Below are 922,746 nucleotides of genomic sequence, written 5' to 3' on the forward strand. Positions count from 1 at the left end.
AGTCTCTGCGGTGGTGTTCTGTCCTCGCCGTAAACTTGGGACCCCAAAACCTTCGCGAGGCACACGCATGAAGGGCATAGAGGTGCCATGCGCCGAAGGAACTGAGTTCCAAACTGTATTGAACGGGGACGTGCGACAGCGCAGGTAACGGACCGAATAGCTCTTTTAACCGGTATTTCGGCCGAATGGGAGCATCTTCACTGTTCCAGTAATCAATGCAATCTTCTCGCTTCAACTCGGCACGTCATTAGCTTAACGAGAAAACGGAAACCTCAACGAAGTACCCTTCTGATCATGACCTGTAGACGTTGGACTATCAGGCTCGACCGTATACGTCCTCAAACCGCACAATGTCATCTTCGCCTAGATATTCGCCGCTTTGGACCTCAATCATAACCAAGCCGATATTGCCGGGGTTCTCGAGCCGGTGTTTGTGGCCGCACGGGATATAGGTGGATTGATTGGTGGTCAGGAGTAGCTCCTGCTCGCCGTTGACAATCTTTGCGGTGCCGCTGACCACGACCCAGTGCTCGGAGCGGTGATGGTGCATCTGCAGGCTCAAGCGCCCGCCCGGGTTAACCTCGATGCGCTTGATCTTGAAGCGCTCGCTTTCCTCCAGAACCGTGTAGGTGCCCCAGGGCCGGTGCACGGTACCGTGAAGCAAGTGCGCTTCGTGTCCCGCAGCCTTGAGCCCCTCGAACAGTTTCTTGACGTCCTGGACGCGATCGCGGGATGCAACGAGCAGCGCATCGTGGGAATCGACAATCACCAGGTCGCTGACGCCCACCGTCCCTATGACTCGTTTGTCCGAGCTTATGTAGGTGTCGACCGTGTCCACTACATGGACATCGCCGCGGATCCTGTTGCCGCTCTCGTCGGGAGGGATCAGTTCGGCCATTGCGTTCCAGGAACCGATGTCGTTCCACCCCATCTCGCAAGGGACAACGGCGAGATTGTGCGCCTTTTCCATCACCGCCCGGTCGAGCGAGATGCGCGGAGCCACGGCGAGATGCTTTGCAGAGAGCTCGATGCTGGCGAAGCGCTCGCCGTCAATGATTGCGGCGTTCTCGTAGCTGCCGAGAACGGCATCGACCAGCTCCTTGCAATGCAGGGCCATCTCATCGAGCATGACTCGCGCTTTGAAGCAGAAGATGCCGGCGTTCCAGAAGAAACGTTTGGAGGCGACATAGGATTTGGCGGTTTCCACGTCCGGCTTCTCGACGAAACGGACGACTTTTTCGCCATCGGCCTCGATGTAGCCGAATGCCGTGTCCGGCCTTTCTGGATTTATGCCCAGGGTTGCAATGCGCCCCTGCCGCGCATGCTCGATCGCCCGACTGATGGCGCTTCCAAAGGCCGCCAGGTCACCGATCATCTGGTCCGCGGGAAAAATGCACAGGATTGCATCCGGCCCCTGTGTCGCCTTGGCGTGGATGGTCGCCGCGGCGACAGCGGCGGCCGTGTCCCTGCCCTCCGGCTCGAGCAGGAAGGTGCGCGGCAGCACGACGGAATCCAGCTCGTCAAAATGGTCTTTCGTGAGGAAGAGATGGTCCTTGGAGGTCACGGTGACGAGCTCGGCCGCCCCCACTATGGAAGCCGCGCGCAACACGCTGTGCTGAATGAGCGAATGCCCGTCCGCCATCTTGAGGAAAGGCTTGGGGTGCGACTGCCTGGAGGCGGGCCACAGCCGCGAGCCGGCTCCGCCGCTGATGATGACAGGAACCACTTTCATCAAATGCCCTCTACCGTCTGCGACGCGAATGCCTGTGCTCTTTTCAGCACCGAGGCGACGATCGTCGTGGCTCTGCTCTCGCTCGAAGCTTCCGAATAGCAGCGCAGTTCCGGTGCATTGCCGGAGGGCCGCAGGTGTATGATCTCGCCTGTGCGCATACGCACCCTGAAGCCGTCGGTTTTGTCGACTTCGGCTACAGTCCCGAACGGGGCGAGAAATTGCTGCAGCGCGTCGAGGTTTGCGAGGCGATCCATCAATCTGCTTGAACTCTCGGCGGAGAAATCCTGCAGCCGGTCGCTCGCGCATACCGGAAGCTTCCAGAGCTCGCGCAGTTGCGACAGCTTCTTCTTTGTCGATGCCATGGTACCGAGAACAGCCAGGATGGGGAGAAGGGAGTCCCGCGTCGGCAGGGCGGTCAAAGTCTTCCCGTTCGCCGTGTAATCCGACCCCAGGAGAACGCCACCATTGGCCTCGAAGCCGACAACGATGCTGCCGGCACGATGTGACGCCTCCATGGCTTCGATAACAAATGGTGACCCGACCTTTGTCCTCAGGACATCGAAGCCGAAAGCTTTCGAAATGCCGGAATTGGAGGTCACAGGCGTCACGACGGTATCCGCCTTCAGGAAGAGAGCCGTGGCGAGCCCAACCAGATCGCCGCGAAACAGATCGCCATTTTCATCGGCAATCAGTGGCCGATCAGCGTCCGCATCAGTCGACACGATGGCATCGAGATTGAATTCGCGGACCCATTCTTTCAATTTTGCAATCGTGGCTGCATCCACGGCTTCGGTATCGACAGGCACGAAAGTTTCGGTTTTCCCGACGGCGACCACGCCGGCGCCGAGCGATTGAAGAACTTCCACCAAAAGTATTGCTGCTACCGAACTGTGCCGGTAGACTCCAAGTCTCAGGCCGGAAAGGGAGCCCGGCTCCAGCATGTCATTGGCGCGCTCTCGATAACAGGCCATTGCTTCTTCATGGCGGATAGGCCACGTCGTTCCCAGAGGAGCGGGTGGCAAGTAATATGCATTTGATCTTTCGGCGACAAAGCGCGTAATCGCGGCCTCATCCGCCTTGCTGATCTCACCATTCGGGCCGTAGAATTTGATGCCGTTGCGACCGGCTGGAATGTGCGACCCAGTGACCATAAGAGCCGCCGCGCCGTGTCTGCGTGCATACAGTGCCAGGGCAGGCGTCGGTATGGCGCCGCAATCGATCGGCTGGAAACGATTTGCGGCCAACGCCGCCATGCAATTGTTGACTATCGCTTCACTGCTGCCACGCAGGTCGCGGCCTAGGAAGACCGAACTATTCGGCTGAACCTGGCTCGAACTCAAACGCCAGGCGAAAGCTTCAGTATAAAGCCCGCTGGCCCTGCCGAGCAATTCCGAATCCAAACCTCGAACGCCGCTTGACCCGAACTTCATGACTTCGCTTTGCTGTGGACAGGTAAGGTGGGATAATATTGCGGTGGGGTAGTAGCTTCTATTGAAAGCGCATCGTTCTCAGCCACCTGCTATTCAGACGTGAGGTCTCTTCAGCATGGTAACGGCCGACCAAATTTGCAGAACGACCCAAACAGGAGCTCAGAACGGAAGTTAGGGCCTCCACTGGCAGTCAGGGGCATCCATAGCTCTCCTTCTATCGGAATCTCTTGGCGCGCTCATCTAATGGTCAAGGCAGGGAGTGATCGGTCTGTGCCCGCCGGTACTTCGCTATGCAGCATCATGACGTATCGGTAAACTTGGTTGTTTGGATGGCATGCATCCATGGCATGGATTGGGAAGCCTTCTTGATCAGCGCCGTAGAACCCTGCGATTTAGCTAATGGATTAAGGTCGGCTCGATGTGGAGCTTCCGCCCGAGCTTGCGGCAAACCTTGGCAAGGTCTTGGACCTGTAGCAGGGGCCGTTATGGTCAACGCCCGACGGTAATCCCGAGACCGGCACAGAGGGCGAGAGCAGCCTTGAGGAAAGGCGGAGGCGCTTTCCTTCTTCTCGTCGGCAAGATTTGCGAGAAGGCGACACGTCAAAGGGTCATCGATGCAGACATGGACGAACTCCCATCCGATGCCGCGGCTGTTGGATTGTTCCTTTCGATCGCCGGTGGCCGAGATACGAGCGGCTTGCGTAGGCGGGGCGGGGCGCCCATGAAGGCAACTTTTATATCGATGCTTGCAATTTCTACTAAGAACCAAACCAGCCGCAATTTAAGTGGCTGAGTATGAGGCCTTTAGCGGGTTTAATCGTACCCCAGGGGACGACTGTCGGCGCCGACAAATATTATACAGCCCTGTGTCAGGAAAGATCGACAACGATGCGCCAAAACGCCAGCAGGTGTTGCTGCCGGCGCTGAGGACGGTCTCAGAACCAGCATTCATAACGGGGGGTTTTTGTATTCAAAATTTATTCAAAAAAATGGGCTGGATTGGTAAGCCCGCCTCAGGCTACGCCAGATGGCTACATCTGGAATATGCCACCCCCAGCGGTGGTATAGGTGGCCAAAACAGAAGAGAAAGGCAGCGACGTCAATTGAGGCGCTCATCTCGTCCGCGACGCCTTCGTCGATGCTTCGATGTGGCCTATCTTGTGACGAATGATACCGATCTAGTCGAACCCATCAGGATTGTAACCCAAGAGGTCTGCGTCGTCGGTGTAGTGTTTGAGCGATGACACAACGGGGCGACGATACAAACTTGCTTGCCGAAGCCGGCCGCGCGGCGTCGTTCCCGTGCCGTCCCCCTCTCTAGAAGCGAGGTGGCGGCATCGCAGTTTCCGGATGTGGTGCTTAGGGGGAAGAAGCCGATCAATAAACCGGCTACTTGGGTCTAGGGTGCCGCATTCATCCCGCTGGTTTGGGGTGGGTCGCGGGAGCGATTCACTTTTCGTTCACGATATTAGCGCAAGCTAACGTAAGGTCATGCTGGTACAGCGTACATGCCTGAAAGCCCTAGCGCCGATCACCCTCTGCGCTGGGGCTTTTCTGTGTCTCCAGACGGTGTGAGTTCTGGAGGTGCTTGCGGGACTGTTCAAGGGCAAGCCGCGATTGCTCGACCTTCAATCTTGCATCTTCCACTTCGGCGCGGGTGCGGCCAATCAAGCGGCGCGCGCTATCGACAAGCCGCCGTTGTGTTCCCCATGGATGCATCTCTTGGATCACCGGGCAACCCCTTCAAGTTCTGCGGATAGCTGGTCGGGATCAATCAAGCCTCGCCGGTAAAGCGCCAGGACTTTAAGCGCTATGCGCTCGCGCTCATGATCGCCTGCGACCGCGTGCTTCGCACAACGGTCGTTCAGGGCTTTCGTGAGAATTGCGAGTTGGGCGGAATCCGCCACACCGTATGCCGACATGCTCGTCTCCCCAGACGGACGACAGGAAGACGATACACCCAGAAAAAGTCAGAACCGAGTCAATTCCGTGCGACCTCAGTCGCGCATTACAGCTGACATGAACATATTACCCGCTATCTCATTGTTGTTTCCGGGCGGGCGGTTTGAGTGCCTTCGCGCCAGTCGAAATGCCAAAGCTAAAACATTCGCTGCGCCTTGCCTTAGATTCCCATGCCCTGTCGAGGGGGCCGACGTCTCGCATCGCGATACGGAAGGTGAGCGCCTGGTCTCCGCCGGGGCACGGCGAGGACAGGTCGCTACCGGCCGCCCTGATGCGCGAGCGCGTCCCCCGCAGCGTCTTCTTGCCAGGATGTGAGCCGCACAGCGCGTGCAAGAGGCGGCCTTCGCCGTCAGAAAGGGCCCGCTCAAGGCATCCCGCGCTATGACGTTCCTGGCTATTGTCAGCAGGTCGCCGAAGTTGCAGCGGATCCACGCGTGCCCAGGGTGATCATCGACGCCGACAGAGCCGCGCCCAGCCGCCCACGGTGCCGACAACAACGCCCGCAGGCGCAACAACCCGGTCTGTCCCTGTCAATCCGCGTCTCTCGAGGACAGTCACGCATCGCCCACAGCAGCCCAAATCGAAATCCCCATAGCTCACCGCCTTGGCTCGCGGGTTCCTTCCTCGGGACTTTCGCACGCCTGCCGGCGCCACAAACTCATCACGGAACCGGACCAGCTAGTTGCGGCGTGAACTGCCTAAAAGCGGACCTTTCACTGCGAAATCGGGGTGGTGCTGAAAGCGAGACGCTTGGCCGGTAGGCGGCCAGCTGTCACAGCAAAGGGCCTCTAACCACGACAACTGACAATTTGCGTCCCGCTGTATTGAGGGTTAGTTGTTAGTTGTGGAAAAATGCGCATTCTCAGGCTAGACGTCTCTCTTGTTCTGTGACAGGTCTTTCCGCGCAAAAAGGCGGCGGAAAGAGATGGCATACAGGAATAAGACTTATATCTGCTTCGACGGCGATACGGACATGCGTTACTATCGCCTCATGACGGCATGGGCGGATAACGAGAAATTCTCGTTCGATTTCCACAATGCGCACGACCTAAATACGGCGCGAGACACAAGCCAAGAAGAAAGCATCAAGCGCCAACTTCGCTAACGTTTTGCCAACTCGAAGCTAATGGTCGTCCTTATCGGCGAGAAGACAAAACTGCTTACGAAATTCGTTAAGTGGGAGATGGACGTCGCGCTCAAGCTTGGCTTACCAATCATTGGCGTGAATCTAAATGGCGCTAGGCGTCGCGACGAACGCTGCCCGCCAGCAATTCGCGAGAGCTTAGCGATCTACGTCCCGTTTGGGGTTAAGATCGTAGAGTATGCCATGGCCAATTGGCCAGACAGCCACGCCATGTACCGGAAAGAGGGACAAACCGGTCCGCACTACTACACCGATCAGCCCTACAAAAACCTCGGGCTGTAAGTCGTGAAGTATTTTGTTAGCTCGATCCGTACTTGGTCATATTGGCGGTATGCACTCCTATCGGTTGATGGTCTAGCAAGAATTCTCGCAGTTCTCGGAGGGATATACCTTCTTCTAGACATGCTCGACTTCTTTAGTATGTACACTCGGAACAACTACAGTGCCTATAGCTTCTTGGTCGTCGTCGGTTTTGCCGTGGTGGCAGCTCTCCTTTCAAGGCGACCAATATCTCGGATTTCCTATCGCATTCCAAGAAAGGATTTTAGCTACGAGGTTCTTATTGGAGACCTCTTGGAATCACCCGCTACCAACATCGTCATCAACACTAACACGACCTTTGACACTGACATAGCCAGCGGCTGATCAATCCAGACAGCTTGCAGGGAAAGTTCACGAACAAATATTTCTTGGGGAACACGGTTGAGTTGGACAAGCAACTGACTACGTCCCTCAAAGGTGTGGCATTCGAGGAGCATCCGGCTGGTAAAGGGAAAAAACGGAGATACCCTGTCGGGACGGTCGCAAAGATCAGCTCGCACGGGAAGACCTTCTACCTTTCGGCGATGGCCGAACTAAATGACGAAGGCACCCGCCAAGTCGAGGCCCAAAATGCTCGATGCAGCGCTAGAAGCTCTTTGGGAATTCTTGGCTACGAAGGGCGAGCTGGGCGATATAGCGATCGGTTTGATCGGCACCGGTCGCGGGCGCGTTGGACTGCCGAGAAAGAAGGTAGTCGAGAAGATCGCGCAATCCTTCGCCGACGCTTCGTACGACAAGGTGTTTTCAAACAAGCTCTCGATCGTTGTCTTCCCTGGTGATGCGGAGCGTTTCGGGGTGAATCTCTTTGAGGTTCGAGACTACCTTGCTCAAAGCCTGCAGGTCTGACGCTTGACGTTCGTCCCCTTTCCACACTGTTCGGTACTCACGCCCGGTATGCGACAGCAAATGCGCCGTGTACGGACGGCTCTCCGTTGGCAAGAGCTTACGAAGGCCGGGCGCGTAAGGCACGTCGGCAAGGCTGCGGACAGGCAGTTCCTTTGGGAGATCGCCGCCTGAACAATACGCCCGCCCACGGCCAATTTGCGGGGAAAGCTCAACGAAATCGACAGTCAATGATTCTCCAGCTGTCAGACATTGATGGTTGCTCAGGCGTTGGTTAACTTCGCGTCCGACGGGGAGTGGCGATGTGAGCCAGTACTACATCACCGTAAAACATCTGTTCCGGCAGGCGCTGGACGTGCGAACGGCGAACCTGACATATCCTGGTTGCACGGCCCTCAAATACCTGTGATTTGCTTACTTTACACGAAGAAACACAACGCATTTCCCCCGCCGGCTACAGGGGAGCCTGATTACCAACGGACGGTATTCCAAATGCCCGATGACAGCACAAAGGCGGCCGCGCTTGCGGCCAAAGGCTGCCGGACAGCAGTGCCCGCATTCCAGCCGCTCATTCGTGCAGAGCCGTCATGCGGCGAATTGCCAGTCAGGGAAGGTACGCGGGCAAGCCACTCCCCTTTGTGTCCACGGTCCCGGTCTGCGACCGCATCGTGAACATGGGCAGCTGACGCCGTGTGAAATCTCCGAGGGCTTGAAACGTACAGCCCGTTCCCGCCCTAGAACCCGGCCGACTCTGGATTGCATTTGCCTACCCGGGTGGCTGCGTCTGCACTCTTTGTCGGATCTTCGACGAAGTCGGACATGAGACACAGCGCTCTCAGAGCGATCGCATTGTTTCGCAATGATTTTGTCATTTGGCACGACCTATGCGGGGGCTATCGCGCATGACCGCTCCGTCAATCCCGATTGATGCGAGCAGGATTCAATCAAGGCGCAGTGCGTCGCTTCTGAAGATCAAGGAGAGAAGAGTATGGCGAGAGCGCGAATTAGCGTGGCGTGGGCAGTAACAGCGGCTGTCGTCCTCATCGTTGCAGGACAGGCCGGCGCGGCAGATATTCATCAAGCCGCGAGCGTTGCGAAGGTAGGAGCCCCGGTCGCGGAAGCGCCAAGCCCCTGGCAGCTCCGCATGCGCGCGTTGGGGGTGATCACCGAGGATTCGGGCTACGTCAACGCGGTGCCCGGCTCCGGTCTTTCCTATTCGAACAGCGTGACGCCGGAACTCGATATATCGTATTTCTTCAACGACAACATCGCCGCCGAACTCATACTCGGCACCACCTATGCCAACATCGATGGCCAAGGTTCGATCGGCGGGCTGGGCAAGATCGGCAAGGTTTGGCTGCTGCCGCCAACGCTCACATTGCAGTATCATTTTACCGATTTCGGCGCCTTCAAGCCCTATGTCGGCGCCGGCTTGAACTATACGATCTTCTATCACCAGCAAGCCGGCAGCGCCGATGATCTCAAGGTCAAGAACACATTCGGCGCCGCGCTGCAGGTCGGATTCGACTACATGGTGGACCAGCACTGGGGCGTCAACTTCGACGTGAAGAAGCTTTTCCTTAAGCCCGACTTCGACGTCACTGTCGCCGGCGCTAAGCTCACAGGCAAGGCTAAGCTCGATCCCTGGCTGGTAGGCGCAGGTCTCACCTACCGCTTCTAACGACGAAGCACCCTGAAAAGGCATTCCCAAGTCCGCGCCCGGATCATCCGTGCCGAGAAGTGCACCGCGATGGGTCTAAAGGGAGTTGTTGGCATGCGCGTAGAAAACGATCATTGCGACGTGATCGGTGTGCCGGCCGCTCCCACGCAACTTGATGATCTGTCTTCTGCGATTCTGCAGCAGAGGGGAGTGGCGCGGGTGGCGCTGCCTGGCGATGTGGTGGCCTGGGCGGCAGGCCGTCACCAGACGCTCAGGCGGATGCTTTCCGACCAGCGTTTCAACAAGGACTGGCGACAGTGGCGGGCGCTGCAGGATGGCGAGATTCCCGAGGATCATCCGCTGATCGGGATGTGCAAAGTGGACAACATGGCCACAGCGCACGGCGCCGATCACCGGCGCTTGCGCGGCCTGCTGTCCAGCAGCTTCGCGCCCAGTCGTATCGCCTTGCTGGCGCCACGGATCGAACAACGCGTCGATCAACTCCTGGCCGAGATGGCGCAGCGCGGCGGCAGTGCCGATCTGATGTGCGAGTTCGCTGTTCCGCTGCCCACCAACGTGATCGCCGAACTGTTCGGTTTGCCGGACGAACAGCGTGAAGAGATCGTCGCCCTCACCTACAGCCTGGCCAGCACCTCCGCTACAGCCGCAGAGGTAAGACAGACGCGGCAGCGCATCCCGGAGTTCTTCCGTCGTCTGATCGCGCTCAAGCGTCGCCGGCTCGGCGACGATCTGGCTTCGGCGCTGATCGTCGCACGCGACAATGGCGAGCTCGTTTCCGACACCGAGCTCATCGACATGCTGTTCATGGTGCTCTCTGCAGGCTTCGTGACTGTCGCCGGCGTCATCGGCAATGGCATGCTGGCATTGCTGACGCATCCGCAGCAACTGCACCTGGTACGCAGCGGCCAAGTTCCGTGGTCACAGGCGATCGAGGAGATTCTGCGGTGGGGCAGCTCAGCGGCCAATCTGCCATTTCGCTATGCCACCCAGGACGTGGAGATCGACGGATGCATAGTGCGCCGCGGCGACGCCGTGCTGATGGCGTTACATGCGGCGAACCGGGACGAAAAGGCCTTCGGTCCCGGCGCCGACCGGTTCGACGTCACCCGGCTGCACAACCCGCACCTGTCGTTCGGCGAGGGACCCCATTCGTGCCTGGGCGCTGCGCTGGCGCGCCTGGAATTGGGCTGCGCCTTCCCCGCGCTATTCGGGCGGCTGGAGGATCTGGCGCTGAGCATCGCCGCGGAGGACGTGGTCTACATGCCGTCTTACGTCATTCGCTGCCCGCAGAGCCTGCCGGTCACCTTCCGCCCTTCCATGCCCCAGAGAGTGCGGCATTCGCCCCGGATTCACTGATTCTGAGTGGAAGGCTCGGCCAGTTGTTCTGCGTTTGCATGGGAAGCAGGCGCTCGGCGCAGTACCGGAGGTCATCCCGAAGCTCGGGTGGTAAACGTTGTCGCTTACGCCCTGGTCCAGACTTCGCTCCAGCTGGCTTTTCCCAGTATCGGACGCGGCGACCCCCAATTCTCTACCAGCCGTATGATCGAGGTCCTATAAGGAACCCGCAGGTGCGGAGTACAAACCGAGGCCTGCCGACATACAACTCCGCTGCTCTTGAGAGGAATCCGGTATTGCCCCTGCGCCTGCCAATAATCCGTCGCTTGAAATCCCCTGACCTGTTTGGCGCCATCGATCGCCTGCCAGCACCCGGCACGCCGGCTAGCGAGCGGACATTCGAGGTCCTCAATCCATCGAGCGGGGAAGTCTTGGCGGTGCTTCCCGACATGGGTGTGAAGGAGACACGCGCTGCGATCGACAAGGCCTACACGGCGCAGCCTAGATGGGCTGCACTGCCCGCCCGAGAACGCAGCGACGTTTTGTGGCGGTGGCATGAACTGATCATGGACCACGCCGATGATCTTGCCGCGATACTCACTGCAGAGATGGGCAAGCCGTTTGCCGAAGCCAAGTCGGAGGTGTCGCATGCGGCCGCGTATCTGCAATGGTACGCCGAAGAAGCCAATCGCATCTATGGCGAGACGATCCCCCCACCATCGATTGACCGTCGCATGATGGTGATCAAGCAGCCGATCGGTGTCGTGGGCACAATTACGCCATGGAATTTCCCAGCGTCGATGGTGGCGCGCAAGATCTCGCCGGCCCTGGCGGCGGGCTGCGCGATTGTGCTTAAACCCGCTGAACAGACGCCGCTCGTGGCAGGCGCAATGTTCGCCCTCGCGCATCAAGCCGGCTTTCCCGACGGCGTCATCAACCTGGTATATGCGTCCGAAGGTGACGCCGTAGGACGCGAACTCTGCTCAAATCCCAAGGTGCGAAAGATCAGCTTTACGGGCTCGACCGAGGTTGGCCGGCTGCTCATGCGCCAGTGCTCGGACCAGATCAAGAAGGTCAGCCTCGAGCTCGGCGGCAATGCCCCTTTCATTGTCTTTGATGACGCCGATATCGACGCTGCGGTTGACGGCGCGATCCAGGCGAAATTCCGCAACGCCGGTCAGACTTGCGTTTCGGCGAACCGCCTTTACGTCCAATCGAGCGTTCACGATGAGTTCGTCGAGAAGTTCGTGGACAAAGTCCGGCACTTGTCGGTTGGCGACGGCTTCGTTGCCGGAGTGGACATTGGACCGCTGATCGACATCCATGCTCTGCGCAAGATCGAGTCGCACATTGCAGATGCCGTTGCCAAGGGTGGGATTATTCGATGCGGGGCCGAACGCATCGGCAAGGATGGCACCTTCTTCAAGCCCACAGTGCTCACCGAAATTTCCAGCATCATGGCTGTTGCGCAAGAGGAGACTTTCGGGCCGCTGGCGCCGATCATTCGCTTCGAAGATGCGGATCAGGTTGTGCGTGAGGCCAACGACACGATCTACGGCCTCGCCGCCTATTTCTATGCCTCGAACCTCAAGCGTGTCTGGCGCGTTGCCGAGGCATTGGAATACGGCATGGTTGGCATCAACACGGGGCGTATGTCTTCGGAAGCGGCGCCTTTTGGCGGCATGAAGCAGTCCGGCATCGGGCGGGAGGGTTCCCGCCACGGGCTCGAAGACTACCTCGAAATGAAATACCTCTGCATGGGCGGCATCTGATCTCTATCTGGATGGACACCTCGGGCGGCGCACGATCAAACCAAAGAGATGATTCGAGCGCGGACCGCTTCGGGTCGTTTCAGTGCCCCCGCCTGCGCGCCTTAAGCTTGGATAGGTGAGCAACCTACCGTCCGCAGGTGCACCTTGCCTCCTCGCTGTAGAGGGGTTTCAACGTAGCTGGGCGTCTAGATGCATACCGCGGCACGTCTCGCCAGGCCGGTGTCTGCTGCAACTAAGAAGGCGATTGTGCATCAGGTGCGCTGAGACAGCGAAGGTAGTCAACCCGACGATGCAAGACGTCCGCACGGCGAATTGGCGCACCGAAACGTTTACGCCGCAACCTCCTTATTGCCGCACGGCCCACTGAGCCCCCTTCGCGCATCGCTCTGAATCGGTACAGTCGCCGGCATTCCCGCCTGGAGAAGATTCAGTGACACAAGACGTGCCCAGGCCGCGCATGCACGAAAGACATTGAGGGTTGAGATCCAATGATTATAGCGCATCTGCTCGACATGGACGGGGTCCTGGTCCGGGGCGGCCAACCGATTTCTGGCTCGGTCGGCTATGTTGCCGGGCTAGTCGCCAAGGGTGAGCCCTTTCAGATCTTCACCAATAACTCGCGGTTCACGCCAGAAGATCATGCCGAGCGTCTAAGAGCGGTTGGCTTCGCCGTGCAGCCAGAGCACATCTACACATCGGCGCTCGCCACCGCGCGGTTCATGGCGCTGCAAAAGCACCGATCAACTGCCTATGTTATCGGCGACCACGGTCTGGTCGAGGCCCTGCGGCAGGCAGGCTGCCGAATAACAGAGTTTGCCCCCGAATTCGTGGTCCTCGGAGACACCACGTCGTACCACTACGAGCAGATCGCAACTGGCGCTGAGCTTGTGGCGAAGGGCGCGCGCTTTCTCGCCACCAACCCGGATGCCACTGGCCCGACCGAGCGGGGCTCCCATCCGGCGTGCGGGGCTGTCGCGGCACTAATCGAGAAGGCCACCGGCCGTCAGCCCTATTTCGTCGGGAAGCCGAACCCGTTCATGATGCGCGACGCGCTCGACCGGCTGGGAGTTCGAGCTGTCGATACCATCATGGTCGGGGACCGCATGGATACCGACGTGCTCGCGGGGCTGGAATCGGGCCTGAGAACAGCCCTTGTGCTTACTGGTGTGACCAAGCTGGCAGACATAGAGCGGTTTCCATTCAGACCGGACTACGTGGTCGAGTGCCTTGCCGATCTGGGCCAAATCATAGCGAACCAATAAGCCGAACGCACCCCTACACGAAGACCGAACGCTCCTCTACGTTCCGCATGCCGGCCGTCAACCTGGGCAATGATCGGGAGGAACAGCCGGCCCGCATCCAGAAAAGAAGTGATAAGCGTGACAACTTAGTCGAAGTGCACCCATGTAGGGCAAGCAAGTTCATTGTGAGCTTCACTGCTTTGGTTCTGCACGTTCCAGCGATCGCACCGGAATTGATCCGGTGATTGGGTGCGCCCGTTGTCGGATCGTCGACGATGTCCGCAATGTCACACAATGCTTTCAGAGCGATTGCATCGTTCCTAACGATTTTCCCAGTTGGCACGACGATGCGTTCTCTGTGCAAGAGCACTGCGACGCGGCCGACCCGAGAAGGCACCACCTGATGATCACGCCGTTCCAACAATAGGGGCGCCGCCTCCAACGAGCGCCGATCAAACGGAAGCCATCGCGCTTTCATTCGTCTGGTTGTCCGGACATGACGAATTCGATTTCGGGCCAAAAGTGAGTGCACCCGATGACCCCCATGTTTGTGGAAGGCGAACGGGCACTTGCGTCGACGGCCGGCCAGTCGGCAAACACCCTGAAGCACTTCGGTGGAGCGCAGTTCGAGCGCGACGGGGCGGCGCTGAATGCCTTTCGACCGACCCGACCCTCGTAAGCGGCTTTGGGCGAAAGAGACCGATCAGCGCAAGGTGTTACTCGCATAATCACATAAACATCTCGTTATATGGTATTGACAAGGATCGAAGCGGCTGTGATTGTACGCATGTCATGGTTCTTCGCGCGGCACTGCCGTAGCGGAGCTAAGAGGGAAGCCGGTGCGATGCCGGCGCTGCCCCCGCAACTGTTAGCGGCGAGCCAAGCCCATTGATGTCACTGAGGCGAACGGCCTCGGGAAGACGGGCGGAGGCTTTGACCCGCGAGCCAGGAGACCTGCCACGACGAACAACGTCCACGGGCGGGGTGTCTGGTGGTCGCGGTAGCTCGGCTTCGTGCCGCCTATTCGCGGGTTCCTTGTCCCCCGCCCCAACCATCGGGGTATGGCATGACTGTCTCTCAACGAATTCCTGTAGCAACGCTCGGCGTGCCGCGTATCGGTCGACGGCGGGAACTGAAATTCGCGCTTGAAAACTACTGGTCCGGAAAATCTCGCGCTGCCGATCTGCTCGCGACGGCGAAGACGCTGCGTGCCGCTAGCTGGAGGGAGCAGCACGATCGCGGCGTGTCGAAAATCCCGTCCAACGATTTCTCGCTTTATGACCACGTGCTCGACACAGTCGCCATGGTCGGCGCCGTTCCGGCACGATACGCCTGGACTGACGGCGAGGTCCCACTCGATATCTATTTCGCCATGGCGCGCGGCAATCAAGGTCAGGCCGCGGATTGTGGACCTGCCGGTGACGAGCCTGCGGCCAATGGGCAGGGCCTTGCCGCGATGGAAATGACCAAATGGTTCGACACCAACTACCACTACATTGTGCCGGAACTCAGGGACGATCAGAGCTTTGCCCTCTCGTCGGCGAAACCGGTCGATCATTTCCTCGAGGCCAAGGCGCTCGGCATCCACACTCGCCCGGTCCTGCTTGGACCGGTTACCTTTCTCAAGTTGGCGAAGTCACCTGAGGAAGGTTTCAACCCTATCGCGCTCCTGCCACGGCTGCTGCCCGTCTACGAGGAACTCCTGCAGAGGCTAAAGCTCGCGGGAGCCGATTGGGTGCAGATCGATGAGCCGGCGCTCGTGCTCGATCTGATTCCCAACGAACGGGATGCGCTCCAATTCGCCTACTCCCGGCTGTCGAAAGCAGCACCCGAGTTGAAGATCATGGTCGCTACCTATTTCGGATCGCTGGGAGACAATCTCGAGACCGCAATTTCTCTGCCCGTGGCGGGACTGCACGTGGATCTCGTGCGCGCTCCAGAGCAGTTGGAGGCCGTCGGCCGGCTCGCGCAGAAGGAACTTGTGCTCTCGCTCGGGCTGATCGACGGCCGCAACGTCTGGCGCGCGAACCTGCCTGCGATATTTGACCGTATCAAGCCGATCGTCGCCGGTTGGCCGCTGGAGCGGGTGGAGATTGCCCCGTCCTGCTCGATGCTGCATGTGCCGATCGACCTGGACTTGGAGACGGCACTCGATGCGGATGTGAGGTCGTGGCTCGCCTTCGCAGCGCAAAAGACCGACGAGCTGGTCGTGCTCGCCCGTGCCCTGGCCGAAGGCCGGGACGCAGTGGCCGCCGAACTGGAGGCGTCGGCTGAGGCTGCCGCCGTTCGCGCGACATCCGCCAAGGTGCATGATCCGCTCGTCGAAGGCCGGGTCGCCAGGATCAAGGTCGGCATGACGCGCCGGAAGAGCGCATTTGCCGGCCGCTCCAAGCTTCAGGCCGACGTGTTTGGCTTGCCCCCCTTCCCCACCACGACGATCGGCTCCTTCCCGCAAACAGCCGAGATTCGCAAGGCGCGGGCAGCTCATGCCAAAGGCCAGCTGAGTTACGTCGACTATGAAGCGTTCCTGAAGAAAGAGATAAAAGCCGCCGTTCGCTGGCAAGAAGAGATCGGACTCGACGTGCTGGTCCACGGCGAATTCGAGCGCAACGACATGGTGCAATATTTCGCCGAGCAGCTCTGCGGCTTCGCCTTCACGCAACACGGGTGGGTGCAAAGCTATGGCTCGCGCTTTGTGCGACCCCCGATCATCATTGGAGATGTGTCGCGACAAAATCCGATGACACTACATTGGTGGCGATATGCCCAGTCGCTAACGCTGAAGCCGGTGAAAGGCATGCTTACCGGTCCCGTGACGATCCTCAATTGGTCCTTCGTCCGAGACGACCTTCCGCGCTCAGCCGTCTGCCGTCAGGTCGCGCTCGCCATTCGCGATGAAGTGAGCGACCTTGAAAAGGCCGGCGCTAAGATGATCCAGATCGACGAAGCCGCACTGCGCGAGGGCTTGCCGCTGCGCCAGGCCGACTGGGAGGCCTATCTCGACTGGGCCGTCGAATGCTTCCGGCTGGCTTCAACGGCCGTCGAGGATGCGACCCAGATCCACACCCATATGTGCTACTCCGAGTTCGGCGACATCGTGGACGCTATCGCCGCAATGGATGCGGATGTGATCTCCATTGAAGCCTCGCGCTCGCAGATGGAACTGCTCGATACGCTTCGAACCTTCAAGTATCCGAACGATATCGGACCTGGCGTCTATGACATTCACTCGCCGCGGGTCCCGGAAGTGGGCGAGATTTCCAACCTCATCATGCTTGCGCGCGATCGATTGTTGGATGACCAACTGTGGGTGAATCCCGACTGCGGCCTCAAAACGCGCAGATGGGAGGAGGTCCGCTCTGCCCTGGTGAACATGGTGGCTGCGGCACGCGCAATTCGGGAAAAAGCGCAAACGGCGTAGGACTCGGTGACACTTGCCGGCGGTGAGCGGCGACGCTGCACCCCGGGCGAAGTAGGTTGAGGAGGCTATCCGGCTCACCCAAAGAAATCGACCTGCCGCCGACCGAAGCGCCTCCGTAAGCTTGGTCTGGTCGGGCCTTGTTATGGCGCGGCCACGCCAGCTGTTCCGAAGGCGGGCGTTGGCGGGCGATCGAAGCAGGCCGGCCCTCAAATGAGCCGGCCAGAGATCAGACGGCTGACCCCCAGCGGTTTCGGACTACTCCGGATTTAAGCTAGTCCAATATCACTATCATCTTTCCGATGCGATCGCCGAAACCTCCGTTCCGACATCGGCGACCATCGGGAGAGGCATCGGCGATCACGCGGGGCCGGTCCAAGGGTGTTCCGGGAAACCGGATGCAGGGCTAATCTGGGGGGAGGTTCAAACGGCACTTCTGTTGACTATCGTGACAGTATCGACGCTCCGCCATCTGCAGTCGGCCAACTCTCGCTCAATGGCCCGTCTGCCTCTGTCTCCAATTACGATCGCCGCGCAGGCGAAGCCGAACGACCGCAGCTTGGCTGGCGGACCCCTTGTGTTTTGATGTTGGAAGATCCCACGCGCGACCAGGAAAGCCATTGCGGAAGTAACGGGGTTGGCTTGCTCCTGGCGGATGCCGGCAGGGATGTTCGGACCGTGGCCAACAGCGATGCGCAGAGGGCCGAAATTCATGAGCGGCGTCATAAATCTCAATCGTTGCGCAGAATGCGTGCTTCGAGCGCGGCTGCGACGAAAGCTCGTCGAGCGGCTGGCGCATGGGTCTTACCGCGTAACACCTGCAGACAGACGTCCATCGCTATTCTGCGTTTATCGGTCTCATTATGCAGATCCCGCAGCAAGATAGCGGCCGCGTCGTTGACGTCCACCACGATGCGCTCTGAGCTGCGGCGGCTGACCTGAACAACGACTGGCCTCTCAAATCTGATCAACCCGGTCATCCCCCCTCCTCCACAGCCACTATGCGGCAAACTGCCCCGGTCGTATTTCTTTACTCAGTCGAACGCGACCGATGCACCTGCACCACTGAGGCTGGCCATTCACGACCAAGCGATCGCCATGAGCTGCGTCTGGCCATAGTCAGGTTGCGTGCGATCTGCACTTTTGTAGTCGGCGGTGAGGAACTGCTTCTCATTCGCGCGGTCTAGCCGTGAAACTCGGACAATAGTGCACTGTTTGACGCGCCTTGCCAGACGTCGTCGAGGTCTACACCTGCACTTTTCCACTGCCCGATCTGCAGGCAGCAATCCACTTCATCGCCGAGGTTGGATCTTCCAATATGTCGACCCGTTTCGCAAAGCCGAAAAAGGCATTGCGAGCCGTACTTACCGGCTTGCGCCCATCGTATGCATCGTAGCATGCCCTCAGGGCGATCTCGTGGATCATGTCTCTGCGATCTTCAGGCCATTCATTGAGAAAATCGATGGCATCCGCAAGGCCGGCAATCTCTTGGATGATGTGCGTTGCGCGCTTCACGAAAAGGGGGTTGCTGAAAGCCTTAGCGTTCATTCGTTTCTCCGAACTATCCGAATAAATTTGGGTGAAGAGGCGCCGCATCGACGCGGCACAACCATGGCACAGCGGTGTTGTCAGGACGATGACGGTTGAAGAGTTATCCTGCGACTGCGGCCGGGTGTGTAGCGATCCGCGAACAGATCGTGCAATGGCTTGGTTGCCATCAAAGGCGGCCGTCACTATTAAGCTATGAATTGATTCCCCACGCCTAGTCTAAGTCCGCAGGAGCGTTTTCATGACCGAAGAAACTGAGACAGCTGATAACCTTATCGAACTCACCGCCCATGTCATCTCAGCCTATGTTTCGAACAATCCTGTTCCCGTCAGTGAACTGCCTGGGCTTATCGGCCTGATCCACATCGCATTGAAAGCCACTGCCGGTGGTGCAGCACCAGAAAAGTCGGAACCTCTCAACCCTGCCGTACCGATCAGAAAATCGGTTACACCCGATTACATTGTCAGCCTTGAGGACGGTAAGAAGTTCAAGTCGCTTAAGCGTCACCTGGCTACCCACCATGGCCTTACGCCCGACGAATATCGCGCGAAATGGGGGCTGCCGGCGGACTATCCCATGGTGGCGCCAAACTACGCTGCGGCCCGCTCGGCATTGGCCAAGACCATGGGTCTGGGCCGCAAGCCGAAGGAACCGGAAACGTCGGCACCTGCCAAGCGTGCCCGCAAGAATGGCGCAGCCTGACTGCACTTTTAACGATCGACCAAGCCGATGCGGCATGATTTCGCACCTGCGAGAGATGATTTGTGCATTGCAATATCGGCGGCTATCGGTATGATCATGTTGTCGGCCATCTACTCCTCCCAGATGTGGTGCCGACGCTGAATGGGGCGCACCTCCTCCCGTGTCTCATTCGAAATCGAGCCCGCTGCCACCTCCTCCCGGCAGCGGGCTTTTTCTTTGTCTAAGACGCGATTTCGGTCTTCGACCAACGCATGGGTCTAGCGAGCGGATGCTCCGACCCTCCGGGCCTTTCTTGCCCTGCCCGCATTGGACAAACACCTTCTGACCCTCCATCAGCGTGCTCAGTCCTGAGCGGGTCAGCCCGGTGGCATGAACGAAGATATCCTTCTCACGGTTTTCAGGAGCAAGGAAGCCGAAGCCCTTTTTGCGGATTGTACCACTTTACCGTGCCCTCGCTCTCCAATTGGGCACTCGTCCGGCGGCGGGCTCTCCAGCGCTACGCGTACGTAGCTGAGTTTCGCGGTCTGATTACCGACCTCCAGCACTTGAGAGACGGTGACCTCTTGGACCTTCTCCCAGTGTGGCCTTGAGACGCGTTTCTTCGGAAACACCGGGCTTCCCGGCCGCCTGCAGCACGCGGATGTGTCTCTATGCCCTCGGGCAATTTGACAAAGCCAAAACCCTCGCCGGTGCTGAACAAGATCACGTCGGCGTCGACAGCTGGTGTGGTTACGGTGGCGAACGCAGAAATAGCTTGGCTCGGAAGACCGTTCCGCAAAAGAAACCGTGTCATCGTCATAGCGATGCCGGCTTGGCTCACGACGGTGCTTATGTTTGCTCATGATCGTCCGAGTGGCTTGAACAGCGCACTGCGCTCCCGGCAAGATAATCTCAATCGGGCGATACGTTCATTTCAATTCACGAGTCGGCCGCTTACCCGCTGTATCGCACGGCCGACCTGTTGACACACGAGGTCGACCATCGCGGGTGAGCAAGATATGCAACGGGTCGAGCTACTGATCCGAACGCTTCCCCATATCGCACGGCAGAAGGTTCGCACTGGAGGGCGATACTCACCCTTTTCCATCGTGGCATGCCCCCGCGGCTGCTTCTCACGGGGATGCGCATCCGACATTTCGATTAAAGCGCACCGCTCCGCACGGTCCGCAGGAGGGGAGACGGGCAGCCCGTCGTTGAACCGCCCGGCTAGATCGACCCGGCTTGCTCGGCTTCCTGACGCAAACTCTGGCGCGGGCGAGGACCGATCTGCTGGATCACCAGCCCGGCGGCCAGCGAGCCGAGGTCGCCGCAATCCTTGAGGCTGCGCCCGGTCGTGTAGCCGTAAAGGAAGCCGGCGGCATAGTAATCGCCGGCGCCGGTCGTATCGACCAGTTCCTTGATCTTCGTCGCCTCGATGATGACGGTCTCGTCGCCGCGCACGATGACCGAGCCTTTCTCGGAACGGGTGACGGCAGCTATTTTGCAATCCTTGCGGATGGCGTCGAGCGCCTCCTCGAAGGAAGCGGTCTGGTAGAGCGACTTGATCTCGTGGCTGTTGGCAAAGACGATGTCCACGGTGCCTGAGCGCATCAGCTCGAGGAACTCGTCGCGGTAGCGGTCGACGCAGAAGGAATCCGACAGCGTCATCGACACCTCGCGGCCGGCCGCATGCGCCAGTCTTGCAGTCTGGCGGATGGCCTCCTTGGCGCGCGGCGGATCCCATAGATACCCCTCGAAATAGGTCACCCTGGCGCCGGCGGCCTTGTCTGCCTCGACATCCTCCGGGCCAAGCTCGACGCAGGCGCCGAGATAGGTGTTCATCGAACGCTCGCCGTCGGGCGTCACGAAGATCATCGAGCGCGCCGTGGGCGGCTGGCCTGTAAGCGGCCTGGTGTCGAAGGCCACGCCCTGGGCCTGGATGTCGTGCGTATAGATCTCGCCCAGCGCGTCATTCGACACCTTGCCGAAGAAGGCGGCCCGTCCGCCGAGGCTGGCGACGCCGGCGGCGGTGTTGCCGGCGCTGCCGCCGGAAGCCTCGATCGCCGGCCCCATGCGGCTGTAGAGCAGTTCGGCGCGCCTGGCGTCGATAAGGTTCATCGCGCCCTTGATGATGCCGTTGGTCTCGAGAAAAGCCTCGTCGCATTGCGCGATGATGTCGACAATGGCATTGCCGATGCAAAGCACGTCATATTCCGGCATCAAAATCTCCGCCCAGAACCCACCCGGCTATCTGGCATGCCGGCCGGGCCCGGGTATAGCGAGTTGAAATGGATTGCCGCATTCGCTTGAAACGGCCCTCACGCAGCCGCCGGTCCTGCTTCACGCAGCAATTCGTCGGCTCTGTCCGTCTTTTCCCAGGTGAACTCGGGCTCTTCACGGCCGAAGTGCCCGTATGTCGCGGTCTTGCGGTATATCGGGCGTAAGAGATCAAGCATCTTGATGATGCCTTTCGGTCGGAGATCGAAAAGCTCAAGAATAAGGCGCTCGATCTTTTTTTCCTCAATCCTTGCGGTTCCGAATGTGTTGACCATGACAGATACCGGACTGGCCACGCCGATCGCGTAAGCAAGCTGAACCTCGCAGACCTCTGCAAGGCCGCTGGCAACGATATTCTTTGCGACGTACCGCGCCGCATAGGCGGCCGAGCGGTCAACCTTGGATGGGTCCTTGCCCGAAAAGGCGCCGCCGCCGTGACGCCCCGTTCCACCGTAGGAATCGACGATGATCTTGCGTCCCGTGAGGCCGCAGTCGCCGGCAGGCCCGCCGATCACGAACCGCCCTGTTGGGTTGACCAGAAATCTGATCCCCGTCGTATCCAAGTAGGGCGGCAAGAGCGGCTTAATGATCTCCTCAATGACACCTTCGCGGACTGTTTCTTGGGAGACTGCCTCGTCATGCTGCGTCGACAGGACTATGGTATCCAGCGCCACCGGGCGGAGACCCTCGTAGCGTACGGACACTTGAGATTTCACATCCGGACGCAGCCAGCCAAGCTGTCCCGTTTTTCGGACCTCTGCCTGTCTTTTCGTCAAACGGTGAGCGAGTTGGATCGGCAATGGCATCAATGTTTCCGTCTCGTTGCATGCGAATCCAAACATGAGGCCCTGATCCCCTGCCCCCTGCTCGAGATCCTGCCCTCGTCCTTCGTCAACTCCCTGGCTAATGTCGGGCGACTGCTCGGTGAGAGCCAGAACGACGGCGCAACGTCGACCGTCAAAGCCTATGGCATCGTCGTCATAGCCAATATCGAGTATCGTATCGCGGGCAACCTGGCTGTAATCGATCTGGGCATGGGTGGTGATCTCGCCAGCCAAAACGACCATCCCTGTCTTCACCAACGTTTCACAGGCGACGCGCGCCTTCGGGTCGGTCCGGAGAATGGCATCGAGGATGGCATCTGAGATGTTCTTGTCGGGGTGTCCCGCGCCGACGGATTCGGAAGAGAACACGAACTGCCTGGTCATGTATGCCTCGCTTCAAGTGTTGGGGTTAGCTGAGGAGTTTATGGACTGGGGTGGCTTATCGGTCGGTGATGCCGGGGACCTCGAACGCAGTGCAGAAGTTTGCAACCTTTCTTCGTACGCTCGCATGAACCTCCTGGTCATCGGGCTGGCGGCAGACCGAGTCGATGAAATCGGCGATTTGCGCCATCTCCGTCTCGCGCATGCCCATGGACGTCACCGCTGGTGTCCCTAAGCGAATGCCGCTTGTGAGCGCCGGATGCCGCCGGTCGCCCGGCACCATATTGCAGTTCGTAATGATGCCTGCCCTTGCCAGGCGATCGGAATACGCTTTGCCTGACAGCGGCCGGTTCCGAAGATCAACGATCAGCATGTGATTGTCAGTGCCCCCGGTGACGAGTTCATAACCTCGCTCCAGAAGCGCCTGGGCCAGAGCCATGGCGTTGTTGACGATCTGCTGACCGTAGATAGCGATCTTCCTTCTTCGACAGAATAAAGCCTCGACGGGGCCCACGGATTGACTTACGAGACGTGCTGGTGACGACGTCGCAATGGGCCACGGGATTCGGATGCGCTCCGGCGACAATAAGGCCGCTGATGTGCGCAATGTCGGCCACAAGATAGGCGTTCGCCTCCGCAGCGATTTCGGCCATTGCCGCGTAGTCAAAAATACGTGGATAAGCAGTTCCGCCGACCCAAATTAGCTTCGGGCGTTCCCGCTTGGCTGTCTCGCGCAATTGGTCATAGTCAATTTGCTGCGTCTTTTCGTGCAGCCTGTACGGGACTCGCTGATAATCGGTGCCGTAGAAGTTGACCGCCCAACCGTGCGTCAGATGGCCGCCTTCGGGTAAAGGCAAGCCCATGACTTTGTCACCGGGGCTCAAAAGCGCGCGATAGATAGCCTGATTGGCCGGGGAGCCGGAATATGGCTGGACGTTCGCGTGTTCACAGCCGAATAGCGCCTTCAAGCGCTCGATAGCGACGTTTTCAAGCTCATCGACGATCTCGTTTCCGGCGTAGTAGCGCGCACCGGGGTATCCCTCGGCATACTTGTTGGTGAAAATCGACCCGGTCGCTTCCAGCACCGCTGAGGAGGCAAAGTTCTCGGAGGCGATAAGTTTGAGGGTTGTCCGCTCCTGGCGCTCCTGTCTTAGAAGCAGTTCGTGAACGCGGCAATCGACCGCGGCCAGGCTAGCCCGTCTGTTGGTATCGGGCCGCGCGATGGCGCCGTCGGCGGAGTTGTCCATGATAGTTGCGCTCCAGTTGGTTCTACTATTCCACGATCAAGCAGCAGTCCCGTTGGACAACACGTCTTGAACCGCCTCGAGCCGCTCCAGGTCCAGCTTATGACAGCCATCGTCGTGGGGGAGGAGAACGACCAAGAATTGAACCAACGCTCCGTCCTTGCCCCCTGCATTGAGATGATATGAGGACCAAGGACGTTGTCCGTTGCCGCAAAGAAATTCGGCTCTGGCCAGCAGCCGGACATGTCGTGCAACGCGCTCCGACGAAGATCGAGAATTTCCGCTAGCTCGAAGACAGTCAGGTCGGCATGCGCGCAAAGGCCCAGGATCCGAAGGCGATCAAGGTGTGCTGCTGTCATTAGGCGATCGACAAGCATCAACATTGGTAAGCACAACGCCTAACAATCGAACCCTGGTCCTGCTGGTTTTGTCATTTCGCGCCCTTCGCAACTGCTGTTCGGCGGCGGACAATAAAAGGACACCAGATTTCTGCCGCCACTCAAAGTTGTGGTGACACTACCACTGACATGGATTTGCGGCCGCAAAGATTCCATGAATTTCTTTGAAGGATCTGTTGCAACGTCTAAACAAGAACGCAACGAGATTGGCGAGGCGCTTGTAAGTCGGCAAGCTGGCGAAACGCTTGGCCAAAAGGTAGGCGATCGGCGCCACCTTTCACCAGGCGACGTTTTAAGCTGCATGGTGCACCTAATCCGCCATCCTTGATTTCGTGTAACAGAAGATCGCAAGCCGTCATGCCGACGTCAGCGCCAACGAGCTTGCGAACAGAGCTCCACCGCGTCAGATCGAGCGACGCTGTTCCCTAGGCGACCGTTGGCCCACCTCCTGGCTTCACGGTACCTATAATGCCTCAGTCGGCCTCGCGAGGTGACGGCCGCGCTGCAGGCCACGGTCCGAGCACGCGAGTGGTGTTCGGCACCCACCAGGTGACGCAGACTGCGCCTGCTTCGAGAAGGCGCAATCGAAGCGGCTATCAACCCGATGTTCGCACCGCACTGTGTGGTGACGATGGCGGCTTTTGGAGCGCAGCACGACTGAAATGTTCCCATCCGGTTCACATTCATATGATCGAAAACGCAGGCTGGCTCAGGCGACGACATTGGCGATCTGTCCGATGCCGCTTTTTGTACGCAAGGTTTCACTCAGTCGGACATCCGACAAATTGTTGGATGTGAGACAAGGGGCCAAATCAGCAACCCCGTTGTTTTTAATCCAATTTCCTATCTGGCACGTTCTGTGCAGCGTGGCTTGCGAACGCATAAGCAAGAAGATTGTCCATGATCACGCTCACTGAAAACGCCGTCGCCGCCGTCAAGGCCGCGCTTTCCCGCGCAGACGAACCGGCAGAAGGCTTTCGCATAATGGTCGAGGCGGGCGGCTGCGCCGGCCTCAAATACCAGATGGGCCTGGAAAGCGTCTCTCGCGAGGGGGATGCCATCATGGAGGCGAACGGGGTCAAGGTGTTCATCGACTCAAGCTCCCAGCCGCATCTCGCCGGCATGACCGTTGACTTCGTGACGAACCTGGAGTCCTCGGGCTTTGTCTTCGACAATCCCAATGCGCGGGACAAATGCGCCTGCGGCAAGTCCTTCGGCTAGGCGTCAGAACGACAAGGATCGGCGCCGTGCGGGATGATACCGACAACGTCTACCTCATCAGTGACAAGGTCTATTTTATCAACCCCAACAATGTCGGCGCTTTGGACATCCCCAAAGCGGCCGGCAATGTCGGCGCAGTCGCCTATGGCGATGGGCTCAAATTGACGATGGCTTTCGACCGTAAGACGCAAACGATCTTCGCCGCAACGTTCCAGACCTTCGGCCGCGGCTCGGACATAACCGCTTCCTCGCCGCTTGCCGAGTTCATCGTCGGCAAGACCATCGATGAAGTCCTTCAGATCACCGATGAGCACATCGCGGATTTTCTCGGCGCCATGCCGCACACTACATACTCAGCGCTCGACCGCCTCATTCTGGAGCGCGGCTTGCGGCTGATGAGCGAGTTCTTCCGTGCTGTGAGGCAGGCTTTCGAGGAGACGCCAGGATTCTCACGCCTGGTCCTCGTCAAGGGGTCATCACCATGAGCGACGTGATAGCGGCATTTCTTGTGGTGATAGGCTTCGAGGAACCAGAGATCCTTCCCCACCGCTTCCACCCGCCGAAACCTGATCCCGCGTGGAGTTCGGACGTGTTGGTTTTCCGCATCGGGCCCCGACGGTGGAACGAGCTGCAAAGCATGCGGCGGTACATTTCCCACCTTTTGCCGCGTCTCGTAAGCCGGCAGAAATGTTCCCTTGCTCGCTCCAAGGCCGCTTAAGCAATGTCATATGCGGTCAAGGAAATTTTCTACACTCTTCAAGCTGAAGGACGAAATGCCGGGCGGGCTGCCGACAGACAAGGGCTTTGTCATCGATTTCTTCGATGTTGAGGCTGTGTTCGGACCGCTTCTGCAACGTCTCGACCATCAGTATCTGAATGAGATTGTGGGTCTCGAAAATCCGAGCGCGGAAAACATTGTAGTCTGGATCTGGAACCAAACCAAGCCGCTTATTGGCCAGATGTGCTCGGTAACGGTCTATGAGACGCCGCTGTGCTGGGTTGAATACGAGGGTTGACCTGATGCAACGAGATTCGGGAACCGCACTCGTCCTATTCTCCGGCGGGCAGGATTCGACAACCTGGGCGCTGGAGAACTTCGAGCGCGTCGAGACAATCGGCTTCGCCTATGGGCAGCAGCACCGGATCGAGCTCGATGTGCGGCCATACCTGCTCGGGCGCATTCGAAAAGACTTTCCGGCCTGGGGTGGACGACTAGGCGAGGACCACATGATTGACATGACCGTGCTCGGCCAAATCAGTGATACCGCGCTCACGCGCGACGCCGAGTTCGCAGTGAACGCGAACGGTCTAGCAAATACCTTCGTGCCTGGCCGCAACCTTCTGTTCCTCAGCTTTGCGGCCGCGATAGCTTACCGGATCGGCGCCAAAACACCTCGTGATCGGCGTGTCCGAGATATCATTTCGGCTACCCGGATTGTCGAGATGACGCAGTTAAAGCGATGCAACTTCCCCTGAACCTTGGAATGGAGACGCGTTTCGTCATTCACACACCCCTCATGCGGCTGGACAAGGCGCAGACCTGGGCGCTGGCGGATTGGCTGGGTGGCGAGCCGCTGGTGAAGCTCATCTGCGAAGAAAGTCACGCCTGTTATAGCGGAGACCGCGAGCATCGACATGGCTGGGGTTTCGGTTGCGGGACCTGCTTCGAGTGTAATCTTCGCGCAGCAGGATGGGAGCATTCCGATCCCGCAAAGAGGCACCCTTGGCCTCCGGTGAATTGACGTGAGCGCCCGGATCCAGGCCGACGGTGGCAATCTGTTCCGTAGATCGTTTCCTTCTCTTGTGGTGTTCAGCACGACCAGGTACGCGCCTACGATGCCGTTTCGAAGGGGCTGTTCCATACCATCGACCTTGATGATCTTCGCCGTTCCCGTGGTGCGTTGGCAGCAAACATGGCGAGCAGGCTGCCGTTGTTATGCTTGATCCCGGTCGGACTGAGCGTGGAGCGTACTGCCGAGAAAAAGGAGGTTGTGGTTTCGGCGAGAGGCGGTTGATGCCGCAGTCTGCCCTTATGTAGAGATCGTCCATGCACGTCCATAACAAGCATGGCCGCACCCATCGGCATCATTGAAGCGACGAATGACGACCTCATCGGCAATCGATGCCGGCGCCTGCGTAAGCCGACGCGGCGCAGGCGCCTGCGGCGAAGCGATGTGCGGGTATCCCTCCCTGGCCTACCTCGGCCCAATCAAAGGATTCCTGATACCCGTCAATCGCGCCCTGCAAATGCGGCCAGTAGAGCACCTTGGCGGTGCTACACCGGTAATAAACCAGTTTTGCTTTGAGAAGGTGCCTCTCTTGCTTGCCCGCAGCGAATATCTCCGGCAAAAATTGGCTGCAGCGCGTCGCGCTCAGCGCTGGCTGGGCGGAGCTGGTCCGGGTTGCGAAGCCCAGCGAGCGCGGATCGTCTTGGACGATGTGGTGATCAGCCGCGGTTCTTGAAGCGCCAGGATTCATGTCCGATTTCGATAATCTGTGAGCTGCGGGTTCCGCAGGACCGGCAAGGGCGCTTCTCCACCGAGCTGTTTGAGCGCTAACCAGCGTTCCGAACGCGCCTTGGTGGCCACCCTTGCGGAAATGACGTGCAGGGCGTATTGACCCGCAAGGTCAAGGCGATCACCGAGGACTTGTGCGGCCATGTCTTCTCGGCCTCGTCGATCTCGGCCATCGACAAGCGGCTGTACGAGAGCCTGAAGGCCTTTGCCAAGCGGCCGCTGCAAGAGCCCCTTGCCTATCTCATCCTCGACCCTCGCTGCGAGAAGGTGCGTGAAGCCGGCATCGTCACGAGCCAGGCGGTGCTGATTGCGCGTCGGCATCGACTGGGACGGGCGGCGCCAGCTCCTGGCTGTGGAGATGGCCAATCGCGAGAGCCGTTTGGCCTGGAAGGACTTCCTCGTCGGCATGAAGGCGGGCGGCCTGAGGGGCGTCGAGCTGGTCGTCTCCGACGACCATGCCGGCCTGGTCGCGGCGATCGGCGAGGTGATCCAGGAAGCGGCCTGGCAGCGCTGCTACGTGCACTTCCTCAGGAAGGGACTGTCAGGAATGCGCTCGACCATCTGCCGCGCAAGCACGCCGATGACTGCCTGCAGGAGTTGCGCTGGCTCTATGACCGGCGCGATCTCGCCGATCCCGCCGCGTGGCTGGCCAAATGGTCGGCGCGCTATCCGCGGCTGATGGCCTGGGGTGGAAGAGAGCATCGACAGCACGCTGACTTGCTTCCGACTGCCGCGTCAGCACCACAAGCATCTCAAGTCAACCAACAAGCTGGAGCGCCTCAACGAGTAAATCCGCCGGCGCACCTATGTCGTACGCATCTTCCCCAACGCCGAAAGCTGCCTGCCCCTCGTCAGGGCGCTGGCTGTCGAGACCAACGAGAACTGGATGGAGGCCAACCGCTACATCAACATGGACGACCTGCGCGAGCACAAGAAGCTCGCTCTACGCCAAGCCGCATGACCAGCAGCATGGCCGCCCCTTTTTGCAGAACTTGACGCACACAACCCAAACAGAGCGCCCCCGAAGGCCCGTTGGCTGCCATGTCGACCAGGCCAATCGGTGGTGACGGTTCTAGCTCCGAACGATTCGCCGGTGACGCAGGGCGGACTCTCACTTTTTAAAGGAGGAAATCTCTGTACCCTCCGTTCATGAGCCAGCGGCCGCGAGAGACGGCGCGGCGAATGCGGTCGCGCAGATGGTTGCGAGGATCCCTCCAGTCGGCATGGACGCGCAGTTCACCAACCAGCGCTTCGGCGAGCTCGCGATGTGACGCTCCAGCAAGTGAACCGTCGAGCGCACGAAGAACGAAGGTCAAACGGGGACCGCGTCTTTCCGTCGGAAACAAGCGGGCGGGCAGGTGTTGACCCAGACTTAGAGCATTGAGGCACTCGAGCGCCCTCAGGCGGGGCTTCGAAAGCCTTGCTGGCCAGATCGCCTCGGTACGGAGGCAAACAGAGTGCAAGATGTCCGCGCCAGAGACGGCGAGCTGGAGCGTATGCTCCACATGGCGAAGAAGAACATGCTGGCTTTTGTCGGGCGACAGCACCACCGTCGCAGCACATGGCAATGCCGAGAGATCGAACGGCAATGTCGCCCACGATGCTGACAGCTGTTCTGCGATGACCGGCAGCACATGGACGCACCAGATTGGAGACCAGAATACGAGCGAATTTCGCCCATAAGCCTCGGCGAAACAGGACACCCCAGCGCGACAGGTCGCCGGCCGACGCGACCACCTCGAGAAAGGGGTGGTAGGACAAAGTTTTAGTCTGCTGGCTTGCAGCGGTCACTTCACGCCGAAATGCTGGATTGCGGCGCAAGAACTCCCAAGCCCATTCGCGCGGCGTCAGACCTGAGGTGTAATCGTATGATCTTTCATCGCACCAATCAGCCGGGCCTGTCACGAGAACTGTACGCACGACTGTGCTCCCGTGCCCGCCCCCAGGGAGGTCGAAACATCATGCCGCTTGGCAAAGCGCCGTCGGCGAAGGCACCATACCTCGATGGAGGCATTTCGTCGAAGCGTGTACCATCGGCACTTACGAGGGCAGAAGACGCCCGCAAACAGCGAGCAGACGGTCGAACCCGCGCAGCGACAGCCAGGGCAGCCGGAGCACGCCAAGGGAGTCGGTTTGATAGCGGTGATCGGCTCCTGCGTGGCGTTCCATACGTTCCTTGAAGGCGCAGTGGCGTGGCGGTGGATTGCACGCTCATTGTGGGCAACTTGTCGTAGCGCCGGCGCTATTAACTCAGTCATGGCAGGTCTCCTAAGGGGAAATTTCCGCCATTGGAGGCCAAGTTTCACGCCATGGCAGCCTGTATAGTTGTACAGGTTAAGCCGACTGTTCAGTCGAACGCAAAAACGACTTTCGAGGCGAGCAATCGCTCCTTTGGGTGGTGCCCACGGCAGCTGTTTGCGAGCGGCATGGAGATGGAGCGCGGCCAGGCTCCGCCTGTCGCGGCGGCAGGCGATTGCTCCAGGCAGAACTTGCCACGCCGCACTGTCCGTGGTTTGCGGGCAGCCAATGCGCGGCGTCAGCAAAACATCGCCGACCATTGGTCGTCTCGCATAGAAAGTCCGCCGAGCCGGAGCTCCCCTGTCTCCAGACCATATCGTACCTTGACCGGCGGCTCGCCAGCAGCTGAATGCCCTACCGGCCACTGCCATGTGTTTGCCCGATGCAGCTTGCTCGCGTGATCGACAGACTTCAGGAATACGATCGAGGGACGAGCAGCGAAGGTTGCTGGCAGGGCCTTGATAACACCAGGCAATAAGCAGTGCCCCATTCCTTGTCCTCGGATCTCCGCTTCTTTCCAGCTCGCGGCTAAAACCGCAGGCGCAGCCAGCTCGAGATGCCTGGGACCGGCGGCGATTGTGCGTAGCCTCTCGGCGGCCGCTTTGAACAGGATCGTGTAGAACCATCGCCTTGTTCTGGAAAGCGATCGCGGCGACCTCGGCCGGCCGCGTGAACACCACATGGAAGTAGGCAACCGGCAGCAACTCGTCCGTGTCGTCATGTCTCGTGCGCTGCGGCGCAAAGATGTGCTGGCATTCTTCGAGCGTCTACCGTCGTGCATATCGGCATCGAAGCATGCGGCTCGGATCATCATTGGGCTCGCGAACTGGCAAGTTTTGGCCGTGACGTGCGGCCGTTGCCGCCAGCGTATGTGAAGGCCTATGTGCGTCGCCAGAAGAACGACGTTTGCGTTGGAAGAAGAGGACCGCGTGAGCGCCGACAACGAGCAGCTTGCGCAGATATCGGTTTCCCATCTTGGATACTCGCCCCGGCCGCTCCTTTCCGCCTGATGAACTTTGCCGGGGCGTTAGCCCAAGGAAGGCCGCGAACTCACGCGAGCCCGAGAAGGGCGGAGATATCCTGGATACTTGCGACAAGCGCAGAGGCGGTCGCGGGACTGATGCCGGGAACGCTCATCAGACGGCGCGGGTCTCATCGGCTCTGGCGAGAGCCAGAATGGCCTGATCGCTTTGTCCGATCTCATTGATCGAGTTCGTTCAGCCGACGCACGACAGGCAACAGCGCCGAGCGTACGATCGCCGGGATCATGTCGTTGCTTTCCATGATGAGAACCGCCAGAGCACGAACATTGTTCGGTCCCTGCGCGGCGATGATCCCGATCTCGACCAGATGGCTGCGCAGGGCATTGAGCATTTGTGTACGCTGTGCCACCAAAAGTTCGCGCACCTTTTGGCGCATGAGCGCAGCCTGGCTCTCGACCGATCGCACCGGTACAAAGCGCATGGAGGGCCGCGTCACCGCCTCGCAGATGGCCGCTGCATCAGCATGCGCCCGGCGATGGCTTTTGGCTCGCACGTCAGTTCGGCTACGTTCCTGGCAGCGGCGCCAGATCGTCACGTGTTCTGAGCTTAGACCGGCGATCATCGGTCAGCCGGTCGACCATTTCCATGATGGCTTTGGCTAGGGCATCGGCCTCATGGGTCGAACTCAGCCGTCAGAGTAATTGCGTTTTTCCCTAGAGTGGCCAGCCGGCGCGCATTGTCTCGCGCGATAGCAAGAGCTGACATCAGAGCGCTGTTCTCAGGCCCGGCTTTGAGCTCGAGCAGCGTGATCTTCACCGTCGGCTTGCATCGGGCTTCAGCTTAAGCGGATCGGCGCCGCAGCCGTAGACCATCATGAGATCGGCCGAACGACAGTAGCGGACGTTGGCGGAAGTAGCGAGCAACTGACTCTTGGCTCAGAACGCGGGGGTCCGGCCGATCGAGAGGTCGGTTGTTCATTCTGATGATCGCGCATGGGTGGAGGCTGAACTGAAGGACGTCGGTGATCAAGCTCTGATGCGCGGATTGGTTTCCGCATTCCCGATTGTGCGTCCGGGGCTGTTCTTATCTTACCGCGGGCGTCGGTCGGTCGATCTGCCGGCCACAAAGCGTCTGACGGGCATTCCCCTGCCGTGGTCCCGCCCCGCCCATGAGCAAAGGATGTGTGTCGCCTGCAGTGACTAGATCAGGTTGCGTGCTCCTCCCTGGCAAAAGCCCATATGAAGCCGACCAGTTCGCGGGCTATAGCCGTGCAGACCACTGTCGTCTTCTTGCCTCGTGCGCTCAACATTCGATAGCGGGCCGTCAGTCGGGCCTGCGCCTTCCATGCGATCTCTCTCACCCCTGGCGGCGCCTGCTTCCGTCGATACCGCTTCTTCGCGCCGACCTTCGGCGCATGCGTATAGGTCCATGCGCTCTCAACAAGCATATGACGAACGCGGCCATTCCCTGCCTTGGTAATGCCGCCCCGTCTGACTGTCTCTCCGGTCGACCGCTCACCAGGAACAAGGCCAAGGTAATGCTCTATCCGGGATGCCGCGGCGGGCCTAGAGGGGAGTGCCGCCAGCCTGCGCCGCCGGGAAACGCCCAACATAGAAGAGCTGCGCGGCTCTGACGAGGCAGGGAGCCGAATGGCTGAGACCCCTGAGCTTTGCCTTAGAAAAGCGGCTCATTCGCCGGCAGCCGTTGCGCGGCGAAGGCACCGACGCTAGCTATGACCGTAGGCTCAACAGAATCTCGCAAGGATCCGCCTCAAGCACCACAGTTACGTCGAGAAACTCAATGATATCGAGACGCCGCTCTCCACCCTCATACTTGGCCACGAAGGATTGCGGCCGGCCAAGCTTCTCGGCCACCTGAGCCTGTGTCATGCCTTTGGCCTTGCGCAGCGATATCAACCGGGCCAGAAACCGCTGGTGGCGGGCAGATCGAAGTGTTTTGGGCATGTAGGCGAACCGGTGAGGTAAAGACCGGCTCAGCCACTAATCCCGGTTCCGGATTATCCCATTTTGGGATATGCTGTCTTGAATCCAGCTATCAACATCCGAGGTTCGGCGGCAGAGATGAATCGATCAACGGGAACAGATGGGACCGAAAGCTCGGCACTGCTCGATCAGGTCCCATGGTCAGACAGCATCACGAGCTACGACAGGCAGCATTCCACTATTTACCTGCGCATCCTCGACGCCTGCGCCGACGATGCCAGCGTAGAGGAAATGGCGGAACTCATTCTCGGCATCGACCCCGTCCTTGAACCGGTGCGCGCGCGCAAGGCTGTTCGCAGCCATATCGACCGGGCGAACTGGATGGTAACGACCGGCTACAAGGAACTATTCGGCGGCTGACGCACGGCTGGAACTGTCACGTTTTCCGGCAAGTAACTCACGACAGTCACCGTTCCTGAGCGCACGGCCGGAGAGATGCGCCGGATGCGGTGGCGGAGGTGATCGCCAGTATCCGTCCAGTCGGCTTGCACTCGACTTCCCCAGCATTTCAGCGATCTCGCGATGTGAAGGTCCGGCAGGCGATCGGTGGATGCCCCGAAGAACGACGTTTAATCAGGGCCAGGCAGCACAAAGGGCATTGATGCACTCAAGCGCCACAGGCGACGTTTCAACGCCGCCGCGCACATGAAGCTAACTCGTCAGTGAAACCGAAACCCGAACGGGCCAGGCGCCCAATTGCCTGCCGGGTGGTCGTCACCCCAAGCTTCCGGCGAGCGTTGCCCAGATGAAAGGCGGCGGTGCGCTGTGTGATCCCCAGGATGCAGCCGATCTCCCAATCGGACTTGCCTTGTGCTGCCCACTGTAGGCACTCATATTCCCGCGGCGTTAGCAAGACACCCTCGATCATTCGATCGGCGGACAGTTTGCGGCGAACGAACATATGAAAACAGGTCGCTATATACGGGAGACCTTCTTCGTGGCGTGCTGCGGCGCGGAAAAATACGGCGTCGGGCTTGTCAGCGGCAAACGTTATCGCTGCAAAATTTCCTCGGCGGTCAATAATCGGGATCGTCATGCCGCAGCAGATGCCAAACTGCGCCGCTTCTTCGAAAACCTGAGCCGCTGCAGGCTCCTCGCCGCTCAGATCGGATCCCCAACGAAACGGGCATCCGCCACGGCGTGCACGCACAATGACCGGGTCGACGATCTGATACCGGTTCTCAAGATAGCGTTCTGTCCAGGGCGCCGGATAATTCGAGATCAGCGTGGGTTTGTCATCAGACCGGGGTGGCAAGGAAAGGTAAGCAAAAGCGAGCAGATCGAGTCCTGATGCGACATCGTTCAGGGCGTCGCGGAGATCCGTCTCGTCGACACTTTCTGAAAGCCGTTCCAAAAATCTCTCGAAGACAGTCTGCATGTTTGCCGTTCAGCAGCTTTCTCGACCTTCCGGCATCGGCTCACGCTAACATCACGCGGCAGCGGTAGGATATTGACAAGTGTGCAAGAACACTGCCGCGCACGACCTGCGTAGCCGGCGCTCCAGTGCCTCAGACATGGAAAATTGCAGGGTTGTCATAGTTAATGTATGTGATGGACGTCATCTAGACTAGGTTCGACATAATCCATATTGCTGCTCCCAGCGTATTAACTCGAAGAAGCGAGTTCACGATCCGGCGTCTCAAAAAAGGCGCCCTGCCGGTCGGGAGGTAAATCGGCAGGGCGCGCCGCCATAGCGTCGCGGTCGTTGGGGAACCGGACGTCAGCGGCAAGAAGTGACATCTTTCGGGTTCTGATCAAATGCATTCCCAACACCCCCTCAGATGCCTATGAGCTCATATGCGCCGGCGATCTGGCGTATGGACACGACATAGGTGGGTGTCCCGTGGTCGCCTTCACGCGACGTCGAACTCTACGCCCTGGGCGAGAGGCAGTGAGCGGCCGTAGTTGATGGTGTTAGTGGCCCGACGCATATATGCTTTCCAGGCGTCCGAGCCGGATTCTCGACCTCCGCCTGTTTCCTTTTCGCCACCGAAGGCCCCGCCGATCTCGGCGCCGGACGGGCCGATGTTCACATTGGCAATGCCGCAGTCGGAGCCGCGGGAGGAAAGGAAGGTCTCCGCCTCGCGCAGGTCGCTCGTGAAGATCGACGACGACAGACCTTGCGGCACGGCGTTGTGCAGCCGTAGCGCCTCATCGAAATCGCTGTAGCCTATAACGTAGAGGATTGGAGCGAAGGTCTCTCTTTTGACCGGACCGGTCTGGCTGTTCATCTCAACGAGCGCGGGGCGGACGTAGTAAGCCCCCTCGCCGAAGCCGGCATCGACCCGCTCGCCGCCAAATATCGTCCCGCCAGCTGCCTTTGCGAGGGCAAGCGCCGCCTGCAGCGCGTCGAAGGCCGCCTTGTCAATCAACGGGCCGACGAGCTTGCCGGATTCGAGCGGATTGCCAACTGACACGGATGCATAGGCCTTTTTCAGCCGCGACACAAAGCTGTCGTAGACGCTTTCATGCACAAACATGCGCCGCAACGTAGTGCAACGCTGACCGGCAGTGCCCATTGCGGCGAAGGCAACGCCGCGCAAGCTGAGGTCAAGATCTGCGGTCGCGGTGACGATTGCCGCATTATTTCCACCAAGTTCCAAGATCGCACGGCCGAAACGGGATGCGACCCTAGGGCCAATCGCGCGGCCCATTGCCGTCGAACCCGTGGCAGAGATCAACGGCACTTTAGGATGGTCAACCAGCACCTCCCCGATATCGCGGGCGCCGATCAGGACGCTGCACAGCCCTTCCGGGACGTTTCCGCCCTCCTCTTGGAAGCGCTTGGCTGCGCGGTTGAACAGGGCCTGAGCCGCCAGCGCGGTCAGCGGCGTCTTCTCCGAGGGCTTCCAGACGATGGAATTGCCGCAGACAAGCGCAAGCGCCGCGTTCCACGACCAGACGGCGACGGGGAAGTTGAAAGCTGAGATGATGCCGGTCACGCCGAGCGGATGCCAGGTCTCCATCATCCGGTGCTCGGCACGTTCGGTAGCCATTGTGAGGCCGTGCAACTGACGCGACAGGCCCACGGCGAAGTCGCAGATGTCAATCATCTCCTGGACCTCGCCTAGACCCTCTGAAGGAATCTTGCCTACTTCGATGGAAACGAGGCGCCCGATGTCGTCCTTGGCCGCCCTGAGCTCCTCGCCAAATAGCCGGATCAGTTCGCCGCGCTTCGGTGCAGGCACCAGCCGCCACTCGAGGAAGGCCGAATGGGCGTTTTCAATAGCTTCATCGGCGGTTGCGGCATTTACGATCTTCAGGAGGGCGAGCGTTTCGCCCGAAATTGGGGATTTCACAACGAGCTCACCAGCCGCAAGGGCAGCAGCATCGACGCCGCAGCGACCGAGGATCGCCTCGACCTCGCGGCGGAGTGACGAATTTGTGATCTGAGCTGCGCGCGAAGTCATCGTGTTTCCTAACGTTAGGGACGGGCGTCGAAGTCGCGGCGACGGGTGGACCATCAGTGATCCGATCTCGCAACATCGCGGAATAAGCAGAAGCGCAGCGTCTGCGTCCACTCCGGGCTAGTTGCTGCGGGAGGGGCCGAAGCAGCGTCCTCCGCATTCGGCTATTTCGGTGACCTGCATGCGATCAAAGCATCATCTGGCCGGCCTTGATATCGACATTTGTTCAACAATCCATTCCAAATGGGAATGAGGAGCAAAATTGAAGCACCTTGACGGAAACAGAAGACAAAGCGCATTTCGTCATAAGCTTAGGTCGAGTGCGATTTGTCTGACGCCGAGGTTAAGCCGAAGGTGGCGATGCAGAAATGGAACGCGATCCTTACAGCGCGCGATGGTCTGTCGCTTACCCTCTAAATGAGCTTCGACGCGAGCTCGCGCAAAGAATTTCCTCATAGAAGGTAGAACTAATCCAGCCCGCTACAATGCGTTTGCGAAGCAACCTTGAGCCCGTAGGAAAGACGACTGTTGGGCTACTTTCGGAACTCTTTCTGCTGAAGATGCCGGTGCCGTAATCGAACGACCGATGAGCCATCTCGCCTGTGCAGGTTGGGGCTGCAACACACTGCGTTACATGGAAGAACTCCAGGCAGCGGTGCTCGGGGATGTTGCTTCGGGATCTTTCTATCCTAAAAACTCCCATTGAAAATGAAATAACTGAAATGTATTAGAGCAGCGGGAACTGTACTGCCGCTCATTGAAGGTGTTGGACCTGTGCAATCAATAGGTCACCGCAATCGTCCGTCCTATGCGCTTTTGCGCAGCTTTGAGTGCGCTGCGCGGCACGACAGCTTTACCCAAGCGGCGGAGGAGCTTCATCTTACGCAAAGCGCTGTCAGCCGACAAGTTAAGGAACTTGAGGAGATGATCGGTGTGACACTGTTTCGGCGCGTAGGCCGGCGCGTCTCATTAACCGAGGCTGGCAAACAGTTTGCGGCGGATCTGGCGGTCGATCTTGAGAACCTTAAGCAATCGGTCGTGCGGGCGATTGCCGCCGGCGAGCGAAATTCGACGTTACGTGTCGGTATCCTGCCGACATTTGCCAGTCGTTGGCTCATTCCCAGATTGGCGGGGTTTGTGAAAGATCATCCCAACATCGAAATCAGGCTAGAGACCCGAACCGTACCGTTCGACCTCACACGAGAGCGCTTCGACGTTGCGATACATTTCGGAAGAGCCAACTGGCCAGACGCGCGAATGAATAAGTTGTTCAATGAGGAAATGCTGCCAGTTGCATCGCCAACCTTCCGCGATGTGTACCTGATAACCGAGCCCGTTCGCCTCGCGGCTGCTCCGCTTCTGCACCTCATTACTCGCGAAAGCGCGTGGATTGACTGGTTCGCCCTTAAAGGAATCAGCGACAAGCGGCTGCTGGGCGGTCGACATTTCGATCAGTTTTCCATGATCATCTCGGCTGCCGCATCCTCGCTCGGTGCCGCGCTCCTACCCAAATACCTGATTGAAACGGAGCTCGAGCGTGGAATTTTGATCCCGCTAAGCGACACGCCTCTGAAGACGCACAACAGCTATTTTGTAGTCAGCGCAGCAGGCGACGTTAACGCCCAGGTAAACGCATTTACGCGCTGGCTGATCTCGACTGCACGGCGGACCATGACAATGGCTCGAACGTAGCTCCTCGCCATTGCACCGGCACGTTGCGCCAATCTCGAATTGCCCCTCCCGCCTGCTCAATCGCCATACCGGCTGGTCGCGGAATGCTTGCAAGTGTTCGGATCCGCTTGCGGCTCCCGCCTTCGCACCGAAAATCGTAACGTCGGCCGCAAAACTGGTTGTAAACAGCTAGCAACGGAAGTACCGACGTGAGCACGTCCCTCGTGAAGCCGTGAACCGGCGCTGCCAGCCCCGAACTCGAGCGTCGTAAAGCCTCGGGGTAGGTCTGGTTTCGTGGGGCACTTCACACACCCTCAAGCGCGATGGCAATGCCCTGGCCGACCCGATGCACATCGTTGCTAGCGCCAGCCGCGCGCCGCGCCCGGCGATTTCGAGCGTAAGAGAAGATGAGCTTTTTCGCCATCCCCAGCCCCACCATCTGGTCGTAGACCAGATCCGGCGTCATGCGGATCAGGGTCAATTCCCGTCGTCCCTGCCGGATCGCCTCGTGCGTCGCTGCATGCGGTATGAGATGTGTGAAACCCTCAAACGCCACGTTGTCACCGTCGAAAGGTTCTCCGCAAGGGCTTCGGCGAGAGAGCAGAACTTCAGCAAGACCGCGGCTCCGGGTTTGACTGTTTCGCGTCGCGCAAAATCCGGCTGCGAAAAGCTCGAGTTACAGGTAAGGCTTGATTTTACGCAGGGCGACGAGCACCACAGCCGCCATGTCATCGATGTCCTGGTCCGACATGGCAGTGGACAGGAAACCTGTGCCCGTTTCGACCATGAGGAGGCCGCCATCGAAAAGATGCCCAACGAATGCAGAAAGAAGCGCAGCTTTCTCCGGCGACAGGTAAGCCTGCCTGTAGTTCTCAGGCGCATCCGCGCATAGATGGATCCGAAACATCGATCCTCGGCCGGTGACACAAGCAGGCACGTCCGCTATCCTGATCGCCTCGCCGATTGAGCTTCGCGCGCGCTCGCCCAGTGCGTTGAGCTTCTCAACAGCTTCCCGGTGGTACAACTTCATTGCCGTGAGGCCGGCTATCATTGTGATTGGGTTTGCCGAGAAAGTGCCAGATAGCGGAAAAGGCGCCGGCCCATTTAGTGGGTTCAAGACTTCCATCACATCCGCGCATCCTGCAATGCCCCCAACGGGAAAGCCACCCCCGATCATCTTGCCTAAGGCGGTGATATCCGGCTGGACATCGTACCATTGCTGCGCCCCGCCGAATTTGGACCGGAACGTGATCACCTCGTCGAAGACGAGAAGCGCTCCGTTCTGTTCGGTCCAGCGTCTCAACGCTCGAACGAAGTCTTCGGCGGCCTGTATTACACCTATGCGATGGGGAAGCACATCGACGAGCACGCACGCCAATTGATCGCGGTGCTCGTCGAGGATCTTGAGGCCGCGCTGCACGTCGTTAAACGGGATCACAACGACATCGTCGAGTACTCGCTGAGGCGTTCCGCGAGATACCGCAACGCTGGACGGGCGGTCCGCCTGTCCCCAACTGTCCGGCTTGGCCGTCTGGCTTGCCTCGGCATAGTCGTAGAGGCCGTGATAGGCGCCTTCGACTTTTGCGATCTTCGGCCGCCGGGTGAATGCCCGCGCAGCTTTGAGGCTCGCCATGACCGCCTCCGTTCCCGAATTGACGAAGCGGATTCTCTCAAAGGCAGGATTACGGCTGCAAATGTACTCGGCATAATCGATCTCGGCTTCGGTCCCGACAGTAAAAGCGGTTCCTTTCCGCAGCTGCTCGCTGACAGCAGCAATGATCGGCGGGTGCGCGTGGCCGTGAATTAGCGACGCCACATTATTCGCAAAGTCGATGCGACGGACACCCTCTACATCGTAGACGTAGCACCCTCGCCCTCGCTCGACGTAGATCGGATGCGGTTTGCGCAGAATGGTGTTTCGGCTGCATCCGCCCGGCAAAACGGACTTGGCGCGCTCAAATAGGGCAGCACTCTTGGATATTCCCGAGTATATGGCGTCCATGCGGATCTCCCGATAGCGTCTAGCGCTCTAGATGGCTTAACTTGCCCTCTACTCCATCCCATGTGGCTGCATCGGGAAGCGATTCCCCGGAATCGGTTATGTTGGGCCACAACCGCGAAAGCTCTTCGTTGAGCTCCAGGAAGTGCCTCATATCTGCAGGCAAATCCGTGTCCCGGTAGATGGCCTTTGCCGGACAAACCGGTGTACAGGCATCGCAATCAATGCATTCGTCGGGGTGAATAACGAGGAAGTTAGGTCCCTCGTGAAAGCAATCGACCGGACACACATCGACGCAGTCGGTAAATTTGCACTTGATGCAGTTCTCGGTGACGACATAGGTCACGCCGGCCCCCATACCCGTTTGGAAATAGCAGATCGTATCCGCCGCTACTCCGCAGCTTGCAGGAATGCGGGCCTGATCCCGTACATGGAATAAAGGCCAGCCTCATCGAAGATAACGCGATCATCATAGCCGCCGAACCATATTGCATCCGGGTTTCTGCCGACGATTGTCACCTTGCACCGATCGCGTGCATCAGCGGCCGAACGCAGCAGCTTGAAGATAACAACGCCTTTTTCACCGCCAGGGACGCCCGGCACCGGCTCGTTGGTGACGGCCGCCACTTCGGTCTTGCCCTTGTAGTGGGTAATCGAAAGCCGCGCATGGGCCTCGACCCCCGACAAGCCCTTCTGCGATTCGTTCAGGATCTGCCACGCTCGTTCGATTGGCACATTGAACGCCTTATGCCCGACTATGTCGCGACCGCAGAAGAAGTAGTGATTGTTGATTCCGTTTCGGAGCATCTCGCGCTGCATGATCCGCAGCGCCTCGGCGTCGTCATTGATATCGCGAATAATCGGCGACTGATTGTGGATGGTGATCCATTCGCGCCGGGCAAGTTCCTTGACTGCAACCCGGGTTTCGGCGATCCATTCCAAGCCACCGCCAGGATTGTCGAGGTAGCCGCCATCCGGTGTCCTGCGGAGGAACTCGTCAGGATGATTGAAGTGCACCATCATTCGCAGGCTGACCTCCGGATAAGCTTGATGAAAGGCATCAAGCATCGCAAAGAAAGTCTGATCGAACCGCTGCGGATGGAAAGCCAACTCCTTGGTCCCGATGCGGATATTCTCGACGCCGGCTTCCGCGAGCCCGCCAAGCCAGGCAGCGATGTTTTTGTTCCCCAGAACCATGGGATCGCCGCCTGACATAAGAATCTCGCGAAGCTTTTCACGGCCGCTTTCTGGATGGAGGCCGCCATTCGCGGTTACCGCCCTGTTGTGCTCGCGAATGTATTCGACGATCTCGCCGAGCTGCGCCAAGCCCTTAGGAGCAACGGTCCCATCCTCGCGAGCGATCTCTTTGCGGCCGATCAGCTCCTCGCGATAGCAGAAGCGACAGTGAGCGGAGCAGGTGGACGCCACATACAGAAGACCAAGCTCATACTTGTGGATCAGCCCTTCGCGCGGGCTGTAGGTCATTTGCTTGCCCGGATCTTCGGCACCATCGAGATCGTAGGTTTCTTTCGGACTAGCTTTTACGAGAGTCTGCATGGGCCGGCTGTATTGCGCCTGCTCATAATAGTGCCGCGTGATCTTGATCGGCATCCGCACCTCCAGATCTCTCGGGGTGTCTTTCAACTCGAGAATCTGGTCGAGTTCTTCTTTGGAATAGAACCCCCGCATGTCCTGGGACACGTCACCGCTGGCGAATTTGGCTATGCCGGTGATGATCTGCCGGTCGTATTTGCCGTTGACCACTTTTCCCAAAAATTCCTGCTCACGCTGCGAGGGCATGTATTTATGAACGGTAATCACGCCGCGCCTCCAAGGGTATTCAAGTCCGAGAAGACACAGCATGACGCCTGTCTCGCACCAACTTGTTGATTCACTTCCTCAGTGTTGGATGCCGCAGCCGGACTTACAAACGTATATTAATCACGAGTCAGTAACTTCTTCTCATGAGGACGGTCCTTGGTTCCTTTGGGACCGCAGCTGCGTTGGGGTCGGCGCCCGGCCAACGCGCATGGCGATGCCGTCGATTTCAAACTCGAGCACACTGGCGTCTCGGGTGGCTTTCCATCTTCGCTGTTTCGATGGAAGCCTAGTTGAAGATCCGGCGCTAGCACCGCCGCCGGGCACGAAAGCAAGTGAATTTTGTCCAACCGCAGTTGCCTGTTGCGCGCTTCGCGGCGCAAGGCGAAGACCTGCTGCGGCCTGAGATGATCGGCCGGCGACCTCGGAAGCCTTTGATTCAGCTCCAGCACAAGCCGAACTCCGATTCCAATGTAGAACCGGCACCTCACAGATCGAAACCACTCCCGAGAGTTGGTCCAGAAACACCGCTCTTAGGATCCGGGGCGGAATGGGCAGCAGCAGGCGAACGGATTTTGCGACATTGAGACAGAAGCAGACCTGACGCTCGAGGTGGCAGCAGAACATCTCGAAGCGCCCCGGTCGTCCTGCTGCTTTGGAATATGGAAGTCTTATTATTGCATCATTGCATCTCAACCTTCTCCAGTGAACGTCAGCTCGGTCGGCCAAGCGGTCGTGCCTCATTCCGGAAAAAATTCAGTCAGTTGAAACTGTTGCCCTGAGCTTGCTAGGCGGTTGACCATAAGCTTCACGGAACAGCCGCGAGAAATGCGAGAGGTTTTCAAACCCGACCTCCACGGCGATCTCAACTAACGGAACCCTGGTCTGCATCACGAGGCGCCTCGCCCTTTCCAGACGCACCTTTTTGTACGCAAGTGCCGGCGATATCTTTGTTTTCTTCATGAAAAGGCGCTCGAGTTGCCTCCGAGATAGTCCGACTGAAGCTGCCAGCTTGGAAATGGGGATTGTATTCTCAATGTGGCTCTCCATGATAATGAGAACCGCTTTGAGCCGCGGGTCGTCGCATTCGATTGAAAGGGGTCTGCGCGGCTGGATGTTTAAAGCCGAGCGCGCCTTCTCAATCTGCAGCACTTCGAGTGCGTTTCTCTCGGCCTCTGCACTGATATGACGTCTGACGATTGACGCCGCCATATCTGCCGCGCTGCTGCCCCCGGCGCATGATCCCCTGCTACGATCGAGATTGAATATACGGTCCGCCCGGACCTGGTGGCCCGGAAAGCGCTCGCGGAAGGTGTTATAGTGGAGCCAGCTCACACAGGTATGATGCTGCTTCATCAACCCAGCCTCGGCCAGGATGAACGTCCCTGTACAGACGCCGATTAATGGAACGTTCTTGGCTGCGACTCTCTTGAGATAGCTGACTGTCTCGTTGTCAACTGGAGATTCACTTTTTAGGAGACCGCCCACGACTACGACATAATTGAACTCAACAGGGTCCACGAAATCCGATGTCGGCGCGACCTGCACCCCGCAACTGGAGGGGATCAAGCGCGGGGTGCTCCCCAGAACCTGCCAATCGGCGAAAACCCTACCGGATTTGTCGGCCACGTCACTTGCCAACCTGAGAATGTCCACGAACAGCGCGAACGCAGAAAGAGTAAAAGAGCGGCCAAGGATGAAGCCAATTTTCAATTGGCCGCCCCCTGGAACTTCATTCGCTGACTTCATGACTGTTTTTTACGTAGTCTATCGGACCTGGAACTTCACGCCTTGAGCGAGCGTGTCGCGCATTTGATATGCACTGTACGTGAGCTGCGCGGCAGCGAGGCCCGCGAGGCCGAACGTACGGGTCAGTCCAAACCTAGTGAAGCTCTTTGGCACCGGTCTGCCCTCGGCTAGTGCTGCGGCGATTGTTTCACCCGCGACCGTGGTCGGCGCTATCCCATGCCCTCCGAATGCGACCGCATGCCATAGGCCATCAGCGGTGCGACCAATCTGCGGCATCTTGTGGCGCGCGTAGCTCATCATCCCCCCCCACGCGTGATCGATTTGAACGTCTTTGAGCTGCGGGTACACGCGTTGAAGGTCACGCCGGAGTAGGCGCGCGATGGCGCCTGGATCACGGTTGAACACCGAGATTCGCCCTCCCCAAAGAATTCGTGTGTCCTGTAACGGTCGATAGTAATCGAACGCGAAGCGCGTATCATAGACTGCATGCGAAGCATCAATCGCCGCGGCAAGGCGGGCACCGAGCGGCTCAGTTGCAATCACGTAGGTCGCGATCGGCAGTATGGCTCGCTCGATTTGGGGTGATACGCCCCGCGTGTAGGCACCGCCTGCGAACACGACATCTTTCGCCCGCACCGCGCCTTCCGGCGTACGCACGACGAAGCTCATGCCGTCGCGCTCAATCGCGCAGGCCGGGGATTGCTCAAAGACACGCGCGCCCCCTTGCATAGCCGCTTGGGCGACGCCGAGCACGTACTTGAGTGGATGGAAATGAAACGCGTTGGCCTCAAATAGACCACCGTGATAGCGCCTAGTCCTCAACCGTGAGCGAAGCGCTTCCGTCGCGACCGGCTCCCATATGATGTCAAATTCTCGCTTCATCAGCGAGCGCAGTCCGTCCAGCCGAGACTGATCGTCGAACCAGTTTGCCAACATCACGCCGCGGTCGACGATGTCGCAGTCGATGGCGTAGCGAGCAATCCGCGCGCGGATCAAGTCGACCGCGTCGATTGTAAGCCGGTACAGGCGACGTGCCTCGTCGCGCCCGAGCGTGAGCAGCAGCTCGGCGTTGTCGAGGCTGTAACCGCCGAAGACGAATCCGCCGTTGCGGCCCGATGCGCCAAAGCCGACCCGCTCGCCCTCGAGAACCACGACGTCGCGCACACCGCGTTCCACGAGTCCGAGCGCAGTGCATAGGCCGGCGAGCCCGGCACCGACGATGCAGACCTGCGTGTCCAGTGTGCACGTCAGTTGTGGGTAGACCTGACGGGAAACAGTTGCCTCGTAGAAATTTTGCATTGGAATCAAAAATTTGGAGAAATCAGAAACCAGGAACCAGGAACCGGATGGGTCCCGAAGTAGGGGAGTCTGAACGTGTCATTTGCGTTAACCCGACGACTGGTGGCTGCGCTCTCGTGAGTGTGCATCGGTTTGGCAAGTCCCCGCCAACGAGCGACATCTTCGTCTTTCCGGGTACTCTGATGGCTGGATGACGTGCAATGGGACGCTAAGTGACTTCCTGTCTTCAGTGTAGAGATAAACTCCGCCCACCTTACCTCATGCATCGCACACCCTATTCTGCTTCCGCGCATTGATGATCGGTTTCCGGTGCAATGAGGCCCCTGATATAAGGGGGTTGGAGGGGTGATTGCTTGGCTTGTTGGCCAGCTGGATGGCGTCACTAGAATTGTTCATAGCTATTGTGTACTCGTCGAAATGGCCGACGCGGCGCATCGATCGCTCTCGCTCAAAGCATTCGCTGAATCCACAACCTGGAGGTCAGTCATATTGCCGTACGGGCACATTGGAGCTTCCAATGATCGTGGATTGCGGCAGACTAACTGCCCGCCCCGCGCCCGTTCAGCCCGCGTCACCCTACTCGGACCGGGATACGCGCCTCGAGACTATTGAAAAACCACACGAGGAATCCCGTTAGGACCATGTACGCCAATGCCAGCAGGAGTAATGGCTCGTATATGACGAATGTGTCCTGACGAACCCGGAGAGCGACGGAATAGAGGTCGATAACCGTGATCGTAGCGACGAGCGGTGTCGCTTTAAGTTGGCCCACTGTTTCACCAGCCAACGTCGGCAACGCCTTATGGATTGCTAGCGGCAACCACACCCGGTGAAATAGTTTCCAACGGCTCATACCGAATGCGCGTGCGGCCTCGAGCTGGCCGCGCGGCACGCCAGCCAAAGCACCGCGCATAATCTCGCCCACATATCCTGCGAAGGACAGTGTCAAAGCGAGTACAGCGTAGGGCCACGCCTGTCGAACGACGGACCAGAGATCGGATTCGCGAATCCATGGATATTGCGGGAAGAGCGAGCCAAGCCCATAATAGAGCAACCAGATTTGCAGAAGCAATGGCGTGCCCCGAATGACGGTGCAGAAGGCTTTCGCTGGAAGACTGAGCCAAATCGGCCCCGTCACTTGTGCGAGTCCAAGCGGCACAGCTAAAACAAATCCAAAGATACTGGTCACGATCAGAATCCAGATCGTTCGCCATAAACCGACAATCGCAAGCGTGTTGTAATCGGCAAGCCAGTCCCATCGCATGAAGACAGCTGCTAAGGTGATCAAGGCGATGGCTATCGCGATCAATGCAATGCGATGTGGCGCCAACCAGGCAACCGGGCGCCAACTCGCGGAGGCAGTGGGGGAATAGGTCATCAGCGGCTCTCCGCTATCGGCGGCTGGCCGCGCCTCGCCCAATGCTCGACGCCTCCAATCAGAACGTTGGAGATCAAGGTGAGGAATAAGTAAAGCATGCCAGCGGCCATGAAGAACGTGAAGTAGGCTTTTGTAGCGCCCGCAGCCTGTCGTGTTTCGAGGGTCAGTTCGTTAAAGCCGACAACGGCCAGAAGAGCTGTGCTCTTGAATGCGACCACCCAGAGATTCGCAAGACCTGGGATTGCGAAGGGCAGCATCGCAGGCAGTGTGATGCGTCGCATCAGCAACGTAGGCGTCATACCAAAGGCTCGTCCCGCCTCGATTTGGCCTTGCGGTACCGCGAGGATCGCGCCGCGCAGCACCTCCGTTGCGTATGCACCTTGTACGAAGCCGAGCGCAACGATGCCTGCTACGGGCCCGCTGACATCGATCCGTCCGGAGCCGACAATGTCCAGGAGGCGATTGATCAGGTCCGGAACCGCGAAATAGATGAGCAGAATTAGCACGAGTTCTGGCACCGCTCGGATGAGGGTGGTGTAGACTTGAAGCAAATCGCGGAGCACATGTCCACCATAGAGCTTGCCGTATGCACCGCCAGTGCCAATAAGGAGTCCCAAGGAAAAGGCTCCGACGCCGATCTCGACTGAATTAATGAATCCGCGCAGCAGATTTCCGCCCCATCCAGGCGGCGCAGGTGCAAGCAACTCGAAAATGCCGGTCTGAGCCAGCGGCAAAAATAGATAGTCGATCATAAGCGCTTCCCTTAACAGCATTGAGAATTACCCTCACCAAAACCTGGCGTTCACTGGTGTGCGAGGAAGGACGCTGTCCTCTCTCCCGTCTGGGAGGAAAGGTGACTGGGCGTGAATTTGTCAGGAAAATTTCACCAAGGAAAAAGTGTCTTCAGCCCCCATAGATGTCGAAATCGAAATACTTCTTCGTAATCTCGTCGTACTTACCGTTTGCACGAATTCCCTTGATCGCAGCGTTGATCTTTTCCTTGAGCGCGGTGTCTCCTTTGCGCAGACCCGCCCCGACGCCCGGCGCCATAATATCAGGATCATTCGCAACCTTGCCTTTAATCTCGCAGCAAGCCTTGCCCTGTTCAGTTTTCATGAATTGATCAATGGTAAGCGGGCTGGCGAGAATGGCGTCGATCCTGCCGGCGACTAGGTCCTGATTGATCTCATCCTGTGTCTGGTACGTTTTCATTTCGGCCAACCTGTCTTTGAAATGCTTGCTTGCGTAGACTTCGGCATTGGTAGAGACTTGAATTCCGAGAATCTTGCCCTTGAGGCCTTCAGGGGTAGGATCCATCGCAACGCCCTTTGGGGCGGCAATCGTGTATCCGCTGTCACTAAAGTACTTGTCGGAGAAGTCGATCGTCTTTTTGCGCTTCTGTGTGATTGACATCCCGGCCATGATGACATCGATTTTCTTGGACGTCAGAGAAGGAATGATCCCGTCCCAAGCAACGGGGGTGACGGCGCAGTCGAATTTTGCCTCGGCGCAGATCGCGTTAATGATTTCAATCTCCCAGCCGACCCATTTTCCTGAGGCGTCCAGGGACGCGAACGGTGGGGAAGGCTCTGCAGCGATTCCAACCTTCACCTGCTCCGCTTGCGCCATCAAAGTCGATGCGCAAAGGATTGCTGCTGCTGTCAAAATTTTAGAAAGTACATTCATGATTGTTCCCCTTTACAGGTATTCGCTGGTTTTCCATTCGCTACCTTACTCTGCGGATGAACTGTTGAAGCCTCTCCGATTTCGGCGATCCGAATATTGCTTCCGGTGGCCCTTCTTCCTCGACGCGGCCCTCGTGGAGAAAGACCACGTGGGTAGCGACTTCCCGGGCAAATTTCATTTCGTGCGTGACCAGGATCATGGTGCGACCTTCACGAGCCAAACCGCCAATGACGCCGAGCACCTCGCCGATGAGTTCAGGATCGAGTGATGAAGTTGGTTCGTCGAAGAGCATGACACGTGGCTGGACCGCAAGCGCCCGAGCGATTGCGCCACGCTGCTGCTGGCCGCCTGATAGAAATGCTGGGTAAACAGTCCGTTTTTCCAGAAGCCCCACTCTTGCAAGCAGCTTCTCGGCATCAACAATCGCTGCTTTCCGGCTGACGCCGAGCACATGAACCGGCACCTCGATCACGTTTTCGAGTAGGGTCATGTGACTCCAGAGATTGAAGCTCTGAAAGACCATGCCGAGCCTGGAACGTATGCGTTCGATCTGCTTTCGGTCCGCCGGGACACTGTTCCCAGCGCCATGCCGCTTCAGGCGAATTTCCTCACCATTCACCCTGATAACACCGCTAGTCGGGTCTTCCAGGCAGTTGATACAGCGAAGTAGCGTTGATTTGCCGGAGCCGCTGCCACCGATGACCGCGACCACATCGCCGTCGCGCGCAGATAGAGAGACCCCCTTCAATACATGGAGCGCACCAAACTTCTTGTGCAGGTTCTCGACGTGGATCGCTTCGGCGGCGTCGTTGGCCACTGTATGGCGAGGGCTAGGAACAGCCCTTATAATGGCCGTCATTGCTGCCCGCTCTCCTGACCGAACATTGCTACTACTAGGAGTGACGGTGCTGTTTTGATTGCATTCATTCCGAATTCCTCTTTCTTGCCTTGGATTTCAGACATAGACACGGGGGATGTGATCTCGGAGTTGGGCATAGAGACCGATGAGGTCTGTCCCCCATTGAGCGGCGACCTCTTCCTGCGTGATTGTCTGGAGCCCTTGCTGCCCTAGCAGGAGCACTTGGTCGCCGAACCTCGCATCAGGGACGTCCGTAAGATCGATGCGCAGGTGTTCGAGATGGGCGGGAGGAAGCAAGCGCGCGCGCTGCCCCCTCACCAACGCTTCCGCCTGGACTGGGACGTGACGCGGTAGGCCATCCCCCCACCCCATACCCAAGACACCGATCGTCATTCTCGGCCGAAAACCGGGTATGTCTGGTATCCGCCCGAGAGAAGCATCGATCCGCTTGACGGAGACGAGGCATGTCGAAATGGCCTTAAGAGCCGGCCGTAGGGTGACGGGCCGCATGGGTCGATCCGTCTCAGGAAGACCGAAAAACAAGGCCCCGGGATCCACCGCATCGAGATCCATCGCGGGATACCGAAGCACGGCTGCGGTGCTCGACATCATGGTGATAGCAGGACGAGTGCCGGACGCCTCGGCCTCCCGTAGAATCCGCTGCAGGCGGGAGAATTGCTCGCTTGCAGTCGATGTGGGCAACTCACTGAGATGGGCGTAGAGTCCCTGTACTTCGACGTCGTTACAGGCGTGCGCGGCCGCGAGAAGTCGACCCATCTCCTGCGGCGTGGCCCCGGCTCTGAAGAACCCGAGGTCCGCCTTAACAAAGATGCGGGTGGTGCTCATGGCCTCACGCCAGCGCTCCAGTTCATCGACGTTGGAGACGGTCACGGTGAGCCCGAGCGCTTCAATTGTTTTCGCTGATATCGGCAGAGGACCGGGATAGAGCAGAACCGGGAGATCAATACCAATTTCGCGAATGGACATGGCATCCGGCAGCGTGGCGACAGCAAAACCGTCAGCCCCCTCTGCCGCCAGGGCGCGGGCGACGGGCCCCGCTCCACAGCCATATCCATTGCGCTTCAAGCAAGCGAAAATTTTCACCGTCCCGGGCAGATGCGCGCGCAGTTGACGATAATTGTGCCTGATCGCACCGAGATCGATTTCATACCAGCTCTCCCGGGATGCCGCGCTTTGCCGAGCGGGAGCAAATCCTCGCCATGAAGAACAATCCGTTTGAGCTTGCTCACTAGTTTGCATGTCAAACGATGAAAGGAATCCCAAAACCGGTCAATTTATTACGTTTTTGTGACACCCTATTAATTTTACTGATATAGCCCGCACTGAATCAGGAAGCTGAAAAGCGGGAAAATTGCCCGCAAATGTGCTCTGATTTTTGTGATGTTGGCACCCGATCTTGAGCTCCCCCGACGACGTTGACTCAAGGGCGATAGTTACTGCCACAGCCGAAAAGGCCGCCCTTCTGGAGGAGCGCAACGTCCGTCTGTCGTGTTTTGTCTTCATGTAGCGCCATGATGCCGCAGCATTTCACCAACCGACCGTGGTCGCCTGACGGTCAGCATCCGCACCACTTCCATTCCATTCCGTCGACCAGTGCCAGGAGCTGAGCACGATTGAGCTAACCGGTGGAGGCCGATCCGCGGCTAGCAGAACTTCGCCTTGTCCAGCTGTCGCACAAGCGATCTTCACCCAGTCGGCTCTTTGGTGCGCAAGACGTAAAGCGCGCCTTGAAACAGGTCCGAGCCAGCATCGCGCACCAAGGCCAGAAGGATGTGGGACCTTTTCTTAAATCAACGGATGACCTGGCGGCAAACCGGGATCATGCTTGACGCACCGCGCGAATAATCCTGGTCAAATTATCCTGGCCGACATCGGCGCCCGCTGAGCAGGTCATGCGCGGCGCGCCCTACTAGATCCGCGCCAGCGATCTCGAAGACGAAGGGACCAAGGCCGATTTGGCGCGCAATACTCCGCGTCGCATCCACGACGACAACCAGGAATCGCTGTTTTCCGCCATTTGAAAAGGAGGTGCATTTTGAATCAGTCTTCGTCTGTGGCCGGATGGGCGCGCTCGACGGTATTGGAGTCGATTTCGATGCGTCCGTCGGTCAGGAAGCGTTCAAGCGCGGCACGCCGGCGAGTGCACAGCGGATCGCCTCGGCGGGCTTCAATTTTCCTGACGCTTCGGCAGCTCCTTTTCCCACAGCGCAGAGAAGCGGGAAGGACGGCGGTTGATTTCTCCTGACGCGCAGCTATCCGAGCTACCTGGCACGGCCTCCTCGGCGGCCCACAGGGGGGCCATCTGCGCCACCGTCTGCGAGCCTGCCGCATGCAGTTCGTAGAACGTGCGCCGCACGTGCGACAGCACACCGCCAGCATCACACCATCATTGCCCCGATTGGATCGGGCCAGCCGGTTATAGGCGGCGTATCCGTCGACCGGCAGGATGCCGCGATAGCCGTCCAGATGGCGGGCGACACATTCGCCGGCACGACTGTCTTGGAGCGGTAGCGGCGATGGGCGGTCCGCTGTCCCCCGAACGGCCGATCATCGCGGAAACAGGTCCAGAGGTAGGCCGTCTTGGCCTTGCCCGATCCCGGCCAGCGCTGGCAGCGTGGTCTCATCGGCGAAGACCCGCTCACTCTGCTTGATGCGGGTCAGTGCATAATCGGCGAGCGGCTCGAGCTCGAAGCCCGCGCCATCTGTGACCGATTTCGACCTGATCGCGGGCATTGATCGCTTTCTGGCGATGGAGCGGCAGGCCATCGGCGTATTTCGACACCGCGATCTGGGCCATCAGCGCTTAGATCGGGTTGGCGCTTTCGACGATGCGGGCGGGTGCGGCTGCCTCGATGATGCCGTCCAGACCTTGTAGGCATATCTGGGCGACGCGTGACGATCACCCGGAACTTCGCCGGGGTGACATCAAGCCGTTCGGTTCGTGCACGTCCTCCCCGATCAGAATCCCTTCCAATCCCGGGCAACCGGCTGGCGTTTCGGGTTCAATCACCACCTTGACCCGTTCGAGATGGGCCGCAAAGCCTTTGCGCGCGCGCGGCGCGCGCCTCACTTTCGAGCTTCCCGTAGCCTTTTCCATCTGCGCTTCCACGCTGATTTCGATTTCGTCGAAGACGAGAGCATACTGCTCCTCGCTAAGCGCGCCGGTCCGCAGCCTTTCGGAGCGGCTGCTGAAGCGCGACCCCTCCAGCATCTTCACGGTTGCCGTCAGTCTGCGATCCGCTCCTCGGCGCTCTTGTTGACCAGCTCGAGATGGACCTTGCGCTCCTCCAGAAGGGCGGCCTTTTCGGCCATGGCAATAAACATCGCCTTGAGCGCGTCAACGTCATCCGGGAGCCCAAGATCGGTGCCGGCATGGCCAAATTCAGAGCATATTCGCGGGCAATTTTCCCGCGTTCAGCTTCCTGATTCATTCTGCCGCAGGGTTTTACCCAACCGATTGCGGCCGCCAGACCGTCACCGTCCGAATTCGCTTCCACTCCATTCCGTCGACCAGAGCCATGAGCTGGGCATGATTGAGCTGGACCCGTGGCCGATCCGGCCAGCAGAACTTCGCCTCGTCCAGCCGCTTGGCGTAACGACACACGCCGCTGCCGTCCCACCACACGAATCTTGATCCTGTCTGCTCTTTCGCGCGGAAGACGTAAAGCCCGCCACTGATCCGCGCCGGCATCGCGCACCAGCGCCAACAGTCAGCCGCGGCTTCGCTTCCGCCGACCAGCGCCGGCGCGGACGCTGCGGGCTTGCCTCCAGCCGCTTCGGGGCCGCCTCAAGAACATGGAAACTTCTACTATCAGGCATAAGCGCAGACATAGGAATTGACACCCTGCAAGCTCCTGGGCTCCTTGCTTCAGTGTCAGTATGTCTCGCTCATCGCCGCAAGCCACGCCAGATGGGGTCAGCTTGACGCTTACTTTGGGCGACCTCGACAGCCAGGCCGAGCCGCATTCCATGCCATCGCTTCTTCCGACAGCGCCGCCGCGGGTTGCCTCCGGCCGGTTAGCAACCCCTCAAGAACATGGAGACTTCTGTCGTCAGACATAAGCCCAAAGCACGACGCGAATTGCCCGCCGCGCAGAGATTCCTCGCTCCTGGCGTTTATTGAAACTCTTATCAGTTTACTTCTGAGTTGGGTGCTATGACGAGGCTATGGAAACAAACCCTATCCCACACGCCTCAACTTTGGCATCCGGGATGAGACAATTGCACCAATGTACGGCCACGATCAGCTCTTACCATTACGCCACCTGCGGCGGCAGGTGCCAGCAGCAGATTGTTGCTATTCGGCAAGGGTCGGAAATGGTGTGATCGACCAATCGATTAAGTCGACCGCTCGCTGCAGCGTTGCCTCCGTCTGAGCATGGCTAGGTGAAGCGACGATGACATGTCCGATCGTGTCTCGGTAATCGCCTTTCCTGACGATTGGCGTTTTGGGTTGAACATAGAACTTGACCTCGGCGACACCTGACACAGCGGCTGCTCGGCTGTCGCCGCCAATCCAAGCTAGGGTGCCGTCGCGATCAGCAACAAGGAACCGCGCGGCTGCAGTCTGCAGGTCCCCCTTGCGCAGATCCCATTCGTCGCCGATCGCTAACTTGATATGTTCGGTGATTAGATCGACACCGTAAGCCAGCCGAACCAGTTGGGGATCGGGCGTGCCGGCCATTCGCGGGTTAACTTCGATCACTACTGGGCCACCCCTCGTCCACCGGAATTCAATGTTCGTTGGGCCCCAGCCAAGGTCGAGAGCTCGCAAACAGCTCAACGAAATATCGGCAATACGGTCATACTCCTCACCAGTTAGCATGGCCGGATAGGTGTACTGACGATAGACAAAATGCGGCGGAGGGCCGAAGTCACCGGCGCCAATCCCAATTACCTCATTTCCCATTATGTCAGCAGCATAGTAGGGGCCTTGTGCGAATTCCTCGACCAGTATCCTCCGCGAGGATAGCCATATGTGCTTCTCGCTCAACAGATAGGCCGTATGCTCGGCCACCTCGTCGAAGTTGCGGCACAATCGGACTCCGATACTGCCGCCGTTTACAGTTGGCTTGAGAATCACCGGCAGACCGATCTCTGCGGCAGCCCTTTCAACGTCCCTAGCATTCGCTGCCACGCGAAAGGCAGGCATCGGAACGCCTGCCTTCGCAAGAAGCTGACGTTGAGTGAATTTGTCTCGGCATCTTTCAATAGATGCGGGGTTCGGTCCAAGTAGATCGAAACGCCGGCAGAGCTCACCAACCGTCGAATAGTCCATCACTCTGCCCGTAATTCCAGCAATATGATAGGTCGCAAGTATCCGGGTACATTCGCGGATTAGCGCATTGACATCGCTTGTGTCGACGCGGATTGCCTCGATCCCTTCCGCCGCAAGATAGTCGTCGCAAGTTGGACCAGCCGAAAAGATAATTGGGTGAAGACCAAGACGCTGGGCCGCTTGGACGTATAGCAGACCACAACCCCATGGACCGCCTTCCACCAAGATGAATGCTTTCCTTCCCATTGCTTTTAATCCTCTGTTGCGAGCTGCGCGGCGGTCAGAGTGTAGATGGACCAGCTTTTTTGCCGTGCCTTCCCTCAGCCGTGCCATGAAGCTAGCATTCTCAGCGCTCTGCGGTTGCAAAGATTTCGTAAAAATTAGTGAAAGGATCTGTTGCAAGATTTGGTAGCCGGCTGTGTGATAGGAGCGTCTCGACGGGTTCTGGAGTTGCAAGGTCCAATGTCGCGAGTTGGCGGGATGCCGAGTTCCGCACGAAAAGGAGCATTGCATCTGCGGTGGCGAAGACGGTGGTTCGGATGTGACGAACGCGGGGACAATTACGATTGAGGGAACAACGAGTTCAGGAACGTGTGCGGTGGGACTGCGTGTGGCCGTCATAGGGATTGCCGGGCAGTGCTTTTGCATGCAGGGCGAACTGGCCACCCTTGGAGCGCTTCAGCGTAGTGGCCACCGACACCTTCACCCCGAACTCGTAGGGCATATGCGCCTTGACCTTGCCGATGCATTCTACCGCGTGTGCGTGCAGGCTGTGGATCTTGCGGCCGCGCTGGCGCTGGCGTTGCAACGGTGGCCGCCTGGTAGCGCGGCCATTTGAAGAGCGCATCCAGCCCCGCATCGCCGGCGATCTGGCGACCGATGTCGCGAATGGTCCGGCCGAGATAGGTCTTGAGCCTGCGCAGCGCCTTGTTCGCCCGCTTGAACTGCTTGGCGTGGGCATAGCGCTGATGGCTGATCAGCGCCAGCTTGCCGACCCGCATAGCTCTGGCGCAAATGGAGCCCCTTCCTCTTGGCCAGCCGCACCGGCCGTTCGCGCGCCCGGTGGATGAGCTTGGCGTTGGTCGGGAACATGACTTTCTTCGGCTGCACGGTCGTGTCGACGATGACCTCGCGCGTATCGGCCGGCTTCATCGCCCCGGTCTTGACCGCAAGGCTGAGGCTCTCCTGCAACCGCGCCACGATCCGCTCCTCGCCCATACGGCTGCGCCAACGCGTCATCGAGGAGCGGTCAAACGGCAGCGTATGGCAAAAGAACGTCTCGCCGGTGAGATACTGGAAGTAAGGGTTCTCCACCCAGCGCTCGCACAGCAACCTCATCCGACAGGTGGAAGGTGTGCTTGAGGATCGCCAGCCCCATCAGCCGGGTCGGCAGCGGCGGCATGCCGGGGCCGTCCGAATAGACGGCGCCGAAACGCTCCTCCAGCACCGGTGAGTCGATCGCCTGCGCCAGCCGCACCAGCTCGTGCTTCATGTTGATGATCTGATCGAGCCTGGAGCGGAACAGATCCTGCTCTCCCGTCTCGCGCTTATCGCGTGGCTTGGACATTCGCCGTCCCCTCGATTCGCCGCCGCCGAACCGAGTGAATCACGCTCCGCAGCACAAGGGAATCGCAAACCGAATTGCAGGAAACAGAGCTCATAAATCGCGAATCCCTGCAATTCCAAAGCCGCCATCCGCCTCAATCAACATGCCAGATCAATGGCTTGCGGATAGTTCACGGTCGACTTACCATGCATGCTTCAGGCGCGCCTGAAGCCCTGACAACCATTGGCAATGGCCAAACCGCCGCTGTGCACAATCCCAAATACTACTTCGCAGCGCCATTCCTTACGACGTCGGCTACTGAGTCAATATCGTGAGGCAGCGCTGGCGGGCCGCCGTGAACTTGCAAGCCTTGGATAAGCTCGATGAACCTCCCGCTCATTAGCCGATGTTGAAAGCCCGAAGGACGCGGATCCTATAGCCAATGCAGCACAAGACGGGTTTCACTGGGCGAGCCAGCACGCTGACGTGTGCTGCGGTCCCACTTCGATCGCCGGCGGCTCCTCCTCCTTGCAGCGGCCGAAGGTGCGTGGGCAACGCGGATGGAAACGGCAGCCCTTCGGAAGACGGGCGGCGCTTGGAACATCGCCCTGCAGGGCCGGCAGCTGGGGGCGATCTGAGTTGCCGCCAATCTGCGGGGTCGCGTTGCGAAGCGCGACGGTGTACGGGTGGCGGGGGTTGAATGTGATTTCGTCGGCGCTGCCGATCTCGACCACCCGCCCAAGGTAGAGGACGGCAATCCGGTCGGCGATCAACCAAGCAAGAGGCAAATCGTGGGTGATGAACAGCAGCGCCATATTGTGCTTGTCGCGCAAGTCAACCAGGACCTGAAGAATCTGTGCGCGTATCGAGACATCGAGCATCGACACAGGTTCGTCAGCGACGATGAGCTCGGGCTTCACAGCAAGCGCTCCGGCGATCACAACCCGCTGGCGCTGCCCGCCGGAGAGTTCATGTGGAAAGCGGACGAAGAAATCACTGGGAGGATTGAGCCCGGCGGACGCTAGAGCTTCGCTCACCCGCTCTGCGAGTTGGGTGGCGTTAACGACCAGCCGCAGTGAACGTAACGGCTCTGCCACAATATCGAACACAGTGTGTCGCGGGTTCAACGCCTGATATGCATCCTGAAAGATCATCTGCACGCGATGCCGATAAGGACGAAGGGCTGAGGCGCCTTGAACCGACGTCATGTCGCGGCCTTTGAACAACAACCTGCCGCCTGTTGGTTGAGCAAGCTTGGTAATGACGCGGCCCACCGTCGTCTTGCCACTTCCCGATTCTCCGACTAGGGCGACGATCTCCCCCCGTCCGATGTCGAGGTCGATCCCGTCGACCGCTCGCACGGCGCCGGCAGGTCGACCCAGGAAACAGTCGAATAGCCCGCTCTGGATAGGAAAATGGACCTGGAGGCTCTCGAGACGCAGGATGTCGGCGGTTTCAGGCATGAGCTGCAACCTTCTCTTCTTGCGGCAAGGACCGGTGAAGGTGACAGGCCACACGTCCCTGTCCGCACTCATCGAAACTAGGGATGACCGTCGCGCAAACCCCCATAGCCGACGGGCAACGCGGATGGAAAGCGCAGCCTGACGGCCGATTCATCAAGTTGGGGGGATCACCGGGTATTGGCCGAATGATCTTTTTGCCATTCGCCGGGTTCGGAATCGAGTCGATCAACAGCCTGGTGTAGGGATGCTTCGGCTTGGCGAAGATCTCGGCGACAGCGCCGTCCTCGACGATCCGGCCCGCATACATGATCATCACGCGATCACAAGTCTCGGCCACCACAGAAAGATCGTGGGTGATCAAAATGAGGGCAAGGTTAAGCCGGGATCGCAAGTCACCCAGCAATTTGAGGATCTGAGCCTGTGTAATAACATCCAGGGCTGTCGTAGGCTCGTCGCCGATAATGATTGAGGGGCGACACGCGAGGGCCATGGCGATCATCACTCTTTGTCGCATTCCGCCCGACAATTCGTGCGGATAGGCGGAACCGCGATCGGCCGGAATGCCGACGAGTTCGAGCAGCTCTCTTGCCCGCGCGATTGCTTCGCCACGCGACATGCCAAGCTTCAGCATGCATGGCTCGGCAATCTGCTTGATGATGCGGTGAACGGGATTAAGCGCATTCATCGCGCCCTGGAAGACCACAGACGTTTCACTCCAGCGATGTGGCCGCATCGCCGCGTCGTTGTCGATCGGCAGTCGGCTACCGCGATAGCGCACCTCGCCCTTGCCGACCCGTGCGTTGGGAGACAGCAGGCCGGCGATCGCCATTGCGGTCGTGGTCTTGCCACTGCCTGATTCACCGACCAGCGCCACGGCCTCGCCGGCGCGGAGCGCGAAGGTCACATTGTCGATCGCTCGCAATGAAACGCCCTTGAGCCCATAGTCGACAGCGAGACCGTCGATTTCCAGAAGCGATACCCTGTCCCGGGAGGGGCTTGTCATGGAATCACCCTGCGGCGTGGATTGAATGTGTCGTCGAGGGCATTGCCAATCAGGACGAAGCTAAGCGAAACCGTGAGCGCGCATAGCCCGGGCGCGCCGAGGTACCACCAGGCTCCAGCACTGGCCGCACCGGCGCGCTGTGCGAGCGAAAGCAGGGTGCCCCATGAAGGCTGCAACGGATCGCCAAGCCCTAGGAACGAAAGCGATGTCTCAACGTAAATTGCGCCGGCGACGACCAGAGCACCATTGGCTGCGATTTGCGGCACGAGATTTGGGAGGATGTGCCGCAGCATGATGCTGAGGTTGCTGCTGCCCGCAACGCGCGCGCGATCAACGAATGTTCGCTCCTTAAGCGACAGTGTCTGGCTGCGAACGATACGTGCGACGAACGCCCAGCTTGTCATGCCGATAACGACAATGATTACGAAAATAGAAGGACGGAAACCGAGGATTTCACCGCGCCCCATTACTTCGAGAAGCACGGGTGTGATGACCAGCGCCAGCACGAAGGAGGGAACTACAAAAAAGAAATCGGTCAAGCGCATCAGCCAGACGTCGACCCAGCCGCCAAAGTAACCCGCGGTCATTCCGACCGTAGTCCCGACGATGAGGCTAATCACGGTCGCCAGCAGCGCGATCGTAAGCGAGATCCGGGCACCATGGACGACCAGATTGAGTACGTCCCGCCCGACTTCGTCTGTCCCCAGCAGATGCTGGCTTGATGGCGATGCGAGGAAGTCACCAGCTGCGGTGGCTACGGTCTCAAGCGGGCCAACGAGGATATTGGGCACAGAAGCCAGCACAAGGAAGAACAACAAACAAGAAAGGCCAAGCCTAGCCCCACCATAGCCAAGAAATTGGCGCAGAAAATCTTTGATGACCAGGGCCCGGCTACGCGGAGAATATTTGACAATATTTTCGCTCATTGCCGGACTCGCGGATCAAGAAGGCCGTAAGCAAGATCAGCTACGAGGTTCGCAACAACGATCGATGCACCAAGCAACAGGAATATGCCTTGAAGGACTGGGTAATCCCGCGCATTGAGCGCCTCCACAGTCAGCCCGCCGATCCCTGGCCAGGCGAACACGGCTTCGACTGTGATGGCGCCGGCAACCACATAGCCAAGATTGAGGGTAATCAGCGTTACGACTGGCAGCATAGCATTACGAAATGCATGACGTATCAGCATCTGACCATTGGAGAGTCCCTTGGCCCGGGCAGTGACCATGTAATCCTCTGTGACGACGTCGCTCATTGCAGCACGAGCGACAACGACGTATTGGCCGATGAGTCCAAGGGTCACCGCCGTGACCGGAAGGGCGAGATGCCGCATGTAATCGAGCAGCCCATCAAGGGAACCGCTGACAGCGCCAGGCGAATGTGCACCATAGCCCGGGAACCAACCCAACGCCGTGCTGAAGATCACAACCAGGATCATGCCGAGCCAGAAAGATGGCGTAGAATAGAGCGCCAAGGAAGCTCCCGTAGCGATATGGTCAACGGCTCCTCCTCTGCGCCAGCCCGCATATATGCCAAGCACAACTCCGCATAAAATGGCGAGCAATTGGGCTAGACCAACCAGGGCGACGGTGGCCGGCAAGCGCTCCAAAATCAGGTCAGAGACTTGCCTACCCCTGAACTTGAAACTGTAGCCCAAATCGCCGTGGAGAGTCGCCGTCAAGTAGTCGACCATCTGGTCCGGAAACAGCGGCCGATTGAGCCCCCAATTCTGGCGCTGCGCCTCCATCTGCTCAGCGGTGACGCTGGTGCGGGCCCCGCCGAGCAAGAGCGATGCAGGGTCGCCAGGAATGACTCTGAATAGGATGAAATTCAGGGTCGCCACCATCAAGAGCGTCACAATCGCCCTGAGGAAAATCCGTCCGAGGCGCCGGCTCATCGGGTCTCGCTTTCCATCAGCGCCATCTTAGAGTGGCTTCACCCGATCGAGTGGAAAGTAGCTCCACATGGACAAGGCGTCCTGGGTCCCCCAACCTTCGAAGCAGTCCTTCCTATAGGCGTCGAGGACGAAGGGGTAACAAAGAATAATATAGGGCGCTTCGGTGTAAATCAGGCGCGCCGCCTGATCGACCAGCTCCCGGCTCTTTTTTAGGTCGACGGTATGTTCGACTTCAGACAACAGCTTGTCGAATTTGTCATTTTTCCAATACGATCTGTTGTCCTGGCCGATTGCCTTGCTGCTACCTAAGACGAGGAGGTCTTGGGGTGAAGGTGTCAACCAGTTCGAGGCGACCAGCACATCCCAACCGCCGCCACCCTTCGCCGGCGCCGCCGTCTTGGCATTAAGCGCACCAGAGTCGAACTGGGTGACCGATACGGGAATGCCAATTTGTCCGAGCCAGCCAACGACGAGTTGTACGGCCGAAGGCGGTATCGCGACCGAGTTCGCACCTGATCCGGTAATCAGCGACAGCTGGAAGCTGTTTCCATCCTTGTCCTCCCGGACGCCGTCGCCGTTGATGTCCCGATAGCCCGCAGCATCGAGCCGGCGATTAGCCTCGGCGAGATCAAAGTGACGCCTGATGTCGCCCAAGTCCGAGTAGTAATCGGTCGCCACCGGCATGGCCAGTCCAACGCCGGGATCGGCATGCCTGCGGAAGGCTCGATCCACCATGGTCTTCTGATCGATCGCGTAGCCGATCGCATCGCGAAACGCCCGATCCTGCAGGGCCTTTGTACTACCGGCCCCGTCTCCGGATGCGGTGTTGAAAGCCAGGTAAATGCGCTGCTCGATGCGCTGCTGACCGACCACGATGGCGGGATCCTCCGAGAGGTCGGCCCATTGGGCTGCCGTCAGATACACACCATAATCGATATCTCCGCTCTTCAGACTCTGCGCGATCGGATCAGCCGTATCGAAGAAATGGAAGACCATGCCGGCCGCCGCCGGCGGCCCCGCGCGGAAGTACTTGTTCGGCACGAGCCGGGCAAACTGCCCCTGCTGAAACTCAGAGACGATCATGGGCCCCGTGCCCACCAGCGGCGGGGAATTGCGAAACTTGCCGCGCGCATCCGCATGGCTGATGTCTTTCCAGATGTGCTCTGGGACTATCATATTAAAGTTGGCAACTGGCCAACGAGTGGGAGCCTTGGTCACGATTTGCAAAGTCTCGTCATCGAGAGCCGTGATGGACTCGACTTGCTCTACGCCGGTAGTGTTGTTCCAGCCGATGCTCAGCTCGTCGGGCGTGCCCAGGGAGTCACGCAGATAGTTGTAGGTGAATGCGGCGTCTCTTGCGGTGGCAGGCTGGCCGTCTGACCACTTCATGCCAGGCCAGATCTTGAACGTCCAGGTGAGGTTGTCGTCGGCAACGGACCACTCTTTGGCAAATCCCTTCCGATCGGGATGGCGCTGGGCGTCCACACCGACCAGAAAGTCATAGGTGAAGGCCGTCGGCCAGAACGAACTCCAGGTGGCAAAGGGGTTCATCGTGTCGGGCGAAACGGTTGCGCCCATGCGCACGGTGTGATTGCCGCATGTAGATGCGGCAAATGCCGTTGAGCGCATAATCCAGGGCGCAGCTGATACAGCCAGCATTGCCTTCATGACGGCTCGGCGGTGCGATTTATTCATACTATCCTCCCTCGGGAACTTAATTCCGCTTCTGTTATTCTACGGCAAGTTATGTGGCGCCTGGTGCGCTGGATCGAAGGATCACGGAATGGGCAGCCCCCCAGGCACGAATTCAGTTCCTTTTCGAAAGGGTTGAGCTCGCAAGGAGCTGTATTCAGGCGCGGGCGCTTGGGCCACCGCGCCCATAACAACGGGAAGGAGAATTTTCGACGGGTATCTCTCCGAATGATAAATCCTGTTGATGGACGGAGCGCCGGCGGGAATGCTGCCGAAATTGGGATGCGGGATGGGATTTGGAGCACCGAGGGTTAGTTCGAGGCTGTGCCCTTGCCGGACAACGTGAGCGATCGGTGCCAGCAATGACATCCGTAATTCGTAGATTTCACCTGGGACGAGTTTCTCGAACTTGCGAAATAGATGAACTACTTCGTCCGCAGAGCTCCGCGCGTCGTCTATTGCGCGGAGCGAAGCGCGCAGCAGGCCCGATTGAAGGAAAAGTACGTTGCCATCAGCATCGATGTCTTTCAACGTCAATTCCAGGTCGGCATCATCCCCATTGTCGATGCTGAGATAGAGCGTTATTTCTGGGTTTCCAAGCAGCGTCATATCTGAGACGGCTGCGGCCGTCCGGTAGTTCAAAACACCTTCCTTATATGGCTGAATCGCGAATTGCTGATTGCTTCCGTAGAGTTCTGTTCCCGCTGGGTAGAGGTAGGCGCGAGAGCCCTCGTTCGAGCTGGCAACAGGCTTCTCAGGCGAGATCCAAGCGTCGGTGGTGAGATAATAGGGACGGCGCTCAACCTTCGGTTCTGGCCAGGTCTTGTGCCTCGTAACCCAACCCGCAACCGACTTCTTAGGATCTCCATTGGGCTGGCGGACCTCCCAATATACGGTCACCGGCGAGTCGTCCTCTATTCCATTCTCGACACCTTTCACCCAACGGTCTAGGAATTTCATTCGCTCCTCGTCTACTAGGCTATAGCCGTTCGGCCCAGGTCCGCCAATCATGTGATCACCGTTCATCAGGACAAGCTTCTTGTGCTCAACGTTCGGCATCAATTCGGTAAATACCCGAGCACTTTCCCTAACTGCACAGCCGTAGGTGTCTTGCCACGAAGCAATAATCATGGTGGGCACAGCGACCTTGCCGGCGATCTCATCACGGGCCAGAAAGATCGAATCCCACCATTCATCCTTTAGTGGGTGCTTTCGAACCTCGTCAAAGAACTGTCGCTTGACGACCTGCCTGTCGCTCCCACGAATTGCAGCACATTCAGTATCGCCCGCGCTGATACGGCCCTCCGCCCCGCTAACCTGGGTGATGAATTCACTGTTGAGCGACCATCCAGCAGTTATGTCGAGTTGGAGCATTCCGCCCAGGTATATCCAGTCCTCGTACCCGTCTTCGACGCCAGTCGGCACGATCGCCTTCAAATGAGGAGGCCGTTCTGCTGCGACCCAGAACTGAACCGTACCGCCAGATGAATTGCCAATCATCCCAACATTGCCGTCGCTCCAAGGCTGTCTAGCAATCCATTCGACCACTTCGGCGCCATAAACCCCTTCCTTGCGGTCCATCCAATTGTCGATGATACCTTCAGAACAACCGGTCGCAGGAAAGTTGGCGCCAACGAAAGCGTAGCCAGCTTCAAGAAAAGGCTTTGCCACGTCGAAGGCGGCGAAACTCGCCGCGTATGGGGAGTACCAGAAAACGCTCGGGCAGTGATTAGAGAGCCAAGCTTTTTTGTAATAGCAAATATAAGCGATGCGCGTTCCGTCGGCCATGGGCACGTAGCCGATATCGCGCACCACTTCAGTTCCATTAAGATCGGCGTTGATTATCATCTGCTGATCTATCTCCCACCGTCTCCATCGCTTATAGCTACGCAATAACAGACCACACTTACTCTTTACGACACAACGTCACCGAGGTTGTTATTGGGAGCCTCAACGAGTGGAGCTACCGTAGAATAAACAGAACTGTTTCCGTATCTGACACCGCAGGACCCAACCTCATTGACATGCAGGCTAGCACATAATTGTTTCGTTTCAATATCAATATCGTATCATGACAATATTCTGCATGGTTGCAATGACTACTGAGGCACCTGCAGGAATGGCAGATCGCATAGAGCGGCTCATCAGGCAGGATCAGGGGCTGGGCCCGCCGTCAACTGCGGGTGCATCTTTCATAGTCGGGTGTCTTCGGTTGGCGAATGCGGGCTAGCGGCGATCCAGCCAGCGCGGCACCACAACGAGAAAAAATGGAAAGCGCGATGAGACAGTGGGCACTAGCGTTCCCATCGCGTTAGAGAAGCTTGTGCCCTGCAATGCGGAGGGAACTAAGTCATGTCATCAGGAAACAATCTCATGACAAGATTACTGATCGCTCAATTTCGGGCAATCTGTTGTATGTGCATGCTGTTATCACAAAACTTCTGGACACCCTTGGTCTGGCCTGAGGGCAGCCTTTTGGGCGACATGTATTAAATGGCCAACAGAAGATGCTCAGGATCGCCAAACAGCAGCTTAACGACGCCAAGCCCGGCGCGTAGTTCCCCCTCGGCGGTCGAGCCCAGCGAGATGCGCACTGCCGGCCGCCAAGGCTCCTGCGAAATGCGAAACGACGCGCCGGGCGCGATCGCCACGCCATGCAGGCGGGCCTGCGAGACGAAACTTTCCTCGGCGCGGTCGCCGGGCAGCTGCAGCCACAGATGCAATCCGTCACGATGGACACGATAGTCGACCCCGGCAAGCACCTGGGCGGCAATCTCCTGCCGCCACCGCAGCGCCGAACGTTGCCATCGCACGAGTTCCATCGCCGTGCCGTCGGTCACCCATTTTGTGGCGATCTCCGCCACCATCGGCGTCGCCATCCAGTTCGAGACGAGATGCCGGTTGGCAGCGGCCGCAACATAGCGGTCGGGCGCCGCGAGATAGCCGATGCGCAGGCCGGGCACGGTAATCTTGGTGAAGGAGGTGACGTAGAGCGTGCGCTCCGGCGCGAAAGCCGCGACCGGCGGCGGCCGGTCCTCGACCAGGGGTCCCAGCACATCGTTCTCGATGATGGCGATGTCATGCTTACGCGCGACAGCGGCGATCTCTTCGCGCCGACGTGCGTCCATCAGCGTCGCCGTCGGGTTGATCACCGAAGGTTGTACGAACACCGCGCGAATGTCGGTAAGCTGGCAGGCCTCGTCGAGCGCTTCCGGTATCAGGCCGTTGCCGTCGATCGGCAGGCCTTCGAGGTTGAAGCCGAGATAACGCGCCAGTGGCACCAGCGTGTGGTGGCCAATTGCTTCGGTGGCGACGGTTGAGCCGGGCGGCGCGACGCTCATCAGTGCCACCGTCATCCCGGCCGTGGCCCCGTTGGTCAGGCTGATATTCTGCGCCGAGACATCCAGCCCGCACAGTTTCAGCCAGTCCACCGCCACCGCACGGTGGCGCGGAAACACCATGTTGGGCCGGAACGACAGCGCCGAACTGGACGGGAGGTTTTCGGCGAGCCAACCCAAGGCCTGCTTCAGCCGCTCCAGATGCATCGGCTCGCAGACCGGCTTCAGGATGGAGAGGTCGATGACTTCGCCGAGGCGCTCCGGCAAATAGGGCGGCTCCGGTTCGCGGCGCTGCGTCTGCACGAAACTGCCGCGGCCGATCTCGCCGGAGACCAGGCCCCGGCGAATCAGTTCCTCATAGGCGCGGCTGACGGTCTGCACCGAAAGTTTCAAATCATCGGCGAGGCGGCGATGCGTCGGCAGTTGCTCGCCATTGGCCAGCCGTCCGTCATGGATGGCGCGCGCGAACTGGTCGGCGAGCGATTGATAGGCCGGCCGCCGGATGAGCGCAGGATCTGGACGCCACAATGTCATGAGTTATTAGAGATCGAAATCAGTGCAATTGACAATCGAAATAATGCACGCCATGTTGGATCGTCGACCGTTGCGCGGTGCATCACACTGGGCGCCGACAAGGCCTATGACGTGCGAGAGCGCATCACGCTCGCCTGTGCCCGTGGCCTGGGTAATGCTACCATCGATCGCAAGCTCATGACGGTTCTCCATCAGCGCATTCCCCATTTCACAGAGCCTCGCCGGCTGCCCGTCGCCCTTCTTGTAGAGCCGCGCCTGCGGGTCGCTCGTGCTCTGATGTGTGTCATTGGAGCGCTTCTCCTTATGAAAGCCGCGCTCGGCGTTGCGACCCGCTCCATCCGGGTCGTCTCCGTCCTTACGACGGAAGCTCTTGATCGAAGCCCAGGCCTCGATCAGCGTCCCGTCCACCGAGAAGTGATCCGACGACAAAAGCCGCTTCACCCGTGGCTGAGCAAGCACCGCGCGCAGAAACTTTGCTGCAATCTCACCTTCCAGCAGCCGATCCCGGTTCTTGGTAAAGCTCGAATGATCCCAGGCCTGCTCATCAACGCCGAGCCCCACGAACCATCGGAACAGAAGGTCAAATTCCATCCGCTCCATCAATTGACGCTCCGAGCGAATGCCATAGAAGGCCTGCAACAGCATCGCGCGCAGCAACCGTTCCGGCGCGATCGACGGGCGGCCGAGTCCGGGCGGATAAAGCACCGCAAAATCGCCGTCCATCTCCACAAGAGCCGCGTTCACGATCTCCCGTATCACCCGTAGCGGTTGGTCTCGTCGAACACGCGCCTCAAGGTCGACATACGAAAACAGCGAGCCTGTCCGTTCGTCTGAGCCGCGCATCCACAAATCCCCAAATCACCCGGGAAGCAGTGAATCACGATCCAAACAACCGCGCGGGCACTTCTTCAACAGCCTGCTAGAGGATACGCGCCTGTGTCATCATGCACCTCCCCGCCGGCCAAGGGAGGGACAAAGACACAGGCCAATACCATTTCGGTCTCGGCACACAGCAGATGAGGGTCATTCTTGTCGAGAGCGTAAATTATACCAGCTCGCACGAGATGGACCTGATGTGTCTGTGAATTCTCGATGGAACCCCTTCCAGAGATGCAGTAAACCGCCTCAAGGTGGTTCCGATAGTGCATATTCAACCGGGCGCCCGGATGCATCGTCGTGATATGGAAGGAAAAGCCCATCCCATCGTTCTGGAGGAGCAACCGCACGCTTTCCCAGCTCGCCGTCTGGACCCGCCTGGCTGTCAGTTTCTCCTCATTCAAATCCCTGACGATCATGATTCACCTCTTATGCCTTGTGTTGCGCTACCGTCTTCACTGGTCTGCCCATCACGCGATCGATAACGTCCTCGAGGATGTCGATGCCTTGGTTAAGCTGATCCTCCTCAATGACGAGAGGTGGCAGACACTTTACGACCTCGTCTTTGGGACCAGCGGCCTCGAGAACAAGACCATTCTGAAAGGCGGCGTTGATGACCTGACCGGCAACTTCGCCAGACTTTAAATCGATGCCTCGCATCATACCACGACCTTTGGCTGACACTCGATCTGGGGCGTATTTTTGTGCGATATGATCAAGGCGACTCTTCAGCAGATTGCCCTTTTTCCTGACCGACGCTGCCAAGTTGTCCGTTCGCCAGAAATGCTCTAGGGCTGCCCGCGCGGTGACGAAAGCATGGCAGTTGCCGCGGAACGTCCCGGTGTGCTCTCCCGGCTGCCACAGATCTAGTACTCGATCGATCAGGACGACAGCCATAGGCAAACCATACCCCGATATCGATTTGGCCATCGTAATGACGTCTGGACGGAGCCCCGATTCTTCGAAGCTGAAGAATGCATCGGTCCGGCCAACACCCGCCTGAATGTCATCGACGATCAGCAGAGCTCCGTGTCTGCGCGCACTGGCCGCGACTTTTTGGAGCCACTCGGCGCCCGCGACATTTAGGCCGCCTTCGCCCTGAACTGTCTCGACAATCACCGCAGCCGGCGCGTCCACACCGCCTGAGGGATCCGAGAGCAGGTGATCAAGGTAGTCGGCGGTGTCTACAGTGGACCCAAGATACCCGTCATAGGGTAGCCGCGTGACGCCGCCAAGCAACTGGCCGGCGGCGGCGCGGTGGTATCTGTTGCCGGTGCAGGAGAGAGCGCCAAGGCTCAGGCCATGAAAGCCATTGGTAAAAGCTATGATGTTGGACCGACCAGTAATCTTGCGGGCTAACTTGAGGGCAGCCTCCACCGCGTTAGCGCCGGTTGGGCCGGGAAACTGAACGACGTAGTCGAGCTGTCGCGGTCTGAGAATCGTCTCATCCAATTCCCGCAAGAAAGACTCCTTGGCTTCACTATAGAGATCGAGACTATGCGTGACGCCGTCGCCCGCAATGTAATCTGCGAGCGCGCTCTTCAGCTCAGGAGGATTGTGACCATAGTTTAGACTTGAGCACCCCATCAGAAAATCCAGATAGACCGTTCCATCGCGCGCAAACAACTGAGCCCCCCGCGCTCTCACGAAAACTGCAGGAGCGCGACGGGAGTAGCTCCGCACTTGAGACTCAAGATGGTGGAAAATCGCGAATTCGCCCCCGCGATCAAATGCACTACGGTCACTCATCGTTGCCTCCTTATTTGCGTCTTGGCTTGGCAGGTCGGCGGGCATGGCCGTAATAGGGAGGATGGAGCGTACGATCGGGCCGATGGCAATTGTATACTCGCTCTCGCGCTGTCCCTTAAAATCGACGTCGCAGTCGAAGCGCGCGGCCGTCCGGATTGGCGCGCGCAGATCCCGAGCCACACTTGCAAAGAACAACTTGGAAGGCCTGTTGCTGAGCGTCACGGTGGCCTCAACGTGGGTCACGCTCTCGCACGATAGCCTGTTCAGAGCTGAGATGATCAGCCCTTTCCCCACGCCTATGCTGCGTACCTTAGGATGCACGGCAATCTGCCAAATGAAGAGTGTCGATGGCTCTCGTGGCGGTCGATAGGCCGCCAGCCACCCAACCACCTCACCAGCTCGCTCTGCGAGCACGCAGGTGTCCGCAAAATCAGTGCAGAGCAGGAGCTCGCAGTAAAGCGAGTTCCGGTCCAGCTGCGGGCAGAGCGCGATGAGATCCCAGACATCGACTGCATGATTGTCCGTTGGCTGTCGGAATGTCACTCCCGCCAACCGGCCGCCGGATCGTAAAGAGATCTTCTGGGGATCACTGACCATCGGAACTCCTCCGGGCGAATGCCATTTTTCAGTGTTACGTCAGTTGGCACAGAGATGCTGCTAGAGCCAGCTGCGTTACACGCCACGTTAGTGAAGAGTCGCTTCTCATTGCAGCAGTCCGTTTTTTCTGAAATCTGCAGCGACTGTGGGATAGCACTCGCGAACACGCTTGTGGGTAAAATTTTTGTAAAATCGTCTTTGCACATGCTCACCGCTGGAACTTTGAGAAGCACTCCTGCGGGATATCTCAGCTTTGTTGGGCTTGGATGGGCAGTTACTCGGGATCTCTTGCAAACAATGTTCGAAGTGCTGCAAAGCTCTGAATAGAGGCCGAGCGACCGCTTTGCGTATTGCCTGGCCTGCTTGAGCTGCTAAACGGCCACCAAAGCGATCCGGCCCGAAGTTGCATCAGCCCACCGCAAGGTGGTCGGGCCAATTGCATGCTCCACACTGCCAGCGTTCGTTCGTATCTGGTCAAGCACGGTAGGTCCATGACTGTCGAATAAGGCCAATGCCGCATTGGCCTTTCCCCCTTGGAGGACGCGCTTTTCGTGATGGCTACTCGTGAATTCGACCAAGTTTATGAAAAAATTCGGTGCCCAATAACCACTGTTGGTTTGTCGACAGCGCGGAGCGTTGGTGTTTGGGGTCCCTCTCCTCCTTCACTCTCATCTAAGTCATTGCGTTGACAACGTGAATCCCTTTCAAAGCTCTTTCCGCGGCAGTTGGCACGATTCTTGTTGCTTTCTCATCACATGGTGGCGGAGCCGCCAACTGAACCGGGATCGCTGGACGAGTTGAGGAAAAGTAAATTTGTCAGGTCTGCTACATATGGCAAAATTTAGATGTCCTGATGTGGCGACCACGGGGCACCGAGCGTCTGACTTACGAGCCTCCGCTGGCGAGTGACGAATGCAGTGTCTCCAAAGGACCGCCACAGGCTTGTTCGACCCCTTGTTCTCAGGGACGCATTTTTCGGATGGCAGCCGTGAGGCATTTTCCTAGAGTGCAGTGTATTTCTCGACCACACTAGATAGATTTGCTGGCTCCGCAGTTATCTCTATCGCGTAATATTTGCTTTTCTGTAGGTTAACTATATTCGCCTTACCCCCCGAATACAATATGGTAGGGCGCTCCAAGGGCACAAAGTGGCATACTGGCGACCTGACCCGGCGCACCTGCGACGCCCGGCTTATCTCTCACTTGCCGAGCAGATTGCTACTGCGATTCGCGACGGTAGACTGACTGCCGGCACAAGGCTTTGGCCGCATCGGAAGCTTGCACATTCCCTAAACCTTTCTGTTCAGACGATCAGCCGCGCCTATAATGAACTGATCCAGCGCGGGTTGATTTCGGCCCAGATAGGCCGCGGCAGCTTCGTGCAGATGCTCCCGAAGGTGTCCGCCTCCCCTTACCTACCCGAGCGTTTTCCCAATCTAATAGATCTTTCAATTTTGGAGCCAATTTGCGAGCAGATCCATTTCGAAAAGATGCGTCAGGCCTTGAGATGGCTTTCCGTCAACCTCGCATCGGACTCGGCTATGTCGCTCCGCCCGATTACAGTTCTCCCGCATCATCGCTTGGTCGGCGCCGAATGGCTTGCCTGTTGCGGGCTAAATGTCTCACCCTTGAACATCAGCCTAACGAATGGCGCGACGCCAGGTTTGATGGTTGCTCTGATGAGCGCTGCCCCACCTGGATCAAGCATTGCCACCGAGGTGCTCAGTCTTCACACGCTCGTGCCACTGTCGAGCTATCTTGGACTGCGTCTGCAGGGACTTGTGACTGATGAGGAGGGAATGATTCCAGAGGCGCTGGACGAAGCTTGTCGGAAGGGGCCGGTCCGCGCCGTGTTCCTCGAGCCATCGGTGATTAACCCCCTGGCGGCGTTGATGAGCGAGACTAGGCGCAGACAATTGGCCGACGTCGCGGCGCGCCATGACGTTGCTATTATCGAGAGCGATGTTCTCGGCCCCCTGGTCGAGGATCGCGCGCCACCTATTGCAGCGTTTGCACCTGACCGTACCATCTATATTACAAGTTTCACAAAAATTACGTTGCCTGGTCTTCGTTTAGGTTACCTCGTGACACCCGACCGCTATGTCGCTGCCGCTGCCAACCGCCATCTAGTTGCCAATTGGACGGCAACGCCAGCAATTGCCGACATCGCGACCCTTTGGGTCCGCGACGGAACTGCTTTGGAACTCGTTAAATGGCAACGCGAAGCCTTGAATAACCGTCATTCACTTGCTGCTAAGATGTTGTCCGGACTCTCCTATAACGCCCATCCGCAAAGCCTCCATCTTTGGCTGCCGCTGTCTCGCGGACATACCGAGTATTCCTTTGTCTCCCAGGTTCGGCTTGGAGGTGTTATGGTTGCGCCTGGCTCCTCATTTCGAACGACCGACCGAGACGGAACGCCCGCCGTGCGCATCTCACTCGGGTCAACAACGGAGGGTGAACTGCGCGCCGGTCTTGAAATCGTCGCATCTTCCCTACGGGGGACTCCAGAACCTTTGGTGCCAGTTTTTTGATTTCCTCCTCGGCGAGAAAACGCACGCATGACCAAGTTGTTCGAGGAGGAAGTGCTGCCGGTAGTACCTACATTCCGCGATACGCACGCGGTACGCGATACGCACCCGGTAAGAGACCAAGCTCGCCTAAACTCTTGAAAAGGGATCGAGCAAATCCAGCTCTGATCTCGTGGACTTCGGCTAGGCACCTTGTTGGGCAGAATGTTCGAGTTCGCGTCCGTGACCTACACCTTAAGGGCGGTTTCCGTCATCAGCGCCGCGCCTTCAGCGATCTTCTTCACCCGCTCGAATAGGTGTTCCGCCTCCAGCAAATGCGGCGAGCGCACAAGATAGAGTGATTCCGCATAGGCCGGCACGACGTTCGGCGCATCGCCGCCCGCGCTCTAGCGTAATACACGCGCGCATCGGAAGGCATGTGCTCACGGATGTAATTCACGCCCACGTTCATCAGCTCCACCGCGTCGAGCGCGCTACGGCCCACGTGAGGGAAACCGCCGCATGCGACGCGCCGCGGCCCGTGAAGCAGAAGCGAGCTTGGATGCAGGCAAGCGACGAAGCGGTTTGCACCTCGTCGACAACGTTGGGGTGCCAGCAGAAGGCGGCATCGAGATCATCGAAGAAACCAGCCCGCGCCATGAAAGTCTTGCCTGAGCCGCTCTCCTCCGCCGGTGCAGCCGTAATAGCGCACCGTGCCCGCGATGCCTTCCCTGCAAGTGCATCCTTCAACGCAACGGCCATGCCCGGACGCGCCCTTCCTAGTAGGCCTGTGCCCGGTCACGCCCGAAACTTGCGCGAGTCCCGGCAGCGCATCCAACTCCCCCAGAAAAACCGAGGATAGACCCGCCGCTTCCATGTTCCGCCAAGAAAGGCCGTGGGCATGCCGCCGACTTTTTTCCCGATGCGAAAGCCCTCTTGCTCCAGTAAGGCGATCTGCTCAGCGACCGAGCGATGCTCCTCGAAGGCGAGTTCCGGCATGGTCCAGATGCGATCACTTAGTGCACAATAATCGGCGCTCTTGGTGTCCACACGCCGGGCGATTTCATGAAGGCACAGGCGGTCGTTGTGCACTTCCTATTTTTTCTCATTGTCGGATTTGCGCACTTAGGATCGCGCGCTTTCAAAACACGTCCGGCGCCAATCATCGGGGTGCTGCGCCTGTTCGAGGCGCGTGGATGGGGCTACGTCCTCGCGGTGACCTCGACGCTGCGTCGATTTCCGTAGGGCAAAATAACCCGAGCATCCTCCACTACGATTCTTGTTCCATACTTCTGCGAGCGTCGAGACAGATCTTCCAGCATGGAATAAGCTAGCTCTTTTGAAGCGGGTACGGGCACAATACGCTCATGATAATTTTTGCTGCTAAGCCATTGCTCTCCCCCAATCACGATTGGAGTGAGGTCGATTGACTGCAAATGGTTTTTGCCATCGAAGCTGCATGTCGCGACGATGCTTTTCCAGATGTCCGGCGAACTCCATTCGTCCTCCCCTTCAGGTAGATGAAAAAGGAAATTTCCCAATCCATAGAAGATCGGAGCTCCCCGGTAAACTTCAATCGGTTGCAACACCGGTGCGCCGTGGCTGGCGAACGCGTTCGCTCCGGCATCAACACAAGATCGCGCAAAAGACTGAACCCACCCCGGAACCTCGCGCCAATCCGGTTCCCAATGATGATGGTGAAGGTAGGAGATGACGAAGGCACCTGCGGAGGAGGCCTTCCGGATCGCTGCAAGCTGAGCTTGTAGGCTTTCCTCATCGAGGATGATCCTGCGGCAGTTCTCGGGCGATCGGCGAAAAATGGTTCCGTAAAAGTCAATCTCATCGGACGATGTCGGTTCGCGAGGATCGTTCGGCTGCGCGTAGTTTCCGCGCTCCATAGCGTTGCTTAGGAACATTTCTTGAATGGCACGCAGGTTCGCGAATTTTTTATCATCCACCTCGAATACCCGCGAGACGTCGAGTTTGTTCACCCCTGGTCGAGCAGGACGGGTGTCAGTCGCATTGTCAGCATACATTATAGCTGGCCCGGGGCCGGCATCCATCGAGACGAGAGCGACCTTCCTCTTTCCGAATTGCTTTATACCAGCCTTACTCGCGTCGGTGGCATCCACGCCAATTCCAGCATGCAGAAACTCACGCTGGTCCACTTCCTCAAGCGTGGACAGCACTCCTGCAGGCCCAAGATCGAACGCATGATTATTAGAAAGAGCAAGTGCGCTAAAGCCAATATCCTTCAAACTATCTAAGACGACCGATGGAGAGCACTGGAAATAAGCGCCCTTCATTGGCCAACCACCATGCCGGCCGAGAATGGTGGTCTCTAAATTCGTGAACGAGACGTCTGCGTTCTGGATCAGTTCTTTAATTGCGGCAAATTCCCCACCCGATACGTGCCGGAGGTCATGGTAAATGAGAGACTGTCCAGTTAACGCAATAGTAAACGACGAGCGCATGATTTGAGTCGGACCTCTGTATATCAAAGTTAGCGGCGGCTTCCCTTAGAGCAAGAGAGACTGCAGTGAACCTGATAGGTACTTTTGGATCTAAGGAGATATTGCCGCCGAACGATTGTCAAACAACTTTGACGCGAAAGGTCACTTGTGCTTTGCCTTGGACGTTTGGTTGAACGCGCCGATTAAATCTGTGTCATCCTTTTAGGGTGTTCTCTTATTATGAACTCTCAGCGCCTGCCGGGTGGCCGATAATCTACTACATCAGATCTGATGCTTTTCCCTGACGTGCTCGATCATCTAGTTTGCATGCCGAAAGATGAGAGGAGCCGCAAAAATCGTCAATTTATTAAATTTTTGTGACGCCCTATTAATTTTCCTGATATAGTCACAAATGGATCCTTGGGCTATCGGCAGCTGCAAATTCGGGCAAACGCAATGGAAGAGCTTTCAGGCCGAAACAGCAAGCCCGCGTTCAGGTCCGCTCAGATTTTCCGGGAGATCATTAGGACCGGCTCCACAAGGCGGGCTGGCAGAGAACTCGGCATCACCCAGTCGGCCGTAAGCCAGTATCTCAAACTGTTCGAAGACGCTGTTGGCGAAAAGCTGTTCACGCGAGATCGCCGTGGCCTAATCCCCACCACACAAGCGATCGAAATTTATAATCGGCTCGACAGATACTTCGAGACACTAGGGCGCATCGAGAAGGAAATTACCAACTCTTTGCGCAAAAAGGAAAACCGTCTGACCATTGCCGCACCGCATATACTCTCGTTCGGACTCGTCCCGAAAATCGTTCTCGCGGTCGACAATCTGGATCCGTCACTGGAGTTTCACTTCAAGGCACAACGATACGATCAAATAGCACAAAGTGTGGTGACGGGGGAGGCCGACATCGGAATCTCTCGGCTGCCGTTAGACGAGCGCTTCTTTGAATGGCACATAGTGGCCGAAAGCAAAAGCGTCTGCGTATTGCATCCTGACCATCGTCTTGCTGATAAAGACATCATAACTGTAGACGACATTGCACATGAGCCGCTTATCCTTCTGGAGGCGGAATACGCATCGAACAAGATGGGAAACTTGACGTTCGGTAGGGGAGAATTTCCAGCAAAACCTAAGATCTATTCGGACACAATAGGCTTGGATGCGTCCTTTATCGCCTATGGAATCGGTATCACGGTCGATAATGAATTTATTTCGAAGCATTACCAAATGTTCGATTTGAGGATCATTCCTTTTGAGCCGGCAGCCACATACCATTATGTGGTATTTTGGCGCCGCGGCAGTGAAAAGTTTTCGCGCCACTCGGCAATTGTGGAGGCATTTATAGAGGTAATAAGGCGGGACCAATCATCGAGAGAACGACGCCCCGGTTACAAGACAGAGATGCTCGAGGCGGGCGCACGCTAGGTTGGTCTTCGTTCATAAACGCTTCTTTTCTAACGCATTACAGGCATTTAGCTTGTCCAGAAGGCATCGTCTGGTATGGGCGGGCGGGAGCGCGCTGGTGGTCGGCAAAATGTCGTCCCCAGGTCTCAGGCCGGATCGCGCTGATCGTCTTTTGCAGCACCGACTTCTGCGGGCTCGCATGGACGACGGCAGCCGCGCAAAGCCCGAAACGATGCGGAGTCCTCCATATGGAAGGGCAGCTCCTGATAACTCAGTTGGCGGTGCTGCGTGAGGAGCGCACTGCTTCGGCCGGCGGCCCTTGCTCGGGAACTCGACATCGTCGCCGAGCATCGCGACTAAACATGATCGTGTCGGACAACCTCCTAAGCGCGGAACGAAATGGAGCCTGCAGTCAAGGTCTCTCTGATCATCAGCATGCCCTTGCTGCGTGACGTTGGTCAAGTCGACGAACCAGGCGGCTTCCACCGGCAAGGAAAAGGTCTCGTCCACAGCAAACACTGGGTCCGCATGAAGACGGCCCTCACCGTCCTCAACACGAGCTTCTGATCCAGGCGGAAGACCCGAGCATTATCTACAGGGTCCTCGAAGCGATTGCCTCACGGCCCTAGCGGTGACAGAGGTTCTTCCACCTAGCACCCGCCTTCAAGAAGGGCCGGTAGTCGGAACCACCTTTGACGACAGCGTGCGCGACGCAGGCCATCTTGGCGATAGTGGGGGTCATTGCGTTGCGGCGTAGATCGGGATTGTCGCGATCCCTCGCAATGTAGCGTCGAACTTATGACGGAAGCCATTCTCGCGCTCGCGGATAGCGACTGGTCCGGCGATCCACAGGGTGCGGCGCAGCCGAGCATTGCCGAATTTGGAAAGGGGTCTGGCCGCAATATTGGCCTCACTGTTGTGTCGAGAGGTCCAGCCCGCAGAACTTTAGAAACTGGCGATGATGAGCGAAACGGCGAAGATCGCCGGCTCGGCAATGATTGTCAGCGCATTGATCGGCCCGATGCCGGGGATCTGGCGAAGGAGCTGATAATCCTGGCTGTGCCGCAACAGCTCATCGGCCTGCGCTTGGATCTAATTGCGTTGCCGGATCAGGCTGCGTGCCTCGTCAATGACCATCCATGCGAATGGCAGGCCATCAAGCGGCAGCGGCAGTCCAATCGGTGAGCGAGCCGTCTCGTAAATATCCACCAGATGTCTTGCTGACCTTGCGGCCGACGACATCCCCCGCTGCTGTCACAAATTCCTCCTTCGTCAGCGCCGTGATGCCTGCCGGCATCGGAAAGGCATGAAGGAAGGCGAAGAACCAATCGCTGCGGCTCCCCTGGAAGCGATCGATCCCGGGAAAATACAGCGGCAGGGAGTGCGTCAGGATACGGTGCTGGATCTCGGTCTTGGCCCTGGCGATCGCTTCGTAGTTCTTCGACAGTTCCTGCACGCCGTTGACGCCGGCGCGCAGCGGATCATGGTAGACCTGCGTCGCTTGGATCCTGAGCAGGTGCAGCATCACCTAAGCATCTTTGCAACGTTCTTGGCCTATCGGCCGGTGAATAGTTCCCCGGTCGCCTCCAAGACGCAGACCACAGGGCGGCCGTCCGCCTGCAGCACCGATCAGATGGTCGTGCTCAGCACGGGTGTTGAGGACCAAAAGGCGACGCCGGCGCTTGTGGCCCGGTGCTTCGATCAGAACTTCATTGCGCACCTTGGCAATGTCAATCGCTACCAGGACCGCGGCGGCGGGTGTAGAATCTGAAGTGGTCATGGTCGGTCTGTCCGGATTGGGTTGTGAACAATCACAGTTCTAGAGAAACTTTGACCGGCCATGGCCGCCTCGACAGCAGTGCGCGCCCGGTCCGTGAGAGCTAGCAGGTCCGGTCGGAGGCGAGCTGGAACTTGTGCATCTGATCAGATTTCGGGCGGGCGGCCGGCGCAGTGGATCACGCGATAGATGTGATCGGCGGAGCCTTTGTCGAGCTTCGTGATGGCGCTGATGCCAAGGCCCTTGTGGTTGCCTCGATGCGGGCGCAGGCGCGGCGTTCGGCTGGATTAACTTCATTCCCCGACTCTTACGCCAAATCAAAGTGCCCTTCGCGACGCAATTCTTGTCCGTTGCCTGACAAATGTCCCGTAGCGAACAGACAGAATCGAGAGCGAAAGCCAACTTTGTTGAACCAAAACGTTTTTTGCGTTGGCATAGCCTTTGCGTGCTCAAGTCGTGACGTTCACGAAGGAACAAAGCCATTCGATATTCACACAGATAATTGGGATTGTGACCCTCACAGCCACTGCATCATATTGTATAGAAAATGTATACTTTCGCATGTGACAATTCATCCTGGCAATCGGATAATCTAGGAGTTTCATATGACTGACAAATTCATCTACAACGAGGATTGGGCTTCCATCTATGAAAAATTTAGCATCCTACGAGGTAAAAGGGATGAGGCAGCGGAGACTGTCGCCTTTCTTGAGCCATGTGCGAGTGGAGGGAGTGCCCTCGAACTTGGTGTCGGGGACGGACGCGTTGCGGCGCCGTTAAGCGAGCGCGGCGTCAGGGTCGAAGGTATCGACAATTCGGACAGCATGTTGGAACTTCTCGCCAGGCGCACCGATCTGGTCAAAGCTTGGAAGGGGGATATTGCTAATTTCAGATCAGAGCGACGCTACAACCTGGTGTATTGCGTTTGGAACACGTTCCCGCTGCTCGTCACGCGCGAAACGCAAATAGCTTGCCTGCGATCTGCCGTGGAAGCGCTAGATGATGGGGGGATTATAGTGATAGACGTGGGCGTGCCGCCCTTGGATGGGCTCGTCAGCGGCCAGAAAACCAGTACTCTATTCGTGGATCATGAGAATACGATCCTCAATTCTGCCATCCACGACCCACTAACTCAGACGTTCGTTTCAACCCTCCTCTGGTTTTCCGGTACAGAGGTCAGACGTTTACCACATCGCGTTCGTTACGTTTATCATCAGGAGCTCGATACCATGGCCGAGTGCGTAGGACTGGAATTAGCGGAGCGCTGGGGAGATTGGACGAGAGGTGCATTTACCAAAGAATCCAAACGTCATATCTCGGTTTACCGGCGTAACCGGCCTCTAGTCTGAGGCTTAGCGATGGCAGATCTTTGATCGGTGATCTCGAAAAGCGAAAGAAGCCTCGATTTCGGGTATTTTGAATTTGCTTGGATATTCGCTATTCCCAGGGGTTCTTGGTCAAAATGGCGGGCAAAGCGCTTCATACCACCTTGATCGGAAGAGGCGCTTGGCATAGTTCGGCGGTCGTCATAAACATGCTTATGCCGGGCGCGGCATAAGCATGTCTTGATCAGCGTCGCCATCAAGCGGCCCGATCGGCACCGCTCGGAGCGTTCGAACAGCCAAGCCTTCCTGCCGGAGGCCATCTCGGGGTCATTCTGCCCATGTCGAGCAGGAGGTCGAAGTCCAGTATCGGTGGCACCCGTATTTCGGACGTCGGCTTCGCTGCGAGAACAGCGAAGAGCGCCCCGACGGCCGGATCATTCATCTCGTCGTCACCCAACGAGCTCAGCCGTGACGAGTGGCTCGGCCTGATGCTCGACCGCGAGGTCGCTATACGGGCCGACAAGCGCGTCCGGAACCGGCTCGCCTCGGCCAGGCTGCGCTTTCGCGAAGCCTGCATCGAGGACATCGACTTTGCCCCGCCACGCGGGCCCGTGGTCAAATGGCATGACCTGATCGCAGACCCTACCGACGCCGACGCCATTCTCGACAGGATCGTTCACAACGCCCACCGCATCGTGCTCAAGCGCGATTACATGCGAAAGCAAAGGCAGCGCCCCTCTTGACCGGCACCGAGAACGGCGAAATCAATCATCCATGAACGCAACAAGGCACCCAAGGACCGACGCCGGCAGACTGTCCGACATTAGCGAAACCACTGTCCGAGAATTAGCGGAACCCCTGTCCGGCTTTTGCGAAATGCGCACCCTAGGTGAAGCATCTGTTCGGGCGACAGCGGCTACACAGGCTGAAACTCATGGACAAATCGCCCATCCCGCCTCGCCATTCTCGTAGCCATGGTGGAGAGCTTGTCCGACGAAATGCCCCTCCCTGATTTTCAAAAAGGACTCTAAGTGCCAACGAGCCAAATAGGGCGATCCTGTAATGCTGTGCCCTCTGCAAGCCGCTCGCAAAGCGTTTGCCACAGCGGATCGCCGGTAAACGCCGGTAAGCTGCCCCACGCCTTATTCAAAGGCATCGCGGCGTAGAAGTCGATCAACTGCTCAAAACGGGAGCCAGGCTGGGCAATCAGACTGAAGGGATCGATAGGCCCAGGCAAGATCGTCCGATGCCCCCACATACCCGGCTCTTCGTCGGACGCTATCGAGGCGGGTAAGCTGCGATTTGCAGGTGACGGAAACTCGGCGAGGGTAGACAGCAAGGCTTGGCGCATAATGGGATAGTAGACGATCTGGCGACTGCCGCCGAGCGCCCGCAGTCCAGGAAGTATCGACGTCACCAAGAATGACAGGAACAGACTTGGTATGATCTCACCCTTATTCAAGGATGGCACGAGCGCGTCAGGCACACATCTTTGTGAGAAGGTCCTGTCTTCGGTCAAAAAGAGGCCTTCGTCCAATCGCAGGGGAAAGATGCGTCCTCCTGACAAATGCCAAAAGAAGTCGGTTGTCGTCTTCGCCCAACCGCTCCATTGGTCCCTATTAAACGACTTCAAATGAGTAAGCAGCCTCTTCGCAAAAGAGCCCGGTCCAAACAGCGTTGACGAAAGCCACGATGACGGATCGCGAAGATGCTGGGCAACAAGGTCCGCCACGTCCAGATCGTCGATTTGCAGCAACTGTAGGTCTGATGCGAAGAAGCGGTGCCAGAGGCTCTGATTGGCTGTTTTGATAGCATCGGCGGCCGAGGGAAACTCACCATCCGGGAGGTTCTTTTGCAACTCCTCGATTAGTAGGCTCGCACCTGTCATCTTTTCGGAACTCGTCAGAGCGAAGCGCTGTGGCGAATGGCGGCCGCAAATACTGAATGGATCCATTTTGCTGCGCGATAATCCGAACACATTGAGGGTTCTATCACCCAATCTCAGCCAACCGGGCCCCTTCTTCGCGCTTTCAGTGAATTTTACGGTCGAAGCCGAATAGGACACATACCAGCTGTCTTTATGGGAGCGAAGTCCCATGCCGCTAAAGACATGCGTATAGAATGCATCAGGTTCAACAATCAGATGACAATGTGGACCGGTCTGAATGACCGGTCGGCTGCGAAGCTGTTTACCGAGTTCGGCAATCTGCTGATGCCCATAACCCAGACGTAAGGCGCGATCTGCAAGTAGCAGTTCCATCTGTTCCAGCGCGTGCATGCGGACAGGATGAGCAGCGGATGGTTTCGCGTTATAAACGGCATGCGCATACGCACACGTTGGAAGAGTCGAGTACCGCGAAATATACGGCATAAGCCAAATCAACGCTTCGGCGACGGGCTTTGGAGACAACGACTTCATCGCATTCATCCCGTGATTTGAACCGACGTCTACTGTGTCAACATCGATCAAAACTCGGCCTTGTAGAGTTCACTCAATGACGACTTGGGCACAGGGCGAACGTGAAACTTTGGACGTTCGCGAACGTCAGCACCCCAAGGCCGAAGCCCCGATGACAGGTAAAATACCACTCGGCCCGCGTACTCAAAATAACAAGTGGTAAGGAACAGGCACGCAATGACCGACCCAAGACGACCAGGCGGCCCCAAATTGCCCTAAAAGCAGCACCTGAGATACAAATGCGCGCCAATGTTGGACGCGCAAGCGTACCGGCAGTAAATCGATCACACGGCAGGAGCTTCGGTCCTGGCGCAGCTTCACTCATCTGGTGAACGCCCCAAGCGTCGGAATGGTGGTAGTTCCACGGCTAATCCCGGTAGCTGACCGGGAGCTTCTATGTAGACATATTCGTTTGGAATGCAGGGCGGGGCCATCGACGAAATCAGGCGCCGCAGATTGTCCGCATTGTTGCTGGCAGCAAGGGTGTAGAAATTGCCGCAATTCCATGTCACGCATCCGTATTTGAAATACTCGGCCAATGCTGCTGACATATCGTTTAGCGTCGTCTCGTTGAGATTCATCCGTTTGAGAATGACCTTATTTTTATTTTTGATTTCCTCAGGTTTGAAGAAACGCGCCTTATATCCGTGGTCTTTTTGAAGCTCACGGCGCAGATATTCGTCGCCTTCAATTTGCCTGAATTTTTCCAAAAAGAGGAATATCCCGTCTTCTTTCAGTTGTCGTTTCACAAACCCAACCTGCTCCCGTCGATTGGGCGAATACATTTGGAAAGTAGTGTCTTCTAAGATGATGTCGAATCCGTCGGAAAAGTGCTTTAAACTTGGGGTCGACGCTACTCTGCTCCTCGTGAGGTGGTGGAATGGGCCGAGGAAGAAAGTTGCATGGGCGGGTTGTCCGTGGAGAAAGAAGCTCTCTTCGTTTTCCTTATTGGGGCTGCACGAAAGGGTTTGAATCTTGCCGTTGCCCAAGCGCCCTAGCGTACGGGCAAGTGTTCCTTCGGCGTCCCCCAGCACATAGAAGCGAGCGGGGTTTTCATCATGCCCAATGGCAAATCCATACCGTAAGAGGGCATCACCAACGCGAACCGCCTCCTCGAGGCGATAAGGGATACTGCCAAAATAATGAGGGTCGAAACGGCCCCAGAGCTGGCGATGTACGCCAGTGAAGCTTTCCAGTGACACATCCCCCTGGAAAAGGCGCGCATCAACGCTCGGCATTTTGATGGGAACTCCTGATTGTGCCGCAGCGGTTGCCGAAAAAAAATCGGCCATTTCATTCAATCGCGGTGCCTTATCGCACTCGGCAAAAAAGTCTCGCATCTGCGGTTCCATTTCGCGCTCCCTAGGCGAGTTGCTCGACGCACCACTACACCAGTGCGTGACAGTGGGTCACATTGTGGGCCGGCGGGTCCAAGTTCCGAAAAATTTCGGAGTGGTCTTTATCTTCCTCGGCTACTGGGCCAAGGCTTCCTCAGGTATGGTGCGTGGAATCCTGAGACGAGTATCGGATGATCAGGAGGCAACGTTGAGAAGCCTCCGGCTGCACGTCGGCAATTTGCCGCTGAACAAAGACAGACTGAGACCCCGATGCACTCGAACTCCGAGGAGGCGTAGTCCCACGTTACTTCCAGACCAGAAATGATTTCCTGATTAGCAATAAAATCGTAGGCTCCAAATCGGTTCGGCACGATCGCTAAGTTGGGATTACAAGAATGATTCACAACGACGGCGGGCTCCTCAAACAGAGCATGGACATCCCAGTCCAGTTGGATCGAGTTTGTCGTCCGAATTCTTTCCATCCGGTCCAGCAGCCCGATGATAACAACCTCTCCAGGTGAGAAATCGCGAGCAGAGAATACGCCGCGGCCTTTATCGTCACCTGTAGAGAGGACACTTACGTTGCGGGCATTCAGTAGTCTTACGCACCCGATATCGTCTGTCAAGATAGACGCTCTTTTCGTTACGTGTGGCGCCGGCATTGCAAATTCCCTATATATTATGGAGGCCCAGAGAGAGCCTTAACTGTGTTGCGTGCGATATAAGTTGCTTCTTCATTGCCGCCTGCAAAAATCATGGTCTGGTATGCTTTGGCAACTTTGTCTCAATGCCCAAGGACCGCGTCTCTATTAGACGCACATTTCTTCAGCTTCCGCTCAATCCCACATAGAGCCAAGCCTATTTTGGGACGTGCTGGAGTTGCCGACCCTTTCCGAAAACGACGTGACGCCGCCTCTGACATTCCTTTCCTCCGTTTCCATCCATCTAGGTTACTGCGACATGAACGCCCCTCCGGCGCTCTCGCCGCCTTTCACCGAAGACTTCAAAATTTGTGCCAATCTGAAAGATTGAGTCGAAGAAGAATTTTTGAGCTACTTTTCAGCTATTTAACCTAGCGCAACAGGAGATCGACTAAACAAGACTGCTTGGCGGACCCGACAAACCCGACAGAAGATGTCGGAAGGTTTCGTATTTGTTCGTAACGTCGGGCATGACGCGCCTTGGTCGACCTGACTGGTCTCATGCGTGCTCTTATGAGAGCACTTAGGGGTGGTGACTCAGATCACGTTGCTCACGGGGCGCGAACATCGGGTGCCCGCACTGGCGCCAGCAGGGAGGCGAAGTACCACCCTACTATTCGTGTGGAGTTGGCAAGGGAGCCGGGGAGTATTTCGCTGGAGCGACGCCCCCAACCCGCACGGGTGATCGCGCTGGCCCCCGCGCTTCGAGATTAATGTAGCTGAACCGCTCGCCAGCTGGATTGCCCCCCGCGAACTCGCGTGATTGGCAATTGGCATCAGTCGCGAGCTTCAATTACGGTGGCTACTCCTATCTCGACGAGCCCCGCCGTGTGTTGGGCAATACGACGGACCTGCGCCCTGGTCTTTTGCGGGACTGGCAGAGGCATCGATACCGAACCGTGTGCTGTCGACCATCGTCGGCGAATCCGATGATCATGCCGCAATGCGTTGAACCGGTACAGTGCAAAGCTGCTTCTCCTGAGCACGCACTGCGCGGCAAAACCCCACATAGCCAAGGCCACCGTATTTGTGGACAGAGGCGCCGCCGGCTGGTACCGCATAAGACATCCTAAAGCGCTTTTTTCCCAGTTGCGGCGGATGCCGATGTTAAAGCCCTCGTCAACCAGGCGCACCTCTGCTCCCATGATGGGCTCAAGAGAATATTGCCGACCCGGTCGCAGACGGCACTCATGGGAACCCAGCTCTCCTGAAACAGGAGACATTTCATGCCGATCTTGGCGGCAACGGCGGCGACCATCCGCGTGTGGTCGGGCTGCAAGCCGCCGATGGTGACGAGCGTATCGGCACCCGACGCGATCGCGTCGGGGATTATGTTTTCGAGCTTGCGCAGCTTGTTGCCGCCCAACGCCATACCGGAGGTGCAGTCCTCTCGTTTGGCGAAGATTTCTACCTTGCCGCCCAGAGGCTTGCCGAGCCGGTCGAGCTTCCCAATGGGGTTGGGTCAAAAGTGAGCGGATAGGGTTCGAATTTTCCGGCATGTTTTGTTCGATAGCACGTGAGATTGAGCTAACCTAGCAATGCACGATGCACGAGCTGTTCCAAACGCTTGTTTGACTGTGATGTCGGCTGCATTCGGATCTTCCAAAAGGGGACCACTGTCATGTTTTCCGGCCCTTCGTTCGAAAGCGCGACGAAGCAACGTGCGTGCCCTGCCCAGCGATCGACCACTAATGTCTATGGGACCGAAACTACATTCCCTGCGTTAGAACGATGAGAATGCCGCCTCCTTCGACCATACTAGGCGCCATGACCTCACTAATCGAACTTGAACAAAGTAAATCTGGGCTCTGATCTTGTCACAGCGCCTCAAGGGAGGAGCAGCAATATGCCGAGCGTTTGATTGCGCTGGGCCCGTCTTGAGTTTCATTCTTTCGCTCGTCATCGTCGGGCGACTGGTACCGAACTTCCTGGGATCTATCGAAAACAGAGCTTTGCTCCGCTTTGACAGCGCAGCTGGATCGCGAAATCAGAAAGAGCACACTTGCGAAATAACCCAGCTGAAGAAGTAGCGAACAGCCCAGCGTCGTGACGACTGCTAGACGGAACGAATAATGCGAGGCGAAGTAAACCGTCACAGCGTTGCCGCACAGGACCAGCCCGAGGAGCCGACAAAAATGTGATGAAGCGCAATGCCGTTCTCCTGGTTTTGTCTCGTCAAATCATGCACCTCATGCTGCGATCTGGTCGGCCGCGACATGGGTCTGGCAGTTCTTTGGGCAGACGCGGCCGCAGGCACCGCAGCCAATGCAGCGGCCGGCATGGTCGACAACCATGACCATGCGATTGAGCTCACCATCGAAATCGTCGTTTCGCAGGCGCCGAGGATTTCACCCGCGTCATCGACACCGTAAAGATGCATGACCTCGCGCGAGCAGACTTTGAAACAGCGGCCGCAGCCAATACAGACCATGCCATCTATAGCTATCAGGTATTGCGGCACCCATAAGGAGCCGTTGCGGCTGAAGAATGTGCTCCTCATCGCAAAGTCTTCATTTTGGCGAGCTCTCCCCTGGCACCATCCAGCTCGGCGTAAACGGCGTGCGTCTTCTCGGCGACTTCCTCTATCTCAATCCATTTGACCGGGAGACCCTCGGCAAGGTCGCGCAAATTCGTCTTGGCTATTGCCGCGCGCAGTTGAAGCTTTCGGACTTTTTTCGTCCTCTCATCCAGATTTGACATGATCCTTCCTCGAAAATCGGTTTCTTCACGCCCGCGCCACGTCCCGATAGGCAATAGCTGCGGTCGCATCGCCGACCAGTTTCGCCCCGGTATCTGCGAGTTTCCGGAGAGTCTCGAAGCCGAACCGATAGACGCCTCGACAGACCGACGAACTGCCCGACCGTGAAAGTACGCGCCCGGAGCACCGGTCGGTTTCATTTCGTCTGAGCGCTCCTCGATCCCAAGCTCCACTACGGTCTAAAACATGCCGAGCCGCCCAGCGCGTCCGGATCCGGATCGCCAATGATCGGATATTCCGCTGCAGTTCCTTGGTGATGATGAAATTGGCCAGCAACCCGGTGTCCGATTTCCCTTGGCGTGAGCCATTGAAGGCGAGCACGGATCAACCGCGGGAGGCGTACGGCGGGTACGGGCGTCGCCCCGTCCGTGTGACGGCAGGGCCATGCGCCGCGTGCGACGTTTGGTTTGCTCGATTTCAGTGCTCGATTTCTGCTTTCGGGTACGCCAACTCCGGGCCTGGTTGCGCAGCCGACGTCCGACCTGGCCGGGCCGATCCCACGTCGATGCCTTCCCTTCGGGCTGACCACTCCTGGGTCGTGACGTCTTCCGATAGGCCCAAGTCGGCTCGAGCATCTCTTCCGCGCCGATCCGGTGAGAGGTACTCAGGTTCGAGCCTAAACGATCCATCCCTGTGCTGCCTGGGCATACTTGCCGCGGGCGCCCCGCGGAAACTGGCGGATTGACCAGGGTTCTTTTTCACTTGTCGTCTCTTCGCTCATCAGGCGACTGTGCTTTGATTTTCAGCGGCCGTGTTTTGCGGAACCACGCAAAGATCCCCGGAGCATGCGTTCTCACCCGTGTAGTTGGCCAGGGCTTGGAGCAATGCGGTAAGGCAGTATTGTTTGATATGGTCCGGCATCATCCCTGGATTCCCCAGAGATTTCAGCGCCACCTCGATCAACTCGATTGCGCGACCCTTGTTGCCGCTCTCGTAATAATACTGAGCGACCGGGACGTACCACCGGAATTTAAGAGGCCCCTCGCCGTGTGGGGGATTCAGTGTCAGTATCTGTTCCGCGAGCTCGTGGCCCATCGCGAAGCGTTCAGCACGGGGGATATGTGAGTTGTCAATCGCGGGATCGAAGAGTTGGTTCAGGGCCATGACCATCCAAGAGACGGCATCGAATTTTTTGTCGATGGCGTCCTCGACCAACTGGCGCATGACGGGCAAGCCGGTCTGCATGTCGCGCAGCTTGTGAAGCAGTAGATTCGCGTGCGTTTCCCGGAACCCGCTATAATCGGGCACTAAGGCGAGGCCTTCTTCGATGGCCGAGACCGCCGCCGTCCAATCCTCGGCCTGCATCGCCGGGTGAAGCTTGGCGTAAATCGGTCGGGTCAGTGCTAGCTCGCGTGCCTTGGATTGGTTAGTAGCGATCCGCCTTGCATCGGCGCGTTGAGCTTCATCGCTGTTGCGCCAACTGCCGTTGAGAACCTTTGGCAAAACGTCATCGAGTTCCGCCGGATGTCCTATGAAAGCGATGAGGCCGTCGCGGTCGACTAAGAACGAGGCGGGAATCCCCAGAGATGAACTGGGTTCCATCCATAGTCTATTCATTTCGCCTGTGTAATCGAACGCGATACGATAATTCAGATTCGGGAATCTCTCTGTCAGCCAAGCATCCAAGCTAGTCCGCGTCTCCTCGGCGGTCGGGCCCTTTTCCCCAGCTGCGACTCCGATGACCTCAAATCCGCTGTCTTGATACTTCTCCTGCAACTGCGTCAGATGGGGCATCACCGCCACACAGGGTGCGCACCAAGTCGCCCAAAATTCCAGGAGGTACACCTTGCCGGGGTGAAAGTTGGCGAGGGGCTCGCCACGCAGCCAGTCGTCCACTTTGATCGGAGGAGCCGGGGACTCCTTATGCAACACCATATTGTTCTCCAAAGCTCTATTCTCACACCTTTCGGGCGTTTCTGACGAGCCGGTTCTCCTCTGAGAAATGGAAGAAACCGGTTCGGTGACCAGCACTCGTCTTGTGCGTTCGCATGCGGCTAGTCCTCACCCATTGTTGCCGCATCTCAACCAGCAATGGTCGTGCCAGCCCGCTTAGTGAGCGTAAGTGTGTGGTTAGCTCGGAAAACCTTTGGGCGTAGAACGCGGTCGATTGTTTTGAACCCGACATGGTTCCTGCCGCTGTCTGGTTTTCGACACGCATCACTGATGCTTCACGCTTGAGAACCGAAGACAGCTTGGCTGTCTCGCCTGGGGCAATGTTCGGCGTCGGCCCGTCTAACAGCATCATTTCGGGGCCGGTCGAAAGTGCGCGGGCGATCTCCACGACCGGCTCCCGCCTGCAGCCACTGCGTCCTGGCCTGCTGATGGCTGAGCCTTCCTTCTTGGGCCGGGTCGGTGGGGCGGTGAGGCCCAGCGCGTCGACTGCGAGCCGCCGCCGTTACCGCATATGATGTTTGGCCAGACGGCCGATCCCGCATTCACGAGCCGATATTTCGTGAAAGAGCTTTGGAAGCATTGCAGGTTCCTGCGTAGACCACCCGCTGCTGCGGGCATTCGCGACCCCTTCGCTGAATAGGAGGGTCCAGGTGGGCCAGTCTGGTCTCGATTGTCTGGTGGCAGCCCGTAGAGATGTCGGATATGCCGCGCCGATCAAGATTCGGATGGCGCAAAGGCCTTCGGATTGTCGGATTTCGCGTAGAACCCCAGTACGGGCCCGATATCAAAGATCGTCCCTGGCGGAAGGCGCCGGACGGACGCAGGCCATTTTTCGGTTGAGACGCCGATGCCTCTCGCAAGCATGCTGGCAAATCGGGGCATCAGCGGTGCGAGTGTCTGCGCCAGGATCGCAGCGGCTGTAGCCTGAAGCGCGAGCGAGGTCCGGGTGCGGGCGGGATAGAGACGTCGCGCCGCTTCGTAGTCTTGCGCCTGACGGTAGATCAGGCAATCGCGCACGAAATCGCAGGCCTGCGCGGCCGCGCGCCGGACCGAGAAGCCATCATCCGAATAGGCGCGTTCCATCGCCGCGCGATGGATCTCTATCCGAGCAAAGAAAGCGCGATCGGCGGGACCCCAGTCGCCTGCGTCGGGCACGCAGCCGCCAAAATCCTGCTTGATTTGCCGGTGAAGCGCATCAAGCCATTTCAGCCAAGTTCCTTTGAACACCTCGTTCTCGGTGCGGCGTAACGCGTTTAGCGTAAAGTTCGTCCGCTCACCTTCCGGGCGTGTCAGGCCCAAATGAAGACGCACGGCGTCGACTGTCTTTAAGCCCAAAACCTCCTTGCCCCAGACCGCATGGGCGCGGCTGGTCGAGAACTTCTGGCCGTCGAGCAGATAGAACTCGTTCACGTGATACCGGATACGCGGCGTCCAGTGGGAGAACACCTCAGCGTAAAGCGCGGGGTAAAGTAGCGCGTGGTAGAAGGAATTGTCGAAGCCGAAGAAATGGACAATCTGCCAGTCATTGCTGGGCATCGCCGCATTCCAGTCGCGCCCCAGCAAGCCAGCTAGCGCCTGGATGTTGTAAAGGAATCCGAAAGCCATCTCCGGCCAAACCCAGATCCGCTGCCCCGGAAGCCCTTCGGCCGGCAGGCCCCAGTCCGAGGGGTGGGTGATGGGCACGGAAAAGTCGCCGCGTTGGCGTACACGCGCGAAGAGGTCCAAAATCCGAGCGGGAGCGCCCGACGCCCTTAAATGCCGGTCGATGTCGTCGTAGCATCGATCCAGCGCAAGTTCGGGACGGCGCACGGAGCCGACCACCGGCGCCTCGGCCGAGTGCCGCGCCCGGACTGCACCTAGGTCGTGGCATAAGTTCGGCGCGCCGCATTTCTCGCAGATGTTGCCACTAGTGGAGCTGCCGCAATCGGGGCAGAGGCCGCTTACATCCGGTTCGTAAAGGTAATCGCCTGTCACTGCATCAAATAGCGCACGGCTCTGGCGCAGATCTACCGCCGGGCTGCTCAGAAGAGTGCGGAAACATGTGGCTTGAAACTCGGCGTAAGCGTCATCCCCCAACGTGGACAGGAAGCTGTGGACCTCACAGTCGAGAAGCGCGAGCGTGGCTATGATCTCGTCGGCGTAGTGGCGCGCCACCTTTGCGGGCGTCGATTGATCATCGGCACGCGTGGCGACATAGCTCTGGTGATCGTCGCTCCCAGTCAGGTGGTAGGCTTCGGCCCCATTCATGCGCAGGAAACGCGTGTAGACGTCGGCGCCAAAATACGGGCCTGAAAGATGCCCCAGATGCAGATCGCCATTGGGCGTCGGCGGCGTGGAGAAGACGAAGATCGGCGTGCGGGGAGCCGCGACCTGTGCAGCAGCTTCGAGGGCGGCCTTGCCGTCGCGCCAGTAGACATCGACGAAATCTAGGTCTTCGTCCCCATCATTGCACAGCACATGCGCTTCAAAGGGGTGGAACAGAACGACGTCGCCGGCTTTGACTGGGATTTGCCGAAGGTCGGTCCGGACCTTGCCCACCCCGGACAGGACTACGAAGGCCTCGATTTCGTCGTGCCGATGAGGCTCGGATGTGACCCCCGGTGCCACCTTGCCGAATGAAAACCCGGTGCCCGCGCTTCCCGTTCCAAGCGTGGCCATGTCGATACCGAACGCACGCGACAGCTCCGTTCGAGAAAACCTGTATTTGCGCATGACGAAGCTCAGCCGTTGAAACAGTGGTATCTTCGGCTGCGAACGCGACAGCCTCTGCTGCAAGTTGCGAAGAGAGGCGGCAGCCCGGTACCGGTTGGCGGCCCCCGCGAGAACAATCCGGCTCCAGCCCACAGGCGGGCGAAGACTGCGCGCCAGTAGGAATTTGCCGTCAGCGAAGATCGCCCGGTGACTACCTCCATACGACGTGCCGAAGCGTCGTAACGCGACTGCGGCGATGCTCCAGTAGCCCACAAATCAGAACGCCATGCTGCCCGCATTTTTAGCGTCGACCAGTTTCATATGCATGCCTCGCTCAGTCGCGATAGAAAATGCCGTTTGGCGGCTTGAGATTGTCTAGATCAGCCACTTTGCCCTCGGGCGGATTAAGAGCGCGCTTAAGCACGTTGTATTCAGCGCGGGTCGGTCCACCGGTCGAAGCACGCTGGAACACCAAGTAGAGCGTTCGCCGCGATCGATTGCTTTTATTCGGCTGCGAGTAATGCGGTGCGTAATCGTCGAAGATGAAGATGTCCCCAGCCTTCCATTCTATGGGTTCCCAGGAGAGTTTCTCGGCGACCTCAGGATCAATCACCCCGTCGGCATCCATGGAAAATACTCCCCTGTTGTGGTTCCCGGGGCTAAAGAAAAGGCCGCCATTGTCCGGGTCGGAGTCGTCAATGCCTATGGCGACGACCGCATGGACCATCCGGTCGGGGAGCCTGTGTGGAATGTGATAAATGTCCTGATGCGGGCGATAGCCGCCGCTGTCGGGGTAGTGGAAAATCAGCAACTCCTTGAGCCGGCGCGAGCCTTCGTCAAGCAGCTCCTCGACCGCAGCGTTAATGCGCTGATCGGCGAGGAGCAGATCACGCAATGGATCATGGAAGTCGAGAAAATTCTCGGCCTTAGATGTGATCTTTCGATTATCCGTCGTCTTCTCGAACCACAGCATCCATTTGTCATCGCTGACGTCCCAGCCTGAAATATTATCAACAAAGCTGGAGATACGCTCCACAGCCGCGGGATCGAAGAAGCTTTCGATCCTGACATATCCGTCTTTCTCCCACTTTTCTCTTTGTGCATCAGTCAACATGCGAAAAGCCTCCTGTTGGAAAGACTGGTTGGTCGAAAATTTCGGTTAGCGCAATCGGGCGCTGGTCAGGTTGTGGGTCACGGAATCAGTACTCCACGGCATATGGGCGACGCTAAGGGGGTCGCGCTCGCCGGCCTTCGCCGCAGTGAAGGCGTTCCTTGGATGCCACCGCCAACTTCCTCAGTCGCCCGGTCATATCCCGCTGCCCATTTCTTCTGCGACGGTGTCGGACCAGCACTCGACTGAGGTAGGGCGAATGAAGCCGGGATGCTCAGGGTTGGCACGCGGCGCGCGCCCCAGAAGGCTGTCGAGGATGCGACGCGCTCGCCAGGCCAGCAGGCTTAGATTCGGGTCAGCCAGCCCACGCTGTCCTAGGCTCGCATTCTGTACGAAGATGCGGCTGTCACGCGGTCCGTCCCAGCACACTGAAAAATCTTCGCGAATAGCCAATTCGTTGTCGATCTTTTCAAGCCGGTTCGCGATCGGTTCCAAGAAGCCTGGCACCGCGTTCTCGTAACCGGTGGCCAGGATGACGATGTCGGCCGTGACTTCTTCAACCTCCTCCATGCCATGCTGCAGGGTGAGTCTGTGGCCCTTGCCGGCGTTGATGCAGTGCGAGACAGTGCAGCCCGGCCGCAGTGTGATTTCGCATCGGTTTGGCTCTAGAAATGCGTGGCGATATAGCGCCTGGTAGATCGCGCGCAACGTGCTTTCCGAAACGCCGTCCGAAGCAAGCACGAAGCGCCGCAAGAACAGCTTGCGCTGCGACTCGCTCATTGCCGCGAAACGATCCGAAAAGCAGGGCATGAACAACTCGTTTGTGAACGGGCTGTTGTCGATAGGAAGGTAGTTTTCCCGCTGTGATACCCAGGTTATCGAGACAGGCCGCCGTCCTTTTGGCAGGCCAACAAGGTGCAACAGCACCTCGGCTCCGGACTGTCCGCCGCCGACCACGCAGACATGGCTATTGTGCACCTCAGGATGAATGTGCAGCAATTGAGATGAGTGAAAAAGGTTGCGGCCAGCCCAGCCTTGAAACTGAGGCGGAATATGCGCCTGCTTGCCAATACCAACCACCAGGTTTCTGGCGCCGAGAACCGCCTTGTCGGTGCGCACCCGAAACTCACCGTCAAAGCGGATTTCGCGCACCGTCTCGCCGCCGCGGACAAGCGGGTTCCTGTGGAAGGCCCAGTTCAGGTATTGCTCGAACTCAGCTCTGAGCACCGCTTCGAACTGTGCATTCAGGAAGTGGTACAGACGCCCGTTCTCATGCAGGTAGTTCACGAAAGTGTAGGCTGATCGCGGGTTCACCAGCGTGACCAAATCCTTGAAGTGGCTGACCTGGAGCTCCGAGCAATCGAATGCGCTGCCTGGGTGCCAGCGGAAGTCGACTTGCCGATCCAGGAACAGTGCCCGTTGCCCAATTTGCTCGTGCATCTGGCACGCCAGGCTCAAATTCGACGGCCCAGCTCCCACTCCAATGCAAGAGAGCTCCACTTGTCTTGCTCCTTTAGGTGCTTCCCAATTGAGTGATACTCGCGAGGAAAATCGGCTCGGGCCATCGGCTTCAGAGTCTCCACGCGGACCATCTCGACTTCGGTGCCGCTGGATTTGCTGAATTTTGTCCCCGCTTTCGTTTCGTCGTGTATGAGGGCCCATGGATCCGGGCCAAGTGATGCGATCGACCCTCCTGTCCACGACTCGTGGGCGTGGACACAATCGACATATCTCCGCCCGCTTCGATGATCGCGTCTCGGTCAGCGAAATGCTCTCGAGTCTTGTTCCTTGTTTCAATCGGCAAAGTCGCCCGCCTCCACAATGCTACGCCGACCTTCGACCGACTTGGGGATCGGCGAGGGCCTGGTCTCGAATGCGGCGACATTGAGCCTGGCATAGGAGGGCATCCGCTGATGTTTTTCGGAAGATCCCCCGCATCAAACGTGCCAGAAGGAAACTTTCATGGAAGCAACGGTTAGGGGGTTTGTGATTCTGTCGGGTATCCGACAATGAGGGGGAAACCTTGCGCCGATGGCCAATTTGCCGCGTCGCCGTCCTTACGTCGCCACGTTCGAGATTCAGCACCGGCCGCTCGGCGCTTTTACGCAAGCATGGTGCGTTCCCATTTCGCAGCATAATGCTGCAGGGCAGAGGGGGTGCTGTCCCGCCAGTGTTAGATCACATTCAATTCCCTGAACGCCCGCCCTCCGCGACGCGCTCATATCCGAACGCCGTGCAATCGATCGTGCGATAGCCGCCATGCACGATGAGCTCCGCCAGCGCCTTGCCGACCGCCGGCGCCTGCTGCAGGCCGTGGCCGGAAAAGCCATTGGCGAAGAGGAAGTTGTCGACCTCCGGATGCGGCCCGACCACCGCGTTCTGGTCGAGCGTGTTGTAGTCGTAATGGCCGGCCCACGCGCGCGTCGGCTTAATGGCTTCGAAGGCGGGAATGCGGGTCGCCAGCGCCGGCCAGATCATCTCTTCGAACAGCGGCCAGTCGGGCTCGAAATCGTTAGGGTCGGCGGGGCCGTCGCCCTTTTCAGGTTCGGCGCCGCCGGTAATGTAGACTGAGCCTTCCGGTCTGACGTAGATGCCGGTCGGATCGACCAGCATCGGCATGTCTTCATATTTCTCGCGCGCCTCGAAGAGAAAGACATTGCGCTTGCGCGGTTCCACTGGCAGCGCCAGTCCGGCCATTGCTGAAACTTTGCCGGCATTCGGCCCAGCGGCGTTGACGACTATACCCGCGTCGAGCCGCTCGCCATTGTCGAGGCTTACTCCGGTAACACTGTCGCCTTGCCGTTCGAGGCCGGTCACATCGGCCGTGATGAAATCGATCTTCTTCTCCCGCAGGGCCCTGCGAAACAGCATCAGCATAGCATGCGCGTCGAACCAGCCCTCGCCGCTGCGGCCATAGGCGCCGGCAGTGATGCCCTCGGCCGACAGCCATGGAAAGCGGCGGACGAGCGCCTCCGCATCCGCAAGGACGATGTCGGCGCCCGCGGCCATCTGGGTTTGGTGGTTGGCCTTGAGAATCGGCAATCCGTCGTCGCCGGCAAGGATCAAATAGCCGCCTTCGCGAAAGCCGATATCGGCGTCGGCGCCAAAAGTTTCCCTCAGCCGCCGGAACAGTTTCAGCGTGAACTGCGACAGGCGGATGTTTTCGAGAATCGAAAACTGCTGGCGGATCGAAGCGCAGGACAAGTCGTTGCCGCATGGGCAAATTGCGGGTCGCGCTCGACCAGCGCGATCGAGCCGGAAAACCCTTCCTCGCGCAGATAGTAAGCGATCGAGGAGCCGACGATGGCTCCGCCGATGATGACGATGTCATGTCGTAGAGCATTTTTTCGCTTCTCCAGTTCTAGAGCATGATCCGGAAAGCCGGTTTTCGGAAAAGTTCGTGCTCCATTCAAACAACCGGCAGGATGATCTCGAAGTGGGTAGCGCGCTCAGCCAGGCGGATCATGTCATCATGCGCTCTCAGGAGGGCCAGCACGATGCCGAGGCAGGCATGCCGGTGCCGCCGAAATCGCGTCGTGTAGGGAAGATGGCTCGGAAAATGCCGGTCCGGTTGCTGGCGAAATGCCCCGCCCCCCTCGCTCTCTCAATGGCCTGCCGTCCCCATCGCCGCTGTGATTGAAACCAGCGTGGCGCCATGCCTCGCGGAATTGTCGATGAGATTGGCGAGCACGATCGCCGCGTTCTTGGCCGACAGGCTGGTCTCTCCGGCTGGCCTCGGAAGTGCCGGCCGTCCTGGACCGGCAGCGGTGCCAGCCCGGCACCAATCGACGTGCTTTCGCCACTGGCGCGAGATTTTCGGCGCGCCAGGTCGAGCAGGCGGCGCACAGCACATTAAGCCGCCCCGCGTCGGTGACGATATTGTTCGAAAACGGCCGCCAGCTGGCCTCATCCATTGCGCTGCCTGGGTGCCAGCGTATCGACCTGCCAATCCAGGAACAGTCCCCTTGCGCAATCTCTTCGAGTATCTTCCACAGCAAGGCTCAATTGGGTGTGCCAGCGCCGAGACCAACGCAAAAGAACGCCACTTATCTTGCTCCTCTAGGGAGTGTTTTCAACTCAGCGGGATGGTCGCAGCGATCCGCATTGGGCATTGCGAATGTCACAGGCACAGCGAAGCCCCGAACAGCATCGGCACGGCTTCGGAAACCGTCATCGAGCCAAAAACAGCGGCAATGTCGGCTTATCAAAGATCCATCTGGTCACACCGCCAAAGAGCCGCTCACGCAGCCCACGGCTGCCATAGGCGCCCATGACTATCATGTCGGCAGAAATGTCGGTTGCGTGCTGTGCAAGCACCGTGGCCGCCGATTTGCCGGCGCTTGGCAGTAGGTCAACCGACACCCGAGCACCGTGCCGAGTGAGATAGCCAGCGATGTCGGCTCCGGGCTCCGCCCCGTTCCCGTTGTAGTTGGCCTTCGGATCGACCAGGGCGACACGAACTTCCTCAGCAACGCATAGCAGCCCCAGCGCTTCGCGAACCGCACGGGACGCCTCGACTCGCGAATCCCAACCGACCAGGACGCGCCGTGGCCACAGCGTCGCCTTGGCCCCGTTCGGCACAACGAGCATCGGCTTTCCCGTGTCGAACAAACAGCCGTTGACCACAGGAGGTCCGAGATTCTCGTCGTTGAGGAGCCCCGGTCCGGTGATCGTGAGGTCGGCGCAGATCGCCCGCTGTCGTACCACTTCACCGAGGCTCGCCGGGTCGTAATAGTCGGTGTCAACGTCGTAGGCGAGCGACATAGATTCCAGCAGTTTCTTGATATCTCTGGAGCGATTTTCCAGCCTGACCGCGTCCTGTGCAAATCGATCGATTTGCCGCAACCGTTTGTTCAATATGGCAATTGCCCGTCCACGTCCTACCGGCCACTCGAGGACACCCTCTCCGATCCGATGCCACATAAGGAGCGTCGGAGCGGGTATAACGAGTACGGAAAGGTGAGCGCCGATTTCCGCACACAAGCCGGCAGCAGTTCTGACGTCCTGATCGGAATGGTCAGCGCCGGTCAGACAGAGTACGGTTCTGTAGGCCATTTTCCTTCTTCTTCCTGAGTATTCGTTGAGGGCGTTTCAGGCCGCAAGACCGGCTCACAGCGTGAGGAAAAGGGAGTGGCACCACACCGGACACTTGATTCAGCCGTCCAGCTTCTCGAGCGAGTAGCCGGACGACCTCACGGTACGGATGACGATATCGGTCGAGGCCGTCTCCAGCGCCCTTCTGAGCCGACTGATGTGGACATCGACTGTGCGTTCACCGACATGGATATTGGCCGGCCAGGCCGCGCCGATCATCTCGTCCCGGCTGAAGACCTTGCCGGGAGTCTCGAGCAAATGCCGCAGCAAGTTGAACTCGATCGGTCCGAGATGAATGTCATGGCCATTGCCGCAAACCCGGCGGGCATCGAGATTCATCGTAACGTTGCCAAAAGAGAGCCAGCTGCCGTTTTCAACCTCGTTTGAACCCGGCTTCGCCAACCCCAGCTTCGACCGCAAACAGTCGAGCAACTTGGCCGGGGCCATTGGTCGCACAAAGCTCTCGTCAATGCCGGCTTTCAACAGATCGAGGTGCTGGTTCTCGGCACCGGGCGCGATCAAGGCAATAACGGGCAGGCCGACGGTCCGGGGCTCCCGTTTGAGCCGGGCGCAGATTGCGGACCCGGTAAGGCTCGTTGGACCGCAGTCCAGCACGACCGCCTGGACCTCCCGTTCGTCGGCCTTTGCAAGTGCCTCCTTGGCGCCGCCGGCCGGCTCACTGACGAAGCCGTCCACCTCCAGTATGTGGCTGAGGAACAGGTAGAACTCTGCATCTAGCGAACAGATCAGGACGCGTGGCTTCATCAGCGCTACCCCGAGAACCAAATTGGCCTCGAACGCCTCGGCTTCGGCTGGCCGTCGCGGCTCCTCAAGGCCTGACATGATCCTCTTGCTCGAAAATCTGCTTCATGCCCGTGCCACCTCGGGATAGGCGTCGATGGCTGCGATCGCATCGTCGACCAGTTTCGTACCGGCCGCGGCGAGTTTGCAGAACGTCTCGAAGCCGAACCGATGGACGTCGCGCAGCGTCTTGGACAGAACGACCAGCCGCCCGGCGGTGAAAAGCACGCGCCCGAAGCCCTCATGGCTCATTTCGATCATCGGCGATGCCATCAGGCTGGAGCGCTCCTCGATCGCAAGGGCGACGGCAGTGTAAAACTTGTCGAGTCTCCACAGCACGTCCGGATCGGGATCGCCAATGATTGGAATCGCACGGCGCTGTTCCTTGCTGACTATGAAGTCGGCCAGCAGCTCGGCGTCCACTTTACCGTCCCAGGATCCGTGGGAATCCTGAGCACGGATCAGTCGCACGAGGCATTTGACGAACGGGCTGGCAAGGGCCGCCTCGTCGTCGTTGACAGCAGGGCTGATCGCGACTTCAAACATTTTGCTCTTTCCTCGTTTCAGTCCTCGTCCTCGAAGGAGGGTTTCTTTTCGGCGACACCAGCGTCGGCCAGCACCTTGCGCAGCCAGGGCGGAGGACATGTCCTCAGCATCATCTGCGTGCGCAACAGCACTTCTTGGATCGTTTGTGGCTGCGGCACCTTGATCGGATGGATTTTGGCAGAAACAACCTTGGCTGCCGAAGGCCCGCCGATGGCCAGACAAAACAGCAGATGGCAGCCCTTCAGCGCCTCCACCTTCGGCGTGATGCGGTCATCGCCCTCGGTCCGACGCTTCCCGCTCTCATCGGAAACGTCATCGAAGGCCACGGCTTCCACGAGATGCCACTCCTCGCGCGTCACGTCGTAGACAGCAAAGCGCCTGGCCGACCCGAAATGGGCATTGAGATCCTTCATGTCATGCGTGGCGATTGCTACGCGCAATGCACCTGCTCGTCGTTCAGGCATCGGTACGCGAATCTCGTCAGTGACGAGTGAGAGGCGACGGACGGAGCTCATCTGGCATTTCTCGTTTCCGGAATGGATCAAGCGCCTCAGGCGTCGGCGCGTGCTGATTGGCCTGGAAGATGTTGGCAACCTCGAAGATCAGGTCGCGGGTCCCCTCATAGAGGATTGTGAGCTTGTGCTGGCTGCCGAGCCGGTCGAAGATCGGGAAGCCGACGCGCATGAGCGGAATGCCAAGGCGTTGCGAAGCCTGGCGACCGTGGGAGTGAGTAACGAGAAGATCCGCGCCCTCGGCAAGAGCTTCCAAATCGCCGAGATCGCCGATCTGAACCCACTCCGCCGGTACCTTTTCCAGAATCTTCGACATATCGGTCGTCGTGACCGCCGCAGCGATTTTGGAGCCCATGCCAGCGAAGAAGGTTGCGAGCTGATAGAGTTGGTCTGGTTCGGCAGCGATCGCAATTTTCTTGCCTCCGAAATGAAAATGTCCGTCGAGCAAAGCATCCTGCAATTGCGCCCGGCGACGGCGCACCCGGGTCGGCACCGCCGCGCCCGAAACCGCCGACAGCACCGAGACGAACCGGTCGACAGCCTTCAATCCGGTCAGCGACTGCAACACCACGTAAGGCACGCCGGTCAACCCGTGCAGCATTTTCGCCGGGTGGCGCATGTGCTCGCCGATGACGATGCATTGCGCGGCTGTGCCAAGCTCGCGGATTTCTTCAACGCTGGTGCCGCCATAGGTAGTCGTTACCCAGCGGTCAGGGACCGTACCGTCGAGCGAGCCGGAGACGTCCGGCAGGATGATCGGCTTGAGGCCAAAACTTTCAACCATGTCACGCAAATGCTCGACGTCAGCGACAGTGAGGTTGCATCCGGGCAGGATTGCGATCTTCTTCGGTTGCCTGGTCCGTGCGCCCGACCGTGTAATCCCTTCGATCATCGCCGCGACAGCCTTGGCCCAGCCTTCTTCGATCGCGCCGTCAAAATCAGGCGTGTTGGCCAGCACGACCTCCGTCCCCGCGAGCTCTTCCACGTGCTTCAGCTTGACGTTGGCGATATCACTCGCGCAATCTTCGCCACGGGTCTCGACCAGCGCGGTCGTGCAAACTCCTATCAGCTTTGGCTTAGTGCGAATTTTGAGGTTGAGGATCGCCTCGTCCAGATGGTCCGCTCCGCCGAGTATGGTTGCCACCTCGTCCATCGCCGTTGTCTGCAAGGGGATCGCTTCCTTGAAATGCCGCACGAAGAGCACGAGCGCGAAGCTGGTGCAGCCTTGGCTGCCGTGGAACAGGGGCATCGCACCGTCGACTCCAAGAAAAGCGAAGGCGGCACCCAGCGGCTGTGACGACTTCAGCGGGTTGACCGCCGCTGATTTGGTATTGCGAAGGATGCGGGCCATCGGATCTTCCTCAACGCTCGCCTGAGCGCTGAGCCGTCGCGCCGGCGAATTCATCGAGAGCGTTCACAGTCCCAGTTCCGTTCTTCGTGCTCGCCAGATCGTCCTTCACGGCAGGCTGGCAATCCCACGGCGCCGGCTCCCGCACCTGGCCCCAGATCGGGTTGTGAATGGCGAGGTCGATCTGCCGTACAAGTTCCACCATGCCGTCATAGCCGGCATAAGGATGTTGTCGCTCCTGGTTGATATCGAGCCAGGGTGTCTTGGCCTTCAGGGCGATGAATTGCGTGCGCCCGCCCGACAACATGATGTCGGCCTTGCCTTCTGAGAGCATGGCGTAAAGATCGCGCGCCGCCATCTGCTCGAATACGTGGTTTTCGTCCTTGAGGATGCGTTTGATCCGTTCCTTGTCTTCGACGGTGGATTTCTTGACCGAGGTGCCGACGATCTCCATGCCGATCTCCATCAGGGCGTGGACGACTGACCAGGACTTCACACCTCCTGTGTTGAGCAGCACGCGCTTGCCTTGCAGCCGCCGGCGGTAGGCCTTGAGCTTCTTCCACGCAATCGCCTCCTGCTCAGCAATCAGCGTGTCTGTGCGATCGATAATCTCCGCATCGGCGCCCCTCCTCACCAGCAGCTCAGCAAGGTTGCGAAGTGCTTCCGACGTATCGGTTATGCCGTAGAAGGAGCCCTCGAAGAACGGGATGTCCCAGCGCTCCTCCATCTTGCGGGCCAGATTGATGAGTGCGCTCGAGCACACCATCATAGCCGCCCGGGCGCGGTGAGCGGATGCAACGTCGATGTAACGCGCATCGCCCGGAATGCAGGCGCGCACTCGGATGCCGAGCCGATCAAGCAGCGGCTTCACCAGCCAAAATTCGCCGGAGAGGTTGAATTCGCCGAGGATGTTTATGTCGTAGGGCCCGTCGTCGTCTGGTTCCACCGTGCCGATGACATGATCGAGCAGCGCTTCGGCGGCGAGTTTGTTGCCGAGGTTCTTGGAGCCGGCCAAGCCAGGCGCATTGATCGGCACCACGGCCAAGCCGAATTTTTCGGCCGCGCGTTTGCACACGGCATCAATGTCTTCGCCGATCAGCGCCGTCACGCAAGTCGAATAGACGAAGACTGCCGGCGGCGCATATGTTTCCTTGATCTGGCGGATCGCTTTGAACAGCTTCCGCTCGCCCTGCCCCATCACGACGTCGAGTTCGGTAAGGTCGGTCGTGAAGCTTGTCCGCCACAGGGTTGGCCCAGACGAAGCTGCGCCTCTGTTGTCCCAGGAATTGCCCTCACAGGCGAGGGGTGCATGGACCAGGTGCGCAACGTCGGTGATCGGCTGCAGGACGATCTTGGCGCCGTCAAAGGCGCAGCCGCCGGCGGCCGCCCCGGGGGTCAGCGGCTTCGAGCAGCCCTCCTTGCGCGCCTTGGCATCCTTGCCGCGGTTTTTATCGCAGGCGGGCTCGTCGAAAACATCCTGGATCTTGGCACTGAGCGAGGTCATTGCGTCAGTCTCCGAAGTCCAATTGGGCGATGGGCGGCCACGGCAAAAGCCGGCACCGGCTCTTAGCGGGTGAGGTCATAGGAATAATCCGTCACGCCAGTCTCGCTCGACTCGCGATCGAGCTTGTCGAATATCTTGTCGAGGATCGTCGTCAGCACGCGTAAACCGCCCTGGTAGCCCATCAGCGCAAAGCGATGGTGATGGTGTCGGTCGAAGATTGGAAACGTCAGCCGGATCAACGGCGTGCCGGTATCGCGCTCCAGATACTTGCCATAGGAATTGCCTATCAGCAGGTCGACCGGCTCTGTAAAGAGCAGCGAGCGCATTGCCCAGAGATCTTTGCCCGCCCAGACCTGGGCATCCTGGCCGAAGGACGAGGAGGCGAGCAGCTCCTTGATCTCGGCTTGCCAGGCACTGGTGCCGTTGGTCGCGAGGCAGTGGGTCGGCTCGCCACCAGTTTCCATGACAAAGCGGGCCATGGCGTAGACGAAGTCCGGATCGCCGTAGATTGCGTATTTCTTGCCGTGCAGCCATGATTGGCTGTCCGCCATGGCGTCAACCAGTCGGCCGCGCTCCATCCGGATTGTCTCGGGGATCTCCTTGCCGGAAATGGCTGAGACCTTCATCAGGAACTCGTCGGTCGCCTGGACACCTAGCGGATAGTGGAAGGATGCCGTCGCTTGCCCGACCTCATTGCAATATTCCAGCGTCTTGCGGGTGTTGTAGTGCTGCAGCGACAGTGTCGCCTCCGCATTGAGTGCCCCTTTCACGTCTTCGATCTTTGTGCCTCCGTCATACATGCGGTATTCGCCGTCCGACGGCGTGTCGAACTGGTCTGAGGCGTCCTGAATGAAGGTATAGGTGACAGCCATCAGGTCGAGGAGGCGCTTGAGTTCCCGGTTGTTGCCGACGCAGAATCCGTCGAATCCTGGAATGATGTTGATGGCCCCAGCGGCTTGCGCGCGCTCGCTGCCCTTCCAGAAATGCTCCAGCACGCCCTTCACCATGCCGTCATAGCCATCGACATGGCTGCCGACGAAGGCAGGCGTATGAGCGAAAGGCACGTCGAAGTCGCTCGGGACCGAGCCTTCGTTCTTGGCGTTCTCGATGAAGCTACGCAGGTCGTCGCCGATGACTTCGGCCATGCAGGTGGTCGAGACGGCGATCATCTTGGGGTCGTAGAGCTTGTAGGTATTGGCGAGCCCGTCGACCATGTTCTTCAGGCCGCCAAACACTGCCGCGTCCTCGGTCATCGAGGAGGAAACCGCTGACGAAGGCTCCTTGAAATGTCGCGACAGATGCGAGCGGTAGTAGGCAACGCAGCCCTGGCTACCGTGGACGAAAGACATGGTCCGCTCGAAGCCCGCGGCCGCGAACACCGCGCCGAGCGGCTGGCAGGCCTTGGCGGGGTTTATGACAAGCGCCTCGCGAGCGAGGTTCTTTTCGCGGTATTCCCAAGTCTTGGTGAATTCGCGTTGGTCGGTGACGATCTGATCAGGGTGCGGACACTCGAAATTCAGTTTCTTCTCGGCAAGCATTTGTCTGTATTCAGGCTCGCGGAACAGGGGAGCATGGTCGAGAACTTTTTCGGCCGATTGCGGCATGGTGGTCACCTTTTCCATCTGGCCGCGCCAAGCGGCAGCACAGGGACATCAAGACGTTAAAGGGCCTCCCGCGGATCGAGTGCCCCGAGCATTTATCGGCCTCCCTGCCTGGCGGGAGGCCAGTCCTCATTCGGCGGCGACTGCCCTCAGCGGCTCGTCCTTCATCTTCTTCCACGGCGCGCGGTAGAGACCCCAGACAGGGTTGTTGATGGCCAGATCCATGTCGCGGGCGAAAATGGCGAAGCCGTCATAGCCGTGATACGGGCCGGAATAGTCCCAGGAGTGCATCTGGCGGAACGGGATGCCCATCTTCTGCACCGGGTACTTCTCCTTGATACCGGAGCCAACGAGATCAGGGCGGATGCCTTCGATGAACTTCTCCAGTTCAAAACTCGTGACGTCGTCATAGACGAGCGTGCCATTCTTCACGTAATGGCCGGTGCGCTGATAGTCGTCGTTGTGGGCGAACTCGTAGCCGGTGCCAACGATCACCATACCGAGGTCCTCGTAGGCAGTGATGACGTGACGGGGGCGCAGGCCGCCGACATAGAGCATCACCGTGCAGCCTTCGAGGCGCGGTCGGTACTTGGCGATGACGGCATCGACCAAGGGCCGGTACTTGGCGATGACCTTTTCGGTGTTCTCCTCGATTTCCGGGCCGAAATGCTTGGCGATGTTGCGCAGGGAGGCCTCGATCTGGGAGGGGCCGAAGAAATTGTATTCCATCCAGGCGATGCCGTACTTTTCCTCCATGTGCCGGCAAATGTAGTTCATCGACCGGTAGCAGTGGATCAGGTTGAGCTTGGCCTTGGGCGCGCGTTCTATCTCGGCGAGCGTGGCGTCGCCCGACCAGTTGCCGACCACACGAAGCCCAATCTCCTCGAGCAGGATTCGCGAAGCCCAGGCATCGCCGCCAATGTTGTAGTCGCCGACGACGTTGACGTCGTATGGGCCGGACTCGAACTCGACATCCTCCTTGTCGAACACCCAATCGCGGATCGCATCATTTGCAATGTGGTGGCCGAGCGATTGTGAAACGCCGCGGAAACCTTCGCAGCGCACCGGTACAATCGTCTTTTCGTGCTCCTTGGCTTTCTTGCGCGACACTGCCTCGATATCGTCCCCGATCAGGCCGATCGGGCATTCGGACTGCACCGAGATGCCTCCACTGAGCGGAAACAGGTCCTCGATCTCGTCGATGATCTTTTCCAGCTTCTTGTCGCCGCCGAAAACGATGTCCTTCTCCTGGAAGTCGGAGGTGAACTGCATTGTCACGAACGTGTCGATGCCCGTCGTGCCGACGTAATAGTTGCGGCGTTGCGACCAGGAATATTGCCCACAGCCGACCGGCCCGTGCGAGATGTGGACCATATCCTTGACCGGACCCCACACCACGCCCTTGGAGCCGGCATAGGCGCAGCCGCGGATTGTCATCACGCCCGGAATGGATTTGATGTTCGATTTGACGTCGCATTCGGAAGGGCCCTTGTCCTCCCCTCCGGCCTCGTCCTTGCTCGTTGCGACACTGAGGTGCTTCTTGCGGCGCTTGGCCGCCTTGTCTGGATATTGGGACAGCACGTCCTCGATAAGCTTCGCATGCAAAGCGCCGTCATTCTCATAGTCGAGGCCCATGGGACCTGCCCCTTTCAAGGTTCGGGTAACGCCTCGCCAACGAGGCCTTGTTTCGTAGAAAGGGGCGCCAGGTCACGGTCGGCGCCCCCTGTCGGTAGCGGCGGTTACTGAGCGACGGCCAATTTCGCTTCCTTGGCTTGAAGCTCGGCAAGCATTTGCTCGTCTGTCTTCATGATGCCGAAGTCGAGCAGCATGTCCTCGAGCTCCTCCATAGTGATTGGGGTCGGGATGGTGCCCTGGCCCGAATTGACATGGATCTTCTCGGCCAATGCGCGGTACTCCCCTGCCTGTTTCCTCAGTTCGGCGTGCTGGACGATGTTGTCGCGCGGCACGAAGTGGATGAGCTTGGAATTGAGCCTTGCGGCCAGCGCCTCGGAGAGGTCGAGCTCGCGGTCGGTCTGGCGCTCGTTGCAGATCAGCCCGCCAAGCCGCACGCCGCCCGAATGGGCGTATTTCAGGATACCCTTGGCGATGTTGTTGGCGGCATAGAGCGCCATCATCTCGCCGGACATGACGATGTAGATTTCCTGGGCCTTGTTTTCGCGAATCGGCATCGCGAAGCCGCCGCACACCACGTCGCCCAGCACGTCGTAGGAGACGTAGTCGACATTGTCATAGGCGCCGTTCTCCTCGAGGAAGTTGATCGAGGTGATGACGCCGCGGCCGGCGCAGCCGACACCCGGCTCGGGGCCGCCGGACTCCACGCACTTGATGTCTTTGTAGCCGATCTTGAGCACGTCCTGGAGTTCAAGGTCTTCCACAGAACCTTCCTGGGCGGCGAGATGCAGAACCGTATCCTGCGCCTTTGCGTTCAGGATCAGGCGGGTGGAATCGGCTTTCGGGTCGCAGCCGACGATGAGGATTCTCTGTCCGAGGTCGACCAGGGCAGCGAGCGTATTTTGAGAGGTGGTGGATTTGCCGATGCCTCCCTTTCCGTAGAATGCGATCTGACGCAGACCTGACATGTTGCTTTCCTTCCTTCTTTCCATCCATAGCGGCTACCCGCGACTTGAAGTCCGGTCGGCAGATCCCGGCGCCTCGCACCGATCGTCTCAAAACTCGTGCCAATTTGGCCAGTTGGATCGAAGAAGAAATTTTATGTTTGCTTTTCAGCTATTTAACATTTGGGAAAAATATTAAACTGGCTAAATAAACTTGTGTGGCGAACCCGACATAGGCGACAGGAGATGTCGGATTGCGTTACTTGCGACCGCTATTGATCGTTAGGGGAAGACGGCAACCACCCCATCGCCGAGCGACCAGGCGGGCCTTTTCTTAGGCGACGCACCAGTTGTAAAGTCCAGCGCTGTTGTGTCGGCCAAGCCCCAACCGAACTTTTGGTAAGATTTTTGGCCAATAGGCCGGCATGTCTTAATCTGTCATACCGGCTGACGGCGTGAAATACCTCTCCTTCAGACAATTTGCCGACGTCAAAGACACAGAGAATGTTTTGGGTCGGATCCACGCATTCATCCGGTATCCGCCACATAAAGTCGGGTCTCATGGGGGCTAAAGAGGGTTCCTTGGCGGAACGTGGAAGGTCGAGCAGACCACTTCGGCCGTCCATTTCAGTTGCTCGATCAGCTGCGAATCGGTGGCGTTCATCGCGATCGGCTCGAATTTCAAATCGTCGCCAAGCACGGCAATTTTGCCGGCGTTCTCGCCGCTGTAGTTGGTATCGAACGCGGCCTTGAGACGATCGGCGGTTTCCTGGCTGATCGACCCGGGTGCGGTCAGAACGCCGCCGGGCCGGCTCCTGTTGCCAAAAAACTGCGTCGAGCTGTCGAGGATGTTCAAACCTTGCGTTGCCGCCACGCCGGCGGCGTAGATCGGCGACAGCCCGACCAGCGGATGAAACAGGCAGTTGAAGCGGTCGTGGATGATCTCGCTGGCGGGGACCATGATGTCCTCTTTGATCCCGCTGACATTGTCGGTGCGCAGCTGGTAGAACACTGAGCCGTCATCGGCGACCAGCGACGTCACGCGATCCGGCGCCAGCACGATCTGCGAGCGAACCACCCTGCTGCCGTCGCGGATTTTCAGGACGTAGACGTTGCCGCGCATCAGCTTGGAGAGAAAGTAATTCTCCCAGTACTGGATGCGGTTCTGGAAGCCGTTCGGCTTTTTCAGCACAGGCGAAAACGCGGGGCTCTTGGTCTCCGTCCAGATGCCGTTGGCGTCTTGCTCGACCAGCTTGACGCGGAGCTTGGAATATCCGAGGCGATCAGCGTCATGCAGGCGAAGACGGCGTGATTGGCCAGCACGCTGTTGAACTCCACGACGGTGTTGGTCTGCCAAGCACCCGTGAAACTTTCCAGTATCCTGTACCACCCCCGCGATTCTCAGACACCGGAACGGGCGGCGCGGCCTTGGTGCGCGAAATGTTGAAGCCGAGTATGTTCATCAGGTGTTTGCCCTAGATGCCGCGCGGTACTTCGCTGACCGCCATGCCCGCGTGAGCGAAATATGCAGGGTCAGTGTCGGGCGAAGCCGCGCTATCGTGATACAGTTGTATGGTCGGGCTAAGAGCATCGGCCGGGACCGGTATCCCAACCAGCATCAAGGAATGCCAACCATCCCGCGCATCAACAGCCGCTCTTGAGGTCAGGTAAGGTCACCTCCCAGCACGCTGCTGTAGGAAAAGAAATGCGACCCCGGTCGATGCGACGGCGGCCGGCAGGTCCTGCCGAACCCACAAGGTGACGGAGTTGCCCCGCGCCTTGTTTCGCTCTGTGCCGGCCATAGCCTGCCGCAAACGGGGCTGGGAGCCAACGCCGGTGATCCTGACTGAGTATGGGTCACCAGCGTCGACGATGGTGAGTTCCTTGGCTGCCGATATGGTGCCCACCGATGCCCAATTATCGGGGAGCGCGCCCGAAAATGCGGCAAAATCTGCGTTTAGACACGATGCTTTCGGCGACAGTGGCAGTCCATGGCACATCGACTGCTACAGTTGTGGGAAGCCTGGCGTTCCAAGCGGCCTGAATAAGCGCGACTTCGAAGTTTTGCCCAGTGCTGTTGAGGTGCGTGGCGTCTGCGTAGTAATCTGCCGGCTTCCCTATCGCGACCATCTCCGCGTAGAGCTCGATCAATTCGAGGCCGTTCCCATCTGTCTTTTATCCAGTGCCAAGCGTCGTTAACGACCTCCATGGAGTTGTCGTCGCGATTCGGCTGCTGGCAAATGGCAATGTGGGGGATCGTCGGAAACGCGCGGCGAACATCTTCGAGCGGCGAGACGATTTCGCTAGGGACAAGGATCGCTGCCGGCCGTCCTATTGTTGATCCCAACGTTCCAGATCACCAGGTCGGGGTCGGTATCTACGATGGCAAGCTGAAATTTACCCCAAAAAGAAACATGGCGCGCGCGCCAGAAACGGAGGCATTCCAAACATGGATCGTATGAGCGCCGGATCCGGTCGACAGTGTGACGGGTGAGGCATAGGCTACAGCAACATCGTCCCACAGATGATAGACAATCGAATGTGTCGGCGCGATCGCACCAGAAAAGAAGAGATAAACCCACTCAGACGTTTCGTTACTGGTGCTATCCCCAATAACCAAAATATTGACGTCGCGGTTGTCGGCCGCAACGAGATTGGCGATGGCGCTGAACGAGGACTGCGCCCCTCCCTCGCTCCCCACCAATGCGTCAAGCGCTCCCGCAGCTGCGCCACTGAAGACGTGAGGTGCGAAAGGACGCTGCCGCCGAAATGCTGTTCAGCTCGGCCAGCATCTGCGCGACGGATTTTCGCTTATAGGCGGTTGCGTCACCCAGGCACGTCGCCAGATATTGAGGCAACGATGTCGTCAGCGGATTGTAGTCGAAGCCACGATCTTCAAGGCCGGCGATGATGTCGGCCAGCAGTGAAGCCTCGGACTGTGTCAGATAGCTCATTCGATCATCTTCCACAGGGTTCCATCGACCAGTTCCCGTTCCGAAAACTGGCAGCAGGCCAGCGAATTGAGCCAGGGCTGGCGGTCGGGATAGTAAGGTTCTTCGATTCGGCTGAGGCCGCAGCGGCCGACCAGCGCAGCGGCGCTGTCCTGGTGCACGAACACCGGGCAGCCCATGATGACCGCCTCGACCGCGGCGTTCGAGCCTTGCGTGACCAGGCAGTGCGCGCCCTTGAGATCCTCATGCAGTTTGCGGCCGAAGCGCTGCATTTCCTTGTTGCGGATCAGCAGCGGCCGGTCGGTCAGCTTGTTCAGCCTCGCCACCGTCTGCCGCGTCCAGCCTTCGATGCCGTGAAAGTGCTCATAGGTCTCGGACGGCTCGGCTACGACAATGTGGCGGCCGGTCCTTGCCCATGGCCAGACTTCGGTTTTCAGCGCCTTCCAGCGGTCGCCGGGAACATCCCGGATGGACTGCATCTGGAACGAGCCGACATGCCAGCGATAGTAGCCGCCATTGTCGCCGGTCGGCAGATCGGTGGCGAAGACGCGTCGGGCATAGCCGCGATCCCAGTATCCATCGGCGCCCCGTCCTGCGCCATTTGTCGATGAACCGCTTGAGCTCGGGCGTGCATCCGACGATCGGAATGATCGCGTCAGGCAAGCGATCGAGCGCCGCGAATTCCGCCCTGACGATTTGCCCGCCGGCGGCTTTGATCCTGTCGCCTATGCGATTGAACAGATCGAGCTTGAACTTTTTCAGGTGGCCCGGAATGAACAGGCAGACCTTCCCCGGATCGATCATTCTTTGCTGGAGACGATCAGAAATGGACCCCTGACGCCCGCGCTAAAGTTTTCTGCCGCCTGAAGCGCCAAAATAACTCTCTCTTTGGGGTTTACTTTCGGCGTGGCGAACATCGCGCCAAGGGCTATTTGTGCGCCGCAACCGCAAGCCGCGATTCCATCCATATTTTCTCCTACCTGATAGTCGCTACTAATTACAAAAAGACGTCCCTCGTAAGCTACCAGAAAATCCCCACCCTTTTCTGCTTCGTTTACACGCACAGCATATCCGCCGTTTTTTAGGCAGGCTCTGACTTCATTTACAAAGTCAGTTACCATGAATGCATATACATCCTGATCTGTCCGGCGAACTGGCGGAGTGAAAGAGTGGGCGAGTAGTTGTCCCATCCGAAATGATGTTGTAAAGCCGATTACAAACGGGCCATTTCGGAACACCTTGGAGTCAGACCTTACTATAAGGTCAAGCCGCGAAACTCCGGCACTGTCGCCGCCAATCAATACTTCCTTGCCGGAAACCAAGCCTACAATGCAGGTCAATTCCAATACTCCGTCACCCAAGATTCATCGACTGCCGGCGGCTTCGGAACGCCGTGAAAATAGACAATTCGTGCGCTGCCCAAGCCCTTGCCGCGAACATGCGCCTTGTAGGAGACGACATCGCCGGGCCACAGCACATCGATGTGCTCGCGATAATCGCGTAGCGTTCCGGGACCGCTCCCGCGATGCGGCTCTCCAGTTGGGACGTTGGAAAGCATTGGGGTGGCAAGCATCGCATTTTCATTTTGATGACGAGCTGCGGCGCTTCCTGAGCGCGTAAACCGGGTCATTGGGATGCGCTGCTCCGATAGGTTGCCGCAAGCCGAACCGCTCTTCCTCGGGGACCGCTGGTGGGGTCTGCTCTTCGAACCAATCGTAAACCACGGTCCGTTCGGCAATGCGCCACGCCCCTTCCCTCTTCTGAAGCTGATCGCAGTAACGGCCGCAGAGGAGCACCTGGCGTGCTTCTCCGTCGTTGTCTGGTCCGCGTTGCAGCGCGGTGAAATAGCTCTCGACCACGGCCTCCGCCGGATCGATGAATTCAATCAATACGTTCGTGATCTGGTGGATTAAGCGCGGTCCGGTCTTGAAGACACCAAGCGCAAACTCAATGAAGCCCTCGGCTGAGCCACAATAGGCGCCGTGATTGTCATGCGCATCGGGCCAATACGCACTGCGCAGCGCAGCCTCATCCGCGCGGTCTATACCGCGGCAGTACCGATAAAGGCAGTCGCGGATCGCCTCGCGGTCGAGTAATTCGGTGATTTTTTCCTGGCCCATCGCTCTGTCGCAAATTCTGAGATTGGAAGGCGTTTCGCGCCTCTAGGTGCGTGCAAGGACGAACCCATCGGCAATTGAAGAAGCCAGAACGGAGGCGAACTTCACGTGTCGTGTGCGTGTCATGGAGGTCTCGATGCGGGAGAGGAGGTAGGCAGGGAAGCGGCCGGACGCCTTGCTTTGCGGTGTGGGGCTACGTCTCGTCGATTCCACCTAATCTTCCCCAGCTCTTGGTTGAATGGCGGCTGGTTCGAACCGCGCGGCCGATGTGCGATCGACTTCCAGCGCACGTTCGGGGCAGGATCGCGCGCCTTGTGACGCACGCAGTTGCTCCCCCTCCGCAACCTCAATGTCACCCGGCAGGATGTAGCCCTCGTCATCAAGCTTGAAGATCTCGGGCGCTTGCGCCGAGCATCGCGCGTGACCCTGGCATTTGGCATTGTGGGCGATAATGCGCATAGCGCTGCCTCCATTGTCTTGGCATGGCTCGGGACAGCATGGTCATGACCAGTCCAGGATCAGATTTTCGATCCCGAACACATGGCCGCCAGAGGTGATGGGCGCTGTACCCTCCTTGATCTGGAAGGTCGGTATGCGCGCCAGCCACTCCTCCAGGCCAATGACAATCTCGCGCCGGGCAAGGTGTGAGCCAAGGCAACGGTGGGGACCATAGCCAAAGGCGGCGTGGCGGTTGTGCTCTCGCGCCAGATCGACCGTGTTGGGGGAGTCGAATTCCTCCGGGTCGCGATTTGCAATCATCGTGGCGCAGGACACATAGTCCCCCTTTCGGATCGGCGCGCCTTCGAAGTCGATATTTTTCGTAGCCACGCGGATCAACTGAATGGGCGGATAGGCCCGCAGCAATTCTTCGGTTGCGAGCAGGATGCGGTCCGGTTCGCTGCGCAGCAGTTCCTGATCCTTGAGGTTGCGCGCTAGATAAGCCAGGTCAAAGCCTATAGCTGCTGCGACGGTGTCAAGTCCCGCGACGAAGACAAGCACGCCGATGCCACGGATCTCCTCGTCGGTTAGCCGGCGGCCCTCGACCTGTGCCTGCACGATGAAGGTCATGAGATCGTCGACCGGATCCTTGCGGCGATTGGTTGCAAGTTCGTCGATGAAAGCCACAATCTTGCGGGCAGCCACAGGTCGTTCCACATCGTTGCCGTGGAGCAGATCTTTCGCCCAGCCGACAAATGTATCGAGTCCCTGATCCGGCAACCCCAGAAAGCGAAGGAAGATGCTGACAGTGAACGGAAAGGCAAAATCCTTCATGACGTCGCAGCTCGTGCCCGATGCGGTGATCCCGTCGATCAGGGCTATCGCTCGCTCACGGATAGCCGGTTCCAGTGCCGTCACCCGCTTGGGCGAAAGCAGCGGACTGAGTAGCGAGCGAAAGACGCCATGGGCCGGTGGATCGAGCTCAAGCGGGATCGTCGGCCAGGTTTCGCCCAGTATAGAGGAGAAGATGCTGCGATGGCTGGAAAAAGTTTCAGCGTCCTGCAACACCTTACGCTGGTCTGCGGCGCGGGTGATGACCCAGGTGCCCCGGCCATCTTGCGTGTTGTAGGGGGAATAGAAGATTGGAGGCCCGTCATGGGCGCAAGCGACGGCTGCGTGTGGATCCCCGTTGGGCGTTGGTGGCATGCCTGGCGATGTGAACAGGCTGAAGTCTCTCACCATTTCGGGCGGGACATGATCCGGAACCGGGTTGATCGCCATTGGATTTCTCCTGCCGTCTAACCATTAACCAGGCCGCGCGGCATGGCATCTTGGCCATCCGGAAGCTTGTTGCCGTCTTGGCCAGACCGCTGCCTGCCCGCCAAAGAGCCTACGAGCGAAATCGTCGGAGAAGCAGCGTTTTCCAGCTTCGAATGGGGAGTCGGAAATGAAGCTCTTTCCCACAACGGGTTCAGGCCGGTCATCTCTTCCAGGACATCGGTAGCGCGGCACGCGAGAGGCGGTACCCGTCGACATCGCTTCGCCGATTTCCGCGAGCGCAGGCGATGAGGGCATGAGCAAACATGCTGGTCGAATCTCATCTGCTCCTCGATCGATGGCCTTTGGCCGGTGCCAGGCGAACTGCGGGTGTCCACGCCAGTCACGCCGGTCGGGCTTTCACAGGCGATGCCTTTGGACAGATCGGCTCGACGCGTACCCGACATGTTGTCTTCCTTGGTTGCATTGATCACGGTGTCACCCACAACATGAACGCTAGGCGGTACCTGCCGCCTCACGAGAGAGCTTCAAAAATCGTGCCAGCGGCGCGGAAGAGCCCTGCAGGAGATTTTCTATATACCGTTCAACAGTTTGAGTGACTTCGCAGCCGCAAGCGTGGCGGAGCACAGCCGTGTCGCGGACCTGACAGACCTGACAGCAAGGTCGCGGCAGCTTCAAAATGCTCCGCGAGTGCAAGGCGGTTTTCCCGTCACCTCGGGACAGTGCCCGCCTCACGCAAGCGCAGTTCAGGAAGATGCAAATGGCCAGCTTGCTAAAGGACGTGCTGGCTTTTTTGTACCCATTGCCGATTTCGAAGCTGTCTGCGAGCCTCGATAGGGCGAAGCGCGTAGGCCCGTCAGCCGGCTCAATCCTGAGAACGGAGGCCAATAGGGACCCTCGTCAAGTTAACCCGATCGACTCCTGTCCCTCGTTCCGAGTATGAGCCCCAGATTTTCGCTCCGAATACGAGCCACATATTCTCTGCGCCGGCGACCGGGCGACCCTCTGGTCCGACTTCCGACATTGTTGTCCAGCTTCGGACAAAAGAGGCTCGGGCCTTGATACGGCTAAAGAGGATCCCCTCTGCCCAGAGCTCACGATCAGGTGATTATGGGCGCGCTCTGTCTCGGCGAAGGCATGGTTTCTGGCCGCTCAAGGCAAAGAGTGTCGCTGCAAAAATCACTGTGAACCCCTGCCTAGAATCGAATGGCATAGCGCTTGCGTCATACGTGGCAGAACCCATCACAAGGTGGACAGGAGCAAGACCATTGCTGACATCGCGACGCCCCATACAAGTGCGTAGTGAAACAGTTCTCGTTGCCACAATTCGAGACCTCGTTTTCTTCAAACGCGCGTGCTCGCGAGCGGTGTTGCCACGGCTGATCCAAGGCCGGCACGCGAGCGCGGGGCGCTCGGCGGAATTTTCGGCCGAGATCGATGCCGTGTCAGTTTCAACCGAAAAAGCAGCGCATCAGTTTTTACTCCAGGAGCAACATTGATGACCGTCAAAAAAAAGGTTCCTTTCGTCACCTTTCTAACGCGTGTTCGCGATGATTCAGTCCAAGGGCCAAATCCATACCGTTGGGAAGAAAAGACATCCGACGACTACTTTGTCGGCAAGCGCGTCATACTGTTCTCGCTGCCAGGCGCCTTCACCCCGACCTGCTCGACCTATCAACTGCCCAACTTCGAAGAGCTCTACGACGAGTTCGAGAAGGAGGGAGTTGACGCGATCTACTGCATGTCCGTCAACGATGCCTTCGTCATGAATGCCTGGGGCAAGGCCCTGGGGCTGGAGAAAGTCCAGCTCATCCCAGACGGCTCGGGCGAGTTCACCCGCAAGATGGGCATGCTGGTTGCCAAGGACAATCTCGGCTTCGGCATGCGCTCCTGGCGCTACGCTGCCGTCATCAACAATGGCGTGGTGGAGCGGTGGTTCGAGGAGGACGGTTTCTGCGACAACTGCGAGACCGACCCCTATGGCACATCGTCGCCACAGAACGTCCTTGAAACGCTGAAAGCAGCAAATCCGTGACGGCCGCATGATCCAGAAGAGCCAACGTCTCGAAAGATCCCACTGCACAAGGCCAAGAGTCGCTCGGTAGGAGTTTCACGCTAACCATGCAGTCCTCAGCAAGCCTGCTTCAGCGTCAGAAGCAATCGTTCGTTTTGACACCGCAAATGATGGAGTCAATTCGCCTGCTGCAACTGGCGCATCCCGAACTGCATCAGTTCGTCGAGCAGGAAATCGAGAAGAACCCCTTTCTGGAACATGCATCAAACGATGGCCGGGCGCCGAAGGATACTCCGTCGATCTCGGCCGAAAACCCCCACATCGGACCGACGACGGGCGGAATATCGGATCGGGCCTCGGAGTGGAAATCAATCCGCGGCAAAAACAATGTCGCAACGGGGGGAAACAATGCTCTCGAAGATACCTGCACGTCCACCGAAACACTGCACGACCATGTCGCTCGTCAGATCGCTCTCAGCGCATTCGCGCCGCTGGAGCGGCGAATAGCTGGCGAGCTTGCCGGTTATCTGGAAGACAACGGGTACGTTCAGGTGAACCTTTCGGAACTAGCCAGCAGCCTGAATGTCCGGGAGGCTGACGTGGAACGGGTTCTCGGAACCTTGCAGCAGTTCGATCCACCGGGGATTTTTGCGCGAACTCTCAGCGAATGCCTTGAGATACAATTGCGGCAGCTAGACAGGTTCGACCCGGCGATGGCAGCGCTGGTCGCCAATCTTGAAGCGCTAGCGCGACGCGATTTTCAGGCATTGAAGCGCCACTGCGGTGTCGACGAAGACGACCTTCTCGATATGTTGCACGAAATCCGCGCGCTCGATCCCAAGCCTGGAAACCGATTCCAATCCGGAGGGCCTGAAGCGATCATACCCGACGTCTTGGTCCTGCCCTCGCCCGCAGGCGGATGGCAAATCGAACTCAATCCAGACACGCTGCCCAAAGTGCTGATGAACCAAACCTATTTTGCCGAGGTCTCGCGCCTAAGCACGCACAATTCGAAAGATCAGGCATTTCTCAACGAATGCCTCCAAAACGCGAACTGGCTAATCCGCAGCCTTGATCAGCGCGCCAAGACAATCCTCAAGGTCGCGGCTGAAATCATCCGCCAGCAGGACGCTTTTTTGGAACACGGCGTCGACCACCTGCGGCCTCTCAGTCTCAGGACTGTCGCGGATGCGGTCAACGTGCACCAGTCGACGGTAAGCCGGGTGACGTCGAACAAATACATGCTGACCCCGCGTGGCGTGTTCGAGCTGAAGTATTTTTTCACCGTCGCGATCGCCTCCTTCGAAGGCGGCGACGCGCACTCCGCCGAAGCTGTCCGCCATCGTATCAAGGCGATGGTTACCTTGGAATCGCCCGACGAAGTGCTTTCCGACGACGACATCGCCACCCGGCTCAAGGAAACGGGGATTGACATTGCTCGCCGTACGGTTGCGAAATATCGTGAGGCGCTAAACATCCCGTCCTCCTCGCGACGTCGCCGGGAAAAGCGCGTGTGGCTTCGATGCCAATCAAGCCCGGGCGGCGGCGCCCACGAAAGTGGCTCTTAATCCAATGCGAACCCGTCCTTGACCCGTGCCAAGTGGCTTTGGCCTTCCTCCGGGCCAAAACAGCTTTCGAAATCTCGACACTCCTGACAACTGGGCGCGGTGCATAGCGAAAAGCCTTCAGCCTCGCAGAGCTTACGATAGAAGTACTTCTTCCATTTCATGTTGTTGGTGTTGCCGGCCGCCAGCGCCGGGAAATGCCTGGCGATCAAGCGGCTGAGCTCGGCGCGATTCAAAAGGCCAAGGTCCTGCCACAGATGGTCATTGCGCAAACTACGCCTGGCGATGATCTTGGCGAAGAGGGTGCTCGCCGGATCGCCTGGCCTGGCATGCCCAATGAGCAGGCAGCGCAGAAGCCCTTCCTCCATATCCGGCTCGGGATCAGTGAGCTTTTCCAGCGCGAAGGCGTTGACGGGCATAGCGGGGAAACAGCGTGTAACGAGATCTCGCAGATCGGCGCGCGAAAGGCCGGTTGCTTCGGTCGCGGTCGCCTTGCCGGCCTCAACCTCCTCCAGCGCGAGGTAGATAACACATGCAAGCACATGCTGGTCGAACGCCGTCGCCTGGTCGGTCGGCGGCCATTGGCTGGTGCTTAAACAGCCATAGTGATGTGCGAACGTGGCGCCGTTCTCCTGGTCTTGTCCCCAGCTCATGCAGCTAGCGTGTCGGCCGCAAGGTGGGTCTGGCAGTTCTTCGGGCAGACGCGGCCGCAGGCACCGCAGCCGATGCAGCGGCCGGCATGGTCGACGATCATGACCATGCGGTTGAGTTCGCCGTCGAAGTCGTCGTCCTCGCCCGCGCAGATGCCCAGGATTTCGCCTGCGTCATCGACGCCATGAAGGTGCATGACCTCGCGCGAGCAGACCTTGAAGCAGCGGCCGCAGCCGATGCAGGTCGCGCGATCGATCGCCGTCAGATAGTGCGGCGTCCATGGAGAGCCGTCGCGGGTGACAAAAGCGCCCGTCATTGTGAATTCTCCAACGCCGCGAGCTCTTCCTCTGCCGCATTTAATTCGGCAAAAATCCCGGAGGCTTTCCTGGCGACCGCCTTGATCTCGGTCCAGTTGAGCGGCAGGTCCTCGGCAAGGCCGTGCAATTCCATCTTGGCGGCTCCCGCGCGCGACTGCAGCTTGCGGACCTTCTTCTGCAACATTTCACGGTCTAACATGATCTCCTCCTCGCAAGCCGGTTTTCTTACGCCCGCACCATGTCGGGACGCGCTTCGAAGGCCGCGACCGCATCGCCGGTTTCGTACTGACCTCGGCGAGTTTTCGAAACATCTCGAGCCGAACCGTTGATGCCGATGGTGCATGGGAGACGCTACAGCCAGCTTATGCAATCCCGCGCGGCGGGACGCAGGTCCGTATGTTGCAGCTTCGAGTTCGGCATAAGAGCGGTGGGTCGCAGCGACAATCAAGATCTTGTGCCCGACGTCGACCCGGGGGGTTAGCGCATGCTGGGCGGGAGTCGATTTTGGCGACACCTTTATGCCGGAGAACGCGTATCTGCCGCGGACCCGGCGCGTTGCTTTCCTTCGCTCCAATGATCGCATCAAGCAGGATCTAAATGATCGCGCGGCTGCCGCCTCAGGAGGAAGCCTCAAGCGCCGTGCCGGGAACGCAGGACGAAGCTCATAAAGAATTGCCTGCCTCCCGTTCATCGGCTTACTCGAGAGCGCGGCATGAAGACTGGTCGGCACCAGGCGTGTCGTGGATTCGAAAGATCCGGCGACAGGTTGCGGCCGCTTTTTCAGCAACGGCCCGACAGGATTGCTGGAGAGGCAAGCTGAATTCACGCCGCGTTCAACCGCGTTGCACAGTGGTCTCATCCCACCCCTTTGTCAGCTCCAAGGCCTGCCGTTCGAACAGGCGGCGGTAGATGCCGTCGTGACGGATCAGCATGGCATGGTCGCCCTGCTCGGTGATGCAACCGCGGTCGAAGACAAGCAGCCGGTCGAGTTCCCGCACCGTCGAGAGCCGGTGCGCAATGACGAGCGTGGTGCGCCCGACCATGAGCCGCTCCATCGCCTTCTGGATCAGCACCTCCGATTCCGAGTCGAGGCTCGATGTCGCCTCGTCCAGAATCAGGATCGGGGCATCGGCGAGGAAGGCGCGCGCTATCGCCACACGCTGGCGCTCGCCGCCTGAAAGCTTCACGCCGCGTTCGCCGACCAGCGTAGCGTAGCCGTTCGGCAGGCGCGCAATGAAGTCATGCGCGCTGGCGAGCCGCGCCGCCTGCTCAATGTCGGACCGAGAAGCACCCGGCCGCCCATAGGCTATGTTCTCGGCCAGCGAGCGGTGGAACAGAAGGGGCTCCTGCTGTACGATCGCGATCTGCGAGCGCAGCGAGGCCTGCGTCACCCGCGAGATGTCCTGCCCATCGATCAAGATTCGTCCAGCATCCAGGTCGTAAAGCCGCTGGATGAGCTTGACGAAGGTGGTCTTGCCGGAGCCAGAGGGGCCGACCAGACCGACCCGTGCGCCGGCCTCAATCGAAATCGACAAGTCGCTGTAGAATGGCGACCAATGATTGCCGTAGTGGAAATGGACGCTCTCAAAATCGATGTGACCCTTCGTGATCCGGATCGGCTTGGCGCCCGGAACATCCGCCACGTCGGGCGGCTGGCTGTAGGTTTGGACCAATTCCTCCATCTCATTTACAGAGTGCTGGATGTTGCGCACGTGTTTGGAAACATCACGCAAGTAGCCATACAGGACCGTGAAAGACGCGAGCACCAAGGCGATGTCACCTGGAGTAGCCTGGCCGCGTGACCACACAAATAAGGCATAGCCGATCAAAGCCGCTCTCATCGCAAGAAGCATGATTCCCTGGAATGCACCACTGACCGTCCCGCGCACCCAGGTCCGGCGGGTGCGGTGCCGCCACTTGGAGATGACTTTCTCGAGCCGATAATCTTCCCGCACCTCGGCGCCGAAGCCTTTGACCACCGCGTTACAGCTTATCGCGTCCGCGAGGGAGCCGCCAAACCTCGTATCCCAGTTGTTGGCAAGGCTTGCCGCTGGCGCCACATAGCCGAGCGACAGGATAATAATCAGCGCCACATAGCCAACCGAGCCGCAGGCGATGATCAGCCCCATCATCGGCCAGTACCAGCCGAGCAGAACGCTCGAGCCCACGAGCATGATGAGCGAGGGTAACAACGCGAGAAGGATCGTGTCATTGAAGAGGCAGAGCGCCCACATGCCGCGCGTGATCTTGCGCACCGTCGAGCCGGCGAAGGTTTTCGCATGCCAATCGGTCGAAAAGCGCTGGACGCGATGGAACGCGTCGCTGGCGATGTCGGACATCATGTTCAGAATGAAGTCATTGATGGCAATGAATGCGACGTTGCGCATGACGACGGCGCCGAGTGTGAGCGCAATCAACATTGAAAAGGCCGCAAGAGCCGCATCCCACACGACGGCGTCGGCTGCCGCTCCTTGGGCGACCGCGTCTACGAGCCGTCCGGAATAGAGCGGCGTCAGGACGTCGAGGAGCGTTGCGACAAGCACCGCGATCATAATGATCGCGAGCCGGACCGGCTGCCTGCTCCAGTGGCGTATGGTGAAGGCGAAAACGTCGCGAAAGGCGGCGCCGCGCAGATCGATGTGAAAACGACGCCTGGCTTTATACGAGCGCACCAGGACGCTCGGTCTCAAGAAACCTGGAATGGAAGGTTTGTGTGAGGACGAAAACTTCGCTCGGAACGAGGGTAGCTGATCTGGACCTGACATGCTGCTTTCTTTCCTTCGTTCCATCGATCGCGACGTCATCCGCGAGATGAATATCGGGCACGCGCTGCCTTACGAGGAGAGAACCGCAATAGCCGTGCCAAAGGCTCGGAAAGAAGCTCAGAAGAATTTTCTGCATATTCTTCAATGACAAACGAGATCTCAGCAGGGAGCGGGGCGGAACAGCGCCGTGTCGCGCACCCGACAAACCCGACAGGACGCATTGGTCGCGCGGGCATCCGTGGCGAACGGCCGACAGAATTGCTCCTCACGCGAAGCGGAATTCACGCCCGATTCAATGGCGTTGCGCGTTGAACAATTCCCGCGGATGTCGGACATGCGACATAGCAGTGTTGGACCACCATGCTGTTTTGAAATGATTTCCTTCTTTGGCACAGTCCATGCGTAGCTGTTCGCGAACGCGTCCCGGCCTGAAGGAGAAACAGTCCATGATCCAGCACACCGAAAACGCCGTGGCCAAAAGACCGCGCTTTCTCGGGCCGGCGCAAGGCTGGCGCATCAAGTCGGGGCGGGCGGCCGCGCCGGCTCCAAGAAGCGAGCGGGCCGAGTGTGGCGGCGGCAACTCCTTCGGCTAGCCATCATCATGACAGACCGCGCGTGCGCTTTGCGTGATTGCGCTCAGGAGAAGGATCACATCCATGAGGCCTGTTTATCTGGACAACAACGCAACGACACGGGTCGATCCTGAAGTCGTTCAAGCAATGCTGCCGTTTTTTACGGACCAATTCGGCAACCCTTCGTCGAGCCACGATTTTGGTGCTTCCGCCGGGGCGGCGGTGAGAAAGACGCGCCTGCAGGTGCAAACGCTGATCGGCGCGGAGTTCGACGACGAGATCACGTTCACCTCGGGCGGGACGGAAAGCGACAACGCGTCGATACTTTCGGCGCTCGAGGTGATGCCTGAGCGTATTGAGATCGTGACTTCCGCCGTCGAGCATTCGGCCGTGCTGACGCTTTGCGCCCACCTTGAGAAGACGCGCGGCATCAAGGTGCATAGGATCCCGGTGGATCGCCACGGCCGGCTCGACCTCGACAGCTATAAGGCCGCCGTCACCTCGCGCGTGGCGATCGTCTCGATCATGTCGGCGAACAACGAGACCGGAACGATCTTCCCGGTGGTCGAGCTTGCTGAGTTGGCCAAGGAAGTCGGCGCCCTTTTCCATACCGACGCGGTGCAAGCGGTCGGCAAGCTTGCGATCGACTTGAAATCGGCGGCAATCGATATGCTGTCTCTCTCCGGTCACAAATTACACGGACCGAAAGGGGTCGGCGCACTTTATGTAAAGCGCGGCGTGCGCTTCTCTCCGCTGATCAAGGGGGGGCGCCAGGAGGGCAACCGCCGCGCGGGCACGGAGAATACGCCAGGCATCGTCGGCCTCGGCGTGGCAGCCGATCTTGCCTTGAAATTCATGGACGACGCGAACACACGGGTAAAGGCGTTGCGCGACCGCCTGGAGAAAGAACTTCTCCAGCGCATCCCACACACCTTCGTCGCCGGCGATTTACTGAAGCGGTTACCGAACACCGCAAACATCGCCTTTGAACATATCGAAGGTGAGGGCATACTGCATTTCCTCAATCGCGAGGGCATCGCCTGCTCCTCCGGCTCTGCTTGCGCGTCCGGCTCGCTGGAGCCGAGCCACGTCTTGGTGGCGATGAATATCCCCAATAGCGCGGCACACGGCGCAATCCGTTTCTCCTTTTCGCGCAACAATGGCGAGGAGGACGTCGACCGGGTGCTCGAGGTCATGCCCGGGATCGTTAAGAAGCTGCGAGACCTTTCCCCGTCTTCGCCAGCCAGGTCAGAGGACTTCAATCGGTTCCAGGTCTGGGCGACGACGCAACCCCGGCCGCCGTTTCCGGTCAAGGAAAATGCAATGCGCAGTTGTTTCGCTGAAAGCTGTGCCATCGATGTCACCGACATCCTCGCCCGGCTGAAGAGCCTGTCGGCTGCGGAGGAGTTCTTCGCAGTCCTTGGCATCTCTTATGATCCGAAGGTGCTCAATGTCTCGCGGCTCCATATCATGAAGCGCATGGGCCAATACCTCGCTGAAGAGGATTTCGCCGGTCTTCCTGACGGGGTGATCGCCGCGCGGGCGCGTGCGACGTTGGAACGCGCCTATGAGGATTTCGCGACATCCTCGCCACTCACGCACCGGGTCTTCAAGGTTCTCGAAGAGCACGATCCGGACAAACCGGCCACTCGGGACCACACCTTTGTCCCGTTCGATTCGATCTTGAGGCGGTTCGGGACAGAATGAGCGCGACACGGTTGCGACGCGACAATGTCGAAAAGCCGACAAATCCGGTCATCACGACGGCACCTTTCGGAAGAAAACAACCCATCTCAAAGGGGACAGAGCAACGCAAAACGGTTGGCACGAATGATGCTGCGAAGGAGATGAACGCCAGGGCCGCTTGCGGGTTGGAGCCGAGAAGGACGCAATGCACATTGTAATCTGTATCAAGCAGGTGCCGGACTCCGCGCAGATCCGTGTCCACCCGGTGACGAACACGATCATGCGCCAGGGCGTGCCGACCATCATCAACCCTTACGACCTGTTCGCCCTCGAAGAGGCACTTAGATTGCGCGGCGCCCATGGCGGCGAGATCACCGTGCTTACGATGGGTCCGCCGATGGCAGAAGATTCGCTGCGCAAGGCGCTCACCTACGGCGCCGACCGCGCGGTACTCTTGACGGACCGCTGTTTTGCCGGCTCCGACACGCTGGCGACCTCCTTCGCGCTTTCTCGGGCAATCGTGAGAATTGGCGAGACCTTCGGCGCGCCGGACATCGTATTCGCCGGCAAGCAGACGATTGACGGCGATACCGCCCAAGTCGGGCCCGGCATCGCCAAGCGCCTCGGCCTCGTGCAGTTCACCTATGTGGCGAAGATCGCCTCTATCGATCTTGATGCACGCGAGATCACTGTCAAGCGCCGTTCGGAAGGCGGTACACAGATGCTGAGAAGCAGGCTGCCTTGCCTCATCACAATGCTGGAAGGCACCAACGAAATCCGCAGGGGCTCGCTCGACGATGCCATGCGCGCCGCGCGCAGCCACATCGAGAAGTGGAGCGCGGCCGAAGCTGGCATTGAGGACCTCAACAAATGCGGCCTGCGCGGCTCGCCGACGGTCGTCAAGCGCGTTTTCGCCCCTACCACGCGGGCGGAAAAGGCGACGCAGATCGACATGACCGACAAGACGCAGCATGACCTCGCCGACGAACTGATCGCCGCAATCTTCACCCGCCAGCCAGCGCTGGAACACGAACTCGCCTTCGACGGCGGCCAGTGGCGGCAAGGAGAGAGATGTTGAACGCGAACCGCGAAGCCCCTCCTTCCGCCGGCCGTGCCGGCATCAAGAAGGAATTGCCTGAGCACTTTAGGGACTATCGGCATGTCTGGGTTTTCATCGAACTGGAACGCGGCGAGGTCCATCCCGTCTCCTTCGAACTGATTGGCGAAGGCCGCAAGCTCGCCGACAAGCTTGGCATCCAGCTTGCGGGAATCGTGCTCGGACCGCCGGGTGAGGCCACCCAGCATGCCGTTGCCGAGGCCTTCGCTTACGGCGCCGACCTTGTCTACCTCGTCGAGGCGCCGCTGCTTGCCGACTATCGCAACGAGCCTTTCACCAAGGCGATGTCGGATCTGGTCAATACCCACAAACCGGAGATCCTGCTTCTCGGTGCGACCACGCTCGGGAGGGATCTCGCTGGCTCAGTAGCGACGACCTTGCTGACAGGGCTCACTGCCGACTGTACCGAACTCGATGTGGATGTTGACGGTTCGCTCGCCGCGACCCGTCCGACTTTCGGCGGTTCCTTGCTATGCACGATCTATACGCTCAACTACCGGCCGCAGATGGCTACCGTACGACCGCGGGTTATGGCCATGCCACCGCGGACGGATAAGCCAGTCGGGCGTGTCATCCGGCACAAGCTGTCGATGACCGAGGAAGAGATCATCACCAAAGTCCTTGGCTTCAACCTCGATCGCCAATCGGCAAAGGCAAATCTCGCTTACGCCGACGTCGTGATTGCAGGAGGCCTCGGCCTCGGCTCAGCGGAGAATTTGCAGCTTGTGAAGAATCTAGCGCGGGCAATCGGCGCCGAATATGGCTGTTCGCGCCCGCTGGTCCAGAAGGGCTGGATGCCGGCCGATCGGCAGGTTGGCCAAACCGGCAAGACCATTCGGCCAAAGCTTTACATAGCGGCCGGGATTTCCGGCGCCATTCAGCATCGGGTTGGCGTGGAGGGGGCTGATCTGATCGTAGCCATCAACACCGACCCGAACGCCCCGATCTTCGACTTTGCCCACCTCGGCATCGTAACCGATGCGATCCGTTTCCTGCCGGCATTGACGGAAGCCTTCACCCGGCGGCTGTCGCCGCACAGCCACGACAAGCTTGCGAGCTAAGGGAGACGGCCATGATCGAGGAAGAATTCGACGCCATCGTCGTCGGGGCCGGTATGTCCGGAAACGCGGCCGCCTACACTATGGCAAGCCAGGGCCTGACGGTGCTGCAGTTGGAGCGCGGCGAGTATCCGGGCTCCAAGAATGTCCAGGGCGCCATCATGTACGCCGACATGTTGGAGCAAATCATCCCGGATTTCCGGAATGATGCGCCTCTCGAGCGGCATTTGGTCGAGCAGCGATTCTGGGTGATGGACGACACCTCCCACACCGGGATGCAGTATCGGTCGGATGATTTCAACGAGGCGAGGCCCAATCGCTACACGATCATCCGCGCCCAATTCGACAAGTGGTTTTCGCGCAAGGTGCGCGCGGCCGGCGCGACGGTTCTGTGCGAGACGACGGTGACCGAACTCGTCCGCAATGGCCAAGGTAAGGTGATCGGCGTGCGCACCGACCGGGCTGGCGGGCCGATCTACGCGGACGTCGTCGTGCTCGCGGAAGGTGTCAACGGACTGCTCGGTACACGGGCCGGCCTGCGCAAGATGCCGAAGCCAGAAAGCGTGGCGCTCGCTGTCAAGGAAATGCACTTCCTACCCGATGAGGTCATTGAGCAGCGCTTCGGCCTCCAGGGCGACGAAGGCTGCGTGATCGAAGCGGCGGGCACGATCTCCCGCAGCATGGCCGGACTTGCCTTCCTCTACACCAACAAGGAGTCGATCTCTCTGGGCATCGGCTGCCTCGTCTCCGATTTCGCCAAGACAATGGAGAGCCCATACGTTCTCCTCGATGTATTTAAAAACCATCCTTCGATCCGGCCGCTGATCGCGGGCTCGGAAGTCAAGGAGTATTCCGCGCATCTCATTCCCGAAGGTGGCTACAAGGCAATTCCGCAGCTCTTCGGTGACGGTTGGGTCGCGGTCGGCGATGCCGCCCAACTGAACAACGCTATTCACCGCGAGGGTTCGAACCTTGCCATGACTTCCGGTCGCATCGCCGGCGAGGCGATCATTGAGATCAAGGGCCGCAACCAGCCGATGATCAGGAAGAACCTCGCCCTCTACAAGACCATGCTGGACAAGTCCTTCGTAGTCAAAGACCTGCGGAAATATAAGGACATGCCGGCCCTGATACACACCAACTCCCGAAATTTCTTCATGACTTACCCGCAGTTGATGTCGAAGGCCGCGCAGAACTTCATGCGGGTCGACGGCACCCCTAAAATCGAGAAGGAAAAGGCGACCACTGCTGCCTTCATCAAGGCGCGTTCGCGCTGGGGGCTGATCAACGATGTGGTCCGCCTGGCACTCGCATGGCGCTGAAGGAGAAACAGGATGACCATCGCCGTGACGAAGCTACGCGTCGAGGAGAAGCTTTACCAGAATCGCTATCTGGTCGATCCGGGCCGCCCGCATATCAAAGTGCAACCCCACGAGAGGCCGAGCGCGAACCTGCTCGCGCTGACACACATCTGCCCCGCTAAGTGCTATGAGCTGAACGACAAGGGCCAGGTGGAAACCACTCCCGACGGCTGCATGGAATGCGGCACCTGTCGCGTGCTGTGCGAGGCCAGCGGTGAGATCGTGTGGAATTACCCGCGCGGCGGCTTCGGGGTCCTCTTCAAGTTCGGATGACTGGCACAAAGAGCGAGAATGAGAGGTTCGCAATTGCGGTCAACATCCGTCAACATCGTTCGCAATTAGCGAAAAGCTGAAAATACTATGTTTCTTTACTCAAAATACAAGAAAGGGCTCGGGAGGAGCACCTTGGACAACCCTTGAGGTGTTTGCATGGCTCACATGCTTCGAGATCAGGTCGGTGAAATTGCATCTCGGAACACCCCGCCTGAACCTGCGGTCGAAGCCGTGCGCAATGCGGACAGCTTGCTCAGGGGAATCTACGAGATATCCAAGCTTCTGACTGCCCCGGCCCGGCTGGAGATTACGCTTGCCAATGTCGCGAATGTCCTCTCCTCGTTTGTGCAAATGCGTCGTGGTGCAATCGTCGTCCTGGACGCTGAAGGTCAGCCGCAGATTAGCGCAACTAGCGGCGGCACTGTGCCTCAATCAGGCGCCGGCAGCGTCGTACCCCAGGCCGTAATAGACAAGATCGCCGCTACCGGAGTGCCGATCGTCATACAAGACACACGCACGTCTGAGCTATTTCAGGCTGATCCTCAATCGAGCAGCGATACGACCGCAACTGCCTTTATCGGTGTCCCGCTAAAGGCAGAGGAAAAGATCTTCGGGGCACTGTCGATTGACCGCGTCAGGAACGGTACCACCAGGTTCTGCTACGAGGAGGACTTACGCTTCCTGGCCATGGTCGCCAATCTGGTCGGCCGGACCATCCGCCTCCATCGCACTTTAAGCACAGCTCGTCAGCCACTTATCGAGCAACCGAGACCAGAGGAGTCGCTCGACGAGGATAGGACCCGTTCGGCCCCGCGTCCGCATGTCAAGATCGACGGAATCATTGGAGAAAGTCCCGCACTCAAGCAGGTGCTCGAGATCGTCTCGGTCGTGGCCAGGACCAATTCCACCGTGCTTCTGCGAGGCGAAAGCGGTACCGGCAAGGAGTTCTTTGCGCAGGCCATCCATAAGCTTTCACATCGAAGTGAGAAATCCTTCGTCAAATTGAACTGCGCCGCACTGCCCGAAAGTGTTTTGGAATCGGAGCTCTTCGGGCACGAGAAGGGCGCCTTCACCGGGGCTATCCTGCAGCGCGCCGGCCGGTTCGAATTGGCGAATGGCGGAACCCTGCTGCTTGATGAAATCGGCGAGATTTCGCCTGCCTTTCAAGCCAAGCTGTTGCGCGTCTTGCAGGAAGGAGAACTGGAGCGAGTGGGCGGCACTAGGACCCTAAAGGTTGATGTGCGGCTCATATGCGCCACCAATAAGGACCTCGAGGCGGCTGTCCGGAATGGAGAGTTCAGGGCCGACCTTTATTACCGCATCAATGTGGTGCCAATAGTCCTGCCTCCCCTCAGAGAACGGCCGGGCGATATTCCACGCCTTGCGAAAGCTCTCCTCGACCGATTCAACAAGGAGAACCATCGCGATCTTGCCTTCACGCCGTCGGCGCTTGACCTGATCTCGCAATGCTATTTCCCTGGCAACGTGCGTGAGTTGGAGAATTGTGTGCGACGGACGGCTACACTTGCGCGTTCAACGACAATAACTCCGTCGGATTTCGCCTGCCAGAACAGCCAGTGCCTTTCTTCGCTTCTGTGGAAAGGAGTCGCCCGTTCACATGGCGGCTATGCCGTCGACGAGTCCGCACGTGGCAATATGATGCCGGTTGCATCGCCGATGCCTGCCCCGCGAGTCGGCGCCTCACAGGATGAGGCATCGCCCGGCAAGACCTGCGACCCCAACCATCCCGCCTGCCCTGCAATGAACCCGCGTCTGACGGAACGCGACCGGCTGATCGATGCGATGGAGAAGGCCGGCTGGGTTCAGGCCAGGGCGGCTCGTGTCCTCGGTCTCACGCCGCGCCAGGTCGGCTATGCTTTGCGCCGGCATCGTATCGGCGTGAAGAAGTTCTAAACGTCATTGATGACATCACATTTGGGGTACGGTTGCTCCCCGCAACGGACGTAACTGAGACAACACGGTACGTTTCGCGACCACGTTTTGTTGTTGTCGGGGACCTGACAAACCCGTGTCGCAGGAAACTGACACAATTGGGCACAAAAGGCCGACGTAAGAGCCAACATAATGGATAAAGACCGCTTTTCGAGTTGGCATATCTCTTGCGCTCTGAAGTGCGATGTTCACACCACGCACGGAGCCGGTCGATGTCCGCACCGATGATTTCGCCACAGGACCTTTCCGGCACGACATTTTTCGATCAGTCGCCGGCGAGAGCGAAATCCACTGGTTGCGCATCTTCATCCTGCGGCTCCTCCGCAAAACCGCACGAGATGGACACAGCTGTCTGGGAGAAGATCAAGGATCATCCCTGCTTTTCAGAGGAAGCGCACCACTATTTCGCGCGAATGCATGTGGCGGTCGCCCCGGCGTGCAATATCCAGTGCAACTACTGCAATCGCAAATATGACTGCGCCAACGAGAGCCGGCCCGGGGTCGTCTCGGAAAGACTGACGCCCGACCAGGCGCTGCGCAAGGTGATCGAGGTCGCCAACGAAGTGCCGCAGCTTTCCGTACTTGGCATCGCCGGACCGGGCGATGCCTGTTACGACTGGAAGAACACAAGGGCGACATTTGAACGGGTCGCCAAGGAAATCCCCGATATCAAGCTGTGCATCTCCACCAACGGGCTCGCGCTGCCAGACCACGTCGCCGAGCTTGCCGAAATGAATGTCGATCACGTGACGATCACCATCAACATGGTCGACCCGCAGATCGGTACCAAGATCTACCCGTGGATCTTCTATGATCACCGCCGTTATACCGGCGTCGAGGCAGCCACGATCCTGCACGAACGACAGATGTCGGGGCTGGAGATGCTGACGGCGCGCGGCATCCTGACCAAGATCAATTCGGTAATGATCCCCGGGGTGAACGACGAGCACCTGATCGAGGTGAATAAATGGGTCAAGGAGCGCGGCGCGTTCCTGCACAATGTCATGCCGCTGATTTCCGACCCGGCACACGGTACGCATTACGGCCTGAGCGGGCAGCGCTGGCCCAAGGCAATGGAGCTGAAGGCCCTTCAGGATCGTCTCGAGGGCGGCGCCAAGCTGATGCGCCACTGCCGGCAGTGCCGGGCCGATGCTGTCGGCCTGCTCGGCGAGGATCGCGGCCAGGAATTCACGCTCGACCGGCTTCCCGACAAGGTCACCTACAACGCCAGCAAGCGCGAGACCTATCGGGCGGTGGTCGCGCGCGAGCGGGGCGATCGCATGGCGGCCAAGAGCGAGGCGCTCGGGATGGTGAAGACCGCGAGCTCCGGCAAGTCGCTTCTTGTCGCGGTAGCGACCAAGGGTGGCGGCCGCATCAACGTGCATTTCGGCCATGCGAAGGAATTCCAGGTTTATGAGGCCTCGCCGAAAGGGATCAGCTTCGTCGGTCATCGCAAGGTCGAGCAGTATTGCCTCGGCGGCTGGGCCGAGGACAAGAGTCTCGACGGCCTCATCTCTACGCTCGAAGGCGTAGACATCTTGCTGTGCGCGAGAATTGGAAATTGCCCAGAGGATCGACTCAAGGAAGGCGGCATCCGAGCAACGGATGCTTACGGGTATGACTACATCGAGACCGCCATCGGCGCGCTTTACGCCGCCGAATTTGGGGGCGAGCCACTGGCGGCGACGGCCTGAGCCGTCTCATTCCAACCGAACCGGAGTTGAAAATGGCCTTTAAGATCATCGCTTCCCAATGTACCCAGTGCGGCGCTTGCGAGTTTGAATGCCCTTCCGGAGCGATCAAGTTCAAGGGCGAGGCCTACGTGATCGATCCGAAAAAGTGCACCGAATGCGAGGGGGCCTTCGAAACGCAGCAATGCGCCTCGGTATGTCCGGTGTCGAAGACTTGCGTCCCCGCCTGAACCTCCATTTCGGCCACCGACACGGTCGAGGCGCCTGCGCCGGACCATTGATCCGCTGTTGAAAAGCTGCAGCCGCGAGAAAGGAACGGCCATGAGCCTCGGACGCGATCAGGACGTCGAAATCCGTTCACCCCCGCGATTCATGCCGGGTGAGCGTGTCCGCGCCATTCGCCACGTAAAAAATGACGGCACCTATCCTGGCAAGGAGATCGGCGAAAACCTGGTGCGCAAGGGCGATCAAGGCTATGTGCGCGACATCGGCACCTTTCTCCAGCAGTTCTACATCTATGCGGTGGAATGGGTCGATCGCGGCACCGTCGTCGGCATGCGTGCACGTGAACTCATGAGCCTTGATACGGCTGGGATTGCTTGCACTGCCGAAATCGGCGCTGGGTTTGACGAAGGAACGGCCGGATGAAGGTAATGATCCGCAGGACCGGTGCTGGCTTGTCGGCATATATTCCCAAAAAGGATATCGAAGAGCCGATCATCAAGGTCGACAACGAACACTTATGGGGTGGAGCTGTGACGCTGAAGAACGGCTGGCGGTTAGTCCTGCCCGACCTTCCGCGGGATACGCCTTTGCCGATTACCGTGGAGGCAAGGAAGATTTCCGACGAGGACTGACCGTCGGGTTGACACAAGAGAGCGGCAAAGGGATACGAGCATGAACACAATGACCTCAGGCCACCTCGTGGTCGTTCGGGACAGTTTTGCCGAAAGGCAGCTTGACCTTTTGAAGAAAGCGCTCGCGGCCGACGAGGTCATCCCCTATCTCGGCCCAGGTCTGCTTGAGATCCGCTCCGCGGGACCGCCCGTACCGCATACCCCCGAAGCCGTTGCCGCAGCGCTCAACAAGCGCACGCCGGCCCCTTCGAAGATTCGCACCAACATGTGGTCGGTAGCGCAGTATATCGAACAGCGCCGGCACCGCCGGACCCTTCAAGTTTGGATGGCCGAAATATTCGCGGCCCCAGTGGTGCCGACCATCTTGCATGCCTGGCTTGCAACGCTGCCGCTCTCCGTGATCGTCGACAGCTGGTACGACGGTGCCATGCGCGCGGCTCTAATACAGGCCCGCCGAACGGACGTCGTCGAAATACAGGGCGTGACACGGGCGCACGAGATCGGTGACATTTGGACGAAAGCCTACGATTTGTCCGGGATATTACTCGAATCCGCACCAGCGGCGAAGACGGTTCTCTACGCCCCTCACGGCGGTGCCAGGCCGGCCGCAAACTTCCTCGTGGCAGATTCCGACTACGTTGAAGTGCTGAGCGAAATCGACATCCAAACGCCGATCCCTGACCTGGTGAAGGAACGGCGAGCCAGCCGTGGTCTTTTCTTCCTCGGCTGCCGCTTCAACGATCAGATGCTACGCACCTATGCCCGACAGATTATGAAGCGCTCTCATGGCCCACATTTTGCGGCAATCGATACAGCAACGCTGACCAGGAACGAGCGGCGCTTCCTTGCAGAAAGGGCAATCACGGTCATTGACATGCCTACGGGTCAAGCGGCGGCCCGTCTGGTCGGACTGGGCAAGACATTGCATGAAAGCAAAAGTGCAATCGCTTGATCCATTCCCAGACGGAGAGCACGGCCGTCAGCTACACCACCTAGGGGACACGATCCCACCTGCGGCTGCGAGCAGCATACATCCACGTCCGCCATTACCGCATGTACCGCCTTGCCATAAGGCATGCCCCGAGCATGGCGGGCCCCGGTTGGCGTTCGTAGCGATGCCAGGTTCCTAAGCTGCGGCAGCAGTTCTAACTGGCGGCTTGAGTCGACGGCGCTCACGCACAGCCTCCAGGTGCGGCCGGTAATGCGGCCCATTTGGGCAAGGTTCCGACTGATCCTCTGCATCGCCGGTCGCGGATAGGTCCGGTTTGCACCGTTAGCGCAGGCCAATATTGTGGCCGCCTAGGCGTGTATGCGTCCCTCTCTTCTGTTTGGCCTGACTGAACAAGCTTGCACCCGGTCGGCCGCGCAGTCCAACCAGGATGCGTGCATCAACGTCAAGCCGCATGAACGCGCAGAAAATCCTCATACATCGCTCGCAACCCGACACCAAGGGAGGTTTTGGCTTTCCAGCCAAGATTGCGCATGCGCGTTACGTCCAGTAACTTGCGCGGAGTACCGTCTGGCTTCGCCGTGTCGAAAACCAAGTTGCCCTCCCCCGTGGAGGATCACATTATCAATAAAGTCCAGGTGTTCGTCGGAGAGATGGGGATAGAAGGGATCACGGGTGCCACTCGCGACAGGTTCACCTTGGAGCGGGTCGGCCCCGTGCTGCTCAAAGCTCACTTGCCGGGCCTTGCCCGCATCCGGCAAGAGGTTATAGCGGCCCGAGAAAGAGAGCATCGCGTCAGGCACGCGTTGGGCCCCATGGAAGAAGCCTTTGGGGACGGCGAATGAAACGTTTATGGAGTGCGCAGCCGGGAGCTCAGGCCATGCGGAGCGCGCGGCCTCCGCATGCAGCCTTCCGATGTGTTCGGACCCTGTCCCTTGAACGGGTACCCCTTCCAATGGCCATCCACCCAACTGCTGCATGGGGAGATGCATCGGCACGCGGCCGCCTGAAACGCCGACTTCGCTGAGCGGCTGCTGAGTGACGGCGGCTTGCGGCGTATTGAGGGCCCTCTGCATCTCCGCTGGCCGCAACTGTGCCGCGGAATGTTCATTGTTGATGACCCACCCGGTTGGCAGGTGGTCGCCCTGGCCCGGATCCGGTGAGGGCCGGATCTGCTGTCGGCTGGCAGTTAATTCTGGCGGGGCGGCGGCCTCAACCCCGGCGTGCCCAGAGGCGGTCGCTGCGAAAGCGTCCGCCACGATGCTGTTGAGGTCACCCGGTCCAGCGGGCATCCTTGGGCCACTGAAAAAAGACGAGGCGGCTTGACCATCCTGCGCTTGCTGAAGCACTTCGCGGAACCCCTGTTCCAGCCGCAGAAGCTCCTCTGGATTGGTTGGCGATTCGTCAGCTTGATCGAACAGCCTCCGGGCCTCGGCAAGGTGCTGCTCAACGCCCATTTGCCGCGCCTGGACCGCTTGCCCCCCCTCTTCCACGCCGGCGTCCTGCACGGAAGCTGTCACACGGGATGGATTGCGATTTAGCGGGTCCATACTAGCCTCACATCAAACTGTATCGTCAAAGTCGCTGCGTCAATTCAGGCAGCGGGTCATCGAGTTGAGATTCTGCCGAGAGCCCCTCGTCTGCTATCGTCAAGGGTGCCGGCTCCGGGAGGACGCCCGCCTGGCTTTCGAAGATGCGTTTCAGAATGCGATCCGAAAAATATCGCACCTTCCTCAATTTCAATGGTGGCAGACCTTTGATGAGCACAATCTCGTAGTCGTCATCGAGCAGCCGAACCTGTTCCGGACGCAACAGCGGTGCACCTTGATTTGACTTCTGAATGTTCCAGTCGAACGTTCGCGCTTGGCTGTAGGAAATCGATTTGGCTTCAAACGTGTATTCACCGATGGCCTTCGAAATGTAGTTCGGAGTCTCGTCATCGGCAGTCGCCATGAACACTTGCAGGCCCGTATTGCTGAGAAAATTCTGCTTGCCAGCCTCACCATAGGCCCCCGTCAGTGCCGAGAGGCTTTGGATGATGAGCATAAAGCGACCCTTGTAGCCGGCGATGGTCGTAATTGCGGTCTCGATCGCCTCCAGCTTACCCAAGTGTTTGAATTCATCGAGCAGAAACAGGACTTCGTATTTTTCATCCTGGCGAGGCATCGACCGCTGTAGAATTGAAACGACTTGCTGAAAGAACAGGCGGACCAAAGGCGCGACCACCTCAAGATCGTTCGGACTAACGCAAAGATAGATGCACGTTCTGCGACGGCGAAGATCATAGACCGAAAAATCTGAGCGACTTGTCGCTGCCTTTACAGCGGGATCCGCCCACAAATTGAGCCCGCCATCGCCAAGGACGGACGTGTAGGAAGTTAGGATTTTTGTATCGTTCCCAGCCATGTCGTCGAAGATGCGTTGCGCTTCTTTGTTCCGGGTTTCCATGGCGAGTCGCGCGAAGAGCTTAAACTTCTCCCCCGGCTGGGCGAAGAGGTCATAGACGGCGCCGATTGTTGGCGTGCCCCGCTCGATGCAGGCAAGGATCCCCGCCACAAAGAGATCTCGCGCGCCGTTGACGAAACCTTCGGCGCCCTCCCCCTTCGCCGTAATTAGGTTTGCCGCCAAGCGGCGGGCCTCGGTGAATTGCTGCTGCGGAGGCAGCGCAATAAGGTCCAATAACGGATTAAAGCAATTCGTGCGCCGCTCAGAATCCAGCGGCGCAAATTTGAACACCTCGGCGCCGGCAGCCTGGCGCGCCCTCGAGGTAAGCTCAAAGAGCTCCCCTTTGACGTCGAGAGCTATAACCGAGCCCTTGAATGTAAGTAGCGTTGGAATGACTATGCCGACGCCCTTACCAGCACGGGTCGGTGCGACGATAAGGCTGTGAGGCTGCTCGCCATTGGTTAGGTAGTAGCCAGGCCAGAAAGGGCCACTCGTCTTGCCAAATACCGGGCCTGTTACGCCACGGTATCGTCGTAGAAAACCCGGGCGTCTCATCTCATCCACTCGCGCCCAGCGCGCCGTCCCGTGATGTTCGAGGTTGCGCCGTGTTACGATCTGCTGAATCAGCAACACCACCGCGGACGTTGAAAGCACGATAGCTACGCCCCGATAGAAGACGGGGGTCGCGAAACCCAGATAGAAGGGCGTCTCAAACCAAAAGGCCCGGACGTCAAACGTCATCAAAGCCGCGCCGCTACGCCAGTGGCGGAACGTCGCGTACAAACTTGCCGCGCAGAAGCCCAAGGCGAGCGAGCACGCGATGCTAAGAGCTATGTTGGGGGTCGTTTTTGTTGAAGCCATCGTTCGGTAGCTAATGCTGCGCTTGCTTTCAGACACTGAACCGACGTCCCGATGTCGCCGCTCGACAGATCAATGCCGGAGCGGGGGGATGCTTGCATCGCACCACCCAGCAGACGTTGTTTTTGAAAGTTACCCTAAAGCAGGTGCGTCAACGGCCAGCGAAGTGGAAAGGGCAAGGCCGTGCACGGATCGGGCAGTAAGCGTCACTTACCACGGCCAAGACCTCAACGGCCGGAGCGATCTCTGCTTCTGGAAGCAGCCATTAGATCCTCTCGGGCGTGATTGTAGGCTTGGCTTATGGACTGCCCGACTTGGCCACCTCGCCGCAGCTGTTCATGGGAGGTTTGCGGTCCTACTGTATCACGGACTGAAGCCGCAATACCTGCTATGCGGTCGTCCAAATTCACACTCCGTTCCTCTGCTGCATGCCGCGGCGGAGGCATGTTCTGCAACAGGCCATGCAGGTCGGGAAGTGAGTTAGCTTGCGCTTGCTGATTTGCGTCCAGCTGGTGATACGCGGTCACAATGGCATTTTGGGCGGTCACCTTGACCATGTGGTGCTGATGAGGATCAGCAGCCAATTCAATGGCCTGCTCAAAAATGCGCGATTTATTTTGGTCATTAAACTTACTGAAGTTTTGCGCCACAAACATAACCCCTAGAGCTTGCTCCATTGGGTCCATGTTGCCAATGCGATTAACAAGAGCAGTCTGCTTCTGGGGCCCTAGAAAATGGCCTACATTACTAGCCGCTTGGACTTGGAACAATGCTACATCATCCGAGTTGAACCCCAGCCCGGCCGTCAATCTGTCGACCAGATCGTTGGCTGCTCGTCCGAGCTGGTTGTTGCGCCTATCAAATCTGCCGAGGTCAGATTCTTGCCCGGGTGCCACGTCCTGAACGGCACGTCGCATTTGCCTCTCGGCGGATTTGAAGCTCCCAAGATCGCGTGCTGTATCGCGCGGGTTAGCGGTTACTAACCGTTCGGCAACATTGGTCAGTGGCCCCCCTGGAAGGCCATCGTGGTTGCGCTGTTCCTCGGCCCTCCTCCCGTCGCGGGATGAACTTCCGGCTGCACGTTTTGGTCTGCTATCGCGATCCATTGATCGGCCTCCAAAGGCGTTTCTCTACCCCATGAGGTTACCACCCAAGCTTGATCTGCTAAACCAATATGGTGTTACACTTGTAGTCTCGCAGAGGCTTCTCCCCGCTCTCTGCGTCACGCCGAGAGCCGGTCTAAGCCAAAGAAATATGATGAAGTTGGCCTCAAAGGCATGCATGTTTCGCAGCCTGACGGCACGAATGGCACGGCAGATGCGGCCTCTTTCGCCTGCTCCTACCGCCGTTGGAAAACCCCGGCATGATGTCGTCCGCAGCAGCTTCTCCTATATGCTCGAGCGTTTCGATGACGACCATCGCCTTTTCCAGCCAATCACCCGGGCTGTCCTCCTCCCCTTGCAAGCAAATCAGTCGCGACCCGCTCGGCTATTTGCACAGCCCCGCGCGCAACGCCGCCCCTCCTCGACGCCGCCTGTCGTGCAGCGGCAGTCGGGGCCAGCGCTGGCGACCGGGGCCGGTCCGTCCGTCCTGCCCGCGGGCTAGACCGAGCGAGCCGATCGCAGCTCTAGACGCAATCGCGACATCTTCAATTTCAATGCCTTGGGCCGCCGGGTTCTCTCAACGAGAAGTGCCAGCTCCGGAGCAACATGATTTGTCGCGGCGCTGCTTGCAACCGGATGAGAACAGGCCGCTGCGCCTGTGGATACCTCATAACGAGGCATTGTTGGCCCGTGTTATGGAGGTTGATCGGTTGCGATTGTCGCAGCGCCCCAGCAGTGCGACGATCTCGCGATCGGTTTAGATATGTGGCGTGGCCGCCGCGCCTCGCCGAATATGGTAGTTGCTGGAAATAGGTTGCCGGATCTAGGCGGTTCTCATTTTCGGCAAAGGGTCGCCGCCCTTACAGGCAAACTCGTCCCGTTTCTGGAGGGTATGAAGGACAATCTCTGCGGCAAACCAACGCAAGCTCAGTCGATTCGGTCACTATAGGGAGGCAAGTCTTGCCGCCCTGGCTGATCGCGATTTCAGCGCTTACCTCGCCACCCGATGCACCAAGCACTCTGCCGAAGGCAGATCGCGCTATCCGGCGCGCGCCAACGGAAACGCATATCCCTTTGCCGGGGGCGCCGGTTACCCTGCATCGCCCCTCGACGGCAGGACTCACAAAGAGAGGGTCAGTTCCTCGCGCCGTCAGGGTCAGTTTCCCGCTTCGACCGTCACCCATCCACCGGCCATGCTGGTTCTAACAGGCCTGTTGGCGGGAGCGGGATGGCGCGCAAAAGCTGTAGCTGAAGCATTCGAAGCCGTTCTGCGCTCCGCATTTGCGGGCAGCCTCCTTGCCGGCTTGAGCCGCTGATCGGAACGACGGGGCCGTATCCCGAGCGGGCACCAGCGTGAGCGGCTCGCCCAATGCGAGCTTGGGTCGCTTTGATTCCCCCTCTGGCCTGATCCGGCCCGAGATGCGTCTCCCCTGCCGGCCGAGACCGCCCCAAATCCCTGGCTGTGTAGGTCTTTGGCGGGCTGCGAAATCGGGAACCAGTATCGATCAATAGAGCGGATCAGCTTGCTTTTGAAGCACGCCATTTGCAGTTCGGGCATAGCACCTGCTTCCTCGAAGCAAGAGCTGCAGGGTGGATCGATCCGGCACCGACCCTTGCGCAGGGGGGCTGGGTTTGAGCCGGTGCCGGACCGAACCGTCTCAGGCAACGCCGGCTACCTCGTGGAAAATTAGGTTCACTGCGCGGCTAAACGGTGGCGATGTGTGTCAGGGAATCACCGTTTCCAACACGCGCCTGTCAAATGTGACCAGACGTTGAAGAAGGAGACTGAGGCGGAGATCCTCTGGCAGGAGGACATCGAGCCGGACGTGCTGGTGCACGGCGACTTCGAACGAAACGACATGGTGCAGCATTTCGGCGAGCAGCTGGTGTCCGGTCTGCCTTCACCCAACGCGGCTGGGTGCAAAGTTATTGCCCCAGCCACCTGCGCTCTCCCATCTTCGCCCGACGCATCGCGGCCCGATCCGATGACGTCGCGCTGGTGGCAATTGGCCCAGTCAATGACGGAAATCAAATGCTCACGCGCCCGACGCGTTCGCTATTTTCTCAAGATCTGCGATTGAGGTCGAGGTGTTGTCGCCGTTTCAGCGGGTAAGACGGGATAAGATATCTCGGGTAGCTTTCCGGTCAGTGAACTAAGGAAGGCAACGATCCGGTCGACTTCGTATCCCGTTAAGTCTTCGCCGAGCTGGGTGGTCCCCATGGTGGCGACGGCCTGTCTCAGGTCCCAAACCTTGCCCGAATGAAAGTACGGCGCCGTGATTGCTACGTTCCGCAGCGGTGCCACGCGGAAAACATAGGAATCGTCAGCTGCATTGGTGACGGCAAATCTGCCCTTGTCGTACTCGGGCAGAACATCCGCGCTGGGCTTCTCAACGAGGCCGAATGGGTAATACCCTTCGCCTCCAACGTTAATACCGGAATGGCAAGACGAGCAGCCCTTTTCGATGAAAAGCGCCAGGCCCTGTTTCTGTTCGGAACTGATGGCGGCATCATTGCCATTGAGAAAGGCGTCGAAGGGGGCCGGCGTGATCAGTGTCGCCTCATAGGCTTCGATTGCTTTAGCAACGTTATCGAAGGAAATGCGATCCACTTCATCCGGGAAAGCAGAATTGAACCACTCGACGTACTGCGGCATCGACTTAACCGTGTCGATGACTTGATCCGGTGTGTTGGCCATTTCGGCACCGGCCTGTATGGGTCCTTTGGCCTGAGCCTTCAGGTCCGCGGCGCGACCATCCCAAAACTGCCCTTTGTTGAAGACAGCATTAAATACCGTCGGCGCATTGCGCGATCCCATCTGCCAACCGTGGCCTATCGACGTTTCGCGATTGTCGTCGCCTCCGGTCGCCAAGTTATGGCACGAGTTGCACGAGAAGACGCCTGACGAGGAGAGGCGCGGATCGAAGAACAGTGCCTTGCCGAGGGCAATCTTCTCCGGTGTGATCGGGTTGTCGGCGACCGCCGGCCTGGATGGCAAAGGCTTGAATGTGGCCAGTGCCATTTGTCTGAGATCTACTGGGATCAGTTGCGCAGCAACTGCAGTGGCCACCAGAAAGGCAAGGGCCGTCGCAGTGAATAGCATTTTCATAAATGGTTTCCTTGCGGTGAGCAGGCAACCATTCTCCACATGCGGTTCGCTGACGCCTTGCGCTAGATCAGCGGATCGAGCGAATCTGGCCTGCCGACCGGGCTCTTCGGCATCGAGCCGCAGCCTGAACGGCGACCATGAAATTCCGGCCCGCTCTCGCTACTGCAAGGCGATCCCAGCGATCTTTGGGCTGACGCCAGTGCTCGATGAGTCGGGCGAAAACCACCGCATTGGCCGGAACTCCCGCTGCGGCGACGGCATGACGCGAACGCTGCTTTACGAAGCCGCGCAGGCACTGCTAACGCGCATGACGAAATGATCCTGGCTGAGGGCGTGGGCGATGAATGTGCAGGCGGCGCGGCCGACAGAAGGCCATGCTCGCATTGGCTCGCCGGCTGGCGGTGATCATGCATCGCATGTCACGCGACGGCACAGAGTTTCTTTGGAAGCGACAAGACATCATGCCGAAAGCTGCCTGGTCGTGCGCCCGACCATTGCAGCCTGCCGGCGCGTGCAGTGGGCCTGTCAAGGGCAAGTCGCGGCGCACTCTGACCTTCGGCCACCCTTGACCGGCCACTTGCGCGTGACGGCCGAGCCGAAACCAGGTAGCGACGGTCGAACACGGGAGATGAAACATGGTCGCAGAGCGAGCGTGACAAGGATGACCCCGTAGGGTTCCACCAGCCGGTGGAAAGAGCGTCGCGGGAAGATCAATGAGGTGAGTTCGCGAGGGTTGCAGTACGATCGCATCACACGATCAGGACACTTCCGAGATTGTTTCCGCTGATTCCTTCTGATTCCCGTCAAGGCGACGGTCGCGCGCCGATCCCGCAGAGAAGCAAGACCAGCGAAAGACCTCAGATGCCCGCGAAGCGGAAAAGCTCAAGAAGCGCTGACTTCAACACGCCGAAAAGCAATCCTCGCTTTTGATCGCACGAAGGGCGGGCCATCGTTCTCCGCCTGGGAACATGACGTCTAATAGCTAGTAAAGACGTGGGTACGATCCCAGAATCCTAATGCCATCGATCGCCGCCAACGCAGCCAGCGCCGGGTTCGTCGAAACATGTCCAGCGACATCGATGACATACTGATGGGTGTCCAGTCGCTCGCATGTCGGACGCTCATAGATGTTGAGAACGAATAAATTTTCCTTTGAGAACATCTTCAGTACATAACTGAGGTTTTGCTCTGCTTGATGGTCCAAGTACCGTCGGGGCCAATGTACCCGGCCCTCTTGATCCCCGAGGTGTCAATCGCTGGAGGCCGCTTGAATTGCTCGTTCATTCTCCGGCCACACTCGATCGAGAGAGCGTCAGACCCACATCCCAGGAACAAGCACAATGGCGAGGTTCACAGCACAACATGAGAAACCGGGAACCTGCCCCCGCACAACATCTTGTTTCAGTAGGAACTAGCAGCTTCCCACAATCTGCTGCCCCCGCTACGGGATCCATGTTCTTGCCGCTCTTTGCGAGCGGTCGGTGGCACGTCTGCCCGGCTCTTGACGGGCAGACGCAGAAAGTTCAGCCAGCTTTGCTGAGACTGCCAGCGGAGGACTTGCCGGTACGACGGTCCTGTTCGATCTCGTAGTTGATCTTCTGGCCTTCATTAAGGGTCGAAAGGCCCGCTCGCTCGACAGCCGAAATGTGGACGAAAACATCCTGACCGCCATTGTCGGGCTGGATAAATCCAAATCCCTTGGTGCTGTTGAACCACTTTACCGTTCCGGTCGCCATAATCGTATTCCTTTGTAACCATGTCGATGTGAGCAGGCCATAAGCCATTCCGCTTCATATCCGAGATTTCAGGAGCAGCAAAAGCGAAAATGCAAAAGCCCCGCTCAATCGCAAAGCGGCTCGCGACCTCGGGCGTTGGACCAAACGATGAGCGCTCGGACAGCGTCGGCGACCGAATACGCATCGCTCCGGTCTGCGATTCAACGTTATTACAACCCCAGTTTCCTCTTGAGTTCCGCGTTCTCCTTGCGCAAGCGTTCCGCGAGCAGGCTCTTCAGTCGCTTGTTTTCTTCCTCAAGCGCCACGAGGTCCTTCAGATTGTCACCATCCGATGCAGGCTGCGCAGCCTTCTTCCATTGATAGTAGGTCTGTTCCGAGATGCCGGCCTGCTTTACGGCAGCTTTGTGAGTGGCGCCGCCACTGATAGACTTCTCTATCTGGGCGAGCATCTGGGGACGCTCCTTTGCAGAGTAAATCTTCCGAGTCCGCACGGCCACTGCTGGTGCTTCCTCCGCCTGAGGCGCCGTATTGGCAGCATTCTTCCCAGCAGGCTGCCTAGACTCAGCCTTCGCCTTCCGCAACCGTGCGGCTACCTTCTTTCCAGGCGTCTCCCCTTTGGCTGCCGGTTCCGTTGCAGTTATTACTGATTCAGCGTCCAAGGGATTTGCCATGAGATGCTCCGCTCGCGGTTTCGGCATGGGTTCAGCATCAAGCGCTACGGCACTAGAGTCAACAAGGCGACGATTTGGGAACTCCATCTCCTCTAGTTCCCTTGTTGTCTCGGCCATTGCTGCGGAGAGATCGACATCGCTCCAGATGGAACGACCCCGTTTTTGAGAACTGCGCTTCTGTCTTATCTCCACGGTGAACGGTCGGGTCTGCCGCCTCATAATTTCTTCCTTGTTGGACACGCATTAAGCGGAAGTCGCGGCAGACGACGAACGAACGTCTGGCCCTTCTGCTGTCGCCCGAGCTATATGCATCCGACGGCACGAGCAAGCCTGCTGGCTATTCACACCCTGAACAGACCGTTTTTATGAAGCTTGTGAGCAGGTAGGCTGCCGCTGTGAACTTTCGCCCCATCGCTCGATTGATTGTGAGCAAGCGCCGAAGGTTGACCCCAAGCTGATCACCACGTGACTTTACTGGCAAATTCATAACTTCGGAAGGTCGCTTCGGCGCCGACAGTGGAGACCCTCTCTTTCATATTCTGATGGTGGATCACCGTGTTACGGTCAACTTGTCAGGGATCAATCTTCCGCGCTCAGTCGCAAAGAGTGTCGCCCTATTGTCGGCTTGGCTGTGACCGAATGCGTGCTCCGTCGGATTCAGGAGCACATGGACAGAATCCATGATGGACGCGTCTTAAGGAGTGCTGCCGCATCAAGGTCGGTCAACTCGAGCCATAATTGCCGATTGAATTGCCGCTGCCGTATATAGGGAAGCATCTAACGACAGATTCCCAAATGCAAGTTGACAAAGGAGGTAGTTTGCACCTGCCTTTTCCAGCTGGTCAAGAAGAGCTTGTCCCGCAGAAGCTGCCGTTCCTACTACGCACAATTCCTTCTCGATTGCCGCATCGAAAGTCAGCGGCAGGTTTGGTGGAGTCGGCATGGCGTTGAGATCGTAAAGGAATTTAAAGCTCTTAAGCCACCGTTCGTAAGCAGGTGCGGCGAGTGAACGTGCATCCGTTTCAGAACGCCCAATCACGACCATTCGGAGCAATCCAAGAAATGGCGCTTGGTCGCCCGCGTCGCTGGTGTGCTCTCGACCGGCGCGGAAGGCATCAGTAATTCTGCGAACGGAAGAGGAATGTCCCACGCACGCGATGTTCACGCCATTCGCAGCGGCCCAGGCTGCTGGTTCGGGTCGGTTCGTGGCGATCCAAGTCGGCGGATGCGGACGCTGATGAGCTCTTAGCGTCAGCGGAACGCTGTTCAACTCGAAATGGCGGCCTTGATAAGATAGCGTGCCGCCTTTCAGCGCATTCATAAGAATTTCGCTGGCTTCCGCATAGTGGTCTGGCGCCGCGTCCGAGCCAATCCCAAAATAACCTAATTCGATCGGGAGCGAGCCGCGCCCTATCCCAAGTTCGAGCCTGCCACCGCTCAATTGATCCAGCATACAGATCTCTTCGAACGCACGTAGCGGATGATAGAGGGCGAGCAGCATTACCAATGGACCCACACGAAGGCGTCGGGTTCGTTGGGCTACGCTCGACAAGAACAGATTCGGTGATGGACCTCTCCCATGTGGGGTACAATGGTGCTCTGCGAGATGATATGCATAGAACCCAAGCTGATCGCACGCCTCCGCTAACTTCAGGCGATCTTCGTATTGTCGGGCTATATCAAGGCCGTCCTCGTCCAGATGATCGAAGATGCCGACAGCTAGGTCTGAAGGAAAGATCTTATTCATCAAATTTTCTCCAGATTTTAAACGACAAGCCCCACTGCCTGCATGTCACAAGCAATTCAAACGTCTTTCCGCCACGTATCGCGTTGATTATTTGACTGACGACGCCGAGACTAGCCCCGTGCTAGATGAGGTGTTGATGCTGGCATCTTAAGTGCCCTACTAATATGCCCAGCAGCACTGAGAAAAGCATCCATGTGCTCTTTTGTACCGATGCTGACGCGGATGTGATTTTCCAAGCCTTTATCGGGAAAGTAAGCAACAAGTATTTTTTCCTTTGCAAAGGCTGATTGCCACCATGAGCCGTCCGGTGCGGGCACGCGGGCTAGCAAGAAGTTTGTGTGGGAAGGCGTTACGGAAAATCCAAGTTGCGATAGCGCGAGCGTCACTCGCTGTCGTTGATGCTTGATTTGTTTGTGATTGTCTGCATAGGCGGCGCGATGCGCAAGGACGCTGATACCAATCGCATGCCCGATCACATTCATGTTGAAGACGTTCTGGATGTTGCGTAGCCTGCCAATAATTTCGGGGTGACCGAAACCAAAACCGACGCGAATGCCCGCGGCAGCATAGCTTTTAGAAAATGTTCTAAGGACCAGAAGGTTCGAATAACGATTGATGAGGCGCAGACCATTCTCGGGTGCAAAGTCGACGTAGGCCTCATCCAGCACGATCAAGCGGTCCGATTTCGCCAGCAGGCGCTCGATATGGGCCACCGGAATGAACGTTCCGGTCGGATTGTTCGGATTGGCCAACAGAATGAACTTGGCGTCCTTTGCAGGACCGAAGAGCAATTGCTCCATCGGCAAGGAATGATCTTCGCTAAACTCGATTTCGAGAAATTGAGCACCCTGCAACATGGCAAGTTTGCGGTTGAACGAAAACCCTGGCGACATCATCGCCACGCTATCTCCCGAAGCAAGAAAAGCTCTGTAGACAAGTCCAAGCAGTTCAGACGATCCGTTACCAGCGATCACCTGATCCACGGAGACGCTGTAGGCGTTTGCGGCGGCTTCCCTCAAGCTGATGTTATCGTCTTCTGGATATAGATATTGGCGTTCGAGAGCCGAAATCGCACTTTGCATTATGATATTTGGAAGCGGGAATGGATTCTCATTCGTATTTAGTTTTACCCAACTTGCATCCGGCGCTGCTCTATTGGATGGCAGAGGATCTAACTGTCTCGTCACTTGAGAAAGGGACGAGAGCACACTCTGCAGTTTTGCATCGGACATGTTTTTCTCCGTGTCGGTCGCAGAGGGAATCCGGGATGAACCGATGGTCGAGAGCAGTTGGCCGACTGACGGTACGTTTACACCGCCTCTGTCAGCATATTGACACCGTGAGCTCGGGCGGGCTGTCGTCCCGGTCGAATTGACGCCGACGCTCAGGTCCGCATCTACTCGTCATGGTGCCTCGGTGGTCCTTTCAAGGACGCTTGATGCAGTATTTCCTCAGCGTGTACCCAATGTGGCGCGGCGTCGGTCCAAGCAGGCGCCGCCTTTGCCTGCACTGCCCCACATCTTTCCATGGCCGCGATGACACGCTCGCGATCTCACCTACTCGCACCTTTAACGAGGCTTCGCTGGCGGGCGCCAGCGGTTTCTGATCGCTGACGACGGGCGGGACCCCCGTAGCGGCGGCCCAAGGAGCAGCCTCATTCGGCGGTGTGGCCGGCCTGCTGGCATCGTCGGCCCCCGTTGCACCAACCATGTTGCCCGATCCGCTCTTCCACGACGCCGCGGAAAAACACTGTCCGTGGTGCAGGCGAAGTAGTTTCTGCCCATCGACGGCCCCGCGCTAGTACGCATGTCCGCTGCATGCAATTGCGGGTTTCGAGGTCGGTCACCTGATCACGGGCAAGCGCGAAAAACGTCCGGGCTATAAGTCGGGGCGCCAGAACGTGGTCGGGTGCACAGCGGGGCGATGGCAGGCGCATGGCTTTCCTTTCATGGATCGCGACCGTCGACTGGCTTCTGCACGCCGCAACCGCACGTTGATTCAACAGACCGGAATGGGGCAGGAGAGTCAATCGAGCTTTCTTTCATTTGCGAAAGGAAACTCGGCGCTCATGATAGAATTCCATCAGCGTGCCGCATGAAATCGCGGTCGAAAGCAATAAGGCAGTCCTCGGCGTGGCCTACCAGGGTCTAACTGATTGCTGGCGAGACCGTTCGGTGCAGGATGGCCTCGGGCGGAGGTCAGTGGACGCATGATAGCACCTTTGCCGCGTCATGGTTGTTCCAAGTTCATGTTGATCGGGTCAATTCGCCCCGATGTGTCTCCCCGAACCTAAGGTCTCGAAAAGGACGACGACATCGAATTCATTGTCGAGAATGGCATCCGGTTCGGCTCACTCAAGCATAAAGGCGAAGGCGATAACCTGACAAACCTCTCGGCCGATCTCCGAAAATCGGTCTGAACATGGTTTTCCGCAAGAATGCGGGCACCCTATATGATGGCCGATTCCTGCTCTTCACGACCGCCGAAATCAGCGAAGGCAGTTTCCTCGGCTTGTTCACCGAAGGCGCGTGCGGCGGCCAGGGAGCGGAGAGTTTTGCTTAATCCATTGCTCTGTGTGCCGTCAGGCGTACGAAAGCCACCCGAAACCCTTCAGCATATCAGCCACTCAGTTACGCTGTGCCGATGCCCGAAAGCAGCCTCTCATGCAGGAACCCGCGGGCAGCGGGCGGTGAGCTATGGGGATTTGTGTTTCGAGGTGTGCCAGCGACTGTCGCGAACGTCCGCGCTCGGTGCTGTCAGCGCGTCGAGGAAGCAGCTTTCCGACCGGGTCGGGAAGCCTGTCGATAACGACGCTGGGGTTCGGGTGCCGGGCGACCGGCGCCACAGCGAAGCGCACATGTGTTTCCGTTGACCGGCGCCGACGCAGCGCGGTCGTGTGGCCAAACGGGCCATGCCGGTTGGGGCGGTCTCCCGGTTCGTCGTCCGTGCGCCCGGCGGTCCGCGCGGCTGCCTGCAGCGTTCGAACACCTCGATGAGGATCATGCGTCCGCCACAACACGGGTACGGCAGGCGGAAGTCGTCCGGTTCCGCCGGAGGATCGTTCGTGACGGGAGGCGCGGCCGCCAACAGTTGGCGAGCGAGCGCGAGGCAGTCCTTGCGAGAGCCGCCTGCGAGCAAGCCGTAGTGGCGGATGCGATGGAAGCCGCGCGGCAGGACATGGAGCAGGAAGCGGCGGATGAACTTGTCGGTCGCGAGCGTCATGACCTGCTGCCGGTCGGCGTCAGGGCGGCGATAATCCTTGTAGCGGAAGGTGACGCCAGCCTCTTCGAAGCAGATCAGGCGGCGGTTCGTGATGGCGACCCGGTGCGTATAGCGCGACAGATAGGCTAGCACCGCCTCAGGACCGGCGAAGGGCGGCTTGGCGTAGACCACCCAGCGCTTCTTCCTGACCGGGGACAGGTGGCGTAGGAACGCCCGTCGCTTGGCGAGGTGCGCCATCGATCCGAAGAAGGCGAGCCGGCCAGCGTCGTGCAGCGTGAGCAGCCGGGTGAGGAACAGGCGGCGAAAGAGCTTGCCGAGCACCTTCACCGGCAGCAGGAAGGCCGCTCGCGAGGAGACCCTCCCGTCGAGCGCGATGTCACCGCCCGGCACGATCATGTGGACATGGGGATGGTGCGTCATTGCCGAGCCCCATGTGTGGAGCACGGCGGTGATGCCGATGCGCGCGCCGAGGTGCTTCGGATCAGCGGCGATGATCAGCATCGTCTCCGACGCCGCCTTGAACAGCAGGTCGTAGACCGCCGCCTTGTTGTGGAAGGCGATGTCGGCGACCTCGGCCGGCAGCGTGAACACGACATGGAAGTAGCCCACCGGCAGCAGGTCGGCCTTCCGCTCGGCAAGCCATGTCCGCGCCGCCGCGCCTTGGCACTCGGGACAATGCCGGTTGCGGCAGGAGTTGTAGGCGATGCGCCACTGGCCGCAGTCCTCGCAGGCCTCGACGGTCCGGACGTGTCGAGATCGGCGCGGCCGCAGGCAATAACGTGCGTTCCGTCGTTCCTGGTCTGCATCGGTCCTCATTCGCTGCAGCGGATTTCTTGTGTCAGATGGCGCCCCATCACCGTGCGAACGCGATGCGTTTCAATTTCCGTCGCGCCGCTCATCTATAGGCGCCTAGAGGATCGCGGGCTTGCCATGCGCGCGTTGCGCGGTGTCGGCCGAAGCTCCCGCCGGATGGCAGACGTAGAACGTTCCGTCGCTTCACAACGCGCGCATGATCAACGCCAGTTTGCGCCCCTCTGCAGCACGGGACATGCGATGAGAGGAGCGTTTGGCGATCGGCTGGCCCCAGCCCTTGACCTTGTTCTTGCCCTTGATGCGCGCCATCGACCAGACGTCGCCTGCGGAGCGCGTGCCCCGTACGGCCGCGTCGCCAGCGTTTGCGATGCGTTCTGGACATCAGTCGGGGAGCCGGACCGCGGCGCCGCGACGACCCGCCGACGTGGGCCGCGACATCACGCGAGCGGCGGAAGCGCGATTGACCCTCGATCGCCGCAGTGAGCGGCAGCGCTGTCAGCGGGAATGGCAATGAGGCGCCGGCACGTCTCGTTAAGCGCGACGATCTTCGCGACGAGATCGAGTCGCCGGCAATACTCCCGCCACAGCACGGCGCGTCCGACAGAATAGCGTCCATCAGTTCGGCCGACAGTGGGTCGTATGCCAAAGCCGCGCGGACTGCCTACGCGAAAGCCGCGCGTCCGACCTTGCTCAACCGGATGTCGAACGACGGGCAGATCCGACTGAACTTCACCCGTTGCAGCGTCTTGACTGGTGCAAGCTGAGCATCGCTCTAAGGTCTATGGCGACCCGGCTAACGGCCCTTCCGCTGCGCAAATAATGGGACAATCGCAAGCGCAGCATTCGAACCAGCATCGGCCATAATGGCCAATATGCGCCGCATCTCGGGCCTGTCGAAGCCCGCGTGATCGGCCAACGGCTTCGCGAGCGCGGCGGCGCGGTCGCCAAGATCTTCATACTGCCAGAATTTCGGATCGCGCCCATGCGCCTCGACAAGGCGGCCAAGCCACCGCGTGTAGATCGAAGCCCGTTCGTCCAACGACATGCGCTCGACCACACGCAATGACAACCATGCCGCTCGGCGGAGATGGAGCGTCGCTTGCTGCCAAGTGTCGATCCATTCCAGAAGATCTGCAAGATGAAGCCAACCGGGCGGAATCGGAGTCGACCAAGGGCCCACGAACCCTGCAGCCTCCACGCAATCGTCGAGTGAATCATAATTGGTTTGCCGAGATGGGATGGCCGTCGCCATGACCCATTCCGCCGCGGGCTTCCAAGCGGACCAGAAGCGTGCGTCGGGCCTGCGCTCGCTAACCATTAGTTCGTGGGCGGTCGCCTCCATATAGTTGCCGACAAGTTCCCGACCGTGATCTCTTTCTTCAAACCGGGTCAGACTGCTCCAGATCGCCCCATCGCCGTGGAAGGCCGCAAAGCGCCCGACCTCGCGCGCCATCTTGTGGGCCCATTCGAAGGGATAGCGGCGGTCGTGCTGCCGCGACTCCTCGCCTTCCGAATAGGCCCTAGTCCATTCGACGAGACCCTTCAAATAGGTCGCGAAAGCGTCGCGCCCCGTTGCCTCGCTCGTAAGCCGACGCCAGTCGAGGCGGGTTAGAATTTCCGCCACGCGTCCCCAGTCGAGCACGACAGGCGAGATCAGCCGAATGCGGCGCGGCGGATGATACCATTTGCGACCGCGTATCCACTGAGACCGATAGGGTGCTGGCGGAAGGTCTGGAACTCGGCTCATCGGACATGGCTTTGCAGCGCGTTTGATAATCTTCAATCGCCTCGTCGCCATGCGTCTCGCAGCCTTTTCCTGGCTGCCCTCAAACCAGAAATGGCCGATGTCGATTACGCACACATCCAGCGCAGCAAAGGTCACCCGGCGAGCAAAGTCCGGGTTTGCGTCCCAGAGAAGTCCATCGAGCACTGCCTTTTGAAGGCCATGCAGCCGATCGACGGCAAGTTCGAGGACACGCCGCTCGATGGCGTTGTTGCGCTGGCGGCAGGCATAGGCGGCGAGCCCCCATGCTCCTATATCCTGAGGGTCGAAGCTGAGTAGCGCCTCATCAACAGTAAACTGTTCTTCCGCTGGCGAGCGCCGATTCTGACAACCAGCCTCAAGCCGTTCGCGAGCCCATTCGAGCCTTGCATCGAGAAACGCCATGTCGGCCCTTGCAACGACAATTGCTGCTGCTCCGACAATGGCGAAGGCAGTCATCTTTCGGGCCAGCCCGAATCCGCCATCATCGGCATCCTCGGGCGGTTCAGCCATTACTTGATCAGCTAGTTCGATAGCCTCTCCGAGGGTCAAGCTTTCGTCGACACCACCTTTCTCGCGCGAGTGGACCGCCCACATCGCCAACCGATTTACCTGTCCCATTCTGCGGCGGTTTTCTTCTGCAGCCTCGATAAACTTGAGTTGCTCGGCCGGAGGATTGATATGGGCTTCAATACGCTGCTCGGTCTCATTGTAGCTGATCTCGACCTGATTCCGGTCGCTATCCGAGAGGATGCGGGCAAACCGCTCTTTGTTCGCCGCCACCCAGGATGAATCGGCAAGCTGTCGTTCGTCTTCGGCGAGATTCTCTAAACTCCATGCGCCGCGCAACGCGTCGAACTCGGCTTGGGCGTCCCCGCCCGCCTTGAGGCGGAAAGGCAGCATCAACGTGTGCGACATTGGCGACTGCGCCTTATGTCGCTCGAAGATCGCCTCGACCTGATCGAAGTGGTGGTTACGCTCTGAGAAACTGTAGCTTATGCGATGCGTCGGTTGTTGGTCGTCGATATGCTTGCGAATGTCGTAGTTCCAGAACCGCGGCGTGCCGAGAAAAGGCCCAGCATGATCAATCGCACCAGGCGTGTTTACATGCGCCTTGAGGAGAGAAATACACAGACCCGCCGTCGCCACCAGACCGTTGGGCTGGAGAGCAAGCCTAATAAGGTCGCCGACATCCCGTCCGTTGGATGCTTGCCGATGCATCCATTCATCGAGCGCGAGATGCATCGAACCCAGGATGTTTGATCCGAGTACGGCTCGGGACCAGCGGTAAACGGTCTCGTCACCCCAAAGAGCGATTGTGTGCCCATCGATCTTGAGCGTCAGCGCAAGCGGTTTTTCCCCTTCGCGGCAGCGGGCGTACCAGCGCCAAAAGACCGAGGCCCGCCGTTCGATTCGATGGAAAAGATTCAGCGCCAACACCTCGTCTGCGTCGAACAACTCAAGGAAACCCGCGCGTGAAGGGCCAGGCGGGTAGCAACTCTGACCGTCAGGGAGCCCAGCGCTATGAGCGTCGGAAAAAGGAAATAGCTCACGCCCGAGGATCGACTGATCGTTACGCGAGCGGCGTCGCGGCGGCAAATAATGGCAGGCGCAAAGCTTGGTCCAAGTTTCTGGAAACTTGCCTGGTAGGAAACCAGGGGATTTCAGAAGCTTGCCCCTTGGGCTGTCAAGGCGGCGATCGTTAGCCAGACGCACGAGGTAGGCTTCGACACCGCGTGCGTCCGACTCAGCGCAGAATATTAGAGCCTCCCGAAGTTTCTCTTCGATTAGCTTCCAAGCGTCGCGGTCCGGCAAATCGATCCCGAAGGGATCACGTCTATCGCTCCAACGGAGCAAGTGACGGCATTCCTCGATCTCGTCCAGCCAAGTGCGTACGATCTGTCCTATGGCCTGGCTATGGGCGTTCGGGATGTTGAGCGTCGCTCGGCAGAAAACGCGCGCGGTCTCGGCAAGCTGAGGGACAAGACTCTTCGGCCAATTGGACCATTTCGGCAGCGACCAACGTAGAAAGGGAACCCAGCTTCGCCACACCGGCTGCTTGCCATAGCCTGCGATCGCATAGCGTTGGCTTTCGCTAAGATGGGCAAGGCGAGGCGAATGTAGGAGCGTTTCGTCTAGCCGTGTCTCGGATACGAGGAGCGTGTCAAGAAGACGGCGGATCAGTCGGAAGTCATCGGCTTCGAGGGCGGAACCGAGATCGTCAAGGATTGCGCTAGAGGCTTCGGTATAGAGCGGTGCCACGAGCCAGGCCCGAGCCCAAGCAGGATCTATCGAGGTGTCGGCCTCGAGTTCCGCATACACTTCGCGCCAACGGACATAGTGGCCTTGCTCAAGACACAATTGGCCGAGGAGCCTCACCGCTCGAAGCCACCACAACGGCTCACCGCTGTCGCGCAAACGTTCGCTAAGCCGGTCGCAGTCGGGCAGCAGACCGCGGGCGATGAGCCAATCCTCGTGTACGTCAAAAGCAAGCGTGATTGCGTCGGCACGAGGGTCTGAGACCAGCGTGCCTTCGCTTATGAGGCAGAGCGCTCCTTCCGGATCGAAAACGGAGCTCCCAGGCGCCCGCGCCGGATTTTCGACAAGCCACCGCCCCATCTCGGACAGAGCCCTGGTCCGGCAAGCGGTGAGGCGGGCATCATTCTGCTCTGCATTGGCCCATTTTCCGGCCAGATCCATTTCGGTGATACGCCCCTCAGGCGGCACGTCGAGTTTTAAAAGCTCGCGAAGAAGAAAGAGCCGTCGGTTCTGCTGGGCAAGATCATCCCGTCTGAGTAACGATGCAAAGGCCGGGAACGCGTCCGCCACTGCTTCACAATCCTCCTTGCCTATCGCATCGATCGGAAGGCTCGCCGACTTGCTGATCCCCGCGTCATCGAGCGCGGCGAGCACAAGGTCCCTGTCCTGATACGCGCGAGCGGAAGTAATCATCCGCCAGCTGCCGGCATCCAGATAACGTGCCGCGAGCGCCAGGAGGTCGGTCACGACCCCGCGCCGCTCCGAGAGCAGGAGTCGGTCTGCCCCGTCGACTAGGACCAGCAGATTGCCGCCGCGTCCGAGGCGCTCGAACAGCTTTGTAGGTGTCTCGCCAATCCCGAGGTGTACCAGATATTCGGCAAGCGAGCCGGCCCGAACCCTATTGTCCTTCAGAACAAAAAGCGGACCCAAATGCTCAAGCGCCAGGCGCTTCAGGATAGCCGACTTGCCACCTCCGCCCTCACCGGTGAGGCGGACTATATTATGCTCAGTAAGGTAGACCGACGCGCGCGCCACGAGATCCGACCGGGGCAGTTGAAGACTTTCACTGCCGCGGCGCAAGCGGTCCTCGATTGACCCCAAGGCGGACTGGGCGGCCTCCGCGACGCGTTCGAAATCGGCGGCGCCTGCGGCAAGCTCGGGGTAAAATTGCCGGATGACCGAGGGATGCTTTGCCATCAAGGCCTTGAGAGCACCCCAGCCAAGAATATCTACCTCGAACTTGCCGGCGGCAACCCGCGCCGCAGAGACAGTGCGGGCGTGCTCCTGGAGCTCCGCATCAACTTCGGCCGTCGTCGCAAAATACCATTTCCCGAGGGTTGGTGTGAACCTCTCTGCCCTGGCAAGTTCCTTATTGAACTCAGTCTTGGTTGCCTTTGCCCCCAAGCCCCGGTCCTTGCCCTTGCATTGAACACCGAAATAGGTACCCGGCTTCCATTCGGGCGAACCGTACACATCGACGCCATGCTGCGGCTGGCTGAGCCGGCCGTTCTTCTGCGCGGTTGGATCCCTCCATACTTCCGCGAACAACGCACGGGACAGGTCCTCGAAGGTTTGCCACTTGCTTGGCGCATTGATCTGTGCGTCGAGAATATCCACGAGCTCTGCCCTGAAATAGCGAGAGATAATCGGCAATTATGCGAGCGAAGCAAGGTCTGCGCTAGCGAAGGTCGAGTGAAGACGGACGCAAGTCGTTCGCCAAGCCTTTCAGGAATGGATCGGCAAACGAAACTAGGTCACTTCACCCTTAGCCAACGGGCCGCAAGAATCTTCGTCCACGTCCCAGCGAGCGTGTTGGCAGATAGCCAGCTCGAACGATGGGATCCACCCGTTGGTCTCTATCTAGATCTCGCCGGTTTAGCATGAACGCTCCGGTGTTATTGTTGAATCGAGGGAATCGCTTAATCTTATGTCAGTGGCGAACTGTCAATGTTGACCCCAGATGGATTGCGGTAACGGAATTTATTTCCAGGACCACTGGACAATGTCGCGTGCAAGAATAGTGTCTCCATATAAGGGAGTGACGCTGTTCGCGTCATGGGGGAGGTATGAATACGCGTGGCGCTGGCTCCAACCGCCGATCAGATTACCGTGCAACATGTGCTTGCGAAGTTCGAGGCCGAATTTGCCCCAGTAGCGCGAGCGGTCGAGGATGGCGAGTTCGCGCTTTGGGTTGGCTCAGGGATTTCGAGGCAGGCGCCTAATCTCGGTAACCTCATCGAGCGAGCGTTCGACTATCTTCGCCAGAGAGCAGTCGATCCGGAAACGGCGGCCACCTATATGCCGGCACTTGAGGAGGCACTTGTACTTGCCGAAATCGAGCCGGCAAGTGTTCAAGCCCAATTCGGGCAAGCTCTTGCAGCCTGGCCACAGCATGGTGATATTATCAATCGGCTATGGACCAATTATTCGCGTGTCCTCGACATTCGCATCGCCGGACAGGACGCGGACTTCGTCCTGTGGGAAGCGATAGACGTCCGGCGTGCATTCGAGCATCCAGCGCCTCCTGCTGCGGAGCATTTGTGCATTGCCGTGCTGATCCTTGAAGGCGCCGTCCAGGCAGTTGCGTCAGCCAATTGGGACGGCTTCATCGAAGCGGCGATCGAGCGCGTCAGCAACGGCGTTCCAGGCGTCCTCCAGGTCGTTGTCGATCCCGACCAACTTCGTGGGCCTGCAGGCCGAGCGCGGCTACTGAAGTTCCACGGATGTATCGTGCATGCGACCCGCGAACCGTTGACCTTCAGACGATATCTTACTGGGAGCCGCACCCAGATTATGGACTGGCCAGAAACTGCCGCATTCGCGGCGATGCGCAACGAGGTTGTTGGCCTTGCGACGACCCACAAAACGTTGGTACTCGGACTTTCGATTCAGGACAACAATCTACAGACGATCTTTGCGCGAGCGAAGGAAGTTCATGCTTGGCCTTGGCCATGCGCGCCGCATGCCCCAGCGCATATCTTCTGCGAGAATACGATCCAGCAGGGCCAGCGGGATGTGCTGCGTCTTTCATACGGCGACGGATACAATCACGATCCTGCGGCCGTCCATGAGGCCACGCTGCTACGCGCCTGGGGCGAGAAGGTTTTAATCGCCTTGGTCCTGAAGCTAATAGGAGACAAGCTCACACGATTGATGGAGCTTAGCCTCAATGCGATGGGAAAAGGTCCGATTGCGGTTGTACTCGGTCCTCTGATCAAATCGCTCCGGGACGACATCGCTGGCCTCGCTGTACCCGTGCCTGGGAGCAAGGACCGGACCGCGTTTACGAATCTGGCCATCTCCCTGTGGTCGCGGATGCTCTCGCTGTTCCGTAGCGGGACGCTTCCGGTAAATCCTGAAGCTTATGAGGCCTTGACCAGTTCAACGCTGAACTTGATTGCCGCCGACCAGAATGCCCAGGCCATGGGGTTGGGGCGGCTTGGGGTCGCGCTTGCGCTCCTACAATACGGACGCGCAGCGGGACATTGGCAACTCAGTCAGCCCACATCCAGCGACCTGATCTCGGGGGCAATGACCGCCAAGGCATCCCGCCCCGGAGCGGTCAATCGCCCGCTGTTTCTCGTCAAGTCGGCGACGGACGCCATTGCTCTGCAAAGCGATGGCGCTTTTGCAAACGACAATGCGATCATCGTCCACGCCGATGATACCTGGCATCGCATGACAGGCGGTAGCGCAAGTGCGCGTCGTGTGCGCGCAGCTCCTGGACGGACCGGGCGAGTCGGCGAGATACATGTTAGCCTTGGCGACCTACTTTCGCGTTGTGGTGATGCGGTGATGCTGCAACAAGAATTTGTTTCGGAGATGATTCTGTGACTGGCTCGCCCCTTGTGCAGGCAGTTCAAGGCCGGCTTCGCAGCGCCGGCTACAGCGATCTGTCGACCCCCTTTAAAGTTGCCGGGGTCGAGTTTGCATTCACTGGGGCGATGCGCGGGCGCGATGGTCGAGCCCTCGATCTTGTCCTGCTCGTAGACACCACAACTGGGGATTTCGGCGACCGTGATGGTGGACGCGTTCGCCAGCGGATCGAGGCATTGAGTCGAGCGCTCGACGTCACCGGATCACGCTATGTCGTCACCGCCATCCTCGCGGGTGCCGTGCTGGCCAGTGGGGTCGAGGCGCTGTCAGAAACTTGCCGTGTCCTACAGGTTGAAGGCATTGCTTTGAATGCCGAGGGCAAGCCTGCTGATCCCGTTGCTGAGCGTCAGCTTGATGATCGAATCCGTATATTGCTGCCGTTGACGCTTCCCTTGTCGATGCCGGACAACCAAGTTGGCGGCGGCGCGGCCATGGATCAACTCGTTCAAGCGCTGCCCGCCGGTACGAGCAAAGTGGTTGTCGACGCCGTGATAAACGCCTCAACAGCTGGAGAGCAGGCCGTCGCCGATGCAGTGGCGCTCGTAATCGGCGGTGCGTTCGAATCTCACCCGGTGGAGGATCAAGAATGAGTGACCTCATCCTCAAGAGCCTCGACGTCACAAATTTCCGCAGCATCCGCGGCCATATCCATGCGCCACTCGACGCCAAAGTCGTGCTTCTCCACGGAGAGAACGGCGCGGGGAAGACGAGTTTGCTATCAGCAATTGAGCTCGCACTAACCGGAGGCGTGCAGTCGCTTGCCCGCGCGGATCCAGGGTACGAGAAGCAACTGCTTTTCCGGTCCGCGAGCGAGGGCAGCATCGTGCTTCGGGCTCTCGAAGAAAAATCTGAGCGGATATTCAAGGCGAACCTGAGCGCGAATGGTGTCGAATCAGTCGACGTGTTGGATGAGAAAGTAGCAGCCTTCTTCAGGGAGCGAGCGTTTTTGCCCCAGTCGCTGCTCGGTCAACTGCTCCAGATCTATCAAGATGCCGGGAACGATGCGTCGTCACCGTTGGCGCAGTTTGTTGGCAAGCTTCTGGGGCTCGACAGGTTGGATGCGCTAGAGGCTGGATTGAAGCCGCTAGTTGACGTTCGCAATGTCCGCAAAATCGTCGACGGCTGGCAGGCAACTGAGAACGAGAAGACGCGGATTGATCGTCTCCTTGCTGATGAGCGGCAGAGACGCGACTCTTTGAATGAGCAAATACAGAGCGCGCTCCACGAGCTCACCAACCTCTGCTCCTCGCTCGAGTTTTCCGTTAAAGTCGGCGAGGACACACTTGACGAAGTCGCCGAGGCGCTTGCAAAAACCAGTGACTTGGAGGCCTTTGCGCGCCTGACTGATCAGCAGCGAAGGCTTGCGTCGATCAACCGTGAGATCGATGAAGCGCAAAGCGCGACCGGTTTTGAGGATTTACCTTCTCCTACCAATGCAGAAGACGCCAGCAAGGAGTTCGCGCGCTGGGATGCAGAATACGGTCCCCGCGTTACCGGCCTTCGCGGTACTGTTGAAAGCATGCTTCCCAACATCTCAATGCCCAGCGATCTGTCACAGTTCGCCGACGAGGCGGTGAAGCGTCTCCGTACCGAGCAAAATCAGTTGACGGAGCACGTGTCGCAGGCCCGGGCCGAGATTGCGCGGTATGCCACGGCTCAGGATGAGCGCGACGTCGCGCTTCGTCAGCGCGACACGATTGACGAGGAGCTGGCCCGTTTGTCTAGCAGCGCGGGCAGTCTCGGTTCTGTGCTGGCAGAGCTGACATCGTTTCTCGTCGATGACATCTGTCCGGTTTGCGACCGGAATTTCAGCGAGGTCAGCAAGGGCTCGCTCGCAGAACATGTCCATAGCAAAGTGCGGGCTCTATCAGCATCGGCGGAGCGGCTGCTGACTTTGGGCCGCACCCGCGGCGAGGTTCAGGTCACGATCGAACGTCTTGAACGGGAGATTGAATCGATCGCTGCACGCCGGCTGGAGGACAATGTCCTTGCCGAGTTAGATCGGCGACGAGCCTCGATCCAGGCGCTAATCGTAGACATTGAGGACATGATCGAAACGCTACAGGCAGGGGCACGATTGCGCGCTGCTGACATCGCCGCAAGGCGCGCGGTCAGCGAATCCCAGTCACGCCACGTCTCCCTGGCCGCCGCGCGCGAAACATTGAGCGCATTTGCACTCTCCATCGGAACAACTGCTCTTGACGAAGGTGAGTCCTTCCAGGCTGGAGCGTCTAGGCTGGAAGAGCTGCTAAGCACCCACGTCGCCCGGTTGGAACGCCGCCTCTCGATGAGGCGCAGCGGAGCGGCTCACCTAGATAACATCCGCTCTGCGATGACTCGCCGCCAAGAAATCGACACCCAGATCTCCAGCGACTCCGCATCTTGGAAGAGTGCCGATCAGGCTCTTGAGCAAGCGCAGGGATTGCGCGATCAAGGCCCAGCGATCCGCAGCGCTGTCGACAAGATCCGGTCAGCCATCATTCGCCGGGAGTTCAATGACCGGCTCAATCGCTTGTGGCGGGATCTGTTCGTTCGGCTGGCGCCTAGCGAGCCGTTCGTGCCAGCTTTTCGCATTCCGCAATCGTCCACCCAGAGACTTCAACCGAAGCTCATCACCGAGCACCGTGATGGTGGCGAGGCCGGCGGAACGCCAGGCGCCATGTTGAGCGCTGGCAATCTGAACACGGCTGCGCTGACTTTGTTCATTGCACTGCATCTTTCCGTGCCGAAGGAACTGCCTTGGTTGGTTCTTGATGATCCGGTGCAGTCTATGGACGACGTCCATATTGCCCATTTCGCCGCGCTGTTGAGAACCTTGTCCAAGGAACACGGCCGCCAAGTTGTGATAGCTGTTCACGATCGCCAGTTGTTCGACTATCTAAAGCTGGAGCTCAGTCCAGCATTTCCCGATGACAGCCTTCTAACGCTTGAGCTATCGCGTGGACCGCGCAGAGACAGCGTATGCCTGTCGACGCGACTTTCGTTCAAAGAGGAGACAGCGCTCTTTGTAGCTGCGTAATAGCGCAGCGAACCGAAAGGCGTAGCAACCGATAGCCTGCTCGCAACGTAAACTCTGCACCATGAGCATCCTGCAAAAATCTCTCGATGAGGTTGTAGTTTCCGACCTGGAGCAGATCTGTGCTCATCAGGTTCGCGAGACCTACGACCTTGAGTTCAAGAAAGATCTGCCATTCTTGCGCGTGAAAGGGCAGACAGAAGAGGCTGACCGCTGGGTTACGCGGGGCGACCGGGTGGGGGACTACGCCCGAGACAAGATACTTGCGGAGCTCATCGCCTTTGCCAACGCCGAACGCGGCACATTGATTCTCGGTATTGACGAGACCGATGATGAACCCAGGCGAGCACGAGCAATATCTCCCGTGCCCCGGTGTGAGGATCTTGCAAAACGGCTCGCTGACTCGTGTGAAGACGTCATTGAGCCCCGCCTGCCACTGGTTGCCGCGCGAGCATTGCCTTTGGATGGCGATGCTGGCGTCGTGATTCTGCGCGTTGGGCGTTCGTCCATCGGGCCACACAGGCTTGCTTCTGATGGCCAGTTCTATACGCGAAGAGGTGAACGGAGCGTAAGAATGACAGTACGCGAAGTCAGAGACCTAGTCCTCGAAATAAATAGGCGCGGCAATGCCATCGAAGAACTCTTTAGTGCACGACGAGCTGTCACTCGCAATGATCTTCAGTTCGCTTGGCGGACGGCGACGAGTAAAGGCATTTCGCGCTGCTTCGACATTAGGCCAGTCATTAATCCGGCCAAGATCAAACTTCTCCCATCGAATCTAAACCGCTCAGACACGCCGTGAGCGTTTGAGACCAGTACGACACCCACGCAATCTGCCCTGCATTAAATCAACGTCCAAGCCAGCTGGCCATCGGTAATGGCCGAGCCCGAAGTTCCACCAGATCAGCAATGAAGGCGTTTGCAGTAGGGATGAGGTCAGCGCTCGTCTGGTGGCGGACGCCAGTTGCGTTGCCGCCAAGCTGTAGCGAGGCACCAAGCGCCAAGGCCCAGCCAGACCAACGCCTGCAGGAACGGGTCCGGATGGAAGTCGAGCGGATCGGCGGCAAACAGCACGAATGCCATTGCGAAGCACGAGAGGCCGATACCCATGATCATGGGTATCAGCCCGACTGAACGCTCTTCAGTGTCTCTTTGTATTTCACCCGTGCGATGTAGACATCATGCATGAAGTCTTCGAAAGCGTGTTGCGGTATTTGCACAGTCCAAACCTCCCGTTTAAAAGATCGCCCAAATTAGCAAGGTTGAACATAACCATGGCCGATTATCGCACTATCTCCCAGGAATACGCAAAGGAAGGTATCAAGGCCGCGCTGTTGGTCAACGGGGCAGCAGCTGCGTCCTTGTTGACGCAGGCGGCCAAGCTCATCGAGCAAGGGCTAGCGGACCAGGCGGGCCGAGCGATGATCGCCTGGGCGGCCGGTGTTTTCTTCGCATCGGCAACATGGTTGGTTGCATTCATGTCCACGCGCTACGTCGACAAAAGCGAACGGGAGAACAGCCATTCGCATCTAATCGTCTCGAACAAGCTGATGTATGCCGGCTTTGTCACGGTCACACTATCGTTGTTGTGCTTCATTATTGGATGCGGGCTGCTAGCAGCCGGCTTTCTCCACGTGGGCGCCGTAAAAGCCATCCCATGACTGAAGGTCGCGGCCATTCTCCTTGCGGAGCGAAGACCGGCCGCAAAGGGGTGCAAGGTGCCAACCGGCAGTCTTGTTTCGGTGAACTTCCCGTGAAACATTCCGGGCGCAAGGAGCTTAAATAATGGTCGCCACGCCGGTCGAGAGCATTTGGACCTCAAAGGACATCGTCACCGCGATCGTCGCGACCGGCCTGGTGACGGCGGCCGCCTCCTGGTGTGTGGATCTGTTCAAGACTTGGTGGAGCAAAAGGAACGCCGCACGCTATGGCGCGATGCGCTGCGCCACAGAACTGGAGCGGTACGCGGTCGACTGCTGGCATGTCTTCATTATGGGGCATGGCGAGTTTCAGATGCACCAAGATATCACCAACGGTTCCCTGCCGCCGGCTCCAGACTTCCCGAATGACGTGGATTGGAAGGCCTTGGCGCCCCAACTCGCCAACGATGTGCTGTCCTTCTCCAACATCACCAAGATCTCCGAATCTCTCGCCAACTATGCGCATGTGTGGGAGCGAAACCCGTTCGATTACCATGCGACTGCGAAAGAGCGTGGGCTAGAAGCGCTGAAACTCGCCGGCCGGCTACGCAGCGCGTACGACCTTCGATCGCCGAGCGGCCTTGATCGGGCATGGAAGGAGCTTCAAGAATGACAATGGAGCAAAGATGATGGCAGCAACGCTCAACATCCTTGGCCTGGCCTTTTCCCTCATCGGCGTTGTTGTCCTTTTCCGCTACGGGATGCCCTACAAAGTCCGAACTGGAGGCGTCACCCATCTCATCACTCACGAGATCGATGAGGCTGAAGTAGAGTTAGAAGGGCGCTACCAAAAGTACGGACGAGGTGGGTTGATCCTCATCGTCCTGGGCACGGCGTTTCAAGTCGCCGCCAACATCGTTTGATGCTTCCGAGCGCGCCATGCTTCCGATCTGGATCCAATATCTTCAGGCTCTGCTCACGCCGACGATCGCTTTGACCGTTGGCTTCATCGCTTATCGGCAGTGGCGAACCGCTCACAGTAAACTGGTGCTCGAACTCTTTGAGCGTCGGCTGGCAGTTTATGAGCTAGCACGGAAGGCCGTTTCGTTCGTCAACACACACGGGCGCACCAGCCGCGAGGCCGAGATTGATTTGCTCACCGCCATGAACTCTGCGGAGTTTCTGTTCGGCAAGGACGTGCGCGACTACCTCGACAAAATGTGGGAGCGGTTCATCAAATTCGGCGCTGCCTCAGCGATGATGCAGGAGACCGAGGGTGAGGAGCGCAAGGCGCATATCGATGACCATTTGCGGCTAGTGCAGGAAATCACCCAGTTCTATTATGAAGGCTCCGATGTTTTCGCACCATACATGCGCATGGAACATCGGCTGCGGCCGCCTCTTAAGAAACTACGACGGCGTCCACATCCACCAGCGAGCCACGCGTAGATATTCCCAGAAAGAGGAATTGAAGTCGCATTTTCTGATGTTGCGCAGAACTAAGTGGCTCACCTTTGCCATCAACGGCAATGATGGATTTCTTACCCCTATCGGCTCGGCTGTGGTAAGCGGTCCTTGTTCCGCTTGTCCGCGACATAGCTCTGCCCACTCTCCATTTTCATTATGTCGAAGAGGCCAGTCGCCGCGAAGAGTGCAGGGAAGTTCTTCACTCCATAGTTTCGTGGGTCGATTGGCGCCTGCCGTTTCGCTGCGCTTCCTGCCGATGACATAGCTGCCCATCCATCGTCTTGGGCCGTGGCTTCCACAGCGCCGCGCAGGATCGTCACGAGGGTCGTATCTTGCGATAGAGGCCTGCCGGTTCGCTTGTCGGCGGGCTTTTCAGCCGGTGTTTTAGATCTGGCCGCTGACCTCGCTTTGGTCTTTGGTCCCTCGTCGGGGGCTACAGGAGTCGTCGGTTGCTCAGCATCGTCCAGGCTATCGAGATAGAGGAAAGTCGTGCAGGCATTCACAAACGGTGTGGGCGTTTTGCGTTCCCCAAATCCGTAGACATCGTGTCCATTGGCTTTCAACTGCATCTAGTGGCGTGAAATCGGCATCGCTGGAAGCCCAACAGAAGGCGTCAAGCTTCTCCGTGTAGAGAAGTTCCATTGCATCGATCACAAGCGCAATATCGGTGGCGTTTTTGCCGGCTGAATAGCTGAACTGTTGAATGGGCCGAATTGCAAAATTGTGCAGCTTGTCTTTCCAGTTCCTGAGATGGGCGTTTGCCCAATCGCCATAGGCGCGGCGGATATTAGCTGTGCCATATTTTGAAAGTTCTGCCAGTATCGCTGCAATCTTGCCGTGGGACACATTGTCCGCATCGATGAGCAAGGCGATTCGCCGATCAGATGTGGTTCGCGACCTGTCCTCATTTTCCATTCGATTGTTCGCCCTCCCTGCGCATCTTCATTGATAGCATCTATGTGCGATGTGCGCACGACGGTTCAAGCAGCACCCTCGGGTGCGCCGTGAGGGGCAGTTGGCCTATCGACACCATGGGGTCATGCCACCTAATTTCGATCGATCTTCGGCGACATTGCGGGCTATGCAGAGCGTCGCCGATAGCAGAAGAGTGCTTCATCGAGGGACTCGCGATGTAGCGGTCTATCGACTCGAACCCGAATTGGCTGACGTCTCGTACGCGCAGCTTCATGCGTGCTATAGGCCCGCTCGATATTCCCAAGGACGACGCGATGTACAACCTTCTGGTATCCGGCTGGGAAGAGGAATGGCAAGGGGCGCCCTGCACCTTCGACCTATCGCGTTGCGTCAGCCAGCACGAATACACCGATCAGAAGATTGCCGAGAGGTTCGGTAAACTCGACGGGACCGCGCTGACCGAACTGACGCGGCTGCCCACCATCTTCGCCTACGAAGATGCCTGTCAGCTCGATCCAAAGTTCGGGCTAATCCGCGAGGTGACTGTGCGGCGCGGCCAAGTGCGGATCGAATACGAGTTCATCCCGGTCCAGCCCTTCCTGACGGCGGCCGACTTCGACGTCCTCGCCTTCGAGCTCGATATCGGAAAATGGGAGATGAATCGCACGCATTGGGCGATCAAGGATGTCAACCTGCCGAAAGAGCTGCACGCTGCGCGGGGCATCGTCCTGCCCTCGTGGACGCGGCAGGCTAGCCGCGCCGTCGACATCACCCAGCATCATTTCGATGTTGGCCTCTCGTTTCCAGGCGAAGCCCGCGGGCTGGTTGAGCAGGTGGCCCGCGAGCTTGAGGCGCGTCTCGGCCCGAACGCCTATTTCTACGACAACAACTACGTCTCCCAGCTTGCCCGGCCGTCGCTCGACACCCTGTTGCAGGACATCTATCGCAACCGCTCCAAGCTCATCGTCGTGTTCATCGGCGCCGACTATCAGCGCAAGGATTGGTGCGGCGTTGAGTTCCGCGCGATCCGCGAAATCATCATGGCTCGGGACGAACAGCGCATCATGTACGTGCGCGTCGACGACGGTTCCGTCGATGGCGTGCTCCGCACCGACGGCTACGTCGACGCGCGACGTTTCAAACCCGCCGACATCGCCCAGTTCATCACCGAGCGCCTCGCACTCATTCCCTAATCGTCGATGAGCCAGCCCGGCGTCACGGCAACCGCCCGGCGGTCGACCATGACGTAGCGACGCTTCGGCGCGCCGGGATCGGTGAGGCGTGGCGTCACCGAGACAATGGCGACCTTCCAGTCGGGCATGCCCGGCTGGGGCGCGGCCATGACACCGGACAAGACCGTCAGTCCATGGCGCTCCAGTTCGGACACCGCGCTTAGAATGTCGTTGTAGAGCTGGCGCCGCCCACGCCCCGACGACAATGGCTCCTCGCCGAGGTCGGAGAGGATGAACGAGGCGAGGTCGAGCCATTCGCCAAGACTAGCGATGTCGTCGTGATAGGTGTCGGACACGCCGGGACGGTGGATGAGGTAGGCGTCGCACTTAGCGGCATCGCGGATGGCCTTGTGCGTCTTCATCGGCGACACTTCCACCGGTTCGAGATGGCCATACCTCTCGACGAGGCGTTCCGCCGCCTTGTCCGGGCCGATAGGGAGGCGCGGCGTGGTGAACGCGCCCGGCTCGTGGCCGAGCGCCTGGGCGATGCGGTCGAGCGCTTCTACGCTGACCTTCTCCGCGCGTTCGACGCGCTCGACCGTCGACAGCGAGACACGCGCGAAGTCGGCAAGCGTGGCGGCCTTCCACTGCTTGAGATGGCGGCCCCAGCGTACCACCATGGCGACGAGCTCGATAGCCGGCGGCGTGGGCACATCCACCGGCTTGTTGGGCAGTTCCTTGATCTTAGCGAGAAGTTCCGAGGCATTCATGAACGAAGTCTCCTTTCGTGCCCACGAACATGCCTCAACTCCGCCGAGCAAAAGAGGTCGAAACGCCCTTCACCACGCATCAGCTTCCGACCCATCCCCGCCGACCGCGCACACCTGTTCGGTTCAATCCCGCCGTTCAGTGACGCGCTTGTCAGCGCGTTGCCTCAGTTTGGCCGAGCCTGCGCGCGCCGTCAGCGAGTCGATGATTCTGTCGAGGCGGCGGAGCAAATCGTCGTAGGTGACGATGTCCATCATATTCGCATACTTCCGCTTGATGACCTCTAGGTCGAACGATTGGTTCTCGGTGAGCGCGCCTGTGCCATCCGTTCGGCGATCGCGGCCGAGCAGAAGCAGCGCCTTGGGATTGGTCACCCGAATCTGGAGGTCGGCGGGGAGCGCTGACCCGTATCGCTTCGACAATTCGCGCTCCCCCTCAACGCCCCATTTGGATAGGTGGAACAGGTACTTCTCGGCCTGCATGATGGTGCCTGACAGCTCCTTCGCTGGAACGCTGTTGCCGCGATAGAGGCCTCTGCTCAGGAGAATGTCGTCAAAAGGCTTCTTGATCTCGATGACGTCGATATTGCCGTTGGTGTCGACCACGCACAAGTCGACGTATCGGTTCTTTCGCTTGCCCGGGGTCGAATAGAAGTCGGTGATCCGGATATTCTCCAACACCGCCACATACTTCGGGAACAGCAGCAGGATGACGCCGACAACCATCTTCTGCCACTCCTTCTCGGAGTAGCTAGCCGCCCTGGTGAGCCAGGAGAATAGCGTCGCGCGCAGATAGACGAACTTGTCGATCTCGGCGCGAAGCAGCTCATCCCGTCGCAAGGCGCGGCCGCGCGTACCGGCGTTCCGGCGATTCAGGTAGCTTTCGTAGTGATCGCGCGCGCTGGTCGTGCCGTCGAAGAATTCGCCGAGGATGGTTTCCACGCGCGCCGCGGCATAGCGGTCGACCTCGGTGCTGTTCGGGAACCTCTCGAGCAGTTCGCCGAAGGCCTCGACAGCGATGCTGTCGGCCCGGTCGCCGCCAACGACGATTTCGCTGCCGGGCCTCAGCTTTGCAATGCGCCGAAAGATGCTGATGTTGCGCTCGGCGACAAACACTTTCCGGTCCAGCGCGATCCCCTTCGCGACGATCAGCACATCCCTGTCGATCCCAAGGATCCGCCCGGGAATGCGGTGATATCTGTGTTTCGTAGTCGCGAATCGAAACCGATAGAGCGGGCGCTCGTCTTCGTCCGCCTCATCGTCATGCGTCACGCCGTGCGCCATCCCCGCCACGAGGTCGGATGTGCGCAAGAAGAACACTCGGCCCAGCATCACCTTGCCCGCTGCCTCGAGTTCCCGTGTCACCCAGACTCGCCCGATTCTTCCTCTGCAGGTCAGTCTATCGCGCCGTCATTTCCGTCTGGAACGAAGACACCACAATGCTACCTACCAGCGGTACCGACATTCAGATACAGGGATGGCATGACCGACGTCACCCACTGGCTTCGCGCCAAAGCGCACGGCTTCAATCACCTCTCGAACGAGGAGGTGGACGCCATCTCCGACTTTTCGCTGCTCTGGGCTTTGTTCGAGTCGCGCCTTCTCAACAGCGAAGGAAGTGCCCGAGCCATCTGCGATCTGGTCGATGGCTGGCAAAAGGACAGCACGCTCGACGCGACATCACTGGACCCGGAGCTCGCCTACTTCCGACAGCGCTACTTCGACAGTGGCGCCTTCACCGATCACTTCGGCCATTTGCATGTGCGCAGGAACGATCAGGAGCCGCTGGTCCTGGCTGTGGTCGACGGCAGCGACAACGACCCACGCAACCGCGTCGCCGCGGTGCTGATCATCATCTTCCGTTACCGCAACAACCTCTTCCATGGCGTGAAGTGGCAGTACCAACTCGCCGGCCAGGTCGGTAACTTCGCCACAGCGAACGCTGCCCTGATGAAGACGCTCGACAGGCACGGTGCGCTGCTTGAGGGCTGAGATCGCCAGCATCGCCTGAGAGGTGCGAACTTCGATGAGACTGTGCTCGAACTCCCTCGAGGCAGAGAACTTGCAGGAGCATGCCCGCGCGCGTTATCGCGAGGCGCCGACTAGCTGCCGGCCACAGCCGCGCACCGACCGTAGATATCAGCGATTGCGCGCCCTTCCAAACGCAAAAACCGCCCCGGTTAGACCGGGACGGTAATCTTGATTTATGACAAAATTGGTTGCGGGGACGGGATTTTGAACCTGTCGGGCCTGCTTGCGAAGTCCGGTCAACGGATGAACTCGGTTCTAGAGATGTATTGGCGGTAACGCTCTACTCGTCCTCAGAATGGAACTTCGATCACGTTTGCACCATTGCGGATCGAGACACCCATTGTTGTGCACGCGCAATTCGAGCGGAGGTCGCAATGAAGAGAGGATGAAAACTTACGAGAACCCGCAGTCGGCGTCTGATTTGTGGAACGGTGTGGTGACGGCTTTGAGGCCGGGAGCAGACGGGTGGCTATTGAGCCGCCGCATATCGACGAGCAGCCATCCCCGGCGACAAACAACCGACACCTCATCAACATATCGAGACTGCCGCGATCGAGCCGAGAGCGTCACTCATGTGTCCGAGCTTGCACGGTACCGTGTTGCCAGGCAGCGCATCTCAAGACCCGGCCGCACTCATCGCCTCGGCACCAACAGGAGCGGCCCGAGCCTGTGCTTTGTCGATGATAATCCGGTTTTCGTGTGGGCTCACCACCCGGTTTGGTCGCTTATCGGTTCGCCTCGTAACGCGTCATCGTCATTGAGGATGCGTCTATCATGCTCATGAATTTGGCCGCAGCCGGTGCCTTGGCGAAGCTGTCCATCGAAGCCTGCGCGGCATCGACCGACTTCCAATGCACGACGACGAGCCACTTGCGCCCGCTGACGGCCGTCTCAAGCGAAACGAAGCCGGGTTGCTGACATGCTGATCCTCGATGGCCTTGTCGACTGGGGCGAAGGCCTCGACCGAGACGCCGTCTTTCAAATTCATCGTCACGATTTCTACGACACCCTTGTCTTGGGCCATCACTGCACCTGTCATGGAGGAAAAGAGGATGAGACTGGCTAAAAGGATAGATTTCATGGCATCCGTCCTCAGAACTTGCCGTTGCCATGCGCCATCTCGGTCGGGATAGCGGCAATCGTATCCCAATGTTCGACGATCTTGCCGCCCTCGACGCGGAAGAGGTCAAAGAAGGCTGTCGGTGTGTCACCCGGCTTGCCTTCCGACGCGGTGAAGACAAAATTGCCCTCCGCCACGATCAGGTGCCGCTTGGTGTAGGCCAAAGCCTGCCCGGCTTCCGCTATCGCCTTGAGTGCGGCACCGAGACCGTCAAGCCCATTGCCCCACCATCGAATTGTGCTGGGTGTAGGTCGTGGTCGAGATATAGTCGGTGATCTTCTGTGGCGCGGCGCCAAGCAGGACGTCATTGACGAAGGCTTCAACCAGCGCACGGTTCTCGGCGGTCCTTTCGATATCCTGGATTTCGGTCGCGCCGTCCGTCATCGAATTGCCATTGGCTGTCTTCGATGCAGGGACCGCGGCCTGCAAATTGTCCCACTGCTCGGCGACTTTGTTGTCCTCGACCGGAACACGTCGAACGCCACCATGGTCTGGCCGCCAAAGGCCTGCGCATTGTCATAGGTCGAATGCACGGCCACCAGGTCCCCTTCCGACAGGACACGATGGGTCTTCACGGTCAGTCCGGCGTCCTTGAGCACAGGCAGGAAGCTGAGAATTGGAGCCGCCCCTGTCGGCACACCGGGATTGTGCTGGATGTAATCTTCCTTCAACAGCTGGCTTGCCGCCGCCGGATCAAACTTGGTGAAGAGCGCGGTTCAGCGCTCAGTACGGTTTCCTTCGGGGTCATTATCAATCCTTTCAGTTGGGCTGGGTTGGGTTCAAAAGGGTGAGGGTTTGGGCTGCGGAGATGGTGAATATCGTGCCCCACGGGTCCTCGATCACACCTACAGGCAGGGTATGCGGCTGCACGAGGAGTTCGATCTCGGCGAGTCCTGCCGAGCCTGGACTGCGCTGTTTGGCGCCACGGGAGTGCCAGACATTGCCGGCAAGGTGGTGGTGGTAGCCGCCCGAACCGTACCAACCCGCCGATGGCAAGCGGGCCGTTCGCGTCAAGCCGAGCGTCCCGGTCATGAAGGCATCCGCCGTCTCGACATCACCCACCCGCAGATGCACGTGGCCGATCACTGTTCCGTCCGGCGCACCCGCCCAATCCCCCGAAACTTTGGCGAGGTCGGAGAGATCCAGCGGCAACGTGGCCATCTCGATCTCGTCACCATGGCGGATCCAGTCGGACCGAGGCCGATCGACGTACACTTCGATCCCGTTCCCTTCCGGGTCATTGAGATAAAGCGCCTCACTGACAAGAGGGTCCGACGCGCCATCAAGCTGCACACCGGCTTGCCGAATGTGCCGTGTCCAAAGACTAAGATCGCGGCGCGAACGCAGTAGGAAGGCCGTGTGAAACAGCCCCGCTTCGGTGGGGCGGCGTTGTGCCGCCATGTCTTTGCGCAGTTCGACCAATGGCAGGCCGTTCACGCCCAGAAGCGCGGATTCGCCGTCACGACCAATCGGGGCTGGGCCGATGACGTCTTCATAAACGCCGCAACGACATCCAGTCGTTCACGGTCAGAGCAATCCGACCAATCGTGGCCTGTTCATGCACCTCAGCAATCCTCGCATGATCGCTCTTGTGACCCTCGGCCTTGGGATCGAGTGCGTCCGGGCAAACGGTCGTCAGCGCCGCCCTACCCGCCTTGACCGCGAGGTAGATCAGATAAAGGCCGCCAAAGATTTCAGCAAAATGAGAGCGTGGGCAAATTGAACAGCAGAGCCGAGATACCGGTATCTGCCATTAACCCAGAAGATCGAGCCGGTCGCGACGCCGGCAGACATGGCGAGGCCGGCCTGACGGCCCTGCCGCATTGCGACGCCCATGATCCTCATGGCGCTTGGGCCGGGACTGCCCGCAGCGACGATATGGGCGGCCCAGACCAGAAGGTGTTGCATGCTCAACTCGCCGGACCGACGAGCGCCTGCATCAGATCATCGATGATGTCCTGGACATCCTCAAGCCCGACCGACATGCGCAGTAGGCCACCTGGCGCCATCGACTCGGGTCCTTCGACCGACGCTCTGTGCTCGATCAGGGAGTGCGTGCCGCCGAGGCTGGTGGCGCGCACTACCAGTTTCAGGCGAGCGGCCGCACACATCGCGGCCGGCTCGCCGCCCTTCACGATAAAGGACAACATGCCGCCGAATGCGCTCATCTGCCGGGCGGCAAGCGCATGGCCGGGATCACCGGCAAGTCCCGGGTAAAGTACCTGCTCGACCTGGGGTGACTTCGACAGGGCTTCAGCAACCTGAAGCGCGGCGTCGCAGTGCGCGCGCATCCTCACCGGCAGCGTCTGCAGCCCGCGCAGTGCCAGCCAGCAGTCGAACGGCGCGGCAACGCTGCCCTTGTGCTTCTGGATCATCTGCAGGGGCCGCTCAAGGGGAGATGAAGCGGGCACCACAACGATGCCGGCCATCATGTCCGAGTGGCCGCCGATGTATTTGGTCGCGGAATGGACGACCGCGTCGGCGCCCAGATCGAGCGGGCGCTGCAGTGCCGGAGTTGCTGACGGTAGCCCGCACGACTGCTAAAGTCAATATAATGACCGAGATGTCATTCATACCGGATCGCGAGCAGGAGCTGGGGCAGGCGATTGCCACCAAGCTGCGCAACCTGCGCCGCGATCAGGACCTGACGCTTGATGGGGTTGCCAAGCTGACCGGCCTTTCAAAGGGAACGGTGGTGGCGCTCGAAAAGGGGAAGGCCAACCCCAGCATAGGCATCCTTTGCAGGCTGGCGGCCGCGTTCTCCCTGTCCGTAGGCGACTTGATCAACGATGCGCCGAGAGGAGAAGCCGACAAGCGTATTGAGCGTACTGTCACGAAAACACTTTGGACGAGCCCCGCTGGCAGTAGCGCTCAGTTGCAGGCCTCTACGTCGGGTCGCACCATGTTTGAACTCTGGTCGTGGGTCTTGGCACCCGGCGACGAATTCCATGCCGACGCCCACAGCCCCGACACGCGGGAGCTGGTGACAGTGACCGCCGGCGCTCTCACCATCGTCGTGGGGAGAGAGTCGACCGTCTTGGCGGAAGGCGAAAGCGCCCACCTCATCACCGACCAGCCGCATTCCTACATCGGCACGGCCGATGTCTGGACACGCTTCACGATGGCTGTCCTGGAGCGCGGCGGGCAGCGACTCGCTCGCAAGCGCGACTGGATTGTTGGATTGGGTGATGACTAGGCCTTCGCGAGGAGCCGTAGCTTGTGACCAACCCACGCTGTCGCGCGCCGCAGCGCACCCGCCTTCCCACTTTAATTAGCTTCGGCGCCAACGCGCACACTGCACCAACCCTGCGAAAGATCCCTTGATTGTCCGCCTAAGGCTTATTGTCCTCGGCTTGAGCGTTCTCTGCTTCTCGTGGAAGACGCTAAATGCGCTCGTGCGTTATTGCCGGCCAGCAAAGGCTGCGGGTCGGCGGTGAGGGTCTCGAGGGGCGGCGGCCGTTGCCCTACACCCAATGGTGCCATCGGCGCCTGGATAGTTTCCCCGGCGCCGACCCCGCGATCGTGGCCGTGGTGATGATTATCGTGCATACGCTGAGCTGTTGGGGACATGGTGATGGTAGTGCCGGAGGCACCGGAGACATGTGATATCTCGGCAGCGGGCAGAGCGGCTTCTCTTTCGCTGCACAGGGAAGCGTAGAGTTCCTTCACGCAAATGCGAGCGTCCTTCTTGTCTTTTTGAAAGGGCGGGACGATGTCGGCCTTTTGGTAGAACGGACTGCGCTCTTCGTACAGCTGGTCAACCTTCTGCTCGATCTCGGCGCCCTGCAGCAGCGGACGGCTGGTGTCTTTCTTGAGGCGCCTGCGGAGCTCCTTCAGCTCGGTGTCGAGCCAGATCGACCTCCCCTTATTTAGGATCAGGGCTTGATTAGTGTCGTTGCCAAAGCAGCCGCCGCCGGTTGCGATGACGATAGGCCCTCTCTCCAGCTGCTTGGCCAGCTCTTTGGTCTCCAGGTCCCTGAAGTGCGCCTCGCCGCGGCCAGGGTCGGCGAACATCTCCATCAGATTGCCGTGCTCGGCGACTATACGCTTATCGATGTCGACAAACTCCACCCCCAACTCCTTGGCAAGCTGGGCGCCGATGCTCGACTTGCCGCTCGCCGGCATCCCGACGAGCACGACCGGCCGCGTACCGAGAGCCGCGAGGATCTCGCCCGCTTGCGGGGAGCGAGCGACCGCAATCTGTTGTCTTGCGATTGTGGGCGACCTGGAGGTCCCTGCAGCCCTCGACCTGCTTTCTCCTGACGAGCCCCAGTGTAATATCTCCCAGGCGCCAGGGGGAATAGGGACCAACTCGCATTCGCTCTGCGCGCGCTGCGCGAGCTCTGCCCGGTAACTGGCCGGCGTATGGAACTCGACCTCGAAGCGATAGTTCTGCGCAGTTCTGAATGCCGTGTGAACGCCGCGTAACCTCGGCGTGTCCATCCTGATGAACCAGTTGGTGGTCTCGACCTCGCTGCAGTCCCGCTCCTCGAAGGCTAGTGCCGCCTTCTTGAATGCGCGCGTAAAAGCCTCGTCCGGGATCTCGAAGACATGGCGCACGGCATTGGTGACCAGCTGGGCCTCTGGCGCCGCGCTCACGCTCTGGCCGGTCAACTCGTCGGCTGTCCAGACCTGCCCGCGCGACCGTTGGTCAAGATGCGGCACCTTCACCTCGATGCCGTCGTGCCGCAAAAGCTCGGCAACAGCATGCACAGTTTCGGTAATCGCGCTTTCTTGCGCTTCGGCGGGGGCGGCTTCGAGCCTGGCGCGCTCCGGGGCCTGTTCGCTGCTCAGCGTTATCCTGCTGGCAGGGTCGTCGGCCGAGATTGCTAGGGCGCTCGGCAGGATGCGCTTTTCGACGGCGAGTCTGATCGAGGCCTCCATGACCGAGGCCGCCAGCGTGGGGTTGTCCTTCAGATCCGCCAGGCTGCCATCGACGTCGAACCGGCCCTGGTGGAGCTTTGCCGCCTGCGCCTTGACATAGGGGGCCGGCTTGAAGCCCGGCCTGCGCTCCAAGAGCCGCTGCAATTCGGTAGTTTTTTGCATGAACACCCGCGCACCGGTATCGGACTTGTAGGCGTCCGTGCCGACCTTGATGCCGACGCTCAACAGGTTGATGGCGCTTTTATGCAGATCGTCGGGGTTGTAGCCGTCGGGCCGCGGATCGATGCGCGGCTGGTAGTGGTTGAGCAGGAAGTCGACGCGCTTCCTGGCGTCAGCGGTTGCCGGAAAGGATTCGCTGAGTTTCGGGAAGAGCGCGGCCGCGTCGGCGCTGACGGCAGGCTTCGCGCCGGCTGAGGCCACGGATCGCGCTAACTGCTGCTTGACGTCCGACTCATGAGCCGGCTCGCTGAGCTGCCGGTTCCAGTCCTGGAGCTCGGCCACTAGCAAGGCGGCCAGTTCGCAGGCCACCGGATGCTTGGCGGCCTTGCTGTCTTCCCCAGCCCTGGTGATAAGATCATGGAGGGTATGGCCATCCGGCCGATCTTCCTGCAACAGTGCGCGGATGTCGGCCTTGAGCCCAGGATGAATGCCCTCGTAGGTGCCGAAGATGGCACGCTCGGCAAACCAGCGTTGCGCCTCCTGCGGCTGCGCCAGCACGTTGCGCTGCAGGCAGCTGTAGGTCTCCAGCACCAGCCCGGTGGCCGACAGGATCTGCTTGGACCGGCTGAACTGGTAGTCGCCTTTCTCAATGGCCGGCGTGTGCGACTTCGGGGGCTTCATCGAGGCGATGCCGAGCGCCTGCAGCTGCGCGTCGAACTGGCGCACATGCTCGTAAAGGCGAGGCCGGTTGCCGATGATGACGACGGCGTCGCCGTCAAAATCGCCGTCGAGCATTTTTTGTTCGACGCTCGGAACCGCAACCAAAGAGCCGGGCGCGAACACCTCCGTCGCCTGCAGGATGCCGACGCACTCCAGCGCGGTGTCGGCCTTGACCCGGTTCTTTTCCTCCAGCCAGCGCGAATGGCACTTTACGTCCTCCGCAGACATCACCACCCCGCGGTCAGCGAAGTCCGCCGGCCACATTTCGTCGGGCACAACGATCAAGATGCCTTTGGCAAAGAAGGTCGGATCGTCGGCGGCTAGCCCAGCCCCCGACCTGTGCGCGACGTTGAAGCTGTATTGGAAGGCCACGCACCGATCCAGGAACGCGGCGGTCCGATCGCCATCGCGCGCCGACCTGACCCGGTCGGGGGCGAACGGGCGCAGGTTGGGCTTGTCATAGGGGGAGCGTCCGACAAGCACGCCGGCGTCACGGGTCAAGGTCTTGCTCTTGCCCGTCGGCACATGCAGGCATTCGTCGCTCGACGGTACGGCGATAGCGCCCGAACCCTCGATGTGCCCGCCCGTGACGGTCCGGAACACCTCCTCGAGGGTGAGGCTTGGATGGGTTTCGAGCCAAGCCAGAGCCTTCTCGCGGGTCTCCTGTGCCACCTCGACGCTGCGCGGATAATGTTGCAGCGCCGAAGGCGGTAGCGCCGATTGGCTATTACCGGCATAGGCAGGCATCCGCTCGGGAGCGTCGTGGCGAGCCCGGGCAATGGCCGGCATGCGCTCGGCCAGTGAGGCCCTGATGAAGCCGCAGCCGTCATGCGGCCGCAAGGCGATCTCGCCGTCTCGCCCCTCGACCCGGAAGGGATGCCCTGCGCCTGCGGGGCGGTCGGGGAGAAGGGACAGCTTGAAGCACCCTTCCAGCGCATAATCATGCGGGCCAATGTCGGGGATGCCCGGCGGCGCGGCAAATCCGCGGCGCTGGGTATAGTAATAGGCTTCCTTGAACGGCGCCCAGGCCCGCGACAACTGCTCAAAGGCCGTACCCGGAGCCGTCTCGGCATAAGGGATCGCCAAAAGCTTGCCGCTTGGGGCCTCTTCGGGCGCAAAGGGCAGGTGAGAGGCAAGCTGGTTCAGGCTCTTTTGCGGCGGCTTCAGTTTGCTGCCGCCGAACAGGTCCATGCGGTAGGGCACGCCCTCCACGGGGAACGTGCGTGTCAGCATGGCGCCGGTCGGAGTTCCCTTTAGTTGCACCGCCACCACCGGCACCGCGCCCGAGGTCAAGCGGTGGAAAATGGAATACCGCAATTCGGCTTCGCTGGCCAGCGGCCGGCCTTGCATGTCGACCACCGGCAGCCGCATCAGTCCGGCATCGCCTTGCGGCGGTCTCGGCTCGTGGTCCATGGTATGAAGGACCCGATGGACATCGAAGCTGGCGGCCGCATGCTGGGCCTGGACCATCGATGCGTTCTGCGCCATGAAGGTGTCGAGCGCTTCGAGCGGCTCTTTCGCCTCGATCTCGGCGATCACGTTCCAGCTCATGTAGGAAAGGTCGGCGTAGATGAGGGCCCGGGAGCTGTCCAGGATCTGCCTGGTCTTGCCCTGCAGCTCTTCCTGCCTGGCCTGCAAGGCGAGTTCGTCGCCGTCGACATAGGGCCGCCGGTAGAGCGTCTCCAGCACCGCCCGGGTCTTGAGCACCTGATAGATCGAAAGCGCCGGGCAGCGGCTTGCATTGGGACCGCTGGTGCGCTCGGCCTGGCCTGCGTTGAGATGGGCATCGATCTTGTGTTCCACCACCGGCTGGATGGCGTTGAGCAGGTTCAGCGCCGGTCTGCGGTGCCAGCGCAACACCGGCTTCGGGCTGCGAGCTAGGGGCAGCAGGGAGGCGCAAAGATTGCCCATCGTCTCGAGGTTGTTGTCGAGCTCAAACCCGGGATTGGCACGTAACACCTCGAGCCTGTCCAGCCCCGGCTGTGCCAGTGCACCGAAATCGTCCGACAACTGCGCCTTGCCCAACGCCTTGAATATACTCGCTATGGCATGGACATCGGCCTGCTGCAGCCGATCCTCGGCATATTGGAGGTAGTGCGCCAGTTGATGCAGTCGGTCCTTCAGCAAGGCGGGTTCGGCGACCTCGCCGGCGGTCTCTCCCTCCTCGATGCCCCGCGACAGACCGTTGGCGATCCTGACAAGGGCAGGCGTGCTGAAAGCGCTGAAGCGACGGCCCTTGGAACCGAGCTCGCCGGCGATGGCAACGATCGCCTTGCGTGCTTTTTCTTGTTCCGGCCACTTGCCGAAACCGTTCACCAGATTGGCCAATTCTTGATCCGAGAATCCGTCGAGATTGCCGTCGCGGCCAACCACCACGCCGGCGATGGCAAGCGTCGCTTCACGCGTCTTCTGCTGGTCCGGCCATCTGCTGAAGCCGTTCACCAAATCAGCCAACTCTGAACACGAAAATCTGTCGAGATTCCCGTCGCGAGCAACCACCGCGCCGGCGATGGCAAGCGTCGCTTCGCGCGTCTTCTGCTGGTCCGGCCATCTGCTGAAGCCGTTCACAAAATCGGCCAACTCTGAATCCGAAAATCCGTCGAGATTGCCGTCGCGGGCAACCACCGCGCCGGCGATGGCAAGCGTTGCTTCGCGCGTCTTCCGCTGGTCCGACATTGCGTCGGAGATGCGGTGCGGGCCTCCTTCGTTATCAGATCGCCCTGCTGGTCCGGCCAACTCTCCGGTGATGCCCATATTCCCTCTCCGATCCAGCAAAACGCATCGCCTAAGCCTGTCAACAACAGGGCATCATTGGTTTGAGTGCGGTCACGCGAGCCTGCAGCGGCGTGCTTGAAAAGCCGCAGCATTCACGCAACGGCAACTGCCTCGACAACGCCGCAATGAAAAGCTTCTTCGCCTTCGATCGCTCCGACATCAGGCTGAAGCTCAACGGGCTGAATCCTGTACAAAACGCCCATAAATCGCTATGAACTCGCCCGACTTACGTGGCGAATCTGCGGTTTTTCGTTGCGGTACAGATCGAGCGATATCGGTCAGGCAGCGTTCGAAATCCAGTTCAAAAGAGCTGCCTTCGGTTTGGCGCCGACCGAGAAATCGGCCACCTCGCCGCCCTTGAAGATCGCCAGCGTCGGAATGGAGCGCACGCCCAATTGAGTGGCGAGTTCCGGGTTTTCATCGATGTTGAGCTTGGCGACCTTGATCTTGCCTTCCATCTCGACGGAGATTTCGTCGAGGCTCGGAGCAATCATCTTGCAGGGATCGCACCATTCGGCCCAGAAATCGACGACGACGGGTGCTGCGGATTCCAGAACTTCCGACTCGAAGTTATTGATATCGACTTTCACGGTAACCATGGCTGTTCCTTTGACCGAAGATGTTGAACCACATGTGACGGTGCGGTGATATTTCCCGCTATCACCGACAGCACTGGGAGCCGGCGAGAAAGTATCTGCTTCATTAGCGGCACAATACCCGCCGTTGCTTGTGCCATCGATCTCTTCTCCCTTCTGCCCCACTACAATGGCGTAGCAGATGCGGCGACTTGCTGAGTAATCGGGTTTGGCTCCGGCAGTCGCCCGGTCTGGCCATGGAGGATTCGCCTTAGTATGTGGTCTGAAAAGTATTCCGCTTTGTTCAATATCGAACGCCGATTGGAGCGTGTCCTTTAATGAAGATCCAAAATTCTGAAGCGTCAACTCGAAACGGGTTACACTCGTAATGTGGTAGATCGGACATGCTGGATCTGGCTCCTGATCATGGGATCTCCGAAGCCACGATCTACAATTGGAAGGCCAAATTCGGCGGCGTGGAAATTTCCGAGGCGAAGCGGCTGGGGCCCTGGAAGAGAGGCCGAAGAAGCTTCTGGCCCAGCAAGTGCTCGACGCGGCCGCGCTTCGCGAACTGGTTTCAAGAATGTATGACCCGCCCCGCCCGTGCAAGGGTCGTCTTGATCAGGACGGTGCAGTCTACACAAATGTATCCAGCCTCTTGCAAGTGGGCCGCTGTTGCGGCCAGGCCATGATGAGATCCGCGCGTGCCGTTCCTAGATAAATGGTCCGGGCTTAGTGGCTACCGATGCAAACGCCGTTGGCCCTACCCTGGACTGGTACACCTTGCCGCCAGACGATGCTGCTCGAGCCGCCGGCCGGCCGGTCGCGCGCATTTGTGGCCAACGTCTATCCTAAGGTCGATCCGGTCGGGTTTGCGACCGGGTTCATGGTTTCACCTAACGTTCTTCTGACCAAACTGGCACGTATTTCAGGATCCCGGCTGGGTAAGAGGAACCGGCGCCAACATTCTTCAAAGTCGCGCTTGGTTATAAAGCCGGGCATCGGCAGCCACCATGCCGCCGGATGTCCAAGCAGGCACAGGAATCAGAAGAAGTATGGATTTGAGCCCGAATCAAGTGATTTGGATTACGACCAGGACGATTTCTGGCTCTGCTTGGATGAGGATTTCCTCGGCGTGTTTCGGCGAAAATACGGGTGACGAGTTGAGCAGGCGGCTTGGCACCCCATTGATCCTCAGCAGGACGGACACTGCGGCTCATCAGACCGGGGCAGTTACGCGGTCGGTGAACTCGGAACCGAAGGTCTGTCGGTCTGCATATAGACGCGCCCGCTTACAACCTGACTCTCGAAACATACATGCAGCGGATGGTGGGGCACTTCTCAGCAGAAACCAAGAGCATCCTGGCCGGAGAGAGGCTTTTCGTAGAAGATCACGGCATATCCGTGCAACCTCCCTTTCCCGCGGCGAATATAGCCGGCCGTCTCATAAAGCCTTTGAGCCCCTACTTGGATCGTTGTCGTCTCGAGCACTATGCATTTGAATCCGAGAGCAACGGCTCGCGATTCCAACTCGCTAACAATCCTTCTTCCAAGCCCACGTCGTTGAAAGGCGGGATCGACCCGTATACGCTTGAGTTCTGCGATTTCATCGTCGACAGGTTGCAATCCGCCCATAGCAGCGAGCTGGGGACCAATATGCGCAACTACGAAGTCTCCGCCAGATTCGATATATGCTTCTCCGATGTTGCGTAAATCATCCTCCCACATCCCTTCCGGACCATACACACCAACAGCCTCAGATGCACTCCTATGCAGGTGCCATACATTATCGACATCCTCACGTTCAAACCTACGAAAGATCACGTCGTCTTGAAACATCGACCATCACCTATTGGACGCCTGCGAGGCTGGCATCGCGCTCACAAGACGTTTGTGCCTGTTAGCTTTGATCCGCCGCCGTTAGCAGCCGCTGTGAAAGCACAGCGTCCATGCTTTCCCACTCCTCAACTCCGGCGATGGGGCGACCGGGTTCAACCGTATATTTCAAAGCCGTCTTTCGGTGCATCCGGGTGAACCGGTCCAGCGCATAGACACAGGACGCGTACAGCTCTCGGATTTGAGTGCATTTCCCCTCTATCACGGGCGAGACGGTTGCTATTTTAGGAAAGGCCGCTTTCCCCTTAAGCCAGTCTGGCTGGGCCCCCGTGCTCCTCTTATCTGAAGACAACCAGCCAAAGACCGCACCAATACATCCTCGCGGGTAGTATTCCGACAGGCGATAAACATCCCTATAGAATTTCGGTTTTTGGCGGAAAATTTCTTCACCGATTAGTAGCACAGAAACCGCGACAACGCGCGCCGAGAATCGGCCACTTGGAGCCAGCCTATTCTTATAAGGGTTTTTTCCGTAGAACTCACGAAATTCGCCAAATAGATCGGGCGACATATGATTATGAAAGCGGGTCAGAATGTAATTCGCCGACTCCAGGCGCTCTAGGCACAGTGTAAGACACCGGCGCGCATCCGCCCCGACCTCGTCACGCAACTCAAGCAGGGTGTCCACTGCGAACTGCAAATCTCTCTCAATGAGTTGATGACCCAGGCAAAAATCTCGCTCCTCGACCCCAGCTGAGTCGAGGCAGTATACGCGCGGATCGCTCTCCACCGGATTGGTAAGGATCATATCTTCATAGGAAAGAACATTTATGCTAGGCTCCCGCTCGCAACTTAAGGCTGCAATGCGCTTCAGCGGCTCTCCCACCGTTAACTCCGCATCGTGATGGTTAAGTCCCGCAAATGCAGACATCTGATAAGCAATATTGAGGAGATATTGGATGTCTGTCTTGGCTACCCCAAACTCCGACTGTTTCAGATTCAGCAAGTGCGCCTCATAGTTCCCTGCCGCTAGCATGGCGTTGATGCTATGCCCAAGCGCCTTGACAGCTTCAGCCCGCTGTTCACTATTTTTGATCTCCGCGATACGGTGCGGGAGTTGGTCGGCGACAAAATCGCTAATAATCCCAAGCGGGCGTATTCGCAGGCGGCGATCGATGCGGTCCGCTAGGTGAGAAAATATCCCCCGCACCGCCCGCTGATCTGGCGAGGCCGCGGAATAACTTGGCACGTTCATTTCTTCAGGGCTCCTTTGATTTTTCCTGGGAAGTCAAGGCGCGACGGAGTTGCACTCGCGCTACATCGCTGTCAGCTTGAAAGTTTCATTTGAACTCTGGCGTAAGGACCGCGAGACCGCCGTGGTCGTGCGGGTCCTTTACGGTGTCCTTGCAACCGGCATGCCAACACAGGTTTTTCGCGGACCTTGCTTGAAAGACGGGTAAACATGGCAGGAAATGGCCCCACCGACGGGGATACTCGCGGCCTCAGCGTCGGTTTTCGAACAAGCGCGTTTTTGACCGCACTGGCTGAACTGTAAAACAGTCGTTGAATAAGTGGGAATGGACCGGCTCGGTGGAAACCGTCGCCGCGGGCAGCATGCCGGCCGCCTGGCCGGCGAAGTCCGCGCCCAGGCGGATGGCCTTGGCCACGTCGCCGCCGTCTCGGATACCGCCCGACGCGATCAACTTCACCGTTGGCAGCGCCGACGTGGTGCCGCCGGCGCCCGCGGCATCGATCAACGCCACGCCCGCCTCGACGCGGGCAGAGGCCACCGAGGCGGACAGGCCCGACCCCACTTCCTTGGCTACGATCGGCACATGGGTGAAGAAGAAGCGTAGCGCCGACACGATGCTGTTCATCGTCGGCACGGGAACATCGTCGTCCTGCTGCTCGATCTGGAACCGGCGCATGTCGTCGGTGGTCGCTGTAACCGGCGACCAGCCGAGGAAGGTCGCCAGGCGTCCGATGTCGCCGAGATGAGTTGCGCTGCGTCTCCTGGCTGAACCGGCGCAGCATCGTGTCGTGGATCAGCCGCTGACGAAGTGGACTGACAGGTAGCCTCAAGAACAGGATAGGGCATGGTCAGGCTCCTTGTTGAAGAAGCCGGTGATGCTCTGCCGCTGCCGAACCACCATCAATGAGAGCGCGACGTCGCTCGTGATCTCTACCTCACCCCAGCCCATCCCGCGTAGCGGGTTCGTTCTGCGGCCCCGAACGCGACGTCTGAGTAGTGGCTCACCAAACCGAAATGCCGCCCGCCGACTGGCCGCACGGATTTCGACCCTGCCGAAATGTCCCCAGTCACTCGGCGATACGGAATCCACCGATGAGCTGGCAGACCATGTCCGCGGCGCCGACCTTCTGGTGATCGAGGCCACCTTCCTGGAACGAGATGCGGCCATGGCGCGCGACTATGGTCATCTCACGACTGCGCAGGCTTTACCCGATGCGTACGCTGCATCGGATTAGCTATCGCCTCGCGGATCGATCGGAGCGGACCAATGCCGGTAACAGTCCTGCGCGACTGGATCTTCGACAGACGTCTTCGCGCGCCGTAGCCGTCGTCTATCCCCCTTTGTAGGGCACGGCCTTCCAAAACAATCAGAGAACCTGCGTACTACGAACCCGCACTGAGTAGATCGCAGAGCAGTGAAGCCTAACTCGCCAAGTTTTCGGCCAGTGACTACCGAGCGCCTTGAGCGCGCTCTCGATCGCATTGCCGAAATAATTGTTGCCCGCGGCGATCGAGGCGAGGCATGGCTTCCACTTTTTGATCACTTGGAGCGGGCTCTGCTGGATCATAGAGCAAAGGAAGAGCGCCTGGCCGCGATACGTGAGCGCGTCACACGATCGAAGGATCGAACGGCAGCGCAATCTTCATGAGCTCTTCCTGCCACATCTTCATCTCGCCGCCTTCGCCGTATTTGGGTCGGTCGATGGCGTGACCCATCAGCATACGCCGCAGTTCCTCGTCGAGCCGGGCATTTTTCATTCGATCCTCGAATGAGTGGCGGAGCGAATAGAATGTGTGCTTGTCGCTCGGAAAGAGCTTGTGCTTCTTAAAATGCTTATTGACGGTAGCAGACAGCTGCGTCTCTCGGTCCTTGTATTGTGGGAAGCCGTTGGGATGCTTCTTGAACACCTCCAGCGCCACGCCAACCAGTGGCACTTTCCGCACTGACGACGCTGTTTTGATCTCGCGTGGGTCCTCTGGATCCTCGCGCGGCTCGACCGAGATGTGCGGAACTTCGTGATCGAGATGAATCACGCCTTCATGAAGATTTGCCAGTTCGCTCGGCCGACAGCCTATCTCGACGAACGCCAACGCAATCCCTCGAGCTTCGGCATTGAGCTTCGCCAATGCGCCAGGCGCGAGAATCTTGTCTCTGATCCAGTCGGTAGGAAACGGCGGCCGGCTTCGCTTCGATTTGTCACTGAAGGAGAGATCGGCGAACGGGTTCTTCTGCTCCGGAAAACCCAAGTGGCGGAAATAGTCGCTGTAGAGCGTCCGAAGATTTCCCATATTGCGGTTGCCGGTCGACGCCGAGCGATCGCCTGGCCCCTCCTCCGGCGCGATGCGGTCGAGCCAGTACTTGTGGACCTTGAGAGCGTCATCACGCGTGATCTTGCTCATAGGTTTGTCTTCGACCAAATCAATGAACACATCGACGCTCATCTGCCGCTTGGCTTTCCAGCGCTTGCGCTGGTCAGGGCTCTTGGTGCGCAACTCGTCACGGACGATGTCGGAGAAATAAACCTTCAGTGCGTCAGATATCTTGTCGTCAGGTCGCTCGACCATGCCAGCGACGGCGTCCAACGCAGGCGACTTAGCTGGCTCGCCAATGGTGCTCTCTACGCGCTGCAAGATGGTTTCCAGCGGTTCTGCGGTAAGAATCTCGGCAAGCGGCCGATAGACAAAACCGAGAGACTCAGCGCGCTTAATCGCCAGCTTGTAGCGCATACCTGCCGCTTGCGGATTGGCGCCAATCATTAGCGACGCCCAGAGTGCGTTGTCGGCCGCCTCATACATGTCGCGGACGGTTCTCGCCCTTATTCTGTCCGAAGTGTTGAGCGACTTGCGAACGAATCTGCCGCGGTGGTCCAGATCGCGAACTTCTTGGGGCACGCGCCGGCGATAGTGGAAATGCCCGCCTCTGAGTTGCAGGTAGCGATCAGGATGGTGCTCTTCGCGCCTTCGTCCCAACGTCTCGGCCTTCCGTTTGTATCACAATAGGTAGCACAATTTGTGACACAAAATCGCAAACAGACGCAAGGCATTCAATTGAATTGACCAATTTATTTCGAAAAAACAGTGGCTTACGCGAGAAGGCAATGGTACCGTTGGCTGGGCTCGAACCAGCGACCCCCAGATCCACAATCTGGTGCTCTAACCAACTGAGCTACAACGGCACGTCCGCCTGAGCGCAATCCGAGGAGAAATTGTTCTCCGCGTCGGCATCTCGGCGATGCGTCCCTTACGGGCTATCGGAGTCTAATTCAAGGCCTTTGATAAGGCAAAAACAGGTTCAGCGAACCGGCATTGGGAAAACGGACAAAAGAAAAGGCCGGCGGGAGGAGGTGCCGGCCTTTTCCTGTTACGAGCCAGCGGGAGGAGGTGCTGGCTGGTCACCCCGGAGAGCAAAGGGAGGAGGTTTCGCGCTCCGGGTATTCGCTTGATCAATTCATCGCATATCTATTTGTCTGACGAAATGCGACGTTTTGATGCATCGTTGAGCCCGAATATCAGGCAGCCTTGATGTCCTTGAACGCCTTTTCAAAAGCGGTCTTCACCGGCTTCGAGACGTCCTCGACGGCCTTGGAGGCAACGGCCTGAAAATCCTTGGCCTGCTCGACGGCCATCTCGGCGCGCTTGCGCAGGAAAGCGGTCTGCAGCTCGACGACCTCGGAGAGCGTCTTGGCACCGACCAGGGCTTCGAGATGCGAGAAGCCGGCTTCGGTATTGGCGCGCAGCACGGCGATGGTCTTGAGCGACAGGTCGCTGGAAACGGTCTTGGCGGTCTCGTAGGTCGACTCCAGAACCTTCTGGGTCTCCTCGGCGCCGCTCTTCAGCTTGGTATAGGCCTCTTTCGACTGCTCAACGCCCTTCTCGGCGAAAGCGCGGAACTGGTCGGTGGCCTTGGAAGCGTCGAAGCTCGGGAATTCAATGTTCTCGATGGTGTCAGCGGTCTTCGTGGTGGTCTTGGACATTTTCCAACCTCTCAGGGGGCAGCGGCTTTGACAGAAAAGCCGTCTCGTTCATGTATGATGGCAATATAAAGGCATTTTTTGTGCATTGCAACATCTTTGTTGCAGCGCACCATAAAAATCGCCCGACCGTTAACCACGAGCCCAGAGATTTCGGCCTATGCACGGCATGGCTTGTGGACCTTCGCTCCGTACGCTTTTATTAACAAAGCGTTAACCGAAATGCCCGCTTCGGAGGGTTCGCCAGCGCATGCCGTCTGAAAACTACTCCTTCCTCGATGTCGCCGTGCTCGATGCGGTGCGCCAGCGTTTCGCCACCGGCGACGCGCTTGCCATATTGTCGGCCGACCTCGAGCAGGTGATCTGGGCCAACGGGCCAGGCGCCGCCGTGTTCGGCTATCCGGATATCGAGGCCATCATCGGGGCCTCGGCGCGGCTGCCGCTGATCGCCAGGCGGCAGATCATGGCGACCAGCGGCTTTCCGGACATCGGCAGCGACCGCGCCGTCACCGTGAGGCTGGCGACCGGCATGGTCAGCCGGGCCGTCGGCTTGCTGGCCAGCGCGGTGACTATGCCGGACGGCGAAAAGGCGGTCATGCTGGCGGTGCCGGCGGCGCAGACCGGCTCGCGCAGCCCAGCCGAAATCGCCGGCCGCGCCATCGGCGGCTTCACCGAGGCCGGACATTTCATCGCCTTCATCGATGCGCAGGGCCATGTCGAGGCGGCTTCGGAGGGATTTGCGGCGCTCGGCATCAAGCCGGAGACCCTGGCGGCCCTGGTCGCGGATGTGGCAAGCGCGGGAGACCGCATCGTCAAGCGGCTTGTCCCGGGCGCAAGCACCTCCTACCCGGCCGGCCTGGCGCGGTTGACCGACGCGCGCCATCTTCTGGTGGTGATCGACGAGGACCAACTCGACGGCGATCAGGCGGCAGCATCGGAAAGCGCGCCCACCCAGCCCTCGGCCGCGGCAACGGGCGAAAAGGCGGACACGGTCCCGGCGCTGGCCGCCGACAGCGCCCGGCCAACGGAAAAGACCATGGCCAAGGTCGACCATGCACCGGACACCGCCATGGCAGGCAGGCAGGCAGCCGATGCAGGCCCCGCGCAGCACGACCATTGGTATTTCAACGCCGGCGGCGACGATGTGAAAGAGCCGGAGGCGCCGGCACAGGCCGAACCGAGTGGCGCCGCGGCCGGAACGCGGCAGGACACCACCGAAACGGCGACGACAGAGCCGACCGCGGCTCGCGACATAGACCGTTCGGCGCCGCCGCTGCGTTTCGTCTGGCGCACCGATGCCGAAGGCAAGTTCAGCGCGCTGTCGCCGGAATTCGCCGACCTCGTCGGCAAGCCGGCCGCCGATGTGATCGGCCGCCGCTTCAGGGACGTCGCCGCGACTTTCGGCCTCGACGCGTCAGGCGAGATCGCCACGCTGCTCGAGCGGCGCGACACCTGGTCCGGGCGCTCGGTGCTTTGGCCGGTGGCAGGCATGGACCTGAAGATCCCGGTCGATCTTGCGGCGCTGCCGGTCTATGGCCGCAGCCGCGCCTTCGAAGGTTTTCGCGGCTTCGGTGTCGCGCGCAGCGCCGACGCCGTTGTCGACCCGGAAGCGCTCGGCATGGCGCTTGTGCCCAATGGCGCCGCGCCGGCCAAACCCGAACCTTCAGACGGGCAACCGGCGGCCGAGCCTACGAAGCCCGCCGATCCGTTCCTGGGTGAAGTGCCGGCGCTAACCATCGTGCCCAAGCCGGAGCGGCGCTATGCCGACAAGGTGATCCGGCTGGCCGAGCACCGGCAGCCGGCCAACGACAAGCAGCCGGGAAATGACGCAGCTGCCAGTGACAAGCCGGCCAGTGACAAGCCGGCCAGCGACAAGCCGGCCAGCGACAAGCCGGGAAGTGAGAGGCCGGGAAATGAGAGGCCGGGAAGCGAGAGGACCCTGTCGATCCTCGAGCGCAGCGCCTTTCGCGAGATCGGCGAGCGGCTGCGCAAGGACAGCTCCGGCCCGGCCGAGCCGCAAACCAGCGACAGTGCCGGGGCAGAAAGGCGACCTGATGCGGCTTCAGCGGCCGACAAGCCTGGTCTCGCGGCCGAACAACCGAAGACCGATGAGAGGAAGGCCGACGAACCTGATCTGACCGCGCCTCGCGCGACCTTGCATGGGCCTGCCGTGCAGGAGGATGACGAAACCTTTGAAACGGCGGAGGCTGAGACCGAAGCGGAAGATCAGAAGGACCTGGCTCGGCTCGACGGCACCGACGGCGCCTCCGAGGCGGCCATTGGCGAAGACGAAACGCCACCCGCCTCCGGTTCGCTGCTCAACTATGCCGGGCCCGAGAAAGCCGACGAAGCAGGTCCCGACACCCGCCAAACCGCAGCGACCGAAAAGGGAGCCGAACCGAAGGCTGAACGGCCGGCGCCTGCCCCTGACGCAGGCGCCGACGACGACAGCATGACCGCCGACGATTTTCGCGACGCGCAAGACAGCGAGGACTGGGCCGGTTCCGACGCGGACGGCGCCCTGCCCCCGGCTGAACAGCCTGGCGAAGCGAAAGCGGCGCCGCCGGAACGGCCGCGCCTGGAGGTGCCGCCGCTCAAGCTTGAAGGCTTCGTGCCGTCGGCTTTCTCCATGGGAGAGGAAGGCAGGGCTCCCGATACGTCCATTCTCGCCAGGCTGCCTGTGCCGTTGCTCATCCATTCCGGCGACGTGCTGCATTACGCCAATGAGGCGTTCCTCGAGCTCACTGGCTACGACGCGCTGGAAGACCTCACCAATGCCGGCGGGCTCGGCGCCTTGTTCGCCGACCACTACTCCGACGACGGCGAGGCCGACGAAAGCGACCGTTCCTTGAAGCTCCAGACCCGCCAGGGCCTGGAATTCCCGATCGATGCGCTCCTGCGTTCCGTGCCGTGGCGCGGCGGCAAGGCGCTGATGCTAGTGGTGCGCCGTTCCGGCGAGGACGAAGCGCCGGCGGCGCATCTCAGCGCGGCCAATGACGAGCCGAGCCAGCAGCCGGATGTTTCGGAGCTGAAGTCGCGCATCGCCGAAATGCGCACCATCATCGACACCGCCACCGACGGCGTGGTGCTGATCGGCCGCGACGGCAATATCCGCTCGATCAGCCGCCCGGCGGAGGCGCTGTTCGGCTTCGACAGCGATGAAGTCGCCGGCAAGCCCTTCGCCTCGCTGTTCGCCATCGAGAGCCAGCGCGCGGCGCGCGACTATCTCGCCGGCCTTTCCGAACCTGGTGTGGCGAGCGTCCTCAACGACGGGCGCGAGGTTATCGGCCGCGAGGCGCAGGGGCGTTTCATCCCGCTGTTCATGACCATCGGCAGTCTGCCCAACGACAGCGGCTTCTGCGCGGTCGTGCGCGACATCACGCAGTGGAAGCGGGCCGAGGAGGACCTCACCCAGGCGCGCGCGGTGGCCGAGCGCGCCTCCTCGCAGAAGACGGATTTCCTCGCCCGCATCAGCCACGAGATCCGCACGCCGCTCAACGCCATCATCGGCTTTTCCGAACTGATGGTGGACGAGAAATTCGGTCCCGTAGCCAACGACCGCTACCGCGACTACCTGCGCGACATCAACCGCTCCGGCAATCACGTGCTCGATCTCGTCAACGACCTGCTCGACATCTCAAAGATCGAGGCAGGCCAGCACGAGATGGCCTACGAGGCGGTCTCCCTCAACGACACGCTGGCCGAAACGGTTGCGATGATGCAGCCGCAGGCCAACCGCGAGCGCGTCATCATCCGTTCGAGCTTCGCCTCGCGGCTGCCCGAAGTGGTGGCGGATCTGAGAAGCGTGCGCCAGATCGCGCTCAACATACTGTCCAATGCCATCCGCTACACGCAAGCCGGCGGACAGGTGATCGTATCCACCGCCTACGAAGCCTCCGGCGACGTCGTCATGCGCGTGCGCGACACCGGCATCGGCATGACCCCGGCCGAGATCGAGCAGGCGCTGAAACCGTTCAAGCAGATCAATGCGCTGAAACGCGGCCGCGGCGACGGCACCGGCCTCGGGCTGCCGCTGACGAAGGCGATGGTGGAGGCCAATCGCGCCCGCTTCGCCATCACCTCGACGCCCGGCGAAGGCACGCTGGTAGAGGTCGCCTTCCCCTCGACGCGCGTGCTGGCCGAATAACCCGCTTCGAAAAGAAAAAAGGCGCCCAATGGACGCCTTGAAAGATGGGATTGCTGTCACAACGGGGGCTTGAGCGAATCTGAACCTCAGGGGACGAGGAACGGGATTTCTCCCTCAAGTTACACGCGACTATCGGCGTCGTCCCTTAACAAGTCCTTACCGCGGCCTGAAAAAATTTACGAATGTGTACCACTCGTGAAATCTAGGTAAATTCGCCCGACAGAGTTTTTTAACCATACCGCCGCGGCTCAATCCGCAAGCTGTGGCAGGTTCCTGAACAGCTCCAGCGCTTCGGGATTGGCCAGCGCCTCCTTGTTCTTGATGGCGCGGCCGTGGACCACGTCGCGCACGGCAAGCTCGGTGATCTTGCCGGATTTGGTCCTTGGAATGTCGCTGACGGCAACGATCTTGGCCGGCACGTGGCGCGGGCTGGCGCCGGTGCGGATCCTTGCGCGGATGCGCTTTTCCAGGTCCTCGTCGAGACTCACCCCGGCGGCCAGCCGCACGAACAAGACGACGCGCACGTCATTGTCGAAATCCTGACCGATGCAGAGCGCTTCCAGGATTTCCGGCATCTGCTCGACCTGGTTGTAGATCTCGGCCGTGCCGATCCTCACCCCGCCCGGATTGAGCGTGGCGTCGGAGCGGCCATGGATGATCATGCCGCCATGCACCGTCCACTCGGCGAAGTCGCCATGGCACCAGACATTGTCGAAGCGCTCGAAATAGGCCGCGTGGTACTTCTTGCCTTCCGGGTCGTTCCAGAAGCCGATCGGCATCGACGGGAAGGCTTTCGCGCAGACGAGTTCCCCCTTCTCCTGCCGCACCGGCTTGCCGTCGTCGTCCCAGACGTCGACCGCAAGGCCGAGGCCGGGCCCTTGGATCTCGCCGCTCCAGACCGGCTCCGTCGGCACGCCGAGCACGAAGCAGGAGACGATGTCGGTGCCGCCGGAAATCGAGGCCAGGTGCACGTCCTTCTTGATGCCGTCATAGACGAAGCGGAAATCCTCCGGCGACAAGGGCGAGCCGGTGGAAGAGATGGTGCGCACGCTGGCGAGATCATGGCTCTTGATCGGCTTCAGCCCCGCCTTGCGCACGGAATCGATGAATTTCGCCGAGGTGCCGAAATAGGTCATCTTCTCGGCATCGGCGAAATCGAACAGCGCGTTGCCGTCGGGATAGAAGGGCGAGCCGTCGTAAAGCAGCAGCGTCGCCCCCGAGGCGAGGCCCGAAACCAGCCAGTTCCACATCATCCAGCCGCAGGTGGTGAAATAGAAGAAGCGGTCGCCGTCGAGCAGGCCGGCGTGCAGCCGCTGCTCCTTGACGTGCTGGATCAGCGTGCCGCCGGCCGAGTGCACGATGCATTTCGGGATCCCGGTCGTGCCGGAGGAGAACAGGATGTAGAGCGGGTGCGAAAATGGCAGCCGTTCGAAGGCGAGCGGCCTGGCGGCGAAGGGCGAGAGCGCCACTTCCAGCGCCGCTGCCTTGTCGATGGTGGCGGCGACGTCGGCAGACGTGCCGAGATAGTCGACGATCAGCACCTTGCGCACTGTCGCGAGCTTCCCGGCAACCGCCCGGACCTTGTCGGCGACCTCGATCGCCTTGCCGTTATACCAGTAGCCGTCCGGCGCAATGAAGACGACCGGCTCGATCTGGCCGAAACGGTCGAGCACGCCCTGCTCGCCGAAATCGGGCGAGCAGGAAGACCAGACCGCGCCGATCGAGGCGGCTGCCAGCATGGCGGCGACCGTCTCGGGCATGTTGGGCATCATGGCGGCGACGCGGTCGCCCTCTTTGACCCCCAGCGACAGGAAGAGCTGCTGCAGACGCGAGGTGAGCGCATTGAGCTCGTTCCACGACAGCCGGCGCTCGATCTTGTCCTCGCCGCGAAAGACGATTGCCAGACCGCCGCCGGTCTTCTTCAGCAGGTTCTCGGCGAAATTGAGCTTGGCGTCGGGGAAAAAGGCCGCGCCCGGCATCTTCTCGCCATCGGCCAGCGCCCGCTCGCCCTTGTCGCCGACAAGTCCGCAAAAATCCCAGACCAGGTCCCAGAACGCCTCGCGATCGTCGATCGACCAGCGGTGGAGCTCGGCATAGCTGGAGAACGCCTCGCCTGATTTCGCAGCCGCAGCCTTCATGAAAGCGGTCATCGGCGCGGAGGCGATCCGGTCCTGCGTCGGCGTCCACAAGGGGGTGTCGGCCATGATCTTCCTCCCAAAAGCGCGTCGCGATTGCGGCAGTTAAGCCCGACATCGCCCGACGTCATTGTCCCAAAACCGCCATGCGGTTTCGGCGTCGGACAGGCTTATCGCTTATGCATACCGCAGCGCAGCAGAGCAAGATTTTGTTGGAATGGCCGGCCAGGACGCGGCGCAAACGCCATCGCGGGGCCATAAAGACTTGAAAAGCGTCGGCGCTTGGTTACACCCGTCGGGCGATTTTGTCGGCAACGGAAACATACGGGGCGAGATGCCATCATCTTTGATCCGGCGCGGGGTATGGGTCATCGGCGTTGCGGTGCTGGTCATCGCGCTCGCCGTCGCCGCCTTGCCGCTGATTGCCTCGACACGCATCGTGCGCGACCGTATCGCCTGGGAGTTGAGCGCCTGGAGCGGCTTCCGTGTGACGATCGACGGCTCGCCGCGCATCGAGGTGTGGCCGAAATTCCGGGCGATCCTCAGCGACGTGACGCTGTCGCAATGGACCGAGACCGACGCCCCGCCGGTGGTCGAAGCCGAGCGTGTCGAAGTCGACCTCTCCGCCATGGCCGCCCTGCAGGGCGACGTCCAGTTCTCGACGGCAAGGCTGGTGCGGCCGACCATCAGGGTCGAGCGCACAGCGCGCGGCCTCTACCTGCCTGCGCTGCCGACGGGCGGCCGCATCACGCGCTCGATCGACACGGCGCGCGGCGTGGTCACCGCGAACCCGCAGAAACCCGATCTCGGCAGATTGCCTTCCGATCCGTTCGGCACGGTCGAGTTCCGCGACGGCCGCGTCGTGACCTCGGTGGGCGGCAAGGAGACCGAAATCCTGAGCAGCCTCAGCGGCCAGGTGAACTGGGCGGCCATGAACAGCGACGCCACGCTCACGGCGACCGGCATCTGGCGCGGCGAGAGCGTCCAGATCGATTTTTCCTCGACGAGGCCGCTGGTGCTGTTTGCCGGAGGCGCGGCGCCCGTCACGCTCGCCTTCAAGGCGGCGCCGGCCACGCTCTCTTTCGACGGCATCGCCTCGATGTCGGAGAACGCCTATCTCGATGGTCAGGCGAAATTCGCCGCTCCTTCTCTGAGACGCCTGCTCGAATGGTCGCAGGCCGGCATCGCGCCCGGCGCCGCGATCGGATCCGTCTCGGTCGCGAGCAAGGTGACGGCGTCGGCGGGGCGGGCAAAATTAGAGAACACGACGGTGGCGCTGGACAACAATCCCGGCATGGGCGCGCTGGACCTTTCGTTCAGCGAGGCCCTGCCCGTCATTGCCGGCACGCTTGCCTTCGACACGCTCGATCTTCGATCGTTCTTTTCCGCTTTCACGCCGATCGCTCCCACCGGCGAAGCAGGCCCCGGCGAGATCGACACCAGCTTCGCCGACAAGATCAACCTCGACCTCAGGCTGTCGGCGGCGCACGCCACCGCCGGCCCGATACAGCTCGCCGACGTCGCCGCGACCGCGCAGGTCAAGAACGGGCTTGCCGTTTTCGACATCTCCGACGCCTCGGCCTTTAACGGCAACATCCAGAGCAGCCTGCGTTTCGACCGCAAGCCGGACGGCACCCAGGTCGAGATGCGGCTCCTGGCGTCGGACGTCGACACCGGCGCGTTCGCAACCGCGGCGGGGATGACGCGGCTGGTGCCGGCCGGCACGGGAACCGTCTCGATCATCCTCAAGGGGCCGGGCAAGGCCTGGGGTTCCATCTTCGAGAACGCCGACGGGTCCTTCTCGGCGACGTTCGGGCCGGGCTCGCTGAACGGGCTCAACCTGCCGGCCTTCCTCAAGCGCAACGAACAGGGCGGGTTCTTCGCCCTCGACGACGTCGCCGACGGTTCGCTGCCGATCGACGGCGCCGAGATCAAGGCGAGCATCTCGAAAGGCGTGGCGCGCTTGGACAAGGCCGAGGTCAATGCACAGAAGTACAAGATCTGGCTTTCCGGCATTGCCTCCTATACCGGGCGCGGACTGGCGCTCTCGGGCGGTATCGTCCCGACCGGTCAGCCTGCGCAGCAACAGCCGGCGCAGCAACCAGCCGCCAGCGGCCAGCCAGCCGTGCAAGCGCCGCCGCCGCCAAAGCAATCGCTGTTCTTTGTCGGCGGCAACTGGAGCACGCCGTTCATCTCGCCGATCAGCCGGGGTGTTTCCGGCCAATAAGGCAATTGCCCCTACCCGCGCTGGGCTGCCTGCTCGTCGCGCTGGCGCTGGACCTCGCGGCGCTTGTTGGCGATCGAGGCGATGATGACGCCGACGGCGACGACAGCGATCAGGATGGTGCAGGCGGCGTTGATCTCCGGCGTCACCCCGAGGCGCACCTGGCTGTAGATCTTCATCGGCAGCGTCGTGGCGCCCGGGCCGGAGGTGAAGGAGGCGATGACCAGATCGTCGAGCGAGAGCGTGAAGGCCAGCATCCAGCCCGAAATGATCGCCGGCAGGATGACCGGCAAGGTGATCTGGAAGAAGGTCTTCACCGGCGACGCGCCGAGGTCCATGGCCGCTTCCTCCAGCGAGCGGTCGAAGGAGACCAGACGCGACTGCACGACGACGGCCACGAAACACATGGTGAAGGTGGTGTGGGCAAGCGTCACCGTGAAGAAGCCACGGTCGAGCCCGACGGCGACGAACAGCAGCAGCAACGACAGGCCTGTGATGACTTCCGGCATGACCAAAGGCGCAAAGACCATGCCCGAGAACAGCACCCGCCCCCTGAAGCGCGTGTAGCGCGTCAACGTAATCGCCGCCAGTGTGCCGAGCACCGTCGCAGCGGTGGCCGAAATGACGCCGACACGCGCCGTCACCCAGGTGGCGTCCATCAGGCCCTGGTTGTGGAACAGCGATACGTACCATTTGGTCGAGAAGCCGCCCCAGACTGTGACGAGCTTCGATTCGTTGAAGGAAAAGATGATGAGCAGCACGATCGGCAGATAGAGGAAGGCAAAGCCGAGCACGATCGAGCTGATGTTGAAGCGGCTCCAGGTGGCGTTCATTTGCCTTGCTCCTGGGCTTTCGCTTGTGCCTGCTGGAAGAACATGATCGGAATTATAAGCACCAGAAGCAGGATGACGGCCACCGCCGACGAGACCGGCCAATCGCGGTTATTGAAGAACTCGTTCCACAGCGTTCTGCCGATCATCAGCGTCTGCGAGCCGCCAAGCAGGTCCGGGATGACGAACTCACCGACCGCCGGGATGAAGACCAGGAGGCAGCCGGCGATCACGCCCGGCAGCGACAGCGGGAATGTGATCTTCCAGAAGGCGCCGGTCGGTGGGCAGCCGAGGTCCTGCGCCGCCTCGATCAGCGAATAGTCCATCTTCTCCAGCGACGAATAGAGCGGCAGCACCATGAAGGGCAGGTAGGAATAGACGATGCCGATGAAGATCGCGTTGTAGGTGTTGAGGATCTGCAGCTTGTCGCTGATGATGTGCAGCGACAAAAGTAGCTCGTTGAGCAGCCCCTCCGGCTTGAGGATGCCGATCCAGGCATAGACGCGGATCAGGAACGAGGTCCAGAACGGCAGGATCACCAGCATGAGCAAGATCGGGCGGACCGTTGCAGGCGCCCGCGCCATGCCATAGGCGATCGGATAGCCGACGATCAGCGTCAGCACCGTCGAGATGCCCGCGATGATCACGCTCGTCACATAGGCGTTGAAGTAAAGCGCGTCCTGGGTCAGCAAGGTGTAATTGTCGAAATTGAGCTCACGGAACCCGGCGAACAATCCTGAAACGCCGTCGCTGAAATCGAGCACGGGCGTGTAGGGCGGCATGGCGATCGCCGTCTGCGACAGCGAGATCTTGAAGACGATGATGAACGGAACGAGGAAGAAGAACAGCAGCCAGAGATAGGGGACGATGATGACGAGGCGGTCGACGAAACCCTTCGCCAGTCGGGTCGGCAGGGCGGCGGTTTCGGCTGACGGAGAAGCGGCGGCGGCGATGTTGGTCATGGCCCGCTCCTATCTTGTCAGCACGACGCCGGCGTCGGGCCGGAAGGAGACCCAGGCGCGGTCGTTCCAGGTCAGCGGGTCCTCGGTGACGCGCGAGGCGTTCAAGGCGCTTGCCCGCACCATCTGACCGTCGTCGAGCCTGACGTGATAGACAGTCATGTCGCCGAGATAGGCGACATCGTAGACCTCGCCCTCCAGCGCATTGACGGCGTCGGCCGGCCTCTTCGACGAGACCCTGATCTTTTCCGGCCGGATCGCGAAGACGATGTCGGCGCCATTGGCGGTTTCGGCGGCATTCTCGACGACGATCTGCGCACCGGTCGCGCCGGTGATGCGCGTGGTGTTCGCCGCCCGCTCGGCGACCTTGCCCTCGAACATGTTCACATTGCCGACGAAATGCGCCACGAAGCGCGAGGTCGGGGCCTCGTAGATTTCCGCCGGCGTCGCCACCTGCATCACCTCGCCCTTGTCCATGATGGCGATGCGGTCTGCCATGGTCATGGCTTCTTCCTGGTCGTGGGTGACGACGACGAAGGTCAGCCCGAGTTCCTGCTGCAGGTCCATCAGCTCGAACTGCGTCTCCTCGCGCAGCTTCTTGTCGAGCGCGCCGAGCGGCTCGTCGAGCAGCAGCACCTTCGGCCGCTTGGCGACCGAGCGGGCAAGCGCGACGCGCTGGCGCTGGCCGCCGGAAAGCTGATGCGGCTTGCGCTTGGCGAACTGCTCGAGCTTGACCAGCCGCAGCATCTCGGCGACGCGTTTTTCGATATCGGGGGCAGGCATGCCTTCCTGCTTGAGGCCGAAGGCGATGTTCTTCTCCACCGTCATATGCGGGAACAGCGCGTAGGACTGGAACATCATATTGACCGGCCGCTTGTAGGGCGGGATGCCGCGCAGGTCCTGACCGTCGAGCAGAATGCGCCCCGCGGTCGGCTCCTCGAAGCCGGCGAGCATCCTGAGCAAGGTCGACTTGCCGCAGCCCGAGGCGCCAAGCAGCGCAAAGAACTCGCGCTCGAAGATGGTCAGCGACAGATTGTTGACCGCGGTGAAGTCGCCGAACCTCTTGGTCACCTTGTCGAATTGGATATACGGCTTGGCGCTCGGATCATTCCATGGCGCGAAATCCCTGCGGATGCTGCCAAGCGATTTCATGTCCCCACTCCGTTCTATTCTTGGTGCGGTTCGTCGTTTCAAGGAAACGCAGAACCGTTCTGTCTCTTTAGTTTTGACGCAATTCCGGACGGAAAACCGCTGCGCACTTTCCTGGAATTGCTCCAAAGAAAGCGACCCCGGCAGTTGGCTGCCGGGGTCGCGTCCTGATGCCTATTGGCCGGTGACGATCTTGGTCCAGGTGCGCGTGATGACGCGCTGTGTCTTGGGATCGTATGGCTGCACGGTATACAGCTTCTTCATCGTCTCCTCATCGGGAAAGACGGACGTATCTTCCAGGATCGCCTTGTCGACGAATTGCTGCGAGGCCTTGTTGCCGTTGGCGTAGAGCACATAGTTCGTCGACTTGGCGATGACTTCCGGCGTCATCATGTAGTTGATGAATTCATGTGCCTCGGCGACATGTGGCGCGTCGGCCGGGATTGCCATCTCGTCGAACCACACCTGGGCGCCTTCCTTTGGCACCGAATAGCCAATCTCGACGCCCTGCTTGGCCTCCTCGGCGCGGCTGCGCGCCTGGAACACGTCGCCCGAAAAGCCGACCGCCAGGCAGATGTCGCCGTTTGCTAAAGCATTGATGTACTCGGACGAATGGAACTTGCGGATATAGGGCCGGATCTTCAGAAGCGCTTCCTCGGCCTTGGCAATGTCGTCGGGCGAGGTGCTGTTCGGGTCAAGGTTGAGATACTTCAGTGCCGCAGGGATCATGTCGGAAGGCGAATCCAGCACATAGACGCCGCAATCCTTCAACTTGGCGAGGCTCTCCGGATTGAAGAACACGTCCCAGCTGTCGATCTTGTCTGTGCCAAGGGCCGCCTGCACCTTCTTGACATTGTAGCCGATACCGACCGTGCCCCACATGTAGTTGACCGAGTATTCATTGCCCGGATCGAACTTGGCGATGCGCTCCGAGATGACGTCCCACATGTTGGAAAGGTTGGGCAGCTTCGACTTGTCGAGCTTCTGAAACACGCCGGCCTGGATCTGGCGCGCCAGGAAGTTGGCGCTGGGCACGACGACGTCGTAGCCGCTGCCGCCGGCCAGCAGCTTCGTCTCCAGGATCTCGTTGGAATCGAAGGTATCATAGACGACCTTGATGCCGGTCTTCTTGGTGAAATCGTCGATGATCGAGCTGTCGATATAGTCCGACCAGTTGAAGACATTGACGACGCGGTCATCGGCATGGCCGCCGACGGTGAAGATAGTCAAGAATGCCGAAGTCGCCGAAAGCAAAAGCGCTTTGCGGATCATGATGTTCTCCTTTGGTGAGTGTTCCCGTGCCGGCCCGTCGCGGCATGAGCGCGAGACGGCCTTTGTTTCGGATTATTGAGCTTTCCGGGGAGCGATAAGGGTGCCCCGCCGGTACCGCGCCGGATTGTTGAGTGGTAGCGGTTGCAGCTCTCGCACCCCCTCGGGGAGGGCATCAGAGCGGCGTCAGCGGCGTTCGCCGCGGCGTAAGCAGAGATATAACGATGCGGTCCGGCCTCGATGAGGCCGGCGGAGTCACTTGGCAAGATACGCCTGTCTTGTTGTTGCCGTAATCGCAGCCTGCCCGCCCGGCAGCGGAGTTGTCAATGGGGAAGCCTCCCGAGCGTCAATTGGGAGACGGCAGCCCGGTGATGCCCGGCCGCTCGGGCCGAGTCTGCCGCTTGAACTCGAATGCGATATGAACAAGCAGCGCCGTGACCACGACCGCGCCGCCGACGATGGTGCGCGCCGACGGCACCTCGGAATGGACGAGCCACACCCAGATCGGACCGAGGATCGGCTCGAACGTGCCGAGCAGCGCCGCGACGGCCGCCGGCACCAGCCGGGCGCCCATGGCGAAAAAAGCAAGGCCGACGCCGAGATTGATGACGCCGAAGGCAAAGAGAAAGCCCATATCGCGCCCGGAGACGGCGAATTCGGTGGCCTGGGAGGCGGCAAAAGCGCCGGCCAGAAGCGCGCCGAGGCACGTGGCCGGCACCATGCGCACATGGGCGAAGCGCCGGGTGATGACGGTCGCTGTCGAGAACATCACCGCGATCAGCAAGGCCAGCCCGTCGCCGATCGGCGAGACGGCGCCGCCAAGCGATTCCGAGACCATGATGGCAACGCCGGTGATGACGGTAGCAATGGCGACCCAGGTCCCGGGGCTCACACGTTCGCGAAACAACACCCAGGCAAGCAAGGCCGCCAGAAGCGGCACGCCGGCCTGCATCAACAGGATGTTCGCGACCGTCGTGTAGGCGAGCGCGACGATGAAGCTCGTGGAGGCGGTGGCGAAGCAGAGGGCGACGCCGAGCCCCGGCAGGCCCATGTCGCGAAACAGTTTCCAGGTGCCGCGCCAGCCGTCGCGCCAGGCCATGAAGGCGATGAGGAAGGCCACCGCCCACAGCGAGCGCCAGAACACCACGGTCCAGTTGTCGCCGATATGGATGAAGCGGGCGATGGTGCCGCCAAAACTCCACATCAGCGCCGACAGAAAGACCAGCAGCATGCCGATGCGCTCCTGATGTGCAGATGGCGAAGCGATGGTTGGCGATACGGTCTGGGTCATGGCTGCCACTGTCTGCGTTTCCGGGGCGGTACGATACGCGATGGCCGACAGAAATGTGCAGCATTCGGCTAACGCATCAGCCGCGGCCTGGCGTGATCCAGCTTTGCATACCGTTTGGCGCACTGACCTGAGCAGAGACGGGATAAGATGGTCGTGCGGGGTCGGCACCGATGAGTTAAAGTGCGATGCTTGATGGCCAATGCTTTACAGGCGACGGCTTCGCGAGCGACGTATGGGCGACCTATGGATGAGCCATTCTACAAGACGGCTGCGATTGGCTACGACGAGTTGTTCGCTCGCGCAACGAATTCATTCATTCCATCCCTGCTAAGATCAGCGCGCATTGCGCCTAGCCACCGTGTGCTCGACGTCGCGACGGGTACCGGAGCAGCCGCCCAGGCTGCGGCGATGATAGTAGGCGCATCGGGCTCTGTGACTGGCGGCGATATCTCGCCGTCCATGCTCGAATCTGCCAAACGCAATTTGAAGAACCAGCCAATCAGCCTCGTAAGCTTTGACGCTCATGCGCTTCCCTATGAGGATTGTCAGTTCGATGCAGTGATCTGTCAGCTCGGGCTCATGTTCTTCTCGGACCCGCTTGCGGCGCTTTCGGAATTTCGCCGGGTTCTGCGTCCCAAATGCTGGACTGCGGTCAGTGTGACGACGACGCCGGAGCGCTCATTGTTCGCCAGAGTAGGTGCGGTGATAGCTCGTTACATCCCCGAAAAAGCTGAAAAGCTAAATCGCTTCTTTTCCATCCCTGACGCGACACGCTTGCATTCCTTGCTCGGCGGCGCCGGGTTTCAAAATATTGATGTCCAGCTCGAAACTCGACCCATCAAATTTTCCTCCTTCGACGACTATTTCAGCGGCGTCGCCAAGGGCGCAGGCTTGAGCGGTCAGGAGTATGTCCAGCTTCCTCCAGATATGAAACTCGTAGTGCGCGACGAAGTCTGGCGCGGTCTAGCTTCGCCAAATGCTGGAGAGCCGCTGACGGTTGAGATGGACGTTTTGATAGGCAGTGGCAGACGATAGGACAATAGAGCCGCAGCGCGGTTCCATGGCAAAACTCTTTGCCTATCCCTGGAAGTCGAAGGCGCTGAGGCCCGTCACCATCTCGTCGAGACCGAGCGGTCGCGTCACCGGCGGCTCGGCGCGCGCCAGGCAGCCGACGCGCTCGCAGAGCCTGCAGGCCGGGCCGACCGGGGTTGCGGATGCCATGCCTTGCGCGGCCTTGTCGGCGGACGGTCCGGGCAGCGCCGCGCCGTAGACGATCTCGTCGCGAAAGCCGATGTCGCAGCCGAGCAGAAGCGCCGTGCGCCGCGGCCGCTCGGAGAAGGCGCCTTGCGGCCCTTCGAGCGTGCGGGCGATGCAGAGGAACTCGGCACCGTCCGGCATCTCCACCGCCTCGACCAGGATCCGGCCCGGCTGGGAAAAGGCCGCATGGACGGGAAGCTTCGGGCAGGCGCCGCCGAAACGACTTTGCGGATAGCCCAGGCTGCCCGCCTTGCGGAAGCGGTTGCCAGCGTTGTCGACCTCCAGCATGAAGAACGGCACGCCCGCCGCGCCGGGCCGCTGCAGCATGGTCAGGCGGTTCGCCGCCTGCTCGAAGGACACGCCGAAACGGGAACGCAGGACGTCGATGTCGTAGCGGGTGCGGATCGCCGCCGCATGAAAGGCCTGATAGGGCATCATCAGCGCGTGCGCGGCATAGCGGCCGAGCTCGAAGCGGGCGAGCCGACGCGCCTCGTCGGTTGCGAGCTTCAACGCCTGTATCTCAGCGGCCACGGCGACGGTCATGCGCATCAGGCTGGCCTCCATGGCGACCTCGCGCAACTGATCGAAGGGGGAGAGCCGCTCGGACAGGAACAGGCGTTGCGAATGACGGTCATAGCGCCTGCGCCAGTTCGGCATGGTGGCAACCGGCAGCACCTTGACCACTATGCCGTGCTCTCGCCTCAGCCAGGCCTTCAGCGCGCCGAACAGGTCGTCTCCGGGATCGAGCAGCGAAATGAAGGCTTCGGCTTCCTCCTCCAGAGCCGCGAAGTGGTTCGGCCGACGCTCGACGGTCTCGTGCACTTCATCGACAGGCAGGCGCGTGCCGGACAATGCGGTTGCCCTGCCCTCCTGCGCCAGAAGCTCATTGAGATCCGATAGCCGCTCGGCCTGCTCGCGATAGGCGCGAAACAGCTTCACCATCGCGGCGGAAGCGTTCGGCGCGATCTCGGCGAGATCGATCAGCTCCTGGTCGCCCGGCAGTTCGGCCGAGAGCAGCGGATCGCCGAACACTTCCTTCAGCGCCGCGATCGAGCCTTTGGTCTCGCCCTGCAATTCGTGCGGGTCGATCTTGTAGACGGACGCCAGCTTGAGGATGAGCTGCACCGTCAGCGGCCGCTGGTTGCGCTCGATGAGGTTGAGATAGGACGGGGAGATGCCCAGCCCTTCGGCCATCGCCGTCTGGGTCAGGTCCTTGGCGTTGCGAAGCCGGCGGATGCGCGGCCCGGCGAAGATTTTCTGGTCGGCCAATCGACAATCCTTGACAAGATTTTACAGGAAATGGCGCGATGTGCGGCGAGCAGTCCTTTACAATCGTGACAAATTTACAGCGCCAGCCTGTCAAACGCAATACAGGTTTTCCCTTATTTTTCCCGGAAAACTCTGGTTTCTCTGGCGATTTTTGCGCCGCAATGTAAACGATGTCACACATCAGCGGCGCCGAAAATAGTCTCTACGAACGCGCCGTTCGAACAAGCAGAATCGATCTGGAGCAACCGATGACTGATTTTTACAACCTCGTCCCGTCCGCGCCGGAAGGCCGTTTCGACGGCATCGAACGGCCCTACTCGCCCGAGGACGTGAAGCGGCTGCGCGGCTCGGTTCAGATCCGCCAAACGCTTGCCGAGATGGGCGCGAACAGGCTGTGGAAGCTCATCCAGGAAGAAGATTTCGTCAACGCGCTCGGCGCCATGTCCGGCAACCAGGCCATGCAGCAGGTCAGGGCGGGCCTGAAGGCGATCTATCTGTCGGGCTGGCAGGTCGCGGCCGACGCCAACACCGCGTCGGCTATGTATCCGGACCAGTCGCTCTATCCGGCCAATGCGGCGCCTGAACTCGTCAAGCGCATCAACCGCACGCTGCAGCGCGCCGACCAGATCGAGACGTCCGAAGGCAAGGGACTTTCGGTCGAGACCTGGTTCGCGCCGATCGTCGCCGACGCCGAAGCCGGCTTCGGCGGACCGCTCAACGCGTTCGAGATCATGAAGGCCTTCATCGAGGCCGGCGCGGCAGGCGTCCACTACGAGGACCAGCTGGCGTCGGAGAAGAAGTGCGGCCATCTCGGCGGCAAGGTTCTGATCCCGACCGCGGCGCATATCCGCAATCTCAACGCGGCCCGCCTCGCGGCGGACGTGATGGGCACGCCGACGCTGGTGGTGGCGCGGACCGACGCGGAGGCGGCAAAGCTGCTGACCTCCGACATCGACGAGCGCGACCGGCCTTTCGTCGATTATGACGCAGGTCGCACAGTCGAGGGCTTCTACCATGTCAGAAACGGCATCGAGCCCTGCATCGCGCGCGCCGTCGCCTACGCGCCGCATGCGGACCTGATCTGGTGCGAGACCTCGAAGCCGGATCTTGAGCAGGCGAAGAAGTTCGCCGAAGGCGTGCGCAGGCATCATCCCGGCAAGCTGCTCGCCTACAATTGCTCGCCGTCGTTCAACTGGAAGAAGAACCTGGACGACGCGACCATCGCGAAGTTCCAGAAGGAACTCGGCGCCATGGGCTACAAGTTCCAGTTCATCACGCTGGCCGGCTTCCACCAGCTGAACTTCGGCATGTTCGAGCTGGCCCGTGGCTACAAGGACCGCCAGATGGCGGCCTATTCGGAACTGCAGGAGGCCGAGTTCGCGGCGGAGGCGCATGGCTATACCGCGACCAAGCACCAGCGCGAGGTCGGCACCGGCTATTTCGATGCCGTGTCGATGGCGATCACCGGCGGTCAGTCTTCGACCACCGCCATGCATGAGTCGACCGAGCACGCGCAGTTCAGGCCGGCGGCCGAGTGACGACAACATCAGAGGAAACGCCCGAAGGGCATTTACGTCAGGGAGAAGACCAATGGCATCGATAAGCCGCGTCAAGGAACGGGCCGAAGAACAGTCGAGCGCGATGAGCGTCGACCAGCAGGCGACGATCCGCATGCTTGCCAACGATCTGCACAGGCTGAACCAGTCTGTGATGAAGGCAGTCGAGGCGGGCGTCTCCGTGGAACTGGTGCGTTCGGCCAGGCACCACGGCGGAGACGGCAACTGGGGTGATCTTTTGATCCCAGTGATCGTCACCCAGCAGAACCACAGTTGACGTTACGTCAACAAGTCTTCGGCGAGTGTCTCCCGTGCGCTATACGCTCGGGAGACTTTCGAGTTTTTCGAATTCCGCTTGCGAAAACAGGGAGAACTTGCGCCGAATTTTAGGAATTCTTGCTATATTCTCATTTTCCACTATTTCTGCTTGACACCGCTGGCGATCTCGCGCCAATTGCGTTCAGGTTTCAACCCTGCATTGAACCAGAGCGCCCGCCCGACATGTCCCCCGCCGATCGTGACGACTCTCGAAAACCATTCAAACCTGCGGACCGCGGCGCGGCAGCCCGGCTGTCGGCGGATTTCTCCAAGGTGCTTGTGGTCGGCAGATCGTCGATCAACCGGGTCGTGGTGTCGAAAATCGTCGAGAAATCCGGGCTGAAGCCGATTTCCGAGTCGCCTGAGACGGCCGGGAAGGCTTTGGCCGGCCAGGCCCCCGGCGCGGTCATCCTGGACGGCGGACCCGACGACAAGGATTGCGACGGGCTGTTGTCCAGCATCGACGCGCTGCGGCGCGCTGCCGGCAAGGCGCAGCCCTCGGTGATCCTGCTCTCAACCAGGAATGGCACTCCGGACAGCCTCGGCCTGTCGAGCGTGGTGGACGCCGTGGTGGCCAAGCCGATCACGCCCGAAAGGCTGCAACCGGTGATCGATCGCCTGGTCGGCCGCCGCTAGAGCGAACGGATTCACCCGGCTTTGGCGATGGCCTCGACCAGCGCCGGCAACTCGCCGAGATCTGATATCTCCCGGAAACGCGGTGCCGCGACTGGCGCCTCGGCGTGCTCCACGGCCCAGGTCAATTCGTGCGGCACATGGATGCCCCAGCCGCCGGCCTCGATGACCGGCACCACGTCCGACTTGAGCGAGTTGCCGACCATCATGCTCCGCTCAGGACCATCGCCATGGCGGCTGAAGATGCGGGCATAGGTGGCGGTGTTCTTGTCGCTGACGATCTCGACGGCATCGAAGAGCTCGCCCAATCCCGACTGCGCCAGCTTGCGCTCCTGGTCGAGAAGGTCACCCTTGGTGATCAGCACCAGGCGATAGGAACCGGCCAGCCTTTCGACCGTCTCACGCGCATGCGGCAGCGGCTGGATCGGGTGGCTGAGCATGTCGCGTCCGACCGCGAGGATTTCAGCGATGGTCGAGGCCGGCACGCGGCCCTGGGTAACCTCGATCGCCGTCTCTATCATCGATAGCGTGAAGCTCTTTATGCCGAAGCCATAGAGGCCGAGATTGCGCTTTGCGGCCTCGAGCAGGTTCGCGGAAACCTGGCTTGCCTCGCTGTGCTCGGCAAGCATCGAGACGAAACGCTGCTCGGTCATGCGGAAGAACTGCTCGTTCTGCCACAGCGTGTCGTCGGCATCGAAACCGATCGTGGTCAAACGTGGAGCGGACATAGGGACACTCATTCTTTCGCGGATTGGGCTCATCTAAACCTCGTCGCCCCGCGCCGCCAGCAGGAAGACGCATGCGGCAACGGGACAGCACGCCGAATTCGCGTCTCCCATGGCTGCTCGGGCGCCTCCCCTTCCCTTCTCCCACGGCGCCCGGCTATACTTCGAAATCCGCAACACAATCTGGTGAATGATGCCGCCTGAAAAAAAGGAAGTCCGTCCGTCGAGCCGGGGGGGACGCGCCCGCACGCCTGCCTTCTTGAAGAATGAACGCGGCGTGAAGAACTGGAAGGAAGCCAGCGCCTGGCTGGAGTGGCGCGGCATCGAGGACATCGAATGCATCACGCCGGACCAGGCCGGCGTCGCCCGCGGCAAGATGATGCCGTCGAAGAAATTCACCTCCAACACATCGCTGGCGCTGCCTTCGGCGGTGTTCATGACGACGATCTCCGGCGGCTATCCGGAAGACGGCAACGGCTTCCACTATCCGGAGGACGACGGCGACCTGAAGCTTTTGCCCGATCTCTCGACGCTGACCGTCGTGCCCTGGGAGGAAGACCCGACGGCGGCCGTGATCTGCGACCTCGTCCACCAGGACGGCCGCTCCGTCGAATTCACGCCGCGCAATGTGCTGAAGCGCGTGCTGGCCGCCTATGACGATCGCGGCTTCAGGCCCGTGGTGGCGCCCGAGATCGAATTCTACCTGGTGCGCAAGAACCCCGACCCGGACTATCCGCTGACCCCGCCCGTCGGACGTTCCGGGCGGCCGATCGGCGGCGGCGCCGGCTATTCGATCGCCGGCGTCAACGAGTTCGACGAGCTGATCGACGACATCTACCATTTCTCGGAGCGGCAAGGCCTGGAGATCGACACGCTGATCCACGAGGAAGGCGCCGGCCAGCTCGAGATCAACCTGCGTCACGGCAATCCGATCGAGCTCGCCGACCAGGTCTTCATGTTCAAGCGCACGATCCGCGAGGCGGCGCTGAAGCACGAGATCTACGCCACTTTCATGGCCAAGCCGATCCAGGGGCAACCGGGCTCGGCCATGCATATCCACCAGTCCGTAATCGACAAGAAGACCGGCCGGAACATCTTCTCGGCCGAGGACGGCTCCGAGACGGACGCCTTCTTCCACTTCATCGGCGGCATGCAGAAGCACGTGCCGAACGCGCTGGTGATGTTCGCGCCCTACGTCAATTCCTACCGCCGGCTGACGCAGGCGGCCTCGGCGCCTGTCAACACCAAATGGGGCTACGACAACCGCACGACGGCGTTCCGCGTGCCGCGATCCGACCCCGCTGCGCGGCGCGTCGAAAACCGCATCCCGTCCTCGGACGCCAATCCCTACCTGGCGCTCGCCGCCTCGCTCGCCTGCGGCCTGATCGGCATCACGAAGAAGGAAAAGGCCTCGGCGCCGGTGCTGACCACCGCCAATGAGGACGAGATCGACCTGCCGCGCAGCCTGCTCGAGGCCGTCGATCTGTTCGAGGCGGACAGGGAGCTCGGCGCCATCCTCGGCAAATCCTTCGCCGCAACCTATGCGGCCATCAAGCGCGCCGAGTTCGAGACCTTCATGGAAGTGATCAGCCCGTGGGAGCGGGAGTATCTGTTGTTGAACGTGTAAGCGACGACTATGTCGCGTGAATGGTGAATGGTGAGTGGTTTCATATTAGACGGGTGACTGCAGGGCAGAGTGCTTTCTCACAGCCATTCACTATTCACCATTCACCGGCGTTCCCATGCCCTACCAGTCTCCCATTTCCCCCGGCCGTTCCTGGTACGAGGATACGGCCGGGCACCGCACTGAATACTCGCCCCTCGACGGCGACCGGAGCTGCGATGTCGTCATCATCGGCGGCGGCTTCACCGGATTGTCGGCGGCGGCGCACCTGGCCAAGGCCGGCACGGACGTCGTGCTGATCGAAGCGCATCGTTTCGGCGACGGCGCATCGGGGCGCAATGGCGGCCAGCTCGGCACCGGCCAGCGCGCCTGGGCGGAGGAGCTGGAGGCCGAATACGGCTTCTCGCGCGCCAAGGCGCTGTTCGATCTTGCCGAGGAAGCCAAGGCGCATCTGCTGGACTTCGCCGCCGCCAACGAAATCGAGATCGACTACATGCCGGGCCAATTGTCGGTGGCGCACAAGAAGCGTTACGTCGACGACTACAAGCGCCATGCCGAGATCATGGCCGGCCGCTTCGGCTACCCGCATGTCAGCTTCATGGATGCGGCGGAAACTGCGGAACGGCTGGGCTCGGCGCGCTATTTCGGCGGCACGCGCGACACCGGCACCGGGCATATCCACCCGCTGAAGCTGGTGATCGGCACGGCAAAAGTGGCGGCCGCGGCCGGCGCGCATCTGTTCGAGCGGACGCCTTCGACCGGCATCGCCTCAAGCGGCGGCAAGGTGAAGGTGACGACCCCGAAAGGCACCATTTCGGCCGAGAAATGCCTCATCGCGGTCAATGCCTATGGCGGCAAGCTGGAGCCGGTGAGCGCGGCGCATATCATGCCGATCGGCTCCTTCATCGGCGCGACCGTGCCGCTCGGCGCCGAGTCCAAGGTGTTGCCGGGGGCAGAGTCGGTGGACGATTCACGCTTCGTCGTGCGCTATTTCCGCAAGTCGAAGGACGGGCGGCTGCTGTTCGGCGGCCGCGAGGTCTATGCCGTCAACGATCCGAAGGACATTCATATCCACATCCGCCGGCAGATCGCCGAGCTCTATCCGGCGCTGAAGGATGTCGAGATCACCCATGGCTGGGGCGGCTATGTCGGCATCACCGTGCCGAGGAAGCCTTTCGTGCGCGAGGTGATGCCGAAGGTGATCTCGATCGGCGGCTATTCCGGCCACGGCGTCATGCTGTCCAACTTCTTTGGCAGGCTCTATGCCGAGGCGGTCGCCGGCAACCGCGACCGGCTGAAGCTGATCGAGGATCTGAAGGTTCCCGCTTTCCCGGGCGGCCGTCGTTTTCGCGCGCCGCTGCTGTTTCTGGCGCTCAACTGGTTCGCGTTGCGCGACAGGATTTGACGTCGAGCATTCCAGCGGAAGTTGCTTGATTCGATGCGGGGCGCTCCGTCCACGGCATGTTGCAGAATCCTTAACAAATGCAGGAAATTTCACAAAAAGGCGCACTCATGCCACAATCGCCGGGAAGAGATGCTAGTTCTGGGCGATAAACGGGGATTTGCGCGGGCCTGCCCGCTGTAGTTTCGGGACCGACGCCAGCCGCGAACTGTTTGCGGCAAAATCGAAAGAACGTCGGCCCGGTTGTTGGAGGTGGTCTAAGTGAACGAGCCCTTCAGTTTCGGCGCGCCGGAACGACGGCGCTTTGCAGTGCAGTTCGGCTATGACATGCGGCCCTCGTTCTGGCAGAGCCTGCAGTCGAACGCGCATCTTGTGATCGCGGCCGTCGGCACCGCGGCGCTGCTCGGCGTGGCGGCGGTTGCGCTTTGGCTGGCCCTGCCGGCCAATGAACGGCAGGCGATCGCGAGCGCGGAGCAGACCGTACCCGCGATCCCGGTCAAGACGAAGAAAATCGCCCCGGCCGCGGCGAGCGCTGTCAGTGTCGCCGCCGCGCCGCAAGCCGCGCGCAAGGCCGATGCGGTTTCGCCCGTGACTGCAGCCCGTGAAGCCACCATTCCGGCGCTGGCATCCAACAACCCCCGCTGGAGCGCCGCGAGTGGTGAGCCTGCGCCTGCCGCGGCAGAGGCTCCGCCAGCCTCGTCCGCTCAAGCCCGCGAGAAGCCGGCAACGCAGGACGACAAGCCAACCGCTGCCGCCTTCGCCGAATCCGCATCGGGGAACGATGCTTCGGCCGCGTTGTCGAAGGTGGCGGCGCCTGCGCCAGGGGCAAGCCAGCCGGCGGATACGAAGAAGCCGGATGACAAGATGGACAGCGCCCAGACCGCGGCCATTCCAGAGGCAAAGCCTCAGGTTCCGGAGGCTCAGCCGACGGCAACGGGGGACGCGGCCCAGGACAAGCCGAAACCTCAGCAGGCCAGCGCCGGCGCCAATGGGCGCATCCTGAGGGCTGTCACCATGCGGAGCGGCCCGAAGAAAGGCGCATCCGCAATCGTCACGGTGCCCGCCAAGTCATCGGTGCAGGTGATGGGCTGCAACAAATGGTGCGAGATCGTCTATAACGGCAAGCACGGCTGGGTCTACAAGAGCTACGTCAAGACCGGCGCTTGATGCGGACGTCGCTGGCGGCCTGCCGCCGCCGCGACGTCAATTCAGATGCAGCGCCCGCCGTCGACCTCCAGCGCCACGCCGGTGATGAAGGCGGCTTCGTCCGAAGCCAGCCAGAGCGCCGCATTGGCAATATCGAGCGGCGTCGAGAGCCGGCCGAGCGGGATCGAGGCGCGGAATTTTTCGCGGATCTCCGGCGTGTCGGCGCCCATGAATTTCTCCAGCATGCCGGTCTCGCCGGCGACCGGGCAGAGGCAATTGACGCGGATGTTCTTCGGCGCGAGCTCGACCGCCATCGACTTGGTGGCGGTGATCGCCCAGCCCTTGGAGGCATTGTACCAGGTGAGGCCCGGCCGCGGCCTGATGCCGGCCGTCGAGGCCGTGGTGAGGATGACGCCGCCGCCCTGCCGGTCCATGATCGGCACCACGGCAAGGGCGGCATGATAGATCGCCTTCATGTTGACGGCGGTGATCAGGTCGAAGGTTTCCTCGTCGACGCCCAGCATGTCGCCGTTGCGATGGGTATAACCGGCGTTGTTGACCATGATGTCGATGCGGCCGAAGGCGTTCTTGGCGGCGTAGACCATCTCGTCGAATTCGGAGCGTTGCGAGACGTCGGTCTGGGTCCAGATCGCACGATCGCCGATTGCTTGCGCCACGCGCTCGGCGCCCTTGGCGTTGAGGTCGGCGACCACGACGCGCGCGCCCTCCTCAGCGAAGCGCTTCGCCATGCCCTCGCCGAAGCCCGACGCCGCGCCGGTGATGATGGCCACCTTGTTTTCCAGACGCATGGTTTTCCCAGTCATTCTAGATGATCCCGTTTCGCGGAGGGCGGCTGCCGCCATTCTCCCTTAGCTTTCGTCACATTCAGGTTCTATGTTGCAGTCGCGAACGCTGCCGGAAGCCATCGCTTGCCGACAAGCCTCCAGGCAGCGCCAGTGTCAAGGGCAGCATATGGACCCAATCGATCCCAAGCGATTGGTCCTGCATGCGACACCAAGGCACTGGACGATTTAAATCGATTAGAATATATCAGCCCCGCTACCGGCGTGCGGCATCAAACCGGACTGACCATGACCAGCCAGATCATCCCTGTCGACCCTTTCGACTTCATCATCTTCGGCGGCACCGGCGACCTGTCGGAGCGCAAGCTTCTGCCCTCGCTCTATCATCGCCAGCGCGGCCAGCAATTCTCCGAGCCGACGCGCATCATCGGCACGTCGCGCGCAAAAATGACCGACGCCGAGTTTCAGGCCTTCGCCAAGAAGGCGATATCCGAGCACGTGAAGCCGGCCGACGTCGACGCCAAGGAGCTCGAGACCTTCCTGGCGCGCCTTTCCTACGTCCCGGCTGACGCGACAACCGGCGCCGGCTTCGACAAGCTCAAGAAGGCGATCGGCGACAGCGACCGCATCCGCGCGTTCTATCTGGCGGTGGCGCCGGCCCTGTTCGGCGACATTTCGCACCAGCTCAAAGAGCACAAGCTGATCACGCCGAACTCGCGCATCGTGCTGGAGAAGCCGATCGGGCGGGACCTCACCTCGGCGCGGGCGCTCAACGATGCGGTGGGCGATGATTTCCACGAAAGCCAGATCTTCCGCATCGATCACTATCTCGGCAAGGAAACGGTGCAGAACCTGATGGCGCTGCGCTTTGCCAATGCGCTCTACGAGCCGTTGTGGAATTCCGCCCATATCGACCATGTGCAGATCACGGTGGCCGAGACCGTGGGTCTCGAGGACCGCGTCACCTATTACGACAAGGCCGGCGCGCTGCGCGACATGGTGCAGAACCACATCCTGCAGCTGCTTTGCCTGGTCGCCATGGAAACGCCGTCGTCGATGGACGCGGACGCCGTGCGCGACGAGAAGCTCAAGGTGCTGAGGGCGCTGAAACGCATCAACGGCAACGAGGCGCCCAAGCACACCGTGCGTGGCCAGTATCGCGCTGGCGCCTCAGCCGGCGGAGCCGTCAAAGGCTATGTCGAGGAGCTCGGCAAGGACAGCAACACCGAGACCTTCGTCGCCGTGAAGGCCGAGATCGGCAACTGGCGCTGGGCCGGCGTTCCCTTCTATCTCAGGACCGGCAAGCGGCTTGCGACCCGCGTTTCGGAAATCGTCATCGAGTTCAAGCCGATCCCCTACTCCATCTTCGGCGACAGCGCTGGGCCGATCTTCCCCAACCAGCTGGTCATCCGCCTGCAGCCGGACGAGGGCGTCAAGCAGTATATCATGATCAAGGATCCGGGGCCTGGCGGCATGCGGCTGCGCCAGATCTCGCTCGACATGAGCTTCGCGCAATCGTTCCAGGGCCGGGCGCCGGACGCCTATGAGCGGCTGATCATGGATGTGGTGCGCGGCAACCAGACGCTGTTCATGCGCCGCGACGAGGTCGAGGCGGCATGGAAATGGATCGATCCGATCCAGAACGCCTGGGAAAGCGCCAGGCAGGAAGCGCAGGGCTATACGGCCGGCACCTGGGGCCCCTCGGCCTCCATCGCGCTCATCGAACGTGACGGACGGACATGGCACGAGAGCAATTGAACGGCGCCGCCTACGCCTGGAACGGCTTTGCCGACCGCCAGCAGCTGGCGGCGGCGCTTGCCGGCCACGTCGCCTCCCGGTTGACCAAGGCGATCGCCGAGCGCGGCACGGCACTGCTCGCCGTATCCGGCGGCACGACCCCGGCAAAATTCTTCGCCGCGCTGTCCGCCATACCGATCGCCTGGGACAAGGTCACGGTGACGCTGGTCGACGAGCGTTTCGTGCCGCCCAGCTCGCCGCGCTCGAATGCCGGGCTTGTGGCGGCCAACCTGCTCCAGAACCAGGCGGCGGCAGCGCGCTTCGTGCCGCTCTATCACGAGGCGGCGAGCATCGAGGACGCAGCCGCCTCGGACAGCGAGGCCCTGCGGTCGCTGACCTGGCCGCTGGACGTCGTGGTGCTCGGCATGGGCGGCGACGGCCACACGGCCTCGTTCTTTCCCGATGCCGGCAACCTCGCTGAATTGCTCGACCCGTCCTCGCAGCGGATCGTGCTGCCGGTGCACGCGCCGAGCGGCGGCGAGCCGCGGTTGACGCTGTCGATGGCGCGGATCGTTGCCGCCGGCTTCATCGCGCTCCACATCGAGGGCGAGGACAAGCGCAGCGCCTTCGACGGCGCGATGGGAGCAGGCGCAAAAAAGCCGATCCGCGAAGTGCTGGAGGCAGCACCGATACCGGTAGAGGTGTTCTGGGCACCCTGATTTCACGAAGAAGATGCCCCGGAGGCTGTGGGAGGACGTTTTCCGGGGCTCGAAAGGACCGACCATGACAGCCAGACGCGACATCGAAGCCATCACCGAACGCATCCGCCAGCGCTCGAAAGCCGGCCGCGAGGCCTATCTCGGCCGCATCGCGGAGGCATCAGGCCGCGCCGCCAACCGCGCGGTGCTCTCCTGCGGCAACCTGGCTCACGGCTTTGCCGTCTGCAGCCCGTCGGAGAAGGTCGCGCTCGGCGGCGACCGCGTGGCCAACCTCGGCATCATCACCTCCTACAACGACATGCTGTCGGCGCATCAGCCCTTCGAGACCTATCCGGCGCTGATCAAGGAGGCGGCGCGCGAGGCCGGCGGCATCGCCCAGGTCGCCGGCGGCGTGCCGGCGATGTGCGACGGCGTCACCCAGGGCCAGCCAGGCATGGAACTGTCGCTGTTCTCGCGCGACGTGATCGCCATGGCGGCGGCGATCGGCCTCTCGCACAACATGTTCGATGCCGCCGTCTTTCTCGGCGTCTGCGACAAGATCGTGCCGGGGCTGGTGATCGCGGCGCTCACCTTCGGCCACCTGCCGGCCGTCTTCATCCCTGCCGGACCGATGACGTCGGGCCTGCCTAACGACGAGAAGGCCAAGGTCCGCCAACTCTATGCCGAGGGCAAGGCGGGCCGCGCCGAATTGCTTGAGGCCGAGTCCAAATCCTACCACGGGCCGGGTACCTGCACCTTCTACGGCACGGCCAACTCCAACCAGATGCTGATGGAGATCATGGGCCTGCACACGCCGGGCGCCTCCTTCGTCAATCCGGGCACGCCGCTGCGCGACGCGCTGACGAGGGAAGCGGCCAAGCGGGCGCTGGCCATCACCGCGCTCGGCAACGCCTATACGCCGGTCGGGCGCATGATCGACGAGCGCTCGATCGTCAACGGCGTGGTCGGCCTGCACGCCACCGGCGGCTCGACCAACCACACCATCCATCTGATCGCGATGGCCGCGGCGGCCGGCATTTCGCTTACCTGGCAGGACATTTCCGACCTTTCGGAAGCGGTGCCGCTGCTGGCGCGCGTCTATCCGAACGGCCTTGCCGACGTGAACCATTTCCACGCCGCCGGCGGGCTCGGCTTCCTGATCCGCGAGCTGCTCGACGAAGGCATCCTGCACGAGGACGTGCAGACGGTGTGGGGCGAAGGCCTGCGGCCCTATGCGGTCGAGGCCAGGCTCGGCGCCGACGGCAGCGTCGTGCGCGAGGCAGCGCCGCAGGAGAGCGGCGACGAGAAAGTGCTGGCGCCGTTCGCGAACGCGTTCCAGCCGACGGGCGGCCTGAAGGTGCTTGGCGGCAATCTCGGCCATGCCGTCATCAAGACCTCGGCCGTCAAGCCCGAACGGCGCGTCATCGAGGCGCCGGCCAAGGTGTTCGACAGCCAGCAGGGGCTGAACGACGCCTTCAAGGCCGGCACGCTCACCGGCGATTTCGTCGCGGTCATCCGCTTCCAGGGCCCGAAGGCCAACGGCATGCCCGAACTGCACAAGCTGACCACCGTGCTCGGCATCCTGCAGGACCGCGGCCAGCGCGTCGCGCTGGTGACGGACGGGCGCATGTCGGGCGCTTCCGGCAAGGTGCCGGCGGCGATCCATGTGACGCCGGAAGCGGTCGAGGACGGACCGATCGCCAGGATCCACGACGGCGACATCATCCGCCTCGACGCCGACGCCGGCACGCTGGAGGTGCTGGTGCCGGGAACGGAATTCGCGCTGCGACGCGCGGCCGATGCCGATCTCATCGGCAACGAGTTCGGCTTCGGCCGCGAGCTGTTCGCCGGCTTCCGGCAACTGGTCGGCCGCGCCGACCACGGCGCCGCCGCCTTCGCAAACGCGTGAGCCAGAAATCCCATCCATGAAAAAGGGCGGCCCAGCCGCCCTTTTTTGCATTCCTGCAAGCTGACCTACTGAACGGTGATCTCGGTCCGCTCGCCGGCCTTCACAGTCACCGGCATTTCCTTGTCCTGGCCCTGGTCGGGGGCGTGACGCACGACGACATAGTCGCCGGCGGGGATCGTCTGCTGCCAGCTGTCGCCATAGGTCAGACCGAGCGACTTGCGCTTGCCTTCGATGTCCTTCTTCGACGAGAACACCTCGATCGAATAGGCGCCGGGCGCCGACATCGCCAGAACGCCGGCATCGAGCGTGACCTTGATGTCCTGGTTGTCACCGGCCTTGATGCTGAAGGGCTGCTCGACGACGGCGATATCGAATGTGGTGAGCGCGACATAGTCATCCGGCGGAAGCCAGAACTTGCTGTCCGGACCATAGGAGTGCTCGACGCTCTCGCGCGAGCCGTCGATCTTCTTCCTGGCCTTGACGATCTCGAAACCGATGCCGGAATTGTCGGCCTTGTCGCCGCCGGCGGAGTAGTAGGCGTTAAGCACGGCATGGCCGACGCCGACGACGACGTCTTTCTCGACGGTCTGACCTGCGGCGAGCTGGATGGTCTCGGTCACCGTGCCGGCGCCGATCTGCACCGTCACCTTCTGCTCGCCTGCCGGCACGGTCGCCTTGGCGTCGCCATAGTGAGTGGTGCTGCCGCCGGAATAGGCGAAGTCGACACGCGCCTCGCCGCTGATCTCCGAGCCTTGGCTGGCATGCGGGTGGATGACCAAGGTGCCGGCGTTCAGCGTGAACAGCGGGCTGTAGGTCTGGCCGGCCTCGATCTTGATCTTCTGCTCGCTCCTTGCCTCGTCGGCGCGACCGACGACGATATAGTCGCCTGGCTCCAGATTGGTCTTCAGCTCGCCGTATTCGGTCATGACCTGATCGCCGCGCGTGCCGTCGGCAGCGGCCTTGTAGATCTCCCAGGCATTGCTGTCGGTGATCGGGTCGCCGCCTTCGGCCATGACTACGCTCGGCGTGAAATTGAATTCAGGCTTGGCGGGTTCGGGCGCAGGCGCCGGCGCGGGGGCCGGAGCGGGTTCAGGCGCGGGCGCCGGCGCAGCGACGGTCTCGACCAGCGCTTGCTGCAGCGCCTTCTCGTCGGAGGCCTGGATGTATTTGCCGCCGGTGTTTTCGGCAAGGCAGGCGATCTGCTTGCCTTCATCGGCGGTCAGGCCGAAGCCGACGACGTCGGCGGTGAAGTCGACGCCGGTTTCCTTCAGCTCCTTGCCGAGCGCGCACGGATCGCCGCCGCAGGTCTCCAGCCCGTCGGTGATGAGGACGACGGTGGCCTTGTCCTCGGTGTATTTGAGCGCTTCCGCCGCCTGCTTGACGGCCGCCGTCAGCGGCGTCTTGCCCAGGAACTTCATGCTGTCCGCGGCGGCCGAAATCGCGCTCGCCGAACCAGCCTGCGGCGGCACGATCAGCTCGATGTCCTCGCAGCTGCCTTTCTGGCGATGGCCATAGGCCATGAAGCCGATCTCGTCATCGGCCGGCACCGATTGCAGCACGGTGCGCAGCGATTCGCGCGCGATCTCGAGCTTCGGCCTGCCGTCGATCTGGGCCCACATGGAGCCGGATGCATCGAGAATGATGATGACCTTGTTGGCGGCAAAGCCAAACGTGGTCGTCGACAAAAGGAGGATCGCCGCAGCGACGCTCCGTGCCAGTCCCGCCATGAAAATCTCCTGAGTGAGCCCCCTGTCCGCGTCGAGAAAGCTATTTGAGGCGGCCTTTGGAGACAAGCCCGATGGCAGCAAAGCCGTTCAGTATGTGGTGCGGCGCTCTTCCGACGGCGGACGGCCGAACTGCAGCCGGTAGCTCTGCGCGAAATAGGAGTGCGACGTGAAGCCGGTGGCGATCGCCACGTCGAGGATCGGCATGTTGGTCTGGCGCAGCAGTTCGCGCGCCCGCTCGAGTCTGAGCCGCATGTAATAGCGGCCGGGCGTGACGCTGAGGTGGCGCAGGAACAGGCGTTCGACCTGGCGCACCGACAGGCCCGCCGACTTGGCGAGTTGCACAGCCGACAAAGGCTCGTCGAGATGGTCGGCCATCAGTTCGACGATGCGCCTGAGCTTCTCCGACTTGCCGGTGAGATCCCGCTCGGGGCCGACGCGCTGGCGGTCGCCGGCCGAGCGGATGCGCTCGTGCTGGAACTGGTTGGCGACGCCGTTGGCGAGGTTGGAACCGAAATCGCCGCGCACGATCTCGAGCATCAGGTCGATCGAGGTGGTGCCGCCGGCGCAGGTGTAGCGCTTGCGGTCGATCTCGAAGACGTTGCCGGTGCAATTGATATCGGGAAAGCGCTCCATGAAGCCGGCGCGGTTCTCCCAGTGGATGGTGCAGCGATAGCCGTCGAGCTGGCCGGCCTCGGCGAGCAGGTAGGAGCCGACCGACAGCGCGCCGAGCGCGTTGCCGCGCCGGCCCCAGCTGCGCAGCGCCGCCAGCACCTTGCTCTTGCCGGGAAATTCGGTGGTCAGCCCGACCGAAACGAACAGGATGTCGACCGGCGGCATGTCGGCGACGGAATAGTCGATCTTCAGCGGCAAGCCATTGGAGGCCATGACCGCGTCGCCATCCGCCGAAATCGTCGTCCAGCCGTAGAAGTCGCGGCCGAGCAGGCGGTTGGCCGAGCGGAAGCAGTCGATCGCCGCGGCCAGCGAGAACATCGAGAACTTGTCGACCAGCAGGAAACCGAACTGCCGACCACCCTGAACGGGATCGCCCATGACCGGCCGTTCAACAGGAGCAGTAAGGTTCGGCAAGGATGCTGCTTTCTGATCAGAAGGACGGCCGCTTCAATCCGGCCGCGAGGTAGGCGGAAGCTACAGTGTTGGCCATCAGCATGGCAATGGTCATCGGCCCGACGCCGCCGGGGACCGGCGTGATGGCGCCGGCGACCTTGGCCGCCTCGGCATAGGCGACGTCGCCGACCAGCCGCGACTTGCCTTCGCCCTTCTCCGGCGCCGGGATGCGGTTGATGCCGACATCGATGACGGTGGCGCCAGGCTTCACCCAATCGCCCTTGACCATTTCCGGGCGGCCGACGGCGGCGACCAGGATATCGGCGGTGCGCGCCAGCGCCGGCAGGTCCTTGGTGCGGCTATGCGCGATGGTGACGGTGCAGTTGGCGGCGAGCAGCAGATTGGCCATCGGCTTGCCGACGATGTTGGAGCGGCCGACTACGACGGCATTGAGGCCGGAAAGGTCCTTGCCGCGCACGCGCTCGATCAGCAGCATGGAGCCCGCGGGCGTGCAGGGCACGAAGGCAGTCTCCAGCTCGCCGGTGCCAAGCTTGCCGACATTGATGAAATGGAAGCCGTCGACATCCTTCTCCGGCGCGATCGTCTGGATGACCTTACCGGAATCGATATGCCCGGGAAGCGGCAGCTGCACGAGGATGCCGTGGATCGACGGATCGGCGTTGAGGTCGCCGATGATCTTCAGCAGCTCCGCCTCGGAGATCTCGGCCGGCAGCGTGTGCTGGAGCGAATGGAACCCGCATTCCTTCGCCGTACGCGATTTCGAGGCGACATAGACCTGGCTCGCCGGATCCTCGCCGACGATCACTACGGCAAGGCCAGGCTTTGTCGCGCCCCGGGCCGACAGTTCGGCGGTCAGCGCCTTAACCTTTTGAACCACGTCTTCGGCGACACTCTTTCCTTCGATCACTTCAGCCATCATTCACCTTCAGCACTGTTCCGGGCCGCGCTCACGCACAGCCTGATCCTCGATACAGCATCGCGACACGCCAGGCGCCAAGCGCGCGCGGTCGAATGCCGCGCGGCATTTTCACGAAAATTCGACCGGGCAATCCCGTCAAAACGTCGTCGAATGCCGTAAACCCGAAACCGGCCGCTTTTATCGAAGGGCCGCTTTTACGGAAGATGGGGCGTTTTAGAAATAGCGGCGGCGCGTGCGGCTTTCGGTCAGGTCGCGCACCGCCTCGCGAAACTCGCGCAGGCTGGCCCGGAGCTCGTCGACCTGACTCTGGTCGGCGGAGGGTTCGCGCACCTCGGCGATCGGCGGTTGCGAATGGGAAGACCCCGAGGACGAGGCGTACGCGTCGTCGGATGATCCTTCGGACCGCGGATGGCCCGGCTGATAGGCATAGGCACGGCTTTGCGCGGGCGATGGCTCGGTGCCGCGCCCGGATATCGGAGCGGCACGTGCGGATTGCTCAGTGCCGGCTCCGACCGGCTCGTCCGACCTGCGCAGCATGAAATCGCGCAGCGACGAAGCCAGCGATCCGAAGAAGCCAGGCCGGCCCGCATCATCGCCGGCGACAGCCGATGGTGTGGACGGTGCAACGTGCGGAGACGCGGGGGGCGGAGGGCTCGGCGGCGCGGCGCGATATGCCCTTTCCTCGAAGATCGGCGCATGCTCTGCGGGCCTGCGGCGTGAGTGGCTGTCCGCCGCCTCGCGCAGGCTGGCATAGGCCCCGCGCAGCGCGCCAAGGCCGATGCCGGCGAAAAAGCCGGCAAGCAGGCCGGCCAGCGCCGTTACCGCGCGCGACGGCCCTTTGGCTTCGAGCGGCGGGTAGGCCTCCGAAATCAGGCTGATGTTGGCGGTGTTGATGTCCTTCTGCTCGCCGGTTTCCTTGGCGCGCAGCAGGAACTGCTCGTAGACCGAGCGCTTGGCGGCGGCCTCGCGCTCGAGCTCGCGCAGCGAAACCAGGTCGTTGTTGACGTCGCCGCTCTGCACCTTGGCCTGGGCCAGGCGCGAGGCAAGGTCCTGCTCGAGTTGGACGGAGCGCTTCAGATCAACCTGCAGCGAGGACGCGATGCGCTGCAGTTCGGCGCTGATGCGCTCGCGCGCGCCGGCGAGCTGGGCGTTGAGCGCCTGCAGCTCCGGATGCCGCGGCCCGAACTTGATCGCGGCCCGATCCGCCTCCTGCTTCAGCGCCGCATATTGCGAGCGCAGCTCGCCCATCGTGTTGGAGTTGATCTCTTCCGGCAAGGTGCCGTTGAGAACCGCATTGACGTTCAGCGCGCGCGCCGAGGCGGCGCGGGCGTTGAGCTCGAGCGTGCGGGCGCGGGCGACGGAAAGCTGCTCGTTGAGCTTCAGCATCTGGTCGTCGCTGATCAGATGACCCTGCGCGTCGACAAGGTCGTGCGTGGCCCTGAAATCCTCCACCTTGCGCTCGGCCGCCTCGACGCCCTTGCGCAATTCGTCGAGCCTGGCGGTGAGCTCGTCGGTGGCGCGGCCCGCCGTGTTGGACTGGATTTCGCTGGATATCTGCTGGAACGCCGTCCTCATGGTGTTGGCGATCAGGGCCGACTTGTCGGGATTCTGGGTCGTGGCGGCAATCGAGACGACGAAGGTCTTGCCGCTGCGCTCGACGTCCAGGCTTTCCGCCAGGTTGCCGACCGCCAGGGCGCGCCGGCGCGCCTCGTCGGCAGGGCCTCGCGTATCCTGCCGCGACAGAATCGAGCGGAGCATCGACATCAGGCCGAGGCCGCCCTTTCCCCGACCGTTGAATTCGGGATCATTGGTGAGGTTGAGGTCGGTGACGACCTTGTTGAGCACCGTGCCCGAAGTAAGAATGCGGACCTGGTTCTCGACGATGGCGAGCGTCGCATCCGAGGCGATCACGTTCTGCGTCAGGTCGCGATCGGTGAGCTTGAGGTCGCGCGGGTCGACGATGACCTCGGTGGTGGCCTCATATTTCTTCGGCGTCGACAGCGCGATGGCGACACCGAGCGCGGCACCAAGGATTGTCGTCGAGAGGATCAGCGCCTTGGAGCGGGTGATGCCACGAACGACCTGCATTGGGTCGATCAGCGGCTTCCATTCCTGTGCGTCGGAATCACCCGCCGTCAGCTGCCGGCCTGCATGGCGAGGTTCGCCGTAGCGCGGTTCGAATGCGACAGGCGAAGAATAGGCCTGCGAAGAATGGTCAGGGGAACGGCCCTCTTCACGCGAACCGGCTTGCGGCACCGTCGTGGCCCAGTCGTCCTCGTCCCGGATCGTTCGCGAAATCGGATCGACCTGAGGATGATCGTCGGTGCTCGGGGGCTGTAGGTTCGACCGCCCCTCGCGCTCGAAGCGCGCGGCGCGGTGGCGCGCGGCGGCATCCTCGCGCCATGACGGGTTGGCCTTGTCGCCGATGGAGACCAGCGAGGCGTCGGCGCTGTCCTCGCCGCGCACGGCCTGGCCGAGCGCAAGCAAAGAGCGCTCGCGTCGCCAATCTTCATGGTTATCCCTGTCGACCATGTCCTGGAACTTACTCTCTGGCGGCTTGGGAGCGGCGGTCGGCCAATCGTTAAGTCACGCTAAACAGGCATGGAAAATAAAACGTTAATTTCCGGATCCGGGAAATTCAGTTTCTCGCCTCGGTTGCAGCCTCTCCCTGCCGCCAGACCACCGCCAGAACGGCACGTTAAGCTTTCCATCTTAGGCTTTGACGGACACATGACCCAGACCAGCGACATACCGCAAAGGCGGACGCTCGCGCGGATCGGCCACTTTGTGGCCGCGCGCCGGAAGCTGGTTTTCGACTATGTTTCGGCGATCAGCGGCGCCGGCGGGCGGCTGGTGTTCTCGCTCGCCTATTTCGTGGCTTTGGCCAACACGCTGTCCATCGCCGAATTCGGCATGTTCGCCACGGCTTCGGCGGCAGGCGTCATGCTGTCGCGCGTGCTTGCCTTCGGCTTCATCTCGGCGCTCTACCGCACGGCGACGATCCGTCCCAACCTGATCGGCACCTTCACCGCCGGCTTCCTGTTCCTCGGCGTGATCTCGCTGCCGGTCCTCGCCGCCGCTTCCTACGGCGTCTACCTGATCTTCTTCGCCGGCACGGTGCCGCTGTCGGTCTTTGCGGCGGTCGTCTTCGCCGAATCGCTGCTGTGGCGGCCGGTCGAAGTGGTGCTGATCGTCAACAACGGCCTCGGCAAGTTCGGCCGCGCCGCGGTGCTCGCAATCCTGGCGACGGCCCTCAGGACGGTCGGCGCGGTGCTGTTCATGCTTGCCGCCCAGCGCACCATCGGCGTCTGGTCTTGGTTCTACATCGGCGCCAACGCCGCTTCGCTGATCATCGCGTTCGCCTTCTTCTACCCGCGCCAGCGGCTCAGGCTGCGTACCGAGCTCTATTTCCGACGGCTCGCCGATTCCGTCTATGTCGCGGGATCGGAGGTGCTGTTCTACCTGCAGATGGAGTTCGACAAGCTTTTGGTGCTGTCGATCGGCGGGCCGCATCTCGCCGGCATCTACGCCATCATCATGCGGCTGGTCGATCTCACGGCAATTCCGATCCGCACCTTCTCGATGATGCTGGTGCAGCGCATGATGCGTGCGCCCGAGCTCCTGTCCCGGCTGGCGGTCAAGAGCGGCATCGAAGGCGGCGTGTTCGCTGTCTCGACGCTGGCGCTCCTGTCGCTCGCCATCGTGCTGTACTTCTTTCCGAATGCGCTGGGCAGGAACGTCGCCGAGGCAGCGCCCCTGGTGGCGCTGGCCGTCTGCGTGCCGGGCCTGCGCAATCTCGTCGAATACCAGGCCGAGCTTCTGTTCGCGCGCGGCCAGACCGCTGTGCGGGCGATCAATCTCGGGCTGCTCGCCGGCCTGAAAGCGGTGCTGCTGACCTATGTACTGACGACGATCCCCGACACACCCGATCTGGTGCTGTCGCTCAACATCGTCTTCCTGCTGCTCTATCTTGCCTCGATGTTTCTCACCTATTCGGCGATGCGGCGGCCGGCGAAGGCGATCTGATCTAGCGATCGAACCCAATCAACCGGCGGATGCGGGCCACGTCGGTGCCGATGAAGGACTGCATGCCGATCGCCACCTGCTCGGACGCCATAGCATCGACAAAGCGGCGGAATTCCTCGTCCGACAGCGCCTCGCCATTCCAGTGGACGCGGCAGAATTCCTCGGCACCATGGAAATGGCCGGCGCCTTCCAGCACGTCGTCGACGTAACGGCCATAGATCATGCATTCGGAGAATTTGCGCGCCGAGCCGACAACGCTGACCCAGTCGCGCCCGTGCATCTTCTCGATCCGCTCGCACATCGCGTTGACGGTCTCTCGGCGCCAGGCAATCAGCGTCGAGATGTAGTCGTCGATCGAGGTCTTCGACGGGTCGATGCCGAGCGCCAAGCCGGCATTGCGCGACCAGATGCGATGCTCGTCATGACCGGCATTAGCCAGCACGCCGTCGCGCCGGAACAGCCGCGCCTTGCCGTCGCGCCAGAAGGCGCTCGCGTCGAACGGCTTGAGGAAGGCGACGTCGGAATCGCAAAAGACGAGCACGTCTTCCCCGGCATGCGCGGCAATGGCGATGCGGCGAAGCTGCTGCACGTGCCAGCCGCGCAGCGGCTGGGTCCTGAAGCTCAGCCAGACGCGGCGGCGAAACAGGCTGAGCGGATCGTCGACAACGCGCAGCCAGCTCGGCAAAAGATCCTGTTCGTCGACGACCGTGCGGCGGCGGCCCTCGAGCTGGCGAAACAGCGCCATGTCGCGGTGCTCGACGAGGATGTAGTGCCGCGCGACGCCGGTCACATGGCGGTCCATCGTCTCGCACAGCAGCCGGCAACGATCGAAATCCGGCGCGTAGCTCGCCGTCACGACCGCCGCCGAAGGCGTGCGCGGCAGCGGCTCGATCCTGGTGGCGGCATCGGGCACGAAACGGCTGTTCAACGGCGCGCCTCCGCCGGCCGCGGTCCGAGCGCCAATTTCTGCTTGAAGACGCGCCACAGGAAGAGCGGGTTGCCGACCACGTAGCGGCGCCACAGGCGCGCGGGTTCGATCCACAGGCGAAACAGCCATTCGAGCCGCAGGCGGCGCATCCAGTGCGGAGCCCGCGGTACCGTGCCGCTCAGGAAATCGAGCAGCGCGCCGACCGCGATCGGCAGCGTGCAATGACGGGCATCGATATGGCGCGCGATCCACAGCTCCTGGCGCGGCACGCCCATGGCGACCAGCAGCACGTCTGGCCGCAGCCTGGCGATGCGCTCGACGATCGCCGGCTCCTCGGCCAGGGAAAAATAGCCGTCATGGATGACGACGAATTTGTGCTGCACGGCGAGCGCGGAGAGCTTCACGGATGCCGCCTCGGCATTGACCCGCGTCGCGCCGAGCAACGCCACGGTCAGCGGCCGCGTCGATGCCTGCAGGAAAGCCGGGATGAAATCGGTGCCGTTGAGGTTGTCGGGGAAAGGCGCGCCGTAGAGCAGCTTTGCGGCGATGTCGACGCCGACACCGTCCGGCAGCACGAGAAAGTCGTCGAGCGCTTCGGCAAACACCGGATCGCCGTGGGCCAGATTGGCATTGTGAGCGTTGAGGAAGCTCACCTTGGTGAAGCGCCGCTCGGCGACCAGCCGCGAAAGCAGCGCTATCGCCTCGTCCCAGCGGATGGCAAGCACGGAGATGCCGAGGATCCGCTTCAGCGTGTCGAAGCCGAAGGCGGCGCGCGCGGCATGGATGTTCATGCGGCCACCTCTTGCCTGACGGCGCCGAGCTTCTCTAGCCCAAGCCCGAGCGCGGCATCGAACGCCCTCACCTGCCGACGATGGAAGGCGCTGCCGTCGACGTCGCGAACATGGGCCGCCGCCGCCTCGAGCGCCGAGGCGAAGGCGACAGGATCGTCGGTCACGACACAGTTCTGCGGCCGGTAGCCGATGCCGCGCAACGAGCGGCTGGTGGCGACGGAAGGCAGGCCGAGCTCGAAGGTCTCGATGGTCTTCAACTGCACGCCGCTGCCGGCGGTGCTGATCAGCGGAATGACGGCGCCGCCGCGCACGAAGGCCTGGGCATCCGCGACCCTGCCGACAAACTGGACGCCGGGATGTGCCGACGTCACGCCCGACGGCATGTTGCCGGCGATCCTGATGCGGAAATCCGGCCTGAGATGCGGGACCACCTTGGTCAAGAACCAGTCGAGGCCGATGCGGTTGGGCTGCCAGGTCCATGTGCCGATCAGCGCTGCGTCGCAGTCGATGAGGCGCAGGCCCTTCTTCGTCGGCGCTTCGGCGCGGGTCACCAGCGGCAGCACGGCCGAGCGGTCGTCGGAGGCAACGCCAAGTGCCGCGCGGTCCTCCTCGGCCAGCGTGAAGACGAAGCGCGCCGCCCGGCAGAGACGCTCTTCCATGACCTCGAGCAACCCGGCCTCGCGACGGAACAGCCAGCGTTGAAGGGCGCTGCCGGCAGCCGCGGCGTTCTCCTCGGCCGAGCGGTGCTCGACATTGTGCGCGACGAAGATCGAAGGCCGGTCGCCGAAGAGGCCTTCAAAGGCGCCGGCAAACTGCACCGAGTTGAGGACATAGCCGTCGAACGGGCCGGCGCGCGCGATCGCGGCGCGCACATCCGCATCCGAAACGACGCGCAGCTTGACCGAGGCGAAGGTGAGACCGGTCAGCATCGCCTTGGCCACCCAGGCCAGCTTCTGCCGCGGCGAGGCGCTTTCGGTGCGCACATCGATGGCGCCGAGGACAATGGTGTTCTCAGGATCGGCGGCAGGCTTTCCCGGCCAGCTGAAGCCGATCACCGTCACGCGCACGCCGGCGCGCCGCAGCGCGTCGATGATCGCGGCGTTGGCAATCTCGTAGCCCGAAGCGAGGGCGCCATCGGGCACGATCGATGTGGCGAACAGCAGATGCATTTCACCTATCCATTGGTGTAGCCGGTAGCAAAGTGCGGTGAAGCCTTGATTAAGTGGCACCGTCAAAGGCCAAAAGCCCCGGTTTTGCCGAACCTGCCCGCGAAGGTGATTAACGAAACGTTATGGTCGGGCTGCTATCGAGGACCGGACCCACACGGCTGGAAACGGATGGACGCTTTGGTATCGATCGCAGGGGTATCGATCGCAGGGCGGTCTCCGGGGCTTGCGGCCGAGACCGTCGAGGCGGCCGTCACGCTGCCGACCTTCAAGCGGCCCGGGCTGCTCCTGGAAACGCTGGCATCGCTCAAGGCCCAGAAAACCGCGCGGCGCTTCGCCGTCATCGTCATGGAAAACGAGGCCGAGGCGCGCGAGGGCGCCAAGGCGGCCCTCCCGCTGTTCGAGCACGGCGAGATGCCGGGCCTGGTGATCATCGCGCATGAACGCGGCAATTGCAGCGCCTACAATGCCGGCTGGCAGACGGCGATGCTTGAGTTTCCCAACTTCAAGCATCTGCTGGTGATCGACGACGACGAGATCGCCGAGCCCGACTGGCTGGAGCGCATGTGCAAGGCCGCCGAGACGCTTCGAGCCGACATCGTCGGCGGGCCGCAGGTGCCTGTCTTTGCCGATCCCTCGCATGCGAGATGGGCCGACCATCCCGTTTTCGCGCCGCCCTACCGTGAAACGAACCGCGTGCCGGCGCTCTATTCGTCCGGCAATCTGCTGGTCGGGCGCAACGTGCTTGCGGCCATGGGGCCGCCCTTCCTCGATCTGAGGTTCAACTTCATGGGCGGCGGCGATTCCGATTTCCTGAGCCGCGCCGCGCAGAAGGGTTTCGCGCTCGGCTGGTGCGCCGAGGCAAGGGTCAGGGAAACGGTTCCCGCACGCCGCGTCGAGGCCGACTGGATCCGCGCACGCAGCCTCCGCAACGGCGTCATCTCGACCCTGGTGGAAAAGAAGAAGCGCGCGGGCACGCCGTTTGCCGGCACCAAGGTTGTTCTGAAAAGCCTGGCGCTGCTTGCCGCCTCGCCGCTGCGCGGCGCCATAAGGCTGGCGCGCACGGGCTCGCTGGCGACAGGCCTCTATCCCGTCCATGTCGCGCTCGGCCGGGTGCTTGCCGAATTCGGATATGCCAATGAGCAGTACCGGCAGCCTGAGAAGAATTGAGCGCGCGCCGCTCAGCGCCGCTTTCACGCGCGAGGGCGTCGCGACCGCGATCGCTGCGCTGCTCTTTGCCACCATCATCGTCTCCTTCCGGCCCTTCCAGCCTGCCGGCGCGGAGCTCACCGGCGACGGCGGCGACATCGTCAACCAACTCGGCTTCGGCTCGCTCGGCGCGGTCTCGATCTTCTCGCTGCTCGCCTTCGCCGAGCCGCGCGTGGCGCGCTCGCTCATCAGCCCGTCCTGGGCGCTGATGCTGGGCTTTTTCTTCCTGTCGGTGATCCTGGCGACCGATCCGCCGTCGGCGATTCGTGCCGCCTCCTTCACGATGATCGGCATCATCACCATGGCGACGATCCTGGTGCTGCCGCGCGATGCCGACTCCTTCGCGAGGGTCATCATCTTTACCGCCGTCGTGGTGATGGGCCTCTCCTATGTCGGGCTCATCGTCTTTCCGCACGAGGCTCTCCACACCGCCGACTCACAGGAGCCGGAGCATGCCGGCCTGTGGCGCGGCGCCTTCACCCACAAGAACATCGCGGGGCCGGTGATGGCCTGCTTCAGCTTCGCCGGGCTCTATCTCTGGCGGCGCGGGCAACGCTGGTGGGGTATCGGCATCTTCTCGGCGGCGATGATCTTCGTGCTGCACGCCGGCTCGAAGACGACCGTCGGACTGGTGCCGTTCTCCATCCTGATAGTGGTGCTGCCCAGCCTCATCGGCATGCGGATCGGCACGCCGGTCCTGTTTCTGTCCGCGATCATCGCGACGGCGGTCGGTACGCTGGGCATCGTCTTCATCCCGCCGGTGAAGCAACTGGCGGCGACCTATTTCCCCGATCTCACCTATACCGGCCGCACGACGCTCTGGGAGTTCGCCGGCGAAATGCTGGCGAAGCGGCCCTGGACCGGATACGGCTATGAAAGCTTCTGGGGAACGCCGCTGCTGCTCAACCAGGACCAGCCTTTCGACCGGCCCTGGGACATCCGCACCATCGTGCACGGCCATGACGGCTATCTCGACATCGCGGTATTGATGGGCATCCCCGCCCTCTGCATCGCGGCCTATACTTTTCTCATCGCTCCCTTGCGCGACTATATGCGCATCCCGCAGCGCAAGGAGAATATCTATCTCGGCGACTTCTTCATGATGGTGGTGCTGTTCGCGGCGCTGAACGGATTTCTCGAAAGCTTCTTCTTCCGCCGCGCCGACCCCGTCTGGCTGCTCTTCGTGCTCAGCCTGCTTGGCCTGCGGCAAGTGTCGCTGCGACCTCTCCCGGTTCGCCGCCCCAACTGACCTGGCGGATCGATCTCCTGGAGACTGGACTTTTCCGTAGCCGCGCGAGCGGCTAAGAGAGCCGTCTTTACGGAGGTTTCGATGACCATCAGGCTCGTTCTGGCCGGTTGCGGCAATATGGGTTACGCCATGCTTTCCGGCTGGCTGAAATCCGGCAAACTCGAGCCGTCGGTGGTGTTCGTGGTCGAGCCCAATGCCGAGTTGCGCAAGCGCGCAGAAGCACTGGGCTGCGGCGCCGCGGCCGACGCATCCGCCATTCCGGCCGATGCCGTGCCCAATCTCGTGGTCATCGCCGTGAAGCCGCAGGTCATCCGCGATGTGACGGCAAGCTACAAGCGCTTCGGCGACGGCAGGACCACCTTCGTCAGCATCGCGGCGGGCACGCCGGTCGCCACCTTCGAGGAGATCCTCGGCGAGCTCGCCCCGATTGTCCGCTGCATGCCGAACACCCCGGCGGCGATCGGCAAGGGCATGATGGTGGTGTTTTCCAACCCGCTCGTCCTGGACGACGTCAGGCGTTTCGTCGCCGAGCTGCTGTCAGCGAGCGGTGTCGTGACGACGATCGACGACGAGAGCCTGATGGACGCGGTGACCGCCGTCTCCGGTTCCGGCCCGGCTTATATCTTCCATTTCATCGAAGCGCTGACGGTTGCCGCCGAGAAAGCCGGCCTGCCAGCCGAGACAGCCAAGCTGCTTGCCATGCAGACCGTCTATGGCGCCGCCTCGCTCGCCGCCGAAAGCGACGAGGAGCCGGGCGTGCTCCGCCAGCAGGTGACAAGCCCCAACGGCACGACCGCAGCAGCCCTTGCCGTGCTGATGGGCGAGGACCGGCTGACGAAGCTTTTGACCGACGCGGTGGAAGCGGCGCGTCTCAGGTCGATAGAGCTGGGGAAGTAGATATCTGTGCCGATCACGCGAGATCGGTGTGCGAAAAATCATTGCCCTTGTAGAGCAAAGACACTCCGCGACTTTTCGCCGATGCATATGACAGGCAGTCGGCAAGGTTGAGTTGAGCCCTATGACCGCGACCCTTGCCATAGTCTGCAAAGGCCTGGATCGCGAGTTTCGCATCGCCGCTTTCAATTGGAACGACTTCGATTTCGGCCTGGCGAAGAAAGGCCTCTATCGCTGTTTCCGCAATGCGCGGCTCCACCGCAAGCAGCGTAGAAAGCCGCATAGCTGCTTCGAGCACGACTAGCGGGGACGTTATTCTCCTCGCCGCCTGTCCTATCTTGCCGCTCCAGTCAGCGGCGTCTTCTTCGTCCGCCAAGATGGCGACCACCACAGAGGTGTCGACGAACATTAAGAATGGCCCCACATCTCGTCGATTTCGTCCTTGCTCAAGGCCCTACCACCGGCACCTGCCTTGGATTTGAGCTCTTGTGCTATGGCCGCCAAGCGCTCAGCGAGCGGGATTTGTTCGCGTTCCCGTTGCAATTCCGACTCGAGTGCTTCGATGACCGCTTCGGTCATTGAGATTTTGCGCTTTTCGGCGAGTTGACGGGCGAGTTCCCTCGCCCGGGGATCCCTGATTTGGAGATTCATCTGAACGACCCTCGCGCCTCTTGTCACTACAATATAGTAGGCTTGTCATGACAAAGCCAGTGCCGTTACGGGAACAGGAGGTCCTGAGCGGTCAGGCGCCGTACAACATCTCATCCTGCAAGCGACGCAAAGCAAATAGTCTCGTCGTCTTGTCAGGTTCAGCGTTGTCGCTTGTCAGCAGCTCGCCCTTCCTGACCGGCTTCAGCACCTTGCCGCCTTCGAGCAACCCGACCGGCACGGCGCGGCCGGCGCGCGCCTCGGCGACGGTCATGGTCCAGGAGCGATAGCAGGTCTCGCCGATGGCGTCGAAGGTCTCGCCGGCGGCAAGATCACGCTTGGCCACCGCGCAGACCTCGGCCACCGGCTTCGGCAGCGGCACCATGTCGGGCCTGCCGTACAGCATGATGCGGGCCGCGGTCAGCGGCACCTCCAGCGAGGTCAAATGGTATGGCCTGAAGAAGCTGTAGTAGGGGCCGTGGCCGATATGGAGGTCGTCCATTCGCTCGACGACGCGCGGATGCGTCGCCTCGACGATGACGAAGACGCCGGGCGCCACGCCCTTGCCGATCGTGTAGTCGACGACACCCTTCTTCGACAGGATGCCGCCATCCTCGCGCGGGATGAGCACCTTGGCCAGCTGGTCGCGATCGGCCTTGGGGCCATGCATGCCCGCGACATCGGGCACAAGGCCGGTGGCGTTGGCGATGGCGCACATCTCGACCATGGTCTTGGAACCGTCGACGAACTCGACCAGCATGCGCGGGTTCATGTTGCGACGCAGCGCTTCCTCGCGATAGTCGTCGGGAACGGCATCGTGGTTGAGCGGGTTGTTCTTGCCCTTGCCGGCCGAGACGATGGTGTAGCCGAGCGCCGAGGCGAACTCGATCAGCTCCATGCAGCTCGACGGCTCGTCGCCGGCGCCGACCGAATAGACGACGCCGAGCCGATCCGCCTGCTGCTTGAGATAGCAGCCGATGGTGACGTCGGCCTCGACATTCATCATCACCAGATGCTTGCCATGCTCCATGGCCATCAGGTCGAAATCGGCGGCGACGCCGGGTTTGCCCGTGGCATCGATGACGACGTCGATCAGCGGGTTGGTGACCAGCATCTCGTTCGAAGTGATGGCGATCCTGCCGCTTTCGATCGCCTGGCTGACCCTGGAGGCCGTCTCGGCTTCCGCAGCCATCGCATCGTCGCCATAAGCGATGCGGATCGCGTCGCGAGCCGTGTGCGGACGGCGTGTGGAGATGGCCGCGACCGAAATGCCCGGCATCAGCATGCCCTGGGTCACCAGGTCGGTGCCCATCTCGCCGGAGCCGATGACGCCGATGCGCACGGGGCGGCCCTCGGCGGCGCGCCGGGCGAGATCGCGGGCAAGCCCGGTCAGGGCGACATTTGTCATACAAGAACGTCCATGCTGTGCCTTAAAGCGCGTCGCGACGAAGCGGATTCAGGCGACGCGGTTCTTTTTTGGATGCATGTCGTTCCCCCAAAACCGCTGCGCACCTTCTTGAGCGACATGCATCAGCACGCAATACAGGGAACGCTTCCTGTTTGCCAACAAAACCGGCCAGGCGGATGGCAATTTCCAGCGCACGCCTTGCAGAACCGGAGCAGATTTTTCGCAGCAACCGGCAACCTGCACGTGTTCGCAGCGCGACCATGTCCGGGCGAGGACGGATGCCGCGGTTCACGCCGGGTTTCCGCCGAGGGCGGGCGCGACGCCTTGGGCGATTCCACTATGCGGACTTGCTGTTTATTAAGGAAAGCAGTGATCGCGGGCGATTTCCACTGAATCGCGCCCTCTGGCCGGGTATCGTTTCTGTGCCATTTTTGCTACATCCCGCAGGACTAATGGCTGGAATCCCCGCTTTTAGACGCCTCTAAATCATTAGGGGCTCACATCCTCGAAAAATCTGATAGATACTGTTCGCAAGCTCCGGTGGCAGGCTTGGGCAAATAAGCGCCGACAAGAACAAAAAAGGCGCGGGGATAGTCACGGGGTAGAAATGACCAGGACGGGTAAAGTGACCGTCGGCTGGCGCCTTGCGCTTGCCATGACGGTGTCGATGCTGGCTTGCGGAAGCGCCGGCGCACTCACACTCAAGGAAGCCGTAGCGGTCGCGGTGGAGTCCAATCCTGAGATTGGGCAGGCGATCGAAAACCGCGAAGCCATCGAATTCGAGCTGCGCCAGGCGAAAGGCCTCTATCTTCCCAGCGTCGATCTCGAAGCGTCGACCGGCGTGCGCCGTCTGGACAATGAATCCCGGCGCGCGCTCGATGAGGATCACGACGCTCTCTATCCGAACGAGGCGGACCTCACCGTCACGCAGACGCTTTATGACAGCGGCGCAAGACGGGCCGAATTGAACCGCCAGGCTTCGCGCGTCGACGGCGCTTCCTTCAGGGTGCTGGAACGGTCCGAATTCATCGGCCTCGCCGTCGTCCAGGACTATCTCGAATACATGCTGCAGGCGTCGATCGTCGCCGAAGCGAAAAAGAACCTCGCCTTCCACCAGTCCATACTCGGCGACATCAAGCAGGGCATCGCGGGCGGCGCGCTCAACGATGCCGACCGGCAGCAGGCCGAGGAGCGGCTTTATGCCGCCAAGGCGCGGATGCAGGAGGCGACGGAAGAGCTGGAGGCGGCCAAGATCCGCTTCTTCAAGAACGTCGGCAAGCCGCTAACCAGTCCGTCACGGCCGGCCGATGTGGCCGGCGCGCTGCCGCGCTCGCTCGACGACGCGATCGGGCTTGCCAGGCAGAACAATCCGCGCGTCCATATGGCCAACAGCGACATCGACGCGGCGGCTTCGCTGGTCGACGCCGCGCGGGCGAAATTCGGCCCAACGATCACCGCCGAGGGCGTCGCCCGGGGCGGATATGACATCGACGGCGACGACGGCGACACCAGCGACCTGCAGGCTCGGGTCGTGCTGCGCTGGAACCTCTATCGCGGCGGCATCGACAAGGCCAACGAGCAGGAGCAGATCCGCCGCAGCAGCGAGCAGCGCCTTGCGCTGCACCAGGTGCTGCGCGAGATCGAGGAAGCCGTCCGCACATCCTGGGACCGTCGCTTCCGCCAGGCCGAACTGGCGCAGACGCTGCGGCTGCAGGCAGCCACCAACGAAAAGCTGGTCGCGTCCTACCGCGAGCAGTTCAAGGTCGGGCAGCGCTCGCTGCTCGACGTGCTCGACGCGCAGAACACGCGCTTCAACACCGCGACGCTGGCCGACACCTCGTCCTATGCGTCGCTGTTTGCCGAATACCGGCTGCTGGCCGCGACCGGGGAGTTGCTGAAGACGCTGAACATCCAGCCGGCCAAACAAGCCGCGGCCTATGCGCGCACGGAATTCGGCGTGCCGGCAACGGCCGATACCGAAACCTATGCGCGCACGCCGTCGGAGCAGAAGAACGATCTGCCGTTCGACATCCTCGCGCCGGTCAGGAAAAAGCAGCCGATGTAAGCATCGATCTCTGGTCCTTCGGGGCGGATCGTGAATCAGCAGCCCAACATCGTATCGCCCAAGGAGGCTTTCAAAGCCTGCTTCTCGGCGATTGCGGCCTATCTCGGCCGGCCGAGCGCGGAGACCGTGCTGTTTGCCGGGGTACCGATTTCGGACACGCGCATCGAGCCGGATGACATCAGGCACCTGGCCGAACGCATCGGCCTGGAGGTCCAGGCGTTCAGCCATCGCGATTTCGTGCGTGGCCGCGTCGATCTTCCGGCCATCGTCTTCCGCGCCAGCCAGTTGCCGGTTGCGCTGCTCGCCGAGACCGAGACCGGGCAATATCTGACGGCGCCGCAGGAGAACGGCCGCACCACGATCGGCAAATCGGAGCTCGCCGAGAGCTATATCAGCGGCGGCGCCTCGTTCTCGATCACCTATGCCAACACCGCCGAGGAGATGACGGTCGGCACGGCGCCGAGGATCGAAAGACGGCACTGGCTGACAGGAACGATGGGGGCGTTCTGGCGCACCTATTCGAAGGTCGTGCTGTCGGCCGTCTTCATCAACCTCCTGGCGATCGCCTCGCCGATCTTCACCATGAACGTCTACGACCGCATCCTGCCGAACAAGGCGATGTCGACGCTCTGGGTGCTGGCGCTCGGGATCGGCGCGGCCATCCTGTTCGACCTGTTGCTGAAAACCGCCCGCGCCTCGCTCATCGACTATGCCGGGCGAAAGGCGGATCTCAGGATTTCCTATCTGCTGTTCGAGAAAGTGCTCAACTCGTCGCTTTCGGCGCGGCCGGGTTCGACCGGCGAATACGCGAACCGCATCACCCAGTACGAGTTCGTGCGCGAGTTCTTCACCTCGAACACCATCAGCGTCTTCATCGACACGGTTTTCGTCTTCGTCTTCCTGGCTGTCATCTACGCCATCGGCGGCTGGCTGGTGATCATACCTGCCCTGGCCTTCGCGATCGCCGTCATTGTCGGACTGATGACGCAGCGGCGCATCGGCAGGCGGGTCGCCGCGTCGATGAACGAATCCGCCCAGCGTCAGGCGCTGCTGGTCGAATCCATTTCCACGCTGGAGACGATCAAGTCGCTGCGCGCCGAGGCCTATCTGCTGCGCAAATGGGGCGAGCACTCGAAGAACGCCGCCAACACGTCCGAGAAGATCAAGGAGCTTTCGGCGGCCGCCGGCAACATCACCGGCGCCATCCAGCAATTGGTGACCGTCGCCCTGGTGGTTGCGGGCGCCTACGCCTTTTCGGAAGGCCAGGTGTCGACAGGCGCAATCATCGGCACCGTCATGCTGGCGGGCCGTGCGGTCGCGCCGCTCGGCCAGATCGCCATCACGCTCTCGCGCTTCCGGCAGGCCATGCTGTCGCTCAGGATCGTCAACACGATCATGTCGCAGCCGGAGGACCGGCCCGACACGGTCGGCTTCGTCAACCGGCCCATCCGCAGCGGCGCGATGCTCTTCAAGAATGTCGGCTTTGCCTATCCCGGCACTGAGAACGAGGTTTTGCACGGGCTCAACATCGCAGTCCGGCCCGGCGAGCGCGTCGGCATCATCGGCCGCATCGGCTCCGGCAAGACCACGATGGGCCGCCTGATCGGCCGGCTCTTCCTGCCGACTTCCGGAGAGCTGCTCATCGACGGCATCGACATCCGCCAATACCACCCTTCGGAAGTCCGCGCCGCGGTCGGCATCGTCGCGCAGGCCGGCGACCTGTTTTCGGGCACCGTCAAGGAAAACCTGCTGATGGCCGCTCCGGAAGCGACCGACGAGGAGATCATCGATGCCGCGAAGGCTGCCGGCGTCGACGACTTCGTCTCGCGGCATCCGCGCGGCTACGACATGAATGTCGGCGAACGGGGCACCAATCTGTCGGGGGGCCAAAGGCAGGCGGTGGCGATCGCGCGGCTGCTTTTGACCAAGCCGAAAATCGTCTTCCTGGACGAGCCGTCGGGTTCGATGGATCTCGCCTCGGAACGGCAGTTGATCAAGCAGCTTAGAGTGGCGTTCGACCGCAACACGACGCTGATCGTGTCGACCCATCGCTACAGCATGCTGGAGCTGGTCGACCGCCTCATCGTCATCGAGCAGGGCCGCGTGGTCGCGGACGGAGCAAAGGAACAAGTCATACAGGCATTGCAAAAGGCGAATGCCTGACCGGGGTACGTTGGGGAATGTTTGCAAGAGAAGACCGGCCGCCGCTTTTCGCATCGGCGTCCGTGTACATCATAGGGGCGCTGTTCGTGGCCTTCACCGCCTGGGCATCCTTTGCCGAGGTCGATGAGATCGCGCGCGGCGACGGCAAGGTCATTCCCGCTTCCAAGACCCAGATCATCCAGGCGAGCGAAGCCGGCGTCGTCCAGGAAATCGCGGTCAAGATCGGCCAAACGGTCAAGAAGAACGACCTGATCATCCGCCTCGACAACACGGGCAACACTTCGAGCCTGGGCGAGGAACAGGCCAAGGCGCGGGCGCTGCAGGCGCGCATCGCGAGGCTTAAATATGAGCAGAGCGGCACCCTCGAGGGCGCGTTCCCCTGTCCGCCAGACATCCAGAAGATCGCGCCGGAAATCTGCGACAACGAACAGAAGCTGCTCGTTGCCCGCCGCGACAACTTCCAAGTGAAGCTGTCGGTGCTGAAGTCGCGTCTCGATCAGCGCGAGAAGGAGTTGGACGAAGCGACCGCCAATTCCGACCGCCTGTCCAAGAGCCTCGCCGTCAGCGACCAGGAAACGGCTCTCGTCGAATCGATGGTCAAGAAAGGCTTGATGGCCAAGACCGAGCAGATCCGTGTCGAACGGGAGCAGACCGATCTCCGTGGACAGCTCAACCTTGCCGGAGAGACCATCAAGAAGAGCAAGGCGGCCATCACCGAGGCGCAGCTTCAAGTCGACGAGCTCGGCCTGCAATTGCAGCAGGAAGCGTTGAGCGACTTGACGCAGGCGCTGGCGGACCTCTCGGTGGTGGACGAAACCATCCGCGGCGCCACCGACAAGGTGGCGCGGACCGATATCCGCTCTCCCGTCGACGGCATCGTCAACACGCTCGACGTCAACACGCTCGGCGCCTTCGTGCAGCCGGGCGCGGTCGTGGCCGGTATCGTGCCGACCTCGGAGACGCTGCTGGTCGAGGCGCGAGTCTCGCCGCGCGATGTCGCCTTCATCCAGCCGGACCAGGATGCGCTGATCAAGGTCACGGCCTATGATTTTTCGATCTTCGGCGGTATCGAGGGAAAGGTCTCGAACATCACCGCCGACAGCCTGGTCGACCAGAAGACGGGCGAACCCTATTACCAGGTGCGCGTCGCGACCGAGAAATCCACGCTGCAAAGGAACGGCAAGACCTACTCGATCATCCCCGGCATGATCTGCTCGGTCGATATCAAGACCGGGCGCAAGACGATCCTCAACTATCTGTTGAAGCCCATCAACAAGGCGCGTCAGGAGGCAATGAGTGAGCGATAGCGCCGCACGCCCCGACATTCCGCGCGATCGGCTGCTGCCGTCGCTCGCGGCCGAGGATTTCGGCCCGGAGTTCCGCGTCGTGGCGCGAGGCGGCGTGCGCCGCGGCATCCGGCTGGAGCGCGCCTTCTGGGCATCGCTGAAGCAGATGGCCGAGAGCCGCAAATGCACGATCGGCATGCTGGTCGAGGAGATCGCCGAAAGCCATCCCGGCCAGGGCAATCTCACCTCGGCGATCCGGGTCGCGTGCATGCGGGGGCTGGCCGAGGAAAGCATGGAGCTGCGCAAGCTCGCCTCGATCCGCACGATCAACGCGATCCTGGTCGCCTGCCCCTCGCCCGCCTTCGCGCTGTCGTCGTCGAAGAAGATCCTGACCTTCAACACGTCCTTTCAGCAATTGGTCAGGCGCCAGCTGCCGAACGCGCCGGGCGACGACGGCAGGCAGGACCTCAAGCTGGCGCTGGACCTGAATGTCACCGACGTCTTCGCCCGGCTCGACGCCAATGGCGAGACGCCCGTCACCACCGGCTTCGTCATCGGCGCCGGCGAGCGACGCTACCGGGGCCAGCTGAGCGCCGTGCGCGCGCCGGTCACCGAGCCGGAACTCCTGATGGCGTTCGTCTTCAACGGCTAAAGCAATTCCAGGAAAAGTGCGCAGCGGTTTTCCGTCCGGAATGCGCAAAAACAAAGACTCAGACGGGCGATCTATCTCCTACCCGAACCAGATGTTGCGGCCGTCACCGCCGTGTCCGGCGAAGAGCCTTCGCCGGGCGCCACCGTCGCGAAACCGCCGGCGGTGTCCGCGATCTGGGAACCGGATTTCGAGCCGTGGATCCAGGCGCGATCGGTGCTGAAGGAATAGAGCGGGACATAATCGGGAAGGTCGCTGTCCATCGCCACATTGTTGCTGAGGCTGTCGAGGATGAAGGCGCCGCTGCCGGTGCTGACGGACAAGACAGCGTGGAAGAACTTCCGGCGGCGATCCTGCAGCACGACGAGCGACATGCTCTGCGCCGGGATGCCGGCGCGCAGCAGCGCCGCCATCTTCAATATGGCGAAGTCCTCGCAGTCGCCCGCGCGATGCTCGAGGATCTCCGAGGGCTTGGCCCAGTAGTCGAGCCTGCCATAGACGGCGCTGTCCTTGCGATAGGCGATCAGGCGGTTGATGCTGCTGTTGACGAAAGCCAGCTTGTCGCGAAAACCCTTGTCGGCCGCAATGCCGACGATCTCGCCAAAGGCGGCGTTCTCGCGGTCGCAGGGACTTCCGGCGGTGCAGCCGACGATCGCCTTGTAGACCGGCGCCCAGCGCGTCGCGACCGGGAAGTTGCGCATCGACAGCGCCACCGACCCGAACACGCCCGGGATGATCGCCCCAGTCTGGATCGGGTCAACCTGGATCGGGTCGATGCCAGCCCCTCCGCTCGATGGACCTGCCGCCTGGCGGACTTCGAAGGGCCCATAGGCGCCGGCGACACCGCCGATCCGGTGGGCGGCAACAGGTTGCCAGGGCTGCAATCTGGCCAGCGAAACACCGCCGAGATCGGCCGGCGCAGGTATCGTTCGAGAGGCGGAAATTTCGACGGAAACCGCGCTGGCGGATGACACATTCGGCAGACCGGCGAGGCCGATTGCCAGCAGCAGAACCTTGATCCCCGACGGTGCCAGGACAGCTTTTTGTATTTTCATCGCGCCCACCTTTGACTGTGGACGCTACCAATCTTGTCTCAAATTATCGGAAAGGAAGGTGGAAAATGTTTCGCGAATCAATCTATTCTGTTTTACGTCAAATTTTATTCAAATTTATACTTTGATTTGCCGAACCGACGTCACGCTTCCCGATCGGCCCCGGGGCGCTTCGGCGAATACATAACTGGGTATATCATGATGATTTACCAAGTGTAAAAAATGCAAATCAATGCATATTCAAGTATATGAAAAAGATTGAAGGTGTGTTGCAAAGTTCGCGGCCGGCATGTCTCTTTCCGGGAAATGCCGAAGGGGGCTTGAGCTATGACGACCAGTATCGAATTCGACACCGTTTCCAATTCCTGGGACGAAAACGCGACTGCCGGCGAACATCCGATTTCGGGTGTGCAAGTCGCCCAGGCCACCGGCGGCCAGGCGGCACCGGCAGGCGAGCCTGTGCCGGTCGATGTGGGAAGCGGCGCGCCGGCGCAGGGCGCGGCCAACGCACAGAACGCGCAAGGGGCAGACAAGCCGGCGGCCGACGCCAATGCTCCTGCATCCAACGCTGCTGCCGGAAACGCTCCGGCGGCGAACGCGGCGGCTTCGAATGTTCCACATGAATATCACGCCGATGCCGGCAATGTCGTGAAGCTTCCGGCCAATGTCTCGATCGACAACATCAAGGTCGACGGGCACAACCTGGTGCTGGTGCAGCCCGACGGTTCCGAGATCGTCATCAAGGACGGCGCGCTGAACGTTCCGACCTTCATCATCGGCGACGTCGAGGTGCCGCGCGTTGCCCTGATCGCCGCGCTCGAATCCAGCCATGTCGATGTCGCCTTCGGCGCCGACGGCTCGATCTCGGCCGGCGGAAACGGCTCGCCCAGCAGCGCCGGCGGAAACTTCTCGGTTCCCCCGGGCGGAATCGGCGACGGCTTCGGCCTGACGGCGCTTTTGCCGCCGACGGCATTGCAGTTCGGGCTCCTCGATCGGCGCGAGCTCTTTCCCTCCATCGCCCCCGACAAGGGCGTTTCCGTTGTGGCCGTGTCGCTGCTCAGCCCGGACGAGGCGGCCAGCGAGACCGGCTTGAACGGCGGGCCGCAGCAGTCGCCGGGCAGCGACGCGCCGAGCAACGCGGAAACGTCAAGCATAGGAACGATCACCATCGACGCGCCGGACGGCATCGGATCGATCGTCATCAACGGCGTCACCGTCACCGGCGCCGGCCAGCAGATCCCGGGCCAGTTCGGCTACCTGACCATCGTCTCCCTCGACCCGAACACGGGCGCTATCGAATACAATTATACGGTGACCGAGTCGGTCACCCATCCCGAACATACGAACGGATACGATCCGAACGATACGGTTCCGGATCATTTCAGCATCACCGTCACGGATACCGACGGTGACACCGCCAGCACCACATTTGCCGTCGCTATCATCGACGACGTGCCGACGGCGATCGCCGACACCGACAGCCTGGCCGCCGGCCAGGTCGGTCCGGCAACGGGCAATGTGCTGGTCGGCGGCACCGATGCGGGCGATACCAACACGACGGACGGCGTCGCCGATACCCAAGGCGCCGATGGCGCGACGGTGGTTGGCGTCGCCAAGGGCACCACCAATGCCGATCTGGATGACGCGAGCACGCTCGATGTGCAGGTTCAGGGCGCCTACGGCAAGCTGACGCTGCATTCCGACGGCAGCTACACCTATGTGCGCGACGCCAACACGCCCGGCGGCGTCAACGACGTCTTCACCTATACGATCAAGGACGGCGACGGCGACACCTCGCACGCCACGCTGACGATCTCGATCGGCAACTCGACGCCCGAGATCAGCGACCTGACGCCGGAGGCCAACGGCGGCGACGTCATCGTCAACGAGGACGACCTCTTGGCAAGCCGCGGACCCGGCGAGTCGGACGGCTCCGACGCGTCGAAGGAAAGCACCACCCAGGGCGGCACCTTCACCATCCACTCGCCCGACGGCGTCGCCTCGCTGAACATCGGTGGACACGACTTCATCACCGATGGCGTGTTCACCGCCGGTTCCTTCACGACCGCTCTCGGCAACACGCTGACAGTGACGGCCTACAATGCCGCCACCGGTGAGGTCACCTACACCTACACGCTCGTCGACAATGAAGCGCACGACCCGATTCAGGGCACCAACAGCCTGTTCGAGAGTTTCGACGTCACGTTGACCGACCTGGACGGCCAGAGCGCCAACAGCACGCTCTCCGTCAATATCGTCGACGACGTGCCGACGGCTTCGACCGAGGCCCCGCAGAATGTCGCCGAGGGCGCGACGATCACCGGCACGCTGGACTTCGTCGCCGGCGCCGACGGCGCCACGGTGACGCATATCAACGGCACGCCGCTGGTCTTCGGCCAGGACGGCTACTCGCAGTCGATCGACATCGGCGACGGCTCGATCAAGGTCAAGGCCGACGGCAGCTACTCGTTTACCGCCGACAATCCGGTGATCGGCACCGGCGCTGCTTCGGCGACCTATACGGTGACCGACAGCGACGGCGACACGTCAACGGCCGGCATGAGCTTCGTCGTGACGGACGCCAACCATCCGACCACCGGTACGGCGGCGGCAGCCGTCGACGACGACGGCCTTGCCGGCGGCAACCCTGCGAGCACGACGGGCGACATTAACGCCAACATCGGCGACGCGGACGGTCCGGCCAGCAGCGAGGCGAGCTTCTCGGGCACGCTCGGCGGCAGCGTCGGCGGCGACGGCGCCGGCGCCAACGGCTTCTCGTTCGCCGGATTGAACGGTACGACCGGCACGGTCGGCGTGGAAAACGTGTCCTACAGTTGGGATGCCGGCACCAACACGCTGACGGCGACCACCACCAGCGGAGACCGCATCGGCACCGCCCTGTTCACCGTCCATGTGACAGATCCGGCAACCGGCACCTACACCGTGACGCTGCTCGATAACGTGCTGCATGCCGGTGGGCCGAACGACGAGAATGCGATCGATCCGACAACCAGCCTGACCTACACCATCACTGATGCCGACAATTCATCCACGACCGGCACGCTGACCGTCACCTTCGACGACGACGCGCCGACCGCTTCGACCGAAGCGCCGCAGAACGTCGCCGAAGGCGGGACGATCACCGGCACGCTGGACTTCGTTGCCGGCGCCGACGGCGCCACGGTGACGCATATCAACGGCACGCTGCTGGTCTTCGGCCAGGACGGCTACTCGCAGTCGATCGACATCGGGGACGGCTCGATCAAGGTCAAGGCCGACGGCAGCTACTCGTTTACAGCCGACAGCTCGGTTGCCGGCACGGGTGCCGCATCGGCAACCTACACGGTGACGGACGGCGACGGCGACACGGCGACGGCCGGCATCAGTTTCGTGGTGACGGACGCCAATACCCCGACGAGCGGCTCGGCCACGGCCACGGTCGACGACGACGGGCTTGCCGGCGGCAATCCCGCGAGCACGACGGGCGACATCAACGCCAATGTCGGCGACGCGGATGGTCCGGCCAGCAGCGAGTCAAGCTTCTCGGGCACGCTTGGCGGCAGCGTCGGCGGCGACGGCGCGGGCGCCAACGGCTTCTCCTTCGCCACCCTTAACGGCACCTCCGGCACGGTTGGCCAGGAGAATGTGACCTATAGCTGGGATGCCGGGACCAACACACTGACCGCGACCACCACCAGCGGAGACCGCATCGGCACCGCCCTGTTCACCGTCCATGTGACGGATCCGGCAACCGGCGCCTACACCGTGACGCTGCTCGACAACGTGCTGCAGGCGCAAGGTCCGAACGACGAGAACAATGCGACGGTCAATCTGGGTTATGTCATTACCGACGCCGACGGCTCGACGGCACCGGGCACACTGACCATCACCTTCAACGACGATGCGCCGACGGCTTCGGTCGGCACTGTCAACGACGCTGCCATCACGCTGGTGACACAGGACGCCCAGACCATCGGGCCGGCCTCCGACACGGCGAGCGCCAGCTTCGCGGCCGCCTTCCTGGCGGCGGTGACGCCGAGCTATGGCGCCGACGGCGCCGGCTCGACGGTGATCAGCAACTACACGCTCAACGTCACCAACTCGGTCTCGGGCCTGACCAGCCAGGGTGAGGCGATCACTTTGGTCAAGGTCGGCAACGACATCATCGGCCAGACCGCCTCGCATGGCGACATCTTCAAGATCTCGGTCGATGCCGCCGGCACGGTGACGCTGACGCAGTATCAGCAGATCGATCATCTGCCGGAGAGCCTCGACACCACCAACAACAACGCCCACATCGACCTTGGCAATGGCCTGGTGACGCTGTCGGCGACGGCGACGGTGACCGACGGCGACCATGACCAGGCGACCTCGACGGTCAGCACCGACCTCGGCGGCAACATCGGCTTCGACGACGACATCCCGTCGCTGACGGTCGGCACGGTCGCGGATGCGGCCATCACGCTGGTGACACAGGACGCCCAGACCATCGGGCCGGCCTCCGACACGGCGAGCGCCAGCTTCGCGGCCGCCTTCCTAGCGGCGGTGACGCCGAGCTATGGCGCCGACGGCGCCGGCTCGACGGTGATCAGCAACTACACGCTCAACGTCACCAACTCAGCCTCGGGCCTGACCAGCCAGGGTGAGGCGATCACTTTGGTCAAGGTCGGCAACGACATCATCGGCCAGACCGCCTCGCATGGCGACATCTTCAAGATCTCGGTCGATGCCGCCGGCACGGTGACGCTGACGCAGTATCAGCAGATCGATCATCTGCCGGAGAGCCTCGACACCACCAACAACAACGCCCACATCGACCTTGGCAATGGCCTGGTGACGCTGTCGGCGACGGCGACGGTGACCGACGGCGACCATGACCAGGCGACCTCGACGGTCAGCACCGACCTCGGCGGCAACATCGGCTTCGACGACGACATCCCGTCGCTGACGGTCGGCACGGTCGCGGATGCGGCCATCACGCTGGTGACACAGGACGCCCAGACCATCGGGCCGGCCTCCGACACGGCGAGCGCCAGCTTCGCGGCCGCCTTCCTGGCGGCGGTGACGCCGAGCTATGGCGCCGACGGCGCCGGCTCGACGGTGATCAGCAACTACACGCTCAACGTCACCAACTCGGTCTCGGGCCTGACCAGCCAGGGTGAGGCGATCACTTTGGTCAAGGTCGGCAACGACATCATCGGCCAGACCGCCTCGCATGGCGACATCTTCAAGATCTCGGTCGATGCCGCCGGCACGGTGACGCTGACGCAGTATCAGCAGATCGATCATCTGCCGGAGAGCCTCGACACCACCAACAACAACGCCCACATCGACCTTGGCAATGGCCTGGTGACGCTGTCGGCGACGGCGACGGTGACCGACGGCGACCATGACCAGGCGACCTCGACGGTCAGCACCGACCTCGGCGGCAACATCGGCTTCGACGACGACATCCCGTCGCTGACGGTCGGCACGGTCGCGGATGCGGCCATCACGCTGGTGACACAGGACGCCCAGACCATCGGGCCGGCCTCCGACACGGCGAGCGCCAGCTTCGCGGCCGCCTTCCTGGCGGCGGTGACGCCGAGCTATGGCGCCGACGGCGCCGGCTCGACGGTGATCAGCAACTACACGCTCAACGTCACCAACTCAGCCTCGGGCCTGACCAGCCAGGGTGAGGCGATCACTTTGGTCAAGGTCGGCAACGACATCATCGGCCAGACCGCCTCGCATGGCGACATCTTCAAGATCTCGGTCGATGCCGCCGGCACGGTGACGCTGACGCAGTATCAGCAGATCGATCATCTGCCGGAGAGCCTCGACACCACCAACAACAACGCCCACATCGACCTTGGCAATGGCCTGGTGACGCTGTCGGCGACGGCGACGGTGACCGACGGCGACCATGACCAGGCGACCTCGACGGTCAGCACCGACCTCGGCGGCAACATCGGCTTCGACGACGACATCCCGTCGCTGACGGTCGGCACGGTCGCGGATGCGGCCATCACGCTGGTGACACAGGACGCCCAGACCATCGGGCCGGCCTCCGACACGGCGAGCGCCAGCTTCGCGGCCGCCTTCCTGGCGGCGGTGACGCCGAGCTATGGCGCCGACGGCGCCGGCTCGACGGTGATCAGCAACTACACGCTCAACGTCACCAACTCAGCCTCGGGCCTGACCAGCCAGGGTGAGGCGATCACTTTGGTCAAGGTCGGCAACGACATCATCGGCCAGACCGCCTCGCATGGCGACATCTTCAAGATCTCGGTCGATGCCGCCGGCACGGTGACGCTGACGCAGTATCAGCAGATCGATCATCTGCCGGAGAGCCTCGACACCACCAACAACAACGCCCACATCGACCTTGGCAATGGCCTGGTGACGCTGTCGGCGACGGCGACGGTGACCGACGGCGACCATGACCAGGCGACCTCGACGGTCAGCACCGATCTCGGCGGCAACATCGGCTTCGACGACGACATCCCGTCGGTAACGGTGACCGCGGCTCCGGCGACCAAAGTCGCGCTTGATGAGACGGCGACCTCGAGCAGCGTCGCCACGATCGACACCGGCGCGATCGTGAAGGGCGACGATCCCGACGTATCGGGTTCGGGCTACATCTCGACGGCGACGAGCGTTGGAGCTCTGGTGACGGGCAACGCGGCGTTCGGAGCGGATGGCCCGGCAGCCTCTGGCAACACCACCTATGCGCTGACGGTGACGAACACCAATTCGGGCCTGACGCTGACCGACGGCTCGGCGATCGTCCTGCAGCAATTGGCCAATGGCACGGTTGTCGGTGTCGTGTCGGGCGGCGCCTTCGACGGCCAGGCGGCTTTTGCGATGACGATCAATGCCGCGACGGGCGCGGTCATGGTCGAGCAGTATCTGTCGCTGGACCATCCGGCCGAAGCGACGGCCGCCAACAGCTTCAACAGCTATGACGAGACCCTGACACTGGCCAGTGGTAGCCTCGGCGTGACGGTCACCGTCACGGACGGCGACCACGACATGGCGACGAGCAACACCGCCGACGTGTCGAACCAGATCACCTTCGACGACGACGGGCCGACCTTCACGCATATCCAGAACGCGATCGTCGCCAATCAGGACAACAACGTCGTGACCGGCACGCATGACCTTGCCTTCGGTGCCGATGGCGAGACGTCGATTGAGATCACACCGCTCACCAACATCACCGGCGTGACATACCTGCCTGTCGTCCACAACGTCGACGGCTCGTCGGACCTGATCGCGCAGGTGAACGGATCGAATTTCTTCGATCTGAAGGTTAACCCGGACGGCACCTATACGTTTACCCTGATCGAGTCACGCCCTGTTGCCGACCAGACGTTCAATTTCGCCGGCGTAGCCGGTTCCCAGGGCACGTCGCAGTTCACCCTTGGAGATGCGACGTTCAACGCAATTGATACCAACAACAATGGCAGCATCGGCAGTACGGAAATACTGAAACCTACCAGCAACGGTTTCGGCGTCGGAAATGGAAATCTGGACACGGGAGAGCAGTTCAAAGTCACCTTCGCAACGGGGATCGACAAGCTGAGCTTCTTCGTGGAACACGAAGCCGCCGGCGCTTTCACCATGACCTACACCACCGACACAGGCCTGACGGGCACTGTCACCGCCACTGTGGACGGCTGGCTCACTATCGATCCGACAGGTGATTTCAACTCCATCACGTTCACCGTTACGGACGGCAAGGCCAAGTTCGACAATTTCGCTTACTCGAAGCTCATCCTGCCATCGGATCAGACGTTCAACTTCTCCGTTTCCGGTGTGGACGGAGACGGCGATCATTCCGCGTCGCAGACCTTGTCCGTCACCACCTTGGGCGAACACCCGGCGGGTACCCCGATCAATGGAACGGCGGGCGATGACGCCATAGCGGGCACGTCCGGCAACGACACCATTTACGGGCTTGCCGGCCATGACACTCTCTATGGCGGTGCCGGTGACGACGTCCTAATCGGCGGTCTCGGCCATGACACCATGACCGGCGGCACAGGCGCCGACACCTTCAAGCTCGATCAGCTCGAACTGAACATAAAGGACCTCATCACCGACTACCACGGCGCCGGTCCTGGCGGCGAAGGCGACAAGATCGACCTGAGTTCGCTGTTCGACACCGCGGTGGGCGGCAATATCGTCGACTATGTGCACTATGACGCCGGGACGAAGACGCTGAGCGTGGACACCAACGGCACCACCGGCGGCGCCAACTTCGTGGATGTCGCCGTGCTGCAGAACGGACCTGCCGCCGGCACGATCAACATCCTTTACGACGATACCAACCACGTACAGCACACGGCCACGATTTAGCACTTATGCGTGGCCGTGCTTCCATGCTATGCATTAGCGAAGCTTGAATTGGTAATTTGGAGAGGGACTTACATGAAGCGTGGTGCAAGATTTCTGGCTTCGGCCACGGCTCTGCTCTTGGCCGGATCGACGGGCTTTGCCGCCGACATCATCGGCGAGCCGGCGGTGAACTATTGCCGCACCGTCGGCACCTCCGACCTGGTGCTGACCGACAATATGGTCGAGCTCAAGGACAAGGTGGTGAAGCTGATGGACGACTCCATCTCCGTCGCCAACAGCCCGGAATGGATCAACTCGTCGCGCCCCGCCTTCGTCTGGGCATCGGAAGCCAAGGTCGCCTGCGGCAAGGCCTATGGCTACCTCAAGACGAACTACAAGGACGAGGACTATCTGAACAAGTGCGAGTGCTTCCACGACCGCATGGTCGAGTACATGCACTGAGCCGACGGGCGAACGCCGACCGGCTGCGATGATGGCCATGAGAGCCTGGGCGGAGGCGGCCGCCTCCGCGCGCCCGGCGCTGGATGCCACGCATGCCGGCGCGGCGCGGCTTTTCCGACGCGAGTGTTCGCGAGCCTTGGGGCAGTTCATCGTTTCACGGAAACGCCGAACTGCTATAACTGTTTGTTTTGACGCAATTCCGGACGGAAAACCGCTGCGCACTTTTCCTGGAATTGCTATTGGTTCTTGCGCAATTCCGGACGGAAAACCGCTGCGCACTTTTCCTGGAATTGCTATTTGTTCCTGCGCAATTCCGGACGGAAAACCGCTGCGCACTTTTCCTGGAATTGCTGTGGCGCTCGCATTTGCCGTTGTCGCGGCGGCCTCCGGCTGCCAGTCGAAGAACGGCGCATCGGAGGTGCTGGATCCTTCGGCGATCGCCGCGCCGGCAAACCAGGCCGCGAACCCCGCCGCGGCGCCCGCGCAGCTGACCGCAAGTTCGGCAGCCACCGCCCCCAAGGGAAACCTGACGCTCGGCACCGGCTCGACGAAGATAGCGATGCTGCTGCCGCTCTCGGCCCCGGGGAGCGCGGGCGAGAACGGCCGAAAGATGTATGACGCGGCGCGGCTGGCGATGAGCGATCTCGGCGACAAGCTGGTTACGCTGACGATCGAGGACACGCGCGGCGACAGCGGCTACGCCAAGGACCTGGCGGTGAAGGCGATCACCTCGGGCGGCGTGAAGATCGTCATCGGGCCGGCCGAGCTCGCGGCGGCGCAACAGCTTGCCAAGCTCTCCGGCACGCAGCGGCCGCCGGTGCTGGCGTTGGCCGACAATTTCGCCGGCGGCCCGGGCGTCTATTCAGTGCGGCTGAGCGAGGCCGACAGCGCGGCCGCGGGCGCGGCCGCCGTCGCCAGCAAGGGCGCCAAGAAATTCGTTCTCATGATGCCGGCAGGGGCGAGCGGCGGCGCCATCGAGGCCAGGGTGAGCAACGCGCTCAGCATCTATGGCGCGACGCTCGCCGTGACGCTCCCCTATTCGGCGTCGGACGGCGCGAAGGCGGTGTCCGACATGGGCTCGCTGGTCGAGGCGCCCGACGCCGTCGTCGTCGCCAGCGGCGACGGCAACCCGACACCCGTGCTCGCGGCGCTGAAGGCGAAAGGCATTCCGGGCAAGGCGGTGAGCCTGATCGGCACCGACCGCTGGCTCGAGCGCCCGATCGATCCGCTCTATGAGGGCGCCTATATAGCGACGCTCGACCAGAGCGAGACCGGGCCGATCGCCGACCGTTTCAAGGCGACCTACAACTATCAGCCCGACGTCAACGTCGCCTACGCCTATGACATGGTGGCGCTGACGGCCGGCATAGCGAGCTCGGTCGGCCCGAACGGTTTCTCCAAACAGGTGTTGGAGAATACGAGCGGGTTCCGCGGCTCGACCGGGCTGTTCCGCTTCCGCGCCGACGGCTCGAGCCAAAGATCGATGCCGTTTTTTAAGGTGGAAAAGGGTAGACTGAAGCTGGTGGAGAAACAGACCTCGGGGTTTTGACTTTACTGGGGTGGTGGGTCGTTGGATTTTCTTAGAAAGCTTCTCATTTTGGCTGTTGTCGGCGCGGTCGGGGCCGGTGCCGTCACGCTCATCGAACGGCTGATGTTCGAGACGCCGCGACCAACCGTCTCCGGCGAACCGCCACCCCTGCCCGTCATCAAGAAAAAGCCGGTGCGGCGATGGAAATGGCGCCTGACATAGCCGCGGAACGATCGCGGCTCTCAGCCTCCGCGAAGCTCGCAACGAAGCCAGGGGGGAAGAGTGGACGTCTCTGAGGCGGTTCCGGCGAAGCACTTTCGCATCACAACCACTGGCGTGGCGGCCCTCTGCCTCATGTACGTAGCCGCGGCCATTGTAGTGGCGCCGGGAACGTATTTCGCGATGCTGACCGAATACACATTGAGGAAATATTCGCTTGCCATCCCTCTTTTCACACTGTTCGGGATGGCCGGCGCGGCAATCGTCTCTCGGCCGTCTTCACCTTTGACTTTCACGGTGGAGAAGCTGCGCCACCGTGGCAAAGGCGCGTTGATAGTGGTTGGCATTTTCGTTCTTTGCGCCGCCGCGTTCTCCACAATCAAGCACGTCACACCACTCTACGTTCCTTTTTTTGCAGACCCTTTTTTGGCCCGGCTGGACGCTGCGATTCATGCGGGCGATCCATGGAGGCTGACGCATGCGGTTTTTCCCCCACAGTTGGAGCCCGGTCTGTTTATACTCTATGGGCCGGTCTGGTTCATCCAGATGGTCGGCATGGTTCTCGTGGCGGCCTTCACCAATGATGGCGCATATCGAGCTCGGTACTTTTTCTCATTGCTTCTCGTTGCTGTCATTCTCGGAAGCGTGATCAGGATTATCGGGTCTTCGGCCGGGCCGATCTTCTTTGAACGAATCGTCGGCAGCGATCGCTTTGATGAACTAATGTTCGTTCTTGCCGCGACCCCATCCGGCAAAGCGATGATTGCCACGTCGGACTATCTGTACACGTCTTACGCTCATCATCGCACTGTCTTCGGGACAGGCATAGCGGCGATGCCAAGCCTCCATGTGGCCGTGGCCTTGCTCAACGCTTTGTTTCTTTCGCGGTTCGGGCGAATAACCGGGTATTGGGGTTGGTTCTACTTTTCCGCGATTATGTTTGGCTCCGTATATTTCGGCTGGCACTATGCCATTGACGGCTACCTCTCGATCGTCGTGACCCTTTTGATATGGCGCTACAGCGGGCGCATCGGGGACGCCGCGACCCGAGCCCGTCGAGATTGGCCCCTTCAGCCGAGATCGAAATCAGATCTCGCGTAACCTCCCGCAGCCATCCCCGGATCTTTTGAAAGCCGCGCCAGGACCCAGATGACCGGCGTCGCCAGCATGGATGCGTAGCCGTCGACGGCATAGTGCCAAGCCAAATGCACGGCGCCCAATTGGATGGCGATCAGGAAGATCACGCCGGCCCAGCGCAGCACCCTGCCAAATCGCCACAGATAGATCGCGTTGAGCGTGGCCACTGCAACATGGAGCGAGGGGAAGGCGGATATACCGCTGCCCAGGCGCGGCCCGTCGAGGGCGGCGTTGGCAAGAAGAACCCCCTGCGCGTGCAGAGCCCACACGGGATAGACCGTGTTTGTCGCCTGAAGATATTTCATAAGTGGGGAGAACGTGTCATCGCCGTAGAAAGGTGTGATGAAGGCAGGTCCGACCGAAGCAAAGATGGTCGCTGCGGCGTTCCCCAGAAGCACCCAGGTCAGCACAAACGCCACCAGATATTGCGACCGAAGACGCTTATCGCCCGTCGAGAAGGTGACGCAAAACAGCACGATGAGCATCACCACGAACCAAAGATTGTAGAGAAAGTTCAGGGCAAAGGTCAGCAGCCCGGCTCCGAGGAGAGGGTGCAGTATCTTCCAGGCGTCCTGGCCGCCATGGATCATCCTGTCGACGGCGATAATTGCCGAGTCGGCATAGAAGGGTACTATCCTGCTGAGGCCGCCCTTCATGCTGGTGAAAAGGGAAAAGAAGACAGGCAGGATCAAGGCAACCGGCAAACCTATGATGAGCCGATTGGGCAAGTCGTTTTCCAACAAGCGACGAACCAGACAAGGAAGCAGTCGCTCGGGCCGCTCAAGCATGACCCGCGTCGCAACGATGGCAAAGAGGATGCATGTAACTCCGCCCCCGAAGAGCAAGAATGGCTCGCTGTAGATCCGGGGATCGAGCGGAATTTGCCAATAGGCCGCAGCAAGGGCGACCGCCACCGCATAAGCCGCCACCGTCACGAAGAACGGCCGATTGGCGTGCCAGACCTGCGAACAGACATGTGCAAGGCCGACCATCGGCATCTTCGGAGTTCGTGAGAAGAGCTTGGCGATCATCAAGCCTCTGTGCGCGGGCAGCTTCTCGACAGCCAACCGGCGGCGGCCCAGATGGCGGATGTTCCAAGGATTGAGACATATCCATCGACAGCATAATGCCAGCCGAGATGCACCGATCCCAGTTGGATGGCGATTAGAAACACGATGCTGCCCCACCGCAGCACGCGGCCAAAACGCCAGAGATAGATCGCGTTCAAAGTCGCGGTGGCGACATGAACCGAGGGAAACGCCGAAATGCCGCTGCCCAGGCGTGGGCCATCGAGTCCGGCATTGGTCAGCAGATAGCCCTGCGTATTCAGCGCCGAAACGGGATAGGTGATATCGGTCGCCTTAAGGTAGTCCATCAGGGGAGAAAACGTATCGTCGCCGTAGAAGGGCATGACGAATGCCGGTCCGACTGAAGCGAAGGCCGCCGCCAAAACGTTGCCTAGCAACACCCAGGTGAGGACGAACGCGACCAAAAACTGGGAACGCAGCCGCTCGTTCCTGGTGGAAAAAACGACACAAAACAAAACGATGAAAACCTCGGCGAACCAGAGATTGTAGAGAACGTTCAACGAGAAAGTAACGGGGCCAAAGCCAAGGATAGGATGAAAGAATCTCCAGGCATCGATCCCGCCATGAATTGCCCTGTCGATCGCGGTCAGGGGCGCGTCGGCATAGAATGGTTGAATCTTGCTGATGCCTCCCTTCATGCTGGTGAACATCGAGAAAAAGATCGGCAGGACGAGCGCAACCGGCAATCCGACTGTAATTCGGTCCGCCAGCCTGTTGGAAAGCATAAGATCCTTGATAGCGCGCAACGGTTGCACTGGCCGCTCAAAAATCAACCGGGCGGAAACCACGACAACAAGTATCAGGGTTACTACAGACCCAAAAAACAGGAAGTTTTTGTTGTACAGTTTTACGTCAATGACAATTTTCCAATGCGCCGCAGCGATCAGCGCGATAAGAATAAAGGCAACTACTGTCAGGAAGAATGGTTGATTGGCGCGCCACGTCGCCGAACTGCTGCGAACCGCCAGCCTCGCTATTGACATCGAAGGACCCCCCGGACCTAAACGCCAGAGCGTTTCACCGTTTCATGGAAACGGCGAAACGCTCTATCTCTTTGTTTTTACGCAATTCCGGACGGAAAACCGTTACACACTTTTCCTGGAATTGCTCTAGTTAAGCTGTTGCAGTACCCCCGAGCTGCTGGCCAGCATCAGACCGCCGTAGATCTGGAACAGGATTGCGCAGATCGCAGCAGCCGAGATCGGCACGCCGAACGGCACGACACCTTTCCTGTCCATGTGCTGAACGTAGAGGCGGAACGCGCCCGCCGGCAGCAGAAATGGGTTCTTGACCAATGCCGCGGTTGCCAGCGCGAAGATCAGCAGGAAAATCGTGAATACGACAAGGCCGTTTCCGCCAATCAGAAGCGGCACGGCCGCCATCAGCTTCACGTCGCCGGCGCCGAGCTTGCGCAGGACCCAAAATGGAAACAGCGCCACGAACAGCAGGAGGCAGCCGATCGCGCTCAGGCCCATGTCCCACCATGATCCGGTCTGCACGGACACGAGCTGAAGCGAACCGAGACCGAGGCATATCAGCAGCAGCACGTCACGGTTGGCAATCTTCTGCGTCGTGAAATCGGTCCAGGCGATCTTGCCGAGGAGCGGGATGGCCAGCGCCCTGAGCAACAGCGACGCGGCAACCAAAAGGCTCATGACCGCTCTATGTTCTCCACGCTGGACGACAGCAGCTTCAGATTGTTGGCCACCGTCGGATCGTTGGGCGCGAGTTCATAGGCCTTGAGGAAATTCGTTCGCGCTTCCTGCAGCTTGCCGCGCAGCAGGTACGAGTAACCCAGGTTGTTGTAATATTCCGGCGTCGCGCCGAGCAGGCGATAGGCCCGGCCATAGGCCATGTCGGCCAGATCGAAGCGCCGGATGCGGTCGCAGGAGGCGGCAAGGCCGAGCCAGGCGACGCCGTCATTGGGCGCCAGCCGCGTGGCCTTGTAGAACAAGGCGCCGGCGTTGCCGTAGTTCTCGGAACGGAATTGCGTCTTGGCCTCGGTGACCGCCTGGTCGGAGGCATAATAATCGACGTCGCTGACCGTCTTCAGCCCGTCGAAGGCGTCGCCGAAAGCCGTGTAGTCGCCCTTCGCTGGCTCATTGGTGCGCACGACACCGGTGCTGTCGGTCGACTGGCAACCGGCGAGCAGGACCAGCAGCACGCTGGCTGTGGCGGCGAGGCGCTTCGGCCTTGTCATCTTGTGCCCCAAGGAGCCCTCCGACTCAGTTTTAGAACCTAATCATATGACGGGTCAGAAGAAAATGCCCTTCATGCGAATGATGACCGGTAGCATAATCACCATCATCACCACAGGGAAAATGCAAAGTCCCAGTGGAATCATCATTTTGACGGGCAAGGAATTGGCGCGCTCTTCCGCCTGGAGAATGCGCTGGTCGCGCATCTCGGCGCTGTAGACACGCAAAGCGTCCGTCAGGCTGGTGCCGAGCTCTTCCGATTGCCGGAAGAGTATCGCCAGGGCCTTTGCCTCCTCCAAGCCGATTCGATCTGCCAACTCGCGCAGCGCCTCGCGCAATGGTTTGCCGGCGCGCAACTGCAGATTCATGATCGAGAGCTGGATGCCAAGCCATTTGTGGGTACCGGCGAGTTCGTGGCTGACCCGCTCGACCGCCGCCTCCAGGCTCATGCCCGCATCGGCGCAGGTGATCATCATGTCCATGAAATCGGGAAAGGCGCGACGATAGATCTGCTTCTGGGTGTTCTCGAAACGATCCAGCATGATGCTCGGTATGACGACGCAAGCCAGTCCGAGCAGCGCGGAGCCTGCCAGGGCAACGAACCCGGGCAGTCGCGGGGGCAGCACCCAGGACAGGAGCGCATACATGAGCACAAAGCCCGCGCACACACAGGCGAGGCGGCTAAGCGTGTAAATCAAAGGCGCGCTCTTCTGATAGAAACCGGCGCGGAACAGCTTCGCCTCGAGCGCGTCCGGCTGCATGTGTTCCTTTTCAACCGCCCTGAAGTAGGCGTCGATCGGCTTCTGCGCCGCGAGCCTGGCGCGCTGATCCCGGCCGAGAATGGATCGCGGGTCGACCGAGCCCTCGCCCAAAAGGCTGTCCGAAACGAGCTTCCGGGTCTGCATTGCAGGCATGAAAACCAGCGCCGCGAACAGGAACAAAGCCACCGCCGTCGCGAAAACGGCAAGGGAGACCAGAAGGGTCAGGTCGTTGATGTTCGAAAGCAGGCTCATGGTCACTCCTAGAAGTCGAAATTGACCATGCGATACATGATGTAATCGCCAAGCAACGCCCACCCGCCGAAGACGGTGAACACCGGAAAGATGACCGGACTGTGCCAAATCTTTCCGTAATACGACGGTGCAATGACTTGCAATATCAGGAACATTGCAAGCGGGAACAGCGAGATGACCCATGCGGAGACTCGCCCCTCCGCCGAGAGCGCCCTGATCTTCATGCGCAGTTTTTGCCGTTCGCGAAGCACTGACGAAAGATTGGCGAGGATCTCGGTGAGGTTGCCGCCGGTTTTCGATTGGATCGACAGAGAAACCGTCAGCAAGTGCAGCCCCTCGAAACCCACGCGCTCCGACAGCTTTCTTACGGCCTGCTCCATGCTGAGCCCGAAGGTGATCTCGTCGGCGACGATGCCGAATTCCGTTCCGAGCGGGTCCGGCATTTCACGAGCGACGAGACCTATGGCAACGGAGGCCGGGTGCCCGGCTCGCAACGAACGAACAATCATGTCCAGGGCATCGGGGAGCTGCTTGGCGAACTTCTGGATTCGCTTGCCGCGGGCGCGCCGCAGGAGCAGAAGCGGCAGGACGAAACCGACGACCAGGAAGACGAAAAGCGCTCCAAGCTCGGAAAGGCCGATGAGGAACCAGAGCAGCAAAGCCAAAGCGAGGCCCGCGAGGAGAAAGCTGGCAGCGAAAGTCAGCGGGTTCCCGGTGATTCCCGACTGGGTATAGAGCCTGTTCAGCCAGACAAGGCCGAAGACAAAGTCTCCGGAGTCGGTCAGGCCGCGTTCACGCAACAGGCTTTGCAGCGTCTTTTCCGCCGGCGCCTCATCAGCCAGGCGGCGAAGCCTGTGATTGACGGCGGCGAAACGTGAGCGGCGACCGGCGAGCGAAAGATAGAAGGCTTCGCCGGCCAGGATGACGGAAGCCGCCGCAACGGCGTAGATAAAATAGATAAGCGCCTGTCCAGTCAGCATTACAAGGCAACCTGCGGGTTGAACACATCCTTGCCGAAGTGGAGACCAAGCGTGGCGGCCTCGGAGGCGAAGCGCGGGCGAACCCCGGTCGCCCGAAACTCCCCTACGATCGATCCGTCGGCGGCCACCTCGCGTCTGACAAAGTGATAGATTTCCTGCAGCTGGACGACATTGCCTTCCATGCCCGTCAGTTCCGAGATGGAAACCACACGCCGGCCGCCGTCGGAAAGGCGTTGCGTCTGCACGATGATGTCGATGGCGGAGGCGATCTGAGCGCGGATGGACTCATGGGTCATCGGCATGCCGGCCATGCCGACCATCTGCTCCAGGCGCGATATGGCATCGCGCGGCGTGTTGGCGTGGATCGTCGTCATCGAGCCTTCATGGCCGGTGTTCATGGCCTGCAGCATGTCGAAGGCCTCCTCGCCGCGCACCTCGCCGACGATGATGCGATCCGGCCGCATGCGCAGCGCGTTCTTGACCAATTCGCGCTGGCGAACCTCGCCCTTGCCCTCGACGTTGGGCGGACGCGTCTCCAGGCGGCCGACATGCGGCTGCTGCAATTGCAGTTCCGCGGCATCCTCGATGGTGACCAGGCGCTCCTTGGCCGGGATATAGCTCGACAACGCGTTGAGCAGCGTCGTCTTGCCGCTGCCGGTGCCGCCCGAGACCAGGATCGATTTGCGCGCCTGCACGGCAATCCGCAGCATGTCGATCATCGGCTGGCGGATCGAGTTGAATGCCATCAGGCGTTCGAGCGAATACGGATTTTTGGAGAATTTTCGGATCGACACCAGCGGACCATCGACCGAGATCGGCCGCACCGCGATGTTGACGCGCGAGCCGTCGTCGAGGCGAGCGTCGACCATCGGCGACGATTCATCGACGCGCCGGCCGATGTTCGATACGATCTTGTTGATGACGCGCAGAAGATGCGGCTCGTCGCGAAAACGGATCGAGGTTTCCTCGATGACGCCGCGGCGCTCGATGAAGACGCGCTCATGCGTGTTTATCATTATGTCGGTGATCGAGTCGTCCTTGAGCAGCGGCTCGATCGGACCCAGGCCCAGCATCTCGTCCGCCGTATCGCTGGTCAATTGATCGAGTTCGCGCGCATTGAGCGGCACATTCCGCCCACGCACGAATTCGCGCACGATCGGCCGGATCTCGTTGAGGATCTCGTCCTTCGTGGCATTCTCGAGAGCGGCCAGGTTGAAGCGGTCGATAAGATGGCGATGCAGCTCGACCTTGAGCGTCAGGAAATCGTCACCCTGCGGTTCGGCTTCCGCGGCAGGGGCAACTGCCGGTCCATTTGCTGCTGTGACGACTGCAGTCGGCGACGGCAAGCGCTGCTCTCCCGACCCTTTTATGAAGCGACCCAACATGGCGCTGAACCCCCTGCCAATTTCCCCCGCAGCGAAACTAAGCGTTAACCACAAGGGGCACAAGCGGCGTAGAGGACACAGTGGAAGTATTACTTGCGACATAGTTAAGAAAAGCGCATTCAAGAAATCGTTTTATTTTTGCCTCGCCCCCATCCCGCCGACCAAAGTCTTAGGACCTTTGTCGCCTCAACACTACCTATCCGGGTAAGTTGCCAGATATAATGATTTATGCATTGTCACTAATGTGGCGGAAGCTTCGACCGAACGAGGCAGAATTGTGAACGAATGGTTAAGATCGCTTGAAAAACCAAACGAATCAAGCTCTTGTGAAAAATGAGAAACTTTCAGATCGAGTATTGAAAGGTTAACGGACTGTTAATCCGTTTGACTCGGCTTTTTTGCGGGACAAGGATTGCACGTGACGGGGGATGCTTGGGTATGGGGTTCATTCCTTGGCTCTGTCTCGTCGGGTTCAAACCTCCAAAGGGAGAAATTGGCATGAAAAAGCTCATGACGATGACCCGGCAGTTCCGCGACGATGAAAACGGCGCTGCTATGGTCGAATATTCGATCCTGATCGGCATCATCGCCGTCGCGGCGATCGGGTTCATCATCGGCATCGGGGGCTGGGTGACGGGCCGCTTCTCGGGCCTGTGCAGCGCCATGGACAATTCGGGCATCGGCTCCTGCGCCAGCGGTTCGGGTTCTTGATCGTTTGAAGAAATCAGGCCCGGGTTGTCCAAATCCGGGCCTGAATACAATCGCTGCGGGGCGTATCCCGCTTTATTGGCTCGGGGCTTGGGGTTATGCGCGCCAACACGCTTATCATGATCGTTCTTGCCGGCATATTCGGTGTGCTGGCGGTCGTCCTTGTGAATATTTGGCTGGCGGGCCAGCGCAATGCGCTGGCGCAGTCCAATTCCGTGCAAACAGGCAGCATCGTGGTCGCGGCAATGCCGCTGAAATTCGGCGACACTCTGAGCGCCGACAAGCTGCGCGAAATCGCCTGGCCGGCCGGGGCGGTGCCGGCGGGAGCCTTCAAGACAGTGAAAGAGACCCTGGCCGGCAACGGCACGCGTCAGGCCCTGCAGCCGATCAGCGTCAACGAACCGGTTTTGGCCAGCAAGATCACCGGCGCCGGACAGCGCGCCACCCTCTCGGCAGTGCTCGCCGAAGGCATGAAGGCCGTTTCGATTCGCGTGAACGACGTGCTGGGCGTTGCGGGGTTCGTCTTCCCTGGCGATCGGGTGGATATTCTCCTGACCCGCAGCGTGCGCAGCGACGAAGGTGCCGACAAGAGCTTCGTCGACGTGCTGCTGCAAAGCGTGAAAGTTCTTGCCGTCGACCAGGTCGCCGACGAGAGCAAGGAAAATCCGCAAGTGGTGAAAGCGGTCACTGTCGAAGTGAGCACCAAGGATGCGCAGAAGCTCACTCTGGCCGCCGGCGCCGGCCAGCTGTCGCTGGCGCTGCGTCAGGCCGCGGGCAACAAAGGCGAAACGACCGAGCGGGTAACGCTCGCCGACCTCACCGGCGACACGTTGGCCGATGTCGCGAGACGCCAGGCGGAGCTCGACAGGCAGAAGGCCGCGGACGCCGCGGCCGCCGAAGAGCGCAAGCGCGCCAACGAGAAGATTGATGGCTTGGCCCATGCCGTAGAACGGGTCGGAAGCCAGATAGATCAATTGAGCAAGGTGAAGCCCACTGTGGCACCCGCACCACAACCTCAAGAAGTTGTAAAGGAAGTGGTCAAATATGTGCAGCCGGAACCGCCAGCCCGGGCTACAATCGGTGTGTTTCGCGGCGTGAAGCTCGAAACATACGAGGTGCCGCGACAAAAGTAACGTTGGCACATTAGGATGGGTGGATTCCGAATCAGCCAACGGGGGGTAAGCGTAGATGCGTAAGTTCTGGGGACCACTTACGGCAGTTGCTCTGGCCTTGTCCTGTGCGTTGGCGTTGAGTTCCGCGGTTCACGCAGCTGACCGCTTCATCGATGTGTCGAGCCCGTCGCTGCACCGCGTGTTCGTGCCGATTTCCCAATCCGCAACGATCCAGGTCAACGCCACGCTGGGCGATATCGTCGTCGGTGACGAAAAGATCGCCGATGCCCAGCCAATGACCGACAAGACGCTCTACATCATCGGCAAGAGCGTCGGCACCACCACGGTCAACCTGTTTTCCGAGGACAAGCGCTCGCTGGGCGCCATCCAGATCGAGGTTGGCCAGGACGTCAGCGACATGGCGGCCGCGATCCGCCAGGTGGCGCCGAGGGCCCGCATCGAAATCGGCTCGATCAACGGCAAGATCCGACTGAGCGGCCATGTCAAGGACGCCGCGACGCTGGCATCGATCGTGGAGGTGACGCAGCAATACGGTCCCGACGCCATCATCAATGCGGTCACCATCGATGACAGTGAACAGGTCAATTTGTCGGTGCGCATCCTGGAGGCCAAACGCAATGCCGACCGCGATCTCGGCGTGTCATTCAGGAGCACAAATGGGAGCGGTACGACGCGGACGGGCACCGGCATCGCGGCTGTCGACAAGGACGGTGTAGTGCTCGGCCCCGGAGATCTGGTCACCGGGCTTTTATCGAACACGAATCCCTTCGGCGCGCTGATTACCAGAGTCATCGACAGCAACATCAAGGTTGACTTGATCATCGAGGCGCTGGAGTCGAAAGGCGTCGTGCGTACGCTGGCCGAACCAAACCTCACCACGGCTTCTGGTGAAACCGCGAGTTTCAACGCCGGTGGCGAGGTGCCAATCCGCTCCGTCCTCAATGACGCGGTGAGAATCGAATTCAAGCAGTTCGGCGTCAATCTGAACTTCACGCCGATCGTGCTCGATGACGGCAAGATCCATATGAAGCTGGCGCCGGAAGTCAGCGACCTGACCGGCTTCACCCCTGCCGGCGATCCGATCTTCACCAATCGCAAGCTGCAGACCACGGTCGACCTGCGCGACGGCCAGAGCTTCGCGGTGGGCGGCTTGCTCTCCAGCAAGAACACCAGGCTGCAGGAACAGGTGCCCTGGCTCGGACAGGTGCCGATCATCGGCGCGCTGTTCCACAATTCGAGCACGCAGAAGGAAGAGACCGAACTGGTGGTCATCGTCACGCCGCATATCGTGCGGCCGGTGAAGCCCGGCCAGCAGTTGGCGACGCCCTTCGACAAGACGAAGCCCGCCAACGATCCCGAGCTTTTCCTGCTTGGCCAGCTCGAAGTCAGCAAGGACATGATCCGGAAGTATGAGCACGGCGACGGCGTCACCGGCCCCTACGGCCACATGCTGGATGTGAAATCGAAGGACAAGCTGGTCTATGTCAAGAAATAAGCTCCTGCTCGTCCTTCTCGGTTCCAGCCTGCTCGCGGGCTGCGCGGCGGACTATCTGCACAATTACGACACGATGACCCTGGCGTCGGGCGATACGCAGAAAGCCAACGAGCTGCTGCAGACGGTCGATCCGTACAACCCGGCTTCCAACAACACCAAGATCGAAGGCAACGGGGCGCGGTCCGTTGGAGTCGTTCAGAGATACAAGTTCCCGCCGGCGCCGGCGCCAACGACAAACATGACGGTGAATGTCGGCCCAGCCGGCGCGCAGTGAACTAAGCAGAAGGATGCGTGCGTCGGGCGAGCGGGGACGCCTGGTACGAATGGAACAGAGAGTAAGGTCATGTTGGGGACCATTCGTGAATTCTGGAACGATCAACGCGGCATAGCGATGATCCTCGTGGCCATCATGCTGCCGGTGCTCGTCGGCTTTGCATTGGTGACTATCGACATGAGCCGGGCCACCGGACTGCACAACGACCTGCAGAAAGGTATCGACGCTCTGTCGCTTGCTGCAGCGGCCGAACTTGACGGCAGATCGGACAGCATCATCAGGGCCGATCGGGCTGTCACCAATCTCATCGCCAACAGGACGCTGTTTTCGACATCAGGCGACCACCAACTCGCCCTCACCGATGTAACGGTAACTTACCTGACGGGAATACCGGCCAGCGACAACACGCGACTAAGCGCCGCCGGTGTCGATTCGAACGGCGTGAACTGGGCCAGCACGGATCCAAAGGCTGTGTCATTCGCGGAAGTGACGGTGAACCCTTCAGGCCTGGCTGATGGCGCGGGTGCCTTCGCGACGATTTTTCCGGCCAATTTCCTGGGCGCCAGCGACACGATGGACATTGATCCGCAGGCGGTGGCCGGATTCACCCAGGATATCTGCGAGACCGTGCCGGTCTTCATGTGCAACCCGTTCGAGACGACGACGCCGGCGACCAGCAAGACGATCCAGCAAGCCTTCACGACAGGCGACACCTATAGTCGCGAGTTCCACATCTTGCAGACCAGCAACGATCCAGGCCCTGGCAATTTCGGCCTGCTCGACAATAATTTGCAGTCGCTACGAGACGCCATCGCCATGGGTACGGCCGGCACCTGCTACAATCGAGATGCGCTCACCACGAAGACCGGCGTGACCTTGGGCCAGGTAAATACTGGGTTGAATACCCGGTTCGACATCTACAGCGCATCGCTCAATAAGCAGAACAAGAACTGGGACTATCGCCCCGCGAGCAACGTCCGCAAGGGGCAGAAAAAGAATACCTGCAACAAGTACGATCCAGTGACGGACAATTCGGCGCTGCCTCTCCCTCCCGGAGTCTGGGATGCCGGCAACATTGCCTATTCGCAGAAGATTACCAGCACATCGACTTTTTATCAGCAGTATTGGAACATCAACCACAACGGCGCTTCCGTTCCGAACATCCCCAGCACCAGCTACCCGACCGGAGATACAACTCAACCCGCATCTCGATACGATACCTATCGCTATGAGATCAACAACAGTAAAGTTGCCGACCAATCGAACAATCCGACCAATGAAGTCGGCACGCCGCAGTGCTTCAACAACGGTAAGTCGCCGTATCCGACGTCCGACCCGGATCGCCGTTTGATAAATTTGGCTGTCGTCGATTGTCTTGCGAACGCCAACGGCATCCGTGGCCACACATCGATAAAGGCGGACGGATATGCAAGCATCTTTCTGATCACCCCGATCCAGAAGGAAAACGCTAGTAGTAGCGATGAGGGCACGGGCGCCGAGAAGCCGATCAGCTTCGAGATCGTCGATGTCGACGGCCCGCTGGGAAACGGCTCGCTCGACAAAGCTCTCCGAAACGAAGCGCAGCTTTACCGGTGAGCCTCGTGACCAAGATCAACCACTTCATTCAACGGTTCCGGTGCGACGAGGACGGCACAGCCCTGGTCGAAATGGCGATCGTCGCACCGTTCGTGCTTCTGCTGTCAGCCGGCGTATTCGAGTTCTCCAATATGTTGAACACACGTCTGCTGCTTGAGGCCGGCGTCGAGGATGCGGCTCGCTATATGGCGCGCTGCAGCGGCGATTGGGACACTTGCAAGGGGCTGGCACAAAATCTTGCGGCTAACGGGGCGGTAGATGGCACCAGCGCCAGGGTGACCGGATGGCTTCCCGCGCAAGTCATAATCACCAAGACATCCACTGCGGCGGTCGATACGACCACCACACCCCCTACCGAGATCTATCTCAGCAGCAAGAGCACCGTCGATGTGGTGACGGTCAGCACCGCATATAACTATCCTGACGTCGGTTTTTGGTCCTATCTTGGCTTTGGTGACCTCACTCTGAGCGTCGCCCATCAGGAGCGTGTCTTCGGATGGTGACGCCGCGCAACTCGTTTTGGAGAAGCCAGTCCGGGGCGGCGATGATCGAAGCGGCTATCGCAATGCCGTTGCTGTTGACCCTGCTGCTTGGCTTCGTCGACTTTGGCTACGCTTTCTATCAATGGAACGCGGCGAACAAAGCGGTGCAGGCCGGTGCCAGGCTGGCGCAAATTTCCGCTCCCGTTCCTAGCGGCCTCTCACTCGAGACCTTGACGCAAAGCGATACAACCAAAGTCGGCACTGCGGTTGCGCTAAACACGTATAATTACATCTGCACCGCCAATACTGCCGGGGTTGCTTCTTGCACCTGCGGAACAGGTGCAACATGCAAAAACCTCAACGTGAGCCAGGCCGCCTTCGACCTGATCTTCAGCGGCAGCACCACCCGTGCTGGTATGCAGACTTTCCTGCCAATGCTGAAGAAGTCCGAGGTTCAGATTCAGTATCAGGCTTCCGGGCTGGGCTATTGGACACGCCCAGGCGGTCCGGTGCCGACCATCACCGTCAGCATCGTCAACCATCAATTCCAGTTCTTCTTCCTGGGCGGTCTGCTCGGGTTCGGCAATATGTCCATGCCTTCCATGCTGAGTACAGTAACGGGTGAAGATTTAAAGAGTACATGGCCATGAACGCCATCGACACCAGAGTTCTCCCAACCAAACGCAAGCAGGTCGCGCTGTTTTCGTCCGATCCGAATTTCCGGCACGACGTGACCACCCGGCTCGACGCGCTGGCGATCTACGATGTCAGGGTTTCGGAGGCGGTCGAGTTCCTGAAAGGGCCGCCAGTAGACACACGACCCGGCATCATCATCCTCGATCTCGCCGATGGCGAGTTGCTCGGCAATGCGGGCATCGTCGAGGCGCGCTCGGCCTGGGCTTCTGTGCCGCTGATCGCGGTCTCGGGCGAACTGACGTCTGAAAAGACGCGCGTGCTGGTGCGCATGAACGCGTCGGACTGGCTGCACAAGCCGCTCGATGCCAAGGAGCTGCTCAACGCCGTCACCTTCCACGACACCGGCAATCAGGGAACGAAAAGCCGCATCGTCACCTTCATTGCCGCCAGCGGCGGCGCCGGCGCGACCACGCTGGCGATCTCGGCGGCGGAGCACCTCGCCTCGAAATCGGCCGAGCGGGCGGCCTCGACCTGCCTCGTCGACCTCGACTTCCAGAGCGCCAATTGCGGCGCCTATCTCAACCAGTTCAACCAGTTCGACCTGGCCGGCATCATCGGCCAGCCGGAGCGGCTCGATGTCGAGATGATGGACGTCATCAAGCTGTCGCGGCCGTCCGGCCTCACGCTCTACTCCTTCGAGCGGCCGCAATTGCCGTTCGAGCCGCATGGCGCCGATTTCGTCTTCCGCCTGCTCGACCTCGTCGCCTACCGCTTCGACGACATCGTCATCGACCTGCCCAACATCGAGACGCCGTGGCACGAGTCGGTGCTGCGCACGAGCGACGAGATCTTCATCGTCTTCGAGCTCAACGTCGCCTCGCTTCGGCAAGGCAAGCGGCTCTACAAGAAGATCCGCGAACTGCGCGGCAACGGCGTCTCGATCACGCTGGTCGCCAACAAGCACAAGCGCAAATGGTTCGGCAACCACTTCTCGCGCAGCGAGCTGGAGAAGATCTTCAAGGCGCCGCACATCAAGTCGCTGGCGCTCGACAACGCGCTGCTGGCCGACGCGCTGAACCGCGCTATACTGCCTTCCGAGGTGGATGGGCGGGCCCGCTTCAACAAGGACCTGAAGCGCATGTTCAAGGAGCGGCTGGACAGTGCCCAGCGCTAGAGCAATTCCCGGAAAAGTGCGCAGTGGTTGGGCTCGGCGACTTCGCCGTAGCCTTCCGTCCGGAATTGCGGCAAAGCAAATGCGCCGCACCGCCACGCACCTTGCGGCCGCTTGCCTGATCGGCATTGCGTCGATGTCGGCCTGCGGTTTCGCGCAAGCCGGATCGGGGCTGCCGCCGCTTCCCGCCATGGGCCCCAGCCTGCGCAAGACGGTCGCCTTCCGGACCGACGAGCAGCCGGGAACGATCATCATCCGCAGACAAGAGAAGGCGCTCTACCTGGTCACCAACAAGGCCCAGGCGCTGCGCTACCAGATCAGCGTCGGCCGCGACGGCTTCGGCTGGACCGGCACGGTCAGGATAGCGGCAAAGTCCGAATGGCCGGAATGGCGACCGCCCAGGGAGATGCGCGCCCGCCAGCCGGAACTGCCGGCGATGGTGCCCGCCGGCCCCTACAATCCGCTCGGCGCCAGGGCGCTCTATCTCGCGCGCGACGGCCGCGACACGCTCTATCGCATCCATGGCACCAACGATCCCAAGGGCGTCGGCTTCGACGGCACGTCCGGATGCTTCAGACTGACGAATACCGATGTGATCGATCTCTTCAAGCGCGTCGCGGTGGGCGCAAAGGTGGTGGTTGAATGACGATGATCAGCGAGCCGGAAATTCCGGCAATCGAACTCGGCGAACGGGAAAAAGCCCCTGGCAGGCCAAACCGGGCGATGACCATCGGCGTCGTCGCCGCCGGCGCGGCGCTCGTCACCTTCGTCAACGTCACCGCCGCAATCTATCTCTATCGCGGCGTCAACGACCTTCGGGCATTGGAGGCGCGGCTGGACCAGCTCGGCCAGTTCGAGCAGCGGATCGGCGCCCGCATCGATACCGTCAACAATGGCTTCCAGAGCCGGTTCGAGACGCTGGACCGGCAGTTGCAGGCGAGCTTCGGCCGGATCAACGGCAATGTCGCCCGGCTGGAGCAGGGACAGCCTGCAGCTGCCGACACCGAGACGCCGCGCGCGCCGGAGCCCGGTTTCGCCGGCACGACCGTGGCGGAGGCGTCGGCAGTAGAAATCCCTGCAGAGCCGGACTCCGTCGACGCCTCGCCGACGTTCAAGCGGAAGGCCGCGCCGCCCGGACCCAATCCGTCCTATCAGCGCATCCAGCAGGCCGACGGCAAGGTCTACTACAAGAAGATCAACTGACGCGGCGCCGCGCAATAATTGAAGGTGCGCGGTTCTGGGACAACGACATGCATCAAAACCAGGGCTTGAAGCGCGTCGCCCGAATCCGCTTCGTCGCGACGCGTTTTTATAGGTCGCGCTGCAGCGCCAGGATGCGGCCGGCGCGGGCGTCGGCGCGTTGCCTCGCCTCGCGCAGGAAGGCGACATGGCAATAGACGCAGGCGGCAAGGCCGAGGCACAGCACCAGGCTGTTCTTCAGGCTGAAGTCGATCATCAGCGAGAATTGAAAGCCCCGCTCCGCGGTGAACGACGCGATCGTGCTCGCCGTCTCCGAATGGCTGCCGGCCGCGATCATCAGACCGGCAAACAGCAGGGCGACATGGTTGGCGAGGAAAAAGCCGGCGGATCTTTTGGCCTGGCAGGCCATCCAGCAGGCAGCCGATGCGACGAGGATGATAGCTGTGTCGAGCGCGATCGACCCGCCCAGATAGAAATTCACCTGTTGCCAGAACATCGTCGAATAAGGGCGCAGTTCGAGCCAGGCTTGCCACATGGCGGGGCTCGCCGGATAGAATCCGAGCAGGAACGTCGCAATGCGTTCCGCCGCCAGCAGGAACAGCATGAGGGCCGGAAAGGCAAACATCAGTATCGGCTTGCGCGTCATGTCATCCCCTCGACATCCGATGCTCGACTGTAAGCCGCATTGGTTGCGCGAGACTTAACGCAACGCCTTGCTTTTCAAGCAATGTCGCCCGCCAAAGCGCGCCGGGCTGGATCCAGTCGTCGCGCTTTACGTTTTGTTTGCTGCATGTCGTTGCCCCGGAACCGCTGCACACTTCTGGGCGACATATGTATGATCCGGTGAAACGACGAGGCGCGCTTTGGGCGAGGTGAATTCGACCGGCCGGCTTGCCACGACGCTCGGCGGCCTCGGGCTGGTCGCCGGCGCGCTGCTGATTGCCGCGTCCGGCCGCTGGCTGCCCGACGAACTCCCCTCGTATCCGCCGGCGCGGGAGGCGGCCGAAGCACCGCCCGCCCCTCGCATCGCCGTTCATGACGCGCGGCCGGGCCAGGCGGCGCGCAGGATCGCCGAGGACCTCATCGCGCCGCCGCCGCTCGACGCGGCGGGGGTCCAGCGCATCGAGCCCCGGCCTCCGCTCGGCGACCTCGGTCTCGCCTCGCCGCCGAAGACGCCGATGCCGCAGGACTGGCGCGAGACGCTGCTTTATCGCCCGGTCGCCACCTCGTCGGCGATCTTCGAAGCCATGGGCCGCCGGGTCGTCATCAGCGGGACCATCGATATCGATCCCGACAAGACCTGCTCGTTCGGCGATGCCGTCTGGCCCTGCGGGCAGCGCGCCCGCGCCGCCTTCAACGCCTGGCTGCGCGGGCGGGCGCTGAAATGCGTCCTGCCGCCCGATGTCGACCGCTTCGCCGTCGCCGCGCCCTGCATGCTCGGCAGGCAGGATGTCGGCGCCTGGCTGGTCGCCAACGGCTGGGCCATGGCTTCACCATCGGGCATCTACGGCAAGGCCGAGTCTGTCGCCAAGGGTGCCGAGATGGGCATTTTCGGCCCAGCGCAATAGGCATCCGGAAAAAGCCGGTTACGGCTTTCCGTCCGGGAATTGCGTAAAAACGGAATGGTTTGAAACGCTCGGCGATCGTACCAAACGCCGACCTGTTTCAGCGACCGAATCAGGCGATCGAAGCCAGAACCAGGCCGCGGCCGCCAGCGAGCGCAGCCTGCCCACGGAGAAAGATGCCGATTTCCTTCAAATTGTAGGCCTCGCTGAAACGGAAATCGTAACACACCGCCTTTAAGCCAATGTGTCCAACGGGAGATTGGCCAGTGAGCAAAAAAACGCAGACCGCGCCGGCAGGAGCCTGGAAGCAGGTCGTCTTGCTGTCCCTGCTGGGCACTGCCGGGTGCGTAGGCCTGTCGCTCGGCCTGAACTATCTGCTCCTGCTCAGCGACGTGCTGACGCCGTTCGGCCGCAGCGTCGTCACGGCCACCCTTCTGCCCATCATCATCGGTTTGCCGCTTTTTGCCCTGCTCGGCTGGAGACAGGTCGAGATCCGCCGCTACCGGCAGGAACTCACCCGGTCCGGCACCTACGATCCCCTGACCGGCTGCCTCAACGGGGCGGTGTTCACGTCGATGGTCGACAGGCGGGCGGCACGGCCTTCCGGCCCGCGTTCAGGCGCCTTCCTCGTCATCCACCCGGAACATCTTGCATCGATCAACCTGCGCTTCGGCCTCGGCTGGGGCGACGAGGCCCTGCGTCTCATCGCCTCGGCTATCCGATCCTCGGTGCGCAAGGACGATCTGATCGGCCGGCTCGGAAACTCGATGTTCGGCGTTTTCCTGCCCGGCGCGACGAAGCAGGACGCCAAGGAGATCGGCGAACGCGTTCGAGAAGCAGTCGGACAGATCTATTTCGCGCCGAAAGGCGACAAGGACGTGCTTACCATCCGCGTCGGCGGCGTTGTCTTCGAGCACGAACTGGCGTTCGAGGACATGTTCCGGTCGGCGGAGGAACTTCTGCTGGACGCCCAGGACGAAGCCGACCTGGCGTTGTCGCATATCAGCAACTGAACCCGCGGGCGGACCCCAACGACCTCAGATGCCGCCCATGCAGAGATATTTCATCTCAAGATAGTCCTCGAGACCGTGGCGGGAACCCTCCCGCCCAATGCCCGACTGCTTGATCCCGCCGAAAGGCGCTGCTTCCGAGGACATGCGTCCGGTGTTGATGCCGACCATGCCGTATTCCAAGGCCTCCGCTACACGCCAGACGCGCTTCAGGTTGGAGGCATAGAAATAGGCGGCAAGGCCGTAGATCGTGTCGTTGGCCTCACGCACGACCTGATCCGCATCCTCGAAGCGGATGACCGGAGCCAACGGCCCGAATGTCTCCTCCTGCGCCACCGTCATGGCGCTGGAGATATCGGTAAGGACCGTCGGCTGAAAAAACGTGCCGTCCGCGCCGATCCTGCCTCCGCCGCAGCGGATCGCGCCGCCCTTTGCCACCGCGTCGGCGATGTGGGATTCTATCTTGGCCAGTGCATGCCTGTCGATCAGCGGGCCGATCGCGACGCCGGGATCGAAACCGTCGCCGACCTGAAGCTCGCGAACGCGTTCGACGAATTTCTTAACGAACTCGTCGTGAACGCCCGATTGGACGTAGAGGCGGTTGGCCGAAACGCAGGTCTGGCCGGCATTGCGGAACTTCGCCTGGATCGCCCCGTCGACGGCGGCATCGATGTCGGCGTCGTCAAAGACGATGAATGGCGCGTTGCCGCCAAGCTCGAGGCTGACCTTCTTGATCTGGTCCGAACACTGGCGCATGAGCAGGCGCCCGACCTCGGTCGATCCGGTAAAGCTGATCTTGCGCACTTTGGGATTGTGGCAGAGCTCACGCCCCACCGCGGCGCCTTCGGAGGCGTAGACGAGGTTCACGACACCGTCGGGAAAACCGGCCTCGGCGGCGAGCGCGAACATGGCGCCCGCGACAAGCGGCGTCTGCTCGGCGGGTTTCAGCACGATGGCGCAGCCCGCGGCCAGCGCCGGCGAGATCTTGCGCGCCACCATCGATGCGGGGAAATTCCACGGTGTGATGGTGCCGACGACGCCGATCGGCTGCTTGATCACCAGCATGCGCCGGTCGGTCGACGGCGCCGAGATCGTCTCGCCATAGATACGATTGGCCTCCTCGGCGTACCATTGCAGATAAGCGGCGGCATGGGAGACCTCGGACTTGGCCTCGGCGAGCGGCTTGCCCATCTCCGCGGTGAGGATCGCGGCCAGGTCGTCAGTGTGGTCGACGATGAGCTGATGCCATTGCCACAGCATCTCGCTGCGCTCCCGGGCGGTCAGCGCGGCCCATTCGGCCTGGGCGACATAGGCCTTATCGATCGCCGCGCGCGTCTCCTCGACGCCCATGTCGGGAAGTTCCGCCAAGAGTTCGCCGGTCGATGGATTGAAGACCTGGAACGTGCGCCCGCCGGCCGGCGCGCCAAGCATCGACACGCGATCGATCGCGCCAAACAGGCCGGGGAATTTCAGATGGCGGATCATCGGCAGGCACAGGGGCAATACCGGTTTCCTCCTCGAGCACGTTGAAGCGTATCAATGGAGCCGAGGTCTATTCCGCGTACCGGTGCGATCATAGGGCCTGGAAAGGACGACGGTAGACCCACCTTGGGCAGTTGTCGTCCTCGAGATGGGTCGACTTGGCCAACCTCATCCTGATCATTGCCGGGAGACGAGCGGGACGTGCAGTTGAAAGGTCGGCGATGAGCCGGTGCGAGGCCCGGTCCGCCGGCGAAGCATTTAACCCCAGGAATTTGCGCTTAGATCAAAGAGCTTCCTCGATAACCGCAATGAATTCTGATTGCACCAGAGACGGACTGTCCGGCGGCAACGGTTGAACATGTCGTGCCGGTCGTGACTCGGGATTGGGAAACATCCTGAGCCATTCTTCGTTCACGGCATTCCTGTCGCCGCTGTCGCGGAGATAGATATCCACCTTGACGATGTTTTCCGCGCTACCGCCGGCGGCCTCGATGATGGCGCGCATATTGGCAAACACGTTGGCCGACTGTTCCGCTATTTCGGACGGCAGTTCGTGCGTGATCGGATTGACACCATGAACCGCTCCCGAAAAAACCATGCTGCCGATCCGACAGGCGTTGGGGATTGGATGTCTGTGGCTCAATCCTTTCACCGAAATGCTTTTGCGCATCGCTCAGTCGATCCTTTGCGGATGTGTTCCATGGAATGATCGGTGACCTGCGATGCAGTGCACTTGCGGGCGCACTGGGGCGGCTATCGCCTCGCGCGCAGGACCGGTTCCTGGCTCAGACGCGAAGAGCCCCCGATGTCGGGGCGTGGCGCGGAAGGCTCATGGCCGGACGTCAGTTGAATTCCGCGTGTCTCGGGCAGCACGAGGGTCGCGGCGAACGCGATGCTGTAGCCCAGCAGCGCAACCAGGCCGATGGCCTCCGCCAGGCCGATATGCTGCGCCAGTATTCCGATCGCCGACACGGCCGCCGCGCCGGTTGCTTTGCCGAAATTGTAGGCGAAGCTCTGGCCGCTCGCGCGAATGGCAGAGGGGAAAAGCTCGGTGAAGAATGGGCCCAGCGCCGCATAGTTTCCGATCGTGAAAAAGCCGAACGGCGCGCCCAGGGCAATCAGCGGCCAGCCGGAGAGCGGCAGGAACATGTAGGCGATGGTGATCGACCAGGAGCACAACAGAAACAGCTGGAACGTCCGCCGCCGGCCGAGGCGATCGGCCAGATACGCGCTCGCCAGAAACCCGAAGAACGAACCGCCGGTGACCACGAAGACATAGTATCCCGAAGTGCTCGGCGACAACTCGCGCACCGTCTTCATGAAGGTGGGCAGCCAGTTGACGATCGCACCGCCGACACCAATCACGCCGAATGCAAGCAACGAGGACAGCACCGTTGTCGGCAATATCTCCGGCCGAAAGATCGCGCCCAACCCCGGGCGATTTCCGGTTTTCTCGACCCGCTCGCGCGTTCTGACGAAGATCTCCGGCTCCTCCAGCTTGCGGCGCAGATAGAGAACCAGAAGGCCAGGAAGGACGCCGATCATCAACAGAACACGCCACCCATAGTCCTGGGGAAAATACGCCAGGACCAGCCCTGCCAATATGGCCGCCGCGCTCCATCCGATACCGAACCCGCTCTGGACCGAGCCGACGGCCTTACCGCGATGCTCGGCGCGGATGATCTCACCCATGAGAACCGCGCCGGCGGCCCACTCACCGCCAAAGCCCAGCCCTTGCATGATGCGCAGGGCCATCAGTTGCTGAAAATCCTGTGCGAAACCAGCAAGGAAGGTGAAACTGCAGAACCACAGGATGGTGAACTGCATGATGTGGGCCCGGCCAAAGCGGTCCGCGAGGTAGCCACAGGCCCATCCTCCAATTGCCGCGGAGAGCAGCGTTGCCGTTGCCAGATAGCCCGCCTGTGCCGTCGACATTCCCCAGGCCGCGATAAGAATTGGCAGCACGAAGCTGAAGAGCTGTGCATCCATCGCATCGACCGCCCAGCCGGCGAAGCAGCCCCAGAAGGTGTTCCGCTCGCGCTCCGTCAACTGCTTGTACCAAGTGAACATTTCTTCCTCCCGTAGTTTCCTCGCGGCTGCCTGCTAAACGACCAGTGGCGTGAGGCCTCCATCCATGGTCAGCGAAGCCCCTGTCACGTAAGAGGACCTTGCGCTGGCGAGGAAAAGCGCTGCGTCGGCTACTTCTTCCGGCCTTGCGTAGCGCTGCAGCGGGATGCGCTGCTCGTTCAGCCGCAGCAGCTCTTCCGGCGTCTTGCCGGTCATCTTGGATTCCACTTCAAGCGACAACTGCAGACGCTCTGTCATGGTAGCGGCGGGATTGAGCACGTTGACCCTCACGCCTGCTGGTCCCCAGGCAGCCGCAAGCCCCGCCGAGGCGAGCATCAGCGCCGCGTTGGCGGCCCCGCCTGGCAGATGCATGGGCGAAGCAATTTTGCCGCCGGTGCCGACGATGTTGACGATCGTGCCCGCACGCCTTTGCACCATCAGAGGCAGGACATAGTCCATGACGTTCATGTAGGTGAAGAATTTGGCGTCCATCGCAATGCGCCATTTGTCCGGCGTCAGCTCGTCGGGAGGAACTCTCCTGGCGCCGCCGGCCGAATTGACCAATGACGCAATCGGACCCACCCTATCCTCGACGACGGCGACCATTTGCTTCGCGGCAAGCTCATCCGACAGGTCGGCGGCGAAGCTCGCCGCAGACAGGCCGTCGGCAGCCAGCTTTGCCTTTGCGGCGTCCAGGTTCTGCTGACTGCGCGATACGATCACCACGCGGGCGCCTTCTCTCGCGAAGGCCCGCGCGCAAGCCAGCCCTATTCCCTTGCTGCCTCCGGTTATCAGGACGACCTTATCGTCGAGTTCGAGGTTCATTTCAGTGATCCTGTTTTGAGGTCTGGGCGCTGTGGACGTTGATGGGGCTCCCCGCAGCAAAAGCGATGATCTGGTCGAACGCGTTGCCATAGGCGAACTCGTAATTGTCCCGTTCGACGTAGCCGAGATGTGGCGTGCACAGCGCATTGGGAAGCCGAAGCAGGGCATCGTTCGCATCGGTAAGCGGCTCCCGTTCGAACACGTCGATGGCGGCTTTCCCGGGGCGGCCGCTCTTCAGCGCCGCCACCAGCGCTCCCGGTTGAATCAATTCGGCGCGGCTGGTGTTCACCAGCAATGCGGTCGGCTTCATCAGGGCCAGGTCATCGGGGCCGATCGCGCCGGCGGTCTCGACAGTCAGCCGCAGATGCAAACTGAGAACGTCCGAAAGACTGAACAGCGCGTCCCTGTCCGGAGCGGTTTCAAAGCCCTCGGACCGGGCCCGATCGAGCGAGCCTTCGCGGCCCCAAACCAGCACCTCCATGCCGAAGGCCCTGCCGATCTGAGCGACCATCGAGCCCAATCGGCCGAAGCCGAAAATGCCCAGGACCCGCCCCCTCAGGCCCAACCCTATTGTCGTCTGCCAGTGACCTTGGCGCAGCGATGCCGCTTCGAACGGGATGTTGCGCATCGCAGCGATGATCAGCCCCCAGGTGAGTTCCACCGTCGAATAGGACGGGCGCGATGTGAGCGCGGACGAGACGATGACGCCATGCCTGTCGCAGGCCTCCAGATCGATGTGGGGAATGTGGCCGTTCTGGCTGATGAGCTTCAGCTTGGGCAGACGACGGAGCAGATTTTCATCTATCCTGGTTCGTTCTCGCATGAGCACCAGAACGTCCGCATCGGACAGCCGGTCCGCCAGGACGTCGATGTCATCGACGATATCGGTCCAGATGCTGACATCATGGCCCTCCAGCTTGGAAAAGCAATTCAGCGTGCGAACCACGTCCTGGTAGTCGTTGATGATGGCGACGCGCAGTTTTCGCGATGAATGTCTTGTCGCGTTACGCATTGCCGGGCAGGTCCGCTACGGCGACGCCGGCATCGATCGCCTCGCATTTGGCCTCTTCGAAGGCCGACTTTTTCAAAGCCTTCGCGAGGACTTCGGAGGCTCGGGCGATTGGGATGAAGCAGACACCGGTTTCGTCGGCAACCACGATGTCGCCGGGGCTTACCCTTATGCCTGCGACCTCGACGTCGCCATTGATCTCCACGGTCTCGATCCGCCATTTGCCGGTGACAGGCGTGACCTCTGTGGCCCAAAGCGGATATCCGACCCGCCGCGAATGCCCGACGTCCCGAATCCCTCCCGAGACGATTGCTCCGGCTTCCCCCTGCCGCTTTCCCGTCTGGGCCGAAATCCCACCCATGTTGGAAACGCCGGCGACGCCGTCTATGACGATCACGTCGCCCGGCAGCGCCAAGTTGTGGGCTTCGAATTCCGCCATGCGATTGACGTGGTTTCTCGCCGTTTCGTAGACGTGCTCGCGCTGGATGATGTTGCGCACCGTGAGCGCTGGACCGACGATCGACGTCGAGGGCAAGGTCGGCTTCAGTGTCGATGCGCCGACGACGCCGGTGATGCCGAGCTCATCCATAATATCCGAAATAACGCTCGTGGCGTCGCCGATCCGCTTGAAGCCGTCGATCAGCTCCTTCGACGGCCGCGGCGTTCGCATCAATCGGATGCGCTCGGCGCTGATCTTGCCGGTGAGCTTCGGCAATACGTCCGCGAAGGCGAGATGATTCATGGCGTGTCCTCTGTTTGTACGGAGCTTTTATCACCGACTGCGAGGTGCGCGTCTTCACTCGCATGTGTTTCGGCTGCTCGTTCGAAACAGGATTGCCTGCCCGGTTCAGTACGTCCAATTTAGATTCAGACACGAGCATCATTTCCCAGGTGAATAACGTGCGCCTCGATCTGAACCTGATCGCTGTCCTTGAAGCCATCATGCTGGAAAGGAATGTAACGCGCGCAGCCTCGAGCCTGGCGATGAGTCAGCCTGCGGTCAGCAATGCGTTGCGCCGCGCCCGCAAGCTGACGAAAGACCAGCTCTTCCTCAAGACAGCGACCGGGGTCGAACCCACTTCGCGAATGGTCGCGATGTGGCCTGAACTTCACCGATCGCTTACGGCGATCCGCGCCTCCTTCGCGCCCGACGACTTTGATCCCGCATCGGGCACGACCAGTTTCCGGATCGCGGTTACGGACAGTCTAGCAATGGAAGCGGTCAGCGCGATCGCGCTGAAGTTACAAGCTGCGTCCCCGCGCGCCCGCGTTTCTTTTGCCGTCCATACCCATGAGGCTTCGCTGGACGGGATCGATCGCGGCACGCTCGACTGCGCGGTAGGCATGTTTGCCTCGCTGCCGAGAGAAGTGCACGTGCAGAGTCTGCGGACGGATCGCTATGTCTGCGTCATGCGCAGCGGACACAAGCTGGCCCAGGGCCTGACCCTGGACCAGTTCACCGCCGCGGCGCATGTGCTGGTGACCCCATCCGGTCTGGGACTGGGATTGGTCGATGGCTGGCTCAGCCTGACGGGGCGGACGAGGACGATCGCCATGGTGGTCAATCACTTTGCCGACGCGCTGAGAATCGTCTCAGGCAGCGACCTTCTCACCTGCGTGCCGCTTGGCTTCTTCCTGGGACCATGGCGCGTCATTGCAGATGAACGTGCGTTCGTCGTGCGCGACCTGCCGTTCGAGACGGAGAAACTCCTCTACAAGCTGATCTGGCACGAACGGCTGCACGCCCACCCCGCCCATCAATGGTTTCGAGCGCTGGTAGCAGACGTTTGCGGATCATCATCGAACGACCCGTCAAGTGGCGAAGCGGTCTCTGGCGGGCAGGCATGACCTGCCTTGCGCAAGCGGAACCGGCTACGGGCGCGCGAATGCGCCACCTCTGGTCAAAGGCAAACGCCTAGCCATAGTTCAACGGCACATAGGTGTAGACATTCTCGGCATCGCGGCGCACGCGGCCCAGGCCGGGAAACGATATGTGCGCACCGCCGACGATGTAGCCGTTCTTCGCCGCATCGGCGAAGGCCAACCTGTGGATACTCTCAGCCCGCGAAGCGTCTCCATCGTAGCCGATGGTGACGGAGGGATCCTTGAATTGCACCGCGGCGACATGCACGACGTCGCCCCATAGCAAGATTTTTTCGCCTCTGCTCTCGACCAGGTACATGGTGTGTCCCGGGGTATGCCCGTAGGCGGCTCGCGCACGCACGCCGGGCACGAGGTCGGTGTCGCCCTCGAAGGCGGCGAGCTTGCCTGCTCGCATATAGGGCGTGATCGACGCGACCGCAGCTTCAAAGAAACGCTTCGCCTCAGCGGGAGCGGCGCGCATGCTTGCCTCGCTCAACCAGTAGTCGGTGTCCCGTTTGTCGACACGCACGATCGCATTGGGAAAAGCTCTGTCGCCGTCGGCCATGAGGCCACCGACATGATCGGTGTGCAGATGCGTGAGATAAAGCTCGTCGACCTCCTCCGGCTGATATCCCGACGCGCGCAGATTGCTGACAAGCTTGCCTGTGGTAGCGCCCAGCAGCGAGCCTGCGCCGGCGTCGATCAAGATCAGCTTGGTTCCGGTGTTCACGAGGAAGGAATTGTGCGAGGTCTCGACGACATCGCCAAGGAAGTTGCGCTTCAAGGCGTCTTCGATCCGTGCCGGGGCGCCCTGCAGCAACTTCGCGGCGGCCAGCATATCGCTGCCATCGGACAGTGCCGTCACCTCGAAGTCGCCGACCGTCAGGCGATAAAACCCGGGTGCCTGGCTTTTCGCCATGGGCGCATCCGCGAGCGCAGGCCCGGCGAAGCCGCAGGCCAGGCAAAGACAGCCGGCGGCCAAAAAGGCGCGACGGGTAGGATTTATGGCGCTGTTGCTCGGCCGGGGCTGGACAGAACCTTCGGTGTCGTTGAACAAGCGATCAAGCGTGAGCCGGGGAGCGACCATTTTCGAACCTCTGTCTGCATTCTGGCGGGGCACTGCAGATGAGAAGAAGCCTTCCGTTCGCTTCTCGTCGCCGGGTTTTGCAGTTAGGCCGCACTCTTATGCGTATACCGTTCCCCGAGATGATTGGCCCGTCCAATTTCCTTATCAGGGCGGCATCATTACTCTGCTGAATAACCGCTCTCCGCTGCGGTTGGTCCAGGCCAATATCGGTTGTGAAGCTGACGGTCGCGCATATCAGCCTGTCGCGAGGCGCATTGCCCGCTGCGATGCACTTCAAAGCCGAGTAAACAAGGCGCAACACCTTGCGCGTGAAGGGCTTGAGTGTTTTCAAAGGGATAGGCTGGTGCTGCGAGAGAGGATTGAACTCTCGACCTCTCCCTTACCAAGGGAGCAGGATGGGTTTTGGCAGACACAACAGACGCAGCAAACCCAAGGATTTGTGGGTTTTTGGCCTTTCCCTAACCGTGTGTTGGCCGACAAAAAGCGTGCTGCGATGCAGCGCAAAGGGGTCTGCGCTGCAATTTGCAGCACAGACGAAACGCCGCTGTTCTGACGACTAGTTCTCTTCCCATGGACAATTTCCGGTTGCGCTTTTGAGTGGCTGAAAACCCTCGACGCGCCCGAGGGGTATCGCTCATGGGATTTCGGTGCAGGGACGTGACGCCAACGCTGTCTGGCGCGCAACAAGTCAACTCTGCAAGCAGCTCGGCATTCCGGTCGCCGTCGAGTTCCGCTGGACGCACAAGGAACACATCAAATATCCCGGAGAAACCGGCCAATTGGCATTTGACCGCCCGAATTGCGTTGCGGCCAGGTCCGCGGACCCTGGCCGCGCAACAATGCGATTTGGGACGGCCTTTTAAGAAATTGAGCGAACTACAATAGCGAGGTCCAGAGTTCTGCGGACCTGGATTGTCTGCCTGGACCGACAGACAAAATGGACAAAGTTGGCCTTGCGCTGCATCGCAGCGCAAACAGACAAGGTTCCACGGAAGGGCTCAGAAATTTAAACTACTGATTTTATTGGAAAATCTGGTGCTGCGAGAGAGGATTGAACTCTCGACCTCTCCCTTACCAAGGGAGTGCTCTACCACTGAGCTACCGCAGCCTGCGATGGCGGCGCTTCTGCCATAATGAACCGGCAAGCGCAAGGCCAAGAAATGCAGCCGTTGACGCAGCTGTGGAGGCGCCCTTGACGGTCTTTTATGACATGGCGGCGCCATAATGATACCTATGCCTGAACCACAGCCGGCTAGCTGCCGGCGGGACGAGACGATGAACGACAAGGCAAATCCACCGAAAAAGGGCGACGGCGAACGCCAGGACCGGCTCGCCGAAGCGTTGCGCGCCAACCTGCAGAAACGCAAGGCGCAGGCGCGATCCCGGCGCGCCGGCGATGCTGACGAACGGCCGGAAGGCCTGCCCTCTGCTGGAAAAATGCAAAAAAAGTAACCCAAATCAGCCACACTGGCCGACCACACTTGGTCCACAGATGGGGAAATCCTATTTCTTGAACCGCACCGGCCAATAGTCTAGAGCCGGACATACTCAACCGATTGAAAGCGGCCCGTCCGGGCCGAGGGGACGTTCTCTCATGGATCGCATCAGAATTGTCGGCGGCAATAAGCTTGCCGGAAGCATTCCGATCTCGGGCGCCAAGAACGCGGCGCTGCCGCTGATGATCGCCTCGCTGCTGACCGACGACACGCTGACGCTCGAAAACGTGCCGCATCTGGCCGATGTCGAGCAATTGATCCGCATCCTCGGCAACCACGGCGTCGACTATTCGGTCAACGGCCGCCGCGAGAAGCAGCAGGAAGGCTATTCGCGCACCATCAATTTCTCCGCCCGCAACATCGTCGACACCACCGCTCCTTACGAGCTGGTGTCGAAGATGCGCGCTTCCTTCTGGGTGATCGGCCCGCTGCTTGCCCGCATGGGCGAGGCCAAGGTGTCGCTGCCCGGCGGCTGCGCCATCGGCACGCGTCCGGTCGACCTGTTCCTCGAGGGCCTGCAGGCGCTGGATGCCGAGCTCGACGTCGACAATGGCTACGTCATCGCAAAAACGAAGAACGGCCGTCTCCACGGCAATCGCTACGTGTTCCCGAAAGTGTCGGTCGGCGCCACCCATGTGCTGATGATGGCGGCCTCGCTCGCCAAGGGCGAGACGGTGCTCGAAAACGCCGCCTGCGAGCCGGAGATCGTCAACCTCGCCGAATGCCTGATCGCCATGGGCGCCAAGATCCACGGCGCCGGCACCTCCACCATCACCATCGAGGGCGTCGAGGCGCTGTCAGGGGCGCGGGTCCGCGTCATCCCCGACCGCATCGAGACAGGCACCTATGCCATGGCGGTGGCGATGACCGGCGGCGACGTGATGCTGGAAGGCGCGCGGCCCGACCTGTTGCAGACCGCGCTCGACGTTCTGGTCGAGACGGGCGCCGAGATCACGCCCACCAACGAGGGCATCCGCGTCAAGCGCAACGGCGCCGGCATCGCCCCGGTCGACGTGACGACCGCGCCCTTCCCGGCCTTTCCGACCGACCTGCAGGCGCAGTTCATGGGCCTGATGACGATGGCCAAGGGCAAGTCGCGCATCACCGAGACGATCTTCGAGAACCGCTTCATGCATGTGCAGGAGCTTGCCCGGCTGGGCGCCCACATCACGCTATCGGGCCAGACGGCGATCGTCGACGGCGTCGCCAGGCTGAAGGGCGCGCCCGTCATGGCGACCGACCTGCGCGCCTCGGTTTCGCTGGTGATTGCCGGCCTCGCCGCCGAGGGCGAGACCGTGGTCAACCGGGTCTATCACCTCGACCGCGGCTTCGAGCGGCTGGAAGAGAAGCTCTCCGGCTGCGGCGCGGTGATCGAGCGGATTTCGGGCTAAAGGAGCCGGGGCAGTCGCCAGAGGCAGAAATAGGCCTCTTCCGCATTGGAACGGCCAACTGTCGAAGTGGCGCCGCCCCTCATCCGCCTCAGCCTTGGCGCCTTTCCTGCACCGTTCGCAATTAGCGAAATCCCGGGCGAAAGCGTCCCTTCTCCCGTCATTTTGCCGGGAGAAGTGCCCGGCAGGGCGATGAGGGGCGGCGCCGATCTGAGGCGATTGCCTTGGGCAGTATCCGCGTCGCGGTTGCATGGACCAGAAAGGTCGCCTAACAGAAGGCTGAAACCAACCTTAGGTACAAATTCCGCATGGCTCTCAAGCTCATCGCGCTCGACGACCAGGATCTGGGCATTGTCTCGGCCCATGTCCAGGACGCCGTGATGAAGGTCTCCGACCTCGAGTACTTGCCGGCGGCCAAACGCTTCGTGCTGACCATGAACCGCTTCGTCTGGGAGGCGAAATCGGGTCTCTTCCGCCAGCACAATGAGCGGCGCCAGAGTGTTTTGCATTTCGACCGCGTGCTCGGCGCCAAGACCAGCGGCATCGCGCGCGACAAGCCGGCCGAGGTGCTTTCGCTGCTGGCGATCAGCTTCGTAGCAATCAGCAAGCCGGCCGGCATCGTCGAGCTGGTGTTTTCGGGAGGCGGCACGATCATGCTCGATGTCGAGTGCATCGAGGCCAGGCTCGCCGATATCGGCGGCTCCTGGGAAGCCGCCTCACGACCCGTGCACAGGACCTGAGCGCAGACCATGGCCATCACGCTTAGCCAGACCGACGCCGATTTCGAGCAGCGCTTTTCGGCCTTCCTCACCACCAAGCGGGAGGTGTCGGCCGATGTCGAGGCGGTGGTGCGCGACATCATCGCGCGCGTGCGCGCCGACGGCGACAGGGCGCTTGTCGATTACACGCTCAAATTCGACAAGGCCGATCTGAACAAGCTCGGCATCGCCGTCTCCAGCGACGACATCGCCAAGGCCTATGCCGCCGCCAATCCCGCGACGATCGAGGCGCTCGAATTCGCGCGCGACCGCATCCGCTCGCATCATGAGCGGCAGAAGCCGAAGGACGACCGCTACACCGACGCTGCCGGCGTCGAGCTCGGCTCGCGCTGGACGGCGATCGAGGCGGTCGGGCTCTATGTGCCCGGCGGCACGGCCAGCTATCCGAGCTCGGTGCTGATGAACGCGGTGCCGGCCAAGGTCGCCGGCGTCGAGCGTATCGTGATCGTGGTGCCGGCCTCGGGCGGCGTCATCAATCCGCTGGTGCTGGTAGCGGCCGATCTCGCCGGCGTTTCGGAGATCTACCGCGTCGGCGGCGCTCAGGCCGTTGCCGCGCTCGCCTACGGCACCGAGGCAATCCGGCCGGTCGCCAAGATCGTCGGGCCAGGCAACGCCTATGTCGCGGCGGCCAAGCGCCAGGTGTTCGGCACCGTCGGCATCGACATGATCGCCGGGCCGTCCGAGGTCCTTGTCGTCGCGGATGCGGACAACGACCCGGACTGGATCGCCGCTGATCTCATGGCGCAAGCCGAGCACGACGCGTCGGCGCAATCGATCCTGATCACCGACAGTGCCGATTTCGGCAAGGCGGTGGAGCAAGCGGTCGAACGCCAGCTCAAAGTTCTGCCCCGCGCCGAGACGGCCGCGGCAAGCTGGCGCGACTTTGGCGCCGTGATCCTGGTGCCGTCGATCGAAGCCTCGCTGCCGCTGGTCGACCGGATAGCGGCCGAGCATGTCGAGCTCGCCTTCGACGACGCCGAAAGCTTCCTTGCCAAGATGCGCAATGCCGGCGCGGTCTTCCTCGGCCGGCACACGCCGGAGGTCATCGGCGACTATGTCGGCGGCTCCAACCATGTGCTTCCGACGGCGCGCTCGGCGCGCTTCTCCTCGGGCTTGTCCGTGCTCGATTTCGTCAAGCGCACCTCGGTCCTGAAGCTCGGGCCGGATCAGCTCAAGGCGCTGGCGCCGGCGGCGATCGCGCTCGCCGAGGCGGAAGGGCTCGACGCGCATGCACGCTCCGTGGCGATACGGCTGAACATGTAGCGATGTCCGGCCACCATCAAAACCGCCACAGGCTGATCGACGTCGAGCTCGACGAATCGATCGGACGTTCGACGCCCGATGTCGAGCACGAGCGGGCAGTGGCGATCTTCGACCTGATCGAGGAAAACAGTTTTCGGCCGGTTAACGACGATGGCGCCGGCCCCTACCGGCTGAGGCTGTCGCTGGCCGAGCAGCGACTGGTGTTCGCCGTCAGCCGCGAGGATGGCGCCGACGTGGTCACCCACATCCTGTCGCTCACGCCGCTGCGGCGCATCGTCAAGGATTACTACCTGATCTGCGAAAGCTACTACGAGGCCATCCGCTCCTCGACGCCCAGCCATATCGAGGCGATCGACATGGGCCGGCGCGGCCTGCACAATGAAGGCTCACAGACGCTGATGGACCGGCTCGCCGGCAAGATCGAGATCGACTTCGACACGGCGCGCCGGCTGTTCACGCTGGTCTGCGTGCTGCACTGGCGGGGCTGATCAGGATGACGTTTCGTTGAATCGCCATCCTGATCTAACTGTTTGTTGGAGCATGATCTTCTCCGAAAACCGGGTCCCACTTTTTGCATGCGCTGACCTCCGGTTCGAGATCATGCTCTAGTGCTGGCCGCGTTGCCCCATTCGATCCTGTTTTTGTGCGGCATGAACGCCGTACGCTCGCCGATGGCGGAACAGCTGGCGCGACGGCTATTGCCCGCCACCACTTTCGTCGCCTCGGCAGGCGTGCGCAGCGGCGAGCGCGACCCCTTCGTCGACGCCGTGCTTGCTGAAGAAGGTCTCACCCTCGGCGAGCGGCAGCCTCGGACGCTGGAGGAGCTGGAAGACGACTATTTCGACCTGATCGTGACGCTGGCGCCGGAAGCGCACCACGCAGCGCTCGAACTCACCCGGTCGCTCGCCGTCGAGGTCGAGTACTGGCCGATGCCCGATCCGACCGACACCGTCGGCACGCGCGAGCACATCATGGCGGCCTATCGGGATGTGCGCGAGCGGCTGAAAGCACGCATAAGCCGACGATTCTTGCTTCCGGAAGCAAAAAACGCGACGGATTAAGCGTGTTCACAAGCGGACGATTATCATATAGGTTCCGCCGCAAATTCCGGCCGGCGTCGGATGATTTTCGGTCGGTTCGGCCGGAAACCATCCGACTCCGGATCAAAGAAGTAGAGCATCATGCCGTCCGAAAACCGCTTGACACTTTTCGGCATCATGCTCTAGCGCCGGAACCGCAATCCAAGCAAAGGTATCGAATGCCGAAGGAAGAAGTCCTCGAGTTTCCAGGTGTGGTCACGGAACTGCTGCCCAATGCGATGTTCCGCGTGAAGCTCGAAAACGAACACGAGATCATCGCCCACACGGCCGGCCGCATGCGCAAGAACCGCATCCGCGTGCTGACCGGCGACAAGGTCCTGGTCGAGATGACGCCTTACGACCTGACCAAGGGCCGCATCACCTACCGTTTCAAGTAACAGCCCGGCGCGAACCGCGATGAGCAACCTGCAGAAGCTCGTGCTTGCCTCGGGTTCGCCGCGCCGCATCGAGCTGTTGCAGCAGGCCGGCATCGAGCCGGACCGCGTGCTGCCCGCCGATGTCGACGAGACGCCGCTACGCGCCGAGCATCCGCGCTCGCTGGCCAAGCGCCTTTCCAAGGAAAAGGCCGAGAAGGCGCTGGCTTCGCTGAAAAGCGAAGACGACCACGCGCCGGCTTTCATTCTCGCCGCCGATACGGTGGTGGCGGTCGGGCGCCGTATCCTGCCTAAGGCCGAGACGATCGACGACGCCGTCAACTGCCTCGGCCTGCTTTCCGGCCGCTCGCATCGCGTCTATTCCGGTATCTGCCTGATCACCCCGGGCGGCAAGCTCCGGCAGCGGCTGGTGGAGACGCGAGTCCGCTTCAAGCGGCTGCCGCGCGAGGAGATCGACGCCTATGTCGCCTCGGGCGAATGGCGCGGCAAGGCCGGCGGCTACGCCGTGCAGGGGTTGGCCGGCTCCTTCGTCGTCAAGCTGGTCGGCTCCTACACCAACGTGGTCGGCCTGCCGCTCTATGAGAGTGTGGCGCTGCTTTCCGGCGAGGGCTTCAAGGCGCACAAGAACTGGCACGCTTCGCGGCCATGAGCCCGGACGATAAGGTCACGCCGCTCCGACCGAAGCGGCCTTGCCCTGAATGCGGCAAGCCCTCCGCTCGCGAGCACTATCCGTTCTGCTCGGCGCGCTGCAAGGACATCGACCTCAATCGCTGGCTGAAGGGCGCCTATGTCATCCCCGGCCGCGACGATGAGGAAGAAAACGACGAAGCCCCGCAGCAGGGCGCGGCGCCCAAAGACGAAGAGTGAACAGCAAGCGAAGCGGGCACAGGGGTGAAGTCGGCACAGCGACGAGCCGTTGTTTTCCGGCGATTTTTCTTTCCCAACGAAATCGACACCTAAGCGCTGGACAGGCCGAATTCCCGTGCTATAACCCACGCGCTTTCAGGGGCGCCGTTCGGCGTTCCGGTGAAAACCCGGCGGGCGATCCCGTTAGCCGGCACAGGCCCAGATAGCTCAGTTGGTAGAGCAGCGGACTGAAAATCCGCGTGTCGGTGGTTCGAATCCGCCTCTGGGCACCATCACTTTCCATAGCAAATTCAATGCTCTGACAGGGACCGGAGTTTAAGTCTAACCTGGTTTCGTGTCACATCATGTTGCAAATGCTTCCCTAGCGTTTCCAAGGTTTTTCAAGCGCTCCCGCTCAATCCGTGCAACATGGGTGCGACATGAGCCGGCGAGGAATTTGTGAGAGAGACGCGACCTTTCTATAGGGTCTTCACCGTCACAAAGTACGAAGCGGCGGTCCAACAGATCGAGGCCGCAATAGCCGCCTTCCATGCTGGTCATCTTGCCGTCACGATCACCCTGGCTGCAGCCGCCGAGGAAATGGCGCCTGGCAAAGCGGGCGGCTTGTGGGCGACCATACGCGATAACCCTTCTCGGCCAGTCGAGAAGACCAATTGGAGCGACAAGCTCAACGAGACGCACAACTGGCTCAAGCACCACGACAAGCCCGGCGAAACCAGGGCCTTGGCTTCCTTCGAAGCCTGTCTGTTCATCTTGAGGGCTATGGACAAATGAGAGCCTTGGACGCCGGCGATGATCGCCTTCAAGGATCTATGGTTCTCATCCCCAAAACTGACGCGTCCTGAGGACTATTCGCTAGACAAGTGAAAAGCCCGCTACCCGTGAGGCAGCGGGCCATCGTTTCGCGTGCGGCGCGGAAGCCGAAGCCGCCGTCAATAGCCAGTTCTGATCCACGGATCGGTGTCGTATCCTAAGCGGTGGTCCAGGAAATTTGCGGCCTGATTTGACGGGCGCGCAACCGCGGTGCCTGTCGATTTGCAATCCAGTTTCGGGGTCGGCTTGCTGCCGGCCTTCACATGCGCTGCAGAACACGAGGTCGCAGCCTGAGCGGTGGCCACCTTTTTCTTTTCTTTCGCAACAGCTGCGCCGGTGGCGGCCAATACTATTGCTACGCCAAAGATAACGAGTTTCATGGAAACGCCCTCACCCTGCACAATCCGAAATGATTGCGCTAGTTAACGGTACGTCAACCACGTTGTGTTCGCAACCTACCATCCCCGATGGGGTAGACCCTCGTGTCAAATCGGCGTACCGCGCACGCCGACCGATAACTTCGTCCGCCCAGGCATTGTCTGGATAATCACTGCTGAGATCGGCCGATACGGGGCCCGTCGACAACCACTTGGAGACGACCGCCGTGTAACCTCCGCCCGAAGGAGGTGCAGCAATGATCAAAGCTAGCACGGAGAGATGGGCATCGGTTTCTTCGCACAAATTCGGCGGCGAGCCTCAGATCATCGTCTCCTGGTCGGCTCCTGTAACCGTGAGCAATGTCTTGAATGGCATGGCGGCGACTCCTTGTCCGAAAGAGGTTCACAGACGACCGTAGCTGTAACAAACCGGTCGAAGGCCTCCTTGCGCTGAATCAAATCGATCCCTTCGAGATTGATCCCGGTCAACGTGCGCCCGCGCTGCACGCTCTAGGCTGACGTTGATAGCCGGAGGCGGATCAATGAGATTCTGGATGACGATGGGCTTCGCGGCACTGACCCTGAGCGTATCGGCGGCGCAGGAGATGAGCAACGGACAGCAGGAGTACCTGAATTCCTGCGCGGTCTGCCATGGTGTGGACGGCAAAGGAGACGGCCCCTTGGCCGACGAGTTGCGGAAGCGTCCCGCGGATCTGACGACACTCACGAGGCGCAACGGCGGGGAATTTCCCTACTGGCAGGTTTTCGCGACGATCGACGGCCGCGGCATGATACCGGAGCACGGCGAGCGCGAGATGCCGGTCTGGGGCGACCAGTTCCTGCCCGAAGATGTGAAGCGCTACGGGCCATATGGCGGGGAGGCCGTCACCACGGAACGGATCCATAACCTGGCCGGTTACGTCCAGACGCTTCAACGCTAGTACCGCTGCGGAACCGCAGACGACAAAGATCGAGAATTGGAGCAACCAAGGCGAAGGGCATAGGCGATGATCGTGGACAACCAGGACGTTGTCGTCGGGATATTGAAGGATCCTGCCACCTATGGCGAGGCTGGCCCCGTCGAGACGATCGAAACCCACATTTCCCGGATCTTCCTTGTGGGGCGGCGCGCATTCAAACTGAAGCGAGCGGTGAGGCTGCCCTATGTCGATTTTTCGACGCCGGAGTTGCGGGTCGCCGCGTGCGAAAAGGAAGTGGAGTTGAACTCCAGAACGGCACCCGGTCTTTATCTCGATGTCCGCCGCATCGCGCGCGCGGGAGATCGACTTACCCTGGATGGCTCAGGGGAACTGGTCGACGCGGTTATCGAGATGGTTCGCTTCGATCAGTCGAGGCTTCTCGATCGGATGGCCACCGCGGGAAACTTGACATCCGCGCTGATGACAGGCGTGGCGCGCATGATTGCGCAATATCACCGCAACGCGGAAGTGATCCATGCCGGCAGCGGGACGGCGAACATCGGCGGCGTGCTTGAGATCAATTCGGCCGGATTTGCAACAAGCCACGTGTTCGATCGAGAGGAGATCGAAGCGCTCAACGCGGCGTTTCGCGATGCCCTCGCCCGCCATGCCAGCCTGCTTGATCGGCGCGAAGCCGCAGGCCGGGTCCGCCGCTGCCATGGCGACCTGCATCTGCGCAACATCTGCGTCTTCGATGGCGAACCTCGCCTGTTCGATTGCATTGAGTTCAATGATCAGATCGCCACCGTCGATGTGCTCTACGACCTCGCTTTCCTGTTGATGGATTTGTGGCATCGTGGCTTCCCGCAATTCGCAAACCTGGTGATGAATCGCTATCTCGACGACGCCGACGACGAAGACGGCTTCATCCTGTTGCCGTTCTTCACGGCGGTCCGAGCAGCGGTGCGCGCGCATGTTACGGCAACGCAGGTCGAGGAAGGCAGCTCGGAGTCCACAAAGCTGATTGCCGAGGCAAGGTCTTATTTCGAGCTCGCGCGAGCCCTGCTCGCCCAGACGCCACCTCGGCTCATCGCGATCGGTGGCCTGAGCGGTTCAGGCAAGACGACGATCGCTGAAGTGCTTGCTCCTCACATCGGCGCGGCCCCAGGCGCCAGGATCGTCGAGAGCGATCGCATCCGCAAGGCCATGCACGGAGTGCCCGCTGAAACCAAACTTCCAGACAAGGCCTATCGGCGCGGTGTGTCGGAACGCGTCTATCGCCAGATTGCCTGGCGCGCCGAACTGATCCTCGCGGAAGGCGGCTCCGTCGTCGCCGACGCTGTTTTCGACAATCCAGGCGATCGCGACAGAATCAAGCGTGTCGCGAATGACAGGGCCATTCCTTTCGCGGGATTTTGGCTGATGGCCGATCCGTCAGTTCTTTGGCGTCGGGTCAGCGAGCGAAAGGGTGGTCCCTCCGATGCCACGGTCGACATCCTCTCGCGGCAATTGCAGCGCGATGCCGGTCCATTGACCTGGCGCAAGATCTCGGCAAACCGAGACGTCGCTGAGATCACGGCGGAGATGATGATTTTCCTTGAGGGCGCTGCTTTATCTCCAGTCAGCCTCAGGAAGACGGGGGCATAGAAGCAGACCGAGCCTATCTGACTTCCAGCGTCGCCACCGACAGGCCGGGCTCGCTGGGGTGGTGCGCAATCGAGAAACCCAACTCGCGGCACATTGTGAGCATCTTGCTGTTCTCGTTGAGGATTATGCCCTCGATCCGGCCAATGCGTTCAGCGCTCGCATAGTCGATGATCTGTTTCAGCAAGGCCCATCCCAGACCATGGCCCTGCAGGTCCGATCGCACAAGCAAGGCATATTCGCCGGTCCTGTGATCCGGGTCGCAGGAAAGTCTGCCGATTGCGGCCAGCGCGCCCGTATCCGTTTCGAGCGCGACGAAGGCGATGTCGCGATCATAGTCGAGCTGTGTGAGCCGCTTCAGCATCTGGTCCGGGAAGTTCCTGCGCGGTGAGAGGAAACGCAGCCGCAGGTCGTCTGGCGAAATCTTGGCCAGGAACGCGGGATAGAGCTGGACGTCCGCCGGCATGATTGGCCGGGTGTGGAAAGACATACCGTCCGACAGAAAGTCACGGCTCCACCCTGCGGGATAGGGTCTTATGGCAAGGGCCGGGTTCGGTGCCGGTTCATCCACGCGTCGCGGATCGATCTCGATGCGGGCGTCGAGCGCAATCGCGCCCTCTCCGTCCGCCAGCAGCGGATTGATGTCGAGAGAGACCAGGCAAGGAAAGTCGACGATCATTTGCGACAAGCCGTTCAGCGCGGCGATGATCGCTGCCCGATCGGCCGGCTTGCGATCACGATAGCCAGCAAGCAGGCGGCCTATCCGGGTCGCGTCGATCAGGTCTCCGGCGAGCACGTCGTCGAGCGGAGGCAGGGCGATCGCGGTGTCGTTCAGAACCTCGACCGCGGTGCCGCCGGCGCCAAACAGGATGACCGGGCCGAACATCGGATCGAGGTTCATGCCCAGGAGGAGCTCCTGCGCGTGCTTGCGCGCGACCATGCTTTGCACGCTGTAGCCGTCCGCCTCTGTCCCGGGCACCTGCGATCCCAGGCCTGTCTCGATCGACTTCGCGGCCTCTTCAGCCTCCTCGGCAGTCGCAATGTCGAGGACCACGCCACCGACGTCCGACTTGTGTGAAACCGTCCTTGACAGCAATTTGACGACAACTCTTTCCGACGTTTCGAGAAGCTGGCTGGCTGCCTGAGACACTTCGGCGGCGGAGTGGGCAACAATCGTCCGCGGCACCTGAATGCCGTAAGCGGCGATTGCCGATTTTGCTTCCGGTTCCGTCAGCATGCGCCGACCCTCACTTGCGACTTGCCGGAAAATTGGCTGCGCTGTCGCCTTGCCGTCCACCACGCCCTCCCGCTGGCCGGACGGTGTCCGCAAGAGTGCCCGCTGGGCTTGCGACCATTCGCCGAGATAGAAAGCCGCGATTGCTGCATCCTCCGGCGTTTCGAAACTGGCAATGCCAGCTTCAGTCAGGATACGCCGGCCCTCGCGCGCGGTATGCTCGCCGAGCCAGCATGCGAGGAGCGGTTTTCCTCCGATCTCACCTGCGTCCCCAAGTTCGGCCACCTTCCTGGCCGCGTCGGGCGAGGAACCTAGCCCGGTGGGACAGTTCATGACCAGGATGACGTCCGTTCCGGAATCTGCCGCCATGGCTTCGAGTGCCGCCCCGTAGCGCTCCGGCGCTGCATCACCGACGATGTCGATCGGGTTTGCATGCGACCAGGTCGGTGGCAGGAAGCGGTTCAGCCGCTCGATCGTCGACGGCGCGGGCACGGCCAACTCGCCTCCACGGTCGACCAGCTTGTCGACCGCGAGAACCCCGGCACCGCCACCATTGGTGACGATGCCGACCCGCGCCCGCTCGAGCGGAGAGTAGCGCGCGATAGTTTCGGCGGCATCGAGCAATTCGGCGAGGTCTTTTACGCGCAGCACCCCTGCTCTCCGCAATGCCGCGTCCACTACCCTATCCACGCCCGAAAGCGCACCGGTGTGGGTCGCTGCCGCCTTAGCTGCCTGTTCGTGTCGTCCGGGTTTGATAGCGATGACCGGCTTGAGGCGCGCCGCTGCCCGCGCGGCCGACATGAACTTGCGTGGATTGGGTATCGTTTCGAGATACATCACAATCGCTCGCGTGTGAAAATCGCCCGCCAGCATGTCGAGGCAATCGCCGACGTCGACGTCGGCCATGTCGCCGAGCGAGATGATCCGGGAAAAGCCAACATTGTTCTCGGCCGCCCAATCGATCAGCGACGTGGCGATTGCGCCAGATTGCGAAATCAGGGCGATATTCCCAGGCTCGGCCGCCATGTGGGCGAAACTGGCGTTCAGCTTTGCTGGAGGGACCATCAACCCGACTGTGTTCGGCCCGATGATCCGCATAAGCGAGGGTTTAGCCGCGTCGAGCATTGCCTGGCGCAGACCGTTCTCGTGATTGAGCCCTGCGGTAATGACGACGGCCGCTTGCGCACCTTTCTCGGCCAGCTCGCGCACGATGCCGGGAACAGTTTCTGGAGGGGTCACAATCACGGCAAGATCGGGAATGCCTGGAAGGTCGGCAACCTTTGCCCAGCATCGATGGCCGGCCACCTGTGAATGTTTCGGGTTGACCGGCCAGATCTCGCCCTCGAAGCCGCCCCCGACGATGTTGCCGAAGACAACGCGACCGACCGAGCCCACGCGCCCGGACGCGCCGACAACAGCGACGGATCTCGGGAAGACGGCGTATTCAAGATTTCGGATTGTCATCCCGAGAGCTCCTTGCGGCCACCTTCACCAAAGGCGCCGAGCCTTCGGCGATGCGGCAGCCGCCAATTCTGAATGCGCAGAACTTGCTTGCCAGCTCGCTGCCGTATCGCTCAGCGTTCGCTCCAGGGTGGCGCGCTCAGCAGGTGACGAGATCCGTGTGGCCAAAGCCCTTGGAGTAATCGAGCACCGAGATGACCGTAGGCACTACACGGAATATGCGAACCTGCTCCGGAGCGGGCATCGGCCCTGGCAGCGAGACTTGCTCCGGATACTTCAGCGTCAGCATCCGTAGAACCTTTTCCGCTTCGGCCCGATCTTCGACCGCCTGCGCGCGCGCCGCCATGGAAAGTCCGGTGATCTCCATCACCTGTGGGGTGTCGCGGTCAATGGTCAAGGACACGCGATCGTCTCGCGCCAAATTCGCCGCCTTCTGGCTGTCCAGACCGCAGAGGAAGTAGAGAGTGAGACCATCGTTGGCGTACCCTACGGTCGTCGCCTGCGGCCAGCCATCCGGCCTCAGAGTTGCAATTGTCATGATCCGGTGCTGATCCAACAGCGTCACGATCTTGTTTCTGACCTCTTCGTCCATCCCATTGTCTCCGAAGTCATTGCTGACCGTGACGATAGTGGGATCGTAGGCCGCCCGGCATTGACCTACATCAATCGAATGGCGGGCAAACGCCCCTCGGCCGCGATGGCCGGTTCGGGTTGCTTTGCTATCATTGGCTCGCTTCAAGGCCTTCCATCTGCGCACAAACGGAGCCGTTCGGGCGTAAATACCAGGCAGCGTCGACGGCGAGTGCCTTGCAAGGACACGCGCCCTTCGCTCTGAAGGTTGGAATGCTCGCATCGCATCATTCGGGCCTGCGACGTCTTGCTGCCGGTCAAAAATCATCGCGGCGACCGTTTGGTGCCCAGAGGGATGAATGCTAAATCAGCAACCACCCCTGGTCCTGCGCCCAGGGGCCTGCTCGGAGCTGGAAGAGGCGAGCCTTGTCGGATTCTGTTGCCAAGACGCCCCACGGTGGCGTGATCGAGCGGGAACACTTGCCCGAATATGAGCTTTTGGCGCTGATGTTCGAGCAGGCTCCGGGCTTCATGACCCTGCTCGGCGAGCCGGGCCATGTTTTCCAATTGACCAATGCCGCCTATCAGAAGCTGATCGGCGAGCGGCCGGTGATCGGCAAATCGGTTCGGCAGGCCTTGCCGGAACTGGAGGGCCAGGGATTCTTCGAACGGCTGGACCGTGTCTACGAAACCGGCGAGCCCTATGTGGGCCGCGGCGTAAAAGTCATCTACCGCAATGCCGAAACCGGAGCGGCGGAGGAACATATCCTCGACTTCGTCTATCAGCCGATCAGGGCGAAGGACGGCCGGATCACGGGCATATTCGTGCAAGGCACGGATGTCAGCGATCTGTCTTTCGCCAACGCCTCGCTGCAATTGCGCGAGGATCATCTGCGCTCGATCCTGGCGACTGTTCCCGACGCGATGATCGTCATCGACGAGAGCGGTCTTATCCAATCCTTCAGCGCGGCGGCCGAGACCCTGTTTGGCTACAAGTCCGCCGAGGTCATCGGCCAGAACGTCAAGCTTCTGATGCCTTCGCCGTACCGGCAGGAGCACGACAACTACATGCAGCGCTACCTGACGACGGGAGAGCGCCGCATCATCGGCCTCGGCCGCACCGTCACGGGGATGCGCAAGGATGGCTCGACCTTCCCGATGGAACTCGCGGTCGGCGAGATGCACCCCGGAACGGGCCGCTTCTTCACCGGCTTCTGCCGCGATCTGACCGAGCGCCACCGAACCGAAGCCAGGATGCAGGAGCAGCAGCAGGAACTGCTGCATATGGCGCGGTTCACCGCGCTCGGCGAGATGGCCTCGACATTGGCGCATGAGATAAACCAGCCGCTGACCGCCATCACCAACTATCTCAAAGGCAGCCGGCGCCTGCTGGAGAAGAGCCAGGACGACAATGCCGTCATCCTGCGCGAAGCCGTCGAAAAGGCGGCCGATCAAGCCTTGCGCGCCGGCGATGTCATCCGTCGGCTGCGGGATTTCGTCGCCAGGGGCGAGAGCGAGCGTCAGGTGGAACGCCTCCCGACCCTCATCGAGGACGCCTCCTCGCTCGCACTGGTCGGCGCCAGGGAAGCGGATGTGCGCGTCACATATGAGCTCGACCCGGCAGCCGAACTGGTACTCACCGACCGCATCCAGATCCAGCAGGTGTTGCTGAACCTGATGAGGAACGCGGTTGAGGCCATGCAGGGGCAGCCCCGCCGCGAGTTGCGCATCGCCACCGCGGCGCGGCACGATGGCATGGCGGAGGTCAGTGTCGTGGACACCGGCCCGGGGTTGGCCCCCGAAGTGTCCGCGCAGCTGTTCCAGCCGTTTGTCACCACCAAGAAACAGGGGATGGGCGTCGGCTTGTCCATTTGTCGCACTATCATTGAATCGCATGGCGGTCATATCTGGGCAGAGCCTGCGCTCGGGGGAGGAACCTCGTTTCGCTTCACCCTGCGTGCCGTGGAAAAGGAAGAGGTCGCCAGTGGCCGGTGATGTCGTGCATGTGGTCGACGACGATGTCGATGTTCGCAAGTCGCTGGGCTTCCTTCTGGCGACCGCGGATTTTGCGATACGCCTGCATGAATCGGCCACCGCGTTCCTGGCGGCGCAGTCCAAGGAAGTCGAAGGCTGTATCGTCACCGACGTGCGCATGCCCGGCATCGACGGCATCGAATTCCTGAGGCAATTGAGGTCCCGCGGTCTCAGGGTGCCGGTGATCGTAATGACGGGGCACGCCGACGTCGCCCTGGCTGTCCAGGCGATGAAGGAGGGTGCCGTCGATTTCATCGAAAAGCCGTTCGACGATCAGCTCCTCATCGACGCAATCCGTTCCGCCCTGGACAACCGCACGCAGGCGATCACCACACACCCGCAGTCGAGCGAGATCCGCAAGAACCTTGCCACGCTGTCGGAACGGGAGCGTCAGGTGCTCGACGGGCTCGTCTCCGGCTTGCCGAACAAAACCATCGCCTATGATCTTGGGATCAGCCCGCGCACGGTCGAAATCCATCGCGCCAACGTGATGAGCAAGATGGGCGCCGGCAGCCTGTCGCATCTTGTGCGCATGGCATTGATCGCCGACCATTGAAACCTTGGAACCGGTCCAGGTGATGCGCCACAAGCGTCAAGACAGATCTTGAAGCAGGCCCGCCTGATCCTTTTGGAGCTCCCAGTCCCGCCAGTGGGTCGGCCTGATGTCGATACGCAATCCGCTGACGGCGTGCAGCCAGCCTTCCCGGCTCTTCTCGCAGGGAAATACAAGCGCATGCAGGCCATCCTCGTCCAGAACGGCTAGTTCGAGGTTTCGGCCAAACGGAGCGCTTGCAATCGGATTCCACATCCGATCAGCGTGTGCCGAAAAGTTATCCGGCGCTTTGATTTGAATCAGTTTTGGACGGTTTGCGTCGAAAGCCTGTCCGCCGGGAAACCCTGCAGGCATCCTGCAATTTGACATAGCTCAAAGCAGTGCCCGTGCCCGGTCCGTAAGTTGCCTCCAGCCGCAACCTGCGGCGCCGCTTCTTGGAACAGGAAACTTCGACATGAATTACCAGCGGTTCTTCGAAGACGCGATCGACCAGCTCCATGCCGAGCGGCGCTACCGCGTTTTCGCCGACCTCGAGCGCATGGTGGGCAAGTTCCCGCGCGCCATCTGGCGCTCAGGCGGCCGCGCCCAGGAAATCACCGTCTGGTGCTCCAACGACTATCTCGGCATGGGCCAGAACCCGGACGTGATTGCCGCCTTCCAGACCGCGGCCGGCAAGATGGGCTCGGGCGCCGGCGGCACCCGCAACATCTCCGGCACCTCCAACCCGCTGGTCGAGCTCGAGCATGAGCTGGCCGACCTGCACGACAAGGAAGCAGCGCTTGTCTTCACCTCCGGCTTCGTCTCCAACGAGGCCTCGATCTCGACCATCGCCAGGCTGTTGCCCAACTGCCTGGTGCTCTCGGACGAATTGAACCACGCCTCGATGATCGAGGGCGTGCGCCGCTCGGGCGCCGAAAAGAAGATCTTCCGCCACAACGATGTCGCGCATCTGGAAAGCCTGCTGCAGGCGGCGGGGCGCGAGCGCGCCAAGCTGATCGTCTTCGAAAGCGTCTATTCGATGGACGGCGACATCGCGCCGATCAGGCAGATCGTCGAGCTCGCCGAGCGCTACAACGCCATGACCTATATCGACGAGGTGCATGCGGTGGGCATGTACGGCGCGCGCGGCGGCGGCATCACCGAGCGCGAAGGGCTGGCCGACCGCATCGACATCATCGAGGGCACCTTGGCCAAGGCCTTCGGCACGCTGGGCGGCTACATCACCGGCGCCAGCGCCGTGATCGACGCGGTGCGCTCCTACGCGCCGGGCTTCATCTTCACCACCGCGCTGCCGCCGGCGATCGCGGCGGCCGCCACCACCTCGATCCGGCATCTGAAGCGCTCGCAGGCCGAGCGCGAGGCGCAGCAGCGCCAGGCGGCCAGGACCAAGCAGGTGCTTGCCGCTGCCGGCCTGCCGGTGATGGAATCGGCCACCCATATCGTGCCGGTGCTGGTCGGCGATCCCGAGCTGTGCAAGATGGCCAGCGACCGCCTGCTCGGCGTCCACGGCATCTACATCCAGCCGATCAACTACCCGACGGTGCCGCGCGGCACCGAGCGGCTGCGCATCACGCCGACGCCGTTCCATTCCGACGCGCTGATCGCCGAACTGCAGGATGCGCTGGTCGAGACCTGGGACGCGCTCGGCATCCCCTATGCCACCTCCGGTCGTCCGGCCGTCGCCAAGAGCGACCGCATCATTCCGTTGCTGGTGCAACAGGCGGGCGGATAAAAAGCCGGCGCGGTGCGCGCATGTCGGGCGCGCCCAGCAGATCGTCAGCTGGTTCGTGGCAACCTGCCGGCAGACGCGAGCTGAGTCTCCCGCCGAGCCGGACTCGTTTGACTCTGATCAAGGCCGCACCCGAGCGCCGCGCTAGGAATGGCAGCGAAGGAGTTTGCCATGATCAGCTTGCACGACCTCACACCGAAATTCAGGAGCATCCGCCTGCTTCTCGCTCGCGAGAAAGGTCATCCGGAAGGAGACCGGTAAGAAGGCTATGATGTGCTGGCGCCACTCACCGACGAGGGACGGCTGGACGCGGAGGAATGGAAAACGCACCGGGCAATCTGTCGCGTCCGCCGTTTTCGCACCGGCGAAGAGGACCTCGTCGGTCGCCTGCGCCGCAAACCTGGCGGACAATGGTTTTTCGACTACGCCGAGGGCGACCATGACGACGAGGTGGGGTTTCATCTCGGTGAGGAGCGTTTTGTGACCGGTGAATATGTCTCCATAAAACGCAATGGGGCCATGCACACCTATCAGGTCGCCCGCGTCGAACAGCCGTAGCAAATCTTGTCGAAAGCGGGTCGGAGCCAGGCGATGCCACGCCGCATACTCATTGTCATCGGCCATCCCGACCCTTCTCCCGAGCGACTCTGCCGCGCCTTGGCCGCCTCCTATGCCGAAGGCGCGGAACGGGCTGGCCATGCCGTGCGCAAGATCGACCTGGCCTTGCTGGAGTTTCCGATGCTTCGAACAATGCAGGAGTTCGAGCACGGGGCGATCCCCGACAATCTCAAGGAAGCGGCCGAGGCGGTCGTCTGGGCAGAGTATATCGTGTTTGTCTTTCCGCTTTGGCTGGGGACCATACCGGCCATGCTCAAGGCATTCCTCGAGCAGGTCATGCGGCCGGGCACGGCATTCGCCTACCCGCAAAAGGGTGAGGGTTTCGCCAAATCCTTGCTGCGTGGCCGCTCCGCGCACCTGGTCGTGACGATGGGCATGCCCGCGCCGGTCTATCGGCTCTGGTTCCTCGGCCATGGGCTTGCCGGCATGCGGCGCAGCATCCTCAACTTCGTCGGCATCAAGCCGGTGCGCGAGACCTTGTTCGGCATGGTCGCGAACGCCAGCGACGCGAAACGAATTGGCTGGCTCAAGCAGATCCGACGGTTGGGCGAACGCGCGATCTAGTCGCCGAGGCCCTCACGGCTGCAGGACGACGGCGCCGCTCAGCCTGCCCATCCGCAAATCGTCCAGCGCCCGGTTGGCCTGTTCCAGCGGATATGTCTTCGTATGCGTGCGCACCTCGGCACGCTGCGCGATCGGGAAGAATTCCTCCGCGTCACGGCGGGTCAAGTTGGCGACCGACACCAGCTCCCTTTCTTCCCAGAGAAGCTTATAGGACATCGATGGAATGTCGCTCATATGGATGCCGCCGCACACCAACGGCCGCCCTTGCGAACGGCCCGCAAAGCCGCCGGCACCAGTGCACCGACCGGTGCGAAAATGATCGCGGCGTCAAGCTCGACGGCGGGCAGTTCGTCGGACGCCCCCGCCCAGACGACACCCAACGAGCGCGCGAAATCCTGCGCCTGGGTGTCGCCCGGCCGCGTGAAGGCGAAGACCTCGCGTTCCTGCCAGGTCGCCACCTGGGTGATGATATGTGCGGCCGCGCCGAAACCAAAGATGCCGAGCCGTGGGCCGTCACCAGCCTTCTTGAGGCAGCGCCAGCCGATCAGTCCTGCGCATAGGAGCGGCGCCAGCGACACCGGATCGGCAGCGGCGTCGAGCTCGAAAGCGAAGTGCTCGTCGGCAACGACGTGGCTGGCGAAACCACCGTCTCGCGTATAGCCGGTGAAGAGAGGCTGGTCGCAGAGATTTTCGACGCCGGAGGTGCAGTAAGGGCAGTGTCCGCAAGTGTGTCCGAGCCAGGGGACGCCTACCCTTTGGCCAAGCCGGGACGGCGATACGCCCTCGCCGACAAGGTCGACGACGCCAACGATTTCGTGGCCCGGCACGAGCGGCAGCTTCGGCCGCGGCAGATCACCATCCACGATATGCAGATCGGTCCGGCACACCGCGCAAGCCTCTACCTTCAGCCTGATCTCGCCCGGTCCCGGCGTGGGGTCGGGACGATCGACGAGGCTCAAAGGCGTGCCGGCCTTTTCCAGCACCATTGCCTTCATCACGCTCCCTCGGTTTCGAGGAAGCAGACGCCGCTTCCATTCGACAGACGAGAATGAAAACGCGGCAGGCGGGCGCCCGTTCCTATCGCAAGTGCCTGATCTTGACCGGGCGCAGCCGGGCGTGACGACCGAAATCATGGCTCGCCGAAACGCGGCTGCGCTTCCCGGCCGTCTCGAAATAGAGTCCCGCGCCGGCAAGATAGGCAAGGCCGAGCATCCCAGCCCAGATCGCGATGATGTCGGAGGTCATGGTCAGATTCCCTTGGTCGGTTCTGACCAAATAATTGCCTGGCCAATTCATGCCGGCCTTGATCGCGGTCAATCGCGCAAGCGGCCCGCTCGGGCGATTTCGGGCACTGCTCTAAGTAGTTTCCCGTAGGGACATAACCGAATTTCGGCATGGCGGGATTTGGGCGATTGCTGTTGTCACGGATCAACCGGGACCCCAGCCATGTACGCTCAAGCTTCCGCCAAGATTGAACTGCCTTCATACCTTTCGCAGCAGAGCCCCTCGCTGGTATTTGAAGGCGCGGCGGTGCAGCCGGTCAGCTTTTTCCCGGCGGGCGCCGAGATCTACGCTCAAGGCGAAAAGGCGGGCGCCCTCTACCAGGTCGAATTCGGCGCGGTCCGCATCTACCGCCTCCTTGCCGACGGGCGCAGACAGATCAGCGCATTCCATCTGGCGGGAGAGACATTCGGCTTCGAGGCCGACGCTACCCATCATTTCTTCGCCGAAGCGATCAACGCAACCGGCGTCCGGGTCTATCGCACTCCCACGGGCATGGACGTGTCCCGCCAGCTCCTGCCTCTCGCCCTGAAAGGCCTGACCCGGGCGCAGGAACATCTTCTGGTGCTTGGCCGCCAGAACGCGATCGAGCGCGTCGCGGCCTTCCTGGTCGAGATGTCGGAGCGTCAGGGCGGGCTGCGGCAGGTGGAACTGCCGATGTCGCGGATCGACATCGGCGACTATCTCGGCCTCACCATCGAAACCGTATCTCGCGTCTTCACCCGCCTGAAGGAGAAGGGCGTCATCCGCCTGCTCAGCCTGCGCAGCATCGAAATCCTCAAGCGGGACACGCTGCTGGCGATGGGAGAATGAGGCCCATTGCGAGCCAATCACCGCTCCCAATCTGCCGGAAGGAACGACAATGAAAAGCACGCTTACCACGCACACCGGATTTCGTTTCGAAGTGCGCCGCGCGCGCGCCGAAGATGAACCGATCGTCGCCGAGTTCTTCACCCATGTGACACCGCAGGATCTGCGCTTCCGCTTCCTCGGATCCGTGAAGGAGGTTTCGCACGAGCGGCTGGTAGCGATGACCCGCTCCGACGACCCGCACATCCATAACTTCCTCGCCTTCTCGACCGAGGGAATGCTGATCGCGGTGGCGACGCTTGCCAACGACCCGGCCGACCGGCGTGGCGAAGTCGCCATCTGCATTCGCGAGGACCGCAAGCATCTCGGCGTCAGCTGGGAGTTTCTAGGCTATATCGCACGATATGCCGACGAGCACGGTATCGAGACGATCGAGTCGATCGAGAGCCGCGAAAATCGCGCAGCGATCGAGCTCGAGCGCGATATGGGCTTCACCGTCGCGACGGACCCCGACGACCCGACGCTGGTCCTGGTTCGGCGCAAGCTCGGCGCTAAATTGCCAGGCTAAACCCTGCCCTGCCACGGCGCAGATCAGGCCGTTTCGAGGTCGAGGAGTTCCGTGGCCACCGCGCGTTCCTCGTCGGCCGGAATGACGAGAACGTCGGCGCGGGAATCCGGGGCGCTGACCAGTGCTTCACCGCCGTCATTCAAACCGTTTTCGAGAACGACGCCCAGCCACGCGGCGGCCTCGCAGATCCTTTGCCGGATTTGCGGCGCATGCTCGCCGATGCCCGCGGTGAATACCAGCGTGTCGAGGCCTCCCAGTGCTGCGGCAAGAGAGCCGATCTCGCGCCCGACACGGTAGACGAAGAGATCGACGGCCCGGGCCGCCGCCGGCTCGCTCGAGCCAAGCAGCGTCTGCATGTCCCCGGAAATGCCGGATACACCAAGCAGACCGGATTGCTCGTAGAGCAATTCGGTCAATCGATCGGCCGGCAGCTTGCGGTCCTCCAGAAGATAGAGGATCACGCCAGGATCGATGGCGCCGCAACGCGTGCTCATGAGAAGACCATCGAGCGTCGAGAAGCCCATGGTGGTGGCCTGACTAACGCCAGCCTTCATAGCGCACAGGCTCGCGCCGCTGCCAAGATGGGCGACAATCGTTCGGCCGCCTGCACCGTCGCCGTAACGCTCGCGGAGCTTCGCGGCGATATGGCTGTAGGAAAGCCCGTGGAAGCCATAGGAGACGATGCCCTGCTCCGACATCTCGCGCGGCAAGCCATAGAGCCTGGCGAGTTCCGGCCGCGCCGTGTGAAAGGCCGTGTCGAAGCAGCCGACCTGTCGGGCTTCGGGCAAAAGCCGACCGGCCAGGTGGACGATCTCAAGGTTGATCGCCTGATGGATCGGGGCGAGCGGCTCTAGCCGATGCAGTGCATCGAGCGCACGCTTGTCGAGCAGGGTCGCTTGGGCGAATTCCTGCCCGCCATGGACGATGCGGTGCCCGACCGCGCCGATCCGGCGCAAAAGAGCGCTGTCGGCAAGATAGGACGCGACGGCTTCGAATGCCTTGGCGATATCGATCGGTCCGTCCCCCAGGCTCCTGTCGATTTCGGGCGAGAAAGCCGAAGGCGCGATGTGCAATCGCGGAGAGTGACCGATCGACGAGACGCTGCCACGCACCGAAAGGTGAAGCTCGTCGCGCTGCTGAAACAGGGCGAACTTCAGGCTCGAGGAGCCGCCGTTGAGGACGAGGATCGCGTCGGTCATGGCCGGCCGGTCCCAGCCACTTTTGCGGCGTTTGTCCGCGCAGCCCGGCGCTTCTGCATCGGCTATTGCTCCCATTTCCAGCCGAGGATCTCCGGCATGTCCTGCCCGTGCTCGCGGATATAGGCCCGGTGCTCGATCAGCTTGCCTTCCATGGCCTGTTTCAGCTGGATGTGCGCACCGGCTGGCTCGGGAATACGGTCGAGCACGCCGAGCACGAGATGGTAGCGGTCAAGCCCGTTGAGCACGGTCATGTCGAAGGGCGTCGTTGTCGTCCCTTCCTCGTTGTAGCCGCGCACGTGGATGTTGTCGTGATTGGTCCGCCGGTAGGTCAGGCGATGGATGGTCCATGGATAGCCATGGTAGGCGAAGATGACGGGCTTGTCCTTGGTGAACAGCGCATCGAACTCGCGATCCGACAGGCCGTGCGGATGGTGTTCCTTTGGCTGCAGGGTCATCAGGTCGACGATGTTGACCAGCCGGATCTTGAGGTCTGGACTATGGCGTTTCAGAATTTGGACGGCGGCCAGCGTCTCGAGCGTCGGCACGTCGCCGGCGCAGGCCATCACCACATCCGGCTCGGTGCCGCGGTCGGTCGATGCCCACTCCCATATGCCGATGCCGGCGTTGCAGTGGATCTTCGCCTCGTCGATGGACAGCCACTGCCAGGAATTGGCTTTGCCGGCGACGATGACGTTGATGCGGTTCCATGTCCGCAGGACATGGTCGGTCACGCAAAGCAGGCTGTTGGCATCCGCCGGCAGGTAGACGCGCACGACATCCGCCTTCTTGTTCAGGGCCACGTCGATGAAGCCTGGGTCCTGATGGCTGAAGCCGTTGTGCTCCTGCTGCCAGACGTGGCTGGACAACAGATAGTTCAGCGACGCGATCGGCCGCCGCCAGGGTAACTTGCGGCAGGCGTCCAGCCATTTCGCATGCTGGTTGAACATGGAATCGACGATATGCGTGAAGGCCTCGTAGCAGGAGAACAGGCCGTGGCGGCCGGTAAGAAGATAGCCTTCCAGCCAGCCCTGACAGGTATGTTCGGACAGGATCTCCAGAACCCTGCCTTCGCGGCCGAGATGCACGTCCTCGGGCAGGATCTCCTCCATCCAGGCACGCTCGGTCACCTCGAAGACATCCTGCAGCCGGTTCGATGCCGTTTCGTCGGGACCGACAATGCGGAAATTTCGGGAGCTCTGGTTAAGCGCCATGACATCGCGCAGGAAGGCGCCCATGGCTCTGGTCGATTCGGCCTTCACTTGTCCCGGGCGCTCGACCGGGATCGCGTGCTCATTCAGGTCCGGCAGTTCGAGAGACCGTCGCAGCAAGCCGCCATTGGCATGCGGGTTGGCGCTCATGCGCCTGATGCCTTCCGGCGCGGTGGCTCGGATCGTGGACGAAGGCACGCCCGCTGCATCGAAGAGTTCTTCGGGCCGGTAGCTCCTCAGCCATTCCTCGAGCATCTTGAGATGCGCAGGGTTTTCGGCGAGGCCGGAGAGCGGAACCTGATGGGCGCGCCAGAACCCCTCGGTCTTCAACCCGTCGACCTCCTTGGGGCCTGTCCAGCCCTTCGGGCTTCGCAGTATGATCATCGGCCACTTCGGACGGGGCTGCGCGGTCTTCGCGCCGCTGCGCGCCGCCTGCTGAATCGCCCGGATGCGGTCCAGCGCATCGTCGAGCACGACGGCCATCCGCTCATGCATCAAGACCGGATCATCACCCTCGACCAACAGCGGCTCGTAGCCATAGCCGACAAACAGCGCGCGCAGTTCTTCTTCAGGGATGCGGGCGAGAATGGTGGGATTGGCGATCTTGTAGCCGTTGAGATGGAGGATCGGCAGCACCGCGCCGTCATGGGCCGGGTTCAGGAACTTGCTGGAGTGCCAGGACGTTGCCAGCGGCCCGGTTTCCGCCTCGCCGTCGCCGACGACGCAGGCGACGATCAGATCCGGGTTGTCGAAGGCCGCGCCAAAGGCATGCGAGAGCGCGTAGCCGAGCTCGCCACCCTCGTGGATCGAGCCGGGCACATCGGGAGCGGCATGGCTTGGGATGCCGCCCGGGAAGGAAAACTGCCGGAAGAGCTTCTTCATTCCGGCCTCGTCCAGCGAGACATCCGGATTGATCTCGCTGTAGGTGCCCTCGAGGTAGGTGTTGGCGACCATGGCAGGTCCGCCGTGGCCAGGGCCGCAGACATAGATGACGTTGGCATCGCGCAGCCTGATCGCGCGGTTGAGATGCGCGTAGATGAAGCTGAGCCCCGGCGAGGTTCCCCAATGGCCGAGCAGCCTGGGCTTGACGTGCTCCAGCCGAAGCGGCTCGCGAAGCAGCGGATTGTCGAGCAGGTAGATCTGCCCGATGGTCAGGTAGTTGGCGGCGCGCCAGTAGGCGTCGATGTCGCGCAGTTCCCGCGCGGACAGGCGATTGGTGCTGGAATGCTCGGTCATTTCCGACTCCTTCGCTGGTTCCAAACCGACCCGGCTGAGACACAACGCACGGATGCTGCCACCGGTTCATGACCGGTCGGTGTCAAGACCGGCGGCCATCGATCTACCCGGCGATGAACGGTCGAGCTTTGATCCATCGCAAATGCCAGGCCAGGGCGCAGGCCAGTTCCAAAACACCGGGGCAGGCTGCGGCTTCGGCCGAGGAGCAAGAGAGAGCGCCGACTTTGCTTCAGAGCAACGAACGTTCTGGTCGGCTCAGGCAGGATGCCGGCTTGCAGATGCGGACCGATGCCATGAAACGCAAATTGAACGACGACACGACGATGGACCAGATCATGCGCGAGACGCCGCCGGCGATCCGCGTCGTTCTCCAGCATGGGATGCTCTGCGTCGGCTGCCCGATCGCTTCCTTTCACACGATTTCTGAAGCCGCGCGCGAGCATGACCTTGACGAGGACCAGCTCCGCCGTGACCTGCAGGCGGCCATCGAAGAGGGCGGCGCGGACTAGAACGTTTCAGCGATTCATAGAATCGCCGAACCGCTCTAAGTATCTGTTTTTACGCAATTCCGGACGAAAAACCGTTACACACTTTTCCTGGAATTGCTCTAGCTCTTTGCCGCGCGGCCTTCGGCAATGACAAGCAGCCGATGCGGCTCGACCACGACGATCCTCTGGCGTCCGCTCTTGACCAGCCCTTGGTCCTCCCAGGCCGAAAGCAGCCGGCTTACGGTGTGGAGCGTGGTGCCCGTCATTTCCGCGACGTCCTGGCGTGAGATCGGGAAGTCGATCAGAATCCCTTCCTGGGTCTTTTTCCCCGACTGCTTGATCAGCTTGAGCAACGCATGCGCGACGCGCTGCTCCACCTGCTCGGTGGACATCTCGATGACGCGCGTGTGCGCGTCCTGCAGCCTGGTTCCCACGGTCTTGTAGGTGTTGGAGCCGAAGCTTGGAAAGCTCGTCGCGAATGTGGGCCAGAGCTGGCTTGGCCAGGCAAGCACCACGCAATCGACGGCCGCGATTGCATTTGCAGGATAGGTCGTCCGGCCCAGCGCGCTGGCGATCCCCATCAACTCGCCCGGACTGATGTATCGCACGGTCACCTCCTGCCCGTCCGGGGTCGATTTCACCACGCGCACATGGCCGTCGAGCAGCAGGAAGAAGGAATGGGCCTCCTGTTCCTGCTCGAAGACCGGCTGATCCTTCGCGATCCGAATGGACCTCGCCTGCCCGACAATGCGGTCGAGATCCGCGGCGGCGATCCCCTCGAAAAGGGACAGCCCGGCAATCAGTGATCGATCAAGGCTTGCCAACCGCCTTCCTCCCCAACTTCAACTGTGCAAACGCGCTCAGTTCCCCTGACCGGACTGTGTCACGGACGACCGCCTGTCGACAAGTGAAGCCTCTGGCGCTGCCAATCACTCGCTTGTTTGCGCTGAGGCAAATTCCATCCGTCAGCGCCGGGATAAAAGAGCCCAAAACGGGCAACCTGCCCGGTTTCCAATGAGGCATGTCATGGCAATTCCACGGACGCGGCCAAGCGCCTATCCGGCAATTCTCTCCTACGGGTTTCGACCCTTCTTCCTGCTTGGCTCGCTGCAAGCCGCCACCGCAATGCTTTTGTGGCTGCCTCTCTATTACGGCAAGCTTGGAACCTTCAGCACATTCCTGCCCGTAGACTGGCATATCCACGAATTGCTCTTTGGTTATCTGCCGGCGGTCGTGACGGGCTTTCTGCTGACCGCAATTCCGAATTGGACCGGGCGGCTGCCGGTTCAGGATTTTCGTCTGCTGGCGCTGGTGCTGCTCTGGATCGCGGGCCGGGTGGCCGTGTTCTTTTCGGCGGAAATAGGCTGGCTCCCGACTGCTGTCATAGACTGCTCCTTTCTTCTCGCGGTCGTGGCCGCGGCCGCAACGGAAATCGTTGCCGGGCGAAACTGGCGAAACCTCAAAGTACTCCTGCCGGTCGCGACGCTCTTTGCGGCAAACGTCACGTTTCATGCGGAAGCGCATTACCAGGGCGTCTCCGACATGAGCCGGCGCCTGGGTCTCGGGGCGATTGTCGTCCTCATCATGATCATCGGCGGGCGCATAATTCCGAGCTTCACCCGCAATTGGCTGGTCCGCGAGAAGCCGGGGCGGCTCCCGGCATCGTTCGGCAGGTTCGACATCGGGACGATCGCGCTGTCCGCTGTCGGACTCGCTGCGTGGAGTTTTTTCCCCGACGCCGTTGCAACCGGCGTGTTGCTGATCACCGCCGCGGTCTTCAATGCCTCCCGGCTTGGTCGCTGGGCGGGCGACCGAACGCTCTCCGATCCGTTGGTCTTGATCCTGCATGTTGCATTCGCCTTCGTGCCGCTTGGCCTTCTGCTTGCCGGACTCGCCATCTTCGCTCCAGGAGGAATCCCGCCGGTTGCCGGCATTCATGCCCTTGCAGTGGGCGCGATCGCCTGCATGACACTTGCCGTCATGACACGGGCCACCCTCGGTCACACTGGCCGCGAGCTGAAGGCAAGTGTTGGAACATGCGCCGTCTTCGCTGCGATCCTCATTGCCGCCGTTCTGCGCGTGGCCGCCGCAATCGCACCGGCCGAGGCAATTCTCCTCTACATGTCTGCGACGTTCTGGGTTGCCGCTTTTGCCGGCTACGCGGTGCTGTTTGGCGGGTATCTCGCGCGCCCCCGCCTGCGCGCACGCGCCATAGACCCCTCTTGAGGAACAGGCGGGCGAGGCCTGGCCGCCGTTCAATCTTCTCGCCGGCGATTTTCGTCACGCAATTTGCGCCAGCGCAAACCGCCGGGGCGTTCGGCGATCTACAAGGACGCAACGGTTGATGCCGTGGTGAAACAAAGAAAGGAACTCTCCAATGAAACTGCCCCTGATTGCCGCGGCTGTCGCCCTGCTCTCAATTGCCGGCGCTGCAAATGCCGAAGAACATGTTGTCCAGATGCTGAACAAGGGCGAGAAAGGCGCGATGGTCTTTCAGCCCGACTTCGTCCGGGCCGCACCCGGCGACACCATCAAGTTCGTGCCGACCGACAAGAGCCACAATGCAGAGATCATCAAGGGAATGATCCCGGATGGCGCTGAAGCCTTCAAAGGCAAGCCGAGCGAGGAGATCACGGTCACCCTTACCAAAGAGGGCGTCTACGGAGTGAAGTGCGCGCCCCACTACGGCATGGGCATGGTGGCCCTGATCGTCGTCGGCAAGCCTGTCAACCTGGAAGCGGCGGAAGCCGTCAAGCAGATCGGCAAGGCAAAGCCTGTCTTTGCCGAGCTGTTCGCCGAAGCGACCAAGACCGCTTCGAACTGATCAGGCAGCTTGTGAGACTGCCTCCGGCGATGGCGAGCCGGAAGCAATGGCCGGACAGACCTGGGGAGAGGTCTGATCCGGCCATTTTCATTTTGCGATTTGGCCACCGCCACAATCATCATCCGACGCGACGCCGGTGCTTTCGGAAAATCCCTGCCGAAGTCAAAATTCAATGATTCGGATTTGCGCAAACGCAAAGACGCTCCGCGCAAAGATATTATCCTGGCTTCATCGAAACGTTGAAGTCGAGGAGATGAAAATGCTTACGAGACGTGAAGCATTGCTGGGTTCTGTTCTTACCGCCGCCGCCGTTGCCACCATCGGCTCGGCACCGGTGATAGCGGCCGCGAAGGACGTGGCCGGACTGCCGCGCGAAAAGGCGACCCTGGTCGCGCCGCCTTTCGTGCACGCTCACGACCAGGCGGCCAAGGGCGGCCCCAAGGTGGTCGAGTTCACCATGAAGATCGAAGAAAAGCCGATGGTCATTGATGCCGACGGCACGCAGCTCAACGCCATGACCTACAACGGCTCCATTCCGGGTCCCCTGATGGTCGTGCATGAAGGCGACTACCTCGAACTGACGCTCGTCAATCCCGATACCAACACGCTCGCCCACAACATCGACTTCCATGCGGCGACCGGCGCGCTGGGCGGCGGCGGGCTGACGCTGGTCAATCCGGGCGAGCAGGTGACGCTGCGCTTCAAGGCGACCCGGCCGGGGACGTTCGTCTACCACTGCGCGCCCGGCGGAGCGATGATCCCCTGGCATGTCGTGTCGGGGATGAGCGGCGCGGTGATGGTGCTGCCGCGAGACGGCCTGAAGGACGAGAAGGGCAATCCTGTCCGCTATGACCGCATCTTCTATATCGGCGAGAACGACTTCTACATCCCGCGCGACGAGCAGGGAAAGTTCAAGAAGTACGATTCTGCCGGCGACAACTACGACGACACCGTGAAGGTGATGCGCGGCCTGATCCCGACCCATGTCGTGTTCAACGGCAAGGCAGGATCGCTGACCGGCGAGAACGCCATGAAGGCGAAGGTCGGCGAAACGATCCTGATCGTCCATTCCCAAGCCAACCGCGACACCCGCCCGCATCTGATCGGTGGCCATGGCGATTTCGTCTGGGAAGGCGGCAAGTTCGCGAACCCGCCCGCCAAGGACATGGAGACCTGGTTCATCCGCGGCGGATCGGCGGGTGCGGCGCTCTATACGTTCCGGCAGCCGGGGATTTACGCCTACGTCAATCACAATCTGATCGAAGCAGTCGAGCTCGGCGCGACCGCACATTTCATGGTCGACGGAAGCTGGGACGACGATCTGATGATGCAGATCGAAGCTCCCAAGGCAATCGCTTCGTAGCGGGGAGGCCGATCGCATTGCAACCCGCCGACGGTGTCGACGGGTTGCCTCGGCGGTCGGAGTTTTCGGCATGTCCTTCGATCCTGTCTTCACATTTGGAGCCGTCGGTGCTGCCGTCCTCATCGGACTAGGCGTCAGCCATGCGCTGGATGGTATGTCCTTGCGCGCTGGAAACTCATCTGTGGTGAGCGAGTTGGTGACGCTGCCACCCGGCTCATTCGACCACGCCCAGCCCGGCGAATTCCTCAGGGACAACCATCCCGCGCCGGCACCTATAGTGAGGGAAACGATCGACACGCCGCTGGAAATCATGAAGTTCCAGGTGACCGCATCGGACTATGACCGTTGCGTCTCTGATGGCGCCTGCAAGCCCGCCGACTCGCGCCTTGCCGGCAACGTTCCGGCGACGGGCGTCAGCTTCCTCGATACGCAGGCCTATGCGAGCTGGCTGTCGGCGAAGACAGGTGAAGCGTGGCGGCTGCCGACCGATGTGGAATGGGCTTATGCCGCGGGTGAGCGATTTCGGGCCGACATAGAAGGCGGCGAAGGCGATCCGGCCGATCCTGCCAAGCGATGGCTCACGCAGTACCGCAACGAGACCGCGCTCGGTCGCAAACCAGATCCGGAACCGAGAGCACGCGGGTCCTTTGGCCTCAACTCAAAGGGTGTTGCGGATATTGCCGGCAATGTCTGGGAGTGGACCTCGACCTGCTATGCGCACGCGACGATGTCCAGCGGCGGCGTCGCCAGCTCGATCGGCAATTGCGGCGTGCATGTTGTGGAGGGTTTCCACAGGACCTACATGTCGAACTTCATCCGCGACGGCAAAAGCGGCGGTTGCGCGGTCGGCACGCCGCCCGACAATCTCGGCTTCCGCCTCGTCCACGACCGCGGTGGCTTCCTGCAGGCCGCGCTTCGTCGCCTGGGCCTGACCTGATCGCCTAGACAACAAGGAATATGAATGATCTCGAAGTCAGTCTTGCCTGATAGGATTCGTCCTGCCGCCGAACAGCCCCTGATCCGCCCTGGTGTCGATCGCACATCGATCGGAGTACTGGTCCGCAAATTCTATTCCAGGGTGAGAAAAGATGAGCGCCTCGGCCCCATTTTCGCTCGCGAGATCACCGGTGATTGGGATCCTCACTTGGAGAAGATGACGGACTTCTGGTGCTCCGTCATACTGAAAAGCGGCGTCTATCAGGGACGGCCGGTGCCGGCGCATTTGAAGCTCGAGGACCTCACCGAAGCCGACTTCGAGATCTGGCTGGCTCTCTTCCGCGAGACAGCGGCGGAGCTGTTCGCGCCGAAAACCGCGGCGGTGTTCGTCGAGCGGGCGGAACGAATAGCAGCGAGCCTGAAGCTCGCCATGTTCTTTCGCCTCGACCGTGCCGCCCCCGCGGGCGGCCGGTAAGGCGCGCCTTCAGAACAGCCGATCGGCAGGTTTGATCTTGCGCAAGGAATACGGTTCTTCGGGCCGTAGTGTCCCGGGATGATCCTCAATCTTTTCGTCGGCACGATCGTCATCAGCCTGACGGTCCTGATCCACACTTTCGGCCTTATCGCCGTCACGCATGCGATGACACGCCTTGTGGCGCTCTTCCGCATGCACGGCCGCCGCAGCCGGGTCCTCGCCATGATCACGGTCGTGATGGGCCTGTTTGCGGTCATGACGGCGGAGGTCTGGCTATGGGCGGGAATGTACACGCTGCTCGGAGTCCTTAACGACTTCGAGACCGCGCTTTACTTTTCGACCATCACTTTTTCGACGGTCGGCTACGGAGACGTGGTGCCCGCCCATCGGTGGCGCGTGCTGGCGGCTCTGGAAGGCGTCAACGGGTTCCTGCTGATCGGCTGGTCGACCGCTTACCTGATCGCCGCCGGCACCCGGGTCGGCCCGTTCCGGGTCGGCGAACACTTCTGATCCCCGCCTTCGGGTGGTCGCTCAGACCGCTGCCGAATGCCTGGCGGTTCCGCTCCTGAGGTATTTGTCGAATTTCGCCGCCACCGTCCTGACCAGCGGGCGGCTTGCCTCCGGCACGACGAAGTTTTCGGCTTCGAGCCGCAGAAGCCGGCCAGCATCGCCGATTGCGAGCCGGCTCGCCTCGCAGAGTATCCTTTGGCCGACATTCCCAAAACGTTCGACAAGCTCTATCGCCGAGAACGCGAAGTTGCACATCAGACGCTCGATGACCCAGCCCCGCGCCTGATCGTCAACACTGAACTCGATGCCGCGCGCTATCGCCAGCTTTCCGGAATTGACGGCCCGCTCATACTCGCCGGTGGCAACGATGTTCTGGGCGTAGCCCTGGCGGTACCGGCTGATCGAGGAAGGACCAAGACCGATCAAGGTCTCGCACTGGTCCTCGGTGTAGCCCTGGAAATTGCGGCGGATCTTGCCAGCTCGCGCAGCGACCGCCAGGGCATCCTGCGGCTTTGCGAAATGATCCAAGCCCAAGGCCTCATAGCCGGCGCCGACAATCGTTCGCGCGGCAAGCTGCGATTGCGCCAGGCGTGCGGTGGAGTCGGGCAGCCAGGCCTCATCGATCATCGTTTGGTGCTTCTTGAACCATGGCACATGCGCATAGCCAAAAATCGCAAGCCTGTCCGGCGCCAGCGTCAGCGCCTGGCCGACAGTCGCCGCAACGCTCTCGCAGGTCTGATGCGGCAAGCCATAGAGGAGGTCCAGGTTGACGGAAGCGACGCCCCGCGCGCGCACCGCATCGACGATGCTTTTGGTCAGCGCGAAACTCTGCTCGCGATTGATCGCCTTCTGAACCTTGGGATCGAAGTCCTGGACGCCGAGGCTCGCTCTCGTCATGCCGATCGCGGCGAAGGCATCGAGCCGGCCCTCGTCCATGTCGTTGGGGTCGATTTCGACGCTGAGACTGGCATTGTCGAGGACGTCGAATCGATCCCGCAACGCTTTTCCAAGCAAGAGGATGTCGTCGGGCTTCAGCATTGTCGGGGAACCGCCGCCGAAATGAATGGCGCGGACCCTGCCCCGGCCGCTCAGCAGCCCGCCGACCGTTTCGATTTCCCCGTGCAGCGAGCGCAGGAAGGCGGCCACGGGCGCATAGTGCCGGGTCTGCTTGGTGTGGCAGGCGCAGAACCAGCACAGCCTGTCGCAATAGGGGATGTGCAGGTACAGCGATATCTCGTCATCGCCCTCCAACGCATCGATCCAACCGCGAACCGTTACCGCGTCGACGCCCGGGTGAAAGTGCGGCGCCGTCGGATAGCTCGTATAGCGAGGCACGCTATCGCCAAGGCCTGCGCTGGGCGTTGGGCGCGTTTCGCGGATGGTGGCGGTTGCGTTGCTCATGGCAAGCAAACTGCCGAAACTACCCCGGCCAAGCCTTGATTTCGATCAAGGCGGCACGGGCCGCAACCGGCGCAAATTGCGTCCCCTATTCTTGTTGCGAGCGTCGTGATGGCCGTCAAACTGGATGCCGAACGGGCCGACGTTCCCGCGACTTGCGGATCCTGCGAGGCGCGGCGAGGCGGATTGTGCGGCGCCCTCGACACCGGCCAACTCGCCGAGCTGGCGAAGGCCTCGTCAAGGCATGAGGTTCTGGCGGGGACGGAACTGTCCGACGATGAAACCTACTCGAACGTGCTGTCCGGCGTTGTCAAGCTGACGAGAAACCTGTCGGACGGTCGTCAGCAGATTGTCGGCTTCCATTTCGCGCCCGACTTTCTGGGCCGGCCATTCGAGGCAAAATGGCCGATCAAGGCCGAAGCCTTGACGAAGGTGGCGCTCTGCTCGTTTCCAGGCACACTCATCGAGCGAATGACGAACGATGCCCCGGAGCTTGGCCACAGGCTGCTCGAGCACGCGCTGAACGAGCTCGACGAGGCGCGCGACTGGATGGCGGCGCTGGGCCGCAAGACTGCGTCCGAAAAAGTCGCAAGCTTCCTTCTCATGGTCGCCAGAAACATCGATCGTGCCAACCATCCGGCTGGCCCGACGAGCTTCGACCTGCCGCTCACGCGCGCCGATATCGCGGATTTTCTTGGGCTGACCATCGAGACGGTTAGCCGCGAATTGTCCAGGCTGCGATCGGAGGGCGCAATCCAGATTGTCAACAAGCGGCATGTCAGCCTGGCAAGCCCGAGTGAGCTCAAGGAACGTTGCGGGGACTGAATAGCGACCGGCATTCTGCCAAACAGAATCGAGCTTGGCCTCGCCGAACCGGTCACGTGTCGGCCCGCTTCTTTGCGGTCTCTGCGTGATCGCCCCGCCGCGCGCACTCATGGCGACACGAATGCCTCCCAACAAAAAGCAATATGCATTTGACCTGAATCAAGGCCCGGGAATCGAAAATCCCGAAATGGTGCCGCGAGCGGTGAGCTTCCGCGGAAATTTTCGAGACGAGATCGGGGACTTGCGATGAGATTTGGCACGGAGATCGTCCTTCTAAGCCTGTTTGCCTTTGCCGCCCTCGTGGCGGCCGGCTTCGGCGCAGATGAACCTTTTCGCCAGCATATGTGGGTTTTGTTCTTCGCCGTGGCCGGCTTCACCGCGATCCTGCTGCGCAACACGGATTTCAAGCCGGCAGCGCCGATAGACCCCACCGCCTACATGGATGGCCCGGTCCGCTACGGAGCCATCGCCACGGTATTCTGGGGCGTCGTCGGCATGCTGGTTGGCGTTATCATCGCTCTCCAGCTCGCCTACCCCGACCTCAATATCGGGCCCTGGCTCAATTTCGGCCGGCTGCGGCCTGTCCATACCTCCGGCGTCGTCTTTGCCTTTGGCGGCAACGCCCTGCTTTGCACATCCCTGTACGTCGTCCAGCGCACATGCAGGGCGCGGCTTTTTGGCGGCAATCTCGCCTGGTTCGTGTTCTGGGGATATCAGCTTTTCATCGTCATGGCCGCGACAGGCTATCTGCTGGGCATCACCGAGAGCCGCGAATATGCCGAGCCGGAATGGTATGTCGACCTCTGGCTGACGATCGTCTGGGTCGCCTATCTGATCCTCTTCCTCGGCACCATCCTGAAGCGCAAGGAACCGCACATCTACGTCGCCAACTGGTTCTACCTGTCCTTCATCGTGACCATTGCGATGCTGCACGTGGTCAACAACCTGTCGATGCCCACGTCATTGCTCGGCTCGAAAAGCTACTCCGCCTTCTCAGGCGTTCAGGATGCGCTGACGCAGTGGTGGTACGGGCACAATGCCGTGGGCTTCTTCCTGACGGCCGGCTTCCTCGGCATGATGTACTATTTCGTGCCGAAACAGGTGAACCGCCCGGTCTACTCCTACCGCCTTTCAATCATCCACTTCTGGGCCCTCATCTTCCTCTACATCTGGGCGGGGCCGCATCACCTTCACTACACCGCCCTGCCCGACTGGGCACAAACGCTCGGCATGGTGTTCTCGGTGATGCTGTGGATGCCTTCCTGGGGCGGCATGATCAACGGCCTCATGACGCTTTCGGGTGCCTGGGACAAGATCCGCACGGATCCGATCGTCCGGATGATGGTCGCCGCCATCGCCTTCTACGGCATGTCAACCTTCGAAGGCCCCATGATGTCGATCAAAACCGTCAACTCGCTGTCCCACTACACGGACTGGACCATCGGCCATGTCCATTCGGGCGCGCTCGGCTGGGTCGGCCTGATCACCTTCGGCGCGATCTACTACATGGTGCCGAAGCTTTGGAACCGTCAACGGCTCTATTCGCTGCGGCTCGTCACCTGGCACTTCTGGCTGGCAACCCTCGGCATCGTCGTCTACGCGGCGGTGATGTGGGTCTCGGGCATCATGCAGGGGCTCATGTGGCGCGAGTACGACGAGCAGGGATTCCTCGTCTACTCCTTCGCCGAAACCGTCGCCGCCATGCATCCCTACTACATCATGCGCGCCGCGGGCGGCGCCATGTACCTCGCCGGCATGCTGATCATGGCCTTCAATGTCGCCATGACCATTCTCGGCTACCAGCGCGAGGAAGAGTCCTCGCCGGCCGCGCCCGCGTTCCAGCCCGCCGAATAAGGAGCCAGACATGGGTTTGATGGATAAACACGCGCTCATCGAGAGGAACGCCACGCTGCTGCTCGTCGGGTCGCTGCTGGTCGTGACAGTCGGCGGCATCGTCGAGATCGCGCCGCTCTTCTATGTCGACAACACGATCGAGAAGGTCGAGGGCATGCGCCCCTACTCGCCGCTGGAGCTCGCCGGGCGCAACATCTATGTGCGCGAGGGATGCTATCTCTGCCACAGTCAGATGATCAGGCCGTTCCGCGACGAGGTGGAACGCTATGGCCACTACAGCCTGGCGGCCGAGTCGATGTACGACCATCCGTTCCAATGGGGATCCAAGCGCACAGGCCCCGATCTCGCCCGCGTCGGCGACCGCTACTCCAACAGCTGGCACGTCCAGCATCTTACCGACCCGCGTTCCGTCGTGCCGGAAACCATCATGCCGAGCTATGCCTTCCTGAAGGACACGCCGATCGAGGTGAAGGACTTCTCGACGCACCTCGTCGCCAACCGACGTGTCAGCGTCCCTTACTCCGATGACATGATCGCCAATGCCAACGCCGATCTGATGGCGCAGGCCGACCCCAATGCCGACACGTCTGGCCTGGAAAAGCGCTATCCGAAGGCCAAAGTCGGCGACTTCGACGGCAATCCGCAACAAGTCACCGAGATGGATGCCCTCGTGGCCTATCTCCAGATGCTCGGCACGCTGGTCGATTTCAAGAACTACGACGAAGCCGCCGGCTATCGCTGAGGAGGGCAAACGATGGACTACAACCTGATGCGCGAGTTCGCGGACAGCTGGGGGCTGCTTGCCATGGCCCTGTTCTTCGTCGGCTGCGTGGCCTTCGCGTTTCGCCCTGGCGGCAGGGCGCATGCCGACCAGGCTGCACAGATCCCACTCAAGGACGATTGATCATGAGCAACGAGCATATCGACGAAATCTCGGGCGTCACGACGACCGGCCATGAATGGGATGGGATCAAGGAGCTCAACAACCCCCTGCCGCGCTGGTGGGTGATCACCTTCTACGTCACCATAGCATGGGCGCTCGCCTACACGATCGCCTACCCTGCCTGGCCGCTGCTGAGCTCGGCCACCAGCGGCGTCCTGGGCTTTTCCAGTCGCAACGACGTCAAGAACGAACTGGCTGCCGCGGAAGCCGCCAGGGCCAAGTATGTCGCCGCCATACAGTCCAAGAGCGTTTCCGAAATCGCCGGCGACGACGCGCTGCGCGAGTTTGCCGTCGCGGCCGGCGGCGCGGCATTCAAGGTCAACTGCGTGCAATGCCACGGATCCGGTGCGCTTGGGTCGAAAGGATTCCCCAACCTCAACGATGACGATTGGCTCTGGGGAGGAAAGACGGAGGAGATTCACCAGACCATCACCCACGGAATTCGTTTTGCCGCGGATGCCGATACCCGCCAGTCGGAGATGACTGCTTTCGTCGACGTGCTTAAGCCGGAGCAGATCGCCCAGGTCAGCGCCTATGTGGCGAGCCTTTCCGGACCGGTGCAAGACAAAAGCCTGATCGAGCCCGGCGCCAAGGTCTTTGCGGACAATTGCGCCGCCTGCCATGGCGAGAGCGCAAAGGGCAACAGGGAACTTGGAGGTCCCGACTTGACCGACGCGATCTGGCTCTACGGCTCCGGCGAGGCGGCAATCGCCGCACAGGTACGTGGCCCGAAGAACGGGGTGATGCCCGCCTGGGGCGGCCGCCTCGGCGAGACGACGGTCAAGGAGCTGGCTGTCTATGTCCATTCGCTTGGCGGCGGAGAATAGGAAGCGGGGCCTATTCTCGGCCCTCGGCCGTTCAAGCGACGAGGCCCGGCCCTGCCGGGCCTCGATTTGTTTTTGATGGCTCAATTTGACCTGCATCAACGCGACGACCCGTAAGCGATTGCAAGAGTTTTCGAACAGCAGCGGTGTCATTTCGCCGCGATTGGAGAACGTCGTGCTGGATCAAACGCAGGTAGAACGGCTTGAGGCCGAGGCGGTCAACTCCGCCAAGACGCGACAGCCGCTCTACGCGGCGCGCAAGAAGATCTTTCCCAAGCGTGCCTCGGGCCGTTTCCGCCAGTTCAAATGGCTGGTGATGGCGATCACGCTCGGCATCTATTATCTCACGCCCTGGCTGCGCTGGGACCGCGGAGCCTTCGCACCCGACCAGGCTGTGCTCCTCGATCTGGCGAACCGGCGCTTCTATTGCTTCTTCGTCGAGATCTGGCCGCAGGAATTCTACTACGTTGCCGGCCTTCTCATGATGGCGGGCGTCGGTCTATTCCTGATCACATCGACGGTCGGGCGAGCCTGGTGCGGTTATGCCTGCCCACAAACCGTCTGGGTCGACCTCTTCCTTGTCGTGGAACGCGCGATCGAAGGCGACCGCAATGCCCGCATCAAGCTCGACGCCGCTCCCTGGAACGCTCGCAAGCTGTTCTTGCGCGTATCCAAGCATGCCATCTGGATCGCCATCGCGGTTGCCACGGGCGGCGCCTGGATCTTCTATTTCGCCGATGCGCCGACGTTGCTCGGCGAAGTCGTCACCGGCGCGGCGGCGCCCGTCGCCTATGTCACGATCCTTGTCCTGACCGGCACCACCTATGTTTTCGGCGGACTGATGCGCGAGCAGGTCTGCACTTACATGTGCCCGTGGCCGCGCATCCAGGCCGCCATGCTCGACGAGAATTCGTTGACGGTGACGTATAACGACTGGCGCGGCGAACCGCGGTCACGGCATGCCAAGAAGGCCACGGCCACCGGGCAATCGGTCGGCGACTGCGTCGACTGCAACGCCTGCGTCGCCGTCTGCCCGATGGGGATCGATATCCGCGACGGCCAGCAGCTGGAATGCATCACCTGCGCGCTGTGCATCGACGCCTGCGACAGCGTCATGGACAAGCTCGGCCGCGAACGCGGGCTGATCTCCTATGCAACGCTGGCCGACTACAACGCCAACATGGCGGTGGCGACTTCGGGCGGCACCAGCCCGGTCGATCCGGCGCGCGTGAGAACGGCGAGCGGCAACTTCGTCGATGGCCTGGCACATTTCCACCTGGGCAAGATCTTCCGGCTGCGGACCTACATCTATCTCGGCGTATGGTCGGCGATCGGACTGGTGCTCGTCTATTCGCTGCTGACGCGCGAGAGGCTGGAGCTGAATGTCCTGCATGACAGAAATCCGCAATTCGTGACGCTTTCGGACGGCTCGATCCGCAACGGCTACACCGTCAAGCTGCTCAACATGATCCCCGAGCCGAGGACGATCGAGGTGAGGCTGGAGGGTCTCGACGGCGGTGAGATGAGCGTCGTCGGCATCGACCAGCCTCCGAGCCGCTCGTTTCCCATTTCGGTCGAACCTGACCGGCTGAAGACGCTGAAGGTCTTCGTCCGGCAGCCCGCGGCCCAGATCAAGAAGCCGATTCAAAGCTTCGAATTCCGCATCGCCGACCAGGCGGGTTCCGAATCCGCCGCCTACACCGCCAGTTTCAACGCGCCGGAGAACGGCAAATGAGCACCGATACGCAAAAGCCGCGCGAGTTCACCGGCAGGCACATGCTGATCTCCATCCTCGCCTTCTTCGCGGTGGTGATCGGGGTCAACGTCACCATGGCCACGCTCGCGCGCAGGAGTTGGACCGGCCTCGTCGTCGAGAACACCTATGTTGCCAGCCAGCAGTTCAACGAAGAAGCAAGGAAAGGAAGGGCGCAGGCGGCCCTCGGCTGGACGGGCAAGCTGATCATCGCCTCCGGTGTGGTCCATTACAGCCTTGTCGACAGCCAGGGCAAACCGGTGCCGCTGGACGGCGTCAGAATGCTGTTCCGCCACCCGGCCTACGAGGCCGAGGATGAAGCGGTGACGCTCGCCGCGGCCGTCGACGCCTCTCCCGGCAATACGCAGGAGTTTGCCGCCCGGCACACACCGAAGGACGGCGTATGGATCGTGGAGATCGATGCCGATGCCGGACTGACGCTGCCGTTCCGCGATGTTCGTCGCATCATGATCGCGAAGGGAACCCTGCAATGAGCTGCTGCGCGCCGGGTGCCGAAATGGCGTTGGAGGTCGCCGCCACGGTGTCCGCTACGCCGTCGAGCGACGAGATCAAGCTCGCCAGCCGCAGCCTGGGCGGCGACCTTCACCAGACCGAGTTGTCGGTGCCGATGGTTCATTGCGGCGCCTGCATTCAGGCGATCGAGGCTGCGCTCGGCAAGGTCGAGAACGTTGAAGCCGCTCGCGTCAACCTGTCGACGAAGCGCGTGTCGATTCGCTGGCACGGAGACAGCGTCCCGCCATTCTTTGCCGTGCTCGGTCGGATGGGCTACCAGGCGCATCTGTTCGACCCGGAAATTCACGAGAAGGACAAGACGCTTTCGGAGTTGATCCGCGCCGTCGCTGTGGCAGGCTTCGCGGCCGGCAACATCATGCTGCTGTCGGTGTCGGTCTGGTCGGGCGCCGAAGGTCCGACGCGGGATCTGTTTCATTGGCTGTCCGCGCTGATCGCCATTCCGGCTCTCGCCTTTGCCGGCGGCATCTATTTCCGCTCCGCGGCGAACGCATTGCGCCATGGCCGGATGAACATGGATGTGCCGATCGCGGTGGGCGTCTCCCTGGCTTACGCGATGAGCCTCTATGAGACCGTCAATCACGGTGAGCATGCCTATTTCGATGCCTCGGTATCGCTGCTCTTCTTCCTGCTGATCGGCCGCACGCTGGACCATGTCATGCGCGAGCGGGCCCGGACAGCCGTCAACGGCCTTTCGCGACTTGCGGCGCGTGGGGCGGTGGTCCTGCGGGACGACGGCACGCGCGAATACGTGCCCGTCGCCGAACTCATGCCGAGAATGCGCCTGCTCATCGCGGCCGGAGAACGGATACCGGTCGACGGCGACATAACCAGCGGGAATTCCGACCTCGACTGCTCGATCGTCTCCGGCGAGAGCGCGCCCAAGGCTGTGAGCGCCGGGACATACGTCCAGGCCGGCATACTCAACCTCACGGGTCCGCTGACGATGCGGGCAACCGCCGCCGCGAAGGACTCTTTCCTGGCGGAAATGGTTCGCCTGATGGAAGCCGCGGAAGGCGGCCGCTCGCATTATCGGCGAATCGCCGACCGCGTATCGGCGCTCTACGCGCCCGTGGTCCACCTGGCGGCCTTTGTGACATTTCTCGGCTGGATGGTCGCGTCCGGCGATTGGCACCGGGCTATGACCATCGCCATCGCCGTGCTCATCATCACATGTCCCTGCGCGCTCGGCCTCGCTGTGCCGATCGTCCAGGTGGTGGCGGCCCGGCGCCTGTTCGAAGCCGGCGTCATGGTCAAGGACGGCTCGGCGATGGAGCGCCTCGCGGCGATCGACACGGCTGTGTTCGACAAGACTGGAACGCTGACCATGGGGCAGCCGAGGCTCATCAACGCGTCCGAGATCGATCCGACCATGCTCGCGATGGCCGCTGACATGGCAGCCCATTCGCGGCACCCGTTTTCAAAGGCCATTGCCGCCTATGCGGGCTTTGCCGGTGAGCCCAAGCTCGACTCCGTGCGCGAAGAACCCGGCTTCGGCATCGAAGCGATCGCCGGGAATGACATTTGGCGCCTGGGCCGGCGCGGTTGGGCCGGGTGGAAGGCTCGCACCGGCGGCGAAGGCAAGATCGGCGGCTATGGCGGCACGGTGCTTTCGAAGAATGGGAGCATCGTCGGATGCTTCGCCTTCGAGGACGCGCCCCGATCGGACGCCAGGGCGGCTATCTGGCAATTGAAGGACGCCGGCGTGTCGGTCGATATGTTGTCCGGCGATACTGAGAAGGCTTGCAGTGAAGTTGCCGGTACATTGGGGATCGAGAATTTCGTGCCGGCGGTGCTGCCCTCGGGCAAGGTTGAGTGGATCGAATCGCTGACGCGTGCGGGACACAAGGTGCTGATGGTGGGCGACGGTCTCAACGACACGCCGGCGCTGCGCGCGGCGCATGTCTCGATCGCTCCGGCAAGCGCGGCCGACATTGGCCGCAAGGCCGCGGACTTCGTCTTCCTGCGCGAAAGCCTCCTCGCGGTCCCTCTTGCCATGGAAATGTCGCGCAAGGCCGGCCGGCTCATTCGCCAGAACATCGCCATCGCGATCGTCTACAACGCTTTTGCCGTTCCGATCGCCATCCTCGGACATGTGACCCCGCTCATCGCCGCGGTCGCCATGTCCGCTTCATCGTTGATCGTGATCGCAAATGCGATGCGCCTGCAGGCCACGGCGAATGCGATTCCCGAGGTAACTCCGACCAGGCGCCGTTCCGATGTGGTGGGAGTGGCCCGCCCATGACCACGCTCGTCTATCTCATTCCCGTCGCCCTGTTCCTGGGAGCGCTCGGCCTGTCGGGCTTCCTTTGGGCGCTGCGCAGCGGCCAATACGAGGATCTCGATGGAGCCGCCGAGCGGATACTGATCGATCAGGACGACACCGGGAAGGATATCGGGCGCCGAAAATGAGCCAGGTCAGGGCGGCCGGAGTATCTCATAAACATCCGAGAAGGGTGGAGGCGGACATGCAGGCCAGTGCCATAATGACGACCCCGGCGATCACGATCGACACGGCTGCCTCGATCGCCGATGCAGTCGAACTGATGTTGTCGATGAACATCGGCTGCCTGCCGGTCACGCGCGCCGATGGTACGATGGCCGGCATCCTCAGCGAGGGTGATTTCCTGCGGCGGGCGGAGCTCGGCACGGAGCTTACGCGACTGCGCTGGCTCGAATTCCTGGCCGGCCCCGGCAAGATCGCCGACGAATATGCTCGCGCCAACGGCCGGCGGGTCGACGAGGTGATGACGACCGAAGTCGTGTCTGCGCCGCCCGCCGCTTCGCTGCCCGAGATTGTCGCTTTGATGGCCCGCCACGACATCAAGAACGTGCCGATCGTCGAGGCGGAGAAGCCTGTCGGCATCATCACCCGAACCGACCTGCTGCGCGCCCTGCTGCGGATGATCCCGAAATCCAGCGCGACGACCTGCGACGACGAACTGATCCGCGATACCATCCTGACCGAGCTTCGGAGCCAGCCGTGGAGCGGCGGCGATTTGATCGGCGTCGTCGTCGACAGCGGGGTTGTCGAATTGACCGGCGCGATCTTCGACGAACGTCAGCGAAAGGCGGCGATCGTCGCCGCCGAGAACGTCGCCGGCGTCAGGAAAGTGAACGACAAGCTCTTCTGCGCCGGCCCGTTCTCGGTCGTGCTCGTGTCCTAGAGCCTGGCCGCGTTCTTCCGGCCTTGCAAATCCCATGCCCGGTGCGGAGTCCCCGGTCACCGTTGACGGGTGAGCGGTCGCAGTCCACCTTCGCAGCGATCCGATTCAGCTTCCAGAATCGTCTCTGATCGACGCGCTCGTGAATCATGCAGGACCAAGCAGCAGCAACCAACAGAGGACGACCTTCAAGCAACGTCCAGGACGCCAGCGTGGATCTGATCGCAGTGGTCGTGGCGGTCACCGATCAGGGGCCGAGCGTTCTGACCGTCGGGCCAGGCAGTGGCCTGCCCTCGGGTCCCTTCGAGCTTGGCCATCGGTCCCTGCAGTCCGGCCTCAGGGCATGGGTGGAACAGCAGACCGGCCACCAGCTCGGCTATATCGAGCAGCTCTACACTTTTGCCGACAGCGACCGAATCGGCGAGCGACGTCAGCAGCGCGTGATCTCGATCAGCTATCTCGCCCTGACCCGCGTCGAACCAGCCGCTGGATCGGGCAAGCGGGCCTGGCGGGGCTGGTACGACTACTTCCCTTGGGAAGATCACCGCTCCGGCGTGCCCTCGATCGCGACGGACATTCTGCAGCCGCGCCTGCTCGCCTGGGCGGACGGCGCCGGCCAAGACCAGATGAAGCGCGAGCGCCGGCAGCGCGCCGCAATCGCCTTTGGCTTCGACGGCCGCGACTGGAATGAAGAGCTTGTCCTGCAGCGCTATGAACTGCTCTACGAGGCGGCCCTGATCGAGGAAGCGATGCGCGGGCCGCGGCCTGGCGCATCCCCGCCTGTTCCCGGCGTCCCGATGACAGCCGACCATCGGCGCATCCTGGCCACGGGGATCGCGCGGCTGCGCTCCAAGATCAAATACCGGCCTGTCGTGTTCGAGCTGATGCCGCCGGTCTTTACCCTCCTTCAGCTGCAACGCACCGTGGAGGCGCTGTCCGGAAGGCTGCTCCACAAGCCGAACTTCCGGCGTCTCATCGAGCAGCAGGAACTGGTCGAGGAGACGGGAGAGACAACCGCCGACACGGTCGGCCGGCCGGCGAAACTCTTCCGCTTCCGCCACGCCGTCCTGGACGAGCGGGTTGTCGCGGGACCGAAATTGCCACTATCGCGCCCTTGACAACCATTATTCTCAAAGTAAGTATATATCCATATTATACTCACATAGAGAATAATTGGAGCGCCAATGCCAACCCCGCTTTCGACCGCCGCGTCCCTTTACGATCGCGTGCGCCGGGTGATCCCGCCGATCGAATGGCCGGCCTTCGCCGATGACATCGAAGCCATCCTGGCGCTGAAGCGAAAGCGCAATGCCGTCATCCTGGCGCACAACTACCAGACGCCCGAGATCTTCCATTGCGTGGCCGACATCGTCGGCGACAGCCTTGCGCTCGCCCGCAAGGCGATGACCGTCGATGCCGACGTCATCGTGCTCGCCGGCGTGCATTTCATGGCCGAGACGGCCAAGCTCCTCAATCCGGGCAAGACCGTACTCATTCCCGACCTCGGCGCCGGCTGCTCGCTGGCCGATTCCATCACCGCATTCGACGTGCGCCTGATGCGGCAACGCTATCCCGGCCTGCCGGTCGTAACCTATGTCAACACCTCCGCCGCCGTTAAGGCGGAGTCGGACATCTGCTGCACCTCGGGCAATGCGCTGGCGATCGTGGAATCCCTCGGCGCGCCACGGGTGACCATGCTGCCCGACGAATACCTGGCAAAAAACATCGCGGCGCAGACAAAGATCGAGATCATCGCCTGGAAGGGACATTGCGAGGTGCACGAACGCTTCAGTCCCGCCGACATAAGCGAGCTGCGCGAGGCGCACCCCGGCGTCACCGTGCTTGCCCATCCCGAGTGCCCGCCGGAGGTTGTCGCGGCGGCGGATTTCGCGGGGTCGACCGCGGCGATGTCCGACTATGTCGGACGCCACAAGCCGGCGCGCGTCGTGCTGATGACCGAATGCTCGATGAGCGACAACGTCGCCGTCGAGCATCCCGACGTCGATTTCGTGCGCCCGTGCAATCTCTGCCCGCACATGAAGCGCATCACGCTCGCCAACATCCGCGCCGCGCTCGAGGAGAACCGTCACATCGTCACCATCGATCCGCATGTCGCCGAGCGAGCGCGCCAGGCGGTGGAGCGGATGCTCGCCATATGACCATGCACCACCTCCACGGACTGCCTGTCATTATCGGCGGCGGCATTGCTGGCCTGGCGACGGCGCTCCATCTCGCCCCTGAGCCGGTTGTCATCATCTCCAAAACCTATCTTGGGGACGAAGCCTCCAGCCTACTTGCACAGGGTGGGATTGCAGCGAGCCTCGGCAGCGATGATAGCCCGGACCTGCATCTTGCCGACACGCTCGCGGCCGGCGACGGACTTTGCGATGAGAAGGTGGCAAGACGCATCGTCGAAGCCGCTTCTCAGGCGATCGAATTCCTCGGGCGGCTGGGCGTTGCCTTTGACCGTGCTCCGCACGGCTCGTTGCGGCTCGGGCTCGAAGCCGCGCATTCGCGCCGGCGCATCGTCCATGCCGGCGGCGATGCCACCGGCCGGGAACTGGTTCGCACGCTCGCAGCCGCCGTGCGGCGCACACCTTCGATAGCGATCCTCGAAGGCGTCGAAGCCCGGCGCCTGTTCGTCGAGGACGGCGAAATCACGGGCGTGCTGCTGGTTGGAGACGGCGACGCCATCTCGCTTCCCACTGGCCGCGTGGTGCTCGCGACCGGCGGCTTTGGCGGGCTGTTCGATCACACGACCAACCCGCTTGGCTCGTTCGGCCAGGGCCTGGCGCTGGCTGCGCGCGCCGGCGCGGAGCTCGCCGATCTCGAATTCGTCCAGTTCCATCCGACCGCGCTCGACGGCGCGCGCCAGCCGATGCCGCTGGTCAGCGAGGCGGTACGTGGCGAAGGCGCGGTGCTCGTCGACGAGCACGGCCGGCGCTTCCTTGGCGACACACCGGGCGGCGAGCTCGCGCCGCGCGATGTCGTGGCACGCGGCGTGTGGCGCGAGCTTCGCGCCGGACATCGCGTCTTCCTCGATGCCCGACAGTGTCTCGGACCGAGATTCGTCGAACGCTTTCCGGCGATCGCATCGCTTTGCCGCGAGGCCGGCATCGATCCTGCCTTGCAGCCGATCCCCGTGCGTCCCGCCGCCCACTATCACATGGGCGGCGCGGCGGTGGATGCCGGGGGCCGAACCTCGCTGCGCGGCCTGTGGGCCTGTGGCGAGGTCGCCCGGACCGGCCTGCACGGCGCCAACCGGCTTGCCAGCAACTCGCTCGTCGAAGCGGTGGTCTGCGCCGCCTGGGTCGCGGCAAGCGTCGCCGCCGCCTCTCCGGGCATGCCGAGACGACTGAAGCCCGCGATCGTTCCGCCGCGAGCCGATGCTTCGCGCATCCGCCCGATCGTCTCGCACGCGCTCGGCATCGAGCGCGACGGCGAGGCGTTGCGCGATGCGGCAAGAGCCCTGGCGCCGATTGCCGCGAGAGCCGATGCCGCGTCCGATCCTGCGCTGGTCGCGCTGATGATCACGATCGCCGCCCTTCGCCGCGAGGAAAGCCGGGGCTCGCATTTCCGCAGCGATTTCCCCCGTCGCGACGCTCAATCGAAATCGCTGCGGTTGACGCTCGACGAGGCGCTTGCGGCGGCAGCATCCCTTTCCGACACCGCCGCACCGCTCGGCAGGAGGGCCTGATCATGACGCTGACACCGCTGCCGCGCGTGATGGTGGAGCCGCTGGTACGCTCGGCCCTGCTCGAGGATCTGGGACGCGCCGGCGATATCACCACCGACGCGATCGTTCCCGTCGACGCCGCCGCGACGATGGTGCTCGCGACAAGGCAGCCGGGCGTGATCGCCGGCATCGACGTCGCCACCCTCGCCTTCGAGCTGATCGGCCCGAGCGTCGAAGTCACCGTGATCCATCCGGACGGCGCCGCCGTCTCGGCCGGCGATGCGATCGCGACCGTGCATGGACCCGCCCGCGCGCTGCTGACGGCCGAACGGACGGCGCTCAACTTGCTCTGCCATCTGAGCGGCATCGCCACGCAGACCGCGGCGGTCGTCGATGCCGTGCGGGACCACAAGGCCAGGATCGTGTGCACGCGCAAGACGACGCCTGGCCTTCGCGCGCTGGAGAAATATGCCGTGCGCGCCGGCGGCGGCGCCAATCACCGCTTCGGCCTCGACGACGCCGTGCTCATCAAGGACAACCACATCGCGATCGCCGGTGACATCCGTACCGCCATCGAGCGGGCGCGCGCCCGCGCCGGTCACATGGTCAGGATCGAGGTCGAGGTCGACACGCTCGAGCAACTCGACCTGGCGCTCGCGGCCGGGGTTGACGCGGTCCTCTTGGACAACATGTCGGTCGAGCAGCTCACCGAGGCGGTGGCGATGGTCGGCGGCCGCGCCATCACCGAGGCATCCGGCCGGGTGACTGCGCAGACGGCGCGAGCGATCGCGGCAACCGGCGTGGACCTGATTTCGGTCGGCTGGATCACGCACAGCGCGCCGATCCTTGATATTGGGCTGGATTGCCGGTAGCGAAGCGTGTCTTTGATCAACGCGCGTGACCTTTGAACAGAAACCGGCGCTCATGAGCCGGCATAAATGTCCAGTTTGGCCAAGAGAAGCTCCGTTCACCGGAATTCGGTCGCGAATGAACATCCAAACGATGGAGATGGCATGAACGTCGAACTACAGTTGAATGCCGCCTTGGGCTCGACTCAAGGAGCGTCCAGCCAGTGGATCCGGGAAGCGGCACAGGCAGTCTACGATCTGCCGTTCAACGACCTGCTCTTCCGGGCCCAGACCATCCACCGCGAGAATTTCGATCCCAACCGGGTGCAGCTTTCGCGCCTGCTGTCGATCAAGACGGGCGGTTGCCCCGAGGATTGCGGCTACTGTAGCCAGTCCTCGCATCATCAGTCGGGCCTCAAGGCCTCGAAGCTGATGGAGGTTCAACGCGTCGTCGCCGAAGCCAGGAAGGCGCGCGACGCAGGCGCCACGCGCTACTGCATGGGGGCCGCCTGGCGCAGCCCCAAGGAACGCGACATGGACGCCGTGGTCGCCATGGTCGAGGGCGTGAAGGCGCTTGGCATGGAAACCTGCATGACGCTCGGCATGCTCGACCTCGGCCAGGCACAGCGGCTCAAGCAGGCCGGCCTCGACTACTACAACCACAACATCGACACTTCCGAGCGCTACTATAGCGAGGTCATCTCGACCCGGACCTTCGCAGACCGGCTGGACACGCTTGCCAACGTCCGCGACAGCGGCATCAAGGTCTGCTGCGGCGGCATCGTCGGGATGGGCGAGGAGAAGGCAGACCGCATCGACATGCTGGTCACGCTGGCCAACCTGCCGGAGCCGCCCGACAGCGTGCCGATCAACATGCTGATCCCCATCGAGGGCACGCCGCTCGGCGAGGCCGAGCCGATCGAGCCGATCGAATTCGTGCGCACGATCGCGCTTGCCCGCATCATGATGCCGAAATCGCATGTGCGGCTTTCGGCCGGCCGCACGGCGATGAGCGACGAGATGCAGGCGCTGTGCTTCTTCGCCGGCGCCAATTCCATCTTTGTCGGCGACACCTTGCTGACCGCAGAGAACCCCGGAGAGGACAAGGACAGCGCTTTGTTCCGCCGGCTGGGCATCAAGCCGATGGAGCGCGACGCCCAGTGAACGGGCGGGTGAACGGCCGAGCGCTGCTCGACCGCTACGAGGCCAGCTTGCGCGGGCTGGCCCGCAAGGACCGCTTGCGGAACCTCAGCGCCCGCTCGGGCACCGACTTCGCCTCCAACGACTATCTCGGCCTCGCGCGCTCAAGCCGCCTGGCTGATGCGGTTGCTGCTGCGCTAGCCGCCGGCACCCCCGTCGGGGCGACCGGCTCGCGGCTGCTGCGCGGCAATGACCCGGAACACGAGGCGCTCGAAGCCAAGGCAGCCGGCTTCTTCGGCACGGAGCGCGCCCTTTTCTTCGGCGGCGGCTATGTCGCCAATTTCGCGGTGCTCACGACCTTGCCCCAGAAGGGTGACCTGGTGGTGCTGGACGAACTCATCCATGCCAGCGCCCATGAGGGGGCGCGGGCCGGTCGCGCCGAAGTGGCGGAAGTCGCGCACAACGAAGCGAGTGCCGTGGACGATGCAATCCGAACCTGGCGCGCGAGAGGCGGCGCCGGCCGACCCTGGATCGTGGTCGAGAGCCTCTACAGCATGGATGGCGACCGGGCGCCGCTCGCTGAGCTGATCTCGGTCGCGGACCACCACGATGCATTCCTGTTTGTCGACGAGGCGCATGCCACCGGCGTCTACGGCGCGGACGGGCGCGGGCTCGCGCACGACTTCGAAGGCCGCGACAATGTCGTGGTGCTGCACACCTGCGGCAAGGCGCTGGGCGCGTCCGGCGCGCTGGTCACCGCTCCGGCGGTGCTGTGCGACTATCTCGTAAACCGCTGCCGTCCCTTCATCTACGCCACGGCGCCCTCGCCGCTTATTGCGGTGGCAGCGGCGGCGGCCCTCGACATCGTCGCCCAGGAGCCCGATCGTCGCGAGCGTTTGGCCCAGTTGGTCACGCTTGCGGGCAAGAGGACCGAGGAGCTCGGCTTGCCTGCGAGCGGTTCGCAGATCCTGCCGATCATCGTCGGCGACAACGCGCGCGCCATGGCGCTGGCGGAGGCCTTGCAATCGCGCGGCTTCGACGTGCGCGGCATCCGCCCTCCAACTGTGCCGGAGGGCACGGCGAGGCTGCGCATCTCGTTGACGTTGAATGTCGGCGAGGCCGATGTTTCGGCGCTGTTCGATGCTCTTGCCGAGGAATGGGAGCGCTGGCAATGACGCCACGGATCGTCGTGACCGGCACCGACACCGGTGTCGGCAAGACTGTTTTTTCGGCTGGCCTCGCGGGCCTGCTCGACGGCTTCTATTGGAAGCCGGTTCAATCGGGTCTCGACGAGGAGACCGACAGCGAAGTCGTTGCCCGCCTCTCCGGCTTGCCCGCGGGGCGCGTCGTGCCTGAAGTGTACCGTCTGAAGATGCCTCTATCGCCGCATCGGTCGGCCGAAATCGACGGCGTCGCGATCGAGGCGGCAAAGCTCTCGCTTCCAGAGTTGCCAGGCACGCTCATCATCGAAGGTGCCGGCGGGCTGATGGTGCCGCTCAATCGGCAGACGAGGTTCATCGATATTTTCCGGGAATGGCAGCTGCCCGTCATTCTTTGCGCGCGCACGGCGCTCGGCACCATCAACCACACCTTGCTTTCGTTGGAAGCTCTGCGTGCCCGCTCCATACCGCTGCTCGGCATCGCATTCATCGGCGACGAGATGGCCGATACGCAAAAGACGATCGCCGAGATGGGCAAGGTGCGCATTCTCGGTCGCCTGCCCCGCGTCGACCCGCTGACGCCGGAGGCGCTCTTCGCGGCCATGTGGGCTTCTTTCAACGTGACCGACTTCACGGAGGGCCGGTCATGAGTGGCACCGCGGTCTGGCATCCCTTCACCCAGCATGCCACCGAGCCGGTGCCGCCGACGATCGCGCGCACCGAAGGCGCCTATGTCGAGACCCGCGAGGGCAACCGCATACTCGATGCAATCTCCTCGTGGTGGGTCATCACCCATGGCCATCGCCACCCGAAGATCATGGAGGCGATCCGCAACGCGGCTGAGACATTGGACCAGGTGATCTTCGCCGGTCTCAGCCACGAGCCGGCCGAGCAATTGGCTTCGGCGCTGGTCGACATGGCGCCGGCGGGCCTCGACTGGGTTTTCTATTCCGACAGCGGCTCGACCAGCGTCGAGGTGGCGCTGAAAATGGCGCTGGGCTATCATCGCAACAACGGCGCGCCGCGCTCGCGCATCGTCGTCATGGAACACGGCTATCACGGCGACACCATCGGCACGATGAGCGTCGGCGCGCGCGGCGTCTTCAATGCCGCATACGAGCCCCTGCTGTTCCAGGTCGACACAATCCCATTTCCCGCCGCCGGCCGGGAGCAGGAAACGCTCGACGCCTTCGAACGGCTGGCACGCGACCGCGAGGCTGCCGCATTGATCGTCGAGCCGCTGGTGCTCGGCGCCGGAGGCATGCTGATGTATCCGGCTTCAGTTCTCGCCGAACTCAAGCACATTGCCGAGCGCTCCGAAACGCTTTTCATCGCCGACGAGGTCATGACCGGCTGGGGCCGCGCCGGGTCCATCTTCGCCTGTGAGCAGGCAGCGATCGCGCCCGACATATTGTGCACCTCCAAGGGACTGACAGGCGGCTCGTTGCCGCTTGCGGCGACACTTGCCACCGATGCGATCTTTCGTGCGCATTACTCAAAGGACCGAGCCAGGACCTTTTTCCATTCGAGCTCCTACACGGCGAACCCGATCGCCTGCGCGGCGGCACTTGCGAATGTCGGCATCTGGAACGACGAGCCTGTGGCGGAGCGCGTTGTCGCGTTGTCGCGGATGCAGGCCGAGAAGATTGCGCGGTTCAAGGGGGACGCGCGTTTCGAGAATGTGCGCACCACCGGCACCATTGCCGCGCTCGACCTCAGCGTCGGCAACGCAGGCTATCTCGCCGAGGTCGGCCCAAGGCTGCGCGCCTTCTTCCTCGATCGCGGATTGCTGGTGCGGCCGCTCGGCAACGTCATCTACCTGCTGCCGCCTTATTGCGTAACATCGGATGAGCTCGACCGCCTCTACGCGGCAATAGACGAGGCGGCCGAGCTTGCAGGCGACAGGAGATGAACCGCACCGCGCGCATCATTGGCCTTGGCCATCACGTGCCGGCGAGCCGGGTCGGCAACGCCGAGATCGAGGCGAGCCTCGGGCTGGAGGCAGGTTGGATCGAGGGGCGCACCGGCATCCGCTCGCGTTTCTGGGCGGAGCCCGGCGACACGCTTTCGGGACTGGCGGCCAAGGCGGGCGCCATGGCTCTGGAGGCAGCCGGGATCGATCGCCAGGAGATCGGCCTGCTTTTGCTGGCGACTTCGACGCCTGACCATCTGCTGCCGCCGAGCGCGCCGCTGGTGGCGCACAAGCTCGGCCTCGAAAAGGCCGGCGGCGTCGACCTGGCCGGCGCCTGCGCGGGATTCATCTATGCCTTGACCTTCGCCGACGGCTTCGTGCGCCTGCACAACAAGCCGGCCATCGTCATCGCCGCCAACATTCTGAGCCGTCGGATCAATCCGGCCGAGCGGGCGAGCGCCGTGCTGTTCGCCGATGCCGCTGGCGCCATGGTGCTCGCCCCCTCAAGCGATCCCCGCTACGGCATCCTCGGCTCCTCCTTCGCCTCGGACGGCTCCGCCTACGACCTGATCCACATCCCTGCGGGTGGCAGCAACCGTCCGTTCTCCGACGAAATCGACATCGCAGAAACCCGCATGACGATCGCCAACGGCCGCGAAGTCTTCGCCAAGGCTGTGGAGATGATGAGCCGCTGTTCTGCCGAGGCGCTGGCTTCAGCCGGCCTTTCGGCGCCGGACGTCACCCGCTTCGTGCCGCACCAGGCCAATGCCCGCATCTTCAACGCCGTCGGCAAGTCGCTCGGCATCGAGGATGAGCGGATCGTCAAGACCATCACCGACTATGGCAACTCGTCAGCCGCGACGATACCTCTGTCATTGTCGGTTGCTCACAGCGCCAATCCCTTTCGACCGGGCGAGAAATTGCTGTTCGCAGCGGCCGGTGCCGGGTTGACCGGCGGGGCGCTGGTGGTTGGCGTTTAGCTTGGCGTGATATTCAGGAACCGAACCAAGCCACAGCAATATTTCGTTGGTCGCCGTTACCACTGCGCAATCCTCTGGCAGCATCCCCTCTTCGCCCGACATGCCCTCTCGCCGGAGCCTCTATGCTTCAGTCTCCGCAAGCAGCCGAATTGTTTGTCTTTCGACACGGAAGTCGTGCTTCAGCGAATTTCATCGCGGTTCGGCAAACTTCGTCCAACGGGCCGAGGCGTTGGTATTTTCGGTGGTATCGGCGGGCCTGAAACCGAGCCGGTATCGTCCCGTCAACCTGCCCACGCATTTGCCCGGACTCGCAGTTCGGACTTTCTGCGCGCAATGGCACCTGCCGAGCGCAGGACAGCCATCAGGCTGGACGCATGATGCAACGGAAGCCGAGGTGACAGGTCGATGTGTCCACCGGCTGCGCCATGCGAGCCGCCGGGCGGTAGCGGCGGCAGTAGCTGGGGGCGCACAGGAAAGACCCGCCCTTGGTGACCTTTCGCGGAATCCTGACGTCGGGCGTCAGCGGATCGTAGCTCGCGTCGCGCTCGCCGCCGCGCGGATTTTCCATCGTGCAGCAGGGGCTCTCGATGCGGCGGTGCTCCTGGTACCAGTCCGTGGTCCACTGCCAGACGTTGCCGGCCATGTCATGGAGCCCGTAGCCGTTTGCCGGGAACGAGCCGACCGGCGCGGTCCATTCGTAGCCGTCTTCGCAATCGTTGCGGAATGGAAATTCGCCCTGATAGGTGTTGGCCATATGCTGACCACCTGGGGTCAGTTCGTCGCCCCACACGAATTCGGCGCCGTCCAGCCCGCCGCGCGCGGCGAACTCCCACTCGGCCTCGGTCGGCAGCGCCTTTCCCGCCCAGGCCGCATAGGCTTCCGCGTCCTCGTAGGCGATGTGCACGACGGGATGGTTTTCGAGCCCCTTGAGGCCGCTGGCAGACCCGCGCGGATGCCGCCAATTGGCGCCGCGCACGTAAGCCCACCAGTTGTAGTGATTGTTGCGATCAATCCCGCGCGAGGGCCTGACGAACAAGGCTGATGCCGGCGCCAAGGCTTCCGCGCCGGCTCCAGGATAATCCGCCGCATTTGCCGGACGCTCGGCCAGCGTGACGTAACCTGTGGCCTCGACAAAGCGTCTGAACTCAGCATTCGTGACGGTCGTGCGATCCATCCGGAAGCCGCCGACGACAACGCGGTGCGCCGGCGCCTCTTCGGGATAGTGGCTGTTCGAGCCCATCAGGAATTGGCCGCCGGGGATCCACAGCATGTCCTCGCGCGCCGGCGCCTCGATCGACCTGCCCATCCCGCCGTTAGGGCGATCAGTCCCCGACATTGAACATTTCGGATTCGTCAGGCAGCAAGGTTTCTGTATGAAGCACTATTCTCACCGAATCCAGCAGGAACAGAGGGGGAGCCATCTGAGATGCAAGTTCGACAATCCGCGCTTGCAGCTTCTTGACCATGTCAGGATTTTGATCGGCCAGGTTGGTGGTTTCCGACGGATCCTTGGCAAGATCAAAGAGCTCGACCTTCGGCGGCAGCACTGCCTTCCACACCACTTTCCAGTCGCCCTGCCGCACGGCGCCGTCCATCGGTTCAATGTTATAGACAATCTCGGTTCGGGGAGAGGGTTTTCCTTCGGCGATTGTCGGCCACATGTCCATGCCGTCCAACGGCTTGCTCTTCGCCGGCTTGGCGCCAGCCACGGCCGCGAGTGTCGGAAACATGTCGGTGACATGAACCATGCCGTCAACAACACCGGGCTTGATCTTTCCCGGCCAGTTGAGGAGTGCAGCGACACGGGTGCCTCCTTCATAGGTCGTACCCTTGCCCTCCCGATAAGGACCATTGTCGGCGGGGAGCTTGCCCTTGACGGCGCTCTCGCCGGCAAAGTGCGCGTTGGTCACGCCGCCATTGTCGCTCTGGAATACGATCAATGTGTTCTCGCGCATGCCACGCTTCTCGAGGGCGGCGACGACCTTGCCGACCTCGTCGTCCAGCAGCGAAACCATGGCAGCATACTTCCGTCGGCTCTCGTCGGCGATATGGCTGTAGCGATCGATATATTCCTTGGGAGCCTGGAAGGGGGTATGCGGCGCCGTAAAGGCCAGGTAAAGGAACAACGGTTTCTTGCCGTCATGCTTCTCGATCACGCGCACCGCTTCGGCGCCGAACAGGATGTTGTCGAAGCCTTTCTCCTTGAGAGGCTTGTTGTTGCGGAACCAATCCGCAGTTCCGTTGGCCGCTTTATGAGTGAAGTGGTCGATCTCGCCAAGCAAGGCGCCATAGAAAGAATCAAAACCACGCTGGCGCGGCCATAATGCCGTCTTAGCTTGCCCGAGGTGCCATTTGCCGCTCATGGCAGTGGTGTACCCCGCGTCCTTGAGCATCTGCGGCAACATATATTCGTCCAGTGCCACGCCATATGAGCCGCCCTGAGGAATAACGGCCGTTTGCATGCCATAGCGGCATGGATAGCGGCCGGTCATCAGTGCGGCGCGTGTCGGCGTGCACATCGGTTGGGCGTAGAATTGCTCCAGCCGCACGCCTTCGGCCGCCAGTTTGTCGATGTTGGGCGTCTTGATGTCCGAGCCATGGTAGCCCACGTCCTTCCAGCCTTGGTCGTCGGTGATGATGTAAACGATGTTGGGAGGTGTCGTTTCGGCCGACGCCGGCTGAACACCGGCGAGGCCGGCAAGCGCCCCTGAAAGGCCGACGGGCGCGGCAAACCGCGTAACGGCAGCAGCCGTCCCCGCCATCAATGCGTCGCGCCGCGTTATCTTGGCGCTTGCACCGGCTTCAGTCGGGAAGTCACGATCATTGCTCATGTTGTGCCCCTGCTCTGCTAATTCATACCGTCCTACTCAAAACAATGGCGCGTCTAGCGTTCTGGCGCGGATCATTTCCTTGGAACCCAGGGGCAGCGAAAGGGCTTGGCATCGACATCGGCCGCCGGCTTGCCGCGATATCTCTTGGATTCCGAAAAAAGCGTGTCAGCACCGTCATGGCCTCTCCAGGAAGCCGCCGGCTCCACAAGGCACGATCGCAGCCGGGCGCTCGATGTCCCTCTGCACACGCCTCTAAATGGTCTTGCCTGTTCATGCTCCCCGTTCGCCGTACATCGGCGATATTCCTGCGCTATTTGATCTCGCGCAATTCGAGCTTAAGCTATACCTAATACAACCGTCCTGCTATCCACTTTGCGCAAAGGATGTATTTTTTCGTCCCTGGCCCGTATCGCTTTCGCACGGCGAAGCGCCGTTCGACCTAGAAAGCCGGCCGACGCGGCCTTCGAGGCATGCCCGGCCACCGCCGATGATGAGAGCGGCATTCGATATGGCAGCGCAGACGCTCTTCCCTGGCGCGTGTCAGTGCGTCAGTTCAGCCATGGGAACGGAAGCATTCCGGAACCAAACGCGGGCGCTGCCGCGAACAATCAGTTCCGGTCAATCTTCTATTGGGTGGCCTCTATTGGGTGGCCGAGAATTGATAGGTGAACCCCAACATCGGACCCTGCTGGGTGAGTTTGTTCACGAATCCGTCGTGGCTATAATTGTCGTGCACGGCCCGATAGCCGACGAACATCGACATCTTGTCGTTGAACTGATAGCCGGCGCCGCCCATCACGTCCCACATGGATTTGGATCCTGCGCCGAAACCACCCACAAGGCCCCAGCCGGCGAGGTAGATTCCATTGCCGACATCGGCCTTGAATTTGGCGCCGATCACCGGATCGACCCAGGTATCGCCGTCACTGGCTGAGCTGCCATCAAGCGCACCGCCATGGAAGTCGAAACTGTTGTCGACCGACCAGAGGCGGGCGCCGGCCACGAGGTCGAAATTCGTCCCATCCTGATAGTAAACGCTGTAACCACCGAGCGCTGTCCCCATGAAAGTGCTCACCGTCGCATCGATGTTGGAGGCGAGGATACCCTTCGGGGTGCCTATGTTGGCGTCGAGCTTGGCGTAAACTATGTCCGTGCTGATGGTGAAAGGCCCGTTGCGAGCTTCCGTAAGCCCCATGAACCCGAATTTGAGGTGGTTCAGCACGTCGCTGAAACTCACATCGACATCCTGAGGCGGGAATCCGAAGATCCCGCTTTCGCCTTTGATACCCGACGCCCAGAGATATGGGGCGACAGTGAAGGTCCAGCCATCATCCTTTTGCTTGGTGACGTCTGCCGCAAACGCATTGGCCGCACCAAATACCAATGCTCCCGCCATTGCAAAGCCGGCCAAACGAATTTTCTTCATCATCGTCCCCACTTGTCGTCTTTGCAGCCCCGACTCGGCCGAGCCGAGACTCGGGCCTCGATGCTGAATGAACCCTCACTTTGCGCGCTCCGTCAATTTGGCCGCACGCGATATCCCCACTGAGCCGTTCGCCGGCGATATTGAGCGCGAATTGACCTCGCGCAATTTGCGCTTAAGCTATAACTAATACAATCGTCCTGCTATCCACTTTGCGCAAAGGACGCCTTGCTTGACCACGTGGCCTTCATCGCCTTCATACAGGGATGTGTTACTTGGTCCTGACGACCTTACCAGCGCCGCCTCCGGTCTGCCCGTGAAGGTCGACAGGCTTTCGGCCGGCTGGCTTCCCTCGCGCATCCGGCAAATCCAGTCCCCCGGCAAGTGGGCGCTCGACCTGCCGGAATTCAATTGCGCCTTCCGCGCCCGCGGCGGTTTCGATCAAGACTCCGTGGCGCTGGTGGCCATCGAGCGGGCCTGTGGGTCGACGATATGCGGCATCCCGCTCGAAGACGACTTGATCCTGGCAATCCCTGCCGGCACGAGCGTTACGGCGACGGTGCGGCCCGGCCTCAATTACGCAGTCGCCATCGTTCCGGCCGCGACCTGGATGGAAATCCAATCGATTGCCGCGGGTATGGTTCTCGAACAGATCAACAATCACCCCGCGGCAGTTCGGCTCGCCACGGACGAAGCGCAAAGAACCCGACGCCAGATCAAGTCGATGGCAGACCATCTCGGGACAGTTGCAGGCGATTCGGCCCTGCTGGGGCAGCCTCCGGGCGCCTTCTTGGACTATCTGGGGGCGGCGGCCGACGCGTTCGCGGGCGCAGACAGTCGTGAGACCGGGACAGCCGGTTCCGCGAGCCGCCATTTCAGACAAGCGTCGGCGGCGGAGGATTTCATTCGCACTCACATCCGGGAAGACATACCCATTGTTCGACTGTGCAAGGAAATCGGTGTCAGCCGTCGGCAGCTGGAGTACGCCTTTCGCACCACATTCGCTGCAACCCCGCTCGAATTCATCAGAGCGCTGCGCCTCAACGAAGCCAGACGGCTCCTTACCACTGCACGTGCAAACGGCTTGAGCGTTACAACAGTCGCCATGGATGTCGGGGTCAACCATCTGGGCCGTTTCGCCGCGAGCTATCGCCTGTTCTTCGGCGAGTCTCCCAAGCAAACACTTCAGCGTGCCGGGAGAACGTGACCAGGGCGTAGCGCGCCAAGAATTGCGCCACGTATCATTGCAAGCAGTTTCGATGGATTTTGCGCAATCCGGATAGAAGTCGCTCTCGATAATTAGTATATTCTAAAATGCTAACAAAAAACCGCCTCTGGCATGCGGGGCCAGGGAGCGGGCGCAGGCTTGCAACGGGCGCGTGGTCATATCGGCCGCGAAACGCACGGAGTGGTGAGCTTTTGGGAGGATGCAAAAATGACAAGACCTAGCTTGAAGTCGACCGGCGCTGCCGGATTCGCCGTCGCCCTGATGTTTGCAGGGCTCGTCGAGACCCCCTTCGCCTCTTTCGTCGGCGACGCGCAGGCGAAAGTCGGCCGCCCGCTCACGCCAGGCAGTGTCGCGGGGGTTGCGAGGCGCACGACACGCCGGACGATTCGCCGCTCGACCATTTACGTCACCAGGCTGCCCGCGGGGTGTGTGAGGAGCTCGATCAACGGCACTGTGCTGTGGCACTGCGGCGGCACCTATTATCAGCCCTATGGCGGACGCTACGTGGTCGTGCACGTACATTGAGCGGAAGTGGCCGGAGCGCTCGATGAGCAACGCACTGCTCACTCGAATTGGCATTCTGCTGTCGGCCGTCGTCGTGATTTGCTTCTGGGGGCTTGGGGCCTCCTGGGCCCAGCAGCCTGCCGCCGGCATGCCGCCTGAAAAGGCACGGCAGTTCCTTGACCTGCTGTCCGACCCGGAGGTGAAGGTATGGCTCGAAGGAAAGATACCGCCGGCCGCCGAGGAGCCGGCTGCCGCATCGCTGGCCGACGCGATCTCGAGCTGGGAGGCAGCCGTTCGCACACGTGTCGCCGCGCTCGCCGATGCCGTTCCCCGCATCCCGCAGGAGCTCGCTAACGCCGCCGGCGTCGTCTCGCGCGACGTGAATTCAGGCAGGCCCGGCCTGGTGATCCTGATCCTGTCGGTCCTGATTGTCGTCGGCTCTGGCGCCGAGTGGCTGGTCCGCCGGGCTTTGGCGCTCGGCCGTTCCGAGGGAACAGTTGACCCCGGGCAGGCGGCCCTGTCCGAGGTCGCTGCCTTGCTGACGTTTGCCCTGGCCAGCATCAGTTCGTTCCTCGTGTTCGAATGGCCGCCCTTGCTGCGCCGCATCGTGCTGACCTCGCTGCTCGCCTTCATCGCCGTGCGTGTCGTCCGCGCAACTGTCAGGTTGCTGTTTGGACTTGCCGGCACGGGAAACCGAACGTCGGATGAGACGCCGACGGCAATTTCCGTCGCAAGCGACATCGCGCAGCGTTTCTGGCTCCCACGCGTGAGCCTCATCGCCGGCTTTCTGCTGTTTGGCTGGGCCTTGGTCAGCCTCATGCCCAGCATCGGTTTCTCCATCGACGTGACGCGGGTGGTTGCCCTGTTTTGCGGCCTGGGCATGTTGGCCATCGCCATCGAAATCGTCTGGCGGCGGCCGGCCACGACAGCATCCGCTGCCAGGCAATCGCTGCTGACACTCTATCTGATCGCGCTCTGGCTGGCCTGGGTGGCAGGACTGCTCGGCGTGCTGTGGCTCGGCCTCTATGCGGTGCTGTTGCCGGCGGCGGTGCGTGGGGTTGGCAACGTCGCACAGGCCATCGCCGGCAGAGCGGAGCGCAGCGGCGCCCTCGGCATCATGCTGAACGTTTTGATCGTCAGGGGCGCCAGGGCAGCGGTAATCGGCGCTGCGGTCGCCTGGCTCGCCTATATCTGGCGCATCAGGGCTGCAGCCCTTGCCGGCAGTGAAGCCGGGGCGATCGTGATTTCAGGCCTGCTCAACAGCATCATCGTGCTCCTGGTGGCGGATCTGCTTTGGCAGCTGGCGAAAGCGTTGATCGCTTATCGGATGGAGCTTGCGCCAAAGGAAGGGTCCCATGCCGACGAGCTTGCCCGCAGCGGCCGGCTGCGCACGCTGCTGCCGATATTCCGCAACGTGCTCGCTGTCTTCATCGGGGCCGTCAGCGTGCTGACAATCCTGTCCGGACTCGGCGTGCAGATCGCACCTTTGATCGCCGGCGCGGGCATTTTCGGCGTGGCCATCGGCTTCGGCTCGCAGACCCTGGTCAAGGACGTGCTGAGCGGCGTTTTCTATATGCTCGACGATGCCTTCCGTGTCGGCGAGTATATCCAGAGCGGCAGCTATAAGGGCACCGTTGAATCGTTCAGCCTGCGGTCGGTCAGGCTGCGGCATCACCGCGGACCGATTTTCACCGTGCCGTTCGGCGAGCTCGGCGCCATCCAGAACATGAGCCGTGACTGGGTGATGGACAAGATGGCTCTCAGTATCACCTACGATTCTGATGTGGATCTCGCCCGCAGGCTCATCAAGAAGATCGGCCAGGAGCTGGCCGCGGATCCCGAGTTCGCGGCCGATACGATCGAGCCGCTGAAAATGCAAGGTGTCGACAGCTTTGGCGACTCCGGGATCGACCTCAGGATGAAGCTGATGACCAAGCCGGGAACCCAGTTCGGCATCAAGCGGCGAGCCTTCATGATGATCAAGAAGGCATTCGACGAGAACGGCATCAAGCTCGCCGTTCCCACCGTGCATGTGGAGAGTGGCGGCGACAACGCGGCCGCCGCCCAGCAACTGCTCAAGATGAAGCAGGCAGCCGAGCTGGCGGCAAACTCCGGCACCTGACGGCACTCGGTCGGTCACGGCGCTGCAGCCCATGGGGGCGAGGTGCTGGTAAGAGAAGAGCCTTGGCTCAGCTACGGACGCAATCCCGGCGAATAGCGCGGAGCTGCAGTCTCACGAGCCGAGGCGATAGGCGAGTTGCGGACGAGACAGGCCGAGAAGACGTGACGCCGCCGCGGGATTTCCACCGGCCAGGTCAAGGGCGGCTTGATAGACCGCGCGCTCCAAGTCCCTCAACGAAACCCTATTTCTTTCCATCAGCTCAATCACATGGCAGCCTGATGACGCTGGAATTGATCCAGGCTTCGGCGCATGCTTCACCAAGCAGGATGCCCACTGGTCGCTCGACTTCACCTTCGTGATGGTGCGGGCGAAGAAAGAGCGGAGGGCGGCATGACGCGCAACTTCACCTACCAGGGCAGCAGCGCGCGCATCATCTTCGGCAACGGTGCGTCGATGCAAACCGCCGAGCATGTCGAGGCGCTGAACTGCCGCCGCGCCCTGGTGCTGTCGACGCCGCAGCAGGCGAAGGACGCCGAGGCGCTGGCGGAACGGCTCGGCGCGCTTTGTGTCGGCACTTTCTCCGGCGCCACCATGCACACGCCGGTCGAGGTCACCGAACGCGCGGTCGCCGAGGCCGGCAAATTCAGAGCCGACTGTGTTGTGTCGCTCGGCGGCGGATCGACGACCGGGCTCGGCAAGGCGATCGCCTACCGCACCGACATCGCACAGGTCGTCATCCCGACGACCTATGCCGGTTCGGAAGTGACGCCAATTCTCGGGCAGACCGAAGGCGGCGCCAAAACCACATTGCGCAGCCCCAAGGTGCTGCCCGAACTGGTGATCTACGATCCGGAGCTGACGCTTGGCCTGCCGGTCGGCATCAGCGTGACAAGCGGCCTCAACGCCATCGCGCATGCCGCCGAAGGCCTCTATGCCGAGGACCGCAACCCGATCACCTCGATGATGGCGACCGAGGGCATGCGCGCGCTGAAGGAAGCGTTGCCGGTGATCGTCGTCAGCCCTCGCGATGCGGATGCGCGCGCCAAGGCGCTCTACGGCGCATGGCTTTGCGGCACCGTGCTCGGCCAGGTCGCCATGGCGTTGCACCACAAGATCTGCCACACGCTGGGCGGCAGTTTCGACACGCCGCATGCCGAGACGCATGCGATCATGCTGCCGCACACGATCGGCTTCAACGCGGCTGCCGTGCCCGACCTGCTGCGGCCGGTGGCGGACATCTTCGGCGGCTCGCCCGGACAGGCATTCTACGATTTCGCCAAGACCATCGGCGCGCCGCAGGCACTGAAGGATTTCGGGTTGAAGGAGAGCGACCTCGACCGCGCGGCCGAGATCGCCACCAAAAGCCCCTACCCCAATCCGCGGCCATTCGATCGCGCGTCCATCCGCTCGCTGCTGCAGAGCGCATGGCAAGGAGGCCGTCCGCCACATTGAGTTCTGTCGGGGGATGATTACCAGACGTGAATTGCTGAAGACCGCCGCCGGCTGCCGATCACCGCGCCTGCGACACCAGCGGCTGCATCGTCTTCAGCATGGCGACGAGCTGGCTCTGCTGATGGGTGCCGGTTTTCTGGAAGACGCGCTCGAGATAGGTGCGGGCGGACTTGACGGTGACGCCGTGCCGGCTCGCGGACTGAGCCAGTGTGAGACCGGCCGCCAGATCGGTCGCAAGCCGCGCTTCCGCCGGCGTCAGGTCGAACAAGGCGTTGAGAAGGCTCGCCGACGGCACGAGCGCGCTGGGTTTGACCGGCGTCGCCATCACCAGCATGTCGGCATTGCCGAAGATGTCGTGCGCGGCGCGCCGCAGCGGCAGGAGATGGATGACGAAGGGAGCCTCGTCGCCGATCTTCGGCACGGGAATGGACCCGACCGCGTTGCCGGATCGGCCCATTCCTGTCACGGCCTCCTGAAACAGCCGGTTTGCATCACGGTCGGCGATCGCCAGTCCGCCATGGGCCACAGGCAGGAACGCCGCATCAAGCCGGTCCAGGTGCGGGTTCGTCGCCACGACCCGCCCGTTCGACGAAAGCACGGCGGCCGGCAGGCCGAGCAGGTTGAGCGCCGAGGCCGTCGCTTCCGCGCGCTCGACCCTCAATCGCCCGGCGACCAGGCTGGCCCTGGCCAGATGAGGCCTCAGCCCATCGAGCCGATCGACCTCGCCATGCTCGTAACCGCCATCCTTGATCCACTTCTGGAACACGAATGTCGCGAGCTCGCCGGTCGGCATGGGAATTGCGGTGCACAGATGAGCGCCGATACCGAATTGCCTCAGCATGATGCGGGCCGGGTCCCGCTCGATCTCCTGCTGGCTCATGAAGTCGTCGACGCGCACGAAGCTTGCCGGCTGCAGGCTGCACATCTTCTGGACACTGTCGCAGAATTTCCAGAAATCGCCCTTGACGAACTCGTCGAACAACACCCGCAGATTGTCCAGCGTCGTTCCGCGCGGCGGGCTGTCATCGCTGAAGAAGAAAACCTGCGCGCTGGCCGAGTTCGACAGCTCGCTCGCCTTCTGGAGCACGTGGTTCCACCGCTCCGGGACGAAGGCAGCCTCGTAGATGAGTTCAATCAGGTCGATCATGATTGCCGTGGGGATCGATATGAGCGCAAAGGTGCAGACAGCGGCCAGTATCTGTCGCCGGCGTCCCGATCTCAAGCCGGAGCGCCGCATGAGCACGGGACTGGGCCTCGGCGATGAAATGCATTTGCGCGCATCGGGCCGATGGCGGATTTCATTTGCTTGGTGATCCCCCTTCGATAGGGCAAACTGCCTGCCGGGCTGTCAGGAGGAGAAATGAGAGCACGCGCAGCGACGGTCGGAGACCTCGAGGATGTTTTCCGCAGCCTGTCCAAGCGAATGTCGGACGAGTACCTGGCGGCCGGCAAGGACAGCAAAGCCGCCTACGACAATCTGATGATGAACCTGAAGGAAGGCCGGGCGCATGCGCTGGTCGAGGACGACAAGGCCGTCGCCATTGTCGCCTGGCATGAGCACGGCGACGCGGCCGACACGTTTTTTGCGGCACAGGAGGATTTCTTCAGAGCGGCAACCGTTCGCTTCTGCAGGCGTCACATCCGCCATATCCAGGCACTCGCCGGCAACCTGCCCGTACACTCGCGCAGCTGGCTCCATGGACCGGACGTCGCAAAATGGTTCCGGGTCATCGGCTATGTCGACCAAGGGCGGCTGAGTGGCGCTACCCTGTTCGAGCTGCCGCCAGCGCCCAATGGCTGAGACCGGTTGTTCCCGCAGCGGCTTGCACCGCACACGAATTGGCGGGATGGTATGGAAGGCAGCCGGGGGCGCTGGCACGCCGGAGGTTGATGGCTGCTGGAAATCGAAATGGTGCGCGCTTGTTTGGCCTTCGTCGCCCTTGTTGCCCTGATGGGGCCGACAGACGCAGGCGAGCGGCTGGCTCATCTCATCGACAATTCCGGTCTAGCGGCAGCCTACTTGGGTGAATCCGACCTTGTGACTGCCTATACAACCGGGATGGCCCGCTACCGTCTTCAGCTCATGGCGCGCACCGGCACGGGCAACCTCGCCGCTCCTCTCGAACCCCTGACTTTGCGGCCGGAATTTCGCCAGCGGACATGGCGCTCCGCCGATGGCAGCCTGCTGCAAGGCTTCGCCGGCAAGGGCGGCTTCCGGCTGACCGTCGGCAACTGCCTTGCCCGCATTTGTGCGGCCAGCGAATGCAGCGAGGCCGGCTGGCCGGTCTATGCCTGCAGCGACGGCCGCAAGCGCAAGATGTCGGTCAAGAGCTTCGTGGCGGCAACCTTCGACGGCATTCCCTACCGGCGGCTGAGCGCTCCGCCGGAACCATGACGCCGCAACGCGTCGACTGCCCTGCCCGCTTCAACGTCACCGAAACGCCTGCGTGGCGCGCGGAAGGTTCTGGCGCGAAGCCAGCAAGATCATGATTGCGCGTCACGATCCCCCTACTGCTCCAGCATGCCAATTTTCGAAATCCATCTCGATTCCCAGCCAACCAGAACAATTCCAGGCAAAGCGAACAGCGATTCTGTGAAAGCCGAACGCTCCGGGTTTGAAGCTGTCAGGTTGCGCATGCGCCGCGCCGCATGGCATCTGTCGGCCGATGACACGCAAGCCCGCACGACAGCTCCCCGAACCGCCGCGACGACCGCTCGCTGGGAAAGTCAGTCTCACCCGGGCACTGTCGAAGCTTGGATTCTGCTCTCGCAAGCAGGCCGAACTGAAGATCGCCGAGGGGCGCGTGCGCGTTGCCGGCAAGGTGGCGCGCGACCCGTCGCTGCGTGTCGATCCCGACCGCGATCGCATCACAGTCGATGGCGCGCAGGTCGCCGCGGAACGGAAAATCTACCTGATGGTCAACAAGCCGCGCGGGCTGGTCACCACGCGCGACGATCCTGAAGGGCGAGGCACCGTCTATGACTGCCTTGTCGATCTCGAGCTGCCTTTCGTGTCGCCGGTCGGCCGCCTCGACAAGGCGAGCGAAGGCCTGCTTTTGATGACCAACGACACGCGCTGGGCGAACGCGCTGCTCGACCCGGCCTCGCATGTCGCCAAGACCTACCATGTGCAGATCGCTTCCGCCCCTGACGAGGCGATGCTCGAGCGGTTCCGCCAGGGCGCTGTCGTCGATGGCGAACTGCTGACCGCAAGCTCGATCGAGCTCTTGCGCAGCGGCGGGCGCACGGCGTGGCTGGAGATCGTGCTCGACGAGGGCCGCAACCGCCAGATCCGCCGCCTGCTCGGCGCCTTCGACTTCGAGGTGCTGAGACTGGTCCGCGTCGCGATCGGGCGCTTGCAGCTCGGCGATCTGGCGAAGGGCAAGGCGCGGCATCTGACCGCCGAGGAGCTGGCGATGCTTGCCGAGTGACCTCGGTATGGAATTACCGTTGGTTCCAGCGGCGAATGACCGGCTCGGTCAGGTCGTGCTCGTAGCCGAGGACGCTGAGGCTTGCGGTGTCGAGCACGAAATGCGCGCCGCCCTCGGGAGGAAGGGTGACCCAGCGCGCGGCAAGCACGCGCAGGAAATGCGCGCTGGAAAAGATCAGCACATTGCCGGCGACGGCGCGGAGTCCGGCGATGATTGCATCGGCCCTGGCGCCGACATCGGCAGCCTGCTCGCCGCCCGGGCAGCCGTCGCGAAACACGTTCCAGCCGGGACGTCCGGCGACGATCTCCTTCGTCGTCACGCCTTCATAGGCGCCGTAGTCCCATTCCTGCAGGTCGGCTTTCTTCACCACGCGCTCGCCGAGGCCGGCAAGCCGGCAGGTGTCAAAGGCGCGTTGCGACGGGCTCGACCAGACGGCCTCGAAGGTCAGGCCCTTGAGGCGCTCCGCCACACCGCGCGCGGCCTCCTCGCCTTTCGCGGTCAGCGGAATGTCGGTGCGGCCGGTATGCTTGCCGGACGCGCTCCATTGCGTCTCGCCATGGCGGACGAGGTAGATTTCGGGAAACGCGCTGCTCATGGACCGCCCTCACGGTTGACTGCTCAGCCGGGAATCCGGCGCGCGCAGCCTATGCGGCGGCCGACAAAAAGAACAGGCCACGGCTAAGCCGTGGCCTGCATAGCTTGGGAGGATGCCTTCTTTTTGTCGCGCAATTCCGGACCAAAACCGCTGGGCGGTTTCGCGGAATTGTTTTGATCACTCCGCGGGCTGGAGACCGCCTGACAGCGCCAGGTCTGCCTCTTCCGGCAGCTGGCCGGCCATGGCGGCGGCGAACTGCTTCTGGTCGAGCTCGCCTTCCCAGCGCGCCACGACGATGGTCGCAACCGCGTTGCCGACGAAGTTGGTGAGCGCGCGGCATTCCGACATGAAGCGGTCGACGCCGAGGATCAGCGCCATGCCGGCGACCGGCACCGAAGGCACGACCGAGAGCGTGGCGGCCAACGTGATGAAGCCGGCGCCGGTGATGCCGGCCGCACCCTTGGAGCTCAGCATGGCGACGAGCAAAAGCAGGATCTGGTCGCCGAAGGTAAGCGGCGTGTCGGTGGCCTGGGCGATGAAGAGCGCAGCGAGCGTCATGTAGATGTTGGTGCCGTCGAGATTGAAGGAATAGCCGGTCGGGATGACCAGGCCGACCACCGAGCGGTTGCAGCCAGCGCGCTCCATCTTGGCCATAAGGCCCGGAAGCGCAGCCTCCGACGACGAGGTGCCGAGGACCAGCAGCAGCTCTTCCTTGATGTAGCGGATCAGCGCCAGGATGGAGAAGCCGTTGTACCATGCGACCGCGCCCAGCACGACGAGCACGAAAAGCAGCGACGTCAGGTAGAAGGTGCCGATGAGGAAGGCGAGGTTGGCGATCGTGCCGATGCCGTATTTGCCAACGGTGAAGGCCATGGCGCCGAAAGCGCCGATCGGAGCGGCCTTCATCAGGATGGCGACAAGGCGGAAGATCGGCGCGGTCAGCGCCTGCAGGAAATCGACCACCGGGCGACCGCGTTCGCCGACCAGCGCCAGCGCCACGCCGAACAGCACCGAGAAGAACAGCACCTGCAGGATATCGCCCTGCGCGAAGGCGCCGGTGATGGTGTCAGGGATGATGTTCATCAGGAAGCCGACGATGGTCGTGTCGTGCGCCTTCTCGGTGAAGGTCGAGATCTTCGAGGCGTCGAGCGTCGCCGGATTGATGTGCATGCCGGCGCCGGGCTGGACCACGTTGGAGACGACGAGGCCGACGACGAGCGCCAGCGTCGAGAAGACGAGGAAATAGATCATCGCCTTGCCGGCGACGCGGCCGACCTTATGCAGGTCGGAGACGCCGGCGATGCCGGTCGCGACCGTGAGGAAGATGACCGGCGCGATCACCATCTTGACCAGCTTGATGAAGGCGTCGCCAAGCGGCTTCAACGAGGCCCCGATGTCGGGATAGAAATGGCCGAGAAGGATGCCGGCCGCGATGGCCGCCAGGACCTGCACGTAGAGATGCCGGTAAAAGGGAATTTTGCCGCGCGGTTCCGCGGCGGCGATTGCCGTCTGCATCGTATCCTCCGTTCAGCCCCGATCGAGAAACTCGACCTCCCGGGGCAGTTGACCTCCACAGCCTCGCGGCTGCTGCGGAATCATTTGCAACGGACGTGCCAGATTCCGTTTCGACGCTCCAATTATTGATTCTGCTGACTTTTTTGGCCTGGCGATCGGTATTTTTCGCGCCCGCCGTGCGGCGATCCGCATAGGTCGAATTGTGCTTTGTGCGAAATCATGCACAAATGCGGCATGCTGCAACGCCCTGCCGCTGCCTTATCCCCGACGCCCGAGCTGCTTGCCGGGCGGGCGCGGCGCGCCTGGCTGCTGTTTGCGGCAGTGGCGCTCGCGATTGTCGCTGCAGCGCTCTATGGCGCCGGGCTCTACGGCCGCTCGACCGAGGTCGAGGCGCTGGCGGCGCAAGGGCGCACGGATGCCAATCTCAAGGTCGCGCTGCTGCGCGCGGTGCTGGAGAATCCGCGCGCACTGCCGCTGCTCCTGTCCGCAGACCAGCAGGTGCGTGACGCGCTGACCGAGCACAGCGCCGCCTCCATCGACGTGCTCAACCGCAAGCTCGAAGGGCTGGTTTCCGGCACCAAGGCCTCGGTGCTTTACGTCACCGGCACCGACGGCTTGGCGATCGCTTCGAGCAACTGGCGCGAGCCGGTGAGCTTCGTCGGCAGCGACTACAGTTTTCGCGCCTATTTTTCCGGAGCGATGCAAGCGGGCACCGCCGAATATTTCGCGCTCGGCAATGTCAGCAAGCGTCCGGGCCTCTACATTTCGCGCCGCGTCGACGGCGCTTCCGCACCCCTCGGCGTCGTCGTCGTCAAGATGGAGTTCGACCAGCTCGAGGCCGACTGGCACGAGGCGAACCGCCCGGCCTATGTCAGCGACGAGCACGGCGTGGTGCTGATCACCAGCGTGCCCTCCTGGCGCTTCATGACGACGGCGCCGCTGGCCGCCCCGGTGCTGGCCGGCATCCGCGCCAGCCAGCAGTTCGCCGAAGCGCCGCTGGTGCCCTTGCCGATCACCAAGCCACAAGCGCTCAGTGCCGATGTCGCGCTTGTCCACGCCATCACGCCGGGCGGCAGCGACGCGGAATATCTGCGGCTGTCCACGGCCGTGCCTTCGACGCCTTGGCGGCTCGACTATCTCGTCCCCGCGGAAGCGCCGATCGCCTCGGCACAGCGCGAGATGCGGCTCCTGGTGCTCGGCGTCCTCGTTCCGCTACTCGCCCTAGCCGCCTATCTGTTGTGGCGCAGGCAGTCCGCCCAGATGCGCATCGCCGCCGAGCAGGCGGCGCGCGCCGAGCTCGAGCGCCGCGTCGTCGAGCGCACGCGGGACCTCAGCCTCGCACGCGACCGGCTGCAGGCCGAGATCGCCGACCACCGCAGCACCGAGGCCCGGCTGCAGGTGATGCAGCAGGAGCTGGTGCAGGCGAACCGCCTTGCGACCCTCGGCCAGGTCGCCGCCGGCGTCGCCCATGAGATCAACCAGCCGGTGGCGACCATCCGCGCCTATGCCGACAATGCGCGCGTCTTCCTGGAGCGCAGGCAGACGGCGCCGGCCGAGGAAAACCTCGGCGCCATTGCCGCGCTGACCGAGCGCATCGGGTCGATCACCGAAGAGCTGAAAGCCTTCGCCCGCAAGGGCCGCACCGCGGCCGAGCCGGTCGAATTGCGCGGCGTCATCGAAGGCGCGGTCGTATTGCTCAGAAGCCGCTTCGCCGGCCGGCTGGAGGCGCTGGCGATCACGCTGCCGCCGCCGGCGCTGAATGTAATGGGCAGCCGGCTGCGGCTGGAACAGGTGCTGATCAACCTGTTCCAGAACGCTCTGGAAGCGCTGGAAGGCCGCGACGACGCAAGGGTCGAGGTATCCGCCGCCGAAACCGCCGACGGCGTTGCGTTGATCGTGTCCGACAACGGACCGGGCATCCCGCCGGCGATCCTGAAATCGCTGTTCACCCCGTTCAACACCTCGAAGGAAAGGGGGCTCGGGCTTGGCCTCGTCATCTCGAAGGATATCGTCGCCGATTATGGCGGACGCATCGAGGTGGCGAGCAGCGAGAGCGGCACCCGATTCACCATCCATCTCTCGAAGGCCGACCCGACATGACCAACGGCAATCCGGTCATCCTGATCGACGACGACGGCGACCTGCTCAAGGCGACGAGACAGACGCTGGAGCTCGCCGGTTTTGCCGTGTCCGCCTTTGCCTCGGCAAGCGAGGCGCTTGCCGGCCTCGATGCCGGCTTCGCCGGCGTGGTGGTGTCGGACATCCGCATGCCCGAAATGGATGGCCTGCAGCTCTTCGACCGCGTGGTCGATCTCGACCCGGATATCCCCGTCATCCTCGTCACCGGGCACGGCGACATCGCCGTGGCGGTCAAGGCGATCAAGGATGGCGCCTATGATTTCATCACCAAGCCTTTCGCCGCCGACCGGCTGGCGCAGAGTGTATGGCGCGCGGCGGAGAAGCGCCGGCTGGTGATGGAGAACCGCGCCCTGCGTGAGGCGGCCGAGCAGGCGCAGGAGGGTTTGCCGCTGATCGGCCAGACGCCGGCGATGGAGCGGCTGCGCCGCACGCTCAGACAGATCGCCGATACCGATGTCGACGTGCTGGTGACCGGCGAGACCGGCTCCGGCAAGGAAGTGGTGGCGAGCCTGCTGCACCGCTGGAGCCGCCGCGCCACGGGCAATTTCGTGGCGCTCAATTGCGGCACGCTGCCGGAGACCGTGATCGAGAGCGAGTTGTTCGGCCATGAGGCCGGCGCCTTCACCGGCGCGCAGAAGAAGCGCGTCGGCCGCATCGAGCATTCGAGCGGCGGCACGCTGTTCCTCGACGAGATCGAAAGCATGCCTGCCTCGACGCAGGTGCAGATGCTGCGGGTGCTGGAAATGCGCGAGGTGACGCCGCTTGGCACCAACGAGGTCCGGCCGGTCGACCTGCGCGTCGTTGCCGCCGCCAAGGTCGATCTCGGCGACGCGAGCCAGCGCGGCGCCTTCCGCGAGGACCTCTACTATCGGCTCAACGTGGTGACGCTTTCGATCCCGCCGCTGCGCGAGCGCCGGGACGACGTGCCGCTGCTGTTCGGTTATTTCGCAGAGCGCGCCGCCGCCCGCTTCCACCGCCCTGTGCCCGCGGTTCCGTTCGCGGTCCAGCGACATCTCAGAGAGCATGACTGGCCCGGCAATGTCCGCGAGCTCGCGCATTTCGCCGAGCGCTTCGTCCTCGGATTGGGGGAGATCGGCGGCAGCCCTTCGCCTCATCCGGCCGATTCGGATGCCGCCCTGCCCCTGCCGGAACGGCTCGAGCGCTACGAGGCCGAGATCATCCGCGAGACACTTGGTCGCAACGACGGCGACGTCCGGCGCACGATCGAGGCGCTCGGCATCCCGCGCAAGACCTTCTACGACAAGCTGCAGCGGCACGGCATCGTGCGCAGCGATTTTTCCAGGTAGATCAAGCTTGTGGAACCCGATCCAACCCCAGACCGTTGAGCCTGTCCAGGAAACCGTGGCACGTCGGCACCAGCCGTGCGGCGAACGCATGAGCGCGATGGCGTTGCCGGTTGCACTTGGCAAGCGTTGATGGTTTGTTGCCGCTCAGCGGAGAACGAATGATGCGCGAATCCCTCGGTCAAGACGAATACGGCTCGGCCAGCCCCTTCGATCCGGACGACCTGCCGAATCTCAACGCCATGGGGCCGGCGATGGGCAGCGGCAACGATTTCGAGAAATACGCCGTCGCCGTCATCATCGTGTTCGGCGCGCTGATTATCGGAGGCCTGATGGCCGCGTCGATGGCTTTCGGTCACCGCAACGGCTTCCTATTCGCGCTCGGCGGCGCCACCGCCGCCTGGATTTCCGGCAATGCGCTGCTGCTCGACCGGCCGCGCATCTATGCGCTGTTCGTCGGCATCGCAGCCGTGCTGCTCATCGCCTCGACCATCACGCTGGTCGCGTAATTTCATCTGAGCCTGAGCACGATCTTTTCCAGAAACCGGTCCGCACTTTTCCCGGACGGAAAGCCGCGCACACCTTTCCTGGAATTCCTTTAGAGCGTTTCAGCGACTCATAGAATCGCCGAACCGCTCTAAGTATTTGTTTTTGCGCAATTCCGGACGGAAAACCGTTACACACTTTTCCTGGAATTGCTCTAGTAGCCCAGCGCCTCGCCGGAAGCGGCGCGGCTGTCGATGGCGCCGTTGTACCGAGCGCCACCGCCCTTCTCGATCTCCGCAAGGCTCTTGCCGCCGACCAGTATGCCGGCCGCCTGGCCCCAGGTCTGGTCGCTGAGATCGAGGTGATAGCCCATGCCGGCGAGCAGCCTTTCGGTGTCGGGCGAAAGCCCGAACGGTTCGACATAGACGGTATCGGGCAGCCACTGATGGTGGATGCGCGGCGCGTCGATCGCCTCCTGGATGTTCATGCCGTGGTCGACGACGTTGACGATCGCCTCCAGAGTGATGGTGATGATGCGCGAGCCGCCCGGGCTGCCGATGACCATGAACGGCTTGCCGTCCTTGGTGACCACGGTCGGGCTCATCGAGGATAAAGGCGTCTTCTTCGGCTGGATGGCATTGGCCTCGCCCTGGACCAGCCCGTAGAGGTTGGGCACGCCGGGCTTCTGGGTGAAATCGTCCATCTCGTTGTTGAGCAGGATGCCGGTGCCGTCGGCGACGACGCCGGCGCCGAAGGAGCCGTTCAATGTATAGGTGACGGCGACCGCGTTGCCGTCCTTGTCGATGATTGAATAGTGCGTTGTCTCCTTCGACTCGCCGAAACCTTTCGGCATCAGGTCTTTCGAGACGCCGGCACGGAACGGATCGATCTTGTCGCGGATGTCCTTGGCGTAGCCCTTGTCGAGAAGCTTCGAGACCGGATTGTCGACGAAATCCGGATCGCCCAGCGCCGAGTTGCGGTCGACATAGGCATGACGCATGGCCTCGACCATGACATGGACCGTCTCGGCCGAGCCGGCGCCGAGATAGGACAGCGGATAGCCCTCGAGCACGTTCAGGATCTCGCAGATGATGACGCCGCCCGAGCTCGGCGGCGGCGAGGAGATGATCTCGTAGCCGCGATAGGAGCAGGTCACGGGTTTGAGCTCGCGCACCGCGTACTGCTCGAAATCACCCTTGGCGAGGATGCCGCCCTTGGCGCCGCTTGCCTTGACGATGGCGTCGGCAATGGAGCCTTTGTAGAAGGCGTCCGGGCCTTTTTCCGAGATCGCCGCAAGCGAGGCGGCGAGGTCCGGCTGGACGAGCCGCTCGCCAATCCCGTACGACTTGCCGTCGGGCTTGAGGAAGATGGCGGCCGCGGCCGGATCCTTCGCCAGCCGCGCCGCGCCGCCGGCAAAGGAAGCGGCGTCGCCCTGGTTGAGGACGAAGCCGCCCTTGGCGTAGGCGACGGCCGGGGCCATCAGATCCTGCCTGGACAAGGTGCCGTATTTCTCGCGCGCCATCTCGAAGCCGGCCACCGAGCCCGGCACGCCGACTGCCAGATAGCCGTCGAGGCTGGCGCCCTTGATCGGCTTGCCGTCCTTGTCGAGATACATGGTCTTGGTTGCCGCAAGCGGCGCGCGCTCGCGAAAATCGATGAAGGTCGAGCGGCCGTCCTTCAAGCGAATGGTCATGAAGCCGCCGCCGCCGATATTGCCGGCGTTGGGGTAGACGACGGCGAGCGCATAACCGATGGCGACAGCCGCATCGACGGCGTTGCCGCCCTTCTTCAGCACCTCGACGCCAACCTCCGTCGCGAGATGCTGGGCGGTCACCACCATGCCATGCTCGCCCTTGGCGGGGGCTGGCGAGGCAGCGAAGACGGCTGCCGATGGCAAGAAGGCGAGCGTGAGCGAAAGGCTGACGGCGATCAGCGTCCGGCGGGTGAGATGCATGGCGGGGACTCCTGGGCGTGGGGGACGCCTAGGAAAGGCCTTTGTGGTTGGTACGTCCAGCCAATAATGACGCTTCGGACGGGGCAAGAGAGACCGCCCTGCAGCGGTCTCTTCAAATCCATCGGACGGCTGGGCCATTCTCAGCCGTTTTGAACAGCGGCCACAGCCTTTCGGATTGCATCGATGACGACGGTGGGCTGGGAGAGCATCGGCACATGGCTGCTCGTCACCTCGGTGACGGTCGCTCCCATGCGCTTCGAAACCCAGCGCTGGAGCTCTGGATGCACGGTGTGGTCCTTCGTAGCCAGCACGTACCAGCTCGGCTTGCTCCGCCAGGCGACCTGGTCGGCGGTGAGCTTCTGCTCATTGAACGAGTCGGCATGCAGGGGGAAGTGCGTCGCCCACACCAGCTTCTGCTCGTCTTCCGGCAGGTCGCCCGCGAAGAATTCGGTGCCGGAGGGGAGCAGCCAGACCAGATTGTCGGCGACCTCCACGTGGCTGAAGATGTCGGTCGGGTACTTGTCGAGCTGATCCTGCACGGTCTCGCCCGCGTCGGGCGCGACCGCCGCGATGTAGACGAGGCCGACGACGCGATCGTCCGTGCCCGCACCGGTGATGGTAGCGCCGCCGTAAGAGTGGCCAACGAGCAATACCGGACTGCCGACGCGGTTGAGCGTCCGCCTCACGGTGGCCAGATCCTCCTCGTAGGACTCGAGGCTGTACTGTACCGCGATGACCTCGTGCCCGTCCGCCTGCAGCGCCGGGATCACCTTGCTGAAGCACGAGCCATCGGCCCAGACGCCGTGGCAGAACACGATCGTAGGCTTGGACGCTGTAGACATTCTGCATTCTCCTTCTTTGATCTCTGCGAGACGGTAAATCTCCCTTCTACCGGCGACAAATACCTTGTAGGTTCGACCTATGCCTCGAAGGCATAGCGAGTGGATCGATGGAACTGCGGCATCTGCGTTATTTCATTGCGGTCGCGGAGGAAGGCGGCCTGTTGACCGCCGCCCAGCGGAGGCTCAATACCTCGCAGCCGTCCTTGAGCCGGCAGATTCGCGATCTGGAAGCTGAAGTCGGTGTGAAGCTGCTGGAGCGGCAGGCGCGCGGCGTGGCGCTCACTCCCGCTGGGCGTGTCTTCCTCGATCACGCACGGTTGGCGCTGCTGCAGGTCGATGCCGCGACTGATGCCGCCCGGCGGGCCGCAGAGCCGGAAAGGCCCGCACTTGCAATGGGCTTTCTGGTTGGACTGGAGGTCATGTGGCTACCCCACTTATTGCGCATCATCCGCCAGGAAGCACCGGAGACCGAAGTTACGCTGTGTAGCCTCTCCTCCCCGGAACTCGCCCTTGCGCTGATGCGCGGGAAGCTGGACTTAGCGTTCCTTCGCCCCGAGAAACAGAGCTTGGGTCTATCCTTCAAATTGTTGGCGAAGGAGCCTCTGATCGCCGTGCTGCCGGCAGGCCACCCCTTGGCATCGCGCAAGAAAATTCGGCCGCAGGATCTGGCCCACGAAGTTTACGTCAGCTCGTCGAGAACATCTCCGATATTACAATCTGTGATCCAGGATTACGCATCAAGGACCGGGATCACGCTGAAGGCAAAGTACGAAGGCGAGAATATATCCTCGGCAATGTCGCTCGTCGCATCCACAGGCGGAGTCACTCTTGTCCCGCTTTATGCGCAAAACATGCTGGCGCCAAACGTTGTTGCCAGGGCGCTTGAGGGTGAGCCTCCGACCGTTGATCTCACCTTGGGATACAGCGAGGCAAATTCGTCGCCCTTGCTCCGCCGACTACTATCTCGCGCAGATGAATTGGTCGAAAGCGTTCAAAATCAGAGTATCATCCGATACGCTGATGCTCTTTCATAGAGTCCTCGGTACAACGCGCCCGGCCCCCGGGATAGCTCTCCGTTGGCACTGCGAAATGGCGCGACATCCACCCTCGCCTCCGTCGAATCGACTGAAGAGTCGAATTAGAACGCCCTATCTCCGTGTTTTTTGCGGAATTCCGGACGGAAAACCGCTCACACTTTTCCTGGAATTGGTCTAGGCCTCAGACAATCCCGCCACCACCGCCGGCCACCGCCGGCCGCTCCGCCGCCACCTTCGCCCGGTAGCCGGCCTCGCGATAGGCGGCGACCGGATCGATGGCGCCGCCGGTGCGCAATCGCGCCATGGCGAGGATCGGCTCGACATCGGTGCGGTAGGCGGCTTTCAGAGTCTGTGTCGCCATCAGCGCGTCGTTCGCCTCCTGGAAGCCTTCAAGCGCCTTGCGGTCGACCAGCAGCGCCTGCGCATAGGCGCGCTGCACCTCTACCGCCGACAGCATCAGGCTCTCGATCGGGTCGGTGACGTTGTGGCTCTGGTCGAGCATGTGCGCGGGATTGAATCCTCTCGCGCCCGAAAGCTCGGCGTCGACCAGCTCGTTGAAGACCAGGAACAGCCGGTAGGGATCGATCGAGCCGGCATCGAGATCGTCGTCGCCATATTTGGAATCGTTGAAGTGGAAGCCGCCCAGCTTGCCGAACTGGATCAGCCGCGACACGATCATCTCGATGTTGACGTTGGGCGCGTGATGGCCGAGGTCGACCAGGCAAAAGGCCTTGTCGCCAAGCTCCCTGGCGATGATGTAGTTGGTGCCCCAGTCCTGCACGACCGTCGAATAGAAGGCCGGCTCATACATCTTGTGCTCGGTGAACAGGCGCCAGTCCTCCGGCAGCCCGGCATAGATCTGGCGCATGGCGTCGAGATAGCGCTCGAAGGCTTTGGCGAAATTGACCTGGCCGGGGAAATTCGAGCCGTCGCCGATCCACACCGTCAGCGCCTTCGAGCCGAGCGTTCTGCCGATCTCGATGCATTCGAGATTGTGCTCGACGGCCTGGCGTCGAGTGCCGGCGTCGGCATGCGACAGCGAGCCGAACTTGTAGGAGAGCTTCTGGTCCTTGGCGTCGGAGAAGGTGTTGGAGTTCATGGCATCGAAGCCGAGGCCGAAGCGGGAGGCCGCCTGCTTCAGCCGGTTCGGATCGGCCTTGTCCCATGGGATGTGCAGCGAGACGGTCGGCGTCGCCTGCGTCAGCTGGCTGATGACGGCGCAGTCCTCGATCTTGTCGAAGATGTCGCGTGGCTCGCCGCCGCCCGGAAAGCGGGCAAAGCGCGTGCCGCCGGTGCCGACGCCCCAGGACGGGATCGCCACGGCGAATTTTTCGATCCTGTCGCGGATGGCGTCGATGGCGATGCCGCGCCGGTCGAGGCGCTCGCCGAGCGAGGCGTAGTCGCGCTTGAGATCGGCCTTGCGCGCGGCGTTGCTCTTTTCGACAACGTCGGCCGAGATGATCAATTCGGACACTGTAGTTTCCTCCCAGTACTCGTCGGCTGGCGCCGTCCCTCATCCGCCCTCGGGCACCTTCTCCCCGTGAACGGGGAGAAGGGAGCTTAGCGCGTAAAGCTCTGCGCGTTCCCGGCGTCGACGTTGATGATGTTGCCGGTGGACTTGGCCGACATGTCGGAGGCGAAGAAGTAGATCGCTTCCGCAATATCCTCGGGGAAGACCGAGCGCTTCAGCATCGAGCGCGAGCGGTAGTGCTCCTCGAGGTCGTCGGTCGACATCTTGTAGGCGGCGGCGCGCTGCTCCTTCCATTCGCCGCTCCAGATCTTGGAGCCGCGCAGCACGGCGTCCGGATTGACGACGTTGACCCTGATCTGCGCCTCCGCGCCTTCCAGCGCGAGGCAACGCGCGAGGTGGATCTCGGCCGCCTTGGCGGTGCAATAGGCGGCGGCGTTGGGCGAGGCGGCGAGGCCGTTCTTGGAGGCGACGAAGACGACGTTGCCGCCGATCTTCTGGGCGCGGAACAGCCGGAAGGCCTCGCGCGAGACGAGGAAATAGCCCGTGGACAGGATGTCCATGTTCCGGTTCCACAGCGAGAGTGTCGTTTCCTCGATCGGCGCCGAGGAGGCAAGGCCTGCATTGGAGACCAGGATGTCGATGCCCCCGAATTCGACCGCGGTCTCGGCAAAGCCGGAGGCCACCTGGTCTTCCGATGTCACGTCGATCCGAACCGACCGGACGACGTCTTTGCCGTAGGCTTTCGACAGTTCATCGTTGGCGGTTGCAAGCGCCGCCTCATCGATATCGGCGAGCACGACGCAAGCGCCTTCGCGCAGCAGCCGGTCAGCGGTGGCCCGGCCGATGCCGCCGGCGCCGCCGGTGACGAGCGCGATCTGGCCGGCGAGCGCCTTGGGCTTCGGCAGGCGTTGGAGCTTGGCTTCCTCCAACTGCCAGTACTCGATGTCGAAGGCTTCTTGCGCGGGCAGGCCGACATAGGACGAGACGGTCGAGGCGCCGCGCATGACATTGATGGCATTGACGTAGAACTCGCCGGAGATGCGGGCCGTTGCCTTGTCGCCGGCGAAAGTGAACATGCCGACGCCGGGCATCAGATAGACAACGGCATTGGGATCGCGGATGGCGGGCGAGTCCGCGTGCTTGCAGCTGTCGTAGTAGGCCTCGTAGCCGACACGATAGGCCGCGATATCGTCTGCGAGGCGCGCAATAACGGCATCGACATCCGGCTTTGCCGGATCGAACTCGATCACCAGCGGGCGGATCTTGGTGCGCAGGAAATGATCGGGGCAGGAGGTGCCGAGGGCCGCGAGCGGCCGCAGGTCCTTCGAGTTGACGAATTCGAGCACCGCCGGCTGATCGTCGAAATGGCCGAGCTTATGGCTCTTCTCCGAGATGAGCCCGCGGATCCTCGGCATCAGCTTCGCGGCGATGGCGCGCCGCGCCGGTGCGTCCAGCGACTTGACCACCTCGCCGCCGAAGATCGCCACACCTTCCGATCGACGCTCGAACCACTCGATCGCCTGGTTGATCACCGAGATCGTCGTCTCGTAGCACTCCTTCGGCGTGTCGCCCCAGCTAAACAGGCCGTGGCTTTCGAGGATGACGCCTTTCGCCTCGGGGTTTTCCAGGCAGAATTTCTCCAGCCACAGGCCGAGCTCGAAGCCCGGCCGCTTCCAGGGCAGCCAGCCGATGGCATCGCCAAAGATCTCCTTCGTCAGCGCCTTGGAATCCTTCGCCGCGGCAATGGCGATGATGGCGTCGGGATGCATGTGATCGACGCACGCCTTCGGCACGAAGGCATGCAGCGGCGTGTCGATCGAGGCCGCGCGCGGATTGAGATTGAACGTGCAGTGGGGCAGATAGCCCACCATCTCGTCCTCATGCGCGAGGCCGCGATAGAGGCCTTTCAGGGCGCGCAGCTTGTCCATGTAGAGGGTGGCGAAGCCGTCTTTTTTGATCGAGGCGCTGTCGCCGCCGGAACCCTTGACCCAGAGCACCTCGACCTCCTCGCCGGTCAGCGGATCCTTCTGCCAGACCTTGGACGAGGTGTTACCGCCGCCATAATTGGTGACGCGCTTGTCGGAGCCCAGCGTGTTCGAGCGATAGACCAGGAGCTCGGGGCCGCTCATCCCTTCGGCTTTTGCATCGTCCCACAGATTGGCGAGGCGCGAGCCGGAGCGCTTTTCGAGCATAGGTATCCTCCCTTGGGACGCAAAAAGGCGCAGTCCTTTTCGCCGCGAATGTCTACGCAACGGGCGCGCTTGTCAATCACAAACGATCAATATCGATCATATTGCACTGCACAATGAAAATATTTGATCGGAAATGATTGACACTGCGCGTTTTCTGGTGCCTGATGGCTAGGCAGGGAGGAACCATGCACGAAAAAGAGCGCCACAGGATCATTCTGTCCGCCGTCCAGGAAAAGCCTGTGGTGACGGTGCAGGAAATGGTCGACCTGACGGACTCCTCCGAGGCGACGATCCGGCGCGACATTGCGGCGCTGCATGTGCAGAAGCGCCTGCGCCGGGTGCGCGGCGGCGCCGAGGCGATCTCGCCGCCGCAGTTCATCGGCCTGGCCGGGCGGCCCTTCTCGGTCAACGAGACGCTGAACGCCGCGCAGAAGCGGGCTATCGCGCGGGAAGCGGTGAACCTCTGCCAGGACGGCGAGCCGATCATCATCAATGGCGGCACCACCACCTTCCAGATGGTGCATTACCTGACCGGCCGCCGCATGCCGATTTTCACCAACTCCTTCCCGATCGCCGAGCATCTGCTCAAGCACTCGAAGAACACGGTGATGCTGTCGGGCGGCACGATCTATCGCGAGCAGAACATCATCCTGTCGCCCTTCGACAATGATGTGACGCGCAATTTCTACGCGCGGCGCATGTTCATGGGCGCGCAAGGCCTGGGGCCGCTCGGGCTGATGGAAGGCGATCCGCTGCTGATCCAGGCCGAGCAGAAGCTGATCGACCAGGCCGACGAATTAGTGGTGCTTGTCGATTCCTCGAAATTCCGCATGCGCTCCAGCCTGATCCTGTGCGGGCTGTCGCGCATCGCGACCGTGATCACCGACGACGGCATCGAGGACCGCGAAGCCAAGATGCTGGAGACAGCAGGCGTGACGCTGGTGGTCGCTCGTAAGCCGTCAAGCGACAAGGAAGAATCTTCACTGCAGGCCTGAGGAAAACTCGCGCCCGCAGCGGCGATGGAATGCAACGCTCAAGGGAGGATATTCGATGAGCTTTTTGAAGAAACTGCTGGTCACGGCGGCCTTTTCCGCCGCCATGTTCGTGAATGCCGCCTATGCCGAGAACGTCAAGATCGCACTGGTGGTGAAGTCGCTCGGCAACGGCTTCTTCGACGCCGCCAACAAGGGCGCCGAGGAAGCGGCCAAGGAACTGGGCGATGTCGACGTCATCTATACCGGCCCGACCAAGGCTACCGCCGAAGCGCAGATCGAGGTGATCAACTCGCTGATCGCGCAGAAGGTCAACGCGATCGCCGTTTCGGCCAATGACGCCGACGCGCTGGTGCCGGTGCTGAAGAAGGCGATGGATCGCGGCATCACCGTGATCTCGTGGGATTCCGGCGTCGCCAAGGAAGGCCGCCAGCTCCACCTCAACCCGTCCGACACCAACCTGATCGGCGAGACCATCATCAAGCTCGCCGCCGACTACCTGCCGGAAGGCGGCGACGTCGCCATCCTGTCGGCCTCCTCGACCGCGACCAACCAGAACGCCTGGATCGAGGCGGCGAAGAAAGTGCTGCCGGAGAAGTTCCCGAAGATCAAGCTCGTCGCCACCGTCTATGGCGATGACGACTCGGCCAAGAGCACCGACGAAGCCAAGGGCCTGTTGAAGTCCTATCCGAACCTCAAGGCGATCATCGCGCCGACCACCGTCGGCGTCGTTGCCGCCGCGCAGGTCGTCACCGACGAGAACCTGATCGGGAAGGTCAACGTCACCGGCCTGGCGCTGCCTTCGGAGTTCAAGAAGTTCATCGACAATGGCGCCAGCCAGGCGGTGGCGCTGTGGAACCCGATCGACCTCGGCTACTCGGCGATCTACCTCGCCCATGATCTTGCGGTGAAGAAGGAAGAGGCCAAGCCCGGTGCCACACTGTCGATCGGCCGCGTGGGCAAGGTGACGCTCGACGACACCAACTCGGCCGCGATGGCTCCGCCGTTCCAGTTCGACAAGACCAACATCGAGAAGTTCTCCAAGATCTATTGATCCCGGTCGACTTCAAGCTCATGCGGCGGGACAATTGTCCCGCCGCATCTTCAAACGGACCTTCTCTCAGGGCCTGACACGGATATGGACACGACAGCCCAGCACAAAGTGGAGACGGAGCGGCCCGAGCCTTCGGTTCCGGCCCAGATCGTCAGCCCCCGCCTGACGCTTTCCGGCATCTCCAAAAGCTTCCCTGGCGTGCGCGCGCTGCACAATGTCAGCCTGTCGCTCTATCCGGGACAGGTCACCGCACTGATCGGCGAGAACGGCGCCGGCAAGTCGACGCTGGTCAAGATCATGACCGGCATCTACCAGCCCGATGCCGGCGACATCAGCATCGACGGCCAGGCAACGACATTGCACAGCGCACATGCCGCCTTCGGCCACGGCATCACCGCCATCCATCAGGAAACGGTGCTGTTCGACGACCTCTCGGTCGCCGAGAACATCTTCCTCGGCCACGCGCCGCGCACCCGCTTCGGCACCATCGACTGGCGCACCATGCGCAAGAACGCCCGCGAGGTGCTGGACACGATGCGCGCCGGCCATATCGACGCCGACGCGCGGCTGAAGGACCTCGGCATCGCCAACAAGCATCTCGTAGCCGTTGCCCGCGCGATGTCGATCGATGCGCGCATCGTCATCATGGACGAGCCGACGGCCGCCCTTTCCATGAAGGAGATCGAGGAGCTTTTCCTCCTGATCGAATTCCTGAAGAGCGACGGCAAGGCGGTGCTCTTCATCAGCCACAAGTTCGACGAGATCTACCGCATCGCCGACCGCTACACAGTCTTCCGCGACGGCGAGATGGTTGGGGAAGGCCTGCTCAAGGACACCGGCCAGAACGAGATCGTGCGCATGATGGTCGGCCGCAACGTCGACCACATTTTCCCTGAGCGCAAGCCGAAGATCGGCGCGCCGGTGCTTACCGTGTCCGGCCTGTCGCATCCGACCGAATTCGACGACATCGGCTTCGAATTGCGCAAGGGCGAAATCCTCGGCTTCTACGGCCTCGTCGGCGCCGGGCGCAGCGAGGTCATGCAGGCGATTGCCGGCATAACCCGCACGAGCCGAGGCACCATTTCGCTCGACGGCCAGACGATCGCACCGAAATCGGCCGCCGATTCCATCGAAGCCGGCATCGTCTATGTGCCGGAGGAGCGCGGCAAGCAGGGCGTAGTCATCGGCCTGCCGATCTTCCAGAATGTTTCTCTGCCGTCACTCGCGCGCACCTCGAAATCCGGCGTGCTGCGGCTGGCGGAAGAGTTCGCGCTCGCCCGCTCCTATACCGAGCGGCTCGATCTGCGCGCCTCCTCGCTCAGCCAGGATGTCGGCACGCTTTCCGGCGGCAACCAGCAGAAGGTGGTCATCGCCAAATGGCTGGCCACGACGCCGAAAGTGATCATCCTCGACGAGCCGACCAAGGGCATCGACATCGGCTCCAAGGCCGCCGTGCACGGCTTCATGGCCGAGCTCGTCGCGCAAGGCTTGTCGGTGATCATGGTCTCGTCCGAGCTGCCCGAGATCCTCGGCATGTCGGACCGCGTTGTCGTCATGCGTGAGGGCCGCATCGCGGCCACCTACGACAACAAGGGCCTGGATGCCGAAACGCTGGTCAGGACGGCAGCGGGGATCGCGGCATGAAGAATTTTCTCAAATACCGCGAAATCTGGCTGCTCGCCGGCATCGTCGTGCTGATTGGCCTGATCTCGACCCGTTTTCCCGGCTTCGCCGATCCGGCCAATCTGCGCCAGGTGTTCAACGACACCTCGATCCTGATGATCCTGGCGTTGGGACAGATGGTGGTCATCCTGACGCGCTCGATCGATCTTTCGATGGCCTCCAACCTCTGCTTCACCGGCATGGTGGTGGCGATGCTCAACGCCGCGCATCCGGCGATCCCGATCCCGGTGCTGATCGTGATCGCGCTCACCGTCGGGCTGGTGCTTGGCGCCATCAACGGCTTCCTGGTGTGGCGGCTGAACATCCCGTCGATCGTGGTGACGCTCGGCACGCTCACCATCTATCGCGGCGCGACCTTCGTCGTTTCCGGCGGCGCCTGGGTCAACGCCGACCAGATGAGCCCGGACTTCATCAATTTCCAGCGCGCCGCCTTCCTCGGCCTGCCGGTGCTATCGTGGATCGCGCTTTTCGTGATCGCGCTGTTCTTCCTGGTGATGACGCGCACGCAGATCGGCCGCTCGATCCACGCCATCGGCGTCAACCCGACCGCTTCGGTCTATGCCGGCATCGATGTCGGCCGCACAAAATTCATCGTCTTTTGTATCTCCGGCATGATCGGCGGGCTGGCCGGCTATCTCTGGATCTCGCGCTACGTGATTGCCTCGGTCGAGGTCGCCAACGGCTATGAGCTCAACATCATCGCCGCTTGCGTCATCGGTGGCATCTCGATCGCCGGCGGCATCGGCTCGGTCGGCGGCGCGGTGCTCGGCGCGCTGTTCCTCGGCATCATCTCCAACGCGCTGCCGGTCATCAACATCTCGCCCTTCTGGCAGATGGCGATCTCGGGCAGCGCCATCATCCTGGCCGTGGTGCTCAACGCGCGCGGCGAGCGCCGGCAGGGCCGCATCATCCTCAGAAAGGCGGAAGCGGCATGACCGACGCCCCTCACCCGCGCCGCATCCCCGACCGGCTCGACAAACCGCTTTCCTCGGCGATCTTCTCCTGGGAGGCCCTGCTTGTCGTCATCGCGGTTCTCATCTTCGCGGTGAACAGCTTCGCCTCGCCTTATTTCCTCGACCCGTGGTCGCTGTCGGACCTGACCTTCAACTTCACCGAAAAGGGCCTGATCGCGCTCGCCATGGCGCTGCTGATCATTTCCGGCGAGATCGACCTGTCGGTCGCGGCGATCGTGGCGCTCGCCTCGACGATGATGGGGATGGCGGTGCAGGCCGGCGCCGGAACGCCGGTGCTGGTTGCCATCGGCATCGTTGTCGGGCTCGGCTGCGGCGCCTTCAACGGGCTGCTCGTCACGCGCCTCGGCCTGCCGTCCATCGTCGTCACCATCGGCACGATGAGCCTGTTTCGCGGCATCGCCTTCATCATCCTCGGCGACCAGGCCTACAAAGGCTATCCGGCAAGCTTCGCCTTCTTCGGCCAGGGCTATGTCTGGTGGGTTTTCTCGTTCGAGCTGGCGCTGTTCCTTGTCGCGGCGCTGATCTACTGGTTCGTCCTGCATCGCACGAGTTTTGGGCGGAAGGTCTTTGCCATCGGCAACAATCCGGTCGCCTGCCAGTTCTCCGGCGTGCGTGTCGGCCGCATCAAGTTCATCCTGTTCTGCCTGACCGGGCTGATGTCCGGCATCGCCTCCGTGCTGATCACCTCGCGGCTCGGCTCGACAAGGCCGTCGATCGCGCAGGGCTATGAGCTGGAAGCCATCACCATGGTGGTGCTTGGGGGTGTGTCGATCCTCGGCGGCGCCGGCAGCATCCTCGGCGTCGTGCTCGCCGCCTTCATCATGGGGCTGGTGACCTTCGGCCTCGGCCTGCTCAACGTGCCGGGCATCGTCATGTCGATCTTCATCGGCCTCCTGCTGATCATCGTGATTGCGCTGCCTATCGTCTGGCGGCGGCTGCGCGAAGGACGCTTCGCCTGATGGAAAAATACGCCTTCAAGATGAAGCTCAATCCCGGCATGAAGGCCGAGTACAAGCGCCGCCATGACGAGATCTGGCCATCGCTGGTCGCGCTGCTTAAAGGCGCCGGCATTTCCGACTATTCGATCCATCTCGACGAGGAGACCAACATCCTGTTCGGGGTGCTGTGCCGGCGTGACGACCACGGCATGACGGATCTGCCCAAGCACCCGGTGATGCAGCGCTGGTGGGCGCATATGGCCGACGTCATGGAGACCAGGGCCGACAACGAGCCGGTGGCGCTGCCGCTGGAAACAATGTTCCATATGGCATGATCGTCGCCGTCATCGATATCGGCAAGACCAACGCCAAGGTGGCGCTGGTCGACCTCGCCGCCATGCAAGAGGTGGCGCTGCGCCGCACGGCCAATGCCGTCGCCACGGACGGCCCCTACCCGCATCACGACATCGAGTGGCTGTGGACGTTCATCCTCGATAGCCTCGCGGAGCTGAACCGCGAGCGGGCCATCGACGCCGTCTCGATCACCACCCATGGCGCGACCGCAGTGCTGGTCGATGCCGAAGGCGGATTGGCGCTGCCGGTGCTCGACTATGAATTTTCGGGACCAGACGACTTCGCCGAGGACTATGACCTCATCCGTCCGCCCTTTGTCGAGACAGGCACGCCGCGCCTGCCGGCCGGCCTGAACATCGGCGCGCAGCTCTTCTGGCAGCAGCGGCGCTTTCCCGAGGAATTCGCGCGAGCGACCGCGATTGGGATGTATCCGCAGTATTGGGCGCTACGGCTAACCGGCGTCGCGGCCAACGAGGTGACGTCGCTCGGCTGCCACACCGATCTGTGGAACCCGTGGAAGTCCGACTACTCGACGCTGGTGGACAAGATGGGCTGGCGCCGACTGATGGCGCCGGTGCGCCCGGCGAAAGAACGCCTGGGGCCGATCCTGCCGGCGATCGCGCGACGGACCGGGCTCGACCCGCAAACGCCGGTCTTTTGCGGGCTGCACGATTCCAACGCCTCGCTGCTGCCGCATCTGTTAGTCGATCTACCGCCCTTCTCCGTCGTTTCGACCGGCACCTGGGTGGTGTCGATGGCCGTGGGCGGCAAGATGGTCGAGCTCGATCCGGCGCGCGACACGCTGGTCAATGTCAATGCGCTCGGCGACCCCGTCCGTTCAGCGCGCTTCATGGGCGGGCGCGAGTTCTCGCTGCTCACCGAGGACCGGCCTCAGCACTGGACCGAGGACGATGTCGCCGTCGTGCTCGCGCAGAAAGCCTCGCTGTTGCCTTCCACTCAGCAAGGTTCCGGTCCGTTCCCGCATCGCGCCGCGCAATGGCGCGATGCCGAGGACTTGAGCCCCGGCCAGCGCTTCGCCGCCATCTCGTTCTATCTGGCGCTGATGACCGCGACCTGCCTGGATCTGATCGGTGGCGACGGGCCGACAACCGTCGAGGGACCCTTCGCGCAGAACCGGCTTTTTATCCGCATGCTGGCGGCAGCGACGGGTCGCGCCGTTGTTGCGTCGGAGACCTCGACGGGGACCAGCATCGGCGCGGCGCTGCTGGCATCGGACGGCGCTGCCGTGATGAGCAAATGCCAGCGGACTGAACCGCCGGCTGAGCGCGTCTGGGGCGACTATGCACGTGCGTGGCGGCAGGCCGTGGCGGCATAGACTGATCGATCAGCCAGCCGTCCCGTAGAGCAAACCCTGCGGGTCGATCTCCGGCTTGCGGCCGGCGACGATGTCGGACAGGAATTTGCCGGACCCGCAAGCCATGGTCCAGCCGACATGGCCGTGGCCGGTGTCGAGATAGAGGTTGCGGTATTTCGCCTGGCCGATGACCGGCACCGAGTTCGGCATCATCGGCCTCAGGCCTGCCCACAGCACAGCCTTCTTCTCGTCGAAGGCGCCAGGGAAAAGGTCCTTGCCGGTTTCCAGGATGGTCCTGAAATCGCGCGGCTTGAACGAACGGTCGAAGCCGGTGAACTCCGCCGTCGAGGACATGCGCAGGCGGTTGCCGAGCCTGGAATAGCCGATCAGCCGGTCCTCGTCGGCGCCGCCCATGGTCGGCCCCTTGCTCTCGTCCTCGAGCGGGGGTGTAGCCCTTCACCGGATAGACGGGCAGGTCGATGCCGTAGCGGCGGCCGAGCAGACCGCTTTCCGGACCCATGGCGATGACGACCGCGTCACCGGTGACCGGGCCGGCCGAGGTCATCACCGCGCGCACCCGGTCGCCCTCGATGTCGAGGCCCCCGACCGTCGTGCCGAACAGGAATTTGACGCCGAGCTTCTCGGCCGCATGGGCGGCGAGCCTGTCGGTGAATTGCTTGGAATCGCCGGTCTGGTCGATCGGCGAATAGACGCCGCCGGCGATCTTGTCCTTCACGCCGGCGAGCCCGGGCTCCAGCTCGACCAGACGGTCGCGGCCGACGATCTCGATCGGCAGGCCGTGCTCGCCGAGATAGCGGTAATTGTCGGTGCCGGTGTCAAAACTTTTCTGGGAGCGGAAGAAGTAGAGGATGCCCCGCTTGCGCTCGTCGTAATGGATGCCGGTTGCGTCCGAGAGCGCATTGATGCAGTCGCGCGAATAGAGCGCCAGCCTGAGCTTGATGTCGGTGTTGGCGCGCAGACGCGCCACCGTGCATTCGCGCAGGAAGCGCAGGCTCCAGACATAAAAATAGGGATCGAGACGCAGCCTGACCTTGATGCCGAGATCGTGGTTCCAAAGCGCGCGCAGGAAGGTCTTCAGCGCCGCAGGCGAGGCCCAGGCGGTGGCGTCGCCCGGCGAGACCAGTCCCGCATTCGACTGGCTGGTGCCGCGCGCCGCCGCTTCATGGCGCTCGACGACCGTTACCTCATGGCCATCATTGGCCAGATAGTGGGCGGCCGCCGTGCCAACAACGCCGGCCCCGAGCACCACAATTTTCATGCCGCCCCCTCAAGGATCGCAACCAGACGACGCGCCTCCAGGCGCCGCCTTTCAGACCCTCAATAGCGCGTCGCGGCACGCCGGACGAGCCCTTGGCCCAACAGCTTGCTGCGCCTAGAGCGGTTCACCGTTTCACGGAAACGGCGAACCGCTCGATTTCCTTGTTTTGACGGAATTCCGGACGGAAACCGCTCACACTTTTCCTGGAATTGCTCTAGCTCCGTGCCGAGTTCTTGCCGGTCAGGATGCGCTCCCAGGCCAGCGCATCCTTGACGATCTGGTCGAGATCGTCGCGCTGCGGCGTCCAGCCGAACTCCTTGCGTGCAAGGTCGGAATTGGCGACGACGGCGGCCGCGTCGCCCGGGCGGCGCTCGCCCACGCGGACGTCGAAATCATGGCCGAAGGCGCGGCGCACGCTGTCGATCACTTCGAGCACCGAATAGCCGTGGCTGTAGCCGCAATTGGCGACGAGGCTCTCGCCGCCCTGACGCAGCCGCTGCAGCGCCAGCCGGTGCGCCGCCGCGAGATCGCTGACATGGATATAGTCGCGTATGCAGGTGCCGTCCGGTGTCGGATAGTCCTTGCCGAAGACCTGCATGAAGGGCCGCTTGCCGAGCGCAGTCTCGCAGGCGACCTTGATCAGATGCGTGGCGCCGGGCGTCGACTGTCCCGTGCGGCCCTTTGGATCGGCACCGGCGACGTTGAAATAACGCAGCGCCGTGTAGCGGATATCGTGCGCGAGGCCGGCGTCGCGCAGCATCCACTCGCTCATCAGCTTGGAGAGGCCGTAAGGCGATTCCGGCGCCAGCCGCGCATCCTCGCGCACCGGCTCCAGCCCGGCGCCGCCATAGACGGCGGCGGTGGAAGAGAAGATGAAATGCGGCACGCCCTCGCGCACGGCGGTTTCGATCAGCGTGCGGGTCTTGCAGGTGTTGTTCTCGTAGTAGCCGAGCGGATCGGCGACCGATTCCGGCACGACGATCGAACCGGCGAAGTGGATGATGGCGTCGACCTTGTTTTCCCGGATGATCCGGCCGACCAGATCGCGGTCGGCGACGTCGCCGACGACGAGTTTCGCCTCGGGCGCGACCGCCCATTCGAAGCCGGTGGAAAGCCGGTCGAGCACGACGACGCTTTCGCCGGCGTCGAGAAGCTCCCAGACCATGTGACTGCCGATATAGCCGGCACCGCCCGTCACCAAAACCGTCATCATCTACCTCGCTGATCAAGATTTATCGGAAACTGTCTCAACAGCCACCGTGCTGGAAACCCCGCCGCAAGCCGGTATTGCTTGATGCATGTCGTCCTCCCAAAACCGCTGCGCACTTTTGGGCGACATGCAATACCCTCCCTGCAGTGTTAAGTCCGTAACAGTTCCTCCCGTCCGAGGCATCGTACTGAAACAAAAACGCATCAAACAGTCGGGAATAGGCCACGATCCGGCGTCGTTAGGAACAGGCCCAGGGCGTGGCATTTTGACCGTTGGGGCGCGGTGGACGTGCACAGGACCAATGACTATGATCCGCGGCAAAATTGGGAAGCCGACATGAATTACCAGCGGTTCTTCGAAGACGCGATCGACCAGCTCCATGCCGAGCGGCGCTACCGCGTTTTCGCCGACCTCGAGCGCATGGTGGGCAAGTTCCCGCGCGCCATCTGGCGCTCAGGCGGCCGCGCCCAGGAAATCACCGTATGGTGCTCCAACGACTATCTCGGCATGGGCCAGAATCCGGACGTGATTGCCGCCTTCCAGACCGCGGCCGGCAAGATGGGCTCGGGCGCCGGCGGCACCCGCAACATCTCCGGCACCTCCAACCCGCTGGTCGAGCTCGAGCATGAGCTGGCCGACCTGCACGACAAGGAAGCAGCGCTTGTCTTCACCTCCGGCTTCGTCTCCAACGAGGCCTCGATCTCGACCATCGCCAGGCTGTTGCCCAACTGCCTGGTGCTCTCGGACGAATTGAACCACGCCTCGATGATCGAGGGCGTGCGCCGCTCGGGCGCCGAAAAGAAGATCTTCCGCCACAACGACGTCGCGCATCTGGAAAGCCTGCTGCAGGCGGCGGGGCGCGAGCGCGCCAAGCTGATCGTCTTCGAAAGCGTCTATTCGATGGACGGCGACATCGCGCCGATCAGGCAGATCGTCGAGCTCGCCGAGCGCTACAACGCCATGACCTATATCGACGAGGTGCATGCGGTGGGCATGTACGGCGCGCGCGGCGGCGGCATCACCGAGCGCGAAGGGCTGGCCGACCGCATCGACATCATCGAGGGCACGCTCGCCAAGGCCTTCGGCACGCTGGGCGGCTACATCACCGGCGCCAGCGCCGTGATCGACGCGGTGCGCTCCTACGCGCCGGGCTTCATCTTCACCACCGCGCTGCCGCCGGCGATCGCGGCGGCCGCCACCACCTCGATCCGGCATCTGAAGCGCTCGCAGGCCGAGCGCGAGGCGCAGCAGCGCCAGGCGGCCAGGACCAAGCAGGTGCTTGCCGCTGCCGGCCTGCCGGTGATGGAATCGGCCACCCATATCGTGCCGGTGCTGGTCGGCGATCCGGAGCTTTGCAAGATGGCCAGCGACCGCCTGCTCGGCGTCCACGGCATCTACATCCAGCCGATCAACTACCCGACGGTGCCGCGCGGCACCGAGCGGCTGCGCATCACGCCGACGCCGTTCCATTCCGACGCGCTGATCGCCGAACTGCAGGATGCGTTGGTCGAGACCTGGGACGCGCTCGGCATCCCCTATGCCACCTCCGGCCGTCCGGCCGTCGCCAAGAGCGACCGCATCATTCCGTTGCTGGTGCCGAAGTCGGGCGGCTGAAGCCGTTTGAACTCTACTCCGGCGGTCATCCGCCGCGGCTTTCTGCGCTTCTACAGCGCCGCGCGTTCATTCGGACGCGCAAAGGACGCTGTAGCAATTTCTACTTGGCGCATGATCCTTTCCGAAGATCGAACCCGATCTTCGGGGTCATGCGCGTGCTCACGGACCTGCCCGCTGCGCTCCGGTACTCGAAAGCCACACCGGCTGACTCACCGGACCGAGTTTCAATCCGGCTTCAGGGCGTTCAGACAGTCTTAATCCACTTCGCCAGGCGATGCGCGGCTTCCTCGAGCTGATCGAGGCGGCGGTGGAAGCATAGTCTGAGGAAGGCCTCGCCGCCGGGGCCGAAGGCCGTTCCGGGCGCCAGGCCGACATTGGCGTTGTCGACGATGTCGAAGGCAGCGGTGCGGGAATCGGCGATGCCGTCGACGGTGAAGAACAGGTAGAACGCGCCTTGCGGCACGGTGAAGCGCGCCTTGCCGGTGGCGCCCAGGATATCGCAGACGAGGTCGCGTGCGGCGTGTGCCCGTTCGACCTGCTCGACGATGAATCCGTCGCCTCCGTCGAGGGCGGCAACCGCACCGCGCTGCATGAATTGGGCGACGCCGGAGGTCGAATACTGGATCAGGTTCTCGAACACCTGCTGCAAGGCTGGATGGGTCTTGATCCAGCCGACGCGCCAGCCGGTCATCGCCCAGTTCTTGGAGAAGCTGTTGACGAAGAGAATCTGGTCTTCCGCCGTCGCGACGTCGAGAAAGGACGGCGCGCGGCCGCGGCCGTAGTGGAACAGCGAATAGATCTCGTCGGCGATGATCCAGAGATTGCGAGCACGGGCCAAATCGAGGATCGCTTGAAGCGTTTCCTTGTCGGCGGTCCAGCCGGTCGGGTTCGACGGGGTGTTTACGAACAGCGCCTTTGTCCGCGGCGTGATAGCGGACGCGATCTTGTCGACGTCGCAGGACCAGCCATTGCCGGACTGGTCGAGCGTGACCGCGACCGGAACGGCGCCGGCGACGCCGGCAGCGGCGGCGAAATTCGGCCAGGCCGGCGACAGATAGATCACCTCGTCGCCGCTGCCGGCGATCGCGTCGATGGCGAGTTGGATAGCGTGCATGCCGGAAGCGGTGACAATGAACTCTTCCTCGGCCAAGCGCTTGCCGAAATGCCTGGCGTAGTAGCGCGCGAGGGCCTGCCTGAGCTCGGGAATGCCTTTCTGCCAGGTATAGAAGGTCTCGCCATTGGCGAGCCCGCGGGCGGCGGCGTCACTGATGAAGGCAGGCGTCGGCAGGTCGCCCTCACCGGCCCAGAGCGGGATCAGGCCTTCGCGCAAGCGGCCATGGTTGACGACGGCGACAATGCCGCTTTCAGGCGCGGCACGGGCCTCGGTGCGCAAGGTCTGGATCAGGGTCATGCAAGAATCCGTCCGGTTTTCCACGACTGCTAACGTCTTTTACGACAGCCGCAAACAGAAAACCCCGGCCGCGAACGGCCGGGGTTTTGGTCCAGAAATCCGCTTCGCGCTATTTCCTGGCGAGGAGATCGCGAATTTCGGTAAGCAGCGCGATATCGGCGGGCGGCGGCGCCGCAGGTGCCGCGGGCTTTTCGCGCTCGAGCCGCTTGCGCATGCTGTTCACGGCCTTGACCATCAGGAAGATGATGAAGGCAAGGATCAGGAAGTTCAGTACAGCGGTGATGAAGCTGCCGTACGCAAAAACGGCGCCCTCCTTCTTGGCGTCGGCCAGCGCTGCCGAATGGACGTTCGAGGACAGTCCGAAGAAGTAGTTGTTGAAGTCCAGCCCGCCGAAGATCGCACCGACGATCGGCATGATGACGTCCTCGACCAGCGAAGTGACGATCTTGCCGAAGGCTGCGCCGATGATGACACCGACGGCCAAGTCCATGACATTGCCCTTGGAAATGAATTCCTGGAATTCTTTCAGCATTCGACCCTCCTTGCCGTGGCCACGCTGCCGTCCTCAGCTTCCACTCGGCGCCAGCCCGCGCTTAGCATAACAAAAACCCCCGGTTGCAAAACCGGAAATAGGGCGAAGCCACCGCTTTGTGTCACAGGTCGCGTCACCAGTTGAATATGCGCCGAAAGCCGCGATGGACTTGGGCTTTAAGCTGTGGTTGCGTCTAAATCGATCCAGCGTTTGATGGAAACGCCGGATCGTTCTAAGTATTTGTTCTTACGCAATTCCGCACCGAAAAAAGGCGATACACTTTTCGTGGAATTGGTTGAACGGACCGGATGGGAGACCGGTCAGGGAGGAAGTTCGAACCGTGCAAGGCTGGTTCGTCGTCATCATCGCGATCGCCTATGTGACGCTGCTTTTTGCCATTGCCAGCGTCGGCGACCGGCGCTCGGTGGCTGCCGGGCTCGGCCGGGCGCGGCCCTTCATCTATGCGCTCAGCCTCGCCATCTACTGCACCTCCTGGACCTTCTTCGGCTCGGTCGGGCTTTCCTCCGAGCGGGGCCTCGAATTCCTCGGCATCTATACCGGCCCGGTGCTGGTCTTCGTGTTCGGCTTCCCGCTGCTCAACCGCATCGTGCGGCTGGCCAAAAGCGAGAAGATCACCTCGATCGCCGACTTCCTCGGCGCCCGCTACGGCAAGAGTTTTGCCGTCGCGGCGATCGCGACGCTGATCGCCACCATCGGCGCCGTGCCCTATATCGCGCTGCAGCTGAAGGCGATCTCCGGCTCCGTCAGCCTGATGATCGAGCACTACACGGGATCGCCGCCCTCTTTCGACCCGTTCGTCAGCGACATTTCGCTTGTGGTCGCTATGTTGCTGGCACTGTTCGCCGTGCTGTTCGGCACCCGCCATGCCGACGCCACCGAGCACCAGGACGGGCTGGTGCTGGCGGTCGCTGTGGAAACCGTGGTCAAGCTCGCCGCTTTCCTCGCCATTGGTCTGATGGTGACCTTCCTCATCTTCGGCGGCCCCGGCGACATGCTGGCGACGCTCGCCGCGAATGCCGAGGTGCGCCAGGCCATGGGCTACAACACCTCCCTGGCCACGTGGCTGGTGCTGACGACCCTGAGCGGCTTTGCCATACTGATGCTGCCGCGCCAGTTCTACGTCACCATCGTCGAGAACCGCAGCGAAGCGGAACTGCGCACCGCGACCTGGGTGTTTCCGCTCTATCTCGTGGCGATCAACCTGTTCGTGCTGCCGATCGCCTTCGCCGGCCTGTCGCTGGTCGGCACACGCACCAGCAGCGATCTTTACGTGCTGTCGCTGCCGCTGTTCAGCGGCCACGACGTGCTTGCCATGGCCGCCTTCATCGGCGGCCTGTCGGCGGCGACCGCCATGGTCATCGTCGAGAGCGTGGCGCTGTCGATAATGATCTCCAACGACCTCGTCATCCCGCTGTTCGTGCGCCGGCTGCTCAAGACCGCCTCTTCGCAGAATGAGGACTGGTCGACGCTGATCCTGAACGTCAGGCGGGCGTCGATCTTCATCATGCTGTTCATCGCCTTCCTCTATTACCGCGAGAGCACCAACAGCGCGCGGCTGTCCTCGATCGGCCTGATGTCGTTTGCCGCGATCGCTCAATTCGCGCCAGCGCTGATCGGCGGGCTGATCTGGCGCCGCGCCAATGGCCGGGGCGCAGCGCTCGGCATGGTCGCCGGCATCGCGGTCTGGGGTTATACGCTGCTGCTTCCCTCGCTCGTCGGTCCCGGCTCCGACTTTGTCGTGCACGGCCTGTTCGGCTTCGAGGCGCTCAGGCCGCAGGCGCTGTTCGGCACCGTCGGCGAGCCGCTGAACCACGGCGTGCTGTGGAGCCTGTCGGTCAACACGCTGTTCTTCGTGCTTGGATCGCTGTCCCGAGCGTCAGTGCCGCTGGAGCGCATCCAGGCGGCGATCTTCGTGCCGCGCGAGGCCGGCCCGATGCCAAGCCTGCGCCGCTTCCGCACCGCCGTCACAGTCAACGACCTCAAGGACACGATTTCCCGCTATCTCGGCGTCGAGCGCACCGAGCGTTCGTTCCAGTCCTTCGAGAAGAACGCGAATGTCTCCCTGCACGGCAAGGAACAGGCCAGCATGGACGTCATCCGCTTCTCGGAGCAGCTGCTGGCGAGCGCCGTCGGCTCATCGTCGGCGCGGCTGATCCTGTCGCTGCTCTTCCGCCGCAACGACCGCGATTCCAAGGATGCCTTCCGGCTGCTCGACGACGCCACCGAGGCGCTGCAGCACAATCGCGACCTGCTGCAGATCGCGCTCGACCAGATGGAACAGGGCATTACCGTCTTCGACCGCGATTTCCGGCTGATTTGCTGGAACCGGCAATACCGGGCGCTGTTCGATCTGCCGGACGATATGGGCCAGGTCGGCGTCTCGCTCGACCAGATTCTGCGCCACCTGGCCGAGCGCGGCGATATCCCAACCGACCAGCGGGTGACGATGCTCAACCGGCTAACCAGCTTCGCGGGTCCCTGGCAGATGGAGCTCAGGACCAGCGGCCGTATCCTGGAGCTGCGCTCCAACCCGATGCCGGACGGCGGCATCGTCGCCACCTACGCCGACATTTCCGGCCGCGTCGAGCAGGACCTGGCGCTGAAGCGGGCCAATGAATCGCTGGAGCAGCGGGTCAGGAGCCGCACCGCCGAGCTCACCCGCGTCAACGAGGAGCTGGCGCAGGCGCAGATGCTCGCCGAGGAAGCCAACCTCAGCAAGACGCGTTTCCTCGCCGCCGCCGGCCATGACATCCTGCAGCCGCTCAACGCCGCCCGGCTCTATTGCTCGTCGCTGATCGAAAAGGCCGGCAAGGGTCGAGCCGGCAAGGCCGCCGTCAACATCGAATCCTCGCTGGAGTCGGTCGAGACCATCCTCGGTGCAGTGCTCGACATCTCACGGCTCGACGCCGGCGCGCTGAAGCCCGAGGACACCACCTTCAGCCTCGGCGGGCTGCTTGGCCAGATCGGCAACGATTTTCGTCCGCTCGCCGCCGAAAAGAAGCTCGGCCTGAAAATCATGCCGTCGTCGCTCGGCGTCATGACCGACCGCAACCTGCTTCGTCGGCTGATCCAGAACCTCGTCTCCAACGCGATCAAATACACGCGCGAGGGCCGCATACTGGTGGGTGTCAGGCGGCGTGGCGAATTGGCTGAGATCCAGGTGATCGACACCGGCATCGGCATTGCCGGCGACAAATTGAACACCGTCTTCCACGAATTCACCCGGCTGGACGAAGGCGCGCGCGAAGCCGAAGGGCTTGGCCTCGGCCTCTCGATCGTCGACCGGATCGCCAGGGTTCTCAGGCTCGAGATCCGCATCTACTCCGATCCGGGCAAGGGAACGCGCTTTTCGGTCATCCTGCCGGTCGCGGCGGTCGCGCCGCAGCCGCGCGAAGTCGGCAAGGCGCCCGCGCGCGCGGCATCCTCACTTGCCGGACTCAACGTGCTGTGCATCGACAACGACGCGCGCATCCTGGACGGCATGCGGCTGCTGCTCGAAGGCTGGGGCTGCAGCGTCGAGACCGCCTCGGGATCGGGCGATTTGTTGCGGCCGGGCGCGATGAGGCCGGATGTGGTGCTTGCCGACTACCATATCGACGGCAGCACCGGGCTCGACGCGATCCACAGGCTGCGCGCCGCTTACGGCCAGGACCTGCCATGCGTATTGGTCACCGCCGACCGTTCCAGCGAAGTACGAGCCGCGGCAAGCCAGCTCGACGTTCCAGTGGTCAACAAGCCGCTGAAGCCCGCCGTGCTGCGTTCGATGATGGCGCGCGTCAGGGCGCTGGCGCCGGCGGCGGAGTGATCCTCTTTCTGCCTACCCCTGGTGTCCCAGGCTTCTGAGATAGGCGCAAAACATGCCGGCGAGGGCGTCGGAATAGGTTTCGATCTCGGCCGACGTGCGCGGGTTTGTCGAAAAATCCGCTCCGACCGCGCTGAGCGTCTTGATGATCAGCTTTCCGGCGAGGGCGCGGACAGGATCCGAAGCTTCTGGCAGCGTCTCCCGCATGAAAACCTCGACGGTGCGGTTTGCCATGGCCCTTGCCTCCTGGGCCTCCGGCGCGTCCCGATAAAGAGGGGCGGCGTCGTTCAGCGCGCCACGCACCGCCGCCTCCTCGCATTCGGAGCGGATGAAGGCATGCACCAGCGTGCGCAGCCGTTCGAGCGGCGGTTTTCCGACGTCCTCGAGAATGCCGCACAAGAGGTCGGTCGTCTGGCGCCATTCATCACTCTGCAGCCGGAACAGAAGCGCCGCCTTGTTCGGGAAATATTGATAGAGCGAGCCGACGCTGACACCCGCCTTCTCGGCGACGCGCGTTGTGGTGAAACGCCGCGCGCCTTCGCTCGCCAAAACCTGAGCAGCCGCCTGCAAAATCGCCGCCACGAGCTCCGTCGCGCGCGCCTGTTTGGGCTGTTTTCGGGTGGAAATTGAAGGGCTTGGGTGTTGGATCATGGCAGCGCTCGGGAATGCGAATTGGAAACCTGAAGGATTATTCGTATTTTTCGAGGCGACACAAGAACACACCCTACCGGAGCCAATCATGCCAACCCTGACCGGAACCCCGCTCGCGCCCCTGCTCACCCGCCTGTTCGAGGAAGCCGCCACGGCGACCAGCCCGGCGATAGCCCGGTACTCGCGCGAGGAACGGGCACGCCTGCTCGGCAGCAAGACCGAGTATCTCGATTTCTACGGCAACCTGAAGGACCTCTGGCTGGCAATCTCGCCCGAGACCGGCACGCTGCTCTACATGCTGGCGCGCAGCACCGGCGCGCGCATCATCGTCGAGTTCGGCACCTCGTTCGGCATCTCCACGCTCTATCTTGCCGCGGCGCTCAGGGACAATGGCGGCGGCCGCCTGATCACGACCGAGTTCGAGCCCTCCAAGGTGGTGCGCGCCAAGGCCAATCTCGCCGAAGGCGGCCTTCTCGACCTGGTCGATATCCGCGAGGGCGATGCGCTGGAGACGCTGGGCAAGGACCTGCCCGACCGCATAGACCTCCTGCTGCTCGACGGCGCCAAGGCGCTCTATCCGGAGATCCTCGGCCTGGTCGAGAGCCGGCTCAGGCCCGGCGCGCTGGTCATCGCCGACAATGCCGACTTCTCTCCGGAATATCTGGAGCGGGTGCGCTCGCCGGCATCGGGCTACATGTCGACGCCGTTCGGCGACGACGTGGAACTGTCGATGCGGCTCGGCTGAACCGCGCAAGGCCAGCAGATCAACAACTCACGCCGCTCTTCGAACGGCCGTAGGCGTTCACGTCAGCCAACGCGCCATCCCGGCCCTTGGGCTTCGAGCCCGGGGCCCTGACGCGTAGGTGACATCATGACCACAATTTCATCCTCCTGGCTCGGACTGCCGCGCCCGGCGCTGCTCGGCCTCTTCCTGTTCTTCTGCGCAGGCTTTGCCGACGGCGCGCTGGTGCCGTTCTTTCCGCTCTGGGCAAGCAGCGAAGCCGACATTCCCATCGGCGCGATCGGCCTGCTGTTCGGCTGCTATGCCGGCGGCGAACTGGTCGCGGCGCCGCTGATCGGCGGCGTTGCCGATCGGGTTGGCCGACGGCCGGTGCTGATCCTGTCGTCGCTCGGGGTGGGGTGCGGCTTCCTCGCCCTGTTCTTCATCCACGGGTTTGCGGCCACCGCGATCGTGCTCATTTTGACCGGCATGTGCGAGTCGGTGCTCCATCCGACCATCCTCACTGCGATCGCCGATGTGACCGAGCCGTCAGCGCATCCGCGCTGGTTCGGCATGGCGCGCGTCAGCTCGAGCGCGGGGCAGATTCTCGGACCGGCCTGCGGCGCGCTGCTTGCGCTGCTGTCGCTCAGCACCGTGTTTCTCGCCGCCGGCGGCATGCTCATTCTGGGCGGTGTCGTGATGCTGGCGGCGCTTGGCGAGACGATCGGCAGCAGACGCGTCGGCGACCGGCAGGAGGAGGAAGAGGAGGAAGGCCTGTCGGCGCTGCTGCCGGCCCTGCGCGACGGCCGCCTGGCGAAGCTGCTCCTCTGGGTCGTGCTGTTCGAGATTTCCGGCAACTGGATCGAGGCCGTCATCCCCCTCTACGCGCGGGACGCCGGCACGCTTTCCCCATCCGGCGTCGGCGCGCTGTTTGCCTATGCGGCTGCTTTGACCGTGGGCTTGCAGATGCTGGTGAGCCGTTTTGCCGGGGCGCGATCGGCGCTTTGGCTGACGGCCGGCGCAGGCCTCTCGACCATCGCCGCCTTTGTCCTGCTCATGGCTTCGCCGGCAACCCTCTCGCTGATTGCCGCGGTCAGCCTGTGCTCGATGGCGCAGATGCTGGTCGGTCCGCTGGTGCCGACCGCCGTCAACGCACTCGCGCCCGCAGCGCGGCGCGCCTCCTATATGGCGGCTTCGTCGGTGGCGGTGGATCTCAAGGATTCGCTCGGACCTTCGATCGGCACCGCGCTCTATGCGCTCGCGCCCCGGCTGCCCTGGGCCGCCGGCATTCCGCTGGTGGCCATCGCGTCTGTCGGACTGGGCGTGGCGATCGGCAGGGCGCGTCAGGTTTCCGGCCCGGCCACAGCGGAGGCGTGCTTCGATGCAGAGGCCGCCAGGCCGGAGACACCCGCGGCCTGGTCGACAGGCCCGGCGATGGAGGAATACTCTTGAAACAGGAGGGCGGCGATCAGGCGACCGGCTGCAGCGGGTCGCCGCCGATCTTGGAAAGCTGGATGACCGCCTGGGTGCGGCTGTCAACGCCGAGCTTTTGCAATATGGCCGAGACATGCGCCTTGATGGTGGCTTCGGAGACGCCGAGCTCATAGGCGATCTGCTTGTTGAGCAGCCCTTCGGCCAGCATGCCGAGCACCCGCGTCTGCTGCGGGGTCAGCGCCTGCAGCCGCTTGATCAGGTCCGAGATTTCCGGATCGCGCTCGACGCCGAGCTCGATGCCGGCAGGTGCTGCGATATCGCCGGCAAGCACTGCCTGCACGGCGGCGCGAATTTCCTCCATGCTTGCCGATTTGGAGATGAAGCCGGAAGCGCCGAGATCGAGCGCGCGGCGGATGGTGACGAGATCATCATGCGCCGACACCACCACCAGCGGCACCGATTGGTGGATGCCGCGCAGCGAGATCAGGCCCGACAGGCCACTGGCGCCGGGCATCGACAGGTCGAGCAGCACCATGTCGATATCCTCATTGGCCATGACCAGCGCCTTGGCGCCTTCGAAATCGCCGGCCTCATAGATGGCGGCGACGTCGCCGATGCCGGCAAGCGCCTCCTTCAGCGCACCGCGAAAAAGCGGATGGTCGTCGGCAATGACGAAAGTGTGGCCCGACGGCAAATATTCCTCCCCGATCCCATCGCTGATTTGTCTGCTTCTTGCGGGATCGGGACGATTATGCGGCCGCGCGGCGCGTTTTCAAGCGGCAAAGACCGCTCTTGCTCCCTGTTTTAAGCAATTTCGGAGGGAAAACCGCTTCGCGCTTTCCTGCAATGCTCGTGGCTCACGTCTTTTGCGGGTCAGGCTTCACGCCGCCGCCGCCGTTTTCCTTGTCCATATCCTTGACGATGTCCATGAAGCTGCGGAAGAAGCGCTCCATGTAGCTCATCGTCTTGTTGAAATCCTCCTCGCTCGGCAGTTGGGATTCCAGCCGGGCGGAGAGCGAATTCTCGAGCTTGGCGACGCGCTCATCCAGCGCCTTCACCGAACCCTGCAGCCGGTCGATCTCGTCCTGGAAGGCCGCACGCTCGTCGGCCGCCATCTTGCAGACGAGCTGGCCGGAGCGCTCCTCGCAGATCGACATCGCGCCGGTCTGGGTGTCCATGCGCACATAGCCGTTGGCCGATTTTTCGAGCCGATAGCGATCGGTCTCCTCGGAATAGGCCGATGCGGCGACCAGCGAGCAGAGCGCCGCCGGGATCAGGATGTGCTGCAGACGCATGTTGTTTATCCTCCATGAGCCGTTGAGCCAAGAATATCACAGGTTTGCGCCTGAAATGGGGAAGAGTTCGCGGGCACCCTTTCCCCCATGGTTCGTTCGGACTATAGCGCGACAATGTCTCAGATTATCTACAAGATCGCGCCTGAAGCCATGTGGCGCGAAGCGGAGCGGAGCGGCCGTTTCACCGGAGCGCCGGTCGACATCGCCGACGGCTTCATCCACTTCTCCACCGCTGCGCAAGTGCGCGAGACGGCGGCCAGGCATTTCGCCGGGCAGACAGATCTGCTTCTGATCGCGATCGACGAAGCAAAGCTGGGCGATGCACTGAAATACGAAGTCTCGCGCGGCGGCGCCTTGTTCCCGCATCTCTACGCCGCACTCGACCTCGATGCGGTCGTCTCTGTGTGGCCACTGCCGCTCGGCGCGGATGGCTCGCATCGATTTCCGAAACTGGAGGGCGAATGAGCGTGCTCGACCGGATCGGCCAGAAACTGCTTTTCTCCCTCGATCCGGAAACAGCGCATGGACTATCGATCGCGGCGCTGCGCTGCGGCCTGCCGGTCGCTTCGCCAGCCCCGCGCGACGCGCGGCTCAAGGTCAGCCTTTGCGGCCTCGATTTCCCGAACCCGCTCGGCATGGCGGCCGGCTACGACAAGAATGCCGAAGTGCCGGATGCGCTGCTCAAGCTCGGCTTCGGCTTCGCCGAGGTCGGCACGATCACGCCGCTGCCGCAGGCGGGCAATCCAAAACCGCGTATCTTTCGCTTGACGGCGGACGAAGCGGTGATCAACCGGCTCGGTTTCAACAATGAAGGACACGCAGCCGCAGAAAGGCGTCTCGCCGCGCGCAACGGACGTGACGGCATTGTCGGCGTCAACATCGGCGCCAACAAGGACAGCGCCGACCGCGTCGGCGACTATGAGCGCGGCGTCGCCCGCTTCGCGCCTCACGCCAGCTATCTCACCGTCAACATCTCATCGCCCAACACGCCGGGCCTGCGCAACATGCAGGCGCGCGAGCATCTCGGCGAGCTTCTTTCGCGCGTGATGGCGGCGCGCGCTAAGGCGTCGGCGCAGCCGCCCGTCTTCCTCAAGATCGCGCCGGACCTCGTCGAAGCGGAATTGGAAGACATCGCCGCTGAGGTTGCCGAGAAGAAGATCGACGGGGTCATCGTTTCCAACACCACGCTGTCGCGGGCCGGGTTGCGCAGCGCAAGCTTCGCGGGCGAAGCCGGCGGGCTGTCGGGCAAGCCGCTTTTCGAGCGCTCGACGGCGGTGCTCGCCCGCATGCGCAAGCTGCTCGGCCCCAAAATGGCGATCATCGGGGTCGGCGGCGTCGATTCTACCGAGACGGCGCTGGAGAAGATCCGCGCCGGCGCCGATCTCGTCCAGCTCTACACCGGCATGATCTATGCGGGACCGGCGCTGGCTGGGCGCATCGTTGCCGGCATGGCGCGGTTCGCGGATCGGGAGCGTCTCAAATCCATCGGAGACCTGCGCGACACCGCCTGCGCAGAATGGTACAAACGGCTCTGACGAGCCCACACGAAACCAGCCCCACGAAACCGGGGAGACAGACAATGGCCGAGGTTCTGAACTCCGTCGCAGACGCGATCGGCGGAACTCCATTGGTCCGGCTCGACAGGCTGACGGCGCAGGCGGGCGTCAAGGGCGAAATCCTCGCCAAGCTGGAGTATCTCAACCCGGGCTTTTCGAAGAAGGATCGCGCGGCGCTTGGAATAATCGAGGAAGCCGAAAGGTCCGGAGCCATCAAACCGGGACAAACGGTAGTCGAGCTTACCTCCGGAAACATGGGCACGGGCCTCGCGATCGTCTGTGCGGTCAGGGGCTACCCATTCGTCGCTGTGATGTCGAAGGGCAACTCTGAAGAGCGCGCGCGAATGATGACGGCGCTCGGCGCGGAAGTGATTCTCGTGGACCAACTGCCGGGGTCGGTGCCGGGGCAGGTGTCGGGTGGCGATCTGGCGCTCGTCGAGCAGACCGCCAGGGCGGTGACGACGGAACGAGGCGCATTTCGCGGCGATCAGTTCCACCGCGACGGGAACTGGCTTGCGCATTATCACGGGACCGGACCGGAAATCTGGGACGCCAGCCATGGCACCGTCGACGCATTCGTCGACTTCGTCGGCTCGGGCGGAACCTATGCGGGGATAGCGAGGGCGCTCAAGGAACGCAATTTCCTGATCAAGTGCTTCATCGTCGAGCCCAAGGGCGCCGCCGCCATCGCGGGAGAACCCATCACCCAATCCGAACATCCCATTCAAGGCGGCGGCTATGCCATGCCGGATCTGGCGTTCCTGCGCAACGTGCCGGTCGATGGCTATCTTCAGGTTTCCGGCGGTGAGGCACGTGAGGCCACGCGCCTGCTCGCGCGCAGCGAAGGCATCTTCGGCGGCTTCTCCTCCGGAGCGAATGTGGCCGCAGCATTGCGCCTTCTAGACGGCGATCAATCAGGCAAGACGATAGCCGTCGTCATTTGCGACTCCGGACTGAAGTACCTGTCGACCGACCTCTGGCACTGAGAGGCAACGCCGGCCCCCTGTCCGCGACGAAGCGCTAAAAAGCCGTCCGCACCCTGAGCCTCAGCACAGCGAGCAGGCTCAAACCCCGCACCAGCAGGAAGACGTGAAGTGCCGCCCACAGGCCGCTGTTGCCGAAGGCCGGCGCCAGCGTGATCAAAGCGGCGCTGAAGGCGAGGAACGACAGCAGCATCATGTTGCGCATATCGCGCGACCAGGTGGCGCCGATGAAGACGCCGTCCATCTGGAAGGCGAGCACGCCGCTCAGCGCCGTGAAGGCGGCCCAGGGCAGATAGGTGTCGGCGGCATGGCGCACATCCGCCGAGGTCGTCACCAGCGCCACCAGATTGGCGCCGGCCGTGAGCAGCACCAGGGTCGCAATGCCGGCAAGGCCGAAGCCCCAGATCAGCGTCAGCCGCACGGCCTGGCGGAAGGGGGTGGCCGCCTGCGCGCCAATCGCGCGGCCGGTGAGTTGCTCGGCGGCGGTGGCGAAGCCGTCGAGGAAATAGCCGGCGACGAGAAAGAAATTCATCAGCACGGCGTTGGCGGCGAGCGTCACCGTGCCGAACTGCGCGCCCTGCCTGGTGAACAGCGCGAAAGCGGCAAGCAGCGAGAAGGACCGGATCATGATGTCGCGGTTGAGCGACAGCATGTGCCGGTAGGCCGGCAGGTCGAGGATGCGCCGGCGCGACGGCCGCTCCAGCTTGCGGAAGCGGCCGAGCACGATGGCAAGGCCGAGCAGCATCGCCAGGAATTCGCCGGTGACGGTCGCCCAGGCGACGCCGGCCACGCCCCAGCCGAGCTCGAGGCCGAGCAGGAAACAGAGCAGGATGTTGATGCCGTTGAGGACGGCTTGCAGCATCAGCCCGAGCCCGCCCTCGCCGCGGCCCAGCACGTAGCCCAGAATGGCGTAGTTGATGAGCGAGAAGGGCGCCGCCAGCAGCCGGATGCGGATATAAGTGCCCATCGCCTCATTAACGCGCGGCTCGGCGGCCATGAACCATTGCCCGGCTAGGGCAACCAATGGCGCCAATGCCGCAAACACGACGCCGGCGACGACCGCGATCAGCACGGCGCGCCAGAGGACGGCCTGTTCCTCCAGCGGATCGCCGCGCCCGAAAGCCTGGGCGACGAGGCCGGTGGTGCCGGAGCGCAGGAAGTTGAAGGTGGTGAAGACGACGTCGAACACCAGCGCGCCGGCGGCCAGGCCGCCGAGCAGGGCAGCATCGCCGAACTGCCCGACCACCGCGGTGTCGACGATGCCGAGCAGCGGCGTCGTCAGATAGGCAAGCGTCATCGGCACGGCAATCGCCAGCACCGAGCGGTTGGTGACGATGAAGGACCTGGCGTTGATGTGGGTCGCACCCTTGTCCAAGGATTGCTGCCTTGTTCATTGCGGCTTGATCGAAGAGCCGATGTGCCCCAGTTTGCCGGTGCCGCGCAATCGCCATCCGGTGATCGCCAACCGAATTCCAGCTCTGGCGCAGGCCGCCCCATCATGGCTTTGCAGATCGTCCACCACCCCGACTACGACGCCGGCTTCGCCGTCAACCACCGCTTTCCGATGAGCAAATATCCATTGCTTATGGAGGCCCTGCGCAGCCGTGGCCTGACCGTTTCGGAAGCGCTTTCAATGCCGGAACCGGCGCCGGCCGCGTGGCTGAAACTTGCGCATGCGGCCGACTATGTCGACCAGGTGCTCGCATGCGAGGTGCCTGAAAAAATCGAGCGTGAGATCGGTTTCCCGGTCGGCCGGCGCGTGTCGCTGAGGGCCCAGCTTGCCGCCGCAGGCGCGGTGCTGGCGGCGCGGCTGGCGCTGAAACACGGCATTGCCTGCAACGCCGCCGGCGGCAGCCATCATGCCCGGCGCGCGCAAGGAGCCGGCTTCTGCACCTTCAACGACGTGGCCGTCGCCTCGCTGGCGCTGCTTGACGAGCGCGCAGTCGAAAACGTCCTGGTCGTCGATCTCGACGTGCACCAGGGCGACGGCACGGCGGACATACTCAAGGATGTGCCCCGCGCCTTCACCTTCTCCATGCATGGCGAGCGCAACTACCCGGCGCGCAAGATCGCTTCCGACCTCGACATCGCGCTGCCGGACGGCACCGGCGATGCCGCCTATCTCGACCGCCTCCGCGCCATTCTTCCGGAGCTTTGCGCAATACGGCGCTGGGACATCGTCTTCTACAACGCCGGCGTGGATGTCCACGCCGGCGACAGGCTTGGTCGGCTGGCGCTCTCCGACGACGGCCTGCGCAGCCGCGAGGCGATGGTCATCAGCCATTTCCGCATGGCCGGCATTCCGCTGTGCGGCGTCATCGGCGGCGGCTATTCGACCGACGTGCCGGCATTGGCCGCACGCCACGCCATTCTGTTCGAGGTCGCAGCCGCCTATGCCTGAGGATCGCCAGGCTACTTCCTGTAGCTGGCGATCCTGAGCAGGATGAAGGCCGGAACGACGATCGCGGCACCGAGCAGGATATAGCCCAGGAAACGGTCGATGGCATGGAAGCCGAGGTTCCACAGATCGATGAAGAACTGGCGGATGCCGTAGAAGACGTCCATCGGCGACCAGCCGAAGGCGTGCATGACGAGGCCGACGAGGAAGGAAACCACCAGCAGCTTCACGAGCACCCTGAGTGGCGTATCGCCGAGAAAGCGTGTCAGTGCGGACAAGGCCGTTCTCCGGTTCGAGCTGCCCCGATTCGGGAGCGCGGCTTCAGGAATACGCACTCAGGCGTCAGTCATCAAGGATTTGCGGGACTGGGCGAGCATGCGGTCGGGTATCTGGCCAAGCGGCGATGTCGCCGGGACCGTGCGCCCATTCATCCACTTCTTGAGTATCTGTTCGACCAACGAGACCGGTCAAAGTCGCCAGCGCAAGATGCGGGCCCAGGGCGGCCGGTCGCGATAGACCTCCCGCGAACGCCAAAGCCGGTTGTAGCGGTTGCCGCCGCCGATGCCGAGCTGCGATATCGGCTTGCCTCCGCGCTTGCGCTTTATCGCCACCAGTTCTCCGTCATGGCTAAGGGCATGGCCGGGCCTCGTCGTGGACTCTCCGTTCGGCAACGGCAGTTGGACCGCTTCGCCGACGATGAGGTCCTCGGGCTCGCAGGTCAGCGCGATGGCCTTGCCGAACAAGGTCGGGCCCGTCGGGCAAAGCGCCGTCGGTCCATAATATTCAAGCTTCACATTGGCACAGACGAGCTCGATGGCTTTCGCCATCGCCTTGTGGCGCCGCGGCGCGGCCACCACACCGATGCTGGTGTCCCAAGGCGTCGAGCTCAGGAAGTCACGGAAGATCGAGAGCCTCCCGTCTGCCCGGGGAACGCCGCGCAGGAAGAAATAGGAGAGATCAGCATAGAGCCCACCGCGCTCATGGAGCAGGCAGTATCTGGCGAGGTCGGCCTTGTAGGCATAGGGCCTGAGCGTCCGGAAGGCCGAAAGCACCTCGGCGTCGAAATGCGTTGCAATGAACTCCGCCAGCGCCGCCTCCCGGAACAGGAAATGCTCCTGGCCGGGATGAGAGGTCTTGAACGACTGGATGTTCTCCGCAACGAGCCCGGAAACCTCCTCGCTATCGCCGTCCGTTATAAGGATGCTGAAAAGCGGCATCGGCACATCCTCAACGTCAACGCGCGTCGAAGGCGGTCAGTTTCTCCCAGTCGCGCCACTGGTGGGGGTAGGCCTTCAGATAGGGCAGATGGCGGTCTGCGAAGTCCTGCGTGGCGCCCTGGATCATTTCGGCCTTGTCCCGGCGCGAATCGAGATCGATCGGCCGCTCCACGCTCACGCGGATCTTGCCAGAGCTGTCGTCGCGCACGACGAAGACCGGCAGCAGCTGTGCCCCGGCAACTTTTGCCAGGCGGGGCGCGCCACCGGCAAGTTCCATGGCCGATTGGCCGATGCGGGCGCTCACCAGCAACTCGCCTTCCCAGGCGCCGGCGGTGATGGAGACAAATCTGTTTTGACGAAGCAGGCGCCTCGCCTCGTTCATGCTGGCAGCCGGATTGGCGCGGTCGATCACGACGCGGCCGGCCGCGTATTTCAGTTCCGCGCCCGTCCTGATCGGATTGAGGAACCGGATGCCGAAGCGCGACTTCGAGAAACCGTGCTCCGGCCTGCTGACGTGAAAGACCTCAAAGTCAGCCCTTGCGAAAGCCATCTTCGCGGCGAGCGCGTTGAAAGCGAAATGCGCGATCCACAGGACAGCGCCGTGGCCGGCCTGGCGCGCCGCGTCGAGATGCTCGAGACCGCAGAGCTCGATCTCGGGCGCCCAGCCGACGAGCCGCTCCCGCACGATCTGGATATTGTGTTCGCTCCGCATTGCTCCGACGCGGCGCCGATCCGCGCCGCCGGCCACGCCAAAGGCGGCCAGGTCCTGTCGCGGAGCGATATCACCTTGAGGCAAGGAAGGCCGTTTCAGCCGCTCCATCCAAAGACAGACATTTCGCCATCGCGCTTCGGGCACGAGCAGCGAGACGATGGCAAAGATGGGAAGCCTGAACAGGAATCCCAAGTCTTCCGACGTGAAGAAAGCCCCGGAGCGAGAGGCTCGCTTCCTCTTTCGAACATTGATTTTCAAGCTGGGTCCCCACCCTGCACCACGCGACGCATTTATCACGTTGGCGCCCGGTATCAAGGGGACTGCCGCGACCGACCGGTCTTTTGATGGCGTTGCCGATTGCTTGAGGCCCCGCCATCATGGTAACGAGGCTGCTGCGCGGGTATGATGTAATGGTAGCTTGTCAGCTTCCCAAGCTGAACGCGCGGGTTCGATTCCCGCTACCCGCTCCAATCTCCCGTCACCTGTTTGTTGAAAAAAAGCGTCGCGTCTACCTGCTGAGTCGCGCACCAGGCTAGGTGTCCTTGAGCGTTTCACGGACACGCCGGACCGCTCTCCTGTTTCAAGCAATTTTGGACGGAGATCCGTTACGCACTTTTCCTGGAATAGCTCTAAGGCACCGCATTGGGTCCTGCACGACTGTGCAAGACCCAATGCCTTTCGCTTAGTCTTTGACCGACGCTTGGACTACAGCCAGATGCCTATCCAGACGCGTTCGCGCCAGCAGCGGCGAACCCAGTAGCCATGGCGCCAGTAGCGGCGGCAGACCCGGCGCCAGACGCGGCGCCGTCTGCGGCGACGGTAGCCGTGATGCCAATAACGATGGTGAACCTTCTCCAGTTCGGCCCGATCCTCGCCGTCCTCGAAAACGGTTGGATCCGGCTTGTCGAGCTCATCAAGAATTCCGTTGCCGCCGGGAATTCCGGCAACAGCCTTGCTGGGTCCGGCGAGGCTTGCAAATGCGGCCGCCCCCGCAACGCCAAGCATTCCAGTCAGAAACAACCGACGTTCCATCAAAACCTCCGACTGTTGAGCATCGGCAGTTCGTTCCCTCACCCGAAAAAGGCTCCAGTGAGCTGCCGATCCGGTTGAACGCACAGGTAGCATTCTCGTTCCATCACCCCACTTCGCGCAGTATGAAGTCGTGCAGCATCTTGGCGGCGGGCGAAAGCACGCGGTTCTTGACCGTGATCAGGCTGTAAGGCCTGACCTCGATGTCGAATTCGGTCTGCACCACGTCAATCGCTCCCGCCAGCCCGTCGGCGCTCTGGATGAACTTGGCGACCTGGACCGAAACGGGGGCGATGGCGTCGGATTGCGCCACCATCACCAGCGTCAAGAGCAGCGAAGAGGTGTTGAGGATACGGTCGGGAAGCGGGATGTCGCGATTCAGGAAATTGCTTTCCATCGCCTGGCGCAGCGGCGAGCCCCCGGACTGGAAGACCCAGTCATAGGCCGCCGTCTCCTCCAGGCCGACCATCCTGCCGCTGGCAAGCGGATGGCCGCGGCGCACGATCAGGCAGGCCTTCTCGATGCCGATGACGCGCGATTCGAACAGCCGCGGATTGAGGTCGTCGGGAATGCGGGCGATGATGAAGTCGTGGCGGGAGGCTATCAGCTCGCGGGCGAGCACGTTCGAGGTCTCGACCTGCATGGTGATCTCGATGCGCGGGTAGATGCGGCGGATCTCGCGAATCGCCGGCACGGCCAGCTCGATCGCCGGCGCGGTCACGGCGCCGAGGAACACCGAGCCGCCCTTGCCCGCCTTGAGCTCGGAAATCTCGCGGTCGGCTTCGCGCATCTCGAGCAGGATCGAGCGGGCGCGCCTGGCGAGCGCCTGGCCGTAAGGGGTGAGCGTGATGCCGCGCGGCAGCCGCTCGCATAATTTCACGTCGAGCACCGCCTCCATCTCGGCGATCATTCGCGAGGCGGCCGGCTGGGAGATGTTCATGACCTGGGCGGCGGCGCTCACCCGTCCGTGATCGTCGAGGGCGGCGATCATGCGCATATGGCGCAAGCTCAAACCGCTGCGCAGGAGTGTTTCCCCGTCGCCGGGGAGTTTTTCGTAACTTACTGAAATCGCACCAGGATCGCGCAACGCCGCCATGATTTCCCAGCCTCTCCGCCAGTTCTCTGCCGCATGCTTAACCATACCAGTTTCGGTATAGCAACCAACAAAGATCGCATTTGACAGTTATGTCAAAGGAACCCACCCTTCGCGCGTTCCGAGGCGCAACGATCGGCAACGAGCAAGATCGTATCGATTGAAACTGCGTCGCGGAGCCGATTGGGAGGATACCGGAGATCGATAAAGCCGACAGAGGCGCGCTTGCGCTCCTGCTCGACTGCGCGGCCCGCGAAGCCCCGAGGTGTCGCGTCCATCAACCAGGGAGAGTAATGTGAAGATCATCAAGACGCTGGCCGCCATCGCGGCCCTTGGCATTGCCGCCACGAGCTATTCGGCGCACGCAGCCGACAAGGGTCTCGTCGGCGTGCTGATGCCGACCAAGACCTCGCAGCGCTGGATCAATGACGGCGACGCCGTCAAGTCCCAGCTCGAGGCGCTCGGCTACACCGTCGACCTGCAGTACGCGCAGGACGACATCCCGAACCAGCTCAGCCAGCTGGAAAACGAAATCACCAAGGGCCCGAAGGCGCTGATCATCGCCTCGATCGACGGCACCACGATGGCCGACGCGCTGCAGAAGGCCAACGATGCCGGCGTCGTCACCGTCGCCTATGACCGTCTGATCAAGAAGACCCCGAATGTCGACTACTACACCACCTTCGACAATTTCGGCGTCGGCGTGATCCAGGCGAATTCGCTGGTCAAGGGCCTCAAGGAGCGCTTCCCGAACACCAAGCCGTGGAACGTCGAACTGTTCGGCGGCTCGCCCGACGACAACAACGCCTTCTTCTTCTACAACGGCGCGATGTCGGTCCTGCAGCCGCTGATCGACGACGGCTCGATCAAGATCAAGTCCGGCCAGATGGGCATGGACAAGGTCGGCACGCTGCGCTGGCTGGCGGCCACCGCCCAGGCGCGCATGGACAACCTGCTTTCGGCCAACTACTCGGACGGCAGCCGCGTCGATGGCGTTCTGTCTCCCTATGACGGCCTGTCGCGCGGCATCACCGCCTCGCTGCGCGCCGTCGGCTACGGCACCGACGCCCAGCCCTGGCCGATCGTGACCGGCCAGGACGCCGAGACCGCCTCGGTCAAGCTGATCATCTCGGGCGAGCAGTATTCGACTGTGTTCAAGGACACCCGCGAACTGGCCAAGGCCACCGTGCAGCTGGTCGACAAGGTGCTCTCCGGCGGCAAGCCCGACGGGCTCGACGACAAGACCTACAACAACGACGTCAAGGTCGTTCCCTCGATCCTGTTGACGCCGCATGACGTCGACAAGTCGAACTACCAGGCTCAGGTCGTCGACTCCGGCTACATCAAGGCCGACGAGCTGAAATAATCCGGCTGCAAAGGAGGGGTCCTGCGCGACGCAGGGCCCCTTTTCGTTCAGAAGCGAGCCCGGTATTGTTTTTGCCGGCTCCTGCAGCGCCATGCGCCGTCGCTGCGCGGGCAAGACTGCAGTATGTTGATTTCGCGCATGACACTTTCCGGAAATGGAAGGCATGCGCCAGGGAGCGGAATTCCTGATGACCTCGACGATTTTGGAGATGCGCGACATCACCAAGACGTTCCCCGGCGTCAAGGCGCTGTCGAACGTCAACCTCAGCGTCGAGGAGGGCGAAATCCATGCCGTCGTCGGCGAGAACGGCGCCGGCAAATCGACGCTGATGAAGGTGCTGTCAGGCGTCTATCCGGCCGGCACCTATGAAGGCGAGATCGTCTTCCGCGGCCAGGAATGCCATTTCAAGGGCATCCATGACAGCGAGCACATCGGCATCGTCATCATTCACCAGGAACTTGCCCTGGTGCCGATGCTGTCGATCGCGGAGAACATCTTCCTCGGCAACGAGCACGCCACCTATGGCGTCATCGACTGGAACGCCAACGAGAAGCGCACCAAGGCGCTGCTCGACAAGGTCGGCCTGAAGGAAGACCCCAAGACACTGATCACCAATATCGGCGTCGGCAAGCAGCAACTGGTCGAGATCGCCAAGGCGCTGAGCAAGGAGGTCAAGCTCCTGATCCTCGACGAGCCGACCGCCTCGCTCAGCGAAAAGGACAGCCAGGCGCTGCTCGATCTCCTGCTCGAGTTCAAGCGCCAGGGCATGACCTCGATACTGATCTCGCACAAGCTCAACGAGGTGAACCGCGTCGCCGACAAGGTGACGGTGATCCGCGACGGGCGCACCATCGAGACCCTGCCCAGGAAAGACATCAGCGAGGACCGCATCATCACCTCGATGGTCGGCCGCTCGCTGGACGACCGTTATCCGCCGCGCGAGCCGCAGATCGGCGAGGTCGTCTTCGAGGTCAAGGACTGGTCGGTCTACCATCCGATCCACGCCGAGCGGCAGGTGATCAAGAACGTCAACCTCAATGTGCGCAAGGGCGAAGTGGTCGGCATCGCGGGGCTGATGGGCGCCGGCCGCACCGAATTCGCGATGAGCCTGTTCGGGCGCTCCTATGGCCGGCACATCACCGGCGAGGTTTTGCTCGAAGGCAAGCCGATCGACCTTTCGTCGGTGAGCAAGGCGGTGGAGAACCGCATCGCCTATGTCACCGAGGACCGCAAGACCTACGGCCTCAACCTGATCGACCATATCAAGCACAATGTGACTTTGGCCAATCTGGGCGGCGTCTCGAGCCGCGGCGTCATCGACGACATGCGCGAAATGAGCGTCGCCAACGACTATCGCAAGAAGACAAACATCCGCGCGTCCAGCGTCTATCAGCTGACCGGCAATCTTTCGGGCGGCAACCAGCAGAAGGTGGTGCTGTCGAAATGGCTGTTCGCCGACCCGGAACTGCTCATCCTCGACGAGCCGACGCGCGGCATCGACGTCGGCGCCAAGTACGAAATCTATACGATCATCGCCCGTCTCGCCGCAGAGGGTAAGGCGATCATCGTCATCTCGTCGGAAATGCCGGAGCTGCTCGGCATCACCGACCGCATCTATGTCATGAACGAAGGGCGAATGGTCGGCGAAATGGCGGCAAGCGACGCCAGCCAGGAAAAGATCATGCGAGCCATCGTTCGCGGAGAAGGAAAAAAAGCATCATGAGCACAGAAAGCGCTCCCGCGCCGCAGAGCGGCGCAGCCGAAGACGTCAAGCAGGGTCCGCGCATCGCCGTCTCGGCGCTGACGACGAACCTGCGCGAATACGGCCTGATCATCGCGCTGATCGTCATCATGCTGTTCTTCCAGTACACGACGTCGGGAACGCTGTTCAAACCGGTCAACCTCTCGAACCTTGTGCAGCAGAACTCGTTCATCATCGTGATGGCGCTGGGCATGCTCTTGGTCATCGTGTCCGGCCACATCGACCTCAGCGTCGGTTCGGTGGCGGGCTTCATCGGGGCGCTGGCGGCGATGATGATGGTCATCTGGCCGCTCGGCCCGCTCAGCAATCCGCTGGTGGTGTCAATCGTCTGCCTGATCGTCGGCGGCGCCATAGGCGCAGCACAAGGCTACTGGATCGCCTACCACCGGATACCGAGCTTCATCGTGACGCTGGCGGGCATGCTGATCTTCCGCGGCATCTGCCAGGCGCTGCTGGGCGGCGGCTCCTCGGTCGGCCCGCTTCCCGACAGCTTCAAGGCGCTGAGCTCGGGCTTCATTCCCGACGTGATCGGCCCGCTGACGTTGATCCCGCCGACGGTGAATGCCGCCGGCAAGACCATCCTCGGCAGCGGCCTTACGCTGCACATGACGACGGTCGTGCTCGGACTGATCGCGGTGCTCGCCTATGCCTATTTCGGGCTGCGGGCCCGCCGCAAGCGTGAGCGTCACGGCTATGAGGCCGAACCCTTCCCGCTGTTCGTCATCAAGACCCTGGTCGGCAGCGCGCTGGCGCTGTTCCTGGTCGTCCAGTTCGCCAGCTACAGGGGCCTGCCGGTGGTGCTTCTGGTGATGGGCGTGCTGATCTCGCTGTTCGTCTTCGTCACCAAGCGCATGACGATCGGCCGCCGCATCTATGCGATGGGCGGCAACGCCAAGGCGGCGCAGCTGTCGGGCATCAACACCGAAAGGCTGACGCTGCTCGTCTTCATCAACATGGGCGTGCTGTCGGCGCTCGGCGGCCTGATCATCGCGGCCCGCCTCGGCCAGGCGGTGCCGGCGGCCGGCCTCGGCAGCGAGCTCGACGTGATCGCCGCCGTCTTCATCGGCGGCGCCTCGGCGATGGGCGGCGTTGGACAGGTCATCGGCGCCGTGGTCGGCGGCTTCATCATGGGTGTCATGAACAACGGCATGTCGATCATGGGCGTCAATGTCGACTGGCAGCAGGTGGTCAAGGGCCTGGTGTTGCTCGGCGCGGTCATCTTCGACGTCTACAACAAGAACAAGGCTTAACGGCTGAAGACAAGGACTAAGGAGGCATACGGGTTCTAGATCGCGGAGCTGCCGGCAACCCGTCGGCGCGAAGAAGTCCCGAAAGGACCAGGCCCGCGAGCGCAATCCGGCGCAGGAGTTTCAACCGTGGCACGGATCGGTTCCGGGCCGCGCGGTCAGGGTTTGCCGCCGGCAACCGGGCCAAGGCAAAAGAGAGAGGGTTTCATCATGCTGATTTCCCAGATCCTCGACGACGCCGAGACGATCCGGGTCGTTGCCCGCAGCGGCGGCAAGACCCGGATCATCAACGGCGCGCGCAGCGTCTATTCGCTGGCGATGGAGGCAGCCCGCACGGGCATCGGTCTCGAAGCCCTGATCGAGCGCAAGGGCTACGGCGAGACGGTCGATCTCGATGCCGCCTACAAGAAGGGGCGGCTGGTGTCGCCGATCAACCATCCGGACCCGGCGCATTTGCACCTCACCGGCACGGGCTTGACCCATCTCGGCTCGGCGGCGACGCGCGATTCCATGCACAAGAAGCTCAGCGACGGCGAAGAGCAGCTCACCGATTCCATGAAGATGTTCCGCATGGGGCTGGAAGGCGGCAAGCCGGCGAAAGGCCAGATCGGCGTGCAGCCGGAATGGTTCTACAAGGGCAACGGCACCATGGCGGTGGCGCCCGGCGCTGCGCTGATGTCGCCAGCCTTCGCGCAGGACGCCGGCGAGGAGCCCGAGATCGCCGGCATCTATGTCATCGGCGACGACGGTGCGCCGTTCCGCGTCGGCTTCACGCTGTCGAACGAGTTTTCCGACCATGTGACCGAACGGGTGAACTACCTGTTCCTTGCCCACTCCAAGCTGCGCAACGCCTCCTTCGGGCCGGAGATCCTGATCGGCGATCTGCCCGCTGATATCAGGGGTTCGTCACGCATCCTGCGCGACGGCAAGGTGCTTTGGGAAAAACCGTTCCTGTCGGGTGAAGCGAACATGTCGCACACCATCGCCAATCTTGAGCATCACCATTTCAAATATTCGGCCTTCCGCCAGCCCGGCGACGTCCATGTGCACATGTTCGGCACCGCCACGCTCTCCTTCGCCGACGGCGTCAGGACTGAAGAAGGCGACGTGTTCGAGATCGCGGCGAAGGATTTCGGCCTGCCGCTGCGCAACCCGCTGGAAATCGAGAAGCCGGTGAAGGTGGCCGTGAAGGCGCTTTGAGGTGAAAGCGTGATCTCCCCCCTCGTGGGGAGATGGCCGGCAGGCCAGAGGGGGCGCTGTCCCGCCAGCGTTCGCAATCCAACCGGCTCTGCCTGCGGACTGTCTTCTTGGCTACAGGAGAGGTTGGCGATCCTTCGCGCCCCCCTCTGCCCTGCCGGGCATCTCCCCCACAAGGGGGGAGATTGGCCGCTTCAGCCGCTCAATAAATATCGAAGTCGAAATATTTCGCCTGGATCTTCTTGTAGGTGCCGTCGGCGACGATGGCGTCGATGGCGGCGTTCAGCCGATCACGCAGCGCGGTGTCCTCCAGCCGCACGGCGATGCCGGCCTCGGTCTCGGTGCCCTTGACGTCGCCGACCAGCTTGCAGCAGCCGTCGCTCGCCTTCTTCATCCAGTCGACCAGCACGAACTTGTCCGAGATGACGGCGTCGAGCCGGCCGTTGAGAAGATCGGTAACCGCCTCTTCCTGGGTCGGATAGAGCTTCGCCTCGGCGCCGGCCTTGCCGTAAACGTCCTGGGCGTAGTTGGCCTGGGTGGTCGAGGCCTGGGCGCCGACGGTCTTGCCGGCGAGCGCCGCCGGTTCGGTCGAGGCGATGTCGCTGTCCTTGAGCGCCACCAGCGCAAGCGGCGTCGTATAGTATTTGTGGGTGAAGGCGACCTGCTTCTTGCGCTCCTCGGTGATGCTCATCGAGGCGATGATGGCGTCGAACTTCTTGGCCTGGAGGGCCGGAATGATGCCGTCCCAATCCTGGGTGACGATCTCGCACTCGACCTTCATCTGGGCGCAAAGCGCATTGGCGATGTCGATGTCGAAGCCCTCAACCTTGCCGTCCGGCGTGATGGTGTTGAAGGGCGGATAGGCGCCCTCGGTGCCGATCTTGATCTTTTCCGCCGCGATCGCGGAACCGGCGCCAAGCGCCAACATGGCAGCGACTGTCGCCGATACGATCCATCTGGTTATCTGCATTTTTTGTCTCCCTCAGTCAGGCGTCTAGATTGGTGAGGTGCAGCCAAGCATGGCGCGCCCAGCCGGGCAAGCGGTGTCTGACGTGAACGGTCAGCGCGCGGCGCGGAAATGCTTAGAGAGCTTAAGCCCCTGCGCCTGGTAGTTCGAGCCGAGGTCGCTGCCATAGAGCGCCTGCGGGCGCTTGAGCATATGCTCGTAGACAAGGCGTCCGACGATCTGGCCGTGGTCGAGGATGAAGGGCACCTCATGACTGCGCACCTCGAGCACCGCTCGGCTGCCGCTGCCGCCGGCGGCGGAGTGGCCGAAACCGGGATCGAAGAAGCCGGCATAGTGGACGCGGAACTCGCCGACCAGCGGGTCGAAAGGCGTCATCTCGGCGGCATAGAGCGGCGGCACATGCACGGCTTCGCGCGAGACCAGGATGTAGAACTCGTCCGGATCGAGCACCAATTCGCCGGCGCCGCTCTTGTAGAGCGGCTCCCAGAAGTCGACGACGTCCTGCGCGGCGCGCTTGTCGACATCGACGAGGCCGGTGTGGTGCTTGCCACGATAGCCGACCAGGCCGTCCTTGTCGCCGTCGAGATCGATCGACAGCGCGATACCGCCGCCAGAAATGTTGGGCGGCTCGGTGGCGACCAGCATCTCGGCATGGTGGAGATCGCGCAATTCGCGCTCCGACAAAAGCGCATTGCCGGTGCGGAAGCGTATCTGCGACAGGCGCGAGCCGGCGCGCACGACGATCGGGAAGGTGCGCGGGCTGACTTCGAGATAGAGCGGACCATGATAGCCGGCCGCGATCTTGTCGAACTCGTGGCCGCGGTCGGTCATGACGCGCGTGAAAATGTCCAGCCGTCCGGTCGAGCTCTTCGGATTGGCCGAAGCCGACACGTTTGAAGGCAGCGCCAGGCTTTCCAGCAGCGGCACGATATAGACGCAGCCCGTCTCCAACACCGCGCCCTCGGCGAGATTGATCTCGTGCAACTTCAGCCGGTCGAGCTTGTCGGCCACCAGGTGATCGGGACCGGGCAGGAAGGAGGCGCGCACGCGGAAAGCCGTGTCGCCCAGCCTCAGATCGAGGCTGGCCGGCTGGATCTGATTGGTATCGAGCACGCGCGGCGACTTCAGCGCGCCCGCCTCAAACAGCGCCGCGATGTCCTGATCGGGAAGAATGCCTGTCTGCCGCAAAGGCTGGCTCCGTTCCAACTGGTACAAACCTCTTAATCAAGCCGGCAATTGACGCAAGCGCGGTGCGGGTCTAAAGGGTCGTTATCCCGTGGTGATTTGGCCGGTCGGCTTGCAGCCACGTTAAACAAGTCGCTAAAGGACCGTTGGCCGCAAGGCCGTATGGACCGGTTGCGACATCGCGGCCGGTTTTTTTGTGTTTGGACGTTCTTTGCGAGTGGAATTAGGGCGATGACGAAGACGCGCAACTGGAAACCTCAGACGGCACTCGTGCATGGCGGGACGCTGCGTTCCGGCTTCGGCGAGACCTCCGAGGCGATGTACCTCACCCAAGGCTATGTCTATGAGACGGCGCAAGCCGCAGAAGCCCGTTTCAAGGGCGAGGAGCCGGGCTTCATCTATTCGCGCTACGCCAATCCGACCGTGGACATGTTCGAAAAGCGCATGTGCGCGCTGGAAGGCGCCGAAGATGCCCGCGCCACCGCTTCCGGCATGGCGGCGGTCAGCGCAGCGCTTCTGTGCAGCGTCAAGGCCGGCGACCATATCGTTGCGGCGCGGGCGCTGTTCGGCTCCTGCCGCTGGGTGGTCGAGACGCTGGCGCCGCGCTACGGCATCCAGGCGACGCTGATCGACGGCACCGACATCGCCAATTGGGAAAAGGCGGTCAGACCCAACACCAAGCTGTTCTTCCTGGAGAGCCCGACCAACCCGACGCTGGAAGTGGTCGACATCGCCGCCGTCGCCGCTTTAGCCAACTCGATCGGCGCGCGCGTGATCGTCGACAATGTCTTCGCCACGCCGCTGCAGCAGAAGCCCTTGCAGCTCGGCGCCCATATCGTTGTCTATTCGGCGACCAAGCATATCGACGGACAGGGCCGCTGCCTCGGCGGCGTCATCCTGTCGGACAAGAAGTGGATCGACGAGAACCTGCACGACTATTTCCGCCACACCGGCCCGAGCCTGTCGCCCTTCAACGCCTGGACGCTGCTCAAGGGCCTGGAGACGCTGCCGCTGCGGGTGCGCCAGCAGACGGAAAGCGCCGGCAAGATCGCCGACTTCCTCGCCGGACGGCCCGAGATCGCCCGCGTCATCTATCCGGGCCGCGCCGACCATCCGCAGGCGGATGTCGTCAGGAAGCAGATGTCGGGCGGCTCGACGCTGATCTGCCTCGACGTCAAGGGCGGCAAGCAGGCGGCCTTCGCCTTCCAGAACGCGCTCGACATCGTGCTGATCTCCAACAATCTCGGCGACGCCAAGAGCCTGATCACCCATCCCGCGACGACCACGCACAAGAACCTCAGCGACGAAGCGCGCGCCGAACTCGGCATCGGGCCGGGCACGCTGCGCCTGTCCGTGGGGCTTGAGGACACCGACGATCTGCTGGCCGACATCGAAGAGGCGCTGAAGGCGGCGAAGTAGCGGCGGCAAAGAGCGGCCTTGAGCCGCAGCCGGCTCAGGCAATCTCTTCGAGTTCGGTCATCTCCCCGGTGCGGATCGTCATGGCGTTGCCGCGCCATTCGACGACACCGCCCAGCCAGCCGCGCGCCCAGATGGTGGGGAGCATCGCGTCGCGAACGATCATCGCGGTCAGGCTGCGCGGCGACAGGTACCAGCCCTTGGACCAGGCGAGCAGGCATTCCGGCACATAAGCGATCGCCAGCACGCAAAGCGCGGTCGTAGGCAGGCTGACGCCGGCGCCTGCCGCCGCGATCAGCGCGAAAATCAGCGGCACGACCATCCCGGTCAGGATCTCGGGCGCGAAGAACAATGGGAAGGTGACGCGGCGCAGCCGCGCCCAGCGCGCCTGGCGCGACCAGATCTCGGCGAGCGTGCGCTGGCCGAGCGGCTGCTCGAAGGGCGAGGCCACGAGATTGACCCGTAGGCCCAGGCCGTTGACCAGCTTGGTCGCCGCCGCATCCTCGGCGATCTCGGCGGCCAAAGCCTGGATGCCGCCATGGGCATCGAGCACCGGCTTGTTCCATAGCATGCTCTTGCCCTGGGCGAAGCCAAGGCCGAGCGCCTCGCCGGCATATTGCCAGCGCGCCTGCAGCGTGTTGAGGAAGGCGCATTCGACTTCGGCCCAAAAACCGTCCGGCCGCGAGCCGACCGGTGTCGAGCAGACGAGGCCGGTGTCCGGCCGCCAGGCCGCCATCAGATGCTGGACATAGTCCTTGGGCATCAACACGTTGGAATCGGCAAGGATCACCCAATCGTGCCGGGCCGCCTGCCAGCCCTTGACGCAGTTGTTGAGCTTGGGATTGGCGCTGATCCTGTCATCGCCGACGAGCAGCCTCGCCGGAACCTTGGGGAAGCGCGCGATCGCGGCATTGATCAGTCCGACCACGGGATCGTTGGCATGGGCGACGCAGAAGATCAGCTCGTAGCGCGGCCAGTCGAGCGAGAAGGCGCGGTCGAGCGTCTCCCCGGTGAACGGCTCCACGCCCCGCGACGGAACGACGATGGAGACCGGCGGCTGGTTACCGGAGGACGCAGGTATGACGCGACGCGCCTTCAGCCGCGAGGAAGCGAACAGAATGCTGGCGAAGTTGGAAAGAAGAAGGGCTGACGAGGCAAAGGCGGCTGCGAGAGTCAGTTCCATCGAGATCTGGTCACTCCGGAAAGGCCGCCCGCGGCGTTTCATCAGTCGACGGAGCGCCCGAGTCGCCCACACGGTTTGTGCACACCAACATTGTCATGTGTCACTTAAATGACATTGTTTGTCGGCACGTGCGGTGGAAAGCCGGCAGGATGGACGGCGCTAGCGTAACAACCGCGAAGCGCGACGAATGTTCCCGGCGGCGGCAACCGGAGTGGCACATGTATCGCGCCGTCACGCGCAACATCGAAGTGCAGGTCAGGCCGTTCTACCTGGAGGACCGTTCGGACCCGTCCGAGAACCGCTATGTTTGGGGCTACCAGGTGACGATCGACAACCGTTCGGACGAGTTCGTGCAGCTTCTGTCGCGCTACTGGCACATCACCGACGGACGCGGACGCGTCGAGGAAGTGCGCGGCGCGGGCGTCGTCGGCGACCAGCCGGAGCTCAATCCCGGCGACAGCTATCAGTATACGTCGGGATGCCCGCTCTCGACGCCGTCCGGCATCATGGTCGGCCACTACACGATGCGCAACGGGCGCGGCGAGACGTTCGACGTCGCCATCCCCGCCTTCTCCCTCGACATGCCGGGGACAAGGCGCACGGTGAACTAAGGGCGAAACCCTACGGGGCAGCCTCTTTCTCCCCGTTTACGGGGAGAAATGCCCGGCAGGGCAATGAGGGGCGGCGCCAGGTTTTGAGATTTTCTTTCGGACAAAGCGAGGGCGCCTGCATGGCCAAGGCCGGCGCTGCCCCTCATCCGCCCTTCGGGCACCTTCTCCCCGTGGAACGGGGAGAAGGAAGGGCATTTCACTCGCCCGCGAACTCCATCGGGTCGAAGTCGTACTGCGTCGAGCAGAATTCGCAGGCTACATGGATGCCGCCGTCCTCGGTCGAGTCCTTGATCTCCTCGGCCGAGAAGCCTTCGAGGATGCCGCGGATCTTCTCGCGCGAGCAGGAGCACTGGTCGTCCACCGGCACGCTGCGGAAGACGCGCACGCCATGCTCGTGGAACAGCCGGTAAAGCAGCCGCTCGGCACCCACCGTCGGGTCGATCAGTTCCGTCGGCTCGATGGTGCCGAGCAGCGCCAGCAATTCCTGCCAGGAATTGTCGGCCGGATGGTCGGTCACCTCGCGGTCGTCGCCGTCGCCGCCCGAAATGTCGGGAATGCGCATGCGCTCGGGCGCCTGCGGCAGAAACTGCGCCAGGATGCCGCCGGCGCGCCACTGCTCGCGCGCTCCGGCCGGGCCGGGCGTCACCAGCTTGGCGACCGACATCTTGATCTCGGTCGGAATCTGCTCCGACTGGCGGAAATAGGTGCGCGCGGCATCCTCCAGCGTGGTGCCATCGAGCTGGACGATGCCCTGATAGCGCTGCGTATGCGCGCCCTGGTCGATGGTCAAAGCCAGGACGCCGTTGCCGAGCAACGCCTGCTGCGAGGTTTCGCCGGCGGCGATCAGCGCCTGCAGGCGGTCGGCGTCGAAACGCGCATAGGCGCGCAGCGCATGCGGCGTGGTGAAATCGGCCACCAGCATATCGACCGGACCGTCGGTGCGGGTCTGCAGGATGAACTTGCCCTCGAACTTTAGCGACGTGCCGAGCAGCACGGTGAGCACGCAGGCTTCCGCCAGCAACCGTGCGACCGGTTCGGGATAGTCGTGGCGGCTGAGGATAGCGTCGAGCATCGGCCCGAGCTGCACGGTGCGGCCGCGCACGTCGAGCGGCGCCACTTCGTATGGCACGACATGATCGTCGCCGGCGAAGCCGAATTCACCGAGTTTGGGTTGATGTTCAGCCAATGGACGGGTTTCCAGCATGACAAAGCTCCAGGGCGCGTCCATGCCGCTTTCCGGGCGGCATGCGTCGAAGCGCGTTCGATTTACGTGATGGCCCGCAAATAGGCATCGCGTAATCCTGGATCAAGACAACCTGGTTCAAGCCGGGCCCGATCAAGCGCCCAGGCACCAGGCCAGCACCGCCTTCTGGGCGTGCAGCCGGTTCTCGGCCTCGTCGAACACCACCGAATGCGGCCCGTCGATGACCTCGTCGGTGACCTCCTCGCCGCGATGCGCCGGCAGGCAGTGCATGAACAGCGCATCGGACTTCGCCCTGGCCATCAGCGCGGCATTGACCTGGTAGGGCAGGAAGACGTTGTGGCCGCGGGCGCGATGTTCCTGGCCCATCGACACCCAGCTGTCGGTCACGACGCAATCCGCCTGGTCGACGGCCTCCTCGGCAGTGCGGGCAAACCTGACCTTGCCGCCATTGGCCTTCGACCAGTCGACATATTTCTCGAACGGCTCGCTGCCTTCGGGCACCGCGACATTGAGATTGAAGCGGAACCGCGCCGAAGCCTCTAGGAGCGAATGCAGCACATTGTTGCCGTCGCCGGTCCAGGCGAAGGTCTTGCCGGCCACCGGGCCGCGGTGCTCCTCGTAGGTCATGATATCGGCCATCAACTGGCAGGGATGGGTATCGTCGGTCAGCCCGTTGATCACCGGCACGGTGGCGTTCTCGGTCAACTCCAGCAGCCGGTCATGCGAAGTGGTGCGGATCATGATGGCATCGACATAGCGCGACAGCACCTTCGCCGTGTCGGCGATGGTTTCGGAACGGCCGAGCTGCATCTCGGTGCCCGTCAGCATGATGGTCTCGCCGCCGAGCTGGCGCATGCCGACGTCGAAGGAAACGCGCGTGCGCGTCGACGGCTTGTCGAAGATCATCGCCAGGACCTTGCCTTCGAGCGGCTTCGAACGCTCGCCGGCCTTGAGCCTGGTCTTTCGCGCCACCGCATCGTCCAGCATGATGCGCAGGTCGCCCGCGGAAACGGCGGACAGGTCGGTGAAGTGGCGAACGCTCATCGGCAAATTCCAGAATTACTTCGCGGCTTCGGCCGCAATCGCATCGGTCAGGCCCTTGGCGCCGGCGCGGATGCGCTTCAGGGCCTCGCCGATCTCCTCGTCGGTAACGGTGAGCGGCGGCAAGAGGCGGATGACGTTGTCGCCGGCCGGCACGGCAAGCAGGTGCTGGTCGCGCAACGCCATGTTCACCTTGGTGTTGGGCATGGCGCACTTCAGCCCAAGCATCAGGCCGGTGCCCCGTATGCCGTCGATGATCTCGGGATATTCGTCGACGACCGCGGCCAGGCCCTGCTTGAGCAGCAGCGCCTTGCGCTGCACGTCCTCGAGGAAACCCTCGGCCAGCACCACGTCGAGCACGGCATTGCCGACGGCCATCGCCAGCGGATTGCCGCCGAAAGTGGTGCCGTGCACGCCGGCCGTCATGCCGGTCGCGGCCTCGTCGGTGGCGAGGCAGGCGCCCATCGGGAAGCCGCCGCCTATGCCCTTGGCGATCGCCATCAGGTCGGGCGCGACGCCCGCCCACTCATGCGCGAACAGCTTGCCGGTGCGGCCGATGCCGCACTGGACCTCGTCGAAGATCAGAAGCAGGCCCTGCTGGTCGCAGAGCTGCCGCAGGCGCTTCAACGACTGCGTCGGCACCGGGCGAATGCCGCCCTCGCCCTGCACCGGCTCGATCAGGATGGCCGCGGTTTCCGGCGTGATCGCCTTCTCGGCGGCGTCGATGTCGTCGAACGCGACCTGGTCGAAGCCCTCGACCTTCGGACCGAAACCCTCGAGATATTTGTACTGGCCGCCGGCGGCGATCGTCGCCAGCGTGCGGCCATGGAAGGCGCCTTCGAAGGTGATGATGCGGAAACGCTCCGGATGGCCCTTGACGAACTGGTAGCGCCGCGCCGTCTTGATCGCGCATTCCAGCGCCTCGGCGCCCGAATTGGTGAAGAACACCTTGTCGGCGAAGGTCGCTTCGACCAGCCGCTCGCCCAGCCGGCGCTGCTCGGGGATCTCATAGAGGTTGGAGACATGCCAGAGCTTGGCGGCCTGCCCGGTGAGAGCGGCGACCAGATGCGGATGGCTGTGGCCAAGCGAATTCACGGCGATGCCGCCGGCGAAATCGAGATATCGCTCACCCTTGTCGGTGACCAGCCAGGTCCCCTCCCCGCGGTCGAAGGCCAGGGGTGCGCGAGCAAAGGTCTCGTAAAGCGCCGAACCGCTCATTATATGCGTCTCCGGAACCGGAAATCAAAAAAGCCGCCAATGCGGCGGCCTTTGCGGCTTATCATGTTTTTCGGCCATGAAGTCAACGAAAACGTCGCGCAGTAGCGCACGGCAAGCCTCCAGCGGCACGCCGGCTCATGAGCGGTCAGGCAAGTTGGGGAAAACCGAAAAAACCGAATCGTGTTGCCCTGGGGACTCTTGTCACCGAGTCAGCGCATAAGGTAATTGTAGTCGAGAAATAACTAGATTTCGTGCGGCGGATCTAATCACCCGGTACATGTGGTGTTGTTTGCCCGGCGGGAGCCGGGGCGGGAAAGGATTCTGGCTGCCGTACGCCTCAGCAGGAGCGCGGTCTCATGAACTGGACTGACGAGCGGGTCGAACTTCTCAGGAAATTGTGGTCGGAGGGCCTCAGCGCCAGCCAGATCGCCGCGCAGCTCGGCGGCGTGAGCCGCAATGCCGTCATCGGCAAGGTGCATCGCCTGAAACTGTCGGGCCGCGGCCGCGCGACCGCGGCACCCGCGCGGCAGAAGAAGGCGACGCAAGGGGCCTCGATGCAGAAATCGGTCGCCCGCGCCGCAAGTGCTGCGCGTCATGTGACGGCTACTATCGGCGCGACCGCGCTGCAGGTGCAGTTCGACGCGGAGCCGGTGGCGCGCCATTATATCCGCCCGGTCGAGAACGTCGTGGTGCCGATCTCGCGCAACCTGCAGCTCGTCGAGCTGACCGAGCGCACCTGCAAGTGGCCGAACGGCGATCCGCTATCGGAAGACTTCAGCTTCTGCGGCAACGACGCGGGCGAGACCGGGCCGTACTGCAAATATCACTCTCGTGTCGCGTTCCAGCCGGCGGCGGAAAGACGCCGCGCTCGCTGATAGCGAATAGCGAATAGCGAATAGCGAATAGCGAATAGCGAATAGCGAATAGCGAATAGAAGGGTGCTGGCATCCGAGTGGGGCGCAAGCTTCTCTTGTCCTATTGGCTACTCCCTATTCGCTATTCACTTTTCACAACCAACCATTCTTCCTGAACCGCCAGTACAGGAACGCGCAGATCAGCGCGATCGCCATCAGCACGGCGGGGTAGCCGTATTCCATCCTCAGTTCCGGCATGTCATTGAAATTCATGCCGTAGATGCCGGCGAAGGCAGTCGGCACCGCCAGGATGGCCGCCCATGAGGCGAGCTTCTTGGAGATCGCCGTTTCCTGGCTCTGTCCGACCAGAAGGCTGGCCTCGAAGGCGAAGGCCAGGACCTCGCGCAGGCTGTCTATCTTTTCCTGCACGGTGCGGATGTGGTCGGTCACGTCGCGGAACAGCGGATGCATGGCGGCATGGATCTGCGGCAGCTCGGCGCTGGTCAGGCGGCGGCAGACCTCGACCAAAGGCAGCGCCGCGTTGCGCAGCCTGAGCAGATCACGGCGCAGCATATAGAGCCGTTCGATGTCGGCGCCGGTCATCGGCTTCAGCAGCACCTTGTCCTCGATCTGCTCGACCTCGTCCTCGATCTGCTCGAGGACGGGCATGTAGTTGTCGACGATGAAGTCGAGAATGGCATAGAGGACGAAATCCTCACCCTTGGCGAGCGAGGACGGGCAGCTTTCCCAGTGCTGGCGCACCGCGGCGTAGGACGTCGAGGGGCCATGCCTGACGCTGACGATATAGCCGCTGCCGACGAAGAGATGGGTCTCACCGAAGGTGACGCGGCCATCGATCAGCTGCGCCGTGCGGGCGACGATGAACAAGGCATCGCCATATTGCTCGATCTTCGGCCGCTGATGCGGATGCTCGGCGTCCTCGATCGCCAGGTCATGCAGGTGAAACTGCGACTGCACCCTGAGCAGCAGGTTGCGGTCCGGCTCGAGCAGCCCGATCCAGACGACATGGCCGGGCTTTGTCGCCCACACACCTGCCTCTTCGATCGCAATGTCGGCCACGCGCTTGCCGGCGGAATAGACGCTGGACGCAATGATGCCGGATGTCGGCTGCAGGGCCGGGGTCAGGTTTCGAACTTGTTCCATCGCAAACCTCCCGAGACAGCGACTGACAAAATCGCTGCACCTGGAGGAGCTTAGCCTAAATTAGAAAGCCGTTCGAGGGGCCCCCGTTCACTTAGCCGATATCGGGCCGATATCGGGTCATTTGGCCGATACGGGGCCAGGAAACACCACCTGGTCGGTCTTGTCGCCCTTCGGCCGGTCGGCCGGCATCTGGTCGCCGGTGACGATGTAATAGATGGTTTCGGCGATGTTGGTGGCGTGGTCGCCGATCCGCTCGATGTTCTTGGCGCAGAAGAGAAGATGGGTGCAGGGCGTGATGTTGCGCGGATCTTCCATCATATAGGTCAGGAGCTCGCGAAACAGCGAGGTATACATGGCGTCGATCTGGTCGTCGCGGTCGCGCACGAAGCCGATCTTCTCGACCGAGCGCGAGGCGTAGACGTCGAGCACTTCCTTGAGCTGCGTCAGCGCCAGATTGGCCAGCGCCTCGAGGCCGCGGAACAGGCTGCTCGGCTGGCGGCCGTCGATCACCGCCGCGACGCGCTTGGCGACGTTCTTGCCGAGATCGCCGACGCGCTCGATATCGGCCGAGATGCGGATCGCGCCGACGATCTCGCGCAGATCCGTCGCCATCGGCTGGCGCCTGGCGATGATGACGATCGCCTTGTCGTCGATCTCGCGCTGGCCCTCGTCGAGGACAAGATCGTCCTGGATGACCTTCTGCGCCAGGCCCGGATCAGCGTTCACGAGGGCCGCCACCGCCTGCTCGACCATGCGCTCGGCGTGCCCGCCCATGGCGGCGATGCGCTTCGACAGGAATTTCAATTCTTCGTCATAGGCACTCATAGTATGGACGGACTGCATGGTTATGCCTTCCCGGTTTTTGCCGGCTGGTGCGTTCCCTCAATCTGTCGCTGATACGCGAACCGGATGACAGAAAGAAGAAATTGCCGGTTGGCAACCAATACAGGAGTCAGCTAGTCGGCAAATGAACCGTGAACGCCGCGCCCTTGCCGACTTCCGACTTGATCGACAGCCTTGCATTATGACGAGTCAATATATGCTTGACGATGGAAAGGCCAAGGCCGGTGCCTTTCTGGGTCCGGCTGTTTTCGACATCGACGCGGTAGAAACGCTCCGTGATGCGGGGAATGTGCTCCTCGGCTATGCCGGGGCCATAGTCTCTTATGGTGACGTCGATGCCCGCTTCCTGGCCGTCTTCGCTGCCTGCGATGGACACGGTGACGCGCCCGCCTGACTGGCCGTATTTGCAGGCATTCTCCAGGAGATTCTCGAAAACCTGGAAGAGCTCGTCGCGGTCGCCGGGCACGGAAAGCGGGCCATCGATGAAATCCCATTCGATGACGACGCCGTTCTCGCTGGCCAGCGGCCCGAGGGAATCGATGACGCTGTCGATGGTCTGGCGAAGATCGACCTCGGTTCCCGGCCCTAGGTAGGGCTTCATCTCCAGCCGCGACAGCGACAACAGATCGTCGATCAGGCGCGCCATGCGGCCCGTCTGGTTCTGCATGATCTGCAGAAACTGGTCGCGTGCCGCCGGATCGCCGCGCGCCGGGCCGCGCAAGGTCTCGATGAAGCCGGCGATGGAGGCGAGCGGGGTGCGCAACTCGTGGCTGGCATTGGCGATGAAGTCGGCGCGCATGCGGTCGATGCGGCGTGCCTCGCTCTGATCCTTGAACACCAGCACATAGAGACCGGTGGCATGGCCGACCGATGACGCGCTCACCCGGTATGTGCGCTCGACCGGCAGCTTTTCCGTATACTCGACGACATCGGACGCCACGGCCCCCGAGACGATGCCGTCGAGCAAGGCCTGCATTTCCGGAGCGCGGAACTTGAGCGACAGCGACATGCCGGGCGCCAGTCCGCCGAAGGCGGCAAAAGCGGCCGCGTTGGCATGGACGATGGCTGCCGTCCGGTCGAAGATGATCAGCGGATCGGCAACGGCGGCGGCCAGATACTCGCCAGACAGCCGCTGCAGGCCGCCGGCCTCGATCGCCGCCGCATCGTCGGCGGACTGCCGCTCGACGTCGGCGGGCAGCATCGCGGCAGCAGCCAGCAACGCCAGGGCCAGCAGCGGCACATAGATCGACAGGCCGCCGAAAGCGTAGACAGCGAGGACCGCGACGACAGCCGCGGCCAGCAACCAAGGGCTGCGCCGCAGCCCGGCTACGGCCGCCTGCGTTGCGCCTTCCTGGTCCTCGCCCTTATCGACCACGCGCTGCCCCGTATCTCCGCGGTGAAATTCACCCGACCGGACCGGCGCATGACACCCCACAAAAATCAGAATCGATTTTCCGGAATGTTCATGCGCAAAATCAACATGCTACGACGCCCTCGCGTCCAGACGGACGCGACGCCTTACAGGCTCCCATAGCACGAGTCCGCAAGCTGGAAAGGTTCGCCTCGATGAAAAATGCCAAGGAAAAAGCCGAAGCGGCGCCTGCCGCGGGACCGATCAAGATCAGGATCGGCGGCAAGGAACGCGAGTTCGACATCGACAACCCGGTGCTTCCGGACTGGATCGAGGACAACAAGCTGGCCGCCGGCGGCTATCCTTACGACAAGAAGATGAAGAGTGAGGACTACGACAGGGAGCTCGAGGAACTGCAGATCGAGCTGGTCAAGGCGCAGGCCTGGCTGCAGGCGACCGGCAAGCGGGTGATGGCGCTGTTCGAAGGACGCGACGCGGCCGGCAAGGGCGGCACGATCTTCGTGCTGCGGCAATATATGAACCCGCGCACAGCGCGCAACGTGGCGCTGACCAAGCCGACGCCGACGGAAACCGGGCAATGGTATTATCAACGCTATGTCGACCATTTCCCGACCTCTGGCGAGTTCGTCACCTTCGACCGCTCCTGGTACAACCGCGCCGGCGTCGAGCCGGTCATGGGTTTCTGCACGCCGGAGCAGCATGAGAAATTCCTCGACGAGACGCCGCATTTCGAGCGCATGATCTGCAACGAGGGGATCCATTTCTTCAAATTCTGGTTGAACATCGGCCGCGCGACGCAGCTCGAACGGTTCCACGACCGGCGCTGGTCGCCCCTGAAGAACTGGAAGTTCTCGCCGATAGACATCGCCGGCATCAACAAGTGGGACGATTACACCAAGGCGCGCGACGTGATGGTCGAGCGCACCCACAAGGAGTTCGCGCCCTGGATCATCGTGCGCGCCAACGACAAGCGCCGCGCGCGGCTTGCCGTCATGCAGCGGATCCTGTTGTCGCTGCCTTACGACGGGCGCGATCTCGACGCCATCGGCAAACAGGACAAGAAGATCATCGGCGAAGGGCCGTCGTTCCTGGAGAAGTAACTTTCCCCGACGCCCGCCGATCGGGCGCCCGACATTACAGCGCCGCGCACTGTCGGTGCGCGGCGCTGAGGTTTTATGCAGGAATCAGGCGGCCAGGCGGGCGATCCGCTGCAGCCGCTTCAGCGTGGCGTCGTCTTGAAGCGCCTGCTGGAACAACGATATCTCATGGTCGATGCGGTCGCACAGAACGTCCGTATCGCCCTTGAGCAGGCCGCGCGTCTGAAGCAGCGCGGCAACCGGCTTCTTGGCGAGCTGCCTCGCCCGCGCCAAAGCCATTTCCTCGGCGCTGCCTTCCACGATCTCGCCGACCAGGCCGAGCGCCTTGGCGTCGTCGACGCCCAGCGTGTCGCCGAGGCAGAAGAAGCGGAAGGCGCCGGCATAGCCGAGCTTCTGCGGCGCCAGGATGCTGGTCGCGGCGTCCGGCACGAGACCGAAATCGACGAACGGCACCCTGAAGGTGCTCCCCCTGGAAGCGATCACCATGTCGCAGTGGAACAGGATGGTGCAGCCGACGCCGACGGCATCCCCGTCCACGCAGGCAAGGACCGGCTTGGGGAAGGTCGCAAGCATGCGAAACATGTCGGTGACGGCGGCGATCAGCTGCTGGTGCTTGGTGGCGTCGAGGAACTCCGAGAAGTCGCCGCCGAGGCAGAAGCAGCCGGCGAGGCCGCGCAGCACGATCACGCGGACGTCGTCATTGACGGCGGCCTCGTGGAAGGTCCTGGCGAGGCTCGCATAGGCGTGCCTGTCCAGCACAGGCCTGCCGTCGTGCGAGGAGACCGTGACGACCAGCGTGTGGCCGCGCAGTTCCGGTTCGGGATGGAAGCTCATGACCGCCTCCATCACGAAGCCTGCCTCAGGCCGAGCTGGCCGGGATAGCCCCGGTTGAGCACCGGCAGGAAGTGGTTGCGGCGCTGGCGCACCACATCCAGCGTATGCTCGGTGAAGGTGAGCAGCGTCGCCACGACCTGCTGGTTGCCGTAGGTGCGCTGGTAACCGAGCGGCTTGGCCAGGAAGTGCATTTGCAACGCCCGCAGCACCCACATCGGTTCGAACTCGATGATGACCTGGTTGACGTTGCGCTTGAGGCCCCATTCGACGAAACCGGCGATCAGCTCGGTGCCGACCGTCGAAACGCCGCGCTTGCCGTCACGAAAGCCCGGCGCCACCGCATAGCGGGTCAACTCCCAGACATGCGGGCCCGAGGGAGGCGTTCCCTCGTAGAGGTCCGCCAGCACATCGGTCAGAAGGTGCGCCCGCGTCGTCGGCAGCATGCGCTGATAGCCGGCGAGCTCGCCATTGCGGATGACGAGATGATGTTCGGCCTCCTCATGGTCGAACTGATCGATCTCGAGACCGTCCGGGCGTTCGAGATCGGTCCACCCCATCTCCTCGACGAAGATTCTGTAGCGTAGACGATGGGCCGCTTCCCAAAGGTCGGGACGTTCCATCAGTTCCTGAGTGGTAAGGGAAAATAGCATTAGCCGTCTCCTGGGCTTAAGAGGAAGATACGGCCGGGCTTTCCCGAAAATATTACGCGAACGCGTAGGCAAGAATTTCTAGGCCCGCACGGCCGATCTGGCTAATATAGCCGCGCCTAACAGCCTCTGCGACGCCCGCACACGGTTGGCGGCGCCCAGTTTGCTCTTGGCGTTAAGAAAGCATTAGCCGTCTCGCACCCTCAAGACGAAGATACGGCCGGATTTCCCGGAAATGCGGCGATCCACGGGCAGAATTTCCAGGCCGGAATGCCCGACCTAGCTGATATAACCGCGCCTGATCGCCTCGGCGACCGCCTGGACACGGTTGGCGGCGCCCAGCTTGCTCTTGGCGTTGAGGAGATGTTTCTCGGAAGTGTGCTCCGAGATGCCGAGTATCTGCGAAATCTCCCACTCGGACTTGCCGACGGCCGCCCATTGCAGGCATTCGCGCTCGCGCGGCGTCAATTCAATGTGATCGATGACCTTGCCGGCCATCGTGTGAAGCTGCATGGCGCGGCCGACGGCGTAGGTGGACGCCAGCGAAACCATCCCGAACTCGGCCTCCGAGAGCTCCACGGCCTCGCCGCCCAGCGAGACCATGACGATCTGACCGTCGAGCGTGACCAGCGGGAAGGCGAGCCCATCGCGCAGCTTGAACTCGCGGGCATCGCCCATGACCTCGTCGCTGCTTTTGTCGATGACAATGGCCTGCGAGGCCTCGCGCCACTGGAACGGGGCCTGCAACTGCTTCATGTGGCTGACGACCGGGTCATGGTCGACATAGTTGCGCGCCACGTAGCGCTCCAGCCATTCGACCGGCCAGTCGCAGAGCAGGACATGGTCCTTCTGCTGGCCGCGCGGCGTGCCGGGTTGCGGCACGGTCCCGGCCATCAGCGCCGTCAGCCCGAAATTCGAGGTGACGCCGAGCAACCGCTCGCAAACCGCCGCCGCCGTATTGGCATGCTGCAGTTGGTCTATGTATTCCAGAGTTCTATCGAACATGCTCATCGCAACATCTACCCCATGTTGCTTCTGCTTCGTTTGCCAATGGTAGATGCCCGAACCACCCTTCGCCATCAACCCCGGATTGCAAGCTGCTTCGTGACGCCGGTTATCTCCCCCGAGCCCTGCGCGCGCTGCCACTTGCAAACATGCTAAACCATACGCCTAATTCGTCCGTTTGAAATCAAAAACAATTGTGCCCGCTTCATTTTCATACGAAAAGCCAAGAACATGACTGGGCGGAACCTTATCGTGACTTTCCGGTGGATATTCATGGCCCTGATGCCGGCGCTGATCGGGGCGCCGCCATTTGCAGGCGCGACTCAGGCCGCGGAGCCGCAGGTTCCGGTGCTGTGGGATGCCAAAGAGCGGCTGCCGAAGCCCGATCTTTCCGCGCTGCCGAGGCTGAGATTCCTCACCACCACCGATTTTCCGCCCTTCAACTTCCTCGACGGCTCGGGTCGGCTGTCGGGTTTCCATATCGACCTGGCGCGGGCGATCTGCGCCGAACTCGGCATCGTCGAGAAATGCCAGATCCAGGCGCTGCCATGGAACGAGCTCGACGACGCGCTGCAGAAAGGCGAAGGCGAGGCGATCATCGCCGGCATCGCGGCGACGCCGGAAAGCCGCGAGAAATACGCCTTCTCGCGTTCCTATCTGCAGTTCCCGGCGCGCTTCATCATGCTGAAGGCCAAGTCCTTCACCGAGCCGATCCTCGACAAGCTGCGCAGCAAAAGGGTGGGCGTCATCGCCGGCTCGGCGCATGAGAAGATGCTGCGCGACTATTTCGGCACGGTGCAGGTCGTGCCCTTCGACAAGACGGAAGACCTCTACGCCGATCTCAAGGCCGGCAAGATCGATGCCGCCTTCGGCGACGGCATGCGCTTTGCCTTCTGGCTCGGCGGTTCGGATGCGGCCGGCTGCTGCCGCTTTGCCGGCGGCCCGTACCTGGCGCCGGAATATCTGGGCTCGGGCATGGCGATCGCCACCAGGGCGGGCGATCCGGCGCTGGCGGCCGCCTTCGACTATGCGCTGCAGGAGATCTCGATCAAGGGAACCTTTGCCGAGTTCTACCTGCGCTATTTCCCGGTGAGCTTCTTCTGAGTCGCCGCGGTTCGTCAGGTAGCTGGCGCTGTCGTAACTTACTTGCCCTTGGACCATGTTAGGGCAAAAAAACACCCGGCAAAAAACAAAATCCCTGAACCGACCTCAACGATCCGAAGCCAGTAAACAAACTGGCTTTGTTCAGCCGTCACATAAACATGTACGCCCTTAACGTGATAAGGAATGACTTTCCCTGAGTCAGCTTCTGGGCTTCTCGGGTAGTAAACAAATCTGTCGTCCAACAATGAATTGTATAAGACGCAGCCTAAGAAGATGGCCGTTACCAGGTAAAGCGCATGTTACCAGGTGACGGGGCGCATCGCGGTACGATCACGTCAGCGTGCGCAGGCGCGCCTTGGCCGCACGCGCGATCGCGGCAACGGTCAACGTATCCAGATCGAGCTTGAGGCGGATGAGTTGCAGCACCCGCACCTCCTCCATGCGCATTTCGAGATCGACGGCCGCAACCTCGAAGGCTGCCGCGTAGGCCGTGTCGCGCAACCGCTCCGGCAGCGCCGCCGCGACATGCGCGAGGACGCCTTCCAGTCCGTCCCTGTCATTCAGCGCCTTCTGGCATTCCTGCGACACCGCCACCAGCCTGTCCTGGTTGAAATCGACGAACACCGGCCAGGAGCGGACGACGTCGCCGATACGCGCCAGTTCGACATCGGTCATGTCGCGGTCGGAAGCCGAGGTGATGACCATCAGGTAGATCAGGGCTTCATGCGGCGTCAGCGAAGGCATTCAAAACTCCTTGATACATCGAGCTCCAACGTAGGAGCGCCATTGTCGCGCCGCAAGGAAAACCGCCGCAAATCGTTGACGCTCCGGCCAGTCGCGCCTAGAGACCGGTTGAAAAAATCTTATCGCGGCGAAAGCCGGCACATGACTGGAACTTTGACATGACGGGATCAAACATCATCGATCTCAATCCCGAGATGCTTGCGGCGGCCGCCGAAAGCAAGGCATGGCCGTTCGAGGAAGCCAAGAAGATCATTGCCCGCTATAAGAACAAGGATTTTCCCGAGACCGTCCTGTTCGAGACCGGCTACGGCCCGTCCGGCCTGCCGCATATCGGCACCTTCGGCGAGGTGGCGCGCACCACCATGGTGCGCCACGCGTTCCGCGTGCTGACCGGGGACAAGGTCAAGACCAAGCTGTTGTGTTTTTCCGACGACATGGACGGCATGCGCAAGATCCCCGACAACGTGCCGGATCGCGCGGCGCTCGAGCCCTATCTGCACAAGCCGCTCACGGCGGTGCCCAATCCCTTCGGCGGCGACTATGCGAGCTTTGCCGACCACAACAACGCGATGTTGTGCCGCTTCCTCGACACGTTCGGCTTCGACTACGAGTTCGCCAGCGCGACCCAGTACTACAAGTCCGGCCGCTTCGACGAAGTGCTGCTGCGCGCCGCCGAGCGCTATGACGAGATCATGGCGGTGATGCTGCCGACGCTGGGCGAAGAGCGCCAGGCGACCTACAGTCCGTTCCTGCCGATCTCGCCGAAGAGCGGCCGCGTGCTCTACGTGCCGATGAAGCATGTCGACGCCAAGGCCGGCACCATCACCTTCGACGACGAAGGCACCGAGACCACGCTGCCCGTCACCGGCGGCAAGGTGAAGCTGCAGTGGAAGCCGGATTTCGGCATGCGCTGGGCAGCGCTCGGCGTCGATTTCGAGATGTTCGGCAAGGACCACCAGACCAACGCGGCGATCTACGACCGCATCTGCAACATTCTCGGCGGCCGCGCGCCGGAGCATTTCGTCTACGAACTGTTCCTCGACGAGAACGGCCAGAAGATCTCGAAGTCGAAGGGCAACGGCCTCACCATCGACGAATGGCTGACCTATGCGCCGACCGAGAGCCTCGGCCTCTACATGTACCAGCGGCCGCGGCAGGCCAAGAAGCTCTATTTCGACGTCATCCCGAAGGCGGTCGACGAATACTATGCTTTCCTCTCCGCCTATCCCCGGCAGGACTGGAAGGAGCGGCTCGGCAACCCGGTCTGGCACATGCATGACGGCAATCCGCCGGCCATCGACCTGCCGGTGCCGTTCGCGCTGCTGCTCAACCTGGTGAGCGCTTCCAACGCGCATGACAAGGCGGTGCTGTGGGGCTTCATCTCGCGTCATGCGCCGGGCGTGACGCCGCAGACGCACCCCGAGCTCGACCGTCTGACCGGCTACGCGATCCGCTATTTCGACGATTTCGTGAAGCCCACCAAGGTCTATCGCGCCGCCGACGAGGTGGAGCGCGAGGCGCTGGCGAAGCTCTCGGAAGCGCTCGGTGCCCTGCCGCAAGGCGCCGACGGCGAGGCGATCCAGAATGCGGCACTCAACGTCGCGCGGCGGATCGAGCGCTACCAGGACCATTCCAAGCAGAGCCCGGAAGGCGGCCCCGGCGTGTCGGTCGCCTTCTTCCAGATGATCTACCAGGTGCTGATCGGGCAGGAACGCGGGCCGCGCTTCGGCTCCTTCGCGGCGCTCTACGGCATCGCGGAGACGCGCGCGCTCATTGTGCGGGCGCTGGCAGGTCAGTTGGCGGCGTAACGGCGCTATCTTCCGCAGGCAGGATTGAAGCTGGCGCGGCAGGCGCCGACGCGCTGGCGGCTGGCAATGCCGGCAGGCCGCCAAGGTTCGGCGCCGTGCCGAAGATGCCCTTCCTGGCCGCACGCGCCTTGTCGCTCGCCTCGACATAGGGGCCGCCCTTCGTGGCGCGAGCCCAGCCGTTTTCCACCAGCCACTCTCCGATATCCTTGTTGCCGACCCAGCACTGCGCGGAAACGGCATCCCGCCCGCCTTGCGAAGGCACGGCGCAGGCTAGCGTCCGCCCTCGCAGGAAGGCACGGAATGCGGTCCGGGCACGCGCACCGCACGCCCAGGATTTGCCTTCATCGCTGCAGGTCTCGTCGTCCTTCACCACCTCGATACCCGAAACGGTGACAGAATAGCCTTTCGCCTCAATAACGCCGGCGGCGGAAGCGACGGGTTGGAACAGCTTGGTGCCGTCCCGGCCGTCCGGCATCTTCGATTTGCGCGGCTTGGGCGGGCCGGCCAGCGCAAGATCGCTGAGCGGCGCGCGCGGCCCGACCCGCTCCAACTGCTCCTCGGAAAGCTCGGGCGGCGCCACGATCTCCGGATCGATCGCCCGCGAATGGGCCACCGGTTTCGGCGGCTCGGGAGCAGCCGGCTGCGGAATGGCGGAGGTCGCAGGCTCCTCGGGCGCCGCATCGGTGCCTTGCCTAGGAAGCGCATCGGCCGGATCGATCCGATCGACCGCGACGACGCTTTCGCTGCCCTTCAGCGAACGGCCTCCGGCGACGACCAGCGCCGCCATCGCCGGAACCGCGAGAAGCGCAAGGCCAAGATGGAGAATCCGCACCAGCCCGGACCTACTGGCTTGCCCAGACGATCCGCGCCACCCATTCGACCTCGCGCATCGGGATGTCGCGGTCCGGGTGAGCGGGATTGAGCGAGACCAGCACGATCGATTTCGCGGTCTGGCGAGCGAGCACCTTGGCCATAACCTCGCCGGCAACAGTCTTGACGACGACGCGGTCGCCCTTGCGCGTCGGCGCGCCCGGCTCGACGATCAGCACGTCGCCGTTGCGGTAGAGCGGCAGCATGGAATCGCCCTGGACTTTCAGCGCATAGGAGGTTTCCGCCGCCCGCGTCGGAAGCTCGACCAGATCCCAGCCCTGCCCCGAGGGATAGCCGGCATCGTCGAAGAAGCCGCCGGCGCCGGCCTGGGCAAAGCCAAGCAGCGGCACGGCCATTCGCGGCTGCGGCGCCGCGGTGCCGCCGCGGCCTTCGACCAGCACGGTGAATTCCTGCAGCGAGGCGCCGGTGGCCTCGATGATCTTGGCCAGCGATTCGGTCGAGGGCCAGCGCGGTCGGCCGTCGGAAGACAGGCGCTTGGACTTGTTGAAGGCGGTCGAATCGAGGCCCGCGCGCCTGGCGAGACCGGAAGCAGACAGCGAATAGCGCTCGGCAAGAGCGTCGATTGCGGCCCAGACGCGATCGTGTGAGAGCAAGTCCGCTCTCCTTCGAAACAGGAAAAAATGCCTCAGCGTTGTCTAGCGCGCGACCGTCCGATTGTCCATCGGCGCGGACAGCGGATTGAAGAGAAAGTCGAAGAGAGCCTCGATAGCCGCCCTACGCAAGCGCAGGCCGCCTGCGAGCCGGCCAATGGCGTTTTCCGTGTTAGTCGGCGTTGGTGTCGAGCGTGCCGACCTCGGCCAGGCTGGTGTCGCGCGCCAGCCCGCCGATCGAGCCGCGCAGCACTTTCAGCCGCTGGCTCGCCATGCGCGCCCATTCCAGCAGCGGCCACAACGTCAGCCGCACGACGTCGTTGGACGGTATCCCGTCCGCTCCCATGGCGACAGCGCACGGCCCCGGCACACGATAGGTGCCGAATATCCAGTCGAAGAACGGGAACACGTTGGCGAGGTTTTTGCCGTACGCCGCCGGCTCGTTGGCATGGTGCCAGCGATGGAAGCGCGGCGAGGCGATGAGCATCCGCAGGGGGCCATGGCCCCAGTCGACATCGACATGGACATAGACGTTGTGAAGCACGAGGATCGCCGCGCCGATGCCCATGGCGTCGGCGGGCAGTCCAAGCCAGGTCAGCAGGATCGTGTAGGAACCCCACATCACCAGCATTTCGAGCGCGTGGACGCGGTACGTCGTCAACCCGTTGACCACCGGATCGGAATGGTGGATCGCATGCACGGGCCAAAGCCATTTGAGGTGCATGATGCGATGGTTCCAGTAATTGGCGAAGTCATGCGCCAATATGGCCACGAGGCTGAGCAGCCAGACCGGCAATCCGTCCCAGACGGCGCTCGCCACGCTGGGAACGCCGAGCAGGCTGTAAAGCGTCTTGAATTGTTCCGACAGCAGCCAGACCGCGGGGACCAACACGAGGTTGATGTGGAAAATAGCCAGTGTCGCCGCAACGCTTTCGACGGCGCGGCGCGACCAGGAGAGCCGCCAACCCTTGCGCGCGATATCGACAGCCAGGAGCAAGAGCAGGAACGAAAAGACGCACTGCTTGCCGGGGTCATTCACCTGGCCGCGCCAGGCGTCCAAAACGGCATTGATGTAATGGACTATGTCGCCCACGCCCCTGTCCCCACCCCGTGCCGGAGAGCGGGCGCGACCCCGTTCGCGCGACCCCGGTCCGGCAGTCAGAGCGGTTCAGCTTTTCAGTGATCCGCCCCAAGCATCTGTTTTTGCGCAATTCCGGACGGAAAACCGCTACGCAGTTTTCCTGGAATTGCCCTAGCCTTAGTCGGATTTGCTTAAGGTCGGCTGAAGAGGGGCTTGCGCATTGAATCTTCTCTTCCCGCCGACGACCGCCGGAGCATTCCAGGAAAATCCGCAGCGGTTTTCAGCACGCGACGCGTTCTAGGGCGTGCCCTTGGCCAAGCGTCGCAGTGTCTGGTGAGACGCCATGAACATCCGCTCCGCCTCGGTGGGTGGGCGCGGCGCGGCGGAACGGCCAAGCGCGGCGACGACCTCGTCGATCTCGAGAAAGCGGCGGCCACGACGGTCATAGACGCCGCCGGTGGTCTTGATCAGCGCCGCCGTTTCGCCATTGTCCAGGACGAAACGGTGCCTGCCGATGACCGATGTGCCTTCCCAGGTCTCGATCGACGACATAACCTCGAAGCGGCGCCACAGCCTGATCTCGCGTGCATAAGCCACCTGGAGTCCGCCGATCATCGGCGCCCAGCCGTTCCTGCGCGCCAAAGCGACGAGGCCGATGCGCAGAAAGAGATCGATGCGGCCGAGGTCGGCCAGCATCATGTAGCGCGCGTTGTTGAGATGGCCGTTGAAGTCGATGTCGGTCGGCAGGCAGCGGAAGGCCAGCCGGCTTTGCTCGCCGACCACGTAAGGGCCACGGCTTCGCGCCGTGGCCGTCATGCGCGCGAGGCGCCCCCAGACATACATGACTGGGCCTCAGGCGGCCTTCCTGACCTCGCCCTTCTGGTAGGGGTCGAAGCGCTGGTAGAAGGTCTCGCCTTTCTCGGCCATGTCGAGCAGAAGCTTGGGCGCCTTGAATTCGGCGCCGTATTTCTTCTGCAGGCCCTTGGCGATCTTGACGAAACGCTTGGCGCCGATGCCGTCGATGTAGGACAGCGCGCCGCCGGTGAAGGGAGCGAAGCCGAAGGCCAGGATCGAGCCGACATCGGCCTCGCGCGGATCGGTGACGATCCCCTCTTCCATCACGCGGACCGCCTCAAGCGCGATGGTGACCAGCAGGCGCTCCTTCAGTTCCTCGTAGTCGACCTTCTCCGGCCTGAGCTGCGGATAGAGATCCTTGAGGCCCGGCCACAGCTTCTTCTTCGCCGGCTTGGCCGGATAGTCGTAGAAGCCCTTGCCATTCTTGCGGCCGAAGCGGCCATGCGTGTCGACCATGGTGTTGATCAGCGCCATCTGCTCCGGATCGACGGCCTTCTCGCCGAGATCCCTGATGGTCTGCTTCATGATCTTCTGGGCAAGATCGATCGCCGTCTCGTCGGTCAGCGCCAGCGGGCCGACCGGCATGCCGGCGGCCTTGGCGGCGTTCTCGATCATCGCCGCCGGCACGCCTTCGATCAGCATCTTGTAGGCTTCGGACATATAGCGCAGCACGCAGCGGTTGACGTAGAAGCCGCGCGTGTCGTTGACGACGATCGGCGTCTTCTTGATGGCGCGCACGAAATCGATGGCGACCGCGAGCGCCTTGTCGCCTGTCTTCTTGCCCAGGATGATCTCGACCAGCATCATCTTGTCGACCGGCGAGAAGAAGTGGATGCCGACGAAATTCTTCGGCCGCGTCGAGTTCTTCGCCAGCGAGGTGATCGGTATGGTCGAGGTGTTCGAGGCGAAGATCGCCGACGATTTCAGCACCGCCTCCGCCTTCTCGGTGGCGAGCTTCTTGACGGCCGAATCCTCAAAGACCGCCTCGACGACGAGGTCGCATCCGGCGAGGTCGGCATAGTCGGCCGTCGGCGTGATCAGCGACAGGAGCCTGTCCTTCTCCTCGGGCTTGGCACGACCCTTCTTGACCTGATCCGCCATCAGGCCGTCGGAATGCGCCTTGCCCTTCTCGGCCGACTCCATGTCGCGGTCGAGCAGCACGACCGGAATGCCGGCCTTGGCCGTGACATAGGCAATGCCGGCGCCCATGAAGCCGGCGCCGAGGATGCCGATCTTCTTGAACTTGGTGTCCGGCACGCCGGCCGGACGGCGCGCGCCCTTGTTCAGTTCCTGCAGCGACACGAATAGCGAGCGGATCATCGCCGCCGCTTGCTTGGTCTGCATGATCTCGGTGAAGTAGCGCTGCTCGATCCTGAGCGCCGTGTCGAAGGGCACCAGCAGGCCTTCATAGACGCATTTCAGGATCGCGGCCGCGGCCGGGTAATTGCCGTAGGTCTCGCGGCGCAGGATGGCGATGGCCGGCGGCCAGAGATTGGCGCCGGCCGCCGAATAGATCGGACCGCCGGGCAGCTTGAAGCCTTTCTCGTCCCAGGGCGCCACCGGCCTCAGGCCGTCTTTGATCATCGCCTTGGCGGTCTCGACAAGCTTCTTCGGCTCGGCGATCTCGTGGATCAGGCCCATCGACTTCGCTTTCTGCGGCGTGAGATTCTGGCCGGTGGTCAGCATCTGCAACGCTTGCTGCTGGTCGGTCAGCCGCGGCACGCGCTGGGTGCCGCCGGCACCCGGGAAGATGCCGATCTTCACCTCGGGAAGCGCCATCTTCACCTTGTCGGAATCGGCCGCGACACGGCCGTGGCAGGCGAGCGACATCTCGAAGGCGCCGCCCATGCAGGTGCCGTTGATCGCCGATACCCACGGCTTGCCGGACGTCTCGATCTTGCGGAACAGGCCGGTCATGTAGCCGGCATTGTCGAACAGCGCCTTGGTCGCCTTGTCGAGGTCCTTCTCCTTGTCGACGGCGAAGGTGGCGAGCATCTTCTGCAGCATGGTGATGTCGGCGCCGCCGGAGAAGCTGTCCTTGCCGGAGGTGATGACCGCGCCCTTGACGGCGGCGTCGCCGGCGACCTTATCGACGATGGCATTGAGCTCGCGCATCGCCTCCTCGGTGAAGACGTTCATCGAGCGTCCCGGCATGTCCCAGGTGATCAGTGCGATGCCGTCGGCGTCGATGTCGAGGGTGAAGTTGGTGTAGCTCATCTTTTTCTCTCCCCTTCAGACGCGTTCGATGATGGTGGCGGTGCCCATGCCGGCGCCGATGCAGAGCGTGACCAGCGCGGTGTTGAGGTCGCGGCGCTCCAGCTCGTCGAGCACCGTGCCGAGGATCATCGCGCCGGTCGCGCCGAGCGGGTGTCCCATGGCGATGGCGCCGCCGTTGACGTTGATCTTGTCGTGCGGGATGTCGAACGCCTGCATATAGCGCAGCACGACGGAAGCGAAGGCCTCGTTGAGCTCGAACAGGTCGATGTCCGACAGCTTCATCTTGGCGCGCTTCAACAGCTTCTCGGTGACGTCGACCGGGCCGGTCAGCATCAGCACCGGCTCGGAGCCGATATTGGCGAAGGCGCGGATGCGCGCGCGGGGTTTGATGCCGATGGTTTTCCCGGCCTTCTTCGAGCCGAGCAGCACGGCGGCGGCGCCGTCGACGATGCCGGAGGAGTTGCCGGCATGGTGGACGTGATTGACCTCCTCGACTTCCGGATGCTTCTGCACGGCGACGGCGTCGAAGCCGCCCATTTCGCCAGGCATGACGAAGGACGGATTGAGCGAAGCCAGCGACTGCATGTCGGTCGAAGGCCGCATGTGCTCGTCATGGTCGAGGATGGTGAGGCCGTTCTGGTCCTTGATCGGGATCACCGAATTCCTGAAGCGCCCCTCGGCCCAGGATTTTGCCGCGCGCTTCTGGCTTTCCACGGCATAGGCGTCGACGTCGTCGCGGCTGAAGCCGTATTTGGTGGCGATCAGGTCGGCCGAGATGCCCTGCGGCACGAACCAGCCGGGAAGGCCGACGGACGGATCCATGAACCAGGCGCCGCCGGACATGCCCATGCCGACGCGCGACATGGATTCGACGCCGCCGGCAATGACGATCTCGTCCGCCCCTTGCGCGATCTTGGCGGCGGCGAAATTGATGGCGTCGAGGCCCGAGGCGCAGAAGCGCGAGATCTGCATGCCGGGCACCTTGGTGTCGTAGCCGGCCTCGAAGGCGGCGGCGCGCGGAATGACCGAGCCCGCCTCGCCGACCGGATCGACGCAGCCGAAGATGATGTCGTCGACGTTGCCGGTGTCGAGCCCGTTGCGGTCGCGCAGCGCTTCGAGCGTTTTGGCGGCGAGCCGCACCGCCGGCACCTCATGCAGCGAGCCATCCTTCTTGCCCCTGCCGCGCGGCGTGCGCACGGCGTCATAGACGTAAGCTTCGGCCATTTTCGGTTCCTTCCTTGTGGTGCCGTCTAAGGCTTGCTTTAGCGCAAAGCCGCACGCAGGCGATTCAGTTCGTTCTTGAAGTTGGCTGCGTCAGCCGGAGCGGCTTCAGCCCAGAGTTCCATCAGTTCAGAGTTAGGGCCGCTCACGCATTCGACTGCCTGGATTGCCTTGCCCTTCAATCCACTCAAAGCTTGCCAGTTCGAGACAGTTCGCAACGCTGTTCCTGCGGGTTCAGACAAGAACTCGGACTTCCCGTTAGCTGCGGCGACAATTGCAGCGGCGGCCAGTGCAACCGAGCCATCCGGCGCCTCGATGTAGTCAGGATTGCTGCAAGCCGCATCAAGCGCATCCGCAACGGCGACGGCGCCACTGTTCTCAAATTCGGCCACGAAATCGGCTGCGTCATCGTTTTCGAATATTTTGAAACCCCATGCGCCCATAATTGCTATCCTAAAGGCTCCTGCCGATCAGCAATTTCATGATCTCGTTGGTGCCGCCGTAGATGCGCTGGACGCGGGCGTCGCGGTACATGCGGGCGATCGGGTATTCATTCATGTAGCCATAGCCGCCATGCAGTTGAAGGCATTCGTCGACGACTTTGCCCTGCAGATCGGACAGCCAGTACTTGGCCATCGAGGCCGTCACCGGATCGAGGCCGCCATCGATGTGGCGGGCGACGCAATCGTTATAGAAGACGCGGCCGATCGTTGCTTCGGTCTTCAGCTCCGCCAGCTTGAACTGGGTGTTCTGGAAATCGATGATCGCCTTGCCGAAGGCCTTGCGCTCCTTGACGTAGTCGATGGTGAGCGCCAGCGCCCGCTCGACCATGGCGATCGCGCCGGTGCCGATCTGCAGCCGCTCCTGCGGCAACTGCTGCATAAGCTGGACGAAGCCCTTGCCTTCCTCATGGCCGAGCAGGTTCGAGGTCGGCACGCGCACGTCGTTGAAAAACAGTTCGGACGTGTCGTTGGCCTTCAGGCCGATCTTGTCAAGGTTGCGGCCGCGCTGAAACCCTTCGACCTCGTCGGTCTCGACAACGATGAGCGAGGTGCCCTTGGCGCCCTTTTCCGGATCGGTCTTGGTGACGACGATGATCAGGTTGGCGAGCTGGCCGTTGGTGATGAAGGTCTTGGAGCCGCTGATCTTGTAGTGGTTGCCGTCCTTCTCGGCGCGAGTCTTGACGCCCTGCAGGTCGGAGCCGGCGCCAGGCTCGGTCATGGCGATGGCGCCGATCAGCTCGCCGGTCGCCAGCTTCGGCAGCCACTTCTGTTTCTGCTCTTCGGAGCCGTAATGCAGGATGTAAGGGGCGACGATCGAATTGTGCAGGCCGATGCCGAAACCGTCGACGCCGACATGGCCGATCGCCTCGATGATGGCGCTCTCCTGCGCGAAGGTGCCGCCCGAGCCGCCGTATTTTTCCGGCATCGAGGCGCAGAGCAGGCCGGCGGCGCCCGCCTTCAGCCAGCTCTCGCGGTCGAACATCTCGTTCTTCTCGAACTCGTCGTAACGCGGCGCGATCTCCTCCGACATGAAGCGCTGCGCCATGTCGTAGAGCATGCCGACCTCGTCCGCCGCCCAGGCGGGCTTCGGCAAGCCAAGAATTTCGGCTGGATTTGTCGCCACGATTTCCTCCGCGTTCCAACAATTGTGGGCCGGCTTCGCCGGCCCGCCAAACCTAGAACGCTTCCGCCGGCAGCGCCATTAGCGTGTCCGCGCCACTGGAAATGCGGGCAAGCCGCGTCGCCGTCTCCGGCATGATCCGCTCCATGAAGAAGCGCGCCGTCACCAGCTTGTTGTCGTAGAACGAGGCGGCGCCATTGGCGCCTTCGGCGAGCTTCGTTTGGGCGGCCTTGGCCATCTGGCCCCACATATAGCCAAGCGCCACCAGGCCGAAAAGATGCATGTAGTCGGTCGAGGCAGCACCGGCATTGTCGGGCTTGGCCATGCCGTTCTGCAGCAGCCACATGGTGGCGGCCTGCAAATCGTTGAGGCCCTTCTTCAGCGGCTTGGTGAAGGGCGCCATCTTCTCATCGGCCCGGTTCTCCTCGCAGAACTCGCCGACTTCCTTGAAGAAGGCCTGCACGGCGCGGCCGCCGTTCTGCGCCAGCTTGCGGCCGACGAGGTCGAGCGCCTGGATGCCGTTGGCGCCCTCATAGATCATGGCGATGCGGGCATCGCGCACGAACTGGCTCATGCCATGCTCTTCGATGTAGCCGTGCCCGCCGAACACCTGCTGCGCCATCACAGCGTGGTCGAAGCCCTTGTCGGTGAGCACGCCCTTGACCACCGGCGTCATCAGGCCGGTGTAGTCGTCGGCCGCCTGGCGATCCTTGTCGTCGCCGGCCCGGTGCGCGACGTCGGACTTGATCGCCGTCCACAGCGCCAGCGCGCGGCCGCCCTCGTTGAACGCCCGCATGGTCATCAGCGAGCGGCGGATGTCGGGATGAACGATGATCGGGTCGGCCTTCTTGTCCGGCGCCTTGATGCCCGAAAGCGAACGGCCCTGGAGGCGATCCTTGGCGTAGGAGACCGCGTTCTGGTAGGCGATCTCGGAGACCGAAAGCCCCTGCAGGCCGACGCCGAGGCGGGCCTCGTTCATCATCGTGAACATGGCCTTCAGGCCGCCGTTCAACTCGCCGAGCAGCGTGCCTTCGGCCTCGTCATAGTTCATGACGCAGGTCGAGTTGCCGTGGATGCCCATCTTCTCCTCGATCGAGCCGCAGGAGAGCGCGTTGCGCTCGCCGACATTGCCCGAGCCATCGAGCTTGAACTTCGGCACGATGAACAGCGAGATGCCCTTGACGCCCTCCGGCGCCCCCTCGACGCGGGCCAGCACCAGATGGACAATGTTGTCCGCCATGTCGTGCTCGCCGGCGGAGATGAATATCTTCTGGCCGGAAATCCTGTAGGAGCCGTCGCCGTTCGGCACCGCCTTGGTGCGCAGCAGACCGAGGTCGGTGCCGCAATGCGGCTCGGTGAGGTTCATGGTGCCGGTCCAGGTGCCGTCGATCAGCCTGGGCAGCCAGGTCGCCTTCTGGTCGTCGCTGCCGTGGGTGACGATTGCCGCGATCGCGCCTTGCGTCAGGCCGGGATACATCATCAGCGCCATGTTGGCGGAGACCATGTATTCTGAGACCGCGGTGTGGACCGTGTAGGGCAAGCCCTGGCCGCCGAACTCGGCGGGCGCGGCCAGCCCCATCCAGCCGCCTTCGCGATACTGGTCGAAGGCATCCTTGAAGCCCTTGGGCGTGGTCACCGATCCGTCGTCATGACGCACACAGCCTTCCATGTCGCCGACACGGTTCAGCGGATGCATGACGTTTTCGGCAAGCTTGGCGCCTTCGGCGAGGATCGCCTCGAGGACGTCGGGCGTGGCGTCCGAGAAGCCCGGAAGATTGGAATAGCGCTGATAGCCGAGCACGTCGTTGAGCACGAACAGCGTGTCCTGGACGGGCGCCCTGTAGATCGTCATGCCTTCCTCCACCCTTGCGGTCCTGGCCAGCCAGCAAGTTCCCGAATCCAGGTCCGGATAGGAGGCCGAGCCAATGTCGATGTCCCGATAGCAAATATTGACGTTTGCGTAAACGTCAACTTCGTCGCAGCCAAAAAATTTTTGGTTGCCCGGGATGGAAGACGACAAAAAAAAGCCGCGCGGCCATGGCCACGCGGCTTTTTTGCTTGTTTTCGAGGGGCGGGAACGATCAGCCGGCAGCGCTTGCCTGCAGAGCGGCCCGCTCGGTCAGCATCCGGCGGACGACCGTCATCGAATTGCTCAGCTCGTTGATAGCGTCCTCGATCAGCGCCCGCTGTTTCTGCAGGCGGGCAAGCTGCTTCTCCGACTTGTCGAGCGCCAGCCGCAACTGCTTGGTGTTGGAGCCGGTCGGATCATAGAGATCCATCATCTGCTTGACGTCGCGCAGCGAGAACCCGACCTTGCGGCCGAGCAGGATCAGCTTCAGCCGGGCCTGGTCGCGGCGCGTGTAGAGACGGGTCGAGCCGTCGCGCTTGGGATTGAGGAGACCCTTGTCCTCATAGAAACGCAACGTGCGCAAGGTCACGCCGTATTTCTTGGCCATCTCGCCGATGCGGACGAATTCCTCGCCGGCCTCGGCCGGTATGTCATTGCTATTGGCCGCGGCTTCGCCGGGCGAAACGAGTTTCATGGTCACTGGCTTTCCCCTGATGGCGTCGCGGTCGCGGACCAAGCGTCGCCTGAGTGGAAGCGGGGGCGTGCTTCCAATCGTGGTTTCGACAAATCAATCGCAAGAGGCACGGCTTCGCACCTTTTACGTTTACGTCAATTCTATACCGACAGCCGGCACTTGACGCAAGGGCGTTGTCGGAGCGGAACTTTATGACGCACCCGAGCTCTCGGGGAGATCAAAGCGGTGGCGCTGGCGAGCCGAGTGCCGCCCTATGCGACGGCAATGCCGGGCTGAACCATCCGGCCATCCTTGCGGGCGAGCCGGTCCTTCCAGCGCAGGAACGGCTTCTCGATTGCCAGATGAAGGACACCGGCAGCGGCGGCGCTTGCGAAGAAGTAAGCCGCCCAGAAAGACACCGATCCATGCGGGAGAGCAAGGGCCAGGACCAAGGGGAGCAACGGGTAGTGGACCAGATAAAGGCTATAGCTCAGCCGAGATAGAAGGTGGAAAAACGGCGTGAACGGCAAAGGCGTGCCGACAAGTTGCACCGCGCCGGCGACCAAGACGCCGGCAAGGACGGCGATCAGCGCCGGCTGAAGGCTGGCATCGAAAAAGTCAATCGACGACATGAAATCGCCGCTTGCGAACCAGACGCAGAAAACAACGGCGCCTCCACCCAACAGGCAGATTCCGCTTCGGCGAGACGGGACGATGAGACCGCGTTGCTGCGCCAGCGCGATGCCGACGCCATTCACCAGGCCCTCCAGGGTCATATGAAACGGGCTCCGGAAGATCGGCCAGAACTGGAGATAGTCCAGCGTCTCGTGAAGATTGAGATAGGTCACCGTCCGAAACGCGACGGGGAACGCAAAACACAGCAGCAAGAGAACCGCCTGGAGCCAGCCGGCCCTGCAGCGCAGCAGGAGAAAGATCAGCAGCGGAGCCAGGAGATAGAACTTCTCCTCGACGCCCAACGACCAGAAGACGACGTCGATGTCGGACGGCAGATAGTCCTGCAGGAAGACCAAGTGGTAGACGACGCGCAAGGCAAGCCGCTCGGGCGCCACGCCGAAGAGGGGAAAGGCTCCGGCCACGACCAGCGCAAGCACGGCGAAATAGGCGGGCACGATGCGCAGCGCGCGCATTGCCAGATAGCGTCCAATCCGGAAATCGGGGGAGCCCACCCCGGCGCGCAGCAGATGGCTGGCGATCAGATAACCCGAAAGCACGAAGAACAGGTCGACCCCGACCCAGCCGTTCATGAAGATGGTTTGCAAGGCGCCGAGATCAGCATCACCGGCGGCGAGATGGAGCGCTCGCTCGCCATGGCGCAGCACGACGAGCAAAATCGCGGCGGATCGAACCAGGTCGAGCCAGGGATTGTTCCGGCCGAAAGCGACGGCGGCCATGGGCGCTACGTCTGCAATCCAAGCGTCCTGCGGATCGGCTCCTTGCGCACCTTCCAGATTCGAGAATCGACGACGTAGTGATGGAAGTTCACGATCTGGTAGAGCACGATTGTCGTGGGCAGCCCGGCGAAGAAAAATGCCTCTAGCGTTCCCAGGATTGCCCAGTAGATGACGCCCGTGATCAGGATGCATGTCGCAAGATAGAGCCAGAGGCGTTGCGGCTGGCTGATATAGGAAAGAAAACGTGCATCGGGGTCGATGCCGTCCTTGAAGCGGCGCGAATTGAACATCCAGACGAAGAGCACGTACTGGGCGTTGTGCCACATGTTGATCACCAGCCAGCCTACGGTGATGTCCCGAATGACCAGATAAGCGACGGCAAAGATCAAGAAGTGGGTCAGCATGTACATCGTATGGACAAGCGCCAGGCGGCCTTGACGCGCGCCCTGGAAGCGACGCCAAACCCAGATCGCCAGCAATATCGCTGTCGCGATGGCAGCGACACCAAGCATGGCGGCCGGCACCGGCACGACACGCAGCTCCATTCCGATAAACAGGCCCGGATCCTGGTACGACCTGAACAGGATTCCGAGAACCGGCACGGCATAGAAAATAGCCTGGTCGAGCCAGCCGTCCTCATAGAGGGCGTTTCTTTCCTTGCCCCGGTAGGCCCGGGAAATTCCCCAGCTCTGCCTGGTGTAGTGGAACCACTGCCAGTAGAAATAGACCGATACGACGGTCCAGAGACCGACGAAATAGACGATCGCCAGCGTGCCGACGGCGACCGCCGGAAGCAGCACGACAAGCAGCGGCCAGTGCGCCGAGAAGCTCTTTCGATCGAAGCACAGGCGCGTGTAGGTCGCGATGACGTGGTGATAGCCAAGAAACCAGAGGTCGAAGAGCAGGATCGGCGTGAAGAGTTGCGGCTGCCAGAGAATGACCGCGCCCGTCAGGAAGGCGACGGCGGGAATGCCCAGGATAAACGAAAGATCGAACCGGGTTCCGCGAAGCCAAGCCCGGTTGGACCGCCTCAAAGACATGGCAATGTCGGACACTTGCCGTTCCCCGCCGCCGTGGAATCACACCCAGGCCGAAAATACGGCATGGTGCCAGGATCGTCCACATCCGGAAAAAATGACGCTTAAGCCATCCTAAACGCGCAAGCTGACGGCGGCCCGGCACGGGTGAGATCGTGACCGGCCGGCCTTGTGGCGCAAGCATCCGTCCATCGACAAAGTTTCAACTTCTTAAGCTTGGTTAACGCGTTGTTTACCACGTTGGGCGAAATGTGCGCATGTCGGTCACCCGTGTTTATCCTGTAGCGAATTTTTCACGGTTTTTCGAAGCGTGGGTGAAAAACCCGGGAAGCCCGTCTTCCTCCGCAGCAAAACCGAGCGGACGCCTCGTTCCCGGCAGGACTTGGGAAACCGGCCACGGCCGGTCATTCTGAACACGGGCGCATCGATGAACAGCAAGCGGTCCTATCTCGATACACTCAACACCGGCAGGCAACGCCGGCCGCACACCTCGCTGGAGGAGCTGAACCGCTCGCTCGAAACGCTGGAGCAGCGGCTGGAGCGGACCCGCGCCGACACGCCCGAGCGCCCCGATCCGCGGGGACCGGCCGCCGAGCCACGCTATGGCGCCGCGCAACCTTACGGATCGCCCCGCTGGTACGAAGACCCCTACACCACGCAGAGGGAGCAGAACCGGGGGCCGCAAAATCCGGCGCCCGCCGCTTCCGACCTCGGCCCCAACTACCAGGCCATCGCCCGCGACATCGACCGGGTGCGCGGACAGGAAGACGGCGTCGCGATGGTGGGCAAGATCGCCGTCGAATTGCGCGGGCTGCGCGAGGAGTTGCGCCATCAGATGACCGCCGGCCTGCAGCGCGAATTCGACGCGCTGCGCCAGGATATCGATCGCGCCATGCAGGCGGCGAGCCGGCATGGCGTCCCCGCCGACAAGAGCAGCGCCGAGCTCGGCCTCGAGTTCGAACGGCTTTCCGGCGCCATCCACACGCTTGCCGAGAAGAGCGACGACCGCAGCGTCAACCTGCTGCGGCTGGAACTGGAACAGGTCAAGGCGGCGCTCGACACGCTGGCGCGCGAGGAAAGCGTGCAGGCCGTCGACCAAAGCGTGCGGGCCGTCGATCGCCGCTGGGACGATTTCGACCGCCGCTGGAGCGCCTTCGAGGACCGCGTCGACGCCGACCAGCGCCAGCGCGCCGAAGGTCCCAGCCTTTCGATGCTCACCGACCGGCTCGAACAGATCAGCAGCGCGGTCAACAACCTGCCGCAGTCGCTGTCGCTCGCCTCGCTGGAGGAAAAAGTGCGCACCCTGGCCGGCGCGGTCGACCGTTTCGCCAGCCAGCAGACGATGCGCGGCGGCGAGACGCTTGCCATGATCGACGAGCGGCTGGACGAGATCTCGCGCGCCATCGTCGCCTCGACCGTGGCCGCCCAGGCCAATGCCTTCGATCCGGAAACCTTCAGCCGCATCGAGAAGCGGATCGCCTCGCTGGCGCAGCAGATCGAGGAGGTCGCGCAGTCGCGCCCCGGCGCCGAGGTCATCGAACGCCTCAACCTTCTGTCCAGCCGGGTGGACGAGCTCGCCGGACGCACCAACTTGCCGGAGCAGGCGATGGAGCGTCTGGGCAATCAGATCGCCCTGATCACCGACAGAATAGACCGCGCGCCGGCAATGCCCGACGCCGACCATATCTTCCAGGGCCTGGAGCAACGCTTCGACGCGCTGTCCAGCCTGCTCGAGCGCCGCCAGGGCGATGCGATCGAGCAGGGCAACATGCTGTTCCGCGACCTCGAGCGGCGGCTGGACGAAGTCGCCGACAGGCTCGACCAGCGCATGCGACAGGACGACGGCGCCGGCATCATGGAGGCGATCGACGCTCGCTTCACCGCCCTCGCCAAGCGCATCGAGACGCGCGTGCCCGATCCCGCCAACGAGATGGCGATCCGCGGCCTGGAAAGCCGGCTCGAGGATATTTCCAGCCGGCTGGAATCGTCCGCGGCGCAGGTCGCCGGCATCGATCCGGCGCTGATCCGCAGCCTGGAGTCGCAGGTGACCGCCCTTTCGGCGCACCTGTCGAAGCCGAGCATGCCGCTGCCCGATTTCGAGGACATCAGCCCGCGCCTCAACGAGATCGAGAAGTCGCTGGCCGGCACGCGCGATTCCATCCTCAGCGTCGCGCGCGAAGCGGCGGAGAACGCCGTGCGGTCGCTGGCCGAGTCGAGCTCCGGCACGGCCGCTTCCAACGCGGCCGCAGTCGGCGGCCTCGCGCAGGACCTAAAGACGCTCGAAGCGCTCACCCGCCGTTCCGACGAGCGCAATTCGCGAACCTTCGAGGCGATCCACGACACGTTGCTCAAGATCGTCGACCGGCTTGGCTCCCTTGAGGCCGACGAGCCCAGCGAAGCGGTCAGCGAACTGGTCGACCCGCAGCCGGGCGCCAGACGAGCTGCCCGCGCCGGCAAGATCGCGGTGCAGGATGCGCCGTCGATGGATATCGACCAACCGTTGCCGCTGACCGGAGACATGGCCGATCTCGACGCGCGGGCCGCTTCCATCCTGCGCAACGAGCAGGCTGCACGGGGCGAACCTGTCGCGCGTGGCGAAGCTGTCACGCATGGCGAACCTGCCTCCCGCACGCCCGCCGAGGCCGCGGCGGCGGCCGCCATGGCCGCGCTCGGATCGGACGCGATTGGCGAGAAGGCCGAGAAGACCGGCCGCAAGAAGTCGATGTTCAGCGGGCTGGCGCGCGCCTTCAAGGGCAAGAAGAACGAGGACACGCCGCCACTCGCAGGCTCGGCGCCGGCCGGCGATGTTCCGACCGTCGATATCGACGAACCGCTCGACCCCAGAGCGGCCAACCGGCCGCTGGAGCCGGGCTCCGGCGCGCCGGACCTCAACGCCATCATGAAGCGGGTGCGCGACGAACGCGGCGCCCAGCCGGCCAAGCGCAGCGAGACGGACGCCGCCAAATCCGATTTCATCGCGGCCGCCCGCCGCGCGGCCCAGGCCGCAGCGGCGGAAGCCGATGCGCTGAAGCGGCAGTCGACCATGACCGGTCCGGTGAAGGCGCTCAGAATCGGCGACCTGCTCAAGGCGCGGCGCAAGCCCATCCTGATGGCGGCCGCTGCGATCATGATGGCGCTGGCCGGCCTGCAGCTCGGCAAGGCCTTCTTCTCCGATCCGGCGCCGGTCGCCAGCAACGACGTGGCGCCAATCGTCTCCACGCCGACGGTCGATACGGCATCGCTCGACACCGCCGGCGCTCCCAAGGCCGACGCGGACATCGCGAAGCCCGAGAGCGCGCCGGAGCGGGTCGTCAGGCAGGCCGAGCCGTTGAAGGACGATCCGGCGCCACAGGCCGCCGCTCAGCCCGCCGGTCCCGAGACGCCGGTCGCCGCGGCGCCGGCCGAACCGGCGCCTGCTCCGATGGCGCTCGCCGCGCCGTCCCAGCCTGCGCCGGCGCCACAAGCCTCGCCCACACCATCCGAACCGGCCGCTGCGGCCGCGAACGCACCGGCGATGGACACGGATGCGGATGCGCAGCCCATGACCAGCGCACCAGCGGCCAGCACTCCGGCCGCCGGCGCTTCTTCGGCCAGCACGCCGGCTGCCACGTCCGCCGACACCACGGGCACCGTCCCGCCGGCAGGCGGCCAGCCCGCGAATTCGGTCGCCAAGATCGATATCTCGACCGACATCGGCCCGGTGGCGCTGCGCGACGCAGCCGCCGGCGGCGACGCCAAGGCGCTGTTCGAGATCGGCTCGCGCTACGCGGAATCGCGCGGCGTCAAGGAAGACATGGCGGCGGCGGCCAAATGGTACGAGAAGTCCGCCGAACTGGGCTTCGCGCCGGCCGAATACCGCATCGGCAATTTTTACGAGAAGGGCATCGGCGTCGCGCGTGACATCAAGAAGGCCAAGACCTACTACCAACTCTCGGCGGAACAGGGCAACGCCAGCGCCATGCACAATCTGGCGGTGCTGTTCGCCATGGCGGCGGACGGCGTGACCGACAATGAATCGGCGGCGCACTGGTTCCAGGAGGCAGCCGACCTCGGCGTCAAGGACAGCCAGTTCAATCTCGGCATCCTTTCGGCCAAGGGCGTCGGCATGAAGCAGAACCTGGAGGACTCCTACAAATGGTTCGCCCTCGTCGCCAAGACCGGCGACAAGGACGCCGCGGCCAAGCGCGACGAGATCGCCAATGCGCTGAGGCCCGAGCAGCTCGAGCGCGCCCGCGCCGCCACGGAACTGTGGAAGCCAAAGCCGCTCAACGCGACGTCCAACTCTGCCGATGTCCCGGAATCCTGGCAGGACAGCACGCCGCAGACCACCGCCAGCATCGACATGAAGAAGGCGGTGAAGAACATCCAGCTGATCCTCAACAAGAACGGCTATGACGCCGGCGGCGCCGATGGCGTGATGGGCGACAAGACCAAGACCGCCATCATGGCCTTCCAGACCGACAACAAGATGAAGCCGACCGGCGAGATCGACGCGCCGCTCGTCAAGGCGCTGCTGGCGCGCAAATAACGGCAGGCGCGTCGCTTCCGCGACGGCTTGCCACAGATTTGCCTGTTAACTGATTGAGATGGTTTTTGTTTCGGCGCGGCGGCGGGGGTTGACCCCCGCCGCCGCGCCGGCGCAAGAAAAAATTGGCTTTTCGGTGTGAAACTGCCGGGGACGGCGGCATTCGCCGATAGGCAAACTGATCGAGACAGACGGGTGGGCATCTATCTCCCGATCGCGGAAATTTCCGTCAACGTCTTCGTGCTGCTGGCGATGGGCGCGGCGGTGGGTTTCCTGTCGGGCATGTTCGGGGTCGGCGGCGGATTCCTGATCACACCGCTGTTGATCTTCTACAACATCCCGCCGGCAATCGCGGTGGCCACCGGGGCCAACCAGGTCATCGCCTCCTCCTTCTCCGGCGCGCTGTCGCACTTCAAGCGCGGCACGCTCGACTTCAAGCTTGGCGGCGTGCTTCTGGCCGGCGGCATCGTCGGCTCGAGCGCCGGCATCTATGTCTTCGCGCTGCTGCGCCGGCTCGGCCAGTTGGACCTCTTCATCTCGCTGCTCTACGTCGCGCTGCTCGGCACCGTCGGCGGGCTGATGCTGGTCGAAAGCGTGAACGCGCTGCGCGCCAGCCGCAGCGGCGCGGCACCGGTGCTGAAGAAATCCGGCCAGCACAACTGGATCCACCGGCTGCCGTTCAAGATGCGCTTCCGCGCCTCGAAACTGTTCGTCAGCGTCATTCCGGTGCTTGGGCTGGGCGCCGCCATCGGCTTCCTGTCCTCGATCATGGGCGTCGGCGGCGGCTTCATCATGGTGCCGGCGCTGATCTACCTGCTCAAGGTGCCGACCAATGTCGTTATCGGCACCTCGCTGTTCCAGATCATCTTCACCTCGGCCTACACCACCCTGGTGCATGCAACGACCAACCAGACCGTCGACGTGATCCTCGCCTTCCTGTTGATGGCGGGCGGCGTCGCCGGCGCGCAATACGGCGCCAAGGCCGGCCAGAGGCTGCGCGGCGAGCAGTTGCGGGCCCTGCTTGCGCTGCTGGTGCTCGCCGTCGCCATCCGCCTCGCCATCGACCTTTTTGTCACCCCGCCCAATCGCTATTCGCTCGCGGGCCTGACCTGATGGCGGGATTGAGAGCGTTCGCAGCCGCCTCCTTCCTGTTGCTAGCTTCCGCGGCACTGCCGGCGGCGGCACAGACGCCGGCAGCCGAAAGCATCCAGATCGGCCTGTCCACCGACGCCATTTCGATCACTGCCGGATTTTCCGGCGCCGACCTCACCATTTTCGGCTCGCTGGAAAATCCCGATCCGCTGATTGCGCGCCAGGGACGCTACGATGTCATCGTCGTGCTGGAGGGTCCCGCCCGCCCCGTCGTCGTGCGCCGCAAGGACAGGGTGCTCGGCGTCTGGGTCAATCTGGAATCGGAAACGTTCGAGAACGTGCCGGTGTCCTATTCGGTCGCGACCACCCGCCCGCTGCAGGACATCACCGAGCCGAACAGCTACAAGCAACTGTCGCTCGGCGCCTCAAACCTCTACATGCAACCGGCGGAGCCCAGCGACAGCCCGGCGACGATCGAGGAATTCACCTCGGCACTTCGCTCGCGCAAGGCGGCGACCGGCCTCTACAGCGAAAATGTCGGCGGCGTGCAGTTCCTGTCGCAGAACCTATTTCGCGCCACCGTCCGGCTCGCGCCCAACATCCCGGTCGGCACCCACAAGGCGCGCGCCTTCCTGTTCAAGAGCGGCATGTTCGTCAAGGAAAGCTCTGCCCAGCTCGAAATCCGCAAGTCCGGTTTCGAGCAGTCGATCTTCCGCGTCGCGCACGACTATTCCTTCCTCTACGGCGTGTTCGCCGTGTCGCTCGCCATGCTCACCGGCTGGCTCGGACGCATCGTCTTCCGCAAGGATTGAGGCTTCAGGGAAAAATGGGAAGACCCATTTTCCCGTGAAAGAGGGTTCCCCTCTTCGCAATCTTGCGGTAGACCGCCGCCTCCCGCCCGACGGGCAACCAACGCACATTCAATTTCGGCAGAGCGGTCCGGCCATCCGGACGACGGCGCGTTTTCCGACGCCGGCAATCCGGTGCCGCGGCGCAATGACAGGAGGCTGCGATGCAATCGGCATTCGGCGGCATCGATTTCGGCACGTCCAATTCCACGGTGGGCGTGATCCGCGACGGACGCGCTCGACTGGTGGCGCTTGAGGGCGAGCAGCCCACTTTGCCGAGCGCCGTCTTCTTCAACTTCGAGGACGGCCATACCTATTTCGGCCGGCGCGCGATCGCCGACTACACCGACAGTGTCGAGGGCCGGCTGATGCGCTCGCTGAAGAGCGTGCTCGGCAGCTCGCTCGCCAGCGAGAAGACGCGCATCAAGGCACGCCTGATCGGCTTTACCGACATCATCGGGTTCTTCATCGGCCATTTGAAGAAGCGGCTGGAGGAGGATGCCGGCGGCCCGGTCGAGCGCGTCGTGCTCGGCCGCCCGGTACAGTTCGTCGACGACGATGCCGAAGCCGACGCGAAGGCGCAGGGCGAGCTCGAAAAGGCGGCGCACGCGCAGGGCTTCAAGCATATCGCCTTCCAGTTCGAGCCGATCGCGGCAGCGCTCGACTACGAACAGAACGTCGCGCAGGAAGAGCTGGCGCTGATCGTCGACATGGGCGGCGGCACTTCCGACTTTTCGGTCGTGCGCGTCTCGCCGGAGCGCGCCCGCTCGGACGACCGCAAGGGCGACATCCTCGCCAATCGCGGCATCCATATCGGCGGCACGGATTTCGACCGGCTGCTGAGCATCGCCCATGTCATGCCCGAGCTCGGCTATCTGACGCCGACCAAGGACGGCAAGCGCAATCTGCCGGCGAGCTATTTCGTCGACCTCGCGACCTGGCAGCGCATCAACCTCGTCTACACCGCCAAGGCGATGTCGGACCTCAAGCAGATCCGCTTCGAGGCCGAGCGCGCCGACCTCGTCGACCGCTTCATCCACATCGTCGAGCATCGTTACGGGCATGCGATGGCCGGCCTGGTCGAGCGGGCCAAGATCGCGCTCACCGACCAGTCTTCGGCCGAAGTCAAAGTGTCGCTGCCCGGCGCACGCTTCGCGGCCGGGATCACGCGCGCGGGCCTCGAGGAAACGATCGGCGCGGACATCGAACGGGTGACCGCGACGGTCAGGCGGACGATCGCCGACGCCGGTGTTGCCGCCTCCGCCATCACGGCCGTGTTCCTCACCGGCGGCTCGACGGCGATCCCGCTGGCAAAGCGGCGGATCCTCTCACTGGTGCCGCAGGCCTCGGTCATCGAAGGCGACATGTTCGGCTCGGTGGGGCTCGGCCTGGCGCTGGATGCCAAGCGGAAATTCGCTTGAAGCTTCTTTTCTCTGGTGGCTAAAGTCTGACGCTTGGTATTCGACACGGACTTCCGTTTTGGGTGGTAAGCGGACCCTCGGATGGGCGCGCCCGAATTGTCACGGACATACAGGGCGGAATCCAGTACAATGATCTGTCTCTGCTCGCAGACGATCACCTGTGTTCTCGACTCCAATTTGGCCGCAGAGCCGATGGGCCTAAATGTCGGGAGGACGAAAATGCGCCAGATCAAGTCCCTGATCCTACTGTCAATTCTTTCGCTAACGCCAGGATTGAGCATCGCGGCGGAAGAACTTCCAGCCGATACGCTTGTGATCCAGGCGGAAATCCAGAGAGGCGGCGATTTTATAGGGTTCGGGTTCAATTCCCTTTGGATGATGAGCGGCAACCTCCTTGAGCGCGTCAACGCCGCGGACAACAGCGTCATCGATATCGACGTCAACGGCCGCGGTGGATCTCAATCCCCCGCCATCGGCGAAGGTGCCGTCTGGGTGCCCGCGACGGGCAAGAAGATGATCCTCAAAGTCGACCCGATCGCCAACAAGCTGGTCCAGGAAATACCCGCCCAGATACTCAGCAACGAGGGGAGCATCGGCGTCGGCGAAGGCGGGGTTTGGGTCGTCACGGGGAAGGGCATCGGCAACACGAAGCTGACTCGGTTCAATTCCCGCAGTGGCGCTGTCGATGCGAATATTCATTTGCCAGCATTGAGCGCCGGCGTCGTCGTTGACTTCGGCTCCGTGTGGGTGACCGGTTACGGCAACAGTGAGCTGTACAGGATCGATCCAAAAACCAACACTGTGGTCTCGACCATCAAGCTTCACTCGTCGCCGCGCTTCATCGCCTCCGGCGAAGGCTCGATCTGGGTGCTCAATCAAGGCGACGGCACCGTTCAGCGAATCGATGGAAAGACCGGCCAACTGCTGGCGACGATTGAAACAGGCCTGTCCGGCAGTGGCGGCGATATCGTTTGCGGTGGCGGCTATGTGTGGGTCTCGACGCCGGGAACGCCGGTCGCCCAGATCGATCCCAAAGCCAATACACTTGTCCGCAAGTTCAAAGGTAACTCGTTCGGCGACGCAATTCGCTACGGTGCCGGTTCGCTCTGGGTGTCGGGATCGACCATCCATCGGATAGAGCCCCCAAAATAGAGAGCGCGTCCACCACTAGCCCCTGTCCGTAGACGACGCATCCGCCTTGCCCGTCAGATGCGCCTTCAGCGCCATCTGGGCGAGGCTGGCCTGCCGGTCGCGGTGCGTGATCATGGCGAAATCGCGCTTCGGCAGATCGACTGGCACGGACCTCAGGCTGCCCTCTGCCAGGGAGCGCGCGACGACGAGCTCGGAGATGATGGCTGCGCCGGCGCCGGCTTCCACCGCCTGGCGCACGGCCTCGTTGCTGGGCAGGACCAGGAAGATCTGCAGCTCAGCCGGCGACACGCCTTCGCTGCGCGCGAAATCCTCCAGCGCCTCGCGCGTGCCCGACCCGCCTTCCCTGATGATCCAGCGCAATGCCCGGATGTCGAGGCTCCCAGCCGGCGTCGTCGGAATTTCGGGGTGCGAGCGCGCCACCACCAGCATCATGCGATCCTCGTCGACCGTGGCGCGCCGCAGGATGTCGGACTCCGTGCGCCCCTCGACCAGCCCGAAATCGGCCCGGCCGTCCAGCACATTGGTCTCCACCTGCCTTGTGTTGCCGATCGTCACGCTGAGCCGCACCGCCGGATAGGCCTCGTGGAAGGATGCCAGGCGCCGCGGCAGCCAATAGCTGGCGATCGTCTGGCTGGCCGATATCGACAGGCTGCCGGTGACGGTCTGCGAGACATGTTCCAGCACGTTGTGGGCGGCGGCCGCCCGCTCCAGCACCGCCTTGGCCTCGGGCAGGAAGCGGTGGCCGGTCTGCGCGAGCTCGATGTTGCGGCCGACGCGGTTGAACAGGCGCACGCCATGCTGGCTTTCGAGCGCGCGAATGGCCGCCGAGGCGGCGGATTGCGAGATGCCGAGCAGCTCTGCCGCCTTGGTCATGTGGCCCTGCTCGGCGACGGCGACGAAGATGCGCAACTGATCGAGGGTCATGGCCAACTAAGAAGCAAAATCGATCGGAATTACAAGAGCTGCTTGTTAGACGGATCAATTGCTTTGTTCTAACTTTCTGCCTGGGCTTGGAAAAATTTGGCTGTTCCGCCGCCAAGGTTGGAAATGATCGGGCGCTTCAAATCCCTGTTCGCGCATTGGAGCCGCCGGCTGAGGCGGCAGTTGGCCGGCGAGCGCTACCATCCCGAGCTCCACTATATGCGCGGTCCGGGGCCGAAGACGAAGGCCAAGGCGGCGGTCAACAAGAGCGTGCGCGGATCATGAGCCCGGTTGCGCCGCGTGGCGCCAATTCAGCCCCGTCCCAGCGGCCATTGGCCGACAGCCAGGCGCCTGACGAGGGCGACGGCGTCGCCACCTCGCCAAGCGTCTCCGACCGCATCGCCAAGACCACCTGCTACATGTGCGCCTGCCGCTGCGGCATCGACGTCCACATCAAGGACGGCAAGGTGCGCTACATCAACGGCAACAAGGACCACCCGGTGAACCGCGGCGTGATCTGCGGCAAGGGCAGCGCCGGCATCATGCAGCATTACAGCCCCGCGCGGCTGAGGAAGCCGCTATTGCGCACCGGCCCGCGCGGCTCGGGCGAATTCCGCGAGATCGAATGGGACGAAGCGCTCACCATAGCTACCGAGCGGCTGTCGGCGATCCGCCGGACCGATCCGAAGAAACTCGCCTTCTTCACCGGGCGCGACCAGTCGCAATCGCTGACCGGCTGGTGGGCGAGCCAGTTCGGCACGCCGAACTTTGCCGCCCACGGCGGCTTCTGCTCGGTCAACATGGCGGCCGGCGGCCTCTACACCATCGGCGGCTCGTTCTGGGAGTTCGGGGAGCCCGACTGGGACAACACCAAATACTTCATGCTGTTCGGTGTCGCCGAGGACCATGATTCCAACCCGATCAAGATCGGCCTCGGCAAGCTCAAGGCGCGCGGCGCCAAGGTGGTGTCGATCAACCCGTGCCGCACAGGCTACAATGCGATCGCCGATGACTGGATCGGCATCCGGCCCGGTACGGACGGATTGTTTGTGCTCGCCCTCGTCCATGAACTGCTCAAGGCCGGCCGCATCGATCTCGACTATCTGCTGCGCTACACCAACGCGCCGGTGCTTGTCGTGCAGGAGCCCGGGTCCGCCGATGACGGTCTGTTCGTGCGCGACGCTGCCGGCAACCTGCTCGCTTGGGACAGGGTGGCGAAGATCCCTGTCAACGCGATCGACCCAGATGCCAAGCCGGCGCCGACCGGCAGCCACATGGTCAATGGCCGGCGCTGCGTGCCGGTATTCCAGCTGATCGCCGACCGATACCTGGACGAGAGCTATTCGCCCGATGCCGTCGCCGGCCGCTGCGGCATCAGCGCCGATACGATCCGGCGGATCGCGGCGGAGCTGGCGCATGTCGCGTTCGAGCGGACGATCGAACTGCCGGTCGCCTGGACCGATTGGGCGGGCCGGCGGCACGAGACGATCAAGGGGCGGCCTGTCTCGATGCATGCCATGCGCGGCATCTCGGCCCATTCCAACGGTTTTCAAACCTGCCGCGCCATCCACCTGCTGCAGGTCCTGCTTGGCACCGTGGACGTGCCCGGCGGCTTCCGCTTCAAGCCGCCCTACCCCCGCTGCGCGCCGCCGGGGCCGAGGCCAGCGGGCAAGAATGTGCGGCCGATGACGCCGCTGGACGGCATGCCGCTCGGTTTCGTCTCAGGGCCCGACGATCTGCTCGTCGACGAGGCCGGAACTCCGATCCGCATCGACAAGGCCTATTCCTGGGAAGCGCCTTTGGCTGCGCATGGGCTGATGCACTCGGTCATCCGCAACGCCTGGGCCGGCGATCCTTATCCGATCGACACGCTGATGATGTACATGTCGAACATGGCCTGGAATTCCTCGATGAACACGGTCGAGACGATTCGCATGATCACCGACAAGGACGAGGACGAAAACTACAAGATCCCCTTCATCATCTATTCCGATGCCTATTATTCCGAGACGGTGGCGTTCGCCGACCTGGTGCTGCCCGACACCACCTATCTCGAGCGGCACGACTGCATCAGCCTGCTCGACCGGCCGATCAGCCACGCCGACGGTCCGGCCGACGCCATCCGCCATCCCGTCGTGCAGCCGGATCGCGATGTCAGACCATTCCAGTCGGTGCTGATCGAGCTCGGCGCGCGGCTCGGCCTGCCCGGCTTCGCCAACGAGGACGGCTCGGCGAAATACCGCGACTACGCCGACTACATCGTCAACCATCAGCGCACGCCGGGCATCGGCCCGCTCGCCGGCTGGCGCGGCAGGAACGGCGAGGCGATCGGCAAGGGGGAGGTCAATCCCGACCAGCTGCAGCGTTACATCGACAATGGCGGCTTCTGGCACCACAAGCTCGCCGACGACCAGCGCTACTACAAGATGGGCAACCGCGCCTATCTCGACTTCGCGGTCGAGATGGGCTTCATCGGCAAGGCCGAGCCGATCGTGTTCCAACTTTACTCGGAGCCGATGCAGCGCTTTCGCCTCGCAGCGCGGGGCCATGGCAAGGCCCAACCGCCGGAGGCCGAGCGCGGTCGCATCGAGGCCTATATGGACCCGCTGCCGTTCTGGTACGCGCCCTTCGAGGACGATGCCGTCGAGCTCGAAAAATATCCGCTGCATGCGCTGACGCAGCGGCCGATGCATATGTACCATTCCTGGGGCTCGCAGAATGCCTGGCTGAGGCAGATCACCAGCCAGAACCGACTGTTCGTGCACCGAAAGACGGCAGGCAAGCTCGGCCTTGCCGATGACGACTGGGTGTGGATCGAAAGCGTCAACGGCAGGGTGAAGGGACAGATCAAGCTGATCGACGGCGTGAACCTGGACACGGTCTGGACCTGGAACGCCATCGGCAAGCGACGCGGCAGCTGGGGCCTGAAGGACGATGCGGCCGAGAGCAATCGCGGCTTCCTGCTCAACCACGTCATCGGCGACCAGACCGCGGCCGACGCCAGCGGCAAGCGCTATTCGAATTCCGATCCGGTTACCGGCCAGGCGGCGTGGTTCGACGTGCGGGTGCGCATCGTCAAATGCGCGGCGGAGGAGGCCGGCTTCACCGAGCCGCAATTCGAACGTTTTGCGCCGCCGCCGCATATGGAGGCGTCGCCGGACATACTGCGGTTCGGCGCATCGTTCCGTATCAAGAGGGAGGCCGCCGAATGACCTGCCTTCCCGGCCAGACCGAGAAAAAGCTTGGCCTCGTCATCGACCTCGACACCTGCGTCGGCTGCCAGGCCTGCGTCACCGCCTGCAAGGAATGGAACACTGGCGGCCACATGGCGCCGCTGACCGACACCGATCCCTATGGCGGGCATGTCGACGGCGTCTGGTTCAACCGCGTGCACGCTTACGAGCACATGACGGAGATGGGCGGCCGCACGGTCAACTTTCCGCGCTCCTGCCTGCATTGCGAGCAGCCGGCCTGCGTCACCGTCTGCCCGACCGGCGCCTCCTACAAGCGCGTCTCGGACGGCATCGTGCTGGTCGACGAGGACAAATGCATCGGTTGCAAGCTCTGCAGCTGGGCTTGTCCGTACGGCGCGCGCGAGTTCGACACTGACGTCGGCGTGATGAAGAAATGCACGCTCTGCGTCGACCGCATCTACAACGACAATCTGGCCGAAGAAGACCGCGTGCCGGCTTGCGTCGCCGCCTGCCCGACCAGCGCCCGGCATTTCGGCGACCTCGGCGATCCAGCTTCCGCCATTTCGCAGCTTGTGGCGGAGCGGGGTGGCGTCGACCTTATGCCGGAGCTCGGCTACAAGCCGACCAACAAGTACCTGCCGCCGCGCGCCCATACCCGGCGCTCGGCAAAGGTGGACGCGCCGGCGCTGGAGCCTATCAAGGCCGAAGGCGGCTTCCTCGGCTGGATCGACCGCATGCTTTCGACCTAGCCCGAGCCATCATGCACCCCGCCTTCTCGGTCGTCTTCTTCACCACCGCCACCGGCGCCGGCTACGGCCTGCTGGCGCTGCTCGGCCTGCTTGGCGGGTTGGGTTTCGCCCCGGCCGATTTCCGGCTTGGCGTCGTCGGCATGACGCTGGCGCTCGGGCTGATCATCGTGGGCCTATTGTCCTCGACCGGCCATCTCGGCCGGCCTGAGCGCGCCTGGCGCGCCTTCTCGCAATGGCGCAGCTCCTGGCTGTCGCGCGAGGGCGTGGCCTCGGTCGCGACGTTCATTCCGGCCGGGCTGTTCGGCATCGGCTGGGTGGTGCTTGGCCGCAGCGGCGGCTGGGTGGCCGTCGCCGGACTGCTGGCTGCGGCCGGTGCGGTAACTACCGTCTGCGCGACAGGCATGATCTACGCCTCGCTGAAGCCGATCGCGCAGTGGCACAGCCGCTATACTTTGCCGGCTTATCTTATCTTTGCCGGCATGACGGGTGGCGTGTTGCTCAACGCTCTGCTGCAAGGGTTTGGCGACGGATCGACGGCGGTGCTTGCTGGCGCATTGCTAGCCACGCTCGCCGGCTGGGGCTGGAAACTCGCGACCTGGCGCTACAACGACCAGCTGGAAATCCCGACCACCGCCAACACGGCGACGGGCCTGGCCGGCGGCACGGTGCGGTCGATCGAATGGCCGCATACCGAAGAGAACTACCTGCTCAAGGAGATGGGTTTTCGCATCGCGCGCAAGCACGGCGCGAAGCTGCGACGGATCACGCAGGCGCTGGCTTTCGCTGTGCCGGCTGTCTTGCTCGTCGTCGCGCTCGTCTCACCGTGGCCAGTCGCGGCCATCGCGTCGGCGCTCGCGGCTATTGCCCAGCTTATCGGCATGCTGGTCGAGCGCTGGCTGTTCTTCGCCGAAGCGAAGCACACGGTGACGCTCTACTACGGCAGGGAGTAGCTCTCTTTGTGCATGTCGTTGTCCCAAAACCGTTTTGGGCGATATGCATCAGCCCGGCCTTAACATCGAGCCGGAAATTGCGAAAATCCGCTCGGCGCCCAGCATATAGGCCATCAGCGTTTCCAGGCGGAACAGGCCGGCATAGGCGCGATCGAGCACGTTGAGCGAGCCGGTATAGGCGCCGAAGGCCGGCATGATCATGCGGCCGCCGTCGCCGGCGAAACAGCGCCGCCGAACCGAGCGGCCGCGCTGGACGATGCGGGCGCAGGGATGAAGATGACCTGCGATCTCGCCTTCGATCCGCAGCTTCGACGGCTCGTGACGGAACACCAGCGAGCCGACGGCGAGTTCCTTCACCGTCTCGCCCGGCAGGTCGGCCGGCGCCTCCGGATCGTGGTTGCCGGCGACCCAGAACCAGTCGCGGCCGGCCATCATCGCCTCCAGCCGCTCGCGGAAGCTCAGATGCATGCGCTCGGCGCCGCCGCCATCGTGGAAGGAATCGCCAAGGCTGACGACGATCCGCGGCTGATAGTCGGCGATCACTGCCTGCAGCCGCAGCAAGGTGGCGCCGGTGTCGTAGGGCGGGATCAGCGCGCCGCGCTTGGCGAAGGACGAGCCCTTTTCGAGATGCAGGTCGGAGACGGCGAGCAGCCGCAGATCGGGGAAGTAGAGCACGCCGCGCCGGTCGCAAACCGCGCGCTCGCCGGCGATGCCGATCAGATCGGCCTCGGCGATCAGCGTTGCGCGCGACAGCGAAAAATTCATCCCCTCATAGCCCCTCTCGCTCCTTCACCCTCGGCCCATCGCCTCTTCGACCAGATCGGCGGCTTCCATCAAGAGCGTGTCGTTGGCGCCGCCATTGACCGATTCCTTGCCGATCTCCAGCATCACCGGCACCGCCAGCGGCGAGATCTGGTCGAGATGCTTATGCATGATTCGACCGCGCACGCGCGAGAGCATCTCGCCAAGTCTGCTGACATCGAGCAATCCGGCAGAGGCGTCGGTGCGCGTCGCCTGCAGCAGGATATGGTCGGGCTCGTGACTGCGCAGCACGTCGTAGATCAGGTCGGCCGAGACCGTCACCTGGCGCCCGCTCTTCTCCTGGCCGGGGTAGCGTTTCTCGATCAGCCCGGCGATGACGGCGCAGGTGCGGAAAGTGCGCTTCAGCATCCAGCTGTCGTTCAGCCAGGCTTCCAGATCGTCGCCCAGCATGTCCTCGTCGAAGAGTGCGGCCAGCGACGGCTTCCTCGCCTTGAAGAGTGCCGCCATGTCGTCCAGCGCCCAGACGGCGAGCGAATAGTCGGTGGCGACGAAACCGAGCGGCCTGGCAGACGCGCGCTCCAGCCGGCGCGTCAAAAGCATGCCAAGCGTCTGGTGCGCCAGCCGGCCCTCGAAGGGATAGGCGACCATGTAATGACGGTTGCCACGCGGAAAGGTCTCGATCAGCAAGTCGCCGCGCTTCGGCAGAACCGACTTCTCCTTCTGCAGCCGCAGCCAGTCGGCGACCTGTTCCGGCAAGGCTTTCCAGCGGTCGCTGTCGGCCAGCATGCCGCGCACCTGCTCGGCGAGATAGGTCGACAGCGGGAACTTGCCGCCAGCATAGGACGGCACGATGATGTTGGCGCCGGCGCCGTTGGAGACGACGCATTCGTTCTCGCGGATGCCTTCGAAGCGCAGCACCTTGCCGGCGAAGAGGAAATTGTCGCCGGGTCTCAGCGTCTCGGCGAAATATTCCTCGATCTTGCCGAGCACAGGCCCGCCGCGGCCGGCCATGCCCCGGCCTTGCCGGACATAGCGGATGTTGAGCTCCGGCATCTCGACGATGGTGCCGACATTCAGCCGGTATTGCTGCGCGACTCTCGGATGCGAGACGCGCCACAGCCCGTCCTTATTGCGGCGTATGCGGGCATAGCGCTCGTAGTTCTTCAGTGCGTAGCCGCCGGTGGCGACGAAGTCGATGACGCGGTCGAAGGTCTCGCGCTCCAGCGTTGCGTAAGGGGCGGCGCCGCGCACCTCCTCGAACAAAAGGTCGGCGTCGAACGGCCCGCCGCAGGCGACGCCCAGCACATGCTGCGACAGCACGTCGAGCGCGCCCTTGATCAGCGGCGGCGTGTCCTGCGCGCCGAGGTAGTTGGCGTCGAGCGCGGCGCGGCATTCCAGCACCTCGAAACGGTTGGCCGGGATCAGGATCGCCTTCGACGGCTCGTCCATGCGGTGGTTGGCGCGGCCGATGCGCTGCGCCAACCGGCTGGCGCCCTTCGGGGCGCCGACATGCACGACCAGGTCGACGTCGCCCCAGTCGATACCGAGATCGAGGGTGGAAGTGGCCACGATGGCGCGCAACGCATTGTCGGCCATCGCCTTCTCGACGCGGCGGCGCTGGCCGACATCGAGCGAGCCGTGATGCAGCGCGATCGGCAAAGAGTCCTCGTTGGCCCGCCAGAGCTCCTGGAACAATAGCTCGGCCTGGCTGCGGGTGTTGACGAAGAGCAGCGTCGTGCGGTGCTCCTTGATCGCTTCATAGATCTCGGGGATGGCGTAGCGGGCCGAATGGCCCGACCACGGCACACGCTCGCGCGAGTCGAGGATCGAGATGTCGGGCTTGGCGCCGCCGGCAACCGTGATCAGCCCGGCCATGTCGGGATTCTTTGAATTTTTAGGTGGATTCTGCGCGACCAGCCAGCGCCGCAATTCGTCCGGCTCGGCGACGGTTGCCGACAGGCCGATGGTTTGCAACTGGGGAACGAAGGCGCGCAGCCGCGCCAGGCCGAGCGCCAGCAGGTGCCCACGCTTCGAGGTGACCAACGAATGCAACTCGTCGAGCACGACATAGCGCAGGTCCTCGAAGAAACGCTTCGCGTCGTTCGAGGCGATCAGCAAGGCGAGCTGCTCGGGCGTGGTGAGCAGGATGTCGGGCGGCACCAGCTTCTGGCGCTGTCGCTTGTGCGAAGGCGTATCGCCGGTGCGCGTCTCGATGGTGACCGGCAATCCGATCTCCTCGACCGGCTTGCCGAGGTTGCGCTCGATGTCGACGGCCAAAGCCTTGAGCGGCGAGATGTAGAGCGTGTGGATGCCGCGATGCGCTTCGCCGGGCTTGCGGCGCGGACGTTTCGCGAGCTCGGTGAGCGACGGCAGGAAGCCGGCAAGGGTCTTGCCGGCGCCGGTCGGCGCGATCAGCAGCACCGATTGTCCGGCCTCAGCCTTCGCCAGCAGCTCGAGCTGATGGAGACGCGGCGACCAGCCTTTTGCGCCGAACCATTTGACGAATGGCTCGGGCAGGAGGACGGCGGCATTCTGTTCGGCAAGGCGCGGCTGCTCTGTCACGCGCCAGAGGTAGCGCGACGACGCGCGCTCGCCAAGGAAAATCGGAACAAAAGGGGATCAGCATTCCTCGCCCCTTCTCCCCTTGTGGGCCTGTTGCGTAATTGGCTGGTTGTGATTCTCTGAGTTGGAACTCGGAGGGAATCGCGATGGCGGTGAAGCGGACGGGTCAGTTGAGCCTGGCGGAAGCATTTCTGGGCCAGAAGCTTGCTGGTGGATCCTCGCCGCTCGATCGGCTGTCCGGTCTGGTGAAGTGGTATCGCTTCGAGAAGCTGCTCAACCCGCTACGCGATGGCGGCCCGGGACGTGCGGCCTGGCCGCCATTGGTGCTGTTCAAAGCACTGCTGCTGCAATCGCTCTATGGGCTATCGGATCGCGAACTCGAGGAAGCGCTGGGTGACCGGCTGTCGTTCCGGCGCTTTGTCGGGCTTGGCCTTGAGGAGAGCATTCCCGATCACACAGTGCTGTCGCGCTTCCGCAACCTGCTTGTCGGCGAAGGGCTGATGGAAAGGCTGTTTGGCGAACTGGACCGGCAGGTGGAGAAGGCCGGCGTGATCCTGAAGCGCGGCACGATGCTGGATGCGACGCTGATCGATGCGGTCTCGGCGCCGCCGACAGCCGAGCGGCCCTCGAAGGATGCCGATGCCCGTCCCGTGCGGCGGGGCAAGGGCGGCTTTACCTTCGGCTACAAGGCCCATGTTGGGGTCGACGAGGGCTCTGGTCTGATCCGCACGGTGATCACCACGCCGGCCAACGTCAACGACACGGTAGTGGCCGATCACTTGATCCGAGGCGACGAGAAGACGGTGTGGGCGGATGCCGCCTATGACACGCATGCCCGGCGTGCTCGGCTCAAGGCCGAGGGCAGGAAGCCGCGCATTGCCCGCCGCCCCAATAAGCACCATTCGCTGCCCGAGCGGCTCAAGCGCTACAATCGCCTGATCGCACGACGGCGGGCGGCGGTGGAGACGACCTTCGCCACGCTCAAGAACCGCATGAAACTGACCACAATCCGCTATGTCGGACTGGCCAAGGCCGCAGCCCAGGTGACACTTGCCGCGATCGCTTTCAACATGCGCCGATGGGCGGCAATCACAGGATAGGTGCGCCTAGCATCCAGCCTAAGGCCGCCCGCCACCATCAAACTCCACCCCAAAAGCCAAAAATGAGCGAGACCTCACGGGCCAAACCGCCTCGCGGGTCTGTCCGCGCTAACTGCGCAACAGGCCCCTTGTGGGAGAAGGTGGATCGGCGCGCAGCGCCGAGACGGATGAGGGGTGTTCCAGCGGAGTGAGACGCTGGCGTTCCCTGGAGCACCCCTCATCCGTCGCCTTCGGCGACACCTTCTCCCACAAGGGGAGAAGGGGAGTCTGCGCTACGGCCTCCGGAACCCCGTCGGGCCGCCATAGAGATAGCCGATGCGCTCGACCGCCTCCTTCAGCCCTTCGCGCGAGACCAGCATGGTGTGGCCGTTGGCGTGGATCATCTCTTTCGCGTCGGTCATGATCGCGACATGGCCCTTCCAGAAGACGAGGTCGCCGCGCTGAAGTCCGGAGAAATCGGGGCCCGGCTCGATCGGCGTGCCGATCGACGCCGCCTGCATATCGGTGTCGCGCAGCACGTCCCTGCCAGTCATGCGCATTGCCAGCTGCACGAGGCCGGAGCAGTCGATGCCGAAGCCGGAGACGCCGCCCCACAGATAGGGCGTGCCGAGGAAGCTTTCGGCGACCGTGACATAGTCGTCGGCCAACTCCGCGATCGGTCTGAGATGGCGGGCGATGACCGCCTGGCCGGAAGGCAGCAGCGCATAATGCGTGCCGCGCGTTTCGGCCGAGCCCGTCACCGTCACCGTCGAGCCCATCGACAATTGTCCGCCGACCGGAAAGCGCAGATCAGGGCCCGGATAGAGGAAGGTGCGCGGCACGGAAATGATATGCGTCGGTGCTTGTTCGCGCTGACCAAGCACATTGTCGGCGACATAGCCGACATAGCCGTCGCGCTCGGCCTGCACCCAGGCCCAGCCTTCCGCGTCCTCGAAGACCAGCACGTCGTCGCCGAAGAGCGCCTGGGTGTTGACCCCGGCATCGGGGCGCGGCGCCTTGCGCAGGTCGGCGACGGCGGCGGTGATCCGCGCCCGGCGGCCGGCGACGAAGCGGTCGGCGGCGACCTCTCCTTTCAGCCTGGCATCGGCGAGATCGGAACGGAAGGCATGAAGGCGGGCATCCCTGGCGGTCAAATCGGCAATCCAGTCAACTTGGTGATCGGTCAGATGGGCAGCTCATGCGCCCGGTCGACGATACCATCGCCGAAGCGCTCGACAAAGAGCGCGCCTTCCACCGTGCGCCGGACGAGCACGTTGCGCTTGTCGAGCTCGTCGCGGTGGCGCGAGACGAGCTTCAGCGCGCCCATCGTGTCGAGCGCCCGGGTGATGACCGGCTTGGTGACGTTGAGCCTTGCGGCCAGCCCGCGCACCGTATGCGGCGGCGGGTCGAGGTAGATGGTGAGCAGGATCGCCGTCTGGCGCATGGTGAGGTCGGACGCGCCCTCGCGCACCTGCGACAGCAACACCTGCTGCCACAGTCGCAAGGCCTGGCTCGGGCGCATCGAGATCGACATCCGCCCAGTATGGCGGCAATTCGTTTCGCTTCCGTTTCAGTGCCCGGCATTTGCCGGCTTTTCCGCCGCCTATTTGTTTTAGGCAATTCCGGACGAAATTGCTTTATCCGAACCGGCTCGAAATGATCCGTTCCAGGGCGCGAATGCCTTGCGCTTCGCCGCCGGTCAGACCGTGCGGGCGATCGTTGGGATTCCAGGCAAAAATGTCGAAATGCGCCCAGCTGGGCGTCTTCTCGACGAAGCGCTTGAGGAACAGAGCCGCGGTGATCGATCCGGCAAGGCCGTCCGTGGTGACGTTGCTGACGTCGGCGACCCTGGACGAGAGCTTTGCATCATAGGGACGCCACAAGGGCATGCGCCACAGCGGATCCTCGACAGCGAGCGAAGCCGCAGCCAGGTCGGCCGCCAGCGCCTCATCGCCGGTGTAGAATGGCGGCAGATCGGGGCCGAGCGCGACGCGGGCGGCTCCGGTCAGCGTCGCCATGTCGATGAGCAGCGCCGGCCTTTCCTCGTCGGCGAGCGCCAGGGCGTCGGCGAGGACCAGCCTGCCTTCGGCGTCGGTGTTGCCGATCTCGACCGTGATGCCCTTGCGGCTTCTCAGCACATCGCCCGGCCGGAAGGCGTTGCCGGCGATGGAATTCTCGACCGCGGGGATCAGCACCCGCAACCGCACATTCAGTTTCGCCGCCATGATGATCGAGGCCAGACCCAGCACGTTGGCAGCGCCGCCCATGTCCTTCTTCATCAACAGCATGCCCGACGACGGCTTGATGTCGAGACCGCCGGTGTCGAAGCAGACGCCCTTGCCGACCAGCGTCACCTTCGGCGCATCGCTTGGACCCCATGTCATGTCGATCAGCCGCGGCGCGCCGGTGGAGGCGCGGCCGACGGCATGGATCATCGGGAAATTCCGCGCCAGGAGGTCGTCGCCCTTGACGACGGTGATTTCGGCGCCGTGGCCGGCGGCCAGCACCTCTACGGCCTCCTCCAGCTCACCCGGCCCCATGTCGCTGGTCGGCGTGTTGACGAGGTCGCGCGTCAGAAAAATGCCCTCGGCGATGCGGCCCACACGCGCCCTGTCGGCGCCCGGCGGCAGCGCGAAGCGCAACACCTTGCCGGGCTTCTTGCCGTAGCGGGTGAAGACGTAGCCACCGAGGACGAGGGCCAGCGCCGCAAGATCAGGCGCTGGCAAATCCTGGGCGAAATGCCATTCGCCCTCGGGCAGCGATCTCGCCAGGGCGCCGACGGCAAGCTGGCTGTCGCCGTCGCCGGTGCCGAACAGCGCGCCGGCGAGAGCGCCACCCTCGCCCGGCAGAACGAGCGTGCGGCCCGCCTCGCCGGAAAAGCCATTGGCCCGTGCCCAGGCAATGACCGAGGGCGGAAGGAACGAGGCGTCGAGGCCGTCCTTTCCCACCAGATAAACTGGCAAGGCGGTTTCCGGTTTGTGGTCAATGAGTTCGACAGGCATTCGATGGTCTCCGGCAGGCACGGCGAGTCGGGCTTTTTAACGATCCGTTAGGGTTAACAGAATATTTCTGGGAGAGGGAAGACGGCCAGCCTAATGGCCGCGCAGGAATGGAGAGACGGCGCGATGCCGATCAAAGCATTAACCTTCACGAGCAAGCGTCTGATCACCACCGCATTCATGGCCGCGCTGGCGGCCAGCGTAGCGGGCTGCGGCAGCACCAGCAAGTTCACGACGGGCTCCATTTCCCGCTCCGACAACCGGCCGCTGGAAACGATGTCGGCCGGAGAACTGCACAGCGCCACGACCAGGCTCGGCGAATCCTACGCCAGGAACCCGAACGACAAACGCATCGCCACCAATTACGCCGCGGCGCTGCAGATGGATGGCGACGCAGACCAGTCGCTGGCGGTGATGCGCAAGCTCGCCATCGCCTATGCCAAGGACCGCGACGTGCTCGCCGCCTACGGCAAGGCGCTAGCCGCGAACGGGCAGTTCGAGCAAGCGCTCGATGCGGTGCGCCGCGCGCAGACGCCGGAATATCCGGACTGGCGCCTGGTATCGGCGGAAGCCGCCATCCTCGACCAGATGGGACAGCGGGACGAGGCGCGTCAGGACTACCGAAAGGCGCTCGAGCTCAAGCCGAACGAACCTTCCATCCTTTCCAATCTCGGCATGTCCTATGTGCTGGAGGGGGATCTGCGCACCGCCGAGACCTATATGCGCTCGGCCGCGCAGCAGCCGAACGCCGACAGCCGCGTGCGGCAGAACCTGGCGCTGGTCGTCGGCCTGCAGGGCCGCTTCGACGAGGCCGAAAAGATCGCCTCGCAGGAGCTTTCGCCGGAGCAGGCGCAGGCCAACGTCGCCTATCTGCGCCAGATGCTTGCCCAGCAGAATGCCTGGAGCCAGCTCAAGGATCAGGACAAGGACAAGGCGAAGGTCGCGACGAACTGATCGGGCATTGCGCCGGGATCGCAGATCGAAGACAACAGGCCGCGCGGCATCGACCGCGCGGCCTTTCCACATTCGTTCGGGATTTCTACTGGCTGCTGGAGTTGTGCTGGTCGCCGAAGATGCCGCGCTGGCTGACCTGGATGCCGGCCGGTCCCAGAATGATGGCGAACAGGACCGGCAGGAAGAAAAGGATCATCGGCACGGTGAGCTTAGGCGGCAGCGCCGCGGCCTTCTTCTCGGCCGCGTTCATGCGCATGTCGCGGCTTTCCGACGCGAGCACGCGCAGCGCATGCGCCACCGGCGTGCCGTAGCGTTCCGCCTGAACCAGGGCCTGGGACACCGACTTCACCGATTCCAGGCCGGTGCGGCTTGCCAGGTTCTCATAGGCGACCTTGCGGTCCTGCAGATAGGACAGCTCGGCATTGGTAAGCACGAATTCCTCGGCGAGCGCGACGGACTGGGTGCCGATCTCGTCGGCGACCTTGCGAAGCGCTGCTTCCACCGACATGCCGGATTCCACGCAGATCAGCATCAGGTCGAGCGCGTCCGGCCATGCCAGCTGGATCGACTGCTTGCGCTTGGTCGCGCGGTTGTTGACGTAAAGGATCGGCGCGTAGAAGCCGCCATAGGCGACAACAATGCAGACGAACAGCTTGATGAAGGCCGGCTGCTGCGCCAGGCCGCCCAGAACGAACAGGTAGATCGCCGCGAGCGCGAAACCGATGAAGGGCAGGATCAGGCGGAAGAACAGGAAGCGCGTCAGCGGATTCTGGCCGCGGAAGCCCGCCACCTTGAGCTTCTGCAGCGTGCCTTCATCGGCAAGCGCGCGCTTGAGGTCCAGCCGCTCGACGATGTTACGCATGCCGATCGACTGCTCCTCGCGCAGACCCTTGCGGCGGCGATCGGCCTCGTTGGCGAGCCGCTGACGCTGCCTGGCGCGCAGTTCGTCACGCTCGAGCGCCACGGTTTTCATGCGCGACTTGAGCTGATTGCCGCCAAGCGCCGGCAGGAGCGTGAAGACAGTGGCAAAAACCGCGATGCCGACCAGCAGCGCGATAAGAAAGGAAGGATCGGTTAGCGTCTTGACGACCTGGTCAGTCATTGGGTCCGCATCCCTACACTTCGAAATTCATCATCTTGCGCATCACCACGATGCCGATCGACATCCAGACGCCGGAGCAGCCGAGGATCAGATTGCCGACGCTGGTCGTGAACAGCGGCATGATGTAGTTCGGGCTTGTAAGATAGACGAGAAAGGCGACGACGAACGGCAAGGCGCCGATGATGACGGCGGATGCCTTCGCTTCCATCGACAGGGCCTGCACCTTGGCCTTCATCTTCTTGCGGTCGCGCAGCACGCGCGAAAGATTGCCCAGCGCCTCGGAGAGATTGCCGCCGGCCTGCGACTGGATCTGGATGACGATGCCGAAGAAGCCGGCCTCGGTGCACGGCATGGTCTCGGACATGCGCAGCGTCGCGTCGGGGATCGACATGCCCATCTGCTGGGAATCGACGATGCGGCGGAACTCGGAGCGGACCGGCTCGGGAGATTCGTTGGCGATCAGGCGGATCGCATCGTTCAGCGGCAGGCCGGACTTGACCGCGCGCACGATGATGTCGAGGGCATTCGGGAACTCCTCCAGGAAAGCCTTCACCCGGCGCGTGCGGCGAAACGATACGAACCAGCGCGGCAGGCCGAGGGCCCCGGCCAGGAGAGCGCCGGGCAGGACCAGCAACGGCGCGCCGGCAAAATAAGCGAGGAAGGTCAGCACGATGCCGCAGATCACCGAGTAGATGTAGAAGCGCTCGATGGAAACCGTCATGCCGGCCTGGCGGAGCTGAGCCTTCAGCGGCGGCTTCTTGATGTTGCGGTCGTTGGTCCTCTGCTTCTCGTCGAGCTGCTTGAGCGAATCCTGAAGCGTCTTGCGCCGCCTGACCGCTTCCGCGGCGCGGTCGCGCGTGGCCTTCACCACCGACCGGTCGGTCTCGGCCGTCTTGATCGTTTCAAGCCGCTTGCCGGCCTGCTTTTCGTTGTCGATGCGCTTGAACAGGAAAGCATAGGCTATCGCGCCGGCGCTTAAGCCCGCAAGCACGACGAAAGCCAGAACCGTGGTGTCAATTCCGAACATCGACCGGGGCCCCTACACCTCCAGATGCACTAGAGCGGTTCAGCTTTTTGAAGAAGCGCTGACCGCTCTTAGTATTTGTTTTTATGCAATTCCGGACGGAAAACCGCTACGCACTTTTCCTGGAATTGCTCTAGTCAGCGCGTTTCTCCATGGCTTCGAGCGCGTTGGCGAGGCGCTGCTCCTCGCCATAGTAGCGGGCGCGATCCCAGAAATGCGGCCGGCCGATGCCGGTGGAAACATGCTCGCCGATCAGACGGCCGCTCGCGTCTTCGCCCTTGATGTTATAGAGGACGAGATCCTGAGTGATGATGACGTCGCCTTCCATGCCGATCACCTCGGTGATGTGGGTGATGCGGCGCGAGCCGTCGCGCAGACGAGCTGCCTGGATGATCACGTCGACCGAGCCGACGACGATCTCGCGCACCGTCCTCTGCGGCAGCGAATAGCCGCCCATGGCGATCATCGATTCAATACGGTTCAGACATTCGCGCGGGCTGTTGGAGTGGATCGTTCCCATCGAGCCGTCATGGCCGGTGTTCATCGCCTGCAGAAGGTCGAACACTTCCGGTCCGCGCACCTCGCCGACGATGATCCGTTCGGGCCGCATGCGCAGGCAGTTCTTGACGAGGTCGCGCATGGTCACCTCGCCCTCGCCTTCGAGATTGGGCGGCCTGGTTTCGAGACGGACCACGTGCGGCTGCTGCAGCTGCAACTCGGCCGAGTCCTCGCAGGTGATGACCCGCTCCTCGCGATCGATATAGTTGGTCAGGCAGTTGAGCAGCGTCGTCTTGCCCGAGCCCGTGCCGCCCGAGATGACGACATTGCAGCGGACGCGGCCGATGATCTTCAGGATTTCCGCGCCTTGCGGCGAGATGGCGCCGAACTTGACCAGCTGGTCGAGCGTCAGCTTGTCCTTCTTGAACTTGCGGATGGTGAGCGCGGTGCCATCGAGCGAGAGCGGCGGCGCGATCACGTTGACGCGCGAGCCGTCGGGAAGACGCGCGTCGCAGATCGGGCTCGATTCGTCGACGCGGCGGCCGACCTGGCTGACGATGCGCTGGCAGATGTTGAGCAGTTGCTGGTTGTCGCGGAAGCGGATGCTGGTCGGTTCGACCTTGCCGTTGACCTCGATGTAGACGTTCTTGGAACCGTTGACCATGATGTCGGCGATGTCGTCGCGCGCGAGCAGCGGCTCCAGCGGCCCGTAGCCGAGCACGTCGTTGCAGATGTCCTCGAGCAGCTCTTCCTGCTCGGAGATCGACATCACGAAATTCTTGATCGCGATGATGTCGTTGACGATGTCGCGGATTTCCTCGCGCGCGCTTTCCGGATCGAGCTTGGCGAGCTGCGACAGATCGATCGTGTCGATCAGCGCCGAAAACACCTGGCTCTTGGTATCGTAGTAGGTTTCGCTCCGCTCGCGCTGGGCCCTTCTCGGCGGCTCGGGCGCCATCGGCGGCGCCTCGACCGGACGCCGAACGGGCGGCGCGGCGGGCGTGCTCGGCGCGGGCGCGGCCGGCCGGTCGAGCGCCATCGTCCCGGCCGGAGCGGGCGCGGCCGGAGGAGGTGCCGGCGGGCGGAATTCGGGAGCTGCCCGGCTGCCGTCGTCTGTGCCTCTTTTACCAAACATGATCGACTACCCGATGCCGCTCCGCGAGCGTCACTTCCTGTTGCGCGAAAGCTTGCCGAGGATGGAGCCCAGGCCTGCCTTCTTCTTCGTCTTGATTTCGCTGCGCCCGGTCAGCACATGCGCGATTTCGTTGATCGTGCCGACGACCGGGCTCTTGGCGTCCATCTCGCCAAGCATGCGGCCGTTGTTGGCCGCGTTGCCGAACAGCAGCGGCTCGAAATTGATCACCGCCATGGGCGTGATGCCGAGCGGTTCGGAAAAATCCGATGCCGCGATCTCCGGCCGTTTCGGAACGCCGGCCTGGTTGATGATCAGCTTCGGCGGCGGGTCGTTCGGACGCAGCCGCTTCAGCATGTCGACCATATTCTTGGTGTTGCGCAGATTGGCGAGTTCGGGCGTGGCCGTGATGACGATCTCGTCGGCCTTGATCAGCGTGCTCTTGGTCCAACCGCTCCAGACGTGGGGAATGTCGAGCACGAGCAGGGGCGCGCTGCGCTGGGCCGTTTCGATGACCTGGGAGAAGGCGTCCGGATCGAAATCATAGACGCGCTCGAGCGTGGAAGGCGCCGCCAGCAGCGACAGATGCTCGGCGCACTGCGCGAGCAGCCGGTCGAGATAGACCTCGTCAACGCGCTCGGGCGAAAACACCGCCTCGGCGATGCCCTGCGCGGGGTCCTGGTCGAAGTTGATGTTGGCGGTGCCGAAAGCGAGATCGAGATCGGCAACGACAACTTCGGACTTGAACAAGGACGACATCGCCCAGGCGACGTTGTGGGCGATCGTCGAGGACCCGACACCGCCCTTGGCGCCGATGAAAGCGATGGAGCGGCCTATCGGATCGGACTCGGGATCGACGAAGATCGACGACACGACACTGACGATATCGGTCATCGAGACCGGCGCGATGACATATTCGGAAATGCCCGAACGGATGAGCTCGCGGTAGAGGCCGACATCGTTGTAGTGGCCGATGACCACGACCTTCGAGGTCGGGTCACAATATTCCGCGAGCTGACCGAGCTGCTCCAGCAGCTGTTTAGGCTCGCTGCGCGATTCCAGCAGGATCAGGTTGGGTGTCGGCGCCGACCGGTAGAATTCGATCGCGGTGGCGATGCCGCCCATATGGACCTTGAGATGGGCCTTGGCCATGCGGCGGTCCTCGCCGGCCCGCTCGATGGGGTTGGCGACGCCCTCGGTCTCGCAGAAAGCCTGGATCGAGATGCGCGGCACCGGGCGCAGCGCCTGCATGGCGGCGACGTCCTGTTGCGAGAGATCGCCGGTATCCGTGGGCGTGTCGTAGGCGAGATTGCTCATCGTCATGTTCTTTCCGTCATCCGGCGCGGCTCAGTAAGTCACTTCCGAATTGCCGAGGAACTCGTCCGAAACGCCTCGGGCGCGATAGATATCGATCACGTTGCCGCGGTTTTCGGCGTCGATGTCGGACTGCTTGCGCGGCCCGAGCAGATCGTTGGGATTGGCCATCTGGGCGGCAAGGTTGTTCTGATAGGAGCATCCGAAATCGGCGTAGTGCCTGTTTTCCGAGGTCTGCAGCAGGTCTTCCGGCCAGCGCCCGCATTTGTCGGTCTGGGCCTTCACGGCGACGAAGGCGACGCGGACCGGGGCCGAAGCTTCAGGCACGGCCGACTGGTAAGACGTCATGACGATCCGGTTGCGCTTGACGCCGGCCGCGATGGCAAGCCTGGCGAAATCGCGGCTGGCGGCCTGGGCGGCGGCCTGGTTCGCGGAGCCGACCGGGGCCGCGATCGTCAGCGCCGGAGCGGCGCTCCTGTCGTAGCCGTCGAGGAAGCCGAGCAGAGTGTCGCGCTGCGAGGCGGTCATGCCGCGATCGCCGGCGCCGACCGGAAGGTCTATCTTCTGGTTCTTCTCGGCGATGACGATCGGATGATTGGTGCGGTAGTCGTCGGGAATGGCGCCCACCGTCACGCTGTCGCGATGGAAATTGGCGCATCCGGCGAGCGACGCCGCAAGAGCGATCGCCAGGACCGCAGACGACCCGCGAAAACGTCCTCCGCCGGATTTTGCCGCTGCGATCGTCATGGCCTTTGATGCTGACTTGGACATGTCCGCTTTCCCGCTCACTTGTAGATGAAGCCGACCACGCCGTGGTAACGGCCAGGTGGCCTGTCGGTCTGCATGGTGCCGTAGACGCGATTGACGCGACCGAGGAACATGCCGGCGCCATCGCTCGGCGCGTTGAAATTGTCGTCAGGCTTGGCCAATTCGTTGCGCGCCACGGGCCGCGCCAGATAGGGCGTGATGATGATGACGAGCTCGCTCTCGTTGCGCACGAAGTCGCGGCTGCGGAAGAGCGCGCCGAGCACCGGGATCTTGGTCAGCCCGGGCAGTCCGTTGACGGCCTGCCTGACGTCGTCGCGTACGAGGCCCGCGATCATCATCGAGCCGCCGGAAGGCAGTTCCACCGTCGTATCGGCCAGGCGCTTGCGCAGCGACAAGGCGTTCATGCCGGGACTTCTCCCGCCATCGGAAAGCGAGACCGATGCCTCGGTTGTCGGCTCGGAAACGGCGGTCCGCACCTTCAGGCTGATGCGGCCCGGCGATAGCACCACCGGCTGGAATTCCAGTCCGATCCCGTATTCGATCTTCTCGATCGAATAGGTCTTCAGACCTGTCTGGTTGTCATTGGAGACATTGGCGGAAACGCTGTTCACCATGTTGTATTCGCCGCCGACCTTGAAGGTCGCCTTCTCGCCGGACACAGCGGTGAGCGTCGGTTCTGCCAGCGTCTTCATGACGCCGGCCGATTCCATGGCATTGATGTAGGCCTGGATCGAGGACGTCCCGACATTGAAGCCCGAGTTGGACAGTTGCTTGCCGAGGCCGGTGAAATTGTCGCTGAGCGCGCCCCAGGAAATGCCGTTGCTGCCGCCGTTGCCGACCATGTTGACGCCGAGCTGCTTCATCACCGAACGGCTGACTTCGGCCACCGTCACCTTCAGCGTCACCTGATCGTCACCGATGATCTGCAGCAGATTGACGATCTTGGAGACCCGGCGTTCGGCGTCGGGATTGTTGATGTCGACGCCGCCATTGGCCGAGCCGCCGGCGGCTGTCTGCGAATATTGGCCGGTTGTCGCTTCGCCGCCGGAGACGAAGATGGTGGCCAGGTCGACGGCGCGCTTGGCGTCGAGCGGCGTGTCCACATTGCCGGTGAGAATCACGTTGTCGTTGAGCAGCTCGACCTTGATCTGCGACGACGGCAGGAAGCGCTTGAGATAGTCCTCCAGCCCGGCGACATCGCGTTCGACCGCCAGGTCGAGACTGGCGATCTGCTCGCCGTTGGGGCCGAAGACGAAGATGTTGGTTTCGCCGACCGCCTTGCCGAACAGATAGATGCGGCGCGCCGTGCGCGTCACCGCGTCGGCGACGGCCGGATTGGCGACGAGGATGTCGTAGGCGTCGCTCGGCAGGTCGATGACTACCGACTTGTTGAGGCCGAGCTTGACGCGCTGCGAGGCAACCGAGGCGGTCACGCCGGCCGCCCTGTTCGCCGCCTTGGCCTCGACGAGGCCGGGCGCATCGGTGCCGATCAGGAACAGGCCGATTGCCACCGCCGCGACGACGGGCAGTTTACCGCTTAGCCTCATTTCCTTGCTCCCACTTCGGAAACTTCGCCCGACTTGATCAGCCGCACCGTGCCGCGCCGGCCGTTGCCATTCACCAGATAGTCGGCCTCGCCCAGGTTCTTCTCATTGGTGTCGGTGATCGGACGCAGCGCCAGGGTCAGACGGTCCGCCATCTGCTGCGCCACCGTGATGATCTCCGCCTGCTGCGGCGTCAGTTCCAGCGTCGCGGTCTGGCCGACCCTGGTCTTCTTGCCTTCCTCGTCCTCCTGGATGGTCTGGTCGATGGCCAGGACGCGGATGTTCTTGAGGATGGTCTCGGTGTTGAAGCCGCTGCCGCCGTTGCTGGCGTCGGCGCGCCGGGTCATGATGACGTCGACGAAGTCATTGGGCAGGATGAAGCCACCCGCCGATGTGTCGGCCGATATGGCGGTCGCGACGGCGCGCATGCCGGACGGCAGGATCGACGACATGAAGCTCTGCCCCTCGCCGACCAGCTTGGAGCGCCGCAGCGGCTCACCGGTATACATGGCCACACGCGCCACCGAGCCCTTGAGCTTTTCGACCGCGTCCGGTTCGACCGCACGGGTGATGAAATTGGCGTTGACGCCGCTGGCCGGCCACTGCTCCCAGCTGATCTTGTCGCCCAGCTGGCTGCCCATGGCGACATCGCCGGAAAGCACCAGCACGTCCTGCAGCGCGATCGCCGGCTCTTTGGGAGCGTCGACGACGACCTGAGCAGGCGGCGCCACCATGTTCTTAGCGACATAACCCGCGCCACCCGCCGCGGCCACAGCCACGCCCAGAATAATCAGTCGGGATGCTGGCATTCGTCCGAACCCTTCGCCTCAAGGCAAACCACCTTAGCCAGGGCGGACTTTGCAGCCGCAATCGTCAAAACAAGGTTAATGCAATGCTTACGATCGTGATTAATTTAAGGTTTACTCAAATTAGACGGAACCGCTTGCCGTTAAAGTGTGTCGCGCTGAAACGGCGTCGGGCGACAGGCCTTAAGTCGTTGTTTTGATGCATGTCGTTGTCCCAAAACCGCCGCGCACTTTGGGGCGACATGCATTAACGAAAAAGGCGGCCAGGCGCCGCGAGAAACCCTCTTGTCAAAGAAAACGAATGATTCCGAAAGGGAACCGGTTTCGAGGCAGGGCGGCGTAAAGCCACCCCCAAGCGCACAGACCTGTCTGAAAATGGCGATGTGCCTAAAACGCGTCGCGACGAAGCGGATTCAGGTGACACGCTTTAAGTCTTTGTTTGACGCATGCCGTTCCCCCAAAACCGATGCGCCCTTTGGGGCGACATGCGTTTAGGCGGTGAGCCTGTCCAGCGCCCAGATCATCAGCGGAGAATCCGGAAAGGTGATGAGGCCGCCGAGACCAAGCGCGACGCCGTAAGGAATGCCTCCGCTCTCATCGGCGAAATGGCGCAGAAAACGGTTGTGGCCGGTGTAGACCGCAAATGGCGATTTCCGGTAGGCCAGAATGGCAATCGTCAACAGACCGCCGATCAACGTCGAGGTTACCAGGTAGCCGACGAGATTGATGTTGAGCCCCATCCATACCGCGGTTGCCGCCAGGAGCTTGGCATCGCCGCCGCCCATGCCGCCGAGCGCGAACAGGCCGAAGGTCACCGCCAGCACCAGGGCACCGGCCGCGAAATGCCCGCCATAGGTTGCCCAGTCCATCCCGGTCAACGGAGCCACCAGGGCGAACGTCGCGACCAGCAGCACCGGCACGCGGTTGGCGATCGTCATCGACAGCGTGTCCGAGATCGCCGCGAACAGCATGCAGAAAGGAAAGACGACGAAGATCGCGGCTTCAAGCATGGCGCGGTGCCTATGGCGCAATTGACCAGCTGCAGTCTAGGCATGCTGGAATTAACGATTGATGAGGCCGGATCGTCGAAATCACCCGACCGCATGAAAGAAGGGCCGCCCATGGGCGACCCTTCCACTTTAAAGCAACTGCTGGCTTGTGCAGCCTATCACGGTGCCTTGCCGGTCTTGACGGCGCTGGCGATCGCCACGAACTTGCTGTTCAGGGCGGTGCCGAGCTGGCTGGCGCCGACCATGATGGCGAGCGCGATGAGAGCGGCGATCAGACCGTATTCGATGGCGGTCGCGCCGGATTCGTCCTTCACGAAACGTGCGATGAGGTTAGACATTCGAGAGCTCCTACTCCACGTGTTACAGCACTTCCGTCAACTTCTCTTGGCGGTTGATCGGATGCTGCAAATCTAGGGAGAAGCCCTTTCAATCGGCTTAATAAATACCCTTACCGATTCCTTTCCGGTGGCGAACCCGTTGCTTGGTTAACCGTGGCCTAAACGCCCAAAGACGGTTCGGCGGGCAGGAAAAGCGCGGAGATCCGGCCAACCCGCGATTTTGCTAAAACAGCGCATGCTTCAGGTTCTTAACCCTCGAGGCGGCAATGCTTGTCGTGGCAGCGCGGCATTTAACCGTCGGTTCACCAATTTCGTTCATGTTCCGTTGAACAGTCTGCCGCTCCGGAGCGCTTCCATGACCTTGTCGAGATCGCCTTTTCCAGTCGTCGCGCTGCTGGCCGTTGCCGCCTTCGCCATGCCCGCCAGCGCCGGTGCCGGCATCGAGGTCACCATGAACCAGGCAAAGATCGTCAAGTTGTCGCGCGCCGCCGACACGATCGTCATCGGCAATCCGGCAATCGCCGACGCCGCCGTGCAGGATGCCTCGACGGTCGTTCTCACCGGCAAGGGTTTCGGCGTTACCAATCTGGTCGTGCTCGATTCCGATGGCAGCCCGATCGTCGATGAGCAGGTGACGGTGGTCCGGCAAGCTGCGTCTTCGGTGCGCATCTACCGGCGCGCCGACGTCCAGACCATGTCGTGCACGCCCTATTGCGAAAGCTCGTACAAGAGCGAAGCGGAGAGAACCTCCGAAACCGAAATGAACGCAAGTCGCTGAAGCTGGCGTCGGCAAGCGCCCGCGACGTTAATGGCGGGTTAAAAGTCGTCCGGCGAATTTAACGCTCATCCAAACCCGACCTCAATGGGTTTTCGCTATGTTGCCGCCCGACTTTGCAGGGGATCGGCAGGAACGGACATGAGCATGGATCCGGCATCCGAGGGTGGCATGGACGGCAAGGCACGGGCAAAAACCCGTCATGGGTTCTTCAGCGACAGGCGCGGCAGCACTGCGCTGGAATTCGCGATGCTGGCCATACCGTTCGCCCTGCTCGTTTTCGCCATCCTGGAAAGCTGCATATCGTTCGCCGGCCAGGAAGTGATGGCTAACGCCACCGACGATATCGCGCGCCAGCTCAGGACCGGTCAACTGAAGAAGGCCGACGTCACCGATGCCTCGATCAAGAAGCTGATCTGCGACAGGCTGGCGATCATGGTCGCCACGAATTGCCCCGGGTCCGGGTCAAACGCCACCCTGCTGGTGGACCTGCGCGAATATCCGACCTTCGCCGACGCCGCGGCGGCGGGCTTCAAAATCCAAAGCGGCGAAATCGTGCTGACAGGCACGAGCTCAACGGCCTTCACGGTGTCGCCGGGCCTGGCAGAATCGAAGAACATGCTGCGGGTTTTCTACAAATGGCCGGTAATCACCGATTTCCTGGCCAAACAAATGGCCAATCTGAATGGCGGCAAGACGCTGCACTTCGCATCGGTGACCTGGCAGAACGAACCATTCGACGACTAAAGCAGGTCGCGTGATGCGACCTGCTTTAGCTTTTTGATTTAGGCATGTCTTTATCCCAAACCGGGTCCACTTTCGGGAGACATGCTTCAAGGTTGCGGCCGGCCAAGACTACGGCGGCGTGGGGGTAGGATATGTACCGTGCGGGGGCACACCCGGGAATTTCGGCCATTCTGGCCAAGGCGACGCGGTTTTGCCGCGATCGCCGCGGCGTCGCGGCAATCGAGTTCGCGTTCATCGTGCCGGTGCTGCTCATCATGTACTTCATCACGATGGAAGCCTCGCAGGCGATCGAGACCAGTAAGAAGGTCAGCCGCATCGGCAGCATGGTGGCGGATCTCGTCACGCAGCAGCCGAGCGTCAAGACAGCCGATCTCGATGCGATCATGAAGATCGGCACCTCGACGCTACAGCCCTACAACCGCTCCACGCCGACGATCATCATCACCGGCATCCAGATTACCGACGAGGCATCGCCCAGGGTGAAGGTGGCATGGTCGCGCAAGCTTGTTGGCACCACCTATAGCGCCGACGCCCTGAAGGACAGCATCACCACCGTTCCGGCGACCCTGAATATCCGCAACACCTTCCTTGTTCGCGTGGAAAGCGATCTCGGCTATGAGGCGATGATCGCCTGGTCGGCCAGCGGTTCGAAGGCGCTTGGACTGACCTCGGCCTTCAACAAAATACCGATGGGCGAAACATATTATCTGAGGCCGCGGCGCGGTCCCTCGGTCCCCTGCAGCGACTGCTGAGGGAGCAAGGCGCGTCGCGACCTTTCAGCTTTGCTCCACGCGCTTGGACTATTGGTTCTACGCATGTCTTTATCCCGAAACCGGTTCCAACTTTCGGGAAACATGCTTCAATCCCGCCCGCCCGCTTCCCGCCGCACGATGGCCAGCGCCGTTGCGTAGTCCTTTGCTACGGCCAGTTCGAAACCGCCGGCATGGGTCGATTCCAGAAGGTCGTAGACGTCCGGGGTCAGCGACTTGAGATTGGTCAGGAAGACGGCCAGCCGGTGCTTCGCCTCGAGATCGAGATCGCTGCGCACGGCATGAGGCCCGTATCGCAGCGGAGCCGAGGTCCATAACACCCGAAGCGACGTCTTCGGAACGCCGCCGGCCTCGAGCCGCACGATCGTGCCGCCCGTATCGGTGGGCTGGCCATCGGCGCCGACGGGCTCCCAGCCGAACAGGCCGTCGGCTTGGCCGTCGCCGAACATCGTCTCGGCCGCGGTGGCCGACGGCGCGCGTGTCAGGAAGGGTGAATCCTCGGCGATCTTCACGCCTTCGCCGCCCAAGGCGGTCAGCGGCAGCAGAGAACCGGCGACATTGTCCGGCGGCGCGATCGCGATCCGATGCAAGGTGATCGCTGCGAGGTCCGGCACCTTGTCGTCGCGGGTCACCAGCACGGAACGGATACCGATGGCCCCGTCCGCATCGACCGGCGCCACCAGCGGCTCGACACATCCGCAGCGCTCGGACGCCGCGGCATAAGCAAGCGCCGAATAGACCGCATACTGGACGCGGCCGCTCGCCTGCGCCTCGATCAACGCCGCATAATCGCGGGCAACCACGATCTCGACCTTCATGCCGAGAGCATTCGTGTAGGCATCCGTCAGGCGGGCCAGACCGGGCACCGAGTTGCCGCCTCCAGGCTCGGCGACGATGCCGATGCGAAAGGTGCCGATGTCGTCGCGCCAGTCGGCGCGCGCCGGCGATGCCGAGGAGAGCAGCGCGAGAGCCGCCGCGCACATCCCCAAAGCCCGGCCTGCCGCGAATCCCGCGCCCTTGCCCATCTCTTGCCGCGCTCCCGCCGACACTGCGCCCGATCGCACCACTATGGCGCCGTGCCGTTTCGGTTTGGTTTCCGATTTGCCAATGCCGTCATGGAACCTTATGTCTGGCTGCCTGGACTGGCAACGACGGCATCTATGGCTCGGGCTTTCTTATTCGTTCTCGATTCTTTCGGCATAGGCGGAGCTGCCGATGCCGAACGCTACGGCGACGCCGGTGCCGACACGTTCGGGCATATCGCGCAGGCTTGCGCCGAGGGCCGCGCGGACCGTGAAGGCTTGCGCAGCGGCCCGCTCGCTGTGCCGAACATGACCGCGCTCGGGCTTGGCCGCGCGGCAAAAACCGCGACGGACTTCCATTTCGACGTCGACACGCCGCTCTTTGCCGCTTCTTTTTATGGCGCTGCCCAGGAGGTCTCGAGCGGCAAGGACACACCGTCGGGCCACTGGGAGATTGCCGGCCTGCCCGTGCGCTTCGACTGGGGCTACTTTCCCGACACCGTGCCGGCCTTCCCGGCCGAGCTGACCGGCGCGATCATCCGCGAAGGCAAGGTGCCGGGCATCCTTGGCGATTGCCATGCGCCCGGAACTGAGATCATCGAGCGTTTCGGCGAGGAGCACATCCGCACCGGCAAGCCGATCTGCTACACCTCGGTGGACTCCGTACTGCAGATCGCCGCGCACGAGACGCATTTCGGCCTCGAAAGACTGTATGAGCTTTGCCTGACGGTGCGCCGGCTGGTCGATCCGCTCAAGATCGGACGGGTGATCGCGCGGCCCTTCGTCGGCGAGACGAAAGCCACCTTCCAGCGCACCCACAACCGCCGCGACTACGCCGTGCCGCCACCGGAACCGACCTTGCTCGACCGGCTGACGGAGCGCGGCAGCAAGGTCATCGCCGTCGGCAAGATCGGCGACATCTTCGCCCATCGCGGCATCTCGGAGGTGCGCAAGGCGGGCGGCAACATGGCGATGTTCGACAAGGCGCTGGGCGCCTTGGACGACGCCGGCGAAGGCGACCTGGTGTTTGCCAATTTCGTCGATTTCGACACCGAGTTCGGCCACCGGCGCGATGTCGCCGGCTATGCCGCGGCGCTCGAGGCCTTCGACCGCCGGCTGCCCGAAGCGCTGTCGCGCATCAGGCCGGGCGACCTGCTCATCCTCACCGCCGATCACGGCAACGACCCGACCTGGCGCGGCACGGACCATACGCGCGAACGCGTTCCGGTGACCGGCATCGGGCCGGGACTGAAGGGCGGCGACATCGGGCTCAGGCCGACCTTCGCCGATATCGGCGAAACCGTCGCGGACCACCTCGCCCTTGCGCCCGGCCGCCACGGGACGTCCTTCCTTGCAACGATAGGCGGCCATGCCAGAACTGCCTGAAGTCGAAACGGTGCGGCGCGGGCTGCAGCCGGTCCTGGAAGGGGCGCGGCTCGTCAACGTCGAGGCGCGCAGGCCCGACCTTCGCTTCCCCTTTCCCGAACGCTTTTCGGAGCGGCTTACCGGCAAGACCGTGACGGCGCTTGGCCGACGCGCCAAATATCTGACGATGCACATCGAAGACGGTCCGGTGCTGATCTGCCATCTCGGCATGTCGGGATCGTTCCGCGTCGAAGCCGCGGGGAGCAGCGACATCCCCGGCACCTTCCATCACGAGCGCTCGAAGAGCGCGGCGCACGACCACGTCGTGTTCGACGTCGCCTCGCCGAAGGGCGAGCGCTCCCGCGTCATTTTCAACGATCCGCGCCGCTTCGGCTTCATGCTGTTTGCCGAAGGGGCGCCGGACACGCACCCGATGCTGGCGGGGCTCGGCATCGAGCCGACCGGCAATGCGCTCGACGGCCCCCTGCTCGCCGCGCTGCTCAAAGGCCGCAGGTCGCCGCTCAAGGCGGCGCTGCTCGATCAGCGGCTGATTGCCGGGCTCGGCAATATATATGTGTCGGAGGCGCTGTGGCGCGCCGGCCTGTCGCCGCTGCGCGAAGCCGGCACCATCGCCGGCTCCGGCAAGAAAGCGAAACAGCAATGCGAACGCCTGGCCGAGGCGATCCGCTCGGTCATCGCCGATGCGATCGCCGCCGGCGGATCCTCGCTGCGCGACTATGTCCAGGCGGACGGGTCGCTCGGCTACTTCCAGCATTCCTTCGCCGTCTACGACCGCGAAGGCGAGCCGTGTCCGACACCGGGTTGCAGCGGCCACATCGAGCGCATCGTGCAGAGCGGCCGCTCGACCTTCTATTGCCGGACCTGTCAGCGGTGAGCTAGACCGGTTTCCTCAAACCGAAGCGAGGAGACGATGCCATGACCTATGAAACCATTCTCGTGGAAACACGCGGCAAGGTCGGGCTGATCACGCTGAACCGGCCGAAGGCGCTCAATGCGCTGAATTCGCAAGTGCTGAGGGACGTGGTGGCGGCGGTGAACGCGCTCGGCGCCGATGCCGGCATCGGCGCCATTGTCCTTACAGGCTCGGAAAAGGCCTTTGCGGCCGGCGCCGACATCAAGGAAATGCAGGATATCTCCTTCGTCGACGCCTACACCGGGGACTTCTTCGTCGGCTGGGAGGAATTGACGCGCGAGCGCAAGCCGATCATCGCGGCGGTCGCCGGCTATGCGCTTGGCGGCGGCTGCGAGCTGGCCATGATGTGCGATTTCATCATCGCCGCCGACAACGCGAAATTCGGCCAGCCGGAAATCACGCTCGGCGTCATGCCGGGCATGGGCGGATCGCAGCGATTGACCCGTTTCGTCGGCAAGTCGAAGGCGATGGACATGTGCCTGACCGGGCGGATGATGGACGCCGCCGAAGCCGAGCGCTGCGGACTGGTGTCGCGCTTGGTGCCGGCCGGCGAACTGGTCGAGGAGGCGCTGAAGGCGGCGGCGAAGATCGCCGAGTTTTCCATGCCGTCGGTGATGATGGCCAAGGAAGCCGTCAACCGGGCCTATGAGACGACGCTTGCCGAAGGACTGCGCTTCGAGCGCCGGCTGTTCCATTCGCTGTTTGCGCTCGACGACCAGAAGGAAGGCATGGCCGCCTTCGTCGAGAAGCGGAAGCCAAATTTCACCAACCGCTAGGGCGCGGCTTCAAGTCCCAAAAAGACCGCGAAGCAGCGTTGACGCGCCGGAAAAGCTGAACTATAAGCCGCACCAACCGAGGCGGCCCCGTGGCTGCCCGTTTGTTTTTTGCGCCCTGCGGCACCCCGCTGGCGTCCACCAGATCAGAAGAGAGGCATCATGGCCAATACGTCTTCGGCCAAAAAGGCAACGCGCAAGATCGCCCGCCGCGCGGCGATCAACAAGAACCGCCGGTCGCGCGTCCGCACCTATGTCCGCCAGGTCGAAGAGGCGCTCGCCGCCGGCGACAAGGCCGCGGCGCTGGAAGCGTTCAAGGCCGCGGAGCCGGAATTGATGCGCGCCGCAACCAAGGGTGTCATTCACAAGAACACGGCTTCCCGCAAGGTTTCGCGGCTGGCCCAGCGGGTCAAGGTGCTGTCGGCCTGATCCGACTTGCCTTTAGGACCGTTATCCTTGAACCCGGCCGCACAGGCCGGGTTTTTTCGTTTGCCGGCAAGTACTTAAAAAGAACGCTCGCATAACGACGCTCGGGCCGAATTTCAAAGTTGCGAATGTTTTGCCGGCATATACATAATCACTGATGTCGGTGACCGGCGGATGCGGGCATGGCCACAGATTAGCCTGTCACAAATTCCTTATATTTTTCAAAAACTTACAGACGGTCATCCACAGCTTGTTCAACTCGCGGAGGAGCGGCGGGGGACAAGTAGCTGTCAAGAGAATTATTTCAGAAAATTTCCTGTCGGCCGGCCTTTTTCATATTCGCCGGAAAAGGGTTTGAATCACAATGGCTTTGTCAAAACATGCCCTGACGGCACCTCATCCGAACACGTCTCCGGTAACCAGATTCGTTAAAAATCGGTTAGACGTGGCCTTGCCCTATCCACAGCGATTTCGGTAATGTCCATACATCGAAGGGACGGGCTTTAGCCCCTGACCCAGCCTGAATCGGCCAGCAAAAAATGGCGGAATTCATGACGCGGAGCAATTCCGCGTGCGGCTTGGTTTGTCTCTTCGGTGCGGGTAGGGGACTGGCGTAATTGTACATTGCAGGTTGACGTTGTGCCGGCGTTTTCGCCGGACGATGTTGTATTGCCCTGGCATGTTCAGGCCGGCTCGCAAGAGCCGGTATCGGTCCCTTGCGCAACGTTGCGACGATATCGCCGGCGGCGGCGACGGCGCAGCGAAACTCGCCGGGTCCAGGGTGCAGGAGGCGCACCCCCGGCGGAAAAAGGGTACGAGCGACAAGGAACTTGATCATGCAGAGCGGCATCGAAAGGGAGATAGCGGGCGAACTCCCATTCCCAGCAACTATCGTCGGAGGGGACGGCATGGCGGCATCCAGCGACGCTGAACAGAAGTTCGAGCGGGTCAAGGCTCAGTTGAAGGCGCGCCTGGGAGCCGAGGTCTATTCGAGCTGGTTTGGCCGCATGAAGGTTGCCGAGGCGTCGCGCGGCATTGTCCGCATCTCCGTGCCGACGGCGTTCCTGCGCTCGTGGATCAACGGCCACTATCTCGATCTTATCGCCGAGCTGTGGAGGCATGAGGATCCCGACCTTCTCAAGATCGAGATCGTCGTGCGGACCGCCACGCGACAGGGCCGCAACAACGTCGAGCCGGAGATCGCGCCGGCGCGCAAGATGACCAAGCAGGCGCAGACCGCGCTTGCCGCCGGGACCGCAAGCGCAGGCCGGGTGGAACGGGCGCCGGCGCCCCGCCAGGGCGTGCCGGCGGAGACCGAGTTCCGCCACAATGTGCTGGGGTCGCCGCTCGACCCGCGCTACACCTTCACTTCATTCATCGAAGGGCCCTCGAACCGGGTGGCCTTCGCCGCGGCCAAGGCGGTGGCCGAATCGCAGTCGAGCGCGGTGCGCTTCAACCCGCTCTTCCTTCATGCGACCGTCGGATTGGGCAAGACGCACCTTTTGCAGGCGATCGCCGCCGAATCGCTGCGGCACAATCCGAAATCGCGCGTGGTCTATCTGACGGCGGAATATTTCATGTGGCGTTTCGCCACCGCGATCCGCGACAACAACGCGCTCACCCTCAAGGAGCAGTTGCGCGACATCGATCTTCTGATCATCGACGACATGCAGTTCCTGCAGGGCAAGTCGATCCAGCACGAGTTCTGCCATCTCATCAACATGCTGCTCGACAGCGCCAAGCAGGTGGTGGTCGCCGCCGACCGGCCGCCGTCGGAACTGGAATCGCTGGAGCCGCGCGTGCGTTCGCGCCTCAATGGCGGCGTGGCGCTCGAAATGTCGGCGCCGGATTTCGCCATGCGCCTCGGCATGCTGAAGCTGCGCCTCGCCACGGCCAAGGTCGACGATGCCTCGCTCGATATCTCGGACGAGATCCTCGACCACGTCGCCCGCACGGTGACGGGCAGCGGGCGCGAGCTCGAAGGCGCCTTCAACCAGTTGCTGTTCCGCCAGTCCTTCGAGCCGCAGATCACCATCGACCGCATCGACGAGATCCTCGGCCACATCTACCGCTCGGGCGAGCCGAAGCGAGTGCGCATCGAGGACATCCAGCGCATCGTGGCGCGACACTACAACGTGTCGAAGACGGAGCTGCTCTCCAACCGGCGCACGCGCACGATCGTCAAGCCGCGGCAGGTGGCGATGTATCTGTCGAAAGTGATGACGCCGCGCTCGCTGCCGGAGATCGGGCGGCGTTTCGGCGGCCGCGACCACACGACGGTGCTGCATGCCGTGCGCAAGATCGAGGACCTTTCCGGCGCCGACAACACGCTGGCGCAGGAACTCGAACTGCTCAGAAGGCTGATCAACGAGCAGGCCTGAGCAGTCCGAAAACGCCAAAGCGCGTCGGGTCGAAACGGCTCCGAGCGACGCGCTTTAAGTTCTTGTTTTCATGCGTGTCGTTTTCCCAAAACCGCCGCGCACTTTTTGGCGACATGCATAAGGCGGCGCGCTTCGCCGGCTTTATCCCCAGAAAGCCCGCGCAACCGGCCGGAACCGGTGTCGCGGGCTTGCGTTTGCAGGGCTTTTACTGTCAGCTTACATAGATTCTGAGCTTTTCGGAGCTTTCGCGGGACGCCGCCCCCTGGTGGACCCGCCCATTCATTGAAGCGAGCCTGTTTGGTCATGCGTGTTATCCTGGAACGGTCCAATCTCCTGAAGTCCCTCAACCACGTCCATCGCGTGGTGGAGCGGCGCAACACCATACCGATCCTGTCGAATGTGCTGCTCAGCGCCGATGGCGCGAGCCTGGAAATGAAAGCGACCGACCTCGACCTCGAAGTGACGGAGGCGACGCCCGCCAAGGTCGAGCGCGGCGGCGCGACGACGGTTCCGGCGCATCTGCTCTACGACATCGTGCGCAAGCTCGCCGACGGCGCCGAGGTGATGCTGAAGACCGACGAGGACGGCAATGCGATGACCGTCACGTCCGGCCGCTCCAGCTTCCGCCTGCAGTGCCTGCCGCAGTCGGATTTCCCGGAGCTTTCGGCCGGCTCCTTCTCGCACATCTTCCGGCTCGATTCGGTGGCGCTCAAAGGGCTGATCGAGAAGACGCAGTTCGCCATCTCGACCGAGGAGACGCGCTACTATCTCAACGGCATCTTCCTGCACACGCATGAGGCGGGCGGCAAGCTGAAGCTGCGTTCGGTCGCGACCGACGGGCACCGCCTGGCGCGCGCCGAGATCGACGCGCCGGCAGGCTCGGAAGGCATGCCCGGCATCATCATCCCGCGCAAGACGGTAAGCGAGCTGCAGAAGCTGGTCGACGACCCGGATGTGGCGGTGACGACGGAGCTGTCGGACACCAAGATCCGATTCACCATCGGCAGCGTCATCCTGACCTCGAAGCTGATCGACGGCACTTTCCCGGACTATCAGCGAGTCATTCCGACCGGCAACGACAAGAAGCTGATCATCGACCGCCAGAGCTTCGCCGCCGCCGTCGACCGCGTCTCGACCATCTCGTCCGAGCGCGGCCGGGCCGTGAAGCTGTCGATCAATGACGGCCAGCTCACGCTCGCCGTCAACAATCCGGATTCGGGCAGCGCCACCGAGGAACTGGCGGCCGATTACTCGTCCGATCCGATCGAGATCGGCTTCAACGCCAAATATCTGCTCGATGTCGCGGCCCAGCTCACCGGCTCGGAGGCGAAGTTCATGCTGGCGGATGCCGGGTCCCCGACGCTGATCCACGACATGGCCGACGAGACCGCGCTCTACGTGCTGATGCCGATGCGGGTGTAGGCTTTTTGAACGAGCCCACATGTTACCGTGACCGAGGATAACAAGCAGTTCCGGCAGCAAAGCTACATAAGTAAGTTAACGCTTACCAATTTCCGCAACTATGCGGGGCTTTCGCTCGAGCTTGGCCCCGGCGCCTTGGTGCTGTCGGGCGACAACGGCGCCGGCAAGACCAATTTGCTCGAAGCCATCTCGCTGCTGACGCCGGGACGCGGGCTGCGCCGCGCGCCCTATGCCGACGTGGCGCGCGAGGGCGGCGACGGCGGCTTTGCCTTGCACGCCCGCATCGAAGGCCCGGAAGGCCAGGTCGAGATCGGCACCGGCATTTCCGGCGGCGATGGGGAAGGCGGCAGGCGCGTTCGCATCAACGGTGCGCCGGCGAAGTCGGTCGAGGACATGCTGGAATGGCTGCGGGTCGTGTGGCTGACGCCGGCGATGGACGGGCTGTTTCCGGGACCGGCCGCCGACCGGCGTCGCTTCCTCGACCGGCTCGTGCTGGCGATCGATCCCAGCCATGGCCAGCGGGCGCTGGACTATGAAAAGGCGATGCGCGGACGTAACCGTTTGCTTACGGAAGGTTCTCGCGACAGCGGCTGGTTCGACGCGATCGAGACGCAGATGGCCGAAACCGGGGTGGCGATCGCGGCGGCGCGGACGGAACTGGTGCGGCTGCTTGCGGCCATGATCGACAAGCTGCCCGGCAGCGGCCCGTTTCCGCAGGCCGACATAAGTCTTTCCGGCGAATTGGAGGGCGAGATCGCCGTCGCGCCGGCCGTCGACGTCGAGGAACGGTTCCGCGCCGCGCTCGCCAACGGCCGCGAGCGTGACCGCGCCGCAGGCCGCACGCTCGACGGTCCGCACCGGTCGGACCTTGTGGTTCGTCACCGGCCGAAGTCGATGCCGGCGGAGTTGTGCTCGACCGGCGAGCAGAAGGCGCTGCTGGTCGGCATCGTGCTGTCGCATGCGAGGCTGACCGGCGAGATGTCGGGCCTGACGCCGATCCTCCTGCTCGACGAGATCGCCGCGCATCTCGACAGCGGCCGGCGCGCGGCACTGTTTTCCATCCTCGAAGAGCTGAACTGCCAGGCCTTCATGACCGGCACGGATGCGGCGCTGTTTTCCAGCCTTGCCGGGCGGGCGCAATTCCTGACGGTCGACCACGGCAGTGTTGGAACGACAGGCTAACCTCGTGAGGAAACCAACGGACCTCGCCCTTCGGGACAAGGCTTCGCCTTGCCCGTACATGCCCTGCGGGACAAGGCTTCGCCTTGCCCGTAATTGCCCTCGGGACAAGGCTTTGCCTTGCCCGTACATGACGAGGCTGTGCCTTGCATGTGACAAGGCTTTGCACCAGCTATAAGGTCCCGCCATGACCAATGCCGCGCTGACCGACGAAGAGCTCGAACGCTATGCCCGCCACATCGTGCTGCCGGAAATCGGCGGCCCCGGCCAGCAGAAGCTGAAGCGGGCGCGGGTGCTGGTGATCGGCGCGGGCGGACTGGGGGCGCCGGTGCTCGAGTATCTTGCCGCGGCCGGCGTCGGCACGCTCGGCATCGTCGACGACGATGACGTCTCGCTGTCCAACCTGCAGCGGCAGGTGATCCATGGGACAGACACGATCGGCATGGCGAAGACCGACAGCGCCTCGGCCGCGATCATGCGCATCAACCCCAATGTCAGGGTGGAACTGCATCGCCTCAGGCTGACGGCGGAAAACGCCCCTGCCCTCGTCGCCGGCTACGATGTCGTCGTCGACGGCTCCGACAATTTCGAGACACGCTATGCGCTGGCCGATGCCTGCGCCCAGGAACAAAAGCCCCTGGTCACCGCCGCCGTCGGTCGCTTCGACGGCTCTGTGACGGTGCTGAAGCCGTTCGAAACGGGCGCCGACGGCAAGCGCAATCCAGGCTACCGCGACCTTTTCCCGGAAGCGCCGCCCGAAGGGCTGGTGCCGTCCTGCGCTGTGGCAGGCATCGTCGGCGCGCTGACGGGCGTTGTCGGCACCCTTGAGGCGATGGAGGCGATCAAACTGATTGCCGGCATCGGCGAGCCGCTGGTCGGCCGGCTGCTGCTTTACGACGGGCTCACCGCCCGCTTCGACACCGTCCGCTACAAGGCAGTCTGATCGAGGGCAGTCTAAGCGCATGGACCAGCCGGCCACTCCTCTCGTCACCGAGCTTCCGCCGGACTTCGCACGGTGGGAGGAAGTGCATGCGCTGATCCGGCGCGCCTTCGCCTATATGGACGGCGTCATCGACCCGCCGTCCTCGGCGCATCTGCTGACGCCCGAAGGCCTCCGGGATAAGGCGGCGCTGGAGAAGGCCTTCCTGGCCGTGGAGAACGGCCGGATCGTCGGTTGCGTGTTCGCGCTGGAAAGGGCGGAGGATCTCTATGTCGGCAAGCTTGCCGTCGAGCCCGGCCTTCAGGGGCGAGGCATAGGCGCACGGCTGATGCAGGCCGTGGAGGACTTTGCCCGCCGGCGCAGCAGGCATGCCGTCGAGCTGCAGACGCGCATCGAGCTCGCCGCAAACCACGCGACGTTCGCCCGGCTCGGCTTTCGCGAGACCGGGCGCACGGCGCACGAAGGCTATGACCGGCCGACCTCGATCACCATGCGCAAGGTGCTGTCTTGAGCCTCGTGCTCAACCCCCAGGAACAGGCAATCGCCGCCGGCGAGGACGGCGCCGGGATGGCGATGCGCATCGTCGCCGAAAGCGCGCGTCTGCTCGGGGCGCCGCAGCTGATCGGAATCGCTTCGGCGCATATCGACGGCGCGCTTTACCACGGCGATTCCGGCACGCTGTTCGCCGAACGGCTGGTCGAGGGCGGCGCCAAGGTGGCGGTCCGCTCGACGCTCAATGTCGGGGCGCTCGACCTGACGGGCTGCTCGCCCATCCGCCTGCAAGAGCCGCAGCGCGGCATGGCGCGGCGGATGATGGAGGCCTACCGCAAGCTCGGCTGCGAGCAGAGCTGGACCTGCGCGCCCTACCAGGCCGGGCACAGGCCACTGCAGGGCAGCGATGTCGCCTGGGGCGAATCCAATGCCGTAGTGTTCTGCAACTCGGTGCTGGGCGCGCGAACCAACCGCTATGGCGACTTCCTCGACATTGCCTGCGCCATCACCGGACGCGCGCCGGACTATGGCCTGCATCGGCCCGAGAACCGCCGGGCGCGGCTGGTGTTCGACGTCTCGGCTCTGTCTCCATCCTTCCTCGCCTCAGAGATCGTCTGGCCGGTGCTGGGTAGCCTCTATGGCCGTGAGGTCGGCAATGCGATCGGCGTCGTCACCGGCATCGCCAATCACCCCGGCGAGGACGTGCTGAAGGCTTTCGGCGCCGCGGCCGCTTCATCCGGCGCGGTCGGCCTGTTCCATATCGCCGGAGTGACGCCCGAGGCGCCTGATGTCGAAACCGTTCTGGCCGGGTCGGAACCTGAGGCGGTTATCCGCGTCACACCTGAGATGGCGGCGAAGGCCCGCGCCGGCCTGTCGACGGCGTCAACGCCAGAGGCCATCGACGCCGTGGCGATCGGCAGCCCGCATCTTTCCGATGCCGAGTTCGACATGCTGGAGCGGCTGATCGCCGGAAGACGGCTTGCCGTGCCGGTCTATGCCTGCACTGGCCGGCACGTGCTTTCCTCACTGGAACGCGACGGCCGCCGGAAGCGGCTCGAAGCAAGCGGCGTTGTCATCGTCGCAGACACCTGCGTGGTGGTCACGCCGATCATGCCGGAGCTGGCAGGCGGCGTGCTGATGACCAATTCGGGCAAGTTCGCGCATTACGCGCCCGGCAACACCGGCTACGCGGTGCTCTATGCTTCGCTCGCCGACTGCGTCGAAAGCGCCGCAACCGGCAAGCCGACATTCACGGATATCGCCGCATGAGCGCCGCCGAGATCCTGGTGCCGGGCAAGGCCGGCGAAGGGGAGGCTTTGGTGCTGACGGCGCCGATCAGCTTCTGGGGCGGCGTCGACCCGGAGACCGGGCGCATCGCCGATGTGCGCCATCCGCAGCATGGCGAGATCATTTCCGGCCGGGTACTGTTCCTGCCGGGCACGATCGGTTCGTCGTCGGCTTCCGCCGTGCTGATGGAGCTGGTCCACAACGGCCGCGCGCCGGCCGCCCTGGTGCTGCGCGAACCGGACGCCATCCTGCTGCTCGGCCTGATCGTCGCCCGGGAAATGGGCTGGGAGACGCCGGTGGCTGTAAGGCTCGCCCATGGCGCGTTCGACGCCTATCGCGGAAGCATCGTCAAAGTTGCCGCCGACGGCGCCGTCGGCGTCGCCGCCTGAACAATCGCTGTGTTTCAGGTCCTGAGCGGCAGCACGCGGTCCGGCGGCCGATGGCCGTCGAAGAAGGCGCGGATGTTGATGATCACCTTCTCGCCCATGTCGATGCGGCCTTCGAGCGTCGCCGAGCCCATGTGCGGCAGAAGCACGACCTTGCCTTTGTGGGCAAGCTTCAACAGCTTGCTGTTCAGCGCCGGCTCATGCTCGTAGACGTCGAGCCCGGCGCCGGCGATCTTGCCGTCCTGGATCAGCTTGATCATCGATTCCTCGTCGATGATGTCGCCGCGCGCGGTATTGACGATGTAGGCCGCCGGCTGCATCAGCGCCAGGCGCCGGGCGGACAGGAGATGGAAGGTCGCCGGCGTCGACGGACAATTGACTGAAATGATGTCCATGCGGGCAAGCATCTGGTCGAGGCTCTCCCAATAGGTCGCTTCCAATTCGTCCTCGACCGCCGGCAGCACGCGGTGGCGGTTGTGGTAGTGGATGGACAGGCCGAATGCCTTGGCGCGCCTGGCGACCGCCGTGCCGATACGGCCCATGCCGACGATGCCGAGGCGCTTGCCCCAGATGCGGCGGCCGAGCATCCAGGTGGGCGACCAGCCGGCCCATTTCTTCTCGCCGGTGAGCACGTTGGCGCCTTCGGCGAGCCTGCGTGGCACGGCTAGCATCAGCGCCATGGTCATGTCGGCGGTGTCTTCGGTAAGCACGTTCGGCGTGTTGGTGACGGTGATGCCTTTCTTGGCCGCCGCGGCGACATCGATCTTGTCGACGCCGTTGCCGAAATTGGCGATCAGCTTCAGGTTCTCGCCGGCCTGGGCGATCAGCGCCGCATCGATGTGGTCGGTGATGGTCGGGACCAGCACGTCGGCTTCCTTGACGGCCGCGACCAGCTCCGGCTGGGTCATGGGCCGGTCCTCGACATTGAGGCGCGCGTCGAACAGCTCGCGCATGCGGGTTTCGACCGGATCGGGCAGCTTGCGCGTGATGACGACGAGGGGCCGTTTTTTGCCTGCCATTTTATCCCCGAAGCTTCCTAGATCGGGATGACGTTTCGTTGAATCGTCATCCTGATCCTACTCTTTTTTTGGAGCATGATCGTTTCCGAAAACCGGTTCCCACTTTTCGGGATCATGCTCTCGAAACCGATCTCGTTGAGACCTCTTTAACCAAGACCGGCGAAACTTGTAGCCGATCGCGGCATCAGCCCACTCCTGTAACAAGCGGTGCCGCCGAAGACAAAGAAAAAGGGGCGCTCATCCCTACGGACCGGCGCCGAAAGGAACAAAGGTGTCTGGTTTCGCGTCGCTTCGCCTGGCTTTCAGCGCGGCCGTCCTCGGGGCTTTGCTTTGCGTGCCGCAGGCATCCGCGCAAAGCGCGGCGGCGCCCGCCCAAACCGTGGTCCTGGGCCCGAGCGGCCTGCCGCTGCCGCGTTTCGTCAGCCTGAAATCGGGCCGCGTCAATTCACGCGTCGGCCCGGGCGCCAACTATTCCGTCGACTGGATGTACATGAAGGCCGGGCTGCCGATGGAGATCATCCAGGAGTTCGACACCTGGCGCCGCGTCCGCGACGCCGACGGCTCCGAGGGCTGGATCAACCAGTCGCTGCTTTCGGGCCGCCGCACCGCGATCGTCGCCCCCTGGCAGCGCGGCAAGGGCGGACGAATCAATCTGCTCTACGATCCCGACAAGGACGCCGGCGTGGTCGCCATCCTCGAGCCTGGGGTCATGGGCTCGATCAAGAAATGCGACGGCCAGTGGTGCGAGATGACCTTCGACGGCCATAGCGGCTGGATAGCCCAGTCGCAGGTCTGGGGCGCCTATCCGGGCGAGAAGGTCAAGAACTGATCGTGGCCCGGTCGCGGCCGATCCGCCCGAGATGCGTATCCTGAAAGCCGGTTGACAGTTTCAGTCCGTAGCCAAGTGCGCGGTCGATGGCGATGTGGGCGATCCAGATCAGCGCCACCGCTGTCGTGATTGGGGCGGCAAGCAGGACGCCGGCGAGCGCCAGAACGAGCGGGGCGAACAGGACGTGCAGCGCGTTGTAGGCCATCGCGCCGATACGCGGCCCGGCGAGGTAGCCCAGCATCGACAGGTCCGGCGCCAGGATGAGGAGCGCGAACAGCCACCAGGATATGCCGGTCATTTTGTAGAGGACGATGGCCACCGCGGCGGCGGCCGCCCATTCCAACCGGACCGCCAGATCGACAGGCCTCATCGCCATCGATCAATCGCGGCGCGTGGGGCGCAGCCTGACAACGATGTCGACATTGGCGATCTCCATGCCTTCCGGAGGTTGCGGCAGGTTGGAGACGCTCACCGGGCCGCTGGCGATGTCGAAGATGCGGTTCTCGCCCTCGACATAGAAATGGTGGTGATCGGAAGTGTTGGTGTCGAAATAGGTCTTGGACCCTTCGACCGCGAGGATGCGCAGCAGGCCGGCCTGGGTGAACTGATGCAGCGCGTTGTAGACGGTCGCCAGCGAAACCGGCACGCCGGCGGCGATCGCCTCTTCGTGCAGTTCCTCGGCCGAGAGGTGGCGGTCACCCTTGGCGAAAAGCAGATCGGCCAGCGCGATGCGCTGGCGCGTCGGCCTCAGGCCGGCTTCGCGAACCCGCTTGTCCACAGCGACATTTTCCTTCCGGCAGCCCGAGTCCATCTATCCCGTCGAAGCGTTCAGCCAGCCCCATAGACCGGTCCAGAATGGCAAAAAGACGTCAATGCCAATAACTGGACATCACCTGACATATATTCGGTCGCCCAAATGCGATCAATAGCGCGCATTGACCCAGGAAGGCGCACGGGTTAAGCGCAAACGCCGGTTTCCGGCCGCAAACAGAGTGTGTTAGGAAACCAACGACAAGGGCGCCCTGCCGCCCGGAAGGAAAACGGGGACGGAATTAATGGCGGGTCAAAAGTCCAGCTACGATTACGAGGAACTGCTTGCCTGCGCCCGCGGCGAGCTGTTCGGACCGGGAAACGCCCAGCTGCCCTACCCGCCGATGCTGATGTTCGACCGCATCACCGAGATCAGCGAGACCGGCGGCGCTTTCGACAAGGGTTTCATCCGTGCCGAGTTCGACATCAAGCCGGATCTCTGGTTCTTCGCCTGCCATTTCATCGGCAATCCGATCATGCCGGGCTGCCTCGGCCTCGACGCCATGTGGCAATTGACCGGCTTCTATCTCGGCTGGTTGGGCGAGCCCGGCAAGGGCATGGCGCTGTCGACCGGCGAGGTGAAATTCAAGGGCATGGTGACGCCGTCGGTCAAGAAGGTCGAATATGGCGTCGACTTCAAGCGCGTGATGCGCGGCCGCCTCGTGCTCGGCATCGCCGATGGCTGGCTCAAGGCGGATGGCGAACCCATATACGCGGCAACGGATCTGAAGGTCGGCCTGTCCAAGCAGTCCGCCGCCTGATCGTTTTCACCACGGGGCCTCGCGTGTCAGACGGATGCGCAAGGACGCCGGGCAGTTATTTTGCGTATGATCGAGCGCGAAAACCGATTAGGTTTTCGCCAAACTACGCCGGAAGGAGTTGCGAATGAGACGCGTCGTAGTGACAGGCCTCGGCATTGTGTCGTCGATCGGCAACAACGCCAATGAGGTGCAGTCCTCGCTTTACGATGCCAGGTCCGGCATCAGCTTTTCCAATTCCTTCGCCGAGCACGGCTTTCGCTGCCAGGTGTGGGGCGCGCCGACGCTCGACCCGTCAGCGATGATCGACCGCCGCGCCATGCGTTTCCTGAGCCAGGGCGCCGCCTGGAACCATGTCGCCATGGATCAGGCGATCGCGGACGCCGGTCTGGGCGAAGGCGACATCACCAACGAGCGCACCGGCATCGTCATGGGCTCCGGCGGACCGTCGACCAGGACCATTGTCGAGGCGGCGGAAATCACGCTCAAGAACAGCAGCCCGAAGCGCATCGGTCCGTTCGCGGTGCCGAAGGCGATGTCGTCGACCGCTTCGGCCACCTTGGCCACCTGGTTCAAGATCCACGGCGTCAACTACTCGATCTCGTCGGCCTGCTCGACCTCGGCGCACTGCATCGGCAATGCCTATGAGCTGATCCAGTGGGGCAAGCAGGACATGATGTTCGCCGGCGGCCACGAGGATCTCGACTGGACGATGTCGGACCTGTTCGATGCCATGGGCGCCATGTCGTCGAAATTCAACGACAAGGCATCGGCCGCATCGCGCGCGTATGACGTCAACCGCGACGGTTTCGTCATCGCCGGCGGCGCTGGCGTGCTGGTGCTGGAAGAGCTGGAGCATGCCAAGGCGCGCGGCGCCAAGATCTATGCCGAGATCGTCGGCTACGGCGCGACCTCCGATGGCTACGACATGGTGGCGCCCTCGGGCGAAGGCGCCGTCCGCTGCATGCGGCAGGCGCTTGCAACCGTCTCGACACCGGTCGACTACATCAACACCCACGGCACCTCGACGCCGGTCGGCGATTCCAAGGAAATGGGCGCCATCCGCGAGGTGTTCGGCGACAAGATGCCCTACATCACCTCGACCAAGTCGCTGACCGGCCATTCGCTCGGCGCCGCCGGCGTCCAGGAATCGATCTACTCGATCCTGATGATGCAGGGCGGCTTCATCGGCGAGAGCGCCCATATCGAGGAGCTCGATCCGGAATTCGAGGGCATGCCGATCGTGCGCAAGCGCATCGAGAACGCCAAGATCGACACCGTTTTGTCCAATTCCTTCGGTTTCGGTGGCACCAACGCAACGCTGATTTTCCAGCGCTATTCCGCATAAGGATTGCCTTTTATGGAAGGGTTGATGAAGGGCAAGCGCGGGCTTGTCATGGGGGTCGCCAACGATCATTCGATCGCCTGGGGCATCGCCAGGAAATTGTCCGAACACGGGGCGGAGCTCGCCTTCACCTATCAGGGCGACGCTTTCGGGCGGCGGGTCAAGCCGCTGGCCGAGAAGGTCGGCGCCTCGCTGATCGTGCCTTGCGACGTCGAGGACAGCGCCTCCGTCACCGCGACCTTCGAGACGCTCGGCGAGGCCTGGGGCGGGCTGGATTTCGTCGTCCACGCCATCGGCTTCTCCGACAAGAACGAGCTCAAGGGCCTCTACGCCGACACCAGCCGCGACAACTTCGTCCGCACCATGGTGATCTCCTGCTATTCCTTCACCGAGATCGCCCGCAATGCCGCGGCGCTGATGACGAATGGCGGCTCGATGATCACGCTGACCTATGCCGGGTCGGTTCGGGTCATGCCGAACTACAACGTCATGGGCGTCGCCAAGGCCGGGCTGGAGGCGAGCGTGCGCTATCTCGCCAATGACTACGGTCCGCGCGGCATCCGGGTGAACGGCATCTCGGCGGGACCGGTGCGGACGCTCGCCGGCTCCGGCGTTTCGGACGCGCGCCACATGTTCTCCTATCAGCAGCGCAACTCGCCGCTCAGGCGCACCGTGACCATCGACGAGGTCGGCGGCTCGGCGCTCTACCTGCTGTCCGATCTGTCTTCGGGGGTCACGGGCGAAATCCACTATGTCGATTCCGGCTACCACATCGTCTCCATGCCGACGCTCGAGGAGCTGAAGCAGAACGACGGCGCCCGCGAATAATTCGCTAACGAAAAAAATACCTTCCGGTAAAATTGGAGGCATTGGCGGAAACTCATTTTAAGGAGGTATCCGCTAGAAGGTCCCGTAGTTTGGGGACCTTGCATGTCTGCAGTCAGCAACCCGAAGCGAACACCGCTGTTCCGGCTGATCACCATCGCCAGCTCGGCCATGGGCAGTTTCATCCTCGGACTCTGGGGATTGCAGTTCGGCTTCGGCGACGGCCTAGCCGGCATGACGGCGGAGACGATGGCGGCAATCATCGCGGCGCTCTGCGCCCTTTCCGCCGGCGGCGCCGCGCTCTCGTTCTTCGCGGGCGTCGATGAATCGGCCGAATACGTCTTCAAGGAAACGCATTTCGACAAGCTGACGGGGCTGCTGTCGCGCCCGGCCATGGTCGGCAAGATCGCCGCGGCGGCGTCGGAAACGATCAGGACCGGCGAACCGGTCTACCTGATCGATATCGACATCGACCGCTTCAAGCAGATCAACGATGCCATCGGCTACAGCAATGGCGACGAGCTGGTCCGCGCCTTCACCGGAAGGCTGCAGGAGAGCATGCCGGAGAATGCTGTGATCGGGCGCATCGGCGCCGGCGAATTCGCCGTGCTGCTGCCGGACTGCGAATTGACGGGATCGCTGGAACGGCTGCTCGAGAAGCTGATCAACCAGATGATGGAGCCCTATCAACTCCAGAGGCACCTGCAGTCCGTCAGCATGTCCGTCGGTGTCGTGGCGATGCCGAAGGACGGCGTCGATCCGGTGCTGATCCTTCGCCGCTCGAACCTGGCGCTGCAGAATGCGCGCGCAAGCGGCATCGGCAACTGGTCGGTCTTCCACGCCGATATGGGGCGGGTGGCGGACTACCGGCAATGGATCGAATCCGAGCTGAAAACCGCCTTCGATCGCGGCGACTTCAGCCTCCACTACCAGCCGCAATTCGACCTGCCGAGCGGCCGTATCATCGGCTACGAAGCGCTGATCCGTTGGAAGCACCCGGAACGCGGCATGATCCCGCCGATGGAATTCATTCCGATCGCCGAGGAAACCGGCATGATCAATCCGATCGGCGAGTGGGTGCTGCGCAAGGCCTGCAGCGACGCCCAGCACCTACCGCAGGATTGCTTCGTCGCCGTCAACATCTCGCCGGTCCAGTTCATGACCAAGGACTTCGTCGGCATCGTGCGCGAGACCATGGCATCGACCGGCATCAAGCCGTCGCGGCTCGAGCTCGAAGTCACCGAGACGGCGATGATGCAGGACCGCGACCGCGCGGCCGTCATCCTCAAGCAGCTCGCCGAGATGGGCATCTCCGTCGCCGTCGATGATTTCGGCACCGGCTATTCGAATCTGAGCTACCTGATCGACTTCTCGTTCGGCAAGCTGAAGATCGACCGCTCCTTCGTCAGCCGCATCGATACCGATTCCAGCTCGGGCGCCGTGGTCTCGACCATCGTCGGGCTGTCGCGAGCGCTTGGCGTCGGCATCATCGCCGAAGGCGTCGAGACCGAGAACCAGGCGACGCTGCTGAGAGCCGCCGGCTGCGAGGTGGTGCAGGGCTATCTGTTCGGGCGTCCCGCGCCGCTCAGGGTCGAGCTCGGCGAGACGCGCCCTGCCTTCAGCGCGCGGGAGCCCGCACGTATCGTCAGCCTGCAGTAATCCGCCTTGATCCTGCGCGATTCCGGACGGAAAACCGCTCTGCACTTTTCCCGGAATTGTGTTCTTCCTTGACGCAATTCCGGACGGAAAACCGCTTCACACTTTTCCTGGAATTGTGTTCTTCCTTGACGCAATTCCGGACGGAAAACCGCTTCACACTTTTCCTGGAATTGTGTTCTTCCTTGACGCAATTCCGGGCGGAAAACCGCTTCACACTTTTCCTGGAATTGCTTTTATCGCCGCGCCGAAAACACCTTGAACATGCCGTCGCGCGCGATCTCGGCGTGGCTTGAGAAGGCTCCCGCCAGCACCTGTTCGTAGGGCAACTGCCGGTTCGCCACCATGAACAGGCGCCCACCTGGTTTCAGCGCCTTCGACGCCGCACGGATCATGCCTGAGCCGATGCCCGGCTCGGCAGCCCGGCCGCTGTGGAACGGCGGGTTCATGACGATCGCGTCATAGCGCCGCTCGACCGTTTCCGACACCAGGTCGGTCCAGAAGAAACGCGGCGCGGCCACGGCTGCGCGGACATTGACCTTCGCCGCCTCCAGGGCCTCGAAATCCGCCTCGTAGAGATCGAGACCGGAGAGGTCCGGCGAGCGTTCCGAGACCTCCGCCGCCAGATAACCCCAGCCGGCGCAGAAATCGGCGACGTTGCCCGCAAGGCCCCGCGGCAGGCTGTCCAGCAGAAGCTTCGAGCCGGCGTCGACGCGATCGAAGGAAAACATGCCGGGCGCGGTGCGGAAGCGGCCCGCAACGACCAGATCGGGATTGGCGACGCGAAGCGCGCGGGCCGCATCCGTTCCGGCCTGGCGGAACCAGAAGGCGACGCCGTGATGTTTCGGCAGGTGGGCTTCCAGCGGCGCCAGCGCATCGACGCGCTTGCGCAGGCTGTCGATGCCGTCCTCCTTGCCGCCGGCGACGACGATCAGCCCGCCCGGTGCCACGCGCTCGATCGCCTCGGCGATGCGCAGCTCGTTCTGGCCGCGATGCCGGCCGGCCAGCACCAGGGCGGTATCGAACCCGGAGGCTTCCGCTCGCGGCGTAACCCTGTGGCCTGTCGCCTGCAGGGCGCGAAAATGCGGCCGGAAGCCTTGCACGAGATGCAGCGCGCCATCGAAACCGTCGGGTAAGCGGAAACCGGGTTCGGCCCCCAGGAACAGCACGCGAGCGTCCCGCCCCGGCAGAGGGAGCGTCTCGGCCTCGAAGGGATGAAACAACGTCTTCAGCGGCTCTGCGACCATTCACATGCCCTTGAAACAAAAACGGGCGCGACCTCGCGGCGCGCCCGTTCAACTATCCAGTCAGACCGATCAGGCGGCGTCTTCCTCGCCTTCCGGCTTCTTCTTCTCCTGAACGATTTCCTTGCCGGTCGCCTGGTCGACGACCTTCATCGACAGGCGAACCTTGCCGCGCTCGTCGAAGCCCATCAGCTTGACCCAAACCTTGTCGCCTTCCTTGACGACGTCGGAGGTCTTGGCGACGCGCTCATTGGCGAGCTGCGAGATGTGGACGAGGCCGTCGCGCGGGCCGAAGAAGTTGACGAAGGCGCCGAAGTCGGCCGTCTTGACGACGGTGCCCTCGTAGATCTCGCCGACTTCCGGCTCGGCAACGATGGTGTGGATCCACTTCTTCGCAGCCTCGATCTCCTTGGCGTTGGCCGAAGCGATCTTGACCGTGCCGTCGTCCTCGATGTTGATCTTGGCGCCGGTCTTCTCGACGATCTCGCGGATCACCTTGCCGCCAGAGCCGATGACGTCGCGGATCTTGTCGGTCGGGATATGCATGACCTCGATGCGCGGCGCGAACTCACCAAGCTCGGCGCGCGAGGAAGAAATCGCATGCGCCATCTCGCCGAGGATATGCAGGCGGCCGTCCTTGGCCTGGCCGAGCGCGATCCCCATGATCTCCTCGGTGATGCCATCGATCTTGATGTCCATCTGCAGCGAGGTGACGCCATTGGCGGTGCCGGCGACCTTGAAGTCCATGTCGCCGAGGTGATCCTCGTCGCCGAGGATGTCGGAGAGCACGGCGAAGCGTTCGCCTTCCTTGATCAGGCCCATGGCGATGCCGGCCACCGGCTTGGCGATCGGCACGCCGGCATCCATCAGCGCCAGCGAGGTGCCGCAGACGGTCGCCATCGACGACGAGCCGTTGGACTCGGTGATCTCCGAGACGACGCGCAGCGTATAGGGGAACTGGTCGGCGGAGGGCAGCATCGGGCGGATCGCACGCCAGGCAAGCTTGCCGTGACCGATCTCGCGACGGCCGGGCGAGCCCATGCGGCCGGTTTCACCGACCGAATAGGGCGGGAAGTTGTAGTGGAGGAGGAACTTCTCCTTGTACATGCCGGTCAGCGAGTCGACATACTGCTCGTCCTCGCCGGTGCCGAGCGTGGCGACGACCAGCGCCTGGGTCTCGCCGCGGGTAAACAGCGCCGAACCATGGGTACGCGGCAGGACGCCGACCTCGGAGACGATCTTGCGCACGGTCTTCAGGTCACGGCCGTCGATGCGCGAGCCAGTGTCGAGGATGTTCCAGCGCACCACCTTGGCCTGGAGCTCCTTGAAGACGCTGCCGATCTGTTCGGAGGCGTACTTTGCTTCCTCGCCTTCGGCCGGCGCGAACGCTGCCTTGACCTTCGCCTTGACGGCGTCGACGGCGGCGTAGCGCGACTGCTTGTCGGTGATCTTGTAGGCCTCGCGCAGCTCGTCCCCGACGATCTTCAGCATCTCGCCTTCGAGCTCGGAATAGTCCGGAGCAGTGAAGTCGCGCGGCTCCTTGGCGGCGACCTCGGCCAGCTTGATGATCGCCTCGATCACCGGCTGGAAGCTGTTGTGGCCGAACACGACGGCACCGAGCATCAGGTCCTCGCTCAGCTCCTTGGCCTCGGATTCGACCATCAGCACGGCGTCTGCGGTGCCGGCGACGACGAGGTCGAGCTTCGATTCCTCCATTTCGTCGATATGCGGGTTGAGCACATATTCGCCGTTGATGTAGCCGACGCGGGCGCCGCCGATCGGGCCCATGAACGGCACACCGGAGAGCGTGAGCGCAGCCGAGGTGGCGACGATCGACAGGATGTCCGGATCGTTCTCGAGATCGTGCTGGACGACGGTGACGACGATCTGGGTATCGTTCTTGTAGCCGTCAGCAAACAGCGGGCGGATCGGGCGGTCGATCAGACGGGAAACCAGCGTTTCCTTCTCGCTCGGGCGGCCCTCGCGCTTGAAATAGCCGCCCGGGATCTTGCCGGCGGCATAGGTCTTTTCCTGGTAGTTGACGGTGAGCGGGAAGAAATCGAGGCCGGGCTTCGGTTCCTTCATCGAAACGACGGTGGCGAGAACCACGGTCTCGCCGTAGGTGGCGAGCACGGCACCGTCAGCCTGGCGGGCGATCTTGCCGGTTTCCAGGATGAGCGGACGGCCGCCCCATTCGATTTCCACTTTGTGATGATTGAACATATCTTGTCCTTCATATGCGGAAAGGGCCGCGCCGTCTCAACGGTCGCGGGGCATCCCTTTCCTGGCTTCCTTCGGGCAGCCACGGGCAAGACAACGGGAAGCTCGATAATCCGGCGTATTGCCGAGCGAGCATCCTGCAATCCTGCCCCATGACCGTCCACGGGCGGTTCCGAATGGCCCTCTGCACTTTCGGAACCAGGTCTGGCCGACCGGTCGGCCGGCCTTGCGCATGACGCCGAAAATCCCTGTTTCCGGAACGCGCCCTGCGCGAATGCGAATTTCGAGAGCGCTTCGCGCTCCATTCTCAGCATCGAGACACCGGACCAGCCGATGCGCCAATGCGCGACCGGCGGGCTCTCCGCAGAGAGCCCGCCGGTCAATTCGTCAGCGACGCAGACCGAGCTTGTCGATCAGCGTCTGATAGCGCGCGTCATCCTTGCGCTTGAGGTAGTCAAGCAGGCTGCGGCGCTGGGAAACGAGAGCAAGCAAACCACGGCGGGAATGGTTATCCTTCTTGTGGTCCTTGAAGTGCTCCGTCAGGTTCTTGATGCGCTCGGAAAGGATGGCAACCTGGACTTCCGGGGACCCGGTATCGCCCTTGGCGGTTGCGAATTCAGTCATCAATTCCTTCTTGCGATCGGCAGTAATCGACATCGTGTTTTTCCTTATCTGTTCGAGGAAACGGGACGCCCACAGCCGGGATGTCGTCCAGCAGGGGCCGGTGCAAGCGACGCGTCAGGGCGCGAAGCTGCGGCGCATATAGTGCAATTTCCTGCAAAACGCCAGCCTAATCGTCGAGCCGGCTTGTCGCAGGTCTTGCCGCAAAAACAGAGGGTTCCGCCCGCTACAGCCACTTCTTCCATTTGAAGAAGGCGACGAGCCCGACGGCGACGACCAGCATGAACAAAAGTGCCGCCGGGTAGCCGTAGTAAGCCTTCAGCTCCGGCATGTTCCAGGGCGAGCTTTCCGGCTCGAAATTCATGCCCCAGACACCGACAAGGAAGGTAAGCGGCATGAAGATCACCGAGACGATCGTCAGATAGGAGATGACGTCGTTGGTACGCGCCTGGGTCAGCGACAGATGCATCTCGATCAGGCCGGTCAGCATGTCGCGCTGGTTCTCGACCAGCTCGATCAGCCGCAGCGCATGGTCGAGCGTGTCGTTGAAGAAGATCTTGGTCTCTGCCGTTACAAAGGGAACGTCGTTGCGGATCAGCGTCGCCAGCGCATCGCGCATCGGCCACAGCACTCCCTTCAGCACATTGGCGTCCCGCCGCAACTCGTGCAGCTGCCGCATCTGATGCTTGTGCGGCGTGTTCAGCATCTGGTCCTCGATGCCGTCGACCAATTCGCTCGCCGCCTCGATCGGCGGGAAATAGCTGTCGACGATGGCGTCGATTAGCGCATAGGCGAGATAGTCGGCGCTGCGCGAGCGCAGCCGGTTGGGCATGGCCGCCGCGATGCGCTTGCGCACGGGGTCGAACGGATCGCCTTCGCGCTCCTGGAAGGTGACGACGAAGCTCTTGCCGAAGAACACCGCGATCTGCTCGTAGCGGTGCGCGGTGACATCGTCGATCATGCGCATGGCGACGAAGGCATGGTCCTCGAAGAAATCCACCTTCGGCCGCTGGCCGGTGTTGACGACATCCTCCAACGCCAGCGGATGCAGGTTGAAAATCCGGCCGATCTCCTCGATCAGCGGGATGTTGGCAAGTCCGGTGCAGTCCAGCCAGACGAGCGGCCATTTTTCGCAATGGGCGTTGAGCTCGTCGATGCTGGCATTGTCGATGGTCTTGAATTTTTCGGGCGAGATCAGCGTCAGCCTGAGCTCGCTGCGCCGCGCCGCCGGATCGGCGATCAAGGTGCCAGGCGAAGCTCCAACTGGCGGCCGGCGGGTTTTCAACGGCGCCCGTTTCCTGTCGCTGTCAGCCATGTATCCCTCGACGCCGAGCGCCCGTCAGCCTGAGTCTCGCACTGAAACTAACGCATGACGTCGCCGACCGGAATCGGTTTTCAGAAAGGACCAAGCGCAGATTCAAGGCTTTAGAGGAGACTTACCCGACAAAGACGCGCTTGGGCTTGAACATGCCCTGCTCGATGGCGCCGATGGCGACGAGCTTGCCGCGCGCGGTGGCGCAGGCCTCCTCGGCCTCGACCGGCGCATCGCGGCCGCGAATGATGACGGGGTTGCCGAGGCGGATCTTGGTCGCCGCGTCGTCGCTGACGGCGACCTGCGGCAGGCAGTCGAGCGCCGCGGCGGTATCGACCAGCAGCTGATCGATGGCACCGAAATCGGCCGGCGCCTCGGCTTCCTCGCCAGAATTCTCATCGGCCCTGCCGCCGAAGCGCGCGGCTTCGAGCTCGGCGACGGTGACGAAATCGTCCGCCGTGAACGGCTCGACCTCGACGCGGCGCAGTTCGGCGATATGGCCGAAGCAGCCCAGATCGCGGCCCATGTCGCGCGCAAGCGAACGCACATAGGTGCCTTTGCCGCATTCGACCTCGAAGACGGTCTTATCGGCGCCATGCTCGACGATGTCCAAACGGCCGATCTCGATCTCGCGGGCGGGAATTTCGACGGTCTCGCCGTCGCGGGCAAGGTCGTAGGCGCGTTCGCCGGCGATCTTTATGGCCGAGAATTGCGGCGGCGTCTGCATGATGATGCCGGTGTATTCCGGCAGCAGCGCCCTCACCTCGGCCTCGGCCGGGCGCCGGTCGGAGCTGTTCGTCACCGGCCCTTCGAGGTCGTCGGTCGAGCGCTCCTCGCCCCAGGCGACGGTGAAGCGGTAGACCTTGGCGCCGTCCTGCACATAAGGCACGGTCTTGGTCGCCTCGCCGAGCGCGATCGGCAGCATGCCGGAAGCGAGCGGATCGAGCGTGCCGGCGTGGCCGGCCTTCTCCGCCTGGAACAGCCATTTGATCTTGGAGACCGCTTCGGTCGAGCCCATGCCGACCGGCTTGTCCAGCACCACCCAGCCGGAAACCGGCCTGCCCTTCTTCTTGCCGCGACGCGCCACTTATTCTTCGTCCTTGTCGTTATCCTGGTCGTCGAGGTCGCGCGCGACTTCGGGCGATTTCAGCAGTTCGTTGATCCTGGCGAAATTGTCGAAGGACGTGTCGAGCCGGAAGCGAATCTCCGGCATGTACTTCATCTGCCTGAGCGCGCCGGAGACGCGACCGCGGACGAATTTCGCGTGTTTGTTGAGGGCCCCGACCACGGCATCGGCGTCGCCGACGCCGAGCGGCGAAACGAAAGCGGTGGCGATCTTGAGGTCGGGCGACATGCGCACCTCGGAGACCGAGACGACCGCGTTCTCGATCACCGGATCGATGATCTCGCCGCGCTGCAGGGTTTCGGACAGGGCATGGCGCACCTGCTCGCCGACGCGCAGCATGCGCTGGGAGGGGCCTGATGTTGTCGAACGGGACATTTTCTTCAATCCTGAAATCGTGAAGCGCGGGATAGGACCGCGCCACATGTCTCAAATATGAAATAAGGCTTTGGGCGGCAGCCTTTCGGCCGCCGCCCGGGGTCATTCCGGCAAGTATATCCGAATTTAGAGCGTCCTGCTCACCATCTCGACGCGGAAGCACTCGATGACGTCGCCGACGCGCATGTCCTCGTAGTTCTGGAAGGCCATGCCGCATTCCTGGCCGCCCGGCACTTCAGAGACTTCGTCCTTGAAGCGCTTCAGCGTCTTCAGCGTGCCTTCGTGCACGACGACATTGTCGCGGATCAGGCGCACGCCCGCGCCACGCTCGACCTTGCCTTCGGTAACGCGGCAGCCGGCGATCTTGCCGACCTTGGAGATGTCGAAGATCTCGAGGATCTCGGCATTGCCGATGAAGGTCTCGCGCCGCTCCGGCGAGAGCATGCCGGAAAGCGCCGCCTTCACGTCATCGACGAGGTTGTAGATGATCGAGTAGTAGCGGATCTCGATACCGGCAGCGGCAGCGGCCGTACGCGCCTGCGCGTTGGCGCGGACGTTGAAGCCGATGATCGCAGCACCCGAGGTCTCGGCAAGCGACACGTCGCTTTCGGTGATGCCGCCGGCGCCCGAATGGACGATCCGCGCCCGCACCTCGTCGTTGCCGAGCTTTTCGAGCGCGGCATTGATCGCCTCGATCGAGCCCTGCACGTCGCCCTTGATGACCAGCGGGAATTCCTTGAGCCCGCTCGTCTGCAACTGCGACATCATCTGCTCGAGCGAGCCGCGCTGGCCGGCATGCTTGGCCACCGCCTTCTCGCGCGCCAGGCGTTGGCGGTACTCGGTGATCTCGCGGGCTCGGGCCTCGTTGTTGACGACGGCGAAACGGTCGCCCGCCTGCGGCGTGCCCTGGAGGCCAAGCACCTCGACCGGCGTTGCCGGCGAGGCTTCCGGCACATGCTCGCCACGATCGTTGACGAGCGCGCGGACACGGCCCCACTCGTTGCCGGCCACCAGGATGTCGCCCGGCATCAGCGTGCCGGTCTGCACCAGAACGGTGGCGACAGGACCACGACCCTTGTCGAGCTTGGCCTCGATGACCGCGCCTTCGGCGGTACGGTCGGGGTTGGCCTTGAGGTCGAGGATTTCGGCCTGCAGCAGGATCGCCTCGAGCAGCTTGTCGATATTGGTGCCCTTGGTTGCCGACACCTCGACGTCCAGCACCTCGCCGCCCATCGATTCGACGAACACTTCATGGCGCAGAAGCTCCGCACGCACCTTCTGCGGGTCGGCGTCGCGCTTATCGATCTTGTTGATCGCCACGATGATCGGCACGCCTGCCGCCTTGGCGTGATTGATCGATTCGATCGTCTGCGGCATCACGCTGTCGTCGGCCGCCACCACCAGCACGGCGATGTCGGTGACCTGGGCGCCGCGGGCGCGCATCGCCGTGAAGGCGGCGTGGCCGGGCGTGTCGATGAAGGTGATCTTCTGGCCGTTCTTCTCGACCTGGTAGGCGCCGATGTGCTGGGTGATGCCGCCGGCCTCGCCGGAGACGACATTGGCGTTGCGGATGGCGTCGAGCAGCGAGGTCTTGCCGTGGTCGACATGGCCCATGATGGTCACCACGGGCGGACGCGACACCAGATCTTCCGGACGGTCGGCGATATTGAACAGGCCTTCCTCGATGTCGGACTCGGCGACGCGGCGAACCGTATGGCCGAACTCCGAAGCGACCAGTTCGGCCGTGTCGGCGTCGATGACGTCGCCCGGCTTCAGGATCTGGCCCTGCTTCATGAAGAACTTGACAACGTCCACGGCGCGCTCGGACATGCGCTGCGCCAGTTCCTGGATGGTGATGGTTTCGGGCAGGATCACTTCACGCATGACTTTCTCGCGCGGCTCGTTGTGCATCGCGCGTTTGAACTTCTCCTGACGGCGGCGCATCGACGACAGCGAACGACCACGGGCGTCCTCATCCGACAGCGCCGAATTCAGCGTCAGCTTGCCGCGGCGGCGGTCTTCCTCGCCCTTGGTGGGCTTGGCCGGACGCGCCACTTCGGGCGTGGCGAGGCGGCGGGCGGGTGCACCGGCACCGCTACCGGCTCCAGTACGCCTCGGCTTGGCCTCCTCCTCCTCGTCGGCCGTGGCGGTATCCGCGGCCTGCGGCGCGCGGCGGCGGGCCTCTTCCTCGGCGCGGCGGCGGGACTCGGCCTCGGCCTGGAGGCGCGCTTCTTCCTCGGCCTGGCGGCGCGCGGATTCCTCACGCTCGCGCTTGCGCCGTTCTTCTTCCTCGGCGCGGCGCTTGCTCTCTTCCTGAGCGCGCTGACGGTCCTCGATCTCACGTGCCTTGGAACCCTCAAGCGCCTTGCGGCGCGCTTCCATCTCGCCGCGCGACAATTCGTTCAGCACCATGCCCGAGCGTTCCGGCGGCGGCGGCGCCTTCGGCGCTTCCTGCACGGCAGGCGCGGGTGCCGCGGCCGCGGGCTTCGGCGCGAAGACGGACGGCGCCACCGGCTCCGGCTTGTCGCCGGGCAGCGAGAACTTGCGCTTCTTGGTCTCGACCACGACCGACTTGGTGCGTCCGTGCGAGAAATTCTGGCGCACGGTGCCCTGCTCCAGGCCGGGACGCTTCAGCGTCAAGGTCTTCTTCGGCGTAACGCTCAACGTCTTGTCGTCGCCCGATTTCGTATCGTTCATTCCATATCCTCTGCGGCATCATCTTCGTCGGCAACGGCCGCAAGCATTGCCAAATCGTCCGGGGTTCCGCCCCGATACCGGTCGAGCGCGACCATGCGCTTCTCAACCGCCTTTCCCGCGTCCTGCGCGAGGACGGCAGCATGTATCACATTTGTACCCCCCAATGCCAAGCTCAACTCGGCCTCGGGGAAAAGTTTGTAGGCAAGGATGGCGGGGCCGCCGAGATGGACGGTTGCCCGCCGCGCCTGACTGATCTTGCGCACACCGTCGTCCGAGGCCTCGGTCGCGTGCAGCACGAGGAGCGCCTGCCCGTCGCGCACGGCGGCCTCCACCTTTGCGGCGCCGAGAACGACCGCTCCGGCCTTGCGAGCAAGACCCAACATACCCAGAGCGGATCTGGAAAGCAGCCCGTCGACCATGCCGCCGAGATCGGCGGGAACATCGACCTGCGCCTTGAAGGCCCGGGCAAACAGATTCTTCGCCGCAGCCTTGTCGATATGTAGGCGATCGGCGGTGACCCAGCAACCGCGGCCGGGCAGATTCCTCTTGATGTCTGGAACGACGGCCGAATCCGGGCCGACGACGAAACGGATCAGCTCATCCGCGTCGGCCTGCCTGCGCGTAACGATGCAGGTGCGATCGTTCATCTCGTCCACGGGCTTTGCGATGCGCGTTCACCTCACGCACCGACGGTTTCGCCGGCAGCCGCTTCTTCCTCAGCGGCCGATTCTTCCTCGGAGATCCAGCCGGCCTTCTTGCGAGCCGCCAGCACCATCTCTTCGGCTTCGGCGCGCGAAACGCCGTGATCGGCGAGCACGCCCGGAAATACCTTGGTCTCGCCGTCCTTGCGTTCCTTCCAGCCGATCAGATCGTCGACGGCATAGCCGGCGAAATCCTCGATCGTCTTCACGCCGTCCTCGCCAAGCGTCACCATCATGGCCGTGGTGATGCCGGGGATCTCGCGCAATTCGTCCTCGACGCCGAGCGCCTTGCGCTTCTCGTCGTGCTCAGCCTCGATCTTCTCGAGATATTCGCGGGCGCGCGACTGGATTTCGGACGCGGTGTCCTCGTCGAAACCGTCGATCGAGGAGATTTCGCCCGAGTCGACATAGGCGACTTCCTCGACGCTGGTGAAGCCTTCGGAGGCAAGCACCTGGCCGACCATCTCGTCGACGTCGAGGGCTTCCATGAACAGCGCCGAACGTTCGACGAATTCCTTCTGGCGACGCTCGCTCTCCTCCTGCTCGGTCAGGATGTCGATGTCCCAGCCGGTGAGCTGCGAGGCGAGGCGAACATTCTGGCCGCGGCGGCCGATGGCCAGCGACAGCTGGTCGTCCGGCACCACCACCTCGATGCGCTCGGCATCCTCGTCGAGCACCACCTTGGCGACCTCGGCCGGCTGCAGCGCGTTGACGATGAAGGAGGCGGCCGAAGGCGACCACGGAATGATGTCGATCTTCTCGCCCTGCAGCTCGCCGACGACCGCCTGGACGCGGCTGCCGCGCATGCCGACGCAGGCACCGACCGGATCGATGGAAGAATCGCGCGAGATGACGGCGATCTTGGCACGCGAGCCCGGGTCGCGGGCGACCGACTTGATCTCGATGATGCCGTCGTAGATCTCCGGCACTTCCATGGTGAAGAGCTTGGCCATGAACTGCGGATGTGTGCGCGACAGGAAGATCTGCGGGCCGCGCTGCTCGCGGCGCACGTCATAGACATAGGCGCGGACGCGGTCGCCATATTTGTAGTTCTCGCGCGGGATGAGCTCGTCGCGGCGGATGATCGCCTCGCCGCGGCCCAGGTCGACGATGACGTTGCCGTATTCGACGCGCTTGACGGTGCCGTTGACGATCTCGCCGATGCGGTCCTTGTACTCGTCATACTGACGATCGCGCTCGGCCTCGCGCACCTTCTGGACGATGACCTGCTTGGCCGACTGGGCGGCGATGCGGCCGAAATCCATCGGCGGCAGCTGTTCGGCGATGAAGTCGCCAAGCTGGGCGTCGGGGTTGCGCTCGCGCGCGGTCGAAAGAGCGATCTGCGTGGCGTAATCCTCGACCTTCTCAACCACTTCCATCAGCCGCTGCAGCTTCATCTCTCCCGTGTTGGGATTGATGTCGGCGCGGATATTGGTTTCCTGACCGTAACGCGAACGCGCCGCCTTCTGGATCGCATCGGCCATGGCGGCGATGACGATCGACTTGTCGATCGACTTTTCACGCGCGACCGCATCGGCGATCTGCAGCAGTTCGAGCCTGTTGGCGCTTACAACCATTGTCTTTCTCCCGACTTCGCTCCGGGCTCGCGGCCCGAAAACTCAATCAACTTTCCTGTTCTGTTTCGTTTCCTTCGCCGGCGGCGGCATCTTCCGCTTCGCCCCGGCGTTTTTTTGCTTCCTTGCGGGCCCTGTTGTCCTTCGACAGGGCCTCGCGGATAAGATCGTCGGTCAGCACCAGCCGCGCCTCGGCGATCGCATCATAGGGCACGCGCACAGTCGGCTCTTCGCCATAGGCCGCCTTGTCGCGCTCCAGCAATATGCCGTCGGCGTCCGCCTCGGCAATCTTGCCCTTGAAACGCTTGCGGTCGCCGATGAGGACCGAGGTCTCCATCTTGACCAGATGGCCGGTCCAGGTGGTGAAATCCGACTTGCGCACCAGCGGCCGGTCGATGCCCGGCGACGACACTTCGAGATGATACGCCTTTTCGATCGGATCTTCGACATCGAGCGCCGGCGACACGGCGCGGCTGACCTCCTCGCAGTCCTCGACAGTCATGGTGCCGTCGTCGCGCTCGGCCATGATCTGCAGCGTCAGCCCGTTCTGTCCGGTCAGATGCACCCGCACGAGGCGGAAACCGATGGCCTTGAGCACCGGCTGCACGATCAGCGCAATGCGCGCATCGATGCCGCTCTCGCGGATGATGCGGTCGTCGGCTTCGTTTGCCGCTGCGGTCATAAACTTCCTGTCGCTTTGTCGCTCCGGCCGGCAGGTAACAAAAAAGAGCGGGACCGGGTGGACCCACTCTTCGTCATACCGACCAAGAATTTGAGGCTGATATAGACGATCCCGGCCAGCGTTTCAAGCCTGACGATGCCAGCAGGCAAAGTCGCGCAGGAGGTGGCAGCGTTGCGTGCCGAGCATGGCGGCCATGCGCCGGCACCTCTGTGATTCCAGTTTGCCAGCACCCATTTATGCTGCAACGCAAAAAGAAGGTCGCGCGCGGCGGCGCGCGAAGGTATTCGTCATGGACCGTGGATTGTTTTTCCTAATCGGTGATTTTCTGACGACATTCGGCAGCGCCGCTGCCGCGTCGCGAGCCGTCGAGGCCGGCCGCAAGCCGCGCCGCAGCGACCTGAAGAAGCTCGGCATCGACCCGACCGCTTTCGACAGGATCGGTCGGTTCTGAGCCGCGGACAACAGGGCGCTTGCCGCCCTCTTGAAAGATTTCGAGCTACGTCCGGATAAAGGTCAGATAAGCCGGCCGCCGTCCCTCGCGGATCGCCTTTGCCTCATAGCGCGTGCCGGGCCAGCCCTCATAGGGCGTTTGCCAGCCGGCGGCCTCGCTGGCCTGCCAGGCGAAGCTGCCATTGGCGCGGCAAGCGAGCAGCGTCCAGTTCACATAGCTGTCGATGTCGGAGGCGAAGCGGAATCTGCCGCCCGCCTTCAGCACCCGGGCGAACCGGTCGAGGTTGGCAGGGCTTACGAAGCGCCGCTTCCAGTGCTTCTTCTTCGGCCATGGATCGGGATAAAGCAGATCGATGCCGTCGAGCGAGGCCGGCGGCAGCCAGTCGAGCAGGCGCGTGGCGTCGTCGTCATAGACCCTGAGATTGGCGAGCGGCGCCTTGGCGAGCGCGGTCATCATCTTGGCCATGCCGTTGACGAAGGGCTCGACGCCGATAAAGCCCGTCGCCGGCGCTTCCGTCGCGCGGTGCAACAGATGTTCGCCGCCGCCGAAGCCGATCTCGAGCTGAACGGCTGAGACCTTTGCCTCGAATAGCATTCCGAGGTCCGCCGGTGGCTCCGCCGCCAGGTCGAGCCTGTAGGCGCGCAGGCCGCTCTCCAGCGCCGCGGCCTGCTGCGGACGAATGGTCTTGCCGTGCCGGCGGCCGAAAAATGCTTCGGTCGCGCGGCTCGGCCGGTCCTTCGGGTCCACTGGCGTCAGGCGGCGACCGCGTCCTTGAGCGCCTTGGCGAGGTCCGTCTTCTCCCAGGAGAAGGAACCGTCGCGGCCGGCCTTGCGGCCGAAATGGCCATAAGACGAGGTCTTGGCGTAGATCGGCTTGTTGAGGTCGAGATGACGGCGGATGCCAGAAGGCGACAGGTCCATCACCTGACGCAGAGCTCCCTCGAGCCTGGCCTCGTCGACCCTACCGGTGCCGTGCAGGTCGACATAGACCGACAGCGGCTGGGCGACGCCGATGGCGTAGGACAGTTGGATGGTGCAGCGGTCGGCGAGCTTGGCCGCGACAACGTTCTTGGCGAGATAACGCGCCGCATAGGCGGCCGAGCGGTCGACCTTGGTGGTGTCCTTGCCGGAGAAGGCGCCGCCGCCATGGGGGGCCGCGCCGCCATAGGTGTCGACGATGATCTTGCGGCCGGTAAGGCCGGCGTCGCCGTCGGGACCGCCGATCACGAACTTGCCGGTCGGGTTGATATACCAGTTGCAGTCCTCGGCGACCTTGAGATCGCCAAGCGCCTCGCGGATGTACGGCTCGACGACCTTGCGCACCTTCTTGGAATCCCAGCTGGAATCGAGGTGCTGGGTGGAAAGCACGATCTGCGTCACTTCCGCAGCCTTGCCGTCGGCATAGCGCACGGTGACCTGGCTCTTGGCATCCGGGCCGAGCCTGCCGGCATCGCCATTGCCTTCATGGCGCGCGGCGGCCAGCAATTCGAGGATCTTGTGGCTGTAATAGATCGGCGCCGGCATCAAGTCGGGCGTCTCGCGGCAGGCATAGCCGAACATGATGCCCTGGTCGCCGGCACCTTCCTCGCCCTGGCGGTCGGCAGCATTGTCGACGCCCTGGCCGATGTCGGGCGACTGGCCGTGCAGCAGCACCTCGATCTTGGCCGTCTTCCAGTGGAAGCCTGCCTGCTCGTAGCCGATCTCGCGGATGGCCTTGCGGGCGACCGACTTGAACTTGGCCGGATTGACGACCGGGTGGCCCGCCGCATCCTTGAGGATGCTGCCGGCCTTGTCCTTCTTCAGCAGCGTCTCGGGGACCCTGACCTCGCCGGCGATGACGACGCGGTTGGTGGTGGCCAGCGTCTCGCAGGCAACGCGCACCTTCCACGGGTCCATGCCCGTCTTCCTGGCTTCGCGATAGACAAGATCGACGATCTCGTCGGAGATACGGTCACAGACTTTGTCGGGATGGCCCTCGGAGACGGATTCCGAGGTGAAGAGATAGTTCTGCCGCGTCACGGGTGTCCCCTCTTGAAAAAGATCGGCAAGGCTGCCGATTTTGGCGCGCCACGTGTTAGCGGTGCCGGGCGCCGCTCGTCAAGCGGCGCGACGGATCTGGCATGACTTTCGGCACAATCAGCTTGTGCCACCGGCGGCAAGGCACCCCCGGCAGCATGAGCCTGGAATCACTCGGCGTCGTCCGGCGAAAGGGACTTCACAAGATCGATGATCCGGCGCCGCACCTTGACGTCAGGAATCTTGACGAAGGCACGATTGAGCTGAAGCCCTTCCGGGCTGCCGCAGAATTCGATGGCGAACGCCATCGAGGCATCCTCGGCGAATCCCCGATTGCCGGCCCCGGCCTCCTGACCCGGGGCGTCCTCGAAGAAGAAGGCGACCGGAACACTCAGAATGGATGCGATGGCCTGCAGACGGCTGGCCCCCACCCGGTTCGTCCCCTTTTCGTATTTCTGGATCTGTTGAAACGTGATGCCGAGATTTTCACCCAGCTTTTCCTGGCTCATTCCAAGCATATTGCGACGCAGCCGAATACGACTCCCGACATGGATGTCGATCGGATTCGGCTTCTTCTTGTTCTCTTCTGTCATTTTTTCCTCGCCGAATTTTTCCGGCTTTTTCTATTTTTGCCGCCCAAACGAAGCCGGAGCCACCTGCCCCAACAGACCCCTCCGACCGACTTCGAGAAAATTTTAGGCGTTACAGTATGAGTTTCTAATGTGCCGACTGTCAATTCACCCGTAGCCGCTGCCTTACATTCAATGTGAAGGCCATGAGCGCAAACAGCAACATGATCAGCAATCCGTTAATGCGCCGCTGGTCGGCAGAAAGCAGCGCGTGCCCGGAAATCGGCAAATGCGCATCGATGGCGCCGCGCGCGTCGACCGCCAAGGCATCGACGATGCGCCCCCGCGAATCGACAACGGCGGAGATGCCGTTGTTAGCCGCACGCAACAAAGGCAACCCGTTCTCCACCGCGCGAATCTGCGCCTGCCGGAAGTGCTGGTACGGGCCTGGCGTATCGCCAAACCAGGCATCGTTCGTGACGTTCACAATAAGTTCAGATGACGCGGCGTCAACCGCTACAAGGTCGGGAAAGATGACCTCGTAGCAGATGAAGGGAGCGGCGCTGAGGCCGTTCGGCACCGCAATCGGATGCCGCTCGTTGCCGGCGGCGAAATTCATCGGCCCGGCGACGAGTTGTCCGATGCCGAAACGTTCGAACAGACCCTCGAAAGGCAGATATTCGCCGAACGGCACCAGGTGCACCTTGTCGACGGCATCAACCATCTCGCCCTTGTCGTTGATCGCCACCACGGAATTGTAATAACGGCTGCCGGCAGTCCCCGCGCCGCCCTCCTCGCGCACCACGCCGGCGATCAGCATCTGGCCATCGGTCAACATATCGCCGAGGGCCGTCAGCGCGTCCGGACGCTCCGTGAACAGGAACGGCACCGACGTTTCCGGCCACAGGATCAGTTGCGGCCTGGCATGGCCCTCATCCGGCGCCTTGGCCGATATCCCCATCAGCGTGGCGAAGATGCGGTCGCGCACCGAGGCATCCCATTTCTCGCTGAGATCGACGGCTGGCTGGACGATGCGAACGTCGATCGCGCGGGCGGCCGGCTCGGCCGGGGCGGCGAGCCTGAAATAGCCGAAGCCGACATCGGCGGCGACAAGGATGACGAACAAGGCAAGGCCCAGCTTCAGATGCCGGCGCGCGGCGACAAGCGCCGGCAAGGAAAAGACGAAGACCGCGAGCGCGTTCATGCCGATCATGCCCGTCACCGACACGCTCTGCATCAGGAGCGGCACCGGCATCGCGGCATAGCCGACGGCATTCCAGGGAAAGCCGGTGAAGAGAAAATCGCGCAGCCATTCGGCAAGGCTGAAGCCGAAGGCGAGCGCGGCGATGCGGCCGATGTCGCTGCTCCAGAAAAGCCGCGCCGCGACCGCCGCAAAGCCGTAGAAGAAAGCGAGCGCGAAGGGAATCCCGACCACGGCGAAGGGCAAGGCCCAGGCGAAGCTGTCGGCTTCGACCAGAAGCGCCTGGCCGATCCACCAGAGGCCGGCGAGGAAATAGCCGAAGCCGAACCACCAGCCGATGGCGAAGGCCGGCCGCAGGCGCTTGAGCCAGCCGTCGGACGCTTCCCCGGTGGCGCCGTCGAGCAGCCAGACAAGCACCGGAAACGAGACGAAGCAGACGGCGAAGAAATCGTAAGGAGCCTGGGCAAGAACCGCGAGCGCTCCCGCGGCAAACGCGACCAGCGACCGCCGCCATCCCCACAGCAGAATTATCCGGCCGGCAAAGCGCTGCATCTAGCTTCCCAAGTCGCGCGAATCAGGGAGCCAGAGATTTAACAGGCCGGGCCGGATGCTCCAAATGACGGTGACTTGAGGAACGTCTTTCTATCGGTGCCACCCTTGGATGCTGAGACCACTCATCCGCTCGGCCTCTTCTTTGGGCACAACGCGCACGGTCTGCGTGAAGGTCCAGACATGGCCTTCGGGATCGCGGGCCCGGTATTGCCGTTCGCCGTAGAAGTGATCGATGGGCGCCTCGACGATTTCGGCCCCCGCGACGCGCGCTTTCTCGCAGTGGGCGTCGAGGTCTTCCCTCAAACGGACGTAGACCGATTGGGTGTTCTTGCCGCCGACCGAGGCGGGGCTGGCAATGTGCTCGGCCCATTCGGAATCGATGATGATGTAGCCGTCGCCGAACCGCATTTCGGCATGGACAGGCCGCCCATCGCCGTCGCTCACCAGCATGCTCGGCTCGAAGCCGAACGCCCCCTGAAGCCAGGCCAGAGCCGCGCGTGGATTTCGATAGAAGACGCCGGATCCGAGGACCGCATGCTTGAACGGATCGTCGACCGGCATGGGGCGCGACGGTATCAGGCTTGCTCGGTGCGCGCCGCGCGGCGGCGCTGCCGTTCGCCCTTCGGGCTCTGCACGATGCGCACCCGCTTGACGCGGCGCGGATCGGCGTCGAGCACATGGAACTCGAAGCCCGGTATGGCTTGCACCACCTCGCCCCTGGCCGGGACGCGGCCAAGCGTGTTGAAGATCATGCCGCCGATCGTGTCGACATATTCGCCATGCTCGCCGGCGGCGAAATCCTCGCCGATCATCTTGGCGACCTCGTCGATTTCGGCCTTGCCGTCGACGACGAACACGCCGTCGCCGGTCTGGGTGATCATCGGCTCGTCGTCATCGTGCTCGTCCTCGATGTCGCCGACGACCATCTCGACGATGTCCTCCAGCGAGGCAAGGCCGTCGGTGCCGCCATATTCGTCGATGACCAGCGCCATCTGGGTGCGCGTCGTCTGCATGCGTCCCATCAGGTCGGAGGCAAGCATCGACGGCGGCACGAACAGGACCGGGCGGATCAGGTCGAGATCGCCGATGGTGCGCGCGAGGTCGACCTGGGTGAGATCGAGAACGGTCGGCGCCGGCGCCTTCCTGTTCGCGCGGCCCTTCTTGACGCGGGCGAGCTTGGTGATGTGGGCAAGAACGTCGCGGATATGGACCATGCCACGCGGGTCGTCGAGCGTTTCGGAATAGACCGGCATGCGGGAATGGCCCGATTGCTCGAAGAGGCCAAGCAGATCGCCGAGATTGGTGGTGATCTCGACGGCTTCGATGTCGGCGCGCGGCACCATGACGTCCTCGACGCGCACTTCGCGCAGCCGCAGGATGTTGTTGAGCATGGCGCGTTCGCCGGGCGAGAAGGATTCGGCATCGGTGGCCGTCTCGGCCAGCGCGTCGGCGATCTCCTCGCGCAGGTTGGTGCCATTGCGGTGCCGGAACAGGCCGAGCACGCGATCGAAGAGCGAAGGACCGGCATGCGAAGGCTCAGCGGCTGCGCTGCCGGTGGGAATACTCGGACTGGAGCCTTCTTCCGACTTTTCGGAAGGTCTGGCCGCACTGCCGGCGTCCGGACGGGCGGCAGTTTCTGGTTTGTCGTTCATCGCCATCAGGTCAATTGGTCTTTTTTGTTACGCGTAGGGATCGGGAATGGCAAGCCTTGCAAGCGCGGCGCGCTCGATCGCTTCCATCTCCTCGGCCTCGGCGTCGGTCTCGTGATCATGGCCAAGAAGATGCAGCAGGCCATGGATGACGAGATGGGTGATATGGTTCGCCAGCGGCTTGTCTTCCAGGGCGGCCTCGCGCGTGACCGTCTCCGAGGCCAGCACGATGTCGCCCAGCATCGGCGGCAGTGCACCGCCCTTCGGGAAGGAAAAGGCAGGGAAAGACAAGACGTTGGTCGGTTTGTCCTTGCCGCGCCATTCGGCGTTGAGGGTCTGGATATGGGCATCGTCGGAAAAAACGATGCTGAGCTCGGAGGCGCCACTTGCGCCGGTCTCGGCAAAGACGGCGGCGACCGCCCGATCGACCAGGCGCTCCAGCTCGGCCTCCGCGGGCCAGTCGCCGGCCTCGACGAAAATATCGATGTCGACCGGCGTCTCGCCGCTGGTTTCCGGATTTTCAGCCATTTGGCCTTCGATCAGCTTTCGGCGCCGAGCCCTCTGGCCAGCTTGCCGTCGCGGTCGTAGGCCTTGACGATCTCGGCGACCAGCGGATGGCGCACGACGTCGCCCTCGTTGAAGCGGACCGTGACGATGCCCGGCACGCCGTCAAGGATGCGCAGCGCTTCGACGAGGCCCGACTTGGTGTTGGGCGGCAGGTCGATCTGGGTCGGATCGCCGGTGACGATCATGCGCGAGTTCTCGCCGAGACGGGTGAGGAACATCTTCATCTGCATCGGCGTGGTGTTCTGCGCCTCATCGAGGATCACCGCCGCATGCGCCAGCGTGCGGCCGCGCATGAAGGCCAAAGGCGCGATCTCGATGACCTCGGCGGCAATCGCCCGCTCGACCTTGTCGGCCGGCATCATGTCGTAGAGCGCGTCGTAAAGGGGCCTCAGATACGGATCGACCTTCTCCTTCATGTCGCCGGGCAGGAAGCCAAGCCGCTCGCCGGCCTCGACCGCCGGGCGCGACAGCACGATGCGCTCGACCATGCCGCGCTCCAACAGCATCGCCGCATGCGCCACCGCCAGATAGGTCTTGCCGGTGCCGGCCGGGCCGATGCCGAAGACCATTTCGGAGCGCTCCAGCGCGCGCATATAGGCGTCCTGGTTGAGCGAGCGGGCATAGATCGTGCGCTTGCGCGTCGCGATCTGGGCGGCCGAAACCTTGCCTTTGCGCTCCATGGTCGGCAGCGTCAGCTGGTCGTCGGCGGCGATCGCCATGCGCACCGCGCCGTCGACGTCGGACTGGCCGATCTCTGCGCCTTTCTGCAGAATGCCGTAGAGTGTATCCAGCGCGCGGCGCGCCTGCTCGGCGGCTGAGGCCGTGCCTTTGATCGCAAGCTGGTTGCCGCGCGAGCGGATGTCGACACCGAGCTTCTGCTCGAGCCGGGCCAGGTTCTCGTCGAACTGGCCGTAAAGGGCGCTGGCAAGCTTGTTGTTGTCGAAGGTCAGTACGATGTGCGCCATGTCGGAGGCCCCGGATGCCTGGTTCTGGGGCGGATTCTTCAGTTCAGCAGCGCTCAACCGTCTCTCCTCATCTGCCGAGGCTTGTGGCTATGCATCAGGCCAACTCGGCGAACAGGCTGTTGGGGCCCGTCTTCGTGATTCGTACGTCGATAATGTCACCGATTCCGCCGGCCTTGTCGTCAACAATTACCGGCTGTAGCCAGGGCGAGCGGCCGACGATCTGACCGGCACGCCGGCCGGGCTTCTCGATCAGCGTGCCGACGGTGCGGCCGACCAGGCTGGCGATGAACGCCCGCTGCTGCTCGTTGATCAGCGCCTGCAGGCGCTGCAGCCGTTCGTCCTTCACGGCTTCCGACACATGGCCGTCCATCTCGGCGCCCGGCGTGCCGGGACGCGGCGAATATTTGAACGTGAAGGCCGAGGCGTAATTCACCTCGCGCACCAGCTTCAGCGTCGCCTCGAAATCCGCTTCCGTCTCGCCGGGAAAGCCGACGATGAAGTCGCCGGACATGGCGATGTCGCCGCGCGCGGCGCGGATGCGATCGATGAGGGTCAGATAGTCGCGTGCCGTATGCCTGCGATTCATCGCCTTCAGTATCCGGTCGGAGCCAGACTGCACTGGTAGATGCAGATAGGGCATCAAGGCGGGCAGGTCACGATGCGCGGCGATCAATTCGTCATCCATGTCGCGCGGATGGCTGGTCGTATAGCGCAGCCGCGCCAGGCCGGGGATTTCCGCCAGGCGGAAAAGCAGGCGTCCGAGGCCCCATTCCTCGCCGTTTTCGCCCTCGCCGTGCCACGCATTGACGTTCTGGCCGAGCAACGTCACCTCGCGCACGCCGGCCTCGGCGAGGCGCCCGGCCTCGGCGACGATCTGCGCCACGGGACGCGAGACTTCCGAGCCGCGCGTATAGGGCACGACGCAGAAGGTGCAGAACTTGTCGCAGCCTTCCTGCACGGTGAGGAAGGCGGTAACGCCGCGCTTTGCCACCTCGGCCCGTTTCGGCTGCGGCAGATGCTCGAACTTGTCCTCGATTGCATAGTCGGTCTCGACGATCTTCTGGCCGCCGCGGACCCTCGCCAGCACATCGGGCAGGCGGTGATAGGTCTGCGGGCCGATAACGAGATCGACCGCTGGCGCGCGGCGGATGATCTCGGCGCCCTCGGCCTGCGCCACGCAGCCGGCGACGCCGATCAGCAGCTCGCGCCCGGCCACGGCGCGCTCGGCCTTCATGTCGCGGATGCGGCCAAGCTCGGAATAGACCTTTTCCGCCGCCTTCTCGCGGATATGGCAGGTGTTGAGCAGCACCAGATCGGCGTCCTCGACGGCGTCGGTCGCGACATAGCCGTCGGCGGCCAGCGCATCGGTCATGCGCTGGGAATCGTAGACATTCATCTGGCAGCCATAGGTCTTGACGAAGACCTTTTTTGCCGCCGGGGCAGGGCTCGCCACATGCTCGGGGGCCGTGCCGATGTCGTGGCTTTCGATCGTGTTCAATTCCATCGGCCGGCTTCTAACGCCTTTCCGTGACAAAAAACAGACGATTCTGGCTGAAGCGCGTCGTGCTGCATGGATTCAGCCGGCGCGCTTCAGACTTTGTTTTGTGCATGTCGTTGCCCCAAAAACCGCTACACACTTTTGGGCGACATGCATCGATTCAGCGGCTTGGGCGCGGTTCGGCGAGCGCGGCCTGCATCATCTCGCGCACCTTGGCTTCCATCAATCTCGCCGTTTCCTTGCGGTTCGAACCCTTGGCGAACGGCACCGGATCGCCGAAATGCACCTCGGCATCGACCGCGCCTTCAGCCAGCAGCACCTTCAGATGCGGCATCAGATCCTGGTCGCCGATCCAGGCGGCCATCGGGCGGTGGCGGCGGCCCATCGGCACGCCATGCACCCGCGTATAGGCGATCGCCACCGGCTGGATGAACACCTGTTCCGCCGCCCCTTCGGAAATCGCCATCGAGGCCGCGCCGAACAAGGTGCTCTTGAACGGCAGAACCAGATTGCCGTCGCCGGTCGAGCCCTCGGCGAACAGCACCATCGCGTCGCCCTTGGCCATGCGCCTGGCGATCTCGCTCGCCTGGTCGCCGGAGCTGCGCTTGCGCTCGCGCTCGATGAAGACGGTGCGCTGCAGCTTGGACAGCATGCCGATAAGCGGCCAGCCCGCCATGTCTGCCCTGGCGATGAACTTCACATCGACAAAGGAGCCGAGCACCATGATGTCGGTCCAGGAGATGTGGTTGGCCGCGATGAGCAACGGGCGCTCCCTGGACAGCGCGCCCTTGACGTGAACGCGAATGCCCAGCGCCTTGAGGATCATGCCGTGCCAGATCCTCAGGACGACCGTCTCCGGCCAGAGCCTGGTCTTCATCGACAGGAGTTGCAGCGGCGCCAGCACCAGCGTGCCGGCGGCGACAAGGGCGAACGCCAGGAAAGTCCGCAATCTCTTGATCATTCGCTCCCGCCCTGTGGCGCCGTCTGGCTAGCGAAGATCGCGGCGCATGACAAGCGCGCCGGTCGGGCCGTGCTCGGTCGACCGGTAGTAGTTCGGACGCTGGCCGACCTGGCGGAAGCCGAGCCTGCGGTAGAGCGCGATGGCCGGCTGATTGGTCTCGTCGACTTCGAGGAACAGCGCCTCGGCGCGCTGCGCGTGCAGTTCGCGCAACACCGCATCCATCAACTGCCAGCCGAGCCCCTGGCGGCGATGCGCGCGGGCCACGGCAACGGTCAGGATCTCGCCCTCGCCCGCCGCCAGCCGCGCCAGCACGAAACCGACCGGAGGTTTCGATCCCTGTCCTGTCTCGCGCGCGGCGTAGCCGAACACGGTGTCCTGCTCGAGCAGCGCCGCAAACTCACCATCGGTCCAGGGCCGGACAAAATCCTCGCGATGCAACACCGAGATGGCGGCGCTGTCGGCAACCGTCAGCGGCTCCAGGGCATAGTCCCTGCGGCGCGGCTGAAAGAAAGGTATGCGCATCAGGACTTTTTTCCCTTTGGCCCATGATCTTTTCCAGAATCCGGCTTTCCGGCTTCATGGCCCTGCCTCGGCAGAATGAAGCCGGCCTGCGGCTTGGCGTCAGCGCCGCGCAGATAGAGCGGCTTCGGCTTTTCGCCCGCCCCCTTGGCTGCGGCCAGCCGGGCATAGGTGGCGATGTCCGCCGTGGCAACGGCCGGCCCGATGTCGAAACCCTGTCCGGCCGCGGCGGCAATCAGCGGCGCGGCGGTGCCGGCAAGGACTGCTTTCGCATCGACCGCCATTGCGGTCGCATCGGAAAGCGTGGCCACCGATGGACCGTAAGTCAAGACTAACGCTTTATCGAAAAGAACGGCATGGATTTCCTCGCGGCCGGCGTCGAGCGCGGCAAGCACGTCTCGCCCGGGAAAGGCATTTGCAGCCTCCGCCGCCAGCGCTTCCAGCGTCGTCACCCCGACGGCCGGGATTTTCAGGGCCAGCGCAAGGCCGCGCGCGGTCGACACGCCGACGCGCAGGCCGGTGAAGGAGCCTGGGCCGATCGAGACAGCGACGGCGTCCAGCGCCTGATAACGGATCCCGCCGGCCTTCAAGGCGGCCTCGATGACGGCCATCAGATGCTCGGCGTGCCCCTTGCCGAGGTCGAGCACATGGCGACCAAGCTCGATGCCCGCGCCGGCGTCATAGACGCAGGCGGCGCAGAGACTGGCGGCGCAGTCGATGGCAAGCAATTTCATACGGGCAGCTTCATATTGGCAGCTTCATGGGGCCGGTTGACGAACACCTTCCCTCTGCCCGGCATGGCCCGCCGCCGCAAGTACCAGGCGGCATAAATGTTAAGCGGCTTTGCTTCGGCCGTCAGGCAGCGGCCGCAATGCGCAGCATGTGATTGTCCCAGACATAGTCGGGCTCGGAATGCGCGGCGCCGGCACCGCCGACGATCGCCCCGGCGCCCGTCGTCGCCATGTAGCCGGCGCCGTCCGGGGCCAGGCCGCAAACCTCGACAAGCGACCTGGTCGCGACCACGCGTCCGCTGGCGGCGTCGATGACGGCGAGCGAATTTCCCTCGGGCGAGGTGACGGCGACCGTGCCGGCAACGGGATTGGCGGCGACCGAGCCGATATAGTTGCGGAGGCCCGAGAGCACGTCCTGCGGCATCTCCAAGAGCTCCAGCTCCTTGCCGCGCGCGGCGCGGCCGACCAGCGCCGGACGGTCGGTCGCCGGTCCGCGATACTGGCAGCCTAACCAGACGGTGCCCGCCTGGTCGCGGTCCATGTGGCGGATCGAGAGCTGGTGCAGCGCCGGGGGCAGCGCATGCTTTTCGATCAGGTCGCCGGTGACGCGGTCGACCAGCGTGTAGGAGGGCTTCATGGTCGCGATGTTGAGCTCGGCGCGGCCGAAATCCGGATGCGTCTCGATGCCGCCATTGGCGATGGCGAGCGTCCGGCCGTCGCCGAGCAGCAGCAGCTCGTGGGGGCCCATGCCGTAGGTCGGGAACTCGCCGACGCGGTTGAATTTCGCCTTCGCGTCATAGACGCCGACGACGCCGGCGGCATTGTCGAAATCATTCTCGGTCGCATAGAGCAGCCCGCCGTCGGGCGAGAACACGCCATGGCCGAAGAAATGCCGGCCGGCGATGCTGGCGATGGTCAACGGCTTCTCGCGGCCGGCATGGTCGAAGACGACGGCGAAGGTGCCAGGCTGGCGGGCGAAGACGACCGAGCGCTTCGACACCGGATCGAAGGTGACGTCGTGGCCGCGGTCGGGCAGATCGAGGGTGTGCAGAACCTTGCCGGCCTCGGAGAGCACGGCGGCGCCGAAGCTGCCGTCGCGCTTGACGAAGGCGGTGGCAAAGACGGCATCGGCTGCCAGCATGTCCGCCCAGGCGCGCGGCGCCATGGCGGCGGCGAAGCCGGCGCCGGCGGCCTTCAGGAAATCGCGGCGATCGATGAGTTGCGTGCCTCTCCAAGCCATCGATCAATCCCCGTCAAGCGAGGAAAAGCCGGCGGTCAGGCCGAATTCCGCGGTCATCCTGGTGCCGAACAGGGTCGACAGGCTGGACGTGATCAACGCGAAATGCTCGAGCTTGTCGCGCAGCGCCGGATCGGCGAGCGCCTTGTCGATCGGGCCGTTGGCGGACTTTGCCGTGGCCACGCCGTTGACGAGCTGAATGTGGATGGATTCGGCCATCCACCGCGCATCGGCGGGCAGCGCGTCACCGAGCTTCGAGGCCTGGAACAACTGGTCGATGCCGGTGAGATTCCCGGCCAGCGAAGTCGTCGTGCTCTGCGAGCGCCAGTAGATCGCCTGCTTCGGCTTGTCGGCGTCCGGCTTGGCGCCAAGAAAACCCTTGAGCCGCACGTCGCGGATCATCTCCAGCTCGTTGATGAAAACGCCTACCAGTTCCGTCACCGCTTCGGTGCCGTCGCGGTAAAGCGGGTTCTTTGGTCCCGGATTGGCCCAAAGCGAAGCAAAGCCGTCGGGCTTGTTCCAGGCGTCGCGGACCTCGCCGGCGATCGTTTCGATGTTGCCGGCCACCGCCGCGCCATAGGCGCAGCGATAGGGCTCGTCCTTCTTGGCAAGCACCTCGGCGCCATCGCCGAACAGCACATATTCCAGCGCGCCGAGGCCCTGCATGGCGACGCTCTTTCCCGCCAGCAGCGCCGGATCGGTGGCGGAGGGATCCTTGGCGGCGAGCGTCGCCTGCACCTGCCTCAGACCGATGCTCTTGCGGTCCGGCCAATAGAGCATGCGCTCCAGCCGGTTGTTGTCCTTGATCGGTCCGAAGGCGATGATCTCGGCCACCGACCAGGTCTCGACGGTGGCGGAAAAATCCGTGCGCGCCGCTTCGAGATTTTGCTCGGACGGTGCCGCGCAAAGCTGGCGAATCGCCTTGGTCAGGCTCGCGGCACGATCGTCGAGACTGGCATAGGCCGGGCGGACGAAGCCATCGATCGCGCGTCCGATGACATCGGAGGCCTTGACCGCGGCGGACGCCGGCCACGCGGCGGCCAGAAAAAGCGAAAGAGCAAAGGCGGCTGCCAGGCGTTTCGACATCAGAGCGACTCCAGGAATTTGATCAGCGCGGCGCGGTTCGCGGCATCGGCGGCGGCAAAACGGTCGCGCGCCTTCCGGCCCTCGCCGCCATGCCAAAGGATCGCCTCTTCGAGCGTGCGCGCGCGGCCGTCATGCAGATAGAAGCTGTTGCCGTTGACCGTCGCGGTCAGGCCAATGCCCCAGAGCGGCGGCGTGCGCCATTCGCTGCCGCTCGCTTCTCCCACGCGCTGCCCGTCGGCCAGCCCCTCGCCCATGTCATGCAGCAGAAAATCGGAATAGGGCCAAATCAGCTGGAAGGCCTGCGCCTTGTTGGGCGTGCCGCGCAGCGTGACGAATTTCGGCGTGTGGCAGGAAATGCAGCCCTTCTCATAGAATTGCTTCTTGCCGGCAAGGACCTCCGGCTTGCCGAGATCGCGCCGCGCCGGCACCGCAAGGTTCTGCGAATAGAAGGTGACGAGGTCCATGACCGGGGGCGGCGCTTCCGCCGCGCCCAGGCGCTGCTGCACGCCATTCGGCATGGCAAGGCAATGCTTTTGCGCGTCGGTGCAGTCGCCCCAATGTTTGGGCACCTCCGGCGTCGAGATGCCGATGTCGCCGGCAAAGGCATCTGCCGTCTGCTGACGGATCGATGCGGCCTGCGCCTTCCAGCCGAAGCGGCCTAAGGTGATCTCGCCGCTCAATTCATCGCGCACGATGTTGGGCCTGCCGGAAATGCCGTCGCCGTCGCGGTCGTCCTGATCGGCATGCGATTGGATGTCAGCCGGAGCGATCCGCTCAATCAGGCCGAGGCCGATCATCGGCGGCGTCAGGCGCGGCGACAAAGTCGTGCGCGGATCAAGCGGCCCATAGGCCAGATCCTCGACCGAGTAGCTGGGCCTGCGCAGCGACACGACGGCGCCGCTGGCAAGCACAACCTTCTCTTGCGCATAGTCGACACGCATGCGGCCTTCGCCCTTGAGGCCTGGAACCGCGAGCTCCTGCAATTGCGAGCCGTAGACCGGATCGGGGAAGTTGAGCGCCTTGTGGTCGGCAAGCGCGGCCTTTTCTTCCTCGCTGCTCGCATCGCGCGCAAGCCGCAGGAACATCGACGTCGAGCCGATACCACCTTCCGGCGGACGGCCGCGGCCGTCCTTCAGATGGCAGTTCTGGCAGGCGCGTTCGTTGAACAGCGGGCCGAGCCCATCGGAGGCTTGGGTCGACGACGGCGACGACACCCAATTCTTGCGGAAAAGCGCGTTGCCGAGCTTGAAGGTGCCTTCTTCCTCGAAGGTGATGTTGGCGGCGGATTGCGAGAAGGCATCGCGGTTGACGTCCTTCTCCGACGTGCCAGCGCCGCCTTGCATCAGCTCGAACGGCTCGGGCTTGGAAAAGTCCGTGGTCGGCCTGGTGACGGCCAGCACCCGCGCCTGATCCTGCGGCGTCAGATCGGCGCGGCTGGAGGCGAAGCCCACAGGGCCCGGCTCGCCGGCGATGGCGGAAGCAGAAAATGCAAGTGCCAGCAAGAGCGAAGCCCCACGACAATTCCGGTATCGCGGGGTCTTCTGAGGCGGCGGGCCAACACCTTTGGCCCGCCGCGAGCGGCGCGAAAAATCTATGGGGCGCCGCATTCCCGCACGTCCTTACTCCGCCTCGTTGGCCGAGTCGGCGTTGAGCTGGCCGTACTTCTCCTCGCCGATCGAGGCGAGCAGGTCGAGTTGCGTCTCGAGGAAGTCGATATGGCTTTCCTCGTCCGCCAGCAGGTCCTCGAAGAGCTTCATCGACACGTAGTCGCCCTCGTCCTGACAGATCTCGCGCGAGCGCTTGTAGGACGTGCGGGCGTCATATTCGCCGGCGAGGTCGGATTCGAGCACTTCCTTCACGTTCTGGCCGATGCGCAGCGGCGCGACGGATTGCAAGTTCGGATGGCCTTCGAGGAAGATGATGCGGGCGACCAGCCGGTCGGCATGATGCATTTCCTCGATCGATTCCGCCCGCTCCTTCTTCGCGAGCTTGGTGTAGCCCCAGTCCTCGAGCAGACGATAGTGGACCCAGTACTGGTTGACTGCTCCAAGCTCCAGAAACAGGGCCTCGTTAAGCCGCTCGATGATCTGCGGATCGCCTTTCATGGAATCTGCTCCCGTATTGGACCCGCAAGCCTCTCACGCGGTCCAGGTGATCCGCGCCGCTCCCCTCTGAACGGGCGTGGTAGTTCTCGGTGACCCGAATGATCGTTTCCACCACATTTGGGAAGCAGCCGCAACAGCGGCCGCGCTTGCGCATGGCATGATAGACCTTGGCCGGCACAATAAGCTGCCAGGGATCTTCATCCAGCAGACCGATGATCGTCTGCTCGATCTCCTTTTCGGTGATGATGTTGCAATGGCAGATCAGCATTTACTTGCTCTGGCTGACGGCGCCACTCCGGCGCCGTTTGGCTTGTTTCTCAATCGGGCATGATCTTGGCCAAAAACCGGCTTCCACTTTTTGGGGTCGTACCCGGGTCTTACTTGAACACCTTGGCTTACTTGAACACCTTGTCCGGCGCGTCGAGGCTGTCGGAGCCCTCAAAGGCGATGGCGTTGAGCTTGAGCGAACCGACGGCGCGCTCGACCGACTTGGTCTGGTCGATCAGCGCATCGATTGCCGCCTGCACGGTGGCGTTGCCTTCGGTGTTGCCCTCGGCGATCTGCTGGTCATAGGCTTCGCCGGCCAGCGCGCGCGCCTTGATCGCTTCCATCCTGGCGACCGTCACGTCGAGCTTGTCCGACAGCTCCTTGTCGATCGCCGGGTCGGCGGCCTTCACCATATCCGCCACCGACGGACCGGAAACCACGGTGCCATCGAGCCGCGTGTAGCTGGCGTGATATGCGGCGCGGATGCCGACGGCGTCGTAGAGATGCGAGTTGTAGGTGTTATCGGAGAAGCAGTCGTGCTCCTCCTCCGGATCGTGCAGCAACAGGCCAAGCTTCATGCGCTCGCCGGCCAGTTCGCCGTAAGAGAGCGAGCCCATGCCGGTGAAGATGGTGGAGATGCCGGCGTTCGGCTCGCCGTCGGCAAGGTTCTTGCGCGCCGCGCCGTCTTCCTTCCAGTTGTTGACCATCTCCTGCAGGTCGGACACCAGAAGGTCGCTCGCCGACTTCAGATATTGCGCGCGGCGATCGCAGTTGCCGCCGGTGCAGTTCTTCAGATCGTAGTCGGTGTAAGGCCGCTCGCCGGCGCCGGGACCGGTGCCGTGCAAGTCCTGGCCCCAGAGCAGGAACTCGATGGCGTGATAGCCGGTCGCGACATTGGCCTCGACGCCGCCGGCTTCCTGCAGCGTGCCGGAGAGGAATTCGGGCGTCAGTTTCGAGGCGTCGACCTTCTTGCCGTTGATCTCGATCTCCTTGTTGGCGATGACGTTCGCGGTATAGAGCGAGTTCTCGTCCGACTCGGTGCCGTAGCTCTTGGCGACGTAGTCGATCAGGCCTTCGTCCAGCGGCCAGGAATTCACCTTGCCTTCCCAGTCGTCGACGATCTTGTTGCCGAAGCGATAGACCTCGGTCTGCTGGTAAGGAACGCGCGCGGCCTTCCAGGCCTCGCGGGCGGCGTTGAGCGTCTCGGCCGAAGGCTTGGCGATGAGCGCGTCGACGGCCTTGTCGAGCGCCTGCGCGGTGGTCAGCGAATCCTCATACTTTGCCAGCGCGATGTCGGCATAGGCCTTGATCACCGCCTTCGGGTCCGTTTCGGCTTTCGCCGGCAGCACGAACACGGCCGCCGTGAGCGCCGCGGTGGCGCCGATCGCGGCAAGCCTGCTGCCCCAGCGTGGCGCAATAATCCGCGGCGAAATTATCGCTTTCATCAATCCCATCTCCTCAGAAATTCAATGACATAGGTGCGCGGCTGCAGGCGCGCGGCGCCGGCGCAGGAACCAATGAGCCGAAAGGCAAAGTTGCCGCGCAATGGCGCGGCCAGTCAGCAAAAGACACCGAAATGCCTCCAATCGAAAGGGTTCAAGGCCCAGACATCAAAGGAATGCGCCAGGAGCGCGGCCCTCCATAAAGCGGCGGAAAGGCCGGAAGTCAACTGGAGAGGCAGAGAAAATTCAATTGAAACAACAGTTTAGAATTATTCTAAACTGCAATTATCAACTTTAACCCCGGTATCGGCGCCGAACATCCGGATTGACAGGCGGCCATTCTGGGTGCGACCGGGACCAGGGCTCTTGCGGCGGCGGCGGACAATCGCCACCTGGCGGAAGATCCTAGATTCGAAGGCAAAAAGGGCTGCGATGAAGAACGGGGTGGTCATTGTCGGTGCGGGTCATGCCGGCGTGCAGGCGGCCGCGAGCCTGCGCGAGGAAGGCCATGACGGACCGGTCATCCTGATCGGCGCCGAGAACGAACTGCCCTACCACAAGCCGCCGCTGTCCAAGACCTTCATCAAGGATGCCGAGGCCAGGCCGCAGCCGCTGCGCGGCGAAGCCTTCTATTCCGGCAATGCCATCGATTACCGGCCGGGCGTTTGGATCGACAGGATCGATAATGGCGCGCGCAGGCTCGACGTTTCCGGCGGCGCCGCAATTCCCTTCGACCGGCTGGTGCTCGCGACCGGCGCGCGGCCGCGCCTGCTGAAGCTCGAGGGCGTGGAGCTCGCCGGCGTGGTGTCGCTACGCTCGCTGGCCGATGCGCGGCTGATCCGCGAGCTCAGCGCGCAGAGCGAGGACGTCGTCATCCTGGGCGGCGGCTTCATCGGCCTCGAAATCGCGGCGACGCTGAGGGCCGCCGGCCGCAAAGTCACCGTCGTCGAGGCCGTCGACCGGCTGCTCGGCCGTGCCGTTGCGCCGGTGATTGCCAGCCATGTGCGCCAGCGTTTGGAAGCGATCGGCGTGCGCATCCTGACCGGCACCACGGTTTCCCGTCTGGAAAGCCAAGGCGGCCGCGTCTCGGCCGCGATCATGTCGAGCGGCGAGCGGCTGCCGGCGCAGATGGTGGTCATCGGCATCGGCGTGGTGCCCAATGTCGAGCTGGCGGAAGCAGCCGGCATTGCGATTGGCAACGGCATCCGCGTCGACCAGCATATGCAAAGCTCGATCCCCGAAATCCTCGCCGTCGGCGACGCCGCCTCCTACCGGCACTGGTTTACCGGCGGCGACGTGCGGCTGGAATCGGTGCAGAACGCCAGCGACCAGGCGCGGCTCGCCGCGCGCACCATCCTTGGCCATGCCGAACCCTTCTCGGCCGTGCCATGGTTCTGGTCGGATATCGGCGACATGAAGCTGCAGATGGTCGGCCTGACGCAAGGCGGCGACAACCATGTCGTGCTGGGCGAGCCGGCCGAGAACAAGTTCTCGATCTACCACTATGCCGGCAACCGGCTGCTCGGCATCGAATCCGTCAACCGCCCGGCCGACCACATGCTTGGCCGCAAGATGCTCGGCGCCGGTTTTTCGCCGGCGCCGCAGACGGTCGCGGCAGGACCGGATGCGCTGAAGGCGGCGCTCGCGGCGTTCAGCCAGGACGAGCCGGCAAGAGCGGCGGGTTAGGCCGCGCGAACATCCCGGATCGAGCTCTCCAGGATATCCAGCGCCTCGGTCATGACGCCGTCCTGGATGGTGATCGGCGACAGGAAGCGGATGACATTGCCGTAGACGCCGCAGGTGAGCAGGATGAGGCCCTTGTCGAGCGCCTTCAGCCGCACCGCGTTGGCGAATTCGGCCGATGGCAGGCCCTTCTTCACGTCGTTGAACTCGACGGCGTTCATGAAGCCCGGGCCGCGGATGTCGACGATCTCCGGCACATCCTCCCGGATCGATTCCAAACGCTGCTTCAGCCTGGCGCCCAGCGCATTGGCGCGGTCGCAGAGCTTTTCCTCCTCGATGACATCGAGCACGGCATGCGCCGCGGCGACGCCGATCGGGCTGCCGCCGTAGGTGCCGCCGAGACCGCCGGGGCCGGGCGCGTCCATGATCTCGGCGCGGCCGGTGACGGCCGACAGCGGGAAGCCGCCGGCGAGGCTCTTGGCCATGGTGGTGAGATCGGGCGCCACGTCATGATGCTCCATCGCGAACATCTTGCCGGTGCGGGCAAAGCCGGTCTGCACCTCGTCGGCGACGAGCAGGATGCCATGCTGGTCGCAGATCTTGCGCAGGGCCGTCATGAATTCACGCGGCGCCTCGTAGAAGCCGCCTTCGCCCTGCACCGGCTCGACGATGATGGCGGCGACGCGGGCCGGATCGACGTCGGCCTTGAACAGCTTGTCCAACGCGGCAAGCGAATCCGCGACCGAAACGCCATGCAGCGCGACCGGGAACGGCGCATGGAAGACGTCGGCCGGCATGGCGCCGAAGCCGACCTTGTAGGGCACGACCTTGCCGGTCAGCGCCATGCCCATGAAGGTGCGGCCATGGAAGCCGCCGGAAAAGGCGATGACCGCCTGGCGGCCGGTTGCGTTGCGGGCGATCTTGATCGCGTTCTCGACCGCCTCGGCGCCGGTGGTGACGAAGACGGTCTTCTTGTCGAACTTGCCGGGCAGCATGCCGTTCAGCCGCTCGGCCAGCCGCACATAGCTTTCATAGGGCACGACCTGGTGGCAGGTGTGGGTGAAGCGGTCGAGCTGCGCCTTGACAGCCTCGATCACTTTCGGATGGCGGTGGCCGGTGTTGACGACCGCAATGCCTGACGAGAAGTCGATGTAGCGGCGGCCCTCGACATCCCAGATTTCCGAATTCTCGGCGCGATCGGCATAGATCTGCGTGGTCATGCCGACGCCGCGCGAGATCGACTGGTTCTTGCGCTCGGAAATGGCTGAATTCTTCATCTCATCCCTCATCGGGCAGCCGCGCCCGTTCTGTTTTGATGTCGTCAAAGCCTCTTCTGACCTTATTTCAGGTTTTCCTCAAGTCGGCACATTGGCCCAGTCGATTGGGCCTGCCCCAAAAGCAATTCCAGGAAAAGTGGTAAGCGGTTTTCCGTGCGGAATTGCGTCCAACAAAAAGATGGAGCGGCTCGCCGTTTCCATGAAACGGTGAACCGCTCCGAAGTTGGCCAAGCCGGCGATGAACGTGCGGAAATGGTTTCCTTTTTCCGCTGATCGATTATCCTCATTCTATCCGTGACGTGCCGCCGTCAGGAGCGGCTCCCGCGAGCTGAGGGGAACCATGAGCAGGAACGCGACAACGTCCGCCTTGCCGTCTTCGCCGCTCAGCCCCCTGTCTCGTTCAAACACCCTGTTGCTGCTGGCCTGTGGCGCAGCGCTGCTGACCTCAGGCTGCCAGAAGCAGGAGGCGGCGGAAAAGAAGCTGCCGGTCCTGGTGACCACGCAGACGGTCGCGCTTGCCGACTATGCGCCGAGGACCTCGCTGACCGGCGTGATCGCGGCCCGCACGCTCAACAATCTGTCGTTCCGCGTCGGCGGCCGCGTTGCCGAACGGCTCGTCGATGTCGGCCAGCATGTCGACCAGGGCGCCGTGCTCGCCCGCATCGATCCGCAAGAGCAGGAATCGGACCTGCGCTCGGCGCAGGCGGATCTCGACGCCGCGCAGGCGCAACTGACCCAGGCCGCGGCCACCTACCAACGGCAAAAGACGCTGCTTTCGCAAGGTTTCACCACCCGGCGAGACTTCGACAGCGCCGACCAGACGCTGAAAGTGGCGCAAGGCAGCGTCGACGCCGCGCAAAGCGCCCTGGCCAACGCCAAGGAAAACCTCTCCTACACCGAGCTCAAGGCCGGTGCTGCAGGCGTCATCACCGCGCGCCAGGTGGAGGCCGGCCAGGTGGTGCAGGCGGCGCAGACTGTCTTCACCATCGCCGAGGACGGCGACCGCGACGCCGTCTTCAACGTGCATGAGACCCTGGTTGCCAGGACACCTTCGGGGCCCGCGGTGACGATCACGCTGCTCTCCGATCCGCAGATCAGGGCGGTGGGAAAGGTGCGCGAAATCTCGCCGGCGGTCGATCCGGCTTCGGGGTCGATCAGGGTCAAGGTCGGAATACCCGACACGCCCGCCGCCATGCCGCTGGGCGCAGCCGTGATCGGCTCGGCCAGTGCCAAGCCGGTGAAAGCGGTCCTGCTGCCGTGGCAGGCATTGACGTCCAATGCCGGCAAGCCCGCCGTATGGATCGTCGATCCGTCGAGCAAGGCGGTGATGACGGTGCCGGTCGAGGTGCTCGCCTACGATTCCGGCGTGGTCGTCGTCGACAAAGGGCTCGAGGCGGGCCAGAGCGTCGTGACCGCCGGCGGGCAGTTGCTCAGTCCCGGACAGGCGATCGAGGTGTCGGGGGTGAAGCAATGAGCCGGTTGCCGCACATCGCTTCCCTGTTGATCCTCACAGCGCTTGCCGCCTGCTCACGTTCGGAAGAGAAGCCGCCGGAGGTCATCCGGCCGGTTTTGTCGGTGGTGGTCCAACCAAAGACCGTCGAGACCTTCGGTTTCGCCGGGACGGTCGAACCGCAATACAGCGCCGACCTTGCCTTCCGCTTGCTCGGCCGCGTCGTGTCGCGTGACGTCAAGGTCGGCGACCTGGTCAGCAAAGGCACGACGATCGCGGCGCTCGATCCGACGGCGCTTGAGCTCGCCCTCCAGGCATCGAAAGCGGATCTGTCGAACGCCGAGGCGCAATTCGCCAATGCAGCGGCCAGCGAGGAGCGCCAGCGTGCCCTGCTTGCCTCCGCCAACACCCCACAGTCCGTCTTCGACGCCGCGCAGCAGGCCCGGCAAGCCGCGGCCGCCGGCGTCGAGCGGGCGAATGCGGCTTTAGCCAAGTCGCAGGAACAGCTGGGCTATGCCCGGCTGTTCTCCGACTTCGACGGCGTCGTCACGGCGGTCGGCGCCGAGGTCGGCCAAACCGTCTCGCCCGGGCAGACCGTCGTCACCGTGGCGCGCACCGATCCGCGCGAGGCAGTGGTCGACATTCCCGACCAGCTGACCGGCGATCTCAGCGTCGGCACGCCGTTCCAGATCATCCTGCAGTCGCTGCCCAGCATCACGACCGAGGCCAGGCTGCGCGAGATCGCGCCGCAGTCGGAAGGCTCGACCCGCACCCGCCGCGTGCGGCTGACGCTGACAGACCCGCCCACGGCCTTCCGGCTTGGCTCGACGATCACGGCGACGCGCATGACCAAGGTGGAGCCGACGATCGAACTGCCGATATCGGCGCTGCTCGAAAAGGATGGCGCCGAAAAAGTGTGGATCGTCGATCCGCAGACCGCCAGCGTGAGCGCGCGCGAGGTCGAGATCGCCTCGAAGAATGGCGGCAGCTTCACGGTGGCGTCCGGCCTGGAGGCCGGCATGCGCGTCGTCACCGCCGGCGTCCATAGCCTCAGCGAGGGCCAGAAGGTCAAAGTGCTCGAGGGAGGCGCCTGATGAAGGGCTTCAACCTCTCCGACTGGGCGCTCAGCCACCGTTCGCTGGTCTGGTATTTCATGCTGGTCTTCGTGGTCGCCGGCATCTTCTCCTACCTAAATCTCGGCCGCGAGGAAGACCCCGCCTTCACCATCAAGACGATGCTCATCCAGGCCAACTGGCCGGGCGCCTCGGTCAACGAGACGGTGCGCCAGGTGACCGATCGCATCGAGAAGAAGCTCGAAGAGCTCGACAGCCTGGACTACACCAAATCCGTCACCACCGCCGGCAAGACCGTCATCTTCGTCAACCTGAAGGACACCACGAAGGCTCGCGATGTCGTGCCGACCTGGCTGCAGGTCCGCGACATGGTCAACGACATCTGGCCCGAGCTCCCGCAGGGCGTGCAGGGACCGTTCTTCAACGACCGCTTCGGCGACGTCTTCGGCAACATCTACGCCTTCACCGCCGACGGGCTGACGCCACGCCAGCTGCGCGACTATGTCGAGGATGTCCGCACCAAAATCCTGACCGTGCCGAACGCCGGCAAGGTCGATCTCGTCGGCGCCCAGGACGAGGCGATCTATCTCGAATTCTCTTCCCGCCAGATCGCGGCGCTCGGCCTCAACCAGCAGCAGATCGTCGCCAGCCTGCAAGCGCAGAACGCGATAACGCCGTCGGGCGTGATCCAGTCCGGTCCCGAGCGTATCAGTGTGCGCGTCGGCGGCCAGTTCACCTCCGAGGAGAGCCTGCGCGCCATCAACCTGCGCGTCAACGACCGCTTTTTCCGGCTAAGCGATGTCGCGACGATCACGCGCGGCTATGTCGATCCGCCGACGGCGCTGTTTCGCTTCAATGGCCAAGACGCCATCGGGCTTGCCATCGGCATGAAGCCGAACGCCAATCTGCTCAAGTTCGGCGAGGCGCTGCACGAGGAGATGAACAAGGTGCTGGCCGACCTGCCGGTCGGCGTCGGCGTGCATCTGGTCGCCGATCAGCCGGTGATCGTCGAGGAAGCGGTCTCCGGGTTCACGCGGGCGCTGTTCGAGGCGGTGGCGATCGTACTCGCGGTTTCCTTCATCAGCCTTGGCATGCGCGCCGGTTTCGTCGTCGCGCTGTCGATCCCGCTGGTGTTGGCCATCACCTTCACCGTCATGGCCTATCTCGGCATATCGCTGCAGCGCATTTCGCTCGGCGCGCTGATCATCGCGCTGGGCTTGCTGGTCGACGACGCCATGATCGCGGTGGAGATGATGGTGGCGCGGCTGGAGGTCGGCGACAATCTGCGCAAGGCGGCGACCTATGTCTACATCTCGACCGCGTTTCCGATGCTGACCGGAACGCTGGTGACGGTTGCCGGCTTCATTCCGATCGGCCTCAACAACAGCGCCGCAGGCGAATACACCTTCACGCTGTTCGTCGTCATTGCGGTGTCGCTCCTGGTGTCATGGATCGTTGCGGTGCTGTTCGCGCCGCTGCTCGGCGTAACCCTCCTGCCGGCAACGATGAAGGCCAAGCACCACGACCAGCCGGGGCGGTTCACATCCATGTTCCGGCGCGTGCTCGTCCTCTCGGTGCGCCGGCATTGGCTGACGATCATCGCGACCGTGCTGCTGTTCGCGGCCTCCATTGCCGGCTTCGGGCTTGTCCAGCAGCAGTTCTTCCCGCCGTCCGACAGACCGGAACTGGTCGTCGACTGGAACCTGCCGCAAAACTCGTCGATCGCCGAGACGCGCGACCAGATGGAGCGCTTCGAGCAGCGCGCGCTGGTCGGCAATCCCGATATCGATCACTTCAGTTCCTATATCGGCCAGGGCGCGGTGCGCTTCCTGCTTGCCTATGACGTGCAGCCGGCCAATCCCTATTTCGGACAGACCGTCATCGTCACCAAGAGCATCGAGGCGCGCAACCGGGTGAAGCCGGCGCTGGAAAAACTGCTGCGCAAGGAGTTCGTCGGCACCGACGCCTTCGTCAAGCTGCTCGAGCTCGGGCCGCCGGTCGGGAGGCCGGTGCAGTACCGCGTCGGCGGTCCCGATATCCAGACGGTGCGCGAGCTGGCGCAGCAATTCTCCGGAATCATCTCGGCCAATCCGAAGCTTGCCCCACCCACTTTCGACTGGAACGAGCCGCAGAGGGTGCTGCGGGTCGACGTGCTGCAGGACAAGGCGCGCCAGCTCGGCATCACCTCCTCCGACATCGCCAGCGCGCTGAACAGCACGGTCGGCGGCGCGACGATCACCCAGGTGCGCGACGCGACCTATCTGATCGATGTCGTGGCGCGCTCGCGCGAAGCGGACCGGAGCTCGATCTCGACGCTGCAGAATATGCAATTGCCGACCGGCACCGGCGAGGCGATCCCGTTGGCTGCAATCGCCAACTTCCGCTATGAGCTCGAACAGCCGACGGTCTGGCGGCGCAACCGCACCCCGACAATCACCGTGCGCGCCGGGCTGGTCGGCGACGTGCTGCCGGCGACCGTGGTCAACGAGCTCAGGCCGTCGGTCGACACCTTCATCGCCAAGCTCCCGCCTGGCTATTCGGTGCAGACCGCCGGCTCGGTCGAAGAAAGCGCAAAGAGCCAGGGACCGATTGCGGCTGTCGTGCCGCTGATGCTGTTCGTCATGGCGACGATCCTGATGGTGCAATTGCAGAGCTTCCAGCGCCTGTTCCTGGTGGTGGCGGTGGCGCCGCTCGGCTTGATCGGCGTGGTGGCCGCGCTGGTGCCCAGCGGCGCGCCGCTCGGCTTCGTCGCCATCCTCGGCGTGCTGGCGTTGATCGGCATCCTGATCCGCAACTCGGTCATCCTGATCGTGCAGATCGAAGACCTCGTCGCCGAGGGCAAGGACCATTGGGCGGCCGTGATCGAAGCGACCGAGCACCGCATGCGTCCGATCGCGCTGACGGCGGCGGCTGCCAGCCTGGCGCTGATCCCGATCGCGCGCGAGGTGTTCTGGGGGCCGATGGCCTACGCCATGATGGGCGGCATCATCGCCGGCACCGCGATCACGCTGCTGTTCCTGCCGGCGCTTTATGTGACGTGGTTCAGGATCAAGGAGCCGAAGGACAGGGGGCAGGAGGGCGAGGCCGCGCATGGAAAGGCCCTGCAGGAAGGCGGGGCGGTATGAAGCCCAAACTTCTGGGACACGGTACGACTGCGAGAACCACTGCCGGCGTATCGACTGTCAGCCGGCCAGATCGGCTCGATCGTCGAGACCTTTCCGGTCCCTGTTGAGGCCTATGAGGTCGAGTTTTGCGATAGCGCTGGCAGGACATTGCGACCGTGGCGCTACAGCCGTTTCAGTTTGATGTGGTCACGCGGTGCGCACAAACCCCTCGCTCGCTCTGAGCAAGTTGCGCGTATAGTCCTCGCTGACGCGATGGCCGATCAGCTGGCTCGCGGTCAGCGTTTCCACCGCCTCGCCGTTCTGCATCACCATCAGCCGCTCGCACATGTGGGTGATGATGGCGAGGTCGTGGCTGACCATCAGGAAGGTGAGCTTGCGCCGCCGGCGCACCTCTTCGAGCAGGTTCAGCACCTCCGCCTGCACGGACGCGTCGAGCGCCGACGTCGGCTCGTCGAGCAAAAGGATCGACGGCTCGAGGATCAGCGCGCGGGCGATCGCCACGCGCTGGCGCTGGCCGCCCGACAATTGGTGCGCGTAGCGGAAGCGGAAGCCGTTGCCGAGGCCGACCTCGTCCAGCGCCCGCTCGATGCGCTTCTCGCCGTCGGCGATGCCGTGGATGGCCAAAGGCTCCTGCAGCAGACGATCGACGGTCTGGCGCGGATGCAGCGAGCCGTACGGATCCTGGAAGACCATCTGCACGTCGCGGTAGAAGGCCTTGTCGCGGGTCTTGCCGAGTGCCTTGCCGTTGACGGCGATGGTGCCGGAAGAGACGGGCGCCAGCCCGGTGATTGCCTTGAGCAACGTCGACTTGCCGGAGCCGCTTTCGCCGACCAGCCCGTAGGACTCGCCTTCCCTGACTTCGAGGTCCACACCCTTCAGCGCGCGGAAGCGGTCGAAGACCACCTCCAGCCCTTCCACGGAAAGCGCCGCCGTCATGCCGCCCACTCCGGCTTGCGGTCGAGCACCGGCAGCGGATGACGCTCGAAGCCGATCCTCGGCATGCAGTTGAGCAGGCCGCGCGTGTAGGGATGGCGGGCATCGCGCAGCTCGGAGGCCTTGAGCTGCTCGACCACCTTGCCGGCATACATGACGACGACGCGGTCGCAGAAGGAGGAGACGAGCCGCAGATCGTGCGAGATGAAGATCAGTCCCATGCCGCGCTCGGCGACCAGCTTGTCGAGGATGTTCAGCACGTCGAGCTGCACGGTGACGTCGAGCGCCGAGGTCGGCTCGTCGGCGATCATCAGCTCCGGTCCGGCGATCAGCATCATGGCGATCATGGCGCGCTGGCCCATGCCGCCCGAGACCTCATGCGGGTGAAGGTCGAAGACGCGGGCCGGATCGCGGATCTGCACTGCCCGCAGCATCTCCAGCGCCCGCTCGCGCGCCTCGGCCTTGGAGACCTTTTCGTGCGTGCGCAACGTCTCGACGATCTGGCGGCCGATGGTCATCACCGGGTCGAGCGAGTATTTCGGATCCTGCAGGATCATGGCGATGCGGTTTCCCCGCAGCGCCCGGCGTTGGCGGGGCGAAACGGCAAGCAGATCAATGCCGTCGAAGCTGAGCTTCTTCGCCGACACCTCGGCCTGCGGCGGGGTCAGGCCCATGACGGCGCGGCCGGTCTGCGACTTGCCGGATCCGCTTTCGCCGACGATGCCCAGCCGCTCGCGGCCAAGCGAGAACGAGACGCCGCGCACCGCCTGCACGATGCCGGTGCGGGTCGGGAAGGTGACGCGCAGATCGTCGACTTCGAGCAGCGCGCCTTTTGTCTGCTTGTCCGGATTGCCGCTGCTCACTGGTCGCCGCTCCGTGGGTCGAGTGCGTCGCGCAGGCCGTCGCCGAGCAGGTTGAAGCCGAGGCTGACGATGAGGATGGCGGCGCCTGGCGCCGCGGCCACCCACCACTGGTCGAGGATGAAGCGGCGGCCCGAAGCGATCATCGCGCCCCATTCGGGCAGCGGCGGCTGCGCGCCAAGGCCGAGGAAGCCGAGGCCGGCGGCCGTGAGGATGATGCCCGCCATGTCGAGCGTCACGCGGATGATCAGCGAGGAGATGCAGAGCGGCATGATGTGGCGCAGCACGATGCGGAAGGGCGAGGCGCCCATCAGTTGCACCGCCTTGATGTAGTCGGAGTTGCGCACCGTCAGCGTCTCGGCGCGGGCGATGCGCGCATAGGGCGGCCAGGAGGTGATGGCGATCGCCAGCACCGCGTTCTCGATGCCGGGCCCGAGCGCCGCGACGAAGGCGAGCGCCAGCACCAGCTTCGGGAAGGCGAGGAAGATGTCGGTGATGCGCATCAGGATCGCGTCGGTCCAGCCGCCGGCATAGCCGGCGACGGTGCCGACCAGGAGGCCGATGGGAGCGGCGATGACGGCCACGAGAACCACCACGTAAAGCGTCCAGCGCGAGCCGTAGACGATGCGCGAGTAGATATCGCGGCCGAGGTCGTCGGTGCCGAACCAATGCGCGGCGCCAGGCGCAAGCAGGCGGGCGTTCTTCAGGTCACCCACGGTCGGCGAATAGGGCGCCAGCACGCCGGCAAGGGCGGCAACCACCACCAGGGCGAGGATGATGAGCAAACCAATGAAGGCCAGCCGATTGGCCGAGAAGCGCCGCCAGGCGACATAGGCGCGGCCGAGCCTTGCCTGCATGCGCGAAGCCGGCCTCTCGCTGAGCAGCCACTCGCGCCGGCTCTGGACGACCTCTGCGCTCATCGGATCTTCGTCCTCGGATCGAGAAGCTGGTAGAGCAGGTCGGACAGAAGGTTGATGCCGATGAACACCGAGCCGATGATGATGGTGCCGCCGAGCACCGCGTTCATGTCGGCATTCTGCAGCGAATTGGTGATGTAGAGGCCGATGCCCGGCCAGGAGAAGACGGTTTCGGTCAGCACCGAGCCTTCGAGCAGGCTGGCATAGGAAAGCGCGATCACCGTCACCATCGGCACCGCGGCGTTGCGCAGCGCGTGGCCCCAGATGATGCGGCGCTCCGACAAGCCCTTGGCGCGCGCGGCGACGATATATTCCTGCGCCAGCTCGTTCAGCATGAAGGAGCGCGTCATGCGGCTGATATAGGCAAGCGCGAAATAGCCGAGCAGCGAGGCCGGCAGGATGATGTGGCGCCAGGCGTCGTAGAAGACGTCCCACTGCCCCTGCATGGCCGCGTCGAGCAGGTAGAAACCGGTGATCGGCGTGAAAGTGTATTCGTAGACGACATCGAGCCGCGCCGGAAAGGCGACCCATTGCAGCTTGGCGTAGAACAGGACGAGGCCGAGCAGCCCCAGCCAGAAGATCGGCACGGAATAGCCGATCAGGCCGATGATACGCACGATCTGGTCGATGAGGCTGCCGCGCCGCACCGCCGCCAGCACACCGAGCGGCACGCCGATGACGGCGCCGATGATGGTGCCCAGCGTCGCGAGCTCGATGGTCGCCGGGAAGACGCGGCGGATGTCGGACATCACCGGGTTGGTGGTCAGCACCGAGGTGCCGAAATCGCCGTTGAGCGCGCTTTTCACATAGATGTAGAACTGTTCGATCAGCGGCAGGTCGAGCCCCATCTCGCGGCGCGTGCGCTCGACGACGGCCGTGGGCGCCCGGTCGCCGAGCACTGCCAGCACCGGATCGATCGGGATGACGCGGCCGATGAAGAAGGTCACCGCGAGAAGGCCGAGATAGGTCGTCACCGCGATGACCAGGAAGCGGCCGATCGACGACAAAATGGCGACGGCACGGGCGCTTCCGCGCCCGGCCGCCGGCTGGTTCTCAGCTACGCTCACGCGGCGCGCCCGAAAACGCTATTCCTTTGAGACCGCCCCGACGAAGTTGGTGTCGAAGCTCGGTCCGAGCGCGAAGCCCTTGAGGTTCTTGCGCAGGCCGGCCACTTCAAGCTGCTGGTGGATGATGACGAAGGGGCTGGTGTCGAGGATCTTCTTCTGCAGATCCTTGTACATGTCGGCGCGCTTGGCCGAATCCTTTTCCAGCAGCGCCGCCTCGGTCTGCTTGGTCAGGTCCGGAATGTCCCAGGCATTGCGCCAGGCCAGGGTCTTGATCTTGGCGGCGTCGGAATTGTCCGGGTTGGAGGCGAAGGTCTGGGCATTGGAGTTCGGATCGAAATAATCCTGACCCCAGTTGCCGATATAGATGTCGTGGTTGCGGGCGCGATACTTGGTCAGCGTCTGCTTGCCGTCGCCCGGAATGATCTCCAGCTTGATGCCGACCTGGCCCAGCGTCTGCTGGATCGATTCGGCCATGCCCGTCTCAGGCTGTTTGCTGCGCACATCCATGGTCACCTTGAAGCCGTCCGGCAGGCCAGCCTTGGCCAGAAGTTCCTTCGCCTTGGCGACGTCGAGCTTGAACGGATTTTCATCGACGGCGCCGAGATCGCCCTTGGGCAGGAAGGACTGATGGATCTCGCCGATGCCCTTGAGGATGGTCGAACCCAGCGCGTCATAGTCGACCAGATATTTGAACGCCTGGCGAACCTCCGGCTTGGCGAGGTTGGCGTTCTTCTGGTTGAGGCTGATGTAATAGACCGTGCCCTTCGGCGCGCTGGTGGTGGTGAGATCGGCGTTCTTGGCGATGGCGTCGAGGTCGTTCGGCTCGAGGTTGCGGGCAACGTCGATGTCGCCGGCCTCGAGCGCCAGGCGCTGCGCCGAGCTTTCCTTCATGAAGCGGTAGATGACGCGGGCGAGCTTGGCCTTTTCGCCGTTATAATTGTCGTTGCGTTCCAGAACGACGACTTCATTGGCACGCCATTCGCGCAGCTTGTACTGACCGGAGCCGGCATAGCCGGTCTTCAGCCAGGCGTTGCCGAAGTCATTGTCCCATTTGTAGTCGGCGCTCGGCGTGACGGCCGCGACATGTTCCTTGACCAGCTTGCTGTCGACGACCGAAGCGACGGTGGCCGACAGGCAGTTCAGCACGAAGCTCGGCGCATAGGCCTTGTCGACGACGAACTGGAAGGTGGTGTCGTCGACCGCCTTGGCCTTCTCGGTGACGTTGTCGCCGCTGATGCCCAACTGGTTGATGATGAAGGCCGGGCTCTTGTCGAGCTTGATGGCGCGCTCGAAGGAATAGGCGACGTCGGCCGCGGTTATCGGATTGCCGGAAGCGAACTTCATGCCGGGCTTGAGCTTGAAGGTGTAGGTCAGGCCGTCGTCGGAAACAGTCCAGCTCTCGGCGAGATCGCCCTTGACCTTGGAGGTGTCGCTGAGGTCGAGGCGAACCAGGAGATCGTAGGTATTGCCGGTGACTTCAGCCGTCGACAATTCGAACGCCTCGCCCGGATCCATCGTGATGATATCGTCGAAGGCAAAGCCTTCGACCAGCGTGTCGGCAGGCGTGACGGCGAAGGCCGGCGCTGCCAGCAGCGCAGACATCGCCACACCCGCAAGCAAGCTACGGAGAGCAAACTTTTCCAGCATCATGATGATCGTTCCCTGTTTTGTTGACCTGAGTTCCCGGCTCAGGGCCGCATTATTCTTTGCGAAGCCGACGGCGGCTTGGACCACTTACCGTCGTGGTTTTTGTCCAGTTGGTCAACACCCTATCGGCAGCGTTCGAACCGGCAACGCGCATTTTGCGAAACAGCCTATTGGGCCAGAATGGGCCGCCACAGGCCAACCCTTGCGCCGGCTAATCGAGGCTTCCAATCGGGAAAAATCTGCCAAACTTTTGACGCTCGGAAATCGCCCGTCATTTCAGCTGCGCAACCAGGCTCGCATCGGGAAAGCAGGTCGCCGCCTTGCCGTTCTTCGCCTGCCAGACGCCGATCGAACGGCGCGTCTTGAAGCCGGGCAAGCCGTCGGCGCTGCCGACATCGTAGTCCTTCGCCTCCAGCGCCCGCTGCAGTGCCGCGATATCGGACCGGTGGAGATCGCCGACCGGCCCCCAGGCGCCGGCGAAGGTGGCGTCGCCCTTTGCAATGCGGTCTGCGGCGTGGCCGATGAACAGCGCATAGAGGTCGCTGGTGTTGTATTCCTTCAGCACATAGAAGTTCGGCGTGACGATGAAGGCCGGACCGCTGCGCCCGGCCGGCATCAGGAGGAATCCTTCGGCTTTCAGTTCGCTGGCCTGGAACGCCTTGCCGTCGGCGCGCCTGATGCCCATCGCCACCCAGTCGGAAATCTTCCTGCCCTGGTCGGGTCCTTCGAGCGCGCATGAGACATTTGCCGGCGCGATCACCTCGGTCCCCCAGCCGCGGCCCCTCACCCAGCCATAGTGGACGAGATAGTTGGCGATCGAGGCGAGCACGTCCGGCGTTGAATTCCAGATGTCGGGGCGGCCGTCGCCGTCGAAGTCGACGGCATGTTTGAGGAAAGAAGTCGGCATGAATTGCGGCTGGCCGAGCGCGCCGGCCCATGACGACTTCATCGCGTTGACCGGGGCAAGCCCGCGTTCGACGATCTCCAGCGCCGCCAGCACCTCGGTGCGGAAGAAATCCTTTTTCGTCGACATGAAGGCCTTGGTGCCCAGCACCTCGAAGGCATCGTAAGGCAGCTTGGCGGCGCCGAAGCCGGTCTCGCGACCCCAGATCGCCAGCACGATGTCGCCGGACACGCCGTAGCGCTTCTCGATCAGTCCGAGCACACGGGCGTTGGCGCTCTCGCGCGACCGTCCGCCGGTGGTGACAGGGCGGATGATCTTCTCAGCGAAATAATTGGCAGGCGGGCCGAACTCCGCCTGGTGCTGCTTCTCAGGCGTCGTCGGCTTCTCGCCGGGCATGACGAGATCCGGCAATTTCAGATTCGGCTTCACACCGAGAAAGGCGGCGTCGAAGGTCTTTTTCGATATGCCTTTGGCCTTGGCCTCGGGCCACAGGTCCGTCTGCAGCCAGGCCTGGAACTGGTTGTCGATGGACGCGGCGGAGGCGGGGATCGTGAAGAACAGTCCGACAAGCGCTGCAAGGAGGGAAAGTACAGCCAGTCTGAGAAGCTTGCACTCCTTCACTGCCCCCTCCAAATCCCTCAAAACGCCGTCCTCGATCGCAGCGCCGCGGCAAGCGTGCCTTCGTCGAGATAATCGAGTTCGCCGCCGACCGGCACGCCATGCGCGAGCCGCGTCACCTTGACGTCGAAGCCCGAGAGCTGGTCGGTCAGGTAATGCGCCGTGGTCTGGCCCTCGACCGTGGCGTTGACGGCGAGGATCACCTCCTTCACCTCGCCGCCGGCGACACGGTCGACCAGCGAGCGGATGTTGAGCTGTTCCGGGCCAATGCCGTCGAGCGGCGACAGCGTGCCGCCGAGCACGTGATAGCGCACGTTCATGGCGGCGGCGCGCTCCAGCGCCCAGAGGTCGGAAACGTCCTCGACGACGATCAGCGTGCCGGCGTCGCGGCGCGGGTCGGTGCAGATCATGCAGGGATCGGCGGTGTCGACATTGCCGCAGGTCGAGCAGATGCGCACCTTGTCGACCGCCTCGCCCATGGCGGCAGCGAGGGGCTGCAGCAACTGCTCCTTCTTCTTGATCAGATGGAGGGCCGCGCGCCTGGCCGAACGCGGTCCGAGCCCCGGCACCTTGGCCAGGAGCTGAATCAGGCGTTCGATCTCTGGACCGGCGATTCGTTTCGACATCGCTCTGATTTAGGATTTTTCAGAGCGGTTTGGAACAGCCCGCAATGGCGCACGACCCGCCCTGCTGCCATGGCGGGTCGTTGAAGAGGTTGGCTCAGTAGGCTCAGAGCGGCCGGTTCTGGCTGACGATCAGCGCGCCGATGGCGTCGGTGTTCTCAGGCGTCGACTGGAACCCCATCGCCGCTTCCTGCGGCGCGCTCGGAACGGAGGTGATGTAGCGGCCCTTCAAGGTCCCGCCGAAGCGGGACGCGTCCGGCTCTTCCATCGGCTCCTGCATCGCCACCACCGTCGGCTTCGCCGTGACACGGCCGGACTTCTGCGCCGGCGCGATGGAGGCCGTCACATAGGTCTGCTCGGCCGGAACGGTCGCGGTCCTGGGCGCAGCCACCGCCGCGGTCATTGCTGCCTGCTTGGCCGGATCGGCATGGACGATGGTCTTGACCACCGGTTCGGCTGAAGCGACGAGCACGGGAGCGGCAGGGTCGATCTTCTGCGACTTGCCGGAGGCCATGGCGACCATGGGCTCATCGGGCAGCGGCTGCCAGTTGCGGCCGCGCTTCTCGTAGAAGGCGTTGCCGCCGGCCACCATCGTGTAGTGCATGTTGTTGTAGGGGAAGCGCAGGCCGGCGGTATGGAAGAACATCGTGTTCTTGAGCTTGGACTTGCGCTCGCCCTTGAGCACCGCCTCGGCGGCTTCCTCGACATCGGGCAGCGCCCTCGAATTCATCGGCCGCGTCAGCACGCCGGGAGCGAACTGACCCCTCTCGCCGACGACCTCGCAAATGGTGTTGCCGTGCTGGCCGGAACGCAGCCGGTTCATGACGACGGTGCCGACCGCGATCATGCCGTCGCGGCTCGACCGGTTGGACTCGAAGAACATCGCCCTTTGCAGGCATTCCTTGTCCTTCATCGAATATTTGTAGGAGCGCGAGCTGAGGAAGCTCGGCGTGACGGCGTCGGTCAGGCTCGCCATCGACATGCCGTGTGAAGCGGTCTGGCTGCAGCCGGCCAGGAGCAAGGGGGAAGCGGCGATGCCGATAAGCAGCAGCGGCGTCTTCCATCGCGTCGCGATCAACAAAAAAGCCTCATTTCCAGATGCCAGCCCGCCCCAAGATGTGGCAAGAATGAGACTCTTTCAGGCAAAAAGATGGCTAGATGGTTAGCAACCTCTGGACTTGGGTAAAACTTTATGAATGTCGCGAAATGAGCCCGTGAGCAACGCCGGCAAAATGGTTAATATTGCGGCCCGGGCTCGATTTTCGTTCATAATCAATTAACTGGCGGCAGCCGCCTCAGAACGGCAATTTCATTCCGGGCGGTATAGGCAGGCCCGCCGTCAACGCCTTGGTCTTTTCCTGCATGACCTGCTCGACCTTATTTTTGGCGTCATTGTGAGCGGCCAAAAGCAGGTCTTCGAGGATCTCGACCTCGTCGTCCTTGAGGAGCGAAGGATCGATCTTCAGCGCCTTCATCTCGAACTTGCCGGTCAGGGTGACGCTGACCAGGCCGCCGCCCGCCTGTCCGGTGGCTTCGAGCGTCGCGATCTCGTCCTGCATGGCCTGGAACTTGGCCTGCATTTCCTTCGCCTTGCCCATCAGGCCGAGAAGATCCTTCATCGCAAACGTCCTTTTTGTTCCTTCAGATTTCTTCGTCGTCGGCCGACGTCTCGACCGGCAGGTCGGCATCGGCCTCTTCCGCTTCCGGCACCTCCGGAATGCGCACGTCGATGATCTTGGCGCCCGGGAAGCGGGCGAGGATGGCGGCGACCGTCGGATCGCTCCTGGCATCGGAGAAGGCGTTCTCGCGCTTCGTCGTCTCCATCTCGGCCAGCGTCTGGCCTCCCTCTTCCTTCGACAGCGAGACCAGCCAGTTGCGCCCGGTCCAGGCGCGCAGCTTCGCGGTCAGGTCGTTGAGCAGCATCTTGGGCGCGTCGTCGGTCAGGCTGACGTCGATGCGGCCAGCTTCGATACGCACCGGCCGCACGCAGCGCTTCAAAATCACCTTGAAGGCGATGTCGCGGTTGGCGTCGGCAAGGGCCGCTATATCGGCCAGCGACTTCACCGGAACGGCGGGCGTCTCGACGACCGGCTCAGGCGCCGGAACGAAGGCGGCGGGCACGGGCTCAGCCTCGACCAGCCGCATGGTCTGCGCGCCGCCGGTTGAGGCCGGCATCCTGGCCTGCGCCACGGCGCTCGCGCCGGCGCCACTGCCGGCCGGCGCTCCGTTGGCGCGCGGCGCGCCGTTTGGCACAGGCGCGGCGCCTTCCAGCGATTTCAGCGCCTCGTCCAGCGTCGGCAGGTCGGCGGCATGCGCCAGCCGGATCAGCACCATCTCGCCGGCGCTGACCGGGCGGTTGGAGGACTGCACCTCCGGAATGCCCTTGAGCAGCATCTGCCAGGTCCGCGACAGCACGCGCACGGAAAGCGCGCTCGCGAATTCGGCGCCGCGCCGGCGCTCATCCTCGGAGAGCGAGGCATCGTCTGCGGCGGCAGGCACGAAGCGCAGCCGGGTGACGAGGTGGTTGAATTCCGCCAGATCGGTGAGCACGGCGGCCGGATCGGCGCCGGTGTCGTATTGCGCGCGGAATTCGGCCAAGGCCGCCGCCACATCGCCCTTCATGACATGCTCGAACAGGTCGATGATGCGGGCGCGGTCGGCGAGCCCCAGCATGGCGCGCACCGCCTCGGCGCTGACGGCGCCGCTGCCGTGGGCGATCGCCTGGTCGAGGATGGAGAGCGAATCGCGCGCCGAGCCTTCGGCGGCGCGGGCGATCATCGCCAGGGCCTCATCGTCGACGGAAATGCCTTCCTTGGCGGCGATCGAGGAAAGATGCGCGACAAGCGCGCCGGCGTCGATGCGCCTCAGATCGAAGCGCTGGCAGCGCGACAGGACCGTGATCGGCACCTTGCGGATCTCGGTGGTGGCGAAGATGAATTTGACATGCGGTGGCGGCTCTTCCAGCGTCTTCAACAGGCCGTTGAAGGCCTGGGTGGAGAGCATGTGCACTTCGTCGATGATGTAGACCTTGTAGCGCGCCGAGACCGGCGCATAGCGGACACGGTCGATGATGTCCCTGATGTCGTCGATGCCGGTGTGGGAGGCGGCGTCCATCTCGATGACGTCGACATGGCGGCCTTCCATGATCGCCTGGCAGTGCTCGCCGGGCACGGACAGATCGACCGAGGGCTGGTCGACGGTGGCGGTCTTGTAGTTGAGCGCCCGCGCCAGGATGCGCGCCGTCGTCGTCTTACCGACGCCGCGCACGCCGGTCAGCATCCAGGCCTGGGCGATGCGGCCGGTGGCGAAGGCGTTGGTCAGCGTGCGGACCATCGGCTCCTGGCCGATCAGCTCGGAGAAATTCGAGGGGCGATATTTGCGCGCCAGCACGCGATAGGCGCCGGCCTTTTCCGTCTCCGGATTCTTTGGCCCCAAATTTCCGGCTTCGCTCATTCGCCGTCAAAAGCTCCAAGGACTGCAGGCGGCCGATTCCTGCGCATAGTCTCGCCCGCACGGCTCGGCGCCGTCAATGTCGCGGGAGAAAGGCGAAGAGGCGGGAGGCTGGAACAATGACCCGTTCCGGGCTCGTTAGGGCTGCTTCCTTCCGGACCTGACCCGGTTGGCGAGTGGATCGTCCACCACCAACCTCCCGCGCTCCATATCGGCAATTCAGCGGCGAAATGCAAGGGTGGAGGTGAACGACCACCCCGCCCATGCGCCAGAGACGACCTTCAAATCCGCAGTAGCGGCCAATGATTCGCTTGCAGCCATCTTGCCGCCGCTCTAGCGTTCCCCGGTTTGGAAAAGACCACAAGAGCGAAGGAAACGCCCATGCTGCCTGGCCTCAAGGCCGGATTCACGCTGGACGCCCGATTGGAGGCGGACAGCGAGCAGCTGATGTGGCTTGGCCTCTGCGAGCTTCGGCTGATGAACGATCGCCGCTGGCCGTGGCTGGTGCTGGTGCCGCAGCGGCCGGGGATCGAGGAATTGCACGAGCTGACGCCGCTCGACCAGACGATGCTGACCTTCGAGACCAATATGGTGGCGCAGGCGCTGAAGCGCGTGACGGGCTGCACCAAGATCAACACCGGCGCTTTGGGCAACATCGTGCGCCAGCTGCATGTCCATGTCATCGCCCGCACCGAAGGCGATCCCGGCTGGCCGGGACCGGTCTGGGGGCACGGCATGCGCGAGCCCTATCAGCGCCCCGAGATCCGACGGTTTGCCGAAACGATCAAGGCAGCGCTATAAGTCCCAACTCTCCCAACCCTTGAGTCCCCGGTCCCGAATCCCATGAGCTTCCGCCTGTTTGACGCGCCCTTGCGCGAGCCAAGTCAGTTCGTCGGCTTCGCCGGCAACCATATCGACCGGCAATCGGAAAACCGCGCCGACGACGCAGTCGAGAAGGCGCTTGCCGAGCGATCGGCGCGGCTGATGCTGATGCATGGCGGCAGGCTTTATCTGAAGCTCGCCGACGGCAGCTTCGACCCATGGTTCGAGGCGGCGGAAAGCCAGGCCTTCGAGGCTTCGCTCGACCGCGGCGTGCTGCTCGGCCTTTCCGAAAATGGCCCGGTGCTTGCCGTGCCTGCGGGCATCGAGCCGGAAAACCTGCCGGAAACGGTAAAGGCGATCGATTACCGCTCCGTCTACATGCAGGGGCTGATCGACGAAGCGGCGGCAGGCGCGCTGGCGCAAGGGGCGGCGCTGCTCGCCTGGCATGCCAGCCATGGCTTCTGCTCGAAATGCGGCAATCGCTCGGAAATGCGCGCCGGCGGCTACAGGCGCCATTGTCCGGCCTGCGGCACCGAGCATTTCCCGCGCACCGACCCGGTGGCGATCATGCTGACGGTGACGCGCGACAAATGCCTGCTCGGGCGCGGCCGGCATTTCGGGCCGGGCATGTATTCGGCCCTTGCCGGCTTCATAGAGCCCGGCGAGACGATCGAGGCCGCGGTGCGCCGCGAGACGCTGGAAGAGGCCGGGATCCGGCTCGGCCGCGTCGTCTACCATGCCAGCCAGCCCTGGCCGTTCCCCTATTCGCTGATGATCGGCTGCTTCGGCGAGCCGCTCAACGAGGATATCCAGGCAGATCTCAACGAGCTCGAGGACTGCCGCTGGTTCTTCCGCGAGGAGGTGCGCTCGATGCTGGAGAGAACCCATCCCGGCGATCTGATTACGCCGCCGAAAGGAGCGATCGCCCACCATCTCATCCGCGCCTGGGTCGACAGCGAGTAGGAGTAGGGAGCAAAATGATCCGTCATACCGTCGTGTTCACGCTGAAGCATCCGCCGCATTCGCTGGAGGCGAAGCGATTCCTCCATGACGCGAAGAAGATCCTGACTGGGATAAAAGGTGTCACGCATTTCGAGCAGCTGCGGCAGGTCAGCCCCAAGAACGACTATCAGTTCGGCTTCTCGATGGAGTTTGCCGACCAGGCCGCCTACACCAGGTACAACGAGCATCCCGACCATGTCGCGTTCGTGCGCGACCGCTGGGTGCCCGAGGTCGAGGCGTTCATGGAGATCGACTACGTGCCGCTGGGTTTCTGAAGCGGGTCGCGCCTAATCCGCGACCTTCCACTGCTCACGCGAGGCGCTCGCCGGATAGACGCCGAGGATGCGCATCTCGCGCGAGAAGAAGCGCAGTTCGTCGAGCGCCAGCTTGACCAGCGGATCGTCGGGGTGGCCCTCGATGTCGGCATAGAACAGCGTCGCGGTGAAGGCGCCGAGCTGGTAGCTCTCGAGCTTGGTCATGTTGATGCCGTTGGTGGCGAAGCCGCCCATGGCCTTGTAGAGCGCGGCCGGCACGTTGCGGACGCGGAAGATGAAAGTGGTCATCATCCTGGCGTCCGGCGACGGGCGTTCGGCCCATTGCTTGTTCTTGGTCAGCACGACGAAACGGGTAACGTTGGAGTCGGTGTCCTCGACATTCTTCTCGATGATGTCGAGACCGTAGAGCTCGGCGGCGAGCGCCGGCGCGAGCGCGGCCATGGTGCGGTCCTTGACCTCGGAGACCATTTTCGCCGACCCAGCCGTGTCGCCGGCGACCACCGGCTTCCAGCCGTTCTTGCGGATGTATTTGCGGCACTGGCCAAGCGCGTGGATGTGGCTGTGCACGGTCCTGATTTCTTCGCGCTTGACGCCGGGCAGCACCATCAGCTGGAAGTGGATCGGCAGGAAATACTCGCCGACGATATGCAGGCGCGATTCCGGCAGCAGATGATGGATGTCGGCGACACGGCCCGCGATCGTGTTCTCGATCGGGATCATGGCGAGTTCGGCCTTGCCGGTCTCGACCGCGTTGAAGGCGTCCTCGAAGGTCGGACAGGGCAACGGCTCCATCGGAGGGAACATGTTGCGGCAGGCGGTGTCGGAATTGGCGCCCGGCTCGCCCTGGAAGGAGATTCTGTTGGTCTTTTCAGGCATGCGCCGATGTCTCGCTTGCGGATGTCTCAGTTTGAAATGATTTGCCTGGCGCGCTCGAGGTCGCCGGGCGTGTCGACGCCGAGGGGCGGGGAATTGACGATCTCGGCGTCGATGCGCATGCCGGCTTCCAGTGCCCGCAACTGCTCCAGCCGCTCACGACGCTCCAGGGGCGACGGCTTCAGCGCCACGAAGCGCTCAAGCGCGGCGCGGCGGTAGGCGTAGAGGCCGATGTGGTGATAGAGCGGGCCTTCGCCCCACGGCGCCGTGGCGCGCGTGAAATAGAGCGCCTTCAGCCTCGTCGCGGAGAGCGGCGAGCCGACGATCTTGACGACGTTGGGATTGGTCTTTTCCTCGTCGCGCACGATCTCGACGCCGAGCGTGGCGATGTCGACCGAAGGGTCGGCGAACGGCCGCAGCGACGCACCGATGATTTCGGGGTCGATCGTCGGCAGGTCGCCCTGGACATTGACGATCGTTTCGACCTTCTTCTCCGGGTCAAGCGCTGTGAGGGCCTCGAAGATGCGATCGGAGCCCGATTCGTGGTCCGCGCGCGTCATGACGGCCTCGAAGCCGTGCGCCCGCACCGCGTCGGCGACGGCCTCCGTGTCGGTCGCCACCACCACGCGGCCAAGCCCCGCCTCGGCGCCGCGACGGGCGACATGGACGATCATCGGCGCGCCGGCGATGTCGGCCAGCGGCTTGCCCGGCAGGCGCGTCGAGGCCATGCGAGCGGGGATCAGGATCAATGTCGACATTAGACTTTCGGGGCGGCCGGGAAAGCGGATGGAAAAGTGGCAAAACGTCTCACTGGAAGCGCCCTTATAGGTGTTGCAACGCCGAAGCAAAAGACCTAGTTTCCGCGCGATTTGACTGGCCCTTCCGGGCCTTTCGCGATACCGACGGACGGAGTGGACGGGACGGTCCGCCGGAAAAGGGAGCAAGGGGCGTATGGATTCCAACGAAGTCAACAAGCTGCTCGCCGGATTCCTCGGAACCGTCTTCGTCGTCTTTTCCGTGGGCATCGTGTCGAACGCGCTGTTTGCTTCGCCTGCGCCCGAAAAACCCGGCTTCGCCATCGAGGCTCAGGAGCCGGCCGAGGGCGGTGGCGCAGCTGCCCCGGCCGCGGAAGCCAAGCCGATCGCCGATCTGCTCGCAACCGCCAATGCCGAGGCGGGCGCCGCCATCTTCAAGAAGTGCCAGGCCTGTCACTCCGGCGAGAAGGGCGGCCCGAACAAGGTCGGTCCGGATCTGTGGGACATCGTCGACCGGCCCGTCGCCGAGCACGAAGGCTTCGCCTATTCGGCCGGCATGAAGGATTTTTCGAAGGGCGGCGCCGAGAAATGGACCTACGACAACCTCAACCACTTCATCAACTCGCCGAAGAAGTTCGTGAAGGGCACGGCGATGGGCTTCGCCGGCCTGCCCAAGGATGAGGATCGCGCCAACGTGATCGCCTACCTGCGCACGCTGTCGGACAATCCGAAGCCGCTGCCGCAGCCGGGCGCTTCGGCCGAAGCAAAGCCGGCGGAAGGCGCTGCACCCGCCAAGCCTGCCGAAGGAGCGGCACCGGCCAAGCCGGCCGAGGGCGCCGCGCCCGCCAAGCCGGCTGCGCCCGCTCAATAAACAATTTGTCATGAAGACACCTTGGAAAAGCCGGGTTCGTCCCGGCTTTTCTGTTAGGAAAGCCGCATATTGGGCGACAAAGACCGTCCCTTGCGGTTTTCACCGGCGTCAAATGATCTAGATTGCCGGTGGGCAGAGCAATTCCAGGAAAAGTGGGAACCGGTTTTCCGTCCGGAATTGCGTCGAAACAAAGCGAAGGAGCGGTCGTCGTTTTCGTAAAACGATGACGCTCCAGAGCTCGCGACGAGGAGAACGCATGACGGTTGGCCGCTCCCGGACACTTTTCCCATCGACGACACTTTTCGCATCGATGCTGGCGTTCGTCCTTGCAGCCAGTCTGCCGGCCGGTGCCGCCGACGAATGGCACACCTCCTCCTCGCTGATCGGCCCTTCCAAATACGGCGAGAATTTCCAGCGCTACGACTACGTCAATCCGGACGCGCCGAAGGGCGGCACCTACAACTCCGTGGTTACCGGCACTTTCGACAGCTTCAACCCTTATATCGTGCAGGGATCGCCGGCCGCCGGCTTCGCGCCGTTCGGCGGCGGGCTGCTCTACGACACGCTGATGGATCAGGCACAGGACGAAGGCAGCGTCAGCCACCCGCTGATCGCCGAGGCCTACAAATACCCTGCGGACTACTCCTCGGCGACCTACCGGCTCGACCCGCGCGCCAAATGGCACGACGGCCAGCCGATCACCGTCGACGACGTGGTCTGGTCGTTCCAGGTGCTCAAGACCAACAGCCCGATGTACAACCGGTATTTCGAGAATGTGACCGAAGCGGTCGCCCTCTCGGACCGCGAGGTCGAGTTCCATTTCAACCAGAAGGGCAATCGGGAACTGCCGAAGATCATCGGCGACTTGGTCGTGCTGCCGAAGCACTGGTGGGAGGGCACCGACGCCAGCGGCAAGAAGCGCGACGTCACCAAGCCGACGCTGGAGCCGCCGCTGGGCTCGGCCGCCTACAAGATCGCCAGCTTCAAGCCTGGCTCGGAGATCGTCTGGCAGCGCGTGCCCGACTACTGGGGCGCCAAGCTGCCGGTGAAGGTCGGCCGCGAGAATTTCGACACCCAGCGCTTCACCTACATCCTGGACGACAATGCCTCCCGGCAGGCCTTCACCAAGGGCGGGCTCGACGACATCAAGCCGGAAAACAGCTCGCGGCGCTGGGCGACGGCCTACAACTTTCCGGCGGTGGGCGCCGGAGACGTGGTCAAAAAGGAATTCAAGACAACCTCGCCCGAGCCGATGCAGGCTTTCGTGCTCAACCAGCGGCGGCCGCTGTTCCAGGATCGGCTGGTGCGCGCCGCGCTGACCTATCCGTTCGACTTCGAAACGATGAACCGGACGCTGTTCTACAATTCGAACACGCGCACCCACAGCTATTTCGGGGGTACGGAACTGGCGTCGAGCGGGCTGCCGCAAGGCAAGGAGCTCGAAATCCTGGAGAAATATCGCGACAAGCTGCCGCCGGAGTTGTTCACACAGGAATTCAAGCTACCGGTCTACGATTCACCGCAAGCCGAACGCAAATATCTGAAGCAGGCTGTCGACCTCTTTGCCAAGGCAGGCTGGGTGATCAAGGACGGCAAGATGGTGAACGCCAAGACCGGCGCGCTGTTCAAGTTCGAAATACTCGGCTCGAACGACACCGACCAGGTCATCGCGAGTCCCTGGATCGCCAACCTGCGCAAGATCGGCCTCGACGCGACGCTGCGGATCATCGACCAGACGCAGTACATCAACCGCGTCAACAATTTCGACTACGACGCCATCACCAGCGTACTCCAGCAATCGGAATCGCCAGGGAACGAGCAGCGCGACTTCTGGAGCTCGAAGGCGGCGGACTCGCCGGGATCGCGCAACTATTCCGGCATCAAGAACCCGGTCGTCGACGCGCTGGTCGACCGCATCATCTTCGCCACCGACCGCGACGACCTGGTCGCCGCCACCCATGCGCTCGATCGGGTGCTGTTGTGGAACTACTACGCCGTGCCGCAATACTACCGCGCGGTGGTTTGGCTTGCCTATTGGAACAAGTTCGGCATGCCGGAAAAGCAGCCCAGCTACCGCGGCGCCGATATCGATTCCTGGTGGATCGACACGGCGAAGGAAAAGGCGCTGGCGACCAGATACAGGGGCAATTGATGGGGCGGCACGGGTTGCTTCCTCGTCGCGACTTCCTGGCGCTCGGCGCCGCGACGGCGGCCTCGGCGCTGCTTCCCGCCAAGGTCTTCGCCGCCATCCCGACCGGCGTGAAGATGCACGGCCTGTCCGCCTTCGGCGACCTCAAATACAAGGCGGATTTCGCGCATTTCGACTATGTCAATCCGGACGCGCCCAAGGGCGGCCGGATGAATTTCGCGCCGCCGAACGCCACCTTGAATCAGAGTTTCCTGACTTTCAATACGCTGAATTCCCTCGTGCTGAAGGGCGATTCGCCGCCGCGCACCGAACTCTGTTTCGACTCGCTGATGACAAGCGCGCTCGATGAGCCGGATGCTGTCTACGGTCTGCTTGCCGAGTCCGTCACCTTGTCGCCGGACCGCAACAGCTTCCGCTTCACCCTGCGGCCGCAGGCGAGATTCCACGACGGCACGCCTCTGACCGCCGACGACGTCGCCTTCGCCTTGAAGCTGTACAAGGACAAAGGCCATCCAAACCTGTCCAAGGCGCTGCGCTATATGACGGAGGCGGCTGCCATCGATGCCGTCACCCTCGACCTCACCTTCAACGGCGAACAATCCGCGCAGAACATTCTTTCGGTCGTGGCGATGCCGATCGTGTCCAAGGCCTTTTATGCGGCCAATGAATTCGATGCCTCGACGATGACGCCGCCGCTCGGTTCCGGACCGTACAAGATAGGACGCGTCGTGGCAGGACAGACCGTCGAGTATGAGCGCGTCGCCGACTACTGGGGTCGCGATCTCCCCGTGAACCGTGGTGTCAACAATTTCGATCGCATTCGTATCGACTTCTATCTCGACCGCCAGGCCGCGTTTGAGGCGTTCAAGAAGGGCGACACGCATTTTCGCGAGGAATTCACCTCGCGGGTTTGGGCAACCGGTTACGACTTTCCGGCGCTCAAGGATGGCAGGGTCGTCAAACGTGAGTTTCCCGGCGAGAAGACGCCGGACATGCAGGCCGTCGCGCTGAACCAGCGCCGCGCGCAATTCCGCGATCTGCGCGTGAGGCAAGCGATCGCCAGTTGCTTCGATTTCGAATGGACCAGGCGCGTCCTGTTTTTTGGTTCCTACGAGCGTTCGCAATCGAATTTCGAGCGCTCGGACTACAAGGCCGAAGGACTGCCATCGCCGCAGGAACTGGCCCTGCTGGAGCCTTTTCGGGCTGAACTGCCGCCAGAGACGTTCGGCGAGCCGGCGATGCAGCCAGTATCCGACGGTTCGGGCCGCGACCGCAAACTCATGGGCAAGGCCTCAAGACTGCTTGCCGCGGCCGGCTGGAAGCGGGCTGGCGATTTCGTCGTCAATGAGAAAGGGGAGCGGCTGCGCGTGGAGATGCTGGCCGAGGACGATGGCATCGTCCGTCTCTTCACCAAGTGGTTTGAGAATATGAAGGCGATTGGGATCGACGCGTCCATCCGGCAAGTCGATTCGACGCAGTATGAACAGCGGCAGAGCGATTTCGATTTCGATTTCAACCTGCTCCATTGGTCGATCGGGGCAACGCCTACCGCCGACGGCCTGGAGATGCTCTACGATTCGCGGATGGCGAAAATCCCGGGGCAGCGCAACTATCCAGGCACCGAGAGCCGGGCCATCGACGCGCTGATCGTGGCAGCGGGCAAGGCCGGCAATCGGGCAGAGCTGGTTACGGCGCTCCGAGCGCTCGACCGGGTCTTGCGCGCGCGGCTAGACTGGATTCCAACATATTATCTCGCGAATCACCGCGTCGCCTATTGGGACATGTTCGGCTTTCCCGAGCAGAAACCCGATTTCGGCTTTCCGGTCGAGACAACGTGGTGGGTCGACAAGGGCAAGGCGGCAAAAATTGGCAAAGCCTGACACTCCCCTTCGCGCTGGGCAGGCCTTGTGATGGGCGCTTACATCCTGCGCCGCATCCTTCTGATGATCCCGACGCTGTTCGGCATCATGGCGATCTCCTTCGCCGTCATCCAGTTCGCGCCGGGCGGCCCGGTCGAGCAGGTCATCGCCAGGCTGACCAACCAGGGCGGAACCGATCGGCTGGGCGGCGGCGGTGGCGATGCAGGCGCCAGCAATCTGGATGTCGCCGGCGACGTCAGCTCGAAATATCGCGGAGCGCAGGGGTTGGACCCTGAATTCATCAAGAAGCTCGAAAAGCAGTTCGGCTTCGACAAGCCACCGCTTGAGCGCTTCGGCATGATGCTGTGGAACTATGCCCGCTTCGATTTCGGCGACAGCTATTTCCGCGACATCTCGGTGCTCGACCTGATCCTGGAAAAAATGCCGGTGTCGATCTCGATCGGGCTGTGGATCACGCTGTTGTCCTACCTGATCTCGATCCCGCTCGGCATCCGCAAGGCGGTGCAGGACGGCTCGACCTTCGACGTCTGGACCAGCGGCGTGGTGATTGTCGGCTACGCCATCCCCGGCTTCCTGTTCGGCATCCTTTTGATGGTGCTGTTTGCCGGCGGCTCGTTCTGGGACTGGTTCCCGCTGCGCGGCATCGTCTCCGACAATTGGGACCAGTTGTCCTGGCCCGACAAGATCATCGACTATTTCTGGCACATGACGCTGCCGCTGACGGCGCTGGTGCTGTCGGCCTTCGCCACGACAACGCTTTTGACCAAGAACTCCTTCCTCGAGGAGATCCGCAAGCAATATGTGGTGACGGCGCGGGCCAAGGGCCTGTCGGAACGCAAGGTGCTCTACGGCCATGTCTTCCGAAACGCCATGCTGATCGTCATCGCGGGCTTTCCCGGCGCTTTCATCTCGGCCTTCTTCACCGGCTCGCTGCTGATCGAGAACATCTTCTCGCTCGACGGGCTCGGCCTGCTCGGATTCAAGTCGGTGATCGACCGCGACTATCCGGTGGTCTTCGCCAATCTCTACATCTTCTCGCTGCTCGGCCTGTTCGTCGGCCTCTTGTCGGACCTGATCTACACATGGGTCGATCCGCGTATCGATTTCGAGCGGAGAGATATCTGATGGCGGTAGCCTCGGCCGAAACCAAGCCGGCCCGCGCCGCCCGGCCGCGGCTTTCGCCGCTCAACCAGCGGCGGCTGCAGAACTTCAAGGCGAACCGGCGCGGCTACTGGTCGCTGTGGATCTTCCTGCTGCTCTTCGTGCTGTCGCTGTTTTCCGAGCTGATCGCCAACGACAAGCCGATCATCGCTTCCTACAAGGGCGAGATCCTGTTTCCGGTGCTGGTCGCCTATCCGGAAGAGAAGTTCGGCGGCTTCTATGCCGTCACCGATTATCGCGATCCGGTCATCCAGGACGAGATCAACGCCAATGGCTGGATGATCTGGCCGCCGGTGCGCTACTCCTACCAGACTGTCAACAACGCCATCCCGGAAGCTGCGCCCGCCAAGCCGTCCTGGCTCTACGACAGGAAGGCGCGCTGCAGCCAGTATCCGCAAGGCGAGGCCGATCCCAATTGCGTCGTCGGCAACTGGAACTGGCTGGGCACCGACGACCAGGCGCGCGACGTGCTGGCGCGCGTGATCTACGGCTTCCGCATCTCGGTGCTGTTCGGGCTGATCCTGACGCTCGGCTCGTCGCTGATCGGCGTCGCGGCGGGCGCCGTGCAAGGCTATTTCGGCGGCTGGACGGACCTTCTGTTCCAGCGCTTCATCGAGATCTGGTCGGCGATCCCGGTGCTCTACCTCCTGCTCATCGTCTCGGCGATCCTGCCGCCCGGCTTCTTCATCCTGCTCGGCCTGATGCTGCTGTTCTCCTGGGTGGCGCTGGTCGGCGTGGTGCGCGCCGAGTTCCTGCGCGCGCGCAACTTCGAATATGTCAACGCGGCGCGCGCGCTCGGCGTGCCCAACCTCACCATCATGTTCCGCCATCTTCTGCCCAACGCCATGGTGGCGACGCTGACCTTCCTGCCCTTCCTGCTCTCGGGCTCGATCTCGACGCTGACCTCGCTCGACTATCTCGGCTTCGGCCTGCCGCCCGGCTCCGCCTCGCTCGGTGAGCTGCTGAAGCAGGCACAGCGCAATCTCAACGCGCCGTGGCTCGGCATCTCCGGCTTCATCGTGATCTCGCTGATGCTGTCGCTGCTGGTGTTCATCGGCGAGGCGACGCGCGACGCCTTCGATCCGCGCAAGACGTTCAAATGAGCGAAGCCCTGCTTTCCGTCCGCGATCTGAGCGTCGCCTTCGCGCAAGGCGGCAGCCAGTCGGTTGCCGTCGACCACATCTCCTTCGATATCGCCAAGGGCGAGACGCTGGCGCTGGTCGGCGAGTCCGGATCGGGCAAGTCGGTCTCGGCGCTCTCGGTGCTGAAGCTCCTGCCCTACCCCGCGGCCAGCCATCCTTCGGGAAAGATCCTGTTCCACGGCGCCGATCTGCTCGGGGCCAACGAAAAGACCTTGCGCGGCGTGCGCGGCAACAAGATCACCATGATCTTCCAGGAGCCGATGACCTCGCTCAATCCGCTGCACACGATCGAGCAGCAGATCGTCGAGGTGCTGAAACTGCACCAGGGGCTGGGCGACCGGCAGGCGCGGGCGCGGGTGCTGGAACTGCTCACCGAGGTCGGCATACGCGATCCGCAGAAGCGTCTCGACGCCTATCCGCACCAGCTCTCGGGCGGCCAGCGGCAGCGCGTCATGATCGCCATGGCCTTGGCCAACGAGCCGGAACTGCTGATCGCCGACGAACCGACGACGGCGCTCGACGTCACCGTGCAGGCACAGATCCTCGAACTGCTGGCCGACCTGAAAAGCCGCAAGGGCATGTCGATGCTCTTCATCACCCACGATCTCGGCATCGTGCGGAAGATCGCCGATCGCGTCTGCGTGATGACCAAGGGCAAAATAGTCGAGACCGGACCCACCAAGGAGATCTTCGCCAACCCGCAGCACGCCTACACCAAGCACCTGTTGGCCGCCGAACCGAAGGGCAAGCCGCCGGCGGCCAATGCCGATGCCAAGGCGGTGATGACCGGCAAGGACATCAAGGTCTGGTTTCCGATCAAGCGCGGCTTCTTCCGCCGCACCGTCGACCATGTGAAGGCGGTGGACGGCATCGACGTCACTGTGCGCGCCGGCCAGACGCTCGGCGTCGTCGGCGAATCCGGCTCCGGCAAGACGACGCTTGGCCTGGCCCTGGCGAGGATGATCTCCTCGACGGGCGCGATCAACTTCGACGGGCGCGACATCAATCAGCTGTCCTTCAGCGCCATGCGGCCGCTGCGGCGCGAGCTGCAGATCGTCTTCCAGGATCCGTTCGGATCCTTGAGCCCGCGCATGTCGGTCGCTGAGATCATCGAGGAAGGGCTGAAGATTCACGCCCCGAAACTCTCGCCCGACGAGCGCGACGACAAGGTCGTCGAGGTGCTGAAGGAGGTCGGGCTCGATCCCGAGACGCGCCACCGCTACCCGCATGAATTCTCGGGCGGCCAGCGCCAGCGCGTCGCGATCGCGCGGGCCATGGTGCTCAATCCGCGCTTCGTCATGCTCGACGAGCCGACCTCGGCGCTCGACATGAGCGTGCAGGCGCAGGTGGTCGACCTATTGCGCAACCTGCAAGCCAGGCACAACCTCGCCTATCTCTTCATCAGCCACGACCTGAAGGTCATCCGGGCCCTTGCCAATGACGTGATCGTCATGCGCAATGGGCAGGTTGTCGAGGCCGGCCCGTCCGAACGGATTTTCGGCAGCCCGCAGACCGACTATACAAGGGCGCTGATCTCGGCCGCCTTCCGGATCGAAACGGCACCGACCGGCGTGGTCAGCCAGTAGGCTTGCCCGGGCTTCAATAACAGGAAAGAAAATCCGCCAATGGAAAAAGGCAAAATCCTGCTTGCCCTCACCGGCTTTCACCCGCAGCGCTGGCGCGAGCTGCTCGCGGTCGAGCGCGAGGTGGTGCTGGAGCCGGACGGCCCCAAAGATCCTTCGATCGCCTATGCGGTGGTGTGGAAGCAGAAACCCAATCTCTTGTCGTCGCTGCCCAATCTGCGCGCCATCTTCTCGATCGGCGCCGGAGTCGACCACATCTTCGCCGACCCAGGCCTGCCCGACGTGCCGATCATCAGGATCGTCGCCGACAATCTCACCCAGCACATGACCGAATATGTCGTCTGGCGGGTGCTCGACCACCATCGCCAGAGCAGGCACTACCGGGCGCAGCAGCAGAAGAAGATCTGGCGCGAGCTGCCGCAGCGCCCGGCGGAAGACATCTCCGTCGGCATCATGGGCCTCGGCAATCTCGGCCGCGCGGCCGCCTCGGTGCTGCTCTCGCTTGGCTTCGCCGTGAACGGCTGGTCACGCACCGAGCGGCCGATGAAGGGCGTTTCGACCTATTCCGGCGAAGCGGGGCTGATCCCGTTCCTCAACGCCACCGACATCCTGGTGGTGCTGCTGCCGCTGACCTCCAACACGCATGGCATCATCAATTACGGCGTGCTGAAGGAATTGCGCCGGCGCAACGGCCTTGGCGGCGCGGTGCTGATCAATGCCGGGCGCGGGCGGCTGCAGAAGGACGCCGACGTCCTGCGGGCGCTGGACGACGGCACGCTGAAGGAAGCGAGCCTCGACGTGTTCGAGGTCGAGCCGCTGCCGAAGACGAGCCCGCTGTGGAGCCATCCGAAGGTGTTCGTGACGCCGCACGCGGCGGCGACCTCTGATCCGGCCCATCTGGTGCCGATCATGCTTCGGCAGATGGATGCCTTCGAGCGCGGCGAAAAGCTGGAAAACCTGGTGGACCGCGAAGCGGGCTACTGAGCTGGCGAAGACGGCTTCGAGCCGGGCAGCGCGAACTTGTCCTTCTTCTTCGGCTTGCCGCAGTCACGGCGCTCGATCGACCGGCTCATGGCGTCGATCTCGCCGCTCGCCTTGTCGGCGTCGCGCTGCGCCTTCGAGCGCATGTCCGGCGTGAACGGGCCGAAGCCCATCGCCGGATTCGAAAAACTCGGCTTGGCGGTGATCGGCAGGTTGTTTTGCTGCGCCACCTGATTGCGCTGCGCCAACAATTGGTCGCAAGGCACATCGTCATATTGCAGCGAGGATTGCACGGCCTCGTCCTGGCGTTCGGCCATCGAGGTGCCGCCGACGCAGCCCGCCACCATCAGGCAAGACGCCAACACAACCATGTTGCAGCGCATGGTATCCCTCCGTGCTGTATCCGCCCAAGCATAACCCCGACCATGCGATTCGGGCTTTTTCGCGAGCAGCGATTCTGGCTTTCTCGCAGGATCGATAGAAACGTTGGCAGGACAGAGGGGTGTGAAGATCACGGCTTTGACGATTTCTCGGCCACGACGCCGAGGCCATCGACAGGCTCGCTCCGATCCTGGCGGATGACGGTTGGATCGAGCGACAGGACGGACAACCCGCAGGCGGCGAGGACGCGCCGCACATAGGCCTCGGAATGCGCGTAGCGCCGCGACGGCAGCAAGGCGAAGTCATCGCCGCCGGCAGTGGTCTCCACCGAGAACGCGAACACACCGTCGTCGGCGAGCGTATCGGCAACGGCTCCGACAATGCGTTCGAGCGCGCCGACATAGATGAACACGTCGGCCGCGACCACGAGGTCCGCTTTCGGGCCAGCATAAGAGAAATGCTGGAGATCGGCCCTGGAGAGCTGGTCGTAGATGCCTTTGGCGCGCGCCTTCCGCAACATGCCGGCCGAGATGTCGTAGCCTTCCAGCCGCTCCACGATCGGCCGCAGCCTTTCGCCCATCAGGCCGGTGCCGCAGCCGAGGTCGAGGGCCAGCCTGAAGCGACCCGGCCTGGCCAGGCGAATGGCCCGGTCGAGGACATCCGGCATCCGGTAGCCGAGCGTCCCGACCAGCGCTTCCTCGAACCGGTCGGCATAATGATCGAACAGGGTCTCGACGAACGCGCCGGGCGGAGCGGCTGCCGCCGGCGCATGGCCGATCAATTGCAGCTTGAGCGAAGCGCCCAGTCGGTCCGCGGGATCGAGCTTCAGCGCCATCGTCCACGCTTGCGCGGCCTGGTCAAGGAAGCCGGCCGCTTCCTGCATCCCGCCGAGGCGAAACCACCCGGCCGCCCATTGCGGCGCCAGCTCCAGCGCGCCGAGCAAAAGCTCCGCCGCCTGCGCGGGCTCGCCGGAGGCCAGCAGCATCTCGGCGAAGTCGGCGCGGCGGTCGGCGTTCAAGTCGCCGGACGAGGCCTGAAGCGGTTTCATGGTTAAAGGATCCAACCGGCAAGGCGAACCGGCGACCGGCTGTAGGATGAGTCAGCAGTCTCTTGCAACAGGCTTCCCGAGAGGAATTTAGCCATTATCTTGGAGCGATGCGCGCCAGCGACCTGCTCAAACCGCGACCTGAGGGCCTCTACTGCCCGCCGGGCGATTTCTTCATCGATCCGGTGCGGCCGGTGGGTCGCGCGCTGATCACGCACGGCCATTCCGACCACGCGCGCTCCGGCCACCGCTCGGTGCTTGCGACGCAGCAAACGCTGGACATCATGGGCTTGCGCTATGGCGAGGATTTTGCCGGGACGACCCAGGCGGCCGTCCTCGGCGAGACGACCGAGATCAACGGCGTCGCCGTCACCTTCCATCCGGCCGGCCATGTGCTGGGCTCGGCGCAGATCGCCGTCGAGCACCAGGGCATGCGCATCGTCGCCTCCGGCGACTACAAGCGCCAGAAGGACGCCACCTGCCTGCCCTTCGAGCCGGTCCTGTGCGATGTCTTCATCACCGAGGCGACCTTTGGCCTGCCGGTGTTCCGGCATCCGCCTGACCATGAGGAAATCGCGCGTGTGCTCAAATCGGCGGCGCAGTTCCCGGAACGCTCGCACCTGATCGGCGCCTATGCGCTCGGCAAGGCGCAGCGCGTCATGCGGCTGCTGCGCGACGCCGGCTACGACAGGCCGATCTACATCCACGGCGCGCTGGCCAAGCTCAGCGAGTATTACCAGAGCCAGGGGATCGATCTCGGCGACCTTGAACCCGGGACCGTGGAAAGCGGCGGCAAGGCCGATTTCACCGGGGCCATCGTCGTCGGCCCGCCGGCGGCCTTCGCCGACCGCTGGGCGCGGCGTTTCCCCGACCCAATCTCCTGCTTCGCTTCAGGCTGGATGCGCATCCGCCAGCGCGCCAAGCAAGGCGGCGTCGAGCTGCCGCTGATCATTTCCGACCATGCCGACTGGGATGAGCTCACCGTTACGATCAAGGAGACACAAGCCGAGGAGATCTGGGTGACGCATGGCCGCGAGGAAGCGCTGGTGCGCTGGTGCGAGTTGCAGGGCATAGCGGCAAGGCCGCTGCACCTTGTGGGGTACGAGGACGAGGGCGATTGAGGTGAACCGCTTCGCCGAGCTCCTCGACCGGCTGGTGCTGACGCCGTCGCGCAACGGCAAGCTGACGCTGCTTACCGATTATTTCCGCAGCGTCGAGGATCCCGACCGCGGGCTGGCGCTGGCGGCGATCACCGGCGATCTGTCAATCGCGGCGGTGAAGCCGGCGATGCTGCGCGCGCTGGTCACCGAGCGCATGGACCCGGTGCTGTTCGGCTATTCCTACGACTATGTCGGCGACCTCGCCGAGACGGTGTCGCTGGTCTGGCCGCAGCCCGCCGGCCATATCCCGAACCATGCGCCGACGCTGGCCGAGGTGGTCGGCAAGCTGCAGGCGGCGAGCCGCTCCGACGGGCCGCAAGTGCTTGCCAGGCTGCTCGACAGCGCCAGCATCTCGGCGCGCTTCGCCATCATCAAGCTGGTGACCGGCGGCTTGCGCATCGGCGTTTCGGCGCGGCTCGCCAAGCAGGCGCTGGCCGATCTCGGCCAAGCCGACGTCGCCGAGATCGAGGAGCTCTGGCACGGGCTGACGCCGCCCTACATCGAGCTTTTCGCGTGGCTGGAAGGCCGGGCGGAAAAACCGAGGAGCGCAGCGCTCGCCCTGTTCCGGCCGGTGATGCTCTCCAATGCGGTCGACGACGGCGACCTGGAAAAGCTCGATCCGGCCGACTACGCCGCGGAGTGGAAGTGGGACGGCATCCGCGTGCAGGCGGTGTGCGAAGGCGGCATCCGGCGGCTTTATTCGCGCACCGGCGACGATGTTTCGGGTGCCTTTCCGGACCTTGCCGCCGCGATGGACTTCGAGGCGGCGCTCGATGGCGAGCTTTTGGTCGGCGATCCGCGTGAGGCGACCGGAACCTTTTCCGACCTGCAGCAGCGGCTGAACCGCAAGAGCGTGTCGGCAAAAATCCAGCAGCAATATCCGGCCTTCATGCGCTGCTACGACGCGCTGCAGATCAACGGCGAGGATTTGCGCGGCCTTTCCTTCGCCGAGCGCCGAAGCCGGCTCGAAGCCTTCGTCAAGACGCTCGATCCCAGCCGCTTCGACCTCTCGCCGCTGGTCGAATTTCCGGATTGGCAGGCGCTGGAGCGGCTGCGACAGGCGCCGCCGCATCCGATCATCGAAGGGGTGATGCTGAAGCGCTGGGATTCGCCCTATCTCGCCGGCCGGCCGAAGGGCCCCTGGTTCAAGTGGAAGCGCGATCCGCACACGGTCGACGCGGTGCTGATGTATGCGCAGCGCGGCCACGGCAAGCGCTCGAGCTTCTACTCCGACTACACATTCGGCGTCTGGGCCGGACCGGAGGGCTCGGAAGAGCTGGTGCCGGTCGGCAAGGCCTATTTCGGCTTCACCGACGAGGAGCTGCGGCAGATCGACAAATATGTCCGCGACAACACGATCGAGCGTTTTGGGCCGGTGCGCTCGGTGCGCGCCGACCGCAACAACGGCCTGGTCCTGGAAGTGGCCTTCGAAGGCCTCAACCGCTCGACGCGTCACAAATCGGGGGTGGCGATGCGCTTTCCCCGCATCTCGCGGCTGCGCTGGGACAAGCCGGCCGCCGAGGCCGACCGCATCGAGACGCTGCAGGCGCTGCTCGACAGTTAGACAATCCGACTCAGGCGCTTCACCCACCCACGCCTGCGTCGAAGGGCGAGGTCACTCCGCGATCGAGACGCGGATCTCGTAGATGTCGACCGACTTGCCCTGCTTGTCGAAGTCGGAATTGACGGCGATGGTGCCGGCAGCACCCGGATGCTTGGCCGGGAACTGCACGTCGAACAGGTATTCGTTGCGCTCGTGGCCGACGGCATAGCGCTTGCGGCCGCAATCGCCGAGCTCGCGGAAATTGCAGTCGACCGAGATCTGCGTCTCCTTGCCTTCTTCCGAACGGGCGATGATGTCGAACATGGCATGCTTGCCGGCGAGCTTTTCCAGCACGCCTTGCCCGACGTCGAAGGCAATCGCCGAGCCGGACGCGCCGGAGCGGATGCGCAGGAAATGGCCGGTGTCGTCCTTCATCACGTCGGCGCCGGCGTCCGAAGGCGTGCTGACATGAGTTGGGTCGGCGGGCGAAAAGACGTTGATCCAGTTCTTCGACTGGTCGGCCTCGCCTGGCTTTTGCGGCGACCCGGTTTCGCCCTCCGGCTGTGAGGAGTCCTCGTCTTCCAACGTCGGGGTGGGCTCCGGCGGACCGGTGTTGAGCTCAGCCGCCGTCTTGAAGACGCCGGTCTGCTTCGCGAAATAGAGGCCGATGCCCGCGGCCGCAACGAGCGTCGCCACGACGAAGATGGCGGTGAGCGGCAGGCGCCGTCCCCGGATACGCCGCTCGTCGCGGTCCGGCGCCACTTCGGCGCCGTTGCCGACGGAGGCTCCGGGAGAATCATCGAGGCTCGGCGCGTTGGGAAGCGCCTCGTCCGGCATGATGTCGGGCACGCGGGGCAAGACGCGCGAACGCGGCGCGTCCGACGCGTCGGGCTGCACCGGCCCGTCGATAGTGATCGACGGCGACGGCACCCCCTGGGCCGGAGCCTGCCGCGGCGCATCCACCGGCGGCGCGGAAGACTGGGCCGGCGTGTCCACCGAGGCCCGGCCGCCATAGCCCGCAGGCGAACCGCTCTCGGACGGAAGCGTGACATCCGGGACTGCCTGGACGGCCGGCAGGAATTCGGATTCGATCTCGGCGATCTTGGCCTGCACCGCCTTGCGACGGTTGATGGCGGCCTCCACCGTCACATTCGGATTGGCCTGCAGCACACGGTCCAGCGCGGCAAAGGCCGAGCGATAGACCTTCTCGCGAAACACCCGGTCCTCGGCATTGCCTTTCTCGAAGGCGTTGCGGATCGCTTTCTCGATGGCGTCCAAGCGAGCTCCCTCTGCGCGTTCGCTCACAGTTATCGATCGTTAGCCGCAGGCGGCCAGTCAATCAACGGGCGAGCGGCTGCCTTGCCGACGCATCCAAAGCCCATTTCGGCGTTTTTTGTTGAAGAATCAACATTTTTGTCGCCGCAGCCTGATCGGCCTCGGCGAACGAACGCCAGCCCGCCGGCGGCCGCCAAGCCGCGCCGATGCGAGCCGGAGGCCGTCATGCGGCAGCAGCCGGCCGGAATTTGCCGCGCATGGGCGCAGGATTTCACCGCCAGCCATCTTGAATTAGCTGACGGTTGAGTCTATCAACCGGCCCATCTTGGAAGCCAGCGGCTTCCCGGGCCGCTTTAGCTCAGTTGGTAGAGCACATCATTCGTAATGATGGGGTCGCGTGTTCGAGTCACGCAAGCGGCACCAACCCATTCCTAAAAGCATGTATTTTCAATACCATGCACCCAGCGGGTGGATTTGGTTTCCCCCGTTAGTCCACCCAGGATCGCCTCAAGCCGAGATGCTCCGGCGTCGGGCGGCAGTATGGCGCCGCGTGCCGGCCTCAGCACCTCCACGCCCGGATTTCGGGTGAAATGCCCGATACAAAGGCGCCGCCACGGTGGCGTCAACCGGTTACACAGAGCAGGGAATATCCCCGGCCTTCTGGACGTGGCGTGTCGGCGTCCCCAGAGGCTGCGTGGGCGTATCGTCGGCTGGCTGTTGGCGCGCGACGGGAATGCCCCCGGACGGTGTAGCGAAATCTGGTGAAGGCAAGGGGCGAGTTGCTCTCCGTTCCAGCGACGGGCGGAGACTGGAAGAGATGGGTGCCATGCACATGGGGCGTGTGGAGGCTGGCAGGACATGGACGCGGGGCGGCCCGCGTGCAGGCGCTTGGCTGAGCAGTGCGATGACCACGCGGCGCCACCTCGCAGCGATCCTGGCTTGCGACGTGGTCGGCTATTCGCGCCTGATGGAGCGCGACGAGCGCGGCACGCTCGAGCGGCTGAAGACCTACCGCAAGGACGTCCTCGAACCGCTGGTGTCCGAGAACCAGGGCCGGATCGTCAAGTTTACCGGCGACGGCATGCTCTGCGAGTTCGCGAGCGTCGTCAACGCGGTGACCTCGGCGATGGCGATCCAGCAAGCCTTCGCAGAACACGAAGCGGAGACGCCGGAGGATGAACGGATCCGCTTGCGCATCGGCGTCAATCTCGGCGACGTGGTCTGCGAGGAGGACGGCGACCTCTACGGCGACGGGGTCAACATTGCCGCCCGCCTCGAAAGCGTCGCCGATCCCGGCACCGTGGTCGTCTCGGGCACCGCCTACGACCATCTGCAGGGCAAGCTCGACTGCGGCTTCACGCCGCTCGGCGAACTGCGCCTTAAGAACATCGAGCGGCCTGTGCGCGCCTACCGCGTCGAGACCGATGCCAGCGCTGCACCGCCTCCCCTGCCCGAGAAACCCTCGATCGCGGTTCTGCCTTTCACCAACATGAGCGGCGACCCCGACCAGGAATACTTCGCCGACGGGCTGGTGGAGGACATCATCACCGGATTGAGCCGGGTGAACTCGTTCTTCGTGATCGCCCGCAACTCGTCCTTCACCTACAAGGGCCGGGCGGTGGACCTGCGCCAGGTCGGGCGCGAGCTGGGCGTCCGCTACGTGCTCGAAGGCAGCATCCGCAGAGCCGGATCGCGGGTGCGCATCAGCGGGCAGTTGGTGGACGCGATCAGCGGACACCATGTCTGGACCGACCGCTTCGAGGGCGATGTGAGCGACATCTTCGACCTGCAGGACAAGGTAACCGAGAGCGTCGTCGGCGCTGTCGAGCCGAGCATCCGGCTGGAGGAGATCAAACAGGCGCGCATGAAGCCGACCGACTACATCAGCGCCTACGACCTCTACCTTCGCGCGCTGCCGCGCTTCTACAGCATGACGCGCGAAGGCTTTGCCGACGTGCGCCGGCTCACCAACGAGGCGCTCAGCATCGACCCTGGCTTCAACCTGGCGAAGGCACTCGGCGCCTATATCCGCAGCCTGTCCGTGAGCCAGTGCTGGCACGAGCCCGACGATATGCGGGTCGCCGCGCGCATGGCGCGCGAGGTCCTGGCGGAAGCGCGCGACGACCCCACCAGCCTGCGCTTCGCCGCGCAGGTGATCGCCTACAGCGCCAGGGACTACGAGATGGCACTGCGCACGATCGAACGGTCCCTGCTGCTCAACCCCAATTCGGCGCAGGGCCATACCGGCAGCGGCTGGGTGAACGCGCATTCCAGCCGCCCGCTCGCGGCGATCGAGCACTTTCACAGGGCAATGCGGCTTAGCCCGGTGGACCCCGAGAAGGGCATCGCGCTCTCCGGCATCGGTATGAGCTACCTGATGCTCGATCGCTACGAGGAAGCGCTGTCATGGGGAGAACGCGCGCTGCACGAGATGCCGAACTACGGCTCCTCGCACCGGGTGGTGATCATGGCGCTGGTCAAACTCAACCGGCTGGAGGAGGCACAGGCCGCGGCGCGGCGGCTGATGGAGGCGTTCCCGACCTACACGCTCGCCCTGCAGAGACAGATCAACCCGTGGCAGGACAAGGTGTTCGCCGAGCGTTACGTCGAGGCCCTGGGCATCGCCGGCGTGCCGGAGTGATCATCGCGGCTGCGAAGACGCCCCTCGTTGCGCGTCACATGCGGCCAGGCGACCTCCGTGCACAGGGGTTCGCGCTGAATTCCCGACCGCCAAGGGTCCTCTCCTTGCCGGTCGGGACCTGAGGTGTCGGGCTAGCGTTCGCGACCATTCTGCAAATTATCTCACCCTGTCAGTTTGTCGCCGGGACCCGCGCGATAACTTTGATCTCGAAGTCGAAACCTGCCAGCCAGTTCACGCCGATCGCCGTCCAGTTGGGGTAGGGCTTCGCGGTGAAGATCTCGCTCTTGACCTCCATCATGGTCTCGAACTGCGTTTCGGGATTTGTATGGAAGGTGGTCACGTCCACAATATCATCGAACGTCGCCCCGGCCGCATGGAGCACAGATCGGAGGTTCTCGAAGGCGAGACGCACCTGACGTTCGAAGGCGGGTTCGGGAGAACCGTCCGGAAGGCTGCCAACCTGCCCGGAGATGAACAAGAGGTCGCCGGAACGTATGGCAGCCGAATAGCCGTGCTCGTCGTACAAGGCGTGTCGGCCAAGAGGGAAAATCGCCTCGCGTGCATGCATTTCTATTGTCCTTTCCGGTTGAGCAGATGGCCTTTTTGCCTGAGGAGAACAGGCTTCACCACCTGGCTGCGATTTGGTATACAAAGCGTATGTGATCATATATACGATGCGTATGTCAACCCACATACGCTACGTATACGAAAAATTGGCGGGTCGCGGCTTATGAACAAGCGCATCGAATTGATGGAACAGAACCGAATCAAGCTCATCTCGGCTGCGCGAAAAGCGTTTGCCGAGAAGGGCTTTGCGGATGCCTCGATGGATGATCTGACGGCGGACGTCGGCCTGACGAGGGGCGCGCTCTACCACAATTTCGGTGACAAGCGCGGCCTACTGGCGGCAGTCGTCGATCAGGTCGACGGCGAGATGGCGGCACGGGCGCAAGCCATCGGGGCGGCTTGCGCCGACGAATGGGAGGGTCTGCTGGCCGAGGGCGCGGCGTATATCGAAATGGCCCTCGATCCTGAGATCCAGCGCATCGTATTGCGAGATGGGCCAGCAGTCCTCGGCGACCCCTCGCTTTGGCCAAGCCAGGACAGCTGCTTGCGGGCGACGAAGCGGACTGTTGGTCGCCTGATTGAACGCGGGGTGCTTAAGCCGCTCGACGTGGAAGCGGTGGCACGGCTCCTCAGCGGGGCAGCCTTCAACGCAGCTTTGTGGGTGGCGGCCACTCCAAATCAGGAGGTGGTCCTGCCGAAAGCAATTCGCGCGTTCAAAGAAATGGCCGGCGGTTTGCTGGCAGCTCCGAAGTTGTAAATCCAGCTTCCAAAGGACCTGCATCCACTCTGGTCAAGCAATCTGCACCAATCCGGCAAAGCATCTCGACCATTGTCGCGACTCAGGTTTGGTGGAAAACTGGGGGGCCTCAGCATGGGAGGTCGAAATGCCCAATAGTTTCAAGACCGGTGACATCGTCAAGCTGAAATCCGGAGGCCCGCAGATGACGATCAGCGACGGCGCGGCGTCCGGCACTTATCTGTGCCACTGGTTCAACCGCGAGGGCGGCGTCTGGACCCCGCAACATGCCGGCTTCAAGCCGGACCAGCTGGTGGTGGTCGACGAACGGAAATAATTTCGCCCACCCTCGGGTCGGCTCCGGTCCGGCTTTGCCGGACCTTCCTGCTCTCATTGTCTCGCCGGAAGCGACCGACGGATTCTCCCTGTCACCGCGTTTAACGGCTGAAGCATGGCCGCCAACGGCCGCGCGCAACCGGAGACGAGAGCATGATCCGCCACACGATATTCGTCGTTGCCCTTGGATTGCAGACCGCGGCCGCCCAGACAACGACGCCGACCGCCTCACCGGTGCAACCGGCACCAAGCGCGTCCACTCCCGCCGCCGTCAAGCCTGGCATCACGCTGGAAAAGTTCGAGGCGCGCCGGGAAAAGGCGTTCATGCGAGCCGACACCGACGGCGACAGCAAGGTCAGCCTCGCCGAATGGACGGCGTTCCAGACCGAGCGCAAGGCCAAGGGCGACCCGGCCAGGTCGTTCGCGCGCATGGACGCCAACAAGGACGGGGTCGTCGACAAGTCGGAACTCGACGCTTTCCTCGCCAAACGCTTCGCCAGGCTCGACAAGAACAGCGACGGCACGCTCGGCGCCGACGAGAGGCCGGGCCACAAAACCGCTCCCAATCAGGAGCAATGACCGAGAGGTTATGCAGCACGATGATCAGCGGGAGCGCCCAGCTTGATGGGCGCCGATCCGGACGAGGAACTGGTACGGCGTATCGGTGCCGGCGACCAGGCCGCCGTGCAGGCGATGGTGGCGCGCAAGCTGCCGCGCGTGCTTTCGCTCGCCAACCGCATGCTCGGCGACGCGGCCGAGGCCGAGGACGTCGCCCAGGAGACCTTCGTGCGCATCTGGCGTCATGCCTCCGGCTGGCGCCAGGGACCCGCGCGTTTCGACACCTGGATCCACCGCGTGGCGCTCAACCTCTGCTACGACCGGCTGCGGCGACGCCGCGAGTGGACGACGGACGAGCTGCCGGAGGTGGCCGATGAAACGCCGCTTCCCGACGCGGGAGACGAAGGCCGCCATGTGCGGCAGGCGCTGCAACGCATCGCGCCGCGCCAGCGCGAGGCGATCGTTCTGGTCTATTATCAGGAGATGTCCAACATCGAGGCCGCCGGCGCCATGCAGGTCAGCGTCGACGCGCTGGAAAGCCTGTTGGCGCGGGGTCGTCGCGCGCTGCAGGCAATGCTCGTCGGAGACGATGGCGATGACTGAGACGGTGAAGCACCCGGCGGTTCCTGGAGCATTGCCGATCCTTGGCGCCTGGGGGGCCACGTCAAGACCGCGGAAGGGGGAACGGGATGGCTGAGGAAAGAAAGACCTCGGACGTGCGGATGGATGCCCGGCGCTTCGCCGCGCTGGCGGACGCCTATGGCAGCGCCCTGCATCGCTGGCCGCGGGCCGAGCAGGCTGCCGCCACACTGTTTGCTGAGAGCGAGGAAGGCCGCGCCATCCTGGCGCGCGCCGGCAGGCTCGACGCCGTCCTCGACCGTCATCACGTCGAAGCCCCAAGCCGGACGCTGCATGGCGAGATTGTCGCGCGAGCCACCACGCAACTCAGACAAGGACGCCATCGCCGGTTCTGGTGGCTGGGCTTCGGGCTCGCCGGCGTTGGTCTCGCCGGCGCCGTGGCCGGGCTGGCGCTGGTCACCGTCGTCACGCCGGATGCCCCGTCCGACCGCTATGTGATGGACGCCAACGCAACGTCGTTCGGCGATGCCGGTCCCGACGCCGACACGGAGGACCTATGAACGCTCGTCTTTTCGCGGCATCGCTGGTGCTGAACGTCTTTCTGCTCGGCGCTGTCGCCGGCGGCGCCGGCTGGCTTATCGGCAGGTCCAGCGTGGGCTATTCGCTGGAATCGGCCGACGGCCAGCTTCCCGCCAACGACCGCAAGGCGTTCCGCCAGGCGATGCGCGAGGTTCGTCGCGAGTCACGACAGGTCATCCTCGACGGGCAGCAGGCACGGCGCGAGGCGGCAAACCTTTTGCAGCAACCGACGCTGGACGCGAACGCCCTGGCCGCCGCCCTGGAGCGGGCGCGCAATGCCGACGCCACCATCCGCAGCCGGCTGGAACACCGCATCGTCGAATTCGCCGCGTCGAGCTCACCCGAGGACCGCAAGCTGTTGGCCGACGCCTTGCTGCGCCATGTCGGCAGGCAGCGGTTGCCGGTTGCAAAAAATACGCCCTGACTAGCGACGGAAACCGCAAGCCGCCTCCGTTCAAGGGAAAGAGGGACAGGCCTGCCGCGGGAATGCGGCAGGTTCTCTTCAACCTCGAGAAATCCGGGAGTATCCCATGAACGGTCTGACGAAATATTCGCTCGCTGCCGCCCTCGCCATCGGCGGGACGGCCGCGGCAAGTGCCGCCTCGGCAATGCCGATGGCGCCGGTTGCAGCACCTGCGCTTGTCGAGCATGTGGCGTGGGGCTGCGGCCCCGGATGGCATCCCAACCACTGGGGGCGCTGCGTCCCCAATCGCCGCGTGGTCTATCCGGGCTACTACTCCGAGCGTCTATATCGGCCCGGTCTGGCATCCCTGGCACCGCTATCACTACTGGCGCCGCTGGTAAGCCGCCTGCCGGTCTCATGATGCCCGTGCCGGCATAATGAGACTTTTCGCCCATCACGACATGCCGGCGGCGCGACCTGCGCCGGCCCGCATGACGGAGGCTGTGTTGGCCCTATCCGTTTCAAATGCCGTTCCGCCCGATCCGGCGCTGGTCGCGCTCAACCGCTTCGGGCTCGGCGCGAGACCCGGCGACGATCTTGGCAAGATCGCGGCGGATGCGCGAGGCTATCTCAAGGCCGAGCTCAAGCGGCAGGATGTCGCCCTTATCACGGCCGACGATTCCAGGAATGCCGGGTTGCTGGACAGCACCGCCGCGATCCAGGCCAGCATGGCCGCTGCCGCGGAGCGCAAGGCGGCGCGGGAAGCGAAGGCGGCGCCCGTCATGCAGCCTGCGACAGACACCGCGGACAACCGGACCGACGCAAAAGAGAAGCCAGCCGTGCCGCCGGTCGAGGCCGATATCTATCGTGATGAAGCGCAAGCCCGTTTCGACAAGGCGCTCAATGCCGCACCGGGCTTTGTCGAACGTCTGGTCGGCTTCTGGTCGAACCATTTCTGCGTCTCGGTCGCCAAGGCCCAGGTCGTGCGGGCCTGCGCCGGCGCCTTCGAGCGCGAGGCGATCCGCCCCTTCGTGCTCGGCCGTTTCGCCGACATGCTGCTGGCGGTCGAGCATCATCCGGCCATGCTGTTCTTTCTCGACAACCAGCAGTCTATCGGGCCGGACTCCCGCGCCGGCAAAAGGCGCGGCCGTGGCCTCAACGAGAACCTTGCCCGCGAAATCCTGGAACTGCACACGCTGGGGGTCGGCAGCGGCTACAGCCAGGCGGACGTCACCAGCTTCGCCGGCATGCTGACCGGCTGGACCATGGCGGGCCGCGAGGGTCGCTTGGGCGAACCCGGCACGTTCGTCTTCAACGCCAATGCGCATCAGCCTGGCGAGGCGGTGCTGCTCGGCAAGACCTATCCGGCGGGCGGCATGGGCCAGGCAGAAGCCGCGCTCAACGACATCGCCCGCCACCCGGCAACCGCGCGACACATCGCCGCCAAGCTCGCGCGTCATTTCATCGCCGACGATCCGCCGCCACAGTCCGTCGCACATCTGGCCGCGGTCTTCACCAAGACAAACGGTGACTTGCGCGCATTGGCGCTCGCATTGGTCGACATGCCCGAAACCTGGTCGATGCCGCTCGCCAAGCTGCGCGCCCCCTTCGACTACGTCATGGCCTTGAGGCGGGCGATTGGCCCTGCCGCCGGCAACGAGCCGCAACGATCACTTCGCTGGCTAAGGGCCTTGGGCGAGCCGCTCTGGCAGCCGCCCGGGCCGAACGGCTTTTCCGACCGGATCGACAATTGGGCTTCGGCCGAAGGCCTGAAGACCCGCCTCGATATCGCCTGGCAGGCGGCGAAGCAGGCGGACGATGTCGGCAATCCCGACGACATGCTTGCCGCAGTGATCGGCGCCTCCGCCTCGAACGAAACGAAAGAGGCGATCGCGCGCGCCGAATCCAGGCAGCAAGGCCTGGCGCTGCTTTTGATGACGCCGGAATTCCAGCGCCGGTGAACAGCAATGGAGATGCGGCGATGAGCCTTCTTTGCGAAACCCCCAGCCTTTCCCGCCGCGCCGTGCTGATGAGCGGCGGCGCGCTGTTCGCCTGGGCCTATCTGCCGCGCTTTGCCCGCGCGGCAGACAATCGCGATCCGCGCCTCGTCGTCATCGTGCTGCGCGGCGCGCTGGACGGCCTGTCGACGATCGGCCCGGTCGGCGATCCCGATTATGCCGGCCTGCATGGCGACATCGCGCTTTCCCTCTCGGGCTCCAATCCGGCGCTGCCGCTCGACGGCTTCTTCGCGGTCAACCCGGCGATGCCGGTGTTCGCGCGGCTGTTCAAGGCGGGCCAGGCGGCGGTGGTGCATGCCGCCGCGACCGGGTATCGCGACCGCTCGCATTTCGACGGCCAGGACGTGCTGGAAAGCGGCCTCCCCGGCCCCGGCAACGCCACAACCGGCTGGCTCAACCGGGCTCTTGCCAGCCTGCCGGCGGGCGAGCGCGTGGCGAGAGCCGGCGGGCTGGCGGTCGGGCCGTCGACGCCGCTGGTGATCCGCGGCGCCGCGCCCGTGCTCGGCTGGGCGCCGCAGGCGCTGCCGACGCCCGGCGACGCGCTGGCCGAGCGGGTGCTCGACCTTTACAATCATCGCGATCCGGTGCTGGCGGCCGCCTTGCAGAAAGGCCTCGACGCCGACCGGCTGGCAATGAGCGATGAGCTCGACGGCAAGACGATGAAACCCAAGGGCGGCCTCGACAGCGCCGCCGGCATGCGGCAGTCGGCGCGAGGCGCGGCGAAACTGATGGCGGCCGACGACGGCCCGCGTATCGCGGCACTCGCCTTCGACGGCTGGGACACGCACGTCAACGAAGGCGGCGCCACCGGCCGGCTCGCCAATCTGCTCGGCGGCCTCGACGGCGCCTTCGAGGAGTTCCAGAAGGGGCTCGGCGAGCGCTGGAACGATACGGCGATCGTCACCATCACCGAATTCGGCCGCACCGCCCGCATCAACGGCACGGTCGGCACCGATCACGGCACCGGCACGGTAGTTCTGCTCGCAGGAGGCGCGATCAAGGGCGGCCGCGTCATCGCCGATTGGCCCGGCCTGAAGCCGGCCCAGCTTTACGAAGGCCGCGACCTCGCGCCGACCAGCGATGTGCGCGCGGTGCTGAAGGGTGTGCTCGCCGATCAATTCGGGCTGTCCGCCGCCGTGCTTGGCGACAAGGTGTTTCCGGACTCGTCGGCGGTGAAGCCGATGCGCAATCTGGTTGTGTGAATGGAAACCGCCCGCGCCGTTTCCAGCGCGGGCGTCTGCCCCAAAGGCGATCACCGGCTCCAATAGCCGGGGTGCCAGCGATGGTGGGCCCAGTAGCCGGGATGCCAATGGCGTACGGGCCGGATGAACCGGCGACCGTTCGGCACGCATCTGCCCCAGCCGTTCACGTGCCAGCCCGGACCGCAGCGCCATCCGACGCTTTCGATCAGCGGCGGCGCAGCGCTGGGCTTAGCCATCGGCATGGCCCGCGCGCCGGCGCCGGAGAGCATCAACGTCCCGGCAGCGAGTGCGAACGGCAGAAAATATTTGGTGAGCATAAGGTTCGTCTCCGTGATTCATCCCTACCTCCGTGAAACGGAGGAGAGGGGGAAATCCCGTCGCAGCGGGGCCGCTCACATCTTCGTTACATCGGTTCAGCCTTCCGGCCACGCGGCAGTTCGCGGGTTGGTATCCGCCGCTCCAGCCGAAGGTTCGCCATTGACGTGGCAAGCCTCAGCCCGTCCCGCGGGCAAGTTGATCCAGATCAACGAGCCATGATGTGGCTTGCACTAGGTTTGGCGAACAGTGGATGGACGGAGAGGCCGAAAGCCTGACGGGAGATCGTACCGATGATGATCCGCACGCTCTCGACTTTGGAATGCACGAAATTGCTGGCGGCCAACCGCACCGCCCATCTGGCATGCGCGAGGGACGGACAGCCCTACGTCGTGCCCCTCAGCTACGCCTACGCCGACAGTCACCTCTACGCGTTCTCCCTGCTGGGCAGGAAGATCGACTGGATGCGGGCCAATCCCCTGGTCTGCGCCCAGATAGAGGAACATACCCAGGGGCGCGGATGGAGAAGCGTGATTGTCGACGGCCGCTATGAAGAATTGACGGACCGGATCGGCCACAAGGTTCAGCGCGACCGTGCATGGTCGGTGCTGAGCAAGCACGCGGACTGGTGGGAGCCGGGCGCGCTCAAGCCTGTCGCGCCTCCCAGGTCAGACAGCTCGCCGCACATCTTTTTCCGGATCCTTGTCGAAAAGGTCTCGGGACGCGAAGCAAGTGAATAGGCTGCGGCAGCAGGTCGAACGTTTATGAAGCCGGGCTATCGCGCAGCGTCGCAACGGTCTTCAGCGCGCCGTCCAGCATGTCGCCTTTCTCGTCCTTCAGCGCCGCCTCGCGCAGGCGGCGGATCCAGTCGGCGGCGTCGTCGCGGCCCTCGAGCATGGCAAGCGCCGACAGCACGCGGTCGAATTTCGACTGGGCGCGGGCGTGGGTGTCGCTGTAGCCCTTGATCAGCCGGCGGCAGTTCAGGATCTCCAGCCCAAGCGCATAGTTTTCGCGCGCATGGGCGAGCGCCAATTCATACCAGCGCTCCAGATGTTCCATCTCGACCTTGTGGCGCAGCAGGCGGCGACGCCAGCGGCGCAGGCCGCCGATGAACCAGAGCATGGCGAAGCCGGTGAAACTGTCGGTGCGGATGTGGCGGCCGCGATTGATGCGGCGGTCGAGGAAGGCGGCGAGCTTCGGCCGGTCTTCGATGTAGCTGCCCAGCCCCGCCGGCAGCGTGCCGCAGAATTCCTCGATGCGCGGATGGAAGTACTCGGTGACCTGCAGGACCGTTCCGTCCTTGACGCCGACCTCCTTGCGCACGCGCCTGTCGCGGGTTGAACGGGTCTTCAGATCGGCGACGCGGATCATGTCGTCGTAGCACATGGCGTTGGCCAGATGTTTCGCCGCGGCGATCGACAGCGCATAGGCGTGCTCCGGGCCATCTAGCGCGACGGCCTTGTCCAGCCGGTCGAGATACTCGCCGCCATAGGCGATGTCCTGGTAGTCGACGACCTTCTTCAGGCCGCGTTCGGCCATGTCGCGCATCGGCTCCGGCAGCGCCCGGACGCGGGCGGCAAGATCCTGCCAGCCCTTCAGCAGCGTTTCGGGGCCGCTGACCTTCGGGCTGGCTTCGGGAGCGGCTGGTTTGGCCGCTGCCTTGTCGCCCGCCGGCGCGGCTGCGATGCCGCGCGCGCGGTCATAGGCGGCGCCGAAGGCGGCAAGGCTGGCCTTGACGCCACGGCCGCCGGCGCCGATCGCCTGCTCGTAGCTTGCGCGGGCAAACGGCAGCGCGTCGGAACCGGCCAGCGCGCCGAGCAGGCTGGCCGAGATCATCGTGCCGTTCTCGGCGGCGATCTTTTCCATGTCGAAGGCAATGAAGCGTTTCGCGGCAGCCTCCGCTGTCGCCTGCACCTTCTGCGAGGAGGCGCGGCCATCGCCCGGCTCGATCTTTTCCGAGACGGCGGCGATGCGATGCGAGGAGGCGATCAGCGTCGTGCGCTCGGGCGTGACGAAGCCGCGGATGATGGCGCGGCCGGCTTCCATCAGCTCGGCGGCGATCAGGATGTCGACGTCCCCTTGCGACGGCGACAGCGCGAAGACCGGCAGCCGGCCGGTGTCGCGGGCCATCTCGATGTAATAGATCGTCGCGCCGGTGCGCTGGGCAACGCCCGCAACGGACGTCGACTGCGCAATGTAGCCGCTGCGTTCGGCGACGTCGGTGATCCAGTCGGCGAGCACGCCGCCGCCCTGGCCGCCGACGGCAAGCACGGCGAGTTTTATCACCTGCTCGTCACCGACGGCGTCCGTCCTCGGGCGCAAGGGCGAGGCCTGGTCAAGCATCGGCGAACACCAGCCGGCGGCTCTCGCGGCGGCGCTGCAGAAGACCGATCGCGGCGCGGCGCGCGCTTTCCAGGAACCGGTCCCAGCGGCCGGGATTGTGGACGACGTCGGCGCGGTAGAAGGACGGGCAGAGCACGGCCGCGTCCGCCACCTCGCCGCAATTGCCGCAGCCGACGCAGTTCTGGTCGATCGATGCCACCGGATCGTCGCGCAGCGGATCGTCGAGCGACTTCACCGACAGCGACGGACAGCCGGAGAGCCGCATGCAGGCATGGTCGCCGGTACAAATGTCCTCATCGACGCCGAACTTCGGCTTAACCACACGCTCGCCGCCCTTGATCGCCTTGTCGACCAGCGGCTTCTCGCGGCGCTGGCGGTTGAGCATGCATTCGGAGGAGGCGACGATGACCTTCGGCCCCTTCTCCTCGGTGGTCAGCGCCTCGCGTAGCGCGGCTTGCATCTTGCCGACGTCATAGGTGCGGTCGATGTGACGCAGCCATTTGACGCCCATGCCTTTCACCGCCTCGGTGATCGGATGCCTGGTCGACTTGGTGCGGTTCGAGGCGCGCGACGACAGGATGTCCTGGCCGCCGGTGGCGGCCGAGTAGAAATTGTCGACGATGACGATGACGCCGTCATTCTTGTTGAACACCGCATTGCCGATCGAGGAGGTCAGGCCGTTGTGCCAGAAGCCGCCGTCGCCGACGAAAGAGATCGAGCGGCGTTTGGCTTCCGGAGAGTTGAAGGCCGAGGCAGATGCTGGCCCAAGGCCATAGCCCATGGTGGTGGCGCCGAGTTCGAAGGGCGGCATGATCGAGAACAGGTGGCAACCGATGTCGGAGGCGATGTGGTGCTTGCCGAGTTCCTGCTCGACCAGTTTGGTGGCGGCGAAGATCGGCCGCTCGGGGCAGCCGACACAGAAGCCCGGCGGCCGGCCCGGAACGACATTGATGAGATCGGCCGTATCGACCCCCTCGCCCAGCTTGTTCGGCGCGCGCACCTCGCCCGGCAGCAGATGCGGAGCATGCGCCCTGAGGAAGGAGCCGATGCCGTCGAGCATCACCTGTCCGGTGTATTCGCCAGCCATCGGCAGATGCTCCTTGCCGACCAGCTTCGTGCCGCGACCGGCCTTGTGCAGCACGGCGGCAAAGGCCTGCTCGATATAGTTGGGCTGGCCTTCCTCGACGACCAGCACCGCCTGCTTGCCTTCGCAGAAGGACAGGAACTCGTCGTCGATCAGCGGGTAGACGGCGTTGAGCACATAGAGCGGCACATCGGTGTCGCCATAGTTGTCGGCGATGCCGAGCCGCTGCAGCGCGCGGATGACGGAATTATACATGCCGCCCTGCATGACGATGCCGACTGGGCCGTGATCGGAGCCGAAGATCTCGTTGATCTTGCGGCCGCGGATGTAGTCGACCGCCGCCGGCCAGCGCTTGGCGACCTTCTCCTTCTCATGCAGGAAGGAAGCCGGCGGCAGCACAATGCGGCCGGTGTCGCGGCGAGGCGCCGACAGCGCATCGGCGACCGTCATCGGCGGGCGCTTGTTGTCCTTGGCGATGAAGTGGCCATGGACGTGGCAGCAGCGGATGCGCACCTGCAGCATGACCGGCGTGTTCGATGCCTCCGACAGCTCGAAGCCGTCCTCGACCGCCTTGACGATCGAGGGCAGGTTCGGGCGCGGGTCGAGCAGCCAGACCTGGCTCTTCATGGCGAAGGCGTGGCTGCGCTCCTGCATGATGGAGGAGCCCTCGCCGTAATCCTCGCCGACGATGATCAGCGCGCCGCCGGTGACGCCGCCGGAGGCCAGATTGGCGAGCGCATCGGAAGCGACATTGGTGCCGACCGTCGACTTGAAGGTGGCCGCGCCCCGGATCGGGTAATGCACGGAAGCCGCGAGCATGGCGGTGGCGGTGGCCTCCGAGGCACTCGCTTCGAAATGCACGCCGAGCTCGCCCAGGATGTCCTGCGCGTCGGCGAGCACGTCCATCAGATGGCTGATCGGCGCGCCCTGATAGCCGCCGACATAGCCGACGCCGCACTGCAGCAGCGCCTTGGTGATGGCGAGGATGCCTTCGCCGGCAAATTCCTGGCCGGCCCCTAACCTCAGCTTTTCGACTTCCTTGGCAAAAGACCGTTCGGCCATCTCTGCCTCCTTCCGTTGCCGCCTGTCCGTTGCCGGAGGGGGCGGCGCGTATGTCAGACTCAAATGTCGTGCTTGCGGATGTTCTTCAGCATCTTCTGCAGGATGGCGATCAGCGCGGCATATTCGGCATCGTCGACACCGTCGAACATCGCCTCGAAGGCATCGTGCATGGCGGGCCAGGCGCGGGTGAAGAGCGCCCGCCCGTCATCGGTCAGGAACACGTGGCGGATGCGGCTGTCGGTGACGCCCTGCTCGCGCCGCACCAGGCCCTGGCCTTCCAGCGTGTCGAGCGTGCGGCTCAAGGTCGACTGCTCGATCACCGTGTAGACCGATAGGTCGTTGACGGTGACGCCGTCGGTGATCGACAGCACGGCCAGTGTGCGCACCTGCGGGATGGTCAGGCCCTGCTTGCGGAAGTCGTCGCGCAAGGTGGCGTTGTAGCGGCCCATGATGCGGTTCATCAGATAGGGCGCGAACTGCTGCAGGCCGATCTCGCCGAGGGTCGAGATGCGCTGGCGCTTTTCCGGAAGCTTGCTGTCCATCAGAGCCTCCCCGCCAGGAGGAAGCCGGAGCCGCCGCCAAGGCCGGCGCCCGGATGCGTCGAAGCGCCGATGTGGTAGAGGCCCTGGATGCCGGTCTCGTGGTTGCGGCTTGCCTTGAACGGCCGCCACAGGAAGGCCTGGTCGATGGTCGACGAGCCGCCATAGGGATCGCCGCCGACAAGGTTGACGTTCATCGCTTCGAGATCGGCCGGCGAATAGGCGCGGCGCGCGATGACCGTCTTGCGGAAACCGTCGATGTGATGGGCGAGGATCGCCTCGACCCGGTCGGCAAAGGCTTCGCGCAAAGCGTCGCTCCATCGTCCGTCAGCCGGTGTTTCCAACTGGCCCGCCGCATCGCCTTTGACAACGCGCGGCGCCTCGGGCAGTTGCAGCCAGAGGATCGCCTTGCCCTCCGGACAGCGCGACGGGTCGAGCGCGTGCGGCTGGCCGACGCAGATGGTCGGCACTTGCGGCAGCAGGCCGCGCACCGCCTCGTTGCAGGCTTTCGAGACGCCGTCGAGCCCCGGCGTCAGATGCAGCAGCGCCACCTTGCCGAGGCCCTCGCCGCGCCAGGCCGGCGACTTGTTCAGCGCATAGTGGATCTGGAAGTTGCCCTTTCCGTAGCGATAGTCTTTCGTCGCTTTCGCGGCGGCCTCCGGCGCATCCTTGCCGAGCAGGCGGCCGTAAAGCTGCGTCGGCGTGACCGAGCAGACGACGCTCTTGGCGGCGCTTAGCGTCTCGCCGGAGGCGAGCTGCACGCCGGTGGCTCGGCCGCCGATCTGGACGATCGAGGTGACATCGGCATTGACGCGGATTTCGCCGCGGCGCTCCTTGATCAGCGCCTCGAAGGCAGCGAGCAGGTTCTTGGCGCCGCCCTTGACGATCGGCGCGCCGGCCGCCTCCAGCGCAAAGGCGATGACTTTGGCGATCTGACCGGAGAAGGCGTCTTCCGGTCCGAGCCCGGCATGCAGCACCCAGGGCGCCCAGAGCGCGCGCACGGTATCGGATGTATAGCCGGCTTCCAGCCAGCCGCGCGCGGGAACCAGCGTCTCGCCCATGAAGGCGGCAAGGTTGCGCGGGCCGCGGCGCCAGGCTTCGCCGGCCATGAGCCTCGTCGTCGGATAGGACCAGAGCGCGCCGCCGAGCAGTCCGAACAGCAGCCCGGCATTGCGCTCGACGTCGCCGACATCGCCGCCATGGCGGTCGCCGTCGCCGGAGGCAATCGCGTTCAGCGCCGCTATGTTGGCGGCGCGGTCGGTGGTGAGCACCGCATGGCTGCCGTCGGGCCGCAGCACGCCGGTGGGGGTGGCGGTGTGGCAGAATTCCAGCCCGTGCCGCGCAAGGTCCTTGCCGAGCGCGGCATAGGCCGGCGAGGTGATGAACAGCACGAAGGTCGTCGCCATCACATCATGGACGAAGCCGGGCGCAGTGATCTCCTCGCTGCGCATGCAGCCGCCGATGCGGTCGTTTCGCTCGAGCACGAGCACCCTGGCGCCCTTCGCGCCAAGCATCGCCGCGCAGACCAGGGCGTTGATGCCGCTGCCGACGATGATGTGATCGACATCGCTCATCGCCGTGGCCCGAACCTTAACCCCGCGGCACCAGCGCCAGCGCGCGGATCGGGCTGCCGGTGCCGTGCTCGATCTTGAGCGGCGCGGCGATCAGGATCGCGCCCTTCGGCGGCAGCTGGTCGAGATTGCAGAGGCTGGCGAGGCCGTAACGATTGGCCTTGTGCATCAGCGTGTGCGCCGGGAATGGCGGCTCCATGCCGCCGGCCTTGCCGGCATCGGTGCCGATCGTCTCGGAGCCCCAGCCCTTGATGTCCTTGCTGATCAGGAACTGGATAACTTCGGCCGTCGGTCCGGGCGTGTGCGGGCCGGTCTCGTTGGCGTTGAGGAATTCGGCCTCCGAGCCGTTGCGCTTGTACCAGTCGGTGCGCATCACAACCCATTCGCCGGGATTGATGGCGCCATGCTCGGCTTCCCAGGCCTTGATGTGGTCGACGGTGAGCAGGAAATCGTGGTCGGCTGCGGCTTCCTTCGAGCAGTCGATGACATTGACCGGGCCGACGAAATTCTGCGCCGGAATGGTGTCGGTGGCGCCGTCCGGATAGTCCTTGCCGGTGATCCAGTGCTGCGGCGCGTCGAAATGCGTGCCCGAATGCTCGCCGAGCTTCAGCCAGTTCCAGGCCCACCACGGGCCGTTCTTGTCATATTTGGAGATGGCGTGGATCTCGACCTTCGGCGTGTCGACGGCGAGCTCCGGCGGCAGCTTGATCAGCGGCGTGTCGGGCCCGAGCGGCGCCGACAGATCGACCACCTTGATGGCGCCCGAAAGCAGCTGGGCGGCGACTTCGCCGAGGAGTTTTTGCGTGTCCATGGTTCTGTTCCCTCTTGTTCGTGACCTTCAAGGCTCGTTGCGGCCCTTAATATCCTACTAGACGAAAACATATGCATCTGCAATTATCTTTAAGCATAAAGCATTTTGGGGAGGGGGGTGAGCGAGTTCGACGCCATCTTTGTCGGGGCGGGCCACAACAGTCTGGCCTGCGCGGCGCATCTGTCGCTCAAAGGCTGGAAAACCGCGGTTTTCGAGCGCAGCCAGGCGATCGGCGGCGCCGTCCGGACGGCGGAATATACGTTGCCCGGCTTCCGTCACGATTTCGGCGCGATGAATCTGAGCCTGTTCGCCGGCTCGGCCTTCCACCGGAAATATGCAAATGAATTGAAAGACCAGGGGCTGGAATTCGCGCCCGTCACCGACTGTTTCGCCAGCGCCTTCCCGGACGGGAAGTGGTTCGGCGTCAGCAACGATCTCGAAAAGACCGTCGCGCGGCTCGCTGCCTTCTCCGCCGCCGATGCCGCCGCCTGGCGCCGGCTGGTCGGCGCCTTTCCCGGAGAGGCCGAGCATCTTTTCCGCCTGCTCGGATCGCCGATGAGCGCGCGGGCGCTGGCCGGCACGGCCTGGAATCTCTGGCGCAGGAAGGGCCTGGCCGGCGCGCTCGACACCGGCCGGCTGCTTCTCTCCTCGCCGCGGGCGTGGCTGGAGGACAATTTCGAGACGCCGCATGTCAGGACAACGCTCGCGGCCTGGGGCATGCATCTCGACTTCGCGCCCGACATCGCCGGCGGCGCCGTGTTTCCTTATCTGGAATCGATGGCCAACCAGAGCTTCGGCATGGTGCTTGGCAAGGGCGGCGCCGACACCATCATCCGCGCGCTGGCCGGCATGGTCAAAACGGCGGGCGGCAAGATCTTCACCGACGCGGAGGTGGCGGAGATCACGGTCGCCGGCGGCCGGGCGACCGGCGTGCGGCTGGCGTCCGGCGATTTCCATGTCGCCAGCAAGGCCGTCATTGCCGGCGTCGCGCCAGGAGCGCTTGCGGGCAAGCTGCTGCCCAATGGCTCCGGCGACGCCGGATTCGACGCGGCGGTGAAAAAGTTCCGCCATGCGCCGGGCACGATGATGATCCATCTGGCGCTGGACGATCTGCCGGACTGGAACGCCGGCGCCGAGCTTCGCCGGTTCGCCTATGTGCATCTGGCGCCGTCCCTCGACGCCATGTCGCGCACCTATCAGCAGGCGATGGCCGGCATCTTGCCGGATCAGCCGGTGCTCGTGGTGGGACAGCCGACGGCTGTCGACCCCTCGCGTGCGCCCGACGGCAAGCATGTGCTGTGGGTGCAGGTGCGCATGTTACCGGCAGAAATCCTTGGCGATGCCGCCGGTAAGACCACGCCTGCTCATTGGGACGCGGTCAAGGACGCCTATGGCGAACGCGTGCTCGACATCATCGAGACCTACGCGCCCGGCCTGCGCAAGAAGATCCTCGGCCGCGCGATCTTCTCGCCGCTCGACCTCGAGCGCGAGAACCCGAATCTCGTCGGCGGCGACCAGATCTGCGGCAGCCACCATCTGGCGCAGAATTTTCTCTTCCGTCCGGCGCGCGGCTTCGCGCGCTGGAACACGCCGGTCTCAAACCTCTACCTCACCGGCGCCGCGACATGGCCCGGCGCCGGCACCGGTGCCGGGTCCGGCTTCATGCTCGCGCAACAACTGGGAGGAATTTGAGCCTAGGAACTCCAGGATGGACAAGGCGCGGTTGCTCACCAGACCTGCCGAATGAAAAACGCCGCGCGCACAATGACAGTCAAAAATGGACAACCAACAAGGGGAACGACCATGACTATCAACAGACGCGATTTGCTCGGATATGGCGCGGCGGCGATCGGCGCGGCGACGCTCGGCCTGCCGAGGGCAGCGAAGGCGGCGGACGAGCTGACGATCGCCTACAACGTCAACCTGCCCTCCTGGGACCCGACGACCGGCCCTTCGGCAGTGAACCCGACCATCCAGGGGCTCTACCAGTCGGTGTTCGACCAGTTCATCCCGCAGAAGCCGGATCTCTCCTTCATGCCCGGCCTGCTCACCGAATGGGGCTGGAACGACGACCGCACCAAGGTGACGATGACGGTGCGTGACGGCGTGAAGTGGCATGACGGCTCGCCCTTCACCGCCGAGGATGTGGTGTGGTCGCTGCAGCGGGCCGGCGACGAGAAGACCGGCAACCCGATCCAGTTCGTGTGGAAGAACGTCAACAATTTCAAGATCGACGGCAACAAGATCACCGGCGACGTGGTGCAGTTCGACCCGGTCTATTTCAAGTGGATGTCGTTCCTGACCGGCTACATCATGCCGAAGGCCTATTACGAGAAGGTGGGCGCCGAAGGCTTCGAGAAGGCGCCGATCGGCACCGGGCCCTATATGGTCGACAAGTTCGAGCGCAACGCCTTCCTGCGGCTCAAGGCCAATCCGCATTACTGGGGTACCAAGCCGGCCTTCGAGAATGTGACGATCAAGTTCGTCACCGACGCGGCGAGCCGCGTCGCCGAGGTCGAGTCCGGCTCCTCGCAGGTGACGCTCGAAATTCCTTATGAGGAATATGACCGGCTGATCGCCAAGGACGGGCTCGCCGGCTCGATCAAGAACGTCTCCGACATCGGCATGATCTTCTTCAACGACATCGAGGCGATGCTGGACAAGAACGTCCGCCAGGCGGCGGTGATGGCGGTGGACAAGGAGCTCTTGGTCAAGCGGCTGCTGCGCGGCTACGGCCAGCCGATCGCGACGCTGGAGACGCCGGAATACACGGCCTTCGATCCATCGATCAAGGTCGAGCACAATCCTGAGAAGGCCAAGGAACTGCTCGCGGCGTCCGGCTATTCGCCCAAGAAGCCGGTCAAGTTCACCATCCAGACGACCAAGGGCTTCAAGCCCAAGGACTATGAGATGATCCAGGCGATCGTCGGCATGTGGCGCAAGGTCGGCATCGAGGCCAATATTGAGGTCTACGAGATCGCCAAGCATTACGAACTGCGCGCCGCCGACAAGCTGGCGCCGGCCGCCTTCTACAACTGGGGCAATGCGATCGGCGACCCGACCACCTCGACCGGCTTTGCCATGTACGGCCCGAGCCCGCATTCGGTGTGGGACAGCAAGGACCTCGTCGACATGATCAATCCACTGTGGGGCGAGAAGGACGAGGCCAAGCGCATCGCGGGCTGGAAGGCCGTCGACAAATACATCGCCGAGCAGGCCTATGTGCTGCCGCTGATCCAGTATGCGCAGCCGATCGTGCATTCGAAGAAGGTCAATGTCGTGCAGCATGTGTCCGGCGCACTGCTGCCGGCGCTGATGACCCCGGCCTGACCGTCGGCCTCTATTGCCGCGCGCGCCGCCCGCAAGACGGCGCGCATTTTCATCCGGGCATGTTGGCAGATGCTGCTGCAGAGATTCCTCGTTCGTCTTGTGACGATGCTTGTCACGCTGTTCGGCGTGGCCGTCGTCGTCTTCGTCGTCATCCGCGTCGCGCCCGGCGATCCGATCGCCATGATGCTGCCGCCCGGCGCCAGCGACGACGACATCGCGCGGCTGCGCGGGCTCTACGGCCTGGACAAGGCAATCGTGCAGCAATTCTTCATCTGGCTCGCCGGAGTGCTGCACGGCGATTTCGGCACCTCGATCTCGCTGCGCCAGGACGTGCTCGGCCTGGTCTTCAACCGGCTGCCGGCGACGCTGGAACTGGCGACCGTCGCGCTGCTGATGGCGGTGGCGATCGGCGTCACCGCGGCGATCCTTGGCGCGCGATCGCGCGGCACGGCGGTCGAAGCCGGCATCGACATCGCCAGCGGCGCGACGCTCTCCATCCCCGACTTCCTGTGGGGCCTGGTGCTGATCCTGCTGTTCGGCGTGCTTCTCCCCGTGTTCGACATTTCCGGCCGGGTGTCGCCGCAGCTCGACCTGCCCTTCGTCACCCAGTTTTACCTCGTGGAGAGCATCCTGCGACTGCGCATCGATCTCACCTGGGATCTCATCAAGCACATGCTGATGCCGGCGATTGCGCTGGCGCTGCCGCTGGCGGCGATCATCGCGCAGCTCCTGAAGCAATCGCTGAAGGAAGTGCTCGATCTCGACTATGTCGTGCTGGCCAGGGTCAAAGGATTTTCCGAAACGCAGGTCATCCTGCGCGAGGCGCTGAAGAACGCGGCATTGCCGACGCTGACGCTGGTCGGCGTGCAGTTCACCTTCCTGATCGGCGGCACGGTCATCGTCGAGCGGCTGTTCTCCTATGAGGGCCTCGGCAATATGGCGATCGACGCCGTGATCAACCGCGACCTGCCGCTGATCCAAGGCATCGTGCTGGTCTTCGCGCTGCTCTTCGTGCTGATCAACTTGGCCGTCGACATGATGTATGCGCTGCTCAATCCGAGGCTGCGCCATGGATGAGGCGCGCATCCCAAGACGCGGGTCGAGCCCGCGACTGTGGCTGGCCGGCGGGTGGCTGCTCATTGCGCTCGCCGCGGCGATCTTCGCGCCGCTGATCGCGCCGCAGGACCCGCTGGCGCAGGATCTGATGCTGGAGCGGCTGCCGCCCTTCTGGCTCGACGGCGCCGAGCCAGGCTATTGGCTGGGCACCGACAGCCTCGGCCGGGATCTGCTGTCGCGCCTGATCTTCGGCGGCCGCATCGCCTTCATCGTCGCCTTCGCCGCGGCGACGTCGGCCTGCCTCATCGGCTCGGCGCTCGGGCTGATCGCCGGCTATTTCGGCGGCTGGGCCGACCGCATCATCTCGCGCATCGTCGATGTCTGGATGGCGTTCCCGCCTGTGCTGTTCGCGATCCTCCTGGTGGCCGTTCTGGGCACGGGCCTCAGCTCCGTCATCATCGCGATCGCCGTCATCGACTGGACGCGCTTCTGCCGGGTGATCCGCGCCGAGGCGATGAGCCAGGCGCGCATGGACTATGTCGAGAGCGCACGCATCGCCGGCTCTGGCCGCACCGGCATCATGCTGCGCGAAGTACTGCCCAATGTGCTGCCTTCGGTGGTGGCGCTGCTGTCGCTCGAAATGGGCATCGCCGTCATCGTCGAGGCGATCCTGTCCTTCGTCAATCTATCGATCTCGACCGACGATCCGACCTGGGGCGGCATCATCGCCGAAGGCCGGCTGTCGATCCATCAGGCCTGGTGGGTGCTGGTGTTCCCGCTGATCACATTGATCCTCACCGTGCTCTCCTTCAGCCAGTTCGGCGAAGGATTGACGGCACGCTTCGATCCGGTGCTGCGATGAGCGCCAACATGGAACCATGCCTCGACATCCGCTCCTTGAGCGCGGTGCTGCCCAACGGCCAGCGCGTGCTGCGCTCGGTCTCGCTCAGCGTCCAGCCGGGCGAGGTGCGGGCGCTGGTCGGCGAGAGCGGCGCCGGCAAGACGATGATCGGCAAGGCCGTGCTCGGCGTCCTGCCGAGGAGCGTGCGCATCGTGGAAGGCGAGATGCTGATCGAAGGCGAGGACCTCGGCCGCCTCGATGCGAAGGCGCGGCGGGCCTTGATCGGCGCGCGCACGGCGCTGATCCCGCAGGATCCGCTCACCGCGCTCAATCCGTCGCGCCGCATCGGCCGGCAGATGACCGACCGGCTGGTGCGCATCCTCGGCTGGAGCGGCGAGAGGGCCGACAAGCGCATCCGGCAATTGCTCGACGAGGTGCAAATCCGCGACCCAGAGCGGGTGCTGAAGAGCTATCCGCACGAGCTGTCCGGCGGCATGCGCCAGCGCGTTCTTATCGCGGCGGCCTTCGCGGCGGAACCCAGGCTGATCGTTGCCGACGAACCGACGACGGCTCTCGACGTGACCGTGCAGAAGCAGATCCTGCGGCTGATCGCGCAGTTGCAGCGTGACCATGGCACTGCGATCCTGTTCGTGACCCACGATCTCGGCGTGGTCGCCAAGATCAGCCAGAAGGTGTCGGTGCTCTATGCCGGCAAGGTAGTCGAGGAGGCCGAGACCGCCGATCTCTTTGCAGCGCCCCAGCACGCTTACACGCGGGCGCTGATCGCGGCGACGCCGCGCTATACCGATCCCTACGCTTCGCTGAAGCCGGTGGACGAAACCGTGCTCGCGGGACTCTCTGCAGAGATCGCCGCCGCCGACAAGGCATGGAGGCCCAGCCATGACTGAGCCGTTGTTTTCCGTGCGCGGGCTGAAAGTGGCGCTGCCCGACATGACGCGCAAACCGCTGATCGGCCGGGCGCCGCTTGCGGAAATCCTCAAGGGTCTCGATTTCGACCTGCCGAAGGGTTCGGTCACCGGCATCGTCGGCGAATCCGGCTCGGGCAAGTCGACGCTCGGCCGCGCGCTGGTCAGGCTGATCGAGCCGAGCGCAGGCTCGATCCGCTTCGAGGGGCGCGACATCAGCCATCTTTCGGAAGCCGACCTCAGACCGCTGCGCCGCGACCTGCAGATGATCTTCCAGGACCCGATGTCGTCGCTCAATCCTCGGCATACGATCTTCAATATCATTGCAGCACCCTTGAGGCAGAACGGGCTTGGCGACAGGCTGAAGGAACGGGTCGCGGACGCCTTGCAGCGCGTCGGCCTGCCGCAGAATTTTGCCGGCCGATATCGGCACGAGCTGTCCGGCGGCCAGCGCCAGCGCGTCGGCATCGCGCGGGCGCTGGCGCTGTCGCCGAAATTCGTGCTGGCCGACGAGATTGTCTCCGGCCTCGACGTCTCGACGCAGGCGCAGATCCTCACCCTGCTGGAAAAGCTGGCCGCCGAGATGGGGCTGACGATCGCCTTCATCAGCCACGACCTGTCGGTGATCCGGCGGCTCTGCCAGCAGGTCATCGTCATGCGCGAGGGCAGGATCGTCGAATCGAGCGCCACCGACGCGCTGTTCGACAAACCCAGGGAGGCCTACACGCGCGACCTGCTCGCCGCCATTCCGCTGCCCGAGATCGACGCGGACTGGCTGCGGCCGCCCGCGAAGGCGCCGGCATGAGAAAAGCTTGACCTGTCCGCACGCCGAACAGCGGGCCTCGGATGTGCAGGGAAGCAAAGTCAGCCCGCCAATGGAGGGTGACATGAACTACGCAGCAGGCGGCGCGATGCTCGCCGCAATCCTGTTCGGCTCGATGGGAGCGGCCTCGGCCGATTCGATCCCCGGCATGCGTGGGCACGACCATACCGGCATCACCGTGCCCGACATGAAGCAGGCCGTCGACTTCTTCACCGGCATGGTCGGATGCAAGAAGGCGATGTCGTTCGGCCCGTTCGCCGACGACAAGGGCACCTTCATGCAAGACCTGCTCGGCGTCGATCCGAAGGCGGTGATCGAGGAGATCACCATGCTCCGCTGCGGCACCGGTTCGAACATCGAGCTGTTCAAATACACCGCGCCCGACCAGAAGGACCTGCAGCCGAAGAACAGCGACATCGGCGGCCTCCACATCGCCTTCTATGTCGACGACGTCGCCGCGGCGAAGACCTATCTCGACGCCAAGGGCGTGAAGACCAGGCTGGGACCATTGCCGGTCAAGGAAGGGCCGGCCGCCGGCCAGACCATCCTTTACTTCCAGGCGCCGTGGGGACTGCAGCTCGAAGCGATCAGCTATCCGCAAGGCATGGCCTACGAGAAGGGCGCCGAAACGGTGCTATGGAGCCCCAAGGACCCGGCCAAGTGACCGGTTCCCGCGATGCGCACCGGAATTGTTCAATTATAAAACTTTAAGCTTGAAATAATTTCCGGAAGGCGCGATACTGACAGTCGGGATCGCTTGGCCTTGCCGGCGACTCCCGATGCGAAGAGGAGATCGCAAGACATGAAGGTTGCGGTTCTCGGCGGCGGACCGGCCGGGCTCTACTTTGCCATCTCGCTGAAGCTGCGCGACGCCGCGCATGAGGTGACAGTCTATGAACGCAACCGCCCGGACGACACGTTCGGCTGGGGCGTGGTGCTGTCGGCCGAAACGCTGGACAACCTGACCAGGAACGATCCGGTCAGCGCGGTCTGGATCAAGAAGCATTTCGCCTATTGGGACGATATCGCCGTCATCCATGACGGCGTGCGCACGGTATCCTCCGGCCATGGCTTCTGCGGCATCGGCCGCAAGCGGCTCCTGATCCTTTTGCAGCGCAGGGCGCGCGAGCTCGGCATCAAGTTGATGTTCGAGACCGAGATCTCGGACCCCAGGCCGTTCATGGAAACGCATGACCTGGTGGTCGCGGCCGACGGGCTGAACTCCAAGTCACGCGCGGCTTTTGCCGATGTCTTCAGGCCGGATATCGACACCCGCAAATGCAAGTTCGTCTGGCTCGGCACGACGCAGAAATTCGACGACGCCTTCACCTTCATCTTCGAGAAGACGGAGCATGGCTGGGTGTGGGCGCATGCCTACCAGTTCGACAGCGAGACCGCGACCTTCATCGTCGAATGCAGCGAAGAGACCTGGGTTGCCTTCGGCTTCGGCCAGATGACGCAGCAGGAATCGATCGCGGTCTGCGAGCGCATCTTCAAAAAGCATCTCGGCGGCCATCCGCTGATGACCAACGCCAACCACATCCGCGGGTCGGCCTGGATCAATTTCCCGCGCGTGCTGTGCGAGCGCTGGTCGTATAAGAACCTGGCGCTGATGGGCGATGCGGCGGCGTCGGCGCATTTCTCCATTGGCTCCGGCACCAAGCTCGCGCTGGAAAGCGCTGTCGCGCTCGCCGACTATGTCGAGTCCGAGCCGGACCTCGAGGCGGCCTTCCGCAAATATGAAGACGCGCGCCGCACCGAAGTGCTGAAGCTGCAGTCGGCGGCGCGCAATTCGCTCGAATGGTTCGAGGAAGTCGAACGATATCTCGGACTCGATCCGGTGCAGTTCAACTATTCGCTGCTCACCCGCTCGCAGCGCATCAGCCACGAGAACCTGAGACTGCGCGACGCCGAATGGCTGGCGGGCGCCGAGGAATGGTTCCAGCGCAGGGCCGGCGCGGACGGCAGAAGCTTGCGCCGCGCGCCGATGTTCGCGCCGTTCAAGCTGCGCGACATGGCGCTCAACAACCGCATCGTCGTCTCGCCGATGGCGCAGTACAAGGCCGTCGACGGCTGTCCGACCGACTGGCATTTTGCTCACTATGCCGAGCGCGCCAAGGGCGGCGCCGGCCTCGTCTATATCGAGATGACCTGCGTCAGCCCCGAGGGACGCATCACGCCCGGATGCCCCGGCTTCTACAAGCCGGAACATGAGGTCGCGTGGAAGCGCCTGGTCGATTTTGTCCATGCCGAGACCGAGGCGAAAATCTGCGCCCAGATCGGCCACTCCGGCGCCAAGGGCTCGACCCGCCTCGGCTGGGAAGGAACCGACGAGCCGCTACCCTCCGGCAACTGGCCGGTGATGGCGCCTTCGGCAATCCCGTGGTCGCCCGGGAACCAGGTGCCGAAGGCGATGGACCGCGCCGACATGGACGCTGTGCGCGACCAGTTCGTCGCCTCGGCGCAGATGGCCGAGCGCTGCGGCTTCGACATGCTGGAGATCCATGCCGCGCATGGCTACCTGCTCTCGGCGTTCATCACGCCGCTGACCAACAGGCGCACCGACGACTATGGCGGCTCGCTCGAAAACCGCATGCGCTATCCGCTGGAGATCTTCCACGCGGTGCGCGCGGTGTGGCCGGCGGGAAAGCCGATCTCGATGCGCATCTCGGCCAATGACTGGGTTGGCATCGAGGGCGTGACGCCGGCCGATGCCGTTGAGATCGCCAGGCTTCTGCATCAAGCCGGCGTCGACCTCTGCGACGTGTCGGCCGGCCAGACCACGATCGCCGCAAGACCTGTCTATGGCCGCATGTTCCAGACGCCGTTCTCCGACCGCATCCGCAACGAGGTCGGCATGGCGACCATGGCTGTCGGCAACATCTACGAGCCCGACCATGCCAACTCGATCCTGATGGCCGGACGCGCCGATCTGGTGGCGCTGGCGCGACCGCATCTCACCGACCCCTACTGGACGCTGCATGCGGCGGTCACGCTCGGCGACCGCGGCATCAAATGGCCGGATCCTTATCTGCGCGGGCGCGACCAGATCTATCGCCTGGCCGAACGCGAAGCAGCAGCGGGGCTGAAGGTATGAGCGCCGCTCCGGCAATCATGGGCAGGCACGCCCTGGTCACCGGCGGCGGCTCTGGCGTTGGGCGCTCGATCGCGCTGGCGCTGGCGGGTGCCGGCGTCACCGTCACCATCTGCGGCCGGCGCGAGGCGGCGCTTGCCGAGGTCGCAAAGGAAAACGACCGCATCTTTGGCATTGCCGCCGATGTCACCGACGAAGCGGAAATGGCCGCTCTGCACGAGAAGGCGGAAGCGGCGCGCGGACCGTTCGACATCGTGGTTGCCAATGCCGGCATGGCCGGCAGCGCCCCGGCGCACAGGATTTCGCTGGCCGACTGGCGACGCACGCTCGACGTCAACCTCACCGGCGCCTTCCTGACGGTGAAGCCGGCGCTGGCCGGCATGCTGGCGCGAAAGTCGGGCCGCATCGTCTTCGTCGCCTCGACCGCCGGCTTGAAAGGCTATGCTTATGTCGCGCCTTACGTCGCTGCCAAGCACGGCGTCGTCGGGCTGATGCGAGCGCTCGCAGCCGAGACGGCAAAATCAGGCATTACCGTCAATGCGGTGTGCCCAGGCTTCGTGGAAACCGACATGCTGGAAGAGTCGGTCCGGCGCATCGTCGAAAAAACCGGCCGCGCCGCCGACGAGGCGCGGGCGAGCCTTGCCGCGATCAATCCGCAAGGGCGTTTCGTCCAGCCGGACGAGGTCGCTGCGGCGGTGCTTTGGCTATGCAGCGACGCCGCGCGATCGATCACCGGACAGGCCATCTCGGTCTCCGGAGGCGAGACATGGTAGCCGGACCGACGTCCACCGGGCCGGGTAAGGACAGGCTGCGCCTGTGGATACGCCTGCTGCGTGCTTCGCGCACCATCGAGGCAGAGCTGCGCGAGCGGCTGAAGAAGGAATTCGACACGACGCTGCCGCGCTTCGACGTGATGGCGGCACTCTACCGGTCGCCGGAAGGCATGCTGATGAGCGATCTGTCGCGCTTCCTGCTGGTGTCGAACGGCAATGTGACGGGCATCGTCGACCGCCTGGTTTCGGAAGGCCTTGTGACGCGCGCGCGCCGCAACGGCGACCGCCGCACCTCGATGGTGCGGCTGACCGAGGAAGGCTCCAAATCTTTCGCCGCGATCGCCGCCGCGCATGAGAGCTGGGTCGGCGAGCTGCTCGGCACTGTCAGCGAGGACGAGGCGCGCCGTCTGACCGGCATGCTGAAATCGTTCCGCAGCAATTGGGAGGGACGCGAATGAGCGCCATGGCCAAGCTCAAGCCAAAGCACTTCCTTTGGGAGGTCGAAGGCCGGGTCGCAAAGATCCGGCTCGACCGGCCGGAGCGCAAGAACCCGCTGACTTTCGACAGCTATGCGGAGATGCGCGACACGTTTCGCGGCCTCGTCTATGCCGAGGATGTCGATGCCGTGGTGTTCCTGCCCAATGGCGGCAATTTCTGCTCGGGCGGCGATGTCCACGACATCATCGGGCCGCTGGTGAAGATGGACATGAAGGCGCTGCTCGCCTTCACGCGCATGACCGGCGACTTTGTCAAGGCGATGCTCAACTGCGGCAAGCCGATCATCTCGGCCGTCGACGGCGTGGCGGTCGGCGCCGGCGCCATTATCGCCATGGCCTCCGACATCCGCATCGCCACGCCGGAGGCGAAGACCGCCTTCCTGTTCACCCGCGTCGGGCTTGCCGGCTGCGACATGGGCGCCTGCGCGATCCTGCCGCGCATCATCGGCCAGGGCCGCGCGGCCGAGCTGCTCTATACCGGCCGCACGATGAGCGCCGCCGAAGGCGAGCGCTGGGGGTTCTACAACCGGCTGGTCGATGCGGCGGCGCTCGAGGCCGACGCGCTCGACATGGCGGCGCGCATCGTCTCCGGCCCGACTTTCGCGCACGGCATCACCAAGACGCAGCTCAACCAGGAATGGTCGATGGGCCTCGACCAGGCGATCGAGGCGGAAGCGCAGGCACAGGCGATCTGCATGCAGACCGGCGATTTCGAGCGCGCGTACAAGGCCTTCGTCGCCAAGGAAAAGCCCGTGTTCGAGGGGAATTGAGGATGGGCGGATTGTTGGAGACGTTGGCGGGACAGCACCCCCCTCTGTCCTGCCGGACATCTCCCCCTCAAGGGGGGAGATTTGATGTCGCGTCCGCTTTCGCCAATCTCCAGCGTCTCAGGAAGAGTGCCTGCGGCGACGCTGCCAATCTCCCCCCTAGAGAGGGAGATGTCCGGCAGGACAGAGGGGGGCGCCGTAGAGCGCAAGGCTCGAAGTACAGCGGAGGCGCAAATGCCTGACCGTTCCTTCCTCTCGTGGCCCTTCTTCGAAGACCGCCATCGCCAACTCGCCGAACGCCTCGACGCCTGGTGTGCGAAGAACCTCCGGGTCGATCACCACGACGTGGACGCCGCCTGCCGCGCGCTGGTGGCGAGGCTTGGCCGCGACGGCTGGCTGAAGCCGACGGCGCTCGACCCGCACAATCCCGCACCGCTCGACGTGCGCACGCTCTGCATCACCCGCGAGACACTCGCGCGCCATGATGGCCTGGCCGACTTCGCCTTCGCCATGCAAGGCCTTGGCACCGGCGCGATCTCGCTCTTCGGCACGCCGGACCAGCAGCGCTGGCTGGAGAAGACGCGAGCCGGTCAAGCGATTTCCGCGTTTGCGCTGTCCGAGCCGCGCTCAGGTTCGGACGTCGCCAACATGGAAATGACGGCGGTACGCGACGGCGACGACTACGTGCTGTCGGGCGAAAAGACGTGGATCTCCAATGGCGCCATCGCCGATCTCTATGTGGTCTTCGCCCGCACCGGTGAGGCGTCGGGCGCCAAGGGGATTTCCGCTTTCATCGTGCCTGCCGACACGAAGGGTCTGGGCATTGCCGAGCGCCTCGAGGTCATCGCTCCGCACCCGTTGGCGCGGCTTTCGTTCGACAATGTCCGCGTTCCGGCTTCCGCCCTGATCGGCAAACCCGGCGACGGCTTCCGCATCGCCATGTCGGTGCTCGACGTCTTCCGCTCGACCGTCGGCGCCGCTGCTCTCGGCTTCGCCCGCCGTGCGCTGGACGAAAGCATCAAGAGGGTGGCCGAACGGAAACTCTTCGGCGCGCCGATGGCCGAACTGCAGATGGTGCAAGGCCATATCGCCGACATGGCGCTGGACGTCGACGCCGCCGCCTTGCTCATCTACCGCGCCGCGTGGACCAAGGACATGGGCGCCGCCCGCGTCACCCGTGAGGCTGCGATGGCGAAACTGTTCGCCACCGATCGGGCGCAGGAAGTGATCGACAAGGCGGTGCAACTGCATGGCGGCGACGGCGTGCGCAAGGGCCATATCGTCGAGAGCCTCTATCGCGAGATCCGGGCGCTGCGCATCTATGAGGGCGCTTCCGACGTGCAGAAGGTGGTGATCGCCAGGCAAGTCATGGGAGCCGCTTGACACCATGCCCTGCGAACCGAATTTGAATTAGGGGAAGCTAGACATGCACACCATCCTGCAGCCGGAAGGCTGGGCCAAACCGATCGGCTACGCCAATGGCGTCGCGGCGCGCGGGCGGCTGGTTTTCGTCGGCGGCCAGGTCGGCTGGAACGCCGCGTGCAAATTCGAGACCGATGACTTCGTCGGCCAGGTGCGCCAGACGCTCGCCAATATTGTCGCGGTGCTGGCGGAAGCCGGCGGCGAGCCGCACCACATCACCTCAATGACCTGGTATTTCACCGACAAAGCCGAGTATCTCGCCAACCTCAAAGGGATCGGCGAGGCCTACCGCGCCGTTATCGGACGGCATTTTCCGGCAATGGCCGCCATGCAGGTGGTGGCGCTGGTCGAGGACCGGGCCAAGGTGGAAATCCAGGCTACGGCGGTTATTCCGGACTAGTGCGTTTCACCGTTTCACGGAAACGGCGAAACGCCCTATCTCCTTGTTTTTACGCAATTCCGGACGGAAAACCGCTCACACTTTTCCTGGAATTGCTCTAACGTCCAAGATCAACGCGGGCGTTCGCGGCCACAGCCGCATCGCACCGGCTTGGCCCTTCCTACAATTTGTGATCAGATGATCACGCCTGCCTCGGCGGGCCGCTTGTGTGTCTTCGCACATAGGCTTTGTTAGAGGAAAACAAAAGCGTGGCTCTGGGCTTCGAACCGGTATCGGGACGCATCACCGTCCAGGATGGCGTCTATCAGCAGCTCCGCCATGCCTTGATGGTCGGAAGCTTCGATCCGGGGCAGGTGCTGACCATCGCCTCGCTGGCGGAAGCGTTCGGCACCTCCAACATGCCGGTACGCGAGGCCTTGCGGCGGCTGGCGGCGGAGAACGCACTGGAAATCTCGCAGAACGGTTCGGCCTGCGTGCCGGTGGTGACACGGGCGCGGCTCGACGACCTCTGCCGTGCCCGCCTGGCGGTCGAAGGGCTGGCGGCCGAGCTCGGCGCGCCGCGCCTGACAGCGGTCGAAATCGCCAGCCTGCAGCGCATCACCGACGACCAGCAGGCGATCGGCCGCGACGGCAGCATCTATGAGCTGATCGCCAAGAACCAGCAGTTCCATTTCATCATCTACCGCGCCTCAGGCTCGGACGTGCTGTTTCAATTGATCGAAACGCTGTGGCTGCGCTTCGGCCCTTATATGCGGCTGTTGTCCAACCATGTCGCGCCGCTGATGCGCGCCGGCACCATGGAACCCTCGGGCCGGCACGTCGCGATCATCGCGGCGCTGAAGGACAAGGACTTTGCGCGCGCCCGCGACGAGGTGGTGGCCGACATCACGGCGACCCAGATGACACTGCGCGCCATCTGCCCCGATGTGCCAGAGCCCAAGACGGTCGACTTCACCGGTTTCGGCAAAGCTTCCTGATCTTCCTCAGCGTTGGGCTGACCCAAAGACCGAGAAGGTCCTGTCGCGGCCGCGCTGGGACCAAAGCAATCGGCTGCTTTCTGGCACCTTGCCGTTTTTCTTTAGCCTTAAAGGATTGATCCTCGCTCCGTTTTGTGATCACATGATCACAAGGGAGCGAGACAGAAGATGTCCGGCTATTTTCTCTACCACTCGATCGGCACTTTCCCCGGCAAAGCCGAGCAGATGGCTGCCGCGCTGGCGGACTTCTCCGGCATCTGGTCGGCGGAAGACGATGGCCAGTGGCCGGCGGCGCTCGCCGCGCGGCAGCGCTTCATCGATGCCTGGATCAGGCTGATCGAAGCACCGCAGGGCACGCTCACCACCGCTGAGAATGTCACCGCCGCGCTCTACAGCCTGATCGGCGCCCTGCCCTCCGAGTGTCTAGCGGGAAAGCGCCTGCTGGTTGCCGCCGACTGTTTTCCGAGCCTGCATTTCTTGCTGGCAGGCTTGGCTCAACGTTTCCATTTCACGCTCGACACCGTGCCGTTGCGGCCGGGCGAAAGCTGGGTTCGCGACGAGGATTTCATCGCGCGCTGGCAATCGGATGTCGGGCTGGCGCTGATCACCTTCGTCACCTCGACCGCCTCGCACCGCTGCGACGTCGAGCGGCTTGCCGCGCATGGTCGCGCCATGGGCAGCGTCGTCGGCGTCGACGTCACTCAGGGCATCGGCGTCGTGCCGTTTTCGGTTGCCGCGACGCCGGTCGATTTCGTCGTCTCAACATCGCTGAAATGGCTGTGCGGTTCCTCCGGCGCCGGCATCCTGCAGGTCGCACCGGATCTTCTGGCGACCTGCCGGCCGGAGCTGCGCGGCTGGTTCAGCCAGCCGAACCCGTTCTCCTGGGATCTCGACGCCTTCACCTATGCCGCCGATGCGCGGCGTTTCGACCACGGCACGCCGGGGATTCTCGCGAGCGTCGCCTCGCTGCCGGGGCTGGAATGGGTGGAACGGACCGGCATCGATACGATCCGCGCGCAGAACGCGGCGCTCATCGAGCGCATCGTCGGTGCCGCGCTGGACAATGGCTGGGCGGTCCGCTCGCCGCTCGACGCCAGAGAGCGCGGCGGCAGCGTCATGCTCGGCCTGCCGCAGCACGTCGAGGCGGCGAAGGTCGTCGCCGCGCTGCGCGACGAGCGGCTTTACTGCGATGCGCGCGGCACGACGCTGCGGCTGTCGCCCGGCATGGTCACGACAGAGGCGGCGGTCGAAACACTGATCGCCAGGCTGCAGCAGCATTTCGGCTCGCGGCGGCGCCGCGCATCCTGAATTCAGGCACCGCCTCGCCTGCGGCGCCCCGGGAGTTGGGCGCCGAAAGGGGCGGATGAGGAACCGAACCAGAGGGAAGCAAAAATGCTGAAACGTCTAGGACTGATTGGGGTGATCATCGCCGCCGGCGTCGCCTTCGCGGCCCCCGCCTTCGCCGACAAGATCATGGTTGGCGCCTATCCGGCCAACCCGCCATGGGAATACAAGACCGATTCCGGCGGTTTCGAGGGTTTTGAGATCGACGTCGCCAACGATGTCGCCAAGCGCCTCGGTGCCGAGGTCGAGTTCCAGGATCTCGGCTTCCAGGCGCTGTTCGCGGCAACGGCTTCGGGCCGTATCGACTTCGCCGTGTCGTCGATCTCGGTCACCAAAGAGCGGCTGCAGAACCAGGGCTTCACCCAGGCCTATTACGACAGCGACGGCACCATCGTCGGCAAGGCGGAATCCACCATCAAGTCGCTCGACGATCTGAAGGGCAAGACCATCGGCGTCATCGCTGGCTCCACCGGCGAAGCCTACATGAAGGAAAACGCCGCCAAGCTCGGCGTCGCCGAGACCAAGAGCTACAACGCCCAGCAGGACCTTTTGCTCGACGTGCAGAACGGCCGCATCGACGGCGGCGCCGGCGAGCTCGCCGGCTTCCTGTTCGCCATCAAACAGATGCCGGCGCTGAAGATCCTGGTCCGCATCCCGACCGGCGAGCGCTTCGCGATGATGACCAAGAAGGGCCACCCGCTGCTGGAAAAGATCAACGACGCCATCAGCGAAATGAAGAAGGACGGCACCATGGCCGCCATCCACAAGAAGTGGTTCGGCGTCGATCCGGAGGCCGGGACCAGCACGGTGACGCCCGGACCGATCCCGCAGTAAGCCGGCTAATCAAACGCCCTTGGAGGAGCGCCGGCGACCGGCGCTCCTCATCTCCAACCCCTTAGGCTGCGCGAACGCCGCAAGGTCTGGCGCTGCCTTGACGGTGAAGCGATGGAACTGATCGATACCTTCTTCAACTGGGGCATCCTGGTCCGATCGTTTCCGATCCTCATCCGCGGGCTCGGCAACACCATCCTGCTCGGCTGCGCCGCGATCGTCTTCGGCACCATTGCCGGGCTGGCGATCTGCCTGGTGCGGCTCTATGCGCCGAAGCCGCTGAGACGGCTGGCGACGCTCTATATCGACATGTTCCGCGCGCTGCCGATCCTGGTGGTGCTGATCCTGATCTACTACGCCCTGCCCTTCATCGGCATCCGGCTGTCGTCCTTCGTGTCGGCGGCACTTGCGCTGTCGCTGGTGCTTGCCGCCTTCACCGCGGAAGTCTGCCGCGCTGGCATCGAGAACATCCCGAAGGGCCAGTTCGAGGCGGCGGCGGCCCTCGGCCTGCCGTTCTGGGTCGCCATGCGCAAGGTGGTGCTGCCGCAGGCGATCCGCGTCGTCATTCCGCCGCTCATCAGCAACTGCGTCTCCGTGTTCAAGGACACCGCGCTCGCCTCTGTCGTGGCGATGCCCGACCTCCTGAAGCAGGCCACCGACGCGCAGGCGCTGATGGCCAATCCGACGCCGCTGATCGGCGCGGCGATCATCTATCTCGCCTTCCTGTGGCCGCTGGTGCGGCTGGTCGGCTACCTCGAAGAGCGCGGCAAGGCCCGGTCCGGCGCGCGCTAGCCTCCCCTCGAACTGACATCGACGACCTGAAGGAGACTCCCGTGAACCAGCACCACGTTTCGAAAGCGCAGGAGAGCGCCGCTGCGTTCCCGGTCGAGAAGATCCGCGCCATGTTTCCCGCGCTCCGGCAGGGCGGCGACTTCATCTTCATGGACAACGCCGCCGGAGCCCAGATACCGCAAAGCGTGCTCGAGGCGGTGACCAACCACCTGGTCGGGCACAACGTCCAGCGCGGTGGCCGCTATGGCCGCAGCGTCACCGTCGACCAGTCGGTCGCCGCGGCGCGCGAAAGCGTGGCGCTTTTGATCAACGCCTACAGCCCGTCCGAAATCTGCTTCGGCATGAACGCCACCTCGTTCATTCGCCTCGTCAGCCTCGGCATCGGCCAGATGCTTGCTAAGGACACAGATGGGGATCGCGACGAGATTGTCGTCACCGACATGGATCATGACGCCAATATCGCCACGTGGCTGGCGCTGGAGCACGCCGGCGCCAAATTCAAATGGTGGCGCATGCGCGAGGACGGCAATCTCCATGTCGACGACCTCGAGCCGCTGGTGTCGGAGCGCACCCGTCTCGTCGCCTGCACGGTGACGGCGCATTCGATCGGCTCGATCGTCGATGTCGCTTCGGTGGCGAGGATCGCGCATGCGGCGGGCGCGGAAGTGTTCCTCGACTGCGTGCATTACGGACCGCATGGGCTGATCGACGTGCAGGCCTGGGACTGCGACTATCTGGTCTGCTCCGGCTACAAGAACTTCTCGCCGCATATGGGCTTTCTGTGGGGCCGCTTCGAAACGCTGAAGCGGCTGCCGACCTTCCGCGAGGATTTCATTCCCGACGAGCCCCCCTACAAGGTCGAGGCCGGCACCTTCATCTACGAGAACGTGTCGGGCATGGACGCGGCCGTGCGCTATCTGGAATCCGTCGGCCGCAACTTTCTGCCCGAAAACAACCGCTCGCGCCGCGACAACATCGTGGCCGGTATGAACGCCATCCGCGACTACGAGCTGATGCTGGCGCGCGAGATGATGAAGGTGCTGAAGGATTGCGGCGCCACCATCTACGGCGTCGCCGACGAGGCGCGCATCAACGAGCGCGTGCCGACCTTCTGCTTCAACATCGGCAATCTGTCGCCGCAGCGGATCGTCGAGGAGATGGCCGCCGTCCAGATCGGCATCCGCGACGGCCACATGTATGCGCCGCGGCTGATGAAGCGGCTCAACCTCGCCATGGACAGCGGCGCCATCCGCGCCTCGCTGGTGCATTACAACACGGTCGAGGAGGTGCGCCGGTTTGGGGAAGCGCTGCGGGCGATCATCGCGAAGCTGTCGTGATCTGCGTATGACCTAAGAACGCGCTAGCACGGCCGTTCGGATATGCGTTTCGGAACGGCGGGAACGGGGCCGAGAGCAGACCGGCAGCTTCGGTCTGCGAATCTTCAAGAGCGGACATTTCAGGTTGGCCGTGGGCATCGTCCTGACGTGACCCTAGCCGGTCATTCGGGGCCAGCGAATCTGGCGTCCCGCTGCCAGACGGGCTAGATAGAATGTACGAGTTGACGAATTGCTGATCGTGACTCGAAAGGAAGTGAATGGCCGAAGGCCGTGCACATCGTCGCCTCGCCGCTATCCTCGCGGCGGACGTGGTCGGCTATTCGCGCCTCATGGGGACCGACGAGGCCGGAACGCTCGCGCGGCTGAAGACGCTGCGCCAGAACATCATTGACCCCTCCATCGCCTCGCATTCAGGCCGGATCGTCAAGCTGATGGGCGACGGCGCCCTCGTCGAGTTCGCCAGCGCGGTCGAGGCGGTGACCAGCGCGGTCGAAATCCAGAACAAGATGCGCGAGCACAACGCCGACGCTGGAGACAACGCGATCTGGTTCCGCATCGGCATCAATGTCGGCGACATCATCGTCGACGGTGACGACATCTATGGCGACGGCGTCAACATCGCCGCCCGGCTGGAGGCGTTGGCCGAGCCCGGCGGTGTGTTCATCTCCCGCACCGCCGCGGACCAGGTGCGCGATAAGGTGCCAATCAATATCGAGGACCGCGGCGACTTCGCGGTCAAGAACATTGCGCGCCCCATCCAGGTGTTCTGTGTCGTGGTCGACGACCGGCTCGCCAAGGCTGCCCAACGGGGCGAAGCGGCACCTTCCAAGCGGCCCAGAACTCCGTCAATCGCGGTTCTTCCGTTCGTCAACATCAGCGGCGATGCTGAGCAGGAGTACTTTGCCGACGGCATCAGCGAGGACATCATCACCGATCTGTCGAAGGTCGCCGGGCTGCTCGTCATCGCCCGCAATTCGAGCTTCACTTACAAGGGCAAGAGCATCGATATCCGCACCGTGGGGCGCGAGCTCGGCGTGACCTCGGTGCTGAAGGGCTCGATCCGGCGGGCCGGCAACCGGGTGCGGATCACCGCGCAGCTCATCGACGCCACGGCCGGGACACACCTTTGGGCGGACCGCTACGACCGTGACCTCACCGACATCTTCGTGGTTCAGGACGAGGTAACGCGCCAGATCGTCGAGGCGCTGAAAGTCACGCTTACGCCAGCGGAGTCGACGCGTATCGCCCGTACGCCAACGAGAAACATCGAGGCGCACGATCTCTTCCTGCGCGGGCGGGAGGCGTTGTTCGGTCCTGAAAAGACAAAGGAGTCTTTCGAGCGCGAAGTCGCGCTGTTCACCCAGGCGATCGAGCTCGACCCCGACTATGCCGAACCATATGTTGGTCTGGCCCACGCCTACAACCACGACTTCCAGAACCACTGGAGCGGGCGCACCGACAGCCAACAACTATCGGGCCACTACAGCAGGCTGGCACTCGAGAAGGACCCCACCCTGCCCTATGCGCACTCTGTAGCCGCGATCGTAAAGTTCTGGGAAAAGGATCTGGCCGGACATCGCGAGGAAGTGGAGAAGGCGCTGGCGCTCAACCCCAACTTCGCGTTGGCCCTCCGCATGCGCGGGGTGGGCAACATCTACAACGGCGCGCCACTGGAGGCGATTCCGGATCTGGAGCACGCGCTGCGCCTCGATCCGCTGGTGGGGCACTTGACCTGGCAGTTCATCGGCTCCGCCTATCTCATAGCCGGCCAATACCAGAAGGCTGTCGAGGCCTTCCGTGAGCGGATCCGCCTCTCGCCCAAGACCGACCTGTCGCGCGGGTTTCTCATTGCCGCCCTTGGTCACCTCGGCGAAGTCGACGAGGCGCGGCGTGTTTGGGCGGAACTGAAAGAGATAAATCCGAACTATCGCATCTCGGAGCATGTCGGGCGGCTGCCATTCCGGGATCCCGCCGATGCCGAACGCATCCGGGTCGGCTTCGCCATGGCGGTACCCGAATAAGCGGTTGCGCGGCCCTCTTTTGCGGGCGCGACGCGACCTCCAGCGTGGTCGCCGGCAATGTCTGGTTTCGGGCAACGCCATCCGCGCCTCGCTGGTGCATTACAACACGGTCGAGGAGGTGCGCCGGTTTGGGGAAGCGCTGCGGGCGATTATCGCGAAGCTGTCGGGATCTAGGTCTGGCCTAAGAGCGCGCCAGAACAGCCATTCGGATATGCGTTTTGGAAGGGCGGGAACGGGGCCGGAAGCGGACGGTCCGCTTGTAGTAGAGGGAAGGCCGACATGGGCGCTAGACCTCAGATCCGACGTGCTGACCCGGATGGACGTTCGATGCGGTTGCGAGATCCTCTGGTGATAGCATAGCGCACGACCCAAAGCTGGCACTGCCCCTCGCAAAAGAGGCGCGACCCACCTTAGTGTTTGCGATATAGTGATCGGGCAAAGCCTCCACCGCCTGGGAGGTAGGCACGTGGATATTCGGGCATGGCTGGTGAGCCTCGGCCTCGGCGAGTATGCCGACGCCTTCGGTAGCCACGATATCGATGAAGAAGTGCTCCCAAGCCTGACCGCCGACGATCTGACAGCGCTCGGAATCACGTCAGTTGGCCATCGACGCAAGTTGCTCAGCGGCATTGCGGCCCTCGCCGAAGGGCGGCCCACCACGGCTCAGCCCTCGCCTGCACGCTCGGAATCTCGCGCGGAGCGGCGGCAACTCACCGTAATGTTCGTCGACCTCGTCGGCTCGACCGAGCTTGCGCAGGCGCTCGACCCGGAAGACATGCGCGAGATCATTCTCGGCTATCAGCAGGCGGTCGCGCGTGAGATCGCTCGCTTCGACGGGCGCGTCGCCAAGCTGATGGGCGACGGTGTACTCGCCTATTTCGGCTGGCCACAGGCGCACGAGGATGACGCAGAGCGCGCGGTGCGAGCGGGCCTCGCCGCTGCTTCCGCCACCGGCCTGCTGACCGCGCCCAGCGGCAAGCCGCTCGCGGCGCGCGTCGGCATCGCCACAGGACTGGTCGTCGTCGGCGACCTGGTCGGAGAAGGTGCTGCACAAGAGGAAGCCGTTGTCGGAGACACGCCCAATCTCGCAGCCCGGCTGCAGGCACTCGCAGAACCTGGCGCAGTAGTCATCGCCGACGCGACGCAAAAGCTGACGGCGGGGCTGTTCGCGACAGCCGACCTCGGTGAGCGTCTGTTGAAGGGCTTTGCCACTCCAATGCGATGCCGGCGCGTCGTCAGCGAAACGGCCGCCGAAAGCCGGTTCGAAGCGCGGCACTCCGTGCTTGGACCTCTGGTCGGGCGGGACCGCGAGCTGGCACTCCTGCTCGAGAGCTGGCACCGCTCGACAACGGCAGAGGCTCGGGTCGTGCTTCTCAGCGGCGAGGCGGGCATTGGCAAGTCGCGCCTGATTGCGGCCCTCGCCGAGCGGGTTGCTGCCGAACCGCACACCGAGCTGCGCTTATTCTGCTCCGCCTATCATACGAACAGTGCGCTGCATCCTCTCATAGCGCATCTCGAGCGAGTGGCGGGTTTCGTCAGTGACGACAGTGCCGACAGCAGGTTCGACAAACTCAGGGGACTGTTCGCAAGGCTCCAACTGGAGACGGACGAGGCGCTGCCGCTGCTGGCGATCCTATTGTCGATCGAAGCAGGCGGACGCTACCAGCCGCCCAGATTGCCCGCGCCGACGCTCAGGGCACGCACGCTCACGGCGTTGATACGACTTGTCGAGGTGTCGGGAGCGAACAGACCGGTGCTTGTGCTGGTCGAAGACGCCCATTGGATAGACCCGACGACGGCGGAGTGGCTCGCGATGCTGGTTGAGCGGCTCGCTGGCCTGCGCGCCTTGTTGGTGGTGACGGCACGACCGGAATTCGAGCCGCGCTGGAAGGCGCTATCATCGGTAGCGATGGTGCAGCTCGAACGACTTGAACGGGAACACGGCATAGCGATCATCGAGCGCGTTGCAGGCAACAGAAAGCTGCCGCGCGATATTGCCGACCGGATCCTGGCCAATACGGAAGGTGTACCGCTGTTCGTCGAGGAGCTGACGCGGACGGTCCTCGATTCCGGGCTGCTGCGAGAGGCCGACGGGCGCTATCTCGCGATCGGGCCACTGCCGGACCTGGCAATCCCATCGACCCTGCAGGACTCGCTGATGGCGCGCCTCGACCGGCTGTCGCCGGTCAAAGAGACGGCCCAGATCGGCGCCTGTATCGGGCGCATCTTCGGCCACCGGCTGCTCGCAGCGGTGAGCGGTACGGACCATGCGCGGCTCGACGATGCGCTACACCAGCTCGAACGGGCCGAGCTGGTTTTTCGCAGCGGCGCTATGCCGGAGGCGACCTATACGTTCAAGCATGCGCTGGTTCGCGACACTGCCTACCAGAGTCTGTTGAAGAGCCGGCGCCAGCAAATCCATGGCCGGATCGCAGCAGCGCTCGAAGCCGAGTTCGCCGAAATCGCCGAAGCCGAACCTGAAACCGTCGCGCAGCATTACACGCTGGCCGGACTGGCGGGTAAGGCCGTGCCATGGTGGCTGCGGGCGGGGCAGCGCGCCATGGCAAGGTCTGCCAACCGCGAGGCCGCAGCCCACTTCACCAAGGGGCTTGAGCTTATCGCGTCGCTGCCCGCTTCCGAGTCCCGGCTCAGGCAGGAAGTTTCACTGTGGACTGCGATGGGCTCGGCCCTCGTCCCCGCCAAAGGTTGGGCCGCCCCGGAGCCCCTGCAGGCATTTTCGACCGCTCGGGAGCTTGCCGCGCGGCTCGGCGACAAAATCCAGCTATTTGCAGCGGTGCGCGGCGAGAGCGGCTGCCGTACGATCTCGGGCGACCTGCGCGCCGCCGAGGCTCTTGCCCTGCAGTGCAGGACGCTTGGGATGGAGCTCGCCGAGGCATCCGGCGATTCCGAATACCTGCTGGAGGCGCATCATCAGCTCTGGGGCGTCAATTTTTATCTGGGCAGGTACGGGTCCGCTGAATCGTTTGTCAGATTTGGTCTTGATACCTACGACTACGAGCGGCATCGCCACCTTGCGTGGGGCTATACCGGTCACGATCCCGGCGTTTGCTGCAGGTCTTTCCACGCGCAGATGCTTTGCATATGCGGCAAGCCTGACACGGCGATCCAGCAGGCAAGGGAAGCCGTTGCTCTGGCCCAGCGCGACTCGCATCCCCTTAGCCTCGCCCAGGCACAGGTGGCCCTCGGCGTTGTCCACCTCCTCCGGCAAGAGCCCGTAGAGGCGCGACGCTGGACCGAACAAGCGATTGCGGTGTGCACCGAGTTCGCCCTCCCGCTGCTGCTGGGGCAGGCTCGCGCCTTCTTTGGCTGGGCGCTTGCCGGTCTGGGAGCGTTGGACGACGGGATTGGCGAGATGCGCGATGGGATCGCAGCGATGGCAGCGACCGGGGCCGACATGGGGATGGCCGCTTATCTGTGCGCGCTCGCGCGGGCCTGCGGCGAACGCGGCGAGGCGGCCGAGGGACTGGCCGTTCTGGAAAAGGCCTTCGACACGCTCGCCAAATCAGGCTCCACGTATCAACTGCCCGAGCTGTTGAATGCGAAAGCAGAGTTGCTGTCACGGCTGAACCCGCGTGGCGACACCGCCGAAGACCTTTTGCGGCAATCTCTGGCCGCCGCCCGCGAGCAGGGCGCGATGCTGGCCGAGTTGAGAGCCGCTTTTCGCCTCGCGGGACTTTGGGCCAAGCGCGGCCGCGTTAAGCAGGCGCGAGAGTTGCTCGCACCGGTCTATGCCGCTTTCAACGAAGGCCTCGACACGCCTGACCTGGTGGAGGCCGGATTCCTTCTGCAACAGCTTCCGCAAGGAGCGACGGCGCAACCCTAGGGAGGAGTGTGGCATGCTCAACCGAATGTGGATCGGCCTACTGGCGGTCGTGGCACTGCTGCCGCCTGGCGCCCGAGCTGTTGCGACCGAACTGACGATCCTTTGGGCCGAATGGGATCCGGCCAACTATTTGCAGGAACTCGGCAACGAGTATGAGAAGGAGACCGGGGTCAAGGTTACCGTCGAGACAGTGAACTGGCCTGATTTCCAGGACAAGGCGTTCATGGAGTTCAATGCCCACGCCGACGCCTACGACATGGTCGTAGGCGATTCGCAATGGCTTGGAGCCGGCGCCACGGAGGGCCACTACGTCGAGCTGACCGATCTCGTGAAGGAGACCGATCTGACCAAAGTCATGACCCCGGCGTCGATGACTTATTATTCCGAGTATCCAAAGGGAAGCGGACGCTACTGGGCTGTTCCGCTCGAGGCCGACGCGGTCGGCTGGGCCTACCGTAAGGACTGGTTCGAAGATCCCGCCGAGATGAAGGCCTTCAAAGAGAAGTACGGCTACGACCTCGCCCCGCCTAAAACCTGGATGCAGCTCCGCGACATCGCCGAGTTCTTCTATCGACCGCACTCCAACCCGCCGCGCTATGGTGTGGCGATCTACACTGAGCAGCACGGCGACGGGCTCATCATGGGCTTCATGTCCGAGTTGTTCAGCTATGGCGGCGAGCTCGGGAACTACAGCACTTGTACGGTCGAAGGCATCGTTAACTCGCCGCAGGCCATCAAGGCGCTTGAGGCTTACAAGCAGCTCTACTCCTTCACGCCACCGGACTGGGGCAATACCACCAATCGGGAGGAAGACCTGGCGATCACCGGGGGCTTGGCGGCAATGAGTATGAATTTCTTCGCCTTCTTCCCGGCGCTGGCCAACCCGGCGATAAATCCGAACGCCTCCGTCACGGGATTCTTCGCGAGCCCGGCTGGACCGGGCGGAGATCGATTCACCGCGCTGGGTGGCCAAGGTATCTCGATCGTCTCTTATTCGCGCAAGCAGGCGGAAGCCAGGAAGTTCCTTGAATGGCTCGTTCGCGATGACACGCAGGGGAAATGGGCGGACCTTGGCGGCTATACGGCCGACGCGCACATTCTGGAATCGCAGAAATTCCGCAACGCTACACCGTACAATGAAGCGTTCTACCAGAGCCTATTCGTGGTGAAGGACTTCTGGGCAGAACCTTACTACGCCAAGCTTATCGAGCAGATGAACGCACGTCTGGCACCCTATTTGCTCAAGGATGGCGGATCGGCAAAGGAGACGCTCGACGGGATCGCGGCCGATTGGAAGACGACGATCTCCGAATACGGCTGCAAATAGCCGCAAAGCGACCGCCATGGCAGACGTAAGTCGCCATTCGTAAAACTCGGTCTTTCAGAACAGTGGAGTTTTCACTCTAGAGCAATTCCAGGAAAAGTGTGTAACGGTTTTCCGTCCGGAATTGCGCAAAAACAAATACTTAGAGCGGTTCGGCGATTCTATATCGCTGAAACGCTCTAAGCCGCCTTCTTCTTGGCCAGCCTTGCCTTGATGCTCGCCACATCGGCGCGCGGCGTCGCTGCGAACAGCGTCTTGGTGTAGGCGTGCTTGGGGTCTGAAAAGACCTCGTCGCGGGGGCCGTATTCGACCGCCTCGCCGAAATACATCACCATCACGTCGTCGGCGATGTAGCGCACCACCGAGAGGTCGTGGCTGATGAAGACATAGGTCAGCTGGAACTCGTCCTGCAGGTCGGCAAGCAGGTTGAGCACCTGCGCCTGCACCGAGAGGTCGAGCGCCGAGACCGGCTCGTCCAGCACCAGCAGGCTCGGGTTCAGCATCAGCGCGCGGGCAATGGCGATGCGCTGGCGCTGGCCGCCGGAGAACATGTGCGGATAGCGGTTGTAGTGCTCGGGTCCGAGGCCGACCTTCTTCAGCATCTTCATCGCAAGATCGCGGCGTTCCTCGGCCGACTTGTCGGTGTTGATGAGCAGCGGCTCGCCGAGCACGTCACCGATCTTCTGGCGCGGGTTGAGCGATCCGTAAGGGTTCTGGAAGACGATCTGCACCTTGCGGCGCATCTCCTTGGTCAGCCCGTCCCTGGCGATGTCGACCTTGTTGCCGTCGATGAACAGCTCGCCGGCCGTCGCCGGATCGATCAGCGTGATGATGCGGGCAAGCGTGGACTTGCCGCAGCCGCTCTCGCCGACGATCGCCAGCGTCTTGCCCTTGTCGACGCTGAAGGAAACGCCCTTCACCGCATGCACGGTGCGCGCGCCGCGGAACAGCCCGCCGCCGACATGGTAATCGCGCTTGATGTTCTTGCCTTCGACAACCTTGGTCATGCGCTAGCTTCTGGGGGCGCCGGTTCGAACAGCATGTCTGAGACGGTCGGCAGCCGGTCGCCGACGGCGTTCTCCGGCAGCGCCGACAGCAGCGCGCGCGTGTAGTTGCTCTTCGGGCTCTCGAACAGCGACAAGACGTCGGCCTCTTCCATCTTGCGGCCCCTGTACTGGACGATGACGCGGTCGGCGGTCTCGGCCACCACGCCCATATTGTGCGTGATCATGATCAGGCCCATGCCGTATTTGGCCTGCAGCGAGACCAGGAGATCGAGGATCTGCTTCTGGATGGTGACGTCGAGCGCGGTGGTCGGCTCGTCGGCGATCAGGAGCTTCGGATTGCAGGCAATCGCCATCGCGATCATGACTCGCTGGCACTGGCCGCCCGACATCTGATGCGGGAAGGAGTTGAGCCGCTCGGCCGGTTCGGGAATGCCGACCTGCTTCAACAGTTCGATGGCGCGGGCGCGACGCTGCGCACGGTCCATGCCGAGATGGAAGCGCAGCACTTCCTCGATCTGGAAGCCGACGGTGAAGCACGGATTGAGGCTGGCGATCGGCTCCTGGAAGATCATGGCAATGTCCTTGCCGATGATCTTGCGGCGCTCGGCCGGACTGATCTTGAGCAGGTCGCGGCCGCCGAACGTCATGCGGTCGGCAGTGACTGTTGCGGTCCATGGCAGAAGGCCCATCACCGCCAGCATCGACACCGACTTGCCGGAGCCGGATTCGCCGACGATGGCGAGCACCTCGCGCTCGTCGACACGGAGCGAGACGCCGTCGACGGCGCGGAACGGGCCGGACGCGGTCTGGAACTCGACGACGAGGTTCTGGATCTCGAGCAATGCCATCACGACCTCCTGAGCTTCGGATCGAGCGCGTCGCGCAGGCCGTCGCCGATCAGGTTGATGGCGAGCACGGTGATCAGGATGGCAAGACCCGGGAAGGTCACCACCCACCAGGCGCGCAGGATGAATTCGCGCGCCGAGGCGAGCATGGTGCCCCATTCCGGCGTCGGCGGCTGCGCGCCGAGGCCGAGGAAGCCAAGCGCGGCGGCCTCGAGGATGGCGTTCGAGAAGGACAGCGTGCCCTGGACGATCAGCGGCGCCAGGCAGTTGGGCAGGATGGTTCTGAGCATCAGCCTCAGATGTCCGGCGCCGGCGACCTTGGCCGCCACGACATATTCGCGGCTTTTCTCGGCCATGACGGCCGCGCGCACCAGGCGAGCGAAATGCGGCTGCAGGACGAGCGAGATCGCCAGCATCGCGTTGAACAGGCCGGGCCCGAGGATGGTCACCAGCACCAGCGCAAGCAACAGCGACGGGAAAGCCAGGATCAGGTCCATGACGCGCATGATCGCGACGTCGACCCAGCCGCGGAAATAGCCGGCCAGCAGGCCGAGCGTGATGCCGCCGGTCAGCGCCAGCGTGACCACGACGGCGCCGATGAGCAGCGAGAAGCGCGCGCCATAGAGCAGGCGCGAGAGGATATCGCGGCCGACCGGATCGGTTCCGAGCAGATATTGGGTGCTGCCACCCGTCTGCCATGCCGGCGGCCTCAGGAACGCGGTCTTGTCCTGGACGTCGGGCGCGTAGGGCGCGAGCAGCGGTGCGAAGAGCGCCGCCAGCACCAGCAGGACGAAGACGACCAGGCCGATGACGGCGCCGCGGTTCACCGAGAAATAATGCCAGAAGGTCTTGAAGCCGGTCAGCCGGTCGGGGCTGCCGGCGGCCATGGGGGCGATTTCGGTCGACTGGCTCATCACGCGGCCCTGATGCGCGGATTGATGACGGCGTAGAGCACGTCGACGATGAGGTTCACGGCCATGACGATGAGCGCGATCAAAAGCAGACCTGACTGCACGACGACATAGTCGCGCTTGAAGATGGAGTCGACCATCCACTTGCCGATGCCCGGCCAGGCGAAGATGGTTTCGGTGAGAATGGCTCCGGCAAGCAACGTGCCGACCTGCAGGCCAATGGTGGTGACGACCGGAATCAGCGCGTTTCGAAGCGCATGCACGCCGATGACGCGGGCGGCCGAAAGCCCCTTGGCGCGGGCGGTGCGGACATAATCCTCGCCCAGCACCTCGAGCATGGCCGAGCGCGTCTGGCGCGCGATCACCGCCAGCGGGATGGTGCCGAGCACGATCGCGGGCAGGACGAGATGGCTGAGGGCCGAGCGCAGGGCGTCCCACTTGCCGTAGAGGATGCTGTCGATGGTCATGAAGCCGGTGATCGGCTTCAGGAAGAACTGCAGTCCCATTCGGCCGGAAACCGGCGTCCAGCCGAGGTAGCCCGAGAAGAAGATGATGAGCAGCAGGCCCCACCAGAAGATCGGCATGGAATAGCCGACGAGCGCGGTGCCCATCAGCGACTGGTCGAACCACGAGCCGCGCTTGACGGCCGCGAATATGCCGGCCGGGATGCCGACCACCATCGCGAAGATCATAGCGAAGAAGGAGAGTTCCAGCGTCGCTGGGAAGAGCGTCTTGAACTCCTCGAGAACCGGGCGCTTGGATGAAATCGAGACGCCGAAGTCGCCGGTCGCGACCTCGCCGACATAGCGCGCGTACTGCTGCCAGACCGGCAGGTTGTAGCCGAACTGTTCCTTGAGCTCTTCGTAGCGCGCGGGCGTGACGCCATGCTCGCCGGCCATGGCCAGGATCGGATCGCCGGGCAGCAGCCGAACGAAGGCAAAGGCGCAGATGGTGATGCCGACGAGAGTCGGGATCAGGAGGGCGATTTTATTGAGAAGATATCGGAGCATCGTCGAATGGATCGGGGCGGCGCTGGAATTTGCGCCGCCCCGTTCGCAATATTATTCGGCCTTGTCAACGCCGTCGAAGCGGTGAATGCCGAGCGGGTCCATCTTGTAGCCGGAGATGTTGTTGCGAACGACCGAGTACACCTGGCTGTGGGCCAGGAGGAAGGCCGGCGCCTGCTTGGCGAAGATCTCCTGCGCCTGCTCATAGAGCTTGGTGCGCTCGCCCTCGTCGCTGGTCTTCTTGGCCTTCTGGATCAGGTCCTCGAAGTCCTTGTCGCACCAGCTGGAGTAGTTCGAGACGCCGATGGCCGAGCAAGCGAAGAGGGTGGCGAAGAAGTTATCCGGATCGCCATTGTCGCCGGTCCAGCCGATCTGGAAGGCGCCGGGGCGCTCCTTCTTCTTGCCTTCCTCGCGATACTTCGTCCACTCGTAGTTGACGATCTCGGCCTTGACGCCGACCTTGGCCCAGTCGGCCTGGATCAGCTCGGCCGCGCGCTGGAAGTTCGGGTTGTAGGGGCGAACGCGGTCGGAAGCCCAGAGCTGGATTTCCTTCAGCCCGGCATCGGCCAGCACCTTCTTGGCCGCTTCCGGATCATAGGAATCGAACTTCACGGCCTTGTTCCACGACCACATGGTCGGCGGGATCAGGTTCTGGGCCGGCGTGGCGCCGGCATCCTGGAACAGCGACTTGATCAGCGCTTCCCGGTCGATCGCCTGGTTGAGCGCATGACGGACCTCGGGCTTGTCGAGCGGCGGGATCGTCGTGTTGTAGCTCATATAGCCGATGTTGAGGCCGGCCTGGTCCATCAAGGTCACGTCCTTGTTGGCCTTGATGGTGGCGATGTCGGCCGGGTTCGGATAGGGCGCGACGTCGCATTCGCCGGCCAGCACCTTCTGGATACGGGCGGTCGCATCAGGCGTGATGGCGAAGACCAGATCGTCGATCTTCTCCTTGCCCTTGAAGTAGTCGGGGTTGGCCGCATAGCGGATGACCGAATCCAGCTGGTAGTCGACGAACTGGAACGGACCGGTGCCGATCGGCTTGGTCGAGAAGTCGGCCATCTTGCCGTCCTTCTCGAGCTGGTCGGCATATTCCTTCGAGACGATCGAGGCGAAGTCCATGCCGAGATTGGCCAGCATCGGCGCGTTCGGCTCGGTCAGCGTCAGCTTGACGGTGAGGTCGTCGACCTTTTCCCACTTGGCGACGTATTTCGGCATGTCCATGCCGGTGTAGTAGTCCCACGTCAGGTTCGGCAGATATTTCTCGCCGTTCCACGGATTCTGCTTGTTGAACTGACGGTCGAAGGAGAAGACGACGTCATCGGCGTTGAGGTCGCGGGTCGGCTTGAAATAGTCGGTGGTCTGGAACTTCACGCCCGGATGCAGGTGGAAAGTATAGACCAGGCCGTCGTCGGAGATTTCCCATTTGTCGGCGAGGCCGGGCTCGATCTCGGTGCCGCCGTGCTTGAACTCGACCAGGCGCGAATAGACCGTGCGCGAGGAGGCGTCGAAGTCGTTGCCGCCCGTCGTCGTACCCGGATCGAAATTGGCCGGCGACGCTTCCGAGCAATAGACAAGCGTCTTTGCATTGGCCATGCCGCCCAGGACGCTTGCAGCCAGCAACGCGGCTGCAAAAGTCATTGTCTTTTTCATTGAGCACTCCCTGATGTTCTTCCAAGCCCCTCTATCAGGCTCGCGAAGCGCGCATATAAGCACCGTTTTTGGGGCTTTGGAACACCCCGTTTGCGTACCCCACGGTAAGCAGGAAAAGAATCCGCATTTTCCTCAAATACCGGAAAAAATGAGCAGAATTTTTCGCTCACGACATTGTTAACGACCGCATTTTTTTATTGATTGGGCGCTTCTCGAAATCAGAACGAGGGGCGCCGTGCTCGCGATCCTGGTCCTCGCCGGCACGCGCCTCAGGGAGCGGTCGGCGAAGAGATTTCGGCGGCAAATCTTTCCGCCGCTGCCGCTGGGGCAAGACTTGCACCGCCGCTGATAGAGGCAATACATAGACGTCATGCCGGATTTCTTGGGAATCCGCGATCTGCCGCGGCGGAGGAGGTTTCCGACATCGGGAGCAAGCGCCGGCGTGTGAGGCAGCAAGACCTAAGCAAAAGACACCAGGGAGGGATTTGGTGGCAAAAGCAGCAAAGACAACGCCCCCAGCGAAGGCAAAAGTCAAGGCCGCGACCGGCAATGCCGGCGCGCCCAAGGCTTCATCTTCCAAGACCGCTTCATCTTCCAAGACCGCTTCACCCGCCAGGACGTCCTCACCTGCAAAGGCCACTGCCAAGCCGAAGGCCGCCGCCGCTCCGAGAAAGACGAGCTCCAAACCCGCCGCCAAGGCTGCAACCGCAAAGACCGGCAAGCCCGCGGCCGCGAAGCCGGCACCGCCGCAGGCCAAAGGGCTGCCTAAGGCAATCACCGAGCTCACGGCCGGATTGCCGGAAAAGCCGTGGCTGAAAAACTATCCAAAGAACATGCCGGCTGAGATCGGCCCGCTTCCCTACAATTCGATCGGCGACTTCCTCGTCGGCGCCTGCAAGCAGTTCTCCGGCCAGCCCGCATATGTGTGCATGGGCAAGTCGATCTCCTACGCCGAGCTGGAGCGGCTCTCGGCGGCCTTCGGCGCCTATCTGCAGTCGAAAGGCCTGGAGAAAGGCGCGCGCGTGGCGCTGATGATGCCGAACGTGCTGCAATATCCGGTGGCGATGATGGCCGTGCTGCGCGCGGGCTTCACGGTGGTGAACGTCAACCCGCTCTACACGCCGCGCGAGCTCGAGCACCAGCTCAAGGATTCCGGCGCGCAGGCGATCGTCATTCTGGAAAACTTCGCCAACACGCTGCAGGCGGTGATCGCCCGGACGCCGGTCAAGCATGTGGTGGTGGCGGCGATGGGCGACATGCTGGGCGGACTGAAAGGCGCGATCGTCAACCTCGTCGTGCGGCGGGTGAAGAAGATGGTTCCCGCCTGGTCGCTGCCCGGCCATGTCAAGTTCAACGCCGCGCTGAGGGCCGGCGCGGGCCTCGCCTTCAAGCCCGCAACGGTCTCGGGCGACGATATCGCCTTCCTGCAATATACCGGCGGCACGACCGGCGTCTCGAAGGGCGCGACGTTGCTGCACCGGAATGTGCTTTCCAACGTGGCGCAGAATTCGCTCTGGGTGGAGGATGCCTACACGGTCAAGCCGAAGCCCGCGCATCTCAACTTCATTTGCGCGCTGCCGCTCTACCACATCTTCGCGCTGACGGTGAACGCGCTGATGGGCATGCAGCAGGGCGCGCAGAACGTGCTCATCCCGAACCCGCGCGACATTCCGGCCTTCGTCAAGGAACTGCAGAAATACCCGGCCCACATCTTCCCCGGCCTCAACACGCTGTTCAACGCGCTGCTCAACAACGAGGATTTCCGCAAGCTCGACTTCAAGCCGTTGATCCTGACGCTTGCCGGCGGCATGGCGGTGCAAAGAGGCGTGGCCGAGCGCTGGAAGGCGCTGACCGGCTGCCCGGTGAGCGAAGGCTACGGGCTCTCCGAGACCTCGCCGGTGGCGACCGCCAACAAATTCAGCTCCAGCGAATTCACCGGCACGATCGGCCTGCCGCTGCCTTCGACCGAGATCGCCATCCGCGACGACGACGGCAACAACGTGCCGCTCGGCGAAGTGGGCGAGATCTGCATCCGCGGGCCGCAGGTGATGGCCGGCTACTGGAACCGGCCGGACGAGACGGCCAAGGTGATGACCAAGGACGGCTTCTTCAAGTCGGGCGACATGGGCTTCATGGACGAACGCGGCTACACCAAGATCGTCGACCGAAAGAAGGACATGATCCTGGTCTCCGGCTTCAACGTCTATCCGAACGAGTTGGAAGAGGTCGTGGCGCAGCATCCCGGCGTGCTCGAAGTGGCGGCGATCGGCGTGCCGGACGAGCATTCCGGCGAGGTGCCGAAGCTGTTCGTAGTCAGGAAGGACCCGGCGCTCACCGTCGAGACGCTGACCGCCTATTGCCGGGAGAACCTGACCGGTTACAAACGGCCGCGATACATCGAATTCCGCACCGAGCTGCCGAAGACGCCGGTCGGCAAGATCCTGCGGCGCGCATTGCGGGAGTAGACTTGAGCGAAAATGTTGCCGGCCTGACGCCAGAGCGTCGCGGCGGCCTCGATCCCGCGGAATTCATCAAGGCGAACATGCGCTTGTCGCCGGTGCCGTCGCTGCCCGAAATCCGTCTTTACACGGCCCATCCCGGCAGCGGGCTGAGGCGGCTGCTCGAACCGGATGATGACGCCGACGACGGCACGGCCGAGCCGCAGCCGCCCTACTGGGCTTATGCCTGGGCCGGCGGGGCAGTGCTGGCGCGCTACATTCTCGACCGGCCCTCGACCGTTGCCGGCCGCCGCGTGCTCGATCTCGGCGCCGGCTCCGGCCTTGTCGGCATCGCCGCGGCGAAGGCGGGAGCGAGCGCGGTGATCGCGGCGGAAATCGACCGCAACGGCATAGTCGCGCTCGGCCTCAACGCTGCGGCCAACGCCGTCGCCATCACCATAACCGGCGAGGACATCACCGCCGGTCCGTCGCCGGCGGTCGACCTGGTGCTCGCCGGCGACGTCTTCTATGGGCAGGCGGTGGCACGGCGGGTCGTCCCCTTCCTCGACCGGTGCCTTGCCGCCGGCATCAAGGTGCTGGTTGGCGATCCGGGCCGCGCCTGGCTGCCCAAGCCCAGGCTTCGCCTGTTGGCTGAGTATCAGGTGCCCGATGTCGGCGGGAATGGCGGCAGCGAGGCGAGGCCGAGCGGCGTGTTTGCGTTCGTCCCAGCCGGGGCCGGCTAGCTCGCCGCCACGCTCACCCGAGCGGCGAGAAAATCCGGAAGGTCGGCGACCGAATCCAGGATGACGTCGGCCATCGGCGACAGCGAGTCGCGCGTGCCGGTGCCGGAAAGCACGCCGATCGCCAGTCCGCAGCCGCCGGCGCGCGCCATTTCGAGATCGTGGCGATTGTCGCCGACCATGGCGATCTCGCTGGGCTTCAACCCGGTCAGATCGCAGAACGCGACGACGGTATCGGGCGCCGGCTTGGGATTGGCTACCGCATCATAGCCGAAGGCGGCGTCGAAGAGCTGCGCGACACCGAGCGTGGCGAGCGTCTTTTCGGCGCCGCTGGTGGAATCGTTGGTGGCGACGCCCAGCCGGAAGGATCGCTTGTGGAGCGCCCGCAGCGATTCGACGATGCCCGGAAGCGCAACCGCCATCGACGAGCCCTGCACCGAGGTGATCTCGTTGAAGCGGGAGACGGCCAGCATCTGGTCCTCGTCCGACAGGCGCGGGAACCAGAGCTCGACGACATCCATGTTCGAGCCGGAAGCAAAGATCGAATCGGGCTTGAAGCGCTTGCTGGCGAAATCGAAACCCGCAGCCGCGAGCAACCGGTCCGCCTTCCAGCGATCGCCTTCGGCGGCGTCCATGGCCATGAAATCGGCAATGCCGAGCCATGTTGCGTTGAAGTCGACCAGCGTGCCGTCCTTGTCGAAGAGAATGCCCTTGATATCCGCCAAGCCTTTTACTCCGTGCCGCGCAGTTGGTGGATATGAGCCACCAGTCCGGCAGTCGAGGCGTCGCGTTTTGCGGCAGTCTCCTTGCCTTCCACGACAGGCAGCAGGCCTGTCGCCAATTCCTTGCCCAGTTCGACACCCCATTGGTCGAACGAGTTGATGTTGAACAGCGTTCCCTCGACGAAGACGCGGTGCTCGTAGAGCGCGATCAGGCGACCGAGCGTGCGCGGATCGAGCTTCCGGTAGAGTATCGTCAGCGAGGGACGGTTGCCCGAAAAGACTCGGTGCGGCGCGATGCGGTCGACATCGGCCGGCTCCATGCCCTTGGCCAGCATCTGCGCGCGCGCCTCCTCCAGCGTGCGGCCCTTCATGAAGGCCTCCGACTGCGCAAGGCAGTTGGCGAGCAGCAGGTCGTGATGGGTCTTCAGTTCCGGCTCATGGCTGACGGCAGCCGCCAGGAACTCGACCGGGATGAAGTCGGTGCCCTGGTGCAGAAGCTGGAAGAAAGCATGCTGGCCGTTGGTGCCGGGCTCGCCCCAGACCAGCGGACCGGTCGGCGTAGTGACCGCGCCGCCGTCGAGCGTGACGCTCTTGCCGTTCGATTCCATATCGAGCTGCTGCAGATAGGCCGGCAGGCGCGACAGGCGCTGGTCGTAGGGAATGACGGCACGGGCCGGATATTTGCAGACCACCCGGTGCCACCAGCCGATCAGCCCCAGCAGCACCGGCAGGTTCTTCTGCAGGGGCGCCGAGCGGAAATGCTCGTCCATCTCATGCGCGCCGTCGAGGAAGGCGCGGAAGTTGCGCGGGCCGATGGCGATCATCACCGGCAGGCCGATGGCGCTCCAGACCGAGTAGCGGCCGCCGACCCAGTTCCAGAAGCCGAAGACGCGGTCGGAGGCGATGCCGAACTTCGACACCAGGTCGAGCGCGGTCGAGACGGCGGCGAAATGCTTGCCGATCGCCTCCTTGCCCAGCGCCTTCTCCACCCATTTGCGTGCCGTTTCGGCATTGGTCATCGTCTCGACGGTGGTGAAGGTCTTGGAGGCGATGATGAACAGCGTCGTCTCTGGCGAAAGACCCTTCAGCGTGTCGTGGATGTGGGCGCCGTCGACATTGGAGACATAATGCGCGCGCGGGCCGTCATGATAGGGCGCCAGCGCCAGCGTCACCATCGCCGGTCCGAGATCCGAACCGCCGATGCCGATGTTGACGATGTTGGTGATCTTCTTGCCGGTGGCGCCGGCGGCCTTGCCCGAGCGGATGGCATCGGCGAAGGCGCCCATGGCGTCGAGCACGGCAATCACATCCGCCTTGGTGTCCTGGCCATCGACCACGACGCTTTTGCCGGTCAGGTTGCGCAGCGCCGTGTGCAGCACGGCGCGGCCTTCGGTGATGTTGATCTTCCTGCCTTCGAACATCGCGGCGCGACGTCCCGCGAGATCGGCCGCGCCGGCAAGCTTTTCCAGCATTGCTATGGTGTCGGCGTCGACCGCGCATTTCGACCAGTCGAGCAGAAGGTCGCCATCGGTGGCGGAGAATTTCTCGAAGCGCTTGGGATCGGCGGCGAAGGCCTCGCGCATGGTGCCCTTGGCTGCGGCGCGCTGATCACGCAACGCGGCAAGTTGCTTGTCGAAGGCTGACTGATCCACTGGCGGGCTCCTGGCGGGTTTTTAGACCATTTTAACAGGCCGGATGTTTCCGGCGCGTGTCGGCGCGTCATTCTATTGAGCCGATTTCGATTTATTCAAGCGCGGCGATGCCGCAGCGCATCACGCTTTGATGATGCGCGGTATTGGGCGGTGAGATTGCGAGAATCCGTCGCGACGATGCTCCGCCTTCGCGCTTAGATAATGCTCCGCATCGCGCGTGAACGCGTGGCGACGATGCTCTGCATCGCGCTTGGGATTGTGCCGCGACGATGCTTCGCATCGCGCTTAAACGCGCCGCGACGATGCTTCGCATCGCGCATGATGGATCACTGGCATAAATCCCAGGGATCAGAAAAATTGATTGGCGCAACCCCTTGTGCCACCCCTACACTCGACTGGTCCAGCCAAGTGAAAACAGCTGGCCATCCGAGGAAGATCTCCCATGCCACAGCGCAATGACACGGCCATATGGTCCGGCCTGTTCCGGATTTCGGCCGAATCCGGACAAACCCTCCAGGCTCAGATCCGCCAGGCGATCGTCGCAGCCATCCTCGACCGACAAATCGCCGCTTCGATGCCGCTTCCGTCCTGCCGGATTCTGGCGGAAAAACTTGGCGTTGCCCGCGGCACGGTGGTGCTTGCCTTCCAGCAGCTGGTCGACCAGGGCTTCCTGGAGGCGCGCGAACGGCGCGGCCATTTCGTCAACCCTGACGTGCTGGCCACCCCCGCGAAGCCGCACCAGAAGGCGCCCGACCAGCAGAACGAGATCGACTGGAAGGCGCGCCGGCAGATCGCCGCCAGCGACATGCCGCCGCCGGCCAAGCACGACAACTGGATCAAGTCGTCCTATCCGTTCGTCTACGGCCAGTTCGACCCGGCGCTATTCCCGACCGCCGAATGGCGGGAGTGCAACCGCATGGCGCTGGCGGTGCTCGAGATCCGCAACTGGGCGTCCGACATGGTGGACCGCGACGATCCGCTGCTCATCGAGCAGATCCAGGCCCGGCTATTGCCGCGCCGCGGCATCTTCGCCAATCCGGACGAGATCATCGTGACGCTGGGCGCTCAGAACGCGCTCTACATGCTCGCCTCGCTGCTGATGACCAAGGGCTCGAAGGTGGCGATGGAAGACCCCGGCTACCCGGATGCCCGCTCGATCTTCCGGCTGGCGGGCGCCGATATCCAGCCGGTCCCGGTCGACCAGTCGGGTATCGTGACTTCGGCGATCCCCAGCGATTCCGGGTTCGTCTTCGTCACCCCCAGCCACCATTGCCCGACGATGGTGCCGCTGTCGGCGGAGCGGCGGCAGGACCTTCTGGCGCGGGCCAACCGCAACAACCAGATCATCATCGAGGACGGCTATGACAGCCAGCTTCTCGACGAGGCGCCGCAGCAGGCGCTGAAGAGCCTCGATCGCTCCGGCCGCGTCATCTATGTCGGCTCGATGTCGAAGACGCTGGCTCCGGGTCTTAGGCTTGGCTACATCGTCGCCTCGGCCGGGTTGATCGCCGAGCTTCGCGCGCTACGCCGCTTCATGCTCCGCCACCCGCCGGCGAACAACCAGCGCGCGGTGGCGCTGTTTTTGTCGCTTGGCCATCACGAGGCGCTGGTGCGCAGGCTCTCCGCCGCCTTCGACGAGCGGCGCAAACGTCTGGTCCATGCGATTTCCGCTTTCCTGCCAGAGTGGCGTTCGACCGATTCGGCGGGCGGAACGTCGCTCTGGCTGGAGGGGCCGCGCGGCACCGATTCCCGCGGGCTGGCCGAGGCGGCCGCGTCGCGAAGCGTCATCATCGAACCCGGCGACCGGTTCTTCGACCGCAGCGAAAAGCCCTCTCGTTTCATGCGCTTGGGCATCTCCTCGATCTCGCTGCAGCACATCGAGCCCGGCATCCGCGAACTCGCCACGGCAGCAGGCCGCCGACCCGCTGCGGCCTGATCGCCATCGACTTCCAAAAAGAGCCGGCGTTTTCGCCGGCTCTTTCTGTTTTGGCACGCCTCATCGCTTTAGCGTTCTGGCATATTCGACGGGATTGGCTGGCTCATAGGCTGTACCAATGCCGGCGGCATAGTCGAGCGACAAAGGGGACGAGGCAGGCCGATGGTGGACCAACCGCCACGCACCCTGCCCTAAAAAACTAAAGGTGGAGTGCTTTCCATGTCAGTGGCCCTTGAGAAGCAGGAAGCGTCGTCGGACCAGCGTTCGCGGCGCTCCGGCGGGCGCGAAGCGCGCCGCGCGATGCGGGCTGCGCCTTTAGCCGACGACATCCGTCCGGTGCGGCCAGGCCTCGAAGGGGGCAGCTACGGGCCATTGAGCCAGAACGACCGCGAGCGCATCCACGAGGCGGTGCTGACGCTTTTGGAGACCGTCGGCTTCGCCAACGCCATCCCCTCCTGCATCGAGGCGCTGACCCGGGTGGGTGCTGCCTATGGCGATGACGGGCGCGTCCGCCTGCCGCGCGCGCTCGTGCTCGACACGATCAAAAAAGCGGCGCGCCACTTCACGCTCCACGGACAGGATCCCAAGCACGACATGGTGATCCAGGGCAAACGCGTGCATTACGGCACGGCCGGAGCGGCCGTGCACCTGGTCGATGTCGAGAAGCGCGAATACCGCGAATCGCTGCTGCAGGACATCTACGACGCCGCCCGCCTGGTCGACGGACTCGACAACATCCATTTCTTCCAGCGCACCATGGTGCCGCGCGACATTCCCGACCCGCTCGAGATGGACTTCAACACGCTCTATGCCTGCGTGATGGGGACGTCCAAGCATGTCGGCACCTCGTTCACGGTGCGCGAGAACGTCAAACCGGCGCTGGAGATGCTCTATGCGATCGCCGGCGGCGAGGAGAATTTCCGGGCGCGGCCTTTCGTGTCCAATTCGAACTGCTTCGTCGTACCGCCGATGAAGTTCGCCGAGGACGCCTGCGGCGTGCTTGAAGCCTGCGTCGAGGGCGGCATTCCGATCCTGCTTCTTTCGGCCGGCCAGGCCGGCGCCACGGCTCCTGCCGCGATTGCAGGCGCGGTCGTGCAGGCGGTGGCCGAGGTGCTGATGGGGCTGGTCTACGTCAACGCGATAAAACCCGGCCATCCGGCGATCTTCGGCACCTGGCCGTTCGTCTCCGACCTCAGGACCGGCGCCATGTCCGGGGGCTCGGCCGAGCAGTCGGTGCTGACCGCGGCCTGCGCGCAGATGGCGCAATATTACGACCTGCCGGGCGGCTCGGCCGCCGGCATGACGGACTCGAAGCTGCCCGACATCCAGTCCGGCTACGAAAAGGGCATCACCAATGTGATGGCCGGTCTCTCCGGCCTGAACCTGGTCTATGAATCGGCCGGCATGCATGCCTCGCTGCTCGGCTTCTGCCTCGAGAGCCTGATCATCGACAACGACATGCTCGGCCACTGCCTGCGCTGCGTGCGTGGCATCGAGGTGACGGATGATGCGCTTTCGATCGACACCATCGCCGATGTCTGCCTCAAGGGTCCGGGCCATTATCTCGGCAACGAGCAGACGCTGAAGCTGATGCAGACCGAATATTTCTATCCGTCGGTCGGCGACCGTTTCTCGCCGAAGGAATGGAACGAGAAGGGTCGGCCAGACATATTGCAAAGAGCGATCGCCGAGAAGAAGCGCGTTCTGGCCGAGCGCTTCCCGCGGCATGTGTCGCGGCTCGTCGACGACAAGCTGCGCGCCCGCTTCGGTGAGATGATCAAGCTGCCACGCAACAAGATGGGCGGCTGATATTCAGGCGAGGCCGGGCTGCAAACGAGTCACTCCACACTCAGCCCGTAGCGCTCGACGACGTCGGCGTTGATCAGCTTCGCATGCAGCGTCATCAGCACGATCTGCGCATCGAAGCTGTCGCCGGCTTCGAGCGCGGCCTCGATGCGGCGTTCGGCTTCCAGCGTCGGCTCCCTGCCATTGGCCTGCTCGAAGGTCTCAGGCCCGGCGATGCAATAGCCGCAGAGTTGCGCCACCGACACATAGGCCTGTGGCGGCGGTTCGTCCGGCCAGCGGTCATTCATCAAATTGACGATGGTAAGTTTCACGCCCTCCGGCACCAGCGCCGGATGCAGGTCCGCCTGGCGCAGCGCGTCGTCGAGCTGGCGCAGGTCGCCGGAGCGGCCGAACATGCCGAGGAAGCCGAGGGAAGAACGCCGCTTGGTCATGAAGGTCCCATGTTCTCAGCCAGCCGGTATGACACCTATCTGGATGCGCCGTGACGCCGAAACAAGGGCATAAGAAGAGGGCGGCCCGCGCTTCGCAGGCCGCCCCTCGATTCCCGAAGCAAGCGACTCAGTGATTGTCGCGCGGCACGCCGCTGGTGTGTGCGACGTCCTGATACTTCACCGCCGGCTTCAGCACCATGCCGGCAGAGAACTGGTCGACCATGCCGCGCTGGATCTCCTGCCACGGCGTCTGGTGCTTGGGATAATGGTAGCCGCCATTGCCCTGCAGCGCGGCGCGCCGTCTGGCGATCTCCTCGTCGCTGACGAGGATGTTGGCCGTGCCCTTCCTCAGGTCGATGCGGACGCGGTCGCCGGTCTTGAGCAGCGCCAGGCCGCCGCCGACGGCAGCCTCAGGCGAAGCGTTGAGGATCGACGGCGAGCCTGACGTGCCCGACTGGCGGCCATCGCCGATGCAGGCCAGCGAATGGATGCCCTTTTTGATGAGGTAGGCCGGCGGCTGCATGTTGACCACCTCGGCGCCGCCCGGATAACCGACCGGACCGGCGCCGCGCATGAACAGGATGGTATGCTCGTCTATGCCCTGCGCCGGATCGTCGATGCGGGCGTGGTAATCCTCCGGGCCGTCGAAGACCATGGCGTTGCCCTCGAAGGCCTCCGGGTCGTTCGGGTTGGAGAGATAGCGCTCGCGGAATTCCGGCGAGATGCCGCTGGTCTTCATGATAGCGGAATCGAACAGGTTGCCCTTGAGATTGATGAAGCCGGCATTGGCCTTGAGCGGCTTGTCGATGCCGCGGATGACATCGTGATTCTCGTTGACGGCGTCGCGGCAATTGTCGCCGATCGATTTGCCGTTGGCGGTGATCGCGTCGGGGTGCGGCAGCACGCCGCCCTTCATCAGCTCGGCCACCACCGCCGGAACGCCGCCGGCATGGTGATAGTCCTCGCCGAGATATTCGCCCGTCGGCTGCAGGTTGACGATCAGCGGCACGTTGAGGCCGATCTTCTGCCAGTCGTCATTGTCGAGCGGCACGCCGAGATGGCGGGCAATGGCGTTGAGGTGGATCGGCGCGTTGGTCGAACCGCCGATGGCCGAGTTGACGACGATGGCGTTCTCGAAAGCCTGGCGCGTCATGATGTCGGAGGGCTTCAGGTCCTCATGCACCATGTCGACGATGCGCTTGCCCGTCTCGTACGCGATCTGGCCGCGCTCGCGGTAGGGCGCGGGAATGGCGGCCGAGCCCGGTAGCTGCATGCCGAGCGCCTCCGCCAGCGAGTTCATCGTGGTGGCCGTGCCCATGGTGTTGCAGTAGCCGGTCGACGGCGCCGAGGAGGCGACGATGTCCATGAACTCGTCATAGTCGATCTCGCCGGCCGACAGGCGCTGGCGCGATTCCCAGACGATGGTGCCGGAACCGGTGCGCTTGCCCTTGTGCCAGCCGTTGAGCATGGGGCCGACCGAAAGCGCGATCGCCGGGATGTTGACGGTCGCCGCCGCCATCAGCAGCGCCGGCGTGGTCTTGTCGCAGCCGATGGTGAGCACCACGCCGTCGAGCGGATAGCCGTAGAGCACCTCGACGAGGCTGAGATAGGCGAGGTTGCGGTCGAGCGCGGCGGTCGGGCGCTTGCCGGTCTCCTGGATCGGATGGCACGGGAACTCGAAGGGAATGCCGCCCATCGACACAATGCCTTCGCGCACGCGCTTGGCGAGCTCGAGGTGATGCCGGTTGCAGGGCGACAGATCCGAGCCCGTCTGCGCGATGCCGATCAGCGGCTTGCCCGACATCAACTCGGCGCGCGTCAGTCCGTAATTGAGGTAGCGCTCGAGATAGAGCGCCGTCATGCCCGGATTATCGGGGTTGTCGAACCACTCCTGCGAGCGAAATTTCTTCTTCTTGGTGGGGGCGCCTGCCATAGTGGTCTCCGTATTTGTATGACAAATCGATATGCCAATGCGCTCATGCAGGCAAGAGGCAGGAGCGCCGCGACCCCGCACTTTGGTGCGATAGACAGATAAAGGGCCGCGCGCTACGCCAATGGGCATCAGCAATGCGGGAGGTCTTGATGGCTTTGGTGATCGAAGGCGAGGAGCGCATCGCCGCACCCGTTGAGAAAGTGTGGAAAGCCCTCAACGACCCGGACATTCTCAAGCAAGCGATTCCCGGCTGCAAGAGCCTGGAAAAGAAATCGGATACCGAGATGGCCGCCACCGTGGTGCTGAAGATCGGACCGATCAAGGCGACCTTTAACGGCGAGGTGATGCTGAAGAACCTCAAGCCGCCGCACTCCTATACGATCCAGGGCGAAGGCAAGGGCGGCATCGCCGGCTTCGCCAAGGGCGGCGCCGATGTGACGCTGACCGCCGACGGCGCCGACACGACGGTGCTGAAATATGCCGCCAAGGCCGATGTCGGCGGCAAGATCGCGCAGCTCGGCAGCCGGTTGATTGAATCGACCTCGAAGAAGCTGGCCGGGCAGTTCTTCTCGACGTTCGGCGAGAAAGTCGGCGCCGCTTAGAGCAATTCCAGGAAAAGTGTGTAGCGGTTTTCCGTCCGGAATTGCGTAAAAACAAATACTTAGAGCGGTTCGGCGAATTCTATGAATCGCTGAAACGCTTTAGCTTGCGCCTCGCCTGAAGAAGACTCGGTCGTCGAGCGCCGGCGCCCCCTCATCGGCCGCCCAGGCAGACCTACTCGAACACGATCGAGGGCACCGCGGCTTCCGCCGCGCCGCGCTCGTCCTGGACCCTCTCCCAGACCTTCGCGGCGATATCGCGATAGATTTTCGCCTCGGCGCCGTCCGGCTTCGACGCGACCACCGGCGCGCCGGCGTCCGAGCTTTCGCGGATGCCCATTTCGAGCGGCACTTCGCCGAGGAAAGTGACGCCCAGCCGTTCCGCCTCGCGGCGCGCGCCGCCATGGCCGAAAATGTCGTAGCGTTTGCCGGTGTCGGGAGCGAGGAAGTAGCTCATGTTCTCGACGATGCCGAGCAGCGGCACGTCGACCTTCTTGAACATGTTGAGGCCCTTGCGCGCGTCGATCAGCGCAAGATCCTGCGGCGTCGAGACGATGACGGCGCCGGCCAGCGGCACCTGCTGGGCCATGGTGAGCTGGGCGTCGCCGGTGCCGGGCGGCATGTCGACCACCAGGACGTCGAGCGGTCCCCACTCGACCTCGCGCAGCATCTGGGTCAACGCCGACATCACCATCGGGCCACGCCAGATCATCGGCGTCTCCTCATCGACGAGGAAGCCCATCGACATCACCTTCAGGCCGTAATTCTGCATCGGCTTCAGGATTTTGCCGTCGACGGTCTGCGGCCGGCCATGGATGTTGAGCAGCCTCGGCATCGACGGCCCGTAGATATCGGCATCGAGCACGCCGACGTTCAATCCATTGGCGGCAAGCCCGAGCGCCAGGTTGACGGCGGTCGTCGACTTGCCGACGCCGCCCTTGCCGGAAGCGACGGCGATGATCGCGTCGATGCCGGGCACGCCGCGCTTGCCGTGGCTGTGCGAGGCGGGCGCTTGCGGGGCGGCGCGCTGCGGCGCTGGCCGCGGCGGCGCTGCCTGCGGAGCCGGGCGCGGCCGAACCGGTGCTTCCATGCCGCCGCCCTTCTTCTCCGCCGTCAGCGCGACGACGGCGTTGACGACGCCGGGGATGGCCTTGACCACGCGCTCGGCGGCGGCGCGCAGCGGCTCCATCTCCTGCGCGCGGGCCGCAGGAACGGTGATCGAGAAGAACACCTTGGAGTCGGCGATGAAAATCTCCGAGACCAGGCCGAGGTCGACGATGTTGCCGGTGAAATCCGGCCCATTGACCGTCTTCAGGCGTTCGATGACGGATTCCTTGGTTACGGTCATGATCTTTCCTCGGGCTTTGGTGTTCCAGATAGTGCAGTTTCCCGGCAGAACCAAGCCGTGCAGCAAAGGCGCGCCCGGCATGCTCCCGAAAGCGACCGATGGCGTCGGATTTTATCGGATGGCGGTTCCAATCGGACGGCAATTCTGCCGCTCGATCATGGCCAATCGATCCACGGGCCCTATCTCGGTTGCCATGAGCGACGGCAACCGGAAAGGAGACTGTCATGCTCGCAAACAGCAATGCAGCGGCCAATCTGGCAGTGAAAGACCTGGCGAGAGCAAAGGGCTTTTATGAAGGCACGCTGGGCCTCAAGCAGGTGGACGACATGGCCGGAGAACTGATCGTCTATAAAAGCGGCGACACGGTCATCAACGTCTATCATTCGGAGTTCGCAGGGACCAACAAGGCGACGGCGGTGACCTGGACGGTCGGCGATCAGATCGGCGCCATTGTCCCGGCGCTGAAGTCGAAGGGCATCGCCTTCGAACACTATGAGATGCCCGGCCTGACCCTCGAGGGCGATATCCATGTCGGCCAGGGCGTGAAGGTCGCATGGTTCAAGGACCCGGACGGCAACATATTGTGCCTTGCGGGTGAGTAGTTTTCATCCTCCGCTTCGCGTCAGGCTGCCAGGCGCGTGACAAAATAGGTTAGCGCCGAAATGGCGGCGGTTGCCGGCAGGGTGATGACCCATGCCACGACGATATTGCCGGCTATGCCCCAGCGCACGGCCGAGACACGGCGGGCGGCGCCCACACCGATGATGGCGCCGGTGATTGTATGTGTGGTCGACACCGGAACGCCGAGCCAAGTGGCGGCAAAAAGCGTGATCGCACCGCCGCTCTCGGCGCAGAAACCCTGCATCGGGTTCAGCCGGGTGATCTTCGAGCCCATGGTGTGGACGATGCGCCAACCACCGAACAACGTGCCCAGCGCCAGCGCCGACTGGCAGGTGATGACCACCCAGAGCGGCACGTAGAAGCTCTGGCCGAGCATGCCTTGCGAATAGAGCAGCACGGCAATGATGCCCATGGTCTTCTGCGCGTCATTGCCGCCGTGCCCCAGCGAATAGAGCGAGGCCGAGAAGAACTGAAGGATGCGAAAGCTGTTGTCGACCGCGAACGGGGTCTGCCGCACGAACAGCCACGAGACGACGAGGATGAGGACAAGCGCCAGCACGAATCCGGTCGCCGGCGAAAGCACGATGGCCGCGATCGTCTTGCCCAGCCCGGACCAGACGATGGCGCCCGTTCCCGCCTTGGCGACGCCCGCGCCAACCAGCCCGCCGATCAGCGCATGCGAGCTGCTCGACGGAATGCCGGCGATCCAGGTGACGATGTTCCAGACGATGGCGCCGATAAGCGCGGCGAAGATCACCGCCGGTGTCACGATCTCGGCATCGACGATGCCTTTCCCCACCGTCTCGGCGACATGCAGGCCGAAGAACAGGAAGGCGATGAAATTGAAGAAAGCGGCCCAAAACACCGCATAATGCGGCCTGAGCACGCGGGTGGAAACGATGGTCGCGATCGAGTTGGCGGCATCGTGTAGGCCGTTCAGGAAATCGAAGAACAGCGCCACCGCAACGAGGCCGGCCAGCAAGGGAAAGGCGATCGTGACGTCCATCGCTACACGTTCTCGATGACGATGCCGCTGATCTCGTTGGCGACGTCCTCGAAACGGTCGACCACCTTTTCCAGTTGGCCATAGATCTCCGAACCGATCAGATAGGCCATGGGGTCGCTGCGGCCGTGCCGCTTGAACAGATCCTTGAGACCCTGCTCGTGCAAATCGTCGGCGCGGCCTTCGACGCGCATGACCTCTTCCGCGATGGCATTCAGCCGCGCGGCGTTCGCGCCGACCTTGCCGAGCAACGGGATGGCCTCTGCGACCAGCCGGGCGGCCTGGACGATGACGCCGCCCATTTCCCGCATCAGCGGATCAAACTCCCTCATCTCGAACAATTTCACCGTCTTGACGGCCTTGTGCATCGTGTCGATGGCATCATCCATCGACTGGATCAGATCCTTGATGTCGCCGCGGTCGAAGGGCGTGATGAAGGAGCGCCTGACGGCAAGCAGGACCTCCGCGGTGATGCCATCCGCTTCGTCTTCCAGATCGACGATCTTCTGACACCAGCGGTCGATGTCCCTGCCCTGGAGAAGCTGCTCCAGCGCCTCGGCGCCGCCAACCACCGTGCGCGAATGCCGTTCGAACAGCTCGAAAAAGCGATCCTCGCGCGGCAACAGTCTGCGAAACCAACCCAGCATCTCGTCCTCCCTGCTTCCGCCTATCTCACATAACGCCACGCGCGGCGCGGGAAAACAGATAGCCGGCTCAAAAATGTGGATGAGATCCTGTCGTGCATGCGTCTTGCGGAGCAAAGCGATTTCCCCGACCTTGGGCAAACCGTGGATCGGATGATATGATCGACAAGCTGGAATTCTTCATCGCTTTGGCCAAGGAAGAGCATTTCGGCCGCGCGGCCGAAGTGTGCGGCGTCACCCAGCCGACACTGTCGGCCGGCATCAAGCAGCTCGAAGAGCAGCTCGGCGTCATGCTGGTGCTGCGCGGCTCGCGCTTCCAGGGCCTGACGCCGGAAGGCAAGCAGGTGCTGGTTTGGGCGCGCCGCATCGTCGGCGACACCCGGACCATGCGCGAGGAGATGCGGGCGGCGCGCCGCGGCCTTGCCGGCCGCATCCGCATCGCCGCCGTCCCGACCGCCCTTGCTATGGTGGCGCGGCTGACGACGCCGTTTCGCGAAAAGCATCCGGGCGTCACCTTCTCGATCCTGTCGCGCACCTCGATCGAGGTGCTGTCGCTGCTCGGCAATTTCGACGTCGACGCCGGCATCACCTATCTCGACAACGAGCCGCTGGGGCGGGTGACCAGCGTGCCGCTCTATGACGAGCGCTACCAGCTGATCACAGCGGTCGGTAACCCCTATTCCGACCGCGACAAAGTGACATGGGCCGAGATCAGCCAGTTGCCGCTCTGCCTGCTGACGCCGGACATGCAGAACCGGCGCATCATCGACCAGCATCTGGCGGAAGCCGGGGTGCAGGTGCGGCCGACGCTGGAATCCAACTCGATGATCGTGCTGTTCTCGCATATCCGGACCGGCAAATGGTCGTCGATCATGCCGCTCAACCTCGCGGAAACATTCGGCTTTTCCGAGCCGATCCGGGCCATTCCGATCGTCGAGCCGGATGCCAGCCACACAGTCGGGCTGGTAGCGGCGCCGCGCGAGCCGCACACGCCGCTGGTGCAGGCGCTGCTGGACGAGGCAATGGCGCTGGCAGACGATTTCCGCGCCCATCGCTAGGCTAGACAATGCGGACCGGTCGTTATTGATAGAAATTTTCTATCAAACAACGGAACGGCTTTATTGATTTCAGGGGTTTCCTCTGATTTCGTAAGGACTTAGCGATATTGCGCCCTGTGCATGTCGTTGCCCCGGAACCGCTCTATATGATGGGGTGACATATATTGGGCCACCACGACCAGGGAGGGCGCTGCATGCCGATGCAGCCTGCAAGTACCGAGATCGCGTCGCGCACGGCGGCGATCATCGAGGAGTTGAAGGACCTCGAAGGTCCGCTGTTGCCGATCCTCCACGGCATCCAGGAGGAGTTCGGCCACGTGCCGCAGGCAGCCCTTCCGGTCATCGCCGACGGGCTGAACCTCTCCAGGGCCGAAGTGCACGGTGTCGTCACCTTCTATCACGATTTCCGCGCCCAGCCGGCCGGCCGGCATGTGCTGAAGCTCTGCCAGGCGGAGGCCTGCCAGTCGATGGGTTCGGAGGCTGTCGCCTCCAAGGTCAAGCAATTGCTCGGCATCGATTTCCACGGGACCACGCGCGACGGATCGGTTACACTGGAGCCGGTCTACTGCCTCGGGCTCTGCGCCTGCTCGCCGTCGGCGATGCTCGACGGCGAAGTGATCGGCCGGCTCGACGACGAGAAGATCGAAGAGATCGTCGCGGAGGTGCGTTCATGATCCCGCGCATCTACATTCCCACGGATTCAGGCGCGCTGGCGCTCGGCGCCGAAAAGGTCGCCAGGGCGATCGAGAAGGAGCTCAAGGAGCGCGGCGTCGAAGCCAAGATCGTGCGCAACGGCTCTCGCGGCGCCTATTTCCTGGAGCCGATGGTCGAGGTGGCGACCGCCGAGGGCCGCGTCGCCTACGGGCGGGTGAAGCCGTCGGACGTCAAGAGCCTGTTCGACAGCGGCTTCCTCAAGGGCGGCCACCACAAGCGCTGGCTGGGCGCGCCAGACAAGATTCCCTTCCTTGCCAAGCAGACGCGGCTGACCTTCGCCCGCTGCGGCGTCATCGATCCGCTGTCGCTCGACAGCTACAAGTCGCATGGCGGTCTGAAGGGCCTTGAGAATGCGGTCGCCATGGCGCCGGCCGACATCGTGAAACAAGTGACCGAATCCGGCTTGCGCGGCCGTGGCGGCGCCGGCTTCCCGACCGGCATCAAGTGGAAGACGGTGCTCGATACCACCTCCGAGCGCAAATACATCGTCTGCAACGCCGACGAGGGCGACAGCGCCACCTTCGCCGATCGCATGATCATGGAAGGCGATCCCTTCGTGCTGATCGAAGGCATGGCGATCGCCGGCATCGCCACCGGCGCGACCAAGGGTTTCGTCTATATCCGCTCGGAGTATCCGCATGCGGTGGCGACGATGAACAGGGCCGTCGAGATCGCCCGCAAGCACGGCGTGCTCGGCGTCAATGTGCTGGGCTCGCCCAACGCCTTCGACATGGAAATCCGCGTCGGCGCCGGCGCTTATGTCTGCGGCGAGGAAACCTCGCTGTTGAACAGCCTGGAAGGCAAGCGCGGCGTGGTGCGCGCCAAGCCGCCGCTGCCGGCGATCCAGGGCCTGTTCGGCAAGCCAACGGTGATCAACAACGTCATCTCGCTGGCTTCGGTGCCGATCATCATGGACAAGGGCGCCGCCTACTACAAGGATTTCGGCATGGGCCGCTCGCGCGGCACGATCCCGATTCAGATCGCCGGCAACGTCAAGCATGGCGGCCTGTTCGAGACGGCCTTCGGCCTGACGCTCGGCGAGATCGTCGACGAGATCGGCGGCGGCACGGCTTCGGGGCGTCCGGTGAAAGCGGTGCAGGTCGGCGGGCCGCTCGGCGCCTATTTCCCGCGCGCGCTGTTCGACACGCCGTTCGACTACGAGGCCTTCGCCGCCAAGGACGGGCTGATCGGCCATGCCGGCCTCACCGTCTTCGACGACACCGCCGACATGCTGAAGCAGGCGCGCTTCGCCATGGAGTTCTGCGCCATCGAGAGCTGCGGCAAGTGCACGCCCTGCCGCATTGGTTCGACACGCGGTGTGGAGGTTCTCGACAAGGTTGCCGCAGGGGTCGAGGCAGAGAAGAACCTCGCTCTGGTCACCGACCTTTGCAATACGATGAAGTTCGGATCGCTCTGCGCGCTGGGCGGCTTCACGCCCTACCCGGTGATGAGCTCGATCACGCATTTCCCCGAGGATTTCAAGCCGGCGCCGACGCGCGTGGCTGCCGAATAGGAGCTGGCAGATGAACATCAAGGCCGACTTCCCGACACTCATCGAGGAGATCGACTACGGCACGCCGGAGTCGAAAGCGACGAAGCAGGTCACGCTGACCGTCGACGGGCAAAGCGTCACCGTGCCGGAAGGCACCTCGATCATGCGCGCGGCGATGGAAGGCGGGGTCGAGATTCCGAAGCTCTGCGCCACCGACATGCTGGATTCGTTCGGCTCGTGCCGCGTCTGCCTGGTCGAGATCGAGGGACGCGGCGGCACGCCGGCGTCCTGCACGACGCCGGTCGGCGAAGGCATGGTGGTTCGCACGCAGTCCGACCGGCTCGACGCCATCCGCCGCGGCGTCATGGAACTCTACGTTTCCGACCATCCGACCGGGTGGAAAGAGAAGGCCGGAACCGGCGCCAGCGAGTTCGACGCGGTGGCGAAGTCGGTCGGGCTGACCGAAAACCGCTACGGCGTCGAAGGCCGCAACCACGTCAAGGAAGAGAACGGCGTCGCGCCCGGCCATGGCTCACTGGCGGTCGACTACATCGCCCGCGACGACTCCAACCCCTATTTCACCTACGACCCGGCGCAGTGCATCGTCTGCTCGCGCTGCGTGCGCGCCTGCGAAGAGGTGCAGGGCACCTTCGCGCTGACCATCGAGGGCCGCGGCTTCGAATCGCGCATGGTCGCCGGCATGCACGAGGATTTCATCGCTTCGGAATGCGTCTCCTGCGGCGCCTGCGTGCAGGCCTGCCCGACCGACGCGTTGCGCGAGAAGACGGTGCTCGAGAAGGGCATGCCGGAGCGCTCGGCCGTCACCACCTGCGCCTATTGCGGCGTCGGCTGCTCGTTCAAGGCGGAGGTGAAGGGCGACGAGGTGATCCGCATGATGCCGTACAAGGACGGCAAGGCGAACCACGGCCACAGCTGCGTCAAGGGCCGTTTCGCCTACGGCTACGCCACCCACAAGGACCGCATCCTGTCGCCGATGATCCGCGAGAAGATCTCCGATCCGTGGCGCGAAGTGAGCTGGGAAGAGGCGATCGCCTATACCGCCAAGGAATTCCGCCGCATCCAGTATCAGTATGGACGCGGCTCGATCGGCGGCATCACCTCCTCGCGCTGCACGAACGAGGAGACCTATCTGGTCCAGAAGCTGGTGCGCCAGGGCTTCCGAAACAACAATGTCGACACTTGCGCGCGCGTCTGCCATTCGCCGACCGGCTACGGCCTTGGCCAGACCTACGGCACCTCGGCCGGCACGCAGGATTTCGATTCGGTCGAGTTCACCGATGTCGCCGTCATCATCGGCGCCAATCCGGCGTCCGCCCACCCGGTGTTCGCCTCGCGGCTGAAGAAGCGGCTGCGCGAGGGCGCCAAGCTGATCGTGCTCGATCCGCGCCGCACCGAGATGGTGAAATCGGCGCATGTCGAAGCGGACTATCACCTGCCGCTTAAGCCCGGCACCAACGTGGCGGTGCTGACGGCGCTGGCGCATGTCATCGTCACCGAGGGCCTGTTCGACGAAGCCTTCATCCGCGAGCGCTGCGACTGGGCCGAATTCCAGGACTGGGCATCGTTCGTCGCCCTGCCGGAGAACAGCCCGGAGACCGTCGGCAAGCTGTCCGGCGTCGATCCCGAGCTCATCCGGGGCGCCGCGCGCCTCTACGCCAAGGGCGGCAATGGCGCGATCTATTATGGCCTCGGCGTCACCGAGCACAGCCAGGGCTCGACCACGGTGATGGCGATCGCCAACCTCGCCATGGCCACCGGCAATATCGGCCGTCCGGGCGTCGGCGTGAATCCGCTGCGCGGCCAGAACAACGTGCAGGGCTCGTGCGACATGGGCTCCTTCCCGCATGAGTTGCCCGGCTATCGCCACATCTCGGGCGAGGCCGTGCGCGACATCTATGAGAGCCTGTGGGGCGTGAAGCTGGACGAAGAACCGGGCCTGCGCATTCCCAACATGCTCGATGCCGCCGTCGACGGCTCGTTCAAGGGCATCTACATCCAGGGCGAGGACATCCTGCAGTCCGACCCCGACACCAAGCATGTCGCGGCCGGCCTCGCCGCGATGGAATGCGTCGTCGTGCACGACCTCTTCCTCAACGAGACGGCGAACTACGCGCATGTCTTCCTGCCGGGTTCGACCTTCCTCGAGAAGGACGGCACCTTCACCAATGCCGAGCGCCGCATCAACATGGTGCGCAAGGTGCTGGAGCCGAAGGCGCGCTACGCCGACTGGGAGGCGACGCAGGAGCTTGCCCGCGCCATCGGGCTCGACTGGAACTACACGCATCCGTCTGAGATCATGGACGAGATCGCCAAGACGACGCCGAGCTTCGCCGGCGTTTCCTTCGATCTGCTAGACCGCGTCGGCTCGGTGCAGTGGCCGTGCAACGAGAAGGCGCCGCTCGGCACGCCGATCATGCATGTCGACGGCTTCGTGCGCGGCAAGGGCAAGTTCATCCGCACCGAATATGTGGCGACGGACGAGCGGACCGGTCCGCGCTACCCGCTGCTGCTCACCACCGGCCGGATTCTGTCGCAGTACAATGTCGGCGCGCAGACCAGGCGCACCGAGAATGTGACCTGGCATGCCGAGGACCGGCTGGAGATCCATCCGCACGACGCCGAGAACCGCGGCATCCGCGAGGGCGACTGGGTGCGGCTGGCAAGTCGCTCCGGCGAAACCACGCTGCGCGCGCTGATCACCGACCGCGTCTCGCCGGGCGTCGTCTACACGACCTTCCACCACCCGGACACGCAGGCCAACGTGATCACCACCGACTTCTCGGACTGGGCGACCAACTGTCCGGAATACAAGGTCACCGCCGTGCAGGTGGCGCCGTCCAACGGCCCGACCGACTGGCAGAAAGACTATAACGAGCAGGCCAAGCAGAGCCGCCGCATCGCTCCGCTGCAGGCGGCGGAGTAGGACTTGGGCGCGCGCCGCAAAGCCACGACGCAGATCTCGCGGCTGGCGCGCCGCGTTGGCGGCACCGCGGCCGCGAACCGCATGGTGCCGGAGGAGACGCCGGTGGCGTTCTCCTATGCCGGCACCACGCATGCGGTGATGATGGCGAGCCCCGCCGATTTCGAGGATTTCGCGCTCGGCTTCTCGCTGACCGAAGGCATCGTTGCCGATCCGGCAGAGATCGAGGCGATCGAGGTCGAGGATCTCGGCGCCGGCATCGACATCCAGATAAGGCTGAAGGACAAGGCCAACACGCGCTTCCAGGCGCGGCGGCGGAGGCTGGCCGGACCGGTCGGGTGCGGCTTGTGCGGCATCGAATCCATCGAGGAAGCGATGCGCTCGGTCGACGCGGTGGGTTCGTCGAAGCTTACGCTCGACGCCGAGGACGTCACCCGCTCGGTCAAGCTGCTGTCGAAGCTGCAGCCGCTGCATACGGAGACAGGCGCAGTGCATGCGGCCGGCTTCTACATGCCCGGCAAAGGCATCGTCATGGCGCGCGAGGATGTCGGCCGCCACAATGCGCTCGACAAGCTGGCCGGCGCGCTGGCGAAAGCCGGCATCGACGGCGCTAGCGGCGCGGTCGTGGTGACCTCGCGCGTGTCGGTAGAGATGGTGCAGAAGACCGCCGCCATAGGTGCTGCGATCATCATGGCCGTCTCGGCGCCGACAGCGCTGGCGATCCGAACGGCAGAGGCCGCCGGCATGACGCTGGTGGCGCTGGTGCGCGGCGACGATTTCGATATTTTCACCCACCCCGAACGGGTGGCTTGCGGAGTTGCCAAGCATGTCGCATGACGAAGACCACATCACCAGCACCAGGGAAAAGCTGGTGCGCATGGCCAACCAGATCGCCACCTTCTTCCATTCGAAGCCGCGCGAGGAAGGCATTACCGGCGTCGCCGAGCACATCAACAAGTTCTGGGAGCCCAGGATGCGGCGGCAGTTGTTCGAAATGCTGGACGGCGACCCGGAGGATTTCGACGACCTGGTCGTCGCTGCTTCGGTCAGGATCAGGCGGCCGCTGACGGCCGAACAGGCCGACAAGAGCCTCGGCTACGCAAGGCCGGCTGAGGCCGAGGGCGCCGTTCCGCACAAATAGCGCGGGAAGCGCCATCGGCGCCGAAGGTCTTACACTTCAGCTCTCTCCAAAGTTTGGCTGCCGTGAGCGGCACCGTTCTGCTATGGTCGACGACAGGAAGTCGTCTGGCCGGGCGGGGTAGCTTGCGTGAGGCCGATCGAGACCAGATACGCCCGTAGCGGGGATGTGCGGATCGCCTACCAGGTGGTCGGTCAGGGTTCGTTCGATCTCGTCTTCGTGCCGGGCTTCATTTCCAACCTCGACCTGCAATGGGAAGACGAAGGCTACAGCCGCCTCTTGAAACGGCTCTCGGCCTTCTCGCGGCTGATCCTGTTCGACAAGCGCGGCACCGGGCTTTCCGACCGCGTCGACCCCCGTCACCTGCCGAGCCTCGAGACCCGCATGGACGACGTGCGCGCGGTGATGGACGCCGCCGGCAGCGGCCGCGCGGCGATCCTCGGCGCTTCGGAAGGCGCGCCCATGGCGATGCTGTTCGCCGCCACCTATCCGGTGCGGACGCGGTCACTCGTGCTCTATGGCGGCTATGCGCATTTCCACAAATGGGTGATGCCACCGGAGCGTCTGGAAGCCTTCATCGCAACGGTGGAAACCTCGTGGGGAACCGGAGCGACCTTGCCCAATTTCGCGCCGGGCCGGGTGGACGACACGCATTTTTCGCAGTGGTGGGGACGGTTCGAACGGCTGTCGGCGAGCCCGACCGCCGCGGCTTCGCTTGCGCGCATGAATGCCGGGATCGACGTACGCGGCATTCTCTCCACAATCGCCGCACCGACGCTGCTCATTCATCGCCGCAACGACGTGCGCGTCGACCCAGAGGCCAGCCGCTTCCTTGCCAGGAAGATCCATGGCGCGCGGCTGGTCGAGATGCCTGGACGCGACCATCCGATCTGGACCGGGGACGTCGACCGGGTGGCCGACCTGATCGAGGAGTTCCTCACCGGCCAGCCGGCGGTGGCCGACACGGAGCGGGTGCTCGCGGCGCTGCTGGTGACGCGCATCTACGACACCGCCAAGCTCGGCGACCGCATGTGGAGCGAGCGCAGCCAGCGCTTCCAGGAAACATGGCGGCTGCTGGTCGGCCGCCATGGCGGGCGTGTCGCCGGCATGCATGGCGAGCTGATGGTCTCGCGCTTCGACGGGCCAGCGCGGGCCATACGCTGCGCGGCGGCGCTGCGCGATGCGGCGCAGCAGATCGGCGTCGCGAGCGCGCAAGGCGTGCATGTCGGCGAGATCGAAATGCGCGGCCAGCCGGTCGGCCTGACAGCGCGGGTGACGATGCAGCTCGCCACCCATGCCGGACGGGGCGACATCCTCGCTTCGCGGCTGGTCGCCGAGCTTGCGACAGGTTCCGGCCTGCGTTTCGTCGATGCCGGCCGCATCAGCCTCGACGAGCTGGGCGAGCCGCTGCCGGTCGTCCAGGCAACATCGGAACAGCATCTGGAACCGGCCTGCCGCCCCAAACCCAGGGCAATGGAGCCGGCGGCCTTGACGGCGCGGGAAAGCGAGGTGGTGAGCCTGATCGCGGACGGCATGAGCAATGCGGCGATCGCCGCCGAGCTGAAACTCAGCGAGCACACAGTCAAGCGGCACGTCGCCAACATATTGCTCAAGCTCGACCTGCCGTCGCGGGCGGCGGCGGCGGCCTTTTCGGCCAGGCAGGCTGGCCCGGAAGGGCCATGAGAGCCATGGCGCTTTCGAGCGAAGCGCCTCGAGCGCTGGAAGCGGTACGAATTCTTCCCATGCAGGCCGGGCGATGTCGCCGAGACGGCACTGCGAATGGAGGATGAAATGCTGAAACTGAAAGGCAGGATCGGATTGCTGGCATTTGCCGCCGGCGCATTGCTGGCCATCACGTCGGCACGGGCCGAAGACGCTTCGGCCACCGCCGCCTACAAGGACATCCAGGCGACTCTCGGCTCGGTGCCCGACATGTTCAAGACGCTGCCGGACGTCGCCGTTGCCGGCGCCTGGGCCGAGATCAAGGGCGTCCAGCTCAATCCCAAGACCGCCCTCGACGGCAAGACCAAGGAGCTGATGGGCCTTGCGGTCGCCTCGCAGATCCCCTGCCAGTACTGCATCTATTTCCACACGCTGGCGGCCAAGGCCAACGGCGCCAGCGACGAAGAGATCAAGGAGGCCGTGGCGATGGCGGCGATCGTGCGCCACTGGTCGACGATGCTCAACGGCAGCCAGGTCGACCTCGCCACCTTCAAGAAGCAGACCGACGACCTGTTCGCCGCCGTCAAGGCGAAGTCGCAGTGAAGCGCGAGCTGCCCGGCATTGCGCCGGGCAGCGCCTCAATCGAACGCCCGGTCGAACGGGCATATGGAGATCAAAATGCTGACCAAGACACAAGTCGTAGACGGCGCCGCGATCAAGAAGGCGATCGAGGGCCGCGACGGCAGGCTGCTGTCGAGCTTCTACAATGACGATGCGCTTGTGCGGGTGATCGACCGCAACAATCCGCCGAGCAAGCCGCGCGAAATCCGCGGCCGCGCGGCTATCAGCACCTTCTGGGACGACATCTGCAGCCGGGCGATGACCCACAAGGTCGACACCACCATCGCCGAGGGCGACAGCCTCGCCTTCACGCAGGCCTGCGCCTATCCGGACGGCACGAAGGTTTTCTGCGCGGCGATGCTGGAGCTGAAGAACGGCCGCATCTCACGGCAGACGGTCGTGCAGGCCTGGGACGAGTAGATCAAGAACGGACTTTGTCTGCAAAACAGGGAGGAGAACCAAGATGTTCAGCGCAAGATGGCAGATCGACGCCAGGTTCGGTCACAAGCAGACCGCGATCGAGCTGATGCGGAAATGGGAGCGCGAGATCGGCTCGCAGGTCGGGCTCGCCGACCTGAAGTTCCAACTCATGACCGGTTCTGTCGGCGCGCGCGAAGCGACGATCGAGGCCCACCATCAGGTCGAAAGCCTGGCCCAGCTGGAGGAATTCTTCGCCAAGATCGCCAAGATCGACGCGCATGCCAAATGGGGCAAAGAGCTGGAGCCCTATGTCGTGTCGGGAACCAGCCTCTGGAATATCTACCGCATCGTCGAGTAGTGGCGTGGCCTACCTCTCCCCTTGTGGGAGAGGTCGGATTGTCCCGATTTGCTCTTCGCAAATCGGTTGGCAATCCGGGTGAGGGGTAACTTGGCGCCAAGAGCGTTTCAGCGATTCATAGAATCGCCGAACCGCTCTAAGTATTTGTTTTTACGCAATTCCGGACGGAAAACCGGTAGACACTTTTCCTGGAATTGCTCTAGCTGGAACACGCCTCATCCGTCTTGTCGCTTCGCGACAATCCACCTTCTCCCACAGGGGGAGAAGGGAGTTTAGTTGCGCCCTACATCAGGCCAAGCTGCTTGTAGAAGCCGAGCGCGTCGTAATAGTCGCTCTGGGTCGCGATCTTGCCGTCCTTGACCTGGAACATCGAGGCGCCGGTGAAGGAGAATTTCTTGCCGGTCGCCGCCGTGCCGTCTCCCCAGGCGCCGGTGTTGGTGCCGGAGAACTCCCATTCAAACGAAATCCGGTCGCCGTCGACCAACGGTTTGCCCTTCATCGTCCAGACCGCATCGGGAACGGCCTTGAGGAAGTTGTCGATGACGCCGGTCTTGGCGGCATCCTTGCCCGCCACCGGCTTGCCGACGGAAGCGTCGTAATAGGTGACGTCGTCGGCGAAGTAACCGGCGGCCTTGGCCGAGTCATGCGCATTCCAGGCCGCGACATAGGCCTCGACCACCGACTGCGCGGTGTCGCCGGCGAAGGACGGCGCCACGGCGAAAAGCGTGGCGGCGATGGCTGCGGATATCAGAAACTGGCGGCGCTGCATTGTTGTTTTCCTCCCTGGTTGAAATGCTTGCCTCCGGAGGCAAGCTCGGTCGGATGAGGGGTGTTCCAGCTTGGCGCCAAGCTTACCCCTCACCCGGATTGCCAACCGATTTGCGAAGAGCAAATCGGGGCAATCCGACCTCTCCCACAAGGGGAGAGGCAGAAGGCGCCTAGCCGTGCGCCACCATCACATGGCGGACGGCGGTGTAGTCTTCCAGCGCGTAGAGCGACATATCCTTGCCGTAGCCGGACTGTTTCAGCCCGCCATGCGGCATCTCGTTGGTCAGCATGAAGTGGGTGTTGATCCAGGTGCAGCCATATTGCAGGCGGGCGGCCGTCGCCATGGCGCGCGAGATGTCCTTGGTCCACACCGACGAGGCGAGGCCATAGTCGCTGTCGTTCGCCCAGTTCACCGCTTCGTCGACCTCCGAGAAGCGGGTCACCGAGACGACCGGGCCGAAGACCTCGCGGCGCACGATCTCGTCTTCCTGCAGCGCGCCGGCGACGACCGTCGGCTGGTAGTAGAAGCCGGAGCCGTCGCCCGGCTTGCCGCCGGTGGTGATCTCGATGTGCTTCAATTCCGAAGCGCGCTCGACGAAGCTCGACACGCGATCGCGCTGGCGGCGCGAGATCAGCGGCCCGATCTCGTTCTGGGTGTCGTCGGGCAAATTGTACTTGATGGTCGAGACCGCCGAGGAAAGATCGGCGACGAGCTTGTCGTAGATCTTCCTGCCGGCATAGATGCGGCAGGCGGCGGTGCAGTCCTGGCCGGCATTGTAATAGCCGAAGGCGCGCAGGCCGCCCACCACGGCGCCGAGATCGGCGTCGTCGAAGACGACGACCGGCGCCTTGCCGCCGAGCTCGAGATGCGTGCGCTTGACCGACTTCGCGGCCGCCTGCAGCACCTTCTTGCCGGTGGCAACGTCGCCGGTGATCGAGATCATGTTGACCTTGGGGTGGTTGATCAGCGTGTTGCCGACGCTGTCGCCGCGGCCGAGCACGACATTGACGACGCCCTCGGGCAGGATTTCGGCGAGAACCTTCGCCAGCTTCAGTGTCGTCAGCGGCGTCTGCTCGGACGGCTTGAAGACGACCGTATTGCCGCCGCCGATGGCCGGCGCCAGCTTCCAGGCCATCATCATCAGCGGATAGTTCCAGGGCGCGATGGAAGCGACGATGCCGATCGGATCGCGCCGGACCATCGAGGTGTGGCCGGGCAGATATTCACCCGCCACCTGGCCGGGCATCGATCGCACCGCGCCGGCAAAAAAGCGATAGCAGTCGACGATCGCCGGGATCTCGTCATTGAGCACGGCATTGATCGGCTTGCCGCAGTTCAGCGCCTCGAGCGCCGCGAATTCCTTGGCTTCGGCCTCGATGCGATCGGCGATCTTCAGGAGATAGCCCGAGCGCTGCGCAGGCGTCGTGCGCGACCAGCTGGCGAAAGCCTTCTCGGCCGCCGCGACGGCGGCATCGATCTGCGCCGGGTTCGCTTCGGCCAAGTTGAGGATGGTCGCCCCGGTCTTCGGATTGAGGATCGGCTCCTCGGTTTCGGTGCCCTTCTGGAAGGTCGAGCCAATCAGCATCTGGGTGTCCATGTGGGTTTCTCCTTAGAGAGAAGTGAATGGAATGGTGAATGGTGAATAGTCATTAGTGAGTAGTAATTAGCGATCGACTTCTAGGCTCCACCGAAGGTTTCTCACTATTCACTATTCACTATTCACTATTCACTATTCACTATTCACTATTCTCATTTTCCACTCCCCGCGATCTGGTCGCCGTCGCGGGTCAGGTAGTAGGCAAAGAGGATCGGCAGCAGCGTCACCAGCACGACCACCATGGCAACGACATTGGTGACCGGACGCTGGCGCGGGCGGATCAGTTCTTCCAGCATCCAGATCGGCACGGTCTGCTGCTGGCCGGCGGTAAAGGTGGTGACGATGACCTCGTCGAAGGACAACGCGAAGGCCAGCATGCCGCCGGCAAGCAGCGCGGTTGCGATGTTGGGCAGCACGACATGCCTAAACGTCTGAAAACCGTCGGCGCCGAGGTCCATCGAGGCCTCGATCATCGAGCCCGAGGTGCGGCGGAAGCGGGCGACGGCGTTGTTGTAGACGACGACCACGCAGAAGGTGGCGTGGCCGAGCACGATCGTCCAGAACGAGAATGGGATGTCGGCGAGCGCGAAGGCGGAGCGCAGCGCGATACCGGTGATGATGCCTGGCAGCGCGATCGGCAGGATGACCAGAAGCGAGATGGTCTCCCGGCCGAAGAAGCGCGTCCGCGAGACGGCAGCGGCGCAGAGCGTGCCGAGCACCAGCGCGATCGCCGTCGAGATGGCGGCGACGCGGATCGACAGCGACAGCGCCTCCCACACATCCGGCCGGTTCCAGGTGACGGCGAACCATTGCGTGGTCAGCTCCGGCGGCGGCCAGACGAAGCTCTTCTCTTCCGTCGTGAAGGCGTAGACGAAGATCAAGAGGATCGGCAGGTGCAGGAAGAGCAGGCCGCCTGCGGCAGCGACCTTCAGGCCGAGCGGAGCGGACTGGCCGCGATCAGAGCGCATCGAAAGCCCCCATGCGCTTGGCGCCCCAGAGATAGAAACCCATGATGACGATGGGCACCACGGTGAAGGCGGCGGCTAGAGGGATGTTGCCGGCGGTGCCCTGCTGGGAATAGACGGCCTGGCCGATGAAGAGCCGCGAGGTGCCGATGATCTGCGGGATGATGTAGTCGCCCAGCGTCAGCGAGAAGGTGAAGATCGAGCCGGCGACGATGCCGGGCAGCGCCAATGGGAACAGCACGTTGCGGAAAGTCTGGCCGGGCGAGGCGCCGAGATCGGACGAGGCCTCGACCAGATTGCCGGGCACGCGCTCGAGCGCCGCCTGCACAGGCAGGATCATGAAAGGCAGCCAGACATAGACGAAGACGATGAAGGTGCCGGTGAAGGACACCGACAGCGAGTTGCCGCCGACGATCGGCAGTGACAGCCAGCCGTCGAGAAGCCAAAGCAGGTTGAGCTTGCCAAACAGCCACGTGAGGATGCCCTCCTTGGCGAGGATCAGCTTCCAGGCATAGACCTTGACCAGGTAGCTCGACCACAGCGGCAGCATCACGCCGAGATAGAACAGCGCCTTCCAGCGGCCGCGCGCATAGCGCGCTGCATAATACGCGATGGGGAAGGCGATGACCGCGGAGGCGAGCGTCACGAGCGCCGCCATCGTCACCGTGCGCAGGATGATGTCGAGATTGGCGGCCTGCAACAGGTCGCCGTAGGTCTTCAGCGTGAACTCGCGGTTGATGAGGCCGGAAAACTCGTCGATCGAAAAGAAGCTCTGCAAAAGCAGCGCGAAGAGCGAGCCGATATAGACGATGCCGAGCCACAGCACCGGCGGCAGCAGCATCAGCAGCAAAAGAAGTTTCGGCCGGCGCCAGAAGAGGTCGGAAAACGCGCCGCGCATGCCGCCGCTGCCCGGGAGGATGGCGGGGGCCGTGGCGCGCGGCATGGCGGCGTCGAGGCTCATGCCGTCTCGTCCATCAGGTGCAGGTGCTCGCGGTTGAAGGTGAGCATGACGGCCTCGCCCTCGGCGGGGAGCGCCGTCCCCGCCGGCACCATGGCGTGGAGCCTCAGCCCGTCCGCATCGAGCGCCAGCCTGGTCGTGGCGCCGAGATAGTTGGTCCCGACCAGACGCGCGGTGACGCCATCGCCGCTCGTCGCGATGGAGACGCGGATGGATTCAGGCCTGAGACTCCCCCAGCGGTGCTGGCCGGAGTAGCGCTGGACGAAGTCCGGCGGCAGCACGTTGGAGGAGCCCACGAAGTCGGCGACGAAACGCGTCCTCGGCCGCTGGTAGATGTCCTCCGGCGTGCCGACCTGCATGATCCTGCCGTCGTTGAAGACGGCGACGCGGTCGGCCATCGACAGCGCCTCGCCCTGGTCGTGGGTGACGAAGACGAAAGTGATGCCGAGCACCTTCTGCAGCGACTTCAATTCTTCCTGCATGTTCTCGCGCAGCTTGAGGTCGAGCGCGCCGAGCGGCTCGTCGAGCAGCAGCACCTTGGGCTGGTTGACCAGCGCGCGGGCCAGCGCGACGCGTTGGCGCTGGCCGCCGGAAAGCTGACCGGGGCGGCGGGCGCCGTAGCCCGGCAGCCGCACCAGCGACAGCGCCTCTTCCGCCGCCTTCAGCCGTTCGGCCTTGCCGACGCCCTTGACCATCAGGCCGTAGGCAACGTTGTCGAGCACGTTCAAATGCGGGAAGAGCGCGTAGTCCTGGAACACGGTGTTGACGTTGCGGCGATAGGGCGGGACGCCCTCGGCGCGCTCGCCGAAGATCGAGATCGAGCCCGCCGTTGGCTGCTCGAAGCCGGCGATCAGCCTGAGACAGGTCGTCTTGCCGGAGCCGGACGGGCCGAGCATGGCGAAGAACTCGCCCGGCGCGATCTCGAGATCGACCGCGTCGACGGCGCGCACGCTGCCGAAATGGCGCGAGACTTGTTTGAAGGAAACGGCGGAGGTCATGAGCCCTGTCAGTCAGTTACCGGGTCAGCGAAGGCGGGTTCGCACGACGCCCTGCCTCCCCTTGCGGGGAAGCCGCGGGTGGGGGTACCCCCCACCCCGACGCTGTGTGTCGACCCTCCCGCATGAGGGAGGGTTAGAAACTCACCGCCCGCCGATGACGCCGATGTAGTCCGACACCCAGCGGTAGTAAGGCACACACTGGTCGTTCTGGCTGGCGCATTTCGACACCGGCGTCTTCCAGAACTTGATCTTCTCGAAATTGTCGTAGCCGTTGGTCTTGCAGCCCTCGTCGCCGAGCAATTCATTACTCTTGCAGGCGGCCGGCACGACCGGCAGCGAGCCGAACCAGGACGAGACGTCGCCCTGGACCTTGGGCGAGAGCGAGTGTTCCAGCCACATATAGGCGCAGTTCGGATGGGCGGCGTCGGCCTCCATCATGGTGGTGTCGGCCCAGCCGGTGACGCCTTCTTCCGGAACGGTCGAGGCTACCGGCTTCTTGGCCGCGACCAGCGTGTTCACCTGATAGGGCCACGAGCCGGAGGCGACGACGCCTTCGTTCTGGAAGTCGTCGACCTGGATGGCGGCGTCATGCCAGTAACGGCCGACCAGCGTGCGCTGGGTGCGCAGCAGTTCGAGCGCCGCCTTGTACTGGTCTTCGTTGAGCTCGTAGGGGTCCTTGATGCCGAGCTCCGGCTTGTGGAACATCAGGTAGTTGGCGGCATCCGCGATATGGATCGGCCCGTCATAGGCCTGGACGCGGCCCTTGTTCGACTTGCCGTCGGGCAGCTTCATCTCCTCGAAGACGACGTTCCAGCTCTTCGGCGCTTCCTTGAAGACATCGGTGTTGTACATCAGGATGTTCGGGCCCCATTGGTAGGGCACGCCGTAATGCACCTTGTCGACGGTGAACCATGGCGCGTCCTTCAGGCGGTCGTCGACCGTCTTCCAGCTCTTGATGAGGTCGGTGTTGATCGGCTGCACGCGCTTGCCGGCGACGAGGCGCAGCGATGCATCACCCGAAGCCGTCACCAGGTCGAACCCGCCTTCGTTCATCAGCGAGACCATCTCGTCCGAGGTGTTGGCGGTCTTGACGTTGACCTTGCAGCCGGTCTCCTTCTCGAAGGCGCTCACCCAGTCATAGTTCTTGTCGGTCTCGCCGCGTTCGATATAGCCCGGCCAAGCGACGATGTTGAGCTCGCCCTCGCCCTTGCCGAGCTCCTTGACCTGCGCGATCGCCTGACCCGAGAAGGTCAGCGCAACCGTCAACGCCGTGCATGACTTCAGGAATGCATTCATCATCGATCTCCCATTTTGGCGCGTGACCCCGAAACCAGTCCGGTTTTTGGGAAGAATCATGCGCAAACCTGAACGCCAGAGCTCTCAGCGCCCCGACAGCCGCGCTCCCGAGCGGCTTTGTTCCCTGGGCGAAAGGTGCTGTGAAAAATCCGGTTTCGCAAATTCATTTATCAGAAAGCCGATATCGGTTTTTCCGATACTTTGTTTAGCGCCATTCCCGGCGGAAGGCTACGTCGAAGTCGCCGAACCTAACCGTTTCACACTTTTCCTGTAATTGCTCAGATCAGAGCCGCTGGCGTACCATGCGCTGCGACTGCGCGAGACCGATGAAGTCGCGCGCGGCCTGCGGCAGGCCGGAACCACGCCGCCAGACCATGCCGACCTGGACCACCGGAAGCGAGCCGGAGATATCGCGGGATTCGATGCGGTCGCCTTCCAGCGACCAGGGGCGGTAGACGAGATCGGGCAGCAGCGCGACGCCGGCCCCCGTGGCGACGAGGCTGCGCACAGCCTCGACCGACCGGGTGCGGAAGGCGACATGCGGTCTCGCGCCGATCGCCGACAAGAGCTTGCCGGTGTTCTCCTCGATCTCGTCGACAGTGAGCATGATCAGCGGCTCGGACGCGATATCGCCGATCGAGATGATGTCGGCGCTGGCGAGCTTGTGGCTGAGCGGCAGCCAGAGCCGATAGGCCGAGACTTCGAGGATTTCGGACTGCAGCGCGGTGCGATCGCGCAAGTTCGAGGTGACCATGACGGCGATGTCGAGCTTGCCGCCGACCAGGAGGTGCTCGAGATAGTCGCCATTGTCCTCGATGGCCGAGACCTCGACGCTTGGATAGGCGCGGCGGTAGCGCGCCAGCAGGTCGGAGAGCACATAGCCGGCAACCAGCGAGGTGACGCCGAGCTGCAGCCGCCCGCCCGCCGTCAGCTGGTCGCCGAGGAAGGCGCGGCGCGCGTCGGAGACATCGGCCAGGATCTTTGTCGCGTGGCGCAGGAACTGGTGGCCCTTGTGGGTGATGTTGAGGCCGCGCGGATGACGCTCGAACAGTTCGACGCCGAGATCGCTCTCGAGCTCCTTGATCGCCTCGGTGACCGAAGATTGGGAGATCGAAAGGTTCTGCGCGGCGCCGGAGACGGTGCCCTGCTCGGCGACGGCGACGAAGAACTGGAGTTGGCGGATGGTGAAGGCCATGGCCGGACTAAACACCGGGATGATGGCGGAGGGAAGTGCCGGCCGGCCGCCTTCAGATCTCGCTCAGGCCGCGGCGATGCTGAGCCGCGCTCCGGCCTGGCTGAGCGCGGCGGCGATGTCGCGCGGCGGCGGCTGGTCGGTGGCCAGCTCGGAAAAGCCGTCGAAGCCGCAGACCTGAACCAGCCCCTGCCGGCCGAATTTGGTGTGGTCGGTGATGACCAGCGAGCGCTGGCCGCGCGACAGCACCATGCGGGCGAATTCGGCCTCCTCCAGTTCGTAGTCGGTCAGGCCGGCGACGGCGTCGACCGCGCCGATGGAGATCACGGCGTGGCTGACCGAGAAGCGACTGACGAACTCGATCGCGGTGGCGCCGAAGGCAGCGCCTGAATCGCTGCGCAGCTCGCCGCCGGCCATGTAGACCTTGTTGCCGTTGACTGTCGCCAGCGTGCGGGCGATGTCGGACGAATTGGTGACCACCGTCAGCCGGCGATGGCCGAGCAGCTCGCGCGCCAGGAAGGAAGTGGTGGTGCCGGTGTCGAGCATGATCGACTCGCCGTCGCGGATGGTGGCCGCGACCATTCGGGCAATCAGGCGCTTTGCCTCGGCATTCTCGCGCATGCGGCGTTCGAACGGCGCTTCTCCCGCCATCGAGGGCAGGCTGACGGCGCCGTGCATCTTCAGGATCGATCCCTCGTCGGTGAGCGGCCGGACGTCGCGCCGTACCGTCTCCAGCGACACGCCCAGGCGCTCGGCCAAGCTGGCAATGGTGACGGTGCCCTCCTCGTTGAGGAGCCGCAGGATCTCGCCATGCCGTTTCGAGTGGATCATGTGGATGTCCGCGATTTTGACCGATTCTAAGGCATTCCTAACGCTTTTAAAGGAATTGCTTATGCTTTCGGGCAAAACACCCAAAAAAGGTCACAGCTTTTTATTGACAGCAAGATCACGCTGGCGTGAGACTGATCCAGTGACAGGCTCGGAGCTGCCACGGGAGGGTGATGGCAGAGCCGCAATCGACCGACCAGACCTTCTGGAACGTGCCTGGCACGCGCTTTTTTCAAATCCGCGGGGGCGGATGCCGGGATCCTAAACCTGGCCAAGGGGCTCGTCGGTGCAGTGCGGGATATCGATCCCAGCGTCTCGCACCGACGAGGCTCTTTTGTTCTCTCTTACCGCTTTGTCGGAAACCGGCGCGTTGTCGAAAGCCGGCTGAAGCAGGAACGAACCCGTGAGCGCCCCCGCAATCGCCGAAGACCGCATCCGCGCCCTGCCGTGCTGGACCAGCAGCATCGAGATCGAGCCGCTGCCGGGGGGCTTGAGCAACGCCAATTATGTCGTCACGGACGCCGCCGGACGACATGTCGTGCGCTTCGGCCAGGACTTTCCGTTCCATCATGTCTTTCGCGAGCGCGAGGTGATGACGGCGCGGGCGGCACATGCGGCCGGCTTCGCGCCTGCCGTGCATTATGCCGAGCCCGGAATTCTGGTGACGGAATTCCTCGGCGCCAGGACGTTCCTCGCCGCGGATGTGCGCGCCGATCTCGGACGCGTGGCGGCGCTGCTGCGCGGCTTCCATCGCGAGATGCCGAACCATGTCTCCGGCGCGGGCTTCATGTTCTGGGTGTTCCACGTCATCCGCGACTATGCCCGCACGCTGGACGAAGGCGGCAGCCGCAAGAAGGACGAACTGCCGCGCTATCTTGCGCTGGCGGACGAGCTCGAACGGGCGCAGAAGCTTTTGCCGATCGTGTTCGGCCACAACGATCTTTTGCCGGCTAATATCCTCGACGACGGCAAAAGGCTGTGGCTTATCGATTTCGAATACGCAGGCTTCAATACAGCCATGTTCGACCTCGCCGGCGCCGCCTCCAATGCCGGCATGAGCGACGAGGAGTCCTTCGCTTTCCTTACCGCTTATTTCATGAAGGAGCCGGATGGCGAGATCCGGCGGTCGCATGCCGCCATGCAATGCGCCTCGCTGCTGCGCGAGGCGATGTGGAGCATGGTCTCCGAACTCTATCTCGACGCGCCCGGCATCGACTACGTTGCCTATACCGAGGAGAACCTCGTGCGGCTCGACGCGGCGTTGGAAAACTACCGGACGAAATACGGGGCGAAGCCATGACCTTGCCCAGCCATGCCGGCATCGTCGTCATCGGCGGCGGCATCATCGGCTGTTCGACAGCCTATCATCTGGCGCGCGACCACAAGGCCGACGTGGTGCTGCTCGAACAGGGCAAGCTGACCTCGGGCTCGACCTGGCACGCGGCCGGGCTGGTCGGGCAGTTGCGCTCGTCGGCCTCGATTACCCGCGTGCTCAAATATTCGGTCGAGCTCTACAAGGGGCTCGAAGCCGAAACCGGGCTTGCGACCGGCTGGAAGATGACCGGCTGTTTGCGGCTGGCGACGAACACCGACCGCTGGACCGAGTTCAAGCGGCTGGCGACCACCGCCAAGAGCTTCGGCATGGACATGCAGCTTCTGTCGCCGGCCGAGGTGAAGCGCATGTGGCCGCTGATGGAAACCGGCGACCTCGTCGGTGCCTGCTGGCTGCCGACCGATGGCCAGGCGAGCCCCTCCGACATCACGCAGTCGCTCGCCAAGGGCGCGCGCATGCACGGCGCGAAGCTCTACGAGGGCGTGCGCGTCACCAGCTTTACGATGAAAGACGGTCGCATCACCGCGGTGAAGACCGAGAAGGGCGACATCGCCTGCGACAAGGTGGTGAACTGCGCCGGGCAATGGGCAAGGCAGGTCGGCGCAATGGCCGGCATCAACGTGCCGCTGCAGCCGGTCAAGCACCAATACATCGTCACCGAGAAGATAGAGGGGCTCGCCAACGACGCGCCGACGATCCGCGATCCCGACCGCCGCACCTATTTCAAGGAGGAGGTCGGCGGGCTGGTGATGGGCGGCTACGAGCCGAACCCGCAGGCCTGGGCGACCGATCTCCCGGGCGGCGACGTTCCCGACGAATGGGAGTTCCGCCTGTTCGACGACGATTACGATCACTTCGAGCAGCATATGGCTCAGGCGATCGAGCGCGTTCCGGCGCTGGCCAACGCCGGCGTCAAGCAGATGATCAACGGGCCGGAGAGCTTCACGCCGGACGGCAATTTCATCCTCGGCGCAGCACCGGAATGCGCCAACATGTTCGTCGGCGCCGGCTTCAACGCCTTCGGTATCGCGTCCGGCGGCGGCGCCGGCTGGGTGCTGGCGCAATGGGCGGTCGACGGCGAGGCGCCGCTCGACCTGTGGGTGGTCGACATCCGCCGCTTTTCCGGCCTGCACCGCGACCGCGACTGGGTGCGCGACCGCACGCTCGAAGCCTATGGCAAGCACTACACGATCGGCTTCCCGCATGAGGAGTATCTCTCGGGCCGGCCGCGCATCGTCTCGCCGCTCTATCAGCGGCTGAAGGCGCACCGCGCCGTGTTCGGCTCCAAGCTTGGCTGGGAGCGGCCGAACTGGTTCGCGCCCGATAGCGTCGAGCCCAACGACATCTATTCGATGGACCGGCAGAACTGGTTCGGACCCGTCGGCGACGAGCACCGCCATGTGCGCGAGAGGGTCGGCATATTCGACCAGTCCTCCTTCGCCAAATTCGAGATGACCGGGGCCGACTCGCTGAAGGCGCTCGACTGGATCTGCGCCAACGACATCGACAAGCCGGTCGGGCGGCTGACCTACACGCAGCTTCTCAACACGCGCGGCGGCATCGAGGCGGATCTCACGGTGGCGCGACTCGGCGAGGAGCGGTTCTATATCGTCACCGGCACCGGCTTCCGCACGCATGATCTGTCGTGGATCGGTGACCATATCGGCGAGGGTCTCGACGCCAGGCTGAAAGATGTCACCGAGGATTTCGGCACGCTGTCGCTGATGGGGCCGCGCGCCCGCGACGTGCTGGCGACGGTGACGGATGCCGATGTTTCCAATACCGCCTTCCCCTTCGGCCATGCGCGCGAGATCGCGATTGCCGGCCACATAGGGCGGGCGCTGCGGGTGACCTATGTCGGCGAGCTTGGCTGGGAACTTCACGTGCCGATCGCCGCCACGGGCGAGATCTTCGACGCGCTGATGGCGGCGGGCAAGACGCACGGCATCCGCCCGGTCGGCTATCGTGCGCTGGAATCGCTCAGGCTGGAAAAAGGCTACCGCGCCTGGGGCTCGGACGTCACGCCGAACGACACGCCGCCGGAAGCGGGTCTCGGCTGGGCGGTGAAGCTCAGGAAGAACACCGATTTCGTCGGGCGGCGGGCGCTGGAGAAAGTGGCCGGCCTGCCGCCGACCAAACGCTTTGCCGGCTTCACCGTCGATGATCCGGAGGTCGTCCTGCTCGGGCGCGAGACGATCCTGCGCAACGGCGAACCGGTTGGCTATCTCACCAGCGGCGGCTATGGCTACACGCTGGAGAAGAACATCGGCTATGGCTATGTCCGCAACGCCGATGGGGTTCGCGACGATTTCCTGGCTTCAGGAGACTATGAGCTGGTGGTGGCGATGGAACGCACGCCAGCAAAGATCCATCTCGAGCCGATGTACGATCCGGCGGGAGAGAAGATAAAGGCCTGAGCCAGGGAGTCCTCAGCCGACGCGCAGCACCAGCCCCCTGCTCGGCACGGTATCGGCCTCGCCGGGCATCGAGGCGTACGGACGAGTCTCCTCGACGCGGGCTACGACGCCCCGTTTCTCCAGGTCGGCGATCCGCTCGGCGAAGCCGGCCTGCCAGAGCGTGTTCTTGACCGTCAGCACGATGATGCCGCCAGGGCGGCAGATGCGGATCAACTCGTCCAGGCCTTCGATCCCGACATGGCCCGAGGTGAAGACGCCGGCCGAGACGATGCCGGCATAGGCGCCGTCGGCGAAGGGCAAATCACCGCCGAGCGCAAGGCGATGCAGGGCGGTGTAGACGCCCTTCGCCGCCGCCTTGTCCAGCATGCCTTGCGAGATGTCGAGCGCCTCGACTTGTGGGTAACCGGTGATGGCCAGCCATTCGCCGATCAGCCCCGTCCCGGCGCCGGCATCGAGCACAGGTTCGGCACCGCGCGGCAGATGGCGGGCGAGCAGCGCCAGGCAGATCGTCGGATGGCGATAGCCAGCCGCGGACATGTCTGCGTCATAGGTCTCCGCCCAGTCGTCATAGATGGCGGCCACTTCGTCAGGCCGCGTCGCCGCGTACGCCGCACCGAGCGCGCTGTTGTGCTTGCCGTCCGTCATTGCCGCTCCCGCCGCCGATTCGCGTTCGCCCATGGTAGCCAAGCGGCAAAAACTGTGGAACCGTTCGGCCATTAAACATGGCGTGATGGTAAAGGGGGATGACGATGGACGAGGCGCGCGCGGCGCTGGCCGCCATTCCGGCGCTTGCCGGGTACGAGGGTCCGCTGGAGCGGCTTGGCGGCCTCACCAACCGTGTCTACAGGGCCGGAGATATCTGCCTGCGCATTCCGGGCAAGGGCACCGAGGAATACATCAACCGGGCCAACGAGGCGATTGCGGCGCGCGAGGCGGCCAAGGCCGGCGTCAGCCCCGAGGTGCTGCATGTCGATGCCGCAACCGGCATCATGGCGACGCGCTTCGTCGTTGGCGCCGAGACGATGTCGCCGGAGAAGTTCAAAACCCGCGAGGGCAGCCCGGCACGCGCCGGCGAGGCCTTCCGCAAGCTGCATTCGTCCGGCGCGGTCTTTCCGTTCCGTTTCGAGCTGTTCGCGATGATCGACGACTATCTGAAGGTCCTGTCGACGAAGGACGTCGCGCTGCCTGCCGGCTATCACGACGTGGTGCGCGAGGCCGCAGTGGTGCGCGAAGCACTCGCCGCCCATCCGATCCAGCTTGCCGCCTGCCATTGCGATCCGCTCTGCGAGAATTTTCTCGATACCGGCGAGCGGATGTGGATCGTCGACTGGGAATATTCCGGCATGAACGATCCGCTGTGGGACCTTGGCGACCTCTCCGTCGAAGGCAGGTTCGACGCCGCCCAGGACGAGGCGCTGATGCGCGCCTATTTCGGCGGCGAGGCAAGGCCGGCCGAACGCGGCCGCGTCGTCATCTACAAGGCCATGTGCGACCTGCTCTGGACGCTCTGGGGGCTGATCCAGCTCGCCAACGACAACCCGGTCGACGATTTCCGCGCCTATGCCGACGGGCGCTTCGCCCGCTGCAGGGCGCTGATGGAGACCGCCGAGTTTTCACGCCACCTTGCAGCCGTGCGGGCCGGCTGAGCGCCAGGGAATCCTGAGGTTCAGTTCACGCCCTTCGGGACGTTCTCCGGCGGCACGACGGTCTCGACCACCTTCTGGCGGTGGAAGATGAAGATGCCGGCGAGCACGACGATCGCCGAACCGGCGAGGATGCGCGGGCTCGGCATATCGCCGAAGAAAACCAGGCCGAAGACGATGGCCCACAGAAGCAGGCTGTAATGCAGCGGCGCCAGCGTCGAGGCCGGCGCCAGCTTCAGTGCCCTGGTGATCATCAGGTGGGCGGCGCAGGAGACGACGCCGAGCAAAAGCATGGCGCCGAAATCGAGCGCGGTCGGCGTGTGCCAGGCGCCGATGGTCAGCGCGCCGCCGACGATCAGCGTGCCGATGGTCTGCCAGGTGACAAGCGTCGTGTCGCTCGTTCCACGCAAACGACGGCCGAGGATGATGGCGAAGCCGAAGGCGATGCTGCCGATCAGGGCATAGGTCGACGACAGCGAGAACGCCGCCGACGAGGGCTTCAGGATGATCAGCACGCCGCAGAAGCCGACCAGGATCGCCAGCCAGCGCCGCCAGCCGACCTTTTCGCCAAGCAGCAGGTGCGAGAGCGCGGCGACATAGATCGGCCCGGCCATGTAGAAGCTCATCACATCGGCGAGCGGCAGATAGACAACCGCGGCGTAGAAGAGCCCGGTGTCGAGCGTCGTCGCCACGACGCGCAGGAGCTGCAGCAGCGGCCTTTCCATCTGGAACAGCTTGCCCGTGCCCTGGTTGGCGATCATCGGCCCGAGCACGAAGAAGGCGCCGATGGAACGGATCAGCACGACCTGGCCGACCGAGAAGGAGGCGACCAGCCATTTGCCCATGGCGTCGTTCAGCGCGAACATGAAGTCGCCGGCCAGCATCAAGAGGATGCCGGCGAGCAGGACGTTCCTGATCGTGAAATTGCGGGCGATGGTCTGAGTCATGCGGCTCCCTAGCTCCAAGCCGCCGGTTTGACGAGCGAAATCCGGGAAATCGGTAAGACCAGCGGCGGAAATCGGCTGGCTCTAACGCAATTCCAGGCAAGATGCGTCGCGGTTTTTCCGTCCGGAATTGCGCTGACTGCTCTAAGTGGGCTTGTGCCGCCGGTTCACCTGCGCTGGCCGACCGGTGATCGAGAGCCGCGTCTCTTGCTTCGTTCGCTCGGCCACGACCTTGCCCCTGGCGATGACGCAGAGACGCTCGGGGCGCAGGCGGACCGCCTCGATCGGATTGCCGGCGTCGAGCACGACGAGGCTGGCGCGCTTGCCGACCTCCAGCCCGAGGTGATCGAGGCCCATGATGGCGGCATTGACGTTGGTGACCATTTCGAAGCAGCGCGCCATGTCGGCCGGGCTCGACATCTGGGCGACATGCAGGCCCATGAAGGCGACGTCGAGCATGTCGGCGGTGCCCAGCGAATACCAGGGATCGAGCACGCAATCCTGGCCCCAGCCGACACGGATGCCGAGCGCCATCATCTCCTTCACGCGGGTCAGGCCGCGCCGCTTCGGAAAGGTGTCGTGGCGGCCCTGCAGCATGATGTTGATCAGCGGATTGGGGATCGCCGAGACGCCGGCCTCGGCGATCAGCGGCAAAAGCTTCGAGACATAGTAATTGTCCATGGAATGCATTGAGGTGAGGTGCGAGCCGGCCACCCTGCCCTGCAGGCCGAGGCGCTGCGTTTCGTAGGCGACCTGCTCGATATGGCGCGACAGCGGGTCGTCGGTCTCGTCGCAATGCATATCGACCATCAGACCGCGCCTGGCGGCGATCTCGCAAAGCTCCGTCACCGAGCGCGTGCCGTCGGCCATGGTGCGCTCGAAATGCGGGATGCCGCCGACGATGTCGACGCCCATATCGAGCGCTCGGATGGTGTTTTCACGCGCCGTCGGCGAGCGGTAGAGCCCGTCCTGCGGAAAGGCGACCAATTGCAGATCGATGTAGGGCGCGACCGTTTTCTTCACGTCGAGCAGGGCTTCCACGGCGAGCAGGCGGTCGTCGCAGACATCGACATGGCTGCGGATGGCAAGCAGGCCCATCGACGTCGCCCAGTCGCAATAGGCGAGCGCCCGGTCGCGCACGGCCTCATGCGTCAACAGCGGCTTCAATTCGCCCCAGAGCGCGATGCCTTCGAGCAGCGTGCCGGAAGCGTTGATGCGCGGAATGCCGTAGGAGAGCGTGGCATCCATGTGGAAGTGCGGATCGACGAAGGGCGGCGAGACGAGATTGCCGCGCGCGTCAACCTCGCTCCGGGCCGAGCGCTGCAGCTTGGGCTCGATCGCGGCGATGGTCTCGCCCGCGATGCCAATGTCGGCAATCCGGCCGTCCGGCAGCGTGCCGCCGCGCACGATGAGGTCGAAATCCATCTGTCGTCATCCCTCTCTAGAACCGGCCGTCGTCGTAGCCGAAAAGACCGCAGCCGTTTCCTTGTCTTGACGGCGCATGGTTCCATCCGGCGGCAACTCGCTCTATAAGCCGCCTCTCGCCTTCGTGGCGAATCCGAAATTCGCTCAGGGACTGGTTGGAAATTCTACTCCGGCGGCCATCTGATGGCGTTTTCAGCGCTTCCGTTGCTCACGGACGAAATGTCCGCTGCCTACGGTTCTCGAAAACACCACCAAATGACTCGCCAGGGCGAATTTCGAAACGGTCTCTAGCCAGGCATGGGATCGGCCTTTTGTTTCGTTTCTTCCGTTCGACGGAGAACCAGCGCCTCGTCGCGAGGCTGGTGAAGGAATCCTTCCAGGAGCACAAATTCGGCTATGGCGCGGCCATTGTGTCGATGCTGGTGGTGGCCGCCATGACGGGCGCCAGCGCCTGGATCCTGCGTGAGATCACCAACGAGTTCGTCATCTACAAGAGGCTCGACCGCGTCAATCTGATCGCCGCGGCGGTCGCCGCGATCTTCGTCCTCAAGGGCATCGCGAACTTCGTCCAGGCCTATTTCATGAGCCGCGTCGGCAACGCGATCATCGCCGACCGACAGCGCAAGATCTATGACCGGATCCTGGCGCAAGGCATCGAGTTCTACCACTCGACCTCGTCGTCCGACCTGATCACCCGCATGACCAACAACGCGCAGGCCGCGCGCAGCGTGCTCGACCTCGTCGTCACATCCTATGTGCGCGATCTGGTGACCTTGGTCGTGCTGGTGGTGGTGATGGTCTGGCAGCAGCCGGCGCTGTCCCTGATCTGCTTCGTCGTCGGACCGGTGGCAGTCTACGGCGTCAACCGCATCCTGAAACGTGTCCGACAGATCGCCAAGATGGAATTCCGCTCGCTCGGGCAGATCGTGCATGTCATGCAGGAAACGGCGATCGGCGTGCGCGTCGTCAAATCCTTCAATCTCGAAGGCGCGATGCGCAAGCGCATGTACAAGGCTGTCTCCGATGTCGAGAACCGCGCCAACAACATCGCCACGCTGGAAGCAGCCACCAGTCCGGTCATGGAGACGCTTGCCGGTCTGGCGATCGCCGGCGCCGTCTTCGTCAGCGGCTTCCTGGTGCTGGAAGGCGGCCAGATGCCCGGCAACATCATGGCCTTCATCGCGGCGCTGCTGCTCGCCTATGAGCCGGCAAAGCGCCTGGCGCGCGTGCGCATTTCGCTGGAGACCGGCATCGTCGGCGTGCGCATGATGTTCCAGCTCGCCGACCGGCCGCTGACGCTCGCCGAGAAGCCCAATGCCAAGCCGTTGCATCCGGGCCCGGGCGAAATCCGGTTCGACGATGTCAGCTTCGCTTATCCGGAGAGCCCGCCGGTGTTCGAAGGCTTCGACCTGACGCTCAAGGCCGGCAAGATGACGGCGCTGGTCGGGCCTTCCGGCAGCGGCAAGTCGACGATCCTCAACCTGATCATGCGCATGTACGACCCGCAAAGCGGTAAGGTGGAGTTCGACGGCCAGGATATCTCCTTCGCCACGCTCGATTCGCTCAGGCAGAAGATCGCCTATGTCAGCCAGGATACTTTCCTGTTTGCCGGCACAATCATGCACAACATCCGCCTCGGCCGTGAGAATGCGACCGACGCGGACGTGATCGCCGCCGCCAAGGCGGCCAATGCGCACGACTTCATCAGCGCCATGGCCAAGGGCTACGACACGGAAGTGGGCGAGAACGGCTCGCTGCTCTCCGGCGGCCAGCGCCAGCGCATCTCGATCGCGCGCGCCATGCTGCGCAATGCCGAGATTCTGCTTCTGGACGAGGCGACCAGCGCGCTGGACGCCGAGTCGGAAGCGCTGTTCCGCGACGCGCTGCAACAGCTCACGGTCGGACGCACGACGATCGTCATCGCCCACCGCCTCTCGACGGTGCACCAGGCCGATACGATCGTGGTGCTGGAGAGCGGCAAAGTGCGGGAAAGCGGACCTCACAAGACGCTGCTCAAGCAGGGCGGGCTCTATCAGAAGCTTTATGAATATCAGCTGATGCCGTAGGGCGGCCTCTCCCTCTCCCCTTGTGGGAGAAGGTGTCGCCGAAGGCGACGGATGAGGGGTGTTCCAGGGAACGCCAACGCCTCACTCCGCTGGAGCACCCCTCAACCGTCTCGGCGCTACGCGCCGATCCACCTTCTCCCACAAGGGGAGAAGGGGAAGCGCTCCTACTCCGGCACTTTCCGCACCGCGCCCTTGTCGGCGCTGGTGGCGAACGCGGCGTAGGCGCGGAGCGCCGTCGTCACCTTGCGCTTGCGCTTTTCCGTCGGCTTCCAGGCATCCGGGCCCTTGGCCGCCATTGCCTTGCGACGCGCGTCGAGCTCGGCCTCGCTGACGGCGAGGTGGATCTTGCGGTTGGGGATGTCGATCTCGATCGTATCGCCCTCCTGGACCAGGCCGATCAGGCCACCTTCGGCCGCCTCGGGCGAGACATGGCCGATCGACAGACCCGAGGTGCCGCCGGAAAACCGGCCGTCGGTGATCAGCGCGCAGGCCTTGCCGAGGCCTTTCGACTTCAGATAGCTGGTCGGATAGAGCATTTCCTGCATGCCGGGGCCGCCGCGCGGTCCCTCATAGCGGATGACGACGATGTCGCCGGCCTTGATCTCGTTGCCGAGGATCGCCTTGACGGAAGCGTCCTGGCTTTCGAAGACGCGGGCCGGGCCGGTGAACTTCAGGATCGACTCGTCGACGCCGGCGGTCTTCACGATGCAGCCGTCGAGCGCCAGGTTGCCCTTGAGCACGGCGAGGCCGCCATCCTTCGAGAACGGCGTCTTTGCCGAGCGGATGACACCCGTCTCGCGGTTCGTGTCGAGCTCGTCCCAGCGGCGGTCCTGGCTGAAGGCGACCTGCGTCGGCACGCCGCCTGGCGCGGCGCGGAAGAACTCGCGCACGTTCTCGGCGGAGGTGCGGGCGATGTCCCAATGGTCGAGCGCTTCGCCGAGCGTTGCCGTGTGGACGGTCGGCAGGTCGCGGTTGATCAGGCCCGCCTCGTCCAATTGGCCGAGGATGGCCATGATGCCGCCGGCGCGGTGGACGTCCTCCATGTGCACGTCGGACTTGGCCGGCGCCACCTTGCAGAGCACCGGCACCTTGCGCGACAGCCGGTCGATGTTCTCCATGGTGAAGTCGACCTCGCCCTCATGGGCGGCGGCGAGGATGTGCAGCACCGTGTTGGTCGAGCCGCCCATGGCGATGTCGAGCGCCATGGCGTTCTCGAAGGCGCCCTTGGAAGCGATGCTGCGCGGCAGCGCGCTGTCGTCCTCCTGCTCGTAATAGCGCTGGGCGAGATCGACGATCAGATGGCCGGCCTCGACGAACAGGCGCTTGCGGTCGGCGTGGGTAGCGAGCGTCGAGCCATTGCCCGGCAGCGAGAGGCCGAGCGCCTCGGTCAGGCAGTTCATCGAATTGGCGGTGAACATGCCGGAGCAGGAACCGCAGGTCGGGCAGGCCGAGCGCTCGATGACCTTGACGTCCTCGTCGGAGACGCGGTCGTCGGCGGCGGCGACCATGGCGTCGACCAGGTCGAGCGCCTGCGCCTTGCCGGCCAGCACCACCTTGCCGGCCTCCATCGGACCGCCGGAGACGAAGACGGTCGGGATGTTGAGGCGCAACGAGGCCATCAGCATGCCGGGCGTGATCTTGTCGCAGTTGGAGATGCAGACCATGGCGTCGGCGCAATGCGCATTGACCATGTATTCGACGGAGTCGGCGATAAGCTCGCGCGACGGCAGCGAATAGAGCATGCCGTCGTGACCCATGGCGATGCCGTCATCGACGGCGATGGTGTTGAACTCCTTGGCGACGCCGCCGGCCTTCTCGATCTCACGCGCGACGAGCTGGCCAAGGTCCTTCAGATGGACATGGCCCGGCACGAACTGGGTGAAGGAGTTGACGACCGCGATGATCGGCTTGCCGAAATCCGAATCCTTCATGCCGGTGGCGCGCCACAGGCCGCGGGCGCCGGCCATGTTGCGGCCATGGGTGGTGGTGCGGGAACGATAGGCAGGCATCGGATTGTCCTTGCTGGCTGGCCGCGCCAAGCGCGGCGCGGCGGCGCTGAATTTCAGTCGGCAGCGGTTATAGCGGCCAAGGTCCGGCCTTGCCACAGTTTTGCACTGCGCCAGGAATCTGGTTGACCAGCGATGGCGATTTGTATATAGCCATTTAGGTATATATCTAATTGGCTATCTACGATGAATCAGCTCGACGCCACTTTTGCCGCGCTTTCCGACCCGACGCGGCGCGCCATCCTTGCCCGGCTCATCGACGGCGAGGCCTCGGTGATGGAACTGGCGGAGCCGTTCGCGATGAGCCAGCCGTCGATCTCGAAACACCTCAAGGTGCTCGAGAATGCGGGACTGATCTCGCGCGGCCGCGATGCCCAGCGCCGTCCGTGCCGGCTCGAAGCGAAACCCTTGGCCGAGGCCACGGAATGGCTGGAGCGCTACCGCAAGATCTGGGAAGGCAATTTCCAGCGGCTCGATGCGCTGCTCGGTGCGCTGCAAGCAAAGAAGAACCCCGGCGAGGCGGAACAATAGGCAAAGCCGGGCACATTCGGCCTATCGGAAATGTCGCAGCCCGTGTCGGATCGAGGCCCGACCGAGCGTCCTTGGGTCCAGGAAACGCAAGCGGAAGAGGACATCGATGAGTACGACGAGACTGCCGGGCCCAACCGTGGCAACGCTGACCGTGACAACCCCCGGCGATCGTGAGGTCCGGATAACCCGCACATTCGACGCGCCGCGGCCGATGGTGTTCGACTGCTGGACCATTCCGGAACTGCTCAAGGGCTGGCTGCATGGCCCGGATGGCTGGCGGCTCGAGATTTGCGAGATCGACCTCAAGGTGGGCGGCACGGCGCGCTATGTCTGGCGCCACCGCGACGGGCAGGCGATGGGCATGAGCGCCATCTATCGCGAGATCGAGCGGCCGAGACTGATCGTCGCCACGGAGCTGTTCGACGAAGACTGGACCGGCGGCGAGACGCTGGGGACGGTTGTGTTCACCGAGGTCAACGGCAAGACGCTGCTGACGCAGACGATCCTCTATGCTTCGCAGGCGGCGCGCGACGGCGCGCTTGGCACCGGCATGACCAGCGGCATTGCCGACAGCTATGCCCAGCTCGATGCCCGTCTTGTGTCCCTCCAGCATGGCGCCAAGGGCGCCGCCTGATCCCTTTCACGACAGAGCACGAAGGAGAAAACGATGCAGAAGATCACGACTTTCCTGTGGTTCGACGGTCAGGCCGAAGAGGCGATGAACCATTACATTTCGATCTTCCAGAATGCGAAGACGCTGAGTGTGACGCGCTGGCCGAAGGGCCACCCTCAGGAGGGCCAGGTGCTGGTCGCTTCGTTCGAGCTCGACGGCGTGCCATTCCTGGCGCTGAACGGCGGCCCGCAATACAAGTTCACCGAGGCGATCTCGCTGTCGATCGATTGCAAGACGCAGGCCGAGGTCGACCATTTCTGGGCAAGGCTTACCGAAGGCGGCGGCGAGCCCGGCCCTTGCGGCTGGCTGAAGGACAAGTTCGGCGTGTCCTGGCAGGTGGTGCCGGAACAATTGCCGCGGCTGCTTCAGGATCCCGACCGGGCCAAGGCAGGCCGCGTCATGGAGGCGATGATGAAGATGGGCAAGATCGAGATCGGTAAGCTGGAAGCGGCGGCGAAAGGGTGAGCGATCTTCCCTTCTCCCCTTGTGGGAGAAGGTGGATCGGCGCGAAGCGCCGAGACGGATGACGGGTGATCCAGCGGAGTGAGACGTCGGCTTTCCCTGGAACATCCCTCATCCGACCTCGCTTCGCGAGGCCACCTTCCCCCACAAGGGGGGAAGGGAAAAACAGTTCACGCCGCCTTGTCGCGGATCTGGTAGTCCTTGACCGCCGTGAAGCGGATCGCCTTCCAGCGCTCGGCTTCGTAGTTGAGCGAGAAGGCGTGCTGGGCGAGGAAGACCGGATCGTTGTCGAGGTCGCGGGCGATGTCGCCGCGATGGCCCTCGATGAAGCGCTGCACCTCCGCCTTGTCGTCGGCCGCGATCCAGCGGCAGACGGAAAAGCGTGACATCTCGAAATCCACGGGCAGCGTGTATTCGATGTTCAGCCGCTCCTTCAGCACATCGAGCTGCAGCGCGCCGACGACGCCGACGATCGCCGGCGAGCCGTCCTCCGGCGAGAACAGCTGCACGACGCCTTCCTCGGCCATCTGGTGCAGCGCCTCTTTCAGCTTCTTGGCCTTCATCGCATCGCCAAGGCGGACACGGCGCAGGATTTCCGGCGCGAAGTTCGGCACGCCGCGGAACAGGATCTCCTCGCCCTCGGTCAATGTGTCGCCGATGCGCAGCGTGCCGTGGTTGGGGATGCCGACGACGTCGCCGGCGAAGGCCTCGTCTGCGGTGACGCGGGTGCGGGCAAAGAAGAATTGCGGCGCCGACAGGCTCATCGGCTTGCCGGTGCGCACCAGCTTGGCCTTCATGCCGCGCTCCAGCTTTCCCGAGCAGACGCGCACGAAGGCGATGCGGTCGCGGTGGTTCGGGTCCATATTGGCCTGGATCTTGAAGACGAAGGAGGTCATCTTCTCCTCGGTCGCCTCGACCGTCCGCTCATCGGCTTCCTGCGCGCGCGGCGGCGGCCCAAAGGCGCCGAGCGCCTCGATCAGGTCGCGCACGCCGTAATTGCGCAGCGCCGAGCCGAAATAGACCGGCGTCAGGTGACCCTCGCGGAAGGCGTCGACGTCGAGCGGCCGGCAAGCCTCGCGCGCGAGCTCCAGTTCCTCGATGAAGTCGTTGCGCTCGTTTTCCGGCAAAAGCCCGGCGACGCGGTTGGAATCCGGACCATGGACCGGCGTGCGCTCCTTCTCGTCGTCGCTCCGGCGCACGGCGTTCTGCGCCAGGTGATAGGTGCCGGAGAAAGTCTTGCCGCGGCCGATCGGCCAAGTGACGGGTGCCGTGTCCAGCGCCAGCTTCTGCTCGATCTCGTCGAGGATCTCGAACGGATCGCGGCTCTCGCGGTCCATCTTGTTGACGAAGGTGATGATCGGGATGTCGCGCAGCCGGCAGACCTCGAACAGCTTCAGCGTGCGCGGCTCGATGCCCTTGGCGGCGTCGATGACCATGACGGCCGAGTCCACCGCCGACAGCGTGCGGTAGGTGTCGTCGGCGAAATCCTCGTGGCCGGGCGTGTCCAAGAGGTTGAAGACGTTGTCGTCATATTCGAAGGTCATCACCGAGGTGACGACCGAGATGCCGCGCTCGCGCTCGATCTTCATCCAGTCCGACCGGGTCTGGATGCGGTCCTTCTTGGCCTTGACCTCGCCGGCAAGCTGGATGGCGCCGCCGAACAGAAGCAGCTTTTCGGTGAGCGTGGTCTTGCCGGCGTCGGGGTGCGCGATGATCGCGAAGGTGCGGCGGCGCGATACCTCTTCAGGGATGGTTTCGGGCATATCTTTTAAGGTGTTCCATGTGACAGGCGGCGCTTCTACCAGCGCCGCGCCGGCCTGTCGACATGGGCGGCAAATGCCTTGTGCGCGCGCCTCCGGTTCCGCCTGGCTCGGCCAGGCTTTCCGCGCGCGCGATCTCCGGCAGCCAGCCGGCAATCGCCTTGCCGATCGCGTCGGGGTGGTCTTCCTGCAGATAATGGGCGCCTGGCCCCAGGTTGATGAACCGGCAGTTCTTCAGCCCGGCGCCGAACTGCTCAGCCGCCTGCGGCGAAATCAGCGCGCCGGGATCACCCGCGAACAGCAGTTTTGGATAAGAGGAAAGCCGCAGCGCGCGGTGGTCGTGTTCGCTGATCGCGGCGACGTCGGCCGGCTGGCCTTCGATCGGCAGTTCGCGCGGCAGGCGCAGTGCCGGCCTGCGCGATTGCGGCGTCGGGAATGGCGCCCTGTAGACAGCCATCTCGTCTTCGCTCATCGGCCGCAGGACGGATGCCGGCAGGATTTTTTCGACGAAGACATTGTCCTCCAGGACCAGCTTTTCGCCGGCGCCCGGCGTGCGCAGCGCCTTGAAGAGCTCGCGCGCCTGTGGACGCTGGTGGAAGTCCTCCCAGCGCTCGAAAGGCCGGATGAATTCCATGAAGGCCAGGCCGAGAATACGCCGCGGCCGGCGTGCCGCAAAATGGAACGCCAGCGCGGTGCCCCAATCCTGGGCGACGATCACCAGGTCCTTGAGATCGAGCGCCCCGATGAAGGCGTCGAGATAGCGGACCTGATCGAAGAAACGATAGTCGATATCGGGCTTGCCCGACTGGCCGTAGCCGATCAGATCCGGCGCGATGCAGCGGCCGAACGGCGCGACGTGCGGGATGATGTTGCGCCAGATGTAGGAGGAGGTCGGATTGCCGTGCAGGAACAGGATGGTGGGGCCGGCGCCGCCGGCTTCCAGATAGGACATGGTGGAATCTAGCACGGCCATTCGTGAACGCCGCAACACGTCCGCGCCGGTTTGCTGTCCGTCGGTTTTCGAAATCATCGTACTGTTTCCTTCCCAAACACGGTGCTGAAGATGATTTTCTTGAACCGATCGAGCGGTTCGGGGCTGCGCTCGACCTTCATGCGCAGCATGGCGCCCTGCCAGGACGACAAAAGGAAATCGGCGAGGTCCTCGGCATCGAAAGCCTTGGTGATCTCGCCCGCCGCCTGGCCCTCGGCGATGCAGGCCGCGAAGGGTTGGCGCCAGCGCTCGAAGATGGCGACCAGCCTGAGCCGCAGCGGCTCGCTGTGCACAGCTGTTTCCAGGCTGAGATTGCCGATCATGCAGCCACGCGCCCAGTCATGCGCCTCGAGCTTCGAGGTGATGATATCGAGATAGCGGCGCAGCCTGCCGACGGGCGGCGTACCGTCACGCGCCAAGGCATTCTCGACCAGGCCGCTGACATAGGCGAAGTAGCGCTCCACCACCTCGCCGGCAAACTCTTCCTTTGAGGCAAAGTGGTTGGTGAAGGAGCCCGGCCGGGCACCGGCCGCGGCGACGATGTCGCGCACGCCGGCCGCCGAGTAGCCTGAATTCCATATCGTCTGGAAGCCAGCGTCGAGGAGATTTTCGCGGAGTGATTGTCTAGCCATGGCGATATAATACGTACGTACGTATTAATGTCAAGCCCTTGGGTTTGTGCTGGCTAAAGGTTGCAGCAAATGCAGCGGGAACTCATCGCGGCACATGGCGAACAGCGTGGCGACGCGTGTCATCAGCGCCGTCGTTAATCGGGGTGACGGCTTGACATCCCGGCTAAAGCGGGCGCGCCCTGGAACCGTGGAACATGCCAATGGCGAAGATCTCCCGTCCCCCAATTCACGCACCACCGTCCTCCTTGCGGCCGAACCGCGTGATCGACCATATCTGCGCCCGCTCGATGCCGATGTCGCGCAGCAGATAGTCCGGCAAGTCGTCCAGCGTGGTCCGGTCCCTGCGGATCCGGACGATGCGCGCAAGCAGATCTCCGCCGGAATGGCTGATTTCGACGACCGCGGTGAAGAAGCGCCCCAGCGCGGAGCGGTTGGTCGTGAGCTCCTGTCCAAGGGTAGTCATGGTTGCATCTCCCTCTGTTCGAATGATGAAATTGGGAGGGCCAGCATTGGCCCTCCCACGCGGTTTGGCCGACAGAAGATCAGGATCGATCGCACGCGCAGCTCGCCTGCGAAGCGCTTCACGATCCATCTCCCATCAGGCGGTGGCAGAGGCCGTCGTCGGATCGAACAGGCGCTTCACCTGCGTGATCTTGGTTGCCGGGAAGCCGCTCATCTTGGCGTGGCGTTGGATGATCGCCTCGTCCTTGGCGAGGTAGACGCAGAAGGTCTTGTCGTCCGCCACGAAGGATTCCACCCACTGGATGTCCGGGCCGAGCTCGGCGAGGACGGCGTTCGAGGCCTTGGAGGCGTCGCGAAGCTGCTCGCGCTCGAAGGTGCCGACCTTGGGGATTTCCCGTTCGATGATGTATTTCTGCATTTCGCAATCTCCTTGATCTGAGGTTCAAATGTCCCCGGACGCGCGACCAGGTCGGTGCCGGTGACATCCCCGGCGCCGCTGAGCTAAACTGCAGCCTGGCTCGCCGGGCAGACGGAGAATTACGGAAGAGGCGGCCAACAGTCCTTATGCCGGCCTTATCTTCTTCTGATCCTTTGCCTATTGCCGTTACGGGGGGTAGCTGCCGATGGGAATTCACTGCTTCGGCGACTTCGAGCTGAACGAGGGCTCGCGCGCCCTTCGTCTCGCCGGAAAGGAGATCGAGGTGCAGCCCCTGGTCTTCGAGTTCCTCGCCATTCTGCTGCGGCACCAGGACCGGGCCATGAGCAAGGACGAATTGCTTGAAACGCTGTGGCCCGGCGTAACGGTTACCGAAGCTTCCTTGCAGCGCGTGGCGAGCCTGGCTCGCGGCATTCTTCGGCAGGGCGGCATGGAGACGGCGCTGCGCAACCTGCCGCGTTTCGGCTACCGCATTTGCCTCGATCAACCAGCCGTCTTGGAAACCAAATCAGCTCCGGTCGCAGCGGGGAGCAAGCCGTCGAGCCCCGGCTCAGCAATCCTGTCCGCTCGCGCGGCGCTTGCGGCGAGGAAATGGCAAGATGCCGCGGCCGCTTTCACCGAAGCGGACGCCGCCGGCGAGTTGCTGACGGCCGATCTCGAGGAATGGTCGCTGGCGCTGGAATGCATGGGGCAACCGACTGAAGCCATTCCATTCCTGACCCGCGCGGTAACGGAATATGGCGTGTCCGGCGAGCGCCTGCGCGCGGCGTCCCCGGCAGTCACGCTTGCCCGGATCCATCTGGAGAGGGGCGAGCTCGCCGTCGCCAAGGGCTGGCATAAGCGCGCCGCGCAGCTGATCGACAGCGCCACCGACAGCCGGGAACACGGCCTGTGGTGCTGGATGGGAGCGCGTCTTATGGGCGCGGAAGCTGAACCCGAGCAGGCGCTTGCATTTGCCGAGCAGGCCTTCAAAGTCGGCAAACATCTCGAAGACCCGGTCGTGGAATCGCTCGGCCTGATCTATCGCGGCTTCTTCAAACTTTGCCTCGGGGAAACCAAATCCGGCCAGGAGGACCAGGATTTCGCCGCCGCGCTCGGCCTTTCAAGCGACATAGACCCGGTTGTCGGCGGCATCCTCTATTGCAACATCCTTTGGTCCTGCAGGAACTTCGGCGACTGGGCGAGGGCCAACCAATGGACCTCCGGTTACGAAACCTGGTGCAAGGGACACGGGCTGGAGAACCTGTCGGGATCGTGCCGGCTGCATCGGGCCGAGGTGCTCGGCATCCACGGCACGCTTAAAGAAGCGGAGGCACTGGTGCGCGCCGCTCTCGACCAGCTGGCTCTCGATGCGCCCTGGGCGACGGGCGATGCCTTGCGGGTTCTGGGCGACATCCATCTTGCTGCCGGAAATTTCGCCGAAGCAGAAACAGCCTACCGCGCGTCGCACGCAGCAGGATGGGATCCGCAGCCCGGCCTCGCCCTGCTGCAGCTCGAACAGGGGCAGGCGGAGGCCGCTTTCAGTGCGCTTGAGCGATCCCTGGTCGGCAATGGCTGGCCGACGCTGCAGCGGCGCGGTCTCGTACTTGCCACACTTGCCAAAGTGGCGGCACATACCGATCGGCTGGAGCGCGCGAGAGAAGTCATTGCCGAACTGGAGAAGGAGCCGCTGCGCTGGCCGATGGCTTCCATCCGGGCACTGACCGCGCAGGCCAAGGCAGAGCTTTTCATGCGCGAGAATCGCTTGGCCGAGGCCGCGCGGGAGCTGCAGCTTGCATGTTCGTGCTGGACCGAAATCGGCTCGCCGATCAATGTCGCCGACGCGAGGCTGTCGCTGGCCGCGCTCCTCATTCAACTCGGCGATCGGATCGGTGCGGAGCTGGAGCTCGGCAGCGTTATGGCGGTCGCAACGAAAGTAGATTCAACTCGTCTCATGCGGCGATGCGAAGAACTGAAAGACCTGCTTTCGGACACGCCTAAGACAGCAGTTCGCGGCGCGTAGAAATCTTCCCGCTTGAGGCCGAGCCGGCGCGATGGCATGACGAGGGAAATCTCCCTCAAAGGTCCAGCATGAGCAGCGCAAAACACGTCATCGTCATCGGCGCCGGCATCATCGGCGCTTCGATCGCCTGGTATCTGACGAAGGCCGGCGCGCGGGTGACGGTCGTTTCAACAAGTGGCGCCGGTGGTGTCGCGACGCCGAATTCCTTCGCCTGGATCAATGCCAGCTGGGGCAATCCGGAATCCTATTTCCGGTTGCGCATCCGCGCCATGGCCGAATGGAAACGCCTGGCGAAGGACCTGCCGGGATTGCCGCTTGCCTGGTGCGGCGGCCTGTGCTTCGACCTGCCGGCGGACAGGCTTGAAGCCTATGCGGCCGAACACTCATCCTGGGGCTATGGCATCGAGCGCGTCGATCGGGACCGGGCGGCGCGGATCGAGCCCAATCTGGCGGAGCTTCCGGACTTTGCCCTCTACGTTGCCGAGGAAGGCGTGGTCGAGCCGGTGGCGGCCACCAAGGCGCTGCTGGCGGATGCCGAGCGGCGCGGCGCGCGGATCGTCCCGGGGACTGTCAGCGCGCTGGCGCCGTCGGGCGGCAAAGTCACCGGCGTCGTCGTTTCGGGCGAAACCATCGGCGCGGACGAGGTGGTGATCGCTGCCGGCGCCGGCGCTCCGGCGATCGCCGCAACGGCCGGCGTAAAACTGCCGATCGAGACACCGCCCGGCCTGATCGTGCACTCGCGCCCGCACACGAAGCTGCTCAACGGGCTGGTGCTGGCCGAGACGCTGCATATGCGCCAGACTGCGGAAGGCCGCATCATCGCCGGTTCGGATTTCGGCGGCGGCGATCCAGGCGATGATCCCGAGGCCGCCGCGCGCGAGCTGCTTACAGCGATGCGGGCGATGCTGCGCGGCGCCGATGGGCTGGAGTACGATTTCCACACAGTCGGCTACAGGCCCACCCCGATCGACGGGTTTCCGATCATCGGCCGCGCCGACGGCGTCGGCGGCCTCTACATCGCCGTCACGCATTCCGGCATCACGCTGGCGCCCGCCGTGGGGTTGTTTGCCGCCAACGAAATCCTCGACGGCGAGCGCGATGCGTTGCTCGCGCCTTACACGCTGTCGCGTTTCCCTCAATAACCCGGCGGGCGGCGAAAGCCGCCGGCGAGCGGCGCGATCGCTGCCGCGATGCCGAGCAGCCGCGCCTCTGACCAATGCCGCCCGACCAATAGCAGGCCGATTGGCAAGCCGTTGCTGTCCTGCCCGCAAGGGAATGCCAGCGCCGGATGGCCGGAATAGTTGAAGACCGCGCCACAGGCCGGCAGCATCCAATAGCTCTCGTCCTTGCCGTTGACCTTCAACGGGCTGCCCGGCTTGCAATGCGCAAAGGCCGTGGTCATCGCAACCGGGCAAAGCAAGGCGTCGCAGCTTTCGAAGAAGCTCTCCCAGGCGAGGATCGACCGGTCGCGGCGGGCGAGCGCCGAGAACCAGCCCGACACCGGCGTCGGCTGCTTCGGCGGTTCCGGCTGCGCCGCCTCCAGCATCATGCCGATCAGCTTGCCGCCCTCTGCGAGATCGTCATGCAGATCGAGCTTCGGCAGCCTTGCTTCCTCGACGCGCGCGCCGGCGGCAGCGATCCCGGCAGCCAATCTTTCGACCGTGGCGCTGATCTCGGCGGCCACCGGAAAACCGGGGAAGGCACTGACGAAGGCAATGCGCAGCGATTTCAGCCCGAGCTTCGGCATCGGATCAACCGGCATCGATGCCAGATCGGTGTCGGCTCCGTCTGGCCCGGCAATGATTTGGTGGATCAGCGCCAGGTCCTCCAGATCACGGGCAATCGGCCCGACACAGGATATCAAGCGGACACTGCGCGGATTGCCGCCCGGATCGGGGAAGGCGCCGGCCAGCGAGACGCGATGCTCGGTCGGCTTCAGGCCGTAGACGCCGCAGAAGGCGGCCGGCAGGCGGATCGAGTCCTGCATGTCGGTGCCGATTTCGAACGGCGTCATGCCTGTCGCAACCGCGGCCGCGGCGCCGCCGCTGGAACCGCCCGCGGTGCGCGACGGATCCCAGGGATTGCCGGTGCGGCCGAACAATGGATTGTCGGACTGCCAGTCGCCCAGCATGGTGGCGACATTGGTCTTGCCGACCAGTACAGCGCCGGCCGCTCTCAGCCGGGCGACGACGGGGCTGTCGCTCCTCGGCACATAATCGGCAAAGGGCGGGAAGCCGGCCGTGGTCCTGATGCCTGCCGTCTCGTGCGCATCCTTCAAGGTGAAGGGCACGCCATACAGCGGGCCGGGCGTGTCGCCACGCGCCAGCGCCGCATCGGCCTGCCTGGCGCGCTTGCGCGCGCCCTCCTGATCGAGGATGACGACGGCATTGATCGCTTCGTTGTGTCTATCAATCCGGGCGAGGTGCGCATCGAGCGCCTCGACCGCCGAGATTTTTCGCGTGGCGATCGAAGCGGCGAGTTCGGTGGTCGAGGCGAAGGCGATATCCATCGTGAATGCTCCGGCTTGGCCGCGCCAAGCATGAAATGGCGGATCGGTGCGCGTCTTCAAGCCAAGTTCAGCATTCAAGTCCGGGTGGCGCTTGATCGAAATTGCGCTACCGAGGTCTGTGAGGTCAGCGCTCTGCCGCGCCCTTCTGTCCCGCGACCCAAAGCGCGTCAGATCTTTCAGATCCGCTTCGTGCTTAGATGGCGAGTGCCAGTTTCGCCACAGCCGGTGCAAAGGGACGGATCGCCATGCCACCGCCGGTCATGGTGACGAAGCTCGCCGGCGGAATTGCCTGCCACTCGCCACCGTCGCGGTCGAACGGCTCGGACACCACGCAGCGGCCGCCATTGCGGTAGATGGAGGTGTAGAGCGTCGGTGCATGGTCATCGGTGGCGTAGCGCACGGCATGGAGCGCCTGGCCGTCCGAGAAGGCGGCGGTCAGCTTGAGCGAGGGCTCGATACCGGCGCGGCGCGAAGCCTCGATGACGCGGCTGGTGGCGTGCGACACCGCGCCCTGCGGGTCGGCCGACAGGCCCTCGTCGATCATCAGGAGGAACAAGAGCTCGGAATCGGTGGTGCCCTCGCGCTGGTCGAAGACTTCGTCGCAGAGCGAATTCTCAAGCGCGCGGCGGATCTTCTCGAAGCCGCCGATCTGGCCATTGTGCATGAACGACCAGCGGCCGGAGATGAAGGGATGGCAGTTCATCCGGCTGGTGGCGCCGCCCGTCGAGGCGCGTACATGGGCGAGGAACAGGCCGGACTTGATCTGCCGGCAGAGGCTTTTCAGATTGGGATCGGACCAGGCCGGCAGGATGTCGCGATAGAGGCCGGGCTCGGGCCGGTCGCCATACCAGGCAAGGCCAAAACCGTCGCCATTGGTGGGCGACTTCGCCTCCTGGGCGCAGTGGCTCTGGGCGATCAGCGAGTGGCAGGGCGCGGTGATGATGTCTTCGAGGAAGACCGCTTCACCAAGATAGGCCGCCCACCGGCACATCGCATTCCACCATCTATCAGGCGCGATCCATCAGAGCCTTAGGCTCGTTGACCGCATGTGAGCCTCGATTGTGCGTGCGCTCATAAAGCTCGCGAACGATTCGGCTGGCCGTAGTTTCGAACAGAAACGGCAAGAAAGCGTGAACAAGGGCGGCGCCCGCAGCCATCGACAGACGGGAACAGAACCAGGCGGCAAAGGCCATATGGCCGAAATAGGTCTCGCCGACCTTGGCCGGATGAGACGTGAAGAGCGCCGAAAACCGTGTCGTCATGGTGATCCCTCCTGCCGGGATGAGCCCCGATGTTGAGTATCCTGCCACGCGTCGATGGTTCATCGATCCCAATTTGTCCTTGCAGTCGGCTATCTTTTGGGACATTCATCCCAAGAATGACGTTCGACATCGACGAAATTGATCGAAGATTGCTGGCCGAGCTCCAGCGTGACGGCACGCTCTCCGTCGACCAGTTGTCAGAGCGCGTGGCGCTGTCGCGCAACGCCTGCTGGCGGCGCGTCAAGCGGCTGGAGGGGGACGGCGTCATCACCGGGCGCGTGGCGCTGGTCGATGCCGACAAGCTCGGGCTCGGCCTCTCGGTGTTCATCCTGATCCGCACGTCGAACCACGACCCGGACTGGCTGCAGAAATTCCGCGCGGCGGTGACCGGCTTTGCCGAGATTACCGGCGTCTACCGCATGTCGGGCGACCTCGACTATGTGCTGAGGGCCCGCGTCGCCGACGTCAAAGCCTATGACCGGCTCTACCAGCGGCTGATCGCCAAGGTGCCGCTGTCGGACGTCTCGGCTTCCTTCGTGATGGAGGAGATCAAGGAGACGACCGTGGTTCCGGTGGAGCTGCGCTGACGCGGAACCGCCTTGAAAGAAAGGCGTTGATAGCTCTGCTGCCGGGTTGACTGAATCGGCACTCGCGCCGATAGGAATGGGCTCATGCGCACAGCTGTCTATCCTTCCTCCGTCATCGGCCCCACCGTCGGTTTCGTCAGGCTTCCGCACGGCGAGGGCTTGCCATTGCCTGCCTATGAAAGCGCGGGCGCCGCCGGCATGGACCTGCGCGCCGCGGTGCCGGAAGACCGGCCGCTGCTCATCCTGCCGGGAAAGCGCTTGCTGGTGCCGACAGGGCTGGTCCTTGAAATTCCGGAAGGCATGGAAGGCCAGGTCCGGCCGCGTTCCGGCCTCGCCTTCAGGCATGGGCTGACCGTCCTCAACACGCCCGGCACCATCGACAGCGATTATCGCGGCGAGGTGAAGGTGCTGCTCGTCAATCTCGGCGACGAGGATTTCGCGGTGACGCGCGGCATGCGCATCGCGCAAATCGTCTTTGCCCCGGTGACGCAGGTAGCCAGCGAGGAACGGGCGCTCGCCGGCGGCACGGCGCGCGGCTCCGGCGGGTTCGGGTCGACCGGCACGGCCTGATGTCAGCACCGAAGTTGGTCATCTTCGACTGCGACGGGGTTCTGGTCGATACCGAGAACCTTGCCAACCGGCGTCTGGCCGATTGGCTGACAGCTGCCGGTTTCCGAACCACATTCGAATATTGCCGCAAGAACTTCTCCGGCCGCAGCATGGCCTCGGTGCAGAAGGAGATCGAAGCAGCGACCGACGTCCGGCTCGGGTCCGACTTCGTCGATCGCTGGAACGCCGGGCTGCCGGACCTGTTCGCGCATGGCGTCGAGGCAATCCCTTACGTGCGCGATTTCATCGAGAAGGTGCGAGCCGCCGGCATCGCCTACTGCGTCGCCTCCTCGGCGCGGATCTCGAAGATGCACATCACGCTCGGGCAGACCGGGCTGTTGCCGCTGTTCGAGCACGCCATGTTCTCGTCCACCATGGTTGGGCGCGGCAAGCCGTTCCCCGACCTCTTCCTCCACGCGGCCGCGACGATGAGCTTCGCGCCGACCGACTGCATCGTGATCGAGGACAGCGTCGCCGGCACCGAGGCAGGCATAGCTGCCGGCATGCGCGTGTTCTCCTACCACGCCGATCCTTTTTCTGATCGCGATGGCCTGGCCGCGGCCGGCGGCATCCTGTTCGACGACATGCGCGAGCTCGCCGGGCTGGTGCCGATCCACTGATCTCATTTTCGGCCCTGCCGTGCGCCTCCAAGGTCCGTGCCAAAGCGCGCTGCGATCTTTCAGATTCGCTCCATGCGCTTTAGCTTTTTGATTTTAAGCATGTCTTTGTCCCGAAACCGGTTCCCAGTTTCGGGAGACATGCTTTAGCGTGCGTCCCCGAGAGGGGGCTCGCCATGATTTCCAGCCTGTTTCGAATTGGCCTTGCCTGGCTGCTGCCGTGGCTGTGCGCGACGGCACTCGCGGACGCCACCAGCTTTCCCGAGCTGAACAATACCGTTCCCGGCCATCAGGACGTTACCTATCTTGACCTCGCCAGGATGGTCATTCCCGATCTGAGCCCCGGCAAGAACGGCTTCTACGACGGCACCGTGCCGATCGAGATGCGCCATATCTCCGCTGGCGACGATGGCGGCTCGCCGCCTGCGACCACCAGCCTGTCCAATGCCGAAGTGCTCGCCATCAGGGCCGCCGGCAAGGACCGGTTGGCGATGCTCTACGATCTCGGCTTCGGCTCCGACAGCGCCGAGAGTTATGCCGTTCTGGCTCTCTACGACCTGACTGGCAAGCCGAGGCTGCTCGACGCGATGAATGTCGCCGTCGACAGGAGCACTTCCTTTCGCGAACCCGGCAAGGTTTCGATCGCCGCCGGCGACGATGCCATCGTCACCATGAGCACGCATTTCAACTCGAACCAGGGTTATGCCGGCACGATGCTGATCATGGTCCGCAACGACCGCTTTCAGCTGATCGACGAGATCTATACGTTCGACGAAAACTACTGCGCCTACCGGCGCACGCAAAACCTGGCCTTCCGGAGCCTTGGCGGCCAAAAGCCTTATGCGCCCATCAAGGTCACGGTGACGGACGCGACGGTGCCGAGCGAGGAAAGCTGCGGCGAGGCGCCGCCAAAGGCCACCTCTCATGACATTTCCGTCACCTACCATTGGGACAAGGCCAAGTCGCGCTACGTCAAGAATTCCGACGCCTTCGAGAAATTGTCAGCAGAAAACGAGAAACGCTTCTGAACCAAACGCATTCATTTGCCCGGCCCCGGCCCGCGCGGTAGATTCCGCCCACAACCCCGATCATGATTGAGGACCCGCCATGGACAAGGGCAAGATTTTTCGCGATCTGCACACTTCCACCTTCGTCATGCCCAATCCCTGGGATATCGGCACGACCAAGCTTCTTTCATCCTTCGGCTTCAAGGCGTTGGCCACGACCAGCGCCGGCTTCGCCTTCTCGCGCGGCCTGCCTGACGGCGCCGTGACCTTCGAGGCAATGATCCACCATTGCCGCGAGGTGACGGCGGCGACCGACCTGCCGGTTTCGGCCGATCTCGAGCGCGGCAAGGGCGACAGCCCCGAGCAGGCGGCCGAAACCATCTTCGCGGCCGAGGCCGCCGGCCTTGCCGGCTGCTCGATAGAGGACCATACCGGCGACGCCGATAATCCGATCTACGAGTTCTCGCATGCGGTCGAGCGCGTCGCCGCGGCCGTCGAGGCGGCTCGCGCGCTCAAGCGCGATTTCGTCTTCACCGCGCGGGCCGAGAATTTCCTCTGGGGCAAGACCGATCTCGACGACACGATCAAGCGGCTGCAGGCCTTCGAGAAGGCCGGCGCGGACGTGCTCTATGCACCGGGCCTGAGCGATGTGGGAACCGTGCGGACGGTCTGCTCGGCGGTGAGCAAGCCCGTCAACATCATGGCGCGGCCGGGCTTCACCGTCGCCGACCTTGCCAATGCCGGCGTCAAACGCATCTCGCTCGGGCCGTGGCTGACGAATTTCGCCTATGGCATGCTGGAAACCGCGGCGCGCGAGATCCAGCAGGACGGCACCTTCGGCTTCACACGCGCGGCGATGCCGTTCGGCAAGCTGCAGGCGCTCTTCCGCGACACCAGCGAATGATGCTTAAGGCCGCGCCGCTTCGCGCGCGGACACCGCCTTGTGCAGATGCACCATCATGGCGGCGGCGAAAAGCGGCGTCAGAAGGTTGAGCAGCGGCACCGCAAGGAAGGCAGCGATGACCAGCCCGGCCAGGAACACCGTGCCAGCATATTTGCGGCGAAGCGCCTTGGCTCCAGCCTCGGGACGGAATCGCATGGCGGCGAATTCGAAGAACTCGCGCCCAAGCAGGTAGCCGTTGACGATGAAGAAGGCGGCGATGTTGATGCCCGGCACCAGGAGCAGAAGCAGGGCGACGATGTTGCCGAGGATGACGACGCCGAAGAACTTTGTCGCCAGCACCAGAGAATGCAGCGCCGGCACGGCGCGGCCGGGCGGATCGTCAGGATAGTCGGTGCGCTCGACCACCTCGGCGACGTCGTCGAGGAACAAGCCGGCGATGATCGCCGTCACCGGCGCGATAAGCAGCGCCATCCCAACGGCCAAAATGATGCCGGCAATAATGCCGCCCAACCATCCGGCCCAGGAGGGTAGTCCCGGAACAAGCGTCTGCAGCCACGGCCAGGCCAGCCATTCGAGCAGGCTCTCGATGCCGAACCATAGAGCAACCAGCGCCAACACGGTGAGCCCGAGCGTCTTTACGAAGACGGAGCGGAATTCGGGCGAGAACAGCTGGCTGGCGGCGGCGCGGGCTGCGTCAAGAATCACGGCGTCTTCAACCCCTCATCGAGAAAGACGCTTCCGACATAGGCAGGGTCGCCCCCCGGTGCAACTACCGCGCAAGCCTGGCCTGCCTCGCAGGAATCGTCATGGCCGCGACGCCGGCCACGACGAAGGCCATGCCCAGCCAGGCGGTCGGCCCCAGGCTCTCGCCCAGGAAGGCGGCGCCGATGCCGATGCCGATCGGCACGCGCAGATAGGCCTGTGAGGTGGTGCCGACCGAGCCCAGCGTGTGGATGAGCCGGAAGAAGATCGAGAAGGCGAGCGCCGTCGAGAACACCGAAAGCCCGAACAGGGCCAGGATCGACGCCATCGACGGCGTCAATGTCCAGGGCCGGTCGAAGACGAGGCTCAACGGTATCAGGATCGCGGCGCCGCAGATCATCGAGCCGGCGGCCGGAACCATGGGGTCCAGGCCTCTGAAGTTTCGGCCAAAGATGGCGGCGCCGGCGTAGCAGATGGTGGCGGCGACGACCGCGAGCTGCGCCCAGAGCTGATGGCCTATGCCGCCAAGAGCCTCGGTGCCGACGATGAGGCAGATGCCGGCAATGCCGGCGCCGACGCCGGCCAGCTTGCGCATCGTCACCGGCTCGTGGCGGGTGATCAGCGCCGTCAGCAGGAAGGTGAAGATCGGCGACGTCGCGTTGAGGATGGTGGCAAGGCCGGCGTCGATCGAACGTTCGGCGGCGGCGATCAGCGTGAACGGGATGACACTGTTCAGGCAGGCCTGGAACATGAAGCGGCGCCAGGTGGCCACATCCCGCGGCATGGCAAGGCCGCGCCAGCGGATGAGGCCAAGCAGGATGCCGCCGGCGACAAGCGTGCGTGCGGCGATAAAGGTCACCGGCGGGATCGTCTCGACGCCGATCTTGATGAAGGTGTAGGAGGCGCCCCACAACACCGCCAGCAGGCCAAGCAGCGCCAGTTCGCTCGTCATCCCGGTCTTTTCGGACATTCGTTGGTTCGTGCCTTCAGCCTGTTGCGGGAAACGCACCGGTCCTAGCCCACGGCGCGGCAGAAACGTTTCGATGACGGTGAAACCATAACCGTCAGCAGCGCGACTGTTGTGGGCCAGTTGGACACGAACACTGCCGCAGCCGGCGAACATTCCCGGCCACGATCGGCGCGACGCAAGCCGGCGCCGATTTTCGGGGTAGGCAAAGCGGCCGTGAGCCGCTAGACCCGCGCCCGGCCGGCATGGCAGAAAGCCGGTGGCTCGTTGGCGGAGACATTGATGCCGGAATATGACGTGCTTTGCATCGGCAATGCCATTGTCGACATCATCGCCCAGTGCGACGACGCCTTCCTCGAGACCAACGGCATCATCAAGGGAGCGATGAACCTGATCGACACCAGGCGCGCCGAGCTGCTCTACAGCCGCATGGGCCCGGCGATCGAGGCCTCCGGCGGCAGCGCCGGCAACACGGCGGCCGGCATCGCCAGCTTCGGCGGCCGCGCCGCCTTCTTCGGCAAGGTCTCGAGCGACCCGCTCGGCGAAATCTACACCCACGACATCCAGGCCCAGGGCGTCGCCTTCGACACCAAGCCACTCCAGGGCCAGCCGCCGACGGCGCGGTCGATGATCTTCGTCACGCCGGACGGCGAGCGCTCGATGAACACCTATCTCGGCGCCTGCGTCGAGCTCGGTCCCGAGGATGTCGAGGCCGACAAGGCCTCCGGCGCCAAGGTCACCTATTTCGAGGGCTATCTGTGGGATCCGCCGCGCGCCAAGGAAGCGATCCGGCAGACGGCGAAACTGGCGCATGAAGCCGGACGCGAAGTGTCGATGACGCTGTCGGACTCGTTCTGCGTCGACCGCTACCGCGACGAGTTCCTCGACCTGATGCGCTCGGGCACCGTCGACATCGTCTTCGCCAACAGCCACGAGATCAAATCGCTCTACCAGACCTCGTCTTTCGAGGACGCGCTGGCGGCGATCCGCAAGGATTGCAAGATCGCAGCCGTCACCCGCTCGGAGAAGGGCTCGGTGATCGTGCGTGGCGACGAGACCGTCACCATCGAGGCGACGACGATCCGCGAACTGGTCGACACCACCGGCGCCGGCGACCTCTACGCCGCCGGCTTCCTTTATGGCTACACTGCTGGACGCAGCCTGAAGGATTGCGGCAACCTCGGCTCGCTGGCGGCCGGGCTGGTGATCCAGCAGATCGGGCCGCGGCCGCGGCAGAATTTGCGCAGCGCGGCCCAACTGGCGGGGTTGCTTTAGTTCCGCTGGGTCACCGCGACCGGACGCCAAATGAGGCCGTCTGTCGCGCCGCTGTCATAGATCGCTCCTACAGGCATAGTGGGCGTTTCGTGACTGACATTTCGGGATGTCCGCAGCAGTTGGGGTGCCACATGCAGGACAGCAACCTTTACGGTCGCTGCGTCTGTTGCCGTTGCGATTGCCGCTTTCCGTTGTAGCCGTTCAAAGACGAGCCGCAGCTTGGGAGGAGCGCGGCGCGCAAGACAGATGCATGACCAGATTTCAGAATCCGCCTGAGGGAATTTCGCAAGAGGCCTTGGCCGGGCTGGTGGCCGAGGCGGTCCAGCAGGCTTTGATGCAGCATGGCGTGCTGCTGGATGCGGAAGCCCTGGGTTCCGCCAGCGCGATTGCCGGCAGCGTTGCCGCCGCCCTTCCCTTCCTGCCGCAGGTGCAGCGGCTTGCGATCGCTTCCTTCAAAGGCGGCTGGACCGAACTGACGTCGGAATTTTTCCGCGCGGCGGCGGAAAAGATCGTGCGCGCCGGCCAGGCAGGCGCCGGCAGCGTGGACGAACGCCCTGGAGTCGGGCTCGCCAAACCTGCTTCGCAGCCCTTGGCCGAGCGAGCCTCGGAGCTCCAGTCGATGCTCATCGAAGACTGGGCCGGCGAGGTTGCGGGCTCGACCTATCTCGAAGAGAAATTCCGCATCCCCCGCTCGACCCTGCATCGCTGGCAAAGGCGGGGCGAGGTCGTCGCGCTGCGCAAGGGCGGCCGCAAACACGTCTTTCCGCTGGCGCAGTTCGTCGACGGCAGGCCGGCTCCGGGCATAGGCGACGTGCTGGCGGCGATCACCAGTCCGAGGCTGGCCTGGTTCTGGCTCATTCGGCCCTGCCCCGAGTTGGATGATCGTATCCCCATCGAGATGCTGCGCAACGATATGGTCGAGGACGTGGTTCGCGTCGCGCGCAGCTTGTCCTGATTTCCCGACGCGAGCCCGCGTTTAGCTTACCGTCCACGGCGCCATTAGCCGGATAAGAATTCGTCATAAGATCGTAATAATTGGCACATATGGCACATTTGTAAGTCAACACTTTTGTCTCTAACGTATATATTGTGCAATATGTGCCGTTCTTTCAAATATGTGACGTGATATTTACGCAACAAGACTTCTTTAAGAGTCCAAAAGACGCTTTTCAGACACAATCTCTGTTGTGAACCACGGACGGTTGGGCCATGTCGATGGCGAAGAAGCGGCGCTGGTGCGCGGCTTTTTCAACGATGGGGACGGGGTGGCAAAAAAGCCGGATGGCATGCCGAGCCTGTCTTGAACCTTTGACTGGAGATTCAAGAAAATGAACATCAAGAGCCTTCTTCTCGGCTCAGCTGCGGCCCTGATCGCAGTTTCGGGCGCCCGCGCCGCCGACGCGGTCACCGTCGCCGAGCCGGAACCGGCCGAATACGTCAAGATCTGCGACGTCTATGGCGCGGGTTACTTCTACATCCCCGGCACCGAGACCTGCCTGCGCGTCGGCGGCTACGTCCGCTATGACGCCGGCTTCGGCGACGTCGGCTCCTTCGACGGCCGCAAGACCACCGACGTCCAGGACGGCGACTCGCAGAACAGCTGGAACAAGAACGCCCGCTTCGCGCTGAAGACCTGGACCGGCCAGGAAACCGAACTCGGCACATTGAAGACCTATACCGAGACGCGTTTCAACTTCAAGAATGGCGGCCCGACGAGCACGCCAACGCTGAACTTCGCCTGGATCCAGCTCGGCGGCCTGCGCGTCGGTAAGGACGAATCGGTCTACGACTCGTTCATCGGCTACGCCGGCAGTGTCATCCAGGACACGACCATCCCGTATGGCATCAAGGACACCAATCTCGTCAGCTACTACTTCGACGCCGGCAACGGTTTCTCGGGCGTGATCTCGCTCGAAGAAGGCGCGAACGACAAGGGCATATTCGGCACGATCGACAGCTATGTCCCGCATGTCGTCGGCGGCGTGAAGTACAAGGGCGACTGGGGCGCGATCACCGGCGTCGTTGCCTATGACAGCGCCTACGAGGAAGTGGCCGGCAAGGTTCGTTTGGACGTCAACGTCACCAAGGAACTGTCGCTGTTCATCATGGGCGGCTACGGCACCGACGATAACCTCAACGACGCGACCAATGCCATCAATGCTCACGGTCGCGGCTTCTACAAGCCGTGGGGCGGCAACTGGGCTGTCTGGGGCGGCGGCACCTACAAGTTCAATGCGAAGACGGCGTTCAACCTTCAGGCGTCGGCCGACGACGACAAGAACTATGCGCTGGCCGCGAACATCGCCTACACGATCGTTCCGGGCTTCACGATCACGACCGAAGTCGACTGGGATCACTACGGTCACTTCGGCGATGGCACCTCGGCCGTCAATTGGACCAAGGCCGACAAGAAGAACAGCGTCGGCGGCATCGTCCGCTTCCAGCGCTCGTTCTGATCGAACTCCACACCCAACGGAAAGGCCCGCGGCATCGCCGCGGGCCTTTTTGTTGGTTGCTGACCCACAGTGTTTGCAGCGAGCCTTTCGGCTCGTCAGTTGCTCGCCGTATAGGCCGCGATCGCCGCCATGTTGACGATGTCGGAATCCTTGGCGTTGAGCGAGACGATCTGGACCGGCTTGTTCAAGCCGACCAGCAGCGGGCCGATGACGGTCGAGCCGCCGAGTTCCTGCAGCATCTTGGTAGAGATCGATGCCGAGTGGAAGGCCGGCATGATCAGCACATTGGCGGGACCGGTGAGCCTGATGAACGGATACTGCGCCATGGCGCGCGGGTTCAGCGCCACGTCGGCGGCCATCTCGCCGTCATATTCGAAATCGACGCGGCGCTTGTCGAGGATGCGCACGGCCTCCTGAACGCGCTCGGAACGCTCGCCCTGCGGGTGGCCGAAGGTGGAATAGGCGAGCATGGCGATCCTCGGCTCGTAGCCCATGCGGCGGGCAAAGCCGGCCGCTTCCTCGGCGATGTCGGCGATCTGCTCGGCATTCGGCATGTCGTGCACGGCGGTGTCGGCAACGAGCACCGTGCGGCCCCTTGCCAGCACGATCGACACGCCGACAACGCGGTGACCCGGCTTGGCGTCGATGACGCGGCGGATGTCGTCGAGCGCGGTGGAATAGTTGCGCGTCACGCCGGTGACGATGCCGTCGGCGTCGCCCAGCGCCACCATGCAGGCGGCGAAATGGTTGCGGTCGTTGTTGATCAGGCGCTGGCAGTCGCGGAACAGGTAGCCTTTCCGCTGCATGCGTTCGTAGAGATAGTCGGTGTAGATCGAGTTACGGCGCGACAGCCTGGCGTTGATGATCTCGAGCCCCTGCTTGTTGAGCTCGATGCCGGCGTTGCGGGCATTCTCCTTGATGACGTCGTCGCGGCCGAGCAGGATCGCCGTGCCGAGCTTCTGGTTCACATAGGAGACGGCGGCGCGCATCACCTGCTCCTCCTCGCCCTCGGCGAAGACGATGCGCTTCGGCTGGCGGCGGACGCGGTCATAGATGCGCTGCAGCGTGGAGGCGATCGGGTCGCGGCGGGCCGACAGCTCATGCGCGTAGCGGTCGAGGTCGAGGATCGGCTTGCGGGCGACGCCGGACTCCATCGCCGCCTTCGCGACCGCCAGCGGGATCGCCGAGATCAGGCGCGGATCGAACGGCACCGGAATGATGTAGTTGGGGCCGAATTTCGGCCGGTTGCCCTGATAGGCGGCGGCGACGTCGTCCGGCACGTCCTGGCGCGCCAGTTCGGCCAATGCGTGTGCCGCGGCGATCTTCATCTCGTCATTGATGGTGGTGGCCCGGACATCCAGCGCGCCGCGGAAGATATAGGGGAAGCCGAGAACATTGTTGACCTGGTTCGGGTAATCCGAGCGGCCGGTCGCCATGATGGCATCGGTGCGGATCTCGCCCACTTCCTCGGGCGTGATTTCCGGATCGGGATTGGCCATGGCGAAGATGATGGGGTTCTTTGCCATCGACTGCACCATGGCGGGGGTCAGCGCGCCCTTGGCTGACAAGCCGAGGAAGACGTCGGCGCCGTCAAGCGCCTCGGCGAGGCTGCGCGCCTCGGTCTTGACCGCATGCGCCGATTTCCACTGGTTCATGCCTTCGGTGCGACCCTGGAAGACCACGCCCTTGGTGTCGCACAGGATGATGTTTTCGGGCGAAAAGCCCATCGCCTTCATCAGTTCGATGCAGGCGATGCCGGCAGCGCCCGCGCCGTTGCAGACCATCTTCGTGGTCTTCATGTCGCGGCCGGTGATCTCCAGCGCGTTGATAAGCCCGGCGGCCGAGATGATGGCGGTGCCGTGCTGGTCGTCATGGAAGACGGGAATGTCCATCAGCTCGCGCAGGCGCTGCTCGATGATGAAGCATTCCGGCGCCTTGATGTCCTCGAGGTTGATGCCGCCGAAGGAAGGTCCGAGGAAGCGCACGCAGTTGATGAACTCGTCGGCGTCCTCGGTCGCTACCTCAAGATCGACCGAATCGACATCGGCGAAGCGCTTGAACAGCACCGCCTTGCCCTCCATCACCGGCTTCGAGGCCAGCGCGCCGAGATTGCCGAGCCCCAAGATGGCGGTGCCGTTGGAGATGACGGCGACCATGTTGCCGCGCGTGGTGTAGTCGAAGGCGCGGCTCGGGTCCTCGGCGATGGCGCGCACCGGAACGGCGACGCCCGGCGAATAGGCGAGGCTGAGGTCGCGCTGGGTGGCCATCGGCTTGGTGGCGACGATCTCCAGCTTGCCCGGCCGCCCCATGGCGTGGAATTCGAGCGCTTCCTGCGCGCTGACGGAGGGCCCGCTGCTTTCGGTTTTCCTGGCCATGATGCTTTTGATTTCCTCGCCTTGCGGCACCGCTTGGGACGGGTGCTTGCTTATGGTTCTCACGGATTAAGGCTACACGCGGCCGCTGTAAACCGACAAGCCGGGCCAAGCTGCCTCGATGCGCGCAGGTCCAGGCAGTGCCGAGGCTCGGTTGGCAGGCGACTGGCAGCATGGCTCGCGGTTTCCCCTGCTTTTCGAGCGCCCGGCATTAAACCCTCCTGTCACATCTGCTAGCGTTCCGGCATGAACATGCACATGCCGACCGATCCCGACGCCCAGGAAACGACGACGCCGGCGCCAGCCACGGGCGGCGTCACGCCGATGATGGAGCAGTATATCGAGATCAAGGCGGCGAACCCGGATTCGCTGCTCTTCTACCGCATGGGCGATTTCTACGAGCTGTTCTTCGACGACGCCGAAAAGGCCAGCCAGGCGCTCGGCATCGTGCTCACCCGGCGCGGCAAGCACCAGGGCCACGACATTCCGATGTGCGGCGTGCCGGTGCATGCGGCGGACGACTATCTGCAGAAGCTGATCGCGCAAGGTTTTCGCGTTGCCGTGTGCGAGCAGATCGAGGACCCGGCCGAGGCCAAGAAACGCGGCTCGAAATCGGTGGTGCGCCGCGATGTGGTGCGGCTGGTCACGCCCGGCACCATCACCGAGGACAAGCTGCTCGCGCCGTCGGAATCGAGCTTCCTGATGGCGCTGGGCAGGGTGAAGGGCGGCAATGCGGCCAGCCAGGGCAGTTTCGCCCTCGCCTGGATCGACATTTCGACCGGCGCGTTCCGGGTCGCCGAGACGTCGGCGGAGCGGCTGCTCGCCGACATCTTCCGCGTCGATCCGCGCGAGTTGATCGTCGCCGAGCCGGTCTTCCACGACCCGGAATTTCGGCCGGTGTTCGACGTGCTTGGCCGGGTCGCCAGCCCGCAGCCGCCTTCGCTGTTCGATTCGGCATCGGCGACGGGCCGCATCGCCCGTTTCTTCGAGGTGGCGACGCCGGACAGTTTCGGCACTTTCTCGCGCGCCGAGCTGTCGGCGATCTCGGGCGCGATCGCCTATGTCGAGAAGACGCAGAGGGCGGAGCGCCCGCCGCTGTCGCGGCCCGAGCGCGAGGAAAGCGGCTCGACGCTGTTCATCGACCCGGCGACGCGCGCCAACCTGGAACTGTTGCGCACACTTTCCGGCAACCGCGAGGGCTCGCTGTTCAAGGCGATCGACCGCACGGTGACCGGAGGCGGGGCGAGACTGCTCGCCGACCGGCTGATGGCGCCGCTGACCGATCCGGCGGCGATCTCCGCAAGGCTGGATTCGGTGTCGTTCTTTCGTGCCGAGACGCGGCTTTGCCAAGGATTGCGGGCAAGTCTGAAGAGCGTCGCCGACATGCCGAGGGCGCTGTCCAGGCTGGCGCTCAACCGCGGCGGCCCGCGCGACCTCGGCGCGCTGCGCGCCGGCTTCGAGGCAGCCGGCGCCATCGCGGCTCTGTTCGCGACGACGGTGCTGCCGGCCGAACTGGCCGCCGCGCTAACGGCGATCAATGCTTTGCCCGAGGCGCTCGCGCGCCACCTCAGCGAGGCGCTCGACGACGAGTTGCCGGTCATCAAGCGCGACGGCGGCTTCGTGCGGTCGAGCTATCATGCCGAGCTCGACGAGATGCGGGCGTTGCGGGACGAGTCGCGAAAAGTGATCGCCGGGCTGGAGCGCTCGCTGATCGAGGAGACCGGCATCCGCTCGCTGAAGATCCGGCACAACAACGTGCTAGGCTACTATATCGAGGTGACGGCGAACCACCACGCCGTCATGACTGGGAGCGATGCGGCCAAGGCGCGCTTCATCCACCGCCAGACCATGGCCAACGCCATGCGCTTCACCACGACGGAACTGGCGGAGCTGGAATCGAAGATCGCCAACGCCGCCGACAAGGCGCTGAGCATCGAGCTCGCAGCCTTCGACCGGCTGACGGCGGAGGTGGTCGGCGAGGCCGAGAGCATCCGCGCCGGCGCCGAGGCGCTCGCCGTGCTCGACGTGTCGTCGGCGCTGGCGCTGCTTTCCGAAAGCGAGGGCTGGTGCCGGCCGCTGGTCGATTCCAGCCTGGCCTTCGAGATTTCCGGCGGGCGCCATCCTGTGGTCGAACAGGCGCTGAGGCGCTCTGGCGAGGGCCCGTTCGTCGCCAACGACTGCAACCTTTCGCCCGAAGGCGGCGCCAAGGCCGGCGCGATCTGGCTGCTCACCGGCCCCAATATGGGCGGTAAGTCGACCTTCCTGCGGCAAAACGCCTTGATCGCCATCCTGGCCCAGACCGGCTCCTTTGTGCCGGCCGAAAGCGCCCATATCGGCATCGTCGACCGCCTGTTTTCGCGCGTCGGCGCCTCAGACGACCTGGCGCGCGGCCGCTCGACCTTCATGGTCGAGATGGTCGAGACGGCGGCGATCCTCAACCAAGCCGGCGAGCGGGCGCTGGTCATCCTCGATGAGATCGGCCGCGGCACCGCGACCTTCGACGGATTGTCGATCGCCTGGGCGGCGGTGGAATACCTGCACCAGAAGAACCGCTGCCGCGCGATCTTCGCCACGCATTTCCACGAAATGACGGTGCTGGCCGTCAAATTGCCCCGGCTCCACAACGTCACCATGCGGGTCAAGGAGTGGGAAGGCGACGTCGTCTTCCTGCACGAGGTCGGCAAGGGCGCGGCAGACCGCTCCTACGGCGTGCAGGTGGCGCGACTCGCCGGCCTGCCGGAAGCAGTGGTCGCGCGCGCCAAGGAAGTTCTGCACCAGCTTGAGGAGGGCGAAGTCTCGGGCAAGACCAACCGGCTGGTCGACGACCTGCCGCTGTTTTCGGTGGCGGTGAAGCGCGAAGCGCCGAAGCCAGTGAAAAGCGATGCGCTGGGCGAAGCGCTCGGCGCGATCAATCCGGACGAGATGACGCCGCGCGAGGCGCTGGAGGCGCTCTACCGGCTGAAGGGATTGGCGACACGGTAGTCAAAACAATCGGAACATCGGCGTCACCAGCCTTGCCGACTGGAGCCAGCCGAGCAATTCGACCGCAAGTATCGCTACAAGGAAGTAAGAGCTGTCGATGGCGGTCCGCCTCAGCGCCACCGAGTCGAAGGCGACGGGAGACGAGCCCAAGACGTCGTCGTAGTCGCGCCGCAGACGGGGAAAGAAGGCCGGCACGCTTTGACAATAGCGCCAATAGGCCTCGCCAAAGATGGCGTCCAGCGTGATCGCTTCGCGCGTCGCGACATAGGAAAAGACCAGAAAGGTGAAGGCAAAGAGAAACGCCGATAGGGTCAGCGACCCGAATGTCAGCCCGACGCCAGCCAGTCCAAGGGCAGAGAAGAAATAGAGTGGATTGCGCGTATAGGCATAAGGGCCGGTTGTGACGAGTTCACGGTTTTTGCGTCCGCCAACATATAGCGATGCCCAGCAACGGCCGCCGATGCAGACGAGGATCAGCACGGTACCCACAAATTCCAGCATTTCGCGAAAGGTGCTGCCTTGCGGCCATCCACTCTCCGCAAGCAGGGCCGGCGCCAAGACGACGGGAGCAACCAGCCAAAGGAAACGCATCCTTCTGCCCTGTTGAAAAGCCGTCGCGGAAAACGGCATCCGGGACTTCTTCTGCATTTGCGTCACTGCCTCAGTCGTTGCGCACCGCGGCTCCCTTGTCGGTCCAGGCCGGCGGCAATCCCATCCGATCGCCGAGGAACCCGACCAGGCCGGGCGATTTGCCGAATGCCTTGCAGGCCGGGTATTTAGGCCCGCCGCCGAACATGGCGCGCAGCTCCGCCTTGGTCGGGAGCGACGGCAGCTTGCCGAAGGGCGTCTCGCCGGTGACCAGGAGCTTGCTAAAATCGTGGCCGAACTTCGCCGCCAGGTCGTAAGCGTCGCCCTCCCGGGCGACTCGGCCGGAATCCAGCAGGGCGTTCGCGCCGCGTCCCCAGATCATGGCTGCCGCCTGCTTGCCGTTGTCACCATTCGCTTCGGCTTCAAGCGACAGGCTGCCCAATCCGATCGGCAGGCGCGGGACCGGAATGTGTATGTCGGGCAGCGCGACGGAAACCGCCGTGGACGCGACTTTCGAAACGCCTGCCGCCAGCGCATTCGTCGGCGCAGCATGCGTTACCATCGCGTGGACCGTCAGGTCGGCCGGCTCGGTCAGGCCGACCAGTCGAAAGCGCTGGCTCAGGCCGGAGCAAAGAGTCCTGTCGACGGCATTCACGATCAGGCCGCGCTGCGCCGGTGTCAATGTCGATTTTCCGGCGGCGGGCTGCGAAAAGCCCGTCGGAATTATCCGAACGGTTTTTGCCGCAAGCACGTCGTCCTTGCTCACCCGCATGAGTGAGCGAGCCAACAAACCGTCCGACGGTTTCAACTCGTCATAGGATTGCAGCGAGCCTACCTGGTCCAGCGGCGCGGACGCGCAGCCAACCGCGAGCATGCTCAAGACCAGTGCAAACGGCCATATTACGCGGTGATCCGCGCGGCACGCGAGCGGATCGAACGGTCCTCGACCGAGGTGAGCCTCGCGACGGGAACGCAAGCAAGCTGCCATGGATGCCTCTGTCTGGGTGCGCCCGGCGGGGGCGTGTTGAGGGACGATCAATAATTGCACTGAGTGCAATAAATTGATGGCGCGATTATGACGAGGCGTGATGGCGGGACTTGAATGTGCACCAAATTTCTTGTCGCATTTGAGGAACGGGCGTGGCAGGAGCGCTCCATGAACGACGCGTCAAAACCAGAAGGCCTGCGCGAGCGGAAGCGGCGAGAAACGTCCCGCCGCATCGCTGAGGCCGGCCTGAACGCTTTCCTGGCCAATGGCTACGACGCGACCACGCTTGACCAGATAGCTGCAGCCGCCGGCATCTCGCGCCGGACGTTCTTCCACTATTTCAAGAGCAAGGACGAGGTTCTGCTGGCGTCTCTGGGCACCTACGCGAGCATAGTCAAAGCCATGATCCTTGCCGAGCCACCAACCGGATCGGCGATCGACATCGCCCGAGGCGCATTGCTCAATCTTGTCGGCAGTGTCCAGGGATCAGAAATGATGGTGACCGCCAAGATCATGCGGGAGAGCAAGACGCTGCGCTCGCGCACGCATGCGGGCTACCTGCAGCTCGAGCAAGCCATCTTCGACGGCTTATCCGATTTGCGGCCGAACCAGGCACGCAACAGTCTGCGGCTGGTCTCCCTGGTGGCGGTCGTGGCGTTGCGTCTGGCCGTGGAAACATGGCAGCAGCAACAGGCCAGGCATCCTCTGGCAGGATATGTCCGGGATGCCTTTGAAAGGCTGAAAACCGAGATTCGATAAGTCCAGTCGTCTGAGGCGCAGCCAAGAACAGAAGCTGTTGTGTTGACTCATTGTACCGAACGGTACAATGTCGGTTGATCATCATCAGCCGACAGGAGATCCCGATGAGCCGTCCGCCATTGCCGCCCTTCACGGCCGAAACAGCAGCGCAAAAGGCGCGGCTCGCGGAGGATGCCTGGAACAGCCGCGACCCGGAACGGGTTTCGCTTGCCTATACCGAGGATAGCGTCTGGCGGAACCGGGCCGAATTCATTGTCGGCCGCGGCGAGGTCCTCGGCTTCCTGAGGCGCAAGTGGGCGCGCGAGCTGGATTATCGCCTGATCAAGGAAGTCTGGACCTGGAACGGAAACCGCATCGCGGTGCGCTTTGCCTATGAATGGCATGACGACAGCGGCCACTGGTTCCGTTCCTACGGCAACGAGAACTGGGAGTTCGACGAAGCCGGGCTGATGCGGCGGCGTGTGGCGAGCATCAACGACCTGCCGATCGCCGAGAGCGAGCGCAAATATCACTGGCCGCTCGGCCGCCGGCCGGACGATCATCCCGGCGTGACCGAGCTCGGGCTGTAGAGCGCGCCAATGCGCAGGATCGCGCCCGATCGTGACGGCCTGCTGGCCATGATCGGCGAGGTCTTTCGCGAGCATGGCTATGCGGGCGCCAGCCTGGCCTTGATTGGCGCGGCGACAGGGCTCGGCAAGGGAAGCCTTTATCACTTCTTTCCCGGAGGCAAGGAAGAGATGGCGAGCGCCGTCATCGCCCATATCGACGGCTGGTTCGAGGACAACGTGTTTGCGCCGCTGCGCGACAGCACCGATCCGCAGGTCGGGATCGAGCGGATGCTCGAGGCGACGGACAGCTATTTCCGCTCGGGACGGCGCGTTTGCCTGATCGGCGCTCTCGCGCTGGAGGAATCGCGCGATCTCTTCGCTGGCCAGATACAAGACTATTTCGGCCGTTGGGTCACGCATCTTGCCGAAGCGCTGGCGCGATCCGGGCGCCGGCTTGAAGAGGCCGGCGAGTTGGCCGAGGAAACCGTCGCCGCCATCCAGGGCGCATTGACACTTGCCCGTGCCGCCAAAGACCTCGATGTGTTTTCGAGAGCATTGCGGCGACTACGGATGCGGCTTGGGCCGCCGGCCAAGATCTAGCCTTGGTTGCTACAAAGGTTCGAAGCGGAAGGCTGTTTCGGTTCGGGAAACCCGGCCGACGCCCGGTGAATCGAGATGCGCTCCTGCAACGCACCAGCCGTTGTCGGCGGCAAGGGCCAATATCCGCAACCGGGTCGCCCGCGCCTGTTCCTGGTCGGCGTCGAATTCCCACGCGATCTCGGGCCGATCGAACTGAAGCGACGGCACATGCACGAGATCGCCCCAGGCCAACAAGGTTTCGCCGCCGCTCGTGACACGAAAGCAGGTATGGCCGACTTCATGACCCGGGGTGGCGATCGCCTCGATCCTCGCGCTCAGGCGCTGTCCCGGGTCCAAAGGCTGCGCCCGATCATGGAAGCGGCTCAATCTCGCTTGCGACCGGAACATGTCGAGCTCGGCTCGAGGCACGAACAGGCGGGCGAGCTGCGGGAAGCCGTCCCTACCGTCCGGACGGATGAGACCATGGATATGGTCGAGATGGGTGTGGGTGAAGGCGACCGTGCGTATCCGATCGGCGGCGATCTTCGCCCCACTCAGCGCCTGCGGCAGAAAGCCCATCGTCGGATGCCAGGCGTTTGAGGATCCCGTGTCGATCAGCGTGATCTCTTCGCCTTCGTCGATGGCAAAGGCATTCACCGACAATCTCAGTGCGCCGTCCAAGAGCGGTACCTGCGACGGGAGATCGTCGCCTAATGGCTTGTCTCCCGGCTGGCGAAGTCGCCGGACCGGCATGTCGACATACCCGTCTCGCAGCGACGTGACCCTGATGTCGCCGACCTTGTAGGTCGTGTGATACGGCCCGGTCGAGATTCGTCGCAACGCTTGCTCCCTTTCAACCGCACATTTTGCAGTGAGGTTTCGGCTAGATCATCTCCAGGCCGCGCTTGCGCGTCGGCGGCGGGAAGGCGCGGTCGAGATCGGCAAAATCTTCCGCTGTCAGAGCGATGTCGAGCGCGGCGGCGTTCTGACGAACGTGTTCCTGCCGGCTGGCCTTCGGGATGGCGATGACGCCCTTCTGCGCCATCACCCAGGCAAGCGCGATCTGCGCGGCCGCCGCGTCGTGGCGGGCGGCGATCGCGTCGAGCCTGGCGTTGCGGGCGAGCGCACCCTGCTCGACCGGCGAATAGGCCATCAACGGGATGCCGCGCTCGAAGCTCCACGGCCCGAGATCGAATTCCGGGCCGCGCCGCGAGAGATTATAGAGGACCTGGTTGGTCTGGACGTTGGCGCCGGAGGGCAGGCCGACCAGTTCCTCCATCTCGTCGGTGTCGAAATTGCTGACACCCCAGTGGCGGATCTTGCCTGCCGCCTTCAGGGCCTCGAAGGCTTCGACGGTTTCGGCCAACGGCACGCTGCCCGGCCAGTGCAGCAGATAGAGATCGATGCGGTCGGTTGCGAGCCGCCTCAAACTGTTCTCGCAGGCCCGCTTGACGCCGGCGCGCGAGGCATTGGTCGGCAGCACTTTGGAAACCAGGAAAGTCTCGTCGCGGCGCCCGGCAATCGCTTCCGCCACCACCTCCTCGGCCCCGCCGCCGGCATACATCTCCGCCGTATCGATCAGCGTGATGCCGAGGTCGAGGCCGAGCCTCAATGCCGCGACCTCGTCAGGGCGGCGCCGGCGGTCCTCGCCCATCTTCCATGTGCCTTGACCCAGCACCGGAACGGCTTCGCCGGATGCCAGAGTGGTGGTTCTGATTTCAGAAGACTTGGTTTTGGAAGATATGGGTTTGGAAGACGTCGGCTTGGAAGACATGGGGGGCTAGCTCCGCGTGAAGCGGGATCGCAGCACAGGCATGGCCGAAAATCCAGACCGAAGTCCTCGCTTCCGTCCGGATTCCAGCGCGGAGGGACTACTTCACCGGATGCTTGGCAAGCCAGTCCTGCATCTCCTTGATCTCGGCTTCCTGCGCCTTGACGACGCCTTCCGCGAGCATGCGGATTTCTGGGTCCTTGCCGTTGGCGATCACCACCTTGGCCATGTCGATCGCGCCCTGGTGATGCGGGATCATGCCGCGAACGAAGTCGACATCGGCATTGCCGGTATAGTTGAGCATCATGTCCGTGTGCATCTTGTCCATCGCTGCCTTGTAGCCGACGGTGGCGGGGCTGTCCGCGCCCATCGCCATGCCGGTCATATCGTGCTTCATCTCCTCGGACTGCGCCGGAACGCTTTCGAGGAACACCGCCAGCAGCATTCCCGCCGCCATCAGCAGCAGCACAATCTTCTTGGCCAAGGTCATCCATGATCTCCTGTTGAATGGAATGTCGTATTTGGGAGCTTCGCTCAGAGTTTCAACGTCCGGAGCCGCAACGCGTTGCCGATCACCGAAACCGACGACAGGCTCATCGCCGCCGCCGCGATCATCGGCGACAGAAGCGTGCCGGTGAGCGGGTAGAGCACGCCGGCCGCGACCGGCACGCCGAGCACGTTGTAGAGGAAGGCGAAGAACAGGTTCTGGCGGATGTTGCGGATCGTCGCCTGGGCCAGCGCGCGGGCCCTGACGATGCCGTTGAGGTCGCCCTTGACCAGCGTGATGCCGGCGCTTTCGACCGCGACGTCGGCGCCGGTGCCCATGGCGATGCCGACATCGGCGCCAGCCAGCGCCGGCGCGTCGTTGACGCCGTCGCCGGCCATCGCGACGCCGGCACCCTTGGCGCGCAGTTCGTCGACCAGCGCGCCCTTCTCATCCGGCAGCAGGCCGGCGCGAACCTCGTCGATGCCGAGCCTTCCGGCGATCGCTTTTGCCGTGCGCTCGTTGTCGCCGGTCGCCATGATGATCCTCAAGCCCTTGTCGTGCAGCGCCCTGATTGCTTCGGCCGTGGTCGCCTTGACCGGGTCGGCGACGGCGACGAGGCCGGCGAGCCTGCCGCCGACGGCAATGAACATCGCCGTCTTGCCTTCGGCCTGCAACGCCTCCGCCCTGGCGGAAACCGCTGCGGTATCGACGCCGAGGTCGGCCATCATCGCCGCATTGCCGAGCGCGACCTTCTTGCCGGACGCCGTGCCGGAGACGCCCTTGCCGGTGAATGCCTCGAAGTCTTCGGCATCGGCAAGCTTGACGCCGCGCTCGGCGGCACCATCGACGATCGCCTCGGCAAGCGGATGCTCCGAGCCTTTTTCAAGGGCGGCGGCGAGCGCCAGCAATTCATTCTCCGCGATGCCCTCGGCGGCGGCGACATCGGTCAGCCTTGGCCGGCCCTCGGTCAAGGTGCCGGTCTTGTCGACGATCAGCGTGTCGACGGAAGCAAAACGCTCCAGCGCCGCGGCTTCCTTGATCAGCACGCCGGCATGCGCGCCGCGCCCGGTCGCGGTCATGATCGACATCGGCGTGGCGAGACCGAGCGCACAGGGGCAGGCGATGATCAGCACCGACACCGCCGAGACGATGGCGAAGGCCAGGCTGGGCTCGGGGCCGAAGAACGACCAGGCAATGAAGGCGATGATCGCCACCAGCACGACAGCCGGGACGAAATAGAAGGAGACGCGGTCGGCCAACCCTTGAATGGGGGCGCGCGAACGCTGCGCCTTGGCGACCATCTCGACGATGCGCGAAAGCGTGGTCTCGGCCCCGACCTTTTCGGCGCGCATGATCAGCGAGCCGTTCTTGTTCAGCGTGCCGCCGGTGAGAGGATCGCCTTCCGACTTTTCGACCGGCAGCGGTTCGCCGGTGATCATCGATTCGTCGATCGCCGAGCGGCCCTCGAGCACGGCACCGTCGACCGGCACGGCATCGCCGGGGCGGATGCGGAGCCTGTCTCCGGTCTTGACGCTGTCGAGCGGCACATCCTTCTCGGACCCGTCGGCGCCGATCAGCCGCGCCGTCTTCGGCGCAAGGTCGAGCAGGGCGCGGATGGCTGAGCCCGTGCGTTCGCGGGCTCTGAGTTCCAGCACCTGGCCGAGGAACACCAGCGCGACGATGACCGCGGCCGCCTCGAAATAGACCGGCACGCTACCGTCATGGCCGCGGAACTGATGCGGGAAGACATCCGGGAACAGCGTCGCCACAAGGCTGAACAGGTAGGCGGCGCCGACGCCGAGCGAGATCAGCGTCCACATGTTGGGGCTGCGGTTCAGCATCGAGTCCCAGCCTCGGTGGAAGAACGGGAACGCCGCCCACAGCACCACCGGGCTCGCCAGCGCCAGTTCCAGCCACGTTTTCGTGCGGCCGTCGATGAGGCTTTCGAAGCTGAGGCCCAGCATCGGCGCCATGGCGATGACGAGAAGCGGCAGCGAGAGCACCGCGCTGACCCAGAAGCGGCGGGTGAAATCGACCAGTTCCGGGTTCGGACCCTCGTTGCCGGACGGCACGCCCATCGGCTCAAGCGCCATGCCGCAGATCGGGCAGGAACCGGGCTTGTCGCGGATGATCTCGGGATGCATCGGACAGGTGTATTGCGTGCCCTTCGGCATCGGCTCTGGCGTCGGCCGGCCGGCAAGATATTTTGCCGGCTCCGCTTCGAACTTGCCCTTGCAGCCGGCCGAACAGAAATAGAAGCCCTGCCCTTCGTGGCGGATGAAATGCTTCGCGCTCGCGCGGTCGACATTCATGCCGCAGACGGGATCGGTAGCCGTCAGATATGTTTCCGGCTCGGCCTGGAACTTCGTGCGGCAGCGCTCGCTGCAGAAATGAAAGGTCCGGCCGCCATGCTCGGCCGTCCGCTTGCCGGCGGCCGGATCGACCGTCATGCCGCAGACGGGATCGCGAATCACCGCTTCGGCCGCGGGTGCGGCATTCTTCGCCGAACAGCAGGAGGCGCCGTGCGCGTGATGGTGGCTGTGGTCGGAATGGGTCATGAGCAAATGCCTCGGGATTCTCGAATTGAGGCGGAGGTAGTCCTTCCAGCAACTGGAAGGTCAAGACGTGCTTTTCGCTTTTTTCCGCCTTGCCTTGTCGCGAATGCCCGACCTGGAAAACGCCCCGGACAAAATCCGCACCAAACCTCGCAGGCATGTTATGGACACCGGCATTTGATACTCGCACCGATCCCGCCTGATGAAATGCCTTGTCATCAACCTCGACCGGTCCAGCGATCGGCTGGCCCATGTGATCGCGGAGTTCGACCGGATCGGGATTCCGTTCGAGCGGATCGCCGCGGTGGATGCGCTTGGGCGGCCGGACCTTGCCTCGCTCCAGCAGCTGCCGGAGCGTATTCCCGGGTTGCGCCTGACCGACACCGAGATCGCATGCGTGCTCAGCCACAGAGCATGCTGGTCGATCATTGCCGCGGGTGACGATGCGCATGTCGCTGTGTTCGAAGACGACGTTGTCTTCTCGGCCAGTGCCGGCGTCCTGCTCGCCGACGCAGGCTGGGTTCCCGCCGATGCCGACATCGTCAAGCTGGAGACCTTCTTCCAGCAGACGACGATCGGGCTCCGGCGGGTCAACACCGGCCGCGGTTCTTCGGTGAGGAGGCTGCACACGCTTCATACCGGCTCTGCCGGCTACATCCTGTCGAAGCGGATCGCCGGCGCGCTCGTCGAGGCTACCGACGAGATCGATGTACCGGCCGACCACGTGCTGTTCGATCCGGTGCTTCAACCCTGGCCCGACCGGATAATGTATCAACTCAGCCCGGCCCTATGCGCGCAGGAACAGCACCTCGGACAGGAGGCGGCCCGGCTGCCGAGCCTGATCGAGCAGGAACGTCGAACGCGGTTCGCGCCAGCCGGTAAGGACAAAGAGCCTCGACGATCGATGGCGACGAAGGTGATGCGCGAGATCGAGCGGCTGGCCCGCCGGCTGGCTAAGGTCTGCCGGCTGCGATATTCCCCGATCGTGCCGTTCGAGCACCATGGCCAGCGCGTTCGCCCGCCCCATACACAGCGCCGCGAAAACACGCTATAGACGCCGCCGAAATGGCAAAGATCTCCCTGAAACTCGACGAAATCATCAATGGCGACGCCTTGCGCGGTGACCTGGCGGCGGCGAGCGCCGGCGACGGCTCCAGCAAGGCTACCCGCACGGCTGTTCTCCAGCTGCTCAAGGGCAGGCTTGGCGAAGGACGGTCGATCGCGGAAGCGATGCTGAAGGAGGATGGCGGCGGCAATGCCTGCGCCGAGCGGCTGTCGCATCTGATGGACGAGCTGATCAGGGCGCTTTACGACTTCGCCGCGACCCATGTCTACCGGGTCAAGAATCGATCCGCGGCCGAGCGCATGGCGGTCGTCGCGGTCGGCGGCTACGGGCGCGGCACGCTGGCGCCGGGTTCCGACATCGACCTGTTGTTCCTGCTTCCCTACAAGCAGACGCCGTGGGGCGAGCAGATCGTCGAATACATGCTCTACATGCTTTGGGACATGGGGCTGAAGGTCGGCCACGCCACCCGCAACATCGAGGAATGCCTGAGGCAGTCGCGCACCGACATCACCATCCGTACCTCGATCCTTGAAGCACGCTTCCTGTGGGGCGAACAGAAGCTCTATGACGAATTGCTGACCCGCTTCGACCATGAGGTGGTGCGCACCACCGGACCGGAATATGTCCAGGCCAAGCTCGCCGAGCGCGACGAGCGCCACGCCAAGGCAGGCGAGAGCCGCTATCTGGTTGAGCCCAACGTCAAGGACGGCAAGGGCGGCTTGCGCGACCTGCAGACGCTGTTCTGGATCGGCAAATATTTCTATCGCGTGCGCACCGGCGAGGAGCTGGTCGAGAAAGGCGTCTTCACCGAGGCCGAGTACCGCGAATTCCAGAAGGCGGAAGATTTCCTGTGGGCGGTGCGCTGCCACATGCACTTCCTCACCGGCAAGGCTGAGGAACGGCTGCATTTCGACATCCAGCGCGAGATCGCGGAGCGGCTGGGCTACACCACGCATCCCGGCCTGTCGGCGGTCGAGCGCTTCATGAAGCACTACTTCCTCGTCGCCAAGGATGTCGGGGATCTCACTCGCATCTTCTGCGCCGCGCTGGAGGAAGAGCAGGCCAAGCACGTGCCCGGCTTCAACCGCATCTTCCTCACCTTCTCGCGGCGCAAGCGCAAGCTTGCCGGCACATCCGACTTCATCGTCGACAACCACCGCATCAACATCGCCGATGACAGCGTGTTCGAGCGCGATCCGGTCAACCTGCTCAGGCTGTTCTGGTTCGCCGACAAGCACGGGCTGGAATTCCATCCCGACGCGCTGAAGCTGCTCACGCGCTCGCTCGGCCTGGTCAACAAGTCGCTGCGGCGCGACGAGGAGGCCAACCGGCTGTTCCTCGACATCCTCACCTCGGACCGCAATGCCGAGCTCAATCTCAGGCGCATGAACGAGGCGGGACTGCTCGGCAGGCTGATCCCGGACTTCGGCAAGATCGTCGCCATGATGCAGTTCTCGATGTACCACCACTACACGGTGGACGAGCATCTCATCCGCTGCATCGGCGTGCTGGCCGAGATCGAGCGCGGCGACGGCGCGAAAGTGCATCCGCTGGCCCATTCGCTGATGCCCGGGCTGAAGAAGAGCCGCGAGGCGCTCTATGTCGCGGTGCTTTTGCACGACATCGCCAAGGGCCGGCCGGAAGACCATTCCGAAGCCGGCGCCAGGATCGCGCGCCGCATCTGCCCGCATATGGGGCTGTCAGCCGCCGACACCGAGACGGTCGCCTGGCTGGTCGAGAACCATCTCGTCATGTCGATGACGGCGCAGACGCGCGACCTCAACGACCGCAAGACGATCGAGGACTTCGCCTCGATCGTGCAGTCGGTCGAGCGGCTGAAGCTGCTCCTGATCCTGACCGTCTGCGACATCAGGGGCGTCGGGCCGGGCGTGTGGAACGGCTGGAAAGGGCAGCTGCTGCGCACGCTTTATTTCGAGACCGAGCTGCTATTGACCGGCGGGTTCTCCGAAGTCTCGCGCGCCGAGCGCACTTCCGCGGCGCGCGAGCGATTGGCCGAGGCGCTCTCCGCCTGGCCGGCGAAGGAGCGCAAGCGTTATGTCGCGCAGCATTACGAAAACTATCTTTTGACGGTCGACCTGCCCGACCAGTTGCGGCACGCCGAATTCGTCCGCGAGGCAGACGCAGCCGGCAAGAAGCTCGCCACCATGGTGAAGACGCACGAGTTCGAGGCGGTGACCGAAATCACGGTGCTGGCGCCGGACCATCCGCGCCTGCTTTCGGTGATTGCCGGTGCCTGCGCCGCAGCCGGGGGCAACATCGTCGACGCGCAGATCTTCACCACCTCCGACGGGCGCGCGCTGGATACCATCCTGATCGGCCGGGAATTCGACCGCGACGAGGACGAGCGGCGGCGCGCCGAGCGCGTCGGCAAGCTGATCGAGGACGTGCTGTCCGGAAAGAGCTGGCTGCCGGAGATGATCGAGAAGCGCACCAAGCCGAAGCGCGGCGCCAAGGTCTTCCGCATTCCGCCGCGCGCCGAGATCCGCAACACGCTGTCGAACCGTTTTTCCGTGATCGAGATCGAGGGGCTGGACCGGCCGGGCCTGCTGTCCGAGATCACCGGCGCGCTGTCGGACCTTTCGCTCGACATCGCATCGGCCCACATCACCACTTTCGGTGAGAAGGTGATCGACACCTTCTACGTCACCGACCTCACCGGCCAGAAGATCGACAGCCCGACACGCACGGCCACAATCCACAAGCGGCTGATCGACACGCTCGAAGGCAACGCGCCCGAACGCAACGGCAAGACCAAGGCGGCCGCCGCCGAGTGACCATCACCATCCATTTGACGCAATTCCGCAGGCAGTCATCCAGCGCATGAGCCTTGTCAAGAAATTCGCCACCGTCGCTTCCGGCACGCTGATGAGCCGCGCGCTGGGTTTCGGCCGCGAGATGCTGATGGCGGCCGCTCTCGGCACCGGGCCGGTCGCCGACGCCTTCAACGCCGCCTTCCAGTTCCCCAACACCTTCCGCAGGCTGTTCGCCGAGGGCGCCTTCAACGCCGCCTTCGTGCCGCTGTTCGCCAAGGAGATCGAGACGCACGGCACCGACGGCGCCAAGCGTTTTTCCGAGGAAGTGTTCGGCGTGCTGTTCTCGGCGCTGCTCGCGCTGACCATCGCGATGGAACTGGCGATGCCGCTGATCGTGCGCTACCTGGTGGCGCCGGGCTTCGCCGACATCCCGGGCAAGTTCGAGACGACCGTCCGGCTCGCGACGATCATGTTCCCCTATCTGATCTGCATGTCGCTCGGCGCCATGATGGCGGGCATGCTGAACTCGCTGCGCCGCTATTTCGCGGCGGCGATCGCGCCCGCCTTCCTCAACATCATCCTGATCGGCGTGCTCGCCTATGCCTGGTATCATGGGCTGGACGCGCATGCTGTCGGCTTCGGGCTCTCCTGGGGCGTGCTGGCGGCGGGCATCGTGCAGCTCGCCATCGTCTGGGTGGCAGTGCGCCATGCCGGCATCTCGATCGGCTTCCGCCGGCCGAAGATGACGCCCAACGTCAAGCGGCTGCTGATCCTGGCGCTGCCGGCGGCGATCACCGGCGGCATCACCCAGATCAACCAGCTGATCGGCACGGCGATCGCCTCTGGGCAGAACAGCGCCGTGTCGTCGCTGGCCTATGCCGACCGCATCTACCAGCTGCCGCTCGGCGTCGTCGGCGTGGCGGTGGCGATCGTGCTGTTGCCGGAACTGTCGCGGGCGCTGAAATCGGGCAATCTGATCGAGGCGGCCAATCTGCAGAACCGCTCGGTCGAGTTCACGCTGTTCATGACCTTGCCGGCGGCGGCGGCGCTCTGGGTGATGTCGGAGCCGATCGTGCGGCTGGTCTATGAGCGCGGCGCCTTCGCCGCCAACCACTCGACGCCGATCGTCGCCTCGATCCTGGCGATCTTCGGCCTCGGCCTGCCGGCTTTCGTGCTGATCAAGGCCTTCACGCCCGGCTATTTCGCGCGCGAGGACACGCGCACGCCGATGATCTTCGCCGCCATCTCGGTCGGTGTGAACGTCGCCACGGCGCTCACCTTGTTTCCCTCGATGGGCGCGCCAGGCATCGCGGTCGCGTCCGCCGTCGCCGGCTGGGTCAACGCGCTGATGCTGCTCGGCATGCTGATCCGGCGCGGCCATTGGGGCCGCGACGTCCCGCTCATGAAACGCATTCCAAGGCTGGTGCTGTCGGCGGCGGTGATGGCGGTCGCGCTTTACTTCGCCGAGCACTACTTCGCCACAAAACTCGGACCCGGCTCGCCGCTGGTCATCAAGGCGACGACGCTCCTCGCGCTCGTCGGCGGGGGTGCCGCGCTCTACTTCATCACCGCTTTCGGCACCGGCGGCGCCGATTTCGGCATGATCCGCAGGAACATCGGGCGAAACCGTAACGGCTAGGCCCTTCGTAAGCTGACCCGAACTCCACGCCAGCTGTTGAGACGCCAGCGCCAGGTCGTGTATTACCTTTCGTCAGCGAGTCGGTTGGAGATCCGTTGAATGCAAACGCTGTCGCTTGACGATTTCGTTGATGACAAACCATGGCGCGACGACATTCCTTTGCTGGAGGACATTTCCAACGGCAATCTGATAGCCGGCGTCCGGATTCAACGACTGATCACACGTGGAGACGAGCGTGGCGATCTTACGGTTCTCATGTCGGCGCTGCGAGAGCCCATCACCCCGCCGCCGCATGTCTATCTGGTATCGGCCGAGCCGGGATCGATCAGGGCATGGGTCTATCACAGGCGGCAGTTCGACCGACTCGCCTATACAAATGGCGACATCAGGGTCGTGCTCTACGATCTGCGCGAGGATAGCCCGACATACCGAAAACTGGAGATTATCGACGTCGGCGCGGCCAACAAGGTCCTGCTGACAATTCCGCCGTGTGTCGTTCATGGGGTTCAAAATCGCGGCAAGAGCACCGCGACATTCGTCAACATGCCGACCAACTTCTACGACCCTGAAACTCCCGACAAATCGCGAATTCCTTTCGATCACCCGGGCGTCCCGTACAGATTCGAATAAGGTGACGACGTTTTCCGTCATCATGGCGACCTACAATCGCGGCAGGCACATTCTTCCGTCGATACATTCGGTGCTGCGCCAAACCCGCCAGGACTTCGAACTGCTGGTGGTGGGCGATTGCTGCACGGACGATACAGCCGATGTGGTCCGGGCGCTTGCGTCTCCTCGAATCCGCTGGGCGAACCTGCCAGAGCGCGGCGGCAGCCAGGCCTTCCCCAACAATGCGGGCATAGAAATGGCGCGCGGGCAATACATTGCCTATCTCGGTCATGACGATATCTGGGCCCCGGACCATCTCCAGGCGCTCGCCGATCATTTCGGGCGAGAACCGCGACCGGACTTTGTCGTCAGCGGCGCGATCTTTCACGGCCCCAGGGCAAGCAATTATCGCTGGGTGACCGGCATATTCAGTGAACCGGACGCCGCTCTGAAACACTTCTTTCCGCCTTCGAGTTTCGGCCACCGACGCGACGTCGTCGATCGGATCGGCAAGTGGCGCAATCCGAAAGAGATAACAGCGCCGGTCGACTCGGATTTCATGCTGCGAGCGACAAGGTCAGGCATGCATTTCATGTCGACGCAGCGAATCACCGTCCAGAAATTCGCGGCCGGTCACCGTTACCTGAGCTATCTGAGCCAAAGCTCGGACGAGCAGGACCGAATGGTCCGACGAATGGCCCGGCCTGGATTTGACGGCTATCTGGCCTCCGAAGTGGCCAAGGCGAAGGCAGCCAACGCCTACATGGTCGTCGTCCATCCGGATTACGAGCAATTCGAGAAAGGCCAGCTTGCGACCCAGATCGCGACGAACAAGGGCATCGTCCGCCCCGACCTGCGCGACCTCAGGCGGCGCGAGGTCATCAGGCAGGACAACACCGCAAAGGCGCTCGACTGGTTTCCGCTCCAAACGGCCGCCGGCTGGACAATCTGGGTTGGCTGCAATCCGCGCCCAAAGCTGCTTGTGCCGTTCAAATATGACGGCAAGGCGCGGATTCGCATGGACATATGGCACCTTCACCGCGAGGCGCTGACCGGGCTCAAACTGGCTGCAAACGGCCAGCCGGTTGCGGCAAGCGTTTCCGGAGCGCGCCAGGAGGGCGATCTCTGGACCGCGCAAGCGACGTTTGAAACGGCGCTGCGAAAGGACGATCATACGATCCTCGAGCTTCACCTCACCAGATTGCAGAGACCCGCAGGACGCAACGGCATCGGCGTAGCCGACATAGAGGTTACGCCGCTTGGGTGGCGAAGCATTGTTGCAAAGGGAACGCAGCTGCTCGCCAAGTTTCGGCCAGCCCGCTGATATCTCTTGCCGCGTTTTTCGCCTTCGTCCATAAGCGCGCGGTCGCAAGACTTTCGCCGCGCGCGGTTTCCAGCCGCATGATCGGCTCCAAAAAGTCTGCAACTTTTTGGAATCATGCTTATACGGCCCTCCACAAGCCCTGAGGAACTCATGTCCGCCTTCAAGCCACTCGTCTTTTCGGGCGTCCAGCCGACCGGCAATCTGCATCTCGGCAACTATCTCGGCGCCATCAAGAAATTCGTCGCCCTCCAGGAACAGTCCGACTGCATCTATTGCGTCGTCGACCTGCATTCGCTGACGGCGCAGCTCGTCTACCAGGATCTCGGCGACCAGACGCGCTCGATCACCGCCGCGTTCCTCGCCTCCGGCATCGACCCCAAGAAGCACATCGTCTTCAACCAGTCGCGGGTCATCCAGCACGCCGAGCTTGCCTGGATCTTCAACTGCGTGGCGCGCATCGGCTGGATGAACAAGATGACGCAGTTCAAGGACAAGGCCGGCAAGGACCGCGAGAACGCCTCGCTCGGCCTGCTCGCCTATCCGAGCCTGATGGCCGCCGACATCCTGCTCTACCGCGCCACCCATGTGCCGGTGGGCGAGGATCAGAAGCAGCATCTGGAGCTCACCCGCGACATCGCGCAGAAATTCAACAACGACTTCTCGGAACGCATCGCAGCACTTGGCGTCGGCGTCGAGATGGAGGTCGGCGAGGAGACCGTGAACGGCTATTTCCCGATCACCGAACCGGTGATCGGCGGTCCGGCGGCGCGCATCATGAGCCTGCGCGACGGCTCGAAGAAGATGTCGAAGTCCGACCCGTCTGACCTGTCGCGCATCAACCTGACGGACGACGCCGACACCATCTCGAAGAAGATCCGCAAGGCCAAGACCGATCCGGAGCCCTTGCCGAGCGAGCTCGACGGGCTGGAAAGCCGGCCGGAAGCGGAGAACCTGGTCGGCATCTATGCCGGGCTCGCCGAAATCTCCAAGGCCGACGTGCTGAAGGAATATGGCGGCCAGCAGTTTTCCGTGTTCAAGCCGGCGCTGGCCGACCTTGCGGTGGAAAAGCTCGCGCCGATCGCCTCCGAGATGCGCCGCATCGAAGGCGACCGCGCCTATGTCGATGCCGTGCTCAAGGACGGCGGCGAGCGCGCCCGCGCGATCGCCGAGGGCACGATGAAGACGGTTCGCGACATCATCGGCCTGCTGCAGGACTGATCGATCCTCCCTGGTTGAGTCCGTCACCATGACCCGGCGGCTTGCCGCCGGGTCATGGCGGTGGCAGATTGCGGCCGAATTGATACCGGGCAGATAGACATGGTCTCCAAACGCCTCAGCCGCGAAGCCGGCCATCGCCGCAAGTTCCTGGCGATCATCGACGACACGCCGGAATGCGAGCGCGCCGTCGCCTACGCCTCGAAGCGGGCGCAAAGCACCAGCGGCGTGCTGGTGCTGCTCTATGTCATCGAGCCGGACGATTTTCAGCACTGGCTGGGGGTCGAGAAGATCATGCGCGAGGAAGCCAACGCGACCGCGCGCGCGGCGCTCGATACCTACGCCAACAAGGTGCGCCAGAAGGTCGGCATCGAGCCGGAGCTGGTGGTGCGCGAGGGCAAGCCGCCCGAAGAGATCCACAAGCTGATCGAGGAAGACCAGGACATCGCCATCCTGGTGCTGGCGGCCGGCGCCGGCAAGGAAGGTCCGGGACCGCTGGTGAGCGCCGTGGCCGGCCGGGGCGCCGCCTTCCCCATCCCGGTCACCGTGGTGCCGCAGAACCTCTCCGACGAGGAAATCGAGAGCCTGGCCTGATCGGCCAAGGCCTCTCCCCGACCCGGCAGACGCTTCCCGCCTGACGACGTCCCTGGAGCTATTTCGGCGCAATCGCTCAACCATGGACTGCGACGCGGCCCTTGGCCTGCGCTTGCGGCGCGCCATTTGGAATCGTCGACGAAACGACAATCCCAAACGGAGCGCCGATGGCCAAATCAAAGCGGGAGACGAAGCGGAGCGGTACGTCGAAGCCGCAAGACAGAGCGGCCGAACCCGCCGCGACGCCACCCCGCCCGCCGGGTGCACGAGCCCGGCAGGAAGCCCGGCAGCCCCCGCCCCTTGCGCGGCATGGACGCAGACATCGTCTGCTCGCCAAGCGCCATCCGGCAATGGTCGACAGCATCGCGGGCGCGGTAACCGTCAAGAGCCTCGACCTCTACTACGTCGTCGCTTCGGACGCGCAGATCCCCATGAAAGGCGAGCACGGCTTCGGGCTCTATTTCCACGACTGCCGCTTCCTCGGCGGCTATCGGATGGCGCTGGCTGGCATGACGCCCATCGTGCTCGCCTCGACCGCGCAGAAGGGCTACGCGGCGCTTTTTGAGCTGACCAATCCCGACCTGCATTTCGAGCGGGAAGAAACGATCCCCAAGGATGAGCTCGGCATCCGCTGGGAGCGCATGCTCGATGCGGGGCAAACATGCGTGCGGGAGGTTCTGACCATCCAGAACTTCGGCCACCAGCGGCATGGCTTTCCGCTGACCTTGCAATTCCGCGCCGGTTTCCAGGACATCTTCGACGTGCGTGGGCTGGTGCGGCAGGACCTCGGCAGACCCCAGCGGGCCGCCTGGCGGCAAGGCCGGCTGCATTTTGTCTATCACGGGGCCGACCGGCTGCGCAGGACGGCGACGATCGCCTTCTCGCCCCGGCCCGACGCCACGCACGAAACCACGGCCGAGTTCCAGATCGACGTGCCGGCAGGCGAAACACGGATCATCGCGGTAACGATAGAGCTGCATGAATATTCGGAAGATGCCGAAGCCAACCACCTGAACCAGCGGCCGACGGTCGCGCTCGACGACCTTGCGGTAAACCTTCAGGCCGGCTCGGAGGAATGGCTGGAGCGGCATACGAGGCTCGACAGCGACAGCCTGCTGCTCAACCGGATCATGGATCGCTCGCTGCGCGACCTGGCGATGCTCCGATCGGATTTGGGCAGCCGCGAGTATTTTGCCGCCGGCGTGCCCTGGTTCGTCGCCCTGTTCGGGCGCGACAGCCTGATCGTCGCGCTCGAAATGCTCGCCTTTCAGCCGGAGATCGCCGCCCAGACGCTGCGTCTTTCTCGCCAGCTATCAGGGGCGTCGGTCGGACCGATGGCGGGAGGAGCAGCCCGGCAAGATCCTGCATGAATTGCGCGTCGGTGAGCTTGCCGGAGCGGACAATGTCCCGCATGCCAGGTTCTACGGCACTGTGGATGCGACCCCGCTCTTCCTGGTGCTGCTCGGCCGCTATGCGGCCTGGACAGGCGATCTCGGGCTGTTTCGCGAGTTGCAGGAACCCGTCGAGAGAGCGCTGGGCTGGATCGCCAGGGCCGGAGATCACCACGGCGAGGGCTATCTCAAATACCGGCCCTGCGAGAGCGGCCTCATCAATCAGGGATGGAAGGACTCGCCCGACGCGATCGCCAGAACCGACGGCGGCATCGCCAGGCCGCCGATCGCGCTTGTCGAGGTGCAAGGCTATGTCTTTGCCGCCAAGCATGCCATCGCCGATCTTTACGAGCGCATAGGCGAACGCAATCGCGCCAAGCAGCTTCGCGGCGAAGCCGAAAAGCTTCGGATACGGCTCAACCGCGACTTCTGGTGCGAGGAGCAGGGCATCTTTGCCCTTGCGCTCGAAGCACGAAGCCGCCAGGTCGGGTGCGTTTCCTCAAATCCCGGGCAGGCGTTGTGGACCGGTATAGCCGATAAGGACAAGGGCCGCCGGACGGTTTGGCGGCTGATGCAGGACGACATGTTCAGCGGCTGGGGCGTGCGCACGCTCTCCACCACGGAGCGCCGCTACAGCCCTGTCGGATATCATCTCGGAACCGTCTGGCCGCACGACAATGCGCTGCTGGCAGCCGGCTGCCGACGATATGGCGAGGACGACGCGGCGCTGCGGATATTCACAGCCATCACCGAGGCGGCAATGCATTTCCGCCATCTTCGGCTGCCCGAGGCGATGGCTGGCTTTCCGCGCAAGGATTTTCAGGTGCCGGTGCACTATCCCGTGGCCTGCCACCCGCAGGCATGGGCGGCCGGAGCGGTGCCGTTCCTCATAACCACCTGCCTCGGCCTGGAGCCTGATGCCTTCGCCGACAAGCTTCGGATCGTACGGCCGCGCTTGCCCGATTTCGTCAACCGCATCGCGCTTCGCGGGCTGCGGGTCGGGGAGGCAAGCGCCGACCTCGAATTCTGGCGGACGGCCGACGGAGCCGAGGTCAACATCCAGAAGACGAGTGGACAACTCAGCGTGGAAGTCGGAGGATAGGCCTGCCGTGATCGAGCGCTCCGCCACGGCAAAAACATTCCGCCAGCCAGCCGTTCGGGCGACGTGTTTCGCTTGAATGTCCAGCCGATAGAGCCTATTTAGAACTATTCCAAACTATCGGCCCGGGAAGGGCCTGGAGATACCCATGTTCATCCAGACCGAATCGACGCCGAACCCGGCGACGTTGAAGTTCCTGCCCGGCAAGGAAGTGCTGCGCGAGGGCACCGCCGATTTCCGCGACGCCGCAACGGCCGCCGAGGCCTCGCCGCTGGCCGGCCGGCTGTTCGAGATCCCTGGCGTGACCGGCGTCTTCTTCGGCTACGATTTCATCACCGTGACCAAGGACGGGCCGGACTGGCAGCACCTGAAGCCGGCGATCCTCGGCGCCATCATGGAGCACTTCATGTCGGGCGCCCCCGTCATGGCTTCGACGGCTCCCGCGAGCGAATCCGGCCAGACCGGCGAGTTCTACGACAAGGCCGACGAGGAGCTGGTGCTGACCATCAAGGAGCTGCTCGACACCAGGGTGCGCCCGGCTGTCGCGCAGGACGGCGGCGACATCACCTTCCGCGGCTTCGAGAACGGCACCGTGTTCCTGCACATGAAGGGCGCCTGCGCCGGCTGCCCGTCATCGACGGCGACGCTGAAGCACGGCATCCAGAACCTGCTTCGCCATTTCGTTCCCGAGGTTCAGCAGGTCGAGCAGGTCGCCTGATCATTTTCGCAGCGTCTGCTGCGATACAAATCGCCAAAAACAAAAAACCGGGCCCCAACAGCCCGGTTTTCTGTCTGTGGACGTCTGTTGTTGCCTAGACGGTCCGCGCACGAAAGCTTTTGTCCGCGGTCATCGTGATCACATCACGACGACCTTGGCGCCGACCGAGGTGCGGTCGTAGAGATCGATGATGTCCTGGTTCATCAGCCGGATGCAGCCCGACGACATCGCCTTGCCGATCGAGAACCACTCCGGGCTGCCATGCAGGCGGTAGCCCATGTCGCCGCCCTTGTTGAAGAGATACATGGCGCGCGCGCCGAGCGGGTTCATCAGGCCGGGGTCCATGCCGCCGGCGAACTTGGCGAGTTCGGGCTGGCGCCTGATCATCTGCGAAGGCGGGGTCCAGGTCGGCCATTCGCGCTTCAGCGCGATATGGGCGGTGCCGTGCCATTCGAAGCCTTCGCGGCCGACGCCGATGCCGTAGCGGATCGCCAGGCCGTCGCCCTCGACGAAGTAGAGGAACTTGTTCTGGGTGTCGACGATGATGGTGCCCGGCTTCTCCGAAGTGTCGTAGCGCACTTCCTGCCGGTGGAAGCGGGCCGGAACCTTCTCGATCGGGATGCGCGGCAGATGATAGCCGGCATCCGTCATCGCGCCATAGTTGTTGGTGAAGAGTTGCCCGCCGATGGTGCTGCAACCGCTAACCGCGGTCGAGAGCGCAAGGGCGGCGAGGATTGCAAGTGACTTCAAGCGCATGAAAGGTCCGACGCCCTGCCGTTATATCAGCGGCACGAGTCGGCCGCTTTCCCGCCATCATTCATGCTGGCATTTCTTTTGCTTGCCAAGCGCGCACTGCCTATATGCATGGGTTGACGCGCCGGTAAGTGCCGAACTGCGGCATTTCGGCAACAGGGCTCACAGGATTGTGAAGCAAAATCAATGGGGCGGCCGGAAGGGCGCCAGAGATCAAGGAGAGCGCCATGAATGTCGGAGATGCTGCCGAGCGTTCGGGCCTGCCGGCCAAGACCATAAGATATTATGAGGAGATCGGCCTGATCCGGCCGGCCCGGGCCGATAACGGCTACCGCGACTACTCGCGCGACGACATCCACCGGCTGGCCTTCCTGCGCCGGGCCCGCAACCTCGGCTTTTCAATCGACGATTGCAGGCAGCTGATGGCGCTCTATCAGGACCGCGACCGCGCCAGCCACGACGTGCGCGAAATCGCCAGCGCCCATGTCAGGGCGATCGAGGAGAAGGTGCGCGAATTGCAGTCGATGCGCGCGACACTGCAGAAGCTGATCCACGCCTGCCACGGCGACAACCGGCCGGACTGCCCGATACTGGATGACATGGCAGGGGTGGCCTGATGGCATCGCGCCGGACCTGGACAAGCGTCCGATCCCCATCTTAGCTCGCTAGAGCAATTCCAAGAAAAGTGTGAGCGGTTTTCCGTCCGGAATTGCGTAAAAACAAAGGAGATAGGGCGTTTCGCCGTTTCCGTGAAACGGTGAAACGCACTAGCCAGCAACACTCGGCGGCAAGGAGTACCTCACCGTGAAGGGATATTGGCTCATCATCGGCACCGAGATTTCGGACCAGCAAGCGCAAGCCGAATATGGACGGTTGTGGAAGCCCATAGGCGAGAAGTATCAAGCGCGCCTCAGTTCGATGAAAAATCCGCCCTTGCTAGTGGAGGCGCGCGATGCGGGCAGGCTGGTCGTCGTCGAATTCCCGACATTGGAAATCGCCAAGGCTTGCTATGCCGACCCGGCCTATGAGGAAGCCAAGCGGCTTGCCCTGCAAGCGTCGAACCGTGTTCTACTCATCTTCGAAGGGGAACTCGGGTAGCCAGAATGAAGGGCTCTACAACGAGAAAAGTTGCGAAGCCGCCACCGCCAAAGGACAATAGGCCCGCCAAGGACAAATAAGGCACTTGTTCCGTGAACGAAACACCGCGCAAGCTCAAACCGCTAGAGCGGTTCAGGCTCATGATGCTTGAGGCAAGCCTGGATCGAGACAAGAACTACAGGGAGCGCTGGCGCCGATACGAACTAGAGGGCTGGCTAAACGGCGTCTGCTTCGTCGCATTGCTGGGATTCTGCATCGTCGCCTGGTTCTTATTCAAAAGCGCTCGCTGAATCCGGGGCGTCTTAGCGCTTTTACCGCTCGCGGTAGAGCATCCAGAGCGACAACGCCACGAGACCGAATGCGATCAAGATCAATTCGACCCAATAGAGATAGGGGTCTTGCACCCGCTCTACGAAGGGACCCGCAAATCTGATCCGGCCTGCCCAGAGCGAACTGGCAACTAGATGGATGCCAATGACCTCCATAGCGATTGAAACGCCTAGCATCATTCGCGGGTCAGGTTCTCTCATGTGCGTTTCATATCGACGCCCTAAGGACTAGCCGCGATTCGCCCTTCGTTCACGACATTAGCGCAATCTAATAAGCGGACATGCACCCTGTACGTACATGGCCGAACTGGCCCGGCGCAAGAACCCCTAGCGCTGGGGCTTTTTGTTAGACTGACCTATTAGCCGCTCCCAATGGGCGACGTGCACCGCTTGCGTTTCCATGAACTTGAGCAGGAATTCTTCGGCCTCCGCTGTCGGATGACCATCCTGTGCAAGCCTTTCGATGAGCGCGCGCTGGCGGGCGATTATTGCCTCGCCTTCACGGACGTGGCGCTCTGCCATTTGCACGAGAGTTTCGCGGCGCGGCATGGCACTTTACTTCCGTATAATCCACTCCAGCATGTCGGGATCTACTTCCTTCTGCCCGGTGTAGGTCTGGACGAGTTGCGCAGCGAAGTCTCGCCATTGGCTCTCGGGCAGTTTCTTGTCCCGGACCTCTTTGTGAAACGCTGATTTTATGATTTCGGCATCCATTGCCGACAAGGGTTTTGAATTCGCCATGTGCCCCTCATTGGCGGGGGCGAAGACCATTCCCCGCGAACTGGGGGATTATATCTCTACACGACCAATCTCGCGAGTCTTTATGAAGGCCAGAAGGCTTTTGGAGACACTGTGGCGCTGATCGGAAGCTAGGGAAGCCTAGCGCTCGCGGTCTTCCTTATCGGAAATGGTCTTCGTCCTGATTGGCAACCCTGGCCGCACCGAATGCTCGGTTTTCCGCAGCAATTCACGAGAACGATGGATCGACACTCTACTGGTTCGAACCAACAGTTCTTGATTTGAATCGCGCGCACCCCGCGCGGGGAATCTGTCTTGGCGCACAGCGCTCTCCCATTCTCAGACGGGAGCGCGTTGGTTGTCTCTCAGGCGCCAATGATGTCCAGTGGATGGTTACCGGCGATGGAAAGAAGCTAGGGCCGTTCGAATAATGGTCAAGTCTCGATTGTGACAATGCGTGCAACCGTCTCGCTCCGAAGGGCGGCCAGTTGCTGCCTCAGCGCCATGGCTTGCTCGATCTGAGCCCAAGCTTCCAACCGCATGCGCCTGTTTTCAAGCCGCAACTCTTCGGCTCGCTTGATGACGGAAAGATATTCGTCGCCATTTTCCATCGCCGCCAAACGGCGATGTCGCGAAAAGGTTCCGCTGCTGCCAATCGTGAACAGGCTATTACCTGAATGCCGGCCTGTCCGGAATTAATCCCTATTACAGTCTTGGTTTGTCAAATATATAATCGCCGCGTCGGGGCGGGTTCAAACCGTGAACAAAATCTGGCATGGTGCCGGCCATGCCACTCGTTTCCCCGATTCCCCTCAACCCCTTGATCGACGGACGCCAGTCCGAGCGCGCCATGCTGGTGCGGCGCGGCGTGCAGCGGTTGCTCAGCCAAATGGGCGCGCATGTGCTGCCGGAGCTGTCGCTCGCCACCGGACGCCGCGCGGATCTCGTCGCGCTGACCCGGCAGGGCGACATCTGGATCATCGAGATCAAATCCTCGATCGAGGATTTTCGCGTCGACCGCAAATGGCCTGACTACCGGCTGCATTCGGACCGGTTCTTCTTCGCCACCCATCCCGGCGTGCCGCAGGAGATTTTTCCGGAGGAATGCGGCTTCATCCTCTCCGACGGCTATGGCGCCGAGATCCTGCGCGAAGCGCCGGAGCACCGCATGGCGGCCGCGACGCGCAAAGCGCTGATGCTGAGGATCGCCCGCGCGGGCGCGGCCAGACTGCTGGCTGCGGAGCTTGCCGGTGTCGCGGTGCCGGCGCTCGACGGCGAGAGCGAATAGACCGGCTCATTCGGCCTGTTGAGGCTTCGCCTGCGGCGCTTGCGCCGCCCCTCATCCCCCTGCCGGGACCTTCTCCCCGTAGACGGGCAGAGGGGAGAGTGCCGCGACCTTTGCGGTCGCCCGTGAAAATTGTTTGACGCTCACCGATGATTTCCGCTTGCCCCGGCTGTCCTTACCTGCATGGCGCGTCCGGATGGTCCGGCGGCCAGGAAAAAGAGGTGATCCATGGCATCGTTGAAAGGTCAGAATGTCGTCGTCATCGGAGGCAGCCGAGGTGTCGGCCGCGCGATCGCGGAAGCAGCGCTTGGCGAAGGGGCGGCGGTGCTCGCCGTCGCCCGCGGCGCAACGGACCTCAAACAGCTCGGCTGGGAATTGCCCGGCGTGAGGACGCTTGCGGCCGATGCGACGGACGAGACGGCGCCCGAGGCGGTCTTCGAGGCGCTTGCGCCGGACGTGCTGGTGGTCTCGGCGGGCGCGCTTGCCCCGTCCGCGCCGGTGCAGGAGCAGAGTTGGGAGGTGTTCTCGGCAAACTGGGAGATGGACGTCAAGGCGTCGTTCCTGTTCTGCAGGGCAGCGCTCCAGGGGCGGCTGAAGCCGGGCAGCCGGGTGATCCTGATCTCCAGCGGGGCGGCCTTCAGCGGCGGGCCGCCGAATTCCGGCAGCTATGGCGGCGCCAAACGCATGCAGGTGTTCCTCGCCGGCCACTGCCAAAAGGAATCGGATCGGCTCGGCCTCGGCCTGCGCTTCATGGCGCTCTCGCCGATGCGTATCATGCCCGGCACCGGGGTCGGCGATCGCGGCATAGACGGCATTTCGGCCTATATGGGCATTCGCCCGACGGACTTTCTCGCCAGCCTGACCGATATGCAGACCCCGGCCGATGTCGGGCGCGCGGTGGTTCAGCTTGCCACCGCGACGCCGCAGGGCAGCTCGTTCGCGGTCAGCGGCGCAGGACTTGCGGCGGCGGCATGAGGCGCGCAGGATCCCGGCCAACTCCAGCATCGCGGGCCCCGCATGACTGACGCTCCTGACCCTCTCGAGCCCCTGGGCCGGTCAGGCCAGCCGATCCTCGATCGGCTGGCTTTCGAGCGCCTGGCCATGGCGCACAAGCGCGAGCTCAAGCTGCACTGCTACCGGATGATGGGCTCGCTCAACGAGGCGGAGGACCTTGTCCAGGACACCCTGCTCCGCGCCTGGCGCGCAAGGTTGCAATTCGATGGGCGGGGCTCGGCGCGCGGCTGGCTCTACGCCATCGCCACCAACAATTGCCTCAACGCCATCAAGGCCAGAGCAGCATCGCGCCGCATGCTGGAACTGCCCGGACGAGCGCCCTCCGACGGATCGGCCAGCGGCGGACCCGCCGCCGAGATCGCCTGGCTGGAGCCCTATCCGGACAGCGAGCTTCCGAACCTCGCCGCGATCGAGCCCGGTCCGGAGGCACGCTACGAGGCCCGGGAGGCGGTGCAACTCGCCTTCGTCGCGGCGATCCAGCTCCTGCCGCCAAGGCAGCGGGCCGCCCTGCTTCTGTGCGACGTGCTGGGATGGTCCGCCGTCGAGACGGCGCAGCTGCTGGGCGGGTCGACCGCCTCGATCAACAGCGCGCTGCAGCGGGCCCGCGCCAAGCTTGGAGAGCGATATCCCGAGGGCCGCCCCTCGCAGCCGTCACGGCCAAGCCAGCAGGAGGGCCTGCTGCTCGAACGCTACATGCAAGCCTGGCAGGCCGACAATCTCGACGGCCTCGTCGACCTGCTGCGGGAAGGCGCCACCTACCACATGCCGCCATGGCGGGAATGGTATTACGGCCGCGAGGCAATCCGCGGCTTCCTCGCGACCGTGTGGGGCAATTTTGCCGGCTATCGCACGGTGGCCACCAGGGCCAACGGCCAGCCCGCCGCCGGTGTCTACGCGCGGAGCCATCAGGATCAAGCGTGGCGACCGCACTCCCTGCATGTCATCGAGCCTGACGGCGGCGCTATTGCTTCACTGACGATCTATGTGCCGCCGCTCGGACCCGACCTGTTCGCCGCCTTCGGCCTGCCGCCAGCTTAGTCTAGTCTTCCGCCTCTTCAGTTTCTCCGACCGCCGGCGCGACCAGCAGCACCGCGGCGCCGACCAGTGCCGCAACCAGCGAACCCGCAAGAATGCCGACCTTCACCGCGTCCTGGAGCGCCGCGTCACTGGCGAAGGCGAGCAGGCCGATGAACAGGCTCATGGTGAAGCCGATGCCGCACAGAAGCGAGATGCCCAGCATGTGCAGCCAGCCGGCATTGACCGGCAGGTCGGCGAGGCCGAGCCGGATGGCGAGGGCCGAGGAGCCGAAGACGCCGACCAGCTTGCCGAGCACCAGGCCGGCGGCGACGCCGAGCGTCAGCGGCTCGACAAGTGCGGCGAGGCTCAGGCCGCCGAGCGACACGCCGGCATTGGCGAAGCCGAAGATCGGGATGACGATGAAGGGGACGAGCTTGTGCAGGCCGTGTTCCAGCCGGTGCAGCGGCGAATGCTCCAGATCGCGGCCGATGCCGGGCGAACGCTCGAGCGGAATGGTGAGCGCCAGCGCCACGCCGGCAAGCGTGGCATGCACGCCCGACTTCAGCACCAGCACCCACAGCACCGCGCCGATCACGAGATAGGGCAACAGCTTCATCACCCGCATGCGGTTGAGCACGATCAACACGGCGATGGCCGCGAAGGCCGCCGCCAGATAGGCGAGCGACAGGCCGCTGGTGTAGAACAGCGCGATGATGATGACAGCGCCGAGGTCGTCGATGATGGCCAAGGCGGTGAGGAAGACCTTCAGCGAGGCCGGCACGCGATTGCCGAGCAGCGAGAGCACGCCGAGCGCGAAGGCGATGTCGGTGGCGGTCGGGATCGCCCAGCCGGAAAGGGCGGCCTGATTGTCGCGGTTGATCAGGACATAGACCAGCGCCGGAACCACCATGCCTCCCGCCGCCGCGATGCCGGGCAGCACGCGGCGCGGCCAGGTCGAGAGCTGGCCGTCCAGCATCTCGCGCTTGATCTCCAGCCCGACCAGCAGGAAGAACACCGCCATCAGCCCGTCGTTGATCCAGTGCGAGACGCTGAGCGGTCCGAGATAGGCGTGGAGCACGCCAAAGTAAGTATCGGCGAGCGGCGAATTGGCGACGATTAGCGCCAGCGCCGCTGCCGCCATCAGGATGATGCCGCCGGCCGCCTCGCCGTCGAGGAATTCGCGAAGGATCGATTTCGGCCGCTCGTCGCGCATGTCCCCTCCGTCACATGGCCCGTCGGCCAGGATAGTGTTGCCGGATGATGCGCAAGCGCCGCTGGCGACGCACGCAGGTCAGCGCGGCGCGCGCTTGGCCAGTATCCGCTGCAGGGTGCGGCGGTGCATGTTGAGCCGGCGGGCGGTCTCGGAGACGTTGCGGTCGCACATTTCATAGACGCGCTGGATGTGCTCCCAGCGCACGCGGTCGGCCGACATCGGGTTTTCCGGCGGCGCCGCGCGCTCGCCAGCGGTGCGGGTCAGCGCCGCGAAGACATCGTCGGCGTCGGCCGGCTTGGACAGGTAGTCGACGGCGCCGAGCTTCACCGCGGTCACCGCGGTGGCGATGTTGCCGTAGCCGGTCAGGATGATGGTGCGGGAATCGTCACGCTTCTCGCGGATGGCGGCGACCACGTCGAGGCCGTTGCCGTCGCCCAGCCGCATATCGACCACCGCATAGGCCGGCGGATGGGCGCGCGCCTTGGCGACGGCCTCCTCCACGCTTTCCGCCGTCTCGACCGCGAAGCCCCTGGTTTCCATGGCGCGGGCAAGCCGGGTGAGGAACGGCTTGTCGTCGTCGACGATCAGCAGCGAGGTGTCCTCGCCTTCGACCATTGCGCCAGTGGTTTCGTCTGCGCTCATCTCATCAGCATCCTACTGCCTTACTTTTACGCAGATACAATTCTGCAACAGCAATGTCCAATTTTTACAGCCGGCAACAGACCTGCCATGCAGCAAACGCAACGCTCAGGCATTGTCGAACATGGTTCCGGACAACTGTTCGGGGTTGAGGAAGACGCCGCGCGGCCAGGTGATCTGCACCACCGCGCCCTCGCCGAGCCCGCTCGAATTGCGAAAATCGGTCGTGGCGCCCGAGCGCTCCAGCAGGGTCTTGGCGATGAAAAGCCCGAGCCCGAGGCCGCCGCCGGCCTCAGTTCCCTGGCGCGTCGACATATAGGGCTCGCCGATGCGGTCGATGATCTCCGGCGGAAAGCCCGGTCCGTCGTCGATAATGGAGAATGAGACCTCCTCATTGTCCCAGTTCCAGCTGACGGTGACCGTGCTCTTGGCGAAGTCGACGGCGTTCTCGACCAGGTTGCCGAGCCCGTAGATGACGCCGGGACTGCGCTGCCCGACCGGCTCCGGGCCGATGCGCTCGCCGGGGCGCAGCCGGATCGAGATGCCGAAGTCGCGGTGCGGCGCCGTCACCTCCTCGACCAGCGAGGTCAGCGGCAGGCGCGAAAGATGCGCCTCGCCCTCCGAGGACAGGCTGGTCAGCCGCTTCAGGATCTCGCGGCAACGCTCGCTTTGCGAGCGCAGCAGCTTCACGTCCTCGCTGAATTTCGGGTCCTCGCCCAGCGCCTTTTCCATTTCCTTGGCGACGACGGTGATGGTGGCCAAGGGCGTGCCGAGCTCATGCGCGGCGGCGGCGGCAAGCCCGTCGAGCGCGGAAAGATGCTGCTCGCGCTGAAGCACCAGCTCGGTGGCCGCGAGCGCGTTGGCGAGCAGGCGCGCCTCCGCCGCGACGCGGAAGGCGTATATCGCGGTGAAGGCGATCGAGGCGAACACCGCCATCCACATGCCGGCGACATAGATGAAGGGCATCGGCAGCGGCGCGTAATCGTACCAGGGCAGCGGCAGGTGGAAGAACACAAGCAGCGTGGCCGCCACGATGACCAGCGCGCCGAGCACCGCCGTGAGGCGCAGCGGCAGCGACGCGGCGGAGATGACGACCGGCACCGAGAGCAGGACCGAGAACGGATTGGTCAAACCGCCGGTGATATAGAGCAGGCCGGCCAGCTGCAGGCTGTCGATGGTCAGGATGACGAAGGCCGAGAGCGGAGTCAGCCGGTGCGCCGCCGGATAGCGGAAGGTGAGCCAGAGGTTCATCCAGGCCGAGCAGGCAATGAGCGCGAAGCACATCGAGACCGGCAGCGGGAATTTCAGACCGTAGGCGACGACCAGCACCGCGACGCTCTGGCCGACGATGGCAAGCCAGCGCAGGCGGATCAGCGTGTTGAGCCGCAGCCGCTGGCTCTGCTGGGAATCGGGCGCGCGCAGGATGTTGATCATCGACTTACGATTATAACCGCAGGAGGGTGAGCGCTAGTGGCGCTGTGAAGGCGACTTACCGGGTTTGGCAGCCGTGTTTCACCGTTCGTCTCGGTTCACTATCATGAACATTCGGGATTGGCCGAGGCCGCTCGCGACTTCGTCATCCACGGGCGGAGCGACGCGAAGCGGAGCGCAGACCCGAGGATCCATTCCGTGACTTCGAGGCTTTGCGATGGTTCAGAATTCTGTTCCGCTGCATTTTACGGTCAAGGTAACGGAATGGATCCTCGGGTCTACGCGCGTCGCTTCGCTCCTTGCTCCGCCCGTGGATGACGAAGTGATGGCGTTTGCGCCAATCGCCAACGCACATTGCCCCACTAACGCTAATGGCCTGCCGAAGCGGCACGAACCTACGTCCCTCTTGGCTTGGCGCGGCTGGTGGCGGCGGCGAGCAGCGGGTTTTCCGGCCAGACATGTTTTGGGTAGCGGCCGCGCATGTCGGTGCGCACGTCCGCCCATGAACCGCGCCAGAAGCCGGGCAGGTCGCGCGTCGTCTGGATCGGGCGATGCGCCGGCGACAGCAGCTCCAGCGTCAGCGGCACGGTGCCGCCGGCGATCGCCGGATGGCGGTCGAGGCCGAACAACTCCTGCACGCGGATCGCCAGCACCGGCCATTCGCCGTCATAGCGGATCGGCACCCGACTGCCCGACGGCGCGTCGAAATGGGTCGGCGCCAGCGCGTCGACTTTGCGCTGCAGCGCGTGCGGGACCAGCGACAGCAGCCCGGCCGCGAGCGCGCCGGAGTTGATAGCGGAGAACGACGCCGCGCCGGTGAGAAACGGCAGCAGCCAGTCGTCGAGGCGGCCGAGAAGCGCTTCGTCGGTCACATCGGGCCAGGGCGCGCCGAGGCCGCGATGGAGCCAGCCGAGCCGCTGGCGCAGCGCCTTGGCCTCCTTGCTCCAGTCGAGCAGCGACAGGCCGTGCTCGCGCAGCGCATCGAGGATTGCCCGATCCGCATCGGCGCCCGATGGTGCCGGCAGCATGCGCTCGGCAAGCGTGATGGCGCCAAGGCGCGCAGTCTCGCGCACGCGCACGGCGCGCCGCTCGCGGTCGAAGCCGGTTTCGCGCTTCGTCTCGATGCGGTCGGCAAGTGCTGCACGGATGTCGGCTTCGTCGACGGGAGCAGCGGCGGTGATGCGGGCATTCTGCGCCTTGCCTTGCAGATCCGCGACGACCAGCCAGGTCTCGCCGGCCAACGGATCGGCGGCGTCGACCATGGCGCCGGAGCCGTTGGCGAGGACGAAGCGGCCGCGCTCGCCGCGCGCCCTGGCGACGCGATCCGGCCAGGCGTGGATGAGGAGCGCGCCGGCCGGAACCGGCATAGCGCTTTTTCCGCCGCCGGCTTGCTTCGCCAGGCGTTCGGCCAGCTGCCGGGCGGCATTGGCGCGCGGCGATTTCTCGCTGCCAAAGCGCATCAGCCGCCGTTCCAGATCGGCGCTGTCGCCGCCGAGTCCGCGCTCGGTAAGCAGCACCGCAAGAGTCGCCGCTTCGAGCGCCTGTCCGCCCTTCACCGCTTCCGCCACCATATGCGCGAGCCGCACCGGCAGCGCCAGCTTGCGCATCGCAGCACCCACCTCGGTCAGCCGGCCGGCGTCGTCGATGGCGTGGAGCGCGCGCAGCAGCACCCGCGCCTCGTTGAGCGCCGGCCCCGGCGGCGGATCGAGAAAGGACAGGCTCGACGGATCGGCAACGCCGAAGGCGGCGCAGTCGAGCAACAGGCCGGACAGGTCGGCCTCGAGGATTTCCGGCGGCGTGAAGGCGGGAAGCGCTGCCGTCTGCTCGGCGCGCCACAGCCGGATGGCGAGGCCGGCTTGCGTGCGCCCGGCGCGGCCGGCGCGCTGGTCGGCGGAAGCCTTGCTGACGCGCACGGTTTCCAGCCGCGTCAGGCCGCTTGCCGGCTCGTAGCGCGGCAGCCGCGACAGGCCGGAATCGATGACGACGCGCACGCCGTCGATGGTGATCGAGGTCTCCGCGATCGATGTCGCCAGCACCACCTTGCGGCGGCCGGCCGGCGCCGGTTTGATCGCCGCGTCCTGCGCCCTGTTGTCCAATTGGCCATAGAGCGGGACGATATCGGTGTCGGCCGCGACATTGCCCAGAAGCCGCTCAGCCGTGCGCTCGATCTCACGCTGTCCTGGCAGGAAGGCGAGCACGCTGCCCTGTTCGGTGGCTAAAGCCGAGCGGATCGCCCTGGCCATCGCGTCCTCGATGGCCACGCCGGCCGGACGTTCGTCATAGCGGATCTCGACCGGGTAGGCGCGGCCTTCGCTTTCAATGACCGGTGCTCCTGAAAGAAATTTCGCAACGCGCGCGCCGTCGAGCGTCGCTGACATGACCAGCAGGCGCAGCTCCGGCAGCAACGCCCCCTGCACGTCGAGCGCCAGGGCGAGGCCGAAATCGCCGTCGAGCGAACGCTCGTGGAATTCGTCGAAGATCACCGCAGAGACGCCCGGCAGCTCCGGATCGTCGAGGATCATGCGGGACAAAACACCTTCGGTGACGACGAGGATCTTCGTCCGCGCCGAAGTGCGGTTCTCCATGCGCATGGCGTAGCCGACGGTGCCGCCGGGCTCCTCGCCGAGCAGCTCGGCCATGCGGCGGGCGGCGGCGCGGGCAGCCAGCCGGCGCGGCTCGAGCAGGACAATGCGACCCGAACCCAGCCATGGCGCATCGAGCAGCGCCAGCGGCACCAGCGTCGTCTTGCCGGCGCCGGGCGGCGCCACCAGCACGGCGCTGTTGCCGCCTTCAAGCGCCTGCCCGAGCGCCGGCAGCACGGCGGTGACCGGGAGTTCCGGCAGAAGTCCTGTCCTCATGGCGCCCGCATATCAGCGGCAATGCACAGCGCGCAACCGCCCCGACAAGTCACAGCCTGGTGCGCGTGAACGGGTTCCAGCGCACGGTGCCGAGCCGCACCTCCTCGCGCACCATGGTCAGCAAGCCGGAGGCGCCGACGACGGCCAGGCCGACCAGGGAAAGCGCATCGGGGTATTCCTTGAAGAACAGCGCTCCCAGCACAACCGCCCAGACGATCTGCGAATAATGCGTCGGCGCGATCCGGTTGGCCGGAGCGTATTTGGCAGCCAGGAGCTGCAGCAGTTGACCGCCGGCGGTGAAGATCCCGTCCAGCACCAGCCAAGCCAATTGCCCGATATTGGGAAGCGAGAAAGATGTCGCGACCGCGCCGACCCCGTTGAACAGCAACCCGCAGCCGATCAGCGTGCCCAGCATGGTCGTGCGCTTTTCCTGCTGGGCGAGCGAGCGCATCAGGATAACGCTGGTTGCCGCCAGGAAGGCGTTGGCGAAGGCGGCGAGATGGCCGAGATGCAATTCGCGAAAGCCCGGCCGCACCACCAGCATGACGCCAGCAAAGCCGGCGACGACGGCAAGCCATCGCCAGGGTCCGACGCTTTCCTTCAGGATGACGGTCGAAAGAATGGTGACCAGCAGCGGCGCCAGGAAGATCAGCGCGTAGACTTCCGCAAGCGGGATGGTGGTGAAGGCATAGACGCTGAGCACGCCCGACGCGATGCCTGCCCAGGCGCGCGCCTGCACCGCCCATGGCCGTTTGGTGCGCCAGAAGTCGCGCCACCGCTCATCGGCCGGGCGGGTGAAGAACAGGGAACAGCCGGCAAACAAGGTCACGAAGAATCCGATCTCGAAGACGGTGAACTGCCCGCCGAGGCTCTTGATGACGGCATCGCTGCACGAATAGCTTGCATAGGCGATCAGGGCGAGCAGGATTCCGTTCGGCACGTTTCGATTTCCGGGAGAGGCAAGTGAAGATACTGGCGCTAGGGGCTCATCCCGATGACATCGAGATATTCATGTTCGGTACGCTGGCTGCCTACAAGGCGCTAGGCGCAGAGCTGACTTTTGCGGTAGCCACCGACGGTGCCAAGGGCGGCAAGGGCGATCCGACGGCACTCGTCAAGGCACGGCGCGAGGAGGCGACCGAAGCGGCCGGCCTGCTCGGCGTCACGCCGCGTTTCCTCGACTTCCCCGACGGAGCGCTGGTCGCGGACGCCGCGCTCATCGGCGCGCTGAAGGCGCTGATCGGCGAGGTCAAGCCCGATCTCGCGATCACCCACGCGCCGAACGACTATCACGGCGACCACCGGGCGCTGGCGGACGGCGTGCGCATCGCCGCGTCCTTCGCGGTGCCGGTGCTGCATGCCGACACGCTCGGCGGCACCGGCTTTTCGCCGACGCACTATGTCGACATCTCCGCACATTGCGACATCAAGGCGCAAGCGATCCGCGCGCATCGCTCGCAGGATCCGGAACGCTTCTTCGAAGGCGCGCGCACGCAGAACGCGTTCCGGGCCGGGCAATGCAACGGCGCGCCCGACGCACTGGCCGAGGCCTTCCGCTTCGAGGCTGTCTTCCCCTTCGCCGACATCCGCGAATTGCTGCCGCCCGCGCCGCCGATCCGGCCGGTGACGGTCAGCACGAAGACGGTCAGCTAGAGCGTTCACACCTTTCCTGAGTTGCTCTGAGCCGGCTGACGAACGATCCGGCTGAAGCAGCCCGCGGCTATTTCCCAATGATTTCAACCACCCTTTTCGCCATGCTGCGGCGCAGCAACGAATTCGCTTGCGTTGTTTAGTAAAAAGAGCATCACTAAACAAATTACTAAACATCGGCGGCGCATCGCGCGCCATGTTCAGGCCCTCGGAGGAGCGAGGGTCGAGGGCTCTTGAAACCGTCATCCGGACGTGTTTCGCAAATGGGAGGAAGGCATGAAATCGACCTTGAAACTGGCGTTGGGTCTGGCCTCGGCGATCACCGCGTCGACCGCCGTCTCGAACGCCGCGCATGCGGAAGACCTGACGCTTTGCTGGGCGGCCTGGGATCCGGCCAACGCGCTCGTGGAACTGTCCAAGGATTTTACCAAGGAAACCGGCATCGGCATGAAGTTCGAGTTCGTGCCGTGGACCAACTACGCCGACCGCTTCCTCAACGAGCTGAACTCGCACGGCAAGCTCTGTGACCTGATCATCGGCGACAGCCAGTGGATCGGCGGCGCCGCCGAGAACGGCCACTACGTCAAGCTGAACGACTTCTTCGACAAGGAGAAGATCAGCATGGACGACTTCGTGCCGGCGACCGTGGTCGGCTATTCGGAATGGCCGAAGAACTCGCCCAACTACTGGGCGCTGCCCGCCATGGGCGACGTGGTCGGCTGGACCTATCGCAAGGACTGGTTCTCGCGGCCCGAGCTGCAGAAGGAATTCAAGGAGAAGTATGGCTGGGACCTCGCCGCGCCGACCACCTTCGACCAGCTGAAGCAGATTGCCGAGTTCTTCCAGAAGCGGCAGATCGACGGCAAGACCGTCTATGGCGCCTCGATCTACACCGAGCGCGGCTCGGAAGGCATCACCATGGGCGCCATGGATGTGCTCTACAGCTTCGGTTTCCAGTACGAGAACCCGAAGAAGCCCTATGAGATGGACGGGTTCGTCAACTCCGAGAAATCGGTGAAGGGCCTGGAATTCTACAAGGCGCTCTATGATTGCTGCACGCCGCCCGGCGCCTCCAACAGCTACATGGGCGAAGGCGTCGACGCCTTCAAATCCGGCCAGGTGGCGATGCATATGAACTTCGCCTTTACCTGGCCCGGCCTGCAGAAGGACGAGAATGTCGGCGGCGACAAGATCGGCTACTTCGTCAACCCGAAGGGCCCCGATGGCGACCAGTTCGCGCAGCTCGGCGGCCAGGGCATTTCAGTGGTCTCCTATTCCGACAAGCAGGAATCGGCGCTGAAATACATCAAGTGGTTCGCTAACAAGGACGTGCAGGCCAAGTGGTGGTCGCTCGGCGGCTATTCCTGCCTGAACTCCGTCGTCAAGGACCCGAAGTTCCCGTCCAGCCAGCCCTACGCGCAGGCCTTCCTCGACTCGATGGCCATCGTGAAGGACTTCTGGGCCGAACCAAGCTACGCACCGCTGCTGCAGGCCTCGCAGAAGCGCTTCCATGACTATGTGGTGGCGGGCCAGGGCTCAGCCAAGGACGCGCTCGACGGCCTCGTCAAGGACTGGACGCAGGTCTTCCAGGACGATGGCAAGATGTAGTCGGGGCAAGATGTAAGGCTCCTCCCGAGCTTGATCGAGGCGTCCCGTGCCGCCCTTGGCACGGGACGCAGTTCAGATAAATTCCATTGTCGAGAGCTACCGTGACCGAAGCAGGACTAACCATGCTCAATCGGACTGCGGACAATGCTGCCCGGGCGACCCCGGAACCATTGGCCAAGACGATCCGGGGCATCAGCGACAAGGGCCTCGCCTGGCTGTTCATCTCGCCGACGATCCTCCTGCTGCTTGCCATCAACATCTTCCCGCTGTTCTGGGCGATCTATCTGTCGTTCACCAACTTCCGCGCCAACCGCCCCAACGAAGTGGTGAAAAACCTGGGGCTCTCGAACTACCGGCGCATCCTCGGCGACCAGGACATCTGGATCGCCATGCAGACCACCGCGCATTTCGTGTTCTGGACGATCCTCTTGCAGACGGTGATCGGCTTCACGCTGGCCTGGCTGATCGACCGCAAATTCCGCGGCCATGCCTTCTGGACGACGATCATCCTGGTGCCGATGATGCTGTCGCCGGCGGTGGTCGGCAATTTCTGGCGCTTCCTCTACGAGCCGCAGATCGGGCTGTTTTCCTACGTCATCTCCTTCGTCACCGGCATTCCGCCGACGAATGTGCAGATGCTGTCCAATGTCGAGCTGGCGCCTTGGGCGATCATCATCGTCGATACCTGGATGTGGACGCCTTACGTGATGCTGATATGCCTCGCCGGCCTGCGCTCCATCCCCGAATACATTTATGAGGCGGCCGAGGTCGACCGCGCCTCCAACTGGCGGCAGTTCTGGTCGATCACGCTGCCGATGGCGCTGCCCTTCATCATGCTAGCGGTGCTGTTCCGCGGCATCGAGAATTTCAAGATGTTCGACATGGTCAATCTCTTGACCGGCGGCGGGCCAGGCTCGACCACCGAGGTCGCCTCGATCACGCTGAAGCGGCAGGCCTTCGAAAGCTGGCGCACCGGCTATTCCTCAGCCTTCGCCATCATCCTCTTCGTCGCGGTGTTCGGGCTGGCCAACATCTACGTCAAGGCGCTCAACAAGGTGAAGCAGAGATGAGCCTGACCACCGCCCATTCCGTCGTCGCGCCGTCGTCGAACTCGAAGCGGCTCGCAGGGGTGCTCGTCGTCGGCTACGCGCTTATCTCGATCGTGCCGTTGCTGTGGATTTTCGCCACCAGCTTCAAGACGCCGCCGGATTCGATCGCCTATCCGCCGAAGATCGTCTTCCAGCCGAGCATCGAGGGCTATTGCAACCTGTTCACGACCCGAACCCGCCAGACGCCGGAGTACATCAACTCGCTCGGACCGGCGACCGGCTTCTGCGACGAGACGGTGCGCAAGCGCAACATGGTCATCGCCGGGCCGTCGAACTTCCTGCCGCGCTTCGTCAACTCGCTGATCATCGCCTTCGGCTCGACGTTCTGCGCGGTGTTCCTCGGCACGCTCTCGGCCTACGGCTTTTCGCGCTTCAAGGTGCCGCTGGCGGACGACCTTCTGTTCTTCATCCTGTCGACGCGCTTCATGCCGCCGATCGCGGTGGCGATCCCGATCTACCTGATGTACCGCGAGCTCGGCCTCTCCGACACCGCACTCGGCATGATCCTGCTCTACACAGCGGTCAACGTCTCGCTGGCGGTCTGGCTACTCAAGGGCTTCATCGACGAGATCCCGCGCGAATATGAGGAAGCGGCGATGATCGACGGCTACACCAGGCTGCAGGCCTTCTGGCGCACCGTGCTGCCGCAGGCGACGACCGGCATCGCAGCGACCGCCATCTTCTGCCTGATCTTCGCCTGGAACGAGTATGCTTTCGCGGCACTGTTGACGTCCGGCACGGCGCAGACGGCGCCGCCCTTCATCCCGACCATCATCGGCGAAGGCGGCCAGGACTGGCCGGCGGTGGCCGCAGGCACGACGATCTTCCTGGTGCCGATCCTGGTCTTCACCATCCTGCTCCGCAAGCAATTGCTGCGCGGCATCACCTTCGGCGCGGTGCGCAAATGAGCACGATCCAGCCCGCAAGACGCAAATCCCGCTGGCCGACCTGGGCAAGGCGCGGCCTGATGGAAAACATCGCCACGGCAATCATCGCCATCGGCTTCTTGATGCTGTTCCAGTCCTTCGCGCTGGCGCTCTACAGCTATTCCTTCGTCACCATGCTCGCCGGCACGGCAATGTTCATCATCGTCTCGAAATTCCCGGAATAGCCATGGCCGAGATCCGCGTTCAGAATCTGAGGAAAGCCTTCGGCGAGTTCGTCGCCGTGCAGGATTCCAACTTCGTCGTCGAGGATGGCGAGTTCTTCGTCATGCTCGGCCCGTCCGGCTGCGGCAAGACGACGACGCTGAGGATGATTGCCGGCCTCGAATTGCCGACCGGCGGCAAGATACTGCTCGGCGGCGAGGACGTCACCATGCGCCGGGCGCGCGAGCGCGACATCGCCTTCGTCTTCCAGCTCTTCGCGCTCTATCCACACATGAACGTGCGCCGGAATATCGGCTTCCCGCTGCTGGCGCAGGGCATGCCCTCGGCCGAGATCCGCGCGCGGGTCGAGGAGACGGCGAAGCTCTTGCGCATCGACCATCTGCTCGACAAATCCGTCTCCGGCCTTGCCGGCGGCGACCGCCAGCGCGTCGCGCTCGGCCGCGCCATCGTGCGGCGGCCGAAATGTTTCCTGATGGACGAGCCGCTCGGAACCCTCGACACCGAATTCCGCGACCTGATGGTGCATGAGCTGCGCGAGCTGCACAACCGCATCCACGCCACCACCGTCTATGTCACGCACGACCAGATGGAAGCGATGTCGATGGCCGACAAGATTGCGGTGATGAACCACGGCGTCATCGAGCAGTTCGGAAGCCCGCGCGAAATCTACGACCGACCGGCGACGATGTTCGTCGCCGACTTCATCGGTTCGCCGCCGATGAATTTCCTGCGCTTCGGCGGCGGGCTCGCCAGGGGCGCGAAGGAGATCGTCGTGCAGGGCGCCAAGGTCGCGGTGCCGGAGGTGCGCGAGGACATCGCGCCCGCCGACATGGCGCTCGGCATCCGGCCCGAGCACATCCGCTTCGATGACGGCTCGAAGCTGCGCGGCGCGATCTACGGCACCGAATATCTCGGCACCACGCAGATCGTCGCGGTGGAGACGGCCGACGGCATCATCAAGGCGCGGGTGCCGGCCGGCATCCATCTGAACCCCGGCGAGCAGGTCGGGCTGACGCTGAGCAGCGCGCGGCTGTCGCTGTTCGAGAAAGGCTCGGGCCGCGCGGTGAAGACCGCCATGCATGATCAGGCAGCGGAGGCGCGTCATGGCTGACGTCCAGGTCCACGGTGTGACCAAAAGCTTCGGCGACACCGTTGCCGTCAACGATCTCGACCTGCAGATCAAGGACGGCGAGTTCGTCGTGCTGCTCGGCCCGACCGGTGCCGGCAAGACGACGACGCTCAGGCTGATCGCCGGGCTGGAGCGGCCGGACAGCGGCACGATCCGCATTGGCGGGCACGACGCGACGACATTGTCGCCGGCCGAGCGCGACACCGCCTTCGTCTTCCAGCAATACTCGCTCTACCCGCATCTTTCGGTCTTCGACAACCTCGCCTTCCCGCTGCGCTCGCCGGCGCGGCGCTTCCCCGAAGAGGCGATCCGCCGCCGGGTCGAGGAAGTGGCACGCATGGTGCGCATCGACCACAAGCTCAACAACCGCTCGACCAGGCTGTCGGGCGGCGAGATGCAGCGCGTCGCTATCGGCCGCGCCCTGGTGCGCAAGCCCGCGATCTACCTGATGGACGAGCCGTTGTCCTCGCTCGACGCCAAGCTGCGTGGCGACCTTCGGCTGGAGCTGAAACGCATCCAATCCGAGCTCGGCGCCACCATGCTCTATGTCACGCACGACCAGATCGAAGCGATGACCATGGCCGACCGCATCGGCATCCTCTCTGAAGGCGTACTGGTGCAAATCGGCACCCCGCGCGCGATCTATTCGGAGCCGGCAAACCTGCATGTCGCGGCCCGCCTCGGCCAGCCGGCGATCAACCTTTTGCCGGCCGGCCTGCTGCCTGACGGCGGCGCGCCGACCGGCACGAAGACAATCGGCGCCCGCACCGAGCATCTGTCGATCGAGAAGGCGGCGAACGGCCATGCCGACGGCGTCGTCGACTGGGTCGAGCATCTCGGCGACCAGAACCATCTGCATGTGACAGTGGGCGCAAAGAAGCTGGTGACGCTCACCGATCCCGACACGGCGCTGGCAAAAGGAGACAAGGTGACGATCCGCTATCGCTCGCCGCTTTATTTCGGCTCGGACGGGCAAAGACTGATGTAGGCGACCGAGCACGCCGCGCACGCCGATTGACGACTCGCAGATACGGACTGGACGAAATCCATGAAGCACTTTTTCAACCGCAAAGAGACGATCGTCACCGAGGCGCTGGACGGCTTTCTGGCCACCGCAGGTTCGGGCACACTGGCACGCCTCGACGGCTATCCCGAGATCAAGGTCGTGCTGCGGTCCGACTGGGACAAGACGAAGGTCGCCGTGGTTTCCGGCGGCGGCGCCGGGCACGAGCCGTCGCATGCCGGCTTCGTCGGCGCCGGCATGCTGACGGCCGCCGTGTCGGGCGAGATCTTTGCTTCGCCGAGCGTCGAAGCGGTGCTGGCGGCGATCCGCGCGACGACCGGGCCGGCAGGCTGCCTTTTGATCGTCAAGAACTACACGGGCGACCGGCTCAATTTCGGGCTCGCCGCCGAAAAGGCGCGCGCGGAAGGTTTTGCGGTCGAGATGGTGATCGTCGCCGACGACATCGCGCTGCCCGACATCACGCAGCCGCGCGGCGTCGCCGGCACGCTGTTCGTGCACAAGATCGCCGGGCACCTCTCGGAAGCCGGCCGTGACCTGCCATCGGTTGCCGCAGCGGCGCGCGCGGCGGCGAAAGACATCGTTTCGCTCGGCATCTCGCTCTCCTCCTGCTCCATCCCGGGCCAGACGCATGAAGACCGTTTTGGCGCCGACGACGGCGAGCTCGGCCTCGGCATCCATGGCGAGCCCGGCGTCGAGCGCATCGCGCTGCAGAGCGCCGGCAAGCTGGTCGCCATCATGGCCGAGCGGCTTGCCGCGCGGCTCGATCCGCACAGCCGTTACGCCTTGCTGATCAACAATCTCGGATCGGTGCCGCCGCTGGAAATGTCGCTCATCGCGAATGCCGTGCTCGCCTCGCCACTGGCAAAGGCGGTGACGCTGACGATCGGCCCCGGACATCTGATGACCGCGCTCAACATGAACGGCTTCTCGCTGTCGCTGATCAGGCTGGATGCCGAGCGCGAGGCGGCGCTCTCGGCGCCGGTCGGCCCGCATGCCTGGCTGCCGGCGAAGCCGGTTCGCCAGCCAGTCGTGGTGGAAATGGCCAAACCTGCCATTCGCGACGCCGCCAGGCCGGCCAGCCGCGATGCGGGCGCCGAGCGGCTGATCGCCACGGTCTGCGAGAAACTTATCTCGCTCGAACAGACGCTGAACGGCCTGGACGCCAAGGCCGGCGACGGCGACACCGGGTCGACGGTGGCGACCGGCGCGCGCAGCGTGCTTCACCGCCTCGATACGCTGCCGCTTGCCGACAGGGCCGCAACGCTCGCCGCGATCGGCGATACGCTGGGAACCTCGATGGGCGGTTCCAGCGGCGTGCTCTTGTCGATCTTCTTCACCGCCGCTGCCCAGTCGCTCAGAGGCGGCGCGCCGCTCGGCAAGGCGCTGCTCGCCGGCCTCGACCGGATGACCTTCTACGGCGGCGCGAAAATCGGCGACCGCACCATGGTCGATGCGCTGGAGCCGGCGCTCAAGGCGCTCGACGCACGCGGGCTGGAAACGGCCGCATCGGCCGCGCGGCACGGCGCGGAGACGACCATGGCGATGCAGAAGGCGAAGGCGGGGCGCTCGGCCTATATCGGCCGGCAGCTTGACGGCGTAGCGGATCCAGGCGCCTTTGCGGTGGCCGAAGCTTTCACGGCCGTGGCGGCCATGTTCGCGCCGGCATGAAGGACTGAGCATGGCCGCATCCGACTTCTCACGATTGATCGCGGCGGCGGCGGACACGGTCGCGACGCACGCCGACGAGTTGACCGCGCTCGACCAGGCGATCGGCGACGGCGACCACGGGCTGAACATGAAGCGCGGCTTCGAGGCCGTGCGCGCCGAGACCGGGGCCATCGCCGAGAAGCCGCTGCCGGACGCGCTGAAGGCTGTAGGCACCAAGCTGGTGATGACGGTGGGCGGTGCTTCCGGTCCGCTGTTCGGCACGCTGTTCATGGCGCTTGGCAAGGAATTGCCCGCGGCACCCGACCGCGCCGCGCTGACGGCGGCGCTGGGCAAGGCGATCGAAGCGGTTTCAGCGCGCGGCAAATCGCAGCCGGGACAAAAAACCATGCTCGACGTGCTGCAGCCGGTGTATGAGGCGCTGGCGCAAGGCAAGACGGCCAGCGAAATCGCCGACGCCGCCGATGACGCGGCAGACGCAACCGTGCCGATGAAGGCCCTGCGCGGGCGCGCCTCCTTCCTGGGGGAGCGCTCGATCGGGCATATGGACGCCGGGGCGCGCTCGACCGCGCTCTTGGTGCGCGCAGTCGCTGAAGCGATCGAGGGTTCTTGATGAGCAATGTCGGCATCGTCATCGTATCGCATTCGCCGCTGGTTGCCGAAGGCACGGCCGACATGGTGCGCCAGATGGTTGGCGACGAGGTGCCGCTTGCGTGGTGCGGCGGAAACGGCCATGGCGGGCTCGGCACCAGCGTCGAGGCGATAATGGGCGCGATCGACAAGGCCTGGTCGGAAGCGGGCGTCGCGATCCTCGTCGATCTCGGCGGCGCCGAGACCAACAGCGAGATGGCGGTCGAGATGATCGGCGAGCCGCGAGCACACAGAATTGTCGTCTGCAACGCGCCGATCGTCGAGGGCGCGGTGATGGCGGCGACGGAATCCTCCGGCGGCGCCTCGCTCAAGGAAGTGGTGGCGACCGCGCATGAATTGTCGCCGTCGTGAGTGAACGGGAACCGACCGAATGTCCGCATCCGCCGAAGCTACGGTACTGATCACCCACGAGGTGGGCCTGCACGCGCGCCCTTCGGTGAAGTTCACCAAGCTCGCCAAGTCGTTCGCGGCCGAGGTGGAAGTGGCCGTCGCCGCCAACGGCCCCTGGGTCGACGCCAAGAGCATCGTCAAGGTGATGGCGGCCAAGGCGCCGAAGGGGACCTTGCTGCACATAAGGGCGCGAGGCGACGGCGCGAGCGAAGCGGTCGGCGCGCTGGTCGATCTGGTGCAGCGTGATTTCGACGAGGACAGGGACCATGCCCGGTCCGCTTGAAACGGGCGGATGCGGCCTCCTGTCCGCTGGAGCCGTTCAGCAACCTCTGAACTGCTCCGGCCATCTGTCTTTACGCAATTCCGGACGGAAAGCCGCGTCACAGTTTTCCAGGAATTGCTCTAGGAATGCCGGCCATGCGGATTGAAGGCATTCCCGCCTCTCCAGGCTATGCCGAAGGGCCGCTGTTCGACCTCGACCGGCCGCCGGCCGCCTACAGAAGCAAGGCGAACGCGGCGGAGGAAATGACAGCGCTGCAGGCGGCTATCGGCAAGGCGGTAAGCCGACTAACGTTACTGGTCGAAAACACCGACGGCGACGCCGCCAGCATACTCGAATTTCATATCGCGATGCTGGAGGACGACGCACTGAGCGGTCCGGCCTTCGTGTCGATCGGCTCCGGGGAGCCCGCCGACGTCGCCTGGCGGGCAGCGCTCGATGCCGAGATCGCCGGCTACGATGCATCTGACCAGGACTATTTCCGCGCGCGCGCCGCCGACCTGCGCGACATCCGCGATCAGGTACTGCGGTCGCTGAGCGAGGACAGAGACATGGCGGCACCCCCCGGCGCCATCCTCTGTGGCGAGGACATCGCGCCGACGCGCTTCCTCGAAACCGACTGGAGCAGCGGCGGCGGCATTGCGCTGAAGGCCGGCAGCTCGGCCAGCCATGTCGCCATGCTGGCGCGCTCGCGCGGCGTGCCGATGGTGGTGGGGCTTGGCGCGTTCGCGGATAAACCGGCAGGGAACGCGCTGCTCGACGCCGAGCACGGCCGCATCGTGCTCTCGCCCTCGCCTGCGGAACGCGACGCATTCCGGCAGTCGTCCGCCTCCTTCGCGGCACGGCAGGGCAAGGCGCGGATTTTTCTCGCCCGGCCCGCCGCAACCAAGACCGGAACGCCCGTGCGGGTGCAAGTGAACATCGCCTACCCTTCCGATGTCGACGGCATCGATATCGCCACCTGTGACGGCGTCGGCCTGATGCGGACGGAATTCCTGTTCGGCAGGACGCTGCCGGACGAGGAGACGCAGTATCTTGCCTATCGCAAGGTGCTGGAATGGGCCGGAGAAAAGCCGGTGACCATTCGCACCGTCGATGCCGGCGGCGACAAGCCGGTTCCGGGTTTCACCGTCGAGGAGACCAACCCGTTTCTCGGCCTGCGCGGCATCAGGCTGTCGCTGGCGCGGCGCGACGTTTTCCGGGTGCAGATCCGGGCATTGCTGCGCGCCGCCGTACACGGCAATCTGAAGGTGATGTTTCCGATGATCGCCACCGCCGAAGAGTACGCCCAAGCCGCGGCGCTGTTCGCCGAAGAGCAGACGGCGCTTGCCGCGCGCGGCATGGCGCACGAAATACCGCCGCTCGGCATCATGGTCGAGGTGCCATCGGTAGCGATCGCGCCGGAAGCCTTCGCCAACGTCGCCTTCTTCTCGATCGGCTCCAACGATCTGACGCAATATGTGATGGCGGCCGCGCGCGACAACACGGCCGTCGCGTCTCTCAATTCAGTCCGCCATCCCGCCGTGCTGCGGCTGATCGCTGCGGTCGCGGCATACGGGCGGGAGAAAGACATTCCGGTCAGCCTCTGCGGCGATGCCGGCGGCGATCCGGCCGCCATCCCGGCGCTGCTCGAGGCCGGCCTGCGCGATCTTTCGGTGGCTCCGGCCCAGCTTGCGATGGCCAAGGCGGCCATCGCGGATGTTTCGGTGTAAGGACGGCATGGCCAAGGCAGCCAAGATACAGGAAGCCGGTTCGGAAGACGCGATCCGCGCCTACAAGACGATCCTGTCGCAGGTCATCGACCAGCGGCCTTCCGGCATGCGCCAGCGGCTTGCCGATGCGCTCGGCAAGCATCGCAGCTTTGTCACGCAGATCTCAAGCCCGGCCTATTCGATCCCCATTCCGTCGAAGCATTTGCCTTCCATCTTTTCCGTCTGCCATTTCAGCCCGGCCGAGCGCGACCAGTTCCTGGTCGCCTACCACCAGGCGCATCCCGGCAAGCTGCCGGCAGCTTCGGGGCCGCGCAAGACGCGCCACGTCTCGCTCATCGTGCCGGATTTCGGCGACGACAGGCAGAATGCCGCGCTCGACCGGGCGATCAACGAATTCATCCAGAAGATAACCAGCATCGCCGGCAAGGGCAGCGGCTGAGAAAGCTATTCCGGGAAAAGTGTGCAGCGGTTTTTCCGTTCGGAATTGCGCAGATCAAAGATCATTTCGGGAGGACTGCCATGAAGAAATTCATAAACGCGGTGGACACGGTGCTGACCGAAAGCCTCGACGGTTTCGTCGCCGCCCATTCCGACATCCTGACGCTCGGCGAGGAGCACAAATTCGTTCGCCGCAAGACGCTCAAGCCGGGCAAGGTGGCGCTGATCTCGGGTGGCGGCTCCGGCCATGAGCCGCTGCATGGCGGGCTGGTCGGCCACGGCATGCTGGACGCCGCCTGCCCCGGCCAGGTCTTCACCTCGCCGACGCCGGACCAGATGCTGGCTGCCGCCCAGGCCGTCGACACCGGCGCCGGTTGCCTGTTCATCGTCAAGAACTACGAAGGCGACGTGATGAACTTCGACATGGCGGCCGAAATGTTGGACGGCGTGCTGCAGGTGGTGACCAATGACGACGTCGCGGTCGAGAATTCGTCCTACACGACCGGGCGGCGCGGCGTCGCCGGCACGCTGGTGGTGGAAAAGATCGTCGGCGCCGCGGCCGAGCAAGGCATGGCGCTGCCCGAGCTCAAGGCAATCGGCGATCGCGTCAACGCGGCGACGCGCTCGATGGGCGTGGCGCTGACCAGCTGCACCGTGCCGGCGGCGGGCAAGCCGACTTTCGAGATCGGCGACAGCGAGATGGAGTTCGGCGTCGGCATCCATGGCGAGCCCGGCAGGCGACGCGACGCGCTGAAGAGCGCTGACGCCATCGCCGAGGAGATCTGCGCGGCGATCCTCGGCGATCTTGGCGACCGCGCCAAGGGGCCGGCTCTGCTGTTCATCAACGGTTTCGGCGGCACGCCGTCGATGGAGCTTTACCTGATGTACAACAGCGCCCGCGAAATCTTCGAGAGCAACGGTGTGACGGTGGCCCGCTCGCTGGTCGGCTCCTACGTCACCTCGCTCGACATGGCTGGATGCTCGATCACGCTGACGATGCTCGACGACGAGACGACGGCGCTGTGGGACGCCCCGGTGCATACGGCGGCGCTGCGCTGGGGGATGTAGCCCCGCTGGCATCGCCATGACTTTTCTGCGACCATATTCGCGGAATTTGCATGCCATTCGCGACGTTGCCCGGTTGATGCTGCCACCGCTTTCGCCTGCCGATGAAAAACTGCTGCTCGACTTTGCCGACCCCGAGGTGCCGGCCGACCGTGGCCGGAATCTTTCGGCAAGCAGCTTGACGGCGCTGCTCGCCAATGCCGAATTCCACGGCGTGCTGCCGATCATGCTGCGCAAGCTCCGGGAAATCGGCGACGCCAGCCTGCCGGAAGATGCCGTCCCGCGGCAGAAGCTCTCCGAGCTGCGCGATCAGGCGACGCTGGTGACCGGGCAGTCGATGCTGCTGCAATATCACGGCGACCGGATCATGAAGGCGCTGGCGGCGAAGGGCATTCCCGCCCGCATCGTCAAAGGTCCGGTGTTCGCGCGAAAACTCTATCACCATGCCGCCGACCGGCCGTTCACCGACATCGACATTTTGGTCGGTCCCGCCAGCATCGGCGAGGCCAATAGCGTCATTTCCGGCTGCGGCTTCAAGCTTGCCAGCGGCGAGGCGGAATCGCATGAGTTGCAGGAGTTCAAGTGGCTGGAGAAGGAGAACTCCAGCCTGCTGATAGAGCTGCACGGCAACCTGGTGCACGACACAGGCATGCGGCGGCGGCTGTCGCTCGGCTTTCGCGAGTTGGAAATCATCGACGGCGGCGAGGCCAATACGCCGGCGGCGCTGCTCACCATCGCCATCGTTCACGCCGCCGGCGGCCACAAATTCCACCGGCTGCAGCTTTGCGTCGACGTGTTGCAGGGCGTGCGTGCGCTGCAGTCGCCGGAGGCGGAAGCGCGCCTGCTCGAGACCGCGCGCATGACCGGCATCGAGCTCGAGCTGGCGACCGTCCTCAACGTGACCGGACGCCTGTTCGAGGAACCGCGCGCGATCGAGCTCGCCAACCGCATCAAGCCCGATCTTTCAATACGGCTCGCCAAGTGGCTGATCACCGGGAACATGCTGCTCAGGGTCAATTCACGGGACAAGATGCGCTCGCGCCTCAGCCGCGACGCCTTCCGCTGGGTCCAGCGGTTGGCCCGGCCGAGGCCCTATCCGGCCTGAGAGCCCGTTTCGGGCTCTGCGATCCTTCAATGGAAAGTATCCGTCTAAGCCTGATCAAGCACGGCGCGGATCAACGCCGCCGTGTCCTCCGGCCTCGAGCCGACTTCCAGGGTGAAGGTCGGGACTGCCTTGACCAGCGCCGCGATCGTCGCCATGCGCCGTTTCTGCATCGGCAAGAGGCCGGTCATGCCGGTCCTGACGTTGTCGGTGGCAAGCGCAACCATCGCATCGGTCCTGGCCATGGGCATGAGCCTGGTCTGGCCGTCGGCCGAGCGCGCCAGATGCAAGAGCGCCGCGACCGGTCTCGCGCGCACATCCTCGACGCGGATGATCTCGGCAAGACGCTCCAGCGGGACGGCCTGCTCACCCTCGGCGTCCCATTTGTCGCCGAGGCAGGGAGCGAGGAATGGCAGCATCGCCGCGGTGTTGCGATGGATCTTCACCTTGCGCGGCATGCCCCAGGCCGTGACGCCCCCTGCTTTCGCGCCGAGGATCATGACATCGTCCGAGCAAAGGCCAAAGCCCAGCGACGCCAGCGCCATCGACGTCGTCGACTTGCCGGTGCCGCTCGGCGCGTGGATCAGCACCAGCGCCTCGCGGCCAGGCAGCGTCAGGCCGGCGGTATGGAGCATGTGCTGCCCGGCAGCATCCAGCGCGGCATCCAGCACCATCATCAGCAGCGTCCATTTGACCTTGCTGTCGGGATGAACGCGGATTTCGGCCGAGCCCTCACAGGCATGGATCGAGGCCGTCTGCAGGCCGGGAAAGACCAGATGGACGATGTCTCCGGCGTCGATGATCCGGCAATGGCCGTCCAGCGGCACCTCGCCGTCGAAGGCGAGCTTGCCCGCCGGGTTTTCCGGCAGCGCCGACGTTTCGCGGATATCGATGCGAAAACCGGGGTCGACCGCTTCATCGACACGCAAGGTGCCGAGCATCAGGTCGAAGCTCGGCCAAAGCTCGGCGCGCTCTACCGATATGCCGATGACCTGGCCGTCGAGGTCATAGCGGAAGCTGGTTGCCGCTCCGGTCAAGCGGCGCGCGCCTTCACGCTGCCGCCGGGATGGCGATAGATTTCAACCATGTCGGGAAGGCTGTCGCTGACCACAGGCTTGCCGTCGAGGCAGACCCAGCAATGCGCCGACAGGCGCGGCTCGTGCATCGATTTGGCATCGACACCGAAGTGCAGGTCGGGGTCGAAACCGGCCATGCGCAGAAAGCGGAAACCGAGCAGCCCTTCCCTGAGGCATCTGCGGTCGCGCATGAGCCAAGGGCGCCGGACCGTTCGGTTGACCCGGGCGACGATGTACCTCCATGGCAGACCGCGATAGGGTGTGGGCAATCGCAGCGGCGCCAATTTCAGCACGCTTTCGAAATCGCGCCGGGCGACCAGCACCGGAAGCAAGCGGGCGCTGAGCCACAGATGGGTGCGAAAAACGGTGCGCAGGAACGGTCCGTCGGCCATCACGCGCCCGGGTCGGCAAGGATGCCTTCGGCCACCAGTTCGGCGGCAAGGGCGGCGATATCCTCATCGAGCGTGGCCTTGTCGACTTCGAATTCGTCCGACAGCAGGTCGACGATCTGGTCAAGGCTGCGCGCGCCATCGACCTTGTCGAGGAAGGCTTCGGTGGTGCCGTTGCAGGTGTAGAGCTGGCCGCTGCGCGCCAGAAGCACGACGGCGCCGTCGCCGACATGCTGCACGGAGGCGTCTTCCGCCATCCGCAGAACCGTTTCAGAACCGATTTCAGCCATACGCCCGCTCCCTTGCCGAAGTGGAATTAGCGCGGCGCAAGGGTGCTGTCCATCGCCTGATGGCGGCCCTGCAATGCGCGGGCGATCGGATCTTCTCACGAGCGCCCCGGAAGAATACCCGCTTCCGGGCCAAGCAGATCGTCGGGTGGTCAGCCGGCCGGACCGATCGGGCCACTCGGGGCGGCAACGACCTTCGACAGCGTCTCGCGCTTGACCAACAGCGGCTTTTCGTAGGTTCTCTTCATCAAAATCCCCCAGAGAACAGTCCACCGCGGAAGGATGAGGGTCGGCTGTGATCGCTGTCAAGCCAGCGACTCCGTCAGGGTTGCCATCCTTCCCTTAAGTAAGCTAAGAATCCGCCGGGTTTTTTGGGGAGTGGACAGTATGCGTTACAACTGGGATCGGGCTCCGACGGCTTTCGAGCGCCATCGGAAGGCATTGGCGGCCGCCATTCTGATCGCCGGCGGCGTCGGACTGATGCTGGCGGCGCTACCGCTCTAAGCCGGCTTTCTATCCGCGACCGGCCGAACGGCGCTCCAGGCGGAAGCGCTGCCTTGGGCAGATTTGCCAAGCGACGTCGACCAAAATGCGGGGAGACATGGCCGCGAGAAGCGGCTTAGGCTATGGCCAGACGACGAGATGTTCCTGGGAGGAAAGTCGATGGCCTCACGCTACCGCGAAGTCTATGAGGGCTGGAAACGCGACCCTGCGGGGTTCTGGGCCGAGGCGGCCAAGGCGATCGACTGGTATTCGCCGGCCGAAAGCGTCTTCGACCCGGCGGCCGGCGTCTACGGCCGCTGGTTCGTCGGCGCCTCTTGCAACACCTGCTACAACGCCCTCGACCGCCATGTCGCCGGCGGCCGCGCCGACCAGCTGGCGCTGATCCATGACAGCGCGATTACCGGCACGATCCGGAAATTCACCTATGCCGAACTGAAGCGCGAGGTCGTCGCGCTGGCCTCGGTGCTGAGGCATCGCGGCATCGGCAGGGGCGACCGCGTCATCATCTATATGCCGATGGTGGCGGAGGCGGCTATCGCCATGCTCGCCTGTTCCCGCATCGGCGCCGTTCATTCGGTGGTCTTTGGCGGCTTCGCCTCGCATGAGCTCGCCACCCGCATCGACGACGCCAAGCCGAAGCTGATCGTCACCGCCTCCTGCGGCCTGGAGCCCGGCCGCGTCGTCGCCTACAAGCCGCTGCTCGACAAGGCGGTCGAGATGTCGAAGCACAAGCCCGACGCCTGCCTGATCCTGCAGCGCGAGCAGCTGCGCTGCGAGATGAAGGACAATTACGACTTCGACTATGCCGACGCGGTTGCCCGCGAGCGGGCGGCGGGAGCCAATGTCGACTGCGTGCCGGTCTTGGCCACCGACCCGCTCTACATCATCTACACCTCCGGTACTACCGGGCAGCCGAAGGGCATCGTGCGCGACAATGGCGGCCACATGGTCGCGCTGAAATGGACGATGGACAACGAGTTCGGCGTCAAGCCGGGCGAGGTGTTCTGGGCGGCCTCCGACGTCGGCTGGGTGGTCGGCCATTCCTACATCGTCTACGGGCCGCTGCTGCATGGCGCGACCAGCGTGCTTTTCGAGGGCAAGCCGGTCGGCACGCCGGACGCCGGCACCTACTGGCGGGTGATCTCGGAGCACGGCGTGGTCGCGCTGTTCACCGCGCCGACCGCCTTCCGCGCCATCAAGGGTCAGGATCCGCGCGGCGAGTTCGTGCCGAAATACGACCTGTCGAAATTCCGCACGCTGTTCCTTGCCGGCGAGCGCGCCGACCCCGAAACCATCAAATGGGCCGAGCAGAAGCTCAACCGTCCGGTGATCGACCATTGGTGGCAGACCGAGACCGGCTCGCCGATGACGATCAACCCGGCGGGCCTCGGGCTGTTGCCGGTGAAATACGGCTCGCCGGGCGTGCCAATGCCGGGCTATGACATCCGCATCCTCGACGATGCCGGCCATGAAGTACCCCGCGGCACGCTCGGCAATGTCGTGGTCAAGCTGCCGCTGCCCCCCGGCTGCCTGCCGACGCTCTGGAATGCCGATGCCCGCTTCCGGCAAGCCTATCTCGAGGAGTTCCCCGGCTTCTACAAGACAGCCGACGCCGGCATGATGGACGAGGACGGCTACCTCTATGTCATGGCCCGCACCGACGACATCATCAATGTCGCCGGCCACCGGCTCTCGACCGGTGCGATGGAGGAGGTGCTGGCCGCGCACCCCGACGTCGCCGAATGCGCCGTCATCGGCATCGCCGACGCGATGAAGGGCCAGGTGCCGCTCGGCTTCGTCGTGCTCAATGCCGGCGTGTCGCGCGACACCGGCGCCATCGAAAGCGAAGTCGTGGGGCTAGTGCGCGAACGGATCGGTCCGGTCGCCGCCTTCAAGACGGTGGTGACCATCAAGCGGCTGCCGAAGACGCGCTCCGGCAAGATCCTGCGCGGCACGATGCAGAAGATCGCCGACAAGGAGGACTGGACCATGCCGGCGACGATCGACGATCCGGCGATCCTCGACGAGATCACGGCGGCGCTCAAAGGTCGCGGCATCGGGATCTAAATCCTTCGCAGCGCGGGATCGCCACGGCAGGTGCTCTCAGGAATTCGTCCCGCACTGCAATCGACTGTTGTGCAATGCAGCAACAGCCCGTAAAGTTTGCCTGGGGGGCCATTCCGAAGGCACGGCATGGCTCAGCACAAGACAACATTCGGCGGCGTCGACATATTGCGTTTCCTCGCCGCCGTCATGGTGATGTTCTATCACTATGGCTTCTGGGTATGGGCATTTCCCGACGGCGTCTCGGCGCGCTCGACCGGCGGCATCCCGGCCCATCCCGAGATGGCCTTCGTCGGCTCCGGCTGGGTCGGCGTGCAGGTGTTCTTCGTCATCAGCGGCTTCGTCATCGCCTTCAGCGCCGAGAATTCGACGCCGCTGAAGTTCTTCGAGGCGCGCGTCAGGCGGCTGGCGCCGGCGGTCTGGGTCTGCGCGCCGATCTCGGCGATCGTGCTGCTGCTCGTCGGCCTGTCCTGGCCGACGGACGCCGTTGTGCGGCTTGCCCGCACGGCGTTGTTCGTGCCCTTCGAGCCATGGGTGGACAGCGTCTACTGGACGCTCGGCATCGAGATCGCCTTCTACGCCATCGTCTGGATCCTGCTCAGGCTTGGCCGATTCGACCTGATGGAGGCGATAGCCGTTGTCATCGGCCTCGTCAGCACGCTGTTCTGGTGCCTCTATTTCGCCTTCGGCTGGACCGATCTCGCGGAGACGCGCTGGCTGCAGCTCACCCTCGTGCATCATGGCGCTTTCTTCGCCGTCGGCGTGTTGCTGTGGCTGATGCGCTTCAAGGCGGTGACCGTTCCGCGCCTCGGCTTCTGCGCCCTGTTCCTTGCCGGCGGGGTTTTGCAGATCGTCAGCTCGGTCGACGTGCACAGCATCAAGGTGGAGGCGGCGATGCCCTACGCGCCGCCGATCATCATCTTCCTGGCCGCGGTGGCGCTGATGGCTTGGTCGCTGCGCCTCGATCTTTCCTGGCGCGGCTGGCGCCGGATCGGGCTGATGACCTATCCGCTCTACCTTATTCACGACGTCGTCGGCGCGACGATGCTCGGCGCGCTGATCCGGGCGGGCGTGCCCTACCTCGTCTCGATCCCGATCGTCGGCACCGCCATGATCGCGGCAAGCTGGCTGGTGGCGGCCGAGGCCGAGCCGCGCATCCGGCTGTTGCTCGACCACACGCTGTTCCGCTACCGGCTGAAGGTCGCCTGACCTCCGCGGCAGCTCCCGGTGTGGAATTGTTTGCATCCGGCTGATATCGAGACTTGGTCCGCGCTCCGCGTCGCGCGATCCCAGAGCGGTTCAGCGATTCATAGAATCGCTGAGCCGCTCTAAGTATTTGTTTTTACGCAATTCCGGACGGAAAACCGTTACACACTTTTCCTGGAATTGCTCTAGCTTGAGTGCCGAGCCCGATCCGTGAGCCTGTTCCAGCGATCGAGACGACCCCGACCCGTGCCGCGCGAACGGCTGGTGATGGATATGCGCGACACGGTGGTCTACGCGATCGGCGACGTGCATGGCTGCTATGACGAGTTGCGCGCGCTGGAGCAGAAGATCCTGCTCGACGCGCAGCGATTCCGTGGTCGCAAGGTCATCATCATGCTTGGCGACTATATCGACCGCGGGCCCAATTCGCGCCGCGTGCTCGAGCATCTGATGGCGCCGGCGCCAAAAGGCTTCCTGCGCGTCTGCCTGGCCGGCAACCACGAAGTGGCGATGCTCAACTATCTTGACGGCTCGCTGTCGCGCGAGCCATGGCTCGCGGTCGGCGGACGGGAGACCCTCTATTCCTATGGCATCGATCCGGCGCATCTCGCCAATCTCTACGCTTCAAGCGAAGAGGTCGACGAGCGCATCCGCGAGGCGATACCTGTCGGCCATACCGGCTTCCTGCGTACGCTGCCGGTAATGGTCTGCTCGGATGAGTTCGTGTTCGTGCATGCCGGCATCCGGCCCGGGATCGCGCTCGAGGAGCAGGACGAGGCCGACCTGCTCAACATCCGGTCGGATTTCCTGGCGGCGGCGCACCGCCTCGACCATTGGGTCGTGCATGGGCACACGATCGTGGACACACCAACGCTCGACGGGCGCCGGCTCGGCATCGACACGGGCGCCTTCCAGAGCGGCCGGCTGACCGCCCTCAGGATCGTGGGCAGATATGGACGGCTGCTGTCGTCCCGGGATTGAGGCAGAGTGCTTTGGCGTTCGGGCCGCTCCAGGTGTTTTCAACGCAACTCCGGAAGGCGAAACAACCCGCAACGCCACCAGGACGCAAGCGCAGCATCGCCGCTCTCAGCTCGGCGCGAGCTCGGCCTCGGCGGCGGCGCCATAGGACAGCAGATCGCCTTGCCATTTGCTGCGCTTGAGGAACTGTTCCCAGGTCAGAGCATTGGGATCGATTTTCCGGCTCAAGGCCAGATCGCGCTTAGGGGCGTAGTAGCCATATTCGACGGCGTATTCGACCATACCCACCAATTCGCGCACGAGATGCTCGTTGCCGGCGAAGCTCGGAAAATGGCGCAGCAAGTCTTCGCGCGAGTACGCAGAGGCGTAGCGCGCGGCCTTTCCGGTGACCTGCACAAACGTGTCCACCATTTGCTGCGCCGAGATGAACTCGCCGATCACCGGCAAGACCTCGCCGGCGTATCGCGCCGGATTGTCAAACATCTCGCGCACCGCCGGGCCGGCCGCGGTGAGCGGATCGCAGAACGGCATGGGGATGTCCGGCGGCAAGTAAATGGCGAACGTTATGCTGTGGTCGCCGCCCTGCGGCACGTAGTATTCCAGGAAGTTGGTGTAGTAAAACGCCAAGTACACAAACGAGCTGCGGACGGGCAAGCCGCGAATGTAGTCCTCAATCTTTGCCTTGTCCGTGAAATGCGGCGCCCACTTGGTGCCGCCGGTGATGGCTTCGACATTTTCGAGCCCGCTGAAGACCACGTGCTCCACGCCAGCCGCCACCGCCGCATCGGCCAACTCCTTGCCGAGATTGAGTTCGGGTTCCGCCGGCGGCACCTTGACGATGGGCGGCGTCATCAAGAACGCCCCGGCCGAGCCTTTCATTGCCTCGGTCAGTTCGGCCCGCCTGCCGAGTTCAAGAGGCGCCACCATGACTTCGGCACCCTTCTTCGCCAAGGCTTGCGCTGGTTGACTGTCGAGGCGGCGCGTCAGGGCGCGTACCCGGTAGCGACCACTGTCGAGCAAGGAATTGGCGACGCTGCGGCCTTGTTTGCTCGAGGCACCAACAACGGTGATCAGAGGTTTGGAAGTATTGGCTTGGCTCATTCTGGCTATCCTTGTTGGGGGCGGGACAGCTTCCGTCCCGGTCGACCTCCACGGCGGCGTTGGGGCGCGCCGCGTGTCAGCCTTGATCACGGAGTCTCGGCTGGCGCGAGCTATATTGGAAATCATAAAAATGTTCGGCTACTATCCATGCGGTGGATACCAAGCGCCTGGACCTCAATCTGTTGGTTACCTTGGAGACGCTGCTGGTCGAGCGGAACGTCACGAAGGCGGCTGCCCGATTGAACCTCAGCCAGCCGGCGGTCAGCGCCCAGCTGAACCGTCTCCGACGCGAATTCGACGACCCGCTGCTAATTCCTGCCCAGCGAGGTATGACGCCGACGGTCAAGGCAATGGAGCTGCTCGATCCGTTGCGCCAAGCCCTTGACCAGGTTCGCGCCACGGTCGCCTCGCACAGGAACTTCGATCCGGCGAAGGCCAACCTGACCTTCGCAATCGCCTGCACGGACTATCTGCAAGCGGCAGTGGTCAAGCCGCTCGTTGTGGAACTCAGGACGCGAGCGCCCGGTGTTCGCGTCGCGATCCACAATCTGGACGTGCCGCAGTTGGAAGCGCAGATGGCGCGCGGCGATGTGGATCTGGCGCTGATGACGCCGCAGGCGGCCTCGCCAGGTCTTCGCACGCGCCATCTGTTCGATGAACGCTATGTGCTGATCGGCCGCCGGAAGCATCCGCGGCTCCGGGACGGAATCACGGTCGCTGAATTTGCCGAGCTGGAGCAAGTGATCGTGTCTTTGGACGGGGGCAGCTTCGCAACGCCGCTGGACAGCGCTTTGGCTGCTCTCGGACACAAGCGTAACGTGGTGCTCTCCGCGGCGTCGTTCCTGTTTGTCCCCGAGATCGTGTCTCACTCGGACTTCGTGGCGCTGGTGCCGGAACGGCTGGTGCGCGGCTCTGCGGACCAGCTTGAAGTGATGGACTGTCCATTCCCCGTCGAAGGCTTTGCAGTGGGAATGGTGTGGCATGAGCGCAATCACGGACACGTCGGCCAACGCTGGATTCGCGAAGCCATCGTCTCACTTGTCGCGCATCAATCCTCGCCCCAGGCGCGCAAAAGTCAGAGCTGACGCGCGTCGCGTTGAAGCGGATTCAGGCGACGCGCTGTGAGTCTTTGTTAGGCGGCCTGCTTGGCGCGCGATTCCGACTTCTCCAGATAGTAGCTCGAATAGCGGTCGAAGAACTTCTCCGAACCGCCGAGCGAGCCGTATTTCGCCAGCTTCTTCAGCTCGACCTTGTTGAGCACCGCGCCGACGACCTTGTCGGCGATGTAGGGTTCCTGTTCCAGCATCGAGCGCACCATGGCGCGCGGCGTGCGGCCCCATTCGGTGACGAGCACGAAACCGTCGACCAGGGGCGCGAAGGCCTTGGCGTCGACCACCGGGCCGAGCGGCGGCAGATCGACGATGATGTATTCGAACGTCTCCCTGGCGTTCTCGATGAAACGCCGCATGCCGGCCGAGCCCAGAAGCTCGCTGGTGTGCGAGAACTGGCCGCGCAGCACGGCGGGGATGATCGCCAGCTTGGTCTGGCGGTCGACCTTGCCGACCGATTGCCAGGTTTGCCCGTTGACCACCGCTTCCATCAGCCCATGCTCGGTCTCCATGCCGAGGCTGCGGCTGAGGCCCGGATTGCGCAGGTCGCCGTCGATCAGCAGCGTCTTGGCGCCATTGGCGGCGAGCAGCCCTGCGAGGTTTGCCGCGACCGTCGACTTGCCTTCGCCGGGCAGGACCGAGATGACGCCGATGACCCGGCTGTCCTTGTCTTCCATCACCACGTCGAACGCGATCTTGGCGTTGCGCAGCGTCTCGGCGAACATCGAGGCCGGCGCGTCGAGGCTGACCCGCATGCGCGCCCTTTTTTCGGCCGCCGACAGGCTGGCGACCTTGCCGTCGGCCGGCAGGTCGTCCGGCTTCGCTTCCTTGGCCCTGCCGCCGCCGATCGTCGGCAGATAGCCGAGGAACTTCAGGCCGACGCGGTCGCGAACGTCCTCGCCCGTCCGGAAGAAGCGCTCGTTGAATTCGTTCAGGCCGCCGAAACCGGCGCCGAGCATAAGGCCAAGCACCAGCGAAAGCGCCAGCACCCTGATGGTGCGGGGGCTCGACGCGGCAAGCGGCACGTTCGCGTCCGAGATTATGCGCACCTTGCCGACAGGGAAGGTTTGCTGCTGCGAGGCTTCCTGGTAGCGGCTGAGGAAGGTCTGGTAGAGCGTGGAGAGCGCCTGCGCCTGCTGGTCAAGCTCCCTCAGCTTCACCTGCGACTCGTTGTCGATCGAACTCTGGCCGGCGGCGGTCGCGATCTTCTGCCTGAGCTCGGCCTCACGCGCCTGCGCCACCTGGAAGTCGTTGCGATAGCTTTCGGTGATCTGCTTCAACTGCCCGAAGATCTGCGCCGACACATCGGCCTTTTCCCTGGCGAGCGTCACAGCCTGGGGGTGGTCCTTGCCGAAATTCGCCTCGACATCCTGCAGCCGCTTGGAGACGGCGAGATAACGGGTCTTGAGCCCGATGATGACCGAGCTGCTCGGCTGATCGGATGCAATCGCCGAATCGTTGAAAGCATTCTCGGAGCCGCTGTCGACTATCGCCTTGTACTGCTGATAGCGGGCGCTGGCGCGCGCCGTATCGGCCTGCGCGATGATGAGCTGGGCGTTGAGGTCGGACAGTTGCTTGCCGCTGATCAACTGGCCGTCGCTGTTTGCGGACAGCCCGTGCTCGGCCCTGAATTTCTCGACCTCCATCGAGGCCTGTTGCGAGCTTTGGCGAAGCTCGGTCAGCCTGCCCTGCAGCCACACAGCCGCTCGCTCGGTGGCGTCGAAGCTGGCGTTGAGTTGATCGGCCAGATAGGCATCGGAATAGGCCTTGGTGATTGCCGTTGCGAGAGCCGGATTCGTCGACTGATAGCCCAACGTAATGACGTTGCTGCGGCCGTTGCGATCCGCCATCAATCCGGTCTGCAGAACGAGGACCGCATAGTCATGGGTCGCGGCCTTCATCATGGCTTCGCGCGTCGCGGCATCCACATTCTCGATCCCAGGGAGTTCGCTGGCCGAACTGCCGCGGAAATAGGCGACGATACCGCGCAGGAACCCGACACCCTTGGCCAAAGCCGACTGCGGCGGGTTCATGAACTCGTCGTTCTGGTCGAGCTTCAGCTTGTCGACGACCACCGAGGCCAGTCGCGCGGAGCTGAGAATCTCGATCTGGCTGAGGATCGTCGCGTCCGTCTGCTGCGTAGTGCTGACCGCCGAGATGTCGTCCACGACCTTGTTCAGGCCCTCGTCGATCAGCACGCTGGCAACGGACGTGTATTGCTTGGGCGTCGTCTGGAGATAGATCACGCCCAGGAACAGGCCGATGACGGCGCAGACCGCCACCACCTTGACCTGCCGGGCCGCCATGCCAAGCAGGCGCTCGACGTCGATGAAGTCTTCACCCTTTTCCGGTTCGGTGCTGGGCAATGGCATCCTCTTGTCGAGAGGAAAGTTGGCATAATTCATCTTCGGTCCAATTCCAGGTTGCAGGCGCTACCGGCCTTCGAAGAGTGGCGTCGTTACCAGAAAAGACCACGCAACATCCGTGCCACGAGGCGCCTGGCCAGGAAGGCCAAGCGCTTGCGCGGCTGTCGCGCCATCGCGATTTCGCATATGCACCCAAAAAATGGGCATTATGCGGCCACTTCCCGGCGCTCGTGCGACCGGACGAACTGCTGCAGCATTTCGAAGACAGGTCCTTTCATGTCGTCGCGCGCCAGAGCAAAGGCGATGGTGGCCTCGATGAAGCCTTCCTTGGAGCCGCAGTCGAACATGCGGCCGTTGAAGGGCTGGGCATAGAAGGGCTGGCTCTCGGCCAGGCGAACCATGGCGTCGGTGAGCTGGATCTCGTTGCCGGCGCCGCGCTGCTGGGTGCCGAGCAGGCCGAAAATCTCCGGCTGCAGGATATAGCGGCCGTTGATGTAGAAGTTCGACGGCGCGGCGGCGGGAGCCGGCTTCTCGACCATGGCGGTCACCTCGAAGCCGGAGGCCACCTCGGCGCCACGGCCGACGATGCCGTATTTGCCGGTTTCCGAGGGATCGCAGCGCTCGACGGCAATCACGTTGCCGCCGGTCCGCTGGTAGAGATCGACGGTTTCGGCGAGGCAGCCCGGCGCGCCGAAGGACACCATGTCGGGGAGCAGCAGCGCGAACGGCTCGTTGCCGATCACGTCGCGCGCGCACCATACGGCATGGCCGAGGCCGTGCGGCGACTGCTGGCGGATGAAGGAGGTAGCGCCGGCCACGGGCAGCAGGCTCTCCAGCGATTGGAGCTGCGCCTTCTTGCCGGTCTGCTCGAGCGTTCCGATCAGTTCAGGATGCAGGTCGAAATAGTCCTCGATGACCGCCTTGTTGCGGCCGGTGACGAAGACGATGTGCTCGATCCCGGCCTCGAACGCCTCGTCGACGGCATATTGCACGACGGGCTTGTCGACGACGGGCAGCATTTCCTTCGGCATCGACTTGGTCGCCGGCAGGAACCGCGTTCCGAGCCCCGCCACCGGTATGACTGCCTTCCTGACTTTCTGCATTGCTTATTCCTTCTGAGGAGATCGATTTTTACTATCGCTGGCTATGAAACCGCATTCCATGCGCCCGCATTCTTCACCTCCCCATGCCCACGGCAAATTGTGCCGCAACCCTTTTCAGCCGAACCGCGATCGGCATCGACATATGCCTGACCGCGGCCGGATCGCTGAGCGCCGTGCGGATCGCCTTGAGCGGCGCACGCGCCTTGATGTGCTGAACCAATGACAAGAACGAGGCCGCCTTGCGCAGGCTGCGGCCGCGCCTGGCGAAGGCCGCCTTGGCGCCATCGTCCATGAAATGCGCGGCGGCGAAGGCTGCGTCGGCTTTGGCCATCGCCTCGACATGGTGCAATTCGAGCACCCGCGAGATCGAGCCGGTGCGGATGTGGTAGACATAGCCGACGGTCGGCTCGACCACGCAGCGGCCGCCCTTCGCCAGCGCGCTCGCCAGAAGAATGTAGTCTTCGCCGATGCGCAGATCCTCGTCGTAGCGAAGCCGGTTTTCGTCGAGGAAACCGCGCCGGAAGATCGGCTTCAGGTAGCCGAGGTTGAAGCGCGACTCGAAGACCACGTTGCCGGCGATGTAGTCGGCGAGAGATATCTCGGCGAGTTCCTCGAGATAGCTGGTCGGGAACATGATGTCGTCGGGCGTGCCGTCCTCGCGCACGACCTGGACATTGTCGACCGCGATCTCGGCGCCTGCCTTTTCCGCCCGCGCGATCATGGCCGCCAATCTGCCGGGCAGGATTGCATCGTCGGAATCGAGCACGGCCACCCAGCGGCCGCGGGCGAGATCGAGCCCGGCGTTCCTGGCGCCGCCCGGACCCCGGTTGGCGGGAAGCGCGACAACCTTCACGATGTCCTCGGGATAGGCGCGCGCGATATCGAGCGTGCGGTCGCGCGACCGGTCGTCGACGACGATGATTTCGATCGCGACGTCGCGCTGCGCCATGGCGCTGGCGATCGCCCGGTCGAGGGTCGCCTCGGCGTTATAGGCGGCGATGACGAAGCTGACGTCAGGCTGCACGCTTGTCCCCTTCCTGTGGGTTCAGGCCGTATTGGCGGATTTCGCGGACGCCGACCAACCCGCTGACGACGCCGACATGCATAATGCCGCGCAGCACGCTGCGGTTCCGCCGCACGGGGCTGACCGCGGTCAAAAGCGCCATGCCGAAGCAGTAGGCCGCCTTGGCCGAAGCGAGGCCGACCTGACTGATGCGGCGCACACCGCCGGCATTGCGCCCGATCAGGTGGCCATGCGTCTGTCCGAAGCGGAAGTGGCGGCGGCGCAGCCACTCGAAGGCAGCCCTCGAGCGCGGCACCACCTCGTCGACAAAGGCCCGCGGGGCGAAGGCAATGCGTCCGCCGGACTTGACCATGCCGTCGAAGAATTCGGTGTCCTCGCCACCGGTCTGGCCGCGCGCCAGGCTGAAGCGCCGGTTGCGCAGGCTTTCCTCGGTCATCCTGAGGAGGACATTGCAGGTGTAGCCGGTGCGGATCTCGCCGCGCACCCAGACGGGCAAGGTCGAGTGGAAGTCGCCCTTGCGCATCCAGTCCGGCGCATCCTGGCGATATGTCGCGCGAACCGGGCCGAGCACGGCCGTCGCGCCGGTCGCCTCAGCGGTCGCGACGAGCTCGGCAAGCCAGCCCGGCGAGGCCGTCTCGTCGTCGTCGATGAAGGCGACGAGGTCCGATACGCTGGCATCGAGGCAGGCGTTGCGGGCGATGGAGATGTTGCGCGCAGGGGCGTGGCGATAGCGGATCGGCAGCTTCAGCTCCTGCGCCATGGCCTTCACCTGCGACTGCGCCGTCGGCTCGTCGTCATTGTCGGCGACGACGACGCCGATCTCGAAGCCGGCGGGCCTCTCCAACGCGGCGATGGAGCGCAGCGTGTCGGCAAGCTCCGCCCTGCGGAAAGTGCAGATGCAGATGTCGATGCTGCGGTTCTTGTTTGCAGTCATCACGCCGCCTCGCGCGACGGCTGCGGGCCGAGGATTTGCAGCCAGAAGCCCATGGACCAGCCCAAATGCATGACCATCGCCGACACGCCGGCCAGCGCGATGGCCGGATTGCGCTGGCGGATCGCGGTCACGGCGCCATAGCCGAGACAGACCGCCGCCCATATCAGAAACGGCACGGCCGCCGGCACGAAGATCGGAGACAAGACCGCCAGCAGCACCACCGGGAACACCAGCAGCGGGATCATCTGCCGCAGCTTCGGCATCATGCGGTGCTTCAGCACGTTTTTAGCGCGGCCGCGGCCATAGCCGAGATACTGGAAAAACAACCCCTTCAGCGTGGAGCGCGGATAATAGACCATCTGCGTCCTGCCGCTCATCCAGATGCGGTAGCCGGCCTGACGGAGGCGATGGTCGAGCTCGGCGTCCTCGTTGTGGCTGAAGCTCTCGTCATAGCCGCCGACCGCCCGGAAGGCGGCGATGCGCATCAGCGCATGGTGGCCGTGGTCGACCCATTCGCCCGCCGACATGTGGCGATGCTTGGAGCCGCCGGTGCCGAGCTTGGAATTCTGCGCCGCGGCAACCGCCTTCTGCATTGCGCCGGTGCCGCTGGTCAGCATCGAGACGACGACCGAATCGGCGCCCGCGGCAAGCGCTTCCTCGATCAGCCTGTCGCAATAATCGGCGGGATAGCCGCCATGCGCGTCGATGCGGATGAGATAATTGGCGCCGTCGCCGAACGTCGCCACCGCCAGGTTGATGGCGGCACTCTGGATGCGCTTCGGATTGGCGAGCAGCAGGACCCGGGGATCCTCGGCGGCGACCCTTTCGACGATGGCTTGCGTGCCGTCAGTGCTGCCGCCATCGGCGACGACGATGCGTGCGCCAAGCCGCGCCGCGGCTGGACGCAATTGCCCCAGCAGCGTGCCGATATGGGCGGCCTCGTTGAGGCACGGAATAACGATCAGGCTTGATGCGGCGGTCCGCGTCATCGGCTTTTGTCCATTCTCAGCCATCCTATGCCAGCGCCTCGGTCGCGAAGGTTCCGCGAACGGCGGTCAGGGAGCGCAGCTTATCGACGAAAGCCAGGCAGTCGCCGCGGTCGTAGCTCCAGGTCCTCGGATTGCGGGCCCGCACCCGCGACTTCAGTTTGCCGAAGCCGTCCTGTCCCATCCGGCCAAGCGCGGTGTCGAGCCCTTCGGGCGTGGCTTCCGACACAAGCACGCCGATATCCTGCTGCTTGAGGAACCGGCCGGTTTCGGTGCTCGCCATCGATATCGGCACGGCGCCGAAGCGGCAGCCTTCGTAGAGCCGGTTGGGAAGCAGCCATTCGGAATTCTGGCCTTGCTCGAAGAAATCGATCGCCCAGGAGAAATGCACTTCGCGGTAGATCGCCGCCATGTCCTCCGGATTGCGGTAGGGACCGCGAAAGGAAAGCCAGGGCTCGGCCTCGACGAAGGCTTGGAAATCGGGGAATTCCGACAGCGCCGGACGGCCCCGGAGCACCACTTCGAAGCGTCCGCTTTGCCGGCGGGTGAATTCGGCCAGGAGTTCCAGCGAGCGGCGGCAGCGCAGCGCGCCGAACCAGCCGATGCGCCAGGGCGGCGCCGCCGGGCCGTCCTTCTCAGGCGGATTGTCGGCCGGTACCGGCATGGTGTCGAAATATTTGTTCTCGATCAGTTCGACTGGTGCGGCAATTTGCCCGAACGGCTTGAAATAATTGGCGATGAAAGCGGGAGAGCTGGTCACCAGAAGCTTCACGTCGCGGGCGAGATGGCGCTCGGCGCCGCGCAACGTCCTGCCGATCAGGTCGTTGCGCAATACCAGCCGATGGATATCCAGGCATTCGTAGACGATCGGCACGCCGGCGCCGAAGGCCTGGTTCGCGCGGCGGGCGAGCGCCAGCATCTCGAGGTTGCGCGCAATGATCAGATCGGGTCGCGCCACGCCCGCGAGCTTGGCGCCGATCGACATGGCGGCCTTGGCCACAGCGCCGATGCGCTGCGCGAATCGGCCGTCGCGCGTCGGGCCGAGATCGACCGGATCGAGGCCTTCGATCTCGGCGACCGGTTTGGGAGTGCGGCGGAAACCCGCCAGGGTGATCCTGGCACCGCCTGCCTTGAGCATCTTGACCCTGCGGCGCACCGCCGGGTCGGATACGTCATGCACAAGGTACAAGACATGCAGCATGAAACTCGACCGCAGTTGGGCCCGCCACCCAAGGAGGATGCTAGTACAGCTTTTGCTGCATCGCAACATTTTTGGTGCAGCGTAGCAAACGACACACATTTTTTGTTGCGCTGCAAAAACCTCTTGCGGTAGTTTGTGGATGGCGGCGGGCGCCGGTCGCGACGATGTCGGGCCGGATGCAAAAACAGGGATTCCTGAATTTGGAAACCAGTGCATTCGATCCGCCCGAGGGCTCGTTGCGCAGATCGGTCGGGCGCGGCGCCGTCGTCACAGCGATGGCGCAGGGCGTGCGGGTCGCCACCCAGATCGTCTCCGTCATCGTCTTGTCGCGGCTTTTGTCGCCGCAGGATTTCGGCGTCGTGGCGATGTGCGCGCCGGTGCTTGCCTTCATCGCGCTGTTCCAGGATTTCGGCCTGACCCAGGCGACGATCCAGAAAACCGGCATCCGGCATGAGGAGGTCAACTACCTCTTCTGGATCAACACGGCGGTGAGCGCGATCCTGGCCTGCGTGCTTGCCGCGGCGGCTCCCCTGGTGGCCGTCTTCTACGGCGAGCCGCGCGTGACCGGGCTGGTTGCCGCGTTCGGCCTGCAGATCATGGCCTACGGCCTCGGCGCCCAGCATCTGGCGCTGCTGACGCGCCGCATGGAATTCACCCGGCTCGCCATCATCGACGTCGCCAGCGCCGTTTTTGGCCTTGCCGTGTCGATCGCGTGGACCTTCATCGACCGCTCCTATTGGGCGCTTTTCGCCGGCACGCTGACCGGCGCCGTCTTGCCGACGCTTTGCTACTGGGCCTCCTCGCGCTGGCGTCCCGGGCTGCCGCGCAAGGTCGAGGGCATCAGCCAGCTGATCCATTTCGGCGCCGGCATCACCGGCTTCAACTTCGCCAATTTCTTTGCCCGCAACCTCGACAACGTGCTGATCGGCAAATACTGGGGCGAGGCGCAGCTCGGCCTCTACGACCGCGCCTACAAGCTGCTGCTCTTCCCGCTCAGCCAGATCACCAATCCGCTGTCGAAGGTGATGGTGCCGGCGCTTTCGCGGCTGAAGGACGAGCCGGACCGCTACCGCAGCGCCTATCTGCGCGTCATGCCGCTGATCCTTCTGGTGGCGCTGCCGGGCGTGGCCTTCGCCACCGCCATGTCGGATACGCTCATCCCCTTCGTGCTCGGCCAGCAGTGGCGGGAGAGCGCCAGCATCTTCCTGGCGCTGGGTTTCGCCGGCCTGCTGCAGCCGCTCAACAATCCGGCCGGGTGGCTGTTCGTCAGCCAGGGCCGTTCGGGCGATTTCATGCGCTGGGGCATCATCACCGCCGTGACCTCGGTGCTGGCCTTCGCCATCGGCCTGCCCTATGGCGCGCTCGGCGTCGCGATCGTCTATGCGGTCAGCGAATATCTGCGGACGCCTTTCCTCTGGCTCTATGTCGGCAAGACCGGACCGCTCAAGGCCAGCCACGTGCTGCGGGCGGCGACCCCGTTCGTGCTCGGCGCGCACCTGGCGCTGGCGCTGGTCTGGCTCGCCAAGCCGATGCTGCCTGCGCAGCCCGTGATTGCGCTGGCGGGCGGCGCGGTGCTGTCCTATGTCGTCACCATCATCGTAGCGCTCGCCTTCGGCACCGGCCGCGAGGCGCTTCGAGAGGCCTTGCGGCTGATCCCGGCGCGCGGGTTTTCCCCCGCGACCAACGAGGCGAAATGACGTTGGCGGCACAACTGAAATGGCATTCCGGCAGCTGCCGGGACAACCGCAAACCGGTGATTTTTGAGGGTAAGGCAACAGCATGAATTACCGATCGATTTCAGACATGAACGACGCGATCGCGCGGAACCTGCACCGGCTGCCGCGCGACATCGACCTGGTGGTCGGCGTGCCGAGAAGCGGCATCCTCGCCGCGACGCTGGTAAGCCTGACGGCTAACATTCCGATGACCGATCTCGACAGCTTCCTCGCCGGCAAGATCTACACGTCGGGGATCACCAAGCGCCGCGCCGCGCTTGACCGGCAACATTCCGAAATGCGCAAGATCCTGGTGATCGACGACAGCGTCAGCGGCGGCAACGCCATGCGCGATGCGCGCAGCAAGATCGCGGCTACCGGCATACAGGGCGATTTCGTCTACGCAGCCGTGTTCGGGCTGCTGTCGCAGCACAAGGAAACCGACATCGTCTTCGAGGTCGTGCCGCATCCCAGGATGTTCCAGTGGAACTTCATGCACCACGTCTTCCTCGAGCAGTGCTGTGTCGACATAGACGGCGTGCTTTGCCTCGATCCGACCGAGGAAGAGAATGACGACGGCCCGGCCTACGAGAAATTCCTCGCCGAGGCGCGGCCGCTGCTCGGGCCGACGCGCAAGATCGGCTGGCTGGTGACCAGCCGGCTGGAAAAGTACCGCAAGCTGACCGAGGCATGGCTCGCGAAGCACGAAATCAAATACGACCATCTCATCATGCTCGACCTGCCGAGCAAGGCCGAACGGCAGCGGCTCGGCGCGCATGGCAGCTTCAAGGCCGATTTCTACCGCAAGTCGGACGCCATACTGTTCATCGAGAGCGAGCATGAACAGGCGCTCAGGATCGCCAAGCTGTCGGGCAAGCCGGTGCTCTGCGTCGAGACCAACATTGTGAGCTTTCCCGACGCGCTGTCGCTGCCGGCGCTTCAGCAGACGGCACGCAACCTTCCTGCCCGGCTCAGACAGATCAACTCGCCTGACGGGCGCAAGAAGGTCGCGAAAGCGGCAGTGCGCGCCCTGCTGGGCGCACGCGGCTATGAAATGCTGAAAAGCCGCGTCAAAAGGCCTGCGTAAGTAAAATCTTACGCATCTAGCCTTTGCGTAATCGAGAAGGCGTACGCAATTCTCCGGAGTCGCTCTGGATCAGCATGGCGTTTCGTTGAATCGGCATGCTGATCCAACTCTTTATCGGAGCATGATCTTCTCCGAGGTCCCCACTTTTCGGGACTCTATGCAGCCCTCCGGGAGCGCTGCTGCGCCGCCCTCTCGATCAGGCCGAAGAAAGTGGCGAACTGGCGGTCGGGATCCAGTTCCGGGCGCTGCGAGAAGGTGAGCGCCGCCTCCGAGAGCCGCTCATAGTCCTGGCGGTCGTTCCACAACCGCCTGACCGACCCGACCCAGTCCTCAAGCGGCGCGTCATAGTCCAGCACCACGCCACCTGCGCCGATCGCCTCGGGCAGGCCCCCGCGCCGCGAACCGACAACCGGGATGCCGCTGCAATGGGCTTCAGACGCGACGCGGCCCCAAGCCTCTTCCCATTTGCTCGGCGCCAGCAGGATCCTGGTGCGGCCATAGACGGTTTTCATGTCGCTGGTGCGGTTTTCCAGCCTGATGTTGGAAAGCGGCGCGATGGTCCGCTCGACCTGCGCGCGATGGTCGTCCTCGAGCTTCCAGCTCTCGACGAACAGGAAAGGGATCTCCGGGCAGGTGGCAGCGATGCGCACGGCCAGGTCAAAGCCTTTTTCCTCATAGGGGTTGATGAAGGTGACGAACTCACCGGTCGTCGGCGTGCTGTAGGTGGCCGGATTGATGGTCGGCGGGATCACCGTGGAATCGATGCCGAACTCCTGCTTGTAGGTGCGCGCCGTGAACTCGGAATTGGCGATGTATCGCGCCGCATCGAGCTCGCGCAGGTCGCCGCCCAGTTCATGGAATTCGACATTTCTCAGATAGACGACCAGCGGAACGCCCTCGGCCTGCAGCGCCTTTCCGACCGGAACGGAGTTGTGGCACTGCACGACGGCGACGTCCGGCTGCATTTTCTTGACGGCGAAAGCCGCAGCCTCCCAGGGGAACCAGGCACGCACCACCGGGTAGCCCGGAAAGCTGTCGATCACTGCAGGCTGGCCGAGGAGCTTCATCTTGGCGCGCGCCTTGTAACCGAACATGCCCTGACCAAACAGGGCGGCCAGCACCGAGGCCTCATGGCCGTGCTCGATCAGCTGCTCGACAAGGTGATGCGTGCTCGATTGGACACCGCCGCTGAACTGGGGCGTGTAGCCAGTACCGCCTGCGAAAAGAACTTTCATGGGCTCGGCTCCTTGTCACATTTTTCTTGGCCCGGCTGCGAGCATGCCCGCCGGGCGGTTTCAGGCATTCTGCTGGTCGAGATTGGCAAAGGGATTGGTACATGGATGCCAGCCGGTGAAGCGGATCGGATCGTTGGGCGAGCTGCGCCAGGCATAGTCGGTCAGCATATGGAACTCGGCGATGATCCAGCGCTCGAAATTCCCGACATCCTGCTGCTTCTGCCTGGGCAGCAATTCGCGTGCCTTGTCGAGCCTCACGGTCTCCAGAAGCGTCACCGCATCCGCCAGCTTGTCGCTCGGGAACACCCACGGGTTGCGGTTGCGGAATTCGAGCACGAATTGCTGGAGATGCTCGATGCGCATGTTGAGCGGCCCGAAATATTTCTCGAGCGTGACGCGGACCAGATCCTCATCCGAGAAGGACGATACGGCCGCGGCGGCAATGCCGGTCGAAGCGATGCCGCCGGCAACAACGGCGAGTGCAGCGCGTCGCGTGATTTTCATCGGCCCCTCCCTCATGCCAGCCGGCTCGCCGCCCGCAACGAAAGCGCGGCGGCGGTCAGGCTCGGGTTGGCGCAGGAACAGCTCGGATAGGTGCTGGTGCCGACGACGACGAGGTTCCGGAGTTGGTGGTGGATCATGTCGCGGTCGACCACCGAGTCGGCCGGGCCCGTGCCCATCCGCAAGGTGCCCTGCACATGCGATTCGGTCGGCCTGATGCCGCGATCGAAGATCCGCTCGACCGGCAGCGGCTTGAGCAGCGACGGCAGCCGCTCGAGCGCCTTGGCCATGCCTTTGGTCGCATAGTCGGACGCGCCCTTGAAGCTGACGAAGGCGTTCTCGTCCTTGTCGAGGACCACGCGGTTTTCCGGGTCGAGCAAGTTCTCGGTGACGATGACCAGCGGCAGCACTTGCCTCAGCCGCCCCTTGTCGGCGCGCATGCCATGCTGCCAGCGGTTTTCGAAATAGACCAGCGCCGCCGCGTGCTCGGCGCGATGCGGGCCGTCATAGAGGCCGAAATTCAAGCCGGTGGTGATGGTCGAGCCATCGAAATTGTCGACGCCGTCGAGATAGACCTCGTAGTTCCAGCCATAGGATTCGTGCAGGCCGAGCCCGACGAGCTCGCCGCCGAGCCCGGAGCGCAGCATGATCGCCGGGCTCTGGATGGCATTGGCGCCGAGGATGACGAGATCGCCGCTGACCGAATAGTCCTTGCCGTTGCGCACGAAGGCGACCGAGCGGACCGAACCGCCGGCATGATCGAGCCGGCGCACCTCGGCGCCCAGGCATACCGACACGTCGGGGTGCTGGAAGACGTGCATCAAACCGTTGTTGACGGTGAACTTGGCGTCGACCGGGCAGAGCCAGCATCTGAGGTTGGCGCAGCACGAGGTGCGCTGCGCCGTCGCCACGCGGGCACGGGCGGTCGGCATGACGAAATGCTGCTCGGGCTGCGCCGCCTTCATCATCCGGTCCGGCGTCGACATGCGGTGCGGCGGCTGCGGGAACGGCCGCGAGCGCGGCAGCATGCGTGCCATGTCGGGGTCGCCGGAGATCGACATGACCTCCTCGGCATCGCAGTAGAACGGCTCCAACTCGTCATAGCTGATCGGCCAGTCGTTGCCGACGCCATAGGTGCTTTTCAGCCTGAAGTCGTTGGGGTGGAAGCGCGGCGTCTGCGCGAACCAGCAGTTGGTGCCGCCGCCGAGGCCGATCGTGTAGTTCCACGGCTTGTCGGCATTGTCGGTCTTGTAGGTGCTTTCGTCGTCTATGTCGGTGTTGGCGTTCTGGCTGAGCTGCCATTCATGCGTGTTGTGGCGGCCCCATTCGAGCACCAGGACGCGCGCCTTGCGCCGCTTCAGGAACTCATGCAGGAAAAAGGCCGAACCGAAACCGGAACCGATGACGACGAGATCGAAATGCTCGTTGGCGATCTGTTCGGGCTGAACATCCATCACCATCGGATCGAACCCTTTCGCGAAACGCGCAGGATCGTTGCCTGACCCCTCATCATTGTCGGCCTCCAATCACTGTCGAGGCCCATTGCTGGTCGCCGGAACCGACCGGCGGGAGACTCACCGCAGCCACCGTCATGCCGCCATCCTGCCGATCGAATGGTATTCGATGCCATAGCGCGCGATGACCTTCGGGTCGTAGAGGTTGCGGCCGTCGAAGATGACCGGCGTGGTCAGCGCATCCTTGAGCGCGTCGAAGGAAGGCGCCCTGAAGCTCTTCCATTCGGTGCAGATCAAAAGCGCGTCGGCGCCGCGCAGCGCCGCTTCCTTGGTGCCGCACAAGAGCAGGTCCTCGCGCAGACCGTAGATGGCCTGGCATTCCTGCATCGCCTCGGGATCATAAGCCTGCACCTTGGCGCCCGCTGCCCACAACGCCTCCATCAGCGTACGCGACGGGGCCTCGCGCATGTCGTCGGTGTTCGGCTTGAAGGCCAGCCCCCAGAGGGCGAAGGTCTTGCCCCCGAGAGCGCCCTGGAAATAGCGGTTGACCTTGTCGAACAGCACCGATTTCTGCGCGTTGTTGCGTTCCTCGACGGCGCGCAGCAGCTTGGCGTCGAACTTGACGCCCTCGGCGGTCTTGATCAGCGCGCGCACATCCTTGGGAAAGCAGGAACCGCCATAGCCGAGGCCGGGATAGATGAAATGGTAGCCGATGCGCGGATCCGAGCCGATGCCCTTGCGCACCTCCTCGATGTCGGCGCCCAATTGCTCGGCCAGATTGGCCATCTCGTTCATGAAGCTGATCTTGGTCGCCAGCATGCAGTTGGCCGCATATTTGGTGAACTCGGCGCTGCGCACGTCCATCACGATCATCTTCTCGTGATTGCGGTTGAACGGCGCGTAGAGCTCGCGCATCACCGCCTCGGTGTCCTCGCTGGACGTGCCGACGATGATGCGGTCCGGCTTCATGCAATCGGCGACGGCCGAGCCTTCCTTGAGGAATTCCGGGTTCGAGGCGACGTCGAATTTCAGGTCCTCGCGGCCGCGCTTCTTCAGCGTCTCGGCGATCTTGGCCTTGATCTTCTCGCAGGTGCCGACCGGCACGGTCGATTTGCCGACGATGATCTTGAGCTCGTCCATCTCCTTGCCGATGGCCTCGGCGACGGCAAGCACGTATTTCAGGTCGGCAGAGCCGTCCTCGCCGGGCGGCGTGCCGACCGCGATCATCTGGATCTGGCCATGCTTGACCGCAGCGGCCGCGTCAGTGGTGAAGCGGATGCGGCCGGCGGCGTGGTTCTCCTTGACGAGAGCCTCCAGCCCGGGCTCGAAAATCGGGATGAAGCCCTGATTGAGCCGCTCCACCTTCGCTTCATCGATGTCGACGCACACCACCTCGTGCCCGACCTCCGCGAGCACAGCGGCCTGGACGAGACCGACATAGCCAATTCCAAACACCGTCAAGTTCATTCGGTTCTATTCCTGTTCAAGGCCGGGCCGCGTCGCGGCCCGGCCGGTTCAGATGTCCCCCAGGCCCTTCGTGGGCCCGGATGTCGCGCATGATCTTATCCCAAAACAGGTTCCCGGTTTGGGGGATCATGCCTAGTTGCTGTTACTTATGCTGCATGCCAGCGATTCCGGGAACTGACACGGTTGGCCCAAAGCGGTGAAGGCGATGCGCTTGACCTCCATCGTCACCTTGCGGCCGGGATCGGCGAAGGCGCCCATCCAGTTGGTCAGCTTGTCGCTGCCCCACAGGCTGAAGAATATCTTTTGCGGATTGGTCGGCAGTTCGTCCGGATTGGTCACCTCGTTGACCAGCTTGCCGTTGACATACCAGCGCAGCCGGTCCTTTTCCCAGACGAAGCCGTAATCGTTGAAACCCTTGTCGGCGCCGCCTTCGACATCGACCAGCTTGCCGTTCTTCGGCTTGCCCTGGATGTAGCTGTTCACCTGGACTTTCGCCGGGTCCTTGGTGAGGACCTCGAAGTCGATCTCGTCCCAGGGCTTTTTGTCCTGCGGCCCGATATAGGTGAAGAAGGCGGCGTTGAGGCCGGATCCGGTATCCGTCTTCATCCGCGCCTCGTAGACGCCGTAACCGTAGCGCTGCTTGGTCTGGACCTCGGCGCAGGCGAACTCACGATCCTTCAGCTTGCGTTTTTCGAAGCTCAGCGAGAGCACACCGTCGGAAAGCCGGACAAGGTCCTTCGACCATGTGCAGTTCTGGTGATTGCCGTTGTTCCAGCCGTCGGAGACGAACCAGCGCGAACGGTCGAAGTTCGAGAAATTGTCGACGAAGGACGGCGCGCTCTGCATCTCCTCGGCATGCGCCGGACGCGGGACTGCCGAGACTGCGGCTGCAACGGCAAGCAGCGCGCCTGCCAAGCTCAGCCAAAGACTGCGTGATCCATTCGAGCGCGGACGCGGCGTGCCGCATGCCGCCGCGATGGACGTGTTGTTCGAATCTGCGTTCATGACAAACTCACCTTGTGTTGTCCGCCCAACCCAAAGTCACTCCCGGCCCGCCTCAAGCGAGCCGTTTCCGATCTTCTGCCCTTTTGAACTCCTTCAATGGTCTCGTATCGATGACAGTGCCCGTGGATGCCTTCAGCCCCGTCCCGCGGACTTCGCCAATACCGCCGGCGCCTCGGCCTGCTGCGCGCCGTCGACAATCGCGTCGAGCGAATGACGCAGTTCCTTCATCAGACCGTTCTGGCGCGTGAGCTCGGCGATGCGCCGCTCGTAATTCAGGATCGCGCCGGTCATCGTGCTGACATCCGACGACTTCTCCGTCGACGCGGAGCCGTTCTCCATAGCCTCGACCAGGAAAGCCGCGTTAGTCGCCGTCGACCGATAGCGGTTCTCCAGCCCGGCCTTTTCGGCTTCGATCTCGGCGCCGATCTGGTCGAACAGCTTCGTCAGACGGTCAAAACGCTGGAGATCGGTCTGCCGGTCACGGGCCGGGTTCCTGGATCTGAAGCCAAAAATCGAAGCCATTCGATCGGCCTTTCGAAATTGCTGCACCGCAACATAGACTGCCATTCTCGGAGTAACTAGGCAACCTCGTAGTTTCGGAAAGCGGATTTTTTTGGGAACGGCCCGACAGCGGGCGCCTTTATCCGATCATTCCTTTGCGGCACTTGTTGCCGGCATCAGGAAGCGCATCGGCGGCACCTGCTGCTTCGCAGCAATGCCGGTGCGGCGGAACAGCGCGTCCAGCTTGTCGGCGGCCACGCCGCGAACGATCGGGATCAGGTTGGACTGGTTGGCGAAGGCATAGGCGGCGGCCGACGCCAAGCCGCGCTCCGCCTTCACGTCGAGGAAATTGCGCAGCCGATATTTGTCGCGCACGTGGCGCTCGTGGCGCCGCAACGCGGCCTTCGAGCCCTCCGGCAGGTTGCCCAGCGTCAGCAGCGCCAGATCGGCATCGGCAAGCCGCTTCAGATCCTGCGTCCGGTGGCGGCCGCTCAGCGAATCGGCTCGCACGATCGCGCCGTAGCCGCAGGACTTGATGATCTTGAAACGCGCCCCGCAGGCGACCGCGCGCGCATAGAGCTCGTAGTCCTCGCCGAGCCGCAGGTTTTCGTCGTAGCTCAATCCGTGACGCTCGAGGAACGCCCGGCTGATCACCGGCTTGAGGAAGCCCAGTTCGCCGCGCAGCACGCGGCGGCGGGAAATGTTGCCGTCGATGAAACGCTCGAAATCGAGAAACTGCGGTTCGGGCGCGAAGGACGGAGCAGCGACCTTGGTGGGATCGGCCGCGGCATCGTCCCTGATCAGCATGATGTTGTCGGCCGCGAAATCCCAGTCGGCGCTGGCAAACAGCCGGCGGAAACGACCTTCGAGGAAGAAATCGTCGGCGTCGAGGATGCTGATGAAAGGCGAAACGGAGGCCTTGATCGCGGCGTTGCGGGCAAAGGACGGACCGCGATTGACATCGAGACGCATCACCTTGAGCCGGCCGCTGCCGTCATCGGCGGCACGCGCCACACCGTGCGTGTCGTCGGCGGAGGCGTCGTCGACCACGACGACTTCCGCCACCTCCGCCTCGCGCAGAGCCGAAGCGATGGCGACCGGTATGGTCCGCGCCGCGTTGCGGGCGGCGATGATGACGCAGACCCTGGGGGTCGTCACGGGCATGATTCACCTTTCGATTGCATGAGTGACAGCCCGCCCATGAATGCAAAACCGGTCTTCATCCGCTGCCCCGCACCGGCGCCCCGGCCGGCCTCTCGAAGAGGCGCCGGCTGAGATCGGCGGAGGCCGCCCAGCCGGCCTCGGCCAGATAGCGCACCGGCTCGCGGCCGCAGAGCTCCCACAGCACCGTTCGCCGCTGCGGCCAGCGCAGCGACGACAGCCAGGGCGCGATCACCATGTGGAAGAGGTCCGCATTGTCGATGCGCGCCAGTATCCTGACAGCGCGGTCGGAAAGCAGCGTGGCGGTACCGCCCAATAGAACATCGGCGGCGCGCAGACCAAGCAGCAGCGTGTCGGCGAGGCCCTGCCCGGCGGCATGATCGAGCACTTTCTGCTGCTCGGCTTCGCTCAGCCGGCTGGCCGCGGCTCTGACATCGCAGACATAGCCGGCGCAAGGCTCACGGTTGAAGAAGGCCTTGGCGACGCTGATGCAGGACAGGAGCAGCATGTCGGATGCCGAAATCAGAGGCATGGCGGCGCCCGCAACCGTGACCTCGCGCCTGCGGCGCAGGAAGCCGTCGATGTCGCGCGGGCTCGGCGACCCCGGCTGCTGCAGCCGATGATGGAGATCGACCGTGGCAGCCCGCACGCCGTCGTCGCGGACCATGTGCTGCTCGCCGAGGAACCGCACCCACCAGACCGAACGGGATTTGCCCGCGACCTCGTAGCCGGCCGAGCGCAGCGCCTCGCGGGCGGCCGAGAAACCGGCCGGCGAAACCAGGATGTCGACGTCGCCGGACGGCTTCATGAAATGATCGCCATAGAGCAATTGCTGCTGCAGCGGCCCCTTCAGGAAGACGAAGTCGACCCGCCTGTCACGCAGCACCTGATGGATGGCGATCGAATCGCCGATGCAGGCGGCGTTCATCGACATGGTGCGACGGCGATAGCCTTCGAGCCATGCGAGCAGCCCGGGAGGCGCCGCGCCGGTGAGCCCGGGCGCCAAAGCCTTGAGCAAGAAGACCGCGACCTTGTTCAACCTCGCAATGTCGGCGACATGGGCCGCCGAGATTGCCGGAGCCGGCATGCCGCCATGGTCGACGGCACCCGCAGCCGGATTGAAGAACAGCCGCAGACAGGCCTGCACATAGGCGACCTCGTCGGCGCAGCCGGCCGCACGCAGCCTGTCGTAAGAACCGTCCTGCACGGGCATGCCTGTTGTCGTTTCTCCGCGAAACCGCCCCGCGGCGTTTATACCGCACCTGCGAAGAAAAGCATCGGCAAAAATCACAGGCAGCCGTCCGGCGCCTTCCGAAGCGGCCTCATGTCTGCAACCTTCGCGTTCATATCCGCTGTGTCGCCGATCACTTTTGAAGACAGGCCCGATGCGGCAATGGAGAGCCGGCAATCGCTGTTTTCTGCGGTATTTTCTTCGCAATTGCGAGACAGTCGCTTGAGTCTATAAATTTATTCCAATTAAATCACATACTTACTTAAACGGCAAAAATGCGCTATTGAGCGTCCTAGCGATATTTGTTCGAAATGCAAAAGCCGGCAGCGTCATCACTGAGGAAGTCGGCCTCAACCAAGAATTGATTAATGCCTGGTAAATCAGGCTTGACTCATAAATGTTGCCGTGCAGCAATTGCAACGCAGCATAGCAGTATGCTGGCGGCATTCTGACGCCGCTTCCAGTCCTCAGTTGGAGAGTAAAATGGAACAGAATGTTGAGAAGCATGAGTACGAGACCCCCAGCCTGACGGTTCACGGTTCGATCGAAACGATCACGCAGGGCGGCGCTGGCACGACTGCGCTGGACGCGGCATTTCCCGCGCACACGCCATTCGACCAGCTCACCTTCTCCTGAGGTTGCAGGCGCTCGGAGTTTGCAGAAGTTGGGGCTCCGGGCGTTCTTTTAGACAGGTGAGCCGGGGGGCTCGTGTCCCCCGGCTTTCTGGCTTGGCGATCGCAGGCAACCGATCCCGGTCCAGGTTGGAAGACGCGTGGCGTATAACAATGAGGTTTTAGGATGCACTGGAACCCATCGGACCATGACCGCGTGGTCGCGACCGGCGACGCGGTGGCTTGCGAATTCGGCAACGGACTGGCGCTGCTCCATCTCAAATCCAACATCTATTACAGCCTGAACGGCGTCGGCGCCTATATCTGGGAGCTGATCCAGGAGCCGCGACCGATCCTCGACGTAAGAAGCGCGGTGTGCGTGCGCTATGATGTCGATGCCGAACGCTGCAAGGCCGATGTCGAGGGCTTGCTCAAGGGACTGATCGAAGCCGGGCTTGCGAGGCTCCACCATGAGGAAATGGCCTAGGGTCCTCTCGCTGAGCGGCCCGGAGGTGCTGTTTCTGGCACGCTGCCTGGCAGTGGTCGGCGCCGTGCGGCTGGGGCTGACGCTCTCCTCCTACAACCGCATGCGCTCTTTGGTGACCCGCCTCGAGGCGAGGAATGACGCTGGTATCGCCGATCTGCGGCGCGTCGCATGGGGCGTTGCCGCCGCCGCCCGGTTCGTGCCCGGCGCCAGCTGCCTCACCCAGGCCCTTGCCGGACAATATCTGCTTGCCCGCCAGGGCAATGCTTCCAGGATCCGCATCGGCATCGAGCGCGACACCGGCGCGGAGCTCAAGGCGCATGCCTGGCTGGTCAGCGGCAATCACATCGTGCTTGGTGGCTCGATCAACGGCTTCGCCCATCTCGTTGACCACGTCTCATCGATCACGGGCAATAGGCCATGAGCGGCGTCGCCGGAATTCTGCAGAGGCAAGACGGCAGGCCCGCCGCAGCAGCCGATATCCAGCAGATGCTTTCGCGCATCCGCCACCGGGCCCGCGACGGCAGCTCATGGTGGACGGACAAAAGCGCAGCGCTTGGCCATGCCTGGCTCGACACGACGGGCGAGGACGCTCCCGGCCCGCTGACAATGGCCGGCGGCAAGCTCGCCATCACGGCCGACTGCCGACTGGACAACCGTGACGAGCTTCTGGCGCGGCTCGGGGTACGCGAACGGACGGTCGCCGACGCGATGCTTTTGATGCGAGCCTATCTCAGATGGGGCGAGGCCTGCCCGACCTACCTGCAAGGCGATTTCGCCTTCGCGATCTGGGATGCGGAACGCCGGGCGCTGTTTTGCGCGCGCGACCATTTCGGCATCAAGCCATTCTATTATCACTCGAGCTCCGGGCGCTTCGCGTTTGCCTCGGAAATCGGCCCTATCCTTGCCCTGGACGGTGTCGGCACACGCCTCAGCGAGCATCAGATTTCCGGCTTCCTCGCCGGATTGCCCGACGATCCGCAGTCGACCCACTATACCGAAATCTTCCGCCTGCCGGCCCGCCACACCCTGACGGTGACGGACAGCCAGGTGACGCTTCGCCGCTACTGGCAGATCGAGCCTTCGCCAAGGCCGCTACGCGCCGATGCGGCGGACGAATTCAAACATCTCTTCTCCCAGTCCGTGCGGAACCGGATGCGCGGCACTCCCGCCATCGGCGCGATGCTGAGCGGCGGCCTCGATTCATCCTCGATCGCCGGCGTTGCGGGCCTCGGAGCAGCCGCCGAGGGCAGACCGAGGCTCAAGACCTTCTCGCTGGTCTTCGAAAAAGGCTCGCCGATGGACGAGAAACCGTTCATCGACGCGGTGCTCGCCCGGCATCGCCTCGACGGCACGATGATTTCCGTGGGCGACTACGCGCCCTTCGCCGAGTTCGAATGCATCCTAGAGGAGCAGCAGGGCACGTTCCTGGCGCCGGGCCTGTCGCTGACGCGCAGCATCTACCAGACCGCGGGCGCCAAGGGGGTGAAGGTGCTTCTCGACGGCCACGGCGGCGACGAGGTGGTCTCGCATGGGCACGGGCTGCTGCATGAGCTTGCCAATGCCGGTCGCTGGCTCGCGCTATGGCGCGAGCTTCACGGCGCTTCCGGAACCTATGGCGAAGACATGCTCGCCATGTATTTCCGGTTCCTGACACTCTACGGACCGGCGTGGCGGATCGCCAGATGGAGAGGTCGGATGAACCGGTTGCTGTCCGGGCTGCGGCTGAGGCCCGCCGCGCAGGCGCGCGGTCCGGCCTGGGGCGGCCTGGTCAACAGCGAGCTCGCCAGGCGAACCGACCTCGTCGATCGCTTCCACCGGGCCGGCTATATGCCGGCGAATGTCAGCGCCAGCGAAACGCTCAGCCATCGCTGGGTGCTCTCGACCGGACTGGTGCCGCACGCCTTCGAGGTGCTCGACAAGGCCGCCGCCAATTTCGGCGTCGAGCCGCGCTATCCGTTCTGGGACAAGCCGCTGGTCGAGTTCTGCCTGGCGCTGCCCGGCGAGAAGAAGCTCCACAACGGCTTCGGCCGCCATGTGCTGCGCCGGGCGATGGAAGGCGTGCTGCCGCCTATGGTGCAATGGCGGCGGGACAAGATCGATTTCACCGCCAATCTGGTCAAAGGCATGCTCCGCAACCATCGCGACCTGCTGGACACAGTGCTGGTGTCGGACGGCGAACGCATCGCGCCCTATGTCAACCTCCCGCAGGTCAACGCCGCCTACGCGCGGCTGCTCGAGAAGCCCGACGAGGCCGCGCCGCTCGATGTGCAATATGTCTGGCGCTCGATCTCGCTATCGCTCTGGCTGCGGCAGACCCAGCTCGCGGGGAACCCGGCATGAATGTTTCAATCGCTCCGTCCGCCACCAGGCCGGTACCCGAGGCCGGGCCCGAAGATCGAAACGGACGCGTTCGCCGCTTCTACCGGGCCTATGGTCTGACGATCAGCTCGGAGGTGGCGCTGCCGGAGCTGCAGCCGGCCGTGCCGACGGCGCCCGATATCGTGATCGCGGTCGCTCCGGTCGACTTTACCAGGCCTGCAACGGAAGGCGGAACCGCCTTTCGTTTCGAGCCGACACGCCAACATCTGTCCTGGCAAGCCGTCGGCACCTTCCTGATCAGCGATGCTTCCAGGATCGACGTCGATCCGGCGCCGGGCATCGACGATCCGCTGCTCGCCTTCCCGCTCCTGGGTCCGGTGCTGGCGCTCACCCTGCATCAGCGCCGTCTGCTCGTCCTGCACGCCAGCGCCGTCGCCGTGGGCGGCCAAAGCGTGATCTTCATGGGTGACAAGGGCGCCGGCAAGTCGACCACGGCGGGCGCGATGATCCGCGCCGGTCATCTCCTCCTTACCGACGATGTCGTGGCGCTGGACCTGTCCGATCCTTCACGGCCGATGATCCTGCCGGGTTTTCCGCAGCTCAAGCTTGCAGCGGATGCCGCCGACGCCATCCGGATCGGACAAGCGGAGGTGCGGCCGCAGGTGCATCCGCAGATCGAGAAGGCGCAACATCGCCTGCAAGCCGAATTTTCCGGCGAAGCCGTGCCGGCAGCCCGGATCTTTGTGCTGGAGCGCGGCGAGCGTGCGGCGATCACGCCGCTGCCGGGCGCCGGCGCCCTCCCGGCGATAATCAAGTTCTCCTACGTCACCCGGTTCGGCCGGCAGGCTCTGGTCGGCGATTTCGCGTCCACGCATCTCGGCCAATGCGCGCAGCTCGCCGCCCGGGTCGGCGCCAGCCGGCTCGCAGTGCCGGCAGGTCTGGAGCGGATCGATGAGGCCGTCGCCCTGATCGAGCGCGATCTGGCCGCCGGCGCGCAAGCAAGGTGATGAGAGGCATGGCCTGGTCCGCAAAACTCCGCCTGCCGCTTTGGCGCGATGTCGCCGGTTTCGGCGGCGTGATGGCGCATATCGGCGGGCAGCGCACGCTGACAGCGCTGGTTTTCCTGATCCTCGGAAGTCTGACCGAAGGCCTCTCAATCCTGCTTTTGATCCCGCTCCTGCATCTGATCGGCAATGCCGACCAGGATTTCGCCGTGCGGGTTCCGGGCGCCCTGCGCTGGCTGGTGCCCGGCGGTACGCTGTCGCTGGCGACGGTGCTCTGCCTGCTCGTCGCCCTGGTGGCGCTGCAGGCGATGTTCAACCGCTTCAAGTCGCTCTACATGGCGCGGCTGCTCTACGACTTCGTCAACCGCGTGCGCATGAACCTGTTCGAGAGCATCGGCAAGGCGCGCTGGAGCGTCTTCACCCGCATGCGCAGCTCCGATCTCGACCACGCGCTGACCGGCGACATCGACAGGGTACAGGCGGCGGCCTTCTCGCTGCTGATGCTCGCCCAGACGGCGCTGCTGCTTGCCGGCTACCTCGTGGTGTCGCTGTTCATCTCGCCGGTGATGACATCCTTCGCCATCCTCATCGGCGTGATCCTGTTCGTTGCGCTGCAGCCCTTCCGTGCGCGCGCCACCGCCTATGGCCGCGTGCTGACCGCCAGCCGCCAGGAGCAGTACCGCACGGTTTCGGAGTTCCTTGGCGGCATCAAGGTGGCCAAGAGCCTGAACGTGGAGGCCAGCTATTTCGCGCAGCTCCGCGCGACGCTCGAAAAGATGAAGGCGGACAACGTTGCCTATGTCCGCAACAGCACCATCGGCACCGCGCTGTTCCAGGTGGCGAGCGTCATCGGCCTCAGCCTGTTCATCTACGTCGCGCTGGTGCGCTTCCATCTGTCGCTTGCGGAAATCGTCGTGCTGCTTTTGGTCTTCATGCGGGTCGCGCCGCGTTTCATGGACGTGCAGGTGCAGGCGCAGCAGGTGCTGATCAACCTGCCGGCCTACACCGCCATGCAGGCCCTGCAGGCGCGCTTCGACGCCGAGCGCGAGACGGAGCCGGGGGATGCGGCGCAGAACGCAAGGCTGTCGCTCGACAGCGGCGTCAACATCCGCGATGTCTCGCTCGCCTATGGCGACGGCAACCCGGTGGTGAGCGGCATCACCTTCGGCCTTCCTGCCGGCAAGGTGACTGCGCTGATCGGCCCGTCCGGCTCGGGCAAGAGCACGATCGCCGACATGCTGCTTGGGCTGCTCGAGCCGACAGAGGGCAGGGTCCTGGCAGACGGCGTCGAGATCACCGCCGGGAACCGCAGGGCCTGGCGCGACCAGGTGGCCTACGTGCCGCAGGATGTGTTCCTGCTGCATGACACGATCGCCGCCAATCTGCGCCTTGCCGCGCCGCAGGCCGGTGACGAGGCGCTTTGGGCGGCGCTTCGCAAAGCCCATGTGGCCGACTTCGTCGAGCGGCTCGACCGGCGGCTGGAAACGGTGGTGGGCGACCGCGGCGCCCGGCTCTCGGGCGGCGAACGCCAGCGAATCGCACTGGCACGGGCGCTGTTGCGCAAGCCCTCGCTGCTCATCCTCGACGAGGCGACGAGCGCGCTCGACTGGCAGAATCAGTCTCTGATCGCCCAATCGATCGAGGAACTGCGCGGCCAGATGACCATTCTCACCATCGCGCACCGGCCATCGATGATCGCTTTCGCCGACTGGGTCGTGGCCATCGAGAACGGGCGTATCGTCGAGGTCGGGCAATATCAGCGGCTGAAGGCAAAGTCGGGCAGCCGTCTGGCCAGGATGCTCTCCGGCGAAGGGGCCGATCCGGGAATCGCGCAACCGGCGGACAACGCGCCGGTTCCGGGCCCGCCTGGAAGATCAGCGGACGCTGCCGCGCCTGGCGGTTAGCTTTTCGCCCTCGGCCACCTTGACCCCGCGGTCGGCTTCTCGGGCCCTGTCGGCGGGCAGCGGCCGGCTCCTGGCAATCATGGCGAAGACCAGAAGGAAATAACCCAGCTGAATGATGACGGCGCAAAGCACGGCACGCACGACGATGGCGCCAAGCGACGCGCCCTCGAAGTAAGACCAGCCGACGACGATCGCGAGCGCGAATATCATCCCGACGATGAATTTTGGCAAAGACATGCTCGTCGTCCCGTCAACCGGCACGAACGCGCAAAAGCACTGACTTACCCACCCGCGTAACTCCCCGTTCCGCCAAAGAGCTATTTTCTGGCTGCCCAATTCGGCCGGTTGCTTCCGGCCTTTCTGACCCATCCAGACTATGACAGAAACAGTTTGCGACTCTATTAAGGCGAGACCTTCGCGGCAAGGCCAAGCGCAGGAGATTTCCAATGGTTTTGCGGGATCGACTCTACCATGCTGCGACGCACACTCCGGCATGGCCACCTATTCACCATAACGGAAGCCCCGACAGTAGAACCCCAAACATTAATTAGTATTTTAGGCGAAGAACTTACCGCAGCGAGTGATTCTGACGCTCTGCAACCGGCGTTCGTCTGCAGCAAAGAATGCACTGCCCAAAAACAGCCCAAAAGCGGCACTACATTTCCCGAAAATTCTCTCACCTTGTCATAAACAAGCCACAAAGCCGAAAATTTGGGCACGGCAGGTTTATTATTTGGTCAATTCATGACGCGAACATTTCACGCGAATGGGAAATTGTGTGTTGCGCTGCAGCATTTTTTTGATATCGTGCCGTAAACCATCCGTTCAACGTATGGAGCTTCTGAATGAGGGACGTCGCCAAGTCGGCCAACGCGGGTTTTTCGCACGCCGGCATTGATTTTCCACCCCCCATCGGCGGTCTGCTCAAACGCAGTTTCGATATCGTCGGTTCTCTGGCGGGTCTGATTCTGCTCAGCCCGCTCTTCCTGATGGTCGCCCTGCTGGTCAAGCTTTCCGATCGCGGGCCGATCTTCTACGGCCATAAGCGAATCGGTCGCGGCGGCAGGATCTTCGCCTGCCTCAAATTCCGCACCATGGTTCAGGATGGCGAGAAGGTGCTCGCCGCGCATCTGGCCTCCAATCCGGACGCTGCCGCCGAATGGGCCGCGACGCGCAAGCTGAAGAGCGACCCGCGCGTGACGCGCGTCGGCCAGGTGTTACGGAAGCTCAGCCTCGACGAGCTGCCGCAGATCATCAACATCCTGCAGGGCGACATGAGCCTGGTCGGGCCGCGCCCGGTCGTGCGCGACGAGCTCGAAATCTACGGCAGCGCCGCCGTCTACTATCTGAAGTCGCGCCCCGGTCTCACCGGGCTGTGGCAGGTAAGCGGACGCAACGACGTTTCCTACGACACGCGCGTCGCTTTCGATCGCCATTATGTCGAGAACTGGTCGATGGTCGAGGACATTCGCATCATCGTGAAGACCGTGCCTGCCGTGTGGATGTCGCGCGGCAGCTATTGACCGACGGGCCTGCCCCGCCGAACTCGGGGCAGGCGTCCGGCAATGATCTCATCGGGCGGATGGGGCCAACGCGGATCGGAAACGTTCATTTGAAAAAACACCCCTTCGGACTCCTTTTCCGGGCGCCCAGCCGCTTTGCGGCCGCGGCGCTTGTGATGTGTCTTGCGACGCCGCAGATGGCGATGGCCGAAGACTATCGTCTCGGCCCCCAGGACAAGCTCAACATCCGCGTCGCCGAGTGGCAGACGGTCGATGGCACGTTCCGCGACTGGTCGGCCATCAATGGCGACTATTCGGTCGGCCCCGCCGGCACGCTCTCGGTGCCCTTCGTCGGCGAGATGCAGGCTGCCGGCAAGACGACGTCGGAGGTCGCGGCGGCGATCGGGCTTGCGCTGCAGCGCAAGCTGGCGCTGCCCGACAAGCCCGAAGCCTCGGTCGAAATGGCGCAGTTCCGGCCATTCTACATTTCGGGTGAAGTGCAGAATCCCGGCCAGTTTCCCTATGTGCCCGACCTGACGGTGCTGAAAGCAGTCAGCATCGCCGGCGGCATTCGGCGCAGCGCCGACTACGGCCCTCAGCTCGGCAAGGACCTCGTCACCGCCAAGGGCAGTTTCGACATCTATGACGACCAGCGCCTGCGGCTGATCGTCAAGCGCGCCCGCATCGACGCGGAACTGGCCGACAAGACCAGCTTCGAGATCCCGAAGGAGGTGGAGGGCGACCCGAGAGTGCAGGCGATTGCCGCCGACGAAATGCAGATTCTGACGGCCGACCAGAAGGCGCTGAAGCTGAAGCTGGACGCGCTCGACGACCTGAAGGGTGTCCTGCAGGGCGAAATCGAATCGCTGGAGAAGAAGATCGCCAACCAGCAGCAGCAGGTGGATCTCGCGCAGCAGCAGCTCACCAGCATCGGTCCGCTGGCGCAGAAGGGCCTTGTCGCCAATGCGCGGCTGCTCGATTCGAAACAGTCGGTGGCCGACCTGCAGGGCAAGATCCTGGACTATGAAACAGCCATCCTCACCGCCAAGCAGTCGATCAGCAAGGCCGAGCAGGACGGCATCGACGCCCGCAACACGCTCAACTCCAACCTGGCCGCCAGCCGGCAGCAGGTCGAAGCCGACCTGAACGAGGCGACGCTGAGGACAGCCATGCAGAAGGGCCTGATCGCCCAGGCGTCAGACCCCGCGACGATGGCTTCCATCACCGGCAGCGAGGAACCGACCCTGCTCTACTCGCTGCTGCGCGTTGCCAATGGCAAGACCAGCGAGGTCCAGGCCAAGGAAGACACGCCGGTGCTGCCGGGCGACGTGATCAAGGTCAAGCTGGCGCCGATGGCCAGCCAATAGCGCCGTCCGCACAGGGCTTGCTCGGCAGGGCCTGCGTCATGGAGGCGGGAGGAACTTGTCAGGCTCGTTCGCGCCAAGGCGCGGGCGAGCGATCTGTCTGGACCGCTTGAAGGCATAGAATGCAGCCCGCCGCTCCGCGTCACGTCTACCTCAACCTCGACGCCATTCGCGGCGTGGCCGCGATCAGCGTGATGCTCTACCATTTCTCGCCGTTCCTGGCCGACGGCAAGGTGCTGCCTTCGAGCTATCTCGCGGTCGACCTGTTCTTCCTGCTCAGCGGCTTCGTCATAGCCCACGCTTACGACCGCAAGATCGAGAACGGCATGGGCTTCGGCACGTTCGTGGCCATTCGCCTGATCCGGCTTTATCCGCTCTATCTCGCCGGCACGCTGCTCGGCTTCTTCTACCTGCTGGTCAAGAACAGACTGATGCCGGCCGAATACATGCCGCTGTCCGAAATCGGCATGCAGCTGACGACCGGCATGTTCTTCATTCCGCTGATCGGCGAGGCCTACCATACGATCTTTCCGCTCAACCCTGCTTCGTGGTCGCTGTTCTTCGAGCTTGTCGTCAACATCGCCTATGTCGCCGTCTTCTTCCTCATGTCACGGCGCGTGCTGACGGCGCTCATCGCCGTCAGCCTCGCGCTGCTGATCGTCGCCTCGGTTGTCATCGGAACGCTCGATTTCGGCATGACCGGCAAGACCATCATCAGCGGGCTGCCGCGCGTATCGTTCTCCTTCTTCCTGGGCGTGCTCTTGTGCCGGTCGATGGCGGGCTACCAGGGCAGTCTCGGCTTCCTGCGGCGCGGCTGGTGGGTCGAGGCCGCGATCCTGCTCACGCTCGCCGTCTTCGCCATCGCGCCGGCGGGTGCTGCCGGGCGCGTCGCCTATGACCTCGCCTGCCTCGCCGTCGTCTTCCCGATCATGGTGGTGACCGGCGCCGTTGCGCCGACCGCGCCGCGATTGGCTGGCTTCTATGGCTGGCTGGGGCGGATCTCCTACCCGATCTACATCATCCACACGCCGATGCTGATGATCATTGCCGGAGCCGGCAAGGCGGTGTCGGTCGACCCGTTCTCGCACCATCCCTGGTTCGGAATTCTGATGGCCGTCGCGGTCATCGTCATCGCCGACATAGCCACCCGCATTTATGACGAGCCGGTGCGCCGCTTCCTGCAGCGGCAAATGCAGCGCTCGCGGGCCGTGGCTTAGACTGGTTTACACACCAGCCAGAGCAAGCCCAGGAAAAGTGCGTAGCGGTTTTCCGTCGGGAATTGCGCAAAAACAAACGCTTAGAGCGGATCACCGATTCGGTGAAAAAGCTGAACCGCTCTCGGCGTCGCATTCCTTGGGTGTAGCGACGCAGAGCGCAGACCCAAGGATTGTGCCGTTACCTTGGCTTGGGGTGCAGCGGAGCGGAGTTCTGGACCGCTGGCCGGGCTTCGATGTAACGGCATAATCCCGGGGTCTGCGCCGCGTCGCTTCTCCTCGTTCCGCGCCTCCGCTGTCGGAGACCTCGGTCAGACCGGGGCCGGCATGTGGCCGGCGGCCGGCTTTTCATCCTGGGCCGGAATGGCAACCCGCCGTCGCCGGGCGACCGGCATCGGGCTCAGCTTGAACAGGCCGTAATAGACGATGAAGGAGGCCATGAAGTAAGGGCCGAGAATCTCGACCTCGAAGAAGGAGCGGATCAGCATCAGCCCGACGGCGCCGGCGAGCACCACCGAATCGGCGTTCCAGACGCCGAACACCACCTTCGATATATGGCCGTAGAAGGCGCGCAGGATGACAAATGCCAGCATGGCGACGCCGACGAAGCCGATCTCGACCAAGGTCTCGATATAAGTGTTGTGGAAGTGGAAGCCGGTGCGGGTGGTGATGTAGAATTCCGCCCACAAACGTTCCGGATCGGCGAAACCCTGCACCCAATAGGCGGCATAGCCGTAGCCGAGCAGCGGATGCAGTTGCGCCGCCTCCCAGCCCTGCTGCCAGAGATAGGTGCGGCCGGTCAGCGTCGAATCCTTGCCGAAGATGCCGAGCACGACGTCCAGCAGACCAAGGTTCAGCGCGGCCACGACGCCGCCCACCAGGGCGCCGCCGCCCACCACGAACAGCACGCGGCGGTAGCGCCGCGACAGGACCCTGCTCATGGTGAGCAAGATGACGATGCCGAGCACCGCCGGCAGCGAGGCGACCGATGTCGCCGAATGGGCGATCGCCAGCATGTATGCCGACATCAGGATGATCGGCGCGGTCCACAAGAAGCTCAGCCAGTTGCGCCGGTAGAACATCAGGAAGACGACGGACAAGAAGATGCCGAGCGACGAGAAGAAACCGACCTGGTTCTTCGAGGCGAAGGCGCCGACGAAATTGAAGGTGCCGTCGATGATGTCGAGTGCGTAAGCGTTGACTTTCAATGAATAGAGCAGGACGAAGAAGATGCCGATCAACGAGCCCAGCACCAGCGTCCGCACGCTGATGGTGCGCGCCGCGATGTAGGCGCAGACGATGTGCGAGGAATATTGCACCGCCGCACGCGCGCTGGTCCCGGCAGCCTGCGACCAGAAGACAGACAGGCAGACATAAGCCGCGAAGAGCATCGGCAGCCAGGCGTATGAGAGCTTCCAGGTGAAGCGCCTGTAGTCGACGAAGAGCAGCGGCAGCCAGACCGCGTAGTAGGCAAGGATCAGGATCTGGCCGAAACTGCTCGAATACGCGAAGGCAAAGACGGAAACCGCAACGGCAAAGGCGCCGTAGGCCTTGTTAGCCTCAGGATCGAGCAGAATGGATTTCGGAATCTTCATGCCGGATCTTTTGTCCGTTGAGCCTTGGAGCGTTCAGCGTGTGGTAGCCGGCCCAAAGCCGACGTGCTGCCCGGCCGGATGCATTGTGCACTGCAGCATAACCTATCGCCCAATCGCCCGCGGCTCAACCGCAAATGTTGTCACGGGCGGAAGGGACGGCCGCCGGAGGCTTGTTGCATGGCGAAAAGGCCGGAATGGGGCGGCGGCGCAGCCTAAACGCGTCACCCGAGCCGCAGATTGTTCCTGCAATTCGGCATCGGATGGAAATCTGGAGCATTCCAGGAAAAGTGTGTAAACGGTTTTCCGTCCGGAGTTGCATAGAAACAAATAGTTAGAGCAGCCCGCCGTTTCCGTGAGACGGTGAACCGCTCCAGACTTCGGACCATCTATGGACCGGCGGCGTGCGGCCCGGCGACCAGTTTGCGGGAGGGCTCTGTTCCGACAAGGCGGGCATGAACCGCTTGCGAGCGCAAGCCCATGCCTCCGCCTGGTCCCGTTTCGGGCCGCAAGCGATCCGCGACGCGGTTCGCCACGGGTTGGGGCTGGACGGCACGCCCCGCTGACGCCCGCCACGAGCCGCCTTCAACCCGTGATCGGACAGCCCAAGCCGGTCGAATGCGAGCCGGGTAAGCGCCCGTCTCAGAACGGCCGGCCGCGCCGGGCAGCCCTCCAGCGTCGCAAGCGGGTCCGCAGGAACGCTCGAGCGCCAAACGGCAGGGATGGCCTGCCCGTCACCCGGCCCGTGTCGTGCTGGAGACGTTGACCGACGAGTTGAGCGAGCCGGCAGCGCAACGGCGTCTCGATCTCGCCAAGTCGCTCCGCCAACCGATCGGGCAGCGGCCGTGATCGCCAGGCCAGATAGGCTTCATAGGCCGGCGGTGTTTCGATGAGATGGCGAAGGTAGGCCGCCAGCTCCGCCGGTGTGCGGAAGGACGCGGCGTCGATGTAGGAATTGTCGGGGACGAATTCGGCGGCGTTGGGCGCGCCGAGATAGACCGGCACAGTCCCGGCCTCCAGCGGATCAAACATCTTCTCGGTGACGTAGTCCGGTGCGATCGAATTCTCAAGCGCCAGGCAAAAAGGATAACGGCCGATGGTCTCGAGCTTGGTTTGCCGGCCGAGGTCCGGACCCTCGATATGCCTGTTGGGATTGAACTTGCCGTAGCGATCGACGCCGATGCTCCGTGACAGTTCCTCGATAAGGGCGGCGCGCCCACTTCGATTGATATCGGAGGACTGAAAATGCACCGCCGCCGTGGTCCCAGTCTTGGGCAGGATCGGCGCCTTGCGCGCGGCTTCCCACCAGCCGGCGTCCGGAAGGTACGGCGTCCAGACGTCCGATCCGGATTCGTAGGTCATCGTGATGTCGAAGTTCCGCATGAAGGCGGCATCGGCCATGCATGGGTAGTTCACAACGCTTTCCATCGACCACGCCACCCAAAGCTGGCCGGGATATTTGCGGGCGTCGCCGATCTCGCGAGAATTCGGCAGATGGAAGACCACGGCGTCGGCCTCCGAGAGCCGCCTGCGGTCGTTGGTCCACTCGGCCGGAACGGCACAGGCCGGCGCAGCCGCGATGTCAGCCGGCTTGTCGAAGACGCGCGTGTAGAACAGGATGAGCGGTGCTTTCGACGGCATCGGCCCCCTTCCGCCCAGTCGATCCTTTTGTTCTTATGCTTCGATGGGCAATCGGGAAAGGGGTAGGCGGTTTGTCCACAACCCCGATATCAGTCGTGCAATTCCCTGGAAATCGGCGGACCGATCGTGAAGCCGGAAAACATCACCTCGAAGCCTTCGCGCTGCGGCGAGCAGCACATCATGCCGACATCGACGGTCCTGGAGGTCGGGAACCAGGCCAGCCGCACCGGTTTCCAACGGCCGTCCGCGGCATCCCGATATTGAATGCGGATCGCCTCGGCGTGGCGGGTGAGACGGATCCGCACGCCGTCCGGGTCCGCGGGAATGGCGACCAGCGACCAGTCGGACCTGTCGTTGGTGACGACGACGGAAAAATAGGCGAGGCCATCCGTGTATTCGATCCCGGCCTTGATCCAGTGCGTTTCGCTCAGGCGCAGCATCAGCCCGGCCTGATCGTAAAGCACCTTGTACTCACCCTTGACGGTGACCTCGGCGCTGAAGTCCCCCTCGACCGGCTGGTAGAGGAAGTGGCCGTTGCCGCGCCGGAAGCCGTAGAAGGTTTCGCGCCAGAAATCGGTCTCCTTGCTGGTGCGGACATGGAGCGTCCCGTCGCCGAACACATGGTGCGGCGGCGGGTTGAGCCAGGTCATTCCGACAAGGTCGGACGTCATCGACCTTGCCCGTCAGCCGGCAAACGTATAGGCCGTCTTCACGGTGGTGTAGAACTCCATGGCATAGCGCCCCTGCTCGCGCGGACCGTAGCTCGAGCCCTTGCGGCCGCCGAACGGCACGTGGAAGTCGACGCCCGCCGTCGGCAGGTTGACCATCACCATGCCGGCCTCGGAATTGCGCTTGAAATGCGTCGCGTGCTTCAGGCTCGTCGTGCAGATGCCGGACGTCAGTCCGAACGGCGTGTCGTTGGCCACAGCCAGCGCCTCGTCATAATCCTTGACGCGGATGACGTTGGCGACCGGGCCGAAAATCTCCTCGCGCGAGATGCGCATGGCGTTGGTCGAGCCGAGGAACAGCGCCGGCCGCAGATAGAAGCCGGGCGTCTCGCGCTCCAGCCGGTCGCCGCCGAAGGCAAGCTCGGCGCCTTCCTGGCGGCCGATGGCGATGTAGTCCTCGTCCTGCTTCAGCTGGGTCTGGTCGACGACGGGACCGATCTGCGTCTTGGCGTCCAGCGCGTCACCGATGACGAGCTTGTCGAGCCGCTCCTTCACCGCATCGACGAAGCGGTCGTGGATGCCTTCGGTGACGATCAGGCGCGAGGACGCCGTGCAGCGCTGTCCGGTGGAGAAATAGGCGCCGTTGACGGCACAGTCGACGGCCGTGCCAAGGTCCGCGTCGTCAAGCACGACGAGCGGGTTCTTGCCGCCCATCTCGAGCTGGAACTTGCGCATATGCTCCACACTTGCCGCGGCGACGCGCTTTCCCGTGCCGACCGAACCGGTGAAGGAGATGGCGTTGACATCGGGGCTATCGAGCATGGCCTGGCCGACCACCGAGCCCTTGCCCATGACGAGGTTCAGCACGCCCTTGGGCAGGCCGGCGCGATGCAGGATATCGACGATTGTCCAGGCGCTTTCGGGAACCAGTTCCGCCGGCTTGAAGACGATCGTGTTGCCGTAGGCGAGCGCAGGCGCAATCTTCCAGGCGGGGATGGCGATGGGGAAATTCCACGGCGTGATGATGCCGACGACGCCGACCCCTTCGCGCGTCATCTCGACACCGACGCCCGGCCGCACGCTCGGCACCAACTCGCCCGACAGGCGCAGCGTCTCGCCGGCGAAGAAATCGAATATCTGCGCCGCCCGGATGGTCTCGCCGACGCCCTCGGCCAGCGTCTTGCCTTCCTCGCGTGCGAGAGACCGGCCGATCTCGTCCTTGCGCGCCATGATCTCGTCGGAGGTCTTCTTCAGCACGGCGTGGCGTGCCAGCGGCCCAGAGCGCGACCAGGCCGGAAAGGCCGCCTTGGCGGCGGCGATGGCCTGTTTTGCTTCCTCCGGCCCGGCCGAGGCGTATTCGCCGACGACGTCATTGGTGTTCGAGGGATTGATGTTGCGCGAGCCGGCCTCGCCCAGCCACTCGCCGTCGATCAGGTTCTTGCGGAGCACGGTCATCTTCATTCCTTCGATATTGGCTTGTTTGTTCGAGATTGGCTTGTTTGTTCGAGATGGCTGGGGCGGCAAAGCGCCGGTCATTTGTCAGACAAATGATATACGCATTGTCTGCCGAAAGGTCTACCCGGGCGCTTTCGATAAAGGTAGGCACGCGGCGGTGGAAGTCCATCGAGCCCGTCCGCGACCACCTGTCACGATGTGGTGGGCCTCAGACGGAGAACGACCAGAACAGGCAGGCGAGCGTTGCCGCGGCGAAGATGACGAAGAACAGGCTTCTGAGCAGGATGTTGCGGCGAAGCTCGTTCATGGTGAGATGTGCGGCGACGATCGCCGCGACGAAGAGGAAGCGCCAGTTGAGAAGCGCCCAGATCACGTCGTGCTGACCGAAGGCCCACCGGGCGAGAAGCGAACCGACGATGGTTGCGAACAGCATGATCGTCGCCCAGAAGATGGCGTCGGCCGCATGGGTGAGGACAATGCCGGCGGCGCGGATGGGCAGGATCATCATCAGCAGCGCGCTGAAGAAATAGATGGCGGCGACGGCGAGGAAGGATCCCGCGTCGGCGATGCCGTCAAGACGCTTCACGCCGAAGGCGCCCTGGGGATAGCCGTGCCTGGCGACCGCGAGGGAGAACGCCATCAGCAAGGCGCTCAGGATCGTGACCAATGCGAATGTGCCGAGGGCCTTGCTCATGCCGTTCCTTGCCCGAGACGAATCAACGGGAACGATTTTAGCCTACCAGCAAGCCTCGCATCGACCCGGCAGCTAGGCTATCCGGTCGCCGCTCTTCGGATCGAACAGATGCAACGAGGCCGGATCGGCGGCGAGGCGGATGGCGTCGCCCGGCCGCACATCACTGCGGCCCATGACGAAGACGCAGATCTGCTGGTTGGCGAACCGGACATAGAACTGCGTCGACAGGCCGAGCGGCTCGACGACTTCGACCTCACCTTCTAGCGCGCCGTCGTCGGCGAGCCTGATGTGCTCAGGCCGGAGCCCAATGGTGAGCGCATCGCCGTCCTTCAAAGGCAGGCCGTCCGGCAGCCGCAACTTCTGGCCGTCGGCGAGCACCGCATCCACCTTGCCGGCCTTGGCTACCTTCGCCGGCAAAAAGTTCATGCCGGGAGAGCCGATGAAGCCGGCGACGAAAGTGTTGGCCGGGCGGTCGTAGAGCTCCAGCGGATGGCCGACCTGCTGCACATAGCCGTCGTGCATGACGACGATGCGGTCGGCCATCGTCATCGCTTCCACCTGATCATGCGTGACATAGACCGATGTGGTCTTGAGCTGCTGATGCAGCGCCTTGATCTCGGCCCGCATATGGACGCGCAGCTTGGCGTCGAGGTTGGACAGCGGCTCGTCGAACAGGAACACTTTCGGGTCGCGCACAATGGCGCGGCCCATGGCGACGCGCTGGCGCTGACCGCCAGAGAGCTGGCGCGGGAGGCGGCCGAGGAAGCTTTCCAGGCCGAGCCGCTTGGCGGCGGCGCCGACCCTGCCGTCGATCGTCGTCTTCTCGGCCTTCTTCAGCATCAGGCTGAAGCCCATGTTGGAGGAGACGTCCATATGCGGGTAGAGCGCGTAGGACTGGAACACCATGGCGATGTCGCGGTCCTTCGGCGCAACGTCGTTGACAAGCCGCTCGCCGATGCGGATCTCGCCGCCGGTGACCTCTTCCAGCCCGGCGATCATGCGCAGCAGCGTGGACTTGCCGCAGCCGGACGGGCCGACCAGCACGACGAACTCGCCGTCGGCGATCTCGAGGTCGACGCCGTGCAGGATGCGCAGCGAGCCATAGTCCTTCTCGACATGTTGCAGCGTGACGGAAGCCATCGATTATCCTTTTACCGCGCCGGCGGTGAGGCCGGTGACGAGATAGCGTTGCAGGAAGGCGAAGAAGATGCAGACCGGGATCAGCGCCAGGATGGAGGCGGCCATCATCTGCCCCCAGTCCACCGCGAACTTGCCGATGAAGGTGAGCAGCCCGACGGCGAAGGTCTTCTGCGCGTCGCTGGAAATCAGCATCAGCGCGAACAGCAATTCGCTCCAGGCGGCGGTGAAGACGAAGCCGAGCGTGGCCCCCATGCCCGGCAAGGTGAGCGGCACGATCACCCTGCGCATGGCCTGGGCGCGCGTGCAGCCGTCGATCATCGCCGCCTCCTCCAGGTCCTTCGGAATGCCGTCGAAGAAGGACTGCATCAGGAAGGTGGCGAAGGCGGTGTTGAAGGCCGTGTAGATGATGATCAGCCCGGTCAGGCTGTTGGTCAGGCCGAGATCGCCCATGATGCGGTAGATCGGCGGGATGACCATGACCAGCGGGAAGGTCTGGGTCAGCAGCAGCAGGATGGCCAGCGTCGCCTTGCCGCGGAACGCGAAGCGCGACATCGCATAGCCGGCAAGCGTGGCGATGACGGTGACGAGCGCCGCCGTCGACACCGAGACGATGACGCTGTTCAGAAAATAGCGCGGGAAATCGGAGGCCTCCAGCACGGTGACGAAGTTCTGAAACGTCATCTCGGACGGCCAGAAGGTGATGCCTTCGGAATAGAGCAGCCGCTCGGGCGTCACCGAGATCTTCAGCGTCCAGAAGATCGGGAACAGCGCGAAGATCACGTAAGCCGCGATCGCCGTGTAGAGGCCGACGCCGCCGGCGATGCGCGAGGAGGTGGAGCGACCGGCGATCATCAGACGTGCCTCACGAGCGTGCGGCGGATGGCGATCAGCCCGATGGCGTAGGCGATCAGCAGCACCAAGAGCAGCACCGCGACCGCCGATGCGTACCCCTTGTCGAGCGACTTGAAGGCGCTGACATAGATGTAGACCGGCACCGTGCTGGTCGAGCCTGCCGGCCCGCCTTCGGTCATGACGAAGATCAGATCGGCGAAGGTGGCGATCCAGATGGTGCGCAGCATCACGGTGATGACGATGGTCGGCGCCAGGAACGGCAGCGTCACCTTGGTGAAGCGCTGCCACGGCGAAGCACCGTCGATGGCGGCGGCCTCATGCAGCTCTGAGGGGATCGACTTCAGCGCCGCCAGCAGCGTGATGGCGAAGAAGGGTATGCCGAACCAGATGTTGGCGACGATCGGCCCCCACATGGCGGTGGCGGGATCGGAGAGCACATTGGTCGGCTCGGCCTTCAGGCCAAGGGCATAGAGCCAATGCGGCAGCGGCCCGATGATCGGGTTGAACAGCCAGGCCCAGGTAAGGCCCGAGAGGAAGGACGGCACCGCCCAGGGCAGGAACACAACGGCCTGCACGACCTTGCGGCCATAGAACGGCTTGTCGAGCAGCAGCGCCAGGCCAAGCCCGAGGAAGAACTGGAAGAACAGGCTGGCGACGGTCCACCAGAGCGTGTTGATCAGCGCCTGGCCGAGCACCTGATCCGAGAGCATCGCCTGGTACTGGCCGAGGCCGACATACTCCGACTTGAAGGCTGAGAATTTGCGAAACGAATAGCTGATGCCGATGACCAGCGGCACCAGCAGCACCACGACCAGCAGGACGATAGCCGGCGAAAGATAGAGCCAGGGCTCGATCGCGGCCTTGCTCAGCCGCTTCTTGCGCGGCCGAGCGGCGGATCGGATTTCGGACACTGCGTAGGTCATACGGTGCTCGCGGTGGTGGGTGGAGGCGGCATTGGCGACAGCGCTCTTCTCCCCGTTTACGGGGAGAAGATGCCGGTTCACCCTCCGTAGCAGCGGCGCAGCTGCTGCGAAGGAGGGCAGGCAGATGAGGGGCGGAGCCAATCTCGCAGAATTCGGCGCTGCCCCTCATCCGTCACTTCGTGACACCTTCTCCCCGCAAGCGGGGAGAAGGCAAAGAAGGCGTCACTTCTTGTTCTTGGCCAGCCAGGCCTGCTGCTCCTTGGTCAGGAACGCCGCCCATTCGTCGGCCACCTGCTTGGCCGGCTTCTGGCCGAGCAGCACTTCCTGGAAGTTCTTGATCGCCACCTGGTCGACGAAGTTGCCGAGGTTCTCCAGATGGGTCGGCGGCGTCACCATTTCATATTTGGAGCTGTCGCTGAGCTCGGTGAACCAGCCCTTGAACTGCTCGGTCTTGAAATGGGCGTCCTGGTCGGCGCCGTTGTGGATCGGGACGACGCCGACTTCCTTGGCCCATTCCAGATTGTCCTTGGGCGACAAGAGCGTCGCCATCAGCTTCCAGGCCTCGTCCTTGTGCTGGGAGTTGGCGAACATCGCCCAGCCGGCATAGCCCAGCGTCGGATAGGACTTGCCGCTCGGGCCAACGGGGAGCGGCGCGACGGCAAAGTCGTCGGCGCTCATCTTGTCGGCGATGCCGAGCAATGCGTCGGGATCCTGGTTGAGCATGGCGCAGGTGCCGGAATAGAAGCCGGTCACCGTCTCGTTGAAGCCCCAGCTCACGGCATCCTTCGGCGCCAGGCCGTTCTTGTACATGTCGGCCAGCATCTGCAGGCCCTTGACCGAGCCCTCGTCGTTGATGGTCGAGGTGCCGTCCTCGCTGAAATAGCCGCCCTTGCCGTCGGCGATGTTCATGAACATGTGCATGCCGTTGAAGGCGCCGGGGCCGCCGCGCAGGCAGTAGCCGTATTTGCCGGGAATGGCCGAGATCTTCTTCGAGAATTCGACGAACTCGTCAAGCGTCGCCGGCGGCCGGTCGAGGCCCGCTTCCTTGAACAGCTTCTTGTTCCAGAACAGCGCGTTCACATAGTAGCCGTAAGGGATCATGAACTGGGTGTTGTTGACGGTCGAGCCGAACTGCTTGGCGCGGTCGCCGAGCGTCTTGGCGTCGTCCCATTTGGCCATGTAGGGGCCGAGATCCTCGAGTTGGCCATTGTTGGCATAGAGGCCCATCCAGCGCTCCGGCATCTCGACGACGTCGGGCGTGTCGCCGGCTTGCACCATGGTGAGGAATTTTTCGAAGGCCTGGCCCCAGGGCAGCGAGACGAGCTCGACCTTGATGCCGGGATTGGCCTGCTCGAACTCGGCGATCTGCTTCTTCAGGAATTCGGTGCGCGGCGGGCTGGTGATGACCTCGACCATCTTGACGGTGGTGTCGGCCAGCGCGGTTCCGGCGGAGATCGCCAGGCCGGCAACGGCGGCAAGCATGATTGTCAGTCTTTTCATGTTCAGGACTCCCATTTTGAACAATTATTTTTTTGCTTTGTCGAAGGCCTGGGCGATGTCGGCCCAGAGGTCCTCGACGTTTTCCAATCCGACATTGAAGCGGATGGTTCGGGGGCTGACGCCGAAGCGCGCCATCGAATTGAGACCCGGCGTCTGCTCCAGCGAGGCCTTTGCCGGCACGACCAGGCTTTCGTGGCCGCCCCAGCTGACGCCGATGCGGAACAGCTTCAGCGCATCGACGAAAGCCGGAATGTCGACATCCTCCGTGACCTCGAAGGAGAACAGCCCAGCATAGCCGGCTAATGTTTTTTTGCCGGGATGATTGGAATAGACGGGGTGGTTGACCCGCTCGACCTTGCCATGCGCCTTGAGGCGCTCGGCGAGCGTCAGCCCGCTCTTCATGTGATGCGGCAATCTGAGCGGCAGCGTGCGCAGGCCGCGCAGCAGCAGCCAGCCTTCGAAGGGCGACAGCTTGCCGCCGAGCGAGGAGTAGGTCTGCTCGTTGATGTGCCTGATATGCGCGGCCGAGCCCGCCACCACGCCGGCGACCGTGTCGCTGTGGCCGCCGAGATATTTCGAGGCCGAATGCAGCACCAGGTCGACGCCGTGCGAAATCGGCTTCTGGAACACAGGCGTGGCCCAGGAATTGTCGATCGTGGTGATGATCCCCTGCTCCTTCGCCAACCGCGTCAGATGCGCAATGTCCTGCAGCTCGAACATCATCGAGGTAGGGCTCTCGAGATAGAGCAGCTTGGCGCCGGGAAGGGCCGCGGCGACCGCGTCGGGATCGGAGCCGTCGACATAGTCGACCTTGATTTGCAAGCGCGGGAACAGCCGCTCGAACAGCCGGTAGGCGTCGCCGTAGCAATTGCGCACGGCAACGATCCGCTCGCCGGCGCCGACGAAGGCAAGCACCGTGGCGCTGATCGCCGCCATGCCGCTGGAGAAGCCGCGCGCGGCTTCAGCGCCTTCCAAGGCCGCGACGCGCGCCTCGAATTCCATCACCGTCGGATTGTCGCCGCGCGAATAGATCGGCTGGCGGCGACGGCCGGCGAAGGTGTCGGCCATGTCGGCATAATTGTCGAATGTGAACAACGAGGTCTGGTAGATCGGCGGCACCACCGCGCCGCCGGGGAACGGATCGTCATGGGCGAGAAGCGTCGCCGCCTCGCCGAGATAGTCGCTGGCCAGGGAAGCCGGATCGAAGGCGGCGGGGTGCTCGTTCATTTGCGGTCCGAAAGTTTGAGGTTGGCAGCGCCGCGCTTCAGGTCGTCCTCGACGGTGGCCATCAGCTTCAGCGCCTCGGCACGGGCCCCCTCGGGATCATGCGCGGCGATGCAGTCGAAGATGGTGCGGTGATAGGGAAAGCTGGCGTGGCCGAAGTCGCGCACACCGAGCGGATGTTCCCAGAAGCGATGGAACAGCTCGTGCATGGCGGCGATGATCTGCTCGAACAGCGGATTGCCGGAGGCGCGATAGACCGCCTGGTGGAACTCCCAGTCCTCCTCCGACGACATGCCGGCGCGGGTGCGGAAGGCCTCTTCCATGATGTCGAGCTTGCGCTCGATCTCGGCGATCTCGGCCTTGCCGGCGCGGATGGCGCAAAGTGCGGCAGCCTCGGCCTCCAGAGCGCGGCGGATCTCCAGCGTGCGCATCAGGCCGGCGAAGTCGTTGCCGCCCGCAAGCGTCAGCGGCATGTGCAGCATGTCGGGCGAGACGGCCGCCTTGAGATAGGTGCCTGAGCCCTGCCGCCGCTCGACGAGGCCCAGCCCCTCCCAGCGCGTCAGCGCCTCGCGCACCGTGTTGCGGCTGACCTTCAGGCGTTCGGCCAGAATTCGTTCAGTCGGGAGCTTTTCGCCGGGGCCCAGTGCCTCCTGCCGGACAAAGCCGGCCAACGCCTTCAGCACCGCGTCATCGCGGGCCGTCGTCTGGATGGGCGGGAGGCTGTCTGTCACGCCGGTTGGGCCTAAAGTGGTTCAATGGTCCAACCAATTTCTGCACAGAGCGGATGGGGAGTCAACAGCCGAAATCGAGACAAGACCGAACGGCGCGCAGCAGCACCGTTCGGTCACTCGGATTTCAGGCACGGATACGTGCCGGCGTGGCGGCCGCGCGAGCCTCGCGCCAGCGCGCGAACATCTTCTCGCGAACCCGTCGCGAAGCCGATAGCCGCTCCTTCGCCTCGGCCAGGACAGCCGGCGAAGCCTCGGCGGGCGTGCCCGAACGGAAAGGAGGGGCAGGAGCATATTCGAGCGAGAGCTGCACGACTTCCGCTTCGGCCTGACCGAGGAGCCTCGCGACCAGCACCAGGCCGAAATCGATCCCGGACGTGACGCCGCCGGCGGTGATCAGATTGCCGTCCTCCACGATGCGCGCATCGACGGGAATCGCGCCGAACTCTTCAAGGAAATCATGCGCGTACCAATGCGTGGTTGCCCGCTTGCCCTTGAGCAGCCCGGCCGCGCCGAGCACCAGGGCGCCGCTGCACACCGAGGTGACATAGCGGGCCTCAACCGCGCGCTGCCGCACGAAATCGAGGACCGCCTGGTCCTCCAGCAGCGCGTTGACGCCTCCCCCGCCCGGAACGCACAGCACGTCGAGAGGTGGGCAATCGTCGAAGGTCGCCGTCGGGTTGAGGGACAATCGCGTCGACGACGTCACCGGATTGCGATCCTTCCAGATCAATTCCACCTCGGCGCCCTTCGCCGATGCAAGGACTTCGTAAGGTCCGGTGAGGTCGAGCTGCTGGACATTGGGGAACACGAGGATGCCGAAACGAAGGGTCATGGAAATCTCCGCGGGTTGACTCGGGGCAAGTTGACTTGGGGCAATCTAAGGCATCATGCTTTGGCGCGATCGCCAATCATCCCTCGTTTCAGGCCAAATCGAAATGCGCCGCATCGAAGTCCTTGCCTATCCCGATGTCCAGCTCCTCGACGTCAGCGGACCGCTCCAGGTTTTCGCCAGCGCCAACGACTTCAGGACACAGGCCGGCGAGACGGCTGCCTATGAGGTCGTGGTCGTTGCCGCTTCGCCGCGGATCAGGACGTCGGCCGGTCTCGTGCTGGAGGCAGCGGCGTTGCCGGCGCTCGATGCAGAGATCGACACGCTGATCGTGCCTGGCGGATGGGGCGTCAACGCGGCCTGCGAGGATCCCCGGCTGACCCAGTGGATCCTCGGCCGCTCGCGCGATGCCAGGCGAACGGCTTCAGTCTGCAGCGGCGCCATGCTGCTGGCGACGGCCGGCCTGCTCGACGGCCGTCGCGCGGTCACCCATTGGGGCCGCTGCGCGGAGTTCGTCCGGCGCTTCCCGGCTGTCCGGCTCGAGCCCGACCCGATCTTCATTCGCGACGGCAATATCTGGACGTCCGCGGGCGTGACGGCGGGCATCGATCTGGCGCTTTCCTTCGTCGAGGCCGACCTTGGCCGGCGCATGGCGCTGGCGGTAGCGCGCGAGCTGGTGGTCTTCCTGAAACGCCCAGGCGGCCAGGCGCAGTTCAGCCAGACCCTCAAGCTGCAGAGCGGCGACGGGCGCTTCGACAGACTGCATGGCTGGATCCTGGACAATCTCAGCAGCGACCTTTCGCTGACGAGATTGGCCGAACGCGCCAATATGAGCCCGCGCAGCTTCTCGCGGCACTATCGGGAGGCCACCGGCCACACGCCCGCCCGCGCTGTCGAAGAGATCCGCATCGAGGCGGCGCGACGGATGCTGGAACAGGGCCGGCCCGTCAACCAAACGGCCCGGCGCTGCGGCTTCGGCTCGGAAGAGACGATGCGTCGCGGCTTCTTGCGCGCCCTCGGCACGAACCCGCGCGACTACCGCGAGCGGTTCTGAAGCACCGCCTCGCCGACGAATGCCCGTTACAACGGGCTCTCGGCCAGCCCATGCGACTCAACGGCGGCATGGCCGAGTTCGGTCAGCGCGTAGATGCCGCGCTCGGCCCGGGCGAACCAGCCATAGTAGTTGTGCAGCAGGATGCTGGCCGCCCGCGGCGAAAGAGCCTTGAGGTCGCGTGGCCGCTTCGGGCCCTCGGTCATGGCGGCGGCGCAGGCGATCGCTTCCTGCCGATAGGCGGTCATGATCGGCTTTCGCCGCGTGCTGCCGCCGATGGACGGATCGCCCTTACGGCGATGATGTTCCTCGACCAGACGCGAGCGCCGCCTCGGGTCGCGCCGCGGCGGCACGGCGGCCGGGCTGAGCAGCAGCTCGACCCTGCCCTTTCCGTCGACCGCCAGCAGGCCGAAGCCAAGCCTGCGGCAGAGCGCGCGAAAGCGGCGGTCATGCTCGCGGCCCTTGCCGCGCGCCGACATCCTGGCGGCGAGCCAGACCTCGTCGCAGGCCGCCGCGCGATCGACGCCCTGCAGGACGAGCTCGAGATTGAACTGCAGCTTGAGCTCGCAGATGACGACCACGGGCGGCTCGCCGTCGCGCAGCCCGACGATATCGCAGCCGCCGACTTCGCCCTTGACGGTGAAATCCAGGCTCTCGAGGAACCGCTTCACCGGTGCATAGAGGGACGTTTCCTGCATGGGACAGGCATAGCCGATTCGTGGCCGACCGGCATGTTTCCAGGAGGCGGTCCTGCCGTGGCCGCCCTCGTCTTCGACGACCGCGATTCCAGCAGCGGATGGAGCCGCTGCGTCGGATCGTTGCGCGGACTATTGCCTGGCGAAAGAGCCCGTATAGGTCTGGCCGGCGAGCGCATAGGTGGCGGCCAGCGTTCCGTCGGGCTGCATCGCAAAGGTGATGTCGGCGCCATTCGGAAGGCGCCCGAGCTTCAAGGTGTTGCCGACGATCCTGCCGGAGCCGTCGGCCACTCCCGGCTTGGTGTCGGCCATGTCGCCCCACGCATAGCTGACCGTCACCTGCCCGCCGGAAGCTACCGTCAGCACAGCCAGCTTGCCCTCATACTGGCCATCCAGCTGCCCGGCCCATATGCCTGAAAATGCGGCATACCTGGCCGGAACGCCCTTGCCGGGCGGAACGACCGCCACGGTTCGATCCAACACCGCCGAACCCGCGGGCGCAGGCGCCGCGACGGCGGCAGCCAAGGCGGGTTGGGGCGGCGGAGGAGGCGGGGTCTCGGGAGACGACTGGCAGGCGACAAGAGCGAATGCCGCGCAACCGAGGATCAGAGAAAGACGAATTTTCGGCATTTTCAGCGATCCGCCCGATTCGTTGCGAGAAGTCCTAGCACGAATTCAGAAGCTTGGCAGAGACTTCCCCAGACCCCGGATCCAGGCGACGCCGTTGGGGCCGATGCATGTCGTTGACCCCAAAACCGCTGCGCACTTTTGGGCGACATGCAGCCTTGTTTCGATGCATGTCGTTGACCCCAAAACCGCTGCGCACTTTTGGGCGACATGCATTAGAATTTTACGCCGACCCTCGCGCCGAAGGCGTGATCCTGACCGCCTGCAGCCAATTGGCCGCTGTAGGTCAGACCGAAAGCGGCATCGTCGGTGAGATCGAGGTCAATGGCAGCCTCGACGACAGCGGCATCCCTGGCGATCGGCACCCCCTCGATGGCAAACGCGTCGGAGCCGCCGAAGGTGAATGTGGAAAGCGGGATTGTGTCGCCATAGGCATGGCGCCAGCCGACCGTCCCATGTGCCGTGGCTCGCATGCCGGAAAGGTCGAAATGGGTCGAGGCTCGCAGCCCGAGTGTCGTGAAGGTTGCTTGCATGGTCTGACCCTCGGCATGAAGCGCGCCGGCGCCGCCGCTTTCCGAATAGGCATCGGTGCGAAGGCTTACATGGGACAGGTTGGCGAAGGGCTCGAAGGCCACCGGGGCGGTATCGACACGGTAGCTGGCTTCGCCGAGGGCGTGGAAGGTTTGCGCGCTGTAGCTTGCCTGCAGGCTATCGGCGAAGCCGGGGAAGGCCACCGTCCGGCCCGTCTCGACGGTGTGCCAGGTGTATGTCGCGCCGGCGCGCAGGCCGAACTGGTTCCATTGAGTGCCGCCATAGAGCCCGAGGGTGTAGTTCTCGCTATCGCCGGACGAGGCACGGTCCTTCACGTCGAAATTGGTATGGCTGTATCCGGCTACCGCGCCAACGCGCCATGCCTCGGACGCAAGACCGTCGACGCCGACCACGACCCCGCCGGTGGAGCGCTTGAGCGTCGCGACGCCATCCGCCTCCCCGTGGCCCCATGATCCGATGGCGGTGCCCCAGGCGGCGAAACGATCGGTCGTGGCGAGGGCAAGTTCCGGCCCGCCCTCGCCGAAGGCCATCACGGGCAACGAAACTGCGGCGCCGGTTCCGGCGAAGGCTGCGCGCAGCCGCTCGTTGATGGCGTCGAGAACGAGGCGCGTGTCGTTGACCAGCGCTGTTTTGGCCGAAGCGTGTATCTCGCCGGTCAACTGGTCGAAGGCGGCGCGAGCAGCCTCGGCATCGCCCTGCAGGGCGATGGCGTTCCAGAGCGGATTGCCAAGCCCCATGCCGTCGATCGCGCCCGCGACCGCCCGCTGGTTGGGCGTGATGCCGACATCGCCGAACCCGATGTCGTTGCGCACCAGTTGGAGCGTCACGTCGTTGCCGTCGCCCCCGGCGTAGTCGAGCCTCTCGTCGAGGAACAGAAGGTTCTTGCTGACGGCGCCGAATGCACCGGTCACCGCATCCGCGCTGTCATTGTCGATGATGACGAAGGGCCCGTTGGAGATATTCCAGCCGGAGGCGGAATTCGGCGACATGAGCAAGTCGAGCGTGGCGCCGGTGATGTCGACCGTGCCGGAGACCTTGACCTTGTCGGCCGCGTCGGGTGTCGCCTCGATCTGCAGCGTGCCATGGTTGACGTAGTTCCCGGCAACGGTCTGCGTGCCGATCGAATTTCCGGGCGCATGCACGCCGCCGGTATCGATCATCGTCGCCCCGACCGTCCCCGTGCCGCCTAGCCTGGCGCCCGACTTTACGGTCACATTGCCGGTCAGGCTGCCGTTGACGGCAAGCGACCCGCTGACCACTTCCATTCCGTTGACAAAGGTGGCGTCACCGCCAAGGACCCACTTGCCGCCGGCGGCATCAACCTGCGCCGACGCAAAATTAAGCAAGTTTCCCTGGAAGCTGCCGCTGCCGGAGCCTGTGAGCAGCAGCGTGTTGGCGCCTGCCTCTGCGTCGATATTGCCTTGAACGGACACACCGGTCTCCAGCTTGAGGCTCGAGTTCCCCGAACCGAGCTTCACGTCGCCATTGATGACGCTTCCCTGCAGGAGCGCCAGATCGAACGTGCCGGTGCCGCCCTGGATCGCCGCCGCCGCTCCGGTGATGGATGCATTCGCCACGCTCATCTGCGTCTTGCCGCTGCCGCCGAAGCGGACGCCGATACCGTTCGCGCTCGACAGTCCGCCGGTGATGGAGCCGCCGCTGATGGAGACGGTCGTGTCTCCCGACGTCACGACGGACAGGCCGTGCGTGCCGCCGCTAAGCGCGCCCGCGGTCTGCTTGAACGAGGCCGCACCGGTGGTCTGCAGCGCGACGGCATGCACATTCGTCGCCGTGATCGTGCCTGAATTGGTGACGTCGGCGGTCCCCTGCGAGACGAACAGGCCGACATCGCGTCCCTCGATGGTTCCCGAATTGTTTGCCACCGCGTTGCCGTTCTGCAGCAGCACAGCATAGATGGGGGTGGAGAATGAACCGTCGCCTTTGGCGGTATAGGTACCGCTGTTGGTGAAGGTGATGTTGCCCTGGCTCCAGAAACCCTGGCCGATGTTCGTAAACGCGACGGTTCCCGAGTTGTCGAGCGATCCGCCGCCGTTCATGATGACGCCGAAGCCGCCGCCGTTGCTTGAAACATTGCCTTTGTTGACGAAGTTTCCGGGCGTCGCCGAGGTCGCAAAGACGACGCCCCCCAGCATGGTATTGCGGTTTTCGACCGTGCCTCCGGCGAGAACATGCACGGCAATCCGGCTGCCAGCGATCAGGCCGTCGTTTTGGACGTTTGCCACGCCACCTTCGATCACGACGCCCTTGCGCGAACCTTCGACCTTTCCGGTCGCACTCACATTTACCGTTCCGCCCGCGCGCAGCCAGATGCCGTAGACCTCATTGTCCGCGTCAAGGACCTTGACGGAACCGTCAACATTGACCGTCCACGCGCCCAGCCCGGGAGACATATAGGGTTGAATGGCATGATTGCCTCCCGACTGCGTCGTGACGGAACCTGTCTGCGTCACGTTGATGGTTCCCGTCGGGCCCACGACGGAAGACACCGGGACGGTGCTTGCGGTCGAAATGGTTATCGTTTCGGCCCGGGTTTGGCTGACCCATGGGCCCGCAGCGATTGCAATCAAGGATACAGAAGAGCGAAATAAACTTCTTGCAAGAACCGAGTTCTTTGCCCGCCTTATTTTAGAATTTCCGAATAAATTCATGTAACCCCCCAAGCCCTATTGAGATATCGCATCGACTATCAGGGGGCGTCAAGCCGGAGCTTTTCACCTTACACTTGATGGGATTCTGTGTTCGACTAACGTCGAACCGGGATCTTCGGGCTGTCGGGGAAAATGCTGGACTCGCAGCAACACCAAACCGCGTCACGATGAAATGCATTCATGTGGCGGGCTTTACGTCTTCCGTGCCGGGCTTGCGGACGCGAGGCCAAACCCGGGAAAGGGCGCAGCTCTTTTGTACTCTATAACTTCTTTGGAAAAGGACTGTTTGGTGGAGCCAATCGGAAAATAACAATCCTCACCGAAACATAAGCAGTATCAACAGCTTAGCAATCTCCCAAGGTGCAGCAGTTGTAGCACCGAAATGTATCACGATCCAGTGGAAAATCTGGGCCCTCGGGGATAAGGCCGCCATCAAAATTTCCCACCAATTTTCAGGCAATAGAGCAGCTTTGTCCTCCGCCTATTTCGGACTACGCTCGAAATTCAGCCAAAAGCCTTCTGAAGAATGCATTCAAGGTTCTTGAACGACACATTGGAGCGGACAGGGCGTCGTGCTATCAACGCCACTGCTGGGGCGATAAATGAGATCGATCTAAAGACCGCCCGGAGCGCCTGGCTGGTTTAATGGCCAATATTCAACTCGGCAGGAGTAACCTGCTATACGAAAATAGGCCACCACGTTTCCCCTTGTCTCATCCCACCATTTAAAAGTGGTGGTAACGTCCGACTTGATTGTATCTTTTGGTGGTCCATACGTACTTGTGAGGGCCAACACCAGGCCCGGGCATTTATCGTCGTTCTTTAATTCGAGCTCGATACCGTTGAGCTGCCTTTGCTTATTAAAAATGAAAAATGCCGTGAACTCCAGCGGCCCGCTTTGATATGGGGCTGAAAGCAAGGCTGACCTTTTATTTTCGTCGCTCTCACGCTTGGTCTCTGACGCAACCCCATTCGAAGCTTGGAGTAATTCCTGTGGAGACATACCCCATTTCGCATATTGCCAGTTCGAGCCAACGGCAACTGTTGAGGCAGGTTGGCCGGCGTCGGCGGAGGAGCTTTTCGCTACGCTGATGCTTGGCGGTTTGGCTTGAGGTGTCACAGGCGCAGAAATGTTGGTATCGGCTTCCGGGCGCGTGTTCGCCCATCGCTTAATGGCAAAGTCTGTCGTTACGCAGGATAGTGGCCCAGCGGCAACAATCGCCACCGCGATGAAACCAAGTCGCAGAGCTTGACTGGCTGACGAAAATCTATGTTTCGAAGTCCCCACGCTAGTATGTCCCCCGTCGCTAGCATACGAGCGTTCGGGAACTGCCGATAACGGTTCCGGAACGCCGCAAAATTGTAGCTGAGTTGCAGCCTCCTGCAAGAAGATTGCAAAGCCTTCCGGATCGCCGATGGACGTTCCTGTCCCATCCTGACGAGGCGACGCCATTTCAACTTAGTACCGGGACGCCGGCGCTGTCCCGGCTCAAGCTATGACCTCGCCTCGGGTGCCTGATCTGCTCGTGTTTCCAAGTCGTAGGCTTGGGCCCCGGCGCGCCAGTATTCCAGCAACGCAACAATGCCATTGAGCCCAAAAATCGCCTACACCGAGGTGATTTCGTTCTGGGCGGCCTTGGTCAAGGTGGGCTGATGGATTGTATGCTGGCAAAAAGCTTCGCTGGACGATCCTATACTGACCTTTGGCGTGTTGGCCTGAAACGCGTGCAGTGCGTCTATCTTATCGGCCGAGCCGGTGAGGATCGTTAGCGAAAGGCGGCTTGCCGTAGTTTAACCGGAACTGTCGGAGGAGCTCCGCTTCGACGACCCCCGGATTGTCGTTGGGTGTTTCTTTCCAGCCGACGCGAAGGTCGGCGACGCCGGCGAGCTGCCAAACCAATCGACCGCCCCAATGCCCGACAGATTTCCCCGCCCCAAACGCTGCGAACTCTCGCAATCGTCGGCGCAGAACGTCCGCCTTGCCAATGTAAACCACCTCGGCACCGTCAACCCAGTTGGCTGCCAGCGCTCCTTCGGGGACGGATGGATTTCTCCCCTTGAACCACCCGCCGGAGCTCTTGTCGGCGAACCTAGTATCGCCTTCTACGTCGTAGGTCACGACATAGACCCCCGCTGTGATCGGGCATATGGATGAGCGCAGGTCTGCGAACGGGGTCCAGCCAACAAACCCCGCTCTTTCAAGTGCGCGCCGGGTGAAGATCACGATTTCTGCCCTTGGGGAGGCTCAGTGGGGTATGCATCCTAAACTCACTAGCGCCTCTCTAAGCTCATTCTCAAAGGCCAAGAACGACGTTGACAGCCGAAGCCTTGCAAGATCCTGGCGTTGGGCAATTGCTGCGAACGGTGGCTGTTTTCTCGCCGATCGCCTGTGGCCTCGTGCCGCTTCCACGGCTCGGATAAGTACCGCCTTCGGGTTCTGCTCAGCTTCTGCCGCCTGAGGCGTCTGCGGAAGTCGAAGGATTGCTAGATCTCCTCGAAATCCAAGGGCCGCAGCCACCGCCTCCCGTTCTGAAATAGCCCATGCTTCCATTTCTCGCCGCGGGGCGATCACGACCGTCCGATTTCGCGGAAGTGCACATTCTGCGAATGCTGCCTCTCGATATGCAACGGAACGGGTCACCATGGCATCTTCCAGCGCCCTCCCGCCTGTGTCTGCGTGAACAAACAGGATGTGGAATGCGTCCCGACCGTCACAAGCCTCTTTGGCCACCTTGGCAATCTCGCGCCCCTGCACACCGAGCTCAATAGCGGGCGTGGTTGGCACCGTGTGGACCCCAACTCCCTGCCGGGCCAGAAAATCCTCCATCACTCTCGGGAGCAGCACATCAAAATATTCTCGATCCGAGTTGCCCTCGTAAAATGTTGCCCAGGCCAAATACGTCATGCAGCGTCAGCGGATCGCTTCAGCAACCGAATAACCTCGGTGCGTGTAAGGGTTGTTTCAGGATCGAACAAATCCGGGGCGACAACGCCCGTCCGCATTCTGGTCCTCTGCGATCTGCCGCCTGTCTCGCTCTCGACGGTGGTTACCATGTCCGCTGCCACTATCTCCTCATCCTCTAACGCTGCCATGACCGCCGGAGAGTGCGTATTGACCAAAATCTGATATAAATTTCCCTTTCCAAGCTGGTCGGGAGCGGTTGCCGCACTTCGCAGGAAGTCAACAAGCAGTTCAATCCTGCCCTCATGGACCCCATTTTCAGGCTCCTCAAAGCACAAAATGCCCTTCCGCAACGGGTCGTTTAAAGCGGTCAGCAGGGCTAATAACCGAAGCGTGCCGTCGCTTATTACGCGAGAGCTGAAATCAAGATCATCGAGAGCTAGGCTAAATGAGTACTCTTTTGCGCCGGGATCGTCGCGCAGAACAATCGCTCTGACTGAGGGTATGAGCGAAGACAAGTCGGCGGAAATATCGGATAAAACACCGTCAGGCTGGCTTTCATTACGAGTTTCGTCCCTGATTTTGGCCAGGACCGCCGAAAGGTTGGATGCGTCGGATCGCAGATGACGGTCTTCAAATCTCCCACTCGGCTTTCGCGCGGCTTGAGGGTTTATCTCCAAAAACCTCGTGGAAATAAATAGCTCCCGAAGCGCATATAGATGCGGGAACTCCGCAGTACTCACCGTCGAAAGGGCCGTTCTTGAGGCTTCGTTGGCAGACAAGGTAACTGGTCGCCCTCTCTTGGTAGCACCATCCTGCCGTATTTCTATAGCTTCGTATTCGCTTCCCGCCCCCTTCATTCGAATAAAGGGCTTGAGCTGACCGCTATATCTGAGGGACCTGTCGCGCTTAATGTAAGCTACTGTCTCGCTGTGTTTTGGGATCACACAGCAATTTTCGCGACTGACGAAAATGCCGCGCGCATTTCCCTTGGCATCATATTTAAATGCAATCTCCAGTTCATAGCGAAGCCGCTGAGACTTAACCTCATACACTGTGCCGAACGCATCGACCCCGTTCGGATTGAGAACGACCTCCACTGCAAACCGCATGCGGCGACTGTTTCCGCTGGACGTCCTGCGGAAAAGCTCCTCGGGTTCGCCCCGAAGGTCCTGCATAGCGGTCCTGACATCGTGCTGCGCAAGCAACGACAGGAATTTCAATGCATCGAATAGGTTGGATTTGCCGCTGGCGTTTGGACCCACGATTGCCGTAAACGGCCTGAGATCGAGTACCAAATTCTCGAAATTCTTAAAACCGTCAATTTCAATTTTTGTGATCATCAGCCGACGCTATCTTTGAACGATCGCCCACACAAGTTTAACCCTGGGCACCCTCCGGGCGCTGCATTTGTCTGGCTCCATAGGCCGGCGAAGGTCATGGCTCTAAACCTTGCTGTGCAAGCTGCATCTTCGCAACCAGCACTGACCATCGGGCCGAAATTCGGCCTGCAGCGTGTAAGCCGCGGATTGGACCAAGCACGTACGTATGGCCGAATTCTCAATGCAAGGCGATCCTACATGGGATCGATGTCGGATGGATCGCGCTGGCGGGCTACAAGGGTGCAAGACCGTTTTGGAAAGGTGGGGATGCGCTCCAGACACCAAAGCCCGACACGAATAAAGACAGAACGAGCTGGTCAGGCAGCAGTCGCAGATGATCAAACCAACGACAATCCTAAACTGACCGTTCCATTAGAGGCGACCGCCCATGCCAACAAGCGACCTATTTCGAGAGGTCTATCGCCTTCCGGTCCGCTCGATCACGAGATCTTCGATCTCCCGCAGTTTCATCTTAATCGATCTATTGCCACTTCGGACGTAGACATGTTCCGAAACCCCCGGACCGGCATGATCTCTGCAAATACATATTCTCGTTCCCACCGGTTTTACGATGACCGAAAATATGTCCTTTTGGTCCTTTTTCACAAAGGCCCCGCTGATCGACCCTCGACAGCGGCCAAATTCGTCCAGCGAGTTTTCCAGACTTTGCCAAAAAAATAGCTCCCACCCGTCCCTGTCCTTCTTCGCGCCTGGCAAGAATTCGTATTCGTTTTCTACGCCATATAAATCGCCGCTATCCGTAACGCCGATAAGCAAAGTGCCACCATCGGTATTCATAAGCGCAGTGATTGTCTTGACGACCTCATGGATCATTGAGAGATCCACCGCTGCCTGCGCCGAAAACTTCGGATCATTCTCCCGTCGCTTGACATTGAGGAAGAGCGTTTGCTTGAACTCAACGTTTATGCACTCCCCCCTCGCCAGGGCGCTCTCGAACGCTGTCGAAAACTCGTCCTTGGTCGGCAACCTGGTAAAAATGCGCTGATCAGTAAGCTCGCCCTCCGACAGGGGAGGCCGGACGTAAATCTCATGAACTTCGCAGAATGCCACCAGCTTGGTAATAGCTGGGAGCGAGCCGAGCTGTTCGTATTCCCGCATCTCGCGAATTTCATCAATTGTGCACTCTGCACCTCGCGTCAGCACCGCAGCGACGAACTCAACCTCGGTTTGATAGCGTCCCATTGGTGAGGCCGATCATATCGTCAATTGCATCAACGATATAAGTTTGTCTGCTATTCTGTTGGCCCGGGAACGCCAGAAGGCTGGGATATTTTCGGGCCCGCTATTTAGGAGATCAAATTGATCACGGCCAATGAAAACATTCTCAAAGTAAGACTGCGCGCTTTCGTAACTAATTCCATTGTCATCTAGGTATTTCTTTGGGTATTGCGTCTTCCATTTGTTATTTGTTTCGCGAGCTAACGGCATTAGATTGCAGATGGCATTCACCCAATCTCGGCCAGATGCCTCTCGGTCTAGGTACTCCTTCAGTTCTCCGAACGAGTTATCGTAGCACCATTTCTTCGGAAAGATGTGATGCAGCTCAGCGCTTTTCTCCATTTTGTAAGTTACATCGATACCGTCGATGTCCCTTTTTGCGCCGGCTAGCATTGGGAGCTGAAGTGCCGCCTGAATTGCGCCTCCTGGCTTTCCGTTGGTTAGCCATTCAACCAGCTCAGTCTTACCGGGCACATCCGATGGAGGAATTAGATCAGCACTGATGCGCTCTTCACAGTACTCCAGCCACTTTGCGTTGGAGGGAAAGGTTGATCGCCGTTGAAGCAACGCCTTCAAAAAACTCAGATCAGTTCCAAGGGTGGTGAGGAAGCCTTGATCATAGCGGCGAGACAGCGCGTTTCGCCAGTAGAAAGCTCGGAACAGAGACTGTAGATTTTCGACGCTCCAACCGGCATGGCTAACCGCGGGGTCGAATTCCTTATGCCATCTCAGCGCCACATAGATCGCACCAGATATGGGGTACGGGGCGCTGTCGTAGGGGAAAGGTCCACCACCAACGCAGTTCTGAAATTCACCGATAAATCTAGCGAATTTGGTGTCGTTCGCGACGACGTTTAGCCAGTGTTGATAGGGAGTGGCCAGAAGATCGGGCGACTTCACCGACGAGATCTTATTGACTTTGCGGCTTCCGCTAATCACTCTAGGCCTTGGTTTGTCAGGCAGATCGTCGGTCGCGACAAAGCAGGCGGTGACCATCTGCGCGATCAGTTCAGGGCGCTTCTCGGGAACGGCCCACCCAGTGGCTCCATCAAGGTCACCAAGATCTTTGATCCAATCTCTAATTTGAATAGCGTCAGGGCCGAGATGCTCGGTCTCGCGGTAAATCCAAGCGTTGATAAGATCGACTGTCGAAACCTTCATTCCTGATAGATTTAACGTCTCGAAGATTTCGCATATTTTCCCGAGGTCATACTCTTCTGGAACTATGCACGCTGCAAGTTTTGTTGACGTTATGCCGTCGAACGCGGATTGCAAGATATTGTCTCTGCGAGACAATTCCTCTGCATCGGGAAGTTGGCTATTCGGATAATTTGCAGGGTTCTTAATCTCCTGGGCATAGCGATACCATTGCCTCATAACACTTTCGTCCGGCTGATCGCTGGAAAGCGGAAATAGGCCGTGACCGATGCAGCTTGAGGTGCTCGTAAGCCCCCTCCGTTGGAGATCTGATCGCTTAATGAAGATGACCCGCTCCAGGGGGTCAGGTTGAGAGGCATTTAGAAAATACTTTCCGCAGTACTTGCTTCTCCCATACTCGGGCGCGAAACCGGCGAATGCCATTGCAATCGCGGTGCATCGTTGCCGTCCGTCAAGGATGGCTAACAAGTTGGGGTCGCCCGTCTCCTTTCCAAAATACGCGATCGCGTGCTTTTTGTTGACTGGGTCATAGTCACCAATTGAAAGACGCTCCACGTCTAGCGGATTTTGGTGCGACTGCTGCCAAAGCGTTGCCATCCCGATTGGATAGGCGTCAATAATCGAAGTTGCGAGCTCGGCTACGGCGGACGTGTCCCAGACGAACTCTCGCTGAAATTTGGGAACCTGCCAACTCGCTTTGCGAAGGTTGTCTATGACCTCGGCGATACCGAGTTCGCCAATTCGTATTCCGCCCATAGTTCCCTCGCTCCTAGCCCCGAACTCATTTTAGCTTTTACACGAAAATCTCAGAAGGCAATCCGTATCTTTGCGACAGCCCGGGCAGAAGTTTTATGCCGGAATGACGGAGGCCAGGTAGCGGAGAGACGGATCAAATCGCGCCTTGTTCGGAGGCCCAACGGGCTATGGCCTGACCATCACACAAGAGCCGCCCATTCGATTTTGCCGCCCACTCGACCCTTTCCATCTGTTTTGAACTCAGATGCCAATGGTTGATCTGCATCCGCGGAGTATGCCCCCCGAGTTTGGCGAGCTAACGCAAGAAATCCTTCCGGGCTGTCGATCTACGGTTTGAGAACTTGCCACTAAGCTGTCTTCCTTCGCCCGGCGGTCTCGGTAGGGGATGCGTCATAAAATTGCGCCAGCTGCGTTGCTAATGAAAAGGTCGATGTCCCGAATATAGCGACCTAGCATGGCATCGCTGGCGTGGCCGGTTTGTTGCCGGATTTTCCAGGGGGATACCCCGACCATAGCTGCCGATGTGACCAGCCCGGCCCGCAACGAGTGAGCTGAAAAGCCATCCGGGCTGACGTCGGCGGCCAACAGTCTCCCCTTCAAGACCAGCGCCACTGCCTCTGCAGACAGACGCTGTTCGCTGATGTGACCGTGACGGCTGACACAACGGAATATTGGTCCAGCACCAATTGTGGCGGTGGACAGCCATTGGTCGAGAGCGTTGACGGGGCAGCACCGAGTTCGACCGAACGGAATGCCGATCTTTCGACCAACCCCCTCCTGGTCCGTCTTCGAACGCCGCAATTGGATGATGATCCCCTGTCGAACTTGCTCGATGTCCTCCACGTCGAGGCCTACGAGTTCAGATCGTCGAAACCCTCCTGCGAAGCCGATCAGGAGCAACGCTCGATCCCTAGTACTCTTGGGGTCGTCACCCATGCGCTCTAGCACTGCGAACAAGTCATCGCGCAGGAGGGGCTTGGCTTCAACTTGAGCGGTTCCGCGACTGCGTTTGATGCCGCGAATTGTCGCCTTCACCAGTTCAGACCTTGTCGGGCTGGCGAACCCCTCTGCGGCATGCGCCTTGGTGATCGTTGCCAGACGCCGACAAAGTGTGGCGACGCTTAATGTGTCCGCATGCTCCGCAAGATATTTGGCAATCGTCATATCGGTGGCCGGAATGCTGCCGCCCCAGGCCTGGAAGTGAGCAAGATCGGCGGCATATGCCCGGCGGGTATTTTCGGACAGGCTCTTTTCCACATACCCGGCTACGTCGTCGGGCAACTCGGTTGTGAAGTTAATTTCACAAAGCGGCGTGGTGGCGTTCGTAGCGGCTCCGGGGGGTACTGACAGGTCTGCCAAAGGCCCCAATATGGGTCGTGATAAGAGGGGATTATCACGAGTTAGACGGCCTTTAGACATGTTGGCGCTCCTCGTTCAGGAGCGGGATATCGTTGCGAAGCAGTGAGATGATTTCGGTGGCGTTTGGACAATGCGAGCCTTGGCTTTCGATTTCCCACAGCCGCCGAAGTTCGTCTGCTAGTGGCCATCGGTAGTGTGTCCGCAACAGGCCGCCCTCGACTGCAAACAGTATGTCGCCGAGGAATTTAATCCGCTGCGCGGGCGAGACATGGCTGCGGACCCAGCGAGCCGTGTTGCAGTTGCGTCCGAGAAACCGTCTCAGCGCCTGCTGCCCTTCGCGGCTATAAACGTCGAGCGCCCAACTAGGCAGCACGCCGCACATGGCTTCGGGAGGAAAGTCGTCGTCCTCGATCACTGCCGGCTGCTCAGGCTTTAGCGACGCCAGCAGCACGACCAGCGGGCACAGGACCTGCCCGGCCCTTCGAAAACCTTCCCGCGCAATCTCGACCAGGGTGTGGGGATGACCTGCTTCGCAAAGATCATCGAAGAGGGCTTGTGGTGTTCCCTTTCGTGTCCGGAGCTGCGGTGAGGCGCAACGATCAGTCCCGGCCAAATACCAGGCGGCCAGCGCACGCTTCGGCAGCGGGGCACTGCTCCTCACAAACGCGAGCAATTCGGAGGTTGTGCCATATGTGAGGCCCAGCCGAAGATGCTCATACGATGGGTGCCGTTCGGCGAGCATGAGTAGATCGTCAGCGCTCCGGCATTTCGGTGCGTCGCACATTCGCTCGACAAGATAGCTTGCGACGGACCATTCGCCGCCGATTTTTGCCCGAAATGATTTCCCCGCGAGCGAGGCCGTGACGAGGCCAACGGTGTCGATATCAGCGACCCCGACATCCTCGAACGCTATCGAGCAAGCCCGTCGCCAGAACCTTTCTGGCGACTGCCGAAGCAGCGTGGCGGCTGCCTGCAATGCGAATTGTCCGTGCCCGCGCCGGATAGCTTTCTGAAGCAAGGCCATGGCCAACCAGGGTGAAATATCGAGGGGATGGGGAACGGGCGGCTCATGGCGAAGCAGTTGCTGCACCAATTCGTGTCGCAGGATAGAGAGGGTTTCGGGACAGTTCATGTGGCTTCCTCCTTGGAGTTCAAGGGAGGAGCTGAGCGTTCAGTCCCACTATTAATGATATAGTATATCAGGTCTTTATCAAGTTATATTAGCCATCTACAACAAATAGCTGGCCAACGGGGCAATACCTATAGAAATCGGCGCTGCTGTTTACGCGAGGATTTGAACACAGTCTTCACAATTTTACCAGAAACCGGCACGAAGACACCCCGCAATCTCTGAGCTAGATCGATTTGGTGCTTTGCCTCTGCTTCTATTTTCTCAAAATCGTGCTCTGAGAGTAGGAACCCATGAGCCGTTTCGGTGCCGTTCTCAATCACAAACTGAACCTCCGCGGGTCGAATGCCTCGTTGACGCATTCGCAAATGAGCATGATCGCTAAATTCAAGCATTTGTTTCCTGCCCCTTTTTCGAGCGGAGTGTCTGAGCGGGAACCCAATCCTTAGTCAGAGGCAACCTGAACCAAAGGTCTCGCCAGGCATTTCGCGACGTGCCACCCGCGACCTTTGACGCCCACTCCGACGGCGAGTATTCACCGGAAGCGTCGACAATCTTTCCGCCTTGGATCTTGGCATAGTGATGGTCTGCTCCATACGCCATTCGGACCTCTGATCCCTGGGGTATCGTCACCTCTTTCCAAACAAGTGGCTTGTTGAATTCGCTCATCTCCGCCACGGCCAACGCCAGCCGATTTTTGTACAAGGCCGGCGCGTATTTCTGCATCACCGCCCCCAGGCGGTCTCCCCAGTGATCCTCCCCCCAACTTCTACGCTATTTTCTATCCACCTTTCGACTAACGTCTCCGCGAGTTGCTCGGGGCTCACCTTGCCATCGGAAAAGCGCACGATGTCGCTATAAAGCTCGCGAGAAAATGGGATAAATACGACGCTTGTAGGCATATCTGGTTCCTATAATTTCGCTCTAGCACGTTATAGCCCCACAATAGGCTCAACTTTTAGCAGGCGTCAATAGCCGTTGTTTGGAAAAAATAGTTTCTTTTAGCTGGATCGCCGTAGAGTTGGTTCTCTTGCGCAGGGCTTTGCGTCCCACCAAAATGCGCCAGCTGGCATATCTGTCAGCGGGGATTGGAGGATAGCTGGTGCCACTACGCTGCCTCGGGGCTGAAGGCGAGAGTATCCTGGCATTCGACCTGAATAGGGAGGAATGGGCAGCGCTGCGGAAGGGCAATGCGCAATCGCGGCATCTGCGAATGCCGTGTTGCACCTCTCATGCGGTAATGAAGGTGTCGTCTCGCGGGCAGCAGTTTTTTGCACATCAGCCGCATGGAATTTGCACCACCGCTCCCGAGACGGAACAACATCTTCTCCTCAAGAGCCTTGCGGTCGAGGCCGCTCGAAAGGCCGGGTGGACGGCATCGACCGAAGTCCGGGGCTTCTCGCCAACCGGTGAAGAATGGACCGCCGACGTTCTTGCCGAAAAAGGCGATCATCGTGTTGCGGTCGAAATTCAGTGGTCGCCACAATCCTTAGATGAAACGATGCGACGACAGGAGCGCTACAGGCAGTCTGGCGTTCGCGGCCTGTGGCTACTTCGAAGACTGGGCTTTCCCATCTCCAAGGAACTCCCCGCTGTTGTTGTGTCGGGGGATAGTCAGGGCGGTTTCGAAGCCAGGATCCCGAATGGAACTCGGCAGAACAAGAAGAACCTCGATGATCCGAGGAACTGGCGACAGCAGATGCCGATTGCATCGTTTCTGCATGCCGCGTTCGAGCGTCGATTTCGCTATGGGATCGAGACTGACATGCCGGCAATCGTCACCGTGCAGTCGCGCAAACTTTGGTGCCGAGAGTGCCGTGCGCCAACCTGGGCAATTAAGTCAATCGAGATAACGGTAGGGCCGTACTCCTCTCAACGAACGCTTCTCGACTTACCAGATCAGGCTGTCATGGAGGTTGTTCAGAAGCTTCCTCTGGATGAACCCGTCGGGACCATCAAGTCTCGGTTTGTACGTCCTCTTGGACGACCCCGCTTCAGCAACGGCTGCTTTAATTGTGATGCCCTGATCGATGATTTTTTTGAAAATCAGGCATGGTGCTCAGAGCTGAAAACCCTCGCCATTTTCCCAGTACAGCTGTCTAATGGCTGGCAGGATGTCATAGGACCGCGGTACGGCTGGGGAGTTCACCCACAAGGACCGTGAGGGACAAAAAATGTCTCCGGCAAGAAGTTCGGCGACAAGCCTCCTGAGCCGAAATGGGTTTCCGTCAGACCAAGCAAACTCTGCTATTCTTAAGAAGGCGACTGTCGGCTGAACCTCCCCCGGGTAAGTGCTTGATTATCGCAAAGTATTCGTCATAGACGGGGTGCCCCGTACCCCTTCCTGGATATATCCGGGGCGTATCCCTGGATGTGTCTTTAGACATCTGAGAAGGACACGCTGTAAGCAGGGAACAAGCTCTTCGCCCCGCTCTAAGTCGAGCGCTCTAAACGGCATATCCTATAGGCCAGTTGGTTCAAATCACCCCATCTCGCGGGGAGCTACGTGCGCGAGAGTGTAGTTAATTTCACCAGCCTATTGCTGGTTGACCCAGCAAACCTAAACCTTGCTCTTCAACATACGCTTGACGTCTTCCTTAGCGTTCACTGCCGCAACGTATGCAGGATCGATCTTCCTGATCAACTCTTGCTGTGCCGGGGGCAAATTGGCGAAAATCACGTGCGGGCGATGTTCGGGCCAAATCTTGGCGAAACGACGCTCGTATTGCTCCCGGGTAACTGACGAAAAGTGCTCGGGAAATTCCTCGATCAGGAATTCATAGCTGGGCATCACTTCCTCCGGGTGGCCGTCCTCCCGCATATCCCTGTACCTCTCGGCCATTCGCTGAAACGCGATATCCCGAGCCCAACGCGAAGGGGCAGTCCTGGCAGATGGCTGGGGTGCTACATGGAACTGAGCGCGCTCGGACTGCTGAGATGTCGGGGCCGCACGTCTGCCTTCGATGATTTCGTCATCTGACCAGCCGCGTTCCTTGCGTTTCCTAATCGTGCTCGGAGCGACGCCCCGCAACTTGGCGAGCTGGGAAACGGTGTAGGTGAAGCCAGTGCGTGAGTAGTAGAAAATCAGGGTGTCCGACTTGTTGTTGTTCTGTGTGCGCTTGTCTGCCCACCTTACCTTACCAGGGCCATATTCCGGATCCGCATTGTCGATCCGGTCCAGTGTCGCACCGAGCGCAGGGATCGACCCGACATGGCGAAGGAAACTGGCAAAATCTCGGAAATCACGATGGATCACCGCCCCATGGCTTTTTTCCCGGGTGAGCATATTCCGATGCGTGTTCGCCTCGTGCTTATAGCGTTGCCGCAACTGCATTTTGGAAAGCGTTTCGCAGTCGGTTGTCACCTTAGGCCTAGTGGTTTTCCCGATTTTCTTGACTGCGCGACACGACATTTTCTTTTTACTCATGACCGTGACACCCGGGTTCGTTTTTCGGCCTAAACGGCACCATTTTGCGTCTTTGCCGAGCATGCGTGCCTGTCGCGCTCGTCCAGAAAATCAACCGAGTTCCATGCGAGTACCCCGATGGAACCGCTGTGCTAAGTCGAGCTGGTAGAGATGCGCCGGCTCTTCAGCAGCCAATCGTCGATGTCGGTAGTCCGATATACGACCAGGCGCTTGCCCGCCTTCGAGTAGGCCGGGCCTTGGCCACGCATCCGCAATTTGGCCAACGTTGACGGGGCGATGCCAATGTATCGAGCTGCTTCGGTCGTCCGCAATGTCTTCGGGGCAGATTGCACGTCCATCTTCCGGGCTCCTGGTGACCATTGAAGAAAGGATCGGACATGTAGGTCTACGCGACAAGCGCGGCCAGCAGTTCTGGACGCGAAGTCACACCAGGGCCGTTAACTTTCAAACCCGAGCAGCTCGCGTAAGGTTCAGTTTTGAAAGATTTTTCTCACGCTCAGGCTGCCCTGTCACAGGGTGGCATTTCGCAACCACCCGGCGATCCTAAATACCAATGTATCATACTTCTTGCATAGTTTCTGATAGAATGTTACAAAGTATGTCTGCTGAGGGAGATCGACGTGAGCACAACTGCCATCGCCATTTTCACGGGAAAATCAACCGCCATGGTTCTGGAAGACGGCGGATCCCGTTCGTGGGTTCTTGACCAAAAGAAAGCTCGGGGCTGCGAATACGCGGTTCTCTATTTCAACGAGCAGTCTAAATATCCAACCAAAGGGTTCACTGGCCACCGGGAGGCCTTTCTTGTGGGGCGGATTTCCAATGTCGTTCCGTCTCGATGGGTAGGGGGACGTTACCTCATCCAGTTTGACGCCTATGCCGAGTTGAGCGGCGACGGTGTCTGGCCCGGATGGCGAAATCCCGTTCGTTACACGACGCTGGAGGATCTCGGCATCGACGAAACTCAACTGAAATTTATGCCAATGCCCGAGGTGAAGCACGGGCCAGAGGCCCCCACTGATGTCGAGGCCGACCAATCCCCACTGACTATCCAGGCGGCGAAGGTAAGGCTGGCCTCACACTATGGCGTCAAGCCGGAGCAGATCGAGATCGTGATCCGGGCCTGACCGATCATCGCTTGATACAGGAGGCGTCGCCCATGGCGATGTCTCCTCAGGTACTTCCTGAAAGTGGCCTCAAGAATTTCAGATCCAGTCCTGGATATGAAACCTTTGCCATCGCCGCTACGTGGAGATCAGGATCGGCGTTGTTGCCGTAACCATCGCTTGCCAAGCTGCCTTGGGCCCAACCCCCGAGGGCCCTCAGAGTATCGGGGCCAGCTTCGCTACGGCGCAATGCGTCGCGAAAACTGTGCCTGAGCGAATAGAACGACTGTCTCGGCCCGACGACGATTGCTTCCTTCAAGAAGCTGTCACGGAAGCGCTTCAATGAATACGAAGCCCAGTTCCCGTACATATCTTTCTTAAGGCCTCCGAGCAGACGCTCGGCTTTGGCTTTCTGTTTGCCCTGGGCAAACTCGACAAACCCGAGTGCAATCAGCTCTGGATGAACAGGTACTTTCCTTCTGCTTGTCGAGGTTTTCAGGGTTTTTGTGGGCTGGTCCGTTCCGTCATCGTCGTCGTCATATGAGGCGACCACATCGACAAACCAGGTGCCGTTGGCTGAGCATTTCACGTCGGACGGCAACATTTGACAGATCTCGTTCGGTCGCATGCCCATGAACAGGGTGAGCAACGGCAGCCAGTATCGCCATTCGCGATCCGGCTTAACATACTGGACCATCGCATCGGGAGCGCAGCTCTGGTAGAACGAACTGCTGAAGAATGCCTTGATCTGATCGAGCGAAAATGGCTCACGCTTGTCCTCGGCCTTTTCCGCATCACGCCTCAGCGGGCGCAGAGTTGCGGCGGGGTTATGAGGGAGCAGCCGCTTGAGTTCAGCCAACTGCAGGATGCCGCGAAGGGTATCCAGATACGTTGCCTGAGTGACCGGCGACAGGAGGGGCTTGCCGTCCTTCGCGCCTTTCTTGATGGCTTCTTCCAGCGCCAGCCCAGGGTAGTGCTTCTTTCGGTTGCTAGGCGTCCGAGCCAAAAGGCTGCGGGCGCGCAGGCACAGATCGTAGTCGATGGCGGAGACCGGGGTGTCGTCCCCGACCAGTTCCCGCACCAGCGCGACCTGGGCCTTCACCTTGTCTTGCCATTTGGCTGACATGCCGTTGGCTTCCGCCTCCTCGATCTGCATCGTCTGATACTGATTGGCCAATTGCTCGAAACGAAGCGGCTTAGGACGGGCAGGATCGAACGCGTTGTCGAAGAAGCTATGGCCGAAATCATCCTGGTATCGAGCCAACTTTCGTTTTTGAAGTTCGAGCAATCCCCGTCTGACCAGTTCCGCATACAGTGCAGCATGACCGCTCTGTAGCGAGTTGGGATCGTGGCCCGCCTCTTGAAGCAGTTTGTCGCTGACAGAACCAATCCACTGGCCGGCACCGAGATCGTCCGGGTCACGGAGGAGCGCGATATCGATCTCCAGGTTTACGACCGCCTCTTTTCGTTCTGCATTCGTGGCCGGGATCGCTTTCTCTCGTTCCTCGAATTGGCGCGAATTGCTTGCGACGTAGGCCTGAACGAGTTCGAGCAGCTCCTGATCTCCGAGCACCTTAGAAGGCTGGGCGATGGGTTGGTGTTCGCCGGCTTCGAGCGATGCGAACCGCGCACTCCATGTCACGTCCTCGATTTCGCGGAGCCTCTTGGCCTTCTTTTTCTCCGACGTATGCAGCGAGTGGAAAATCATCGCTTTGCCCAACGCCTGCACGAGGTGCTTGGGGACTACGCGACGGTAGTACCAAGTTCCTTTACGGCATTGGAGGTGAGTATCGGCCACGTCCTTCATGCTCCGAAATGTATCACTAGAGTGATGCAGAGGGGAGATGTAAGCCGTTGAATTTGCTATTATCTAAGCGTTACAGGTGCTTAGAGGACTGTTTGGTGGAGCCAATCGGAATCGAACCGACGACCTCTTGAATGCCATTCAAGCGCTCTCCCAACTGAGCTATGGCCCCACTCCCGGCAGTCAGCCGGCGCCGTTTCCGGCGAAGAGATCCGGCGCGGTGGGAACCCGCGCCGTCGTTTAGTGCTGGCGGCTTCTAGCGCCGCCTTCGGTCAAGATCAAGCCTTCAAAAGCCGCTTTTTCGTCACAGGCCAAAATGGCCGGCAAACGATCCAATCAGACCTCGTCCTCGTCGTCGCCGACGCCGATCATATCGGAGACGTCGTCGTCCTCTTCCTCTTCGTCGGCAAGGAAGGTGTCGTCGTCATCGTCGCCGAGATCGACATCGTCCTCGTCGTCGCCGAGATCGGGAAGATCGTCGCCGCCGCCCTTGGTCTCCTCGTCCGCATCTTCCAGCGAGACGACTTCGGCGCCTTCCTCTTCCTCGGAGTCGACTTCCTTGTCGGCGACGTCCTCGTCGTCTTCGATCGCGGAAATCTTGCCTTCCTCGAAATAGGAACGCGGATAGCTCTTGCCGGTATAGGGCGAGACGATCGGGTCCTTGTTCAGGTCGTAGAATTTCCGACCCGTTTCGGGGTCGACACGCTTGGTGCCAAGTTCAGCTTTTGCCACGTCAGGCCTCGTCAAAAAAAGAATGGTCCCCATAACCGCAGTTTTTCGCGCTGTCAAAGCCAAAAGACATGTCCAGAAAACCCGCTTTTCAAAGGCCCTTGCCAAGGGGATGACCATTGCCGCGCGCCGTGATACGAGACCGCCGCAACATGACGAACCGAGCCGGCCCGGCCGGCATTTCATTTGGAAGACAAAATGTCTCATTCCGCCGCCGCCAAGCCAGCCACGGCCCGCAAATCCCCAGCGCTAGCCGGCACGGCGCGGGTGCCGGGCGACAAGTCGATCTCGCACCGCTCCTTCATGTTCGGCGGCCTCGCCTCCGGCGAGACGCGCATCACCGGCCTGCTCGAAGGCGAGGACGTGATGCGCACCGGCGCCGCCATGAAGGCGATGGGCGCGCATATCGAGAAGAAAGGCGCCGAATGGGTGATCCGCGGCACCGGCAACGGGGCGCTTCTCGAGCCGGAAGGCCCGCTCGACTTCGGCAACGCCGGCACCGGCTCGCGGCTCACCATGGGCCTCGTCGGCACCTATGACATGGAAACCACCTTCATCGGCGACGCCTCGCTTTCCGGCCGGCCGATGGGCCGCGTGCTGGAGCCGCTGCGCCAGATGGGCGTGCAGGTGCTGAAGGCGGCGCCGGGCGACCGCATGCCGATCACGCTGCGCGGCCCCAAGCACGCCGCGCCCATCACCTATCGGGTGCCGATGGCTTCGGCCCAGGTGAAGTCGGCGGTGCTGCTTGCCGGCCTCAACACGCCGGGCATCACCACGGTGATCGAGCCGGTGATGACGCGCGACCATACCGAAAAGATGCTCCAAGGCTTTGGCGCGAACCTGAGCGTCGAGACCGACGAGCGCGGCGTGCGTCACATCTTCATCGAAGGCCAGGGCAAGCTGACCGGCCAGACCATCGCGGTGCCTGGCGATCCGTCCTCGGCCGGCTTTCCGCTGGTGGCGACGCTCATCGTGCCGGGCTCGGACATCGTGATCGAGAACGTGCTGATGAACCCGACCCGCACCGGGCTGCTGCTGACGCTGCAGGAGATGGGCGGCCGGATCGACATCCTCAACCCGCGCAATGCCGGCGGCGAGGATGTGGCGGACCTGCGCGTGCGTTCCTCCGATCTCAAGGGTATCGTGGTGCCGCCGGAGCGGGCGCCGTCGATGATCGATGAATATCCGGTGCTGGCTGTCGCCGCGAGCTTCGCCGAAGGCGAGACGCTGATGCAGGGGCTGGAGGAATTGCGCGTCAAGGAATCCGACCGGCTGTCGGCGGTCGCCAACGGGCTGAAGCTCAACGGCGTCGACTGCACCGAGGGCGAAGCCTCGCTCGCCGTGCGCGGCAGGCCCGGCGGCAAGGGTCTGGGCGCTCACCCCGACGGCCTGGACACGGCGGTGAAGACGCATCTCGACCATCGCATCGCCATGAGTTTTCTGGTGATGGGGCTGGCAACGGAAAAGCCGGTGACCATCGACGACGCCAACATGATCGCGACCAGCTTTCCGGAATTCATGGGGCTGATGAAAGGGCTGGGCGCGGAGATCGAGTGACGGGCGATGGCAATCGCAAACCTTCGAGACTGGCGTCCGGCATTCGTCCCTTCGTCATCCTGGGGCGAAGCAAGGAGCGAAGCGACGCGGCGCAGACCCCAGGATCCATGCCGCGACTCCAAGGCGTTGCTACGGTGCAGAATTCTGGTCCGTCGCATGCTTCGGCTGATGTCACGGCATGGATCCCAGGGTCTTCGCTTCGCTACGCCCTGGGATGACGAAGGCGCGAGGACTGGTCGCCAATCACGGAGAGTGTCGACCCACCCATGACCCACACCTTCACCATTGCCATCGACGGACCCGCAGGCGCGGGCAAAGGCACGCTTGCGCGCCGGCTCGCCGACCATTACCGCCTGAACCTGCTCGACACCGGCCTCACCTATCGCGCCGTGGCCCACAAGCTGCTCGAGCTCGGCCTGCCGCTCGACAATGTCTCGGCGGCGGAAACCGCGGCGCGGCAGGTCGATCTCTCGAACCTCGACCGCACGGTGCTGTCGGCGCACGCGGTGGGCGAGGCCGCCTCGAAGGTCGCGGTCATTCCCACTGTCCGGCGCATTCTGGTCGAAAAGCAGCGCGCGTTCGCCAAGGCGCCACCGGGCGCGGTGCTCGACGGCCGCGATATCGGCACCGTCGTGTGCCCGGACGCCGACATCAAGCTCTATGTGACGGCGAGCGCCGAGGTGCGGGCCAGGCGCCGGCTGGCCGAGATCGAGAGCATGGGCGGCAGCGCCGATTTCGCCACCATCCTCGCCGACATCGAACGCCGCGACGAGCGCGACATGGGCCGCGCCGACTCGCCCTTAAAGCCCGCCGCCGACGCGCACTTGCTTGATACCAGCGAAATGGCTATAGAAGCCGCGTTTCTGGCGGCGATGGCGATCGTTGACGACGTCCTGGCCAAAAGAAGCAAGGCCTGATCCGGGTTTTCGATTGCCGTCGGCGCCGAAAATACCCATATCGGGCACGAACCAGCCTGCCAGCATTCTTCATGCGCCGGACTTGCCGCCAAAAGCGGCCAAGGGCTTTTCAGCCCGGAACGCCGGCAGGCTCACGCAACGCTAACCCACGGCGCCCGCTCCGCTCGTCATGCGGAGCACTCCAGGAGAAACAATGTCAGCTGCTAATCCCACTCGCGATGATTTCGCGAGCATGCTCGAAGAATCATTCACCGCCGGCCATTCCGGCGAGGGCCAGGTTGTCCGGGGCACGATCACCGCGATCGAAAAGGACATGGCCATCATCGACGTCGGCCTCAAGGTCGAAGGCCGCGTGCCGCTGAAGGAATTCGGCGCCAAGGGCAAAGAGTCCTCCCTCAAGGTCGGCGACACCGTCGAAGTCTATGTCGAGCGCATCGAGAACGCGCTTGGCGAAGCCATGCTGTCGCGCGAGAAGGCCCGCCGCGAGGAGAGCTGGGTGCGTCTCGAGGAGAAGTTCACCAAGGGTGAGCGCGTCGAAGGCGTCATCTTCAACCAGGTCAAGGGCGGCTTCACCGTCGACCTCGACGGCGCCGTGGCGTTCCTGCCGCGCAGCCAGGTCGACATCCGTCCGATCCGCGACGTCTCGCCGCTGATGCACAACCCGCAGCCCTTCGAGATCCTCAAGATGGATCGCCGCCGCGGCAACATCGTGGTGTCGCGCCGCACCGTGCTCGAGGAGAGCCGCGCCGAACAGCGTTCGGAGATCGTGCAGAACCTCGAGGAAGGCCAGGTTGTCGAAGGCGTGGTCAAGAACATCACCGATTACGGTGCGTTCGTCGACCTCGGCGGCATCGACGGCCTGCTGCATGTCACCGACATGGCATGGCGCCGCGTCAACCATCCGACCGAGATCCTCAACATCGGCCAGACGGTCAAGGTGCAGATCATCCGCATCAACCAGGAAACCCACCGCATCTCGCTCGGCATGAAGCAGCTCGAGTCGGATCCGTGGTCGGATATCGGCACCAAGTTCCCGATCGGCAAGAAGATCAAGGGCACCGTGACCAACATCACCGACTACGGCGCGTTCGTCGAGCTGGAGCCGGGCATCGAGGGCCTCATCCACGTTTCGGAAATGTCGTGGACGAAGAAGAACGTGCACCCCGGCAAGATCCTGTCGACGACGCAGGAAGTCGACGTGGTCGTGCTCGAGGTCGATCCGGCCAAGCGCCGCATCTCGCTCGGTCTCAAGCAGACGCTGGAGAACCCGTGGGAAGCCTTCGCGCGCAGCCATCCGGTCGGCAGCCAGGTCGAGGGCGAGGTCAAGAACAAGACCGAGTTCGGCCTGTTCATCGGCCTGGAAGGCGACGTGGACGGCATGGTGCACCTCTCCGACCTCGACTGGACCCGTCCGGGCGAGCAGGTCATCGAAGAGTACAATCGCGGCGACATGGTCAAGGCGCAGGTGCTCGACGTCGACATCGAGAAGGAGCGCATCTCGCTCGGCATCAAGCAGCTGGCCCGCGACACGGTCGGCGAGGCGGCGAGCAGCGGTGAGCTGCGCAAGAACGCCGTCGTCACCTGCGAGGTCATCGCGGTGAAGGATGGCGGTCTGGAAGTGCGGCTGGTCGACAGCGGCCTCGAGACCTTCATCAAGCGTTCGGACCTTTCGCGCGACCGCGACGAGCAGCGCCCCGAGCGCTTCACCGTCGGCCAGAAGGTCGACGCCCGCGTCATCGCCTTCGACAAGAAGACCCGCAAGCTGCAGGTCTCGATCAAGGCGCTGGAAATCGCCGAAGAGAAGGAAGCGGTCGCCCAGTACGGCTCGACCGACTCCGGCGCTTCGCTGGGCGACATCCTGGGCGCGGCGCTGAAGAAGCAGGGCAACTAAGCCCCCTCGCCTCGACTGAAACAAAAACCCCGCCGGATCGCTCCGGCGGGGTTTTTCTTTGTCCCTAACAGTTGGCGTGTCAGGCGCGGCCGTAGAGCGGCACCAGCGTGCCGCTCATCGCCTGGTTGGCGGGCGAGACGAGATAGGCAATCGCCTCGGCGGCGGCTTCGAGGCTGACCCATTTGGTGAAATCGGCGTCCGGCATGTCGGCGCGGTTGGCGGGCGTGTCGAGCGTCGAGGGCGCCACGGCGTTGACCAGGATGCCCTTGTGCTTCAGCTCCTCCGCCATCGCCACCGTTATCGCGGCGACGGCGGCCTTGCTGGCGGCGTAGGCGACCATGCCGGCGCCGCGCCTGGGATCGAGCCCGGCGCGCGCGCTGACGTTGACGATGCGCCCCGCCGTGCCGGAGGCCAGCAGCGAGCGCACCGCGGCGCGGCTGCACAGGAAGGCGGTGCGGGCATTGGTGTCCATCATCTCGGCAAAGGACGCCGATTCGATCTTTTCCACCGGCGCCATGGTGAAACCGCCGGCGAGGTGGATCGAGCCCCAAAGCTCGGGCACCTGATGGTAGAAGGCCTCGACCTTGGCGGAATCCGACAAGTCGACATTGTGCGCGAGATGGACGCTGGCATGCGCGGCGAAGGGGAAGTTCGGGGGGGCGGCCGCATGCGCGTTGGGCACGTGGCAGATGGCTCCCTGCTCCAGCAACCTGCCGACAACCGCGCCGCCGAGCGCCCCAGTGCCGCCCGTCACCACGACATGCCTGCCGTTAAGCGTTTCCGTCATATTTCGACTGCTCCTGTCGTATTCTTATGGTTAGGCCGCCCCAGCCTCGAACGTCGCGCCTTTCGTCCTGTCACTCAATTGAAATATCGACATGGCTGGCGTCCCGTCTTTGCATGCGTCGCCGCACCGCCGCGTGACCTCACGCGGCGGCGTCGCGGCTGATGGGATGGCCGCCAGGAGCTTCAATCGACAGTGATTTCGATAACGCGCGGCTTGCCGGCCGCTCGCGCCCGCTTCAGCGCCTCGGCCAGCCCGCCGATGCCGCTCAGCCGCTCGGCCTCAATGCCATAGGCTTCGGCAAGCTTGCAGAAATCCGGCGGCGCCGGCGACACGCCGACCGGCTCGACGCCGACGTCGAGCATCGAGGTCTCGATCTCGCGATAGCCGCGATTGTTCCACACGACGAAGATCACCGGCGCGCCTGCATCGAGCGCGGCACCCAGCTCCGGCAAGGTGAACTGGAAGCCGCCGTCGCCCGTGAGACACACGACCGGCGCCTCGGGCACGGCAAGGGCAGCGCCGATCGCAGCCGGCGGGCCGTAGCCAAGCGCGCCGAAGCCGGTCGCGGCGTTGAACCAGCCAGCCGGACGATCGTGATCGTAATAGAGGTTGGCGGCGTAGATCGGCTGGGTCGAGTCGCCGACGATGATGGCGCCGGGCAGCGCGTCGCGGATCGCCTCCACGGCGCGCACCTGCGCCAGATAATCGGGCTTCAGCTCGGCCAGCGCCGCCTCTCTAGCCGCCGCGGCGCGGGCCTCGCCGTCCTTCGCCGCGACATGAGCTGCGCCGAGCTCAGCCAGCAGAGCGCCAAGCGCCTCGGCGCAATCGGCCTGGAGGCCGACCGTCACCGGACGGCGGGCGATCTGGTCGGCGCCGATGTCGATGCGGATGAGGTTCGGCGGCAGCACGAAGCCGCCGTCGCCATAGCCGTCATAGTCGGTCGGGCCGAATTCGGTGCCGGCGGCAATCACCAGATCGGCGTCCGCCATCAGAGCGCGCACCACCTTCAGGCTCGGGCTCGCCGGCACGCAGAGCGCATGGCCATGCAACAGGCCGCGCGCATTGGCGGTCTCGACGACCGGCGCGCCAAGCGCTTCGGCGAAGCGCGTTAACGTCGAATCGGCCTTCTTGGCGCCGCCGCCCGCGAGGATCAGCGGCCGGCGGGCCGCCTTGATCAAGCTCGCAGCCTCGGCGACCGCCGCAGCTGCCGGAGCGGGCGGCGCAGCGTTGCGGAGCACCGGCGCGAGCCCGTCGGCGGGCTTCACCATGACGTCGGTCGGGATCTCGATATGGACTGGACCGGGTCGCGACGAGGAGAACACGGCGAAGGCGCGGGCCAGCGCGCCGGGCAGTTCCTCAGCCTCGGTGATGCGCTCGGAGAACAGCGCCACCTTCTCCATCATGCCGCGCTGGTCCGGCAGTTCGTGCAGGAAGCCCAGCCCCTTGCCCAGCGTATCGGTGGCATTGACGCCGGAGATCACCAGCATCGGCACCGAATCGGCGCGTGCCTGGCCCATGGCGGTGATGGTGTTGGTGAGCCCCGGCCCGGTGATGACGAAGGCGACGCCCGGCCGGCCGCCGGCGCGGGCGTAGCCGTCGGCCATGAAGCCGGCGCCCTGCTCATGGCGCGGCGTGACGTGGCGGATCCTCGAGCGCGCCAGCCCGCGATAGAGCTCGACCGTGTGCACGCCGGGAATGCCGAAGACGGCGTCGACGCCGTGCGCCTCGAGCAAGGTGATCAGCGCTTCGCCGACGGTTGTCATTGCTCTTCTCCCCTTTGCGGCGCGAGGCCGAGCTCGGCCTCGACAGCCGTGATGCCGATCGCCGCCAATTCGCCGGGCAGAAATATCTCGCCGGCCAGGCAGCCTTCAATCCAGAGCCCGTCGATGATCGCATTGATCGCGATGGCATGATGGCGCAGCTCGCTTGCGTCCGGTTTTCGCCGTTCGGCGGCGAGCACTTCGGCCACAACCGCTTCCACCTCGTTGCGGAAGCCCAGATAGCCTTCGCGGTGGGCACGGGCCAGCGTCGGATCCGCGCCGGCGCGGCCGAGGAAGGTTGCCCACAGCGAAAACACCCGCGCGTCGATGATCGGCGCGTTGAGGTTGGCGGTGACGAAAGCCGCAAGACGCTGGCGCGGCGAGGCATCCTCCATGACCAATGCGGCTTTCGCCTGCTCGGTCATGCGGCCGACCAGCGCCGTATAGGCTTCCTGCAGCAATTCTTCCTTGCTGGGGAAATAATGCCGGATCAGCCCGGCGGTGACGCCGGCGCGCAATGCGATTGTGCGCAACGTGGCGCCCTCGAGGCCATGTTCGGCCACGCTGTCCAGAGTCGCCTCGATCAGATCCTGCCGCCGCCGCTCCTCGCCCTCGCGACGGAACTTACGGCGCGTGTTCATTGGCGCAGGATCGGCCGCGTCAGGCATGTCGGCCCGCCTTCACAGGCGATGCAGAGCGCATCCGCCTCGAATATCTCAACCGCGCAGCCGGCGGCTTCCATCGCGGCTTTGGTCCTGGGGAAGCCCGCAACGGCAATGACCTTATGCGGGCTGGTCGGCAGCACGTTCAGGCTGAGGCCGTTGGAAGCGGCGAACTCCTCGGCGTCGCCTTCGACCAGCCGGATGCCGCGTGCCTTCAGCGTCTGATAGAACGGGGCCGGCAAAAGCGGCGAATAGACAAGCGCGAGGTCGTCGGCCAGCGGGCTGATCACCGACATCAGATGCAGGCATGCCTCTTCGCCCTGCCATAGCGGCAAGTCGAAGCCGTAGACGGAAATGCCCAGCGGCGTCAGCAGGTTGGAAACCTGCTGGATGCCTTCCTGGTTGGAGCGGACACCGCGCCCGATCGCCAGCGTGCGGGCGTCCACCCATACACAATCGCCGCCTTCGACCTGGCCGGGGGCCTCGATGCGGCCGAGGATCGGAATGCCCAGTCTTGTGTAGGTTTCCTCATGCAGGGAGGGCTCGCCGGCGCGCAATGGCTTGCCCATGGACAGGATCAGCGCGCCGCGGTCGGTCATCAGCGACGGGTCGTGCGTGAACACCGAATCCGAAAGCCCGTCGGCCCTGTCCTCGATCCATTCGATCTTGGCGCCGGAAGCCGCCACCAGTTCAGCAAGGGCCGCATGCTGCGATGCCGCTTTCGCCGGGTTGAACCCCGGGCCATAGTGCCAGGCAGCCCTGTCGGCGTCGCGCATGGCGTTGGCCGCCGACCGCATCAGAACACGCCGCAGCGGCGCCGCCATGGATTGTGATCCGAAAGCGCTCATCGATGCCCTTTTTTAGCTGAAAAAAATCGAAAAAATTTCATGGAGGGCTATTTATACACTTGCATAACAAGGCCGCAAGTGCCGTAATGAGCGGGATTGACGGGCTCGCGCTGTTGGGTCCATGCTGAAATCCGGAGCGGGGCAGTACAGCGTATGTTGATTAGCCGGATGGACGTTCGACGACCTGCCTTCGACCGAATAGAGGTCACCCGGTGAGCGCGGTGGAAGCTGCCGCAGTCTCATCCGGCAAGGTGCAGAGCGGCGCCGCCGAAGCCATCCATGTCGAAAACCTGCACAAGAAGTTCGGCCAGCTGCACGTGCTGAAGGGCGTCTCGCTGTCGGCGCGCGACGGCGAGGTGATCGCCATCATCGGCGGCTCCGGTTCCGGCAAGTCGACGCTGCTGCGCTGCATCAACTGCCTGGAGAACCCGACCAGCGGCATCATCCGCGTCAACGGCGAGGAGATCAAGCTGAAGGCCGACAGCCACGGCCACACCGTTCCCGCCGACCGCAAGCAGATCGAGCGCATCCGCTCCAGGCTCGGCATGGTGTTTCAGAATTTCAACCTGTGGAGCCACATGACGCTGATCGAGAACGTCATCGAGGTCCCGGTGCACGTGCTTGGCGTCAAGCGTGACGAGGCGATCGCCCAGGCCGAGAAGCTGCTTGCCCGCGTCGGTCTGGCGGAGAAGCGCGACGTCTACCCGGCATTTCTGTCGGGCGGCCAGCAGCAGCGCGCCGCGATCGCCCGGGCGCTGGCGATCAATCCACGCGTCATGCTGTTCGACGAGCCGACCTCGGCGCTCGATCCGGAACTGGTGGGCGAGGTGCTGAAGGTGATCGGCGACCTGGCGCGCGAGGGGCGCACAATGGTGCTGGTGACGCATGAAATGAAGTTTGCCCGCGAGGTCGCGACGCATGTCGTCTACCTCTACAACGGGCTGGTCGAGGAAGAAGGCCCGCCGGAACAGCTGTTCGGCGCGCCCAAATCCGAAAGGCTCAAGCAATTCCTCCGCAACGTCGGCTAGGGCCGGCGTCAAGCGGGGCGAAAAACCGGGAACAACAACAAACTGGGAGTCCTGAAATGAAGACTGTTTTCAAGACCTTCGCCGCGGCGCTGCTGTTCGGCGTCGCTGCGATGGGCGTGGCCAAGGCCGATCAGGTCAAGATCGGCGTCGCCGCCGAGCCTTATCCGCCCTTCACCTCGCCGGATGCGACGGGCAAGTGGGTCGGCTGGGAGATCGACTTCATCGACGCCGTCTGCGCCGAGGAGAAGCTCGACTGCGTCATCACGCCCGTCGCCTGGGACGGCATCATTCCGGCGCTGACCACCAAGAAGATCGACCTCATCGTCTCCTCGATGTCGATCACCGACGAGCGCAAGAAGACGATCGACTTCTCGGACAAGTATTACAACACGCTGCCGGCGATCATCGGGCCGAAGGACCAGAAGTTCGGCGCCACGCCGGATGACCTGAAGGGCAAGGTTCTCGGCGTCCAGGTATCGACCACACACGCGGTGTACGCCAAGAAGCACTTCAGCGGGGCGCAGGAAATCAAGGAATACCAGACGCAGGACGAAGCCAACAACGACCTGGCGGCCGGCCGTCTCGATGCGGTGCAGGCTGATTCGATCGCGCTCGTTGAATACCTCAAGAGCGACCAGGGCAAGGCCTGCTGCGACCTCAAGGGCATGGTCGCGCCGGACGATGAAGTGCTCGGGCCGGGCATCGGCGCCGGCGTGCGCAAGGAAGACACCGCGCTCAAGGAAAAGATCAACGCCGGCATCAAGGCGATCCGCGCCAGCGGCAAGTATGACGAGATCACGAAGAAGTACTTCGATTTCGACATCTACGGCGGTCCTTCGCAGTCGAACTGACGTCTCCGCATGAGCTTGAGGGGCATGGCCGAGCGCCGTGCCCCCTAGAGCAATTCCAGGAAAAGTGTGAAACGGTTTTCCGTCCGGAATTGCGTCAAACAACGGGATAGAGCAGATCGCCGTCTCCGTGAAACCGGTGAAATGCTCTAGGCCAAACCTTGCCACGCATGCCTGTCGCCGAACGCTGCCGTCGGCGGTTGCCAGCAATCCGGGGGCGAAGCTGATCGACGTATTTCTTCCGGCCTCGGCGGCCGGCATCATCGAACTCCTGTCACCGGTGCCGCCGGGCTGGGGCGGCACCTTGCTTTTCGGACTGCTGCATTCGGTCGAGATCGCCATCGGCGCCACCTGCCTCGGGCTGTTGATCGGCACCGGCGGCGCCTGGGGCAAGCTCTATGGCGGTCCGGTGACGCGCGACCTGCTCGCCGTCTACACCACCGTGGTGCGCGCCGTTCCGGAGCTGGTGCTGATCCTGCTGCTCTATTACGCCGGCACCGATCTCATCAATCAGGTGCTGACGGCGATGGGCTATCAGCGCGTCGACATCAGCGGGCTGGCGGCCGGCATCTTCGTGCTTGGCGTCGTCCAGGGCGCCTATTCGACGGAGGTCATCCGCGGCGCCATCCTGTCCATTCCGCAAGGCCAAATCGAAGCCGCCCGCGCGTATGGCATGCCGCCTGGCCTGATGCTGCGGCGCATAACGCTGCCGGCGATGCTTCCCTTCGCCATCCCGGGCCTTGCCAATCTGTGGCTGATCGCCACCAAGGACACCGCGCTGCTGGCCGTCGTCGGCTTCTTCGAACTGACGCTTGCGACGCGGCAGGCCGCAGGCGTCACCAAGGCCTATCTGCTGTTCTTCGTCGCGGCCGGCGTGCTCTATCTGGCGCTGACGCTGTTCTCCAACCTGATCATCGGCCGGATCGAAACATGGTCGCGGCGCGGCATGCCTTCGGTCAAGGAGGCGCGCTGATGCCGGCTGAAGCGACCGCGATCAACATGGCGGCGCGCGCCTCGCTCTGGCTCAAGCCGCACCGGATCGTGCTGATCCTGATCGCCCTGGCGCTGGTGTTCTGCGCGGCCTTCTTCATGCGCTGGGACTGGCTGCCGCAATATTGGCAAATGGGGCTGCTCGGCATCTGGCGGGCTCTGTGGATCCTCGTCGTCACCTGCGCGCTGGGCTTTATGCTGGCGGTGCCACTTGGGTTGGCGCAGGCCGGCGGGCCGTTCTGGTTCGCGGTGCCGGCGAAGGTCTTCTGCACGATCATCCGCGGCACGCCACTCTTGTTGCAGCTCTGGCTGCTCTATTACGGGCTCGGATCGCTTTTTCCGCAATATCCATGGATCCGCGAGTCCTGGATGTGGACATATCTGAGGCAAGCCTGGCCCTATGCCGTGGTGGCGCTGACCTTGTCCTTCGCCGGCTATGAGGGCGAGGTGATGCGCGGCGCCTTCGCCGGCGTGCCGAAAGGACAGCTCGAGGCCGCCCGCGCCTTCGGCATGAGCCGCTTCAAGATCTTCCGCCGCATCTGGCTGCCGCAGGCCTTCTATCGCGCGCTGCCGACGCTGACCGGCGAGACCGTGCTGCAGCTCAAGTCGACGCCGCTGGTGGCGACGATCAGCGTCATCGATATCTTTGCAGTCTCGTCCAAGGTCCGGCAGGACACCTACCTGACCTACGAGCCTTTGCTGCTGCTGGCTTTGATCTATATGACGATCACCGGCATCCTGGTGCTCATATTCAGCAGAATCGAGGCGCGGATTCCGATCAAGATCGGGTAGTGAGTAGTCAATAGCGAGCAGTGAGCAGGGCTGTTCGCGTTTGTCACCACTCACTAATCCCTACTCACTATTCGCTACTCACTAAGGCAATCGCCATGCAGCTCACTCTCGACCAGGCAACAGGCCTATGCCGGATGGCGGCGCTCGGCGCCGGCGCCAACGAGGAGGCGGCGCAGTCGCTCACCGCCTCGATCATCGCGGCGGAGGCGGAGGGCCTGGCGAGCGTCGGCCTGTCGCATTTCATCGACTATCTCGAAGCGATCGAAGCCGGCCGCATCGACGGCAATGCCGATCCTGTCATCACCCGGCCGGCGCTGGCGGTCTATCTCTCCGACGCGCGCGGCGGGCTTGCCCATACCGGCTTCGACCGCACGATCGAGGATCTCGCCAAGGCGGCAAGGCTGTTCGGTGTCGCCATCTTCTCGCAGAAGAACGCCTATACCTGCGGCGCGCTCGGCTATTTCACCGGACGGCTGGCCCAGCAGGGCCTGGTCTCCTTCGCCGCCACCAACGGACCGGCGGTGCTCGCCGGCTCCGGCTCCGTCAAGCCGGTCTACTGCACCAATCCGATGTCCTTTGCAGCACCTGCCGCCGACGGATCGCCGCTGGTGATCGACCAGTCGTCGAGCGCCACCGCCTTCGTCAACATCCGCAAGGCGGCGGAAGACGGCAAGAAGATCCCCGAAGGCTGGGCGCTGGACGCCAGCGGCAATCCGACCACCGACCCGGCGGCGGCGATGAAGGGGGCGATGCTGGCCTTCGGCGGCCAGCGCGGCGCCAACATCGCGCTTATGGTCGAAGTGCTGGCGGCAGGCATTTCCGGCGCCAACTGGTCGCTCGACGCGCCCTGGTTCACCGGCGGGCCGGACAGCCCCGGAACCGGGCTCTTCGTTTTGGCCATCGAGCCCAAGCTGCTCGACCCGGACTTCGAGCAGCGCATGAAGGACCAGCTGGACCGGCTGCGGCGGCGCTATGGCGTGCACATCCCCGGCCGCGCCCGCGCCGAGGCCGCCGAGAAGGCGGGCGCGCGCGGCATCGACGTTCCGAAGGCGGTTGTGCAGCGCATTTCCGAATTCGCCGAACGCTATTCGGCCTGATCAAGACAATCCACGGCAGCAGGCCGCGTTTCTTCACACGGCCCTTGAACCTTTTTTCACCCGGCGGCGACCCATCAGCGGCACCCACATCGCAAGCCGCAGAGAGGGTGGCTTGGGTAGCGGCTTGCGGTTGGCGGCGCCGCGCCGGGCGTCCAGGGCCGGGGCGGGCGTGCTTGCTTCACGCCGCCTTGATACCGTCTCAGGTCAGGCCGCCTCGTTGGTCCCTGTTTCGGTGCGCGCACTGCCCGGAAAACCCCGCTTCGGCGGGGTTTTCTGTTTTCGGCTAAAGTGCAGCGATCCCGTGCCTTTAGTCATCCGCGGCTGGCACCGCGATCAGGTCGACGCGCCTATCGGCAAGGTGTTCCGGGCGGGTGAAAAACAAGGCGGCGGCGACCTCCGGTCGCTCTTTGCCTTTGACGCGAAACGGATTAAGAAGCGGCTTCAGCCAAGCTTTTGCGCGCGGAGCCAACCATGACCGAAATCCTGCAGACCCCCAAGCTCGTCGTCGTGTTCGGCGGCTCGGGATTCGTCGGCCGTCATGTCGTTCGCGCGCTGGCCAAGCGCGGCTACCGCATCCGGGTCGCCTGCCGGCGGCCGGACCTTGCCGGCCATGTGCAGCCGCTCGGCAATGTCGGCCAGATCCAGCCGGTGCAGGCCAATGTGCGGGTACGCTGGTCGGTCGACCGCGCGGTGCAGGGCGCCGACCACGTCATCAATCTGGTCGCCATCCTGCATGAGACCGGACGGCAGAAATTCGGCTCCGTGCACGAGTTCGGTTCGCGCGCCGTCGCCGAGGCGGCGCGCTCGGTCGGCGCCGGCGTCACCCATGTCTCGGCGCTCGGCGCCGATTTGAGGTCGCCGTCGGGTTATGCCCGCACCAAAGCGCTCGGCGAGAAGGCGGTGTTCGAGACGGTACCCGATGCCGTCATCTTCCGTCCGTCGATCAATTTCGGACCCGAGGACAGCTTCTTCAACCGCTTCGCCAGCATGGCGCGCTACTCCCCTGTCCTGCCGCTGATCGGCGGCGGCCAGACAAAATTCCAGCCGGTCTATGTCGGCGATGTCGCCGAGGCGATCACGCGCTCGGTCGACGGCAAGGTCAAGGGCGGCGACATCTATGAGCTCGGCGGTCCGCAGGTGCTGACCTTCAAGGAATGCATGGAGGAGATGCTCGCCGTGATCGACCGCAGGCGCTTCCTGGTGCCGGTGCCGTGGTGGGTGGCGAACCTGCAGGCCTCGATCCTTCAGCTGTTGCCCAGTCCGCTGCTGACTAAGGACCAGGTGCTGCAGCTGCGCGAGCACAATGTCGTTTCCGAAGCCGCCGCCAAGGCGAACAGGACGATCACAGGCCTCGGTATCCAGCCGCAGGCGATCGCGACGATCCTGCCGAGCTATCTCTGGCGCTTCCGCGCCGCCGGCCAGTTCCAGCAGCGCCGGCCGATAGCCGACCGGTAGGCAAATCGGGCAAATGCCCGACGGGTGTTTCCGTCCGGGATCGCTCTCATCTGCGAGAGCGCCTAGCGCAATTCCAGGAAAAGTGTGAGCGGTTTTCCTGGAATTGCTCTAGCCGCGAGGGGAAACCTGCATCGGCAGTCCGCCCTGCGGCTGCGTGGTCAGTTTTTGCACCGGCCATGGCCGGGTTTCCGACGTCACGTCGAAGCGGAAGCGCGACAGCAGTACAGCCAGCGCAATAATCGCCTCCTGCATGGCGAAGCTGGCGCCGATGCAGACGCGCGGGCCGGCGCCGAAAGGCAGGTACTGGAAGCGGTCGATCCGGTCGCGGTTTTCCGGATGGAAGCGCTCCGGCATGAAGGCGTCCGGCCTGTCCCACAGCTTGCGGTGGCGATGCACGACCCAGGGCATCACCAGCACGGCGGCGTATCTCGGGATGTAGAGACCGTTCCAGGTTTCGGGCTCGATCGGCTCGCGGTTGATCGAGGGCGCCGGCGGATAGAGCCGGAGCGCCTCCTCGAAGGCGGCACGGGTGAGCGGCATGGCGTCCAGCCACTTGGTCGGATTGGGCTCTCTTGCCAGCACCGCGTCGATCTCGCGCTCGACGCGGTCGCGCTCCCAGGGCGCTTCGGCGAGGCAATAGATCGTCCAGCCCAGCGCCCGCGCCGTGGTCTCGTGACCGGCGCCGATGAAGGTGATGATATTGTCCTCGACTTCCGAGCGGGTGAGGCCATCCGGCCCCTCGGCCTTCAGGAGAAGCGTCAGGAAATCCTGCGGCACGCCGTCGGGGTCACGCTTCAGCCGCTCCTCGCGCAGCTTCACCGTGTTGGCGACGATGTTGCGGAAATAGGCCATGGTCTTGCGGCCGCGGATACGGGTCAAGCGCGGCAGCCATTCGGGCGCGCGCAGCAGGTCGAGCGGATCGACGCGGCCCATGGTCTCGAACAGGCGGTCGACCTCCTTGGCGAAGCTGCCCTGCTCGCCGGCGATCTCGCCGGAAAACAGCGTCTCGGCGAGGATGTCGTAGGTGAGCATCGTCATGTCACGGGCGACATCGGTCGTGCCGCCGGCCTCGTAGCGGGTGACGAAATCCAGCGTGCGCTTCAGCATCGGCCCGGCGAAGCCGAAGATGTGGCGCGGCGTGAACACCGGCGCCATGGCCTTGCGCGAGCGTTTCCACATCTCACCCTCGGCGGTAAGCAGGCCGTCGCGCAGGATCGGGCGCAGGATCAGCTGGCGCACCGTCGCCATCTTGTAGTTCTTGGCGTTGTCGATCAGCACATGGCGGATGAGGCCGGGATCGTTGGCGATGACCAGCGGCCCGCCGACGCCGGTCACCGATATCCACGGCTCGTTGTAGGTGTGCTCGCCCCACAGCTCGAGCGGGTTGCGGTAGACGATGCGCATCATCTCCAGCGTCGAGGGCGGCTGGGTGCGCGGCTTCGGCGCGGGCGGCACGAAGGGGGCGGGCTTGGTGTCCATGGGCATGCTCCGCTGGCAACGCTGAATGTAGGGTCCGGCAGAGCCCGCGTCCATGTGACTGAACGACAGGCCGCGAACAGACCGCCTCGCCTGAATGTGAACGGCGTCGCCCGGTGGCTTGTTGACTGTGACTGTTTATTTTAGTCACCAACGGATACCGCCAAACAGGGAGTCACCCGTGAAGCATCAGTTGAGCATCATCATCGGCAGCACGCGGCCCGGACGCGCCGGCCCGATCTTCGCCGAGCGCCTGGAGACTATCGCGCGCGAGCACGGCAGGTTCGAGCCGGCGCTGACCGACATTGCCGCCTTCAAGCTGCCGCTGCTCGACGAGCCGCATCATCCGCGCCTGGGCAAATACGAGAACGACCACACCAAGGCCTGGTCGAAGGCGATCGACGCCGCCGACGCCTTCGTCTTCGTGGCGCCGGAATACAATTATTTCGTGGCCCCGGCGATCGTCAACGCCGTCGACTATCTGCTCAAGGAGTGGCGCTACAAGCCGGCCGCGATCTTCAGCTACGGCGGCGTTTCAGGCGGCCTGCGCGCGGCGCAGGCGCTGAAGCCCCTGCTGACCGCGGTCGGCGTCATGCCGATCCCGGAAGGCGTGGCGTTGCCCTCCTACAGGGCGTTGCTCGACAAGGACGGCGCGTACCATCCGAGCGAACAGGTGCTGGGCGGCGCCAGGACCATGCTGGACGAACTGTTCCGGTGGAGCGAGGCGCTGAAGACGCTGCGCGCCGGCCTCCCTTCGCAATAGCAGACGTCGCGGCATGACCTGCTGCGAGGCCGTGCCCAGGCGCGGCTTCGCAGCTGCATGGTCTCGCCCTCCGCGCCCGCTTCCCGGCACGTCGCGCCGGGGCTTGCGAAAGGTCGCCCGCCAAGCCGGCAAAATGCCTGCAAACCTTGGAAAAACGGCCGTTTGCGCCTATATCTAGGACATCAAAACGGCGCGATTCGGGGCGATTTTCCCGCGCCGGATCATCGTCATCAATCAGATAGGTTTTCATGAGCGACCAGACCGAAAGCGCCATTGGCGCGGAAGCCGAGTACGGCGCCGATTCCATCAAGGTTTTGAAGGGGTTGGACGCAGTCCGCAAGCGGCCGGGCATGTATATCGGCGACACCGACGACGGCTCGGGCCTGCATCACATGGTCTATGAGGTGGTGGACAACGCCATCGACGAGGCGCTGGCCGGGCACGCCGACCTCGTCTCGGTGACGCTCAACCCCGACGGCTCGGTGACGGTGATCGACAATGGCCGCGGGATTCCGACCGATATCCACCCCTCAGAGGGTGTCTCGGCGGCCGAAGTGATCATGACGCAGCTGCATGCCGGCGGCAAATTCGACCAGAATTCCTACAAGGTCTCAGGCGGCCTGCACGGTGTCGGCGTTTCCGTGGTGAACGCGCTCTCGGCATGGCTGAGACTCAAGATCCGCCGCAACGGCGACATCTTCGAGATGAGCTTCACCCACGGCAATGCCGACGCGCCCTTGAAGGTGACGGGCAGCTACGAGCAGGACAAGCAGCCCGGCACCTACGAGGGCCGCAGCGGCAGCGAGATCACCTTCTTCCCGTCGGCCGAAACCTTCACCATGGTCGAGTTCGACTACAACACGCTGGAGCACCGGCTGCGCGAGCTCGCCTTCCTCAATTCGGGCGTGCGCATCGTGCTGACCGACGCCCGCCATGCCGACCTCGTGCGCCATGAGCTGCATTATGACGGCGGCCTCGAGGAGTTCGTCAAATATCTCGACCGGGTCAAGAAGCCGCTGATCGAAAAGCCGATCGCAATCCGGGCCGAACGCGACGGCATCACCGTCGAAGTGGCGATGTGGTGGAACGACAGCTACCACGAGAATGTGCTGGCCTTCACCAACAACATCCCGCAGCGAGACGGCGGCACGCATCTGGCCGGCTTCCGCGCCGCGCTGACAAGGCAGATCACCGGCTATGGCGAGTCCTCCGGCCAGACCAAGAAGGAGAAGGTCTCGCTGACCGGCGACGACTGCCGCGAAGGGCTGACCGCCGTGCTGTCGGTCAAGGTTCCCGATCCGAAATTCTCCTCGCAGACCAAGGACAAGCTGGTCTCATCGGAAGTCCGCCCCGTGGTCGAAAGCCTGGTCAACGAGGCGCTGGGCACCTGGCTGGAAGAGCATCCGAGCGAAGGCAAGGTGGTGGTCGAGAAGGTGATCCAGGCGGCCGCCGCGCGCGAGGCCGCGCGCAAGGCGCGCGACATCACCCGCAAGAGCACGCTCGGCGTCACCTCGCTGCCCGGCAAGCTTGCCGACTGCCAGGAGCGCGATCCGGCGAAGTCGGAAATCTTCATCGTCGAGGGCGACTCGGCCGGCGGCTCGGCCAAGGGCGGGCGCTCGCGCCAGAACCAGGCGATCCTGCCGTTGCGCGGCAAGATCCTCAATGTCGAGCGGGCGCGCTTCGACCGCATGCTCTCTTCCGACATGATCGGCACGCTGATCACCGCGCTCGGCACCTCGATCGGCAAGGACGAGTTCAACGCCGACAAGCTGCGCTATCACAAGATCATCCTGATGACGGACGCCGACGTCGACGGCGCCCATATCCGCACGCTGCTGCTCACCTTCTTCTTCCGGCAGATGCCGGAGCTGATCGAGCGCGGCCATCTCTACATCGCCCAGCCGCCGCTCTACAAAGTGACGCGGGGCAAGAGCTCGCAATACCTCAAGGACGAAAGCGCCTATGAGGAATACCTGATCGATTCCGGGCTGGAGGAAGCCTCGCTGACGCTGGGCTCGGGCGAGGTGCGGACCGGGCAGGACCTGCACAGCGCCATCGACGATGCGCTGGCGGTGCGCCAGCTGATCAACGGGCTGCATACGCGCTATAACCGCAGCGTGGTCGAGCAGGCGGCGATCGCGGGCGCGCTCAATGCCGATGTGCTTGCCGATCTCGGCCGCGCCAACGCCATGGCCGAGCGCGTCGCCAAGCGCCTCGACCTGATCGCCGAGGACACCGAGCGTGGCTGGACCGGCCGGCTGTCGACCTCCAATGACGGCGTCGGCGGCTATGTGTTCGAGCGCACGGTGCGCGGTGTGAAGGAATTCGTGCAGCTCGACGCCGGGCTGATCAATTCGGCCGACGCGCGCCAGCTCGACCGCTATGCCTCGCGCCTTACCGAGGTCTACAGCGAGCCGCCGGTGCTGCGCCGCAAGGAGGTCTCCGAGACCATTGCCGGGCCGCTGGCGCTGCTCAACGCGGTGTTCGCAACCGGCCGCAAGGGCCTGACCATGCAACGCTACAAGGGCCTGGGCGAGATGAACGCCGAGCAACTGTGGGAGACCACGCTGGACCCGAATGTGCGCTCGCTGCTGCAGGTCAAGGTGGCGGACGCGACGGACGCCGACTCGCTGTTCTCGCGGCTGATGGGCGACGAGGTGGAACCGCGGCGCGAGTTCATCCAGGACAATGCGCTGTCGGTGGCCAATCTCGATATCTGAGCAGGCCGATAGCCTTCTGCACAAAAAAGCCCGGCGGACGCCGGGCTTTTTTGCTGCAGACGCTGCGGCCGATCAGTGATCAAACGCCTTGACGATTTCCTCGGTCATCTTCTTGGCGTCGCCGAGCAGCATCATGGTGCCGTCCTTGTAGAACAGCGTGTTGTCGATGCCGGCATAGCCGGAGCCCAGCGAGCGCTTGACGAACAGGCAGGTGCGGGCCTTGTCGACGTCGAGGATCGGCATGCCGTAGATGGGCGAGGACTTGTCGTCGCGCGCGGACGGGTTGGTGACGTCGTTGGCGCCGATGACATAGGCGACGTCGGCCTGCGCGAATTCGGAGTTGATGTCCTCGAGCTCGAACACCTCGTCATAAGGCACGTTGGCCTCGGCCAGGAGCACGTTCATGTGGCCGGGCATGCGGCCGGCGACCGGATGGATGGCGTATTTCACCTCAACGCCGTTGGCCTTGAGCTTGTCGGCCATCTCGCGCAGCGCGTGCTGCGCCTGGGCGACCGCCATGCCGTAGCCGGGCACGATGATGACCTTCTGCGCGTTCATCATCAGATAGGCGGCGTCGTCGGCCGAGCCCTGCTTGACGGTGCGCTCGATGCCGTCGTCGGCAACTGCCGCCGTCTCGCCGCCGAAGCCGCCGAGGATGACCGAGATGAAGGAGCGGTTCATGCCCTTGCACATGATGTAGGACAGGATCGCACCCGACGAGCCGACCAGCGCGCCGGTGATGATCAGCGCCAGATTGCCGAGCGTGAAGCCAAGTGCCGCGGCAGCCCAGCCCGAGTAGGAATTCAGCATCGACACCACGACCGGCATGTCGGCGCCGCCGATCGGGATGATCAACAGCACGCCGAGCACCAGCGAGGCGGCGACGATCAGCCAGAAGACGAACTTGGATTCGGTGGTGACGAGCAGCACGATCAGCACCACGAGCGCAACGCCAAGCGCGATGTTGATGAGGTGGCGGCCGCCGATCATGATCGGCTTGCCGGACATGCGGCCGTCGAGCTTGAGGAAGGCGATGACCGAGCCGGTGAAGGTGATGGCGCCGATGGCGACGCCAAGGCTCATCTCGATGAGCGCCTGGGCATGGATGTCGCCCGCCGTGCCGATGCCGAAGCTTTCCGGCGCATAGATGGCGGCGGCCGCCACCATGACGGCGGCGAAGCCGACGAGGCTGTGGAAGGCGGCGACAAGCTGCGGCATCGAGGTCATGGCGATGCGGCGGGCCACATAGGCGCCGACGCCGCCGCCGATGGCGAGACCCAGCACGATCAGGCCGAAGCGCCCAGCCGAGGGCAGCGCCAGCGCCAGCGTCGTGCATAGAGCAATGCCCATGCCGATCATGCCGTAGAGATTGCCCTGGCGGCTGGTGGTCGGATGCGAGAGGCCACGCAGCGCCAGGATGAACAGGATGCCGGAGACCAGATAGAGGAAGGAGGCGAGATTGACGGTCACGTCACTTTTCCTTCTTCTTGTACATGGCCAGCATGCGCTGGGTGACGAGGAAGCCGCCGAAGATGTTGACCGAGACCAGCACCAGGGCGACGAAGCCGAAGCCCGCCGCAAGGCCGGAAGCCGCGATGCCGACGGCAAGCAGCGCGCCGACGACGATGACCGAGGAGATGGCGTTGGTGACGGCCATCAGCGGCGTGTGCAGCGCCGGGGTCACCGACCAGACGACATAATAGCCGACGAAGATCGCCAGCACGAAGATGGCGAAGCGGAAGACGAAGGGGTCGATGGCGCCGCCGGAGAGCGCATGCGCCGCGTTGCCGGCAGCCTCGGCGCCGGCGGGCGCATTGGCCAGATCCTGCACCGCAAGGCGGACGGCGGCGGTCGCCTGATCGAGCTGGTCGAGGGCTTTTTGCAGCTGTTCCATCACGCGGTCCCTTTCGACTTGGACGAGGCCGACTTGGCTGCGGCAGGCTTCTTCGCCGCTGTCTTCTTCGCGACCGGCTTGGTCGAGGCGTCAGCGACAATGATCGTGGCGGGAATGGCCGCCGGTTCGGTGCGCGGCGCCTCCGCCGCCTTGGAGAAGTTCGGATGCACGACCTGGCCGCCATCGGTCAGCATCGTCGCCTTGACCAGTTCGTCGTCGCGCTTGATGGCAAGCTCTTTCGTTGCCTTGTCGACCATCGTCTCGAGGAAGGCGTAGAGGTTCTTGGCATAGAGCAGTGATGCCGAGGCCGCGACGCGGCCAGGCACGTTGAGATGGCCGACGATCTTGACGCCGTTTTCCGTCGTCACGACCTTGCCGGGCACCGCGCCCTCGACATTGCCGCCGCGCTCGACGGCGAGATCGACGATCACCGAGCCCGGCTTCATGGAGGCGACCATGGCCGCGGAGACCAGCTTCGGCGCCGCACGGCCGGGGATCAGCGCCGTGGTGATGACGATGTCCTGCTTGGCGATGTGCTCGGCGGTCAGCGCCGCCTGCTTGGCCTGGTATTCCTTCGACATTTCCTTGGCGTAGCCGCCGGCGGTCTCGGCCGCCTTGAACTCCTCGTCCTCGACCGCCAGGAACTTGGCGCCGAGCGACTGCACCTGCTCCTTCACCGCCGGGCGCACGTCCGTGGCGGTGACGACGGCGCCGAGGCGGCGCGCGGTGGCGATCGCCTGCAGGCCGGCGACGCCGACGCCCATGATGAAGGTTTTGGCCGCCGGCACGGTGCCGGCCGCCGTCATCATCATCGGCAGCGCCCGGTCATATTCGGCGGCCGCGTCGACCACCGCCTGGTAGCCGGCGAGATTGGCCTGCGAGGACAGCACGTCCATCACCTGCGCGCGGGTGATGCGCGGCATGAATTCCATGGAAAACGCGGTGACGCCGGCCTTGGCCATCGCGGCGAGCGCTGCGTCGTTGCCGTAGGGATCCATGATGGCGATGACGGCGGCGCCGGGCTTGTAGCCCTTCAGCTCCGCATCCGTCGGCCGGCGCACTTTCAGCACCACGTCGGCTTTCGACGCGTCGGCAGCCTTGCCGATCGCGGCACCCGCAGCGGCGAAATCCTGGTCGGTGATGCGGGAGCCGAGGCCGGCGCCCTTCTCGACGATCACCCCGAAGCCCAGGCCCACCAGCCGTTTCACCGTTTCCGGCGAGGCAGCGACGCGCGGCTCGTTGGCGTCAAGCTCACGAGGGATGAATACCGTCTGCCCCACCGCATGATCCTTTCGGCTGGAACCTTGCTGCACAAGGCGTCGGCCGGGACTCCCGGCAGGACGTCGAACGCAATGGCTTGGAAAGTCTACCGCAGAATGAAATAGCCGACGGCCATGATCACGATGAACAGGATAGTGGCCGAGAAGAAGCCGCCCGCGAAGAAGCCGAAGGCCATGGCGAGCAGGATGGCGGCGCAGACGAGCGAGCCGTATTTGGCGAGCGAGAGGAACGCCTTGTAGGTGCGATCATGCTCGGCATAGTCCATCTGCGCACCCAGTTCGACAGGACCGGTCGGCGTGTGATCAGCCATAGGAATACCCCTTCGAAAATGCCTTCGAGGCACATAGCGAAAAGCCGGAGCAAGAGCAATGGCGCTATTGCCGCACGGCCAGCGACAACAGCCTCAAATGAAAGTTGAAATTGGGACGGACGTTGCCGCTACGCAGGATCCCGCGATTTCAGCCGGCCAAGTGAGGAAACAGGCCGAGCAGACCGACGACGATCAGGTAGAGCGCGACGATGTAGTTGAGCAGGCGCGGCATCACCAGGATCAATATGCCGGCGATCAGCGAGATCAGGGGCGTGAGCGCAAGCGAGTGGATGGTCACGATCGTATTCCTTCCCATGAACAACCCGACATGAGCCCGGGGCGAAGCGCCTGTTGGGCAGAATTGCGGCGGCGCCCGATCGCGGCGCCGCTACTTATAACGGCAAAGTTGCAGGAAAGGTCCATTGTGCGCGGAGGACGCCCTTTTCAGGCGGCGTCGCGATAGTATTTCGCCGTCGGCACGATGGAGAGCGGCGTCAGTCGGTTGATGGCCGGATTGGCGAACATCATCCGCTGTTCCACCGCCGTCGACTTGAAGAACGGGAACCGCTCGAGCGTCTGGCGCAGATTCTCGCCGCAGGGGATTTCGAACAAGGCGATCGGCGCAAGAACGCCGGGAAACACCTTGCCCTCGGTCCGCTGCACGGCATGGAAGATGCGGGCGTAGTAAGCGGAATGCTCGACCTTGACCGGCGTGAGCACCGCGGTCTGGCCAAAATAGCTGGAAGCCACCATGCCTAGCCTGAGCGTCAGGAAAGGCAGGACCCCCGGCGCGGGCGCGCTGTCCGCATCGGTTGCGAAGCGGGTTCCGTCGATGAAGCTCTCGCCGCGGGCAAGCCGCTCGGCCAGGATTTCCGGATAGGCGTCGACGGAGGGCGAATAGGGGTGCTCGCGGGAAATGTAGTGGAGCCGCAGCGTGCTGACCAAGTGGCCGTCGAAATAAACGCCGAAGCGATAGGAATTCGGCAGATTGTCCCAGCGATCCTCGAACATCCCGCTGGCGATCGGACCGCACATGCCCGAGCGCAGGTAGGAGTGATAGCGAAGGCGGTAGATCGCCTCCAGATCCTCGCCCCCCGTGATGAGACGATAGTCGACATGCTCCAGCAATTGCATGATCGAACGGTTCAGCGCCGACCCAGCGTTCGCGCCGGCGCCAGCCTGCGCATCGTTTCTCGCAGCATCCATCCTCAAGTCCTCGTATCCGCCTATGAATAGGCTATTCGAGTTGAAATGGGACACAAGCCGAAAATTCGATCCCGCTGATTTACCCTTCGTTAACCTTAACAATCGGGCGAACTGCTGCCGACGGCGTTGCGTTGAAGAAGCACACCAGGCGTCCGGATCTAAGCTCGTGCCTTTGCTATGAATTACGCCATCAATTCGGTAATATTGAACGATGCGTTGATTCATGCTTCTGATGGAGAAATCCGTATGTCAAAATATTTGGACCTATACAGATTTAAACTCGAAACGTTATGAATCCTTCACATAAAATTATTCCATAACTTGCAGAAATGAAATTTCATGAAAGCTTGCGTTTTTGCTCGATGACTGCATGGTCCAAGCAACCCGTATCATAGATACAGGTAATCGAAAATATATAGTTGCGACTATCTGGCCGTCCGCTTGGCCGCGAGACGCAGGTCCGCGGCGAACGGCCAGGTGACGTTCGACATCGTCTCGATGCCGGACGCGCTGAGCGCGGCGCCGAAGAGGAAACCTTGCACGAGGTCCGGCTTGACCGAACGCACCAGTATCTTCAGCTGCTCGAAGGTCTCGACCCCTTCGATGGTGACGACCAGGCCCAGCGTCCGGGTCAGGCCGACGATGCCCTTCAGAAGGTCGAGCGACTTGGGGCTCTGGGTCACGTCGATCAGGAAGGAACGGTCGATCTTGATCTTGTCGAGCGGCAGCTTGTGCAGGTAGCTGAGGCTGGAATAGCCGGTGCCGAAGTCGTCGAGCGCGATGCGGACGCCCAGGGTCTTGAGCTCTTCGATCAACTCGCGGGTCAGCGATTTGTCGTCGAGCAAGGCGGTCTCGGTGACCTCGATCTCGAGGCGGTGCGGCGCAAGGCCCGACGCAGCCAGGGCGTCGCGCACCTTCTGCACGACGTCTCGGTTGCGGAAATCCTTGGCCGAGAGGTTGATCGAGACGCTGGTCTGCGCCGGCCATTTGGCGCATTCGGCGCAGGCAGCCTGCAGCACGAAGGCGCTGATCTCGGAGATGATGCCCATCTCCTCGGCCAGCGGAATGAAGACACTTGGCGAAATCGGGCCGAGATCGGGATGGTCCCAGCGGCAGAGCGCCTCGCAGCTGGCGATGCGCATGGTGCTCATCGACACGATCGGCTGGTAGACGACGCGCAGCTCCCTGGCCTGAACGGCGCTGCGCAGATCGGCCTTCATCAGCTGTCGGTTGCGGAAGGCGGCATCCATCGAAGCCTCGAACAGCCGCCAGCTGTTCTTGCCGAGTTCCTTGGCCTTGTAGAGCGCGAGGTCCGCCTTGACGATCATGGCGTCGACATCGGTGTCCTTGACCCGGGACAATACCGCGCCGCCGCTGGCCTGGATGCGCAGGCCGTGGCCGGCGACGTCGACCTCGCCTTGCAAATCCGCGAAGATCTCGTCGAGCAGGCCGCCCAGATGGCTCTCGTCCTCGATGCGGTCGAAATAGACCATGAACTCGTCGCCGCCGAAACGGCTGACATTGATGCCGGGCCCGGCGATCGCCGCCAGGCGCTCGGCCACGGCATAGATCAAGCCGTCGCCGACGGGATGGCCGAGCGTGTCGTTGACGCTCTTGAAATCGTCGAGGTCGAGCACCGCCAGGCCGCAGAGCCGGTCGCGGTCGCCAGAAGCCATGGCCCCGCCGGCCAGCTCGTGGAAGTAGGCGCGGTTCGGCAGACCGGTGAGGTTGTCGTAGCGCGCCATGAAACGGATCTTTTCCTCGGCCTCGACGCGGGCCGTCACATCCTCGAAGGTGACGACGCCGAGTTCCTGGCTGCCTTCGCGCGCGGAGAATTCGTAGTGCTGGCCGTTGGCGAGCGACACCAGCACCTTGCGGTCCCGGCCCTCGCGCAGGGCGCGCGTCAGTTGCGCTTCGATGTAGCGGCAGTCCTTCGGCGCCAGCATGCCGCCGGCGACGCCGCGCATCAGCAGGCCGTGGATCGAGCGCCCGAGCAGCGCGTCGGCCGATTTCAGCGACATCAGATGGGCGGCCTCGGCATTGGCGACGGCGACGCGTCCGTCCGGGCCGAGCATGACCAGGCCGTGCGACATGGTGTTGAGCGCGCGGTCGAACCTGCGCGTCAGGTTCCTCGCCTGCTTGTGGCCGATAACCGCCGAGAACAGCACGTTGCGGACATGATCGGCGCCGGTGATGGTGATGAACGTCATCGGGATGATCATCAGGCCGAGGACGACGGACGGCGCGTCCATGCGCAGCAGGAGCGCAAGCGCCGCCGGACCGATGAAGGTCACGGAAAAGATCCGCACCATGCGCGGCGACCCGTAGTTGCGGGCGACGACGGTGACCAGCGTCGCCAGGGTCAGCGACATCGCCGCCAGCTCGGCGAAGGGATCGGGATAGACATAGATCGACACGAAGCACAGCGCGCCCAGTCCGAGGCCCTGGAGGCAGCCCTTGAGGATGTAGCTGCGCTCCAATCGCTGCGCGTGTTCGACATCGGCAATCACGCCGCCGGTCTTGAGGAAATCGCGAATGCCGAAGTAACGGATAAGGCTGACGGAAAGCAGAGCAAAAGAAAACGCCAGGAACAAGGGATCGTGCGTGCGCAGATAGATCATCAACCCGAGGATCCAGTAGCACGCACCACCGATCAACAACATGTGCGCGTTGTCGAACAACGAGCGCACAAATTGGATATAAACATCCGCGGGGATGCTTTCGGTCTTTGTTTTGCCCATAGGGTCGGCCCAACGCTAAGCCTTGTCATGACACAACCGCCTTAAGAAAGGCTTAGAACAGGACCGGCTTAAGCAAACGCTTCGGCTCGCCCGCGTGCCAAAGGCGCAAGGATCCGGGCCGATCTGAGAAAGCTTCGGGCAATCGGTTTGGCGCAATCACTCGGCGGCGCTGAGGACCGGCACCGGCGCGGCCTCACTCAGCCGCTGCAGCAGCCTCGAGCGCTCCTCAGCCGCCCTTGCGGCGCTGGCCTGCCGGACATGACCGTAGCCGCGGACGAGCGCCGGCACGGACGCCAGCGCCGCGGCGGCGTCGATCCTGCCCGGCGCAAGTGCTGTGGCAATCAGGTCGAGATCGGCCTCGTATTGCGCAAGCAGCTGCCGCTCGGCGCGGCGTTCGGCGGTGCGGCCGAACACGTCGAACAGAGTGCCGCGCAGGCCTTTCATGGCGGCCAGCAGGCGAAATGCCTTCATCATCCACGGGCCAAAGCCCGATTTCCTTGGGCGACCGTCATTGCCGCGCCGCCCGAGGATCGGCGGCGCGAGATGGAATTCCAGCCTCTCGTAGCTCTGGAACTGCCTGGCGAGATCGGCTGCGAAGGCGCCATCGGTATAGAGCCGCGCCACCTCATACTCGTCCTTGATCGCCATCAGCTTGAACAGGTTCTTGGCGGCAGCCTCGGTCACGGCCGTCGAGCCGGGAAGCGCCTTCGCCTCGGCGGCACGCAGCGCGGCGATCCTGCCGGCATAGCGCTTGCCGTAGGCCGCGTTCTGATAGGCGGTCAGGAACGCGACGCGCCGGGCGATGATGTCGTCGAGCGTCTCGGCTGGCGCCGACGCCGGCTTGCCGGTACGGCCGACCAGGCCGCGCACGAAATCCGGCTGGTGCGCGGCGCGACGGCCCCAGCGGAAGGCGGCGATGTTCATCGCCACCGCTTCGCCGTTCAATTCGATCGCCTTTTCAACGGCTTCGGCCGAGAGCGGCAGCCCGCCATGCTGGAAGGCGAAGCCGAGCATGAACATGTTGGCGCCAAGCGAATTGCCGAACAGCGCCGTCGCCGTGCGGGTGGCGTCGAAGAAGTGGGCCTTGTCGTCGCCGGCGGCGGCACGGATCGCCTTCTTGAGCCGCTCGACCGGCAGCGAGAAATCGGCCGAACGGGTGAATTCGCCAGGCATGATTTCGGCGGTGTTGGCGAGGAACATGGTGTGGCCCTCGCGCACAGCGGCGAGCACTTTCTTGGCGCCGGAGACGACGAGATCGCAGCCGAGCACGAGGTCGGCCTTGCCGGCCGAAACGCGGATGGCGTGGATGTCCTCGGGCGTCGGGGCAATGCGGACATGGGTGAAGACCGAGCCGCCCTTCTGGGCAAGGCCCGCCATGTCGATCATGCCGCAGCCCTTGCCTTCGAGATGAGCTGCCATGCCGAGCACCGCGCCGATGGTGACGACGCCGGTGCCGCCGACGCCGTCGATGATCGCCGCCCAGCCCTCCGCGCCGAGCGGAAATTCGATGGGCTCCGGCACGCCGTCGAGCGGGTCGCTCTTGCCGGCAATGCCTTCGGCCTTCCTGATCTTGCCGCCGTGCACCGTCACGAAAGAGGGGCAGAAGCCGTTGATGCAAGAAAAATCCTTGTTGCAGCTCGACTGGTCGATCCGGCGCTTGCGGCCGAATTCGGTCTCGACCGGCTGGATCGAAACGCAGTTCGATTGAACGCCGCAATCGCCGCAGCCTTCGCAGACCAGCTCGTTGATGAAGACGCGCTTGTCCGGGTCGGGGAAGGTGCCGCGCTTGCGGCGGCGGCGCTTCTCCGCGGCGCAGGTCTGGTCGTAGAAAAGCACCGAGATGCCTTTCACGCCACGCAATTCGCGCTGGACGAGGTCGAGGTCGTCGCGGTGATGGATGGTGGCGCCGGCCGGGAAATCCGCCTTGCCGACATATTTGTCCGGCTCGTCGGTGACGACGGCGATGCGCTCGACGCCCTCGGCGCGCACCTGCCTGGCGATCATATCCACCGTCAGGCCGCCTTCATGCGGCTGGCCGCCGGTCATGGCGACCGCGTCGTTGTAGAGGATCTTGTAGGTGATGTTGGCATCGCTCGACAGCGCGAAGCGGATCGCCAGCAGGCCGGAATGGTTGTAGGTGCCGTCGCCGAGATTCTGGAAGATATGATCGCGCCTGGAGAACGGCGCCTGGCCGACCCATTGCGCGCCCTCGCCGCCCATCGCGGTAAAACCGACCGTGTTCCGGTCCATCCACAGCGCCATGAAGTGGCAGCCGATGCCGGCGGCGGCGAGCGAGCCCTCCGGCACCTTGGTCGAGGAATTGTGCGGGCAGCCGGAGCAGAAGAAAGGCGTGCGCGAACCGATGTCGACGGTGTCGGCAAGCATCGCCTGGAACTGGCGCAGTTTCGCCACCCGCGCCGCGATCTCCTCCGAGGGGCCGATGGTGCGCAGGATCCGCTCGCCGAGCGCGATCGCGATCTCGTTCGGGTCGAGCGCGCCCTTGGCCGGAAACAGCCAGTCGCCGCGCTCGTCCTTCTTGCCGACGATGGCCGGCTGGATGGCGGAGCCGTAGAGGTTCTCGCGCAATTGCACCTCGATCAGCGAGCGCTTCTCCTCGACGACGACGATGGTGTCGAGGCCGCGGGCGAAGTCGGCGATATGCTGATAATCGAGCGGCCAGGGGCAGCCGACCTTGAACAGGCGGATGCCGATGCGGTTGGCGGCCTTCTCGTCGATGCCGATATCCTCGAGCGCCTGGCGGACATCGAGATAGCTCTTGCCGATGGTGATGATGCCGAGCTTCGGGTTGCGGCCGCCGGAATAGACGACGCGGTTCAACCCATTGGCCTGGATGAAGGCGGAAGCGGCGGCGCGCTTGTGCTCATGCAGCCGCTCCTCCTGCCCGAGCATGTCGATCTCGTGGCGGATGTTGAGGCCGCCGGGCGGCATGTCGAAGTCGGGGATGACGATCCCCAGCCGCTCGATCGAGGCGTCGACCGAGGCCGTCGATTCGATGTTGTCCTTGACGCATTTGATCGCCGCCCAGGTGCCGGCGAAGCGCGACATGGCAAAGCCGTAGAGACCGTAGTCGATGATCTCCTGGACGCCGGCGGGGTTGAGGATCGGCACCATGGTGTCGACGAACAGGAATTCGGTGGCGTGCGCGTTGGTCGAGGATTCGGCCATGTGGTCGTCGCCCATCAGGGCGAGAACGCCGCCGTTTCTCGACGAGCCGGCAAGGTTGGCGTGGCGGAACACGTCGCCGGAGCGGTCGACGCCCGGCCCCTTGCCGTACCAGACCGCAAAGACGCCGTCATGCGTGCCTTCGCCGAGCAGCTCGGTCTGCTGCGAACCCCAGCAGGCGGTGGCGGCGAGCTCCTCGTTGAGGCCCGGCTGGAAGACGATGTCGGCCTGGGCAAGCTGCCGCTTCGCTCTCCACAGCTGCATGTCGAGGCCGCCGAGCGGCGAGCCGCGATAGCCCGAGACGAAGCCGGCGGTGTTGAGGCCGGCGCGGCGGTCGCGCTCGCGCTGCATAAGAAGCATGCGCACGACGGCCTGCGCCCCGGACAGGAAAACGCGCTCCTTGCCAAGGTCGAACTTGTCGTCGAGCGCGACGTCATGCAGCGTCATCAGGCATTTCCTCTGCGGAGGCACGCCTGAGGCGGCCAACGTCGGAGTGGGAGGCCGCAGTCTTTCTTCCCTTGCGGGAGAGGTCAAACAAAATCGCAGAGGCCAGAGCCGACGCAACAAACGGTCCGATTGGGAGCGGCCGGCGCATTCAAGACCATGCTAAAAGCCTTACCGCGCACGAAAATTTCGAGCGGCCGGCGCGCTTCACACGGCCTTGGAGCAATCCGGCTTGGGCGCATCGGGCAGCTTGCCGTCGGGATGACCGGCAAGGTCCGGGTTGAGCTCGTAATTCGGGCCGATCACCAGCGGCCGGTCCGGCAGCATGGTCTGGTCCTCCGACGAGGTCATCGTCGTGTCGATGCTCTGGAGCAGTGTGCCGCTGGAATCCTCGATGCGGATCGAGACAGAATAGGGCTTGTCCTTGACGACGCAGGTGAGCGGCGGGCTGGTCAGGGTGATGTGCGGAAGCTTTGGCCAGATCTTCTGGTTGACGACGATCGGATCGCCGCCGGCCGGATTCTGGAAATTGACCACGGCAACCTGTCCCTCGCCCATGGGCCGCAGCGGCCTCAGCGTGATGACGTAGGTGGCGATGCCGAGCCGGTAGTTGAATTCGAACAGCTTGCCGGAAATGGCGAAGAGCTGCTCCTTGCCGGTATCGCGGCAGGCTCCGAGCACCGTGGCGGCGATCAGCGCCGCACCGAGAGCGATCGAACGGAATTTTCTAGGCATTGGTGACCTCCCTGGCCGCCGTGCGGCGGCGGTAGTAGCGGTTCGCCTTCTGGCGATTGCCGCAGACGGCCATGTCGCACCAGAGGCGACTGGAGTTGCGGCTGCGGTCGACGAAGAGCCAGCTGCAATTCGGACAGATCCTGAGCCGCGCAACAGTTTCGTCGCGCAACAGCGAAAGCGCCGAGACGGCCAAAGCCGCCTCGAAGGCGATCGGCGTCGCCGGATCGCCGAACGGCCGACCCGGCGCAGCGATTTCTGTGCTGCTGCCGGAGAGGCCGCCGGCGCAGGCCGTCAGGAAATCCGGAAGATGGGCGGCGGCGATCGCGCCTTTCGCAATGGCGTGGCGGAACAGGCGGTCGGTCGCCTCGCGGATCGACAGCACGACCGGGGCGATGCCGCCCGGTTCCGGCGCCTCCAGCCGCCGGCCGCCGAGCTCGGCGGCGCGGAAGCCGCTCGCCGCCTCGGCAAAGCGGGCGATCTCGGCCGGATCGTCGAAACGGTCGAACGTCCTTTCCGGATCGTTGCGCAGCACGACGGTGTTCGCCGTATCGAGCGCAAGGATGCCGCCGGTGAAGCGGTGCGGGGTCCAGGATACCGTCATGCCAGAAATCTAACCGATAAAACGTATTTGACAAGTTAGATTCCGGGTGCAACCTTCCCAACGGGCCCAGGTCGCACGGCCCGGGGATGCTCGATGCTCTATTTCTATCAGCAGGTGCTCAACGGGCTGCATTCCGGCGCGCTCTATGCGCTGCTCGCCTTCGGCTATGTGCTGACCAACGGCATCCTGCACCGCACCAACCTTGCCTATGGCGCGCTGTTCGCCTTTTGCGGCCACACCATGATCCTGGCCGCCGCCTTCGGCTACCAAGCGCTGTGGCTGACGCTCGCCGCCTCGGTCGCGCTCGGCATCGTCGCCGCCCTGCTTTATGCTGTGCTCGTCAGCCAGGCGCTGTCGCGAAGCGTGTTCGAGAGGCTGGCGGACCGGTCGCCCAATGCCATCGTGGTGACGACCCTCGGCATCCTGCTGTTCCTGTCGGAAGCAAGCCGTATCGCCGCCGACACCCATGATCTGTGGCTGCCGCCGATGCTCGCCCAACCCGTCATCTTCGCCCAGGGCGCCAGCTTCAAGGTGACGCTCACGGTCATCCAGCTTATGGACTGCGCGGCGGTGGTGGCGGTGGTGGCGCTGGCGGCCTGGACGTTTTCGCATTCGCGCTTCGGCCGCGCCTGGCGTGCCGTGTCCGACGATCCGAAGGCGGCGGCGATGTGCGGCATCGACGTGCGCGCCGTGTTCCGCCGCGCGGTGCTCTATAGCGGGTTCTGCGCGGCTTTTGCCGGCGTGCTCGCCGGCCTCTATTACGGCAACATCAGCTTCGGCACCGGCCTCGTCTATGGCCTCAAGATCCTGTTCGTGACGGCTGTCGGCGGCTACATGTCGCCGCTCAAGGCGGCCCTTGGCGCCGCAGCCTTCGGCATGGCCGAATCGCTCTGGGCCGGCTATTTCCCGATCGAATGGCGCGATGGCTGGATCTATCTCTTCCTCGTCGCCATGCTGGTGCTGATCGGCGCCGGCCGCGACCAGTCCAAGGTCGCCTGAATCCCATAGACTTTGGTTGCATGACCCGCGGTGAGCTGGCGGCTTTCCACCGCCGCCGCCGTTTGTCGCGCCCCGTCATGTTGACCTATCGGACCACGCACTGCATACCCTTGGGCCAAGCGGTGCGACACCGGATGGGGGAATCGGGCGCGCCGCATGATCAGGGAGGACATGCATGGCAGGGCTGCTCGCTCTATCCAGGACGATCGACCGCATCAATGAGTTCATCGGCCGCTGGGTCTCATGGCTGATCCTGCTGGCGATCCTTGTGAGCGCCGGCAACGCCGTCATCCGCAAGACGTTCGACATCTCCTCCAATGCCTGGCTCGAACTGCAGTGGTACCTGTTCGGCGCCGCCTTCATGCTGGCGGCCGCCTACACTCTGAAGCAGAACGACCATATCCGCATCGACATCGTCTACGGCATGTTTTCCCGCCGCGTGCAGCACTGGATCGACCTTCTCGGCCACCTCCTCTTCCTGATGCCGTTCGTGGTGCTGATGGTGATCTATTTCGTGCCTTACGTGTCGCTATCCTTCCGCAGCGGCGAGATGTCGACCAATGCCGGCGGGCTTATCGTATGGCCGGCAAAGGCAATCCTGCTCACCGGCTTCTTCCTGCTGGCCATCCAGGGCGTCTCCGAAATCATCAAGAAGATCGCCATCATGAGCGGCCATATGGACGATCCCAACCCCTTCATATCGGCGCATGACCAGGCAAAGCTCGAGGCCGAGGCGCTGGCCGAGGAAGCCAAGGCCCTTTCCGGCGAGGTGCGCTCGTGATCGAATTCATCGCGCAGAACATGGCGCCGATCATGTTCGCCTCGCTGATCATCTTCCTTTTGATCGGCTACCCCGTCGCCTTCTCGCTCGCCGCGAACGGCCTGTTGTTCTTCTTCATCGGCGTGCTCCTGTCGCCGTATTCGGGGGGATCGATCAACCTCGCCTGGCCGCTGCTGCATGCGCTGCCGGACAATTTCTACGGCACCAGGGTGATGTCGAACGACACGCTGCTGGCCATTCCGTTCTTCACATTCATGGGCATTGTTCTCGAACGATCCGGCATGGCCGAGGACCTGCTCGACACGGTTGGACAGCTCTTCGGCCCGATCCGCGGCGGGCTCGCCTATGCGGTGATCTTCGTCGGCGCGCTGCTTGCCGCGACGACTGGCGTGGTGGCGGCTTCCGTTATCGCCATGGGGCTGATCTCGCTGCCGATCATGCTGCGCTACGGCTACGACCGGCGCCTCGCCTCGGGCGTGATCGCGGCTTCCGGCACGCTGGCCCAGATCATCCCGCCCTCGCTGGTGCTGATCGTGCTGGCAGACCAGCTCGGCCGCTCGGTGGGCGACATGTATGCGGGCGCGCTGATCCCCGGACTGGTGCTCACCGGCATCTACATGCTCTACATTCTGATCACGTCGATCATCCGGCCGAACGCGATGCCGGCATTGCCGCTCGAAGCCCGCACGCTCGGCCGCGGCGTGATCTCGCTGATCGTGGCGCTGCTGGCTACGGGTGCGATATCCTATGCCGCCTACCGCTATCTCGAACCTGCCCATGGCGACAATGCCGACATCCTCGGCGCCGCCGTCGGCGTGATCGTCATCTACATCGTGGCGATCGCCGACCAGCGGCTCGGGATCAACGTCATGTCCAAGCTGGCGCAGCAGGTGGTGATCGTGCTGATCCCGCCGCTGGCGCTGATCTTCCTGGTGCTCGGCACCATCTTCCTCGGCATCGCCACGCCGACCGAAGGCGGCGCGATGGGTTCGGTCGGCGCACTGATCATGGCCGCGGCAAAGGGGCGGCTGTCGTTCGACGTCATCAAGCAGGCGCTCGCCTCGACGACCAGACTCTCCTCCTTCGTGCTGTTCATCCTGATCGGCGCGCGGGTCTTCTCGCTCACCTTCTACGGCGTCAACGGCCATATCTGGGTCGAGCATCTCCTGGTCTCGTTGCCGGGCGGCGAGACCGGCTTCCTGATCGGGGTCAACATCCTGGTCTTCCTGCTCGCCTTCTTTCTCGATTTCTTCGAGCTCGCCTTCATCATCGTGCCGCTCCTGGCGCCGGCCGCCGACAAGCTCGGCATCGACCTGATCTGGTTCGGCGTGCTGCTCGGCGTCAACATGCAGACCAGCTTCATGCATCCGCCCTTCGGCTTCGCGCTGTTCTACTTGCGCTCGGTCGCGGCGCGCGTGCCCTATCTCGACCGCATCACCGGCAAGCAGATCGCGCCGGTCACCACCGGCCAGATCTACTGGGGCGCCGTGCCCTTCGTCTGCATCCAGGTGATCATGATCGCGCTGACCATCGCCTTCCCGCAAATGGTGATGCGCTACAAGGGCGCCGCCGTCGAGCCCAGCACGATAGACCTGAAGCTGCCGGAGATGCCGGGACTGGCGCCGCTCGGCACGCCGCCGGCCGACAATGGTGCGGCGCCCGCCAATGGCGGCGCCGCACCGGCTGCACCCGGCACGACGGACCTGTCGCAGCCGCCGAATTTCGGCGACACGGCGCCAGCCAAGCCGGCCGCGCCGGCGCCCGATCTTTCGAAGCCGCCGAGCTTCAATTGAGGTGACCGCGCCATGAAAGCAGTCCGGCTGGAAGCAATCGGCGGCATCGCGCTTCGCGATGTCGCCAAACCCGCGCCGGGTCCGGAAGACGTTCTCGTGCGGATCGAGGCCTGCGGCGTCTGCGGCACCGACCGCCACCTGTTCCATGGCGAGTTCCCGTCAAAGCCGCCGGTCACGCTCGGCCACGAATTCTGCGGCATCGTCGAGGCGGTCGGCGAGGCCGTCGCCGATATCGCCGTCGGCGACCGCGTCACAGGCGACCCCAATATTTCCTGCGGGCGCTGCAGCCACTGCCGCGCCGGCCGCGTCAATTTGTGCAGCAACCTCAGGGCCATCGGCATCCATCGGGACGGCGGTTTCGCCGACTATGTCGTGATGCCGCAAAGCCAGGCCTTCCTGCTGCCCGCCGATCTCAAGCCGACGCATGGCGCCTTCTGCGAGCCGCTGGCCTGCTGCCTGCATGGCATCGATCTCGCCGCCATCAGACCCGGCGCCTCGGTGGTGGTGCTGGGCGGCGGCGTCATCGGCCTGCTCACGGTGCAGCTGGCGAAGCTCGCGGGCGCGGCGACCATCATCCTGTCGACCAGGCAGGCCTCGCGCCGGGCGCTGGCCGAAGAGCTCGGCGCTACGGCCACGGTCGATCCCAGCGCCGTCGATCCCATCGAGGCCATCGCCGGAAAGGCCGGCCTGGTGCCGGGCGGCGTCGACGTGGTGCTCGAATGCGCGGGCGTCCCGGACACCGTCGAGCAATCGATGCGGCTGGCCAAGTCCGGCGGTACGGTGGTGATCGTCGGCGTGATGCCGCAAGGGCAGAAGGTGGCCTTCGAGCCGTTCGACGTCCTGTTCCGCGAGCTGAAGGTTCTCGGTTCCTTCATCAACCCCTTCACGCATCGCCGCGCCGCCGACCTTGTCGCATCGGGCGCGATCGAAATCGACAAGCTGATTTCGAGGCAAGTGCCCCTAGAAGAGGCGTCGCGCGTGATCTCGAATCCGGCGGCTCCCGGTGAGGTCAAGGTGCTGGTCGTGCCGAACGGCTGAAGCAGCGTCCGCTACCGGCGCAAACGAAGAGACCCCGGACAAGCCGGGGTCTCCCAGATCGAACTTCGATGAAAACGCCTACAGCTTGCCGTTGCGCTGCTGGACCATCATGAAGGTGTCGTAATTGTACTCGGCCACCTGGGCCCAGAGATAGTGCTCCTTGCGGAAGCCCTTGATCGAGTCCCAGATTTTCTTGAACGGCGCGTTCGAGGCTTCCATCTCGGCGTAAACCTCGTTCGCCTTCTCGAAGCAGGCGGCCATGATCTCCTGGCTGAACGGCTGCAACTTGGCGCCGCCGGCCACCAGCCGCTTCACCGCCGCCGGATTGAGGAAATCGTATTTCTGCAGCATGTTGGCGTCGGCCGCCTGGGCAGCGGTGCGCACCAGCGACTTGTAGGCCGGCGAAAGCTCCTCGTACTTGGCCTTGTTGAACATCAGATGCACGGTCGGGCCGCCTTCCCACCAGCCGGGATAGTAGTAGTAGGGCGCGACCTTGTAGAAGCCGAGCTTCTCGTCGTCATAAGGGCCGACCCATTCGGCGGCGTCGATAGTGCCCTTTTCCAGCGCCGGGTAGATGTCGCCGCCGGCGATCTGCTGCGGCACGACGCCGAGCTTCTGCACCACCTTGCCGGCGAAGCCGCCGATGCGCATCTTGAGGCCGGAAAGATCGGCCACGGTATTGATCTGCTTGCGGAACCAGCCGCCCATCTGCACGCCGGTGTTGCCGCCAGGCAGGCCGAACAGCCCTTGCGTGGCCAGGAACTCGTTGAACAGGTCGATACCGCCGCCATGGTAGTGCCAGGCATTTATTCCGCGCGCGTTGAGCGAGAACGGCACCGCGGCGCCCAGCGCCCAGGTCGGGTCCTTGCCCCAATAATAGTATGCCACCGTGTGGCAGGCCTCGACCGTGCCGGCGGCGGTGGCGTCAGCCGCCTGCAGGCCGGGCACCAGCTCGCCCGACGCAAAGACCTGGACCTGGAAATTCCCGTCGGTCGCTTCCGACAGCATTTTTGAGAAGACTTCCGCGCCGCCGTAGATCGTGTCCAGCGATTTCGGGAAGGACGATGCCAGCCGCCAGGTCACTTTCGGATTGGATTGGGCTATTGCCGGCGCGGCAAGCGCGGCGGCCGCCGCGACGCCGACGCCGGACGCACCGGCCTTGCGGATGAATGAACGACGATCCATTAAGTTTCCTCCCTTGCGGATCCACTGACCGACATTCGGGACATCCTCGGCGCCCGGATCGGTTGGGGAAGAAACATACACAGGCAAGAGGTCGAGTCCAGCATCGCGACCAAAGTTCCAGCCGTTCCGGCGCTGCCTGCAACTATAGTCTAACGCACCCTGTTTCCTGGCCCATGCGAGGCAGCGAAACTTGCCATGGCAAAGCGCCGTCGGATCGCCTATTTTGTAGGCAGAATAATTCGTTAGCTCTCAATGGAAACCGTATCCAAAATGCAGCAGCCGCTCGTTGCCGTCTCGACAGATGTCCGCCAGTTCGACAACTACACCTGGCACGCCGCGCCGCAGCAATATATCGAGGCGGCGATCGCCGGCGCCGGCGTGTTCCCGCTGCTGGTGCCGTCCTTCGGCGACCGGCTGGATTTCGACGAACTGCTGTCCTCGGTCGACGGCGTCATGGTCACGGGTTCGAAATCCAATGTGCATCCTGTGCTCTATGGCGGCGATGCCAGCGAGGCCAACGGCCCCTACGATCCGGCGCGCGACTCGACCACGCTGCCGCTGATCCGCAAGGCGATCGAGCGCGGCGTGCCGCTGCTCGCCATCTGCCGCGGCATCCAGGAACTCAACGTGGCGCTGGGCGGCACGCTGGGCACCGAGATCCAGGAGCGCGAGGGCTCGCTCGATCACCGCGCGCCGGTGAGCGACAATCAGGACGAGCGTTTCGGCATCCACCAGACGATTTCGATCAAGCCCGGTAGCTGCCTCGCCGGCGTGTTCGGCGCCGGCGAGATCAAGGTCAATTCGCTGCATCGCCAGGCGATCGACCGGCTCGGATCGAAACTGCAGGTCGAGGCGGTCGCCACCGACGGCACGATCGAGGCGGTCTCGGTGAAGGATGCCCGCGCTTTTGCAGTCGGCGTCCAATGGCACCCGGAATATTGGGTGAAATCGGACAGCAACTCAGCCAAGATCTTCCGCGCCTTCGGCGATGCCGTGCGCCTGCACGCGGCGGCAAAAAGCGGCGCCCGCGCCGCAGCGGAATAGACGATAGCGGCGCCCCCGGCGCCGCCTTCGCAATCAGCCGATATCAGAACTTGTAGCTGAAGCCCACGCGGACAGCTTGTGTTGTCACGTCGGTCGGATAGAGGAAGGTGCCGTCGGTCGCCGGATTGTCGGTGAACTTGCCGAAATCGCTGTAGCGATATTCGACACGCGTCGTCCAATTCTGCGTGAATGCGTATTCAACGCCGGCGCCCAGTGTCCATCCCGCTTTTGTATGGGACGAACTGTCCGTCGTGACGCCGTCGTTCGGGCACTTGGAGGATATTTTCCTACCTGAAGTTGCAGAAAGATCACGGCTTGACGGTTAGTTGTCGTTGCTCAGGGCCAGCAGCGGCGCGACAGGTGCGTAGGATTCGTAGCCGTCGCCATCGGCGACGCTGAAAGTGACGATCGGGTCGATGCCGTTCTCGCTGAAAGCCACCGTGCCGTCGGCCTGCTCGCGCCAGAACTTCGCGCGCTCGATGCCGGGCAGAAGCTTGCGGCAGTTCGTAGCGACGGAGAGTAGCGACACGCCGTGCGACACCTCGGCGCCGCGCCTGACAGCGCAGGCCGCTTCATCGCCATTGGCCGTCAGACGAAAGCTGTCGGATGATGTTGTCTCGCTGGCGATGCTTTCGCCGCTGCCGCCATGGAAGAGCTGGACGCCGCCGGCCAGCGCGGCAACCGCCATGCACATGTAAAGGACCTTCACGCCGTCTCTCCGTAGCTTCGAAACGCGCGCTGGCGCTTCGGAATTTACCCCCATGCCCAAGGCCTGAACCGCACGCGGCTTCGATTCATGCATAACGAAGTATGCATAGTGTTTCCAAAGCGTTAAGCGCGCGTTAAACAGTTAAGTTAAACAGTTAATAAGTGTGGCAGTCCGCTTGGTCAGCTTCTCGGCCTGACCTGCGCGGTCTCCGGCACCGGGGTCAGCGGCCGGCGCTCGCCGAACCAGGAGATGAGATTGTCGACGCACAGATCCGCCATGGCCCGGCGGGTATGGTCCGATGCCGAGCCGACATGCGGCAGGAGCGAGGCGTTGGGCGCGTCGAGCAGCGCCTTGGGCACGTTCGGTTCGTCGGCAAAGACATCGAGCCCGGCGGCGGCGATGGTGCCCTTGTCGAGGGCGGCGACGAGAGCCGCCTCGTCCACCGTGCTGCCGCGGCCGATATTGACGAAGACGCCGTTCGGGCCCAGCGCCGACAGGATTTCCGCATTGATGGCCTTTTCCGTCGCGGCACCGCCGGGAGCTATGCAAATCAGCGTATCGACCGCTTCGGCCAGACCCTTCAGCGTGACATGGTATTCGTAGGACAGGCCTTCGACCTTGCGGCGGTTGTGATAGGCGATCGGCAGGCCGAAGGCCTCGAGGCGATGCGCGACGGCAAGGCCGATGCGGCCCATGCCGAAGATACCGATGCGGCGGCCACGCAAAGTGAGCCGGCTCAGAGGATAGTTGCCCCTATTCACCCAGTCGCCGTCGCGCAGCCATTTCTCGGCGTTGTAGAGCTCGCGCACGGTGTTGATCAGGAGGCCGATCGTGGTGTCGGCGACCTCTTCGGTCAGCACGTCCGGCGTGTTGGTGACCATGACGCCGCGCGTGGCCGCGTGGCGGGCATCGACCGAATCGTAGCCGACGCCGAAATTGGCGATGATCTCGAGGTTGGGCAGCGCGTCGATCATGGCCGCGCTGATGCCGCCGAAGGAGGCGATGCCGCGCACGGCTTGCCGCATCTCGCCGGTGACGAGGGACGGATCGGCGCGCTCGATCCACACGCGCCGGAACGCCTTGTCGATGCGGCCGATCGCATGGTCGTTGAATTGCCCCGGCACCAGGATGGAGGTCGGGGAATTTGCCTCGGCTCTGGTCATTGACGCTCCACCGGCTTGCCGGTGGACTGGCGCACGTGCAGCTCCGGCTTGATCAGTTCTTGCGAGGGCCGCACGGCCTGCCCGTTCAGCTTGTCGAGCAGCGCGCTGGCGGCACGGCGGCCGACCTCGCGCTGGCCGTTCCAGACCGTCGTCAATGCCGGCGTCGCTATCGCAGCCTCCTCCAGGTCGTCGTAACCGGTGACGGAGATATCGACACCCGGCACCAGGCCGGCGCGCGCGATGCCGTTCATCAGCCCGATCGCAACCAGATCATTCCAGCAGCAGGCGGCGGTCGGCTTGTCTTTCAGCGCCAGAAACTGTCCTGCGGCCTCGAATCCGGCCTGCTTGGTGCGCGGCCCGGGAATGCGCCAGGACGGCCTGACTTCCAGCCCGGCCGCCTCCATGGCGTTGACATAGCCCTGATAGCGGTCGCGGCCCGTGGACGTCTGGTCGGTGCCGCCGATCATGGCGATGCGCTTGTGGCCGAGCGAGATCAGATGGTTGGTGGCAAGCGCCGTGCCATAGGCGTCGTCGCCGCGGAAGACCGGCACGTCGGCGCCGGCGACCGTGCGCGCGATCAGGACCGCCGGCAGGCCGTTTTCCTCGGCCATGATGATGTCCTCGGCGGGCGTGCCGATGGCTGGCGACATGATGACGCCGTCGGCGCCGAGCTGCAGCAGCGTGTCGATGAAGGTGCGCTGCTTCTCCAGCTGATCGTAATGGTTGGACAGGATGAAGGTCTGGCGGCTGCGGTCGAGCTCGCTTTCGATTGAGCGCAGGATCTCGGCGAAGAACGGGTTCATGATGTCGTGCACGACGACGCCGACGATGCCGGAGCGCGAGGTGCGCAGCGAAGCCGCCCGGCGATTGTAGATATAGCCGATGGCGCGTGCGTGTTCCTTGATGCGCTCGCGCGTCGAGCCGGCCACCAGTGGGCTGTCGCGCAGCGCTAGCGATACCGTTGCCGTGGATACGCCGAGCGCGTCCGCGATGGTCGAAAGCTTGATCTTCTGTGCCAGTGCCCTTCGCTCCCCAGGGTCTCTTTAAATTTTTTAAATGCGGCCTTATGCCACCGGTTTTGGAGCAAATCAAAGTTTTTTAGCGAGCGTTTCGGCTTCCGTGTCCAACGAGGCGGAATTGCGCAGGCGAAGCCTGTGCTCGCGGTGGATGATGTAGAGGCCGCTGGCGACGATGATGGCAGCACCGAGCAGCGTCCAGCGGTCGGGAAGCTGATGGAAGATCAGCCAGCCGGAAATCACCATCCACACCATCTGCGAATACGGATAGGGCGCCAGCGCCGTCGTCGTCGCCAGGCGATAGGCCTGGACCAGCAGCCAATGGCCGCCGGCGCCGAACACGCCCAGCATCAAAAGGATCACCCAGTGCCAGCCATCCTGCGGCAGCGCATGCGAGAGAGGCAGCAGCGGCACAAGCAGCACCGCCGGCGCCAGGGCGGAAAACAATATCAGGCTCTCCGACGTTTCGCTGGCGGACATGCGCCGGGTCATGATGACGTAAAAGGAGTTCGACAGCATCGAGCCGAGCGCGAAGAGATGGCCTATGCCGAAGACGCCGACGCCGGGCCGGGTGATGATCAAAACGCCGACGAAACCGGTGAGGATCGCCAGCCAGCGTCGCCAGCCGGCCCATTCTCCAAGCAGCGGACCGGCCAAAGCGGTGATCACCATCGGACCGAAGAAATAGATCGAGGTGGTTTCGGCGAGCTGGAGCGTGCGCAGCGCCAGGATGTTGAACATGGTCGAGCCGAAAAGAAGGCATCCGCGAAGGATGTGCGCCGGCAGGTTGTTGGCGCGGAAGCGCGACGGCTCGCGCCAGCCGCGCAAAAAGACGCCGACCAGCAGCACATGAACGGTAAAGCGCGCCCAGGCGACGATCAGCGCCGAGACGCCGGCAAGCACCAGATATTTGCTCGAGGTGTCGAGAAAGGTGAAGCAGACGTAGACGCAGAGCATCAAGAGCATCGCCGCGGGCGGCGTTGCGCTGTCGTCTGGGGTTCGGGAAGCAGACAAATTCAGGCCGGGAGGAAGCGAAGGCGGACACGCCACCTTTGCGGCAACCAAAGCGTGCCGGCAAGCCAATTATGGGGCGTGGCCGGACCGAAAGAAGCCGCTGCAACAACAACCACGGCTTTGCTGCTCAGGCGTGCATGCGGGCGCCCTTGGTGATCTTGTCGACCAGCTTCTTTTCGGCGCGCAGCGCGATGCCGACCATCTTGGCATCGTCGGGCGCGAATTCGGCGAAGACGGCGCGGTTGGCCACGTCATGGCCGGTCGCGAACATTTCCTCGACATAAGCCGATGTCGTCACCCCGCGCTCCAGGGCCCGGCAGCGGATCGCGGCAAGCGTCGGCCCGTCCGCCGAAAGCACGATCACAGGCTGGATCGAGAGCGGGTTGAAGAGATTGCCGGCGCGGTCGCGATAGGGTTCGCCGATGATTTGAGGGAATTGCGCGACGATGCCGCTGGTCAGGAACGCGGTGACGTTGAGCTTCTGCCAGACGGCGAGGTCTTCCTTGAGCACGATTGCAAATTTCGTGTCGAACACCAAAATGTCTCTCCGAGAGGTAGCCCCGCAACGGGCATGGATGAGGCGATGGCGCACGGTCTAGGCGATGAGGCGCTGGAAGGTCTTGAACGTTCGTGCGCGGACGACGACCGGATCGTTTCGGCGCCCGGCACCGCCGGCCTCGAGCGCATCGAGGCGCGCTTTCACGGCAATGCCTTCGAGCTGCACCGGCACGACACCTATGCCATCGGGGTCACGCTCGATGGCGTGCAGCGCTTCCATTATCGCGGTGCGCTTCAACACAGCCTGCCGGGCCAGGTCATCGTGCTGCATCCCGACGAGTTGCATGACGGCGGCGCCGGCACCGAGGACGGATTACGCTACCGGATCCTCTATCTGGAGCCGTCGCTGCTGCTCGATTGCCTCAATGGCGCGCCGCTGCCTTTCGTGCGGGATGCCGTGGTGAGCGACCAGGCCTTGCGCGGCACGCTGCTCTCAGCCCTCGCGCCCTTGGACGAGGAGCTGGACGATTTGTTTGTCGCCGATTTCATTTCGCAGCTGGCGCGGCAATTGAAACGCCATGCCGGACAGCCGGCAAAGCCGACGGGAACGATCGCGTGGCGGGCGGCGGCGCTGGCCCGCGACTATCTCGAAGAGAACGCCGAACGGGCGGTGCGCTCCGACGAGCTTGAAGCGATCACCGGGCTCGACCGTTACGCGCTGTCACGCCATTTCCGCGCGACCTATTCGACCAGCCCGCATCGCTTCCTCGTGATGCGCCGGCTGCAGCGGGCCCGGCGCATGATCGAAGCCGGCGAGCCTTTAGCCGAGACAGCCGTTGCTGCCGGCTTCAGCGACCAGAGCCATTTCAACCGGCATTTCAAGAAGGCGTTCGGGCTGACGCCCGGACGCTGGGCGGCGCTGGTGCGCGCGACGCGGAGCGTCGTCGCTCAATCGCGAGACGTCCGGTGATAGCGCTGAAGCGCGACGCGTAGGCGCGATGCGCAGCATCGTCGCGAACCGCGGGACGTCCGATACTGGTGTTTCAGCTAAGCCGCCGATGCTTGGGTCCGCGCGGTTGCGCGACGATGCTGCGCATCGCGCTTTAGCTGGATTGCGAACGCCTCGCGGTTGAGCGACGACGCTGCGCGTCGCGCTAACGCGTCACGCTTCGTCCAACTCCGCGTCGTCGTCGATGAGGATCAGCTCCTCGTTCGACAGGTTCGCCTCGATGCGGGCAAGCAGCTTGAACAGCGCCTTCTGGTCTTTCTTGTCGAGGCCCTTCAATGCCTGCTTCTCGGTCTTCTTGACCGACTTCTCGATGGCGCGGATGGTCTCGCGGCCGGTATCGGTGAGGAAGATGTGGGCCTGGCGGGCATCGGCGTTGGAGGCGCGCTTCTCGAGGAAACCCTGCGCCTGAAGCCTGTTGATGGTCTTGGTGATGGTCGGCGGACGCACGCCGAGCTTGCCGGCAAGATTGCCCGGGGTCTGGCCGTCCTCGCGATCCAAGGCCAGCATGATCTGGTCCTGGCCGGCATAGAAGCCATGCGCCAGAAGCCGCGCCGCAAGTGCCGTCCGCGCCAGCCGCGCCGCCGAATGCAGCCGGCTCATTGTCGCTGTCTTGTCCGCCTTGGCCATGGTCGTTCCCTCTTCGGCCGAACCGGAGCGGAAAGCATAGAGGCTGTCCGGCGGCTGGCAAATGACGATTTCAAGAGTCCGGCTTGCAAAACGCTTTGCCGGCAAGCATTGCGGTGCCCGCGCAGGTGATGCCAGATGTTTATTTCAGTTAGATGACAAACGACTTTTGGCCTGGCGAGATTCACAGCGCAAGCCGGCGAGAGCCCGGCGACGCCCACGCGGCTCCTCCCTTTGACCGGCCTCGATCGCCGCCGGTCCACCCTGTGCGCCGTCCCGATTGGTGGCACCGCCTGGCCCATCGCTTTGCCGCGTGCAAAAGCTTGGGCCACACCCTATATGAGGCCGACAAATCCTTTAGGGCACAGATTTTCGAGGCAAGCCATGAGCGATGCACAGACGCAGATCCCCGTAACCGTTCTCACCGGCTATCTCGGCGCGGGCAAGACGACGCTGCTCAACCGCATCCTGTCGGAGAACCACGGCAGGCGTTACGCCGTCATCGTCAACGAGTTCGGCGAGATCGGCATCGACAACGACCTGATCGTCGAATCCGACGAAGAAATCTACGAGATGAACAATGGCTGCGTCTGCTGCACGGTGCGCGGCGACCTGATCCGAGTCGTCGAAGGCCTGATGCGGCGGCCCGGCCGCTTCGACGCCATCGTGGTGGAAACCACCGGCCTCGCCGACCCGGTACCGGTGGCGCAGACCTTCTTCATGGACGACGACGTGCGCACCAAGACCAAGCTCGACGCCGTGGTGGCGCTTGTCGACGCCAAGCACCTGCCGCTGCGGCTCAAGGATTCCAAGGAAGCCGAGGACCAGATCGCCTTCGCCGACGTGGTGGTGCTGAACAAGACCGACCTCGTCACGCCTGAAGAGCTCGAAAAGGTCGAGGCGACGATCCGCGCCATCAACCCGGCGGCGAGGATCCATCGCACGGAACGCGCCGGCGTGGCGCTGGGCGAGGTGCTCGACCGCGGCGCCTTCGATCTCGCCCGCGCGCTGGAGAACGACCCGCATTTCCTCGAGGCGCACGATCACGATCATGACCACCACGACCATGATCACGACCATCACGACCATGACGGCCACGACCACCATCATCACGACCATCCGTCCGACATCCATGATGTGACGGTGAAGTCGGTGTCGCTGCGCGGCGGCGAGATGGATCCGAAGAAATTCTTCCCGTGGATCGAGAAGGTGACCCAGATGGAAGGACCGAACATCCTGCGGCTGAAAGGCATCATCGCGCTCAAGGGCGACGACGAGCGCTATGTCCTGCAGGGCGTGCACATGATCCTCGAGGGCGACCACCAGCGCGCCTGGAAGGATGGCGAGAAGCGCGAGAGCCGGCTGGTGTTCATCGGTCGCGAGCTCGACGAAGAGCGGCTCAGGAAGAGTTTTGAAGCCTGCCAGGCGGCTTGATTTCACGCCTTCTTCCTTCTCCCCTAGTTGTGAGAAGGGGAAACCGCACGCCAACGCCCCTACTGCTGTAGTCCAAGATCCGAAGCGGGTTGAGACCCGTAGCTCAACCCCTTATGGGGAAGGGCAAGAATCTCGAATGGACAGTCCATATGCCCACAGTCGCCCCGCTTGATCTCGAAGGCCATTGCGTCGCCGCCGTCTTCCTTAACGACGTGCCGCATTTCGCTTTGGCCGACGGCGCGATCCACAGGCTGGATAACGGGCAAAAGACGGCGCAGGCCAATGACGGGCTGCTCGCCGCCTTCCACGACGCGGCCAACGACCGGCTGATCACCGGCGGCGAGGACGGCAAGGTGTTTGCCGTCAAGGCCGGCGGCGAGGTGAGCGAACTCGCCAGCGCCGGCAGGAAGTGGATCACCAGCGTCGCCGCCGGTCCGCAAGGTGCGGTCGCCTATGCCTCGGGCAAGACCGCCTTCGTGCGCTTCGCCGACGGCAAGACCAAGGAATTTACCCATCCGCGCTCGGTCGAAGGGCTCGCCTTCTCACCCAAGGGCATGCGCTTCGGCGTTGCCCGCTACAATGGCGCGACATTGCATTTCCCGGCGGCCGAGGGCAAGCCGGTTGAGCTTGAATGGGCCGGCGCCCACACCGGCATAACCTTCTCGCCGGACGGCGCCTTCCTGATCACCACCATGCAGGAGAACGCGCTGCATGGCTGGAAGCTGGCCGACGGCAAGCACATGCGCATGAGCGGCTATCCCGGCAAGGTCAAAAGCCTGTCGTGGAGCGTCAAAGGCAAGTGGCTGGCGAGCTCCGGCGCGCCGGCGGCGATCGTATGGCCGTTTTCAGCCAAGGACGGGCCGATGGGCAAGGCGCCGCTGGAGCTCGGCACGCGCGGCAACACGATGGTGACCTGCGTTGCCTGCCATCCCAGCCAGGAGGTGGTGGCGATCGGCTATGAGGACGGCATGGTGATCGCGGCACGTTTCGCCGATGCCAAGGAAGTGCTGCTGCGCCGCCCCGGCAAGGGCGCCATCACCGCGATGATGTGGGACAAGGAAGAGCGCCGCATCGTCTTCGGCAGCGCGGCCGGCGATTGCGGCGTGATCGACATCACCGCCTGATCATTCGGCGCCGCAGGAAACATCGCCTTTGAACTCGACGGGTTCGCTGTCCGTGCCGCTGCCGTCATAGACCGAGAGCGTGTAGCGCCCGTCATAGGTACTTTCGTCGCTGGCCTTGGTCAGGATCGTCAGTTCCACCGAGCGATAGCTGTCCCCTGCTTCATGCTCGCGATAGACGAGCAGCCGCAACTCCTCGCCGTCGAGCCAATATTGCGCGAGGTTCTGATCCTCGAACACGGTCTTGCGCAGGCTGTCGCCCGTGGGCCGCGCCTTGATTTCGAGATCGCCCCTGAAGTTGAAGGTTGGGCCGCCGAGGCCCCGGGTGACGCCGGCATCGAGCTGGAAAGCGACCTGACGGTCGTCGACCGAGCACCAGAGGGCACCCGAGGCGGAGGCCACGTTCGCCGATGCAAGAAGCGCTGCCGCGCAGAAGACCGTCCGCATTTCCCCTCCCTTCAAGCCTGCCGCATTGAGGCCCAGACCGCTGCGCCGGGTCAATAGCGCTGATCCAACAGGAGCTCCCGCCCGGCCAATTGCGGTTTTGCAAACCGGTTGGCAGAGTGCCGCCCGAAACAAAGGGGTTTTCATGCAGGCATCGGATTCAAGGACTTCCATCGGCGGCATCGACGTCGCCCGCATCGCTGAATTGCGTGAGTCCGAAGCGGCGACCTTCCGCAAAGCGCGGCCGAATTCCGAGGCCAAGGTCGGCAACGGCATGGCAGGCTTCCTCGGCGGCGTGCCGATGCACTGGATGACCGACTGGCCGACGCCGTTTCCGATCCTGGTCGAAAGTGCCAAGGGCGCAACCATCACCGATGTCGACGGCAACAGGCTGGACGATTTCTGCCTCGGCGACACCGGCTCGATGCTCGGACATTCGCCGGCTCCGGTCGCCCGCGCCATCCGCCGGCAATCCGGGCGCGGCCTGACCTATATGCTGCCCAGCGAGGATGCGATCGCCATCGGCCCGCTCTTGCAGCAGCGCTTCGGCCTCCCCTACTGGCAGATCGCCACCACCGCCACCGACGCCAACCGCTTCGCGCTGCGCGTCGCCCGCGCGGTGACAGGGCGCGAGAAGATCCTGGTCTTCAACGGCTGCTATCACGGCTCGGTCGACGAGACGATGGTGCGGTTGATCGACGGCAAGCCGGTCAACCGGCCGGGGCTGGCCGGCGAATTCCGCGACCTGACGCGGGCAACGAAGATCGTCGAATTCAACGATATCGGGGCATTGGAGGCGGCGCTTGGCAACCGTGACGTCGCCTGCGTCATCACCGAACCGGTGCTGACCAATTCCTGCATGGTGCTGCCGGAACCCGGCTTCCACGACGCGCTGCGGCGCCTCACGCGCGCCGCCGGCACGCTGCTTTTGATCGACGAGACGCACACCATTTCGACCGGGCCTGGCGGCTATGCGCGCAAACATGGGCTGGAGCCGGACCTGTTCGTGCTCGGCAAGCCGGTGGCGGGCGGCGTGCCGGCGAGCATCTGGGGCATGAGCGAGGACGTCGCCACCCTCTACGGCGCCTATAACCGGACCAAGGAGCCCGGATATTCCGGCATGGGCACGACGCTGTCGGCAAACCCGCTGCAATTCGCGGCGATGCGCGCGACGCTGGAAGAGGCGATGACCGAGGCAGCCTACGCCTATATGGACCGGCTGGCGCGCCGCCTCGACGCCGGGCTCACTGCCGTCATCGACCGATACAGGCTGCCCTGGCACGTCGCGCGGGTCGGTGCCCGCGTCGAGTTCATCTGCGCGCCCGGCCCGCTGAGGAATGGCGGCGAGGCGGAAAAGGCGCATGCGCCCGAGCTAGAAGCCGCCATCCATGTCGCGCTGGTCAACCGCGGCGTGCTGATCGCGCCGTTCCACAACATGATGCTGATCTCGCCGGCGACGACGGCGGCGCAGGTGAGCCGGCTGATCACCGCTTTCAGCGCGGTTGCGGCAAGGCTTGCGGCGTGAGACAAGCTGCCATGGACAATCCGAACGCTGTCACGACCTCGCCTTCCGGATCGACGCCCGCCGAGGCAAAAGCCTTTCTCGACGCCCATCCCGAGATCGAGGCCTTCGACATCGTGCTCACCGACGCCAACGGCATCGGCCGCGGCAAGATCGTGCGCCGGCATGAGCTGAAGAGCATCTTCGAGGGTGGCCGGCACATGCCGATCTCGATCCTCGGCCTCGACATCACCGGCGAGGATGTCCACGACACCGGCCTGATCTGGGACACAGGCGACGGGGATCTGCGCGCATGGCCCATTCCCGGCACGCTGGTGCCGCTGCACGGCACCAGGCCGCCGCGCGGCCAGGTGCTGATGTCGATGTATCATCTCGACGGCCAGCCGATGACCTCCGACCCGCGGCTGGTGCTGGCAAGGCAGGTGGAGTTGCTGGCGGCAAGAGGCCTGCATCCGGCCGGCGCCTTCGAGCTGGAATTTTTCCTGCTCGCCAACGAACGCGACGCTGACGGCAAGGTGCAGCCCGCCCGCGCCGTGCTCGACGGCCGCCGCTCGGGTAAGACGGAGGTCTATTCGGTCGACCATCTGCACGGCATGGAGCCGCTGTTTTCCGACATCTACGCCGCCGCGAAGGCGCAAGGCATACCCGCCGAGACGATCATTTCCGAATATGCGCCCGGCCAGTACGAGCTGACGCTCAACTACCGCCGGGACGTGATGCGGGCGGCCGACGACCTCATCATGCTGAAGCGGCTGGTCAGGGCGCAGGCGCGCCGGCACGGCGTCACTGCCTGTTTCATGGCCAAGCCGATCGAGACCTATGCCGGCTCGGGCATGCATTTCCACGTGTCGCTGCAGGACGACGCCGGCAGGAACGTGTTCACCGAAGCCGCCGGCGAGAAATGGTCACCAAAGCTGCTCAACGCCCTTGGCGGCCTTGTCGGCACAATGGCGGAATCGATGCTGGTGTTTGCACCGCACGCCAATTCATGGCGCCGCTTTGTCTCGCAGTCCTACGCGCCGGTGGCGCCGACCTGGGGCGTCAACAACCGGTCGGTGGCGCTTCGGGTGCCGGCGGGTGACGCCGGGAACCGCCGCATCGAGCACCGGCCGTCTGGCGTCGACGCCAACCCCTATCTGGTGGCGGCGACGGTGCTGGCCGGCATCGTCAAGGGCCTCGACGAGGGGCTGGACCCCGGCCCGGAAACAACCGGCAACGGTTATGAGCAGACCACGGAAACCTCGGCCATGCCGGCCGACTGGCGCGCCGCGATCGAAGCGGCAAAGGCTTCCGATTTCCTGAAAGCGGCGCTCGGCCACGACCTGCACCGCACCTTCGTGGCGATCAAGCAGGCGGAATATCTGCGCGTCGCGCGCACCGTCAGCGAGCTGGACTACCACCTCTACCTGCACGAGGTGTGAGGAACGGGAACCATCGCCAGCCTCGGCCATTTCAAGTTCAAAAGCGGGCGAGATAGGACGATGGCAACAACACCGTCAGCAACGGCCTTGCAGCGTGAAGCGAGGCGTCCAGTGAGGCACATCCCTGCGCCCGAGGCAGAGCCGGCTGCAGGGGAAGATGCCACCTCCATCGGCGAGGCGCGCGAGGCGGCAAAGGGCTGCCGCCGCTGCCAGCTCTGGCGCAATGCGACGCAAACCGTATTCGGCGAGGGGCCGGAAACCGCAGAGGTGGTCTTCGTCGGCGAACAGCCCGGCGACCAGGAGGATTTGGCCGGCAAGCCCTTTGTCGGCCCGGCGGGCAGAATATTCGACAGCATCCTCGACGACGCCGCGATCGACCGCCGCAAGGTCTATGTGACCAATGCGGTGAAACACTTCAAATTCGAGCCGCGCGGCAAAAGACGCATCCATTCCAAGCCGAATGCCGGCGAGATCCGGGCCTGCCGCTGGTGGCTGGACAAGGAACTCGACCTGATCGAGCCGAACCTGGTGGTGGCGCTGGGCGCGACGGCGGCGCAAGCGCTGCTCGGCAAGGCGGTGCCGGTGTTGAAGATGCGTGGCGCGGTGATCGAGCGCGATGGGCTGCGCGTGTTCATCACCATCCACCCCTCGCTCATCCTGCGCATCCGCGAACCGGCGGACAAGGACGCCGAGCGCGAGCGGTTTTTGAAGGATATGCGGAAGGTGAAGCGGCTGATGGCTGCTTAGGCTCTTTCGCCCCGACCGTGCTATCTAATCAAAATCGCCCTGAGATCGTTGACGTTCGTGCCCGTGGGACCGGGGACAAACAGATCATCCACCGCATTGAAGGCCGTCCAGGCATTGTTGCCGGCAAGCATCGCCTTGGCGTCGACACCTGCCGCACGCATACGCGCCACCGTCGAGCCGTCGGCGAAGGCGCCGGCATTATTCTCCGAGCCGTCGATGCCGTCGGTATCAGCGGCCAAGGCATGGATGCCGTTCATGCCATCGATACCGATGGCGAAGGCGAGCAGGAATTCGGAATTGCGGCCGCCCTTGCCCTTGGCCCGCAAGGTAACGGTCGTCTCGCCTCCCGAAAGGATCAGCACCGGCTTGGCGAAAGGCCGGTTGCGCGTCGCGACCTCGCGGGCGATCGCGGCATGGACGCCGCCGACCTCGCGCGCCTCGCCCTCAATCGAATCCGACAGGATGACGGCGTCGATGCCTTGCCGCTTCGCCTCGGCAGCCACCGCCTCCAGCGAGACGCCGGCCGAGGCGATGAGATGCACTTCATTGCCGGCAAAGCGCGGATCGTCGGGACGCGGAGCATCGGCGGCGGACGACTGGATGTGCGCCATGACGGAGGCCGGCAGCTTCATGTTGTAAGCGGCAATCGACGCCAGCGCGTCTTCGCGGCTGCCGCTATCGGGAACGGTCGGCCCTGAGGCGACCAATGCCGGATTGTCGCCGGGGATGTCGGAGACGACCAGCGACACCACCCTGGCCGGATGCGCGGCAGCGGCCAGGCGCCCGCCCTTGATGGTCGAGACATGCTTGCGGATGGTGTTCATCGCCGCGATCGGCGCGCCGGAGGCGAGCAGCGCCTCGTTGACGGCGATCTCGTCGGCTAACGTCAGACCGGAGGCAGGCGACGGCAGCAGCGCCGAGCCGCCGCCGGAGATCAGCGCCACCACCAGGTCGTCCGAGGTCAGGCCTCGCACCTTCTCCAGCAGTCGGCGCGAAGCCTCGAGGCCGGCAGCGTCCGGCACCGGGTGCGCCGCCTCGATGATCTCGATGCGCTCGCATTTGGCGCCATAGCCGTAGCGGGTGGCGACCAGGCCATCGATCGGCCCGTCCCAGACCTTCTCGAAGGCCGCGGCCATTTGCGCGGAGCCTTTGCCGGCGCCGATGACGGTGGTGCGGCCCTTCGGCTTTGCCGGCAAATGGTTGCTGATCGTCTTTTCCGGATCGGCGGCAGCGACGGCGGCGTTGAAGATGGAAACGAGAAACGACTTGGGATCGGTCATTTTTCCTCTGGTGGTAGCGCTAGTTGTTTCCGATCAGCGCCGAGATGGGCACAGAGCGCATCGACCACGACGCCGTGGTCCTCTCGCTCTGGCAGGCCGGAGACGGCAATGGCCCCGATGACGCCGGCGCCTTTCACCGTGACGGGAAAGCCGCCGCCGGCGAGCACATAGTCGGCAATGTCCAGGCCCTCGCCGACCTTGAAGGTGCGGTCGGGCCGCTGCTGCTCCAGCACCATGCGGTAGGTGCTTCTCAAGAAGCGCCTCACGACATTGATCTTGCGCCGCGCCCAGTCCGGATTGGAGGCGTTGGAGCCCGGCATCGCGGCGTAGAACAGCGGCCGGTCGAAGGTCCTGATGTCGACGATGATCGGCAGGTCTTCTTTCAGCGCCCGGTCCCTGATCGCCGAGCCGATCTCGAAGGCCACGGCCTCGTCGAAGGCCGGAAAGACCAGCGTGGCTTCCTGTTTCTTGATCAGAGCGATGTCGGCGGCGGCAGCCATGGCGTTCCCCTGTCAAATGTCGACGCACGCTTTGGCCGATGGCTGACGCGGGGTCAAGCGAAGAGCGCACTCGATCTATGCGACAATCGCGCTCTTCGCCGGCCGGCCCGCCACATAGACCTCGCGCACGGCGCGGTCGTCGCCCAGCGTCTGCAGCAGGAAAAGTTCCTCTGCCAGCGTTTCCACCGTCTCCATCCTCAGCCGCATCGCTGGCGTGGCGTGAGCGTCGAGCACGACGATATCGGCGTCGGTGCCTTCAGCGAGCGTGCCGACCTTGCCCGCCACCGACAGCGCCTCGGCATTGCCGCGCGTCAATTGCCAGAAGGACTGGAACGGGTTCAGCTTCTCGCCGTTCAGCGCGATCACCTTATAGCCCTCGTCCATGGTGCGCAGCATCGAGTAATTGGTGCCGCCGCCGACATCCGTGGCGGCCGCGATCCTGAGCGGCTTCTCGCGGCGGCGATAGCGCTGGTAGTCGAACAGGCCGGAGCCGAGGAACAGGTTGGAGGTCGGGCAGAACACCGCCACCGAGCCCGACTGCGACAGCGCATCCGCCTCGCGTTCCGACAGATGGATGCAATGGCCGAACAGGCTCTTTTTGCCCAGCAGGCCGTAATGCTCATAGACGTCGGTGTAGTCGCGCGACCAGGGGAAGAGCTCCTGGGTGAAGGCGATCTCGGCATGGTTCTCCGACAGATGCGTCTGCATGTGGAGATCGGGATGCTCGCGGCAGAGCGCGCCGGCCATCTCCATCTGCTCGGGCGTAGATGTGATGGCAAAACGCGGCGTGATCGCATAGAGCTGCCGGCCCTTGCCGTGCCATTCGGCAATCAGCGCCTTGCTGTCGTCGTAGCCGGTCTGCGGCGTGTCGAGCACGCCCTCCGGCGCGTTGCGGTCCATCATCACCTTGCCGGCGATGTTGAGCATGTTGCGCTCATGCGACTCGGCGAAGAAGGCTTCGGCGGAAGATTTGTGCACCGAGCAATAGGCGGCGACGGTCGTCGTGCCCTGGCGCAGCATTTCGTCGAGGAAGAGCCTGGCGATGCGGCGGCCATGCTGCGCGTTCTGGAACTTGGACTCTTCCGGGAAAGTGTATTTGTTCAGCCAGTCGAGCAGTTCGGCGCCGTAAGACGCGATGATCTGCATCTGCGGGACATGGACATGGGCGTCGATGAAACCCGGCAGGATGAGATGCGGTCGATGATCGATCGTCTCGGCGCCTGCGGCCGCGCGCTTCCGGACCTCGGCATACGGACCGGCGGCGACGATCTTGCCGCCGTCGATCAGCAGCGCGCCATCCTCCTCGTAACGCCAGGCGGAATGGTCGTCTATCGCTTCGGGCCAGCGCAGGAAGGAGAGCGTGCGGCCACGCAGGAGCTTTGATGTCATGCTTACTTTCCGGCGCCTTCGAACCAGGCCACCAAAAGGGCCCGTTCCTGGTCGGTGATCTGGGTGACGTTGGCGGGCGGCATGGCATGCGCCCGGCCGGCCTGCAGGTAGATCTCGCTGGCATGCTCGGCAATGCGCGCGTCGGTGTCGAGCATCACGCCCTTCGGCGCATGGTAGATGCCTTCATAGACCGGCTCCTCGGCATGGCACATCGAGCAGCGGCCGAGCACGGTGTCGCGCACGGCCGGGAAATGCGCCGAGGCCATGTAGACCTGGGCGGCCGCGGATGCGGCGGAAGTCTTCGGCTCGCCGGTCAAAACCTTCGGCACGGTCGACAGCCAGATGATGATCATGAACAGCACGGCGGCACCGAGCCAGGTCCAGGTCGGGTTGCCTTTGCGGGCGTGCACCGTGTTGAAATAGTGCCGGATCAGCACGCCGATGATGAAGACCAGCGAGGCGATGACCCAGTTGAACTCGGTGCCGAAGGCCAGCGGATAGTGGTTCGACAGCATCAGGAACAGCACCGGCAAGGTCAGGTAGTTGTTGTGCAGCGAGCGCTGCTTGGCGATCTTGCCGTATTTCGGGTCCGGCTTGCGGCCAGCGATCAGGTCGGCGACGACGATCTTCTGGTTGGGGATGATGACCATGAAGACGTTGGCCGACATGATCGTGGCGGTGATGGCGCCGAGATGCAGGAAGGCGGCGCGGCCGGTGAAGAGATGCGTCAGCCCCCAGGCGATGAACACCAGCACGCAATAGAGCACCAGCATCAGGCCGGTGTCGCTTTTGCCGAGCGGCGAGCGGCAGAGCAGGTCGTAGACGATCCAGCCGACGCCGATTGTTGCCAGGGACAGCAGGATGCCGACTGGCACCGAGATGTTGAGCACGTTGGGATCGATCAGGAACAGGTCCGCGCCCGCATAATAGACCACGCAGAGCATGGCGAAGCCCGACAGCCAGGTGGCGTAGGATTCCCATTTGAACCAGGTGAGATGCTCCGGCATTTCGGCCGGCGCGACCAGGTATTTCTGGATGTGGTAGAAACCGCCGCCATGCACCTGCCATTCCTCGCCGAAGGCGCCGGCAGGCAGGCCCGGACGCTGCCGCAGGCCGAGGTCGAGGGCGACGAAATAGAAGGACGAGCCGATCCAGGCGATGCCGGTGATGACATGCAGCCAGCGGACGGCAAAACTCAGCCAGTCCCAGAAAATCGCAAAATCCAGCATCGTGTTGCCCTTGGGAAGTCGTCCCTGCCGATTGCACGACTTTACGGGCTGGCGCCGAAACGAAAAGAGGCGAGGTGCGCGATGACTTTCAAAAAAAAATGGAAAATACTAGGCTCACTGCACATCGCCGTTTGAGAGCCACGAAAGCCGCATGGCCTATCTCGACAACATCGCCGTCTTCGTCCGCGTCGTCGAACTCGGCAATCTCTCGGCGGCCGGGCGTGACATGCGGATCTCGCCGGCGGTCGCCTCCAATCGTATCAAGGAGCTGGAGAAGCACCTCGGCGTGCGGCTGTTCAACCGCACCACCAGGCAGTTGATGCCGACCGAGCACGGCACCGTATTTTACACCGGCGCCAAGCAGGTGCTGGACGCGATCACCGAGGCGGAGGCTGCGGTCGCCGCGCTTTCCGGCCAGCCGCGCGGCACGATCAGGGTGACGGCGCCGCTCGGCCTCGGCCGGCGCCTGATCGCCTCCGGCATTCCGGACTTCCACGACAAATACCCCGATATCGAGGTGCGGCTGAGACTCTCCGACCACAATGTCGACATCATGAAGGAAGGCATCGACGTCGCCTTCCGGCTCGGCATTATCGAGGATTCCAGCCTTCGAATGCGCGGCATCATGGAATGCGAGCGCGTGCTGGTGGCGGCGCCGAAATATCTCGAAGCGCGCGGCGAGCCGACCGAGCCGCAGGAACTGGTCGGCAAGAAGCACGACTGCCTGATGTTGCGCTATTCCGGCACGCGCGAATTCGTCTGGACGTTGCAGACGCCGAGCGGCGTGCAGAAGCTCGAAGTGCACGGCCCCTACGACACGGACGACGGCGACGTGCTGACCGGCTGGGCGCTGTCGGGGCGCGGCATAATCAACAAGCCACGCTTCGAGGTGGAACCCTTCATCCGCGACCAGCGGCTGAAGGTGATCCTGGCGAAGACGCCGCCGACGCCGGTGCAGTTCGCCGCCGTCTATCCGCACAAGAAGCTGCAGGATCCGAAGGTGCGACTGCTGCTCGACTTCATGGCCGATCGCTGCCAGCGGCTGATCAAGGATATCTTGGCTGGGAAGTAGACATCAGTAGCGTTGCACAGCTTCGGGATTGGCCGAAGCCTCCCCGACTCCTCATCCACGGGCGGAGCGACGCGAAGCGGAGCGCAGACCCGAGGATCCATTCCGTGACCTTCGCCGAAGAGCGCAGCGGAGCAGAATTCTGAACCGTCGCAACGCTTTGAAGTCACGGAATGGATCCTATGGTCTGCGCCGCGTCGCTTCGCTTCTTGCTCCGCCATAGGATGACGACGCGATAGGCGCCTCGGCTAACCACCCAAGTATGCGACCCGCCACGCGACATCGGTTCGCCAGGACATCTACCTCGCCGCTATACGATGGCTGGCCGGCAAGTGGCAGCCTGGTGGCCCACTCGATCCCGTTGCCTTGCGCGACGGCGGGCCTAGGTTGGTAGCCAGAACGGCTGCCGATTTTCAGGGCAGCCGAATGGGCCGCACAATGCATTTTGCCGTTTCGCTCGACATCGCGGCCGCCGCAGGGCAGGCCGGGCTGACATTCACGGAGATCGCCGGCTTCGTGCGAGAGGCGGAAGCGGCGGGCGTCGACATGGTTATCATTTCCGACTCCGCCGATGCGCCGTCGAGCAGCCCGTTCGAAGCGACGACGCTCCTTGCGGCGCTGGCGACGGTGACCGAGACGATTGGGCTCGTCGCCGGCGCTTCGACGCTGGCGCACCAGCCTTACAATCTGGCGCGCCGTTTTGCGTCGCTCGACATCATCAGCCATGGCCGGATCGGCTGGAACGCGACGATGCGGCAGAACCCGCGCGAGGCGGCGAATTTCAGCCGGCCGGAAGGCATCGCCGACAGTGATTTCCATCGCCGCGCGGAAGAATTCATCGGCATCGTGCGTGGCCTGTGGCAGGGCTGGGACGCCGAAGCGCTATTGTTCGACAAGGCCGCAGGCCGCTTCCACGATCCCGAAAGGATGCATCTCCTAGACCACAAGGGCGAGTTCTTCTCGGTGCGCGGGCCGCTCAACGTCGCCCGCTCGCCGCAGGATGCGCCAGTGCTGGTCATGTCCGGCCTGGCGGCGGCCGATCGAAGCTTCGCCGCCGGGGCAGCCGACGTCGTCATGCTCGACGAGCCATCGCCAGAGGACGCGAAAGCCGTCTGTGACGACCTGAAACGCCGGGTGCAGACCGTCGGACGCAAGCCGGAAGCGGTGAAGGTGCTGGCGACCGTCCCTGCAGAGTTCGCCGCCGACAGTCTGGACGATTGGTTCGCCTCGCAGGGTTGGGACGGCCTCAACTTTGCTTTGCCGGCTGATATCTCGGCGCTCGACAACTTCCTCGATCGGGTGCTGCCGGACCTTCGCCGCGGCCTGACCCGATCGACTGACGCCGGGGCGACGCTGCGCGACCATCTCGGTCTCGGCGCGGGAGGCGGACAATGAGCGGGCGCCAGATGAAGCTCGGCCTGTTCCTGTGGGCGACCGGCCACCACATCGCCGCCTGGCGCCATCCGGACGCGCATGTGACGGCAGGCATCGACATCGACCACTACATCAAGCTCGCGCGGACAGCCGAGGCGGCGAAGTTCGACATGGTCTTCTGCGAGGACGCTGCCGGCCTGCGCGAAGCCAATGTCCAGATCGCCAGCCAGACCTCGCGCTCGATCGGCTTCGAGCCGGTCAGCCTGCTTTCAGCCCTTGCCGCGCAGACCGAGCGCATCGGCCTCGTCTCGACGGCGTCGACCGGCTACAACGAACCCTACGGGCTGGCGCGCATGTTTGCCTCGCTCGACAATCTGAGCGGCGGGCGGGCCGGCTGGAACCTCGTCACCTCGGCCAGCCCGATCGAAGCCGCAAATTTCGGCTCGACGGGCCTCAGACCGCATGCGGACCGCTACGAACGCGCCCGCGAATTCGCCACCGTCGTCACCGGTCTGTGGCGTCGCGGGGCGTCCGGCCATGACGGCCAGAGCTTTTCGGTGCGCGACCCGCTCGACATAGAGCCCTCGCCGCAGGGCGCGCCGGTGATGGTGCAGGCCGGCGCCTCCGACGACGGCAAGGACCTTGCCGCGCGGACCGCCGACGTCGTGTTCTCGGCGGCACAAACCTTGGAGGAGGCCAAGGCTTTCCATGACGATCTCAAGGGCCGGCTCGCTGCCTATGGACGGGAGCTCGACGACATCAAGATCATGCCCGGCGTGGCGCCTATCGTCGCGGCGACGAAGGCCGAGGCGCAGGCCAAATACGACGCGCTGCAGGAGTTGATCCCCGACGATGTCGGCGTCGCGCTGCTCTCCAGCTATCTCAGCATCTCCGACCTCTGGCGCTATCCGATCGACGGGCCGCTGCCCGAACTGCCGGAAAGCGAAGGCATGAAGAGCCGGCAGGCGCTGGTCATCGAGCAGGCACGGCGCGACGGCCTCTCGATCCGTCAGCTCGCGCGCTATTTTGCCGGCGCGCGCGGCCATTGGCGCGTGGTCGGCACGCCAGCACAGATCGCCGACGAATTGCAGGCGCGTTTCGAAGGCGGCGCGGCCGACGGCTTCAACGTGATGCCGTCCTGGTTTCCGGGCGAGTTGGACGCTTTCGCGACGCTGGTCGTGCCGGAGTTGCAGCGGCGCGGCCTGTTCCGCAAGGACTATGAGGGCCGCACTTTGCGCGACCATCTCGGTCTCAAGCGACCGGCCTAAGCGGCTTCAGCCTGTGCGTCCATCAGCCGGGCCGTCCCCGAAACCCTGATCGAGCTGCCGGGAGCCGGCTGAATATCTGCATGGAGGCGTGAGCGCGCGCCCATGTCCTCGCCCTGGACAATGTCGATCGAGCCGCCATGCGGCCAGCCGAGATCGCGCAGATAGCCGGCAAAGGCGGTGGTCGAGGCGCCAGTCGCCGGATCCTCGTAGACGCCGCCGGAGGCGAAGGGATTGCGCGTGTGGAAGAGGCTCGGCGCTTCGGCATAGGTAAGCAGGATCGTGACCAGCCCTTCGCGACGCATCAGCGCCTGGCCCTCCTTGAAATCATAAGCCATCGCGGCAAGCGCCTCGCGTGAATTCAGCGCCAGCACGAAATGGTCTGAGCCGCCATGGATCAGCGCCGGGGGAATGGCCGGATCGAGATCACCGGCTGCGTAACCGAACAACGCCAGCATTTCGGCGACCAGTTCCGACGGTGCCGGCGTGCTGCGCGTCGGCGGCGATTGCAGCGCGGCGACAATGTTGGAGCCGTCGCGGAATCCTTCGACGGTTATGTTGGCCTGGCTGAGGGTCAGCTTGAAAACGCCGTCGCCGAACTGTCTGACCAGCGCCGCGCCCAGTGCAATGGTGGCGTGGCCGCAAAACGGTACCTCCGATTCCGGCGAGAAATAGCGCACACGCCAACCGTCGCCATCGGGCGCGGCGAAGGCGGTTTCCGAAAAGCCGACCTCGGCCGCGACGCGATGCATGTCAGCGGCATCGGGCAAAACATCGCCAATCACCACGCCGGCGGGGTTGCCGCCGGTGTTCCCGTCCGAAAATGCCGCTATCCGCAAAACGTCCATATGCTCGCCCCGTGCTCACAACTCGTGTTCGTCAGGCGCACAAAACACGTTCCGGACCGGTTTGGGAAACGACGAAAGCGACGAGCAGCTGTGAGCGGCAGTCATATCTCGCAGCTTTGCGCAGGCGCCTCAGGAAACGCGGCGACCGGCCTCAGCCGGCCATCACCTTTTCGGGCGCGGTCGAAGCCGATGCCTGCGACACCAGCGCCGTCATGATCTCGGCGGCGGCAAGTGCTGCGATCACCGCCGGGCGCTTGTCCTTCACCGTATTGCCGCCGATCGGCGAGACGAGGCGGTGGAATTCGGCCTCGCTGCCCTCGTACGACTTCAGGAACCAACTCTTGAACGTCGCCTTCTTGGTCTTGGAGCCGATCATGCCGACATAGGCGGTGTCGTCGCGCTTCAGCGCCTCGGCGACGATCAGGAAATCGAGCGCATGGTCGTGGGTGAGGATGGCGAAGGCCGATCCTGCCGGCGCCTCGCGCACCAGGGCCTCGGGCATCGGCGTCAGCCGCGTCTCGACCGTTTCCGGCATGCCTTCCAGCGCGTCGGCGCGCGTCTCGACGACGACGACATGAATCGGCAGCAGCGTCAGCGAAGCGGCCAGCGCCTGGCCGACATGGCCGCCGCCGAAGACATAGACATGCGGCAGATGCGCCTCTTCCGATTCGGCCTTGGCGATCAGTCCCTGTTCGAGGGCCGCATCGACCGGGCGTATCCGCACCTCGACGCGACCGCCGCAGCACTGGCCGATCTCCGGTCCGAGCGGGACGTCGAGCGTGGCGCAGACCTCGTCGACTTCGATGCGCGCTTCACTGGTCTCGGATCGAGATGCCGCCCTTCCGGTCAGCATCTGCCGCGCCTTGTCGATCGCCATATATTCGAGCTGGCCGCCGCCGATGGTGCCGAAAATCGCCGATGCCGAGACCAGCATGAAGGCGCCGGCCTCGCGCGGCGTCGAACCCTTGGTGGCCGCGACCTCGACGAGTGCGACCCGGCCGGCACGACCGAGAAAGTCCTTCAGGCTTTGCGCTTTCCGGTTCATCGACTGCATGTCCCTGCACGGGAATGTAGGCCTTTCGGGCCGGATTTGCACCTTTGGCTCGTTCAGGCCGGTTTTGCGGCCTTCAGCCGCTCGATCGCCATCAGCACGCGCTCTGGCGTTGCCGGCGCGTCGAGACGCGGACAGACTTTGTGGTCGGCGACGCTCGCCACCGCATCGGAGAGCGCGTGCAGCACCGACATGCCGAGCGGGAAGGGCGGCTCGCCGACCGCCTTGGAGCGATGCACGGTCGGCTCGTTTGCCTCGGACCAGTCGGCGAGGGTGACGTTGAAGATCTTTGGCCGGTCGGAGGCGAGCGGGATCTTGTAGGTCGAGGGCGCATGGGTGCGCAGCCGGCCCTTGTCGTCCCACCAGAGTTCTTCGGTGGTCAGCCAGCCCATGCCCTGGATGAAGCCGCCCTCGATCTGGCCGAGGTCGATGGCGCGGTTCAGGGAGCGGCCGGTCTCATGCAGGATGTCGGTGCGCTCGACGACATATTCGCCGGTGAGCATGTCGACCGACACCTCAGAGCAGGAGGCGCCATAGGCAAAATAATAGAAGGGGCGGCCCTCGCCCTTGTCGCGGTTCCAGTGGATCTTCGGCGTCTTGTAGAAGCCGGCCGCCGAAAGCTGGATGCGGGCCATGTAGGCCTGCTTGACGAGGTCGCCGAAGGGTATCTCCTGGTTGCCGATGCGGACCCGGTTGGGCAGGAACAGCACCTGGTCGCGCGGCACCTGGTACTTTTCCGAGGCAAAATTGGTCAGTCGTTCCTTGATCTGGCGGGCGGCGTTCTGCGCCGCCATGCCGTTGAGGTCGGAACCCGAGGATGCGGCGGTGGCCGAGGTGTTTGGCACCTTGCCGGTGGTGGTCGCGGTGATCTTCACCTGGTCGAGGTCGATCTGGAATTCCTCAGCCACCACCTGCGCCACCTTGAGGTAGAGGCCTTGTCCCATCTCGGTGCCGCCATGGTTCAGGTGCACCGAGCCATCGGTATAGACATGCACCAGGGCGCCTGCCTGGTTGTAGTGCGTGGCGGTGAATGAGATGCCGAACTTGACCGGCGTCAGCGCCAGCCCGCGCTTGATGAAGCGGCTGTTGTTGTTGAAGGCGCTGATCTCGCGCCGGCGCCGCGCATAGTTCGAGCTCGCTTCCAGTTCGGCGATGATGCGGTGGATGACGTTGTCCTCCACCGTCTGGTGATAGGGCGTGATGTTCCTGTCGGACGTGCCGTAGAAATTCTTCTTGCGGATCTCGAGCGGGTCCTTGCCGACAGCAAAGGCCACTTCGTCGATGATGCGCTCGGCCCCGACCATGCCTTGCGGGCCGCCGAAGCCGCGGAAGGCGGTGTTCGACACGGTGTTGGTATAGAGCGGCGCCGACTGCGCATGCACCGTCGGCCAGAAATAGGTGTTGTCGCAATGGAACAGCGCGCGGTCTGTCACCGGGCCGGAGAGGTCCGAGGAAAAGCCGCAGCGCGCCGCGAACATGAAGTCGACGCCGAGGATGTTGCCGTCATCGTCGAAGCCGACCTCATAGTCGATGAGAAAATCGTGCCGCTTGCCGGTGGCGGTCATGTCGTCGTCGCGGTCGGGCCGGATCTTGACCGCGCGATGATGACGCTTGGCAGCGATGGCAGCGAGCGCGGCAAACTGGTTGCCCTGCGTTTCCTTGCCGCCGAAGCCGCCGCCCATGCGGCGGATTTCCACCATGACGGCATTGCTCGGCACGCCGAGCGCGTGACTCACCATATGCTGGACTTCGCTCGGATGCTGGGTCGAGGAATAGATGGTGACGTCCTGGTCCTCGCCCGGAATGGCCATGGCGATGTGGCCTTCGAGATAGAAATGCTCCTGGCCCCCGACGCGCATCTTGCCCTTGAGCTTGCGGGGCGCTGCCTTGATCGCGGCAGCGGCATCGCCGCGCTTAAGGGTTAGCGGCGGCGTGACAAGCTTATCCTTATTCGGGTCGAGCGCACCGACGTCGGTGACGAAGGGCAGTTCCTTGTATTGGACCTTGGCCAGCCTGGTGGCGCGGCGGGCCTCCTCGCGCGTCTCGGCAATGACGCAGAAGATCGGCTGGCCGTAGAACTCCACCTTGCCGTCGGCAAGCACCGGCTCGTCATGGCGGCCGGTGGGCGAAATGTCGTTCTCGCCGGGCACGTCCTTCGCCGTCAGCACGTCGACGACGCCCGGAGCAGCGCGCACGGCCGACAGGTCCATCCCGGTGATGGTGGCATGCGTTGCGGTGGAAAGGCCGAGGCAGCCATGCAGCGTGCCGGCCGGTTCCGGCATGTCGTCGATATAGACCGCGGTGCCGCTGACATGCTTGTGCGCGGAATCGTGCCGCTGGTCGCTGGCGACGCCGCCAGAGATCTTTTGCGCCTTGAGGTTGGGGACGTGCTTGGTCATCAGGCCGCCTCGTTGCGTGACACCTGGAACGGCGCCCTGGTGCCGGTGGTTTCGACGTGGAAGCGCAGCAAAAGGTTCTTTGCCGCCAGCGCCCGGTATTCGGCGGTCGCCCGCATGTCGGTTATCGGCGTGAAGTCGCTGGCATATTCGGCCATCGCGGCCTCCACGGTTTCCTCCGTCCAGGCCTTGCCGATCAGCGCCTTCTCGACCGCCGCGGCTCGCTTCGGCGTCGGCGCCATGCCGCCATAGGCGATGCGGATGTCGGCCACGGTGCCGTCCCTGGCCAGGGTCAGACAGAAGGCGCCGAGGGTCGCGGTGATGTCCTCGTCGCGGCGCTTGGTGACCTTGTAGACGGCAAACTTCGTGCCCTTTGCCGGCACCGGCACATGCACCGCCTCGACGAACTCGCCGGGCTGCCGGTCCTGCTTGCCATAGGCGATGAAGAAGGTTTCGAGCGGGACCGTGCGGCGCGCCTCGCCCTTGCGCAGCGTCAGCCGCGCTCCCAGCGCGATGAACGGCGGCGGCGTGTCGCCGATGGGCGAGCCGTTGGCGACGTTGCCGCCGATGGTGCCCATGTTGCGCACCTGCTCGCCGCCGATGCGGTCGACCAGCGGACCCAATGCGGGGATGCGCCTGGATAGAGTCTCGAAGGCCTCGGTGTAGGTGACGCCGGCGCCGATCGTGATGACCCCATCGGCCTCCGACATCGAGCGCAGGCCGTCGAGCCCGCCGATGAAGACCGCCGGCGCAATGTCGCGCATATGCTTGGTGACCCACAGGCCGACATCGGTCGAGCCGGCAACGATCGTGGCGCCCGGCTCCTTCTCGAGCAGGGCGGCGAAATCGTCGACATCAGCAGGCACGATCAGCCGCTGCTTGCCCGAACCGACCTCCACCCGCGCGCCATCGCGCAGCGCTTCCAGGCGGGCGATGATATCCTTGCGCTCCACCGCCAGCGGATCCTTGGCCGCCTTGCCGTAGCTCGAAATGGCCCGCGCCGCGCGCATGATCGCCTCGTAGCCGGTGCAGCGGCAGAGATTGCCCTGCAGCGCCTTTTCGATCGCCGCGTCGGAGGGGTTGGGCGTCTTCATCCAGAGAGCGTAGAGCGACATGACGAAGCCCGGTGTGCAGAAGCCGCATTGCGAGCCGTGGAAATCGACCATCGCCTGCTGCACCGGGTGCAGGTTTTCTCCGTCGCCGCGCAGATGCTCGACGGTGACCACATGGGTGCCGTCGAGCGAACCCATGAAGCGTATGCAGGCGTTGACGCCTTCATAGACCAGGCCTTCGGCGGAGAGCTTGCCGACCAGCACCGTGCAGGCGCCGCAATCGCCCTCGGCGCAGCCTTCCTTGGTGCCGCGCAGCGAGCGATTGAGCCTGAGCCAGTCGAGCAGGGTCGCATCGGGCGCGATGTCGGCCAGCGCGACGTCGGCGCCGTTGAGGATGAAGCGGATCTCGTTGCGGGTCTCAACCATGGCTCAGCTCCCGCGATAGGTCGAGTAGCCGTAAGGCGAAATCAAGAGCGGCACATGATAGTGGCGTTCCTCCGCCATGCCGAAGCGGATCGGCACGATGTCGAGGAAAGCAGGCTGCGGCAGGCTGATGCCCTGCCCGCGCAGATAGTCGCCGGCGGCGAAGACCAGCTCATATTCGCCGGTGCGGAAATCGGCGCCGGCAAGCAGCGGCGCGTTGCAGCGGCCGTCACCATTGGTGGTGACGGTCTTGAGGTGGGTGCGGCCTTGCCGCTCGACGCGGAAAAGCTCGATCGACAGGCCCTTTGCCGGCCTGCCGGTCGCGGTGTCGAGCACATGGGTCGTCAGACGCCCGCCATCGGCTTTCAACGTTTCTGCCACTGGCCGCCTCCCATTTGCTGTACGAACCCAACGGCCGGTACAGTCCAACGTTTTCAGGTCAATTGTGCGCCAATTAAAGGCGATGCATAAGTCCCGGTCGAGCGGAGTGCGGCAAAAAGCACTTTCAAAAATTTTCGGGGGAATGCTGGAGCACTCCTTTCGATATCTTCATTTCAATTGTCGGGCAGGAGCGACCATGCGTTACGAACGGGACATGCGCGGTTACGGGACCAATCCACCAGACCCGAAATGGCCCGGCGGCGCACATGTCGCGGTGCAGTTCGTCGTCAACTACGAGGAAGGCGGCGAGAACTGCGTGCTGCACGGCGACAGGGCTTCCGAAGCCTTCCTGTCCGAGATCGTCGGCGCTGCACCGTGGGTCGGCAAGCGCCACTGGAACATGGAATCGATTTACGAATATGGCGCCCGGGCAGGCTTCTGGCGGCTGTACCGGCTGTTCACCGAAGCCCAGGTGCCAGTGACCTGCTACGGCGTCGCCACAGCGCTGGCGCGCTCGCCCGACCAGGTCGCGGCGATGCAGGAGGCCGGCTGGGAGATCGCCTCGCACGGGCTGAAGTGGATCGACTATCGCGACCACACGCCTGAGGACGAGAAGCGCGACCTCGAGGAGACGATCCGGCTGCACTACGAAGTGACCGGCGCGCGGCCGACCGGCTGGTACACCGGCCGCACTTCGGTCAACACGGTGCGGCTCGTCGCCGAGGAAGGCGGCTTCGACTACGTCTCCGATACATATGACGACGAGCTGCCCTACTGGTTCGACCGCGACGGGCTGGAGAAGCCGCAGCTCATCATCCCTTACACGCTCGACGCCAACGACATGCGCTTCGCCACGCCACAGGGCTTCAATTCGGGCGACCAGTTCTTCGCCTATCTGAAGGACAGTTTCGACACGCTCTACGCCGAGGGCAAGGCTGGGCGGCCGCGCATGATGAATATCGGCCTGCATTGCCGGCTGGTCGGCCGTCCGGGCCGCGTCGCGGCGCTGAAGCGCTTTGTCGACTATGTGAAGTCGCACGACAAGGTGTGGCTGACCCGGCGCATCGACATCGCCAGGCATTGGCGGGAGACGCATCCTTACCAGGCGCCGGCGCTGCGCCCGTCACGGATGGAGTTCGAAGCCTTCGTGCATGCCTTCGGCGGCGTCTTCGAGCACTCGCCGTGGATCGCCGAGCGCGCCTACGAACTGGAGCTCGGTCCGGCGCATGACAGCGCCGGCGGCCTGCACAATGCGCTCTGCCGCGTCTTCCGCGCAGCGACCGAGGCCGAGCGGCTTTCCGTGCTCAACGCCCATCCCGATCTTGCCGGCAAGCTGGCGGCGGCCAGGCGGCTGACGCCGGAATCGGCCAAGGAACAGGCTTCGGCCGGGCTCGACGCGCTGACCGACAAGGAGCGCGAGCTGTTCTCGAAGCTCAACGCCGCCTACGTCACCACCTTCGGCTTCCCCTTCATCATCGCGGTCAAGGGCAAGACCAAGGATCAGATCCTGGCGGAGTTCGAGGCGCGCATCGGCAATAGCCGCGGCGTCGAGTTCGAGACCGCCTGCAGACAGGTCGAGCGCATCGCGCTGCTTCGGCTGAAAGACATGCTTCCACAATAGGCTTCAACGCACATGGATATGATGAAAATGGCCGAGCGAACCTACTATGCGCCGCATGGCGGCCATCCCGGCCAGACCGAGCTTTTGACCGGCCGCGCCGTCTTCACCGAAGCCTATGCCGTCATCCCCAAGGGGGTGATGCAGGACATCGTCACCAGCCCGCTGCCGTTCTGGGACAAGACGAGGGCATGGATCATCGCCAGGCCGCTCTCCGGCTTCGCCGAGACGTTTTCGCAATACATCGTCGAGGTCCTGCCCGGCGGCGGCAGCGACCGGCCCGAGCTCGACGCCGAAGCCGAGGGCGTTTTGTTCGTGGTCGAGGGCGAGATCACCGTCTCGCTCGCCGGCAAGAAGCATGTGCTTGCCCCCGGCGGCTTCGCCTTCCTGCCGCCATCCAGCGGCTGGACGGCGCGCAACGAGAGCGGCGACGCCGTCCGCTTCCACTGGATCCGCAAGGTCTATGAGGCGGTGGACGGCCTCGACGTACCGGAAGCCTTCTTCACCAATGAGCAGCAGATCGAGCCGAGTCCGATGCCCGGCACCGAGGGACGCTGGGCGACGACGCGCTTCGTCGACCCGGCCGACCTCAGCCACGACATGCATGTCACCATCGTCACGCTCAAGCCCGGCGCCGTCATTCCCTTCGCCGAGACGCATGTCATGGAACACGGGCTTTATGTGCTCGAGGGCAAGGCCGTCTATCGCCTCAACCAGGACTGGGTCGAGGTCGAGGCAGGCGACTTCATGTGGCTGCGCGCCTTCTGCCCGCAGGCCTGCTATGCCGGCGGCCCGGGCAACTTCCGCTACCTGCTCTACAAGGACGTCAACCGGCACGCCAAGCTTGGCGGCGCCCTCGGCGGTCGCGCGCGGTGACCCGCATCGTCGCCCAGCCGCTGACGCGCGAAAACTTCGCGCCGTTCGGCGACGTCATCGACATGGGCGGCGACAACCGCTACCCGATCAACGGCGGCAAGGCGATGCGCTACCACGACCTCGCCACAGCCGAGGCGACCGGGCCGAACGCAAAGGTGCTGATCTCGATGGTACGCGGCACGCCCTACGAGATGCCGCTGAAGCTCACCATGGTCGAGCGCCATCCGCTCGGCAGCCAGGCCTTCATACCGCTGTCGCCGCGCCCGTTCCTGGTCGTCGTCTGCCATGACACCAAGGACGGGCCGGGCGAGCCGCATGCCTTCATCACCGCGCCCGGGCAGGGCATCAACTATCGCCGCAACCTCTGGCACGGCGTTTTGACGCCGATCGGCGAGGAACAGGATTTTCTCATCGTCGACCGCGGCGGCGACGGCTCCAACCTCGAGGAGTGTCATTTCTCGCACCCCTACGAAATCCACCTTCCCTAAGGGTTTTCGATTTCCCATGACCGACATTTCGCTGATCGACCGCCTGCTCGACGTGATCGAGCATGACATCGTGCCGAAGACCGCCGAAGGCGTTGCTCACGGCAACAAGCTGTTCGGCGCCGCCATACTCAGGAAAGACGACCGCTCGCTGGTGCTCGCCGAGACCAACAACGAGATCGAAAATCCGCTCTGGCATGGCGAGGTGCATTGCCTGAAGCGTTTCTACGAGATGCCGAAGGCCGAGCGCGTCGACACCGAGGATGCGCTGTTCCTGGCGACGCACGAGCCCTGCTCGCTCTGCCTGTCGGCGATCACCTGGACCGGCTTCGACAATTTCTACTACCTCTTCAGCCACGAGGATTCGCGCGACAGTTTTGCCATCCCGCATGACCTGAAGATCCTGAAGGAGGTCTTCACCCTCGACCCCGGCGGCTACAACGCCGAGAACGCCTACTGGAAGAGCTTTTCCATACGCCGGCTGGTGCGCTCCCTGCCCGAGACGGAGCGCACGCGGCTGGAGGCGCGCATCGGCAAGATCTCCGCGCGCTATGACGAGCTGTCAGGCACATACCAGGCGAGCAAGGGCGACAACGACATTCCCCTGAGCTGACGCTTATTGACCAGCCGATTTCGCCGGCTGGCCCACGACGCCCTGCCGGCGGTTCCATCATGTGCCCTGCCATGAAAATCGTCACCGAATTCCCCCGCAAAGTAGTCGAATTTCCGGTAATCGGCATCGTCATGCCTGACGGCTGCCGGCTGTCGGCGCGCATCTGGATGCCGGAAGACGCGACTGACGATCCGGTGCCGGCGATCCTCGAGCACCTGCCCTACCGCAAGCGCGACGGCACCATCTTCCGCGATCAGCTGACGCATCCCTATTTCGCCGGCCACGGCTATGCCTCGATCCGCGTCGACATGCGCGGCAACGGCGATTCCGAAGGGCTGATGGACGACGAATATTCGGAGCAGGAACTGCAGGATGCCTGCGACGTCATCGCCTGGGCGGCCAGCCAGCCCTGGTGCAACGGCAATGTCGGTATGATGGGCATTTCCTGGGGCGGCTTCAACTGCCTGCAGGTGGCGGCCAAGCAGCCGCCGGCGCTGAAGGCGGTGATCAGCCTGTGTTCGACCGTCGACCGCTATGCCGACGACATCCACTACAAGGGCGGCTGCCTGCTCCTGGAAAATTTCGGCTGGGCCTCGACGATGCTCTCCTATTCGTCGCGGCCGCCGGATCCGCTCTTCGTAGGCAACGACAGGTGGCGCGACCTTTGGCTGACCCGGCTGGAGAACCAGCCTTTTCTCGCGCCGCTGTGGCTCGGCCATCAGCACCGCGACGCCTATTGGAAGCGCGGCTCGATCTGCGAGGATTTTTCCGCTGTTCAGGCGGCGGTGCTATCGATCGGCGGCTGGCATGACGGCTACCGCAATACGATCTCCAACCTTGTCACCAACATCCAGTCGCCGGTCAAGGGTATCGTCGGCCCATGGATCCACAAATACCCCCACTACGCGGCACCCAATCCAGCCATCGGCTTCCTGCAGGAGGCGCTGCGCTGGTGGGACCGCTGGCTGAAAGGCGCTGAGACCGGCGTCGAGGCCGACCCAGCCTATCGCGCCTATGTGATGGACAGCGTGCGCCCTGCGCGCTGGCATCCCGAGCGGCCGGGTCGCTGGATCGCGGAACAGGACTGGCCGTCGCCTAACATCAAGATACAAACGATCGAACTGATCCCCGAAGGCAAGGAACCCGCCATCGTAGCCTCGCCGCAAAGCTGCGGCCTCGCCGGCGGCGAGTATTTTCCCTTCACCTTCGGTCCGGAACTGCCAGGTGACCAGCGCCCCGACGACGCCCTGTCGGTGTGCTTCGACCAGCCGCCGCTCGGCGAGGCGATCGACATCGTCGGCGCGCCGGAGGTTCTGGTCCGGGTCGCCTCCGATCTCCGGCAAGCGAACATCGTGGTGCGGCTGTGCGACGTCCACCCGGACGGCGCCTCGGAACTGATCTCCTACGGCGTGCTCAACCTGACGCATCGCAATTCGCATGAGTTCCCTGAGGCGCTGGTGCCGGGAGAGAGCGTTTCGGCGCGGGTCGTGCTCGACCAATGCGCCTACCGGGTGCCATCAGGACACCGGCTGCGGATTGCCGTGTCCAGCGCTTACTGGCCGATGATCTGGCCGTCGCCGGAGCCGGTCCAGTTGGACCTGTCGGCCGCGACGCTGATGCTGCCGCTGCGCCCGGCGGCAACAGGCGACGAGGCCACCTTCCCTTTGCCGGAGGCCGCCTCGCCCTGGGCGACGAAGGTTGTCCGTGCCGCCAATTCCGAACGCCATGTCGACCGCAACGAAAAGACCGGCTTGGTCACGCTTTCCGTAACGGACGATTTCGGCGAGGCGCGCGACCTCGAGCATGACCTCGTCCATGGCAGCATCGTCCGCGAGATCTGGGCGATCCATCCGGACGACCCGCAATCGGCGACGGGCAGCACGCACTGGACGCAGACATTGTCGCGGAATGGATGGTCGGTGCGGACCGAAACCTTCGCCAACATGCGCTCAGACGCACAAAACTTCGTCCTCAGCGCCAGAATCGAGGCCTATGAGGGGGAGAAACTGGTGTTTGAGCGCGATTTCAAGCAGGCGATTCCGCGCGCCCTCGTGTGAGCGCTGGCAGGATTGGTCCAATTGCGACGCGTCATTTACGCCACGGCATGTCGCATTCGGTCTTGCTTGTCGCTTTCCCTTACGGTCATTATCCTCCTCAAGAAACGAGAAACGACCGTAAGGTCGAACCATCAGAGTGAGGAACCCTACAATGTCTAACGAACTGGACTATCTCAGCCGCCGTGTCGCCGCCGGCAAGCTCAGCCGCCGCGATTTTCTCGGCCGCGCCGCCGCGCTCGGCATCTCCGCTCCCTTCGCCAATTCGCTGCTTTCCAGCGCAGCCCGCGCCGCCGGCCCGGTCAAGGGCGGCACGCTGAAGGCCGGCCTGGTCGGCGGTGAATCCACCAACAGCCTCGATCCGGCGCTGATGATGACGCAGGTGCCGTTCGCCTTCGGCAAATGCTGGGGCGAAATGATCGTCGAGCTCTCCCCCGACGGCAAGCTCGAGAACCGCATCGCCGAGGAGATCGGCGCTTCGGATGATGCGAAGACCTGGACGCTGAAGATCCGCGACGGCATCGAATTCCACAACGGCAAGACGGTGACCGCCGAGGACGTCGCCGCCACGCTGGAGCGCCATTCGGACGAAAAGTCGAAGTCCGGCGCGCTGGGCTACATGAAGGGCATCGACACCATCAAGGCCAGCGGCAAGGAAGTCGTGCTGACGCTGAAGGAGCCGAATGCCGACCTTCCCTACCTGCTCAGCGACTATCACCTGATCGTCCAGCCGAACGGCGGCAAGGACAAGCCCGACGCCGGCATCAGCGCCGGTCCGTACAAGGTCAAGGTCAACGAGCCCGGCGTGCGCCATGTCGGCGAGCGCTTCGCCAATTACTGGCAAGGCGACAAGATGGGCCATGCCGACCAGGTCGAAGTCGTCGTCATCAACGACGCGACGGCGCGCACGGCGGCCCTGCAGGGCGGCCAGGTCAACATGATCAACCGCGTCGAGCCGAAGATCGTCGACCTGATCAAGCGCGTGCCGGGCGTCACCATCCGCAACCACTCCGGTCCCGGCCACTACGTGTTCATCATGCATTGCAACACGGCGCCGTTCGACAACAACGACCTCAGGATGGCGCTCAAGCTGGCGATCAACCGCGAGGAGATGCTGAACAAGGTGCTGCGCGGCTACGGCTCGCTCGGCAACGACTTCCCGATCAATGCGTCCTACCCGCTGTTCACCGAGATCGAGCAGCGCAAATACGATCCCGACAAGGCCAAGTTCCACTACAAGAAGTCGGGCCATGACGGCTCGATCCTGCTCAGAACCTCCGATGTCGCCTTCCCCGGCGCCGTCGATGCCGCGCAGCTCTATCAGCAGAGCGCGGCCAAGGCCGGCATCAAGCTGGAGATCAAGCGCGAGCCGGGCGACGGCTACTGGAACGAGGTCTGGAACAAGCAGCCCTTCTGCGCCTCCTACTGGGGCGGCCGCTCGACCCAGGACCAGATGTACTCGACCGCCTACCTGTCGTCGGCCGACTGGAACGACACGCGTTTCAAGCGCCCGGACTTCGACAAGATGGTGCTTGCCGCGCGCGCCGAGCTCGACGAGGCCAAGCGTAAGCAGATGTACCACGACATGGCCGTCATGGTGCGCGACGAGGGCGGCCTGATCCTGCCGATGTTCAATCAGTTCATCGACGCCACCGGCGCCAAGGTCGCAGGCTGGGTGGACGATCCGCATCAGGAGCTTTGCAACGGCTACGCGCTGGCGAAGTGCTGGCTCGAAGCCTGAGCACGGCCTTGCGGAGATGTCCTCACCCATCGTGAAACTGATGGCCCAGCGCATTGCGCTGGGCATCCTCCTTCTACTGGCCGTTTCGGTCCTGATCTTCGCCGGCACCCAGATCCTGCCCGGCGACGTCGCGCAAGCCATACTCGGACAATCGGCGACGCCGGAGTCGCTCGCCAATCTGCGCGAGCAGCTCGGGCTCAACCAGCCTGCCTATATCCGCTACTTCCACTGGCTGGGCGGCGTGCTCACCGGCGACCTCGGCACCGCCATGTCGAGCGGGCAGGACATCGCGACATCGATCAAGGATCGGCTTTGGAACACGCTGTTTCTGGCCTTCTGGGCGGCAATCGTCGCCATTCCGCTGGCGATCACGCTCGGCCTCATCGCCGTGCGCTACCGCAATGGCTGGATCGACAAGCTGATCTCCGGCCTGGCGCTGGCCTCGACCTCGTTCCCGGAGTTCTTCATCGGCTACCTGCTGGTCTTCTACTTCGCGGTTCAGCATCAATGGTTTCCCGCCATCTCCACCGTCTATGAAGGGATGCCCCCCGGGGAACGCATACAGGCGATCGCCCTGCCGGCGGCGGCCCTGACCCTGGTGGTGCTCGCCCACATGATGCGCATGACGCGCGCGGCGATCCTCAACGTCATGCAGTCGGCCTATGTCGAGACGGCCGAGCTCAAGGGCCTTTCCGCCTTTGCCGTCATCCGCAAGCATGCTTTCCCGAATGCGATCGCGCCTATCATCAACGTCGTCATGCTCAACCTTGCCTATCTGGTGGTGGGCGTCGTCGTGGTCGAGGTGATCTTCGTCTATCCCGGCATGGGCCAGTATCTCGTCGACCACGTCACCAAGCGCGACGTTCCCGTCGTGCAGGCGGTCGGCCTGATCTTCGCCGCCGTCTATATCAGCCTCAACATCATCGCGGACATTGCGGCGATCGTCGCCAATCCGCGGCTCAGGCATCCTAAGTGAGCGGAGCGGAAATGCTGGATATCAGACGCATTCCCATCCCCGCACTGATCGGCCTGGTGCTGACCACCCTGTTCGTGGTGGCGGCGCTCTTCGCACCATGGATCGCGCCGCACGGCAATGCCGAGATCGTCAGCGATACCCCTTGGGAACCGATGTCGGCTGCGCATTGGCTGGGCACCGACAATCTCGGGCGCGACCTGCTCTCGCGCATGATCTACGGCGCCCGCATCACGCTGTTCATCGCCGTGCTGGCCACGGCGCTGTCCTTCTCGCTCGGCGCCATCCTGGGCTTCTCGGCCGCGGTGTTCGGCGGCTGGTACGACACAATCCTGTCGCGCCTCGTCGACCTCCTGATGTCGATACCGACGCTGATCATGGCCCTCGTCGTGCTCTCGGTGCTGCCTTCCAACCTGGTGACGCTGATCCTGGTGATGGGCATCCTCGATTCGACCCGCGTCTATCGCCTGTCGCGCGCGGTCGCCGTCGACATCAACGTCATGGACTATGTCGAGGCGGCGAAACTGCGTGGCGAGGGCAGCGGCTGGATCATCTTCCGCGAGATCCTGCCCAATGCGCTGTCGCCGCTGGTCTCGGAACTCGGCCTGCGCTTCATCTATGCCGTGCTGTTCCTGTCGACGCTGTCCTTCCTCGGTCTCGGCGTGCAGCCGCCGGATGCCGACTGGGGCGGCATGGTGAAGGAGAACAAGGACGGCATCGTCTTTGGCATCGGGGCCGCGCTCATCCCGGCGGCGGCGATCGCGGCACTGGCGATCTCGGTCAACCTCGTCGCCGACTGGGTGCTCAACCGCACGACGAGCCTGAAGGGAGGACGCGGCTGATGGCTGACAGCAAAGCGAAATCCGGACTGCTTCTCGACATCCGCAATCTGCGCATCGAAGCGACGGTCTATCCGCCCGGCGAAGCGCCGAAGACGATCACGCTTGTGCACGACGTGTCGCTGACCCTGGAAAAGGGCAGGGTGCTCGGGCTGATCGGCGAATCGGGCGCCGGCAAGTCGACGATCGGGCTGTCGTCCATGGGCTACGGCCGCGGCGGCGTGCGCATCACCGGCGGCGAGGTCATCCTCAACGGCCGCGACATCCTGAAAGGCGGCAAGGAAGGTTTTCGCAAATTGCGCGGCCGCGAGGTCTGCTATGTCGCGCAGTCGGCGGCGGCGGCCTTCAATCCGGCGCACCGGCTGATGGACCAGGTGGTGGAAGCTTCGCTCCTGCATGGCACCGCCACCCGGGCCGAGGCCGAGAAACGCGCCGTAGCGTTGTTCAAGAAGCTCAGCCTGCCCAACCCCGAAACCATCGGCGAGCGTTTCCCGCACCAGGTCTCCGGCGGCCAGCTGCAGCGCGTGATGACGGCGATGGCGCTGTGCTCGGAGCCGGATCTGATCGTCTTCGACGAGCCGACCACCGCTCTCGACGTGACGACGCAGATCGACGTGCTGGCGGCGATCAAGGACGCCATCCGCGACACGCATGTGGCGGCTCTATACATCACCCACGACCTCGCCGTCGTGGCGCAGGTGTCGGACGAGATCATGGTGCTGCGCCACGGCCGCTTGGTCGAATGGGGCGGCACCCGCCAGATCATCAAGGAGCCACGCCAGGAATACACCAACGCGCTGGTCTCGGTGCATGAGATCGAGCACAAGGAGCAGCAGCCCGGCACGACGCCGATGCTGTCGGTGAAGAACGTGACGGCCGCCTATGGCGGCGGCCACGTCAAGGTGCTGAAGAACGTCTCGGTCGACATCCATCCTGGCCAGACGCTTGCCGTCGTCGGCGAGAGCGGCTCCGGCAAGTCGACGCTGGCGCGCGCCATCACCGGACTGTTGCCGCCGGAGCAGGGAAGCGTCGTCTTCGACGGCCGCACGCTCGGCAACAGGCTTTCCGACCGGCCGAAGGAGGACCTGCGCCAGCTGCAGATGATCTACCAGATGGCGGATGTGGCGATGAACCCGCGCCAGACGGTGGGCACCATCATTGGCAGGCCGCTGGAGTTCTATTTCGGCATGAGGGGCCGCGAGCGCGACAAGCGCGTTGCAGAGCTGCTCGACGAGATCGAGATGGGCAAGGGCTTCATCGACCGCTATCCGGCCGAGCTTTCCGGCGGCCAGAAGCAGCGCGTGTGCATCGCCCGCTCGCTCGCCGCCAAGCCGAAGCTGATCATCTGCGACGAGGTGACGTCGGCGCTCGACCCGCTGGTCGCCAACGGCATCCTCAAGCTGCTGCTCAACCTGCAGCAGGTCGAGAAGGTCGCGTATCTGTTCATCACCCACGACCTCGCGACCGTGAAGTCGATCGCCGATTCGATCGCGGTGATGTATCGCGGCGAGGTTGTCCGCTACGGCGCCAAGAGCAAGGTGCTGACGCCACCCTTCGACGCCTACACCGACCTTCTGTTGTCATCCGTGCCCGAAATGGAGATCGGCTGGTTGGAGAAGGCGATCGCAGGCCGGCGCATGGAGAGCGCCGGGAACTGAGGCTGGCTTCCTCTTCCTGCAGCGTCCATGAGGCTGGCCGATTGGCCAAGCCTTCGATGCTGACCTCTCCCCAAGGACCGCATGGAGCCGCCGTGGCGCTCAGATCCAAACTGCTGCTCATCATCCTTGACGGCGTGCCCTACCGCAACTGGCGCCGGCTGATGGGCAATCTCGAAGGCTGGGCGCAGTCCGGCGAAGCGCAGGTGTGGAAGATGCGTTCCGTGCTGCCGTCGACCTCGGCCTGCTGCTACGCCTCGATCCACACCGGGGTCACGCCGCAGGTGCACGGCATCCTGTCGAACGAGAACCGGTTCCGGGTCGAGCAGCCCGATATCTTCTCCGAGGTCAGCAAGGCCGGCGGCAAGACCGGCGCTGTGACCCACTCCTACTGGTCGGAGTTCTTCCGCTCCCATCCGTTCGACCTGGTCGAGGACATGGAATTCGACGAGCCCGGCGGACCGATCACGCATGGCCGCTTCCACACCATGACCGGTTACAATCTCAAGAACCAGATGACGCCGAGCGACGTCGACCTGTTCGCGACGCTGACGATGCTGACGCGGCGCCACGGCATCGACTACGGCATCCTGCACACCTGCACGCTGGACTCGATGGGCCATCGCTTCGGCCACGACTGTCACGAGATGGATCATGCCTGCTACGTGATGGACGGCATGCTCGCCGCCTTCCTGCCCGGCTGGCGCGAAGCCGGCTATGAAGTGATCGTCACCGCCGACCACGGCCAGACCGACCGCGGCCATCACGGCGGACACGACGACGAGATGCAGGATTTCGCGCTCTATTATTTCGGCCCGGCCAAAGGCCCCGAAGCCGACACGCTGCTCGACCAGCTGCAGCTCGCGCCGACGGTGCTGAGCCGGCTCGGTGTGGCGATACCCGAGACGATGAAGGCGACGGTGTTTTTGGAGTGAAGTGCCGTCCCCTTCTCCCCTTGTGGGCCTGTTGCGTAATTGGCTGGTTGTGATTCTCTGAGTTGGAACTCGGAGGGAATCGCGATGGCGGTGAAGCGGACGGGTCAGTTGAGCCTGGCGGAAGCATTTCTGGGCCAGAAGCTTGCTGGTGGATCCTCGCCGCTCGATCGGCTGTCCGGTCTGGTGAAGTGGTATCGCTTCGAGAAGCTGCTCAACCCGCTACGCGATGGCGGCCCGGGACGTGCGGCTTGGCCTCCGCTGGTTCTGTTCAAAGCACTGCTGCTGCAATCGCTCTATGGGCTATCGGATCGCGAACTCGAGGAAGCGCTGGGCGACCGGCTGTCGTTCCGGCGCTTTGTCGGGCTTGGCCTTGAGGAGAGCATTCCCGATCACTCAGTGCTGTCGCGCTTCCGCAACCTGCTTGTCGGCGAAGGGCTGATGGAAAGGCTGTTTGGCGAACTGGACCGGCAGTTGGAGAAGGTCGGCGTAATCCTGAAGCGCGGCACGATGCTGGATGCGACGCTGATCGATGCGGTCTCGGCGCCGCCGACAGCCGAGCGGCCCTCGAAGGATGCCGATGCCCGTCCCGTGCGGCGGGGCAAGGGCGGCTTTACCTTCGGCTACAAGGCCCATGTTGGGGTCGACGAGGGCTCTGGTCTGATCCGCACGGTGATCACCACGCCGGCCAACGTCAACGACACGGTAATGGCCGATCACTTGATCCGAGGCGACGAGAAGACGGTGTGGGCGGATGCCGCCTATGACACGCATGCCCGGCGTGCTCGGCTCAAGGCCGAGGGCAGGAAGCCGCGCATTGCCCGCCGCCCCAATAAGCACCATTCGCTGCCCGAGCGGCTCAAGCGCTACAATCGCCTGATCGCACGACGGCGGGCGGCGGTGGAGACGACCTTCGCCACGCTTAAGAACCGCATGAAACTGACCACAATCCGCTATGTCGGACTGGCCAAGGCCGCAGCCCAGGTGACACTTGCCGCGATCGCTTTCAACATGCGCCGATGGGCGGCAATCACAGGATAGGTGCGCCTAGCCTCCAGCCTAAGGCCGCCCGCCACCATCAAACTCCACCCCAAAAGCCAAAAATGAGCGAGACCTCACGGCCAAACCGCCTCGCGGGTCTGTCCGCGCTAACTGCGCAACAGGCCCACAAGGGGAGAAGGTGTCGCCGAAGGCGACGGATGAGGGGTGCTCCAGGGAACGCCGACGCCCCACTCCGCTGGAACACCCCTCATCCGTCTCGGCGCTGCGCGCCGATCCACCTTCTCCCACAAGGGGAGAAGGAGAGGCGCTGCCTACTGGCAACCTCCCCTTTCTTCGGTTAGCTTCCGAAAATTCCTTGGCGGAGGATGAACCTTTTTGGACCGATCAGCGACAGAGCCACGAGGAGCCAGGCGGCTCGACCGGCCATGAACGCGGCGACGGAAACCGATCGCGCGCTTGTAGACCGGGTCGCGAAGGGCGACCGGGCCGCCGTGCGGCTCCTGTTCATGCGTCACCACGCGCGGATCTACCGCTTCGTGGCGCGCCAGACGGGATCGGAAATGATGGCCGACGATATCACCAATGAGGTCTTTCTCGAGCTGTGGCGGCAGGCACCGGGCTTCGAAGGCCGCTCCGAGGTCTCGACCTGGCTGCTCGGCATCGCGCGCTTCAAGGCGCTGTCCCTGCTGCGCAAGAAGAAGGAAGACTGGATCGACGACGACGACGCGGCGCAGGTTCCCGACAGCGCCGACACGCCGGAAATCGTTACCATGAAGGAAGACAAGGCCGCCGCCTTGCGCCGCTTCGTCGATGCCTTGCCGGAGGAACACCGCACGGTGATCGACCTCGCCTACTATCACGGCCAGTCGGTGACCGAGATCGGCGAGGTGCTCAATATCCCGGTCGCGACGGTCAAAACGAGGATGTTCTACGCCCGCAAGAAACTCGGCGAGGCGCTGAAGGCCGCCGGCTACGACAGGGGGTGGCCATGAGCGCCGCTGAGAAAATGTCGCGCCGCGACGAGATGGAGACGCTGCTGCCGTTCTACCTGAACGGCTCGCTGGAAGGCGCCGAGCTGGAAGCCGTCGAGGAATGGCTGGCCTCCGATCCGGCGGCGATGGCCGCCCTTGGCGAGGCGGAGGCCGAGTTCTCCGGCACCGCCGCCGCCAACGAGGCGATTCGCCCGCCGGCGGATGCGCTCTCGCGCTTCGCCAGGGCGCTCGACGCCGAGGCCGGTCCGGTGCGCGCGCCCGCCGGCCAGTCATGGCTGGCGAGCATCTTCGGCCGGCTTACGGCAATGCCCGCCGGCGTGGCCTGGGCGGCGGCCGCGGCGCTGCTTGCGCTGGTCGTGGTGCAGTCCTTCGAGCAGCCCGGCGGCAAGGGCAACGACTTCGAGATCGCCGGCGCCGAGGACGACCTGGCGAAGCTGCCCTTCGCCCTGGTGAAGTTCAAGGCGGATGCCAGGATGTCGGACATCGCCGCCTTCCTCGGCCAGAACGGGCTGAAGATAGCCAGCGGGCCGACCGCCGACGGCGTCTTCCATCTGACCATCCCGGCGAGCAACGCGGCCGACTACGACAAGCTCGTCGGCCTTATTGCCGCCCAGCCTTTCGCGGAGGCTGTGATGCAGGGAAGGAAACCGGTCGATGGCGGCTAAGGCGGTCATTCTTCATGCGGCAATCCTGACGGCGGCATTTGTCGCCGCGCCCGCCTTTGCGCAGACCAACGATCCGAGCCTTTCGCAGAAGCAAGTCGACTGCCTGAACCGCACGACGGCAGCCGGCGCCGATTGCGACAAGAATGCCGGCGGCAAGAGCGATGGCAGCAAGTCAGGCGCAGGCACGGCTGCCGTGTTTATGCCTGCGCTGATCGTCGACCTGTTTCCGAATTCCCCGGCAAGTCCGGCGCCCTCAAATCCGTCGAATGGAGGGTCGCGACCAAGCAGCCCAACGAACACGCCAGCTCCAGCGCCCGGTCCCCCGCCCACGGGTCTCAATTTGGCCGCGCCGCCGCGCGCGGTCAGCGGCGAGTTCGTTCCCGACGAGGTGCTGGTGACGGTGCAAGGCGATGCCGGCGCGGTGCAGCAGATCGCCACCGCCTTCGGCCTGCAGGTGCGCTCAGAGCGCCAGTCACGGCTGCTCGGCGGCACGCTGGTGCGCTTCGGCATTCCCGACGGACGGCCGGTCGGCGTGGTGCTGGCGCAGCTTGCCGCCGACGGCCGCACGCAGCGGCGCGAGCCGAACCACATCTACTCGCTGCAGCAGGCCGCCGGCATCGTCAACTATGCCTTCGACCGCATCGCGCTGGATGCCAAAAGTGCCAGCGGCGAGAATGTGCGCGTCGCCGTCATCGACACCGGCATCGACGACACCAACCCGGCACTGAAAGGCGTGATCGCCGACCAGTTCGACGCCATGCCGAAAGTGCCGATCGAGAAGCGCGACCACGGCACTTCGGTCGACGGGCTGATCGCCGGCGTCGGCGCGCTGGAAGGCATGGCGCCGGGCGCCAGGATTTATCACGCGCGCGCCTTCGAAGGCGGCAAGTCGACCATGGATGTCATCCTGTCGGCGCTTGACTGGGCCGCCGAACAGGACGTGCGCATCATCAACATGAGCTTCGTCGGCCCGAAGAACGACCTGCTCGGCACCGCCTGCCGCAATGCGCGCGCGCTCGGCATGGTGCTGGTCGCGGCGGCCGGCAACAACGGCCCGAAGGCGCCCTATGGCTACCCGGCGGCCTTCGACGGCGTCATCGCGGTGACCGCCACCGACGCCAAGGACGGGCTTATGGCGCAGGCCAATCGCGGCGCCTATGTGTTCATCTCGGCGCCAGGGGTGGAGATGGTGGCGCCGAGCGGCACTGGCTCGGATGTGGTGACCGGCACCTCTTTCGCCGCAGCCATTGTCAGCGGCGCCATCGCCAACCTGATCCACGCCGCGCCCGACCGCTCGGCCGACGACATCGAGAAGGCGCTGGCCGCCACCGCGAAGGATCTCGGGCCGAAAGGACGGGACAATGATTTCGGCTATGGCCTGCTGGATATGAAGGCGGCCGGAGCGGCGAAGGAGTGAACCTTTCGTCGAGTCGGATTGCGCCCAACACTTGATCAGGTGGGTGGCCGCCGATGACCGAAATGGGCCCGCGCAATGCGCTCGCAGCGCCGGCCTTCGGGCGCATCGATGAAGCTCTCGATAAGTTTGAAGCCCAGCGCCACCAACGGCCGCAGTTGGCGCTATGCTCTCTTCACGATTCTCGGCTTGGTCGGTCGGCGGGATTGAGCCTCCCCTTCGATAGCCAAGGCCAACCGTTTCTCGTCTTCGATGGCGCGATCGACCGCCTCGATTTGTTCTTGGAGCGCCTTCAGCTGGGCACCGTAGCTGGAGCCATCGCTGTCCCCGATCTGAAAGCCACTTGCCCGCATCGCGTCGCGGGTATGGTGCACGTTACGGACGCCTTCGCGTCGAGTCGCGACCAGGATTTCCCTGAACTCTGCAAGACGTTCAACGTGAGTGCGGGTCATTGCGTTCTCCTATTTCGTCGTCAATCGTCGCCAGGGGCGCTTCAAAACGGCCAAAACTCATGGGCGCAGAAGGTATAAAAGACTATGGGAGATACTCTCGACAAAGCATGAGCGCGAAAGCTCAAATTTGAACGTCTTGCAATAACGTGGAGCGCCGCCAGGCGGAAATCACCTTAGGATCGATCTATCGTGTGCTAGGGCGGCTCAGCGTTTGATAGAATCGCCGAACAGCTCTAACTATTTGTTTTTAGGCAACTCCAAACGGAAAACTGCTGCGCATTTTTCCTGGAATTGCTCTAGTCTTTCAGCTGGCCGCTTGGCGCTGTTCGGCTGGTCTGGGGCGCGGGATCTTCAGCCTTTCCCGCAGCATTCCAGCTCGTCGTAGACAATGCCTGCCGCCAGCGTCAGGAACTCTCCGGCACTCCAAGCCTCCGCAACGGACCAATCACCGCATCAGCGTCCTTGGAGTCCTTGAACGGCATCGCTCTTCGGAAGGTTTCGATCGAGTAGCTCGGAACCAGGCGTTTGAAATTGCCAATCGCTGCCCTGGCCTCGTCCATCCGTCCCAAGCTTGCCAGTGCAACGGCCAGATTGCGGTGCGCCAGCGGATGCTCGGGTGCGCGAGCAGTGGCATTCTCGCCGAACATAATCGCCTGCTCATAGTTGCCGGCCACTACGTTAGCTATCGTCGCCGCCGAAATCAGCTGCGCGATGTGATAGTCGCGCGGACTCAGCCTCAGCGCCCTTCCCACCCCCTCAACAGCACGCTCCGAGTGCCCGGCAAACATGTGCGCCATACTGTATAGATAATATCCGTGCGCGGAACTCGGATTCTCTTCGATTCCCCGCTCCATTTCGCGAATGCCGGAGTCATATTGGCGGCTGTAGATATGTGCGAAACCCAGGCCGAAACGGCCCAGGTGACCGTGGTCACCGATCGCCACGGCTCTCAGGCCCGCTGCCCGCATTTCTTCGATCGAGCCGCCGACGTCGGACGTCCAGCTGGTCACGACGTCGTAGTAGCAGGCGATCGACAGACCGCCCCAGGCCATGGCGAGTTCAGGATCCATTGCGATCGACTTGCGGAACCATTCCTTGGCCAGTTGCTGGTCCTGCCGGTTCACGCGGTAGTAGTGCCAGAACGCACGCTGGCACAGCTCCCAGGCGTCGAGATTTTCGGGGCGCCCGACGCGGGCGCGATGCTGCTCGGCGTCGCCGATGACCGGCTCGAGCGCGCCAACGATCCTGTCGGTGATCTCGTCTTGGACCGCGAAGGTGTCGGCGAGGTCGCGATCGTAGCGCTCGGCCCAGACATGGCGGTGATCGGTGGCGTCGATCAGTTGCGCCGTCACCCGGATGCGGTTGCCCGACTTGCGGACGCTGCCTTCGACCACGTAGCGGGCACCGAGCTTGCGGCCGACGTCGCGGATGTCCACCGCGTGGCCCTTGAAGACGAAGGTCGAGTTCCGCGCGATCACCGGAAACCACTTCCAGCTCGATAGCCGTAGGATGAGGTCCTCGGTCAGTCCGTCGACGAAGAACCCATGGGCGGGATCGCCGCTCATGTTGTCGAACGGCAGGACGGCAATCGCCGGCCGGCCGGCAAATCCGGCCACCGGCGCCGAGACGTCGACCAGCGGCGAAACGGCCGAGACCTTCAGTCCATAGACCCTGACCGGTCGGGCAATGTTCTTGACCTCGCGCTCGCCCATGTCCTCGAACACCAGGTCCAACTTGTTTCCAACCTCTTCGAACACCTTGGCCGATATGCAGATGCCGCCAGGCTCGGCCAACTGCTCTAGCCGAGAGGCGATGTTCACGCCGTCGCCGAGCAGATCGTCGTCATCGACGACGACGTCGCCAAGGTTAATGCCGATCCGGAACCTGATCTGCCGCGCACTTGGCGTGTCAGCGTCGAGGTCAGCCACCCTGCCCTGGATTTCGACAGCGCAGCGAACGGCATCGACCGCACTTGCGAACTCGACCAGCGCGCCGTCGCCCATCAGCTTCACGACGCGGCCGCGATGCTCAGCGATGAGAGGCTCGATGGTTTGGGTGCGAAGGCGCCTGAGCCGATTGAGTGTGTCTTCCTCGTCGGTCTCGGTCATTCGGCTGTAGCCGGCCACATCGGCCGCAAGGATTGCCGCGAGCTTTCGCCGAAAGCGCTCTTCGGCCATTTTGTTGGCCTTCCGACTCGAGAGGGAGCCTATTGTGCACGATAGGGTTAGTCTATCGGGATGCGGAGGGGGCGACAACCTGCTCGGTTATGTGTGGATCGGCATGCAAAATTGACACCCTAGCAGAGTGCGCCCGTGAGAGTGGACAGAGATCAGGCTGACTTTGCCAGTCTGGCGGATGTGTTGAACTTGAACTGCTGCGGGCCCTCGAAGCTCTCGAACGCCATGGGGTAGACCGCCTCAACCTTCAACGTCTGCTAGTCGGTCAGTCCTTGCTGGACCGCGATGGCATCATTCGCTGGACTTCCAACGAGATACTCGATGACGGCCTATTTGGCGCCCCGTAGTGGGGCTCTCGAATACTCGGTGACGGCACCGGTTGCGGCAAAGGCCGCGGCCGCCGGTTCGAGCCGCTGCCTGCCTCTTCGGCTGACATGAGGCGCAACTGCGACGCGTGGGCCATAGCAACGATATCAACTGACTTCCGCAACGGGGATTGCCTCAATGAGGCTTGCCGTCGAAGATGTGGAGATCACGCGTTCCAGCTTAAACCCTGCTGCGGCAAGCAGGTGCGCAAATTCCTTCTCGGTCCGCTCGCGTCCTCCGGCACTCAGAACGAGTTGTTGCAGATCCAGCATTTTTCCCCAGGACGGAGCATTTCCCTGAGCAAGCACGTGCTCAACGATGAGAAGCCGCCCATGATGTGTCATTGCCTTGCGGCAATTCCGGAGGATGACAGTTGCGCTTTCATCGCTCCAGCCGTGCACGACACGCCGCATCAGGTAGAGATCGCCCGCTGTTGGCACACTTTGAAAAAAGTCGCCGCTGACCACCGCACATCTGGAGCCCAGGCCGGTCCTTTCAATCATTTTTTTCGCCCCATCGGCCACATGCGGCATCTCAAAGAGCACACCACGGGCGTTGGGAGCGTGAGCCAGGATCATGGTGAGCAACGAACCCTGTCCACCGCCGACATCTACGATCGTTTCCGGCCACCAGTCATAGGCGTCGACGACCGCCTTGTTCTCCTGGCGTGCGCGGTCCGTGATCGCCGCGTCGAAAATGGCCGCTGCCGCCGGGTGTGCTTCGAGGTAGTCGTACAATCCATCGCCAAAGACATGGGCGAAGGCCGCCTCGCCAGTCTGCACGGCATGGTGGAGATCGCCCCAAGGGCGCCAAAGCATTTCCTCGCCCAGCATGATCGCAAAGGCCCGCAGGGAGACGGGCGCTTGCGACCGCAACCCGTCAGCGATCGCCGTGAGACCGAAACGGCCCTCCTCATCTTCCGCAAAGATGCCCAGGCTCGCCAACGTGCGCAGCAGCCGATGGAGAGCCTCAGGGTGAGACCCTGTGGTCGTTGCGATCTCATGTGGAGTTTTCGGTCCACTCTCCAGAACGTCCGCGATCCCAAGCTTGGCGGCGACATGGACCGACTGGCCTATCCATCCTCCGGCAGCCATGTGAAGCAGCGCCATGGTAGCCGACGTATTGTCGCATGCGGTGTTCGCCGACATTGATGCTAGCCTCTCACGCGATCCCCCTGACTATTTGAGCAGATCCGGCTGTACTCTCACGATTTGGTCCCACAGCGGCTGGCACTGGAACCAACCGGAGAAGGGAGTGCCGTTCACAGCGCGAGCTGCGCGAGCGTTTGAATGGTCGATCAGGAGTGGCTTGCAGACAGACTCGGCAAGAAATTGCGCCTGACAGCAATGCTCCATCGCGACGAACCACCAGACCGCCTCCTCGATCGTCCGGCCAACGGTCAACAGTCCGTGGTTGCGCAGAATCGCAGCTTTGTGCGGGCCGAGGCAGCGTGCGAGGTCGGCACCTTCGCTGGCCTCCGTAACGACTACTCGCGCATCGTCGAAGAAAACGTGGTCCTCATAGAAAGCGCAGGCATCCTGTGTAATCGGATCGAGCAGGCGGCCGACCGCGGACCAGGCCTTGCCATAGATAGAATGGGCGTGCGCTGCGGCGACAATCTCCGGGCGAGCCTCGTGAATTGCCGCGTGGATGGCGAAGGCAGAGACGTTGAGCGGGCCTACCCCCTCGACCACGTTGCCCTCGCGGTCAACCCGGATCAAGTCGCTGGCCCTGATTTGCCCAAAATGCATACCGAAGGGATTGACCCAGAATGTGTCTGTAAACTCCGGATCGCGTGCAGTGATATGGCCTGCGACACCTTCGCTGAAATCGAACGCGGCGAAGATGCGGAAAGCGCCGGCGAGGCGCCCTTTGCGGTGCTGTCGCTCATCGAGAAGGCTGGCAAAGCTCGGGGCGGAGATGCCTCTGAAGGCTGGGTCGTAGGCAGCCTTCTTGGCCTGTTCGAGATCAGAGCGGGCCGCCGATTCAAAAGGTACAGTCATTGTCTCCTCCTAGTGCAGTTTGGACAACGTTGACGCAATCGGCGGGCGACGTCCTTAAGCTCTGCCTAATAGTTACAAAAAGTCTCGGGGCGGCTATAAAATCCGTCGTATGCAAGGATGTCGTTTCGTCTTCGGCCCTTTCGTCCTGAATGCAGAGACAGGAACCCTGCTCCGGAAAAAGATTCCGATTCCCGTCGGCTACCGCGCGCTGCTCCTGCTTGAGGCGCTGGTGGAGCGACCTGGCGAAGTGCTCAGCAAATCCGAGCTGATCAATGCGGCGTGGCCGGGGACGGCGGTAGAGGAGGGTAACCTGTCGGTGCAGATCGCATCGCTCAGAAAACTTCTCGGCCCCGCCCCCGACGGCGAGGACTGGATAGCGACGGTTCCTCGGGTCGGCTATCGCTTCACCGGAGCGCCCGAGCGGCTAGATGGCGCCAGCCATCACAGCGAGGCGGCCGAGCCCGGCCCTTCCATCGCCGTCCTGCCATTCGCCAACCTCAGCGACGACGTCCATCAGCAATATTTCGGTGACGGTCTTGCGGAAGACCTCATCATGCGTCTTGCGCGCCTACGCTGGTTGTTTGTCTCCGCCCGCAACTCATCCTTCGCATATAGCGGCAAGGCGTTGGACGTGAAGCATGTCGGGCGCGAGCTTGGCGTCCGCTATGTGCTTGACGGAAGCGTTCGCCGCTCCGGAATGCGTTTAAGGATAGCTGCCAGGGCGAGCGACGCCCAAAACGGGCGCCAGATATGGGCTGAACGCTATGATCTTGAGATGGTGGACTTCTTTGCACTCCAGGATCAGATAGTGCAGAGCGTGATCGGTGCGATCGAGCCAAAGCTGTATGCGGCCGAGCACGAACGTTTCCAAAGCCGGGCGCCCGGCAGTCTAGACGCCTGGGGCTTCGCGATGAAAGCGATGCCCTATGTCTGGACGTGGGGTTCGGCACAAGAGCTCGAATTTGCCGAGCGGCTGCTGACCAAGGCCACAGACATCGACCCCGACTATCCCCGTGCCAACTGCCTGCTCGCTTGGGCGCTTGCGGCGCGGGTGACGCTCGGACTGGCCGAACCTGCAGATGCTCTTCCTCTCGCCCGGGATATGGCCCAACGGGCAATCCGCGGCGATCCGGAAGATCCCTGGACGCACTGCGCCTCAGGTTTTGTGCACATAGCCTCGCGTCACTTCGACCAGGCTGTGGCAGCGTTGACGGAGGCGATTGTCCTCAACCCGAGCTTTGCCTTCGCCCACATAATCCTGGGATGCGCCTATGGCTACGGCGGCATGCCCGAGGATGGCTTGCACCATCTTGCCATCGCAGACCGCCTTAGCCCTCGGGACTTCACGCAGGCCGCAAGCCTGTCGACGGCGGGGCTGTGCCATTTCGTGGCCAAACGCTTCGCCGAGGCCGCGGAATACGAAGGCCGCGCGGTAGAGCTTCGACCCTATTTCGGGACCGCATGGCGTACGCTCGCGGCCTCTGCAGGCATGGCGGGTGACCGTGCCCTCGCTGGCAAGGCTCTCTCGCAGGCTCGACGGCTGCAGCCCTCGCTTTCCCTTGAGTGGGTCGAGAAATATCACCCGATCGTACATGAATTGGATAGGGCCCTGTACATCGAAGGATTAAGCATCGCAGGGCTGAGATAGCCGCAGCAAAGAGTGAAGGTCGAGTTCGACCCTACCCCGGTGCCCCCGCCACCGACCCCCGCACCACCAGATCGACCGGCCAGACCTCGCCTCGCGCTCCCTCTTCCAGCCCTGATATGCGCGCCGCCAGCCGTTCGGCGACACGCGCGCCGGCAAGCCGGATCGAGGAACGCGTCGTCGACAGCGGCACCGGGAAATTCTCCGGCCGCAGCCAGGGGAAGACGTCATCGTGGGCGACCAGCGACAGGTCGCCCGGAATGGTCAGGCCGAGATCGCGCACGGCGCGCACGACGCCCAGCGCCATGATCAGGCTGGAGCAGACGATCGCTGTCGGCGGCTCGCTCTCCTCGAGCAGGCGGCGGGCGGCGCGGTAGCCGTTTTCCTCGGTCATGGTCAGCGAGCAGATGTGGCGCTCGCCGAGCGTCAGCCCGCTCGCGGCAAGCGCCCGGCGCACCCCACGCTCGCGGTGGATGGCGAAGGTCTCGCGGTCGTCGCCATTGATCAGCGCCAGCCGCTTATGGCCGAGCTGGACGAGAAGCCGCGCCGCCTCGCGGAAGGCGCCTTCATTGTCGATGTCGAGATAGGGATAGTCGAACTGAAACCCCTCGCTGCGGCCGTGGACGATGAAGGGAATGCCCAGCGTGTTGACCAGCGCCAGCCGCCGGTCGGTGGGGCGCGGCGAGGAGATGTAGACCGCGTCGACCTGGCGGTTCGCGACGATGCGGCGATAGGTGGTTTCCTGGTCGTCGGCATCGGCCGGCGAAAGCACGAGGTCGAGCTCGTGCGAGCGGGCATAGTCGCCGAGGCCGGAAAGGAACTCGACGAAATGCGGATCGATGTCGACGGCAGCGCCGGTCGGCAGCACATAGCCGATCATGCCCGATTTGCCGGTGGCCAACCGCCTGGCGCTCGGATTGGGCCGGTAGCCATGGCGCTTGGCGGCGTCCATCACACGCCGCCGCGTCTCCTCGCTGACCTCAGGATAGCCGTTCAGCGCCCGGCTCACCGTGGTCTGCGAAAGCGACAGCATATGCGACAGTTGCTTGAGGTTCATCGGAGGCCTCCAGCCTCAAAGCGCTTTCAATTTGAATCGATCCGATGATTGCTGCGACATCGCCGCGCATGATGACCTTAGTGACGGCTCGCGGCAGTTTGAAGCAAAATTACTGCTGCAGCGCCAAAAAAGCATGCTGCAGCGCACTTTTCGACCAATCGGTCGAAGACCTAAATCGATTAGTACCGCAACCCTCTTGACTTCCGACCAATTCGGTGGCGAGATCGAAAAAGCCAAAGCGCTTTGGAAGACTCCCCGAAAGGTTGCGGTTGCCTTCTCGCTGAGTCACAGTTCCGCGGGCGTCGGCGGACGAGATGGAGGTTTCGTCCGAACTGTTTTGACCACTGGGAGGAATTGCGATGAAGAAAATGCTTCTCTTGGGCGCCGCTTTCGCCGCGCTCGCCTTTAGCCTGCCGGCGCAAGCCGAACTGAAATTCAAGCCGGGCGAGGACCCGCGCTTCCACTGGGCGAACTACGACGAGCTCAAGAAAGTCGACCTCAAGGGCGAGACGCTGACCATCTTCGGGCCATGGCGCGGCGAGGACGAGGGCCTGGTGCGCACCGTGCTCGAATATTTCCAGGAAGCCACCGGCGCCGAGATCAAATACTCCTCGTCGGAGAATTACGAACAGCAGATCGTCATCGACACGCAGGCGGGCAGCCCGCCCAACATCGCCGTGCTGCCGCAGCCGGGCCTGATCCAGGACCTGGCCTCCAAAGGCCTGCTCACTCCGCTCGGCGACGACACCGCCAAATGGGTCAAGGACAATTACGGCGCCGGCCAGTCATGGGTCGACCTCGGCACCTTCAAGGACAAGGACGGCAAGCCCGGCTTCTTCGCCTTCCCCTACAAGGCCGACGTGAAGTCACTGGTCTGGTACTCGCCAGACAATTTCGAGGAAGCCGGCTACAAGGTGCCGAAGACGCAGGAAGAGCTCGCCGAACTCGAGAAGAAGATCATCGCCGACGGCGGCAAGCCCTGGTGCATCGGGCTGGGCTCGGGCGGCGCCACCGGCTGGCCGGCGACCGACTGGGTCGAGGACATCATGCTCCGCACCCAGACGCCAGACGTCTACGACAAGTGGGTGAAGAACGAGATCCCGTTCAACGACACGGCCGTGGTCAACGCCATCGACATCTTCGGCAAGATCGCCACCGACGACAAGATGGTCGACGGCGGCGCCAAGGCCGTGGCGGCGACCGACTTCCGCGACAGCCCGAAGGGCCTCTTCTCGGTGCCGCCGAAGTGCTACATGCACAAGCAGGCTTCGTTCATTCCGACCTTCTTCCCGGAGGGAACCGAGGTCGGCCAGGACGCCGACTTCTTCTACTATCCGCCCTATGCTTCCAAGCCCGATCTCGGCAATCCCGTGCTCGGCGCCGGCACGCTGGTGATGATCACCAAGGACTCCAAGGGCGCGCGCGCCTTCATCGACTTCCTCAAGATGCCGCTGGCGCATGAGATCTGGATGGCCCAGGGCGGCTTCGTGACGCCCTACAAGGCGGTGAACAAGGAAGCCTATGCCAGCGAAGCGCTGAAGAAGCAGGGCGACATCCTGGCCAACGCCTCGACCTTCCGCTTCGACGGCTCGGACCTGATGCCCGGCAAGATCGGCGCCGGCTCCTTCTGGACCGGCATGATCGACCTCGTCGGCGGCAAGTCCGCCCAGGACGTCGCCACCGACATCCAGAAGAGCTGGGATGCCATCAAGTAGGCCGCTCATGGCGGCAAAGCATCGGACTTGCTGATCCTCCTACTGGATCCGGGCCATGGCCCGGATCCGACCGGCGGCGCCCGCCGGAAGCCTTCGCGTCTCGATTGTTCCGAATAATGCATGTCGCCCAAAAGTGCGTAGCGGTTTTGGGGAGACGACATGCATCAAAACAAGGTCTTAAAGCGCTCAGGGCGAACCTTAAAAATCGCGACGCGCTTTAAGTAAAGCCGATCGCCAGCATCGCCTGGCCGGTCATGCGCAGGGAGAGAGACCCATGGCGGCTCAGATTTTCTCGGCCATATTCGTCATCATCATCGGCGTCGGCGGCTGTGTCGCCTATTTCTGGGGCGCCAACAAGCTGCTCGACGTCGTCTTCCCGTCGCGCGGCGTCTCCGGCACTGCCGCCGTCGACAATCTGCGCCGGCAGGGGCTGGTGCGGCCGTGGCTGTTCGTCGGACCGGCGATGATCATCCTCACGATCTACCTGATCTATCCGGTCGTCGAGACGCTGAGGCTCTCCTTCCTCGACCGCGGCGGCGCGAGCTTCGTCGGCCTCGCCAACTACGAATGGGCGTTCGGCGACCGCGAGTTCCGCAACTCGATCCTCAACAACATCGTCTGGCTCGCCGTGGTGCCTGCCGCATGCACCTTCCTCGGGCTGATCATCGCCGTGCTCACCGACAAGATCTGGTGGGGCACGATCGCCAAGAGCCTGATCTTCCTGCCTTTGGCGATCTCCTTCGTCGGCGCCAGCGTGATTTGGAAGTTCATCTACGAGTATCGCGGCGAAGGCCAGGTCCAGATCGGTCTGCTCAACGCCATCATCCAGTATTTCGGCGGCCAGCCGCAGGTGTGGATATCCCTGCCCTTCTGGAACAACTTCTTCCTGATGGTGATCCTGATCTGGATCCAGACCGGCTTTGCCATGGTGATCCTGTCCTCGGCGCTACGCGGCATTCCGGAAGAGACGCTGGAGGCCGCGGTCATCGACGGCGCCAATCCGTTCCAGATCTTCTGGAAGATCATGGTGCCGCAGATCTGGGGCACCATCGCGGTCGTCTGGACCACCATCACCATCCTGGTGCTGAAGGTGTTCGACATCGTGCTGACGATGACCAACGGCCAATGGAACAGCCAGGTGCTCGCCAACCTGATGTTCGACTGGATGTTCCGCGGCGGCGGCGACTTCGGCCGCGGCGCCACGATCGCCATCATCATCATGATCGCCGTCATTCCGATCATGGTCTGGAACATCCGCCAGGCCAACAAAGAGACGGGAGGGCATTGAGATGACCGCCAAGACCGGAAAGTCCTTTGCCAGCCGCTTCGGCGTCCACATCGCTGTGCTCGTCTTCGTGGCGATCTGGACCGTGCCCACGCTCGGCATCCTCGTCTCGTCGCTGCGCGACAAGGACCAGATAATCGCGTCGGGCTGGTGGAATTCCTTCGCCAGTTCCAGCCAGACCGAAGCCGGACGGTTGCCGGCCGCTTCGGCGCAGGCGCAGAAGGACGGCAAATACGTCATCGAGGGCAACATCTTCGGCGACGGCGCCAAACGCAACGTCAGCGCCTTCGGCGTCAAGTCCTCGGCGCCGACGCAATACGCGGCCGGCACGGCGGCCGATCTCGGCGACGGCGTCACCTTGCAGATGAATGCCGACGGCGGCTACGTCCTCTCCTCGCCGAAGGCTTTCGAGGGCGAGCGCGGCCAGCGCGTCTACTTCGCCTCGTCGGCGCCGCCGAAATTCACCACAGACAATTACCAGACGGTGCTGTTCTCCGAAGGCATCGGCCGCTCCTTCATGAACTCGCTGACGGTGACCATTCCCTCGACCGTCATCCCGATCCTGATCGCCGCCTTCGCGGCCTATGCGCTGGCCTGGATGCGCTTTCCCGGCCGGGCGCTGCTGATCGCCGTCATCATCGGCCTGCTGGTGGTGCCGCTGCAGATGTCGCTGATCCCGCTGTTGAAACTCTACAACGGCGTCGGCTCCTTCTTCGGCGTGCCGTCCAAGACCTATCTCGGCATCTGGCTGGCGCATACCGGCTTCGGCCTGCCCTTCGCCATCTATCTGCTGAGGAGCTACATTGCCGGCCTGCCGCGCGAGATCATGGAATCGGCCCGCATCGACGGCGCCAGCGATTTCGAGATCTTCGTCAAGATCGTGCTGCCACTGTCGTTCCCGGTGCTTGCCTCGTTCGCCATCTTCCAGTTCCTGTGGGTATGGAACGATCTGCTGGTGGCGATGGTTTTCCTTGGCACGGAGGCCGATCAGATCGTGCTGACGGCCAAGCTCAACGCGCTGCTCGGCTCGCGCGGCGGCGACTGGGAGATCCTGACGACATCGGCCTTCGTGACCATCATCGTGCCGCTGATCGTCTTCTTCTCGCTGCAGCGCTATTTCGTCCGCGGGCTGCTTGCCGGCTCTGTGAAAGGAGGTTGAAAAAATGCAATCGGCTTTAAAGGTGACTTCGAGACCGGACCCCGCCGTCGACCGCGACTGGTGGCGGGGCGCGGTGATCTACCAGATCTATCCGCGTTCCTATCAGGACTCGAACGGCGACGGCATCGGCGACCTGAAAGGCATTGTGCGGCGCCTGCCCTACATCGCCTCGCTCGGCGTCGACGCGATCTGGATCTCGCCCTTCTTCAAATCGCCGATGAAGGATTTCGGCTACGACGTGTCGGACTATTGCGACGTCGACCCGATGTTCGGCACGCTGGCCGATTTCGACGCGCTGGTCTCGGATGCGCATCGCCTCGGCCTCAAGGTGATGATCGACGAGGTGCTGTCGCACACCGCCGACATCCACCCCTGGTTCAAGGAAAGCCGCTCCAGCCGGACCAATCCGAAGGCGGACTGGTATGTCTGGGCGGATGCCAAGCCCGACGGCACGCCGCCCAACAACTGGCTGTCGATCTTCGGCGGCTCGGCCTGGCAGTGGGACACCAGCCGCCAGCAATATTACTTGCATAACTTCCTGGCCGAGCAGCCGGACCTCAACTTCCACAACCGGGAAGTCCAGGACGCGCTGCTCGACGTCACCCGCTTCTGGCTGGAGCGCGGCGTCGACGGTTTTCGGCTCGACACCATCAACTTCTACTTCCACAGCCAGGGGCTGGAGGACAATCCGCCGCTGCCGCCGGAAGAGCGCAACGACCAGACGGCGCCGGCGGTCAACCCCTACAACTACCAGGACCATATCTACGACAAGAGCCGGCCGGAGAATCTCGGCTTCCTCGAGCGCTTCCGCGCGCTCCTCGACGAATATCCGGCGCAAGCCGCCGTCGGCGAGGTCGGCGACTCGCAGCGCGGGCTGGAAGTGGTGGCCGCCTACACCGCCGACGGCAAGCGCGTCCACATGTGCTATTCCTTCGATTTCCTGGCGCCCGAGAAGATCAGCGCCGCAAAGGTGCGCGCGGTGCTGGAGGCGTTCGGGCGGGTCGCCAGCGACGGCTGGTCCTGCTGGGCCTTCTCCAATCATGACGTGATGCGCGTGGCCTCGCGCTGGGCCGCCAACGAACCCGATCCGGCCGCCTATCTCAAGGTGATCTCGGCGCTGTTGATGTCGCTGCGCGGCTCGGTCTGCATCTACCAGGGCGAGGAGCTCGGCCTCGGCGAGGCCGAGCTCAAGTTCGAGGACCTGCAGGACCCCTATGGCATTCGCTTCTGGCCGGAATTCAAGGGCCGCGACGGCTGCCGCACGCCGATGGTGTGGGAAGCGGCGGCCGAGAACGGCGGCTTCTCGACCGCCAAGCCCTGGCTGCCGGTGCCGGGCAAGCATCTTTCGCAAGCGGTGAACGTGCAGCAGGGCGATGCGAGTTCGCTGCTCGAACACTACCGGCGCTTCCTCGCCTTCCGGCGCCAGCATCCGGCGCTGGGCAAGGGCGACATCGATTTCATTGAAAGCGACGGCGACACCGTCGCCTTCACGCGGCGCGAAGGCAACGAACGCATCGCCTGCGTCTTCAACCTCGGCAGCAAGCCTGCAGAGGTCGATCTCGGCAAAGGCTCGCTGCAACCCTTGCCGGGACACGGCTTTTCGGGACAAGCTGGCACCGGGCTCATCCGCCTCGGCGGGTATGGCGCCTGGTTCGGGCGTATCGACTGAGTTCTAGAACGGACAATCACTGGGAGGAGAAAACCATGGCCGATGTCACGCTGGACCAGGTGAAGAAATCGTACGGCAACCTCAACATTCTCCACGGCATCGACCTCGACATCAAATCGGGCGAGTTCATCGTCTTTGTCGGGCCGTCGGGCTGCGGCAAGTCGACTTTGCTGAGGTCGATCGCCGGCCTGGAGGAGATCACGTCCGGCGTGCTCAAGATCGACGGCGATGTGGTGAACGACGTGCCGCCTTCGAAGCGGGGCATCGCGATGGTGTTCCAGTCCTATGCGCTCTATCCGCATATGACGGTCTACGACAACATGGCCTTCTCGATGAAGATCGGGAAGGAAAGCAAGGCCGAGATCGACAAGCGGGTGCGGCAGGCGGCCGAAATCCTGCAGCTCACCAAGTATCTCGACCGGCTGCCCAAGGCGATGTCGGGCGGCCAGCGCCAACGCGTCGCCATCGGCCGCGCCATCGTGCGCAATCCGAAAGTGTTCCTGTTCGACGAGCCGCTGTCGAACCTCGACGCGGCGCTGCGTGTCGCCACCCGCATCGAGATCGCCAAGCTGAAGGAGCAGATGCCGAACACGACGATGATCTACGTCACCCACGACCAGGTCGAGGCGATGACGCTGGCGGACCGCATCGTGGTGCTGAAGGAAGGCGTCGTCGAGCAGGTCGGCACGCCGATGGAGCTCTACAAGCGGCCGGGCAACCTGTTCGTCGCCCAGTTCATCGGCTCGCCGGCCATGAACATCCTGCCGGCGAAGATCGAGAAAGCCGGCAACCCGACAGTGGTCAGCCATGTCGGCGACCGCAAGGCGACGGTGCCGATCGCGACGCCCGCCTCGGCGAACGGCGCGGCGGTCAGCTTCGGGGTCAGGCCGGAGGATCTCGCGATCGCCACCGGCACGGATTACCTGTTCGAAGGCAAGGTGGATTACATCGAGCAGCTCGGCGAGGTTCAGCTCGTCTATGTCGACATCGGCCGGGCCGACCTGCCGCTGGTGGCCAAGCTGCCGGGCAATGTCGAGGTCAAGCGCGGCGAGACCTTGCGGCTCAACGCCAGCGCCGGCGACCTGCACATCTTCGACGCGGACGGCCACTCCTTCACGCTGCATCGCGCCGAGGCGAAGGCGGCTTGAGGCCGGCGTTCTTCCGCTCCGGCAAACGAAAAGAGCGGCGGGCCAAAGCCCGCCGCTCTTTTTTCAACTGCCTGGGGTGTTAGCGGCCGAACAGGTTGCGGTCGCTGCCCTGCGGGGCCGACTTGTGCGCGTCATCCGACGAGTTCAACAGCTTGTAGACCGGCGAGCCGGTGCTGGTCGACGAGGTGCGCGTCGTGTCGACGGCGGGGGCCGGCTGGTTGACGCCGCTGTTGCCATAGTTGTCGCTGCTCGCGAAAGCGGCGCTGGACAGGGCCAAAACGGCCGCGGCGGCAAGAACGATCTTCTTCATTTTCAATACTCCTGAATTCCTGATCTGATGCATGCCGTTGCCCAAAACCGCTGCACGGTTTTGGGGCAACATGCATTGAAAACGGCGGGACAACCCGCCGTCTGTCTCTCGGCGGCCATGGCCCCTCATATCCGGATCATGGTCGGCAATCGGCTGTTAGTTGTTGCCGAAAAGGTTGCGGTCCGCGCCCTGGGTGACGGGCTGCTGAGCGGCCTGGTCCGACTTGTGGACCGAAGCCGTATAGGAAGTGTCGACCGAGGCAGCCGGCTGATTGGCGCCGTTGGAACCGTAGTTTTCGCTACCAGCGAAGGCGCTGCCGGAAATGGCCAGAAGTGCGGCGGCAGTAAGAACAATCTTTTTCATTTTTGGTACTCCAGTATCTTTTTTCCGTCCGTGTGGCGGCGTGTCTTGGGAAATGGAATCGCGTCGTTCGGACTGCTCCGATGTGGGTAAGCCGGCGGCCGGATTCCAATCACGAAGTTGTTCCGGCTGGACCATGATTCCACCCCTTGAAATTGTAATAAGCACGCCTAACAACCATTTTTTTCGATGTTGAATCAATACTTTGCCTGACAATGCCGCTTGGCTCACCAAGTGTATCGGAGCGCCAATGTTCACCCCGTCCTGCACGCACCGTCAACAGAAACGAACCGTTCGGTTCGATTTTAGAATCTCCTAATAGTCACTTTTCGATACCGTTAACCGTTTGGGGACCGATCGAGACCTGATTCGGAGGCATTGCCGGCCGCCGGCCGAAGCCGGACCGCGAAGCGGAATTGGGCGCTTTCGGGCGGCCGCCGACATTCGATCGGCGGTATCGAAGCCCGTGCCCGGCAATCGAGCAGCAAGCGGGCCGAGCCGCGTTGAATCCCGGCTATGCCCCTTCCCGTGGAGTTGCTTCAAACCCCGTAGCGCTCGGTGCGAATGAACCCTGCCGGAACGCCCGCTTCGATCAGGGCTTCAGCGGCGGCCGACACGAACGCGTTCGAGCCGCAGACGAAGGCGAGCCGGGGCGCCTTGGGCAGCCGCTCCATCGCCTGCATCATCATCCGGGCATCGACGCGCCGGGAATAATCGGAAGCGCGCCGGGCCTGCTCGCGCGTCAGCGTCAGCGCCAGATCGAAGCCGTCGCGGCGGTCGTCGAGGCCGATCAGCTCGTCGCGGAAGATGACCTCGTCCCAGACCCGCGCCGAGAACACCAGCGCGATCGGCGCGGCCGATTTTTGCAAGGCGCGGTGGCGCACCATCGCCATCAGCGGCACGACGCCGGAGCCGCCGCCGACCAGGAGGATCGGCCCGCCGTCGCTCGCCTCCCAGATGAAGTGGCCGCCGAGCGGGCCGCGCAGTTCGATCTCGTCACCAATCTCCGCAACATCGTGGAAGAACGGCGAAACCTCGCCATCGTCGAGCCGCTCGATCGCCAGTTCGATGCCAGCGCCTGCCTCCGGCGCCGAGGCGATGGAATAGGAACGGCGCGCCTGATAGCCGTCCGGCGCCGTCAGCCTGACGTCGACATGCTGCCCGGCCAGATGGGTGAACGGGCGCGACGGCTGGAACCAGAAGCTGGTGACGCGCGGCGTGCGCTTTTCGATGCGGGTGATCGTGGCCATCTGCCAGGGCGACTGCGGCTGCGGTTCGGCGCTCATGTATCGCCACTCGCGGATCGCCGCTTACGGATCACTTGAATAGCGCTGCTCGCGCCACGGGTCGCCATACATGTGATAACCGCGCAGTTCCCAGAACCCCGGCTCGTCGCGTTCGGTGAACTGCAGACCGTTCACCCATTTGGCCGATTTCCAGAAGTAGAGATGCGGCACCAGAAGCCGCGCCGGTCCGCCGTGGTCGAGGGTGATCGGCTTGCCCTCGTAAAGCAGCGCCACCATCGCCTTGCCGGTGACGAGGTCCTTGGTCGGCACATTGGTCGAATAGCCGTCGAAGGAATGCGCCAGGGTGAATCCGCTCGGCGGCTCGATGCCGGCGTCCGCCAGGATGTCGTCGATCAGCACGCCCTGCCAGGGCGTGTTGAACTTGGTCCAGGCGGTCACGCAATGGATGTCGCGGGTCATCTTGTTCTGTGGCAGGGCGTTGAACTCGGCCCAGCTCCATTTCTTGATCGGCCGCGGTCCGTGCTTGAGCGTGAAGGACCAGTCCTCGGTGCGCACGCGCGGCGTCGGCCCCGCCGAGAGAACCGGAAAACCCTGTTCCAGATATTGTCCCGGCGGGATGCGCTCATCCGTATCGGAAGGAGGACGCCGTCCGGAAAAGAAGCCGCGGGTGACCATCGAGACGCCTCCTGTGACCAGGCCGCCTGCCGGTCCGCGGCAGTGTTCTCGAAGATACTCTTGCGGGCAACCTAAATCTTGCGGGCAGAGCCTGCCGGCATGCCGGCAGGCTCCATGGAGCAATTCCAGGAAAAATGTGTGACGGTTTTCCGTCCGGAATTGCGTAAAAACAAAGAGATAGAGCGGTTCGGCGTTTCCGTGAAACACTGAACCGCTCTAGAAGTTTTCAGCCGGCGGCGAAGGGCACGGCTACGAATATCTGCGCGTCGCCGCGATCGACCAGCAAAAGCACCGACTTCCTGCCGGACTTGCCGGCTTCGGCGATCGCTTGGTTGGCCTGCCTTGCGCTCTTCACCGGCGTGCGGTCGACGGCAACGATCACATCGCCGGGCTCGATGCCGGCGGCGGAGGCCGCCTTGTCCGGGTTCACCCGCTCGACCACGGCGCCGCGCTGGTTGTCGGCCAGGTTGAGCTGCTCGCGGATGTCGGGCGTGAGGTCGGTCAGGCCAAGGCCAAGCGACGGCACGCGCAGGCCCTCGCCGGTCGATGGCTTGCCGCCTTCGTCATTCGACGCGGTCTTCTGGTCGTCGGTGTTGCGGCCGACATCTGCCGAAATCTGCATCGCCTTGCCGTTGCGCCAGACATCCAGCGTCTCCTTGTTGCCGGGCGAGACGTCGGCGACGGCGCGCGACAGGTCCTTCGGATCCTTGATCTCCTGGCCGGCGAAGCCGGTGATGACATCGCCGGTCTCGATGCCGGCCTTGGCCGCCGGCGACCCGTCGGTGACCTGGGCGACCAGCGCGCCGCCCGGATGATCGAGCCCTATCGCACTGGCGACATCCTGCGTCACCGGCTGAATCTGCACGCCGAGATAGCCGTATTCGATATCGCCGCCCTTCATCAGCTTGGCGACGACCTTCTGCGCCTGGTTCGACGGGATGGCGAAGCCGACGCCGACGCTGCCGCCGTTGGGCGAATAGATCGCGGTGTCGATGCCCACGACATTGCCGCTGACGTCGACCAGCGGGCCGCCGGAATTGCCGTGGTTGATCGGCGCGTCGATCTGGATGAAGTCGTCGAACGGCCCGCTGTGCAGGTCGCGGCCGCGCGCCGAGACGATACCGGCGGTGACCGTGGTGCCGATGCCGAACGGGTTGCCGATCGCCAGCACCTGGTCGCCGGTCATCAGTCTGTCGGAATCGCCCCATTTGACGGTGGGCAGCGGCTTGCTCGCCTTGACCTTGAGCACCGCCAGATCGTGCTTGGCGTCGTGGCCGACCAGCTTGGCGGGAAGCTCGGTGCCGTCGTCGAGCGTCACCTTGATCGAGGTCGCGCCGTCGACGACGTGGTTGTTGGTGACGATTGTGCCGTCGGAACCGACGATGAAGCCGGAGCCCAATGCCTCCTGCCGCGGCGACTGCTGCGGCGGCGTCTTCGGCATTGGCATACCCTGGTCGCCGAAGAACTGCTGGAAATACTGGTCGAAGGGCGAATTGCCGTCGAAGGGCGAGCCATCGCCCGTTGCGCCGGGCTGCGCCTTCATCACGGTCGTCACGGTGACGACAGCCGGCTTGGCGGTGGCGACCACGGGCGCGAACGAGCCGTTCGGGGCGGTGATGCCGGCGACGGGCGTCTGGGTCGTCGCGACCACATTGCTCAGGCCGGCATTGCCGGTGTTCTGCGCGAAGGAAACAACGGCGGGAGAGATGATCAGCGCAGCGCCCAACAGGGCGGCGACGCGATGTCTGCGAAGAATGCTCAAGGGTGACATGGTCGTTTCTGTCCGGGCGAGAGTTGATCCGGCGCCGCGGGTTCTCAAGGGGCGCGCCCGTCGGCGTGTCGACGACCGGCATTGCCTGTCTCGCCATGCATGGCAGCCGGCCGAATCGACAGCCACGCATTTAGGGCGTCGAATGGCCCGAATTAGGGTTTTGGCACGACCTTACGAAGATTTAATTCAGAGAGCGCTCACGAACCGCTCTCTTCGGCGCAGGTAGGCGGAGGCGATCTCACGCATGCGTACGCCGTTGAAACTCGGGCCATGGCCGCCATGGCCGATGCGTATCGGCAGGTCGAGCAGCCGCTGCATGGTGCGGCAATAGGCAGCACGGTCCGAATCCGGCAGATCGTCGATCAGCATGCCGTCATAGATGGCGTCGCCGGCGAAGAACAGGCCGTCGGCCTCATCGAAAAGCGCGATCGAATCGGGCGAATGTCCCGGCAGATGCAGCACGCGGAATTTCCGGTCGCCGAGATCGACGACATCGCCTTCGTCGAGCATTCGCGTCAGCGGCGCCGATGGGATCCGATAGTCGGCAGCGTTCCAGCCGGGCGCCGGCAATTTGGACACCGCGCCGTCGAGATTGTGGAACATGTAGGCGTAGGTGACCGTATCATCCATGCCGTCGAACTGCGCCGCGCTGGCCTTCGGCCCCATGCGCAGCGGGAATTCGTGCAGCGAACCGACATGGTCGAGATGGATATGCGTGGCGACGACGATGAGCGGCTTGCCGGCCGGCGTGCCGATCTCGGGCGCCAGCGGACGGATGCCCATGCCGGTGTCGACCAGCAGGTCGGCGTCGCGGCCCTTGAGATGCCAGATGTTGGCCCGCACGAAATCATGCACGAACGGCTCGGTCAGCATCGTCGTCCCGGCATCGACGATAGCCTTGCCGAACCAGTCGCCTACCACGAGGTCGCCCATCAGACGAAGGGCTTCCCGACCTTGTATTTCTCCGGCACCAGGCGCTTCAGATAGGCCATGCCGGCCTCGGAGAGCTGGTTGACATCCGGTTTCATGAAATCGTCCGGCATGTGGCGCGTCTTGCCTGCCACGGCCTTCAGCGGCACCTTCTTCAGCACGGTCTTGGCGCCGTCATATTGCAGCGCGACCGACCCGCCGCCCTCGTCGGCGACGGCAACCGCGAATGCGCCGGCGTCGAAGGCCTCTCTGGCGTCGACAGCGCTGATCGCGCCGACATAGCCGCGCGGCATGTAGCCCAGCGCATCGACGCGCGCACGCTTGCCCGGCAAGCCCTCGGCCAGCGCGCGTTCGAGCGCCGCCGGCAGGTCGCTGCCCGACAATTTGACGTTGCCGTGCTGGTCGCGCTCGAGCTTTTCCGGCGGCACCAGGCTTTCGACCAGCGCCTTGCCGTCGGCGGTGCTGACGCCCTCGGAAACGGCGACGATGCAGCGTTTGTGGCGGTCGAGCGTCTTGCGCACGTCGTCGACGAAGCGCTCGGCGGAAAAGGCGCGCTCCGGCACATAGACGAGATGCGGGCCGCTGTCCGGGTCGAGCTGCCAGGCAGCGGCGGCGGCGGTCAGGAAGCCGGCATGCCGGCCCATGACGATGCCGACATAGATGCCGGGCAGCGCGCGGAAATCGAGATCGACGGAGAGGAAGGCGCCGGCGACGAATTCGGCGGCCGAGATGAAGCCCGGCGTGTGATCGTTCTCCTCGAGGTCGTTGTCGATGGTCTTCGGCGCGTGCACGAAGGCCATAGAGCCACCCGCGGCATCGGTCAGGATCTGCTGGGTGCCCGAGGTGTCGTTGCCGCCGATATAGATGAAGGCATCGGCGCCGGCTTTCTTCAGGCCGTTGAGGATGACCTCGCAATAGGCGGCGTCAGGCTTGTCGCGGGTGGAGCCGAGAGCTGCGCTCGGCGTGCCGGCGATCAGCCGCAGTTGGTCCTCGGGGATGGCGGAGAGGTCGACATAGTTGCCGTCGCGGATGCCGCGCACGCCATGGATCGAGCCCAGCACCTTGGCGCCGGGATGGCGCTTGCGAATCTCCAGCGTGGCGCCGACGACCGTCTGGTTGATGACGGCGGTCGGGCCGCCGCCCTGCGCGATGACGAAGGTTCCAGCCATGCTTTTTGTCTCCCGAGGCGAAGGTTTTCAGGGCACCTTCGCCTGTCTTGCGGCATCGCGCAACGGAAGAGTGGGCTGACGAAGCGATCAGACGACGACGACCGGGTTCTTCTTCGAAACGCGGCTGTAGAGGTCGATGATGTCCTGGTTGATCAGGCGCACGCAGCCCGACGACATCGCCTGGCCAATGCTCCACCATTCCGGCGAGCCGTGGATGCGGTAACCGGTGTCCTTGCCGTTCTGGTAGATGTAGAGCGCCCGCGCTCCCAGCGGATTGGTCAGGCCGCCGGGCTGGCCGCCCTGCCATTTCACCAGTTCCGGCTTGCGCTTGACCATCTCAGGCGGCGGCGTCCAGACCGGCCATTCGCGGCCGTACTGGATGTTGGCGCGGCCCGACCAGCGGAAGCCGTCCTTGCCGATGCCGACGCCGTAGCGGATGGCGTCGCCGCCAGGCTGGACCAGATAGAGCATGCGTTCCTGCAGATGGACGACGATGGTGCCGGGCGCCTCGCCGGTCTTGTCGACGACGATCTGGCGGCGGAATTCCGGCTTGACCTTCTGCCACGGCACCGCCGGCACGTTGAAGCCGCCGTCGGTCAACGAGGCATACATGACGTCGGGACCGGTGATGTTCTTGTCGACGCTGATCGCCGGACGCATGGGCGGCACGGACCCGGTGACGGTGTTGTCGAGCTGCATTTGCGGCAGGTCGAGCGTCTCGGTGGTGCTGCAGCCGGCCATGCCGAGCAGCGCCATGGCGCCCATGCCGGAAAGCACGGCGCGGCGCGAGAGCGGAATTTCGGTTTCGACGGTTTCGCCGTTCGAAGGCGGCGTCAGACTTTGCGGCAACTCGCGCATACACCAAACCCTACACTGTCGGCGGGAAGCACGGTCCGGCCGAATGGCGGGCATTTTCGCGAGTCATGGTTGAAAAAGCGTGAAAGGGCGCGAACCGGGCTTAACCCTAACTGCCCGTTACTTCGCCGGAGGAGCTAGGCGAAGTCGGCGCTGAAGATTTTCAGCCCACCCTCTTTACAATCGCGACGACCCCGGGATTTATCCTGTTCTTTGCGCTCAAGGAGTAAGGAAATGTCCTTCGAAAACTGGGCTGCCTTTGCCGCCGCCTCCGCCATCCTGCTCGTCATTCCGGGCCCGACGATCCTGCTGGTCGTCTCCTATGCGCTTGGCCAGGGCTGGCGCACGGCGCTGCCGATGGCGGTCGGCGTCGCGCTCGGCGACTTCACCGCCATGACGCTGTCGATGCTGGGCATCGGCGCGCTGCTCGTGGCCTCGGCCACGGTGTTCACCGTCCTCAAGGTGATCGGCGCCGGCTATCTGGTCTATCTCGGCATAAAGCTGTTCCGCGCCGGCGGCGCGCTGAAGGCCGAGCCGCGCACCGACGCGGTGTCGGCGGCAAGGATGATGGCGCATGCGTGGCTGGTGACGGCGCTCAACCCCAAGAGCATCACCTTCTTCGTCGCCTTCCTGCCGCAGTTCCTCGACCGGCACGCCGATTTCTGGACGCAGATGCTGGTTTTCGAGACGACCTTCCTGGCTTTGGCCTTCAGCAACGCCTTCGGCTATGCGTTGATCGCGTCCAGGGCACGCGCCATCGTGCGCAACCCGAAGGCGATCCGCATCTTCAACCGCACCGGCGGCACATTGCTGGTCGGCGCCGGCATCGCCACGGTGGCGATTCGTTCGAGGAATTGAGGCAGAGACCGGTTCACCGCCGAGACCGCTCATGCCGGTTGGCGGCTCGGCGATCGATGTCCTAGGATCGTCTTCGACAGGCGAAGACGAGAACATCAAGGGCACCCAATGGCGCTGAAGGACGCATTCGGCCTGACCTATTCGGGCGCGACCGATGCCGGGTTCTCGTCCTACGCCAGAGCCGTCCACGAGTTGCAGTGCTTCATCGGAGACCCTGTCGGCTCGGTCGACCGGGCAATCGCCGACGATCCCGGCTTCGTCATGGCGCATGTGTTCAAGGGCTATCTCTTTGCCCTTGCCACCGAGCGCGAGGCGACAGCCGTGGCCCGCGCGTGTCACGAAGCAGCGTTGCCGCTCGCGGCAACGGCCCGCGAGCAGGGGCATGTCGCGGCGCTCGGCCATCTCGCCGCGGGCCGTTGGCACGACGCCGCGCATCTGCTTGAGGATATCGCAATCGACAGTCCGCTCGACGCGCTGGCGCTGCAGGTCGGGCATCAGATCGACTTCTTCACCGGCAATGCCCGCATGCTGCGCGACCGCATCGGCCGGGCGCTGCCGGCGTGGCAGAAGGGCATGCCGGGCTATCACGCCATCCTCGGCATGCAGGCCTTCGGGCTGGAAGAAATGGGCGACTATGCGCGCGCCGAAAGCTTCGGCCGACAGGCGATCGCGATCGAGCCGCGCGACGGCTGGGCGCAGCACGCCGTCGCGCATGTCATGGAAATGCAGAGCCGGCAAAGAGACGGCATCGCCTGGATGCGCGCCAACCCTGAAACCTGGACCAGGGACAGCTTCCTCAAGATCCACAATTGGTGGCATCTGGCGCTGTTCCACTACGATCTCGGCGAGCTGGACGAGGTGCTCAACCTCTATGACGGACCGATCTACGGCGACCGCTCGACGCTGGCGCTCAACATGGTCGATGCTTCTGCCGTGCTGTGGCGTCTCAATCTCGGCGGCATCGATGTCGGTGACCGCTGGGCAGCACTTGCCGCGAACTGGATGCCGAAGGCCGCCGCCGGCAACTACGCCTTCAACGACGCGCATGCGATGATGGCCTTTGTCGGCGCCGGGCTGGAGGGCCCGGCGCAGACCTTGCTCGAAGCGCAGCGCGAAGCGATGCGCGGGCATGACGACAACGCCGCCTTCACACGCGATGTCGGCCATCCGCTGACACTTGCCATCAAGGCGTTCGGCGAGGGCAACGACACCGAAACCGTGCGCCTGATCAGGCCGATCCGGTCGATTGCCCACCGTTTTGGCGGCAGCCATGCGCAGCGCGACGTGATCGACCTGACGCTGATCGAAGCCACGCTCCGCGCCGGCGATGGCGCGCTGGCGCGGGCGTTGACCGCCGAGCGCCGGCTGGCGCGGCCGGACAGCCCGTTGTCGGCGCTGTTCTCGCGACGCGCTGCCGATTTGTCAGAGAATTGACCCGAGGCGGAACTTGGCATAAGAACTGGCCATGCCAGATTTTTTCGAGATCCGAAAAAATTAATGGCAGTGGGAGGAAATCATGTATCTCGGCCTCGACCTGGGCACCTCGGGCGTCAAGGCGCTGCTGATCGATGATCGCCAGAACGCCGTCGGCTCCGGCCATGGCTCGCTCGATGTATCGCGGCCGCATCCCGGCTGGGCCGAGCAGGATCCGGCGCACTGGATCGAGGCCTGCGAGACGGCGATCGCCGAGCTCAAGGCTTCCCATCCGAAGGAGCTCGGGGCAGTCAAGGGCATCGGCCTCTCCGGCCAGATGCATGGCGCCACCTTGCTCGACGCCTCGGACAAGGTGCTGCGCCCTTGTATCCTGTGGAACGACACGCGCAGCCATGTCGAGGCGGCGGCGCTCGACGCCGACCCGCGTTTCCGCAAGATCACCGGCAACATCGTCTTTCCGGGTTTCACAGCCCCGAAGCTTGGCTGGGTGAAGAACAACGAGCCGGCAATCTTCGCCAAGGTGGCCAAGGTGCTCCTGCCCAAGGACTATCTGCGGCTCTGGCTGACCGGCGAGCACATTTCGGAAATGTCGGATTCGGCCGGCACGTCCTGGCTCGATGTCGGCGAGCGCCGCTGGTCCTCCGAACTGCTCGCCGCGACGTCGCTCGACGAAGAAAACATGCCGTCGCTGGTCGAGGGCACGGCGAAGGCCGGTGCCCTGCGCGGCGAACTCGCCTCGAAATGGGGCATTGCTGCCGGCATCCCGGTTGCCGGCGGCGCCGGCGACAATGCGGCGTCGGCCTGCGGCATGGGCACGGTCGGCGCAGGCAATGCGTTCGTCTCACTCGGCACGTCGGGGGTGCTGTTTGCCGCCAATGCCTCCTATTTGCCCAATCCGGAAAGCGCGGTGCATACATTCTGCCATGCGCTGCCCAACACCTGGCATCAGATGGGCGTGATTCTGTCGGCTACCGATTCGCTCAATTGGCTGTCGGAGATCACCGGCAAAAGCGCCGGCGAGCTGACCGGCGAGCTCGGCGACAAGCTCAAGGTGCCGACAGGCGTCACCTTCCTGCCCTATCTCTCCGGCGAGCGCACGCCGCACAATGATTCCGCCATTCGCGGCTCCTTCACCGGCCTTGCGCATCAATCGAGCCGGGCGGTGCTGACCCAGGCCGTGCTCGAAGGTGTCGCCTTCGCCTTCCGCGACAGCCTCGAGGCGCTGAAGACGGCCGGCACGACGCTCACCCGCGTGACTGCGATCGGCGGCGGCTCGCGCTCGCGCTACTGGCTGAAGGCGATCGCCACCGCGCTGCAGGTGCCTGTCGACATTCCGACCGACGGCGATTTCGGCGCCGCCTTCGGCGCGGCGCGGCTCGGCCTGATCGCCGCGACCGGCGCCGATCCGATCGCCGTCTGCACCGCGCCAGCGACGGATGTGACCATCGACCCGGACGCCAGCTTGGGCGGCGCTTTCGCGGATGCCTATCAGCGCTACCGCGCGCTTTATCCGGCGATCCGGAGCGCCACGGCGTGAGCGATCACCCGCCCACGCCGTGGCATTGCGGCTCACTGTGCCGGCACCTTGTCCAAAAAGCCGGTGACGCTCTTCAGGCGGCCGTTCTCGATGACGCCGATATCGGTGCCCTCGATGACGGACTCCGCGCCTTCGGGTCCGAGGTTCCACGAAAAGCGGATGCGGTCGGCGAATCCGTCGGGCTCACCCTTCAGCGAGAAACGGAAGCCGGCAAAGCGCTGCTGCACGCCGTCGATGAGTGCTGCGATGCCGGCATGGCCGTCGCCCTGCATGACCGGGTCGCGATAGCTGACGTCGCTGGTGAAGGCCGCCTCGAGCAGAGCCTTGCGGCGCCCCGCGTCGCTCTCGTTCCAGGCGGTGATGTAGTTCCGGGCGATCGTGTTGAGGTCGGTCATTGTGTTCATCCTTCGTTGGATCGTTTCGACATGATCCTTTTCGCGCCGGGGAAGAACGAAACCAATTACGCCTGAGGTAATCGGGCAGAAGCATTCGGAGAGGAAGGAAAACCATGAGCAGCGGATTTTTCGGCGACATCCAGAAGATCAAGTACGAGGGACCGGATTCGACCAATCCGCTGGCCTACCGGTTCTACAACCCGGACGAGGTCGTCGCCGGCAAGCGGCTGGAAGACCATCTGCGCTTCGCCGTCGCCTATTGGCATTCCTTCGCCTGGCCAGGCGGCGATCCGTTCGGCGGCCAGACCTTCGACCGCCCCTGGTTCGCCAAGCCCGGCGGCATCGACACGATGGAACTGGCGAAACTGAAAGCGGACGTCGCCTTCGAGATGTTCTCGTTGCTGGGTGCGCCGTATTTCTGTTTCCACGACGCCGATGTCCGCCCCGAGGGCAAGGACTTTTCCGAGAGCGCCGCGCGGCTCGACGAGATCGCGGATTATTTTTCGGCCAAGATGAAACAGACCGGCGTCAAGCTGCTCTGGGGCACGGCGAACCTCTTTTCGCACCGCCGCTTCATGTCGGGCGCGGCCACCAATCCGGATCCGGACGTGTTCGCCTATGCGGCGGCGACGGTGAAGAGCTGCATCGACGTCACCAAGCGCCTGAAGGGCGAGAACTACGTGCTGTGGGGCGGGCGCGAAGGCTATGAGACGCTGCTCAACACCGATCTTGGCCGCGAACAGGAGCAGGCCGGCCGCTTCCTCAACCTCGTCGTCGACTACAAGCACAAGATCGGCTTCAAGGGCACCATCCTGATCGAGCCGAAGCCGCAGGAGCCGACAAAACACCAGTACGACTACGACGTCGCGACCGTTTATGGCTTCCTCAAGCGCTTCGGGCTGGAGAAGGAAGTAAAGCTCAACATCGAGCAGGGCCACGCCATCCTTGCCGGCCATTCCTTCGAGCATGAGCTGGCTTTGGCCAATGCGCTCGGCGTCTTCGGTTCGATCGACATGAACCGCAACGACTATCAGTCGGGCTGGGACACCGACCAGTTCCCCAACAACGTGCCGGAAATGGCTTTGGCCTATTACCAGGTGCTGCAGGGCGGCGGCTTCAAGACCGGCGGCACCAATTTCGACGCCAAGCTCAGGCGCCAGTCGCTCGACCCGGAAGACCTCTTGATCGGCCATATCGGCGGCATGGATGCCTGCGCGCGTGGCCTCAAGGCGGCGGCGAAGATGATCGAGGACAAGGCGCTGTCCGGCCCGCTCGCCGAGCGCTATGCCGGCTGGAACACCGCCGAGGGCAAGGCGATGCTGTCGGGCAAGCGCACGCTGGAAGAGATCGCCGAACGCGTGGTGAAGAGGAAGATCGAGCCGCAGCCGCGTTCCGGCCGCCAGGAGCTGCTGGAGAACATCGTCAACAGATACGTCTGAGGAGCCAGCGGGACTCCGAATCGGGCGCCGCTGACCTGAAATCGCATTCCGCGCGGGGCAAGCCTACACGACAAGGTTTTGCCCCGCCTCGCCCCTCTATCGCCTCGCTCTTGCCTTCAAACAGCCGTCACGGACCTCCTATAGTGTGGACACGTGGCGGGAAGGATAGAAGGAGGCGAAACGTATGCAGCACGAACGCGAAATCGACGCTTTGCTCTCTCCCAGCGAGGCTGGTTCGATCATAGATCGGCTGATGGCGCTGCCGCATTCGAAGGACGGCGCCCGCAAGACAAATGAATGGGATCGCGCGGTCGCCGCGCGGTTAGAGACGGCGCTTGCCAGGAGCATGCGCACGCGCATCGTCGGCGAAGGCCGCGACGCCGCCTGATTCTTCCGTCACTGATTCTTCCGTGGCCTGATTCTCGCTTGGCCTGATTCTCCCCTGGCCTGATTCTCCCCTGGTTTGACGAACAGAGACTGTTTCTCCATCCTGCATAGATGATACGCGCGGTGCTGCTCGATCTTCTGGGTGTCGTCTATGATGGCGACACCCCGATAGCGGGCGCGGTCGCGGCAATCGAGCGTCTGCGCGACGCAGACTTGCCGCTCCGCTTCGTCAGCAACACGACACGCTCGCCCCGCAGCGCAATCATCGCGCAGCTTGCGGCCATGGGCATCGAGGTTGCCGAGGAAGAATTGCTGACGCCGGCGCGCGCCGCGGTCGAATGGCTGCGCAGGCATGGCCGCCAGCCGCATCTGCTCGTCCATCCCAACCTCGAGGTCGAGTTTTCGGGGCTGGACGGCGGGAGCGGGCGCGCCGTCGTCGTCGGCGATGCGGGCGAAGCGTTCGACCATGCCAGCCTGAACCGGGCTTTCCGTGAACTTGCTGCCGGCGCCGATTTCGTGGCCCTCGCCATCAACCGCACCTTCAAGGATGCCGACGGCCAGCTCAGCCTCGACACCGGCGCCTTCGTCGCGGCGCTGGAATTCGCCAGCGGGCGAAGCCCCGTCGTGCTCGGCAAACCGTCGCCGGACTTCTTCCATTCCGCGCTTGCCGGTTTGAACTGCCCGGCGGCCGATGCGGTGATGGTCGGCGACGATGCGGAGAGCGATGTCGCCGGAGCGCTCAGCGCCGGGCTTGGCGCGGCGCTGCTCGTGCGGACGGGCAAGTACCGGCCGGGCGACGAAAGCCGCTTCGATCCTGCCCCAAACGCACTGGTCGACGATCTTTCCGCCGCGACCGATTGGATACTCAGCCGCGCCGCAGCCTGACCGGCGCTTCGCCGAATGCCCGGGAAAATGCCCTGGAGAATGCCGCGGCGGAAGAAAAGCCGGTACGCCCGGCAATGTCGGCCATGGCGATGCGCGTGTCGACCACCAGACGGCGGGCGGCGCTGAGCCGCAGCCGCAGATAATAGGCGCCGGGCGTCTCGCCGATCGACTTGCGAAAGATGCTCTCCAGCGTCCGCGCCGTCACGCCGGCACGCTTGGCCACCGCGCCGATGGTCAGCGGCTGGTCGACATGTGCTTCCATCAACCGGATCGCCTGCGCCAGCCGCGGGTCGTAGCCGTCAAGCCGGCCGAGCGAGACCAGCGGCTGCGCGTCGGTGGCGGCGCGCGCCTGGTCGTAGATGAAGACGCTCGCCACATCGAGCGCGGCGGCCATGCCGAGCCGGGTGCGGACCAGATGCAGCATCAGGTCGAAGGTCGGCGAAGCGCCGCCCGAGGTGAAGACCGGCCCGTCGATGACATAACGGTCCGGCCGCACGTCAACGCCGGGAAAGGCGGCGGAGAAATCCTCCATGTCTTCCCAATGGGTGGTGGCGCTGCGACCCTCGAGCAGGCCGGCCCGCGCCACCAGCCATGTGCCGGCCTCGACACCGCCGCAGGCGCGGGCCGCGCGCGCCGCCCTCCGCAACCCCGCAAGCAACGCCGATGTGGCATAGTTCTGCGTGCCGAAGCCGGCGACGACGACCAGCATGTCGGTCGCCTCGGCGGCATCGAAGCGACCGCTGACGGCGACCGGCAGGCCGCAAGTCGTCACCGGCGCCTCGCCAGTGACCGAGACCAGCTTGAAATCGAACAAAGTCTCGCCGGAGATACGATTGGCGGCGCGGAGCGGGTCGACCGCCGAGGCGACGCACATGATCGACGAACCGGAGAACACCAGGAACGTCACCTTGAGCGTTTCGCGTTCGGAGCGAAAGATGGTCGGCTTTTCGCTTTTCATCATGAGAGCTTCGTAAAACGCAAAACAGTTTCCGGCAAGTCGGTCATTCTTGATCAGCTTCGCCGCATGTCGTCATACCAAAGCCGGTTTCCGACTTTTTGCTCGACATGGATGGCCGATCGAATCTGGGAGGAAAGACGATGCCGCTCGCGATGAACCGTGAGGTCTTCATTACCTGTGCCGTGACCGGTTCCGGCGGCACGCAGGACCGCAGCCCGAACGTCCCGCGGTCGCCCAAGCAGATCGCCGATTCGGCGATCGAGGCCGCCAAGGCGGGTGCCGCGATCGTCCATTGCCATGTGCGCGACCCCGAGACCGGCAAGCCCAGGCGGGACGTGCATCTCTACCGCGAAGTGACCGAGCGCATCCGCGAGGCCAATGTCGACGTGGTGCTCAACCTCACCGCCGGCATGGGCGGCGACATGGTGTTCGGCTCGCCTGAGGCGCCGCTGCCGCTCAACCAGAAGGGCACCGACATGGGCGGCGCCACCAACCGCATGGAGCATGTGCGCCAGTGCCTGCCGGAGATCTGCACGCTGGATTGCGGCACGATGAACTTCGCCGAGGCCGACTATGTCATGACCAACACGCCCGGCATGCTGCGCGCCATGGGCGGCATGATGACGGCGCTGGGCGTCAAGCCCGAGATCGAGGCCTTCGACACCGGGCATCTCTGGTTCGCCAAGCAGCTGGTCGAGGAAAAGGTGCTGAACGCGGACGCGCTGGTGCAGCTCTGCATGGGCGTGCCATGGGGCGCGCCGGACGACCTCAACACCTTCATGGCGATGGTCAACAACGTGCCGTCGACCTGGAACTGGTCGGCCTTCTCGATCGGCCGCAACCAGATGGCCTATGCCGCGGCCGCGGTGCTCGCCGGCGGCAATGTCCGCGTCGGCCTGGAAGACAATCTCTGGCTCGACAAGGGCGTGCTGGCCACCAACGCGCAGCTGGTCGAGCGCGCTGCCAGCATCGTCACCAACCTCGGCGCCAGGATCCTCGGGCCGGAAGAAGTGCGCAAGAAGCTCAACCTCACCAAGCGGGCGCCGATCGCGGCGTGATTTGATGGAGTCGGAAATGGCTACCGTCAAATTCACCGCGATGAAGGATGGCGACAGGCAAGACTACGAATTCCTGACCGCCCATGAGATCGACTATGCCGCCAAGACCGGCGATAGGCTGCTCGATGCGCTGGTGCAACTCGACGAGGGCCTGTCGGGCTACAAGATCACCCGGCTCGGCCATTCGCTGCAGGCCGCCACCCGCGCCTGGCGGGACGGCGCCGACACCGACTGGCTGGTCTCGGCGCTGCTGCACGACATCGGCGACATCTACGCGCCCTACAACCATGACGAATATGCCGCGACGATCCTGAAGCCCTTCGTGCGCGAGCAATGCACCTGGGTGGTGGAAAAGCACGGCGACTTCCAGCGCCTCTATTACGCGCACCACCTGGGCGGCAACCGGCATGCACGCGACCGCTTCGCCGGCCACCTTTATTTCGACGATTGCGACCAGTTCTGCGAGCGCTGGGACCAGTCCAGCTTCGATCCCGACTACGACACGCTGCCGGTCGAGTTCTTCCGGCCCTTCGTGCTCGAAGTCTTCGCGCGCAAGGCCTACGACCCGGCGGTGATCCGCGCCGGCGAGCGCGTTCCCCTCACAAATTCCGAAACAGCCAAGACAAGATCCGGAGCCTGACCATGAGCATCATCAACAAGGCGGCCGCCATCGGCGGCGGCGTCATCGGCGCCGGCTGGGTGGCGCGGCTGCTCCTGAACGGCATCGACGTGTCGATCTTCGATCCCGATCCAGAGGCTTCGCGCAAGGTCGGCGAGGTGATGAAGGGCGCGCGACGCGCCTATAAGCAGATGCTGCCCGGCGGCCTGCCCAAGGAAGGCAAGCTCACCTTCGTCAAGACCATCGCCGAGGCGGTCGCCGATGCCGACTTCATCCAGGAGAGCGTGCCGGAGCGGCTCGACCTCAAGCACAAGGTGCTGGCCGAGATCGACCTCCATGCGCCGGCCAACGCCATCGTCGGCTCCTCGACCTCCGGCATCAAGCCGACCGACATGCAGGTGGCGATGAAGAAGCATCCGGAGCGGCTGGTCGTCGGCCATCCGTTCAACCCGGTCTATCTGTTGCCGCTGGTCGAGATCGTCGGCGGCCAGCAGACTTTCCCGGAGGCGATCGAGGTCGCCAAGGAGCTCTACGCCTCGATCGGCATGAAGCCGGTGGTGGTGCGCAAGGAGATCGAGGCTTTTGTCGGCGACCGGCTTTTGGAAGCGGCCTGGCGCGAGGCGCTGTGGCTGGTCAAGGACGGCATCTGCACCGTCGAGGAACTCGACGACATCATGCGTTATTCCTTCGGCCTGCGCTGGGCGCAGATGGGCATGTTCCAGGTCTATCGCGTCGCCGGCGGCGAGGCTGGCATGCGCCACTTCATGGCGCAGTTCGGGCCCTGCCTGAAATGGCCGTGGACCAAGCTGATGGACGTGCCGGAGTTCAATGACGACCTGGTCGACCTGATCGCCACGCAATCCGACGAGCAGGCGAACGGCATGTCGATCCGCGAGCTGGAAAAGATCCGCGACGACAATCTGGTCGCGATCATGGAAGCGCTGTCGAAGCAGAACAAGGGCAAGGGCTGGGGCGCCGGCGCGCTGCACAAGGACTATACAAAGCAGCTCGCCAAGCTGGCGGAGAAGAAGGTCCCTGCCAAGGCTGCCGCAAAGGCCAAGGCGACCAAGCCGGCGAAGAAGGCCGACAAGCCGGCCAAGATCGACAAGGCAAAGAAGAGCAAGAAGAAGGGCTGAGGCGATGCATTTCGGTCTCTCGGAAGAACAGAAGCTCATCGTCGAGACAACGCGCGCCTTCGTCGAGAACGAGCTCTATCCGCATGAGCGCGAGGTGGAGCGCACCGGCGTGCTGCGCCGCGAGTTGATCGAGGAATTGAAGGCGAAGGCGATCGCAGCCGGGCTTTACGCCGCCAACATGCCGGCCGATGTCGGCGGCGCCGGCCTCGATACGGTGAGCTGGCTGCTCTACGAGAAGGAGCTTGGCCGCGCCAATTACGCGCTGCACTGGACCTGCGTGGCACGTCCGTCCAACATCCTGCTCGCCGGCACGCCGGAACAGCGCGAGAAATACCTCTTCCCCTGCATTCGCGGCGAGAAGTCGGACTGCCTGGCGATGACCGAGCCCGGCGCGGGCTCCGACCTGCGCGGCATGAAGGCGACCGCCGTGCAGGACGGGTCGGACTGGGTGCTCAACGGCACCAAGCATTTTATCTCCCACGCCGACATCGCCGACTTCGCGATTTGCTTCATGGCCTCGGGCGAAGAGGATTCGCCGCGCGGCAAACGCAAGAAGATCACCGCCTTCTTCGTCGACAAGGGCACCAAGGGTTTTTCGGTGCGCGACGGCTACCGCAACGTCTCGCACCGCGGCTACACCAATTCGATCCTCGAATTCGACGATTGCCGGCTGCCGGCGAGCCAAGTGCTCGGCGAAGTGCACAAAGGCTTCGAGGTCGCCAATTCCTGGCTCGGCGCCACGCGCTTGCAGGTCGGCGCGACCTGCCTCGGCCGCGCCGAGCGGGCGCTTTCCCATGCCATCGAATATGCCGCGCAGCGCCAGCAGTTCGGCCAGCAGATCGGCAAGTTCCAGGGCGTGTCGTTCAAACTCGCCGACATGGCGACGGAGCTGAAAGCGGCCGACCTGATGGTGTTCGAAGCCGGCTGGAAGTACGATCAGGGCACCGTCACCGATCAGGACATGGCGATGGCCAAGCTGAAGGCCACCGAGATGCTCGCCTTCGTGGCCGACGAGGCCATCCAGATCCATGGCGGCATGGGGCTGATGGACGACCTGCCGCTGGAGCGCATCTGGCGCGACGCGCGCGTCGAGCGCATCTGGGAAGGCACTTCGGAGATTCAGCGACATATTATTTCGCGGGCGTTGCTGCGCCCGTTCGGCGCTTAGAGCATGATCGCCCCAAACTGGATCCGGTTTTGGGAAAAGACCCTGCTCAAACGAAAAGATGACCATGCATAAGCTCGAACGTCTCCTGCGCCCGAAATCGATCGCCGTGTTCGGCGGGGCGCAGGCCGCCGCCGTCGTCGCGCAATCGATCAAGATGGGCTTTGCCGGCGAGATCTGGCCGGTGCATCCGACCAAGGACGAGGTCGCCGGCCGCAAGGCCTACCGCTCCGTCACCGACCTGCCCGGCGCGCCGGACGCAGCCTTTGTCGGCGTCAACCGGCATCTCACCATCGAGGTCGTCAAGGCGCTGGCCGAGCGCGGCGCCGGCGCCGCCGTCTGCTTTGCCGCCGGCTTCCTCGAGACCGAGGCCTATGACGAGGACGGCGAGCGGCTGCAGGCCGAGCTTGTCGCCGCCGCGGGCGAGATGCCGATCATCGGCCCGAACTGCTACGGTCTCATCAACTATGCCGACGGCGCGCTTTTGTGGCCCGACCAGCACGGCGGCATCAGGCTGCCCGAGGGCGGCAAGGGCGTCGCCATCATCACGCAGTCCTCCAACATCGCCATCAACATGACGATGCAGAAGCGCGGCCTGCCGATCGCCTTCCTGATGACGGCCGGCAACCAGGCGCAGACCGGCCTTTCGGAGATGGCGCTCGGCCTGATCGAGGACGAGCGCGTCACCTCGCTCGGAATGCATATCGAGGCTTTCGACTCGGTAGCCGGCTTCGAGAGGTTGGCTGCCCGAGCCCGCGAGCTGAAGAAGCCGATCATCGCCATGAAGGTCGGCCGCTCGGAACAAGCCCGGCAGGCGACGGTTTCGCACACCGCCTCGCTCGCCGGTTCGGACGCCGCCTCGGGCGCCTTCCTGAAGCGGCTCGGCATCGCGCGCGTCGAATCGATTCCCGCCTTCATCGAGGCGCTGAAGCTCCTGCACATCACCGGACCGTTGCCAGGCTACAAACTGTCGTCGATGAGCTGCTCGGGCGGCGAAGCCTCCGTGATGGCCGATAGCGCCGAAGGGCGCTGGGTGCATTTCCCGACACTGACCTCCGAGCACCGCGCCCATGTCAAGTCGACGCTCGGGCCGCTGGTCGCGGTCGCCAATCCGCTCGACTACCACACCTTCATCTGGAACAACGAGCCGGCGATGACGGCCACCTTCACCGCCATGGTGTCGGGCGGCTTCGACCTCAACATGCTGGTGCTCGACTTCCCGCGCCCCGACCGCTGCTCGGACACCGACTGGTGGGCGACGCTGCGCGCCTTCGAGGCGGCGCTGAAGACCAACCGGGCGCAGGGCGCGATCGTCTCCTCGCTGCCGGAGAACCTGCCCGAGGAATACACCGCCGGCCTGATGGCGCGCGGCATGGTGCCGCTGTTCGGCATTTCCGAAGCGATGGACGCCGCGCAAGCCGCCGCCTTCATCGGCTGGGCCTGGCGCGAGCCGCAGGCGCAGCCGGTCGACACCACGGCCGCAGGCGCGACCGATGGCGGCCATGTCACGCCCGACGAGGCCGAGGCCAAGGCGCGTCTGATCGGGGCTAGCCTGCCGGTGCCGAAGGGCGAGCGCGCCGCCAACGCGGTCGAGGCGGTGATCTCGTCCATGGCGCTCGGCTTCCCCGTGGCGCTGAAGGCGCTGGGCGTGACCCACAAGTCGGAAGTCGGCGCGGTGCGGCTCAACCTCAAGGACGCCGAATCCGTCAGCAACGCGGCGCATGACCTCCTGCCGCTCGGCACCGGGCTCTATGCCGAGCGCATGGTGCGCGACGGCGTGGCCGAATTGATCGTCGGCTTCACCCGCGACCCGATGTTCGGCGCGGTGATGACGCTGGGCACCGGCGGCGTGCTGGTCGAGCTGTTGCGCGACAGCGTCACCCTGATGCTGCCGGCAACCCGCGACGACATCGAGGCGGCGCTGCGCGGACTGAAGCTCTATCCGCTGCTCGAAGGCTATCGCGGGCGGCCGAAGGCCGATGTCGATGCCGCCATCGACGCGATCGCCGGCATTGCAGGTTTCGTGCAGCAGAACGCTGGCGAGATCGAGGAGCTCGACATCAACCCGCTGATCGTCTGCGCCGAAGGCAAGGGCGCCTGGATCGCGGATACCCTTCTGGTGCTTGGAGAAAAGACGAATGGCTGACGTCATCACCACCCGCCGCGAAGGCGCCATCCTCGAGGTCACGCTCGACCGGCCGAAGGCCAACGCCATCGACCTGAAGACCTCGCGGCTGATGGGCGAGACGTTCAAGGCGTTCCGCGACGATCCCGGCTTGCGCGTCGCCATCGTCAAGACCGCCGGCGACAAGTTCTTCAGCGCCGGCTGGGACCTGAAGGCGGCCGCCGGCGGCGATGCGGTCGACGGCGACTATGGCGTCGGCGGGTTCGCCGGGCTGCAGGAACTGCGCGACTTGAACAAGCCGGTGATCGCCTGCGTCAACGGCATGGCGGTGGGCGGCGGCTTCGAGCTGGCGCTCTCCTGCGACTTGATCTACGCGTCGGACCATTCCTCCTTCGCGCTGCCCGAAATCCGCGCCGGAACGCTTGCCGATGCGGCGACGATCAAGCTGCCGAAGCGCATTCCCTACCATATCGCCATGGACCTTTTGTTCACCGGCCGCTGGATGGATGTGGCGGAAGCGCATCGCTGGGGCCTGGTCAACGAGGTGCTGCCCAAGGAAAAGCTCGAGGATCGCGTCTGGGAGATCGCCCGGCTGCTCGTCAGCGGCCCGCCGCTGGTCTTCGCCGCGATCAAGGAGACGGCGCGCGTGGCGGAGGCGCTGACCTTCCAGGAGGCGATGAACAAGGTGACGCGGCGCCAGCTGCCGACGGTCGATATCCTCTACGGCTCGGAGGACAACATGGAAGGGTTCCGCGCGTTTGCGGAGAAGCGCGACCCGGTGTGGAAAGGGAAGTAGTCTTTAGCGCCCATGACCGACTACAAAACCCTGATCGACGCCGAGACCTGGGCCTTCATCGAGAAGACCAATTCCTATTATCCGCCCGATACGATCGGCTACACGATCGCGGAGCAGCGCGCGGTCTACGACCGGATGTGCCGCGAGTTCTTCGCCGGCTACCCGCAGGGCGTGACGGCGGAAACGACCGCCATTGCGACGCCGACAAACAGCATCCCGATACGCATCTATCGCAATGCCGAGCCGGACAAGGCAGCCATGGTGCTCTATGTCCATGGCGGCGGTTTCATCCTCGGCGGGCTGGAAAGCCATGACGATGTCTGCGCCGAGCTTTGCGCCCGCACCGGCTATGACGTTGTCTCGGTCGACTACCGGCTGGCGCCGGAACATCTGCACCCTGTCGCTTTCGACGACGTCATGGACGCCTACGAGTGGACGGCAGGAACGTACGATTGCCCGGTCGTGCTTTGCGGCGACAGCGCCGGCGGCAATCTCTGCGCCGCCGTCAGTCATGCCACGCGCGGCCACAAGAAGAAGCCGGTCGGCCAGGTGCTGATCTATCCGAGCCTTGGCGGCGACCGCTCGCGGGGCTCCTATGTCACGCACGCCGAGGCGCCGATGCTGACCGTGCGCGACATCGAATTCTATCTGAACATCCGCACCGGCCGCGTGGACCGGACCGGCGACATCACGTTGTCGCCGCTCGCCGATGCCAATTTCGCCTATCTGCCGCCGACCGTGCTGATCACCGCGCAATGCGATCCGCTGTCCTCGGACGGCGAAGCCTATCGCGACCGTGTCGTCGCGGCCGACGGTCATGCCTACTGGTTCGAGGAGCCGGGACTTGTGCATGGCTATCTGAGGGCCCGGCACACGGTCGGCCGGGCACGGTCGAGCTTTACCCGCATCGTCGAGGCGGTGTCGGCGCTCGGCAGGGGCGACTGGATCTGGTGATCTTCCCGGGCGGCAAGGACCGCTCTTCCGCCCCCATGCATCCTTCGCATTGAACCTTTCCGCGTCAGCCCGCGACTGACGGCCAGGCGCCGCTTTGGCACGGGACCGGAAAGGAACGCCCAAATGACCAGAAACCCCGAGATTCGGTGGTCTCCGGGAAGAACAAGAGCCCAGCGCGACCATCGCCTTCGGGATGGGGTCGATGCGCTGGGCTTTCGGCTGATTCCGTTGACCCTGCCAGGCAGCCGTCGTATCGTGACCAAGCGGAAAACAGACAATTATATCAGGGACGAACGAGCCGGAACGCCGCGCCTTGCCCTGATTTGCGCGGCGAAAACGGATGGTTCTTCCGAAGACTTCGGGGGGAGTTCAATGTTTTGCGACCGCGGCTCGTTCGTGGCTTCTCGCGCCCGCGGTGTGCGCCGCGCGATAACGACAGCCAGCGGAATTGTCGCCCTGGCGCTGTCCGCCGGCCTCTGGCTCGGCGGCACGGCAAGGGCACAGGAAACGCAGATCATCTATCCCGGCTCGATGGCGGTGACCGGCTTTCCCGGCACCGTCATCCCCGACTTTGAGCAAGGCCTGCCGCCCGGCGTCGACCCGGTCGACGAAACCTTCATCGACACCTCGCAGGCCTCGTTGCGCATTTTCGATGTCTCGCGGCTTGGCGGCCCGGCCGCGGGCCAACTCGTCTACACGCCGCCGCCTTTCGAAGTGACGGCCAGCCAGATCGGCGAAGTGTTCGGCCTCACCTATGACGACGGCGTGCGCGACGGCGTGCCGTCGGGCATCCCCAACCTCTATGCGGCGGCGACCTCGCTGCATGGCGTCGAGATCGTCACGCCGGATGCCGACGATGACGGCAGGCCAGAACGTCAGCGCCGCGGCACCGCGGGCGCCGTCTTCATGGACGGCCAGTTCGGCACCGAAAACGGCGGCGGCCCGGGCACGATCTGGAAGATCGACGGCATTTCGGGCGCCGTCTCGAAATTCGCCGACATCGACACCAACAGGGGTCCCGGCATCGGCAACCTCGCCTTCGATCCGACCCACCGTGAGGTCTTCGCATCGGACCTCGACACCGGCCTGATCCACCGCATCGACATCGAGGGCAATCTGATCGATACGTTCGACCATGGCGTTGCCGGACGCCCGACGCATGGGCTCGCCCCGGTCGCCGACGACGGCGCCGTCATGGACATCCAGGCCGCCGCCTTCGACAGCGAGGACTCCGCAACCTGGGGCTATACCCAGGATGCGCGCCGCGTCTGGGCTGTCGCCTATCATGGCGGCCGGCTCTACTATTCCGTCGGCGAGAAGGCCGAAATCTGGTCGGTCGGCATTGCGAGCGACGGAAGCTTTAGCGGCGATCCGCGCTGGGAGCTGACTGTCAAGGCCGACCAGGACTATGCCGTCACCGATATCGCCTTCGATAACAAGGGCTTCATGTATCTGGCGCAGCGCGGCCCGCTGGAAAACCGCTACGACTACAGCCGCTTCGCCGATTCCGGAAAAGGCGAGGTCATCCGCTACCAGCGCGAGGATCCGGACGATCCGGCAACGGAATCGGTCTGGGTCGAGGTGCCGCAGGAATATGCGGTCGGCTTCCCGCAGGGCAACCGCCAGTCGGCCGGCGGCGTCGACCTGCAGTACCGCTACGATGCCGAAGGCAATCTCGACGCCTCGGTGTGCACCGACACGGTGGTCAACACCGGCGACAAATTGCGCGACAATCCGGAGCTTGCCGAGCGGCTCGCCGCCGGCGGGCCGTTCGCCGTGCATGGCGTGCAGCTGACGCCGAGCGCGCTGGTCAAGCCGGCCAACGTGCCGCCCTTCGGCTCATGGTTCGTCGACTTCGACGGTTATTTCGAGGACCCGGACGTTCAGGGCCATGTCGGCGACGTCAGGGTGTGGCGCCCCTGCGAAGGCCGTGCCGGCTATTATGAGGAAATCCCCGGCGGCTTCCTGCCTCCCTTCTATCCGCCGGACTTCCCGCCGCCCGGCAATCTGCCTCCCTGCATCGATATCGAGGACGTCCAGTATTTCTGCACGCCCCGCGGGCTGCAGGCCGACCTCTATATCCATGACCATGCCGGCTTCGGCGGCGATTCGATCAAGGCGCAGTCCAAGACGCCGGGCGTCGGGGTGAGTTCACCCCTGTCGCATGCGCCGGGCAAGCCCTACACGATCGACATCACCGGCCATGATCCGGGCGACACCGTCAATGTCGGGCTCTGCTTCTACAGGAAGTCCGACCAGGACAAGGGCGGCTACTATCCTTGCTGCAAGATGACGCTGCCGCTCAGAACGCCGGCCGTCGGCTGCGAAGCGCTAAGGAGGGACAGATGAACAATCTCGCCCTTTCCCGCTTCGCCTCGCGCAAAACCGTCATGGAGACGATCAGGAAACCGCTGTCATACGCCAGGCGCGGGGCGCGCTGGCTGATGGCGGCCGGTATCGCCGTAGCCATGACGCCGGCATTGCCGGCGCATGCCCAAGACAAGGCTCCGGCCGCGGCCGGTCAGGCCGCCAATCCGGAGTCGCGCGGCATCAACCCGGAGCTCGGGCGGATCGTGCCCTTCTTCACCAAGAAGGGCGCCCAGAGAAGCTGCGATAGCGTCGAGTATGTCCTGAGCTTCGGCATCCATGGCGACCCGCAGGACTTCGACAGGCCAAGCGTGGCGGCCCTGCTGAAGGCGACAAGGCTCGACTTCAAGGACCAGCTGCCGCACGGCTTGCAGATCGTCAGCGTCGATGTCGTCGGCGACGGCACGGGCGCCTCGGGCGGGCCGCTGCCCGCTGCTTCGATCGGCACATCGGCCGGCCCGAACGATACGGCGAGCGTTTCCAACTTCCGCATCAGCGCTTCCAATCTCGACGGCGTCGGCGCCGCGAACGAACGCGTGATCACCTTCCGCATCACGGCCAAGATAGATCATGCAGCCTTTCCCGCACCGGCGACGGTCGACAACCAGGGTCTGATGGACGTGGCCTTCAGGCGCGGTCCGGCGACCACGATCCCGTCGCAGGATCCGGGCAAGCCCGACGACGGCGATTTCCTCACCGGCGTGAAGACCTCGATCGAGATCGACCTGACCAAGTGCAACCCGCCGCCTCCGCCTCCCGGCAAGGAATGCTTCAAGGTCGAACGTGGCACGGTCGATTGCGTGCCCGGCGGCGGCGCCTTCATCTACCACATGCCGGTCGGCCCGGAGATGGGCGGCAAGTGGGTGCAGGTGTCGACGACGACGCCCGGCATCACCATCTTTCCCGACACCCAGCAAGTGCCCGCCGGCGGCGGCGTGCTCAACTGGAAGATCATCGGCGCCTCGCCCGGCGAGGACATCCATCTCGTGGTCACCGGCATCGAAACCTATGCCGGGCCGAAGGAAGGCTGGGGGCTTTGCTGCACGCAGACGATCGACATCGTCATTCCGCGCGACCTCAGGTGCCCGCCTGAGAAGCAGCCCGACCTCAAGGTCGAGAAGTGGGCGGAGGTGCCGCGCTGCACGATGGCCGGCGGCTGCAACTTCACCATCACGGTGACCAATGTCGGTGAAGCGCCCTATAACGGCAAGATCGTGCTCGACGAGGTGACGCTGCCCGCCGGCTCGACGCTTTCATCGGGACCGAACCCGCCCTGGGCCTGCGTGCCCGGGACGACGCCGATGACCTGCACCCATCCGGTAACGACGCTCAACCCTGGGGCCTCCGTCAACCTCAAGCTCGGCTTCAAGCCGGCCGGCGGCTGGCAGGGCGGCGTGCTGCGCAATTGCGCCGCCTATGACTACCAGGCCAGCGGCAAGCCGCTGTTCGGCAGCCAGCAGAACGACCGCGGCTGCGCCTCGATCCCGATCTGCCGCCGCGGCGATCGCGATCCGCGGTGCCAGCCTCCGGTCGAGAAGAAGGTCGACCTGATCCTGAAGAAGCGCGCCCGCATTCCGGTCTGCACGCCGGACGGCGCCTGCTACTTCGTGATCGACATCATCAACAACGGCACCAGCACCTATCACGGGCCGCTGACGGTGATCGACACCTATCCCGGCGGCGCGCCGACGTCCTCGACCTTCGGGCCCAGCCCGCCCTGGACCTGCGGACCGAACGGCCCCGGCCAGTTCCGCTGCGACAATGCCGGCATCGCGCTGCCTCCGGGCGCCTCGACGCCGATCGTCGTCAAGGCGGCGATGCCGGCAAACTACCGGCCGGATCGGGTCGAGAACTGCGCCGAGGTGAAGGCCATTCCCGGCGAGGTCGACCTCGCCAACAACAAGGCTTGCGCAAGCGAGCGCATCCGCCATCCGAACGGCGGCCAGCCCGGCCTGCGCATCACCAAGGTATGCGACGGATCGCTCGCCGGCGCGGCTTTGGTGTCCTGCCGCATCACCGTCACCAACGCCGGCACCGCCGCCCCCACCGGTCCGGTGCGGGTCAACGACGCCGCGACGCTGGTATCGGGCGGCACGCCGGTGGCCATCCAGACCGTGACGCCTGACGGCGCGGACTGGAGCTGCGGACCGGTGCCGGCCAACGCGTTGTCCTGCCAGATTCCGGGCGCCGCGATGACGCCTGGAACCAGCCGGCACTTCGACGTGACGGTGAGCGGCAACGGCGTGTTCGAGAACTGCGCGCGCGGCTCCTTTGGGCCGGCGCCGGGCGACGACATCGTCTATCCGATCGGCCAGGCCTGCGCGAAGGGCGGCAGCATTTCCACCATTCGCGTCGAGAAGACCGGCGACAGCGAATGCCAGCCAGGTCAGCCCTGCTCGTTCGAGATCACCATCACGAATGACGGGCCGAGCGCCTTCTCCGGTCCGGTCCGCATCGGCGATGCGATCGGCATCGACGGCGTCGGCCGCCTGGAAGGCCTTCCGATCACCTCGATCGACCCGCCCTTCGGCTGCTCGCCGGAGCCGGCGACGCTGCCTGCCTCCTGCATCGCCAAGCTGACGCTTGGCGCCGGCGAAAGCCGCACCCACAACGTCACCGTGGTCCTTCCCGGCCTTGCCAAACTGCAGGGCGCGGTCAGCGGGCAGAATTGCGTCGGCGTGCTGTCGCCGAACACGCCGGTGCAGGGCGGCGACGTGCTGTCGAGCGCACCGGCCAATGCCCAGGGCGATCGCGGCAAGGCCTATGCCTGCCACCCGTTCACCATCAAGCGCGAGGTGAAGATCCAGTGCTCGAACGGCATGGTGCTCAACTCGGCCGGCCGCTGCGCCTGCCCGGAAGGCACGACCTTCCGCAATGGTCAGTGCTCCGGCGGCGGCGGTGTGATCATTTTGCCGGAACCAAAGGAGCCGAAGCGCTGCGTCCTGCTCAAGGGCCAGATCCGGACCGAGGACGGACGCTGCGTCTGCCCGCGCGGCACCGAGCTTGAGAACGGCAGGTGCGTGCAGGGCGAAGAGCCGCAGGAGCCGCAGTGCACGCTGCGCCCCGGCCAGTACCGCGACCAGGACGGCAATTGCGTGTGCCGGCGCGGCGAGTTGGTGAACGGCGTCTGCCAGGTCGCTCCGCCGAAATGCACGATCCGCGGCGCGGTGCCGACACAGGACGGCTGCGTCTGCCCCAAGGGCACGCATCTCGACCGCGCCGCCAAGGCCTGCGCCCCCGACAGGCAGCCGCCGAGCCAGTGCCGCATCCGCGGCCAGGTGCGCAACGCCGACGGCGATTGTGTCTGCCCGAAGGGAACGGAGGTCAGGGGCAAGGTCTGCGCGCCGGTCAAGAAGCCGCAAGACTGCTCCATCCGCGGCCAGATCCTCAACAAGCGCGGCGCCTGTGTGTGCCCGCGCGGGACGGAGGTGATAGAAGGCAGGTGCGGCACGTTCGAAGACGCCGAATGCGCGCCGGGCTCGCAGATGATCGACGGCATCTGCCAGCCGATCATCAGGCGGCGCTGCCCGGTCGGCACGACCGGACGGTATCCGGACTGCTTCCCGATCCGCAGACGGCCGGGCCTGGAGATCAATCCCAACCTGCTGCTCAATCCGAACATCCTGCAGCAACTGGTTCCGCAGCGCCAGCCACGGCGCGTGCTGCAGGACCCAGCAGGCGCGAACATCCAGAACTTCAAGCCTTAGTCCGGTCGGCTGCAATCAACGGACCCGCCGGAGCGATCCGGCGGGTTTTCTTTTTCAGCGCCGAAGCTGCGCATTTGTGCGCCTGCTGACCGATGCGGAAAACAGGCTTCCCCTTGGCCGGACGATGGTCTAGGCAGACGCGCACGGAAGGCGCGCGTCCGGCGCGCCGAAGCGGATGCCGGGAGAGGCCTTTCATGAGCAAGAAGACCCTGATCGCGCCGTCGGTGCTGGCGTCGGATTTTTCGAAGCTCGGGGACGAGGTCGAGGCCGTCGCGGCCGCCGGCGCCGACTGGATCCATCTCGATGTGATGGACGGTCATTTCGTGCCCAACATCACTTTCGGCCCGCCAGTGATCAAGGCGATCCGCAGCCGGACAAAGACCTTCTTCGACTGCCATCTGATGATCGCGCCGGCCGACCCCTACCTGGCGGCTTTCGCCGAGGCCGGCTGCGACGGCATAACCGTGCATGCCGAGGCCGGCCCGCATCTCGACCGCTCGCTGCAGACGATCAAGGGTCTCGGCAAGAAGGCCGGTGTCTCGCTCAACCCGGCGACGCCGGAAACGGCGATCGAATATGTGCTCGACCGGCTCGACCTCATCCTGATCATGACCGTCAATCCCGGCTTCGGCGGCCAGGCGTTCATCCCGGCGATCGTCGACAAGGTGCGAAGGGTGAAGGCGCTGATCGGCAACCGCCCGATCCGCATCGAGATCGACGGCGGCGTCTCGCCGGAAACGGCGCCGCTGGTGACTGCCGCCGGCGCCGATGTGCTGGTGGCGGGCGCCGCCGTCTTCAAGGGCGGCACGATTGAAGCCTACCGGGCAAATATCGAGGCGATCCGCTCAGCGGCCGACAAAGCCGCCAACTAAATACGCGGCCAGCGCATTTCGAGCAGAAGTTGCCGATCCAATCTCGTTGCTGAGCTGTTGGTCAATATATATCTTGCTACCTATAAAGATCAGCTTTTTTTGAGCGGATTTTACTTTACTCGATAATAGGCCGCCGCCTCGTCTTAAAGTCGAATATCGCCATCTTCCACTTTGAGACGGCCGTGCCCGGCTGTATGATACATGTACGGGAATTGCTTTGCCGAGGGGCCCTGGCAAAACAGGGGCAAGCAATGGGAGTTGGATTGACATACGGGAACGTCGATACGGGCGACGGCAAGGGTGCCAAGAGCACGCTGGCCAGTTCGGTCTACCATCAGCTCCGCGAGGACCTGCTGCGCGGAGCTTTGGAAGCCGAGGGCAAGCTGCGCGTCGAATGGGTCGTCTCCCGCTATGGCGCCGGGGCCTCGCCGGTGCGCGAGGCGCTCAACCGCCTTGCCGCCGAGGGCCTGCTCGGCCGCCATGACCAGCGAGGCTTCTTCCTGATGCCGGTGAGCGCGGCCGAGCTGGAGGAGCTGACCCGCACGCGCTGCTGGCTGGAAGAACGCGCATTGCGCGAATCCATTGCGCACCGCACGGCGGAATGGGAAGAGCAGCTGGTGCTTGCCCTGCACCGGCTGGCGCGCGCCGAGCGGCGCCAGCCCAACGACCCGGCAACCAACAATCCGGAATGGGAGACGCTGCACCGGGCCTTCCATCGCACGCTGATCTCGGCCTGCCGGTCGCATTGGCTGATCGGCTTTTGCGATCAGCTTTCCGACCAGGCCTCCCGCTACCGGCTGATCTCGCAGCGTAGCCCGGGCTACGAACGCGACGAGCTGGGCGAGCACCGGACGATTGCCGAGCGGACGCTCGACGGCGACGCCGACGGCGCCGTCGAGGCCCTGCTCAGCCATTACCGGCTGACGGCGGAGATGTGCCTGGCGCGTTTCAACCAGGGCTACGATCCGAGGGCCGGCTCAGCCAAAGCCGCGCGCGGCCGCAAATAACTGCCTTGTCTCTTTGTTTTTTACGCAATTCCGGACGGAGAATCGCACCGCATTTTCCTGGAATTGCTCTATCCCTTTGTTTTTGCGCAATTCCGGACGGAAAACCGCTACGCACTTTTCCTGGAATTGCTCTGGCAGGCAAATCTGATATTCGCTCTGGCCAGGCCGATGCATTTCTTCGACCGCGGGCCAGAGGACAATCATGACCAATCACCTGTTCGACGCCTTTCGGGCCAGCATGCCGGCGCCTGACCGCGTGCTGATGGAAACGGATGACGGGCGTTCGATCTCCTATGGCGAGATGCTGGCGAGGTCCGGGCAATATGCGCACGCGCTGACGCAAGCGGGCGTCCAGCCCGGCGATCGCGTCGCCGTGCAGGTGGAGAAGACGCCGGAGGCCTTGCTCCTCTATCTCGCCTGTCTGCGCGCCGGCGCCGTCTTCCTGCCGCTCAACACCGCCTATACGCTGCCCGAACTCGACTATTTCTTCCGCGACGCGGAACCGCGGCTGGTCGTCTGCGATCCGGAAAAGGCACCCGCCATCGAACCGCTTGCCGCATCCGCGGGCGCCGCGACGCTGACGCTTGGCCGCGACGGGCGGGGTACGCTTGCGGATCGCTCCGCGCTGCAGCCGACGGATTTCGCCGATGTGGCGCGCGGCCCCGACGATCTTGCCGCCATCCTCTACACGTCAGGCACGACCGGCCGCTCCAAGGGCGCGATGCTCAGCCACGAGAACCTCGCCTCCAACGCGCGCGTGCTCACCGGGCACTGGCGCTTCGACGCCGACGACGTGCTGATCCACGTGCTGCCGATCTTCCACACGCACGGGCTGTTCGTCGCCACCAACGTCGTCCTGATGGCCGGCGCCAGAATGCTGTTCGAGCAGAAATTCGACCCGGGCCGCGTCATCTCGCTCCTGCCCCGCGCGACCGCCCTGATGGGCGTGCCGACCATCTATGTGCGGCTCCTGCAGCAGGACGGCCTGACGAAGGACGCGGCCAGCCACATGCGGCTGTTCATCTCCGGCTCGGCGCCGCTGCTTGCCGAGACGCACAATGCCTGGCGCGAGCGCACCGGCCACGCCATCCTCGAACGCTACGGCATGACCGAGACCAACATGAACACGTCCAACCCCTATGGCGGCGAGCGGCGAGCCGGCACGGTTGGCTTTCCCCTGCCCGGTGTGTCGCTGCGCATCACCGAGCCCGAGACGGCCAAGCCGCTGGCCCAGGGTGAGATCGGCATGATCGAGGTGAAAGGGCCGAACGTCTTTGCCGGCTACTGGCGCATGCCGGAGAAGACCAAAGCCGAGTTCCGCGACGACGGCTTCTTCATCACCGGCGACCTCGGGCTGATCGACGCCGACGGCTATGTCCATATCGTCGGTCGCGGCAAGGATCTGATCATCTCGGGCGGCTACAACGTCTATCCGAAGGAGATCGAGAGCGAGATCGACGCGCTTGCCGGCGTCGCCGAAAGCGCGGTGATCGGCGTCGCGCATCCCGATTTCGGCGAAGGCGTCACGGCGGTCGTGGTGCGCAAGCCCGGCTCGACGATCGACGCCGCCGATATTGCAAACGCCATCGCCGGGCGGCTGGCGAAATACAAGCATCCGAAGCAGGTGATCTTCGTCGACGAATTGCCGCGCAACACGATGGGCAAGGTGCAGAAGAACGTTTTGCGCGAGACGTATAAGGATATCTACGGGCGAAATAGCGTCGGCTGACGACCCTACGCTCCGAATACCTTTCTGCCGCCGATCCAGACCTTCCTGACATTGAGATCCTCCGACAGCCCAACGATGTCGGCGGCGGTGCCGTTGGCGAAGCGGCCGAGCCGGTGCGCCTGGCCGATCGCCTCGGCGGGGTAGAGCGAGGCCATGCGGAGCGCTTCGTCGAGATCGAGCCCGACGACGCGGTGGACGAAGCGCACGGCGGAAATCATGTCGAGGTCGGCGCCGGCCAGCGTGCCGTCGGCAAGCCTGAGACTCCCGTCCTTGCGATAGATGGTGCGGCCGTTGAGCGTGAAGGAGGTCATGTCGGTGCCGATCGTCGCCATGGCGTCGGTGACCAAAAGGATCTTGCCCGGTCCCTTCTTGGCGTTGAGCGCAAGCGTCATGGTGCCCGGGTGGACGTGGATGCCGTCGGCGATGATGCCGGCGTAGAGACTTCCCGTGTCGACGGTCGCGCCGGCCAGCCCCGGCTCACGATTGCCGATCTGGCTCATGGCATTGAAAAGGTGCGTGACGACGGTGGCGCCAGCCCCGGCGAAGGCAACTGCCGTGGCATAGCCGGTGTCGGAATGGCCGAGGCTGACGACGAGGCCGGCCTTGGCCAGCGCCGTGACGCGGGCGAGTTCGACGGATTCCGGCGCGATCGTGGTAAGCAGGACGGGAAGCGCACTGCGCGCGGCGATCAACGCCGCCTGGTCGGCATCCGTCATCGGCCGGATGAGGGCCGGATCATGCGCGCCCTTGCGGGCGACGGAGAGATGCGGCCCTTCGAGATGCAGGCCGAGGAACCCCGGCACTTTCTTGGCGGCGGCCTCGGCGCCGGCGGCGACGGCCGCGGCGGTGATCGCCGGCGTGTCGGTGATCAGCGTCGGCAGCAGCGCCGTGGTGCCGAAGGGCGCATGCGCCCGGCAGATGGTCTCGATCGAGGCGACATCCGGGTGGTCGTTGAGCATGACGCCGCCGCCGCCATTGACCTGGATGTCGACGAAGCCGGGAACCAGCAGGCCGCCGCCGGTCTCGACCTTGGACACGCCGGACGGAATGGCGCCGGTGGGCAGAATGGCTTCGACAAGACCGTCCTTGACGAGGAGGGCGGCGTCTTCATGCCAGTCGGCGCCGTCAAAGATCCTGGCGCCAGTGAGGGCGAAACGGTCGCTCATACGGTTTCCGTCACCTTGCGCAAATTGCGCGGCGCATCCGGATCGAGGCCACGATGGCGGGCGAAGGCCTCGACGAATCCATAGAAGGACACGATCAGCGGCAGCGGGTCGGTCAGCGGATGGCCGGTCGCGACATGCGGCAGCAGCCTGGCGCTCCCTGCCTTGTCGGAGGTGACGAAGGCGGCCGCGCCCTTGGCCGCCAGGCTGTCGGCGGCCTCGGCCACCGAAGGTTCCGAAGCGTCGCGGGCGGCGAGCGCCAGAACCGGGAAGCCCGGCCCGACCAGCGCCAGCGGCCCATGCATGACTTCCGCCGCGCTGTAGGCCTCGGCATGCATCGCGCAGGTCTCCTTGAACTTCAGCGCCGCCTCGCTGGCGATGGCGAAGGACGGGCCGCGGCCGAGGATGAACAGCGACTGCGGCGTCTCGAGCGCCGCCGCCAGCGCCATCCAGTCGCAGGCGATGGCCTTCTCGAAATGCTCGGGCAGGCGGGCGAGCGCGGCAAGCAGCGCCTCATCGCCGGTGCTGTGCGCCATCAGCGCCAGGGCGGCCACGGCCGAATTGACGAACGTCTTGGTGGCCGCGACGCTGCGCTCCGGCCCGGCGAGAATGTCGATGGCGTAGTCGGAGGCGCGCGCCAGCGGCGAGTCGGCCGTGTTGGTGATGGCGACGGTCAGCGCGCCGCCCGCCCTCGCCGTTTCGGCCATGGCGACGATGTCGGGGCTCTTGCCCGACTGCGAGATCGCCAGGCAGGCCGAGCCGCGCAGTCTCAGCTTCGCGCCATAGATGGAAGCGATCGACGGGCCGACGGAAGCGACGGCGAGGCCGGCGGTCAGTTCGACCGCATATTTCGTGAAGGTGGCGGCATGGTCGGACGAGCCGCGCGCCACGGTGACGACGAAATGCGGATCGCGCTCGCGAAGGCCGCGGCCGGCTTCGGCAAGCGCGTTGGCGGAGCCGTCGAGCAGGCGGGCGGTGGCCTCGGGGATCTCGTCGATCTCGCGCCGCATATGGGTGGTGGTTGCGCTCATGGCCGGATCTCCTCTCCCGGCCCGGTCAGCCGGAGTTCCGCGACGAAATCATAGGCGTCGCCCCTGTAGATCGAACGGGTGAACTCGATCACCTTGCCGCTCGCCAGATAGGAAATGCGCTCGATGTGCAGTCCGGCAACCCCCGGCGGCACTTCCAGCAGGCGCGCGTCGGCGTCGCCGAGATTGGCGGCAGAGATGCGCTGCACCGCCCGCACCGGACGGTTGCCGGTCAGTTCCAGCGCGGCGTAGAGCGAGGAGCCTACCGCCTCGGGATCGGGCAGCACGCTCGCCGAGATCGCGGCGCGCTCGATCGCCAGCGGCGTGTCGTTGGCGATGCGCAGGCGCGCCACGCGCGCCACCAGCTCACTCGACGACAGGCCGAGCACCATCATCTCGTCCGGCGAGGGCGCATAGAGGCCGCGGTCGAGCCAGGCCGAGCGCACGACCATGCCGCGGCGCGCCATGTCCTCGGTGAAGGAGGTTAATCTCGACAGCGATTGCTCGACGCGCTCCATGCGCGGCGCGACAAAGGTGCCGGAGCCGTGGCGCTGGACGAGGA

General features: G+C 63.2%; 803 protein-coding genes, 7 tRNA genes, 1 other RNA gene, 26 pseudogenes and 2 riboswitches (1 of these 839 only partly in view). Of the genes and pseudogenes, 406 read left to right on the forward strand and 431 right to left on the reverse strand.

Going from position 1 to position 922,746, the window contains the following annotated elements; all coding sequences use genetic code 11:
- Positions 1–316 precede the first annotated feature (316 nt).
- The 4 genes and pseudogenes from EJ067_RS10585 to EJ067_RS10595 form a co-directional block, all read right to left on the reverse strand.
- The gene (locus EJ067_RS10585) at positions 317–1,732 is read right to left on the reverse strand and encodes a mannose-1-phosphate guanylyltransferase/mannose-6-phosphate isomerase (RefSeq protein ID WP_126078977.1); all 1,416 of its coding nucleotides are present in this window, start codon (positions 1,730–1,732) and stop codon (positions 317–319) included.
- Entirely contained in the window at positions 1,732–3,162 is a 1,431-nt protein-coding gene (locus tag EJ067_RS10590) for a phosphomannomutase (protein ID WP_126078978.1), read from the reverse strand. Before EJ067_RS10590 ends, EJ067_RS10585 begins: the two co-directional genes overlap by 1 nt.
- 461 nt (positions 3,163–3,623) lie before the next feature.
- Positions 3,624–3,841 (reverse strand): annotated as a pseudogene (locus EJ067_RS35270) (IS481 family transposase); the annotation flags it as partial.
- A gap of 1,048 nt (positions 3,842–4,889) precedes the next feature.
- Complete coding sequence (locus EJ067_RS10595; protein WP_126078979.1) at positions 4,890–5,084, reverse strand: hypothetical protein; 195 nt, start codon at positions 5,082–5,084, stop codon at positions 4,890–4,892.
- Between the two features lie 1,166 nt (positions 5,085–6,250).
- Here EJ067_RS10595 and EJ067_RS34920 point away from each other — a divergent pair.
- The 7 genes from EJ067_RS34920 to metE all read left to right on the forward strand — a co-directional run bounded on the left by EJ067_RS34920 (position 6,251) and on the right by metE (position 16,882).
- On the forward strand, positions 6,251–6,550 hold the full coding sequence (locus EJ067_RS34920; RefSeq protein ID WP_210211631.1) for a TIR domain-containing protein: 300 nt from the start codon (positions 6,251–6,253) through the stop codon (positions 6,548–6,550).
- Positions 6,551–7,159: 609 nt separating this feature from the next.
- Positions 7,160–7,435 (forward strand): macro domain-containing protein, encoded by a 276-nt coding sequence (locus tag EJ067_RS35650; protein WP_210211632.1) that lies wholly within the window; start codon positions 7,160–7,162, stop codon positions 7,433–7,435.
- 985 nt (positions 7,436–8,420) lie between these two features.
- Positions 8,421–9,113 (forward strand): OmpW family protein, encoded by a 693-nt coding sequence (locus tag EJ067_RS10610; RefSeq protein WP_126078980.1) that lies wholly within the window; start codon positions 8,421–8,423, stop codon positions 9,111–9,113.
- A gap of 93 nt (positions 9,114–9,206) precedes the next feature.
- Entirely contained in the window at positions 9,207–10,469 is a 1,263-nt protein-coding gene (locus EJ067_RS10615) for a cytochrome P450 (protein ID WP_126078981.1), read from the forward strand.
- A 320-nt stretch (positions 10,470–10,789) separates the two neighbouring features.
- The gene (locus EJ067_RS10620; RefSeq protein WP_245467341.1) at positions 10,790–12,220 is read left to right on the forward strand and encodes an NAD-dependent succinate-semialdehyde dehydrogenase; all 1,431 of its coding nucleotides are present in this window, start codon (positions 10,790–10,792) and stop codon (positions 12,218–12,220) included.
- Positions 12,221–12,708: 488 nt separating this feature from the next.
- Entirely contained in the window at positions 12,709–13,482 is a 774-nt protein-coding gene (locus EJ067_RS10625; RefSeq protein ID WP_126078983.1) for an HAD-IIA family hydrolase, read from the forward strand.
- Positions 13,483–14,237: 755 nt separating this feature from the next.
- A riboswitch (cobalamin riboswitch) is annotated at positions 14,238–14,438 on the forward strand.
- A gap of 89 nt (positions 14,439–14,527) precedes the next feature.
- Positions 14,528–16,882, forward strand: coding sequence for a 5-methyltetrahydropteroyltriglutamate--homocysteine S-methyltransferase (metE, locus tag EJ067_RS10630; RefSeq protein ID WP_126078984.1), 2,355 nt, complete (start codon positions 14,528–14,530; stop codon positions 16,880–16,882).
- Positions 16,883–17,610: 728 nt separating this feature from the next.
- Here the strand turns inward: metE and EJ067_RS10635 are convergent.
- Both EJ067_RS10635 and EJ067_RS10640 read right to left on the reverse strand, forming a co-directional pair.
- Complete coding sequence (locus tag EJ067_RS10635) at positions 17,611–17,859, reverse strand: DUF982 domain-containing protein (protein ID WP_126078985.1); 249 nt, start codon at positions 17,857–17,859, stop codon at positions 17,611–17,613.
- A 265-nt stretch (positions 17,860–18,124) separates the two neighbouring features.
- The gene (locus EJ067_RS10640; protein ID WP_126078986.1) at positions 18,125–18,427 is read right to left on the reverse strand and encodes a DUF982 domain-containing protein; all 303 of its coding nucleotides are present in this window, start codon (positions 18,425–18,427) and stop codon (positions 18,125–18,127) included.
- Between the two features lie 241 nt (positions 18,428–18,668).
- Between EJ067_RS10640 and EJ067_RS10645 the strand changes: the two genes are divergently transcribed.
- Positions 18,669–19,130, forward strand: coding sequence for a MucR family transcriptional regulator (locus EJ067_RS10645; protein ID WP_095811547.1), 462 nt, complete (start codon positions 18,669–18,671; stop codon positions 19,128–19,130).
- A gap of 165 nt (positions 19,131–19,295) precedes the next feature.
- Here EJ067_RS10645 and EJ067_RS35280 read toward each other — a convergent pair whose 3' ends face one another.
- The 4 genes and pseudogenes from EJ067_RS35280 to EJ067_RS10665 all read right to left on the reverse strand — a co-directional run bounded on the left by EJ067_RS35280 (position 19,296) and on the right by EJ067_RS10665 (position 23,838).
- The gene (locus tag EJ067_RS35280) at positions 19,296–19,562 is read right to left on the reverse strand and encodes a cold shock domain-containing protein (RefSeq protein ID WP_348639285.1); all 267 of its coding nucleotides are present in this window, start codon (positions 19,560–19,562) and stop codon (positions 19,296–19,298) included.
- Positions 19,563–20,336: 774 nt separating this feature from the next.
- Positions 20,337–21,329, reverse strand: coding sequence for an adenosine kinase (locus EJ067_RS10655; protein WP_126078987.1), 993 nt, complete (start codon positions 21,327–21,329; stop codon positions 20,337–20,339).
- Between the two features lie 98 nt (positions 21,330–21,427).
- A complete protein-coding gene (gene metK, locus EJ067_RS10660) occupies positions 21,428–22,594 on the reverse strand; it encodes a methionine adenosyltransferase (protein WP_126078988.1) in 1,167 nt (388 codons plus the stop codon).
- A 55-nt stretch (positions 22,595–22,649) separates the two neighbouring features.
- Positions 22,650–23,838, reverse strand: a pseudogene (locus EJ067_RS10665) (aminotransferase class I/II-fold pyridoxal phosphate-dependent enzyme).
- 1,295 nt (positions 23,839–25,133) lie between these two features.
- Here EJ067_RS10665 and EJ067_RS10675 point away from each other — a divergent pair.
- The 4 genes and pseudogenes from EJ067_RS10675 (at position 25,134) to queC (ending at position 27,196) form a co-directional block, all read left to right on the forward strand.
- Positions 25,134–25,454 carry an iron-sulfur cluster assembly accessory protein gene (locus EJ067_RS10675; RefSeq protein ID WP_126078989.1) on the forward strand — a complete coding sequence of 107 codons (321 nt, stop codon included), beginning with the start codon at positions 25,134–25,136 and terminating at the stop codon, positions 25,452–25,454.
- Positions 25,455–25,480: 26 nt separating this feature from the next.
- Positions 25,481–25,939: an iron-sulfur cluster assembly scaffold protein gene (locus EJ067_RS10680; RefSeq protein WP_126078990.1), complete on the forward strand. Its 459-nt coding sequence runs from the start codon at positions 25,481–25,483 to the stop codon at positions 25,937–25,939.
- 288 nt (positions 25,940–26,227) lie between these two features.
- Positions 26,228–26,470 carry a 6-carboxytetrahydropterin synthase gene (locus EJ067_RS10695; RefSeq protein ID WP_126078992.1) on the forward strand — a complete coding sequence of 81 codons (243 nt, stop codon included), beginning with the start codon at positions 26,228–26,230 and terminating at the stop codon, positions 26,468–26,470.
- Positions 26,471–26,474: 4 nt separating this feature from the next.
- Positions 26,475–27,196 (forward strand): annotated as a pseudogene (queC, locus tag EJ067_RS10700) (7-cyano-7-deazaguanine synthase QueC).
- 367 nt (positions 27,197–27,563) lie between these two features.
- Here queC and EJ067_RS10705 read toward each other — a convergent pair.
- On the reverse strand, positions 27,564–27,932 hold the full coding sequence (locus tag EJ067_RS10705; RefSeq protein WP_126078993.1) for a hypothetical protein: 369 nt from the start codon (positions 27,930–27,932) through the stop codon (positions 27,564–27,566).
- Between EJ067_RS10705 and EJ067_RS10710 the strand changes: the two are divergent.
- A pseudogene (locus tag EJ067_RS10710) lies at positions 27,854–28,931 on the forward strand (IS256 family transposase); the annotation flags it as partial. The gene EJ067_RS10705 and the pseudogene EJ067_RS10710 overlap by 79 nt on opposite strands.
- A gap of 157 nt (positions 28,932–29,088) precedes the next feature.
- Here the strand turns inward: EJ067_RS10710 and EJ067_RS10715 are convergent.
- The gene (locus EJ067_RS10715; protein ID WP_189343230.1) at positions 29,089–29,604 is read right to left on the reverse strand and encodes a DUF2285 domain-containing protein; all 516 of its coding nucleotides are present in this window, start codon (positions 29,602–29,604) and stop codon (positions 29,089–29,091) included.
- 1,193 nt (positions 29,605–30,797) lie between these two features.
- Positions 30,798–30,978, reverse strand: a pseudogene (locus EJ067_RS35285) (IS91 family transposase); the annotation flags it as partial.
- Between the two features lie 3 nt (positions 30,979–30,981).
- Between EJ067_RS35285 and EJ067_RS35290 the strand changes: the two are divergent.
- A pseudogene (locus EJ067_RS35290) lies at positions 30,982–31,172 on the forward strand (IS110 family transposase); the annotation flags it as partial.
- Positions 31,173–31,233: 61 nt separating this feature from the next.
- Here the strand turns inward: EJ067_RS35290 and EJ067_RS35295 are convergent.
- The 5 genes and pseudogenes from EJ067_RS35295 to EJ067_RS10740 form a co-directional block, all read right to left on the reverse strand.
- Positions 31,234–31,347: pseudogene (locus EJ067_RS35295) on the reverse strand (transposase); the annotation flags it as partial.
- The gene (locus tag EJ067_RS35800) at positions 31,319–31,405 is read right to left on the reverse strand and encodes a hypothetical protein (RefSeq protein WP_292278680.1); all 87 of its coding nucleotides are present in this window, start codon (positions 31,403–31,405) and stop codon (positions 31,319–31,321) included. The pseudogene EJ067_RS35295 and the gene EJ067_RS35800, both read right to left, overlap by 29 nt.
- 63 nt (positions 31,406–31,468) lie before the next feature.
- Complete coding sequence (locus EJ067_RS35300) at positions 31,469–31,873, reverse strand: hypothetical protein (RefSeq protein ID WP_245467218.1); 405 nt, start codon at positions 31,871–31,873, stop codon at positions 31,469–31,471.
- A gap of 582 nt (positions 31,874–32,455) precedes the next feature.
- Positions 32,456–32,788, reverse strand: a pseudogene (locus EJ067_RS10735) (transposase); the annotation flags it as partial.
- 193 nt (positions 32,789–32,981) lie between these two features.
- Positions 32,982–33,215, reverse strand: a complete 234-nt coding sequence (locus tag EJ067_RS10740; RefSeq protein WP_126078995.1) for a helix-turn-helix transcriptional regulator — start codon at positions 33,213–33,215, stop codon at positions 32,982–32,984.
- A 117-nt stretch (positions 33,216–33,332) separates the two neighbouring features.
- On the opposite strand from EJ067_RS10740, the gene EJ067_RS10745 reads away from it, so the two are divergent.
- Positions 33,333–33,614 (forward strand): DUF2285 domain-containing protein, encoded by a 282-nt coding sequence (locus EJ067_RS10745; protein ID WP_066993458.1) that lies wholly within the window; start codon positions 33,333–33,335, stop codon positions 33,612–33,614.
- Positions 33,615–33,882: 268 nt separating this feature from the next.
- Here EJ067_RS10745 and EJ067_RS10750 read toward each other — a convergent pair whose 3' ends face one another.
- Together EJ067_RS10750 and EJ067_RS10755 are read right to left on the reverse strand one after the other, a co-directional pair.
- Complete coding sequence (locus EJ067_RS10750) at positions 33,883–34,632, reverse strand: LuxR family transcriptional regulator (protein ID WP_126078996.1); 750 nt, start codon at positions 34,630–34,632, stop codon at positions 33,883–33,885.
- Positions 34,633–35,107: 475 nt separating this feature from the next.
- Positions 35,108–36,664 (reverse strand): aldehyde dehydrogenase family protein, encoded by a 1,557-nt coding sequence (locus tag EJ067_RS10755; protein ID WP_126078997.1) that lies wholly within the window; start codon positions 36,662–36,664, stop codon positions 35,108–35,110.
- A gap of 771 nt (positions 36,665–37,435) precedes the next feature.
- Here EJ067_RS10755 and EJ067_RS10760 point away from each other — a divergent pair.
- Positions 37,436–38,353: a LysR substrate-binding domain-containing protein gene (locus EJ067_RS10760; protein ID WP_245467219.1), complete on the forward strand. Its 918-nt coding sequence runs from the start codon at positions 37,436–37,438 to the stop codon at positions 38,351–38,353.
- A 376-nt stretch (positions 38,354–38,729) separates the two neighbouring features.
- Here the strand turns inward: EJ067_RS10760 and EJ067_RS10765 are convergent.
- From EJ067_RS10765 to ectB, 24 genes and pseudogenes are all read right to left on the reverse strand, one after another.
- Positions 38,730–38,947: pseudogene (locus EJ067_RS10765) on the reverse strand (CoA transferase subunit A); the annotation flags it as partial.
- Between the two features lie 61 nt (positions 38,948–39,008).
- A complete protein-coding gene (locus EJ067_RS10770; RefSeq protein WP_126078999.1) occupies positions 39,009–40,334 on the reverse strand; it encodes an aspartate aminotransferase family protein in 1,326 nt (441 codons plus the stop codon).
- Between the two features lie 19 nt (positions 40,335–40,353).
- Positions 40,354–40,677, reverse strand: coding sequence for a ferredoxin FdxA (gene fdxA / locus EJ067_RS10775; protein ID WP_126079000.1), 324 nt, complete (start codon positions 40,675–40,677; stop codon positions 40,354–40,356).
- Positions 40,678–40,721: 44 nt separating this feature from the next.
- Positions 40,722–42,152, reverse strand: coding sequence for a hypothetical protein (locus EJ067_RS10780; protein ID WP_126085778.1), 1,431 nt, complete (start codon positions 42,150–42,152; stop codon positions 40,722–40,724).
- Between the two features lie 753 nt (positions 42,153–42,905).
- On the reverse strand, positions 42,906–43,898 hold the full coding sequence (locus tag EJ067_RS10785; protein ID WP_126079002.1) for a GlxA family transcriptional regulator: 993 nt from the start codon (positions 43,896–43,898) through the stop codon (positions 42,906–42,908).
- An 18-nt stretch (positions 43,899–43,916) separates the two neighbouring features.
- Positions 43,917–45,197: an FAD-binding oxidoreductase gene (locus EJ067_RS10790; protein ID WP_126085779.1), complete on the reverse strand. Its 1,281-nt coding sequence runs from the start codon at positions 45,195–45,197 to the stop codon at positions 43,917–43,919.
- A gap of 571 nt (positions 45,198–45,768) precedes the next feature.
- On the reverse strand, positions 45,769–46,575 hold the full coding sequence (locus tag EJ067_RS10795) for an ABC transporter permease (protein ID WP_126079003.1): 807 nt from the start codon (positions 46,573–46,575) through the stop codon (positions 45,769–45,771).
- The gene (locus tag EJ067_RS10800; protein ID WP_126079004.1) at positions 46,575–47,327 is read right to left on the reverse strand and encodes an ABC transporter permease; all 753 of its coding nucleotides are present in this window, start codon (positions 47,325–47,327) and stop codon (positions 46,575–46,577) included. The genes EJ067_RS10795 and EJ067_RS10800 overlap by 1 nt, the downstream gene beginning before the upstream one ends.
- 151 nt (positions 47,328–47,478) lie before the next feature.
- Positions 47,479–48,261 carry a transporter substrate-binding domain-containing protein gene (locus EJ067_RS10805; protein ID WP_066993421.1) on the reverse strand — a complete coding sequence of 261 codons (783 nt, stop codon included), beginning with the start codon at positions 48,259–48,261 and terminating at the stop codon, positions 47,479–47,481.
- Positions 48,262–48,301: 40 nt separating this feature from the next.
- Entirely contained in the window at positions 48,302–49,120 is an 819-nt protein-coding gene (locus EJ067_RS10810; RefSeq protein WP_066993418.1) for an ABC transporter ATP-binding protein, read from the reverse strand.
- Positions 49,121–49,216: 96 nt separating this feature from the next.
- Entirely contained in the window at positions 49,217–50,404 is a 1,188-nt protein-coding gene (gene alr / locus EJ067_RS10815) for an alanine racemase (RefSeq protein WP_245468241.1), read from the reverse strand.
- 788 nt (positions 50,405–51,192) lie between these two features.
- Positions 51,193–52,465: pseudogene (locus EJ067_RS10820) on the reverse strand (IS66 family transposase); the annotation flags it as partial.
- A gap of 973 nt (positions 52,466–53,438) precedes the next feature.
- Positions 53,439–54,665 (reverse strand): acetyl-CoA carboxylase biotin carboxylase subunit family protein, encoded by a 1,227-nt coding sequence (locus EJ067_RS10830; protein WP_126083524.1) that lies wholly within the window; start codon positions 54,663–54,665, stop codon positions 53,439–53,441.
- Between the two features lie 361 nt (positions 54,666–55,026).
- A pseudogene (locus EJ067_RS10835) lies at positions 55,027–55,986 on the reverse strand (IS5 family transposase); the annotation flags it as partial.
- Positions 55,987–56,426: 440 nt separating this feature from the next.
- A complete protein-coding gene (locus EJ067_RS10840; RefSeq protein WP_126079007.1) occupies positions 56,427–57,428 on the reverse strand; it encodes an ABC transporter ATP-binding protein in 1,002 nt (333 codons plus the stop codon).
- Positions 57,421–58,431 carry an ABC transporter ATP-binding protein gene (locus tag EJ067_RS10845; protein WP_126079008.1) on the reverse strand — a complete coding sequence of 337 codons (1,011 nt, stop codon included), beginning with the start codon at positions 58,429–58,431 and terminating at the stop codon, positions 57,421–57,423. Before EJ067_RS10845 ends, EJ067_RS10840 begins: the two co-directional genes overlap by 8 nt.
- Positions 58,428–59,357, reverse strand: a complete 930-nt coding sequence (locus EJ067_RS10850; RefSeq protein WP_126079009.1) for an ABC transporter permease — start codon at positions 59,355–59,357, stop codon at positions 58,428–58,430. Before EJ067_RS10850 ends, EJ067_RS10845 begins: the two co-directional genes overlap by 4 nt.
- Complete coding sequence (locus EJ067_RS10855; protein ID WP_126079010.1) at positions 59,354–60,328, reverse strand: ABC transporter permease; 975 nt, start codon at positions 60,326–60,328, stop codon at positions 59,354–59,356. The genes EJ067_RS10850 and EJ067_RS10855 overlap by 4 nt, the downstream gene beginning before the upstream one ends.
- Before the next feature lie 27 nt (positions 60,329–60,355).
- Positions 60,356–62,023 (reverse strand): ABC transporter substrate-binding protein, encoded by a 1,668-nt coding sequence (locus tag EJ067_RS10860; protein ID WP_126079011.1) that lies wholly within the window; start codon positions 62,021–62,023, stop codon positions 60,356–60,358.
- Positions 62,024–62,104: 81 nt separating this feature from the next.
- Positions 62,105–63,868 carry a CocE/NonD family hydrolase gene (locus tag EJ067_RS10865; RefSeq protein ID WP_126085781.1) on the reverse strand — a complete coding sequence of 588 codons (1,764 nt, stop codon included), beginning with the start codon at positions 63,866–63,868 and terminating at the stop codon, positions 62,105–62,107.
- Between the two features lie 641 nt (positions 63,869–64,509).
- Positions 64,510–65,892 carry a PLP-dependent aminotransferase family protein gene (locus EJ067_RS10870; RefSeq protein ID WP_126079012.1) on the reverse strand — a complete coding sequence of 461 codons (1,383 nt, stop codon included), beginning with the start codon at positions 65,890–65,892 and terminating at the stop codon, positions 64,510–64,512.
- Positions 65,893–66,012: 120 nt separating this feature from the next.
- A pseudogene (locus EJ067_RS10875) lies at positions 66,013–66,735 on the reverse strand (IS5 family transposase); the annotation flags it as partial.
- Between the two features lie 65 nt (positions 66,736–66,800).
- A complete protein-coding gene (locus EJ067_RS10880; protein WP_126079013.1) occupies positions 66,801–67,187 on the reverse strand; it encodes an ectoine synthase in 387 nt (128 codons plus the stop codon).
- A 10-nt stretch (positions 67,188–67,197) separates the two neighbouring features.
- Positions 67,198–69,114, reverse strand: coding sequence for a diaminobutyrate--2-oxoglutarate transaminase (gene ectB / locus EJ067_RS10885; protein WP_126079014.1), 1,917 nt, complete (start codon positions 69,112–69,114; stop codon positions 67,198–67,200).
- A gap of 1,148 nt (positions 69,115–70,262) precedes the next feature.
- Between ectB and EJ067_RS10890 the strand changes: the two genes are divergently transcribed.
- Positions 70,263–71,648: a PLP-dependent aminotransferase family protein gene (locus EJ067_RS10890; protein ID WP_126079015.1), complete on the forward strand. Its 1,386-nt coding sequence runs from the start codon at positions 70,263–70,265 to the stop codon at positions 71,646–71,648.
- Between the two features lie 224 nt (positions 71,649–71,872).
- Here EJ067_RS10890 and EJ067_RS35655 read toward each other — a convergent pair whose 3' ends face one another.
- Positions 71,873–72,004: a hypothetical protein gene (locus EJ067_RS35655; RefSeq protein WP_281058980.1), complete on the reverse strand. Its 132-nt coding sequence runs from the start codon at positions 72,002–72,004 to the stop codon at positions 71,873–71,875.
- 142 nt (positions 72,005–72,146) lie between these two features.
- Here EJ067_RS35655 and EJ067_RS35310 point away from each other — a divergent pair, with 142 nt between their 5' ends.
- Positions 72,147–72,299 (forward strand): hypothetical protein, encoded by a 153-nt coding sequence (locus tag EJ067_RS35310; RefSeq protein WP_245467223.1) that lies wholly within the window; start codon positions 72,147–72,149, stop codon positions 72,297–72,299.
- Positions 72,300–72,422: 123 nt separating this feature from the next.
- Here EJ067_RS35310 and EJ067_RS35315 read toward each other — a convergent pair whose 3' ends face one another.
- The gene (locus tag EJ067_RS35315; protein ID WP_245467224.1) at positions 72,423–72,716 is read right to left on the reverse strand and encodes a hypothetical protein; all 294 of its coding nucleotides are present in this window, start codon (positions 72,714–72,716) and stop codon (positions 72,423–72,425) included.
- 110 nt (positions 72,717–72,826) lie between these two features.
- Positions 72,827–74,098 carry a CapA family protein gene (locus EJ067_RS10900; RefSeq protein WP_126079016.1) on the reverse strand — a complete coding sequence of 424 codons (1,272 nt, stop codon included), beginning with the start codon at positions 74,096–74,098 and terminating at the stop codon, positions 72,827–72,829.
- A gap of 435 nt (positions 74,099–74,533) precedes the next feature.
- On the opposite strand from EJ067_RS10900, the gene EJ067_RS10905 reads away from it, so the two are divergent.
- A complete protein-coding gene (locus tag EJ067_RS10905; protein WP_126079017.1) occupies positions 74,534–75,508 on the forward strand; it encodes a LysR family transcriptional regulator in 975 nt (324 codons plus the stop codon).
- Between the two features lie 118 nt (positions 75,509–75,626).
- Here the strand turns inward: EJ067_RS10905 and EJ067_RS10910 are convergent.
- Positions 75,627–75,786 (reverse strand): annotated as a pseudogene (locus EJ067_RS10910) (ISNCY family transposase); the annotation flags it as partial.
- A 289-nt stretch (positions 75,787–76,075) separates the two neighbouring features.
- Positions 76,076–77,267, reverse strand: a pseudogene (locus EJ067_RS10915) (transposase).
- Positions 77,268–77,869: 602 nt separating this feature from the next.
- Here EJ067_RS10915 and EJ067_RS10920 point away from each other — a divergent pair.
- Together EJ067_RS10920 and EJ067_RS35660 are read left to right on the forward strand one after the other, a co-directional pair.
- Entirely contained in the window at positions 77,870–78,613 is a 744-nt protein-coding gene (locus tag EJ067_RS10920) for a class I SAM-dependent methyltransferase (RefSeq protein ID WP_126079018.1), read from the forward strand.
- 578 nt (positions 78,614–79,191) lie between these two features.
- Positions 79,192–79,332, forward strand: a pseudogene (locus EJ067_RS35660) (ATP-binding protein); the annotation flags it as partial.
- A 284-nt stretch (positions 79,333–79,616) separates the two neighbouring features.
- Here the strand turns inward: EJ067_RS35660 and EJ067_RS10935 are convergent.
- The 31 genes and pseudogenes from EJ067_RS10935 to EJ067_RS11095 all read right to left on the reverse strand — a co-directional run bounded on the left by EJ067_RS10935 (position 79,617) and on the right by EJ067_RS11095 (position 112,777).
- A complete protein-coding gene (locus EJ067_RS10935) occupies positions 79,617–81,008 on the reverse strand; it encodes a hypothetical protein (protein WP_126079020.1) in 1,392 nt (463 codons plus the stop codon).
- Positions 81,009–81,364: 356 nt separating this feature from the next.
- Complete coding sequence (locus EJ067_RS10940; protein ID WP_126085782.1) at positions 81,365–82,399, reverse strand: class I SAM-dependent methyltransferase; 1,035 nt, start codon at positions 82,397–82,399, stop codon at positions 81,365–81,367.
- A 1,492-nt stretch (positions 82,400–83,891) separates the two neighbouring features.
- Positions 83,892–84,537 (reverse strand): annotated as a pseudogene (locus tag EJ067_RS10950) (pyridoxal-phosphate dependent enzyme); the annotation flags it as partial.
- Positions 84,538–84,902: 365 nt separating this feature from the next.
- Positions 84,903–85,181, reverse strand: coding sequence for an exopolysaccharide production repressor protein (locus tag EJ067_RS10955; RefSeq protein ID WP_245467229.1), 279 nt, complete (start codon positions 85,179–85,181; stop codon positions 84,903–84,905).
- A 93-nt stretch (positions 85,182–85,274) separates the two neighbouring features.
- Positions 85,275–85,585, reverse strand: a pseudogene (gene fdxB / locus EJ067_RS10960) (ferredoxin III, nif-specific).
- Positions 85,582–85,785, reverse strand: coding sequence for a CCE_0567 family metalloprotein (locus EJ067_RS10965; RefSeq protein ID WP_126079022.1), 204 nt, complete (start codon positions 85,783–85,785; stop codon positions 85,582–85,584). The pseudogene fdxB (EJ067_RS10960) and the gene EJ067_RS10965 overlap by 4 nt, the downstream one beginning before the upstream one ends.
- Before the next feature lie 778 nt (positions 85,786–86,563).
- On the reverse strand, positions 86,564–87,718 hold the full coding sequence (locus EJ067_RS10975; protein ID WP_126079023.1) for a TlpA disulfide reductase family protein: 1,155 nt from the start codon (positions 87,716–87,718) through the stop codon (positions 86,564–86,566).
- A 22-nt stretch (positions 87,719–87,740) separates the two neighbouring features.
- Positions 87,741–88,124, reverse strand: coding sequence for a hypothetical protein (locus EJ067_RS10980; protein WP_126079024.1), 384 nt, complete (start codon positions 88,122–88,124; stop codon positions 87,741–87,743).
- A gap of 326 nt (positions 88,125–88,450) precedes the next feature.
- Positions 88,451–90,448 carry a class I tRNA ligase family protein gene (locus EJ067_RS10985; protein ID WP_126079025.1) on the reverse strand — a complete coding sequence of 666 codons (1,998 nt, stop codon included), beginning with the start codon at positions 90,446–90,448 and terminating at the stop codon, positions 88,451–88,453.
- 313 nt (positions 90,449–90,761) lie between these two features.
- A complete protein-coding gene (locus EJ067_RS10990; protein WP_126085783.1) occupies positions 90,762–91,541 on the reverse strand; it encodes a phytanoyl-CoA dioxygenase family protein in 780 nt (259 codons plus the stop codon).
- Between the two features lie 192 nt (positions 91,542–91,733).
- Positions 91,734–92,978, reverse strand: coding sequence for a SidA/IucD/PvdA family monooxygenase (locus tag EJ067_RS10995; protein WP_245467235.1), 1,245 nt, complete (start codon positions 92,976–92,978; stop codon positions 91,734–91,736).
- A gap of 733 nt (positions 92,979–93,711) precedes the next feature.
- A pseudogene (locus EJ067_RS11000) lies at positions 93,712–94,897 on the reverse strand (FAD-binding oxidoreductase).
- An 811-nt stretch (positions 94,898–95,708) separates the two neighbouring features.
- The gene (locus tag EJ067_RS11005; protein ID WP_245467236.1) at positions 95,709–96,395 is read right to left on the reverse strand and encodes a universal stress protein; all 687 of its coding nucleotides are present in this window, start codon (positions 96,393–96,395) and stop codon (positions 95,709–95,711) included.
- A gap of 297 nt (positions 96,396–96,692) precedes the next feature.
- Positions 96,693–97,475 carry a response regulator transcription factor gene (locus EJ067_RS11010; protein WP_126079028.1) on the reverse strand — a complete coding sequence of 261 codons (783 nt, stop codon included), beginning with the start codon at positions 97,473–97,475 and terminating at the stop codon, positions 96,693–96,695.
- 24 nt (positions 97,476–97,499) lie between these two features.
- A complete protein-coding gene (locus EJ067_RS11015; RefSeq protein WP_126079029.1) occupies positions 97,500–97,979 on the reverse strand; it encodes a NifX-associated nitrogen fixation protein in 480 nt (159 codons plus the stop codon).
- A gap of 17 nt (positions 97,980–97,996) precedes the next feature.
- Positions 97,997–98,494 carry a nitrogen fixation protein NifX gene (nifX, locus tag EJ067_RS11020; RefSeq protein WP_126083525.1) on the reverse strand — a complete coding sequence of 166 codons (498 nt, stop codon included), beginning with the start codon at positions 98,492–98,494 and terminating at the stop codon, positions 97,997–97,999.
- Positions 98,460–99,842 carry a nitrogenase iron-molybdenum cofactor biosynthesis protein NifN gene (gene nifN, locus EJ067_RS11025; RefSeq protein ID WP_126085784.1) on the reverse strand — a complete coding sequence of 461 codons (1,383 nt, stop codon included), beginning with the start codon at positions 99,840–99,842 and terminating at the stop codon, positions 98,460–98,462. Before nifN ends, nifX begins: the two co-directional genes overlap by 35 nt.
- A 10-nt stretch (positions 99,843–99,852) precedes the next feature.
- Positions 99,853–101,343 carry a nitrogenase iron-molybdenum cofactor biosynthesis protein NifE gene (gene nifE, locus EJ067_RS11030; RefSeq protein ID WP_126079031.1) on the reverse strand — a complete coding sequence of 497 codons (1,491 nt, stop codon included), beginning with the start codon at positions 101,341–101,343 and terminating at the stop codon, positions 99,853–99,855.
- A 62-nt stretch (positions 101,344–101,405) separates the two neighbouring features.
- Complete coding sequence (nifK, locus tag EJ067_RS11035; RefSeq protein WP_126083526.1) at positions 101,406–102,947, reverse strand: nitrogenase molybdenum-iron protein subunit beta; 1,542 nt, start codon at positions 102,945–102,947, stop codon at positions 101,406–101,408.
- A gap of 126 nt (positions 102,948–103,073) precedes the next feature.
- Positions 103,074–104,579: a nitrogenase molybdenum-iron protein alpha chain gene (gene nifD, locus EJ067_RS11040; protein ID WP_126079032.1), complete on the reverse strand. Its 1,506-nt coding sequence runs from the start codon at positions 104,577–104,579 to the stop codon at positions 103,074–103,076.
- A gap of 104 nt (positions 104,580–104,683) precedes the next feature.
- Entirely contained in the window at positions 104,684–105,544 is an 861-nt protein-coding gene (gene nifH / locus EJ067_RS11045; RefSeq protein ID WP_126079033.1) for a nitrogenase iron protein, read from the reverse strand.
- 544 nt (positions 105,545–106,088) lie between these two features.
- On the reverse strand, positions 106,089–106,910 hold the full coding sequence (locus tag EJ067_RS11050) for a phage portal protein (RefSeq protein WP_245467237.1): 822 nt from the start codon (positions 106,908–106,910) through the stop codon (positions 106,089–106,091).
- 987 nt (positions 106,911–107,897) lie between these two features.
- On the reverse strand, positions 107,898–108,224 hold the full coding sequence (locus EJ067_RS11055) for a hypothetical protein (protein ID WP_126079034.1): 327 nt from the start codon (positions 108,222–108,224) through the stop codon (positions 107,898–107,900).
- Between the two features lie 4 nt (positions 108,225–108,228).
- Positions 108,229–108,474 (reverse strand): hypothetical protein, encoded by a 246-nt coding sequence (locus EJ067_RS11060; protein ID WP_126079035.1) that lies wholly within the window; start codon positions 108,472–108,474, stop codon positions 108,229–108,231.
- Complete coding sequence (locus tag EJ067_RS11065; RefSeq protein ID WP_126079036.1) at positions 108,471–108,950, reverse strand: hypothetical protein; 480 nt, start codon at positions 108,948–108,950, stop codon at positions 108,471–108,473. Before EJ067_RS11065 ends, EJ067_RS11060 begins: the two co-directional genes overlap by 4 nt.
- A 321-nt stretch (positions 108,951–109,271) precedes the next feature.
- A complete protein-coding gene (locus tag EJ067_RS11070) occupies positions 109,272–109,811 on the reverse strand; it encodes a hypothetical protein (RefSeq protein ID WP_126079037.1) in 540 nt (179 codons plus the stop codon).
- Positions 109,808–110,101, reverse strand: a complete 294-nt coding sequence (locus EJ067_RS11075; protein WP_126085785.1) for a hypothetical protein — start codon at positions 110,099–110,101, stop codon at positions 109,808–109,810. Before EJ067_RS11075 ends, EJ067_RS11070 begins: the two co-directional genes overlap by 4 nt.
- Positions 110,052–110,591 carry a nuclear transport factor 2 family protein gene (locus EJ067_RS11080; protein ID WP_126079039.1) on the reverse strand — a complete coding sequence of 180 codons (540 nt, stop codon included), beginning with the start codon at positions 110,589–110,591 and terminating at the stop codon, positions 110,052–110,054. The genes EJ067_RS11075 and EJ067_RS11080 overlap by 50 nt, the downstream gene beginning before the upstream one ends.
- 210 nt (positions 110,592–110,801) lie before the next feature.
- The gene (locus EJ067_RS11085; protein WP_126079040.1) at positions 110,802–111,047 is read right to left on the reverse strand and encodes a ferredoxin; all 246 of its coding nucleotides are present in this window, start codon (positions 111,045–111,047) and stop codon (positions 110,802–110,804) included.
- Between the two features lie 42 nt (positions 111,048–111,089).
- Positions 111,090–112,307: a cytochrome P450 gene (locus EJ067_RS11090; RefSeq protein WP_126079041.1), complete on the reverse strand. Its 1,218-nt coding sequence runs from the start codon at positions 112,305–112,307 to the stop codon at positions 111,090–111,092.
- A 17-nt stretch (positions 112,308–112,324) separates the two neighbouring features.
- A complete protein-coding gene (locus tag EJ067_RS11095; protein WP_126079042.1) occupies positions 112,325–112,777 on the reverse strand; it encodes a hypothetical protein in 453 nt (150 codons plus the stop codon).
- A 1,025-nt stretch (positions 112,778–113,802) separates the two neighbouring features.
- Between EJ067_RS11095 and EJ067_RS11100 the strand changes: the two genes are divergently transcribed.
- Both EJ067_RS11100 and rpoN read left to right on the forward strand, forming a co-directional pair.
- Positions 113,803–114,339 carry a peroxiredoxin gene (locus EJ067_RS11100; RefSeq protein WP_126079043.1) on the forward strand — a complete coding sequence of 179 codons (537 nt, stop codon included), beginning with the start codon at positions 113,803–113,805 and terminating at the stop codon, positions 114,337–114,339.
- A gap of 86 nt (positions 114,340–114,425) precedes the next feature.
- Positions 114,426–115,886: an RNA polymerase factor sigma-54 gene (gene rpoN, locus EJ067_RS11105; RefSeq protein WP_126079044.1), complete on the forward strand. Its 1,461-nt coding sequence runs from the start codon at positions 114,426–114,428 to the stop codon at positions 115,884–115,886.
- Here the strand turns inward: rpoN and EJ067_RS11110 are convergent.
- The 4 genes from EJ067_RS11110 to EJ067_RS11125 all read right to left on the reverse strand — a co-directional run bounded on the left by EJ067_RS11110 (position 115,883) and on the right by EJ067_RS11125 (position 119,541).
- Complete coding sequence (locus EJ067_RS11110) at positions 115,883–116,536, reverse strand: nitrogen fixation protein NifQ (RefSeq protein ID WP_126079045.1); 654 nt, start codon at positions 116,534–116,536, stop codon at positions 115,883–115,885. The two genes, rpoN and EJ067_RS11110, sit on opposite strands and share 4 nt — an antisense overlap.
- Positions 116,533–116,850, reverse strand: a complete 318-nt coding sequence (fdxB, locus tag EJ067_RS11115) for a ferredoxin III, nif-specific (protein ID WP_126079046.1) — start codon at positions 116,848–116,850, stop codon at positions 116,533–116,535. Before fdxB (EJ067_RS11115) ends, EJ067_RS11110 begins: the two co-directional genes overlap by 4 nt.
- Entirely contained in the window at positions 116,847–117,050 is a 204-nt protein-coding gene (locus tag EJ067_RS11120; RefSeq protein ID WP_126079047.1) for a CCE_0567 family metalloprotein, read from the reverse strand. Before EJ067_RS11120 ends, fdxB (EJ067_RS11115) begins: the two co-directional genes overlap by 4 nt.
- A gap of 634 nt (positions 117,051–117,684) precedes the next feature.
- Positions 117,685–119,541 carry an ABC transporter ATP-binding protein gene (locus tag EJ067_RS11125; RefSeq protein WP_126083527.1) on the reverse strand — a complete coding sequence of 619 codons (1,857 nt, stop codon included), beginning with the start codon at positions 119,539–119,541 and terminating at the stop codon, positions 117,685–117,687.
- A 73-nt stretch (positions 119,542–119,614) separates the two neighbouring features.
- Here EJ067_RS11125 and EJ067_RS34535 point away from each other — a divergent pair, with 73 nt between their 5' ends.
- The 14 genes and pseudogenes from EJ067_RS34535 to EJ067_RS11180 all read left to right on the forward strand — a co-directional run bounded on the left by EJ067_RS34535 (position 119,615) and on the right by EJ067_RS11180 (position 131,136).
- Positions 119,615–119,764: a hypothetical protein gene (locus tag EJ067_RS34535; RefSeq protein WP_189343233.1), complete on the forward strand. Its 150-nt coding sequence runs from the start codon at positions 119,615–119,617 to the stop codon at positions 119,762–119,764.
- A gap of 298 nt (positions 119,765–120,062) precedes the next feature.
- Positions 120,063–120,209 (forward strand): hypothetical protein, encoded by a 147-nt coding sequence (locus EJ067_RS34540; protein ID WP_189343234.1) that lies wholly within the window; start codon positions 120,063–120,065, stop codon positions 120,207–120,209.
- Between the two features lie 63 nt (positions 120,210–120,272).
- Positions 120,273–121,409 (forward strand): annotated as a pseudogene (gene nifS, locus EJ067_RS11130) (cysteine desulfurase NifS); the annotation flags it as partial.
- A 102-nt stretch (positions 121,410–121,511) separates the two neighbouring features.
- Complete coding sequence (nifW, locus tag EJ067_RS35320; RefSeq protein WP_126079048.1) at positions 121,512–121,895, forward strand: nitrogenase stabilizing/protective protein NifW; 384 nt, start codon at positions 121,512–121,514, stop codon at positions 121,893–121,895.
- Between the two features lie 184 nt (positions 121,896–122,079).
- Entirely contained in the window at positions 122,080–122,952 is an 873-nt protein-coding gene (locus tag EJ067_RS11135) for an electron transfer flavoprotein subunit beta/FixA family protein (protein ID WP_126079049.1), read from the forward strand.
- Positions 122,946–124,052 carry an electron transfer flavoprotein subunit alpha/FixB family protein gene (locus tag EJ067_RS11140; RefSeq protein WP_126079050.1) on the forward strand — a complete coding sequence of 369 codons (1,107 nt, stop codon included), beginning with the start codon at positions 122,946–122,948 and terminating at the stop codon, positions 124,050–124,052. Before EJ067_RS11135 ends, EJ067_RS11140 begins: the two co-directional genes overlap by 7 nt.
- Positions 124,053–124,063: 11 nt before the next feature.
- A complete protein-coding gene (locus EJ067_RS11145; RefSeq protein WP_126085787.1) occupies positions 124,064–125,371 on the forward strand; it encodes an FAD-dependent oxidoreductase in 1,308 nt (435 codons plus the stop codon).
- 12 nt (positions 125,372–125,383) lie between these two features.
- A complete protein-coding gene (locus EJ067_RS11150; RefSeq protein WP_126079051.1) occupies positions 125,384–125,683 on the forward strand; it encodes a ferredoxin family protein in 300 nt (99 codons plus the stop codon).
- 156 nt (positions 125,684–125,839) lie between these two features.
- Positions 125,840–127,597: a nif-specific transcriptional activator NifA gene (nifA, locus tag EJ067_RS11155; RefSeq protein ID WP_126079052.1), complete on the forward strand. Its 1,758-nt coding sequence runs from the start codon at positions 125,840–125,842 to the stop codon at positions 127,595–127,597.
- Between the two features lie 251 nt (positions 127,598–127,848).
- Positions 127,849–129,330 (forward strand): nitrogenase cofactor biosynthesis protein NifB, encoded by a 1,482-nt coding sequence (gene nifB, locus EJ067_RS11160; RefSeq protein ID WP_126079053.1) that lies wholly within the window; start codon positions 127,849–127,851, stop codon positions 129,328–129,330.
- A 32-nt stretch (positions 129,331–129,362) separates the two neighbouring features.
- Entirely contained in the window at positions 129,363–129,557 is a 195-nt protein-coding gene (locus tag EJ067_RS11165) for a 4Fe-4S binding protein (protein ID WP_066993254.1), read from the forward strand.
- A 91-nt stretch (positions 129,558–129,648) separates the two neighbouring features.
- Positions 129,649–129,975 carry a nitrogen fixation protein NifZ gene (locus EJ067_RS11170; RefSeq protein ID WP_126079054.1) on the forward strand — a complete coding sequence of 109 codons (327 nt, stop codon included), beginning with the start codon at positions 129,649–129,651 and terminating at the stop codon, positions 129,973–129,975.
- Positions 129,972–130,184 (forward strand): putative nitrogen fixation protein NifT, encoded by a 213-nt coding sequence (gene nifT, locus EJ067_RS11175; RefSeq protein WP_126079055.1) that lies wholly within the window; start codon positions 129,972–129,974, stop codon positions 130,182–130,184. Before EJ067_RS11170 ends, nifT begins: the two co-directional genes overlap by 4 nt.
- Positions 130,185–130,224: 40 nt before the next feature.
- Positions 130,225–131,136, forward strand: coding sequence for an SIR2 family protein (locus EJ067_RS11180; RefSeq protein ID WP_126079056.1), 912 nt, complete (start codon positions 130,225–130,227; stop codon positions 131,134–131,136).
- A 470-nt stretch (positions 131,137–131,606) separates the two neighbouring features.
- Here EJ067_RS11180 and EJ067_RS35805 read toward each other — a convergent pair whose 3' ends face one another.
- The 3 genes from EJ067_RS35805 to EJ067_RS11200 form a co-directional block, all read right to left on the reverse strand.
- Positions 131,607–132,590, reverse strand: a complete 984-nt coding sequence (locus tag EJ067_RS35805) for a hypothetical protein (protein ID WP_348639525.1) — start codon at positions 132,588–132,590, stop codon at positions 131,607–131,609.
- Positions 132,591–132,708: 118 nt separating this feature from the next.
- The gene (gene virD4 / locus EJ067_RS11195) at positions 132,709–134,439 is read right to left on the reverse strand and encodes a type IV secretion system ATPase VirD4 (RefSeq protein WP_095814941.1); all 1,731 of its coding nucleotides are present in this window, start codon (positions 134,437–134,439) and stop codon (positions 132,709–132,711) included.
- A 224-nt stretch (positions 134,440–134,663) separates the two neighbouring features.
- Positions 134,664–135,353 (reverse strand): hypothetical protein, encoded by a 690-nt coding sequence (locus tag EJ067_RS11200; RefSeq protein WP_245429452.1) that lies wholly within the window; start codon positions 135,351–135,353, stop codon positions 134,664–134,666.
- Positions 135,354–137,311: 1,958 nt separating this feature from the next.
- Here EJ067_RS11200 and EJ067_RS11205 point away from each other — a divergent pair.
- Entirely contained in the window at positions 137,312–137,620 is a 309-nt protein-coding gene (locus EJ067_RS11205) for a hypothetical protein (protein ID WP_189343235.1), read from the forward strand.
- Here EJ067_RS11205 and EJ067_RS11210 read toward each other — a convergent pair.
- On the reverse strand, positions 137,596–138,648 hold the full coding sequence (locus EJ067_RS11210; RefSeq protein WP_126079058.1) for a cytochrome-c peroxidase: 1,053 nt from the start codon (positions 138,646–138,648) through the stop codon (positions 137,596–137,598). The genes EJ067_RS11205 and EJ067_RS11210 overlap by 25 nt on opposite strands.
- A gap of 139 nt (positions 138,649–138,787) precedes the next feature.
- On the opposite strand from EJ067_RS11210, the pseudogene EJ067_RS35330 reads away from it, so the two are divergent.
- Positions 138,788–139,103 (forward strand): annotated as a pseudogene (locus EJ067_RS35330) (transposase); the annotation flags it as partial.
- Between the two features lie 1,068 nt (positions 139,104–140,171).
- Here the strand turns inward: EJ067_RS35330 and EJ067_RS11220 are convergent.
- The 7 genes and pseudogenes from EJ067_RS11220 to EJ067_RS11250 all read right to left on the reverse strand — a co-directional run bounded on the left by EJ067_RS11220 (position 140,172) and on the right by EJ067_RS11250 (position 152,475).
- Complete coding sequence (locus EJ067_RS11220) at positions 140,172–140,384, reverse strand: cold-shock protein (RefSeq protein ID WP_095777381.1); 213 nt, start codon at positions 140,382–140,384, stop codon at positions 140,172–140,174.
- A 209-nt stretch (positions 140,385–140,593) separates the two neighbouring features.
- On the reverse strand, positions 140,594–141,274 hold the full coding sequence (locus tag EJ067_RS11225) for a transposase (RefSeq protein ID WP_245467241.1): 681 nt from the start codon (positions 141,272–141,274) through the stop codon (positions 140,594–140,596).
- Between the two features lie 493 nt (positions 141,275–141,767).
- Complete coding sequence (locus tag EJ067_RS11235) at positions 141,768–142,802, reverse strand: LLM class flavin-dependent oxidoreductase (protein WP_095814947.1); 1,035 nt, start codon at positions 142,800–142,802, stop codon at positions 141,768–141,770.
- A gap of 110 nt (positions 142,803–142,912) precedes the next feature.
- Complete coding sequence (gene hisC, locus EJ067_RS11240) at positions 142,913–144,034, reverse strand: histidinol-phosphate transaminase (protein ID WP_126079061.1); 1,122 nt, start codon at positions 144,032–144,034, stop codon at positions 142,913–142,915.
- A 1,744-nt stretch (positions 144,035–145,778) separates the two neighbouring features.
- Positions 145,779–146,840: pseudogene (locus EJ067_RS11245) on the reverse strand (IS91 family transposase); the annotation flags it as partial.
- Between the two features lie 180 nt (positions 146,841–147,020).
- Positions 147,021–147,146, reverse strand: coding sequence for a hypothetical protein (locus EJ067_RS35665; RefSeq protein WP_281058981.1), 126 nt, complete (start codon positions 147,144–147,146; stop codon positions 147,021–147,023).
- Between the two features lie 484 nt (positions 147,147–147,630).
- Positions 147,631–152,475, reverse strand: coding sequence for a hypothetical protein (locus EJ067_RS11250; protein ID WP_126079062.1), 4,845 nt, complete (start codon positions 152,473–152,475; stop codon positions 147,631–147,633).
- Positions 152,476–152,934: 459 nt separating this feature from the next.
- Here EJ067_RS11250 and EJ067_RS11255 point away from each other — a divergent pair, with 459 nt between their 5' ends.
- From EJ067_RS11255 to EJ067_RS11270, 4 genes are all read left to right on the forward strand, one after another.
- On the forward strand, positions 152,935–154,692 hold the full coding sequence (locus tag EJ067_RS11255) for an SIR2 family protein (protein ID WP_126079063.1): 1,758 nt from the start codon (positions 152,935–152,937) through the stop codon (positions 154,690–154,692).
- Positions 154,689–155,324: a hypothetical protein gene (locus EJ067_RS11260; RefSeq protein WP_126079064.1), complete on the forward strand. Its 636-nt coding sequence runs from the start codon at positions 154,689–154,691 to the stop codon at positions 155,322–155,324. The genes EJ067_RS11255 and EJ067_RS11260 overlap by 4 nt, the downstream gene beginning before the upstream one ends.
- Positions 155,321–157,753, forward strand: a complete 2,433-nt coding sequence (locus EJ067_RS11265; protein WP_126079065.1) for an AAA family ATPase — start codon at positions 155,321–155,323, stop codon at positions 157,751–157,753. The genes EJ067_RS11260 and EJ067_RS11265 overlap by 4 nt, the downstream gene beginning before the upstream one ends.
- 61 nt (positions 157,754–157,814) lie before the next feature.
- On the forward strand, positions 157,815–158,552 hold the full coding sequence (locus EJ067_RS11270; protein WP_126079066.1) for an ATP-binding protein: 738 nt from the start codon (positions 157,815–157,817) through the stop codon (positions 158,550–158,552).
- A gap of 134 nt (positions 158,553–158,686) precedes the next feature.
- Here the strand turns inward: EJ067_RS11270 and EJ067_RS11275 are convergent, their stop codons facing one another.
- Positions 158,687–158,866 (reverse strand): hypothetical protein, encoded by a 180-nt coding sequence (locus EJ067_RS11275; protein WP_126079067.1) that lies wholly within the window; start codon positions 158,864–158,866, stop codon positions 158,687–158,689.
- Positions 158,867–159,024: 158 nt separating this feature from the next.
- Here EJ067_RS11275 and EJ067_RS11280 point away from each other — a divergent pair, with 158 nt between their 5' ends.
- From EJ067_RS11280 to EJ067_RS11295, 4 genes are all read left to right on the forward strand, one after another.
- Positions 159,025–159,411 (forward strand): hypothetical protein, encoded by a 387-nt coding sequence (locus EJ067_RS11280; protein ID WP_126079068.1) that lies wholly within the window; start codon positions 159,025–159,027, stop codon positions 159,409–159,411.
- Between the two features lie 124 nt (positions 159,412–159,535).
- Positions 159,536–160,063, forward strand: coding sequence for a hypothetical protein (locus EJ067_RS11285; RefSeq protein ID WP_126079069.1), 528 nt, complete (start codon positions 159,536–159,538; stop codon positions 160,061–160,063).
- A gap of 13 nt (positions 160,064–160,076) precedes the next feature.
- Positions 160,077–160,313 (forward strand): hypothetical protein, encoded by a 237-nt coding sequence (locus tag EJ067_RS11290; protein ID WP_126079070.1) that lies wholly within the window; start codon positions 160,077–160,079, stop codon positions 160,311–160,313.
- A 16-nt stretch (positions 160,314–160,329) separates the two neighbouring features.
- A complete protein-coding gene (locus EJ067_RS11295) occupies positions 160,330–160,839 on the forward strand; it encodes a hypothetical protein (protein ID WP_126079071.1) in 510 nt (169 codons plus the stop codon).
- Between the two features lie 486 nt (positions 160,840–161,325).
- Here EJ067_RS11295 and EJ067_RS34935 read toward each other — a convergent pair whose 3' ends face one another.
- Positions 161,326–161,772 (reverse strand): NYN domain-containing protein, encoded by a 447-nt coding sequence (locus EJ067_RS34935; protein WP_210211635.1) that lies wholly within the window; start codon positions 161,770–161,772, stop codon positions 161,326–161,328.
- 314 nt (positions 161,773–162,086) lie between these two features.
- On the opposite strand from EJ067_RS34935, the gene EJ067_RS11305 reads away from it, so the two are divergent.
- Entirely contained in the window at positions 162,087–162,965 is an 879-nt protein-coding gene (locus EJ067_RS11305; protein ID WP_126083528.1) for a TIR domain-containing protein, read from the forward strand.
- Here the strand turns inward: EJ067_RS11305 and EJ067_RS11310 are convergent.
- Both EJ067_RS11310 and EJ067_RS11315 read right to left on the reverse strand, forming a co-directional pair.
- Positions 162,962–163,714, reverse strand: coding sequence for a helix-turn-helix transcriptional regulator (locus EJ067_RS11310; RefSeq protein WP_126079072.1), 753 nt, complete (start codon positions 163,712–163,714; stop codon positions 162,962–162,964). The two genes, EJ067_RS11305 and EJ067_RS11310, sit on opposite strands and share 4 nt — an antisense overlap.
- Positions 163,715–163,837: 123 nt before the next feature.
- Positions 163,838–165,076: a Shedu immune nuclease family protein gene (locus tag EJ067_RS11315; RefSeq protein WP_210211636.1), complete on the reverse strand. Its 1,239-nt coding sequence runs from the start codon at positions 165,074–165,076 to the stop codon at positions 163,838–163,840.
- A gap of 117 nt (positions 165,077–165,193) precedes the next feature.
- Here EJ067_RS11315 and EJ067_RS11320 point away from each other — a divergent pair, with 117 nt between their 5' ends.
- A complete protein-coding gene (locus tag EJ067_RS11320; RefSeq protein ID WP_126079073.1) occupies positions 165,194–165,703 on the forward strand; it encodes a hypothetical protein in 510 nt (169 codons plus the stop codon).
- An 817-nt stretch (positions 165,704–166,520) separates the two neighbouring features.
- Here EJ067_RS11320 and EJ067_RS11325 read toward each other — a convergent pair.
- The 7 genes from EJ067_RS11325 to EJ067_RS11345 form a co-directional block, all read right to left on the reverse strand.
- On the reverse strand, positions 166,521–166,823 hold the full coding sequence (locus tag EJ067_RS11325) for a hypothetical protein (RefSeq protein ID WP_210211637.1): 303 nt from the start codon (positions 166,821–166,823) through the stop codon (positions 166,521–166,523).
- An 11-nt stretch (positions 166,824–166,834) separates the two neighbouring features.
- A complete protein-coding gene (locus EJ067_RS34940) occupies positions 166,835–167,026 on the reverse strand; it encodes a hypothetical protein (protein ID WP_210211638.1) in 192 nt (63 codons plus the stop codon).
- A 46-nt stretch (positions 167,027–167,072) separates the two neighbouring features.
- Complete coding sequence (locus tag EJ067_RS34945; RefSeq protein ID WP_210211639.1) at positions 167,073–167,246, reverse strand: hypothetical protein; 174 nt, start codon at positions 167,244–167,246, stop codon at positions 167,073–167,075.
- Entirely contained in the window at positions 167,243–167,533 is a 291-nt protein-coding gene (locus EJ067_RS34950; RefSeq protein ID WP_210211640.1) for a hypothetical protein, read from the reverse strand. The genes EJ067_RS34945 and EJ067_RS34950 overlap by 4 nt, the downstream gene beginning before the upstream one ends.
- A gap of 88 nt (positions 167,534–167,621) precedes the next feature.
- A complete protein-coding gene (locus EJ067_RS11335; protein WP_210211694.1) occupies positions 167,622–168,284 on the reverse strand; it encodes a VOC family protein in 663 nt (220 codons plus the stop codon).
- Positions 168,285–168,533: 249 nt separating this feature from the next.
- Complete coding sequence (locus tag EJ067_RS11340; RefSeq protein ID WP_126079074.1) at positions 168,534–168,770, reverse strand: hypothetical protein; 237 nt, start codon at positions 168,768–168,770, stop codon at positions 168,534–168,536.
- Between the two features lie 2 nt (positions 168,771–168,772).
- Positions 168,773–169,369: a PLP-dependent transferase gene (locus tag EJ067_RS11345; protein WP_126079075.1), complete on the reverse strand. Its 597-nt coding sequence runs from the start codon at positions 169,367–169,369 to the stop codon at positions 168,773–168,775.
- Between the two features lie 47 nt (positions 169,370–169,416).
- On the opposite strand from EJ067_RS11345, the gene EJ067_RS11350 reads away from it, so the two are divergent.
- A complete protein-coding gene (locus EJ067_RS11350) occupies positions 169,417–170,058 on the forward strand; it encodes an XRE family transcriptional regulator (RefSeq protein ID WP_126079076.1) in 642 nt (213 codons plus the stop codon).
- A 143-nt stretch (positions 170,059–170,201) separates the two neighbouring features.
- On the opposite strand, the gene EJ067_RS11355 is transcribed toward EJ067_RS11350, so the two are convergent.
- A complete protein-coding gene (locus tag EJ067_RS11355) occupies positions 170,202–175,379 on the reverse strand; it encodes a shikimate kinase (RefSeq protein WP_126079077.1) in 5,178 nt (1,725 codons plus the stop codon).
- Positions 175,380–175,441: 62 nt separating this feature from the next.
- Between EJ067_RS11355 and EJ067_RS34550 the strand changes: the two genes are divergently transcribed.
- Positions 175,442–175,615, forward strand: a complete 174-nt coding sequence (locus tag EJ067_RS34550; RefSeq protein ID WP_189343237.1) for a hypothetical protein — start codon at positions 175,442–175,444, stop codon at positions 175,613–175,615.
- 63 nt (positions 175,616–175,678) lie between these two features.
- Here EJ067_RS34550 and trxA read toward each other — a convergent pair whose 3' ends face one another.
- A complete protein-coding gene (gene trxA, locus EJ067_RS11360; RefSeq protein WP_095814957.1) occupies positions 175,679–175,999 on the reverse strand; it encodes a thioredoxin in 321 nt (106 codons plus the stop codon).
- A gap of 401 nt (positions 176,000–176,400) precedes the next feature.
- Between trxA and EJ067_RS11365 the strand changes: the two are divergent.
- Both EJ067_RS11365 and EJ067_RS11370 read left to right on the forward strand, forming a co-directional pair.
- Positions 176,401–176,558, forward strand: a pseudogene (locus EJ067_RS11365) (transposase); the annotation flags it as partial.
- Positions 176,559–176,771: 213 nt separating this feature from the next.
- Positions 176,772–177,134: a hypothetical protein gene (locus EJ067_RS11370; protein ID WP_126079078.1), complete on the forward strand. Its 363-nt coding sequence runs from the start codon at positions 176,772–176,774 to the stop codon at positions 177,132–177,134.
- A 182-nt stretch (positions 177,135–177,316) separates the two neighbouring features.
- Here the strand turns inward: EJ067_RS11370 and EJ067_RS11375 are convergent, their stop codons facing one another.
- From EJ067_RS11375 to EJ067_RS11385, 3 genes and pseudogenes are all read right to left on the reverse strand, one after another.
- The gene (locus EJ067_RS11375; protein WP_095814958.1) at positions 177,317–177,814 is read right to left on the reverse strand and encodes a GNAT family N-acetyltransferase; all 498 of its coding nucleotides are present in this window, start codon (positions 177,812–177,814) and stop codon (positions 177,317–177,319) included.
- Between the two features lie 61 nt (positions 177,815–177,875).
- Positions 177,876–179,066, reverse strand: a complete 1,191-nt coding sequence (locus EJ067_RS11380; RefSeq protein ID WP_245429457.1) for a hypothetical protein — start codon at positions 179,064–179,066, stop codon at positions 177,876–177,878.
- A 316-nt stretch (positions 179,067–179,382) separates the two neighbouring features.
- Positions 179,383–179,646: pseudogene (locus tag EJ067_RS11385) on the reverse strand (glutamate synthase-related protein); the annotation flags it as partial.
- Between the two features lie 490 nt (positions 179,647–180,136).
- Between EJ067_RS11385 and EJ067_RS11395 the strand changes: the two are divergent.
- Positions 180,137–180,292 (forward strand): annotated as a pseudogene (locus EJ067_RS11395) (ribonuclease Z); the annotation flags it as partial.
- Positions 180,293–180,671: 379 nt separating this feature from the next.
- On the opposite strand, the gene EJ067_RS11400 reads toward EJ067_RS11395, so the two are convergent.
- The 3 genes from EJ067_RS11400 to EJ067_RS11410 all read right to left on the reverse strand — a co-directional run bounded on the left by EJ067_RS11400 (position 180,672) and on the right by EJ067_RS11410 (position 183,037).
- Positions 180,672–181,955, reverse strand: coding sequence for an integrase (locus EJ067_RS11400; RefSeq protein ID WP_348639546.1), 1,284 nt, complete (start codon positions 181,953–181,955; stop codon positions 180,672–180,674).
- Between the two features lie 207 nt (positions 181,956–182,162).
- A tRNA-His gene (locus EJ067_RS11405) sits at positions 182,163–182,239 on the reverse strand.
- A 333-nt stretch (positions 182,240–182,572) separates the two neighbouring features.
- A complete protein-coding gene (locus EJ067_RS11410) occupies positions 182,573–183,037 on the reverse strand; it encodes a phasin (RefSeq protein WP_126085789.1) in 465 nt (154 codons plus the stop codon).
- Positions 183,038–183,284: 247 nt separating this feature from the next.
- Here EJ067_RS11410 and EJ067_RS11415 point away from each other — a divergent pair, with 247 nt between their 5' ends.
- Positions 183,285–187,181 carry a PAS domain S-box protein gene (locus tag EJ067_RS11415; protein WP_126085790.1) on the forward strand — a complete coding sequence of 1,299 codons (3,897 nt, stop codon included), beginning with the start codon at positions 183,285–183,287 and terminating at the stop codon, positions 187,179–187,181.
- A gap of 248 nt (positions 187,182–187,429) precedes the next feature.
- Here the strand turns inward: EJ067_RS11415 and EJ067_RS11420 are convergent, their stop codons facing one another.
- Entirely contained in the window at positions 187,430–189,385 is a 1,956-nt protein-coding gene (locus EJ067_RS11420) for an acetoacetate--CoA ligase (protein WP_189510534.1), read from the reverse strand.
- A 265-nt stretch (positions 189,386–189,650) separates the two neighbouring features.
- Here EJ067_RS11420 and EJ067_RS11425 point away from each other — a divergent pair, with 265 nt between their 5' ends.
- On the forward strand, positions 189,651–191,543 hold the full coding sequence (locus EJ067_RS11425; protein WP_126085792.1) for an AsmA family protein: 1,893 nt from the start codon (positions 189,651–189,653) through the stop codon (positions 191,541–191,543).
- 11 nt (positions 191,544–191,554) lie between these two features.
- Here the strand turns inward: EJ067_RS11425 and EJ067_RS11430 are convergent, their stop codons facing one another.
- The 5 genes from EJ067_RS11430 to EJ067_RS11450 all read right to left on the reverse strand — a co-directional run bounded on the left by EJ067_RS11430 (position 191,555) and on the right by EJ067_RS11450 (position 197,038).
- Entirely contained in the window at positions 191,555–192,373 is an 819-nt protein-coding gene (locus EJ067_RS11430; RefSeq protein WP_126085793.1) for an ABC transporter permease subunit, read from the reverse strand.
- Positions 192,370–193,332: an ABC transporter permease subunit gene (locus tag EJ067_RS11435; protein ID WP_126085794.1), complete on the reverse strand. Its 963-nt coding sequence runs from the start codon at positions 193,330–193,332 to the stop codon at positions 192,370–192,372. The genes EJ067_RS11430 and EJ067_RS11435 overlap by 4 nt, the downstream gene beginning before the upstream one ends.
- 9 nt (positions 193,333–193,341) lie before the next feature.
- On the reverse strand, positions 193,342–194,481 hold the full coding sequence (locus EJ067_RS11440; protein WP_126085795.1) for an ABC transporter ATP-binding protein: 1,140 nt from the start codon (positions 194,479–194,481) through the stop codon (positions 193,342–193,344).
- Between the two features lie 171 nt (positions 194,482–194,652).
- Entirely contained in the window at positions 194,653–195,750 is a 1,098-nt protein-coding gene (locus tag EJ067_RS11445) for a polyamine ABC transporter substrate-binding protein (RefSeq protein WP_126085796.1), read from the reverse strand.
- A gap of 343 nt (positions 195,751–196,093) precedes the next feature.
- The gene (locus tag EJ067_RS11450; RefSeq protein WP_126089576.1) at positions 196,094–197,038 is read right to left on the reverse strand and encodes a DMT family transporter; all 945 of its coding nucleotides are present in this window, start codon (positions 197,036–197,038) and stop codon (positions 196,094–196,096) included.
- Between the two features lie 243 nt (positions 197,039–197,281).
- Between EJ067_RS11450 and EJ067_RS11460 the strand changes: the two genes are divergently transcribed.
- Positions 197,282–198,073 carry a class I SAM-dependent methyltransferase gene (locus tag EJ067_RS11460; protein WP_189510538.1) on the forward strand — a complete coding sequence of 264 codons (792 nt, stop codon included), beginning with the start codon at positions 197,282–197,284 and terminating at the stop codon, positions 198,071–198,073.
- A 42-nt stretch (positions 198,074–198,115) separates the two neighbouring features.
- Here EJ067_RS11460 and EJ067_RS11465 read toward each other — a convergent pair whose 3' ends face one another.
- On the reverse strand, positions 198,116–199,564 hold the full coding sequence (locus EJ067_RS11465; RefSeq protein WP_126085798.1) for an XRE family transcriptional regulator: 1,449 nt from the start codon (positions 199,562–199,564) through the stop codon (positions 198,116–198,118).
- A gap of 248 nt (positions 199,565–199,812) precedes the next feature.
- Here EJ067_RS11465 and aceA point away from each other — a divergent pair, with 248 nt between their 5' ends.
- The 3 genes from aceA to EJ067_RS11480 all read left to right on the forward strand — a co-directional run bounded on the left by aceA (position 199,813) and on the right by EJ067_RS11480 (position 202,074).
- The gene (gene aceA, locus EJ067_RS11470) at positions 199,813–201,102 is read left to right on the forward strand and encodes an isocitrate lyase (protein ID WP_126085799.1); all 1,290 of its coding nucleotides are present in this window, start codon (positions 199,813–199,815) and stop codon (positions 201,100–201,102) included.
- Between the two features lie 52 nt (positions 201,103–201,154).
- Positions 201,155–201,397, forward strand: coding sequence for a hypothetical protein (locus EJ067_RS11475; protein ID WP_126085800.1), 243 nt, complete (start codon positions 201,155–201,157; stop codon positions 201,395–201,397).
- Positions 201,398–201,621: 224 nt separating this feature from the next.
- Positions 201,622–202,074, forward strand: coding sequence for a response regulator (locus EJ067_RS11480; protein ID WP_245468243.1), 453 nt, complete (start codon positions 201,622–201,624; stop codon positions 202,072–202,074).
- Positions 202,075–202,085: 11 nt separating this feature from the next.
- Here the strand turns inward: EJ067_RS11480 and EJ067_RS11485 are convergent, their stop codons facing one another.
- Positions 202,086–202,799 (reverse strand): HAD family hydrolase, encoded by a 714-nt coding sequence (locus tag EJ067_RS11485; RefSeq protein WP_126085801.1) that lies wholly within the window; start codon positions 202,797–202,799, stop codon positions 202,086–202,088.
- A 190-nt stretch (positions 202,800–202,989) separates the two neighbouring features.
- On the opposite strand from EJ067_RS11485, the gene EJ067_RS11490 reads away from it, so the two are divergent.
- From EJ067_RS11490 to EJ067_RS11500, 3 genes are all read left to right on the forward strand, one after another.
- Positions 202,990–204,423 (forward strand): glutamine synthetase family protein, encoded by a 1,434-nt coding sequence (locus EJ067_RS11490; RefSeq protein WP_126089579.1) that lies wholly within the window; start codon positions 202,990–202,992, stop codon positions 204,421–204,423.
- Positions 204,424–204,538: 115 nt separating this feature from the next.
- The gene (locus EJ067_RS11495) at positions 204,539–205,825 is read left to right on the forward strand and encodes an FAD-binding oxidoreductase (protein ID WP_126085802.1); all 1,287 of its coding nucleotides are present in this window, start codon (positions 204,539–204,541) and stop codon (positions 205,823–205,825) included.
- Between the two features lie 258 nt (positions 205,826–206,083).
- Complete coding sequence (locus EJ067_RS11500) at positions 206,084–206,989, forward strand: SH3 domain-containing protein (RefSeq protein ID WP_189510542.1); 906 nt, start codon at positions 206,084–206,086, stop codon at positions 206,987–206,989.
- Between the two features lie 41 nt (positions 206,990–207,030).
- Here EJ067_RS11500 and EJ067_RS11505 read toward each other — a convergent pair whose 3' ends face one another.
- The gene (locus EJ067_RS11505; protein WP_126089581.1) at positions 207,031–207,777 is read right to left on the reverse strand and encodes an SDR family oxidoreductase; all 747 of its coding nucleotides are present in this window, start codon (positions 207,775–207,777) and stop codon (positions 207,031–207,033) included.
- Positions 207,778–208,059: 282 nt separating this feature from the next.
- Here EJ067_RS11505 and zwf point away from each other — a divergent pair, with 282 nt between their 5' ends.
- The 3 genes from zwf to edd all read left to right on the forward strand — a co-directional run bounded on the left by zwf (position 208,060) and on the right by edd (position 212,115).
- Entirely contained in the window at positions 208,060–209,529 is a 1,470-nt protein-coding gene (gene zwf / locus EJ067_RS11510) for a glucose-6-phosphate dehydrogenase (protein WP_126085803.1), read from the forward strand.
- Entirely contained in the window at positions 209,511–210,227 is a 717-nt protein-coding gene (pgl, locus tag EJ067_RS11515) for a 6-phosphogluconolactonase (RefSeq protein WP_126085804.1), read from the forward strand. The genes zwf and pgl overlap by 19 nt, the downstream gene beginning before the upstream one ends.
- A gap of 64 nt (positions 210,228–210,291) precedes the next feature.
- Complete coding sequence (gene edd / locus EJ067_RS11520) at positions 210,292–212,115, forward strand: phosphogluconate dehydratase (RefSeq protein ID WP_126085805.1); 1,824 nt, start codon at positions 210,292–210,294, stop codon at positions 212,113–212,115.
- Positions 212,116–212,180: 65 nt separating this feature from the next.
- Here the strand turns inward: edd and EJ067_RS11525 are convergent, their stop codons facing one another.
- From EJ067_RS11525 to EJ067_RS11540, 4 genes are all read right to left on the reverse strand, one after another.
- The gene (locus EJ067_RS11525) at positions 212,181–213,842 is read right to left on the reverse strand and encodes a VWA domain-containing protein (protein WP_126085806.1); all 1,662 of its coding nucleotides are present in this window, start codon (positions 213,840–213,842) and stop codon (positions 212,181–212,183) included.
- 87 nt (positions 213,843–213,929) lie between these two features.
- Complete coding sequence (locus tag EJ067_RS11530) at positions 213,930–214,892, reverse strand: GlxA family transcriptional regulator (RefSeq protein ID WP_126085807.1); 963 nt, start codon at positions 214,890–214,892, stop codon at positions 213,930–213,932.
- A gap of 52 nt (positions 214,893–214,944) precedes the next feature.
- Positions 214,945–215,844: a bifunctional methylenetetrahydrofolate dehydrogenase/methenyltetrahydrofolate cyclohydrolase FolD gene (gene folD, locus EJ067_RS11535; RefSeq protein ID WP_126085808.1), complete on the reverse strand. Its 900-nt coding sequence runs from the start codon at positions 215,842–215,844 to the stop codon at positions 214,945–214,947.
- 216 nt (positions 215,845–216,060) lie between these two features.
- Positions 216,061–218,379: a GumC family protein gene (locus EJ067_RS11540; RefSeq protein ID WP_126085809.1), complete on the reverse strand. Its 2,319-nt coding sequence runs from the start codon at positions 218,377–218,379 to the stop codon at positions 216,061–216,063.
- Positions 218,380–218,577: 198 nt separating this feature from the next.
- Here EJ067_RS11540 and EJ067_RS11545 point away from each other — a divergent pair, with 198 nt between their 5' ends.
- Positions 218,578–219,873: a lipopolysaccharide biosynthesis protein gene (locus EJ067_RS11545; protein ID WP_126085810.1), complete on the forward strand. Its 1,296-nt coding sequence runs from the start codon at positions 218,578–218,580 to the stop codon at positions 219,871–219,873.
- A 1-nt stretch (position 219,874) separates the two neighbouring features.
- Here EJ067_RS11545 and EJ067_RS11550 read toward each other — a convergent pair whose 3' ends face one another.
- From EJ067_RS11550 to EJ067_RS11560, 3 genes are read right to left on the reverse strand one after another with little or no spacing between them, the layout of a single operon-like run.
- Positions 219,875–220,801: a DUF6492 family protein gene (locus EJ067_RS11550; protein ID WP_126085811.1), complete on the reverse strand. Its 927-nt coding sequence runs from the start codon at positions 220,799–220,801 to the stop codon at positions 219,875–219,877.
- Positions 220,798–221,592: a WecB/TagA/CpsF family glycosyltransferase gene (locus EJ067_RS11555; protein WP_126085812.1), complete on the reverse strand. Its 795-nt coding sequence runs from the start codon at positions 221,590–221,592 to the stop codon at positions 220,798–220,800. Before EJ067_RS11555 ends, EJ067_RS11550 begins: the two co-directional genes overlap by 4 nt.
- Positions 221,589–222,761, reverse strand: a complete 1,173-nt coding sequence (locus tag EJ067_RS11560) for a glycosyltransferase family 4 protein (protein ID WP_126085813.1) — start codon at positions 222,759–222,761, stop codon at positions 221,589–221,591. The genes EJ067_RS11555 and EJ067_RS11560 overlap by 4 nt, the downstream gene beginning before the upstream one ends.
- 168 nt (positions 222,762–222,929) lie before the next feature.
- Between EJ067_RS11560 and EJ067_RS11565 the strand changes: the two genes are divergently transcribed.
- The 3 genes from EJ067_RS11565 (at position 222,930) to proC (ending at position 226,113) form a co-directional block, all read left to right on the forward strand.
- Positions 222,930–223,928 carry a glycosyltransferase gene (locus EJ067_RS11565; protein ID WP_126085814.1) on the forward strand — a complete coding sequence of 333 codons (999 nt, stop codon included), beginning with the start codon at positions 222,930–222,932 and terminating at the stop codon, positions 223,926–223,928.
- Positions 223,897–225,216 (forward strand): O-antigen ligase, encoded by a 1,320-nt coding sequence (locus EJ067_RS11570; RefSeq protein WP_126085815.1) that lies wholly within the window; start codon positions 223,897–223,899, stop codon positions 225,214–225,216. The genes EJ067_RS11565 and EJ067_RS11570 overlap by 32 nt, the downstream gene beginning before the upstream one ends.
- 81 nt (positions 225,217–225,297) lie before the next feature.
- Positions 225,298–226,113 (forward strand): pyrroline-5-carboxylate reductase, encoded by an 816-nt coding sequence (gene proC / locus EJ067_RS11575; RefSeq protein ID WP_126085816.1) that lies wholly within the window; start codon positions 225,298–225,300, stop codon positions 226,111–226,113.
- 13 nt (positions 226,114–226,126) lie between these two features.
- Here proC and EJ067_RS11580 read toward each other — a convergent pair whose 3' ends face one another.
- From EJ067_RS11580 to EJ067_RS11595, 4 genes are all read right to left on the reverse strand, one after another.
- A complete protein-coding gene (locus tag EJ067_RS11580; RefSeq protein WP_126085817.1) occupies positions 226,127–226,519 on the reverse strand; it encodes a type II toxin-antitoxin system VapC family toxin in 393 nt (130 codons plus the stop codon).
- Entirely contained in the window at positions 226,519–226,761 is a 243-nt protein-coding gene (locus EJ067_RS11585) for a type II toxin-antitoxin system VapB family antitoxin (protein ID WP_126085818.1), read from the reverse strand. Before EJ067_RS11585 ends, EJ067_RS11580 begins: the two co-directional genes overlap by 1 nt.
- A 91-nt stretch (positions 226,762–226,852) precedes the next feature.
- The gene (locus EJ067_RS11590) at positions 226,853–228,166 is read right to left on the reverse strand and encodes an NAD(P)H-dependent oxidoreductase (protein WP_126085819.1); all 1,314 of its coding nucleotides are present in this window, start codon (positions 228,164–228,166) and stop codon (positions 226,853–226,855) included.
- 22 nt (positions 228,167–228,188) lie between these two features.
- Positions 228,189–228,458 carry a hypothetical protein gene (locus EJ067_RS11595; RefSeq protein WP_126085820.1) on the reverse strand — a complete coding sequence of 90 codons (270 nt, stop codon included), beginning with the start codon at positions 228,456–228,458 and terminating at the stop codon, positions 228,189–228,191.
- Between the two features lie 315 nt (positions 228,459–228,773).
- Between EJ067_RS11595 and EJ067_RS11600 the strand changes: the two genes are divergently transcribed.
- Genes EJ067_RS11600 through EJ067_RS11615 form a run of 4 tightly spaced genes read left to right on the forward strand, consistent with a single transcriptional unit; the run spans position 228,774 to position 234,332 of the window.
- Entirely contained in the window at positions 228,774–230,231 is a 1,458-nt protein-coding gene (locus EJ067_RS11600) for a TolC family protein (RefSeq protein ID WP_126085821.1), read from the forward strand.
- A 30-nt stretch (positions 230,232–230,261) separates the two neighbouring features.
- On the forward strand, positions 230,262–232,394 hold the full coding sequence (locus EJ067_RS11605; protein WP_126085822.1) for a type I secretion system permease/ATPase: 2,133 nt from the start codon (positions 230,262–230,264) through the stop codon (positions 232,392–232,394).
- 17 nt (positions 232,395–232,411) lie between these two features.
- Entirely contained in the window at positions 232,412–233,701 is a 1,290-nt protein-coding gene (locus EJ067_RS11610) for an HlyD family type I secretion periplasmic adaptor subunit (RefSeq protein WP_126085823.1), read from the forward strand.
- Complete coding sequence (locus EJ067_RS11615; RefSeq protein WP_126085824.1) at positions 233,691–234,332, forward strand: ribbon-helix-helix domain-containing protein; 642 nt, start codon at positions 233,691–233,693, stop codon at positions 234,330–234,332. The genes EJ067_RS11610 and EJ067_RS11615 overlap by 11 nt, the downstream gene beginning before the upstream one ends.
- Before the next feature lie 71 nt (positions 234,333–234,403).
- Here the strand turns inward: EJ067_RS11615 and EJ067_RS11620 are convergent, their stop codons facing one another.
- The gene (locus tag EJ067_RS11620; protein ID WP_126085825.1) at positions 234,404–235,384 is read right to left on the reverse strand and encodes a transglutaminase-like cysteine peptidase; all 981 of its coding nucleotides are present in this window, start codon (positions 235,382–235,384) and stop codon (positions 234,404–234,406) included.
- A 324-nt stretch (positions 235,385–235,708) separates the two neighbouring features.
- Here EJ067_RS11620 and EJ067_RS11625 point away from each other — a divergent pair, with 324 nt between their 5' ends.
- The 5 genes from EJ067_RS11625 (at position 235,709) to EJ067_RS11640 (ending at position 247,013) form a co-directional block, all read left to right on the forward strand.
- A complete protein-coding gene (locus tag EJ067_RS11625; protein ID WP_126085826.1) occupies positions 235,709–243,724 on the forward strand; it encodes a DUF5801 repeats-in-toxin domain-containing protein in 8,016 nt (2,671 codons plus the stop codon).
- A gap of 72 nt (positions 243,725–243,796) precedes the next feature.
- Positions 243,797–244,165 carry a hypothetical protein gene (locus EJ067_RS11630; protein WP_126085827.1) on the forward strand — a complete coding sequence of 123 codons (369 nt, stop codon included), beginning with the start codon at positions 243,797–243,799 and terminating at the stop codon, positions 244,163–244,165.
- Positions 244,166–244,517: 352 nt separating this feature from the next.
- Positions 244,518–245,714, forward strand: a complete 1,197-nt coding sequence (locus tag EJ067_RS11635) for a penicillin-binding protein activator (protein ID WP_348639526.1) — start codon at positions 244,518–244,520, stop codon at positions 245,712–245,714.
- 48 nt (positions 245,715–245,762) lie between these two features.
- Positions 245,763–245,915 (forward strand): hypothetical protein, encoded by a 153-nt coding sequence (locus EJ067_RS34555; protein ID WP_189510545.1) that lies wholly within the window; start codon positions 245,763–245,765, stop codon positions 245,913–245,915.
- Positions 245,916–245,975: 60 nt separating this feature from the next.
- Positions 245,976–247,013 carry a phosphatase PAP2 family protein gene (locus EJ067_RS11640; protein WP_126085828.1) on the forward strand — a complete coding sequence of 346 codons (1,038 nt, stop codon included), beginning with the start codon at positions 245,976–245,978 and terminating at the stop codon, positions 247,011–247,013.
- On the opposite strand, the gene EJ067_RS11645 is transcribed toward EJ067_RS11640, so the two are convergent.
- The 7 genes from EJ067_RS11645 to EJ067_RS11680 all read right to left on the reverse strand — a co-directional run bounded on the left by EJ067_RS11645 (position 246,983) and on the right by EJ067_RS11680 (position 253,713).
- Positions 246,983–248,080: a phosphatase PAP2 family protein gene (locus EJ067_RS11645; RefSeq protein ID WP_126085829.1), complete on the reverse strand. Its 1,098-nt coding sequence runs from the start codon at positions 248,078–248,080 to the stop codon at positions 246,983–246,985. The two genes, EJ067_RS11640 and EJ067_RS11645, sit on opposite strands and share 31 nt — an antisense overlap.
- Positions 248,080–249,120 carry a phosphatase PAP2 family protein gene (locus EJ067_RS11650; RefSeq protein ID WP_126085830.1) on the reverse strand — a complete coding sequence of 347 codons (1,041 nt, stop codon included), beginning with the start codon at positions 249,118–249,120 and terminating at the stop codon, positions 248,080–248,082. Before EJ067_RS11650 ends, EJ067_RS11645 begins: the two co-directional genes overlap by 1 nt.
- A 126-nt stretch (positions 249,121–249,246) precedes the next feature.
- The gene (locus EJ067_RS11660) at positions 249,247–249,792 is read right to left on the reverse strand and encodes a prepilin peptidase (RefSeq protein ID WP_126085832.1); all 546 of its coding nucleotides are present in this window, start codon (positions 249,790–249,792) and stop codon (positions 249,247–249,249) included.
- Entirely contained in the window at positions 249,789–250,337 is a 549-nt protein-coding gene (locus tag EJ067_RS11665; protein ID WP_126085833.1) for a tetratricopeptide repeat protein, read from the reverse strand. Before EJ067_RS11665 ends, EJ067_RS11660 begins: the two co-directional genes overlap by 4 nt.
- Positions 250,338–250,391: 54 nt before the next feature.
- On the reverse strand, positions 250,392–251,348 hold the full coding sequence (locus tag EJ067_RS11670) for a type II secretion system F family protein (protein WP_189510735.1): 957 nt from the start codon (positions 251,346–251,348) through the stop codon (positions 250,392–250,394).
- Positions 251,349–251,356: 8 nt separating this feature from the next.
- On the reverse strand, positions 251,357–252,328 hold the full coding sequence (locus EJ067_RS11675; protein ID WP_126085834.1) for a type II secretion system F family protein: 972 nt from the start codon (positions 252,326–252,328) through the stop codon (positions 251,357–251,359).
- The gene (locus tag EJ067_RS11680; RefSeq protein WP_126085835.1) at positions 252,328–253,713 is read right to left on the reverse strand and encodes a CpaF family protein; all 1,386 of its coding nucleotides are present in this window, start codon (positions 253,711–253,713) and stop codon (positions 252,328–252,330) included. Before EJ067_RS11680 ends, EJ067_RS11675 begins: the two co-directional genes overlap by 1 nt.
- 498 nt (positions 253,714–254,211) lie before the next feature.
- On the opposite strand from EJ067_RS11680, the gene EJ067_RS11685 reads away from it, so the two are divergent.
- From EJ067_RS11685 to EJ067_RS11730, 10 genes are all read left to right on the forward strand, one after another.
- Positions 254,212–254,424, forward strand: coding sequence for a Flp family type IVb pilin (locus EJ067_RS11685; RefSeq protein WP_126085836.1), 213 nt, complete (start codon positions 254,212–254,214; stop codon positions 254,422–254,424).
- Between the two features lie 95 nt (positions 254,425–254,519).
- A complete protein-coding gene (gene cpaB, locus EJ067_RS11690) occupies positions 254,520–255,554 on the forward strand; it encodes a Flp pilus assembly protein CpaB (RefSeq protein WP_126085837.1) in 1,035 nt (344 codons plus the stop codon).
- Between the two features lie 55 nt (positions 255,555–255,609).
- Positions 255,610–257,049: a type II and III secretion system protein family protein gene (locus EJ067_RS11695; RefSeq protein WP_126085838.1), complete on the forward strand. Its 1,440-nt coding sequence runs from the start codon at positions 255,610–255,612 to the stop codon at positions 257,047–257,049.
- The gene (locus tag EJ067_RS11700; RefSeq protein ID WP_126085839.1) at positions 257,036–257,323 is read left to right on the forward strand and encodes a hypothetical protein; all 288 of its coding nucleotides are present in this window, start codon (positions 257,036–257,038) and stop codon (positions 257,321–257,323) included. The genes EJ067_RS11695 and EJ067_RS11700 overlap by 14 nt, the downstream gene beginning before the upstream one ends.
- 69 nt (positions 257,324–257,392) lie before the next feature.
- Complete coding sequence (locus EJ067_RS11705; RefSeq protein WP_126085840.1) at positions 257,393–258,919, forward strand: pilus assembly protein TadG-related protein; 1,527 nt, start codon at positions 257,393–257,395, stop codon at positions 258,917–258,919.
- A 5-nt stretch (positions 258,920–258,924) separates the two neighbouring features.
- Complete coding sequence (locus EJ067_RS11710) at positions 258,925–259,422, forward strand: TadE/TadG family type IV pilus assembly protein (protein WP_126085841.1); 498 nt, start codon at positions 258,925–258,927, stop codon at positions 259,420–259,422.
- A complete protein-coding gene (locus EJ067_RS11715) occupies positions 259,416–260,051 on the forward strand; it encodes a TadE/TadG family type IV pilus assembly protein (protein ID WP_126085842.1) in 636 nt (211 codons plus the stop codon). The genes EJ067_RS11710 and EJ067_RS11715 overlap by 7 nt, the downstream gene beginning before the upstream one ends.
- A complete protein-coding gene (locus EJ067_RS11720; RefSeq protein WP_126085843.1) occupies positions 260,048–261,211 on the forward strand; it encodes an AAA family ATPase in 1,164 nt (387 codons plus the stop codon). Before EJ067_RS11715 ends, EJ067_RS11720 begins: the two co-directional genes overlap by 4 nt.
- A 79-nt stretch (positions 261,212–261,290) precedes the next feature.
- Positions 261,291–261,854, forward strand: a complete 564-nt coding sequence (locus tag EJ067_RS11725) for a L,D-transpeptidase (protein WP_126085844.1) — start codon at positions 261,291–261,293, stop codon at positions 261,852–261,854.
- Positions 261,851–262,411, forward strand: a complete 561-nt coding sequence (locus EJ067_RS11730; protein ID WP_126085845.1) for a hypothetical protein — start codon at positions 261,851–261,853, stop codon at positions 262,409–262,411. Before EJ067_RS11725 ends, EJ067_RS11730 begins: the two co-directional genes overlap by 4 nt.
- Positions 262,412–262,517: 106 nt before the next feature.
- On the opposite strand, the gene EJ067_RS11735 is transcribed toward EJ067_RS11730, so the two are convergent.
- Positions 262,518–263,054, reverse strand: a complete 537-nt coding sequence (locus EJ067_RS11735) for a hypothetical protein (RefSeq protein WP_126085846.1) — start codon at positions 263,052–263,054, stop codon at positions 262,518–262,520.
- Positions 263,055–263,280: 226 nt separating this feature from the next.
- Here EJ067_RS11735 and EJ067_RS11740 point away from each other — a divergent pair, with 226 nt between their 5' ends.
- Together EJ067_RS11740 and EJ067_RS11745 are read left to right on the forward strand one after the other, a co-directional pair.
- A complete protein-coding gene (locus EJ067_RS11740; protein WP_126089584.1) occupies positions 263,281–263,976 on the forward strand; it encodes a thermonuclease family protein in 696 nt (231 codons plus the stop codon).
- 263 nt (positions 263,977–264,239) lie between these two features.
- Entirely contained in the window at positions 264,240–264,986 is a 747-nt protein-coding gene (locus EJ067_RS11745) for a GGDEF domain-containing protein (RefSeq protein ID WP_245468245.1), read from the forward strand.
- Positions 264,987–265,010: 24 nt separating this feature from the next.
- Here EJ067_RS11745 and EJ067_RS11750 read toward each other — a convergent pair whose 3' ends face one another.
- The 6 genes from EJ067_RS11750 to EJ067_RS11775 form a co-directional block, all read right to left on the reverse strand.
- Positions 265,011–266,414, reverse strand: a complete 1,404-nt coding sequence (locus tag EJ067_RS11750; RefSeq protein ID WP_245468297.1) for an NAD-dependent succinate-semialdehyde dehydrogenase — start codon at positions 266,412–266,414, stop codon at positions 265,011–265,013.
- Between the two features lie 334 nt (positions 266,415–266,748).
- The gene (locus EJ067_RS11755; RefSeq protein WP_126085849.1) at positions 266,749–267,135 is read right to left on the reverse strand and encodes a RidA family protein; all 387 of its coding nucleotides are present in this window, start codon (positions 267,133–267,135) and stop codon (positions 266,749–266,751) included.
- 83 nt (positions 267,136–267,218) lie between these two features.
- A complete protein-coding gene (locus EJ067_RS11760; RefSeq protein WP_126085850.1) occupies positions 267,219–268,535 on the reverse strand; it encodes an MFS transporter in 1,317 nt (438 codons plus the stop codon).
- A 33-nt stretch (positions 268,536–268,568) separates the two neighbouring features.
- Positions 268,569–269,357, reverse strand: a complete 789-nt coding sequence (locus EJ067_RS11765; protein WP_126085851.1) for an SDR family oxidoreductase — start codon at positions 269,355–269,357, stop codon at positions 268,569–268,571.
- A 1-nt stretch (position 269,358) separates the two neighbouring features.
- Positions 269,359–270,369: a D-2-hydroxyacid dehydrogenase family protein gene (locus EJ067_RS11770; RefSeq protein ID WP_210211695.1), complete on the reverse strand. Its 1,011-nt coding sequence runs from the start codon at positions 270,367–270,369 to the stop codon at positions 269,359–269,361.
- Positions 270,362–271,108 carry an RraA family protein gene (locus EJ067_RS11775; RefSeq protein WP_126085852.1) on the reverse strand — a complete coding sequence of 249 codons (747 nt, stop codon included), beginning with the start codon at positions 271,106–271,108 and terminating at the stop codon, positions 270,362–270,364. Before EJ067_RS11775 ends, EJ067_RS11770 begins: the two co-directional genes overlap by 8 nt.
- Before the next feature lie 44 nt (positions 271,109–271,152).
- Between EJ067_RS11775 and EJ067_RS11780 the strand changes: the two genes are divergently transcribed.
- Positions 271,153–272,214: a LysR family transcriptional regulator gene (locus tag EJ067_RS11780; RefSeq protein ID WP_245468246.1), complete on the forward strand. Its 1,062-nt coding sequence runs from the start codon at positions 271,153–271,155 to the stop codon at positions 272,212–272,214.
- A gap of 67 nt (positions 272,215–272,281) precedes the next feature.
- Here EJ067_RS11780 and EJ067_RS11785 read toward each other — a convergent pair whose 3' ends face one another.
- The 3 genes from EJ067_RS11785 to EJ067_RS11790 all read right to left on the reverse strand — a co-directional run bounded on the left by EJ067_RS11785 (position 272,282) and on the right by EJ067_RS11790 (position 274,424).
- Entirely contained in the window at positions 272,282–273,316 is a 1,035-nt protein-coding gene (locus tag EJ067_RS11785; protein ID WP_126085853.1) for an MBL fold metallo-hydrolase, read from the reverse strand.
- A gap of 341 nt (positions 273,317–273,657) precedes the next feature.
- Positions 273,658–273,741: transfer RNA gene (locus tag EJ067_RS34310), tRNA-Thr, on the reverse strand.
- A 608-nt stretch (positions 273,742–274,349) separates the two neighbouring features.
- Positions 274,350–274,424, reverse strand: a tRNA-Thr gene (locus EJ067_RS11790).
- A gap of 167 nt (positions 274,425–274,591) precedes the next feature.
- Here EJ067_RS11790 and EJ067_RS11795 point away from each other — a divergent pair.
- The 11 genes from EJ067_RS11795 to EJ067_RS11845 all read left to right on the forward strand — a co-directional run bounded on the left by EJ067_RS11795 (position 274,592) and on the right by EJ067_RS11845 (position 281,357).
- Positions 274,592–274,768, forward strand: coding sequence for a hypothetical protein (locus tag EJ067_RS11795; protein WP_189510549.1), 177 nt, complete (start codon positions 274,592–274,594; stop codon positions 274,766–274,768).
- Positions 274,769–274,910: 142 nt separating this feature from the next.
- Complete coding sequence (murA, locus tag EJ067_RS11800) at positions 274,911–276,203, forward strand: UDP-N-acetylglucosamine 1-carboxyvinyltransferase (RefSeq protein ID WP_126085854.1); 1,293 nt, start codon at positions 274,911–274,913, stop codon at positions 276,201–276,203.
- A 305-nt stretch (positions 276,204–276,508) separates the two neighbouring features.
- Complete coding sequence (locus EJ067_RS11805; RefSeq protein ID WP_126085855.1) at positions 276,509–276,940, forward strand: DUF2948 family protein; 432 nt, start codon at positions 276,509–276,511, stop codon at positions 276,938–276,940.
- 9 nt (positions 276,941–276,949) lie between these two features.
- Positions 276,950–278,242 carry a histidinol dehydrogenase gene (hisD, locus tag EJ067_RS11810; RefSeq protein WP_126085856.1) on the forward strand — a complete coding sequence of 431 codons (1,293 nt, stop codon included), beginning with the start codon at positions 276,950–276,952 and terminating at the stop codon, positions 278,240–278,242.
- 2 nt (positions 278,243–278,244) lie between these two features.
- Positions 278,245–278,730, forward strand: a complete 486-nt coding sequence (locus EJ067_RS11815) for a UPF0262 family protein (RefSeq protein ID WP_126085857.1) — start codon at positions 278,245–278,247, stop codon at positions 278,728–278,730.
- 120 nt (positions 278,731–278,850) lie between these two features.
- Positions 278,851–279,303 (forward strand): low molecular weight phosphatase family protein, encoded by a 453-nt coding sequence (locus EJ067_RS11820; RefSeq protein ID WP_281058982.1) that lies wholly within the window; start codon positions 278,851–278,853, stop codon positions 279,301–279,303.
- A gap of 197 nt (positions 279,304–279,500) precedes the next feature.
- Complete coding sequence (infA, locus tag EJ067_RS11825) at positions 279,501–279,719, forward strand: translation initiation factor IF-1 (RefSeq protein WP_006200926.1); 219 nt, start codon at positions 279,501–279,503, stop codon at positions 279,717–279,719.
- Between the two features lie 19 nt (positions 279,720–279,738).
- Positions 279,739–280,365 (forward strand): Maf-like protein, encoded by a 627-nt coding sequence (locus EJ067_RS11830; protein WP_126085858.1) that lies wholly within the window; start codon positions 279,739–279,741, stop codon positions 280,363–280,365.
- Positions 280,362–280,583, forward strand: a complete 222-nt coding sequence (gene yacG, locus EJ067_RS11835; protein ID WP_126085859.1) for a DNA gyrase inhibitor YacG — start codon at positions 280,362–280,364, stop codon at positions 280,581–280,583. The genes EJ067_RS11830 and yacG overlap by 4 nt, the downstream gene beginning before the upstream one ends.
- Before the next feature lie 196 nt (positions 280,584–280,779).
- Positions 280,780–280,855: transfer RNA gene (locus EJ067_RS11840), tRNA-Phe, on the forward strand.
- Positions 280,856–281,021: 166 nt separating this feature from the next.
- Positions 281,022–281,357, forward strand: a complete 336-nt coding sequence (locus EJ067_RS11845) for a hypothetical protein (protein ID WP_126085860.1) — start codon at positions 281,022–281,024, stop codon at positions 281,355–281,357.
- A 158-nt stretch (positions 281,358–281,515) separates the two neighbouring features.
- Here EJ067_RS11845 and EJ067_RS11850 read toward each other — a convergent pair whose 3' ends face one another.
- Positions 281,516–281,776: a hypothetical protein gene (locus EJ067_RS11850; RefSeq protein ID WP_126085861.1), complete on the reverse strand. Its 261-nt coding sequence runs from the start codon at positions 281,774–281,776 to the stop codon at positions 281,516–281,518.
- A gap of 539 nt (positions 281,777–282,315) precedes the next feature.
- On the opposite strand from EJ067_RS11850, the gene EJ067_RS11855 reads away from it, so the two are divergent.
- Both EJ067_RS11855 and EJ067_RS11860 read left to right on the forward strand, forming a co-directional pair.
- Complete coding sequence (locus tag EJ067_RS11855; protein ID WP_245468247.1) at positions 282,316–282,714, forward strand: cytochrome c; 399 nt, start codon at positions 282,316–282,318, stop codon at positions 282,712–282,714.
- Between the two features lie 66 nt (positions 282,715–282,780).
- A complete protein-coding gene (locus tag EJ067_RS11860) occupies positions 282,781–284,340 on the forward strand; it encodes a bifunctional aminoglycoside phosphotransferase/ATP-binding protein (RefSeq protein WP_126085862.1) in 1,560 nt (519 codons plus the stop codon).
- Between the two features lie 13 nt (positions 284,341–284,353).
- Here EJ067_RS11860 and EJ067_RS11865 read toward each other — a convergent pair whose 3' ends face one another.
- Both EJ067_RS11865 and EJ067_RS11870 read right to left on the reverse strand, forming a co-directional pair.
- Positions 284,354–287,035 carry a bifunctional acetate--CoA ligase family protein/GNAT family N-acetyltransferase gene (locus EJ067_RS11865; protein WP_126085863.1) on the reverse strand — a complete coding sequence of 894 codons (2,682 nt, stop codon included), beginning with the start codon at positions 287,033–287,035 and terminating at the stop codon, positions 284,354–284,356.
- A 136-nt stretch (positions 287,036–287,171) separates the two neighbouring features.
- A complete protein-coding gene (locus tag EJ067_RS11870) occupies positions 287,172–287,624 on the reverse strand; it encodes a pyridoxamine 5'-phosphate oxidase family protein (RefSeq protein ID WP_126085864.1) in 453 nt (150 codons plus the stop codon).
- Between the two features lie 485 nt (positions 287,625–288,109).
- Between EJ067_RS11870 and EJ067_RS11875 the strand changes: the two genes are divergently transcribed.
- Positions 288,110–289,597 carry a PAS domain-containing sensor histidine kinase gene (locus EJ067_RS11875; RefSeq protein ID WP_126089589.1) on the forward strand — a complete coding sequence of 496 codons (1,488 nt, stop codon included), beginning with the start codon at positions 288,110–288,112 and terminating at the stop codon, positions 289,595–289,597.
- Complete coding sequence (fixJ, locus tag EJ067_RS11880; protein WP_126085865.1) at positions 289,587–290,192, forward strand: response regulator FixJ; 606 nt, start codon at positions 289,587–289,589, stop codon at positions 290,190–290,192. The genes EJ067_RS11875 and fixJ overlap by 11 nt, the downstream gene beginning before the upstream one ends.
- Before the next feature lie 36 nt (positions 290,193–290,228).
- Here fixJ and EJ067_RS11885 read toward each other — a convergent pair whose 3' ends face one another.
- Entirely contained in the window at positions 290,229–290,543 is a 315-nt protein-coding gene (locus tag EJ067_RS11885; protein WP_348639527.1) for a hypothetical protein, read from the reverse strand.
- A 100-nt stretch (positions 290,544–290,643) separates the two neighbouring features.
- Here EJ067_RS11885 and hemA (EJ067_RS11890) point away from each other — a divergent pair, with 100 nt between their 5' ends.
- From hemA (EJ067_RS11890) to EJ067_RS11900, 3 genes are all read left to right on the forward strand, one after another.
- Entirely contained in the window at positions 290,644–291,921 is a 1,278-nt protein-coding gene (gene hemA / locus EJ067_RS11890) for a 5-aminolevulinate synthase (RefSeq protein WP_126085866.1), read from the forward strand.
- A gap of 270 nt (positions 291,922–292,191) precedes the next feature.
- The gene (locus EJ067_RS11895) at positions 292,192–292,476 is read left to right on the forward strand and encodes a hypothetical protein (protein ID WP_348639528.1); all 285 of its coding nucleotides are present in this window, start codon (positions 292,192–292,194) and stop codon (positions 292,474–292,476) included.
- 33 nt (positions 292,477–292,509) lie between these two features.
- Positions 292,510–293,100 (forward strand): NAD(P)H-dependent oxidoreductase, encoded by a 591-nt coding sequence (locus tag EJ067_RS11900; RefSeq protein ID WP_126085867.1) that lies wholly within the window; start codon positions 292,510–292,512, stop codon positions 293,098–293,100.
- A 12-nt stretch (positions 293,101–293,112) separates the two neighbouring features.
- Here EJ067_RS11900 and EJ067_RS11905 read toward each other — a convergent pair.
- Positions 293,113–294,095, reverse strand: a pseudogene (locus EJ067_RS11905) (zinc-dependent alcohol dehydrogenase family protein).
- Positions 294,096–294,177: 82 nt separating this feature from the next.
- Complete coding sequence (locus EJ067_RS34560; protein ID WP_189510552.1) at positions 294,178–294,345, reverse strand: hypothetical protein; 168 nt, start codon at positions 294,343–294,345, stop codon at positions 294,178–294,180.
- A 201-nt stretch (positions 294,346–294,546) separates the two neighbouring features.
- Between EJ067_RS34560 and EJ067_RS11910 the strand changes: the two genes are divergently transcribed.
- Together EJ067_RS11910 and EJ067_RS11915 are read left to right on the forward strand one after the other, a co-directional pair.
- Positions 294,547–295,194, forward strand: a complete 648-nt coding sequence (locus EJ067_RS11910; RefSeq protein WP_126085868.1) for a helix-turn-helix domain-containing protein — start codon at positions 294,547–294,549, stop codon at positions 295,192–295,194.
- Between the two features lie 49 nt (positions 295,195–295,243).
- Complete coding sequence (locus EJ067_RS11915) at positions 295,244–295,759, forward strand: GNAT family N-acetyltransferase (RefSeq protein WP_126085869.1); 516 nt, start codon at positions 295,244–295,246, stop codon at positions 295,757–295,759.
- A gap of 23 nt (positions 295,760–295,782) precedes the next feature.
- On the opposite strand, the gene EJ067_RS11920 is transcribed toward EJ067_RS11915, so the two are convergent.
- A complete protein-coding gene (locus EJ067_RS11920) occupies positions 295,783–296,958 on the reverse strand; it encodes an acetate/propionate family kinase (RefSeq protein ID WP_126085870.1) in 1,176 nt (391 codons plus the stop codon).
- Positions 296,959–297,020: 62 nt separating this feature from the next.
- On the reverse strand, positions 297,021–299,402 hold the full coding sequence (locus tag EJ067_RS11925) for a phosphoketolase family protein (RefSeq protein WP_126085871.1): 2,382 nt from the start codon (positions 299,400–299,402) through the stop codon (positions 297,021–297,023).
- A 293-nt stretch (positions 299,403–299,695) separates the two neighbouring features.
- Between EJ067_RS11925 and EJ067_RS11930 the strand changes: the two genes are divergently transcribed.
- The gene (locus EJ067_RS11930; protein ID WP_126085872.1) at positions 299,696–299,911 is read left to right on the forward strand and encodes a DUF1858 domain-containing protein; all 216 of its coding nucleotides are present in this window, start codon (positions 299,696–299,698) and stop codon (positions 299,909–299,911) included.
- A 98-nt stretch (positions 299,912–300,009) separates the two neighbouring features.
- Here the strand turns inward: EJ067_RS11930 and EJ067_RS11935 are convergent, their stop codons facing one another.
- Positions 300,010–300,714 carry a Crp/Fnr family transcriptional regulator gene (locus tag EJ067_RS11935; protein ID WP_126085873.1) on the reverse strand — a complete coding sequence of 235 codons (705 nt, stop codon included), beginning with the start codon at positions 300,712–300,714 and terminating at the stop codon, positions 300,010–300,012.
- A 202-nt stretch (positions 300,715–300,916) separates the two neighbouring features.
- Between EJ067_RS11935 and EJ067_RS11940 the strand changes: the two genes are divergently transcribed.
- The 6 genes from EJ067_RS11940 to EJ067_RS11965 all read left to right on the forward strand — a co-directional run bounded on the left by EJ067_RS11940 (position 300,917) and on the right by EJ067_RS11965 (position 305,998).
- Entirely contained in the window at positions 300,917–302,116 is a 1,200-nt protein-coding gene (locus EJ067_RS11940) for an NnrS family protein (protein WP_126085874.1), read from the forward strand.
- A gap of 151 nt (positions 302,117–302,267) precedes the next feature.
- Positions 302,268–302,714 (forward strand): pseudoazurin, encoded by a 447-nt coding sequence (locus EJ067_RS11945; RefSeq protein ID WP_126085875.1) that lies wholly within the window; start codon positions 302,268–302,270, stop codon positions 302,712–302,714.
- Positions 302,715–302,973: 259 nt separating this feature from the next.
- A complete protein-coding gene (gene nirK / locus EJ067_RS11950; RefSeq protein WP_126085876.1) occupies positions 302,974–304,077 on the forward strand; it encodes a copper-containing nitrite reductase in 1,104 nt (367 codons plus the stop codon).
- A 70-nt stretch (positions 304,078–304,147) separates the two neighbouring features.
- Entirely contained in the window at positions 304,148–305,014 is an 867-nt protein-coding gene (locus tag EJ067_RS11955; RefSeq protein WP_126085877.1) for an SUMF1/EgtB/PvdO family nonheme iron enzyme, read from the forward strand.
- A gap of 216 nt (positions 305,015–305,230) precedes the next feature.
- A complete protein-coding gene (locus EJ067_RS35810) occupies positions 305,231–305,488 on the forward strand; it encodes a group III truncated hemoglobin (protein ID WP_348639529.1) in 258 nt (85 codons plus the stop codon).
- 78 nt (positions 305,489–305,566) lie between these two features.
- Complete coding sequence (locus tag EJ067_RS11965; RefSeq protein ID WP_126085879.1) at positions 305,567–305,998, forward strand: potassium channel family protein; 432 nt, start codon at positions 305,567–305,569, stop codon at positions 305,996–305,998.
- A 21-nt stretch (positions 305,999–306,019) separates the two neighbouring features.
- Here EJ067_RS11965 and hemN read toward each other — a convergent pair whose 3' ends face one another.
- Positions 306,020–307,399 (reverse strand): oxygen-independent coproporphyrinogen III oxidase, encoded by a 1,380-nt coding sequence (hemN, locus tag EJ067_RS11970; protein ID WP_126085880.1) that lies wholly within the window; start codon positions 307,397–307,399, stop codon positions 306,020–306,022.
- 108 nt (positions 307,400–307,507) lie between these two features.
- On the opposite strand from hemN, the gene EJ067_RS11975 reads away from it, so the two are divergent.
- The 19 genes from EJ067_RS11975 to EJ067_RS12065 all read left to right on the forward strand — a co-directional run bounded on the left by EJ067_RS11975 (position 307,508) and on the right by EJ067_RS12065 (position 327,006).
- Positions 307,508–308,221 carry a Crp/Fnr family transcriptional regulator gene (locus EJ067_RS11975; protein WP_126085881.1) on the forward strand — a complete coding sequence of 238 codons (714 nt, stop codon included), beginning with the start codon at positions 307,508–307,510 and terminating at the stop codon, positions 308,219–308,221.
- Between the two features lie 246 nt (positions 308,222–308,467).
- Complete coding sequence (gene ccoN / locus EJ067_RS11980) at positions 308,468–310,075, forward strand: cytochrome-c oxidase, cbb3-type subunit I (RefSeq protein WP_126085882.1); 1,608 nt, start codon at positions 308,468–308,470, stop codon at positions 310,073–310,075.
- Positions 310,076–310,085: 10 nt separating this feature from the next.
- On the forward strand, positions 310,086–310,817 hold the full coding sequence (ccoO, locus tag EJ067_RS11985) for a cytochrome-c oxidase, cbb3-type subunit II (protein ID WP_126085883.1): 732 nt from the start codon (positions 310,086–310,088) through the stop codon (positions 310,815–310,817).
- Between the two features lie 12 nt (positions 310,818–310,829).
- Positions 310,830–310,979, forward strand: coding sequence for a cbb3-type cytochrome c oxidase subunit 3 (locus tag EJ067_RS11990; RefSeq protein WP_126085884.1), 150 nt, complete (start codon positions 310,830–310,832; stop codon positions 310,977–310,979).
- A gap of 2 nt (positions 310,980–310,981) precedes the next feature.
- Complete coding sequence (gene ccoP / locus EJ067_RS11995; RefSeq protein WP_126085885.1) at positions 310,982–311,845, forward strand: cytochrome-c oxidase, cbb3-type subunit III; 864 nt, start codon at positions 310,982–310,984, stop codon at positions 311,843–311,845.
- A gap of 172 nt (positions 311,846–312,017) precedes the next feature.
- Positions 312,018–313,577 carry a cytochrome c oxidase accessory protein CcoG gene (ccoG, locus tag EJ067_RS12000; protein WP_126085886.1) on the forward strand — a complete coding sequence of 520 codons (1,560 nt, stop codon included), beginning with the start codon at positions 312,018–312,020 and terminating at the stop codon, positions 313,575–313,577.
- Positions 313,574–314,089, forward strand: a complete 516-nt coding sequence (locus EJ067_RS12005; protein ID WP_126085887.1) for a FixH family protein — start codon at positions 313,574–313,576, stop codon at positions 314,087–314,089. Before ccoG ends, EJ067_RS12005 begins: the two co-directional genes overlap by 4 nt.
- Positions 314,086–316,371 carry a cation-translocating P-type ATPase gene (locus EJ067_RS12010; protein ID WP_126085888.1) on the forward strand — a complete coding sequence of 762 codons (2,286 nt, stop codon included), beginning with the start codon at positions 314,086–314,088 and terminating at the stop codon, positions 316,369–316,371. The genes EJ067_RS12005 and EJ067_RS12010 overlap by 4 nt, the downstream gene beginning before the upstream one ends.
- Positions 316,368–316,538, forward strand: coding sequence for a cbb3-type cytochrome oxidase assembly protein CcoS (gene ccoS, locus EJ067_RS12015; RefSeq protein WP_126085889.1), 171 nt, complete (start codon positions 316,368–316,370; stop codon positions 316,536–316,538). The genes EJ067_RS12010 and ccoS overlap by 4 nt, the downstream gene beginning before the upstream one ends.
- 56 nt (positions 316,539–316,594) lie before the next feature.
- Complete coding sequence (locus tag EJ067_RS12020) at positions 316,595–317,293, forward strand: CBS domain-containing protein (protein WP_126085890.1); 699 nt, start codon at positions 316,595–316,597, stop codon at positions 317,291–317,293.
- A gap of 146 nt (positions 317,294–317,439) precedes the next feature.
- Entirely contained in the window at positions 317,440–318,408 is a 969-nt protein-coding gene (locus EJ067_RS12025) for a hypothetical protein (protein ID WP_126085891.1), read from the forward strand.
- 66 nt (positions 318,409–318,474) lie between these two features.
- Positions 318,475–319,449 carry a quinolinate synthase NadA gene (nadA, locus tag EJ067_RS12030; protein WP_126085892.1) on the forward strand — a complete coding sequence of 325 codons (975 nt, stop codon included), beginning with the start codon at positions 318,475–318,477 and terminating at the stop codon, positions 319,447–319,449.
- On the forward strand, positions 319,446–320,987 hold the full coding sequence (locus tag EJ067_RS12035; protein ID WP_126085893.1) for an L-aspartate oxidase: 1,542 nt from the start codon (positions 319,446–319,448) through the stop codon (positions 320,985–320,987). Before nadA ends, EJ067_RS12035 begins: the two co-directional genes overlap by 4 nt.
- A 2-nt stretch (positions 320,988–320,989) precedes the next feature.
- The gene (gene nadC, locus EJ067_RS12040) at positions 320,990–321,838 is read left to right on the forward strand and encodes a carboxylating nicotinate-nucleotide diphosphorylase (RefSeq protein ID WP_126085894.1); all 849 of its coding nucleotides are present in this window, start codon (positions 320,990–320,992) and stop codon (positions 321,836–321,838) included.
- A 141-nt stretch (positions 321,839–321,979) separates the two neighbouring features.
- Positions 321,980–322,978: a biotin synthase BioB gene (gene bioB / locus EJ067_RS12045; RefSeq protein WP_126085895.1), complete on the forward strand. Its 999-nt coding sequence runs from the start codon at positions 321,980–321,982 to the stop codon at positions 322,976–322,978.
- 8 nt (positions 322,979–322,986) lie between these two features.
- A complete protein-coding gene (locus EJ067_RS12050; protein ID WP_126089591.1) occupies positions 322,987–324,129 on the forward strand; it encodes an 8-amino-7-oxononanoate synthase in 1,143 nt (380 codons plus the stop codon).
- Positions 324,126–324,764 carry a dethiobiotin synthase gene (gene bioD, locus EJ067_RS12055; protein ID WP_126085896.1) on the forward strand — a complete coding sequence of 213 codons (639 nt, stop codon included), beginning with the start codon at positions 324,126–324,128 and terminating at the stop codon, positions 324,762–324,764. Before EJ067_RS12050 ends, bioD begins: the two co-directional genes overlap by 4 nt.
- Complete coding sequence (locus EJ067_RS12060) at positions 324,761–326,026, forward strand: adenosylmethionine--8-amino-7-oxononanoate transaminase (RefSeq protein ID WP_126085897.1); 1,266 nt, start codon at positions 324,761–324,763, stop codon at positions 326,024–326,026. Before bioD ends, EJ067_RS12060 begins: the two co-directional genes overlap by 4 nt.
- A complete protein-coding gene (locus EJ067_RS12065; RefSeq protein ID WP_126085898.1) occupies positions 326,023–327,006 on the forward strand; it encodes a beta-ketoacyl-ACP synthase III in 984 nt (327 codons plus the stop codon). The genes EJ067_RS12060 and EJ067_RS12065 overlap by 4 nt, the downstream gene beginning before the upstream one ends.
- Before the next feature lie 361 nt (positions 327,007–327,367).
- Here the strand turns inward: EJ067_RS12065 and EJ067_RS12070 are convergent, their stop codons facing one another.
- The 3 genes from EJ067_RS12070 to EJ067_RS12080 form a co-directional block, all read right to left on the reverse strand.
- The gene (locus tag EJ067_RS12070) at positions 327,368–328,312 is read right to left on the reverse strand and encodes a formylglycine-generating enzyme family protein (protein ID WP_126089592.1); all 945 of its coding nucleotides are present in this window, start codon (positions 328,310–328,312) and stop codon (positions 327,368–327,370) included.
- A gap of 16 nt (positions 328,313–328,328) precedes the next feature.
- Entirely contained in the window at positions 328,329–329,837 is a 1,509-nt protein-coding gene (locus EJ067_RS12075; RefSeq protein WP_126085899.1) for a sulfatase-like hydrolase/transferase, read from the reverse strand.
- A 640-nt stretch (positions 329,838–330,477) separates the two neighbouring features.
- Positions 330,478–331,266 (reverse strand): hypothetical protein, encoded by a 789-nt coding sequence (locus tag EJ067_RS12080; RefSeq protein ID WP_126085900.1) that lies wholly within the window; start codon positions 331,264–331,266, stop codon positions 330,478–330,480.
- A 226-nt stretch (positions 331,267–331,492) separates the two neighbouring features.
- On the opposite strand from EJ067_RS12080, the gene EJ067_RS12085 reads away from it, so the two are divergent.
- The 4 genes from EJ067_RS12085 (at position 331,493) to EJ067_RS12110 (ending at position 336,566) form a co-directional block, all read left to right on the forward strand.
- Positions 331,493–332,467 (forward strand): helix-turn-helix domain-containing protein, encoded by a 975-nt coding sequence (locus EJ067_RS12085; RefSeq protein ID WP_126085901.1) that lies wholly within the window; start codon positions 331,493–331,495, stop codon positions 332,465–332,467.
- 282 nt (positions 332,468–332,749) lie between these two features.
- Entirely contained in the window at positions 332,750–333,013 is a 264-nt protein-coding gene (locus EJ067_RS12090) for a hypothetical protein (protein ID WP_245468298.1), read from the forward strand.
- A 22-nt stretch (positions 333,014–333,035) separates the two neighbouring features.
- Positions 333,036–335,114, forward strand: coding sequence for a mechanosensitive ion channel family protein (locus tag EJ067_RS12100; protein WP_189510555.1), 2,079 nt, complete (start codon positions 333,036–333,038; stop codon positions 335,112–335,114).
- Between the two features lie 390 nt (positions 335,115–335,504).
- Positions 335,505–336,566 (forward strand): maleylacetate reductase, encoded by a 1,062-nt coding sequence (locus tag EJ067_RS12110; RefSeq protein WP_126085904.1) that lies wholly within the window; start codon positions 335,505–335,507, stop codon positions 336,564–336,566.
- A 58-nt stretch (positions 336,567–336,624) separates the two neighbouring features.
- Here EJ067_RS12110 and EJ067_RS12115 read toward each other — a convergent pair whose 3' ends face one another.
- Positions 336,625–337,713, reverse strand: coding sequence for a helix-turn-helix transcriptional regulator (locus tag EJ067_RS12115; protein ID WP_126085905.1), 1,089 nt, complete (start codon positions 337,711–337,713; stop codon positions 336,625–336,627).
- Between the two features lie 213 nt (positions 337,714–337,926).
- On the opposite strand from EJ067_RS12115, the gene EJ067_RS12120 reads away from it, so the two are divergent.
- Positions 337,927–338,367, forward strand: a complete 441-nt coding sequence (locus EJ067_RS12120) for a hypothetical protein (RefSeq protein ID WP_126085906.1) — start codon at positions 337,927–337,929, stop codon at positions 338,365–338,367.
- Between the two features lie 108 nt (positions 338,368–338,475).
- On the forward strand, positions 338,476–338,961 hold the full coding sequence (locus EJ067_RS12125; protein ID WP_245468248.1) for a hypothetical protein: 486 nt from the start codon (positions 338,476–338,478) through the stop codon (positions 338,959–338,961).
- A 113-nt stretch (positions 338,962–339,074) separates the two neighbouring features.
- Here the strand turns inward: EJ067_RS12125 and EJ067_RS35670 are convergent, their stop codons facing one another.
- Entirely contained in the window at positions 339,075–339,203 is a 129-nt protein-coding gene (locus tag EJ067_RS35670) for a hypothetical protein (RefSeq protein ID WP_281058983.1), read from the reverse strand.
- A gap of 29 nt (positions 339,204–339,232) precedes the next feature.
- Between EJ067_RS35670 and EJ067_RS12130 the strand changes: the two genes are divergently transcribed.
- The gene (locus EJ067_RS12130; RefSeq protein WP_126085907.1) at positions 339,233–339,997 is read left to right on the forward strand and encodes a pseudouridine synthase; all 765 of its coding nucleotides are present in this window, start codon (positions 339,233–339,235) and stop codon (positions 339,995–339,997) included.
- Between the two features lie 13 nt (positions 339,998–340,010).
- On the opposite strand, the gene EJ067_RS12135 is transcribed toward EJ067_RS12130, so the two are convergent.
- Positions 340,011–340,592, reverse strand: coding sequence for a histidine phosphatase family protein (locus tag EJ067_RS12135; RefSeq protein WP_126085908.1), 582 nt, complete (start codon positions 340,590–340,592; stop codon positions 340,011–340,013).
- A 177-nt stretch (positions 340,593–340,769) separates the two neighbouring features.
- Positions 340,770–342,107, reverse strand: coding sequence for a dicarboxylate/amino acid:cation symporter (locus EJ067_RS12140; protein ID WP_126085909.1), 1,338 nt, complete (start codon positions 342,105–342,107; stop codon positions 340,770–340,772).
- Positions 342,108–342,341: 234 nt separating this feature from the next.
- On the opposite strand from EJ067_RS12140, the gene EJ067_RS12145 reads away from it, so the two are divergent.
- The 3 genes from EJ067_RS12145 (at position 342,342) to EJ067_RS12155 (ending at position 346,059) form a co-directional block, all read left to right on the forward strand.
- Positions 342,342–344,207, forward strand: a complete 1,866-nt coding sequence (locus EJ067_RS12145) for an ATP-binding protein (RefSeq protein ID WP_126085910.1) — start codon at positions 342,342–342,344, stop codon at positions 344,205–344,207.
- On the forward strand, positions 344,204–345,553 hold the full coding sequence (locus EJ067_RS12150; protein ID WP_126085911.1) for a sigma-54 dependent transcriptional regulator: 1,350 nt from the start codon (positions 344,204–344,206) through the stop codon (positions 345,551–345,553). The genes EJ067_RS12145 and EJ067_RS12150 overlap by 4 nt, the downstream gene beginning before the upstream one ends.
- Positions 345,554–345,711: 158 nt before the next feature.
- Positions 345,712–346,059 (forward strand): hypothetical protein, encoded by a 348-nt coding sequence (locus tag EJ067_RS12155; protein WP_168247663.1) that lies wholly within the window; start codon positions 345,712–345,714, stop codon positions 346,057–346,059.
- 191 nt (positions 346,060–346,250) lie between these two features.
- On the opposite strand, the gene ggt is transcribed toward EJ067_RS12155, so the two are convergent.
- Both ggt and EJ067_RS12170 read right to left on the reverse strand, forming a co-directional pair.
- Positions 346,251–347,990 (reverse strand): gamma-glutamyltransferase, encoded by a 1,740-nt coding sequence (gene ggt / locus EJ067_RS12165; protein ID WP_126085913.1) that lies wholly within the window; start codon positions 347,988–347,990, stop codon positions 346,251–346,253.
- A 140-nt stretch (positions 347,991–348,130) separates the two neighbouring features.
- A complete protein-coding gene (locus EJ067_RS12170) occupies positions 348,131–348,832 on the reverse strand; it encodes an alpha/beta hydrolase (RefSeq protein WP_126085914.1) in 702 nt (233 codons plus the stop codon).
- A 107-nt stretch (positions 348,833–348,939) separates the two neighbouring features.
- Here EJ067_RS12170 and EJ067_RS12175 point away from each other — a divergent pair, with 107 nt between their 5' ends.
- Positions 348,940–349,866: a LysR family transcriptional regulator gene (locus EJ067_RS12175; protein ID WP_126085915.1), complete on the forward strand. Its 927-nt coding sequence runs from the start codon at positions 348,940–348,942 to the stop codon at positions 349,864–349,866.
- 184 nt (positions 349,867–350,050) lie between these two features.
- Here the strand turns inward: EJ067_RS12175 and rhaI are convergent, their stop codons facing one another.
- Together rhaI and EJ067_RS12185 are read right to left on the reverse strand one after the other, a co-directional pair.
- On the reverse strand, positions 350,051–351,343 hold the full coding sequence (rhaI, locus tag EJ067_RS12180; RefSeq protein ID WP_126085916.1) for an L-rhamnose catabolism isomerase: 1,293 nt from the start codon (positions 351,341–351,343) through the stop codon (positions 350,051–350,053).
- An 86-nt stretch (positions 351,344–351,429) separates the two neighbouring features.
- On the reverse strand, positions 351,430–353,532 hold the full coding sequence (locus EJ067_RS12185) for a bifunctional rhamnulose-1-phosphate aldolase/short-chain dehydrogenase (RefSeq protein WP_126085917.1): 2,103 nt from the start codon (positions 353,530–353,532) through the stop codon (positions 351,430–351,432).
- A 185-nt stretch (positions 353,533–353,717) separates the two neighbouring features.
- Here EJ067_RS12185 and EJ067_RS12190 point away from each other — a divergent pair, with 185 nt between their 5' ends.
- The 7 genes from EJ067_RS12190 to EJ067_RS12220 all read left to right on the forward strand — a co-directional run bounded on the left by EJ067_RS12190 (position 353,718) and on the right by EJ067_RS12220 (position 360,863).
- Positions 353,718–354,527 (forward strand): DeoR/GlpR family DNA-binding transcription regulator, encoded by an 810-nt coding sequence (locus EJ067_RS12190; protein ID WP_126085918.1) that lies wholly within the window; start codon positions 353,718–353,720, stop codon positions 354,525–354,527.
- 55 nt (positions 354,528–354,582) lie between these two features.
- On the forward strand, positions 354,583–355,578 hold the full coding sequence (gene rhaS, locus EJ067_RS12195) for a rhamnose ABC transporter substrate-binding protein (protein ID WP_124996133.1): 996 nt from the start codon (positions 354,583–354,585) through the stop codon (positions 355,576–355,578).
- A gap of 84 nt (positions 355,579–355,662) precedes the next feature.
- On the forward strand, positions 355,663–357,222 hold the full coding sequence (locus tag EJ067_RS12200; RefSeq protein WP_126085919.1) for a sugar ABC transporter ATP-binding protein: 1,560 nt from the start codon (positions 355,663–355,665) through the stop codon (positions 357,220–357,222).
- Positions 357,219–358,196, forward strand: a complete 978-nt coding sequence (locus tag EJ067_RS12205) for an ABC transporter permease (RefSeq protein ID WP_126085920.1) — start codon at positions 357,219–357,221, stop codon at positions 358,194–358,196. Before EJ067_RS12200 ends, EJ067_RS12205 begins: the two co-directional genes overlap by 4 nt.
- A complete protein-coding gene (locus EJ067_RS12210) occupies positions 358,193–359,194 on the forward strand; it encodes an ABC transporter permease (protein ID WP_126085921.1) in 1,002 nt (333 codons plus the stop codon). Before EJ067_RS12205 ends, EJ067_RS12210 begins: the two co-directional genes overlap by 4 nt.
- Positions 359,194–359,508: an L-rhamnose mutarotase gene (rhaM, locus tag EJ067_RS12215; RefSeq protein ID WP_189510561.1), complete on the forward strand. Its 315-nt coding sequence runs from the start codon at positions 359,194–359,196 to the stop codon at positions 359,506–359,508. The genes EJ067_RS12210 and rhaM overlap by 1 nt, the downstream gene beginning before the upstream one ends.
- Positions 359,505–360,863, forward strand: coding sequence for an FGGY-family carbohydrate kinase (locus EJ067_RS12220; protein ID WP_126085923.1), 1,359 nt, complete (start codon positions 359,505–359,507; stop codon positions 360,861–360,863). Before rhaM ends, EJ067_RS12220 begins: the two co-directional genes overlap by 4 nt.
- Positions 360,864–360,872: 9 nt before the next feature.
- Here the strand turns inward: EJ067_RS12220 and EJ067_RS12225 are convergent.
- Positions 360,873–362,121, reverse strand: a pseudogene (locus EJ067_RS12225) (D-amino acid dehydrogenase).
- 214 nt (positions 362,122–362,335) lie between these two features.
- The gene (gene galE, locus EJ067_RS12230) at positions 362,336–363,331 is read right to left on the reverse strand and encodes a UDP-glucose 4-epimerase GalE (protein WP_126089596.1); all 996 of its coding nucleotides are present in this window, start codon (positions 363,329–363,331) and stop codon (positions 362,336–362,338) included.
- Between the two features lie 336 nt (positions 363,332–363,667).
- Here galE and hemA (EJ067_RS12235) point away from each other — a divergent pair, with 336 nt between their 5' ends.
- Positions 363,668–364,945: a 5-aminolevulinate synthase gene (hemA, locus tag EJ067_RS12235; protein WP_126085924.1), complete on the forward strand. Its 1,278-nt coding sequence runs from the start codon at positions 363,668–363,670 to the stop codon at positions 364,943–364,945.
- A 244-nt stretch (positions 364,946–365,189) separates the two neighbouring features.
- On the opposite strand, the gene EJ067_RS12240 is transcribed toward hemA (EJ067_RS12235), so the two are convergent.
- On the reverse strand, positions 365,190–366,356 hold the full coding sequence (locus tag EJ067_RS12240; RefSeq protein WP_126085925.1) for a pyridoxal phosphate-dependent aminotransferase: 1,167 nt from the start codon (positions 366,354–366,356) through the stop codon (positions 365,190–365,192).
- A gap of 109 nt (positions 366,357–366,465) precedes the next feature.
- Positions 366,466–366,888, reverse strand: coding sequence for a large conductance mechanosensitive channel protein MscL (mscL, locus tag EJ067_RS12245; RefSeq protein WP_126085926.1), 423 nt, complete (start codon positions 366,886–366,888; stop codon positions 366,466–366,468).
- A gap of 340 nt (positions 366,889–367,228) precedes the next feature.
- On the opposite strand from mscL, the gene EJ067_RS12250 reads away from it, so the two are divergent.
- A complete protein-coding gene (locus EJ067_RS12250) occupies positions 367,229–370,714 on the forward strand; it encodes a PAS domain-containing hybrid sensor histidine kinase/response regulator (protein ID WP_189510564.1) in 3,486 nt (1,161 codons plus the stop codon).
- Between the two features lie 12 nt (positions 370,715–370,726).
- Here the strand turns inward: EJ067_RS12250 and EJ067_RS12255 are convergent, their stop codons facing one another.
- Entirely contained in the window at positions 370,727–371,362 is a 636-nt protein-coding gene (locus tag EJ067_RS12255) for a TetR family transcriptional regulator (RefSeq protein WP_126089597.1), read from the reverse strand.
- Between the two features lie 88 nt (positions 371,363–371,450).
- Here EJ067_RS12255 and EJ067_RS12260 point away from each other — a divergent pair, with 88 nt between their 5' ends.
- On the forward strand, positions 371,451–372,107 hold the full coding sequence (locus EJ067_RS12260; protein WP_126085928.1) for an O-methyltransferase: 657 nt from the start codon (positions 371,451–371,453) through the stop codon (positions 372,105–372,107).
- A gap of 126 nt (positions 372,108–372,233) precedes the next feature.
- On the forward strand, positions 372,234–373,535 hold the full coding sequence (locus EJ067_RS12265; protein WP_126085929.1) for an MFS transporter: 1,302 nt from the start codon (positions 372,234–372,236) through the stop codon (positions 373,533–373,535).
- A gap of 16 nt (positions 373,536–373,551) precedes the next feature.
- On the opposite strand, the gene EJ067_RS12270 is transcribed toward EJ067_RS12265, so the two are convergent.
- Both EJ067_RS12270 and EJ067_RS12275 read right to left on the reverse strand, forming a co-directional pair.
- Entirely contained in the window at positions 373,552–374,211 is a 660-nt protein-coding gene (locus EJ067_RS12270; protein ID WP_126085930.1) for a response regulator transcription factor, read from the reverse strand.
- Between the two features lie 163 nt (positions 374,212–374,374).
- On the reverse strand, positions 374,375–374,812 hold the full coding sequence (locus EJ067_RS12275; protein WP_126085931.1) for a hypothetical protein: 438 nt from the start codon (positions 374,810–374,812) through the stop codon (positions 374,375–374,377).
- Between the two features lie 114 nt (positions 374,813–374,926).
- On the opposite strand from EJ067_RS12275, the gene EJ067_RS12280 reads away from it, so the two are divergent.
- From EJ067_RS12280 to EJ067_RS12290, 3 genes are read left to right on the forward strand one after another with little or no spacing between them, the layout of a single operon-like run.
- Positions 374,927–375,277 carry a DUF952 domain-containing protein gene (locus EJ067_RS12280; protein ID WP_126085932.1) on the forward strand — a complete coding sequence of 117 codons (351 nt, stop codon included), beginning with the start codon at positions 374,927–374,929 and terminating at the stop codon, positions 375,275–375,277.
- Positions 375,274–376,347: a quinone-dependent dihydroorotate dehydrogenase gene (locus EJ067_RS12285; RefSeq protein ID WP_126085933.1), complete on the forward strand. Its 1,074-nt coding sequence runs from the start codon at positions 375,274–375,276 to the stop codon at positions 376,345–376,347. The genes EJ067_RS12280 and EJ067_RS12285 overlap by 4 nt, the downstream gene beginning before the upstream one ends.
- Before the next feature lie 44 nt (positions 376,348–376,391).
- Entirely contained in the window at positions 376,392–377,354 is a 963-nt protein-coding gene (locus EJ067_RS12290; protein ID WP_126085934.1) for a cysteine synthase family protein, read from the forward strand.
- A 34-nt stretch (positions 377,355–377,388) separates the two neighbouring features.
- Here EJ067_RS12290 and EJ067_RS12295 read toward each other — a convergent pair whose 3' ends face one another.
- A complete protein-coding gene (locus tag EJ067_RS12295; RefSeq protein WP_189510567.1) occupies positions 377,389–378,726 on the reverse strand; it encodes an MATE family efflux transporter in 1,338 nt (445 codons plus the stop codon).
- A 123-nt stretch (positions 378,727–378,849) separates the two neighbouring features.
- Between EJ067_RS12295 and EJ067_RS12300 the strand changes: the two genes are divergently transcribed.
- Positions 378,850–379,752 carry a histone deacetylase gene (locus EJ067_RS12300; RefSeq protein ID WP_126085935.1) on the forward strand — a complete coding sequence of 301 codons (903 nt, stop codon included), beginning with the start codon at positions 378,850–378,852 and terminating at the stop codon, positions 379,750–379,752.
- An 11-nt stretch (positions 379,753–379,763) separates the two neighbouring features.
- Here the strand turns inward: EJ067_RS12300 and EJ067_RS12305 are convergent, their stop codons facing one another.
- The 3 genes from EJ067_RS12305 to EJ067_RS12315 all read right to left on the reverse strand — a co-directional run bounded on the left by EJ067_RS12305 (position 379,764) and on the right by EJ067_RS12315 (position 381,678).
- Positions 379,764–380,027: a DUF6460 domain-containing protein gene (locus tag EJ067_RS12305; protein ID WP_126085936.1), complete on the reverse strand. Its 264-nt coding sequence runs from the start codon at positions 380,025–380,027 to the stop codon at positions 379,764–379,766.
- 189 nt (positions 380,028–380,216) lie between these two features.
- Positions 380,217–380,966, reverse strand: coding sequence for a glycosyltransferase (locus EJ067_RS12310; RefSeq protein WP_126085937.1), 750 nt, complete (start codon positions 380,964–380,966; stop codon positions 380,217–380,219).
- A 16-nt stretch (positions 380,967–380,982) separates the two neighbouring features.
- Positions 380,983–381,678 (reverse strand): hypothetical protein, encoded by a 696-nt coding sequence (locus EJ067_RS12315; RefSeq protein ID WP_189510570.1) that lies wholly within the window; start codon positions 381,676–381,678, stop codon positions 380,983–380,985.
- Positions 381,679–382,074: 396 nt separating this feature from the next.
- On the opposite strand from EJ067_RS12315, the gene EJ067_RS12320 reads away from it, so the two are divergent.
- Positions 382,075–382,148 (forward strand) — tRNA-Gly (locus tag EJ067_RS12320).
- A 235-nt stretch (positions 382,149–382,383) separates the two neighbouring features.
- Here EJ067_RS12320 and EJ067_RS12325 read toward each other — a convergent pair.
- Together EJ067_RS12325 and EJ067_RS12330 are read right to left on the reverse strand one after the other, a co-directional pair.
- Positions 382,384–382,710 (reverse strand): protamine-2 (modular protein), encoded by a 327-nt coding sequence (locus EJ067_RS12325; protein ID WP_126085939.1) that lies wholly within the window; start codon positions 382,708–382,710, stop codon positions 382,384–382,386.
- A 103-nt stretch (positions 382,711–382,813) separates the two neighbouring features.
- Positions 382,814–383,803, reverse strand: coding sequence for a LysR substrate-binding domain-containing protein (locus EJ067_RS12330; protein ID WP_126085940.1), 990 nt, complete (start codon positions 383,801–383,803; stop codon positions 382,814–382,816).
- A 292-nt stretch (positions 383,804–384,095) separates the two neighbouring features.
- Between EJ067_RS12330 and chvE the strand changes: the two genes are divergently transcribed.
- From chvE to araD1, 4 genes are all read left to right on the forward strand, one after another.
- Entirely contained in the window at positions 384,096–385,166 is a 1,071-nt protein-coding gene (gene chvE, locus EJ067_RS12335; protein WP_126085941.1) for a multiple monosaccharide ABC transporter substrate-binding protein, read from the forward strand.
- A gap of 187 nt (positions 385,167–385,353) precedes the next feature.
- A complete protein-coding gene (gene mmsA, locus EJ067_RS12340; RefSeq protein WP_126089599.1) occupies positions 385,354–386,889 on the forward strand; it encodes a multiple monosaccharide ABC transporter ATP-binding protein in 1,536 nt (511 codons plus the stop codon).
- A complete protein-coding gene (gene mmsB, locus EJ067_RS12345) occupies positions 386,886–388,178 on the forward strand; it encodes a multiple monosaccharide ABC transporter permease (protein WP_126085942.1) in 1,293 nt (430 codons plus the stop codon). The genes mmsA and mmsB overlap by 4 nt, the downstream gene beginning before the upstream one ends.
- A 207-nt stretch (positions 388,179–388,385) precedes the next feature.
- On the forward strand, positions 388,386–389,375 hold the full coding sequence (gene araD1 / locus EJ067_RS12350) for an AraD1 family protein (RefSeq protein ID WP_126085943.1): 990 nt from the start codon (positions 388,386–388,388) through the stop codon (positions 389,373–389,375).
- A gap of 199 nt (positions 389,376–389,574) precedes the next feature.
- Here the strand turns inward: araD1 and EJ067_RS12355 are convergent, their stop codons facing one another.
- A complete protein-coding gene (locus EJ067_RS12355) occupies positions 389,575–390,342 on the reverse strand; it encodes an ABC transporter substrate-binding protein (protein WP_126085944.1) in 768 nt (255 codons plus the stop codon).
- Positions 390,343–390,432: 90 nt separating this feature from the next.
- Positions 390,433–391,527 (reverse strand): 2'-deoxycytidine 5'-triphosphate deaminase, encoded by a 1,095-nt coding sequence (locus EJ067_RS12360; RefSeq protein WP_126085945.1) that lies wholly within the window; start codon positions 391,525–391,527, stop codon positions 390,433–390,435.
- A 78-nt stretch (positions 391,528–391,605) separates the two neighbouring features.
- Positions 391,606–391,683: riboswitch (SAM riboswitch) on the forward strand.
- Positions 391,684–391,755: 72 nt separating this feature from the next.
- Between EJ067_RS12360 and EJ067_RS12365 the strand changes: the two genes are divergently transcribed.
- Entirely contained in the window at positions 391,756–392,943 is a 1,188-nt protein-coding gene (locus EJ067_RS12365) for an O-succinylhomoserine sulfhydrylase (RefSeq protein ID WP_126085946.1), read from the forward strand.
- 34 nt (positions 392,944–392,977) lie between these two features.
- Here the strand turns inward: EJ067_RS12365 and EJ067_RS12370 are convergent, their stop codons facing one another.
- The gene (locus tag EJ067_RS12370) at positions 392,978–394,123 is read right to left on the reverse strand and encodes a ceramide glucosyltransferase (RefSeq protein WP_126085947.1); all 1,146 of its coding nucleotides are present in this window, start codon (positions 394,121–394,123) and stop codon (positions 392,978–392,980) included.
- A gap of 218 nt (positions 394,124–394,341) precedes the next feature.
- Between EJ067_RS12370 and apaG the strand changes: the two genes are divergently transcribed.
- The gene (gene apaG / locus EJ067_RS12375; protein WP_124996092.1) at positions 394,342–394,734 is read left to right on the forward strand and encodes a Co2+/Mg2+ efflux protein ApaG; all 393 of its coding nucleotides are present in this window, start codon (positions 394,342–394,344) and stop codon (positions 394,732–394,734) included.
- A 196-nt stretch (positions 394,735–394,930) separates the two neighbouring features.
- On the opposite strand, the gene EJ067_RS12380 is transcribed toward apaG, so the two are convergent.
- From EJ067_RS12380 to EJ067_RS12390, 3 genes are all read right to left on the reverse strand, one after another.
- Complete coding sequence (locus tag EJ067_RS12380) at positions 394,931–395,962, reverse strand: Hsp33 family molecular chaperone (RefSeq protein WP_126085948.1); 1,032 nt, start codon at positions 395,960–395,962, stop codon at positions 394,931–394,933.
- A 108-nt stretch (positions 395,963–396,070) separates the two neighbouring features.
- On the reverse strand, positions 396,071–396,982 hold the full coding sequence (gene argF / locus EJ067_RS12385; RefSeq protein WP_126085949.1) for an ornithine carbamoyltransferase: 912 nt from the start codon (positions 396,980–396,982) through the stop codon (positions 396,071–396,073).
- 15 nt (positions 396,983–396,997) lie between these two features.
- Entirely contained in the window at positions 396,998–398,197 is a 1,200-nt protein-coding gene (locus EJ067_RS12390; protein WP_126085950.1) for an aspartate aminotransferase family protein, read from the reverse strand.
- Positions 398,198–398,553: 356 nt separating this feature from the next.
- On the opposite strand from EJ067_RS12390, the gene EJ067_RS12395 reads away from it, so the two are divergent.
- Entirely contained in the window at positions 398,554–399,072 is a 519-nt protein-coding gene (locus EJ067_RS12395; RefSeq protein WP_126085951.1) for a GcrA family cell cycle regulator, read from the forward strand.
- Positions 399,073–399,204: 132 nt separating this feature from the next.
- Here EJ067_RS12395 and EJ067_RS12400 read toward each other — a convergent pair whose 3' ends face one another.
- From EJ067_RS12400 to EJ067_RS12410, 3 genes are all read right to left on the reverse strand, one after another.
- Complete coding sequence (locus tag EJ067_RS12400) at positions 399,205–400,215, reverse strand: magnesium and cobalt transport protein CorA (RefSeq protein ID WP_126085952.1); 1,011 nt, start codon at positions 400,213–400,215, stop codon at positions 399,205–399,207.
- Between the two features lie 117 nt (positions 400,216–400,332).
- Positions 400,333–401,058, reverse strand: a complete 726-nt coding sequence (gene phoU, locus EJ067_RS12405) for a phosphate signaling complex protein PhoU (protein ID WP_126085953.1) — start codon at positions 401,056–401,058, stop codon at positions 400,333–400,335.
- Between the two features lie 109 nt (positions 401,059–401,167).
- On the reverse strand, positions 401,168–402,379 hold the full coding sequence (locus tag EJ067_RS12410) for an ATP-binding protein (RefSeq protein ID WP_245468300.1): 1,212 nt from the start codon (positions 402,377–402,379) through the stop codon (positions 401,168–401,170).
- 245 nt (positions 402,380–402,624) lie between these two features.
- Between EJ067_RS12410 and ppk2 the strand changes: the two genes are divergently transcribed.
- Entirely contained in the window at positions 402,625–403,530 is a 906-nt protein-coding gene (gene ppk2 / locus EJ067_RS12415) for a polyphosphate kinase 2 (protein WP_126085955.1), read from the forward strand.
- A gap of 84 nt (positions 403,531–403,614) precedes the next feature.
- Here the strand turns inward: ppk2 and EJ067_RS12420 are convergent, their stop codons facing one another.
- The 3 genes from EJ067_RS12420 to EJ067_RS12430 form a co-directional block, all read right to left on the reverse strand.
- Entirely contained in the window at positions 403,615–404,361 is a 747-nt protein-coding gene (locus EJ067_RS12420) for an enoyl-CoA hydratase-related protein (RefSeq protein WP_126085956.1), read from the reverse strand.
- 11 nt (positions 404,362–404,372) lie between these two features.
- Positions 404,373–404,981, reverse strand: a complete 609-nt coding sequence (locus tag EJ067_RS12425; protein ID WP_245468249.1) for an acyl-homoserine-lactone synthase — start codon at positions 404,979–404,981, stop codon at positions 404,373–404,375.
- 306 nt (positions 404,982–405,287) lie between these two features.
- Positions 405,288–406,019, reverse strand: coding sequence for a LuxR family transcriptional regulator (locus EJ067_RS12430; RefSeq protein ID WP_126085958.1), 732 nt, complete (start codon positions 406,017–406,019; stop codon positions 405,288–405,290).
- 267 nt (positions 406,020–406,286) lie between these two features.
- Between EJ067_RS12430 and EJ067_RS12435 the strand changes: the two genes are divergently transcribed.
- Positions 406,287–407,117: a transporter substrate-binding domain-containing protein gene (locus EJ067_RS12435; protein ID WP_126085959.1), complete on the forward strand. Its 831-nt coding sequence runs from the start codon at positions 406,287–406,289 to the stop codon at positions 407,115–407,117.
- Positions 407,118–407,447: 330 nt separating this feature from the next.
- Here the strand turns inward: EJ067_RS12435 and EJ067_RS12440 are convergent, their stop codons facing one another.
- Positions 407,448–407,861 (reverse strand): tellurite resistance TerB family protein, encoded by a 414-nt coding sequence (locus EJ067_RS12440; protein ID WP_126085960.1) that lies wholly within the window; start codon positions 407,859–407,861, stop codon positions 407,448–407,450.
- Between the two features lie 158 nt (positions 407,862–408,019).
- Here EJ067_RS12440 and EJ067_RS12445 point away from each other — a divergent pair, with 158 nt between their 5' ends.
- The gene (locus EJ067_RS12445; RefSeq protein ID WP_126085961.1) at positions 408,020–409,669 is read left to right on the forward strand and encodes a lysine--tRNA ligase; all 1,650 of its coding nucleotides are present in this window, start codon (positions 408,020–408,022) and stop codon (positions 409,667–409,669) included.
- On the opposite strand, the gene EJ067_RS12450 is transcribed toward EJ067_RS12445, so the two are convergent.
- From EJ067_RS12450 to EJ067_RS35335, 12 genes are all read right to left on the reverse strand, one after another.
- Positions 409,632–410,501, reverse strand: coding sequence for a thermonuclease family protein (locus EJ067_RS12450; protein WP_245468250.1), 870 nt, complete (start codon positions 410,499–410,501; stop codon positions 409,632–409,634). The two genes, EJ067_RS12445 and EJ067_RS12450, sit on opposite strands and share 38 nt — an antisense overlap.
- A 10-nt stretch (positions 410,502–410,511) precedes the next feature.
- Positions 410,512–411,153: a helix-turn-helix transcriptional regulator gene (locus EJ067_RS12455; protein ID WP_126085962.1), complete on the reverse strand. Its 642-nt coding sequence runs from the start codon at positions 411,151–411,153 to the stop codon at positions 410,512–410,514.
- 169 nt (positions 411,154–411,322) lie between these two features.
- Entirely contained in the window at positions 411,323–412,243 is a 921-nt protein-coding gene (locus EJ067_RS12460) for a sterol desaturase family protein (RefSeq protein ID WP_189510573.1), read from the reverse strand.
- Positions 412,244–412,528: 285 nt separating this feature from the next.
- Positions 412,529–413,074: a thioesterase family protein gene (locus tag EJ067_RS12465; protein ID WP_126085964.1), complete on the reverse strand. Its 546-nt coding sequence runs from the start codon at positions 413,072–413,074 to the stop codon at positions 412,529–412,531.
- 9 nt (positions 413,075–413,083) lie between these two features.
- Positions 413,084–415,303 carry a 3-hydroxyacyl-CoA dehydrogenase NAD-binding domain-containing protein gene (locus EJ067_RS12470; protein WP_126085965.1) on the reverse strand — a complete coding sequence of 740 codons (2,220 nt, stop codon included), beginning with the start codon at positions 415,301–415,303 and terminating at the stop codon, positions 413,084–413,086.
- A gap of 15 nt (positions 415,304–415,318) precedes the next feature.
- Complete coding sequence (locus EJ067_RS12475; protein WP_126085966.1) at positions 415,319–416,527, reverse strand: acetyl-CoA C-acetyltransferase; 1,209 nt, start codon at positions 416,525–416,527, stop codon at positions 415,319–415,321.
- A 38-nt stretch (positions 416,528–416,565) separates the two neighbouring features.
- Complete coding sequence (locus tag EJ067_RS12480) at positions 416,566–416,967, reverse strand: DUF4259 domain-containing protein (protein WP_126085967.1); 402 nt, start codon at positions 416,965–416,967, stop codon at positions 416,566–416,568.
- A gap of 10 nt (positions 416,968–416,977) precedes the next feature.
- On the reverse strand, positions 416,978–418,150 hold the full coding sequence (locus EJ067_RS12485; RefSeq protein ID WP_126085968.1) for an acyl-CoA dehydrogenase family protein: 1,173 nt from the start codon (positions 418,148–418,150) through the stop codon (positions 416,978–416,980).
- Positions 418,151–418,202: 52 nt separating this feature from the next.
- Positions 418,203–419,999: an acyl-CoA dehydrogenase gene (locus EJ067_RS12490; RefSeq protein WP_126085969.1), complete on the reverse strand. Its 1,797-nt coding sequence runs from the start codon at positions 419,997–419,999 to the stop codon at positions 418,203–418,205.
- Positions 420,000–420,228: 229 nt separating this feature from the next.
- Complete coding sequence (locus EJ067_RS12495) at positions 420,229–420,690, reverse strand: MerR family DNA-binding transcriptional regulator (RefSeq protein ID WP_126089601.1); 462 nt, start codon at positions 420,688–420,690, stop codon at positions 420,229–420,231.
- Positions 420,691–420,941: 251 nt separating this feature from the next.
- A complete protein-coding gene (locus tag EJ067_RS12500) occupies positions 420,942–422,081 on the reverse strand; it encodes an acyltransferase (RefSeq protein WP_245468302.1) in 1,140 nt (379 codons plus the stop codon).
- Positions 422,082–422,086: 5 nt separating this feature from the next.
- Positions 422,087–423,121 (reverse strand): hypothetical protein, encoded by a 1,035-nt coding sequence (locus tag EJ067_RS35335; protein WP_245468251.1) that lies wholly within the window; start codon positions 423,119–423,121, stop codon positions 422,087–422,089.
- 424 nt (positions 423,122–423,545) lie between these two features.
- Here EJ067_RS35335 and EJ067_RS12505 point away from each other — a divergent pair, with 424 nt between their 5' ends.
- The 5 genes from EJ067_RS12505 (at position 423,546) to EJ067_RS12525 (ending at position 432,156) form a co-directional block, all read left to right on the forward strand.
- Positions 423,546–427,646 (forward strand): peptidoglycan-binding protein, encoded by a 4,101-nt coding sequence (locus tag EJ067_RS12505; protein WP_126085971.1) that lies wholly within the window; start codon positions 423,546–423,548, stop codon positions 427,644–427,646.
- A 192-nt stretch (positions 427,647–427,838) separates the two neighbouring features.
- Positions 427,839–428,756 (forward strand): sulfite exporter TauE/SafE family protein, encoded by a 918-nt coding sequence (locus EJ067_RS12510; protein ID WP_126085972.1) that lies wholly within the window; start codon positions 427,839–427,841, stop codon positions 428,754–428,756.
- Positions 428,756–429,547 (forward strand): TIGR02186 family protein, encoded by a 792-nt coding sequence (locus EJ067_RS12515; RefSeq protein WP_126085973.1) that lies wholly within the window; start codon positions 428,756–428,758, stop codon positions 429,545–429,547. The genes EJ067_RS12510 and EJ067_RS12515 overlap by 1 nt, the downstream gene beginning before the upstream one ends.
- A gap of 200 nt (positions 429,548–429,747) precedes the next feature.
- A complete protein-coding gene (locus EJ067_RS12520) occupies positions 429,748–431,004 on the forward strand; it encodes an Hsp70 family protein (RefSeq protein WP_126085974.1) in 1,257 nt (418 codons plus the stop codon).
- Between the two features lie 219 nt (positions 431,005–431,223).
- A complete protein-coding gene (locus EJ067_RS12525; protein ID WP_126085975.1) occupies positions 431,224–432,156 on the forward strand; it encodes a hypothetical protein in 933 nt (310 codons plus the stop codon).
- A gap of 15 nt (positions 432,157–432,171) precedes the next feature.
- On the opposite strand, the gene EJ067_RS12530 is transcribed toward EJ067_RS12525, so the two are convergent.
- Positions 432,172–433,080: a LysR family transcriptional regulator gene (locus tag EJ067_RS12530; RefSeq protein ID WP_126085976.1), complete on the reverse strand. Its 909-nt coding sequence runs from the start codon at positions 433,078–433,080 to the stop codon at positions 432,172–432,174.
- A gap of 123 nt (positions 433,081–433,203) precedes the next feature.
- Here EJ067_RS12530 and EJ067_RS34565 point away from each other — a divergent pair, with 123 nt between their 5' ends.
- The 4 genes from EJ067_RS34565 to EJ067_RS12545 are packed head-to-tail and all read left to right on the forward strand — an operon-like array spanning position 433,204 to position 437,970.
- On the forward strand, positions 433,204–433,362 hold the full coding sequence (locus tag EJ067_RS34565; protein ID WP_189510576.1) for a hypothetical protein: 159 nt from the start codon (positions 433,204–433,206) through the stop codon (positions 433,360–433,362).
- Positions 433,359–436,289 (forward strand): molybdopterin oxidoreductase family protein, encoded by a 2,931-nt coding sequence (locus tag EJ067_RS12535; protein WP_126085977.1) that lies wholly within the window; start codon positions 433,359–433,361, stop codon positions 436,287–436,289. Before EJ067_RS34565 ends, EJ067_RS12535 begins: the two co-directional genes overlap by 4 nt.
- On the forward strand, positions 436,286–437,020 hold the full coding sequence (locus tag EJ067_RS12540; RefSeq protein WP_126085978.1) for a 4Fe-4S dicluster domain-containing protein: 735 nt from the start codon (positions 436,286–436,288) through the stop codon (positions 437,018–437,020). The genes EJ067_RS12535 and EJ067_RS12540 overlap by 4 nt, the downstream gene beginning before the upstream one ends.
- Positions 437,021–437,031: 11 nt before the next feature.
- Entirely contained in the window at positions 437,032–437,970 is a 939-nt protein-coding gene (locus tag EJ067_RS12545) for a DmsC/YnfH family molybdoenzyme membrane anchor subunit (protein WP_126085979.1), read from the forward strand.
- Between the two features lie 48 nt (positions 437,971–438,018).
- Here the strand turns inward: EJ067_RS12545 and pdeM are convergent, their stop codons facing one another.
- Together pdeM and EJ067_RS12555 are read right to left on the reverse strand one after the other, a co-directional pair.
- Positions 438,019–438,735: a ligase-associated DNA damage response endonuclease PdeM gene (gene pdeM / locus EJ067_RS12550; protein WP_126085980.1), complete on the reverse strand. Its 717-nt coding sequence runs from the start codon at positions 438,733–438,735 to the stop codon at positions 438,019–438,021.
- A gap of 24 nt (positions 438,736–438,759) precedes the next feature.
- A complete protein-coding gene (locus tag EJ067_RS12555; RefSeq protein WP_126085981.1) occupies positions 438,760–441,294 on the reverse strand; it encodes a ligase-associated DNA damage response DEXH box helicase in 2,535 nt (844 codons plus the stop codon).
- A 146-nt stretch (positions 441,295–441,440) separates the two neighbouring features.
- Between EJ067_RS12555 and EJ067_RS12560 the strand changes: the two genes are divergently transcribed.
- The gene (locus EJ067_RS12560) at positions 441,441–442,394 is read left to right on the forward strand and encodes an IS5 family transposase (protein ID WP_126085982.1); all 954 of its coding nucleotides are present in this window, start codon (positions 441,441–441,443) and stop codon (positions 442,392–442,394) included.
- Between the two features lie 272 nt (positions 442,395–442,666).
- Here EJ067_RS12560 and EJ067_RS12565 read toward each other — a convergent pair whose 3' ends face one another.
- From EJ067_RS12565 to EJ067_RS12575, 3 genes are all read right to left on the reverse strand, one after another.
- A complete protein-coding gene (locus tag EJ067_RS12565) occupies positions 442,667–443,527 on the reverse strand; it encodes an NlpC/P60 family protein (RefSeq protein ID WP_126085983.1) in 861 nt (286 codons plus the stop codon).
- A 29-nt stretch (positions 443,528–443,556) separates the two neighbouring features.
- Positions 443,557–443,907 (reverse strand): MarR family winged helix-turn-helix transcriptional regulator, encoded by a 351-nt coding sequence (locus tag EJ067_RS12570; protein WP_126085984.1) that lies wholly within the window; start codon positions 443,905–443,907, stop codon positions 443,557–443,559.
- A gap of 103 nt (positions 443,908–444,010) precedes the next feature.
- Positions 444,011–445,375 (reverse strand): leucyl aminopeptidase family protein, encoded by a 1,365-nt coding sequence (locus tag EJ067_RS12575; protein WP_126085985.1) that lies wholly within the window; start codon positions 445,373–445,375, stop codon positions 444,011–444,013.
- Positions 445,376–445,498: 123 nt separating this feature from the next.
- On the opposite strand from EJ067_RS12575, the gene EJ067_RS12580 reads away from it, so the two are divergent.
- Entirely contained in the window at positions 445,499–446,326 is an 828-nt protein-coding gene (locus tag EJ067_RS12580) for a tetratricopeptide repeat protein (protein WP_126085986.1), read from the forward strand.
- Positions 446,327–446,411: 85 nt separating this feature from the next.
- On the opposite strand, the gene EJ067_RS12585 is transcribed toward EJ067_RS12580, so the two are convergent.
- From EJ067_RS12585 to EJ067_RS12625, 9 genes are all read right to left on the reverse strand, one after another.
- Positions 446,412–447,428, reverse strand: coding sequence for a type II secretion system F family protein (locus EJ067_RS12585; RefSeq protein ID WP_126085987.1), 1,017 nt, complete (start codon positions 447,426–447,428; stop codon positions 446,412–446,414).
- Between the two features lie 13 nt (positions 447,429–447,441).
- The gene (locus EJ067_RS12590) at positions 447,442–448,455 is read right to left on the reverse strand and encodes a type II secretion system F family protein (RefSeq protein ID WP_126085988.1); all 1,014 of its coding nucleotides are present in this window, start codon (positions 448,453–448,455) and stop codon (positions 447,442–447,444) included.
- 130 nt (positions 448,456–448,585) lie between these two features.
- On the reverse strand, positions 448,586–450,085 hold the full coding sequence (locus EJ067_RS12595) for a CpaF family protein (RefSeq protein ID WP_126085989.1): 1,500 nt from the start codon (positions 450,083–450,085) through the stop codon (positions 448,586–448,588).
- A gap of 30 nt (positions 450,086–450,115) precedes the next feature.
- On the reverse strand, positions 450,116–451,399 hold the full coding sequence (locus tag EJ067_RS12600) for a CpaE family protein (RefSeq protein WP_189394134.1): 1,284 nt from the start codon (positions 451,397–451,399) through the stop codon (positions 450,116–450,118).
- A gap of 30 nt (positions 451,400–451,429) precedes the next feature.
- Entirely contained in the window at positions 451,430–452,167 is a 738-nt protein-coding gene (locus EJ067_RS12605) for a CpaD family pilus assembly protein (protein ID WP_126085991.1), read from the reverse strand.
- 14 nt (positions 452,168–452,181) lie between these two features.
- The gene (locus EJ067_RS12610; RefSeq protein ID WP_126085992.1) at positions 452,182–453,711 is read right to left on the reverse strand and encodes a type II and III secretion system protein family protein; all 1,530 of its coding nucleotides are present in this window, start codon (positions 453,709–453,711) and stop codon (positions 452,182–452,184) included.
- Positions 453,708–454,517, reverse strand: a complete 810-nt coding sequence (gene cpaB, locus EJ067_RS12615) for a Flp pilus assembly protein CpaB (protein ID WP_126085993.1) — start codon at positions 454,515–454,517, stop codon at positions 453,708–453,710. Before cpaB (EJ067_RS12615) ends, EJ067_RS12610 begins: the two co-directional genes overlap by 4 nt.
- Before the next feature lie 488 nt (positions 454,518–455,005).
- On the reverse strand, positions 455,006–455,524 hold the full coding sequence (locus EJ067_RS12620; protein ID WP_126085994.1) for a prepilin peptidase: 519 nt from the start codon (positions 455,522–455,524) through the stop codon (positions 455,006–455,008).
- 158 nt (positions 455,525–455,682) lie between these two features.
- Positions 455,683–455,862: a Flp family type IVb pilin gene (locus EJ067_RS12625; RefSeq protein WP_126085995.1), complete on the reverse strand. Its 180-nt coding sequence runs from the start codon at positions 455,860–455,862 to the stop codon at positions 455,683–455,685.
- Positions 455,863–456,217: 355 nt separating this feature from the next.
- Between EJ067_RS12625 and EJ067_RS12630 the strand changes: the two genes are divergently transcribed.
- The 3 genes from EJ067_RS12630 to EJ067_RS12640 all read left to right on the forward strand — a co-directional run bounded on the left by EJ067_RS12630 (position 456,218) and on the right by EJ067_RS12640 (position 458,136).
- Positions 456,218–456,640 (forward strand): pilus assembly protein N-terminal domain-containing protein, encoded by a 423-nt coding sequence (locus EJ067_RS12630; protein WP_126085996.1) that lies wholly within the window; start codon positions 456,218–456,220, stop codon positions 456,638–456,640.
- Positions 456,641–456,808: 168 nt separating this feature from the next.
- Complete coding sequence (locus tag EJ067_RS12635; protein ID WP_245468252.1) at positions 456,809–457,384, forward strand: TadE/TadG family type IV pilus assembly protein; 576 nt, start codon at positions 456,809–456,811, stop codon at positions 457,382–457,384.
- A 131-nt stretch (positions 457,385–457,515) separates the two neighbouring features.
- Positions 457,516–458,136: a TadE/TadG family type IV pilus assembly protein gene (locus EJ067_RS12640; protein WP_126085997.1), complete on the forward strand. Its 621-nt coding sequence runs from the start codon at positions 457,516–457,518 to the stop codon at positions 458,134–458,136.
- A 107-nt stretch (positions 458,137–458,243) separates the two neighbouring features.
- Here the strand turns inward: EJ067_RS12640 and EJ067_RS12645 are convergent, their stop codons facing one another.
- Positions 458,244–459,137 carry a PhnD/SsuA/transferrin family substrate-binding protein gene (locus tag EJ067_RS12645; protein ID WP_126089603.1) on the reverse strand — a complete coding sequence of 298 codons (894 nt, stop codon included), beginning with the start codon at positions 459,135–459,137 and terminating at the stop codon, positions 458,244–458,246.
- Positions 459,138–459,314: 177 nt separating this feature from the next.
- Here EJ067_RS12645 and EJ067_RS12650 point away from each other — a divergent pair, with 177 nt between their 5' ends.
- From EJ067_RS12650 to dnaA, 5 genes are all read left to right on the forward strand, one after another.
- Positions 459,315–460,562 (forward strand): phosphopentomutase, encoded by a 1,248-nt coding sequence (locus EJ067_RS12650; RefSeq protein ID WP_126085998.1) that lies wholly within the window; start codon positions 459,315–459,317, stop codon positions 460,560–460,562.
- Positions 460,546–461,436: a bifunctional DNA-formamidopyrimidine glycosylase/DNA-(apurinic or apyrimidinic site) lyase gene (gene mutM, locus EJ067_RS12655; RefSeq protein WP_126085999.1), complete on the forward strand. Its 891-nt coding sequence runs from the start codon at positions 460,546–460,548 to the stop codon at positions 461,434–461,436. The genes EJ067_RS12650 and mutM overlap by 17 nt, the downstream gene beginning before the upstream one ends.
- A gap of 41 nt (positions 461,437–461,477) precedes the next feature.
- Positions 461,478–462,251, forward strand: coding sequence for an enoyl-CoA hydratase (locus tag EJ067_RS12660; RefSeq protein ID WP_126086000.1), 774 nt, complete (start codon positions 461,478–461,480; stop codon positions 462,249–462,251).
- Positions 462,252–462,410: 159 nt separating this feature from the next.
- Positions 462,411–462,677, forward strand: a complete 267-nt coding sequence (gene rpsT / locus EJ067_RS12665; RefSeq protein ID WP_124996039.1) for a 30S ribosomal protein S20 — start codon at positions 462,411–462,413, stop codon at positions 462,675–462,677.
- 905 nt (positions 462,678–463,582) lie between these two features.
- Positions 463,583–465,055: a chromosomal replication initiator protein DnaA gene (dnaA, locus tag EJ067_RS12670; protein WP_245468253.1), complete on the forward strand. Its 1,473-nt coding sequence runs from the start codon at positions 463,583–463,585 to the stop codon at positions 465,053–465,055.
- A 68-nt stretch (positions 465,056–465,123) separates the two neighbouring features.
- Here dnaA and EJ067_RS34570 read toward each other — a convergent pair whose 3' ends face one another.
- Entirely contained in the window at positions 465,124–465,360 is a 237-nt protein-coding gene (locus EJ067_RS34570) for a hypothetical protein (RefSeq protein WP_189510579.1), read from the reverse strand.
- Here EJ067_RS34570 and dnaN point away from each other — a divergent pair.
- The 6 genes from dnaN to EJ067_RS12700 all read left to right on the forward strand — a co-directional run bounded on the left by dnaN (position 465,359) and on the right by EJ067_RS12700 (position 470,764).
- On the forward strand, positions 465,359–466,477 hold the full coding sequence (dnaN, locus tag EJ067_RS12675; protein ID WP_126086002.1) for a DNA polymerase III subunit beta: 1,119 nt from the start codon (positions 465,359–465,361) through the stop codon (positions 466,475–466,477). The two genes, EJ067_RS34570 and dnaN, sit on opposite strands and share 2 nt — an antisense overlap.
- Before the next feature lie 27 nt (positions 466,478–466,504).
- Positions 466,505–467,659, forward strand: coding sequence for a DNA replication/repair protein RecF (recF, locus tag EJ067_RS12680; protein WP_126086003.1), 1,155 nt, complete (start codon positions 466,505–466,507; stop codon positions 467,657–467,659).
- Positions 467,660–467,843: 184 nt separating this feature from the next.
- Positions 467,844–468,599, forward strand: a complete 756-nt coding sequence (locus EJ067_RS12685) for a molybdopterin-synthase adenylyltransferase MoeB (RefSeq protein ID WP_126086004.1) — start codon at positions 467,844–467,846, stop codon at positions 468,597–468,599.
- A 19-nt stretch (positions 468,600–468,618) separates the two neighbouring features.
- Complete coding sequence (locus tag EJ067_RS12690; protein ID WP_126086005.1) at positions 468,619–469,107, forward strand: GNAT family N-acetyltransferase; 489 nt, start codon at positions 468,619–468,621, stop codon at positions 469,105–469,107.
- A gap of 5 nt (positions 469,108–469,112) precedes the next feature.
- A complete protein-coding gene (locus EJ067_RS12695; protein WP_281058987.1) occupies positions 469,113–470,357 on the forward strand; it encodes an aconitase X catalytic domain-containing protein in 1,245 nt (414 codons plus the stop codon).
- Positions 470,354–470,764: a DUF126 domain-containing protein gene (locus EJ067_RS12700; RefSeq protein ID WP_126086007.1), complete on the forward strand. Its 411-nt coding sequence runs from the start codon at positions 470,354–470,356 to the stop codon at positions 470,762–470,764. Before EJ067_RS12695 ends, EJ067_RS12700 begins: the two co-directional genes overlap by 4 nt.
- A gap of 14 nt (positions 470,765–470,778) precedes the next feature.
- Here the strand turns inward: EJ067_RS12700 and EJ067_RS12705 are convergent, their stop codons facing one another.
- Positions 470,779–471,780 carry a D-glycerate dehydrogenase gene (locus EJ067_RS12705; protein WP_126086008.1) on the reverse strand — a complete coding sequence of 334 codons (1,002 nt, stop codon included), beginning with the start codon at positions 471,778–471,780 and terminating at the stop codon, positions 470,779–470,781.
- Between the two features lie 271 nt (positions 471,781–472,051).
- Between EJ067_RS12705 and EJ067_RS12710 the strand changes: the two genes are divergently transcribed.
- Positions 472,052–472,609 (forward strand): SH3 domain-containing protein, encoded by a 558-nt coding sequence (locus tag EJ067_RS12710; RefSeq protein WP_126086009.1) that lies wholly within the window; start codon positions 472,052–472,054, stop codon positions 472,607–472,609.
- Here EJ067_RS12710 and EJ067_RS12715 read toward each other — a convergent pair.
- Positions 472,599–472,979 (reverse strand): DUF4260 domain-containing protein, encoded by a 381-nt coding sequence (locus EJ067_RS12715; RefSeq protein WP_126089604.1) that lies wholly within the window; start codon positions 472,977–472,979, stop codon positions 472,599–472,601. The two genes, EJ067_RS12710 and EJ067_RS12715, sit on opposite strands and share 11 nt — an antisense overlap.
- Before the next feature lie 9 nt (positions 472,980–472,988).
- Positions 472,989–473,420 (reverse strand): iron response transcriptional regulator IrrA, encoded by a 432-nt coding sequence (gene irrA / locus EJ067_RS12720; protein ID WP_126086010.1) that lies wholly within the window; start codon positions 473,418–473,420, stop codon positions 472,989–472,991.
- 244 nt (positions 473,421–473,664) lie between these two features.
- Between irrA and fabA the strand changes: the two genes are divergently transcribed.
- The 4 genes from fabA (at position 473,665) to EJ067_RS12740 (ending at position 478,006) form a co-directional block, all read left to right on the forward strand.
- The gene (gene fabA / locus EJ067_RS12725) at positions 473,665–474,180 is read left to right on the forward strand and encodes a 3-hydroxyacyl-[acyl-carrier-protein] dehydratase FabA (RefSeq protein ID WP_027165888.1); all 516 of its coding nucleotides are present in this window, start codon (positions 473,665–473,667) and stop codon (positions 474,178–474,180) included.
- Positions 474,181–474,304: 124 nt separating this feature from the next.
- Positions 474,305–475,525, forward strand: a complete 1,221-nt coding sequence (gene fabB / locus EJ067_RS12730; RefSeq protein ID WP_126086011.1) for a beta-ketoacyl-ACP synthase I — start codon at positions 474,305–474,307, stop codon at positions 475,523–475,525.
- A gap of 12 nt (positions 475,526–475,537) precedes the next feature.
- Positions 475,538–476,350 carry an enoyl-ACP reductase FabI gene (gene fabI / locus EJ067_RS12735; RefSeq protein ID WP_126086012.1) on the forward strand — a complete coding sequence of 271 codons (813 nt, stop codon included), beginning with the start codon at positions 475,538–475,540 and terminating at the stop codon, positions 476,348–476,350.
- 102 nt (positions 476,351–476,452) lie between these two features.
- Positions 476,453–478,006, forward strand: coding sequence for a bifunctional diguanylate cyclase/phosphodiesterase (locus tag EJ067_RS12740; protein ID WP_126086013.1), 1,554 nt, complete (start codon positions 476,453–476,455; stop codon positions 478,004–478,006).
- A gap of 233 nt (positions 478,007–478,239) precedes the next feature.
- Here EJ067_RS12740 and EJ067_RS12745 read toward each other — a convergent pair whose 3' ends face one another.
- From EJ067_RS12745 to rimP, 10 genes are all read right to left on the reverse strand, one after another.
- A complete protein-coding gene (locus EJ067_RS12745; RefSeq protein ID WP_126086014.1) occupies positions 478,240–479,250 on the reverse strand; it encodes a class I SAM-dependent methyltransferase in 1,011 nt (336 codons plus the stop codon).
- 69 nt (positions 479,251–479,319) lie between these two features.
- Entirely contained in the window at positions 479,320–481,470 is a 2,151-nt protein-coding gene (gene pnp, locus EJ067_RS12750) for a polyribonucleotide nucleotidyltransferase (protein ID WP_126086015.1), read from the reverse strand.
- A 384-nt stretch (positions 481,471–481,854) separates the two neighbouring features.
- Positions 481,855–482,166 carry a 30S ribosomal protein S15 gene (rpsO, locus tag EJ067_RS12755; protein WP_281058988.1) on the reverse strand — a complete coding sequence of 104 codons (312 nt, stop codon included), beginning with the start codon at positions 482,164–482,166 and terminating at the stop codon, positions 481,855–481,857.
- 148 nt (positions 482,167–482,314) lie between these two features.
- A complete protein-coding gene (gene corA / locus EJ067_RS12760; protein ID WP_126086016.1) occupies positions 482,315–483,403 on the reverse strand; it encodes a magnesium/cobalt transporter CorA in 1,089 nt (362 codons plus the stop codon).
- Positions 483,404–483,524: 121 nt separating this feature from the next.
- Entirely contained in the window at positions 483,525–484,487 is a 963-nt protein-coding gene (truB, locus tag EJ067_RS12765) for a tRNA pseudouridine(55) synthase TruB (RefSeq protein ID WP_126086017.1), read from the reverse strand.
- Positions 484,488–484,901, reverse strand: a complete 414-nt coding sequence (gene rbfA, locus EJ067_RS12770; protein ID WP_126086018.1) for a 30S ribosome-binding factor RbfA — start codon at positions 484,899–484,901, stop codon at positions 484,488–484,490.
- Positions 484,902–485,027: 126 nt separating this feature from the next.
- Complete coding sequence (gene infB / locus EJ067_RS12775) at positions 485,028–487,598, reverse strand: translation initiation factor IF-2 (RefSeq protein WP_126086019.1); 2,571 nt, start codon at positions 487,596–487,598, stop codon at positions 485,028–485,030.
- Positions 487,595–488,245, reverse strand: coding sequence for an RNA-binding protein (locus EJ067_RS12780; protein ID WP_126086020.1), 651 nt, complete (start codon positions 488,243–488,245; stop codon positions 487,595–487,597). Before EJ067_RS12780 ends, infB begins: the two co-directional genes overlap by 4 nt.
- A 32-nt stretch (positions 488,246–488,277) precedes the next feature.
- Positions 488,278–489,876, reverse strand: a complete 1,599-nt coding sequence (gene nusA / locus EJ067_RS12785) for a transcription termination factor NusA (RefSeq protein WP_126086021.1) — start codon at positions 489,874–489,876, stop codon at positions 488,278–488,280.
- 46 nt (positions 489,877–489,922) lie between these two features.
- Positions 489,923–490,555 carry a ribosome maturation factor RimP gene (rimP, locus tag EJ067_RS12790; RefSeq protein WP_126086022.1) on the reverse strand — a complete coding sequence of 211 codons (633 nt, stop codon included), beginning with the start codon at positions 490,553–490,555 and terminating at the stop codon, positions 489,923–489,925.
- A 184-nt stretch (positions 490,556–490,739) separates the two neighbouring features.
- Between rimP and EJ067_RS12795 the strand changes: the two genes are divergently transcribed.
- Positions 490,740–491,006 carry a hypothetical protein gene (locus EJ067_RS12795; RefSeq protein ID WP_126086023.1) on the forward strand — a complete coding sequence of 89 codons (267 nt, stop codon included), beginning with the start codon at positions 490,740–490,742 and terminating at the stop codon, positions 491,004–491,006.
- 45 nt (positions 491,007–491,051) lie between these two features.
- Here the strand turns inward: EJ067_RS12795 and EJ067_RS12800 are convergent, their stop codons facing one another.
- The 18 genes from EJ067_RS12800 to EJ067_RS12885 form a co-directional block, all read right to left on the reverse strand.
- Entirely contained in the window at positions 491,052–491,753 is a 702-nt protein-coding gene (locus tag EJ067_RS12800) for a tRNA (guanosine(46)-N(7))-methyltransferase TrmB (RefSeq protein WP_126086024.1), read from the reverse strand.
- A gap of 5 nt (positions 491,754–491,758) precedes the next feature.
- Positions 491,759–493,024, reverse strand: coding sequence for a methionine adenosyltransferase (gene metK / locus EJ067_RS12805; protein ID WP_126086025.1), 1,266 nt, complete (start codon positions 493,022–493,024; stop codon positions 491,759–491,761).
- Positions 493,025–493,191: 167 nt separating this feature from the next.
- The gene (locus EJ067_RS12810; RefSeq protein WP_126086026.1) at positions 493,192–493,614 is read right to left on the reverse strand and encodes a helix-turn-helix transcriptional regulator; all 423 of its coding nucleotides are present in this window, start codon (positions 493,612–493,614) and stop codon (positions 493,192–493,194) included.
- Positions 493,615–493,753: 139 nt separating this feature from the next.
- Positions 493,754–495,343 (reverse strand): apolipoprotein N-acyltransferase, encoded by a 1,590-nt coding sequence (lnt, locus tag EJ067_RS12815; protein WP_126086027.1) that lies wholly within the window; start codon positions 495,341–495,343, stop codon positions 493,754–493,756.
- A gap of 90 nt (positions 495,344–495,433) precedes the next feature.
- Positions 495,434–495,904 (reverse strand): VOC family protein, encoded by a 471-nt coding sequence (locus EJ067_RS12820; RefSeq protein WP_126086028.1) that lies wholly within the window; start codon positions 495,902–495,904, stop codon positions 495,434–495,436.
- 14 nt (positions 495,905–495,918) lie between these two features.
- Positions 495,919–496,995 (reverse strand): hemolysin family protein, encoded by a 1,077-nt coding sequence (locus tag EJ067_RS12825; RefSeq protein WP_126086029.1) that lies wholly within the window; start codon positions 496,993–496,995, stop codon positions 495,919–495,921.
- 27 nt (positions 496,996–497,022) lie between these two features.
- Entirely contained in the window at positions 497,023–497,520 is a 498-nt protein-coding gene (gene ybeY, locus EJ067_RS12830; RefSeq protein ID WP_126086030.1) for an rRNA maturation RNase YbeY, read from the reverse strand.
- 11 nt (positions 497,521–497,531) lie between these two features.
- Positions 497,532–498,524, reverse strand: a complete 993-nt coding sequence (locus EJ067_RS12835; protein ID WP_245468304.1) for a PhoH family protein — start codon at positions 498,522–498,524, stop codon at positions 497,532–497,534.
- Between the two features lie 94 nt (positions 498,525–498,618).
- Positions 498,619–499,920 carry a tRNA (N6-isopentenyl adenosine(37)-C2)-methylthiotransferase MiaB gene (miaB, locus tag EJ067_RS12840; RefSeq protein WP_245468305.1) on the reverse strand — a complete coding sequence of 434 codons (1,302 nt, stop codon included), beginning with the start codon at positions 499,918–499,920 and terminating at the stop codon, positions 498,619–498,621.
- A gap of 262 nt (positions 499,921–500,182) precedes the next feature.
- Positions 500,183–500,983, reverse strand: a complete 801-nt coding sequence (locus tag EJ067_RS12845; RefSeq protein ID WP_126086033.1) for a 1-acyl-sn-glycerol-3-phosphate acyltransferase — start codon at positions 500,981–500,983, stop codon at positions 500,183–500,185.
- Between the two features lie 27 nt (positions 500,984–501,010).
- Positions 501,011–501,505: a ribosomal protein S18-alanine N-acetyltransferase gene (gene rimI / locus EJ067_RS12850; protein ID WP_126086034.1), complete on the reverse strand. Its 495-nt coding sequence runs from the start codon at positions 501,503–501,505 to the stop codon at positions 501,011–501,013.
- The gene (gene tsaB / locus EJ067_RS12855) at positions 501,505–502,236 is read right to left on the reverse strand and encodes a tRNA (adenosine(37)-N6)-threonylcarbamoyltransferase complex dimerization subunit type 1 TsaB (protein WP_126086035.1); all 732 of its coding nucleotides are present in this window, start codon (positions 502,234–502,236) and stop codon (positions 501,505–501,507) included. The genes rimI and tsaB overlap by 1 nt, the downstream gene beginning before the upstream one ends.
- 121 nt (positions 502,237–502,357) lie before the next feature.
- A complete protein-coding gene (locus tag EJ067_RS12860; protein WP_126086036.1) occupies positions 502,358–503,473 on the reverse strand; it encodes a DUF1513 domain-containing protein in 1,116 nt (371 codons plus the stop codon).
- Between the two features lie 3 nt (positions 503,474–503,476).
- Positions 503,477–504,556 carry an imelysin family protein gene (locus EJ067_RS12865; RefSeq protein WP_126086037.1) on the reverse strand — a complete coding sequence of 360 codons (1,080 nt, stop codon included), beginning with the start codon at positions 504,554–504,556 and terminating at the stop codon, positions 503,477–503,479.
- Positions 504,556–506,163: a di-heme oxidoredictase family protein gene (locus tag EJ067_RS12870; protein ID WP_126086038.1), complete on the reverse strand. Its 1,608-nt coding sequence runs from the start codon at positions 506,161–506,163 to the stop codon at positions 504,556–504,558. Before EJ067_RS12870 ends, EJ067_RS12865 begins: the two co-directional genes overlap by 1 nt.
- A 12-nt stretch (positions 506,164–506,175) precedes the next feature.
- Positions 506,176–506,661 carry a bacterioferritin gene (gene bfr / locus EJ067_RS12875; RefSeq protein ID WP_126086039.1) on the reverse strand — a complete coding sequence of 162 codons (486 nt, stop codon included), beginning with the start codon at positions 506,659–506,661 and terminating at the stop codon, positions 506,176–506,178.
- Positions 506,627–506,929 carry a (2Fe-2S)-binding protein gene (locus EJ067_RS12880; RefSeq protein WP_126086040.1) on the reverse strand — a complete coding sequence of 101 codons (303 nt, stop codon included), beginning with the start codon at positions 506,927–506,929 and terminating at the stop codon, positions 506,627–506,629. Before EJ067_RS12880 ends, bfr begins: the two co-directional genes overlap by 35 nt.
- A gap of 127 nt (positions 506,930–507,056) precedes the next feature.
- Positions 507,057–508,373 (reverse strand): imelysin family protein, encoded by a 1,317-nt coding sequence (locus EJ067_RS12885; RefSeq protein ID WP_189510582.1) that lies wholly within the window; start codon positions 508,371–508,373, stop codon positions 507,057–507,059.
- Positions 508,374–508,802: 429 nt separating this feature from the next.
- Here EJ067_RS12885 and EJ067_RS12890 point away from each other — a divergent pair, with 429 nt between their 5' ends.
- Positions 508,803–510,056 carry an FAD-dependent oxidoreductase gene (locus EJ067_RS12890; RefSeq protein WP_126086041.1) on the forward strand — a complete coding sequence of 418 codons (1,254 nt, stop codon included), beginning with the start codon at positions 508,803–508,805 and terminating at the stop codon, positions 510,054–510,056.
- On the opposite strand, the gene EJ067_RS12895 is transcribed toward EJ067_RS12890, so the two are convergent.
- Positions 510,053–511,330: a 4-aminobutyrate--2-oxoglutarate transaminase gene (locus EJ067_RS12895; protein ID WP_126086042.1), complete on the reverse strand. Its 1,278-nt coding sequence runs from the start codon at positions 511,328–511,330 to the stop codon at positions 510,053–510,055. The two genes, EJ067_RS12890 and EJ067_RS12895, sit on opposite strands and share 4 nt — an antisense overlap.
- Between EJ067_RS12895 and EJ067_RS12900 the strand changes: the two genes are divergently transcribed.
- From EJ067_RS12900 to EJ067_RS12915, 4 genes are all read left to right on the forward strand, one after another.
- Positions 511,314–511,541 (forward strand): hypothetical protein, encoded by a 228-nt coding sequence (locus tag EJ067_RS12900; protein ID WP_126086043.1) that lies wholly within the window; start codon positions 511,314–511,316, stop codon positions 511,539–511,541. The two genes, EJ067_RS12895 and EJ067_RS12900, sit on opposite strands and share 17 nt — an antisense overlap.
- Before the next feature lie 201 nt (positions 511,542–511,742).
- Positions 511,743–512,804 (forward strand): efflux RND transporter periplasmic adaptor subunit, encoded by a 1,062-nt coding sequence (locus EJ067_RS12905; RefSeq protein WP_245468254.1) that lies wholly within the window; start codon positions 511,743–511,745, stop codon positions 512,802–512,804.
- Complete coding sequence (locus tag EJ067_RS12910) at positions 512,801–513,874, forward strand: efflux RND transporter periplasmic adaptor subunit (RefSeq protein ID WP_126086045.1); 1,074 nt, start codon at positions 512,801–512,803, stop codon at positions 513,872–513,874. The genes EJ067_RS12905 and EJ067_RS12910 overlap by 4 nt, the downstream gene beginning before the upstream one ends.
- A complete protein-coding gene (locus EJ067_RS12915; protein ID WP_126086046.1) occupies positions 513,874–516,978 on the forward strand; it encodes an efflux RND transporter permease subunit in 3,105 nt (1,034 codons plus the stop codon). The genes EJ067_RS12910 and EJ067_RS12915 overlap by 1 nt, the downstream gene beginning before the upstream one ends.
- A gap of 186 nt (positions 516,979–517,164) precedes the next feature.
- On the opposite strand, the gene EJ067_RS12925 is transcribed toward EJ067_RS12915, so the two are convergent.
- From EJ067_RS12925 to ffs, 11 genes are all read right to left on the reverse strand, one after another.
- Positions 517,165–517,914 carry an ABC transporter ATP-binding protein gene (locus tag EJ067_RS12925; protein ID WP_126086047.1) on the reverse strand — a complete coding sequence of 250 codons (750 nt, stop codon included), beginning with the start codon at positions 517,912–517,914 and terminating at the stop codon, positions 517,165–517,167.
- A complete protein-coding gene (locus tag EJ067_RS12930; protein ID WP_189510585.1) occupies positions 517,911–518,774 on the reverse strand; it encodes an ABC transporter ATP-binding protein in 864 nt (287 codons plus the stop codon). Before EJ067_RS12930 ends, EJ067_RS12925 begins: the two co-directional genes overlap by 4 nt.
- Positions 518,771–519,691 carry a nickel transporter permease gene (gene nikC / locus EJ067_RS12935; protein ID WP_126086048.1) on the reverse strand — a complete coding sequence of 307 codons (921 nt, stop codon included), beginning with the start codon at positions 519,689–519,691 and terminating at the stop codon, positions 518,771–518,773. The genes EJ067_RS12930 and nikC overlap by 4 nt, the downstream gene beginning before the upstream one ends.
- A complete protein-coding gene (locus EJ067_RS12940) occupies positions 519,688–520,755 on the reverse strand; it encodes an ABC transporter permease (RefSeq protein ID WP_126086049.1) in 1,068 nt (355 codons plus the stop codon). Before EJ067_RS12940 ends, nikC begins: the two co-directional genes overlap by 4 nt.
- A gap of 18 nt (positions 520,756–520,773) precedes the next feature.
- Complete coding sequence (locus tag EJ067_RS12945; RefSeq protein ID WP_126086050.1) at positions 520,774–522,405, reverse strand: ABC transporter substrate-binding protein; 1,632 nt, start codon at positions 522,403–522,405, stop codon at positions 520,774–520,776.
- Positions 522,406–522,673: 268 nt separating this feature from the next.
- Complete coding sequence (locus EJ067_RS12950) at positions 522,674–523,927, reverse strand: lytic murein transglycosylase (protein WP_245468255.1); 1,254 nt, start codon at positions 523,925–523,927, stop codon at positions 522,674–522,676.
- 17 nt (positions 523,928–523,944) lie between these two features.
- On the reverse strand, positions 523,945–524,550 hold the full coding sequence (recR, locus tag EJ067_RS12955; RefSeq protein ID WP_126086052.1) for a recombination mediator RecR: 606 nt from the start codon (positions 524,548–524,550) through the stop codon (positions 523,945–523,947).
- A 103-nt stretch (positions 524,551–524,653) separates the two neighbouring features.
- Positions 524,654–525,625 (reverse strand): cell wall hydrolase, encoded by a 972-nt coding sequence (locus EJ067_RS12960; RefSeq protein WP_126086053.1) that lies wholly within the window; start codon positions 525,623–525,625, stop codon positions 524,654–524,656.
- Positions 525,626–525,842: 217 nt separating this feature from the next.
- Positions 525,843–526,166, reverse strand: coding sequence for a YbaB/EbfC family nucleoid-associated protein (locus EJ067_RS12965; protein ID WP_071101772.1), 324 nt, complete (start codon positions 526,164–526,166; stop codon positions 525,843–525,845).
- 22 nt (positions 526,167–526,188) lie between these two features.
- On the reverse strand, positions 526,189–528,000 hold the full coding sequence (locus EJ067_RS12970) for a DNA polymerase III subunit gamma/tau (RefSeq protein ID WP_126086054.1): 1,812 nt from the start codon (positions 527,998–528,000) through the stop codon (positions 526,189–526,191).
- A gap of 100 nt (positions 528,001–528,100) precedes the next feature.
- An RNA gene (ffs, locus tag EJ067_RS12975) (signal recognition particle sRNA small type) lies at positions 528,101–528,197 on the reverse strand.
- Positions 528,198–528,378: 181 nt separating this feature from the next.
- Between ffs and EJ067_RS12980 the strand changes: the two genes are divergently transcribed.
- Genes EJ067_RS12980 through EJ067_RS12990 form a run of 3 tightly spaced genes read left to right on the forward strand, consistent with a single transcriptional unit; the run spans position 528,379 to position 530,096 of the window.
- On the forward strand, positions 528,379–528,798 hold the full coding sequence (locus EJ067_RS12980) for an HIT family protein (RefSeq protein ID WP_126086055.1): 420 nt from the start codon (positions 528,379–528,381) through the stop codon (positions 528,796–528,798).
- Between the two features lie 42 nt (positions 528,799–528,840).
- Positions 528,841–529,782, forward strand: coding sequence for an NAD(+) diphosphatase (nudC, locus tag EJ067_RS12985; RefSeq protein ID WP_126086056.1), 942 nt, complete (start codon positions 528,841–528,843; stop codon positions 529,780–529,782).
- 14 nt (positions 529,783–529,796) lie between these two features.
- Positions 529,797–530,096 (forward strand): Dabb family protein, encoded by a 300-nt coding sequence (locus EJ067_RS12990; protein ID WP_126086057.1) that lies wholly within the window; start codon positions 529,797–529,799, stop codon positions 530,094–530,096.
- Positions 530,097–530,108: 12 nt separating this feature from the next.
- Here EJ067_RS12990 and EJ067_RS12995 read toward each other — a convergent pair whose 3' ends face one another.
- Positions 530,109–530,972: a prephenate dehydratase gene (locus tag EJ067_RS12995; protein WP_126086058.1), complete on the reverse strand. Its 864-nt coding sequence runs from the start codon at positions 530,970–530,972 to the stop codon at positions 530,109–530,111.
- A 26-nt stretch (positions 530,973–530,998) separates the two neighbouring features.
- The gene (locus tag EJ067_RS13000) at positions 530,999–531,727 is read right to left on the reverse strand and encodes a 3-deoxy-manno-octulosonate cytidylyltransferase (protein ID WP_126086059.1); all 729 of its coding nucleotides are present in this window, start codon (positions 531,725–531,727) and stop codon (positions 530,999–531,001) included.
- A 193-nt stretch (positions 531,728–531,920) separates the two neighbouring features.
- Between EJ067_RS13000 and EJ067_RS13005 the strand changes: the two genes are divergently transcribed.
- The 7 genes from EJ067_RS13005 (at position 531,921) to EJ067_RS13035 (ending at position 541,494) form a co-directional block, all read left to right on the forward strand.
- Positions 531,921–532,595, forward strand: coding sequence for a cytochrome c family protein (locus EJ067_RS13005; RefSeq protein WP_126086060.1), 675 nt, complete (start codon positions 531,921–531,923; stop codon positions 532,593–532,595).
- A gap of 256 nt (positions 532,596–532,851) precedes the next feature.
- Positions 532,852–534,747, forward strand: coding sequence for an extracellular solute-binding protein (locus EJ067_RS13010; protein ID WP_126086061.1), 1,896 nt, complete (start codon positions 532,852–532,854; stop codon positions 534,745–534,747).
- A gap of 14 nt (positions 534,748–534,761) precedes the next feature.
- Positions 534,762–536,624, forward strand: a complete 1,863-nt coding sequence (locus tag EJ067_RS13015) for an extracellular solute-binding protein (RefSeq protein WP_245468256.1) — start codon at positions 534,762–534,764, stop codon at positions 536,622–536,624.
- 30 nt (positions 536,625–536,654) lie between these two features.
- Positions 536,655–537,749 (forward strand): microcin C ABC transporter permease YejB, encoded by a 1,095-nt coding sequence (locus EJ067_RS13020; RefSeq protein WP_126086063.1) that lies wholly within the window; start codon positions 536,655–536,657, stop codon positions 537,747–537,749.
- Positions 537,749–538,888: an ABC transporter permease gene (locus EJ067_RS13025; RefSeq protein ID WP_126086064.1), complete on the forward strand. Its 1,140-nt coding sequence runs from the start codon at positions 537,749–537,751 to the stop codon at positions 538,886–538,888. The genes EJ067_RS13020 and EJ067_RS13025 overlap by 1 nt, the downstream gene beginning before the upstream one ends.
- Positions 538,885–540,513, forward strand: coding sequence for an ABC transporter ATP-binding protein (locus EJ067_RS13030; protein WP_126086065.1), 1,629 nt, complete (start codon positions 538,885–538,887; stop codon positions 540,511–540,513). The genes EJ067_RS13025 and EJ067_RS13030 overlap by 4 nt, the downstream gene beginning before the upstream one ends.
- Before the next feature lie 39 nt (positions 540,514–540,552).
- Positions 540,553–541,494 carry a glyoxylate/hydroxypyruvate reductase A gene (locus EJ067_RS13035; protein ID WP_126086066.1) on the forward strand — a complete coding sequence of 314 codons (942 nt, stop codon included), beginning with the start codon at positions 540,553–540,555 and terminating at the stop codon, positions 541,492–541,494.
- Here the strand turns inward: EJ067_RS13035 and EJ067_RS13040 are convergent.
- Positions 541,488–541,874, reverse strand: coding sequence for a hypothetical protein (locus EJ067_RS13040; RefSeq protein WP_126086067.1), 387 nt, complete (start codon positions 541,872–541,874; stop codon positions 541,488–541,490). The two genes, EJ067_RS13035 and EJ067_RS13040, sit on opposite strands and share 7 nt — an antisense overlap.
- A gap of 128 nt (positions 541,875–542,002) precedes the next feature.
- Positions 542,003–542,920 carry a methyltransferase domain-containing protein gene (locus tag EJ067_RS13045; RefSeq protein WP_126086068.1) on the reverse strand — a complete coding sequence of 306 codons (918 nt, stop codon included), beginning with the start codon at positions 542,918–542,920 and terminating at the stop codon, positions 542,003–542,005.
- 107 nt (positions 542,921–543,027) lie between these two features.
- Between EJ067_RS13045 and EJ067_RS13050 the strand changes: the two genes are divergently transcribed.
- Together EJ067_RS13050 and EJ067_RS13055 are read left to right on the forward strand one after the other, a co-directional pair.
- Positions 543,028–544,038, forward strand: a complete 1,011-nt coding sequence (locus EJ067_RS13050) for a ligase-associated DNA damage response exonuclease (RefSeq protein ID WP_126086069.1) — start codon at positions 543,028–543,030, stop codon at positions 544,036–544,038.
- A 1-nt stretch (position 544,039) separates the two neighbouring features.
- Positions 544,040–545,641 carry a cisplatin damage response ATP-dependent DNA ligase gene (locus EJ067_RS13055; protein WP_126086070.1) on the forward strand — a complete coding sequence of 534 codons (1,602 nt, stop codon included), beginning with the start codon at positions 544,040–544,042 and terminating at the stop codon, positions 545,639–545,641.
- A gap of 51 nt (positions 545,642–545,692) precedes the next feature.
- Here EJ067_RS13055 and EJ067_RS13060 read toward each other — a convergent pair whose 3' ends face one another.
- Entirely contained in the window at positions 545,693–546,898 is a 1,206-nt protein-coding gene (locus tag EJ067_RS13060; protein WP_126086071.1) for a hypothetical protein, read from the reverse strand.
- A 344-nt stretch (positions 546,899–547,242) separates the two neighbouring features.
- On the opposite strand from EJ067_RS13060, the gene EJ067_RS13065 reads away from it, so the two are divergent.
- Both EJ067_RS13065 and EJ067_RS13070 read left to right on the forward strand, forming a co-directional pair.
- Positions 547,243–547,318 (forward strand) — tRNA-Thr (locus EJ067_RS13065).
- A 481-nt stretch (positions 547,319–547,799) separates the two neighbouring features.
- Positions 547,800–549,536: an adenylate/guanylate cyclase domain-containing protein gene (locus tag EJ067_RS13070; RefSeq protein WP_126086072.1), complete on the forward strand. Its 1,737-nt coding sequence runs from the start codon at positions 547,800–547,802 to the stop codon at positions 549,534–549,536.
- Between the two features lie 169 nt (positions 549,537–549,705).
- Here the strand turns inward: EJ067_RS13070 and EJ067_RS13075 are convergent, their stop codons facing one another.
- A complete protein-coding gene (locus EJ067_RS13075; protein ID WP_126086073.1) occupies positions 549,706–550,104 on the reverse strand; it encodes a RidA family protein in 399 nt (132 codons plus the stop codon).
- A gap of 162 nt (positions 550,105–550,266) precedes the next feature.
- On the opposite strand from EJ067_RS13075, the gene EJ067_RS13080 reads away from it, so the two are divergent.
- From EJ067_RS13080 to EJ067_RS13120, 9 genes are all read left to right on the forward strand, one after another.
- Positions 550,267–550,860, forward strand: coding sequence for a TetR/AcrR family transcriptional regulator (locus EJ067_RS13080; RefSeq protein ID WP_126086074.1), 594 nt, complete (start codon positions 550,267–550,269; stop codon positions 550,858–550,860).
- Positions 550,861–550,987: 127 nt separating this feature from the next.
- Positions 550,988–551,176, forward strand: a complete 189-nt coding sequence (locus tag EJ067_RS13085) for a DUF2158 domain-containing protein (RefSeq protein ID WP_126086075.1) — start codon at positions 550,988–550,990, stop codon at positions 551,174–551,176.
- A gap of 152 nt (positions 551,177–551,328) precedes the next feature.
- Positions 551,329–551,754, forward strand: coding sequence for an acid-shock protein (locus tag EJ067_RS13090; protein ID WP_126086076.1), 426 nt, complete (start codon positions 551,329–551,331; stop codon positions 551,752–551,754).
- 45 nt (positions 551,755–551,799) lie between these two features.
- Positions 551,800–552,336 carry an RNA polymerase sigma factor gene (locus tag EJ067_RS13095; protein ID WP_126086077.1) on the forward strand — a complete coding sequence of 179 codons (537 nt, stop codon included), beginning with the start codon at positions 551,800–551,802 and terminating at the stop codon, positions 552,334–552,336.
- 86 nt (positions 552,337–552,422) lie between these two features.
- Positions 552,423–552,872, forward strand: a complete 450-nt coding sequence (locus EJ067_RS13100; protein WP_126086078.1) for a hypothetical protein — start codon at positions 552,423–552,425, stop codon at positions 552,870–552,872.
- The gene (locus EJ067_RS13105) at positions 552,869–553,315 is read left to right on the forward strand and encodes a periplasmic heavy metal sensor (RefSeq protein ID WP_126086079.1); all 447 of its coding nucleotides are present in this window, start codon (positions 552,869–552,871) and stop codon (positions 553,313–553,315) included. Before EJ067_RS13100 ends, EJ067_RS13105 begins: the two co-directional genes overlap by 4 nt.
- A gap of 106 nt (positions 553,316–553,421) precedes the next feature.
- The gene (locus EJ067_RS13110; RefSeq protein WP_245468257.1) at positions 553,422–553,715 is read left to right on the forward strand and encodes a hypothetical protein; all 294 of its coding nucleotides are present in this window, start codon (positions 553,422–553,424) and stop codon (positions 553,713–553,715) included.
- Between the two features lie 70 nt (positions 553,716–553,785).
- The gene (locus tag EJ067_RS13115) at positions 553,786–555,255 is read left to right on the forward strand and encodes a DUF1800 family protein (RefSeq protein ID WP_126089608.1); all 1,470 of its coding nucleotides are present in this window, start codon (positions 553,786–553,788) and stop codon (positions 555,253–555,255) included.
- 20 nt (positions 555,256–555,275) lie between these two features.
- Complete coding sequence (locus EJ067_RS13120) at positions 555,276–556,514, forward strand: DUF1501 domain-containing protein (protein WP_126086080.1); 1,239 nt, start codon at positions 555,276–555,278, stop codon at positions 556,512–556,514.
- Positions 556,515–556,564: 50 nt separating this feature from the next.
- Here EJ067_RS13120 and EJ067_RS13125 read toward each other — a convergent pair whose 3' ends face one another.
- The gene (locus EJ067_RS13125; protein ID WP_126086081.1) at positions 556,565–556,831 is read right to left on the reverse strand and encodes a hypothetical protein; all 267 of its coding nucleotides are present in this window, start codon (positions 556,829–556,831) and stop codon (positions 556,565–556,567) included.
- 291 nt (positions 556,832–557,122) lie between these two features.
- Between EJ067_RS13125 and EJ067_RS13130 the strand changes: the two genes are divergently transcribed.
- The gene (locus EJ067_RS13130; protein ID WP_126086082.1) at positions 557,123–557,569 is read left to right on the forward strand and encodes a pyridoxamine 5'-phosphate oxidase family protein; all 447 of its coding nucleotides are present in this window, start codon (positions 557,123–557,125) and stop codon (positions 557,567–557,569) included.
- Positions 557,570–557,591: 22 nt separating this feature from the next.
- On the opposite strand, the gene EJ067_RS13135 is transcribed toward EJ067_RS13130, so the two are convergent.
- Genes EJ067_RS13135 through EJ067_RS13155 form a run of 5 tightly spaced genes read right to left on the reverse strand, consistent with a single transcriptional unit; the run spans position 557,592 to position 564,239 of the window.
- Positions 557,592–559,172, reverse strand: coding sequence for an indolepyruvate oxidoreductase subunit beta family protein (locus EJ067_RS13135; protein WP_126086083.1), 1,581 nt, complete (start codon positions 559,170–559,172; stop codon positions 557,592–557,594).
- Positions 559,165–561,318 carry an indolepyruvate ferredoxin oxidoreductase subunit alpha gene (locus tag EJ067_RS13140; protein WP_126086084.1) on the reverse strand — a complete coding sequence of 718 codons (2,154 nt, stop codon included), beginning with the start codon at positions 561,316–561,318 and terminating at the stop codon, positions 559,165–559,167. Before EJ067_RS13140 ends, EJ067_RS13135 begins: the two co-directional genes overlap by 8 nt.
- Positions 561,319–561,377: 59 nt before the next feature.
- A complete protein-coding gene (locus EJ067_RS13145; RefSeq protein WP_126086085.1) occupies positions 561,378–561,860 on the reverse strand; it encodes a MarR family transcriptional regulator in 483 nt (160 codons plus the stop codon).
- Entirely contained in the window at positions 561,860–563,431 is a 1,572-nt protein-coding gene (locus EJ067_RS13150; RefSeq protein ID WP_126086086.1) for an NAD(P)/FAD-dependent oxidoreductase, read from the reverse strand. Before EJ067_RS13150 ends, EJ067_RS13145 begins: the two co-directional genes overlap by 1 nt.
- A gap of 16 nt (positions 563,432–563,447) precedes the next feature.
- Positions 563,448–564,239, reverse strand: a complete 792-nt coding sequence (locus EJ067_RS13155; RefSeq protein ID WP_126086087.1) for a cyclase family protein — start codon at positions 564,237–564,239, stop codon at positions 563,448–563,450.
- A gap of 117 nt (positions 564,240–564,356) precedes the next feature.
- On the opposite strand from EJ067_RS13155, the gene EJ067_RS13160 reads away from it, so the two are divergent.
- From EJ067_RS13160 to EJ067_RS13265, 21 genes are all read left to right on the forward strand, one after another.
- Entirely contained in the window at positions 564,357–565,931 is a 1,575-nt protein-coding gene (locus EJ067_RS13160) for an NAD(P)/FAD-dependent oxidoreductase (RefSeq protein WP_126086088.1), read from the forward strand.
- Between the two features lie 111 nt (positions 565,932–566,042).
- Positions 566,043–567,569 (forward strand): ABC transporter substrate-binding protein, encoded by a 1,527-nt coding sequence (locus tag EJ067_RS13165; RefSeq protein ID WP_126086089.1) that lies wholly within the window; start codon positions 566,043–566,045, stop codon positions 567,567–567,569.
- 69 nt (positions 567,570–567,638) lie between these two features.
- Positions 567,639–568,646, forward strand: coding sequence for an ABC transporter permease (locus EJ067_RS13170; protein ID WP_126086090.1), 1,008 nt, complete (start codon positions 567,639–567,641; stop codon positions 568,644–568,646).
- Positions 568,639–569,487 carry an ABC transporter permease gene (locus EJ067_RS13175; RefSeq protein ID WP_126086091.1) on the forward strand — a complete coding sequence of 283 codons (849 nt, stop codon included), beginning with the start codon at positions 568,639–568,641 and terminating at the stop codon, positions 569,485–569,487. The genes EJ067_RS13170 and EJ067_RS13175 overlap by 8 nt, the downstream gene beginning before the upstream one ends.
- Entirely contained in the window at positions 569,484–570,374 is an 891-nt protein-coding gene (locus EJ067_RS13180) for an ABC transporter ATP-binding protein (RefSeq protein ID WP_126086092.1), read from the forward strand. Before EJ067_RS13175 ends, EJ067_RS13180 begins: the two co-directional genes overlap by 4 nt.
- On the forward strand, positions 570,367–571,197 hold the full coding sequence (locus EJ067_RS13185) for an ATP-binding cassette domain-containing protein (protein ID WP_126086093.1): 831 nt from the start codon (positions 570,367–570,369) through the stop codon (positions 571,195–571,197). Before EJ067_RS13180 ends, EJ067_RS13185 begins: the two co-directional genes overlap by 8 nt.
- Before the next feature lie 82 nt (positions 571,198–571,279).
- Positions 571,280–571,879 carry a VOC family protein gene (locus EJ067_RS13190; RefSeq protein WP_245468258.1) on the forward strand — a complete coding sequence of 200 codons (600 nt, stop codon included), beginning with the start codon at positions 571,280–571,282 and terminating at the stop codon, positions 571,877–571,879.
- A gap of 138 nt (positions 571,880–572,017) precedes the next feature.
- Positions 572,018–574,312 (forward strand): bifunctional salicylyl-CoA 5-hydroxylase/oxidoreductase, encoded by a 2,295-nt coding sequence (locus EJ067_RS13195; RefSeq protein ID WP_126086094.1) that lies wholly within the window; start codon positions 572,018–572,020, stop codon positions 574,310–574,312.
- Positions 574,309–575,082: an SDR family NAD(P)-dependent oxidoreductase gene (locus EJ067_RS13200; protein WP_126086095.1), complete on the forward strand. Its 774-nt coding sequence runs from the start codon at positions 574,309–574,311 to the stop codon at positions 575,080–575,082. The genes EJ067_RS13195 and EJ067_RS13200 overlap by 4 nt, the downstream gene beginning before the upstream one ends.
- Entirely contained in the window at positions 575,076–575,540 is a 465-nt protein-coding gene (locus EJ067_RS13205; RefSeq protein WP_126086096.1) for a MarR family transcriptional regulator, read from the forward strand. Before EJ067_RS13200 ends, EJ067_RS13205 begins: the two co-directional genes overlap by 7 nt.
- The gene (locus EJ067_RS13210; RefSeq protein WP_126086097.1) at positions 575,537–576,349 is read left to right on the forward strand and encodes an enoyl-CoA hydratase family protein; all 813 of its coding nucleotides are present in this window, start codon (positions 575,537–575,539) and stop codon (positions 576,347–576,349) included. The genes EJ067_RS13205 and EJ067_RS13210 overlap by 4 nt, the downstream gene beginning before the upstream one ends.
- Before the next feature lie 231 nt (positions 576,350–576,580).
- Positions 576,581–577,729: an acyl-CoA dehydrogenase family protein gene (locus EJ067_RS13220; protein WP_126086098.1), complete on the forward strand. Its 1,149-nt coding sequence runs from the start codon at positions 576,581–576,583 to the stop codon at positions 577,727–577,729.
- A 43-nt stretch (positions 577,730–577,772) separates the two neighbouring features.
- Positions 577,773–578,168, forward strand: a complete 396-nt coding sequence (locus EJ067_RS13225) for a RidA family protein (RefSeq protein ID WP_126086099.1) — start codon at positions 577,773–577,775, stop codon at positions 578,166–578,168.
- Between the two features lie 248 nt (positions 578,169–578,416).
- The gene (locus EJ067_RS13230) at positions 578,417–579,145 is read left to right on the forward strand and encodes a GntR family transcriptional regulator (protein WP_126086100.1); all 729 of its coding nucleotides are present in this window, start codon (positions 578,417–578,419) and stop codon (positions 579,143–579,145) included.
- A 168-nt stretch (positions 579,146–579,313) separates the two neighbouring features.
- On the forward strand, positions 579,314–580,453 hold the full coding sequence (locus tag EJ067_RS13235) for an aminotransferase class V-fold PLP-dependent enzyme (RefSeq protein WP_126086101.1): 1,140 nt from the start codon (positions 579,314–579,316) through the stop codon (positions 580,451–580,453).
- Positions 580,454–580,537: 84 nt separating this feature from the next.
- Positions 580,538–581,323, forward strand: coding sequence for an ABC transporter substrate-binding protein (locus tag EJ067_RS13240; protein WP_126086102.1), 786 nt, complete (start codon positions 580,538–580,540; stop codon positions 581,321–581,323).
- Between the two features lie 111 nt (positions 581,324–581,434).
- A complete protein-coding gene (locus EJ067_RS13245) occupies positions 581,435–582,112 on the forward strand; it encodes an amino acid ABC transporter permease (protein ID WP_126086103.1) in 678 nt (225 codons plus the stop codon).
- A 41-nt stretch (positions 582,113–582,153) separates the two neighbouring features.
- Positions 582,154–583,449, forward strand: a complete 1,296-nt coding sequence (locus EJ067_RS13250) for a cysteine desulfurase-like protein (protein ID WP_126086104.1) — start codon at positions 582,154–582,156, stop codon at positions 583,447–583,449.
- Positions 583,450–583,706: 257 nt separating this feature from the next.
- Positions 583,707–585,470 (forward strand): adenylate/guanylate cyclase domain-containing protein, encoded by a 1,764-nt coding sequence (locus tag EJ067_RS13255; protein WP_126086105.1) that lies wholly within the window; start codon positions 583,707–583,709, stop codon positions 585,468–585,470.
- Between the two features lie 466 nt (positions 585,471–585,936).
- Positions 585,937–589,314 carry an adenylate/guanylate cyclase domain-containing protein gene (locus EJ067_RS13260; protein WP_126086106.1) on the forward strand — a complete coding sequence of 1,126 codons (3,378 nt, stop codon included), beginning with the start codon at positions 585,937–585,939 and terminating at the stop codon, positions 589,312–589,314.
- A gap of 25 nt (positions 589,315–589,339) precedes the next feature.
- Positions 589,340–590,641, forward strand: coding sequence for an extracellular solute-binding protein (locus tag EJ067_RS13265; protein WP_189510746.1), 1,302 nt, complete (start codon positions 589,340–589,342; stop codon positions 590,639–590,641).
- A gap of 176 nt (positions 590,642–590,817) precedes the next feature.
- Here EJ067_RS13265 and EJ067_RS13270 read toward each other — a convergent pair whose 3' ends face one another.
- The 6 genes from EJ067_RS13270 to EJ067_RS35340 all read right to left on the reverse strand — a co-directional run bounded on the left by EJ067_RS13270 (position 590,818) and on the right by EJ067_RS35340 (position 596,848).
- Complete coding sequence (locus EJ067_RS13270) at positions 590,818–591,645, reverse strand: dipeptide ABC transporter ATP-binding protein (RefSeq protein ID WP_126086108.1); 828 nt, start codon at positions 591,643–591,645, stop codon at positions 590,818–590,820.
- On the reverse strand, positions 591,642–592,493 hold the full coding sequence (locus tag EJ067_RS13275; protein WP_126086109.1) for an ABC transporter ATP-binding protein: 852 nt from the start codon (positions 592,491–592,493) through the stop codon (positions 591,642–591,644). Before EJ067_RS13275 ends, EJ067_RS13270 begins: the two co-directional genes overlap by 4 nt.
- Positions 592,493–593,377, reverse strand: coding sequence for an ABC transporter permease subunit (locus tag EJ067_RS13280; protein ID WP_245468309.1), 885 nt, complete (start codon positions 593,375–593,377; stop codon positions 592,493–592,495). Before EJ067_RS13280 ends, EJ067_RS13275 begins: the two co-directional genes overlap by 1 nt.
- A gap of 26 nt (positions 593,378–593,403) precedes the next feature.
- On the reverse strand, positions 593,404–594,411 hold the full coding sequence (locus tag EJ067_RS13285; protein ID WP_126086111.1) for an ABC transporter permease subunit: 1,008 nt from the start codon (positions 594,409–594,411) through the stop codon (positions 593,404–593,406).
- A 51-nt stretch (positions 594,412–594,462) separates the two neighbouring features.
- Entirely contained in the window at positions 594,463–596,061 is a 1,599-nt protein-coding gene (locus EJ067_RS13290) for an ABC transporter substrate-binding protein (RefSeq protein WP_126086112.1), read from the reverse strand.
- A 166-nt stretch (positions 596,062–596,227) separates the two neighbouring features.
- A complete protein-coding gene (locus EJ067_RS35340; protein ID WP_245468259.1) occupies positions 596,228–596,848 on the reverse strand; it encodes a hypothetical protein in 621 nt (206 codons plus the stop codon).
- Between EJ067_RS35340 and EJ067_RS13295 the strand changes: the two genes are divergently transcribed.
- Entirely contained in the window at positions 596,823–598,526 is a 1,704-nt protein-coding gene (locus EJ067_RS13295; RefSeq protein WP_281058989.1) for a long-chain fatty acid--CoA ligase, read from the forward strand. The two genes, EJ067_RS35340 and EJ067_RS13295, sit on opposite strands and share 26 nt — an antisense overlap.
- Positions 598,527–598,528: 2 nt before the next feature.
- On the forward strand, positions 598,529–599,242 hold the full coding sequence (locus EJ067_RS13300) for a 50S ribosomal protein L11 methyltransferase (RefSeq protein WP_245468261.1): 714 nt from the start codon (positions 598,529–598,531) through the stop codon (positions 599,240–599,242).
- Here EJ067_RS13300 and EJ067_RS13305 read toward each other — a convergent pair.
- Both EJ067_RS13305 and pgi read right to left on the reverse strand, forming a co-directional pair.
- Complete coding sequence (locus tag EJ067_RS13305) at positions 599,239–599,964, reverse strand: HAD family hydrolase (protein WP_126086114.1); 726 nt, start codon at positions 599,962–599,964, stop codon at positions 599,239–599,241. The genes EJ067_RS13300 and EJ067_RS13305 overlap by 4 nt on opposite strands.
- Positions 599,965–599,969: 5 nt before the next feature.
- Entirely contained in the window at positions 599,970–601,577 is a 1,608-nt protein-coding gene (gene pgi / locus EJ067_RS13310) for a glucose-6-phosphate isomerase (RefSeq protein ID WP_245468311.1), read from the reverse strand.
- A gap of 478 nt (positions 601,578–602,055) precedes the next feature.
- Here pgi and EJ067_RS13315 point away from each other — a divergent pair, with 478 nt between their 5' ends.
- Entirely contained in the window at positions 602,056–603,549 is a 1,494-nt protein-coding gene (locus EJ067_RS13315) for a PLP-dependent aminotransferase family protein (RefSeq protein ID WP_126086116.1), read from the forward strand.
- 219 nt (positions 603,550–603,768) lie between these two features.
- Positions 603,769–605,358, forward strand: a complete 1,590-nt coding sequence (locus EJ067_RS13320; protein ID WP_126086117.1) for a trimethylamine methyltransferase family protein — start codon at positions 603,769–603,771, stop codon at positions 605,356–605,358.
- Positions 605,359–605,387: 29 nt separating this feature from the next.
- On the opposite strand, the gene EJ067_RS13325 is transcribed toward EJ067_RS13320, so the two are convergent.
- Together EJ067_RS13325 and EJ067_RS13330 are read right to left on the reverse strand one after the other, a co-directional pair.
- A complete protein-coding gene (locus EJ067_RS13325; protein ID WP_126086118.1) occupies positions 605,388–605,786 on the reverse strand; it encodes a hypothetical protein in 399 nt (132 codons plus the stop codon).
- Positions 605,787–605,913: 127 nt separating this feature from the next.
- A complete protein-coding gene (locus tag EJ067_RS13330) occupies positions 605,914–607,719 on the reverse strand; it encodes an IlvD/Edd family dehydratase (protein WP_126086119.1) in 1,806 nt (601 codons plus the stop codon).
- 149 nt (positions 607,720–607,868) lie between these two features.
- Here EJ067_RS13330 and EJ067_RS13335 point away from each other — a divergent pair, with 149 nt between their 5' ends.
- Positions 607,869–608,321, forward strand: coding sequence for a carbon monoxide dehydrogenase subunit G (locus EJ067_RS13335; RefSeq protein WP_126086120.1), 453 nt, complete (start codon positions 607,869–607,871; stop codon positions 608,319–608,321).
- A 172-nt stretch (positions 608,322–608,493) separates the two neighbouring features.
- Here the strand turns inward: EJ067_RS13335 and EJ067_RS13340 are convergent, their stop codons facing one another.
- Positions 608,494–609,669, reverse strand: coding sequence for an Mrp/NBP35 family ATP-binding protein (locus EJ067_RS13340; protein ID WP_245468312.1), 1,176 nt, complete (start codon positions 609,667–609,669; stop codon positions 608,494–608,496).
- A 221-nt stretch (positions 609,670–609,890) separates the two neighbouring features.
- Here EJ067_RS13340 and EJ067_RS13345 point away from each other — a divergent pair, with 221 nt between their 5' ends.
- Positions 609,891–610,268 (forward strand): VOC family protein, encoded by a 378-nt coding sequence (locus EJ067_RS13345; RefSeq protein WP_126086122.1) that lies wholly within the window; start codon positions 609,891–609,893, stop codon positions 610,266–610,268.
- A gap of 20 nt (positions 610,269–610,288) precedes the next feature.
- Here the strand turns inward: EJ067_RS13345 and EJ067_RS13350 are convergent, their stop codons facing one another.
- Positions 610,289–611,293 carry an inorganic phosphate transporter gene (locus EJ067_RS13350; RefSeq protein WP_126086123.1) on the reverse strand — a complete coding sequence of 335 codons (1,005 nt, stop codon included), beginning with the start codon at positions 611,291–611,293 and terminating at the stop codon, positions 610,289–610,291.
- A 2-nt stretch (positions 611,294–611,295) separates the two neighbouring features.
- Positions 611,296–611,937: a DUF47 domain-containing protein gene (locus EJ067_RS13355; RefSeq protein ID WP_126089611.1), complete on the reverse strand. Its 642-nt coding sequence runs from the start codon at positions 611,935–611,937 to the stop codon at positions 611,296–611,298.
- Positions 611,938–612,092: 155 nt separating this feature from the next.
- Between EJ067_RS13355 and EJ067_RS13360 the strand changes: the two genes are divergently transcribed.
- From EJ067_RS13360 to EJ067_RS13405, 10 genes are all read left to right on the forward strand, one after another.
- Positions 612,093–612,992, forward strand: a complete 900-nt coding sequence (locus EJ067_RS13360) for a LysR family transcriptional regulator (protein WP_126086124.1) — start codon at positions 612,093–612,095, stop codon at positions 612,990–612,992.
- A 194-nt stretch (positions 612,993–613,186) separates the two neighbouring features.
- Positions 613,187–613,666, forward strand: coding sequence for a formate dehydrogenase subunit gamma (locus tag EJ067_RS13365; protein ID WP_126086125.1), 480 nt, complete (start codon positions 613,187–613,189; stop codon positions 613,664–613,666).
- Entirely contained in the window at positions 613,663–615,219 is a 1,557-nt protein-coding gene (locus EJ067_RS13370; RefSeq protein ID WP_126086126.1) for an NADH-quinone oxidoreductase subunit NuoF, read from the forward strand. The genes EJ067_RS13365 and EJ067_RS13370 overlap by 4 nt, the downstream gene beginning before the upstream one ends.
- A 10-nt stretch (positions 615,220–615,229) precedes the next feature.
- Entirely contained in the window at positions 615,230–618,142 is a 2,913-nt protein-coding gene (fdhF, locus tag EJ067_RS13375) for a formate dehydrogenase subunit alpha (protein WP_126086127.1), read from the forward strand.
- Between the two features lie 3 nt (positions 618,143–618,145).
- Complete coding sequence (gene fdhD, locus EJ067_RS13380) at positions 618,146–618,976, forward strand: formate dehydrogenase accessory sulfurtransferase FdhD (RefSeq protein WP_126086128.1); 831 nt, start codon at positions 618,146–618,148, stop codon at positions 618,974–618,976.
- Positions 618,966–619,280, forward strand: a complete 315-nt coding sequence (locus tag EJ067_RS13385) for a formate dehydrogenase subunit delta (protein WP_126086129.1) — start codon at positions 618,966–618,968, stop codon at positions 619,278–619,280. The genes fdhD and EJ067_RS13385 overlap by 11 nt, the downstream gene beginning before the upstream one ends.
- A gap of 126 nt (positions 619,281–619,406) precedes the next feature.
- Positions 619,407–620,960: an alpha/beta fold hydrolase gene (locus EJ067_RS13390; protein WP_126086130.1), complete on the forward strand. Its 1,554-nt coding sequence runs from the start codon at positions 619,407–619,409 to the stop codon at positions 620,958–620,960.
- 108 nt (positions 620,961–621,068) lie between these two features.
- Positions 621,069–621,542, forward strand: a complete 474-nt coding sequence (locus EJ067_RS13395) for a carboxymuconolactone decarboxylase family protein (protein ID WP_126086131.1) — start codon at positions 621,069–621,071, stop codon at positions 621,540–621,542.
- Positions 621,543–621,617: 75 nt separating this feature from the next.
- Positions 621,618–621,980, forward strand: a complete 363-nt coding sequence (locus EJ067_RS13400; RefSeq protein WP_126086132.1) for a nuclear transport factor 2 family protein — start codon at positions 621,618–621,620, stop codon at positions 621,978–621,980.
- A 43-nt stretch (positions 621,981–622,023) separates the two neighbouring features.
- Complete coding sequence (locus tag EJ067_RS13405) at positions 622,024–622,338, forward strand: hypothetical protein (protein WP_126086133.1); 315 nt, start codon at positions 622,024–622,026, stop codon at positions 622,336–622,338.
- 283 nt (positions 622,339–622,621) lie between these two features.
- On the opposite strand, the gene EJ067_RS13415 is transcribed toward EJ067_RS13405, so the two are convergent.
- From EJ067_RS13415 to EJ067_RS13450, 8 genes are all read right to left on the reverse strand, one after another.
- Positions 622,622–623,107, reverse strand: a complete 486-nt coding sequence (locus EJ067_RS13415) for an ester cyclase (protein ID WP_126086135.1) — start codon at positions 623,105–623,107, stop codon at positions 622,622–622,624.
- A 169-nt stretch (positions 623,108–623,276) separates the two neighbouring features.
- Positions 623,277–624,704, reverse strand: coding sequence for a gamma-aminobutyraldehyde dehydrogenase (locus tag EJ067_RS13420; protein WP_126086136.1), 1,428 nt, complete (start codon positions 624,702–624,704; stop codon positions 623,277–623,279).
- A gap of 152 nt (positions 624,705–624,856) precedes the next feature.
- Positions 624,857–625,672 carry an ABC transporter permease gene (locus EJ067_RS13425; RefSeq protein ID WP_126086137.1) on the reverse strand — a complete coding sequence of 272 codons (816 nt, stop codon included), beginning with the start codon at positions 625,670–625,672 and terminating at the stop codon, positions 624,857–624,859.
- On the reverse strand, positions 625,662–626,612 hold the full coding sequence (locus EJ067_RS13430) for an ABC transporter permease (protein ID WP_189510749.1): 951 nt from the start codon (positions 626,610–626,612) through the stop codon (positions 625,662–625,664). Before EJ067_RS13430 ends, EJ067_RS13425 begins: the two co-directional genes overlap by 11 nt.
- Positions 626,613–626,626: 14 nt before the next feature.
- The gene (locus tag EJ067_RS13435) at positions 626,627–627,625 is read right to left on the reverse strand and encodes an ABC transporter ATP-binding protein (RefSeq protein WP_126086139.1); all 999 of its coding nucleotides are present in this window, start codon (positions 627,623–627,625) and stop codon (positions 626,627–626,629) included.
- Between the two features lie 141 nt (positions 627,626–627,766).
- A complete protein-coding gene (locus tag EJ067_RS13440; RefSeq protein ID WP_126089612.1) occupies positions 627,767–628,921 on the reverse strand; it encodes an ABC transporter substrate-binding protein in 1,155 nt (384 codons plus the stop codon).
- A gap of 283 nt (positions 628,922–629,204) precedes the next feature.
- Complete coding sequence (locus tag EJ067_RS13445; RefSeq protein ID WP_126086140.1) at positions 629,205–630,116, reverse strand: LysR substrate-binding domain-containing protein; 912 nt, start codon at positions 630,114–630,116, stop codon at positions 629,205–629,207.
- Positions 630,117–630,179: 63 nt separating this feature from the next.
- Positions 630,180–630,944: a DeoR/GlpR family DNA-binding transcription regulator gene (locus tag EJ067_RS13450; RefSeq protein WP_126086141.1), complete on the reverse strand. Its 765-nt coding sequence runs from the start codon at positions 630,942–630,944 to the stop codon at positions 630,180–630,182.
- A 400-nt stretch (positions 630,945–631,344) separates the two neighbouring features.
- On the opposite strand from EJ067_RS13450, the gene EJ067_RS13455 reads away from it, so the two are divergent.
- Positions 631,345–632,241, forward strand: a complete 897-nt coding sequence (locus EJ067_RS13455; protein WP_245468262.1) for a phosphotransferase family protein — start codon at positions 631,345–631,347, stop codon at positions 632,239–632,241.
- A complete protein-coding gene (locus tag EJ067_RS13460) occupies positions 632,238–634,691 on the forward strand; it encodes an FAD-dependent oxidoreductase (protein ID WP_126086142.1) in 2,454 nt (817 codons plus the stop codon). The genes EJ067_RS13455 and EJ067_RS13460 overlap by 4 nt, the downstream gene beginning before the upstream one ends.
- Positions 634,692–634,703: 12 nt before the next feature.
- Here the strand turns inward: EJ067_RS13460 and EJ067_RS13465 are convergent, their stop codons facing one another.
- Positions 634,704–635,336 (reverse strand): class I SAM-dependent methyltransferase, encoded by a 633-nt coding sequence (locus EJ067_RS13465; RefSeq protein ID WP_126086143.1) that lies wholly within the window; start codon positions 635,334–635,336, stop codon positions 634,704–634,706.
- Between the two features lie 98 nt (positions 635,337–635,434).
- On the opposite strand from EJ067_RS13465, the gene EJ067_RS13470 reads away from it, so the two are divergent.
- Complete coding sequence (locus EJ067_RS13470; protein WP_126086144.1) at positions 635,435–636,337, forward strand: phosphotransferase family protein; 903 nt, start codon at positions 635,435–635,437, stop codon at positions 636,335–636,337.
- A gap of 20 nt (positions 636,338–636,357) precedes the next feature.
- Here EJ067_RS13470 and EJ067_RS13475 read toward each other — a convergent pair whose 3' ends face one another.
- Both EJ067_RS13475 and EJ067_RS13480 read right to left on the reverse strand, forming a co-directional pair.
- The gene (locus EJ067_RS13475; RefSeq protein WP_126086145.1) at positions 636,358–637,281 is read right to left on the reverse strand and encodes a DMT family transporter; all 924 of its coding nucleotides are present in this window, start codon (positions 637,279–637,281) and stop codon (positions 636,358–636,360) included.
- A 141-nt stretch (positions 637,282–637,422) separates the two neighbouring features.
- Entirely contained in the window at positions 637,423–638,703 is a 1,281-nt protein-coding gene (locus EJ067_RS13480; protein ID WP_126086146.1) for an amidohydrolase family protein, read from the reverse strand.
- Positions 638,704–639,014: 311 nt separating this feature from the next.
- Between EJ067_RS13480 and EJ067_RS13485 the strand changes: the two genes are divergently transcribed.
- Positions 639,015–640,769, forward strand: coding sequence for an ABC transporter ATP-binding protein (locus EJ067_RS13485; RefSeq protein WP_126086147.1), 1,755 nt, complete (start codon positions 639,015–639,017; stop codon positions 640,767–640,769).
- 164 nt (positions 640,770–640,933) lie between these two features.
- Here EJ067_RS13485 and ilvD read toward each other — a convergent pair whose 3' ends face one another.
- Positions 640,934–642,778 carry a dihydroxy-acid dehydratase gene (ilvD, locus tag EJ067_RS13490; RefSeq protein WP_126086148.1) on the reverse strand — a complete coding sequence of 615 codons (1,845 nt, stop codon included), beginning with the start codon at positions 642,776–642,778 and terminating at the stop codon, positions 640,934–640,936.
- Between the two features lie 183 nt (positions 642,779–642,961).
- Here ilvD and EJ067_RS13495 point away from each other — a divergent pair, with 183 nt between their 5' ends.
- The 3 genes from EJ067_RS13495 to EJ067_RS13505 all read left to right on the forward strand — a co-directional run bounded on the left by EJ067_RS13495 (position 642,962) and on the right by EJ067_RS13505 (position 644,444).
- Positions 642,962–643,306, forward strand: a complete 345-nt coding sequence (locus EJ067_RS13495) for a metalloregulator ArsR/SmtB family transcription factor (protein WP_126086149.1) — start codon at positions 642,962–642,964, stop codon at positions 643,304–643,306.
- Positions 643,307–643,412: 106 nt separating this feature from the next.
- Positions 643,413–643,940: an SRPBCC family protein gene (locus tag EJ067_RS13500; RefSeq protein ID WP_126086150.1), complete on the forward strand. Its 528-nt coding sequence runs from the start codon at positions 643,413–643,415 to the stop codon at positions 643,938–643,940.
- Between the two features lie 33 nt (positions 643,941–643,973).
- Positions 643,974–644,444 (forward strand): VOC family protein, encoded by a 471-nt coding sequence (locus tag EJ067_RS13505; RefSeq protein ID WP_126086151.1) that lies wholly within the window; start codon positions 643,974–643,976, stop codon positions 644,442–644,444.
- Positions 644,445–644,611: 167 nt separating this feature from the next.
- On the opposite strand, the gene EJ067_RS13510 is transcribed toward EJ067_RS13505, so the two are convergent.
- From EJ067_RS13510 to EJ067_RS13530, 5 genes are all read right to left on the reverse strand, one after another.
- Positions 644,612–646,204, reverse strand: coding sequence for a peptide chain release factor 3 (locus EJ067_RS13510; RefSeq protein WP_126086152.1), 1,593 nt, complete (start codon positions 646,202–646,204; stop codon positions 644,612–644,614).
- On the reverse strand, positions 646,185–647,174 hold the full coding sequence (locus tag EJ067_RS13515; protein ID WP_245468263.1) for a haloalkane dehalogenase: 990 nt from the start codon (positions 647,172–647,174) through the stop codon (positions 646,185–646,187). The genes EJ067_RS13510 and EJ067_RS13515 overlap by 20 nt, the downstream gene beginning before the upstream one ends.
- Before the next feature lie 53 nt (positions 647,175–647,227).
- Entirely contained in the window at positions 647,228–647,824 is a 597-nt protein-coding gene (locus EJ067_RS13520) for a TetR/AcrR family transcriptional regulator (protein WP_126086154.1), read from the reverse strand.
- 226 nt (positions 647,825–648,050) lie between these two features.
- Positions 648,051–648,287, reverse strand: a complete 237-nt coding sequence (locus tag EJ067_RS34575; protein ID WP_189510591.1) for a DUF1127 domain-containing protein — start codon at positions 648,285–648,287, stop codon at positions 648,051–648,053.
- A gap of 135 nt (positions 648,288–648,422) precedes the next feature.
- Positions 648,423–648,704: a DUF4242 domain-containing protein gene (locus EJ067_RS13530; protein ID WP_126086156.1), complete on the reverse strand. Its 282-nt coding sequence runs from the start codon at positions 648,702–648,704 to the stop codon at positions 648,423–648,425.
- A 205-nt stretch (positions 648,705–648,909) separates the two neighbouring features.
- On the opposite strand from EJ067_RS13530, the gene EJ067_RS13535 reads away from it, so the two are divergent.
- Positions 648,910–650,724, forward strand: a complete 1,815-nt coding sequence (locus EJ067_RS13535) for a winged helix-turn-helix domain-containing protein (protein WP_126086157.1) — start codon at positions 648,910–648,912, stop codon at positions 650,722–650,724.
- Positions 650,725–650,792: 68 nt separating this feature from the next.
- Positions 650,793–651,866, forward strand: a complete 1,074-nt coding sequence (locus EJ067_RS13540; RefSeq protein ID WP_126086158.1) for an FAD-binding oxidoreductase — start codon at positions 650,793–650,795, stop codon at positions 651,864–651,866.
- Here EJ067_RS13540 and EJ067_RS13545 read toward each other — a convergent pair.
- The 3 genes from EJ067_RS13545 to EJ067_RS13555 all read right to left on the reverse strand — a co-directional run bounded on the left by EJ067_RS13545 (position 651,860) and on the right by EJ067_RS13555 (position 654,495).
- The gene (locus EJ067_RS13545) at positions 651,860–653,233 is read right to left on the reverse strand and encodes an amidase (RefSeq protein ID WP_126086159.1); all 1,374 of its coding nucleotides are present in this window, start codon (positions 653,231–653,233) and stop codon (positions 651,860–651,862) included. The genes EJ067_RS13540 and EJ067_RS13545 overlap by 7 nt on opposite strands.
- Positions 653,234–653,426: 193 nt before the next feature.
- Complete coding sequence (locus EJ067_RS13550; RefSeq protein ID WP_126086160.1) at positions 653,427–654,224, reverse strand: class II glutamine amidotransferase; 798 nt, start codon at positions 654,222–654,224, stop codon at positions 653,427–653,429.
- A 16-nt stretch (positions 654,225–654,240) separates the two neighbouring features.
- Complete coding sequence (locus EJ067_RS13555; RefSeq protein WP_126086161.1) at positions 654,241–654,495, reverse strand: DUF6356 family protein; 255 nt, start codon at positions 654,493–654,495, stop codon at positions 654,241–654,243.
- 116 nt (positions 654,496–654,611) lie between these two features.
- Here EJ067_RS13555 and EJ067_RS13560 point away from each other — a divergent pair, with 116 nt between their 5' ends.
- From EJ067_RS13560 to EJ067_RS13580, 5 genes are all read left to right on the forward strand, one after another.
- Complete coding sequence (locus EJ067_RS13560) at positions 654,612–655,082, forward strand: Lrp/AsnC family transcriptional regulator (protein WP_126086162.1); 471 nt, start codon at positions 654,612–654,614, stop codon at positions 655,080–655,082.
- Positions 655,083–655,166: 84 nt separating this feature from the next.
- A complete protein-coding gene (gene dut, locus EJ067_RS13565) occupies positions 655,167–655,652 on the forward strand; it encodes a dUTP diphosphatase (protein ID WP_126086163.1) in 486 nt (161 codons plus the stop codon).
- Positions 655,652–656,311: an HAD family phosphatase gene (locus EJ067_RS13570; RefSeq protein ID WP_189510597.1), complete on the forward strand. Its 660-nt coding sequence runs from the start codon at positions 655,652–655,654 to the stop codon at positions 656,309–656,311. The genes dut and EJ067_RS13570 overlap by 1 nt, the downstream gene beginning before the upstream one ends.
- Before the next feature lie 173 nt (positions 656,312–656,484).
- A complete protein-coding gene (locus tag EJ067_RS13575; protein ID WP_126086165.1) occupies positions 656,485–657,336 on the forward strand; it encodes a hypothetical protein in 852 nt (283 codons plus the stop codon).
- Positions 657,337–657,415: 79 nt separating this feature from the next.
- Positions 657,416–658,219, forward strand: a complete 804-nt coding sequence (locus EJ067_RS13580) for an oxaloacetate decarboxylase (protein WP_126086166.1) — start codon at positions 657,416–657,418, stop codon at positions 658,217–658,219.
- A gap of 3 nt (positions 658,220–658,222) precedes the next feature.
- Here the strand turns inward: EJ067_RS13580 and EJ067_RS13585 are convergent, their stop codons facing one another.
- On the reverse strand, positions 658,223–658,924 hold the full coding sequence (locus EJ067_RS13585; protein ID WP_126086167.1) for a sulfate transporter family protein: 702 nt from the start codon (positions 658,922–658,924) through the stop codon (positions 658,223–658,225).
- A 64-nt stretch (positions 658,925–658,988) separates the two neighbouring features.
- The gene (locus EJ067_RS13590; RefSeq protein WP_126086168.1) at positions 658,989–659,891 is read right to left on the reverse strand and encodes an EamA family transporter; all 903 of its coding nucleotides are present in this window, start codon (positions 659,889–659,891) and stop codon (positions 658,989–658,991) included.
- Positions 659,892–660,170: 279 nt separating this feature from the next.
- On the opposite strand from EJ067_RS13590, the gene EJ067_RS13595 reads away from it, so the two are divergent.
- From EJ067_RS13595 to EJ067_RS13605, 3 genes are all read left to right on the forward strand, one after another.
- Positions 660,171–661,163 (forward strand): adenosine kinase, encoded by a 993-nt coding sequence (locus EJ067_RS13595; protein WP_126086169.1) that lies wholly within the window; start codon positions 660,171–660,173, stop codon positions 661,161–661,163.
- A 250-nt stretch (positions 661,164–661,413) separates the two neighbouring features.
- On the forward strand, positions 661,414–662,118 hold the full coding sequence (locus tag EJ067_RS13600) for a hypothetical protein (protein WP_126086170.1): 705 nt from the start codon (positions 661,414–661,416) through the stop codon (positions 662,116–662,118).
- Positions 662,119–662,491: 373 nt separating this feature from the next.
- Positions 662,492–663,619 (forward strand): porin, encoded by a 1,128-nt coding sequence (locus EJ067_RS13605; RefSeq protein ID WP_126086171.1) that lies wholly within the window; start codon positions 662,492–662,494, stop codon positions 663,617–663,619.
- 95 nt (positions 663,620–663,714) lie between these two features.
- Here the strand turns inward: EJ067_RS13605 and EJ067_RS13610 are convergent, their stop codons facing one another.
- Positions 663,715–665,994 (reverse strand): NADP-dependent malic enzyme, encoded by a 2,280-nt coding sequence (locus tag EJ067_RS13610; protein ID WP_126086172.1) that lies wholly within the window; start codon positions 665,992–665,994, stop codon positions 663,715–663,717.
- A gap of 255 nt (positions 665,995–666,249) precedes the next feature.
- Here EJ067_RS13610 and mutS point away from each other — a divergent pair, with 255 nt between their 5' ends.
- Complete coding sequence (gene mutS, locus EJ067_RS13615) at positions 666,250–668,973, forward strand: DNA mismatch repair protein MutS (RefSeq protein WP_245468314.1); 2,724 nt, start codon at positions 666,250–666,252, stop codon at positions 668,971–668,973.
- Here the strand turns inward: mutS and EJ067_RS13620 are convergent, their stop codons facing one another.
- Positions 668,974–669,621, reverse strand: a complete 648-nt coding sequence (locus EJ067_RS13620; protein ID WP_126086174.1) for an isoprenylcysteine carboxylmethyltransferase family protein — start codon at positions 669,619–669,621, stop codon at positions 668,974–668,976.
- 13 nt (positions 669,622–669,634) lie between these two features.
- Positions 669,635–670,435 (reverse strand): DUF3313 domain-containing protein, encoded by an 801-nt coding sequence (locus EJ067_RS13625; RefSeq protein ID WP_245468264.1) that lies wholly within the window; start codon positions 670,433–670,435, stop codon positions 669,635–669,637.
- A gap of 282 nt (positions 670,436–670,717) precedes the next feature.
- Between EJ067_RS13625 and EJ067_RS13630 the strand changes: the two genes are divergently transcribed.
- The 3 genes from EJ067_RS13630 to EJ067_RS13640 all read left to right on the forward strand — a co-directional run bounded on the left by EJ067_RS13630 (position 670,718) and on the right by EJ067_RS13640 (position 672,456).
- Entirely contained in the window at positions 670,718–671,308 is a 591-nt protein-coding gene (locus tag EJ067_RS13630; protein ID WP_126086176.1) for a helix-turn-helix domain-containing protein, read from the forward strand.
- A 104-nt stretch (positions 671,309–671,412) separates the two neighbouring features.
- Positions 671,413–671,877, forward strand: a complete 465-nt coding sequence (locus EJ067_RS13635; protein WP_189510599.1) for a nuclear transport factor 2 family protein — start codon at positions 671,413–671,415, stop codon at positions 671,875–671,877.
- 9 nt (positions 671,878–671,886) lie between these two features.
- Positions 671,887–672,456: a TetR/AcrR family transcriptional regulator gene (locus tag EJ067_RS13640; protein ID WP_126086177.1), complete on the forward strand. Its 570-nt coding sequence runs from the start codon at positions 671,887–671,889 to the stop codon at positions 672,454–672,456.
- A 9-nt stretch (positions 672,457–672,465) separates the two neighbouring features.
- Here EJ067_RS13640 and EJ067_RS13645 read toward each other — a convergent pair whose 3' ends face one another.
- The 4 genes from EJ067_RS13645 to EJ067_RS13660 form a co-directional block, all read right to left on the reverse strand.
- On the reverse strand, positions 672,466–673,275 hold the full coding sequence (locus tag EJ067_RS13645) for an MBL fold metallo-hydrolase (protein WP_126086178.1): 810 nt from the start codon (positions 673,273–673,275) through the stop codon (positions 672,466–672,468).
- A gap of 43 nt (positions 673,276–673,318) precedes the next feature.
- Positions 673,319–674,209, reverse strand: coding sequence for an aldo/keto reductase (locus EJ067_RS13650; protein ID WP_126086179.1), 891 nt, complete (start codon positions 674,207–674,209; stop codon positions 673,319–673,321).
- Positions 674,210–674,306: 97 nt separating this feature from the next.
- Positions 674,307–674,696, reverse strand: coding sequence for a DUF305 domain-containing protein (locus tag EJ067_RS13655; protein WP_126086180.1), 390 nt, complete (start codon positions 674,694–674,696; stop codon positions 674,307–674,309).
- Between the two features lie 44 nt (positions 674,697–674,740).
- A complete protein-coding gene (locus EJ067_RS13660; RefSeq protein ID WP_126086181.1) occupies positions 674,741–677,251 on the reverse strand; it encodes a heavy metal translocating P-type ATPase in 2,511 nt (836 codons plus the stop codon).
- A 250-nt stretch (positions 677,252–677,501) separates the two neighbouring features.
- Between EJ067_RS13660 and EJ067_RS13665 the strand changes: the two genes are divergently transcribed.
- The 10 genes from EJ067_RS13665 (at position 677,502) to EJ067_RS13710 (ending at position 689,677) form a co-directional block, all read left to right on the forward strand.
- Positions 677,502–678,302, forward strand: coding sequence for a glycosyltransferase family 25 protein (locus tag EJ067_RS13665; RefSeq protein ID WP_245468265.1), 801 nt, complete (start codon positions 677,502–677,504; stop codon positions 678,300–678,302).
- Positions 678,303–678,313: 11 nt separating this feature from the next.
- Positions 678,314–681,109, forward strand: a complete 2,796-nt coding sequence (locus EJ067_RS13670; RefSeq protein WP_126086183.1) for a [protein-PII] uridylyltransferase — start codon at positions 678,314–678,316, stop codon at positions 681,107–681,109.
- A gap of 46 nt (positions 681,110–681,155) precedes the next feature.
- Positions 681,156–682,727 carry a murein biosynthesis integral membrane protein MurJ gene (gene murJ, locus EJ067_RS13675; protein ID WP_126086184.1) on the forward strand — a complete coding sequence of 524 codons (1,572 nt, stop codon included), beginning with the start codon at positions 681,156–681,158 and terminating at the stop codon, positions 682,725–682,727.
- Between the two features lie 99 nt (positions 682,728–682,826).
- Positions 682,827–683,357, forward strand: a complete 531-nt coding sequence (locus tag EJ067_RS13680; protein ID WP_126086185.1) for a dTDP-4-dehydrorhamnose 3,5-epimerase family protein — start codon at positions 682,827–682,829, stop codon at positions 683,355–683,357.
- A gap of 1 nt (position 683,358) precedes the next feature.
- A complete protein-coding gene (locus EJ067_RS13685) occupies positions 683,359–684,660 on the forward strand; it encodes a glycosyltransferase (protein WP_126086186.1) in 1,302 nt (433 codons plus the stop codon).
- 150 nt (positions 684,661–684,810) lie between these two features.
- Positions 684,811–685,878 carry a tryptophan--tRNA ligase gene (gene trpS / locus EJ067_RS13690; RefSeq protein ID WP_126086187.1) on the forward strand — a complete coding sequence of 356 codons (1,068 nt, stop codon included), beginning with the start codon at positions 684,811–684,813 and terminating at the stop codon, positions 685,876–685,878.
- Positions 685,879–685,977: 99 nt separating this feature from the next.
- The gene (locus EJ067_RS13695; protein ID WP_126086188.1) at positions 685,978–686,469 is read left to right on the forward strand and encodes a universal stress protein; all 492 of its coding nucleotides are present in this window, start codon (positions 685,978–685,980) and stop codon (positions 686,467–686,469) included.
- Between the two features lie 350 nt (positions 686,470–686,819).
- Positions 686,820–687,839 (forward strand): glycogen debranching N-terminal domain-containing protein, encoded by a 1,020-nt coding sequence (locus EJ067_RS13700; protein WP_189510602.1) that lies wholly within the window; start codon positions 686,820–686,822, stop codon positions 687,837–687,839.
- Between the two features lies 1 nt (position 687,840).
- Complete coding sequence (locus EJ067_RS13705) at positions 687,841–688,962, forward strand: amylo-alpha-1,6-glucosidase (RefSeq protein WP_189510604.1); 1,122 nt, start codon at positions 687,841–687,843, stop codon at positions 688,960–688,962.
- A gap of 145 nt (positions 688,963–689,107) precedes the next feature.
- On the forward strand, positions 689,108–689,677 hold the full coding sequence (locus tag EJ067_RS13710) for a NifU family protein (protein WP_126086191.1): 570 nt from the start codon (positions 689,108–689,110) through the stop codon (positions 689,675–689,677).
- Between the two features lie 138 nt (positions 689,678–689,815).
- Here EJ067_RS13710 and EJ067_RS13715 read toward each other — a convergent pair whose 3' ends face one another.
- On the reverse strand, positions 689,816–690,433 hold the full coding sequence (locus tag EJ067_RS13715) for a L,D-transpeptidase (RefSeq protein ID WP_126086192.1): 618 nt from the start codon (positions 690,431–690,433) through the stop codon (positions 689,816–689,818).
- A 224-nt stretch (positions 690,434–690,657) separates the two neighbouring features.
- Here EJ067_RS13715 and cueR point away from each other — a divergent pair, with 224 nt between their 5' ends.
- The 4 genes from cueR (at position 690,658) to EJ067_RS34580 (ending at position 692,550) form a co-directional block, all read left to right on the forward strand.
- The gene (gene cueR / locus EJ067_RS13720; protein ID WP_126086193.1) at positions 690,658–691,047 is read left to right on the forward strand and encodes a Cu(I)-responsive transcriptional regulator; all 390 of its coding nucleotides are present in this window, start codon (positions 690,658–690,660) and stop codon (positions 691,045–691,047) included.
- A gap of 187 nt (positions 691,048–691,234) precedes the next feature.
- Entirely contained in the window at positions 691,235–691,528 is a 294-nt protein-coding gene (locus tag EJ067_RS13725; RefSeq protein ID WP_126086194.1) for a DUF1330 domain-containing protein, read from the forward strand.
- Positions 691,529–691,620: 92 nt separating this feature from the next.
- On the forward strand, positions 691,621–691,818 hold the full coding sequence (locus EJ067_RS13730; RefSeq protein WP_126086195.1) for a hypothetical protein: 198 nt from the start codon (positions 691,621–691,623) through the stop codon (positions 691,816–691,818).
- A gap of 411 nt (positions 691,819–692,229) precedes the next feature.
- Positions 692,230–692,550 (forward strand): hypothetical protein, encoded by a 321-nt coding sequence (locus EJ067_RS34580; protein WP_189510606.1) that lies wholly within the window; start codon positions 692,230–692,232, stop codon positions 692,548–692,550.
- 479 nt (positions 692,551–693,029) lie between these two features.
- Here the strand turns inward: EJ067_RS34580 and EJ067_RS13745 are convergent, their stop codons facing one another.
- Positions 693,030–693,215, reverse strand: coding sequence for a hypothetical protein (locus tag EJ067_RS13745; RefSeq protein WP_126086198.1), 186 nt, complete (start codon positions 693,213–693,215; stop codon positions 693,030–693,032).
- A gap of 167 nt (positions 693,216–693,382) precedes the next feature.
- Here EJ067_RS13745 and EJ067_RS13750 point away from each other — a divergent pair, with 167 nt between their 5' ends.
- The 3 genes from EJ067_RS13750 (at position 693,383) to EJ067_RS13760 (ending at position 695,932) form a co-directional block, all read left to right on the forward strand.
- Positions 693,383–693,883 carry an MmcB family DNA repair protein gene (locus EJ067_RS13750; protein ID WP_189510608.1) on the forward strand — a complete coding sequence of 167 codons (501 nt, stop codon included), beginning with the start codon at positions 693,383–693,385 and terminating at the stop codon, positions 693,881–693,883.
- 225 nt (positions 693,884–694,108) lie between these two features.
- A complete protein-coding gene (locus tag EJ067_RS13755; RefSeq protein ID WP_126086200.1) occupies positions 694,109–694,855 on the forward strand; it encodes an SDR family oxidoreductase in 747 nt (248 codons plus the stop codon).
- A gap of 42 nt (positions 694,856–694,897) precedes the next feature.
- Entirely contained in the window at positions 694,898–695,932 is a 1,035-nt protein-coding gene (locus EJ067_RS13760; RefSeq protein WP_126086201.1) for an RNA polymerase subunit sigma-70, read from the forward strand.
- A 1-nt stretch (position 695,933) separates the two neighbouring features.
- Here the strand turns inward: EJ067_RS13760 and nhaA are convergent, their stop codons facing one another.
- From nhaA to EJ067_RS13785, 5 genes are all read right to left on the reverse strand, one after another.
- Positions 695,934–697,124 (reverse strand): Na+/H+ antiporter NhaA, encoded by a 1,191-nt coding sequence (gene nhaA / locus EJ067_RS13765; protein ID WP_126086202.1) that lies wholly within the window; start codon positions 697,122–697,124, stop codon positions 695,934–695,936.
- 78 nt (positions 697,125–697,202) lie between these two features.
- Positions 697,203–697,766, reverse strand: a complete 564-nt coding sequence (locus EJ067_RS13770; protein ID WP_126086203.1) for an ActR/PrrA/RegA family redox response regulator transcription factor — start codon at positions 697,764–697,766, stop codon at positions 697,203–697,205.
- A gap of 105 nt (positions 697,767–697,871) precedes the next feature.
- On the reverse strand, positions 697,872–699,197 hold the full coding sequence (locus EJ067_RS13775) for an ActS/PrrB/RegB family redox-sensitive histidine kinase (protein ID WP_126086204.1): 1,326 nt from the start codon (positions 699,195–699,197) through the stop codon (positions 697,872–697,874).
- A gap of 392 nt (positions 699,198–699,589) precedes the next feature.
- Complete coding sequence (hrpB, locus tag EJ067_RS13780; protein ID WP_126086205.1) at positions 699,590–702,052, reverse strand: ATP-dependent helicase HrpB; 2,463 nt, start codon at positions 702,050–702,052, stop codon at positions 699,590–699,592.
- Between the two features lie 49 nt (positions 702,053–702,101).
- Positions 702,102–702,992 carry a DMT family transporter gene (locus tag EJ067_RS13785; protein WP_126086206.1) on the reverse strand — a complete coding sequence of 297 codons (891 nt, stop codon included), beginning with the start codon at positions 702,990–702,992 and terminating at the stop codon, positions 702,102–702,104.
- A gap of 23 nt (positions 702,993–703,015) precedes the next feature.
- Between EJ067_RS13785 and EJ067_RS13790 the strand changes: the two genes are divergently transcribed.
- The 15 genes from EJ067_RS13790 (at position 703,016) to EJ067_RS13860 (ending at position 716,987) form a co-directional block, all read left to right on the forward strand.
- Entirely contained in the window at positions 703,016–703,705 is a 690-nt protein-coding gene (locus EJ067_RS13790) for a PIG-L deacetylase family protein (protein WP_126086207.1), read from the forward strand.
- A 273-nt stretch (positions 703,706–703,978) separates the two neighbouring features.
- Entirely contained in the window at positions 703,979–705,310 is a 1,332-nt protein-coding gene (locus EJ067_RS13795; protein ID WP_126086208.1) for an ABC transporter substrate-binding protein, read from the forward strand.
- A gap of 122 nt (positions 705,311–705,432) precedes the next feature.
- On the forward strand, positions 705,433–706,380 hold the full coding sequence (locus EJ067_RS13800) for a sugar ABC transporter permease (protein WP_126086209.1): 948 nt from the start codon (positions 705,433–705,435) through the stop codon (positions 706,378–706,380).
- Complete coding sequence (locus tag EJ067_RS13805; RefSeq protein WP_126086210.1) at positions 706,377–707,327, forward strand: carbohydrate ABC transporter permease; 951 nt, start codon at positions 706,377–706,379, stop codon at positions 707,325–707,327. The genes EJ067_RS13800 and EJ067_RS13805 overlap by 4 nt, the downstream gene beginning before the upstream one ends.
- Entirely contained in the window at positions 707,324–707,530 is a 207-nt protein-coding gene (locus EJ067_RS13810; RefSeq protein WP_126086211.1) for a hypothetical protein, read from the forward strand. Before EJ067_RS13805 ends, EJ067_RS13810 begins: the two co-directional genes overlap by 4 nt.
- 2 nt (positions 707,531–707,532) lie before the next feature.
- Positions 707,533–708,639: an ABC transporter ATP-binding protein gene (locus tag EJ067_RS13815; RefSeq protein ID WP_126086212.1), complete on the forward strand. Its 1,107-nt coding sequence runs from the start codon at positions 707,533–707,535 to the stop codon at positions 708,637–708,639.
- Positions 708,632–709,645, forward strand: coding sequence for an ABC transporter ATP-binding protein (locus EJ067_RS13820; protein WP_126086213.1), 1,014 nt, complete (start codon positions 708,632–708,634; stop codon positions 709,643–709,645). The genes EJ067_RS13815 and EJ067_RS13820 overlap by 8 nt, the downstream gene beginning before the upstream one ends.
- A 60-nt stretch (positions 709,646–709,705) precedes the next feature.
- Entirely contained in the window at positions 709,706–711,349 is a 1,644-nt protein-coding gene (locus EJ067_RS13825) for a dihydroxyacetone kinase subunit DhaK (protein ID WP_126086214.1), read from the forward strand.
- Positions 711,350–711,359: 10 nt separating this feature from the next.
- Positions 711,360–711,959, forward strand: a complete 600-nt coding sequence (dhaL, locus tag EJ067_RS13830) for a dihydroxyacetone kinase subunit DhaL (protein ID WP_126086215.1) — start codon at positions 711,360–711,362, stop codon at positions 711,957–711,959.
- A complete protein-coding gene (dhaM, locus tag EJ067_RS13835; protein WP_126086216.1) occupies positions 711,959–712,348 on the forward strand; it encodes a dihydroxyacetone kinase phosphoryl donor subunit DhaM in 390 nt (129 codons plus the stop codon). The genes dhaL and dhaM overlap by 1 nt, the downstream gene beginning before the upstream one ends.
- A gap of 19 nt (positions 712,349–712,367) precedes the next feature.
- The gene (locus EJ067_RS13840; protein WP_126086217.1) at positions 712,368–712,670 is read left to right on the forward strand and encodes an HPr family phosphocarrier protein; all 303 of its coding nucleotides are present in this window, start codon (positions 712,368–712,370) and stop codon (positions 712,668–712,670) included.
- Positions 712,671–712,795: 125 nt separating this feature from the next.
- The gene (ptsP, locus tag EJ067_RS13845) at positions 712,796–714,379 is read left to right on the forward strand and encodes a phosphoenolpyruvate--protein phosphotransferase (protein ID WP_126086218.1); all 1,584 of its coding nucleotides are present in this window, start codon (positions 712,796–712,798) and stop codon (positions 714,377–714,379) included.
- A 7-nt stretch (positions 714,380–714,386) separates the two neighbouring features.
- On the forward strand, positions 714,387–714,818 hold the full coding sequence (locus tag EJ067_RS13850) for a hypothetical protein (RefSeq protein WP_126086219.1): 432 nt from the start codon (positions 714,387–714,389) through the stop codon (positions 714,816–714,818).
- A gap of 80 nt (positions 714,819–714,898) precedes the next feature.
- Positions 714,899–715,885 (forward strand): dihydroxyacetone kinase subunit DhaK, encoded by a 987-nt coding sequence (dhaK, locus tag EJ067_RS13855; protein WP_126086220.1) that lies wholly within the window; start codon positions 714,899–714,901, stop codon positions 715,883–715,885.
- A gap of 76 nt (positions 715,886–715,961) precedes the next feature.
- Complete coding sequence (locus EJ067_RS13860) at positions 715,962–716,987, forward strand: nucleotidyltransferase family protein (RefSeq protein WP_126086221.1); 1,026 nt, start codon at positions 715,962–715,964, stop codon at positions 716,985–716,987.
- A 44-nt stretch (positions 716,988–717,031) separates the two neighbouring features.
- Here the strand turns inward: EJ067_RS13860 and EJ067_RS13865 are convergent, their stop codons facing one another.
- The 4 genes from EJ067_RS13865 to EJ067_RS13880 all read right to left on the reverse strand — a co-directional run bounded on the left by EJ067_RS13865 (position 717,032) and on the right by EJ067_RS13880 (position 718,984).
- On the reverse strand, positions 717,032–718,021 hold the full coding sequence (locus tag EJ067_RS13865; protein WP_126086222.1) for a serine kinase: 990 nt from the start codon (positions 718,019–718,021) through the stop codon (positions 717,032–717,034).
- Positions 718,018–718,452 (reverse strand): lasso peptide biosynthesis B2 protein, encoded by a 435-nt coding sequence (locus tag EJ067_RS13870; RefSeq protein WP_126086223.1) that lies wholly within the window; start codon positions 718,450–718,452, stop codon positions 718,018–718,020. Before EJ067_RS13870 ends, EJ067_RS13865 begins: the two co-directional genes overlap by 4 nt.
- Complete coding sequence (locus tag EJ067_RS13875; protein WP_126086224.1) at positions 718,452–718,739, reverse strand: PqqD family protein; 288 nt, start codon at positions 718,737–718,739, stop codon at positions 718,452–718,454. Before EJ067_RS13875 ends, EJ067_RS13870 begins: the two co-directional genes overlap by 1 nt.
- Before the next feature lie 149 nt (positions 718,740–718,888).
- Positions 718,889–718,984 (reverse strand): putative RiPP precursor, encoded by a 96-nt coding sequence (locus EJ067_RS13880; protein WP_126086225.1) that lies wholly within the window; start codon positions 718,982–718,984, stop codon positions 718,889–718,891.
- Between the two features lie 415 nt (positions 718,985–719,399).
- On the opposite strand from EJ067_RS13880, the gene EJ067_RS13885 reads away from it, so the two are divergent.
- The 3 genes from EJ067_RS13885 (at position 719,400) to EJ067_RS13895 (ending at position 723,491) form a co-directional block, all read left to right on the forward strand.
- Positions 719,400–721,307, forward strand: a complete 1,908-nt coding sequence (locus EJ067_RS13885) for a propionyl-CoA synthetase (protein WP_126086226.1) — start codon at positions 719,400–719,402, stop codon at positions 721,305–721,307.
- 126 nt (positions 721,308–721,433) lie between these two features.
- Positions 721,434–722,513, forward strand: a complete 1,080-nt coding sequence (locus EJ067_RS13890) for an acyltransferase (protein WP_126086227.1) — start codon at positions 721,434–721,436, stop codon at positions 722,511–722,513.
- Positions 722,514–722,756: 243 nt separating this feature from the next.
- Positions 722,757–723,491, forward strand: coding sequence for a metallophosphoesterase family protein (locus EJ067_RS13895; RefSeq protein ID WP_348639533.1), 735 nt, complete (start codon positions 722,757–722,759; stop codon positions 723,489–723,491).
- Positions 723,492–723,596: 105 nt separating this feature from the next.
- Here EJ067_RS13895 and EJ067_RS13900 read toward each other — a convergent pair whose 3' ends face one another.
- Positions 723,597–724,589, reverse strand: a complete 993-nt coding sequence (locus EJ067_RS13900) for an NmrA/HSCARG family protein (protein WP_126086229.1) — start codon at positions 724,587–724,589, stop codon at positions 723,597–723,599.
- Positions 724,590–724,741: 152 nt separating this feature from the next.
- Between EJ067_RS13900 and EJ067_RS13905 the strand changes: the two genes are divergently transcribed.
- Positions 724,742–725,674: a LysR family transcriptional regulator gene (locus EJ067_RS13905; RefSeq protein WP_126086230.1), complete on the forward strand. Its 933-nt coding sequence runs from the start codon at positions 724,742–724,744 to the stop codon at positions 725,672–725,674.
- Between the two features lie 47 nt (positions 725,675–725,721).
- Here EJ067_RS13905 and EJ067_RS13910 read toward each other — a convergent pair whose 3' ends face one another.
- The 6 genes from EJ067_RS13910 to EJ067_RS13935 form a co-directional block, all read right to left on the reverse strand.
- Positions 725,722–728,103 (reverse strand): polysaccharide biosynthesis tyrosine autokinase, encoded by a 2,382-nt coding sequence (locus EJ067_RS13910; protein ID WP_126086231.1) that lies wholly within the window; start codon positions 728,101–728,103, stop codon positions 725,722–725,724.
- Positions 728,104–728,270: 167 nt separating this feature from the next.
- Positions 728,271–729,167, reverse strand: coding sequence for a UTP--glucose-1-phosphate uridylyltransferase (locus tag EJ067_RS13915; protein ID WP_126086232.1), 897 nt, complete (start codon positions 729,165–729,167; stop codon positions 728,271–728,273).
- A 73-nt stretch (positions 729,168–729,240) separates the two neighbouring features.
- On the reverse strand, positions 729,241–730,191 hold the full coding sequence (locus EJ067_RS13920) for a glycosyltransferase family 2 protein (RefSeq protein ID WP_126086233.1): 951 nt from the start codon (positions 730,189–730,191) through the stop codon (positions 729,241–729,243).
- Positions 730,181–731,128 (reverse strand): glycosyltransferase, encoded by a 948-nt coding sequence (locus EJ067_RS13925; RefSeq protein ID WP_126086234.1) that lies wholly within the window; start codon positions 731,126–731,128, stop codon positions 730,181–730,183. The genes EJ067_RS13920 and EJ067_RS13925 overlap by 11 nt, the downstream gene beginning before the upstream one ends.
- Entirely contained in the window at positions 731,125–732,114 is a 990-nt protein-coding gene (locus EJ067_RS13930) for a glycosyltransferase family 2 protein (protein ID WP_126086235.1), read from the reverse strand. The genes EJ067_RS13925 and EJ067_RS13930 overlap by 4 nt, the downstream gene beginning before the upstream one ends.
- 25 nt (positions 732,115–732,139) lie before the next feature.
- Complete coding sequence (locus tag EJ067_RS13935) at positions 732,140–733,312, reverse strand: glycosyl transferase family 1 (protein ID WP_126086236.1); 1,173 nt, start codon at positions 733,310–733,312, stop codon at positions 732,140–732,142.
- Positions 733,313–733,512: 200 nt separating this feature from the next.
- On the opposite strand from EJ067_RS13935, the gene EJ067_RS13940 reads away from it, so the two are divergent.
- Positions 733,513–735,009: a lipopolysaccharide biosynthesis protein gene (locus EJ067_RS13940; protein ID WP_126086237.1), complete on the forward strand. Its 1,497-nt coding sequence runs from the start codon at positions 733,513–733,515 to the stop codon at positions 735,007–735,009.
- An 82-nt stretch (positions 735,010–735,091) separates the two neighbouring features.
- Complete coding sequence (locus EJ067_RS13945; RefSeq protein WP_126086238.1) at positions 735,092–736,114, forward strand: phosphoribosyltransferase; 1,023 nt, start codon at positions 735,092–735,094, stop codon at positions 736,112–736,114.
- A gap of 155 nt (positions 736,115–736,269) precedes the next feature.
- Here the strand turns inward: EJ067_RS13945 and EJ067_RS13950 are convergent, their stop codons facing one another.
- The 8 genes from EJ067_RS13950 to EJ067_RS13985 all read right to left on the reverse strand — a co-directional run bounded on the left by EJ067_RS13950 (position 736,270) and on the right by EJ067_RS13985 (position 744,651).
- On the reverse strand, positions 736,270–737,349 hold the full coding sequence (locus tag EJ067_RS13950; protein ID WP_126086239.1) for a glycosyltransferase: 1,080 nt from the start codon (positions 737,347–737,349) through the stop codon (positions 736,270–736,272).
- A 60-nt stretch (positions 737,350–737,409) separates the two neighbouring features.
- Positions 737,410–737,853 (reverse strand): hypothetical protein, encoded by a 444-nt coding sequence (locus EJ067_RS13955; RefSeq protein ID WP_126086240.1) that lies wholly within the window; start codon positions 737,851–737,853, stop codon positions 737,410–737,412.
- A gap of 11 nt (positions 737,854–737,864) precedes the next feature.
- Positions 737,865–739,310, reverse strand: a complete 1,446-nt coding sequence (locus tag EJ067_RS13960; RefSeq protein WP_126086241.1) for a GMC family oxidoreductase — start codon at positions 739,308–739,310, stop codon at positions 737,865–737,867.
- 129 nt (positions 739,311–739,439) lie between these two features.
- Positions 739,440–740,771, reverse strand: a complete 1,332-nt coding sequence (locus tag EJ067_RS13965; protein ID WP_126086242.1) for a UDP-glucose/GDP-mannose dehydrogenase family protein — start codon at positions 740,769–740,771, stop codon at positions 739,440–739,442.
- A gap of 132 nt (positions 740,772–740,903) precedes the next feature.
- Positions 740,904–741,776, reverse strand: coding sequence for a family 16 glycosylhydrolase (locus tag EJ067_RS13970; RefSeq protein WP_126086243.1), 873 nt, complete (start codon positions 741,774–741,776; stop codon positions 740,904–740,906).
- A gap of 132 nt (positions 741,777–741,908) precedes the next feature.
- Positions 741,909–742,298 (reverse strand): hypothetical protein, encoded by a 390-nt coding sequence (locus EJ067_RS13975; protein ID WP_126086244.1) that lies wholly within the window; start codon positions 742,296–742,298, stop codon positions 741,909–741,911.
- 126 nt (positions 742,299–742,424) lie between these two features.
- Positions 742,425–743,441 carry a glycosyltransferase family 2 protein gene (locus EJ067_RS13980; protein WP_126086245.1) on the reverse strand — a complete coding sequence of 339 codons (1,017 nt, stop codon included), beginning with the start codon at positions 743,439–743,441 and terminating at the stop codon, positions 742,425–742,427.
- Positions 743,442–743,496: 55 nt separating this feature from the next.
- A complete protein-coding gene (locus tag EJ067_RS13985) occupies positions 743,497–744,651 on the reverse strand; it encodes a nucleotidyltransferase family protein (RefSeq protein ID WP_126086246.1) in 1,155 nt (384 codons plus the stop codon).
- 501 nt (positions 744,652–745,152) lie between these two features.
- Between EJ067_RS13985 and EJ067_RS13990 the strand changes: the two genes are divergently transcribed.
- From EJ067_RS13990 to EJ067_RS14015, 6 genes are all read left to right on the forward strand, one after another.
- A complete protein-coding gene (locus EJ067_RS13990; RefSeq protein WP_124999709.1) occupies positions 745,153–745,305 on the forward strand; it encodes a lasso peptide in 153 nt (50 codons plus the stop codon).
- 162 nt (positions 745,306–745,467) lie between these two features.
- Positions 745,468–745,767 (forward strand): PqqD family protein, encoded by a 300-nt coding sequence (locus EJ067_RS13995; RefSeq protein ID WP_126086247.1) that lies wholly within the window; start codon positions 745,468–745,470, stop codon positions 745,765–745,767.
- Positions 745,751–746,188: a lasso peptide biosynthesis B2 protein gene (locus EJ067_RS14000; RefSeq protein WP_126086248.1), complete on the forward strand. Its 438-nt coding sequence runs from the start codon at positions 745,751–745,753 to the stop codon at positions 746,186–746,188. Before EJ067_RS13995 ends, EJ067_RS14000 begins: the two co-directional genes overlap by 17 nt.
- On the forward strand, positions 746,185–748,107 hold the full coding sequence (locus EJ067_RS14005; RefSeq protein WP_126086249.1) for a lasso peptide isopeptide bond-forming cyclase: 1,923 nt from the start codon (positions 746,185–746,187) through the stop codon (positions 748,105–748,107). The genes EJ067_RS14000 and EJ067_RS14005 overlap by 4 nt, the downstream gene beginning before the upstream one ends.
- The gene (locus EJ067_RS14010) at positions 748,104–749,093 is read left to right on the forward strand and encodes a serine kinase (RefSeq protein WP_245468267.1); all 990 of its coding nucleotides are present in this window, start codon (positions 748,104–748,106) and stop codon (positions 749,091–749,093) included. The genes EJ067_RS14005 and EJ067_RS14010 overlap by 4 nt, the downstream gene beginning before the upstream one ends.
- A gap of 8 nt (positions 749,094–749,101) precedes the next feature.
- Positions 749,102–750,994, forward strand: a complete 1,893-nt coding sequence (locus EJ067_RS14015) for an ABC transporter ATP-binding protein (protein WP_126086250.1) — start codon at positions 749,102–749,104, stop codon at positions 750,992–750,994.
- Here EJ067_RS14015 and EJ067_RS14020 read toward each other — a convergent pair.
- On the reverse strand, positions 750,965–751,231 hold the full coding sequence (locus EJ067_RS14020; protein ID WP_126086251.1) for an exopolysaccharide production repressor exox: 267 nt from the start codon (positions 751,229–751,231) through the stop codon (positions 750,965–750,967). The two genes, EJ067_RS14015 and EJ067_RS14020, sit on opposite strands and share 30 nt — an antisense overlap.
- Before the next feature lie 608 nt (positions 751,232–751,839).
- Between EJ067_RS14020 and EJ067_RS14025 the strand changes: the two genes are divergently transcribed.
- From EJ067_RS14025 to EJ067_RS14035, 3 genes are all read left to right on the forward strand, one after another.
- Positions 751,840–752,517 carry a sugar transferase gene (locus tag EJ067_RS14025; RefSeq protein ID WP_126086252.1) on the forward strand — a complete coding sequence of 226 codons (678 nt, stop codon included), beginning with the start codon at positions 751,840–751,842 and terminating at the stop codon, positions 752,515–752,517.
- A gap of 155 nt (positions 752,518–752,672) precedes the next feature.
- Positions 752,673–753,863, forward strand: a complete 1,191-nt coding sequence (locus EJ067_RS14030; RefSeq protein WP_126089616.1) for a polysaccharide biosynthesis/export family protein — start codon at positions 752,673–752,675, stop codon at positions 753,861–753,863.
- Positions 753,864–753,982: 119 nt separating this feature from the next.
- Entirely contained in the window at positions 753,983–755,077 is a 1,095-nt protein-coding gene (locus EJ067_RS14035; RefSeq protein WP_126086253.1) for an acyltransferase, read from the forward strand.
- 308 nt (positions 755,078–755,385) lie between these two features.
- On the opposite strand, the gene EJ067_RS14045 is transcribed toward EJ067_RS14035, so the two are convergent.
- The 12 genes from EJ067_RS14045 to EJ067_RS14100 all read right to left on the reverse strand — a co-directional run bounded on the left by EJ067_RS14045 (position 755,386) and on the right by EJ067_RS14100 (position 768,326).
- Positions 755,386–756,669, reverse strand: a complete 1,284-nt coding sequence (locus tag EJ067_RS14045; RefSeq protein ID WP_126086255.1) for an O-antigen ligase — start codon at positions 756,667–756,669, stop codon at positions 755,386–755,388.
- Between the two features lie 639 nt (positions 756,670–757,308).
- Positions 757,309–758,307 carry a glycosyltransferase family 10 fucosyltransferase gene (locus EJ067_RS14050; protein WP_126086256.1) on the reverse strand — a complete coding sequence of 333 codons (999 nt, stop codon included), beginning with the start codon at positions 758,305–758,307 and terminating at the stop codon, positions 757,309–757,311.
- Positions 758,308–758,396: 89 nt separating this feature from the next.
- Complete coding sequence (locus EJ067_RS14055) at positions 758,397–758,978, reverse strand: DUF1349 domain-containing protein (RefSeq protein WP_126086257.1); 582 nt, start codon at positions 758,976–758,978, stop codon at positions 758,397–758,399.
- A 12-nt stretch (positions 758,979–758,990) separates the two neighbouring features.
- Entirely contained in the window at positions 758,991–760,430 is a 1,440-nt protein-coding gene (locus EJ067_RS14060; protein WP_126086258.1) for an aldehyde dehydrogenase family protein, read from the reverse strand.
- A 208-nt stretch (positions 760,431–760,638) separates the two neighbouring features.
- The gene (locus EJ067_RS14065) at positions 760,639–761,124 is read right to left on the reverse strand and encodes a hypothetical protein (RefSeq protein WP_126086259.1); all 486 of its coding nucleotides are present in this window, start codon (positions 761,122–761,124) and stop codon (positions 760,639–760,641) included.
- Between the two features lie 72 nt (positions 761,125–761,196).
- Positions 761,197–762,264: a sn-glycerol-3-phosphate ABC transporter ATP-binding protein UgpC gene (ugpC, locus tag EJ067_RS14070; RefSeq protein ID WP_126086260.1), complete on the reverse strand. Its 1,068-nt coding sequence runs from the start codon at positions 762,262–762,264 to the stop codon at positions 761,197–761,199.
- A gap of 3 nt (positions 762,265–762,267) precedes the next feature.
- The gene (locus EJ067_RS14075; protein ID WP_126086261.1) at positions 762,268–763,116 is read right to left on the reverse strand and encodes a carbohydrate ABC transporter permease; all 849 of its coding nucleotides are present in this window, start codon (positions 763,114–763,116) and stop codon (positions 762,268–762,270) included.
- A complete protein-coding gene (locus EJ067_RS14080) occupies positions 763,116–764,039 on the reverse strand; it encodes a sugar ABC transporter permease (protein WP_126086262.1) in 924 nt (307 codons plus the stop codon). Before EJ067_RS14080 ends, EJ067_RS14075 begins: the two co-directional genes overlap by 1 nt.
- 222 nt (positions 764,040–764,261) lie before the next feature.
- On the reverse strand, positions 764,262–765,539 hold the full coding sequence (locus EJ067_RS14085) for a sugar ABC transporter substrate-binding protein (protein ID WP_126086263.1): 1,278 nt from the start codon (positions 765,537–765,539) through the stop codon (positions 764,262–764,264).
- Between the two features lie 24 nt (positions 765,540–765,563).
- Positions 765,564–766,766 carry a PLP-dependent transferase gene (locus EJ067_RS14090; protein ID WP_126086264.1) on the reverse strand — a complete coding sequence of 401 codons (1,203 nt, stop codon included), beginning with the start codon at positions 766,764–766,766 and terminating at the stop codon, positions 765,564–765,566.
- Positions 766,763–767,494, reverse strand: a complete 732-nt coding sequence (locus tag EJ067_RS14095) for a FadR/GntR family transcriptional regulator (RefSeq protein ID WP_126086265.1) — start codon at positions 767,492–767,494, stop codon at positions 766,763–766,765. The genes EJ067_RS14090 and EJ067_RS14095 overlap by 4 nt, the downstream gene beginning before the upstream one ends.
- A gap of 124 nt (positions 767,495–767,618) precedes the next feature.
- Positions 767,619–768,326: a DJ-1/PfpI family protein gene (locus EJ067_RS14100; RefSeq protein ID WP_126086266.1), complete on the reverse strand. Its 708-nt coding sequence runs from the start codon at positions 768,324–768,326 to the stop codon at positions 767,619–767,621.
- 103 nt (positions 768,327–768,429) lie between these two features.
- Between EJ067_RS14100 and EJ067_RS14105 the strand changes: the two genes are divergently transcribed.
- Positions 768,430–769,377 (forward strand): GlxA family transcriptional regulator, encoded by a 948-nt coding sequence (locus EJ067_RS14105; protein ID WP_126086267.1) that lies wholly within the window; start codon positions 768,430–768,432, stop codon positions 769,375–769,377.
- A 26-nt stretch (positions 769,378–769,403) separates the two neighbouring features.
- Here EJ067_RS14105 and EJ067_RS14110 read toward each other — a convergent pair whose 3' ends face one another.
- From EJ067_RS14110 to EJ067_RS14170, 11 genes are all read right to left on the reverse strand, one after another.
- Positions 769,404–770,072 (reverse strand): DUF2161 family putative PD-(D/E)XK-type phosphodiesterase, encoded by a 669-nt coding sequence (locus EJ067_RS14110; RefSeq protein ID WP_126086268.1) that lies wholly within the window; start codon positions 770,070–770,072, stop codon positions 769,404–769,406.
- Between the two features lie 129 nt (positions 770,073–770,201).
- The gene (locus EJ067_RS14115) at positions 770,202–770,537 is read right to left on the reverse strand and encodes a hypothetical protein (protein ID WP_245468268.1); all 336 of its coding nucleotides are present in this window, start codon (positions 770,535–770,537) and stop codon (positions 770,202–770,204) included.
- A 374-nt stretch (positions 770,538–770,911) separates the two neighbouring features.
- Positions 770,912–773,719: an autotransporter domain-containing protein gene (locus tag EJ067_RS14120; protein WP_189510610.1), complete on the reverse strand. Its 2,808-nt coding sequence runs from the start codon at positions 773,717–773,719 to the stop codon at positions 770,912–770,914.
- An 811-nt stretch (positions 773,720–774,530) separates the two neighbouring features.
- On the reverse strand, positions 774,531–775,205 hold the full coding sequence (locus EJ067_RS14125; protein WP_126086270.1) for a hypothetical protein: 675 nt from the start codon (positions 775,203–775,205) through the stop codon (positions 774,531–774,533).
- Between the two features lie 453 nt (positions 775,206–775,658).
- A complete protein-coding gene (locus EJ067_RS14130) occupies positions 775,659–776,036 on the reverse strand; it encodes a hypothetical protein (RefSeq protein ID WP_210211698.1) in 378 nt (125 codons plus the stop codon).
- Between the two features lie 782 nt (positions 776,037–776,818).
- Positions 776,819–778,162 carry an AAA family ATPase gene (locus EJ067_RS14140; protein WP_126086273.1) on the reverse strand — a complete coding sequence of 448 codons (1,344 nt, stop codon included), beginning with the start codon at positions 778,160–778,162 and terminating at the stop codon, positions 776,819–776,821.
- A gap of 456 nt (positions 778,163–778,618) precedes the next feature.
- On the reverse strand, positions 778,619–779,404 hold the full coding sequence (locus EJ067_RS14145; RefSeq protein WP_126086274.1) for an ATP-binding protein: 786 nt from the start codon (positions 779,402–779,404) through the stop codon (positions 778,619–778,621).
- Between the two features lie 12 nt (positions 779,405–779,416).
- Complete coding sequence (locus EJ067_RS14150) at positions 779,417–781,354, reverse strand: DUF262 domain-containing protein (RefSeq protein WP_126086275.1); 1,938 nt, start codon at positions 781,352–781,354, stop codon at positions 779,417–779,419.
- A 390-nt stretch (positions 781,355–781,744) separates the two neighbouring features.
- Positions 781,745–782,773, reverse strand: a complete 1,029-nt coding sequence (locus EJ067_RS14155) for a site-specific integrase (protein ID WP_126086276.1) — start codon at positions 782,771–782,773, stop codon at positions 781,745–781,747.
- Positions 782,766–783,845: a hypothetical protein gene (locus EJ067_RS14160; protein ID WP_126086277.1), complete on the reverse strand. Its 1,080-nt coding sequence runs from the start codon at positions 783,843–783,845 to the stop codon at positions 782,766–782,768. The genes EJ067_RS14155 and EJ067_RS14160 overlap by 8 nt, the downstream gene beginning before the upstream one ends.
- Positions 783,846–784,229: 384 nt before the next feature.
- Positions 784,230–784,568 (reverse strand): hypothetical protein, encoded by a 339-nt coding sequence (locus tag EJ067_RS14170; RefSeq protein WP_126086279.1) that lies wholly within the window; start codon positions 784,566–784,568, stop codon positions 784,230–784,232.
- A 376-nt stretch (positions 784,569–784,944) separates the two neighbouring features.
- On the opposite strand from EJ067_RS14170, the gene EJ067_RS14175 reads away from it, so the two are divergent.
- Entirely contained in the window at positions 784,945–786,006 is a 1,062-nt protein-coding gene (locus tag EJ067_RS14175; RefSeq protein ID WP_126086280.1) for a competence protein CoiA family protein, read from the forward strand.
- A 396-nt stretch (positions 786,007–786,402) separates the two neighbouring features.
- Here EJ067_RS14175 and EJ067_RS14180 read toward each other — a convergent pair whose 3' ends face one another.
- Positions 786,403–787,332, reverse strand: a complete 930-nt coding sequence (locus EJ067_RS14180; RefSeq protein WP_126086281.1) for a hypothetical protein — start codon at positions 787,330–787,332, stop codon at positions 786,403–786,405.
- A 557-nt stretch (positions 787,333–787,889) separates the two neighbouring features.
- Between EJ067_RS14180 and EJ067_RS14190 the strand changes: the two genes are divergently transcribed.
- On the forward strand, positions 787,890–788,396 hold the full coding sequence (locus EJ067_RS14190) for a hypothetical protein (RefSeq protein WP_126086283.1): 507 nt from the start codon (positions 787,890–787,892) through the stop codon (positions 788,394–788,396).
- 46 nt (positions 788,397–788,442) lie between these two features.
- Here the strand turns inward: EJ067_RS14190 and EJ067_RS14195 are convergent, their stop codons facing one another.
- The 3 genes from EJ067_RS14195 to EJ067_RS14205 all read right to left on the reverse strand — a co-directional run bounded on the left by EJ067_RS14195 (position 788,443) and on the right by EJ067_RS14205 (position 790,911).
- Positions 788,443–790,182 carry a site-specific integrase gene (locus tag EJ067_RS14195; protein ID WP_126086284.1) on the reverse strand — a complete coding sequence of 580 codons (1,740 nt, stop codon included), beginning with the start codon at positions 790,180–790,182 and terminating at the stop codon, positions 788,443–788,445.
- Between the two features lie 93 nt (positions 790,183–790,275).
- Positions 790,276–790,351: transfer RNA gene (locus EJ067_RS14200), tRNA-Ala, on the reverse strand.
- Positions 790,352–790,515: 164 nt separating this feature from the next.
- Positions 790,516–790,911: a TIGR02300 family protein gene (locus EJ067_RS14205; protein ID WP_126086285.1), complete on the reverse strand. Its 396-nt coding sequence runs from the start codon at positions 790,909–790,911 to the stop codon at positions 790,516–790,518.
- Positions 790,912–791,106: 195 nt separating this feature from the next.
- On the opposite strand from EJ067_RS14205, the gene aroA reads away from it, so the two are divergent.
- The 3 genes from aroA (at position 791,107) to rpsA (ending at position 795,273) form a co-directional block, all read left to right on the forward strand.
- A complete protein-coding gene (gene aroA / locus EJ067_RS14210) occupies positions 791,107–792,465 on the forward strand; it encodes a 3-phosphoshikimate 1-carboxyvinyltransferase (RefSeq protein WP_126086286.1) in 1,359 nt (452 codons plus the stop codon).
- A 266-nt stretch (positions 792,466–792,731) separates the two neighbouring features.
- The gene (gene cmk / locus EJ067_RS14215) at positions 792,732–793,382 is read left to right on the forward strand and encodes a (d)CMP kinase (RefSeq protein WP_126086287.1); all 651 of its coding nucleotides are present in this window, start codon (positions 792,732–792,734) and stop codon (positions 793,380–793,382) included.
- A 193-nt stretch (positions 793,383–793,575) separates the two neighbouring features.
- The gene (gene rpsA / locus EJ067_RS14220; protein ID WP_126086288.1) at positions 793,576–795,273 is read left to right on the forward strand and encodes a 30S ribosomal protein S1; all 1,698 of its coding nucleotides are present in this window, start codon (positions 793,576–793,578) and stop codon (positions 795,271–795,273) included.
- Positions 795,274–795,352: 79 nt separating this feature from the next.
- Here the strand turns inward: rpsA and EJ067_RS14225 are convergent, their stop codons facing one another.
- The 4 genes from EJ067_RS14225 to EJ067_RS14240 all read right to left on the reverse strand — a co-directional run bounded on the left by EJ067_RS14225 (position 795,353) and on the right by EJ067_RS14240 (position 799,330).
- Positions 795,353–796,060, reverse strand: a complete 708-nt coding sequence (locus EJ067_RS14225; protein ID WP_126086289.1) for an SDR family NAD(P)-dependent oxidoreductase — start codon at positions 796,058–796,060, stop codon at positions 795,353–795,355.
- A gap of 182 nt (positions 796,061–796,242) precedes the next feature.
- On the reverse strand, positions 796,243–797,823 hold the full coding sequence (locus tag EJ067_RS14230; protein ID WP_126086290.1) for a 5-guanidino-2-oxopentanoate decarboxylase: 1,581 nt from the start codon (positions 797,821–797,823) through the stop codon (positions 796,243–796,245).
- Entirely contained in the window at positions 797,820–798,461 is a 642-nt protein-coding gene (locus EJ067_RS14235; protein WP_245468269.1) for a TetR family transcriptional regulator C-terminal domain-containing protein, read from the reverse strand. Before EJ067_RS14235 ends, EJ067_RS14230 begins: the two co-directional genes overlap by 4 nt.
- Positions 798,458–799,330 (reverse strand): dimethylarginine dimethylaminohydrolase family protein, encoded by an 873-nt coding sequence (locus EJ067_RS14240; protein ID WP_126086292.1) that lies wholly within the window; start codon positions 799,328–799,330, stop codon positions 798,458–798,460. Before EJ067_RS14240 ends, EJ067_RS14235 begins: the two co-directional genes overlap by 4 nt.
- Before the next feature lie 212 nt (positions 799,331–799,542).
- Here EJ067_RS14240 and EJ067_RS14245 point away from each other — a divergent pair, with 212 nt between their 5' ends.
- The 6 genes from EJ067_RS14245 (at position 799,543) to EJ067_RS14270 (ending at position 805,540) form a co-directional block, all read left to right on the forward strand.
- On the forward strand, positions 799,543–800,358 hold the full coding sequence (locus EJ067_RS14245; RefSeq protein WP_126086293.1) for an ABC transporter ATP-binding protein: 816 nt from the start codon (positions 799,543–799,545) through the stop codon (positions 800,356–800,358).
- A gap of 56 nt (positions 800,359–800,414) precedes the next feature.
- On the forward strand, positions 800,415–801,209 hold the full coding sequence (locus EJ067_RS14250; protein WP_126086294.1) for a transporter substrate-binding domain-containing protein: 795 nt from the start codon (positions 800,415–800,417) through the stop codon (positions 801,207–801,209).
- A 256-nt stretch (positions 801,210–801,465) separates the two neighbouring features.
- Complete coding sequence (locus EJ067_RS14255; RefSeq protein ID WP_245468317.1) at positions 801,466–802,179, forward strand: ABC transporter permease; 714 nt, start codon at positions 801,466–801,468, stop codon at positions 802,177–802,179.
- Complete coding sequence (locus EJ067_RS14260) at positions 802,179–802,988, forward strand: ABC transporter permease (RefSeq protein ID WP_126086296.1); 810 nt, start codon at positions 802,179–802,181, stop codon at positions 802,986–802,988. Before EJ067_RS14255 ends, EJ067_RS14260 begins: the two co-directional genes overlap by 1 nt.
- Positions 802,989–803,083: 95 nt before the next feature.
- Complete coding sequence (locus tag EJ067_RS14265) at positions 803,084–804,085, forward strand: Ldh family oxidoreductase (protein ID WP_126086297.1); 1,002 nt, start codon at positions 803,084–803,086, stop codon at positions 804,083–804,085.
- Positions 804,086–804,556: 471 nt separating this feature from the next.
- On the forward strand, positions 804,557–805,540 hold the full coding sequence (locus tag EJ067_RS14270) for a complex I NDUFA9 subunit family protein (RefSeq protein ID WP_126086298.1): 984 nt from the start codon (positions 804,557–804,559) through the stop codon (positions 805,538–805,540).
- Positions 805,541–805,648: 108 nt separating this feature from the next.
- Here EJ067_RS14270 and EJ067_RS14275 read toward each other — a convergent pair whose 3' ends face one another.
- Positions 805,649–807,019 carry a cytochrome P450 gene (locus tag EJ067_RS14275; RefSeq protein WP_126086299.1) on the reverse strand — a complete coding sequence of 457 codons (1,371 nt, stop codon included), beginning with the start codon at positions 807,017–807,019 and terminating at the stop codon, positions 805,649–805,651.
- A 178-nt stretch (positions 807,020–807,197) separates the two neighbouring features.
- Between EJ067_RS14275 and EJ067_RS14280 the strand changes: the two genes are divergently transcribed.
- Together EJ067_RS14280 and gyrB are read left to right on the forward strand one after the other, a co-directional pair.
- Positions 807,198–807,779: an NADPH-dependent FMN reductase gene (locus EJ067_RS14280; RefSeq protein WP_126086300.1), complete on the forward strand. Its 582-nt coding sequence runs from the start codon at positions 807,198–807,200 to the stop codon at positions 807,777–807,779.
- A 248-nt stretch (positions 807,780–808,027) separates the two neighbouring features.
- A complete protein-coding gene (gene gyrB / locus EJ067_RS14285) occupies positions 808,028–810,499 on the forward strand; it encodes a DNA topoisomerase (ATP-hydrolyzing) subunit B (RefSeq protein ID WP_126086301.1) in 2,472 nt (823 codons plus the stop codon).
- Between the two features lie 72 nt (positions 810,500–810,571).
- On the opposite strand, the gene EJ067_RS14290 is transcribed toward gyrB, so the two are convergent.
- The 10 genes from EJ067_RS14290 to EJ067_RS14335 form a co-directional block, all read right to left on the reverse strand.
- On the reverse strand, positions 810,572–811,969 hold the full coding sequence (locus tag EJ067_RS14290) for an NAD(P)(+) transhydrogenase (Re/Si-specific) subunit beta (protein WP_126086302.1): 1,398 nt from the start codon (positions 811,967–811,969) through the stop codon (positions 810,572–810,574).
- A gap of 1 nt (position 811,970) precedes the next feature.
- Positions 811,971–812,393: an NAD(P) transhydrogenase subunit alpha gene (locus tag EJ067_RS14295; protein WP_040974911.1), complete on the reverse strand. Its 423-nt coding sequence runs from the start codon at positions 812,391–812,393 to the stop codon at positions 811,971–811,973.
- Positions 812,393–813,673 carry a Re/Si-specific NAD(P)(+) transhydrogenase subunit alpha gene (locus EJ067_RS14300; RefSeq protein ID WP_126086303.1) on the reverse strand — a complete coding sequence of 427 codons (1,281 nt, stop codon included), beginning with the start codon at positions 813,671–813,673 and terminating at the stop codon, positions 812,393–812,395. Before EJ067_RS14300 ends, EJ067_RS14295 begins: the two co-directional genes overlap by 1 nt.
- A gap of 86 nt (positions 813,674–813,759) precedes the next feature.
- Complete coding sequence (locus EJ067_RS14305) at positions 813,760–813,984, reverse strand: aa3-type cytochrome c oxidase subunit IV (protein ID WP_126086304.1); 225 nt, start codon at positions 813,982–813,984, stop codon at positions 813,760–813,762.
- 148 nt (positions 813,985–814,132) lie between these two features.
- Entirely contained in the window at positions 814,133–814,282 is a 150-nt protein-coding gene (locus EJ067_RS14310; RefSeq protein WP_082296269.1) for a DUF3096 domain-containing protein, read from the reverse strand.
- 146 nt (positions 814,283–814,428) lie between these two features.
- On the reverse strand, positions 814,429–815,190 hold the full coding sequence (locus tag EJ067_RS14315; RefSeq protein WP_126086305.1) for a hypothetical protein: 762 nt from the start codon (positions 815,188–815,190) through the stop codon (positions 814,429–814,431).
- Positions 815,191–815,615: 425 nt separating this feature from the next.
- A complete protein-coding gene (locus EJ067_RS14320) occupies positions 815,616–817,931 on the reverse strand; it encodes an EAL domain-containing protein (RefSeq protein WP_126086306.1) in 2,316 nt (771 codons plus the stop codon).
- A gap of 156 nt (positions 817,932–818,087) precedes the next feature.
- Complete coding sequence (locus EJ067_RS14325) at positions 818,088–821,561, reverse strand: indolepyruvate ferredoxin oxidoreductase family protein (RefSeq protein WP_126086307.1); 3,474 nt, start codon at positions 821,559–821,561, stop codon at positions 818,088–818,090.
- A 204-nt stretch (positions 821,562–821,765) separates the two neighbouring features.
- Entirely contained in the window at positions 821,766–822,293 is a 528-nt protein-coding gene (locus tag EJ067_RS14330) for a hypothetical protein (protein WP_126086308.1), read from the reverse strand.
- Complete coding sequence (locus EJ067_RS14335; protein WP_126086309.1) at positions 822,286–822,894, reverse strand: CGNR zinc finger domain-containing protein; 609 nt, start codon at positions 822,892–822,894, stop codon at positions 822,286–822,288. The genes EJ067_RS14330 and EJ067_RS14335 overlap by 8 nt, the downstream gene beginning before the upstream one ends.
- A gap of 93 nt (positions 822,895–822,987) precedes the next feature.
- On the opposite strand from EJ067_RS14335, the gene EJ067_RS14340 reads away from it, so the two are divergent.
- The 4 genes from EJ067_RS14340 (at position 822,988) to EJ067_RS14355 (ending at position 827,505) form a co-directional block, all read left to right on the forward strand.
- On the forward strand, positions 822,988–823,893 hold the full coding sequence (locus EJ067_RS14340; protein ID WP_126086310.1) for a branched-chain amino acid ABC transporter permease: 906 nt from the start codon (positions 822,988–822,990) through the stop codon (positions 823,891–823,893).
- Positions 823,894–824,068: 175 nt separating this feature from the next.
- Complete coding sequence (locus EJ067_RS14345) at positions 824,069–824,674, forward strand: TRAP transporter small permease subunit (RefSeq protein WP_126086311.1); 606 nt, start codon at positions 824,069–824,071, stop codon at positions 824,672–824,674.
- Positions 824,674–826,467, forward strand: a complete 1,794-nt coding sequence (locus EJ067_RS14350) for a TRAP transporter large permease subunit (RefSeq protein ID WP_126089618.1) — start codon at positions 824,674–824,676, stop codon at positions 826,465–826,467. Before EJ067_RS14345 ends, EJ067_RS14350 begins: the two co-directional genes overlap by 1 nt.
- 12 nt (positions 826,468–826,479) lie before the next feature.
- Positions 826,480–827,505: a zinc-dependent alcohol dehydrogenase family protein gene (locus EJ067_RS14355; protein ID WP_126086312.1), complete on the forward strand. Its 1,026-nt coding sequence runs from the start codon at positions 826,480–826,482 to the stop codon at positions 827,503–827,505.
- Positions 827,506–827,583: 78 nt separating this feature from the next.
- Here the strand turns inward: EJ067_RS14355 and EJ067_RS14360 are convergent, their stop codons facing one another.
- The gene (locus EJ067_RS14360; protein ID WP_126086313.1) at positions 827,584–828,690 is read right to left on the reverse strand and encodes a TRAP transporter substrate-binding protein; all 1,107 of its coding nucleotides are present in this window, start codon (positions 828,688–828,690) and stop codon (positions 827,584–827,586) included.
- Between the two features lie 270 nt (positions 828,691–828,960).
- Between EJ067_RS14360 and EJ067_RS14365 the strand changes: the two genes are divergently transcribed.
- The gene (locus EJ067_RS14365; RefSeq protein WP_126086314.1) at positions 828,961–829,734 is read left to right on the forward strand and encodes a gamma-glutamyl-gamma-aminobutyrate hydrolase family protein; all 774 of its coding nucleotides are present in this window, start codon (positions 828,961–828,963) and stop codon (positions 829,732–829,734) included.
- Positions 829,735–829,777: 43 nt separating this feature from the next.
- Here EJ067_RS14365 and EJ067_RS14370 read toward each other — a convergent pair whose 3' ends face one another.
- The 6 genes from EJ067_RS14370 to EJ067_RS14395 form a co-directional block, all read right to left on the reverse strand.
- Entirely contained in the window at positions 829,778–830,017 is a 240-nt protein-coding gene (locus tag EJ067_RS14370; RefSeq protein ID WP_126089619.1) for an outer membrane beta-barrel protein, read from the reverse strand.
- A 39-nt stretch (positions 830,018–830,056) separates the two neighbouring features.
- Complete coding sequence (locus EJ067_RS14375) at positions 830,057–830,428, reverse strand: hypothetical protein (RefSeq protein WP_126089620.1); 372 nt, start codon at positions 830,426–830,428, stop codon at positions 830,057–830,059.
- 194 nt (positions 830,429–830,622) lie between these two features.
- Positions 830,623–831,606, reverse strand: coding sequence for a 2-hydroxyacid dehydrogenase (locus EJ067_RS14380; RefSeq protein WP_126086315.1), 984 nt, complete (start codon positions 831,604–831,606; stop codon positions 830,623–830,625).
- Positions 831,603–832,625: a LacI family DNA-binding transcriptional regulator gene (locus tag EJ067_RS14385; RefSeq protein WP_126086316.1), complete on the reverse strand. Its 1,023-nt coding sequence runs from the start codon at positions 832,623–832,625 to the stop codon at positions 831,603–831,605. Before EJ067_RS14385 ends, EJ067_RS14380 begins: the two co-directional genes overlap by 4 nt.
- A 69-nt stretch (positions 832,626–832,694) precedes the next feature.
- Positions 832,695–833,579 carry a DMT family transporter gene (locus EJ067_RS14390; protein WP_189510613.1) on the reverse strand — a complete coding sequence of 295 codons (885 nt, stop codon included), beginning with the start codon at positions 833,577–833,579 and terminating at the stop codon, positions 832,695–832,697.
- 184 nt (positions 833,580–833,763) lie between these two features.
- Positions 833,764–834,171 carry a DUF2000 family protein gene (locus EJ067_RS14395; protein WP_126086318.1) on the reverse strand — a complete coding sequence of 136 codons (408 nt, stop codon included), beginning with the start codon at positions 834,169–834,171 and terminating at the stop codon, positions 833,764–833,766.
- Between the two features lie 48 nt (positions 834,172–834,219).
- Here EJ067_RS14395 and EJ067_RS14400 point away from each other — a divergent pair, with 48 nt between their 5' ends.
- Positions 834,220–835,104, forward strand: a complete 885-nt coding sequence (locus tag EJ067_RS14400; protein WP_126086319.1) for an AraC family transcriptional regulator — start codon at positions 834,220–834,222, stop codon at positions 835,102–835,104.
- Between the two features lie 192 nt (positions 835,105–835,296).
- Here EJ067_RS14400 and EJ067_RS14405 read toward each other — a convergent pair whose 3' ends face one another.
- Complete coding sequence (locus tag EJ067_RS14405) at positions 835,297–835,770, reverse strand: MarR family transcriptional regulator (RefSeq protein ID WP_126086320.1); 474 nt, start codon at positions 835,768–835,770, stop codon at positions 835,297–835,299.
- 381 nt (positions 835,771–836,151) lie between these two features.
- Here EJ067_RS14405 and EJ067_RS14410 point away from each other — a divergent pair, with 381 nt between their 5' ends.
- Together EJ067_RS14410 and EJ067_RS14415 are read left to right on the forward strand one after the other, a co-directional pair.
- Entirely contained in the window at positions 836,152–837,201 is a 1,050-nt protein-coding gene (locus tag EJ067_RS14410) for a GTP-binding protein (RefSeq protein WP_126086321.1), read from the forward strand.
- 149 nt (positions 837,202–837,350) lie between these two features.
- Complete coding sequence (locus EJ067_RS14415; RefSeq protein WP_126086322.1) at positions 837,351–838,325, forward strand: WD40 repeat domain-containing protein; 975 nt, start codon at positions 837,351–837,353, stop codon at positions 838,323–838,325.
- Here the strand turns inward: EJ067_RS14415 and EJ067_RS14420 are convergent, their stop codons facing one another.
- Positions 838,326–838,769 carry a hypothetical protein gene (locus tag EJ067_RS14420; protein WP_126086323.1) on the reverse strand — a complete coding sequence of 148 codons (444 nt, stop codon included), beginning with the start codon at positions 838,767–838,769 and terminating at the stop codon, positions 838,326–838,328. It lies immediately after the preceding gene.
- 142 nt (positions 838,770–838,911) lie between these two features.
- Here EJ067_RS14420 and EJ067_RS14425 point away from each other — a divergent pair, with 142 nt between their 5' ends.
- From EJ067_RS14425 to EJ067_RS14435, 3 genes are read left to right on the forward strand one after another with little or no spacing between them, the layout of a single operon-like run.
- The gene (locus tag EJ067_RS14425; protein ID WP_126086324.1) at positions 838,912–840,291 is read left to right on the forward strand and encodes an aspartate aminotransferase family protein; all 1,380 of its coding nucleotides are present in this window, start codon (positions 838,912–838,914) and stop codon (positions 840,289–840,291) included.
- An 11-nt stretch (positions 840,292–840,302) separates the two neighbouring features.
- A complete protein-coding gene (locus EJ067_RS14430) occupies positions 840,303–841,709 on the forward strand; it encodes a glutamine synthetase family protein (protein WP_126086325.1) in 1,407 nt (468 codons plus the stop codon).
- A gap of 60 nt (positions 841,710–841,769) precedes the next feature.
- On the forward strand, positions 841,770–842,456 hold the full coding sequence (locus tag EJ067_RS14435; RefSeq protein WP_126086326.1) for a UdgX family uracil-DNA binding protein: 687 nt from the start codon (positions 841,770–841,772) through the stop codon (positions 842,454–842,456).
- Between the two features lie 20 nt (positions 842,457–842,476).
- Here the strand turns inward: EJ067_RS14435 and EJ067_RS14440 are convergent, their stop codons facing one another.
- The 4 genes from EJ067_RS14440 to EJ067_RS14455 all read right to left on the reverse strand — a co-directional run bounded on the left by EJ067_RS14440 (position 842,477) and on the right by EJ067_RS14455 (position 846,854).
- Positions 842,477–843,736 carry a glycerate kinase gene (locus EJ067_RS14440; RefSeq protein WP_126086327.1) on the reverse strand — a complete coding sequence of 420 codons (1,260 nt, stop codon included), beginning with the start codon at positions 843,734–843,736 and terminating at the stop codon, positions 842,477–842,479.
- Entirely contained in the window at positions 843,733–844,236 is a 504-nt protein-coding gene (locus EJ067_RS14445) for a heme-degrading domain-containing protein (protein ID WP_126086328.1), read from the reverse strand. Before EJ067_RS14445 ends, EJ067_RS14440 begins: the two co-directional genes overlap by 4 nt.
- Positions 844,237–844,311: 75 nt before the next feature.
- Entirely contained in the window at positions 844,312–845,625 is a 1,314-nt protein-coding gene (gene guaD / locus EJ067_RS14450) for a guanine deaminase (RefSeq protein WP_126086329.1), read from the reverse strand.
- 2 nt (positions 845,626–845,627) lie between these two features.
- Positions 845,628–846,854 carry a urate hydroxylase PuuD gene (locus tag EJ067_RS14455; RefSeq protein WP_126086330.1) on the reverse strand — a complete coding sequence of 409 codons (1,227 nt, stop codon included), beginning with the start codon at positions 846,852–846,854 and terminating at the stop codon, positions 845,628–845,630.
- A gap of 151 nt (positions 846,855–847,005) precedes the next feature.
- Between EJ067_RS14455 and EJ067_RS14460 the strand changes: the two genes are divergently transcribed.
- The 3 genes from EJ067_RS14460 to EJ067_RS14470 all read left to right on the forward strand — a co-directional run bounded on the left by EJ067_RS14460 (position 847,006) and on the right by EJ067_RS14470 (position 850,565).
- Positions 847,006–847,926 (forward strand): LysR family transcriptional regulator, encoded by a 921-nt coding sequence (locus EJ067_RS14460; protein ID WP_126086331.1) that lies wholly within the window; start codon positions 847,006–847,008, stop codon positions 847,924–847,926.
- 435 nt (positions 847,927–848,361) lie between these two features.
- The gene (locus tag EJ067_RS14465; protein WP_126089621.1) at positions 848,362–849,318 is read left to right on the forward strand and encodes an LLM class flavin-dependent oxidoreductase; all 957 of its coding nucleotides are present in this window, start codon (positions 848,362–848,364) and stop codon (positions 849,316–849,318) included.
- Positions 849,315–850,565 carry an LLM class flavin-dependent oxidoreductase gene (locus EJ067_RS14470; protein ID WP_126086332.1) on the forward strand — a complete coding sequence of 417 codons (1,251 nt, stop codon included), beginning with the start codon at positions 849,315–849,317 and terminating at the stop codon, positions 850,563–850,565. The genes EJ067_RS14465 and EJ067_RS14470 overlap by 4 nt, the downstream gene beginning before the upstream one ends.
- Here the strand turns inward: EJ067_RS14470 and EJ067_RS14475 are convergent.
- The 5 genes from EJ067_RS14475 to uraH form a co-directional block, all read right to left on the reverse strand.
- Entirely contained in the window at positions 850,562–851,410 is an 849-nt protein-coding gene (locus EJ067_RS14475; RefSeq protein WP_126086333.1) for a PhzF family phenazine biosynthesis protein, read from the reverse strand. The genes EJ067_RS14470 and EJ067_RS14475 overlap by 4 nt on opposite strands.
- 151 nt (positions 851,411–851,561) lie before the next feature.
- On the reverse strand, positions 851,562–852,455 hold the full coding sequence (xdhC, locus tag EJ067_RS14480; protein WP_126086334.1) for a xanthine dehydrogenase accessory protein XdhC: 894 nt from the start codon (positions 852,453–852,455) through the stop codon (positions 851,562–851,564).
- A 62-nt stretch (positions 852,456–852,517) separates the two neighbouring features.
- Complete coding sequence (gene xdhB / locus EJ067_RS14485) at positions 852,518–854,860, reverse strand: xanthine dehydrogenase molybdopterin binding subunit (RefSeq protein WP_126086335.1); 2,343 nt, start codon at positions 854,858–854,860, stop codon at positions 852,518–852,520.
- Positions 854,860–856,335, reverse strand: coding sequence for a xanthine dehydrogenase small subunit (gene xdhA, locus EJ067_RS14490; RefSeq protein WP_126086336.1), 1,476 nt, complete (start codon positions 856,333–856,335; stop codon positions 854,860–854,862). The genes xdhB and xdhA overlap by 1 nt, the downstream gene beginning before the upstream one ends.
- Positions 856,336–856,338: 3 nt before the next feature.
- Complete coding sequence (gene uraH / locus EJ067_RS14495) at positions 856,339–856,713, reverse strand: hydroxyisourate hydrolase (RefSeq protein ID WP_126086337.1); 375 nt, start codon at positions 856,711–856,713, stop codon at positions 856,339–856,341.
- A gap of 196 nt (positions 856,714–856,909) precedes the next feature.
- Between uraH and puuE the strand changes: the two genes are divergently transcribed.
- The 14 genes from puuE (at position 856,910) to EJ067_RS14565 (ending at position 872,575) form a co-directional block, all read left to right on the forward strand.
- Positions 856,910–858,334: an allantoinase PuuE gene (puuE, locus tag EJ067_RS14500; protein ID WP_126086338.1), complete on the forward strand. Its 1,425-nt coding sequence runs from the start codon at positions 856,910–856,912 to the stop codon at positions 858,332–858,334.
- Between the two features lie 12 nt (positions 858,335–858,346).
- Positions 858,347–859,207: a bifunctional allantoicase/(S)-ureidoglycine aminohydrolase gene (locus EJ067_RS14505; RefSeq protein WP_126086339.1), complete on the forward strand. Its 861-nt coding sequence runs from the start codon at positions 858,347–858,349 to the stop codon at positions 859,205–859,207.
- A complete protein-coding gene (locus EJ067_RS14510) occupies positions 859,204–859,695 on the forward strand; it encodes an ureidoglycolate lyase (protein ID WP_126086340.1) in 492 nt (163 codons plus the stop codon). Before EJ067_RS14505 ends, EJ067_RS14510 begins: the two co-directional genes overlap by 4 nt.
- A gap of 16 nt (positions 859,696–859,711) precedes the next feature.
- Positions 859,712–860,305 (forward strand): nucleoside deaminase, encoded by a 594-nt coding sequence (locus tag EJ067_RS14515; protein ID WP_126086341.1) that lies wholly within the window; start codon positions 859,712–859,714, stop codon positions 860,303–860,305.
- Between the two features lie 71 nt (positions 860,306–860,376).
- Entirely contained in the window at positions 860,377–862,362 is a 1,986-nt protein-coding gene (locus EJ067_RS14520) for a CocE/NonD family hydrolase (protein WP_126086342.1), read from the forward strand.
- Positions 862,363–862,513: 151 nt separating this feature from the next.
- A complete protein-coding gene (locus EJ067_RS14525; RefSeq protein WP_126086343.1) occupies positions 862,514–864,100 on the forward strand; it encodes an ABC transporter substrate-binding protein in 1,587 nt (528 codons plus the stop codon).
- Positions 864,101–864,116: 16 nt separating this feature from the next.
- Positions 864,117–865,076: an ABC transporter permease gene (locus EJ067_RS14530; protein WP_126086344.1), complete on the forward strand. Its 960-nt coding sequence runs from the start codon at positions 864,117–864,119 to the stop codon at positions 865,074–865,076.
- A gap of 11 nt (positions 865,077–865,087) precedes the next feature.
- On the forward strand, positions 865,088–865,915 hold the full coding sequence (locus EJ067_RS14535) for an ABC transporter permease (protein ID WP_126086345.1): 828 nt from the start codon (positions 865,088–865,090) through the stop codon (positions 865,913–865,915).
- On the forward strand, positions 865,915–867,570 hold the full coding sequence (locus tag EJ067_RS14540; RefSeq protein WP_126086346.1) for an ABC transporter ATP-binding protein: 1,656 nt from the start codon (positions 865,915–865,917) through the stop codon (positions 867,568–867,570). Before EJ067_RS14535 ends, EJ067_RS14540 begins: the two co-directional genes overlap by 1 nt.
- A gap of 92 nt (positions 867,571–867,662) precedes the next feature.
- Positions 867,663–868,502, forward strand: a complete 840-nt coding sequence (locus EJ067_RS14545) for an alkaline phosphatase family protein (protein ID WP_126086347.1) — start codon at positions 867,663–867,665, stop codon at positions 868,500–868,502.
- A gap of 84 nt (positions 868,503–868,586) precedes the next feature.
- On the forward strand, positions 868,587–869,540 hold the full coding sequence (locus tag EJ067_RS14550; RefSeq protein ID WP_126084495.1) for an IS5 family transposase: 954 nt from the start codon (positions 868,587–868,589) through the stop codon (positions 869,538–869,540).
- 386 nt (positions 869,541–869,926) lie between these two features.
- The gene (locus EJ067_RS14555) at positions 869,927–870,493 is read left to right on the forward strand and encodes a sigma-70 family RNA polymerase sigma factor (RefSeq protein WP_126086348.1); all 567 of its coding nucleotides are present in this window, start codon (positions 869,927–869,929) and stop codon (positions 870,491–870,493) included.
- The gene (locus tag EJ067_RS14560) at positions 870,490–871,158 is read left to right on the forward strand and encodes an anti-sigma factor (RefSeq protein ID WP_126086349.1); all 669 of its coding nucleotides are present in this window, start codon (positions 870,490–870,492) and stop codon (positions 871,156–871,158) included. The genes EJ067_RS14555 and EJ067_RS14560 overlap by 4 nt, the downstream gene beginning before the upstream one ends.
- Complete coding sequence (locus tag EJ067_RS14565; RefSeq protein WP_126086350.1) at positions 871,148–872,575, forward strand: S8 family serine peptidase; 1,428 nt, start codon at positions 871,148–871,150, stop codon at positions 872,573–872,575. Before EJ067_RS14560 ends, EJ067_RS14565 begins: the two co-directional genes overlap by 11 nt.
- Positions 872,576–872,736: 161 nt before the next feature.
- On the opposite strand, the gene EJ067_RS14570 is transcribed toward EJ067_RS14565, so the two are convergent.
- The 4 genes from EJ067_RS14570 to EJ067_RS14590 form a co-directional block, all read right to left on the reverse strand.
- Entirely contained in the window at positions 872,737–873,024 is a 288-nt protein-coding gene (locus EJ067_RS14570; protein WP_126086351.1) for a hypothetical protein, read from the reverse strand.
- 404 nt (positions 873,025–873,428) lie between these two features.
- Positions 873,429–875,201 (reverse strand): adenylate/guanylate cyclase domain-containing protein, encoded by a 1,773-nt coding sequence (locus tag EJ067_RS14575; protein WP_126086352.1) that lies wholly within the window; start codon positions 875,199–875,201, stop codon positions 873,429–873,431.
- A 473-nt stretch (positions 875,202–875,674) separates the two neighbouring features.
- Entirely contained in the window at positions 875,675–876,715 is a 1,041-nt protein-coding gene (locus EJ067_RS14585; protein WP_126086353.1) for a methyltransferase, read from the reverse strand.
- A 30-nt stretch (positions 876,716–876,745) separates the two neighbouring features.
- Entirely contained in the window at positions 876,746–877,570 is an 825-nt protein-coding gene (locus EJ067_RS14590; RefSeq protein WP_126086354.1) for a class II aldolase/adducin family protein, read from the reverse strand.
- Between the two features lie 109 nt (positions 877,571–877,679).
- Here EJ067_RS14590 and EJ067_RS14595 point away from each other — a divergent pair, with 109 nt between their 5' ends.
- Positions 877,680–879,218, forward strand: coding sequence for a winged helix-turn-helix domain-containing protein (locus tag EJ067_RS14595; RefSeq protein ID WP_126086355.1), 1,539 nt, complete (start codon positions 877,680–877,682; stop codon positions 879,216–879,218).
- 31 nt (positions 879,219–879,249) lie between these two features.
- Here EJ067_RS14595 and EJ067_RS14600 read toward each other — a convergent pair whose 3' ends face one another.
- Entirely contained in the window at positions 879,250–880,272 is a 1,023-nt protein-coding gene (locus tag EJ067_RS14600; protein WP_126086356.1) for a substrate-binding domain-containing protein, read from the reverse strand.
- Between the two features lie 359 nt (positions 880,273–880,631).
- On the opposite strand from EJ067_RS14600, the gene EJ067_RS14605 reads away from it, so the two are divergent.
- From EJ067_RS14605 to ugpC (EJ067_RS14625), 5 genes are all read left to right on the forward strand, one after another.
- Positions 880,632–881,987, forward strand: a complete 1,356-nt coding sequence (locus tag EJ067_RS14605) for an ABC transporter substrate-binding protein (RefSeq protein ID WP_126086357.1) — start codon at positions 880,632–880,634, stop codon at positions 881,985–881,987.
- Positions 881,988–882,261: 274 nt separating this feature from the next.
- A complete protein-coding gene (locus EJ067_RS14610; protein WP_126086358.1) occupies positions 882,262–883,275 on the forward strand; it encodes a sugar ABC transporter permease in 1,014 nt (337 codons plus the stop codon).
- A 1-nt stretch (position 883,276) separates the two neighbouring features.
- The gene (locus EJ067_RS14615; RefSeq protein WP_126086359.1) at positions 883,277–884,431 is read left to right on the forward strand and encodes a carbohydrate ABC transporter permease; all 1,155 of its coding nucleotides are present in this window, start codon (positions 883,277–883,279) and stop codon (positions 884,429–884,431) included.
- 4 nt (positions 884,432–884,435) lie between these two features.
- The gene (locus EJ067_RS14620) at positions 884,436–886,100 is read left to right on the forward strand and encodes an alpha-glucosidase (RefSeq protein ID WP_126086360.1); all 1,665 of its coding nucleotides are present in this window, start codon (positions 884,436–884,438) and stop codon (positions 886,098–886,100) included.
- 35 nt (positions 886,101–886,135) lie between these two features.
- On the forward strand, positions 886,136–887,248 hold the full coding sequence (gene ugpC / locus EJ067_RS14625) for a sn-glycerol-3-phosphate ABC transporter ATP-binding protein UgpC (RefSeq protein WP_126086361.1): 1,113 nt from the start codon (positions 886,136–886,138) through the stop codon (positions 887,246–887,248).
- Between the two features lie 79 nt (positions 887,249–887,327).
- On the opposite strand, the gene EJ067_RS14630 is transcribed toward ugpC (EJ067_RS14625), so the two are convergent.
- From EJ067_RS14630 to EJ067_RS14665, 8 genes are all read right to left on the reverse strand, one after another.
- The gene (locus EJ067_RS14630; protein WP_126086362.1) at positions 887,328–887,558 is read right to left on the reverse strand and encodes a DUF680 domain-containing protein; all 231 of its coding nucleotides are present in this window, start codon (positions 887,556–887,558) and stop codon (positions 887,328–887,330) included.
- Positions 887,559–887,714: 156 nt separating this feature from the next.
- Complete coding sequence (locus EJ067_RS14635; protein ID WP_126089622.1) at positions 887,715–887,921, reverse strand: DUF680 domain-containing protein; 207 nt, start codon at positions 887,919–887,921, stop codon at positions 887,715–887,717.
- Positions 887,922–888,457: 536 nt separating this feature from the next.
- Entirely contained in the window at positions 888,458–889,204 is a 747-nt protein-coding gene (locus tag EJ067_RS14640; RefSeq protein ID WP_126086363.1) for a ferredoxin reductase, read from the reverse strand.
- A 24-nt stretch (positions 889,205–889,228) separates the two neighbouring features.
- Positions 889,229–889,840: a sulfite oxidase-like oxidoreductase gene (locus tag EJ067_RS14645; protein WP_126086364.1), complete on the reverse strand. Its 612-nt coding sequence runs from the start codon at positions 889,838–889,840 to the stop codon at positions 889,229–889,231.
- 226 nt (positions 889,841–890,066) lie between these two features.
- Positions 890,067–891,611 (reverse strand): DegQ family serine endoprotease, encoded by a 1,545-nt coding sequence (locus tag EJ067_RS14650; protein WP_126086365.1) that lies wholly within the window; start codon positions 891,609–891,611, stop codon positions 890,067–890,069.
- A 186-nt stretch (positions 891,612–891,797) separates the two neighbouring features.
- Positions 891,798–892,544 (reverse strand): MBL fold metallo-hydrolase, encoded by a 747-nt coding sequence (locus tag EJ067_RS14655; protein WP_126086366.1) that lies wholly within the window; start codon positions 892,542–892,544, stop codon positions 891,798–891,800.
- A complete protein-coding gene (locus tag EJ067_RS14660) occupies positions 892,544–893,710 on the reverse strand; it encodes a diphosphate--fructose-6-phosphate 1-phosphotransferase (RefSeq protein ID WP_126086367.1) in 1,167 nt (388 codons plus the stop codon). The genes EJ067_RS14655 and EJ067_RS14660 overlap by 1 nt, the downstream gene beginning before the upstream one ends.
- A gap of 87 nt (positions 893,711–893,797) precedes the next feature.
- A complete protein-coding gene (locus EJ067_RS14665) occupies positions 893,798–894,475 on the reverse strand; it encodes a L,D-transpeptidase (RefSeq protein WP_245468319.1) in 678 nt (225 codons plus the stop codon).
- A 324-nt stretch (positions 894,476–894,799) separates the two neighbouring features.
- Between EJ067_RS14665 and EJ067_RS14670 the strand changes: the two genes are divergently transcribed.
- The 3 genes from EJ067_RS14670 to xylB all read left to right on the forward strand — a co-directional run bounded on the left by EJ067_RS14670 (position 894,800) and on the right by xylB (position 898,394).
- Complete coding sequence (locus EJ067_RS14670) at positions 894,800–895,423, forward strand: LysE family translocator (RefSeq protein WP_126086369.1); 624 nt, start codon at positions 894,800–894,802, stop codon at positions 895,421–895,423.
- Between the two features lie 108 nt (positions 895,424–895,531).
- Positions 895,532–896,857, forward strand: a complete 1,326-nt coding sequence (locus EJ067_RS14675; protein WP_126086370.1) for a tetratricopeptide repeat protein — start codon at positions 895,532–895,534, stop codon at positions 896,855–896,857.
- A gap of 82 nt (positions 896,858–896,939) precedes the next feature.
- Positions 896,940–898,394, forward strand: a complete 1,455-nt coding sequence (xylB, locus tag EJ067_RS14680; RefSeq protein ID WP_126086371.1) for a xylulokinase — start codon at positions 896,940–896,942, stop codon at positions 898,392–898,394.
- 32 nt (positions 898,395–898,426) lie between these two features.
- Here xylB and EJ067_RS14685 read toward each other — a convergent pair whose 3' ends face one another.
- Complete coding sequence (locus tag EJ067_RS14685; RefSeq protein ID WP_126086372.1) at positions 898,427–898,789, reverse strand: nuclear transport factor 2 family protein; 363 nt, start codon at positions 898,787–898,789, stop codon at positions 898,427–898,429.
- Positions 898,790–898,902: 113 nt separating this feature from the next.
- Here EJ067_RS14685 and xylA point away from each other — a divergent pair, with 113 nt between their 5' ends.
- From xylA to EJ067_RS14700, 3 genes are all read left to right on the forward strand, one after another.
- Positions 898,903–900,228 carry a xylose isomerase gene (gene xylA / locus EJ067_RS14690; RefSeq protein WP_126086373.1) on the forward strand — a complete coding sequence of 442 codons (1,326 nt, stop codon included), beginning with the start codon at positions 898,903–898,905 and terminating at the stop codon, positions 900,226–900,228.
- Positions 900,229–900,412: 184 nt separating this feature from the next.
- On the forward strand, positions 900,413–900,616 hold the full coding sequence (locus EJ067_RS14695) for a hypothetical protein (protein WP_126086374.1): 204 nt from the start codon (positions 900,413–900,415) through the stop codon (positions 900,614–900,616).
- A gap of 122 nt (positions 900,617–900,738) precedes the next feature.
- Positions 900,739–901,500: a TIGR01458 family HAD-type hydrolase gene (locus EJ067_RS14700; protein ID WP_348639535.1), complete on the forward strand. Its 762-nt coding sequence runs from the start codon at positions 900,739–900,741 to the stop codon at positions 901,498–901,500.
- Here the strand turns inward: EJ067_RS14700 and EJ067_RS14705 are convergent.
- Positions 901,481–902,461 (reverse strand): GlxA family transcriptional regulator, encoded by a 981-nt coding sequence (locus EJ067_RS14705; protein ID WP_126086376.1) that lies wholly within the window; start codon positions 902,459–902,461, stop codon positions 901,481–901,483. The two genes, EJ067_RS14700 and EJ067_RS14705, sit on opposite strands and share 20 nt — an antisense overlap.
- A gap of 137 nt (positions 902,462–902,598) precedes the next feature.
- On the opposite strand from EJ067_RS14705, the gene EJ067_RS14710 reads away from it, so the two are divergent.
- The 11 genes from EJ067_RS14710 (at position 902,599) to EJ067_RS14760 (ending at position 918,264) form a co-directional block, all read left to right on the forward strand.
- Positions 902,599–903,516: a 3-keto-5-aminohexanoate cleavage protein gene (locus tag EJ067_RS14710; RefSeq protein WP_126086377.1), complete on the forward strand. Its 918-nt coding sequence runs from the start codon at positions 902,599–902,601 to the stop codon at positions 903,514–903,516.
- A gap of 16 nt (positions 903,517–903,532) precedes the next feature.
- A complete protein-coding gene (locus tag EJ067_RS14715) occupies positions 903,533–904,156 on the forward strand; it encodes an HD domain-containing protein (RefSeq protein WP_126086378.1) in 624 nt (207 codons plus the stop codon).
- Positions 904,157–904,158: 2 nt separating this feature from the next.
- Positions 904,159–905,271, forward strand: a complete 1,113-nt coding sequence (locus EJ067_RS14720; RefSeq protein ID WP_126086379.1) for a carnitine 3-dehydrogenase — start codon at positions 904,159–904,161, stop codon at positions 905,269–905,271.
- A gap of 4 nt (positions 905,272–905,275) precedes the next feature.
- The gene (locus tag EJ067_RS14725) at positions 905,276–906,439 is read left to right on the forward strand and encodes an acyl-CoA dehydrogenase (RefSeq protein ID WP_126086380.1); all 1,164 of its coding nucleotides are present in this window, start codon (positions 905,276–905,278) and stop codon (positions 906,437–906,439) included.
- Between the two features lie 64 nt (positions 906,440–906,503).
- Positions 906,504–908,582, forward strand: coding sequence for an acetate--CoA ligase family protein (locus tag EJ067_RS14730; RefSeq protein WP_126086381.1), 2,079 nt, complete (start codon positions 906,504–906,506; stop codon positions 908,580–908,582).
- Positions 908,575–909,357 carry a carnitinyl-CoA dehydratase gene (locus EJ067_RS14735; protein ID WP_126086382.1) on the forward strand — a complete coding sequence of 261 codons (783 nt, stop codon included), beginning with the start codon at positions 908,575–908,577 and terminating at the stop codon, positions 909,355–909,357. The genes EJ067_RS14730 and EJ067_RS14735 overlap by 8 nt, the downstream gene beginning before the upstream one ends.
- 12 nt (positions 909,358–909,369) lie before the next feature.
- The gene (locus EJ067_RS14740) at positions 909,370–910,311 is read left to right on the forward strand and encodes an alpha/beta hydrolase (protein WP_126086383.1); all 942 of its coding nucleotides are present in this window, start codon (positions 909,370–909,372) and stop codon (positions 910,309–910,311) included.
- A gap of 372 nt (positions 910,312–910,683) precedes the next feature.
- Entirely contained in the window at positions 910,684–912,660 is a 1,977-nt protein-coding gene (locus EJ067_RS14745; protein WP_126086384.1) for a hypothetical protein, read from the forward strand.
- On the forward strand, positions 912,657–916,385 hold the full coding sequence (locus tag EJ067_RS14750) for a DUF11 domain-containing protein (protein ID WP_126086385.1): 3,729 nt from the start codon (positions 912,657–912,659) through the stop codon (positions 916,383–916,385). Before EJ067_RS14745 ends, EJ067_RS14750 begins: the two co-directional genes overlap by 4 nt.
- A gap of 194 nt (positions 916,386–916,579) precedes the next feature.
- Entirely contained in the window at positions 916,580–917,257 is a 678-nt protein-coding gene (gene rpe / locus EJ067_RS14755) for a ribulose-phosphate 3-epimerase (protein ID WP_126086386.1), read from the forward strand.
- Positions 917,258–917,520: 263 nt separating this feature from the next.
- Positions 917,521–918,264 (forward strand): GntR family transcriptional regulator, encoded by a 744-nt coding sequence (locus EJ067_RS14760; protein ID WP_189510616.1) that lies wholly within the window; start codon positions 917,521–917,523, stop codon positions 918,262–918,264.
- On the opposite strand, the gene EJ067_RS14765 is transcribed toward EJ067_RS14760, so the two are convergent.
- A complete protein-coding gene (locus EJ067_RS14765; protein ID WP_189510619.1) occupies positions 918,235–918,468 on the reverse strand; it encodes a hypothetical protein in 234 nt (77 codons plus the stop codon). The genes EJ067_RS14760 and EJ067_RS14765 overlap by 30 nt on opposite strands.
- Here EJ067_RS14765 and EJ067_RS14770 point away from each other — a divergent pair.
- Positions 918,467–919,993: a malonyl-CoA synthase gene (locus EJ067_RS14770; protein ID WP_126086389.1), complete on the forward strand. Its 1,527-nt coding sequence runs from the start codon at positions 918,467–918,469 to the stop codon at positions 919,991–919,993. The two genes, EJ067_RS14765 and EJ067_RS14770, sit on opposite strands and share 2 nt — an antisense overlap.
- A 5-nt stretch (positions 919,994–919,998) precedes the next feature.
- Here the strand turns inward: EJ067_RS14770 and nagA are convergent, their stop codons facing one another.
- The 3 genes in view from nagA to EJ067_RS14785 are tightly spaced (each overlapping or abutting the next) and all read right to left on the reverse strand, a layout consistent with a single transcriptional unit that may run on beyond the window.
- Positions 919,999–921,159: an N-acetylglucosamine-6-phosphate deacetylase gene (gene nagA / locus EJ067_RS14775; RefSeq protein WP_126086390.1), complete on the reverse strand. Its 1,161-nt coding sequence runs from the start codon at positions 921,157–921,159 to the stop codon at positions 919,999–920,001.
- Positions 921,156–922,187 carry an SIS domain-containing protein gene (locus EJ067_RS14780; protein WP_126086391.1) on the reverse strand — a complete coding sequence of 344 codons (1,032 nt, stop codon included), beginning with the start codon at positions 922,185–922,187 and terminating at the stop codon, positions 921,156–921,158. Before EJ067_RS14780 ends, nagA begins: the two co-directional genes overlap by 4 nt.
- Positions 922,184–922,746 carry the 3' portion of a GntR family transcriptional regulator gene (locus EJ067_RS14785; protein WP_126086392.1) on the reverse strand. 217 nt of this gene lie beyond the right edge of the window, so the window shows 563 of its 780 coding nt (coding positions 218–780); its start codon lies beyond the right edge, outside the window; its stop codon occupies positions 922,184–922,186. Before EJ067_RS14785 ends, EJ067_RS14780 begins: the two co-directional genes overlap by 4 nt.

This window comes from Mesorhizobium sp. M1D.F.Ca.ET.043.01.1.1 (genome assembly GCF_003952385.1).
GTDB lineage: Bacteria > Pseudomonadota > Alphaproteobacteria > Rhizobiales > Rhizobiaceae > Mesorhizobium.

Excerpts from the sequence above, each read along its gene's own strand:
- EJ067_RS10585 (WP_126078977.1), bottom strand. The coding sequence starts at position 1,732 with ATGAAAGTGGTTCCTGTCATCATCAGCGGCGGAGCCGGCTCGCGGCTG.
- EJ067_RS10590 (WP_126078978.1), bottom strand. The coding sequence starts at position 3,162 with ATGAAGTTCGGGTCAAGCGGCGTTCGAGGTTTGGATTCGGAATTGCTC.
- EJ067_RS10595 (WP_126078979.1), bottom strand. The coding sequence starts at position 5,084 with ATGTCGGCATACGGTGTGGCGGATTCCGCCCAACTCGCAATTCTCACG.
- EJ067_RS34920 (WP_210211631.1), top strand. The coding sequence starts at position 6,251 with ATGGTCGTCCTTATCGGCGAGAAGACAAAACTGCTTACGAAATTCGTT.
- EJ067_RS35650 (WP_210211632.1), top strand. The coding sequence starts at position 7,160 with ATGCTCGATGCAGCGCTAGAAGCTCTTTGGGAATTCTTGGCTACGAAG.
- EJ067_RS10610 (WP_126078980.1), top strand. The coding sequence starts at position 8,421 with ATGGCGAGAGCGCGAATTAGCGTGGCGTGGGCAGTAACAGCGGCTGTC.
- EJ067_RS10615 (WP_126078981.1), top strand. The coding sequence starts at position 9,207 with ATGCGCGTAGAAAACGATCATTGCGACGTGATCGGTGTGCCGGCCGCT.
- EJ067_RS10625 (WP_126078983.1), top strand. The coding sequence starts at position 12,709 with ATGATTATAGCGCATCTGCTCGACATGGACGGGGTCCTGGTCCGGGGC.
- metE (WP_126078984.1), top strand. The coding sequence starts at position 14,528 with ATGACTGTCTCTCAACGAATTCCTGTAGCAACGCTCGGCGTGCCGCGT.
- EJ067_RS10635 (WP_126078985.1), bottom strand. The coding sequence starts at position 17,859 with ATGACCGGGTTGATCAGATTTGAGAGGCCAGTCGTTGTTCAGGTCAGC.
- EJ067_RS10640 (WP_126078986.1), bottom strand. The coding sequence starts at position 18,427 with ATGAACGCTAAGGCTTTCAGCAACCCCCTTTTCGTGAAGCGCGCAACG.
- EJ067_RS10645 (WP_095811547.1), top strand. The coding sequence starts at position 18,669 with ATGACCGAAGAAACTGAGACAGCTGATAACCTTATCGAACTCACCGCC.
- EJ067_RS10655 (WP_126078987.1), bottom strand. The coding sequence starts at position 21,329 with ATGCCGGAATATGACGTGCTTTGCATCGGCAATGCCATTGTCGACATC.
- metK (WP_126078988.1), bottom strand. The coding sequence starts at position 22,594 with ATGACCAGGCAGTTCGTGTTCTCTTCCGAATCCGTCGGCGCGGGACAC.
- EJ067_RS10675 (WP_126078989.1), top strand. The coding sequence starts at position 25,134 with ATGATCACGCTCACTGAAAACGCCGTCGCCGCCGTCAAGGCCGCGCTT.
- EJ067_RS10695 (WP_126078992.1), top strand. The coding sequence starts at position 26,228 with ATGCCGGGCGGGCTGCCGACAGACAAGGGCTTTGTCATCGATTTCTTC.
- EJ067_RS10705 (WP_126078993.1), bottom strand. The coding sequence starts at position 27,932 with ATGAATCCTGGCGCTTCAAGAACCGCGGCTGATCACCACATCGTCCAA.
- EJ067_RS35800 (WP_292278680.1), bottom strand. The coding sequence starts at position 31,405 with ATGAGCGTTCCCGGCATCAGTCCCGCGACCGCCTCTGCGCTTGTCGCA.
- EJ067_RS35300 (WP_245467218.1), bottom strand. The coding sequence starts at position 31,873 with ATGATCGCCGGTCTAAGCTCAGAACACGTGACGATCTGGCGCCGCTGC.
- EJ067_RS10740 (WP_126078995.1), bottom strand. The coding sequence starts at position 33,215 with ATGCCCAAAACACTTCGATCTGCCCGCCACCAGCGGTTTCTGGCCCGG.
- EJ067_RS10745 (WP_066993458.1), top strand. The coding sequence starts at position 33,333 with ATGAATCGATCAACGGGAACAGATGGGACCGAAAGCTCGGCACTGCTC.
- EJ067_RS10750 (WP_126078996.1), bottom strand. The coding sequence starts at position 34,632 with ATGCAGACTGTCTTCGAGAGATTTTTGGAACGGCTTTCAGAAAGTGTC.
- EJ067_RS10755 (WP_126078997.1), bottom strand. The coding sequence starts at position 36,664 with ATGACTTCGCGCGCAGCTCAGATCACAAATTCGTCACTCCGCCGCGAG.
- EJ067_RS10770 (WP_126078999.1), bottom strand. The coding sequence starts at position 40,334 with ATGGACGCCATATACTCGGGAATATCCAAGAGTGCTGCCCTATTTGAG.
- EJ067_RS10785 (WP_126079002.1), bottom strand. The coding sequence starts at position 43,898 with ATGAAGTCAGCGAATGAAGTTCCAGGGGGCGGCCAATTGAAAATTGGC.
- EJ067_RS10790 (WP_126085779.1), bottom strand. The coding sequence starts at position 45,197 with ATGCAAAATTTCTACGAGGCAACTGTTTCCCGTCAGGTCTACCCACAA.
- EJ067_RS10795 (WP_126079003.1), bottom strand. The coding sequence starts at position 46,575 with ATGACCTATTCCCCCACTGCCTCCGCGAGTTGGCGCCCGGTTGCCTGG.
- EJ067_RS10800 (WP_126079004.1), bottom strand. The coding sequence starts at position 47,327 with ATGATCGACTATCTATTTTTGCCGCTGGCTCAGACCGGCATTTTCGAG.
- EJ067_RS10805 (WP_066993421.1), bottom strand. The coding sequence starts at position 48,261 with ATGAATGTACTTTCTAAAATTTTGACAGCAGCAGCAATCCTTTGCGCA.
- EJ067_RS10810 (WP_066993418.1), bottom strand. The coding sequence starts at position 49,120 with ATGACGGCCATTATAAGGGCTGTTCCTAGCCCTCGCCATACAGTGGCC.
- EJ067_RS10830 (WP_126083524.1), bottom strand. The coding sequence starts at position 54,665 with ATGGGAAGGAAAGCATTCATCTTGGTGGAAGGCGGTCCATGGGGTTGT.
- EJ067_RS10840 (WP_126079007.1), bottom strand. The coding sequence starts at position 57,428 with ATGCCTGAAACCGCCGACATCCTGCGTCTCGAGAGCCTCCAGGTCCAT.
- EJ067_RS10845 (WP_126079008.1), bottom strand. The coding sequence starts at position 58,431 with ATGACAAGCCCCTCCCGGGACAGGGTATCGCTTCTGGAAATCGACGGT.
- EJ067_RS10850 (WP_126079009.1), bottom strand. The coding sequence starts at position 59,357 with ATGAGCGAAAATATTGTCAAATATTCTCCGCGTAGCCGGGCCCTGGTC.
- EJ067_RS10855 (WP_126079010.1), bottom strand. The coding sequence starts at position 60,328 with ATGAGCCGGCGCCTCGGACGGATTTTCCTCAGGGCGATTGTGACGCTC.
- EJ067_RS10860 (WP_126079011.1), bottom strand. The coding sequence starts at position 62,023 with ATGAATAAATCGCACCGCCGAGCCGTCATGAAGGCAATGCTGGCTGTA.
- EJ067_RS10865 (WP_126085781.1), bottom strand. The coding sequence starts at position 63,868 with ATGATAATCAACGCCGATCTTAATGGAACTGAAGTGGTGCGCGATATC.
- EJ067_RS10870 (WP_126079012.1), bottom strand. The coding sequence starts at position 65,892 with ATGACATTGTGGCGTCCAGATCCTGCGCTCATCCGGCGGCCGGCCTAT.
- EJ067_RS10880 (WP_126079013.1), bottom strand. The coding sequence starts at position 67,187 with ATGATCGTCAGGGATTTGAATGAGGAGAAACTGACAGCCAGGCGGGTC.
- ectB (WP_126079014.1), bottom strand. The coding sequence starts at position 69,114 with ATGGTCAGTGATCCCCAGAAGATCTCTTTACGATCCGGCGGCCGGTTG.
- EJ067_RS35310 (WP_245467223.1), top strand. The coding sequence starts at position 72,147 with ATGCGACGCGCCGCGGCCCGTGAAGCAGAAGCGAGCTTGGATGCAGGC.
- EJ067_RS10900 (WP_126079016.1), bottom strand. The coding sequence starts at position 74,098 with ATGCGCTCGTCGTTTACTATTGCGTTAACTGGACAGTCTCTCATTTAC.
- EJ067_RS10905 (WP_126079017.1), top strand. The coding sequence starts at position 74,534 with ATGGAAGAGCTTTCAGGCCGAAACAGCAAGCCCGCGTTCAGGTCCGCT.
- EJ067_RS10920 (WP_126079018.1), top strand. The coding sequence starts at position 77,870 with ATGACTGACAAATTCATCTACAACGAGGATTGGGCTTCCATCTATGAA.
- EJ067_RS10935 (WP_126079020.1), bottom strand. The coding sequence starts at position 81,008 with ATGAAGTCGTTGTCTCCAAAGCCCGTCGCCGAAGCGTTGATTTGGCTT.
- EJ067_RS10940 (WP_126085782.1), bottom strand. The coding sequence starts at position 82,399 with ATGGAACCGCAGATGCGAGACTTTTTTGCCGAGTGCGATAAGGCACCG.
- EJ067_RS10965 (WP_126079022.1), bottom strand. The coding sequence starts at position 85,785 with ATGTCAAATCTGGATGAGAGGACGAAAAAAGTCCGAAAGCTTCAACTG.
- EJ067_RS10975 (WP_126079023.1), bottom strand. The coding sequence starts at position 87,718 with ATGGTGTTGCATAAGGAGTCCCCGGCTCCTCCGATCAAAGTGGACGAC.
- EJ067_RS10985 (WP_126079025.1), bottom strand. The coding sequence starts at position 90,448 with ATGCGCAAATACAGGTTTTCTCGAACGGAGCTGTCGCGTGCGTTCGGT.
- EJ067_RS10990 (WP_126085783.1), bottom strand. The coding sequence starts at position 91,541 with ATGTTGACTGATGCACAAAGAGAAAAGTGGGAGAAAGACGGATATGTC.
- EJ067_RS10995 (WP_245467235.1), bottom strand. The coding sequence starts at position 92,978 with ATGCACGAGCAAATTGGGCAACGGGCACTGTTCCTGGATCGGCAAGTC.
- EJ067_RS11010 (WP_126079028.1), bottom strand. The coding sequence starts at position 97,475 with ATGTCAGGCCTTGAGGAGCCGCGACGGCCAGCCGAAGCCGAGGCGTTC.
- EJ067_RS11015 (WP_126079029.1), bottom strand. The coding sequence starts at position 97,979 with ATGTTTGAAGTCGCGATCAGCCCTGCTGTCAACGACGACGAGGCGGCC.
- nifX (WP_126083525.1), bottom strand. The coding sequence starts at position 98,494 with ATGAGCTCCGTCCGTCGCCTCTCACTCGTCACTGACGAGATTCGCGTA.
- nifN (WP_126085784.1), bottom strand. The coding sequence starts at position 99,842 with ATGGCCCGCATCCTTCGCAATACCAAATCAGCGGCGGTCAACCCGCTG.
- nifE (WP_126079031.1), bottom strand. The coding sequence starts at position 101,343 with ATGACCTCGCTCAGTGCCAAGATCCAGGATGTTTTCGACGAGCCCGCC.
- nifK (WP_126083526.1), bottom strand. The coding sequence starts at position 102,947 with ATGCCGCAATCGGCCGAAAAAGTTCTCGACCATGCTCCCCTGTTCCGC.
- nifD (WP_126079032.1), bottom strand. The coding sequence starts at position 104,579 with ATGGGCCTCGACTATGAGAATGACGGCGCTTTGCATGCGAAGCTTATC.
- nifH (WP_126079033.1), bottom strand. The coding sequence starts at position 105,544 with ATGTCAGGTCTGCGTCAGATCGCATTCTACGGAAAGGGAGGCATCGGC.
- EJ067_RS11060 (WP_126079035.1), bottom strand. The coding sequence starts at position 108,474 with ATGAGCTATCTGACACAGTCCGAGGCTTCACTGCTGGCCGACATCATC.
- EJ067_RS11065 (WP_126079036.1), bottom strand. The coding sequence starts at position 108,950 with ATGCAGTCCATCCGGGATGTTCCCGGCGACCGCTGGAAGGCGCTGAAA.
- EJ067_RS11075 (WP_126085785.1), bottom strand. The coding sequence starts at position 110,101 with ATGACCCGGTTTACGCGCTCAGGAAGCGCCGCAGCTCGTCATCAAAAT.
- EJ067_RS11080 (WP_126079039.1), bottom strand. The coding sequence starts at position 110,591 with ATGGGCCAGGAAAAAATCACCGAATTACTCGACCGCGAGGCGATCCGC.
- EJ067_RS11085 (WP_126079040.1), bottom strand. The coding sequence starts at position 111,047 with ATGCGCATTATCGCCCACAATGCCAAATGCCAGGGTCACGCGCGATGC.
- EJ067_RS11090 (WP_126079041.1), bottom strand. The coding sequence starts at position 112,307 with ATGGCGATCAACCCGGTTCCGGATCATGTCCCGCCCGAAATGGTGAGA.
- EJ067_RS11100 (WP_126079043.1), top strand. The coding sequence starts at position 113,803 with ATGACCGTCAAAAAAAAGGTTCCTTTCGTCACCTTTCTAACGCGTGTT.
- rpoN (WP_126079044.1), top strand. The coding sequence starts at position 114,426 with ATGCAGTCCTCAGCAAGCCTGCTTCAGCGTCAGAAGCAATCGTTCGTT.
- EJ067_RS11110 (WP_126079045.1), bottom strand. The coding sequence starts at position 116,536 with ATGAGCTGGGGACAAGACCAGGAGAACGGCGCCACGTTCGCACATCAC.
- fdxB (WP_126079046.1), bottom strand. The coding sequence starts at position 116,850 with ATGACGGGCGCTTTTGTCACCCGCGACGGCTCTCCATGGACGCCGCAC.
- EJ067_RS11120 (WP_126079047.1), bottom strand. The coding sequence starts at position 117,050 with ATGTTAGACCGTGAAATGTTGCAGAAGAAGGTCCGCAAGCTGCAGTCG.
- EJ067_RS34535 (WP_189343233.1), top strand. The coding sequence starts at position 119,615 with ATGCTGCTTTCTTTCCTTCGTTCCATCGATCGCGACGTCATCCGCGAG.
- EJ067_RS34540 (WP_189343234.1), top strand. The coding sequence starts at position 120,063 with ATGATCCAGCACACCGAAAACGCCGTGGCCAAAAGACCGCGCTTTCTC.
- nifW (WP_126079048.1), top strand. The coding sequence starts at position 121,512 with ATGCGCAGTTGTTTCGCTGAAAGCTGTGCCATCGATGTCACCGACATC.
- EJ067_RS11135 (WP_126079049.1), top strand. The coding sequence starts at position 122,080 with ATGCACATTGTAATCTGTATCAAGCAGGTGCCGGACTCCGCGCAGATC.
- EJ067_RS11140 (WP_126079050.1), top strand. The coding sequence starts at position 122,946 with ATGTTGAACGCGAACCGCGAAGCCCCTCCTTCCGCCGGCCGTGCCGGC.
- EJ067_RS11145 (WP_126085787.1), top strand. The coding sequence starts at position 124,064 with ATGATCGAGGAAGAATTCGACGCCATCGTCGTCGGGGCCGGTATGTCC.
- EJ067_RS11150 (WP_126079051.1), top strand. The coding sequence starts at position 125,384 with ATGACCATCGCCGTGACGAAGCTACGCGTCGAGGAGAAGCTTTACCAG.
- nifA (WP_126079052.1), top strand. The coding sequence starts at position 125,840 with ATGGCTCACATGCTTCGAGATCAGGTCGGTGAAATTGCATCTCGGAAC.
- nifB (WP_126079053.1), top strand. The coding sequence starts at position 127,849 with ATGTCCGCACCGATGATTTCGCCACAGGACCTTTCCGGCACGACATTT.
- EJ067_RS11165 (WP_066993254.1), top strand. The coding sequence starts at position 129,363 with ATGGCCTTTAAGATCATCGCTTCCCAATGTACCCAGTGCGGCGCTTGC.
- EJ067_RS11170 (WP_126079054.1), top strand. The coding sequence starts at position 129,649 with ATGAGCCTCGGACGCGATCAGGACGTCGAAATCCGTTCACCCCCGCGA.
- nifT (WP_126079055.1), top strand. The coding sequence starts at position 129,972 with ATGAAGGTAATGATCCGCAGGACCGGTGCTGGCTTGTCGGCATATATT.
- EJ067_RS11180 (WP_126079056.1), top strand. The coding sequence starts at position 130,225 with ATGAACACAATGACCTCAGGCCACCTCGTGGTCGTTCGGGACAGTTTT.
- EJ067_RS35805 (WP_348639525.1), bottom strand. The coding sequence starts at position 132,590 with ATGGGCGTTGAGCAGCACCTTGCCGAGGCCCGGAGGCTGTTCGATCAA.
- virD4 (WP_095814941.1), bottom strand. The coding sequence starts at position 134,439 with ATGGCTTCAACAAAAACGACCCCCAACATAGCTCTTAGCATCGCGTGC.
- EJ067_RS11200 (WP_245429452.1), bottom strand. The coding sequence starts at position 135,353 with ATGCGACGTGCCGTTCAGGACGTGGCACCCGGGCAAGAATCTGACCTC.
- EJ067_RS11210 (WP_126079058.1), bottom strand. The coding sequence starts at position 138,648 with ATGAAAATGCTATTCACTGCGACGGCCCTTGCCTTTCTGGTGGCCACT.
- EJ067_RS11220 (WP_095777381.1), bottom strand. The coding sequence starts at position 140,384 with ATGGCGACCGGAACGGTAAAGTGGTTCAACAGCACCAAGGGATTTGGA.
- EJ067_RS11225 (WP_245467241.1), bottom strand. The coding sequence starts at position 141,274 with ATGAGGCGGCAGACCCGACCGTTCACCGTGGAGATAAGACAGAAGCGC.
- EJ067_RS11235 (WP_095814947.1), bottom strand. The coding sequence starts at position 142,802 with ATGAATAAGATCTTTCCTTCAGACCTAGCTGTCGGCATCTTCGATCAT.
- hisC (WP_126079061.1), bottom strand. The coding sequence starts at position 144,034 with ATGTCCGATGCAAAACTGCAGAGTGTGCTCTCGTCCCTTTCTCAAGTG.
- EJ067_RS35665 (WP_281058981.1), bottom strand. The coding sequence starts at position 147,146 with ATGGCGCGCATCAAGGGCAAGAACAAGGTCAAGGGCTGGGGCCAGCCG.
- EJ067_RS11265 (WP_126079065.1), top strand. The coding sequence starts at position 155,321 with ATGAGTGACCTCATCCTCAAGAGCCTCGACGTCACAAATTTCCGCAGC.
- EJ067_RS11270 (WP_126079066.1), top strand. The coding sequence starts at position 157,815 with ATGAGCATCCTGCAAAAATCTCTCGATGAGGTTGTAGTTTCCGACCTG.
- EJ067_RS11275 (WP_126079067.1), bottom strand. The coding sequence starts at position 158,866 with ATGATCATGGGTATCGGCCTCTCGTGCTTCGCAATGGCATTCGTGCTG.
- EJ067_RS11280 (WP_126079068.1), top strand. The coding sequence starts at position 159,025 with ATGGCCGATTATCGCACTATCTCCCAGGAATACGCAAAGGAAGGTATC.
- EJ067_RS11285 (WP_126079069.1), top strand. The coding sequence starts at position 159,536 with ATGGTCGCCACGCCGGTCGAGAGCATTTGGACCTCAAAGGACATCGTC.
- EJ067_RS11290 (WP_126079070.1), top strand. The coding sequence starts at position 160,077 with ATGATGGCAGCAACGCTCAACATCCTTGGCCTGGCCTTTTCCCTCATC.
- EJ067_RS11295 (WP_126079071.1), top strand. The coding sequence starts at position 160,330 with ATGCTTCCGATCTGGATCCAATATCTTCAGGCTCTGCTCACGCCGACG.
- EJ067_RS34935 (WP_210211635.1), bottom strand. The coding sequence starts at position 161,772 with ATGGAAAATGAGGACAGGTCGCGAACCACATCTGATCGGCGAATCGCC.
- EJ067_RS11305 (WP_126083528.1), top strand. The coding sequence starts at position 162,087 with ATGTACAACCTTCTGGTATCCGGCTGGGAAGAGGAATGGCAAGGGGCG.
- EJ067_RS11310 (WP_126079072.1), bottom strand. The coding sequence starts at position 163,714 with ATGAATGCCTCGGAACTTCTCGCTAAGATCAAGGAACTGCCCAACAAG.
- EJ067_RS11320 (WP_126079073.1), top strand. The coding sequence starts at position 165,194 with ATGACCGACGTCACCCACTGGCTTCGCGCCAAAGCGCACGGCTTCAAT.
- EJ067_RS11325 (WP_210211637.1), bottom strand. The coding sequence starts at position 166,823 with ATGAAATCTATCCTTTTAGCCAGTCTCATCCTCTTTTCCTCCATGACA.
- EJ067_RS34945 (WP_210211639.1), bottom strand. The coding sequence starts at position 167,246 with ATGACGGACGGCGCGACCGAAATCCAGGATATCGAAAGGACCGCCGAG.
- EJ067_RS11340 (WP_126079074.1), bottom strand. The coding sequence starts at position 168,770 with ATGCAACACCTTCTGGTCTGGGCCGCCCATATCGTCGCTGCGGGCAGT.
- EJ067_RS11350 (WP_126079076.1), top strand. The coding sequence starts at position 169,417 with ATGACCGAGATGTCATTCATACCGGATCGCGAGCAGGAGCTGGGGCAG.
- EJ067_RS11355 (WP_126079077.1), bottom strand. The coding sequence starts at position 175,379 with ATGGGCATCACCGGAGAGTTGGCCGGACCAGCAGGGCGATCTGATAAC.
- trxA (WP_095814957.1), bottom strand. The coding sequence starts at position 175,999 with ATGGTTACCGTGAAAGTCGATATCAATAACTTCGAGTCGGAAGTTCTG.
- EJ067_RS11370 (WP_126079078.1), top strand. The coding sequence starts at position 176,772 with ATGCTGCTCGAGCCGCCGGCCGGCCGGTCGCGCGCATTTGTGGCCAAC.
- EJ067_RS11375 (WP_095814958.1), bottom strand. The coding sequence starts at position 177,814 with ATGTTTCAAGACGACGTGATCTTTCGTAGGTTTGAACGTGAGGATGTC.
- EJ067_RS11380 (WP_245429457.1), bottom strand. The coding sequence starts at position 179,066 with ATGAACGTGCCAAGTTATTCCGCGGCCTCGCCAGATCAGCGGGCGGTG.
- EJ067_RS11410 (WP_126085789.1), bottom strand. The coding sequence starts at position 183,037 with ATGTCCAAGACCACCACGAAGACCGCTGACACCATCGAGAACATTGAA.
- EJ067_RS11415 (WP_126085790.1), top strand. The coding sequence starts at position 183,285 with ATGCCGTCTGAAAACTACTCCTTCCTCGATGTCGCCGTGCTCGATGCG.
- EJ067_RS11420 (WP_189510534.1), bottom strand. The coding sequence starts at position 189,385 with ATGGCCGACACCCCCTTGTGGACGCCGACGCAGGACCGGATCGCCTCC.
- EJ067_RS11425 (WP_126085792.1), top strand. The coding sequence starts at position 189,651 with ATGCCATCATCTTTGATCCGGCGCGGGGTATGGGTCATCGGCGTTGCG.
- EJ067_RS11430 (WP_126085793.1), bottom strand. The coding sequence starts at position 192,373 with ATGAACGCCACCTGGAGCCGCTTCAACATCAGCTCGATCGTGCTCGGC.
- EJ067_RS11435 (WP_126085794.1), bottom strand. The coding sequence starts at position 193,332 with ATGACCAACATCGCCGCCGCCGCTTCTCCGTCAGCCGAAACCGCCGCC.
- EJ067_RS11440 (WP_126085795.1), bottom strand. The coding sequence starts at position 194,481 with ATGAAATCGCTTGGCAGCATCCGCAGGGATTTCGCGCCATGGAATGAT.
- EJ067_RS11445 (WP_126085796.1), bottom strand. The coding sequence starts at position 195,750 with ATGATCCGCAAAGCGCTTTTGCTTTCGGCGACTTCGGCATTCTTGACT.
- EJ067_RS11450 (WP_126089576.1), bottom strand. The coding sequence starts at position 197,038 with ATGACCCAGACCGTATCGCCAACCATCGCTTCGCCATCTGCACATCAG.
- EJ067_RS11460 (WP_189510538.1), top strand. The coding sequence starts at position 197,282 with ATGGATGAGCCATTCTACAAGACGGCTGCGATTGGCTACGACGAGTTG.
- aceA (WP_126085799.1), top strand. The coding sequence starts at position 199,813 with ATGACTGATTTTTACAACCTCGTCCCGTCCGCGCCGGAAGGCCGTTTC.
- EJ067_RS11475 (WP_126085800.1), top strand. The coding sequence starts at position 201,155 with ATGGCATCGATAAGCCGCGTCAAGGAACGGGCCGAAGAACAGTCGAGC.
- EJ067_RS11480 (WP_245468243.1), top strand. The coding sequence starts at position 201,622 with ATGTCCCCCGCCGATCGTGACGACTCTCGAAAACCATTCAAACCTGCG.
- EJ067_RS11485 (WP_126085801.1), bottom strand. The coding sequence starts at position 202,799 with ATGTCCGCTCCACGTTTGACCACGATCGGTTTCGATGCCGACGACACG.
- EJ067_RS11490 (WP_126089579.1), top strand. The coding sequence starts at position 202,990 with ATGCCGCCTGAAAAAAAGGAAGTCCGTCCGTCGAGCCGGGGGGGACGC.
- EJ067_RS11495 (WP_126085802.1), top strand. The coding sequence starts at position 204,539 with ATGCCCTACCAGTCTCCCATTTCCCCCGGCCGTTCCTGGTACGAGGAT.
- EJ067_RS11505 (WP_126089581.1), bottom strand. The coding sequence starts at position 207,777 with ATGCGTCTGGAAAACAAGGTGGCCATCATCACCGGCGCGGCGTCGGGC.
- zwf (WP_126085803.1), top strand. The coding sequence starts at position 208,060 with ATGACCAGCCAGATCATCCCTGTCGACCCTTTCGACTTCATCATCTTC.
- pgl (WP_126085804.1), top strand. The coding sequence starts at position 209,511 with ATGGCACGAGAGCAATTGAACGGCGCCGCCTACGCCTGGAACGGCTTT.
- edd (WP_126085805.1), top strand. The coding sequence starts at position 210,292 with ATGACAGCCAGACGCGACATCGAAGCCATCACCGAACGCATCCGCCAG.
- EJ067_RS11525 (WP_126085806.1), bottom strand. The coding sequence starts at position 213,842 with ATGGCGGGACTGGCACGGAGCGTCGCTGCGGCGATCCTCCTTTTGTCG.
- EJ067_RS11530 (WP_126085807.1), bottom strand. The coding sequence starts at position 214,892 with ATGGGCGATCCCGTTCAGGGTGGTCGGCAGTTCGGTTTCCTGCTGGTC.
- folD (WP_126085808.1), bottom strand. The coding sequence starts at position 215,844 with ATGGCTGAAGTGATCGAAGGAAAGAGTGTCGCCGAAGACGTGGTTCAA.
- EJ067_RS11540 (WP_126085809.1), bottom strand. The coding sequence starts at position 218,379 with ATGGTCGACAGGGATAACCATGAAGATTGGCGACGCGAGCGCTCTTTG.
- EJ067_RS11545 (WP_126085810.1), top strand. The coding sequence starts at position 218,578 with ATGACCCAGACCAGCGACATACCGCAAAGGCGGACGCTCGCGCGGATC.
- EJ067_RS11555 (WP_126085812.1), bottom strand. The coding sequence starts at position 221,592 with ATGAACATCCATGCCGCGCGCGCCGCCTTCGGCTTCGACACGCTGAAG.
- EJ067_RS11560 (WP_126085813.1), bottom strand. The coding sequence starts at position 222,761 with ATGCATCTGCTGTTCGCCACATCGATCGTGCCCGATGGCGCCCTCGCT.
- EJ067_RS11565 (WP_126085814.1), top strand. The coding sequence starts at position 222,930 with ATGGACGCTTTGGTATCGATCGCAGGGGTATCGATCGCAGGGCGGTCT.
- EJ067_RS11570 (WP_126085815.1), top strand. The coding sequence starts at position 223,897 with ATGAGCAGTACCGGCAGCCTGAGAAGAATTGAGCGCGCGCCGCTCAGC.
- proC (WP_126085816.1), top strand. The coding sequence starts at position 225,298 with ATGACCATCAGGCTCGTTCTGGCCGGTTGCGGCAATATGGGTTACGCC.
- EJ067_RS11580 (WP_126085817.1), bottom strand. The coding sequence starts at position 226,519 with ATGTTCGTCGACACCTCTGTGGTGGTCGCCATCTTGGCGGACGAAGAA.
- EJ067_RS11585 (WP_126085818.1), bottom strand. The coding sequence starts at position 226,761 with ATGAATCTCCAAATCAGGGATCCCCGGGCGAGGGAACTCGCCCGTCAA.
- EJ067_RS11590 (WP_126085819.1), bottom strand. The coding sequence starts at position 228,166 with ATGACAAATGTCGCCCTGACCGGGCTTGCCCGCGATCTCGCCCGGCGC.
- EJ067_RS11600 (WP_126085821.1), top strand. The coding sequence starts at position 228,774 with ATGACCAGGACGGGTAAAGTGACCGTCGGCTGGCGCCTTGCGCTTGCC.
- EJ067_RS11610 (WP_126085823.1), top strand. The coding sequence starts at position 232,412 with ATGTTTGCAAGAGAAGACCGGCCGCCGCTTTTCGCATCGGCGTCCGTG.
- EJ067_RS11620 (WP_126085825.1), bottom strand. The coding sequence starts at position 235,384 with ATGAAAATACAAAAAGCTGTCCTGGCACCGTCGGGGATCAAGGTTCTG.
- EJ067_RS11625 (WP_126085826.1), top strand. The coding sequence starts at position 235,709 with ATGACGACCAGTATCGAATTCGACACCGTTTCCAATTCCTGGGACGAA.
- EJ067_RS11630 (WP_126085827.1), top strand. The coding sequence starts at position 243,797 with ATGAAGCGTGGTGCAAGATTTCTGGCTTCGGCCACGGCTCTGCTCTTG.
- EJ067_RS11645 (WP_126085829.1), bottom strand. The coding sequence starts at position 248,080 with ATGATCGCCAAGCTCTTCTCACGAACTCCGAAGATGCCGATGGTCGGC.
- EJ067_RS11650 (WP_126085830.1), bottom strand. The coding sequence starts at position 249,120 with ATGTCAATAGCGAGGCTGGCGGTTCGCAGCAGTTCGGCGACGTGGCGC.
- EJ067_RS11660 (WP_126085832.1), bottom strand. The coding sequence starts at position 249,792 with ATGAGCCTTTTGGTTGCCGCGTCGCTGTTGCTCAGGGCGCTGGCCATC.
- EJ067_RS11665 (WP_126085833.1), bottom strand. The coding sequence starts at position 250,337 with ATGACAAGGCCGAAGCGCCTCGCCGCCACAGCCAGCGTGCTGCTGGTC.
- EJ067_RS11670 (WP_189510735.1), bottom strand. The coding sequence starts at position 251,348 with ATGAGCCTGCTTTCGAACATCAACGACCTGACCCTTCTGGTCTCCCTT.
- EJ067_RS11675 (WP_126085834.1), bottom strand. The coding sequence starts at position 252,328 with ATGCTGACTGGACAGGCGCTTATCTATTTTATCTACGCCGTTGCGGCG.
- EJ067_RS11680 (WP_126085835.1), bottom strand. The coding sequence starts at position 253,713 with ATGTTGGGTCGCTTCATAAAAGGGTCGGGAGAGCAGCGCTTGCCGTCG.
- EJ067_RS11685 (WP_126085836.1), top strand. The coding sequence starts at position 254,212 with ATGAAAAAGCTCATGACGATGACCCGGCAGTTCCGCGACGATGAAAAC.
- cpaB (WP_126085837.1), top strand. The coding sequence starts at position 254,520 with ATGCGCGCCAACACGCTTATCATGATCGTTCTTGCCGGCATATTCGGT.
- EJ067_RS11695 (WP_126085838.1), top strand. The coding sequence starts at position 255,610 with ATGCGTAAGTTCTGGGGACCACTTACGGCAGTTGCTCTGGCCTTGTCC.
- EJ067_RS11700 (WP_126085839.1), top strand. The coding sequence starts at position 257,036 with ATGTCAAGAAATAAGCTCCTGCTCGTCCTTCTCGGTTCCAGCCTGCTC.
- EJ067_RS11705 (WP_126085840.1), top strand. The coding sequence starts at position 257,393 with ATGTTGGGGACCATTCGTGAATTCTGGAACGATCAACGCGGCATAGCG.
- EJ067_RS11715 (WP_126085842.1), top strand. The coding sequence starts at position 259,416 with ATGGTGACGCCGCGCAACTCGTTTTGGAGAAGCCAGTCCGGGGCGGCG.
- EJ067_RS11720 (WP_126085843.1), top strand. The coding sequence starts at position 260,048 with ATGAACGCCATCGACACCAGAGTTCTCCCAACCAAACGCAAGCAGGTC.
- EJ067_RS11725 (WP_126085844.1), top strand. The coding sequence starts at position 261,291 with ATGCGCCGCACCGCCACGCACCTTGCGGCCGCTTGCCTGATCGGCATT.
- EJ067_RS11730 (WP_126085845.1), top strand. The coding sequence starts at position 261,851 with ATGACGATGATCAGCGAGCCGGAAATTCCGGCAATCGAACTCGGCGAA.
- EJ067_RS11735 (WP_126085846.1), bottom strand. The coding sequence starts at position 263,054 with ATGACGCGCAAGCCGATACTGATGTTTGCCTTTCCGGCCCTCATGCTG.
- EJ067_RS11750 (WP_245468297.1), bottom strand. The coding sequence starts at position 266,414 with ATGCTTGGCGCGCCGGCCGGCGGGCGCACGTTCCAGGTCTTCAATCCA.
- EJ067_RS11755 (WP_126085849.1), bottom strand. The coding sequence starts at position 267,135 with ATGCGCAAAAGCATTTCGGTGAAAGGATTGAGCCACAGACATCCAATC.
- EJ067_RS11760 (WP_126085850.1), bottom strand. The coding sequence starts at position 268,535 with ATGTTCACTTGGTACAAGCAGTTGACGGAGCGCGAGCGGAACACCTTC.
- EJ067_RS11765 (WP_126085851.1), bottom strand. The coding sequence starts at position 269,357 with ATGAACCTCGAACTCGACGATAAGGTCGTCCTGATAACCGGAGGCAGC.
- EJ067_RS11770 (WP_210211695.1), bottom strand. The coding sequence starts at position 270,369 with ATGCGTAACGCGACAAGACATTCATCGCGAAAACTGCGCGTCGCCATC.
- EJ067_RS11775 (WP_126085852.1), bottom strand. The coding sequence starts at position 271,108 with ATGAATCATCTCGCCTTCGCGGACGTATTGCCGAAGCTCACCGGCAAG.
- EJ067_RS11785 (WP_126085853.1), bottom strand. The coding sequence starts at position 273,316 with ATGGTCGCTCCCCGGCTCACGCTTGATCGCTTGTTCAACGACACCGAA.
- EJ067_RS11795 (WP_189510549.1), top strand. The coding sequence starts at position 274,592 with ATGAACGACAAGGCAAATCCACCGAAAAAGGGCGACGGCGAACGCCAG.
- murA (WP_126085854.1), top strand. The coding sequence starts at position 274,911 with ATGGATCGCATCAGAATTGTCGGCGGCAATAAGCTTGCCGGAAGCATT.
- EJ067_RS11805 (WP_126085855.1), top strand. The coding sequence starts at position 276,509 with ATGGCTCTCAAGCTCATCGCGCTCGACGACCAGGATCTGGGCATTGTC.
- hisD (WP_126085856.1), top strand. The coding sequence starts at position 276,950 with ATGGCCATCACGCTTAGCCAGACCGACGCCGATTTCGAGCAGCGCTTT.
- EJ067_RS11815 (WP_126085857.1), top strand. The coding sequence starts at position 278,245 with ATGTCCGGCCACCATCAAAACCGCCACAGGCTGATCGACGTCGAGCTC.
- infA (WP_006200926.1), top strand. The coding sequence starts at position 279,501 with ATGCCGAAGGAAGAAGTCCTCGAGTTTCCAGGTGTGGTCACGGAACTG.
- EJ067_RS11830 (WP_126085858.1), top strand. The coding sequence starts at position 279,739 with ATGAGCAACCTGCAGAAGCTCGTGCTTGCCTCGGGTTCGCCGCGCCGC.
- yacG (WP_126085859.1), top strand. The coding sequence starts at position 280,362 with ATGAGCCCGGACGATAAGGTCACGCCGCTCCGACCGAAGCGGCCTTGC.
- EJ067_RS11850 (WP_126085861.1), bottom strand. The coding sequence starts at position 281,776 with ATGAAACTCGTTATCTTTGGCGTAGCAATAGTATTGGCCGCCACCGGC.
- EJ067_RS11855 (WP_245468247.1), top strand. The coding sequence starts at position 282,316 with ATGAGATTCTGGATGACGATGGGCTTCGCGGCACTGACCCTGAGCGTA.
- EJ067_RS11860 (WP_126085862.1), top strand. The coding sequence starts at position 282,781 with ATGATCGTGGACAACCAGGACGTTGTCGTCGGGATATTGAAGGATCCT.
- EJ067_RS11865 (WP_126085863.1), bottom strand. The coding sequence starts at position 287,035 with ATGACAATCCGAAATCTTGAATACGCCGTCTTCCCGAGATCCGTCGCT.
- EJ067_RS11870 (WP_126085864.1), bottom strand. The coding sequence starts at position 287,624 with ATGGACGAAGAGGTCAGAAACAAGATCGTGACGCTGTTGGATCAGCAC.
- EJ067_RS11875 (WP_126089589.1), top strand. The coding sequence starts at position 288,110 with ATGTTCGAGCAGGCTCCGGGCTTCATGACCCTGCTCGGCGAGCCGGGC.
- EJ067_RS11885 (WP_348639527.1), bottom strand. The coding sequence starts at position 290,543 with ATGCCTGCAGGGTTTCCCGGCGGACAGGCTTTCGACGCAAACCGTCCA.
- hemA (WP_126085866.1), top strand. The coding sequence starts at position 290,644 with ATGAATTACCAGCGGTTCTTCGAAGACGCGATCGACCAGCTCCATGCC.
- EJ067_RS11900 (WP_126085867.1), top strand. The coding sequence starts at position 292,510 with ATGCCACGCCGCATACTCATTGTCATCGGCCATCCCGACCCTTCTCCC.
- EJ067_RS34560 (WP_189510552.1), bottom strand. The coding sequence starts at position 294,345 with ATGACCTCCGACATCATCGCGATCTGGGCTGGGATGCTCGGCCTTGCC.
- EJ067_RS11910 (WP_126085868.1), top strand. The coding sequence starts at position 294,547 with ATGTACGCTCAAGCTTCCGCCAAGATTGAACTGCCTTCATACCTTTCG.
- EJ067_RS11915 (WP_126085869.1), top strand. The coding sequence starts at position 295,244 with ATGAAAAGCACGCTTACCACGCACACCGGATTTCGTTTCGAAGTGCGC.
- EJ067_RS11920 (WP_126085870.1), bottom strand. The coding sequence starts at position 296,958 with ATGACCGACGCGATCCTCGTCCTCAACGGCGGCTCCTCGAGCCTGAAG.
- EJ067_RS11925 (WP_126085871.1), bottom strand. The coding sequence starts at position 299,402 with ATGACCGAGCATTCCAGCACCAATCGCCTGTCCGCGCGGGAACTGCGC.
- EJ067_RS11930 (WP_126085872.1), top strand. The coding sequence starts at position 299,696 with ATGAAACGCAAATTGAACGACGACACGACGATGGACCAGATCATGCGC.
- EJ067_RS11940 (WP_126085874.1), top strand. The coding sequence starts at position 300,917 with ATGGCAATTCCACGGACGCGGCCAAGCGCCTATCCGGCAATTCTCTCC.
- EJ067_RS11945 (WP_126085875.1), top strand. The coding sequence starts at position 302,268 with ATGAAACTGCCCCTGATTGCCGCGGCTGTCGCCCTGCTCTCAATTGCC.
- nirK (WP_126085876.1), top strand. The coding sequence starts at position 302,974 with ATGCTTACGAGACGTGAAGCATTGCTGGGTTCTGTTCTTACCGCCGCC.
- EJ067_RS11955 (WP_126085877.1), top strand. The coding sequence starts at position 304,148 with ATGTCCTTCGATCCTGTCTTCACATTTGGAGCCGTCGGTGCTGCCGTC.
- EJ067_RS35810 (WP_348639529.1), top strand. The coding sequence starts at position 305,231 with ATGACGGACTTCTGGTGCTCCGTCATACTGAAAAGCGGCGTCTATCAG.
- EJ067_RS11965 (WP_126085879.1), top strand. The coding sequence starts at position 305,567 with ATGATCCTCAATCTTTTCGTCGGCACGATCGTCATCAGCCTGACGGTC.
- hemN (WP_126085880.1), bottom strand. The coding sequence starts at position 307,399 with ATGAGCAACGCAACCGCCACCATCCGCGAAACGCGCCCAACGCCCAGC.
- EJ067_RS11975 (WP_126085881.1), top strand. The coding sequence starts at position 307,508 with ATGGCCGTCAAACTGGATGCCGAACGGGCCGACGTTCCCGCGACTTGC.
- ccoN (WP_126085882.1), top strand. The coding sequence starts at position 308,468 with ATGAGATTTGGCACGGAGATCGTCCTTCTAAGCCTGTTTGCCTTTGCC.
- ccoO (WP_126085883.1), top strand. The coding sequence starts at position 310,086 with ATGGGTTTGATGGATAAACACGCGCTCATCGAGAGGAACGCCACGCTG.
- EJ067_RS11990 (WP_126085884.1), top strand. The coding sequence starts at position 310,830 with ATGGACTACAACCTGATGCGCGAGTTCGCGGACAGCTGGGGGCTGCTT.
- ccoP (WP_126085885.1), top strand. The coding sequence starts at position 310,982 with ATGAGCAACGAGCATATCGACGAAATCTCGGGCGTCACGACGACCGGC.
- EJ067_RS12005 (WP_126085887.1), top strand. The coding sequence starts at position 313,574 with ATGAGCACCGATACGCAAAAGCCGCGCGAGTTCACCGGCAGGCACATG.
- EJ067_RS12010 (WP_126085888.1), top strand. The coding sequence starts at position 314,086 with ATGAGCTGCTGCGCGCCGGGTGCCGAAATGGCGTTGGAGGTCGCCGCC.
- ccoS (WP_126085889.1), top strand. The coding sequence starts at position 316,368 with ATGACCACGCTCGTCTATCTCATTCCCGTCGCCCTGTTCCTGGGAGCG.
- EJ067_RS12020 (WP_126085890.1), top strand. The coding sequence starts at position 316,595 with ATGCAGGCCAGTGCCATAATGACGACCCCGGCGATCACGATCGACACG.
- EJ067_RS12025 (WP_126085891.1), top strand. The coding sequence starts at position 317,440 with ATGCAGGACCAAGCAGCAGCAACCAACAGAGGACGACCTTCAAGCAAC.
- nadA (WP_126085892.1), top strand. The coding sequence starts at position 318,475 with ATGCCAACCCCGCTTTCGACCGCCGCGTCCCTTTACGATCGCGTGCGC.
- EJ067_RS12035 (WP_126085893.1), top strand. The coding sequence starts at position 319,446 with ATGACCATGCACCACCTCCACGGACTGCCTGTCATTATCGGCGGCGGC.
- nadC (WP_126085894.1), top strand. The coding sequence starts at position 320,990 with ATGACGCTGACACCGCTGCCGCGCGTGATGGTGGAGCCGCTGGTACGC.
- bioB (WP_126085895.1), top strand. The coding sequence starts at position 321,980 with ATGAACGTCGAACTACAGTTGAATGCCGCCTTGGGCTCGACTCAAGGA.
- bioD (WP_126085896.1), top strand. The coding sequence starts at position 324,126 with ATGACGCCACGGATCGTCGTGACCGGCACCGACACCGGTGTCGGCAAG.
- EJ067_RS12060 (WP_126085897.1), top strand. The coding sequence starts at position 324,761 with ATGAGTGGCACCGCGGTCTGGCATCCCTTCACCCAGCATGCCACCGAG.
- EJ067_RS12065 (WP_126085898.1), top strand. The coding sequence starts at position 326,023 with ATGAACCGCACCGCGCGCATCATTGGCCTTGGCCATCACGTGCCGGCG.
- EJ067_RS12070 (WP_126089592.1), bottom strand. The coding sequence starts at position 328,312 with ATGGGCAGGTCGATCGAGGCGCCGGCGCGCGAGGACATGCTGTGGATC.
- EJ067_RS12075 (WP_126085899.1), bottom strand. The coding sequence starts at position 329,837 with ATGAGCAATGATCGTGACTTCCCGACTGAAGCCGGTGCAAGCGCCAAG.
- EJ067_RS12080 (WP_126085900.1), bottom strand. The coding sequence starts at position 331,266 with ATGATGAAGAAAATTCGTTTGGCCGGCTTTGCAATGGCGGGAGCATTG.
- EJ067_RS12090 (WP_245468298.1), top strand. The coding sequence starts at position 332,750 with ATGTTTGCAGGGCTCGTCGAGACCCCCTTCGCCTCTTTCGTCGGCGAC.
- EJ067_RS12100 (WP_189510555.1), top strand. The coding sequence starts at position 333,036 with ATGAGCAACGCACTGCTCACTCGAATTGGCATTCTGCTGTCGGCCGTC.
- EJ067_RS12110 (WP_126085904.1), top strand. The coding sequence starts at position 335,505 with ATGACGCGCAACTTCACCTACCAGGGCAGCAGCGCGCGCATCATCTTC.
- EJ067_RS12115 (WP_126085905.1), bottom strand. The coding sequence starts at position 337,713 with ATGATCGACCTGATTGAACTCATCTACGAGGCTGCCTTCGTCCCGGAG.
- EJ067_RS12120 (WP_126085906.1), top strand. The coding sequence starts at position 337,927 with ATGAGAGCACGCGCAGCGACGGTCGGAGACCTCGAGGATGTTTTCCGC.
- EJ067_RS12125 (WP_245468248.1), top strand. The coding sequence starts at position 338,476 with ATGGTGCGCGCTTGTTTGGCCTTCGTCGCCCTTGTTGCCCTGATGGGG.
- EJ067_RS35670 (WP_281058983.1), bottom strand. The coding sequence starts at position 339,203 with ATGCGCAACCTGACAGCTTCAAACCCGGAGCGTTCGGCTTTCACAGAA.
- EJ067_RS12130 (WP_126085907.1), top strand. The coding sequence starts at position 339,233 with ATGACACGCAAGCCCGCACGACAGCTCCCCGAACCGCCGCGACGACCG.
- EJ067_RS12135 (WP_126085908.1), bottom strand. The coding sequence starts at position 340,592 with ATGAGCAGCGCGTTTCCCGAAATCTACCTCGTCCGCCATGGCGAGACG.
- EJ067_RS12140 (WP_126085909.1), bottom strand. The coding sequence starts at position 342,107 with ATGCAGACGGCAATCGCCGCCGCGGAACCGCGCGGCAAAATTCCCTTT.
- EJ067_RS12145 (WP_126085910.1), top strand. The coding sequence starts at position 342,342 with ATGCTGCAACGCCCTGCCGCTGCCTTATCCCCGACGCCCGAGCTGCTT.
- EJ067_RS12150 (WP_126085911.1), top strand. The coding sequence starts at position 344,204 with ATGACCAACGGCAATCCGGTCATCCTGATCGACGACGACGGCGACCTG.
- EJ067_RS12155 (WP_168247663.1), top strand. The coding sequence starts at position 345,712 with ATGATGCGCGAATCCCTCGGTCAAGACGAATACGGCTCGGCCAGCCCC.
- ggt (WP_126085913.1), bottom strand. The coding sequence starts at position 347,990 with ATGCATCTCACCCGCCGGACGCTGATCGCCGTCAGCCTTTCGCTCACG.
- EJ067_RS12170 (WP_126085914.1), bottom strand. The coding sequence starts at position 348,832 with ATGTCTACAGCGTCCAAGCCTACGATCGTGTTCTGCCACGGCGTCTGG.
- EJ067_RS12175 (WP_126085915.1), top strand. The coding sequence starts at position 348,940 with ATGGAACTGCGGCATCTGCGTTATTTCATTGCGGTCGCGGAGGAAGGC.
- EJ067_RS12185 (WP_126085917.1), bottom strand. The coding sequence starts at position 353,532 with ATGCTCGAAAAGCGCTCCGGCTCGCGCCTCGCCAATCTGTGGGACGAT.
- EJ067_RS12190 (WP_126085918.1), top strand. The coding sequence starts at position 353,718 with ATGCACGAAAAAGAGCGCCACAGGATCATTCTGTCCGCCGTCCAGGAA.
- rhaS (WP_124996133.1), top strand. The coding sequence starts at position 354,583 with ATGAGCTTTTTGAAGAAACTGCTGGTCACGGCGGCCTTTTCCGCCGCC.
- EJ067_RS12200 (WP_126085919.1), top strand. The coding sequence starts at position 355,663 with ATGGACACGACAGCCCAGCACAAAGTGGAGACGGAGCGGCCCGAGCCT.
- EJ067_RS12205 (WP_126085920.1), top strand. The coding sequence starts at position 357,219 with ATGAAGAATTTTCTCAAATACCGCGAAATCTGGCTGCTCGCCGGCATC.
- EJ067_RS12210 (WP_126085921.1), top strand. The coding sequence starts at position 358,193 with ATGACCGACGCCCCTCACCCGCGCCGCATCCCCGACCGGCTCGACAAA.
- rhaM (WP_189510561.1), top strand. The coding sequence starts at position 359,194 with ATGGAAAAATACGCCTTCAAGATGAAGCTCAATCCCGGCATGAAGGCC.
- EJ067_RS12220 (WP_126085923.1), top strand. The coding sequence starts at position 359,505 with ATGATCGTCGCCGTCATCGATATCGGCAAGACCAACGCCAAGGTGGCG.
- galE (WP_126089596.1), bottom strand. The coding sequence starts at position 363,331 with ATGACGGTTTTGGTGACGGGCGGTGCCGGCTATATCGGCAGTCACATG.
- hemA (WP_126085924.1), top strand. The coding sequence starts at position 363,668 with ATGAATTACCAGCGGTTCTTCGAAGACGCGATCGACCAGCTCCATGCC.
- EJ067_RS12240 (WP_126085925.1), bottom strand. The coding sequence starts at position 366,356 with ATGACCCTGATCCAGACCTTGCGCACCGAGGCCCGTGCCGCGCCTGAA.
- mscL (WP_126085926.1), bottom strand. The coding sequence starts at position 366,888 with ATGCTGAAAGAATTCCAGGAATTCATTTCCAAGGGCAATGTCATGGAC.
- EJ067_RS12255 (WP_126089597.1), bottom strand. The coding sequence starts at position 371,362 with ATGATCCAACACCCAAGCCCTTCAATTTCCACCCGAAAACAGCCCAAA.
- EJ067_RS12260 (WP_126085928.1), top strand. The coding sequence starts at position 371,451 with ATGCCAACCCTGACCGGAACCCCGCTCGCGCCCCTGCTCACCCGCCTG.
- EJ067_RS12265 (WP_126085929.1), top strand. The coding sequence starts at position 372,234 with ATGACCACAATTTCATCCTCCTGGCTCGGACTGCCGCGCCCGGCGCTG.
- EJ067_RS12275 (WP_126085931.1), bottom strand. The coding sequence starts at position 374,812 with ATGCGTCTGCAGCACATCCTGATCCCGGCGGCGCTCTGCTCGCTGGTC.
- EJ067_RS12280 (WP_126085932.1), top strand. The coding sequence starts at position 374,927 with ATGTCTCAGATTATCTACAAGATCGCGCCTGAAGCCATGTGGCGCGAA.
- EJ067_RS12285 (WP_126085933.1), top strand. The coding sequence starts at position 375,274 with ATGAGCGTGCTCGACCGGATCGGCCAGAAACTGCTTTTCTCCCTCGAT.
- EJ067_RS12290 (WP_126085934.1), top strand. The coding sequence starts at position 376,392 with ATGGCCGAGGTTCTGAACTCCGTCGCAGACGCGATCGGCGGAACTCCA.
- EJ067_RS12300 (WP_126085935.1), top strand. The coding sequence starts at position 378,850 with ATGGCTTTGCAGATCGTCCACCACCCCGACTACGACGCCGGCTTCGCC.
- EJ067_RS12310 (WP_126085937.1), bottom strand. The coding sequence starts at position 380,966 with ATGCCGCTTTTCAGCATCCTTATAACGGACGGCGATAGCGAGGAGGTT.
- EJ067_RS12315 (WP_189510570.1), bottom strand. The coding sequence starts at position 381,678 with ATGCGGAGCGAACACAATATCCAGATCGTGCGGGAGCGGCTCGTCGGC.
- EJ067_RS12325 (WP_126085939.1), bottom strand. The coding sequence starts at position 382,710 with ATGGAACGTCGGTTGTTTCTGACTGGAATGCTTGGCGTTGCGGGGGCG.
- EJ067_RS12330 (WP_126085940.1), bottom strand. The coding sequence starts at position 383,803 with ATGGCGGCGTTGCGCGATCCTGGTGCGATTTCAGTAAGTTACGAAAAA.
- mmsA (WP_126089599.1), top strand. The coding sequence starts at position 385,354 with ATGACCTCGACGATTTTGGAGATGCGCGACATCACCAAGACGTTCCCC.
- mmsB (WP_126085942.1), top strand. The coding sequence starts at position 386,886 with ATGAGCACAGAAAGCGCTCCCGCGCCGCAGAGCGGCGCAGCCGAAGAC.
- araD1 (WP_126085943.1), top strand. The coding sequence starts at position 388,386 with ATGCTGATTTCCCAGATCCTCGACGACGCCGAGACGATCCGGGTCGTT.
- EJ067_RS12355 (WP_126085944.1), bottom strand. The coding sequence starts at position 390,342 with ATGCAGATAACCAGATGGATCGTATCGGCGACAGTCGCTGCCATGTTG.
- EJ067_RS12365 (WP_126085946.1), top strand. The coding sequence starts at position 391,756 with ATGACGAAGACGCGCAACTGGAAACCTCAGACGGCACTCGTGCATGGC.
- EJ067_RS12370 (WP_126085947.1), bottom strand. The coding sequence starts at position 394,123 with ATGGAACTGACTCTCGCAGCCGCCTTTGCCTCGTCAGCCCTTCTTCTT.
- apaG (WP_124996092.1), top strand. The coding sequence starts at position 394,342 with ATGTATCGCGCCGTCACGCGCAACATCGAAGTGCAGGTCAGGCCGTTC.
- EJ067_RS12380 (WP_126085948.1), bottom strand. The coding sequence starts at position 395,962 with ATGGACGCGCCCTGGAGCTTTGTCATGCTGGAAACCCGTCCATTGGCT.
- argF (WP_126085949.1), bottom strand. The coding sequence starts at position 396,982 with ATGAGCGTTCGCCACTTCACCGACCTGTCCGCCGTTTCCGCGGGCGAC.
- EJ067_RS12390 (WP_126085950.1), bottom strand. The coding sequence starts at position 398,197 with ATGAGCGGTTCGGCGCTTTACGAGACCTTTGCTCGCGCACCCCTGGCC.
- EJ067_RS12395 (WP_126085951.1), top strand. The coding sequence starts at position 398,554 with ATGAACTGGACTGACGAGCGGGTCGAACTTCTCAGGAAATTGTGGTCG.
- EJ067_RS12400 (WP_126085952.1), bottom strand. The coding sequence starts at position 400,215 with ATGGAACAAGTTCGAAACCTGACCCCGGCCCTGCAGCCGACATCCGGC.
- phoU (WP_126085953.1), bottom strand. The coding sequence starts at position 401,058 with ATGCAGTCCGTCCATACTATGAGTGCCTATGACGAAGAATTGAAATTC.
- ppk2 (WP_126085955.1), top strand. The coding sequence starts at position 402,625 with ATGAAAAATGCCAAGGAAAAAGCCGAAGCGGCGCCTGCCGCGGGACCG.
- EJ067_RS12420 (WP_126085956.1), bottom strand. The coding sequence starts at position 404,361 with ATGAGCTTCCATCCCGAACCGGAACTGCGCGGCCACACGCTGGTCGTC.
- EJ067_RS12425 (WP_245468249.1), bottom strand. The coding sequence starts at position 404,981 with ATGGAACGTCCCGACCTTTGGGAAGCGGCCCATCGTCTACGCTACAGA.
- EJ067_RS12430 (WP_126085958.1), bottom strand. The coding sequence starts at position 406,019 with ATGAGCATGTTCGATAGAACTCTGGAATACATAGACCAACTGCAGCAT.
- EJ067_RS12435 (WP_126085959.1), top strand. The coding sequence starts at position 406,287 with ATGGCCCTGATGCCGGCGCTGATCGGGGCGCCGCCATTTGCAGGCGCG.
- EJ067_RS12440 (WP_126085960.1), bottom strand. The coding sequence starts at position 407,861 with ATGCCTTCGCTGACGCCGCATGAAGCCCTGATCTACCTGATGGTCATC.
- EJ067_RS12445 (WP_126085961.1), top strand. The coding sequence starts at position 408,020 with ATGACGGGATCAAACATCATCGATCTCAATCCCGAGATGCTTGCGGCG.
- EJ067_RS12465 (WP_126085964.1), bottom strand. The coding sequence starts at position 413,074 with ATGTATGTCTGGGGGCGCCTCGCGCGCATGACGGCCACGGCGCGAAGC.
- EJ067_RS12470 (WP_126085965.1), bottom strand. The coding sequence starts at position 415,303 with ATGAGCTACACCAACTTCACCCTCGACATCGACGCCGACGGCATCGCA.
- EJ067_RS12475 (WP_126085966.1), bottom strand. The coding sequence starts at position 416,527 with ATGGCCGAAGCTTACGTCTATGACGCCGTGCGCACGCCGCGCGGCAGG.
- EJ067_RS12480 (WP_126085967.1), bottom strand. The coding sequence starts at position 416,967 with ATGGGCGCATGGGGTTTCAAAATATTCGAAAACGATGACGCAGCCGAT.
- EJ067_RS12490 (WP_126085969.1), bottom strand. The coding sequence starts at position 419,999 with ATGACGATCTACAGGGCGCCCGTCCAGGACACGCTGTTCGTGCTCAAC.
- EJ067_RS12495 (WP_126089601.1), bottom strand. The coding sequence starts at position 420,690 with ATGAAACTCGTTTCGCCCGGCGAAGCCGCGGCCAATAGCAATGACATA.
- EJ067_RS12500 (WP_245468302.1), bottom strand. The coding sequence starts at position 422,081 with ATGGCCGCCGTCGCTTTCGGCCGGAACAATCCCTGGCTCGACCTGGTT.
- EJ067_RS35335 (WP_245468251.1), bottom strand. The coding sequence starts at position 423,121 with ATGTCTTTGAGGCGGTCCAACCGGGCTTGGCTTCGCGGAACCCGGTTC.
- EJ067_RS12505 (WP_126085971.1), top strand. The coding sequence starts at position 423,546 with ATGAACAGCAAGCGGTCCTATCTCGATACACTCAACACCGGCAGGCAA.
- EJ067_RS12515 (WP_126085973.1), top strand. The coding sequence starts at position 428,756 with ATGGCGGGATTGAGAGCGTTCGCAGCCGCCTCCTTCCTGTTGCTAGCT.
- EJ067_RS12520 (WP_126085974.1), top strand. The coding sequence starts at position 429,748 with ATGCAATCGGCATTCGGCGGCATCGATTTCGGCACGTCCAATTCCACG.
- EJ067_RS12525 (WP_126085975.1), top strand. The coding sequence starts at position 431,224 with ATGCGCCAGATCAAGTCCCTGATCCTACTGTCAATTCTTTCGCTAACG.
- EJ067_RS12530 (WP_126085976.1), bottom strand. The coding sequence starts at position 433,080 with ATGACCCTCGATCAGTTGCGCATCTTCGTCGCCGTCGCCGAGCAGGGC.
- EJ067_RS34565 (WP_189510576.1), top strand. The coding sequence starts at position 433,204 with ATGATCGGGCGCTTCAAATCCCTGTTCGCGCATTGGAGCCGCCGGCTG.
- EJ067_RS12535 (WP_126085977.1), top strand. The coding sequence starts at position 433,359 with ATGAGCCCGGTTGCGCCGCGTGGCGCCAATTCAGCCCCGTCCCAGCGG.
- EJ067_RS12540 (WP_126085978.1), top strand. The coding sequence starts at position 436,286 with ATGACCTGCCTTCCCGGCCAGACCGAGAAAAAGCTTGGCCTCGTCATC.
- EJ067_RS12545 (WP_126085979.1), top strand. The coding sequence starts at position 437,032 with ATGCACCCCGCCTTCTCGGTCGTCTTCTTCACCACCGCCACCGGCGCC.
- pdeM (WP_126085980.1), bottom strand. The coding sequence starts at position 438,735 with ATGAATTTTTCGCTGTCGCGCGCAACGCTGATCGCCGAGGCCGATCTG.
- EJ067_RS12560 (WP_126085982.1), top strand. The coding sequence starts at position 441,441 with ATGGCGGTGAAGCGGACGGGTCAGTTGAGCCTGGCGGAAGCATTTCTG.
- EJ067_RS12570 (WP_126085984.1), bottom strand. The coding sequence starts at position 443,907 with ATGTCGATCTCGATGCGCCCGAGCCAGGCCTTGCGACTGTGGCAGCAG.
- EJ067_RS12575 (WP_126085985.1), bottom strand. The coding sequence starts at position 445,375 with ATGCCTGTCGAACTCATTGACCACAAACCGGAAACCGCCTTGCCAGTT.
- EJ067_RS12580 (WP_126085986.1), top strand. The coding sequence starts at position 445,499 with ATGCCGATCAAAGCATTAACCTTCACGAGCAAGCGTCTGATCACCACC.
- EJ067_RS12585 (WP_126085987.1), bottom strand. The coding sequence starts at position 447,428 with ATGACTGACCAGGTCGTCAAGACGCTAACCGATCCTTCCTTTCTTATC.
- EJ067_RS12590 (WP_126085988.1), bottom strand. The coding sequence starts at position 448,455 with ATGTTCGGAATTGACACCACGGTTCTGGCTTTCGTCGTGCTTGCGGGC.
- EJ067_RS12595 (WP_126085989.1), bottom strand. The coding sequence starts at position 450,085 with ATGTTTGGTAAAAGAGGCACAGACGACGGCAGCCGGGCAGCTCCCGAA.
- EJ067_RS12600 (WP_189394134.1), bottom strand. The coding sequence starts at position 451,399 with ATGAGCAATCTCGCCTACGACACGCCCACGGATACCGGCGATCTCTCG.
- EJ067_RS12605 (WP_126085991.1), bottom strand. The coding sequence starts at position 452,167 with ATGTCCAAGTCAGCATCAAAGGCCATGACGATCGCAGCGGCAAAATCC.
- EJ067_RS12610 (WP_126085992.1), bottom strand. The coding sequence starts at position 453,711 with ATGAGGCTAAGCGGTAAACTGCCCGTCGTCGCGGCGGTGGCAATCGGC.
- cpaB (WP_126085993.1), bottom strand. The coding sequence starts at position 454,517 with ATGCCAGCATCCCGACTGATTATTCTGGGCGTGGCTGTGGCCGCGGCG.
- EJ067_RS12620 (WP_126085994.1), bottom strand. The coding sequence starts at position 455,524 with ATGCTTGAAGCCGCGATCTTCGTCGTCTTTCCTTTCTGCATGCTGTTC.
- EJ067_RS12625 (WP_126085995.1), bottom strand. The coding sequence starts at position 455,862 with ATGTCTAACCTCATCGCACGTTTCGTGAAGGACGAATCCGGCGCGACC.
- EJ067_RS12630 (WP_126085996.1), top strand. The coding sequence starts at position 456,218 with ATGACCTTGTCGAGATCGCCTTTTCCAGTCGTCGCGCTGCTGGCCGTT.
- EJ067_RS12635 (WP_245468252.1), top strand. The coding sequence starts at position 456,809 with ATGGACGGCAAGGCACGGGCAAAAACCCGTCATGGGTTCTTCAGCGAC.
- EJ067_RS12640 (WP_126085997.1), top strand. The coding sequence starts at position 457,516 with ATGTACCGTGCGGGGGCACACCCGGGAATTTCGGCCATTCTGGCCAAG.
- EJ067_RS12645 (WP_126089603.1), bottom strand. The coding sequence starts at position 459,137 with ATGTGCGCGGCGGCTCTCGCGCTGCTCTCCTCGGCATCGCCGGCGCGC.
- EJ067_RS12650 (WP_126085998.1), top strand. The coding sequence starts at position 459,315 with ATGGCTCGGGCTTTCTTATTCGTTCTCGATTCTTTCGGCATAGGCGGA.
- mutM (WP_126085999.1), top strand. The coding sequence starts at position 460,546 with ATGCCAGAACTGCCTGAAGTCGAAACGGTGCGGCGCGGGCTGCAGCCG.
- EJ067_RS12660 (WP_126086000.1), top strand. The coding sequence starts at position 461,478 with ATGACCTATGAAACCATTCTCGTGGAAACACGCGGCAAGGTCGGGCTG.
- rpsT (WP_124996039.1), top strand. The coding sequence starts at position 462,411 with ATGGCCAATACGTCTTCGGCCAAAAAGGCAACGCGCAAGATCGCCCGC.
- dnaA (WP_245468253.1), top strand. The coding sequence starts at position 463,583 with ATGGCGGCATCCAGCGACGCTGAACAGAAGTTCGAGCGGGTCAAGGCT.
- dnaN (WP_126086002.1), top strand. The coding sequence starts at position 465,359 with ATGCGTGTTATCCTGGAACGGTCCAATCTCCTGAAGTCCCTCAACCAC.
- EJ067_RS34570 (WP_189510579.1), bottom strand. The coding sequence starts at position 465,360 with ATGACCAAACAGGCTCGCTTCAATGAATGGGCGGGTCCACCAGGGGGC.
- EJ067_RS12685 (WP_126086004.1), top strand. The coding sequence starts at position 467,844 with ATGACCAATGCCGCGCTGACCGACGAAGAGCTCGAACGCTATGCCCGC.
- EJ067_RS12690 (WP_126086005.1), top strand. The coding sequence starts at position 468,619 with ATGGACCAGCCGGCCACTCCTCTCGTCACCGAGCTTCCGCCGGACTTC.
- EJ067_RS12700 (WP_126086007.1), top strand. The coding sequence starts at position 470,354 with ATGAGCGCCGCCGAGATCCTGGTGCCGGGCAAGGCCGGCGAAGGGGAG.
- EJ067_RS12705 (WP_126086008.1), bottom strand. The coding sequence starts at position 471,780 with ATGGCAGGCAAAAAACGGCCCCTCGTCGTCATCACGCGCAAGCTGCCC.
- EJ067_RS12715 (WP_126089604.1), bottom strand. The coding sequence starts at position 472,979 with ATGAGGCCTGTCGATCTGGCGGTCCGGTTGGAATGGGCGGCCGCCGCC.
- irrA (WP_126086010.1), bottom strand. The coding sequence starts at position 473,420 with ATGGACTCGGGCTGCCGGAAGGAAAATGTCGCTGTGGACAAGCGGGTT.
- fabA (WP_027165888.1), top strand. The coding sequence starts at position 473,665 with ATGGCGGGTCAAAAGTCCAGCTACGATTACGAGGAACTGCTTGCCTGC.
- fabB (WP_126086011.1), top strand. The coding sequence starts at position 474,305 with ATGAGACGCGTCGTAGTGACAGGCCTCGGCATTGTGTCGTCGATCGGC.
- fabI (WP_126086012.1), top strand. The coding sequence starts at position 475,538 with ATGGAAGGGTTGATGAAGGGCAAGCGCGGGCTTGTCATGGGGGTCGCC.
- EJ067_RS12740 (WP_126086013.1), top strand. The coding sequence starts at position 476,453 with ATGTCTGCAGTCAGCAACCCGAAGCGAACACCGCTGTTCCGGCTGATC.
- EJ067_RS12745 (WP_126086014.1), bottom strand. The coding sequence starts at position 479,250 with ATGGTCGCAGAGCCGCTGAAGACGTTGTTTCATCCCTTCGAGGCCGAG.
- pnp (WP_126086015.1), bottom strand. The coding sequence starts at position 481,470 with ATGTTCAATCATCACAAAGTGGAAATCGAATGGGGCGGCCGTCCGCTC.
- corA (WP_126086016.1), bottom strand. The coding sequence starts at position 483,403 with ATGGCTGACAGCGACAGGAAACGGGCGCCGTTGAAAACCCGCCGGCCG.
- rbfA (WP_126086018.1), bottom strand. The coding sequence starts at position 484,901 with ATGTCCCGTTCGACAACATCAGGCCCCTCCCAGCGCATGCTGCGCGTC.
- infB (WP_126086019.1), bottom strand. The coding sequence starts at position 487,598 with ATGAACGATACGAAATCGGGCGACGACAAGACGTTGAGCGTTACGCCG.
- EJ067_RS12780 (WP_126086020.1), bottom strand. The coding sequence starts at position 488,245 with ATGAACGATCGCACCTGCATCGTTACGCGCAGGCAGGCCGACGCGGAT.
- nusA (WP_126086021.1), bottom strand. The coding sequence starts at position 489,876 with ATGGTTGTAAGCGCCAACAGGCTCGAACTGCTGCAGATCGCCGATGCG.
- rimP (WP_126086022.1), bottom strand. The coding sequence starts at position 490,555 with ATGACCGCAGCGGCAAACGAAGCCGACGACCGCATCATCCGCGAGAGC.
- EJ067_RS12795 (WP_126086023.1), top strand. The coding sequence starts at position 490,740 with ATGGCGGCCATGCGCCGGCACCTCTGTGATTCCAGTTTGCCAGCACCC.
- EJ067_RS12810 (WP_126086026.1), bottom strand. The coding sequence starts at position 493,614 with ATGACAGAAGAGAACAAGAAGAAGCCGAATCCGATCGACATCCATGTC.
- lnt (WP_126086027.1), bottom strand. The coding sequence starts at position 495,343 with ATGCAGCGCTTTGCCGGCCGGATAATTCTGCTGTGGGGATGGCGGCGG.
- EJ067_RS12820 (WP_126086028.1), bottom strand. The coding sequence starts at position 495,904 with ATGCCGGTCGACGATCCGTTCAAGCATGCGGTCCTCGGATCCGGCGTC.
- EJ067_RS12825 (WP_126086029.1), bottom strand. The coding sequence starts at position 496,995 with ATGAACGACAAACCAGAAACTGCCGCCCGTCCGGACGCCGGCAGTGCG.
- ybeY (WP_126086030.1), bottom strand. The coding sequence starts at position 497,520 with ATGGCTGAAAATCCGGAAACCAGCGGCGAGACGCCGGTCGACATCGAT.
- EJ067_RS12835 (WP_245468304.1), bottom strand. The coding sequence starts at position 498,524 with ATGGCGCACATCGTACTGACCTTCGACAACAACAAGCTTGCCAGCGCC.
- miaB (WP_245468305.1), bottom strand. The coding sequence starts at position 499,920 with ATGAATGTCTACGATTCCCAGCGCATGACCGATGCGCTGGCCGCCGAC.
- EJ067_RS12845 (WP_126086033.1), bottom strand. The coding sequence starts at position 500,983 with ATGATCAAGAGATTGCGGACTTTCCTGGCGTTCGCCCTTGTCGCCGCC.
- rimI (WP_126086034.1), bottom strand. The coding sequence starts at position 501,505 with ATGCGCATACCTTTCTTTCAGCCGCGCCGCAGGGACTATGCCCTGGAG.
- tsaB (WP_126086035.1), bottom strand. The coding sequence starts at position 502,236 with ATGAAATTGCTTGCCATCGACTGCGCCGCCAGTCTCTGCGCCGCCTGC.
- EJ067_RS12860 (WP_126086036.1), bottom strand. The coding sequence starts at position 503,473 with ATGGCTTGGAGAGGCACGCAACTCATCGATCGCCGCGATTTCCTGAAG.
- EJ067_RS12865 (WP_126086037.1), bottom strand. The coding sequence starts at position 504,556 with ATGTCGAAACGCCTGGCAGCCGCCTTTGCTCTTTCGCTTTTTCTGGCC.
- EJ067_RS12870 (WP_126086038.1), bottom strand. The coding sequence starts at position 506,163 with ATGCGGCGCCCCATAGATTTTTCGCGCCGCTCGCGGCGGGCCAAAGGT.
- bfr (WP_126086039.1), bottom strand. The coding sequence starts at position 506,661 with ATGAAAGGCGATCCGCAGATCATCGAGCGGCTTAACGAGGCCCTGTTT.
- EJ067_RS12880 (WP_126086040.1), bottom strand. The coding sequence starts at position 506,929 with ATGCTGATCTGCCATTGCAACATCATCACCGAAAAGGAGATCGAGCAG.
- EJ067_RS12885 (WP_189510582.1), bottom strand. The coding sequence starts at position 508,373 with ATGAAAGCGATAATTTCGCCGCGGATTATTGCGCCACGCTGGGGCAGC.
- EJ067_RS12890 (WP_126086041.1), top strand. The coding sequence starts at position 508,803 with ATGAAGAACGGGGTGGTCATTGTCGGTGCGGGTCATGCCGGCGTGCAG.
- EJ067_RS12900 (WP_126086043.1), top strand. The coding sequence starts at position 511,314 with ATGGCTGAATTCTTCATCTCATCCCTCATCGGGCAGCCGCGCCCGTTC.
- EJ067_RS12895 (WP_126086042.1), bottom strand. The coding sequence starts at position 511,330 with ATGAAGAATTCAGCCATTTCCGAGCGCAAGAACCAGTCGATCTCGCGC.
- EJ067_RS12910 (WP_126086045.1), top strand. The coding sequence starts at position 512,801 with ATGAGCCGGTTGCCGCACATCGCTTCCCTGTTGATCCTCACAGCGCTT.
- EJ067_RS12915 (WP_126086046.1), top strand. The coding sequence starts at position 513,874 with ATGAAGGGCTTCAACCTCTCCGACTGGGCGCTCAGCCACCGTTCGCTG.
- EJ067_RS12925 (WP_126086047.1), bottom strand. The coding sequence starts at position 517,914 with ATGACGGCGGCGCTTTCCGTGGAAGGGCTGGAGGTGGTCTTCGACCGC.
- nikC (WP_126086048.1), bottom strand. The coding sequence starts at position 519,691 with ATGAGCGCAGAGGTCGTCCAGAGCCGGCGCGAGTGGCTGCTCAGCGAG.
- EJ067_RS12945 (WP_126086050.1), bottom strand. The coding sequence starts at position 522,405 with ATGATGCTGGAAAAGTTTGCTCTCCGTAGCTTGCTTGCGGGTGTGGCG.
- recR (WP_126086052.1), bottom strand. The coding sequence starts at position 524,550 with ATGTCGAAACGAATCGCCGGTCCAGAGATCGAACGCCTGATTCAGCTC.
- EJ067_RS12965 (WP_071101772.1), bottom strand. The coding sequence starts at position 526,166 with ATGAAGGATCTTCTCGGCCTGATGGGCAAGGCGAAGGAAATGCAGGCC.
- EJ067_RS12970 (WP_126086054.1), bottom strand. The coding sequence starts at position 528,000 with ATGAGCGAAGCCGGAAATTTGGGGCCAAAGAATCCGGAGACGGAAAAG.
- EJ067_RS12980 (WP_126086055.1), top strand. The coding sequence starts at position 528,379 with ATGCTGCCTGGCCTCAAGGCCGGATTCACGCTGGACGCCCGATTGGAG.
- nudC (WP_126086056.1), top strand. The coding sequence starts at position 528,841 with ATGAGCTTCCGCCTGTTTGACGCGCCCTTGCGCGAGCCAAGTCAGTTC.
- EJ067_RS12990 (WP_126086057.1), top strand. The coding sequence starts at position 529,797 with ATGATCCGTCATACCGTCGTGTTCACGCTGAAGCATCCGCCGCATTCG.
- EJ067_RS12995 (WP_126086058.1), bottom strand. The coding sequence starts at position 530,972 with ATGCCTGAAAAGACCAACAGAATCTCCTTCCAGGGCGAGCCGGGCGCC.
- EJ067_RS13000 (WP_126086059.1), bottom strand. The coding sequence starts at position 531,727 with ATGTCGACATTGATCCTGATCCCCGCTCGCATGGCCTCGACGCGCCTG.
- EJ067_RS13005 (WP_126086060.1), top strand. The coding sequence starts at position 531,921 with ATGGATTCCAACGAAGTCAACAAGCTGCTCGCCGGATTCCTCGGAACC.
- EJ067_RS13010 (WP_126086061.1), top strand. The coding sequence starts at position 532,852 with ATGACGGTTGGCCGCTCCCGGACACTTTTCCCATCGACGACACTTTTC.
- EJ067_RS13020 (WP_126086063.1), top strand. The coding sequence starts at position 536,655 with ATGGGCGCTTACATCCTGCGCCGCATCCTTCTGATGATCCCGACGCTG.
- EJ067_RS13025 (WP_126086064.1), top strand. The coding sequence starts at position 537,749 with ATGGCGGTAGCCTCGGCCGAAACCAAGCCGGCCCGCGCCGCCCGGCCG.
- EJ067_RS13030 (WP_126086065.1), top strand. The coding sequence starts at position 538,885 with ATGAGCGAAGCCCTGCTTTCCGTCCGCGATCTGAGCGTCGCCTTCGCG.
- EJ067_RS13035 (WP_126086066.1), top strand. The coding sequence starts at position 540,553 with ATGGAAAAAGGCAAAATCCTGCTTGCCCTCACCGGCTTTCACCCGCAG.
- EJ067_RS13040 (WP_126086067.1), bottom strand. The coding sequence starts at position 541,874 with ATGCGCTGCAACATGGTTGTGTTGGCGTCTTGCCTGATGGTGGCGGGC.
- EJ067_RS13045 (WP_126086068.1), bottom strand. The coding sequence starts at position 542,920 with ATGAAACCGCTTCAGGCCTCGTCCGGCGACTTGAACGCCGACCGCCGC.
- EJ067_RS13050 (WP_126086069.1), top strand. The coding sequence starts at position 543,028 with ATGCGCGCCAGCGACCTGCTCAAACCGCGACCTGAGGGCCTCTACTGC.
- EJ067_RS13070 (WP_126086072.1), top strand. The coding sequence starts at position 547,800 with ATGACCACGCGGCGCCACCTCGCAGCGATCCTGGCTTGCGACGTGGTC.
- EJ067_RS13075 (WP_126086073.1), bottom strand. The coding sequence starts at position 550,104 with ATGCATGCACGCGAGGCGATTTTCCCTCTTGGCCGACACGCCTTGTAC.
- EJ067_RS13080 (WP_126086074.1), top strand. The coding sequence starts at position 550,267 with ATGAACAAGCGCATCGAATTGATGGAACAGAACCGAATCAAGCTCATC.
- EJ067_RS13085 (WP_126086075.1), top strand. The coding sequence starts at position 550,988 with ATGCCCAATAGTTTCAAGACCGGTGACATCGTCAAGCTGAAATCCGGA.
- EJ067_RS13090 (WP_126086076.1), top strand. The coding sequence starts at position 551,329 with ATGATCCGCCACACGATATTCGTCGTTGCCCTTGGATTGCAGACCGCG.
- EJ067_RS13095 (WP_126086077.1), top strand. The coding sequence starts at position 551,800 with ATGGGCGCCGATCCGGACGAGGAACTGGTACGGCGTATCGGTGCCGGC.
- EJ067_RS13100 (WP_126086078.1), top strand. The coding sequence starts at position 552,423 with ATGGCTGAGGAAAGAAAGACCTCGGACGTGCGGATGGATGCCCGGCGC.
- EJ067_RS13105 (WP_126086079.1), top strand. The coding sequence starts at position 552,869 with ATGAACGCTCGTCTTTTCGCGGCATCGCTGGTGCTGAACGTCTTTCTG.
- EJ067_RS13110 (WP_245468257.1), top strand. The coding sequence starts at position 553,422 with ATGAACGGTCTGACGAAATATTCGCTCGCTGCCGCCCTCGCCATCGGC.
- EJ067_RS13115 (WP_126089608.1), top strand. The coding sequence starts at position 553,786 with ATGACGGAGGCTGTGTTGGCCCTATCCGTTTCAAATGCCGTTCCGCCC.
- EJ067_RS13120 (WP_126086080.1), top strand. The coding sequence starts at position 555,276 with ATGAGCCTTCTTTGCGAAACCCCCAGCCTTTCCCGCCGCGCCGTGCTG.
- EJ067_RS13125 (WP_126086081.1), bottom strand. The coding sequence starts at position 556,831 with ATGCTCACCAAATATTTTCTGCCGTTCGCACTCGCTGCCGGGACGTTG.
- EJ067_RS13130 (WP_126086082.1), top strand. The coding sequence starts at position 557,123 with ATGATGATCCGCACGCTCTCGACTTTGGAATGCACGAAATTGCTGGCG.
- EJ067_RS13135 (WP_126086083.1), bottom strand. The coding sequence starts at position 559,172 with ATGCTTGACCAGGCCTCGCCCTTGCGCCCGAGGACGGACGCCGTCGGT.
- EJ067_RS13140 (WP_126086084.1), bottom strand. The coding sequence starts at position 561,318 with ATGGCCGAACGGTCTTTTGCCAAGGAAGTCGAAAAGCTGAGGTTAGGG.
- EJ067_RS13145 (WP_126086085.1), bottom strand. The coding sequence starts at position 561,860 with ATGGACAGCAAGCTTCCGGAAAAGCGCCAGCGCATCTCGACCCTCGGC.
- EJ067_RS13150 (WP_126086086.1), bottom strand. The coding sequence starts at position 563,431 with ATGAGCGATGTCGATCACATCATCGTCGGCAGCGGCATCAACGCCCTG.
- EJ067_RS13155 (WP_126086087.1), bottom strand. The coding sequence starts at position 564,239 with ATGGACACGCAAAAACTCCTCGGCGAAGTCGCCGCCCAGCTGCTTTCG.
- EJ067_RS13165 (WP_126086089.1), top strand. The coding sequence starts at position 566,043 with ATGACTATCAACAGACGCGATTTGCTCGGATATGGCGCGGCGGCGATC.
- EJ067_RS13170 (WP_126086090.1), top strand. The coding sequence starts at position 567,639 with ATGCTGCTGCAGAGATTCCTCGTTCGTCTTGTGACGATGCTTGTCACG.
- EJ067_RS13175 (WP_126086091.1), top strand. The coding sequence starts at position 568,639 with ATGGATGAGGCGCGCATCCCAAGACGCGGGTCGAGCCCGCGACTGTGG.
- EJ067_RS13180 (WP_126086092.1), top strand. The coding sequence starts at position 569,484 with ATGAGCGCCAACATGGAACCATGCCTCGACATCCGCTCCTTGAGCGCG.
- EJ067_RS13185 (WP_126086093.1), top strand. The coding sequence starts at position 570,367 with ATGACTGAGCCGTTGTTTTCCGTGCGCGGGCTGAAAGTGGCGCTGCCC.
- EJ067_RS13190 (WP_245468258.1), top strand. The coding sequence starts at position 571,280 with ATGAACTACGCAGCAGGCGGCGCGATGCTCGCCGCAATCCTGTTCGGC.
- EJ067_RS13195 (WP_126086094.1), top strand. The coding sequence starts at position 572,018 with ATGAAGGTTGCGGTTCTCGGCGGCGGACCGGCCGGGCTCTACTTTGCC.
- EJ067_RS13200 (WP_126086095.1), top strand. The coding sequence starts at position 574,309 with ATGAGCGCCGCTCCGGCAATCATGGGCAGGCACGCCCTGGTCACCGGC.
- EJ067_RS13205 (WP_126086096.1), top strand. The coding sequence starts at position 575,076 with ATGGTAGCCGGACCGACGTCCACCGGGCCGGGTAAGGACAGGCTGCGC.
- EJ067_RS13210 (WP_126086097.1), top strand. The coding sequence starts at position 575,537 with ATGAGCGCCATGGCCAAGCTCAAGCCAAAGCACTTCCTTTGGGAGGTC.
- EJ067_RS13220 (WP_126086098.1), top strand. The coding sequence starts at position 576,581 with ATGCCTGACCGTTCCTTCCTCTCGTGGCCCTTCTTCGAAGACCGCCAT.
- EJ067_RS13225 (WP_126086099.1), top strand. The coding sequence starts at position 577,773 with ATGCACACCATCCTGCAGCCGGAAGGCTGGGCCAAACCGATCGGCTAC.
- EJ067_RS13235 (WP_126086101.1), top strand. The coding sequence starts at position 579,314 with ATGTCCGGCTATTTTCTCTACCACTCGATCGGCACTTTCCCCGGCAAA.
- EJ067_RS13240 (WP_126086102.1), top strand. The coding sequence starts at position 580,538 with ATGCTGAAACGTCTAGGACTGATTGGGGTGATCATCGCCGCCGGCGTC.
- EJ067_RS13245 (WP_126086103.1), top strand. The coding sequence starts at position 581,435 with ATGGAACTGATCGATACCTTCTTCAACTGGGGCATCCTGGTCCGATCG.
- EJ067_RS13255 (WP_126086105.1), top strand. The coding sequence starts at position 583,707 with ATGGCCGAAGGCCGTGCACATCGTCGCCTCGCCGCTATCCTCGCGGCG.
- EJ067_RS13265 (WP_189510746.1), top strand. The coding sequence starts at position 589,340 with ATGTGGATCGGCCTACTGGCGGTCGTGGCACTGCTGCCGCCTGGCGCC.
- EJ067_RS13270 (WP_126086108.1), bottom strand. The coding sequence starts at position 591,645 with ATGACCAAGGTTGTCGAAGGCAAGAACATCAAGCGCGATTACCATGTC.
- EJ067_RS13275 (WP_126086109.1), bottom strand. The coding sequence starts at position 592,493 with ATGGCATTGCTCGAGATCCAGAACCTCGTCGTCGAGTTCCAGACCGCG.
- EJ067_RS13280 (WP_245468309.1), bottom strand. The coding sequence starts at position 593,377 with ATGGCCGCCGGCAGCCCCGACCGGCTGACCGGCTTCAAGACCTTCTGG.
- EJ067_RS13285 (WP_126086111.1), bottom strand. The coding sequence starts at position 594,411 with ATGCTCCGATATCTTCTCAATAAAATCGCCCTCCTGATCCCGACTCTC.
- EJ067_RS13290 (WP_126086112.1), bottom strand. The coding sequence starts at position 596,061 with ATGAAAAAGACAATGACTTTTGCAGCCGCGTTGCTGGCTGCAAGCGTC.
- EJ067_RS13315 (WP_126086116.1), top strand. The coding sequence starts at position 602,056 with ATGCCACAGCGCAATGACACGGCCATATGGTCCGGCCTGTTCCGGATT.
- EJ067_RS13320 (WP_126086117.1), top strand. The coding sequence starts at position 603,769 with ATGTCAGTGGCCCTTGAGAAGCAGGAAGCGTCGTCGGACCAGCGTTCG.
- EJ067_RS13325 (WP_126086118.1), bottom strand. The coding sequence starts at position 605,786 with ATGACCAAGCGGCGTTCTTCCCTCGGCTTCCTCGGCATGTTCGGCCGC.
- EJ067_RS13330 (WP_126086119.1), bottom strand. The coding sequence starts at position 607,719 with ATGGCAGGCGCCCCCACCAAGAAGAAGAAATTTCGCTCGCAGGAGTGG.
- EJ067_RS13335 (WP_126086120.1), top strand. The coding sequence starts at position 607,869 with ATGGCTTTGGTGATCGAAGGCGAGGAGCGCATCGCCGCACCCGTTGAG.
- EJ067_RS13345 (WP_126086122.1), top strand. The coding sequence starts at position 609,891 with ATGCTCGCAAACAGCAATGCAGCGGCCAATCTGGCAGTGAAAGACCTG.
- EJ067_RS13350 (WP_126086123.1), bottom strand. The coding sequence starts at position 611,293 with ATGGACGTCACGATCGCCTTTCCCTTGCTGGCCGGCCTCGTTGCGGTG.
- EJ067_RS13355 (WP_126089611.1), bottom strand. The coding sequence starts at position 611,937 with ATGCTGGGTTGGTTTCGCAGACTGTTGCCGCGCGAGGATCGCTTTTTC.
- EJ067_RS13360 (WP_126086124.1), top strand. The coding sequence starts at position 612,093 with ATGATCGACAAGCTGGAATTCTTCATCGCTTTGGCCAAGGAAGAGCAT.
- EJ067_RS13365 (WP_126086125.1), top strand. The coding sequence starts at position 613,187 with ATGCCGATGCAGCCTGCAAGTACCGAGATCGCGTCGCGCACGGCGGCG.
- EJ067_RS13370 (WP_126086126.1), top strand. The coding sequence starts at position 613,663 with ATGATCCCGCGCATCTACATTCCCACGGATTCAGGCGCGCTGGCGCTC.
- fdhF (WP_126086127.1), top strand. The coding sequence starts at position 615,230 with ATGAACATCAAGGCCGACTTCCCGACACTCATCGAGGAGATCGACTAC.
- EJ067_RS13385 (WP_126086129.1), top strand. The coding sequence starts at position 618,966 with ATGTCGCATGACGAAGACCACATCACCAGCACCAGGGAAAAGCTGGTG.
- EJ067_RS13395 (WP_126086131.1), top strand. The coding sequence starts at position 621,069 with ATGCTGAAACTGAAAGGCAGGATCGGATTGCTGGCATTTGCCGCCGGC.
- EJ067_RS13400 (WP_126086132.1), top strand. The coding sequence starts at position 621,618 with ATGCTGACCAAGACACAAGTCGTAGACGGCGCCGCGATCAAGAAGGCG.
- EJ067_RS13405 (WP_126086133.1), top strand. The coding sequence starts at position 622,024 with ATGTTCAGCGCAAGATGGCAGATCGACGCCAGGTTCGGTCACAAGCAG.
- EJ067_RS13415 (WP_126086135.1), bottom strand. The coding sequence starts at position 623,107 with ATGCAGCGCCGCCAGTTTCTGATATCCGCAGCCATCGCCGCCACGCTT.
- EJ067_RS13420 (WP_126086136.1), bottom strand. The coding sequence starts at position 624,704 with ATGGACACCCAGATGCTGATTGGCTCGACCTTCCAGAAGGGCACCGAA.
- EJ067_RS13425 (WP_126086137.1), bottom strand. The coding sequence starts at position 625,672 with ATGCGCTCTGATCGCGGCCAGTCCGCTCCGCTCGGCCTGAAGGTCGCT.
- EJ067_RS13430 (WP_189510749.1), bottom strand. The coding sequence starts at position 626,612 with ATGCCGCGCGCCACGGCCCCCGCCATCCTCCCGGGCAGCGGCGGCATG.
- EJ067_RS13435 (WP_126086139.1), bottom strand. The coding sequence starts at position 627,625 with ATGACCTCCGCCGTTTCCTTCAAACAAGTCTCGCGCCATTTCGGCAGC.
- EJ067_RS13440 (WP_126089612.1), bottom strand. The coding sequence starts at position 628,921 with ATGAATGCATTCCTGAAGTCATGCACGGCGTTGACGGTTGCGCTGACC.
- EJ067_RS13445 (WP_126086140.1), bottom strand. The coding sequence starts at position 630,116 with ATGGCCTTCACCATCCGCCAACTCCAGTTCTTCGTCGCCGTCGCCGAG.
- EJ067_RS13450 (WP_126086141.1), bottom strand. The coding sequence starts at position 630,944 with ATGATCCACTCGAAACGGCATGGCGAGATCCTGCGGCTCCTCAACGAG.
- EJ067_RS13460 (WP_126086142.1), top strand. The coding sequence starts at position 632,238 with ATGACCTTGCCCAGCCATGCCGGCATCGTCGTCATCGGCGGCGGCATC.
- EJ067_RS13465 (WP_126086143.1), bottom strand. The coding sequence starts at position 635,336 with ATGACGGACGGCAAGCACAACAGCGCGCTCGGTGCGGCGTACGCGGCG.
- EJ067_RS13470 (WP_126086144.1), top strand. The coding sequence starts at position 635,435 with ATGACGATGGACGAGGCGCGCGCGGCGCTGGCCGCCATTCCGGCGCTT.
- EJ067_RS13475 (WP_126086145.1), bottom strand. The coding sequence starts at position 637,281 with ATGACTCAGACCATCGCCCGCAATTTCACGATCAGGAACGTCCTGCTC.
- EJ067_RS13480 (WP_126086146.1), bottom strand. The coding sequence starts at position 638,703 with ATGGATTTCGACCTCATCGTGCGCGGCGGCACGCTGCCGGACGGCCGG.
- ilvD (WP_126086148.1), bottom strand. The coding sequence starts at position 642,778 with ATGCCTGCCTATCGTTCCCGCACCACCACCCATGGCCGCAACATGGCC.
- EJ067_RS13495 (WP_126086149.1), top strand. The coding sequence starts at position 642,962 with ATGAATCAGCTCGACGCCACTTTTGCCGCGCTTTCCGACCCGACGCGG.
- EJ067_RS13500 (WP_126086150.1), top strand. The coding sequence starts at position 643,413 with ATGAGTACGACGAGACTGCCGGGCCCAACCGTGGCAACGCTGACCGTG.
- EJ067_RS13505 (WP_126086151.1), top strand. The coding sequence starts at position 643,974 with ATGCAGAAGATCACGACTTTCCTGTGGTTCGACGGTCAGGCCGAAGAG.
- EJ067_RS13510 (WP_126086152.1), bottom strand. The coding sequence starts at position 646,204 with ATGCCCGAAACCATCCCTGAAGAGGTATCGCGCCGCCGCACCTTCGCG.
- EJ067_RS13515 (WP_245468263.1), bottom strand. The coding sequence starts at position 647,174 with ATGGCCGTGCTAGATTCCACCATGTCCTATCTGGAAGCCGGCGGCGCC.
- EJ067_RS13520 (WP_126086154.1), bottom strand. The coding sequence starts at position 647,824 with ATGGCTAGACAATCACTCCGCGAAAATCTCCTCGACGCTGGCTTCCAG.
- EJ067_RS34575 (WP_189510591.1), bottom strand. The coding sequence starts at position 648,287 with ATGACTACCCTTGGACAGGAGCTCACGACCAACCGCTCCGCGCTGGGG.
- EJ067_RS13530 (WP_126086156.1), bottom strand. The coding sequence starts at position 648,704 with ATGCAGAAATACATCATCGAACGGGAAATCCCCAAGGTCGGCACCTTC.
- EJ067_RS13535 (WP_126086157.1), top strand. The coding sequence starts at position 648,910 with ATGGGAATTCACTGCTTCGGCGACTTCGAGCTGAACGAGGGCTCGCGC.
- EJ067_RS13540 (WP_126086158.1), top strand. The coding sequence starts at position 650,793 with ATGAGCAGCGCAAAACACGTCATCGTCATCGGCGCCGGCATCATCGGC.
- EJ067_RS13545 (WP_126086159.1), bottom strand. The coding sequence starts at position 653,233 with ATGGATATCGCCTTCGCCTCGACCACCGAACTCGCCGCTTCGATCGCC.
- EJ067_RS13550 (WP_126086160.1), bottom strand. The coding sequence starts at position 654,224 with ATGTGCCGGTGGGCGGCCTATCTTGGTGAAGCGGTCTTCCTCGAAGAC.
- EJ067_RS13555 (WP_126086161.1), bottom strand. The coding sequence starts at position 654,495 with ATGACGACACGGTTTTCGGCGCTCTTCACGTCTCATCCGGCCAAGGTC.
- EJ067_RS13560 (WP_126086162.1), top strand. The coding sequence starts at position 654,612 with ATGACGTTCGACATCGACGAAATTGATCGAAGATTGCTGGCCGAGCTC.
- dut (WP_126086163.1), top strand. The coding sequence starts at position 655,167 with ATGCGCACAGCTGTCTATCCTTCCTCCGTCATCGGCCCCACCGTCGGT.
- EJ067_RS13570 (WP_189510597.1), top strand. The coding sequence starts at position 655,652 with ATGTCAGCACCGAAGTTGGTCATCTTCGACTGCGACGGGGTTCTGGTC.
- EJ067_RS13575 (WP_126086165.1), top strand. The coding sequence starts at position 656,485 with ATGATTTCCAGCCTGTTTCGAATTGGCCTTGCCTGGCTGCTGCCGTGG.
- EJ067_RS13580 (WP_126086166.1), top strand. The coding sequence starts at position 657,416 with ATGGACAAGGGCAAGATTTTTCGCGATCTGCACACTTCCACCTTCGTC.
- EJ067_RS13590 (WP_126086168.1), bottom strand. The coding sequence starts at position 659,891 with ATGTCCGAAAAGACCGGGATGACGAGCGAACTGGCGCTGCTTGGCCTG.
- EJ067_RS13595 (WP_126086169.1), top strand. The coding sequence starts at position 660,171 with ATGCCGGAATATGACGTGCTTTGCATCGGCAATGCCATTGTCGACATC.
- EJ067_RS13600 (WP_126086170.1), top strand. The coding sequence starts at position 661,414 with ATGACCAGATTTCAGAATCCGCCTGAGGGAATTTCGCAAGAGGCCTTG.
- EJ067_RS13605 (WP_126086171.1), top strand. The coding sequence starts at position 662,492 with ATGAACATCAAGAGCCTTCTTCTCGGCTCAGCTGCGGCCCTGATCGCA.
- EJ067_RS13610 (WP_126086172.1), bottom strand. The coding sequence starts at position 665,994 with ATGGCCAGGAAAACCGAAAGCAGCGGGCCCTCCGTCAGCGCGCAGGAA.
- mutS (WP_245468314.1), top strand. The coding sequence starts at position 666,250 with ATGCCGACCGATCCCGACGCCCAGGAAACGACGACGCCGGCGCCAGCC.
- EJ067_RS13620 (WP_126086174.1), bottom strand. The coding sequence starts at position 669,621 with ATGCAGAAGAAGTCCCGGATGCCGTTTTCCGCGACGGCTTTTCAACAG.
- EJ067_RS13625 (WP_245468264.1), bottom strand. The coding sequence starts at position 670,435 with ATGCTCGCGGTTGGCTGCGCGTCCGCGCCGCTGGACCAGGTAGGCTCG.
- EJ067_RS13630 (WP_126086176.1), top strand. The coding sequence starts at position 670,718 with ATGAACGACGCGTCAAAACCAGAAGGCCTGCGCGAGCGGAAGCGGCGA.
- EJ067_RS13635 (WP_189510599.1), top strand. The coding sequence starts at position 671,413 with ATGAGCCGTCCGCCATTGCCGCCCTTCACGGCCGAAACAGCAGCGCAA.
- EJ067_RS13640 (WP_126086177.1), top strand. The coding sequence starts at position 671,887 with ATGCGCAGGATCGCGCCCGATCGTGACGGCCTGCTGGCCATGATCGGC.
- EJ067_RS13650 (WP_126086179.1), bottom strand. The coding sequence starts at position 674,209 with ATGTCTTCCAAGCCGACGTCTTCCAAACCCATATCTTCCAAAACCAAG.
- EJ067_RS13655 (WP_126086180.1), bottom strand. The coding sequence starts at position 674,696 with ATGACCTTGGCCAAGAAGATTGTGCTGCTGCTGATGGCGGCGGGAATG.
- EJ067_RS13660 (WP_126086181.1), bottom strand. The coding sequence starts at position 677,251 with ATGACCCATTCCGACCACAGCCACCATCACGCGCACGGCGCCTCCTGC.
- EJ067_RS13670 (WP_126086183.1), top strand. The coding sequence starts at position 678,314 with ATGGCAAAGATCTCCCTGAAACTCGACGAAATCATCAATGGCGACGCC.
- murJ (WP_126086184.1), top strand. The coding sequence starts at position 681,156 with ATGAGCCTTGTCAAGAAATTCGCCACCGTCGCTTCCGGCACGCTGATG.
- EJ067_RS13680 (WP_126086185.1), top strand. The coding sequence starts at position 682,827 with ATGCAAACGCTGTCGCTTGACGATTTCGTTGATGACAAACCATGGCGC.
- trpS (WP_126086187.1), top strand. The coding sequence starts at position 684,811 with ATGTCCGCCTTCAAGCCACTCGTCTTTTCGGGCGTCCAGCCGACCGGC.
- EJ067_RS13695 (WP_126086188.1), top strand. The coding sequence starts at position 685,978 with ATGGTCTCCAAACGCCTCAGCCGCGAAGCCGGCCATCGCCGCAAGTTC.
- EJ067_RS13700 (WP_189510602.1), top strand. The coding sequence starts at position 686,820 with ATGGTCGACAGCATCGCGGGCGCGGTAACCGTCAAGAGCCTCGACCTC.
- EJ067_RS13710 (WP_126086191.1), top strand. The coding sequence starts at position 689,108 with ATGTTCATCCAGACCGAATCGACGCCGAACCCGGCGACGTTGAAGTTC.
- EJ067_RS13715 (WP_126086192.1), bottom strand. The coding sequence starts at position 690,433 with ATGCGCTTGAAGTCACTTGCAATCCTCGCCGCCCTTGCGCTCTCGACC.
- cueR (WP_126086193.1), top strand. The coding sequence starts at position 690,658 with ATGAATGTCGGAGATGCTGCCGAGCGTTCGGGCCTGCCGGCCAAGACC.
- EJ067_RS34580 (WP_189510606.1), top strand. The coding sequence starts at position 692,230 with ATGGGCGACGTGCACCGCTTGCGTTTCCATGAACTTGAGCAGGAATTC.
- EJ067_RS13750 (WP_189510608.1), top strand. The coding sequence starts at position 693,383 with ATGCCACTCGTTTCCCCGATTCCCCTCAACCCCTTGATCGACGGACGC.
- EJ067_RS13755 (WP_126086200.1), top strand. The coding sequence starts at position 694,109 with ATGGCATCGTTGAAAGGTCAGAATGTCGTCGTCATCGGAGGCAGCCGA.
- EJ067_RS13760 (WP_126086201.1), top strand. The coding sequence starts at position 694,898 with ATGACTGACGCTCCTGACCCTCTCGAGCCCCTGGGCCGGTCAGGCCAG.
- nhaA (WP_126086202.1), bottom strand. The coding sequence starts at position 697,124 with ATGCGCGACGAGCGGCCGAAATCGATCCTTCGCGAATTCCTCGACGGC.
- EJ067_RS13770 (WP_126086203.1), bottom strand. The coding sequence starts at position 697,766 with ATGAGCGCAGACGAAACCACTGGCGCAATGGTCGAAGGCGAGGACACC.
- EJ067_RS13775 (WP_126086204.1), bottom strand. The coding sequence starts at position 699,197 with ATGATCAACATCCTGCGCGCGCCCGATTCCCAGCAGAGCCAGCGGCTG.
- hrpB (WP_126086205.1), bottom strand. The coding sequence starts at position 702,052 with ATGAGGACAGGACTTCTGCCGGAACTCCCGGTCACCGCCGTGCTGCCG.
- EJ067_RS13795 (WP_126086208.1), top strand. The coding sequence starts at position 703,979 with ATGAAATCGACCTTGAAACTGGCGTTGGGTCTGGCCTCGGCGATCACC.
- EJ067_RS13800 (WP_126086209.1), top strand. The coding sequence starts at position 705,433 with ATGCTCAATCGGACTGCGGACAATGCTGCCCGGGCGACCCCGGAACCA.
- EJ067_RS13805 (WP_126086210.1), top strand. The coding sequence starts at position 706,377 with ATGAGCCTGACCACCGCCCATTCCGTCGTCGCGCCGTCGTCGAACTCG.
- EJ067_RS13810 (WP_126086211.1), top strand. The coding sequence starts at position 707,324 with ATGAGCACGATCCAGCCCGCAAGACGCAAATCCCGCTGGCCGACCTGG.
- EJ067_RS13815 (WP_126086212.1), top strand. The coding sequence starts at position 707,533 with ATGGCCGAGATCCGCGTTCAGAATCTGAGGAAAGCCTTCGGCGAGTTC.
- EJ067_RS13820 (WP_126086213.1), top strand. The coding sequence starts at position 708,632 with ATGGCTGACGTCCAGGTCCACGGTGTGACCAAAAGCTTCGGCGACACC.
- EJ067_RS13825 (WP_126086214.1), top strand. The coding sequence starts at position 709,706 with ATGAAGCACTTTTTCAACCGCAAAGAGACGATCGTCACCGAGGCGCTG.
- dhaL (WP_126086215.1), top strand. The coding sequence starts at position 711,360 with ATGGCCGCATCCGACTTCTCACGATTGATCGCGGCGGCGGCGGACACG.
- dhaM (WP_126086216.1), top strand. The coding sequence starts at position 711,959 with ATGAGCAATGTCGGCATCGTCATCGTATCGCATTCGCCGCTGGTTGCC.
- EJ067_RS13840 (WP_126086217.1), top strand. The coding sequence starts at position 712,368 with ATGTCCGCATCCGCCGAAGCTACGGTACTGATCACCCACGAGGTGGGC.
- ptsP (WP_126086218.1), top strand. The coding sequence starts at position 712,796 with ATGCCGGCCATGCGGATTGAAGGCATTCCCGCCTCTCCAGGCTATGCC.
- EJ067_RS13850 (WP_126086219.1), top strand. The coding sequence starts at position 714,387 with ATGGCCAAGGCAGCCAAGATACAGGAAGCCGGTTCGGAAGACGCGATC.
- dhaK (WP_126086220.1), top strand. The coding sequence starts at position 714,899 with ATGAAGAAATTCATAAACGCGGTGGACACGGTGCTGACCGAAAGCCTC.
- EJ067_RS13860 (WP_126086221.1), top strand. The coding sequence starts at position 715,962 with ATGCTGCCACCGCTTTCGCCTGCCGATGAAAAACTGCTGCTCGACTTT.
- EJ067_RS13870 (WP_126086223.1), bottom strand. The coding sequence starts at position 718,452 with ATGGCCGACGGACCGTTCCTGCGCACCGTTTTTCGCACCCATCTGTGG.
- EJ067_RS13875 (WP_126086224.1), bottom strand. The coding sequence starts at position 718,739 with ATGGCTGAAATCGGTTCTGAAACGGTTCTGCGGATGGCGGAAGACGCC.
- EJ067_RS13880 (WP_126086225.1), bottom strand. The coding sequence starts at position 718,984 with ATGAAGAGAACCTACGAAAAGCCGCTGTTGGTCAAGCGCGAGACGCTG.
- EJ067_RS13885 (WP_126086226.1), top strand. The coding sequence starts at position 719,400 with ATGGCCTCACGCTACCGCGAAGTCTATGAGGGCTGGAAACGCGACCCT.
- EJ067_RS13890 (WP_126086227.1), top strand. The coding sequence starts at position 721,434 with ATGGCTCAGCACAAGACAACATTCGGCGGCGTCGACATATTGCGTTTC.
- EJ067_RS13900 (WP_126086229.1), bottom strand. The coding sequence starts at position 724,589 with ATGAGCCAAGCCAATACTTCCAAACCTCTGATCACCGTTGTTGGTGCC.
- EJ067_RS13910 (WP_126086231.1), bottom strand. The coding sequence starts at position 728,103 with ATGAATTATGCCAACTTTCCTCTCGACAAGAGGATGCCATTGCCCAGC.
- EJ067_RS13915 (WP_126086232.1), bottom strand. The coding sequence starts at position 729,167 with ATGCAGAAAGTCAGGAAGGCAGTCATACCGGTGGCGGGGCTCGGAACG.
- EJ067_RS13930 (WP_126086235.1), bottom strand. The coding sequence starts at position 732,114 with ATGACGCGGACCGCCGCATCAAGCCTGATCGTTATTCCGTGCCTCAAC.
- EJ067_RS13935 (WP_126086236.1), bottom strand. The coding sequence starts at position 733,312 with ATGCTGCATGTCTTGTACCTTGTGCATGACGTATCCGACCCGGCGGTG.
- EJ067_RS13945 (WP_126086238.1), top strand. The coding sequence starts at position 735,092 with ATGAATTACCGATCGATTTCAGACATGAACGACGCGATCGCGCGGAAC.
- EJ067_RS13950 (WP_126086239.1), bottom strand. The coding sequence starts at position 737,349 with ATGAAAGTTCTTTTCGCAGGCGGTACTGGCTACACGCCCCAGTTCAGC.
- EJ067_RS13955 (WP_126086240.1), bottom strand. The coding sequence starts at position 737,853 with ATGAAAATCACGCGACGCGCTGCACTCGCCGTTGTTGCCGGCGGCATC.
- EJ067_RS13960 (WP_126086241.1), bottom strand. The coding sequence starts at position 739,310 with ATGGTGATGGATGTTCAGCCCGAACAGATCGCCAACGAGCATTTCGAT.
- EJ067_RS13965 (WP_126086242.1), bottom strand. The coding sequence starts at position 740,771 with ATGAACTTGACGGTGTTTGGAATTGGCTATGTCGGTCTCGTCCAGGCC.
- EJ067_RS13970 (WP_126086243.1), bottom strand. The coding sequence starts at position 741,776 with ATGAACGCAGATTCGAACAACACGTCCATCGCGGCGGCATGCGGCACG.
- EJ067_RS13975 (WP_126086244.1), bottom strand. The coding sequence starts at position 742,298 with ATGGCTTCGATTTTTGGCTTCAGATCCAGGAACCCGGCCCGTGACCGG.
- EJ067_RS13980 (WP_126086245.1), bottom strand. The coding sequence starts at position 743,441 with ATGCCCGTGACGACCCCCAGGGTCTGCGTCATCATCGCCGCCCGCAAC.
- EJ067_RS13985 (WP_126086246.1), bottom strand. The coding sequence starts at position 744,651 with ATGCCCGTGCAGGACGGTTCTTACGACAGGCTGCGTGCGGCCGGCTGC.
- EJ067_RS13990 (WP_124999709.1), top strand. The coding sequence starts at position 745,153 with ATGGAACAGAATGTTGAGAAGCATGAGTACGAGACCCCCAGCCTGACG.
- EJ067_RS13995 (WP_126086247.1), top strand. The coding sequence starts at position 745,468 with ATGCACTGGAACCCATCGGACCATGACCGCGTGGTCGCGACCGGCGAC.
- EJ067_RS14000 (WP_126086248.1), top strand. The coding sequence starts at position 745,751 with ATGAGGAAATGGCCTAGGGTCCTCTCGCTGAGCGGCCCGGAGGTGCTG.
- EJ067_RS14005 (WP_126086249.1), top strand. The coding sequence starts at position 746,185 with ATGAGCGGCGTCGCCGGAATTCTGCAGAGGCAAGACGGCAGGCCCGCC.
- EJ067_RS14010 (WP_245468267.1), top strand. The coding sequence starts at position 748,104 with ATGAATGTTTCAATCGCTCCGTCCGCCACCAGGCCGGTACCCGAGGCC.
- EJ067_RS14015 (WP_126086250.1), top strand. The coding sequence starts at position 749,102 with ATGGCCTGGTCCGCAAAACTCCGCCTGCCGCTTTGGCGCGATGTCGCC.
- EJ067_RS14020 (WP_126086251.1), bottom strand. The coding sequence starts at position 751,231 with ATGTCTTTGCCAAAATTCATCGTCGGGATGATATTCGCGCTCGCGATC.
- EJ067_RS14025 (WP_126086252.1), top strand. The coding sequence starts at position 751,840 with ATGAGGGACGTCGCCAAGTCGGCCAACGCGGGTTTTTCGCACGCCGGC.
- EJ067_RS14030 (WP_126089616.1), top strand. The coding sequence starts at position 752,673 with ATGTGTCTTGCGACGCCGCAGATGGCGATGGCCGAAGACTATCGTCTC.
- EJ067_RS14035 (WP_126086253.1), top strand. The coding sequence starts at position 753,983 with ATGCAGCCCGCCGCTCCGCGTCACGTCTACCTCAACCTCGACGCCATT.
- EJ067_RS14045 (WP_126086255.1), bottom strand. The coding sequence starts at position 756,669 with ATGAAGATTCCGAAATCCATTCTGCTCGATCCTGAGGCTAACAAGGCC.
- EJ067_RS14050 (WP_126086256.1), bottom strand. The coding sequence starts at position 758,307 with ATGCCGTCGAAAGCACCGCTCATCCTGTTCTACACGCGCGTCTTCGAC.
- EJ067_RS14055 (WP_126086257.1), bottom strand. The coding sequence starts at position 758,978 with ATGACGTCCGACCTTGTCGGAATGACCTGGCTCAACCCGCCGCCGCAC.
- EJ067_RS14060 (WP_126086258.1), bottom strand. The coding sequence starts at position 760,430 with ATGACCGTGCTCCGCAAGAACCTGATCGACGGCGAGTGGCTGGGCGAG.
- EJ067_RS14065 (WP_126086259.1), bottom strand. The coding sequence starts at position 761,124 with ATGAGCAAGGCCCTCGGCACATTCGCATTGGTCACGATCCTGAGCGCC.
- ugpC (WP_126086260.1), bottom strand. The coding sequence starts at position 762,264 with ATGGCTTCCGTCACGCTGCAACATGTCGAGAAGGACTATGGCTCGCTG.
- EJ067_RS14075 (WP_126086261.1), bottom strand. The coding sequence starts at position 763,116 with ATGATCGCCGGTCGCTCCACCTCCTCGCGCATCGCCGGCGGCGTCGGC.
- EJ067_RS14080 (WP_126086262.1), bottom strand. The coding sequence starts at position 764,039 with ATGACCTACGCAGTGTCCGAAATCCGATCCGCCGCTCGGCCGCGCAAG.
- EJ067_RS14085 (WP_126086263.1), bottom strand. The coding sequence starts at position 765,539 with ATGAAAAGACTGACAATCATGCTTGCCGCCGTTGCCGGCCTGGCGATC.
- EJ067_RS14090 (WP_126086264.1), bottom strand. The coding sequence starts at position 766,766 with ATGAACGAGCACCCCGCCGCCTTCGATCCGGCTTCCCTGGCCAGCGAC.
- EJ067_RS14100 (WP_126086266.1), bottom strand. The coding sequence starts at position 768,326 with ATGACCCTTCGTTTCGGCATCCTCGTGTTCCCCAATGTCCAGCAGCTC.
- EJ067_RS14105 (WP_126086267.1), top strand. The coding sequence starts at position 768,430 with ATGCGCCGCATCGAAGTCCTTGCCTATCCCGATGTCCAGCTCCTCGAC.
- EJ067_RS14110 (WP_126086268.1), bottom strand. The coding sequence starts at position 770,072 with ATGCAGGAAACGTCCCTCTATGCACCGGTGAAGCGGTTCCTCGAGAGC.
- EJ067_RS14140 (WP_126086273.1), bottom strand. The coding sequence starts at position 778,162 with ATGATCACAAAAATTGAAATTGACGGTTTTAAGAATTTCGAGAATTTG.
- EJ067_RS14145 (WP_126086274.1), bottom strand. The coding sequence starts at position 779,404 with ATGGGACGCTATCAAACCGAGGTTGAGTTCGTCGCTGCGGTGCTGACG.
- EJ067_RS14150 (WP_126086275.1), bottom strand. The coding sequence starts at position 781,354 with ATGGGCGGAATACGAATTGGCGAACTCGGTATCGCCGAGGTCATAGAC.
- EJ067_RS14155 (WP_126086276.1), bottom strand. The coding sequence starts at position 782,773 with ATGTCTAAAGGCCGTCTAACTCGTGATAATCCCCTCTTATCACGACCC.
- EJ067_RS14160 (WP_126086277.1), bottom strand. The coding sequence starts at position 783,845 with ATGAACTGTCCCGAAACCCTCTCTATCCTGCGACACGAATTGGTGCAG.
- EJ067_RS14170 (WP_126086279.1), bottom strand. The coding sequence starts at position 784,568 with ATGCAGAAATACGCGCCGGCCTTGTACAAAAATCGGCTGGCGTTGGCC.
- EJ067_RS14180 (WP_126086281.1), bottom strand. The coding sequence starts at position 787,332 with ATGCTCGGCAAAGACGCAAAATGGTGCCGTTTAGGCCGAAAAACGAAC.
- EJ067_RS14195 (WP_126086284.1), bottom strand. The coding sequence starts at position 790,182 with ATGAAGGACGTGGCCGATACTCACCTCCAATGCCGTAAAGGAACTTGG.
- aroA (WP_126086286.1), top strand. The coding sequence starts at position 791,107 with ATGTCTCATTCCGCCGCCGCCAAGCCAGCCACGGCCCGCAAATCCCCA.
- cmk (WP_126086287.1), top strand. The coding sequence starts at position 792,732 with ATGACCCACACCTTCACCATTGCCATCGACGGACCCGCAGGCGCGGGC.
- rpsA (WP_126086288.1), top strand. The coding sequence starts at position 793,576 with ATGTCAGCTGCTAATCCCACTCGCGATGATTTCGCGAGCATGCTCGAA.
- EJ067_RS14225 (WP_126086289.1), bottom strand. The coding sequence starts at position 796,060 with ATGACGGAAACGCTTAACGGCAGGCATGTCGTGGTGACGGGCGGCACT.
- EJ067_RS14230 (WP_126086290.1), bottom strand. The coding sequence starts at position 797,823 with ATGACAACCGTCGGCGAAGCGCTGATCACCTTGCTCGAGGCGCACGGC.
- EJ067_RS14235 (WP_245468269.1), bottom strand. The coding sequence starts at position 798,461 with ATGAACACGCGCCGTAAGTTCCGTCGCGAGGGCGAGGAGCGGCGGCGG.
- EJ067_RS14240 (WP_126086292.1), bottom strand. The coding sequence starts at position 799,330 with ATGAGCGCTTTCGGATCACAATCCATGGCGGCGCCGCTGCGGCGTGTT.
- EJ067_RS14250 (WP_126086294.1), top strand. The coding sequence starts at position 800,415 with ATGAAGACTGTTTTCAAGACCTTCGCCGCGGCGCTGCTGTTCGGCGTC.
- EJ067_RS14260 (WP_126086296.1), top strand. The coding sequence starts at position 802,179 with ATGCCGGCTGAAGCGACCGCGATCAACATGGCGGCGCGCGCCTCGCTC.
- EJ067_RS14265 (WP_126086297.1), top strand. The coding sequence starts at position 803,084 with ATGCAGCTCACTCTCGACCAGGCAACAGGCCTATGCCGGATGGCGGCG.
- EJ067_RS14270 (WP_126086298.1), top strand. The coding sequence starts at position 804,557 with ATGACCGAAATCCTGCAGACCCCCAAGCTCGTCGTCGTGTTCGGCGGC.
- EJ067_RS14275 (WP_126086299.1), bottom strand. The coding sequence starts at position 807,019 with ATGGACACCAAGCCCGCCCCCTTCGTGCCGCCCGCGCCGAAGCCGCGC.
- gyrB (WP_126086301.1), top strand. The coding sequence starts at position 808,028 with ATGAGCGACCAGACCGAAAGCGCCATTGGCGCGGAAGCCGAGTACGGC.
- EJ067_RS14295 (WP_040974911.1), bottom strand. The coding sequence starts at position 812,393 with ATGGAACAGCTGCAAAAAGCCCTCGACCAGCTCGATCAGGCGACCGCC.
- EJ067_RS14305 (WP_126086304.1), bottom strand. The coding sequence starts at position 813,984 with ATGGCTGATCACACGCCGACCGGTCCTGTCGAACTGGGTGCGCAGATG.
- EJ067_RS14315 (WP_126086305.1), bottom strand. The coding sequence starts at position 815,190 with ATGGATGCTGCGAGAAACGATGCGCAGGCTGGCGCCGGCGCGAACGCT.
- EJ067_RS14320 (WP_126086306.1), bottom strand. The coding sequence starts at position 817,931 with ATGGGCAAAACAAAGACCGAAAGCATCCCCGCGGATGTTTATATCCAA.
- EJ067_RS14325 (WP_126086307.1), bottom strand. The coding sequence starts at position 821,561 with ATGACGCTGCATGACGTCGCGCTCGACGACAAGTTCGACCTTGGCAAG.
- EJ067_RS14330 (WP_126086308.1), bottom strand. The coding sequence starts at position 822,293 with ATGCCTAGAAAATTCCGTTCGATCGCTCTCGGTGCGGCGCTGATCGCC.
- EJ067_RS14335 (WP_126086309.1), bottom strand. The coding sequence starts at position 822,894 with ATGACGGTATCCTGGACCCCGCACCGCTTCACCGGCGGCATCCTTGCG.
- EJ067_RS14340 (WP_126086310.1), top strand. The coding sequence starts at position 822,988 with ATGCTCTATTTCTATCAGCAGGTGCTCAACGGGCTGCATTCCGGCGCG.
- EJ067_RS14345 (WP_126086311.1), top strand. The coding sequence starts at position 824,069 with ATGGCAGGGCTGCTCGCTCTATCCAGGACGATCGACCGCATCAATGAG.
- EJ067_RS14355 (WP_126086312.1), top strand. The coding sequence starts at position 826,480 with ATGAAAGCAGTCCGGCTGGAAGCAATCGGCGGCATCGCGCTTCGCGAT.
- EJ067_RS14360 (WP_126086313.1), bottom strand. The coding sequence starts at position 828,690 with ATGGATCGTCGTTCATTCATCCGCAAGGCCGGTGCGTCCGGCGTCGGC.
- EJ067_RS14365 (WP_126086314.1), top strand. The coding sequence starts at position 828,961 with ATGCAGCAGCCGCTCGTTGCCGTCTCGACAGATGTCCGCCAGTTCGAC.
- EJ067_RS14375 (WP_126089620.1), bottom strand. The coding sequence starts at position 830,428 with ATGTGCATGGCGGTTGCCGCGCTGGCCGGCGGCGTCCAGCTCTTCCAT.
- EJ067_RS14380 (WP_126086315.1), bottom strand. The coding sequence starts at position 831,606 with ATGACCAGAGCCGAGGCAAATTCCCCGACCTCCATCCTGGTGCCGGGG.
- EJ067_RS14390 (WP_189510613.1), bottom strand. The coding sequence starts at position 833,579 with ATGCTCTGCGTCTACGTCTGCTTCACCTTTCTCGACACCTCGAGCAAA.
- EJ067_RS14400 (WP_126086319.1), top strand. The coding sequence starts at position 834,220 with ATGGCGCACGGTCTAGGCGATGAGGCGCTGGAAGGTCTTGAACGTTCG.
- EJ067_RS14405 (WP_126086320.1), bottom strand. The coding sequence starts at position 835,770 with ATGGCCAAGGCGGACAAGACAGCGACAATGAGCCGGCTGCATTCGGCG.
- EJ067_RS14410 (WP_126086321.1), top strand. The coding sequence starts at position 836,152 with ATGAGCGATGCACAGACGCAGATCCCCGTAACCGTTCTCACCGGCTAT.
- EJ067_RS14415 (WP_126086322.1), top strand. The coding sequence starts at position 837,351 with ATGCCCACAGTCGCCCCGCTTGATCTCGAAGGCCATTGCGTCGCCGCC.
- EJ067_RS14420 (WP_126086323.1), bottom strand. The coding sequence starts at position 838,769 with ATGCGGACGGTCTTCTGCGCGGCAGCGCTTCTTGCATCGGCGAACGTG.
- EJ067_RS14425 (WP_126086324.1), top strand. The coding sequence starts at position 838,912 with ATGCAGGCATCGGATTCAAGGACTTCCATCGGCGGCATCGACGTCGCC.
- EJ067_RS14430 (WP_126086325.1), top strand. The coding sequence starts at position 840,303 with ATGGACAATCCGAACGCTGTCACGACCTCGCCTTCCGGATCGACGCCC.
- EJ067_RS14435 (WP_126086326.1), top strand. The coding sequence starts at position 841,770 with ATGGCAACAACACCGTCAGCAACGGCCTTGCAGCGTGAAGCGAGGCGT.
- EJ067_RS14440 (WP_126086327.1), bottom strand. The coding sequence starts at position 843,736 with ATGACCGATCCCAAGTCGTTTCTCGTTTCCATCTTCAACGCCGCCGTC.
- EJ067_RS14445 (WP_126086328.1), bottom strand. The coding sequence starts at position 844,236 with ATGGCTGCCGCCGCCGACATCGCTCTGATCAAGAAACAGGAAGCCACG.
- guaD (WP_126086329.1), bottom strand. The coding sequence starts at position 845,625 with ATGACATCAAAGCTCCTGCGTGGCCGCACGCTCTCCTTCCTGCGCTGG.
- EJ067_RS14455 (WP_126086330.1), bottom strand. The coding sequence starts at position 846,854 with ATGCTGGATTTTGCGATTTTCTGGGACTGGCTGAGTTTTGCCGTCCGC.
- EJ067_RS14460 (WP_126086331.1), top strand. The coding sequence starts at position 847,006 with ATGGCCTATCTCGACAACATCGCCGTCTTCGTCCGCGTCGTCGAACTC.
- EJ067_RS14465 (WP_126089621.1), top strand. The coding sequence starts at position 848,362 with ATGCATTTTGCCGTTTCGCTCGACATCGCGGCCGCCGCAGGGCAGGCC.
- EJ067_RS14470 (WP_126086332.1), top strand. The coding sequence starts at position 849,315 with ATGAGCGGGCGCCAGATGAAGCTCGGCCTGTTCCTGTGGGCGACCGGC.
- EJ067_RS14475 (WP_126086333.1), bottom strand. The coding sequence starts at position 851,410 with ATGGACGTTTTGCGGATAGCGGCATTTTCGGACGGGAACACCGGCGGC.
- xdhC (WP_126086334.1), bottom strand. The coding sequence starts at position 852,455 with ATGAACCGGAAAGCGCAAAGCCTGAAGGACTTTCTCGGTCGTGCCGGC.
- xdhB (WP_126086335.1), bottom strand. The coding sequence starts at position 854,860 with ATGACCAAGCACGTCCCCAACCTCAAGGCGCAAAAGATCTCTGGCGGC.
- xdhA (WP_126086336.1), bottom strand. The coding sequence starts at position 856,335 with ATGGTTGAGACCCGCAACGAGATCCGCTTCATCCTCAACGGCGCCGAC.
- puuE (WP_126086338.1), top strand. The coding sequence starts at position 856,910 with ATGCGTTACGAACGGGACATGCGCGGTTACGGGACCAATCCACCAGAC.
- EJ067_RS14505 (WP_126086339.1), top strand. The coding sequence starts at position 858,347 with ATGGATATGATGAAAATGGCCGAGCGAACCTACTATGCGCCGCATGGC.
- EJ067_RS14515 (WP_126086341.1), top strand. The coding sequence starts at position 859,712 with ATGACCGACATTTCGCTGATCGACCGCCTGCTCGACGTGATCGAGCAT.
- EJ067_RS14520 (WP_126086342.1), top strand. The coding sequence starts at position 860,377 with ATGAAAATCGTCACCGAATTCCCCCGCAAAGTAGTCGAATTTCCGGTA.
- EJ067_RS14525 (WP_126086343.1), top strand. The coding sequence starts at position 862,514 with ATGTCTAACGAACTGGACTATCTCAGCCGCCGTGTCGCCGCCGGCAAG.
- EJ067_RS14530 (WP_126086344.1), top strand. The coding sequence starts at position 864,117 with ATGTCCTCACCCATCGTGAAACTGATGGCCCAGCGCATTGCGCTGGGC.
- EJ067_RS14535 (WP_126086345.1), top strand. The coding sequence starts at position 865,088 with ATGCTGGATATCAGACGCATTCCCATCCCCGCACTGATCGGCCTGGTG.
- EJ067_RS14540 (WP_126086346.1), top strand. The coding sequence starts at position 865,915 with ATGGCTGACAGCAAAGCGAAATCCGGACTGCTTCTCGACATCCGCAAT.
- EJ067_RS14550 (WP_126084495.1), top strand. The coding sequence starts at position 868,587 with ATGGCGGTGAAGCGGACGGGTCAGTTGAGCCTGGCGGAAGCATTTCTG.
- EJ067_RS14555 (WP_126086348.1), top strand. The coding sequence starts at position 869,927 with ATGAACGCGGCGACGGAAACCGATCGCGCGCTTGTAGACCGGGTCGCG.
- EJ067_RS14560 (WP_126086349.1), top strand. The coding sequence starts at position 870,490 with ATGAGCGCCGCTGAGAAAATGTCGCGCCGCGACGAGATGGAGACGCTG.
- EJ067_RS14565 (WP_126086350.1), top strand. The coding sequence starts at position 871,148 with ATGGCGGCTAAGGCGGTCATTCTTCATGCGGCAATCCTGACGGCGGCA.
- EJ067_RS14570 (WP_126086351.1), bottom strand. The coding sequence starts at position 873,024 with ATGACCCGCACTCACGTTGAACGTCTTGCAGAGTTCAGGGAAATCCTG.
- EJ067_RS14575 (WP_126086352.1), bottom strand. The coding sequence starts at position 875,201 with ATGGCCGAAGAGCGCTTTCGGCGAAAGCTCGCGGCAATCCTTGCGGCC.
- EJ067_RS14585 (WP_126086353.1), bottom strand. The coding sequence starts at position 876,715 with ATGTCGGCGAACACCGCATGCGACAATACGTCGGCTACCATGGCGCTG.
- EJ067_RS14590 (WP_126086354.1), bottom strand. The coding sequence starts at position 877,570 with ATGACTGTACCTTTTGAATCGGCGGCCCGCTCTGATCTCGAACAGGCC.
- EJ067_RS14595 (WP_126086355.1), top strand. The coding sequence starts at position 877,680 with ATGCAAGGATGTCGTTTCGTCTTCGGCCCTTTCGTCCTGAATGCAGAG.
- EJ067_RS14600 (WP_126086356.1), bottom strand. The coding sequence starts at position 880,272 with ATGAACCTCAAGCAACTGTCGCATATGCTGTCGCTTTCGCAGACCACG.
- EJ067_RS14605 (WP_126086357.1), top strand. The coding sequence starts at position 880,632 with ATGAAGAAAATGCTTCTCTTGGGCGCCGCTTTCGCCGCGCTCGCCTTT.
- EJ067_RS14610 (WP_126086358.1), top strand. The coding sequence starts at position 882,262 with ATGGCGGCTCAGATTTTCTCGGCCATATTCGTCATCATCATCGGCGTC.
- EJ067_RS14615 (WP_126086359.1), top strand. The coding sequence starts at position 883,277 with ATGACCGCCAAGACCGGAAAGTCCTTTGCCAGCCGCTTCGGCGTCCAC.
- EJ067_RS14620 (WP_126086360.1), top strand. The coding sequence starts at position 884,436 with ATGCAATCGGCTTTAAAGGTGACTTCGAGACCGGACCCCGCCGTCGAC.
- ugpC (WP_126086361.1), top strand. The coding sequence starts at position 886,136 with ATGGCCGATGTCACGCTGGACCAGGTGAAGAAATCGTACGGCAACCTC.
- EJ067_RS14630 (WP_126086362.1), bottom strand. The coding sequence starts at position 887,558 with ATGAAGAAGATCGTTCTTGCCGCCGCGGCCGTTTTGGCCCTGTCCAGC.
- EJ067_RS14635 (WP_126089622.1), bottom strand. The coding sequence starts at position 887,921 with ATGAAAAAGATTGTTCTTACTGCCGCCGCACTTCTGGCCATTTCCGGC.
- EJ067_RS14640 (WP_126086363.1), bottom strand. The coding sequence starts at position 889,204 with ATGAGCGCCGAACCGCAGCCGCAGTCGCCCTGGCAGATGGCCACGATC.
- EJ067_RS14645 (WP_126086364.1), bottom strand. The coding sequence starts at position 889,840 with ATGGTCACCCGCGGCTTCTTTTCCGGACGGCGTCCTCCTTCCGATACG.
- EJ067_RS14650 (WP_126086365.1), bottom strand. The coding sequence starts at position 891,611 with ATGTCACCCTTGAGCATTCTTCGCAGACATCGCGTCGCCGCCCTGTTG.
- EJ067_RS14655 (WP_126086366.1), bottom strand. The coding sequence starts at position 892,544 with ATGGGCGACCTCGTGGTAGGCGACTGGTTCGGCAAGGCTATCGTCGAT.
- EJ067_RS14660 (WP_126086367.1), bottom strand. The coding sequence starts at position 893,710 with ATGGCTGGAACCTTCGTCATCGCGCAGGGCGGCGGCCCGACCGCCGTC.
- EJ067_RS14665 (WP_245468319.1), bottom strand. The coding sequence starts at position 894,475 with ATGGGCGCCATGGCGCTGCTCGGCATGGCCGGCTGCAGCACCACCGAG.
- EJ067_RS14670 (WP_126086369.1), top strand. The coding sequence starts at position 894,800 with ATGTCCTTCGAAAACTGGGCTGCCTTTGCCGCCGCCTCCGCCATCCTG.
- EJ067_RS14675 (WP_126086370.1), top strand. The coding sequence starts at position 895,532 with ATGGCGCTGAAGGACGCATTCGGCCTGACCTATTCGGGCGCGACCGAT.
- xylB (WP_126086371.1), top strand. The coding sequence starts at position 896,940 with ATGTATCTCGGCCTCGACCTGGGCACCTCGGGCGTCAAGGCGCTGCTG.
- EJ067_RS14685 (WP_126086372.1), bottom strand. The coding sequence starts at position 898,789 with ATGACCGACCTCAACACGATCGCCCGGAACTACATCACCGCCTGGAAC.
- xylA (WP_126086373.1), top strand. The coding sequence starts at position 898,903 with ATGAGCAGCGGATTTTTCGGCGACATCCAGAAGATCAAGTACGAGGGA.
- EJ067_RS14695 (WP_126086374.1), top strand. The coding sequence starts at position 900,413 with ATGCAGCACGAACGCGAAATCGACGCTTTGCTCTCTCCCAGCGAGGCT.
- EJ067_RS14705 (WP_126086376.1), bottom strand. The coding sequence starts at position 902,461 with ATGATGAAAAGCGAAAAGCCGACCATCTTTCGCTCCGAACGCGAAACG.
- EJ067_RS14710 (WP_126086377.1), top strand. The coding sequence starts at position 902,599 with ATGCCGCTCGCGATGAACCGTGAGGTCTTCATTACCTGTGCCGTGACC.
- EJ067_RS14715 (WP_126086378.1), top strand. The coding sequence starts at position 903,533 with ATGGCTACCGTCAAATTCACCGCGATGAAGGATGGCGACAGGCAAGAC.
- EJ067_RS14720 (WP_126086379.1), top strand. The coding sequence starts at position 904,159 with ATGAGCATCATCAACAAGGCGGCCGCCATCGGCGGCGGCGTCATCGGC.
- EJ067_RS14725 (WP_126086380.1), top strand. The coding sequence starts at position 905,276 with ATGCATTTCGGTCTCTCGGAAGAACAGAAGCTCATCGTCGAGACAACG.
- EJ067_RS14730 (WP_126086381.1), top strand. The coding sequence starts at position 906,504 with ATGCATAAGCTCGAACGTCTCCTGCGCCCGAAATCGATCGCCGTGTTC.
- EJ067_RS14735 (WP_126086382.1), top strand. The coding sequence starts at position 908,575 with ATGGCTGACGTCATCACCACCCGCCGCGAAGGCGCCATCCTCGAGGTC.
- EJ067_RS14740 (WP_126086383.1), top strand. The coding sequence starts at position 909,370 with ATGACCGACTACAAAACCCTGATCGACGCCGAGACCTGGGCCTTCATC.
- EJ067_RS14745 (WP_126086384.1), top strand. The coding sequence starts at position 910,684 with ATGTTTTGCGACCGCGGCTCGTTCGTGGCTTCTCGCGCCCGCGGTGTG.
- EJ067_RS14750 (WP_126086385.1), top strand. The coding sequence starts at position 912,657 with ATGAACAATCTCGCCCTTTCCCGCTTCGCCTCGCGCAAAACCGTCATG.
- rpe (WP_126086386.1), top strand. The coding sequence starts at position 916,580 with ATGAGCAAGAAGACCCTGATCGCGCCGTCGGTGCTGGCGTCGGATTTT.
- EJ067_RS14770 (WP_126086389.1), top strand. The coding sequence starts at position 918,467 with ATGACCAATCACCTGTTCGACGCCTTTCGGGCCAGCATGCCGGCGCCT.
- EJ067_RS14765 (WP_189510619.1), bottom strand. The coding sequence starts at position 918,468 with ATGATTGTCCTCTGGCCCGCGGTCGAAGAAATGCATCGGCCTGGCCAG.
- nagA (WP_126086390.1), bottom strand. The coding sequence starts at position 921,159 with ATGAGCGACCGTTTCGCCCTCACTGGCGCCAGGATCTTTGACGGCGCC.
- EJ067_RS14780 (WP_126086391.1), bottom strand. The coding sequence starts at position 922,187 with ATGAGCGCAACCACCACCCATATGCGGCGCGAGATCGACGAGATCCCC.